Here is a 922,746-nt window from a genome sequence, read left to right on the forward strand (position 1 = left end):
GTGGGATGATCAGGAACATTATTTTCCTGGTTTAATTTCCTGGTTGAATAATTCTTCAAAATGATTTCTTATTTTAAATTAGTATTGTAAAATAGCTTATGTATAGTGACCACTTAGTAGGAATTCCAATTGTTAAAGAGTGTAGCCTAAAGTAAATCAAACACGGTAGTTATTTTTATTATTTGAGCAAACTAATATTGCCTTTCCTATAATATTTCTTGCCACCAATACATTCTGCTTTTAGGAAATATCCAAAAACATCTGGGCCTAATAATTTTCCCTTAAACCTACCATCCCATCCATCAAGAATATTGAAGGATTCGAAAACTTTTTCTCCCCAACGACTGTATATCCCCAATTGCATAGTCGAAATGGTATTACTCCGCACAAATAAAAAATCATTATTCCCATCTTGATTTGGTGAAAATGCATTTGGGATAAATATGGTAGTTGAATCACAATCCGGAAGCAAAATTTTAAGATTCAACTTTAAAATATGAGGGCAGTCAAAACTATCCAAAACAGTAATTGTATAAGTCAGGTCATGGTCAGCTTTAATTTTAACACACCGGCAGGTGTTGCAATCAATCCAAGTGTTAGGTTCCCATAAAATTGACTTTCCACCTACAATACAATACCTGCTTTCTGTGCCTTGCAAAACAAGGGTATCCCCAAGTATGCGAATTGGGTTGGGATCTATTAAAGGTAAAAATTGGAAAGTATCCTCAGATGCGCACAGATGTTCATTTTTGAACTTTAAGTAAAGAAATATTTCCGAATTATTTATAATTTCTTGGTTATAATTTAAAGGATTTGAAATTTGTGGGCCAGACCATGTAAAATTTTTCCTGTTGCCTGCATTTACATTGAGTCGTTCACCTGGACAAGACTCCAAAACTGTAAAGTTACCAATCGGATTCGAAAACACATCGATAATGAAATTATATTTGGCATTGCAATTAGTTTGATCGTTTTCATTTAAAGTGAAATGAAAACTTGTATCGCTTGACCAGTACGTTGGGGTGGTAAATATAAACTGACTGCAGGTATCACATAGTACAGTTCCCGAAGTCCATTTATAATTTTTATTATTTTGACTTTCTATTCCAATTTTTAAGGATTGACCTGCACATAAACTATCTCTGAATAGAAATTCGTTTTGCATTTTAATTTTAAATGGAAGCGTGTCCAATTCACAAAGGCAATTTTTAGCTAAACTTGCAATCAGGTAGTAACAGCCTTGTATGCGTTCCCGATCAATATGGTCTTCATAAGAAAAGTTGCCATTCTGTGTATTCCCAACTAAATTAATATTTATTATTTTTATTAACGTATCTGCGTCACTTAGTTTTCCATCAGCATCTTGGTCTTCATAAAAACCAATACAAATTATAGAATCCTTGATATTGGATCTTCCACTTAAATTGTAGTTGAAAGATAAATTATAATTTATGGAATCCAGGGTTTTCATTAATTTAAAGGAGTCTAAACTAAAGGAACCTGTTGTATATGAAAATTTTAACTCTGCTGAACCGGATGCTAGCAATACATCACATTCAGCTTGTGTAATGGAGCAAACTGTTATTAAGCGATTAAATGTAAAAGCCATAAATACTTGTTCTTTACACAATATATTTTTAAGACCTTTAATAGCTATATTAAAAAGAATGCTGTCATTTGTTATAATTCCAGATGCAAACCCAAAGCTTAAAACTTCGTTATCACCTTCCAAACTTATACTGGGTGCGGTTGGCAGCATATTTTTAATATTTTTTAGGGATTTTTCAACATAGTGAATTCCATTTGGGAGTACAATTTTTATACTATCAGAACTGGTGCTTGTTGTATTTTTGAATAAGGAAAAATGGATCAACGTTTCATCTGCACAAACATCAGGTTCTTGCATATCCATATTGATTTTAAATTCACCTGTAAGGTGTAGATTTTTTATTTGAATTAAATTTGCTGTTTTTGCAATTGAATTTGTGGATTCTCCACAATGATTTTCTCCCGAAGTGAAGAAACTTGGAAAACTATTTACAACGGCATTGCAATTCGAAATCATTTTTAGTTTGATTTCTATGCTATTTAATGGAGCTTGTTTTATGCCATGAAGACAGTTGTTTTTTATTTCTTGTATGAAATCAGAAAACATCCAACGATATCTATTACTACCAATTAGAATAGGAGTTGGAAGTTGTTTAAAAGGGCTTCCTTTGGGATAACTAAACACTGCCGAATTTGTGACTATTTCAATTCCCGGGGGGATGTATCCTTCTAAATATACATTGCAAGCCACTCCATTATTGGCATTATAGAGTTCAAGATATATTTCAGGTAGGGTGTCACAAAGTATGGCTTCAATTTGATCCTGCTTAAGGTCAAGTTCCAACTCTGGCATTTCAGGAACGATAATGATAAAAAAGGTATCTAAATTGCATTGATCTTTAATTTTCATAGCCTCTCCAGGACAAACCCATCGGCTAATAACCATAAAGGTGTCTTGTGTGCAAAACGAATGATCCGCAGTAAATCGAACTTCATAGTTTTGCAGGCTTTGTATGCTATCTAATGCAAATAGAAATGAATCAAGTTTTGTGATCTTGGTATTTGGTATTGTGTTTAAACTGACATTGGATAAACTTTTATTTCTGGAATATACTTCAAATTCATATCCTCCGGAAATTTCAAGATTTGAAATTAAAAAGGGCCAACTAATTTTATTTGTGGAACTATAAATAGTCCTTGAAGGAATATTTAATCGCTTATTTCCATTAAATAAGCTTACTGTATTTGTTTTAGAATCGTATATGGAGTCAACGATTATAGTTGCTGAAACAATATTAAAAAATTTGCTAGAATTTTTTTCGTTAATATAAAAGGTAGAAGTGATTTTATTATCAGTAGATGCAAATTGGGCGCAATCAACTAAATGTGAATAAGGTATTAATTCAATAGAATACGATTCGTCATATCTATGTTGTTTTAGTAATTCTGATTCTATTTCCCATCGGTTATTGATTTTTATTACTGGAAAACTCTGCAATGTGATAGCTTGATTACCAAACTCATTTTCATAAGAATAACGAATTTGAATACTATCTAATATTAAATTATCATTTGAAATATGAATTCGGATAGAATCAAATGAATAGAGTGAGCGAAATTCATAAGGAAAAAAATTCTCTAGGGATTTTGTACCCTGTATTTTGTAAGAAAATAGTTTTGTAGACGTTTTACAAATAAAGAGACTATCGAATTGAGCGCTAATCTTTATTCCTTGGGTGGCTTGAATGATAGTATCCTTTATGGACATGCAGGAAAAGGGAATTTTTAAAAGATGGGTACGATCCAACAGAAAAGCCCTCAAGGTGAGTCCGATTTTTAATATCCTTTCTTCTACGTGATTATTAAGTTTTACAGAAATGGAAGCATAAATGCTATCTCCCTTTTCGAATTTGAAATGAGTAGGTAACTTAGCGCCATATAAATTAAGTTGTTCGGGTGAAATAGGTATAATGATACCTTTTCCATATTGATCCTTATTGTAGACTGCGTTTGCACAGTTAGGAATTGGATTTGATGATCTTGTTTTATCCCAAATAGTATAATCGCAATAGTATTTCTTAGATGTACTTTGGTCTAAAATTTCTATTTTAGTTTGAACTGTTGTAGTTAGAGAATCAAAACTCAAGGCATCCGAATTGATCATAAAAATTAGAGAATCATAATGGAATCTATCATCTTCCGAAATAACAATCGTTTTAAAGTCAACATTCATCGTATCGCCCGTAATGAAATTTTTCTTTTTTACTAAAGTTTTGTCTAATATTCCCGGGTCAGGGAAACGATCATTATTGGGATCTGACACTCCATAATTTTTTCTATAAACATCTGCGGTGCCTTCTAAATATCCAAAAATACTATCCTTAATGGTGGGATTATAGTTACATTCTAAATCAAAGACATATTCGGTGTATTTGCAAAGTCCACAATCAAACTCTCTATACGGGCAGGTAAGTTGAGCATCGAAGCAAATTTTACCAGCTAAGCTTGATTTTAAAATCTGTTGATTTGGGCAAGTCGAAATAAAATTTGTAGCTGATGTTTTGTTTTGATCCACTTTACATAAGAAGTTACAATCCACTTTAATTTTGAATTCCAAAAACTGATCCTGGGAAAATGGGGCATCGTATTCTAATTCAATGGCTATTGTAGAATCTCCAGAAATTGATATTTTGGAAGGTGTTTTTCCATTTAAAACAAATGTTGAATCAACAATTCTCAATGGACATGGAAGACCAAATCTTAAAATTAATGTTTGATTTTCAATTTTCCCTGGAAATTTAATTTGGCTTTGAAGTGTATAAGTTTTATGATTTTCTAAGACATCAACAGCTTCCTTTAATTTTAAATCTAAAAAAATAGGTTTATTGTTATTTACGACTTCTTTTTTTCTATTGATACCACTCACCGTGCTTCCAGGAACGCATTTTGAAGCATATGAATAATCCCAATACCAAAATAAATTATTTCCAATTCCTAATTGACAGTCCAAACAAGTCATGTATTTAAAATCAATTCGGACCTCTGTTCCCGGAGCTAATTCTCCAAGTGTTATCTTTACACAGGTAAAACCAGTAGCACATTTGCCGGTTGTCTGATATTGGATGTCGATTACCTGCGGAGGTCCGGTTATGGAAACACTGCGATCCACGATTCCAAATGGGACGTCCTTATTTAATGGATCCATTTTTATTGTAATTTCAATATTTTCTGCAGTTTGTTCGCCAATATTTCTTAAAATGAGCGATTGTGTTGTTCCAGTATCGCTACAAATACATGATGGAAAGTTATCATTGGGAACAAATAAAATGTTTGCTAATTTATTTGGTTTTATGAAATTAATTAAAGCAGATCTAAGATCTTTTTGGCATGTATCCAAGTTGCATCCCCAATATGCTAAAAAATGGGAGCGTATTTGTTCTATTTCACAACTTGTTTGACGGATGTCTTCCACTATTTGAATTTCTTCATCTCTTTCAAATAGACTATCTAAATCTCCAATTTTTAGAAAATCATCAGCGTCAAATTCTAATTTCAAATGATTTAATGTTTGGCTAATTAAGCTTCCTGATTGGGATCCTATTTCTAAATTATCATGCAGGTTTTCGTAAATAAAATTTTTTAAAGAACCAAGACGTGTATTTTTAATAGTTATAGTTCTTTTGAAGGAAGCACCTGTTGAAGCAGTTGTATCTATAGTGGAAGCTTTAAGATCCATCAAAAGTAAGGGTGTTAATACTTGATATGTTGGGTTTGATTGCGCGGAGTCTATGCCGAAGCTTGAATTTAATACCCACGTGTTTTTTAATGTGGAATCCATTTTATGAAATAAGAAACAACTAGGAATCATCAGAATACTTATTGAAATGGAGTCATTTTTAAAAATCGTGTCGATTCTAAATTCAGGGGAAGTCAGTTGACTAACATTTACCTCAGTCGCACCTTGAATGCTACCTGGAATATAATTTATACCAGGAGGCAATTTAAGTTTCACCACAATATTAGATTGGAGAATTCCAGAAGTATTTAAAATTGATAATTCTGCTTTTGACGACTGACAGACCGTTGCATTTTTTGGGTCCTTAACTGTTAATTTAAAGGTTTGGGAGATCGACTTGCAATTTAATAAAAGTAATAAACTGATATACCAGTAGATATTAAAATTAGACCTGAATAACATATGTAAAAATCCTTTCATATACCGGAAGAATTTTAAATTTGACTAGCAAATTGGTTTCAAATTTAATATTTTAGTATAATTAACTATTAAATAGATTCAAAACTTATCGACTTTGAGTTTGGACTTTAAATTCTTTTTGGAATCCAGCACACGGAATTTGAATTGTAAACATTCCCAAACCTAGTCAAAATTTACAATAAATATACAAATACTTTACATAGACTTTAAATAGAGATAATATAGGCTTAATGCAGGTAGGCTGGCTTGTGTTCTACCTTTGTGGTGTAAAAATGAATGTAATGTTGAAATTATTGTTTGTAAGTGTTATTTCTTGTATAGGGGTCTATTTAACTGCACAAACCTGCCATATTAAAGGTGTTCTGAAAGATAAGGTTTCAAATGAAACGATTATTGGTGCTACCATAATTGTAAGCGGAACAGCCCTTGGAACTACTTCTGATTTTGATGGAAATTTTGAACTTAAAGGGGTTCCGCAAGGAAATCGCGAACTTGTTGTAAGTTATGTAGGCTATAAAAAAATCACTAAATTATTGGATTTGAAAGGGGGAGAATTTCTTCAAGAGGAATTCTTATTAGAAGAAGAGTCAACAGTTTTAGCGGATGTAGTCGTAGTAGGTAAAATTAATAAACAAAATGCAATTGCAATAACCATGTTACAACAGAAATCACCTGGAATGTTAACCGGAATTTCTAACGATGACATTAAAAAAGCTCCGGATAAAACAACCAGTGATGTATTGAAACGAGTAAGTGGTGCAAGTATAGTCGACCAAAAATTTGTGATTATAAGAGGTTTGGCAGATCGTTATAATAACGCATTGTTAAATGGAAATTTATTGCCAAGTACAGAACCAGACAAACGATCCTTTAGCTTTGATTTATTTCCATCTAGCGTATTATCGAATCTTGTAATTTACAAAACAGCAACACCTGATTTACCAGGTGAATTTGCTGGTGGTATCATTCAGGTAAATACAAAAGAAGTTTCTGAAGATCCTTTTATTGAACTGACAATGGGAGCTAGTTATAATTCCATTTCAACGTTTAAACCTTATAACTTTTATGTTGGTGGAACGACTGATTGGATGGGATTTGATAATCGTAAAAGGACATTAGATGAGCGTGTAACAAAAGCAGCATTAAATGATCCACAAACAAAATATACTACAAGCAAATATGTTGCAAATGATTGGATAGTAAAAAATTATACTTCCTTTATGCCTTCGCAGAATATTCAACTTTCTGGTGGAAAAACAACAAGATTATTTGGGAATCGTTTTGGAATTATAGGAGCATTAACATATCAGAATACGAATAAAATTGTCGATTATTCCCGTTCAGATTTTAATACTGACAAAACAGCTATATTTAATTATGTAGATCATCTTTATAAAAAATCATTCAATCATGGTGGGATGCTAAATGCGACCTATAGTTTTAGTCCTAAGCATAAAATTTCTTTTAATAATTTAGCCACGATACTTGGGGATGATCAATATTTGGAAAGAGAAGGCCATGAGATCGAGCAAGCGCGTTTAATTAAGGCATACTCTATGTACTATACAAGTACCTCCATGATAAATAATCAACTTACCGGAGAACATGAAATGAGCTCCAATGGCTCTTTATTAAAGTGGTCAATAGCACATGCATTAGTTAATAAATTGACACCTTCATATAGAAGGATGACGTATTTAAAAAATGATGATGGCACACCCGATGAACCTTATTTTGCATACATTCCAATTGGCACGCCATCTCCGAATTATGCTGGAAGATTTTATTCCGAACAAAATGAAAAATTTTATACAGGAAGAATCGATTTTATTTATCCTTTTGGAGTTGAGAAAAAAAGTCAATTTAAATTAGGAGTATGTGGTGATTTTAAAGATCGTTCTTTTGATGGCAGAGTATTTGGTTATACTTACGCAAAAAATTCAGTTCCTCAGGAGTTATTAACGCAGGATATTCAAGAAATTTTGGATCATAAAAATATTAATGAAAACGGTTTTGTATTAAAAGAGTCAACCAATACAAATGACTCCTATACTGCTTCTGGAACCGGTGCAGCAGGATATGCTATGATTGATAAATTTTTGTTTAGTGATAAGTTGAGAGTTATCGGTGGAGTTCGAGTTGAATCATTTAACCAAAAATTAAATTCTTTTGATTATGGTGGAAAAAAAATAACATTGGATGAAACGTATGTGGATTTACTACCTTCCGTTAACGTAGTTTATAGTATTGCAGAACAAACAAACATTCGTATATCTGGAGCGCAAACAATTATCAGACCAAATTTTAGAGAGTTGGCTCCTTTTTCATTTTATGATTTTACACTTTCAGCAGCGATTGTAGGAAATCCAGAATTGCAAAGAACAAAAGTTTTAAATTTGGATTTAAAATTTGAGAAATTTTTTAATGGCGGGCAAACTTATAGTATTTCAGCATTTTACAAGCGATTCAAAAATCCAGTAGAACAGATCTATGAAACCTTAGGAGCCGGCACTAAAAACTTTAATTTTAAAAATGCAAAACTTGCAGAAAATTATGGTTTAGAAACAGAAATTCGTTATGATTTAGGAAAACTTGTTTCCGCTATCGAAGGTTTGCAGTTTAGAGCAAATGCTGCTTGGATATATTCTAATGTAGATTTAAGTGATTTTGCCGGACAGAATGCCTCCAAACGTTCTTTACAAAGTCAGTCACCCTATTTAATTAATCTTGCATTAAGTTATCAATCTTTAAAGTCCGGATTTGGTGCGAGTATACTTTATAATAGTATCGGAAGACGAATTTGGTTGGTAGGTTCCAATGGTTATCTGGATACGTATGAAGCACCAAGAAATTTATTGGATCTGCAAATAACTCAGAAAATCGGAAAAAAATTACAATTTAAATTTTCAATATCGGATATCTTAAATGAACCTTTTAGATTTTACCAGGACCAAAATGATTCTGGAAATTATGATATAAATGATACTGTAATTCTTGAAAGTAAAGCAGGTATTAATTATTCAGTTGCACTGAATTTAATGCTGAATTAAGATTTCATTTCAACACTTTTTTACATCAGCTGCCTGCTCTTGCAGGTGGCTGTTTTTATTTTATTTTTTCACTTATCATATTTTATTAAATTCAAATAATTAATTATTTGGTAACATTAAAAACACAAACCGAAGTTTAGAATGCAATAATTTTGCATTGAAATTATATACAGAACATCAATTTAAAATTTTTAACAAATTTTTTTATGAAAAGACTTTTATTCTTATTGTTATTATCCTTACCGATATTTTTGAATGCACAAACCAACATTCAAATTTCTGCAAATATCACAGTGGATACCAAATGGACAGCAGATAATATTTATGAACTGACAGGTGCAAGTTTTATTTACGTAACAAACAATGCAACCTTGACGATTGATGCAGGAACTTTAATTAAAGGAAATCCAGCAGCCTTAGTGATCACCAGAGGTTCCAAATTAATTGCAATTGGAACAGCAGAGAAACCAATTGTATTTACGAGTTCTAAACCTGCCGGACAAAGAACTACGGGTGATTGGGGTGGTGTTTTATTATTGGGTAAAGCAACGGTTAATTGCCCAGGGGGTGAATGCACCGTTGAAGGTGGATTAGATGCAACTTTAGGAAAATATGGAGGAACGGATGACAGTGATAATTCAGGCATTTTAAAATATGTACGAATTGAATTTGCGGGTATCGCTTTTCAGCCAAATAATGAAACAAATGGTTTGACCTTAGGTGGTGTTGGATCGCAAACTGAAATTAGTTATGTACAGGTTAGTCGTGGAGGAGATGATGCGTTTGAGTGGTTTGGAGGCACTGTAAATGGGAAATATTTAGTTGCAAATAAAACGGTTGATGACATGTTCGATACTGATTTTGGATACAGAGGCACCAACCAATTTTTATTAGGTATTAGTGATCCAAATGTTGCCGATATATCAGGGTCAAATGGTTTTGAAGCAGATAATGATGCACAAGGTTCTATGAATGTACCTTTTTCACAAGCGCTATTTACAAATGCGACCATCATAGGCCCAAAATTAGATTCTGCAACAGTTATTAATTCTAATTATAGAAGAGGATTTCACCTTCGAAGAAGCACAAAACAATCTATTAGAAATTCAATTATTACAGGTTTTCCTTCCGCTGCTAGATTAGAAAGTGGTAATTCAGAGAATTATTTTTTAAACTCTAAAGAATTAAAAATTAGAAATAATATTTTTGGAGGGTATACTAAATTTATGGATTCAACTTCTGTAAATTCTGCAATCATTGGCGACAGTTTATTAATTAGAAATCGTGTAGTTGCAAATTTATCCGGAGTAGGATTAATTGCACCTTCTGCAAATATTCCAAATGCACTTCCGGCTGCCAATTCTCCTGCTTTAACCGGTGCTAATTTTGATAGCATTTCAAGTGCAGCAGTTAAGACGACTTATGTTGGCGCTTTTGGTTCAACAGATTGGTCAAAATGTTGGTGCGAGTGGGATCCTGAAAATGCAGATTACAGCAAAGGTATAGACTATGTTGCGGCGTTTACAGACTTCAACTTTGTCGTAGACAAAAATACCGTACAGTTCACTGCACCAAGTATTAGCGGTGCTACATATAGTTGGGATTTTGGAGATTTTACAACTTCTAATCTACAAATAACAAATCATTCCTATAGTGCTTTAGGTGACTTTAAAGTGGTACTTACAGTAACTACGAATAGAGGATGTGTTAAAAGCATTAATAAAACTGTGAAGATCACCGAAGGTGCAAAAGAAATTGCTGTAAATGCAGATATTATAACAGATACAAAATGGACATCAAATAATATTTATAATTTGACTGGAGTTGCTTTTATTTATGTAAAAAATAATGCAACTTTGACAATAGAAGCAGGTACCATAATTAAAGGTAGTCCTGCTGCCTTAGTGATAACCAGAGGATCTAAATTAATTGCCATTGGTGAAATTGATAAGCCAATTGTTTTTACTTCAGCAAAACCTGCAGGTACTAGAGGTCCTGGTGATTGGGGTGGTGTTTTAATCCTAGGAAAAGGAAAGGTAAATTGTCCTGGTGGAGAATGCACTGTTGAAGGTGGATTAGATCCAATTTTAGGAAAATATGGTGGAATCGATGATCTAGATAATTCTGGTATTTTAAAATATGTTCGGATTGAATATGCAGGTATTGCTTTTCAACCAAATAATGAAACTAATGGTTTGACATTAGGAGGTGTTGGTTCACAAACTACAATAGAAAATGTTCAGATTTCTTTTGGTGGTGATGATTCCTTCGAATGGTTTGGTGGAACTGTAAATGGAAAATATCTAGTCGCTTATAAAACGATCGATGATATGTTTGATACAGATTTTGGATACAGAGGAAATAATCAATTTTTGTTGGGTGTTTCGGATCCAAATTTGGCAGATATTTCTGGTTCCAATGGATTTGAAGCTGATAACGATGCGCAAGGTTCTACAAATCTTCCAATATCACAGTCAATTTTTAGCAACGCGACGATTATTGGACCAAGAAAAGATGCTACCAGCGTATTTAATGCAAATTTTAGAAGAGCCCTGCATTTGAGAAGAAGTACAAAACAAAGTATTCGGAACTCTGTAATTGCAGGTTTCCCTACCGGTGTTAGATTAGAGAGCACAAATTCAGAGAATTATTATTTAACTTCAAAAGAATTAAACTTAAGTAATAATATATTCTCTAATAATGGAAAATTGTTTGACTCTACTTCTATAAATACGAAAGCAATCTCGGATCAATTCATTACTGAAAATAGGATTTATTCAAACATTAATGAACTTTTACTTACAGATCCATATGGTGTACAACCAGATGCGATTCCGGGTGCAAATTCACCAGCTTTGACAGGTGCTGAATTTAATAACTTAAATCCGTATTTTGAAAGAACTACTTATGTAGGTGCATTTGGTACAAATAACTGGACAAAATGTTGGTGTGAATGGGATCCAAATTCAGCAGATTATAATTTTTCACCAATTCAATATTTTAAGGAAACGGTAGATTTTACTTCAAACTTTATAAATAATCAAACCACCTTTATTCCGAATTTAACTGGCAATTATAAATATAGCTGGGATTTTGGAGACAATACAGCATCTGATAATTCAATAAGTCCAATTCATCAGTATACAGTTTCAGGAAAATATCTTGTTACTTTGGAAATTACAAATTCTAGAGGTTGTGTTAGTAAAGTTACTAAGGAAATTAATGTAATCATTACAGCAACATCGCAATTGGAAAATATTTCCGATATTGAACTGTATCCAAATCCAAATTCTGGTGCGTTTAATTTAATGATTGTTGCTAAAAAGAATTTCCCTGCAACAATCGAACTTATAAGTGCATTTGGTACAAGTCTATATTCAAATAATGTAGATCTTGAAACAGGTAAAAACACAATTCGATTTCAGAATTTAAACCAGATTGCAAAAGGTTATTATACTGTAAGAATTATTACGAAGGAAGGTACTGATACAAAATTGGTTCTTGTAATGTAAACCCTTTCTTTATCTTTATAAAAAAAGAGGATCTAAACCGTTAGATCCTCTTTTTTTTTGTATTAGAAATTGGACACGGGATTCATTGGATGTATTTCTTGATTTCCTTAAATTCTTTTGACAGGGTTGAATTCTGATAATTTGAAAAATGATAAAATCTTTAAAACTAAATTTTAACTACAGTGTGCAGGATTTGTAATAAGGGCCCATTTTTTATGAGTTTGAAAATAAATGAAAAAATAGGCTTTCTGCTTTCTATTTAGCAATATGGCTATTCGTAGTATTTTTATGTTTGTCAGCATTAGGGTAATTTTATTTAGGCAATTTTAAATACTATAATTTGTGGAGAAAATATTTTTTCTACCCTTCAGCTATGTGAAGTTTTTTGTCAATCCAATCTTTACAGATTTCTTTTAATTGAAGAGGATCCGTAGCATGAATTGGTTCACCAAATGTGATGTTTACCGGTGTGTTTCGTTTAGAAAAGCACTTTATGAAATGTTCCACAAAATTTTGTTTTCCAATCCAGGAATCGTTTTTTTCTTTATATGAAATTGCAACCGGAAGTATTGGACAATTTGTTTTTGTTGATATTATAAATGGGCCATTTTTAAATGGGAGCGTTTTTGAAGAATTACTTGTTGTGCCCTCTGGGAAAATTAAAATGGAGTAGCCATTATAAATGTGATTTTTGATCAAATCAGTTGCATTTTTTCTGCTGCTAAGGTTGTTTCTTTCCACAAATAGTACGCCAAATAGTTTTAAAGTAAATCCAATTAATGGCCATTTAGATACTTCAATCTTGGCTAGCGGAATACAATCTACGAAGTGAAGTATAATAAGGGGATCTATATAGGATTTATGGTTGGAAATTATAATGAACTGACCTGATGGAATCGGTATATTGCATTTGATTTTTATCCCTAAAGTATCAATATAAAGTTTAGTTAGTATTTTTTTACTGTTAAATAACGATTTTTTACGAATTCGCTTTAGGGCAAATTCAAAATACAGTAGTCCGATTGAAAACAAAAATAACCATATTATGAGAACTAACCGAAAAGTACCTAATGCCAAATTTTTTGGCATCAATTATTAGAATTCTTTTGAAGTAAATTCGTAAATTCCTTTGGCATTTCTTCGTGATCTAAAATTAACAGAGCATCTAATACATTTTGAAAGTGTGGATCTTTGTTAAAAGCAATAACTTTAGCATTTTGCTTTAAATATTGTCTTAATAATACAGGAAGTTTGATGGAGTCAAATTGAATTTCTGAAATTAACTTATCGAATTTTTGAATATCCTGATCAAAATTGCGGAGGATAATGTTTTCCGAGCCTTTAGTTTTAAGAAAACGAAATGGAGAGCGAGGTTTTACAAAATTTCCATAGGTTGGATGTTTATTATATTTTGTCAAATAATCTATAATTAGTAATCTACTGATTTTAGAATATTCCTGGCTAATGCTAACAGGTCCTAAAATATATCTGTTTTGCGGGTTTTGAAAGATGTAGTTATAGAGCCCTTTCCACATAAGTAGCAGTAGCAAGTTTGATTTTTGATATGCTGGAGATATAAATGAACGCCCAAGCTCAACACTCTGTATCAATACTTCATTAAATTCATCTTTAATTTTAAATAAAGAGGAAATATAGAATCCTTTTTTTCCTAATAAAGGAATAATTTTATGTCCTTCTGCAAGTCGATAAGCACCCGCTATTTTCATATTTGTGGAATCCCAAATAAATAGATGTTTATAAAATGGGTCGTAAGAATCTAAATCAACTTTTAGTCCCGTACCTTCCTTTGCTTTGCGAAATGTTTCTTCTCTTAACCTGCCAATTTCCAGCATGGTATTCGGAATTTTATTAAAATCAGTAATGTATATTTCAAATTCATTTAAACTGATAATTTTACTAGTAGGGTCTAAATTTTGGATTTCCTGAGCGATGACTTTTTTAGGTATTTCCTGGATTATTTCTTGTTGCGTGTCATTTATTTTGAAAAAATATTTTATTTTTTTGGTGGCTAATTCAGAATCTGGTCTGTTTAAAATTTTTAATCTGTTAATCAAATATTTTTTTAGATCGATGGACTTGTCAAAGCCAGTAATATCTTTTTCATCTATCAAATGACTTATTCTAAGTAGCAAAGTGGATTTTTCAATTTTAGTATTCCGTCCTGCTTTAAGACTTGTCTTTAAGACTTTTAGGATTGATTTGAATAGATGAGATTTGTCTGAAATGAGATTGCACAGCAGTACTGGTTGATTTAATTTGAGGATACTTTTTATGATTTTAGATTCTAGTTTAATTTTTATTAGAATTTCTTTCAAGTCGGAGTATGTAAAGGAACCATTTATATGGACTTGGTAAATTATAATTTTAGGAGCGTTAGTATCGAATGTGACAATTTTATTTTCAGTTAGACTAATTTCTTCTGCCGAAGGTTTTATTTTGTTATTTGTAGAAAATTCAGCGGTTGAAATAGAATGTGATGGATTTGCTTTTTTCAATTCTTCTATCAAGCAATTTAATTTATTGGGATCATCCGTTTTATTACATAAGACAGTAAAATTATTTTTTGGTCCTTTGAGTCGTTTAAAGTCCTCTTTAGAAATATAGTAATCCAACAATTTATTTTTATTCATGTAAACTCGTCATTGTATTCAACTATCAAATTTAATATCCTTTTAATACTTTGATCTACTTCTAATAATATTATACTTATAATTTACAATATCATAATATTCACTTAAAGATGGATTTACAATCCTGTATTTAGTTAATATAAATTGCGTATATATTTAATAAATAAGTAATATGTAAAATCAATATTTATATTGGCTTACATCTATTTTTGTGTGTGAATTTTTTAAAATTTAATACGCATAGAATGGCCACAAATTCAAGTAATTTTTTAGTTTGGATATTTTTATTTCTTGCAATTCAGTTAGAAGCTGGTAAACGAAAAGTATTATTAATTGGAATAGATGGTGTACGATCTGATGTCTTACAAATTGCAAGAACACCAAATATTGATTTTATTGCAGAAAATGGATTTGGTACTTTTGAATCATGGCATCAGGATATCACGATCTCTGCTCCTTCCTGGTCTAGTATATTGTGTGGAGTATATCATAATAAACACGGTGTATTGAACAATTCATTTAACGGAAGTCGATATGATAAATACCCAATGCTGTGTACCTTAGGTAAACAAGTTAATCCAGATTTGAAATTTGGGATGTATATGGAGTGGTCTAAGTTTAGAAGAGTCAATGAATCATTGGGTTGGGATCAAATTATTACTGGGAGTTTAGGAAGAACAGAGAAAACGACGACAGAAGCAAAAGAGTGGGTGGTTTCAACGGATTTAGATTTTTATTTTGTATATTTAGCGGCAGCGGATCTCATCGGGCATATTTTAGGTTTTAGTCAATACAATCCATTTTATGTAAATGCAATTGAAAATATTGATCATTCTGTAGGTGTGTTAATTAATGCTTTAAAGGAAAGACCTCAATATATGGAAGAGGACTGGTTGATTTTAGTTACAACAGATCATGGTGGTCAATTATTGAATCATGGAGGCTATTCTCAAGCGGAACGCCAGGTATTTTGGTTTGCTTACAATGATAGAATAAAGCAATGTTTGCAAATAGGTGTTGATATGGGTAATTGCAATGATATATCCAATCCAATTTGTTTTCCTGTCAGACCTGCATGCCCGGTACAACCAGATATAGCGGTAACCGCATTACATCATTTATTGTATGACCAAGGATGGAAACCAGAATGTAATGATGCGTGGAGTTTAGATGGTTATTCTTGGTTATCCAGTATGGGTCTTGACTGTGATAAAAATTATAATCCAGTTTTGGTTGTGAATGATCAGTGGTAAATTATTTTACGTGAATGAATTATTTTGATAATACGATTGTAATGCTTTACCTATAAGATTAATTATTTAGTAATATTCATTTAATAACTTAGTCGAGCAATAACTCATAATTTTGCGTGATATGGAAAGAATATTAAATGCCGTTGTTTTATCTGATGTACATTTGGGTACCTTTGGTTGTCAAGCTCGTGAATTATTAAATTATTTGCAGTCTATACAACCTGAAGTTCTTATTCTGAATGGAGACTTTATTGATGGTTGGCAGTTTACGAAAAGATATTTTCCACCGGTACATATACAAGTTATATATGAAGTGATGAAAATGGCAATGAATGGAACGAAAGTATATTATCTTTCTGGAAACCATGATGAGTTTATTCGAAAATTTATTCCATTTTATTCTGGTAATATTTATTTTAGAGATCAACTTGAATTAGAAATTGATGGGAAAAGGCATTTATTTTTCCATGGAGATGCATTTGATTTTTCTATTCAAATGTCCCCATTATTAGCTAAAATGGGAGGATTCGGATATGACAATTTAATTCGAATGAACACGATTATTAATGCCATTCGATTAAAATTAGGATTTGAAAGAATTTCATTTGCACATTCTGTAAAATCCAAAATTAAACAAGCCATTAATTTTATTAAAAACTTTGAAGAACAAGCTGTTGAATATGGCATAAGTAAAAATGCGCAGTTTGTAATTTGTGGACATATTCATATTCCCAATATCGTTCATGTTGAAAAAAATGCTAAAAAAATATGTTACATGAATTCCGGTGATTGGGTAGAAAATTTAAGTGCACTGGAATATAAAAATGGCAATTGGTCACTGTATACTTATGATGAAATGGAATTTCAATACTTAAATCGACATTTAATCTACAGAGAAAAGCCAGCTAAAGTATTCAATGACTTAGTTTCAAGAAGTGAAGTCCTTATTTAATGAGTTCAACCTCTTCTTTTTCAAGTATTATTTTATAGCCGACCCCTTTAATAGACTTTATAAGGGATTTATCAATTTTTCGCCTTAGTTGCACAATATGTACATCTACGGTGCGATCATTCGAATTGGGTTGTGCGCCCCACACTTGATTAAAAATTTGTTCTCTTGTATAAACCCTTCCAGGTTCTTGGCATAAGTGCCACAAAATTTGAAATTCTCTTCTAGTAAGATCTTTGATTTGAATCTGATCTTTAATTACAACATGCCGTAGACTATCAACTATCATTTTCATTCTTAGGTTTAGGCATTATTAGTGAGACGTTATTTAATATTATTCTTTGGGGCAAAGTTAGTCTTGTCTAGAGGCAGTGAAGATGCTTTTAAAATTATGAAATCATTAAATTAATGTAAAGAAATTGATTTCGGAGGATTCTGTCTTCAGCCTGTTCGTTTTATTCAGTTGGAATGTATATTTGAAATGGTTAAATGTAATTTTATGCTAAAGCAATAGCAGAAAGCACCATTCAACTAAAATTCGAACATAGCCGAATATAGATTTTCACGATTATAGTACTAAAGTGCACCGGAATAAATAATCTAGAGTGAAACTAGAACTAAAGATTGCCATATGACTAATTAAATTGAGATCAATATTAATTAGTTTATCAAATCCATCTCTTTTTTTAATCTGTCGAAATTTCCTAATGTCATTTGAACTAATGGGAGCCGGAATATATTTTCACATAATCCTAAATAATGTGCTCCTGCTTTGACACCTGCAGGATTTCCATCAATATAGAGCCATTTATGGAGATCAAATAATCGCAGGTTTATTTCTTGGGCTTCAGAAAAGTTTCCTTGCATTGCAAAACGGATCATATCTGAAAACAACTTAGGATATATATTGGCAATAACAGAAATTACTCCATCACCTCCGATACCTATAAGACCTAAGGCTAAAGGATCATCTCCTGATAAAACTAAAAAATGATCTGGCTTTTCTTTAATTATTTTTGTTGCCTGTGTCAAATCACCAGAAGCTTCTTTAACAGCGGCAAATTTTGAAGAAGCATGTGCTAATCTCAAGGTAGTTTCAGGCAAAATATTGGAAGCAGTTCTGCCGGGTACATTATAAATAATGATCGGTAAAGGACTGTGTTCTGCAATTTCCATGTAATGTTGAAAAATACCTTCTTGAGAAGGTTTGTTATAAGCAGGGCTGCTTGATAAAATTGCTGAAATACCTTCGGTATTTAAAATTTGAATTTCTTTAACTAATTCAAGCGTATTGTTTCCACCGAATCCTGCAACAACAGGAATTCTATTATTTGATATTTTAATGGTATGCTGAATAACAGATATCCTTTCTTCATAAGAAAGTGTAGCCGATTCACCCGTAGTTCCCATACTCACTAAATAATCTACTCCTCCAGCTATACAATGTTCAATAATTTTAGATAAATCTTCAAATTTAATCTGACCATTTGCGTCAAAAGGAGTTATTAATGCGACTCCGGTTCCTTTTAAAAAGCTGTAGTTGGATTTCATTAAAATTTACTTTAGGATTTGGACGAAAATTGAGGAATTTATTTTTTAATGTATTAAATTTAAGCATTAGCTGGATACCAATTTTTCCTCAATGAATCTTCCCATTTTATTATATTTTTCTATTCGTTCATTAACGAGTTGCTCTTTAGTGTTTTTTGAAAGTCTAGCAACTTGATCTAGAATATGAAGTTTCAATGTATTAGCCATTGTTTGTGGATCAGAATGAGCGCCGCCAACAGGTTCTTTAACAATACCATCAATGAGACCGAAACCTTCCATATGATCTGCTGTAAGCTTTAAAGCTTCTGCAGCTTGCTCTTTAAAATTCCAACTGCGCCATAGAATAGATGAACAAGATTCTGGAGAAATAACCGAATACCAGGTATTTTCAAGCATAAATACTTTATCGCCTACACCAATTCCTAAAGCGCCACCAGAAGCCCCTTCACCAATAATATAGCAAATAATAGGTACTTCCAATTTAGCCATTTCAAATAAGTTTCGGGCAATGGCTTCTGCCTGTCCTCGTTCTTCAGCTTCAATACCAGGATAAGCACCTGGAGTGTCGATTAATGTAACCACCGGAATGCCAAATTTTTCGGCAGTTTTCATAAGACGTAGTGCTTTTCTATATCCATCTGGATTTGCCATTCCAAAATTTCGAAATTGTCGCAACTTTGTAGTATTGCCTTTTTGATGCCCAATGATCATTACAGATTGTTCATCAATTTTAGCAATTCCTCCAACAATCGCTTTGTCATCTTTAACATTTCGATCACCGTGGAGTTCAATAAATTTTGAACACATTACTTTAATATAATCCAATGTGTAAGGCCGATTTGGGTGTCGAGAAAGACTAACCTTTTGCCAACCTGTAAGCTTACTATAGATTTCTTCCCTTTTTTCTTTAATTTTTTCTTCTATTTCTTTAATTTTTCCGGTCATATCAATATCGCTGTCATCAGCAATTTTCTGAAGCTTCTCTAGTTGGCCATAAAGCGTTTCTAAAGGCTTTTCAAAATCCATAAAAATCATATAATCAAAGGTTTATGGCAATTAAGCAGTTAAAAATGGAAACCATTTCAAAAAGCAAGTTAGAACAAAGAAATGGGAGAATTAAATAAAGGATATTTTTTTTGACTCGGGCGAATTAAACTAATTATAATATAAGCATTTATATATTACTTAAAAATTTAATGTAATAACCTAAAGCACATTTTTTGAAAAGTCTAAAGGATATATTTGAATTTAATGCTTCCGATAGTTTTATAAGTATTCTACCATTTTGAATTATTAATATCCTAATATTAGGACATTATTTATAACCAAGTTTTCTAATTTTCAGGAGTCTAAAAACAAGAAGTATTAAGGTTCCCCAAACTGAAAAAATAATAAAACAAGCAACCGAAAGTAGCCAAATTGGAATTTTATCGCCAGTGGCCCATAAACTCCTTTTATTAAAATTATTTTCATAGTTTGTAGCTACGCCCCAAGGAACCATTGTTTCAGCTTCCAGATTTCCATAAGTTTCGTTGTCTTCAACTTTAGCTATTAAAATAAAATTTCCATTAGGATCACCAGGCAATGATTCTTTTGTAAATTCAGTGCTTGCTGTTCCTGTTGAATCTGTTGTAACAGTTTCATCCTCGCCTAAGGGTAACACAGATCCAAGACGTTTCACACCGAGCTTGATTTCAACATCTTTTGCAGGAATCCAGGTATTATCTTTTCGTTCTTCAAAGGAAACAATCACAGAACGTATGTCTGAATCTAAAACGGTATCAATTTTAATCCTTGCAATATTAATTTCTGTTTCAGCTTGACGACTTCCGATTTCAGGAATTGAATCCGTAACTGCAATAAATTTGTGATGGTTTAATTGAACCCATTGATTTTTAAATGTTGTTGGAATATAGCTTATTAAATTTCCATCATGATTTGTTGTTGCTTCTGTTATTAAATTTTTTTCATCCGTTTCATCATCCAGATAAATTTTTATTTTTAAATTTCGAATGGGTTCAATTTTTTTATCAATCTTTAGATTACACTGTGTATTTAAGTATTGCGTTTTGCCCTGAATATTAAAATATTTTATTGAAATGAGAGGCTTTTTAACAGGGACAATGCTATCCTCCTGGCTCCATAAATTATTTTGATTTAAAATCAGAAATAAAATACAAAAAATAGATTTAAATAAGTTGTTCAGCTTGTTCATCGTGTCCAGATATCGTTTCGTGAATAGGAATAATAGGGAATATTCTTGCAAATAGTGTAATGATTAACATGGCTCCTGCTAATGAACCCATTGCGATTGCCCATTCTTGCCAACTTGGAAAATAATGTTTAAATCGATCAGGTACATCCTGCATCGGTAAAAAAGGATGCAATAAAGTTGGAGTTACAATCAGATATCTTTTAAACCAAGCACCCACTACAACCATGATTCCTGCAATAAATACAAAGGTTGGTTTGCGACCTGCTTTGGTTATAAGAATCGTTATTGGAATTAACATTCCTACCACAATTGCAAACCAAAACATGGGAGCATAATCTCCTGCAAATAATTGTGTGAGATGGGCCTCTTCTGGTTTTTTCATTTTAAAGGCAGGTACTAAATATTCATTAACATTAAAATATAAATAAAGAAATGCCAGCATGACCACAGCTTTACCCATTCTATCAAAATGATGTTCCGTAATATAAGATTCAAGATGGTACGCTTTTCTAAAAACATACATAGCAATTACGACTCCTCCAGCACCCACTAGAAAAGCCCCGGAAACAAAATATGCACCAAAATTTGTACTATCCCAGCCAGGCCTATACGTAGTGGCGAATAGCCAGGAAGTTACCGTGTGGATGCAAAATGCCACCGGAATGATCATAATACTAAGGATTTTAATGGAATGATTGTTTATATTATTTTGATCCTTTGAACCTTGCCAAAAGGAACCTAAGAATTGATACACTTTCGGTAGCCACTTTGAATTTGAATTTGCGTTTTTGATGAGAATTTTAAGGTCTGGTAATAGCGGTAAATAAAGTAATAGTATGCTAATTAGAAAGTAGGTGCCAATGACGATTACATCCCACATAATGGGTGATTGCATTCTTGGATGAATTGCTAAATTGAGTAATCTTTCTGGGCGACCCATATCTACTATTATGATGAGCGATGCAAACTGTAAATCGTCAGGATAAAGTGGACTAAATATAACTAAAAACTAGTTAGTGTTTCCAGGATCAATTAAATTTACAAATTATGGAAACAAAGAAGAAACAAACCACAGAAAACTTCATTAAGGAGATTCGCAGACGAACTAGAAGGATATTTAGTTCCGAACAAAAGATTGGAATTGTTATGGAAGCATTGAGAGCTGAGATTTCAGTAGCAGAGTTATGTCGAAAGTATTCAATACATGAACCGCAATTTTACAAATGGAATAAAGAGTTCTTGGAAGCAGGAAAGAAGCGATTATCCGGCGATACGACCAGGGAAGCCACAAGTGATGAAGTGTTAGAGCTTAGAAAGGAAAATCAGCGTTTAAAAGAGATGGTTGCTGATTTGGTACTTCGATATGATATTGTAAAAAAAAGCTTGTCCGTGCTGGAATAACCGTAAAATTCAATAAGTATATGAGATTTACAGCTTCGGAAAAACAAGAGTTAATCAATATCGTAGTTGGTTCCCAAATTGGGGTTAACAAAACACTTCGAGAGATTGGACTTAATAAAAGTACTTTTTATAACTGGTATAAAGCTTATTCTGATCATGGTGTGGATGGATTGGCTCCCAGTAAACGTACTAACAGAAGGCAATGGAACAGTATTCCACAAGAGCAAAAAAATATTGTTGTCATACTTGCATTGGAGTTTCCTCATTTATCATCCAGGGAACTTGCTTATAAACTTACGGATGAACAACAAATATTTATATCAGAATCAAGCGTCTATAGAATTCTAAAAGAAAGAGGATTGATTCCGGCTCCTGCACATATTTTTATAACAGCAGCAGATGAATTTAGTAAAAAGACTGCATTCGTAAATCAGATGTGGCAAACAGACTTTACCTACTTTAAAATATTAGGCTGGGGTTGGTATTACTTAAGTACTGTTTTAGATGATTACAGCAGATATATTGTCCACTGGGAACTCTGCAAAGGCATGAAAGTGGAGGATGTAAAAAGGACCGTTGATAGAGCAATCATCAAAGCTAAAATTGTCACTAAACAACGACCTAAATTATTGTCTGACAATGGCTCTTGCTATATAGCTTCTGATTTAAAAAATTATTTGAAAAAATTCTATGATATAGACCAGATACATGGAAGGCCATTCCATCCTCAAACGCAAGGCAAGATTGAACGATATCATAGGACAATGAAAAACGTCGTAAAACTTGATAATTATTACTGCCCTGAGGAATTGGAAAGAGCTTTAGAAAAATTTGTGCAAACTTATAACAATGAAAGATACCATGAATCACTAGAAAATTTAACTCCTGCCGATATGTATTTTGGTCGTGGCGACCTCATTTTAAAAGAAAGAGAAAGAATTAAACTACAATGTCTTAGGGATAGAAAAATTGAATATGAAAAATTATTTCCCATTAAAATTAATATTTATAAACAAAAAGAATTAGCTTTGAATTAAATAGAAACACTAATTAGTGAAAAGTTCAAATTACTTTGACGACATACAATATTCTGTTTTAAAAAATTCGTTAAACTTTAGCACAAGTTTAGTCTACTCTTTAATTTAAATATATGACTCTCATCATTTCCAGAAATGAGATTTATTAGCGCATTCTGAAATTCGCCTTGATTTCCAAATACAACAATACTTAAATAGTATGTGAGCATCTTATTTGGATCTATTGGTAAAACGCAAAGGAATTAATACTAAAAGTTGAAACACTTCTAATGCACTTTATTTTAAATTTAATAAATAGTAAAATTAAACTACTTCACTGGTGTGCTTTACAAATACAATTATGCTTTGTGCATTATAAATGAATATGTAATTGAAAGCTTTAAGAGATGGAGTTTTAATGATTTTTTTTGTTAGATTGTAGGAATCAATCTATTATAAACAAAAAAACCCCACTATGTGAGGTTTCTTGCGGACCGGACGGGACTCGAACCCGCGACCTCCGCCGTGACAGGGCGGCATTCTAACCAACTGAACTACCGATCCATAGTTCTTTTAATTTTATTTTTCCAAAGTTATTATAAAACTTTCTTTATGTACAAAAGGAACTTATTTTAATCAAATATGGTTTAAAACAAGCCCACTTATTAAATTGGAGCGGCAAAGTTAATAACTATCAATCTATTTTTCAAAGGATTCCCGAAGTATATTTAATACATTTTGCTGTTCTTAGGATCCGAATTATAAGGACTCATATTGAGTTATTGGATTAATTATCAAGTATTTAGACCATTTTTTGAATCTGAATTTGAATTTTTTGTATCTTTCATTAAGTTTTAAATATTATAAACTATTGATGTATAAAATAACAAGGAATTTTAAAATTGATTGTAAGAAGCATATAATCAAGATTTTACAACTTGCCTTTGTGCTCTTTTCTTATGAAGTTTCGTTTTCGCAATGCGCTGGTTTAGATGCAGATGCTGGTCCTGATATGTGGCAATGTGAGCCTGGCCAATTAATTCAACTTCAAGGCTCGGTGCAAGGTAATTATACTAAGATTTATTGGACTCCTGTTTTTGGATTAAGTGATCCCAACATCCTGGACCCTATAGTTTCGATCAAAAACCCTGGAAAATATACCTTTAAATTAACAGCAGAAGGTTTGTCCACCATAAATTTGATTGTAAACAGCGATTTTGATGCTGGAAACACTGGCTTTGTTTCAAATTATGTTTATAATACAATCAATATAACGGAAGGTGAATATTTTGTAACAGCAAATCCATCTTCATGGAATGGAGGTTTTAGTCCATGTGGTGACCATACTTCTGGAAGTGGAAATATGTTATTGTTAAATGGGTCACCGGTTGCAAATACTAACTTTTGGTGCCAAACTATTCCTACTGTTATAGGTCGTAGATATCAATTTGAATTTTGGAGCCAGTCTGTAGTTGGATCTAATATCGCACAGCTAAATGTAAAACTTAATGGTACTTCAATTGGTACCACACAAGCAGGTGGTTTGTGTAACTGGGAGCGATTTGTGGTAAATTTTATTGCAACCACAACGAATTCTCAACTTTGTATTAGTGAAACTACAGGAATCCGGGGTGGAAATGATTTTGCAGTAGACGATATCACACTTTATGAAACTTGCATGGATATGGATGAAGTGATGGTTGAAATTGTCAATCTTGTTGCAAAAATTGATATCCCGATTCAAGCTAAATGTTCATCCGACCCTTTTGATCTAACAGCTCTTGGTTCATCTACTGGACCCAATATTCGTTATGTCTGGTCAACGGATGTTGGAGTGATCCTTTCTCAAAATGGACTCATAGCAAAAGCCAAAGGTTCCGGTATTTATACCGTTAAAGTGATCTATACAAATGGGAATGTGATTTGCGAACAAGAGGCTTCAATTGAATACATTGCCCCTGAAATATTGAGTGGTACCATCGAGGTAAATGAAAAAATAAACTGTCGACAAGATAGTATATTGCTGAAAGCTACCATAGTTACTGGTAGTGGATTGTATTCGTTTAAATGGGCACCTGATAGTTTAATTTTAAGTGGTCAAAACACAGATTCTATTTTTATTAAAAAGGCTCGAAAGTATTTTGTTACAATTACGGATCAAAACTCAGGATGTAAACTTAGTTTGGACTATGATGTACTCTCAGATACTTTAAAACCACTTGCCAAAATCATTGGAGATACACTTTTAAATTGTATTACATCAAATGTTATTTTAAAATCAAGTCTAACAGATAGTTTAAAGTATAACATTCGTTGGGTGACACCGGATAAAAAAATATTGACTAATAAAAGTTCTATTTTGGATTCTGTTAGTGGAGTCTACAAATTATTTATTTTGGATACACGCAACCATTGTCAGGATAGTGCATCTTGGAATGTTTATTTGGATACGATTCATCCTTTGATTGACCTGGGTTTGAACCAAATCATCGACTGTTTAAATGATGGGGTTATTATAACGAATCAATTGCAGAATTCATCGCCAGAATTTTCTTATATTTGGACAATAAATAATTTTGTATTTGCAAAAAAATCCACTTTAATAGATCAAAACATTGCAAACGCTTCAAACATTAAACTGCAAATTCTAAATGAATCGAATGGTTGTGAAGTAACAGATAGTTTGATTGTTACAGACATCAGATCGATTCCTTTTTTGGATGCAGGTAATAGTGAATTGCTCACCTGTATAAATACTTCTGTAAAATTGCAAGCACGGATTAACCTTACCGATACCTTGCAAATAGTATGGTCTACTTTATTCGGAAATATTTTATCTGGATCAAATACGCTTGAACCTATAGTGAATCAAAAGGCTTGGTATTTTATTCATATCATGAACCCAACAAATGGCTGTGAAAATGAAGATTCAATATTTGTCGATGAAAATATTGTGCCGCCAAATGCAATGCTAGGTCCAGATCTTAGTTTTAGCTGTATAGATAGTGTTAAAACAATAGACGCTTCAAATAGTAGTGCTGGGAATTCAATCAGGTATCTTTGGTCAAGTCTTGATGGTTCTATTAAATCGGGCTTAGGTACAAATAAAATGGAAGCAGATAAACCAGGGAAATATCAACTTATTGTTTTAGATACCTTGAATGGGTGTAGTGATACTGCAAGCATTAACATATTTCCAGATACGAATAAGCCAATTGTTTCTGTTGCCACTCCAGATACATTAAATTGTCTTGTAACCGAAATAACGTTGCTTGGATCTGCTTTTTCCCAGAGTGGAAATCCTCTCCAATTTCATTGGACAAATAGTTTAGGGACTGGGATTCAATCTCCGGATTCATTAAGCACAAAGATTCAATTACCAGGAAGTTATTTTTTTACTGCGGTAGATAAAATAAATGGGTGCAGCACTACCGTACAAACGTTTGTTCGTATTGATACGCTAAAACCGGTCATCGATGCAGGTGTTGATCTCGTTTGGAATTGTAATACGAATCAAATCATTCTGGAAGGCTTGGTGTCTGGCAATAGGAATTCATTTGAATTTAATTGGATAACAAATGATGGCAGCATTTTATCGAACCCTAATCAGCAAAAAGTTGCCATTAATACACCCGGCGGATATTTTTTTAAAGTATTGAATTTATGGAATGGTTGTTCTTCCTCCGATACCATATTGATTATTCCAGATTTGGTTAAACCGGTAATCAGTATACAAAAGCCGGATACCCTGAGTTGTTATAATCCAAGCATTCAAATAAATACAATAGGGTCTAGCATTGGAAATCGTTTTAGTGCATTATGGACTCGTATGAATGGAACAATACCTGGAAATCCAATGGCCAACACAATCATCGTGGATCAGCCTGGATTGTATTTTTTTAGGATATTAGATACCATCAATAAATGTTTCGAGGCAGACAGTGTTTGGGTCATAGAGAATAAAATACATCCTGAAATAACGATTCAAATACCAGATGAATTAAATTGTTCCAGAAAAACTATTGAGCTCCATTCAAGTATTCAAAATGGTGGGAATAATTTATTAATTTACTGGAGCAGTGCAACTGCTCAAATTTTGTCTTCAAATTCACAATTAATTTGTGTTGTTGATAAAGCAGCTAAATATATTTTAAAAGTTCAAAATCTTGAAAATGGGTGTACCGACATTGATTCTATAGAAGTTTTTGAAAATCTCAATATTCCTACAGATTTTAATTACACAATACAACAACCTAAATGTTTTAATGAAAAGGGTTCAATCTTAATCAACCAAATCATAGGAGGTCAGAGTCCATTTATGTATTTTCTAGATGGAACTTTAGTAAATGGAAATGCAATCAATAATCTTTCTTCAGGCGTTCGCAATATTCGTATACTGGATGCTAACGGTTGCAGTTTTTCAAAAGATATTACGATTCAAAAACCATCCAACCCGACCGTTACCTTGCCTTCAATTATTAAAATTGATCTAGGCACTAATTACCAATTGAGGCCTGTTTTTTCTGTTCCTTTAGATTCTATTCTATGGATTGAATGGACTCCATCAGAAAAACTGTCATGTTTGGATTGTGCTGAACCAGTAGTTCTTGGTTTAGACAAAGAAACATACTATTCTGTAAATTATGCAAATAAACAAGGATGCATAGCCAGTGCTACAATTTTGATAAAAATAATACGACGAGGAATTTGGACCCCAACTGTTTTTAGTCCGAATGGTGATGCTGTAAATGATTGGTTTTATCCAACGGTAGTTGATGATAGCTATCAAAGTATCAGATTTATGACAATTTATAATCGTTGGGGGGAACAAGTTTTTAAGAATGAAAAGTTTCAACCGAATTTACCCTCTGAAGGATGGAATGGTGAGTTTAAAGGAATAAAAATGAATCCAGGAGTTTATGTTTATGTAATGGAGGTTATTTGGAATAATGGTGAAACTCAAAAATTAGTAGGCGATATTACCTTGGTTAGATAAGTTACCAAAAACTATTGTTGAAAGCTAAGTAGGATTTTTAAAAGTAGAATTTTTTTTATGAAATACTTGTTAAGCCTTTCGCTAAATAGAATTGCAGGTTTTTAATTGGCCATTATATCTATTAATTATTTTTTCGACTATGTTGTAAAAACAAATGAATCATCATTTAAAAATGAATTCAACATTCATAAACTAATTAAATTTGATAGCAAACTGCATTTATATTCATACCCGCTCCGACAGAGGCAAAAAGCACTAAATCATTTTTTAGTAATTCATGGTTTTGAATTTTAGCTTTTCGAACCATATCAAACAAGGTAGGTACTGTTGCAACCGAACTATTACCAAAAGTATGAATACTCATCGGCATGATAAACTCTGGAATTGTATTCAGATTATATAATTTGTAAAAAGCTTTAATGATAGCCTCATCTAATTTTTCATTTGCCTGGTGAATAAATATTTTTTTTAAATCTGAAATTTGATAACCTGTTTTATCCATACATTCTTTCATCGCTTGAGGTACTTGTTTTAAAGCATATTCATATACTTTGCGACCATTCATTTTAATAAAACGCAATCGTGGATCAGAATTTGGAAAATAAGAGGGACCATTAAAAATATAATGAATCTCTTCTGTTGCATGGGATAAACTGGAGTGGCTTAATATGCCACCTAAATTGGAATCTATATCCTGGTATTCTAAAATGCAAGCACCAGAGCCATCAGAAAACAACATACTATCCCGATCATATACATCTAATACTCTGCTTAATGTTTCAGTACCAATGACTAAACATTTTTTAGCATATCCTGCTTTTAAGAAAATGTCTGCTTGAATTAATCCCTGAATCCAACCCGGACAACCAAAGATAACATCATACGGAATACATCTCTGATTCTGAATTCCAAGTTTATGTTTTATTCGCGAAGCAAGAGAAGGTACATTGTCCGTTTGAATTGTATGTTTAATGGTATTCCCATAATTGTGTGCTACAATGATCTGATCAATTGTTTCCATATCTATATTAGAATCATCAATGGCATTTTTAGCTGCTATGGCTCCGATATCAGAAGCATTGAGATCTTCTGAAGCATATTTTCGCTCTTCAATACCAGTGATTTGTTTAAATTTAGAAACCACTTCAACAGGGTCTGCTTCTATTCGGTTTCTATCTTCATTATAAAAATTATGCGTTGTAAAATCTCGGTTAGTTTTAATTTGTGTTGGCATATAACTACCGGTGCCTGTGATCACACTTTTATACATATTATTTTTTTAAGTAAATATCGTTTTATAACAGAAAACGCTTGTTTTTGAATAGTTCAAAAACTGTGAAAAAAATATTGGAATTTTGCATAGATCGATTAGGATGGCAAATTAATACTAATTTTTCTTCTGATTGCATAATTCAATTGACAATTTCAAAAATATTCTTAGCTATTTTCAGAATTATAACCATCCAATTGCTGTAACTTAAATTATATAGAGACTACAAATTGAAAAAAATTAATTTTTTAATATTATTGTTGCACAGGAGATTGGCTTTTATATTTTTGAATTGCTTCTTTTATTTTTTCAATTCGATTTTCAGGGTCTGGATGCGTACTTAATCTTTCCGGTGTGCGATTTGGACCAGAAGCGGTTTTTAGAATTTCCATGACGCCAATCATTTCTTCCGGATTATATCCTGCATCTAGCATTAATCGGACCCCAATATCATCTGATTGAAGTTCCTGATCCCTTCCATAAGGCATAGAGAAAAACTGATTCAACATGGCAGCAACACTTTGACCCGTATTTGCATCGCCAGTAGCTACAACCGCAGCACCCGATAATCCTTCAAAAAACTCATTTTGGGTAATTCGCTCACCCCCATGACGTGCAATAACATGTCCAATTTCATGGCCAAAAACACCGGCAAGCTGATCTTCATTTTTCAATTTATTAAACAATGCAGCAGTAATAAATACTTGACCACCTGGTAATGCAAATGCATTTATTACTTCTTCATCTGCCAAAAGATGGAAATCATATGAATACGGAGTTTTTTGTGCTATCGTGTTTTGAACTAGTCGTTGACCTATTCGCTTTACTAAATCCTGGCCTCTTTGATCAGCATGCAACCCACCATGTTGTTGCATCATAGCTGGGGCTGAATTTAACCCTAAAGCGATTTCTTGCTCAGGGCTGATTCCAACATGTTGATAATTACCAGTATATTCATTAAAAGATTTCGTACTGCAATATTTAAAATATGAAAAACCTGCTAATAGCAATGCCAAAATTAAGGTTCCACCGACTCTGGATCGATTCCCTCCAATGCTGGAAGAAACATTTGAATTCCCTATTCCTGTTCCCACCTGTTTGCGAAATATGCTCATCCTCTAATGATTTTGTATCAAATTTACCAATAAAAATGCCGCTGACAAAATAAAAAAAATAATTTGTCGTTATCCTGAGAATTGTAATAAATTTACAGTTCTTACTTCGCCCTATTTTCAATATTCTATTTTTAACATTATTTAATTTTACATTATGAAAAAGTATGCTCTTTTTCTGTCCTTTGGATGGATTTTATTTAGCGGGATTTTATTCCAGAATTGTAGTAAAGATGATGCAGGCGCATCTGGTCCGGCGAATCTTATGTTTGTTAATGGATTGACGGATGGAAAAGTTTCTACAGTGATCATTGCGGATTCTACAATTGTTGCTTTGACCGCGGGGTTCGGAAGCTTTAGTGCGTATAACCAAATTCAGAACGGTAGCCAATCATTTAAAATTAGAGATAATACAACAGGTTCTATTGTGGTATCCAATAACTTTAATATTTCTGGAGAAAAGAATTATACGTTGATGGCCACTGGGAACACATTAAATCCTGAACTTGTTATTCAAGAAGATAATTTAACTATTTCGGATAGCTCAAAAGGTTATATCCGTTTAATTAATCTTTCTTCAAATTCTAATCAAATGACCCTTTCAATTACTTCAGGTGCAGATCTGGTAAGTGGCGTAAACTATAAATCAAGTTCTGATTTTGTAAGTTTGAGTCCCAATAAATATGATTTAAGTATTAAATCTGGGGCAACTGAATTTGCAAAAGTGACCAATTTTAATTTAAACGCCAATAAAAAATATAGCATTCTCGTAACAGGATTGGTTGGACAAACCCCAAAAGCTAGTGTGAATTTTATAATAAATAAATAAACACTCATTGAATTTCTGGAGATTGAGAAAATCAACATTACTGAAAAGAGGATTTGTTTTTTTAAAAAAAATTCAGAAATGATTTTATTAATCTTTCCATGAACTTGAAGGATTTAGGAATAACATAAAAAAAAAGATTAAATAGGAATTTAATTTAATCCAAAAATTTGTAGTATTTCTTGTGATGTCGGTGGTTTAATACTAAGTGAAAAGCTGATTTCCTTCCAGTAATTGTGATTTGGATTAGAATTGTAGATTGTATTAATATAGTTTGAATTTATGATTGGAAAATAGATGTCTAAGACACCCGGAATGATAGTTAAGCCAATTCCTGCACTAAATAAAAATTTATTTTTATTTTCAATAAGAGATTGTTCAAAATACCCGACATCGAGATAGGGTCTTATTTTTTTACCTATGTATTTAAAAGGTAAATCCAAAGAAGTATTAAATGCTGCAATAAATTGATTGCTGTTGCCAATATTTGTTCGCTGAGCATCCCCTGTAACCAATTTGAATCCACCTTGTTTAATATAAATTTGCTGAGCCCAAATACCAGTTGTTTTTGATCTGCCATAAAAATGATCTTCATTTTGATCATCAAGATAATTTTGATAGGCTAATCCGGTAGAACCTCTGTAATAATTTGGCCTTGAGCGCGATGATATAGAATTTGAATTCCGTTCTGTATTATAGGGATAAAAAGAAATGTAAATCCTGGTATCAAAGTAGCGATCTATTTTATATCGAAATGTTTTTTTTGCAGTGAACTCTGTTAATAGCAGAGTTTGGTTTAGATCCTTGTTAATCTTTTGATTCAAATAACTTAAAGATAAATCAAAATTGGAATTTCCTAAAATAGAAGATTTGGAATAATAGAAATTCAATTTTTGAGAAATCCGATTCACTTTATCAACGAAAGCAGAATTAACACTGCTATCTTTAAATGATATATATTCATCTTGTATCCAAAATAGATTATAATCAAGCCCAGTTTTTATTTTTGAAGCTGGAATTGTTTTAAATACTATTTTGAAATAGGGATTTATTTGGTGATAGTTTAAATTTTCTTCTTTATATTTATTATAAGCATACTTTTTTAATTTTGCGCCTACACTGAATTCCCGAATCTTATGTTCTGCTAAAAACCAACGATATCCAAATTCCGATTGACCTGCTAAAGATTTGCTTTTCAAACCATAAAATGGCAATAGTTGTGCAATCCATTTTGAATTTGGAATCCAGGGTCCTGAAATTAAAACCCCGAGCATTATTCCATTATATGAATTGTTGCCTATAATAGGGGTGATGCCAATGTCTGTTTGTCTTGGTTGGTCTGTTATAGGCAGCATTCGAATTTTAAAAGCTTCCATTTTTTTAAACAAGCCTGTGGTTTTAATGTAATTATTATAGTCGTAAAGATCGAACGATGCATGATCCGGGTCAATCGCAATATATTCGTAATCACCTTTTGGAAAACTAATTTTATGGGATCCTGTAAAGCCGCTAATGAGTTTATGATTCACTTCTTTACCATCTTTGATTCCAGCAAGCATAAAGGGAGCATCTACATTTCCTAGATTTTTTATTTTAAGTATATATTCATTTTCTTGTGTCTTGACATTACAAATACTATAATCCATTTTATGGTCGCTATCCAGAAATCCATTAAATAGCCAATCTACTTTTGTTTTGGAAACGAATGTAATGATCTGTTTTAAATCCTCAGGATAGGGATGTTTGAATTTCCAAATTTCAAAATAGCTTTGCATACATTTATCAAATGTCGCCCTGCCAAGATAAGTTTCTAAATACTTAAATAATTTGGCAGTTTTCTCGTATACATCGTTTCCATAATTGTAGGGTGTAAAATTTTCTGAATTTTGATTTGGATGTTGGTCGGTTCCAGCTCTAGCTGGAACCAAATAGTCTAACTTATTGGAGGATAGAACACCTGTAATTGGTTCGAATACATTTGGAAATTGCGCAGGTTCAAATGTTTTATAATATTGTGAAGTATAGCGTTGTTCATAATAAGTATTGATACCTTCATCCAAATAAGGATGATCCCGTTCATTAGAGGCTAATACTCCATAAAACCAATTGTGTCCAACTTCATGTGTGATTACAATATCTAAATTTTCCTTTGTGTATGCCTGACCAATCGCGGTTATCATTGGATATTCCATACCGCCACCGGCATTTAAAGCGCATTCCACAGCGGTTGCTTGTGGATATGGATATTCACCTATATTATCGGAGTAAAATTTCAATGCACGATTGACATAATGAGTTGATTCTGACCATAATTCTGGATTGTTAAAAAAAGTCCAGCTTTCAATTTTTTTGCCAGATTTTAATAATACATCAGATTTTTGAACATAGAATGTTTTATCTGCAAACCAAGCAAAATCGTGAACATTTTTTGCAGTATATTGAATGGTTTTATAAGCTGAATCTGATTTTTGTTCAGGAATAAATTTATAGTTGTGTTGTTGTATTGTTTCTTTTGTTTGGTTTATTTTTTCTTCCAAAAATAAATATTCATTTTGAGTTTCTAAAATTCCAGTGGCAGCTACCACATAGTTTTTAGCTAAGGTAATTTCCACAAAGTAATTTCCAAATTCTGAATAGAATTCACCTTGATCTAAGTAGGGCATTAAATGCCATCCTTTATGATCATAAACAGCCGGTTTAGGATACCATTGAGTTAGCTGGTAGCTTTGTCCGACATGCCCTAACCTGCTAAAAGTATAGGGAATTTTTATATAAAATGGGCTGGTAATTTCAATTTGATTTCCAGGTAAAAGAGGGCTTGGTAAATTTAGCCAGGCCATTTCTTCACTATTTTTTTCAAATTGCAAGAAGCAAGGGATATTGTTTACTTTAAAATCTAACTTGTCAATGAAACCGCGATCAGAATCCAATGCCGTAAAGAAGTTTAAATCATCTTGTTTAATTTTTTGTTTTGAGAAGGATGTATTCTTGTTTTTATAGGCATTAGGCCAAAGGTGAAATCCTATTTTATCTAAAACATCAGGACTATTATTTTTATAAACTATTTTAATTTCCCCTGTTAAACTATGTTCCGAATCATTTAACTGAACTTTTATATGATATTCGAGCGCTTGTTGAAAATATGCTTTTTGGCAAATTGCAGCTAGAAATAAATGCAGGATACAAAGCGTGAAAATAATCTTCATTTTTATATGTTCTATTTACAAATGTACTCATTTAAAGGAATTTTGCATTGTAAAAAGTATCTATATGATTTAAATTAAGTCGCATTCTGTATTGATTTGCTAACAAAGGGCAAAATTTTAAACAAAGAATTATTTTATAAAAGATTGTGATTTTATTTTGAATAAAAGTTTTATTACCTTTAGCAGCCATTACAACTTTCAGCATGCGTCAATTTGAAGAAAAAGTTGAATTTTTATTAATAGAAGCAAAGAAGCTTGGTTTGTATATTGATGAATCCTTATTTTATAAAATTGCAAAAAGTCTAGGACCTGCATTATATCATCCGGATGCCTCTTTGGTAGCTACGTCGGATGCTAAAGAAATGAGCCATATAAGGTCGAATTTTATTGCAAAGAAATTGGAAATTCAGGATGAATTGTTGATAGATACCATAATTTCAGAAGTAACTGCCCAATTAGGTTTTAATAATCGGTATAAACACCGTGCTTTATTTTACTATCTTTTAGTAGAAAAATTTGGAAAAGCTTCCTTTTACAACGATTAATTTGTTATTTTATAACTATGAAGAAGGAGTCTTTTGACGCGTTTTTATTTAATAAATTTGATTTTGTTCGTGTAATTTTGTGACATGGCGCATGAATTATACGAATTACTGGTTAAAAAAATTAACCGGGAAACTGAAGATTGTGTTACTGTTGAGTTAGAAGTTCCAGCAGCATTAAAAGAGCTTTTTCTATTTACACAAGGTCAGTATCTTACTTTTGAAAAGGAGTTGGACGGTGAATCCATCAGAAGATCCTATTCAATTTGTTCGGCACCATCAGAACAAAGGTGGTGTGTAGCAGTTAAGGAAGTACACAATGGAAAATTTAGTACATTTATAAATCGGCAATTAAAAATTGGTGATCGGTTATCCGTTTTGCCACCAGGAGGACGGTTTTTTACTAAACTTGAAAAGCAGAATCAAAAATTTTATGTATTTTTTGCAGCCGGTAGTGGGATTACTCCAATACTGTCTATTATCAAAGAAATTTTATTTGTTGAACCCAATAGTTCGATTTTACTTTTTTATGGAAATCAAAAAACAGAACATATTATATTTTTAGAATCTTTAATGTCTTTGAAAAATTTGTATCCTTCCAGATTGTCCTTGCATTTTATACTTTCCAGGGAATTGATGGAAGAGCCCATGTTTAATGGGAGGATCGATGGTGCTAAACTGAAAGCATTTGCCAAAAATTTATTTGATATTCGGGAGGTTGATGAATTTTTTATGTGTGGACCTGAAACCATGATTTTAGAATTAAGAGAATCTTTGATAGCATTAGGTGTCAATATACAGAATATTCATATGGAGTTATTTGGTGTGCAAGTTCAGAAACCAAAACCTATAATTTCGTATGCATCAGAAAAAGATAGCTGTTTAGTTCGAATGACCCTAGATGGTAGAACTTTTGAATATGCATTACCGTTTAATACCGAAAGTATTTTGGATTCTGCATTGCGCCAAGGTGCGCATTTACCATTTGCATGTAAAGGCGGGGTTTGTTGTACTTGTAAAACAAAACTACTAAGTGGACATGTTGAAATGCTTGTAAATTATGGATTAGAACCAGATGAGCTAAAGAATGGTTATATACTTAGTTGTCAAGCATTCCCAACGAGTGATACGGTGGTTGTTAATTTTGATGTGTAAAATTTGACTTTTGAGTCAATAAATGGGAATAAAATTAAGCAGCGAATAATTAACCTTAATTATAAAATTATGTTTAGGCAAGATTTTGAACAACATTTTCAAGTTAAAATTGATAATGAAGAACGCATAGAACCAAAGGATTGGATGCCAGAGGAGTATCGGAAAACTTTAATTCGTCAAATTAGTCAGCATGCCCATTCAGAAATTGTTGGAATGCTACCTGAAGGAAATTGGATAACAAGGGCTCCATCATTAAAAAGAAAGGCTATTTTGTTGGCTAAAATCCAGGATGAAGCAGGTCACGGACTTTATTTATATAGTGCTTGTGAAACACTCGGAGTAGAACGCGATGAATTGCTTCAGGATTTGCATTCTGGTAAAGCAAAATATTCAAGTATATTTAATTATCCAGCAATTTCCTGGGCGGATATGGGTGCCATTGGTTGGTTAGTAGATGGTGCAGCAATTCAAAATCAGATCCCATTGTGCAGAACTTCCTATGGTCCTTATTCAAGAGCTATGATTCGTATTTGTAAAGAAGAAAGTTTTCATCAAAGACAAGGCTATGAAATCATGTTAACCCTTGCAAAAGGATCAGATGTGCAAAAAAAAATGGCACAAGATGCTTTAAACAGGTGGTGGTGGCCAAGTATTATGATGTTTGGACCAAATGATTCAGATTCTCCAAATTCTGCACAGAGTCTCAAATGGAAAATTAAGAGATTTACAAATGATGAATTGAGACAGCGATTTATAGATATGACCGTTCCACAAGCTGAATTGATTGGTTTAAAAATTCCTGACCCGGATTTAAAATGGAATGAAGTAAGAAAATCATATGATTTTGGGGATATAAATTGGAATGAATTCTGGAAGGTTGTAAAAGGCAATGGGCCTTGTAACAAAGAACGTTTAAAAGCAAGAGTGGCTGCACATGAAAATGGAGCCTGGGTGAGAGATGCAGCGGCTGCATATGCAGAAAAACATAGCAAAAATTAAGTAGTTGGATTGTATTTTTTCGGAGTGCAAACAAACGGATTTGAATATTAATATTATTGAAACAAATAGTAGTATATGAAAAATTGGCCTTTATTTGAAATTTTTATTCGAAATAAATCAGGATTAAACCATAAACATGTTGGTAGTTTGCATGCTGCAGATGCACAAATGGCGATTGAAAATGCTCGGGATGTTTATACCAGAAGACAAGAAGGAATTAGTATCTGGGTTGTTGAATCGAAACATATCATTGCATCAGATCCAGCTGATAGCGATTCTTTTTTTGAACCAGCGCAGGATAAAATTTACCGGCATCCGACGTTCTATGATTTGCCAGATGAAGTAAAGCATATGTAATCATGGATATGAAAGAAACAAAAATTCAATATGTACTGCATTTAGCGGATAATGCCTTAATATTAGGGCAGCGGTTAGGGGAGTGGTGTGGACATGGGCCAGTATTAGAACAAGATATAGCGATGACCAATATTTCGCTTGATTATATTGGGCGGGCCCGATTACTCTATCAATATGCAGCTGAATTGCAAGGTCCTGATAGTACAGAAGACCAACTTGCATTTTTAAGAGATGAATGGGATTATAAAAATTGCTTATTAGTGGAGCATCCAAATGTAGATTTTGCTTATACTGTTGCCCGGCAATTTTTTATGGATGCATTTCAGTTTCCTTATTTTATGATATTGTGTTCTATCAATGATAAAAGATTATCATCCATTGCTGAAAAAACTGTTAAAGAAACAGCGTATCATTTAAAATGGAGTGCAGAATGGATGATCCGATTAGGTGATGGCACCGAAATATCAAATCAAAAGATCCAAATTGCAGTCAATGATTTATGGAGTTTTACGGGTGAATTATTTGAATCCAGCCCGTATGAAGATCAGATGATAAAAGAAGGAATGATTCCAGATATTTCTGCGATAAAGGATCAATGGTTTTCTAAAATTCAAGAAGTATTCGAACGGGCGCATATTGTAAAACCATCCTCAGAATGGATGCAAACAGGAGGAAAATCAGGACAGCATACCGAACAATTAGGATATATTCTTGCATCGTTGCAATATATGCAGAGGGCATACCCTGGACTCGTTTGGTAGGTTCTATCGAATTTTAAAATGAAAGCATAAATAAGATTAATTCTGATGATTGAAAACCATGAAATCTAATGGATCTAAAAAATAAAATAGAATCTATTTTAGAGACCGTATATGATCCAGAAGTTCCAGTCTTGACGGTTCTTGATATGGGGATTATAAGGGATATCAGTATTGTTGATGATGTATCTGTTATAAAGATCACACCAACATATACGGGTTGTCCGGCGATGCAAATGATTGAAATGAATATTAAAGCTGCTATGGATGCAGAAGGAATAAATTGTAGAATCGAAACGGTTCTATCTCCTGCATGGACTACTGATTGGATGACTGAAAAAGGCAAGGAGAAATTAAAAAATTATGGAATTGCTCCACCTTATAAACATGCTAGAATTTCAATAGACTTATTTCAAGAAGAAGATAAAATTCAGTGCCCAAGATGTGATTCATATAATACTCTTAAAATCAGTGAATTTGGTTCAACGGCATGTAAAGCATTGTTTCGTTGCATTGATTGTAAGGAACCTTTCGATTATTTTAAATGTCACTAGAAGTTAAAAAGTATGGAGTTTATTAATTTTAAAGTGGAGCAGAATATAGCTTGGATTTATTTAAACAGGCCTCAGGTTTTTAATTCTTTTCATCGGGGAATGGCTTTGGAATTACTTGACATCTTAAGGCAAGTTGAACAAGATACAAAGATTCGATGTGTGGTTTTGAGTGGTGAAGGAAAGGCATTTTGTGCCGGACAAGATTTACAAGAAGCTACAGATCCCATGGGTCCTGGTTTGGAGAAAATAATTACAGAACATTATAATCCGATTATCCGTAAAATCAGAGAACTTAAAAAGCCAGTTATTGCTGCTATAAACGGGGTGGCTGCTGGTGCAGGTGCAAATATAGCTTTGGCTTGTGATATTGTTGTTGCAACGGAATCTGCAAGTTTTATTCAAGCGTTTTCTAAAATTGCTTTAATTCCAGATAGTGGTGGAACTTTTTTTCTGCCAAGATTAATTGGTTGGCAAAAAGCTTCTGCAATGATGATGACAGGTGAAAGAATTATGGCAATCGATGCTCTGCAAATGGGGATGATTTATAAGGTTTTTTCAGATACATTGTTTCCATCTGAAGTTGAAAAATTAGCTTTACAAATTGCATTGATGCCAACTCAAGCATTAGTATTGACTAAAAAGTTATTGAATGAAAGTTTTTCAAATACATTAGAAGAACAGCTGAATTCTGAATTAAGAACACAAATTGAATCAGGTCAAACAGACGATTTTAAAGAAGGAATACAAGCCTTCCTTGAAAAGCGGTCGCCAGTCTTTAAAGGACAATAATTAATTATGGGAAAAGCAATCATAGGAATTGTTGGTTCTGGTTCCATGGGAATTGGAATCGCTCAAGTTGCTGCTATGTCTGGTCATTCTGTTGTCGTTTATGATGTTCTGGAATCAGCCGTTCAAAAAGCACAAGTTCAGTTGCAATTGCAAGTTAATAAGCTTGCTGAAAAAGCAAAAATTAGTGTGACAGAGTCAATCGCAATAATGGGGCGTATTTATTTTTCTAATTCTCTGTCAGCATGTTCAGATTGTAATTTGATAATCGAGGCAATTGTTGAAGATTTGTCGACAAAAAAACAATTGTTTGGAGAGCTTCAAAAGATTGTTTCTGAAGATTGTATTCTTGCGAGCAATACCTCCTCTTTAAGTATAAGCAATTTAGCATCTTCCATTAATAAACCAGATCGATTTATCGGGATACACTTCTTTAATCCAGCAACAGTTATGCCTTTGGTGGAGGTAATTCCTGCCTTGCAAACCAATCCTAAGTACACCCAGGAGGTGATTGAACTCATGGAAAGTTGGTTAAAAATTCCTGTGCAAGCCAAGGATTCACCGGGTTTTATTGTTAATCGGATTGCGCGTCCTTATTATTCTGAAGCATTGCGCATTTATGAAGAAGGATTGGCAGATTTTATTACCATTGATTATGCTATGACGAGTATTTATAATTTTAAAATGGGGCCCTTTGCGTTAATGGATTTTATTGGGAATGATGTAAATTTTGCAGTTACGAAATCCGTTTGGGAATCTTGTTTTTATGAAGCCCGTTATAAGCCTTCTGTAACACAGCGAAATTTGGTTTCAGCAGGATGGTATGGAAGAAAAAGTGGAAAAGGTTTTTATGATTATTCTAATTCAACCCAGGTAGTAAATTCTGAAAGTCCAGATGTACTTCGCAATATAGCCTGGAGAATTTTAGTACTGTTAATTAATGAAGCTGCAGATGCCTGGTATTATAAAATTGCTTCCCGGGAAGCTATTGAAATTGCAATGACTAAAGGGGTTAATTATCCGAAAGGTTTATTAAGCTGGGGTGAAGAAATTGGAATTCAGCATTGTGTTCATTTTATGAATCATCTTTATGAGAATTATAAGGAAGAGCGATATCGTTGCAGTCAAGGCCTAATTAGAATGATGTCCTAATCTTTTTTTAGTAGAAATCAAAAGGGTATTCACTAGGAAGAACGCTATAAGATGTTAACCTGTATAAGGTTTTTAAATACAAATGGAATATTCATTCTTTATTGCATTAAAAAATATTATTCTACTTTTTTCAACAATGATTTTTCTCCATTTTTTGAAGTAATTAGCATCGCAGCATTTTCAATGTAATATTTTCCTAAATGAACCGTTTCCGATTTACCGTTTTCTAGACTTGTGAAATAAAGTTGATTTCCAATATTATACCAAAATACATTTGGCAAAGCTTTATATTCAGATTGGGATTGGCCAAGAAAATTGGAACCACTTATAGTAGTTTGCGAACCTCCATCACCAACGTTACCATTTTCAAATAAAATTAAAATTTCTTTGTGCGTAGTTCCCATATAGTCACTACCAGTACCCGAATTATAGATTTGTTCTTTGGCCCAGATCCCAATAAGTTGAGGATTGTGATTGGCTTCTTTTGGAAATTGAAATGAATTTTTTTTCTCATTTGATTTTTCATCTGTGTTAATGGCTCGTTCCTTTTTATCTAAAATGACTTCCATAGTTTTTATATTTCCAGGTACATCTAAGCGTAATTCTAATTTTAATTTTCCGGAATGAAAGCTTGCATTTAAAATAAAATTAATTCCCAAATTCTGTTCTATTGCATTGCCAACTAATTTTCCATCAACTACAGAAGCTGTAATAATATATTTTTGTTGGCTATCCTGCATATTGCCCGTATAAATTGTTAACTCGGTTTCCAGGAGTTCCAACTTTAATGGATCCTGGTTAATGATTCCAGTATAACTGCCGGAATAATTGATTTGTGAATAACCGGCATTCAAATTTATGTTAAGCAATAGTAGGATTAAGTAGCATTGTTTCATAGTTTAAATTGTATTGTTACAAAGATAAATGCTTTGTTTAGAGAGTTTGATTAAATTTGAATTAAAATAGAGTAATTTATATGGAGAATACTAGGGCTTCAAAGATTATCGATCAGATGTATTTAAATGATCCTTTTAGTTTATGGTTAGGCATACAGCGGATGGAAGAATATGCAGGTTATTGCAAATTAAAAATGATCGTTAGAAAAGAAATGTTGAATGGATTTGGAATTGCACATGGAGGCATTACTTTTTCCTTAGCAGATAGTGCACTTGCTTTTGCGTCAAATGCTTATGGACAGCAGGCAGTTTCAATTGAATGTTCTGTGAATCATATTAAGCCAGTACAGGAAGGGGATTGTTTAATTGCTGAAGCAAAAGAAAAATCACGGTCTAAAAGATTGGGTATTTACGAAATTAGTGTTACAAATCAACTTGGAATATTAGTAGCATTATTTGGCGGTATGGTTTTTATAAAGGAAACGGAATGGGATCTAGGTAGCTAAAAATTAAATTTTAATTAGAGGTATGCTTACCATTGAATTTTGCAAATTATAAAACAAAAAAGACCGACTAAATTTAGCATTCAGCCGGTCTTTTTAGGATCTAATTGAATTTAAAAATTAGGCACTCCTTCCTAACCACCATCCAACAAATGCAGCAGAAATTGCCCACATAATAGTTTGAATAAGGACATCAAGAAATACTCCGTTTAATGTGGTTATATTTGAAGTAGCATACATTATTAAGTCAAATCCCAGGCTAAACAATAAACCTAATAAGGCACCTGCTTTTGCACCACCAATAAAGGTATTAATGCCTGCCCAATTGCTAAAAATGTAAGCAACTAAATAACCGATTACAACATTTCCCAATGCTAATGCCCAAAAGACCATTTGATCATCTGCCCGCATTACACCGGTTGCAGAACCGCACATTCCTGCCAGTGCATCTTTGAAGAGTATACCATAAAATAGCCATCCCAAAAGAAAGGAAGATAAACCTCCAATTACCGCAGCAATAATAGTTTTTGTGTTCATAAAATTGATTGTTTTGTTAAAAGAAATCGTTTTGTCATTTCAAATATACAAATATCAATATATGATTGTGAATAAATTTTAAATAAAAAAACCGCTATAATGATTTACAGCGGTTTATATATTAAAACAATATTTAATATTATTTTTTAGTTACCAATTTGACATTTAAATCAAATTCGTCGTAAATCGTTTTATCTCCTAAGTCCTCAAAAAATGAACCAGAGCCATATTTAATATTAAAATCTACACGGTCTATTTTAATTTCTGCATTGGCAGTTTTCATTCCATTTTCATCTTTTACAGTTGCAAGAAAGCGGATTGGTTTTGTGGTTCCTTTCAGCGTTAAATCTCCTGTAATTTTATATAAACCTGGGCCTTGAGCTGCTGCATTTGTAATTACTAATTTAGCGGTTGGATACTTTGCTGCTCCAAAAAAATCATCACTTTTTAAATGACCTATTAGTTTATCTGCATATTCACCACTTAAGTCAGAACAACTGATACTTGTAATATCAATCTCAAATGAACCACCTACTAATTTATTGCCATCAAATTTTAATTCACCAGATTTTAAATTGATCAAACCTGAATGTTTACCAGTTACTTTATGACCAGTCCAACTCATGGAGGATTGTTTTAAATCCACTTTATGTGTTACTGCAGCTGGTTTAAAAGCTATTAGTGTAAATCCCAATATACCTACAATAGGTATTAATAAAAGCATTTGTTTCATCGTTATTTTTTTTTAATTAGAGAATAGCAATTAAAATACAAATTGAAGCAAAATGGTTTTATAGAAGCAGGCGAATTATTGGTATTTAACTTGATTTTAACGTATTTGTAAATCAAACTTACCAGTTTAAAGATCTTTGATAGAACAAATGCAATTTATTTTGGGATACACCGATTTTCCAAGCAATTAAAGTTAATAGATTAACTATTTGAACACGAATCCAAGAGTTTTTATCATATTTTCTGGCCGATACTTTAATTTCATATGGAATTATTTTGAAAGTAAACCCTTGTTTTTTAGCACGTTCAACAAATTCGAAATCTTCCATTATGATCATGTCATCTTTAAATCCATGACAGCGTTCAAAAATTTGTTTTCTAATCATCAAAGACTGATCGCCACCTCCAGACCAGATCGTATGAAATCGAGTCAAAAAGCTGTTTATTCTTAATAAATGTTTTTTTGAATCAAATCGATAACGATAACATGCTAAATCAACTCCATTGCTCAAGGTATTTTGAATATGGTAACAAAAATTTTCATGATTTTCGACATCTGCATGTAAAAAGTATAAGAACTCTCCGGTTGCTTGTTGGGCTGCCAGGTTCATTTGGTAGGCCCTCCCTTTTTTGTGACTTAAAATCACTTTTGCTCCTGCCCGTAGCGCTTCTGATCTCGTGTTGTCGTTGCTTTGACCATCGCTAACCAAGACCTCTGCTACGTGAGCATTCGCTGCTTTTTTTATATTTGCAACCAGATTATAGATCTTTTTCTCTTCATTATATACGGGTATAATTACAGAAATTTTGATAGCTTTTTGAGACATTTCTTACTTTAAGTTTAATATTTTATATTGAACCAAAATTAAAATAAATTATTAATAGGTATTAGGCATATTATATTTGCAATATTAATTTTTAAATTATGAATAACCATTATTATAATGCGAGTGATTTGGGAAAGTTTGGCGATATCGGTGAATTTAAGAAAAATGTAGCTGATAAGTTTTTTGCCTGGTATGGCGAAGTATTCGTGGAAGGTGCCCTTACAGCCCGTGAAAAGTCAATTATTGCATTGGCTGTTGCACATGCTGTTCAATGCCCATATTGTATTGATGCATATAGCACAGATGCCTTTGAAAAAGGCTATAGTGAAGCACAAATGATGGAAGCCGTGCATGTTGCAGCGGCAATTCGGGGTGGCGCATCTTTGGTTCATGGCGTTCAAATGATGAACAAAGTGAAAGCAATATCCATGTAATTAAACTCTTGAATTAAATCTACAACATGAAAAGTCTAAAGGCAATGCATCATGCACTGGCTGAATCGGGTTATCAAATTAATTTGTTAGAGCAGGAAGCTAATTTAATTCCATTTACGGAAAAATTAATTCAATCTGATTTATATCCACTAAAACCTACAGATCTTGAAATATTTCAGATCAATGTAGGAAAAATGTGCAATCAAACCTGTAAACATTGTCATGTTGATGCGGGTCCAGATCGAAAAGAAATTATGACCCGGGAAACGATGGAACAATGTCTCGATATTTTAGCAAACAATCGACGATACAAAGCAGTTGACTTAACTGGAGGTGCGCCAGAAATGAATCCGGATTTCAGATGGTTTGTTACGGAAATTCATAAACTAAAAATACATGTGATGGTTCGATGTAATTTGACCATCATTGTCGCAAATAAAAAGTATTTTGACCTGCCTGATTTTTTCAAAATAAATCAAGTTGAAGTAATTTCTTCTTTACCATTTTATACTAAAGATCGCACCGATAAACAACGCGGAGATGGAGTTTTTGAAGATTCCATTCGGGCATTAAAAATGTTGAATGAGGTTGGCTATGGTGCAGAAGGATCCGGTCTAATATTAAATCTGGTATACAATCCTGCTGGAGCATTTCTTCCAACGGATCAATCTATTCTGGAAAAGGAATTTAAAAAATCTTTAAAAACAGATTTTGATATATCATTTAATAATTTGTTTACAATTACAAATATGCCAATCAGTAGATATCTTGATTACCTTTTAGTTTCTGGTAATTATGAAAGCTATATGAATAAATTAGTGCAATCGTATAATCGTATTGCTGCTAAAAATGTAATGTGCAGAAATACCATAAGTATAGGTTGGGATGGCTATATCTATGATTGTGATTTTAATCAAATGTTAGATTTAAAAGTAAATGCTTCAGCTCAACATATTCGGGATTATAATCATGATAATTTATTAAATCGGGAAATTGTTGTAAACCAACATTGTTTTGGATGTACTGCAGGATCTGGCAGCAGTTGTGGAGGTGCTGTTGTATAGTTTAGAATTTAAAATTCTTTTATGTTTGTTCGCGCCCTTTAGGAGTGGAAATTCATTTATAGGAGAACTTTCCCAAGCAAATCAATCAATTCAAAATCGAGTCAGCGGAATTCTTTATAAATTCATGTTAGAATGTTTAAGTACCGTCGGAAAATATTGCATTTGTTTATTTGATAGTAGCTTTGTCTGCGATTTGGATTTTGAAAAGAAGTTTTTTTTATATTATAAAAAATCTTAATATGAAAGATTGTTTTATTGTAGATGGTATCCGAACTCCTATTGGGAAATTGGGAGGGAGCCTAGCATCTATTCGTACAGATGATCTGGCAGCTTTAGCTTTAAATGCATTGATGCAAAGAAATTCAAATATTGATTCTGAGTTTATTGATGATGTGATCTTAGGTTGTGCCAATCAAGCAGGAGAAGACAATAGGAATGTTGCAAGAATGGCTTTGTTACTTGCTGGCATTTCATGGAAAGTACCTGGAGAAACGGTGAATCGTTTATGTGCGTCCGGACTGGCAGCTGTAATTAGTGGATATAGAGCGATATCCATGGATCAAGGGGATTTAATCATTGCAGGTGGGGTGGAAAGTATGACCAGAGCACCCTATGTAATTTCAAAATCTTCAGCTCCTTTTGGAAGAGATGCAGAATTGGCAGATAGCAGTTTTGGCTGGCGTTTTATTAATCCTAAAATGAAAGCCTTATATGGTACTGATTCCATGGGTGAAACAGCTGAAAATCTTGCATCCAGATATAAATTAAGCCGGGAAGTTCAGGACGCTTTTGCATTTGCTAGTCAGCAAAAAGCTTTTCAATCACAAAATTCAGGAAGGTTTGATAAGGAAATTCAGCCAGTCGAATTAAGATTAAAAAATGAACTAAGTACTATTTTTAGTAAGGATGAATTTTTAAAACCATCCACTAGTCTGGAAGGTCTTGCAAAATTAAAACCTGCATTTAAAAAAACAGAAGAAGGAGGTAGTGTGACTCCAGGAAATGCATCAGGATTGAATGATGGAGCTGCAGCCCTATTATTGGCATCTGAATCGGCTATTAAGAAGCATTCCTTAAAGCCAATGGCAAGAATTTTAGCTGCAGCTGTTTGTGGTGTAGAACCTAATATCATGGGGATTGGACCCGTGCCTGCCTCCTTATTAGCTTTAAAACGTGCGAACCTTACTTTGGAAAATATGGATATTATTGAATTGAATGAAGCATTTGCTGCACAAGTATTGGCTTGCTTACAGGAATGGAAAATTGAATTCAACGACCCTCGTTTGAATCCAAATGGAGGCGCAATTTCTTTGGGCCATCCATTAGGAATGTCTGGAGCAAGAATTTTATATTCAGCAGCATTAGAGTTGGAATTGAGAAAACAAAAATATGCATTAGTAACAATGTGCATTGGAGTTGGTCAAGGCTATGCTTGCGTTATTGAGAATTGTAATATCTAATTTTTAGAATCAAATTTCAATGCTGATTGAATTTTTAGAATATTAATTTTTAAATTTAGCAGTTGTAAAATTATATGTTTTACATTTTAAGCTTTAGCAATTCATCGAACCTAAATAAACTTAATTTAAATGCAGAAGAAAGAACAATTTTTAAAAACGGAATACATTCATTTAATTAAGCAATTAGATCCATTGGCAGAAAGGAAATGGGGTACGATGAATGTGCAACAAATGATTGAACATATGTCAGATGCATTTCGAATGGCAAATGGAAAAGATGTTTATACAGGAATTCTGACTCCAGAAGAAAAATTACCAAGAGTACAAGCTTTTGTATTATCGGAAACACCGTTTAAGGAAAATACAAAAAATGTATTAATGTCGGAAGTACCAAAAGATGTTAAATTTGGAACTATAAATGATAGTATAGCCGAATTAGAGTTTGAACTGAATGGTTTTGTTGCTCAATGGGAAGCAAATAAGAATCAAACTATTAGAAATCCATTTTTTGGTGATTTAGATTATAATCATTGGGTTTCCTTATTATATAAACATTGTTGGCACCATTTAAATCAATTTGGAGTATATCAATAGTTAATTAAAACAGAAATAAGAACAATATTATGAAGCTTAATAATTTTGCATTAGGAGCCTGGGTTGAAGGTGATGGTGAAGGGCAATTACTCTACAATGCAATCACAGGAGAACTTTTAGGATCCGCAAGTAGTAAGGGTTTGGACTTTGGCAGCATGATTGAATATGCTAGAACGAAAGGTGGTCCAGCTTTGCGAAAAATGACATTTCAGGAACGGGGAAGAATGCTAAAAGCACTTGCTTTGCATCTTACAGAAATGAAATTAAAATATTATCCAATTAGCTTTAAAACAGGTGCAACAAAAACAGATAGTTGGATTGATATAGATGGCGGAATTGGAACCTTATTTGCGTACGCTAGTTTGCGTAAAAAATTTTCGAACCAAAAATTTTATGTAGATGGAGATATGATTCCATTATCTAAAACTGGAAGTTTTATTGCCCATCATATCATGGTCCCTAAAGAAGGTGTAGCAATTCACATAAATGCTTTTAATTTTCCTGTTTGGGGAATGCTTGAAAAAATTTCTGTAAATCTGCTGGCGGGTGTACCCGCTATTGTCAAGCCTGCAACGATTACTTCCTATTTGGCAGAGGCGGTTGTTAAAGATATTATTGCTTCTGGAATTTTGCCAGAAGGATCATTGCAATTAATTTGTGGTTCTGCACAATCCATTTTAGATCATGTAAGTAATCAGGATGTGGTAAGCTTTACGGGTTCTGCTACTACTGGAAAATTATTAAAATCACACCCTCGAATTCTTTCAGAATCTGTACCATTTACGATGGAAGCAGATTCATTAAATGCTTGTATTTTAGGAGCGGATGTAAAACCGGGGAGTGCAAATTTTGAAATTTTTATTAAAGAGGTACATCGGGAGATGACCGCAAAATGCGGACAAAAATGTACCGCTATTCGAAGGATTATCGTTCCTTCAGCCCTTGTGGAGGATGTTCAAATTGCTTTATCACAAAAATTGAAAAATACAGTTATTGGAAATCCGGATCGGGAAGAGGTAAGAATGGGTGCATTAGCAGGAAGCATTCAACTTTTAGAAGTCAAAGAACGGGTAGCACAATTAGCAACTTTTACACCCATTGTATTTGGAAATTTGAATACTGTAGAAGTAGTTGGTGCAGATCCAAGTAAAGGGGCATTTTTGTCTCCGATTTTAATGCTCAATGAAAAGCCGTTTGAAAATAGATTGACACATGAGTTGGAGGCTTTTGGACCGGTTAGTACGATCTTACCTTACCAGGATTTGGAGGAAGCGATTGCTATTTCAAAATTGGGGAAAGGTTCTTTAGTTTCATCGATAATTACAAATGACCAAAACATAGCTTGTGAATATGCTTTAGGTGCAGGATCATATCATGGTAGAATATTAATATTAAATGAGCGATGTGCTAAGGAAAGTACCGGGCATGGATCTCCAATGCCGATGCTTGTGCATGGTGGCCCTGGAAGGGCTGGAGGTGGTGAAGAAATGGGCGGACTTCGAGGGGTAAAACATTATTTACAGCGAGTTGCTATTCAAGGTTCACCGGAAATGATAAGTTCTATTTCACAAGTATATCAGCAAGGTGCAAAATCCAATGAAAGTGAAATTCATTTGTTTCGAAAATATTTTGAAGAGCTTTTTATAGGGGATCGTATCACTACAGCAGGCCATACTGTTAGTGAAACAGACATTACAAATTTTGCAAATGTAAGTGGTGATAATTTTTATGCCCATATGGATGCCACTTCTTTAGAAGGAACCTTATTTAAAAGTCGGGTTGCTCATGGTTACTTTATTTTATCCAAAGCAGCTGGATTATTTGTGGATGCAAAGAAAGGTCCTGTGCTATTAAATTACGGAATTGATGAATGCAGATTTACCAAACCGGTTTATCCTGGCATGACAATTTTTGTAAAATTAACTGTAAAAGAAAAAATGGATCAAGAAAGTTCCATTAAAATTCCAAACAAGGAGCATCCGGAAATTATAGATCATGAAGTGCCTTGTGGAATTGTGAGATGGTTGGTAGAAGTTTTTGACCAAGACAATGATATCGTGGCAATTGCAACCATTTTGACAATGGTGAAAAAGAAAATTTAAATATTAATTAAAACATAGAACTATTCAAAATATCCTTTGCTTTCTACTTTATTTGAAAAAAAGTTTAAAAAGATCACCACAAACAATAAAAATAGAATTGCTTGAATGCAAACTAATAATTTACCAAAAGGTGTAACTGGATGAAAATCTCCTAAGCCCATGGAGGATGCAGTCGTAAAGCTAAAATAAACAGAATCATACCAATTATCTAATGGTTTATTGAGATGATCACCGGATGCATAAAAGACAGCAAATGCCAGAATAATTTCTATGTAATTTAGAAATACCAATAACATAGATCTTCTGTAGGATCTTGTTCGAGTCATTGTATCTGATGCAAAAATTAAGGTTGGTATATATAAAATGGTCTCTAAAACTAACCATATTTGAAACCAGAAAAAGAAACTATTGTGTTCTAATTGAAATTTTAAAATAAATATAGGAAAACAAACTTTTGTCAATACAAGTGCGTCAACAGCTAAATCTTTATAATGAATCCCTTTTTTTTCAAAATAATGCTTTATATAACTTCCCGGAAATAGAAACTGAGAACTTGCTAACAGCAAGCGTACAATTTTTTCAAGTCCGATATCATTATGATGTTCATTTTCCCAAATAGATTTAACATTTCGTTTTCTGCGGTCAATTACTTTAGGAGTCGATTTTTGCTCAAGATTTGGTTTACCGAGGATTAGTTTTTTAAAAAACGCCTTCATAATCTAGTTATATAAATTTATTTGAAGTTAATTTTTTAGGTGTCATTCCAAATTGTTTTTTAAAGGCTTCTATAAAATGACTTGTATTGCTATAACCAATTTCGTAAGCTGCTTCTTGAACCTGGTAATCACCACTTAACAATAATTGTTTAGCAATTTCTAATTTATGGGCCATTAAAAAATGGTAGGGTGCAATTCCATAAATTTCTTTAAAACCTGATTTAAGTTGAAATTCATTTAATTGAACTGCTTTGGAAAGTTCTGGAATCGTTGGTGGATTTTTATATTCACTTATCAAAATATCTTTTGCATTTTTAATTTTTCTAACAGTTGCTTCATTTTTCAAAAATGGACAATGTTCAACTTGTTGTGGTTTTTCCAGATATAATAGGCTAATGATTTCAAGAATTTTGGCATTGTAAAATAATCGGTTTAAGTCTGGATTATTACTTTTTTGTGTCAGCTGATTTAAAACCAAAAGTAGTTCTGATTCAATTTCGATTTCTTCATAAGTTTTTAATTGTGAATCAAAGAGCTTAAAAACAGAAGCAGATTGGTGTCCAGGCACAAATAATTGATGTAATTTTTGTAGGCTTAAAGAAATATGAATAATATGTCCAGGATCGCTGGATTCCAAAATTGTTGATAAATCGGCTTCAGGATTATAGATTATAAAGGCTTTACCCGCAGCAAGTAACCTTGAATATACCGGACCAAAACGGAACAGTACACCGGTTTGAAGACAAAATAAAATATGGACTTTTGATTTTCCAAAAATATAAGTCCCCCTTTGAAGGATATGTTCTGGCTTAATTATTTCTAAAAAAAGTTCGGCGTCTTCAAAGCAGTTAATCGAATTTCCGTTTTGGGTATTTTTCCTACTCAGCATGTTGGGAGTTAATAGCGTGTGAATACATATTTAATAGGTTTTAACATATAAGCATTGATTTCATAAATTGATTTCAATCTCTAAAGATATGACCTTTTGGGTTATGGATTATGCTGAATGGGTTATTTTTCTATATTTTAAGCAGCCAATTTTGTGGTCCAAATGAAATCTATTTTATTTATAGTTGCTATTTTTAGTTGCTTACAAGCTTCGACTCAAAGTGACTCAATTAACTTGAATGAAGTAGTTATAACGGCTACGAAGACTGAGCGCAGCTTGATTAGTGTCCCAATGCCGGTTTCAATAATCAAGGCTAAGATTATTAGTATGAGTGGATCCAGTAGATTGCAGGATATCCTGAGCGAACAAAACGGTCTGTCCATCGTGCCTCAAATTAACGGTTTTGGCAATGGTCTTCAACTTCAAGGTTTAAATCCAGATTATACCATGATTTTAATTGATGGGGAACCCTTAATTGGAAGACTTACAGGAAACTTAGAACTGAATCGGATTACGGTAGCAAATATTAAGCGAATTGAAATTGTAAAAGGCCCCAGCTCTAGTTTGTATGGTTCAGAAGCCTTGGGTGGAGTGATCAATATTATCACCCATTCACCTGAAGTAAGTAAGCTAAATCTTGGATTAAAATATGCCAGCAACAATACCTTAGATGCTTCGTTGCAAACGAATCTTATCAAGAATGATTTAAGTATTAGTGTTTTTGGCAATCATTTTAGGACTGCTGGTTTTGATTTATCGCCGAATATTTATGGGCAGACAGTATCGCCTTATTATAATTCGACATTGCAATTGAAATTGAAAAAGGATTTTAGAGAACGGCACATTTTTTCATTAAGTGGAAAATCTTATTTTGAAACACAAGAAAATGAATATCAAGTTGTCAATGGTTTAGATTCAATTCGGGTATTCGGACACGCTTATGTAAAAGATTTTAGTTTAAATCCGCAGTATAAGTTAAAGCTTGCAAATCATACTTTTATAAATACATCCGTTTATGGAAGTTTTTATGAAACCAATACACAATTATTTAAAAATGACAGCCGGGAGGTTTATTATACAGATAGTTTCCAGCAACTATTTATCAGACCTGAAATTCAGGCGAGTTGTTATTTTCAGGATTTTCAAAAGTGGACAGCAGGTATTGGAAGTGCATTTGAATCCGTGAAAACTTCGCGATATGCTGATTCAGAACAACGAAATCAGCAAACAAATTTTGTTTATATACAACATGAATGGACAATCAAAAATCGCTTTGAAATTGTCAGTGGAATTCGCTATGATCTCAACACAATTTATGGATCACAATGGAGTCCGAAATTTGCAGCACAATGGTCTGTTGGAAAACGTTGGAAGCTAAAAAGTTCATTTGGAACAGGGTTTAAAGCACCTGATTTTAGATATTTGTATTTGAATTTCAAGAATGCAGCTGCCGGATATTTTGTATTTGGTACCAATGAATTGAAATATCAAATTGAAAAGTTAAAAAATAATGGCGAAATTCAACAGCTCTTCTATGATGTCAATTTAATCGGAAAATTAGATCCTGAGAAGTCAATGGCGATTAATGCTGGATTTCAATTTTATTATAATGCTAATGGTCATGTTGATGTTAATTTTTTCAGAAATGATTTGGAAGGATTGATTGAGTCACAACCTATTGCTTTGACTATTGATCAAAAAACAATTTATTCCTATTCGAATATAAAAAGAGCTTTTACACAAGGTTTAGAATTTAGTGTGATTCATAAATTAAATTTCGGCTTACACATTGAAATGTCGTCACAAATTTTATTTGCAATGGATAAGGAGATCTTGGATCAAATTAATCAAGGTCAAGTTTTTGGAAGAGATCCGATTTCAAAAGAAACCTATCGAATCAAAAAATCTGATTATTTCGGATTATATAATCGTTCCAGACATACCGAATCTTTAAAACTTTTTTACGAAAACAAGAAACATCATTGGGATGCCAGTATTCGATTGATTTATAAAGGGAAGTTCGGAATTTCGAATACGGCGGGCAGTGTTCAAGGTAATATTCGTCCAGCTTCAGATATTAATGGCAATTCAATTTTAGATCAATATGATCAATTTGTTGATGGGTATATTTTGTGTAATGTGTCAATTTCAAAGAATTTATTAGATAAATTTAGAATCCAATTGGGGGCTGATAATCTTTTTAATTATATAGACTCGGATCATATCCCAAGTTTATTTGGGCGAAATTTATATTTAAATGTCAATTATAAACTTTATAAAAAATGATTATGAAAATCAATTATTATTTATTTTTACTAAGTATTTTATTTTCTTTTTATTCTTGCAGTGACGATCCTGTAACAATCAATGGAGTACGTTCAGTGAAAATTGTGAATTTACCAGCTGATCCAGCAACTAGTTATGATCCAACAAATGGTACCCCTATAGGGACTAAAAACTTATTTACTTTTTTTAGGTTTAGTGATAGTACAATTGTACCCAATACAGATAGTGCAACTGCAAAATGGGATATTGCATTTAAGGCAAGTACTATATTAATCAACAGCGGAACAAGTGGTCCAGGATTAGGTGCTGCTTTTGTTGAAACTGGTTTGTTTTCAGACATTAAGGAAGTTCCCGTATCTGGTATTTTTAAAACAGATTCAACCTTGGCAAATCTGGCCATTGGAAAATCTTGGTATACATATGATGCTGCTGCGATGGTTTTTAATCCAACACCAGGAAAAATATTCGTGATTAAAACTGCGGATAATAAATTTGTAAAAATGGAAATATTAAGCTATTATAAAGATTCACCAATAGCTCCGAATAGTAGAGCAGATGCTCCGCGTTATTATACATTTCGTTATGTATATCAGCCAAGTGGAAGTACTAAATTTGAATAATCATTCGATTTCATGAGAAATAGAAAAGCCCATCGAAATAAATCCATGGGCTTTTCTTTTTTTATGTAATTAAGCTTTGCCTAAAATGCATATCCAATTGCAAAAACAAAACGAGGAAGGATTCCTTCAAAATCTACCGTAGTATCTAGATTGTCATCTTTACCCGCAAAAATACTGTATTGAGGTCCCATTCCGAGTTCTAAAGTAAAGCCACTATCCCAAACCCATTGATACCCTAAGGTAGCCCCAATCCCAAATAAATTAAAAGAAGCACTATTATCGGTACCATCTTCTTTCGTTTTATTAATATCAAAACCAATATTTGGGCCTATGTAGAAACCTTCTGGTGCTGGCTTTTTTCGATTTGTAATATAAAAACGAAATTCAGCATCAATTCCAAATCCAGTCGTTTTTATATCACCAAATTTTCTGGAATAAAAGTTTCCTCCAAATTGAAATGAAGTTTTTTGATTTATTGCTTTTTCATAGCGCAAATTAATATTTCCAAATGCAAAGGCAAGTGGATTCGTTTTAATAATCTGGTTTTGACTATAAACCTGAATCATAAGAAACGATAAAATAAAGGAGAAGAAAATCTTTTTCATTTGTTTGTTTATTTAGTTAATTAAATTATTTTAAAAGGACTACCAATGATAGCCCATTGCAAACACTCCATATGGTAAAACACCATTCCCAAAAGTATCACCAACCAATGAATATTGTGGACCTAGTCCTAAATCAAGGGATACACCACTTTTCCAAACCCATTGATATCCTATTAAGGCGCCTATTGAAGTTTCAACATCGTCATCAATATTTAGTAACAAAATATTTGGACCTGCATAAAATCCAGCTGGGCTCGGACGATTTTTATGGGTAATATAAAATCTATACTCGCTCGTTGCTGCAAATCCACCATCGTTTCCAGCATAAAATCCCATACCTAAGGATAATGAGGATTTTGAGTTTAGAGCATGCTCATAAGTAGCGTGAAAGAAACCAGCAGCAAAAAAAATTGGATTTACTTTAATAATATTTGTTTGAGAAAATCCATTTCTGGACATTAAAAAACAGATACATATAAGCAGGAATATCTTTTGCATAAGTTCAAGCAATCAAAACATAAACATACTGAAATCCTTAATACGTTGTAAATAGTTTAATATTAACAATTAATGTATGTATAAAAAATACAATAACAAGAAAATATAAATATTAAATAAATATATGTGTTTAATTATTTAACTATTTCCAGTTTTTTATTCCAAAACTTGATACCTGTCTGAATTCGGATGAAACGTTTTCCAACTGTGCCAAAATTCCTGATAGGCATTGATATGTTTCAATTTTGGATGCTCTACAGATGTAAAATTCAATGATTCACCAGTAAAACGATAGTAAATCGAATTCATAAATAAGCTATCATTTCTAAATATAAATTTAGATTCCGGTGTAGGTCTTTCAAATGCAAAGAAACTTTTTTTGTCAGAAGAAAGTAATAATACAATAAAAGTATTTCCAATTTGATCAAGAATCATCTGATCTTTAATTAATTGATTCCAATCATAGGCTCGGCTATCATTTCCAATTTGAATTCCTATAATCCAGGATTTATCACTCCATGAACTACTATCTTTTTTGGTTAATTTACCTTTCGATTTACCAGCTTCATATAAGGCTAAGCTATCATACTTTATTTTATAAACAGGATCTTCCTGCATAATTTGAGTATTTGGATGTAAATCAATCCAGGTTTTTAAAGAAGTTTGCTGGGATGGAAATTCAGCTAAGAAGCTGCCCTTCAAAGGTCCAACCACACATTCTCCAGTTGATTGTCGCCACCAACTTTTGGTCGAATGATCCTCCAACAGGGCATTAAAATGATCCATTCCGACTAACCTAAAATTTTCTAACTTATGGTTTACAAGAGCTTCATAACATCTGCCCGTTCGGCAAACTGTGCAATAGGTTATTAAGATTGATTTGTCTCCAATTTTATCTGCTACTTGGTGATGGTAACCAATTAAATATATTGGATATGCTTTAAATTCACCATTCATTGAAAGGCCTAAGACCAGGCGATCAGGATCAATTTCATTTGAATCTATGGGTTTTAAAATTAAATTTTTTGGAGCATAAAACATTTTATCAGCTGGAAATTCAAAATTAAATTGATAAATCACAAAAAGTACAAAAAGGAAAACCAAGGTACTTAACCACTTCGATTTTTGAAAAGCAACAAGAAAGCCTGATATCATTGCAAGTCCAAGAAGGCATCGAATATACCATCTCCAGGAATAAAGTGAATATGCAAATTCCAATGAATTTATTTTTTGACTTCCCGGTAAAGGCATAATAAAATATACATTGGCAAATTCAAAAAGTATCCATAAAATCGATGCTGTATAAAATAAATATTTCATATTCTCTAACTTAAATTATGGTTCAAAGACAAATAAATTATTTTCGATATCAAACGCAATCAAGCCTTGATTTGAATAATACACTTTTAACTGGTCTTCATTTTCATAATTGCTATAAACATTTGCAAATTGATACTTACCTAATTTTATAGTGTTTAAAAATGCATACGTGCCAAGAAGTGCATCTTGAAAGCCCCTATCTAAAATAGGAATTTGTAAAACAAGAATTCGCTTAGGATCAAGTGGCGGATTTTTTAATTGAATATAAATTTGTAGAACATCCGCCATTTGAATATCATCTAAATTACTTTTTATTTCATCAACAACAACATCCAGAGAAAATTCTATTGCCAAGAGTTTGGAAAGTTTTGTCGAAGTCGTAAGTTTTGAAAAGAGGACTCTTGTGGAATAATTCACCACACTCATTTGGAGTGAATCCTCAGGACATAGAATTTTAAACTGAAGCGAATTTCCATCAACAGTTTCAAACAAATGAGTTACCGTGAGCATCATGGTATCATTAAATTGATTAATATATTTCAATTCTTGTAACTTAGAGAAGTTCACCCAATCCCTGCTGCGGGATGCAACTTGTAACGTCTCTGTATTATAAACCTTTGAACAAGGATTATAAGGGGTATCCTCTAGCGAACAAGAGAAAACTATTGATATTGGTAACAAGTATAAATAATATCGTTTCACCACACGCAATGGTTTATTAAAGATTAATTTCATTCTTTTACAAATCTAAGTTAAGGCATTTGTTTATAATTTGCATTAAGCCAATTCTAATTTCAACGAACTAACTTTATAAGATTGCCGGGATTAAATTGTTAATGTCTCTCAAAGAGTCTATTAAACAGTTAAATTCTTTGGAATTTTGTAGAATAATATATCAAAATGATCAAATTTAGAAAAGAATTAATAATCTCTGTGTTTATTGGAATTTTATTCGTGTGTTCGTGTAAATCGGATTCTAAGTCGAATGCAGAGAGTCAGGCAGCAGCCCAAGCTTTACCTGAAGAATCTCAAACAGGGCAAACTTATGCAGTTACACTAGATGGAAAGAGACTTTTAGAATTGCCGGAACCAGATTCCATAAAAGAGAGAAATAAGAAAAATTTAGATGACTCCAGAATGTTTTATCTCGGCCATTTAACAGAAGTCAAATCATTTATTGCCTATGGTTATCAATGCATTGAGTCTGGGTTGGTTGAAAATGCTATCCAGGTTTTGAGCAAAGGAATTGAACAATTTCAGAATACAGCGGATTTGTATTTATATCGTGGAATTGCCTCTGTTCAAGGTAGGCAATTTGCTTCTGCGGTGAATGATTTTTGGAAGGCAGGTAAAGCAGTGGAGGGCCAAAAAGACATCAAAGGTCTATTAGAAAAGTCAGAAACAGATAAGAAAATTAATGCTAGTTTGCATTATGAGATTTATAAATGGATGGGATTAGCTTTTCAATGTCAGGGTGATTTTTCGAATGCTGAAAAAATGTATGAAGTTTGTGGAGATTTTTCAAATAATTCTGATTTGTATTGTATGGCGTATTATTGGCAATATCAGTCTTATATGAGAGCAAACAGGCAAAAGGATGCTGAAGGAATTTTAACTACTATTGAACCAAAAATGTTTATTACGCCGGTAACAAAGCCTTATCTGGATGCACTTTTATATTACAAGGGAAGTATAAAGGAAGTGGATCTTGTAAATTTAGAAGAAAAGCCAAAGTCCTCCGCTGAAGCAAGAGATTGGAGTATAAAAGCTTATGCAATAGCAGTGAAGGCAATCATTGATAATAAACAGGCTAGACAAATCCAAGTTTTGGAAAAAATTCTGGAAAGTCCATTCTGGAATCAAATGCCATACATAGCTGCAGAAGCCGACTATCATGCTGTGAAAGGATTTAAGTATCAGGAAATGCAAACAAAAGAAATTAATTCAAATAGCAAAAAGTCAAAATAGTAACTGCTTTCATCGTTGATTTTTAAAGTATTGTCGATGAAACTTGGTTTTGGATTTTCCTTGTAATACATTTGAATTCTAAATCTTTAAATGTATGAATGAGAAACTTTTCAAGCCATATTCTGGTTGGATTTTCCTGGTGTTAATTTTTGTTTTTATTGGAGGCATTCTATTGTTGGAGCCAATTCCATTAAAGATCGTTTGCGCCATTATCATGTTGTTGATTACACCAGGCTTTATCATCGTGAATCCAAATGGTTCCAAAGTAATGACTCTATTTGGTAAATATGTTGGTTCTGTAAAGCAAGATGGTTTTTTTTGGGCCAATCCATTTTTCAATAAACGAAATATGTCATTGCGGGCTAGAAATTTTGAAAGTGAGCGATTAAAAGTCAATGATAAAAGAGGAAATCCAATTCAGATAGGTGTAATCCTGGTATGGAAGGTAAAAGACACATTTAAAGCTCAATTTGAAGTAGAAGATTATATGCAATTTGTTAAAGTACAAACAGATGCTGCAGTTAGAAAACTTGCAGGCAGCTTTGCTTATGACCATGTGGATGATCACAATGAAATTACCCTTAGATCTGAAGAAAGCGAGGTGAACAGGTTATTGGAAAAAGAACTACAGGAACGATTATTAATTACAGGAATAGAAGTGCTGGAAGCACGAATTGGGTATTTGGCATATGCACCAGAAATTGCTGCTGCGATGTTAAAACGTCAACAAGCTGAAGCCATTGTATCTGCTCGTTTCAAAATTGTGGATGGCGCGATTGGAATGGTAGATGGCGCTCTTAAACAATTGGCAGAGAAGAATATTGTAAGTTTAGATGCTCATGAGAAAGTTAGATTAGTAAGTAATTTAATGGTTGTTCTTTGTTCAGATAAGGAAACCACCCCAATTATTGAAACGAGTGCATAAAAATTCTTAAATTAGTTTAAAGAACGTAGCTATAGCAAAGCCTCTGCTTTTGTTTTATTTTTGCAAGAATGACGCTGGATGATTTTAAGCTATTATTGGAGGGCGGTATCCCAAAAGATCCGGGAGTGTATCGGTTCTTAGGGATCAACGAAGAAATTTTATATGTTGGAAAAGCCAAAAATCTTAAGAATCGCTTAAACTCTTATTTCGGCGATAAAAAGTATATTTTAGCAAAAACCAAAGCACTCGTTCGAAATGCTAAAAGTATTGAGTTTACGATAACGAATTCAGAGCAGGATGCCTTATTACTCGAAAATTCTCTTATTAAAACACACCAACCTAAGTATAATGTTATGCTTAAGGATGGTAAAACTTATGCGTATATCTGTATAAAGAAAGAGGATTTTCCCCGCGTTTTTTTTACTAGAAAGTTAATTAAAGATGGATCTACTTATTTTGGACCTTATGCGTCAAAATATAAAGCAGAAATTATTTTGCAATTAATTAAAACATTATTTCCATTACGTACCTGTAATCTTAATTTGTCTCCTACAGCATTATCTAAAAATAGTTATAAAGTTTGTCTGGAGTATCATATTAAAAATTGCAATGGTCCCTGTCAACATTTTGAATCCGTAGATGCTTACAAAAATAAGCTTGAACAAATTAAAAATATGTTAAAGGGACATCTTAAAAAGGTTCGGGAGTTTCTGCTTGATCAAATGAGATATCATGCTGAAAATATGGAATTTGAAAAGGCACAAGAGTGTAAAATTAAGCTGAGTGCATTTGAAGATTATCAAGGAAAATCAACAGTAGTAAGTACCTCCATTAAGGATGTTGATGTGTTTTCAATCGCATGGGATGACAACGATGCTTATATTCATTTTTTAAAAGTTATAGATGGGGCAATTATACATACCTACACCTTAGAGGCAAGTAAAAATTGTGATGATGATCCTGCCCAGATCCTTTCTCTTGCAGTACCCATGTTAAGGGAAAAATTTGATAGTATTGCGCCTGAAATCATCGTACCGCTTTTAGTATGTATCCCTGATAAAGAAGTAGAAATTACGATTCCAAAAGTTGGTGACAAGAAAAAACTTTTGGACCTTTCGATAAGTAATATTCAGTATTATCAAATGCAGAAGCGAAGGGAACAGATGAATAAAGGGAGTAAATTATCTCCAACAGAGCGAATACTTAAAACCTTGCAAAATGATTTGCATTTGAAAGAAGTTCCCTTTCACATAGAATGTTTTGACAATTCAAATATTCAAGGTACAGACCCTGTTGCTGCTTGTGTAGTATTTAGAAATGCAAAGCCATTAAAAAAAGATTATCGCCATTTTAATATAAAAACCGTAGAGGGTCCAAATGATTTTGCATCTATGGAAGAAGTGGTATACAGAAGATATAAACGCCTGATTGATGAAGGTCAAACCTTACCTCAGTTGGTCATCATTGATGGTGGTAAAGGTCAATTGTCATCTGCTATGAAAGCATTGCATGTTTTGGATTTGCACTCAAAAATGACAGTAGTTGGTATTGCAAAAAAATTGGAAGAAATCTATTTTCCGAATGATCCAATTCCGTTACATATAAATAAAAAGTCAGAATCTTTACGCCTTATTCAACAATTAAGAAATGAAGCGCATCGTTTTGGTTTAACATTTCATAGAAACCAGCGATCTAAAAATTTTATTAAAACGGAGTTAATTAATATTCAAGGAATCGGGGTAAAAACGGCACAAAAACTTTTAACAAGATTCGGTTCAGTTCACGGGATTAAAAATGCCCATCTTGATGAAATTGAAAAATCTGTTGGTAAGGAATTGGCAAAGAAATTAATTGCACATTTTGATTTGCATCATGTAGAAATTAAAGACGATCATTAAATTGAAATCAATGAAGGTAATAGTAACAGGAGGATGTGGTTATATTGGAAGTCATACCATGGTAGATTTAATTCAAAATGGCTTTGAAGTGATTTCTGTAGATTCATTGATTAATTCTAATGAAGATGTATTAGTCGGTATTGAAAAAATTACAGGTCAAAAGGTTAAAAATTATCAAATTGATTTATCTAAAGCGGATAGTTGGAGGCTTATAGAAAAGAATGAATCGGGAATCATTGGAATCATACATTTTGCAGCATTGAAAGCAGTTGGAGAATCTGTTAAAAAACCATTGGCCTATTATGAAAATAATGTAGGTGCATTGATGCAAGTACTTGAATGGATGAATTATTCAAATATTCCAAATTTGATTTTTTCATCTTCATGCACAGTTTATGGAGAATCATCTGATTTACCTGTTGTTGAGTCCGCAGAATTCAGACCGACAGCATCTCCATATGGTCGAACAAAACAAATTTGTGAGTGGTTGATCCAGGATTTCTTTAAGACATCCGGTAAAAAGGCTATCTCCCTCCGGTATTTCAATCCGGCAGGAGCACATGACTCAATCCTTATTGGTGAAGCTGCATCTAATATAGCCTTAAATTTAGTGCCTGTAATTACAGAAACTGCTATAGGTAAACGAAAGTCAATGACAGTCTATGGCTCGGATTATAATACAAAAGATGGTACTTGTATACGCGATTATATTCATGTTATGGATTTAGCGGAGGCGCATACTTCGGCACTCCAATATTTGCTTAGTACTAAGCAAGAACTGCCGGATGATGCGTTCAATCTTGGCATGGGAAAAGGATTGAGTGTATTGGAAATTATTAAAGCCTTTGAAAAGGTAAGTGGTTTGAAATTTAATTATGAACTTGGCCCCAGACGACCCGGAGATATCCCGGCCATTTTTGCAGATTCAACAAAAGCAAAGAGACTTTTAAATTGGGCGCCTAATCGAACTGTTGATGATATACTGAGAACAGCGTGGGAATGGGAAAACGTAAGAAATTAAAAAATCTTTTTTCTATTGCGATTTTACATGTCATTTGAATAAGATCATTCGAATCAATAAATCAACTGAAATTTTATCATTGCAGGATCTTTTAAATGTTATAATAGATTTGGTAATAAGTAAACTGATTGAATATAAAACATAATAACTTTACTGCGAAATGCCTTCTATTCTTAGGAAACTTGCACGAAATCCAAAAACCTTATTTCTGGTAGATGGCTTAGGAGCTTTGCTCACTGCTTTTTTATTGTTTGTAATTTTGATGCCATTCAACAAGTATTTTGGAATGCCATTGGAAGTATTAAAATTCCTTGCGATTTTGGCAGGAATGTTTTGTATTTATTCGTTTGCATGCTTTTTCTTTTTATCCGACAATTGGCATGCATTCCTATTTGCAATCAGCATTGCTAATTTGCTATATTGTTGTTTGACAATAAGCCTTGTAATTTATTATTACCAAAGGCTCACCATTTTAAGTTTGACTTACTTTTTAGTAGAAGTCATTTTAGTTAGTGGACTTATCTGGCTTGAAATAAAAGTATTACGCAAGTAAATACAAATGTCAAAGGTTTTGTATTTTAAATATCATTATAAAATTATTCAAACCACTATTTTCACATAGGTAAAATAACGATTCAGATTCTTGCTAGGAATATTTATGCAAGTGTTTATATTGCTGCATCGAATGAACCACAATCTAAGGGGTCGACTACTTTGAAAAGCTAAAATTCAATTTAATATTGCTAAGATTGTCCACGATATTCAGAAGAGTAGAAAAATTTGTTGGTTTAATATGATTTCAATATAAATTTTTATAAAAATTTCAATAGTTTATAAGTAATTGCTTTAGCTTGATTGTTGTAGAATATATTTTCTCCAAAAATAACCTCCAATTAATACAAAAAATGAAATCAACCCAATAAATTGTAATTCTGCTTTTAAAATATACCATCCATATTCAGTGAAGAAAGCTTGTAAGTTTAATGGTGAAACAGGTATGGGTCTAATAGAGAAAAAATATCGATCCGCCAAAAAGGGAGTAAAAAATCCTACTCCCAAACCTCCAGTTGTCATGGCATCAAAAAGTCCATGGCTTATGGTGCACAAAAAATAATACCAACAAATGTTTAAAAATTTGATTTTATCTTTTCTAAACTCTTTAAAAAAGAGGGCAGTAATGATGATACTAAGTATGAATGCAAATACAATGGAATGGCTTAATCCGCGGTGTCCGAATATAGAATCATAGGGGATGCCATATTCAAATCCCAGGACATCCAAATCAGGAATTATTGCACAACTAACAGACAAAAGTATTGTTGGTAACAATTTTGCTTTATAAGGTCTGAAGGGTGTCAGACTAAGAGCAAAAAGGGCATGGCCAAAAGCAGATGGCATAATTAGGTAGTATTCATTAAGAATTATAAACCTACGAATAAATTTACACTAATTTGATCTGCAATGTATTTGCCTTTGCGGGTTAGACAATATTTTTCATTTATAATTGTCATATTTCCAATTTCGATTTGTTTTAGTACTTGAGATTTTATGTAGCTGAAGAATTCACCGAAATGATGCTCAATATATACAAGGTCGAGGCCTTCAATCCGTCTCAATTGTAACATGAGATATTCATTACAATGGTTTTTCTTACTTAAGACTTCGGTTTCGAAATAAATTAGATTGTTTTCAATAGCTTGAATATATAAATTATTATTGGCAATATTCCATCTACGGATGTCCCCTAAGTAAGAATGTGCAGCAGGACCAAATCCGAAATACGGCACGCCTTCCCAATATGCACTATTATGTTTTGCCCGAAAGGATTTCTTAGAGAAATTTGAAATTTCATAAGCTTCATAGGAATGAGCATCACAAAAATCTAATAAGCAATCCATTTGCGTGAGATTAGAGAATTCTTCTGGAAGCTGAATTGTATTTAATTGTACTTTTTTATACAAATCAGTCTTTTCTTCCAAGGTGAGAGCATATGCTGAGAAATGAGGAGCTTGGTAGCCTAAAACATATTCTAAATTTTTTAACCAACTTTGATAATTCTGTCCTGGAAGTCCATACATTAGATCTATACTAAAATTTGAAAATCCAGCCTGGATTGTAAATTCGATAGCATCATGTGATTGTTTTACATTGTGCGCTCTATTCATCCAACGCAAATCAGGTTCATGAAAAGATTGGACGCCAATACTTAGCCGGTTAATTCCAAGCTGAAGTAATTGATCCAAATAGCCTGGATTTAAATCGTCTGGGTTAGCTTCTAATGTAATTTCAGGATTTTTTGTTAATTTATAATTTGTGCGAATTGTATTTAATAATTTGTTAAGCTCAGATTCGTTTAGTAATGATGGGGTGCCACCACCAAAATAAATAGATTGAATTATGAAACTATCTCCTTCTGCAGATCGCGTTTCAATTTCAAATATTAAGGCATTAAATAATAGGTTTTTTGTACGTAAATTCGTTGAGAAATGAAAATTGCAATAGCTACATTTGCGCTTACAATAAGGAATATGTATGTATAAACCAGCAGGCTTGTATAACTCCTTTTCAACGATCTCCGTTTTTTCTGGTATTATCAGCATATTATTTTTTTCATTTTTACAGAAAAATTACGCACAATCAGGTTTCAAGTATGAAGTATTTGTAGATCAAGACCAAAGCCACCACGAATTTTCCAAAATACAAGATAGTTTGCAATTGATTGCAAAGATACAAGATTGGATTTCTGATGAAAGGCAAAATGGTTATTTGTTAGCTGGAATAGATTCCATTATTTCAAAGAGTTTAGTATCCGTTTACCTAAATAAGGGTCAGCAATTTAAATATGTTCGTTTGATTGAAATTCAAGGTTCAGATGTCGACTGGAAAATGGATTCAAAGATTCAAGAATCTAAACATAATTCTTCGCCTGAATTCTGGGCATTATTATTTGATGAATGGATTCAGAAGAAAGCCAGTTTTGGTTATCCTTTTGCAAGAATTGATTTTTTGCAAGTAATGCAGTCAGAAGATACTCTTGTTGCATATGTTAGTTTGAATCCTGGTCCTGAAATTGTTTTTAAGCAAACGGATCAAAGAAACAAAATAATATTTAAGGAGTTTGTTTTAAATAAAGTCACTGGTGTTTTTCCGGGTAGAATTTATAATCAATTGCTTGTCGATCGAATGCTTCCAAGTTTATCCAAATTGTCATATCTTAATATAAAGTCGGCTCCGCGTGTACTTTTTTTGGGAAATGAAGGAATTGTCTGGCTTTATCTTGAAAAAGCAAAAGCAAATAAATTTGAAATTTTATTGGGATTAAGTTCTGAAACCGGACTTGCAGCAAAGAAGTATAGATTAACTGGGGAGGCAGGGTTTGACATTCAAAATACAATGAAATATGGCGAACGAATCTTTATGAGATATGAAAATCTTAGTGAAAATTCTCCGCGTCTTAAATTAGGTTTTGATTTTCCATATATTCGGATATTGCCTTTAGGGTTTTCAGCCGATTTTAATTTGTTTAAATTTGGTGAACAATATTTGGATATTAGTTCCCAATTATTTATTTCGTATCCCTGGTCGAGAAATCAAAAAACTGCAATTTCATTTGGTTACCATGGATCATCGATATTAAGCCCAGATACCTTGAGTTTGATTCGAGCAAAGAGACTCCCAAGTCAATTGGATTATCGTTTTCTAACGGCTGGTTTAAATTATAAATTTAACAATTTAGAGTATCCAGTAAATCCTAGAAAAGGAATTCTAATGCTTCTGGATTTAAAAGTAGGGAGAAAAGAATTTCTTGCGAATAATGTATTACTATCCTATGAATCAAACGATCTTCATATTCAATCTCAGTTTGATAGTTTGAATCAAAATCAAGAACAGGCTGTTTATAATTTAGAAGGTTCTTTATTTGTTCCACTTGCTCAAAGGCATATACTCCTTTTTAAATTTTCAACTACGGGTATTTTAAGTGCTGGGAAAATTTTGGAAAATGAATTGATTCGAGTGGGAGGCTATAAAAATCTAAGAGGTTTTGATGAAGATTTTTATAGGTGTTCTAATGCATTTATACAAACAGTTGAATATCGATTTTTATTAGATCGGAATAGTTTTGTAAATATATTTTCTGATTTTGCATATTTAAAACAACCGAAGGATGAACTGTTTGAATGGAATTGGTATGAAGGAATTGGTATCGGTATTCAGTTTCAAACAAAAGTGGGTGCCTTTTCGTTGCAATATGCAATCGGAGCAAACAAATCAGAAGCTTTTAATTTTGGAAACGGTAAAGTACATTTTGGGTATTCTAGCCTTTTTTAAAACGGATTAGTTTTTTGACAAAATGCAATATTTTGCAACCGAAATGAGATTCCCATTTATAAACAAAATAGGGCTCATTTATAGACCCAAATCCTTGCATAAAATAGGCAATTCCCGGTATCATACTTCCTTCAAAATCTAATATTGCATTTTGATTACTATAGGTTTTAATTACGTGATTAAGAATTGCATGCATTGCAAAGTCTTTTTTGCCAGCTTGAGTAGAACATGAAATTAAATAGACTATCCGATTATTATATTTTGTAAAAAATGCCTGCGCAAGGATCTCTTTATTTTTATTCGTTGCATTTAAAATGAATCCATAATTTCTCATAAGACACTGATTTATGAGCTTGTTGATTAGATTTTTATTTTTATATTTAGAAATTATAGATTGATTACTATATTTATTGTAAAAGCTGGAGAACGAATCGGGATCTATTGAGTTTTGGATTTCGATACCCATCCGATCACAATGCTTTAGATTTAATTTATGGCCATTTCTAAATTTTTTATATAATTGATCATAGGGTTGATTCAAGGGTAATATATAATTGTTTCTAATTTGTTCATGAATATTATTTGGAATATAAGTTAATTTATTGGATATACTTAATAGTCCACATTTGATATGGCTTAGTATAAAAGTTAAAGTATTTGCATCTATTTCTAGATTGTTTTGTAAAGGTATCGGGTCAATTCTTTGAATATAAGGAGGAATAAATGCTTGGTTTATAAAAAGTATATTTTTTGATGGTATAAACCAAATCAATTGATCACTTACAATTTTGTAAGCTTCTTTACATGCAAGTTCTAGATACCATTGTTCTTGTGTAATACTATGAATATATGGATTTGAATTTTTGGTTTCAAATTTTGAAATTGGGAGTTTAGTTATTGAAATAGGTTTCATGAATCCACGCGAATAGAAATACTAAGTCCATCTCGGAGCGGTAAAATCTGGGTATTCCATTTTTTTGATGCAGCTAAAGTTCTATTGAATAGATCGAGTATTTTAGTCTCTTCATCTTTTTGAGTTTGGATTACTTTTCCATACCAAAGTACATTATCGGCAATCAGGATACTTCCAGGTTTCATTTTTGCTTCTAGAATTGTAAGCAATTCAAGATATTTATTTTTTGCAGCATCTAAAAATACAAGGTCATATGCAATATTAAATGTGGGAATTAACTCTAAAGCATCTCCCTTATACCATTTGATTTTAGGATAAACTTTAGACTTAGAAGCATACGCTTGTATTAAATGATCATACGTATCCACAATTTCAATTGTATGTAATTGACCATCAGAGGAAAGTCCTTCTGCAAGACACAATGCACTATAGCCAGTAAACGTACCAATTTCAAGAATATACTTTGGTTGTTTTAAACGGGAAATTAAGCTTAAAAAGCGACCTTGCATTTTGCCTGAAACCATTTGTGGTGCGATCGTTTGAAGATAGGTTTGTCGTTCCAATTCCAGAAGTACCGCATCTTCTGCGTGGCTCAATAATTCACAATAGTCCGATAATGTAATTAAATCTTTAGAATGCATCAAGAATTATTGCAATAAAGTTATATCTCCAGAATATGTTTTGATTTCACCCTGATCAGAAATTTCTGTTAAGTAAATATACACTCCAGGATTCACTTTATCTTGATTAGAACTCAATCCTCCCCAACCATCTTTTTCAATTCCCGGAACCCCATTTATTTTTTGAAAGACTAAATTTCCCCATCTATCATAAATGTTTAGGTAATTAATTTTTGCATTCGGGCTTAATCCAATAGGATAAAAAAAGTCATTAATATTATCACCATTTGGGGAAAACACATTCGGAAAATATACTTTCGATTCTTTTTTGACTATTAATTGTATTGTTGCTGATGCAGTACAGCCATTTATGTCGGTTACAATGACTGTGATTAAATCATCATGGTCTGCTGTTATTAAGGGTTCCATACAATCATTACAACTAAGTTGGTCAGCAGGACTCCATAAAATAGTTGAAATATCATTTGGATTCGATAAAATGTTAAGTTTAATTGTAGTATTTGATCCTGAATTTAATTCAATTTGTGGTGCTAAATTTATTTTAACAGACTCATTCTCCAGAATATTAACACTTGATGTAAATCGACAACCATTTGAATCTTCTACAATTACGGAATATATCCCAGCTGCTAAGTTTAAGTTATTAAGATTAGGAAAAAAAGTGATTCCGTTATCGATGGAGTATTTATAGGGTGCGTTACCACCAAGAATATTTAAAATTTCTATTTTGCCATCGTTTTTATTGCAACTTGAATTAATTCCCTGAACCATTAAATCCCGAATTCTTGAGGTATCTTCAATCACATCAACAAACGTACTGGTGCTACAACCGCTTCTAGGGTTAGTAATTGTACAAAAATACCGACCAGGTACTTTTGTTGAAAATTGTGGAAGCGTATAATTAAATCCATTTGGCCCTGTCCATTTCATAGTAAAACCTTGAAGACTTGAGCTTGCTTTTATGGGAGCAATATTCCGGGTACAGGTTATGGTATCAGCAGATAAAAATAGATCTGGCTTGCTTGTGTCTGATTTGATATTTAAAGTTTTAATTAAAGTACAAGCCGCGGAATTTGTAACCGTAATTGTATAATTTCCTCCATTTGTAATTCTAGGATTTTGCAGTGTACTACTAAAGTTACCTGGGCCTGACCAATTAAATACCAAATCCGTTTCTCCAGTGTTTAATTGTAAAGTTACATTTGTTCTTATACAATTTATGCTATCATCCAAAACATTAAAAATGGGTAATTTTCTTAAATCCTGTATCGTTATACTGTCGAGACTAATACATCCAAAACCAGTTGAAAAGATTACAAGATATTTACCGGGTTCATTTATTGTGATTTGTTGAGCATTAGAATTATAACCATTTGGACCTAACCATCGTATGCTTTGAGCTGGCAAATTGGCATTAATACTTAGCTGGATAACACTGTCTTTACAGGTAATTTTATCGTTTGATTTAATAAGATTCAAGATGGCTTGTTCTGAAAATTTTGAAATGTGTATTTGCTTCGTTGATTCACATCCATTTGCATCTATAACTTTTAAAATATAGATTCCGGAATCCTGAATTTCTGGTCTAGCCAAAGTTGAAATAAAACCATTTGGTCCGGTCCATTCAAAACGAACGCCCTGAGTTGCGGATCCTCCAAATAAAAATAATTTTTGTTGAATGCAACTTAAGGTATCATCTTTTGCAAATACATCGGGCAATTGATCTTTTTGAAATACAAAAACAGAATCCATAAATATACATCCATTTAAACCTGTAAGTTGCAAAATATAAAATCCGCTTTGTGTAATTGTAGGATTAGGTAAATTAGAATTGAAATTATTAGGACCTTGCCATTGAATCATAGCACCTGGGCTAATATTTAATGCCCGAATGCTGGCAGTACTTTTACATTGGATGGTATCCGCTTCTAAAGATGCATTTGGCAGATTTGTATCTTCAATAATTTCAAGAATTTGTGAATTTAGACATCCATTGATACCTTGCACTGTCACCGTGTATATACCCCCTTTTGTAATAGGTGGTGCTTTGAATATACTATTAAAATTATTTGGACCAATCCAATTGAATCCAACGGTGTTAGAATCCACAAGGATGAAAGGAACTATTTGAGATTGCTTGCAATTTATGGTATCTGCAGATAATTGAAGAAATGGGACTGCTTTATCTTCATCAATTTGTAATTGAATATCAGATGTACAACCATTTACTCCAGTGACCACTAAATTGTAGTTTCCTTTAAGCCTAATGATAGGCGATGCAACATTGCTATTAAAATTATTCGGTCCTGTCCATATATAGCTTCGAACAATTCCGGCAGTTATATTTAAATGTACACTGTCTTTAATACAGTTCAGGGTATCATTCATACCGGTAATAGATGGTTTATCAATATCTTTTGAAATAGTAATACTTTTTGTAAGGATACATCCATTAACGCCTGTAACTTGAAGCAGATAAATTCCGGAATCAACGGCTTGTATTTGATTTTGATTTTTTACTATACCTGTTGGAGTTTGCCATTCAAATTGCGCCCCCGGTGTATTGGTGCCACCCGTAATAGTGATCATTTTTTTATCGCAGGTAATAGTATCTTCATTCGATATAAATAAATCTGGTAGATCTGCAGATTTTTCTATAAAAATGGAGTCACTTCCTATACAACCATCCTTCGTTTTTACATCCACAAAATACCAACCTGATTCTGTTACAATAGGCTCTAAAATATTGGATATAAAACCATTCGGTCCTTTCCAATTAATAGTTGCTGTAGTATCTGTAATTAATTTTATAGCAAGCGATTTCTTTGAGCATGTTAGCGTATCACCAAATATTTTTAAAGCAATGTTATTTTGTAAATCTTTTACATAGAAGGAGTCTAATTCACTACATCCAAAACTATCAATTGTTGTAAGATAATACCAACCGGTATCTTTAGTAACCATTTTAATACTGGAATCTTTTTTGAAGCCCTTTGGTCCATTCCAAAAATAATTTGGCTTTTTGCCAATAGAACTTGAAATTAGAACCGCTGAATCTTTGGCGCAGGTAATACTATCCCCAGTAATTTCAGCCTCAATAAGACTTCGATTGTCTTTAATTTCAACTTTGGATGTACTTTCACATCCATACGAATCAGTTACTTTAACGGTGTATTCTCCAGGTTCTTTTATATTGTTATTGGTAGCCCGTGGGCTATAAAAACCATTTGGACCATTCCACTCAAATTGAGGGGAATTTGATTTACTACTTGCTTCAATACTACCGGTTGCATTTTTACAATCAATATCTGTAGACTTTATTTTTATATCTGGTTTTGTTACGCTTCCATTTACGGTTATAATTAATTCTTTTTCACACCCATATAATCCAGTTATTTTTAATGTATAGATTCCAGGTGTATCTACAACGGGCATTAAGGTTTTTTCGTTTCTAACAATCCGTCCATTTTTTGTAGTCCAATTATAGCTAATCCCATTGCCTTGAGATGAACCTGAGGCATCAATTGTAATGGGTCTGTTTAAACAATTTATGTCATCCACAGGAGCTGCTTCTGCTATTAAATCATAAACTACTACAGTGACCACATCTTTTTCAACGCAGCATTCTTTAATCGTGATATCATCAATAGCGCACATACTTGCAGGTCCTGTACCTCCGAAATTTTCAAAGCAAAATGTTCCAGTATTTGCAGCACCTGAATTCCACATAAAACTCCCTATAGCTTCAAGACATAAACCACTTGGTGCATCTACACTCCCAATTAAAGTTCCATTTACTTTTAAACCAATAGTTGGTGGAGAACCAAATATGTAGGGAATCCCGAAAACTTTATATTCGATTTTATAATCTGTATTTGGTGTTACATTTATAGTTTGACACCATATGTTAGTACCTGAACCCGTTGGAGTAATTACCATTGTAAATGCACCGATATTTGGATTACAACCAAATGCACTGGCGATTTGTGGTACACTCATGATCATATATCCTCCAGTAGATGTAATCAGATTATTTACATTTGTGTATTGTGTATATTGAGAGGTGGCAGGTGCTATATTTCCGGTTTCAAAATTACCGTTCATGATCAGGTTGTTTGAAATTCCATGTGCCGTTAAAGTATAGGTAGTGGTCATGCTTGGATTTGCAACCGGATTTAATATATTTGGATTACTTAATCCGTCTATAGGTTCCCATTCGTATTGATTCGATCCATTTACATTGCCACTAAGATTTTTTCCTTGGCCAGCACAAATGGTGATGTCCGGTCCAGCATTTACTGTAATGCCACATCCATTTTGCAAAAAGAGATGCTGCGATAATTTAGTTGGACTTATATTTTGTTGAGCTTCGATATCCCAGGGACTCAGAAATAGATAAGAGAAAAAAATCGTCAATGCAAATTTAAAACTCATCTTATTAAAGTTATATCGCCTTTTATAATCCATTTTTGTCCATTTATTAATTCAACTTCAGCCCAATAAATATAAACTCCAGGGTTACATTTTTGGTCCTTAAAAGTTCCATTCCAAGCTTTTGATTGATCATTCGGTTGGAAATTCCTGGTTTCAAATACACGATTTCCCCAACGATCAAATATTTGAAAATTATGGATGCGCGTAACATCCTCTTTGGAACCATGTATCCAAAGAATATCATTGATATTGTCGCCATTCGGACTAAAAACATTTGGTACCCAAACTTTTGGTGTTTCTACAACTATTCGAATTCTTTTAGTGGATATACAACCGTTCGTATCAATAACAGTCACATTATAGATTGCTGTTTCTGGAGGATTTGCAAATGGATCTTCACACTGATTACAACTAAGATTTAATATAGGATTCCATTGAATTGATTTTATAAGATTTCGATTTGGTAATATTGTTAAATCTAAGCGGATAGAGTCTCCTAAACCAATTGCAATTTCTGGTGCTAAATCGGTGTCAATAAATGGCAGGTCAACGATTTCAAAATCCTTTTGAAATTCGCATTTATTTTCATCTATAACATATAAAGTATATAATCCAGATAATAGTGGATTAAAATTTGGATTCTTTGTATAATTTCTTTTTTGGTCAATTGAAAATTGAATATTTTGATGTCCACCAATAATTTCTAATACAGATGCGGAACCCGTTTTGGCTCCACATTTTGGATGTATTGTTTCTATTAAAACATCTTTAATAATTAAACTATCTTCCGATACAATTTGATTCTTTCTTGAAATACATCCATTTGAAGGATTTAGAATTTCAATAAAATATGCTCCCCCTTTTTTTGTTTTTAATAAAGCGTTTGTTGATAGTATTTGATTTTGATTATTTGTCCATCTAAAAATTCCGTTAGTGATATTTGTTGTGGCCAATAAGGTAGCCTCTGAATGAATACAGTCAATACTATCTGAAGCTGTTAATATAGATGGCTTTAATGTATCTATAAAGACAATGGATTGCTTTTGATTAATACAACCATTTGAAGCAATAATAGAAATTGTATAAGTTCCCGGAATCAATGTAAGTAAATTTGACTGGGTCGAAGTAATAGTTCCTGGACCTTTCCATTGATATTGGACTCCAGGTGTATTTGATTTTGCAGAGAGATTAACGGATGGAAAATTGCAATTTATAGTATCGTTATTTGATGTAAGATCAGGAGTCAAGGTATCTACTGGCACAAAAAATGAAATTGAATTTGCACAAAAATTCGAATTAATAACATCAAATGTAAACGTTCCTCCTGCTTTTGTTAGAATGCTGTTTGATTTGTATTTTTGTTGATTATTTAAAGTCCATTCGCCGATAAGGTTTGCTGGAACTATGGTCGCCTTAAGTTCTACTTCTCTATCAAAACAGTTAATACTATCGAAGGTATATTGCACTAATGGTTTTATGGTATCTTGTAAAATATCAACAACAAAGACATCAGAACAAGTATTCGGTGAGACCACGATTATATTATATTTTCCACCTTGTGTAATCGTTGGGAATTTTTGATTTGATGAAAAATTTGAGGGACCTGTCCATTTGTATGAAACCAGTGAATCAGAAGTTGTAAAATTCAAATTTGTTTGAGTTTTCAAACAGTTTAATGTATCTATGATTAAATTAAGTACAGGTTTCAAGGTATCTTCTAACACTTCGACATTCAGAATGCTGTAGCAATTTTCAAAAGTACTTATTCTAATAGTATAAATCCCAGCTGTATTGACAGAAATATTTTGGTTATTAGATTGAAAACCTGCGGGTCCAGTCCAATCAAATAATAGGCTATCTCTGGAAGAAATTGCAAATAAATTTGCTGTCCGCTTTGTACAATTTAAGGTATCATTATTTGAAATCAAATCGGGCTTTCCAATATCTTGAAAAATAGTAACTGTTAAAGAATCACTGCAACCATTTGGGTTTGTAACTACAAGATTATAGTTTCCAGGATTTGATGTATAGGGATTTAATAGTATTGAATTAAATCCATTGGGACCCTTCCATTGAATAGCGGCATTTGCATTGTCATTTGTTGCCTTTAATTGAATGCTATCTTTTTTACACGTTAAGGTGTCGTTTGTAGTGCTTAAAATTGGCAACATGACATCTAAATAAATATTCAGGATTTGAGTTGTTGAACAGCCATTAGGAAGCGAAGCAGTTACTGTATAATTACCATCTTTTGAAACGAATGGATTTTTTTGACTGCTTGAAAAATTATTAGGCCCACTCCAACTATAAATGGATGTTAAGCTGTCTGAAAGTTTTAAAACGGTAGATTTTTTTATGCAATTTAAAGTGTCATCTAAGAGTTTAATGTCGGGTTTCAAGGTATCAACAAAGAGCTCAATCTGAACAGTATCTGAGCAACCATTTTTTGCTAATCCGATTACCTGGTATTTGCCGGCTTGATTTGAATAAACGGAGTCTTTAAGTTCCACAAAACCATTTGGTCCATACCAACGAATATTAACCGTTGGATCGAGGTTTGATGAATTTAATGGAATGGAAGTTTTTAAACAGCTTATGGTATCATTGGAAGCTGTTAAATTTGGGTGAATAGTATCTGCAAGAACTGGAATATTTAATAGCGTTATACATCCATTGTCTGCTTCTACTTTCAATTCATAAACACCCGCTGAGCCGGTTTTAATAGATAAGGTATCTAATGAATAAAACCAACTAGAACTTTGCCATTGTGCATTTACTATTTTTCTGTTAGTTGTTACTATGATAGTTGACGAATCCTGTAGACAGGTAATTGTATCTAGCTGATAATTTACAATTGGAAGGTTTTGATCTTTTTTTAAAAGTACCGTATCATATTTAATGCAACCTGAAGGAGAAGTTACTTTTAAAATATAAATTCCTGTATCCACCACATTCCATTCCGACTTTGAAAAATTAGTATTGTTAGGGCCTGACCATTCAAATTTTGAACCAGCAACGGATGAAGAACCAATTAATCTAGCGGTATCAACTTTACAGTTTATGGGATTTGACTGGATACTAATTTTGGGATTATCTATAATTTCGAAGACATTGACAGAATCAATTGTTTTACAATTATATTCATCTGTAATAGTTAGAATATATTTACCTGCTTCAAGCACAACAACAAGTGGATCATTCGAATTAAAACCATTCGGCCCACTCCATTGATACGTTAATGGGGAAACTAAACTTCTTGATAAAATGGTAGCACTTAAATTATTGCAACCTAAAGTATCTTTTGAAATCAGCAATAGATCCGGGGGTATGATATTCCCTTGCACTTCAATGCTTTTTGTTAAACAACAGTTCGGCAACGGTGAACAGACTGTAAGATAATAAGTACCTGGACCTTTTATTGTTGGTTCCAAACTATTTGCCCCTGAAATAATTTTTCCATTTGAAGTGGTCCATTGATAAGTCCAACCGGTACCTTTTGATGAAGCTTTGGCATTTAATTTTATCATTGGATTATCGCAAGTAATTAATTCAGGTTCTTCAATTTCAACAATAATTTCTTCAACCTCAATTTTCATAGTATCTTTTACTTCACATATTTTTTTGAAGCCTAAATCATCAATTGCAAAATCATTTCCACCAGTTTGAGTATTTTCATTTAGAATACAAATTTGTGCCACCGTATTTCCCCCAGAATTCCATGTCACTTCATATTTTTCCCATAAACAAGTGGAGCCACTTGAGTTAAAATTTGGTCCAATTGGATTACCATTTATTGAAAATTGTAAAACAGCTGGAGAAGCGGATACAACAGAAGTGACCCAAGCTGTGAAAACATAATCCATATCTGGTATTACAGTTACATCTTGGCACCAAACATTTTGAAAAGCGGCTGAACCATTTAACACCATCATAAGTCCTCCACCTGAAGTATGGTCGCCGCAGGGTGCAAATCCTGCATGTCCAAATTGAGGATTCGTGATGACACCGTACGTTCCTTCGCAATCTAAATATCCTAATCCATAACATGAATTAGTTCCTAACACATAATCGGTAGTAAAACCAGTATTTCCGGCTTCAAAATTTCCATTTACAATTAAATTTTGAGAGCTTAATCCTCGGGCTGTTAAAATGTATTCTTGTGGGCCAAAAACAGTTGCTTTAGTTATGGGAGATTTAGGATTACTTAAACCTGTCGCGGGATCCCAAAAAATTTCTGTTACAGCACCTGTAACTTTTCCATTGATTGTAATTATATCACCGATATTACAAACTTTTAGATCCGGTCCGGCATTTACAGAAATATTGCATTGCCCGTTTAGGACTTCTCCAATAAAGCAAAGAATAAGTACTATTTGAAAGAATGCTTTAATCATAAAGTATCTTAAGGACCAAATTTACTAATTTTGAAGATGAAATTCAAATATTTTCGGAAGCATATGGTTTAAAATGATATATATATATTATTTAATTACATATGATAAGAATGAATCAATATTCTAAGTAATATTTCTAAAACTAGAATCTTGTTAAATAAAAAAGTAACAATTTCGTAGGAGGTTTTTAGAATCTTGCCTAATTTGCAAAAAAACAAGTAAAATGCAACGTAGATCAGCGCTTCAATTAGTTGGTGCTTTGTCAGCAGCAATTGTGACAAAACCTTCTGATATGTTGAAGGTTTTGGAAACTAAATATCAAGAATCATTATCTACTTTGACATCTTTGTCGAAAGTAAATGAAACGGTAGTTGTTGATGAAACATTTTGGACTCAAATCAGACAAGCATATTCAGTTTCTCAAACTTTAATAAATTTAAATAATGGAGGGGTGTCTCCACAACCAAAGCTTGTGCAAGAGGCTGTTGAATATTTTAATAGACTCAGTAACGAGGCTCCATCATTTTATATGTGGAGAATTTTAGATCAGGGCAGGGAACCACTTCGGGAAAGATTAGCAAATATAGCAGGATGTAGTGCAAGTGAAATTGCAATCAATCGAAATAGTTCTGAAGCATTAGAAACTGTGATTTTTGGTCTTCGGTTGAAAGCCGGAGATGAAGTGGTGCTAACGAAGCAAGATTATCCAAATATGATAAATGCCTGGAAGCAAAGGGAACATCGAGATGGTATAAAATTAAAGTGGGTTAATTTTGATTTTCCAATAAATAATGAGCAAAAAATTGTGGATGGTTTTGTTAGTGCATTTGGACCAAAAACTAAAATTGTTCAAATTACACATATGATTAATTGGAATGGCCAATTATTGCCGGCAAAAAAAATTGCGGATGCTGCACATGAGCGAGGGATTGAAGTGATGATTGATGGAGCACATACCTTTGGGCATATTCCATTTTCTATTCCAGATTTAGGTGCAGATTATTTTGGAAGTTCTCTCCATAAATGGTTAAGTGCCCCATTTGGTAGCGGTTTGTTATATGTTAAGAAAGATAAAATTAAAAACTTGTATCCACTTTTAGCAGCGGCTAATCCAGAGTCAGAAGAGATTACTAAGTTTGAAAATTTAGGTACGCGTTCTTTTGCTATTGAACAAGCAATTTCACATGCTATTGATTTTTATGAAATGATAGGTGCTGAACGCAAATTCCAACGTTTATTTGAATTGCAGCAATATTGGACAAAAAAAGTTGAACAACATTCAAAAATAAAAATAAACCATCCACAGGATATTAGCAATAGTGGTGCTATCGGTAATGTTGCAATAGTTGATAAAAAACCTGAAGACCTTTCTAATTTCTTATATGATAATTATAAAATTCATACGGTTGCTATCAATTGGGAGAACATAAATGGAGTGAGAATTACGCCGAATATATATACAACAAAAAAGGAATTAGATAAATTAGTCAAAGGAATCCTTGCATTTGCAAATTCCTAATATGCTTAAAAAGGATGAATACAATTCGGCAAGTTTTATAAAATTTTTAGAATGAGATTCTCCTATTTGAAGTTTATTAGTTTTCACACTATAAACTTATAGAATATTTAAATAGGTCTTAATATAAGTGCCGAAAGTGGGACTCGAACCCACACGACTTTTAGGGTCACTGGATTTTGAGTCCAGCGCGTCTACCAGTTCCGCCATTTCGGCATTCTTAATTAAGGATTGCAAAGCTATAAACGATTCTCAAAACAGCTTAAATTATTTTATAATTATTCAAATAAAGCTATATTGAATTTATATATTAAAATAATATTTAATATGAAATGAATTGATTGTGTTGATATTTAGCTTCAATTTTAAAGTTGAAATTCAATTTAGATGAATGCTTTTATATTTTTAACTTTTTCCTCTGTTTTTCCATTAGAAATCCAGGCCCTGCAATTTGGACTTCCACAAGTACATACAAATGCCTCCATTTGTTCATCTAGAAAACTAGCATAATCTAATGTTAGCTCTTCAAACTTTTCAATGTCTTTACAAGCAATTACATTTAGACCATGATAAATTGTATTTGGACTACAGGAATGGTTTTGAGGTGCCCATTCTTCAGGTTTGGTGTCCCATAATATATAGACATCGTTACCGATGGGATAAGCATATTTGCGAAAAACTTCTTTGTCAGCAGCATTCCAGTTTTTATCTACAAAAGCTTTTGTTACAATTCGTTGACTTCTTTCTTCACCTTTGAAAATGATTTCTCCTTTACGAATTTTATTTAAAGCATAAATGCCATATCCAGCTATTGCGTTTTTCTTGACTATATATTTTTTTTGTTTACGTCGATGTCTTTGAATTCCTTCCTGTATTATTTGATTCAAAAAGCCAGCTTGTCCAATGCCATCACATAATAAGATATGATCCGCGGATCCTTCATAACCTTGTGAATAGAAAACAGAACAGGTGAAATTAATTTCAAGAAAGTAAATTTTACCTTTTGTATTCATTCTAAAATCCATTCTTGCATATCCTTTGCCACCAAATTCTTTAAATATTCCGCAAGCAGCTCTTCTTAACTTTCGATCTAAATTTTCTTCTTTACAAGGAACATTACTTTCTGGATGCAATTCTGAAGTTTTTAATTTATACGTTTTGAAAGAAAAGCCCTCTGGAAATAAATATTCAACGGGTTTAAAGGCTATACATTTTTTCTCATCTTTTGAATCCGCTGCTACTAAAACCGTAAATTCACGACCTTCAATGTATTCTTCAACTAAGACTTCTCCAAATTCATTTAATAAATTTCGAACTTTTAGTAACAAGTTTTTTTCATCTTGAACAAATGACTTGTCATCGACGCCTAGACTGTCGCCTGCTTTTGATGGCTTTACAAACAGTGGAAACTTTAATTGGGTACTTAAGTCATTTAAGTCTTCAAGATTTTTAACAATTCTATAATTCGGAACTTCAATGCCTGAAATATAGGCAACATACTTCATGAGCTCTTTTGGAGGATCATAAAGGTCAACGGTTGGGCCAGTATAAGGTAAATTTAATAAATCTAATGAATAAATAACATCTATCGAAGGTACTTCCCATTCAAGATAGGATTCACAGAGGTTTACAAAAATATCATAACCTTGTGTTGATAACTGTTTTAATTGTTTGTAAGTGGTTAATTTATTTATAAAAACATGATCCACATGATGGTCTGGTAACAAAGAACTCAAATCTCTTGGTGGGTCATAATTTTTATAATCTACATTAGAAGTACTATAATCTGGTTGAAGAACACAAACTTTCATGGAATTAGATGGGTTTCATTATTCTATTCAAAGCACTAAATTAAATATTATACTAATAGCTTATATATTTTATTTAATAATTCAATAACTCTTCAGAATCCAGATTCTTAGAGAGCTATCCAATTCCTATTTTATAGGTATATCACTAATTTCAAATAACTAATAAACCTCAATATTAAGTATTAATTTGAATTTATTAAAATCTATATAATGGCTTACGGAATGCTTATACTATAATTTTATTTTTGATTGATGTCTTATAAAAGCGTCTATCAGAATTTCAATGATTAAATCTTTAAAATGACTACCAGATATTCGCAAAATAGCGCCTATTGAAGTAAAGTTTTCATCTTTTGATAGTCCGCATTGTGCATTTACCTCTAATACAAGGATCTTACCAGTTTTTTCATTCCTCCTCAAATCAATTCTTCCATATCCTGTCCCATGCATTGCTTTATATGCTTGCCAACTTATATTTTTGATTTCATCAATTAAGTGATCTGGTGGTTTTTCATAATTCCATAAAGGTTTATCATCAGACAATGGGCTTTCATTTTCATAGATTTCCCATAATCGGTCAAACGATAAAAATTGTTCAGTACTTGGAATTGAATTCTCAAAAACACGTTCAACAGGTGTATATATTTTGCATTCATTGTAATTTTGGGAAGGCCCAACAATAAGTGTGGTATATTCCTGACCTTCTATAAATTCTTCGACAAACAAGCCGCCCGAACTTAAATCCCAACCTTTATAGCCTGATTGCAAAACTTTAAGATAGTTTGATAATTCAAGTTCTGATTTTACAACCGATTGAAGACCTAATCCCAAACTTCCGGCAGAAATTGCAGGTTTTACAATTAAAGGCTGTTTTAAATTCTTAAATAATGCATTCGAATTATAAGTATCTGGATCCAACACCATCCATGGAGAATTCGGCACATTCGCTTTGTCAAATAATTCCTTCATTGGAATTTTTGATGTGGTTATATCGTAAAAGTACCGATCTGCTCCTGTGTATATAAGTTGGTAATATTCTAATGCATCTATTACAGAAATTCCAGGTACACCATTGGCCTCATCGCCGTCACATAAATTAATTACAATAGGGGTTTTTGGGTAGGATTCAAGTTTGATTGCAGCAATTATGCTCTTGAAATTCTGAATTTCAACAGATTGCCATTTCCAAGCTAAATTTAGTTCGGAAAATACATTCTGATATTCTTGTACGCTTTGACTAAAGTCGTAATAATATTGGAGATTGGGATCATTAGTTTTTAGAAATGGTGCAAGGATCCAAACGAGCCAATCCTCTGCTTTCAAAAAATCATCAGACCTCAAAGACATGTTTTTTTGTCTTCTTCAATTTGTTTGTAATATATTGAGTGAATTGATAATTGGATACCATTTCTTTAGTTAGGTATTTGGCTCCTTTTATTTCACCTAAACATTTTAAACTAAGGCATTGACAATCAAAACTTTCTTCCATGTCCCATTCAGTAGATGGATAGAAAAAGGTAAATTCTTCGCCTCTTTTAATATCACTTAAGCAAATAAATTTAAATTCCGATGTGTCAAAAAAGCAATTTGGTTCACAACTATGATTCACATATTCCAAATATAAAGGGGAAAGTATAATATGTTTATTTTCTCCAGTTTGAACAGTATATCGATTCGGTTTATCACAAATATCTGCATAACTAAAATGGCAAATTACAGACCCTTTTTTGAAGTCTTTTAATGAAATTAGCCTGTTTTGTTGGAGTTTATTATCAAAATCAATCTTCGCGAAACTTGATTTTGTTTGCAAGCTAGGGATTATTTCCATCAGGATTGGTTCTTGTTTATAAAAGTGCTGCAATGTAATAAGTTTATTGAATTCAACTTTCAATGAAGCAAATATTTTGGAATTATTTTTTTCAACGGGTTTAATTAATGTGGAAAACTCTAAGCTTATTAACGTATTCCAAGTAATTTATGGGTTTGGATACTGAGTCTCCAGGTTGGATGTTGTAAACAAAAATCTAAGGATTGTTGGATGTGCTCTTGGATATTGGCACCATCCATTGGTTGTATATAAAAATACTGAAAATCAAAATGTTGAAAATCTTCAGGGTTAAAATTTAATTGTGGATAGATAAATTTTAATTCATTTCCAGAACGAATTTTAATAATAGTATTAGGTTTAGGACTTAAACAGATCCAATCAATTCCTTTTGGAGCTTCAATTGTACCATTTGTTTCTAAACCTATTTCAAAACCTATGTCATGAAGTGAATCTATCAAGGGGTCATCAACCTGCAATAAGGGTTCTCCACCAGTAAAAATAACATATGGTTTAATTTTATGACCCACGTTCATTTTTGGCCAAAGGCTTTGAATGCATGCTGCCAAATCATTTGCGGATGGATATTTTCCGCCATAAGTTCCATTAATACCAACAAAATCAGTATCGCAAAAACTACAAATTGCCTGCTGTCTATCTTCTTCTCGGCCATTCCATAAGTTACATCCAGCAAATCGTAAAAAAACTGCCGGCCGCCCTGTTTGGGCACCTTCACCTTGTAAACTATAGAAAATTTCTTTGACCAAATACATGTAACAAAAAATACTAAATTATAAATTACAAAAAATTAATTATTTGAATTTAGAATTCTACACCAAAGGTAAGATGTTCAACCGGAACTCCTCAAGTTGATGAATTAAATATCTAGGTTTGACACTCCAATTATCTATGTTTTTGTTTGAATCCAGGAAAGCCACAGGGGTAATTCCAGCTTGCATGGCAGCACTCATATCTGTATCTGTATCACCAATAAAGTAACAATTCTGAGGTATTATTTCAGAAAACTCTTGAAATGCCTTTAGAATCATACCTGGCTTAGGTTTTCTGCAATCACAGTTGGACTCTTTTAAATGCGGACAAAAATAAATTTTTGTTATTTTACCTCCGGATTTCTGAATTTCTGAAAGCATCCATTGATGAATGCTTTCAAGATCTTCTATACTCATCAATCCTTTTCCTATTCCTTGCTGGTTGGTTATGATAAAAATATTTTTGAAAATCTTACTTAATTTAGAAATTTCTGGAAGTACTCCAGCTTTAAATTTAAAAGAGTCCACGGATCTCACATATTCTCCAGGTAATAATTCATTAATTACACCATCCCGGTCAAGAAAAAGGGAATCATTCGCTTTATTAGATTTGATCATATACGCAGCAATCTAGATTTATATATGTAAATCATTATTTAATAAAATACAAATAAGATTCATGTTCATATCAAAAGGATGCTTAAAACTGCTAAAATTATGGTTCTAAAATTAGTATACTATTCATAACATATTTCAAGATTCAATTATTAACTTTAATTTGAACTTGATATTGTTTATTATTTTGACATAGGCTGTTAAAAAAATTGCCAATATATATTTTTATTAAAATATTTTTTCTTCAATCAATTGACAAATGATATGCCCAATTAGAATATGACACTCCTGTATTCTTGGCGTATCGTTAGAAGGTACACCGATCCAAAATTGACTCAATGCTTTCAATTGGCCTCCATCTGCACCGGTGAAACCTACAGTCAACATTTTTTTATGGATAGCTTCATCAAATGCTAAAAGTATATTTTTTGAATTTCCAGAGGTGCTTAATCCAATTAATACATCTCCTTCCATTCCAATTCCTTTAATTAATCTTTGATATATCGAATCAAAACTATAATCATTTGCCACTGCAGTTAAATAGGAAGTATTGCAATGCAATGCTTCTGCAGGTAATGCATCTCGATCTTTGTAAAACCGACCCGTTAATTCTGCAGCCAAATGTTGAGCATCAGCCGCACTGCCACCATTGCCACAAAAATATATGCGTTTTTTATTCTGAAGTGCATTCACCATCTTTTCCACAACCATTTCAATAGTCGTTATTAAAACGTCATCCAAAAGAATACTTCTTTTGGTTTCAATGGATGTTTTAATAATATTTAAAATAGTGTTTTTCATATTTCAAAAGTAATTTAAATTTTGGACAACTTTAATGTATGCAATGCTAATAGTTGTTATTGGTTTTACGAATTAAAATTTAATACCATTTTACACTTCATATCCAATTTTTAGAATACGCAAAAATAAGTATATTATTCTAAGTAATAGGATTTTGCAATTTTCACTTCTGGTAAAATGCTCATTTGTTATAAGTTATGTCTTAATTATTTTTTTGAATGCTATTCGCTAGTGATTTTATATGCGTAATCAATGTTGCCCAACTTAGTTTTTTCTTCATTACTTGTATTCCATTTTGAAAAATAGTTTCATCCATATTAAAAAATTGGACTATCGTATTTGCAAGATCTTCAGAAGTTGGTTGACAAACCAAGCCGGCAATTTTATGCGGAACCAAGGATGCTAAACCTCCAACATCAGTAACTACCATAGGTTTGTCAAAATAATAGGCTAATGGTGTCACGCCACTCTGCGTTGCATGTCTATAGGGTTGTACTATTAAATCCGCGGCAGAAAAGTAGTTCTTAATTTCACTATCTGGAATATAATGGGTATGTAAGTAAATTTTATCTTGAATGCCAAATTTATCAATAAGGTCTAAATAGGGTTTTGATTCATCATAAAATTCACCTGCAATTAATAGTTTTATATTTTGAGTTTTTAAAATTGCATAATTAAAAGCTTCAATCAATAAATCTAATCCTTTATATTTTCGAATAAATCCAAAAAACATAATTATTTTTTCATCTTTTGGTAAGTTTAATATATTGCGCGCAACGTCTTTAGGAATGGATTTTCCAAAATTATCAAAAAGTGGGTGATCCGTAATTATTGATTTTGAGTTTGGTAAGAATTTTTTTAAATCCAGATCTACTTTCGCACTCATAGTAATAAATGCATCTGGTTTGTTAATAAAATAGCGGGTAAAAAATGCATCTCCAATTCTTTTTTCATGTGGAACTACATTATCTGCGATGCAAATTATTTTGCATGTATTTATTTTTTTTACAAATTTTAAAATCGTTCCTAAACAGGGTCCCATAAAAGGTATCCAATATCTAACAATAATCAAATCTGGAGAAGATTGTTTTAGTTTAAGACCAATGCGAATCCAATTGAATGGATTCACAGAATTGATACAGACATTTATTTTTAAATCTGTTGGCTTTAGTTCATTTGAAAACTGGCTGGTGCCAGGAAAAAGTATCGTGGGGTACTGCAAAGAAAATGTATATATTTCAACATTCCATCCTTCTTGTTGGAAGGCTCGGGCTAAGCGTTCATTAAATGAGGCGATTCCACCTCGGAGAGGATATGCGGGCCCCATGATAATAACATTTGGCATATCCTATTTTAAACTCTTATCAATAAGGTATACATTCCGGTCTGTTGCATTGCGGGTTACTAATTCTGCAAGAAAACCAGTGAAAAACATTTGTGAACCAATGATCATTGAAACCAAAGAGAGAAAAAATGCAGGCCTTTGGGTCATACCCATTTGGCCATAAGCAAGTTTTGTAAAACTGAGATACATAACAAAACAAAAACCTAAAAAGAAAAATACTAAGCCTAGTGCACCAAAAAAATGCATGGGTCTTTTTCCAAACCTGCCAATAAATAATATAGTAGACAAATCCAGAAACCCATTTATAAAGCGGCTCATCCCAAATTTTGATTTGCCATATTTACGTGCTTGGTGTTGTACTTCTTTTTCGCCAATATTTCTGAATCCAGACCATTTGGCAATTACGGGAATATATCGGTGCATCTCACCATATACTTCAATCGACTTTACAACATCTTTGCGATACGCTTTCAAACCACAATTCATATCATGCAACTTTACACCACTCATCCAACCAGTAACAGAATTATATATTTTAGAAGGAATGTTTTTAGTAAATGCATTATCATACCGCTTTTTTTTCCATCCAGATACTACATCAAACTTTTCCTCCTTAATCATACGATATAATTCTGGAATTTCTTCCGGACTATCTTGAAGATCTGCATCCATGGTGATTACAACATCCGCATTACAAACATGAAATCCTGTATTTAAGGCGGCTGATTTCCCATAATTACGTCTAAATTTAATTCCTTTTATACTTGGATACAAATGATGTAAAGATTCAATGACTTCCCATGTTGAATCTGTACTCCCATCGTCAATAAACCAGACTTCATAAGTTAAATCTGTAGTTGTCATAACCTTGCGGATCCAATCTACGAGTTCAATTAAAGACTCTTCTTCATTTAATGCCGGAATAATTAGAGCTACATCCATTCAAAGTATTAATTCTTTAAAAATAAAACGATTCTTTCAATCCTTTAAGTATTCTTCGAAGTATATTCTACTTCTGATCAAAATTTCGTAAAAATATCTTGTGCGTTTTTTTTCCGAATCACTAATGCAATAATTGCGGCAATGATAAAGTAAATTATAAGGGACCAAAAAAATAGATACACATAATTGCTAAAGCTAGCGAAATCGTGACTTTCAAGTCTTTCAAGTTCTCCTTCAGCGGCAGAATCACCCATTAATGACCTCATTTTTTCTGTCATTTTAATCGCTTGTTCCCTTTGTTGCTCTTGAAGTCCTGGATCTATGAACCTAAATAAGATCCAGGTAAAAAGGGTTGTAAACAAACTTGAAACCACAGAAGTCAGCCAAATTGGTGTCAAAGCTTGTTTCCAACTGATGTATCCTCCTAATTCATCTCGCTTCTCTTTGCCAGACCGGTACATCATATAAATACCAAATACGAATATTAGGACACCAGCAAATGGATTTTCTAACATCCCGATTAAATAGAGTAGCAGGGTAGTGGCTATTGCAATTCCACCCCATATAAGTCCAAGTTTAATTGCGTTTTTATGTTGATCCATTGGATTTGGTTAATTTTAATAGAAATTAAGCAAGAATTGAAACACAAAGTTATCTTATTCGTTAAATATATAAAAGAGAAATGAAAGTTTGGTTAATTGTCTTTGGAATTGTTTTAAATGGATCTTGCAGTAAATCCGATCAACCCTTGATCCCTACTTGTATTTCTGAGCTAATACGCGTCCAAAAAGAGAGTATTAGTGAGGTTTATCAATATACTTTTCAAGGTAAAACGGTATTTGAATTTGTGCCTCAGGGTACCTGTTGTGATCTGGCAAATACAATTTACTCAGAAAACTGTATCATGCTTTGTTCCTTGTTTGGAATCACTGGAAATCAAATTTGTCAGTCAGATACATTTTATTTAAAAGCTACTGATAAAGTTCAGGTTTGGAAAAAATAAAATGAGATAGCTTTTTAACATTTTAAAAAATATTAATTATTTCCAAGCACTTGTTGGTTTATACTAAATAGGAGTTATACAATTTTAGGTTTCACTAAAATCGTTATATGCTCCTTTTGTCCAGGTTCCCAGTACTTTACCTTTTAATTTATTTCCAATGAATGGACTATTTTTTGAAATGGATAAAATGCGATCTTTTTCATACAACCACTCCATCGTGGGGTTAAAATAACTTAGATCTACATTCGATCCAACTTGAATAGTTTGTGCTTGCAAATTTAGAATTTTGCGAGGGTTAATGGCAACTTGTTCAATCCATTTTTCTACACTTAGATCCTCTGCAAGATAAGTACAAAAGGCAGCAAATGCAGTTTCTAAACTAATGGATCCAAACGCTGAAGTTTGAAATTCCAAATCTTTTTTTTCTGCATCCCAAGGAGTATGATCGCTGCATATGATGTCAATTGTCCCATCTTTAACTGCTTGAATAAGAGCTTTTCGATCAGTTTTAGAACGAATTGGAGGGTCTAATTTTAAATGAACATTGAAGTTTTCAAGCTGATCATCTTCAAATATTAAATTAAAAATTGAAACCGAACTAAATAGATTGGCAAGCTTAGATTTCTCCGTTTTAATTATTAAAACAGATTCAACGGATGAAACTTTATGTATTAACATACGGGATTGTGTATATTTCAATATTGCAAGATCCCTTTGAATATTTATAGTTTCAGCCAAGGTTGGAATTCCTTTCAATCCTAAAGATGTACTTGTTTTACCTTCGTGCATCTGGCCTGCACCAGCAATTCCTTTGTCCACACAAGTATTAATAAGTAAAGTTGATGGAATCAACTTTAAATACTCCAGTGCACGCATTAAAAGTCCACTTTTTTGTATCGGTATCCGACCATCAGAAAATGCAATTGCACCCGCTTCAAACATTTGAAGAATTTCTGCCATTTCTTCACTTGCGCAATCCTTACTAATAGCACCGATCGGTAAAATAGTTACGGGAAGATTTTGAGATCTATTTTTGATAAAGGTCACTTCTGATTTTGAGTGAATGGTTGGTTTTGTATTGGGAAAACAACAAATCGTAGTATAGCCACCAGCAGCTGCAGAACTTGCAAGGGACTGTAATGTTTCTCTGTGCTCATAGCCAGGTTCTCCATTTGTACACCCAATATCTACCCAGCCTGGTGACAAACAGCTTTTATCAAATGCAAATTCTTTAATTTTCTTAGTGCTGTTTATTTTTGATTTAATTTCTTGAATTTCTCCATTTTTTACCCAAACATCCCTCTTTTGCAAATGGTGTTTGCTATTAGGATCAATGATTTCTACATTTCTAAAAATACATTCCATAATTAGTCTGTCTTCCAAAGTCTGATAAGTAATGTTTCAAGAATTAAAAACACAAATGCTACTATAAGCATCCACCACCATAAAGTCGGTCCTGCTTGTTCTGATTGAATAGCACTTGTAAAATCTTCATTCGCAGTATCTTCTAACACATTTGTAAAATTGCCATATTGTTCTTTCAGGATTTTAGGATTCCATACTTTTAAGTTCGATTCTTTTCGGCTATCATTAAATGCAATCGAACCAAGAATGTTATTTTGATTTTTTACATCATAAATTCCTGCTTTCTTAATTTGATCATACACTTCAATCAATAATTGATTATTTGCTAATTTAATAGAAGGAATCAGTTCATCAGGACCACTTAATATAATATACAAATCCTGTTTGACTAAGGATTCTGTAATTTGCCATAAAATAACCGGGTTACTTGTTAAATCATACGACAATTGACGACTCAAATCTGAAGAAAAGGCTGTTTTAAATAATAGGGGTAGAAAAATTTCAGCATTTTTTGATAATTCATTGTACTTAATATCCAGCGGACTGGCAGATATAAAAACGGATCCTTTCCCAATTTTATATCTGTTTATCATAGCGGATCCATCCCGATATTCAATAATCTTTTCAGAAGGTAATCCTCCATAAAATTCATATTGTCCCATAGTACTTGGCAATTTTATGCTGGCTTTTGAATTTATATAAACATCATTAAAAATATCAGATTCAAAGTTTGCTTTTGTGGCTTCTTTTTTTGTTAAGTTAAAATCTCTTAATTCTGGCAAGCTTAATTTTACCGATAAGGGTCTGTAATTTGAAGCTCCAAGATCAGCAGCTGGAAAAATTAAAACATTCACACCTTCTGATACAGCTTTCATTAATTCATTTGACATTCCACTGCTAATTTCCGTTAAATCAGAAAGTAAGATTAAATTATTATTTTTAAATTTACTATAATCTAATTTATTTTGTTGTTGTGTTTTTAATTGAAAATAAGGTATTGAGCTTATCATTTTAAGCACTTGTGCAGGAGGCTCCCGTTCATATAATAACAAGACATTGATTTCCTCATCAGATTTGCAACTCATATAGTATGAGTCATCAAATTGAATTGGATAATCTTTTATTTTGACAATTAGTTTTTGCCAACCAAAAGATTGTATATTTATTTTTAATGAATCTATTACTGATTTACCGGATTTAATATTTAAGGAACTACCTGGATAATCCTGACCATTTAAAGTAAAACTGGATCGGATATCTTGAGCATCCGTTGATCCATAATTACTTACTTGATAAATCAAAGTATTTGTTTGACCTGGCAACAATACGGGGGATTCAAAATAAGCAGTATCCAGACTTAAATTGTTTTCCTGAATGGTTTGGATTGGAAGAAGATATAATTGATAAAGACTGTCTGCTTTCAAGCTGTCTAAATCGCAAATAGAAGCTTGAAAATCTGAAAGCATATATAAATCTCCGTGGTCTAATTTTGCATTTTGTAGACATTGCTTTTGTTTAAACAAGATTTTAGATAAGGTTTGGACGGAAGGTCCGCTCTGTATTTCCTCTAAAAGACTTATGGCATCTTCTTTTGAAACAAGTCGTTGATGTTTTCCATCTAAGTCATTTGTCAATATTTGAAATCTGTCGTTATCAGAATAAGCAGTGATTATTTCCTTAGCTCTTCGTTTTGCTTTTTGAACCAAACTACCATCTTCGGCATTTGCATTCATCGACCAGCTATTATCAATATATATACTTACTGCCTGGGATTGTTTCTTTTTTTGTGAATCATTTGTGAAAAAGGGTTGCGCAAATGCGAAAATTAATCCAATAATAGCGGCAAGTCGACAAAGTAGAATTAAAATATTTTTAATTTTATTTTTTGTTGCTGTTTCTTCAACCAATTCTTTTAAAAAATGAACATTTGTGAAGTATACTTTTTTGTATCGACGAAAATAAAAAAGATGAATAAGAACTGGAATCGAAAGTAGAATCAGAGTCCAAAGAAAAGTAGGAAAAAGGAATTGCATATTTCTTAGGTGGTACTGGTAGCAAAGTTAAGGAATATTAGGCAATAATTTAAGTTTCTCAACAAATTATCCTTATTTAACATAAAGTCGTTCTATGTAATTACCAGATTCATTAAAAGCTAAGATGGTGTAATACCCTGTACGGAATTTACTAAAATCAATTTCATACGAACTATCACCTGAAATTCTAGGAGTTTTATGAGCCAAAATGTTTCCTTGTAAATCAAACACCCGGACTGTAAATTCTAAAAATTGTTCATTCCAAATAGTGTACATTTTTTGATCTTTTGTATATAAGCTAATCCATTTCGTTTTAATGCCTTTTGTTCCTGGGCCTAATCGTAATTTTTTCAAGGAGGGTAAAAGGCGATTCGTAAATTCCATAGCACCGATGTCTACATGTAAATCCAGCTTGCGAATATTTCCTTCAAAATCTGTATCCGACAACAAACTGTCTAAACCCTTATTTATTGCAGGACTACTCCCTTTTAATTTAAAATTAAATAAGCCTTCTTTGATTCGTATGTTCTCAAAATCAGGATTCGCATGGATGTTATTTATGCCTGGAATAAAGCTTGTAGTGTTATAATATAAATTGTTTTTTGCATTGATATTACTAGTTCCAAAAGCCTGACTGCCAGGTTTCAAATCAGAGCTATAGAAGATATTATTAAACAGATCAATGAATTTACTGCCAATCAATACTACTTCAGCATTTTGACAGATTTTATTTTCACTATTCTTATAAAATGTATTATTCACAAGTTGTAATCCATGCACATTATTTGCAATGAATCCGCCTCCATGATTAGTATAGAGAATATTATTATGAATTAGAGTTTTGGCAGATTCCCGAAACACTTGATTTGTCTCCAGATTCATATAAATAGCTGGTATGCAGCTTGATTTTAGAATTGTATCAGACATACCATTTTTTTCAAAAGTATTCCCTTGGATAAAATTATGATAATTGGTATTGCTTTCCGTGTAGATTCCATTTAGGAGGGCCAAAGTGCCTTTGGATTCAGGATTTCTGGTGTTATTATAAAATTTATTGAAGCTAATGGTGAGCTTGTCAAAATAGTTTGCAAGAATTGCTTCTGCACTTACATTTTGAATAAAGTTATTGTAAATTTTTACTGAGTTTAATGGGGCATTATAAGAACCTTCAAGAAAAATGCCAATTGTTTGAAATTTTGATACCGGATAATTTGATCCAATTTTCATTTCAGCATTAATTTCAAGGCCTTCAATGCTAATATACTGAACAGATTTTAAGTGAATACCATATTTATTGCGAATATGAAGTACCGGTTTGTGATTTCTATAATTTTTAAAGACGATCCAGGAATTTTCAAGTCCACTTTTAGTTATTTCTAATACAGCTTCATCATCAGAATAATAATCACCTTTTAAAATATAAACAGTATCTCCTGGTAAAACGGAGGTGGCCGCTTTAAGCAAAGTTTTAAAAGGTGTAAACCAGTGATTGCCTTTATTTAAATCACTGCCAGATGGGGACACATAATATCCTTTAGCTGATAATTTTAAAAAAGCAAATAGACAAATTACCAGTAGTAAAAAGCGCATAATTTATAATGTTAAACGTAAAATTACCTTTTAGAAGCTTAAACAAGCAAGAACGCTGCCTGGTTTAACAAAATAACTCCGTAAAAAGCATTTCTTTTAATTAAGAATTCGAAATTTTGCTTACTTTAAATTTTAAATAGGGTTTGGTTAGAAGGGCATTATATTGCAATATTTAGTTCAAAACAACATGAAATCAATTTATTATATATTATTGAATTATTTAATATATTAGGATTTCCAATGATAATAATTTGTTCTTTGGCACGTGTCAATGCAACGTTTAATTTCCGATCAATACCATCTTTATTTAGGGAGCTAATTTGGAGCACTTGAGATTCATCAGAGATTACGGTGGATAGGATTATAATATCTCTTGCACCACCTTGGTATCGCTCCGCAGTATCAATCGTTAAGAAATTTGAGTCAAAGCCTTCTTGAAGGATCTGATTTTTAATTTGTGAAATTTGTGCTCTGAAAGGAGTAATTACACCGAGTCTTTGAGCGTTCCATTCAATTTGATTGTTATTATAAAGTTTAAAAATCTGTTGAACAATAAACGATACCATTCGAGCTTCCTGTAGATTTATTTTGCTTTGAAAAACTGGATTTGGATCGATGACTGGAATAAAAATCACTCTATTACTAGCTAATAAGGGTTGTTTGATTCCAATTAAATTTGGAAAGTATTGTGCATATGAAATAGATTGTCTGTTTTCAATTTCGGAGGGTAGAATTTTAAGTTTGTTTTCATAAAAACTTTGAGCTGGAAAATTCATAAGATCCTGATGCATTCGTCCCTGATATTCGAGCATTTCAAATGCATGATTCCATTTTTTGTCTATACAATTTTGTAACATTCGTTCAAAATAGGAAGTACTTAAATGCTGAAACCCATTTTGTTTAAGTTGTTCTGATTTAATTTGTGACTCTTCTTCTGTTTGCGCTGTAACTGCTGGGAGTTGCATGTGATCTCCAATTAATATAAATCTTTTAAATTTAGTAAGTAAACCAGTAAGTTGCGATTCAAGAATCTGACTTGCTTCATCTATGATTACGGTATCAAATTGTTTTAATAGGAGTAATTCTTTTTTGCCTTGGATGGAAGCAAGTGTTGCCGTAAATATTCGTATTTCTTTAAAAGTCTGATGCACTTGCTTGCGCGTTTTAAGATGGCTAATTTTTTCTTCTAATAAATTTTTTCTAAACTGCGGTTGCACTGCAAATCTAGAGCCGATACGGATATATTCTATATTACAAGCTGTTTGAATGGATTCAAGTGCTTCACAAATTTCATCTACTGCACGATTTGTATATGCTAGTAGTAAAATATTTTCATTCGATTCACAAATTAGCAATTCAACTAAGTGTTTAATTACCAAGCTAGTTTTTCCAGAACCAGGAGGTCCCCATAAAAGAAAATAATCTTTAGATGCTACTATTTTTTTTAAAACATCTTGAATGATTTCCGGAATTTTATGGTTACCTATAGAAAGACTATGATTCAAATCATGAGGTTTCTTGATACCCAGGATTAAATCTCTTTTATCAGAATCTGCCATTGCAAAATCAATCATCCCCTGGTATTGATTTACAAAAGAACGGTCCATGGAGTCCTGTTCAAGGTTCCATGTTTTTAATGTTGCATCTTCTATTTTTGGAAACTGCCTGCATCTTAAGCGGACATAAAATGTATTTGGTTCCAGATCTATCAAGGTGCATTTATAAATTTGAGTTTGAAGTGCACTAGGATATTCATAAAGCACGAGTGTATCGCCAATTCGAAATTTTGAAATCAACTCCATGTCGCTGCTATTTTTAAGTACTAAAATTGGGTAGTCATCCTTTGATGACAAAATTTGATGCAATACCAATTTTGGCAAGAGCATAAACAATTTTAACTTTTCCTGTTCATTGAGAAGCCAAAGGGACGCTAATCCTTCTGTAAATTGAAGGTTCGATCGGCCCATTTTTGAAATAAATTGTTCCCGGGCAATAAACCCTGTAAATTCTTTAAAATAATCTTTTTCTAATGGATTTAAGCTACTATAAACCTTTAATAATATACCCGCATCCCGTTTTGTATAGGACTCTGTGGATTGAAAATGTTTTTCATTTAGAATATCAAATAGGGAAGGGTCAGATTCATTTCTAAATGCTAAATGTAAATGCAATATGATAATTGCATTTCGTAAATATATTAATTCTTGTTTTATATCATCCAGTATCGGTGCGTATCTTAGTGCATTTTCTAGTTGTGCCGAATACAGCACGTGGCTTTTAACATCATAATTTCTACCAAATACGGATTGAATCAGTAAATAATATAACATAATTTGAGCATGATGGTCAGCATTGATGCCAAATTTATTAGGTAGGTATGGTTTTCCGCTTTTCAATTCAATGATCCATTTTTTGGAATTTATTTTGTCTTCATGAAACACATCCAATCTGCCCTGGATTCCATATTCAACGGAATAAAAACTCGGTTCCAGAATGCAATCTTCAAGTTGAAGGTTAGGATGCTCAAATTTATTTTCTATTAATGTTTTAATGTTTGAAAAATGGATCTTTATGGTTTCAAAGTATTTTATAATTGTTGAATCATCCAAAAGGGAAAAAGCAATGGGATTGTGCTGAAATAAATTTTGGCTTAGATCTTCAAATTGAAGGGAAGGGTTTAAAATAAGTTCATCTAAAAATTGGTTTACGGTAGTTCCCAATAAGGTTGAATATCCCGAAGGACTGTAATAAAATAAATGAATTAAATGTTTTAAGGGATTTGATCCTGTTGTGTTAAAGCAGGAAGCAATAGCGGTCACATCAATTAAATAATCCGGCAGGATAATGAATTCTTTGGCTGTCCAATTTGGATTTGATTTTGATAGCTTGTGGACAAATACATCATATGGAAATTTCAAATATTTAGATGCCTGCGTAAAGAGCTTAACTATTTTTTCAGTTGCAGTATCTAGTGAAAGTATTTGTATGTCAGCGATTTTATTTTCAAAAACAAATTCTAAGTTTTTTCCAATTTCATCAAATTTTAAAATGCTAATCCGACTGGATTCAATAAACGTTGCTTGGCTATCCTCCAACAATAAAAACTGATCATCAAATTGAAGGGTTGTAAATTCTTGCGGAATTTCTGTTTTCGTTTGGATAGCAATACATTGTATCCAACAGGCCAATATAGATTGAAAATAGGTATTATCAATAGATTTTTGATCGAATCCCTGGATCCTTAATGATGAAATTTGGCGAAATAATATTTTATCAATTTTGCCTATGGAAAATAAATATTGCAGCCTGCTTTGCGTGGAATTAAAAATTTGATTACTGTCAAGAGCAATAAGCTGTATTTCATTTTCGAGTGCATCTAATGCAATTGGTATTGACTTTTCAAAATTAAATTCGCTATGTAATAATAGGCGAATAGCCTGATATGGATTTAGAAGTGTTCCCATTTTAAGGAAAAATAGTGATGTTCGATGTCAAATATACAAAAAGTTCACCTGGATTTATGAATCTAAAAATAGTGGATTTTAAGAAAGCATTTTAAGTTTTAACTTCACAAGTTTATTTTTAAATCGTTCTTTAATAATATGAGCCCTAAGCTTCCTAAATGAATAGTATATATATTACAATTTTTATTAATATATTTGCAAAACCAAAAACAATTCAAGATATTGACGAATTAATTACTGTTTTATTTAATTATACATAGTTTATATTTTAAGAAATTGTTAATTATATGCCTTAAAGGAAACATTATTCTGTTTGATACGTTAATCAATATATGAAATCCAGTCTAAAACCAATCCGTATGATTAATCACCGACAGGAGTTAGTGATGAAGTTTGGATTTATTCAAATACTTCTTGCCCTCCTTGCACTCCTTTTTATGCAATGCCGAAATACGGAGAAGTCTGTTAATCCAAATCAACAAGAAGCCGCTATAAATACAGAAAGTGGCACTTCAGATTCAGCCAGCCAAAAAACATTTTTGGTGGATACAGATTATGTGCATATTGCATCTCATCATAGCGAAGACATCAAAAGTAAGCTGCGCGAACTTGAAAAACAAGAGTTCAGTAAGGGTTCCATTGCAGACCAAGTAAGGGACTTCTTAAAACGAGGTGAGAATGATTTTGGAGAAGAATTCAAATTTATAGAACTCCGATTTGTTAAGCGTACAGCTGTAATTGATCCGAAATTTGGCAAGGAGGTTAAAGATTTAGCAGTTGTTATGAACGAATTTTTAAATCTTAAAATTAAACTCATGTCATATACTGATAATATAGGTGATGAAAAATTAAATGAAAAGTTATCACAAGACAGGGCGGAATCAATTTTAAAAGGCTTGTTGGATGCTGGGATTTCAAAAGAGCGTGTAATTATCAAATCATATGGTGAAAAATACCCAGTTGCGAATAATAAAACATTTGATGGTCAGCTTCTCAATAATAGAATAGAAATGATGATCCTACATAAATAAAATTTCTTTTATACACATATAAGAATTTTACCTACTACTTAAAACCAATGACTAAATGTAATCATTGGTTTTTTTTTTATTCTTTATGTTCTTTATTAAGTTTACTATGTTTAGACCCATAGAAAAAATAGAGTACCAAACCGACTAATAGCCAGGATGCAAACCAAGCCCAATTATTGGCCGTCATCCCAGTAAGTAAATAAGAACAACTAGCAACGCCTAATAAAGGAATTAACGAAAGTTCATTTTTATAAGTAATAACAGATAACACGATTAATAAAATCCAGAAAAGAGTACTTGATATTTTGAATGTTTCGTTTTCACCATTAAAATTTAAAAGATTTTTAAAATAATCAGGAAAAATTAGTGAAATTAAAAAGAAACTAATGATCACCATTAATGGAAAAATAAATTTTCCGTTTATATAAATCAAATGAAATCTTCCTACGATTTTTTCTTTTCGGGGAATTAATAAAATGCCGCCACAAACAAGTACAAAGGCAAAAAGTGTAGCAATACTTGTAAAATCCAAAACAAAGGTTTTATCTGTAAAGAGAATCGGTACACCCACTACGAGTCCGGTAACGATTGTGGCAAATGAAGGGGTTAAATACTTTGGATGTATTTTTTGAAATTCTTTTGGTAACAAACCGTCGCGACTCATACTCATCCAGATACGAGGTTGACCCATTTGAAAAACTAAAAGCACACTTGTCATAGCTACCACCGCAATAAAAGATACAATCAACTGCATCCAGGCATTTTGCTTTACTTCAAAAATATATGCGAGTGGATCTCCAATACCATCAAATTGGCGATAATCTAATACACCGGTTAATATTAATGCTAATAATATATAAATAAAAGTGCATATCACCAGGCTATAAATCATCCCTCTTGGTAAATCTTTTTGTGGGTTCTTACTTTCTTCTGCAAATACACTAATAGCATCAAAGCCAATGTATGCAAAAAAAACTCCACTGACAGCACTCATAACTCCTGTAAAACCATTCGGCATAAAAGATGCATTGCCTTCTGGATTTATTGGAAACCAATTCCCTGTATTAATATATAATGCGCCAATAGCAATTACTAAAAATACTACGAACAACTTTAATAAAACCATGATGTTGCTTAGATTTTTAGATTCTTTTACGCCAATATAGACGAGGATGGTTATAAGTATATTAATAATTATGGCTGGAAGATCAAAAATAATTTTCAAACCTGCCAATTCTGGAGCCAGAGTCCATGCCTTGATTAATTCCTGATTTACGGATTGATTATGAAATGCTTTTTTTGCTTCCATATAACTGCAGCTAAGGTATTCCGGGATGTGTATATTCAATCTTTGGAGCATAGACGTAAAATAATCACTCCAAGAAAAAGCAACATAAATGTTACCAATTGAATATTCCATTAATAATGCCCATCCAATGATCCAGGCTGCGAGTTCTCCAAAAGAAACATAAGCATAGGTGTAAGCGGATCCAGCTACTGGAATCCGGCTCGCGAATTCTGCATAACATAGAGCCGTAAATCCACAGGCAATTCCGGTTATTATAAAGAGGATCACTACTCCAGGCCCCCCTTTGAAGCAGGCTTCTCCTAAACTACTAAAACTTCCGGCCCCAATAATAGCTGCAATGCCCAAGGCAGTAAGGTCTCTTACAGTTAAAATCTGGTGTAATTTTCCATGATGTATTTGATCAGAGAAGGAACTTAGTGATTTTTTTCGAAACAAGGACTTCAACATATTTAATAAATATTTAATATGATTTTAAGGATTGCTTGGTAAACATAGCTATTTTTTTATTCCTAAGGGAACTAGAATATGCTTTCTGTCCAAGTCAAGGTCTTGTAAATGATTTGTTATTGCCAGCGTTTCACAATTACTTTAGAGCAACCCTCAATTTTAGCTCCGTTCATTCATTCATTTTCCAATATATTTGTCCTCTTAATTTTTAAAGCAATTGCTTAGATGGTAAATAAATATTTTGACCTCATTGATCAAACCTACTTTTTTCCTCAAGAAGGATTTGACCTTGAAAAAGATGAATTGATTTTTAACGGTATTCCTGTTATGAATTTAATAGAAAAGTATGGAACACCTTTTAAGATGACCTATTTGCCAAGGATTGGTGATCAAATTAAAAAAGCAAAAAACCTATTTAATAAATCCATAAAATCCTTGGATTATGATGGCAAATATTATTACTGTTATTGTACTAAATGTTGCCATTTTTCATATGTATTAAAAGAAGTTTTACAACATGATGTGCATTTGGAAACATCTTCTGCATTTGATATAGATTTAATTCTGAATCTTTATAAAAATGGTCAAATTGATAAAGACCAAATTATTGTAAATAACGGTTATAAACCAAAACAATATTTGCAGAATATTGCAAATTTAATTAATTCTGGTTTTAAAAATGTAATCCCTGTCTGTGATAATATTTATGAGTTGGATCGCTTTAATGAACTCATACATAAAAAATGCAAAATGGGTATCCGGGTTGCAACAGAAGAAGAACCTAGCTTTGAATTTTATACCAGCCGACTTGGAATTCGTTCATCAGAAGTAGTTCAGTTTGCAAAAGAAAAATTCAAAAAAAATAAGAAATTTGAATTATACATGGTTCACTTTTTTGTAGATACTGGAATTAAAGATACAGCGTACTATTGGGGTGAATTAAAAAAAGGAATTAATGCCTATATCGAACTTAAAAAGCATTTTCCTTCAATTAAAGCAATCAATATAGGAGGTGGCTTGCCAATTAGAAATTCATTGGGGTTTGAATATGATCATAAGTATATGATTCATCAAATTGTAAAAATGATAAAAGATTCCTGCGAAGAAGCAGGTGTAGAGGATCCAGATATTTTTACAGAATTTGGAAAGTATACGGTCGGTGAAAGTGGAGCAACTATTTTTTCAGTATTAGAACAAAAGCAACAGAATGATTCTGAGATTTGGTATATGATCGATAATTCTTTAATGAACACATTGCCCGATAGTTGGGGTATTGCAGAGCGATTCATATTATTACCAATCAATAAATGGCATAATGATTATTGCCGTATTAATATCGGAGGTTTAAGTTGTGATAATTCTGATTATTATAATACGGAGGCTCAAAATCAACAATTATATTTACCAAGATATAGCAGAGATGATAAGGAAGCTTTATTTTTAGGATTCTTCCATACCGGTGCTTATCAAGATGCGTTATCTGGTTATGGTGGAATTAAACATTGTTTGATTCCATCTCCAAAACATATTTTAGTGGATCGTGATGAAAATGGAAATATTGTAGATTGGATTTATAGCGAAGAGCAAACATCTAAAGATATGCTCAAAATATTAGGATATAATTAATACGTTTTGAACTAATTTTTTAATTTTTTCGTTAGAAGTTAATTCCTTCATTCAAGTATTTTTTTTATTCAATATACCCGAAATAAGAATGGAATTAAGTTTCCTGAAAATTTATTTTTATAGATTAATTGAAAACAAATATTATGAAAGAGAGTGCAAAAACATATGCAGGTATTCCGGAGAAATATGCAAACTTTGATTTTGCTCAGGTCCTCTTAACGTCTATTCCATATGATGGCACCAGTACTTGGGGAAAAGGTGCAGATGAAGGTTTTAAAGCATTTATGAATGCTTCAGAGAATATGGAATTGTTTGATATTGAAACGATGTCTGAACCTTATAAAAAGGGTGTTTATTTAGAAAAGCCATTAAAAGTTAAAAAACGAAGTCCAGAAGAAATGGTGGAGTTGGTTTATCAATATGCTTTGCAACAATTAAAGTCTGGTAAACTTCCGACTTATTTTGGAGGAGAGCATAGCATTAGTATTGGATTGATTCGAGCTTTTGCAAAGAAATACAAAAACCTTACAGTGGTCCAATTAGACGCGCATACAGACCTGAGACAAGAATATATGGGCACAAAATTTAATCATGCTTGTGCTTTAGCTGAAGCTCAGAAATATACAAATCTTCTTCAGGTGGGTATTCGCAGTATGGATATCAGTGAGAAAAAATTTTTAGAAAAGGACAAAGTATATTTTGCCCATAATATTATGGACAATGATTATTGGATGGAGGAATCCATTAAAAAGATGTCGGACAAAGTTTATATTACCTTGGATTTAGATGTATTTGATTCATCTTTAATGCCAAGTACGGGCACTCCAGAACCAGGTGGTATGGAATGGTATCAGGTTCTTCAATATCTTCGAATGATTTTTTTAAGGAAGCATGTAGTTGGTTTTGATATTGTTGAGCTGGCTCCAAATCCACATAACCAGGCGCCTGATTTTTTAGCCGCTAAATTGTACTATAAAATGTTGGCATATTATTTTGAAAGGAACAATCGGACAATCTCTTAATTTTAAATTTGCGTAAATAATTTTAGCATAGCATATTAAATATATTGATAAACTTTAAATTCGTGTTAAAATTTAACTATTAACTATTAACTATTAACTATTAACTATTAACTATTAACTATTAACTATTAACTATTAACTATTAACTATTGACTCTTAACTATTGACTCTTAACTATTGCCTCTTAACTATTGCCTCTTAACTATTGACTATTAACTCTTAACTCTTAATTATTAATTACAAGTTCTAAACCATGAATAAAGGTCCAGTTTCTCAATTTATTGAACATCATTATAGACATTTTAATGCAGCATCCCTTGTAGATGCGGCGAAAGGTTATGAGCTTCATTTAACAGAAGGAGGAAAAATGATGGTAACCTTGGCAGGAGCGATGAGTACTGCAGAATTAGGTGTATCTCTTGCAGAAATGATCCGTCAAGGCAAAGTTGATATTATATCTTGCACAGGTGCAAATCTTGAAGAAGATTTGATGAATCTAGTAGCACATTCTCATTATAAAAGAATACCAAATTACAGAGATCTGACTCCCCAGCAGGAATGGGAATTGTTAGAGCAAGGATTAAATCGGGTTACAGACACGTGTATACCTGAAGAGGAGGCGTTTCGTCGATTGCAGAAACATATCTATGATTTATGGAAAAATGCAGATTCCAATGGAGATCGATATTTTCCACATCAATATATGTATCAAATGTTATTAAGCGGAGTATTAAAGCCCTATTACGAAATTGATCCAAAGGATTCCTGGATGATCGCGGCAGCAGAACGCAATTTGCCCATAGTGTGCCCGGGATGGGAAGATAGTACCATGGGAAATATATTTGCTTCGTATATTATAAAAGGAGCACTTAAAGCAAGTACCATGAAAAGTGGCATTGAATACATGGTTTATTTATCTGAATGGTATAGGGAAAATTCAGGAGGGAAAGGAGTTGGTTTTTTTCAAATTGGAGGAGGCATAGCGGGGGATTTTCCGATTTGTGTTGTCCCTATGATGTACCAGGATTTAGAATGGCACGATGTTCCATTTTGGTCTTACTTCTGTCAAATATCAGATTCTACAACTTCTTATGGATCTTATTCTGGAGCAGTTCCTAATGAAAAAATAACCTGGGGCAAATTAGATATAGACACCCCTAAATATATTATTGAAAGTGATGCTACAATTGTAGCACCTTTAATATTTGCCTGGATCCTTGGCTGGTAAAACGAAGGATTTAATCTAAAGGTGGATTATCTTCTTCATCCTCGTACATAGGAGCCTCATTTCTTTGTTCTGCAGTTGGAGCAGAAGGATGTTCGCTTTCTTTAGCTTTTACACTTTTTGTAGCATGTGGAACCAACAATAAACGTTGTTTTTCAATTAATTCACCGGAAACAAGGCAAATTCCATAAGTTTTATTCTTGATTCTGATCAAAGCCATTTCCAGATTTTGGATAAACTGCTTTTGTCGTTCAGCCATCTTTGTAAGAAACTCAATTTCAGTGTGTATGGAACTGTCATCAAACCAATCACCACCTTGTTCGTCAGCCATATTATCTCGCAACTCCATCATTTGTTGCTCAATATCATCTAGCTCGCGTTTGGTGCTCTCAAGTTTGTCATCAATGACTTTCTTAAATTCCATCAATTCTTCATCGGAATATCTGGTTTTCATGTTTATATAATTTTGCGCCAAAATTAGATATATATCTATTTCCTAATTGTAAAATTTTCATAATAAAAATAATATAATTATAATATATTAATAATCAAATATATACATATATTATAAATATTATATAAGTGTATAATTATCGCAATATTTGGATATCTTATAAAGGTTTTAAGGCTTATGATCTAATTTAGAATCAATTTTTGGAGTCCATACAACAAATAATTTAAGGGTTTTCAGTCAATTCATAGAATTCACTTTTCGAATCCTTAGTTTTCATAAAGGATGCAAGAAGAAGTGATTGCAAATTAATTCTTTAAAAATTTAACGTTTTTTATATTGAATTATCAAAATATTACTGCAAATTTGCACTAGAATGTTAACCGATTGATTTTTAACACAACATTCACCTTTCAACTTCAAACAACGAAAATCTTATTAGGAACTTTTTTGTTTCTTTAGTAAGCTTATTATTTAGTTTATAAAGTAAACAAGAAATTTGGCTTGATGTAATTATTTAATTGCTCAAAATGGAATGGAGAATTTTTTCCATTTCTATTAACTTGATTCCGATCACAAGGAAACATTCGTTAAATTTTTGATAACAATTGGTAATACACATATAGATTTTTTATATTTGTAAGATATTTAGTCCATGAACATATTAATCCATTTATTCCATGAAAAATCTGTTTAAAAAACGGTCTTCAAAAACAGAAGACAAAACAGAAGAAAAAAGAAACTTTTTTAAAGGACGGAAAGAAAATCCGGAATCTGATCAAGTAATTGAAACTAAACCCAAAGGCGATTTCCTAGAAACCGATGAGGATCTAGGTTATTGTTAAGTTTTATTTCTAGAATAATTTCTTCTTTTTTAGGAATGCAATCATTCCTATGACTACAATGGTTATACCGATCCACCAGGTTAAGTAACCGTATTTCCATTTAAGCTCTGGCATGTTCTCAAAATTCATACCATATACTCCCGTGAAAAATAAGATAGGAATTGAAATGGTGGATACAACAGTTAACCATTTCATATCTTTATTCATGTTCAGATTCGCTTTACTTAAGATCAATTCCCGCAATCCATTTAAAAGTTCTCTTTGGTTATCCAAAGATTCAATTAAATGTTGAATATTATCTTGAAGATCTCTAAGGAAGATAAAAGTGGCTTCATCTATTAAATTAGATTCTAATTTTTTAATTTTACTAACCTCTTCCCGCAATGGGAAAATATATCGCTTTAAACTTATGATGTGATTTCTTAATACATGAAGTTCATCCAACTTTAAATCTAAATCTTCTCTTAAAACGCGATCTTCCAGGATCTCTATTTCATCGTGAAACGCTTCTACCACTAAATAGTATTTGTCTACCACATAATCTATGATAGCATAAAATAGATAATCACTATTCCTGTTTCTTATACGGGATAAATCCATATGCATCCGATCTCTGATTATAGCAAACGTATCATCTGGATTTTCTTGAAAGCTAATAAGTAAATGTTTTGTACAGTATATTGCAATTTGTTCTTTTATGAATTCCTTATTTATCTTGTTATATTCAACATGATGGATAATTGCAAATATGGCGGAATCATAATCTTCGATTTTTACTCTTTGGCCTGGATCCAAAATATCTTCAAGAATCAAGCGATGAATTCCAAATCGTTCTCCGATATTTGCAATCAGGTTGACATCATGAATTCCTTTTAAATCTAACCAATAGTGAAATCCATTTTCAAAATTTATATGCAGACATTGATTTTGGTGGATCTCCAATAATTGCTGTGAATTATACTTTAAACCACTTAAAACGGGTGTTTCTTTTTTTGCTTCTCCTGTATAAATAAGACTTCCGGGGGATAAACCAACTTTTTTCTTACGACTCATTTCTTGAATTGTTATTGTAACATTTAAAATACTTCACTAAAGTTTCTAATTTGCCATCCCAGGTTTTCCATTCAAATTTAAAATCAAAGGAGCTATTATGCCAAACTAAATGAAAGTGCCCATGATATTTCATGCAACTATCAAAGAGCTGTTTAATATCATTCATGGCTTCATCCGAAGTTAATTTTGTATAATTTAAATAGGTTCGATCCATCGCATTTAAAGGATAAATTATAAGCGAAGTTTCATATTCAATTTCAACATCATACCAATTAAATGATTTGCAAGTACCTGCTCTGAATCCTGATTGATCAGCATATCCAAGGCTGAAATCAAAAGTAATTTGATTTTTTATTAAATTTTGGTATGTTTCTGGAAAAAGAATTTTGAGAAAATGCTGACGAGATTTATTTATTTCACCACCAAGAATTTTAGTTAGTAATGATTTTTCTTGTGCGATAGTATCCGCTTTTATATTGGAAAAATAGGAGGGGTGAATTCCAATTTGAGCAAAGGTTTTTATATGATCCACAATGGATTTGATTGCCTCTAATTCTATAGCTTGATTTTTATCATATGCTGAATTTCCGCCGGCTAATATGAAAAAATGGATTTGATTCTTTTCAATGTTCAGAGATTCAATCCAATGATAAGAGTCAAATGGATCTTTTTGAATCCCGGTATAGGTTAACATACGTTGTTTAAATTCTAAAAAATTTCCTAAAATGAATGCCCTGAAAGTTCCAACTATTTTTTTAAAAATGGATTTGTATTTAAATTTATAAAATTGATCAATATCAATTCCAATTGACCAGGATGGATTAATTTGAGCTTTAAGAATTTTAATTTGAAATTTCAATTCAAGCTTTTGAATAAATTGAAAGACCCAAATATCTATAATGGGAATATTCAAGGCTTCATTTTTAAATAAGATACTTTGAGTTGCAGGAAACCGTCCGTGTTTATCCTTTGGAAAAGGTAAATATTCTTCAATTCTTGCAATCAGGTAAAATAGCGCAGCAAACAAATCAAAGGAACGAGAATCTGTAGTCGGGAATAATATAAAATCTACAGATTTATTTAATTTGGGTATCTGCTCATAATCTTTTAGCTTCTTATATAACCAGCCACTTTCAAACAAAAATACTTCGGATCCTTTTAAGGGAAATTGACTGTAATTTATAGAAGGGCCTTCAAAAGCCAGATATTCCTCTTTTGATTGCGTTCGTTGCAAATCCCAAGCATTGCTGTAAGCTTTAATAAAACGGATCACATACTCCAGTCTTGGATGCTGCGTTTGAGAATAGAGTAGGACTTTAATCAACTTATTTCAAAATTAATACCGACTTTTTAAAAAATTTGTACTTTTAGGATGTGAAATTAATACAGATATTTGTTTGGATTTGTTTTTCGAGTATTGTTATCGCACAATCTAAAGCGATTATGGAGTCACCAAAGACTGTCCGTAAAGGTATTATATATAAAAAAGAATGGTCTATCGATGCTGCAATTCATACAAATGGGTATTATTTGGGATTTAATAAGGCAAAAATAAAGAATTTCCATACGACTACATTTTTTCATACGGATTTAGGATTTTTATATCATCCTAAAGAAACCCGGTCTTCCAGACCTAATAATGTGGGTCTAAAAAGTTTTAATTCTTACAAGTTTGGTAAGCAAAATCAACTTCTGAGCGTGCGATTAGGCAGAGGGATTATCAAAACATTGAGTGAGAAAGCCAGAACAAAAGGTATTGCAATTGGTTATAGACTTGAAGGCGGCATAGATTTAGGGATTTTAAAACCTTATTATTTGAAAGTCCTAGACGAACGGGATGGAAGTTTTCGAATAAAGGATATCAAATATTCAGATAATCCTGAAGATTTTCTGGATCCAAATCACATATTAGGTTCTTCGGGATTTTTTAGAGGAATAACTGAACTAAGTGTAATTCCTGGAGTCTATGGAAGAGCTGCAGTCCGCTTTGATTTTGGAGCCTTCGAAAAAATGATTCGATGTTTAGAAGCAGGCGTTCAAATTGACCTCTATTCAAAAAGACCTGCTATTATGATTAACTCGCTCAATCCACTGCAGTATATAAACTTTTATATAAATCTACAGTTAGGTAAAAGGCAGACTTAAGATGTAATTTTTTTATTCTGCATATTTATAAAACACAATTCTAAATGATTGAACTTGAGCTTATAGCTGCTTCAGAAGCCAAACCTAGAAGACCCGAATGGCTTAGAGTTCGATTGCCAATTGGAGAAGATTACCGAAGGGTTAGAGCACTCGTCGATGAGTATAAACTGCATACTATATGTCAAAGTGGTAATTGCCCAAATATGGGTGAATGCTGGGGTGCTGGTACAGCAACCTTTATGATTTTAGGAAATGTATGTACCCGATCGTGTAGTTTTTGTGCAGTCAAAACTGGAAGACCTACAGAATATGATACCGATGAGCCGAGAAGGGTTGCAGAAGCAATTCGACTTATGAACGTTAAACATGCCGTTATTACATCTGTAAATCGGGATGAATTAGCAGATCGCGGTGCTGAAATTTGGTATCAGACCATTATAACTGTGAAAAAAGAATGCCCAGAAACAACAATTGAAACTTTAATACCTGATGTAAAAGCAAATTGGGATGCATTGGAACGGATGATTAGTGCTGGTCAGGAAGTGGTTTCTCATAATATGGAAACCGTTGAACGATTATATCGCATGGTTCGTCCCCAAGCTAAATATCAACGAAGCCTTGAACAAATTAGGCGAATTAAAGAATTTGGTAAAAGAACGAAAACAGGAATTATGCTTGGTTTAGGTGAAGAAAAAGCAGAAGTGTTAAAAGCTATGGATGATTTGCTAATAAGTGGCTGTGATGTCTTAACTTTGGGCCAATATCTCCAACCAACCAAAATGCATCTGGAAGTTGCAAATTTTGTACATCCGGATCAGTTTGCAGAATATAAGGAGATTGGCTTAACTAAAGGTTTTCGTTATGTGGAAAGTGGACCTATGGTGAGAAGTAGTTATCATGCAGAACGTCACTTGGCTTAATTCCCCATGAATGAAAGCTTTGGTATCATTTTCACAATATCAAATCAAGAATTCTTTTGTTTTTATTTTGACACGAAACGTGGAAAAGCTATTTAGAAAAATGCTTATGAGATTTTGTTTATTATTTAGTTTAATACTCTGGAGTTCAATAGGATACTCCCAAAATTATATTGTTAATTCTGTAAATGATCTGGATGACGGTGTTTGTGATGCTGTTCATTGTAGTTTTAGAGAAGCTGTAAAAGCAGCTGAAGCAGATGGAGTAGCAAGTATAATTACTTTTGGTATTTCAGGTCCTGGTCCTTTTTTAATTAGTCCCACGATGTCTTTTCCAAATATTTTGCAAACGGATTTGACAATTATTGGAGAGTCTCAACCAAGCCCACCGGGTTCTATAATTATTGATTTTAATTTCCGTAATTTTATGGGCGTTCCTTTTTGGACGATTCAAGCTTCCAGATTTATTATTAGTGGTATAACTTTTAGAGAATTCTTATATGAAAATTTAGGCGACCATATTTTTAAAATTGGGGACCTCGGTTTAACAGCAGATAATTGTACTCTTAGAAATTGTTCTTTCTATGATGATAATTCTTTGTTTCCACTTTTACCTAAGGAAATAATTCTGGTAAATGACGCAGATAATGTCGTTATTTCAAATAATAAATTTGCAACGGACGTGAATATTTCATCCATCTTTAAACTAGATGGTTATTTAACAATTGATGCGAATATTGGCACAAGAAAAGTGAGCATAGATTCAAATATTTTTGCGAATAAAATTCAGATGATTGAAATATCAGGAGGGGATGTATCAATCAATAAAAATATTTTTGGAGCTTTAGATACCAATAAAGCAGTTAATTTTTTAGTACCTGATATTGGAATCCGATCTTTAAGTTCCGATAAACTAACCATCCATGATAATTTTTTCTTTGGGATTCAAAAGAATGCCATTTTACAAACGCAATCAAATCGGGATGTTGTGATTTCTAAAAATCGATTTTATAATAATATAGAGGATATTAACACGACTTCCAATCCGAATAGTAATGTATTATTAATTGATAACACCGCACGGGATGGAAGGCAATTTGTTACATCAAGTGGTAATCCTGAGATTTATTTTGAACGAAATAATATTAATAATTATGATTCTGTTTTTACAAATTTAAATGATCCACTCACGCGTAAAGTGAGACATATTGATAACCGGATGACCTGTATCAATGATAAGTTGATCATCCTGAATCCGGCATTATTTCCATCGCATCCGGTACCTGTTATTTCAAGTGTAAATCGCAATCAAATTACCGGAACAGGAAATCCAAATGATAGTATTGTTGTCTACTCTAATAACCGCCTACTTTGCCCAAATGCTATTTGTCAAGGAGGAAGTGAATTAGGTAGGACTCAAGCAGATGCTTCAGGTAATTGGATCTTAAATGCTACCTATCCAAATCGAACTTCAATTTCTGCATTTCAATTTATTAATAATCCAAATACAAGACCAACTATCTATTCTGAGTTTTCTAATTGTTATCAATGCTCAGGTCAAGTTAAAATTAATTTTAACCCTTCAATATGTGCAGGTCAAATAATTAATTTTAGAGGCAAAAATTATTCGCAAGCAAATCCTAAAGATTCCATTTTTGTGAGGGGTGACGGAGTCAGTATCTGTGATTCTGTAATTCTTGTAAATGTTGGTATTAATAGCAATTTTCGTTCAAGTTTGAATGTTGCAATATGTTATCAAGATACCCTTAGATTTGGTACCGTAGAAATTCATAAAGATCATCTTGTGGATTCTTTACTTCTAAAATCAACTGCGGGTTGCGATAGTATTATTACAATTACCGGAAGAGAAGTAGGGTTGGATAGTATTACCCAAACAATTTGTGATAATGCTTCCATAACTATTTTTGGAACCCGTTTTGACAAAAATAATACGAGCGGTGTAGCGAGAGGAATTGGACAAGCAGTTTCTGGTTGTGATAGTGTAGTGTTTGTAAGTTTGAAAATCAATAATTTTACAGAATTCTTTTTGAATGCTGTATTGTGTCCTGGAAAGGATACCTTAGTACAAGGTCAATTGTTTAATCAGGCAAGACCAAAAGGAGATGTTCCGTTGCCCGGCGGTTCTAGTACCGGTTGCGATAGTATAATCCATGTAGATTTGTTATATCCAAATAATATCGGTTCGTTTTCAACGACCATATGTCCGGGAGATAGTGTATTGGTTGTAAATCGTTTTTTTAGTGATCAAAATCCAACTGGACAAATCATTATTCCTAATGGATCTAGTTTTGGATGTGATACCATTATCAATGTTGCCATCACCGTTTTGCCAAATGCTATGGGCTTTTTTAATGCTGAAATTTGTAGAGGAGATACCTTGATATTAGGGAGCCAAAGAGAAATCTTTTTCTCTGGAAAACTTACCGGCACGTTAAGAGAAAACAATGGGGCTGCCAATGGTTGTGATAGTTTGGTTCGAGTTCAATTGAGTGAGATTCAGGATGCAATTGGAAAATTTGATACCGTTTTATGTGATCAACAAACAGTAACATATGAAGGTGAGACATTTTCAAAATCCAGACCTCGGGGCAGTTTTAAAATTCTAAATGCATCTTCGAGAATGTGTGACAGTTTTGTCAATGTCAATATTACGTTTATTCCACAAACAATTGGGTTTTTCAGTCCAATGATTTGTTCTAAAGATAGTATAAGAGTTGGAAATCAGTTTTTTTCAGCTAGGAATCCCACAGGTCAAATTCCTTTAATTTCAGCTGCTGGTTGCGATAGTATTTTAAATGTTTCAGTGCATATTAATCCAATTATTCAGGCTCAATTTGAACCAAAGGAATTAAAATGCAATGCAGCAAATACCGGAGAACTTATTATCAATACTATAACTGGAGGTTCTGGCACATTTAAAGTTTCCATTGATAATGGCCCAACTTTAAATTTTACATCAGGACAAACAATTGGAAATTTAGCTCAAGGGAATCATACCATTCGGATTATTGATCAACTTTCATGTGATACTAGTTTTACGTTTACAATAAATAATTCACAGAGTTTATTTTTACAATTACCAAATGATACTACAATTAAATTGGGAAATGCTGTAAACATAAATGCATCGGCCAATTTTAATCCTTCAATAATCACCTGGGATCCAACTTTATTTTTAAGTTGTACTAATTGTTTGAACCCTCAGTCGAAACCAGATCAGACGGTGACTTATATGTTGACCTTAGAAGATGATAAAGGTTGTATCATTAAGGACAATATGACAATTACAGTATTGGTTGATGAAGCAGATATTTTTGTTCCAAATGTATTTTCACCAAATGGTGATAATATTAATGATTTTTTTAATCCTGTATTTAAATTTCCCGAAAAAACTTCCATCCTAGTATTTAGGATATTTGACAGATGGGGAAATATGGTATATGAGAAATTAAATGGGGCTATAGGGGACCCATTTCCCTGGGATGGAAAATTCCAGGCTGAAAAATTAAACCCGGGGGTTTATACTTATGCCATTCAATATGCAGGAGAAGATAAGGTTGGGAAGTGGAAAACGGGTGATTTGACTTTGCTTAGATAGACCAAAAAAAAGTAGGGCAATTTCCTTTTTGAGCGGTCCAAATTTTACAGCTTTCAATCAATAGCTGCTGTATGAATTTAGCAGCATATTTGTATTTCAAATTTTATTTTGTGCTAAATAATAATTTATACATTTTTTTATAGATCTCCGTATTTTCATAAATTCCTGAGAATAATTCAGCCCCTGGTCCAAAAGCAAAAACAGGAATTAAATCAGCAGTATGATTTTTTGAAGTAAAAGAAGTCTTTAATTCTCCAAATTTTTTACCGGAATTTATTGAAAACCCACCGGTCTCATGGTCGGCTGTTATAATGACTAAAGTATTTTGATCAAGTTGCGCGAAATCAAGTGCATGTTTAATAGCCTGATCAAAATCTAATACTTCGGTAATAATATAATTCGCATCATTTGCATGTCCACCCCAATCTATTTGAGAGCCTTCAACCATTAAAAAAAATCCTTTTTCAGATTTTAATTTTAAAAAATCAATTGCGTCTTTGGTTGCTTTAGGTAAATATTTCCTTCCATTTGAAACAGGCAATGGATCTCCATCTGCTGTAAAATAAACAATTTTATTAGCAACTGGGAACGTCCAATTATCAAAATCTTGCTCAAAATAATCAGTTACCAGATAATCATGATCTCTCAAATCAGTAATCAAATTCAAACTATCATTGTTTCTTCGATCAAAATATTTTTTGCCGCCACCAATTATTAAATCTATATCCGTTTTTAGTAAATCCAAAGCAATGTTTTCATATTCGTCACGGTCTGTTTGATGTGAAAAGAACGCTGCAGGTGTGGCATGTACAATAGTGGAAGTAACGACCAAGCCGGTGGCGAAACCTTTTGATTCAGCTTCTTCCAAAATGGTCTGATGTGATCTGTTTAAAGAATCTAAACCTAAATGTCCATTTTTAGTTTTCATTCCAATTGAAAAAGCATTTGCGCCTGCTGCGGAATCTGTTATTAAATTATCGGATGAATGCGCTTTGTGAAGTCCAATGTGAGAGCATCGCTCTAATTCTAATTTATTATTATTGGAATACATACCTGCGGTTATCTGACTTAAGCCCATACCGTCACCTATCATTAGGATAATATTTCTAGGTTTTGTTTTAAATGTATCCTTTTTAATGCTTAGGGTAGGACTTGTTTTTTCAGAGTTAATTTTGCTTGTGTTACAAGCATTCAACAGAAGCAGAACAAGGATGTGACTAAAACGAAATTGGTAACTCATGGTTAATTAACTAATTAGGGAATACCTCTTCCCAGGTAAGGATTTTAGGACACCGTTGAATTCAAGATTTAATAATAAACTCGCAAGTTTACTTGGACTAAGGTCTAAATTTTGATGAAAAATATCTACATGTACAAGATTATCTTTTTGTAAAATATTTACAATATTTTGCTCATCTGCATCCAGATCAAGAAATAGTTTTTGTTGAATAGTTTTTGTTGGTTTATCAGGGATGTCCCAACGCATATTTAAAATTAAATCTTCTGCATTTTCAATTAATTGAGCTTTGTGATTTTTTATCAAATAATTGCAGCCAGAGGAAAAGTTATCATTTGTTTTTCCGGGAAAAGCAAACACGTCTTTATGGTAGTTATTTGCATATTCTGCGGTTATCATACTTCCACCTTCCTTTAAAGTTTCAACTACAATTACCGCATCACTCATTCCGGCGACAATTCGATTTCGCATTGGAAAGTTTTCCCGATCTGGCTTAGTATCCATTCCAAATTCAGTCAAAAGACCCCCATACTGAAGCATTTGTAATGAAAGTTTTTTATTGTCGGCTGGATATATTCTGTCTAAACCATGACCTAAGACCCCAACTGTATAAACATGCTCTTCAACGCAAGCTTTATGAGCTGCACTATCGACGCCATACGCCAATCCGCTAAGCACCAGAATATCAAGATGCTTGATTTCATGAATCAAAGAGTTTACTAAATTTTTACCATATTCTGTAATTCTCCGGGTGCCTACAACCGATATGATTTTATCTTGATTAAGATTTGCATTTCCTTGGTAATACACTAAAACTGGACTATCATGATAATTTTTTAGGCGGTATGGATAATTTTCATCAAGATATGTTAAGACTGTAATTTTATTTTTTAAAACAAATTCAATTTCTTTTTCAGCCTTCTTTAAATTACCTGGATCTCTTATTGATTTAGCAAAGGTTCCACCGATATAAGGAATTCTCATTAAGTTCGAAATCTTTTCCTTAAAAACGGCGTTTGCATTTCCACAATAACTGATAAGTGTTTTTGCTGTTACAGCTCCAACATTTTCAACTTTAGTAAGTGCTATGGTATATAGTAAGTCCTCATTTTGCATATTTAGGGTCTAGTGCTTTTGCAGCGTCTAAAAAAACTTTTGCTTTACTTTCATATTCTTGAATTTTTGAACTATTTAATTTTCCAAAACGAGCCATATCTCTATAAGCGCACGAAATATAATAATTCAAATCAGCATCTTGGTCATTTATTTTATAGGCCAAGCCTAAAAAATGTAAAGCATACTCATAATTTCTGGTCTCTTTATATAATACATCGTAGCCCACATGTTTTAAATATGGAAACATCAAATTATTATTTTCCGGATCTTTCGTTAGATAGTCCATATATTTTGTAACAAAATCCAGATTTGGTTTGACTTTAATGACACTTTCTAATTTTACTAGAAATTTTTTAATGTCATTGTCTTTTTTTAGCCTTTCTGCAAGCACTCCAGCTTTCATATTTAAAGCTTGTCCATATGCTGGAAAAATGGCTAAAGATTTATCAATATATGTTTCTGCTAAACTTAGATATTCAAATTTCTTTTGAGGATTATCTTCTGGTTGATACTTTTGAAAATAGGAAACCCCAGTAAATAGATTTATCCGGGCACTATTTTTTGATACATTTACGGCAGATAAATTTAGACTAAAACCATTTTTCCAATCGGGTACTCTGGAAATTGTTTTAACCGAATAAGCAGTTAATAATAAAATACTCAAAGTCCAACTCGTCCATTTTGATAATGGATTCTGGAGGGTAGATAATTGAAACAGATAGTAACCACAAAGGAAACTAAATGCAACAGAAGGCATAAATAGAAAGCGTTCATTCATAAATGTTCCAACAGGAAAGATAAAATTTGAAACAATTGAAAATGTTATAAAATAGAATAAAATTGAATAACTGATTACCTTGTTTTTAGTTCTAAAATAAAAAGCAATATAAAGTAGAAATATTGTCAGGGCAATAGAAATAATTGCAATCGGATTATTAAAACCAACTCTAGGAACATGGTATGGATAGTAATCATGGGTTAGAGGATGTGGGAACAACAACAATTTAAAATACCAAATAATAGTATAAAATATAGTAGCAATTTTCTCTGAGAATTTCATTCCAACAAATGGATTATTCATCAAATCATCTATCACGATACCATTTGAAAGAAAATATCCAATCACTTGCCATCGAACAACAATAAAAAACAGAAAGCACAAAAATAAGGGCCAACTTTTTATAAAAGATTTAGTAAGATTTTGGGATCTAAAAAGCCACATTGTAAGTGGAATGATGGCGATAAAAGTAACTGCATTTTCTTTTGAAAAAATCGCAAGTAAAAACAAAATTATAGCACTGAATTGGTAGAATTTCCGACCAGTATCATGAAAACGAATCCAGGATATTAAAGTAAGAATTGAAAAAAGTAGGCTCAAAATTTCGTCCCGACCTTTAATATTTGCGACCGCTTCAGAATGAATAGGATGTGCAATGAATAGGCAAGATGCAATGAATGGAAACGACCAATACCATTTATGAATACTTAAATTAGGGATTAATATCTTAAACAGAAAAAATAACGAGCATCCTATCATTGCATATAGTATGATATTCATAAGATGACTAATATTAGGAGCATTGCCAAAAAACTCAAATTCTATAGCAAAACTGACCAACGACAAAGGTCTGTACCGGGCTCCGGTTACCAAATCTTTTTGTTCGCCAAAGTAACCGGTAAAACTTTCATTAGAGAGAATATTCCAGATTCCTTTAATACCTTTTTGGACAAAACTATTTTCTGATAAAACTATGACATCATCCAAAACATAACCGAAATGTATGGATTCAAAATAAAGCCCAAAAGAAAGTATAAATAAGCTAAAGTAGGCAAAAAGTTCGCGGCCGTTCATTTTTGATAATAGCTTGGAAATAAGGCGATTTGACATAGTTAATTTATGGAGATGTTTAATATTTTAATGCAAGATATTGAAAATGATAAAAAAATTATTGTATTAAATAAATAATTAATATGTTTGTGGCTTAAAGGTTTTTTTCTCAAATATTGAAAGCTAATACCCCCCACTTTTTTATTTTATTGGCTTTATTATTTACACCATTTGTAAGTAATAGTCAATTAAACCTACAAGTCGGTTATGGACTAGGTTTTACTAATTTCCCAATTCATTCGCAAATTACGGATTTATATAAACTTAAGAATCCATGGTTGGACCAAGGTTTTAAAGAATTGAAATATATGAATGGAATGATGGCGGGTTTCCGATATTCATGGAATTCAATTTCAACAGGCTTAAATTGGAGATTTCGGCAAGCTAAGTTAGAAGCTAAGGGGATGGAACCAATTACTATGCAAGATTTTTCAAAAACATTGCATTATAATTTGCAGGCCTTTTCAGTGCTTTTAGAAACCCATGGCGGTTTCCTGAATTTAGGTAGTACTATTGAGTATAATTTGTTGAATATTAAGGAAATACATACAAATTCTGAAAATAAGCAAAGGGTATTACAAACATCGGTATTTGGATCACAATTCTATGTGAATATTAATTTTCCAGCAAGTCGTTTATGTAGAATAAGCCTGCAGCCTTATTATTTTTTAGGGTGGTCACCCATTTCTATGCAAACACTGGAAAATCACTTAAGTGGAACTCAAGATGCAGAGGTACGGAAACAGTCTCTAAATCATTTTGGGATAAATTTGATCTTAAATAATGGACCACAGCATTAATTTTTTATAGGAAATCTATTTTTTTTAAAAAATAAGTTGAACTTTTTAGGATTTTAGGAACTAATTCGTTAAAAAGGAGCTTATTTGTCTAAATGGTATTATTTTTGTCATATCTTTACACTTATGTATATATTATTGTGTATCAATCAATTTTACCGTACAATTAACTCACCCATTAAATCTTTTCTTAATTTTTAAATATTTTTTCCAATGAATCTTTACGTAGGAAACCTTGACTATAGCGTTAAGGAAGCCCAACTTCAAACCATGTTTTCAGAATTTGGCGAAGTTTCTTCAGTTAAAATCATCACCGACAAAATGTCAGGTAAGAGCAAAGGCTTTGCTTTTGTTGAAATGCCAAATGATGATGAGGCAAAAGAAGCAATTACAAATCTGGATCAGAAAACCATTAAAGAAAGACCGATTTCGGTTTCTGAGGCTAAGCCGCCACAACCGAAAGAAAGAAGGCCTTTCCGTCCCTCTGGTGGAAATAACCGTGAAAACGATCGTTTTCGCAGGAAATTTTAAGAGGCAATGCTCATTCATTTTTTTTACATAAATAAAGAATTGCAGCTTCTGTACCATTTTAAATTGTAAAAAATTTTGATGAAATAATAAATACCTGCCCAACTAAGGCAGGTATTTTTTTAATTTATGTGTTTATAGTACTTATTTAAGTTTAATGATAACATTTGATAGTTTAGGGATCGATGAAAATATTCTAAAAGCTTTAACAGAATTAGAATATTTAGAACCCACAGAAATTCAGCAAAAAGTAATTCCAATTTTATTAAAACAGGAAGGTGATATGATTGCCTTGGCTCAAACAGGAACTGGTAAAACAGCAGCCTTTGGGATTCCAATTTTGCAATCTATTGATCTTTCTAATGAATACACGCAATCACTCATCATTGCACCTACTCGCGAACTTTGCATGCAGATTACATCGGACATTAAAAAGTATGCAAAATTTATGAAAGAAATTCGAATTCTTGCAGTCTATGGAGGGTCGAGTATTTCTATGCAAATTAAAGAATTAAGGCGATCTGTCCATATCGTTGTTGCAACACCTGGAAGATTGATGGATTTAATAGAGCGAGGTGCTGTAAAAATTGGACAGGTCAAATCCGTCATCTTGGATGAAGCAGATGAAATGCTTAATATGGGTTTTCGGGAAGATATGGAATCTATCTTAGCACACACTCCTGCTGAAAAATTAACTGGATTATTTTCGGCCACGATGTCAACAGAAATTCGTGAAATCGCAGGTCGTTTTTTACATCTTCCAAAAGAAATAACGGTAGGAAGAAAAAATCTAGGTCAACCGAATATTACACATCAATATGCTGTTGTACAAGCAAAAGATAAAGTCCTGGCTTTAAAACGGATCATTGATTTCCATCTTGATTTTTATGGAATTGTTTTTTGTAATACAAAAGCTGAAACACAATTAATGAGTGATATCCTGCTTAAAGAGGGGTATCCTGTGGATTGTTTGCATGGAGATTTAGAGCAGCATCAACGCGATAAAGTAATGGCTAAATTTCGTCACAAAACGATTAAGGTATTATTTGCAACAGATGTAGCTGCACGAGGAATTGACGTAAAAAATTTAACACATATCATTCATTTTCATTTGCCAGATGATATTGAAAATTATACACACCGAAGTGGCCGAACCGCAAGGGCAGGGCAAAAAGGCTTTTCAATAGTATTGCTACATATTAAAGAAGCCTACAAACTACATCGCATTGAGCGGATGGCAAAATTGAGTTTTGAACGCTATTTTATTCCTAAAGCAGATGAAGTTTATCAATCTAGAATTTTGAATTTTGTTGAACAGCTGGCTACTGAATATAAAGATGAAGAAAATGTAATGCATTTTAAAAATGAATGGATCTGGCCATTGATGCAAATGAGTAAAGAGCGATTGGTTGAAATTATTTTGCAAGGTGAAGTTAAAAAATTTAATACGCAGTATTTAAATGCTCCTGACGTTAATGTTGAGGAAAAATGGAAACTTTCTACTGCAGGTGAAAGTCGGAATGAAGGAAGAAGTGAAGGCAGAAGAGATGGCAGAAGGGAAGGCAGTAGAGATGGTAGAAGGGAAGGTAGTAGAGATGGTGGAAAAATAGGCAGTAGAGATGGTGGCAGAGATGGAAGAAGTTCAAGATCGTCTTCTCCGGCTAAAGTATCTTCCAATATTCGACTCCATATTAACCTTGGAAGAAAAGATAATATGAAGTATGATGAAATTCGGGAAACCATTTTTAAATTAACTAAAGTTAGCGGCAGATCCATTCGGGACATAGATATGAAGAATACATTTTCATTTTTTATGACAGACCCTGAGAGTGCGTCTAAGTTATGCAGTCAAAAGAATCTGAAATTAAGTGGACGAGAAATCCAAATTCGGAAAGCGGATGATATGAAAGAAGGAAATTAAACTATCTGCCCCTACTTTATAACAAAATTCATTTACTGCAATCTCAATAATAAATAACAAAATCCGTTTAATAGCCTTAGTCAATTAATTTGAAAGAATGGACATATTAATTAAAGTTAGCCAATTACTTCTGAGTTTAACGATTCTGGTTGTAATTCATGAATGCGGACATTTTTTTCCTGCAAGATGGTTTAAAACCCGGGTGGAGAAATTCTATTTATTTTTTAATCCATGGTTCTCCTTATTCAAGAAAAAAATTGGAGAAACAGAATATGGTTTAGGTTGGTTGCCATTAGGGGGTTATGTAAAAATCGCCGGGATGGTAGATGAGAGTTTTGATATGGAGCAAATGCAATCTGAACCCCAGCCTTGGGAGTTTCGATCGAAACCAGCATGGCAACGTTTAATCATTATGCTTGGTGGTGTTACAGTCAATTTTATTTTTGGATTTTTCATATTCTCGATGTTAATATGGAAAAATGGTACTGAATATTTACCAACCAAGGACATGAAGTTTGGAATTGCAGTTGATAGTTTAGCTTATGATATGGGTTTTCGGGATGGTGATATCATTGCAAAAGTTGGCGATAAAACATTGGAAAAATTTGACAGATCTATAATCCTTAAGTCCATAGTTTTAGATAATACTTCTCAAATTGAAGTAATTAGAAATGGTCAGACTCAAATAATTCAAATAGATCCAAAGTTTGCTTCAGAATTGACGAAGCCAGAATCTAAAAATTTTGAATTATGGGCAGTCCGAACTCCAGCTCAAATTTCTAGTGTATCCGATGGTACACCTGCAAAGATGAAAGGTTTACAAGCAGGTGATCAATTCATATCTGTGAATGGACAAGCTGTAGCATATATGCATGAAGTTACTAAATTAGTTAAAGGAAAATTGAATACACCCTTTTCAATTGTTATAAAAAGAGGGAACGATACCATACCTATTGATATTTCTACCAATAATAATGGCGTTTTAGGATTTTTCTGGGAAGGGTATAATAAATTTATGCCAATCAAAACTGAAACTTATAGTTTGATTCAAGCAATACCTGCCGGAATTCACACAGGTTGCGATTTATTAATCGGACAATTAAAAGCATTTAAACAAATGTTTGCCGGGACGATAAAAGCAAAAGACTCATTAGGTGGATTTGCATCTATTACAAATATGTTTCCTGCAAGTTGGGATTGGACAGCATTTTGGAAAATGACAGCTATTTTATCAATTATACTTGGATTTATGAATCTCTTACCAATTCCTGCTTTGGATGGTGGGTATGTAGTTTTCCTTTTAATTGAAGTTGTTTCAGGTAGGAAAGTACCAGATAAAATAGTTGAAAAAGCCACCATGATCGGCTTTATTTTATTGTTAGCCTTGATGATCTATGCAAATGGATTAGATGTCTTTAGGGGCATGAGTAAATAATGTAATAAACTTTCTTATTTCTAAAATTGTTTATTTATATCGGGTGTTTATTATAAAATATTCGCTTGATTTATTTTACAACTAATATAGGTAAATGGATTATTTCCAATATTTTAATTTAAATCCTACATTTCAAATAGATTTAAATGAGTTAAGAAAGCGCTATTACCAAAAAAGCAAAGAACTTCATCCGGATTTTAGTGCAAATAATATTATAGAAGATGCAGATTATTTAACTGCATTGAATAATCAAGCCTATCAAGTTTTACAAGACCCAGTGGCTCGATTAAAATATCTTATAGAATCCATAAAGGGACCTATTCCAGATCAACATCAAATTCTACCACAGGATTTTCTTATGGAAATGTTGGAACTTCATGAAAGTATTTATGAATCTAAGGAAAATTTAAATCATTCTGAATTAGAAAAGCATAAAGTACAATTGGAAGCTTATGAAAAACAAGCATTACAAACGATAGAGGATGCAATACATGAATTTGATAATGGAAATCGGTCAGATTCAATTTTAAACGAAATGACATTTTATTATTTTAAATTAAAGTATTTTAGAAGACTCCGACAAACATTAACCGGAAGTTCAATTGAAATGTAATGTCTTAGCTTGCAATAAGTTTTTTCTGGAATTGGGATTCAGTCGCCTAAAATTTAATTGAAAGTATTTGAAATTATAAATGAAGCGGTTTTCTCCTACTATAATCATAGAAAATAATTGCAGCGAATAGGATCCAGTAATGCCTGAAATTCATTACGTCCATTGAAATTGATTCTGCCAGTACAATCCAGAATAAAAGAAAGAACATAAAGGATCGAGGATCTTTATAGGGCATAGATTGTTTAATTATTTGCCAGATGCTAAATCCAAAACTTATTAATATTAATAAACCAAGGAAACCAGTTTCTGCCAACATTCCAAAATAGGTTGAGTGTGGATCATATGCTGGAAGATGCTGAGGGTAGAGTCCTTGTTTTTTTAATAAGGCTACCTCCTGGTTATAATTTCCAGGGCCAATACCCAAAAAGGGATGGTGAAAGAATAAATAACTAGCGGTTTTTTTAAATTGAAAATAGCCACTCCCGACAATTGTATTTGAAGGAAACGTATATAAAATTTCATTTGAACTAAAGGGACTTTCCATGAAGTTCTGATCATTTAATTTTTCATTTTTTAAAAATAAAAAATGCGTTAAAAAAAAGTGTAGCATTGTTGTTGCCAAAAATAAGAATCCAATCAAGGTTTTCGACTTATAATATTTATATAGGTAAAGTATTATCCAAGCTATTGCAATGAATAGGAATGATTTTGTAAAACTTAACACTGCAACCAAAGTAAAGAACATGGAAAGCCATAAATAATTTCTGTTGTTAGAGAAAAATAAATAGTCAGTTAAGTTAAATACGATGCAGATGTTTATAATCGAAATATACATAGATGGAGTTGTTGTAAATACTCTTAGCCTATGAGTGTCTCCAAAATATGGATAGTTTAAATAAATTTCAGTTGTATCATTGTGAAAACCATAAATGCTTGCAATCCAGCCGATAAGTCCTAATACGGTCATGGTAATGCCTACACTATAGATACTTATTCTTATAGTTTTTATTAATTCATTGGAATTACATAAAGCGCAGAAACATAGTATTATGATCAACACAACTAGAAGATATAATTTTCCAATGATTTCCAAAACTCCATTTAGAGTAAATGAATTTAAAACTGCGATGCTATTTATGGATATGTATAAGCATGCAATGATTGTTATATTTTTAATTGGTTTATTAGCAAATAGCGAATACAATACAGGACGGTACTGCTTGAAATTAATAGTGAAATACAGAAGCATACCTAAAAACCAGAGCTCGCTTAATTGAACACGGTCAATGAAAAAAGGCAAGTGAAGTAGATTTGGAAACCCACATAAAAAACAATAGATCCCAATGAAATATGCAGGTACTGTATGATTACTTTGATTCAGATGCGACATGATCTGAATGTAAAGCTATGAAAATGAAGTGGATTGTTTAATTAGACAGCAAAACTTTCACCACAACCACAAGTCCGGGAGGCATTCGGATTATTAAAGTAAAACCCTTTCCCTTGAAGCCCTCCTGAAAACTCAAGGGTTGAATTAAATAAATATAAAAAAGATTTCAGGTCAGTAACAATTTTTTCACCCTTGTCTTCAAATATCTGGTCATTTGGTTTGGGTTCATTGTCGAAATCCATATTATAACTGAGTCCGCTACAACCACCGCTGGTTACAGAAACTCTAACAAAATAGGCTTGTTCAATTCCAGCTTCGTTGCGGAGTTGAGTTATTTTTTCTTTCGCACTATCTCCTATGAAGATCATTAATATTAAAGGCTATTTTTGGTTTTATAATCTTTTATCGCACTTTTAATTGCATCTTCGGCTAATACAGAACAATGGATTTTAACTGGCGGTAAAGCAAGTTCTTCTACAATGGCCATATTATCAATAGTCATAGCTTCATTTAAGGATTTTCCCTTTAACCATTCCGTAGCGAGTGATGAGGATGCAATTGCAGAACCACATCCAAAGGTTTTAAATTTAGCATCTTCAATAATGCCAGAATCCTGATTCACCTTTATTTGGAGCCGCATTACATCACCACATTCTGGAGCACCTACGAGGCCAGTTCCAACAGATAAATCATTTTTATCCATGGTTCCAACATTTTTTGGATTTTTAAAATGATCTAAAACTTTTTCTGAATATGCCATTTTATTTAAAATTTAAATTGAATAGTTGAATGGAAATCGACTTACCGATTTTGTTCGAACTATGTATGAAATTAATATTTTTTCAATAATATTTTGAGTTCTTAATTATTAATGGGTTGCCCAATCAATTTTAGTTAAATCAACACCTTCTTTATACATTTCCCAAATGGGTGATAAGTCGCGCATATGATTGACTCCTTTTTTTATTGCTTCTATTGCAAAATCAACATCTTCTTCTGTTGTAAATCTGCCCAGAGAAAATCGTAAAGAGGAATGTGCTAAATCGTCACCAAGACCCAAGGCTACCAAGACATAACTTGGTTCAAGGGATGCAGATGTACATGCGGAACCTGAAGATAATGCAATATCTTGATTAAAAGTCATCATTAAACCTTCCCCTTCCACATGTTTAAAAGAAATATTGGCCACATGCGGCATTCTATGGGCGGTATTACCGTTTACATAAACTTCTTCCAATTCACTTTTGAACCGGGATTCTAATTTATCTCTTAATTTGCTAAGACGCATAGCATCTTGTGCCATTTCTGCTTTAGCAATTTCTGCGGCTTTACCTAATCCAACAATACCAGGTACATTTAAAGTTCCACTTCGCATACCTCTTTCATGTCCACCACCGTCCATTTGAGCGGTAACTTTTACCCGTGGGTCTTTTCGACTCACATATAAGACACCAACACCTTTGGGTCCGTACATTTTATGCCCTGAAAAAGCCATTAAATGCACACCATTTTCTCTAGGATTCACAGGTATTTTTCCTACAGCTTGCGTTGCATCACTCATAAATAATACACCATGACGGGCACATATTTCACCAATTTCTTTCATGGGTTGTATAACTCCGGTCTCATTATTTGCCCACATGATAGAAACCAAAATAGTGTCTTTCCGAATGGCAGCTTCTAATGCTTTCAAATCAATTAAGCCGTCTGACAAGACATCCAAATAAGTGATTTCTCCACCATGCTTTTCTAAAGATTTACAGGAATCCAGCACTGCTTTATGTTCTGTTTTGGCAGTAATGATATGTTTTCCTTTTCGACTATACATTTCGAAAACTCCTTTCAAAGCTAAATTGTCAGATTCTGTTGCTCCAGAAGTAAAAATAATCTCTTTTTCATCTGCTCCGATAAGATCTGCAATTCGTTGTCGAGCAATATCTACGGCTTCTTCTGCTTCCCAACCAAATGGATGGCTACGACTCGCTGCATTTCCAGGATGTTCATAAAAAAAAGGCAACATTGCTTCCACTACCCGAGGATCACAAGGTGTGGTTGCATTATTGTCCAAATATACTTTGTGAAAAGCCATTAAGTTTTTGATTTATAAGACATTAATTCTATACCAAAGATAACATCATAAAAGCTTTTCTGTTTAAAATTAAAATGTGTAAATAATTAAATTTCTTATAAAAACTATGGTTGTCACTTGCATTTAATCATGTATTGGATAAAATTATAAATTTTAAACTTGAAATTTTAAAGAATTGACAAATACTGTATTGTATAATGATTTAGTCTTTAGAATTTAAATTAGGAAATTCACAGGTTGTAATATGGATAGCTTATTTTTTCATTTTGATTTGCCAATCTCGATTGATTTTTGAATTTTTCAAATTATAATTAATATATTTGTACATTCAACGCTGAATTAGAGTATTTTACACATTAAACATTATTATATTGTTTAATTTAAATCAAATATCCGAATGGTCATCCAAATTAAGAAATGGAGATCGTATCGCATTATCAAAAGCAATAACTTTAATAGAAAGTAGTAAAGCTGAAGATAAAATAGCAAGAAAATCTATTTTAAAGGATCTAAAATCCGAAAGTAGTAACAGTTTGCGCATTGGCATAACAGGTCCTCCGGGTGCAGGAAAGAGTACTTTAATTGAAGTATTAGGGTTAGCATTAATAAATCAGGGGTTTTCCGTAGCTGTTTTAAGTATTGATCCAAGTTCTGCAATAACGAAAGGAAGTATTTTAGGCGACAAAACGCGAATGCAAAGATTAGCTTTGGAAGCGAAGTCCTTTATTCGACCATCACCAGCAGGTGAACATTTGGGAGGTGTAGCGCAAAGGACCCGAGAAAGTATTTGGCTTTGTGAAGCAGCTGGATTTGATTTTGTTTTGGTAGAAACTGCCGGAATCGGACAATCAGAGTACCAGGTATCAACGATGACGGATCTCACGATATTATTAAATATACCAGGAGCAGGGGATGACCTTCAGGGGATCAAGAAAGGAATTTTGGAATGGACAGATATTATTGTTTTGAATAAAGTAGATCATGAATTGGACCCAATTTCAATTCGAAGTTATAATGATTTACTTATTGCCAATCATTTTATACAAAGTAATACACCGGGTTGGAATCGAAAAATCATCCGAACCAGTGCTTTAAATAACCTTGGAATTGACTTATTGATGGATGAAATATTTGCATTTAAAGCATTCATTATCAGAGAGAAATATATTATAAAACACCGATTAGACCAATTGAAAAATTATTATCGTGATTTATTGAAAGGCCGAATATGGCAACAAGCTATGCAGTCTCCGGAAGTGTTAAAATATCTTGAAGAGACCGAAAAAAATATCATTGATTTGCAAATAAGCCCTGAAGAAGCTGCAGATATCAGCTTAGCGTTTATTTTTGCGTTCTTTAATAAGACGTAGTAAGAATGAAAAAGGATTTTGGGTGCTCATATGGCTGTGTTTTTCATTTAAAATTGATTATCCTCCATTTATATCATACCCACCTGTCTTTACCTTGGTAGCTCCAGTCCGGGATGAACTATCTATTACCGGGAGTTTTGGCGAATTGCGTAATAATCATTTTCACGGTGGAATTGACATTCGATCCGCGCGAGGTATCCATGGTGATGACATTCTATCTGCAGGAGATGGATACATAAGTAAAATTATTATAGATTCTGACGAGTATGGAAAATCCATGTACATCAGTCATCCAAATGGATTGGTCACTTTTTATGCGCATTTGAGGGATTTTAGAAAGGATATTAGCGATTATATTAAGGCAAAACAATATGAACAAGAGCGTTTTCAAATATCCTTAGATTTTGATCCTGATGATTTTCCTGTAAAAGGCGGTGAACATTTAGCCTATATGGGAAATACCGGTGCTAGTAGAGGCAAGCATCTTCATTTTGAAGTTCGAAATGCGAAAGATGATGAAGTTTGGGATCCTACACATTTTGGATTGCCAATAAAAGATGATATTGCGCCAACGATCCGGCGAATTAAAGTGTATGGGTATGACGGCAATGGGAATGATATTTCCAGTAAAGTGTATTCTAAAACCCAAATTGATCAGGCTTCTGTTCCATTAGAAATTTCAGGAGATGTTTTTTCAGTTGGATTAGATGCTTTGGATCGATCTGATAATTCCTGGAATTATACAGGTATAAAATCAATTCAATTATTTATTGATGGTGGAATGTTCTATCATTTTTCTGCAGATAATTGGAAACGAAATGATACAAAATATATAAATGCACATATAGATTTTGGAGCTAAATCGGCATCTAAAGGGCAATTTCATAGATGCTTTTTGTTGTCTGGAAACAAAATGAATGTTTATTTATCTGTTCAAAACGATGGTTTCTTTTATATGAGTGATACCCTGGCTCATGAGGTAAAAGTTATTGCAGGAGATGCTAATGGCAATCAAAGTGAAGTCAATTTTAAGATCCAAAGAAAAGACTATCAATTTAGTAAGATTTCGAGTAAGTATCAGGATATACTTTATCATGACCGCGATAAAATTTTCGCAACTCAAAATGCTATTTTGAAATTTCAAACGGGTTCGGTATATGAAGATTTGAATTGTGAATTGCGAAAGCATTCGAATCCAAATAAGAATTGTTTTTCAGATTGGATTGGAATTATCCCTTCCAATGAACCCGTCCATCTAAGCTCAGAAATAAGGTTAAAACCAGAGAAAGTAATTCCGGATGCGTATAGAGATAAATGCTTTGTAGCAATTCAAAGAGGGAATGGATATTTGTCGGTTGGTGGCACATGGGAAGGGGAGGAATTAGTAAGTTATGCGAGATCTTTAGGACCCTTTTGTATTGCCTTAGATACCGTTGCACCTTTTATAAAAGCATCTTTAAACAGAAAAAAAGCATTTCCAAAAAACCAATTGGTATTTAAAATTTCAGATAATGTAAATACTTCACGCGAAATTCCAGATATCTATTATGAAGCGCGTATAGATGGGCAGTGGGTATTGATGGAATATGATAAGAAGTCTGCCAGTATCCGACATCATTTCGAAGATTGGTTAGGTAAAGGAAAACATCAATATGAAATATTAGTGCGCGATTATTTAGGGAATCAAAGAACCTACAAAGGAAACTTTGTAAGAAGTTAAATGGTATCTTTATACGATCATGTCAGTGCCGGATTACAAACCTCAGTTTAAAATTCAAATAGGGGATACTGCAGTTAATTTTAAAACGACTATTCAAGATGGTTCAATCATTGAATTAAATAAAATTAAATCTAAATGGATCGTGTTATTTTTTTATCCTGAAGATAATACGCCAACCTGCACCAAAGAAGCTTGTAATCTTAGAGATCATTTTAAAATTATCAAAGATTGTGGAGCGATCATTTTTGGAATAAGTCCAGATACGGAAGCCAAGCATCAAAAATTTATTTCTAAGTTTTCGTTGCCTTATGATTTAATCGCTGATGTGAATCATGAAATTTCATCAGCATATGGTGTTTGGGGTACCAAGAAATTTATGGGGCTTGTCTTTGATGGAATTCATCGGAGCACCATAATTATTAATGAAAATCATAAGATACAGGATATAATTTATCCGGTTGTTTCAGCGACCCATCACGAACAAATCTTACAATCAATTCAATTAAAATAAATTTAATATGAGAATCAATCTTTTTGTATTCATGAGTTGTATAATTCTATGGAATCTCAACCTGGGTTGTAAATCCAAAATGGGCGAACAGGACCGTCCGGTAATGGAAAAAGTGGACACCAGTGGAATAGAATATAGTTCGATGTATATATGTCCTATGCATTGTAAAGGAAGTGGAAGTGATAAACCTGGAATCTGTCCAGTTTGTGGAATGGATTATGAATTAAATGAAAATATCCATCAACACCCGGCACAAGACAGTGTGCATTAATCCTAGGGATTCCTGAAATTCAACAAATTATACATATAAAATAAAAATATATAAAAATAATTTATATATAATTTGTTTTATTAGATATATAATACATATATTTGCATCATATATAAGTATTTATTATATATATACCTACCTGAGTAAGCCATTTTCTGGCCAATTTCCTATATCTGATAATAAGCCTCAAAAAAATTACCTGCTATACAGGAATCTGAAGCTCCTGTTATGTTGGTTTCACTGTAATTGATTTTTGTGCAAGCAAGAATTCGAAGCGAGTTTTTGATTGCCGCACACTTAAACCTTGAAGCTTATGCAACCGATAACTGTGAATGGTTTCGGAGTAAGAAAACTACGCCCTTCGGGGTACTTCTTATCCTATGGATCCTTTTGGGTCATCCTCTTTATTCATTATTTCCTCATCGGAAATGTTGAACTTTCTGCACAATGCCAATTGGCATGTCGGGGAAAAGTCAATGTTTCATTAGGTGATTATTGCCAAGCTGAAGTTACTCCACAAATGTTGTTGACAAGCAGTGCAAATGATTGCCCAAATGCGCGATTTCGGGTAGATGTTATTGGTTATAATAATAAACCAATTCCTACAAGTCCATTTGTTACCGGAGATTATATTAAAAAGGAATTAATTGCAATGGTTTTTGATTCCGTAAGTAAGAATTCTTGCTGGAGTAAAATTTACATTGAAGATAAATATGGACCTGTAATAGTATGTCATCGGGATACTGTCTATTGTAATGATACGATGGCATTTGCTACACCACAGTATTATGACAATTGCGATCCTAATCCAACAATCAGTTTAATTGAAGAAAAAATTGAACCTTTCGATTGTGATCCAAATTATATCAAGAAAATTACCAGACTTTGGCAAGGCCGAGATAATTTAGGGAATCTCGGAAAAATTTGTTCTACTATGTTTTGGTTAAAACGAATTCCAATTGATTCTGTGGATTATCCAAAAAACTTTACCAAAGCAACAAATTGCATTTTAGAATGCAACGGTGTTTATCAAACAGATGCAAATGGTCATCCACATCCAAATGTTACTGGTGTGCCAAATGTAAATGGTTTGTCTTTATGGCCATCCTATTTATTTTATTGCAATTTGTCTACGAACTATGAAGATCAGGTAATCGTGGATTTGCCTTGTAAAAAGAAAATATTGCGGTTATGGAAAGTTGTTGAATGGTGGTGTGGAACTGCAAACATTCGCACACATCCTCAAACCATTGAAATATTGGATACGAAACCACCTATATTACATTGTCCATATGACTTTACAGTCACAACAGCCGGAGGGTATACTTGTGAAGCAGTTGTTTGGATGCCTGAAATTTTTGTACATGATAGTTGTCAGGATACAGTGCATGTAGATATTATTTATCCAGGTGGTATTTTAAAAAACCATAATGGTGGTGATATAAAATTATTGCCAGGTGTTAATCGAGTGGTATATGTAGCTTCTGATGGTTGTTACAATGAAGATAGTTGCATCGTATATGTTACGGTTTTAGACAAAACACCACCCGTTGCAGTATGTCAACAAAATACGGTTGTTAGTTTAACACGAGATGATGTTGTGCATGTTTATGCAGAAGTTTTTGATGATGGTTCATATGATGATTGCCATATTGATAGTTTTAAAGTAAGACGCATGGATAATGGTGACGCATGTAATTTCCGCGATACTTTTTTTAGACCATTCGTTGAATTTTGCTGTGCAGATGCAGGCAAAGAAGTAATGGTAATCTTTAGAGTATATGATAAAGCTGGCAATTTTAATGACTGTATGGTGCGGGTTGAAATTCAAGACAAAACACCACCCGTAATTAAATGTCCTCACGATGTAAGAATCCCTTGTTCGAAACATAATGATACTATAAATTTAAAGAAATATGGGGAGCCTTATTATTCTGATAATTGTATCGTTGATATGCATGAATATGTTGATTCTTTTTTGAATCAATGTGGATTAGGATATATCGAGCGGGTATTTGTAATTAAAGACAATATGAATCGGTATGATACCTGTCGACAAAGAATTACAATATTTGATGAAGATCCATTTGATGGAAACGATATCATTTGGCCGTATGATTATCATGTAAATTCATGTGGAGCAGATCTAGATCCAAAAAATCTTCCCGATACCTTTGGGTATCCTATAATTTTGGATAATGATTGTTCATTAATTGGAATAAGTTATGAAGATCATCAATTTAATTATGTACAAGATACCGCAGTTTGTTTTAAAGTATTAAGAAAATGGAAAGTGATCGATTGGTGTCAATGTTATTACGATACGCAAGCTGGTCAAACCGTTTGTCCGAGTTGGCATCACGAGCAAATTATTAAAGTGAGCAATAAACTTCCTCCAAAAATTACAGATGATTGTGACACCGTAAGAGTGTGCATCTCGAATCAGGAATGTTTAAAAGAACGCGTCACTTTATCACATGAAGCAAATGATGATTGTACACCAGACGATAAGTTGTTTAGTTCATTTAAAATTGACTTATACAATAATGGTTTATTTGATAGCACGTATGCTATCATTGGAAATAAAATAACCTTCGATGGTGAGTTGCCAATTGGGGAGCATAGGTTTTTATGGATCTTTGATGACCAATGTGGAAATCGAGAAATTTGTACTCAAATTGTTCAAGTTGTAAACTGCAAAATTCCAACAGCCTATTGTCATATCGGAATCAATATCAATATTATGGGTGTTGATACGAATGGTGATGGTATTTTAGAAGGGATGATCGATGTTTGGGCTAAAGATGTAGACAAAGGGAGTTACCAGTTTTGTGGAAATCCAATTACCTTATCTTTTTCAAGAGATACTAACATTAAATCTATCCGATACACCTGTGATAGTTTAGGAATGCGGAAAGTTAATTTATGGGTGACTGATCAAGTTACTGGTTTGCAAGATTTTTGTATAACTACAGTTACAATACAAGATAATAATAAAGTTTGTAAGGGTACCACGACTTTGACTGCAAATGTTGGTGGTCAGCTATTAACTCCATTTGATCAGAAAGTTCAGGAAGTAACCATTAAATTGGATGGGCCTCAAGGTATTTTATACAAAGAGTTTAATGGTAATTATCAATTTGATAATTTGAAAATAGGAAATGATTACAAAGTAACCGCTGTAGTCGATAAAAATTATTTAGATGGAGTCAGTACCATGGATATTGTCAGAATACAACGACATATTTTAGGAGTCGAAGCATTTCCATCTCCATGGCATTTATTAGCAGCAGATGTTACGGGTGATAAGCGTGTAACTGCTGCAGATATTTCTGCTTTGCGAAAGTTAATTCTTGGTGTAGATAGTAAATACAAGAATAATCTTTCCTGGATGTTTTTGGAATCTAATTATCAGTTTCCAGATGTAAATGATCCTTGGTCTGAGCCATTGCCAATTGAATATAGTATTTTAGGTCTTCCGGGTCCAATGATGTATATGGATTTTATTGGAATCAAAGTCGGGGATGTTAGTCAAACCACTTGGAGTGGGTTACATAAAAGTGAAACCAGAAATGGGAATCGATGGGAACTTGCATTTGGGGAACCAGTAAAAGATCATCTTATCCCGGTTTATGCTGCATCCGATCAGTTGCTTAGTGGCTTGCAATTCACTTTAAAGTTTAATGCAAATAAATTAAATGTTACAGGGATAAAATCGGGTGTTCTAAGTATTAGTGAATCTAATTTAGGATGGAGTTTTGTTGATAAAGGCTATGTTTTAGTTTCCTGGAATCCAGAAAAAGACCAATTGATTCAAAAAGGAGAAATTTTATTTTATGTAGAAACAGACCAGGTAATCTTACAAGGAATTGAAAATGAAATGGATTTGAATTCTGCTGTTTTAAATGCAGAAGCTTATAATGAAAATGATGAAATTGTTGAAATATCCGTACGTAAAGATGAAAATATATTACAAGCAGATGTTGTTTTTGGTGAACCAGTTCCAAACCCATTTTCACAATCAACAAGTTTGCGGTTTTTCCTAAAAGAAAGATCCGATGTACAATATACAATTTCTGATTTGAATGGAAAATTGATATATCAAAAAAGAGAAAGCTACCAAGAAGGACAAAATACATTAATTATTAAACAAGATGTATTTGTCGGACCTGGAGTTTATTTGCTGAAGATGGAAGCAGGAGAATACACCAAGAGTATGAAACTCGTGATGATTGTAAATTAGCGCTTCAGGTTTAATTATCATATTACAGTGACCCTTCCTGCATCAAGGCTGGAAGGGTTTTTTATTTATTAAAATTCAGAAAGCTTCAATTCAATTGAATGTTAGCAGTTTACTTTTGGATGCTTATCTTTGTAAAAAATATGTAATATGAGTTTTCAGATTAATGGAAAATTGGTTAAGAAAATGGAAATTGAAAGTAAAACAGCCAGCTTTCAAGCTAGAGAGTTCGTTATTGTAACGCAAGAGCAGTATCCTCAATATATTAAGTTTCAATTGGTACAAGACCGATGTGGTGCGATTGACCGGTATAATGAAAATGATGAAGTCACGGTTCATTTTGATTTAAGAGGGCGGGAATGGCAGGGTAAATATTTTACCAATTTAAATGCCTGGAAAGTTGAGGCAAATCAAGCTAGTGGAGCATTAGCAGGACAAGAACTTGTTGCAGATAAGGATAGTCCAGATCCTTTTGAATCGGCATCAGAATCCTTCGATGATTTACCTTTTTAATGAAATTCGCAGCTTTACTTTTAGTATTTTTTACACACTCAGTTTGCGCTCAGGAAATCAGTTATTTGCGTAGTTTATACGCGGATGATTTTAGGGAGTGGCTATTTTTTGACGCTCGTGAAAATGAAATTGGAACGTTAAGAGCCAGATGGCAATTAAGCACAGATTATTCGCAGTGGGATGTTCGCATAGGGGAATACTCAGGTGCCATTTTATTAAGATGGAATGATCGTCCAAATGAGTGGGAAATACGCATTCACAATGATTTTCTTACCGCCGCTCCGACATGGCCCGGCCACTTAGATTCTTGGAGAATAACTGATCATTCCAAAACCTATTATTTCAACCTGCAAAGAGATCCTGAAGGTATCCAATGGGTTCTCGAACAAGAAAAAGAAGCAGTTTGTTTTATCTATAATGAATATTTAAATGACACCCGAGATTGGGCAATAGAATACCAGAATAAAGAAGTCAATCTAAATTTAATAATAGCTGCATTCTTTTTAACTAGTTATTATTCAACTCCAAAATAATTTTTGATTTATAGTATCAATAAGCCTTTGCAAAAAGCACTCTTCTATTGGAAGGTTTTCCGGAGTATATGCAAGTGCCATTTTCTATAATAGAATCTATGGGTATGCAACGAATAGTAGCCTTGGTTAATTCCTTAATTTTATCTTCAGTTTCATTTGTACCATCCCAATGTGCATATACAAATCCTGGTTTTTCTTCCATGATTTTTATAAATTCATCCCAGCTATTGACAATGTGTGTATTTAAATCTCTGAATGATTTAGCCCTTTCAAATAAATTAATTTGGATTTCTTCTAATAAGTTGACAATGTGATTTACTGCATTTGCAAGTAGGACAGATTCTTTTTCCTTGGTATCTCTTCGAACGATTTCTACAACCCCATTTTCTAAATCTCTGGCACCAATTCCAATTCTTATTGGAACCCCTTTTAATTCATGTTCAGCGAATTTAAATCCAGGTCTATTTTTGTCATCTTTATCAAAATTACATCTAATATTTTTCAATTTTAGTTCGAGCATTAATTTTTCGGCAACTTCTTGGATTTCTGGTCCAGGTTTTGGTATTGGGACGATTACCACTTGGATTGGCGCTAATTTGGGCGGCAAAATAAGTCCATCATCATCAGAATGTGTCATGACTATGGCTCCTATTAAACGCGTGCTTACACCCCAGGAAGTTGCCCAAACAAATTCTTCTTTATTCTGATCCGTTAAATATTTTACTTCAAATGCTTTCGCAAAATTTTGACCTAAAAAATGGGAGGTTCCAGCTTGTAAAGCCTTTCCGTCTTGCATCATCGCTTCAATGGTATACGTTTCATCTGCACCTGCAAATCGTTCATTTGGAGTTTTTACTCCTTTAATTACAGGAATAGCCATAAAATCTTCAGCAAACCGGGTATACACTTCATGCATTTGTTCTGCCTCCAGAATTGCTTCCTGGGAAGTAGCATGTGCCGTATGTCCTTCCTGCCATAAAAACTCCGTAGTTCTTAAAAAAGGACGCGTTCTCATTTCCCATCGAACAACATTGGCCCACTGATTAATTAATAAAGGCAAATCCCGGTAGGATTTTATCCAATCCCGATAGGTATTCCAAATTATGGCTTCTGAAGTTGGTCTAACAATTAATTCTTCTTCCAGTTTAGCTTCTGGATCCACCATTAGTTTCCCTGGTTTAGTCGGGTCGTTTTTTAATCGATAATGGGTCACTACAGCACATTCCTTTGCAAAACCTTCCGCATTTTTTTCTTCAGCTTCAAAAAGGCTTTTGGGTACAAATAATGGAAAATAAGCATTGACATGGCCAGTTTCTTTAAACATTCTGTCTAGTATTTCTTTCATATTTTCCCAAAGTGCATAGCCATGTGGTTTGATTACCATACAACCTCTTACAGCACTTTGATCTGCTAATCCAGATTTATACACGAGATCCATATACCATTGGGAATAGTCTACACTTCTTGAAGTAATCTCCTTTGCCATGATAATTATCTATTGATTTTAAACTATTTCAGTGAATTAAGGGTCTATATTAGTAAGATTCTGCTTGTTAAAAAAGTTTAACCAAATTCTGGAGAAATATTAAATGGATTTTAACTAAGTCGGGACACAAAAGTAATAAATTGCATTCGTTATAGTATGAGTTTAGTATAGCTAGAAAATAAAACCATGAAAAATACATCAAACACCTTGTACATTGCTATTTTCCTTGCATTTATTTCGCAAGGTATAAAAGCTCAATTTGATGACGTGTATTACGATCCAGATAAAGATCGTCCAGTGGAACGTATCAAAGAAGATTACAAACAAACAACCACTCCTTTAAATGAAGATTCGTATTCTGAAACCTATGATAATTCATCAGAATATGATAATCAATATAGTGAATGGGAGGAACAAGATTATTATTATACTTCAAAAATTAAACGATTTCATCGCCCTTTCAGAGGATTCGATTATTATGACCCATGTTATGTAGACTCTTATTTTTATGATCCTTTTGACTTTAATCCATGGTATTATGATCGGGATATTTATGTCTCTGGATGGGGCTATACCGATTATTCAAGATGGAGACATTGGGGACATCAATCTCATTATTATAATCCTTATTGGGCTCAACGGGATTGGTGTTCTGGTTGGTCTTCCTTTCCTGTAAGTTATTCCTATTATTATTGGCCAAATAACTGTTATTCTGGGTATTCAAATTATGGATATTGGGGCGGTGGTTATTATGCGCATCATAATAATAATACCTGGAATGGAAATAATGGCGAAACAAATGGCAATCATACGAACGGAAGTTATTTTGGAAGTCGTCGTTTTGGAATTACAAATTCTTCTAATAGAGGTCCTGTTCGAGTCGTTAACCCATCTCCAAGAGTAATTACAGAAGCTCCTGGTACATCTGTAAAACCAGGTCACGAAAGAGGTACAGGCAGAGTTATCAGAAGTTCTGATGGAGATGTTTTGAAACCAGGGGATCCAGTATTTAGACCTGAGCGAAACAATAATCCAAGAAAGGAAAATAATAATGTTCAGCCAAACAATCCGGGAAGAGAAACGGGACGGGAAAGATACCAGCCTAGAGAAGTACCTGGCGAACTTGTAAATCCAAAGTCTGTAGAACCACAAACGCGTAAAAATTACAGAATAGAATCGAAAGAAAATCCAGAAAATGAAGGTTCAGAATTTAAACCAAAAAGATATCTTCGCGAAGAAAGTCCATCTGATTCAAGACCTCGTTTTGATGCCCCGAAAGAAAGACCACAAGAAAGAAATTCTGCACCTCGTCAAGAAAGAATGGAACCCCGTTCAATGCCTAAAACTTCCCCAAGTTCGAGACCAAAAACGGATAGTCCAAGTCCCAGATCGAATAATTCGAGTTCAGGAAATACAAACAAGGAATCTTCTGGCGGTCGAAAATCACCAAGATAATTTTGCTCTAAATAAGCTAACTCAAGGCAGATTATAATTTAGAAATCTGCCGAGCTTTTTATAAAATTAAAATGATCCCATGAAATTATTGCTTTCTATTTTATCAATATTTATATGTACTCAGATTTCTTTTTCCCAAACAGCTTCTGAGGCTCTACGGTATAGTTTAAATAGATCAGCAGGCACCGCAAGAGCGCTTGCATGTAATAATGCTATAGGTGCGTTGGGCGGAGATTTTACTGCTATTGCAATTAATCCTGCAGGAATAGGCTTATTTAGAAAATCTGATGTGTATGTAAGCATAGGGCCCGTTTTTCAGAATATCGAATCTCAATTGGCAACTGAAAAAAATGGTATTTATTCAAAAACAAAAGAGTCATTTCAGTTTCATGGAGCTGGTATTGTTTTTACGGGTGAACCCATCGCTAGTAAATGGAGTAATGTAAATTTTGCTATTAATTTTATTAAGACGGCAGATTTTAATGAAAATTCATATTTTAAAGGAAAAAGTATTGGTTCTATTTCTGATCGATTTTTAGAATTAGCATTGGATCCAAATCAAACCGGTTTAATTGGATTAGAACCGAATCAACTTGATAATTTTGAAGCCGGATTAGCTTATGAAACAGGGGTGATTTATGATCCTGGAACGGATCCTAATCATACTACGTATACAACCGATTTGAGATTGTATCCTGGGTATTTATTACCAAAAGAACAAATTACAAAGATTACCGGTGGATTATATGATTTTTCTTTAGGCTTAGGCGGAAATTTTAATGAAAAAATTGCTGTAGGGGCGAATCTGAACATACCGTTTGGTGAGTTTAACAGAGAAAGCACTTATAATGAATATGAAGCAAAAAAAGATGAAGTGTTACCTTTTATAAATTTAGAATTTAAAGAAACCCTTAAAACTAAAGTTTCAGGAATAAACGCAAGACTTGGTTTGATTTATAAACCAGTCCATTTTTTGCGTTTGGGAATTGCATGGCAAACACCTTCTTATTTATGGTTGACAGATCAATTTAATACACAATTAAGTAATACTTATTATAATAATCGAAGAGATACCAGCTTGACAGCATATTCTCCGGATGGTGAATTTACCTACCGGTTGACAACGCCTTCGCATACTGTTTTATCTGTTGCCGGAGTTAGTAAAATGGGTTTTATTTCCTTAGATATCGATTTTATGAATCCTCAAAATGCACATTATAATCTAACAGCAGACAGTGATAATGCAGGAGATTATGAGTTTCAGGAAGAGTTAAATAAAGATATTGAAAAGCAATTTAAAAGCATTATTCAATATCGATTAGGTGCTGAATTTGTAATCCAAAAATTCAGAATTCGAGGTGGATATGAGATTCTGGAGCAAGCCTATGCAAATACGGATAAGTTTGATTCTGCATATAGTTATGGATTTGGTTACAGAGCGGATCGTTGGTACCTTGACCTGGCTTACAAGAATGCAAAAATCGAACAGTCATACGCACCCTATCTTACTGGAAATTCTGATTTTGATGGAAATGGAACAATCGATGCTCCAACACCTTTGGTGAATCAAAAAAATATCCAACAGAGGATCCAAATTACCTTAGGATTTAAACTTTAAACAATACTTAGGATTTAAGTTCCATAAAGCTATTCAATTTCAGGATTCGCAATCCCATACTTTGAATACAAATAAATTAGCCTTATCTATGTGCTAGGATTTTGTATGTATGTTAGCAATTATTTCTCCTTCTAAGGATTTAAATTTTAAAACGCCAGTACCACATCCATCTTTGGAGCTTCCTAGATTATTGGATTCATCTACGCAATTAATTGATGAGTTAAAGAAAAAGTCAGTTAAAAAGTTGATGCATTTAATGGATATCAGCGAGAAATTAGCGAATGAAAATTCCATCCGATATCATAATTTTTCTAATACATTCACTTTAGAAAATTCCAGACCTTCTATTTATGCATTTGCTGGTGAAGTCTACCGTGGAATAGATGCGTATAATTTAAGCGATGGACAATTTAAATATTGTCAAAATCATGTGCGGATCTTATCGGGTCTATATGGTTTATTAAGGCCTTTGGATTTAATACAAGCCTATCGTCTTGAAATGGGTGTCCCGTTAACTATTCAACGCAAGAAAAATCTTTACAAGTTCTGGGGAAGTCGAATTACGGAATTATTAAATCAAGATCTTGCCGCAACAAAGAGTGATTTCTTAATAAATCTTGCATCGAAAGAATATTTTGAAGTGATCGACCCAAAATTGATACAAGTACCGATTCAAAATATTCATTTCAGGGAATATAAGAATGAAAAATTAATGTTTGTTAGTTTTACTGCTAAGAAAGCAAGAGGGCTGATGGTGCGATATATGGCTTTGGAGAATTGTAAAAATTTGGATGATTTAAAAGGATTTAATCTTGAAGGTTATCATTTTGAAACCAAACTTTCCAATGAAACAGATTGGTATTTTATTAGATAATTTGTTATCATGAAATTTATAAAATTAGTGCTTTCAGTTTTAGCTTCTTTGGTTTGGATATTTAGTTTAAATCATGCTTTTAAAATTGATGGAAATGCATTACCACCTATTGGCAAATTTTTGAGTCCGTCTCTGGGTATTTGGAAAAATATTGCAAATCCTGATCCAGGGTTTAAAAGTTTGGTTTCCAATCTTCCCGCCGAAGGAAGTGTTTATTTTGATGATCGGATGGTGCCGCATATTTTTGCTTCCAGTATTAAAGATGCTTATTTTATTCAAGGGTATGTTCATGCTATGCATCGAATGTGGCAGATGGATTTTTCTACCCGGGCTGCAGAAGGAAGAATAAGCGAAATCATTGGAGAAAAAGCCTTGGAATTTGATAAGACAAAACGCAGAAAAGGTTTAAAGGAATCTGCATTAGCGAGTTTAGAAAACTGGAAAAAATATCCAGAAATATATGCTTTGATTCAATCCTATGCAGATGGATATAATGCATACTTAAAAGCACTGTCTAAATCAGATTTGCCAATTGAATATAAGCTGATGGATTTTGAGCCAGAAATGTGGAGTCCTTATCGTTCTTCTTTATTTCATAAAAGTATGGCGGAAATTTTATGTGGTAGAGATCAAGATGTAGAATTAAGTAATGCGCGATTCTATTTTGGCGATGAGTTCAACTATTTTTTTAATGAAATGGATTCATTGACAGATCCGATTATTCCTAAAGGAACGAATTGGAATTTTACCTCACAGAATACGTTTCAGCATCTGAAGGCAGACTCTAGTCTTGGTTATATTGATTGGATTCGCGAACCATCAGGGAGTGGAATCGGTAGTAATAATTGGGCAGTAGGTCCTTCTAAATCAGTTACCGGAAATCCTATTTTATGTAATGATCCACATCTCAGTTTAACATTGCCTTCGATTTGGTATGAGCAACAAATACAAGTTCCAGAAATGAATGTTTATGGAGTTACATTTCCAGGCGTACCAGGAGTCGTAATTGGCTTTAATAAAGATATTTCCTGGGGAGTAACCAATGCTGGTTGGGACGTTATGGATTGGTATAAAATCAAATGGAAAGATGAAAGCAAATCACATTATGAATTAGATGGAAAATGGGTAGAAACGAAAATCAGAGTTGAACGAATTAAAATCAAAGGGTGTAATGATGTATTAGATACTGTTAGAATTACAAATTGGGGTCCCATTGTGTTTGAAGACATGAAACATAAAAAATATGGACTCGCAATGCATTGGATAATCCAAGATACCTTTGATAAATTTGAGTTTAGAAGTTTTTTTGATTTAGATAAAGGTAAAAATTATAAAGATTATCGGGATGCTATCAGTCAATTCCCATATCCGGCACAAAATTTTGCATTTGCATCTGCGTCAGGAGACATTGGAATTACGGTACAAGGTAAGATGCCTAAAAAATTTAATCAACAAGGAAGATTTGTTCAGAATGGTTCTGATTCAAAAAATGCTTGGGATGGATTTATTAATAATGAAAATAATCCAGCAAGTTTTAATCCTGCACGAGGATTTATTTCTTCTGCGAATCAACGTTCAACAGATTTAAGTTTTCCAAATTATTTTAACAATGGAGACTTTAGAGATTATCGGGGTACATTAATCAACCGATTGTTATCGAATAAAGAAAAATGGAGCATTGAAGATATGAAAGCATTGCAATATAATAATTACAGTCTTCGTGCTGAAACTGCACTTCCTGAAATGCTGAGACTATTAAATACGGATACTCTTGATATTGAAAGACAAGCCGTATTTAATAAATTAAAAGCGTGGGATTATAATTATGATTCAACTAAGATTGAACCAGTTTATTTTGATGTTTGGTTTGAGACTTTATATAAAATGGTGTGGGATGAAATTAATTTAGATAGTACAAAAAAGGCCACAGCACTTCCTTCGGATGAGACTACGATACAGTTTTTAAAAGAAAAACCGAATCATGGCTACTTTGATTTAATAGCAACACCAATAAAAGAAGACGCTAAAAAGTTAGTGCGTTTGGCATTTGATAGTTTGATTTTAAAGACAAAAAATCAATTAGAAATAAAAGATTGGGCGAGTTATAAAGATGCAAGTATTGCACATTTGGCGAAAATCCCAGCTTTTGGAAAGTATCATATTCGAACTTCCGGATCCAAAGATATTATTAATGCACATGGTAAAATAGAAGGTCCCTCCTGGCGTATGATTGTCGAAATGAAGAAAGATCAGATTCATGCATTTGGTATTTATCCTGGTGGTCAATCTGGTAATCCAGGAAGTAAATTCTATGATCAGATGATATTTAATTGGTCCAAAGGTGCTTATTACGAGTTGAAATTTCTGGATTCAATTCCTGTAGAGGAGAACGCATATGCAAAAATGATTTTTAAAAAATAGCTATGAAATCAAGAACTTTCTTTTATTTTTTAGTCTGCTTAGGAGCTTTTGTGTGCTTGTTTATACCCTTTTGGTTTGCTCCATTTATAATGGCACTTTTTGTTGGAATGATTTCGAACCAAACCAAAATCTATACCTGCTTTGCGCATTTTGCAGTGTATACAATGGTATGTGCAATTTATTGTTATGCTGCATATGCAACGGGAAGTCATAAACTAGCAGCAATGATAGGTGAAATTTTTAAAGGAATTTCAACTTCTTTATTGATAATAATCAGTAGCCTCGTTTATGGAATGACGGCTTGTTTGGGTGCTTGGTTAGGCATTGAATGGGGGAGTGTTTTCCAAAAAAAACAAACGTAAAAAAAGCTTTAAAATGATTCTGATGCTTACAAAAAGGGCAGATGTATCCTCTATTTATCAAATGAAATTCAATTGTGCTGGAAGGCGTTTTAAAATGTAAGTACATCATTTCAATCGTTCCTGCTAAGATCATTTCAAGGTATTGAGAAGTTAAAGATTTCAAATTTTATACAACCTTCGCAATAAATTTTTGGGAATATGTTGGGTTTGCCAAAACAAATCTCAATAATTTTAAAAGAAAAAATTATTTTATTACCAATACCTGTTTCTTAAGGATAGTTTCTCCATTGATTAACAAGTACACTGAATAATTCTGAGGGCTAAGTGCTGCAGTAGAAATCGTAATTTGAGTATTTCCAAAATGCTGATAAGATTTATTTAAAATGATTTTTCCTTGGGCATCCTGAAGCCAATATGTTATTGAATTTATCTCTTTTTCTTGTTCAAATTTTATTATGAATTTATCTTTAGCAGGATTCGGTTGAAGTTCAATGTTATATTTATGCTTTGTATTTTTATATGAATTTGTGTTTGTAGAATTATTTTTTATAAAGTATACTTTTAATAAATATGGATTACTAACTGTTTTTTGGGCCATATCAAATTGCCAGGGATTTCGTTGTTCTGTCGGATTGTAAATACCGCCAAATATAGTTCCTATAAATGTCGTGTCATTTTCAAATGAGCTATAATCCAGGATGTCTTGATAAATTGTTTTCAATTTTGGATTTATAATAAATTCAGCATTCGTACCAAAAAAGCCAGGAAGTTGTTCTTTAAATAAATATTCTTCAAATCTACCATCTGCTTTTCTGGTTACAGCGCTTATCGATTTTACAAACGGAACAAATGCATCTCTGCTGATTTGATTTATGGAGTCTCTGTAATATTCAGCCATACCACCAAAAAATATTTGGTGCATTTCATTTTTATCCCGATCAAAAATACCTGCTCTTGCACAGGTATAAGCTGCAAATTTGTGATCAAAATCAAGAATCTCTTCAAATTGTGAACCATGAATTAATGCAGTATTTAAAAAGGGAATATTTAAATTATATTGAAAGACCCCAGAGTAAGCCATTAATTTAACATCACCATTTTTGGCGATGATAGGATTTAAATTAAAGTCTCTGCGATGAAAATTAAAATCATCATGAATTTCTGATATGATATTAAAACTTAAAGTATCATTTTTTGGAGTGATCGTAAATATTCTAAGTGCATCTGTATAGCGTTGATTTGTTTTCGATGAGCTACTTGAGTATTTACCATCAAATCGATGCCCACCAACTAAGTAAAAAATAGTATCCAATTGTCTTAATTGACCACCAGCTACAGCAAATGTATCATTGTGAATGACTTTAATGGATGGACTTATGTCTTTATTTTGGAGTATTTTTTGAATACAATCATTTAAAGTGATTTGAATTAAAATCGGATATGTTTTAAAATTGCCAAAAATAGATTGACTGTAGCCTCCTATAATGTACAAAAATTGACTATCCTGAGTAAAAGAAGTGTTTGCAGAGCTTAAATAATCTATTAATTCCAATGACAAAGAATCAAGTTCGTACCGAATAATAGAATCTGATATGGTATTCCATAAATAAATTGTTTGATTGCTATTTTGGATTTCAAATCCAGATTCCTTTGGATGGATACCATCTTTTCTGCCGCCTATCATTAGGATGTATGGATCAGCATAGGCAAATGAAAAGGAATGAATAGCAGGCCAATTTGGAATGCTAACAGTATCAAATTTAAAACTACCATTTAATTGGCAATATAAACTGGAAGATCGGGATGATAGTAAAAAGAGGAATGTTATGAAACAGTGTTTAACAAGATTGGTAAGCAGCTTGTAATTAAGAGTTGGTAGAATCATGATGCTACCATTTTTCTTTTGGGAGTTTGGTAATACCAAAAAATCTTCGAACGCTATATTTGCCGGTTCCATAAACAAGCACATGAATCATACCACCTATAAAAGCTATATTTTTCATAAAATGAATGGCTTGTATGTTGCGGATATGTTCTGGATCATTCCAGAATGAATAAACAATAAAAGTAACTGGAACCCAATACATTAAAAGCAAGGTAACTGCAAAACCAGGTCTGTACCCGATAAGCAAAAAAATTCCCCCAAGGGCTAGCGCAAATGCAGTAAGATATATTAGTAAATCTGGATTCCAGGAAATCCCATACTCAATCATAGTTTCTTTGGTTCTGGTCATAAACTGAACAGAAGTAAAAGCTTCATATAAAGAAATGGCAGCCAACATGGTCCTTGCTACCAAATCAAATATATCTTTCATAAAAAAGCTTGACGAAGGTTAATAAAATCGAACTACCTGATTAGGCAGAAAAGGATTGTCCACAACCGCAAGTTTCCTTAGCGTTTGGATTTACAAATGAAAATCCGCGATTATTCAGACCTTCTACCCAATCAATTTGCATTCCTGCCAGGTATAAAGAATGGGCTCGTTCCATTAATACTTTGAACCCTCCAATCTCAAAAACCTGATCTTTTTCTTGTATCGTATCAAAACCTAGTACATAACTAAAACCAGAACAGCCACCCCCTTTAACGCCGACCCTAAGTCCGTGACTATCAGGTATTTGTTGCTCTTCTTTAATTCTTTTAAGTTGTTCGATGGCTCCTATTGATAGGGTTAATGGGAGATCGTTTAATACTGTTGTTTCCATAGAACTTTTTTAATTAAACACAAAGGTAAAGCTTTTGGTTCTTAAAATTAGGGGCAAACTGCCAATCTTATTCTTTGCTACTTTTGAGCTTTAATTCATAGTTTATGGAAGTGTTTTTCGAAATTTTAAAATATACCTTGCCATCTGCAATTGTTTTTTTAACGGTTTATTTACTTTTAAAACAATACTTTGAACAAGAGCGAATAAAACTCATGACAGCCCAACACAAAGAACGCTATCAAAGTAGTTTGCCATTAAAATTACAAGCATATGAAAGATTAGCTCTTTTTTTAGAACGTATTCGGATCCCATACCTTATGATGCGATTTCCAATGTCTGATGGGAGTTCAAGTGATTTATGTAAGACCCTTTTACTTGGGATTCAACAAGAATATGAACACAACATGGTGCAACAAATTTATGTTAGCGAAAAGCTTTGGGAAATTATTGTACTTGCAAAAGATGAAGTCTTACATGAAGTAGACGCGGCAAGTCAACAAGCCAGTATTTCAGATTTGCAACAAACAAAGCATTATTTGGTGACTGTTTCTCATCAAAATACAAGTAGAGTAATTGATACAGCTTTAACTGCAATTAAGCGAGAAATCCAGGTATTGTTGTAATTGAATTTTCAGCATTTCAATTTATAAGCATACGATATTCGAAAAATGATTCATTTTTTTATTTGACTTGTAATTTATGAAAGCTTTGCCTGAATTGAATTATATTGAAGTGATTTGCTAGAATTTTTGGTTTTAAAGAATAAAAATTGCTCAGAATCTGTTAACTTTAGTATTCCCCTGATTAAATTAGGGGGCTCATGTTCTATTAATATTATTCTTGTTTGTCTTTTGATTTAATTTTATGACTAAAACAACACATCGTATCTATATATCGATCTTGGTTTCGATTGTCATTATGAGTTTTATATATTTAAGTTATTTAGGATATTCATATTATTTATTGCCATTGGAAGAACGTTTTTATCATCCAGATCATGCGTGGTTGAAGCCAAGTGGTGCGTTTGGACATGGTTTGGGAATTATCGGTACTTTATTGATCATCATTGGAGTATTTGGGTATATGGCGAGAAAAAAGTATAAAACGCTTGCAAAATTAGGCCGCTTAAAATACTGGCTGGAATTCCATATTTTTCTTTGTAGTTTAGGTCCAGTGATGATATTATTTCATACAGCATTTAAGTTTGGTGGAATAGTATCTGTTAGTTTTTGGAGTATGGTAGCGGTCGTGGCGAGTGGTGTTATAGGCCGTTTTATTTATGTTCAAATACCGCGCAGTATTGAAGGTCGCGAATTAAGTTTAGTTGAAGTTCAAGCCATGAAAACAAATATTGGCGATATTTTAAGGGGGCAATATAAAATGGATGAATCAAATTGTCAGGTTATTTTGGATTCTACAAAGGCACCATCGGATCCAAGAAATGGAAATTTTTTTAGTGGTATTTTCCAAAAATATATGCAAGACCGAAAGGCATTATTTAATATTAAACAGACATTAAAACAAAATGAATTACCGGGTCCGGAATATAAAAATGTTGTAAAGATGATCAGAAATGAAATTTCACTCAACAATAAAATTACCCGACTGCAAACAATGCAAAAGATATTCAGATATTGGCATGTGGCACACTTACCTTTTGCATTGGTTATGTTGATTATTATGATTATACATGTAGCTGTAACACTTGCGTTTGGCTACCGTTGGATTTTTTAAATATGGAAGTACTTTTTGAAAAAATTGCAATTTATACAAGTGTTTTTTTGCTTTGTATTATTATTATTTATTTTTATTTAAGAAAACTTTCGAAGGAATCTAAAGTAGTTGAAACCAAAATTCAATTAGCAAAAAAGGAAGGCACTTTTGAACCGGTATCGCTGCATCCAGTGATTGATTTAAATACCTGTATAAAAAGTGGTGCTTGCATTGAAGCTTGTCCTGAAAAAGATATATTAGGCATTGTAAATGGACGCGCAACACTTGTAAATGCATCCTTATGTGTTGGTCATGGAGCTTGCTTTCATGCATGTCCAGTAGAGGCTATCAGTTTAGTTATAGGGACTGAAAAAAGAGGTGTTGACTTACCTCATGTATCTCAAGATTATGAAACCAATGTGCCTGGTATTTTTATAGCTGGTGAACTTGGTGGTATGGGCTTAATTAAAAATAGTGTGGAACAAGGAAGAGCTGCTGTGCAAAGTATGTTTCAAAAAGGAATAAAACCTCATCAGGCAAATTATGATTTAGTTATTATCGGTGCAGGACCTGCAGGAATTTCGGCTACCTTGATGGCTAAGAAACTTGGACTGAACATATTGACCCTAGAACAAGATACCCTTGGAGGAACTGTTTTTACATTTCCTCGATCTAAAATCGTTATGACCTCTCCAATGGATCTTCCACTTTATGGAAAAGTAAAACTTTTTGATACCAGTAAAACAGAATTATTAAATCTATGGGAAAAGGTGATTTCAGAAAATCAAATTGTTATTACGGAGAATACGAAGGTATCAAGTATAGAAGCTCATGAACATTTATTTACTGTAAAAACTACGGGAGGTTCTGAATTTTTAACAAAGTATGTCTTGCTAGCTATTGGAAGAAGAGGAAGTCCCCGAAAATTGAATGTTCCTGGAGAGGATTCAGAAAAAGTTGCATACCGACTTTTAGAACCAGAGAATATTATTGGTAAGAAAATATTAGTAGTGGGAGGGGGTGATTCAGCAATTGAAGCTGCATTGTCACTAGCAGAACAAAATGAGGTCATGCTTTCATATAGAAGTGAACAATTTAGCCGAATAAAAACCAAGAACAATGAGAAGATTCAGCATGCTATTTTACAAGGGAACATAAATATGCAATTCAATACTCAAATTGAAGAAATCAATAAAGATTCCGTTTTGCTAGTAAATAACCAAACAAAAGTAAAGCAAAATTTTATGAATGATCAGGTTTATATTTTTGCAGGTGGTGAATTACCTACTGAGTTCTTGCAAAAAGCAGGAATTCAGATAACAAAACGATTTGGTTATACCGTTAGAAAACATAAATAAACTGTAAATAATTTTTGTGATTTAATAATCTTAGGGATGTCTAATCTTTAAATTCTAAATTGCATGACTTTCTATTTCATCTCTTTTATTTGCGGGTTCATCCAGAAATATGTGGACTTATCAAAAATTACCGTATCTTTGTAATAACACTATTTCAAGCTTATCTATCCGTCTTAGCAGTTTCAATTATTAGGAATTTTAGTTGATATTTTTCGAATTTATTTTGAGAATATATTTTATAAATATTTTATTGATCACAATATTGGTGAATCCATATAAGATCGGTGCTCAGATTTCTCCAGGGGATCTTTCCAGGCAGCATGCCAAACTGGAGGGTGTATCCAATTGTACAAAATGTCATGAATTAGGAGAAAAGGTTTCAAATGATAAATGTCTTAGTTGTCATACAGAATTGAAACAACGAATAGATAAGAATTTAGGATACCATGTTTCTTTCGAAGTAAAAAATAAAGATTGTTCTAAATGTCATAGCGAACATCATGGTCTTAATTTTAAAATGATTCGATTTGATGAAAAAAGTTTTAAACATGGAATTACAGGATATGAATTAACTGGAGCGCATCTTAAAACAGATTGTAAAAAATGTCATCAGAAGGAAAATATTACAGATGTCGAATTACGTAAAAAAGAATATACCTATCTCGGTTTAAAGCGAGACTGTGCAGCATGTCACAAGGATGTACATCAAAATACACTCCCAAAAGATTGTTCCAAATGTCACACGACAGAATCTTTTGTGCCTGCTTCAAAATTTAATCATAACCAGGCAAAATTTCAGTTGGTTGGTAAACATAAAACAGTTGCTTGTATTGAGTGTCATAAAGTAGAAACAAAAAATAATCAGAAGTATCAATATTTTGCAAATGTAGCTTTTGACCAGTGTGGTCGATGCCACAAGGATCCACATAGCCAGCAATTAGGGATTTCATGTAAAGAATGTCATATAGAAGAAGCCTTTACGATTTTTAAAGGAATGAGCCGATTTAACCATAACAAAACAGCATTTATATTAAAAGGTAAACATAAGCAAACAGACTGTGCAAAGTGTCACAATTTGGAATTGAAACCATTGCAAATTTTTCAAGATCGAAAAGGAATTTTAAGCTCAGATTGCGTAAAATGCCATGAAGATATTCATCAAAATAAGTTTGGTACGGATTGTAAATCATGCCACAATGAAGAGAATTTTCATAATTTAGGAAAGGTTGATAAATTTGATCATAAATTAACCGATTTTGAATTAAAAGGAAAGCATATTCAAGTGGAATGTAAAGCTTGTCATAAAGCAAAACTTACAGATCCATTGCCATTTGATCGTTGTGATAAGTGTCATAAAGATTATCATGAAAAACAATTTGTAAGTACGGTTACAGGTAAAATTCCGGATTGTATTGAATGTCACACGGTAAGTGGCTTTTCAGGGTCAAGCTATTCTATTGAACTTCACAATAAGAGTCGGTTTCCGCTAGATGGTGCACACGAAGCAACACCCTGTTTTGCATGTCATAAGAAAAATGAAAAGTGGTCATTTCGAAATATAGGCGAGCAATGTATAGATTGTCATACTAATATTCACAAAGAAAGTATTGCCATTAAATATTATCCAGATAAAAAGTGTAATCATTGTCATACGACACAATCCTGGAACCAAATGCGTTTTGAGCATAATCAAACAGGCTATATTTTAGAAGGAATGCACGCAAAAACCACCTGTCGTTCTTGTCACAGTACAAATCGTGAAGAACATCCAATCGAGTTTGTTACCAAATCAAAAGATTGTACATCTTGTCATGAAAATAAACATGGTTCACAATTTGAAAAAAATGGAATTACAGATTGTATTTCTTGTCATAACTTTGAAAATTGGAAGGCCAATAGATTTGATCATAATACAACTGCTTTTATTCTAGATGGCAAACATAAAGAGGTAGCGTGCATAAAATGTCATAAAGAAATTAGTCGGGAAGGAAAAGTATTTATTCAATATAAATTTGAAAATTTCGAATGCGTAGTCTGTCATCATTAATCGGTTTGATTTTGTTGCTGGCTACTCCCATCTTTAGCCAGTCACCTCACGGAGATAATCTGAAGGTTAATTGTGCTGTTTGTCACACCCCAAATGGTTGGGAAGTTCAACTTGAGACCGTTCATTATAATCATGATTCAACACGTTTTCCATTAACAGGTCAGCATCAACAATTAGATTGTAGGCAATGTCATAGTTCCTTAATTTTTAATGAAATCAAAAGTGATTGTAATTTTTGTCATCAAGATATGCATCAATTATCTGTCGGACTGGAATGTGCTCGTTGTCATACTACTTCAAGTTGGATCGTTGATGATATTAAAGAAGTCCATTTTGAAAATGGATTTCCTTTAACAGGTGCACATGCAACTGCAGAATGCAAACAATGTCATAAATCTGCAAATTCATTAAAATTTGATCGTCTCGGCTCAGAATGCATTGGTTGCCATTTAACAGATTTTGAAACAGCCGATAATCCAAATCACAAAGGTGCTGGTTTTTCAACAAATTGTATTGAATGTCATAATCCAAACCAAAGAGGTTGGAAATCTACAAGCATTAATCATGATTTTTTTCCATTGAATCAAGGACATGATATTCAGGATTGTCGGAAATGTCATACGGATCCTGTCTATTCAAATACACCGACAGATTGTGCATCTTGTCACAATGCGGATTATAATAAAACCCAAAACCCAAATCATAAAGCAGCAAATATTTCAACTCTTTGTAGTGATTGTCATACTACACAAATAGGATGGGAACCCGCAAAATTTTTAGATCATGATGATGCCTATTTTAAGATTTATTCTGGAAAACATAAAGGTGTTTGGAAAGCATGTATTGAGTGCCATACGAACCCAGCAAACTTTTCAGATTTTTCATGTATTGTGTGCCATAAAAAAATGGAGACCGATAATGATCATAAAAAAGTTAATGGATATTTTTATGATGATCAAGCTTGCTTAGCATGCCATCCAAGTGGAAATAAGGAAGATGTTTTTGATCATAATGCTACTGCATTTCCGTTAACAGGATCGCATATTGATGTCAATTGTATTGAATGTCATAAAAATGGTTTTAAAGGAACACCTACACAATGTTCGGATTGCCATTTATCGGATTTTACCCAAACTTTAAATCCGAATCATACGAAAACAGGATTCTCCAAAGATTGTGCTAGTTGTCATACAACAGTTCCGGACTGGAAACCAGCTACCTTGGCCAATCATTCAGATTATTATCCTTTGAATGGCGCACATGCCAAAATTGTCAACGATTGTGCTAGCTGTCACAAAGGGAATTATAATCAAACACCTAATACTTGTGCGGGATGTCATATCGATGATTACAATCAAACGGTAGATCCTTCCCATAAACAATTGCAGTTTTCAAATGATTGTGCAAGTTGTCATAGTGAAACAGCCTGGATTCCATCAACATTCGATCACGATGCTGTTCATTTTCCAATTTATAGTGGTACCCATAAAGGGGAATGGAATCAATGTACAGATTGTCATGTGAATCTATCAAACTATAAAGAATTTAGTTGTATCGTTTGCCATACGAACCCAAAAACAAATGATGATCATACTTTAGTGAATGGATATTTTTATAGCAACGATGCTTGCTTTGCGTGTCACCCAATGGGAAGAAAAGATGATGCGTTTGATCATAATAGCACTTCATTTCCTTTAACGGGTGCTCATACCAGTGTTCAATGTAAAGAATGCCATGCAGGTGGATTTAAAGGTACATCTACGCAATGCATGGATTGTCATACTAAAGATTATAATTCAAGTATAAATCCACCACATAGCTCCCTGGCCATTCCCAAAGACTGTGCTTTGTGTCATACTACAGCGCCAGAATGGAAACCCGCCGGGATGCCGATTCATGATCAGTATTATCCTTTAACCGGAGCACATGCTACGATTGCAAATGATTGTGCCGTATGTCATAGAGGAGATTATACCCAAACCCCTAAAACATGTGCCGGTTGTCATACACAAGATTATGTTGCCACTTTGAATCCAAATCATACCAAACTTGGAATGTACTCAGATTGTGCAATTTGTCACACGACAAATCCAGATTGGAAACCAGCAGGTATGCCAAATCACAGTGACTTTTATGTTTTAAAAGGAGCTCATGCTGGGATTGCAAATGAATGTGCAACTTGCCATAAAGGGGATTATATAAATACTCCGAATACCTGTGCAGGATGTCACCAAACGGACTATAACAATACAAAAAATCCGCCACACAAAACCTTGCAGTTCTCAACAGATTGTGCGACCTGTCACACTGAAGCTACCTGGTCACCAGCAACATTTGATCATGATGCAGCTCATTTTCCAATCTATAGTGGAACTCATAAAGGAGAATGGAATCAATGTACAGATTGTCATACGAACCCTACCAATTATAAAGAGTTTAGTTGTACTGTTTGTCATACAAATCCAAAAGCGGATGAAGATCACAAAGGAGTTCCGGGTTATACATTTCAAAGTACAGCGTGTTTAGTTTGTCATCCAACAGGAGAAGCAAATTCAGGATTTGATCATAATACTACGCAATTTCCATTGACAGGTGCCCACACAACAGTAGCTTGTAAAGAATGTCACAGCAATGGATATAAAGGAACCACGATGGTTTGTAATGATTGTCATAAAATACAATTCCAACAAGCTAAAAATCCAAATCATCAAAGTTTAGGATTTCCAACAGAATGTGCAAGCTGCCATACAACAGCTCCTGGGTGGAAACCCGCAACGTTTGGAATCCATGATACTTATTATCCTTTAACAGGAGCTCATCAATTAATTGCAAATGATTGTGCAGCCTGTCATAAAGGAAATTATAATACGACACCAAATACTTGTGATGGTTGTCACATCAAAGATTTCCAAGCAAGTAAAAATCCGGATCACACAGCCTTAGGATTTCCAACAGAATGTGCAAGCTGTCATACGACGGTCCCAGATTGGAAACCTGCAAGTTTTGGAATCCATGATAATTATTATCCTTTAACAGGAGCTCATCAAATGATTGCAAATGATTGTGCAAAATGTCATAAAGGCAATTATAATAATACTCCAAACACCTGTGAAGGATGTCATATGAACGATTATAATGGTTCCACAAATCCGAATCATGGAGCATTAGGAATTCCAACCGATTGTGCAACATGTCATACTACAGCCCCAGATTGGAAGCCAGCAAGTTTTGGAATCCATGACAATTATTATCCGTTAACAGGAGCACATCAATTAATAGCAAATGATTGTGCTAAATGTCACCAGGGAAATTATAATAACACTCCGAATACCTGTGAAGCATGCCATATGACAGATTTTAATGCCACCAAAAATCCAAATCATGGAGCATTAGGAATTCCAACAGATTGTGCAACATGTCATACTACAGCCCCAGATTGGAAGCCAGCAAGTTTTGGAATCCATGATAATTATTATCCGTTAACGGGTGCGCATCAAATGATCGCTAATGATTGTGCTAAATGTCATAAGGGAAATTATAACACGACCCCAAATACCTGTGAAGCATGCCATATGGCAGATTATAATAGAGCTGCAAATCCAAATCATATTGCTTTAGGATTTCCAACAGATTGCGGGACTTGTCATACTACAGCCCCAAATTGGAAACCAGCTACGTTTGCAATCCATGATAATTATTATCCATTAACAGGAGCTCATTTATTAATTGCTTCAGATTGCGCAGCTTGTCATAAAGGAAATTACAAAAACACACCAAATACCTGTGAAGGATGCCATATCAAGGATTATAATTCTTCAACAAATCCGAATCATAAAGTTTTGGGACTTTCGACAGATTGCGCAAGCTGTCATACCACAGTTCCAGATTGGAAACCTGCAACATTTGCAATCCATGATATTTATTATCCATTTACAGGTGCTCATTTATTGATTGCAACCGATTGTGCAGCTTGCCATAAAGGAAATTACAACAACACTCCAAAAACTTGTGAGGGTTGCCATTTAACGGATTATAATACCAGCAAAAATCCAAACCATCCAGCATTAGGTATTCCAACAGATTGTATTATGTGTCATACAACCACTCCGGATTGGAAACCTGCTAGTTTTGACATTCACAATAATTTTTATCCATTTACAGGTGCACATATTCCGATTTCAAACGATTGTGCAGCCTGTCATAAAGGAAATTATAACAATACACCGAATACTTGTGAAGGCTGTCACATGCCAGATTATAATAGCTCAACAAATCCAAATCACAATGCAATTGGGATTCCAACAGACTGCGACATGTGTCATACCAACGTTCCAGATTGGGAACCTGCAAGTTTTCCAATACATAATCAATATTGGCCAATAGAAGGAGCTCATCTACAAATAGCAAATGATTGTGCGATTTGTCATAACGGAAACTATAATAATACTCCAAATACTTGTGAAGCTTGCCATATGGCAGATTATAACGGTACTACAAATCCGAATCATAATGCAATTGGAATTCCAACCGATTGCGATATGTGCCATACTGCAAACCCAGGATGGATGCCAGCTACTTTTCCGATACACAATCAATTTTGGCAGTTAAAAGGAGCGCATGCATTAATTGCAAATGATTGTGATGCTTGTCATAATGGCAATTATAACAATACACCGAATACTTGTTATGGCTGTCATCAAAGTGATTATAATGGGACAACAAATCCAAATCACGTTTCTGCTCAATTTCCAACAGATTGCGAATTGTGTCATAATGAAACAGCATGGATACCTTCTACTTTTAATCACGATGTGATGTATTTCCCAATTTACAGCGGAAAACATAAAGACGAGTGGAATCAATGTGTAGATTGTCACACCTCACCAGGTAATTATTCAGTTTTTGCATGCATTACATGTCACGAACATAATAAGAAATCTGAAGTAGATAAAGATCATAAAAACGTGACGGGGTATTCTTATAACAGTAACGCTTGTTATAGCTGCCATCCACAAGGAAAAAAATAATGAAACCGATTTAAGATGCGAATGCTCAACTTGAAATTGTCTCTGATTATTATTTTAATTGGCTTTTGGATTCAGTGCCAAAGTCAGAAGATGGATTCATTTTTATTGGGTAACATTTCATTTTTATCTTCCCAGCATGTTTATGTAAAATTTGAGAATACAAATACTATTAAAATTGGAGATACTTTGTTTGTTAAAAATGAAGCCCAGTTGAATCCAGCTTTAATAGTAGTAAACAGATCTTCTGTTTCCTGTGTTTGTAAGCGAATTTCAGATCATGTTTTTAAAGTTACGGATGTTTTGGTTAGCAAAGTTGCGATTTCGGAAATCAAAAAACCCTTAAAAAAAATTCTGGATACATCCATTGTAAAATCTGAAAATACAATACAAGATACAAAGCCAGCTACTCAAAATATTATAAGGAGTAAATTAAAGAAAAATTATAAAGGAAGAATTTCTGCTTCTTCGTATTCAAATTTAGGCGGCTCATATAATTCAAATACAAGGCTTAGTTATTCGTTTTCATTTAATGCTGATCAAATTAGTAATTCAAAGTTTTCTGTAGAAACCTATATTAACTTCAGACACAGAATAAATGAATGGGATGTAGTAAAGTCAAATATGTATGATGCGCTAAAAATTTATAGTCTTTCTGTTTCCTATGCATTAAGCCCTACAACCTTAATTTCATTAGGTAGAAAAATCAATTCTAATGCTTCTAGTATTGGAGTAATTGATGGAATTCAAGCTGAAAAAAAGTTGAATAAATTTTTAGTTGGTGCCTGGGTGGGTTCTAGACCTGATGATTCGGATTATCGATTGAATCCAAAATTATTCCAATATGGAGTTTATACAGGATTTAGTACGGATCCCGCTAAAGATAGAAATACGCAGAATACCTTAGCTTTTGTTGAACAAACAAATCGAGGAAATACAGATCGAAGATTTATTTATCTTCAGCATACCAGTACTGTGTTTAAAGATCTTTATCTTTTTGCATCTGGCGAAATGGATCTTTTTAGAAAAGTAAATGAAAAACCAGAGATGGTTGCAAAAATGACGAATCTCTATGTTTCATTGAGATATAGAGCATCCAGAAAGTTATCTTTTACAACGGCATATGATGCTCGATCAAATATTATTTATTATGAAACGTATGAACCAAGTTTAATTGATCGGTTATTACATGAAACAGAAACACGTCAAGGATTGCGATTTAATGTTAATTACAGACCATTCAAATTAATTAATATTGGGGTAAGTTCAAGTTTTCGATTTCAAGCAGACCAATTGAATAAAGTAAATAATTTAAATGTTTATTTAAATTGTAATCAAATACCAGGAATCAAAGTATCTACTTCTTTGACTGCAAATTTTCTTAAAACGAATTATTTAAATACCTGGCAGATAGGATGGCGATGCTCAAAGGATTTGTTTAAGGGCTTTTTGAATTTAGAATTTAATTTGCGGAGAGTAGAATATCGTTATGCTTATATTGAAAAGCCAATAACGCAAAATATGCTTGGCTTCAATTTTTCAACCAGGTTGACCCGAATGACATATTTGAGTTTATACTATGAGGGTACATTTGATGCAGCGGAGTCATATCATCGACTGGATTCCAAAATTATGTGGAGATTTTAATAATTTTATTAAATACCTCGGATTATATAATTTTATTAAAATCAATTACATCTTGTACTTTTACAATACTTTTATAATTTAAGAATCTAATATTATGTGTCAAAAGCTGTTTTTATTAATGAGTATCACGTTTAGTTTATTAGCATGTGACTCTAAACCAAAAGTGATTCAGAAAGTTTCCTCTGAAAATTCTGGTAGCCTTTCTAAAAGTCCTGAGTCGAATGAAGGCGAAACACACAAGGTTACTATTGAAGAAGTTTTGCAAGCGAAGCGCTATACATATCTAAAGGTTAAAGAAGGCGAAGAACCTTATTGGATTGCAATTGCAAAAATGGAAATTGATAAAAATGCAACATATTACTACAGTGGTGGACTTAAGATGAGAAATTTTCAAAGTACGGATTTCGATCGGGTATTTGAAGAAGTTACCTTAGTTTCAAAAATTGGTAAAACTGCAGACCTAAGCACAGGTAGTGCATTAGATCAGGCTTTTTCTAAAGTTCAAAAAGACGAGCAAACTACACTTGAAATTAAAAATGTTAAACCTGAAAAAGGTAGTATAGCTATAGCCGATTTATTTAAGAACAAAGAAAAATATGAAGGCAAGACAATTCTTGTTAAAGGTCAATGCGTAAAGATTAATCCGCAAATTATGGGTCGCAATTGGATCCATTTAAAAGATGGTTCTGGTGGAACCTTCGATCTAACGGTTACTACTCAGGAGCATATTGAACTTGGATCTGTTGTATTATTCGAAGGCAAAATTGCTTTGAATAAAGATTTCGGAGCAGGTTATTTCTTTAATATCATTATGGAAGAAGCTATTTTGAAATAACATATCAAAATTCATTCTTTAGAATTCATAAATTAGCGAATCAAAATTTATTCTTTTACATTTGATTTACTGGTATATTTTCTTTGTTTCCAAAATGCCAGTATGCTGATGAGTATTAAAGTTCCAAAAGTGTAGTACACAAAATTTGGAATTGGAACTGGATCGCCAGCTGCATATGAATGTAAACCTGAAAGATAATAATTGACTCCATAATAGGTCATTAATACGGAAGCAAATCCAAAGAGTGTAGCTAAATTAAAACTATACAAGCCTTGGATTCCAGGTATAAATCGCATATGAAGTATAAATGAATATACAAGGATGGTTACTAATGCCCATGTTTCTTTGGCATCCCATCCCCAGTAACGACCCCAGGATTCATTCGCCCAAACACCACCTAAATAAGTTCCAATACTCAACATAAACAAGCCACCAATCAATGTTTTTTCACTAACAAAAGTCATTTCTTTTATTATTCTGAAAATGCGATCCTGATTATTATTTGATAATAATATCATAAGTACAAGATTAAGCATTCCAATCAAAGCACCTAAAACTAAAAATCCATAACTCCCAGCTTCTAAAGAAACATGGATTGTAAGCCAATAGGATTTTAAAACTGGAACCAAAGGCGTAATTTCTGGATCCAGAAAACTTAAACCAGCAACCATAAGAACTACGGAAGATAGAATCGTGGTAGCACTTAATCCACCTAATGATTTTCTAGTAAAAATTAAGCCTGCAAGGATCGTCGTCCAGGCAATATAAATCATGGATTCATAACCATTACTCCAGGGCGCTCTTCCAGAAACATACCATCTTAGTCCTAAGCCGGTAGTATGAAAAAGAAAGCCAAGAATTAACATGCTAAAACAAATGGTATATGGAATTTTTAAATTGATTTTGATATTAAAAACAGAAATAAATAATAAGCTTAAAAAAATCAATCCCAAAAGTCCATACCATTTTCCTAACACAGAAAAAATATTTGTTTTATTTAGAATAAGTTCTGCTTGTACTTTTTGTTTTGAAATTAAAACTTCACCACCATTTTGTTGCTGATATTGATGAATCGTTTTCAATAATTCATTTGCTAATTGGTAGTCATTGGTATTTGCAGCTTCTTGTAAGGTGACCATATATGCAGGATAAAATTTTTTGAGGGTTTCAGAAAGTTGATCCGTGCGATGCTGGTGCTCAATATCAGTTGGAGATAACCAGGTAAAATTAGGATCCTCTGGTATAGGATATATTTTTAACAAGCCTCCTGAAAAAATCATTCCACAAATATTTACACGTTCATCCAGTTTTAGCAATTCTTTTTCATAAGTGCTTCTGTCTTTTGGCATCATATTATATGCTTTTTGCACTTCATCTTTTAATAAATATTCCCCTTTTAAATTAAAAAAATCTTTATAAGCTGTAAATGAATTTTTCGTATTCAGTAAATTTTTAATGTTATCGTTTTCACCAATTTTAAGAAAAGGAACCTTAGTCCAAATTTCCGGAAAGGAAGCCATTCCTAATAATACCTGATCGGAATTTTGACCCTGATAACTTTCTTTTCTGCTTATTTTTCTGAGCAATTCACTAGACAATGTATTTATTGGCTTAATACGACCATTCATATCTTGAACCAATACTTTTCCCCATGCATCTGCGTGGGCTTTATCAATGATCGGTAAAGAAATATCAATTTTTTGTTGCGCAGTTAGCGAAAGTGCACAAATATTCAATATGAACAATAAAGGAATCACATTTGTACTTGATCGTAATCTATTAATTTTCTCACTTAATAAAGTGAATCTGCTAATTGGACTAAATAAAGTAAATAGCATACCAAGCGTTAAAAGGATATATCCTAAGTATGAAATCCTGGTTCCCCAAGCATCATGATTTACACTGAGATATGTCCCTAATTCATCTTGATCAAAGGAAGATTGAAAAAAACGAAAACCATCGTAATCCAAAATATGATTCATAAAAATTCGATGTTCTTCTTTATGATTTGAACGGTTATCAATTAATGTTACTTCACTTGCATAGGATGAAGCGCTATTGGTGCCTGGATATCTATCCATAATAAAATCTCGTAATTTTATAGAGAATGGGATTTCCATTTGTTTAGCTCCATAAGCGAATAAAAATTCTGTATCCCCTAACTGAACTTGTTGTATTTGTCCGGGTCCGCTTGCATTTCCATAAACATAAAAACTGGTTTCCTCTCCATTTTTAGTTATGTTTAAATGCAGACCTCCTAGACTTTCTCCTTTCATTTTCCTTGAGGAAGAAGTTAATTCTAATTTTGCTTTAGGATTAAAATCTCCAATGACAAAATTGGTTTCTCCACCAGAGTATAAAGATCTTAATAATAAAGGTTGATAGGATCCTGGAATTACGGAATCCCTTTTTTGTGTGGCCATTTGCATTTGCGACAAAGCAACCGGTGTGTTAAAATAGAGTGTATCGTTTTGATATTTAATATTAATTGCTTGTGCTAATTCAGTCTTTCCAAAATTAAAAACGGTTCCTCTGAATTTTTTTGTTTCGCCAGCATGTAAATAATATTCTTCCCGACCTTGCATTCCACCAATTACAATTTTTAGAGTCGGCAAACCTGCATCATCCGTAACCATAATATGCTGTGGGTTGGGAATAAAATCCAACACTTTAAGTTCTAGAAGATCTTGTTCGATTTGATAGGTTCTTTTAAATTTATTATTTCCTAAAGAAGCAAACAAAACCTTTTCATCAATGCGGTATTTATTTCCTTTGTTATTAACTTCAAATTGGAGATAGGTTTCTGAAGATAGAAATTCGTTGGAACTTTCATTTTCTCGAATATGCATAATACCTTCAAAACTTGAGTATCGGGTTATTGCCGAACCTAAAAGAATTACAATAATCGATGCATGAAAGGTTAGAATGCTCCATTTTTTCTGTTGAATCATCCTGTATTTGAAGATATTAGCAATAATGGTGATACCAAATAATAACAACAATAATTCAAACCACCAGGATTTGAAAACGACTTTTTGAGCTGCCGATGTCCCATAATCATTTTCAATAAAAGTTGCAGCCCCAATGGCAATAGCAAATAAAATCAAATATAAACCAGCCGAGCGTGTAGAAACCAGGCCATCATAAATTTTCATTAAAAATTTCATATAATTCATTTGTGTTTACAGCGTCTTACTATGTAAGGTAAAATTAATGAAAATACCTGTAAATTAAGGATTTATCAAATAAGAATTAGCTTAAAATAACAATCATTAACAAGAAATTTAGTGCCTTTTTAACAGGAATTAAATCTGCTAACAAACTCGTTCATGCTTTATTAACTTTGCACACTCAAATAAATTATAAAGTATATGATAAGTGCAATAAATATCAGCCTGGCTTACGGTAAAAGGATCCTGTTTGACGAAGTCAATATTGGCTTTACAAAAGGGAATTGCTATGGAATTATAGGAGCTAATGGAGCTGGTAAAAGTACCTTTCTAAAAATATTGAGTGGAGAAATTTCACCAAATAAGGGGAGTGTTGAAATTAGTCCAGGAGAACGGATTGCAGTTTTGAAACAAAATCAGTTTGAATTTGATAATCATTCTTTATTGCATACCGTATTGATAGGCCATAAACGAATGTGGAAATTAATTCAAGAGCGGGAAGCCTTGTATGCGAAACCAGATTTTAGTGAAAAAGATGGGAATGTAGCTGCTCAGTTGGAAGAGGAATTTGGAGAAATCGGTGGCTATATGGCCGAAAGTGAAGCAGGATCCATGTTGAGTTCACTCGGTGTTGATGAAAATTTACATTATAACTCCATGAGTGAAGTCCCTACAAATGTAAAAGTGAGGGTTTTATTAGCACAGGCTTTATTTGGTAATCCTGATATTCTATTACTTGATGAGCCTACGAATGGATTAGATGTTGAAACCATTAATTGGTTGGAGAATTTTTTAGCAGAATATGAAAATGTTGTTATTGTAGTAAGTCACGACCGACATTTTTTGGATGCAGTTTGTACCCATGTGGCGGATGTTGATCGACAGAAAATTGCAGTTTATACAGGGAATTATAGTTTTTGGTATGAATCCAGTCAATTAGCTTCTCGTCAAATAGCAGATAAAAACAAAAAAGTAGAAGATCGTCGCAAAGAATTATTGGATTTTATTGCTCGATTTTCAGCCAATGCCTCAAAGAGTAAACAAGCCACATCAAGAAAAAAGGCATTGGAGAAGTTAAAAGTAGAAGATATACAACCTTCGTCCCGAAAATATCCAGGTATCATTTTTAAAGCCGAACGAGAAGTAGGAGATCAAATTTTAAAAGTGGAACATCTTACAGCAACTTCCTCTGAACGGAATTTATTTGGGGACATTTCATTTATTTTAAACAAAGGAGATAAAGTCGCTATTCTTGCAAAGGATCAAATGGCAGTACACCAATTTTTTGATATTTTAGCAGGAAAACAAAAAGCAGATTCAGGAAGTTTTGAATGGGGTACTACGATTTCGAAAGCATATTTACCAGTAGATATTTCAGAATTTTTTGTTGAAGATTTGCAATTAATGGATTGGTTAAGGCAATATGTCCCACCAACAATTACAGATGTAGATGAAGTTTTTTTAAGAGGATATTTAGGCAGAATGTTATTTAGCGGAGATGAAGTATTGAAAAAATGTAAAGTCCTAAGCGGAGGTGAAAAAGTTCGTGCTATGTTGAGTATGATGATGCTGCAGAGCCCTAATTTATTGCTTTTAGACGAACCAACAAATCATCTGGACCTTGAAAGTATTCAAGCATTTAATGAAAACATGATAGCCTATAATGGGATTGTTTTAATCAGTTCGCATGACCATACTTTTTTGCAAACTGTATGTAATCGGATCATAGAATTAACACCAAATGGATGTTTTGATAAGTTGATGAGCTTTGATGAATATTTAGAAAGAAAGGAAAAGTAAACAAGAATATTTTCAGGAACTGCTACTGTTCAATTTTAATTTCAATACCTTCTTTCTTTTGGGCAGAAAAACCGCGAATGGAATATGCTAATTGTAACATCGCATATCGACCTAAAACATTGCTTCTTTGTTCTTCTATATAATTTTGTTGACTGGTCCTTTGGATTCCCCGGTTTTTATTGAGCAAGTCAAATACTTTACACTGTACTTTTAGTTTATTATCCTTTAGAAACAAATGTGAAATACTGATTTCCCAAAGTGGAATTGTGATTTTTTCACTGAATTGACTTGAAGTATAGGTTTTAATTTCAAAATTTGATTTTATTGTAATTTTTTTAATTGGATTCAATGTTAAATCAGCATAAATTCCAGCTTCCCTAAAATTTTGGCTATTTATAAGGCTTTTGGAATATTGGGTTTTGTTATTCACTATTTTCCAACCAAGGATTACATCCATTTGTTCTTTGTTTCGGTTTTCTATTGAAAAATTGATGGTATATTTTTTACGAGTAGTCTCATTTTTATCAGCATTGATGAAAATAATGCCATTTGAAAATGCAGTTCCTAATTTTATACGAGCATTTATTTTTAAAGGCCTAATCGGTGTATTGAAATCTATACCACCACGAATGCTTCTTTCATAGGGCACGTTTGCAGGTTTAATCGTGCGACGAAAAATGGAGTCTACATATATGACATCCGTTATTTTGTTTTTTATATAGCTGCCACTTAAATTTGCAAATACACTGGTAAAATTGAATTGATCATATAAAAAATAGCTCGCTGTTAATAGATGATTATACTCGGGGTCCAAGTCAGGATTGCCAACATAAATATTCAAAGGATCAGAATTTATTTCAATAGGTTGTAACTGTTCGATTGCAGGTGGTTGTAGATTTGTTTCATACTCAACATTTAAGTGATTCATAGTTCCAAAGTCAAATTGGCTAAATAATGTTGGATATAAGTGGAAGTATTTTTTGCTTAAAGCTCCTTCATTTTGAGTAAGTATTTTACCATCCAGAGTATTAAATTGCATTTTTAAACCTGCAGTTAAATAATATTTATTTTTTTTCACCAGGACATTTAATCCTGCACTATTTGTTTGAAAAGTACTTTGATACTTTTTAGATTGTAGTTCATTTTTTAGTTCAAGTTTAGTACTCAGAATATCAAAGTATTCATTCTCTGTGGTATTTTGTAAGTTTGAATGGCTGGCAGTTAATTCTATATATTTTTTATAACCTATGGGCTCTGTAAAACTAACGGAACCTTCATATTGGTAATTATTTTCTGTCGATGGTTGTCTTTGAATGAGACTATCAGAAATATTTCCAATTATAAAATATTGGTTAACGGATGCTAGAAATCCATTCTTAGTATTCTTTTGTGCCATGCCAGAAAGGTTAGCTATGAATGATCTTCCTGCCTTTTTTATTTTTTTCATCCAAGTCAATGCAGTATTAAATTTATACCTATTGGATAGCCATGTGCTTTCTGTTTTGCCTGTGTTGAGGAGGTTTGATGGGTCTTGCGTGGTTTGTGTGTTCAATGAATTCTCAAGTTTTGTATTGGGATATAATCCCTGAATTCTAAAAATTAATTTTTGTGAAGAATCCAGTTTGTGTTTTATGAGTAGGTTTATACTTGGACTGCTATTGGCAGAATATTGCCTTTTATTTTCAGAGCTTGTAAAATATTCAGAATCCACTGTATTTTGTCTGATATTCATTTGCTGAAGCGTATTTGCAAAGTTTGTATAAAACAGACTTCCTGTAAATTCGGTTTTAGAACTAATATCTTTGGAATAATTAAGACCACCAGAATATGATTTTTGAATTCCAGGTATTTGACCCGTTCCTACTAAAGGAATTCCAGAACCCGTATTTATTTCAAGCTTATAGCGTCCTCCACTTCCAGACATAAAGGCACCGAGACCGCCCATAAAATCAATATATTCCTGCATCGAAAATCCCGGATCATTCAGGTTATTTGCACTGCCAATGAAGGATGCTCTGGAGCTTGTATTGAATTGGTTTAAGTTTATTTTTGCTAATCCTTTGGCATGGGTCCCGATCCCTCCCGTTGCACTTCCAAAGTAGCCATTTTTTTTATTTTCTTTGAGTTGAAGGTTAATTGTTTTTTCACTTCTTCCATCATCAACACCCGTAAATGCTGATTGATCTGATTTTTTATCAAAAACCTGGACTTTATCAATTGCATCTGCTTCAAGATTTTTAGTAGCAATGCGCGTATCTTTTCCAAAAAATTCCTTTCCATCAACCATAACATTTTCTACTGTTTCTCCATAAGCTTTTACCGTTCCATCCCGTTCCACTTCTACACCTGGAAGTTTTTTTAGTAAGTCCTCAACCAAATCACCAGCTTCTACTTTAAAAGCTGCGGTATTATATTCGATCGTATCTTTTCCATATTTTATAGGACTTACAGTTGCTCGTATTTCAAGTTCCGGTAAAATATAATTTTGTGATTGTAAGTTTATGATCCCTAAGTTTACATTCGGAATTGTGTTTTTAATTTCTACTTTAAGCCAATGCGTCTTATATCCAATGTAACTTATAGATATTAAATAACTGCCTTGATTTATTTTTTCAAAAGTAAATTTACCCATCTCATTTGTTTGTACAAACTTTAGCATGGCGGAATCGACCGGGTCTAGCAAAATTACAGATGTTTGAACTAAAGCTTGGCCCTTAGTATCTAAAATTTGACCAGATATCTGACCAGATTGTGTTTTCGCAGTCAAGGCTACCAAGAAAATCAGGATCGAGGTATACGTTTTTATGAATAGAAAATTCATATAATTTGTCATTAATTTATTTTCAATAATATATACTTATTTATTATCTATAGGGATAGAACGCGACGTGCTGGAATTTTCTTTAGCTGCTTGAAATACTGGAGTTTAGGGTGTTTCATAAGCAAATTAACTTAATTTCTGGAATGACTTGAATTAAGTTTGATTTATATTTTTAATTTCTGTCTTCCTTTATAATCATTTTTACGGCCCCACCTTTGCCCTGAATCATCCCCATTTCTTTCATTTTTTCATCTCTGATTATTTTGAACTCTTGGGCAGTTAGTTTTTTCCCTTTTGTAGGTTTTATTATTTCATTTTCCTTTAAATTTCTAAAATTAAGTTGTGTTGCGGTAATAGTTCTGGAATCTTTGTCAAATTCAATACGAAGTATAACACCCGGTAAATTTGTAAACCCATTGGGTCCTATATGGATTGGAATTTGTGGAGTAAACCAGGCTACAACATCTAAGGTAGTATCCATCAATATGGCTTTTTGGCAAGGATATCCGAGAATCATTTTTTGATCATCGGTTAATTTCCATTTCTTAGTGCTTAGATCACCGGTGACTAAAAATTGTTTTCCAAAAAACTCTGTGGATTGTATTAGCAGATTTTTTTCCTGATTGGTATATATATTATTTTCAGGATTTTTCATTACGATTTGCATATCCATTCCATTTTCTTCATGGGTTATATCTAAATCTTCATTTTTTGCATCATCTCTATAGTAAGATTCATTTGAAGTAAACAAGAGTGTTTTTAAGATAGTCTGACTAGGAGGTAATGTTTTTTTGAGGGACTCATTTCCGTCCGGTAAATCAATGATTATTTTAATACGTTCTTCATATTTTATTTCGCCTGAAGATTGTTGCGATTTTAGAATGAACGGTAGGCAAAAGATAAGAAATAGAATTTTGTTTTTCATAATTTAAATTTTTTATTGGATCAAAGGTATATTTTGAATTTAAATAGTAAGGTTAATTAAGCTTGATACAAGGTTAATTAAGGTTAAAGTTCATTTTGGTTGAAGAAAGTGATTTAAATTTGTGGTTAAATGGAAATGAAAGGAAATAAAAAGCAAATTCTGGCTAATGGTTTAATGGTTTCAAGTTTGGTTTTTCTAGCTTGTTTTCTTTCGCTTTATTTGTACAAAAGTTATCAAAAGGAGTACGCTAATTTACAGCGGGAGGTCGGTTATTATTTTGTAAGTTCTATTCGTAATATTGAAGGCGGTGTCCTGAATAAATTAATTTTTCAATCGGATAGTATGATACAGCCTCAATTTCATACAAAGCATTTTCGCAGAGATTCTAAAACTTTAAAATCAATAATAAAGATTGAAGATCATAATATTGAAATGCAGGGGAGGAAACTGGAAGTAAGAGTAGATCGGACAGAGAAGGAGCTTGACCTGAATCAAATTGAAGGTTCCGTGACCATGTTTATTGCAATGGGAAATGACAGTATGGAGTTGAGGGATTCTTGTGTACCTGTGTCCGAATCAACGAGGGATTTTTTAAGTGCTTTGGAAGCTAATTTTAAATCTAATATGCAAATTGCTAAGCTTCCAATTTCCTATTCAATAACAAAAGAAGGTGTAGATACTCTCATGAATCGCAAGATCACTTTAATGGCATCTTATACAGATGTTACCAATGGAGATCGGTATGTTGTTAATATTGAGAATTATTCACTTTATCTGATCAGAATGATTTTACCAGAAGTACTTTTTTCTATATTATTATTTTTGAGTCTTTTGATATCATTTTACTTGGTTTATAAGTCCTTAGCTTCAGAAAGCATGCTGCTCAATTTGAAAAATGATTTTATTCAAAACATTACGCATGAATTGAAAACACCCGTTGCCACTGTTAGTGTTGCACTTGAAGCATTGCAAGATTTTAATGTATTAGAAGATTCAATAAAGAGAACGGATTATATAAACATTTCAAAGCAAGAGTTGAAGCGACTTTCTCTTTTGATTGATCGGGTATTAAACATTTCGCAGGTAGGAAAAAAAATGCCTACTATATATGCAACTAAGCTTGAGCTTAATAAAGTGGTATTGGATATTTTGGTTGCTTTAAAATTGCAGTTTGAAAAGTATCGATTTGATATAAATTTTGAATGTATTGGGGATGATTTTATCATCTTCGGTGATAAACAACAAATCGAAAGTCTGGTATTCAATTTATTGGATAATGCTTTAAAGTATGGTAACAAGGATCAACCTAAGATTCAAATTCAAATTAAACAGCAGGAAAAATTTGTATGTTTGATAGTGTCTGATAATGGTATTGGTATTCCAAAAGAATACCAGGATCATATTTTTGAAAAATTTTATAGGGTCCCTCAGGGTGAAATTCATAATGTGAAAGGGTATGGTTTGGGCTTGAGTTATGTTGCTGCAGTTGTCCAGGAGATGGGCGGAAAGATTCAAGTTGAAAGTACGCAAAATGTAGGCACCAGTTTTATAATTCAATTTCCAATGCGCCAAGCTGATTAGTTTAAAGATATGAATAAAATTCGATTATTTTATGTTGAAGATGAGCCATCTCTTGGCAAAATCGTGAAAGAATCCTTAGAAAGTAGAGATTTTGAAGTTCGAATGATTACATCTGGTTTGAACGCTATAGAAGAGTTCAAACTTTTTAATCCGGATGTATGTGTTTTAGATGTAATGTTGCCACATAAAGATGGATTTACAATTAGTAAAGAAATAAAAGAAATTCCAAGTTCTGTTCCAATTTTATTCTTAACTGCGAAAAATCAAACAGAAGATATATTGAAAGGCTTTGCTTCAGGATGCAATGATTATATTCACAAACCGTTTAGTATGGAGGAGCTTATCGTGAGAATAAAAAATTTGCTTAGCTTAACGAGTATTCGCCACACAATAAGTTCTTTGTCTACCAGTGTGGATTCTATGAATATAGGATTGTATATATTTTTTCCACTTCGTCAGGAACTGCATTTTGAGAATGACGTCCGAAGATTATCTCATAGAGAAACGGAATTATTATTGCTCCTTAGTAATTCTTTAAATCAATTGGTTACGCGTAAGGAAATACTTATGAAGATTTGGGGAAATGATTCTTTTTTTAATTCCAGGAATCTTGATGTTTATATTAATAAGTTGAGAGATTGTTTGAGGAGTGATAGTAGGGTAGAATTGATTACCTTAAAAGGGGTAGGATATAGATTGGTAGGATAATGGGATTTTATAATAATTCAATTGAATAATGTTCAAAAAAAAATAAAATTATTTTTACAATAAAATATTTATGATGAACATAAATATTATTGCATTAAATCATTTACATGTTGCGTAAAAAAATCTTCATAGTACTTAAAGTCAGGTGTATTTAAATCCGAACTCCAAGGCCTATCTATCCAAACTCGAAGTTGGATGGATTGAGATGCAAGTGGATTATTTAAAAATCGCTCTTCTTCTTTTTGATTCATAAATCCACCTTGAAGGTCAAAAGTCAAAACGTCGATATCTGTTATGTTATCAAAGTATTCAGGTTGCGTAGTAGCTAAATAGCGTTTAGCTTCTGTATGGAGTTTGACTAAAGTGCAAATATGATAATTAAATCCATGTCGGGAGAGATATTCAGCGCCAAGCTTTTGATGGTCAATAGCACTAAATTTACCTTTATGTAATGATTCCGGAATAAAGTAACCAATGTTATGAATAAATGCAGAAAATATTAGGGAGACCTCTGTGGTTTCTTGTTCTGCCCAATATGCAGTTTGCAAAGCATGTTTTAGTTGAGAAATGTCATCATCATCGTCAGAAAAGTCTATGGATTTATAAAAAGCTAAAGCCTTTTCGAGATTTTTTATATGCTTAAAATTCGTTGATTCCATTGCAAATCTATGGTTGAATAATTTGCACAGCTTTAAATGTTTAAAGTCGTGCAAAAATAGCGAATGCAATGTAATGTTAACTTTATCTTATTGTTAAATAATCATAAACTTTACAAATGTAGAGTTTGGATGATAATCGACAAATGCGTTATTAGCATGTTGAATGAAATGTGGGGTGATTCAGAATTTTATTACATTTGAATTTAAATATTATTGTATGTCGTCAAAGTAATTTTAACTTTTCACTTTTTTTAGTTTAGAATCAATTTCTTTCGGTTATGTATTGGTGTATGGTATATAGAATTGAAATCTCTATTACTATATTGATGATCTTTTATGATTTCAACATATCGCTCCTTGACATCTTTCACAATGCTTTCCCATGGATGATAAATTGAATTTATTGCTCCTTCTCCTGCTTTTTTTATCGTCTGTTTATCTTTTATCAAGGCAGCTATTTTTTGAACTAATGAATCCCGGTCATTCTCAATGGTAAATCCATTTTCTCCATCGATAATATTTTCTGCAGAGGAACTCCCAGCTACAACTATAGAAGGTATTTTAAACGCTGCTGCTTCTTGCATAACGAGTGGGGAGTTGTCGTAAATTGATGGAAACACAAATAAATCTGATGCTGCATAAATTTTTTTGAGTTCGGTACGGTCGGTAATTACTCCAAGAAATTTTACTTTATCTTTTAGATTAAATTCCTTAGCCAGTTTTTTCATTTCTTTTGCTGCGTACCCTTCTCCGACAAATATCATTTTAAATTTTACCTTGTTGTTATGAAGCGTTTTTAGGGCCTCAAGTATTAATTTTACATTTTTTTCCCACCGGTGTTGACCAACAAATAGCATGACAAATTCAGTATCGTCTGCTTCAATCATTTTTAATCCTTCTTTGCGGTAATTTTGAAATTTATTTTTACCAGGAGCTTCCATGTCAGTACCATTTGGCATTATTTCCAAGGCACCTTTAAATCCATATTCTTTCAGTGTATTTCCGGTTGCTTTATTGGGCACCCATACAAAGTCAGCTTCATTATAAAAATTTAAAATCGTCTTTATCATGTAGTTAATGAAATATTCATTATTGATTATTTTTTTAAAATCATCTCGGTATTTACTATGAAAGGTAGTAACAAAGGGGATGTTTTTTTTCTTTGCTAGCTTAAGTGCAAATTGTCCACTTACAAACGGACAATGTGCATGTAATAAATCAAAATTGATTTGTTTAATTTTCTTTTTAAATTTCACATCAACCATTGGAATGCCTACCCGATAAGGCTTCATACCCGGAAGCTGAACCGATTTGAAGCGATATACCTTGTAATCCACATCATCTTTGTAATTTTTTACCTTTGGTGCTGCAAGGATACTTTTTACATTATTTTCTTGTAACCAATGTGCATAGTTATGAGCAGTCATTCCAACACCATCCATAATTGGAAAATATGAATCATTAAATTGGCACGTAGTATATTCCATAGTGCAAAAGTATCTGTATGTCTTTGAAGAATATACAGTTGTAGATTTGGTAACGGAAATTTAATATAGCAAATTTATTTTTAGTTGACTAAATCATGGTAATAAAATTTGGATGTTGATTCTGAGTTATTTGTCGCATTCATCCTACTTTATTTCTTTACTATTTGTTATTATTATCTTGTTTATTATTTGTATTTTATTTTATTATTTATGAATTATTTGATAATTATCAAATAACAAGATACAGTCAATTGTAAGTTCATGTTACAATAGCTTTGTGATAAATTTTACTTATGAAAACTTCTTTTACACAATTTTTACTCTGTTCCTTACTAATATTGCTTTTTAAAATGGAAAGTAACTCGCAAATTGCAATGTTGCAAGATTACCAAAACAATAGTTCTGCATTCATTGGAACGTATAAGGGAGTTGATTTTAGAGAAGCAGGTTTTTCTGGATTGTTTCCAATTCCTGAAACCAACAATAAAGAATTTTGGGTATGTTCTGACAGAGGTGTAAATGTCGATTGTGCAAATGCCAATCTTGCAGCTTGTAGACCAACTTATGATAAGATGTATTCTTTTCCATCTTATGCTCCTAAAATTCACAGAGTTCGAATTCAAAATAATATTTTGGAAATCTTACAAACAATTACTGTAAAAAGGCCAGATGGTGGTCCGGCTTCAGGTATTATTAATCCTACCGGTTTAGGAAGTACAGCGATAGAATTAGCATCCATTGATACAGTACAAGATTGCGCTAACTTTCTTTTAAAAACAACGGCAAAGGATACTTTTGGAATTGATCCGGAAGGTATTGTAGTTGATAAGGATGGAAATTTTTGGTTATGTGAAGAAGGAGGAGCAACTATTTGGAAACTGGATCCAAATGGCGTATTGCTGAAACGGTATACACCCTATGCAAATCTTCCAGGTGCGCAATCGGTAGATGTACAAATTGATACGGTCTTTAAATACCGTAAAAACAATCGTGGTTTTGAAGGCATATCCATAACACCGAATGGGAAAATTTATGCAATTATTCAAAGTGGCATTCTTTACCCAACTCAAGCAATAGGTGAAGCATCAAGAGTTCATCGCATTTTGGAAATTGATCCTGTTACAAATACGCAACGAATGTTTGCTTATCTTAATGATGGTGTGATTGGTAGTGGTGGTAATTCGATTCGCTTAAGAGATTGGAAAATTGGGGATATGGTTGCAATCAATGACAGTACGTTTTTAGTATTAGAAGCGGCCTTGAGAGGAACCACGGATATTAAAAGAATTTACCTTATTAATATCAATCAAGCTACTCCAGTAAATTCAGGATTGTATAATGGCCTTACTTTAGAAGGTCTTGTTGACTCCAGTGGATTAGCAAATAATAGTATCAAAGCAGTGAAGAAAACATTGTTTATGGATTTATTAGCAAATGGCTGGCCTGCAGTTTTGGATAAAGCAGAAGGGTTAGCAATATTAAATGACAGTACGATTGCGGTTTGTAATGATAATGACTTTGGACAATCTTGCCCACTCGCAGATGGACTTCCAATTGCCACAAATAATAAGAGTCATATAATTACTTATGGATTGCATGGAGCAAATAAAATTCCTAATTATCAAAATCCTCCTTCAATTAATATATCACAAGGACAAACTGGTTTTAGTACATCACAAACTCCATATTTGATTCCTACTTTGCCAAATGTTTCATTTACATCTATCTTAACTGCAGGTGATACTGCTACAAATGGATATAAAATGACAGGAATTCCTGATGGGACCGGAGCATTAGATAATGAAGATGGAACGTTTAGTTTATTTGTAAATCACGAAATACCAAGTGCAGGAGGAGTCCTTAGAGCGCATGGAGCCAAAGGAGGATTTATTTCTAAATGGATTATTGATAAGAATAGTCTTGAAGTTTTAAATGGAAGTGATTTAATAAGAACAGTGAAACTTTGGAATGGATCAGGATACACTAACTATAATCCTGAGGATACAACAAGCAGAAAAGCATTTAATCGTTTTTGTTCTGCAGATCTTCCAGAAGTTTCTGCATTTTATAATGATGCAACTGGATTTGGTACAGAGGAGCGTATTTTTATAAATGGTGAAGAGGCAGGTAATGAAGGTCGTGCGTTTGCTCATATTGTTACAGGTCCAAATGCAGGTACAAGTTATGAACTTCCGGCATTAGGTAAATTCTCCTGGGAAAATGCACTGGCAAACCCAGCAACAGGTAATAAAACAATTGTAATTGGAACAGATGATTCTACTCCAGGACAAGTTTATATTTATATAGGAAATAAAACTAAAAATGGCACAGAAGTAGATAAAGCTGGTTTAACAAATGGTAAATTATATGGAATCTCCGTTTCCGGTTTTAATACAGAAACCAACACAAATATACCAGCGGTTAACACGGCATTTGGGTTAATTGATTTAGGAATTGTAAGTGATTCATCGGGTGCATCCTTAAATACCAAAAGTAACAACCTTGGTGTTACAAATTTCTTGAGACCTGAAGATGGAGCATGGGACCCAGTAAATCCAAATGATTTTTATTTTGTAACTACCAACGGATTTACAAGTCCAAGTCGGTTATGGAGATTACACTTCAACGATATTAACGATATGAATTCTGGCGGACTTATATCAGTGCTTCTGGTTGGAACAGAAGGTCCAAAGATGATGGATAATTTGACCATTGATAATTCAGGTCACATTTTAATTCAAGAAGATCCAGGAAATCAAACATATATTGCAAAGATTTGGCAGTATACAATTGCAACTGGTGAAATAAAAGAAATTGCGCATCATGATCCAAATCGATTTCTAACTGGTGCTGTAAATTTTTTAACCCAGGATGAAGAATCCTCAGGGATCATTGATGTACAAAGTATTTTGGGACCAGGCAAATTCTTATTAGTCGACCAGGCGCATTATTCCATTGCAGGAGAAGTTTATGAGGGTGGTCAAATACTTGCTTTGTTTAATGGAGATACATACAACGCAAATCCTGAAATAGATTTATATGGAAATGGAATAGAGATTTTTGATGGAGACCCGAATCCAAATCCTTATAACAATACTTTATTTGGAGTTACCAATATTGGAAGTACAGTAGATAGGACTTTTATTATTCAAAATAATGGCGTTGGAAATTTGAATATTCAAGCTATTCATTTTAGAGGTATAAATGCCGGCTCATTTTCATTAGTGTTTCCACCAATATTTCCTTTGAATTTACAGGTTGGAGGATCCCAAAGTTTTACAGTAAGATTTACACCAAATACTACCGGTACGCACGTTTCAACCATTCATATTATAAGTAATGATATTGATGAAAAAAATTATGATTTTGGTTTACAAGGGGATGTGCTAACGAGTGTCACCAGTTTAAACGATAAAATTTCAAATATAGATTTATTTCCGAATCCAACTTCTTATGAGTCAATTCTTACTTTGACTGCAGCGTCTGCAGAGCAAATTCATATATCCATAGTTGATGTGCAGGGAAAACTAGTATTGACGCCGATTGAGAAAACTTTAAATGTTGGAAAAAATGCTATTCCACTTTCAACAAGTAAGCTTATGAGCGGCATCTATTTTATTCAACTTAAATCAGGGAGTTATTCCAATAAGTTAAAGTTAGAAGTAATGCATTGATCTGCTTTGTATATAATATTTCTAACGGGAAGTGATGTAGAAACACTTCCCGTTTTTTTTTGCTTTTAGAACCTACAAATTATCATTTATTGTATTCATTCGTATATTGATTTATTCAATTTTATTTATTTATTTTGACAATAATCATTATAAATTTTGATTATTATCAATTATTTTAGTATAGTTTACTTTAAATTTGGAATTGATTAATTCTAATTTTTAATGCAAATTCTAAAAATAGGGTTTATAATACTGCTGATTTTACATGGACTCATTCATTTGATGGGCTTTGTAAAAGCCTTTCATATTGTAACCGTGAACCCCTTAAGTCAGTCGATTTCTAAGTTTAATGGTGTCCTTTGGCTGCTCACAGGTTTTGTTTTTTTATTTAGTGCTATACTATTGATATTGCATCAGGATACCTGGTGGATCCCTTTATTGGTGGCAATTGCGCTATCACAATACCTCCTTTTTTCAAGCTGGCAAGATGCTAAATATGGCAGCATTGTAAATATTATCTTGGTACTTGTATGCCTACTCGGATATTTTAGTTGGAGCTTTCAGTGGAAATATAAAGAGGAAGTGCGGTTCCGTTTGACTCAAACCCAATCTGCTAATGAAACTATTTTATTAGAATCAGATATTCAAAATTTACCAAAAATAGTTCAGAAAAATTTGCTCCACGCTGGTGTTGTAGGGCAGCCTAAAGTTCGAAATTTCAAAATAAAATTTAAGGGTCAAATTAGGAAAAACGAACAATCCAAATGGATGCAATTCACATCTGAACAGTATAATTTTTTAGATGCCTCCACCCGATTATTTTTTATGAAGGCCAGTATGAATGGATTGCCGGTAGCAGGATTCCATTCATTTAAAGGAGGTGATGCATTTATGGATATTCGATTATTTTCAATATTTAAAGTGCAATATCAATCTGGTGCAGAAATGGGTATTGCAGAGACGGTAACATTTTTTAACGATATGTGCTGTATGGCACCTGCAACGTTGATTGATAATAAAATTCAATGGTTGCAAGAAGATTCATTGAAAGTGAAGGCTCGTTTTACGAATCAGGGCATTTCTATAGAAGCTTGGTTGTATTTCAACAAGGATGGTGCCCTTGTAAATTTTATTTCGAATGACCGGTTTGCAACAACAGAATCTAATACCATGGAAAGAATACCCTGGGCTACTCCTCTTAAAGATTACCAACTTATAAGTGGGCGAATGCTAGCTACGAATGCAGATGCAGTTTACAGCTACCCAAGCGGGGATTTTTGTTATGGGCAGTTTCAATTGGTTCAAGTGGAATATAATTGCACATTGTAGGTTTAATTTAATTTAATTTTATTGTGTTTTTTGAACACTATTTTATAAAATTTAATCTATGTAATAAGTTATTTTATGAATCGATTCTTGAAAATATTTGCTGCTTTACTCCTATTGTTTAATGGGTTAGGGGCTATTTATGGAGGATGGAATTTAATGTTACATCCAGATGGAAGTAGTATACAATTATCGATGGAATGGTTAAAATATTCAAATTTTGAAAATTATTTTATTCCTGGTTTAGTGCTTTTTATTGCGAATGGTGTGTTTAGTTTATTGGCATTTATGGTTCTTGTTTTGAATTTAAAAAATTTTCATTGGTTAATAATTTTGCAAGGTGTTATTCTTTGTGGATGGATTTTTATTCAGATACTTCTAATTCAAAACGTATATTTTCTGCATTACATTATGGTTGGTGTTGGAATATTTTTAATTGGAATAGGGTATTTATTGTCTCGAAAAGATGAAACAGTATGATTGAATTATTTAATTTTTACATATTCTTATAGACGATATATTTCTAACTCAAACGAAGCTTAATTTTAACTGTCCTATAAGGTTTGTTGAAATAACCTGGCTAGTATACCTAAGGATATAGTATATTTGATCTATGGTAAGATTTGTATATTTTGTTATCGCCATATTTTTTGTTTCAATTTCCTTTTCTCAGGATAAAAATATGAAGACACTTTATGATTTTAAGGTTCGGACAATTGATGGTAAGGTGTTTGATTTTAGTACATTTGTTGGAAAGAAAATATTAATTGTCAACACTGCTTCGGAATGCGGATACACCCCTCAGTATGCAGAATTGGAAGCGTTGTATAAAAAGTATGGTGGCGATCAGTTTGCGATTATTGGTTTTCCAGCAAATAATTTTGGCGCACAGGAGCCAGGTACAAATGAGGAGATTAAAGTGTTTTGCACAAAAAATTACGGTGTAACGTTTCCTATGATGGCCAAGATTTCAGTGAAGGGAGAGGATATCGATCCATTGTATAAATGGCTCACTTTAAAATCTGAGAATGGGGTAGAAGATGCTGAAGTTAAATGGAATTTTCAAAAATATCTGATTGATAAAAATGGACATTGGGTTTCTGTGGTATCCTATAAGGAAAATCCAAACTGTAAAAAAATAGTGGACTGGATAACGAACAACGAGTAATTGAATGTGGACATCCAATTTGCATTGCAGAATAATTTATTATATTTTTTGACCAGGGTATTTAAGTTTATTTTTGTATTGTCGGAATTACCATATTTAGTTTCTTATTTTTTTAATTTAAAATGCATATTTATGAATTCAAATAATGAACGGAAAACAGTCGTGCTTCAAGTTTTTCCAAATTTGTTAGAAGCTAATTTATGTAAAAGTAAATTACTTGAAAATGGTATTGATTCATTTCTACTAGATGAAAATGTGATTGGCTTAAATCCATTAGGTGAAGTTGAGTTAAAAATTTTTGAAGAGGATTTGGATAAAGCAAGAATATTATTAACCTCGGATTAAAGAGCAGAGTGAAAAAATTTATGAAAGCTTGAAAATCAGCCTAAAAGTATTGCTAACCCACTCATTTTAGTCAATTTAAATTCAAGGATTATTTTAAATATGAAATACTCCTTTGGGGATGAATGTATTTATTTATAAATACCATTCTGATAATTGGTGTAACATAGAATCCTTTCAAATTCTAAATTATAATATTTTGCTTGATTGTACTTTCGTTAATATGCTTAAGTCTCTGAAGACATGAAGCTATCTATTTGATTTTTAGGATAAGTAGCATAAAGAACTTATAAAGTTATTTTTATCTTTGAAACCAGCTTTTAGCCCAGATTTCAATTAGCTATTGTGTAAATGAATTTCTTATGAAGCAAATTCTACTTCTCGGACTTCAATTCATTTTTGCTATGGATGCTTTAACTCAGCAAACCATGGAGCAAAAAATCGATTCTTTAATACATCTTGCCAATACTACCGATAACGAAGCCATTCAGCTTTTACTTTTAAACAAGATTTGCTTTGCTTATAATGAACAGGATCCTACCAAGGGATTAGAGTTTGGAATGAAAGCAGAAAAGCTGGCTGTAAAGCTAGATGATATGGAAAGTCTTACGCAGGCATACAATGGGATTGGAGCAAATTATGCAATGCTATCAATGCATGATTTAGCTGTGCAGTATTTTGAGAAAGCAGGACTGATCAATCTCGAAATTGGGAATAAAAAGGGATACGCACAGAATTTAGGGAATATTGGTCAAGTGAAATATTATGCTGGTGATTTTGATGGAGCTTTGGATTATTTGATAAAGTCTCTACGTATTATGGAGCAGTGCAATGATACGATCGGGATCGCTATTCAGGCGGGAGTGATTGCAAACATTTACAATATTCAAAAACAGAATGATAAGGCCTTGTACTATGATTCTATTGCTTTGCTCCATTATAAAGCAGCGCATGATGAAGACGGAATAGCACTTACGCTCGGTAATTTGGCGAATCGGTTTTCCGAATTAGGACAACAGCTACTTGCTTTGGAGAATTATCAAAAAGCAATTGACATCTATAGAAAATTAGGCAGTAAATCTGGAGTTGCAAGAAATTTGATTAATATGGCAACTATTTATAATGACCAAAATAATTTTAAAAAAGCGGCAAGTCTTTTGACAGAAGCCAGAGAGGTATATACTTTACTCAAAGATAGAAGAGGTTTTGCAATTGCTTCTGGAAACCTTGGGACTAGTTATTGTAAAAGTTATTACCAATTTGAAAGTTCAGATACCAGCATTGAGATCGTAGTAGATTCAAAAGCTAATTTGCTGAGCAAAGCAATATCGTATTATAAAATTGCAGTTGATATTCTTATTGAAATTCAGGAACCAACTTCACTCGATGCATTTTCAAAAGAGTTATCTTTAATTTATATCGAAAAACAGGATTATAAAAATGCCTTGAAGTATTTTAAAATTTATTCGCAGACCAAAGATACAATTTATTCAAATGAGAGTAAAATTGCTATTGAGAAATTGACAACTGAAAGAGAAATCGAACTCAAAAATAAACAGATTGAAATAAATAGATTGGAAGTATTGAAAAAAAGAAATGAAAGAATCTACTTTATTTTAGCCCTGTGTTTGCTGATGATGATTGCCATTTTTATTTATACAAATTATAAAAACCAAAAGAGATCTAATGCTAAATTGGCAGAATTAAATGTGCAGGTGTCGGATACAAACACTGAGTTGGAATTAAACAATATAGCACTTTCTTCAACTTTGATTCATCTTAAAGAGACGCAGAAACAATTAATTGAAACAGAAAAGCAAAAGGAAAATGCGATCATCAGAAGTAGGATTTCACAAGATATTCATGATGATATTAGTTCAGGACTTACAAAGATTTCATGGTTGGCAGAACTGTTAATAGCAAAATCAACGAGTGATCCAACCCATTCAGATCTTGGCTTATTAGATAAAATTAATGCCAATTCAAGGGAAACGATTTCTAAATTAGGTGAAATCATTTGGTCTACGAATCCAGATAGGGACAATTTAGAAAGTTTGTTATCATATATTAGAAATTATATTAGTAAATATCTTGAAGATACTAGTTTCCAATACAAAATTAATTTTCCGGAAGAGCTGCCTGAAATTTTCATTAATCCAGCCTTGAGAAGAAATCTTTTTCTCGTTTTAAAGGAAGCTCTTCATAATGCTGTAAAATATTCTAAAGCAAAAGAGATAAAAATTTCATTTTCACTTTCGGATACTTATTATTGCCTTAGTGTTGGAGATAATGGAATTGGCATGAAGGAGGGAGTAATCCAAGGAGGAGGGAATGGTCTCAACAATATGAGGAAAAGGATGGAGGCAATTCAGGGTACTTTAAAGATCGAATCTTCAGCTGAAACAGGAACTAAAATTGCCTTTGAAGGATATTTGTCTTAAGTAATATGATGCTTTGCATCATATTAAGAAGGCTAATGAATTTAAGAAGAGTCAATTGCAGTAGAAGAGCCTCCTGGATGTCATGATTTTAGAGTGTTCCTTTATGGATATGCTCGGTTTTATCTACTTTTATGGGGTCTAGACCACAATGCTAAGTTTATACCTTTGTGGGATAGAAATTTTTACTTTTATTTGTACTTAGAATTATTGATGAATCATGAATTTATGTTTTGGCATCATTACATTGAATCCCACTCCAGGACTTGCTGATAAGAATTTTACCTGTTTTCAAAAATTGCAACGTAAATTTCCAAGTGCGTTAGGATCTAAAAATTTAATCAGAAATCATGCTATTGAAATTATTGGTGATATAGAGCAATCCATTCATCACGATAGCTCTTCGCTTTTCTTTTGTGGGGAATTATACAATTCCGAGATTTTAAAATCTGGATCTGGCCATACATTACCCGTTGCAATGAATACTGCAGAACGAATTCATGTACAAATTGAAAAGTTTGGCATAGCAGGGTTATCAGATTTGAATGGCAGATTTACCATCGTATATCAGGATTTGTTAAACAAAACCTTGCACATCATCAATGATCAGATGGGTATTCAGCAATTATATTATTTTCAGCATAAAGATTTTATCCTTTTTGGCTCAGAAATAAAATTTCTACTCGCCCATCCAATTTGTCCTTGCGAAATTGATTGGGAACATTCTTTAAAAAGATCACTTCCATTTCAGGTAATTAATGGCGCCATAAATTACAATGCCTGGTTTAAGCAAATAAATTTGTTGTCTGAAGGATCGGATTTGCAAATACTATTAGGAAAAGGAAGCCAAATTGTATTTACAAAGTATTGGGATCATTTGCATTTGACGCAAGCTTCCGGTATAGAAGATCGGCGTAGCATCGAACAGGTAATGGAGGAATATATGGATTTGCTTAACGATTCTGTTAGAATCCGTATTCAGGATAGCCCAATTGCTTATTCCTTACTTAGTGGTGGACTTGATTCGTCTATTTTGTGTGCAATGTCTGCAAATTATAAAACCTTGGAAACATTTTCCATAATCAATAGGACAACCTGTTTGGAAGACACAACAAAATATTGCACACAATTAGCGAAGGATCTAAATTTTGACAATTCGCAATTTATGATCCCTGTGCATAAATTGAGTGCCAATCGCAATTTGTGGAAGCAAAGAATCTGGAGAGCTGAGTCCCCGTACAATCATCCCGATTCGCTGGCAAAGACTTTGTTGCATTCTGCAATCCGAACTAAAAACCCAAATATAAAATACACTTTAACTGGTACTGGCAGCGACCAATGGAATGGAGGGTTAGTGCGGTGGGTAGTTAATGATGCAGAGGATCATGATCAAAGTTGGAATAACTTTTACAAACAAATTCTTGATGAAGAAAATAAGTGTTTCATCGATAGAAAGTACGAAACGCTTTGGGCTTCCAGAGAATTCATACACCGGGATTTTTTGGAACATATTTCGAATCGAAAATTGGAATGTAACAGTTGGATGTTTTATGTGAATAGTAACTTGCATCTTGACATGTTTTCATTATTATGGGATGAAAATCGTGCAGCAAGTTCTCATGAACACAGTATTCGTTATCCATTTTTAGATCATCGGTTTGCATCCTTTATTTCAAAGATTCCAATAAAATTTCATCCGCAGTTATTTTATGATAAGCAAATTCTACGCCAACCATCCCGAAAGCTACTTCCGGAATATGTTATTGATAAACCGAAAGCACCTGCTGTTTCTGGTCTATACGATTATCGCAATGACATGTATAATGCATTACTTCCTGATAATGATTTGAGTCTTATAGAAGAAGCACTTGGAAGTTTGAATGAGCCGCATCCAGTGATCGACAAAAAAAGGCTGGTCCAAAGTATTCATAGAATGAAAGAAGAACCTGATCAAATTGAATGGCAATATCTTATTCATATTATAAATCTGGGATTGTTGGAAAAATTAGCCGATCAAGATGAGACAAGCATGTCTTATGAACAAACTATTGATCAACCTATCGAGATATTTTTTGATAATACTGATCAAACAAGGTTTTTTTTAGAACAGGCACTTGATATAAAACCTGAATTGGAACTAATGGAAAAAGCAATTCAGTTTGAAGAAAATTGTGGCCTCGTAAGGGATACTGTAAAAAATACGTATTTCCTATTTAAGAATAATATTCTAAATTATGAAATTGATGATTCCAATCCGGAATGGAAATCGTTTTTGTTAAGTATTGATCAATCTAAAACTACACGAGAAATCCTTGAAAGTAAGCAAATTGATTTCGCCCTTATCAAGGAGTACTATGATACTTTAATCAAAGAACAAATATTGATTTATAAATTGAATGGATAATTCATTTAAAACTAGTAAGACGTTTCCTTTTATTCTGCAACGCGGAATGATGGAGTGTGGTCCCACCTGTCTTGCCATGATATTTAAGTACTATGGTTATTATAACATTCAAACCTTGTTGGTTAGGTTGGGTGAAGTAACCACAGCCGGTGTGAATTTATATAGTCTGTCGGAGATAGCCACACAGTTTGGTTTTAATGCAGATGCTTATGAGATGGAGTTTGAGCATTTATCGCAGATAAAATTGCCCTGCATTGCCCATTATAGTGGGTATCATTTTATAGTAATTTACAAAGTTGACGATAAGCAGGTATGGATTGCTGACCCGGCTTATGGTAAAGATGTAATCCCTAAAGAGGAATTTCTGAAAAAATGGAATGGTATTGTGCTTACCGTTGAACCAACCCCCGAAATTTTTAAGAATAAAGATCTGGAAGAGACTGTAAAGGAGTTTATGCAGGAACGAAAATCCCTGTATAAGAAATTTTATGCTCCTGTAATCGCATCCTTGAAGAAAGTGATCTGGCAAATATTAATTGCAACCGGAATTTTACAAATTCTGGGTCTTGCGGTGCCCTTTTTTACGCAAACGATAATAGACAATGTGCTTGTCAATCAGAATAAAAAATTATTGATGGTCATCTTGATTGGCATGATTGGTATTTTTTTAACCCAGATTTTGATGTTGTATGTTCGCAATATTTTTCTGGTTCATTTGCGAGTAAATTTTGAATTGGATTTTTTTAGTAGGTTTTTCAAGCATTTTATTTCTTTGCAACAAAAATATTATGACAATAATCGACGGGAAGACTTCATGGCTCGTTTCCAGGAAAACATCACCATCAGACAATTAGTAAATCCAACGGTCATTGAGAGCGTTATTGATTTATTGTTTGTGTTATTTTATATTCCCGTTTTAATTATTTACAACTCAAAATTAGGTCTTCTTGCTTTGGCTTTCGTTGCAATTTATGCAGCTGTGACTATTTATTTCGCTCCAATAATGCGTGCTTTAATATATAAAGTATTTTATAAAAACTTACTAACGCTTGGTGATTTTCTGGATTCACTTCTAGGCATGCAATCTGTAAAATTATTATCCATCGAGAATTTTAAATTCTGGCAATGGAAAAATACATATAAGAGAACTTTGAATGTGGTTATGGAATCTGAACAGAAGAGCACCATGCTGCACTCCATTCAACGGAGTGTATATTTTATTAGTCAGATTGCTTTATTTTGGGTAGGCGCTTATATGACTTTTAATAATGAAATCACTATTGGACAGTATCTTGCTATTACAGCAATTTTTATGATCCTTTTGAATTCATTAAATAATCTTTCTATGGTATGGTATAATCTTACCGAGCTCTGGGTGAGTATAGGAAGACTGAATGATGTCTTAATTCAGGAACCTGAAAATTCCTCTGTTCTGGATTTAGTCAATGATATTTCTTGTGAAAAAATAGAGGCAAAAAACATTTCATTTCGCTATCACTCAAGTAGTGATACCAATGTGATCAACAATCTTTCTTTTAGACTTGAACGTGGAGAACATATTGGAATCGTTGGTCGAAATGGATCAGGGAAAACAACCTTGGTCAAATTATTGCTTAATTTATATCCTGACTATTCTGGTGAAATTAATTTGGGCAGTACGGAGTTGCGAAAAATTAATCCAATGGTACTGCGGAAAAAAATATTTTTATTTCCTCAAGACATTTATATCTTTAATGGGACTATAAAGGAAAATATTTTATTGGGCAATCTCAATGCAGACATTGAAGATGTAATAAAAGCTGCCAAACTTGCGGGCCTTCATGATTTTATAAAATCCTTGCATCTAGGTTATAACTATAAAATTGGAGACACAGGAGGGAATTTATCAGGTGGGCAGAAACTAAAAATTGGATTTGCAAGATTGTTTTTAAGCGATCCGGAAGTTATCATTTTGGATGAAGCAAGTAGTATGTTAGATATTGAATCCGAACAACTGATTATTCACAATGTGAAAACTCATTTTAAGGATAGAACAATTATTAGTATAGCTCATCGCATGCATACTTTGAAAAATGTGGATAGGATTTGGGTAATTGATAATGGAGAAATCGTGGAAGAAGGTACCCACCATGAGTTAATAAAGATTGATGACGGATTATATCGAAAGTTTATGCAGACCTATATAGATTATTGATGAACTATTGCAGATTATTTTTGGAGCATTAAAAATTAATAAGATTCACCATGAAAGAGAGTCATGATTTGGAACCCCAACAATACCAAAGAATGTATTGGGAAGAAGATGTTCCATTGCAGGATTTGCGCAAAAAACTGTTGAGGTATTCATGGTGGCTTGGCTTGATATTGTTTGCTGTTTTTATTGCTCTTTCCTTTTTATTAAAATTTCCTGACCAGTTTGAATTACCGTTTGTATTTAAAAGAGATCAAGCCGAACATATTTATAGATATCCTTATCCGGTATATTTGCTTGAAGTTAAAATAGCTGCTGGTAATTCAGTTAAGACAGGCACTGATTTGCTTGAGATAACTTCACCGGAGATTGTCGTTTTGATTAATAATTTAGAAGAGGCAGAACAAAATTTGTTAAACTATGGCCAGCAAAAAACAATTTCGTTGGGCAAACAGGCAACAATCATTTCAAGACAAAAGCAACAGAATACCTTGCGTGTAATTGAGCTCAGGAATCAATTAACTAAGATTAATAGTCAATGGGAAAGTAGTAGATCTTTATTGGAGTATGAGTATAATGATGCTGTTATGAAGGCAGATAGTTATAAAAAGTTATTTGAATCAAAAGATATTTCCAAATTCGAATGGATAGATATTGAGAGTAAAAAGATAAAGACAAAAGATGCCTTGCAGCAAGCATTAAAAAAATATGAAATTGAGAAATCAAGCTTACTGGCATCCATTGAAAATGAAACATTGAATAGTAGGAATGAAGAGGATGCTTTGTTGAAACTAAAAGCAGATATAAAATATGACTCTACATATTATATTAATCAGCTAGCGTTAGCTAAGAGTAAAATAAGTCATGTATTTGGGGCGTATGAAGTGAAAGGAGGTAGTTTGATATTAAAGGCTGAAAAAGAGGGCACGGTTTCTTATTTGTTTGAAGCCGAAAAAGAAGTTCCGGGTGGCGTAATACTTATGAAAATTATCGAAGGTGAAAATTCTGTATACGCATCTGTGAGTTGTCCCCCTGCTTTGATCGGAAAAATTAATAATGATCAACCAGTTTTTTTAAAGGTAGCTTCCTTTCCATTTTATGAATGGGGCAGTGTGAAATCTCAATTATATAACCGAAGTTTGACTCCAGATGAAAAAGGTAATTTCAATTTGAAGATTAGAATTTTGGAAGCTGGGCAGTTGGATGGATTATTGCAAGCCGGTATGAATGGAAACGCCGTTATTATCTTGGAGGAAAAAAGTTTTATGGAATACTTCTTCCGAAATGTAAAAAGAGTTTATCACTCGAGTATGGGTAATAATTGATTGATTGGCTAAAATTAATTGAACACTATTATTGAGATACTATTAATGAGCTTGTTTTCATTATGTTTTATCCCTGAAGTTTGACAAATCTTGTCTAAATGAAGGATCTTTCTAATCCTGTTTATTTATCTACTTTCATGTGATTGACAAGGGCCTATCTATGGCCGTATTTTTGTCCTGTTATTAAAAAGCAACAAATGAAAACAGAGACAAATCTATTCGTAAAGTTTAAAGGGAATGAAATTTTTGAGATTCCACCTTATCAGTTGGGATTTAATCTTGTATTCCCTGTAAATTCATCAAAACCTCTTCATTTATCTACTTTCATGTGATTGACAGAGGGTATTGCGCTGGGGTATCTTTGTATTATTAAATCATTAGAAATTATTAATTAACAATTAAAAAAATCACAACATGAAAAAATTAAACAACAAACAGACTGTATCTGTAAATGGCGGTGGATGCAAATTTAATTAAAAGCAACGAACTCACTAAAATTGGGAATTAGGAACTCCTGTAGTAACCAGTAATTATTAGAAATTAATTAAAAATCACAACATGAAAAAATTAAACAACAAACAAAAAGTATCTGTAAACGGTGGTGGAGCCAGATTTAATTAATAGCACCGAACCCACCAAAATTGGGATTTAGAAAATCCGGTAGAAATCAATATTTATTAATTAGCAATTAAAAATTTTAACATGAAAAAATTAAACAACAAACAAACAGTATCTGTAAACGGTGGTGGATGCAAATTTAATTAATAGCACCGAACTCACTAAAATTGGGATTTAGAAAATCCGGTAGAAATCAATATTTATTAATTAGCAATTAAAAATTTTAACATGAAAAAATTAAACAACAAACAAACAGTATCTGTAAACGGTGGTGGAGCCAGATTAAATTAAATAAAACTGAACCACAAAACAGGGGAAGCCGAAAACCGAGATCAGAGTTGGCAATATTTTAAATCATTAAAAAATATAAAGATGAAAAAATTATCAATCAAGCAGAGTACAACAATCGTTGGTAGTGGACCGGGATTGTTTCTTCAATAATAGCTTATTCTATCAGGAAACCGAAAACCTGAAATAGAGCAGGCGGAGGGAGATCAATAGTCAATAGTTAATAGGCAATAGTTAATAGTCAATAGTTAATAGGCTAATACAATAGTTAATAGTCAATAGTTAATAGTCAAGAATTAGTAGTCAAGAATTAATAGTCAATAGTCAAGAATCAATAATTAGAAAATTAAGAAATGAAAAAATTATCAAACAAGCAAATTTGCACGATTAATGCAGGAGGAGCAAAACTTAATTAGTGCTAGCCCATGCAATTATTATTATTAAACAATTTAAAAAATTGAATCATGAAAAAATTAACCAGCAAACAGACAATGACTTTATTAGGTGGAGGACCCGTTTTGCAATAGTCAATAGTTAATAGTCAAGAGTTAATAGTCAATAGGCAATAGTTAATAGTCAAGAGTTAATAGGCAAGAGTTAATAGTTAATAGTCAAGAGTTAATAGTCAGGAGTTAATAGTGAATAGTCAAGAGTTAATAGTCTGGAGTTAATAGTCAATAATCAAGAGTTATGAGTTAATAGTCAGGAGTTAATAGTCTGGAGTTAATAGTCAATAATCAAGAGTTATGAGTTAATAGTCAGGAGTTAATAGTTAAAAGTCAATAGTTAGTAGTCAATAATCAAGAATTAATAGTCAATAATTAAAATTATGAAAAAATTGAAAATCAAACAAACAGCAACCGTTCATGGCGGTGGTATTAGAATGAATTAATTGAAGTTTAAGTGGGTTCATCAGTGAATGGTTTTAAACTAACTGTAATTCTAAAGCGTTATACAAACTAATGCGATTTATTTCGTATCACGTTTGTGACGGAAGTTAAATCGTCACATTATCTTAAATTCATTAAATATTTATTTTATTAACAATTAAAAAATGCATCATGAAAAAATTAATTAGAAAACAATTAATTACCTTAGTAGGTGGTGGACCAGTCATTCAATAATTTGTATCTGATTATCCAAAAATGTAAATGAAGGATGAACCCATTTAAAAATAATAAAAACCTATATGATTCTATGAATTTGCAGGTTTTTTTATCTTGTGGATTATTTTGTTTAAATATTTTAGGATTTCAAGCATGAATATAATTAGAGTGGTAATAGTAGAAGATGATACAGTTATCAGAAGTTCAATGCAGGAGTTATTATCATTTGTTGAAGACCTTCACTGTATAGGAGTTTACGAGAAGGCAGAGGAATTCATGAGGGACTTTAAGGATATCAAACCTGATGTAGTACTTATGGATATTACACTTCCCGGGATGAATGGTATTCAATGTGTTCGGGAGACAAAACCCTTGAGGCCTGTAGTTCAGTATTTAATGTGTACTTCGCACAGCGATGCTGAACGTACATTTGATTCATTATGCGCTGGTGCGACCGGGTATATTCTTAAAAATTCGACCCCGGATCAAATTAGTACTGCAATCCGAGATATCCATAATGGTGGATCTCCAATGTCAGCTGAAATTGCACGACTCGTAGTAAATTCGTTTCCCAAAAAACAACTGGATTCAGGCTTGTTGGAGACTTTCACTACGCGCGAACAAGAAATATTGCATGCACTTGCTAAAGGTTATGCTTATAAAGAAATTGCGGATAAATTATTTATCAGCATAGAAACAGTGCGAACCTACTTGCGTAAAATTTATGAGAAGTTGCAGGTCCATTCTAAAGTCGAAGCTTTGAATAAGGTGTTTCCAAAGTAAGTAGATTTATTTTAAACAAATGATTCCTTATAACACCTTCTGTTGAATCAAGGTCATGAACTCATCCTTTTTGCGGGGAGATATAGAAACATGAGAATCATCGCTCATAACCGCAGATCCACCATCTGTTTTAATTATTTTTTTAACTTCTTTTAAGTTGATAAGATGCGAATTGTGGATACGAAAGAAGCCATAATCTGTTAGCATCATTTCATACTCTTTGAGATTTTTACTTATCATGAGTTTTTGATTATTCTTTAGATAAAAATGGGTGTATGGCCCATTTGCTTCCAATCGAATGATATTAACAATCGGAACAAATTCTATTCCATCGAGTGTAGAAAGACTAATCGAATAATCATCATTTTTTTGAGAGGCTAAATTTTTTAAAAGCCAATCCAATTTATTTTCAGATTTGCTTATTTTATCTGTGATCACTTTTTGTACAGCTTCCTTCAATTCGAGTATGTCAATTGGTTTCAATAAATAATCGATGGCTGAAAATTTTATAGCTTTCAATGCATAATGATCATAAGCTGTTGTGAATATTATTTTAAGCGGTATATTTTTTACACCTTGCAAAACATCAAATCCTGTTCCGGTTTGCATTTCGATATCCAGAAAAATCAGATCTGGTTTTTTTTCTGCAATAAGTTGAATTGCTTCTTTCACTTCATTGGCTATACAAAGAATAGTCACTTCAGGGCAATGGTCCTTCAGCATGTTTTGTAGGAGCTCAGCACTTAGGCGCTCATCTTCTACAATTATAGCAGTTATCATTTACTGTGTATTTATTAGGCCAAATTACTTATTTGAGTGATATTTTCAATGGGATTTTTGATAATTCCTGACAAAAAATCCAAACCATTTAATAAAAGGCAGTTTTGATTTAACGGTTATGCACTTTGACTTAATCTAGTTTATCTTGAATTATTTACCTTATTTCTATCTTTGAGAGAGATGGAATTCAAAAAGTTCATCTGGATTCTCCTTTTTGTGCCAGCCTTTTTTATTGCAGGAATCGGGCAATCCAGTTTTCAATCAAACAACATCAATCTGTCAGATGGGCTTTCAGATCTAAGGGTTCAGGATATTGTACAAGATAAATATGGGTACTTGTGGTTTGCAACCTCCTTTGGACTTAACCGCTATGATGGTTATAATATTCGTACATTTTACTCCGACACCTCACGCAAAAGTTTGCCATCCAATGGCGTTTACAGTCTTTATACAGACATCAAAGGCGATTTGTGGGTTGGTACTGATAAAGGTCTGGCAAAATATAATCCTATAAATCAGGATTTTATTCGATTTGATTCTTTAGACGGAACTCGTAGTTCATTTATAAGAGTGATCACAGAAGACCAAGATGGTAATTTATACATTGCAGGATCCAATGGTATTTTCAAATACAATAGAGATAAAAATACTTGGACTAACTTATCAAAAGCATTTCATATGCAAAAAGAATTAAGTTTTGTAAGAGGACTTTATTTTAAAGATAAGAACACGCTTTATGTGACAACAGAAAAAAGAGGATTCTATAAACTTAAATTGAAAACTTTTCAAAATGAGCTCATTTTCTTTCAGGATAGCAGAAATAATGTATGTATGTGGGATGCGCTCATGTATGATATGGAACCCCTTGGAAAAGATGAATTGCTTATTACTTTTCTTGGAGCAGGCATAATGGCATATCATATGCAAACTGGAGCATTCAGAGCTATTTCCGGACCCTTCCTGAAAACCGAGACTGTTTATTGGAATACCGTTTACAAAACTTATAGAGACAAACAAAACAGAATCTGGATTGCATCACTTCAATATGGTTTATGTGAATACCTGGAACCAAAGGATTCGATTATCAGTTATTTGAATAATGAACAATTGCCATATGGATTGAAATCGGGTGCTGTAAATTGCATTTATCAAGACCGCCAGAATAATTTATGGGTAGGAAGCAGAGAACAAGGAATCTTTAAATTTAATCCTTCCCAACAAAAAGTATTCTTCTATGATCAGAGTGATTACCAAAAGGCAAAACTTCAAGGCACTTCTGTAAATTCTATTACAGAACTCGATTCTGAAACTGCCATCGTAGGGCAATTGAAAGGTTTTAGTTTGTTTCATCTCAAAACTAAAACCTTTACTAATTATCCTGGAGATGCGATCAATAATGGTACTAATTTTCTCGGCAGAGTAAAAACAGTCAGTACGGATTCTAATAACTATTTGTGGTTTGGAACCGGTGGCTTAGGATTTATGCGTTGGAAAAAAGGACAAGCCTTTACAAGGAATATGAGTCGAAGTAGAGATGGCAAGACGGGATACCTTGATGATTTTATTTCTCAAAACATTGTTTTGTCAGACGGCAATTATTTCTATCTGGGTTTGGGCAGAATTTGCTGGTTGAATCCAATCCTTTTTACCTCCAGAACCTATAAGAATACAACGGATTCAATTTATAAAATCACAGGAATTCATTTCATCTACAATACAGGTGGCGACCAGATTCTTATACTAAAATCGAATGGTGATTTTTTTATTTATGATTACACCCATAACTCTATAGGAATTCTAAATACTGTATTAAAACGAGCATATCCTGGTATTCAGGTTAGCAAAATGAATCAGGACTCGCTTGGTAATTATTGGTTTGCTTCAAATATGGGCTTGGTATTATTGCGCCCAGACAGCAGTACGCACTTATATAAAATGGAAAGTGGGATTAATGAAAACTTTGCAGTAACTGGTTTTCAAAGAATTGACCAAACCATGTGGATCACAAATAGTCGTCGATTGGGAAGATTAAATTTAGAAACTGAAAAGATTCATTTTCTTACGGAGGCTGATGGCTTTTATAATAAGCAACTCATTGGAAGCACGCTGACTCGCTTATCAAACGGCAATATCTATTTGGGTTGCCTGGATGGAATCTATGAGATTTTACCCGATCATATCGTCGACACACCCAAACAATATGCCCCAAAACTTATTTCCTTTACTTTATTTAATGAAGATCCTATACCCCTTTGTCTGGAAGATAGCTGTGTATTAAAATTAAACTACGATCAAAATTATTTTTCATTTCAATTAAGTGCATTTGATTTTTGTGAAAGTCGGGAACTTAGATTTGCATATCTATTACAAGGATTTGATAGAGATTGGAATGAAATGGGAAATGACAGAATGGGATTTTACACAAATGTCGATCCAGGTAATTATATTTTAAAATTCAGAGTCCGAAATATTTCTGGAGATTGGGGTGAAGGAATTCAGAGAATGTACATTCAAATCAGTCCACCATTTTGGAAAACCAATCTATTTTTAGTATTGCTAGTTTTTTTTATAGTAAGTATAGTTTATTGGTTTTTAAGATTTAGAATTCAGACCATTCAGCGGGAGGAAAGACTCCGAAGTGAATTTGAAATAAAATTGCATGAGTTGGAAAATAGCGCTTTGCGAACACAGATGAATCCGCATTTTATTTTCAATTGCTTAAATACTATAAATGCCTTTGTCCAAAAAAATGACCGCTCGAATGCTGGGCTTATGATAAGCAAATTCTCAAAATTGATACGGATGATATTAAATCATTCGCGTCAGAAAAGAATTTCGTTAAAAGAGGAATTGGAAGCATTGGAGTTGTATATGCAAATTGAATCCACTAGATTTGAATCCAAATTTGAATATGAAATTTATATTGAACCGGATATTTACCCGGATGTTATTGAATTTCCATCCTTGATTTTACAACCCTTTGTTGAAAATGCAATACTTCACGGGTTGTTACCTTTAAAATCAAAAGGCTTATTGAATATCAAGATTTACAAAAGAGAGCATAATTTATTGTGTATTATCGAAGATAATGGTATAGGTCGGCAAGCAGCCCAAAGCTTAAGGCAAAACAGCTCCCAACAAAAATCACATGGTCTTGATATTACCTTAAAACGAATTGAGTTATTTAATCAGGAAAACGGTTATAATGAAAGCGTAAAAATCATTGACCTGGTTTCTACAGAAGGTATCCCATTGGGCACCCGGATTGAGATGCCAATTGCCCTGTGTTTTTCTTTTTAAAGCAGGAAGACAAGCAAATGGCTGTGCACTAAACTGGAGTTAAGCATACCACTTTAAGCTTAGAGAGATTCTATTATTATGTAAATATTTTCATCATTTATAACCAAATTGGCGCATCCATTAATCCAAAAGCCCTATTCGTTAAGTGTTCCAATAAGTAGAAATGAATAGAACATATCTTTGAATTGTCAAATAAAAATACTAATTTATTAAAAACGTAAACATGAAAAAATTAGCTAAAAAGCAAAGTAAAACGATTGTAGGCAGCGGTCCAGGATTGATGCTACAATAAGTAAGATTAAGCCTTGATACAAAGAGGTATTGAATTTTTAAATTTATTAGTTACAAAAAAAATTTTAACCATGAAAAAATTGACAAAAAGACAAAGTACAACGATTGTTGGAAGTGGGCCTGGTATAGTATTGAATTAAGCTATATTGGGTTTAGATTAAAAGAGTTTAAAAGTTTTAAATTTATTAGTAACAAAAAAAATTGTAATCATGAAAAAATTATCAAATAAGGAGACAAAGACATTAGTTGGAGGTGGACCAGTCCTACAATAAGAGTCTTGCCATTGGCATTTGGAATCAAAAAATCTTAAATTGTATTAATTAATTAATTAAAAAAAGTAAACATGAAAAAATTAACAAAAAAGCAGGCTGCAACCCTAACTGGTGGCGGAATTGCATTTAACTAGAATATAATGCAGCACACCGAAAACCTGCAATAAAACTAAGTTTAAACAATGTAAAAAATCATTTTAAAAAGTAACTATGAATAAATTAACAAACAAACAAGCAAAGACATTAGTTGGAGGTGGGCCAGTCATTCAATAAGAGGCTTGCCATTGACATTTGAAATCAAAAAATCTTAAATTGTATTAATTAATTAATTTAAAAAATGTAATCATGAAAAAATTAACAATCAAACAAACCATTTCAGTAAACGCTGGATCAGCTAGATTAAATTAAATTTAGTGAAAGCAAGAAGAAAATCTAAAAATCAAATGAATTAAACAATTATTGATTAATGAGCCTTAATCTTAAATAATGAAAAAATTAACAAACAAACAAGCAAAAACAGTTGTTGGAAGTGGACCGGGTCTATCTCTTCAATAGGAAGCTGGAAAATTGTGATATAAATTCACTTACAAAATTACCATCAAGATCAATTGATATTGATTTTTGCAAAACATGAAAGTCAATCAGAATATAATTAAAAAACCCGGCAATTAAATTGTCGGGTTTTTTGATTTATAGGTAAATTTATTTGATGATAGTTGCACATATTAAACAAATATTTTGGATTTTCAATCTTATAAGAGTTGTACGATATATAGTATTTAGAAGTGTGATTTCTAAATATTTATCCTATCCTCAAATTCTTTAATTACTTTATTAATATTATCACCAAACACTAATTTAGCATTATCAAATGTTTGATTGCTAAAAAACTCAATAAACTTCTCTCTACCGAAATTATTAATTAGCTCTTTGACAAATAAACCAGAAAGGGGATATGTCAATTCCTCAGGATAACTTTTCCAATTTATCCAAATATCTTTGATTGTAATTTTTTTATCGTGTAGTTTTACCCATTCTTTTACTATATGTGCTCTCTTTATATTTGACTGATCAAAACAAACCGATGTGCCCACGTTTATTAGTTCCGTTTTTTTGACAATTTTTGTGGAATAGTGCGATATGACGTGGGTCATCTCATGACCTATAGTTTGTTGGAAATGGGAATGTACAATGCACATTTCAGGATCTGAAAATCCTAACTCTGCTCTTAATAGTTTTTTTGCATCTTCATTTGAATCCCAAACAAAAAAATCAATCTTTTTAGGTAAGTAACTCTTGAAGAAATTATTAATTTCATTGAATGCCAATTCATGTGATGCAATATAGTTTTTAATGCCTGACTCGTTCATGTTTTGAAAATGAAATCTAAAATTGTTAGATTCAATGATTTTCCAATTACTGTAAAAGTCGACAAATCCAAAAAAAAGGTATCTTTTATAGGCATACTTGGTTACATTTTTTGTTGATTTTAAATTAAGACACTCCAATATCGAGTTTTCTGAATTCTTATAATCTTGGAGCATAAAATAACATGTACCCAAATACCCAAGTGCCCAGGCTTTTCTCCAGGAATAATCAAATTCATTATCTGCAGTAAATTTAAGGTATGGGATTGCCTTATTAAATTCACCCTTATCTGCATAAGAACGACCCAATAGTAAATTCAAATCTGCTTTTAATGAATCAGTATTTAAGTGAGATTTAGCATTCTCAATCACTTTGTCATAATCATGTGATTGATAAAGTTTCCACAAATCATCCAGAATTGGACCTTGTCCAAATGAAATTAGACTTAGCAGAATGAGAATTAAGGTAATAAATATTTTCATAATATATGGCGGTTACAATTTTGGTCAAATCCTTAATGTACTATTACAGCATACAGACAATCCCGTAAATTGAAACACAAATATAATAAATCGCAACATTTCTAATCTTTGCTTTAGTATCTATACTTTTTTCGTAATCAAGTAGTAAGATATTGAAAATGAATTGTAAGCAGTTTATTTTTAAAGGATTATTGTTCTCCCAAAAAACATGATATATGAATATAATTGGAGCAAACAAACAATTAGCGTTCCGATTAGTCCAATCCAAATTAAAAAGAGTAGCCAATCCAATCTTGTGTTTAATAATTATAATTAACTATAAGTTAACTGTCATGTCAATTCGAAAATCAAAAAAAATTAAGTCCAATCAATATTCTAATTAGAATAACTATTAATACGAATGCTCCTCCGCAATTAATTATGAATCCCATATATTTTCTTACGGTACTTGGTTCTTTTCTACCTTTAAATGAATAAAATAAACCAATAATAAAAGGAATCGTCGATGTAAAAGGTAGTAGGCCAAATAGATTTGGTAGAGTTGGACTAAAGGATCCAGGTTCTTTTGACTTTACAACAGTGTAAATAACAATTGCAAAGGTTACTATAATACCAGAAATTCCAAAAACGAATCCCAGGTTAGTATATTTATTAGAACTATTCATATCAAAAAAATTAATTATTTTTAATAGTTTCAAATTATTTATGATTACAAATATAATTTAATATATTGTCTTAGCCCTCAATAAACTGGACCGTTTTTCTAAAACAGTTTGATACTAATTCATAATTGTCTTGATCACCTGTAAGGCGAAGGTAGGCCGTTTCGGTGAACTTGTCAAGGCTATAACGAGCGGAGCCATCGCTATAGCTTTCACAGTCCGGCCTTGACAAGTCCCCCGAAGCCGGCTCATATTGTTGCCTAACAGTTGCCCAAGACATTCCCTGTGTCCATTTTTCCATTGGAGTAATGAATCCTATTGCACCGTGCTTCCTTTTGCAGTTATACCAGTTCATATATTTTTGGATATGTTGCTTTGCATCATAGTAACTCGAAAAAATAAACCGATCAATGAGTTCAGATTGTTGGATGGAATGAAACGCTTCGATATATGCGTTTTCTTCTGGTGTAGCAACGTGTGTAAATTCTTGTTGCGCCTCTAACTCCTTTAAGGTTTGACGCACACTGTGAGCTAGAAATTGACTTCCATTGTCATTTCTTATGATAACACCTTTTAATCCATACCGAAGGTCCAACCATCTCATAAGAGCCCCTACTTCCGTTTGTCGAACACTACGCTGAAAAATCCAACATAGAATCCTGCGACTGAACACATCCATGATTGCCAACTGATAATACCAGCGTTTTTCACCATCGACCCATACATATTTTATATCAAGGCATAAATATTCCATAGGTCGCTTTGCTTCAATGCGGCGATGCTTTACCCATTTCCTTTTACCTTGTACAGTTATCCGTTTGCCACTCAACAAATGATTTTCTTTCATTAAGCGATAAATCTTTTTCTTATTAATCAAATACTCCAGATCACGAAGCTCTTCCGTTATTTTCCGATAACCATAAATGCAATAATCCATTGTAAGTACAGCACGAATTTGGTCAACCACCAAGCTGTTTTCAACTAAGGCATTGTTGCCAATAATCGTATGTGTGCTCGGCTTTATACCTCTTTGTCCTAAACTTACACGATAATACAGACTGCTTTTTGCAAGTTCAGCCCATTTGCAAAGCTTATCGACACTTGTTCGTGCTTTATACCTGATTATCATTTCCTTTCTTTCTGATAATGGGCATCGCTTTTTTTAAAAGCTCTGTTTTGAATTCCAGTTCAAGTGCCTGGTTGCCGATGATCCGTTTAAGCTTTGCGTTTTCTTCCTCTAATAAACGCAACTGAGGATCTACCCGTCTGTATTCAGATTTTAAGCCTTCTTTACCCTTTGTTAAACATTTGCGTTTCCAATTAAAGAGCAAAGACGTCGACAGGCTGTATTTTCGGCAGGTCTCCGTGTGACCTAATCGTTCTGACTACTGTAAGATACTGTGCTTCTCTTCCGGAGTAAATTGTCTTCTTTGTTTTGCCATTTTCCCTAAATTTAATGTGACTAATTTAATATTAATAATTAGTCCAGTCTTTTAGGGGGCTAAGACAATATTCTCTGCTATAAAACATTTTACTCGAAAACCAATAGGATTTTTAGAGTTTCCACTGAACGTGGAACTGGGTCGAAAAAATTGCCAATTTGGCAACAAATACCGTCTACGATAGGAAGTATTAGAAGAATAAACTTATGGCATCAGGAAATTAATTTCTGATGCCTATTTTAATTTTATGTCTTCACCACCAAATTATTTAAAAGTTTATAGAAAGCGATCTGGATTAATCCAGGAAGATATTGCTTTTATTTTGGATTTACCAGATTACTCCAATATATCCAGATACGAGAAAGGACAACGAACGCCATCCATAGAATTACTTCTAACATATCACCACTTATTTGATGTTCCAATTGAATCGTTCTTCGAGCAGGAATCAGAAATAATTAAATTAAAACTTATCCAAAGAATAATTCAATTAGTACCAGATTTAAAAAAAGATCAAATAACATTAAAGAGCACCCTAAGAATTAGATTTCTTGAAGAAACAATTTAAAGATTAACAAAATAAAATACTATGAAAACACAAAGCGAAAAACCTAAAATCGTTTATGCAATTTATCCAAATGCAAACGGCTTCGGATATGTGTATATGAATAGTCCAAGAAAATTACTCGACTTCGGAGTAGTCAGGATAAATCCGATTTGTAATTTTCGGATTCTTGAAAAAATAAAAAGTTCAATCAGTTATTTTAAACCAGCCATATTAATTCTTCTTGATCCAGAAAGTAAATCTTCAAGAACCGGTAATCGAATAAAAAAATTAATTGATAAAATTTCAGTTTATGCACAAAGTGAAAATCTGCAGATTTCCCAAATTTCCAGAGATCAAATCCGTGATGTCTTTGAAAATTTTGGAGTCAGTATAAAATTTGAAATATCTCAATGGCTTTTAACTGAATTTAAAGAACTTGAAACTCGTCGACCGAGAGAACGTAAACTTTGGACGAGTGAAGATAGGAATATGGCTATTTTTGATGCGCTATCTCTGGCATTGACTTGGTTTTATTTAAATAATTAGAGAAATATTTTCACATAATATTTCGATATTCAACCCACCATTCAACAGGCTAATTACTCTAAGTATATTGCGATTTTTTTAAGATACTTTATGCCAAGGTACTAAATATTCATTAGTATTTATTAAATTGCGAATTATTTTGTTAATAGATAGTAGTTTAATTATAGTTAAGATTAACATGAGGAATTCTATTAAAACATTATTGTTTACCACACTCTGTGTAGTAGATTGTTATTCTCAATTGAAAATTGGGCTGAAGGGTGGCATTAATTACGGCAAGGCCATTTCTAACTTATATCCTAATGAGACTTATAGTAACGCCATAGGCTATAGAGCCGGTTTAACCATTGGATATAAAATTACGAGTTGGGAAATTAGCACAGGCGGTCTATTGTCTTTCAGAGGAGCGTGCGATAATTTCTCTTCTCAATCTAGTAATTGTTGGTCCACACATTTTATATTCATAGAAATTCCGATTATCATATATAAGTCATTTTATTCTGATAAGTTTAAGATTGGAATTGGCTTGGTTAATGGATTTACAGGTAGCCCTCCTATAAATTTAATAGATGACAGAGAATTCGAGGTAGATGGAGAGATACTATTGGCTTGGAATATTACTAAGCGTTTTAATTTGGAGCTATCCTATTTATTTGGTGGTATAGCCAATTCTTTATCAGACAGAGACACTCATTTGTTTTCAGTTGGAAATCTATCGTTCAATTACACTTTTTTTAAGCACTCTTTTAGAAAACAATCTAATAAAGTCCCTAAACTGAATTAAGAAAACTTGTAAATGCTTGGGTATTCTCAATTATTTAGTACAAATATATTTTCTAATTAATTAAAAATTTTGATTTTGTTATTTAACTTTGTAAACAAATCCTTAATTATGAAAAGCTCTGTAATAATTCTATTGTTGGTGTTTGTTTATTCTTCTTGCATAAAGACTATTCCTAACCACACACTTAAACTCAAGCAAATTGAACTTATCAAATTTGTTGAGCCTAATGAATTACTTAAATGGGATACAATTGATGGCCCCGATATTTTTATTACTATTTCTATTAATAATTCAATAGTTTTTATTTCAGACAAATTTGAAAATCCAAATGTTACATCAGTCCCTGTATCATTTAAATTAGATTCTAATATTATTTTTGAACAAGGTATCGATGAAATTGATTTAAATGCATACGATAGAGATGCGAATACAGATCAACTAATAGAAAAAAACATGACTTTAGTTACAGGAGCAGTTGATAAATCTCCATATACGGAAATGATAAGTTGTAATTTTTGTATCGCAGAATGGCGAATGACATATGAAATTGTTAAATGACAATTATAAGAACTTCTTTATCGCGGACAACAGGTAGATTAAAATGCAATAATTTAGTTTCAATTATTAAAGTCAATCTACATCTACATATAAAATATCCTGATTTACTAAATATAATTCATAATTAATATTTTCTTTTTTTAAATTTAATAATACCAAATCAATTAATTCTATGCTTTTATTTTTTAAAATGTTATACCAACAAATAAAAATAACTATTGATTGTTTAGGCTTCTGTAGATGAAGAAGATCACTAAACTGAATTAAATCTAAATTATATTTATATGAATAATGTGATTTTGGAGGGAATACTGAAAACCTATTATCACTTGCCCAATCGAGCTTACTAATTCCCTTACCTGGGGCATAACAATTAATTAAACTTGATTTTAGTTCATTGTCAATATAATAATGTGCTCTTAGCGGTTGAACTAAATTATTTCTATCTGTAGAGTCTAGAACCAATTTTTTTATTCTCCTTATGTATCCGGTATCTAAGATTATCATATGAGCTTCATCTATATTATATTTTATTGAAATTTCTTTTATTGATTCATATTGAACAGACTTAATTGAATTATATCCAGTGATAAACCAACCTGTAAGTAATAAAAATAGCAAGTATAGAGAGAACTTAAGATCGCTTATTATTAAAATTAGCTTTGTAAACATGATTTACGCGATTTGATTGAATGTTAGATTGAAGAATATATTGAAAGAATTCATAATCTAATTTAATTTTGATTTAGAAGATTCTCAAGTTCATTAATAGGAATATCCTTTCTAATAATTTCAAATTTATTGTTTAATAGATAATTCGTTGGAAATTTAGTAATTTTGTTTTCTTTTGAGTTTATTCCATTCTCATCTAAATATTGTGGCCAATATAAATTATAGAACCCAATTTTATTTTTCCAATTATTTATATATTTTGATTGGTCAGTAGAAATATTAATTATTTCAAATCCTTTATTATGATATTCTTCATATAATTTAATAATTGCAGGTATTTTTTCAATACATGGTTTGCATGTGCTGAACCAATAATTCACTAAGGTGTATTTTGAATTTTTAAATTTTACATTTACTTTAGTTAAACTAGTATCTAATAATTGCAGATTAGGGAATTTCTTTTTTTCTTTTATTTGAATTGAATTAAAGTCTTTGTTTGTGATTTTCCAAAGTTTCTCCTTTTTAAGTTTTTTGGAAAAGGAGCTTAATATATTTTGTCTTAATTCTGAATGGCCTTCATTGCAAAATATTTCGATTAAAATCCATAATGCGATATAAGAATCTGGATTTATTTTAACATATTCAGATAATTTTGTTTCAAATAAAATTGGGTTTTGATAAATTGAATACTCAATGGTTTTGAATTTGTTGCCATTTAGTAAAAAAGGTATAAAATTATTATAATATTCATTTGATGTTATTCCATTAATTATCGAAGCGTTATCTATTGAATCAATTATAACTTTATTTGAAGTTTTATCTAGAAAATAATTGCCCCCTCTCCATTCTAAAATGTTTTCTTCGCTCTTAAATCGAATTTTATAAAAATGTGGGTATGAAATGCTGCCCTTTAAAATAAATTTAGAATTATTTATTTCAGATGAAATATTAGGCAATTCAAAATACTTTTCATCTATATCTCCTGCAATAAAATATATTGAATCTTTATCGAATACCTTATCATGTATTAAACCATTTAGATAAAATGGAAAAGCAACAACTTTTTGAGTATATGCTAAATTATAATTTATAATTAGCAAGATTACTATTATTTTCATTTAGTTAAACGCTGTATGTCGTCAAAGTAATTTGAACTTATCACTAATTAGTGTTTCTAATTAATTCAAAGCTAATTCTTTTTGTTTATAAATATTAATTTTAATGGGAAATAATTTTTCATATCCAATTTTTCTATCCCTAAGACATTGTAGTTTAATTCTTTCTCTTTCTTTTAAAATGAGGTCGCCACGGCCAAAATAAACATCGGCAGGAGTTAAATTTTCTAGTGATTCATGGTATCTTTCATTGTTATAAGTTTGCACAAATTTTTCTAAAGCTCTTTCCAATTCCTCAGGGCAATAATAATTATCAAGTTTTACGACGTTTTTCATTGTCCTATGATATCGTTCAATCTTGCCTTGCGTTTGAGGATGGAATGGCCTTCCATGTATCTGGTCTATATCATAGAATTTTTTCAAATAATTTTTTAAATCAGAAGCTATATAGCAAGAGCCATTGTCAGACAATAATTTAGGTCGTTGTTTAGTGACAATTTTAGCTTTGATGATTGCTCTATCAACGGTCCTTTTTACATCCTCCACTTTCATGCCTTTGCAGAGTTCCCAATGGACAATATATCTGCTGTAATCATCTAAAACAGTACTTAAGTAATACCAACCCCAGCCTAAGATTTTAAAGTATGTAAAGTCTGTTTGCCACATCTGATTTACGAATGCAGTCTTTTTACTAAATTCATCTGCTGCTGTTATAAAAATATGCGCAGGAGCTTTAATCAATCCTCTTTCTTTTAGAATTCTATAGACGCTTGATTCTGATATAAATATTTGTTGTTCATCCGTAAGTTTATAAGCAAGTTCCCTGGATGATAAATGAGGAAACTCCAATGCAAGTATGACAACAATATTTTCTGCTCTTGTGGAATACTGTTCCATTGCCTTCTGTTAGTACGTTTACTGGGAACCAATCCATCCACACCATGATCAGAATAAGCTTTATACCAGTTATAAAAAGTACTTTTATTAAGTCCAATCTCTCGAAGTGTTTTGTTGACCCCAATTTGTGAACCAATTACGATATTGATTATCTCCTGTTTTTCCGAAGCTGTAAATCTCATATACTTATTGAATTTTACGATTATTCCAGCACGGACAAGCTTTTTTTTACAATATCATATCGAAGTACCAAATCAGCAACCATCTCTTTTAAACGCTGATTTTCCTTTCTAAGCTCTAACACTTCATCACTTGTGGCTTCCCTGGTCGTATCGCCGGATAATCGCTTCTTTCCTGCTTCCAATAACTCTTTATTCCATTTTTAAAATTGCGGTTCATGTATTGAATACTTTCGACATAACTCTGCTACTGAAATCTCAGCTCTCAATGCTTCCATAACAATTCCAATCTTTTGTTCGGAACTAAATATCCTTCTAGTTCGTCTGCGAATCTCCTTAAAGAAGTTTTCTGTGGTTTGTTTCTTCTTTGTTTCCTTAATTTGTAAATTTAATTGATCTTGGAAACACTAACTAGTTTTTAGTTATATTTGGTCCACTTTATCCTGACGATTTACAATTTTGGAATTATTTCGGGGAGCTCAAAATTTCTAGCAAATTCATCTCCTCGATTCTATTATAGGTTTAATTCATTTGACTATGGAATTTCTTACAAATTGGAATTATTCCCAATAAACGTACACATATTTAAATTGACATTTTCCAATTCGATGAGCTATGGGTTAATCTCAGCGTATGATCTTGTTTTTGGGCCTAGGATAACTAAAGGTTCGACAGATTGGATTAGAAATTTCAATTACAACATTGGAATAAATATTTCTTATAAATTTACCAAAGGGAAAGTGCATTAAAACCCACTACTCAGCTTCCCATCAATCATAAGTTTCAAATATATTTTGTAATTCGGAAGATTAATATAGTCCTCAACATCAAATTCAAGATACATTTCATTAGCCATAAGTATTGGATCTTTTGTTCCGAAACGAAATAATAGTTCCGGCATTACCATACACTGTGCTTTTAATATCGTCATCTAATTGATTCATATACTGGTGTGTTAAAGTCATTCCTACCTTGAGTTTGCCTAATTAATAGGACATAATGACAGAAGTTATAATATTGATTTTTAAGAACATAGTACTTGGATAACAAATAGAGAAACAGCGTGAGAACTTAGAAAAAATCAGAACGAAAATCCTTCGCTCTCGCTCTGATTCTTTTTCAATTTTCAAAGAAAGAATTGAACTACAATGTATTAGAGATAGTAAAATGGAATATGAAAAATTATATCCCATTAAAATTAATAACTATAAACAAAAAGAATTAGCTTTGAATTAAATTGAAACACTGCTTGGTGAAAAGTTAAAATTACTATGACGACATACAAAATATTTTAAATGGGTAAAAAATTGATATCCAAATCTCTATCCAGTTATATTTTAAAGTTTTTTATAATTAGTCTAAGCTATGGCATTTTCCTAAATAAAGAATTAGTTAGTCAAGCAAAATATACGAATACCTGGCTATTAGGTTATGATGGCATGGATTTTCACACTAGATTCGACTTTCTAAACGACAGTCTTTCCATTTCAACATTTAAAAGCACGATTGATATAGATGGTGTTGGAGTGATGAGTGATTTTAAAGGTAATTTATTATTTTATACTAATGGATGTAAAATATATAATAGGAATCATGAATTAATGCAAAACGGCAATATGATTACTCCGATTGAGTGGGCATCAATTTGTACTAATGGATTAAGTTTGGCATGTAATGATTGTTTTTTAACAATTCCATCCCAACTAATTAAAGATAAATATTTCTTAATTTCACCGAACATGGATAAAATTAATATTAATGGAGTTCCATGGGTGGGTAGTTCTGCCTTTTATTATCATATTATTGAATTTGATTCTAGCTATCCAGATGGAATCGTAAATTCAAAAGCAAATACTTTGTTAGAAGGCATTTTTGATGGCCATGGCATTAATATGTGTAGGCATGGAAACGGAAGGGATTGGTGGATTTTGTTACCGCATATAGATTCAAATTGCATCAGTATATTTATGTTTCGGGATGATAGATTCATTTTTAAAGAAAAAAAATGTTTTGATTTTAATTATAGCTTTAATGGTGGTTCTGGTACAGCTAAATTTAGTCCAGACGGAAATTATTACGTGATTTCTGATAATTATGAAGGAGTTTCAATTTTTAAATTTGACCGATGCATTGGTTCAATTGATTATTTAGAAAACATCAAATTTCCTGAAGATACAATTCCAGGTTCTTATTGTGAAATTTCACCTAATTCACAATTTTTGTATGTATTGAATAGATCACATTGTTGGCAAATTGATTTAACTTCAGCTGATCGGACTGGTAGTAAAACACTCGTGGCTGCTTGGGATGGTATGGTTCCAAATACTCGATTTGGAGGTGCGCAATTAGCACCGGATAAGAAAATATATATTGCTTGTCCAGGCACTTCAAGATTCTATCATGTTATTTCAAATCCAGACCTAAAAGGAATTAATTGCAACTTTATACAAAGAGCGATAAATTTACCCACCTATAATTTTTATACAATTCCGAGTTTTCCAAATTATAACTTGAAGTCAGATTCCGTTAATTGTAATTTGACAAAAATTGATAATATAGTACCGGTTAAATGTAGAGTAAATCTAAATCGCATGTCCGACAATAAATTTTTAATGAATTTTAGTGAAACCTTACTAAATAGCAAATACTTAAATTTATTTGATATTGCAGGAAATTTAATTTTTACTAAGGATATTTCTAATTTATCCACTTATGAAATAGATTTAAATCACTTAACTCAAGGTTTTTATATTATTTCTGTAACGAGTAAAGATTGCGGTGTTTTTGCATATAAAATAATTATTAGATCTTAGCAGAAAAATATTATTCATTTGACATTATTTTGCTTTCTCCACTAAACCCCCTACTCGGCTTTCCATCAATCATCAATTTTAAATATATTTTGTAGTTTGGAAGATTAATAAAGTTCTCAACATCATATTCAGGATACATTTCCTTAGCCATAAGTATTGGATCTTTTGTTCCGAAACGAAATAATAGTTCCGGCATTACTAAGCACTGTGCTTTTAATATCGTCATCTAATTGATTCATATACTGGTGTGTTAAAGTCATTCCTACCTTGAGTTTGCCTAATTAATAGGACATATTGACAGAAGTTAGAATACTGATTTTTAAGAACATATTGCTGGGGTAACAATTAGAGAAACAGCGTGAGAACTTAGAAAAAATCAGAACGAAAATCCTTCGCTCTCGCTCTGATTCTCGCTCTGATTATTTTTCAAGATTTCTGATCATGGCAAATAGGATTTTAGAAAGTTCCTCACCATTCTTTTCGAAATTAATAAATTGATCTGCTGTTAATTGCATCGAATCTTTTAAAATATCTAAGATTGCAATTGTTTCAAAGATTGAACTGCGTGCTATTATGAAAAAATTTCTTCGATCAGGTTTTGAAAACCTACCGGAACCTTCGGCAATATTGAGAGGAATACTCAAAGAAGCTCTAAAAAGTTGATCACATAAGGATTTGTGAAAAGAATTACTTTTAATAAAAGTCTGAATATCAGCATGAAATGCTTATGTTTTTTTTAAACTTCCAATTGTTGGAATTCAAACATAGTACTAGTTAACAGAGTAAGAATGAAAAAGAGCGAGAAAGAGCGTGAGAACGAAGAAAAAATCAGAACGAAAATCCTTCGCTCTCGCTCTGATTCTCGCTCTGATTTTTGTACCCGGGGCGGGACTTGAACCCGCACGGCCATCACTGGCCACAGGATTTTAAGTCCTGCGTGTCTACCAATTCCACCACCTGGGCAGGTGTTAGTAGTTAATAATTAATAGTCAAGAGTTAATAATCAATTGTCAATGGTTAATAGTCAATTGTCAATTGTCAATGGTTAATAGTCAATAGTCAATTGTCAATGGTTAATAGTCAATGCTTAATGCTCAGTAAACGAGCAGAATAAACAATAATTACGATTGATATTTGATTAAAAAAACCTAAACTAATATTATCATTATAATAAATAGGAGCGCAAAGATATTATTTGATAGGAAGTTTACCTCTTGATTTTGAAAATATTTTAAGAAGTTCAAAAGATTCTGATTTTAATAACGAAAGACCTTCAAGATTTTCTGGGTAAAGTTGTTCAAATAGCTCAATCCAAAAATGGGTTTCATCTGTTTCCTCTATTACAATACATATTTTCGAAAACCATTCGCGTTGAGATCTACTTACACAAGAAGCCCTAAAATTTGAGGCAATAGAAGTTGCAGAACGAATAATCTGATTTTTTAGTGTCTTAGATTCTTGATTATCAGGTATTTGCCTTAATAGTTTTATAGTATTTATAGCAAAATTAAAAGTTCTTTCTCGGAGCTCATCATTAAACATAGCTTGAAATCTATAGTGTTAAACTATAATATTACATAACTAATTTAATCTGGCAAAGAAACAAAAGCCAATTTTTTTTAAGTCAAGTCTCTTAACTATTGACTATTAGCTCTTAACTACTAACTCTTGACGCTTGACTCTTAACTACTAACTCTTATCTCTTGACTATTAGCTATTAACTCTTGACTCTTAACTCTTAACTCTTAGCTCTTAACTATTAGCCATTGACCCTTGACTATTATCTTGAGCGGGAGACGAGACTCGAACTCGCGACCCCGACCTTGGCAAGGTCGTGCTCTACCAACTGAGCTACTCCCGCAATGTTTTACCTTCATTGAAGCTTTGGTAAAATTTAATATTTGGTTGTTTACTTTAAATCAATATAACAGAATGGCTTTTCTATGCTTATTTCATAAACATTCAACAAAACCGTCCGTTTATTAAGCAACTTCATGCTTAATCCCTTTTTTGGGACTGCAAATATACAATTTGGATGTAATTATTCACCTTACTATGATAAAAAATTATTCAAGAATAAAAGTAAAACATTATGAAATATTATAATGTGTTATATCTTTGTAATATAGTGACTTATGAGTAAAAATGGCAAAATTCTGGTAGCAATGAGTGGCGGTATCGATAGTACCGTAACTGCATTATTGTTGCATGAAGCTGGTTATGAGGTCATAGGTGTTACCATGAAAACCTGGGATTATGCTTCCTCCGGGAGCTCTAAAAAGGAAACTGGTTGTTGTAATTTGGATTCCCTTCAAGACGCCAGACGGGTTGCTGTCGATATGGGTTTTCACCACTTTATCCTCGATATTCGGGATGAATTTGGCGAAGCAGTAATAGAAAATTTTGTAGAGGAATACCTTGCCGGACGAACACCCAACCCTTGCGTACTTTGTAATACTCATATTAAATGGAATGCTTTGCTCCGAAGGGCAGACTCCCTGGATTGCGAATTTATTGCTACCGGCCATTATGCCAGAATTCATGCTAATGACGATTCTTATTATATATCTAAAGCAAAAGACTTAAATAAAGATCAATCTTATGTCCTTTGGGGACTAAGTCAAGAGTGTATTAAGCGAAGTAAGTTTCCACTTTCTGAATTCTTAAAACCTGAAGTTAGAGCGATTGCATTTGATCGGGGTTATTCAGATCTTTCAAAAAAAGCGGAGAGCTATGAAATTTGTTTTGTTCCAGATAATGACTATCGTGGTTTTCTTAAAAGACGGGTAGAAGGATTAGAGGAAAAAGTAAAAAATGGTTCGTTTGTAGATGTAGATGGAAATATTTTGGGACAGCACGAAGGGTATCCTTTTTTTACCATCGGACAACGAAAAGGATTAGGTAAAGCATTTGGTAAACCGATGTTTGTTTCCGAAATTATTCCGGATACGAATACAGTCGTTTTAGCAGAAGGAGAAGATTTAGAACGCAATCGGATGTTAGTTGGAAAAGTAAATTTTCAAAAATTTAAAACCATAGATCCGCATAAAGAATTGGTAACAAAAATAAGGTATAAAGATCCGGGTCATCAATCTTTAGTACAAACAGTTGGTAAAGATTTAGAAATTGAATTTATCGGACCTGTTAAAGGAATTGCTCCAGGACAATCTGCCGTTGTTTATGATGGTGATGATGTTGTTTGTGGTGGAATTATTTATCAATCCAGAAATATTTTTAAGGATCTTGTTGAAATGTGAAGTAGCCATTTAAATTTATAAATCTTCAAGCATTTGATTCGCATGAAGAATCTAAATTAAAACATCCGTTCATGAAATTAAATATTTTGAATTTGCATTTTTTGTTGATTTTACTAATGATTTATTTCATTACTTCTTGTACAAAAAATGAAACTGAAATTCTGGATCCAGCATCGTTTGGTTATGACTATTATCCGCTTGCTATTGGTAAATCCTGGACGTATCAAACAGATTCTATATTTTATTCTTTAAAAGGGACTGTTGAGATAGATTCAACAACTTCGTTTATTCGGGAAGAAATAGTAGATACGATGCGAAATAGTGTGAATGCTTTAGTTTATAGAGTGGATGTTTTTCATGCTGTAGATAGTTCATTAGGTTGGGAATTAATTAGCTCTTCATTTATTGAAAAAAATCAATATCAATTAAATAAAGTTGAAAATGGCTTGACCTTTATTCGGCTGGTTTTTCCAGTGCAGTTAAATAAATCCTGGAATGGAAATAGTATGATTTCTCCTAAAACAAGTATCGAAGTAAATGGGGAGATTCTTGAACCATTTGATAATTGGTACTATGCATATAAGTATTTAAATAAATCCGAAACATTAGCTAAGTAAAATTTATGCAAGTGTATGTAAAGTGGTAGAAGTTGATGAAGAAAATATAATTGCAAAGCGATATTCAGAAACAAAGTATGCTAAAGAAGTAGGAATGATTTTTCGGGAACTCTGGCTTTTAGATACACAAAATACAAATACAAATATTCCTTTTAGAAATCGCGCAGAAAAAGGCTTTATATTGCGGCAAACATTAGTGAATCACAATTAAACAATATGATCCAATTAATAGAAGCTGGACATTCTTATAAAGTTCACGGTATCAAGGGTGAATTAAAATTGAGTTTGGACGCCAATTTTAAAAATGAAATTCTTCAACAAGGTGTCCTGTTTTTTAATTTGGATGGAAATGATGTCCCTTTTTTTATTGAATCCTATCGAGCTAAAGAGGACGCTTTATATATGAAATTTAAAGAGCTTGAATCGCCGGAAGCAGCTCGTGAATTGAGCAACAAAATTATTTATACAGATAAAAACAAATTACAGAATACCCCCGATCAAGTTTTTGAAGATACTAATGAAGACAGCGAGGAAAGCTTTGAAGATTTTATTGAATATATTATTTTAGATAAAAATACAGGCATACAAACCAAAATTATTGGGATCGAAGAATATCCATCACAATGGATGGCATTATGTATTGTAAATAATAAAGAAGTTATGATTCCTATGAGAGTGGAATGGATTGAGCAGATTGATGATATAAATCAACTCATAACTATGAATTTACCCGATGGAATATTTGAATTGTAAAATTTAAAATGTTTTTTCTTTGAAGTTCGGCGAAAAAAATGTCCAGGCATTAAGAACTATACATCATGCCCGCCACACAGGCAGTCATTAAACAAGCAATCGTTCCCCCAATTAAAGCTTTCATTCCCATTTCACTTAAATTGGTTCGTTGGTTTGGTGCTAAAGTACTAATACCACCAATTTGAATTCCAATACTTGCAAAATTGGCAAACCCTGATAATGCATAAGTTGCAATAAGCGTTGATTTTGACAAAGGTTCCAGGATATGAGAAGATAGCATTTTTGAGAAACTGCCATATGCATAGAATTCATTGATCATTGTTTTTTCACCTAATAATTGTCCGATGGTAAAAATGTCTTGAGCTGGTGTACCAATAAGCCAAGCAACTGGTGCAAATAAATATCCAAACAATAATCGCAAACTCAATCCATCATATCGTTGATTTGTAAGATCTGTAATTAAAGGATTTAATTGTGTCCAGGATCCAATTTTAAAGAGCGTTGCATCAAAAAGATAAACAAGTGCAGTAAACACAATCAGCATTGCACCAACATTTACAGCTAATCTTAAGCCATCGGTAGTGCCAATAGAAATGGCATCCAGAAAATTGCTGCCTAAATATTCTTTCGAAACTTTTATTTCCCTGTCTAAACTGAGTTCATCTGTATTTGGGAATAACATTTTTGAAATCACTATAGCGGCTGGCGCTGAAATTATAGATTGCGTTAATAAATGCAAGGCATAATAAGCTTGAGCATCCGGATCATTCCCGCCAAGCATTTGAACATATGCACCTAAAACAGAACCTGCAGTGTTTGCCATACCTCCAATCATAATGCAAAGAATTTCGGATTTATTCATAGCTGCTAAATAAGGCCGAATCATAATGGGAGCTTCTGTTTGTCCGAGAAATATATTAGCAGCAGTAGATAAACTTTCAGCACCCGAAAGTTTCATCGATTTTGATAATAGCCATGCAAATACAAAACAGATTCTTTGTAAAATACCAAAATAATATAGCAAGGAAGATAGTGCTGAGAAAATGATAATGGTGGGCAGCACCTGGATCGCAAAAACGAATGCCCAAGGTTGACTTGCATCTGCAAGATTCCCAAATAGAAATTCAATTCCTTTATGAAAAATACTTATTAAAGAAACAAAACGTTCTGAGATCCACTTAAAAATAATATGGATTACATGCACTTTCATAACCCCAAGTGCAAACATGATTTGTATGAATAATCCTATCGTCACCAATCTCCAATTGATTGCTTTTCTATTCGTACTTAATAAATAAGACAAGCCAACTAAAAATGCAATTCCAATGGCACCTCTGTAGATATTTGTAAAAACTTCCATGTAAGCTTCCAGGTTTGATTGAATGGTGAAGATAACATTAATCTTAAATTATAATTCAGTTAGGAATTGTACTTTCAAACCAAAGGTTTTAATTCTAATTTGAATGAATAGCATTCAAAATCGCTGATACCGGGCACCCATTTAGATGATCATTTTGCTTCTAATGTTCTAAGAAATGTAAATCCATTAAAATAGATTGGAAAAATTAACCAATTTTATACCTTCTAAGAATTGCGTTATGTTTATAGGAATTTGTGGCGGAAGCGGAGCAGGAAAAACGGCTTTTATAAATCAATTAAGAACTCGATTTACGGAATCGGAACTTGGATTGATTTCAGAAGATAATTATTATTTTCCAATGCCGCTGCAAAAAGCCGACAATCGGGGTGTGATCAATTTTGACATTCCTGAATCGATTGATCATGAAGCATTTATAAGCGATCTTCATAAATTAAGACGAGGCGAAGTTGTCAGTCGTGCAGAATATACCTTTAATAATGACCAATCTAGAGCGAAATTGCTGCAGATTCCACCTGCTAAAATTTATATAATTGAAGGGTTATTTATTCTTTATCATCAGGATACAAGAGATTTACTGGACTTATCAATTTTGATTCATGCAAAGGATAATTTAAAGATTATCAGGCGAATAAATCGAGATAAAGAAGAACGAAATTATCCCATAGAAGATGTTTTATACCGGTATCAATATCATGTTGCTCCTGCATATGATAGATACATTGATCCTTATATTGATGAATTGGATCTGATTATTAACAATAATAATAGTTTTGACAAGGGGGTAGATGTGCTTTCTGCTTTCATTCAATCGAATCTTTAGCTTTTAAAATTTTGGATGATCTAAGCTTTTTTGGAGCATAGATTACGAATTTTCACAATTTGTAAAATAAGTTACATATTTATTTATATCAATTGTATAGTGTTGTTAATCAATGTTATATATTAAAAATATAGCAATAACATATTAAAAAAATAAACACATTATAAATAATTGGTATATAATTTGAAGGATATCCAGGATTGACCGAGCATACACACATTTACTCTAGAACCTTAAACTATTTATCCATGAACCGAAGTTTAATCGCGCTAAAGGCGTTGATGGTATTTATGATTGCCGGTTTTGCCATCCAAGTAGCAAACACGAAAGGGGCTCCGAATCTTATAAATTCGTTTTTTGCACCGCCCATGGCATGCAATGATTTAGTCCATATCTCATTAGATACCAATTGTATAGCTACCGTCACTCCAGAAATGGTATTAGAAGATCTAATCGGAAGTCCAAGTGATTATCTGATTAAAGTCTATTATAGTGGTGGACAAGAACAGGCTGATTTGCTATTTGATACTCGGGATATTAATAAAAAATACGACTATAAAATTTGGCATATTCAATCTGGAAATTCCTGTTGGGGAAAGATTTTAATTGAAGATAAATTTCCACCCCAATTGATTTGTGCAAATGATACGGTTCGATGTGGTGATACGATAACACCAAGATATCTAGGCTTTCCAATTCCGAATTGGTTGTCGGTTACAATAGATTCTATTGGCCCGTTTTCATATTTGGTTTATGGATGGGATCGATGTGGATATGTAAAATTATCTTATAAAGATTATGTTACAAATTATCCTTGCGACAGCATCTGCATTCGAAGAATTATAAGGATGTGGTCAGCAACAGATTCTATTGGGAATAATGCAATGTGTTCAGATACGATTTGTGTTTTGCGCCCAACAGAAGTGGATATTGTTTATCCACATCACTATGATGATTTTGATAGGCCTTATATAAAATGTGATACTATTTTTCCAAAATTACCCAATGGAAATCCATCACCAGAATTTACTGGATGGCCAGTTCCAACTGGTTGTAATACCTTAACAGCGACTTATACAGATCTGAAAATCAATGTGTGTGGTGCTACCTTTAAAGTGCTGAGAAGATGGGTTATTTTAAATTGGTGCACCGGTAGAATTACAGAATACAATCAAATTATTAAGGTAGTTGATGATGAAGCACCTAAATTTAGATGTCCGAAAGATTTGACAATCGGAATGAAATTATATGCTTGTGAAAGTGATGGTAAATTGCCAATTCCCGATTCCGTTTTTGACTGCAGTGCTTGGCACTATGATATCTTTACGAAGACTATTGATACCAAAACTGGAAATCCTCAAGACAGATCAAAACAATATTTGGAATATAATAAGGCAGAAAATTGTTTTTATTTAAGAGGCGCACCGGAAGGAAGAATTTGGGTAATCTATCAATTAATTGATGAATGCGGAAATATTTCTGAATGTACGATTGAAGTAGGCGTTGTTGATAATTTAGCACCGATTCCAATTTGCGATCAAAAAACAACGATTGCATTAGGTATAGATGGAACTGCGAAAGCCTTTGCAGAAACATTTAATGATAGATCGATTGATAATTGTGGGATTGATTATTTTCTAGTGAGACGAATGAATGATCCTTGTAAATCCGGAACAGATATTTTTGGTCCGTATGTTGGTTTTTGTTGTGCCGATGTTGGGCAAATTGTGATGGTTGCCTTAGAAGTAACAGATTATTGGGGTAACAAAAATACTTGTATGGTTGAAGCTACCGTCCAGGATAAGGAACCACCCATAGTGATTCCACCAACAGATATCACAGTGGATTGTAGATTTCCAATAAACTGGAATGATTTAAGCAATTTTGGAGTTGTTCGATTGAGTCAAGCGGAAAGAAAGCAAATAATTATTGCAGATCCATTTTATCAAAAAGTAAAATATATTGCAGGAATTGATGGATTAGCAACTGATAATTGCGAAGTAACATTGACAGAGACCTATGAAAAAAATATTCAATGTAATGCAGGCACTATAAAGAGAATTTTTAATGTGGTTGATAAACAGGGCTTAACGAGTTCTACTTTTCAAACGATTACAATCACTAATACGAAACCTTTTTACATAAATGGAAATGACCATAACGATCCAAATGATGATGTAGTTTGGCCGAAGAGTATTGAAATCAATTCTTGTAATAATGTAATGACGCATCCGGATCAAACAGGTTATCCAATCTATGTGAATACAAATTGTGCACAAGTTGCAGCCAATTGGGATGACACAAAGTTGACCGTTTTAGATAGTACCTGTTATAAAATTTTACGGAAATGGGTAGTCATTGATTGGTGTCAATATGACCGAATAAAATTAACAGGTATTTGGGAATACACTCAGGTAATTGCTGTTAAAAGTTCAGAACCACCTACATTAGAAACCTGTGGTGAAGTTGATTTTTGTGATCAAAATGCTTTTTATAATCCAAATACTAAACAATGTCTTGGTACCTATAATTTAAAGGGGAGTGGATATGATGATTGTACAGATCCACAAGATTTAATTTGGAAACATAGATTGGATGTCGATAATGATGGAAGTTTTGACCCACCAATTTTAGGAGATGTAGCCACCGGAGTATTGCCAATTGGTACACACCGATTGCGATGGATACTTACAGACCAATGTGGGAATAGTTCAACCTGTGATCAAGTATTTAAAATACGGGATTGCAAGAAACCAACACCATATTGTATCAATGGCGTAGTCACTGTAATAATGCCTTCTACAGGAGCAATTACAGTATGGGCCAGAGATTTAAATCTTAATAGTTTTGACAATTGTACAAGACCTGAAAAATTGTTCTTTTCTTTTTCACCGGACATTAATAATACTTCTGTTACTTACAATTGTGATAGTTTATTCAGACAAAGAATTATTACAAAAGTGGTGCGAATATATGTAACCGATGAATATGGAAATCAGGATTATTGCGAGACTACAATTCGGATTCAGGACAATAATAATGCATGTCCAACGAATGGTCCAGGTTTTAATTTATCAGGTACCGTTACGATTGCGAATAATGATGCATTAGTAAATGCTGAAATCACTTTAAAAGATCAAATCGGAAATACGATTACACAACAAACAACAGATATCAAAGGAAATTATGCTTTTCACGACTTACACCTCAGTGACTTTTCTTTGATTGCGAGCAAAAACGATGAAATAACCAATGGCGTCAGTACAATGGATATAGTTTTAATTCAAAGACATATATTAGGTCTTAAATTATTAAACTCTCCCTACAAAATGTTAGCGGCCGATGTAAATAATTCAAATACTATATCTGCAAAAGATGTATCCGATATAAGAAGAGCTATTTTAGGTATTGTAAATGAATTTCCAAATGGAACACCATCCTGGAAATTTATTAAAGCGGATCATATATTTTTAAATCCGGAGTTGCCTTGGAATGCTCCTGGTACTATTGAAAGTAATACAGTCCCTGATCAATTTGATCAATTGAATTTTATGGGTATAAAAACGGGCGATGTTGATTTATCTGCAGAAATTAATGTGAAGAATGCTGGTAATCAACAAAGATCCAATTCAATTTCATGGACATATGGGCAAGTTAATATTCATCAGGATGGTAGTTTGCAAATTGATATAAAAACAACCTCCGATGTAAAACTTGATGGATTCCAGTTAGGATTATCAATGGATCTTTTGAATGCTTCTTTTAAGGAAGTTCGATCAGCAGCATGCGATATTAATCCAGAAGATTATAGAATAGAAGCGAATCAATTAAAAATAAGTTGGGTTCCTAATCGAAGTCTTGAATTGAAAGCTGGTACAATTTTATTTACGATAAAATTGCAAACTTCCATTGGACTTTTAAAAGCAGCTGATTATTTAAAAATGTTGAAAGGTTTTTCTAGTGAAGTTTATCTGAATGATAAAGCATATTCATTAAATATTCAAAATGAGAATGGAATTAAATCTCAAATGATCTTTTATTCCTTACAACCAAATCCATTTAGTGAATATACAAATTTACGATTTGAAATGCCTACTGAAGGAACTGCGATATTAAAAGTGTATGATCTTACAGGTAAGAATTTACATACCATGGATGTAAAATGTGTACAAGGAATAAACGAACTTCGAATTTCGAAAAAAGATTTAGCAACTGATGGTTTGATGTATTATGTTTTATCAAGTGCATTTGGAACGATATCTGATCGAATGATCGTACTTGAATAGATTTTAAGATAATAAATGAAGTCAAAGCCAACTTGTTTCAAGTTGGCTTTTTTTGTTTTAGAAGGCAACCTCAAGGGCGTTTCCAAAGGAGCTTCCATACTAAAAGGAGTGTACTTTCATAGTGATTTATAGCAAAATGGGGAATAATTAGATCATTAAAAATATTATTCATTTAATATTATTATATAAATATCTGATAAACAAGTACTTATGAGGTTAAATTTTGATTTTTTCATATAACATTTAATTTCATATCTAATTTATTTTAATATTTTTGGCTTTATATTGTAACAAGTTATATATTTGCACTGGAGATATATATATTTTTCATCCCCCCACATCTCCACCTCTTTAGAAATCAACGGGTTAGCCGTTAGATTTGGATTTATACACATAAACTCCAAATCGACGCTCGATTTTACATGCTTAACCTATTGTTTTTTAAAAATGAGAAATCATACACTTACACAGATCATTAACCAGTTTTCTACGGTTACAAATCCTATTGTTACGAAAGTTTCAAGTTGGATCCTTTTAATTGCGTTTACCGCATTTCATTGGCAACAATTGGCTGCACAGTGTAACCCAATTGCAAATGAAATACAGGGAACTGTTTTTGTTGATAAAAATTATAATGGCATTTTGGATGCCAGTGATGTCAACAAAGAACAAATTCAAGTTCGCGCATATAGTGAAGCAGGTCAGTTAATTTCTCAAGCGATTTCAGATGCTTCGGGTAAGTATACCTTGACGGGTTTGACAAATACCAAATTTTATCGTTTGGAAATTTCTAAGCCACTCGGTTTCGAATTTGCAAAGACCGCAAGTCAAGGTGCCAATGATGTAAAATTTGTGGTAGCCCCAGCTTGTAATATTCAATTTGGTTTACAAGACAAAGAAGTTATATGTACCCCTGAGAATGCAAAACTCTATACTACGTGCTTCGTAAAATCTGGAGGCGCTGAAACGGCTCCAACTTTAGTACAAATGCCGTTTCTATTTAATAGTGGTAGTGCACTTTCAAAAATTGCAATGTTGAATCAGACTGGTGCAGTTTGGGGTTTGGCATGGAATAAATCCACACAGGTATTATATTCTGCTGCTTTTGTTAAATATGGTGCTAGTCTTGGTCAAGGAGGCACCGGTGGAATCTATGTATCAGATCCTACAGCACAAACTACAAATTTATTTTTGAATGTAAATGCGCTTGGTATTCAAACTGGGCAAACACAAAATATGGACCCTTTAGATTGTGCATATTCTGATCTGGTAGGTAAAGCAGGATTAGGCGATATGGATATTTCTGATGATGATCAGTTTTTGTTTGTTAGCAATTTATATAATAATTCACTTGTTGTAATTCCAACAGATCAGCCTTCCGCTGCTAATATTATGGAGATAAAAATTCCAGATCCTGGTTGCAATAATGGAGATTATGCAGTGGGTGCTGTTGAATATTATAAAGGACAGGTATATATAGGAGTTACTTGTACTGCTGAAAATTCAAAAAATCAAGCAGATTGTACCTTCCATATTTATGAGTTTAATTTATTGACAAAAACATTTAATCTTATATTTTCTACGCCATTTGCAAGAGAATATTGGTTAAAAACTCCGGGAACTGAACGACCTGTTTCGCAGTGGCTTACGAGTATTGCATTTTCTGATGATAATTTTATGATTCTTGGGATTACAGATCGGACAGGACATACTTATTGTGATCAAGTATATCCATTAACAGGAACTTTTGGAGATATTTTGATGACTTATAAAGATGCTTCCGGTTGGCATCTCGAAAATAAATCAGTTGCAGGTTCAAGAATTGGTTGTGGACCAAATAATTTTGAAGGTCCTGGTAAAGGTGAATTTTTTGGTGATGATTTTTGGTCAATTGGTCCTGGATTACATCCGGAAACATCTTTTGGAACGGTTTGCGTTTTAAGTGGTACTGCCGATGTGGTTTCTGCAGTTTTTGATCCAATTTACGAATCCTTTTCCGGTGGATTTCATAAATACAGTGCACTCAATGGAAAAAAGAAAACTGCTATCCAATTATATAATAAAGTCAATTCAGCTTATGGTAAATCGTCCGGCTTAGGAGATTTAGCTATTGGTTGTCCGAAATTACCTTTAGAAATTGGAAATTATGTTTGGTTAGATGAAAATGAAAATGGAATTCAAGATGCAGCGGAAAAACCTTGGAGAGGCTTGCAACTTGCACTTTTTGATAGTAAATGTGTTCAGATTGCAAGTACCACTACTGATAATAATGGAAATTATTTATTTAATTCAAGTAATGTCGATTTAGATGGAAATGGAACAACAGAATCCTTAAAATCCTTTGAGACCTATTTTCTTGTAGTAAAAGACCCATCATTTAATAAATCCATTGGAAAAGTTGTATTGGGTATTGATACTTTCCAAATGACAATTGTAAATAAAACACCTGGTGTTGAATTAACGAATAGTGATGCGAGCTTATTTTTCGAGCCAGGTTGCCAGGAATTAAATGGCTATCCCGTTGTTAAAATTCATACAGGTGGTTCTGGTCAAAATGATTTTAGTTTTGATATCGGATTTATTAAATTATTACCTAAAGATGTACCCAATGTAATCAAAGAATATGATTTGGCTTTGATCAAAAAAGTGGATGCACCAACAACCGTTGCAAATGGTGATTTGGTAAATTTTAATATTATTATTTCAAATCAAGGAAATCAACCAGTTCATCAAATTGAAATCACAGATTTTATACATGATTATTTTACGTTTGAAGCAAATTTGAATCCAGGTTGGATCTTATCAGGATCCAAAGCTCAATATTTAATAAGTTCAAGCTTAGATGCCGGTAAAGAATTAAGCATCAACATTAAATTGAGATTGAATAAAAGTGCAAGACCAAATGAAATTGTAAATACTGCTGAGATTTCAAAAATGATGGATGCTCAAGGTGCACTTTTAACAGATTTAGATTCGACACCAGATGAAGATGAGAATAATGATAAAGGTGGCGTACCGAATACAGAAACAGATAATATTGTAAATAATAATTCTATTGATGAAGATGATCATGATCGCGAATCTTTGCCGATTGTTGATCTCGCATTGATTAATAAAACGATAAATACAGCTCCTGTTAAACTCAATGAAACAGTAAGCTTTGAAATGGAAATATTCAATCAAGGCAATATTGCTGTGAATCATTATGATATTGTAAATTATATTCCTTCCGGATTTCAATTTGTTGCAGGGCTGAATCCTGGATGGGTTTTAAACGGCAACAAAGCAACCACAACAATTAATGAAGACTTACTAGCTGGTCAATCTAAAAAAATCCAAATTCATTTGATTTTAAAATCAAAAATTTTGGCTGAATTAGTAGATGTAGCCGAAATTTTTGGAATGCGTGATGCAAGTTCAATTTCAATGAAAGATTTTGATAGTACACCGGACCAAAATCCTGCGAATGACCAAGGTGGACAACTTTATACAGCGACAGATAACATCATTCATGATGATGGAACTTTGGATGAAGATGACCAGGATCCTGCAAGTATTCAGATATTAGATTTGGCATTAATTCTTACAACAGATATAACCACTCCGGTTAAGAAAAATCAGGATGTATTATTCCATGTTACAGTTTGTAATCAAGGGAATGTTTCTGTTAAGAATATTGGAATTGTTGATTATTTGCCAAATGGACTGGAAGTAAGTCCATTAGAAAATCATGGTTGGTTTACATTAGGTGGCGTGTTGAGAAACACAATTCAGGCGGAACTACTTCCGAATACTTGTGCTACCATTGATTTGGTTTTACGGGTTAAACAAAATGCAACAGCAAATGAATTAGTAAATCGCGCAGAGATCACCACGATATTTGACAATGTTCTAAATAATTATACAGATCGGGACATTGATTCCCAGGCAGATTATTTATCTGGCAATGATGCGGGTGGTGTTGTTGGTACTGCTACCGATAATATTTTCACAGGGGATGGAATTACCGATGAAGATGACTCAGATCCTGCAGCTTTATTATTAATGGATCTTGCATTAATTAAAAGATACAATGCAAATATTTCATTACAAGAAGCAGTTGGTGTAAATTTTACAGTGCAGCTTTTTAATCAAGGAAATGTGCCTGTAAAAAATGTAACAATTACAGATTATTTACCAGAAGGATTTGCTTTAACGCAACAATCAATTTCTGGAGGTTGGGTACAGAATGGTACCAAAGCAACCTTCATTTATACAGGAACATTAGCAGCTTTCGGAAATATAATTTTATCGTATTCAATTTCCCAGGTTTCTGAATTTCAGCCTTCCAGATTAATCAATATAGCTGAAATTTCAAAAGTTTTTGATATTTCCGGAACTGATATTTCAGCTTATGATTTTGATAGTACACCGGATTCAGATCCAACAAATGATGCAGGTGGTGAGGTAAATACAATTACCGACAACAGTATTGATTTGGATGCATCCATTGATGAAGATGATGCAGATCCTGCAGGGGTTCCTGTTTTTGATTTGGCTTTAAGAAAAACACTTTTTAATACGAAAGTAGCATATCGTAAAGGAGATACTGTAGAGTATAAAATGGAGGTGTTTAATCAGGGCAATGTTGTTGCTTCTGAAATAGAAATCGTAGATTATTTAAATGCAAATTATATTTTTATTGAAGATTTAAATCCATCCTGGTCTGTATTGGAAGCTGGAAAGCTTAGCTATAAATTTCAAGATTTATTATTTCCAGGAAAGTCAGTTTCAAAGACTATTTTACTAGTAATTAAGGATTTAAACAAAGGAGAATTTATTCCAAATTATTCTGAAATTAAATCTGCTAAAGACAATGTGGGTAAAATTGCCCAGGATTTTGATTCCGTTTTTGATGCTATTGATGATAATGATACTGGAGGACAACCTGGTTCATTGACAGATAATATGATTGATGATCATGGCGATCTCGATGAAGATGATCATGATGGGGCAGAGTCAAATCCAGTAAATTTTGACCTTTCCTTAATTAAAGATATTGATCAAAACATTGTTAAAAAAGGTGATTTAATTAACTTTAGAATTCGGGTATATAATCAAGGTCTGGTTGCCTGTAGTGAAATTGAATTGGTTGATTATATTCCGGAAGGTTTAGTTTTAGTGGATCCTGATTGGGAAATTCGCTCTATTGATGCTGCTGGTTTGACTAGAGCGTATTATCTTTTAAATGAAAAAAATGGAAGATTGCCTCAAGGCGGATTAAAAACTGGAGACAGTGTTACTGTATATGTTGATCTTCAGGTAGATCCGAATCAAACTGCCGGAATTATAGTAAATAGAGCTGAAATTTTTAGAGTTGTTAATTATGGAAATGTTATCGATGATGATTCTCATCCAGATGATGATGTGGAGAATGATCCGGGTGGTGTTGTTTTCAATGATTCTGATGGTAGTTCTGCGAATCCAGATCCATTAAGTAATGTTGAAGATGAAGATGATGCAGATCCTGCAGGTATTATTGTTGTTGATCTTGAAAGAAGCGTTCCTTGTTCTTGTTTAGACAATGCAACAAATTCAGATGATGGTCAATTTTATGAAGAGCTTTCTTTCAGATCCATTTCAAATGATATCTGGTTTATTTTTGAAGTGAATGGACTATATCATGAATTGAGTCCAGCACCTCCAAATGCGCCTACAGATTTTATAACCGGACCTGGCGGTTACATTTTAGATGAAACAAATCTTGGGGATGGAACAAGTATTTATACAATACGTGGGAATCATATTGATGGCATCGGATATTCTATTATTTTGTCAAATCAATACGGCGTTAAATTAAATAGTGGAGTTAATAAATGTTTTTATAATGATCCAACACTCCTTAAATCTCAGAATAATGTGTGTTCAGGACAGACTATTCGTTATGAAGTAAAATCCGTTCCAAATGCTATTTATAGTTGGTCATTATTAACAGGAGGAACTATTTTAACAAACCCTGCAAATAATTATGTGGATGTTTTATGGACAGGAGTTATTGGTTCAACACATACATTAACCATTGATGTCGACTTACCAGATTCTTGTTATAGTCCGCTATTAATTCCTGTAACCATTGGAGCTACAGCAGGACCTGTAAGCTGTATCGGATCAATTCAAGTTTCATTAGATGCAAATTGTGAAGTCCTGGTGACACCTAAAATGTTATTAATCGGTGGACCATATGATTATACTTCCTATGCTGTGATGATTTTTAATAAAGATGGTTCATTGGTACCAAATAATACTTTATACTATGATCATATTGGAAAGACTTTAACCGCGAAAGTTATAAATGTTTGTAGTGGAAATTCTTGCTGGGCGACAGTAAGCATTGAAGATAAAGTCAAACCAACATTAATTTGTTTGAATGATACGATCGATTGTACTTTAATGAAATCGTATTTAAAACCATTTATTAATGATAATTGTGATCCAAATCCATATCGGGTATTAATCGACGAGCAAATTGAAAATACACCTTGTAATCAGGATTATTCAAAAATTGTAACAAGAACCTATGTAGCCAAAGATCATTCAGGAAATGTTTCATTGCCTTGTACAATGAATGTCTATTTAAGAAGAATAAATTTAGATTCTATCGATTTTCCGGATTCTTTAACTCGTTCGAAATTGAATCCATTGATTTGTACAAGATTTAAAACAGATTCCTTAGGTCATCCTCTGCCTTCTGTTTCAGGGATACCATATTATAGAGGCCTGCCAGCCTGGCCCAATACTGATAATAAATATTGTGATTATGCAGTAAGCTATGAAGATATTGAATTGAACACAGGTAAGGATTGTGTCGTTAAAATTTTAAGAAATTGGAAATTTACAATTTGGTATTGCACAACATTTGAGCAACGCTCATACAGACAATTAATTGAAATTGTGGACACGATAGCTCCAACAATTACATGTCCTTATGATATTACAGCAACAACTAATTCTTTTACTTGTAATGCAGATGTTTGGATTCCGATGCCTAAAGTATTTGATAGTTGTGGTCAAATTTTAAGTGTTGACCTTTCATTTACCGGTGGTTTATTAAAAGACTTTAGAGCTTCCTATGTGAAGCTGCCAGTGGGTGTAAATAATTTAACATTTACAGCGTATGATATGTGTTATAATTCAGCTGCCTGTACATTTATTGTGACGGTTGAAGATCAAACACCTCCGGTAGCAATTTGTGATAAAGAAACAGTTATTACATTAGATCGCTTTGGTGAAGCCTGGATACCTGCTACTGTTTTTGATGATGGTAGTTATGATGATTGCCATATTAAAAATATGCAAGTAAGACGAATGAATCCTAGTCCAAATCTTTCTTGCGGTATAAATGATAATTTATTTAGAGATTCCATTCGCTTTTGTTGTCAGGATATTGGTACCGAAGTGATGGTAGTGTTTAAAGTAACCGACGCACATGGTAATGAAAATACCTGTATGGTTATTGTAGAGGTACAAGATAAAACGATACCGCATATTTTCTGTCCTCATGATGTTACCATTGCCTGTGATTATCATTACGATTTAAATGATCTTTCTGAGTTTGGCAAACCAACGGTTTCTGATAATTGCAATGTAACTTATACAGAAAGACTAGACGTTCAAATTAATCAGTGTCGGGAAGGATATATTGATAGAATTTTTATTGCCGGAAATTCATTTGGACAAGATGTTTGTGTTCAGAGAATTTCGGTAATAAATTTGGAACCATTTGATTCATCAGATATAGTTTGGCCTTTAGATTTAGACACAAACATATGTATTACAGATGGTTTACTACCAGAGACCTTACCCACTATTTATGGCTTTCCTAGAATTACAGAAGACTTCTGTGATTTAGTAGGAATCTCATATGTAGACCATACGTTCCGTTTTATAAATGGCAGTGATGCTTGTTATAAAATTTTAAGAAAATGGAAAGTATTGAATTGGTGTAGATTATATGATCCTACAACAGGGGATCCAAATATCTATACACATGAGCAAATCATTAAAATATTTAATACTACACCTCCAGAAATTTTAACGGGTTGTAAAGACACGGTGTTTGCAATAATAGATACTGCTTGTTTTGGAGGGGATGCATATTTAGTTGCAACAGCAAGTGACCTCTGCACTCCTGCGAATGAATTAGTGTGGGAATATCACATTGATTTTAATGGAGATCATATTGAAGACAGAAGTGATTTTGGTGTGGGTGATAAAATTAACGCTAGTGGATTTTATCCATTAGGTAAACATAAAATAAAATATGTATTTGAAGATCGTTGTGGAAACAAGTCTGTTTGTGAACAGAATTTCGAAATTATAAATTGTAAACCTCCAACAGCATATTGTATACTAGGACTTTCTACATCATTGGTTCCAATGGATCTTAATAACAATGGAAGCGTAGATGCAGAATTAGTCACCATTTGGGCTAAAGATCTTGATCGCGGAAGTTATCATATTTGCGGTTATCCATTAACCTACTCGATCGGTAGAGATACCTCTGTTAAATCTGTGACGTATGATTGTGATAGTATTGGTCGGAGAACCATTACGTTATGTGTTACTGCATCCAATGGTAAGCAAGATTGTTGCAATACATTTATAGATGTTCAGGATAATAATAATGTCGATTTATGTGGTTGTGTTACATTTCCACCAAATATTACGATTAAAGATTGTACTCAAAATACAGACCCAGTAGTTATAAATTCCAGACCATCCATAGGTAATTGTACCAGTTGTGTTCATACTGGAACAAGTTCTAAGGATAGTATTATTTTAAATGTACCAAATACTTGTTTTGTAATCCATAGAACCTGGACAGTTACGTTTAATTGTATCGGAGAGCCAGAACGAAAATTCGACAGAGTTCAAACCATAATTGTTACTACAGATTTGCGTGAATCGGATATTGTATGGCCAAGTGATTCAATCCTTGTTGATAATTGCAGAGGTGCTATAGATACAGCTACCATTGGTGAAGTACCACGTTTTTGTGTTTATAATAATAATGTGATGTTGATGTATACTGATAAGGAAATCAGAAGAGAGCAAAATTGCGTGTTTTATGAAAGAATATGGACGGTATTTAGTAAATGTGTCCCTTCTCAGAGTTACGGATTTAGACAAGTTTTAAAAGTAGTTGAAGGTGCAGGAATACGATATATAGTACCACCTAATATTACGGTAACAGATTGTAAAAAACCACTATTACCAGATTCTTTAAATGGTGTGCCTAAAACAAATTGTCCATGTAATTTCTCAATTCATACATTTAAGGATTCAATTGTCAATAATGTTCCGAATACCTGCTATGTAGTATATAGAAAATGGACTTCTACTTTTAATTGTCCACCAGATGTAAGTGGTACATTTACGGGTACGCAATTAATTACAGTACGAATTAATTTGACCTTAAATGATATTACCTGGCCAAGTGATTCTGTATATGTCGATAATTGTAGAGGGAGTGTAGATACAGCAATTATAAATCATGTTCCTAGATTGAAAAAGGATTTTTGTGGATTTGTAAGTATACGATTCACAGATCAAACCATCTTGCAAAATGATACTTGCAAGAAAATTCTCAGAACATGGACGGTTGCAAATGATTGCAGTTCTACACAATTTAAAGAGCAATTTAGTTTTGTTCAATTGTTAAAAGTAGTGAAACCAAATGGTCCACAAGTGGATTATCCGGATGATATTACGGTTACGGATTGTAAGAAGAATTTATTACCAGATTCTTTGAATGGATTTCCGAAGTTGAATTGTCCTTGTGATAATTTTACCCATACATATATTGATTCGGTCGTTAATAATGTGCCGAATGCGTGTTATGTAGTTTATAGAAAATGGACATCTGTTTATAATTGTCCACCGGAAGTAAGTGGAACATTTAAAGGAACTCAGCTCATTACAATAAGAATAAATTTACAACTCTCTGATATCGTATGGCCAAAAGATTCAGTTATAGTAGATAACTGTCCGGGCTCTGTTGATACCGGATTAATCAATAATGTCCCTAAATTATTATGGGATTATTGTGGATATGTGAGTATTACCTACATTGACCAAACAATTTCCAAAAATGATAGTGTCAAAATAATTCACAGGACATGGACAGTAGGAAATGACTGTAGTTCGGGTCAGTTTAAGCAGCAATTTACCTTCAGACAAGTATTGAAGGTTACAAATCCTGATGGTCCTCGAGTTAAGTTTCCAGCAGATATTACAGTAACAGATTGTAAGAAACCATTTTTACCGGATTCCTTAAATGGATACCCAACAGTGGTTTGTATTTGCGATTCAATAAAGGTAAGCTATAAGGACGATACGGTAACGACTAGTAATTTAGAAGTATGTTTTGTTGTTGAAAGAAATTGGTCTGTGCGATTTATTTGCAAACCTAATTATGATAGTACCGTATTTTATATTCAGAAAATCACCTTGGATGTTAACTTGAATCCTTCGGATATTACATGGCCTAAAGATTCATTTACATCTTTTACCTGTAACCCAACATTGGATCCAAAAATTACAGGTCAACCAAGTTTGAAAAAGGATTATTGTGGCTTTGTAACCTTTGCTTTTAAAGATAGCATTATAGGCGGTGGTGAGTGTTTGACCATTTTAAGAACATGGACTGCAATTAATTCATGTAGTATAACGCAGCGGCCTACATCCGTGCAGCATCTGATTCTTAAGAATCAAGGTCCTCCATCTATTACTTGTGCAAAAGATACGATTGTTAATGCGGATCCAAATACTTGCGGAAAGTCATTCATATTAATGAATCCAAAGTTGAATAACAGTTGTAACGCCGGAGTTACGTTTACAAATAATGCACCTTCAGTATTTCCAGTTGGTATGACGACTGTCACCTTTACTGCAAAGGATAGTTGTAATAATACAGCGCAATGTACTGTCAAAGTTACAGTTATCGAAACAGTACCACCAGATATTACATGTCCAGGTAATCTTACGGTACCCTGTAGTTTTGATACAAAAGATTTATCACAATTTGGTACTCCTGTAGTTACAGATAATTGTCCGGGTACAACATTTACAGAAACGGTAACACGGGTTCAAAATATTTGTGGAATAGGTACCATCACTCGAAAGTTTGTTGCAATTGATGCTTCTGGTAATAGAGATTCCTGTACACAAGTGATTACGGTAAATAATCCGGATCCATTGCAAAATGCAGATATGATTTGGCCACCTTCACCAATTTCAGTTTCAGAGTGTGAAAGTATAGATACTTCTAACACCGGTACTCCAAAATTTGATTCCTCCGGTATTACCTGTTTTAAAGTGAACATAACTTTTTCAGATAGTAACTTGTGTAAGGTTCGACAAACATGCGACATTGAAAGAACCTGGATGGTTTTTGATAGTTGTACGAATGTAACCTTAACGTTTGTTCAGTTAATTCAAAGGGATGATACCACTGCTCCTAATATTTTAGGAGTTCAGGATACAACTTTGTATGCAAATGATACAGCATGCAATAATTTTGTTGTATTAAAAGCATTTGTTGATAATTGTGATTCACTGAGCATTAAGATTACAAATAATTCTCCATATGGAAATAATAATATGGAAGATGCTTCAGGGTTTTATCCAGTAGGTATGACGACTGTCACATTTACAGCAGAAGATGCCTGTTGTAATGTATCTACTAAGATTGTTAAAATAACAATCATTGATACCATTGCACCAGAATTTACCTGTATTAAAGTAGTGAGAAAGATTAAAGACGATGGTTGTGCAACTTTTAATTCGCAGGATTTTGTATCTAAACTTAAAGACAATTGTACAGATTCAGCGTTTGTTATTACTTCATTTGATCGGAATGATTTCAGTGATACCATTAGAATATTCTGTTGTGATTCAATTCGTGATTATGAGTATACGCAAGCAGTAACCGTTTATTTTAAAGATGATGCAGGGAATTTGGATTCTTGTGCTACATTCTTGCAAGCGGTTGATCAGGATACCATTTGTGGACCAACATTCTCATCGACAGTAAAGGGATTTGTTAGATCTAGAAAATCTATCAATATGGCAGGTGTAGATGTTATGTTAAATAGTGGGCAATCGGGTGTAGCGATAACCCGAAATGATGGCTTCTATGGATTTTATGATATGCCTCATGGAGGTTCTTATAAAGTAGCCCCACAACATGATTTAAATCCTGTGAATGGAGTTACTACTGCTGATATTATTCATATTCAAAGACATATTTTAGGAACCACTATTTTTACAGATCCATTGAAATTTGTTGCAGCGGATGTAAATAATAATAATCGAATTACAGCGGCTGACGTTGTAGATATCAGAAAGTTAATTCTTGGTAAAATAGATCATTTCACAAATAGTCCTTCCTGGAAATTTTTATTATCAGATTTTAAATTTAAAGATCAGGAAGATCCATTAAGTGAAGTATACCCAACATCATATCAAATTACCAATATTAATAAAAATTATTATTTGGATTTTACAGGTGTTAAAATGGGTGATGTGGATGATTCAAATAATCCTTCATTATTTCATGATAAAATTCAAAACAGAGAATCTAATCCGGTTTTGATTGTAGCACAGAATAATTTCTTAGAGAAAGATCAACTGCATGAAATTGAGTTGGATATGTCTCAATTTGCCGAATTAGAAGGTATGCAATTTGAGCTTGTTTTAGATCCAACAAAAGCAATTATTCAAGGTGTCGTAGGAGATGAATCTAATCAACTTAAAGAAGATGCTTATTTTATTGTGCCTGGAAAAAATAGTATTAGAATATCCTATGTAAAAACGCTTCCTTCACAAGAAACCTGGAAGATTAAGCTTCGAATTTTGGTTAAGCAATCTGCACAAGTAGCAGAATTATTGGAAATTGGAAACGAAGACTTTATTTCAGAAGCCTATTTCCAGGATGGTAGCAGTTCTAATATTCATTTGGATTTCCTAGATCAAAATTCTGTTCAGGATGGATTAAGTTTATTCCAAAATATTCCAAATCCATTTAAACAAACTACAATAATTCCGTTTCAGACTTCTGAGAATACAGAAATTGCAATTCGTATTATTGATATGAATGGAAGATTGGTTTTCGAAACGAGGAAAATGTTTTCAAAAGGATACCATGAATTTGAATTAAACAAAAATGTATTGAATAAGAGTGGTATATATTATTACCAAATGAAAACAAACAAGAGTAGTTTGTTTAGGAGAATGATTTTAATAGACTAAGGTCTTAAGAAATAGTGTGTAGTAATCGATTTCGTTTTTTCAGCTCCTGTAGAAGTGCAGGAGCTGTTTTTAAGATTTTTGAGTATTTGTGATTTGATTCATTAAATAATTCTAATCGATTTTTCTATGAAGTAATTTGCGATATATAAATTCATCCAAATATTAGGCATTTTAGATTTTCAATTTAGCACGACACTCAAAATAAAATACAATGATGAAAACATTTACATGTTCTATTTATTCCATTCTTTTTTTAGGAATATTTTTAATTCCTAATTTATCAAATGCACAAGCTTATTGTGATCCTGATAATGTTCCCCCGGTGATTGTAAATTGTCATCCGGACATGACATTTACAATACCATCTGGTGAATGTGGTACCACAGTAACTTGGAGTGATCCGTTTGCGGATCCTGATAATTGTTTAACTACCAGTGCGATTTCAGCGGTTGATTTTTTCTCATTTCATGAGGGAGATGGAAATGGTAATAATGGGCAGTTGCTTTTACATGGAACCGATTCTTTAACTATAGTTGGAACTACCAACGGCACACCAGGGAATGGGAATAATGTTTTCAATGTTTGTTTTTATGCCACATGTTCAGGCCAATTAAGTTTTAATTGGAGAGCTAGAATGAATAATGGAGATGGATTTGCCAATGACCGGGTAAGACTTACAATCACTCATATGGTACATGGAGCAAATGTAAATGCAAATTTGACAACGGGAAATGGATCAACAGCAAATGGTCTTGTTGCATCTACTCTAATTCAGGAAGGAGATCGATTTTGTTTAGAAGTGGTATCTGATAATACCTTAGGTGTTGATAGTATTACAATTACCAATTTTATATTTGTTCCGGGTCAGATAAATGTTATTCAAACGAATGGACCTAAACCTGGAGATATTATACCTCAAGGAATTTATCCTGTGGAATATACCGCATCAGATTGTGCTGGAAATATTTCAACATGTTCCTTTAACGTTGAAGTAGTATTGGAAACTCCAAGACCTTTGATTTCATTTTGCCAAAATGATACTACAATAACAATAAATTTACCGGGACGTTGTGACATGCTAGTGGATTATTTAATACCAACCACATTTGATCCTTGTAAAGAAATAGTCGGATTTAATTTAGGTATGGATCCCACAATGAATGGAATCCAATTAACAGAAGCTGCAGAGCCAGGAAATGGAGATGGAATTGTTGGAACGGATGGATTTGTATATGTGAGCCCAGGAAAAGATTCTTTAGTACTTGTAGGTATTAATAATGGAACACCCGGAAGTGAGCGAAATGACACTTCTGTTTTAACAACATGTATTCAACCAAGATGTCCAGGTATATTTACTTTTGATTGGAGAGCCTCCATTGGATTTGGAGGATTTCGTAGGGATGAAGCTGGGATAATTTTTAATGGGAAGGATAGTATTTTATCAACGCCACCAGGTGGATCTTTTGAATTTGGTACCGTAACCATTCATTCGAATGGTATTGATCCACTTTGTTTTTATGTGCGATCTACAAGCATGGCAATGGAAGATACATTTATAATTACAAATTTTAATTTCGTTTCAGATTCTATATTTCCATTACAAGTATCGGGTCCTGATTTAACGCAACCAATCCAGCCCGGTGTTTATGATATTGGTTTTCAAGTAAGAGACTGTTATGGGAATATCGATTCCTGCTCTTTCAATTTAACAATCTTGCGGATAGGTTCCATGTCCTGTAAGAATCTCAATATTTCTTTAAATGAAAATTGTGAATCCTTGATTACTCCAGATATGGTTGTTTCGGGTTTATGCACAAATACTATGGTTGTTGATTTAAGTCATTATGGCAAACCAGTTCCGAATCCAATAGATTCACATTATTTAGGTCAACATATTACAGCTACGGTAAGAGATACACTTACAGGAAATTCCTGTTGGGGTGATTTATTTATTGAAGATAAATTATCACCTTTATTAATTTGTCGTGCTGATACTACAGATTGTTATTCATTTAATCATGACTTTCCTTTAAACTATACTGTTCAGGATTGTAGTCCTTATAAAGTTACTACGATTGGTGAACGGGTGGAGCATTTAGATTGTGATTCAAACTTTTTAAAAATTATTTATAGAGATGTATTGATTACAGATATTAATGGAAACGCAGAATCGTGTACGGACACCATATATGTTAGACGTATTAAGGTTACAGATCTGGTTTTGCCAAATGGTATCACCACATTGACTTGTGAATACAAAATTTTTATAGATAATTCAGGCTATCCAGCAGTACTATACACCGGCTTTCCTTTAGTAAATCTTTACAATGGAAGTAGCATTGGAGTTTGGCCCTTGAATAGTTTATTAGATTGTAATTTATTAGTGAGTTATGAAGATTTAGATTTAGGAGAAATAAATTGTGTGCGTAAAATTATGCGGACATGGACTGCAAGAGAATGGTGGTGTGGAACTGAAATTACAAGAACGGAAGTTCAATTAATAATTATTGAAGATTTAAGTGGTCCTCAAATTACCCATGCACCGTATGGATTTGAAGCGGCAACTGGAAGAAGAGATTGTGAAGCAAGAGTATTGCTTCCATCGATAGAAGCATTTGATTATTGTCATAATGATTTAAGAATAGATATTGCATATCCAGGTGGTGTGCTTTTAAATCAGAATGGCGGTTATGTAAATTTACCAGTAGGAGAAGATACCATATATTATAGAGTTTATGATGGCTGTTATAATTTGACGGAACATTATATAATAATCCATGTACGGGATGAAACAGAACCAGTAGCAGTGTGTGATCGCAATACAGTAGTAGCCTTAAATCATAGTGGTTATAATTGGGTACCAGCAGAAGTATTTGATGATGGAAGTTTTGATGAATGTGCCTTGCATCATTTTGAAGTGCGCCGAATGGATCCAAACACATGTGGAACCCGCGGAGAAGATGATTGGGGTCCGGAAGTAGGCTTTTGTTGTGAGGATGTAGGCAAGACTGTGATGGTAGGATTTAAAGCCATAGACCATAGTGGTAATGAAGCGATCTGTATGGTGAATGTAGAAGTACAGGATAAAGAAGCACCGCAGATAAGTTGTCCACCAAATATTACAGTGGATTGCAGATTTGATATAGATTTCAATAATTTAGATGTATTTGGAAAAGTAGTAACGGAACAAGCAGATCGGGATACGATTATAATAGATCCAATTTACTGGCATCAAATTGGAGGCCACCCATTAGATGGCCTGGCAAAAGATAATTGTCCACCGACAATCGTCAATACGCCCGATTTTAGCAATATAAATCAATGTGGTCTAGGCTATATTATAAGATATTTTAATGCAGAAGATTTACAGGGTAATGTGAGTAATTATTGTAGCCAGTTTATTACGATAATTAATCACGATACGTTTGATATCAACGACATCGATTTTCCGGATGATTACGCGACGTCCGGCATCTGTAATCCAGCCGAATTAATACCGGAGCGATTAACTTATCCATATAATAAGCCGGTAGTAAATGATGATGAATGTAGTTTAATAGGTTATAGTTATCATGACCATGTATTGTCAGCGACCCTACCGGGAGATCCATGTTTTAAAATCATCCGGGTATGGAAAGTAATTGATTGGTGTCAACGCGATATCGATGGCAATGTAATCATCTGGACAGATACCCAATATATCAAAGTAACAAATCTGATAGATCCGATAATCAAACGGGTAAGTCAGGATACAGTGATCTGTAGTTATGATGTAAACTGTCGTCCGATACCGGTAATTTTTTCGATTGAAGCCAGTGATGATTGCACGGATTCGACATTGATGTTGTATACGTATAAGATAGATTTAGATAGTGATGGAACGATAGATATTGTGCGAGCAGGAATTGGAGAGAATGTAGCGCAAGGGGTATGGCCAATTGGAAAGCATATCGTAAAATGGGAAGTAGAAGATCGGTGTGGAAATACAGCGAAAGCAAGTTTCATATTGGATTTACGAAATTGCAAACCACCGACAGCGTATTGTTTAAATGGATTATCTACGAATTTAACACCGATGGATTTAGACGGAGATGGGATACCAGATACGGCAATGGATTCTGTATGGGCAAAAGATTTTGATGCAGGTTCGTATCACAATTGTGGATATTATGTGAGTTTAAGTTTTTCATCCGATACGAATGATAAATATATCGTGTACGATTGCGATAGTATTGGAAAACGGGATGTAGAATTATGGGTAACGGATGTGAATGGAAATACGTCGTATTGCCGGACGTTTATAATCATCCAGGACAATAGTGGATTTTGTCCACCGACGATAAAGAATTCAGATGTAAACGGCTTGGTAAGTACAGAAAAAGCAGATCGGGTACAAAATGTAACAATTGAATTGTTGAATGGTGGGATGCAGGAAGTAAAAACGGATATAGAAGGCAAGTATGCATTTAACCAAATAGCAAACGGACAAACGATGACGGTGATGCCAAGTAAGACAGATGGCTGGTTGAATGGAGTCACGACGGCAGATATTGTAAAGATACAGCGTCATATATTAGGCTTAGAACCCTTGAGTTCGGCGTATAAGATGATAGCAGCAGATGTGAATAAGAGTAAGACGATCACCTCGAAAGATGTATCAGATTTGCGAAGATTGATATTAGGAATAACGAATGAGATATCGGGAAATACGAGTTGGAGATTTGTACATCAGTTGTATTCGTTTAATGAATTGAGTAATGCATTGAATGAAAGTTTTCCGGAGAGTTATCAGATCAATCCATTGAATGCAGATATGCAATTAGATTTTTATGCAATCAAGACAGGAGATGTAAATGAGAATGCAGTAACGAAAGGCTTCAATGCAACGCAGAGTAGAAGTAAACAAGTACTGGAATTACAGACAGAGGAATTGAAGTTAAATAAAGAGGAGTCAGGAGAACTAGAAATGAGAGTATTAAATGGAAGTGGATATGAAGGCCTTCAATTTAGTTTACAGTGGGATGTCAAACAACTGGAAGTATTAGGAGTAGAAGTAAATGGAGAATTGAGAATACGCGACGATAATTATTCACTGCAAGGAATTGGAGAAGGCAAGCTAAGCTTTAGTTGGAATGGTGGGATGAAGGATGGAGATTGGATCATAAGAATACAAGTGAGAGCAAAAGCAGCATTGCGAGTATCGGAAGTGATGGTATTAAATTCAGTAATTACGCCAGCGTTATCGGTAGTTAAGGGAAGTGAAGAAGAAGGTAATGTAGTGTTGAGTTACCGGGGCATGCTGGAAGAAGAATTTGTAGTATTACAGAATGAACCAAATCCATGGACGCATCAGACGAGTATCGGAATGTTGTTGCCACAAAATGGAGAAGTAACCATAAGTGTATATGACATTACGGGTAAAGTATACTTAAAGGAAAGGAAAGAGATGCGTAAAGGGTATAATGAATATAGTCTGGATAAATCACAATTACCGATTGCAGGAGTATATTATTATCAGGTAGATTATAGGGAGCATACGGTAACCCGGAAGATGGTGATATTAGAATAGAACAAAAATCTAAATAAATTTAGTGAATTTGGCTTCGGCCAGAAGAAATAAAGCAGCCATTGTTCCAAAGCAATGGCTGTTTTTATTAAAAAATATTAAAAAATATTATAATATATAAAAAACTAATTTTAAGTTTGCACTTGGAATATTTCCCAAATAATTCCATTCTTTAGAGTTCAGCGTTTTTAGCGAGGTATTTTCCCTTTTTTAATTAATTGATTATGAAAATTACTACTTCGCTGTATTTATTGTTTGCATTATTATTTATTCAAGTGAATTCATTTTTTGCCCAAGCGCAAAATAATTGTTTTCTAGAAACTACACCTCCTACTATTTTAACTTGTCCAGGCGATTTTACAGTCGCCATAGGCCCTGGTGTATGTACGCCTTCGGTTTATTGGCCATTACCTACCGCTTTTGATGCTTGTCATTCGCCAATTTTTGGATTTACAGGATTTGTAAGTTTTCCAAACTGGGCACAACTATCTGGAGGTACTGGAGCGCAGTTTACTGATTTTACTCCTGATTCTGTTCGCATAAAAGGAACAACATCCGGAGCTGGAACCACAAATGCAGATTTGTGTTTTACAGCAAATTGTAATGGTTCATTTACGTTTAATTGGGCTGCAAGAAAAACAGGAATATCCGTATCCTTTAATGGAGATCATGCATTTTATGTAATAAATGGTGTTCCCGTTCAACTCACTCCGAATGTTGGAATCAATGCATCAGGAAACATTACCGTAAATTTAAATTTAGGAGATGTTTTTTGCTTCCGAGTACAATCCAATAATGCCGGAGCACAAACATTTTTAACAATACGTAATTTTATTTATGACAATTTATCAATCCAACAAATAGCTGGGCCAACACCAGAATCTTCGCCAGGAGCCGGAAACGGAACGCCAATTGGTGCAGGCACATATCCTGTAAGTTATCAAATTGAAGATTGTGCAGGGAATGTAAGTTTTTGTAATTTCAATGTAACACTTACAGATTCACCACCGACAATTACATGTCCGCCAAGTGTAAATATTCTTTTAGATACATTTGATTGTAATCGGGTGTATTGTTATAATGTAGATGCATCTGATAATTGTATCAATACAAATATAGTTTTACCAATAGGATATCAATTTTTAGGTATACACAATGGAAATACATATTATATTTCCCCTACTGGATTACCAAATCAAACAAATTGGTTAACTGCAAATTTAATAGCAGCTCAACTTGGTGGTCATTTAGTAACGATAGAAGATGCTGCAGAAAATAATTTTCTGAATGCAGCGATCCCATTTGTACCAGGATTATTTGATAATCAGTATTGGATAGGTTTAAGATATTTTCCAATTTTAGGAGATTATAAATGGACTACAGGAGAACCTTTAAATTATACAAAATGGGGACCTTTACAACCAGGTTTAATTGACGGAGATTTTGTTTTTTATTGGGATCTAGTTGCAGGTACCTGGTACGATTTACCAAACGATTTTTTTTCTAGAAGACATATAATAGAATTTGAAGAAGGTCTTCAAATACAATTAATTTCTGGAATTCCTTCGGGAAATCCTCTTCCTCCTGGTGTTACTACGAATGTTTATCAAGTAACTGATGCTGTTGGACAAACCGCTACTTGTAGTTTTACTGTGAATGTGATTGGATCTTTAAGCTTATCCTGCAAGAATGTAAATGTTTCATTAGATGAGTTTTGTCAGGTATTAATAACACCTCAAATGTTATTGACAGGAGATTATAATTGTTATGACGTTTTTGATGTTACCTTAAGTCATTATGGAAAACCAGTTCCAAATCCAATTGACTCCCATTATTTAGGACAACATATTATCGCTACTGTTACAGATCCTACAACAGGTAATTCTTGTTGGAGTGATGTATTGATAGAAGATAAATTAGCACCGACGATAATCTGTCGTGCAGATACGGTCGATTGTAATATATTCGAACGTGATTTTCCATTAAATTATGAAGGACTGGATTGTAGTCACTATTCTGTAAAAACAATCAATGAACAAGTCGAACATTATGATTGCAACCCACTTTTTTTAAAAGCTGTTTATCGGGATGTCTTAATTACGGATGCTGGGGGAAATTCGTCGCAGTGTACCGATACTATATTTGTAAAGCGGGTTACTGCTGCAGATATAGTTTTGCCAACGCTTGACTTCTCTAATTTTTCCTGCACTACGAAATTTCTTAAAGATGAAAATGGACATCCAAGTCCTTTAGTTACCAGAGTACCCTATCATTATCAAAGTGATGGAAGCCTCAATAATATATGGCCATTAAATGAATTACTAGATTGTAATATATTAATAAGTTATGAAGATATAGATCTTGGTGAAATTAATTGTGTGTGGAAAATCATGCGAATTTGGACAGTTCGAGAATGGTGGTGCGGAACGGAAATTACTAAAAACAGTCAGCAATTGATCATTATAAAAGATGTAGAAGGCCCTGAAATTACCCATGCACCGTATGGATTTGAAGCGACGACTGGAAGAAGAGATTGCGAAGCGAGAGTGTTATTGCCGAGTATTGAAGCGGAAGATGCATGTCATAATAAATTGAGAATTGATGTAGCCTATCCAGGTGGAATATTATTAGGTCAGAATGGCGGTTATGTAAATTTACCAGTAGGAGAAGATACCATATATTATAGAGTTTATGATGGCTGTTATAATTTGACGGAGCATTATATAATAATCCATGTACGGGATGAAACAGAACCAGTGGCAGTGTGTGATCGCAATACGGTGGTAGCCTTAAATCAAAGTGGTTATAATTGGGTACCGGCAGAAATATTTGATGATGGAAGTTTTGATGAATGTGCCTTGCATCATTTTGAAGTGCGCCGAATGGATCCAAACACATGTGGAACCCGTGGAGAAGATGATTGGGGTCCGGAAGTAGGCTTTTGTTGTGAGGATGTAGGCAAGACTGTGATGGTAGGATTTAAAGCCATAGACCATAGTGGTAATGAAGCGATCTGTATGGTGAATGTAGAAGTACAGGATAAAGAAGCACCGCAGATCAGTTGTCCACCAAATATTACAGTGGATTGCAGATTTGATATAGATTTCAATAATTTAGATGTATTTGGAAAAGTAGTAACGGAACAAGCAGATCGGGATACGATTATAATAGATCCAATCTACTGGCATCAAATCGGAGGGCATCCATTAGATGGCCTGGCAAAAGATAATTGTCCACCGACAATCGTCAATACACCTGATTTTAGCAATATAAATCAATGTGGTCTAGGCTATATTATAAGATATTTTAATGCAGAAGATTTACAGGGTAATGTGAGTAATTATTGTAGCCAGTTTATTACGATAATTAATCACGATACGTTTGATATCAACGACATTGATTTTCCGGATGATTACGCGACGTCCGGCATCTGTAATCCAGCCGAATTATTACCGGAGCGATTAACTTATCCATATAATAAGCCGGTAGTAAATGATGATGAATGTAGTTTAATAGGTTATAGTTATCATGATCATGTATTGTCAGCGACCCTACCGGGAGATCCATGTTTTAAAATCATCCGGGTATGGAAAGTAATTGATTGGTGTCAACGCGATATCGATGGCAATGTAATTATCTGGACAGATACCCAATATATAAAAGTAACAAATCTGATAGATCCGATAATCAAACGGGTAAGTCAGGATACAGTGATCTGTAGTTATGATGTAAACTGTCGTCCGATACCGGTAATTTTTTCGATTGAAGCCAGTGATGATTGCACGGATTCGACATTGATGTTGTATACGTATAAGATAGATTTAGATAGTGATGGAACGATCGATATTGTGCGAGCAGGAATTGGAGAGAATGTAGCGCAAGGGGTATGGCCAATTGGAAAGCATATCGTAAAATGGGAAGTAGAAGATCGGTGTGGAAATACAGCGAAAGCAAGTTTCATATTGGATTTACGAAATTGCAAACCACCGACAGCGTATTGTTTAAATGGATTATCTACGAATTTAACACCGATGGATTTAGACGGAGATGGGATACCAGATACGGCAATGGATTCTGTATGGGCAAAAGATTTTGATGCAGGTTCGTATCACAATTGTGGATATTATGTGAGTTTAAGTTTTTCATCCGATACGAATGATAAATATATCGTGTGCGATTGCGATAGTATTGGAAAACGGGATGTAGAATTATGGGTAACGGATGTGAATGGAAATACGTCGTATTGCCGGACGTTTATAATCATCCAGGACAATAGTGGATTTTGTCCACCGACGATAAAGAATTCAGATGTAAACGGCTTGGTAAGTACAGAAAAAGCAGATCGGGTACAAAATGTAACAATTGAATTGTTGAATGGTGGGATGCAGGAAGTAAAAACGGATATAGAAGGCAAGTATGCATTTAACCAAATAGCAAACGGACAAACGATGACGGTGATGCCAAGTAAAACAGATGGCTGGTTGAATGGAGTCACGACGGCAGATATTGTAAAGATACAGCGTCATATATTAGGCTTAGAACCCTTGGGTTCGGCGTATAAGATGATAGCAGCAGATGTGAATAAGAGTAAGACGATCACCTCTAAAGATGTATCAGATTTGCGAAGATTGATATTAGGAATAACGAATGAGATATCGGGAAATACGAGTTGGAGATTTGTACATCAGTTGTATTCGTTTAATGAATTGAGTAATGCATTGAATGAAAGTTTTCCAGAGAGTTATCAGATCAATCCATTGAATGCAGATATGCAATTAGATTTTTATGCAATCAAGACAGGAGATGTAAATGAGAATGCAGTAACGAAAGGCTTCAATGCAACGCAGAGTAGAAGTAAACAAGTACTGGAATTACAGACAGAGGAATTGAAGTTAAATAAAGAGGAGTCAGGAGAACTAGAAATGAGAGTATTAAATGGAAGTGGATATGAAGGCCTTCAATTTAGTTTACAGTGGGATGTCAAACAACTGGAAGTATTAGGAGTAGAAGTAAATGGAGAATTGAGAATACGCGACGATAATTATTCACTGCAAGGAATTGGAGAAGGCAAGCTAAGCTTTAGTTGGAATGGTGGGATGAAGGATGGAGATTGGATCATAAGAATACAAGTGAGAGCAAAAGCAGCATTGCGAGTATCGGAAGTGATGGTATTAAATTCAGTAATTACGCCAGCGTTATCGGTAGTTAAGGGAAGTGAAGAAGAAGGCAATGTAGTGTTGAGTTACCGGGGCATGCTGGAAGAAGAATTTGTAGTATTACAGAATGAACCAAATCCATGGACGCACCAGACGAGTATCGGAATGTTGTTGCCACAAAATGGAGAAGTAACCATAAGTGTATATGACATTACGGGTAAAGTATACTTAAAGGAAAGGAAAGAGATGCGTAAAGGGTATAATGAATATAGTCTGGATAAATCACAATTACCAAATGCAGGAGTGTATTATTATCAGGTAGATTATAGGGAACATACGGTAACCCGGAAGATGGTGATATTAGAATAGAACAAAAATCTAAATAAATTTAGTGAATTTGGCTTCGGCCAGAAGAAATAAAGCAGCCATTGTTCCAAAGCAATGGCTGTTTTTATTAAAAAATATTAAAAAATATTATAATATATAAAAAATAGTATTAAGTTTGCACTTGGAATAATTCCCAAATAATTCCATTCTTTAGAGTTCAGCGTTTTTAGCGAGGTATTTTCTTTTTAAAATTCTACAACATGAAAATTACTACTTCGCTGAATTTGTATATTATTTTATTTTTAATGGCTACAACCAATGCAGTTAATGCAGGGATTGTATTTGATGGAGGTTTAAGTACAAATGCACCTCCACCTGTAATTGGTGGTTTTCTTATGACTCCATTTCCAGCGGACACAAGAGCGCTTTTTAATGATGAAACTCAAGTTCCTGTACCTGCGAGATGTGTACGTAATCTTGAATTTTCAGAGGCAGCCAGTCATAGGGTAATTCAGAATGGTTGGGCGACTTGGTCTCATGGATATTTAGGAGATGTATATTTTGTAACTAGTCAAACAGTGACAATAAGCTTACCCTCAAAAACAAATGCTTTTTATTGTTATATTGAATCTAATGATTTTGCAGTATATACTGTTGAGGCCGCAGCAAATGACGGTACCACTTCCGGACCAATTCCAGTTAGTGGAAATGCCGGTGCTACAGGGTTCGCTTTTTATACCTCAGGGAATTGTAATTTAACTTCCATTACCATCACAGTGGGAACAGGATCCAGTGGATTTGCAGTAGGTGAGTTTGGAATTAATTTGGAATGTTGTGGGGCTAGTGGTGCATTAGCTTGTAAGAATGTAAATGTTTCACTAGATGAGTTTTGTCAAGCACTAATTACACCTCAAATGTTATTGACAGGTGATTATATTTGCTATGATGCATTTAAAGTAGAATTAACGCATTATGGCAAACCTGTTGGCAATCCGATCGATTCGCATTATTTAAATCAGCATATTATAGCAACCGTTTTAGACACCATAACAGGTAATTCCTGTTGGAGTGATATATTGATAGAGGATAAGTTAGCTCCATCGATAATATGCAGAGCGGATACTACAGATTGTTATACATTTCAACACGACTTTCCATTAAACTATGAAGGATCTGATTGTAGTCATTATACTGTAAAGACAATCAATGAACAGGTTGAGCATTTTGAATGTAATGATGAATATTTAAAGGCTGTGTACAGAGAAATATTGATCACGGATTATAATGGGAATACGGATCAATGTACAGATACGATCTTAGTAGAGCGAATCAAAGCAGAAGATGTTTATTTACCAGATACTGAAGTAACCTTATATTGCGAATTTCAATATTCTACAGATGAGAATGGTCACCCAAGTCCATATATAACTGGCTTACCCTATACCTATACGCACGATGGAAGTTTGATCTATATATGGCCTCTTAATCTTTTACTGGATTGTAATATATTAGTGAGTTATGAAGATTTAGATTTAGGGGAGATCAATTGTGTGCGCAAGATCATGCGGAGCTGGACGGTACGGGAATGGTGGTGTAATACAGAAATAACAAGAACACAATTACAAATAATAATAATAAAAGACACAACGGCACCGGTCATTACCCATGCACCGTATGGATTTGAAGCGACGACTGGAAGAAGAGATTGCGAAGCGAGAGTGTTATTGCCGAGTATTGAAGCGGAAGATGCATGTCATAATAAATTGAGAATTGATGTAGCCTATCCAGGTGGAATATTATTAGGTCAGAATGGCGGTTATGTAAATTTACCAGTAGGAGAAGATACCATATATTATAGAGTTTATGATGGCTGTTATAATTTGACGGAGCATTATATAATAATCCATGTACGGGATGAAACAGAACCAGTAGCAGTGTGTGATCGCAATACGGTGGTAGCCTTAAATCAAAGTGGTTATAATTGGGTACCGGCAGAAATATTTGATGATGGAAGTTTTGATGAATGTGCCTTGCATCATTTTGAAGTGCGCCGAATGGATCCAAACACATGTGGAACCCGCGGAGAAGATGATTGGGGTCCGGAAGTAGGCTTTTGTTGTGAGGATGTAGGCAAGACTGTGATGGTAGGATTTAAAGCCATAGACCATAGTGGTAATGAAGCGATCTGTATGGTGAATGTAGAAGTACAGGATAAAGAAGCACCGCAGATAAGTTGTCCACCAAATATTACAGTGGATTGCAGATTTGATATAGATTTCAATAATTTAGATGTATTTGGAAAAGTAGTAACGGAACAAGCAGATCGGGATACGATCATAATAGATCCAATTTACTGGCATCAAATCGGAGGCCATCCATTAGATGGTTTGGCAAAAGATAATTGTCCACCGACAATCGTCAATACACCTGATTTTAGCAATATAAATCAATGTGGTCTAGGCTATATTATAAGATATTTTAATGCAGAAGATTTACAGGGTAATGTGAGTAATTATTGTAGCCAGTTTATTACGATAATTAATCACGATACGTTTGATATCAACGACATTGATTTTCCGGATGATTACGCGACGTCCGGAATCTGTAATCCAGCTGAATTATTACCGGAGCGATTAACTTATCCATATAATAAGCCGGTAGTAAATGATGATGAATGTAGTTTAATAGGTTACAGTTATCATGATCATGTATTGTCAGCGACCCTACCGGGAGATCCATGTTTTAAAATCATCCGGGTATGGAAAGTAATTGATTGGTGTCAACGCGATATCGATGGCAATGTAATTATCTGGACAGATACCCAATATATAAAAGTAACAAATCTGATAGATCCGATAATCAAACGGGTAAGTCAGGATACAGTGATCTGTAGTTATGATGTAAACTGTCGTCCGATACCGGTAATTTTTTCGATTGAAGCCAGTGATGATTGCACGGATTCGACATTGATGTTGTATACGTATAAGATAGATTTAGATAGTGATGGAACGATAGATATCGTGCGAGCAGGAATTGGAGAGAATGTAGCGCAAGGGGTATGGCCAATTGGAAAGCATATCGTAAAATGGGAAGTAGAAGATCGGTGTGGAAATACAGCGAAAGCAAGTTTCATATTGGATTTACGAAATTGCAAACCACCGACAGCGTATTGTTTAAATGGATTATCTACGAATTTAACACCGATGGATTTAGACGGAGATGGGATACCAGATACGGCAATGGATTCTGTATGGGCAAAAGATTTTGATGCAGGTTCGTATCACAATTGTGGATATTATGTGAGTTTAAGTTTTTCATCCGATACGAATGATAAATATATCGTGTACGATTGCGATAGTATTGGAAAACGGGATGTAGAATTATGGGTAACGGATGTGAATGGAAATACGTCGTATTGCCGGACGTTTATAATCATCCAGGACAATAGTGGATTTTGTCCACCGACGATAAAGAATTCAGATGTAAACGGCTTGGTAAGTACAGAAAAAGCAGATCGGGTACAAAATGTAACAATTGAATTGTTGAATGGCGGGATGCAGGAAGTAAAAACGGATATAGAAGGCAAGTATGCATTTAACCAAATAGCAAACGGACAAACGATGACGGTGATGCCAAGTAAAACAGATGGCTGGTTGAATGGAGTCACGACGGCAGATATTGTAAAGATACAGCGTCATATATTAGGCTTAGAACCCTTGAGTTCGGCGTATAAGATGATAGCAGCAGATGTGAATAAGAGTAAGACGATCACCTCGAAAGATGTATCAGATTTGCGAAGATTGATATTAGGAATAACGAATGAGATATCGGGAAATACGAGTTGGAGATTTGTACATCAGTTGTATTCGTTTAATGAATTGAGTAATGCATTGAATGAAAGTTTTCCAGAGAGTTATCAGATCAATCCATTGAATGCAGATATGCAATTAGATTTTTATGCAATCAAGACAGGAGATGTAAATGAGAATGCAGTAACGAAAGGCTTCAATGCAACGCAGAGTAGAAGTAAACAAGTACTGGAATTACAGACAGAGGAATTGAAGTTAAATAAAGAGGAGTCAGGAGAATTAGAAATGAGAGTATTAAATGGAAGTGGATATGAAGGCCTTCAATTTAGTTTACAGTGGGATGTCAAACAACTGGAAGTATTAGGAGTAGAAGTAAATGGAGAATTGAGAATACGCGACGATAATTATTCACTGCAAGGAATTGGAGAAGGCAAGCTAAGCTTTAGTTGGAATGGTGGGATGAAGGATGGAGATTGGATCATAAGAATACAAGTGAGAGCAAAAGCAGCATTGCGAGTATCGGAAGTGATGGTATTAAATTCAGTAATTACGCCAGCGTTATCGGTAGTTAAGGGAAGTGAAGAAGAAGGTAATGTAGTGTTGAGTTACCGGGGCATGCTGGAAGAAGAATTTGTAGTATTACAGAATGAACCAAATCCATGGACGCATCAGACGAGTATCGGAATGTTGTTACCACAAAATGGAGAAGTAACCATAAGTGTATATGACATTACGGGTAAAGTATACTTAAAGGAAAGGAAAGAGATGCGTAAAGGCTATAATGAATATAGTCTGGATAAATCACAATTACCAAATGCAGGAGTGTATTATTATCAGGTAGATTATAGGAATAATACAATTACAAAAAAGATGGTCATTATAGATTAAATTCGAAAATATTTAAATTCAAATGGTTTTTTTTAATTCTTAAATTAAAAGCCACCAGGAGTAGTTTCTGGAAATAAATAAAATGCCACTAGTTAAACCTAGTGGCATTTTATTTTTATATTAATTGAATATCTGATTCAACATTTTGAGCTCCATTTTAAAAAAACAATATTTTAATTTTGAAAATTTAAAATTATTTGTTTTTACGGTGATCACTGTATAGATTAATTTATATCTGTCTGGCATTCAATGTTTTGACAAGAATAATTGGACTTTGATTGGATCTTAGAAATAAATTATAAAGTATTCAAATGGATATTTAAGACGGATAGAAGTTAAAATATATTTAAAAAAATTATATATATTAATTTTATATGTATATTTGAGTGATTTTATCCATCCCAGGATTAAAACAGTATTATTTTTAGACATAGCGAATGTAGTAAAAACGGATTAACTACATCGATATGCACTACACTAATAACTTAAAGCACATGTGCTTTGTGCTTGCTATTATTTTGTATTTTTTTAATACAAATAATCTTTTAAATGCACAAACTTTTACAACCATAAGTGATGGAAATTGGAGCAATGGATCTATTTGGGCGGGTGGCATAAGTCCTGGCTCTACCATTGATAATTCTGAAATTGTAAATGTTTTACACGAAGTCATTTATGAATTGCCATCAGATTTAATTATTGATGGTGTTTTAAATGTAACAGGTGATACCTTACTAACAGATCCATGTCAAGGCCACTCTGTAATCATAAATAGTACTGGACATTTTAATGTCATAAATGGTGCATTTATAATTCCATTAAAATGTGGCAATATTAGCGCCAATGGAAATCTTTTAAATCATGGAGTTTTTAGATCCACTAACAGTTACCTAGAGATCGCACAAAATTTTCAGTCTGATGGTGGTTCTAGACAATTATTTTTAGGTTGCTTAGTACTCGGAGAAAGTTATACCAATTTGCGAAGTACAGATTCATTAATTCTTACCTGTGTAAAAGTAGGTTTACATGGAACTGGAAATTTTGAAAACTTAGATCCTGCTTTAAGTAGTATATTTTTTGTTGGACATAGTAAAATATTACTTAGAGGTGCAACTGGACACTTTAATAATGCGGGAACACTTTTTGGTGATCCTGGTGCAGAGATAACACATTTGGATGCCGAAAATGGCGACATTATTAACACCGGAACTTGGCTTACACCGCCTGTTTTATCTTGGTGTTGTGGCGGTTCAACATGTCAAGGGCCACTTATGAATCCTGAAAACTGCGATATGGATAATGAACAATGCGGTTGTGAATCAGATTATTGCAGATTGTTTATTAGTTGTCCATCTTTTGATGGTGGTACTTATGCTTGTATTGATGATGTACCAATACCTGATACTTCTTTAGTTATTGTGAATGATACTTGTTTTAATGTTCGATTTGAAGTTCAAGCAGATACTATTGGCGAAGGATGCATTGGTGATACATTAATTATTACGCGATTGTATATTGCAATTGATGACGATGGTGATGCAAACACTTTGGATGAAAGAGATACTTGCATTCAGGTATTTAAAGTAGTGGATAATATTAAACCAATAGTGATTTGTCCTGCAAATTCCACTATTAATTGCAATTCAGATTCATCACCTGCAACAACAGGCACCGCAAGTGCAACAGATAATTGCACGAATGTTGTAACAAATATTTCATTTAATGACGTTCAAAGTGCAGGCTCCTGCAATGATAATTATACCATATCGCGGACCTGGTCAGCGACAGATAGTTGTGGAAATAGCAGCAATCCATGTGTACAAACAATTACTGTACAGGATACAACCAGACCGGTGATCGTATGTCCATTAAATGTTATTGTAAATTGTGAATCTGACAAATCACCTGCAACAACAGGCACCGCAAGTGCAACAGATAATTGCACGAATGTTGTAACAAATATTTCATTTAATGACGTTCAAAGTGCAGGCTCCTGCAATGATAATTATACCATATCGCGGACCTGGTCGGCAACAGATAGTTGTGGAAATAGCAGCAATCCATGTGTGCAAACAATTACTGTACAGGATACAACCAGACCGGTGATCGTATGTCCATTAAATGTTATTGTAAATTGTGAATCTGATAAATCGCCTACAACAACAGGCACCGCAAGTGCAACAGATAATTGCACGAATGTTGTAACAAATATTTCATTTAATGACGTTCAAAGTGCAGGCTCCTGCAATGATAATTATACCATATCGCGGACCTGGTCGGCAACAGATAGTTGTGGAAATAGCAGCAATCCATGTGTACAAACAATTACTGTACAGGATACAACCAGACCGGTGATCGTATGTCCATTAAATGTTATTGTAAATTGTGAATCTGATAAATCGCCTGCAACAACAGGCACCGCAAGTGCAACAGATAATTGCACGAATGTTGTAACAAATATTTTATTTAATGACGTTCAAAGTGCAGGCTCCTGCAATGATAATTATACCATATCGCGGACCTGGTCGGCAACAGATAGTTGTGGAAATAGCAGCAATCCATGTGTACAAACAATTACTGTACAGGATACAACCAGACCGGTGATCGTATGTCCATTAAATGTTATTGTAAATTGTGAATCTGATAAATCGCCTACAACAACAGGCACTGCAAGTGCTACAGATAATTGCACGAATGTTGTAACAAATATTTCATTTAATGACGTTCAAAGTGCAGGCTCCTGCAATGATACTTATACCATATCGCGGACCTGGTCGGCAACAGATAGTTGTGGAAATAGCAGCAATCCATGTGTACAAACAATTACTGTACAGGATACAACCAGACCGGTGATCGTATGTCCATTAAATGTTATTGTAAATTGTGAATCTGACAAATCGCCTGCAACAACAGGCTCCGCAAGTGCTACAGATAATTGCACGAATGTTGTAACAAATATTTCATTTAATGACGTTCAAAGTGCAGGCTCCTGCAATGATAATTATACCATATCGCGGACCTGGTCGGCAACAGATAGTTGTGGAAATAGCAGCAATCCATGTGTACAAACAATTACTGTACAGGATACAACCAGACCGGTGATCGTATGTCCATTAAATGTTATTGTAAATTGTGAATCTGACAAATCGCCTGCAACAACAGGAACTGCAAGTGCAACAGATAATTGCACGAATGTTGTAACAAATATTTCATTTAATGACGTTCAAAGTGCAGGCTCCTGCAATGATAATTATACCATATCGCGGACCTGGTCGGCAACAGATAGTTGTGGAAATAGCAGCAATCCATGTGTACAAACAATTACCGTGCAGGATACAACCAGACCGGTAATCGTATGTCCATTAAATGTTATTGTAAATTGTGAATCTGACAAATCGCCTGCAACAACAGGCACCGCAAGTGCAACAGATAATTGCACGAATGTTGTAACAAATATTTCATTTAATGATGTTCAAAGTACAGGCTCCTGCAATGATAATTATACCATATCGCGGACCTGGTCGGCAACAGATAGTTGTGGAAATAGCAGCATTCCATGTGTACAAACAATTACTGTACAGGATACAACCAGACCGGTGATCGTATGTCCATTAAATGTTATTGTAAATTGTGAATCTGACAAATCGCCTGCAACAACAGGAACTGCAAGTGCAACAGATAATTGCACGAATGTTGTAACAAATATTTCATTTAATGACGTTCAAAGTGCAGGCTCCTGCAATGATAATTATACCATATCGCGGACCTGGTCGGCAACAGATAGTTGTGGAAATAGCAGCAATCCATGTGTACAAACAATTACTGTACAGGATACAACCAGACCGATGATCGTATGTCCATTAAATGTTATTGTAAATTGTGAATCTGACAAATCACCTGCAACAACAGGCACCGCAAGTGCAACAGATAATTGCACGAATGTAGTAACATTTGTTTCTTCGAGTGATATAAGAACAGATGGAATTTGCAGCGGAAATTACACAATTTCCAGAGATTGGATTGCAATGGATAGCTGTGGAAATAGCAATAATTGCCGTCAAATAATATCGGTTCAGGATACTACTCGTCCAATTATTATTTGTAGATCAAGCATTATTTATTTAGATATAAGTGGAGAAGCTATTTTAAATGCGGACTCAATTCTTGCTTCCGTAAATGATAATTGTGGAGTATTGTCCTATAATGCGGATCAACTTCTATTTAATTGTAATGATCCAGATACATCTTTGGTTACTTTATTAGCAATTGACTCTTGTGGGAATACAGCAAGTTGTATTGCACAAGTCTTCGTTGTAGATTCGGTTTCTCCTATTATCATCTGCCCTTCGGATATCGTTTTATTCGCATCACCGGGAAATTGCAAAGTCATTTTTAATTATGCCATAACAGCTTCTGATAATTGTGGTGATTTTACAATAACACAAACTGATTTAACTGGATTTGAAAGTGGAAGTTATTTTCCAGAAGGACCGACTCAACTTAGTTATCTGGCAACAGATAGTACAGGAAATACATCTGCTTGTTCATTTAACATTTCTGTAATTCCAGATTTATCAAGCAATCCACCAATTGTATGTAAATCTTTTATTAACGTATCCGTTGATGAAAATTGTGAATTTGAGATTACACCAAGTATGATTTATGTTGGTGGAGATGCGACTTGCTATAATTTTTTTAAAATTATTCTTTGTGATAAGTACACCAGAAATCCTTTAATTAATATTATTGATAAAGATTTAATTGGTAAAAGCATTGTTGCAAAATTGGTCGACACCATAACAGGTAATTCCTGTTGGAGTGATATATTGATAGAGGATAAGTTAGCCCCATCGATAATATGCAGAGCGGATACTACAGATTGTTATACATTTCAACACGACTTTCCATTAAACTATGAAGGATCTGATTGTAGTCATTATACGGTAAAGACAATCAATGAACAGGTTGAGCATTTTGAATGTAATGATGAATATTTAAAGGCTGTGTACAGAGAAATATTGATCACGGATTATAATGGGAATACGGATCAATGTACAGATACGATCTTAGTAGAGCGAATCAAAGCAGAAGATGTTTATTTACCAGATACTGAAGTAACCTTATATTGCGAATTTCAATATTCTACAGATGAGAATGGTCACCCAAGTCCATATATAACTGGCTTACCCTATACTTATACGCACGATGGAAGTTTGATCTATATATGGCCGCTAAATCTTTTACTGGATTGTAATATATTAGTGAGTTATGAAGATTTAGATTTAGGCGAGATCAATTGTGTGCGCAAGATCATGCGGAGCTGGACGGTACGGGAATGGTGGTGTAATACAGAAATAACAAGAACACAATTACAAATAATAATAATAAAAGACACAACGGCACCGGTCATTACCCATGCACCGTATGGATTTGAAGCGACGACTGGAAGAAGAGATTGCGAAGCGAGAGTGTTATTGCCGAGTATTGAAGCGGAAGATGCATGTCATAATAAATTGAGAATTGATGTAGCCTATCCAGGTGGAATATTATTAGGTCAGAATGGCGGTTATGTAAATTTACCAGTAGGAGAAGATACCATATATTATAGAGTTTATGATGGCTGTTATAATTTGACGGAGCATTATATAATAATCCATGTACGGGATGAAACAGAACCAGTGGCAGTGTGTGATCGCAATACGGTGGTAGCCTTAAATCAAAGTGGTTATAATTGGGTACCGGCAGAAATATTTGATGATGGAAGTTTTGATGAATGTGCCTTGCATCATTTTGAAGTGCGCCGAATGGATCCAAACACATGTGGAACCCGTGGAGAAGATGATTGGGGTCCGGAAGTAGGCTTTTGTTGTGAGGATGTAGGCAAGACTGTGATGGTAGGATTTAAAGCCATAGACCATAGTGGTAATGAAGCGATCTGTATGGTGAATGTAGAAGTACAGGATAAAGAAGCACCGCAGATCAGTTGTCCACCAAATATTACAGTGGATTGCAGATTTGATATAGATTTCAATAATTTAGATGTATTTGGAAAAGTAGTAACGGAACAAGCAGATCGGGATACGATTATAATAGATCCAATCTATTGGCATCAAATAGGAGGCCATCCATTAGATGGCCTGGCCAAAGATAATTGTCCACCGACAATCGTCAATACGCCCGATTTTAGCAATATAAATCAATGTGGTCTAGGCTATATCATAAGATATTTTAATGCAGAAGATTTACAGGGCAATCAAAGTAATTATTGTAGCCAGTTTATTACGATAATTAATCACGATACGTTTGATATCAACGACATTGATTTTCCGGATGATTACGCGACGTCCGGAATCTGTAATCCAGCTGAATTATTACCGGAGCGATTAAATTATCCATATAATAAGCCGGTAGTAAATGATGATGAATGTAGTTTAATAGGTTACAGTTATCATGATCATGTATTGTCAGCGACCCTACCGGGAGATCCATGTTTTAAAATCATCCGGGTATGGAAAGTAATTGATTGGTGTCAACGCGATATCGATGGCAATGTAATCATCTGGACAGATACCCAATATATCAAAGTAACAAATCTGATAGATCCGATAATCAAACGGGTAAGTCAGGATACAGTGATCTGTAGTTATGATGTAAACTGTCGTCCGATACCGGTAATTTTTTCGATTGAAGCCAGTGATGATTGCACGGATTCGACATTGATGTTGTATACGTATAAGATAGATTTAGATAGTGATGGTACGATAGATATTGTGCGAGCAGGAATTGGAGAGAATGTAGCGCAAGGGGTATGGCCAATTGGAAAGCATATCGTAAAATGGGAAGTAGAAGATCGGTGTGGAAATACAGCGAAAGCAAGTTTCATATTGGATTTACGAAATTGCAAACCACCGACAGCGTATTGTTTAAATGGATTATCTACGAATTTAACACCGATGGATTTAGACGGAGATGGGATACCAGATACGGCAATGGATTCTGTATGGGCAAAAGATTTTGATGCAGGTTCGTATCACAATTGTGGATATTATGTGAGTTTAAGTTTTTCATCCGATACGAATGATAAATATATCGTGTACGATTGCGATAGTATTGGAAAACGGGATGTAGAATTATGGGTAACGGATGTGAATGGAAATACGTCGTATTGCCGGACATTTATAATCATCCAGGACAATAGTGGATTTTGTCCACCGACGATAAAGAATTCAGATGTAAACGGCTTGGTAAGTACAGAAAAAGCAGATCGGGTACAAAATGTAACAATTGAATTGTTGAATGGTGGGATGCAGGAAGTAAAAACGGATATAGAAGGCAAGTATGCATTTAACCAAATAGCAAACGGACAAACGATGACGGTGATGCCAAGTAAAACAGATGGCTGGTTGAATGGAGTAACGACGGCAGATATTGTAAAGATACAGCGTCATATATTAGGCTTAGAACCCTTGAGTTCGGCGTATAAGATGATAGCAGCAGATGTGAATAAGAGTAAGACGATCACCTCGAAAGATGTATCAGATTTGCGAAGATTGATATTAGGAATAACGAATGAGATATCGGGAAATACGAGTTGGAGATTTGTACATCAGTTGTATTCGTTTAATGAATTGAGTAATGCATTGAATGAAAGTTTTCCGGAGAGTTATCAGATCAATCCATTGAATGCAGATATGCAATTAGATTTTTATGCAATCAAGACAGGAGATGTAAATGAGAATGCAGTAACGAAAGGCTTCAATGCAACGCAGAGTAGAAGTAAACAAGTACTGGAATTGCAGACAGAGGAATTGAAGTTAAATAAAGAGGAGTCAGGAGAACTAGAAATGAGAGTATTAAATGGAAGTGGATATGAAGGCCTTCAATTTAGTTTACAGTGGGATGTCAAACAACTGGAAGTATTAGGAGTAGAAGTAAATGGAGAATTGAGAATACGCGACGATAATTATTCACTGCAAGGAATTGGAGAAGGCAAGCTAAGCTTTAGTTGGAATGGTGGGATGAAGGATGGAGATTGGATCATAAGAATACAAGTGAGAGCAAAAGCAGCATTGCGAGTATCGGAAGTGATGGTATTAAATTCAGTAATTACGCCAGCGTTATCGGTAGTCAAGGGAAGTGAAGAAGAAGGCAATGTAGTGTTGAGTTACCGGGGTATGCTGGAAGAAGAATTTGTAGTATTACAGAATGAACCAAATCCATGGACGCATCAGACGAGTATCGGAATGTTGTTACCACAAAGTGGAGAAGTAACCATAAGTGTATATGACATTACGGGTAAAGTATACTTAAAGGAAAGGAAAGAGATGCGTAAAGGCTATAATGAATATAGTCTGGATAAATCACAATTACCGAATTCAGGAGTGTATTATTATCAGGTAGATTATAGGGAGCATACGGTAACTAAGAAAATGATCAGTATAGATTAGGAAAAATTTATTTTTTCCAAATAAGAAAACTATCGAATTTAAAACAGTCTCTTGATTATTCATCGGAGGCTGTTTTATTTTAGCGAAGTCCTGTTATAAGAAAGACTAAAAATTATTAATTTTTTACACCTATAGTTTTAAGGTCATTCTTATTAATAATCATTAGAAGTTGAAAACCATATTTCGAATGCTTATAATTTTGCAATTATGGTTAGAGATTTTAATCTCTTGAAGTTTCAAAATCCTAGGTCACCAGTTTATGGAAAGGCTCTTGCCACATTCCAATTTTTCAAAAATTTCGGCACTAGCTAGAGTTCATTTTTAGTTCTTTTTATATATTAAAAAAATACATTATATGATCTATTGATATTTATTATTATATATATTTATAATATAATATATAATTTATATATATATTATAAAAACTTGATATACAATAAAATATACCTATAATTTATACACTTATAAATAAATTATAATATATTTGTTATATGATAGTTTAATGCAATCATACTTTTAAATTAACCATATAATTTACGATACGTCCTATGCATCGCATCTATTTTATGATTTCTTTTTTCTGTTTTAATGGAATCCTTTGTTTTACAAATTTACCCTATTGCCAAATCCAGAAAAATTGGACCCGGGAAGAATTGATTCAAAAGATTCCAACGCAGAATTTAGAAAAATTTGAATTTGTTATTACCAGTCAGTATTCAGATTCACCAATAGGAATACATCATGTTTATATTCAGCAATATTTAAAACAGATCCCATTAATTCCAGTTACTATTGGATTTCATTTTGATTCATCCGATCAATTGATTTATTCTACAGGAAATTTTGTAAGTATTCCTTCTGATCAAATAGCAAATGTCCAACATCGAATTGACCAAGCCAAGGCAATTAAGGAAGTTATAAAATCGAAATACCCTCAAGTTTCAGTGTTAGATGTCACCGTAAGTCGCAATAAAAAAATGCCATCAGATTTTGATGCGTTTCATTGTTCGTATATTAAAGATGATGAAATTAAAATTCGCCCATGTTTTTATTTAAATAGTGAAAAAATAGTGCTTCCTGGATATCATGTTTTATGGAAACGCAAATTTGAGAATGAATGGTTAGAAATTATCCAGAATGCAATCGATGGACAAATCTTAGAGGAATATAATCAAATCCTTTCTTGTGATTTTCAACATATGAAATTTTATAGAGAAAATTTATTTCAATTTTCAACAACAACTTTAAATTCACCCCCTATTGGTGCATATAGAGTCTTTCAAATGCCAATCGAAAGTCCTTTACATGGTGGCCGTGATTTGATTTATCAACCTTGGACGAAAGCACAAAATGCAAGTCCGTTTACATGGCATGGGGATGGTATCTATTTATACTATTCAACAAGAGGTAATAATGCGGATGTTTACGAAGATAGTGATGGTGATGATCTTCCTACGGGTGGTGATGCCGCTCGGGCATTTGGTGGCAGTCAGTTAAATTTTGATTTTGCATTGAATCCTAATTTGCCTCCTTTGCAGAATAAAAATGCCTCCATTACCAATTTGTTTTATTGGTGTAATTTAATGCATGATGTTTGGTATCAATATGGTTTCCATGAAATAGCTGGAAATTTTCAAATTAATAATGCAAATAAAGGGGGTGCAGGAAATGATTATGTTATCGCAGAAGGTATTGACTTCATCAATGGTGCCCGGAATAATGCAAATTTTGGTACGCCACCAGATGGCTATCCTGGGGTAATGCAACTTTATGTCTGGCAACCTCCGGTTAACGATGAACTTATTATTGAATCTCCTGCTTCTGTTAGTGGCAAATATAAGTTTATCCATACCCCAATTAGTCCGCAAATTTTTGCACCGATTAATCGGAATATCGTTTTAGTGAATGATGGTAGTACGTATCCAAGTTTTGCATGCACAAATTTGATAAACGCTGCCGAATTGAATGGAAAAATTGCAATGGTTGACAAAGGAATTTGTTCTTTTACCGGTAAAATGTCTCGTATTCAAAGTGCCGGTGCGGTGGCAGTTATTATTTGTAATTCTGATCATAATGAGCCATCCGGAATTGGGGGGTGGATGAGTGGTATTACAATTCCAGCTGTAATGATTTCTAAAAAGGATTGTCAGAAAATTAAATTGGAATTGACGAAAGGTGTTAATGCAACAATTTTACCTACCTCGTCTATAAGTTTTAAAGTGAATCAAAAATCATATATATTTTCAAGAGCTTCTTTCGGTCCTGCCATTTCGAATTCATTTGCTTCTATTGTTCAAGCCGTTGATAATGTAAATTTATATACTGATGGTTGTGAAACATTAGTCAATGGAAATCAACTTTTTGGTAAAATTGCAATGATTGATGAAGGGAATTGTGAATTGAGTTATAAAGCAATTCAAGCTCAAAATTTTGGTGCTGTTGCGGTAGTAATATGCAAACAATCCGCAGGCTATCCAGATTCAATTCCAAAAGGTACCTATGGACAAAATTTACAAATTCCTTTAATTGAATTGAGTAAAATGGATTGTCAGGAGATAAAACTATTGGGTTCTCCAAATGGACAATTTTCAAATCTTTCTCCGCAATTGACAGATGGTAATTTCGATGCAGGTATTATTTGTCATGAATATGGCCATGGTATTAGTAACCGCTTAACGGGTGGACCTGCCAATGTATCATGTTTAAATAATGCAGAGCAAATGGGTGAAGGCTGGAGTGATTATTTTGGACTTGTAATGACTATGCGTACGGGTGATCTTGCATATCAAAATCGTGGGATGGGCGTCTATAGTAGTGGACATGCAATGGATGGTGTTGGCGTGAGGCCATATCCTTATAATGTTAGTTTAAGCATGAACCCTGCAAATTATAGTCAATTATCAGATATGGTTAAAATATCTCAGCCTCATGGTATTGGTTATATTTGGTGTTCTATGCTTTGGGATATGACCTGGGCGCTCATAAGTCATTATGGTTATGAGCCAGATATTTATAATGTAAATTCTACAAAAGGCAATATAATAGCTTATAAATTGGTAATGGATGGTTTGAAATTACAAGCTTGTTCTCCTGGATTTGTGGATGGGAGGAATGCAATTTTAAAAGCAGATTCTTTATTATTTGGTGGTAAACATTCCTGTTTAATATGGAATGTTTTTGCCAGAAGAGGTTTAGGTTTTAGCGCAAATCAAGGGAGTAGTTTTCGAAGGGATGATGGGATTGCATCTAGTGATCTGCCGAATACATGTTCCTTTATGACAGAATCCGAATTATTCTCTTCTGTTTTTTTAGCAGATTATGAACTCGTACTTTTAGCACAATCCAAGGAGAAAGGCATTGAATTAAATTGGAAGATTGACCAGGCATTTCAAACTAAAAAATGGGTTCTTTCCAGACGGACGAATCGTCCGGATTCTGATATCGTGATTTTTAATTCGCAAGGATCTCAAAATGAATTAAACTCATTTTTGGATCGTGAAGTGATCGAAAATGAGGATTATTTTTATCAATTAAGAATATTCGAAGAAAATAAAATGTTAGAGAAAACAGAATGGGTTTTTGCCAAACTAAAATCTACACCTGACATTTCGAATTGTTATCCAAATCCGGTCACAGAAATCTTGTCAATAATACCAGCTGTAAAACAGAATCAAAGGGTTCAATTATATTTGTACAATTCAAAATTGCAAATGATTGAACAAGTTACAAATGATTATAAAGTGGGCACAAGCATTCAATTGAATTGCATTTCGTTAATCCCGGGTGCATATTTTATTCAAATTAAAACAGAAACTGGAATTCAATGCTTAAAATTTATTAAGTATTAATTTTCCTGTATTAATTTTCTTTACCTGGGCTTGCATATTTACTGAAGATGAAATCGTAAAATACATCCGATAGTTATAAAAGCGGATATCCTTTATTTCATATTCTATTAATTGACCATCTAAAAATACGCCTTCCAAAATTTCTGTTCCTGATAACATATGAAGAATATTGGAGACATAGTCTGTAAGATTTGCATTGATTTGATCTTCAATAGTGTTTTTTAATTTATTCTCCGCAATTCCTTTAATTAATGAAAAAATTATTTTTTCCATTTTAGGTCCTTGAATTGTTTTAAGTTTCAAATTAAGTAAATCGATTTTTTTTGAATTTTTATCATACACCGGATCAAAGTATAATTCCATTTTGCCATTGAATGCACCGCTAAGTGCCATTTGAACTTGAAGTGTTTTCGCTTCTCCACGCATACTTATTTTTCCAACAGTTACCTTAGAAATTCCACTACCAAAAGTTTGATTTTCTACATTTTCACGAACTAACTGTTCGAGATATGGAATTGGTATTCTGGATTGTATATTAAATGAAGATTTTGGATTAAAAAATGGGCGAATTGAAAAACTAGGATCATTTTTTAAATCATCAGGTCGTAATTCAGAAATTACAGATTCAAAATATAACATGACCGGAATTATAAGTTCATTGGCAGACATTGACATGGGTCCTAAAGCATATTCCAATGGACTAGCAAAAACATGAATAATTCCATCATCTGTAGAATAAAGTGGCTTTTCAAAAAATGAAAGGGTAGAGCGTTTTATTTTGTTGAGATCAATGTTACTTTGGATCGCTTGATCTATATTTTCACAAATAATGGACTTGTATTTTTTAATAATTCGATTTGCAATGAGTTCGATTGGTATATTTAATCCCATGACATTGAGGACTGGTTTTGATATCCAATTATGAGCTACTAATTCTGTTTTATTGAGTAACTTATCCTGAAATATATCCAAGCTGGTGGATAGTTGAATTTCTATTTGTCCTTTCACCTTTAGTTGACTAAACATTCCGGATGGTGTAATTTCTACTTGCAATGGAATACTTGTTAAAATTGCATTATTTAGTGTTTGCATATCCACTGGCCCAAAAATTCTGGTTTGAATTTTATAGCCTTCATCAATGGTGAATCCCTCCGCAAAGCTGGTAGTTACAATGGTATTAATAACAGCATTCAATTCTACTCTGGATACCTTCAATGTTAAATTTAAATTGGAGGAAGGCAGGAGTGGCGCAACATTCATTATTTCAGAAGATTCAGTTGGATGCATTTTCTTGGAACATTGGAAATTCATCAAAACGGTCAAAGCAACACAAAGTAAAACTCTAGTATTCATAAAAACCTGGGGAATTTAAACAATAACTGTTAGAACCGTAAAGGTATTGTTCAAATGTTTTAAATTTGTTAAATCCGCTTTGTAAATTTCATTGCATTAGCGCTTGGATGTTTTAAGACCCATGGTAACTTTTAAATTTCATTTCTGAAAAGCTAGGTCAAAAAGTATATAGGAAATAAAAAATTTCAAGCATATCTAAATTTTGTTTTAATTCATTTTTGATAGGAATCCATTGAATTTTATACTGATCAACGTTCTTTTTTAAATGCTTTTTTGAATGGAACCCAAACTTGATTCGAAAATCCTGAAGGAAATTGGTCTACATTTTCAAATCCTAATTTTATGTCTTTTCCATCTTTTGGCATATATACCGTGCCAAATAAATAATCCCAAATACTTAGACTCAACCCATAATTTACACCATAAGAACCTTTCGGTAAATGTTCTGCGTGGTGCCAGATATGCATTTGAGGTGAATTGAAAATGTATTGAAGTGGACCTAATGGAAGGTAAAAATTTGAATGGTTTAAATGCCCGATTGAAAGTGCAATAATATGTACTATAAAAAAGTCTGTTAAGCCAAATCCAATCATAGCTAATGGAATATATTCTATAGACCGATATACCAGGGTTTCCATAAAATGATATCGAAGATGTGCAGCAAATCCCATTTGTTGAACAGAATGATGCACTTTATGAAATTCCCATAAAGTAGGATTTCGATGCAACAATCGATGTACATTCCATTGGATAAAATCCCTTAGTATAAACAGGGTCAACAGTTTTAGCCAAAAAGGCCAATGACTTAGTTCTAATGCAACCAAATTGGTAATCCCAAAGAGACTCAGGAAATCATTAAATAGTTTCACGATGACATCTGAAAAGGCATTGTATACAATCAATGAAAATATGAAAAAATTGAAAAACATATAGAATGCATCTAACCAAAAATCCTGCCTGAATAATGCTTGATTCCGCCGCCATGGCATACTGAGTTCTATTAAAAATGCAACAAGTGAAAGCCCAATTAACCAATAGAAGTAGTTATGCCATGATGGATTCAATATTTCATTTGAAAGATAATTGAAATAAGACTGATAAGCATTCATTATGGTTTCTATAATCGACATATTCGTTACTTTATTTTTGCAAATATATATTTTAAAATTAACCATCGGCCAATTAATATCCATGGAATTCCATGAAATAAGAAATCTAACCAATCCAAATATTGCATACCAGTTGCTCCTCCCCAAATCCATTTTAACTTCCCCCAAATATGAGGCTCAGGAAAGTAGGGTGCAAGCCCCAATGTAAGAGCACCGATCGTAAGGAGCTTGATATCATTTAAGAATTTCATAGTATCTATAAGTAGGCGTTTATTGAATCTTAATTCCAGTTCATTAGTTCAGAATAACTATTGGGTTGAATATAATTTTCGATTTAATTGAATTGCTTATTAAACAAGCTGCTTCACTTTTTATTAATATCCTTTCTGCTTTTTCTCTTTCAGCTTCGTTTTGTATCTGAATTCTTGGAGTTAATTCAATTTCACTTATGCAATATTTTCCTTCCACTTTTTCAAGTTTGCCAACTGCTTTGGATTCAAAAGAACCAAACTTAAGCATTGAATTTTCAGCGATGGCTAAAAAGGTAGTCATAAGACAACTATTTACAGCGGCTACAAATAAATGCTCGGGTGACCAAATATTATCTATGCCACCAGGAAATTGAGGCGGTGTGGCTACTTCGATTGTTTGTGAAAGCACATTGGAAGTAAGGCTTCCTTTGCGTGCATTTTCCCATTTTGCTGTTACGTCGTAATAATGTGCTGTTTCCATATTTTGAAATTATTGATACTGTTGAATTATGGATTGAAGTGTCTTTGCCGGAACAATACCCGACTGACGCCAAACTATTTTTCCTTTCTTAAAAAGGATTAAAGTGGGAACTCCTTGGATTTGATAGTTTGCTAATACTTCTTGATTTTTATCTACATCTATTTTTATAATTTTAGCTTTTTCTCCAGTCAAAGATTTTAATTCATCTAAAATTGGTGTCATCATTTTGCAAGGTCCACACCAAATCGCAAAAAAGTCGACAAGTACTAAATCCTCAGTTTCCAGTAATTTTTGAAAGCTTATTTTAGAAGTTGTTTGATTCATAGTTTTTGTTTTTAAAATTGATTTTTAAAATTATTTAATTTAACACTATTTAGTTTTTTGGGGTTCTATTAAATCTGTTGATTGTGAATTTAAAGTGGGCAATTTGCAATTGCCACCAGCACATCCAAAGCCCAGAAGGCCCATGAGTGCAAAGTAAATTCCAAGCAGAACGCCAAACCATTGAGCCAATCCAATTGCTTGAATTAAAATTAAAATGCCCATTCCCAGGTAAATAATTCTTCGAAAACTCCAACCAGTGGAAGCATTTACCCATAAAAATTTAATCATTTCTATCATTTTGTTATGTCTTATTAAATGGAATTATTTTTCAAATAATATTCTAGATTTTCCCAACCACCGCCATTATGTACTTCGATAAATCCATTTTGTAATAATTCATTTTTTGCAGTTGCACTTCTCATACCAGAAGCACAGCAAGTAATAACAACCTGATCTTTTCTAATTTTATTTAAACCCGCAGATAAATTTTGTAAAGGAATATTTATACTTCCTTTAATATGCCCTGAGGAAAATTCACCCGGAGTTCGCACATCTACAATTTGTGCACCTGCTTTAACTAATTGAGAATAATTGATGGTTGCACTGCCGTTGAAAAGTTTTTTTAAAGTATTTAACATAAGATTGATTTAATTGAATTATAAATAATTATTTTTTATTGTTCCTTTTTTTCTGGGAAGCCAATGCTGTCAAGTATATTGCTAATAAAGTGTCGGTCTAAATTATTTTCACTTTCAATTATTAATTGTTGATTTGTCAGATCAATAGATACTTTTAGTTTTGGATCCATTTTAGTTAGTTCATTTTGAATAGTTTGTACACAACCTTGGCATTTCATATTCGTTAATTGAAATTCTTCTGTTTTCATGTTGTTTTGTTTTTTAAAATTATACTATAGCGTTGGATAATCCGCGAATGTATTTTTCTGAATTATATAAAAATTGTATTTTAATATTTGAATTATTTTATAACATCGTTGTAGGGCAAACAAAGTCGGTAATTTTAAATTTACCGGAATTCTTAATTGCCTGAAATCCTCCATCTACATCAATCAAATGATGATAACCACGAGCCTTCAGTATGGAACTAAAGATCATTGAACGATACCCACCTGCACAATGAACATAATACGTTTTATTTTTATCGATCTGTTCCATATGTTCATGGATGTAATCTAAAGGTACATTGATCGCATTTACTATGTGTTCAGAATCGTATTCACTTTTCTTTCTGACATCGAGAATATTTATAGCAGGGTTGTTTGTTGCTGCTTCAGCAAATTTATTTACATCAATTGCCGGAATGGTATCCATGGGCAGTCCTGATTTTATCCAAGATTCAAATCCTCCTTCTAAACAACCTATTGCATGATCATATCCAACCCTTGCAAGTCTTGTTACAACTTCCTTTTCTCTACCTGGGTCTGCTACAATTAAAATATGCTGCTCAATATTAGGTATTAAGGTTCCAACCCATACCGCAAAATTGCCATCAATTCCCAGGTTAATCGAGTTTGGTATAAATCCCTTTGCGAATACTTGTGGTTTTCGAGTGTCAATTACCAAGGTTTCTGCTTCCTTTGAAAGGGCATCAAATGCACTTACGGAAAGCTGTTTAATACCTCGTTCCAGGACAGTATCAAAACTATCGTAACCTTTTATATTCAACAGAACGTTTTTCGGAAAATAATAGGGTGGTGTAGTTAATCCACTAAGTAATTCTTTAATAAATGTTTCTTTTGATAAGCCTTCTCGTAAAGCGTAGTTGGTTTTTTTCTGATTCCCTAAAGTGTCTGATGTTTCTTTACTTAAATTTTTTCCACAAGCACTACCTGCGCCATGTGCCGGATATATAATCAAGGAATCTGAAAGTGGCATAATTTTAGTTCTCAGGGAATCGTAGAGATATCCAGCCAATTTTTCTTCTGTTAGATCTGCAATTACATGTTGTGCCAAATCTGGTCGACCCACATCCCCTATAAATAAAGTATCCCCAGTGAATAGTGCGGTTTCTTTTCCAGACTCATCTATTAATAAAAAACAACTGCTCTCTAAAGTATGTCCAGGGGTATGTATAACTTTTATTTTTGCTAAACCTAATTGAAAAATAGTGCCATCCTCTGCATTCATAAACTCAAAACCTGTTTTCATTTTGGTTGGCCCATAAACTATAGCAGCACCCGTTTTATTTGCAAGATCAATATGACCGGATACAAAATCTGCATGAAAGTGGGTTTCGAAAATATATTTGATTTTAGCATTTCTTTTAGCCGCCAATTCTATGTAAGGTTGCACCTCTCTTAATGGATCTATAATCGCTGCTTCACCTGCACTTTCAATATAATAGGCACCTTGGGCGAGACATCCAGTATATATTTGTTCAATTTTCATTTGTATTTAATTTGATACTGCAATATTAGGACGCTTTTTTTGGAATGATTGTTACATCTGTTACATAAGCTTAAAATTTCTTTAGAGCGATTACTTAGTGGGTATTATAAGGGTACATGGTATGTTTTAAATTTTATAAAACAAGATAAACTTATTGTTTTATAAGCCCTTTAGTAATTTAATCTGGTTCCTATATAATAAAAGCTTATGGTCTGTTTCAAGTTTTTTCAATAATCTGGAGATTACTACTCTGGAACTTCCCAGTTCTTCCGCGAGTTGTTGATGGGAAAGATTGATCACGGTTGAACCAGTAACTTTCGCTTTTTGCTTTAGATAAACTACGAGTCGTTGGTCCAAATGCTGAAATGCGATTTGATCAATGGTTTTTAATAATTCATTAAATCGATTTTGAAAAGTACGCATTACAAAACTCTTCCAGCTAGGATATTTTACGAGCCATTGATCCATCAAATGAGATGGAATGACAATCATTTCAACATCAGACTCTGCAGTTGCTTTTATCTCACTTGCATGATTTTGCATACAACAGGTAAAAGTCATTGCACAACTTTCCTCTGGGTTTACATAATATAAAAACAACTCATTGCCTTCCTGGTCGATTCGACTTACCTTGACGGTACCTTTTAATATAATCGGCATAGTTCTTACAATCTGACCTATATCTATGATGGTTTCTCCTGATTTAACTTCTTGATATCGCGCTATAGACTCCAATTCTTTTAACAAACCGGTTTCGAATGTTTCATTAAAAATTTCTAACTTCTTTGAAATTGATTGAATCATATCTTTGTTTGATCTAACCCTATTTTAGGATATCTGGGTAACAATATTTAGAGGGAGATTGTTTGGAGAAATGGATGTTCCATTTTAATGATATCTCGACTAAACGTCTTTAAAGTCTTTGAATAAAACTAAAAAACTATTCGTCAAATTGTTTAATTTTACCATCTAATCTATAAATCACTTGTTTATGTATGATATTTTATTGCAAATGCATTCCTGGCTAAGATGGCTGGTCTTAGGTTTAGGTATTTATTCGATTTACATGAATTATTCTGGTTGGAAGGTGGGCTCTGTTTTTACAGAGCAGGTTAAAAAAATAAATACTTTTTTTATTGCCAGTCTCCATACCCAGCTTATTCTTGGCTTAGCGCTTTATTTAGGTGTTTCTCCAATGATGAAAATGATTCTTGCTGATTTTGGGGCTAGTATGAAAAATAGTGATCTCCGGTTTTGGAGTGTTGAACATATGCTGGGTATGATTATTGGTATTGCAATTGCACAAATAGGCAATATTAAATCTAAAAAACAAGCTACCGATAGTCTTAAATTTAAAACTGCTTTTGTTTGGTTTACAGTGGCTTTATTATTTATTCTATTAATGATTCCTTTTGGCGTTTGGAATGTTGACAGACCTTTATTCAGATTTTAAATTGATATAGAAGATAGAATCGTAGCTGAACATATCGAAATTATAAAACGAACTTCGTAAAAATTTGCTATTGCTTTCTCGAATGGAATTTCTCAATGAATTGAGGAGGATCGTTTATACTAAATTCTTAATTATCAAAACAGCAATCCAATGCGTGGTCAGGTATTTAAGGCTCTTGTCCGATTTTTAACCTGCCCGAATTTTTTAAACTAAGTGTTAGCCTTGCGTTGTATTTTTGATCAAATTTTAAAGATGAGAAGAATCCTAATCATTGTTTTGACATTTGCCCTTCTTAAATCCTCACAAGTACAGGCACAAGTTAGAGTCCTTCAGGATTATATTGCCCAAAAACATAATTTCAAGGAGATCTGTAAGAAAGCAGATAAAATGATCCGGAAGAATAAATTAGAAGATGCATCTTATCGTGAAGGTATATTCAGAAAAAAATCTGATAAAAAAGAGTTTTTGGATGATGAAAAGCTAAAATTTGAGCGATGGAAATGGTATTGGAGAGATCGAGTCACTGAATCAGGAGAATTTCCAGATCTTCAAAGACAATGGGTAATCTATAACCAAATTTTAAAACAAGGAGGGTTAAATCTCAGAAATACCCAAAATTGGAAACACGAAGGTCCAAATCGGAATTCTGGAGGATATTGGGGTATGGGGCGCACAACACATGTTGGTTTTCATCCTACCCAAACAAATACATTTTTTGTAGCATCTCCAAATGGAGGACTTTGGAAAACTGCAGACAATGGCAAAACCTACACATCCATAGCCGATAATCTGCCTTACCAACCGGTAGGGATTGTATTGGTTGATCCAACAGCCGCCAATACACTTTATATAACACTCGGTGAAAAAGATGGATGGTGGCAATATAGTATGGGCGTTTATAAGTCTACAGATGGCGGGAAAAATTGGTCAGCTACCGGACTAAATTGGAAACTAACAGACAACAAAGTGATTTATGCTTTAGAAATGAATCCCTTAAATTCATCTATTCTAATGGCAGCTACCAGCGATGGTTTATATAAAACGTTTAATGGTGGAATCCATTGGACTAAAATTAAAACTGAAAATTATTCAGATGTAAAATATAAACCAGGTGATACGAATACAGTTTTTATTGCTTTAAATGATTATTGGGGTCAATGCAATGTATTAAAATCAACAGATGGTGGAAATACATTTTTAATTGCTTCTGATTTTGGGTTTCAAAAAGCATTTTTACGACTTGCGACAACCCAGGCAAATGCTGCTTATTTAGGTGTTAATATGAGTGTGGATGGGGAACGAAAATTATATATTTCCAAAAACACCGGACTAACATTTGATTATGTTTCCGAAATGCCTGAAAACAAAGTTTTGTTTTTTTCTCCAAGCAATACTTCGATTTTGTATTGTGGATATGTTGTAATTTATAAATCTATAGATGGTGGTAAAACCTGGACTCAAATTACAAACTGGTGGAATAATGGGAACGGATTGCCAGAAGTTCATGCGGATCATCATTTTATTCTCAATCATCCTTCAAAAAAAGAGGAGCTTTATTTTTGTTGTGATGGGGGTGTTTATAGATATCATGAAAAAACAGAAGTTTGGGATGAATTAGTCAATAATTTACCAATCACTCAATTTTATAAATTAGCAATATCTACCACAAATCCACCAACAATAATAGGTGGTAGTCAGGATAATGGAGGATGGATCAAACGAGCCAATGGTAGCTGGGGTAATACAAATGGAGGAGACGCAATGTCACAAGTTATTGATCCACTCAATGCCAATATCGGGTATACTGAATATTGGGGTGGCAATGCGGTATATCGAACTACAAATGGTTTTAATAATCTCGATGATATTACCCAAAACATTGGTGCAGAATTACCAGGACAATGGGTAACACCTTTTGGATTGAATCCAAGAAATTCAAAAACCTTTATTATTGCATATAATGATGTTTTTGTCAGCCACGATCGTGGGAATAGTTTTAAAAAAATTAGCAATAACTTAACTGGAAACATAGATAATGATTTAAGAAATGTAAAAATAAATCCAGTAGATAGCCAACTAGTAGTTGCAAGTAGGGGAAATACCTTTTACATATCAAAAGATTTTGGTAAAAGCTGGAAATCTAACAATCTCGTCACAAGCTTGGAAATAACTGATTATGAATTTCACCCAAAGGATACAAATAAAATGTGGTGTGTTCGTGGAGGTTATGGTGCAATTAAAGTAATGTTTTCTAAAGATAAAGGTTCCAGTTGGACTAATATAACAAAAAATTTTGTGAATACACCAACTTCATGTATCATCTTTGATGAAGCATCAAATACTTTATTTGTTGGGACAGATTTTGGGGTTTTCTATTCTGATGCAGACACCCTGGATTGGCAATATTATGGCATTGGATTGCCGCATACTGCAGTTACTGATTTAAAGATTCATCCAACTTTACGAAAATTATATATTTCAACTTATGGCAGAGGATTTTATTCAATTGATTTACCATATTGTGCACCAGCACAAATCAATTTATTAGTACAAGTTGACAACGGATCATTTGAAAATCGAGATAGCCTTAAAATATGCTCCGGTTCCATAATAAAACTTAAAGCACAAGATAGTTTATCAGGAAGTTTCCGTTGGCGTGGCCCCAATTTAGATACCACACTTTTGAATGAATCGCAATGGAATGCTGGAACTTTTTCAAATGCTGGTCGGACCTCTGGAAATTATATTTTGGAATATACTTCAGAAATCGGATGCAAACGATTGGATACCATTTACATTCGCTTTTTGAACCGACCAAATTTTAGTATCAACCAGAATCATCCTTATTTTGATTGTCACTTTGATTCAATACAGTTAAAGCCCAGCTTGACAATCGATACTTTAAATTATGCTTATAAATGGACAGGACCAAATTTAGATGTACCCAATTACACTGCTTATGTAAAGGAATCGGGGCGATATTACTTAGAATTGAAAAATCTTGCAGGGAATTGTAGCTTTTATGAATTCGTGGATGTTTTTAGAGTATACGACCCAATTTTAGATTCAACAATAATAAAGTCAAATCTTTGCTTTGGGGATTCCATGGGTAGTATAAAAGTAGATGTCCTTTTAGGGAAAAGTCCTTATAAATATTTATGGTCAAATCAAAAAACGAGTTCTGAAATCAACAGTTTGATAAAGGGCACTTATTTTATTACTGTACAAGATGCTAATTTATGTGAAGTTATAGACACATTTACCATCACAGAACCTGAAGATCTCAATATAATTTGGACTATTAATGCATCTTCCGGCAATAACGGATTCATTGAACTTAAAGTAACAGGTGGAACTCCACCTTATACATTTCTTTGGACGCAAAAGGATGGTTCAATAATAGTTGGACAAACTAAAGATTTGTATAATTTGCCTGCTGGAATTTTTGATTTAAAGATTTCTGATGCAAATCAATGTGATTATATTAAGAAGGGAATTGAGGTAAAAGATTTTGTTTCTAATGATAATTTTATTGAAAATGGACTTGGTATATATCCAAATCCAGTGAAAGATCAACTTTTACTCATAACAAAAAACCCATGGAGTAAAAATCTAGAATTGCAATGTTTAGATATGCAAGGGAAAAGGATTTTATTGTCCTATCAAAAATTAGATCAATTTACAATTCAGACAAATGTTGCCCATTTGTCGGCAGGAGATTATATATTAATAGCCAAATCAACAGATCAAAAAGCGGAAATTAAATTTAGTAAATTATAGTTTGCTGGCATTTGTTGTAATTTTGGTCACAGAGTGATCTTTAAAATTACAATAGAGTAAGAGAATCTTGTCAAAATAGCCTTTCAAATTTTCTAGCATTTTTATTTTCGAGTGATTTAAGTATGCAAAAAAGCTGCTTACATTTAAATTCAGAGTTGCGTTTTTTATTTTTTATATATATGAATACATATCGCACCACAACGGATTATTTTAGCTGTAGACATTCAATTTTAGTTGTATTTATTTTCGCCTTTTTATTTTCAAAATTCAATTTTTAATACAAATATTGTGAAACTTGAAAACCAGATTTTTATACTTTCCTTCTGTATTCATTTATTTAAGAATTGGGCATATTTTTAGAAAAATTTGTTTTCTTGAATATTAGGATACAGTCAATTTTCTGAGGAGATATTCAATCATTGCCTAATGTTTCATTTTGAAATACCTTTTTTGTTGCGATTGAAAATAGAACTGCTTTCAAAGGGTTTGGGGTTCAGATGTACAGGAACTGGGAATTTGACTTCATTTGGAATTGCGTATTCTAATTTTTGAATTTGGACTATTCCCCAACTTTTTATCCTGACCCGAATATTTACCTTGGAGTACTGTTTATTTTCTGCGAATTGTTAATGTGGCGCTTATACATATTAATTCTTTCGGTAAGTTGATTTGACTTTTGTATTTTTGTTGTTCTAATAAATTGAATAATCTTATAATTCACAAGGATGATTTTTAAACGTTTAAAACTATTTGTATTTGCTATTCTAATTTCCATTCATGGATTTTGTGGTGAAGGGATGTGGTTGCCTTTGTTTTTAAAATCTCTGAATGAAAAAGAGATGAAATCAATGGGAATGAAAATTAGTGCGGAGGATATTTATAGCATTAATAAAGGTTCTTTAAAAGATGCCATCGTGCTATTTGGAGGAGGATGCACATCGGAAATTATTTCAGACCAGGGACTCATGCTCACCAATCATCATTGTGGATATGGTTATATTCAGTCCTATACTACAATTGAAAATAATTATTTGAGGGATGGATTTTGGGCGAGATCAAAATCAGAGGAACTCAAATGTTCTGGATTGACAGCAACGTTGATCGTAAGAATGGAGGATGTTACACTTAAAGTACTGGATGGGGTAGATGTGAAATGGAATGAGAATAGACGCAGAAATAAAGTGGATGAGAATATTGAGAAAATTAAACTGCAAATTCCAAAAGAAGCAGATCAGGATTTATTAATTCGAAGTTTTTATAATGGAAATCAGTATTTTCTATTTGTCACAGAAGTATTTAAAGATGTTCGACTCGTGGGTGCTCCTCCAGAATCTATTGGCAAATTTGGTGCAGATACCGATAATTGGGTTTGGCCTCGGCATACAGGAGACTTTTCTTTATTCCGGATTTATGCTAATAAATCGAATCGCCCAGCAGAGTATTCAAAAGATAATCAACCCTATAAGCCAAAACATTTTTTACCAATTTCTTTATCAGGTGTTAATGAAGGTGATTTTACAATGGTATTTGGTTTTCCAGGTCGTACCAGTGAATATTTGATTGCAGAGGCAATACGCCAACAAGTGGAAGTTTTAAATCCAGTGCGGATTTCCTTACGGGATAAAACCTTAAAAATTCTCGACAAACATATGCGTTCCAATGAACAATCAAAAATTCAATACGCATCAAAATATGCAGGTATAGCAAATGCCTGGAAGAAATGGATTGGCGAAAATCTTGGTATGAAGATTACCAATGGTTTAAATAAAAAGCAAAAGGCAGATGCAGAATTCCAAAAGCGAGTAAATTCAAATCCATTATATACGGAATATAAAAACTTAATTCCAGATTTAGAAAATCAGTATATCCGTTTGGAACCTTTTACAAAATCCAGAGAATATTATTCAGAAACTTTTAGTCGAAATACAGATCTTATAAATTATTATCAATTAGTTAAACGGTTGATTGATATATATGAAGGAAGAGGTGAAGCTACCTTTAAGATTAAGCGGGATGAAGTATTGAAAAATGTGGATGGGTATTTTAAAGACTTTGATTCTGAAATTGACCAGGAAGTATTCAGTGCATTGCTTGAGGAGTTTTCCAAAGAAATGAATCCTGCATTTGTTTTTCAATACTTAAAAGATGAATTGCGAAAAGTGAATTCAGATTATAAGGCATTTGCCAAAAATTTATATACATCTAGCAAATTAATGAATAAAGATAGCTTTTCAAATATTTTTAAATTGGAATATCCACAATGGCTTACAAAAATTCGAGAGGATAAATTGTTTACCTTTTATGAAGAGATGAATTATTATTTAGCAAATGATATAAATAAAATTTGCTCAGAATATGAAGATGTCATTTTGGATTTGAGAAGAAAGCATATGGCCGCACTCATGGTTGTTTTACCAGAGAAAAAGTATTATCCTGATGCTAATTCTACCTTGCGGGTGACCTATGGAAAAGTGGAAGGCTATAAACCCCGGGATGGAGTCCATTATTTGTCGCGAACTACTTTAGATGGTGTCATGGAAAAATACATTCCAGGTGATTATGAATTTGATGTACCAAAAAAATTACAAACTTTAATTAATAATAAAGATTACGGAATTTATGGCGAAAATGGTAAAATGCCCCTGGCATTTATTGGATCAAATCACACCACGGGAGGCAATTCAGGTAGTCCAGCCATAGATGCACATGGTAATCTGATTGGTTTAAATTTCGATAGAGTTTGGGAAGGAACAATGAGTGATATTAATTATGATCCTTCCATTTGTCGAAATATTATGGTGGATGCACGATATATTTTATTTATAATTGACAAATTCGCAGGCGCACCCTGGATAGTACAAGAAATGAAATTAGTGTATCCTAAAAAGCGAAAAAAATAATCAATTGCAACAAAAATTCTTTCAATAACTTTTTTAGATTGATTCTACGAAACATACAAAAGCGTTGAAGTTATTTGCTATGCTACTTTAAAATTTTACGAAAGCTTGGCTTGCTTTTTCGGCCCCTTTATTATTGATTAACTTCATATAATATGCTCCATTTAGGAAATTAGAAATATCCAATTTTAAATTAGCTACATTTGATATAAATCGATTACTGCGTACAATTTCTTTTCCATAAACATCAGTAACAACTAAGGTGTAAGAACCTGGATCTAAATTGATGGAAGCAATATTGATTTCATGCTTAGAAGGATTTGGATATATTTTTATCTGATTTATTGCAAATTCATTTTCGGTTATTACAAATACTTTATCATCTGGTTTGAATTGTACCGTTGTTGGATTGCCTAAAGTATCAAGATTTACAGAGGCTATAAGCCCTTTTGTTTCATTGGAAACAAAAGCAAAACTGGTCGTTTTAGTAGTGCCAAAAAATCCAGTAAAAATGCCGGATGCAAGTGCCGTCACATCAATCCAACCTATTGGAAATGGTTTTGAAATAAAAGCATCCAGGGTGCTTGTGCTTTCTGTTTGTCTTTTTTCTCTTAAAACGTTCCAGGTTTTAGCTGGTAGTTTTAATGTACCCCAGGCATCTGCTACTTTTGAAAATTTTGTATCAAAATTAATTCTAATGGAATCTGGCTTTAATGGTAACAATGCTAAAATACTATCAGGAATAATTGCAATTGGAATATTAATAGAATTTACAACGGAATAGGAAAGGGGATCCGTATAATTTTCAGGATATTTTTGTGTCACTACAGGCTTAGGAAATACATTTGCTCCGCCAACTCCTGGGATTGGTAATCCTCCTGCTCTTGTGGCGGTTCCTAATAATTCAATCCGATTTGTATAAAATTTATAATAATTTTCAGTCAATCCTTGAATAACGACCGCATCTGCAGTTGGAAATGCGGCACTATTGGAACCCTCTGACGACTTACGATAAACTTCAGAACTGTTGATATTTGATGATAACAAACTGAAATCCCAGCTTTGGTTTCCACCGGTGTTTCCCAATAAAATACCTGTACTTGCGGTATCAATTTTATAGTAAAAAGAATCACCTGTCGCTGGCTGTACGATATTAGTAATAATTGTTTGACCAATTAAAAAACTAGCTATCAGAGTTAAAATTAGGGTAGAAATTAATTTCATGTGATTTGATTATGTTAGTTGAAATGATTGTAAAGATACAAAACTACTGTATTCGCCTCCCTTTTTTAACAAGTCGTCATGGTTTCCTTGCTCTACAATTTGCCCATCTCGCAATACAATAATTTGATCAGCATTTTGAATTGTTGTCAACCGGTGGGCTATGATTAAGGCTGTGCGATCTTTTAGAATTTCTGACATAGCTTCCTGAATAATTTTCTCAGAACTCGTATCTAATGAGGAAGTGGCTTCATCTAATATGAGAATATCAGGATTTCTCATTAAAGCCCGGGCTATTGTTAAGCGTTGGCGTTGTCCGCCACTTAGTTTAATACCTCGGTCCCCAATTATATAATCTAGTCGTTCATCCTGATCTTCAACAAATAGATTAGCATGTGCTGCTTTGAGACTATGCCAGATTCCTTCATCCGTTACTTCGGACTTTCCAAATAATATATTGTTTCGAATACTGTCATTGAAAAGTATGGGATCCTGGCTAACCATACCCATCAATCCTCTGAGATCATTTAATTTTAAATCCTGGATGTTTATTCCATCAATTTTAATAGCACCTTGACGCACTTCATAAAAGCGAGCCAAGAGATCTACAAGCGTAGTTTTACCAGAGCCAGACGCACCCACAATTGCAATGGTTTTTCCTTTAGGAATTACCAAATTGATATTTTGCAAAACATCAGATGTTTGATTTGGATACCGAAAGGAAACATTTTCAAACCGGATCTCTTGTTCAAAACGATGAATAGATATTGCCTCTGCAGAATCTTGTATTTGCTCAGGAGCATCTAAAACTTGGTTTATTCGATCTGCAGCAGCCAAACCTTTTTGGATATTAAAATATGCATTAGATAAAGCTTTTGAGGGTTCAATTACATTAAAAAATGCATATAAAAATGCGATAAAAACAGAGCCAGCCATTTCATCAGCAAATACTAATTTAGCTCCATACCAAAGTAGGAAACATACAACGGTAATCCCTAGAAATTCAGAAAGGGGAGAAGAAAGGTCTCGTCTGCGATGAATCTTAATTACCATATTGCGGTATACATCCAGTACCCAATTGAATCTTCCAATTACATAATTTTCAGCTGCAAAGGATTTAATCACGCGCAATCCGCCTAAGCTTTCTTCTTGTATAGAAATTAAATCACCCATTAAATGTTGGGCCGTACTAGATTGCTTTCTAAGGGTTCTAGAAATTCCACCGATAACCACCGAAGTAAATAGCATTAATACCAAAACAAATAAAGTAAGTGGCGGACTCGTATAAATCATTATGGTCAGACTTCCTAAAATCAATAAGGGATCTTTGACTAAGGTTTCCAATGTAGATAAAATGCTAAATTCAATTTCCTGCACATCCGTGGTCATACGGGATATAAGATCTCCTTTTCGCTCTTCAGAAAAATAGGAAAGTGGTAGGTTCATCCATTTGTTAAATAGCTTTTGGCGAAGTTGCGCAGAAATTCCAACACGCACTGGAGCCATTGTATAAATTGCAAGATACCGGAATAAATTTTTGAAGAAAAAAATCAAACCAAGTCCACCACAAATTAACATCAAGGCATCATTTTGATCCCGTTGATTAATCCAAACAGCTAAGCGATATTTTACTAAAGAAATAAAATCACCTAAACCCTGTATTTGATCGGGTGCTTGAAAACTCGGCATTTGTTTTTGAAATAACATTTCAAAAAGCGGAATAATCGCAGGAATACTTAAAATTGTAAAAAGTGTAGCAAGAATATAAAAAACAAAATGTGCCATTACGCGATATCGGTAATTGGCTACCAAACTCATCAATTTAAGAAAAGGTTTCAATGATTGGAATCGCTTATTGCTTTAAATGATTTGCGTTAATTCTAGTAATAATTTTGAAAACGTTTGAAAGCTTTTTGTTTTAATTTATATTTTACTTAAAACAAGCATGCTAAAAATTATTTTGACATACCTAAATTTCGAAGCTTTTTATTTTTGAGGTTCGAGCTTAAAAGTATTTAAAAATCCAGTATGAAAATTCCCAGATCTAAAATCAGGATTCCGCATAAGTTGTTGGTGAAATGGCAAAGTAGTTTTAATTCCTTCAATGATAAATTCATCGAGTGCGCGTTCCATTTTAGTAATACATTCTTCGCGAGTCTGTGCTTTACAAATTAATTTTGCAATCATTGAATCGTAATATTGAGGAACTGTATAACCAGAATATACATGGGTATCTACGCGCACACCATGTCCTTTGGAGGTGTGTAAAGAAGTAATTTTTCCTGGGTTTGGTCTAAAGTCATTATAGGGATCTTCAGCATTTATCCGGACTTCAATTGCATGCATTGCAGGAAAATAATTTTTACCTGTTATCGGAATTCCAGCAGCAACTTTAATTTGTTCTTTTATTAAATCGTGATCAATAACTTCTTCTGTAACCGGATGTTCTACCTGAATTCTGGTATTCATTTCCATAAAATAGAAATTCCGATATTTGTCAACAAGAAATTCGATCGTACCGACACCTTCATAATCTATCGCTTTTCCAGCTTTTATTGCGGCTTCTCCCATTAATTCCCGAAGTTCCGAAGTCATAAAAGGAGAGGGACTTTCTTCCACTAATTTCTGATGCCGCCTTTGAATAGAGCAATCCCGCTCTGAAAGATGAACCACCCTTCCATGCTGGTCACCAACTATTTGGAATTCTATATGTCGTGGCTCTTCTATATATTTTTCTATATACATCCCATCATTTGAAAAAGCAGCTTTGGCTTCCTGACGGGCAATACTCCACATGGATTCAAAATCCTCTTCTTTCGTTACAATCCGCATTCCTCGACCACCTCCACCTGCTGTTGCTTTTAAAATTACAGGATAACCAATGTCTGATGCTATTTTTTTTCCTTGAACTAAATCTTGTAATAAACCGTCTGAACCCGGTACTACGGGCACTCCAGCTTTAATCATGGTTTCTTTAGCTGTAATTTTATCACCCATCCTTCTGATTTGATCTGGAGTTGGGCCGATAAATTTAATACCATATTGATGACAGATTTCAGCAAACTCAGCATTTTCTGCAAGAAAGCCATAACCAGGATGCACAGCATCTGCATTGGTAATTTCTACCGCCGCCATTATTTTTGGAATATTGAGATAGGATTGCGAAGAAGCCGGTGGTCCTATACAAACCGCTTCATCGGCAAAACGCACATGAAGACTTTCACGATCTGCTGTAGAGTAAATGGCTACTGTTTTAATACCCATCTCACGTGCCGTTCGAATAATTCGTAAGGCAATTTCGCCACGATTGGCGATTAATATCTTATTAAACATGAAAATGGAAGATTAAGGTTCAACTAAGAATAATACCTGGTCATATTCAACAGGTGACGCATCTTCAACCATCACTTTTACAATCGTACCTTTTACCTCACTTTCTATTTCGTTGAAAAGCTTCATAGCTTCAATGATACATACCGTAGTGCCAGAATCAACTTTGTCACCAACTTTCACAAATTGAGGTTTGTCTGGCCCTGGAGAACGATAAAAAGTGCCGACCATAGGTGATTTAATTTCAAGTAAGTTTTTTGAACCTTCTGAAGAATCATTTTCGTTTTTATCAGATACTGCAATTTGTCCAATGCCCGCTGGTGGTTTAGCTAAATTTAAGGGCTCATGATGACTAATCGCTGGAGCAGAAGGCAAATACGAAACAGGCATTGCATGTTGCGTAGTGATTGCTTTTCCGGTTTTAATTTTCAACTCAAAATCGCCTTCCTTCATTTTGAATTCAGCAAGATCTGATTTGCTAACCAGACGAATGAGTTCCTGAATTTCTTTAAAGTTCATTTTTCTATTGTTTTACACGTTCAATATACTCTTTAGTTCTGGTGTCTACTCGCACATGGTCTCCTTCTTCTACAAAAAGGGGAACTTTTACTTGGGCACCACCTTCCAAGGTAGCCATTTTTTGAGCATTGGTAGCAGTATTTCCTCGCACTCCAGCCTCTGTGTTGACGACAGTCATTACCACATGCGCTGGAAGATCTACCGTAAGTGGTATTTCCTTTTCTACATGGTATAATACCTCAGCTTCCATACCTTCTTTTAAAAACTCTCCGTTTTCAATCAAGTTTGCATTAATAGCTTCCTGGTCAAAAGTCTCGGTATTCATAAAATGAAATCCAGATTCATCTTTATATAGATATTGCATTTTACGTCTTTCCACGCGAACATCATCTATATCATGACCTGCTACAAATGTATTTTCAACAACCTTGCCAGATGATAAACTTTTCAAACGGGTCCTTACAAAGGCGTTTCCTTTGCCAGGTTTAACATGTTGAAATTCAACAATCACGTAAATATCGTTATTATAATTAATACACAAGCCGTTTCTTATATCCGAAGTATTTGCCATTATTTAATTTTTAAAAACAGGCGCAAAGATAATCTAAAAGCATTGACTCGGTTCGTTTGAGACCGATTTAATAAGAATCTCTGGTGAATTGTATGCTTCAGACGATAGCACTGAAGAATTTTTGCCAAAAACTCCTTGATTATTTACAAAATCTAGATTAATTAGCTTTATAGTTCTTAAATGCCCTAAATTCTTGCTTGAATCCTAGGGCATTCATTAAGTCTCATCCTTGACCTGCGTTGTTTAAATACGTTAAATTTTGAATGCATTTATTGAGAATGTATCGTTTCTCTCTGAATTTAAATCCAAATTCAGGTAAAGAATTTATGTTTTTGTGTAAATATATTTGATCAAAATCTGAAGGCTATAAATTTACCTTTCTAAATGTTTATGGAAGAAGAATACCCAAATGTCTATTTCAAATTTTAATCTAAATATTCAGAAGAATATAAATAAGTACTATCCATTTAATAGATGGGTTGAAGCCATAATTATTAAAAGTTAAAAGATAAATTTTTTTCAGAATGGAAACAAGTACAAATTTCTAAAAACCTGGTGTCGGATTATCTCGGCACCAAATTAAATTCAACTCTTCTGTTCAAATATCTTCCGGTTTCATTGTTGTTACTTGATATTGGTTTAGCAGAACCAAAACCAGCATAGCTAAGTCTTGAAACTGAAAGCCCTTGTGAAATTAAATATTCGTAACACACTTTTGCTCTCCGCTCTGATAAATCAAGATTAAATGGAGCACTTCCCGAGTTATCTGTATGACCCGCAATGGATAAATTATAATCCGGGTATTTTTTCATAATTTTAGCAACTTTATCTAAAATATTGAAGGATTCTGTTTTTAAAGTTGCTCTTCCCAGATCAAATTGTACCGCTCTCATTGCAAAATCAAGGGTTTCTTTATCTGCTTTTTCAATAACCGGACAACCTTTATTATTCGCAGGACCAGGTGTTGTTGGGCAACTGTCTATTTTATCCATAACACCATCTCCATCCGTATCAGGACATCCATTAAATTGAACTAAACCTGCTGTAAATGGACATTCATCGGCATCGTCAGGAATGCCATCTGAATCACTATCTTTTTTTGTGTCCTGAGGACAACCTGCATTTGTTTTTAAGCCAGCTACATTTGGACAACGGTCTTCTTTATCTGAAACACCATCACCATCTGAATCTGGACAACCATTAAGCTCTAATGGTCCCGATTTATCTGGACAATTATCTTTTTTATCTGGCACTCCATCGCCATCTAAGTCGGATTCAGGACAACCATTTGTTTCTTTCGTTCCTTTTACATTTGGGCATTCATCGATATTATCAGGAACACCATCTTCATCAGAATCTGGGCAGCCCATAAATTCAAGCTTACCTTTCATATCCGGACAATTGTCTTTTGAATCTTCAATGCCATCACCATCTGTATCAGGACATCCCATAAATATAGGCAGTCCAGCGACACTTGGACATAAATCAAGTTCATCAATAATACCATCTTTATCAGAATCTGGTTTTTCCAAAATTACAGTCTTTGGCTTTTTTGAATTGCCCAACAAATAAATAAAACCTAGATGATGTTGTATATGATTTTCTGAATTTGCAATATCTAAGCGATAATCAGATTGCCAATGAAGGTAAACCTGAGGATGTAACATAAATTGAATACCAATTCCAAGAGGTACCTGGATGCCAACATCACCAACTTTTGGAAATACAAAATTGACACCTCCAGTGATAAAAGGATTTGCCCATTTACTTTTTAAAATATGAAGCGCAGCTTGTCCACCAAAATTAAAAAAAGGATCTTTAATTTCCGAATTTGTACTGTCTTTGTAAATACCTAATCCAAATGGAATTGCAATAGATAAATTATGATTAAAATTACGAATATAAGCAATTTCAAATCCATTTTGAAAATCTCTGAAAGCAGCTGCATCTTTATTTCTAAATGTGTTATAATCAAAAAACGTCTTTCGAGCCATGAATCCTTGTTTGAAATCAAAATACTGAGCCTGAAGTCCGGTCGAACTTAAAAATAGAACGAATAATACAACCAGAAGATGTTTCATATAAAAAAGATTAGTTATGCAAATGTAAGTGAATTTTAACTTAATAGCATTGATATTGGCTGTATTAAGTTGTCGAGAATGGATAGTATTTGTCATATGAATATGGGTTCAAAAAATCCTGTGGCCGTATTTTTTCGCACTTGATTCCATTCAAAATATCGACCATTCATAGCGATGTAAACTCCTGGTAAAAGGCATTGAACAAAACCTAATGCACTTCCAAGATTAAAAAAACCATCTGAGGAATTGCCGAAAGCATAGGGGATCATGGCCCCGGTTATGACCAGGGTTTTATCCAGGATTGAACTTTCCGCCAAGGCCTTTGCTGTTAAATTCATAGTGTCTGTTCCATGGGTAATGAGAATATGCTTAGAAGCACTTTTCTTGCAATTATGTATGATTATTTCTCGGTCTTCATCTGTCATTTCAAGACTGTCAACCATCATCAGGGTTTTAATATCAATATTTAAGGTGCAACGACCTCGATCCATCATTTCTGGTAAATGGGTATCTTTAAAGAAAAGTTGCCCATTGACAAAATTGTATTCTTTATCAAAGGTGCCACCAGTTACAAAGACCTGAATAAATGTGGGATTTTGTTGCATCCTGATTTCTTAATTCAATTTTACTTCAAAAATTGGACCATTTGTCTATATCCTTGAATTTAAAGCTTTGATATTTCATTTGTATTTATTAACTTTGATCAATTATACTTTTCATAGGTCGTTCCATTTTTAGGAAACCTTTCTTACACACTTAATTATCACTACTTATTACTCTTTGTCGGTAATTATATACATTTAATAACCAGTAATTTACATATTAAAATTTATTTAATACATGGAATGTGTTTGTTCTTTGGCATATTTTTTGATTTAAATAAATGTCCATTCCTTTTTTTTGACACAATTAGTTCAAAACCTATGCGATCAACTGGTTTATTTATTATTTTGGTATTTAGTGGTTTTTTTCTATTTCCTGAAAAAAATCTGCTTTCCCAATGCGCATCAGGTTCTGTGACCCTGAATGGATTCGATTCTAATGGTGGTCAGGGAACTTATGAAGATCCGGCAACTGGTAAAATTAAAATTCAATATTGTATTGATCTGCAAAAGTTCTTTGAAGTCAATACAAACTGGGTTCATGGCATTTTTGTAAGTTGGGATAACCTGCCAAAAGGCGCTATGATTTGTGAAGGACCGACAGGTTCGCAACCTGCACAACATGGAAGTAGATTTTGGATTTTTTTGGATTCAGCAAAAGCCCGAAATTACTTTTTACCTGGTCCAGGTTTTTATGTAGATGAAGGGGATGGGAACCCTGTTAATAATTATGGAGATAATGGACTGGGTACACCTCAAGCTACATTTCCCGATTTATTAGATTTTTGTTTTGTAGCAAAATTTGATTGCAGTGTAAGTGCTCCAACCGCATATGTTCCAAAAATTACGATTACAGGCGATGGTTCTACCGGTGCCTGGGAAAATCCTGCTTGTCCCGGTGATATTATGCGTGCTGAAGATGGCGGACCAAATGGAAATGGTGCAGTCGTTGTTTGTGGTGCGGTATTGCCTGTGAAGCTGCTTACTTTTAATGGAGAATCAACAAAACAAGGAAATCTAATAAAATGGTTGGCCGTTTCTGATCGCTTTTTTTCGCATTTTGAATTGCAAGGAAGTAATACCAATGTGGCATCTTTTAAAATGCTTGGTACCATAGATCCACTAAACGCAAATACTGGAACTGGCAATGAAATTGCAGATTATAGTTTTCTGGATACCAACCCCACTTTAGTTAATTATTATCGTTTAAAAATGATAGAAAAAGATGGGACATTTGAATATTCAAAAATTATTTCCATCCAACAGAAAAGCAATACAAAAATTTCAAACCGGTTTTCTGTATTTCCAAATCCTGCTTCTGATTTGCTTATTATCCATAATGAAACGGAAAATAAATACGGAGATGTTCAATTGAATATTTATGATATTTATGGAAAGAAAGTAAATACCTATCTTTTTACACTGGACAAACCTGAAAAAGATCTCTATTTTGATGTTTCAAACTATGCAAAAGGATTTTATTTTTTAGAAATTAGTGCGGGTGATAATACCATTGAAAAACTTAATTTTATAAAGAATTAATAAGCGTACTCATTCCGTATTCAATGAAACTTTGTTTGAATTCTTTAATTAAATTATAGGATGCGTAAGAAAGTTCTATTTTTCAAGCTGTAAAAGCTTAAACTGTGAATACTCCAAAACACGAAAAGAACGTTTAAACTACTTTATCCGCACAATAGGATGAAGCAAATGCATCAGGTTTAGCTTTAAATATAAAACCCATAGAAAGGATGTAGCCCATAGCTTCTTTTAAAGCTGTATTCGATTTAAAACTTGGATCTGTATTGATATCTGCATGTACTTCCAAAGCAATATTATATTTTTCTAAAATTTCGCAAAGTTGATATGCAATTTCAATAGATTTTGCAACTTCGGTAATCATCCGTTCTTTAATTTTCATTTCTCCTTTATAGCTGCTGTGATGAATAAACATAAATCCACCTCGACCCTCCCTTAAAAATACAATTACGGTGGCAAAGTCAACATGTTTATTTCTGGATTGACTATCAGTTCCAATACACAATTTAAGCTTAAATCCTGCTTCTTGTTCCCTGATAATTGTATTTTCAACCGATTGGATAATCGGTTCCTCGATCAAGTCTCCGTTTAATCTTCTCCAACTCATACGATTTGAAATAGTAGTATAAATATATCATTTTAATAGATATCTTGTACATTATGATAGAATTATGAGTTCGTATGCTGCGAATTAAGTAAAAGTAAAGATCTTTGAGCGCTTTAACATTATTTGATTAAAATTTAGTGTTTCATTGCATTTTATTAGAGGATTGTCCAATAAACTATCCAATGATTTGTATGTTTAAATGTGCACTTGTTTCAAATTTTGTTTTACTTGTAAATGGATTCATTAAATTGTTTTTCAAATCTATTGGTTACCTATATTTCAATGTTTAATATTTTAATCTTTTTATCCTAAGCTTTCAAATCAAATGGCGACAATTTTTAAATATCATAAATTCTGCTTGTTTCTGATTAGCATCTTGATAACAGCTTCTTGCAAAACAGAACAAAAGCAAGTAGATAAAAAAGGGAATCATTTAATCAATGAACATTCTGAATATTTATTGCAACATGCTTACAATCCAGTAGATTGGTTTCCATGGTCTAATGATGCATTGAATAAAGCGAAAACTGAAGGCAAATTAGTGGTAATCAGTATTGGTTATTCATCCTGCCATTGGTGTCATGTAATGGAACATGAATCGTTTTCAGATACCGCTGTAAGTCGGTTGATGAATCAACATTTTGTTTCTATTAAAGTGGATAGAGAAGAGCGACCGGATGTTGATAATATCTATATGACAGCATGCCAAATTGCAAATCAAAACGGTTCTTGTGGTTGGCCATTAAATGCAATTACGCTATCCGATGGAAGACCTGTTTGGGTTGGCTCATATATGCAAAAGGAAGAATGGATGAGCTTATTGAAACAAATCAATGATTTATTCCATGAAGATCAAAATGAGTTGCAAAAAATGGCATACCAAATAGGTAACCATTTACAAGCAGATCATCGGTTTGTACTATCAAATAATGAAATAAAGTTTGAACTAAAAAATATTGATAAATTTCAAGCTGAAATTATTCCAAATCTGGATATGAGTCTTGGTGGAAAAAAGGGGGACCTTAAATTTCCAATACCACCACTTCTTCAATACGCTATGGAGTATGTTCATTTTTCAAGTGACAAGAATACAAGCAAATGGTTAAATACGAGTTTGTCCGGTATCATGAATGGAGGAATTTATGATCAACTAGAAGGTGGATTTGCAAGATATTCTACAGATCCGAAATGGAAAGTTCCTCATTTTGAAAAAATGCTTTATGATAATGCACAACTCATCAGTATTTATGCCAATGCCTATAAATCAAATCCTGAAGCTGATTACAAGCAAATCATTGAACAGACAGTGCAATTTCTAAAAACAGAATTTAGTGCGAAAGAAGGCTATTATTATTCTTCTTTTGATGCTGATACAGAAGGAGAGGAGGGTAAATATTATGTTTGGACCTACTCAGAAATTCAGCAAATTATTTCAGATGAAAAGATTTGTACCATATTTAAGGATTTATATAATTTATCAGAATCTGGAAATTGGGAGCATGGAAAAAATGTGCTTTTTAAAACTAAACGGATTGCAGATCTAGCAAAAAAATACAAATTACCAGAAGCTGAATTGAGCATTCTAATTAAACAGGCAGAGCAGAAATTATTAGCCGCTAGAAAATTACGAACCGCACCCAACTGTGATAAAAAGATGATTAGTGCTTGGAATGCCTTAATGGTGACAGCTTTATGTGATGTTTACGCAGCATTCTCCGATAAGAAATATTTAGAACAGGCATTACAAACAGCCAATTTTTTAAATGATCAAATGATGACTCCAGATTTTAAAATCTATCGGAGTTTTGGGGCAGGAAAAAAGGGAAGCTTTGGATTTTTAGATGACTATGCATTGACCATGCAATGTTTTTTACGATTGTATGAAGTAAGTTTTGATGAACGCTGGTTGTACTTAGCAAAGTCAATTTGTGATGGGGTGTTGCAACATTTTTCAGATGAAGAACAGGTATATTTTTATTATAATTCTTCCGGAGATCCGGCATTGATAGCTCGTAAAAAAGAAGTAGTAGACCAGGTTATTCCTTCTTCAAATTCAGTGATGTGCGATGTTTTGCATAAACTGGGCTTATTTTTATATAATAAAGAATATTTACAAAGAAGTGAAAAGATGCTTGCAGGGATATTAGAAAGTGAAGCCTCGTCTGATCCTGTTTTTTATAGTAACTGGCTTCGGATTCACTTGGGTTTTGTTAAGCCCTTATATGAAGTTGCAATCGTCGGAAAAGAATATGATAAGTTGCATTCAGCTTTATTGTCGAAATATATACCTAATGCAATTTTTCTTGGAGGTGCTACAGAAGGAAGTTTGGAATTGCTAAAAGAAAAACTACAGGAAGGAGAAAGCTACATTTATGTTTGTCGAAATAAAGTGTGCAAATTACCCGTGAAGGAGGTCAATAAAGCTTTAGAATTAATGAAATAGTTGGAATAGTAATTAATGATTTTAATTAAATCTATTGCTTATGTACTTGCTGCATTCCGATTTTTAGGAATCATTTCAACAATGGCTTTGTATGTTGGGGTAGGATTATTATTAATAAAGTTAAAACTTGCCGATCAGAATCTTGCATTTCGAGTGCGTACCTCCTGGTGTCGACTTGCTATTTGGATTCTCGGCATTCGACTTCATACTACAGGTAAAATTGACTTATTGGAAGGCAGTTTGTTTGTTGGAAATCACCGTTCTTTAATCGATCCTGTCATTGCTTTTAATTTTATTACCAATGGATATGCAGTAAGTAAGGCTGAAGTATCCAGTTATCCATTAGTGCATACAGGAGCTGTACTTTCAGGAGTAATTTATGTGGAGCGTTCCAATTCGAAAAGTCGGAATCAAACAAGAGAGACAATCGAAAAATATTTGCGAGAGAATAAATCTATTTTAATTTTTCCAGAAGGCACTATTTCTACCGATCTAAAGACCTTAGCTTTTAAGAAGGGTTCATTTGAAGCAGCTGCAGCGGCGCAAAAACAGATTGTTTCATTTGCGATTGAAATGGGAAATCCAAAAACGGATTTCTGGTATGAAGAAAGTTTGTTAAAACAATATTTCAAGACATTTTCAAAATGGAAAACAGATGTATATGTACATTTTTTTGAACCAATAAAGGGTAATTCAGGAGAAGAATTGACAACAATTTGTCAGAATGCTATCAATCAAAAGTTAACCGAATTTCAAAAGAATTGGAATTAAATATTCAACTTATGAAAACTATCAAAAACAACTTACAGTCTTTAATGAAAGCCTTCTTTAAACTGGCATGAATTCTATCTCTGGAGTGTTATTTTATAAAGTCTAGTGAAGCTGAATTAACACAATGCCTTATATTTTTTGGAGTAAAGCGCTCCCCTTTAAATACATGACCTAAATGTCCGCCACAATGATTGCATAGAATTTCTATGCGACGTCCATCAGCATCTTCTTGGTAGCGGATAGCATTTGGTATTTCATCATCAAAACTTGGCCAACCACAACCCGAATCAAATTTAAATTCAGATTTATATAATGGGGCATCGCATTGTCTGCAAACATAGGTACCGGTTTCATGATGGTCATAAAATTTTCCTGTAAAAGCTCTTTCTGTGCCTTTTTTTAGAAGGATGAATTTTTCTTCTTCATTCAGTGGATTGTATGAAATTGGATCTTTCATTTTTTTAATTTTTCAGAAAAGTGTTCTCTGAATTTTTTAACTTTTGGAGCAATTACAATTTGGCAATAGGGTGCTGTACCATTTTCATTATAATAATTTTGATGATATTCTTCAGCGACATAAAATTGGGAATATGGACTAATTTCAGTTACGATTGGATCATCCCAGATTTTAGTAGCGATTTCAGATTTTGATTTTAGTGCAACCGTTTTTTGAGATTCTGAGTGATAAAAAATTGCAGAACGGTATTGTGTACCTGAATCTGCACCTTGACGGTTTAATGTAGTCGGATCATGAGTGGTCCAGAAAACCTCCAGGATGTCTTCAAACGAAATTTGTTTTGGGTCAAAATATATCTGACACACTTCAGCATGCCCTGTTGTTCCAGAGCAAATTTCGCGATATGAAGGATTTTTAATAGTTCCCCCACTGTAACCTGATTCTACCTTCATAACGCCTTTTAAGTCTTGGAAAATGGCTTCTACGCACCAAAAGCAGCCTGCACCAAGTGTAGCTATTTCTAAACTATCAGGCAATTCTTTAAGATCTTGATTCATAGGAGTCGATTGTAACATAGGCTCAGTATTTTGGACAGTTTTGGCTGGGGCATTGCAATTTGCAAGACTTAATATTAAAAAAAGTATGATTTTCATTCTTATAAATAAATTTCTTGTGTAAATAACAATGGATGACTAATTTAGTTCGATGGTGGGGGAAATCTCTAAAATTATGAGAATCTCAGTCAATCTCCGAATCTTTTGTTAAAAACATGGTGTGATGTACTGCCATAACCCTTCTCATCAGTTAGATTTTGTTTGCAAATGTAATTTGGATTTGCTGCTAAGTATTTCAACTGGTTTTTTTAAAAAAAACAGCCCCAGTTTCTATGAAATTTGGGGCTGCCTTTAGTAGGTATTAAATAGGTATCATCGGCAATTAATCAAAAATGATCATTCGATTTATTTTTAGATGTTCAGTTGTTAATTGCAATAAAAAGATGCCGGAGCCGATTATCGATTTTTTTAAAATAATGGGACTTGTCGTAGGTGTTTGTTGTTTATAAATTTGTTGGCCCAGGACATTAAAAACTTGCAAAGTTTGTAATGGTGAATCCATGATTCCTGTAAATCGAATGTTTATTTCATCGGAAGATGGATTGGGATAAATCAACAGGGAAGAATCTTTTGCCTTACTTTCTGTCGAACTGATTCTGGATACAGATTTAAAAAATTCCCAGAAAAATTCAGCCTCAATCGGTGGATTTGGTATGTTGTTTAAATAATTTGTGCCATTAAAAAATTCATGTTCCAGTCCGTAAAAAATACTCCATCTGAAAAATGCAGGACTTGCCCCAGGTAATGGATCCGTAAACGTATAATTTATGTAATAAGAATTGGAATCTTTCTTAAACGTCCAACTTAAACCCATAGAACCTAAATGGTTATCAATATTATTTGCATTCCATGCTAATGCAGTATCATTAAATGGACAGGGTCTTCCAAATCTTTCTGGAAAATTATGATCGTGTGTACCTCGAATGGCCCAGGTAGGAACCTTCGGATCCATCAGCATTGAATCTTTGGAATCCAAATTACCACTGCCACATCCAGCCGCGGCAAATATACCTGGCATTTTTATTGTCAATTTAGGTGCCATCGTACCTCCGCTTGAAAAACCGCAGGCATATATTTTTTTTGTATTGATGGGGATTATCGTTGAAATAGTATCGATCATTTTATAAAAGAAAGGGATATCATCTCTTAATGTATCCCCTGGACATAAAACAGAAAGCGTATTGCCATGACTCCATTTTGTGCCTATCCCTTCAATAGTGCAATAAATGAGTGCAGTAGGAAAAACTACTATAAATTTTTCACGTTCTGCCACTTCCTTCCAACCAGATATATTGTAAAATTGCGGTCCGGATTGATTAGTACCGTGCAACATAAAGACCAGGGGATAGCCTCCAGCAGGTGGATTACCGGATGGTTTAAAAATTACCAATTCACGATGTTCATTATTTATAAAAAGGTTTGCATCAATCCGTTCTTGTGCAATACTGTAATTAAAAAAAAGAAATAAGCAAATAATCGTAAAGTATTTAATTTCCATGATTAATAGTTATTTGTTTTTTTAATTGAAAATAATTTTATTTAAATATAACTGATGATCTGTTTGTATTGATAAAATGAACAATCCTATGCCTGTTTCAGATTTTTTTATTAGAAGTTCTGATGCATTGTTGTGTAAACCACTGATTCGTATTTTTCCAGAAGCATCCTGGAGTTTCCAAAAGTAATTTCCATGATGTTCAGGGATTGAAATTTGTACGATGTCTGAGGAAGGATTGGGAAATGCATGGACTGTCTGATTTAATTTTGAATGTTCTAAAGTTTTCACGACCACACTGGATTTAAAAAATTCCCAAAACAATTTAGCGGCTTCCAACTTAAAATTTTTTCCATTTGGATACACATGGAACATATCATTAACCAATGTAAATCGATACAATTGTCCGGTGTCTCCGGAATTACTTTCTTTAAAATCATAGCTGTGTGTGATGGCTGTTTCAAATTTTGTGAAATTTTGAGTGACACCCTGACAATCAATCATTCGTTGAAGTGGTCTGTAAAAATAGACTAAAACCGAGTCATCTCCGAATGGAATTTCAGTGAAGGGGGGTCTTATTGATTTGTCATCTTTTGTTCCCATCATGGCCCATACGGGAATGCGATGGACAGGCTTTGCAGAATCAGCTACTGGTAAAAAGGAGCCAGAGCCCGCACATGCGGCAAATACATCTCCCGCATCAATAGCTAGTTTATGAATCATTCCGCTTCCATTTGAAAAACCAGATGCAAAAATCATTGTTGGATTGACCGGAAACGTGTCTGCAATTTTTTTAGCCAACAGTTTTAGAAAATTGACATCACTGATGTAGTTCTGTGGTGGTCCAGAACATGGGTTATCCGTTACTTGTCCGTTTACCCATCTTAAACCATGGGTTTCTATACTATCATCCACATAACACCATCTTAAAGAAGTAGGAAAAACGGTGATAAAATTTTCTTGTTCGCCCAATTCTTTCCAACCAGAAATATCATAAAAGTATTCACCATCCTGATTTGTGCCATGTAACATAAAAACAATGGGATATCCACCAATCGGTGGCGGGCTATTTGGTTTAACAACGATGCTTTCTCTAAGACGGCCTTCAGAAATTAGATTTATATCATAACGTGTTTGAGCAAAAAGACTTGCGAAGCAACTCAAATAAACAATACAACTGAGATTAAATTTCATATGATTCAGATTCATTAATTAAAAATAAGTTTTTGATTAAATGTGGTAGAGCCAAGGTCTGCTCGAAATAGGAATAAACCTGTTCCCAATTCTGATTTTTTGATTTGTACTAACGCACCGTTTGATTGATTTCCATTTAAACGTAAAATACCTTGCGTGTCATAAAGACTCCAATTATATTTTCCGTGATATTCAGGAATTGAAATCGTGACAAGTTCACTTGAAGGATTTGGATAGGCATGGATCCTAATAGATCCAGGATTTTGATGCTCGGTTGCCACTGTTACCGAACGTTTAAAAAACTCCCAGAATATTCTAGGTGCACTTACAGGATAATTTGCCCCATTGGGATATTCATGCACCATGCCTTTTAGCAAGGTGAAGATATAGGGTTTGGAAATTTCACCAGCTAAACTTTTTGAGAACTGATAAGTGTGTGCGCTATCCTTTTCAATTTTAATAAATGCGGTATCCAATCCCTGACAAACCAAAGCCCGGTTGAGTGAACTTTTTAAATAGCCTAAGATCGAATCGCCACCAAATGGCAATTCATTAAATGGGGGAACAATAAACCGGTCATCCAGGGTTCCTACCATTAACCATATTGGTATTCTATTTAGTGGACGAGCAGAATCTCCAACCGTCAAATTTGCACTAGTTCCTGCAACAGCAGCAAAAACATCCCCGGCATCGATAGCCAGTTTGTGGATCATCGAACAACCATTCGAAAAACCGGAGCAGAAAATCATAGATTGATTTACAGAAAAGGTATCAGAAATTCGCTTGGCAAGTATTTTTAAAAATTTTACATCATCTACATAATCCTGAGGTGGACCGGCACATGGGAAATCCGTAACATTTCCATTTACCCAACGGGTATTGTTTTTCTCAATACCATCTTCCACAAAGCACCAACTCAAAGAAGATGGAAAGACAGTTATAAAATTTTCTTCTTCTCCAACTTCTTTCCAGCCTGATAAATTATAAAATTTTTCACCATCTCCACTGGTGCCATGTAACATAAAAATAACCGGATAACCACCAGGTGGTGGTGCTGAACTGGGAATTACAATGATGCTCTCGCGCATTCGGCCATCTACAGGAAATTGAACATCGAAACGACGTTGACTATATACCTGAAACAGGCTTATTAAAATAAATACGATGGTAAAATTTCTTTTCATATATATTTTTTTAATGATACAAATTTAGACTTAAATAAGAGCGATGCTTTCACCCCAAAGGGTGATTTGTTTTAGTTTTTTCAATATCACCCTGAAGGGTTATAGCAAACCTGTTACCTCAAACTATCTCTGGATTCAGATTTTAAGCCATATTGAAACAGTTAAAAAAAATAAGCCTTCCGATTTTTTGTTGCTGCCTTTTGTTTTTTAGAACATAAGCTCAGAATCAATTGCACCATCAGACTGTTTTCAATTAGAATCGATCGCTATGAAAATGATTGCCAACAGTCCGGAAAATGCACAGTCGGCATTGTATATAATGGATTAGCTATTATCAAAAGCATAAACCATCCAAACTGGAAAATTTATGCAATGTTTACCTTACAAAGGCATAATTCGAAGGAGACAAAGCGGAAGATGCCGGTCAAATTTTAACTAAACTGATCCATAAATCGGATTCCTATTCGGAAGCCATGTCATTAAAGATACTCGTGGCTATTGATTTTAAAAATGGACGATTTTTTGCTTCCACTGTCAAGATTCGAACCGCGATGGTCCTGGCAAAAGCAAACCAAGAGGAAACATTAATGACTCCCCTCGAAATTTCATTATCAAATTTGCAAACAGCAACCATGTGCAAATTACAGAACTCGATCTGCAAAAAATAAATTCCCAATTGTTGAGTCCATTGTCTTAAAGAGAATATGAAGTATTGTTTTTAATTTTTGCCGGTAAAACCTATCAGCAAATCAGCCAGGACTTGTTTATTTCAATAAATACCCTAAAAAGACATATTAACAATGCTTACATATAACTACTTGTACAATCGCTATTAAGATATGGAGGGAATTGATAAAAATAAATTAATAAGAATACTTTAGGCATCCATTTGTAATTTGGAGAACTCTTATCCGAAGGCTGTATTGAAGGTTACCTCCATACAATGAATCAAATGAATTGTATTTTATTTGTTTGCTATGGGTTTTTACAAATTGCAACTTCCAATGGGTTGCTTGCACAAAACTGTCCCAACATGTTGCAGGATTGTGGTGTTTGAGTAACAGATTGCCGGATACCTGAATTCATAGTTTAGTATAATATTAAAAATAAGACATTCATTCACAGTCGATTAGTATTTAATTTTATTTTTAGTTCGTCAATTTACCAGAAATAGCGTAACTTTGCACCCTCATATCGCGGAGTGGAGCAGTTGGTAGCTCGTTGGGCTCATATCCGCCAGCTGGCGGACGAAGGTTCGAGTTAGGTTTAAAAGTTAAACTTGAAAATAAATAAATCGCGGAGTGGAGCAGTTGGTAGCTCGTTGGGCTCATATCCGCCAGCTGGCGGACGAAGGTTCGAGTTAGGTTTAAAAGTTAAACTTGAAAATAAATAAATCGCGGAGTGGAGCAGTTGGTAGCTCGTTGGGCTCATAACCCAAAGGTCGTAGGTTCGAGTCCTGCCTCCGCCACAAATTTAAAAGCCGGTCTAAATAGCCGGCTTTTTTTTATGGATTATCCATTCACAGTTTATGTTTTATATTCATCCAGGTATGATAAGATTTACATTGGATATACCAATCATTTAATTTTTCGTTTTCAATCACACAATCAGTATAGTACTAAAGACTGGACTAAAAATTTCAGACCTTGGTTTGTTGTTTACACTGAAATATTTTCTACAAAAGCAGAAGCATTTCAGAGAGAAAAGGAATTAAAATCCTACCAGGGAAGGCAATTTATTAGAAATCAATGCATTCCAATTTACTTTTCAAAAGAATGAATAGTGAAGGCTCATATCCGCCGGCTGGCGGACGTAGGTTCCCTGCCTGCCCGACAATGTCAGGCAGGGAGTCCTGCCTCCGCCACAAATTCAAAAGCCGGTCTAAATAGCCGGCTTGTTTGTAGCAGAAGCTCAACAAATTTTCAGGCAGAAACAAGATTAAAAGCTTGGTCTTATAAGCACCTTGCTTGCTATACAAAATCCTTATTCTTCATTCTGATGCAGACTCCCGAAACAATAAAAGCCTTATTGGGTCATAGATTTGTCGAAGTTATTAAATCCTCAAAATTGACTACTTTGTAACTTGTTTAGTGTTTTGGGTTACATTTTATTGGAATTCAAAATATATGTATGAAAATCAGGTGGTATTTCAATATTGTTAAACTAACTATTTTTATGGTATATCTATGAGTAGAATTCTCGAGGCGTTTTTTGGTAGAGATTCCAGCAAAGTCAATAGTAAATATTCGGACAATGCTACTTTATATAATGGCTTGAAAAATGAAGATGGTTTTGCGATTCGTTTTTTATACTCAAAATGTTCTGCTACAATTTATAAATTGGGAAAGCAGTATAATCTTACAGATGAAGATATTGAAGAACTAATTTGTGATTGTATTACTTTATTACTTTTGAAAATTAGAGAGGGTAGTTATGTCTTCCAACAGAATAATCCAGCCTCCTATGTGATTGAAGTAGCTAAAAATAAAGTTCGGAATTATAGCCTCAAAGAATCTAAAAACCAAAGTTTTGACTTAGATGCGGTTGCTGAACCATTCTTTGAAATGGATTATATGGGAAGCGAAAATGAAGACTTAATTAATAAATTATTATTGAAATTAGATAGTAATTGTCAAAAATTAATACGTTTAAAATATTTATACGAATATAAAGATACCGAGATTATTAATACTGGATTGACTCAGTATTCAACGGTTGATGCGCTTAAAAATCATAGATCTAAATGCATGAGAAAGTTAGTAGAATTGACGCAAAATAAATCCTTAAATAATATTAGAAATGAACAATCAAGAGGATAAAATAGAGGCTTATTTATTGGGACAAATGACGGATTCAGAAAAGCAGGAATTTGAAAATGAATTGAAAACTAATCAGGATTTAGCCCGTTTAGTGGATCAACATAAAGCAATTATAAAGAGATTAGAGGCGTACCGTATTAATACTAAAGTTAAATCGATCTTAGAATATAATTCACAACAAAATATTATTCTAAACTTAAAGCGGATTATAGGAATCGCTGCATCTTTTCTGATTGTCATTTTAGGATCTTGGTTTTTTATTTTTAGAAAGGATTCCATAGGAAATGGACAAATGGCTCAGGAAAATATAAATCAAAATCAACAGAAAACAGATAGTCTGAGTATTAAAAACAACTCAATGGATACTATTGAGAATTTAGCTTCCATTGAAAAGCTTCCTATTGAAAGTCCATCAACTGAAATTATTGAAAGAAGGAAAATTGCCTCGGTGTTTATAATTATGCCTATGCTGGCCAATTTAAGGGAACTAGAGAATCAAGATAGTACAAATGTTTTGGACCCTTTTGATTTGGCAAAGGCTGAGTTTAAAATTCAAAATTATAAGGAAGTCCTTAGCTATCTTGATAATTTAAAAATTCCTAAGGATGATGAAGAGTTGCTTTTTATCCGAGCAATCTCTTATTTTAAAATGGGTATATATTATAAGGCAACAGTTGATTTTAATTTGCTAAAACGAAGTTATCAGTTTAAAGCTGAAGCAGATTTTAATTTCATGCTTTGTCAACTAGCTCAAAACAATATTCAAGCAACGAAGCAATTGATTAATTCCATGATTGACGATCAAGATTTTCAATTCAGAGATCAAGCCATTGCACTAAAATCTAAGATTAATTTAGAATAGTTTCCATATTTCCAATCGAAATGAATCCAGCCCAGAAGAAGGGATGAGAAGCTTGACCTGGATGGTTTTTTAAATAGTTACGTTTAGATTGTGCGAGTGCAATATGCTTTTGTTTGCCAATCTTCAATTCTGTATAAAACAAATCCATAATCTGCATGGTTGATTTGTCATTCACTTTCCATAATGAAGCTACAATGCTTTTTGCACCTGCGTGGGCAAATGCACTTGCTATACTAACAATTCCATCTCCATGATGCTGTTCTCCATTGGCTGTTTCACAAGCTGACAATATTACCATTTCTGAGTTTAATTTCAAATTATATAATTCTGCTACCGATAATAATGCATATTTTTCCAGACTATCTTGAGATGAAAAAGCAATAAAGGAAAAATTGCCATCATTGTAATTTGCCTTGCCGTGTGTTGCGAGATGAATGATTTTATAATTATTGGAAAGTTGCTCAAATTTTTGTTTGGTAGCATCATGTCCTGTAAATATCATGGATTGATCAGGGAATTTATTTTTGGCGCGTATAATTTCTTCGCCTGAATCTGGCAAATTTGTAAGATCATAACGTATTGCCATTTCATTTTGAATTACATCATTAGGGCCTAAAATATTTTTGTCAAAAAATGGAGCGAAACCTAAGAATTCCTTTGTATTCCTTGTGTTCGGATTAACCCTACTCATTTCTAGCAACATGCCAGAAGAAAACGAATATTGAATTGAATGTTGATTGATTACAAATGGAAAGGTTTTGAAATTTGTTGGGTCTTTAGGGCGTGAGCTTAATAATGCATCAAATGGTAGATTTCCTAAAACAGCATCTGGAATTATTATTAATTCTGGTGTTAAATACTCAGCGATAGGTAATAATAATAAATTATATAGATACCTTGCAGATTCAATATATTTATTTAATTGTTCTTTATACATTTTTTCTGTTCGAATTTTTGAAGTATGAAATGTATAAATACTTTTATTCAAATTGGTTATGCTGTTTATTATCGGAAAATCAAGTTTAATTTCCTTGATTTTCACAACTGAGTTTTGAATTATAAAGACAAAAACGGACGAGTCACCACAAAAATACTCTAATAGTGTTTGATTTGAATTCAGTAAAGTTTTTACTTGTGGAATGGTAACAATTTTGTGATCAAATTTTTTATTTAAATAATCTGGATAAGAATTTTCAAGATTTGTAATAAGTTCTTGTCTTTGTAATTTGTTTTTAAAAATAGTGGAATTTAGTTTCAATATGCTTGTATCAGTAATTGAAAATTTATCATTATCTAATAGATCATTCCGATGTTTTTCTAAGCGTGTAATTTCTGACCTATACATAGAATCTTTAACTAACAAATCAGCCGGAATCCCGGAGTTATTCATTGCGTTATTTTCTTTAAATTGATAATAAAGTAAGTAACTATGTAAAAATTCATTTAATTCCCATATGTGATTGATTAGAATAGAATCATGATGCTTTTGAAGATTTAATTTTAAATGGGATGATATACATTTTTCAAAAATGCTAACTGCATCTTTTAGAAATTTTCTAATCTCAGTTGCATCTTTTTTATTAATAAGTTTTTTTTGAATTCGAAGAGCTGCTGAATCATAATGGTTTGATGATTTAACTAAATAACTCATATCACTTGTTTTTATGAAATAGGAAGCATATAGATCTCCTAGATCTTCTTCTACTGTATACAGCCCATCATACTCGATTCCATAAAGAGTTCTAATTATATTTTTTGAAGAATTTAAAATAGTTTCTGATGAAGAATACTCTTTAAGGGCCCTTTTTACTCTTCCAATATACAGTTGTGTAGATGCAAGAGCTGAAGAATCTGGACTATTTAATGGTGTTCCAATGATTGCAATTGCTTTTTCAAACCAAGATTGGGCTAAGGAGTATTCTTTATTATTAAAATAGGCTTTACCTAAATTGATACATGTATATCTGTACCTTTCATCTTTTTTGAACCCGCTCATCATTTCAAGTTGTTGATGACATGTGAGTATGTTATTTTTGAAATCACCCAGCGTATAAAAGGCATCGCTTATTCTTGAATAACAATAGGAAACCATTATGGAGTCAATTGGGTTCAATTTTAAACTAAACGCTAATCCCTTTTGATAATAGGATAAAGCCAGTTCAATTTTATTTAAAGACTGGTATGCTTCCCCAATATTTAGAAGGCACTCCGTTGTTTTATTGTCTTTTTGGCTCTTCCCCCTTTCCAAATACCAAATAGCTTGTTCGTTTAGAGAAATGCTTGGTAAATACATACCCTGATTTTTATAGTTCTTGGCCAATAGAGTTAAGACTGAAATACAATATTTATCTTCAATTCCAAATTCTGGCTTTATCAATTCAAATGCTTGTTCATAGTATGTAGCAGCTAGTTTAAAACTAACGTAATCATTGTATAATTGAGCAACTAATAAATAACTTTTTATAATATCTGAATAATTGGCAAAGTTAGAATTTTGGATAGAAAGAGCGTTTTTGCTATAATCAATTGCTTCCCTAATTTTACCCGTGTGGAATGCGGTATAAGCCATATAATACAGAGCTTTTGCTTTCTTTAATTCATAAGTTGGATAATATTTATCCCAGATTGTAATGGCTTCAACTAATAAATCTTTTGCTCTGATATAATTTTTAAGTCTGTAAGTCGATCTGCCCAATTGATAAGCAGCTTCCGCAAGGTCAGGGGATGATTTTGAATCCCTTTTTTGAAAGAATTGATAAGCAATTTCAGCTAGCTCTGAAGATTTAGCAAAATTATTTGAATCGAATAAAGTGTTGGCTTTACTAAGTATGTTTATTGCCTCAAGAGTATCTATTTTTGGAACCAGATCTGTATTCTGCGAAAAGTGATCTTTGGGTAGTATCCAAAGAAAAATTAATAGGAGGAATCCAGTTCTTTTCATTTTGAAAATACTTTATTTTAGGTTTACAATTTAATATAGACTGGGATATGAATAAGTAAACATACAATTTTTGCCTGAAGATTTATTGTCAATCTTTGTTTTATTAAAGTTAGTAGTATTACAGTATCCCTTTTCTGATCGTTTTGGTTAATTCATGAATATTTTAAAATAAAATCTATAATTGGGTTACAATTCCAGTTTAAGTGAAGATAAATAGAATGAAATCAAATTTTTTATTCACATTTAAATTTTAACTTTTATGGAATTAATTTACACCAGGATTATCAGCAAACCAGTTAGCCATGCTTTTTCCTTACTCTATTGGTTACTTTTATTTCAATTCAACATTCAATCTCTAAGTGGTTTATCTGCTCAAAGTTCATGTTGTAATATCCTTACAAACGGTAATTTCGAATCCGGCAATTCAGAATTTAGCTCTGGGTTGCCTCAAAACTGCATGTGCACTGCAAGTTCATATTGCATAGGTCCTAATTTTCAGTCAAAGTGCTCGGGATGGCCTAATTTGAATGATCATACCGGTGGCGGTAATTTTCTAATTATTGATGGAAATTCATCTGGACCGGCAGATGTTTGGATTAAAACAACTCCCATTACAAGTGGGACACTTTATTGTTTTTCATTTTGGGTAGCGAGTGTTTATAATGAAGCTTTTACTCTAGGACTTTTTGTAAATAACACTCAGGTAACAGGGGCGAATTTCACAATACAACAAAATATTCCAGGTTGGACTCAATTTACATATAACTGGATTGCATCTACCTCCGGGACTTCAATTTCTTTACGGCAAATGACAGGTGGTGGTTTGAGAGATTTTGGTCTCGATGATCTTGAATTTGGCTCTCCAATTACCCCTAATTTTAGTTTTCAACCAGACGCCAATTGTGGATTAACAATTAATTTCAACAATACCTCAACAGGGCCTGCTCTCTTAAGTTATATTTGGAATTTTGATGATCCAAATAGTGGTCTCAATAATTCATCAACTTCACAAAACCCTAGCCATATTTTTTCTGATTGTGGTGTTTATAATGTTTGTTTGACAGTAAGAAGAGGAACTTGTAGAGAAACCATTTGCAAATCCGTTACAGCTAATGACTTGATTCCTCCAAGAGCGATCTGTCAGAACATCGGCCTGGTTTTAGATGATAGTTGTTCTGCATTTGTAAATCCGGCTTTAATTGACGGGGGATCATTTGATAATTGCCAAATCAAATCCTTGTCCGTAAATCCATTGGTAGTGAGTGGTTGCGGAATTTTTCAAGTTTCACTTACAGTAGAGGATTTATGTGGAAATAAAAGTACATGTAATGCAGAGGTTCAAACAATTGAAACAGTTCCTCCTACCATAGTATGCCCGGCTAATAAAACAATTTCTGTTTACCCTCCGGATTGTTCTTTAAAAGTCGATAGTATTAAATGGCTTTCCGTTTCAGATAATTGCAGTATTCCAACAGTTTCCTATCAAATTAGTGGAGCCACTCAAACTTCAGGAATAAAGGATGCAAGTGGCGTACTCTTTAATCAAGGGGTTTCGACTGTAACTTACATTGCAACGGATGCTTGTGGTAACACGGCTTCTTGTAGTTTTATAATCACAATTAATTGTGGCTGCTGTCCGCCGGGTTCGATACAAGGTCCAAATATGATATCCAACCCAGATTTTTCTGCAGGAATTTCAGGATTTAATTCAGATTACAATATATTAAATCCAACTTGCACACCAGGACTTTATAATGTTGAATCCAGCATTCCGGTTTCTGGTATGTGCGTTAATTGGAATTGTATAGATCACACATCAAATTCTATAACAGGCAAAATGTTTGTTGCAGACGGTAGTCAAACTATTGGTTTGGCCGCATGGCGACATCCGTTAGCACTTGCGCCAAATACAAAATATTCATTTTGTGCTTACGTCAATAATTTAAATGAGCCAATACTTGACAGAGCCGATCCAATTGTGGAAGTTTATTTAGTACCTCTAAATGGTCCAGCAATATTGCTAACTAGTATTACCCTTCCAGAATCCCCGGATCAATGGGAATTTATAAGTGGAAATTATGTAACACCGGGTACAGTTTCAAATCCTTATAATTTGGAATTTCGCACCGCTTCAACTTCTTATGAAGGCAATAATTTTGCAATTGATGATATCAGCTTTAACGCTTGCTTAGCTAAGGATTCTTGTGCTTGCGGCCCATTTGAGTTCTTGTATAGTGTAGGAAGAGGACCTTTATTTCCAAAGAATTGCGGTGATACCTTAATAGTTCCTGATCCCAACTTTCCGATAGGTTTTCTAAGTTCATTCCAATGTTTGGGACTAAATTGTCCACAGGCAACTATTGATTGGAAATTGACAGGACCCAATGGATTTTCAACATTAATGATGACAGGAGTATTAGCTTCGCCAGCATTTTCAATCCCTATTACGAACGCTACCTTTAACTATCCTGGACTTTATACACTAACAATAATCGGTCATTGTGGACAAGATTCTTGTCCATGTACCTTGTATTTTTATAAACCAGATTGTTCATGTGAAGAAAACTTGGTTCTTAATCCTGGATTTTATGATGGGGCTATTGCAGGAGATTTCGGATTCCCGGGAGCATCTAATAATTGGAATGCAGCTAGTGGAACTCCTCAAGTTGCATTTAGTGATTTTTGGTGCGATGAAGTAAGTATTCAAATGTGGGGAAAATTAGATGCATGTGAAGCTATTTGTCAGCCATTTAATTTTCAAAATGGACATACCTATGCTGTTGATTTTTTTGCAAAGTTTATAACCGGTACTACTTTTAACAACGTACAGTTTGAGTTTATAGCAGCAAATGGATGTATAGATCCCATTGGTAGTTCAGCTTGGGTAAGTATTGGTATCACGCCACCAATTACAAGTACGTCTTGGGCACCATTCAGTTTTTCTGCTTGGACAGCTCCATTAAACCAATCTTTTGATCACTTGATAATCCGTGCAACCAGCAATCAAATAGCAGAAACTACTTTTGGAAGAATTGACAACATTTGTGTGACGGATATTACGATTCCCTGTGATAGTATTGACCATGCTAAGAATTTGGTCGCCTACTATCCATTAGACAATTTAACTAATTCAACTGGACAATCTGTGCCTGACTTAAGCACAAATGCGATCCATGGGATAGGTGGCGATTTAGCACCTTCAAATGCTTTGTTGCTTGCAGGGCATTTTAATGGCACTTCAACTTTTGTAAATTGTGGTCCTAATACTAGGGGCGTGACTGATCAAGTATCCTTATGTGCATTTATTAAAACCACAGAAAATCAAAAAGGAATTTGGGTAGCCGGACAATATAATTTTTCAAATGATCATGGTTATTCATTGCAAATTGGAGACAATCAAAATAATAATATTGGTTTTGCTGCATTTGGTGGCCGTGATGGAACCGGTGTGTATCATTCTTCTGGTTATGGAACAAATGCACCTAGCATCAATGATGGAAATTGGCATTGCTTGGTTGGAACTGCAGGAAACAATATTTGGTCAATATATGTAGATGGAATTCTTGTTAGCAGCCAACCAGGAACAACAAATAATCCAATACCAAATTCAACTATTGGCGAACCCTTTACCATAGGCTATCACACCGGAGGAACACCATTATGGTTTAATGGTGAAATGGATGAAGTACGGTTGTATAACAGAGTAATAACCGAATGTGAAATAGATTCATTTTGCCTGAAAAATTTTATTGTATCATCAAAAGATGTGCAAAAGCAGGAAGCGTTTCAAATTTTGCCAAATCCAAACAATGGGATCTTTAAACTCAAACTGAATTTTGAAAATTCACCTGACTCAAAATTGCGTATACTTGATTTAGCAGGACGCGTATTGCATACACAGCGAATCGAAAGTAACACCATCACACAACTTATAGATATTGAATATTTGGTGGATGGAATGTACTTGGTTCAATTGATTTCGGGTGGAAAAATATTAGCCTGCGAAAAATTTGTCAAGCAGTAAGTCGAAGTAACCGATCCATTTTAATTAAAAGAAATCGCTCTAGAATAACAAATTCTAGAGCGATTTTTTTTTGTAAAAATAAGCAATCATTTAATTTTATGAGGAGCAATCGTTTTTTAATATAGACAATACCCAGTCAAAGTGAAAATTGTAATCAAATCAGGTTGTTGATGAATCACAAGCCCTGGAAGGGGCTTTCGCCTCGTGTAACGATCAAATTATTTATTCCTTAGTTATATTTTTATACCAATCAAATAATGGGTTAAAATAAAAATCTCCGGATGCATCACATTTGTAAATTCAATAAGTCGCTTATTTATTTGCTACAACATTAAATTTTAATGTAAATTCATCATATATCATTTTGTCTCCAATATCTGGAAAAAATGTTTTAGAGCGGTATTTAATATCAAATTTTGTGCGGTCTATCGTTGCTATTCCTAGACAAGAAAAGCGATTGCCCTGTAGTGTAAGCTTAGCACCAAATGAAATTTCATTTGTTTTATCCTTGATGGTAAGTAACCCTTTTATAGTATGTGTATTCGTTCCAACATTGGTTTCTTTTAAAGGGGTGACGGATGTAATGATAAATTGTGATTTTGGAAATAAGGCTGCATCAAAAAATTTGATGATTTAAGAAATGTTTCAAGTTTTGTTTTATTTGGCCCTGGTTCAAGGTCTTGACATTCTATGGATGTCATATCAAATTCAAAAACACCATGGATAGACCCATGATTGTTTTTTATTTCGCCACTTATAAATTTTATAGTGCCATTGTGTTTGCCTGTAATTTTTTCTCCAATCCATTCAAGTGAACTTTGATTGGCATCGACTTTATATACATCTGTATGTAATTTATTGGATAAAAATGAAAAAAAAGTGAGTATCCCAATAATTTCTGTAAATCCAAATATACGTTTCATCTTTTTTAATTTACAATTTATAAATGAAGTTTAATTTAGGCATGTTTCGCATGTAATATTTTTTCTGTAATGGCAAGGGCTAATGAAGATACAAGAAAAACTATATGGATAATTACTTGCCATTTTACATCTTCCGGATCTTTATTTTCAATATTGATAAATATTTGAAGTAGATGAATTCCAGATACCCCAACTAACGAACCTGCTAATTTTACTTTTAAAGTACCCGCATCTACTTTTTGCAACCATTCAGGTTTGTCAGTATGCTTGTCTATGTCTAAACGACTTACAAAGGTAGAATATCCACCAATAATTACCATAATAAGAAGGTTCGCCACCATCGTAATGTCTACTAAGGTGAGGACTCCCAACATTAAAGCGGTTTCTGTGATTTCCGTTATCGTAGTGCATAAATGAATTAATTCCACAATAAATTTATACGCATACAAAAAACCACCAATGATAAGTCCAGCATAAAGTGGAGCTTGCAACCAACGGCTGCCAAAAATGAGTTGTTCAAATATGGATTCTAGTTTGTTCATATAATATTTTTGTAAATACAAATATAGCTAACTACTTGTTCAATTTTATTTAGTTTTTAGAAAATAATTCTTGTCCAATTTAGACACGATCCATTTCTTTACTTAGAATTTTTCGATCTAAGATAAAAGGTCCAAATGGTAAAAGGGATGCAATAACAGCAATGCAAATTCTTTTTAAACCCCATTTATATTTTATTGAAACATCCAGTCCGGCGATCATGTATGCAATAAACAGAAATCCATGAATCCAACCGACAATTAATACAGCTTGAGGAAAATTCGAAAAATATTTTAATGGCATTGCAATAAATAACAAAAGCAAGTACGAAATACCTTCGCAAATTGCAATGATTCTAAAACGTCCTATCGAGCTTTGATAACTTGACTTATTCATTTGTAATTTTAATTGGGTGCTTAATTCTGGTTTTTAAATAAAATAGAGGAATTCATGCTTAAAATGCTGAGAAAACAGATGACAAATTTCATCTTGTGCAAATATAGGCATTTACAAATGAGCTGAAATAGTTATTATTTCCAGGATCGTCATTTAAACTATTTCATTCCATTTTGTGTTTCTTTCAGTTTTTTATAAATTATATAAAATTTGGAATTCAATAAGCTTTAAAGTTAAACAAGTAATATGGTTGCCTTGTATAATTATTAGTTGTTTAACTATAAAAATTTGGGATCTGTTTCGGGATTTGTATAAATCATTCTTAAAGTAAAGTTTATTAGGTTTCATTAGAATCCGAGTTTGATTTCATATTTAAATAGCATAAGCCAATTTTATAAAATATCTTTGCAAAATACGATTACACGAAGAGCATTTTATCCCTTTTACATATGGCCAAATCTAGTTTCCCTTGCGAATACATGCTTAAATATTTATTTTGGATTCTATTGATGCCAACTTTTTTGACTCATTTGAATTGTAAAGACTTAGTTGGAATTCAGAATCAGAGCACTACAAAAAGTGATAGTATACCAAATATTTTGAAAGTAATTCCTTTAGATACAGCTATTTATAGGAATAAAGTCGCATTTTTAAGTTCTCAGGATAGTTCCGGTAAATGGCCAGTTAAAGATCCCTATCCAATGCAAGGCGCTATCCTGCCATTTCAGCGCATCATAGCATTTTATGGCAATCTTTATTCTAAAAAAATGGGCATCCTGGCGGCATTGCCACCAAAGCAAATGCTTGAGAAATTAGATCTTCTTGTTAAGGAGTGGAGCCAGGTTGATTCTAGTTTTCCTGCTCGTCCTGCTTTACATTATATAGCGGTAACAGCGCAAACGGAAGGTGACAAGAAAAGATTGAGAATGCCATTTAAAGAAATCGATAAAATTCTAGATTTGGCAAAACAGATTGATGCTTTGGTTTTTCTGGACATTCAAGCGGGTTGGAGTACAATTCAAGAGGAACTTCCAAAACTTGAAAAATATTTTAAAATGCCACATGTGCATCTCGGAATTGATCCAGAATTTAAGATGAAACCAGAAGTTGTACCTGGAAGTGTTATTGGTACTATAGATGCAAAGGATATTAATGATGCTATCCATTACCTTGGAAAGCTTGTTAAAAATCATAATTTACCGCCTAAAATAATTGTTATACACCGCTTTACAAAAGAAATGCTTACAAATGCTTCCCAAATTAAGCTTAGTCCGGAAGTACAAATTATAATTCATATGGATGGATTCGGTCCAAAAGAAATAAAGCGAAATTCATATCAACGATATATTTTTGAAGAGCCTGTGCAATTTACGGGATTTAAAATATTTTATAAAAATGATACACGGCTTGATAAGAATGGCTTGTTTACGCCTCGTGAAATCTTAGAACTCATTCCAAAACCCATTTACATTCAATACCATTAAAGGACGCTAATAATTTTCAAATTATAGGGGCATATGGTTTTGATTTTTTAGCTAATGCAAGGTCAACTAAAGGGATTCATACGATCGAAGTTCAAGAAATTATATTGGCAATCGTTTAAGAAAATAGCTATTCATTTGATTCTTTCAACGCCAATCTTCCTGGTATTGAATATTCAAAACTTTAATGGGAGTTTTTAAAGAACTTGCAGGAACGCATTCTTAATTCAATTATTTTTTTAACATAAGTGCCCGCAATTTATGAATTGCAGAAGTTCTTGAATTCACATCCAGGCGCATGTATGCATTATTGATGTGGCGCTTCAAAGTATTTATAGAGATATATAATTCCTGGGTTATTTGTTGATTGGTTTTGCCAGAATAAATTAACTGAACTACTTCAAATTCACGATCAGATAGTGAACTTAAAAGATGCTTATTTATTTGAGAAAGCTCTAATATGGGTGCTTGATTATTTGCTTGGTTTGCAAAATTTGCGAGTGATATTTCTAAAGTTGTCAGAAGTGATTTTTCATGAAATGGTTTGACTAAATATCCAGATGGTTGAATTTGTTTTGCACGGTCCAATGATTGCTTATCAGAATAGGAGCTTAAAAATACAAAGGGAATTTTAATATTTTTAAAAATATAAGAACCTATATCAATCCCGTCTTGTTGACTTTCCAAATTAATATCAAGTAAAGCGATATCAGGCTTCGTTTCATTTAATAAACGCAAACCTTCATCATAATCATAAGCCATCCCAACAACTTCAAAATCGTTATTATTTAAATACATAGCCAGATTTTCTGCTATTAAGGGCTCGTCTTCTACGATTAATACTTTGACTTTGTAATTAATGGTTTCCATAGAAGATATTACTTTTTATTAATTAGAATTTGAACATTCGTACCGTGCTCATTTTCAATGATGAGTTTCGCTTTTAGCTTTTGAACAAATGCTCGAATCATTTTATAGCCAAATGATTTTATGGTAGAAACATCTATTCCAACAGGAATGCCAATACCATCATCAGAAACAGTTAAAATGAGTTGGTTTTGCCATTCTTTCAAAGATACAATGATGGATCCTTGTTTGGATTCAACAAAAGCATACTTTAAAGAATTGGTTACTAATTCATTTACAATCATTCCAATAGAAACGACGGTATCCATATGAAGGCGCAGAGGGGATATTTCAGTAATAATTTTAATATTTTCGGAATCCCGATGGTATGCAGTATATAAATGATCAATTAAATTTTGAATATAATTTGGCATATCAACCAAATTCATGCCTTCCCCTTCATATAAATTTTGATGGATAAAAGCCATGGATTGAACGCGATGTTTGCTTTCTCTTAACAAGTTGCTAATGTTTTTATCTGCGTGCGTTTGTGATTGTAAGTCCAATAAACTGGAGATTACCTGAAGATTATTTTTCACACGATGGTGTACTTCTTTATTAATAAATTCAAGATCTTTTGCTTGTTTTAGAATAATAGCATTTTTTTCCTTTTGATTTTTAAATAAATAAAATATTAGGGAAGCCAAAATTAATAAAACTAAAATACTAATCCAGAGCCATCTTTGTCTTTTTTGTTCACTTTGCAGGCTCTCTTTCTTGAACTCATTTTCATGAAGTAGCGCCAGACTTATAATTTTTTCTTTTTCGAGTTGTTCATGTTGGAACACTTTTTCTCTTGCATTCGCCTCGTTCAAGAGTATTTCTTGTTTTAAAGTTTGGTCTTTAAGCAGGTTTTCCCTTTTTAAACCTAGTTTTAATTGAATTTCTTGTTCAAGCTTTTCTTGTTTTAATTGATTTTGGATTTGTAAAATTGCAATCTCCCGATCTCTAATATTGAGTTCAGAATTTTGCCTGACATCTTCCGCTAATTCAATATTTTCTTTGCTATTATATGCAGTACCTATTTTATTAGTATGTTTTAAGAAAGAATATGCTTTCTCTATTTGCCCATTGGAAAAGTAAGCATCAGAAATATTAGATTTAATGTAATAATCTATATATGGAGTAAATCCTTTATTAGAAAATTCTTCCGCTTTATTATACCATATCATTGCAACAGAATCTCCTTCGGTGGTCATTTTATAATTTCCGATCAGTACATAGTGTCGCACTTTGTTAAATGGATTAGATGCAATTTTTATTAGAGAATCAAGGAGTTGAATATTTCTAACTGTTTTTTCCAAATCATTCTTTTTGAGAAAAACATTTGCTTCTTCTACAAGACTTTCAATTAATGCCGTAGGATTATTTAACTGTTTAGATAAATTTATAGATTGCATTACAAAATGTATTGCCGAGTCTAATTTTGCTTCTCCGATATAGAGCCTTGCTAATGCGAGGGCACAACTTTGCATGGCTTCTTTATTATTTAAATTAGACTGTAATTTTAAGGATCTCAAATAAAATTGTATAGCCCTATCGGATCTGTTTATTTTATCAAATATTTTTGCTAATTCCTCACTTGTTTTGGCTATCCATAGATCTTTATTCAGTCGTTTTGCTAAATCCATTGCACTCCTGTAGCTCACGGTTGATCTATAAAAATGGCCATTTTGAAATTCAATACTTCCAAGCAAACTATGAATTTCATATTGCAAATCAATTTTATCTTCTAGCGTTTTTTCCTTTAGAAGCAGATTCAATAATAGCCTGGCATCTTCATCCCGATTTACTTCCGTTAAAGCTTTTGCTCTATAATATTGACAAATTGTAAAATGATGTAATTTATTACAAGCAATATATTTGTTTGATAAGTCTTCTAAGCCAATACATGCAGAATCTGGATTTCGTTTTATATTCGTTTCAGCAAAAGAGATCAGTTCCTCTGTGCTAAAGTTTAAATACTTTGCCTGGCAAAATGCTTCTTCCAGCAAGATTACCAAACTTCCAATAAGTAGTAGTAAAACCTTATAGTATTTAAATTGGATCAATAATTTATAATTATGGATTCAAAGGTAGCCAGAAAGTACTATCTGAATATAACCCCTGCGGGTGATTTTTAGCTGGATTATATTCTAAGAGCTTCTTTTAACAGCAACTGATAATTTTGAAATAGCTTGGGTTTGTGCAACTAAATTAGGGTCCGACTAGAATTTTCAGATTTATGAATTTTCGTTCTGTAATGCAAACTAATAACAGGCGAAATACCGGGTTTTCTTTATAACTTGTAACTTTTAGCCTTATGTTGAATTTACCAGAGTTTGTTAAACAAAACCGTTTTAAGCATATATTCCTACTTATTCTAATCCTGTTAGGAATATCCACAGTTACACGATTGACATTGTTTGTGAGAAGTTGGGATCAGATAGATTGGTCCGTTTTAAATGTTTTAGAAATTTTCGGAATAGGTATGTTGTTTGACCTCGCAAATGCATTCTATTTTGTGATTCCTTTGTTCGTTTATATTTGGGTTTTACCACAACGAATGTATGCCTGGAAATGGCAGCATTTTATACTCTACGTTGGCTATTTTTTGAGTTTTTTGCTGATTTTAAATGCAGTTTCAGAATGGTTTTTTTGGGACGAATTTAATTCTAGGTATAATTTTATTGCTGTTGATTATTTGATATACACGAATGAGGTTATTGAAAATATAAAACAATCTTATCCAATTGCTTGGATTTTAGCGGCGGTAGCTTTCTGCTCTTTGGTTTTAGTATATTTTGTTAAACGCACTATTAAGGATAGAGAAATCGTCGCTTTGAATTTCACGAAGCGAACTAAATGGTTTTTAGGATTCCTTGGGATCATTGTATTGAATTATTTTTTATCGATAAGAAATGGCATACAATGAGTGGAAATGAATTTAATAATGAGTTGGCTGGAAATGGAATGTATGAGTTGTTTGCAGCATATCGCAACAATGAACTGGATTATGAAAAGTTCTATAAACTTATTGATAATACTACTGCCTTTACACAGCTGCATGAATTGTTAGCTACAACAGGCTCTGATTTCATTTCTAATGATTTGTATTCTGTGGAGCGAAAAATTACAAATAGTGGTCAGGAGCTAAAGAAAAATGTGGTATTAATTAGTGTAGAAAGTTTAAGTGCTGATTTTATGAATTCATTTGGAAATACAAAAGGGATTACCCCATTTTTGGATTCTTTGGCAAACGAAAGTTTGTTTTTTACAAACCTATATGCAACAGGAACCCGAACGGTTAGGGGTCTTGAAGCACTTTCATTAAGTGTTCCACCTTCTCCAGGTCAATCTATTGTGCGGAGACCTAATAATGAAAATTTGTTTTCTATTGGAAAAATATTTTCAGATAAAGCTTATGATTGTAAATATATTTATGGTGGGTATAGTTATTTTGATAATATGAATTATTATTTTTCTAATAATCATTATGAAGTTGTAGATAGAATGAAATTAAAGGACTCTGAAGTAGATTATGAAAATGTTTGGGGAGTAGCGGATGAAAATTTGTTTTCATTGTCTTTAAGAGAAATAGAAAAATCAGTAACCAATGGAAAGCTATTTTTTACACATATTATGACCACTTCAAACCATCGTCCATATACATATCCTGAAGGAAGAATTGATATTCCTTCACATACCGGACGGGACGGCGCTGTAAAATATACGGATTATAGTATCGCGAAATTTATACACGAAGCTTCCAGGACAAATTGGTTTTCAAATACCTTGTTTATAATTGTTGCAGATCATTGTGCTTCGAGTGCAGGTAAATCCGAACTGCCGATAGAAAAATACCATATTCCAATGTTGATCTATGCTCCAGGGTTTATTGCCCCCCGAAAAGTGGATCGCCTGATGAGCCAAATTGATATTTGTCCTACTGTTTTGGGTTTATTAAATCTTAGTTATACGAGTAGTTTTTTTGGTTTTGATATTTTTAAAATGGATAGTTTACATGATCGGGCTTTTATCAGTACCTACCAAAAATTAGGGTACCTTAAAAATCATAAGTTGGTCATTTTGTCACCAAAACAAAAAGTCGAAACTTTTATTGTTACGGCTGATCATAAACAAATTAAAACAGAAGATGATAAAGTACTTGATCAAGAAGCCATAAGTTGGTATCAAAGTTCAAGTTTATTATTTAAAACAGGAAAATTAAAGAGCAGATAGAATTTTAGTTTTCAATCATTAAGCAGTGGTACTAGAAATTGGCATAGTTCGGATGATTTTTTAATCTAAAGGATCATATTCGAAATGGTCGAAATTATCATTCTATGTCGATTTGGTGAGCTTAGGCTTCAAATTTGTTTTACTGTTTTTAAAGTAGATTATGCCATTTCAAGCCAACCGAATTTAAAATAAATTAAGCTTAATTTTCAGATTTATGGAGCACCCAAATGAAAGCTTATAAAGAACCTAATCCAGATCCATCAGAAGCAAGTATTGTTTTCAAATATCAAAGGGAGTACGCACAATTATGGATCCTATAATTCTTAAATGGTTGGTTCACATATCCTTTAAAATGAACGTTTGTTGAATGATTTATGGATCGTTAAATAATATAGTTCTTTATTAAAAACAAAACTTTTAAGAGCTTGTTTCTAAAGTAGTCTTGAGTTTAGGTAGATTGGATTTCAAATTGGTATGAAATTTAGATCTAATTATGTATTAAATTTGTCTTTGGATGGAACCCTAATTTTTCGGATTTATTAAACCTAATTGTTTTGATAAAAAAGTGTTTTAGTCCACTATTGCCAAATTAAATATTTATTACATTAATATAAATTAGATAAAACCAAATTAAATTTTTAAATTGCAAAAATACTTAGGTTTTGTACATTTTATTCGGAGGGCTAATTACTTTCTTTAATATTTAGGGAAATGATTATGATATGTTAAAATTTGCCAACCTATCCATATTTTTTGCTAATTTTTCGCGGAATTTATTAAAAACTGATAACATGAAAAAATAGTACTCTTAATTTTAGCTATTACCAATATTGCTTATTCTCAAACTGTTTTGTTAAAGCCTTTTGAAACCAAGGTTGCAAAAGCTACCGATGAACATCTAAAAAATTACAATTTATTACAATTGAATGTAAAATCTTTGATCAATCAAATAGATGCAATCAAGGGTAATGTAAAAGAATTTGTATTGCGCACTCCTGAAAAATCATGGAATTTGCAATTGTTTGAATATACCCTTGTTGCACCAGGATGAAACGTGTAAAAGGAGATCCATTAAAGCCAACTCATTTACCTGAGCGAAAGGATTTTAGATCTTTTAATGGAACTATAAAAGGCACAAAATCTATGGTATCTATGTCGATTGCTGATGGTTTTTTTAAAATTATGATTGACGATGGTAAGGATCGTTATTTTATAGAGCCCTTGGATAATTTAAGTCTAACTTCAGATTTACCAGCGAGTCAACAATTTCTATTGTATAAATCTGCTGATGTAGTACCTACTCAAGGTATAAGTTGTGGAGCGGAAATGGTAAATAAGAGTCTGCATAATGAACATGAAAGAATTCAAAAAGAAATAAATTCACGCGCCCGCCCTTGCAAAAAATGTGTTGAAGTAAAAATTGCACTTGCTGCCGATTATTCCATGTTTTTAAAATACGGAAGTGTAGCTGCTGCAGAAAATCAAATGTTGTCAGTTTTAGGAGATGTTCAAACTGTTTTTGATAATGAATTTGAACACGAATATGTTTATGAAGTCACAGGATTATGGGTTTCGGACGATTTTGCAAGAGACCCATGGGCGATGACTCGGGACATTGCAACACAGTTGACGGAGTTCGCAAATATCGCTCCTACCATTTTTGCAACCTCCCAATACAATGTTGCTACTTTATGGACTTCTAAATTTACAACGGGAGTTATAGGGATTGCATATTTGGCTACTGTCTGTATGAATGATCGATATAATGTTTGCAGTGACTATCTACCAGCAGGTGGAAAACAAGCCGATTATTTAACATTGCAAGCCCATGAATTAGGTCATAACTGGAGTATGATCCACGACGCAGGAATTGCATCTACGATTATGGCACCAACAATTAATGGAAGTAGCATCTGGTCCACATTATCAACTAGTTATTTAAATAATTATGTTAACTTTCAACATCTGATTGAAAGTCAATGCCTACAGATTTGTGCTTAGGTTCTGACGCACCAGTTCCTGATTTTATTGCAGATGTTACCTATGGTTGCCAGCCCGTGACCGTAAAATTTAAAGATTTATCGCTAAACGCGTCTACCTGGAAATGGTCTTTCCCTGGCGGTACTCCGGCATCTTCTTCTATTCAAAATCCAATCGTAATTTATCGGACTCCCGGAATTTATGAAGTGAGTCTGGAAGCAGGGAATAGTCGTTGTGAAGTGTTGGCAACTAAAATTAGTTATATTGAAATTAATGATGTGCCTGTTGCAAGTTTTTCTTACGGAAATCAAGGCAGGGAGGTGTTTTTTATAGATCAGTCTTTACGCGCTGATGAATACTTCTGGAAATTTGGTGATGGAGAAACTAGTGAAGAGGCTAATCCATACCATGAATATGAAACCGATAGCACCTTTGAGGTTACCCTCACTGTTAAAAATGATTGTGGAGTTCACACCATTAAAAAGAAGATATCTATAGTTAGTATTCCTACAGCCGATTTTGATTCAGACACAATAGGTGGTTGTGCTCCGCGAATTATTAAGTTCTTTGATCAATCCACCAAAAATGTAAAAACCTGGCAGTGGGAATTTGTCGGTGGGGTTCCAAGCGTTTCTACACAGAAGAATCCAATTGTTCGGTATGACAATCCTGGAGTTTATGATGTTAGATTAACGGTTTATGCTTCTCGATTTAATCATTCTATAACCAAGAAAGTATATATCACAATTGATAGTTTGCCAGATGCTGAATTTACAAATAGTGAAACGCAAGGTCAAGTTGATTTTACAAATCAATCCAGATATGCAAAATCACATTTTTGGAATTTTGGAGATAATACCACCAGTACTCAGGCAAATCCAAGTCACAAATATCTGGAAGGAAGATACGAGGTTTTATATATCGTTAGTAATGCCTGTGGTAATGACACTGCAAGAACTACAATTACCATTGGAACAAAACCAATTGCAGGCTTTCAAGTAAACGAAGCAAGAGGTTGCGTTCCCTATCAGGTTCAATTTCAAAATACATCTACCGCGTCTGCTGTTTTTTACAAATGGTATTTCCCAGGAGGATCACCGAGTACGAGCACAGACCAAAATCCAGTAATCACCTATAATGCAGTTGGAAAGTATAATGTAAGCCTGGTAGCTTATAATAATTTTTATACTGATTCAGTCGCTAAAACTGATTTTATCGAAGTTAAAACAACACCGACTTCACTGTTTTCTAATTCAATTAGTGGATTTAAATCAACCTTTGTGAATCAAGGTGTTGGTGGAACCAATTTCTTTTGGGACTTTGGTGATACGAAAGGAAGTTTTGAATTGAATCCAGTTCATGATTATAATGTAGAAGGTGAATTTGATGTTCGCCTGATCGTTCAAAATGAATGTGGTTTAGATACATTCGATAAACATATTGCAGTGTATTTGGTGCCTAAAGTAAATTATACCGCAGATACTATCAAAGGTTGTGCGCCATTGACAGTGAATTTTAAAGATAAATCTTCTATTGATGTTATTGAATGGGATTGGCTTTTTGAAAATGGAACGCCAACAACATCTAATGTTAAAAAATCCAGTAGTCGTTTTTAATAAGAAAGGAAAATATACTGTGAAACTTACAGTTAAAAATACAAATGGTACCAATGCATTGACAAAGACTCAGTATATTCAAGTGTTGTCTCCTGTTTTATGTCCGGAGCATACAAAAACTAGTCGTTTTAATATTTCAGACTTACCTTTTGGCGGAGGTTTTAAAAACAGAGCAGATGACTTTGAATATGAACTACCAATAGTATTTCCGAATCCAGCAAAGGAATATATTTTAGTTGCTACGGATGCAAGCCAAATGAAACCAATTAATATAGATGTATTTGACCTTTCAGGAAAAAATTGTCAAGTCATTTAAGTAAAGAACAACTGTTTAAAATCCAAACAGAACAACTTAAATCTGGAACCTATTATATTCGAATGAATGATGGAACAAATTCTAACATCAATAAATTTGTAATTTCAGAATAATGATCCTTTGGATAAATATAAAAAAAGGTGTTGTGAATAATTCGCAGCACCTTTTTTTTGTTGAAATTTAATTGTAAATTGCATCCCCACATTTTGTATGAATTCATCAATAACTAATTATTAGATACACACTTGAACATATTTAATTTAAAACAACAATAAGCAAACAGTATGTAAAATATTGTTTTTAAAATATATTAAAATAAACAAATTAGAACATGAAACAAATATTACTATTTTTAATCGCTTCTATTAACATAGCGATCTCACAAAGTATTGTACTTAAGCCATTTGAAACCAAAATGTCTAAGGGAACAGATGAGCATCTAAAAGAATTCAAAGTATTGCAATTAGACGTAAAGGTCCTGGCTGATAAAATTGATGGTATAAAAGGGAATGTAAAGGAATTTATTTTGCGTACTCCAGAAAAAACCTGGCAGCTTCAATTATTTGAGTATAATTTGTTATCACCAGATATGGTGCGAGCTACCGGTGGTTTAAGCGATCTTAAAATATTAAATAAGCGAACAGATTTTAGAACCTTTAACGGTACCATAAAAGGCCAAAATTCTATGGTGTCAATGAGTATTGCGGATGGTTTTTTTAGTATCATGATTGATGATCGCAAGGATCGTTATTTCATTGAGCCTTTAGATTTTGAAAGTTTGTCAAATGCTATGCCTTCCGAACAACAATATCTTATGTATAAAACATCCGATCTGATTCCTGCAAAAGGTATTTTATGTGGAGCTGATTTGGTAAATAGAGCGGTCAACGAGAATTTGGAAAAATTACAAAAAGAATCACTTGCCAGAGCAAAACCATGTAAAATTTGTGCAGAAGTAAAAATATGTCTTGCAGCAGATTATCCAATGTATAGAAAGTATGGAGGCAGTGTTAATCAAACTGAAAATCAAATGTTGAACATATTAGCCGATGTGCAAACAGTTTATGATGATGAATTTGAAAATGAATACCAATATGTAGTAACAGGGACATTCATTCCAGAGGAACAAGCTAAAGATCCCTTTAATGGAATGAATGACATTAATGCAATGTTAAATCGTTTTCGAGATATTGCAGAAACCTCTATGTTTGCAAATTCGCAACATAATGTTGCTACTTTATGGACTTCTAAATTTGGCCCTACAGGTACTGTAGGTACTGCCTTTCAGGCATCCGTATGTTTAAATGACAGATATAATGTTTGCAGTGATTATTGGGGTCCGGGCGGAAGACAAGGTGATTATCTGACATTGCAAGCCCATATGTTAGGACATAACTGGAGCATGATTCATGATGCAGGTATTTCGCCGACAATAATGGCTCCCGGACTTCCAAATGGAAGTACAGCTTGGTCAGGCCTTGCTATCGCATCCTTAAATAGTTACGCACGGACAGAAAAATTGATTGAAAGTGGTTGTTTGCCAATTTGTCCAAACTCTTCAGCTCCAGTTCCCGATTTTTCAGCTGACATCACATACGGTTGTCAACCCGTGACAGTAAAATTTAAAGATTTGTCAATAAATACAACTAAATGGAAATGGAGTTTTCCAGGAGGTACACCAGATACATCGACACAAAAAAATCCAGTGATAGTGTACAAAACTGCTGGAACCTATAACGTTACTTTGGAAGCAGGCAGTAACCGATGTGAAGTAGAACTTACTAAGGTAGGATTTATTGAAATCAATGATGTTCCAGTTGCGGATTTTTCATATGGTTTGCAAGGACGAGAAATATTTTTTATCGACCAATCATTAAGAGCAGATGAATATTCCTGGAAATTTGGAGATGGTGAATTTAGTGAGGAGTCGAATCCTTTCCATGAATTTCCAACGGATTCTACATTTGAAGTTACCCTTACTGTCAGAAATGATTGTGGTGTACATACAATTAAAAAATTGATAAATGTAGTAAGTGTTCCTACTGCAGAATTTGATTCCGATACGATCGGTGGTTGTGCTCCTGGAATTATTAAGTTTTTTGATCAATCCACCAGAAATGTTAAAAACTGGCAATGGGAATTTGTCGGTGGTGTGCCAAGTGTTTCAACGCAGAAAAATCCGGTTGTAAAGTATAATTTACCAGGTGTTTATGATGTAAGACTGACTGTTTATGGTTCAAGATTTAATCATTCTATTACCAAAAAGGCATATATAACAATTGATAGTTTACCTGTTGCCCAATTTGCAAATAGTATCGATGTAGGAAAAGTTGACTTCACAAATCAATCCCGATATGCTAAATCACATGTTTGGATTTTTGGTGATAACACTACAAGTACGGATCCAAATCCAAGTCATAATTATACAGAAGGAACTTATGAAGTTAAATATGTTGCGATTAATGGTTGTGGTACAGATACTGCGGTAACTACCTTAATAATCGGTGTAAAACCAACAGCTTCATTTAGCGTTGGAAATCCTAAAGGATGCGCACCTTATAAAGTGCAATTTCAAAATGCGTCTGTTGCAGCAACCAATTATCAATGGTATTTTCCAGGTGGGTCACCTTCTACAAGTACGGATCCAAATCCATTAATAAGTTATAACAATGCGGGAAAATTTAATGTCAGCCTGGTAGCATCTAATGTATTTTACAAAGATTCTATCGGAAAGCAGGATTTTATTGATGTGAATACGATACCAAATGCAGGATTTACAAATTCTATTGCTGGTTTTAAATCGACCTTCACGAATCAATCAACAGGCGGATTAAATTATTTATGGGATTTTGGTGATGGCAAACCAAGTTTTGAAAAAATCCAATACATGATTATGGGGTTGAAGGTGAATTTAATGTTCGGTTAATTGTTCAAAACGAATGTGGATTAGACACCTTTAAAAAACAAGTCGCCGTATATTTAGTACCTAAAGTAAATTTTGTTGTAGATACAATTAAAGGTTGTGCACCTTTGACTGTGAATTTTAACGATAAGTCTTCGGTAGATGTTATTGAATGGGATTGGCTTTTTGAAAATGGTAATCCAACAACTTCAAAGCTTAAAAATCCAGTGGTTGTCTTTAATAAAAAGGGGAAATATACAGTAAAGTTAACCGTAAAGAATACGAATGGTACGAATGCATTAACGAAGACTCAGTATATACAAGTATTGTCTCCAGTTTTATGTCCGGAGCATACAAAAACAGGTCGTTTTAATATTTCAGACTTACCTTTTGGCGGAGGTTTAGAAAATAGGTCAGATGACTTTGAATATGAACTCCCGATAATATTTCCGAATCCGGCAAAGGATTATATTTTAGTTTATACAAATGCGAGTCGTGAAAACCCAGTTTCAATAGATATGTTTGATCTTTCAGGTAGAAAAATGACAACGCACCAAAGTTTAGATCAAGTATACCGTATTCAAACAAATCATATTCAAGCTGGCACCTATTATCTTAAAATTAATAATGGAAAAAATGCGATCGTTACAAAATTTGTAATTGCAAATTAGCGATCAATAAAATATTTTTTAGAATACAAATTGCAAATTAAGAATGCTGATAAATTGAGTTTTGTCAGCATTCTTTTTTATTAGAAGTTAATGTGTGAACTTAGTAAAAATTTAAAATTAGATTTCATAAATACATGGAAGTATTTGTAATTTAAGTATTCAATTCATTTCATTGAACGCAAGTAGTCTAAATTCTATTTTTGGTCTGTATTTTAAACAAGCAATATGAAAACTTATAAATGATTAGCTTAAAGTAGGACCGAATGATTCCTGGACTTTACTAACAATTTGTTTAATTGCCTGTTCTTCAGATTTATGACAAATCAATAATACATCTTCGGTATTAATAATGATTAAGTCCTCCACACCATGTAAAGCAATTAATTTTTGTTGTTCATCGTGAATCATACAAGATTTGGTTTGGCTTAAGAGAAGCTTTGTATTGGTACTTGCATTTTCATTCAAATCATGTGGTAAAAGTTCATATAATGATCCCCAGGTTCCTAAATCACTCCATCCAAAATCTACAGTTTTCACGACAACAGATTTGGATTTTTCCATTACAGCGATATCAATGGAATCTGATTTGCAATTTTGATAGATAGAAATAATATCAGAAGGATTCGTATAGGAATTAAATGCTTTAAATAAATCTGGAGCGTAGATTTCAAGGGAATGTAAGATGGTATTAGTCTTCCATAAAAACATACCAGAGTTCCATACATAATTTCCACTTTGCAAATATGATAATGCAGTGTTATGATCAGGTTTTTCTACAAATTTATGTACCTGATAAATATCTTCGGCAAGGACTTGGCTTGAATCAAAATTAATATAGCCGTAACCTGTATCAGGTCTGGAGGCTTGAATTCCAAAAGTCAATAAGTTTTCTGGATTCTTTGAAATAAAATCAAAACTATCACTAACATCTTTTACAAACATGGACTCATTTAAAATTAAATGATCGGAAGGTGCAATAAATAATATTGAGTTTGGATCTCTTCTGGAAATTTCAAGTGCAGCAAATAGAATACAGGGTGCAGTATTTTTCCGCTGGGGCTCTAATAAGATGTTGTTTGTTTGAAGTAAAGGTAATTGCTCTTTAATTAAATCTTGATAATCCGCATGACTTACTACCCAAATATTTTCTGGATGTATAATTTTAATCAATCGCTCATAGGTCAATTGAATTAAAGTTTTACCAGTTCCTAAGATATCTAAAAATTGTTTCGGTTTTTGATTTCTACTGAGCGGCCAGAATCTACTTCCAACTCCACCTGCCATAATAATTGCATGATAATTAGGATGCTTATTTTCCATCTAAATTTTAATTAAAAACTAAAAAAGAATTGTTGATTATACTTCCATTAATTGATCCATGCCAGATTTCAAAGCATTTACAATTTCAGCAATTTCAAGTTTTTTTAATGTGCCAACAGATATTCGATACCATTCAGAATCTTCCGATGCACCGAAAGCCTTAAAAGGAACAATTCCTACTTTACAAACATTCAATATATAATCAGTTACCTGAATTTGATTTTGTAAAATTCTGCCATCCTTTGTTTTTTTATTTTTCCAGGGACATTTAACAGTCAAATAAATAGCAGCTTGTGGATGGATGATATCAATTGGATATCCAAGGTGTTTGAGATTTAAGATCCCGTCATATAAACCTGTTAATCGGGTATGAATTTCGGGTTTGAACCAATCCAAATAGGATTGTACCTCTTGTTGATCTTTTATAAACCAGGCAGTAGCCATTTGTTCTGCTTTAGGAGCCCAGGCTCCAATATGAGACAGAATTGCCCGCATCTGATCCATTATTTTTCGAGGTCCAAATGACCATCCGACCCGAATACCGGTAGCTGCATATACTTTTGAAAGTCCATCGACATAAATTACATAATCTCTTAATTCAGGAATTAAACTAACAGGATCGAAATGTTTTGTATCACCAAAACTTAATTCCCAATAAATTTGATCATACATGATATACAGTGGCTTTTGAATGCCTTTTCTTCGGATGTTTTCTGTCAACACAAGCTTGCAGATATCCCGAAGTGTGTCTTCTGTAAACACAGTACCTGTCGGATTTTGTGGGGAGCATAAAGCGATGAGTGTAGCTTTTTGTATATGGGGTTCAAAATCGGCAGCAGTTGGCATAAAATTTTGATCGGCATTCACTTCAAGCGCAATCCCATTCGCTTCGCATAAATGACAATAATGATTATTGTTCCAGGATGGAACTGGATATAATACAGTATCACCCCGATCTAGAAGTGTTTTGTAAATAGCATATATTAAAGGCCTTGCACCACCAGAAATTAGGATTTCATCAGCACTATAGTGAAGCCCAAGTTTTTCATTTATTTGCGTTGAAAGTACCTGTCTTAAATCTACCATTCCATTGGCAGCAGGATAATTGGTATGCCCTTCCTGATATGCTTTAATGATAAATTTTTCCAATCCTTTTGGTATTGGAAAAATGCTTGGATTAAAGTCGCCAATTGTCAAGTTGAAAATATGTTCTCCAGCTTGAATCTTGTGATTCACTTCGGCAGCCAGTTTAATGATTTCTGATGGGATCAAGGTTTCGGCCATATGAGAAGAAATTCTGAAGGCTGAGGGGGTAGTTTCATTCAGCGGCATAGGCCTGTGGGTTTTTACTGTTGCTGCAAATTATTAAAAAATAGAGATATCACTTGAATTTTTTTAATCTTGCGGTTTATTTGATCGAGAAGCTATGGAGAATATTAAGAACATTAGAAATATTCAATATCTAAATGGCCCTATGAGCCGGTTTGCAGAATTGCGTTTTGTTTGGGATGTATTTTGGGATTTGTTTTTAGGAATCCGGAAATTATATTTTACCGGACCTTGCGTAACTATATTTGGTTCGGCTCGTTTTCAGGAAGATCATCGTTATTATAAAATTGCAGAAACTATTGGGGCAGAAGTCGCTAGTTTGGGTTTTACCATTATGACCGGGGGCGGGCCAGGAATTATGGAAGCAGCAAATAAAGGTGCAAAATCGGTAGGCGGAAGAAGTGTCGGTTGTAACATCACCTTGCCTAATGAGCAACAACCCAATAAATATCTTGATTATTGGGTAAACATGAAGTATTTTTTTAACCGAAAAACACTCCTGATTAAATATTCTTATGCTTTTATAGTCTTGCCAGGTGGATTTGGTACTATGGATGAATTTTTTGAATCTATGACTTTAATTCAAACTTAAGTTGGTTCATTTTCCAGTCGTTATTTATGGCACAGAATATCATAAAGAACTCTTAGAATTTCTTGATAAAATGGAGCTGGAAAAAACAATTTCACCAATTGATCGGAGTTTGTTTTTAGTTTCAGATGATATTCCCCAAATCTTAGAACATATTAAAAATAATTATAATATAAAGAGGGTATTGCAGCCATTTAATATAGCCCAACCGATCACATGGCTTTTTGAAAAAGACAGCTAATTTTAATTTTTTTTATGTTAATTTCATTTCAACTAAAGTGATACAGATACTAATTATATGAAATTTTCATTATAGGAAAGTAATATTGTATTTAATCAATTCACAGTTCCATTGTTAGGTATTTTATATCGATTTTTTAAGAATTCAGTTTCTGATTGGAATAATATGGTGTTTTCTAATCGAAATCGCGCATATGGTGCTTATCAACTTAGGCTATTTTATAATAGGAATATGACCATTGGATTAATATTGTCCTTAATTATATTTCTTGCTTGTTTGATTATTCCTTCAATCCATTGGAATTTTACAAAGGAATCTGAAATGATTACGGAAGTCTTTTTAGAAAATCCTCCGGATATCGTGTTGCCAAAATTGAACACCAAAATGAGTTCAAAGCAAGTCCCAGAGAGCCCTGAAAAAAATCCTGAAAAGAAACCACCAGAATTGAAAAAAAGTGAAATTAAAAAAGTAGTTAAAGAAGAGATCCCAAAAAATGAAATAAATACAATGAATAAGGATTTAGATTCAATACAACAGAAGGATCCTAACAAAGTAAATAATAATGCGCAAATTGCAAATGAATCAGAGGTGACCTTCGATTTTGTAGATGTAATGCCTCAATATCCTGGAGGTTCATCTAATTTATCCAGATTTATTTCTTCAAAACTAGTCTATCCAAATACCGCATTTCAGAACAAAGTTGAAGGGGTAGTTGTAGTAGGCTTTGTAATAGACAAGGAAGGAAATGTTAGAAATCCAAAAATCTTAAAATCACTCTATCCATCTTGTGATGAAGAAGCACTTCGGGTAATAAGACTCATTCCAATTTGGATTCCCGCTAAAAATAATAACCGGAATGTTAGTTTTAATTTTAAAATGCCGATTGAATTTAAATTAAATCGTTAAAGTGTTATGCTATTTTTATTAAAGCGATTCAGTGTGTGAGAATTTCGGAGGAAAAATATCAGCAGCTTAAACGAGAATTGAATCTGCCATCAGATTTGCAATCCATATTTATTGAAGAAATTAAGCAGGAGCTTATTTTTAAAAGAGATGATTTGATAAATCCAATAGTCTGTGGAAATAAATGGAGAAAATTAAGCAACCATTTGAATTTTTTTCAGAGTTCAGATAAGCAAGAATTGATTAGTATGGGAGGTGCTTTTTCAAATCATCTGCATGCTTTAGCCTATGTTTGTTTTAAGTTAGAAATTCCTTGTACTTGCTTGATTTATGGATGGAACAATGATTTTGAAACACCCACTTTAAAGGATTGTCGAAACTGGAATGCTACATTAATTCCAATAAGTAGGGTAGAAGCGCAACAACTGAGATTGGATCCAAAGATTTTTCTAGAGGATAGATTTTCAAATGCATTATGGATTCCAGAAGGTGGAGGTGGGGAGATTGGTGTTCAGGGGATCGCAAATCTTGTATCAGAATTTCCAGTTGAATTTGACCGGCAGGAGAATTTAATAGTATGTGCTTGTGGCACAGGTACTACAATTAAAGGCTTGCTTACGTTTTCTGAAAATGTACACATTTTAAGTATGCAAGTAGTTAGAATGGCTCAGTATCCATGGATTCAGGATTCGAGAGTTAAAATGATAGATGCTAAGCTGAATCTGTCTTTCGGCAAAAAAGATGAATCTATATTGAAGTTTATGGATTTATTTTTTTTGAACTATGGTATAAGATTGGATCCTGTTTATACAGCACCTTTATTAATTTCTTTTTTTGAGCAAATAGATAAATATAAATACAAGAAAATTTATGTTTTGCATACAGGTGGATTGCAAGGGAGTAGAGCGTCTATAAAGTAATTTCTTATATAATTCGCGGGAACGCTACTTTCTCTTTGGAATCTCTTATTTTCGCAATTATTATGGATTCTAATAGTAGCCAGAAACTAGGGGTTTATTCACTTAGTATGATCGTTATTGGTTTAGTGATCGGACTTGGTATTTTTAGGGCTGCCTCCGTTTCAGCGAATGCTGCAATTACACCCAGTGTTTACTTCGCAGCATGGATATTTGGTGGTTTGGTTGCATTGTGTGGTGCCCTGACCTATGCTGAGATTGGCTCAAGATTTCCGGTTACAGGTGGATACTATAAGATTTTTTCAGTTGCTTATCATCCTTCTATTGCCTTTGCAATTAATGGAATTATTCTGGTCTCAAATGCTGCCTCCCTGGGTGGTGTTGCATTAATTGGGAGTGATTATTTGGCAGAGGTTTTATTTGTAACCCCTCCTACGGATCTATTAAAATCAATGATCGCAATTTTTGCTATTCTGGCATTTTATGGTGTCAATCTTTTAGGACTTCGATTAAGTGCGAATACTTTAAACGTATTGATGTTTATTAAAATAGCCATGATTCTATTAATCATCTCAGCATTATTTTTTCCCAAAATTCATGTAAGCTCAAATCAAAATTATATGGATTGGATGCAAATTTCTTGGTCTGATTTGATAAGCTCTTTTGGTGCTACCCTGGTTGCTGTTTCTTTTACATATGGTGGATATCAACAAACTATTAATTTTGGTGATGAAATTAAGTCGCCCAGAAAAACGATTCCAAAAAGTATTTATGGTGGAATATTATTAGTGATTGTTTTATATCTTTTAGTTAATTTAAGTTATTATAAAATCATTGGTTTCGAAGAGTTGAAAACAGCAAAAGGGATTGCATCCATTGTAGCATCCAAACTTTTTGGTCCAATAGGAAGAAATTTATTTGCAATTTTATTATTTCTTGCAGTTTTAGCATATGTAAATGTTTCGTTACTCAGTAATCCAAGAGTCATGTATGCTATGAGTCTGGATGGGATATTACCAAAATCATTTAGCAAAAAGTCTGGCAATAAGGAAGTGTTGACAGTGAGCTTGACTGTATTTACTTTAATTTGCGTTCTGGTTGTTTTTTTTGCATCAACATTTGATCGTATTCTGGGTTTCGTTATGATTTTGGATTCCTTAGGAATGGCTACATCTGCTGCGACAATCTTTTACCTTAGAAGGAAAACAAAAGATTTAAATTTGAAGGAAATTTACCAAATTAAGTTCTTTCCTTGGGTGCCAATATTTTTTATTTGTGCTTATACTTTTGTTGGTATTTCTAGTTTTTATTTGAATCCTCAATTTGGATTCACAGCGATCCTTGTTTTTATAGCGCTGATTATTGCGTATTTTTTGATTCAAAAATTAAAGCGTAATTCTATTTAATATAATTTCTAAAATAATTGAGAGTATCGTGGATTTATCATATATACTTAATGAACTAGGAGAACATCGCGAACAGTATTTTAATGCGATAGCTCCTCCAATAATTCAAACTAGCAATTTTAAGTTTGATACGGTGGATCAAATGCGCCAACGATTTAAAGATGAATATGGCGGATATATTTATTCAAGGGGTTTAAATCCTACGGTAGATATTTTACGAGAGAAACTTGCTGCTTTAGATGGAGCTGAAGATGCTTTAGTATTTAATAGTGGTGCTTCCGCAATTTTTTCGTCCGTAGTTCCCTTTGTTTCTAAAGGAGATCATATTATTTCAGTTCGGGATCCTTACACCTGGGCACAAAAATTGTTTAATGAGTTCTTACCACGATTTGGGGTAGAAACAACGTATGTAGATGGTACAAATACTAGTAATTTTGAAAATGCAATTCAAGAAAATACAAAAATTATTTATTTGGAATCTCCTAATAGTTGGGATTTTTCTATCCAACATTTAGCTGCTATTGCCACACTTGCAAAACAAAGAAATATATTAACAGTAGTAGATAATAGTTATTGCAGTCCTTATTACCAAAGACCTATTGATTTTGGTATTGACCTCGTCTTGCAATCAGCCACAAAGTATATTGGAGGGCATAGTGATACGGTTGCTGGGGTTTTAACAGGTAAATCTACTTTGTTGCAAAAGGTTTTTAAATTAGAATATCTGACGGCAGGAAATGGTATACAACCTTTTAATGCCTGGTTACTATTGAGAGGATTGCGTACACTTCCTGCAAGAATGGATCGAATTCAGAATACAACACATCTTGTCATAGAATTTCTAAAAGGACATCCAAAAATTGAATCTGTTTTATTTCCATGGGATGAGAGTTTCAAACAATATGAACTCGCAAAAAAACAAATGCGGGGTGCATGTGGATTATTTTCATTTATTGTTAAAACGGATGCCGCTGAAAAGATTGAAAATTTTTGTGAATCTTTAACACATATTTTAATGGCTGTTAGTTGGGGAGGTCACGAAAGTTTAATCATACCCAGGCTTGCAGGAATTGAACGAAGTGCTTTTGATTCTAAACAAGAGTCGCATCGATTAATACGAATGTATGTTGGTCTGGAAGATGCTGATTATTTAATTTCGGATTTGCAACAAGCATTACTCAGACTTTAGCATTTGATCTTGTAGCTTTTTTAAATACAACCATTCTTTTATTCCATAAATTGCAAGCCCAAGAAATATAAAAAATTCAAGTGCAATAAATAAAATTTCTCTTTGAATGTAGAGATAGACACAGATTATATTTATAAGGATCCAAAGAATCCAGTTTTCTATTATTCGTTTGGCCAATAAAGTATTTGCAACAATGCTAGAAATTGCAACAAAGGAATCTAAATATGGGTATACAGCAGCAGTTGGAAATAGATTTGGAAATAGCAAATGAATATTCGCTATAAATTTTCCAAATACATAGCTTGCAATAAGGATTAGCAAACTAATATAAATTCTTTGTTTGGAAGTAAGATATTTTAAAGGGATTTTATTCGACTTTTCAAATTTCCAAATAATCCAGCCATAAATGCTGATGGAAAAAAAATAAAGCTGAAGAAACATATCAGAATATAACTGAACATGGTAGTATATAAAAAATGCGGTGGTGACATTCACAAGACCGATAGGCCACGTAAGTATATTTTCCCGGGCAGCAAAGTAAACTGCAATGATACCAGCAGTTACAGAGATGATTTCAATCAAAGGAATTCCGTATCCTAAAATAGTAAAGACAGGGTCAAACCAATTTACACCAAAGTCCATTGTCAATAAAAGGTCTGATGAAGATTGCGTATTGTTAATTTGTAAATATAACAACACTGCGATCTATAAAATAAAATTGCACGTGCTCAATAGAAAATAATGCAGAACGTGCAATTTTTTTATGGCGAATATTATTTATTTAAGTTTTAAAGTACTGGTACCAACTAAATATCCTTTATTAAAAACTTCAATTTGATAGACGCCTGCTACAAATGAACCTGGATTTTTAAATTTAGAACAGACTTCTTTTACATCGCTGCTATATTGAGTCATGGCAGACATTGAAAATTTAATGGTTTCACCATTTTGATCGTTTCTGATAACACCAGAGCCTTCAGATTCGATTGCTTGCGTTTCTCCAGTTGGATTAATAATCCGTATATAAAATTTTTCAGTACCGGATTCTGTATTTTTATTTACCGTAGTTTTAAAACATACTTCAATAAAATCTGCATCTTTTGCTTTAGATACATCATTTGGTTTTTTGCCTTCCCGTTCTTCAAATGCATCAACATTGATTTTTTGAATTGGAATTGCGGTTGCACGATTTACTTTGCGACTCAATAAATCTTTTTCCTTTGCGATATTATCTTTCTCCGTGTTCAGAGTAGCTTTCGCTTCTGATAGTTGTTGATTTTCAGCGGATTTGGTTTGAACTTCCTGGGTTAATTTCTCTTTATCTGATTTTAAACCTGTATTTGCTGTTGCAAGTTCAGCATTTTCAGATTTCAAGCGATTAATTTCAGTTATATATTCTTGTGTTTTAGATTTAATAGTTTCAATTTCTTTGCGTGCAATGGCAAGATTTTTACTATCTTTTAGTAAGCCAGTAACTTTTTCTTTTTGAATCCGAAGCTCTTCTTTTTGTGTATCAATCACCCGATTCAATTCTTCATTATTAGTTTTCATATCATTTAAGTCACTTACGGCTTGTTGATATTCTTTATCGAGTTTGGCTTTTGCATCTTCAAGTTGAACTAATTCATTTTCTTTTGCAAGATTATCTTTTTGAAGATTTGAATTATTTACAAATTGATAGACATTGAATCCAAAAAGTGCAACCAGTAAAATAATTACCAGGGCTTTAACATTTTGATTGGAAGTTGACATAATACTGTTTTTTTTTATTTATTGTGTAAATTTAACTACATAAACGGTAAATAGCTTAATTTTAATATGATTTAGTAAAAAATCAGGGAAAACCCTTACTATAATATTATGGAACTTAATAATGTATTATTTATTGATATTGAAACCGTTAGTCAGTATCCAAGCTATAATCAACTGAATAATCACTGGCAAGCTTTATTTGAACGTAAAATACGTTATTTTCAAGAAAAGGAGCCTGAAAAGAGCTTAGATCAGTTATATAATGAGAAAGCTGCCATTTATGCAGAATTTGGAAAAATTATATGCATTGGCTTAGGTTTTTTTAACAAAGGAGTATTAAGAATTAAGACCATTTCAGGAGTTGATGAGGAAACTATCCTAATTGACTTTTTTAGTTTAATATCCCAACATTTTAATAATCCTGACAAGAATATCCTTTGCGGCCATAATATTCGGGAATTTGACATCCCATATATTTGTCGGAGAGCTATAATCCATAACCTGCAATTGCCAGCGATTTTAAATATTTCGAATCGTAAACCCTGGGAATTAAAGTTTATGGCCGATACTTTGGACATGTGGAAATTTGGAGATCAAAAGAATTTTATTTCACTTGAATTGTTAGCCGCATGTTTGGAATTGGAAAGTTCAAAAGGAGACCTCGACGGAAGTAAAGTAGGTGAAGTTTATTATCAGGATCAGGATCTTGACCGAATTGCAAAGTATTGTGCACAAGATGTTTGGGTGACTTCAAACGTTTATTTAAGGATGAATCATCTTCCAGCAAAAGAATGGGATGAAGTGCATTTTGCAGATTTTAAGTAGCTAATATATTATCAAAACAATTATACAATTTGAAAGAATCAGACTCTAGGTTGATGGCTTATCTTTACTTGAGGTCTTCAAAATCTCATAAACTCAACCACCATGAAAAGATACCTAGTCTCTTCCTTGTGTTTCCTTTTCTCTTTAAATGTTGTCATTGCCCAGCAATGTATAGATACTGTTAGCAATAGTTTGACTTTGCTCAGCAAAAAGCCAGAATCAGGAAACGATTGTTCATTTTCCGTTCAATTTTGTGTTCGAAAAACTTCTGCAGAAGCAGATCACATTTTATATAGTGTAAATTATAGTTATGGAACACTATATAGGACGATTTATATTCCAAATGTTCCCGTTGGCACCATCATTTGTCAGACCTTTGATTTTATTGCCAATTGTGATTCCAAAGCACAATTTCATGCACATGGTAAGACTGTGAGTCATGTTTTATGTGGTGCAGTACAGGATATGGTAGTGTTGCCGATTCGGTTGTTAAGCTTTACGGCGGAACAAGATAAAATAGGAGCCGTTCACCTTAAATGGCTTACTGCTAGTGAATCGAATGTTTCACATTTTGTAATTCAACAAAGTAAGGATGGTAAATTCTTTAATGACATCGCAAAATTGAAAGCAACAGGTGATAGTAAGATCCTGAAATCATATTCTCACGAGGTAAAAACCAGTGGAATTGGAACTGGAAATTCAACTATTTATTTTCGTTTAAAATCAGTGGATCGGGATGAAACTTTTAATTATAGTCAAATTATTTACATAGGTAAAAAAGAAAAAAATAAAATTGAAATTTATCCAAATCCAAGTTCTCATGTACTCAATTTAGGTTTCGATTTTTTGGAGGGTGATCAGTTGTCAATGACAACTATTCATGGTCAAAAGGTTCCCCTACATTGGCTAGATGAAAAGACCTTAGATATACAGGAATTGCAAAATGGGATATATTTTCTAATATATCAAAATGATGTCATAAAATTTCTTAAAAATTGAGCTAACCTTGTTCCATTAAATTAAGCTGCATTATTGCAGCTTTTTTTTTATATTTGAGCTTTCCAAATGATATGCATTTAATAGCCCCTTCCTTATTGAGTTGTGATTTTCTTCGTATTGGTGAAGAAGTAAAAATGATTAATGGAAGTCAGGCAGATTGGTTTCATTTGGACGTTATGGATGGTCGCTTTGTTCCAAATCTATCGTTTGGCTTGCCTGTTATTTCAGCCATTAAAAAAATTTCCGAAAAACCTTTGGATGTCCATTTAATGATTGTGGAACCTGATAAGTTTATATCAGATTTCCGGAAAGCTGGGGCAGATATTATTTCTATTCACTATGAAGCATGCCTCCATTTACATCGTTGTATACAACTGATTAAAGAACAAGGTGCAATGGCAGGTGTAGCCATTAATCCGCATACTCCGGTTCATTTATTGTTTGATATTCTGGAGGATATTGATGTCGTTTGTATGATGTCTGTTAATCCTGGATTTGGCGGACAAAAATTTATCTACCGTACCTTACAAAAGATTAAAGATTTAAAAACAGAGATTACAAATCGGAATCTTAAGGTTAAAATTGAAATAGATGGTGGTGTTGGATTGCAAAATGCAGAAGTTATATTAAAAGCAGGAGCAGATGTTTTAGTTGCAGGCAATGCAGTATTTGGAGATCCAAATCCACTCGATGTTATTTCTAAATTGAAATCCATTGCAGTTAACACTTTTGAATTTTAATTTGCGTTTTGTACGTATACAAATTCATAATACGAGTAAATGAATCAATTTAAGAATAAAATTTATATTCTCTTTTTATTTGTTTTGATTCTAAATGGATTTCTTACCGCACAGACTAAGTTGTATGAAATAAAAGGTAAAATCCTGGATCTGGATGACCAGATTCCGCTTGAATTTGCAAGTATTTATATCGCAGAAACTGCTTATTTTACGGAGAGTGATAGTTATGGAAATTTCAAAATTGAAGTTCCTGAAAGCGATCGACTAGTTTTAAAGTGTAATCGACTAGGCTACCAAGTAAAGGAGATTGTGTTAAAATGGAAAGATCTTGAATCAAATATTCAGTTAACCATTTATTTGCAGAAAATAATTAATAAAGAAGTTGAAATTCGCGATCGCAGAACAGATCAAAGTATCAATATAAAGGAGAAAGCAAGTTCTTTTGAATTATTGCCAACGGTGAGTGGAAATTTAGAAAGTGTACTTCCATCCATTGCTTTAGGTGTAAGAAGCAGTGCAGGAGGTGAATTGTCATCTCAATATAGTGTTCGCGGAGGTTCTTATGATGAAAATTTAGTTTTTGTAAATGATTTTGAGGTGTTCAGACCTCAATTAATTCGAAATGGACAACAAGAAGGATTGTCTTTTCCAAATCCTGATTTAATCAAAGAATTAAATTTTTCATCTGGAGGATTTGAATCTAAATATGGTGATAAGCAGTCTTCTGTTTTAGATATTAAATATAAAATTCCTGATTCCATAAGAGGGAGTGCAGTTCTAAGTGCATTGGGTGCGAGTGCACATTTAGAAGGTTCCATGCAATTTAATAAATCCAGTTCTTCAAAGTTTAGATATTTAATTGGAGCCAGATATAAAACAACAAAATATTTATTAGGCAGTTTGGATGTTGAAGGTGAGTATCAACCCAATTTTTTAGACATTCAGTCTTATTTGTCTTATGACTTTAGTAGAACTTTGAAATTAGCTGTAATTGGTAATTTGAATAAAAGTATTTACCAATTAATTCCAGAATCAGCATCTGTTGCAAAAGGTTCTTTTTTTCAAGTAATAAATTTGAATACTGCATTTGAAGGCTCGGAAAAAGATATATTCGAACAAAATATGGCTGGATTAAGTTTGACTTTTGTGCCACAAAACACTAAAACTCCCTATTTTATAAAATTTCTTTCATCATTGTACAGTGGATTTGAAGCCGAACAATTTGATATATTAGGGTACTATAGATTAGTGGAAGTAGAAGCTGGAAATACAGATGAGTCTGGAAAAGAAGTTAAACTTTGGGGGGAAGGAACACAACATACTTATAGTCGGAATTTTTTAACAAGTACAGTGCATCATCAAGAGCTAAGAGGCGGTATTGACTTGCCTTCAAAGAATCATCCGGTTTCTCATTTCATTCAATGGGGTTTATTTTTTAGACAAGAGTTCTTTAAAGATAAAATTAATGAATGGGAGCGATTAGATTCTGCTGGATTTGCATTGCCTTACCGCGAAGATGCATTGGTTTTAAATTATGTTTATAAATCAGTGAATGATTTTCATAATGAGAAAGTAGCCTTTTGGCTGCAGGATGAAATGCAATGGCTTGGATCCGGTAAACATTTAATTAAGTGGACACCAGGATTGCGAATGCATCATGCAGCATTAAATGGTGAATGGATTTTCAATCCGCGTTTGAAGATCGAATGGATTCCGATTAGAGATCCACATAATACGCGTTGTTATGTTTCCGGAGGATTGTATCACCAAGTGCCCTTTTATCGCGAATTTAGAGCTTTAGATGGCAGCTTGAATCTTGATGTAAAATCCCAAAAATCTATGCATCTGGTGGCAGGAATACAAAAAGATTTTTTTATGCGGAAAATTAGCCCTTCAAAATTCAAATGGGTATCTGAATTTTATTACAAGAAATTGTGGGATATGGTTTCATATGAACTGGATAATGTTAGGATCCGATATTCTGCTAATAATGATTCTGAAGGCTATGCAATAGGTTGGGATAATCGGATTAATGGAGAGTTTGTACCGGGGGTTGAATCTTGGGTAAATCTTTCATTTCTAAGAACCCGGGAAAAAATTAACGGGGTTCAGCATAAAGAACGAGACATTCAAAATCCAGAAGGACAAACAGTGGCTGATGTTCCTAGGCCAACAGATCAGTTTTTTGCGCTTGGTTTATTTTTTCAGGATTATTTACCGGGAAATGAAAACATAAAAATGCATTTGAATATTAATATAGCGAGTGGCTTGCCTTATGGATTGAAAGGGGATAATTTGGTATATCGGAATGAAAAACGTTTTAAAGCCTACCATAGAGCCGATATAGGATTTTCTTTTTTAATGTGGAATCGAAAAAATTTACCAAGACATCCAAATCATCTATTGCGTTTTACACGCCAGGCATGGTTAAGTTTAGAAGTTTTTAATTTATTAAAGGTAAAAAATGAAGCTTCTATTAGTTGGATTAAGTCACTTTATAATTATCAATTTGCGATTCCAAATTATCTTAGCTCGCGCAGAATAAATTTAAAACTGCGCTTTGATTTTTAATGGTTTAAATTTTATGAAAAGCGGGTTTATTCTTTCTCATAAATTGAAATATAATCGGCTACCAAACCACTTTGTGAGCTCAATGATATTTCAAAACGGGTATTTGATGGTACTACTAAATCTTCTTTAAAATGGTATTCTTGCCATTCATTTGAAAATATATAGATGGATTTTGTTAACAAACAATCCGGATTATTATCCAATGCCACATAATTTAAAATCCCACCGCAAACTTTACTAATTAATGAAACATTTAATTTTATTGGATGATCAAAGGGACCAAACTGTTTTGCAAAATGTGGATAGAAACAGCCACCAAAAACCAGTACAGAGTGCTTTCCGAAACTTCCTAGAAAGGAGTCAACTTTCCAAATATAATCTGATTGAATTTCCCAATCTTGAATTTCAGCTTCCGTTTCAAAACTGTTGGTATAGAGAAAATGTGCAGGGGAAATAGTATGATCAGATACATCAATCGAACAACCAAACAAGAGCAAACATGCTGTTTTTAGTAGATTCGGTAGTTTTAAAAAGCTTCTTATTAAAGTCATTGTAATTCAATGTGAATCAATCAAATATACGCCAAAAAAGTATTTTCAAGAGGATTTATTGAAATATTGAAGAAATTAATTTACTTTTGCGGTCCTTAAAGTCGGCGGTGTCTGTTTTCAGAGTAAGCCGATTCGGGTCTAATTTTTTAAAACACAACAAATGGCCGTTAAAATCAGATTACAGCGTAAGGGTCGCAAAAAAGCCCCATTTTATCACATCGTGATAGCCGATTCAAGATCTCCAAGAGACGGAAGATTTATTGAAAAAATCGGAATTTACAATCCAATTACTAAGCCTGCTACAGTAGAAATTGACCGGGATAAAGCCTTTGAATGGTTAATGAAAGGTGCGCAACCAACAGATACATTAAATGCAATTTTGCGTTATAAAGGAGTACTTTATCGCAAACATTTGAGCCGCGGTGTATCCAAAGGTGCATTAACTCAAGAGAAAGCTGACCAAATGTACCAAGATTGGATCGCTGCAAAAGAAGGTAGTATCACACAAAAAGTGGAAGCTAGAAAACAAGAAGTTACTGATTTTCATAAAAAAATGAGTGGTGAAGCTAAAGTGGCGGCTCCAATAGAAGTAGCAACGGAAGAAAAATCAGCGAGTACAGAAGAAGAATAATATTCTGAGATAATTATTATTAAAAACTTTTTAAGTTGATTATAGTATTTTATCTGTTAGATAATTTCGAATAATTAATAAAAACAAAATATATTGAACCTGGACAGGCCTTGTTTCCTTCCAGGTTCTTTCATTGTAAATAATTAAAATCTCGCTTATGCAAAGCTTGTTAAACGATTATAAAGAAAGACTTCAGGCTGTAGCTGAATTAATTCAAGGTTCAGACGAATTAGCTGCTTACCTTGAAGAGGAAACACCAGAGCTTTACAAAAACCTACAAGAAGCATATGAACCTCTCATAGCAGAAATTTATCAAGAGGTAGCCGATAATCATCCCTTGCAGTTACCAGAATTAGAAACAGTTTTGTTAAATCCTTTTTTTGAAGGATTATTCCAACCTAGGATATTAGGCTATAGCGTCTTAAGAGGTGAACTCAATGATCAAATAAAATATGCACGTCCTCAAGAGTCATTTAAAGTGATCTTAATTGCTATTGCAAATTCTACAAATTTTGATGCGATTCGTCAAAGAATAGGCCAAACTGTGCAGCTTGGTTTTGCATTGAGCAGTGATATTTGGATTGCAAATCTTTTAGATAAAATTGAGAACAAAAAAGTAAAAAGCTTTTTGCAATCAATGATTCATGATCGCTTTAGAGATTTGGACGAAAGAAGAAACTTATTGATCCGTTATAAAAAGCAGTTTGCACATTATAATTTTTTATATACTAAGTTTCCAGAGTCCGTAAGTGAATTAAAAATAGAAGCAGTTTCTTTAAAGAGTTTTTTGTTAAACCGAATTGCCTTTAATAATAAACATGATAGCTATATTGATGAAATTCACAAGCTCATCGGACAAAAACAATTTTATAGAGAACCCGAATTTATTGATATCATTGCAATTATCTCAAATTTCATTATTTTAAATCAAACGGAAACACAGCATCTTTCGAATGCTCTTAATTCTTGCAGATATGAAAATCCACAGTTTAATTCTTTATATTTTCAATTCTTGAAATTGAATTATAAGAATGCGGTTTACTTTGGACCAGAGCCAGATAAAAAGGTTTATGCATTATTAAATAAAAATGAAGGGGACGATTTAGTAAGATATTATAGTCTTTTAGAAACAATACACAATAAAGGATTTGTGCACGAAGATGCACTGGATGCCGTGAACGCTTTTTACTCACAGTATGAAGGAATGTCTGTAAATAATGAATGTCTCCGTTTAGTAATACTTCAGTTATTGCATAAAGTGGTAGATAATTTAACGGAACCAGAATATCATTCATTTTTTGAAATGCAAAAGACCTTTTCAGATTACATTAATATTTTTGGAAATTCCGCTTTCAATTTGGAAACGGAAAGCATGTCAATGAATTATGTTAAAAAGCTTTTAGCATTTTACAAGGACAAACGGAGTAAAGAGTATCAAGAAGTTAAAAAGGCCGTAAGTTCATCCTTTACAGATTTAGAGTTTTTAACTGAAAAAGAATTAGTAGATTTGTTTAAGATTAAAAGGAAAAAGAAAGAAGGCCCTCCAGCCTAAGTTTCTATTTCAATCTTGTATGATTGTTTTATTATATATTTAAAATTCTATTTATTAGCTACTTAAAACTCTACTCACCGACTTTTGTGTGATTGCATCTGCTTTGATTATTTTTGATCCAAAGCAGAGATAAAAATTGAGAATTGGTACGCGAACCTAATATATTATATTTGTTACTTTGGCATCTAAACCAATTTGGTTGGTTTGAGATTCCAGGTCTTGGCCGGTTTACAGGTACACGGCAATCCGCTTTTATTGACCATTTAAAGAATACCATTCACCCAGGTTCTATCGATCTAAATTTTGTTGAATCAAATTCATTGGAATCGGAAACGATGATCCGGAATATGATTTTAGAAACCGGATATTCACAGGATCTTCTCGAGGAACATCTTGCAAATCTTTGTCAAACAATCAGTGAATCGTTTTCACAATCAAACCAATTTGATTTTATTCCATTTGGTAAGTTATATAAAAGGAGTATTGGGATTCATTTTGATAAGTCAGAAATCAACTTAAATCAGGATTTTTATGGTAAAAAACCTTTGCCCATTACACCTGTTTTCAGACCTGCCGGTGTTATGGAATTTCATCGCGAACTGAATGTTCCCATCCAGAAACCAGCGCGAAAATCAGAATTGAAGGCCTTGCTTTTTGCTTTAGGACTTTTGTGGTTGATTTTTTTATGTTTAGTATTTTGTCCAAATAAGTCAACACAAAATACAGCATCAAAGCAAGCTATAATGAATGATACCATTTCGCAGATTCAGAAGGAGGATACGATTTTAAATTCAAGTAGTTCGCAGGATACAGGTTTTCAAAAATCAATGACTTCAGAAACTTCCGATACAACGAAGGGTTTGAATACTGAAGTTAAAATAGATTCAAATAATATAAAGCAGTTAAATGATTCAATCAGATATAGGCCTTGTGTAATTATTGTAGGTTCATTTATCAAAGTTTCAAATGCAAACTTATTATCTGGTAAAATTGTTAAACAAGGATATGTTCTTTATCGGGGTTCATATGGTGAATTTAACCGGGTTGGAGTTCAGTTTAATTGTTTTGAAAAAAATTTAAATGAAGTTTTAGAAGAGCTTAAAAAATTGTATCACCCCGATTCCTGGGTTTTAAAGTATTAATACGAAGATCATATGATGGATGAAACTTTATCAGAAATTCAGAATAATGTACAGTCAAATTTTTTTCTGATTGCAGGTCCTTGTGCAATAGAATCGAAAGATATTTGTGAAGAGATCGCAGGGACTGTAAAAGAAATTTGTACAAAGTATTCAATTCCTTATATTTTTAAAGCATCTTATAAAAAAGCAAATCGTTCGAAGTTAAGTTCTTTTACTGGAATCGGTGATGCATTGGGGATGGATATTTTAAAGGATATTTCGAGCACACTGAAAGTACCTGTTACGACTGATATTCATACAGAAGCAGAAGCAACCTGGGCTGCTAATTTTGTAGATGTTTTACAAATTCCTGCTTTTTTATGTAGACAAACTTCATTGTTGATTGCAGCTGCTGAAACAGGAAAAGTAGTCAATGTAAAAAAAGGACAATTTATGAGTCCAGAAGCTATGATCTATGCTGTTGAAAAGATAAGACAATGTGGAAATGATAAAGTATGGTTGACAGAACGAGGTACGACTTTTGGCTATCAGGATTTAATTGTTGATTATCGCGGCATTCCAACCATGCGCAAATTTAATGTACCGGTCATCATGGATTGTACACATTCCCTTCAACAACCAAATCAATTAAGTGGAGTTACTGGTGGCAGACCAGATCTTATAGATACTATAGCAAAAGCAGCGATCGCTGTTGGGGCGGATGGTTTATTTATTGAAACACATCCAAAGCCTGAATTTGCTAAGTCAGATGGTGCAAATATGCTTCGATTGGAATTGTTGGAACCATTACTAGAAACCTTATGCAAGATCCGGGCAGCATTAAAATAGTATGACCCAGATTGATTATCGTCTACTTCCTTCTGAAATTCATGCTGATAGTTCTCACCAAGCAGCTATTCGGGATCAATTGAATTTGGATCATTCTACGCCTGTGTATTATAAGATAATTCGCAGAAATATAGATGCAAGGTCTAAGTGTATTTACTATGTTTTTCGCGCCGTAATTTATAATGATCAAACGGTAGATACTGCCGAAGTATCGATCCCATTTCAAAACGTTGCTGACAGACCACCCGTTCATATCATCGGAGCTGGTCCTTGTGGTTATTTTGCTGCATTACAATTACTTGAATTAGGATTAAAACCAATTATTCTGGAACGCGGAAAAGATGTCAGATCCAGAAGAGTCGATTTGCGTGAAATTCAACAGTTTGGAAATGTAAATCCAGATTCAAATTATTGTTTTGGTGAAGGGGGCGCTGGCACCTATTCAGATGGAAAATTGTATACGCGTTCTGACAAACGGGGTAATATTCAAAAGGTTTTAAAACTTTTTATTAGCCATGGAGCAGATCCAGATATACAAATTGATGTACATCCGCATATCGGTAGCAACAAATTGCCAACGATTGTCCAAAATATAAGGAAAACAATTGAGCATTTTGGTGGTGAAATCCATTTTAATACAAGAGTTGAAGATTTCATTTTTGAAAATAATGAAATCAAATTTATTGAAACCAACCAAAGTACTATTGCGGTTGAGCATGTAATTTTGGCAACGGGTCATTCAGCCAGATCTATTTATGAATGTTTGTATCGTAAAAATGTATCTATTGAAACTAAATCATTTGCTATTGGAGTTCGAATTGAACATCCCCAATCGATAATTGATGAAATCCAATACAAACAAAAAAATCGGGATATTAATTTACCACCTGCAAGTTATTCTGTAGCCTGTCAGATTCATGATAAAGGAGTATTTTCCTTTTGTATGTGTCCAGGAGGATTGATAATTCCGGCGGCAACAGCACCAGGAGAAATTGTCGTTAATGGGATGTCGCTTTCAAGACGCGATTCACCATTTGCAAATAGTGGGATCGTAACTTCCGTTGAGCCATTAGATTTTAAGCAGTATGAAAAATTTGGTCCATTACAAGGCATGATGTTTCAAAGAGAAATCGAGCAACGTATGTTTAGTTTGGGAAATGGATCCCAACAAGCACCAGCTCAACGATTATCAGATTTTCTTAAAAGTAGAGCAAGTGCAGATTTGCCAGATACATCTTATATCCCTGGTATTTTCCCTGTTGACTTTAATAAACATTTACATGGAACTATAAGTAAAAGAATCATGGAAGGCTTAAAACATTTTTGTAATCGAATGCCGCTTTATAATCATGCAGATGCAATAATTGTTGCAACAGAATCCAGGACCAGTGCACCCGTTAAAATTCCTAGAGATGCGATCACCTGCATGCACCCAACAATCCGGGGATTTTTTCCTGCTGGAGAAGGTGCAGGATATGCAGGTGGAATTTTATCCGCTGCAATGGATGGGCAAAGAGTTGCAAAAGCAGTTTATGAATTTATAGGAAAGAAACTAAAGGAAGTTTAAACTTTAATTTTGGGTTTAATACATTTGTATGCGATTTTAAGATATGGCAAAAATTACAAAATCTATTTTATCAGTTGAATTATTAGAAAAAGCATTTCAAATATTCTCTATGGCCAAAGCTATGACAGAATATTATGAAGCTCATTTTAAGTTTGTTTCAAAATATGTTCATGCCACCTCCAGAGGTCATGAAGCGATTCAAATTGCAGTTGGCTTGCAACTTTTAAAAGAGGATTATTTGTCTGCTTATTATAGAGACGATAGCTTGCTTTTATCTATTGGATTAGAACCGAAAGACTTAATGCTCCAGTTGATGGCAAAAAGAGCGGATCCTTTTTCAGGTGGAAGATCTTATTATTCACATCCAAGTTTGCGCTTAGATGATAAACCTAAAATTCCACATCAATCATCTGCAACGGGTATGCAGGCAATTCCCACTACTGGTATTGCAATGGGTATCCAGTATAAAGAATTATCTAAAATTGAAATATCAAAAGCACTTGCCGTTTGCTCCTTGGGGGATGCTTCCATAACAGAAGGGGAGGTTGCAGAAGCATTTCATATGGCTGCGTTAAAGCAGCTGCCAATATTATACCTTGTACAAGATAATGATTGGGATATAAGCGCGCATTCCTCAGAAATTCGCCGCGGAAATGCTTGTGATTTTGCGAAAGGATTTCCTGGTTTGGAAGCTATTAGTATTGATGGCACGGATTTCGAATTATGTTACAAAACAGTAAATGAAATTCTTTCAAAAATAAGAAAAGAGCGAAGACCTTTTTTATTGCATGCAAAAGTTCCGTTGTTAAACCATCATACAAGTGGGGTTCGCAAAGAATGGTATCGGGATGATCTTGAACTACAAAGTTTAAATGATCCATATCCAAAATTTAGACAATATCTTAAAGCCAATGGTTTTAGTGAAACGTATTTAGATAAAATTGAACAGCAATCATTGCAAAAAGTTAAAGAAGATTTTGAGATCGCAAAAGCATCTGAAGATCCTTTGCCTTCGGATTTGTATCTGCATGATTTTGCTCCTGCTGTGATTACCGAAGAACAAGGTATTCGCAGTCCGAAGGATGGTGAAGAAAAAGTAATGGTCGATTGTGCTTTGTTTGCCATTGAAGAATTGATGCACGAGCACCCGGAATGTTTATTGTATGGTCAGGATGTTGGAAAACGATTAGGAGGCGTGTTTCGGGAAGCTGCAACATTGGCACAAAAATTTGGAGATCACCGGGTGTTTAATACACCAATTCAGGAAGCATTTATCGTTGGCAGTACGGTTGGAATGTCAGCAGTCGGTTTAAAACCAATTGTTGAAGTGCAATTTGCCGATTATATCTGGCCTGGTTTAAATCAACTATTCACGGAAGTAGCGCGATCTTGTTATTTAACCAATGGTAAATGGCCTGTTAGTATGATTCTTCGAGTACCGATTGGTGCTTATGGTAGTGGAGGTCCTTATCATTCATCCAGTGTTGAATCGGTAGTTTGTAATATTAAAGGGATTAAAGTTGTTTATCCTTCCAATGGAGCAGATTTAAAAGGATTGATAAAAGCAGCATATGAGGATCCAAATCCTGTTGTTATTTTTGAACATAAAGGATTGTATTGGTCAAAGGTTCCAGGTACAGATGCTGCAAAAGTTGTCATGCCCGATAAAGATTATAAAATACCTCTTGGAAAGGCCCGGCATGTCACGGAGTTCGATGCACAGGATGAGCAATCAAGTTTGACTATTATAACCTATGGAATGGGCGTTCATTGGGCAATCAATGCTACCAAAGATTTTTTTGGTAGGGTAGAAATTATAGATTTAAGATCCTTAGTACCGCTGGATACGGATATGATTTATAAATCTGTCAAAAAACATAATCGATGCTTAGTATTAACGGAAGAAACAATTGAAAATAGTTTTGCGCAAACGCTCGCAGGAAGAATTAGTGAACACTGTTTTGAATATTTGGATGCGCCAGTTAAATGTATTGGCTCAAAAAATTTGCCTGCGATTCCTTTAAATAGTATTTTAGAAATGGAAATGTTACCAAGCCTTAAAGAAATTAAGGAGACAATCGATTGGCTTTTAAAGTATTAATATTACTAATTTTTTATTTCAAAATAATAGCTGCTTATCAATACTTCATTCTTGTCTGCTAGAATTGATTTTGAGAATATATTCTTATTTAAATGTTTTGCGTTTGAAACTACCTTGGAAATTATACTTGTCTTATTATTTTGTGAACCTCTTGTAGTCTCCACAATGGATAAATCAAGTGGATCCTTAGTGGCAATCAATTTTAAAAATTCAATACCAAGGGGTGGTGAAATATAAATATCCTGAATAAATGTTTCCCCTGGTTTTAAATAATAATCATATGGACTTTCTGTTAGTTTAGGTATCATAAACCTATACAAATGTTCTGGGTTAATATCCAGCAATGCCAAATAGAAACCTTCAGCACCTTCGTTTTTAATGATAATTTTTGCAGTATCATTGACCAATAATACATTTGTTTTTAATGGAATGAATTGATTATTATTTTTTATTTCAATGCTTAAGTTTGATTTTATATTTTCGGATGGAATTTCAAGTTTGCGTAAATATTGGGCTTTTGTGTAGCGCATGATGGCTTCAGAAATGTCAAAAATTAAAGAATCTATTTTCAATTCTTCGATAGGTTTTTCAAGTAATATAGATTCATCCGTACTATAAAGTCTTAATTGTGGATTTGCTGCAAAACTACTTGGTGTTTCAATAAATAGATCCGGTTGTTGCTCTGTCAATCGAATAAAATCTAAGCCCTTGAGTCTGGAGATTATTTTCTTGTTTATTTTACTGTCTGACAAGGATACTTTTACTGCAATGGTTAGAGGACCAAAATTTGATTTTACTAATAGGGCTTTTGCATTTTTTAGAAGTTCCGTTGAAATATGATCTTTAATAAAAACATCTGCATCAAACGCTGATGTTTCATCTACTACGCCTACTGCGAGCGCTTGAATTCCAGTGGTGTCGGTTATATTCTCAGGATATATCAACAATTCACTTCCTTTAAAAATTTGGTGAAATTCACCCCTGTCTATAAGAATTAAATGATCGGTAATGATATCTTTAATAGAAATAAATTTATATTCCGATTTTTGAATTCCTCCATAAATACAGAGCTCCGTATTCCCTTCCATTTGCGGATGTTGTAAAGAAGTATTTGCGAATATTTCAATTTTTAGTTTCTCGAATAAATCATGATATGAAGTGCAGTTTTCAAGATTTGATAGGAGTTTACATAATGAATAACTCATCAAGCCAAACTTCATATTTGCTCCAACAGAGATTTCGTAACTTTTTTCATAGGCAGATGAACTAAAAACACTGACAATTGGCGCTATATCAACTGAAGTCATTTTTGGTTCTGCATCTAAAGCTTTGTTATCGTGTTCAAAATGGAAACATTTTTTAATGTATTTTGATGATGCCATGATTTGATCAGTTCCTCTTCCATTTGAAAATCCCCTGGTCGCAGTTCCGGAATGACAGGCATCGATACTAATAAATAGGTGCCCGTGTTTACCTGCTTTTAAACGTAATCGCATGAGATATTCTGTAAGTTCATCATCCGTTATAAGATTTTCGCCTTCATATTCACCTTCTAAATAGTATTTTGGGGAATCATAAGGAACCAATGCTTCATCATACCCATCTTTTTCATCGAAATTTTTATCAGCTACTTGTTGTCCATGGCCACTAAAATGGATATGGATAGTGGAATTTATTTGGATACTTTTAATGAGCTTTTCAAATGCAAACTGGATGTTTTGTTTTGTTGCTTGTTCATTGAGAACAGTTGTTATATTCGTTTCTTGGAATTGTAATTTTTTTAAAGTCTCTTTTAATAATAAAACATCGGATACACCATTTATCTTTTCCCATGCGTTTTCAATGGGGTAAGAATTAATACCAATGAGTAATGCATGCATTGATTTTCCTTCTTGAGCAATACTATTTAAAGTATAAAGGAGACTTAGAAGGATATAAGAAAGGAATTGAATTCTTCGGTTTTTCATAAACTAGAATTAAATACGCATTTTATGGAAGAGGTTTTTGTGTTACTTATTTTTTAATTCTTATAAGAATGTATGCATTAGAAAGCAATCCCAAATTATTTTGGGATTGCTTTGAAAATGATCTATTCTTATGTATTAACATGGTTTTTAAATACTAAGTTCGCCTGTCCAATAGATAATAGGAAATATGGAAGCGTCATGGTATAATTTTATTCGCCATTGATGGGCTACACCTTTTAGGTCTGAAAAACCAATCGTCAATGAAGGTGACCGAAAACTTGGTTCAATGGAACGGACTCTTGTTTCGATTCCGGGTTCGTCGATCGCTTCTACAAAGAATCGTACCGTATTTCTTAGACTTAATTTTGGCAAACTCATTTGTACATAACCTCCGGAGCATACATACGGTGAAACATATTCAGTTTCTACAAGTCTTGGAGCTCTTCTGGTAGCCAATAAATTAGAGTTAATCCGTTCCCGTAGATAGAAGCCAACCACATCTTTACTAAATTGAGTGCTAAGAATATCTATGCGCAATTTGTCTAATAATACGAATTTGCTTTCATCTTGTTGGGCTAAAGGTCCAAAAGATTCTTCAAGAAGAACATCATCTGAGTGAATTACTACAAGTTCAAGATCTGAGTTTAAATAGTCGTTTAATACAGAAGTATTATTGCTACTGATTTTAATGCTTAGTTCGTTTTCGCCGGTTTTGTCAGTAATTGTTTTGTTGCCACTGTGGTTCAACTTCTCCAGGGCGGTATCATTTTTCTCTGGATTTACGAAATTTGAATTGGAGGAGTCATTCTTTTCGCAAGCAATTAGAAATAAAACGAATGCAAAGCAAAGGGGGAACTTTAGTTCCTGAATTAAATTTTTCATAAGGGTGTGTTTTAATTGTTAAAAAATGTTTACAATTATTAATTGCAAAATCGACTTTTGGTTATCACAATTATTGTAATTTTATAAATAAAAATTAGCTCCCTAGAGAGCTAATCTTTCTTCATTTTCTGCCAATTTAAATATTAACTTATGGACTGTAATTATCTAGGAATATTAAATAATTAATTTTGCATTTAACATGCCGAATTCGTATGCAAAGTGAATGTCTGTTTACCAGAGTACAATAATCGGATCTGTAAATTTGTGTGCAACCGTTAATTGAAGCGTGGTTTTTATTTCACTTTCATAACTAAACATACGAGTCAATATGGAGAATTTAGGTGCCAAATAAAACTGAACACAATCTGCACAAGGTAATGAAAGCACATTTATTCTGGATGCATCTTTAGAACTCAATTGGCCCATGATGTGTACCTTTGAAACATGAGTATTTTCATAGGTAAATTTATAGTGTGAATTGCCTGGAATCAATTCCGTTTTTCTAAATTTAATTCCATAGAATTTAATGGATTTGTGGATTCTAGCTTCAACAACGGTAAGGGAAATTTGGTGTATACCTCTGCTTTGTAATGTTAGCGTGTTAGAATTATTTTCACCTTTTATGCCGGAATCTGGTGCCTTATCAAGTGCAAAAAATTCAATGGTTTCCTCATTTAAAGATTTAAGCAATTGAACATCATCTGTTGTGATCTTGATTGCGATGCCATTCTGTTTGTTTTTGTCAAATAGCGTCAAGTACTTGAAATTGGATCCTAACGCTGAGTAAATAGGTTTATTTCGCAGTTCAAATAAATTTAAATTGTCATTGTAACGTTCCGAATCCACTACGGTTTTTGATAGATCTGTTAGTTCTGTATCTGAACAGTTTGTAAATAGAAAAATAACCATGGCTACTGCAAAAAATGGATTTAATAATTTTACGAAGGTTTTCATATTTAATTAATTATAGGGTGATAAAATGGTTTACTTTTTAGTATTGCAAAATTTGTGATAAGTAATCAGAAAATAGTACGTTTTATTCAACACTATTTTTGTGTTTTCAGGAAGTATTATAATGGACTTTATCAGGAATTATATATTTAATTATAGTTGGAAATATTTTGGGAAATATACGTTTAAATTTCCTTTACAATAATATGGACTTGTTATAATTTATTTTATCGGAAGGAGATTATTGAAAATAAAAAATAGGATAGATTTTTATTTATTGTACTAATACAAACCCGGCCCAAAAATATGGGTTGTTATATTTCTGTTTTAATTTTAATTGAGCTTGCTTAAATGACTGAGGAATATCCAATTTATATTTTAGCCAATTTGTGTAGAAAGCTTCCATAAGCTCTTCTGATTGAGTATCTGGAATTTGCCAAAGTGACATAATTATATTTTTAGCACCCGCTATTTTGAATGCTCTCTGTAAGCCAAACACGCCTTCATTTCCTCTTATATCGCCTAGTCCGGATTCGCATGCAGACATAACTACTAAACTCGTTTGATGGAAATTTAGCTGACTAATTTCAAGGGCAGTTAGTATTCCATCTTCAGTTTCAGATTCCATGGCAGAGCCTTTTTCCCAGGCATAGTTTGCTTTTGCAAGGATGAGCCCGGAGCGAATCATTGGATCTTTTATTTTATTTATAGGGAAATTATTTTCTTCAATCGTTTTGGAAGTTTCAGCAGTTTCAAGAGGTATGAAGTATCCATGTGTTGCAAAATGAATAATACTCGGGGATGGCGTTTCTTGAGTATATTTTTTCAAATTATCTTCAGAGGCCGTTAGACCAGAATACTTGCGTGTTTTTATTTTTGTAGTGGCTAATAAATTAGCAATTTTATTTATTTCTTTGAATGTTTGTTTTAGTTCAGGCCAATATCCTGAATTGGGAAGTTGGTAAATTATATCTGTAGCTCCTCTGGTATTTGCTTCTAAGGTTGATGGCACCGTTTTTAATGCTCTTTGTGATGGTTCTTGATCATAACAAATAGCTCCAAAAAGCAAGGCAGTTTTGTAGTGTAGATTATTGTTTACAGATACTATTTTATCTCGACTGCTACTTAGTTGTATTACATCATACTTATTTACTATGGCATTCTCGTAATTTATTGGTATAGCTTGAAAATTGATTTTATGAAATAATCCAGCTGGTGTATAGAATATCTTTTGATTTTCTTTGAAGTATGGCTCAAGGGGTTTCCATATGAGCTCATATAAACTGTTACTTTTTCTTTTGTTTATTGGTTCAAAGCCCCTGGTTGCTATACTATAAAGTGAATTGACATAATCTGATTTTAGGGTATTTGTTTTTGGAAATTGATTTTGAAGTTCAGATTCTGAGCAAAGTTTAATGAAAATTGGCACTTTGGAACCAGCATGGAGAATATATGCTCCATAATAAAAGCTATCTTTTTTGGATTCGGTGGATGTATTCAAGTATGCAATTTCAAGAAAGGATTGATTTGATTTTAGTCGACTTACAAGTTCATTATATTTAATCATTTTTCCAATATCATTGAATCCGTTAATTTTTCTTCCAATTCGTTTTTCTAATATATGGGCTTCATATCGTAAAGAGTCAATTAATATTTCTGAGTTCGGAAACTTTGTATTTTCCTTTGCAATTTGTTTGTAAGTATCTTTAAGTTGATTATTTAGGCTAATTATTTCAGGATGTAATTCAAGTGCATTATTCAAAGAAAGATGATAATTTAAAACAAATCCTTTATAAAAGATTTCATTTTCAAAACCTTCAATTAAAAGTTCTTCAGATGGTTTTTGGGTGTTTATGAGAAATGCATTGAAGTTGGATATCCCTCTTTTAAAGCCATCTAAATAGGCCTCTACTTCATTTTGAGATAAATACTTAAAGGAGTCAAATAATATTTTTTTACGGAGTTGACTAGCTTCTATAAAAATGACACTGGCTTCAGAAGTTCGATTCATTTTTGTATATAATTCTGCAAGATTGTCAAGAATCCATAGATATGTTTTATTGTACTTTCCAAAGTTCGTTTCATATATATTTTTTACTTCAAGAAATAACGCTTCAGACTTATCAAACTGATTCGTTTTGGAATATAAAAGTCCAAGGTTTACAAAGAAATAAGGGGATATATTTTTGCCACATTCAAGGGTAGTTATGCTTATTGCTTCCTTGAAGAGGGTCTCAGATTTTATGTAATTTTCTTGCATAAGATAAATATTTGCAAGTTTATTCAGACACTCGGCGTAGTCTTTATTTGTATTGCCTTGTGAAGTTTTGCGAATATTTAAGACTTGAAGCAAGAGTTGCTCAGAATCTTTGTATTTTTTTTGATTATAATATAAATGAGCTAATGATTCCAGGATAATAGCATAATCTATTTCGTAGATCATTTTTTTAGATTCTAGTATATTTTTTGCTTTTATAAATTGTTTTTCAGCATCCAGTCTATTGCCTATGGCATTAAATAAGGAACCCAGATTTTTTATGGTAGAAATATAATAAATTGAATTTTGGGGTTCTGCATTTAAATATATTTCAGTAGCATCTCTGAATTCTAGTTCAGCCAGATTAAACCGACCCATTCTTCTGTAATAATTCCCTTTTGTTCTAAGGATATTGGCATATTCTGGATGTTGTTTTCCAAGTTTTCTCTCAACCATTGAACGTGCTTTTTCTATATACTCTTCATATAGATTTTCATTTCCAGTGTTTTGATAATATATTGCAAGTTGATGGTTCAAATTTTCATATGCTTGACTTTCTATTCTGCCAGCTGAGCTTAGCAAAGTTTTTGCTTTATTTAGATAGCAAAGTACAGAATCTAGATTGTTTATTTTATGGTAGTATTGTGCAATTGCTAAGTTTGACTTGGCAAGCGTAAATTTTACCGACTCTGATGCTGGTATTATATTATGTAGACTTTGATTTAAGATATTGGGGATGTCAGAATAACAAAGTTCAAACATATACAAGCTTGCTTTTAGTAGATTTAATTCTGAGCTTACCTCTAATCCTATTATATTTTTATTGGCAGCCACTAAAGAATCAGCAATTAATATTGTATTTTTAGCATCCTCAAGTTCTTCTAATTTTAATTGGATGCTTGATTTTAATATGAGTGTATATAAAAAGTCTGATGTATTTGACCTTATTTGGTTTCTTGAATCTGTTAAGTTGGTATTAATTATTAATTCAGCTTTTTTATAGTTTCCTTGAATGAATTCAAATTGTGCTTTTGCTATTGGAATGAAGTAGCTGGGTATATTGTTTAGGTTATGCTCTGAGTTTACCACTAGATTCCACAAGTTATAATTGTGATATGGCAAAGAATCGTATTGTAGTTCTGCCTCTTTGATTTTGAGATCCATAAAATGCTGCAGGCTAAGCAAGTTATTTTGCGAATTGCAATGCATCACATGACTGATTGCTAGTAGCGTTATTATAATATTTTTCATGACGGGTTTGTTTTATCTCATTGATTTCCTTTCAAAGTTATAGTAGCAAAATGTGCTGGGTTAAAATGTGCTGTTTTAAATTGTATTTTGGCTTTCAGTAGTCCACTGTTTTAGCCTCCTCTTTAATTTTTTGGTTTTAGGAAAATAACATGTATTTGAATAAGCATCATATTAAACCTATTGATATTTAAACAGTTGGCCCTGATAAATTAGGTTTTGGCCAATCTTAATTTGTATTCATTTTGCAGATTTTATAGATCTTTTTCAAATACTCCTTTTGCTCCTTAAAATGCTCCTTTAGTACCATTTTGCAGCGATTCTGGCATGAAAAGGAATTAATTTATTCACCGGGTGGTTACATTTGTACAAAACTGCAATACATGAATAATCCGATTGATGAATTAAAATGGATTCAAGAATTAAGAGCGGGTAAAGACGCTGCCTTTAAAAAAATCTATCTTGAGAATTATCAAAATATAGAACGTCATATTTTGAAAAACAATGGAAGGGTAGAAGATGCTGAAGATCTTTTTCAAGAAGCTTTAATAGTTTTAGTAAAGCGACTTCGGGATCCAGCATTTGAGTTGCAAGTGAAACCAGGGACATACCTTTCATCTATTGTAAATAAGATGTGGTTATATAAATTGCGAGATAAAAAAGAATTTTCAAGGGATATGCAAGAGCATCCATTGGATTCAAAAGATTTTGAATATTCTGTGGATTCTGTGAACCTGGATGCGAGACTATCTATTGTGGAGCGGATATTGGAAACTTTTAAGGATGAATGCAAAAGCTTATTGTCTCAGTTTTATTTTGAGCATAAATCGTTGTTGGAAATCTCAAGAGTTTTAGGTTATACTTCTGACTTTGTTAAAGTAAAAAAAAGTAGATGTATGAATGCATTAAGAAAACAATTATTGGAAAATCGGGATTTTTTAAATCTTCAAAATTAAAGTATGAAAAATCAATTTGAACATTTGGATTTATTTGATAAATATATGTATCAGTCAATGTCTGAAGAAGAAAATTTAGAATTTGAAGAATCCTTAAATAAAGATTCAGGATTGCGAAAAGAGTTTGATTTATATAAAGTATTGACTTTAGGAATTCAACGACATGAGGAGCAGAAAATGCGAGATCGTATTAGAAAAATTGTTAAAACAAAAGCAAATTCATTAAACACCTATAAAAATTTATTTATTATGAAAAAGTACTCATTTACACAGATTGCCTCAGCGGCAATGATCTTTTTGTTTCTAACAACTGGAATTTACTATTTCTTTTTAAGAGAAGATAAGCTGGATGCATTGTTAGTGGATTCAAATAATATTGCAAAGCGAGAAATTCGGGCATATATTAATGAGTTAACTGCACCCGGAATGGTAATGAAGGATAAAGAAAAGATAGACAGTATTAAAATAGCTATTGATTTGTTTGAACGTGCGGAATACAGTTCTGCGAAAGTAGCCTTTAAACAATTTGTAGCCTTATATCCAACAGATCAATTGGTTCCTTTAGCAACATTCCATTTAGCAAGAATTGCTATGGGTGAGGAAGATTATTCAAATGCTATTCGGAATTATGAAGCAGTTGCTTATTTGGATGATTTTGAATTTCAGGATTTAGCCCAGTTCTATATGGCGCAATGTTTGTGGCTATACAATGGTAAAAGTGCCAAAGATTTAGCAAAGAAATTATTAATAAAGGTTATAGAAAATCCAAATTCAAATATTGCAAAGCACGCTCAGGCATATTTAGATATGATTCAATAACATTTAATCGTTTGCTTCATGAAACATCTTCTGATTTTTGTTTTGTTATCCGGAATCCTAAATCCATCGTTTGCGATACCTGGTGAGCTGAGTTTGAATTCTGCAAGCCAGGTTTTGGATAGAATCTTCCAGTCAACGGGTAATTTTATTTTACTTAAGCCGAAGCTCAAAATTTCGAATCGGGAACAAGCTGTTGCACAATATGTTGCTGGTGAAAATTTAATTCTTATAGAGCGCAAAGCAATGAGAATATGTTGGGGATTTGGAAAAGATTCTTTAGATGCGCTTGCTTTTATTATCGGGCATGAACTGGCTCATTTTTATAGTTTACAATCTAAAAAATCCGGATATCAAACGAATTACTTAGCAAGAAATTTGAGCGGTATCACGAATGAACAGGAAGAGCAAGAAGCTGATATTCAAGGAGTCTTTTCAGCTTGGATTGCTGATTATAAATCCATTGATATTTTACCTGCGTTGTTAAATACTATTTATAAAGAATATCAATTAACGAATAAGTTGAATGGATATCCTGAATTGCGGGAACGGCAAAGTGCTGCAAATGCGGTGGTGAAACAAGTAAAAACCTTAATCGGAATTTTTGAGATCTCTTCCTTTTTGATTTCTGCCCATGAATATGAACTTGCCGTAGCTTCCTATGAATATTTAGAATCCTTTTACCAAAGCCGTGAGATTTATAACAATATAGGTCTTTGCTATGCATTACAATCATTGCAACTTGCAGGCGTAAATTCAGGCAATTATATACAAGTATTTGAATTGGATCCTGTAAGTAGATTGAAAAAGCCTATAAACAGCAGAGGGCTTGAAGCAAGAAAAAATGAAGAATTGAGATTGTATTTTTTGGATAAGGCTAAAGTTAATTTTTTGAAAGCTAAGTCATTCAGTTATAATTATTTTGAAGCGGAGTTAAACCTTATGTCAGTTTATGTACTTGAAGGTAAATTTCAAACCGTTATTAATCGGTTAAATGAAAATGAATTGGCAAAGTTAAAATTGATGGGATTGTTGAATGGGAAAGAGCTAAATCAATCAAGAGCAGTATTAGGAATTGCGCTAGCGAATTCAGGACTGCATGATGAGGCAGCAAAAATCTTTGAAAAGATTTTAAAATTTACGGTAGACTTAGGTTTGAAAGCGCTGGTTAAGTATAATTTGGAAGTATTGAGAGGGACATCTTGTTCGTTTGAAAATAGTTTTACTTGTCCAAAAATTCAACTTGGTAATGACCTAATAGATGGAGTCAAATTACACCGACTCAATTATATTGGACAACAAATTGAATTAAATGCAAATCAGGTAGGTTTATCTATTTTACAATATCCGGAATCAGAAGTTTATAACTTTACGAAAAATAATAAAAATGTATTTTCGATTCAAAAAGTGAAGCTACAGAATACGATTAAGTTGACTGACAAATTCGATATTAAAATGATGCTACATTCAAAAAATACAATATATCTATATTGTAACGAACAGAAGCGAATTCTAAATATCAATGGCACGGATTTAAGTGTCAAAGATTATGCAAAATTCTATCGGTATTAATAATACGGTACTATAAGAAATTAATTGGCAAATAGGACGCGAGCATAAGATTGATTATTGGAGAGAATTCTTGCAATATAGATTCCTGGAGTAATGTTCGTTATTGGAATCTGATTTTTCGCAATATTATTTTCTGTGTAGAGCGTGTTTCCATTTAATTGAATCAAATCAATTTGTTGAATAGAAGTGATATCGAAATCATGTATTGTCAATACTCCATTTTGAAATGAACAATTAAAAGTGGAAGAATTTCTTTCGATATTTTCATTATCAACAGCCAATTGGAAAAAGACGCGCTTCCTGTTTTTTACGGTATTGTCGAGCGTTTTGTTACCATCTCCATTCGCAAGCATTCCAACGAAATAAAAAATTAAACTATCGTTGAGAACAGTAGCGGGAGCTTTCCATTTAAAAGTCCAGCTTACTTGTCCATTCGCAAAGTTGACTGCAGATGACTGTCTAATATAGGTTCTACCGTTTCCATTATTTTTTGATATATTACTTCCTGTGCCGGCTGTTAATGTACCCGTAAATTTATTAATGGCATCGAGCACCGTAAGTTGGAATCCGGAACGTAATGCATTCGATTTTGTAATTAATGTCACGTCATACGTTTGATTTGCAATCACAGTATCTGGTACTCCGGAAATTTCTACGTCTCCTGTAAATGTGCCGCCTGCATGGCAACTTGAAAGCATACAGGTCGTTTCACCTGGGGCACCTGTATTTCCAGTTTCTGGATTTTTAGGCTCTGGCAGGCTATTTGTAAATACGATCCAACAAAATATTGAACTGAAAATAGTTAGGAGTATATTATTTTTCATTTTCTATATTCTATAAAGTATGTAAAATTGCCTATACGCAGTATTTAAGAAATGGTTGCTAGGTTAAATTTTATTTTTCTTAATTTGAAAAACCCGGGAAAGGTTAAAACCAAATTGAATATCACCATCAAGCCATTTGCCATTTTCTTCATTGATAAATGCTCTTTCATTCATACCTGTAGCATTTGAAAAGTGAAGTTGAAATACATGTCCTCCAGTTTCAATATCAATTCCAATAGATAATGGGTGGGTGGATAAGTCTCGTGGAAAGTTATTCATAGGATAAGCATAATCAATAACGAACGCCATCCTTTTTGTAAATTTAAATCGACCACCAATACCTATTGCTAATAAGTCATTTGGAATCAATTCATTATTGACGATATTTGTATGAATAACTGTAGGACTAATTTGAGCAGAAATTCGTTCTGTAAATTTACGACCTATAATTAATTGATGATAATAGGACATTCTTCTTTCAAAAGTTACTTTTAATTCGCGATCCGACAATGGATTTTCTTCTCCATTTCTAACAAACCCACTAGTCCAGACTACGGATACAGGCATAGATTTCGCGCCTGTCGATTGCCATAAAATACGATACCTTAGAAATCCATCCAGTTCTTTTTTAAAAGTGCTCCTTCCAAGTCCAACCGTAATATTTTTTGTAATACCATAATCAAATCCCATTCTCATGGTAGCATTATCCAAACCAAAAAATTGTTTGTAACCTTCGTTAATATTTCCAAATCGATGTAAAATTCTGAAATCCAGAGCACCAGCAGCCAACATTTCCATACTATGACTATTAATCACTCTGGGTGATTTAAATGCATTTGTAACTTTTTGATTTGGATTTGTCTCTTCTCCTAATTCACTCAACAGATCTTGAGAAAATACAAATTGATTTAGACTGATGAAAATACTTAAAATAAGAATGTAGGATTTCATATGAAGGAATTGGTATTTATTTTTTTTGGAATACTAAACTTGAAATACAAAGGGATTAAAAAGCTGAAATTTCAATTATTTATGAATTGTATTACTTAATTATTCTTGGCTCCATCGCGCACCCACTTTTGTATTTGTAGAATTTCGCATTCGGGCATTTTATTGCCATTTTTAGGCATCCCTATATAACCGATTTCATGCAGGATGGATCCAATAAATCGGCCATCTGTAATCGTTGCTTTCAATCCACTAAATGAATTGTAATCTACATCTCCTTGCGGTCTTGGACCAGCATGACAACCATTACAATATAATTGCAGGATCGGAAATACGGTTGCATTATAACTTACTTCTGTAGTATCACAAGCAGGGGCAATACAAGGTAAATTTTCAGCTCCCTGTTCAATCCACAAGGATATTTTAAAAATTTGTTCTTTCGTTAAACGATTAAAAGGACTTGGAGGCATTGGTTGAAATGGGTCTGTTAATACTTTATAAAGCTCACTCCCACTGTAATTTCCTGGTTTAACAGAGCTAAGAATACTGTTTAAATCAGTATAGTCGTAACCTGCTTCATGATCGTCTGAATTATGACATCCACTTTGGGTACATGTGGAAACTAAAATTGGTAACACTTCTTGTTCAAAACAAATTTGTCGGCCATCTGAAATGAATTCACTTGTACAGCTTAAACTGAGGGTAAAAATTGAAATAATTAAAATGATAAAATTTTTATTAATTAACATAGATTAAATTGAAAAGGCAAATATAAGGAATTAACTAAAAGCAAGCAACATAGCCATATAACAAAATACCCTCACAAAAAGTTGAGAGGGTATTTAGGATTGCCAAAATATGATTTATCTAAGTACTTTTAAGAATACTCCCTGAAAATCGAATAAGAGAAGTTTTCGGCTTCCATTATAGTTAATGGAAATAATAAATTCACCTTTGCGCGTCATTCCAGCGCGTTCAATAGTTGAACCTGCATAATTCGCATCAATATAGGTAGTTATATCAATTAATAGAGTTGTAATATCAACTTCCGTTAGATGATTTTTATGACCTTTTGGATGATGTCCTCGTTTAATAAGTTCTTTCAGGAAAAGATCATTAGCATCAAATTGTAAAATTTTAAAACTGCCATCATTCAACTTAATGATTACTATGATATTTCCGGTTTTGTCCTTAGACGCAAGCTTTATAATTGCACCAGCATAATTTGTTGTGATGTAATCCAGAATTGTTGGTGATAAACTATCTACAGGAATTCTTCTACAAGCACTGTCTCTTTCTGGCCTGTGTCTTTGGCCTAATTCATAGGCAGTCGTCGTTTCACCGGTGTTCATGTCTGTGACAAGAATACCAGATAATGCCTCATCAGAGCCCTGGAGTGATGGATCTGGTTCTTTTTGGCATGAAGCCATCCCTAGGACGCAAAGCGCCCATAATCCCATAATTTTTTTCATGGCGAAAAATTGTTTAAAAGTTAAATAAATAAAATGTTTACGGTAGCGTTGCTCTTATAATAAGCTGTTATATCGGTTAATACGTATAATTAGATATAAAAGTTGTTGTATGGTTTAATTTTTACAGAAAGTTTATTTTTTCCCAAAAAGTACTTTGTCGGCAACCTTTCCAGACTTAACTTCGTAGAATATATATAAGTAGGACGGAACACAGACCGATTTGGCAAATGAAGAAATACATATCAACCCTCCGGAATTGTCCGATTGGATTCAGGCTTGTTTAGCACAGCATCCTATAGGACAGCGTAAGTTGTATGAACATTTCTATTCGTATGTTAAAAGTATTTGTATAAGATATACTTCCAAATTAGAAGATTGTGAAGAAGTCATGGATGATTCTTTTATAAAGATTTTTCGAAATCTGGATAAGTATGATTTTGAAAGACCTTTTAAATTTTGGGTCAGAACAATTACTGTTAATACTGCAATAGATTTTTATCGGCAGTCAATGCGCAGTATTCAATCGAACCCAATTGAAGATTATACACATCTTGGTATGGATGATAATACCTTCAGCAGTTTGTCTGTTGAAGAAATTATGAAGGTAATTCAAAAATTAAGTCCTTCTTATCGAGCGGTGTTTATGTTATTTGCAGTGGATGGTTATAGCCACAAAGAAATCGGAGCGCTTTTAAATATTACAGAAGGCACTTCAAAATCAAATCTGGCTAAAGCAAGAATGAAGTTGCAAGATATGTTGTCAAAAGAATATAGTATAATTTCCAATAATTCAATATTAAGTTTAAGCTTACCTTCAAATATATGAGACCGGAAGATTTCGATAAACGGCTGAATCAAAAACTGGGTGAATTAAATCCAGCTTTTAAAGAAACAGATTGGATCAGACTGAGTAAAAAACTCAATTCTAATAAATCTGATAAAGCAGCATATTTTTATAAATTCAGATATGTGCTCCTTGCAATGCTAATCGTCACAGTGCTTGGTATCGCATACCAGCAAAATCTATTTGATTTTAAACCGTGGAATTCAAACATTGAAGTTAAATCTAATGCTGGTCAGAATCTTGAATTAGCAGCTGTACCAGTTGACTTAAACCAATCTTTGACATCCACCAATACAATAATAGGTCAATCTAATTCAATAGCTAAGGAGCAGAAACAATCGCAGGTTTTTAGTCCAAAACCATCTGTTTTTTCAGGAATGCATTCAACTAAAACAAGGAATTCAGCGGTCCATGAAAAGAACCCGGATGCAAATTTGTATTCTACTAAAACTCAAAAAACAAATCTACCACCAACAGAATCTACATTTAATGCTTTATTGAATACCACATTATCAGCAGAAAATTTAAAATCCAATAATCAAGAAGCTGGAATAGAATTTGAGAACCAATCTACATTGCATTCAAATCAGGATGTAATGCGATCATCAAAAGATCTTAAAAGCACACAAGAGATGCTTTCTATTGAGAAATTGGCTAGTAAAGATATTAATGTTTTAAATTCGACTGAAACAAAACCAAAAGCAAAGCTAAAACCGATGCAAGGTATAAAGCCTAATTATTGGTTAGTTGGAGCTGTTTCGTTAATCACAGAGAGACATGTAAATGTTGGTATAGGATTTGAAAAGAAAACGAATAAAAATATTTCTTTTAGTTCCGGTTTGGTATTTCAAAATTATTTTCAACAAAGCTTCAGTGATCAAGGTGATTTTGCCAACACAACGGAAGAAGAGTTTACAAATCTCATAAAACCAAGACATAGTAAATCCAGTGACTTTACAAATATCCGTATTAAATCCCAGGATTTATTGTTGCCCTTACAATTGAAATATTATTTTCCTTTTAATACACAGTATGCAGCATTTGTTACTGGAGGTATCCAGTTAACATTAAAAAGCAAAACGATTCTTGATTTTGATTATGTTTCATGGGATACAAACACTGAAATGGTTGAAGTTGATTTTGATCAAGCTTCTAATCGGGCAACGCTTATAAACCATTTTGTGATTGGCATTGGCTTGCAAAGAGAATTCAGAAATATATCTTGTCAGGCTTCGGTACTCTTACAAAAAAACAATACCAATCAAGCACATATTGCAAAAATGGAACCCGCATTTCAAATTGGATTGTATTATAAACTTTAATGTAAACGAAAATCAACTTTCAGATTGATTCAAATCTATATGGATTTCTAAAGAAATCAAATTATTATATTAATTCTTGTTTTGCTTAAATTGGTAAATAGCGTTTTTAGAAATTTCAGATAGTACCAAGCGCCCACTAATTCCGGCTCTTTCAATTAGTTTTTGTTCCCAATCAGGAGTTCCTTCCCAGAATATTTTTTTCAACATATGCAGTGCTTCGGGATTATATTCCAGAAGCTGTGTGATAAACTTTTGTTGATATAAATCTAATTGTTCTATGGTATCAAAAACTTCATAGAATAGTCCTTTCTGTTTTGCCCATTGCGCAGTTTGCCATTCTGTTGGATTCATCGCCATCATTTGAAATGCAGCTGCCCCCATTTTGCGTTCTACGGCTGGTCCAATTACAAAAGGTCCGATACCAACTGCCAGTTCACTCAAACGAATGCTTGCATACTGTGTAGCCATCGGATAATCCATTGCAGCTGCTAAGCCTACGCCACCTCCAATTGCTTTACCTTGGATTCGTCCTAATATTAGTTTTGAACAATTGCGCATTGCAAGAATTACATGTGCAAAACCCATAAAAAATATTTTTCCAGTTTCAATATCCTGAATATTTGATAATTCATCAAAACTAGCACCTGCACAAAAGGTCTTATCTCCCGCTGATTGAATGAGAATAATTTTGACTTGTGGATTTTCGCCCGCCTCCGTAATTTTATGCGCTAAATCTTTTAATAAAAAACCAGGTAAAGAATTATGGGCCGGATGGTAAAAGCGAATTATCGCTAAGCCATTTTCTATAGTGCAATTTACATATGCGTCCATGCTTTATATTAATTTTATTTTATATTCTGTTCTTTTGTCCATGATTTATAAGCTCCTGTTGGTCGTGGATAATTTGCAGGTAATTCTTGATAAGGTTCACAAATTTTTAAATTCCTATGTGAATCTCTTGCTAATTGTTGATACAGTTGTGTTCCTTTAAGTTTCCAGGCAATCATTTCATCAGTCAATTCTCTAATTATTTTTCCAGGATTCCCAACCACCAAACTTCTGTTTGGAATCTTTGTTCCCTCCCTTATAAAGCTTAAGGCGCCAACAATGCACTCATCACCCATGTCAACAGCATCCATAATGACTGAATTCATGCCAATTAAACAATTTTTTCCAATCGTGCTTCCATGGATGATTGCCCCATGTCCAATATGTGCATTCTCTTTTAGTCGAACAATTATTCCTGGAAACATATGAATCGTACAACTTTCCTGAATATTACACCCATCCTCTATAATGATTTCTCCGAAATCACCTCGGATAGCTGCGAATGGTCCTACATAAACATCTTTGCCAATAGTGACACAACCTGTGACCGCAGCTTGTGGATGAATAAAAGCACTTGGGTGAATAACCGGAATAAATTCTTTATAAGAATAGATCATAACTTCGTTGTGTTTGCAAAATTAGAGTACTGTTTGTAATTTTAGGAAAAAATAGTATGCCGGTTTATTTTACAAAGGATATTTGCACATTTCTTAAGGATCTTGGGAATCATAATGATCGCGAATGGTTTAATCAAAATAAGAATCAATTTAAGGAGTATGTTGAAAAGCCATTTATAATTTTTGTAAATGATTTGATTGAAACATTCAAAGAGTTGGATCCAAGGATTCAAATTACATCCAAGGAGGCTATTTTTAGAATTTATAAAGACATTCGGTTTAGCCAAGACAAAACGCCTTATAAGGAATTTGTTTCGGCATTGATTTCTCCAGGAGGCCGCAAAGATCGAAGCTCACCAGGTTTTTATTTTGAAATTCGGCAGGATGCTATCCATATTTATTCTGGCGTTTATGAACCGGATCCAAAACAGTTGTTAAAAATTAGGTTATATATTGCTTCGCACGCAAAAGATTTTTCTAAACTGCTGTTGGATCCCAAATTTGTAAAACGATTTGGAAAAATACTTGGGGAGAAAAATAAAGTCTTACCTAAAGAGCTAAAAGAAGCCGCTGCTCTTCAAGCGCTAATTTTTAATAAGAATTTTTACTTTATGTGCAGCCTGGACCCGGAGTTATTGTATTCTACGAAATTAATAGAAGAATTTGTAAATGCGTTTATAGATGCAAGAGCACTGAACGTATTTTTTGAAAAAGCACTCAATAGCGAATAGGTGGAATTGAAATTCTGGATTTGTAATCTTATAAATCTTCGGAATTTACGAGTCGTTGATTTATTTTTGATTGCAGCATTAAATCTCTGTTTATAATAATTGCAGCATTCAATTCAAAACCCAGTATTAAAATCAAGGTATTCAGTCGAATCCAAATTAAGGTTATTATGAGTGCACTAATTGCACCATAAACTTTGTGATAGGTTCCAAATTTATCTACAAAAATTCCAAATAAAACGGATAATATAATGGATCCAATGGTTGCAAATAAAGTTCCTGGTGAAATTCCTTTCATCGGTTTATTGATAGCGGGTCCATAACGGTAAACGATGCCAATAACAGAGTAAAATAAAACCAGGGAGACAATATATTTTAAACTTGAAATGGAGATCATTAAAAATGAACTCATATCCATATAATCTAGTAACCATCTCAAAATTCGTTCTCCGAAAATAATGGATAAAACAGAAAACATGAGGAGTAAACCGAGTCCAAAAGTTAACAGAATGGCGGTAATATGGGTTTCTACCCAATTGCGTTTTCTAAAACTTGATTTATATGTTTTATCAAATCCTCTCATCAAAGCCAGGATTCCATGGGAACCAAACCAAATCGCCAAAATAAATCCTATCGATAAGAATCCACCTTTTGCTTTTGGACGCAGCCCGGTTATTATATCCCGAATCAAATATTCTTTCGCTCCGGCTGGAAGAATTGAAAGCAGCGACTGTTCAAGCGTTTTATAAAAATCAAGGTCTTTTGGTAAATAGGCCGTTAAGGTAAAAAAAAAGATAAGGGATGGGAATAAGGCTAAGAAAAAATGATATGTCATGGCACTAGCACGCATATTTAAATCTGTTCTTCGGGCCTCTTGAATTAAAAATTTAATTACTTCAAAAATTGCAACCTTTTTAAAACCGGGCAATGAATGTGATTTCGACCAATTTATAACCTGTGTCGTAATTGCTAAATTTTCAATTCGATCTTTGATATGGGGTCTAAACCTTTTCAAAATAGGGTATTAATTTATCAAGTATATTTTGAGGGATATGCAATCGGGATTTTGTTTTCGCATCTAAAAAACAAAGTGTAATTTGAGCTGCATTCAAAAGTTGTTTTTGCATATTATAAATCTCGGTATTAAATTTAATACTGGTTTCTGGTAATTGAGAAATATGAGTTTGCATCGTAATTAATTCGTCATAATATGCAGGTCTAAGATACCGTACATTCATATTTACAACAGGCATAATGATGCCAAATTCGTCTTCCAAATCTGCATAACGTATGCCTAAGTTGCGCAATGCCTCAACCCGACCAACCTCATAATATTGCATGTAGTTTCCGTAATATACAAAACCCATTTTATCTGTTTCGCTATAGCGCACCCGAATTTGAAATTCATGTTTGTACATAGCTTGCCAAATCCAAATTAAATCCGATCTCTTAATACTGGACAAGACATACAATGCGGACCGCCACGAGCTCTTGATAGTTCACTGGATGGTAAGGTTATAATCGTATTTTCCATTTTGTTTATATCCATATCACTTTTTAAAAAATCGATAGCATGAATAACATCATACCCTGCATTGCGGAATGCGATTTCAGTTTTTGGATTTCGATCGTATGTTAATGCAATGCCAGGACGTAGCGTTAATAAATTGCAGCCATCAGTCCATTGTTCCCTTTCCTGGTAAGGGGATTCTCCATTCCCACTCCAGATAAATTCTATCTTGGGATCTATTTCTGCATGCATAAATTCCAAGATGGATGGATATTCAACCAGGGTTCCATCCTGTTTATGTACGGTTACATAAGATCCTAAACCATCTTTGACAATGGGCTTAAAACCTACAAAATGTTGATGATTGATTTGCGTAAAAATGGTATCAATATGCATAAAAGAACGTTCTTTTGGAACATCTATCTCAACTACATTTTTAACCACATTTTTTTCAAATAAAACATTTTTAAGGCTTAGCAATGCATGATCCGTGGTTCGCTCACTACTGCCAATTAAAAGATAATCTTTGTTGATTACCATCAAGTCACCACCTTCAACAGAAATTGGTTCCCCTTTTTTAGAGGGTGGATATAAATCTACCTCATTTAAGTTTATTAATTTATTTTCTTTGACCAAATGACTAAATGTAGGATGTGCATAAAAAATAAATCGGGTTAATAAATTTTCCCGATGCCGAACATCTTTAGATGCTTTTGTGATGACTACATGATCATTAATTGTAATAGCTATGTCTCTGGTAAAAATAAAATTTGGTACCGGATCAAAAACAATTTGTTCTTCCTTTTTATAATAACCTGATATCAAAACTTCGGATAAAGTATTATGGTCAAGATTTAATAAAAGTTGCACTGTTGCAGTTGGTAACTCTTCAAAATCTTTAATCATTTGAATAATGCCTTGTTTTGTATCAGGTGCAGCATCCAGAGATTCTTTAATTAAAGTTTGTGTTTCAAGGACATTTTCCTGACCGACAAATCGATGCAATATTTGTTGGTATACCTTGTGCTCTTTTTGCATCGTTGGCAAATGAACGATATCATCAAAAAGTAATTCACTGGCTCTTCGCGGACTGATCCGGTCAATTCCTTCATCTGGCTCGTGGATAATTAATTTTCGGAGGGTTTTAATTTCAGAGTCTACAAAAACAGATGGAATCATATAAAAATCTTATTGTGCAAAAGTAAGGTAAAACTGATAGATGACCCAGTACGCTTCTAAATCAAGGGTTTTCATTTTTTATATTAAAAATAATACTACTATATAAAATGTTATTATTTAATCTATTAATCCATATTGTTTTGCTTTTCTTTAAGATATTATCATTTGGTCAAGTCTTTGTTGCATCTACTCTTATAGTATTTCTATTTTAGCTTATCTTTCGACCTTATTTAATTCAATTATGCAAAAAGAGCGCATTTTGATGCTTGGTGCCAATGGTCAAATTGGTACCGTTTTAGCAGACGCACTTCGAACTAAATTTGGAGGAGCTGCAGTGGTAACATCTGATTTAAGGAATCCTGTTATTGAATCTGGACCCCATGAAATTTTGAACGTACTTGACCTTGAAAAATTAAATCAACTGATTGATAAACATCAGATAACACAAATTTATCATCTTGCCGCAATTTTATCAGCTACGGGTGAAAAAGATCCTATGTCCACCTGGAATATTAATATGCAGGGATTATTAAATGTATTAAATGTAGCGGTTGAAAAAAAGATTCATAAAGTGTTTTACCCAAGCACGATTGCCATTTTTGGTCCTTCTACTCCAAAACATAATACTGCTCAGGAAAGCAGTTTTATACCGACAACTGTTTATGGAATGAGTAAATTAGCAGGAGAAAACTGGTGTAATTATTATCATAAACGGTATGGATTGGATGTTAGATCTGTGCGATATCCGGGTGTGATCGGTTGGCAATCAGCGCCGGGCGGAGGTACTACTGACTATGCTGTAGAAATTTTTTATGATGCTTTAAAATTTGGAAAGTATACTTGCTTCTTAGAAGCAGAAACCAGGCTTCCAATGATTTATATGGAAGATAGTATTCGGGCGACCATAGAATTAATGGAAGCAGATGTTGATAAAATTTCAGTTCGTACCAGTTATAATCTGGCAAGCATGAGTTTTACACCTGCTGAATTAGCAGCTGAAATAAAGCAACACATTCCAGACTTTCAAATTCAATATGCTCCCGATTTTCGGCAGGCCATAGCAGCGTCCTGGAGTGAAAGTATTGATGACCAAATGGCAAGGAAAGACTGGCAATGGTTACCCAATTATGATTTGTCTAAAATGACCGCAGATATGTTTTATCAATTGAGATTGAAAGAACATGAAAAACAATAAGTCGGTTAAATTTTTTTCATTTTTCAAATATTGGTAACGGTTTAAACTTGGACTTTATAAATTATAAATTTTAATTGAACGCTTATTATGTATTTTAATATTAAAGAGCAATTAGCAGAAGAATTGCAAGCAATAGAAGCTGCAGGATTATACAAAAAAGAACGTACCATTACATCTCCTCAAGGAGCTGTAATTCAAACAAAAGAAGGTGGAGAAGTACTGAACTTTTGTGCTAATAATTATCTGGGATTATCGTCGCACCCTGAGGTTATAAATGCAGCGAAGGAAGCAATTGATCATTATGGATATGGAATGTCATCCGTGCGTTTCATTTGTGGCACGCAAGATCAACATAAATTGCTTGAGCAAAAAACAGCAGAATTCCTGGGCATGGAAGATTGTATTTTATATGCAGCAGCTTTTGATGCAAATGGAGGAATTTTCGAACCGCTATTACAAGAACAGGATGCTATTATTTCGGATGAATTAAATCACGCATCCATTATTGATGGTATTCGTTTATGCAAAGCACAACGTTTTCGCTATAAACACAATGATATGGTGAGTTTGGAAGAACAGTTAAAAGAAGCAATCGGATGCAGGCGAAAGATTATTGTTACAGATGGTGTTTTTTCAATGGACGGTACCATTGCGCAATTGGATAAAATCACAGATTTGGCTGAGCAATACGAAGCCCTTGTAATGATTGATGAATGCCATGCTTCTGGATTTATGGGTAAGAACGGCAGAGGCACCCATGAATTTAAAAATGTAATGGATCGTATTGACATCATTACAGGAACTTATGGCAAGGCGTTAGGAGGTGCATCTGGAGGATTTACAGCAGCAAAAAAGGAAATTGTTGCAATGCTCCGTCAGCGATCAAGACCTTATTTGTTTTCAAATACTTTAGCACCATCCATCGTCGGAGCTTCTATTAAAGTTCTGGAGCTTTTATCTTCCTCTACGGCACTCCGCGATCAGCTTGAGACGAATACAAAATATTTTCGAAATGCAATGTCAGTAGCAGGTTTTAACATTTTGCCTGGTGAACATCCAATTGTTCCGGTCATGTTGTTCGATGCAAGTTTAGCACAAAAATTTGCTTCCGAACTATTAAAAGAAGGTATTTATGTAGTTGGATTCTTTTATCCTGTAGTTGCACAAGGCAAAGCGCGAATTCGTGTTCAAATATCTGCTGGGCATATTCAAGAACATTTAGACAAATGTGTAACCGCATTTACTAAAGTAGGAAAATTGTTGGGGGTAATCTAAGCATTCATTCCTTAAATTCAATAAGATTTGATATCCATTGTAATCTTTCAAAAACCCCAATTTGCTATTGAAAATAGTATATATAATCTCGATGCATTGGTTTAAAAAATAGAGGGAGTTGAAATAGATCTATTGAAGAACTTATAGTTGCGAAATACAAGGATTATATTTGAAATGTGGGTCCCTGTTTTTTGTTTCATTAACCCGTGACTATTAACCCATAACCCATGACTATTAACTTTTGACTCTTGACTCTTAACTATTAACCCTTGACCCTTAACCCTTGACTATTAGATATTAACTTTTGACTCCTAACTATTAACTTTTGACTCTTAACTATTAACCCTTGACTATTAATCCCTTAACCCTTGACTATTAACTATTAACTTTTGACTATTAACCCTTGACTATTAACTTTTAACTCTTGACTATTAATCCCTTAACCCTTGACTATTAACTATTGACTATTAACTATTGAATATTAACTATTGACTCATAACTCTTAATCTTTGAAATTCATAAAATATTTTAAACTATACGAAAACATTCGTACATTCGCCTCGTTTATTAAAAAAGCTATCCAATGAACTATACCATTAAAGTCTTATTCTTATTGTTATTTTTATCTAACATCTCCATTGCTCAGGAGGCTAGATTGCTGCGTTTTCCAACAATTTCTAATGATCAAATCGTGTTTACATATGCTGGTGATTTATATACAGTATCTACAACTGGAGGTACTGCCCGCAAATTGACAAATCACGTTGGTTATGAGATGTTTGCCCGTTTTTCGCCAGATGGAAAGCGCCTTGCTTTTACAGGACAATACGATGGAAATACAGAGGTTTATATCATGCCCGCTCAAGGAGGCGAGCCAAAACGGATCAGCTATACAGCAACCCTTAATCGGGATGATGTTTCAGATCGTATGGGTCCAAATAATATTTGCATGACTTGGCGCGATAATGAAAATATTGTTTACAGAAGTCGCTGGCGCGATTTTAACGATTGGAAAGGTCAGTTATATCTATGTAATATAAATGGAGGTTTGTCTGAGCAATTGCCTTTTAATCAAGGTGGTTTTTGCTCCTATTCTCCAGATAAATCAAAATTAGCTTACAATCATATGTTCCGGGAATTCCGTACCTGGAAACGTTACAAAGGAGGTCAAGCTGATGATATCCGGATTTTTGATTTTAACACAAAGCAAAGTTCTAAAATTACGGACAATAATTCGCAAGACATTATTCCAATGTGGATTGGAAATAAAATTTATTACCTTTCTGACCGGGATGCTCGTATGAATTTATTTTCCTATGATTTAAATTCAAAACAAACAAAAAAGATAACAACGTTTAAAGATTTTGATTGTAAGTTTCCTTCTCACAACGGACAATGGATTGTTTTTGAGAATGGAGGCTATATTTATAAGTTAAATGCCACCACAGATCAGTTTGAAAAAGTTAATATCAGCATTCAAGAAGATTTTGTAAGCGGACGAAATAAATATATCCAGGTGAAGGACAATATTGGATCCTGGGATATTGGTTCAGATGGGAATAGAGCCGTGTTTTCTGCAAGGGGTGATATTTTTACAGTGCCTGCAAAAAATGGTGTTATCCGCAATCTAACAAAATCATCAGGTGCTCATGATCGGGATCCTGCCTGGTCACCAAATGGGAAGTACATAGCCTATATCAGTGATGCCAGTGGGGAAGATGAAGTCTATCTTCTGCAAGCAGACGGTACACAAGAAGCAGTACAATTAACAAAAAATGGGGATAATTATAAGTATGGAATTCGCTGGTCACCGGATAGTAAAATGATATTATTCAGTGATCGAAAACAGCGTTTATTTTATGTTAATATACAATCAAAAGAATCCGTAACAATCCAAACCAATGAAGTCTTTGAGATGAATGACTACAATTGGTCTCCGGATAGTAAATATGTTTGTTATACCAATCCTGAACGTAAAAATAATTCTACAATTTACATCTATTCAATAGTAGAAAAGAAAAATTTTCCAATTACTGAAATATGGTTTCAATCATTTAATCCGACGTTTAGTTCTGATGGAAAATATTTATATTTTGTTTCTGAACGAAGCTTTAATCCTACTTATAATAATATTGAATGGAATCACGCATATTTTGACATGGCAAAAATTTATTGTGTGCCTTTGCGAAAAGATGTAAAAAATCCTTTTGAACCGAAATCTGATGAAGTCCTTGTTAAAGATAGTACCGATAAGAAAGAAGATACAAAGGAAGAGAAGAAAGATCCTAAAAGTATTGCAAAAAAAGCGGAAGTAAAACCTACAGAAACTCTAAATCAAGCAATTGATTTTGATGGAATTGTTGACCGTGTGATTGAAATACCTGGTAGTCCAGGAAATTATTTTGGGGTTGAAGCAATAGGAGATAAAATTTACTATTTTAAATCTTCATTGAGAGATAAAATGAAATTCTTTATTTATGATTTAATAGCACAAAAAGAAACGGAACTGGGTACAGATATCCGGGGTTATTCTTTTACTCCGGATGGTAAGAAGGCAATGCTTTCTGCCAATAATAATTTCTATATTATCGATGCCCCATCCGCTAAAGTGAATTTAGAAAATCCTTTGAATCTTAATGACATGAAGTTATGGCTTGATAGATCTGCAGAATGGAGTCAAATTTATAATGAATGCTGGAGACAAATGCGGGATTTTGTTTATGATCCAACTTTGCATGGCGTAGATTGGAAGGGTCTTAAGACGAATTATGCTCAATTACTGCCGTATGTAAATCACCGGACAGATTTAACCTATATCATCGGAGAATTAATTGGTGAGATTTGTTTGGGACATTCTTATGTTGGTGGTGGAGATTATCTAAAACCTGAACGAATTCCAATGGGTCTTTTAGGTGCTCAAATTGTAAAAGATCCTTCTGGTTATATTAAAATTACAAAGATCTTAAAAGGTGAAAATTGGGATAAAAACGTGAGATCTCCATTAACAGAAATGGGTGTGAATATTAAAGAAGGTGATTTTATTTTAGCAGTTGATGGGAATTCGACAAAAGATGTAGCCGATTTTTACCAATTGTTGATTGGTACCGCAGATAAGCAAGTTCGGTTGAAAGTAAATACTGTAGCAAACGAAGCGGGCGCTCGAATTGTAACTGTAATTCCTATTGGTGATGAACAAAAATTATATTATTATAATTGGGTACAAAAAAATATAGATAAAGTTACCAAGGCTACAAATGGTAGAGTAGGCTATTTGCATATTCCAAATATGGGGAGTGATGGCTTAAATGAATTTGTGAAGTATTATTATGCACAATTGAATAGAGAAGCATTAATTGTGGATGATCGTGGAAATGGTGGTGGAAATGTATCTCCACATATCATTGAACGTTTACGCAGAGAACCTGTTCAAATCACCGTAAGTAGAAATGGTAAACCAACCTATGAACCGGTGGAACAGATTATTGGCCCTAAAGTAGCATTAGTGGATGAATATTCTGCAAGTGATGGGGATATATTCGCATACCGATTCCGGAAACATAAAATTGGGACTATTATTGGAAAAAGAACCTGGGGTGGAGTAGTAGGAATTCGTGGAAGTTTGCCTATAGTAGATGGTGGTTTTTTAAATCGACCAGAGTTTGCCCGTTATGATGTCGATGGCACCAAATGGGAAATTGAAGGTTATGGTGTTGACCCAGATATTATTATTGAAAATGATCCATATAAAGCTTTCATGGGGGAGGATCAACAATTGGATAAAGCAATTGAGGTGATCCTGGATCAGATGAAAGGAAAATCCTATAAAGAGGCTGCACCACCACCGTTTCCTAAACGATAGCCATTAAATGAAAGGCTAAAGGCTGAAGAACGCTGTCAAGGATGCTTTTATATGTGATGCATTCGCTTGCTACTGCATCCTATAGCAACATTTCTGATGGTCTTTAAATTTGCAGGAGAATAGCTTGTTTCACTCAGGTAACGCCTGGTTTTGTATCTTTAATTTATCGATAGAACAATCGGCTTGGTCTAATTCAAAGCTTTAATCTTCTGAAAAATGAACCCAATCCAAAGTTTTGGAGTTTATTGGTTGAGAATTCTGAGTTCATTTATTAATTGAATAAAAGAATCCTGGAAAGAAATTATTTTAAATTTTATAAACAGTTTTCGAGCTGTTGCAATTTTAATTGAAATTAATAATAAACTCAAATGAAAATAAACCCAACAAATTTTATTCTATTCTTCTTTTTAATTACCTGCGTTTCCTTTAGTTTGAATGCGCAAATAATGGGTGGCATGGGTAAACCTTCTGGACCTCCTCCGGAGGGCAAAATCCAGGGTGAAGTTTACGATAGTGTAACAAAAACACCATTGGCATTTGCGAATATTTTAATTCAGGAAGCACTGGAGAAAAAAGATGTTGATGGCGGACTTACAGAAGATGATGGAAAATTTAAAATTAAAGGACTTAAGAATGCCAAATACAATGTAATCGTTTCTTTCCTGGGATACCAATCTAAAGTTATGGGCCCTTTTAAAATAAATAAGGATGTAGTTGAGTATAATTTAGGAAAAATTTATTTGGTTTCAAACGTGAATAATTTAGAGGAAGTTACTGTTGTTGGGCAAAAAGATCTCATCGAGAACAAGATTGACCGCATGGTTTATAATGCAGATCGGGATGTGACTTCTAAAGGTGGAAATGCTGCGGATGTACTTCGAAAAACACCTTTGCTAACAGTCGATTTGGAAGGTAATGTATCTATGCGTGGGAGCAGTAATCTTAAAATTTTAATTAATGGCAAACCTTCTTCGATTATGTCTTCAAGTGTTCCGGATGCATTGCGAATGATTCCTGCAGATGTTATAGAAAAAGTAGAAGTCATAACAAATCCAGGTGCAAAGTATGATGCAGAAGGTACTGGAGGGATTATTAACATTGTCACTAAAACTAAAAAAATTCAAGGCGTAAGTGGGTCTATATATGCCAGCGCAGGAACGAAAAGTAGCAGCCTAGGCACGAATTTATCAGTACGCATGGGTCAAATTGGTTTTAATGCAAATGTTGGTGGTTATTTATGGAGAGGGAAGGGTGAATCCAATATTGATAGAGAGAATTTATTGATCCCAATAAATCCTTATTTTAAACAAACCGGAACTTCATCAAATATAGGAGGAGGTATGTATGGTCAAATTGGGGGAGATTATGATATTGATAGTAAAAATTCAATTTCATTAACCACTAGATTCCCTTTAAATCTTTTTAAAAACACGAATGGTCTTACTACCTTCCAAGGAGATACCATTGGAGCTTTGCCCTTTTTATTCAGAAGAGAAAGCGATGTTTTGAATTTTACATTTGGAACAGATATTAATTTGGATTATAAAAAAACGTATGGAAAAGATACCGACCGTGAATTCGGTATATCAGCTCAATATTCCTATAGCAATAAAAAAAGTGATTATGAAACGGATCAATTTGATGAAGTTGGACTTTTGAATTATAATGAAACGAGTCCGAATCTTGGATTGAATAAAGAATTTACATTTGCTGCAGATTATCTACATCCATTTTCAAAAAGTATCAATCTCGAAGTAGGTGCAAAAACCATCCTTCGGAATGTTTACAGTGATATCTATTATGACACTTTAAATATTCCTGCAAATCAATACTTAAGAGATCACAGCAGAGATAATATTTTTGATTATGATCAGGATGTTGCGGCTGCATATTCTCAATTGACCTTTCCGATTAATACGAGTTTAAAAGCCAGAGCCGGAATCCGGTATGAGCACACTTTTATTAATGGCATGACAGATGCTGATGGAAATGATTTTAAAAATGATTATGCAAGCTGGATTCCATCTGGACTCTTAGCTTATACCTTAAAGGATAAATCAACTTTAAAATTTTCCTACTCTAGAAGAATTCAGAGACCTAGTATGTTTTATTTGAATCCGTATGTTAATTACAATGACCCTACGAATATATCCTATGGTAATCCGGAATTAAAGCCTGAGTTGACAGAATCATTTGAAATGAGTTATTCTTTAACAAAGGATATAAAAAATGCAACCATAGCAGTGTATCATAAAGTTACGAATGATCTTATCGATAATTATCGTTTTGTAGATACTCTGGGAAGAACGAATTCAACGTATAATAACCTGGCTACAAATTATTCTTCTGGTATGAGTATTAATGGTGGGATTATGAAATTGGGCAAGATCATATTAAATGGTACCATCAACTTATATTATCAAAAAGTGGAAAGTTCTCAGTTTGATGGATTGCAGAATGATGCGTTTAGTTATAGCGCAAATGGATTTGCCAATGTGAATATCACGCCAACGCTTGGCATTACTTTTTGGGGCTTTGTAAATTCACCTAAATTGACGACACAAGGAAAACAAAATAGCTATTTTCTGTATAGTATTGGACTCCGCAAAGATTTATGGAAGAAAATGGGAGGCTTGACAATTGGTGTTGACAATCCTTTCCATCCAAAATTAAATTTAGGCTCTGAATTTAAATCTACTTCATTCTCCTATAAAGCTGAAAACCAATTTGAAGGTTGGGGATTAAGAGTAAGTCTGGATTACCGTTTTGGTAAAATGGAATTTGGGGGTTCTCAAAAGAAGCGTAAAGGCAATCTTAATGACGACCTTAAACAAGGTGAAGGAGAGCGCGGTGGAAATTAAAAAGGAATTCCTAACCAGGGCATTCTATTGCTTTCGTTTTTTAGAATATTAGGTTTTGTTGTTGCCATTTTATACCTTGCCTTTGTCGATAAATTTTACGGGATTTAAACCATAAAAAAAGCTGTTTCGATTTCTCGAAACAGCCGTATGTACTGATTTTATTGAATTTAATTTGCAATCATAAATTTGCGTACAAATGTATTTGTACCATCCTTTATTTTTATAAAATAGCTTCCATTTTTTAAATTAGATATAGGAATCATGCATTCTATTTCATTACAATGATGCTGTGATAATTTTCGACCCATAGGATCGAAAATTTCTAAATAAAGTGGAGGTAATGATTCTGATGGATTCACTACATAAATAAAGTCCATGGCAGGATTTGGGTAAACGAATGGAACCTCATAATTGATATCATTTTCTCTATTTAGTAAGCTGCCACCAAATGGAATATCTGATATGCCAAAGCGATTTGTTTTGGTATATTCTGGGCATAATACCGGTGATAATACTTGAATGTATTGCACCTTAGTTACAACATTACTTCCGTTTGAATTTCTGACTAAAAGTCGGATGGTATATTTACCTTTTTTATTGAAAACTACAGTAGGATTTTTTTCTGTTGAGAATGCAGGAATGCCATTTTCAAACTGCCATTCCCAATCTGTAACATCAATAGATGCCTTTTCATTAAATTTTACTGTAAAAGGGGCACATCCACGAATTGTGTCTGCCGAGAAATTTACTTTTGGTACTAAATATACAGCAATATGTTTTGAAAACGTATCTAATCCACATTCATTTTGAACAATTAGTTTCACATCAAATTCTCCTTCAACTTGATAATCATGTGTTGGATTTTCTTCAAAACTTGCTTTATTATCACCAAAATCCCAGAAGTAATTTGTAGCACCAATTGCTTGATGCGTAAAGAAGGATTTAAAACCGGATATGGAATTTGTAAAACTAGCGGTAGGTTCCGTTTTAACTTCAATATAATTCGTAATCCCAATGGAGTCGGAGAAAAAATTATTGTAAGCAAATAAACTTACATTAAATTTTCCAACAGTATTATAAGTGACAATAGGATTTTTATCCGTGCTTGTTGAAGGATTTCCACCTGGAAAATACCATCTGTATAAATTTGCAGCTGCGGTCGATGTGTTATTGAATTGAACTTGAAATGGTAGACAACCTTGATGATCATTTACCTGAAATCCAGCTATTGGTTTTGTGCCAATTGTAATTATTGTTTTAGCAGTATCCTTTCCACAGGCATTATTTACAATATAGAGAACTTCATATCGACCTTCTAAATAAGTATGTGATGGCAACGTATCTGTACTTGTATTATTAGGCCTGGTAGGGTCACCAAAAATCCAAAAATGAGATTTGGCAAATTTGCTTTGGGCATTGAAAGATACTGTATTCCCATTGATGGTATATGTAAATTCTGCATCCGGGAGACTATCAATAGTTATATAAATCTTTTTTGTAAGACCATTTTTAAAACGGGCACTATATACGGTTAGCTGTGCGTCATAGGTTCCAGGATTGTCATACCTTACGAATGGATTTTGAGCTAAGGAAACCGTAGGATTTCCACCTGGAAAACTCCATTCCCAACGAATCACATTATTTGTTGACTTATCTATAAAGTGAATAACTTTTGGTGCACATCCCGCCGTGGTATCTGCTTCAAAATCTGCTTCAGGAACTCTTGAAATTGTAATTTTTCTTTTAAAAGTTTTGACACCACAATCATTGGTAACCCGCAAACTAACTTCGTATGTAGAATCTCTATCATATTCATGTGTTGGATTTTCTTCATCACTTTCAGATCCATCTCCAAACTTCCATAAATATTCATTTCCTAATTGTGATTGGTTTATAAAATAAACCACTCTGGTATCGAGTCCAAAGGTGAAATCAGCTACTGGAACATCATTAATTTTAATAAACCCGGTTTTTGTACTAGCTACTTTACAACGATTATTACCAGCTTCTAAACCTACATCATAGCTTCCAGCATTTCTATAAACTACTATTGGATTTTGTAAAGTTGAAGTTGCAGGCATTCCACCAGGGAAGGTCCAATTCCAATTACTTGCATATAATGATTGATCCGTAAACTGAACCGTAACGGGAGCGCAACCATAGGTAATATCAGCAATAAAAGCGGGTTGTGGATATTGAGAGTTCTGACACTTTTGCAAACAACCACTTTCAACCAGAAAACCAAAGTTGACAAAATTATTGAGATAGGAGGTAGATAATGTGGACCATGTTTTAGCAACCGTTAACTTTGAAGCCATGATATGACCTGAAATCGGCACATCATGGATCATGTCAAAATTATGTCCAAATTCATGTGCTTGAAGTGATGAATATGCTGGTGACATATTTGTAGGAAAATAAGCACTGCAAACATTAAACGGATTTGGTAGTGTACATACAGAACGTTGCACCGCTCTGCCAACAACACCAGAAGTCCATTTAGCAGACCAAAGGGTTCCAATATTAAATGCAGAGAATGTAAATATTTGAGGCCCTACAACATTCATCATTGCTAATTCCGCGTCAATATCTGTAATGCCATTAAATGGATCTCTTGCAGGATCATCAGCTACCCAGGTTCCAGTAACATTGAGTTCGTACTCATGTTCAAATTCATCATCAAACACAGGCTGCACTTCTGCAAGAATAGAGATCATAGCATTTTCAGTTTGGATGATATCGCCACCGTTCTTCCTGAACATAATATTATCCGCCGCAAGACAAACTTTTAAATCAATACAAAGTCTACACGGTGGAGCTGCAACACTTGCTTTTTCTTGAATTTGATTTTTAATGCGCAGCACTTCTTGATTGGTTTCAATTGCTCCACAACTCAAACCCTCCATGGGTATAATATCAGATGCTTTATAAGAGATGAATTGTTGATTTTTATCAATATCCTTTCTTGTGTTCACTTGATCAAGAGGTTCAATATAAAAACGGTCTTGTCCATCATCTATCATGATTTTGAAAAAACCATTTGCCATACTCATAATGACAGTGGATGATTCACCTTTGATCGTTCCTCTAAAAGTCCTGAAATCACTTCGGAAGGGTAAATTATTTAAAGCTCCAGGACCCCCGGATAAGCGTTGCATTTTTGGATTTAGTAAAGCAAATTCAAATAATTGCAAATGCCATTTGTGCTCAGGCGTTTGTAAAGTAAGTTCCTTTATATTTCCTGCTGAGGCATTTATTTGCTCTGTAACATCTTTGATATCTAATTGCAATAATGCATAAGATTTCATGTGATCAAGACTGCCTTTAGCAATCTTAGTTTGCAATGGTTTTAGGACTAATGATTGCGAACTTGCCAATTGTATGCAAGCGAAAAATAAAAGTAAAGTGTGTTTCATAAAATTTTATTAAATAATATTAAATTTATATTAAGCTTTCATATCATAACTCGTCAAACCTTTTTCAATATGGCTGTTTGGGATATTTTAAGAATTTACTTAAAATTACAAGTGTTCATCTTCAATTAAATAACCGAGGTCTTTAAATCTTTATTAAGCTCTCAATCCAGGTTCTTTGGGATCTGAATTTGGAATTATTTTTTTACTGAAATCCTTAACCATATCTTTTTAGGAAAATCATAAGGATCCTTTCTATTTTGGATATAAAGTTAAACAAGGAATATGGGATTAATTAAATTTTAACTTTTATAATCAACAAAAGACGTGAAACGGATTTAGGAAACCAGCAGTAAATAGTTCAAAAATTTAAGAAGATATTACCTTTTAACGCTTAAATTATTAAAATTTCCATTAAAATATGGCAAAATAGCATAAAATATAAGCTTTTAGGCTTCAAATTGCGGATTCCTAATTGAATTGGTTTGTTTGTGTTTGATTTTTAAAATCGATAAAATATGGATAAATTTTAACTATATTCCAAAAAATAAATTGCCATTAATTACATTCTTGTCAATCCTATTTCAATGATTTCCTTTTAAGGTTTAAAAGCATACTGCGGCAATTTCTGAATATTGAAGGAAAATTAGACCTAATGAATAGAAGCTATTAATATTCGTTTTGAATCAAAATTTGGCTATTTCGTCTTGATTTATGAATGATTTTATTCATATCGAATGGGATTTCTTAAATTGGAATTCGTAGAAATATTATTTAAATTTAACTAAATAAAGAGCATCCTGTCGTATCCATTTCGAGCTTAAATCTAGCTGACAATTGGGATTCTATAAAGCAGAATGCTTTCAGGCTTTAATTTTTTATTCAGGATTCCAAATTCCATATTACATTTAGGTTTTAGCAAGTCCAGATAGTACCTTATGAAACAAATCAGCATTCAAGCTCTTCGGGGTCCAAATATCCACAGTATTAATCCGTATCAGTTAATTCATTTGCGTATAGATCTGTCTGAACATAGTGAGTTAAGTATAGAAGCGCTTGCTATTTTAGAAAAACAACTCACCGAAATTTTAACTCCTGTCAACCCTAAATTGGATGCTATAAGATTTCAAAGTCAACTGGATCAAGCCTCTGATAATATTGACAAACTTGCGCTTTGTATTGGATCGACAGCCTTAAAGCTAGAGCAAGAGATTGGTGAGCAAGTCCAGTTTGTAAAAGTTTTGAAAACCTTAGAGCCTGGAGTTTATGCAGTCCTATTTGAATATAAGAATGAAAAAGTAGGAAAGTTAACAGCCCAAATTGCATTTGAATTAGTTGAAAACCTTCTTCATAATAAAGAACCGAATATCGAAGATAAATTAAATCAAATTCGATCATTAAAGTCATCTGTTGAGATTCATAGCTCTTTACGGTTGCTTTTAGACGAAGCGGACCGTCAAAATATTCCTATAATTCCATTATATGAAAACGAATTTTTTCAACTTGGATATGGTAAGAACCAGAAGCGAATTTCGAAAACGTTTAGTGATCAAGCGAATTTGATGGCTTATTTAACCGTTTCAAATAGGAACTGGATGACCGAACAATTATACGAATCCAGCATACCATTTATCAAAAATCCAAAGGAATTCAGTGAATATCCAAAAGTTTTTCAGATCTTGATTTTAAATTATAATTTTAAAGTTGCCTTGCCAATAATACAAGGTTTGCACAGTATGGAATTAATCTATAATCTGAATGCAGAAACAAAATTCAGAGTCAATAGAATATGTCATATATTGGGAATATCAGAAGGAGAAATTTTTCTTGTTGGAGATCATATTGAAGATCCTAAAGCGGAAGTTTTAAAAATAGATATTGCTCCTGATTTAAGTATTTATACTATGGCTGAGGAGGCATCTGGAAGAAAAGAGCTAATGGCTGCTTTTATGCAAACTTTATTTCCTAAGCCTGAGGATTCAAGAATTCCAGTTATCGGTGTATCCGGTACCAATGGAAAAACGACCACAACCAGACTTATTGCACATATTATTCAACTTACCGGAATCCGTACAGGATTTACAACAAGTGATGGGGTTTATGTGGATGGTATTATGGTTGAGAAAGGAGACACTACGGGACCAGGAAGTGCAGCTAGTGTGCTGCGAGATCCAACGGTAGAATATGCAATTCTTGAAACTGCCAGAGGAGGTATATTGCGCGCCGGATTAGCATATAGACAATGTGATACCGCGGTCATTACAAATATTACAGCCGATCATCTCGGGCTATCTGATGTTCACACTTTAGAGGAACTTTCTAAAGTCAAAGGATTAGTAGCACAAACGGTCAAAGCAGATGGTTTCGCTGTCTTAAATTTAGAAAATGAATATACGTATCGTATTGGTCAACAAACAAGTAGTCAAGTAGCCTACTTTAGTTTGACAAAAAATCATCCGGAATTAATGGATCATATTAACCAGGGCAAATTTGCTGCGTACCAGGATGAAGGTGAAATAATTTTAGTTAAAAACAAGCAATGTATATCTTTAATTGACCTAAAGAATGTCCCAGTAAGTTTTGGCGGCCGTGTCCAATTTATGGTAGCGAATGTGCTTGCTGCAAGTTTAGCATGCTTTGTACAAGGTTTTGAACCAGATCAAATTGCACGTGGCTTAAAAAGCTTTTTTCCTTCTCCAGATCAAACACCCGGACGACTCAATATTTTTGAATTTCCTGAATTTAAAGTAATGATAGACTTCGCACATAATCCGGAAGGGTTTACTGGCGTGCGTGATTTTTTGCAAACAATTGATTCTCCATATAAAATAGGAATTATAACAGGAACCGGTGACAGGCCAGATGAATCCATTAAGCAATTAGGATTTTTATCTGCAGAAATGTTTGATCACATCATCATACATCAGGCAAAATTTTTACGTGGCAGGAAAGCAAATGCTATTGTGAATTTACTTAAGGAAGGGATCAAAGAATGTCCGGTATCTTGTTCGGTTGAATACCTCCCAGATGAAACTGAACCTTTAAAATATGCTATGAAATTAGCTAAGAAAAATGCATTTATTACAGCCCTTAGTGATGTATTAAATGATCCGATTGAACTCATAAGAGCCTATCAAAAGGATCCTGGAGCATTAAAAAATGAATAATTTTAAGGCCTTTCCAGCGCTCTAAAAACGAAATTAAATAGATTTAAGAAATTCAAATAATTTATCTTCATCTCCTGGGATGTATTTTCTTGTATGATAAATTACGTCCCCTTTTTTATTCAAAACAAATAATTGAGGGAGTCCATTTAATTCCCCAGCCATCACATGTCTAAATTCGCGGTTAAAATCAAAATATGCTGGAAAAGTCCATTTACTGCCTTTAACCAGATTGTTAAATTGTTCGGTTCGATCTGAGAAATCAATGGAAATTGGATAAAATTCAAAATCTAGTTGTTTTTTCCATTGTGCATATTTTTGTGAAATCGCTTGTAACTCATTTCGACAAGGTCCGCATGTAGTCATCCAAAAAAGCAGTACGGTAGCTTTATTATTTTTTTTAAACAGCGTAGCAGAATTAAATATCTGGCCGTCTGAATTTTTTAATTGAATATCATACGGAAACTCTTTTTTTATTAGATCTGGGGCACGACTTGTCTCCTTCACTACGCGAGGGATAGCAGGTTTTTGAGAGAATCCATGCATCTGAAAAATTACAGATAGACAAATTAAAAATAAAGGAAACTTAGTATACATTTTATTGGAGCCGGATAACGAGAAGACAAAGATAAGCGTTTTCTAATTCATTTCATTGCAAGCTACGCCGTGAAATAATTTTGTATTGCAAATTTTAAGTTTTAAATTATCGTAACTTTAGGCATTTAAATAATTTAGATTGGATCCAAAAGTACTCCTGATTACCCCAGCATTTACCCAATTAAATACGCCCTATCCAGCAACTGCTTATTTAAAAGGTTTTTTGAATACAAAAGATATTCAGTCGAGCCAATTGGATATGGGTTTAGAAGTGATTCTAGAATTATTTTCAAAAAAGGGTTTAACAAATTTATTTCAGATTGTTAAAAATTCGGATGCTGAATTAGATGAAAATTTGTATCGAATTTTTTCTCTCAGAGATGAATATATTCAAACAATCGATTTCGTTATTTCTTTTTTGCAAAATCAAAATCCGACACTGGGTCATTTAATTTCTGGTAGAAGCTTTCTTCCGGAAGCATCCAGATTTAATAATATCGTGAATTTGGATGAAGCATTTGGTCAGATTTGTATACAAGATAAAGCAAAGTATATTGCTACTTTGTATCTTGAAGATTTATCTGATTTTATAAAAGACGTTGTAGATCCTCATTTCGGATTTAGTCGATATGCGGAACGCCTAGGAAGGATGGCATCTTCTTTTGATTTTTTATTGGAGGAATTAGAGAACGAAGATTCATTGATTAGTAAAATTACTGTAGATATCCTAGAGATTTATATCCAAGAATTTACTCCAGATTTAGTTTGTCTTTCAATTCCTTTTCCAGGAAATTTATTTTCTGCTTTAAAAATCGGCCAATACCTAAAGCGCAATTATCCGTTTATAAAAATAGTTGCAGGTGGTGGATTTGTAAATACCGAATTGAGAAGTTTACAAGATAAAAGAGTTTTTAATTTTTTTGACTACATATGTTTGGATGATGGGGAAGCACCACTTCTTTTTTTATTGGAACATTTAAAGGGTATCCGGGAACTTCCTCTTTTAAAAAGAGTTTTTACCTTAAAAAACCATGAACTTATTTTTATTGATGGAGCGATTGAAAAAGATATACCACAAAGAGAAACCGGAACTCCGGATTATAGAGATTTAAAATTAGGCAAATATCTTTCAGTTATTGAAATTGCAAATCCAATGCATCGTTTATGGAGTGATGGCCGGTGGAATAAATTGACACTTGCGCATGGATGTTATTGGGGTAAATGTAGTTTTTGCGATATTTCTTTAGATTATATCAGCCGTTACGAACCATTAACAGCTTCTGATCTTTGTGATAAGATTGAAACAATTATAAGTCAAACAGGTACCACTGGATTTCATTTTGTGGATGAAGCAGCGCCACCCGCACTAATGGGTGAATTAGCATTGGAATTAATTCGCAGAAAAATGAAAATTTCCTGGTGGACAAATATTCGGTTTGAAAAAACATTTACAAATGATTTATGCAAATTATTGAAAGCATCGGGTTGTATTGCAATTTCCGGCGGATTGGAAGTAGCTTCTGACCGTCTTTTATCAAAAATGAAAAAAGGTGTAACGGTAGCGCAAGTTGCAGAAGTAGCATATGCATTTTCCAAAGCTGAAATTTTAGTACATGCTTATTTAATGTATGGTTTTCCGAGTCAGACAAAACAAGAAACCATAGATTCTTTAGAAGTAGTTCGCCAAATGTTTGTTTGTAATATTATACAATCTGGTTTTTGGCATCGGTTTGCAATGACAGCGCATAGTCCGGTAGGATTAAATCCAACTTCTTTTGGAGTAAAAGATGTGACTCCAAAGTTTCTGGGATTTGCGGACAATGACAGAGATCATATAGATCCAGAGGGTGCGGATCATGATATTTTTTCAGCTGGACTTTCTACTTCTTTGTTTAATTATATGAATGGTTTGAATTTAGATGAAGCCGTTTCCTTTTGGTTTGAAGAAGAAATGCCGCATACCACATTGCATGAAAATTATATTGCTGATATTTTGGAAGCAAATATGCAAGCGCAATTTAAATTGAGGACTAACGCGATTATAATTTGGCTTGGTGCAATTCCAGAAATACAGGAGGGTGCATTGCAAAATTCTGTGGAGTTAATTTTTTATGACCGGACGGAAGATTGGCTTATTGAATTACCAGAAGATATAGGTAAATGGCTTTATTTTCAATTCCATGATTTGAAAACAATAAATCAAAAACCGGTTTTATATTCTGAATTTATAATAAATTTCGAATCCAAGTTTGCATATCAATTTTCAGTATTTTCAAATACAATTGCATGGAAAACTTTACGCGAAAAGGGATTATTAATAATTTGAAAATTTATTTTTTTTATATCATTGGCAAAATTTTATGTCGTCAGAGAAATTTGAATAGCAAGTTGCAAATAGATTAAAAGCACATGGACGGGAAACTGTTAAAGTCGGCAGTTGCACCCCAGAAGATGGCCGATGCATTAAGGTTCCATTCAATTGAAAAATCCATTTGAATATGTACCGCAAATAAAAAAGCGGTTCGAAATTTATCAAGAACCGCTTAGATCATTAGTCGGGGTGACAAGATTTGAACTTGCGACCACACGCCCCCCAGGCGTGTACGCTACCAGGCTGCGCTACACCCCGAATTTAATAAGCTATAAAAGATAATTTGAATCAAACAATTGGAAGCTCTATTTTAAACAGCAAATATATTAATCCTTAGGTAGTTACTTGACTACTGAATCTGAAAATCTTAAATTTTGGCAATCTTAATTCAAAATTTGAATTTTCATTTCATTTATGCTCGATTTGATAATGTTTAGCATTCATTCAGTGTAGTCTTAACATTTCTAATCGCTTAATTAAGCATTTAAACATCCCTTACTTATGAAAAATTATATATATTATATGTATAAAATATTGATTTATAGATAATTAATATATTTTGTAAAAATTAATATTAGATTTATTAATATAAAATTGGTGATTTAATAAACGGGTTTTACTTTTGCTCGATTAGACTGTCGAAGCCGGTTTAATGGTATTTTATTAGAACCTAACTCAAATCTCATGAAAAGACGTAATCCGTTTGGATTTACTAGCCGTTTATCTATTCTTAAATTAGCCTTGCTTTTTATTACAGTAGTGAGTTCTCAATACTCCTTGGAAGCCCAGGTAGATGTTACTTCCTCCGGGGGTACTCCCAATGCAAGCTACCTTACCTTAGCGGCTGCGTTTACTGCTGTCAATGGTGGTACACATACAGGTAATATTACCATGAATATTTCTGCTAATACCACAGAACCAGTTGGAGGAGCAATATTGAATGCTAGTGGAGCGGGGTTAGCAAATTATGCAAATATTTTAATTAAACCTACAGGCGGTGCATCTCGTGTTATTTCCGGAGCCATAACTGCCGGTAACCCCTTGATTGATTTAAATGGCGCAGATAATGTTACGTTTGATGGACTCAATGCAAGTGGCAATAGCTTAACAATAGAGAACACTACAGTTTCAGCAACATCTGGTACAAGTACTATCCGTTTTCAGGCTGACGCAACCAGCAATTTATTGACAAATTGTTCTATCAATGGTGCTTCAACAATGGCAACAGGTACAAACGGTGGAAATATTTGGTTTGGTGCAAGTTCTACCACAACGGGAAATGACAATAATACAATTTTTAAATGTAAAATTGGTCCAAGTGGGGCAAATTTACCTACTAAGGGCATCTATGGTAATGGTACCGGAACTTCAACAACATTATACAATAGCAATAATATTATCGATAATAATGAAATTTTTGATTTTTGGAATGCAGCTGTCCAATCCAATGGTATTTATATGACAACTGCATGTACGGATTGGATTATTACGAATAACAAGTTTTATCAGACCGCTGTCAGAACTCAAACAACTGCAGCCGCAAATATTGCCATTCAATTGGCAAGTGCAAATATTCTCAATACTACAATTTCAGGAAATACAATTGGATTTAGCAGTGCTGCTGGCACTGGTGTGTATACAATTACCAGTACTGTAGCGACTACTTTCGTTGGGATAAGTGTATCTACAGGAGTTGGATTGCCAACGTCTATTCAGGGAAATTTGATTACTGCTATTAATCTTGCATCTTCAAGTACGCTTTCGACTGGAAATGGAATGTTATGTGGTATATCAGTTGTTGCCGGAGATGCAAATATTGGGAATTTGGTTCCAAATATAATAGGTTCGACTTCTGGACTTGCAGCTTTGGTTGCAACACCATCGGCTTCCACTGGATCCATTGTAGGTATAAATGCAGGTACAACCGGTGCGGTATTAATTCAGAATAACTCCATGGGTGGTTTTCAAGCTATAGGTTCTGCAGCAACAATAGCTTCAGGTGTTATGGGTATAAATGTTTCAGCCGCAGCATCCAGTATGATAATATTGGGAAATACGATTGGCAACGCTTTGGCAAATAATATGGTTTCCGGTACTTTAGGAACGAGTACAGGAGCTACATTAGCCATTGGTATAAATGCAGTGTCTGTACCATTAACAACAACCATGTCAAACAATACCATCCAAAATTTTTCTTCATTTGGATCCGGAACTGGAAATGCAAGGGGTATATTTACTGGTACAACTACAAATATCACTTTTCCGTACGTCATAAGTAATAATACCATTAAAAATATCATTACGAATTCAGCTCTGACAGGATTGACAAGTGGACTGTCCGCAGCTGCAGGTATACAGTATTTTCCAGGATTAGCTGGTCAGGTTTCTGACAATACCATTTTTAATATTTCCGGAGTTAATGCTGGGGCAGTGAATACGATCATTGTCGGTATCGCATTGGCAAACAGTTCAGGGCCTCGTATTTATAACAATCGAATTTACGATTTGAGTAATGCAAGCACAGCAACTTCCACAACTGCCCCTGGAACAGTAGCTGGTATAGCTATTCGTTCCGGCAACGGGAATTGCAATATATTCAATAACATGATATCCCTCGGAAACGGACAAACTACCAATACCGCATTTGTTGGGATTCTTGCAAATCATGGTTCATCACCCAATCCGAATGATATTATAATTCATAATACGATCAACATTATGGGAACGTCTGCTGGAGGAGCACAACCGAGTATGTGTTTCTTAAGAGGAGATTTTACTGCTACTGCCAGAACCATGAATGTGGTTATTTTGAATAATATTTTTACAAATTCAAGAACAGGTGGAACGGGATCCCATCTTGCCATAGCGAATAATTATGGCGCAACGGCTAGTTCAACAGGTTGGCCGGTGAATGCTTCAAACTTCAATGTGTTGAATGCAAATCCATCAACCGTTGGTTGGTGGTCAGGCAATTTATCATTCAGTAGTTGGAAAACATCGTCTTCTTCTGATGCAAGTAGTTATTCAGGGATAACCGTTACCTATGTTGATCCAGTGAATAATTTGCATTTGAATATGGGTTTGACTCCAACAGTCATTGAATCAGGGGCTACCTTAATTCCTGAAATCAATTTTGATTTTGATAACCAAGCTAGACCAGGTCCTCCAGGATCTACGAATGGAGGTGGGGTGTTTCCAGATATTGGTGCAGATGAATTTGATGGGGTCCCCTTAGACGTACTACCACCAATTATAATTTACAATAAATTAGTAAGCGCTTGCGGCACTGGTAACCAAGTACTTTCTTCCGTTTCAATACAAGATTTAACAGGTGTTCCAACTTCAGGATCTTTAAGGCCACGAATTTATTATAGAAAAAATATGGGTGGCTGGTTTTCTCAACCTGGAACATTGACAAGTGGGACCAATAAAAATGGTCTTTGGATGTTTACTATCGTTGTTGCTGATATGGGCGGAGTAGTATTTGGAGACATCATAGAATACTATATTATTGCACAAGACATCATAAGTCCGACTAATATCGCATCTAATCCAAGTGGAGTTGTTGCCATTGATGTGAATACAATTATTACCCATCCTTCAGTGCCTAATTCAGCCTTAGTGAACCCAGTGTTAAATGGGCTTTATACTGTTGGTGTTGGTGGCGATTTTGCAACGCTGACGGCTGCGGCTGCAGCTTATAATCTTGGCTGCCTCTCAGGTCCGGTTACTTTTTCACTTATTGATGCAAGTTATCCCTCTGAAACTTTTCCAATCAGTTTTAACAATATCAACGCTACCAGTTCAACACCACTTACTATTAAGCCCGCTCCTGGTGTGAACGCGAGCATAACCGGTACGTCCGCTACTGCTTTGATCGTTTTTAATGCAGCAGATTATATTACCATAAATGGAAGTAATGGAAGCGGATCAAATTCAGTTTGTCCTCCAGTGAGTGCCAGCAGAAATCTGACCTTGACAAATACAAGCACTAGCACGGCTTCGGCGGTAGTTTGGTTGCAATGGATCAATGTTGACGGGGCACCAAATCCTGCTACAAATAATCAGATTTTAAATACGATACTTTTAGGTAATGCGCCGAATCAAACGTTAACTGGAATTGGCTCAGGAAGTAGCACTATTAGTGCGACAACACTTGGATTTATGAATGATAATAATTCTTTTATCAATAATAAAATTAGCAGGTCGCAATTTGGAATTTTGTCCATTGGTCAAAGTGCTGCAATTAAAAATAACGGCACAAAAATCAATCAAAATCAAATCAATAGTCTCACCCCAGATAATGTGCAGACTGGTGGGATTTTTGTTGGATTTGAGAATAATATTTTAATTTCAGGGAATTCTATATCAGGCATGAATTTGGCGAGTTCTCCGGATGTATTTGGAATTAATGTGGGATTTATAAATTCGGGATTTAGTGCAACATCTCCGGGCACCAATGAATGTACAAATGCAACCATATCAAGTAATATTGTTGGGTCAATAACAAATTCAGGAACATTTTCTGCGGTTGGTATAGCCTTAGGCGCTACAAACTCTGGGACCACGTTGATTTCCAATAATATGATTTCGGGTGTCAATTCCAATTCAACTGCCGGTGATATGGGTATCGGATTAGTCATTGGTGGAGGTACTGGAAATATTAAAGTTTACCACAATACAATTTTAATGCAAGGAGCTATTACAGGTGCTACTTCAGCTTCACAAACTTCTACGTGTATTGGTGTGACGAATTCAGTGGTTCCTTCCTTTTTAGATATAAGGAATAACATTTTGACAAATACGCAAATTGGAAATACGGGTGCAACCTTAAGATTCGCAGCGATTGCTTTAGGCTATTCATCTACAGTTGGTAATTATTTAGGATTGATTTCCAATAATAATTCATTCTTTTCAATTGGAGCTGGACCGGGTACTTATACCTTGGGAATTACAGGTGGTGTGGTGGCAGGAACAAGTCGATTAACTTTGACAGACTGGCGGAATGAAACCGGAAAAGATCAAGTGTCTAATAATGTTCTTCCAAGTTTTGTTTCATCTACTGATCTTCATTTAACTTTAGCCGGGAATGATTGCCTCAATCAAACTGGATTTCCTTTGCCGGAAGTAACTAGCGATGTTGATTGTCAGGCACGGTCACTTTCGAATCCCGATATCGGTGCGGATGAATTTAACCCAGGTACCAATCTTACCATAGCAATTACAGAAAGTTCCGGAATACCAAATGATAAAAAAATATGTGCAGGCTCTTCTGCAACGATTACCGTAACTGGAGGTTCAACGCATGATTGGAATACAGGTGAAACAACAAATGCAATTGTTAAATCGCCAGTGAGTACTACAACTTATTATGATACAGTTGCATTAGCTGCAGGTTGTATCGTGGTTATGTATGATACGGTTTTTGTACTTCCTTTACCATCTGCAAATATCACACCCGCAAGTGTTACCATTTGCAGTGGTCTGAGTACTACACTTACGGCATCCGGAGGTGTTTCTTATTTGTGGGATAATTCAACAACAAATCCTGTTAGGACAGTGACTCCAGGATCAAATACTACCTATACAGTTACTGTCACGGCAGCTAATGGATGCACTGCTACGGCAACATCTACCGTGAATGTAATTCTTTCTCCGACAGCAGTAATAACACCTGCGGCACCATCACTTTGTTCGGGAGCAACCCAAACTTTGACAGCAAGTGGAGGCACCGGTTATTCCTGGAGTACAGGTGCTAATACTGCAACTATCATGGTTTCACCTGGAGCAACAACTACATACACAGTTACCGTAACAGCAGCAAATGCTTGTACTGCAACAAAAACTGTAACAGTGACAGTAATAACAGGAATTAATATAACAGAAACGCATGTTGAACCATCAACTTGTGTCAGTTTCGATGGCTCTATTAATATCACAGCAACAGGTGTAGCGCCGCTTTCCTATAGTTGGTCTACACCAGATGGATTTGGCTTAAACCCAAGTTCTGAAGATCAATCAGGAATTACAGTAGGAACCTATATAGTGACCGTGACATCTGGTAACGGCTGTACATCCACAAAATCTATTACCCTTTCAGGTCCTGGAAATTGCGGTCAATGCCCAACAATAGGGGCACTAACTTCGAGTGTACCTTCAGTTTGTAAATCCATCAATTTCACCTTAACTGCCTCAGGTTTGACAAATATGGGTACCTTATATGGTATCTTATTCAAATATTCTACGGTTGCTTTAGCAGATCCATATGTTGGCGGCACAACATTAGGAGTGGTAGCTAACGGTGGTTTAAGTGGTGGTGGCACTTCAGCCGCATTAGTTACAAATATTCCAATACAAAATAACTATTTCATATATGCTATTGTAACTCCAACGCCTCTAAGTCCGGCTTGTAGGCCATCTGCATCCAATACTTTAAATGTCTATAAATGTACTCCTGATATAACAGACCCATGTGCTTGCAAAAACAATGCAACAACACTTACAAATGGTCAATTTAATGAGATCATTACTGTAAATGCTCCAAGTGGACAAAATTGGACAGTTAGTGCTGTTACTGGCTTGTATTTGTCTTCGAGTCCTGCACCTCCTGCTGCACCAATTTTAATACCTATTGGCACTGCTTTATTGAACGGTACCTTAGATGGTATTAATAATGATGGTGATGGCCAAATTGATGAAGCAGATGAAAATGTTTTTTATACCTTGCGTGGTGTTCATGTAGATGCATTAGGATATAATGTTACAGTAACAAATAGTCAAGGTTCAACGGGTTCTATTGGCAGTACTTGTTATTATCCTAACCCTTCAATTATAGGCTTACCAACTGTCTTTTGTGCGGATGATGCTGCAGTTAATTTAGTAGGAACCGCACAACTAGGCGATGGATCAGGACCTGCAATGGGTGTCGGCACATTTACAATAAATGGGGTACCAGCAACAGTTTTTAATCCTGCACTATTAGGTGCCGGTACACATTCCGTAGTTTTTAGTTTTGATGCTGCAGATGGTATTCCAAATGGTAGTCATCCTGGATGTACACAAGCAGTATCACAATCTGTTGTTGTAAATCCTGTACCAACTGTAAACTTAGTGGCCAATCAAATTTTATGTGTTGGTCAATCTTCCATAGCTATCACCTTTACTGGAACTCCGGCTGGTACTGTTTATAATTGGACAAGAACCCCAGAACTAATAGGTCTGGTAGCAACAAGCGGATCTGGTACAGTTCCATCTTTTGTTGGAACCAATGCCGGTACAACACCTTTAGTTTCAACTTTTACAGTTATCCCTTCTTTTACCAATGCAGGTAAAACATGTTTTGGTACACCGAGAACGTTTACTATAACGATAAATCCTCCACCTACTTCAAACCCAGTACCAGATGTTCAATATTGTCATGGGGATAATACACTCGCAATCACATTCACGGGCTCTGCACCAGGTACCATTTATAACTGGACTAGAACTCCTGAACCAATAGGTTTAGCAGCAACTGCCGGTTCTAATACAGTGCCTTCCTTTGTTACTACAAATCCAAGTGCTGCAAGAATCACAAGCACGTTTACAGTTACTCCTGTATTTACAAACCCAACTGGTGGACCATCTTGTACCGGCACTCCTTTTACTTTTAGAATTTCTGTATTACCACAACCAGTAGCTCGTTGCAAAAATGCAACCTTGTATTTAGACAGGAATGGTAATGTTGTTTTAACGGTGCCAGATATTGATAATGGAAGTACTGCAAGGACACTAAGCTTAAGTAAAAGTGTTTTTAATTGTGGTAATGTAGGCGCTAATAATGTAAATTTAATTGCAGCAGATTCTTGTGGAAAAACGTCAACCTGTACAGCTATTGTTACAGTGTTAGACACCGTTAGACCTACATTATTCTGTCCTGTTGATAATACAATTCATCTGGACCCAGGTGAATGCGATCGTCCAATTAGTTTTGTGGATCCATATGCTACAGACAATTGTGAGCTTGCGGTTACTACAACAACGGGTTCTATAACAACCGCATTCAATTCAAACAATCAGTTTGCTGGAAATATGTTTAATGTAACCAACTTAACAACAGGACCTATTACCTTAAACTCATTCGCTGGAAATATAGCTGCTACGATTGGTACAAATTGTATTGTTTCTATATATCATACTCCAACAACTTATGTTGGAAAAGAATCAAATGCCGCAGCTTGGACTTTATTAGGAACAGGTAACGCTCCTTGTGCTGGAAATAATCTACCAACCTTGTTTAATATTGGAGGACTAACACTTCAGCCTGGTGAAACTGTTGGAATTTATTTTGATTTAGTAAATTATACTGCAGGAAGTATTGTTTTAAGATATACTAATAACAACATCACTTTTAATAATGGAGACTTGCTCCTCACCTTAGGAGCTGGTAAAGCAAATCCAGCATTTACAGGTACTACCTTCACATTGAGATACTGGAATGGTATAATTAATTATACCAAACAAACCATTATAGGTGCAAAACCTGTTGTAACACAAATTGATAATTCAGGTTTTAAAAATGGAGATATTCTTCCTAGAGGACAAACTTGTTTTACATACCGTGCTACAGATTTTAACGGGAATACTTCTACATGCACATTCTGTTTCACTCTTTTAGAATTCCAAAATCCAGTTACATTCCTTGCATGTCATGATGAAATTCAAGTGAGTTTAAATGAAAATTGTTGGGCCACCATTAGTGCCGATGAAATTCTTAGTGGAGGTCCATATGGTTGCTATGATGATTATATAGTAGTGATTAGAGATTGGGTAACTAATCAGATTATTGACCGTTTCCCAAATATTCCTGGATCTCAGGTAGGGGTTCAAGATATTAATCGTGAATTTAAAATTACGGTCACAGACCCAGCAACCGGAAATAGCTGTTGGGGCCACGCAGTTGTGGAAGACAAATTAGCCCCTGTATTAACCTGTGCAAGAGATACCTGTGTTCCTTGTGGATCCGCAACAACCCCTTTCTATGTTGGTACTCCGGGTGTCCAGGAAAACTGTGGTGGTTATTCTCTTACCTATAAAGATGTAGTTACAATTGGTGGTTGCGGAACAACTTATGAAGAATTAATAGAAAGGACCTGGACGGCAATTGACGGACAAGGAAATAAATCAGTTTGCAAACAAATCATTACCGTTGCATTAGCAACATTAGCTACTGTCAATGTTCCATTTGATTTTGATGATCTGGATCAACCTGCATTATTATGTAATGAAAAAATTGATGTTAATAAAGATTATACCGCACATTATTTGGCGTTTCCATATTGTGTAGATGGATATTTATTAGATTCAGCTCATTGGTTTGCAACCGGTGGTTTCTTGCCAAGTCCAAATGGAGATTTAGCTGGTGAACGTTTACCGAGAGTTTTAGGTTGGAATTGTTTAGATACCGGACTTTATATCGGTCATCCAAGTCCTTGGCCAATATTTTATCCGGCACATCCAAATTGGAGACCTAATAATCCTGTTTGTTGGGGTCCAGATGAAGTTATTATGTGGGCTGGAACGGGGTTGCCAAGTGGTAGCGAATGTTCGAATCTTGGAATGACTTATAATGATATTAAAATTAATATAGCGAAACCTGGTTGTGATGCAGGTCCAATTGGATGTTATAAAATAATTCGACAATGGACAGTATTAGACTGGTGTACAGGATTAATTGGTGGTCATAATCAAATTATAAAAGTTATAGATAAGCAAGGTCCGGAAATTCTTTATCCGGATACCGTAACTGTGAATATGGAAGTATGGCGTTGTTTGGGTGTTTGGGAAGTTCCAAAACCATGGTTGGTTGATAATTGTAGTAATGAATTACATTATTCAATCCGTACTCCAAATGGGGTCGTAACTGGAAACGAAATTGATGGTTACATAATTCGGGATATCGAACGTGGAATTAGTGAGGCAACGATATATGCTGAAGATTGCTGTGGAAACATTACGAAAAAAAGAATTGCTATAAATGTTCCTGATAATACACCGCCAATTGCTGTATGTGACCAAAAAACAATCGTAAGTATTAATGGAAATCAAAGTCAGGGCGAAAATTTTGCAAAAGTTTTTGCTGAAGATTTAGATCAGGGTAGTTTTGATAATTGCAGTCCTCATATATTCTTTAAAGTGATTCGTATGGAACACCTTCGAGGAACAAATAATGGAAGTAATGCAAATCAACCAGACAATGGAACCAATTGTTCCGGAATTAATGGGGATGACAATGCCATTTTAGATGGTAATCAAATTTATTTCGATGATCATGTAAAATTCTGTTGTACGGATGTTGGTAAAACAATCATGGTAGTTTTAAGAGTGTTTGACATTGAACCAGGTAAAGGACCAATCACTCCGTCTCGTATGAATTCAAATGGTAATCTATTTAATCACTATAGTGATTGTATGATCGAAATTGAAGTTCAGGACAAGAGTGTACCAACGGTAGTGCCACCACCAAATATTGTTGTAAGCTGCTGGTATTGGTTTGATGTAGATAAACTTACAGATCCAAATGATGCAACTTTTGGTCGTGTCGTAAATGATTTAACTGCTCGTAAGAAAGTGGTAACAACAGATTTGGTATGCTATAATTATTGTGTACGAAATGAAATTACCGGGTATCCTGGTTTTGTACCAGGTGCACCACCATCAAATCCACCTGCATGGAATAAAGCATGCGATTATTATAGAGTTCTATTTGATACTGCTCATGAAGATCGTAAATATGAATTAGTCTGGGGCTTTGACGGAACTGTTTTGGGATCTTGTGGCACAAACTTTAGTATCTCTGTTAATGATAATAGAGAATGTGGTCAGGGTCAATTAACCAGAACGATTGTTGCCCGTGGTCCAAATGGTATCAGCGTTACGGCAACTCAATTAATTTGGGTTGTTGATTGTGATCCATTTTATATCAACAGAGCTGATAATTGTGATCCAGATGATGACATTACCTGGCCAGGAAATTGTACTGGCCAAGCAACTACCATTAATGGATGCGGTGCAGATATAAGTCCGGATAATCCTGTTTTGGGTCGTCCAATTATTGAAAATAATGCAGATGATTTATGTGCCTTAATTAGTATAGAATATTTCGATGAGATCTTTACCATCGAACCGGATGCATGCTTTAAAGTATTGCGTACCTGGGTGGTAATCGATTGGTGTCAGTATGATCCAAGTATTGATCCAGTGAAAGGTCGTTGGGAGTATTTACAAATAATTAAAGTACACGATACAGACAAACCAACAATTTCAATTTTTGTTGGAGATTGTGAACCCGCGGTAGCAAATAGCACAAATGGTATTTGTTATGGTCATATGGTTTTAATCGCTTCCGCATTTGATAATTGTAGTCCCTTAGATTGGTTATCCCATGATTATAAAATTGATTTATATAATGATGGTATTGGTGATCATTCTGGTTTTGATTTAGTGGTTGGACCTTTAACAAAACGCGAACAGGCAGCTGGTCGAATTCCAATCAGACATCATAATCCTTATGCAGATGATGAAAATAATCCATTCGAAGCAACTGGAACATATCCTATTGGTATTCATAAGATCTGTTGGTATGTTGAAGATGGTTGTGGCAACTTAGGTGCTGCATGTCAATTATTTGAAATTAAAGATTGTAAAGCACCAACTCCTTATTGCGAAGTGGGTATCATTTCAGTGGTTATGCCAATCAATGGTTGTGTTACTATCTGGGCAAGAGATCTTGATAGAGGTAGTTTTGATAATTGTACAAAATCGGAAAATTTACTGCTGTATTTTGATGGAGATCCAACGCAAACCAGTAAAACAATTTGCTGTGATGATTTTGTTGCAAATGGTGCTAATGATGAATTAATAATTCCAGTTCAATTATGGGTTGAAGATGAAGAAGGCAATACAGATTATTGCCGGACTACTATTGTAATTCAAGATCCACAAAATGTTTGTCCTGATAAAAAACCAGCTGGTAAAATCATTGGCGCACTCAGAACTGAAGGTAGCCAAAATGCAGAAAAAGTAGATGCCAGATTATATCAGTCTGGTACCATGATTAAACGAATGACAACCTCTCAGAGTGGCGAATATTTCTTTGGGGACTTAAATTTTGGTGGCAGTATGGAATATTTAGTTCAGCCAATACGATCTGATGAACCATTAAATGGAGTAAGTACTGCGGATATTGTTAAAATTCAAAGACATATTCTCGGAATTGAAACTTTAAATAGTCCTTATAAGTTAATTGCAGCAGATGTTAATAACACCAATAATATAACGGCTTCAGATGTTTCTGAAATCAGAAAATTGATATTAGGGATTACTGATAAATTTGCAAAAAATGATTCCTGGACTTTTATACCAAATTCATACCTATTTGCAGATCCGAATAATCCATGGACTGCACCAAGAGAATTGCTGGTAAAAGTACCAGAAGCAAAATCTTATCAGGAAGATTTTGTTGCTGTTAAAATTGGAGATGTTACCAATAATGCAAGAGCAAATAATGTGAATAGTAGCTCAAGTAGAACGAAAGGTCAATTGCATTTGGAAATAGAAAATCATAATACCTTGCCAGGTGAGTTGTATAAATTAGCTTTCAGATCTAGTGATTTTGAAAATATTTCAGGGTATCAGTTCACCTTGAAATTTGATCAGCAAGTATTGCAATTTGAAAGTATTGAAGCAGCTGCTTTAAATGTAAATGAATCTAATTTTGGAACGCAAAATGCTGCAAAAGGTATTTTAACTACAAGTTGGAATACGAAAGTAGCACAAACTGTAAATCCAAATGAAGTATTGTTTACGCTTGTTTTTAGAGCTCATAGTAAAGCAAATATTCATAAGCTGATTGCGCTCACAAGTGACATTACCACAGCAGAAGCATATGATGCACAATTGAATCATAAAGAGCTTAGTCTTGGGGTTCGCACAGATAATGGAGTTATTGAAAGTGGTATATTTGAATTATATCAAAACACACCAAATCCATTTTCAAAACAAACGATTATCAATTATAGATTGCCTGAAGCTTCACCAGTTAAACTAAGTGTTTATGATATGAGTGGTAAAGTTTTACGTGTATATGAGTTCGTTGGTCAAAAAGGATTAAATAGTACGAGGCTTGATAGATCTGATCTAAATGTAAGTGGCGTATTATATTATCAATTGGATGCAGCAAATCATACAGCTACTAAACAAATGATATTATTGGATTAACAAATAATCTTCCCCTGATATACCTAATTTTTAATCAGGGGAATTTTTAAAACCTAATTAAATTGAATTAAAAAATGAAATTCATGAGCAATAAAATAGCAATCGTTTTCATAAACATGTTTATAATGAGTCTTGTAGGATTGAATGCAGGATTTTCACAAACTGGCGCTGTGCCACCTTTAAAGGATGTTCCGGAATCAGTTAAAATTCTAAAGACTGAAATGGATTTGATAGGAGAACAAATACTTCAAATACAACAAAGTGGTGGAACTGTAGAAGAATTACTGCAAGATAAATTTGATTTATTTAAAGCGGTTCATGAAATATTGCAACTCAACAATCCAGGTACTACAACCTTTCAAGCAATTGCCAGCAACTCCAATAGAAAATCATTGCTATTGGACGATGAAGCATATCAATTGCTTGTCGATGGACAATGGGATGAAAATTTAGCCGAGTTGATTAGATTGTTGACAAATTAAATTTGAAACATCAAATGTTTTGAATTACTATTTAGATATTTAAGAACTATAGAAGAAAAGCGCTACTGAATAAGGAAGCGCTTTTTTTTTTGATATTATAGCATTACCAGATATCTTTATATAGAATTTAGTTGTGTTATATTTTTTATGTAGTAATTGATTAAATTTAATTAAATTATATGTCTTTCATTGAAAAATTAAAATCCGTTTTCGTGGTCACAAATGATCAGGCAAATCTGAATCCAAATTCAAGCAGTTCAGAACAGGATGGATCTCCTAACCAATCGATCACATCAGGTTCAAATATTAATATATCTCAGGGATCACAAGAGACATTTTTGCAAATTTTAGCAGATGTCCTGGAGAAAAACAACCAAGCTGGATTTGATTATCTTGAGTTTAGAAAAGCAGTGCAATCCATTTCAAAGCTTCACACGATGGAGGAGTCTACACAATTTAAGACTGCCTTTGCCGCCGCACAAGCTATGAATGTCCAACCATCAAATTTGATTGATTCAGCTAAAAAGTATCTTTTGATTTTGGACGCTGAAAACACCCAATTTAATCAGACAGCAAACCAATTTTTACAGGAGCAGTTAAGTTCTAAAGAAAATGAATCATCACAACTTAAGGATCTTATCCAACAAAAAGAGAAGCAATTAAGTCAATTACAGGAAGAACTTGAAAAACACACGAAAAGGCTTTTGGATATTGAAAAAGAATTATCGGGGGCAAAATCGAAAGTGGAATCAAATAAAGCTAGTTTTGTAGGTAGTTATAATCAACTTGTCGGACAAATTAGGGCCGACATCCAAAAGATGGAACAATATTTAAAGTAAGAAGGTTATAAATAAATACTTATGGATCTGAACTTTAGAGCTAAAAAATTTTGGCAGAGACCAGAAGGGGTTACTGGAGGCTTGGTCCTGGGCGGACTTATTGTTGGAGGGGCCTATCTATCCTATAAAGCATTGCCATATCTCATACAATTAACTTCCAATATGTTGTATTTGTCTGGGATCTTACTTGTTTTAGGGGCCATCATTTATATGTTATTAGACCCTTCCATGCGTAACCTTTGTTGGTATATGTATAAATCGGCTATGCGCTGGATTACTTCCTTGTTTGTTAAAATTGATCCTATAGGAATTTTAAAATCGTATGTGGAGGACCTCAAAGACAATTTAGGCAAGATGAATAAACAAATCACTAAGTTGAGGAGCCAAATGCACTTATTAAGAGAGCAAATTTTTAATAATCAAAAACAAATTAAACAAAGTTTAAATCAGGCGGAAGAAGCAAAACATGGAAATCTACAGTCTGTATTAGTTTTAAAATCCAGACAAGCAGGTAGACTAAAAGAATCAAATATTAAATTAGAAGATCTGTATGGCAAAATGAATATTTTATACAAAGTATTAGCCCGGATGTACGAAAATTCAGAAATACTTTCTGAAGATATTGCAGATCAAGTTAAAATAAAAGAACAAGAAAGAGCAGCTATTCATGCAAGTCATTCTGCAATGAAATCAGCAATGAGTGTGATTTCTGGAGATAAGGATAAACGTGCTTTATTTGATGAATCTCTTGAAGCATTGGCGGATGATATCAGCGGAAAGGTAGGTGAAATGGAACAATTTATGGAAATGTCAGAAAACTTTATGGCATCTGTAGATTTGCAAAACGGAATTTTTGAAGTTGAAGGGATTAAAATGTTAGAAAAATGGGAAATGGAAGGTGTTTCAAAAATTCTAGGCAGCGAAAAACAAAAATTAGTTGAAAATGATCCAATGCTTTTAATTGACGGATCATTATCAAAGCCTGATAAAATATTAGAACCTTCATTAAAGAATCAATATGAAGAATTATTTAAAAAATAATAAAACTAAAATTTTTTCAGAAGTATATTTTATTTCTGCAGGCAATGAAATCAACTACAAATTTGGACATAAATAAAAGTAAAATTTTTCGATTTAAAAATTAATTAATCATCAAATAATATGTTTTCACGACTTACTCCTTTTTCTAAATTTTTACTTACGGTATTGATATTAGCTGGAATATTTTTTCTGGGAAAATATCTTTTAAATAATACTTCTGTTGGACAAAAAGTAGTTGAACAAAGTAAAGAAGTTAATAAACCTGGTGAAACATCTAATCAAGCTGCTAGCGGTTTAGCCAAGGATGCAGTCCGGGTAGGAGTCGTAACCTGGGGTGGGTATGCTGGAGGTCAATATTTTAATGAAGGTTTTAAAGCAAATACAAATTCAAGATTTTATAAAGAGTATGGCTTTCCTGTAGATTTTAAAATTTTGGATGATGTTCCAGTTTCACGAGAAGCATGGAAGAATGATGAAGTCCATTTGTTATGGTGCACTGTAGATGCCTTGCCCACAGAAATAGGTGGACTTGCAGATTTTGATCCGGTGGTTGTATTTCAAGCAGACTGGTCGAGAGGTGGTGATGCAATTGTTGCCAGACGAGGAATAAATTCAGTGAATGATTTACGAGGTAAGAAAATTGCTGTTGCAGAAATGACCCCATCACATTCTTTTCTATTATGGATGTTAGAAGCAGGAGGATTAAAACCAACGGATGTCGAAATTATTAAACAGGCCTCAGCCATTGATGCTGCACAAGTTTTTAAATCTCAACAAGTAGATGCCGCAGTGGTGTGGAGCCCAGATGATATTGCTTGTTTAAATGCGGTTACAGGTTCAAGAATATTAGAAAGTACAAAATCTGCTTCCCATATTATTGCGGATGCTTTTATTGCGAAGAGATCATGGGTCGAAGCAAACCGCGATAAGCTTTCAAAATTGTATGAAGGTTGGATGAAAGGCGCTGCAGAAATAAATGCCAGTGATTTGAATAAACGCAAAGCTGCTAAAATTCTTTCCGATAATTTTAATGGCTTTACCGAAGATGACGCATATGCTGCAATTAACAATGTAAGGTTGGTAACACATGGGGATAATTTAAATTTTTTCGGATTGAATCCTGACTATAAAGGGGTTACAGGCGAACAATTATATACGAAAATGACTAATACCTATAAGGCAATCGGATATGCTGAAGGCAAAATATCCAATTGGAGAGTCATAAGTGAATCTGGACATATTAAATTAGCTACTTTAACGGGTTCCGAAAATCAAGCAGAAGGCCAAAAGTCATTTGCTAAAATTTCAGACACAGAAGGAAAATCGAAAAGTGCAACAGCTACAAAACGAGTATCCATTTCATTTCGATCCGGAGAATTTGTATTAGATGAAAATTCTAAATATATTATTGATAAGGAGTTTGTAGAAATTGCAAAAGCATTTGCAAATTCGAGAATTCGAATTGAAGGAAATACAGATAACGTAGGTTCCAGGGATTTAAATGTAGCTTTATCTAAAAAACGAGCCCAGTCTGTAGTAGATTATTTAGTAGGAACTCATAATATGAGTCGGAGTCGATTTTTAGTTTATGGAAATGGTCCAGACAAAGCACTTGCTACAAATGATACGGATGAAGGCAGAGCAAGAAATCGGAGGACTGACTTTGAGTTAGTTGGAGAATAGTGAGCGCAATGAAAAATTGGTTTGCATTAAGAGGTAAGTTGGAAAATTCTGCCTCTATGATTTTTTCAATCGGTGGAATTGTAATTACAATTTTATGCTGGTGGATATTTGCAGAATTATTATCTACCAAAAATCCTGTATTGGAATGGTATAACCCATATTTACCGTCTAGTCTGGATAGTTTAAATCAACAAACCCGGGACTCTTTATTGCATATTGATTCTATAGCCTTATCGAATGCAAAAGTTTTTAAAAAAGTATATCCTTTATTGCCTAGACCGGATCAGGTATTGTATTCATTTAAAGATCTGTATTATAAAGATAATGTTGTAGGAAATACAGCCCATTCTATTTGGTTAAATGTTCAAGGCTACTTATGGGCAATTTTAATATCCTTGTTTTTCGGTTTGACATTAGGTTTATTTCCGATTTTTAGATCCTTATTTACAAAGCAAGTAGATGCCATGAGATATCTACCACTTTCAGCACTTACAGGATTATTTATAACTTGGTTTGGGTTAGGGGATCCTATGAAAATTGCATTTTTGGCATTGGGAATTTTAGTTTATCTAATACCTGTAGTCATTCAACGATTAGATGAAGTAGAGGATGTTTTAGTGCAAACTTCATACACTTTAGGTGCAACAAAATGGCAACAAATTAAAACCGTTTTTTTTCCTGGTATTATTTCTAAAATTACGGATGATGTTAGAGTATTGACCGCGATTTCTTGGACTTATATTATCATAGCAGAACTTTTAAACAAGGGCGCAGGAATTGGTTCTTTAATTTATACAAAATCCAGGCAAGGTCAAATTGATCGGGTATTTGCCTTGCTATTATTAATTATGTTTATTGGCATAATACAAGATCGCTTATTTGTTTTATTTGATAAAATTATTAATCCTCATAAATATTATAAAAGTCTTGTGGATGGATTAACAGAAGGTAGAATTGGAATAGCTTCGATATTTTTAGCTATAGTTTTCGGAATTTTATTCAATAATTTTTTCAAATTTGATATTCTTGTGACAATGTCCTGGATCTTCTTAGCGGCAGGAAGTTTAATGTTGGTTTATGCATTTTTTAAAATGGAAAATACAAACCGGAAATGAGCGCTCGAATAGATACTACCTTACCTAAAATAATAGAATTACAAAAAGTAAGTCAGTCTTATGATAATGGAAAAACATATGTAATTAAAGAGCTTGACCTTTTGATCGTCGACAAACCGGCACAAGGACAATTTATCACGATTCTGGGTGCTTCGGGTTGCGGCAAATCAACATTGCTCAGATATATTGCGGGTTTGCAATTGCCAACAAAGGGCGAGGTCTTCATTCATGGAAAATTGAGAAATGAAAAGGATCATGTTGGAATGATTTTTCAGCAATATTCTTCCTTTCCTTGGAAAACCGTTTTAGAAAATGTAGCAACCGGTTTAGAGTATCTGGATGTGTCTCCTAAAGAACGGACGCAAAGAGCCTTGGAGATGATTGAATTAGTTGGTTTAAAAGGACACGAACAAAAGTACGCTCAATATCCGACCCTTTCCGGAGGGCAACTGCAAAGAGTTGCCATTGCAAGGTCTTTATTAACAAATCAAGAGATTTTATTACTAGATGAGCCTTTTGGAGCACTGGATATAAGAACCAGAGTTCAAATGCAAGAGTTGTTATTAGAAATTTGGCATAAATTTCATTCCACCTTTATATTTGTAACACATGATATCGGGGAAGCAGTTTATTTATCGGATGAAATTTATATTATGAAATCAGCATCTTCAGATTTTGTGGATCACATTCTTGTGGATTTGCCACTGGATCGAAACAGAAATACCAAAAAGCTTCCACAATATTTGGAATTAGTAAGAACCATTGAAGATATGATGTTGAAAATTTCAAACAATTAGAAATAGTTAGATAGTGTAGGTATTAATTTTATACGAATCCAGTAAAAATGAGTCGTAGTAATGAATGCTTTTTTATTGCTTTGTATTCTATGCGTTGAACTTAACTTTAGATCGTTTATTTTTGCAAAATAATTTATAGAATTTGATATGAAAGTTTTTAAGTTTGGAGGTGCTTCTGTTAAAGATGCAGAAGGAATACGAAATGTCTCAACGATTATAAAAGACTACCAAAAAGGGGAACCTTTAGTTGTGATTGTATCTGCAACAGGTAAGACAACCAATCAATTAGAAGAGGTAGTTTTAACTAAATTCACATCCATTCCGGAATCTTTGAAATTATTGCATTTAATAAGAGATAAACATTTGCGAATAGCGAAAGAATTGTTTTTAGAGATCCCACAGGATTTACACCAACAAATTCATGAACATTTTGTCGAAGCGGAATGGGTGATTGAAGAAACACGAGAAATGCCATATGATTATGTTTATGACCAAATTGTAAGTATCGGTGAATTGGTATCAAGTCGATTATTAACCGCATGGTTATTAAATTCAGAACTCCCAATTGTTTGGGCAGATGCGCGAAATTTAATTATTACCAATGATACCTATCGGGATGGAAGAGTTGTTTGGGATAAAACAAATGGTAAAATAGTTGAACAACTAAAACCTGAATTGAATTTTGGAAAAATAATTGTAACGCAAGGATTCATAGCTTCTACCCTGGAAAACAACACGACAACCCTCGGCAGGGAAGGTTCAGATTATACTGCAGCTATTTTATCAAATGCCTTAGATGCAGTTGGAATGTACATATGGAAAGATGTTCCCGGCGTTTTAACAGCAGATCCAGATTTATTTGTAAATGCGACTAAATTGGATCGTTTGAGTTACACCGAAGCAATAGAGATGACCTATTATGGTTGTAAGGTGATTCATCCAAAAACAATACAACCATTAAAAAGTAAAGGGATTCCACTTTTTGTAAAATCATTTATTGAACCTGCAGGAGAGGGTACTTTAATTTCGGGAGATATTGATTTAGAATATCCACCCATTGTTGTTTTAGAATCAAATCAAGCGTTGATTCATTTTTCTTCTAAAGATCTCTCTTTTATTGCAGAACATCATCTTGCTGATTTATTTAACTTGTTTGAAAAGTACAGGATAAAAATAAACATGATGCGAAATACTGCCATTTCATTTTCTGTTTGTGTAGGTAATGAGAGGGATCGTTTATCCCAATTGATCAGGGAAGTTGAAGATGAGTATAAAGTGGTGATGGATCAAGATTTAGAATTATTGACAATACGCCATTATCAAGATGCTATGATCCCAAAGTTATTGGAAGAAAAAATAGTAATACTAGAAGAAAGGATTCGTAAAACTTTACAAATGGTCATAAAAAATGCACCTGCGATTATGCATAAACGTATTTAATGTTTTATGCTATATTTTTTGCAAATCCAATTTAAATGATATCAAATGAAATACCATTTAAGTTCAAAATTTCTTTGGCTGTTTCAGAATCAAAAATAAATACTTGAAAGGATTTTGGAGTTGTTTCTTCATTATCAAGAAGATCCCAGGATTGACAAATATCATCCAAAGTAATTATGAAGTCTTCAATTAATTCGGGATCGTTTTCTTCATTGGATAAAAGTAAATCAAAAGCATCAATCACAATTCTGATATGATCCTGCGCAATCCATTCCATATCCATTAAGCAATCATAAAGTGCATCCAGATTTTTTCCAAAGTAATCTGGTAATTCAAATTCATTTTTTAGTTCTCGAAAGAGATCGTTTGATGTTTTACAACGCTCGCCATTTATTTTTGCAATAAACGTATTTTTGGCTTTTAAATTTTGAAATTTACTACGGTCTGAAACTATTGTAATAAATGAATTCATAAATTAATTTTAATAAAGCTATTGTAATGATCTTTAGTGAAATAGGCAACATGATCCGAACCTGTGATTAAACGCTCCGCACCCCGGTTAACTCCCTCAATTTTAGGGTGTACATCCCATTCCCGATAAATTATTTTTGTTCCCAAAGCATCCACTGATTTTAATTTCTTTTCTCTGTTTTTAAAAATGCGTCCCCCTACATAATTAGGTGGGGCTTCTTGAAATTTTTGAATATGATTTAAGACTTGAAATACATACTCAGGAACCTCTGGATTTAAAATTGATTTTGGAGCACTTTTATTTTGGTCATTTATAAGAATCGCTGATGATTCTTTTGAAATTTCAGTTTCAATCGTTGTTGATTTAGAAGAGCCTCCTGATTTTGGAAATAAGAATAGCAGGTAGGCAATTCCTAAAATAGTAAATGCAATGGAAATAGAAAGGAAACGTTTATTTTGAAAAGCCAAAAACACAGTTACTATAATTTTGCCCTGGTTAAAAATTTCTAATATCTAAAATAATGAACAAAGAAGCAAAATTTACTTCATATTCGTTTAAATTTTCCTGTTTTTTTTAATTTGTTAATCTATTTATCAGAAGCTGCACGACATTGATTTAAAATTTATAGATAATTTTTGAATAAGCTTAACTTGAAAATATCTTTAGAATCTACTTTTACTATGCCTGAAATTAAATATTCGGTTTGTGTTTCTTTAAAAGTATTTTTTTATAATTGCTCGTGATTTTTCTCTTGTTTTATAACCCAGCATATACATCGAAGGTACTACTAACAAAGTTAAAAATGTAGCTGCTATTAATCCAAAAATGATAGTCCATGCCAAAGGTCCCCAAAATGCTACATTGTCGCCTCCCAGATAGAATTTAGCATCAAAATCTGTAAACAAGGATGCAAAATCCATATTGACACCGATCGCTAAAGGGATTAAACCTAGAATTGCAGATAAGGCAGTAAGAATTACTGGAGTCATACGGGTCGCACCTCCTTCTATAACTGCTTCTTCCGGACTCATGCCGCGTTGTCGAAGTTCATCTGTAAACTCGATAAGTAAAATTCCATTTCGCACTACAATCCCAGCTAATGAAAATATTCCAACACCGGTCATTACAGCACTCAAGGTTATTTGGAAAAAGCCAAAACCTAATGCGATTCCAATTAATGAAAATAATACGGTTGTAAATATGATGATTGGTTTTATAACTGAATTGAATTGAATAACAAGGATTAAAAACATGAGTGCTAAAGCAGCTCCAAATGCTGTTCCAAGAAAATCAATGGTTTCCTGGAGTTCTTCCTGTTCACCAGAAAAATTAATTTCATAACCATCTGGTAACTCCATCTGCGAAGCAACATCTTTTATCTGTCCTATAATTGCATTTGGATTATATCCAGTAATTACATCAGACCCAAGGGTAAGTACCCTCTTTTGATTTTTACGATTGATGCTAGATAATGAATTTCCGTACTGAATACTTGCAACAGAAGAAATTGGAATTTGCTTGTATTGCTGTGTGGACATATCCATAAAAGCCATATCCAAATTTAGTAATTTCTCCAATTTATCGCGATCCCCTTCTTGAATCCTCAATTGAATTGGATAGTCATCATTTTGATCTCTAAACTTAGACACTTCCTTGCCAAATAGTGCCGTTCTTAATTCCATCGCTACCCGGGCTACACTGATTCCTTCACGTTGCACTTTTTCTTCATCAATATGAATGATGATTTCTGGTTTACTGATTTGCAAATCAGATTTTAAGTCATCTATCCCTTCAATTTTATTTGCAGTTATTCCATTTATTAAATTTCTACTGATTTTATCTAATGCATCAAAATCATCTCCACTGATTTCAATACTTATAGGTCTGCCAACCGGTGGTCCGTTATTTTCTTTCTCTACTGTTATTTCAGTACCCGCAATTCCAGATTTAAATTCTTCTCGCAACGAATCTAAAACGGCAGTCGTTGATTTTCCATTTCTATCTGCATATCTTACAAAAGCAACAGAAACTTTACTTTTGTGAGGTGTTGCAATTCGATCAGGATTTTGAGGATCTCCAGCTCCTAAACCAATATTGGAAATGACAGAGGTTACAATTGGATTATTTTTTCCAATAATTTTATATACCCGATCTTCAATAACTTGGGTTACTGAATCCGTAACTTGAGCATCCGTCCCTATTGGTAATTTACAATAAACAAAAGCAAAATTAGGCTGACCTTCCGGGAAGGTTTCTACCTGTGGATTCGTACTTCCATAATAAAAGAAACTAAGAATTAATAATGTAAATACACTGAATATTAATGCAATCGGTCTATATCCTTTAATAAAAATTGCCAATAATTTTCTATAGGAATTTACAACAGCAGGCCATAATTTATTTTGAAAAATTGAAATTAATTTTGAAAATACAAAGTGATACATCAAGATTAATAAAATACAAAATATTGAAAAATTTCCAAGGCCCTTTCCAAAGCTAAAATATCCTAGGAGCGCTAAACTGATAAAAAATATAAAAACTTTACGATAATCTTTCAGGGAGCTAAAACTTTCATCGTCATCTCGTTTCATAAATGAAACAGCGAAAACAGGATTCATAACAAAGGCTACAAATAAAGAAGCACCTAATGTAATAATTAAAGTCACGGGTAAATGGGACATAAATTTGCCAATAATACCAGGCCAAAACAACAATGGAAAAAATGGCATCAAGGTCGTTAAGGTTCCGGAAAGGACAGGCAGGAAAACTTCTCCTGCTGCATATTTTGCAGCCTCAGAAATACTTAGGTTTTTATTTTTATTGAAAATTCGATGGGTATTTTCAATAACAACAATCGCATCATCTACGATGATTCCCAGTGCTAGTAATAACGAAAATAAAACGATAACATTCATGGTCATATCCAAGCCTGGCATAATTAAAAATGCAACCAAGCAGGAAAGCGGCACCGCAAGCCCAACGAAAAAAGCATTCGTAAAGCCCATGAAAAACATAAGAATGAAAACCACAAAAATAAATCCCAGAATAACCGTGTTTATTAAGTCATGTAATTGGACTCTGGTATTTTCTGATGTATCGGCAGTTACTTTTACCGTAAGACCTTGTGGAAATTTATTAATTTTATAGTCTTCTAAAATAGCATAAATTTTATCCGTTGCATGAATCAGGTTTTCACCACTGCGTTTGATTACATTTAATGTGATCACTGCTTTATTATCCAATCTTGCAAAATCTTGTTTTTCTTTAAACCCATCTTCAATGGTTGCAATGTCTTTAAGAAAGACCGTGGTACCTACAAATGATCGAACAACAATATTTTCAATTTCTTTTGGGTCTTTGAACTCTCCGGTGATCCGAACATTTCGGCGCAATTCATTAATCCGTAATTCACCTGCCGAAATATTTAAATTTTGTTGTTGAATTGCAGATTCTATATCTGAAAATGTAATACCAGCTGCATTTAATTTATATAAATCTACATTTACTTGTATCTCGCGTTCTACGCCTCCAATAATATCGACTCTGGTAATTTCTTTATTTGTTTCAATTTTATCTTTTAATTGTTCTGCATATACTTTTAAACGATCCAATGGTAAATCTCCTGCAAGATTGATATTCAAAATTGGCATTTCGCTAAAATCAAACTCTTGAACCTGTGGATCATCCTTTAGATCTGTTGGTAAATCTTTTTTAGCTTTATCCACGGCATCTGAGACCCTCTGTTTACAAACTTTTGGGTCCAGATCTGTATTAAATTCAGCAATTACCAGCGAAAAATCAGAAAGCGAATTACTTTTAATTTTTTTAATACCACTTACAGATTTAAGTTCTTTTTCAATTGGCTTTGTTATCAGATTTTCAATATCTGCTGGCGTAGCTCCAGGATAAATAGTAGCCACGGAAACTGTTGGGATTACAATATCAGGAAATAATTCTTTCGGAATCTTATGATATGCGGAATATCCTGCAAGGCATATGATTAATGTAAATACATAAATGCTTGTGGAATTTTGAATACACCAGTTTGTAAACTTTAGTTGTTTTATATTTTCCAGATTCATGTTAAGTGATTAGAGTATGAAATGAATGGAATTATAGTGAGATTAATTGGCCATCCACCAGTTCATTGTAGCCTATGGTAATTATAAGATCTCCAATTTGGAGTCCTTTAATAATTTGAGTTTCACCATTATATTCAACGCCTGTTTCAACTGTTCTTTTTTTAGCAAACAAACTGCCATTTGTCGATTCTGCAACTAAAATGTAATTTTCACCCTGAATACTTTTTTGAACTAAATTTGACGAAACAATGATTGCAGACTTTAACGTGCCATTATTAATTTTAAGTTTCACAGATTGATTACTGATAAAATCGGAACTTCCTGATGGTAGACTCGATTCAATAATAAAAGATCTGGTCTTAGGATCAATTGTTTTTGATATAAATCGAATGGTAGATTCAATGCTTTTATCGGATTCAGGGATATGAATCAAAACTTTATCTCCCTTTTTTAATTTGCCCTGATAATTATCACTAATTTTAGCTAATACCTTCATGTTCTTATTATTAACAACTCGAATACCCGCAAAACCCGGATTTGCAATTTCCCCAATTTTTAAATGGACATCATCCACAGTACCGGAAATAGGTGACTTAATGTAAGTCATTGCAAGTTGTGACTGTAGGGTTTGCATTTTAGATTCAAGCTGTTCTTTTTGGTTTTTTGCCTGAAGATATTGTGTTTCACTTCCAATGTTTTGATCCCATAGCTTCTTCTGCTTTTCAAACATTGTATTCGCTAAGTTTAATCCGGTTTTTAATTCATCCATACCCTTTTTAATGGTTGTTCCATCTAATGTGGCAAGTATTTTTCCCGGTGAAACAAAGTCTCCTTCTTTTACAAAAATTGCGGTAACTACACCCGGCATTTGAGGGGCTGCTAATACATTTTGATCAGCAGAAACAGTTCCTTGTAGTTCAATAAAATGCTTAAAGTCTCTGCTTCTAAGGCTATCCACCTTCACTAATTTTGATTTTGCAACAGGAGCCGTGGTATCAGAAGCTGCTATCTTAGCTTCAATTTCTTTGATTTGAACATCGATTTCCTGTGCTTGTTTTTTTAATACTTCAAGTTTTGCTTTTGGATCTGCGTCATTTTTTGAATTGTTACAAGCAGAAGTTAGTAATAAAGAAAAGATTATCAAGGAATTAGAAAAAGCCTTCATAGAAAGAAAATAAATTATTAAAAAGAGGAATTAAGTACGGTAAATAAACGGTTTGTTCTTCAAATAGTTTTTAATAAAAAGTGAATGGGTTTGATTTTTTTTATCTGTTTTAGAATATGAACTAAGCTTTGGAGATTGAAAATTCGATATTCTGGAATTTCCTTGGTATCATTCAACTGGAGAGCTTGAAGAGCGATCATTATAACGGAATTCAAAGTTCACCATTTGGAAACAGACAAATGCTTTTTATCAGGTTGCCAAAAGTTTATAGTAAATCTTGTAATGTGGAAAGCTTCATGAATTCAAATATGTTAATTAATTTCAAAACGGGTAATCCGGTAGTTTTTTTATAAACTCGTATTTCCAATTTAGAAAATCCATTTTACATACTATAAATTCTAAACCATTGCTGATCCCTAAATAAGGAGCTTTAAGGTTTAAATTATAATTAGATGCCTGATCGAACATCGCTTGGTTAATTTGGATATGATTGGATTTGCATTCAATTAAAATATATGGATTCCCGGTTTTTGCATAGATCACAAGATCAAATCGCTTAATTAAATTGTTAATTTTAATCTGTTTTTCTACAGCAATACGACTTAAGGGTATTGAAAATGAGTGCTTTAAAAATAAAATTAAGCATTGTCTTACAAGCTCTTCCGGGGTTTCTTTAAACCATTTGTTGCGGATTGGATCAAAAAACATAGCATGCTTTTCTGGATGTCGTCTCAGCAAATTCTGAAATTGCATGATGGGTCCCAATTCTGTTGACATTTGATAAGCGGCTGGATAAATTAGATCCTTTAAGCAACAAAAATACGCCGTCTTGTGCATTTTCATATTTAAAAATACTATATATATATAAAATTGATATATTTGCATGTAGATCTCCTAATTGACTTTATAATTGCGAAAATGAATACCCTGAAATTTTGGGATGATGGACAATACATTATTGCTTACTAAAATTTGAAAAATTGAGTTCATTTCGGTATTCGATCAGAAACTTAATTACAAAGTTGCTTGTGACTGGCTTGGCTTTTTTGATTTATCTTTTTATTCCTAAGTTCCTGGGTCCTGATTTATTTGGAACATTTAGTTTTCTTTCGGCTTTTGTAGGTTTATTGATTCCTTTAACATCTATGGGAATTGGTGCTGGAATTATTTATACAATGAGTTCTAAGCAATTTTTATTACCCGAAGTATTTAGTACCATACTTAGAATTGGATTGCTAATAGCTATTTTAAATGCGATATTATTATTCCTGTTTTACAAATTGGGAATGCTCAATTTATTTGAAGTGAAAATTAATTTGAAGTATACATTGTTATTTGCAGTAGGTGTTTTTTTTCAGACTTTGAGCTTTATTTTGGGCCGAGTTTTCTTTGGAAATTCGGATTTTAAAATTTTGAATTTAATTGAATTCTCAACAAGTCTTTTAAATCCGATATTGTTGTTGGCTTTTTTATTTTTTTTTGGAAAGGAGAATCATTTATTTTTATACGTATCCTTTTCTATATTTTCAATTTTAATTTTTTTAATTCATCTTTATTTTGTTAGAAAATATAATTTTTTAACAGAGATTAAATCTGATTTTGTTAAAAAATCTTTTAGATATGGACTTAGATCATGGCCAGGTGATCTGGCACTAAGAGCAAATCTTAGACTTGATCAATTGATTTTGGTGTCTAGTTATTCTGCTTCAGCACTAGGAATTTATAGCATTGCAGTCAAATTTGTAGAATTGGTTTGGATGATTCCAGATTCCATTGGTCCGGTATTATTTAATCTTATTGCCTCAAAAAAAAATCCAGCAGAATCGTTACCTATGGTGGCAAAAGTGCATAGATTATTGATTTATGCTTGTCTGTTTATATTGTTTTCATGGGCATTAATTTGTTACTATATTATGATTCCTTATTTTTTGGGCATAGAATATAAAAGTGTTATGATTCCTTTTTTATTATTGATTCCAGGCACTTTGTTTTTAATTTCTTCAAAAATATTTACTAAGCAATTTTCAGCGTCTGGAAACGTGCATTGGACAAGTCAAATTACTATTTTTGGATTTATAATTAGTTTCATTGCATATTTTACATTGATTCCTTATTTCGGAATGAACGGCGCTGCTTTGGCATCTTCCATTGGTTATACAGCATTGGCTTTTGCCGGGCTTTATAAAATGAAGACAAATTATAGTATTCAATTGACAGATTATTATCAATTTAGAATTTCTGATTGGGTTTGGTTGAAAAATCAATTTATTCGTTTAAGTTATCATCGTAAAAATTTATCATCATAATTGGATTCATGTGAAAATTGCTGATCGGATCATATTAAATCTGTTTTTTCTGTATGTCTTTATGTTGCCTTTTGAAAATATTCAGGAAGTAGCCTGGGGCATTGATACACCTTATCGGGCATACCGTATTTTAGCTTTATTCATTGGATTTTTAATAATCACTACAAGAAAAATCAGGGTAATAAAATTTTATAAGAATGATTTAAAATTGCTTTGGGTTTACTTATTTGGATTGCTTCCAAGTGCTATTGCTTGGGCTGATAACAGGTTGTTGGCCGAATATTTTTGGCTTACGTCCCTGCAATATTTTATTGTACTATGGATTTTATTGCTCATAAAAAACCTGCCATTTGAAATTCGGCACGCATATACATGTATGAATTTATACGGTATAGGTGTACTCATTAATTGTCTTTTTATGATCTATAATTTTATATTTACAGATATTGGACGACAAAGTGGATGGATGGATAATGCAAACTTTGCAGCGTTTGCTAATAATATTGCATTCGCATATTTCTTTTATTTGTTTTATATAAAAGAAGGCAGCATGCTGAGTATCTCCAGGATTTTGTTGCTAATCGCAAGCTTTATTACGCTCATAGGACTTTTTGTAACCGGTTCAAGAAGTTCATTAATTTCTTTATCAATGAGTATATTAATTATTATCTTTTATAAGGCGAATTTTCGGAAAGCATTATTGAACCTTGCAATGATGCTTTTTCCAGTGTTTATTTTTTTTCAGTTTGTAGATTTTAATAAATTTATAACCAAAGCACCTTTATGGGATCGATTGATAAGTTTGAATAATTCAGAGGATCCTCGTCGAGTGTTATGGACACAAGGTCTTGAAGCATTTAAGGATACCTATTTTATAGGTTTAGGAATTGAGCAATTTAAAAATCCTGAGAATTATCGAAAATATGTGCATAAATCTGAAAATGTCTCTGCAGCAAATCAAGATGGCCTGGTCTTGCATAATGATTATTTAACAGTTCTCTTTGAATTTGGAATTCTTTCGTTTATTATGTTTATAGGTTTTTATTATGGGCTATATAATAGGTTAAAAATCCAAATTCAAATAAATCCGAAACTTTTTGTGTTTTTAGTATGCTTCATAAATATGGTTTTGTTTTCCATGTTTGATTCTAGTTTTCAATCACATTCTATGTGGTTTGTATATATTATTTTAGGTATTGTTGCTTATATGGTGCCAGTACCAAAACAAAATTTAGATTTTAATAAGTAAACGACATGTTCAATGAGTAAGTTTTTCAGAATGCTATTTGGGCTTTTTCATTTTATCGGTCTAAAACTATTTAATAGTTACCGATTCCACAGTAGAAAGCTTAGTTTTTTCTCGTTTCGATCTTCCGTTATATTTGAAAAAAGTGGGCAATTTATTTTAAACGGTAAATTAATCCTTTCTCCATTTAGTGAGTTAAGAGTGCTTGGTAATTTGACAATTGGAAATAATGTCTTTATTAATAAGTATTCAAGAATTGTAGCGCATCATAATATAGAGATTGGGAATAATGTTTTGATTGCACAATTTGTTAGTATTTTAGATCACGATCATGCATATACGCTGGTTTCTTCAGAACTTAAAATGAAGGGCTATAATACCGAACCAATTAAAATAGGAAATAATGTTTGGATAGGTGATAAAGTTACTATTTTGAAAGGGACTACAATTGGTGATAATGTAATTATAGGAGCAAATGTTCTTTTGAAAGGAACTATAGAACCAAATTGTATGGTGGTATATAATAATAATAACAACTTACATATTAAACTAACAGAATCACTTTAATGGGAAAACCACTATTACTCGTTGGCCCGTTATGGAATGGCAGAGAAGACCAAATTGGTGGTACTACGGTTCTCTTTCAGGATTTTGTGGAACATCTCACGAATCATGGATATAAGTTTAAGCTTATTGATAGTAATCATTACAATGGTGTTTTTTATAAGATAAGAAATGCTTTTTATGTTTTAATTCATATAGTTTTTAAATTGCCAAAATCCTCCTTTGTTTTTTTGAATCTGAATAAAAATGGCCTTTTATTTGTTGCACCTTTTATTTTACTCTTAACGAAGTTGGCAGGGAAGAAAATTGCAGTTCGATTATTTGGTGGAAAAGGAGTTTATAGCAATTTGGGATATTTTGGTAATTTTATTAAGTCCCTTGTATTTAAGCAAGTGGAATTTTTATTTGTCGAAACCAAGGAACAAGTTCAGCAATTAGTAGGTGATAGGTCAAATGTTTATTGGTTTCCAAATTGCCGTCACAAGAATCTGCAATTTATTGAGCGAAGCTACCGTAAAAAATTTGTGTTCATTAGTCAAGTTCGTAAAAAGAAAGGGATTGTTTTACTATTAGAATCTATTAAAGCATTAGACAATTCTTTTACCTTGGATATTTATGGTCCTATCATTGATTCGGAATTGTCTTATGTGAAGGATGCTCCAAATTATAAGGGAATTATTCCTTCGAAAGAAGTTTGTGATGTGCTTGATAAATATGATATTTTAGTTTTGCCAACAATAGAAGAAGGGGAGGGGTATCCAGGCATTATTTTAGAAGCTTATTCGATGTCTATACCTGTAATTACGTCATCATTACCTTCTATTTCCGAGATTGTTGAAAATGAGAGTTCAGGTATTTTAATAACGCCAGGTTCCACAAATGAGCTTGTACGTTCAATGTTAGGAATGAATGAGAATTTTTATAAAAATTTAAATATTGGGGCTTATAAAATGGCAACAAAGTTTGAATCTGAGGAGGTACACCATAGGATTCTTCAGATTATTTCAAAAGATTTTAAGTTGAGAGAATAATGTGTGGAATATTTGGAGTGGTTTCTGAAAAGTCTAAGGACATTGTTGCTCCTTTAGCTTCCATGATACGACATCGTGGACCAGATGATGATGGTTACTTTGAAGAAGGACTATTAAAGCTATTTTTTTTTAGATTGGCAATTCAGGATCTTACAGCCAATGGACATCAACCTATGATTTCAAATGACGGTCGCTATGTAATCCTATTGAATGGAGAAATTTACAACCATAAAGAGTTGCGATCGCAATTATCAATCCCGGTAGATTTTAAGTCAACAGGCGATACAGAAACCCTTTTATATGCTTATATAGAATGGGGCGAAAAGGTGTTTTCAAAATTGAATGGAATTTTTGCAATCGCTATCTATGATCGCCTGGAAAAGGAATTAATGATAGTAAGAGATCAGTTTGGTGTAAAGCCATTGTATTATTTTAAGACAACAACAGAATTCGGTTTTTCATCTGAGTTAAAATCATTGTTTGGATTTCCAGGTTTAGATTTGGAGATAGATTTTAATGCCATGATGAATTATTTGCAATTATTATGGTCACCAGGTGAGTTAACACCATTTAAGAACATTCATAAATTATTGCCAGGTCATATTCTTAAAATCAATCTTAAGAATCACATTGAGTTTGAAAATTATGCATATTATCAAATCCCTTTTAATGGAATTTATGCCGAAAAGACAGAGGCGGCCTGGATTGATGAGGTCGAAGTAGCCATGTTAAAAGCAATAGAACGACAGCTACTTGCTGATGTTCCGATAGGCTATTTTATTTCGGGTGGATTAGATTCTAGTTTGATTGTTGCCATGGCGAGAAAACTAAATCCAAATCTTCCAATTAAAGGATTTACAATTGATAGTCAGCTAAGTAATCAGTCAGAGGGCTTTGAAGATGATTTACCATTTGCAAAAGAAGTAGCCCGAATTTTAAATATTGATTTACAGATCATAGATGGCCAAATTGATTTTCTTGAGAATCTTGATTCCTTGGTGTGGAGTTTAGATGAACCACAAGCAGACATTGCATCCTTGTATGTTTCAAAAATTGCAAAAGCAGCCAGAGAGCAAGGATTTGTAGTGCTTTTAAGTGGCGTTGGAGGGGATGAACTATTTGCCGGATACCGTCGTCACCTGGCTGTTAAATGGGATGCAGTAATGTTCCAGTTGCCAAATTGGATTCGTATTGTTTTGTACAAATTTTTGGGTGGAATGAAACCAAAAGGTGCAAGCTTTAGAAGAATTGTAAAGTTTTTCGCCCGCTATAAAAATATGGATCTTAAACATTGTTTAGCTGAATATTATACATGGCTGGATACGAAAACTGTGAGATCTCTTTTTAGGCCAGAAATTCAAAATCAACTTGCCGACTATGAACCTATTCAGACGCTTATAAATAGTATGGCAAGCATTCAACATGAAACGGATCCTTTAAATAAATTACTTTATTGTGATATCATGCATTTTCTTTCGGATCATAATCTGAATTATACTGATAAAATGGGGATGCGACATGGAGTAGAAATCAGAGTTCCAATTTTAGATATTGATTTAGTTGAGTTAAGTGCTCGAATACCACCGGGATTAAAGACAAAAAATGGAATCCCTAAGTATTTATTGAAAAAGGTAGCAGAACGATATTTGCCAAAGGAAATTATTTATAGATCAAAAACTGGATTTGGCGGACCAATTAGAAAATGGGTAATTCAAGATTATTATAGTGAAATAAACTCAATCTTGTCAAAGAATAGCGGCACCAGCAATCAAATCTTTAATCCGTCAGCAATAGTGGATTTGTTGGTTCGGAATAAGGATCATGAAGTAGATGCGAGCTACTCAATTTTTGGAATCCTACTTATTCAGAAATGGATGGAACGTTTTGCTAAGTAGCAAGTCAATTCGCAAATATGAAATAGCGCTCTAAGAAAATGCGTTTTGGATACTTATAGATTGTTTAAAACAAACGCTGTGGAATGCTCTTGAGCTTCATTATCTGTTTACTTCACTAAGCAAATTGGATTTGCTATTTTGTTGATATAGTTGCCATTCAGCTTTAAGATATTTTAACATTCCAATCTAATATGCAATAAATTTAATATTTATATTATATTGAATTACAGAATATTGTAAATTTATATATAATAAATTATAATATTTAATAGTTTCTACTTATTTTTGTTGTTGAAATACGCTATCGGGTATTTATTAAATTTTATCAAACTTAAATTCAACTTTAAATGAGTTTTGAAAAGCAGTTAGTATATGATTTTTGGAATGAAGCTTCTTGTGGAGAAAAGCTATACTTTAAAGGAGAAAGTGAAATAGAAAAATATGCGAACCAATTAACGAGACGATATGAATTGGAGCCTATGATTTTAAATTTTGCGGAGTTTGAAAAGCATAAAGAAAAAAAAGTATTAGAAGTTGGTGTTGGATTAGGAGCTGATCATCAAATGTTTGCTCAAAATGGTGCAAATTTATCAGGTTGTGATTTGACAGACCGTGCCATTGCATTAACACAACGAAGATTAAGCTTACTTGGATTAAATTCAAATTTGACGGTTGCAGATGCGGAGAATTTACCCTATGAAAATGAATCCTTTGATACTGTTTATTCATGGGGTGTAATACATGTAACACCGGATACCCAAAAAGCTGCAAACGAAATTTATAGAGTCTTAAAAACAGGTGGAACGGGTAGAGTTATGATTTATCATAGACATTCTATGATCGGTTATATGTTGTGGTTACGTTATGCACTCTTAAAATTTAAACCGTTTCGAAGTTTGGATTATATCTTTTACCATTATCTTGAAAGTACCGGGACAAAAGCATATACTATAAATGAAGCAAAATCACTTTTTGCAAAATTTAAAGATGTGAAAATTGAAACTGCTTTAAGTCATGGAGACTTACTTTCTTCTGAAGCAGGACAAAGACATGAAGGTCTGATGCTTAGTATTGCAAGGAAAATTTATCCACGACAATTAGTCAAAAGGTGGTTCTCAAATCATGGGCAGTTTATGATGATTTACCTCAAAAAATAAATAATTTCAAACAGGGCTAGATTCAATTGCTAAAAGCTCATAAGCCAAATTATCTAAGGCTGTAAATCGACAGTTTTATACTGAAGTCAATTTTGATATTTGAGTATTCCATTACGCATTAATATTCGCTAATCAGGATTCAAGGGATTCTAGTTTTCCTATGACAAGCATTTTGTTTTTAATTTGCACAATACGGAGTATTTTTTCAGTTATTGGAATTAATATTTTTTGAATCCATGGATACAAACTAAATTTATTAATATAATAGGCAACAGGAAATGATAATTCATGAAATAACTTTAATTGAATGAGGTTTAAATTGCACTCCTTGAAAATCGTTCTGATATCTGATTTTGATAAAATTTGTTTATGTCCAAATGGATGATCGGAGTACATTATATTTAAGAAGGTAGGCAGGTTACCAAAGGAGAGTTTATACGTTAATGCTCCAAAGCGGTGATAAAATGTATTTCGACAGGGTGTATCAATAATGATATATCCACCAGGCTTTAATAGTTGTTTCGCACTGAATAGGATACTTTTGGGGTCATTCACATGCTCGATCACATCCCATATAGTTATGATGTCAAAACTATTCGAGTGATGTTCTTTCCAATAGGAAGATTCAATAGGAAAAGAAAATATGTTTTTTAAATTTGTTTCCTGTCGTGCAAATTTTAATCGGTTTAATTCTGGTTCGATCCCATAACATTCAAATTTATCGAGATTGAGGAGTGATAAAAAAAGTCCGCCACCACATCCTACATCTAATATCTTGGCATTTTGTTTTTCAATGAGTAATTGCTTAACAATATTGACATGATTTTCAAAACGGATTTTATTGTGTTGAAGTTGTGTTTTTAAGTATATTTTTATTGAATCCTGGACTGGGGTATTCTCTATAAAAGCATCTGTTGAAGAGTTTGGATCAAGATATGATGAATAATGAAATTTGCATTTTTTACAAACATAAATGCTTGCATTCTTTAATTTGTAAGTAATATTAGAATTTGGGTGATTGCAAATTTTACAGTTCATTTTCTTGCTGATAAATACATTTTATTGAAATCTAAAATTCATTTTTCTGTTTTGAGAATATTTTCTAAACAGGATACTACGTTTAAGGTAGCATTATCTTCTGTAGAATTGCATTCTGATAGAATGGTTGTAATTCTTTTTGAATTCATATAACTTGGATCCTGCAGGTATTGTTTTATTGCATGTTCGAGTTCTTCAAAATTTGAAGTTACTAAGGTCCCTCCTAAAGTAACAAATTTCTTGATATGGTTATAATCAAGAAGGCGTTTCGCAGAATTCCAATAAGGCAATTGTACGTTCCCATCAAACATTGGGGCTATATTTCCTTTGCCTGCCATCAGAGTATCAATAGAAAGTGTTGAACAGGAATTGATACAAGCAATACAAGAAGCCAATAAAGCAGATAACTTTTGCATGTCATCCAATTCCATACTCCATGGTAAATTACTTTCTGCTATGAATGGATAGAAAATTTTGATTCTTTTATTTTCAAGCGCCTTAATGCGCTCAATCCATTTTAAATCAGCCATCCATCCTTTTACATTTTGCGGATGTGGGCGAATTATCATTTGAATTTCTGGTCCGAATTGATTTTCATTAATTCGTTCTGCAATATATTCTACGATATCAATTTCTTTGGGTACAAATCGGGGAGAACTCATGCCAAAAATGAGGAAGGGTTTGGACGGATCTAACCCAAATATATTTAAGATTTCCGCATTCCCATTTTGATTTCGTGTTTGAATATGTAAATCGAAATGGGGTACACCCGTGATGAATATATTATCCGGATTCATCTTGTATTTATCAATAAATTCGTTTTTCATTATGGGTCCCCAGGCTATATAATAATTAGCATCAGACAGAAAATACCCTTTACAACTTATATTGTCCCAACTTAATAAATGAATTAAGGTTTTAATCTTCAGCTTCTTAGCATTATATAGTAAAATGCCTTCCTGTACATTTACAGGATAGGTACTCACCAGAATTTTAGGATTTAAATTTGTCAGAAGCGTTATGGCGCTTTTTGAATGTAATAATTTTTCTTCAAAAAACAAGAAGCATTTACGAAGTATTGGAAATGTTTTAAAAATATAGTAAAAACAAATTAAAAGAGAAGGAATCCATCGTAGAAACATTCTCTTGGAATGATACATTTCATGATAGTGCTTTTCGTATAAAGCTGGATTTGCTTTTATATCTTCCAGAAAATAGGATCGGTATAACATATAATTGGATTTCCATATCCATTTTTTTGACTGATATTTAAAAAGCCCAATTTGATTTTTTTGACAATAATTGTTCAGAATCGGGTCTTTTGCATCTGGTGAGATTAAGGAAATCTTGTATCCGTTTTTTACTAATTTGCCGAGAAGATCCGTTTGAAGGATCATACGGGCAGCAAATCCATGAGAAACAACATAACAAATGTCTGTTTGTGTATTTACTGGATTTGACAATATTGATAAATTTGAATGTAAATTTATAACATATTATAAAATTAATTAATATTTTGAACAGCTAATCTTTAAGAACCTTAAATTCATTTATTTGCGAATTTTTGCTAAAAGCAATAAGTTTGTGTTGCAGTATCCGTTTGATATCGATAGCTGCATTTAGGAATTCCCTTATTTTTAAAATAGGTATTCACATATGATTGACAAAATTTTCAGTAATGGGTCGATTTTTAGTTCGTTGTATTGTAGTTATTTTTGCACTTAAAATTTTTATATTATGGAGGTGAGGATTGAAAATTTAACCAAATCTTATGGAATTCAAAAAGCGGTAGATTCCATTTCTTTTGATATTAAATCTGGTGAAATTGTTGGTTTTCTAGGTCCTAATGGAGCCGGAAAGACAACAACAATGAAAATTCTTACCCAATATATGGCTCCAGATTCTGGCACTGTTTGGTATGATAATAAAAGCTCTTACGATGCTGATATTCGAAGAGAGATTGGTTATTTACCTGAACACAACCCTTTATATGAAGATATGCCCGTGATGGATTATCTTTCGTTTTCAGCATCATTGCAAGGTGTTGCGGAGTCGGATCTTAATACCCGGGTTGTTGAAATGGTTAGACTTTGTGGTTTGGATGTTGAGAAACATAAAAAGATTGGAGAACTTTCTAAAGGTTATCGGCAACGGGTTGGATTAGCACAAGCGATCATCCACAATCCAAAAATCCTTATATTGGATGAACCTACTACGGGTCTTGATCCAAATCAAATTGTTGAAATTCGCGAATTGATACGCAAGTTAGGAAGGGAAAAAACCGTTATTTTAAGCACCCACATCCTTCCTGAAGTGGAAGCAACCTGTGACCGTATTTTGATCATAAATAAAGGTAAAATTGCTGCCGATGGCACAGTCCAGGAACTTCGCAAACAATCTGAAGGCAAGCAAATCTTGCAGGTGCGCATTGAAGGTGATTCACCAGAACATATTGCAGAGCAGTTGCGCAAACTTGATAATATTCAGAATGTCTTATTGTTGGATAGAACGCGAAATCGCTTTGAAATTCAGAGTATATATGGTACCGAAACGAACCGTATTATTTTTCATGCATGTAAACAAAGCAATTGGGATCTTTTAGAAATGATACCTTTTGAAACCAAACTAGAAGACATATTCAGAGATTTGACAATCAATTAATTTAAATCATTAATTTTAATAAAATAGCAATGAAATCATCTATTTGGATTATAACAAAAAAGGAATTGAATTCTTTTTTTGATTCCCTCACCGCTTACATTCTACTTGTTGCTTTTTTAGGATTTAGTGGTTTTTTTACCTGGATTACAGGGTCTGATATTTTTATGCGAAAGGAGGCTGATCTGGAAATCTTCTTTAGTGTGTCGAAATGGACCTTATTCTTTTTTATTCCTGCCATCACTATGAAGATGATAGCAGAAGAGAATAAATCAGGAACCATTGAATTATTATTGACAAAAGCCATAACGCCTCGTCAAATTGTACTCGGAAAATTCTTTGCCTGTTTGCTTTTAATTGTAATTGCACTTTTATTTACAATGAGTTATTATGTTACGGTAAGTCAAATTGGCAATATTGATCATGGGGCTACAATATGTGGTTATCTTGGTTTAATATTAATGAGTGCAGCTTATATTGGTATCGGACTTTTTGCAAGTAGCATCACCAATAATCAAATCGTTGCCTTTTTATTAGCTTTATTAATTGGCGTATTTTTTCATTTTATATTTGATATGATGTCCTATGGGGCTAGCGGTTTGTTTGGTCAGATATTGAGTGTTTTAAGCGTAAACAGACATTTTGATTCATTAGCACAAGGCGTTTTGGATACTAAGGATTTATTATTTTTTATTAGCCTAACCCTAGCTGGTTTATATTTATCGGAACTTTATATTTCTAAGCGAGCAAAATAAATTTTTATGTTGAAATCTAAAATAAACTTAATAGTTGTTGTTATTCTGCTTTTACTTGGAGTTAATTATCTGGCCAAATATTTATTTTTCAGATTTGATTTAACAGAGAATCATGAATTTACATTATCGAAAGCCAGTAAAGATATTTTGAAAAATCTTGATGAACCTGTAGAAGTAACAGCTTATTTTTCTAATGATTTACCAGTTGATATAAATAAAACGCGAGACGAACTCGAAAATTTACTCATTGAATTTTCAAATATTTCAAAAGGCAAATTGACTTATAAATTTGAAGCGCCAAATGAGGATCCAAAACTGGAAGAAGAAGCGGCCAAAGTTGGAATCCGTCCGGTTATGATTAATGTGCGGGAAAAGGATCAATCTAAGCAGCAAAAAGCATTTTTAGGAGCGGTGATAAAAGCAGGTGATAAAATGGAACCGATTCCAATTATTCAACCTGGTACTGCAATGGAATATGCCTTTACTACCAGTATTAAAAAATTAGTTGGAAAGAACAAACCAAGGATTGGTTTTATTCAAGGTCATGGCGAACCTGCAATTCAAGAACTTGCTCAGGCATATCAGGAACTGAGTATATTATATAGTATTAGCTCAGCCTATATCAGCTCTGATACGGTTGATTTATCTGCTTATAAAACCTTGATCATGGTTAGACCAACGGACAGTATTCCTCCGGCAGATTTACAGCGCTTGGAGAATTATATTTCAAAGGGAGGAAATCTGGTTTTAGCATTCAATGAAGTAGATGCAAATATTCAAGCTGGTACAGCAAATGCAATGAATACTGGATTAAAAAGTTGGCTTCAGAATATCGGTGTGGAAGTTGAAGATGCTTTGGTCATAGATTCTCGGTGTGGTCAGGTGAATGTTCAACAACAACAAGGTTTTTTTTCATTCTCAACACCGGTTCAATTTCCATATTTACCATTGATTCAGAAATTTCCGAGTCATCCGATCACAAAAGGATTAGAGCAAGTAATGCTTGAGTTTGCAAGTCCATTAAGTTATAAGGGAAAAGAAGAGGTTCAATTTACCCCAATATTGTATACCTCTGAAAAATCGAGTAGGGAAGCTGTTCCATTGCGTTTTGAAATTCAAAAATCATGGACTTCAAATGATTTTCCAGAACAGAATATATGTGTTGGTGCCGTACTGGAAGGAAACATTTTAGGAAGTACATCGAGTAAAATGGTCGTGATTACAGATGGTGATTTTGCAGTCAATGGAAGAGACCAACGCAGACAAAATCCAGATAATATAAGTGTTTTCGTAAATAGTATTGACTACTTAAGTGATGATACAGGATTGATAGAATTAAGAACTAAATCTATAGCTACGCGCCCAATCGACGAATTAACAGATTCTAAACGTTCTAGTATCAAATGGATGAACTTCTTATTACCTATGGGCTTAGTTGTAGTGTATGGAATTTTTAGAAGTAGTCAAAATAGAAGAACCAGAATGCAACGAATGGAAATGCGTGTTAAAAGTTGAAATTTATACCAAAACGATCCATTCGAATGGATTAAACTATAAAAATAATAATTACATAGCAAATTTATAATATTCAATCATCTTGACGAATAAAGAAATTGCAGGTTTATTTCATGAACTAGCTTCTTTGATGGAGTTATATGAAGAAAATCCTTTTAAAATCAGAACTTATGAAAACGCCTATTTGGCATTGCGCAAGTTGGATGAATCCTTATTGTCGCAAACCCGGGAGGAATGGTCTAAAATTAAGGGAATTGGAGAGACCATATTGGATAAGTTGGAGGAGATTAAGTCCACCGGACTTTTTAAAGCATTAGCTGAATATCGAGACCGAACACCAGAAGGTATTCGATTTATGTTGCAGATTAAGGGATTAGGTCCGAAAAAAGTAAAAACCATATGGAATGATTTGCAAATTGAAAGTGTTGGCGAATTATTATATGCTTGTTATGAGAATAGATTAATAGAGTTAAAAGGTTTTGGACTCAAACTTCAAGCTGATGTCATCCAAAGTATCGAATATTTTAATAGTCAAAAAGGTTTGTTTTTATTTAGTCAGCTGGAACAAGAGGCTGGGTTGATTTTAGAGCTGTTAAAGCAATTAAACCCTGGCACTAAAATTGAAATTACAGGAGCCTTACGCAGAGCAGCGATAACATTGGAAGAAATATCAATTATTTGTGATCATAATCTGATTACAATTCCCAATGAATTTGTAGAAACTAAAGATGGAACGTTTATTTGGAAAGAGCGATTTCCAGTTAAAATTTATTACACAACAACTGTTGATTTTAATTATCAACAATTATTTTTAACAGGAGGTAGTTCAACTTTTCAAGCACTCATTCAATCTGGTTTCACTGAAAAATTTGCGAATTCAGAGATTGAATTATTTGCACTAAATCATGTAAATTATATTCCACCAGAGTGCAGAGATCTTGATTCTTTTAATGATTTTAATTTTGCCAACCTGATTACCGATGAAGATATCCGTGGTGTGGTTCACAATCATTCAAATTACAGTGATGGTATTTATTCCATAGAAGAAATGGTGAAAGCGTGTATCTCATTAGGGTATCAATATTTTGTAATTTCTGATCATTCAAAATCTGCTTTTTATGCAAATGGTATGCAAATTGAAAGATTGTATTTGCAATGGAAGGAAATCGACAATTTAAATGAAAAGTATAAACCATTTCGAATTTTTAAATCTATTGAATCAGACATTTTATCTGAAGGTTCCTTAGATTATCCAGATGAAATACTATCTCAATTTGATTTCGTAATTGCATCCATCCATAGTAATTTAAAAATGGATGAAGCAAAAGCCATGCATCGTTTAATTCAAGCAATTGAAAATCCATATACAGTAATCTTAGGGCATCCCACAGGTAGATTATTATTATCCAGAAAGGGATATCCAGTAGACTATAAACGATTAATTGATGCATGCGTAGCCAATCATGTTGCCATGGAAATTAATGCAAACCCGCTTCGTTTAGACATGGATTGGACCTGGATTCCGTATGCCATGGAGAAAAATTTGATGATTTCTATTAATCCAGATGCGCATAATCTTAAAGGAATTCAAGATATAAAGTATGGTGTTAAGGCAGGAAGAAAAGGAGGATTGATGAAAAATAATTGTCTGAATGCAAAGCAAATTGCAGAATTTGAATCTTGGATCCATTCAAAAAGCAAGTTTTAGTAATCATTAACATTCCATTTGAAATAGAATAAACTGTATTCATTTTTGCCGTACTAATTTTACATCCGATATCTTGTATTAAATTAAAAATCATAATAGCAAATCATGAAAAATTTTAAATTCTTATCATTCGCTCTTTTTATCACTTTTTTAGGTTTAAATGCCTGCAAAAGTGATAAAACAGCTGCAAGTGCTACTGACGCTATGGGAGCAACAAATGCAACTACAACTCCAGCAGATCCGAATGCAGCAGTACCAAGTACAGAAGCGTCTCCAGCACCAACAGGACCAACCACTTCAGTTGAATATTCTGAAATGGTGTACGACTTTGGAGAAATTGTAGAAGGCGAGCATGTAAAATATGCTTTTAAATTTAAGAACACTGGTTCTGAACCATTAATAATTTCTGATGCAAAAGGAAGTTGTGGATGTACAGTTCCTGATTGGCCAAGAGAACCGATTGCACCAGGAGCATCCAGTGAAATTAAAGTTGAATTTGATTCAAAAGGTAAAGGAAGTGATGATGGACAGAAACAAACTAAAAAAGTTACCGTTACAGCAAATACAAATCCACCTCAAACTTATTTAACGATAACAGGTGTTGTTAAAAAAGATCCTAAAGCACCAAAAACAAATCCAACAAATCCGACTCATTAATAAGTTGTGAATAAATTTTAAAAACCCACTCTGGATATTCCAGGTGGGTTTTTTTATTTTGCAAGTAAATTTGATTTATTTCAAAATTGTATTCTTTTAAAATGCAGTCGTACTTTAGGTTTTATTCTAGTTTTTTATTAGAATTCAAGTTTAATCATTTTTTATTTTGCAATGCCATTGAGTTTGAATTCATTATCCTTATATTTATTTTTTATTGATTGTGCGGGCTGACGTTTCAGTTTTATTAAAAATCAAAGATGTTAAAAATCAAATCCTATCTTTCTCTTATCAAATTTAGTCATACTATTTTTGCATTACCTTTTGCTGCAATCGGATTTTTTATTGGGAGTCGAGTGATTGGAGATCAGTTTTTAGATTGGAAATTGTTTGGTTTGGTTGTGTTTTGTATGGTAACCGCAAGGAATGCAGCGATGGCATTTAATCGTTGGGCGGATCGGGATTTTGATAAATTAAATCCACGTACTGAAAGCAGAGAGTTGCCTTCCGGAGTAATTTCTTCTAAACATGCAATTTTATTTGTAGTGGTGAATTCTTTGCTTTTTATACTTGCTGCTTTTCTTATCAATTTTATTTGTTTCCTGCTTTCGCCGATTGCATTATTTATAATCCTTGGATATAGTTATACAAAACGGTTCTCCTGGTTGTGCCATGTATTTTTAGGATTGGGCCTTTCGTTGGCCCCAATAGGGGCTTATTTGGCGGTTACCGGGCATTTTCACTTTTTGCCTATATTGTACTCAGTAGCGGTTATTTGCTGGGTTGCAGGATTTGATATAATATATGCTTTACAAGATGTTCAATTTGATCAGAAGTATAATTTGCAATCTATTCCAGCGCATTTTGGGTATTCCAAATCTTTGGTTGTTTCATCTGTATTGCATATTATTTGCGGGTTGAGTATTATGACCGGGGCCTGGATTTTATACCGGGATTTTGATTTGAGTTATTTAATGTTTAGCGGAAGTCTTGGATTTATAATTTTATTAATTTCACAGCATGTAATTATTGGAAAAGGGGATTTAAGTAAAATTAATCTTGCTTTTTTTACGACTAATGGAATTGCAAGTATTGTATTAGCGGTTGGAACGATACTTGATTTTTACTGGTAGCTTTGTAAAAAATGTAAAAGCTTTTGCACTGCACGCGAGCGATGGCTTATTTTTGATTTTATTTCTTCACCTAATTCTGCAAACGTTTGATCAAAAAATTCAGGAATGAATATAGGATCATACCCAAATCCAGAATTTCCAGCACTGATATTAGCAATTTTACCTTTAATAATTCCTTCAAATGTGAATTCCTGATTGTTAATGATTCCAGCAATTACAGTGCGGAATTGAGCATTTCTATTGTTTGCAGTTTTCATATGATCTAAAAGTAATTTAATATTTTCGAGATCGTTTTTTTGAGGGCCTGCATACCTTGCAGAATACACTCCTGGATTTCCTTCCAAAAATTCTACTTCTAATCCAGAATCTTCAGCTATACAATTAACTTTTAATTTTTGATATAAAAATTGTGCTTTGAGAATTGCATTTTCTTTCAATGTTTTCCCGGTTTCCTCAATGTCTTCTTCAAACTCCAAATCGTTTAAATCCATTATTTCAATACTCGGAGGTAGTATAAGTTGCATTTCTTTTTTCTTGTTTTTATTTTTCGATGCAAGGAGTAGTATCATTTTGAAGCAATTATGGTTAAGAATACGGATTTAATATGGAGTCGTATTTAGAGATCAGATTTACATTAATCCAGCTGGTATTATGAACTTATATTTTTGTTTAAATATTTTTATTTTTAATCGGGCAGGCCACATCAATAATTTAAATTCGAACTATCTAGGCTTCGTTTTCTTTCATTTTTTTTAAAGCATTCCAGAGTATTTTTTTGGATGATTCATTTGAATAGTTTACCAGATTATCAACAAAAAGGAAGGTATTATTTTGAAAATGATAAATAGAATATTTTTCATTAAAACCTTGTAATTGTAGTTGTTCTGGCAGAATACCAAAGCAAATAATTTTACAGCTCTTTTGATTTTTAGCTTTTGGAATGGTATAGATTAGATTTGGATTTGTTTTTATTATTTCGCCATTTTCATTTATCTTGATATTTAAAGCTGTCAAAATTCGATTTAATAATTCTATAAGTAAGGATTGTTCGAATTCAGAAGCCGACACAAAAATTTTCCAGGTAATGGTTTCAGAACTCGTGTCAATTATATGATAGTCTGAGGGAATATCATAATTTGTAATTTTATTGTAAATTTTTTTCAAAATTTTTTCTAATTAAGTCAATTTGAAATTATTAAGCTATAAAAGTAGGTAATCCAGTCGAATACTATTAATTTTGTACAAAACGATTTTATGGATAACAGAATCAAAATTACACGGACTCGTCAATCAAGGATTGGTGATGTTGATTTCAACAATATACCATTTGGTAAGGTGTTTGCAGATCATATGTTTGTTGCAGATTTTGACGGTCAACAGTGGAAAAATTTTGAGATTCGTCCATTAGAAAAAATTCCATTTCATCCTGCAACTATGGCATGGCACTATGGGCAGGCTATCTTTGAAGGAATGAAAGCATCTGTTTCTGAAGATGGAACCCCATTATTATTCAGACCAGAGGATCATGCAAAGCGTCTTAATGAATCCGCTAAAAGAATGTGCATGCCTACATTTCCTGAAGATCTATTTGTAGAAGCTTTAAGCCAATTGATATTTATTGATAAAGCATGGATTCCTACGGGAGAGGATAGTGCATTGTATATTAGACCTGTAATGATGGCAACCGATGAGTTTGTTGGGGTCCGATCTTCAGATACATTTAAACTCATGATTATGAATTTGCCATCTGGGCCTTATTACAGTAAACCAGTATCCTTACTTGTAGAAGAGAAGTATGTTAGAGCGGTTGATGGTGGTGTTGGTGAAGCGAAGGCAGCAGGAAATTACGGCGCTTCATTATATCCTACAAAATTGGCTAAAGAAAAAGGCTATGATCAGGTAATGTGGATGGATGCTCATGAATTTAAATATGTTCAGGAGGTGGGTACCATGAATATTTTCTTTGTTTTAAAAGATCGGGTATTAACTCCCAATTTAAGTGGCACAATATTGAAAGGTATTACGAGAGAAAGTTTAATTACTTTATTGAAGGAGAAAGGGCATATCGTAGAAGAACGTCCAGTAAGTATGGAAGAAATACACGCAGCTTATTTAAAAGGGGAAGTGATAGAAGTCTTTGGGGCAGGAACCGCAGCCGTAGTTGCAAATGTCAATCGAATTGGTTACAAAGGAAATGATCTGATTTTCAAACCCGAAAACTGGACACTATCTCAAGAGTTGAAAGCAGAAATTAACGGTATCCGTAAAGGAAGAATCACCGATACTCATGGTTGGATATTACAAGTAGTTGCTGAAGAGGCAATTGCAATTTAAGCAGTGCTTGAATAAGGAAAGATAATTTGTTCGTGGTTTTAGAGAAGAAATCTTGGTAAAGTATTTTTTCTCATCAATTATACTAATTCTTAGTTTTTTTTCTTTTTATAAAATTTATTTGATCTATTTTGGATGAAATTTTAAAATTATTTATTTCATTACAAAACTTAAACTAAATTTTATGGAGCCTCAACCTAACTTAATTGCTGTTGCAGTCGCAGCACTCGTCCCGATGATTATGGGATTCATTTATTATCACCCAAAAGTTATGGGAAATGCATGGATGAAAGCAAACGGATTCACACTGGAAAGTATTGGAACCGGACCAAAACCAGTGCTTTATCTAGTAGCCCTTGCTTTTTCATTTTTATTATCATTTAGATTGTGTATAGATGTAATTGCACCAGGGCAAGACGTAGCTCCAGATGGTCATAGCTATATTACATTTCAACATGGATTGTCACATGGAGCGATCAATACAATCTTTTTATTGCTACCGGTTTTAGGCACCATTTCAATTTTTGAAAAACGAGGATGGAATTGGCTTTTTGTAAATTTAGCTTATTGGGGTGTTACACTCATGATCATGCAAGGAATCTTAAGTGCATGGAGATAAGAAACTAGCAACATTTTAAGTAATAATAAACGGGATCATTTAATGGTCCCGTTTTATTTTAGTGTATTTATGTTTTAATTGATCGTCAACGCCATCAGTCGGTTCGGGTGCTATTTCAAAAATAACTTCTGGAAATAATTTTGTTTCGAAACCTTCAAAATCTCTTGCCCATTCTTTATGATTATAGACACAGACAGGAAGGCAAGCTGAACAATAATAATGAGAAGCAAAATAGGGAAAACATTTTCCAGTATCTATAATATAACGATCAAGTCCAATATGGTCTTTACCGGCTTCTGGGGAACGGTGGTCTGGAATTGCTTTTGCCGGACAATAAATTCTACAAGCTTTGCAGATGTCACAAAACTTGCCAATCCCAGCATCTATTGGTTGATCACAATTCATGTCTATGGATGTAATTACACTTCCCATTCTAAATAAAGGTCCAAGTTTAGGATGTATGATTGAACCATGCCGGCCTAATTCTCCAAATCCAGCTTTTAACCCAATTGGAATATGTAAGATATCGCTATCACCAATGGGATGTTCCACTTTGCAGCTATATCCTATGCTTCTTATAAAATCTGCTAGCTTAATAACAGTTTCGCCTAATGTTAAATATACCCTTAAACACTCAATCGCACTTTCTTGCGACGGCACCACTTGAAATTTTCGCCACAACATCCTTTGTCCTACGGCAATAGCATGGGTTTCTGTAACGGTCTTATTTTTATAGATGTCAGAAGGTTCAATTTTACAGATTCCAACAATATCAGCTCCAAATTCAATCGCTTTATCTTTTATAAGTTGACTCGCTTCTAATGGCGAATGAAATATTGTTTTTTCTTTATTTACAGCACCTTCAAAGCGTTTGTATTGTTCTTCATAAATCTGCTTTAATATAGCATCGACTTCTTCAATTTTGATTTTTCGACCACCAATTTGTGAATACCACGAATCCCAATGAAAAGGGGGTGGGGAGTCGTCAGAGGCATAGATAATTTGGTTTGACATGATTTAAATTTGTAAAATGTTTAAGGATTCAACTTAAGAATCCAGGTTTAAAGTTTAAAACTCTTTGAAGCAAAGGTTCCTTCCATAGTTTAAAATTAAGGAAATTATTTTTTCTATTGAATTAAGATCAAGAAGTTAAGGTAAATGACTTTTCATGAAAAGTTCTACTTTTTTGACAAAGCGTTGGAAATATTATGTCAAAGTATACATTTTTTTTATTTAAAACCAGGATTCCTGATAACCATTGATATGTTTTAGGAATTATTATGTATCGATTTTTAATGTCTTATTCTTATATTTGGCATCCTTATCGATTTATGAATTTCTATTATTAACATTTAAATTATTTATTATGATTCGTACAATTTTGTTTTTCCTTTCAATTTCTCTTTCAAACCTCAGTTTCGCTCAAGAAAATCCACAAGCTCACAAAGATGCAAAACATGAAAAAGAAATGGCTGGGCAAAAAGAAACATCTAAACCTACAACAGGTCAAGTTACACCGGTTTCTGTACCAAATACAACAATTCCAGCAGGGAAATGCTGTAATGTGAAAGTATCCTATCCTGCGAATGCTGCAAATGCAAAATTTACAGATGGCTACACTACTAATATTTCAAGCCCAATCCCAGGATTGACTTCAGACGAATGTGCAAAATCTACTTGTAAAGTTCAAGTAATTGATGATAAAGGAAGACCTGTTTTAAAAGGATGGAGCGTTGTTTCAGATAAAAACAAAGTTCCAACAATTGATGCTTCCAAATTGCCAGTTGGAAAGTATAGAATCAAATTTGTATCTGGTGTAAAAAGTGGTGAAAAATTAATTGAGATAAAATAAAATATCTTGAATTTTTTATAAGAAAAATTCTGATACCTAAAAAGCTAAAATTAGATATTGATTGCAAGAGATGCCGTTGATATCCAATTTTAGCTTTTTTCTTTTCCTTAAATTTTAATTAATGAAACTCGTTTGATTATTGACCCTTGTTTAGCAATTAAGATATAGGATCCTGATGGCCATTTTCTCGTATTTATTTTTACACTTTGATAAGCTGAATTCATGGCAAGAAATTCAGTATAAATACCTTTGCCTAATAAATCTGAAATTTGAATGTTTAATGGATTTTTAGTGGTGCTTTTAAACTCAATTCTCATCATATCATTAAAAGGATTCGGCAATACATTAATGTCTAAATTATTTTGATCTGATTCTTCATAGGATACATCGGTTGTAACTTTTATTTTTTCTGCAGAAAATCGAACTTCTGCAAATCCCATACAAGCTCCACCATAATTTGAAACCCCCGTCATCAGTATATATTTTGCTTTTGGTATTACAACATCTACCCAATGCATTCCTTCATAGCTGTTATTTCCAGTTGCTTTTTCCAATTGAAAACTTCCTGCATGATTCCATATCAAACTATCTACGGAGTAATCTATTTTAATATCTTTCATTCCCCAGTTTAGTTGACTCGGATCATTTAAATTCCAGAATTTAATTTTATCAATCTGGTATTCATTTTTTAAATCATAAAGTATCCAATGCCCTTCTTTATTTATAGGATTTGGATTTTCTTTTGGCATACAAGTTACCCAAGCATCAAACCAATTTGTTGAATGCCGATCTGGGAAACATTGTCCAAATATTGAATTTGAATAGATTAAAATGAGTATAAGAATAACATTTTTCATAGTCAGCAATTTAAAATTTTAAAAAACCTAATGGAGCTTTTCCAGATTTTGTATCATAAAAATTACCAATATTAGGAAGCATATAACTAAGATCAGAAGGTTGAACACCCATCCACAATGCTATTTCTGCGAAATATTGATCAACCGAGGTTGTTGGAATCATAATGCCATCATAAATATTTAAATCATTGTTCATGGTTAATAATGGGTATTTTCCATAGAGTCTTTTTCCATTTACAGCACCCCCCATAACAAACACATTCCCACCCCAGGCATGATCTGTACCATTGCCATTTGAAATTAAAGATCGACCAAATTCAGAAGAGGAAAAAGTAGTTACCTGATTTGAAAGATTTAACTCTTCCAATGCAGTATTAAATTCTGAAATAGCAGTATCTACTATACCTAACATTTCATTTTGATTATTCAATACTTCATCATGATGATCCCAACCAGAAAAATTAATAAAAAATATCTGGCGTTTGAATTTTAAATCTTCATGTGCAGAAATTGTACGAGCTACCATTTTAAATGCCTGAGAAATATCATTGTCAGAAAACTGCGTATTTATAATAGGCGCATTATCGAGTGCATCTGTAAATTTCAAATGTCCATCTCTTGAACTTCTTATAACATCCACATAGGTTTTTTGAAAAATATCCTGGTAGTTATGATCCAACATCGTATCAATTGCATGGGTACGTGCAATATTAAAGTTGTCATAGGTATTATCTGGTCTGTACCCACTAATTCCAAGACTTCCATTTCGAGGGTCGATTACAAACTCAATGGTTTCAACACCAGATTGAAATAAGTTTGTACCCGCCAATGAAATATTCATAGAGATTTCTGTAGCTTGATTCATATCGCGCATTAAATCAGCCATTTTACCGCCCCATCCTAGATTTGATCGTTTATCTGAAACCGAAGATTGCCATTGTTGATATTGATCTGAATGTGATAAAAGACCTAATGGAACTTTTACAGTGCCATTATAAAGTTCATCTTTAGTAGTTGGTTCCAACAAGGTTCCAACATTAGAAATAAAGGTTAATTTTCCATCTTCAAATAATTTTTGGGCGTGTTTCATAGAGGGATGAATGCCAAATGTTCTACCTGGTGAATTATTTACTGTAATAGGTAATAATTCAGTTTTTGGGATGGCCAGGTTAGATCGTATTTTAGCATAATCCGTATATTCTTTATTCCCCATTGGCACGAGCATATTATAGGAATCATTGCCGCCGGAAAGCATTAAACAAACTAAGGCTTTGTATTGTGGGTCCATCATGGAATTCGCAGCGGTAAGCGCATTGATGCCTTTTAAATGGATTAATGAATTCATGATAGAAGTATACCCTAATGCAGCGCAACTTAATTGACCTACAAATTTTCTTCTGGATATTTTATTGATAGTCATTTGATGTTTATTTAAAGATTGCGTAATCAGGTGAAATCATAATTAGATAAAGTGCCATTCGAACACGCTCTTCCCGGTAATTACCGAAAATGAATTTACCCATTGTTTCTTTAATTATGCCTCTCGTGCGGTCGCTTAAAGTTCCATGTGTAAGTAAGATATCCAAACGATTTACAAGTATTTCTGGATCTTGAGCCAGCGCTTCTAATTCATTTAAATTTAAAATTGCATATGGATCATCTCGTTCCCAACTATACATAACATAATCATAAACGGACCAATTATTCACTTGATTTAAATAACCGATGCTCGTTCTTGAATTGTGAATTTGAAATTCTGGTCCTACCAAACCATTTTTATCCAATTCTCCCTTTGGTCTGTAAAAGGGTGAAAAGAAATTAAAAACAGAAGGAGCTAATAATGGTAACTGACCTGTATTATTAAAAAAATCATATCCAATATTCCAGTATCTGCCATAATATTGTTCAACATCCATGGCAGCTGCAAAATGAGAATACCTAAGAAATGGTTCACGTAATTGGCCATTGTGTTCATCCATCATCCAATCACAATCTCTAGCTTCAGGATCTAATAAAATAGCCTTAATGATAGCTGCTAAATTACCGCGCACACCTTTACCATCGTTATCAAAAACCCTGGAAATTCGATTAATATAAGCTGGACTTGGATTCGATTTAATAAGCCTTTGTATAAGCTGTTTACTAAAAAACGGACCTACATTAGGATGTTGGAAAAGTACTTCTACAGCATCCCGAACATCTCTCATTCCGGATTGACCTTCTGGAATTATGGCTCCATTTAAAAGATATTTTTTTCCAGGTTCATGATAATATTCATACATTTTCATGGGAGCAGTCATATCTGCCAAATAAATGCCCATTCCAAAAACAGCGGTATCTGTGTACATATTGGGAACCACTTTAGAAATCCCTAATCCCGTAAATATTTTTGCAAATTCCTTTATATCTAATTGTGTGTAAGTAGGTATCGCTTGCCCTTGATTGTCCAATTTTATACTTCCATCAGAATTCAATTCATTGAGCCCAATACTAAATAATTGCATAATTTCTCGGGCATAATTTTCGTCTGGTTTAGTATTTTCTATGGTATCTGTTTTCGGGTTATTTAAATGACTTAAATAAAAACCCATACAAGGATGTAGTGTAACATCCAATAAAATATCCTTTACATTACCGAAAGCATGTTTCGTAAAGATGTCATAATAACTAGCTAATCCGGCACCAAAGCCATCCAAACCAGAATCAAAAGAAACAACATAGATTTCACTCAAAGCCAATGCAATTCGCTGTCTTAATTTGTCTTGATTATTCATGTGGGCAGTCCACCAAGCGTATTGGAAATGAATCCAATTTGGCATTGATACGATGTTGGCAGAATCCCCTCCAGTGGCAAAATGCCAATCGACAACTTCTTTGAAAACAGCTTCGGTTTCTTTTAAATAAGATGTAGGAGTGCTTTTAATTTGGGTATCAATCCAATTCCCAAAATCCATCCCTGCTACTTTTTTGATTTCGGCAAGATTTGACCCTAGGGTAGCTTGGTAAAGAAAACGACTAGCGTTTATTTGATCGAAAATCATTCCATCGCCATTGATGGTAGCAAAAGCTGAAGTGGAATCTTTTCGATTCGATGGTTTCCAGTTATCACTTGAAATAACCGAAATTGAATTTGAATTAGGACCTCCGAGGATCACTTTTTGTGAATAAAGCAAATCCACAAAAAGCCCCATACAAATTATCCCTGTAATTAATTTGTAGTTCATTTTGTTTGATTTTGGCAATCAACTTTTAAATTGCCGGAATAAAAGTAGAAGGCAAATCTCTGGATTCCAATTTTTTAATCTTTTATTTTAAAAAATCAGGGTTTACCCTGATTGATTTAATGTATTTTATCAGGGAAAACCCTGATTATTCAAATTTATGTGCTAGCGAAAGATTGAGAATTGATATATTATGATTTATTATAATGTGTTAAATAAGTTGATTTTTTTTGCGAATATTCCCAAGTTCCATTAATTTTATATTTGAATTTTTTTAATACTATCACCTTTAATACCCTTTATTATGAGAATCAATTTTAAACACGTTTTGATTTTTACCTTTATAGGTTTCATTTTTAGCCAGGTTCTGCATGCCCAGATTTATGAAAAATTGAATGGTCCTTACGGAGGAGGTGCAAAAGTTTATGAAGGAAAAAGTGGGAATTTATTTCAATTTTATTATGATACGGATGATAATTTAGTGATATACAGGTCCGTAAATGGAGGCTCTTATTGGAATCGAATGCCGAATTCGCCTATGAAAACTTCCTATGACCCCATTGTCGTAGGCCTTGATGGTAATCTTTATGGCGCTTTAAACGACAAAATTTATACTTCTGTTAATAATGGACAATCCTGGGGGACTATTAAATCACCTAATACAAACCCCATTAGAACAGTGCAAGCTTTACCCAATGGAGTTTTACTAATAGCTCAGGAAGATAAGGTGTATCAATCTTCCAACAACGGACTAAACTGGGTCTCCTTTCCATTAATAAATATGGATCGGTTTTTTTATAATAAACACACAAATCAAGTCTATGCAATTAATTTTAATAAATTATATGTTTCAAATGACTTTGGTATCACTTGGGGATTGTTATTTGAGGATACATTTGGTTTTGAGAAGGAAAAGGAATTAGAGGTTTCATCTAATGGTTTTATTTACATTGGTGCACAAGCTTATTTTTGGAAACTTGATACGAATGGTAACTTAATACTAAGAACAGAATTTACTTCAGGCGCTTCATCCATTGTTGATATAGCCTTGGAACCAAATGGTACATTATATGCAAGTAAAAACCTACTATCTTATTATTCTTTGAATAATGGAGATACTTGGTCTAAAATTCCTCCAAATGGAAGTGTTCAAAATAATTTTTACACAATTTCTGCAATAAGTAGTGGTTCCGTTTTTGGTCATAAATTAACAGGAAGTTTATACCAGTCTGACAATTTATCGAATTGGTATTTTTCTGCACAAGGTATGAATTATGCATCCATTCTGGAAATAGAATTTTTCTCAGAAACTAAATTACTGGTCCTTACCCACGATGGTTTATTTTATTCTGATGATTCGGGTTTGAATTGGTCATTTGTCATTTCTTCTCAATCTCAGGCTATATCACCAAAAACAGATCGGATTGTTTTAATAGGGAGCGATTTTTTCTTTAAAGATTTGGACAAACTGCTTTATTTTAAAGATGTAAAAAGTCAAGCAATTCAAGTTAAAATTAATGGGACACAAACTTTGGTTAATAAACTTTTTTTTAATCCCAAAACAAGAACTTTATTTTCTATGGAAGGGGCTTTTTTATATCGATCCCTGGATTTGGGTAAAAACTGGGAATTGAACACTTTAAGTGATGTTGAGGATTTATACTCTTTTGCAGATGGATCTATGGTAGTCATCACAAAGGATGGTATTAAAAGATCTGGTGACAATGGAAATTCATGGAATTTTATTATGCCATTAACACATCATAATACCAGCAGAATAATAGGAAATGGATTTTCGAATGCGTATATTTATTTTTTTGATAAAGCTTGGAAATTAATTCAAAGTATTGATCGTGGCATCACCTGGGAATTAATTTCCATTCAAGATCCAAATGCAATTATCATCGAACCGGCCACAGGCCAAGCATGCAATAATATAGATCAATTATTTGTAGGAAGCCTTACCGGAGAAATCTACCGTTCTGCAGATTTTGGAAATAGCTTTCAAGTTTATTTGGATGGTATTCATAGTTTCACAAATCTGGATTTATCACCCCTGCAAAAATTATATCTGCTTACCCATGAAGATGGTTTATATAGAACTAAAATTTCTACGAGTTCAAATCGGATTTTAACAGGAAATGTTTTTTCTGATGAGAATAAGAATTGCACAAAAGAAGCTGGAGAATCTAATCTTAAAAAGCGAATTATTACTGCAAGTAAAGGATCACAAAACGTATTTTCATATTCAGATGCTAATGGTGATTTTCGATTACCAATAGAACAAGGGGATTATACGATTCAGGTTCCATCAAATAACAATACCTGGAAAAGTTGTGTAAAAACAGTTGTTAGTTCGACTTACAATTTTGCAGATACTTTATATCTCGGACTTCAAATAAATAGCCTGTGTCCTTTTATGGAACTTGATATTCAGGCTCCCATTTTAAGAAGATGTTTTGATTCTGACATTTATGTTTATTATTCAAATACAGGTACGCAAGTTGCAAAAGATGCCTATATAGATATTCAGCTTGATTCCTTATTTGAATTTGTAGGCTCAACAAAACCAATTACAAGTCAAATTGGCAATTCATATCGCTTTAATCTAGGAGATGTAGCGGAAGGTTTTTCTGGATTCTTTAAGATTACGATAAAGGTTTCATGTAATGCCAGATTAGGGCAGATACATTGTGTTGAGGCGCATATTTATCCCGATACTTCTTGCCTTAATTCAGCGAATGCACATATTCAAACTACGGCCAATTGCCTGGGTGATTCTACGCAGTTGATTATAAGAAATATTGGAAATGCATCCATGGTCTCTGCGAAAAAATATTCAATAATTGACCAAAGTAATTCCAGTTCGAATATTCAAGCATTCGAAACGGGTGTGTTCTTTCTAACAGCCGGACAAGAGTTTATTAAAGTTATACCTAGTAGAGCCCGCGTATTGTTTATTGCGGAGCAAGATGATGCATATCCTTATAATAAATTGTCAAGTACTGAAATAATTTCTTGTGCACAAAATCCAGTACCCGGAGCTGCTGGTTTTAGAATTTCAAATTTAGATGAAGAAGAACCCTATATCTCAAAATTTTGTCAAGCAAATCGAGGTAGTTTTGATCCAAATGATATTACCGGTTACCCATTGGGAATCACTGATAAAAAATATATTGATGTATCTCAGGACATTGAATACATAATCCGTTTTCAAAATACAGGGACAGATACTGCATTTAATATTAGAATCAAAAATGAACTTCCTATAAAGCAATTGGATTTGACTTCATTAATTTTAGGAGCCTCTTCTCATCCCTATAGTGTCACAATCGATCCTTTGGGTACATTGATATTTTCATTTTCAAATATTTTGCTTCCAGACTCCAGTATTCATGAGAAAGCTTCTCATGGGTTTATTCAGTATCGTATACAACCCTTGTCAAAAATAGCAAATGGAACTAAAATTTTGAATAATGCAAATATTTTCTTCGACTTTAATGATGCCGTAAAAACAAATACAGATTTTCATACCATTGGGGTTCCGATTCCAGTTAGATCAACTGAATTGAATAACACTCATCCATTTGATTTTGATATTTCTCCAAATCCTATAACAGGAGTTTCCAAAGTTAAAATCCTGGGAACCACCCTGAATGAAACCTTTATACTTAAATGTATGGATCTTAATTACAGAGAAATTTGGACAAAAACATTTACAGGAAATCAAACCACAATTGAAAAGTCGAATTTAAATCCTGGTGTTTATCTATTGGAAATGATGACCCTAAAAGGGGAGACCATGCAGATTCGCAAATTAATTGTAGAGTAAATAGTTAGGAAAGTTTTAACTTATTTTAATTTGAATAGATGCAGGATTGCAATTTTATTTTCAGCTTCATTGGAAGGTTCCAATTATTCGGTTGTTAAATTGTTTTGGCTTAAGATCAATTTGTATTTTTCAAGATAAGAAGTTGCCATAATTTTTGAGTTAAATTTGCTTGTTGCATATTCATGACAAGCTTCCCTTGAATATTGATTGGAACGTTCAAGAGCATCCGATAAAGCATTAAGATCAGCAGAAAGGAATCCTATTTTATCGTTGACTATTTCTGGCAAGGAGCCTCGTGGAGTTCCAAATACCGGGCAGCCGAAATACAGACTTTCAATAATCGCCAAACCAAATGGTTCATCCCACAGCACTGGAAAAATGAGCCCTTTGGATCCTTGTAATAATTCATTTTTTTCTTTACCACCTACCATGCCACAAAATGATACGCGATTGCTCATTGTAAACCGAAATCCCATTCTGAAATTAAGACGATTCCCACCTAATACTTTCAAATGTTCGTCTTTGGTTTTATTTATAATTTGAATAGCTCCTTTTACATTTTTTAATCGCCATGAAGCGTTTCCCAAAAAATGAAAATAGTTTCTTTGATTATTTAAGTCTGGAATTCCATAGTCATCCCAATCTAATCCATTATATACATATTGTGTTGAATGATTTCTTGCTGCATGATTTTTGGAAACAAACACTGTGTTTTTATCAAGAATTTCAGATGGATGTGGATTTCCATGCATTGTAACGAGATAGGGCTTATCAATTTTTTCTTTTAATTGAAAATTAAAATGTACAAAATCAATATGTCTTGGAATTTGTTGATTTAATGATTTTGTTTTGTCCAAATAAAGGACTTCTGCAAATTCGCAAGTTGAATTTTCTTCAACCAGAAAGCTAATCTGATGACCCATTTTGGATAATTCTTTTCCCAAATACCAAATTACACGTTCCGTTCCGCCATACTTGGTCACAGGTATTTTTCCAGTATTGGCTATTAGAATATGCATAGAAAGAATTATTTAAAGAAAAACAAAATTACAGGATTTGATAAGAGTATCATGAAAATTGATTTATAAAATTTAAAAAGCGGTAGGAGTGTGACGAAAGATTATATTTTATTTAAAATTTATTTGGCAGTTTTAAGTTCATTTAAATAACTCAACGGTAACAAAGATTTGAAAGATTCAGGCAAAAAAAAAGCCCTTGTGGTCAGCAAGGGCAAAATCTACTATCAATCTCAGTTGGTAAAAATCAAAATAGAATTCAAAATGTAGGTATCATGTGTGTGTAGTAATCATACCTGTTTATTATTTTTTAAGTTTAGATAGAATATTTTCCAATTCAACTTCCGTAAAGACCAACACTTCTCTAGGTTTACTACCTTCTCCCATGCTGACAATACCGAGTTGTTCGAGCTGGTCCATAATTCGACCTGCACGGTTATAGCCTAATTTTAAACGGCGTTGAATCATACTGGTACTCCCATGTTGCGAGCTCACGACCAATCGAGCAGCTTCAAAAAGTAATTCATCCAAGTCACTAAAATCAATCATAGCACCTCCATTATCGGCCTCATCCCCTTTGTATTCTGGGAGGAAGTATGGCATACCATAGCTTTGTTGATTACCTATATGTTTGATTACGCGTTCTACTTCTGGAGTATCTACATAAGCACATTGTAAGCGAATCATATCTGAGCCAACATTGAAAAGCATATCACCACGACCAATTAAACGTTCAGCGCCACCATAATCCAATATTGTTCTGGAGTCGATATTGGAAGAGACTTTAAATGCAATTCTTCCTGGGAAGTTTGCTTTGATCAATCCTGTAATAATTTTTACAGAAGGTCTTTGAGTAGCGATAATTAAATGAATTCCAACGGCACGCGCTAATTGTGCTAATCTTCCTAATGGCATTTCAACTTCCTTGCCGGCAGTCATGATCAGATCTGCAAATTCATCGATGACTAATACAATGTAGGGTAAATATTTGTGTCCTTTTTCGGGATTCAACTTGCGTTTTGTAAATTTATCATTGTATTCTAAGATATTTCTAACCCTTGCTAATTTTAAGAGTTCATAGCGCTGATCCATTTCAATGCACAATGAATTTAATGTATAAATTACTTTAGAATTATCGGTAATTATCGACTCATCTGAATTCGGTAATTGAGCAAGAAAGTGTTTTGCAATTACAGAATAAATTGGCAGTTCGACTTTTTTCGGATCAATTAATACAAGTTTTACTTCTGCCGGATGTTTGCGATAGAGTAGGGACATTAAGATCGCATTGATGCCAACTGATTTTCCTTGACCGGTAGCTCCTGCAATAAGCAAATGAGGCATTTTGGTTAAATCAGCAACAATGACTTCATTGGAAATATTTTTACCTAAGGCAATCGGCAATTCCAATTTTGGATCATTGAACTTTTCAGACCGAAGTAATTCTTTTAGCGGAACAGTTTGTCTGTTTTTATTTGCAACTTCAATCCCTATGGTTCCTTTTCCTGGTATGGGTGCGATAATTCGAATGCCTTGTGCTGATAAACTTAAGGCGATATCATCTTCAAGGCTTTTAATTCTGGATATACGGACTCCCGGTGCAGGGACAATTTCATAAAGTGTTACAGTAGGACCAATGGTTGCTTTTATTTTTTGGATTTCTATTTTATAATGTTGAAGTGTAGCTATTATTAGGTTTTTGTTAGTTTCTAATTCATCTCTATCAATTTCAAATTTTTGATCGGCATAATCATGTAATAACTCAAGCCCAGGTGCTTTATAGGAAGAAAGATTTGCTTTTGGATCATAGTCAGCTCCTGTCTCAGCTTCCCAGCCGTCTTCCTCTTCGGAGACGGCTTGATGGGAATACTGATGATCGCTTTGTTCTGTATTTTGAAAAGCAGGTGGGATATAGGCTGCTTCTGGGTCTTCAATAATTTCTAAAGTAGGTTGAACTTTAGTTTTAACTTCTTTTGGAGCTAAGGATGCTAATAAATCATCACTTTCAGGATAATCGCTCCAATCAACCATGATTGGTTTTTGCTGAGGAATCGGATTCGCAGTAGTTTTTAGAAACTGTTCAGGTGATGGTTTGTCAGTTTGTGTAAAGGAATGAAATGCATTTTTTAAATTAAACCATTCAGCATTCCATAGAGAAGAAGCTGCGGTATGTCCAACAGCATCCGCTTGAAAGGTCTGCATGGAAGGATTATAATACCAAACAAGCAGGGCAATTAATCCAAAAATCAGGCTTAATCCAGCGCCGATAGGGCCCATAAAACCTTCTATCCATTCACAATTACGAGCGCCAAAAGCACCACCATAAGGAAAATTCAGGGTTTGAAAAATATAATAAAAGATCATGGAAAGTAATGACATGATCACCATAGAATGGGTCGTAAATCGTAAAAAGGAAAGCCATCCTCCGCGGTGTAAGAAGCGAAATCCCAGATGAATCAAGACTGGTATAAACAAAATTGCAGCTAGTCCAAAACCATAATAGAATAAAATATGGGAGGATAGAGCACCTAATTTGCCAAGCCAATTTGTAATTACAACTTTAGGATTGAATAAAATTTTCCAGGAATAGTTTAATATTTTATCCTGATCTGCTTTCCAGGTAAAGAAATAGGAAATAGAAGAAATTAAGATGAATAGAGCCATCATAAAACATAAGATGGCAAGAATTTTAGAAAGTCTTTCATCTTTTAGCCAAAGGACAAAAGCGTCCCCGGCGGACAGTTTGCTCTTTTTCGACCGCGCCATAAAAAATAGTAGATTATATATTAATTCAGACGCTAATGTATAACTATTTGATATATTATTCAAAATTATTATTTATTTATCATTATAAACCTGCATTTTAAATATTATAATAAACAATAATATGTATTTACTATATTATATATATTAAATATATAATATGTAATACTATGTGTTATCAATGCGATTTATATGTTAATTTTTAGGTTCTATGCTGCTTTATTGCTTCAAGTCTTAATTTTGCAGGAATAAATTTATTTTTAGCCATGTATATAAAACATAAAGTGATTATTGCGGGGGCAGGGGGGATTGGTCGTGCTGCAGGCTTAATCATGGCTGAGCAACCTGATTTTGATTGTGAACTTTTTATTGGAGATATCTATAATGAGGTTGCTATCCAAACTTCTGATTGGATTCAAAAAGGGGCTTCAAGTTTAGTAAATATTGAAACCTTTGAATTAATTCCAGGCGCAGTAACAGAGCATATGGACTATGTTTTTAAATCTGCTGATATACTTTTAGATTGTTTACCTGGTTCTGAAGCTCCAAGAATGGCTCGTTTTGCAAAGCAATATCACCTGCATTATGTTAATCTTACGGAATATGTAGACGAAACCAATCAAATTCTTGAATTGGCAAAAGATGCAGATACTGGCTTTATTTTGCAATCCGGACTTGCACCAGGCTATGTCAATATACTAGCTAACCATTTATACAAGGAGTTTGTCTCTGAATTTGGAGATCTGAATATTGAGAAAATTTCTATGAAAGTTGGTGCTTTGACAAAAATCACCAAAGATCCACATTTTTATGGTTTTACCTGGAGCCCTATTGGTGTTGCGACAGAATATGTTAAAGAAGCTATTGTAATTAAGGATGGGGTTAAAACAAGTATTCCCTCTTTATCAGATACAAGATCTATAATCATTGACGGGATTCATTATGAAGACGATTATACCAGTGGAGGTGCTGCAGACTTACCAGATTATTTTGCTGGTAAAGTAAATGCACTCGATTATAAAACGATTCGATATCCTGGGCATTATGGATGGGTTCGCAAGCAATTAGAAGAGATTGGTCAGCATTCAAATATGGAATTGGCTTTATTAGATCGTATGAGCCAGCAAATTCCGCATTCAGAAGATGATATTATCATATTATATATAAGCGTATTAGGTAAAGATCAACAAGGCATATTGAGAATTAAAGAGCGAAGCCTTAGAATTGAGCCTTCCTATGTTGGAAGTCATAAATTAAAAGCAATTCAGACGGCAACGGCTGCACCCATGTTAGAAGCGGCAAGAATGTTATTGAGTGGAAAATATAAAGGGCCGTTATTACAATCTCAGATAGATACCCATGAGTTTCTGCAAGGTTCATTTGTGCAAATGATATACAATCAAAAGAAATACAGAGAATTCGTATAGTTTTATTTTCAATTCTCGTTCTCATTTTAATCTATTTAATCTTTCCTGGTGTTCTAATAAGGAGAATGCTTTTAAGTTCTATTTTTTAATTGATTAAAACCAAAAGGATGAATTCCCAAATTTTAAAAGGTGGTGAATTTTTAATTAAAGACACCGATTATCTATTAAATTTTACCCCGGAAGACTTATCGGATGATCAACAAATGATACGGCAATCTGTAAGAGATTTTGTTGAACATGAGATCTGGCCAAAAGGAAACATCCTAAGTGAGCAAGTTGGACTTTTGATGCAAGCCGCTGAATTGGGTCTTCTAGGCGCACATATACCTGAAATTTATGGCGGTGCTCCCTTAGACACTTTTAGTAATACTTTGATCTCGGAAGAATTAGGAAGGGGTGAGGCGAGTTTTAATACTTCATTGGCTGCACATACAGGAATTGGAATGTTGCCCATCTTATATTTTGGTTCAGAGGAATTGAAAAAGCGGTATTTGCCTGGAATGTGCAATGGGCAACTTAAGGCAGCGTATTGCCTTACAGAACCTGGATCAGGTTCCGATGCCCTCTCTGCAAAAACACAAGCTGTATTAAGTCCGGATGGTTTGTATTATTTTATAACAGGTCAAAAAATTTGGATTTCAAATGCAGGATTTGCAGATCTTTTTATTGTTTTTGCCCAAATAGATGGAAATAAATTTACGGGTTTTGTTGTTGAACGAAATTCACAAGGTATAAGTCTTGGGGAGGAAGAAAACAAATTAGGGATTAAAGGATCATCTACCCGTCAAGTGTATTTTGAAAATGTAAAAGTTCCAGCTGGCAATATTCTTGGCCAAATTGGAAAAGGCCATTTGATAGCCTTTAATGTGCTCAATATAGGACGTTATAAATTGGGTGCTATGTGTATGGGGGGAGCTAAAAAATCCATCGGTATTGGCATCCAATATGCAAATGAAAGAATTCAGTTTGGTCAGCCAATTTCTAGTTATGGTGCAATTCAATATAAATTAGCAGAATCTGCAATCCGAACATTTGCATTAGAATCTACTGTGTATCGCGTTGCGGATCTCATGGAAGATAAAAAGAATGAAGAGCTAAAATCTGGCAATGAATATTCAATCGCGATGCTGGAGTCAGCTGAAGAATATGCTGTCGAATGCGCTATTATTAAAATAAGTGGTTCAGAAGTTATTGATTATATAGTGGATGAGCTTATTCAAATTCACGGAGGTTATGGTTATAGTGAAGAATATCCAGCAGCACGTGCATATCGGGATGCAAGAATTAATCGAATTTATGAAGGCACCAATGAAATAAATCGAATGCTAATCATCAACATGATTTTGAGGAGAACTATGAAAGGTGCATTAGATCTAGTTGGCCCTGCTTGGGATGTTCAAAAAGAATTAACAGGACTTCCAAATATGCAAATTCCGGAAGGAGATTATGGTCTTGAAAGAAGAACCATCAAAGATTTTAGAAAAATGGTTTTAATGGTAGCAGGTGCTGCTGTTAAATATCAAATGGATGGCAAACATGATTTAAAAGTCCAACAGGAAATATTAATGAATATTGCAGATATGATTATTGATCTGTATTTATCAGAATCCATTTTATTGCGGGTTCAAAAATTAAAGGAGAAAAACAATACTGCACATCTTTTGGAGTTTGAATCTATGATGCATGTTTATTTTTGGGATGCTCAAAGTAGACTTGCGAAAAATGGTCAAGATGCTTTAGCTTCTTTTGCAACGGGCGATGAGTTAAGAATTATGCTGCTTGGCATGAAACGGTTTGCAAGATATGATCCTGTTAACGTAAAAGAACACCGACGTATGATTGCAACAAAACTAATAACGGCAGGAGAATATTGTTTTTAGTGTTTTATGCATTCGCTTTTAAAAAAAAAAATACCTAAAATCTTAAACTGAAATACGATTCAAAGATTTTAGGTATTTTTAATTATTTTACTTTTTGTTTTCTGTAAAGTAAAATCTATATCAAATTATTTAATAAACTTCCGAAGATGTTCATCCACATTTAATACACATTCATTCCAGCTTTTCCAAAAATTATCATAAGATCCTGCACCATGAACAGATTCAAAGTTTTCTTTGAATTTAATATCCATATCAAAATCAGCATAATGATCAAAGCTAAATACAATAGCTGCATCTTTTCCTTTGCTACTCCAAAGGTCGTTATAAAACACTCTAGAAGAAAATGGATATTTTTTTGCTTCCCAAACTGCTTTATTTTTTTTCATTAATTCTGCAAATTGATAACGCATACCAGGTTTAATATCAACTACCCAAACATCCAAATGTGAAGGATTGTAATTTGCTGGTGTATAAGAAACATCCTCATTTAATTTCCATAAATTGGATTCTCCATATTCTTCAACATGGACATCAACATTTTTATCCCAGTCTTCATCATGTTTAGGCTCACCTTGTGGAATATGGTCCATATCTGTATAGGTTAAAGGACCCATTGACCAAATATACCATCCATCGCTATTTGCACCTTCCGTAATTACGGCTAAAGTAGCTTTTGATGGACCCGATGCATGAAACATTGCGTTATGTGCTTTGACACCTTGTTCAAATTGTTTTTCATGGCCTCTTTTCGGTTTGACCAGCATATTGTTGTACATGCCATAAGCTGGTTTACTTGGGGTTGTTTGGGCCAGTAGGCCATCTGTTATCAAGTTTAAGGCGAGAAACAGAAAAAGCATTTTTGTCATATTTGTTGAGTTTAATTTAAAAAAGAATAAATGTAAACATTTCTATCGAATGAATTGATTTATATTTATTGAATGCTAAACGTATTCAATTTATCTCTTACTAAATTTTATTAATTTTACGACTCTCAATATTTTCAATATACAAATTAAATTTTTTCAAAATATAATTTAAGCGCAGCATTAATTATAAGAACATGGATTCAATTAATTTATCTAATCTGGTAAATCAAAGATTGTATATATCTTATAAAATTTTGAATATGTCAATATCCATTGGAATCATTCTGATATTATTTATGAACTTACTTTTTTTATCAGACAACTGGAAGTCTCCCGAATTTTTTGTCAGCAGAATTAAGCTTACTGAATTCTTGTGCAATCCATGAATTGCTTTTAAGAATTGTTTTTAAATTTAATATATACCCTGGGTTATTCTCCAGGAGACTGGACTCTTTTTGCAGGCTTCGGACGGAGATCTTTTTTTAATATGGATTCCAACTTTGATACGTATTTCTTTTTAAATTTGTATTCTAGATTGTTGGACACATCCAATATTAAGGGAACTTCGAATGATCTTTAATGCTATTTATTTAAACTATTAAATTATTCAACGAATGTTTGCAAATCTTCTAAAAATCATTGGAATCTTGGTAACACTTTACCTGATAAGTGCATTCATTGCCAAGTCAAACTACAAAGTCGAGCGAAAATCAATTATTAATGCGCCTCAAAAATTAGTCTATAATCAAGTTGGTATCCTACGGAATTGGGATAGCTGGTCTCCTTGGGTAGAAAGAGACCCAAGTGTTCAAAACACATACGAAGGTAAGGATGGAGAAAAAGCCTCTATTATGAAATGGGTGGGAGATAAAGATCTAACAGGTACAGGACAAATTGAAATAACAGAAGCTGATCCACCCAATGGATTGAATTATAAACTTACATTTAAGGTTCCCTTTGAAATGAGCTCAAAGGGTACTTTTTTATTGAGTGCTGTGGATCCAGGTAAAACAAATATTACCTGGTCAGACGAAGGGGATATTCCTTTTTTAATGAGACCCATGATGATGTTTATGGATATGGATAAACAGATAGGTCCAGACTTTGAAAGAGGTTTAGTAAAACTTGATTCCATAACAGCTGGAATGCATTTGCAAATATTACTTATGATGGCACAGGATTCAAGTAAACAGAACACGATATTGAATTGATAAATATGCATATATCATTATTAGGTTTTTAATTTGAATGAACGATTGTGATTCCATTTTAGTTTGTTTGAGTTCATCACAAGATTTTATTGCAGTTGGAGTAAGCTTCTTAGTGAACTCCAGGTGATTGATAAATTCGATGGTTTTTACTTATTATTATAAATTAGGTGTAGCCTAATTTCGCATACATACATTCTATTTTATAAACTGAACCTATTCATGCTTAAGATGTTACTATAGGGATTTAAAATCGTTAGCGTTTTGTATTTAAATTGTAAGGCATTACATGGTATTTATGTTTAGGATTTATTCATTTTTATTTTTAATTGTTTTCGATTTTCAAATCCTATATTGTCAAAAGGAAAGTATCACACTGGATTCTTGTTTGATTTGGGCTCAAAACAATTATCCTATGATTAAACAATTAGACCTTGTAAAAAGTACGGAATCATTTTCATTATCCAACATTGCTACTGCCTGGTTCCCTCAAATTAATGTTACCGGACAAGCGAGTTATCAATCAGATGTCACAGGTTTTAAAATAGCGATTCCAGGTATAAACTTACCGGAACCTCCTTCCAAAGAGCAGTATAAATTTTATGCAGATTTTGGACAGCTTGTGTATGCTGGAGGCAGTATTATTGCACAAAAAAATTTAGTCCGGTCAAACACAAAACTGGAAATTCTTAAACTGGAAGTTGAATTTTATAAAATTAACGATCGAATACTTCAACTCTATTTTGGGAGTATCTTGATTCAGGAGCAGCTGCAGATTGTAGATCTAATAGACAAGGATTTGATTGCCCAAATTAAAAAAGCAGAAGCTGCATTGGAATCTCAAATTATAGCTTCAAGTACGCTGTATCAGCTGCAAGCAGAGTCTATCAAAGCAAGACAAAAGCGTATCGAATTGGAGTCCCAGCAAAATCAAATGCTAAAATTGTTAGGCCAATTTATTAATAAAGAGCTTCCAATCAATACGGCATTCATTGTGCCAAAAGAGCGGAGTTTAAGGCAAAAAATTGACCGATCAGAATTATGGTTAAGTGACCAACAAGTTGTATTTGTTGAAAACCAATGGAGGCTTAGTCGATCAAAAGTAATCCCGAAATTGAGTTTATTTGGACAAATAGGATATGCTAATCCTGCATTGAATTTTCTTAAAAATGAGTTTCAAGCATATTATGTTGCAGGCATCCGATTGAATTGGAATTTTTCATCATTGTATAGTTTTAAAAATGACTATCAAATCTCAATTCTAAATAAAAATATTGCAGCTTTACAAAAAGAAACGTTTCTTTTTAATACCCGATTAAATTTATTGCAGCAAGAAGAAGAAATTCATAAATTCGAAATACTTTTAAAGTCAGATTTGGAATTAGTAGAACTGAGAACTAAAATTAAAGTTGCTGCTAAAGTTCAATGGGAGAGTGGAGTGATTACTGTAAGTGATTATATTCGGGAACTGAATGCAGAAGAACAAGCACGAACAAATCAGACAGTGCATCAAATTCAATTTTTACAAGCACAATATTTGCATTATTATCATTCTGGTATCAAATTATGAACATAAGAGATTTTATTATTTTTAGTTTGGCCTTCTGTTTTCTAACGTTTTCATGTAAGCGAAATGGTTTTAAGTATGATGCCAGTGGAGTATTTGAATCTGATGAAATTATAGTATCTGCTGAAGTAACAGGTAGAATTTTGAATTTGAATATCGAAGAAGGCTCCTTGATAAAAAAGGATTCTGTTGTTGGGAACATTGATCCAATGCAATACACTTTACAAAAGGAGCAATTAGAATCTTCGATTAAAGCAGTGGAATCTAAATCAATACCAAGTTTACCCCAGATTAGAATTCTGGAATCACAAGTGAAAGCACAACAGGAACAGATCCGTGTATTCCAGTTGCAATTAAATAGCGCAAAACGGGAAAAAAGTCGATTGGAAAAGCTGGTTAAGGCAGAAGCAGCACCAGGTAAGCAATTAGATGATGCCAATTCTCAGCTTGACATCATTAGCCAGCAACTTAAAGCTGCCGAAAGTCAGGTATTAGTGACCAGGCAACAAATCGTTTCTCAAAGAGCCTTAATTGCTGCTCAGAATGCAGGCATATCCAGTGAAGAGGGGCCCCTTGAGAAGCGAAAAGAAATGGCAGAAGATTATTTAAACAAGTCGAAAATTATAAATCCATTAAGTGGAAATATATTGACTATTTATATGCATGCGGGAGAGGTGGTCACTCCTGGAAAGGCGATTTACAAAATTGCTGATTTAAGTAAGTTGAATTTGCGTGCATACATTAATGGTAGCCAGTTAAGTAAAGTTAAGTTGAATCAAGAAGTTAGCTTACATGTAGAATATGGGGATGATGAAGATAAAGAATACAAAGGACAGATCATTTGGATCAGTGATCAAGCGGAATTCACCCCTAAAACTATACAAACTAAAGAAGAACGCTCAAATCTTGTCTATGCTATTAAAATAAAAGTTGTGAATGATGGTTTTTTGAAGTTGGGCATGTATGGAGAAGTGCAATTCTAAAAATTCATGACAGCCATTGAGATCTCCCAATTATCAAAATCATATCTGAATAAAAAGCAGAAGACCATTGCATTAAACGATATTAATTTGGCAGTTCAAAAGGCAGAAATTTTTGGACTTATTGGTCCAGATGGTGCTGGTAAAACTAGTTTGATAAGAATTTTAACAACACTTATTTTGGCAGATTCTGGAACTGCATTTGTAGATGGATTAAATGTAGTTCATGATTTTGAATTAATTCGAAAGAGAATAGGCTATATGCCGGGCAGATTTTCTTTGTATCAGGATCTCACAGTCGAAGAAAATCTTCAATTTTTTGCTTCCGTGTTTAGTACCTCAATGGAGGAGAATTATCATTTAATCAAGGATATTTATGAGCAAATTGAACCATTTAAAGATAGAAGGGCAGGAAAGTTATCCGGTGGAATGAAACAAAAGCTAGCCCTTTCTTGTGCCTTAATTCATAAACCAACCATACTGTTTTTAGATGAGCCGACAACAGGTGTTGATGCCGTTTCACGCAAAGAATTTTGGGATATGTTAAAAGCATTACAGAAACAGGGTATTACAATTTTTGTTTCTACTCCTTATATGGATGAAGCTTCTTTATGTGATCGAATCGCTTTAATTCAACATGGGCATATTTTAAAAATAAATACTCCAAAACAAATTCAATTAGATTTTACCGGACAATTATGGAGCATACATTCGGATCAAATGTATCAATTATTGAGTGACTTAAAAAATTGGGAATGGGTTCAATCTTCATTTGCATTTGGGGATAGTTGCCATGTTATTTTTAAGACATCTGATGACATGGAAACGCATTGTGTAAAGTATTTGGAAGGTAAATCGCATACCAATCTTAAAGTATTGCGAATTCATCCAGGAATTGAAGATTGTTTTATTCAATTAATGAAATCAACATGAGCCAGGAATATATTATCGAAGCTTCTGGTCTAACAAAGCAATTTGGAGATTTTGTGGCAGTAGATCATATTAATTTTTCTGTAATAAAAGGAGAAATTTTCGGTTTTTTAGGAGCCAATGGAGCCGGTAAAACAACTGCAATCCGGATGCTTTCCGGACTTTCAAAGCCTACTTCTGGAGCAGCCCGGGTGATTGGTTTTGATGTTTATAAGGATGCTGAAAAGATTAAAAAGAATATTGGATATATGAGTCAAAGGTTTTCATTATATGAAGATTTAACCATACTTGAAAACATGCGATTTTATGGAGGTATTTATGGTATGTCCAATGCTGAAATAAAGAATAAAACACAAGAAATATTAAGTTTATTTCAATTGGAATCTGAAAAGAATCAGTTGGTGAAATCTTTGCCATTAGGATGGAAACAAAAGTTAGCATTTAGCATTTCCATTTTTCATAATCCACCCCTTGTTTTTTTAGATGAACCTACTGGTGGAGTTGATCCAATTACCAGGAGAGAATTTTGGGAATTAATTATGGAATCTGCTTCGAGAGGCACCACCATATTTGTGACTACACATTATATGGATGAAGCAGAGTATTGTAATCGATTGACGATTATGGTAGATGGTAAAATAGAAGCATTAGGCTCCCCACAAGAGTTAAAGCAACAACAGAATGCAAACACAATGGAAGCTGTATTTTTAGGTTTGGCAAGGCGAGCATTTCGAAGTGAAATTCAATAATTGATGAAGCAGTTTTTAATTTTTGTCAAGAAAGAATGGTTGCATATCCTGAGAGATAGGCGCACCTTATTTATTTTATTTGGAATGCCTGTTGCTCAAATATTGATTTTCGGATTTGCACTTTCGAATGAAGTAAAAAATTCAAAAATTGCTATATTAGATCATTCAAACGATGCAGTAAGTCAGTATTTGATACAGAAGATAGAAGCTAGCAATTATTTTGAAATTGTTGAGAATTTAGATTCTGATCTTGAAATTGATGCAGTGTTTAAAAAAGGGAACGTTCGATTGGTGCTTGTCTTTGAACCTGCATTTTCAGAAAAGTTATTAAATCAGCATGAAGCAAGCATCCAGCTCATTTCAGATGCCTCAGATCCTAATGTTGGAACGACTCTTGTAAATTATTGTTCTTCTATTATTAATGATTATCAGAATGAATTACTCGGTACAACGAAACTTCCTTTGCGAATAAAAGCAGAAGTGCGTATGATTTATAATCCGCAATTAAAGGCAGCCTATAATTTTGTACCTGGTGTGATGGCGATGGTGTTATTATTGATTTGTTCACTTATGACTTCAGTTGCAATCGTACGGGAAAAAGAATTAGGTACTATGGAAATACTTTTAGTTTCACCTATTAAGCCTGCTTTAGTTATTATATCGAAAACAATTCCTTATTTAATTTTATCATTTATTAATATTTGCAGTATTTTATTACTTAGTTATTTTGTTTTAGACGTTCCAATTAAAGGCAGTCTTGTTTTGTTATTGGGGGAGAGCACATTATTTATTATCACTTCACTCGCGCTTGGAATGTTTGTATCTTCTGTAACGACTACTCAAACCGCTGCAATGTTTGGTACTTTGGTAGGTTTGTTTATGCCTACCCTCATGTTTAGTGGGTTTATGTTTCCAGTAGATAACATGCCGGTACCCTTGCAATTAATTTCAAATATTTTACCATCCAAATGGTTTTTTTATATTGTTAAATCAGTGATGATAAAGGGATTAGGGTTTTACGCTGTTTGGAAGGAAACCCTTATATTAATTGGCATTACCGTTTTTATGTTTGTTGTGAGTATTCGAAATTTTGATAAACGCCTGGTCTTATAGAATTATGCGAACCATTTATTTTATCATACAAAAAGAATTTAGTCAGTTTTTTCGGGACAAAGCAAATATTCAGATGCTCTTAATAATGCCGATCATTCAATTGATCTTATTACCCATGGCAGCAAATTATGAAGTAAAGAATATACAATTATTTATTATAGATTTTGATCATTCCAGCTATAGCAGTCAAATGATTCAAAAAATCACTTCGAGTGGTTATATTCAATTGGCGGGAATAGGACATTCTTATAAATCAGGAATGGAGGCATTAGATAAAGATAAGGCTGATATCCTATTGGAAATTCCAGTAGGATTTGAAAAGACATTAATCCGTGAAGATGAAATCACAATTTCAGCTTCTGTAAATGCGGTGAATGGTCAACGTGCCAGCTTAGGGGCGCAATACTTATTGACAATTCTAAAAGATTTTAATCAAGAAATAAGAACAAAATGGGTTCAGTTTCCAAAATTTAAACCAGTACCAATAATCCAAATTGATCATTCGTATTGGTACAATCCTTTTATGAATTATAAACAATTTATGGTACCTGGTATTTTGGTTATTCTTCTTACCATGATTGGAGCTAATATGTCGGCTTTAAATCTTGTAAAAGAAAAGGAAATAGGTACCATCGAACAGATTAATGTTTCTCCGATTCGGAAGCACCATTTTATTATTGGAAAACTGATTCCTTTTTGGATTTTAGGACAGGTTGTTTTATCTATAGGTTTAATGGTAGCTTGGTTAGTATATGGTATCATTCCGGTAGGCCATATAAGTTTGATTTATTTGTTTTCATCCGTATATTTACTTGCAATTCTTGGTTTGGGTTTATTGATTTCTACGATTGCCCATACGCAACAACAAGCCATGTTGATTTCATTTTTCATTATGATGATTTTTGTTTTATTGAGTGGATTATACACGTCTATAGACAGTATGCCTAAATGGGCGCAATTCATAACGAAGTTAAATCCGATTGCATATTTTGTGCAAGTGATGCGAATGGTTATTATGAAGGGTAGCGGATTTAAGGATATTTTACCTCATCTTTTATCGGTATTGGGTATGGCCATCGTATTAATACCATGGGCGGTTTGGAATTACAGGAAGAAAAGTTAATTCAAATCTAAAATTACCTTTGAAACCGCGAAATCAGAATTTATTTTAGGTTTATTTTAAGCAATTTCTGCTTTGGCATTTAATGACTTAACATTCAGTATTGCTTCAGCCTGATATGGCCAGGACTCGATTATTTTATCATCGATATCCTCAAATTCAAGCATCCATTTTTTTAGATCTCGCTTTGATGTTTGCATAATTTGTTCAAAACTGCGGATTCCTTTAGTTTGAAGTTTATAAGCGATCTCATCGTCGATTCCTTTGATAAGATTTAAAGGATCAGCAGGAATTGCTTTTTGGGTGTATTGCTCCATTTTTTCATCTCCAATGATATTGCTTATAATGGCAAGATGTTGGTCTAATACAGATTTTAATTCAGCAACAATTTTAGAATCGTTAGAAGTATTATCAGAATGTTTAGATGATCTTAGATTGGATAATAGTATTTCGAGTTCTTGAATTTTTTCGAATTGCGCAGTATTTTTAATTTCTAGATGATTGCGTTCTTTTTGTAAAATTTCTAATTCATGAATAAATTCAGGGGATTTAATATCCTGATCTTTCTTTAATTTAAGATAATTTTCTTCCAGCAGACTGTACTTAGATTTCCAATCTTCATAGGCCACTTTATAGGTTCTTTCGTGACCCTGTGCCTGGTTTATTTTTTCTTCCAGTTCAAATTTATCTTTTCGAATTTGGTCATAGAGAATTTTTAATTCCTCTTTTTCCTTTAAGACCGTTTTAGATTCTCTGGTTGCCCTGGATGTAAAAACCCAAGAAACAATAAGAGAAGCCAAAACTAATATCCCAAAAAATAAATAAACGAATACCTGGGAACCGGACATGTTAAGCTTGATTAATATTCAATACAAATCTATGAACGAACAGCCGATTTAAACAATAGCTGAATGCCCATTATAAATTTTTAATATCTTTTTGGATATTCTTTGTGGTATTCATATCGTAAAACATCAAAGGATGTCACGATACCAATTAATTTTCCTTCTTCAACTACTGGCAAAGCATGAAATAAATGTTCCATAAACACTTCAGCAGCAGTACCAACTTTGTCGGTTGATTCAACAGTTGCTAAAATCTTGGTCATTACATTTGCAACTCTGGTGTTAGGATAATCTTTATGGTCTACACCTAACTTAAATAAGTCATAGGTAGTAACAATTCCAACTAATTTACCATCTTTTTCTACAACAGGTACATGGTGAATCCGGTTATTGATCAATAATTCTTTAACTTTTTGCAAACTATCATCAGGAGAGACAGTGATTACTTCCCGAACCATAATAGTTGCTACTGTTTCATTCATCATATGCGTAAGCTTTTAAGGCTCGAAAGATATTACAAGTTTGGACAATATTAGAATGGATTGAAAATATTTTTTGAGAGTTTAAATTCAAAACGATCTAAAACAAAAAATAAAAATATATATTATTATAATTCAATTGTTTATAAATTAATAATAATTATAATGTGATTCTAAGTCTAAGATTTAAACGATATTATTTCATAAATACTTTCTGAAGTTTTTAAATATTAAGGTTCCTATTTTGATTTTAAATAAATGGGTCGAGTAGACATCCGAATCACTTTTGGCGTATTTATGACTTGATTCAAAGGATTGCTAATCGTTTTTTGACTGAAGCTATAGTTACAGTACACATCGCTTATAATGGCAACTTATAGCTGAATTTTGTCCCTTTCTTTATTCAATAAAAAGCTTCTCTATGATGGAATCTTCAACCAAAGAGGCTAAAGTAATATGTAGTAAAGGATCTGCTTGCATAGCCTTCTCAATGCTCATAATGGCACCTTCATTGCGTGCCCAGGCTCTGCGTGCGACTCCATTATTTACATCCCAGGAGAGCATACTCTGGAGTTTTATTTCAGATTCTTCAGTTCCATCTAAAACCATTCCAAAGCCCCCATTGATCACTTCACCCCAACCAACGCCACCACCATTATGAATTGATACCCAGGTAGCGCCTCTAAAACTATCACCAATTACATTTTGAATTGCCATATCTGCTGTAAACTTCGAACCATCATAGATATTTGCAGTTTCCCGATATGGTGAGTCTGTACCTGAAACATCATGATGGTCTCTTCCTAATACAACAGTTCCTTCTAACGTTCCGTTTTTTATAGCTTTATTAAACGCGGATGCAATTTCTACACGTCCGATTGCATCTGCGTATAAAATTCTGGATTTACTCCCAACGATCGGTAAATTTTTGGAGGCATTTTGGATCCATTTTAAATTATCCTGATACTGTGATTTTGTATTTCCCTCTGAATTTGGAATTAATTGTTCAATAACTCTTGTTGCAATTTCATCTGTTTTATTAAGATCTTCTAATGATCCCGAAGTACAAACCCAACGAAATGGGCCAAAGCCATAATCAAAGCATAAAGGCCCCATAATGTCTTCTACATAAGATGCATATTTATAGGTTCCATTCGGTTTATCTTTCCATATATCAGCATCCGATTCACCTGCTTCTTTTAAAAAAGCATTCCCATAATCCCAAAAATACATACCGCGTTCATTCAATTTATTTATGGCATTCACGTGACGTCTGATCGTGGCTCTTACTTCAAGCATAAATTTCTTTTTGTCTTGTACTAACAATTCTTTGGCTTCCAAGAAGCTGTAACCTACAGGACAATACCCAAGATCATCGATATTATGCAATGATGTTTGATCTGAACCCAAATGAATGTAGATATTCTGTTGTGCAGCATATTCCCACAGATCGACTATATTGCCTGCATATACCAATGCGATACCTTTTGTGGTATCATCATACTGTGTTGCAATCTTAAATAATTCCTTTAAGTCAGTAAAAATATGTTCTCTATGAATATATCCATCTGTTAATCGTTGTTCAATTGCATCCTGGTCGACTTCAGCTAAAATACACGTAGCACCAGTAATCACAGCAGCAATTGCCTGAGCTCCAGACATACCCCCCAATCCAGAAGTTATAAATAGTTGTCCACTTAAACTATCTGAACCTTTATTTATTTTTCTACCGGCATTCAGTAATGTAATCGTGGTACCATGAACAATTCCTTGAGGTCCAATATACATAAACGATCCAGCAGTCATTTGCCCATATTGTGTAACCCCTAAAGCATTATATTTATTCCAATCGTCTTTTTTACTGTAATTTGGAATCATCATACCATTTGTAATAACGACTCTTGGTGCAGCAGGATTGGATGGAAATAATCCCATCGGATGTCCGGAATACAAAACTAAGGTTTGATGATCATTCATCTGGCTGAGGTATTTCATAGTTAATAAATACTGTGCCCAGTTTTGAAACACAGAACCATTCCCGCCATATGTTATTAATTCATGTGGATACTTTGCAATGTTAGGATCCAAATTATTTTGAATCATCAACATGATGGCTGCAGCTTGTTTTGACTTGTATGGATATTCCTGTAATGGACGAGCAAACATCTCATAATCAGGTCGAAATCGGTGCATATAAATTCTACCAAATTCATTTAATTCCTGTTTAAATTCCGCTGCTAAAATAGGATGCTGTTTTGCAGGAAAATATCGAAGGCTATTGCGTATCGCTAACTTTTTTTCATCTGTATTTAAGATCGTATCAATAATTCGCTTTGGAGCATGCGGCACAGTTGGGTCAATACCTGGATGCATTGGTAATTCATTTGGAATGCCGATTTCAATTTGAGTTTTAAACATAGTGCCTTATTAATTATTAATAAAGTTAAAGAGCGATATCATTTTTAAGTCTGTGTTGTTTAAATTATTTTGATTTGTTATGCAATGGATCTTTTTAAATTCACCGGGATTCAAGTCAAAATAATTTGGGAAAAAGGAGGATGTTGCATCTTCATATATATAAACACTTTTTGCTAGTTGTTTGCTTTTCAAAGTTATAAAAAATCCATTTGTTGTTTTTTCAATAGTGTCTATTGCAATTTCCGGGTCATTTAATTTTAATTTATTGAATTTATCCAAAAAATAACATTGACTATTCCATTGATTTTTGTATTTCCATTTAAGGAGTATGTAATGCGTTTCACGAATATCAAGTTTTTTAAAATTGAAAGGAATTTTCAAAAGTTCTAAAGAACTATTTTCTTCGATTGTGCCATTCCATTTTTCAGATTTCAAAACATTCCCTGTAAAATCTTGTATTAGGATTTCCAATTCAACATTTGTAGGTTCTAGAAAATCGGAAACAGCATGAATGGTTAAATCCATTTCATTTGCATTCGCTGTAAAAAGTATTGGACGAAATGCATTTTTAACTTCGTGTTGCAATGCTTTCCATTTACCGAAATAATCTCTTCCAGACCAGGATATTCCAGGCCAACAATCATTAAACTGCCAGTATAAACTACCCATGCAGTAAGGCTTTGCCTTGCGGTGAGCACGTATAATTTTACAAATTCCTTCTGCTTGCGTGATTTGGTTAAGGTAGATAAGCGATTCAAAATTTTTCGCTTCCGGAAAATCTCTATTGATATATTGATTGATTAATTTATTTCCTCTTGGATGTTTTTGGTGATTGCGCAAAGAGTGAGAATCAAGATCTAATTCATTTTCTGAAGCAAATTGTTTAATGGTTGAAATTGCAGGTAAGGATTGAAAACCAAATTCGCTCATAAAGCGTGGAATTCGATCTTCCAATTTTTCAAATGGCATTTCATCATGCCAAAGACCCCAATCATGTGCATCTCCTTCTGAAATAAATTTATCATCGCCTCTGCCAAACAAAGGGGAGGATTCCCAATAACTATTTAAATTGCTATATTTCCGGACTGTATTTGGTAGAATAGCATTAAACAATTTCTGATAATCATTCCAAATTCTTTCTTTATTTTCATTTGAAATAAGAAATTGCCAACCCCATCTATGCCAACCTTCATTGTTTTCATTATTCCCACACCAAAGTGCAATACAGGCAAATTGGGAAAGCCGTTGTACTTGTTCTTCTGCTTCTATAGAAGCATTTAACAGAAAACTTGAATCGCCTGGATACATTCCACATGCGTACATAAAATCTTGCCAAATCAAGATGCCATTTTCATCACAGGTTTGATAGAAGGAATCGCTTTCATATCGCCCACCTCCCCAAATTCGAAGCATATTAAAATTGGATTCAACCGCGGTTTTAATAATGGAAACTGGATCCAGCGTTTGAGTATATAATATGTCCGGTGGTATATAATTTGCTCCTTTGCAAAATATCTTTTTTCCATTTATTAAAAAATAAAAGGATTTACCATAACGATCTGGTTCGTGAATTAAAGTAATTGTTCGAATTCCTGTTTTAAATGATTTTTCTGCTACAATCGTTTCATTTTTTAAAATTTCAATTTTACATGGATACAAATTTTGTTCACCTGTTCCATTTGGCCACCATAGTTTTGGATTCTCTAAAGTAAAATCAAAAGATACCTGTTGTTGACCATAGACTTTCTGAATTGGAAAACTTAATATCTGACCATTCATATGTAAGCGCGCATCCAATTCAGACAAAGTATCCTGTATAAATAAAGCCAGATTCATTCGCAACATGGCGATGGTATCATTTGCTGTAATTGTATGTATTGAGCTCGCTTTTAATTTTACAGAATTCCATGCATTTAAATAGATAGCATCGGTGATTCCGCTGCTCATTAAAACGGGTCCGAAATCCCAACCAAAGTGAAATTGTGGTTTTCTTAAGACAACTCTTTTTTCTCCCGGAAGCTTTGTTTCTAGCAAAGCATAAAGTGAATCCGCAAGCTTTGATGCTGAATTAAATTGAATTAACAATTCATTTTCTCCAACATTTAAAAGCTGTTTAACATCAAATGTCCAATGCCGGAATGCATTGTTTGCTTTCCCAAGATATTGGTTGTTAAGATAGAGCGAGCAATCAGTATCTAAACCTGGACATTCCAAATGAATGTTGTCTTGTTTCAAATACTTTGAATCAATATCGAATTTTGTTTTAAACAGCCAATTTTTTTCACTAACCCACTGGATATTTTTTTCATTGTCACCATAGAATGGATTTGGTATTTTTTGATTTTCTAAGAGGGCAGTGTAGGTGTTTCCAGGAATAGTGCAAGCCTGCCATTGTATGGTATCTGCTTGTGTGTAAAACCAGTTTTTTGTTAGGGCAATTTGCATTTGACCAAAAAGACTTGTAAAACTAATGAAACAGGTAATAGAAAGTGTTAGATACGATTTCATAGATTGCAAAATAAAAAAGGCTTCCTGATTTAGGAAGCCTTTTAATCTTATTTTAGAATACGATTATTCAGATTTTTTTTCTTGAGTTGGTGCCATATTTTCTGGAGTCACCGCAGCAGTACCTTTTGCTTTACAACATGCTTTTCCAGAAGCCGAACCTTTAGCACAACAAGCTTTTGAACTTGAGCAAGATTTGCCACTAACAGAACCACTACCTGCAGGAATATTTACAAAACTTGCAGTAGCTTCATCATATTTTACTTCTGTTGAAGTGGATGCACCATCTGTTCCAACTGATTTTCTAATGAAACAAACACTACCACTTTTCTCGCAAACTTTAGTTTCAATTGATGCATCCATTTTAGCGGCTTTCAAAGCTGCTTCTGTTGGTTTTACACAAGATTTAGCGTCTGCTGATTTCGTTCCATGTGCACAAGTTTGTGCAAATGTATTTTGACTTGTAAGGAATAATCCGAATCCAATAAATAGAATAAGTTTTTTCATAATTTAAATGTTTTTTAATTGTGATTACAAAGATAGAACGCTATTATTTCATATTTTGTTCTCTTTATACGTTTTTAACTAAGTTTTAAGAGTTTGGATTTATGCTGAAACACTTTAAATTACAGGTAATCAAGATATTATGTATATTTTTACTGTTTTTGTCGTGTAAGAGTTCGCAGAAAAATACTATGGAAGAATATATTCGGATAGGTAATGGCGGAGGATTTACTGGGATTGAAACCGTTTTTTCGATATCCAGAAATGGTCAAATTGAACAAGATGGAAAACTTGTAGACCGACTCAAAAAAACAGATGTCGAACAAATTATCACCAATATTGAAGTATTAGGTTTGGATCAAATTGAATTGAACCAACCCGGTAATATTTATAAATTTATTGAATATTCTATGGAAGGTAAAACCCATCGAATTTGCTGGGATGCAAATTCAGAGTTGGTAAATAAAAATTTGAATTTATACTATAACCACGTACACTACTTAATCTATAAATTAATAAAATGAGACATACGATTCTAATTTACCTATTGTTATTTTGCCAGCTTACAGGATTGCAAAGTCAGGCATTGAAAAAAACACATTCGTTTTTAATTAAAAAAGGGGTAAGTATTGAACAAAAGCAAATAAAAAAACCGGAGAGCTTTACACCAAAACTGGATTCTAGAGGATTGTTTTCTTCCATAAGTCCACAGTATAAATCCATGCCAGGACAGGCTTTGAATGCATATAAAAACAATCTTACGGTAATATCCACCAATGAATTTGGATATCCGAGTAGAATAAAATGTGCAGTTCCAGAGCTTATGGATTCCAGAACCGCTGGTACTTATTGGGAATTCCATCTGCCAACAGTACTTGGTTTACTGCCAATAACCGGAATAGGTTTTACCTTAAAATCTGATGAAAAAGACCCACAAGGAATTACACACTTAAAATACGATCAAACATTTGATGGAACCCTGGTTTTAAATGGTGAATATTTTATTCATTTATATACTGATCAAAGTGCGATGGCACATGGTATGATTTATCAACCTACAGAAGTGATCCTTCCAAAATTAAATATTGACCAGGCATATTCTTCTGCAAAAGCTTATTTGAAACAACTTGGGATTCAATGTATAGAACCTTCATTACAACAAAAATCCTGGATTAAAACGGGACTTCAGGGTTATAAAATGGGGTATTGGTACAACAGAGATGAAGAGATCTGGCATCTAACATTTCAGCTGGATGTATTTCCAAATGCAATGAAACGTTGGGGAGTGCTTGTGGATGCAGTATCCGGAAAGGTTTTGAAGGCCATTCAAAACCAATGTTTATTTCATATGAATTTGGAATGTGATCATTCAAAGAACAATGAAACATTTAGTCCACAAGGATCAGAAACTACAAATGCCAAAGATTTATTTGATATTACCCGAACCTTGAATGTTTGGCGAGAATCTGGCAACGTTTATTTATTGGATGGAGCAAGACCTATGTTTAAATTGGCGCAATTTAAATTAGACGACCCAGTAGGAGCCATCTGGACTTTAAATGGCTTGAACTCAAACCCAAATAATATTCAGGTTGATCAGATCAAAACCACCAATAATACCTGGTCAAAAACAGCCGTTTCAGCGCATTATAATGCAGGTATTGCATTTGATTATTATGCAAATACCCATTTGCGGAATTCTATTAATGGTCTAGGTGGTACCATTATTTCGGTAATTAATATAATAGATGAAAATGGTGGAGGTTTAGATAATGCATTTTGGAATGGGGAAGCCATGTTTTATGGGAATGGAGCGCAAGCTTTTAATCCTTTAGCAAGAGGTTTAGATGTAGCAGGACATGAAATGTCACATGGTGTAATTCAAAGTACCGCAAATCTGGCATACGAAGGAGAATCTGGCGCAATCAATGAGTCATTTGCGGATGTTTTTGGTGCAATGATTGACCGAAATGATTGGAAAATTGGAGAAGATGTAGTAAAATTAGCTTCATTTCCTTCCGGTGCATTGAGAGATATGAGTGACCCTCATAATGGAGCACAAACGGGTGATTTTGGCAGATGGCAACCAAGACATGTAAATGAAAAATATACCGGCAGTCAAGATAACGGTGGTGTTCATATTAATAGCGGTATCCCAAATTATGCCTATTATCTTTTTGTTCAGGAAATGGCTAAAACCTCCAATGAAGAGCAAGCTAAAAAAACGGGTGAAGCGGTTTATTATAAAGCTTTAAATCAATATCTAACAAGATCTTCTCAATTTAAAGATTTGAGAAATGCAGTTGAACAAGCGTGTATAGATTTACATGGGAATAATTCTGGAGTCCATAATGCTGCAAAAAAAGCTTTTGATCAAGTTGGTATTGGATCGAGTGGAACACCGGGCGGCGGCGGTGGTAATTATCAAAAAGATTTGAAGGTAAATCCGGGTAAGGAATTTGTAGTTTGTACGGATGATAATTTTGATGGTTTATACCTGATTAATATTTCTACTGGTGGTATCTCACAATTAAGTACCAATTCAGTGAAGAGTAAACCAAGTGTTACAGATGATGGCGCAGAAATATATTATGTTGGATTTGATTCTAAACTTTACGGTTTATTTTTTAACGTATCGAAAGGATTATATGAGGAGTTTGTATTAGATAATGATCCAATTTATCGGAATGCATCTATATCTAAAGATGGCACTTTATTGGCAGTACTCTATGAACAAGAAGAAAATAAAATTCATGTTTACCAATTCTCTACGCAGGTATGGAAATCTTTTGAACTAAATAATCCTGCAACATCCGGAGGTCTGTCTACAGGGAATGTGCGTTACGCCGACTTTATGGATTTTGAACCTTCTGGACAAAATTTAATGTATGATTGTTTAAGTGAATTGGATGGCGGTGCTAGTGGAACCTATGAGTATTGGGATATTGGTTTTTTAAGAGTTTGGGATCTTGCCGGTAAAAAATTTGGAGATGGACATATAGAAAAATTATTTTCTGATATTCCTGAAAATACAAGTATTGGAAATCCTGTGTTTTCAAAAAACTCACCTTATATTATGGCATTCGATTATCTTGAGGAAGCGATATTCGGTACCGAGTTTTCAATTCTAGGAGCAAATATTGAAACGGGTGAAGTTGGAGAAATTGCATCCAATAGAGACGATACTGGTTATCCTTCTTTTTCTGTTAAGGATGATGTATTATTGTTTAATGGTGTGGATAATACCAATACTGTTTCCTTAAAATTTAAAGCGTTAACCAAGGATAAGATTCATTCAAGTGGATCTGAACAATTATTTGTAAGTGGCGCACAATGGGGTAGTTGGTTTGCGAATGGCAAAAGAAGTTTAGTAAAAACAGATGCATTGCTTGGTATTAAAGCCTTGCGCGTGAGTCCAAATCCTTTTATTGATCAAATTCATTTTAGCCTTGAAAGCGAACAAACGCAAGAGCTTCAGTATAATTTATATGATATCATGGGAAATGCAATACTTGGTGGAACTATAAAGTTAGTTAGTGGTTTGAATCAGGTTGACATTAAAGCCAGGGGTCTTGTAGATGGAATTTATACAATGCAGTTAATTTCAAAAACGGGCCATGCTTCTGTTTATTTAAATAAAATGGGTGATTAAATTGGCCTGAGACAAAATTCTGTAATCATAGAATTGATTGATTTTTTTTTATTTTTGAATCCGAATCAAGCACTCCTTAGAATGCGTTTTAAGGACTCCTAATTACAATGTTAATTTGTCAGTTTGTATCGTAAAATTTTAATTCTTCGCTTTAGTTCAATTGGTGATTTGGTACTTACCACACCTGTAATTCGTTGTTTGAAAAAACAAATGAATGCAGAAATTCATCTTTTGACAAAAGATAGCTATAAGACAGTTCTTTTATCGAATCCTTATATAACAAAAATTTGGTCTTTTAAGAATACTGTTTCAGATGTATTTGAAGAATTGGATAAAGAAGATTTTGATTTAATTGTAGACCTTCATAAAAATATTAGAAGCTATCGTATTTCCAGGCTTTTGAAAAAGAAAGTCATCCGTTTTGATAAACTTAATTTTCAAAAATGGTTGGTAACAGTTTTTAAAATTAATGTGTTGCCTAAAAAGCATTTAGTCGATCGTTATTTTGATAGTCTTGAAAATCTTGGAATTCAAAACGATGGCATGGGATTAGATTATTTTATGAATCCAGTCGATAAAGAATATTTGAATCGTTTAAATTTACCAAATCAATATTCAGTAGCTGTCTTAGGAGCGAATCATGTAACTAAACAAATTCCGATTCTTAAATGGAGAGAAATAATCAATTCAATAAATGGTCCTTTTGTTTTAGTTGGAGGTAAAGATGAAACTGAAATTGCAGTACAACTTCAAGCTGAATTTCCTTTAAAAGTTATTTCTTGTGTTGGAACTATGAGCATTGCTCAATCTGCTGCCGTCATAAATGCTTCCTCACAAGTCATTACACCAGATACCGGAATGATGCATATTGCAGCAGCTTTAAAAAAGCCTATGCATGTAATTTGGGGGAATACCATTCCTGATTTTGGCATGTATCCATACTTTGGAAATCAAAAAGCTATTGTAAAAAATCATGAAGTATTCGGATTGTCTTGCAGGCCGTGTTCTAAATTAGGATATTCTAGTTGTCCAAAAAAACATTTTAATTGTATGATGCAGCATTCATTGAATCCACACACACTTGAATTTTAATTCTTATGGATGTAATATTATATGCGAATTATTTTTTTGGAATTAAGCCTAAAGGGATCCCTTCAAAAGTAAAATTGCTCAAAGAACATTTTGAAATTCAATATGAATTTGAAAATAAGAATGAAATTCGAAGCTGGGAAGTTGTTGATATATTACCTGATTTTGTGTCGCAGGAACAAAACTTAATTTTAAAATATGGTATACAACATCCCTTTGAATTTTTGGAATTTGAAGATTTAAAGGCTTATCAACTTTTATCCGAAATGTATCCGGATAAGAAATGGCGAAAGGATGAATCGAAGTTATTTAAAAATCCACTTAGCATTGCAGCTGGGTTTACATTCTTTTTTATTGTGCTTTGTATTGTAGGCTATTTTTGGATTATGCCAAAACTGGCTGACGGTTTAACTAAGGTCGTACCCTTGAATTGGGAAATTGAATTGGGTTCAAAATTAAGCGAATCAAGTATTCCAAAGGCTTTAGAAAATACCACAAAGTCTATGATGTTGGATTCTTTTTTCAAACTTATGCAAGTGGAAAGTAAGTATCCCATTCAATTTCATTATATTGAAGATACTATTGTGAATGCATTTGCTATGCCGGGTGGGAATATTGTTATTTATAGTGGTTTATTTAATAAATTGAATTCATATGAATCATTGGCCGGTTTGATTGGACATGAATTTACCCATGTTGAGTTTAAGCATTCCTTGAAAACTATTTTCAGATCTATGTCTTCTTACATAATACTGGCAGCAATTTTTGGAGATCTTACCGGACTTGCAGGAATTGTTCTTGAAAATGCGAACTCAATACAAAATCTCAGCTACTCTCGGGCTTTTGAAAAAGAGGCAGATGCCAATGCAATTGATTTATTGTTGGATCGTAAAATATCTTTAGTTGGTATGTTAGATTTATTTAAAGTATTTATGGATGAAGGAAAACAAGGATTAGCTGTCCCTAAATTTTTAAGTACCCATCCAATTACGGAAGATAGAATCAAGTTTGTAGAATCAAAAATGGGGACTAGAGAATCCGGGGATGTTGAACATAAGGAACTCAAGGAACTTTATAATCGATTGAAAAACAAACAGTAAAGCTGTCATTTTAAGATTCTTTGCCGAGTCAAAGGCAGTTTCATTAAATAAAAATTATCTTCGCATGATTTTTAAGTTTGAATTCAAATATTACTGTAAATCAAACGTTTATATTTATTTGCGAATTAATACCCTCATGCATGGAGATTTTAAGTTTTAATGAATTATTGAGAATCATATTAAAGAATTTCAGACTGCTTTGCATTATTGCAATTTTGACAATTATTGGATCTGCAGTAGTCGCTTTAATTCTTCCTGTATATTTTAAATCGACCACAACGATTTTTCCTGTGAAATTGGCACAAGCTCCGGTAAATGAAACTGCTTTTAGGAGGGGAAATATTAGTGACTTTGGTGAAACTGGAGAAGCGGAGCAAGCACTTGAAATATTAAATTCAAGTACTTTAATGGAGCGGGTCATTGATAAATTTGACCTGTATTCACATTATAAAATACCGAAGTCTGGTCAAGCTGCGAAATTCTTTGTTTTTAAGACATATGAAGGCAATGTTGATATCAAACGCACAAAATTTAATTCAATTCAAATTACAGTAAAAGATAGGGATCCAAAAATGGCTTCTGAAATGGCCAATTCTATTGCATCCTATTTGGATACCTTAAAGTATGAAATGGTGCAATTAAGAGCCAGGGAGTTAGTCAACAGTCTTGAATTGCAACGGGACAAGCAACAGCGATTGATAGATAGTTTAAAAAAGGAAATGGACAAGATGACCAGTATCGGAATTATGAGTCAATTTCAAAGAGGCTATTTATTAGAAGCTTATGGTCAATCCGTTGGTGCAGAACGTGTTCAATTAAAAGCTTTAGTAGATTCGAATATTAAACTTGGGGAAGAATTTGATCAACTTGAAAGAATTTATGATACTGAAATTGGAAATGTACTATTAATAAAGAAGTATCTATTACAAATAAAAGCAGATGGCGACATTCAATTCTCTCAAAAATTTGTGGTTGATGTAGCAGAACCTGCACAACGAAAGTCTTCTCCAGTGAGGTGGTTGGTTGTCATGGTCAGTTTGATTTCAGCAATGTTCATTTCCGTTGGATTATTATTAATCCAAAATCGCTGGCCAGAACTCAAGAAATTAATTTCAGCATAATTATCACCGAATGAATTGGAGCAAAGGACAGATCCTGCTCATTGTATTTATTACAATGGGAATTGTATTTGTTTCTTTTTATTTTGAACTTTATGTTCTGTTATTTATACCATTGGTCTTTTTATTAGGCTCAATAATTTTTTTTAAACCTGATTTATTATTTTTTTGCCTTGCATTTTTAACGCCCCTATCCATAAATCCAGCGGATGCTGAATTGGGTAAATTGAGTTTATCTTTACCAACAGAACCCATTGCTGCTGTCTTAGTATTGTTGTTTTTCTTGTTGTTTTTTACGACTGAAAAGGTGGATAAGAAATTTCTTTTGCATCCAATTAGCTGGCTACTTTATATTTATTTCGCATGGTTGTTGGTTACAAGTTTTACCAGTGTTGATAAAGTTGTTTCTATCAAATTTGTAATTGCAAAATTGTGGTTTATAATTCCATGTTATTTTTTAGCTGCAATTTATTTTAAGGAACCAAAAAATATTTATACTTATTTGTATCTGTTTGTGTTCGGTTTAAGCCTGGTTGCGATGTTCAATATTGTCCATTTAGCTACCTATGGTTTTGAAGATAAGCCGTCTCAATGGACGATGCAACCCTTTTTTAAAGATCATACTATTTTAGGTGCAATACTTGCTTTGGTAATACCTCTTAGCTTTGGATTAATTAGACTGGATAGAGGAAATAAATTTCGTCAGATAAGTTTGTTTGGATTTACACTCATTTTATTGACTTGTTTGGTTGTGACATTTTCAAGAGCTGCATGGGTAAGTATCATTCCAGCTTTATTGTTGTTTCTAATTTTGTTTTTCAAGTTGCGTTTTAAATACGTTTTAATGCTGGTTGGATTTGGTTTATTTTATTTGTTTTCAAATTTGGATGTGATCCTTATGGATTTGGAGCATAATAAAGTGGCTGGTAGTGATGATGTTATTGAAAATGCTGAATCCATTTCTAATATAAGTACAGATCCTTCAAATCTTGAGCGAATTAACAGATGGGCCTGTGCCATCGAAATGTGGAAGGATAAGCCTTATTTTGGATGGGGACCTGGTACCTATATGTTTGAATATGCTCCATTTCAGTTACGAGGGAATTATACAGCGATCAGTACAAATTTTGGTGATGTAGGAAATGCGCATAGTGAATATTTGGGTCCTTTAGCGGAAACTGGTGTTCTGGGGCTATTAATTTTTGCTGCTTTGTTTGTTATGGTTTTCGTTTTTGGGTTTCGTGCCTACTTCCGAAGTACAATAAAAGCGGAAAAAATCTTACTGAGTACAGTTATGTGCGCTTTAATTACCTATTTCGTTCATGGATTTTTAAATAATTTTCTAGATACCGATAAAGCAAGTAATATCTTTTGGCCTTTAATTGCAATAATTGTGGTAATGGACCTTAAATTGACCAAAACGAAATAATGATCCTTATGGTCATCAATACTTCCATTTTTATACTGAAATAATTATCTTTATTTTAAGGCATGATTTTTGAACAATTGTTCTTTATTTTGTTATTATTTTTTTTGTCATTGTATAATTAAAATCGTGATTGTGGATATTGAAAATAGTAAAATCACTTATTTAGACAGAAATGAGCATCAGTATGGTCCTGCTCCGGCTTGTTTTGAAGCTTTGCATAAAATCGATTCGGTAATGTTGAGTGAATATTCCCGGGATCATGCTTTTGGATATAAGAGTCCTATCACCAAAAGACTTTCTGATGATCTAGGGATTGATGAAAAAGATATTATGTTAGGTTTTGGGGGTGAGGATATACTGAAGCAGGCAGTGCATTGTTATATTCATAAGAATGATAAAATTCTGATACCAACCTATTCTTGGTGGTATTATAAGAAAATCGTAGATGAAGTTGAAGGTATCAAAATTGAATATCCAATTGTGGAAGGGGAGGATTCCTTTTATTATGATATAGAAGGTATGATCCGTATATATGAAGAGCATAAACCAAAGCTTGTGCTGATCAGTTCGCCGAATAATCCAACTGGAAATCGGCTTGAACTTGATCAATTGAAAGGCATTTTATCAAGAATGAAAGAAACGGTTGTTGTAATTGATGAAGCCTATGCATTTTTCTATAGTAAGGATACAAGTTATTTGAAAGAGATTGTGCAAGAGTTTCCCAATGTAATGATTATTCGGACGTTTTCAAAATATTTCGGACTCGCAGGGGTTAGAATTGGATTTGCATTAATGGGTAAAAATCATGATCGATTTTCTTTATTTAGCGCCCGTTATTTAGGATATAATCGCGTTTCAGAAATTATGGCTATTGCAGCTTTGGATTCTCCTGAATATTACGATGATATTCGAAAGAAAATGACGGCAGATATGGAAATGTTTAAAACAGAGTTTAATAAAATTTCAGGTTTTAAAGCATATACTTCTTTTGCAAATTTTATTCTTGTAAAGATCCCTGTTGAAATAAAGGATGGCTTAAAAAAATATTTGACGGAACGAAATATGATTATTAAGTTTATGGCTGAAGATGGATTATTTAATCATTTGCGAATCACCATTGGTACCCAGGATCAGAATAAGTCGCTTATGGAAATGATTAAGAACTACCTACTAGATATTGACTACCGGTGAGCTGGTTAACAGACTATAAGAGTTCAATTAAAATGGTAGCGGTCGAAGAGTATTTTGACTTGTATTTCTATAGACCCTTCGCATTTGTCCTGGTTAAATTAATTTACCCTACCAACATAACACCAAATCAACTAACGCTGGCAGCTATTGGTTTAGGCATAATTGCAGGGTTTCAGTATGCTCAGGGAATTCCAAATGGATTTATTTACGGAGCTGTTTTTTTTGTCCTGTATAACATTGTCGATTGCAGTGATGGGCAATTGGCCAGATTAAAAAAGAATGGAACCTACGTCGGTAGAATTATTGATGGTATTGCAGATTATATAGCTACTTCGGCAGTGTATATTGGGATTGGAATAGGCTTTGCAAATCATCAAACGAATCCTTCTTATTGGTGGTCAATCATTGTATTAGCGGGATTAAGTACCATCATCCAATCTGTGTTGGTTGATTATTATAGAAACCGATTTTTAGATTTTGTGCTTCAGCGTAAAAGTACCTTTGAAGATGAATTAGATGCATATAAGGATGAATATCAAAAAATTAAATACCAAAAAAATAAATGGCTAGATCGTCTAATCATAGATGTATATATAAAATATTCCAACTTTCAAAGCAAGCTTATATCAAAAAAGCAGTCAGAAAAATTATTTTCAGCAGACCCTCAAGATTACTATCAAAAGAATAAAGTCCCCATACGCTTTTGGGTTTCAATAGGACCAACTTCACAAATTACCTTATTAGTAATTTGCTCTTTTTTTAACCGTTTGGATTTGTTTTTTTGGATATTGATATTTGGATTTAACAGTGTGGCCGCAATGATGTGGTTTGTGCAGCGGAATATTGACAAAACCTTTAGATAAAATTGTTTCATGAAAGCTTTAATTTTAGCAGCAGGGACATCAACCCGTTTAAGACCTTTAACAGATGAAACCCCTAAATGTCTGCTAAACGTTGGTGATAAAAGTATACTGGCCTTGGCCATTGATAATCTTATTGCTAATAACATTACAGAGCTTGTTGTTGTAACCGGTTATTTGGAACAACAAATAAAAGATTTTATTACTTCTGAGTATAAAGAACTTAATGTAAACTTTATTTATAATGAGGTATATGCATCAACTAATAATATTTATTCATTATGGTTAGCAAAAAAGGCATTTGAAGGAGAAGATATGCTTTTATTGGATAGCGATATTATTTTTCATAAGGATATTATTTCAAAACTTATTGCATCAAGTTATAAAAATTGTCTGGCATTAAAAAAACATGAACTGCAGGATGAAGAAATAAAGGTAAAAGTGGATGCAAAGGGACGTATTCTTGAAATTGGAAAAACGGTTAATATCCAAGAAGCGATTGGAGAATCTATTGGAATTGAAAAATTTGATAAATCTCTGGTGAAAAAATTATTTGCGATTCTTGATCCTAAAATTGAAATTGAGAAACAGGTTAATATATTTTATGAAGCTGCTTTTCAGGATTTAATGGATGCTGGCGAAGATGTTTATATTGTTGATGTTAGTGAACACATTTGTATGGAAATTGATACTGCATCAGATTTGGAGGTAGCCCGAAAAATGATTTCCGGTTTAACATAAACTTTTCTATGAATTTAGACCTATCCGGAAATTTAATTATTATCTCAGTCATTGGCTTACTAGTAGGGATTATTTTTTCAATACCGGTAGCGGGTCCTACAAGTATTGTAATTGCCTCAAATGCATTGAAGGGCAGGATTCGATATTGTATTTTACTTTGTATCGGTGCTTCCTTTGCTGATTTAGTATATGTTTTTATTTCAGTTTATGGGTTGACAATGTTTTATGATTTGTACAAACCTTACATACCATATGTCCTTATGGTCGGTTCCGTGTTTGTAATTTATATGGGGTATAAAATTGCAAAGTCTCCTTTGGATTTGGAGCATATTGATGAATCTAAAAAACTAGGTTTTTCGAAAATCAAAGAGAAGCAAAGTGGTTTTATTACAGGTATCTTATTAGGCTTTATTAATCCGACTTTGATTGTAGGTTGGATGAGTACTTCCTTTGTGATATTTTCAATGTTGGCTTCTTATGGATTTAATACAGGGGGCTTAGACCAGAATCCAAGTATGAATCAGAAAGAGCTACATCAGAATCAATCACAGATGCTGAAGGATAGTAGCATTTTTCATTTGAACAAGGAGCAGGGTGAAGAAGGATCTAGTCGCTCACCTTTAATTAATTATTCAAATTATTATCCAAGCTCATACCCGATCTTATTAAGTTTATTTTATGCTCTATCAGTAGCTATTGGAAGTATCATTTGGTTTTATTACATGACCTTATTTTTAGCGAAATTCAGGCATCGGTTTAATATAAAAATTATTCAAGCTACCATTCGGGGACTAGGAATAGCACTAGCCTTGTTAGGTCTTTTTTTAGGATATAAAGGGGTTGTATTATTATCCGTATGAAGATTTTGGATTCTGTTTATTTGACCTTGCAATAATCAATGTTATGGTTTCGTTTTCATTTTGATAAATAGTAATCAGAGTTCGTTTGTACTTTAATATTCATAAATTTGATAAAGGGATTTGCAGTATTCGTTGTTTTATTATTAGGTTCTGTTTTGTTGGCTCAGACATTACCAAAACTGGATCGTTTTAATGGGACCCGATCGAATGATAAAGTATTTTTGGAATGGGTAATTTCTGCAGGCAGTACATGTAATGGGATTCAACTTTATAGATCAACGGATACTATTAATTTTGAATTAATCGAAAGTATACTTGGTGATTGTGGTAATTTAGCATTTGCTCAATTGTATAATTACACAGATATAAAACCAGAAAAAAACAAAACAAACTATTATCGTTTAGAAACCGGTTCCAGAGTTTTTTCAAAAATTGTTTCCATTGATTTTCTGGATTATTTCAATGGATATCAAATAAGGCCTAACCCACTTCAAGATAGAGCACGGCTTTATTTTGAAAATCCAAATCGAAGTAAATTTCAATTTAATTTACTGAATCAATTCGGTACAGATATCGTTGAGCAATTTACAAATGAAGAATACTTTCAACTTGAGCTTGGACATTTAATACCTGGCATCTATTTTTTTATAGTATATGATGCCCTCAGAAATTCTACAATTAAAGGAAATTTATTAATTCAATAATTGGAATAATTGATTCCGCTTAGGCAACTAAATGCTGTCATTATAGATAGAAACGAATGCATTCATGCCTTTTGTATTAGTCAAATTTTAGTAAAAAAATGTTAACAAAATAAATCAGATTATTCAAATGCTTTGTGCAGGCATTGAATCATTTTTTCTTTCATATTTCGATCTTTGTTTTCATCTTTAAATTTGATTTGGCCTTTAGAATACTCAAGGATATAATCTTTCATCCAATCATTAAAATTCAATGCAAGTTGTTTTATACTTTCTGCCAAATACATAATTTCACGATCGGTTAGGGTAGGGTGAATTGAAATTCTAATCCAGCCTGGTTTAGAGGAATAATCCCCATGGTTTATAAGGTCTGTAATTTTATGGGAGGTTTCTACATTTACATGGAGAAGGTAATGTCCGTATGTTCCAGCGCAGGAACAACCTCCTCGGGACTGTATACCGAATTTGTCATTTAATAATTTTACGCCGGCATTATAGTGTAAACCTTCAATATAAAACGAAAGAATACCCAAACGTTCTTTATGCTGTTCTGCTAGAATATGTATATTTGATATTTCTGAAAGTGTCTTCCAAATAATTTCCATTTGTTCTTTTTCACGCAATAAGATATTATTGATTCCCATTTCTTCTTTAAGCTGAATGCACATTGCAACTTTAATCGTTTGAAGGAATGCAGGAGTACCGCCATCTTCGCGTTCTTCGATATTGTCTAAAAATTTATGTTCTCCCCAAGGATTTGTCCAATCAACGGTTCCGCCTCCAGGATCGTCGGGAATAGCGTTTGAATAGAGAGCGCTATTAAAAATTAAAATGCCGGTACTACCTGGTCCACCTAAAAATTTGTGCGGAGAAAAGTAAATAGCATCTAAATGTGTAGCTTTTTCTAATGGATGCATATCCATGTGAACATAAGGAGCGGAGCATGCAAAATCTACAAAACAAAATCCATTATAGGTATGTATTAATTTTGCGATTTCATGATAGGGTGTCATGATTCCGGTTACATTGGAGCACGCAGTGATTGCTGCATATTTGGTTTTTCGAGAACTATATTTTCGAAGGAGTGCTTCAAAATTTTCGAGTGACACAAGTCCGTTTTCATCTGGAGGAATAATTTCTACATCTGCAATCGTTTCGATCCAACTTGTTTGATTGGAATGATGCTCCATATGCGTTATAAAAACGATCGGTCTATCCTGTTCTGAAATTTCAAATTTGTTTTTAAATCGTTCGTGAATCCGGAGTCCTAAAATTCTTAAAAATTTATTAGTTACACCTGTCATCCCGGCATTTGATGAAATCAGAACATCGTATTCATTTGCATTTACATGTTTTTTAATAATAGCTTGAGCTTCATGATAGGCATAGGTCATTGCCATTCCGGTTGCGCTTGTTTCAGAATGCGTATTGGCCACAAAAGGCATGATCTCATTTTGAATGCGTTCTTCAATAAGTTTGTAGTTTCTACCGCTTGCAGTCCAATCAGCATAAAGTATTTTTTTTGTATCCCCGAAGACAGTTTCAATACATTGATCAATACCAATGATATGCTTTCTAAACTTTAAGAAATACGCTTCCATATTGATCATTTCGGGACTTTTTGTTGGACTTTTTGAAGATTCGAGAATTCTTATTATGCAAAGATGGCAGTTTCAGTGAAATTGACCAAATCTCATTTCCGCTCTCTTTTTATCTAAATTTCAAAAAATACCTGCAATTATACTGTATTTATAGCTTTAGAATCCTTTGGGTTCGTATTGATCCAGTTTAAAATTGTCTATTTCAAAACTTACTTTACCCCGATTCCATATATAGCATTTGACACGATCCTTGGTATTTCTTATTTCTGAAGTCAAATAAACCATTTTATAGTGTTGCCATTTATTATCTTTTGATTCATTTTTTATTTCTATAGTATGGTAGCCATAGATGCCAAGTTTATTTTCTACAGACATTACCAATAATGGATTTTCTCCTTCAATGAGTTCAGGAAATCGCACATCAACTTGAGCTTCTAACCAAACATGATCTTTGCTTGTAAGCTGATGAAAGAGAAATTCGTAAGCTTTTGAGAACTCTTGATTTGGGGTTAAGTTGTAAATGTAATTTCCTGTAGAATCTTGAATATAGGAGCTGTCATTTGCGTCATCAAAGGTCCAATTTCCACATTCTTTTTTAATGTATTCCTCCCTGTTTTTAAATTCAAAGCCTCCGCTAAAATCGCGCTCCACCCGTTTAAGTTTAGCTGTGGAAGCATCTGGTTTAGTTTTTAGAAATATGGACCAATAATATGCTTTTGTAGTGCGATAAGGATCCAGAATATAATTTCTCAATTGCCACCATTGAAATTGATTTAAAAATATAAAAAATATAATGAACAGTCCTGTCAAGCTTTTCCAAAAGAATCGTTGTTTGCTTATAAACTCAAGAAAATAACCCATGCAAATTGCCAACAATGGATAGCTCGTAATTAATGGACGCATTGAATATGCTGCACCATACCACCATTCAGACCAACTCGAAATGATATAGAATGTTATTGTAAAATAAATTAGAATGGCATAGAAAATTGGTTTATTATTTTTTCTCAAAAAATAAAAGCCAATTAATGAAAATATCATTATTGGTGTATAGAGCAGCCAACCTTTTCTATAGCTAAATAATGTTTCCAGGATATGGGGTGAAAAAATATCTAATCCGACACCTGGATTTTTATAGCTGTCATAAATCCATTTACCAGTTTTAGCGTGCCAGTATAACATTTGGGGCAATGCAAGAACTAAACAAATTCCCAGACAAAGAAAAATGGTTTGCCAATGAGCCTTTATAAGTTGGATTTTTGCATGAAAAGTTTCACGTGAAGAAATACCCCAAAGCAAGGGTAATACAAAAACTATAATTTCGCTAGGTTTTACCATGCCCATTAAAAAAACACATATGCCAGTTGTGATAAGCTGATATTTATTTTGGGTTTGATGCCATTGAATAGTATTCCAAACAAGAATGCTCATCAACATAAACAAGACATTTACCGTAGCTAAATTATCGAGTGTAAGATGATGGATATAATTCGTAGCTAAAACAATCAGTATTAAAATGAGAGAACTTATAAGTTCTGAAAAATAGTGTCTTACAATTTTTCGAAGGAAAAACAAACCAATAATGGTATATACAATTCCACCCAGGACAAGGCAATATTGATATGGGTTACTAAAGCCATCCATGGCCTGTCCCAATATAGCGGCACTTCCATGACCTAACAAGAAAAAAGGTAAATAGAAAAATGCCATGCCCATCAGGAAGAAGTACATCGGCTCACCTTTTGCATTTGAGCTAATCTGATAAAAAGTACCAGTGAGTTTTTTTTCTTCATTAATTTTCTGGATCCAGGAAATGTCATCGAGCATTGGTTGATCATAGATAAAACTGGCCGGTAAATAGAGGTAATAGCCTAAAACATCCCAGGACATTTCATTCTTATTGACATGGCTAATCCGGAATAGAAAGATAAAGGAACATAAAGCAATGAAGACAATTAAAGATGGTTTTGAAAATAGATTCCTCATATTATTTGAATTAATTCAGGAACGGCTAAGGTATCAATCTATTTTAAATATTAGCAACTTTTTTGTCATTGTTACAGCTTTTCTTCAAATTGACTTTAAATGCTGAGACAAATGGTACTATACAATTCTAAATTTTATACATGTTTATTGGTGTTGACAAGCTTTGTTTTAGAATCCAGGTGGAGTAAGTTTGTAGCGTAATATTAATTTATTTTTGATTCAATAAACAGGGTAGTTTTCAAATAAAAAGGATTCAATACAAAAGTTTATTACATAGCATTAATTTATTGAAATTTATTTAACTACCATTCCAAAGTGATGCCTATACTTGGTAAGGTATTTCCTGAAGCATCATTAATGTATTTAAGTTTATATCGCTGCAGTTCTAAAGGGTCCGAAGGATTAATTAAGACCGCATCCCCAATGGGTTTATTGTTTGAATCCATTGGACGGTCCAGGATTAAAGCTTTTGAAGCTATACTATTTCCAAATACATTTTCAATATCTAAATATAATTCCAGATTCCAGGTTTTAAAAAACCATTTTTTATCTACTCGGAAATCCAATTGACTAATACCCTCGTAGCGAAGGGAATTAATTTGATCATAATTAAATAGCCCTTTTCCGTTAATATCCCAATTTGTTTTTAAATTTGAATTGTCATCAAATGGGGTATATGGTAAGCCACTTTGATATCTCCAGTTGATACCGATTTCCCAGGATTTTTTAAATTGCCTTCCAAGGCTTAGATTTATAATATGCTTGCTATCCCAGGAAGATGGTAGAAATATTTTATTCTTATTTTCAAATTCACTATTCCCAAATGTGTAGGCAATGATTCCATAAAAACCTTTATATAATTTTTGTTGATACATACATTCTAATCCATAGCTTATGCCTTTGGCAAATGAAATTGCAGGCTCTGTACCCACAACGCCAAAATCACCACCTAGATTAGCAAGTGTAATACTGTCTCTTAAAAGCAATGGGTAATTGGAATAATTTTTAAGATAAAATTCTACACTTAACCTTCCTTCAGTTTTTGTTTGATAAATCAAACCTGCTGTATTATGAATAGCCTGAATATATTTTAAATTATTCTGTTTATTAATTAAGATGCCATTTTCTTTATATCCCAATGTGGTATATGCAGGAAGTTGATAATAAATGCCTTCTGTTAAATGTATACTTAAAGTAGAATTGAGCTGATAAGACAAGGCAAATCTAGGAGATGTTTGCAATAATAGATTTTGCATTTTAGCAGAATATGAATTGCCATCATTTCGGAGGCCTGCGGAAATGCTCCACTTTTCATTAAATATTTTGCGATGATATTGTACAAATAGGTAGTATTTATAAAAATCAAGATCCGTTTGGTAATTAACCAGTTGCACTCCTGAAGAGGTAGCAATTTTATTAAATGTTTTATTACTATATTTTGAATTTTCTAGACCGATTCCAAAATGAACGCTATATTTATTCGATTTAAAGTTATATTCTGTACGGATTTTATTTTCTATTTCTTTAGACTTATAAGATAAAATTAAGTTTTCTGATTTCGTATCATCATTGCCGGCATATTTTTTCGCTTCATTATTTAGCATATTTCTGCTTAATACGGTAGTCCAATATCCATTTTTTTGATAATGTTTATATACAAGTCCATTTGTATAATTCCATTGCGTACTGATCGGCAAATAATTTAAAATATACTGCTGTGTTTCTGTATTATTTGCTTCCGTATTTAATTTAAAATCATCAATAGCACCTAAGCCGATAAAGCTCAGTTCATTTTTTTGATTGAAGCTATGTTTTATTTTTAATTGAAAATCATTGTATGTGGGAAGGAATGGAAGTTCAAGGGCTTTAAATAAAAACTGTAAATAGGATCTTCTGGCAGAAGCGATATAAGTTGTTTTTTCTTTAATGGGTCCTTCCAGGGTAATGCCGACATCACTGGAACCAACTGTGAGTGTTCCACCTAAATGATCGGATCTGCCATTTCTCATTTTGAAATCAAATATGGAAGATAATGCATTTCCTTTTGAAGCAGGAAAGGCACCACTATAAAAATCAACTTCTCTTAGGAACGTAACATTTATCATTCCTACAGGTCCACCAGTGGAGCCTTGTGTCGCAAAATGGTTAATATTTGGCACTTCAACTTCATCTACATAGAAGCGATTTTCATTAGGAGCCCCTCCTCGGATGATAAGATCATTTCGAAATGAAACCGTTCGTGTGACCCCTGGTAATGCTTTTACAACTTTTGAAATATCTCGATTTGAACCTGGACTTCTTGCAATTTCTGTTACACCAATGGAACGAAGGGAAATAGGACTTTCTTCTTTTGTTTTAAAGGGCGAAGATTTAATGACGATTTCAGTTAGATTTTCTGAAGCGGCTTCCAGTTGTATAAATACTTCAAAAGGTTTAATATTTGAAACTGCAATTTCAGAAAGTACAAGTTCTTTGTATCCTAGAAATGAAATTTTGAGACTATAAACCCCGGGAGTTAAACCATTAATTTCAAAATCGCCAGATTCTGAGCTGTTGGTACCTATTTTAGTATTCAGAATTTGTACCGTTGCGTATGCAATTGGATTATTATTGCTTATATCCGTAATAGTGCCTTTAATAGTGCATTCTTGTGAGTAACTATTTTGGTACCAAACGGCAACTAATAAAACAAGGATTATTCTCATGCATCTTTTTATCAAGAAACAGATTTTCCATATGAATGTTTAAGCTTGAATATCCTATAATCTGTTACTTTATATTGATACTTTCAATCGAAAGTCAAATACATTTATTGAATTTAGCTTATTTGAAACTGACCGCGCTATATAGCCTTTCAGAATGCATGGGATACTCTATTATAATTTTTGTTTTGACTGAGATACAATTTCTTTCACTTCAAGGGTAGGCCGTTCAAAGCCTTTTGCAACGGTATTTATCATAGCTTGTCCTAATTCAGCTAAAGTGCATACCATCTTGGGAAATAACATTCTAAGCATTGGATACATCCACGAAATATAATGATAATATTTTAAGGTATTTTTTAAACCATTCGTTGGTTGCATATATCCTGGTCGAAAATTGTAAACCGCTTTAAATGGTAATTTTCTTAAATCATTTTCCGTTTTACCCTTTACCCGAGCCCACATGATTTTTCCTTTCTCTGAACTGTCGGTTCCAAGTCCTGATATATAACAAAAAGTCATATCCAGATTTAATCTACATAGAACCTTTGCAAAATTTAATGTAAGATCATAGGTAAGTTTTGAAAACGCCTCTTCTTTTATTCCAACTGATGAAACTCCAAGGCAGAAAAAACACGCATTATATCCTATAATTTGTGATTCAATTTCATGAAGTTCATTTATATTTTTCACGATTATCTCCTTCAGTTTTGGGTGTGTCATGCCATATGGCTTTCTTCCGATAATTAAAATTGATTCAACCAAATCAGATTGTAAACATTCGTAAAGTACGCCTTCGCCAACCATGCCGGTTGCTCCCGTTAGTATTGTACGTATTTTTTGATTCATTGATTCACAAATTTTAAAACACTTAAAGACACTACACCTGGTATCGTATCAACACTATAACAATCTAAAAACCAATTGAGTTTAGATCAAATTTAAAGTTGATGAATGATCTAACTAAAATTCATGCAAATTCTAGATTTTTCTGACTATAAAAATAGTAATTTACTAATCCATTCATTTTTCATTTGAAATTTAATCAAATATATGTTTGGGGTAATGAATGCAGGGAGCTCAAATCTAATGCTTTGATCAAATTGTGAAATATTGCTTTGGTAAAGTTTAAATCCTTGTAAATTGAAAATTTCAAAATTCGATATTTTAAAATTACATTTAATCGTAAGCATTCTAGTATTTAAATCATAGTACGTTTTTAGATCAATAGCTGGAGTCGTTTTATTTTCAATAGCTGTCAATTTAAGAATAGAGGTTCTCCGGCGTTCAATAAAAGGTTTAATTCCATATGGACTATGTTTATCGATCTGCATGGAAAATCCATTGTGAAAATCTGCTACCGAGTAATTATAATCCAGGGTTCTAAAGGAATCGGCAATAGCGGACTCAGTAATTAAAATATGCATGCTATCTATCTTTGGGAATATGATTGCCGGATTCAAAATAGTACTTGCTATAGAATCGATAATTTTTTTATAGTAGGCTTGATATGTTGAAATTTTAAGAATATTTTTAATTAATGTTCTTGATTCTGTTGGGTGATACCAATTAAAAGGATCTCGTTCTGCCCAGTCAATATTCAGCCAATCAATTCCAAAAGTATTGTCGGCGTCATAGCTGATAAATGTAAATGCGCCGCCTGGTGGTTGATATAAGAAATAGTTATTTTTATTAAATGCGTAATTATCCCAATGGCCTGTGCAAACTTCTAAAGCATACGCTTTCAATAATTGCGGTACATTTATTATACGCTCTAACGAAGCCGGTTGAATCGGATTTTTATTTATTTCAAAGATAAGTTGTAAAAATCCTGAGTAGTCATCTTTTGTCTCATTAGTCAATAAATCATATGCCCTTCCTCCAGTTGCGGAATGGCTAAGTATATTTTTATATAGATCTTCTGTATTTCCTAGATAGCGCAAGTCTGCAGGATATGTACATTTGTAAAGATTTCCTTTTTCATCTGGAAAATTTCGTTGCAACCATTCTTTGTCGAATTCTTCTATTTGTGTATATAAGCCATAATATTTATAATTGATGTAGAGTTTGATAAAGGCAGTCCGTCTTTCAGGTAATCCGATCTGATTCCAGCAATCATAAAATAATTTTTCGCGTACCATTGTAGGGTCATTATGTTGACCATTCAAATTAAGTTTTTTAGCGCCATAAAATTTTCTTCCGTTCGAAAATTCATTAAATGAAATTTTAAAAGATTTCTTTTGAGAAATTCTTGATGAACTTCCTCTTAAACGGAATCCAATATTTTGAACGGTATCTTTTATGCTCCCTTGTTCAAAAACAAATGTGGCATCCAGATATCTCTCATTCAGGGGATTTGCATACAAGAATGCAATCGAATCTTCTGGAATAAGGATATGGATAGAGTTTACACGATTTTGTTCAAATAGACCCTGCGCAAAAATGTATATATTTGAAATAATAACTGTGCATATAAGTAAGGTGAATCGAAGCATTCGCTTTGCTGGGTTTAATTTTAGGTTTGGTTATATGTATTAATTTAAATAGCGTAATCGTTTCGTATGCATTTAATGTTTATGAAATCAGTATTCAGATTTTGTGGTTTATAAGGTTATGAGTTTTTATTTTATATTAATTGCATCTGAAATAAAAATTATATTCACCATCTACCAAACAACTTGAGTTGCCACAATAAGGCATGGCAATAAATTGACAACGTAGACGATTAATTTTAATGCCTGGTGGAATTAGACTTGAATAAAATTGGGAAGGAATGATAGCCCAGGAAAATAATCCATCTGCATTTTTTTTCATGGCTAACTGAGGTGTATTATTTAAATTAAATAGGGTAGCGTATCGGTATTCTTTACCATCCGTTCCATAAGCTCTGATATACACAGAGAATCGTTCTTTGTTTTGTACTGTTGTTTTTTCTTCAATTTTATTGTTGTAATACAAAATAAAGGCATCATCTGGTTTGCTTAATAATGAATCACCTACAACATCCGGGAAGGAATACACTTTTCGAACAGCGCCTGCAGGAATATTTATCTTTATATGAATATCTTTTGATTTGAACTCTTTTCCTCCATCGCCACAATTTCCTCCAGAACCTGCATCTTTAGCTTTCGCAAGGCAACAAATACCACGATCATAAATATCTTTTGCTTTAGCACCATAAAACTGTGTTGGAATCATTTTATAACGATATAGATTTTCACTTACGCGTTCCATTTTCATAAGTTCATTGGAAGCACTCCACTCGCCTTGTTTGGCTTTGTCTTCTTTAGGTCCCCAGGTCCATAAATACAAATCACCCGTATAGCCTACCAACAATTTGCATTCTGGATCTTTAGAAACATCAATAAAAATAGAGACTTCTTCATCTACATTTGGCGCTGCTGGTTCGATCCATCCAAAGCTAAGATCGTCTACTGCTTTATCGCAATCTACACCTTGCGATTTTATATTACTTGTAGAAAAAAAGAGGAATAATAAACTCAGAATTATAATTCGTTTCATATTTTTATTTATTTGCGATTATAGGTATAGATATATGAAATTACCGGTTTTCCTGCAAACGTTCCGGCACAAGCATCACCGATTCGGTAATATTTATATTGTAACACATTATCTACAATTTCACGGACTGGTTTCAAATGTTGTAAATTGATATCTACATTATTTGTTGTCAAAATAAGTTCAGTTGGAAATTGATTATCATTAAACTTCCAGTTTCCTATGAATGGGATATGATGTATTGAAGTACCAGGATCAATCATATAAGAAGTTGCATTAAATAAGATTGTAGAGGGTGTTGTGCCAAGCATTAATTCACTTACATCAATGGCTGTTTCAGGATCTGTAGGTTCATCAACCATTTCGACTTTACTTAAAATCCATAGATCCTGAATTCCTTGAACTTGAGAAAAGGGTTCCCCAATTGGAGGTGCTTCTTCTTTTTTACATTTGAAATTCAGTGAAGACACAAATATCAAACTAAAATATATTATTTTTTTCATGTTCGCTTAAAAGTTTGATTTAATTAATAACACTTTGCAGTTGGATTCGGTTTGAGATCTGGATTTCCTTTTAATTCATTATCCGGAAATTGACATACCAAACCTGGGCAATCCCACCTTGCCAGATTTCGAATTAACAGATCTTTACTACCACGTACAGCAATTCTTTTTAATTCATGAAGTCGGTTGTTTTCAAAGTAAAATTCAGCCCTTCTTTGTACTCTGCATTCTTCAATTTGTTGGCTTGTTGAACTGCCATTAAGTTCTGTTAATCCAGCTCTTTTTCGAATTGCATTTAAATATGTTAAGCCATCCGTTCCAGTTTCTGCTAAGGATTCAGCTAGAATTAAATAAAGCTCTGAAAGATGAATTACGGGATTGGTATAAATAGCGGTATTACTAGTATTAAATTTTGTGCAGATTAAATAATTGCCTTTTTTTTCAAACCAGAAAGCGCGGATATCTCCACTGCCACTTACAGCTAAACTTACTGCGTTTGCTGGTATAATATCCGGAATTGTTTTTGTTAATGAGAAATAGTCTTTTTGAATAGAAATATTTGCATTGTCATTACTATAATCTGTACTTACTAAGCCGAAAAGAATTTCTTTTGAATCTCCATAACCGAATTTAGTATTCGGCAAATTATCCAGAATAGCACCAGAAGAATTGATTACTTGTTCTGCATACTCCTTTGCTTTAATGAAATTATTTTGTTGAAAATAAAGTTTCGCTAAGAATGCTTTGACAGAAAATTGATTTGCATAGACTCCGTTTGTCAAAGGCAATAATGATTCTGATTTCTCTGCATCTGCAATACATTGATTGTAAACTGCAGCAACCGTTGCGCGATCTGCAATTGCTTGTCCGAAAGAAGTCCGCAAAGGAATGCCTGGGTGAGAATTATCTGCAGTGTATCCATAAGGCTGACCATAATAACGAACCAATTCAAAATGCATTAAGGCTCTTATAAATAAAGCTTCCCCCTCCATTCGTTTTTTATTTACCTCATCAAGACCGGGTACTATGTTTAAATTTTCGAGTACTAAATTCGCCCGGGCAATCGCTTTATATCCATCGTACATGAGCGTTCTTGTAGGGGCTAAAAAAATATCTGAGGTCCAGGTAAATAAAGCTCTCCAATCATTGTTTGTTAAATAATCACCATCTACACCATCCGACATTAATTCACTCATCAATTGAATTTGACCACCATATACGTTGCCGTAGCTTAGCGCGTCATATGAACTATTTAAAAGTTGTTGAAATTCAACTGGTGATTTCAGAAATTGATTGATATCAATTGCAGAGTCAAGCTTTGCTTCAATAAAACTATCGTCACAGGAAATCGTCGACAACAGAAAAATTGAAAATAATATTTTTTTATATGTTTTCATATGGTTGAATATTACTTGAGAATTTAATAAAGCCACCGAAATATTTTTTATTATATATACAATTTAAAAGTCAACATTCACTCCAAATACCCAGCTTTTTTCTTGAGGAGCCGTTAAATAAGAAACTCCAAATCCGCCTACATTGCGCTGCTGATCCGTTGTGCGGTCTCTGGCGACTTCAGGATCCCAACCAGGATATTTAGTAAATGTTAAAATATTATTTCCAGTTATATAGAATCTATAACTAATTGATTTTGCAGTTTTGCCTTTAATAGTATAGGCTACAGTTACATTGCGCAATCTCATATAACTTGCATCATACAACCAGAGGGAATGATTATTTTGCCAGGCATTATCATTACCTCCCCAGTTGAGCATCGTATTTGTGAATCGTGGATATCTGCTTTGATCTCCTTCTTGTTGCCAGCGATCAAAAATTAGAGGCCTCATATTCCAATCCGTAGTCACAACCCCTAATTGCCGCTTCGCAGCATCGTCATATAATTTTCCTCCATATTTGAAAAATAACAGAGCACTTAAACTCCAGTTTTTATAAGAAAATGTATTTGTTAATCCACCATAAAAATCAGCTTGTAATGTTCCCGCAGGTACACGATCTTCGGCTACATTATAAGTAAATGTTTCTTTCCCGTTTTTATCAAGATAAACAGGCCTTCCGGTTGCTTTATCTACATGAGAAAATCGAACTATATAATTCACGCCAACAGGATAATTAACAACCACCCGGATATCGCCGAATCCACCATCCAAAGCATCTGGCGTTGCAGTGCCAACTTCCAATACTTTATTTTTAATAGCTGTTATATTAAATTCTGTAGTCCATTTAAAGGCACCTACTAAATTATGACTGGTAAGTGAAAATTCAATTCCTTTGTTTTGAATCTTCCCAACATTGTCGTAAAAATTTAAATTTTCTAAGCCGGTTGAAGATTGTAAGGCAACCAATAACAATGCATCTTTGGTTAAATCATAAAAGTATGTTAGGCTACCACTGATTCGATCTTTCCATAATCCAAAGTCAAGTCCTACATCCACTTTTTGGACTTCTTCCCATTTCAAATTTGGATTCCCAACTTTTTCCTGAAAACGTGTGTTTTCATTATTATATCGAGTATCATAATTTATTAATGGGCTATTATTCAACTTATAAGTTTCATATTGCTGAGACCATGGGATGTTTGAATTTCCGGTGATCCCGAAGGAAGTTTTTATTTTTAAATAATTGATGATATTATTTTTAAACCAATGATCATCTGAAATTACATAGCCAACACCTATTGATGGAAAGTTTCCAAATCGATTATTCGGTCCGAATTTAGAAGATGCATCTCTTCTGAAAGTTGCTTGAGCAAATAATTTTTGATTCCAGGAATAATTTAATCGACTAAATGCACTAGCAAATTTATAGCCATCGCGATCAACATAATATTTTGAAGCATTCTCTTTTACATCAGACCAAATCGAATCGACATTATAAATCAAATCTGCAATGTAATTATAGCTTTGATCATATCCGGTTACCTTAAAATCTTGATATTCCAAACCTGCTAAAATTGTTAATTCATGTGCTGAATTTCTTAATGGGATTTGGTATTGACTAGTTGCATAAATATTATAATTGTCAACATTAGATAAATTAATTTTAGAAATATCTTTATCGCGAGTCCAGATTGCATCTTCATATGTAAAATCACCAAGTCTGGAAATATCGGCACCTCCATTTATATTAAAACTTAATCGTGCAGTCGGGAAAAAGGAAGCAGAAACACTATTTATATAGCGCCATTCACGGGTTCTAAAATCAATATGCTCTTGTTGAGCAACTGGATTTTGATTTATGTTGAAATAACCAACAGAATCATAAAATGGACTTGTTTTCGGAAATTCATTTTTAAAGATTGGATAGATCATCAAAGCATTTGATTGTGCCAAACCTAAACCGCCAGCCCAAGCTTGAAAGGCACGTTTATTTAATCCTCGGATTGCAGACGAACTAATTCCTAATTTAAACCATCGAACCGGAGTATAATCTAAGTTTATTCGTCCGGAATATCGCTCAAAGAAATTTCCTACTAAAAAGGATTCAGCTTTACTGATGGTACCTCCTAGATATGCTTTTAGTTTATTGCCTCCTAAGGTAATTCCGAGGTTGTGTTCCATTTTCATCCCTGTCTGAATCACCTTTCTCATCCAGTCCGTATTGATATTTGCAACATCATCATAACTTAAACCAAGTGGCAATTGAAATCTACCAACCCCACCATCATTTTCAAATGCTTCTTGTTGTACTTGAAACCATTGTTCTTTATTCATGAGATCAATCACATGGGTCGGTTTAGAATTTCCAATAGATGCTGAATAACTAATGCCAAAACGTTTTTTGCCACCTCTTTTTGTTGTGATAAGGATTACTCCATTTGCACCTCTAGAACCATAAATGGCAGCGGAGGATGCATCTTTTAAAAAACTAATACTTTCAATATCAGCAGGGTTGATACTACTCAATGGATTGTTGTTTTGTCCACCCCGTTCTCCGTTTAGAAAATTCTCATTCGATAATGGGACACCATCAATTACATATAATGGATCACCACCCGCTGTAATGGAGTTAGTTCCCCGGAGACGAACAATTCCTGCAGCACCAGCAGCTCCACTTGAAGAAGTCATTAATACCCCTGGAGTTTTTCCTTGCAATTCAGAAATTAAGGTGCCACCAACATTATCATTTAGTTTATCAGACTTAAGGCTGGCAACAGATCCAATACCTGCTTTTTTATTTTCCGTGCCATATGCAACTACCACGACCTCATTCATTAATTGATTGTCCTCTTCCAGACTAAGATTCCAAACTTCCAGAGAGTTTCCCGTAAATGAAATGGTTTTATATTCGGTATGATATCCTACGAAGCTCACTCGGACTTTATAGCTCCCATCTGGAATTTTAGTAATGTTAAAGTCACCATTGAAATCAGATACGGTTCCTAAATTACTTCCTTCAATTTTAACGGTTGCGCCAATTATGGATTCATTTTGTGTCATAATATGCCCTTTTAAACTGTTTTGGGCTACAGATAAGGCACCTAAACCATAAATAAAGTAGGATAGGAGTAAAACTCTTTTCATAAAATGGTATTTTAGACAAGCAAATGTATTAACTCTTTGTTAAATTTGTGCCTCTAAAAAATGCCGCCTGTGATTCTAAGTGTAAAACATTGTTTCCTATTTTTATTATTAGCCCATTTTTCATTTGGACAATCAGTTCTTGATTTTGAAGATATCAGTAACGTCTCAGGAATTCATAAATCGGGTTATAATATTGGTGTTGCGGTTTCTGATTATAATCTGGATGGTTATGATGATGTTTATGTTTCTAATCGTTTAGGTGCCAACCAATTATATCGAAATAATAAGAATGGAACCTTTACAGATGTTGCTTCTGCATTAGGCTTACATTATGCAGCTGGGACAGAATGTGCGGTTTGGGCAGACCTTAATAATGATGGTTTACCAGAATTATTTTTAGGCGGAGCAGATGCACCATGTAAACTTTTTTTAAATAAAGGTTTGGCAGGATTTGAAGATATAACCACTGCATCTGGAATTAATAATTCCAAAACTGTAAAAGCTTGTTTGGCATCGGATGTTGATTTAGATGGTGATCTGGATTTGTATTTAACGCAATTGAATACAGAAAATGCACTATTTATCAATGATGGAAACTTACATTTTGAGAATAAGATTTTGGAATCTGGGGCCTTGGATAGCCGAATTTCTATGGGTGGAACATTCTTTGATTATGACAATGATGGCGATGGAGATTTGTATTTAATACATGACGCAAATCAGGATTTTATATTGTATGAAAATGACGGCAAAGGGCATTTTAAAGATATTTCAGTAAAAACAAAAGCCAATTTTAAATCTATGGGGATGGGCGTTTCTGCTGGTGACTTTAACAATGATGGCAGAACGGATTTATATATCACCAATTTATTTTATAATGTTTTATTGTTTCATCAAGCGGATGGTACATTCAAAGACATTGCAAAAGAAGTTGGAGTAGATGATTATGGAATGGGCTGGGGGAATGTTTGGCTGGATGCAAATAATGACGGAATGAATGATCTCTATGTTTGTAATGACAGTTATTTTTCGCCTTATAATAATGTGCTCTATCTCAATTCTCCAATAGCTCAATTTCAAAAGGTATTGTCAAATACTACAATAGCCAGTTCATTTGGATCCTATGGCAATAGTTGGTTGGATGTAGATAATGATGGTCGTCAGGACTTATTTGTTGCAAATGCAGGGAAAGATGGTAATCAATTATTTTTAAATAAAAGTTCAAATACTGAAAACTGGATCGAGTTTGACTTCAAATCAAAAAAAGGAAATCGATTTGGAATTGGAACTAAAGTTACCATTCAGTTGAATGGTGTAAATTATTATCAGGAATTAATTTCTGGAAGTGGATATGCATCACAAACACCACAGCGTTTGCATTTTGGATTGGCAGATCAAAGCAAAGTGGATCAGGTAATTATTAAATGGCCTGGTGGATTTATTTCTACATTCCAAAATCTAGTTTCAAATAAAAGGTATACAATTTCTGAGGATGAAGTGGTGGCTAATGAAAATCTTGATAAGAATGAATTACTTGAATTGGATATTCAGTATCTTCCTGCATCTCAAGAAATTTTTATTATTTCAAATCAAGAGCTTCCCATTCAAATTCAATTGATGGATTTACAAGGCAGACAAATGCTGCAACATACAATAAGTTCAAAATTTAGTAAAATTCCTGTTTCCAGTTGTTTTCCTGCAGCATATTACTTTATTTGTGCCCGTTCAAGAGTAGATCAAATCGTAAAAAAAGTTTTCATTTATTAATTATATATTTAAAAAACAGATTACATGAAAAAATTCTACATTTTATTTTTAACATTATTTACACTCGGGTATGCACAAGCACAAATGATTGAAGTGACATTCCAGGTAGATGTAAATCAATTGGCTTTAACTAAAAAGATATTTAGCGGAGGCATCCATGTTGTTGGAAGCTTTCAAGGTTGGGATCCAGCAAAGGATGCAATGTCTGATGCTGATGGAGATGGAATCTGGACATTCACAACGATGATTGCAAATGGTACAGCACTTGAATTTAAGTACAATAATGCTGATGCCTGGAATGGCAATGATGAATCCAATAATCGTACACATACAGTAACTGATAATGGTGGAAAAGATATTTTACCCCTGGTTTGTTTTAATTCCACATCAGCTTGTACGAATACCGGAGTAACTATTCGTGTTGATATGAATGATGAAATTATCAAAAGTGCTTTCAATATTGCCACAGATTCTGTGACCGTAGCAGGAAGTTTTCAAGGTTGGAACGCAGGAACACATCGGTTGACAGATTCTAATGGAGATGGAGTATATGAAATCAATGTTGCCATTGCAGAAGGTTCTTACGAATACAAATTTATAAAGAATGGCGGTACCTGGGAAGGTGGTATTTCTGGTTCCTGTGTGAATGGTGGTGGTAATCGGGTAATGAATGTTAAAGTGAATACAACACTTCCAACCTATTGTTTTAATAGTTGTGAAGCATGTAAACTTACCGGACCTCCAAAAAGAATTCAAGTAACATTTCGTGTTAATATGTCGAATATGATTAGCCAATTTGGCAAGGTGGATACCTGCTATGTTGCTGGTTCATTTCAAGGTTGGACGCTCCCTAAAGCAAACAGTATTTTATTAGATCCGGATGGTGATGGTATATATGAAGGAAGGGATTCTGTTGATGGTAAATCTTCTTATGAATTTAAATATGTGTACGGCAAAGAATGGGGTTTTGACGAAACTGGCTTAGGCGGACAAGCATGCGCAACAGGTGGCGGAAATCGTAAAATAGATGTCGCAGAATCGGATACAATTTTAACTGCATACTGTTTTAATACCTGTGATGATATATGCGCTCCACTCCCTACTAAAATTAAAGCGCGTTTTAAAGTTGACTTAAGTTCAGAAGTGCCATCTGCAGATGGTGTATTTATTAAAAGTAGTTTCCAATGGCCTCAATTTAAAAATGCGGTAACAGAGTTGAAATTAATTGATCCGGTAAATGGTATTTTCGGAACGGATGTTTTGGATATTGTACCGATTAAGCAACACTTTGTTTTTGTGAATGGTAAAACAGATACAGAAAAGGAAACAGCTAAATTTAGTGATTTAGGTTGTGGTTTTATCAATACAGTAGGGGAGCATCTTCGGGAAGTGGACTTAACGGGAATCACAGATTTTCAGGATATCGGTTATATCTGGAATGTATGTGAAGAATTAACCGGCACAAAACAAGCAAATCTTAATGTAAACATGCGGATTCTACCAAATCCGTTTAGCAATAGCACCATTATCCGTTTTGATAATTCGAAAGGTGAAGTTTATAGTCTTACCATTGTAGATGTATTAGGTATTGAAATGAAAACAATTAAAAACATTCAGACTGGTGAGGTTTTAGTAAATAGAGATCAAATGAATACAGGTATTTATTTTGCTACCCTAAAAAGCAGCAAAGGTAATTTTACTACGCAACGTATAGCTATACAGTAAGTAGGAACAGGAAATATTAAAAATTATCAAAAGGGAGGTATTAAATGCCTCCCTTTTTTATTTAACTGAAATAGTGCATTTGGCTTCCAGGATTTTGCTTATTAACTTCTATACTTCTTCTTGTAATTGAATATATTAAAATTTCACTGTGCTTATAAAATCTTCTAATTTGAAAAAAAAGCAATCAAGAGGGTCTAGTCAGGTCCATGTTTTCATAAAATCAAATCACAAGCTGTAACTCGGGTAAAGTTGAATAGAGTTTTTTTACGGATCTGCAACAAATTATAGCAAATCAGCGTTGATAAACCATCGTAGGATAAAGCCATTTTGATTTAATTTATCTACCTTTGTATTCAATGCGTCATAAACAATTTATAGTTTATAGTTTAGTGTTAGCAAACTTTTTGATGTTTGCTCATGACGCCATTCCTCACCATCACCATGAAAGTAAGGAAGAAGCTGAAGCGCATCACCAAAGTGAGTATTTTGATCATCATCATCATGGAAATATTCCTAGTGAAAGCCACAGTCACACACCACACTTAATTCATTCTCCTGATTTTGGTGCATATTTATTTGCAAATACCAGCAGTTTTATTGATATTCTTCAATTGGATTTGAATATTGCACTTGTTGTGCCAAGCACTTATTTAAATTCATATGTCGATTTTATAAATGAAGTGGTTTGGTTTCCAGGACTACCGCCTCCATATCAAAATAGACATCCGAAAGCACATTCCTTAAGAGGGCCTCCCTATTTTATTTCTTAGTCAAACTATTCAGATTCTCGGATAGTATTGGCTTTTGACTTTTATTTTTTGCTTTAAAAGTCAACTAAATAATTCATTACATGAATTGTGTTAGAAATAATTATTAAAAATCAAAAATCTAATTTTTCATAATCAAGAATATTTGTATTTCTTAACCTCGCATTTCGAGTTTTGATTCATTTATATATTCAAGCTTTTGTGGTTTCGTAAAACAATTTGTGATTTCAGGTTTAACAATGATAAAATGATTAATAAAAGTTTAAAATGAGCAAAATATTATTTAGTTGCCAATCTAAGATTTTAAATCTGTGGATGCTGGATTTTCGATTTATCACAGGTTCATCTATCCAACAAATATTTTTAATTCAATTATGGGTTTTATTATTATTGGGCTTTTTGTCAAATCTTAATAGTCAGAATATTCTGACAGAACAAGATGTTATAACGGCAACCCTTAAAAATAGTCCAGTAATATCTTCTGCAAATCTTCAGCTTCAAATGCAAAGACAACTTGAAGGCGCAAGTTTCAATCTTGCAAATCCTGAATTCATCATAGAAAGTCCTACGGGTGAGTTTATGACACTTGGTGTATCACAAGCTTTTCAGTTTCCATCAGTTTATACGAAGCAAAAGCAATTAGCAAAACAGCATACCAGGTTGGCAGAAAAACAAAAAATTCTAAGTGAAAGGGAAGTCATTCAACAAGTAAAATCTGCATACTTAAATTTGCAATTTGCAAAGCAACTTTTGCAACATTTAAAAAAACAGGATAGTATTTATGCTATCATTTCCGACGCTGCAAACCGTCAATTTATTGCTGGCCAAATTGATTTTAAAGAGAAAACATTTGCCGCAAGCCAATTTGGAGATATCCATAATCAATTTATGCAAGCACAAACTGATGCAGCTATAGCGTTGATGCAGCTTCAAATTTATACTGGGATTGCAGAGCCTTTTGAAATCCTGCCATTGCGAAAAGAAAATTCAGGAGTATTTATAAATAATGAAATTGTCGACAGCTTTCAAATACATAATTCGGCCCGTGTTCAATATGCTTTTCAATCGCAAGCGGTTGTTGAAAAAATGATTTCATTAGAAAAAAGTAAAGCATTGCCAGGTTTTTCAGTTGGCTATATGAATCAGGGATTGAAAAATTCAGAAATTCCATATCGATTTAAAGCAGGGGTCAATATTCCGATTTGGTTTTGGCAATATAGTGCTAGCATGAAGGCAGCGAAAACTAATTTACAAATTTCAGAACAGCAAATTTTGGTAGAACAACAAAACCTAAATATCCAAATTCAACTTGCAAAAGCGGAAGGATTAAAAGCACAAATGGCTTTAGAATACTTTGAAAATAAAGGTCTAAGACATGCTTTCGATTTAATTTCAACTTCCGAAAGAATGTTTACTGCCGGGCAATCAGATTATATCAATTACTTAAGAACCTTGTCGGATGCATATAAGATACAAATTCAGTATTTGGAAACACTTCGTGAATTCAATCAAGCTATTATTAATATTAATTATTTAAAAGGATAAGAATGAATCATACGTTAAAAATCAGAATATTTGCATTATTTATTTGGATTATTGCAAACAGTAATCCACTTCAAGCATCTGGAGGTGATGATCATAGTCATGGTCCGGAGGAAGATTTAAAGTCAGTACAAACTGCAAAATATTTTTCAATTGAAGCCTCTTCTGATAAATATGAATTACTGCTTAGATATGAACCCATTCATCCTAACGAACCAGCAAAGCTTATTTTATTTGTAAGTAGTTTCGCTACAAACAGACCAATCGATAGCGCAGATATTAGTATTCGTTCACAGGAAGATAGCTCCTTAGTGTTTCAGATCAGACATAGTAGTGAAGGTACGTATATACTAGAATCCCGTTTTACTGAACTAAAGAAGTATTCTCTTGCAGTAAGAATTAATGCTTCACAAGGAGCAGATTTAATTTTGCTTTCTGGTGTGGAGGTTGGAAAAGAATTAGTGATAGCATCAGAAGAACATGTCCACGCTCATTTAGACTATAGTAATTGGTTGCTTTGGTTAATTGTCATAAGCTCCTTGGTGATTGGTCTATTTCTAGGCTTACTTTTTCAAAAAAGGAATACCAAATCAGGTAGAAGTACCATTGCCATTTTCTTAATTATTATTAATTGTTTTTTGCCTTTATTACAGTCTGAGGCCCATGGTGATGATGATCATGGAGCTTCTAAGTCAGGTACTAATTTTTCTAATTCATTTTTAGTTCCTAAAGAGACGCAGTTTTTATTTGATGTAATTACTCAAAAATTGGTCTCTGGTTCTTTTACAGGGAGTATCAAACTTTTTGGAACTATAATTCCAAGTAGTGGGGGACAAGCTCAAGTTGGAACTCCTCAAAATGGAAAAATCCGAGCACTTTTTGTGAATGTTGGTCAATATGTAAAGGCCGGACAGCAGCTTGCAATTGTTGAACAAAATCTGGATGCTGGTACGCAAGTGAATATGATGTCTGAAAAAAATAAACTCCTTGCCGAATATGAGGCTTCTAAAAAGGAGATCGACCGATTGAATACGATCGCAGACATTGCAGCAAAAAAAGATATGGATGAAGCAAATGCGCGTTTTCAGAAAGCAGATAGTAATTTAAAGCTATTCAAAGGGAATGCTGGACGCACATTTGTTTTACAATCTCCAATTGCTGGCGTATTGGGTAATTTTAGTTTGAGTATTGGATCCACTGTGAATGCTGGACAAAATCTTTTTACAATAACAAATCTTTCGCAGATTTATGCAGAAGCGCAGGTGTTTGATAAAGATGCGGCTAAGGTAAGAAAGGGTGCAAAATTTACCATTGAATGTGCTAATGATAGTCATATCACCAGTGAAGTAAAACTTCTTTCCCTGGCACAAGAAATAAATGCAAGTAATCAATCTCAACGTGTTTTGTTTCAACTAAACAATCCGGATAATGATTTTAAGATTGGTGAATTTGTTAACATCCGGGTATTTGCATTGGAGAGCTCGCATCAAATTGTACTCCCGAATTCTGCTATTACAGAAATAAACGGTAAGCCAGTTGTATTTATTAAAGATGCAGCAGAAAAGTACAGTGTAAGTTATGTACAATTAGGTGAAAACAATGGAAGTTTTACAAGTATCCTTAAGGGGGTAGAAGAGGACGAACGCATTGTTGTCAATGCAAGTTATCAACTCAAAATGATTTTCCTAAATCAATAATTTAAAATTCTAATAAAAATGAAAAATATCATTAAAAAAAGCATTTCTATATTTGCCATGAGCGCAGTTATTTTTCTTATTGCATGTAACAATAATAAAAGTAAAGAAATAACTTCTGAGAATGAATCTGCAACAACAAAGGAGCAGGACCACGTTCATATATATGCTTGTCCGATGCATCCTGAAGTGACTGGACAGGAAGGTGAAAAGTGTTCTAAATGTGGAATGGCATTAGAGCACATGGATGAAAAACCAATGGCAGGAAATTTTCAAATGGATTTCAAATCCGCTCCTGAAATTTTGGAGGCCGGAAAACCTGCAGTATTGGCATTCACTCCAAGGAATAAAAATAATAGTGCACAAGCAGTTCCATTAGACGTTACACACGAAAAGAAAATTCATCTCATTGCAGTGCGTGAAGATTTATCCTGGTTTAATCATATTCATCCAGAATACCAGGAGGACGGATCGTATGCCTTATCAGAAACTTTTCCATCCGGGGGTAAGTATTTACTCTATGCGGATTATAAACCAAGTGGAAGTACACATCAGTTAGAAAAAATTGAAGTCGATGTTAAAGGAAAATCTGCCTCCCGGAAGACGTATACATCGATTCAAAATACAGCTTTTAGTAATCCATTTTCTGTAACTTTAAAACCTGATGATGGAAAATTTATTTCAAATACTGCGATTCATTTTGATGCTGTATTCTTAAAAAATGGGAAGTCATTTGATGTCAATCAGTTACAAAATTACCTGGGTGCTAAAGGTCATATGGTAGCTATTCATATGGAAACGAAAGCATATGTTCACTTACATCCAGAAGTAGAAGGAACGATACTTCATTTTCATACCAACTTTGAAACAGCAGGTATCTATAGAGTATGGCTTCAATTTATGGCTGATGGGAAATTACACACCACCGATTTTGTAATAAAAGTCGAGCCATCTACAGGCAAAGTAATGAACGAAGAAAATCAGGAGCACAACCATGAACATGGGGAAGAAGGTCATAAGCATTGATCCATAATGCATAGCTATTTGGGAATGGTTAAGAGTCAAGAGTCAAGAGTCAATAGTTAATGGTTAATAGTTAAGAGTCAAGAGTCAAGAGTCAAGAGTCAATAGTTAATGGTTAATAGTTAAGAGTCAATAGTTAATGGTCAATGGTTAAGAGTCAAGAGTCAATGGTTAAGAGTCAAGAGTCAATGGTTAAGAGTCAATGGTTAAAAGTTAATGTTTTTTTTGACTAATAAATGCCAATTCCAACAAGAAATTTTAATTGATAAATTATGTTAAATCAACTCATACGGTTTTCACTTCAAAACAGATTATTCGTAATCTCGTTTGCTTCTTTACTATTTCTTTTTGGAATATTTACAATCAGCAACTTGCCGATTGATGTTTTGCCTGATTTAAATCGCCCCAGAGTTACTGTTTTTTTGGAAGCAAATGGGATGGCTCCAGAAGAAATAGAAACGCAAATAATCATTCCGGTTGAAACAGCCTTGAATGGTGCGCCAGGAGTAGAATCTGTACGGAGTAGTTCATCCATCGGAATTGGGATGGTATTCGTTGAGTTTGATTGGAATTCGGATATTTATAGGGCCAGGCAATCGGTAGCTGAAAAATTGCAAACTGTTCAATTGCCAAAAAACATTACAGCTGTTATGGGTCCTATTAGTTCAGTTATGGGACAAATTATGTTGGTTGGTGTTTCTTCAGATAGTACCTCTGCATCAGAATTGCGAACACTCGCGGATTTTACTATTCGCAGACGACTAATGAGTATCAAAGGAATTTCACAAGTGATTCCTATTGGAGGGGAGCGTTTGCAATATCAGGTATTGATTTCATCGGCAAAACTTAAACAGTTTAATTTGTCTATCGATGATTTAGATAAAGCGCTTACACTTACAAATCAAAATAGTTCGGGTGGTTTTTATAATCAATATGGAAGTGAAGTGCTAATTCGAAATGTTGGACGCGCATATTCATTAGATGATTTGCGAAATACAGTAGTTGCCAATAGAGATGGATTGCCCGTATTGCTTTCTCAAGTAGCAGAAGTTAAATTTGGAGCTGCACAAAAACGAGGGGATGCTAGTATAAATGGAAAGCCATCTGTGATCCTTACGATTGAAAAGCAACCTGAATATAGTACAGTATCCTTGACAAATGAAGTGGAAAAAGCATTGGCTGAACTGCAAATGTCATTGCCTCCTGATGTAAAATTAAATCCAACTATATTTCAACAAAAGCATTTTATTCAGGCCGCCCTTTCAAATGTTGAGGAAGCATTACGCGATGGATTTATACTTGTTGTTATTATTCTTTTCTTGTTCTTGTTAAATTACAGAACTACGATTATTACATTAACAGCTATTCCACTTTCACTTGTTATAACAGCAATTATTTTTAAACTTTTTGGTTTTAGTATAAATACCTTAACCTTAGGTGGACTCGCTATCGCGATTGGTGAATTGGTAGACGATGCAATTGTGGATGTTGAAAATGTCCATCGGCGGATTCATGAAAACAAACATTCTGAAAATCCAAAACCACTCTTACAAGTAATTTATGATGCCAGTTGTGAAATTCGAAATTCTATAGTTTATGCAACGATTATTGTAGTATTGGTTTTTATTCCTTTATTTTATATGCAGGGCATGGAAGGAAGAATTTTTGCACCACTTGGTGTAGCCTATATTACGTCCATTATTGCTTCACTTTTCGTTTCTCTTACAGTGACACCGGCATTATGTTCATATTTATTAAAGCCAAAAGATGATAAAATAAATATGGATAGTGGACTGGTGAAATTTTTGAAAAAACAGGATACGAAATTATTGAATTGGGGTTTGCAAAAACCAAAAGCGATCATTGTGTCAGCAATACTTTTAATTATTTCATCTATTGCTATGGTCCCATTTTTTGGAACTGAATTTTTACCACCATTTAATGAAGGTTCATTTACAATTAATCTTTCTACGCCTGCAGGAACATCATTGGAAGAGAGTTCGAAAATTGGTACGATGGCAGAAAATCTTATGTTACAGGTGCCTGATGTTGAATTTGTAAGCCGCAGAACTGGCCGTGCTGAATTGGATGAACACGTAGAGCCCGTTTCAAATTCTGAAATTGATGTTGAACTAAAAGCTGAAACCAGCAGATCCAGAAATGAAATCATTGCTGACATTCGCAGTAAATTAGAAATTCTAAAAGGTGTTACGATTAATGTCGGACAACCCATTTCACATCGTTTAGATCATTTATTATCTGGTGTTCGAGCGCAGGTTGCAATCAAACTTTATGGTACCGATCTCAACGATTTAAGATCCAATGCAAATCAAATTTCAGAGACCATTAAATCCATTCGGGGTGTAGTGGATGTGCAAATTGAAAAACAAGTAATGGTGCCACAACTATTAATAAAAGTTAATCGGGAAGCATTGCAAAGATATGGATTGCAAGCAGGCAAGGTTGCCGAAGATCTTGAAATTTTCTATAATGGAAAAGTTACCGGACAAATTATAGATGGTATTAAATCATTTGATATTTTGCTTCGAACAACCGATGAAGAACGAAGTAATCTGGAAGCTATTCGAAACACTTTAATTGATGCACCGAATGGCACACTGATTCCATTACAACAAATAGCAAGTATCGAAAGTACTACGAGTATCAACACCATTTCACATGAGAATTCCCAACGCAAAATTACCATTAGCTGTAATGTGCAGGGTAGAGATTTAGGAAATACGGTTCAGGAGATTCAAAATTCTGTTAGTGCAAATGTTAAATTACCAACTGGATATTTTGTTCAATATGGTGGGCAGTTTGAAAGTCAGAAATCAGCAACTAAACTTATTTTGTTTTTAAGTATTTTTTCGATTATAGGAATATTTTTAATTCTTTATTCGCATTTTAAATCGGCGCAGATCACCTTGCAAATTATGCTTAATATACCTTTAGCATTAATCGGAAGTGTATTAGCAGTATTATTTACAGGTGGGACATTTTCTGTGGCAACCTTAGTTGGATTCATTACACTTACAGGTATAGCATCTAGAAATGGCATTATGATGATTTCACATTATCTCTATTTAGTTGAACATGAAGGCGAGCGATTTGGCAAGCAATTAATTATCCGTGGTTCTTTGGAGCGGTTGGTTCCGGTATTAATGACTGCTTTGGTAGCGGCACTAGCGCTAATTCCACTTACTTTAGATCCTCAAGCATCTGGTAAGGAAATTTTGTATCCAGTAGCAACAGTTATACTAGGAGGCTTAATTAGTAGTACTTTATTGGATATGATTATAACTCCGGTTGTGTTTTATACTTTTGGAGAAAAAGCGATTGTGAATTATTTAGCATCCAGGAATAAGGAAATTGTATAATCTAATTAGATTATTTTATTTTGGTTTATTTGAAAGTGATTGTGATACTTTGTATTTATAAAACTCTAAAGGTATCATTGTTGAAAATTGTTCACTTCGCATTGTATTTTGAACGATGAAACTTTGTTTTCAAAAATTATAATTACTGAAATCAGTAAGTCTTTGTTGAATGAACTAGATAAGTTTTTAAATTGGTGGCATATGCCATTACTATTCCGCGCAAAGGACATTTTGTTTTTTTATTCGTTGACAATGGTAAAAAGTAGAATATGCCTGGAATTTTAACCTGGAAAAAAAAATATTTAGATTAAATGGCTGAAGCTTGTAAATTTATAGCTTCTTAATTCATCTATTAAAGTAAACGATTATGGGCAAATTTACAATCAGTACCCGTTCTAATGGGGAATATCAATTTAATTTGAAAGCAGGAAACGGTCAGGTTATCCTAAGTAGTGAAGGTTATAGTGCAAAAGCAAGTTGTCTCAATGGCATTGAATCTGTCAGAAAAAACTCACAGGATGATGATCGGTATGAGCATCTTACTGCTGCAAATGGTAAATTATATTTTAATCTAAAATCAACCAATGGTCAGGTGATTGGATCTAGTCAGATGTATGCGGATGAAACCGGTAGGACAGCTGGAGTTGATTCTGTGAAGAACAATGCTCCAGAAGCAGAAGTTGAAGATTTGTCTTAAACTTTAGAATCGCAGGAGGAAGAGTTTAAAACTTATCGAAAAAACTTTTTTTCGCAATACTCCTAAAGAAGCATTTTTTATGGTTCTTTAGGAGTATTTTTTATTCTAGGTAATTTTCTTAAATTACAGATTCACAATATTTTATATTTTTTATGTCATACAATTTGAAATGAAATTTCAAATTGAAGATAGTCTATTGCTTTACTTTTAAATATTCATTTCAAGCCGATTTCCAAATCAATTTTAACACTTTATGGAGTATGCTGAAAATCCTAAAAAGAGTAAGCACCCGGTAGCCGAAAAGGGAATTAAGAGTAGGCAAATAAATTGTGCTTATGAAATTTAAAAAGGCAATTCTGCTAGATCCTTTTGTAAAGGAAAAAGCAAAGACCGCAAAAGCATTGAAAACAATTGTAAGTGGTTCCAATGATTTTTATGGTGCAAACAGTCTGGAGACATTTTCAAGTGCTAGTGGATTAACCTACACACATGATGATGCAGACGGATTTTTAGATTATCCGACTTCTTTTCCGGGAAAGGCTGCAAATTACTGGCGCAAAGATGCTGGTGTAAAAGTTTGGGCTTATGAAGAAACCTATGATAATTGGCAAGATTCATTTGGTATCGATGCGGTTCGTGTTTTTTATCATTCTGGGCATGGAGATATGGACAACAATGGTGTTTTTAAAGCACCGCTTGGTGGACTTTGGGATAATCGGGATTGGGCATTTTCAAATCGTATGGCCTTTTCAAATGAAGAATTGCGCTATATGTTTTGGTCCACTTGTTATTCCATCAGAGTTTCTGGTTCCGACAATCCGGTAAGATCCTGGTGGGATCCAAATCGGGGCGGACTTCGCATGATGTTTGGGTATGAAACAACGAGTATTGATGATCCCAATTATGGCAAATTTTTCTGGGATGAATGGAAAAAAGGGAAAACATTTGCACGTGCATTTTTAGATGCAAGTTGGAGAATCAGCCACGGACAAGTACCCGTTGTGATGGCAGTCGGAGCGAATGCTAACGAAGCTGTCCATCGCTTAAATAACGAGCGTTTATTTTCTCAGGCAGCAGTGACAAAAGGATGGTATCAATGGCAATGGATAGGCACCTTGCCTTCCAGGTCATTTGCTAATAGAACGGCAGTTCCAAAAAAATTAAATGGAATCATTCTTACGAATAAATTTGAAGAAGACAAACGACTTGCAAGTATTGGCCGCGCCGTAGGATTAACAAAAGTGATTTCAGAAACAATTTTATTTGATGCAAAAGGGAATCGACAAGTATCCGGTAAAGATGTTTTGTTGAATATAAATGATGCTTATTGCTTTAAATATTTATTTTGGAAAGCCAAACCTCGAAAACAAAACACTCATTGCAGAAAGTAAAGCAATTAAAATTGCACAGAAGTTTATGAATGATTTGAATCTGGCGAAAGGAATCGAATTAAAACCAGGAAACATTCGTTACCGTTTAACAAATGGTGGCACATTGGAAGGAAGTGGTACATTGGAAAGCCCATCAGTTGTAGAAACGATTGTTCAATATCGTCAAAGTCACAATGGTGTGGAAAGTGTAAATTCAGATCATGGATTAATTACTGTGAGCATCGACAATGATGGTAAGGTGATAAACTATTATGATTCTACGAAGTTGGTATTAGGAGAAGTGGATATCCGGACCTCTAAATCTTCCTCACCAAAGGATCCAAAAAAAGCTGCAGTATTAAATGATGACAAGCAGTTTAAGAAAAAGATTGATAAGATTTCTAATAGCAGTGAAACCAAATCATCTGTATTGAAAGAGTTTATTGGTTATGATTTTTCGAGTAATCTAGGAGCTGTCGTGCATCAGAAAGATGTAGAGATAGACTTTGGAAGAAATTTGAAAAAGCGTTATAAATTAAGAGTGCCATTGTCCTAATTGAAATAGATTTAGCCGCCTGCTTTAGAAATAAGGTAGGCGGTTTTTATATTTATTTTGGTTTGATGATAAGTGTAAGAATGACATGACTGAACGATTCTGCAATTTGCCGATATTATGCAACAGCAAGATAAGTGAAGGAACCCTGCCTGTCAATTGTAGGCGCGAAAGCGTCATGTAGGAGTTTGTAATTGGAACAACTTATTTATTTGATGGCGTAAAATGAAGACACTGAAACATATTGCATAGAAAATATTTTAAGCACCCTTGACATACTGTTGTCAAAGGTGTATTTTATTTTTGTGGTTCACTAAAAATTAAAAAAAATGGACAAAGTGAGAATTGAACCTTTTATGCTAATTGGCATTTCAGTAAGAACCACAAATGAGAAAAATCAGGCAGCAATAGATATTGCAGCGTTGTGGGGTAAGTTTGTGAATGAAAATATATTGAATGCAATTCCAAACAAAATTGGCAACACTGTGTATTCTATTTACACAGATTACGAAAGTGATCATATACAACAATATTGGGTTGCAAAGTGGACAATCTAGATACTATTTCCGATGGAATGATTGGCAAAATGTTTGATGATGAAGACTGTATGAAACTATCTGCCATAGGTGACTTAATGAAGGGATTGATAGTGAATAAATGGACGGATATTTGGGAAATGGATTTAGAAAGGATATTCACAGCAGACTTTGAAGTTTTTGGAGAAAAAGTTCAAAATCCTGGAAACGCAGAAATAGATATTTTAATTTGAGTAAAATAGGAAAAATGGTTGAGCAACTTCAGAACTACTATTTGAATAAAGAAGAACCAAAAAAGAGTTGTCTGCTGGCACTACGTAGTATTATTCTTGAACAAGATACAAATGTAACTGAAACGCAGAAGTGGGGAATGCCCTGCTTCTGCTATAAGAAAAAAATGTTTTGCTACTTGTGGACAGATAAAAAAACAGACGAACCTTACATTCTTATGGTTGAAGGAAAATATCTTGACCACCCAAAATTGGAAGAAGGCAACCGTTCTCGAATGAAAATATTTAGAGTTAATCCAAATAAAGATTTACCCATAAAGACCATTGAAAGTATTTTGCAAAAAGCGTTGAACTTATACCGAGCAGGCATAATAAAAGTAAAGGAATGATGCATAGAAATGCACATACGCCTAACGGCAGCATCTATTGAAATGGGACTAGGTATCCAGTCAAAATTTTGTTAAATTTTATAGAGTAGATTAGAGAAATAGTTTTAAATTTGAATTAAATAGCAAATGAAATGTCTAAAATATTTAATCTAATAACTGAAATCATAGTGATTTCATTACTTGCAGTTTCAGGTTTATATGCACAAAAATTAGTGGAGACTGGGAATCGATGGAATATTGCAATTTATCCAACATTTTCACAAAACACTACATCTTACACAGTTAGAATAGGCGAGGATACCATAGTTGGCACTCAAAATTATCATAAAGTATATTATTCTTTTGATTCACTAAATACTAATTGGAGTTTTAATCAAATTTATTTGAGGCAGGATTCTACCAAGAAAGTATATTCCAAACAAGGATCAGCAAACGAAGTGCTGCTTTATGATTTCAATTTACAATTGAAGGATACATTTTCCTTTGATATGTATTGTGTCTTAATTGTTGATAAGATTGATAGCATTTATTTAAATAACGGTGAATTGAGAAAACGTTTTAAATTAATTCGAAAAGAAAATCCAAATTTTGGAGAGGAATATTGGATCGAAGGCATCGGAAGTAATTTTGGTCTCCTTTCTCATTACGGATTTTGCCTTACGGATTATTCTGAAGGATTATTGTGTTTTTATTCAAAGGATGAACTATTATATCCGAAGATACCACCAACTTGTTTTATAACTTCTATAAGAGAATTCGAGAGAAATTTGTCCATCTATCCTAATCCACTAAATACTGAATTAAATATTTTGGATGATTTTTCACTATTTAATAGTTTTGAAATTTATAACTCTGGTGGCAGATTCATAAAAAGAGGCAAATTAGAAATCAAATTGACACGGATTGATTTAAATGATTTGGCAAGCGGTTGCTATTTTATAAAATTGAGTAGTAAAAGTGGGTATAATTTTCCATATAAATTCCTTAAGATTTGAAGGTTTAATTTGAGTTATGAATTTTATAAGCTGCTTAATTTTATTTACCTTGCATTGTTGGGATATAATATATTTTTGAATTATTTTATTGTTTTATTTTTTACAATTTAATCAACAGGATGCCTTTTTTAAAATACTTGCTTTATACCGTATTATTTTCATCTATAAGCGGATGTTGCAATTATGTCGATTGTTCAGGCGATAATTTTGATTTTGTATTTGTTGTGCAAGATACAATTGCAGATATGGATTTAGTATTTGGTGCAAATAGCATTTATGATAAAAGTAAAATGAAATGTTATTCGGTTTTAGGAAATGATACCATTTATTATGGGATATCATTTATTGAGTATCATTCTAGCTTGGTTGATAGTGCTATCAGTATTAATCTATTTCCCGAAGTAAAAAATGAAATTTATTTGGTCTTAGATGCCATGGATACGGATACTTTATTTGCCACATACAATTCAAATGACACAAAATGTTGTGGATATATTTCAGAAATAGAAAGCATTACAATTAATTCTAAAAAATTTAAAATTAACTATAGGCCTATTTTGATTAGTAAATAAAAGCGATTTTACTATTTTTATTTAAGTTTCATATTTATTCATTTTAAATTGATTCATATGCATAATTTACAAGAAAATAAAGAGCATTTCGGACAAGACCAAATAATTCCATTTTTATGGCTCAGAAGAAGTATCGGACTGCTGGGTATTTTATTTCCATTTGTTATGTATTTTGGTTCAAACTATTTTGGAAAATGTGACTGTCCGCTGCATTCTGTTAGTGCTTATTACCATTCGCCAATGCAGAATGTATTTGTAGGCATATTATGTGTTATTGCAATGTTTTTATTTACTTATAGAGGACCCAAAAAGGAAGACAGCTGGGCGGCAAATTTCGCATGTATCTTTTGTTTAGGTGTTGCCTTTTTGCCAACGACGCCAGATAATAATCAACCAGACTGTATAGTTTGTTATCAATATCATTTTGGGCTATTGCATAAAATTTCTGCAGTTTCTTTTTTTCTTTGTCTAAGTTATTTTAGTTTAATTTTATTCCCAAAGACACATGAGGATCAAAAACCAACAGCAGAAAAATTAAATCGCAATATTGTATATCGGGTTTGTGGTTATGTAATGCTTGGATGCATGGCCTCTATTGCAATCATTGCAATATTAATCTACTTTAAAATTATTCCGGATATCGATTCTTACGTGTTTTGGTTTGAATGGATTGCACTTACATTTTTTGGAATTTCCTGGATTGTCAAAGGTGGATGGTTTCTTCAGGATAAACCTAAAATTTAGTTTTAACTTTGAATTTTTATAGCTTCCGAATTTATGGGTTGGTCCATTCTGTTTAAAATTGTTATTGCAATCGTAATTTGTGCTTTGCTTGTGAAATGCATTGAAAAAGAAAGCTCCGGATGGTTTGGATGGGTGGCTCGATTTGTATTTTCCTGATCAATTTAAAGTAATTTATACACTCACAGAAAATCCAATTAAACAGTTGAGTTTCTCTGTAAAGAATTCTGTTTTAGCTAGTAAATCGGATAGCTTGTTACAAATTAAAATCAGATGGGATAAACGCTTAGTTGGATTTGGTATTAATAAACTGGAGATTGATAATTCATTGATAAAAGCAAAAGCGGAATTAGCAGATACCCGGATACTGTTAGATCAACTTAAATCGAGTGGTTTGCAGAAGTTTAGTTGTTGTATTTATTTAGGGGATGTGCGCATACTGATTTTTGAAGAACCAACTTCAAATAAGCGCGCAGAAACCTTGAAGCAATTGTTATCCGTTCTTTCTAAATGGTCAGCAGCCAGTAAGTACGGCTTGGTCGTCGATTTTATGGAAGCGAAATCGTTTGGCACTGAAGTAGGAGATATCATACCCTTAGTACATTGGCAACAAGGAAGTCCTTGGCAACGTCAGAATTCTATACTTTCAATCCAAAACGAACCAGGATATAGTTTTAATCCTGATACTTTTGAGAAAAAATGGCAGTTTAATACAGAATCAGATCGATTGCTAAAATGGATAGATCAATCACGACCGGTTGCGTTAAAATGGGCAAAAAGCCATCTGAAAAAGTCAATTGAGCTGCTCTCTGAAGTGGAGTATGCAATACAAGAAAATGGTATGGATGTTCAAATAAAATTTGGCTTCACTCAAAGTTCAGAATCTACCGAACAATCTAATGTTGATGGATATATTGTTGGCATTTATGTATTTGATGGAGATCAATTTGAGAATCTAAAGTTTGCACAAGAGTAGACTCCGGCATGAACAAGACAATTATTAGAGTTATTGTAGGGATTTAATTTTATTTCTCATTGTTGAAATCGTCGGAATGTAATCGGGCAATATTGTGATTTGGTTTTGGATGATTCCTGGATTTGTTTAACTTTGGAAAAATCTTAGGAAACTTTATATGTCCAATAGAACCATTTTCTTAATTCAGGCTCTTACATTCAGTATGTGTTGTGTAATATCTATATTCACCTATAGCCAAGATGGTTCCTTAGATCTCTCCTTTGATCATGATGGGAAAATTACAACAGCAATAGGCAATAATAATGATTTAGGAAATGCAGTGATCATCCAACTTGATGGCAAAATTGTGATCGGTGGAAAAAGTGGTAGCAATGCAGCACTTGTTCGATATCAAACGAATGGTTCCTTAGATAATACCTTTGGAACAGGTGGTATATTAAATAATATTGGATGCTCCAATTTTGCAGGAAATTCTTTAACAATGCAAAGTGATGGAAAACTTTTAGTCGGGGGTTATTGTGGGATTTTTCCTAATTTCGATTTTGCTTTGACGCGTTTTCATAGTAACGGAATATTAGATAATACATTTGGCACAAACGGTACCGTGATAACACCTGTTTTAAACGGTGGTGATCAAGGAATGGCAGTGGCCATTCAAAGTGACGGAAAAATACTTCAGGGAGGTTATACAGATAATGGTTCCAACAGTGATTTTGCTTTGTTGCGATATCTTGAGAACGGGACCTTGGATTCTACCTTTGGTAATAATGGGAAAGTAACAACGGCAGTTGGAATCGCCGGTGATATAATACGCAGTATAGTGGTGCAATCGGATGGTAAAATTGTAGTATCAGGATTTAGTTATACTGCTTCAAGTTTTTCGTATGATTTTGTTTTAGTTCGTTACAATAGTAATGGAAGTATAGATCAAAATTTTGGTTCAGCCGGGGTAACAACAACTGCCATCATAAATAGTACCAATGATTATGGCGAATCAATGACCATCCAAGTTGATGGAAAAATTATCGTTGGAGGATATAGTTATACAGGATACTTGCTCCTGGCAAGGTATGATATCCATGGTAAACTAGATAATTCATTTGGAAACAAAGGAACAGTTTCTACATTATTCGGGTGCGCTTATCAAAATAAATATTCCATAATATTGCAAAGTGACGGTAAAATTTTAATCGGAGGATATAGTGCTCTCAATAGTCCAGCTTCCGATTTTTCGATCGCACGATATGAATCTAATGGAGCATTGGATAGTTCTTTTGGTTCGAATGGAATTGTTCGCACTCCTATTGGAAATGGTGATGATATTGCAACTTCAATCGCTATTCAGCCTGATGGAAAGATTGTATTGGTTGGTAGCTCTTACAATGGTTCAAACTTTGATTTTGCAGCTGTACGTTATAATAATGAGATTACAACAGGGGTTAAAAAGGCAACGAATCAAATCTCTAAAATAAAATTATATCCTAACCCTTTTTCCTTAGAAACAAAGTGTCAAGCGGATGTTTCATTCGAAGAGGTATGCCTTACCGTTTATGACTTTTCCGGATTCCAAGTAAAGCAACAATTAAATATTTCTGGTAAGTCATTCAAATTAGAACGCGATAATTTACCAGCTGGATTATATTTTATCCGATTTACACAAAAGGGGAAGACTATACAATCCGATAAATTAGTCATCATCGACTAAGTCATATTGCGCGTTTTTATGATCAGGATTTGTTGGAATGATAATATTTAATCTTGTTAATAAGGTTGAGCAGATATAGAGTCGTAGAATTCCAAATTGGTATATTCCTTTTATTTGAATAATTTTTATTTTCTGAGGTATTGGTATTAAACTAACACTTATATTTAGCATTCAAATAATTCAAAAAAATGTCTATTAAATCTAAAGTCTTGCTTTTAAGTTTGGTCTTTCTTTCCATGTCATGCAATCGGTATTTTAATATTCGGGAGTATGTACCCACAGTAGATTTCAGAGGAATTGAAATAAAGAAACTTGAACCCGAAATTGATATTCAACATTTGGCGATTAAAGGGAAGTTGACTTTAAATTTGAAATTTAGATTTAATAATCCTTATGATACACAATTAACGATTCCTGATCATGATTTTAAATTCTTAATGAAAGATCGGACAATATCTCAATTGTCTAAAAGAGGTGCATCGTTTATTGTGCCTCCAAAAGGAAGTGTAACACAACGCTATAGTCTGGAATTAGACCTTGATCCGCAAGGATATTTTAAGGATTTTATGGGAAAAGATAATGTCTATAAATTTGAAAGTACCTTCTATATAAAAGTGGATGATTATGTTCAAAATGTCATCGCACGAAAAGCAGTTAAGCATATGTTAGGAGGAGACCGTATTACCGTTCCATTTGAAATTACCGATACGCTCCGTTTGCCATTACCACCTCGCATTGCCGCTTCTTCAGAGAGTTCTTTTATTAAATTTATTGGGGATAATAACCAGCTTAATTTGACTGGATTAAGTCCATTTGTAAATTTATTGCTGAATACTAATGTAAGAGTGTTTGCTCCATTATTGACAGATTGGGATCGAACGATTAATGTTAATGCTGCAGATTTTATTGTTGCAAGGATGAATGATATAAATCCGATAGCAAATGAAAGGTGGAATGGGTTTAAAAGTAAATGGAACAATATTAAAGACAATTTAGTGGTTGAATATCCCGGCCCCAATACAACTGGATATAAAATTTATATTCCTTTTGAATTATATAATCCTAACGAATTTGCAATTGAAGCGGTAATGTTTACTTCTACAGCTATGCTCAATCAGAACTATAGTCCTTACATCGTTGAGTTTAAAACCTTAGATGGTAATAAAATGATTCAGGCAAAACATTCAAAAAAAGTATATTTAACCTGGCAAACAAATTTTTTTCAGGGTAATATACTTCAAGCTTTTGGAATCGGAGATCCCCTCATAAGTAACCCAACCTTAAAAGGTCAGATTGGAGTAGATATTGGTTATGGAAATATTCAAATACCGTATCAGTTTACGATCCCTTTTAAAATTGGCCAATAATGTTTGGCATCGCTAGTGATTCATTTGAAGCACTTAATTAAAATTCTAATATTATGCATTATTTCATAACGAATAGAGAAATTCAACAACGCGGAACTAAAGAAGTAATTCGGCCTGATGGAAGAGAACACGCAGGTGATGATTTGCGATTTGGTAGCTATGATATTGAAAATGATGAATTTGAGTTATTTCCGGATCCGACGAAAACGAATCAAATAACATACAGTGGTCTAAAAGCGACAAATACCTCAAGTTTAAAAGGCTCAGCGAGATTCTTTAAAGAACTGTATGATGATTTTCGGAATAAGGAAAATCAAACAAGTGGTAAAAATGATGTATTGTTTTTTATTCATGGATTTAATACAGATCTTAATAGTGTTCGAAGTAATTTTAAGGAACTACATAAACGTTATGTTTTGAATGAGGAATCACCCATTGGCAGAATAGTGATTTTTACATGGCCTGGTCGAAGTAGTGACTTGCCCTTACATTACCATGATGATAAAAAAGATGCTGAACGAAGTGGTGAAACATTGGCTCGATGTATGGCTAAATTATTGGATTTTTTTCAAGTCTTTCTTGCCCGTGAGCGCAATCCATTATGTAAAGGCAAAGTTCATCTTTTAGTTCATTCTATGGGAAATAGGGTACTTAAACAAATGATGATTGAAATGTCAATTAAGCAAATACCATATCCAGAAATATTTGATCAGATTATCCTGATGGCGGCTGATATTGAGTATAGTATTTTTGAAAAAGGGGAAGCTTTTAATCGATTAATTGAGTTGGGAAAAAGAATCCATATTTATTTTCATGAAAAAGATATCGTCCTCGATATTTCAAAATATACTAAGAATTTTAATAATCGTCTGGGTCGATATGGCAGGAAACGAAATGACATTGTAAGTCCTGATATTATTGATGTTAACGCCACTGGTGTAAAAGATGACCTTAAGCCCGGTTTACGTACAAATCAACTTAATCATTGGTATTATTACAGTAGTTCTTTGGTAATTGCCCATGTAATTAAAGTTTTAAATGGAGAGCCGGCGAAAGGGGTTGTTTGAATTTATTAGCAATTACTAAAATTAAGTATCTTAGCCACAGGATACTAAATTGATTTAATTTAATTCGTTTTATTCTCAGCGAGTAGATTGTTTTTTTTTGTATTTCTAACACCCTAATTTTTAATTCTCTCACTATGAAAAACAAAACACTATGGCACATTCGTATCATCAAGTTTACCTCCAGGCTGTTTTTGCTGTAAAATATCGGCAATCGGTTTTGGATAAATTATGGCGCCCAAAATTACATGGGGTCATTGGAAATCTTATTAATGAAACAGGCTGTAAAGCAATTATTGTAAATGGAGTAGAAGATCATATCCATTGCTTTATTGGATTAAGACCTGTGATTTCTATTTCTAATTTAATGCAAATTGTTAAAGGCAAAAGTTCTAAGTACATTAATGACCATCAACTTACAAAGCATAGATTTGAATGGCAGGTAGGGTATGGTGTATTTTCATATAGCAAATCACATGTCGAACGAGTATTTAGATATATTGCCAATCAAGAGCAACATCATTTAAAACAAAGTTTTAAGAAGGAGTACATTTCATTACTTAATGAGAATAAAGTATCCTTTGAGGAGCAATATATTTTTAAAGAATTGGAATAATATTTTTGCTTTAGGATGAGAATGGGATTATCAGGGGCATGGGGAAATTCACATAGGCTGAAGCCTATGTAAACAAGATGGGTCGAGCCTATGGCTCTTTGGATGTGGTATATATTCCCTTAGAGTTTCATCAATGGGAGGGTTGAAGAAAATTTAGGTCCCAGGTTTCAATCTTAGGGAGGTAAAAACCCCAGACTTCAGTCTGGGGGAAATTCACATAGGCTGAAGCCTATGTAAACAAGATGGGTCGAGCCTATGGCTCTTTGAATGTGGTATACATTACCCTAGACTTCTGTCAATTGGAAGGTTGCAGAAAATTATGGTCCTAAGTTTCAATCTTAGGGAGGTAAAACCTCAGACTTCAGTCTGGGGAAATTCACCCTAGACTTTCGTCAATTGGAAGGTTGAAGAAAATTAAGGTCCTAGTTTTCATCCCTCAAGAAAGTAAAAACCCCAGACTTCAGTCAGGGGAAATTACCATAGACTGAAGCCCATGTGTCCAAGATGGGTTGATTCTCTGACTCTTTCAATATGAAATACATTGCCCTAGACTATTGTCTGGGGCAATGTTATGAATAAATCAATAGCCTGTGACTTCAATCCGTGGCTATGGCAATATATTCCAGAGATTTTTTTGTTAAAATTGAATGTTTTTTTATTTATTCGTATATTTGAGTGAATTACTTTTAAAAGGTTATTTTTGAGTGTATGGTGTTTTAAGTAATTCCTTTTTGCCTTTAGAGAAATCAGTCACAAAATTATTTATTTATTATCAAGGTTCTGAAGCTTATCATGGGGTTCAGATTGGAAATCGTTTCTTCATATTTTGAGGCGACTTTAACAGTCTTGCAATATGATTATTTAAAGATCTATGATATTAAATTATCTTATTTTTATTATTTTAAATGCATGCTATTATGAACCAATTACAAATTCTACTTTTTTTGCAGTTTGCCATACTTGTGAATTTCCAAAATCAATGTTTGGCTCAAGGCACTGTTTTAATCGCTCCTTCAGATGTCGTTATTACACATACGTTTGGCTTTGATATTAATAATCTAGCCAATGTAGATGATGCAACTTTTGGCCGCATATTGAAGGACAGTTTTAATCGACAATCAATCATTACACAAGACTTGGTTTGCAAAGGATTTTGTGAGCCAAATGTTTGTACTGAATACCCTGGATTCAACCCAGCGAATCCAGCACAAAGTCTTGCAGTAAATATTGCTTGCAATTATTTCAAACTTTATTTTGATGCATCGCAAACAGACAAAAAATATGTGTTGAATTGGGGTCAGGATGGTTATGTGGAAAAAGCAAAAAATAACGTATCCTTATCACTTTTTGATTTGAGAATCAAAAGTCAGGCGAATTTTTATCATGGTCCAATTCTTAGGGTTTATTCAGTGATTGATCAAAATAACAAACTACTCAAAGATACCCAAACAATTTGGGTTGTTGATTGCAATTTTGTACAAGTGGATACATTTGATTGTCAAAATGAAATCAGCATTTATTTGAATGATAGTTGTTCAACAAGCGTGAATGCAGCTATGATTTTGTCAGGATGGGGATATTGTTTTCCTTTATATAAAATAGAATTGAGAGATTGGATTACAAACCAAATTATTGATCGAGATGCTAAATTGCCAGGAATTCAAGTAAATTCTAGAGACAAAGGAAGACTTATAAAATTTGCTGTAATAGATCCAATGACTGGAATTAATTGTTGGGGAAAGGCTTTAGTCATCGATACATTAGCACCTGTTTTGATTTGTCCACCAAATTTGACAATTTCTTGTTCGATGGACTCAAGACCATTTTATACTGGCATTGCAAGTATGTTTGAAAATTGTGGGGATGTTAATTTTACATATAATGACAAAATAGTTTTTGGTGGTTGCACACAAGGTTTTGATAAAATTATAAGCAGAAATTGGATCGCAACTGATAATTCAGGAAATAAATCTGAGTGTATTCAAACAATTACAGTTGATATAATGAAAACTCAAGATGTGAAATTCCCACCAAATTTTGATGGTATGGATTGGCCAGTTTTAAAATGTGATGAACAAGTAGATAAAAATATTGATATCAGCCAGTATATACTGAATACACCATCTTGTGTAGGTGGTTATTTATTAGACTCTGCATTTTGGTTTGCTCATGCTACGGAGCCCGATATATATCCGAATCGAAGACTTCCTCGAATTTTAGGATGGAATATTATTGATGTTCCTGGTGATATAAATTTCGGACATCCTAATCCAAATAGTATTTATTATTCATTTCACAAACAGTGGACATTAAATGCTCCAATTTGTTGGGCAGGGGATCAACATATTATGTTGCAAGGTACTGGCTTTCCTACCGGATTGGAATGTTCCAATTTTACATTAAACTACAAAGATATTGTGGTAGATTTAAGATTGCCTGGTTGTGATGCCGGAGAAATTCCTTGTAGGAAAATTTTAAGAGAATGGGTGGTTATAGATTGGTGTACAAATATCATTTTGGAGCACGATCAAGTAATTCATGTATTTGATCAACAAGGTCCTTCGGTTTTATATCCAGATACACTAAAGATAAAATTGTCACCATTTGAATGTGATGTTCGATGGGAAGTGGAGCCACCTTGGGTTGTAGATAATTGTTCAAATGAATTGCATTATAAAGTTGAAATTGCAGTTGGAGTTGTTCTCGGAAATGAAATATCAGGTTATGTTGTAACGAATCTTCCGCAAGGAATGAATACTGCTTACATTGTTGCTTCAGATTGTTGTGGAAATGTAACAAGAAAGCCAGTGACTTTATTGTGCGATGATAATTTGCCTCCAACAGCAATATGTGTAGAAAAGTTAAATGCTAATATTGTTGGTACGAATCCGCCTGGCAAAAATTTTGCTAAAATATTTGCCAGGGATCTAGACAAAGGAAGTCATGATAGTTGTGCCCCAATTGTATTTTTTAAAGCAATCAGAATCGAGCAATTGCAAGGAAAAGCAAATGGCACTATTGATATGCAGGAAGATGCGAATATTATATGTGCCTCTGCAAATGGAGATGATGATACATTATTGATTGGTAATCAAATTTATTTTGATGATTTTGTAAATTTTTGTTGTTCGGATGTTGGAAAAAAAGTAATTGTTGTATTACGTGTTTTTGATAGAGATCCTGGAATCGGTCCTATACCTCCTTCAAGTATGAATACTGGTGGAAATTTATTTAATCGTTTCACGGATTGTATCACGGAAGTTGAGATTCTAGACCGCAGTGTTCCAACCTTGGTTGCACCACCAAACATAGTAGTAAGTTGTGCATTTCAAATTGATATCAATAAACTTAGTGATCCTAATGATCCAACATTTGGAAGGGTACTAACTGAATTGTCAAATAGAAAAAAGGTTTCGACATTAGATAAAGTATGTTATAGCTATTGTGTGCCTAATGTGATTACAGGATATCCTGGTTATGTTTCTGGAGCACCGCCTTCAAATCCTCCGGCCACAAATAGAGCATGTGATTATTACCGTGCCTTGTTTGATTCATCAGATGAGAATAGAATTTATGAATTGGTTTGGGGTTTTGATGGATATGTTTTGAGTTCATGCGAAGTTAATCCAACAATCCAAGTGGACGATTTGCGAAAGTGCGGACAAGGACTAATTAAAAGAAGTATTATAGCTTTTGGTCCAAATGGTGTTAAGGTAACTGCTACACAATCCATTTGGGTTGTTAGTTGCAGTCAGCTCAATATAAATCAAGTGGTTCCTTGCGATATAAAGGATGATATAATCTGGCCTGGGAATTGTAATGGGCAAGCTATAAATATAGGTGCATGTGGTAATGATGTTAGTCCTGATAATCCGCTCTTAGGTAAACCGGAATTCGAAAAAGGGGTAGATCAATATTGTGCATTGCTTACAATAGAACATCTTGATAATTATTTCGCAAACGAACCAGACGCTTGTTTAAAATTAATTCGAAAATGGGTAATTATTGATTGGTGTATATATGAACCTTCAATAGACTCAATCCGAGGTAAATGGGAATATTTACAAGAAATTAAGATTAATGATTTAGAAAAACCAACATTAAGTATTATCATTGGCAATCAAGGGCCACCTAATGTAAATGGCTTAGCTGCCATAGATATTGTAGCTGAAGCTCTTGATAATTGTTTACCTGCAGATGAGATCATTGTAGAATATCAAATCGATGAATTCAATGATGGTACTGGTAAGTATTCAGGAGGTTTTGATTATAAAGTAGGTCCATTAAACAGGAAGGACTTTATTGCCGGTATAATTCCAACATTCACTGACAATCCACGGGCATATAATTCCAAAAATTCATTCATAGCAAGTGGAACATATCCAATTGGCATTCATAAAATAAATTGGATTATAGAAGATGCCTGTAATAATAGGGATACTATTTCACAGTTATTTGAAGTACAGAAAACAGTAGACGCAGATAATGAAATTGGCTTTGAAGAATTACTTATTCTAATGCCAAATCCAACCCAAGGAAATGTTCTTATTAAATCTAATCAGAAGATAGATAAAGTAAATTTGATTTCTTGTCTTGGTGCAAGTTATTTAAGCTATGTTATAGAGAATCAGTATTCTTTAGAAATAATTAATATTCCTTCAGGCGTTTATTATGTTGAAGCATTTTTTAAAGGAAAATTAATAGGAAGAAAAAAATTGGTTGTCATATAGAGAATCAGGAATCACATAGACTGAAATCTATGTGTCCAAGATGGGTCTAGCCTCTGGCTCTTTGAATGTGGTAAACATTGCCCTGGATTTTCATCAATGGGAACGTTGCAAAAAATTCTGGTCCTAGGTTTCAATCTTAGGGAGGTAAAACCCCAGACTTCAGTCTGGGGAAATTTGCCACGGACTTCCATCAATGGGAATGTTGCAGAAAATTCTGGTCCTAGGTTTCAATCTTAAGAAAGTAAAAACCCCAGATTTAAGTCTGTGGAAAATCACATAGACTGAAGTCTATGTGTCCAAGATGGGTCGAGCCTTTGGCTCTTTGAATGTGGTATACATTGCCCTGGATTTTCATCAATGGGAATGTTGCAGAAAATTCTGGTCCTAGGTTTCAATCTTAAGAAAGTAAAAACCCCAGATTTAAGTCTGTGGAAAATCACATAGACTGAAGTCTACGTGTCCAAGATGGGTCGAGTCTCTGGCTCTTTGAATGTGGTATACAATGCCCTGGATTTTCATCAATGGGAATGTTGCAGAAAATTCTGGTCCTAGGTTTCAATCTTAGGGAGGTAAAACCCCAGACTTCAGTCTGGGGAAATTTGCCACGGACTTCCATCAATGGGAATGTTGCAGAAAATTCTGGTCCTAGGTTTCAATCTTAGGGAGGTAAAACCCCAGACTTCAGTCTGTGGAAATTTGCCCCTAGACTTTCATCAATGGGAACGTTGCAGAAAATTATAGTCCTAGGTTTCAATCTCAAGAAAGTAAAAACCCCAGACTTCAGTCTGGGGAATTGAAAGAAGCGCTTGGTCTCAAAGTAAATCAATAGGAGAATCAAAATTCTAAAATTCCAGGAACGAAAATTAAATAAACAACAATAGCCACAGACTTCAGCCTGTGGCTATTGTTGTTTTAATATGGTTCTTTTGGAGTATTTTTAAATTGTGTAATTTTAATAATTGCTAGATTGATAACATTTTATAAATCCATGTTATTGCAATATAACCCCAATTAAAATGTGATTTTATGTTTTAGAATTACTTTTATAGCAATTGAACGTAATTTTATTTGTATTCGAAATGTATATTGTAATTATTTGATTGGAATGTAATTTTTAAGCTTATCTTCCATGATAATTAAATTCAAACTGAATTATGGCAGATATATTTATCAGCTATTCCAGTGAAGATAAATCTACCGTAAGGCAAATTGCAGGCTTACTGGAAGCTAAAGGTTGGAGTGTTTGGTGGGATCGACAGATTCCTATAGGAGAACGGTTTGATACAGTTATTGAAAATGAATTGCATTCAGCCAGTTGTGTTATCGTAGTTTGGACGGAGCGTTCCATTAAATCTGAATGGGTAAAAAATGAAGCGAGTGAAGCCGCAAGCAAACGTAAATTAGTACCAATCGTTTTAGAAAATGTTCCCATACCTCTAGCTTTCCGAAGGATTGAATCAGCAATGATGAAAGATTGGGACGGCGAATCCGATCATCCGGAATTGGAAATTCTTTATGACTCGATTAGCAAAATTCTAAATCAATCTTCTGATGCGCCGCCGATTCGTGAAACCCCATTATCCGATTCTTTTGAAACGCGAAAAAAACGTAAATCTCAAGTTAGAATAGCCAGTTTGTTGATTCTTATATTATTCTCCGTGGTAACTCTTTTCTATTTCTTGCAAGAACCAACTGAAGCTAAATTGGCAGTTCGGGTATTTGATTGGAAAAATAATCCATTGACACAAGGTGAAGTTAAAATTTATTTAAAGGATAATATAAGAACACAATCTATTGATAATAATGGACAAGCACTTTTCGTGGATTTGCCAAATGAAGTAACAAAGCGTAAATTGAAAATTGAAATATCCAGTATAGGATATGCTACAAAAATTTATGATACCTTAATTTCAAAGTCCACTTTTATTGAATTTAGAATTCCATTTGTTTCTAAAATTAATATTTCAGGTAAAGTAAAAACTGCTGCAGAATATCCCATTAAAGGTGTAGATGTTATTGTTGAAGGTACTAAATATTTTGATAAAACAAAAAATGATGGCAGTTTTCTTATCCGTCTAGATGAATATACAATCGGGGATGAAATTGAAATTGTAACATCTCACCCAAATTACGAAGATAAAATTAGTCGATTAAAAATTATATCTCCGGACATGAAAAATATAGATCTTTATTTGAATCCGGTCACACATTAATATTGAAGCTATGAAAAATTATTTGATTTGGAGTTTCTTGTTAGTTTTTTATCAGAGCGATTTTAAAGCGCAGAATTTGATAATGAAGGGCCGAATTAAATGCCTGAATCAAAGTCCAAACTCAAGTAAGGGTGCGGAGAATGTTGTCGTTGTGCCAACGTTTGTTCCATCAAAGGCATGTATCACAGCCTCGCAACCTGCAGGTTATTTTGAATTTAATACAGGAATTCCATTCCAAAACTTACAAGATAAACAGGTTAGTATTTATGTGGTATCCCGTTGTAAAGATTGCGAGGATATTGAAAAGCGAATTTTTATTTCAGAGGATCAGGATCGCTTAAACAGAGATGATACAAAACGGTATGTAACCATCAAAGATTGGATGTTAAATGCAAATTGTAAGCAAGCTGAATTCAAAGCTTTAAAAGCAGATAGCGTTTTACGAGTAGTGGTAAAACAAGCGAAGGAGGATTTGGAAAAAGTTTCAGGTGCAACAGCATTGGTAGGGGCACCGACTTTTTTGAATTTCTTAACCTCACTTACCTCAGCCGTGGCGCCTAATATTGGTGGTACACTGTTCGCAAAAAGATTGTACCCGAGTAAAATATCATATGGTCAGTTTTTGTTTGCTTCCTCATTATTGCTTTCTTCAAATACAGGTTTTAATTTTGCTCCTTCAAGAGATTTATCAGAAGCTGTTTTTTGGAATTCTGCCTCCATTGTTCAGACTAAAAAACCCTCCAATATTAGTTTATTATCTAACTTAAAAAATAATACAAAATTAAGTGCTTACTTTAATGTGACTCCTAAAATTCAAATTGGTGGAGGTGCTGTCTACTCTAAAAATGATGAATTCAGACAAATCACCTATTCATTTGATAATGGAAGTGACGTAGATACCATTTTTAATAATTTGAAATTGAGTGAAATGGCTATTTATTTGAGCCCAGTTTTAAAATTTAATCGAAGCATAAGCTTTGGGCTAAGTTTTAAGTCTGTTTGGCAAAATTTTAATATTCCAGATACTTTAGAAGCTATCGGTGGGGTATTCAACTTTAAAGATATCAATATTAGTAAGCAATATTTTGATATGGATCTCTCCATGTTATACAAAATCAATAATGCCTTCCAAATTGGTTTAAGTCTTATGAATTTATTTGGAACAGAATTATTTGCAGATGCGTTTATTTCTAAAAGTGAGAATACTTTGGTTCAAAATCAACGCTCCTTGGGATTAGGTTTACTTTATAAATGGCAACGCATTCATATTGGCTCAGATTTTCTAGTAACTAATAATGGACTTTATGATGCAGCCTTAGGTTTAAATTATGTTCCTTTTAATAATGCATTAATTTCAGCGGGAATTGCTGTTAAACAACTAAGTTATTCCTTTGCATTTCGAATGAAGTATTTCAGAATTGCTTATATCAATGACAATGATTTTTTGATTAACGAAAAACGAAAAGGCAAATCTTCATTCTTCAACGGAAAAATCCATGGGGGGTTTGTATATGATTTTTAATTTACATTTTGGATTCTGAAATGGAAGTATGTTTATTATAAATATTAATTTAATTTAGCATTATGGCTATATTCATTGATGCACATTGCCATCCGCCATTGAAGAGTTATCTTTTTGGATACTCCATATTTAGAGAAAGTTTTGGAAGAAAGGAAAATAATTATTTCAATATTCAAGTGACGCAACCTGCTTTAAAGCAATCTGGAGTGAATGGAGTTTTAGCAGCACACTATCTTCCGGAAAAGTGCATTCCAGAGGATTGGTGTTTAGTAGATGTACATGCTCCTGTTTTAAAAATATTTATGCGGAAATATTTTGAGAAAGTTGAAGGGCAGGATGCCTTTGCACAGACATTGGAAATGATTGAAAATTTTGAAACATTATTTGTTGGGCAACAGGAAGCAGTTATTGCACATTCATTTAAAGAAGTGGAAGATGCAATTTTAAATCATCAAACATTTTATATTCATTGTTTGGAAGGAGGTCACCATCTGGGAAGGCAATGTACAATAGAAGATTATGTTGTCAGAATTGATCTTTTAAAATCAAAAGGCGTTGGTTTAATTACACTTTCTCATTTTTATCCGAATGATATTGCGTCTCCTGCTGAAGGAATGCCTCCAGGCTCGAAGAAAATTTTAGGCATGCAATTTAAGCCACCGACTTCAGTTACTTTAACGACTATTGGGGAAGGAATTATTACAAAATTATTAGACTCAGGTATTATTATTGACCTTACACACACAAATCCAACTGCTAGAAATGCCATTTTTGAATTAAATAAACAACGTTCGTCCGGTATGCGACCCCTAGTATTTTCGCATGTTGGTGTTAGGGCACTTTTCCATGATGCATGTCACCCTGAATTTGCTTTAATGAGTCCAGATGATGAAGAAATATTAAAAATCAAGGAATGCAATGGAATGATTGGTATTATATTTATGAATTACTGGTTAACTGGAAAAGAAGAAAAACCTTTGTTGTGGCATAAAGATTTTGGTTTTGATAATATCTTAAGATCAATCAAACATATCGTTGCGATAACAGGTTCGTTTGATCATGTTGGAATCGGAACTGATTTTGATGGTTGGGCAGATCCTCCCGATGATTATTATGACGCCAGTATGTTGGGCGAGTTTAAACATCGATTGGTTCTGGAAAGAAATAAATTAGGAGCCACAGAAGAAGATATTGAAAAGATAACGGGTGGTAACTTATTAAGAGTCTTGAAGGAAGGTTGGGTCTCGTGAATTGATTAAAACATTTTTAAAAATAGTCTTATGGAAACTAAAAATGCTGTTCGTGAAAGTAAATCCTATGAGGATTTGAGTCGGTCGCCCTTGTTGAATCACTTGGAGACAGAAAAATTTAAGATAGAAGAAAAAACACCAAAACATACAAGCTGGGATTTCCTTACGGGTGCTTTAGGTAAATGGATTTATCATTATTTCAAAAGCAGATTTGGAAAAAAAGCAGATTACAATACATATAAAGGATTAGAAACTGGTATTTATAAATTGGACACTGTAAATCAAGAAGTATCAATAGCAATTGCTGCAGATTGGGCAACGAATACTTTGGAATCAATCCATATTGCAAGAGAAATAAACAAAAAAAATCCAGCCTTTACAATTCACCTTGGAGATACCTATTTTGTTGGGGAACCAGATGAAATTGCAGCAAATTTTTTGCCTATCAATGATTCCATTTGGCCACGTGGTGATATTGGAAGTTTTGCAGTTTTAGGGAATCACGAAATGTATGCAAGAGGAATTTCTTTTTTTAGAGACTTATTACCTCATATGGGCTTGCGAAAATCGAAGACAGAATTTGGAGGCCAGGGTGCTGGCTTCTTTTGTTTAGAAAATAGTCATTGGAGGATCCTTGGATTAGATACCGGTTATCATTCGGTTGGAAAATTACCAATTTTGGAAATGATCCCCTGGTTTGCACCAGATTGCCATTTTGACGACAAGTTGATAAGTTGGCTAAAAGATACTGTTAAACTTGGCGATCCGAATGATAAAAGGGGATTGGTTGTATTAACCCATCATCAATATATAACAGCATTTAAAGCGGAAAGTGAGTATTTAGCACCAGCAAAACAATTGGCAGAATTAATTGGTAAAGACCGTCCAATATTATGGCTTTTCGGACATGAACATAAGTTTGCAATGTATGAAAAAACGCAGGTAGGTAAAGGTGTTATGGCATATTGTCGATGTATTGGAAATGGTGGAATGCCAATAGAATTGAAAGATCAGTTTACAAAATCCAGTAAAAAATCAGGCTATCTTAAATTAGTTATGGCTGATAACAGACAACGCATTCCAGGACTTGGCTACAATGGTTATACCGTATTGAAATTGAATGAAGACAAACTTACGATTGATTATTGTGATGTTGATTCCGTATTGGTTTCGGAAGAATGGGTTCAGCAAAATGGAAAATTGTTTGGTACCGTTTCGGAGCCAAAAGTTGCTGGGATTTCAGCGCAGGAAGGCAAAACCTGGAGCGATGCTGTAAAATAGGATTTAAATAATTCGCCATTGCAGAATCACCAACTGCAAAAAGACTGATCTCTAGAGAGGCCGAATTTGATGTCTCATTAAAATGCAGTATTTTTGCATTAAATTACTCAATTATGCAACTTACAAGATTCTCTCGTATCCTTATTGTATTGGCAATTTTAGCCGTTTTATTTATTGGATACAAAAAATATGCTCCGGATTTAATGGAAAAATTCGGTACACCAGAAGCAAACCAAGCACCTCCTCAAACAGAAAATACGAGTCCTCAAAATACAAATCCATCAACACAGCAAACACAAACTGCCACAACCTCACAATCTATTTCTTTTGCTTACAAAGCACCTGAACCAATTGATGGAAAACTTAAAGGGGTAGTTGAATTAGGTGCTTCAGGATTTAACTCATTTATAGTTCGGGTTGATAAACAAAAAAACTGGAAATTGGAAAAATCTGAATTTGGTTCAAGTCTTGTTCATGAACATATGGCGACCGACGATGATGTAAGAAATGGACTGAAAAATTATATTCGTGGAATGTTAGATTTTGGAGTACCTGGAAAAGATATTCACTTTGTAGTAAGTTCAGGCGCTAAAACAGAACCAAGCGTAGTTAAAATTTCTAATGGATTAAAAGCACTTGGTTATTATGTTAATGAAGTCACCGCTCAACAGGAAGGAACTTATGGTTTAAATTGTGCTATGCCTCCTTCATTAACAAATCAATCTTTTATGGTAGATATTGGATCTGGAAATACAAAAATATCATGGATGCAGAATGGAACGATAAATGCATTGGAATCACATGGTTCTAAATATTTTCAAAAATCAATTTCGGATGACCAGGTTTATCGTGATGTCCGTCAAATAATTTCAAAAGTATCTTCGGTAAACAGACAATATTGTTTTATTATTGGTGGAATTCCATTTGAACTTGCAAAGCAAGTGCGCAATGGAAAAGAACGATATACAGTTTTAAAATTCCCTAACGAATATACTGCTACTGGTGAAAAACAAAAAGCCGGAATAAATATTTATAAAGCAGTGGCAGATGAAACAGCTTGTAAAACATTTGTTTTTGATTGGGATGCAAATTTTACAATTGGTTTTTTATTGGGACTTAAATAGTGAATTCATTGCAATTTCATTTTGAATGAATTTACAACTTCTGTTTCAAAGTATTTTGTTTTAATGAATTCGTGAAATATAAATATTAAACTCCTCATGAGAATAGCACTAAATCAATTCTGGGAGTGTAGCTTATGGAAAATTAAAAATTCAATTGTTATAGTTACAATTTTTTTCTTTTTTCAAAATCTGAATGCTCAGGTCATTTCTGTTTCTCCAGTTTTTCCAACCGATCAGGATACGATCACTATTATTTATAATGCCGCAGAAGGGAATGCTGCATTATTAAATGCAAATCCGCCGATCTTTGCTCACACCGGAGTTATTACATCAAAAAGTAACAATGGATCAGATTGGCGTTATGTACAAGGAAATTGGGGAACTGTAGATTCAAAAGTATTGATGAATCCACTCGGAAATAATCTATTCCAAATTAAATTTCATCTCCGCTCTTTTTATAATGTACCACCGCTGGAAACTATTCAAAAACTAGCATTCGTTTTTCGAAATTCTAATGGGAGTTTGGTAGGACGTGATCAAACTGGGGGCGATATATTTTATACCGTGTACGAATCTTCAAGTGCCTTACAAGCAATCCTTATAAAACCTGCAGTACCTTATGTTTTTGTGAATTTGAACGAAGTAGTTGATATCCAATTTGAATGTTCAAAGATCTCGGATATTCATTTATTTATAAATAATATTGAATCCGATGTTTTTACTGGTAAATCTTATAAAAAGTCTATTTCGGCCAATCAAACCGGACAATTTGATGTGCGTATTGAATGTGTTTCCGGTATGGAAAAAATTGAAAAATCATTTCGGTTTTTAGTGGGAATTAAATCAAAAACAGAAAACCCTCCAGCTGGAACAGAAGCTGGAGTTAAGGTTTTAACTGCCTTAAGTGCGCGCTTTGCGTTGAAAGCACCTGGAAAAAGGCATGTTTTTGTCTTGGGTGATTTTAATCAGTTTCAACCGGATACTTCATATCTTATGAAACAAAATACTGGAAGTGATTTATTTTGGTTGGATGTAATTCCTTTAAAACCCGGATTTAATCATAGCTATCAATTTTTGATCGATGGTAAAATTCTGGTTGCAGATCCATTAAGTAAATTAGTGTTAGATCCATTCAACGATTCTGGGATTCCTAATTCTTCATATCCTGACATACCAAAATATCCTGCAGGGCAAACCCATGGAATCGTTTCTGTTTTCACAACAACCCCTATAGAATACCAATGGAATAGTACTAATTACAAAAAACCAAAAAAGGACGAACTCCTGATTTACGAATTATTAATTCGAGATTTTTCAAATCAGCATTCCTTCAGATCCGTTATTGATAGTTTGGATTATTTGGCAAGGCTTGGAATAAATGCAATTGAATTAATGCCAATAAATGAATTTGAAGGGAATATCAGTTGGGGTTATAATGTTTCTTACCCAATGGCCCTGGATAAGTATTATGGCACACTGAATACATTTAAAGAGCTGGTAGACAAGGCACATCAGCTTGGAATTGCAGTAATTTTGGATGTCGTATTTAATCATGTATTTGGTCAAAGTCCATTAGCGCAAATGTATTGGAATGCAATACAAAATAAACCGTTGGCAAATAGTCCATATTTAAATTCAGATGCGACCCATCCGTTTAATGTTGGTTATGATATGAATCATGAAAGTCCATTTACAAAAGATTATGTAAAACAAGTTTTAAAATATTGGTTACAGGAATGCAAGGTTGATGGTTTTCGTTTTGATTTATCGAAAGGATTTACACAGCAAAATTCTGGAAGTGATGTTAACTTATGGGGAAAATATGATGCCTCCAGAATTAACATTTTGAAAAATTATAGCGATTATATTTGGACAATAGATAAGGAGGCATATGTAATTATGGAACACTTTGCTGAAAATAGCGAAGAAAAGGAATTGGCGGATTATGGAATGCTGCTATGGGGTAATCTGAATTATAATTTTAATCAAGCTGCAATGGCTTATAGTTCCAATGATTTAAATGGAGCCTTTGCTTTAAATCGTGGATGGTTGAATAATCATCTTATAGCATATATGGAAAGCCATGATGAGGAGCGGCTCATGTATAGAAGTTTACAGTATGGCAATGTTTCCGGGACCTATAATATAAAGCAATTAAGTACAGCATTGAAACGTCAGGAATTGGCTTTTCTATTTTACCTTATGATACCGGGTCCAAAAATGATTTGGCAGTTTAGTGAATTGGGCTATGATTATTCAATTAATTTTTGTCAGAATGGGACGATTAATTCAAATTGCAGAACGGATCCCAAACCTGTGCGTTGGGATTACTTAAATACAATCGAACGAAAAAATATTTATGAATTAATTTCTAAATTGCAAGAATTTAAATCAGTTACTGGATTACTAAAGAATGGAAGTTTAGAATCGTTTATTGGCGAAGGGTTTATAAAGCGAATGAAATATTCTACTCCCGAATTCAATGTTGTTGTAATTGGGAATTTTGATGTCATCTCAAGAACGGCTACTTCTGATTTTCAACATATAGGTTGGTGGTTTGATTATTTATCAAATGATAGCATATTTATTGATAATATAAATAAAAGTCATATTCTGAGCCCAGGAGAATTTCACCTTTGGGTCGATAAGAAAGTGTCTGTGGACGTAATTGATGCTTTGGCTGTGGAACCTAAGTTTATCTTTTATCCAAATCCTTTTACAGGACCAGCTATTTTGGAAACAGATTCAGAAATTAAGGAGATCCATCTATTTGATTTATTAGGCAAGCCATTGCCTCTGTATTCTAAAAGTTTATCCAAACATAGTTGGGAACTTAATCTTAATGATTTATTACCTAATGGAATTTATTTTTTAGAAATTGTATCAGCAGATGGGCAGATACAATGGCTTAATATTCAGAAGTCATGCGATTAATGCAACCTGGTATTTTACAATATATTAGAATATAGCTTCCGCTTTGATGCTCCAAATTAAGGTGGGGTGGGGTATGAATCGAAGCCATACTATGAAATAAAGTTTATAAATTTATTTATTAAAATTGGATTCTTTATTTTTCATTGATGCACTACTTCTAATATCCGCAATCCGTTTGCTTCAATCTTTATTTCATTTTCTATAGTTTCAATTTTTTCGGTAAAGATATCTTTCGCTTTTTTAGATTTTAATGTTGGAATTTGATTTAATATCTTGTAAGTTAAATCTTTTGAGTCTGTATTTATAAATACCAACAATGTTTTTTTCTTTGTTTTTCTATAGCAAAAATAGACACCATCTTTTGGCAAAATTTGATGAAAGCTTGCATTTTTAAAAAAGTCTGCATTCCATTTACGGTAGTTACTGATCCTTACAAAAAAGTCAAATGCCATTTTGCGATCAGATGGTAATTGATTTTCATCAAAATAATTTACGGTATCTCCCATCCATCCACCCGGAAAATCTTCACGTACTTTACCATCAGGATTTGAATAATTCTTCATTAGAATTTCAGTGCCATAATAGACTCCAGGAATACCTCTTACCGTCATCAATAAGCTTAGCGCTTGTTTCCATTTATTGAAGTCTTCTCCTAATACAGAAAAGATTCTACTAACATCGTGATTATCTAAAAAGATCAGATTATATTCTGGTTTGTAATAGAGATAATCTTGTGCAAGTGTACTGTGTAGTTTGCTGATACCACCATCCCAGGAAAAGGGTTTGGTTAATGCTTCTTGTATAGCAAATAGAAATTGAAAATCAATTGACTGTACATATTGTTTTTGATTTCCCAAATAATTTTTAGAATTAAAGTATGCTTGTACGCCACATCCCATTACCCATCCTTCTGCAAAAATGCGAATCTCAGGATTGTAATTTGTAATTGAACGTAACCATTCCTGCATAAATTTTTGATCAGAATAAAACCAGGTGTCTATTCGAAGTCCATCTAATTTTGCAAATTCGCACCACCAAATTGTATGTTGTATTAAATATTCTTTTAATGTCGGATGGTCTTGATTTAAATCCGGCATATGAAAATCGAACCAACCTTCTATTAATTGTTTTTTATCAAAAGCCGTTGCATAGGGATCTATAAAGGGCAGCGCATTATAGCTAGTTCTTGTAAATTGATCCCATTGATGTATCCAGTTACTATCAGGTAAATCTTTTATAAAATAGTGGTTACTTCCGCAATGATTAAAAATGATGTCCATAATGAGCTTCATTTTTTTTTGGTGAAGCTGGTTACATAAATTTAGATAATCATCATTTGTGCCAAAACGAGGATCGATTTTATAGTGATCTGTAATCGCATAGCCATGATATGATTCGGCAGGTTGATCATTTTCCTGTACTGGATTTAACCATATTGTACTTATTCCAATTTTATCTAAATAATCCAAATGCGTTTCGATTCCTTTTAAATCGCCGCCATGTCTAAAATACATTTTTTTGCGGTTCACTTCTTTTTGAGTCATGGATGGAATCACATCATTATCCTTGGCTCCATTACTGAAGCGATCTGGCATCACCAGGTAAATTAAATCTGATGCATCTATTCCTGGAGTACTGTAATTATTTCTTTTATGAATTTGATAGCTATAGGTTTTGAGTGTTTTGCCATTTATTAATTGAATCGTAATTGTGGATGCAGATTTTATTTTACTTAAATCTAATTCCAAAGCTAAGTAATTTGGATTCTCAAGACTCGTAATTTTTAATATTTTTATTTTAGCATTTGAAATTTTAACTGAAGATCCTTTTATATTGTAATCGTGAATTAATAAATGCAACTTTGGATCAGGCATTCCGCACCACCAAAATGGAGGATCTACTCTTACTTCTATTTTTTCTGCAGCTATGGGGAAACGTTTAATGTATTCAATCTTGGGAACGTTATCAGGATATCTTTGTTCTGGATCAACTTGTGCAGCTGCATTACTAGAAAAAAGAAATAGACTCAAACAAATATTTATAAGCGTTTTAAAGAATTTCATTTTTCAGGAATTGTATATAATGATGTGGATAGTAAATCTTTTTTTTCTTCTTTAATTAACATACACAGAATACTAGCAAAAATCAACATAAGACCACCTAAGGCAACAGCATGTAATGAATTTTGATAAAGTATATGTTTCATAACCCAGCCAAAAAATAAGGCTGCAATTATTTCTGGAATGACTATAAAAAAATTAAAAATGCCCATATATACGCCTGTTTTACCTTCGGGAAGATGAGGGGCAAAAATGGCATATGGCATTGAAAGAATGCTAGTCCAAGCAATTCCTACACCTATCATATTTATAAATAAATGATTTGGGTTATTTAAAAATAAAACAGAAATTAATGCCAGGCCACCAACTGCTAAACTCCATTGATGGGCCCTCGCTTTCCCAATTTTATCGGCAATGAATTTTAATATAAAGGCAAAGCAAAATGTTACTAAAGAGTAAAATGCAAATAATAAACCAGCAAATTCAACACCTTGTTTATAACTTGGATCTATCAGAGAACTTGCTTTGTAAAAATTGGTTGCAACGGCATCACTAAAATGAAACCACATCAAAAATAATCCCATCCAACTAAAAAATTGTACAATAGCAATTTTTTTCATTAGGATTGGCATATCCAGAATATTGGAAAATATCTCATTAAATCCGTTCTTTGTTTTTATAAAAATGGACTCCTTATTTTTTACTTTACGAATTAGAGGTGGATATTCCTTTGTCGTCAGTATCGTGTATAGTATGGCGATAAAAAAAACAAATGCGCCTATATAGAATGAGTATTTTACAGAGGATGGAATTCCTTGATTTGTGCTTTCTCCTAATTGAAACCAGTTTGTAAAAATCCAGGGCATTGCAGATGCAACAACGGCTCCTAAACCAATAAAAAAACTTTGCATTGTGAACCCTGTGGTTAATTGTTTTTCGGGTAACATATCCGATACAAAAGCTCGAAATGGTTCCATACTTATATTTATGGAAGCATCTAGAATCCATAACAATCCAGCAGCCATCCAAAGTGCTGTACAATTTGGCATGAGCACTAAACTTATGGATGCTAATATTGCGCCAACTAAAAAATATGGTTTTCTTCTGCCTAAAAAATTCCAGGTATTATCAGAAAGATAACCTACAATAGGTTGCACAATTAATCCAGTCATAGGTGCGGCTATCCATAATAATGGTATCTGACTATTTTCAGCGCCCAGATATTTATAAATAGCACTCATGTTAGACATTTGAAGTGCCCAACCAAATTGAATGCCTAAAAAGCCAAAGCTCATATTCCAGATTTGCCAGAAACTTAATTCTGTTTTATATGTTTTGTTTTCCATCTTATTTTTTGATATAGATTTTAAACTCCCAGGGATTTAACTGAATAGATGTTCCAGCTTTTAGTTTTGCGATTCGATCTGTATTGTATTCACGATATTTTGAATTCAAAATGGGATTTACTATTTTAATGGATTGCTTCCGATTACTTAAATTGAAAAAACAAAGAATTTCGTTTTGTCCAAGACTGCGTTTAAAGGAGAGTACAGATTGATTTGAAGTATGTTCAATCCATTCCATTTTTCCACCACGAGCACCCGAATACAATGCTGGGTTATTTTTGCGTAAATCGATAAGATTTTTATAAAAGGATTCATATGCTAAGTTTCTAAATCCAATAGTGTCTTTTTCAAAAAAGCGGAGTCTCTTTTTTATAGGTTCTTCCTGTCCATTATAGATTAATGGAATTCCATTTAATACAAAAGTCAATGCGCTAAATAATTGATGTGCATTTCCTAATAACTCAAACTCAGTGCCCTGCCAGCTATTTTCATCGTGATTACTCGTGAAGTATAAATGGGAACCAAGTTTAAATTTTATTGAGTCATCGTCAAAATATTGTATTAAGTCCAGCGCATTTTTATTTCCTTTTGCAATTTCGCGGATTAAATTTTGAAAGGTCCAACCAAAATCTGCATGAAATATTCCTTGATTTCGATGTGCGCTTTCTTCGGATTCAGCCAATAAAAAAATTGACTTATTCATACTTTTTAAAACACGATTCAATTGTATCCAGAAATCATCTGGTACCATCATTGCCATATCAAATCTAAATCCATCAATTTCATAAGCATCAAGCCAATAGAGTATTGCTTTTATCATGTTTAATCGCATTGCAGGATTTTTATAATCTAAGTCAGCAACATCATACCAATCTGTGTTTAGAGGATGCACTATGGTATCTGTTACAAGATCTTTGGTATAGTATTCTGGATGGCTATAAATCCATTGGTGACTCCATCCTGTATGATTCGGAACCCAATCTAAAATAACTTTCATACCCAGTTTATGGGCTTCTTTTACAACGGATCGAAAATCTTCAGGATTTCCAAATTCGTAATTTACTTCAACATAGGAAGCCACTGCGTAATAACTACCGAGGCTCCCTTTCCTTTTTATTTTACTGATCGGATAAATGGGCATAAACCAAAGAATATTAACTCCCATTTTTTGTAGACGCGGTAAATGTTTTTTAAAATCTAAAAAACTACCGGATTCTGTAAATTGTCTCATATTCACTTCATAAATAACACTGGAGTCCAACCAGGCAGGTTGAGGAATTCCAATAGAAATTTGACTTGAAATATTTCCACACAATAAATAACATAAAATAGAAAAGATAAATTTACACATGTTGGTATTAGGACATTTGAATTTTACCTTGTGCAGGCACCCGGTATTCTTTAGTTTTATAAATAATTTTTACTTCTTGGTTACTTTGATTTTCAACTTCTGCTAAGGTTGCTAATATTTTAAATTTCAATCGTTGATCTCTAAACATAAAAGTAAAAGCAAAGGCTTTCCATGCTTCAGGCAAGAGTGATTTAATAGAAATTGCATCATCTACAATGCGAAGACCACCAAATCCTTTGACAATACTTAACCAGGTTCCTGCCATGCTCGTAATATGTAAACCATCACAGGTATCATTATTATAATCATCTAAATCTAATCGAGAAGTTCGTAAATACAATTCATAAGCCTTTGTTTGTTTATTTAAGCGAGCTGCCAGTATACAATGAACACAGGGTGAAAGCGAAGATTCATGAACCGTTCTGGCTTCATAATATTCAAAATTTTTACGAATGGTATCGATATCAAAATGATCTTCAAAAAAATAAATCCCCTGAAGTACATCTGCTTGTTTTATATAGCAAGAGCGCAAGATCCGATCCCAGCTCCAATGTTGGTGTATCGGTCTTTCGGTAGCTACTAAATCAAGGACTGTATTTTGTTCTTTCTCTAAGTATCCATCTTGTTGTAAAAAGATTCCCAGGTTTTTATCTTCTGGTAAATACATTTTATCAGATACTTCTTTCCAAAAATCAAGTTCGTTTTGATTCAATTTCGTTTTTTGAATTATTTGATCATATTTTAAAGGCTCCATTAAAGATTTATCTATTAATTGCAATCCATAATCTAAACACCATTTTGCAAGATATAATGTATACCAATTATTGTTTACATTATTTTCGTATTCATTCGGTCCAGTCACTCCATGCATTACATATCGATCGATTGTTGTTGCGAGATGAACCCGTTGAACCCAAAATCGGTTTATTGCAATGATGACTTCTATGCCATAATCCCATACATAGCGAATATCATTTGTTTGCTTTAAATAATCAAAAATTGCATACACTATAGCACCGTTGCGATGAATTTCTTCGAATGTTATCTCCCATTCATTATGACATTCCTCTCCATTCATGGTAACCATTGGATAGAGTGCGGCACCTTCACTGAAACCTAGTTTTTTTGCATTTTCAATAGCTTTTGGCAAATGAAAATATCGATACAATAATAATTGTCTTGCAACTTTCGGATGAGAAGTACCTAAATAGAAAGGAAGACAATACGCTTCTGTATCCCAATAAGTGCATCCTCCATAACGTTCTCCGGTAAATCCTTTGGGACCAATATTTAAACGTGGATCTTTCCCTGTATACGTTTGATAAAGTTGAAATATATTAAATCGGATGCCTTGTTGAGAGTCATCATCACCTTCAATGCGAACATCTGCATATTTCCAGATTTCTTGCCAATAATTTTGTTGATCGTCTAATCGTTGATCAAATGGAATTTGACTCCACCATGTTAATTTGGAAATACATTGTTGACCAATCTCTTCTTTGCTATAATCTAGACTTGAAATTTGACAAACCGATTTTTCCAGAATAAAACAATCTCCTTCCTTTAATTCGCATTCCACGGTATTTGAAACATACCGGTTTTGAATTGTTGTTTTAATTGAATCTAATTTTAATTCACCATTAATATAAAACTTATTCTGAATACCAGAACAAACCTGGTAATTTGTTTTTTTTGTTTCTGCATGCGTGACCAGGTAAGTTTGATCTTGATATTCATTGATTCGATTCCAGAAATCTTCATCATAATTTGAGTCTTGATTGCGTATATTAAAATCGCAGTAAGATTCAAAACGAATGGATAGGGTATCTTGCAAGCAATACACGCTATATTGCATAGCGCCACATTCATCCCAGGCCATGCTCAAGTATTTTATTACTTGAATTTCCAAAGCAATACCAAATTCTGTTTCTAAGCTTACATTTCGTTCCAAATACCCTTTATCAAGGTGAAGAATTCTTTTGAAAGAATGAATTTTGCATTTTGCTAAATCGAGTACATGGTTATTAATATAAATATGAACACCAGACCAATTTGCTGCATTCGGTACTTTTGCATAATACTCTGGGTATCCAACTTTCCACCAACCAACGCGTGTTTTATCCGGGTAGTAAATGCCACCAATATAATTTCCAAGGAGTGTTTCACCGCTATAGGATTCTTCAAAATTAGCACGACCACCCATTCTGCCATTGCCAAGACTGAAAATACTCTCACTATTTTTTTGATATTCTGGATGAAACCCTTCTTCGATAATCTTCCATGGATGTGTTTTTAGGTAATTTTTCATAAGAAAAGAAACTTACATAATGGTATACCAATTAATAATTTCATAAGCTTTAAAGTATTGAAATCCTCTAAAAACAAGGTCCGCTTCATTTAATTTATTTCGGGGACCAATGCCAACCACATGCATTTTAGCGGATACAGCAGCATCTACACCTTTTATCGAATCTTCAAATACTATACAGCGTTTTGGATCGTAGTTTAATAATTCAGCAGCTTTTAAAAAAACTTCCGGATTTGGTTTTGATTTAGTGACCATATTACCATCTACAACAGCTGCAAAATAGGGGCTTATTCCTGTTTTTTTTAATATTAAATTTGCATTTTTGCTGGCAGAACCCAATGCGATTGGAATTTCTATTCTCTTTGCTTCTTTTAAAAAATCTAAGACACCTGGCAATAAATCATTTTCATTAAGTTCGGCAATGGATTCTAAATAAAAAATATTTTTTTCCGTAGCCAGTTTCAGTTTGTCATGCTTTTCAATTTCTACATGAGCCGCTTCTAAAATGAGATCCAATGAATCTAATCTACTTACACCTTGTAATCGTTCATTAAATTTTTCTGTCAATTCAAAATCGAATTTTTGAGCGAGCTTTTTCCATGCGAGAAAATGATTCTTAGAGGTATCAACTAAAACTCCATCTAAATCAAAGATAAAGGCAAACTCTCTGCTTGTCGGTGTTTTGTTAGTCATCAATTTGAATCAATTTCTAATGAGTGTAAACAGTTTTACCAGAAATAAATACCTGCCTTACTTTGGTAGTTGCAAGTTCGATATCTGTGCAAGTTATTAAATTTCTGTCCAGAATTATGAAGTCTGCCAATTTATTAGCTTCTAAACTGCCTTTAATGAATTCTTCTTTTGCAGCAAAGGCATTCCAAATTGTATAAGATCGAAGCGCTTCCATTCGGGTCATTTTTTGCTCTGGAAAAAATTCATATCCATTGTCTAACCTTTTTCTGGTGACAGCTGCATACATACATTCGAAGGGATTTATCGATTCAACAGGACAATCCGTGCCATTTGCTAGCAATGCACCTGCATTCAACAAGGATCTCCAGGCATAAGCTCCTTCTTTTGCCCTTTTAACGCCTAATCGTTTTACTACAAAGGGAGCGTCTGAGGTGCAATGGATGGCTTGTATAGAAGCAATTACCGATAATTCTTTGAAACGTTTAATATCAAGCGGGTCTAAATGTTGTGCGTGTTCAATTCTCCATCTGATATCTTTTGTATTATTCTTTAAATATTTTTCAAAGGTGTTTAATATTTCATGATTTCCTTTATCCCCAATTCCATGAACACATAATTGAAGATTTTTTGCAAAACAGTGTTGTGCTAATTTATCAAGGTCGGCAACAGGCATTGTATTTTGACCATGAAAATCAATTTTGTCTTCATAAGCTTCTGTAAGCCACGCGCCATAACTACCAAGTGCACCATCTAAGTAAGCTTTAACAGCATGACAGCTAAAGTTTTTTTTATGATCTAATGCTATAGGCAGTTGTTGAATATCTTTTAAGATCGTTTCAAATTGATCATACAACATAACATATAATCGATTTTTTATTAAACCATTGTTGCAGGCAGATTTTAAAAACTGAATTTCTTCCCAGCTACTTCCCGCATCCTGAAAGCTGGTAATGCCAAATCGAATACATTGGTTGGTAGCTAGTTCAGCCTGGTTACTTAATAATTTATTTTTTTCTTCTTGGGGTATTTTTGATTTTATTTCTTGATATGGAATGTTGATTAAATCCATTGCGTTTTCTTCAAAAATTCCAGTTAACTTTCCTTGAGCATCTTTTATAATCCGACCGCCTTTAGGGGATGTAGTTTCATTTGAAATATGTGCAAGTTGCATGGCTTTTAAATTGGCAATGAGTGCATGTCCACTTGCATGATATAAAATGACAGGATTTTCAGGGCTTAACTGACTTAATTTTTCATGGTAAGGATATCCTGAAACAGTTAATCCTGGACTTTCTATCCATTTTTCTTGATGCCAACCACGACCTTCAATCCAGGTTCCTGGTTTTTCTTTAGAAACCTTCTCTTGAACTTTCGCTAAGATTTCATTCCAGGATTTTGTTTCCAATAAATTTAGATTCACCAGATTCGAACCCATGCTTAAGAAATGGCCATGTCCTTCTATGAGGCCAGGCATTACAAATTGTCCTTCTAAATTTGTCAATTGCGTTTGATTTCCTTTCCTTTTTAAAACATCCTCATTTTTCCCAGTTTGTAAAATCAACCCATCTTTAATCGCAACTGCTTCATAAACTGCATCTTGAGCATCTGCAGTATATATTTCGCCATTATAAAAGATACTATCGGCTTTTTGCTCTACCTTGCATTGACTTAGCAGAAGGACCCCAATAAAAATTATCTTATTCATATAAATCTTGGTACATTAATTATGGCAAATGTAAGGTCAATAGAAGAGTTGCTCAAATCATTTCAAGATTTTATGTCCTATATAAGTTGGAATAAAGTTCCAACAGAGTTGTACCAACCCGTAGATTATATGATGTCTCTTGGTGGAAAACGGATACGTCCACTTGCGTTGATTTTTGTTTCGGAAATTTTGGAAGGCAATAAACAAGCTGCATTGAAAGCAGCTTACGGACTAGAATTATTTCATAATTTCACCTTAGTGCATGACGATATCATGGATCATGCAGATATTAGACGAACCAAACCGACAGTTCATAAGAAGTTTGGAGTTAATGAAGCTATTTTGTCAGGTGATGTTATGCTCATAGAAAGTTTGAGTTTTATTAAAGAAGCTGAATCTCAAATCGGCTCCAATTATTTGATGAAATTATTTTTGAAAACGGCCCGGGAAGTATGTGAAGGTCAATCTATGGATATGGCATTTGAAAATAAGCAAATAATTCAAATGCAGGACTATTTAGAAATGATTCGTTTAAAAACCGCAGTTTTACTTGCCTGTAGTTTTCAAATGTCAGCATATATTGCCAATCGAAGTGAACTTGCATTAGCATTGTATGAGGTTGGAATTTGTGTAGGACAAGCTTTTCAATTAGAGGATGATTGGTTGGATTATTATTCTGAGCATGAAGATTTTGGAAAAGTCAAAGGGGGTGACCTTTTACGCGGAAAAAAGTCCGGGCTAATTTTAGAATTATTAGAAGCAATGGATACCTCTGAAAAGAAAGATTTTCTAAAATGGTATCCTTCAGAAAGCCAGAATGACAACTTTATGGATAGAATTCATTTGGTATTTAATGAATTTGAAGTAAAGGATATGTTGAGAGCGCGTATTGAAGCATTTAAACAGAAAGCGTTTACAAAAATTCAAACCATGAAGTTATCTAAAGAACAATCGACTTTGTTAACAGAATTCGTCAATGGAATTTTAAATAGGAGCTTTTAAAATTATTTGGAATATAATTTTGCTTCTAATTCGGAGATTTCAAAACCATGTTTTTCTTTATTTCTTAAAGCCGCTTGGATAAAATATCCATTCTCAAGTTTGGTAGGAATTGAAATAGGAATATGAATTTGACATGCTTGCTGATTCGATTTAAATTCATACACCTGTTCATGAACTGCCTTATGATCTTTATTATAGATTCTTATCACACATTGTGGAGTGAAGTTAAAATGTTCTAATCTTTGAAATTTTAAATCAAAAAACATTTGATTAGATTCTAACTTGATCTTTTCGAAAATCGAATATTCATTTTCAGCTAAGGTAAATTTTTCTGTACGTTTTATTTCTGCCAAAATGCGATATTTGAAAAAGTCGAAATAAATTGAATCTGGCATTAATTTATGATACAAACTTGCATTTAAACTGGCTGCTCTATAGCACGTTAGTTTTTTATGAATAATATCCCAATTTTTTATATCGTATACTTCTTTTAATTCAAGTTTTGGACCTACTTTATATAAAGTGTTGTCATTTGCAATAAAATATCCCTTGTAAAAAAATTCGTCTATCTGGCGATTATCATTCATCAATCCAAAATAATTATCATTATCCAATACTTCGTTGAATTTTAATCCATTACCCAGTGCTGTACTATAATCCGGAACTTTTAAATTAGAGTGTAATTTATAATATGCCAATATCGTTTCATAAAGATCCAGATGTGTTGCAGCTTCATGAAAGCTAAGTCCTTTTTTTAATAATGGGCTATAAATGAGTAATGGGACATGGTATTTTTTTAAAGGTGAATCAGTAGGAATTTCGGTCATTGGATGATCCCCTGTAATAATGAATAAAGTATTTCTGAATTCTGGTCTTTTTGAAAATTGGTTCATAAAGAATTTCAGGGCATCATCTACATTATAAAGAGATGCATAATAACTTCTATATTTTTCAAAATAGTCCTTCTCCTCTTGTGTTTTCAATTGATGAATTTCAAAATCCAATTTTTGATGATAGTGGGCTGGATATTTAAGTGCAAAAGGAGCGTGCGATGTGCCGGTGAAAAAAATATCAAGACGTTGCTTTTGTTGAAGTGAGTCTGTAGTAATGAAATATTGTTTAAATAAATCAAAATCATTGTAACCCCAAAAGTGATTTTCAGCTCCAATAAAAACTTTCTCGAGTTTGGAACTATATTTATATTTATCGAGAATCAAATCGATATTATTAAATTTATAAAAAGGTTCTTTACCATGAAACCAGGCACCTTGACCATAATAGAAACTTGTAAAGAACTGATTTTCTTTCAAAACATTTACAAACGAAAAATGATAGGGATAATGATCTAAAAGTGCAAACCCGATATTACCAAAAGGCAGTGATCCATTAATGGAAGGGGTGGCCCCAAACGAACGCTCTGAATTGCTAAAAAACCGATCCCAATACAAACTATTTTGTGATAAACTATCTAGATAGGGCATAAATCTTATGCCGTTAATCGGGTGTAGGTAATCGTCCGCAAGTCCTTCTACTATTAAGATGACAAGATTCGGAGTATCAGGACAATATTCAAGGTAATCAGATAATTTATTTTGAGTTTCAAATTGGTGTAAAAATGGATAGGTTGGGGAGATATATTTTTTATCGGGAAATTCAGTTTGATATTGGAATGACATTTTTAGCATATCGGGACCAAATGCTTTTTTATACCAATCTAGAAGGATATTAGTATAGATAAAAGTTGATTTATTAACGGAAAGGTTTGACGAAACAGGTAGCTTCACAAAAAAGTAAAGAGACAGAAATAGGATTGAATTTATACTGAAAGCAAAAACGATACGCCGCGTCCAATTACTTGAAATAGTAATGCGCTCGGCTATTAATGCAAGCAGAAAATAGACTAATAGAATTAAAATGAATTTGATAAATGCTGGCAAGAGTACATTTAATCCAGCAGTATTTATTGAAAAGGCCATTTCTTCAGGCCTGTGTTTAAATACAAAAATATCCAGAGGCCTGAGTTGATAAAAAAAATATTCTGAAATTGCAATATGGAGGAATACGAACACCCCAATTATAAACCAACAAAGAAGTTTACCTGAATGAGGCCATTTTTTATGTAATAAATTATAGAGTGGATAAAATAATACGAGTATCAATCCAATTAGAAATATATCCCGCATGAGCCCGAAACATTCAGAAATTAATAAATTCGCAGGTTTGAATTTAAGATATACCTGAATCGTTTCAACAATTCTGAACACGAGGTTGATGGCAAATGCAACCAGGAAATATTTAATGTATTGGGCTTGTATTTTTTGGATTAGTTTCAAATTGAAATATTAAAATTCTATAACTCCATTTTCCCAACCGGAAATAATTTGAGCATTAAACTTGATATAAAATGATTTGGCCGTATGGTTCCAATCCAAAACTTGCCATTTGAGTTTGCGGGCTCCTTGATTTTTAGCGTCCTGGATAAAGGCTTCAAAAAGTAAGGATCCGAGTCCATAGCGACGGTATTCTTCTTTTATAATAAAATCTTCTAAATACATAGTTTTTCCACCCCAAGTCGAAAAATAAGGAAAATATAATGCCATTCCTAAAATCCCTAAAGTAGGATGTTCGGCTAAGATAACCTGAAACAAGCCGGAATGTAATCCATCGCTATACTCTGATTCAGTAGTTTTGACTTGATCCGGCGCTTTTTCAAAAAGAGCTAATTCTTTTACTAAGTCCAAAATTGCTTTAGAATCCAGGGGTTTGGCCTTTCTTAATTGGACCTGTGATTTGATATTCATCATTTGGAATTCTTGTTACCGTTAATGTTATGCAAACTTATGCAATAAAAATGCAATTGGATTTTGTAGATTAAAGAAAGAAAGCTATTTTTGCGTCTCCTTATGGGATAGGTATGTCATAAGGTGCTGAAAATGTGTATTCTATAAAAAAATAAATTAAGTCAAAACGCAATTATGCCTACTATAAACCAATTAATTCGCAAGGGAAGGGAAAAAGTTGTGTATAAAAGTAAGTCCAGGGCTTTACAATCCAATCCTCAAAAAAGGGGTGTTTGTACCCGGGTTTATACGACCACTCCGAAAAAGCCAAATTCGGCTTTGCGTAAAGTGGCTAAAGTGCGTTTGACAAATGGAATCGAAGTAATTTGTTATATTCCTGGAGAAGGGCACAATTTGCAAGAACACTCCATAGTATTAGTTAGAGGTGGAAGGGTAAAAGATTTACCAGGGGTACGATATACAATTGTAAGAGGCGCGTTAGATACAGCAGGTGTAAATAACCGGAAGAAGAGTCGTTCAAAGTACGGTTCAAAAAGACCTAAGAAATAAAAACAATCATTGCATAAAATAGCTGTTTCATTCAGTCATGAGAAAACATAAACCAAAGAAAAGAATTATTGAGCCAGATCCTAGATTTGGAGATGCTCTGGTAACGCAGTTTGTAAATAATATGATTTGGGAAGGAAAGAAAAGTACTGCCTATAATATTTTTTACAAAGCTATGGATATGGTTGAGACAAAATTAAGTGAAAATCCACATGAGGTTTGGCAAAGAGCTTTAAATAATGTGATGCCACATATAGAAGTAAAACCTAAAAGAATTGGTGGAGCTACGTTTCAGATTCCTCAAGAAATGCGTCCTGCTAGAAAAATTTCAACTGGAATTAAATGGTTGATTAAATATTCAAGAGCCCGTGCTGGTAAAGGAATGGCAGATAAATTAGCAAATGAAGTAATATCTGCAAGTAAAAACGAAGGTGCAGCTGTTAAAAAACGAGAAGATACCCATAAGATGGCTGAATCAAATAGAGCATTCGCCCATTTTAAATCATAATATATATATAAGGAGTCGAAATGGCAAAGGATTTAAATTTTTTAAGAAATATTGGAATTGCAGCACATATTGATGCAGGTAAAACGACTACCACAGAACGTATTCTATATTATACTGGTTTAACCCATAAAATTGGGGAAGTACATGATGGGGCTGCAACCATGGACTGGATGGCTCAGGAACAAGAAAGAGGGATTACAATTACTTCAGCTGCTACCCAGACAAATTGGTCTTGGAAAAATTCATTATATACGGTTAATATTATCGATACACCAGGTCACGTTGACTTTACAGTGGAAGTAAACAGATCCCTAAGAGTATTAGATGGTTTAGTATTTTTATTTAGTGCAGTGGATGGGGTGGAACCACAAAGTGAAACTAATTGGAGATTAGCAGATAATTATAAAGTACCAAGATTAGGTTTCGTAAATAAAATGGACCGTCAGGGAGCTGATTTCTTTAATGTAGTAAATCAAGTTAAGACCATGTTAGGTTCCAAAGCAGTACCATTACAGGTACCTATTGGAGCAGAAGAACATTTTACAGGGGTTGTGGATCTTATTACAAATAAAGCAATTGTTTGGGATGATGATTCTAAAGGGATGAGCTATAAAGAAATTCCAATTCCTGAGGATATTGCAGAACAAGTTCATTTAAGTCGTCAGGAATTAATTGAGGCGATTGCAGAATATGATGATGATTTAATGGTAAAGTTTTTTGACAATCCTGATACCATTACTGAAGATGAAATGATTAAAGCGATTCGCGCAGCAGTTTGTGACATGAAATTTGTTCCAATGCTTTGCGGTTCAGCTTTTAAAAATAAAGGGGTACAAGCAGTATTGGATGCTGTTTGTGCATATTTACCTTCACCAATGGATGTGGAGGCTGTAAAAGGTACACATCCAAAAACGGATGAAGAATTATTTAGAAAACCTTCAGTTACTGAACCTTTTGCTGCATTAGCATTTAAGGTTGCAACAGATCCTTTTGTTGGGCGATTGGTTTTTATGAGAGTATATTCAGGTAGATTAGATGCAGGTTCTTATGTTATGAAAATCCGTTCTGAAAAAGACCGGATAAATATGGATAAAGAACGTATTTCCAGAATCTTCTTAATGCATGCCAACGATCGTAAATCGATAGATTATATTGAGGCTGGAGATATTGCTGCTGCAGTAGGATTTAAGGATATTAAAACAGGAGATACTTTGTGTGATGAAAATCACCCAATTATTCTGGAAGCAATGAATTTTCCCGAGCCTGTAATCTCGATAGCGATTGAGCCAAAAACTCAAAAAGATCAAGATAAATTAGGAATGTCATTAGCTAAATTGGCTGAAGAGGATCCTACGTTCCGTGTATTTACTGACGAAAATACAGGACAGACTATTATTAGTGGAATGGGCGAGTTGCATTTAGAGATTATTGTAGACCGTTTACGCAGAGAGTTTGGAGTAGAGTGTAATCAAGGTGCGCCACAAGTAAATTATAAAGAAACATTGACAAAGACAATTAAACACAGGGAGCGTTTGAAAAAACAAACCGGTGGTTCTGGTCTTTTTGCAGATATGGAATTTGAAATTGGCCCAGCTGATGAAGAATTTACAAATAGTGAAGAATTTAAATTAGGTAAATCGCGGATGCAATTTGTGTGGGATGTATTTGGAGGAGCGATTGATAAAGCCTATGTACAGCCTATTACAAAAGGTTTTGAATCCATGATGAATCAAGGAATTCTTGCCGGATATAATATTGAAAGCATGAAAATCCGTGTTTATGATGGATCTATGCATGCTGTTGACTCTAAGCCACAAGCATTTGAATTGTGTGCAAAGGATGGTTTCCGGGAGGCAGCTCCTAAAACAGGTCCGCAATTAATGGAACCGATTATGAAATTAGAGGTAATTACTCCTGAAGAATATGTTGGTCCGGTAATTGGAGACTTAAACCGGAGGAGAGGGATGCCAAAAGGACAAGAACAAAGGATGGGTGGAGCTGTAGCAATACAAGCAGATGTTCCACTTTCAGAAATGTTTGGGTATGTAACGCAATTAAGAACGATTACATCCGGTCGGGCAAGTTCGACCATGGAATTTTCACATTTTGCACCGGTTCCGAAGCAAATTGCCGAAGATGTTATTGCAAAAGCTAAAGGATCTGTAAAAGTGTAAAGAAATTTAATAAATAATTATAACAAATAAATAAAGGCATGAATCAAAAAATTCGGATAAAACTTCGTTCTTATGACCATAATTTGGTTGATAAGAGTACGGAGAAAATAGTCAAGACGGTGCGCAATAGTGGCGCAGTAGTCGCTGGTCCGATTCCGCTGCCAACTGAGAAAGAAATATTTACCGTTTTGCGTTCACCGCACGTAAATAAGAAAGCTCGTGAGCAGTTTCAACTTCGGACACATAAGCGTCTAATCGAGATTTACACACCCACTAATAAAACAGTGGATGCGTTGTCTAAACTCGAGCTGCCCAGTGGTGTAGATATACAAGTGAAGTTGTCCTAATCTTTTTTGATTCATATTTTTTATTAAACGCATCCATACATTGTATGGATGAAGATTTTGTAACTATATAAAATAAAATCACGTATCGTGAACGGAATAATTGGAACTAAAATCGGAATGACCAGCATCTATGGTGCTGATGGCAGGTTCATTGCCTGTACTGTCGTGGAGGTTTCGCCTAATGTGGTAACACAGGTTAAAACGGAAGACACAGACGGCTATTCAGCTTTGCAGTTTTCCTGCATAGAAGCAAAAGCAAAAAATGCCAATAAAGCGATTACGGGTCACTTTAACAATGCAAATACAACGCCTAAGAAAAATAGTGTTGAATTCAGAGATTGTACCTTAAATAAAAATTTGGGAGAAGTTGTTAATTTAACAGATGTATTTGCTGAAGGAGACACCGTGCATGCACGTGGAGTATCTAAAGGAAAAGGCTTTCAGGGAGTTGTTAAAAGACATGGATTTAGTGGGGTGCAAAATGCAACACATGGACAACATAACCGGCAACGAGCTCCAGGTTCGATTGGTGCATCTTCATATCCTTCCAAAGTTGTAAAAGGATTGAGAATGGCGGGTCAAACAGGTTCAGAAAATATTAAAATCCGAAATTTAAAAGTAGCTAAAATCCTTCCAGAGAAAAATTTATTACTTGTGAAAGGTGCTATTCCTGGACATAAAGGTTCTATTGTAATCATTGAGAAAAATTAAGAGTCATGATAGTTGATGTATTAAGTATTCAAGGATCCAGTACCGGAAGAACAATTGATCTTCCAGATCATATTTTTGGAATTACACCAAACGAACATGTACTTTATTTAGCCGTAAAAGAATATTTAGCTAATCAAAGACAGGGTACGGCAGATTCAAAAGAACGACATGCAGTAGCTCGTTCGACTAGAAAAATAAAGAAACAAAAAGGAACCGGTGGTGCCAGAGCAGGTTCTATGAAAAATATTATGTTTAAAGGTGGTGGACGTGCATTTGGACCGCATCCAAGAGATTACACCCAAAAACTAAATAAAAAAGTAAAAGAGTTGGCTCGTAAATCCGCACTTTCTCAAAAAGCTGCTGGTGATGGTATCGTCGTTATTGAAGATTTTAATATTAATACACCAAAAACGAAAGAGTTTGCAGGTATTTTGAAATCTTTAAAAATGCACCAAATGAAATCTCTGTTTGTTACACCTGAATATAATGAAACCGTTCATTTGTCAAGCAGAAACGTACCTCATGCTGCATTACAAATTGCGAAAGATTTAAATACCTACGATATTTTGAATTGTAAAAAATTGGTTTTAACAGAATCCAGCATTCAAAAAATTGCCGAAACACTTTCTTAAAGTAAAAGCTATGATTAAACAAATTATAATTCGACCTATGATAACAGAGAAAGCAGAAAAACTTTCTACTGCGAGAAATCAATACACATTTGTCGTTGCAAAGAACAGTAATAAAGTAGAAGTGGGGAAGGCTGTTGAAAAGACGTATAATGTTTCTGTTGAATCCGTTAATACATTGCGGATGCCGGGAAAAGCGAAATCAAGAAATACTCGGAGTGCTGTGATCAAAGGTCATAAATCATCTTATAAAAAAGCAGTGGTTACATTGAAAAAAGGAGATGAAATTAATATTTTTGGAGACGAGAAAAACTAAGCAATATGCCAGTTAAAAAATTAAATCCAATTACACCGAGTATGCGTTTTCGTGTGCAACTAACACACGAAGAACTTACGACCAACAGGCCTGAAAAATCCTTAGTAGAAAGTACTTCTTCTACTGGTGGACGAAATAATCAGGGTCGCAGAACCATGCGGAATCGTGGAGGTGGACATAAAAAGCAATATCGTAGAATTGACTTTTTAAGAGATAAAGATGGAATACCAGGGAAAGTAAAAACGATAGAATATGATCCAAATCGTTCTGCTCATATTGCATTGATTAATTATGCAGATGGAGAAAAACGATACATCATTGCACCTCATGGATTACATGTTGGGGCAACAGTTCTAAGTGGAAAAACAGCCACACCAGATGTTGGTAATACATTGCAATTAGGAGATGTACCATTAGGTTCAAGTATCCATGCAATTGAATTACATCCTGGGCAGGGTGCATGTCTTGTAAGAAGTGCAGGTACTTCTGCAACCATGATGGGTAAGGAAGATCGTTATGCAAGTATAAAAATGCCTTCTGGTGAAATTCGTAGGATTTTAACAACCTGCAGAGCGACTATTGGTTCGACTTCAAATCCAGATCATAGTCTTGAAACTATTGGTAAGGCGGGAAGAAACCGTTGGTTTGGTTGGAGACCACGAACTCGAGGTGTTGCGATGAACCCAGTTGATCATCCAATGGGAGGAGGTGAAGGAAGAGCATCTGGAGGACATCCAAGATCTAGAAATGGACAAATTGCAAAAGGTGCAAAAACCAGATCTAAAACCAAGCAATCTTCTAAACTTATAATTTCACGTAGAAAAACAACTAATTAATAGGGATCGATATGGCTAGATCAATTAAAAAAGGACCTTTTGTACATCACAAGTTGATGGAAAAAATTAGTAAATCCAAAGACGCTGGTAAGAAAACTGTGATCAAAACGTGGAGCAGAGCTTCGATGATAATACCAGATATGGTAGGAGAAACCATCGCTGTTCATAATGGGAAAACGTTTATTCCAGTATATATAACAGAAAATATGGTGGGTCATAAATTGGGAGAGTTTTCTCCAACCCGAACATTTAGGTCACATGCTGGTAACCGATAAAACTAACAATTAAGCATTCAAAATAATATGGAAGCTGTAGCTAAATTACGTAATTGCCCGATGTCTCCTAGAAAAATGAGACTGGTAGTAGATTTGATCAGAGGAAAAAAAGTCAATGAAGCTTTAAATATATTGAAATTTACAAAGAAAGAAGCTTCTGGATGGTTAGAAAAACTATTATTATCTGCGATCAACAATTGGGAACAAAAACATGGAGAAGGTGGAGCAGATTCAGCAAATCTCTTTATAAAAACTGCATTTGTCGATGGTGGTATGGTAATTAAACGTTTTCAACCTGCGCCTCATGGGCGGGCACATAGAATTCGGAAGCGCAGAAATCATGTAACCTTGATCGTAGCTTCTAAAGAAGTTGCAAAAACAGAATCCAATAATTAATTCATAAATAAAAAAAGAACTCAATGGGTCAAAAAGCAAATCCGATAGGCAATCGCTTAGGAATAATCCGGGGCTGGGAGTCCAATTGGTTTGGTGGAAAAGCCTTTGCTCAAAAAGTAGTAGAGGATGAAAAAATCAGAAATTATCTCAATGCCCGTATTGCTAAAGGCGGTGTTGCAAGAGTTATTATTGAGAGAACTTTAAAACGAATTACGGTTTCAATACAAACCTCAAGACCGGGAATTATTATTGGAAAAGGTGGTACTGAAGTTGATAGTGTTCGTGAAGAATTAAAAAAACTAACCAACCAGGACATCCAAATTAATATTCTTGAAATTCGGAAACCTGAATTAGATGCAGCAATCGTTGCTGAATCTGTTGCAAAACAGATTGAATCCAGGATTAATTATAGAAGAGCAGCAAAAATGGCAATTCAGTCCACAATGCGTGCAGGTGCAGAAGGAATTAAAATTCGGATTGGAGGAAGGTTGAATGGTGCAGAGATGGCTCGTTCAGAAGAATACAAAGAAGGAAGAATTCCATTACATACATTCCGGGCAGATATTGATTATTCAATTAAAGAAGCGCAGACAGTATATGGTAAAATTGGGGTTAAGTGTTGGATCTGTAAAGGAGAGGTTTTTGTCAAAAGGGACTTATCTCCATTAGTTGGATTGGAAAAAAAGGAAACCAAATCTGGAATGGGTGGTGGAAATAGAAGAGGAGGCCCTGACAGAGGAGGAGAACGAGGTGATAATCGGAGAGGAGAACGTGGTGACAGAAGAGGTGGAGGCTCTGATAGAGGTGGTGACCGTGGAAGAAGAAAATAAGATTGATAAATTATCGTAATTTTGCGACTCTTTTTTAAAAAAATTGGATCATGTTACAGCCAAAGCGCCTAAAATATAGGAAACAGCAAAAAGGTAGAAATAAAGGAATAGCCCACAGAGGAAGTACTATAGCATTTGGTACATTCGGTTTAAAATCCTTGGATTCAGCACGATTGACTAGCCGTCAAATTGAAGCAGCAAGGGTTGCTATGACGAGGCATATGAAACGGGAAGGAAATGTTTGGATCCGTATTTTTCCTGATAAGCCAATAACATCAAAACCAGCAGAGGTTAGGATGGGTAAAGGTAAAGGAGCATTAGATCATTATGTAGCCGTAATTAAACCGGGTACAATTATGTTTGAAATGGATGGGATCCCTTTTGATGTAGCTGTTGAAGCATTTTCATTAGCTGCTCAAAAACTTCCGATAAAAACAAGAGTTGTCGTACGTAGAGAATTTCAAAATTTAGCAACCGCTTAATCATTAAATAATGGCGCTTAAAAAATATAGTGAATTCACAGATTTAAGTCAGGAAATCCTGGAAAGAGATCTATTAAATGCAATCACACAATTGCATAGCTTAAAACTTGAACATAAAGTAAAAGGTCTTCAAAATCCTACGCAAATTCGATTCTTAAGAAAAGAAGTAGCAATGATGAAAACCGAATTAACCAAAAGAACTTCAACACAATCATAAATTGAATTTATAATGGAAAGGAATCTTCGAAAACAGAAAGTTGGTGTCGTAAGTAGTAACAAAATGGATAAAACCATTACCGTGAAAGTGGAAAGAAGTTTGTTGCATGATAAATACGGTAAACGTATGAACAGAAGCAAAAAATATTTTGCACATGATGAAAAAAATGAATGCACAATTGGTGATTTGGTAAAAATTATGGAAACCAGACCAATGAGTAAGAATAAGTGTTGGAGATTAATTGAAATTATTAAGAAAGGAGAATAACAAAATTAAAATAGATCAACGATGATACAGCAGGAATCAAGACTTAATGTAGCTGACAATAGTGGTGCTAAAGAAGTACTTTGTATTCGTGTGCTTGGCGGTACAAAAAGAAGGTATGCTTCAATAGGTGATAAAATTGTGGTGACAGTCAAATCAGCAACTCCGGGAGGTGTAAAAAAAGGCACAGTTTCCAAAGCAGTAATTGTCAGAACGAAAAAAGAAATCCGTCGTAAAGATGGATCTTATATTCGGTTTGATGATAATGCAGTAGTCTTGTTGACCGCAAACGATGAACCCAGAGGTACCCGTATTTTTGGCCCTGTCGCAAGGGAATTAAGAGAAAAGGATTATATGAGAATTGTATCATTAGCTCCTGAGGTACTATAATTATTAATAAACGCGAAGATTTTAGATATGAAATTTAAAATAAAAAAAGGGGACAAAGTCCAGGTAATTGCCGGATCCAATAAAGGAAAAGAAGGAATTATTACCCAAATTATTACGGACAAAAATCGCGCTGTTATTGAAGGTGTCAATATTGTAAAAAAACATATGAAACCTGCGAATAACAACCCAGGCGGAATTGTAGAAATTTCGGCGCCAATTCATATCTCCAATTTATCATTATTGGATCCTAAAAGTGGTAAACCTACAAGAGTTGGGTTTGCAGTTGAAAATGGTAAGAAAGTAAGAGTTTCAAAAAAATCAGGAGAAATAATTAAGTGATGAGTTACGAAAACAGATTAAAAATGCAATATCTAAAACAGGTGATTCCTGTTTTAATGGAGAAATTCCAGTATAAGTCTGTAATGGAAGCACCTAGATTGCTAAAAATAAGTATCAACCAAGGGATAGGTTCTGCAACTCAGGATAAAAAATTGGTGGATAATGCAGTCAATGAGGTGACTACAATTACAGGCCAAAAAGCAGTACCTACCATGTCAAAAAAGGCGATCTCGAATTTTAAATTGAGAGAAAAAATGCCAATTGGTGTGAAGGTGACCCTCCGTAAAGATAGAATGTATGAATTTTTAGATCGTTTAATCACGGTTGCACTTCCACGGGTACGTGACTTTAGAGGAATCAGTGATACCGCTTTTGATGGAAGAGGTAATTATACTTTAGGAATCACGGAGCAAATCATTTTCCCAGAGATTGATTTAGATAAGATAAATAAAATTGCAGGTATGGATATTACATTCGTTACAACTGCAAAAACAGACGCAGAAGCGTTTGCACTTTTAAAAGAATTGGGATTGCCGTTTAAAAATCAGAAAAATTAATTTCATTCAATTATGTCTAAGAAGTCAATTATAGCAAGACAAGCAAAGCGTGAAAAAGTGGTTGCAAAATACCGCGATATCCGTTTGAAGTTAAAAGAAGAAGGAGACTATGATGCTCTTTCAAAATTACCAAGAAATGCTTCTCCAGTTCGATTGAAAAATCGTTGTGGATTAACAGGAAGACCAAAAGGTTATATCAGACGTTTCGGCGTTTCAAGATATGTCTTTCGCTTAATGGCATTAGATGGTAAAATTCCTGGTGTAGTAAAAGCAAGTTGGTAATTCTATTATAATTAAATCACAATACCTATGTCTATAGTTACAGATCCAATAGCAGATTATCTTACAAGAATCCGGAATGCACAATTAGCAGGTTTCCGAATTGTAGATATTCCGGCATCAAACGAAAAGAAATCGATTACCGAAATATTATATAAATACGGTTATATATTAAAATACAAATTTGAAGATTCTGAAAACAAACAAGGAATTATTCGAATAGCTTTAAAATATGATCCGGTTTCAAAATTGCCAATTATTCGTCAACTTACCAGGTTAAGTAAACCCGGAAGAAGAGTTTACAGTAATGTGGATGAATTACCACGGATTATTAATGGACTTGGAATTGTAATTATTTCAACGTCTAAAGGATTGTTGACCGACAAAGAAGCAAAGAGGCAAAATGTTGGTGGAGAAGTACTTTGTTATATTTATTAATAAATAAATAAATACCCGAATTATGTCCAGAATAGGAAATAAAATCATAACGATACCAAGTGGAGTGGATGTGAAAATTGATAAATCTGCAATCACAGTGAAAGGGCCAAAAGGTACTCTTGTCCAAGCGATTGATCCTGATATGAAAATAACATCTGAGGATGGAATTATCACGATATCCCGTCCTACAGAACAAAAAAGACATAAATCCCTTCATGGATTGACACGGGCATTAGTAAGTAATATGGTAACGGGTGTAAGTGATGGTTTCACTAAACAAATGGAATTGGTTGGGGTAGGTTACAGGGTTTCAAATACAGGTAACTTATTAGAACTTTCTATAGGTTATTCTCACCCGATTATGTTTTATATCCCTTCGGAATTAAAAGTGGAAACGGTTACAGAGAAAGGTTCTAATCCGAAAATTATTTTAAAAGGGTCAGATTTACAATTAATTGGGCAAGTGTGTGCAAAATTAAGATCCTTTAAAGCACCTGAGCCATTTAAAGGCAAGGGTATCAAATTTACAGGAGAAATATTGAGAAGAAAAGCAGGAAAATCTGCAGGTAAATAAACTTGTTAAATAGCGACAGAGCTTTCAACATGAAAAAAAATAAAGATACACAAAGACAGAAAATCAGATTTCGGATACGTAAATCGGTGATCGGTACAGCAGAAAGACCAAGGTTGGCTGTATTTAAAAGTAATACTTCCATTTATTGTCAATTGATTGATGATACAAAAGGACATACTTTATGCGCTGCTTCGTCCCTTGATAAGACCTTAACCAAAGGTAAAAAATCGGAATTGGCAAAACAAGTAGGCACTATGATTGCTTCAAAAGCAAAAAGTATGAATATTGGTGCCGTTACCTTTGACAGAGGAGGATTTATTTATCATGGTCGTATTAAAGCGCTTGCTGAAGCCGCTCGCGAAGGCGGATTAAACTTTTAATAAAATTTATACATCATAAAACATGGGAAAATCGCTTGTAGTTAGAATTAAAGCAGCTGGTGAAACCGAATTAAAAGAAAAATTAGTTGCACTAAACCGGGTTGCGAAAGTAACCAAAGGGGGACGTACTTTTAGTTTTTCAGCACTCGTAGTGGTGGGTGATGGTAATGGTATCGTAGGTCAAGGAATCGGAAAAGCAAGAGAGGTTGCAGATGCAATTGCGAAAGCAGTTGATGATGCAAAGAAAAATTTGATAAAAGTACCAATTCAAAAAGGTACCATTTCCCACGAACAGAAAGGAAAATTTGGAGCTGGAAGGGTATTTATTAAACCGGCTGCAGACGGTACTGGAGTAATTGCAGGTGGAGCCATGCGTGCAGTTTTGGAAATTGCAGGTATCCATAACGTATTAGCAAAATCTATTGGTTCTTCAAATCCACACAATGTGGTGAAAGCTACCTTAGATGCATTAACCAAAATAAGAAGCCCTTATGAAGTTGCTAAGCAACGCAAAATCGAATTAGTGAAAGTATTTGAAGGATTTTAATAGCAAAGTAAAATGAGTAAAATAAAAATTACACAATCTAAAAGTGTCATTAAGGCAAGTATCAGACAGAAATTGACTATTCAAGCCTTAGGATTAAGAAATCCACATGACTCTGTAGAATTGGAGTCTACCCCTCAAATTTTGGGTATGGTAAATAAAGTAAGACATCTTGTTGAAGTAGAAAAGATATAATTAATATGGAATTACACAATTTAAAGCCAGCAAAAGGCGCCATTCATCGCGAGAAAAGAATCGCAAGAGGAGAAGGTTCAGGTCATGGTGGAACTTCCGGAAAAGGTCATAAAGGGATGAAAGCAAGATCCGGAGCGAAAACTTCAAGAGCATTTGAAGGAGGTCAAACTCCTTTGCAACGCCGGATACCAAAATTTGGATTTAAAAATATTAATCGTATTCATTATAAAGAAATTAATTTAGATCTATTAGTTTCCTATTCTGAAAATTATAATACATCCGAATTTAATATGGAGTTTTTTGCTGCTCAAAAGATATTTAATACAAATGACAAAATTAAAATCCTTGGCAGAGGAGAATTAGCGAAACCGCTAACATTGAAAGTTCACGCATGTACAGCTTCTGCTAAAGCAAAAATTGAAGCAGCTGGCGGATCCATAGACCTCATTTAATTTTCGGTAATGAAAAAACTAATTGAAACTTTAAAAAATATTTGGAGCATCACGGAATTAAAGGATAAGATCATTTATACCTTACTCCTCTTAATTATTTTTCGTGTAGGTTCTTTTATCGTATTACCTGGGGTTGATCCTCAAATTTTAAGCCAAAAAGCTACAAATTCAGCAAATAGTTTGTTTGGTTTAATTAGCAGCTATACGGGTGGAGCTTTTGACAAAGCATCCATTTTTGCGCTTGGAATTATGCCTTACATCACAGCTTCAATTATCGTCCAGTTATTAGGTTTTGCTGTGCCTTATTTTCAAAGATTACAACAAAAAGAAGGAGACGCTGGTAGAAAAAAATTAACTCAAATAACCCGTATATTAACCGTATTTATTACACTCGTACAGGGTGGTGGGTATTTGACATATGTAAAATCTATGGGAGCTGTAGATCCAAATGTAAGTGCATTTGTTTTTTGGTTTTCAAATAGTATTATTCTAACCGCCGGAACTGTATTTTGTATGTGGTTAGGGGAACGTATTACAGATCGTGGAATTGGAAATGGAACTTCACTGATCATTATGATTGGGATTATATCTTCGCTACCATCTGCATTTGCATTCGAATTAAACTCACAACAACTTTTATTGTTTTTAGTAGAATTAGTGATTTTATTCCTCATTGTTATTGCGTGTATATTAGTTATTCAAGGGGTTCGAAAAATTCCAATACAATTTGCAAAAAGAATGGTTGGACGGGGTACTGGTGCAATGCCTTTATCCACAAATCGAGATTATATTCCACTTAAAGTGAATGCTGCCGGGGTAATGCCAATCATCTTTGCACAAGCTATCTTATTCCTGCCATTAACTGCAGTGCAATATTTAACTTCCGATCCATCCTTAGGGACAACTGGAATTTTACAAACACTTACGGATCCTTATGGATTTTGGCATAACTTTTTAACGTTTGTATTAGTCGTTGGATTTACATACATCTATACCGCTTTGATTGTAAATCCACAGAATTATGCAGAATATTTGAAAAGACAAAATGCATTTATACCTGGGATTAAACCTGGAGAAGATACGGAAGAATATATAGATACAACTACAACAAGAATTACATTGCCAGGTGCAATTTTTCTTGGATTTTTAACGATTCTGCCATCCTTTGCAGCATTGTGTGGTGTGAATCCAGACTTTGCCAGATTCTTTGGTGGTTCATCCGTTTTAATTATGGTAGGCGTTATTTTAGATACCCTGTCACAAGTTGAGTCTTATCTACTGATGAGAAAATATGATGGTTTAGTTAAATCTGGAAGAATCGAAGGGCGCTTTAGTCAGGGAGTTGGTCCTGTTGTCAATGGATAATATAGAATTCTGATGATTTACCTCAAAACAGAAGAGGAAATCGAATGCATCCGACAAAGCTGTTTGTTGGTCTGTAAAACGATTGCCGAAATTGCTACCATGTTGAGACCGGGAATTACCGGTTTAGAATTGGATAAAAGAGCTGAAGAATTTATAAAGGATCATCATGCAGTGCCCGCATTTAAAGGGTATAACGGTTTTCCTGGTACGCTTTGCATTTCCAGAAACGAAGAAGTTGTGCATGGTATTCCGAATCATGATTCCCTGAAAGCAGGTGATATCGTTTCAATAGATTGTGGTGTTTCAGCCAATGGATTTTTTGGAGATGCGGCCTACACATTTGCTTTAGGAGACATTTCTGAAGCTGTAAAAATGTTGATGAAAGCTACCTTGGATTCTTTGAACGCAGGGATCAAAGAAGCAAAAGTTGGCAATCGAATAGGCGACATCAGTCAAGCAGTCCAGGATAGTACGGAAGGTAAATTTGGATTTGGTGTAGTTCGGGAATTGGTGGGTCATGGTATTGGAAGACAATTACATGAACCTCCTGAAGTGCCAAATTTTGGAAAAAGAGGTCGCGGATTAGTCCTAAAAGAAGGATTGGTCATTGCAATCGAACCTATGATTAATTTAGGTACAAAAAGAGTAAAGCAATTAAAAGATGGATGGACGGTAATTACCCAAGATAAAAAACCTTCCGCTCATTTTGAACATACAATTGTGGTAAGAAAAGAAGAAGGAGAGAGGCTGTCTGACCACAGTTTTATCGAAAATTCTGTTAAAAATAACATAGAATTGACAAAAATTAGTTAAAAAGATAGATATTTGCACTCCGAAATTTTTAAGATGACCAAAAAGAACCTGATAACCCAGGATGGTACCATCGAAGAAGCCCTGTCTAACGCAATGTTTAGGGTTCGACTTCAGAATGACCATCTCATCATTGCAACAATTTCGGGTAAAATGCGGATGAATTATATTCGGATTCTTCCTGGCGACAAAGTCTCAGTGGAAATGAGTCCATACGATTTATCCAGAGGAAGAATTACTTATAGGTATAAATAGAATGATATGAAAGTTAGAACTTCAATAAAGAAAAGAACAGTGGACTGCAAATTTGTCCGTAGGAAAGGGAGACTTTATATAATTAATAAAAAGAATCCTAAGTACAAACAACGTCAAGGTTAATTCAAATCATTTAATCAATATATGGCACGTATTGCAGGTATCGATTTACCAAAAAACAAAAGAGGGATTGTTGGATTAACCTATATCTATGGAATAGGCCCGACTACCGCAAGAACCATTCTTTCAAAAGTAGGAATTGGAGAGAGCATTCGAGTAAATGAATGGTCAAACGAACAAGTTCAATCTATCCAACAACTTATTCAGGAAGAAATTAAAGTTGAAGGAGAATTAAGATCTGATGTCCAGTTAAGCATTAAGCGCTTAATGGATATTGCATGTTATAGAGGCATTCGTCATAGAAAAGGTTTGCCAGTAAGAGGGCAGCGTACGAAGACCAATGCGCGTACCAGAAAAGGAAAGAGAAAAACAGTTGCAAATAAGAAAAAAGCTACTAAATAATCATAATCAGTTTTGTAAATTATGGCAAAAGGTAAAAAGGCTAAAAAGAGAAAAGTAAAAGTAGATGCGGATGGCATAGCTTATATTCAAGCTACATTCAATAATATTATAATCTCTTTATGTAATAAAGCAGGGGAAGTAATATCCTGGTCAAGTGCTGGTAAATCTGGATTTAGAGGATCTAAGAAAAATACACCATTTGCAGCACAGATGTCTGCAAATACAGCAGCAGGTACTGCATTTGAAGCAGGAATGCGTTCCGCAGAAGTTTTTGTTAAAGGACCTGGTTCTGGTAGAGAAGCAGCAATTCGTGCTTTAGATAGCTCCGGAATAAAAATTACCAAAATCATCGACTTAACACCCATTCCACATAATGGTTGTAGACCTCCAAAACATCGTAGAGTTTAATAGTTTATAATAGCAGCGTTTTAATATGGCAAGATATACTGGACCGGTAACTAAAAAATCAAGATCATTTGGTCAGTCTTTAACAGGGTATGATAAATCTTTTGAGAAAAAGAAATATGCTCCAGGTCAACATGGACCTTCCCGGAAAAAGAAACAAAGATCAGATTATGCATTGCAATTGATTGAAAAACAAAAGGCAAAATATACTTATGGTGTATTAGAGCGCCAATTCAGAAATATTTTTCACGATGCACATAAAAAAGAAGGTGTAACAGGTGAAAATTTATTCCAATATTTGGAAGCAAGGTTAGATAATACGGTTTACCGTATGGGTATTTCACCAACTCGTAAAGGAGCACGGCAAATGGTTTCTCACCGACATATTACAGTGAATGGTAAATTAGTTAATATCCCTTCATATCGTTTGAAACCAGGAGATACTGTTTCCATTAGAGGAAATTCACAAGGACTTGATTTTGTAAAACATCAGGTTGCCCAAAAAACAGATATTAGAAGATTTCCATGGCTCGAGTGGAATTCAGATAAAATGGAAGGAAAATTTATTCAGTATCCTTCAAGAGAGCAAGTCCCAGAACAGATAAAAGAACAATTGATTGTCGAATTGTATTCTAAGTAATTTCTTTATTGCAAAATTAAACGTTCAAATATGAGTATTCTAAACTTTCAAAAGCCGGATCAGATTATACTTCAAAAAGCAACCGACTTTGAAGGGATTTTTGAATTCAAACCATTGGAACCTGGATTTGGACAAACCATTGGGAACTCTTTAAGAAGAATCTTATTGTCTTCATTAGAAGGCTTTGCGATTTCTTATGTGAGAATTGCAGGCGTAGAGCATGAATTTGCTACTATTAAAGGCGTAATGGAAGATGTAGTTGAAATTATTCTTAATTTAAAGCAAGTTTGTTTGAAGCCAATTATGGATGCAAACAACCTTAAAGAAGAAAAAATCTATATCACTATTAGTGGCAAAGACACTTTTACCGCAGGTGATTTAGAAGCTAGTACCAATGTTTTTAAAGTTACAAATCCTGAATTGGTCATTTGTAGAATGGAGCCATTTGTAAATCTTGAAATGGAATTAACCATTACGAAAGGTCGTGGTTATGTGCCAGCTGATGAGATGATCACAAAAGATTTACCAATCGGAATTATACCAGTAGATGCAATTTATACTCCAATCAAAAAAGTATCTTATAGTATTTCTAATACGCGGGTAGGCCAAAAGACGGATTATGAAAAATTGATGTTGGATGTAAAAACAGATGGCACAATTCATCCGGAAGAAGCAGTTAAAGAAGCTGCTAGAATTATGATTCAACATTTAATGTTGATTACAGATGAAAATATCACATTTGAAGATGCAGTTCGTAAAGAAGACACCATTGTTGACGAGCATGTACTTCATATGAGAAAATTATTGAAAACACCATTAGAAGATTTGGATTTGTCAGTGCGCGCTTACAATTGTTTGAAAGCTGCTAAGATAAATTCATTAGCCGAAATGGTTAAATACGATACACACGAATTACTAAAGTTTAGAAACTTCGGAAAGAAATCATTAGTGGAAATAGAAGAATTGCTTCAAACTAAAAACTTAAGTTTTGGTATGGATCTTTCTAAATATAAATTGGACGAAGATTAGTCCAATTAAATAAAATATAACAGTAAATTAAATTGTCATGCGTCACGGGAAAGCATTTAATCATTTAAGTAGAAAGAAAGGACATAGAATGGCTCTTTTGAGAAATCTTGCATCTGCTTTGATTACTCATAAAAGAATTACAACCACTTTGGCAAAAGCAAAAGCATTAAGAGTCTATATTGAACCCCTAATGACGAAAGCAAAAAGTAATACTACACATTCAAGAAGAACGGTTTTTAGTTATTTGCAAAATAAAGATTCTATTACTGAACTATTTAGTGCAGTAGCAGCTAAAATCGCAGAACGTCCAGGTGGATATACTCGTATAATACGCACCGGTTTCCGGAAAGGAGATGGAGCAGAAATGGCAATGATCGAAATGGTTGACTTTAATGAAATTATGGTTTCAGCATCTAAGTCAGCGGCACCAACTGCAGTCGTTAAGAAAACGAGACGAGGAGGTGGAAAACTAAAGAAAACAGACACACCAAATGAAGAGCGTTCTGGTGCTAACGAGAACCCTGCTTCAGTTCAGGAATAAGATATAAGCGGCAATTTTGCCGCTTTTTTTTTGCTATTTTGCAAATAATCTCAGAGAAAGCATTAGATCAGTCGGGTACTTTATATATTTGCAAAAATTTAATATAAATTATTTTTATGTCAAGTTTAAATCAGCAGGAAGCCTGGCTCTTATTACAAGATGGAACTCGTTTTAAAGGCTACGCTGCTGGTAAAATTGGCACTTGTGGTGGTGAAATCTGCTTTAACACAGGCATGACCGGATATCAGGAGATTTATACAGATCCTAGTTATTTCGGTCAAATCATGGTGAATACAAATGTCCATATTGGCAATTATGGAATTTTATCTAAAGAATCAGAATCTGACCAAGTACAAATAAAAGGATTGGTATGTAGAAATTTTTCTAGCCATATGAGCCGATCCATGGCTACTGAAAGTTTACAAGAGTATTTAGAAAGAAATAATATAGTCTGTATTTATGGGATTGATACCCGGGCATTAGTCCGCCATATTCGAATCCATGGTGCAATGAATGCCGTAATCTCTTCTGAAGTTCAGGATATTGAAATATTAAATGAATTATTGCACTCCGTTCCAAATATGCAAGGTCTGGAATTAGCCTCTAAAGTGACTACAGAATCTGCCTATTTTGTTGGAAATCCTGCATCAAAATTCAAAGTTGCCGCAATGGATTTCGGTATTAAAAAAAGCATCCTAAAACAATTGGAAGCCGTTGGATTTTATGTTAAAGTGTTTCCTGCAAAAACAGAATTCAAAGAAATAAATAAATGGAATCCAGATGCATTTTTTCTTTCAAATGGTCCAGGGGATCCAGAACCAATGGATTATGCTATTGAGAATATTAGTCAAATGATACATACTAAGAAACCCGTTTTTGGTATTTGTCTTGGACATCAATTAATAAGTCTTGCAATTGGAATTTCAACATTCAAAATGCACCACGGTCATCGTGGAACAAATCATCCGGTTAAAAATCTAATTACCGGATTAGGCGAAATTACAAGCCAAAACCATGGATTTTCTGTAGCAATGAACGATATACAAAAAAGACATGAAGAGGTAAGTCTTAGCCATATAAATTTGAATGATCAATCCGTTGAAGGTATTAAACTTACTAAATTTCCAGTGTTTAGTGTACAATACCATCCGGAAGCAGGTCCAGGCCCCCATGATTCAAGATATTTATTTAATCAATTTTATGAACTTACTGCAAGTTTAAACCAAGTCTATTCAACCATCCATGAGTGAACTAATCGATATCCGAGCAAGGCAAATTCTTGATAGTAGAGGATTTCCAACAATTGAGGTAGAGGTCGAAACAGAATATGGAATCGTAGAACGTGCTGCTGTTCCTTCTGGAGCTTCTACAGGCAAACATGAGGCCCTTGAATTAAGAGACGGGGATCCATTGAAATATAAAGGAAAAGGGGTTCTAACTGCTTGTCAGCATGTTGAGGAAGAACTCGCAGATTTACTTTTAGGAATGGATGTTGCGCAACAACGAGAAATTGATCACACCATGATAGAAGCCGATGGCACTAAAAATAAATCGCGATTTGGTGCCAATGCAATTTTAGGAATTTCACTTGCAGTTGCTAAAGCTGCTGCTGTCGAGGCTAACTTACCACTTTATAGATATATTGGCGGCGTAAATGCATGTACCATGCCAGTGCCCTTGATGAATATAATTAATGGAGGTGCACATGCAGATAATAAGCTAGATTTTCAAGAGTTTATGATTGCGCCAATTGGAGCAAGCTCTTTTGCGGAAGCATTGAGAATGGGCTCTGAGGTGTTTCATGCCTTAAAATCGGTATTGAAAGCGCAAGGTCATGCTACCAACGTTGGGGATGAAGGTGGTTTCGCTCCTGCATTTTCAACTAATGAGGAAGCTTTGGATTTTATAATGATAGCAATTGAAGAAGCCGGTTATAAAGCGGGTTCGGATATCGTCTTGGCTATGGATCCAGCAGTTTCAGAATTGTACGATGAAGTTTCAAGAAACTATGTTTTTCATAAATCAGATGGACGCAAATTGAGTAGTGATCAAATGATAGAATATTGGATAGATCTAATAAAAAAGTATCCTATTCGATCTATTGAAGACGGGCTCGCAGAAGATGATTGGGATGCTTGGCAGAAAATTACGAGCAAAGTTGGAAATACACTTCAGTTGGTTGGTGATGATTTGTTTGTCACAAATCCAACCAGGATAAGAAAAGGGATTCAACAAAAAGCCGGAAATGCAGTATTAATTAAAGTCAATCAAATTGGTACCTTAACAGAAACCATGGAAGCGGTTCAATTAGCACAGGCAAATTCATTTAAATGTGTTATGAGTCATCGTTCTGGTGAAACAGAAGATACAACCATCGCAGATTTGGCTGTTGCACTGAATTGCGGGCAAATTAAAACCGGTTCACTTTCAAGATCAGATCGGGTGGCAAAATATAATCAGCTATTAAGAATCGAAGAGGAGTTGGGAACTCAGTCATATTATCCAGGCAAAATGATATTTGATAAATAAATATTATATATATTTGCCTAATATTCCCATGATTGTGTTTTAATGAAAAAATCTATCTTATTTATTTCTAAGATTCCTGGCTGGATTCGTACTCATAAATATTGGCTTACCGGAGTATCTTTTATAGTCTATATGCTGTTTTTTGATCAGTATCGTATTCCCGTTGCGTTTACTATTTATAAAAATTTGAATACCCTTGAAAAGGAAAAAGTAGAGTTTCAAAAATTAATTGTAAAAGTTCGGGAAGATAAAAGCGATATTGAGAATAATTATGAGAAATTTGCGCGCGAAAAATATTACATGTCTAGATCTGATGAAGACGTGTTTGTAATTGAAAAACAGTAAATTTTTAAAAACATTATGGCAGTATTGGTTGGATCTCAATCCAAAGTGATTGTTCAGGGTTTTACAGGCAAGGAAGGAAGTTTTCATGCAGAACAAATGATTGCTTATGGAACGAATGTAGTGGGTGGTGTTACACCCGGGAAAGGTGGCCAATTTCACTTAGACAAACCTGTTTTTAATACAGTGAAGGAAGCGGTACTAAAAGCGGATGCAAATACTACGATCATTTTTGTCCCACCTGCATTTGCAGCAGATGCAATTATGGAAGCTGCAGAAGCAGGAATTACCGTCATCGTCTGTATTACTGAAGGCGTACCCGTGCAAGACATGATAAAAGTCAAGGAGTATTTAAAAAATTATCCTTGTAGATTAATAGGTCCAAACTGTCCTGGAGTGATTTCACCTGGCGAAGCTAAAATTGGTATCATGCCAGGGTTTATTCACCAAAAGGGAACTATTGGAATTGTTTCCAGATCTGGTACCCTTACTTATGAAGCGGTCGATCAAGTAACAAAAGCTGGTTTAGGACAATCCACCTGCATCGGTATTGGTGGCGATCCAATTCCGGGTACGACGACCTTAGAAGCCATTCAAATGTTGATGTCAGATTACCAAACAGAAGGGATTATTATGATTGGTGAGATTGGAGGAAATATGGAGGCCGAAGCAGCCCAATGGATTAAAGAATATGGAACCAAGCCAGTTGTAGGATTTATTGCAGGAAAAACCGCACCTAAAGGCCGCAAAATGGGGCATGCTGGCGCTATTATTGGAGGTAAAGATGACACTGCTGAGGCAAAAATGGAAATTATGGCCGAATGTGGTATTCATGTTGTAACTTCTCCTGCGGAAATTGGAGCTACGATGAAACAAGTGCTTAATTCAATAAAATAAAAGCTTTCCTTTAATTTTAAATACTTCAATATTTTTACAATTCAGATTCAACAGGCTTTCGTTTTTTGAAATATTTTGGATTAACGATTAACATTCCAAAAGATTCTCCGTCTTCCTTTTCTTGTTTTGCATGATGTGCTCCATGGGCTTTTAAAACTGCTTTAGAATATGGATTATCTAAGTGAATAAACCAATTAAAACGGCGATGGATATAAACATCATGAACCAAAAAATAACATAATCCATAGATCGAAATTCCAATTCCAATATAAAGTAAAAAACGATAATCGGCAGTTAATGATCCAATCATATAGCAAAGTGCAGAAGGAATGGCAAAGACAAGAAAAAATCGGTCATTTTTTTCCCAAAATCCTTTTTTTAATTGATGCGGTTTGTGGTGGTCTTCATGCCATGACCAAAGAATTCCATGCATTATAAATTTATGTGTAAACCATGCCATAAATTCCATAAAAAAGAAGGCTCCAATGACTAGTGCAATATTTTGATACCACATTCTATTTTGATAACTAAATTATATTTTAAACGCACATAAAACATAATAGTTCAATTAATTTTCCAATTCAACATCGCCATCTGGTTCCACAAAACTAATCTGTTTCATCAAAGGTAACTCAAGATAAAATTTGGTACCAGTTCCAGGAATTGTTTTAAAATAAATTCTGCCATTTGCAGATTCAATTATTTGTTGACACATTGCCAGGCCCAATCCGGTTCCAGAACTTTTCGAGGTAAAATTAGGTAAGAAAACTTTAGATTGCATTTCTTCCGGAATTCCGGTTCCATTATCGTTAACACAAATTATCGCATTTCGAGTATTTGCATCTAGGCTGATGTCAATTCGGCCTCGCTTTGTTTCAGGAATTGCCTGAATGGCATTATTGATGAGATTATTTAAGACACGAATGATTTGGTTTTTATCTGCAAAAACATACAACTCATCAATAGGTACCGTCAATAATATATCAATGTCTTCCCGTTTCCTAAATAAATCATGAACGGAAGAAACGATTTCATTTAGAATGAGTTTTTCATTTTCTGCAGTAGGCATTTTTGCAAAATTGCTAAACTCCGTTGCAATTTTAGTAAGATTATCGATTTGCTCCAGTAAGGTTGCACTTACTTTGGATGCCATTTCATTGATATTTTCAGCACCCGATCGAATGGATTGCTGAAGATATTGGATACTCAATTTCATGGGGGTTAACGGATTTTTAATTTCATGGGCAACTTGCTTTGCCATTTCTCGCCAAGCCATGTCGCGTTCTGTCTTTGCCAAGAGTTGTGCACTTTCATCCAATTGACCTACCATTTGATTATAATTCTGAATTAATTCACCAATTTCATCTTGTCCTCCCCATTCTAATTTTTCATTGGATTTTCCTAAACGGATTTGTCTTATTTTATTTCCAAGATTTACAAGTGGTGATGTAATGGAATTTGCAAGCACCGTTGCTAAACTTGCAGCTATCAAAAATAGAAATACATAAATATTTAATAAGGTATTTATCAAATTTGCTAACCGATCCGTAGCTTTATATTGTTGCGATGCAATGGCTTCCATTTGCAAAACTCCAATTCGCTTATTATTATAAAAAATATTTCGATATGCATCCAAATCAGCAGAACTATTTTCTCGAATTACAATATCTTCTGCAAAGGAAGGATAACTAAAATAAAAATTAGGATCCAATAATTTAATAATTTTATGTTGGGCATTCTGGAAGGCATCATTTTTTTCCTCTTTACCTTCCGCATTAAAAAAGTTTACATTAAAATCGACCATCTGACTTGATTGCCGAATTTGATTTGCCAATATAAGTTTCGCATCCTCAGCAGAAATTGCATTTTTAATGGAAGCTTCTAGAAATGTACAAAGATTTTTTGTTTTACTTTCTAGATTTTCTCTGAAAATTTGATTTTCAGAACGCTTGGTAAAAAAGACTGTTGTGATTGCAATAATCAGAAAACTTATAACTACGCCGAGGATAATATAAAATTGAATTTTATTTTTTAAAGATGGCTTATCTTGAAAATTAATTTGCAAGCCTTCAGGTAAAAAATTTAATCGTTGATGCGCTAAACTTAATATATATGAAATAATAATTAATATAGTAAATAAATAGGAAAACAAAGAAATCCCTTTAAGGGTTGATTCTAATGGGTTACTAATAATTAATAATTGATTTGGCTTCGGCCGCGCATATAATATGTCTTGACCATTTCTGATTACATTTTTAAAGGTATCGCGTTTAATGTAGTGGAGACTTTGTTGATAATTTGGTTTGTAGACATTCGTAGAAAATTTTAAAAGCCGGTCTTCAAAAAAATAAAAATCATAATTGTTTGTGCTGCAATTTTGAATGAGATCAGACACGCATTCTGGCTTTAAATTTTTATCACACTCAATATATTTCTCTAGTATTTTGGATTTTACATATCGTTTTTTTTGATTCTGATAATGGAATATCAAACTGGAGTTTAAAATACTGATTACAATGATCCATGAAATTAGCCAAAGTATATTTTTAGGATATTCTTCGGAAAAGAAATCTTGCATCCAAATAATAATGGAAGCACTCAGGAAGAATGTAAGCATACTGAGCTCAATATTCGACTTATAGATTATTGGTGTAATTATAATGGATGCCAAAAGAAAGAAAAACAAACGTTGTCTAAAATTTATTTCAAATGTGTGCGTGCTTACTGTAAGTTTATTCGTTATTAAAAATATGGCTACCAGTATGATTAACAAATCAAACAACAGGATATAGTGTTGAAGAGAAAAGGAAAACACATTGTTAAGATCAAAATAATATTCAGAATGAATGAATACAGCATTAAAAATAAAACAATAAATAACTAAAGAAAAGATAGAAGCGAGATAGTTAAAAAGTATAATTAAATAACTAAATCGTTTATTAATCCAACCGGAATTCAAATGTGCATACTTATAAAAGAAGTAAGTAATATGGAAAAAAATTCCAGAAAAAATACTGAATTCAAATAAAGTATAATTATAAAATCGGGTTTGAATAAGCTTGTCTGTCAAAATACTATGATAGAATTCATTTTGATGGACAATCCATTGACACATACTGGTTGTGATTAATACACCTGAAATCAAAATGAGATTCGCCCAAGGATAATTATCTTGAGTATAAAAACGCTTTGCAATTTGATGAAACGGTAAATAGAATAACAGCAATACAAATACATAAAATAGGATTAAAAAATTGCCATAAAAGGGAGCTAGATAGGAAGCATCCATGCTTAAATAGGCTAGTGGAATTTTATCATTCGATTGATATTTTATGGAAAGCGATGGTTGATTATTTTTTTTCTTATTGATATCAAAACCAGTTTCCGCATTTAGCGTGGATTCAAATCGATAATATCGTAAAACCTGATAAGGAGTCGAATCCTGTGCTATTTCTTTTTTAATCAGAAAATAATAGTCTCCTAAATATTGAAATATAGATCTGTTAGGTTCATTTTCCAAAGTACACCAATCGTCTTTAAAAAAAGCATTGGCGCCACCCCAATAGGTAATTTGGGTATTTGTACAAAGGACTTGTGAAAACTTGGAATGGATAAGATAGTTTAAGATCTGATTGGATTCATTATGGGTTCCATTTTTGGAATTTTTTAAAATCGTTTTTAGTTCTTTATCTTCTTCAATATCGAGTTTTGAAAAATGGTGTATTTCTTTTTCCAGTTCGTTTCGCAAATAGTGATTATAATCATGTTGAAAGCCAGGGTACGCCCATTCATAGACTTTGCCCAGAGAGAGCAAGAGGAGCGCAGCAATCCAAACTAAGTACCAATTTTTATTTGAGCTAATTGTCAACATGAATTTCAAGGTAAAAATAGCTTAATTATACATTATATTTTATCTTAATGTATCTGGCGAAGCCCAACGCTTTAAATTAGCGTAGATTTGCAAGGCCATTTCTTATCGCTTCTGCTTAAGTGTAGGAGAGGAAAGTCCGGACAATGTCAAGCAATCGCACCACTTAATAGGTGGCTCAGGACTCGTTCCTGAAGAGATCGGGTCACAGAAAATAACCGCCTTGCCAAAAGCGAGGTAAGGGTGAAAATGTGTGGTAAGAGCACACGGAGCAAACAAGTAATTGTTTGTTGGGATAAACCTTGCGAATTGAAATGCCATGTATATTCACCGTTCGTAGGAACCCTAAGCTTGTGTGGTGCTTTCCGTTTTGCGGAGGCGGGTGAAGGGGTAGGCAGCGTAGATAAATGATAAGATGTTTTTAATTTTATTAAAAACAACAGAATCCGGCTTATAATGGCTTTTTAAAAACAAATAGCCGTTCTTTTGGGAACGGCTATTTGTTTTTAAAACTATGCTATTACTTATTCTTGCGATTTTGGGGCCGCGCTACCATCAAAATCATAACTGATTGAAAAACGGATGGTATTTGCTAACGGACTTCTATTATTGGTAGTTGGGACTAAATACGATAGATTAAGTCCAAATACATTATATTGTAAACCACATCCTAATGTTAAATATTTACGATTCCCTTTTAAAGCATGTTCGTGGAAATATCCTGCACGAATTGCAAATTTTTTATCGTACCAATATTCTAAACCAATGGAATACATTAATTCCTGTAGTTCTTCAGTAAAACCACCAGGTGCATCGTTAAAAGATCCAAAAACACCTTCAAACAATCCTTTTTCACGATAATCGGCAATTTTATTTGTGTCAACATCAAAATCAGGATCTCCAACTTTCTTTGGAGTTGGGATCAACAGTTTATTAATTTCTCCGGTAACAGTTAGTGAATTAAAATCATCAAAATTCATCTCATAGGCAGCTCCTAAAGCCATATTTGAAGGTATAAAATCTTTTACCAAGCCTTTAATATAGGTTACTTTAGAACCTAGATTTGTCAATGCCAAACCTACATTTAAGTAATTTCTACGACCACTAGCTCCTAATTTATTTCTATATAAAAAGCCAATATCAGCAGCAAATGTTTTGGCAGAAGTAATTTCATTAGCGCCTACGGTCTTTCCTGTTGCTAAATTAGAATACGCAAATTTGGCACTTAAACTTGCAGAAAGAAAATCTGATAATTTTCTACTATAAGCTCCGGCAATTTCAAATTCATTTGGTTGACCTGTTCCGATATCATTTCCATTTTCATCTCTAAAATCAATTCTACCTAATGAAAAATAACGAATCGCAAATCCAGTTGTTTGAAGTTTGTCGATTTTATAATATCCAGAAACATAAAGTAAATAGATATCATCTATGCCAAGATTTCTAAGCCATGGAGAATACGTTGCTGAAATGCCAAGATTATTTTCAGAAAATGCTAAACGGGCAGCATTATGATGCATAGCATTCGGATCAGCACTCAAGGCAACTCCGGCATCCCCTAATCCTCCGGAACGAGTATCTGGATTAATTCGGAGAAATGGCATTGCAGTCAATAGTGTGTTTTGCAAACATTCACCATTTCCATCAACAATACAGCCTTTGCCTGGATCCCAGACTTGTGCATTTAGAGCAACTGAAAAACTAATAAAAAGGAATAAAATTAAACTGCGCATAACATGGGAATAAGGACTATTAAACTGCAAAATTAGCATACATTTAGATATAATTCTTTATAATAATATGATTTGAATATCAATAAGTACATTTAGAATAATCTGTATATATCGTAAAAATGTGCAGTTTTATTATTTTAAAAGCACTAATTTTTGAAAATCAGATCGTTTATGGATCACTTCATTACCCGTTTTAGCATTCATACTTAACCGATATAGATAAACGCCATTTGCAAGATCATTTCCAAAATCATCCTTACCATCCCATTGAATTCCATCAATTCGATATCCACTTGCCTGGATCGTTTTTGATATTGTTTTTACCAGTTTTCCGGAAACCGATTGAATTTGGATTACAATATCCATTTCAGTAGCTCCAATATTTGTTTCAAACTGAAATTCAGTATTGCTTGAAAATGGGTTTGGATAATTATAAATGCGCTCTAAACTGGTTTGTGATGGATCTACCACAAAAAATTCAAGACTTCCTTGACCTGAATTATTAGAAATATCCCAGGCTATTATTGTGATGGTATGTTTTCCCGGACTTAAATTCTTTAATGGATAATAGAGTTCACCTTCTTTAGGATTATTTAATTTCGATTTATATACTTGGTTTAAAATAATCGGTGCTTGTGAATTTAAATCAATAATGGCTGTTAAATCATGACCGATACTATTTCCACTGATGTTGATTCCAAAATCATCACTAATTTGAGAATATATTTTCGGATTTGGATCTGAAATACCACCATTTGTAAAATTTGCATCATTTAAAAATACTTTTACGATTGGTGGATTATCATCGCGGATACTGTCTTTAGAAACACCCCCAATTATAAAAGCGTCTTCATATCCAGCCGCATCTCTGGTTTTTTCATCCGTAGCATACAAACTCATTTTTCCTTTTCCAAATTCATAGTTTATATCTTTAGGAACCGTAAATGTAAAATTCCAATCTCCTTGATTTACAGCTACCAATCCTTTATATAATATATTTCGTTGCAAATTATAGTTGGCAACATAGGAAGTTGGATCATTTGCTTTGGTTCGAAGATTTATTTCTTTATCGTAAATTGTTACAAATAATTTACCTGTAAAATCCGATTGTTTAAGACCTGCTTGATTTGTAACAATGCCTTTTACATTGACTGTTTCTAATGCACGAAACGTATCAAGAACTTGCGATATAGGCTTTTCATTTATAGAAATCACAGCATTTTTATATAAAGGCAGAGCCAAACTTTGAGCAGGATCTCCAAACAATAAAAATTTCCTTGAATTTGTGCGGATGAAAGAACCAGAATGTTCATTTTTAGCACGTCTCATGATTTCACCTAAGGGCAGTGGTTTCCCATTTTCGAAATTGAATAAATATTTATAAACTGAACTGGTTAAATCAAAATTATCATCGCTGTAAACAGCCCGAACGGTTGAAAACAATGCAAGAAATCCCCCCTGGGCATTATGTAGACCTTCTTCTCCTGCATTTGTTTTTGTAGGATCATCAAATCCGTTGAATGTACAAGAAGCTACGATTACTAAGGGAAGTTTATAATAATTTTCAAGAACTTTTATATCTGTGTTTTGTAAAATACGTTCTTGTGCCAGTCCGCTGTATCCTCCATGGCCCATATAATTGATGACCAAAGCTCCTTGATAAAAGGCATTCGAAAAAGCTTTATTGACGGCAGGGTAGCGTTCTCCTCCGGGAGTTGTTATTTGTTCATAAGCATCCAGATGAATTTTTTCCTGATTTAAAACCGGAAAATTTGTCCCAACAGATTTTGCAATTGTTTCCGCTTGTGTAAAATGAGTATTTGAATCTTCATCATCACTGGAGAATAAAACATTCAGTTTCCATTCCTCCATTGTTAAAGGATCACTATCATAGCGTATAATTTTATCAACCAGATTTTTTGCTTCCGCTGGATTGCGAGCACCTAATCGACCTATATTGATATCAAGTTTTCCGGTAAGATTGAGTCCTTCTCCTGGATCTAAGAGTCCAAAATAATCATCCGTTGGAAATGCCGTTATAGGATCCAAACTTTCATCTGTTTCATAGGTTATCACAAAATTTTGATCCTCATCTTTTTTATTGATGTGCCTGAAATCATAAGATCCATCACCCAGAATAGCCAGATATTTAAAATTTGGATTTCTTAAATAAAGCATTCTCATAAAATTTCGGATTGCACTTGGATCCTGACTCCCGGATGAAAATTCATTATAAACCTGGCCTAATTCAACTGCTGCGATTTTTAAATTTGAAAATTTGCTCCGGTGTGCTTGAAGTCTTTCTGCTTCTGATTTATAATCCTTGTGATAAAGAATAATCATTTCTTCATCTTTTAAACTATGAAGATTTTGATTACCAACAATACCCACATAAGTAGGGGATTCAAAATTTAAATTTTCATCAAGTACTACAAATTGCTTGATGGAATTTAAGGTTGGCACGCTAAAATATAATTGATCATTTATTTTTTGTGAACTAATCCGGGATACATCCAACGGATTTGTTATATCCCAAATTAATTTATCTGAACTGACATTGGATATGGTAAAGTTTGTCGTATTAAAATTAGTGCTTGTTGGATCCAGGATATATAATAATTTATTGTTCCAAATAAGTTTCCTCCACACGGAAATTTGCATGTAATCAATCCAACCTTCTGAAACGGTTCCATTAATTTGTGGGTATTTAATTTTTGCTTTTACGAGGTCGCTTACCGCTTGAAATTCTGTGGTTTTTCGAGCAATATTTGCAAAGCGATTGATACTGCTATAAAAAACATATGAAATGGGAACATCCACTTGTGTTTGTTCAACAATTGCTGAAACTTGTGTAGAAACGGGGGCTCTGCCTGCAAAAGAAAAAGAAAATTTCCCATTTTTTGAAAAATCGATATTGTTAAATATAAATTCAGAACCATAGTCCAATTCTCTGCTATTACTAATCTCTTCTCCATACCAATTTTTTCCAGAACCTTCACCTCCTGGATCGACATCTAGTAAATTGACTAAATCCTTTTCAAGGTGTTTAAAATCATAGGTCAATTTGCTTTGATAATCAGGGTTTGGAATACTTGCAACAGTGCTTATGCGCTTACCAGCAACATTGTCTGTTTTTATAAAATAATAAGCTACATCCGAATACGGATTTTTTGAATATACATAGTCGGCAACAGATGGATCATAGGAGTAGCTATCTGGGCCGTTAGCATAAAACAAGATAAAATCTGTATCGTCAAATTTGCCATCTTCTTCACCTTTTATAAAAATAGCCTGTTCTTTTAAGTCATCTTCAAAAATGCCATCCGTGGATTCCGGTAATACCATACCGCCATTGCCATATATTCTTATGTTTCTAGGATCTATGGTATTGAAATCAAGCTTCAGGTTTTTTTCTAAAAAGCTTTTATCAATTTTATAAACACCGCGTTGCGTAATCGAAAATTTATGCCACACACCATTTGTTAATACAGACTGATTGGTATAATTTGGTAAAGGGGGTGGTGCTAACGTTGGGAAAAATTGAATTTGAATTTCAAAATCGTTTAATATGTCAATGCTACCACTATTTGAGATTTTACGGATAGGTATTAGTTCTATGCTAGCATAATAGTGATTTCGTTCATTCAATACTTCTGCTTGAAATTGAAATTCACTTTGTAGGCTTGCTAAAATCTCTGGACCAACAGAAATGCTTTGGCTACTTGATTTTTTTGGAATCAAGGTCGCTTTCAGTTCGCCAAATGAAGGTAACTCGAATTCTTTCTTAAATACAGGCAGGCCTTGAAATTTAGAACTTTTGGTTGAATGGAGAAAGTCCATGCCAAAAGTACTTTTTGTTTGCCCATTGCGTTCTTTAGATTCCGTCCATTTTAGTTGTTCTTGGATCTGGAAAGATTGTTGCGCAGAAAGAAAAATGCTGGAAAGAGAGAAAAACAAAATAAATTTGAGCTTCATAGATGAGATGTAATTGGATTAGCTATTTTCAAATTTATTATAAAAACGGTTTACAGCAACTAATATTGCCAATGAATTGGGATTTAAAATTAAAGATTAAATATTGGGTTTGTCTTAGTTTGCTTGGGATCTCTATGAATTCATTCGGTCAAGATCCTTTGTTTAGCCAGTATTATGCACAGGCTTTGCATATAAATCCCGGATTTGCAGGTATAAGCTATGCACCTAGATTTGAGCTTATTTATAGAAATCAGTGGCCTTTAATTCAGAATAGCGCAGGAGGATATGTAACCTATGCGGTGAGTTACGACCAGTTCTTTAAGAATATTAATAGTGGAATTGGCTTCCAATTGCTGGCAGATGATGCTGGTGGTGGATTGTTAAAAACTTTGAAAGCAGCGGCCACTTATGGGTATCAGGCTCAAATATCAGATGATAATTATTTGAGAGGTGGTATAGAAGTAGGATTTGTCCAAACCAATTATGCTTGGGATAAATTTATTTTTGGAGACCAGTTGGATCCTGAATTTGGATCTGTTTCGCCGGGGGGAACTCCATATTCATCTGAAGAAATTAGGCCTGACAAAACGCAAGCATCGTATTTAGATATTGGAACCGGACTGGTATACTATAATCCTTATTTTAATATCGGGATTTCGGCGAAGCATGTGAATACACCTCAAAATGATATTTTAAAAATAAATCCGACCACTTATTCCGGAATTCCGGTGCGTTGGGTGATTCATGGTAGCGCCCAAATCGATTTTGGCAGCTTTGGGAAACAGCTATCTATATTATCGCCTTCTATCCTTTTAGCGAAGCAAGCAGAATTTTTTCAGTTAAATATTGGGGCGCAATATCAGTTTAGCACAGTTTTTGCCGGTTTGTGGTATAGACAGGCTAAAAAAAATCCGGATGCCTTAATCGGGCTTGTGGGTTTTAAGAAAGGAGTTTGGAAATTCGGATATAGCTATGATTATACCTTGTCTTCATTGGGGAATGGGACAGGGGGTAGCCATGAGCTGAGTCTGGGGATTTTTTTAGGTGAAATTTGGAAGGAAAAGAAAAACATTAATGATTGTTTCGATGCCTTTCGCTAAAAAAATCTTTTTGTTTGCACAATAAATTATTGTTTAACTTTGTTCCCCTAAAACAGAAAGTAGTAGGATGAAAGGCAATTATTCAAAAATCGTCTTTTTACTGAGTTTCTCATTACTATTGGGAGCTTGCAGTAAAAGCAAAAAAGGAGAATCCTCCGCAACAGGTTGGAAGTATAACGACCAAAAATGGGGTGGATTTGAAAAGGTTGACTATAATGGACAGTCCACCGGACCAAATCTTGTACTTATTGAAGGGGGTACTTTTACCATGGGACTTACCGAGGAAGATGTAACGTATGAATGGAATAACATCCCCCGTAGGGTGACTGTTTCTTCATTTTATATGGACGAAACTGAGGTGTCTAACATCAATTATCGCGAATATGTTTATTACCTTAACCGGGTTTATAAATCATATCCAGAGGTATTTAAGAAAGCACTTCCAGACACTTTAGTGTGGCGGGAAGAGCTAGCTTACAACGAACCATTCGTTGAAACTTATTTCAGATATCCATCCTATGATGAATATCCAGTAGTAGGTGTAAGCTGGTTACAAGCTAAAGAATATTGTAAATGGAGAACAGATCGAGTGAATGAATTCATTCTTATCGAAAAAGGAATCTTAAATCCAAATCCGGATCAGGTAGATTCTGATAATTTCAACACCGGTTCATACCTGGCTGGACAATATCAAGGAAATGTTCGTAAAAACCTTGAAGATTTACAGACAGGTGGAGAAAGACCCGTAAAATTTGATGATGGGATTCTTTTACCTGAATATAGATTGCCAACAGAATCTGAGTGGGAATATGCCGCTTTAGCTTTAAAAGGTAAACAATCAGAAAATAAAGATGAGTTGATTACCGACAGAAGGAATTATCCTTGGGATGGTAATACAGCGAGATACAAAAGAAGAGATAAATACATGGGTAACATTCTGGCAAACTTTAAGAGAAGCCAGGGTGACTACATGGGTATGGCTGGAAAATTAAATGACCATGCTCATATAACGGCTCCTGTACGTACCTATTATCCAAATGATTTTGGTCTTTATAATATGGCTGGAAACGTTTCAGAATGGGTAGAAGATTTATTCCGCCCTTTAACTTCCACTACCTTAAGAGATGTCGAAAACCACGATTTGAATCCTTTTAGAGGTAATGAATTTAAAGAATTAACATTAGATGAAGCAGGAAATCCTGTTGAAAAAGACAGCTTAGGTAAGATGAGATTTCAAATGGTTTCAGATTCTGCTGTTGAATTCCGTGAAAACTATAATAAAGGAGATGTTAAAAAGTACCGCGATGATGATGATGAAGTAATTAAGTATCAATATGGTAAATCCTCATTGATCAATGAAAAATCAAGAGTTTACAAAGGTGGTTCTTGGGCAGATCGTTTATTTTGGTGTTCTCCAGGTGCTCGTAGATTTAAAGATGAAGATAAGTCAGATCGTACCATTGGTTTTAGATGTGCGATGACTCGTACCGGAGGACCAGAAGGTAATGAAGATGCTGGTGGTCTTGAATTTAAGCGCAAAATGCCTAAAGTAAAAAGAGATTATAAATAGTTCTTTTAAAAGATAAATTTTTTAAAACTCATCCTCACCTAGGGGATGAGTTTTTTTTATATGAATTTACCTGTATCATACAAACGTTACCTGGATCAAGACCGAAAGCTATTTACGGATACCAGGAAGTTAATACCTGAGGGCGTTTTTATAGCACTGCAGGGTCCAAATTTTAATGGCAACACCTATGCACAGGAAGCTTTAGAAAGAGGTGCTGCCTATGCCATTGTAGATCAACAAATTTCAAATGATCCGAGGTGCATTCTGGTAGAAAACACCTTGTCAGAGTTGCAAAAAATGGCTTCGATTAACCGCCAGCAATGCAAAGCAAAAATCATTGCAATAACGGGTTCGAACGGAAAAACAACAAGCAAAGAACTAATGTTTTCCATTTTCAAGTTGGTATTTCCAACAATTGCAACAGAGGGTAATTTGAATAACCATATTGGCGTTCCTCTGACCTTGCTTCGGATAGACCATAACACGGAATTTGCAATTGTGGAAATGGGTGCAAACCATCCCGGTAATATTGCAGAACTATGTAAAATAGCAGATCCTGATGTTGGCATCATTACGAGCATAGGAAAAGCTCATTTAGAAGGTTTTGGCAGTTTTGAAAAAGTGATAGCAACGAAACTGGAACTTTTTGATTACTTGTCGGCTAAAAATCGACCTTGTTTTTATAATTTATTTTCAACGCTAATCGCAAATTTATTTGAAACAAAATCCAGTTCCATTTCATTTGGCGATGTCCATACAAATGCTCATTATAAAGCGAAACTCATGCAATCCTTTCCAACGATTGTAATGGAATATTTTGCAGATCAACACAAAGTAGAAATGCAGTCAAAATTATTTGGCTCCTATAATTTTCAAAATATGGTAGCGGCTGCAAGTGTTGCATCTTTTTTTGGCATCCAGATCGAGGATATTAAACAAGGTATTGAATCTTATGTCCCTGCAAACATGAGATCCCAGGTACTTACGATGGATCACAATACAATCATTCTAGATGCTTACAATGCAAATCCAAGTTCTATGCGCGAAGCTATAGAAGCATTTGATCTCATGCAGTTTGAACAGAAATGGATTATTCTTGGTGAAATGGCAGAGTTAGGTGAATATAAAGAAACAGAACATAGCGAACTTTATAATTTGGTTGTTGGAAAAAAATTCGATAAGAAAATTTTTGTAGGCACTATTTTTGAAAATTATGCTACTTCTCAAAATGTGCTTGTGTTTCCGGATGTTCAAATCTGTAAAAATTGGTTGCAGGAGCATTGGCCAAATCATACAGCACTATTTATTAAAGGCTCAAGGTCTTCAGGATTAGAAAAACTTATCCATTAATCATTTCCAGAATTCTACTTGGAATTTGATCTTTTGCAGTCGCTAAATATTCATCGTATGTACAAGGAATTAACTGATTTGAAAATTCATTTTCTATAAGAGGTTCTTCAAACCACCATTTTCCTGAATTTTCTGATTTGTAAAATTTTAAAATATAATCCAGATTTTTAATTTCAACCAGATATTGAGTCATTGAAGCTCGATTTGTATTTTGATCTAATTGTTTTAAATGGCAACCTTCCCAAAAATACCAAACCATTTGAGATACTAAAGCAGAAGTTATTTTTTCAGGATCTTTATTTTCATTCCAGCTTGAGATTACAAAGATTTTAAGTCGGTCACTCATGCCTGCTATACGAGCAATAGTTGATGCTTCTTCAGCAAAAAAACCGCTTGGATTTTTTGAACTATTTCCTGGACTGTCACTTGCGCGAATTGCATTTAAATTAAAATAAACCATTTCTGATCTCCTTAAGGATGGTTCAATGCTTGATTGGTTTGCTCTGAATTCACCGGTTCGAATATAATGAATAGAGGATTCTTCAGGGCAAGAGAATTGCCGTTGAAATCCAATCATATTTAACTCTTTTAAGTATATAGATTCAAGATCAAATGAATTCAATGGATCACAATTATCAGAGATGCAGCTTATCCGATGTGGTTGAAATTGTGCATTTAGTTTTTGTTGTAAATTGAATAAAAAGTCTGCATCGCTCCCAAACAAGACGATTGTTTTATTTTGATTAAAAGCAAGATCAAAAACCTGATTACAATTTTCTTCAAGGGTGTTGTTACTTAAATCACCCCCATCTGCGATTAGTCCTTGTTCAAAAAAGGATGCATTCAGGGTATTTAATGAAGACCTGACTAAAGTGCTTAAAGATGGGTCTATTGAAAAAAGTAGAAGTTTTGAATTCGGGTTTAGGTAGTAATTTGCGCCCTGTTTTGTAAATAGATCGCCAAGTTTATTGGAATTTTGTGGACTTGGTATATTGAGATTTTGATTTTGATCCTGATTTATTGGATGCATATGATTATAGATTTAAAAAGACAAATTTATATATTATAATTTTATTTAATATACTTTATTCTTATAAGTTAGAAGTTTTATAATGAGAAAACAATTAGAAAGCTATTTAGAGCGTGCCCCTGAAATTGTATTTGAATGGAATGACCCAGAATCAGAAGCAAGGGGTTGGGTGGTTATTAATAGCCTAAAAGGAGGTGCCGCTGGCGGTGGAACCAGAATGCGTAAAGGATTGACGCGGAATGAAGTGGAAGCATTGGCAAAAACGATGGAAATTAAATTCAGGGTCTGTGGTCCATCTATTGGAGGCGCTAAATCAGGGATTGATTTTGATCCTTCAGACCCGAGAAAACGAGCGGTATTACAACGATGGTTTAAAGCCATAAAACCACTTTTGGAGAATTATTATGGAACTGCCGGGGATTTAAACATTGATGAAAAAACAGAAGTAAGGCCTTTTTTGCAAGCACTTGGCATCAATCACCCACAATTTGGTGTATTGGAAGGTCACTATCAATATTCCGATGAAACCAAACAAAGTGTATTAGATCGATTGAAATCTGGTTGTGAGATTCCGGTAAGATCAGAAAATTATAGTCCTAAACCAGCCACTGATAGCTATGGAACCATAGATCTCATTACAGGATTTGGCGTATTCGAATCCATTAAACAGTACTATAAAATTTTTAAAGGGGAATCTCTTGAGGGAAAAAAGGTGTTTATCCAAGGATGGGGAAATGTGGGTGCAGCCGCTGGATGGTACTTGGCGAAAGAAGGTGCAAAATTAGTATTGATACAAGATAAAGATGGATATGTTCAAAGTTCTGAAGGCTTTAGTTTTGAAGCTGTGACTGATTTTATGAATACTAAAGTAAATAATTCTGTACAGGATGTTTTAAAAGTAAACAAAGTTTTAGAAATTCATCAACTTCAAGAATTTCAGGTGGATATTTTTATACCTGCAGCAGCTTCTAAACTTGTTAAACCCGAATTTATTGAAGTCTTAATTAAAAATGGACTAGATTTAATTTCATGCGGGGCAAATGTTCCATTTTATGAAGATGCTCTAATTTTTGGAAGCTTGACTCAAAAAATAGACCAGGAGGTATCCTTAATACCAGATTTTATTGCGAACTGTGGAGTTGCCAGACTTTTTGCTTATTTAATGGGGAATGAAGGGCCCGTAACAGAAGAAGCGATTTTTAATGATATTACAAATACAATCAAAAATGCGATTTCAGAACTTTCAAAGTCATCTATAAATCCTAAGAATCTTACAGAAAGAGCGCTTTCAATCTATACCGGTAATTAGTTTAAATAAATGATTAACAACATATTATGTATTTGATATAATATTTATATCAAAAGCATTAAAAATGGCTAAGTTTTTGCATAGCTTTGTTAGGGGTTTTATGTCTAATAGAATCATTCATTTAAATTTAAGGTATATGACGCTGAAGTTTTACCATTTATTGATACTCGTACTCTGGGTGAATTTTTCTTTTGGTCAGCAAACAGACACCACAGTTCGGATGGATAATAGTCTTATTACACATCCTGATACGATGCCTATGACTGAGGGCACTACAAAAATTACTAAATCAAAAATTCAAATAGGGGATGCAAATGCTGCAGATTGGAAGTCTGGTAAATCTAAGTATCCACCAAAACCAAAGAATATGTGGGAGTTGGGTCTTGGTATAGGCCATTATTTTATACATGGAGATGTGGACCCTAAATATCCTGGATTTGGTATCGCTTTACATCTTAGAAAAGCATTGCATTATGCTTTTTCTATCAGACTGGATGCATTTTATGGTACCGCTTACGGACTTGAACCACAACCTTATAGTAATGCTTTAGATAATGAACCAACTGTTTTTAAAGGGTATGGTACTGCGTATGGAGGGAATTCATGGTTTCCAGCCTATAAAACTCAATATTTTTATGGGGCAGTGGAAGGTATTTTAAACATTGGGAATATCTTATTTCATAAAGACCATAATAAATGGAACACTTATTTATTTATAGGTATGGGTATTGATCATAATATCACGAAACTTAATTTACTTGATGAGAATTCAAATCCATATACCAATTTGATAAATGCTTCTGGCTTTTCTGATGCAAATTTTAACACACGTCAAGGTCGAGCAGATATTAAAAAGAGGCTGAAAGCCATCTATGATGGAACCTATGAAACAGAAGCTTTTAAAAAGAAAGGAATTTTTAGGTTAAATGATGATATAAACATTCATACACTCTTTATTGGGGGTTTGGGCGTTTCAAGAAAAATCAACCGAAGACTGAATATTTCATTAGAGCATCAGGTTCAAATTACAGACAATGATTATTTGGATGGAATTGTTTGGAGAAGTAATGTTGATCAAACAACACAAAATGATTATCAACACTTTACAAATTTAAGATTAGCAATTAATTTAGGAAGCTTTAAAAATAAAAAGGAACCACTTTATTGGATTAATCCATTAGATGCGGCTTTTTCGGATATAGCAGATTTAAAACGCAGGCCAATATTTGACCCTAAGGATACAGATCAGGATGGCGTTATTGATTTATTGGATCAGGAAGCTGAAACACCTCCTGGTGCGCCTGTTGATACCAGAGGCATTACCTTGGATAGCGATAATGATGGGATTCCTGACCATAAAGATGCAGAACCATTTTCACCTCCTGGATTTCAGGTTAATGATAAAGGCATAGCTCTTGTTCCGGCAGTTCAGCCAGGAATGTCAGAAGATGATATAAAAAACTTAGTCGATAAACGCCTGGGGGTACCACCTGGTAGTTATGATAGTACAGGTGGAAAAGGTTTACTTAGTTATATTGATTGGTTCTTGCCAATGATTCATTTTAAATTGGATGAATATTGTATTGACTTAAAATATGTACCTCAATTAGCAAGTGTAGCGCATGTTATGAAAACGCATCCTGGTTTGAAAATAACAGTGCATGGTCATACAGACATACGCCATAATAATGCTTATAATACAAGTTTATCCTATAATCGTGCAAAAGAAGCTATAGATTATTTAGTGAATACTTTTGAAATCCCACGCGAACGCTTGAAACTTATGTATGGTGGGGAAGAATCTCCATTGGGAGGACATGCAAAAAATTATTTGGTTAACCGTCGGGTCGAATTCAGAGTAAGTTCTTCTGATGATAAAGAAATGGACAAACCAAATGGTCCTAAAGCTGGAGCTTGCCATAAAAAATGGGATCGCAAAAAACTAGATACTAAATAGCGCTAAAACTAAATTTAGACTTATTCACTAAGGAATTTAGAAACCGTTCCCTGTAATCATCCCCTAAATGGGTGTCTAAGATTATTCAAGATTGTTAAAACGAGGAATCTTTGATACGTAATTTAGGCTTATTCCACGAATGCTATTTTTAGCTACCCTTTTATTTTTATCAGCAATAACTCGTAAATGCAACTGCCATTTACAACAGCATAGTAATAGGATTTTCTAAAATAGCCTTTAAACTTTGGAGAAATTTTGCTCCGGTAGCACCATCTACAGCTCGATGATCACAGGATAAAGTTAATTTCATCCTGTTTGAAATTACGATTGCATTGTTCTTTACTGCCGGTTTCTTTTGAATTGCACCCACGGCTAAAATACAGGCATCTGGTGGATTAATAATTGCCGTAAAATGTTCAATATCAAACATGCCTAAGTTGGAAATTGTAAAAGTGTTTCCTTGCATTTCTTCAAGGCTCAGTTTCCGGTCCTTAGCACGACTTGCTTTATCATTGATTTCCAATTTTATGGCACTTAATGATTTTAAGTCTGTATTGCGAATAACTGGTACGACCAAACCTTCATCAATAGCAACTGCAATTCCTATATGAATATCATTATGAAAAATCATTTTATCACCCATCCAGGATACATTCACGGATAAATTTTGTCTGAGTGCTAATGCTGTCGCTTTCACGATGAGATCATTATACGAGATTTTAACCTCTGATACTGCGTTTAATTGATTGCGGGCATCAACACATTGGTCCATATCTATTTCAGCATTCAAATAAAAATGTGGGGCTGTAAATTTACTTTCAGATAATCTTCTGGCAATTGTTTTTCGCATTTGAGACAAAACCAATTCTCTATCACCTTGCTGATTAAAGGAACCCTGAGAGATTAAATCTGAAGCAGATTTTAAAATAGGATTTTGAATATTTTCTACATCTCTTTTAATAATTCTCCCATTTTCTCCAGATCCATGGACAGATTCAAGGCTTAAGCCTTTTTCTTTGGCCAATGATTTAGCTAAAGGAGATGCTTTAATTCTGCCAGTTTCAGGTTCTGCTATAATTTCTGATTTAATTTCTGGAACTGCTTCTGCTTTTGCATCCTGGGTATCAGTTGCCGGTGTTTTTGATTCTACTGGACTAGCATTTAACAGGCTGGAAATATCCTCTCCTGAATTTCCTATGATTGCAATTATACCATCTACAGCTACAGGACCTTCAGCAACAGCTATATGTAAAAGCACACCTTCCTGATATGCTTCCAAATCCATGGTGGCTTTATCGGTTTCAACCTCGGCTAAAATATCACCTGGTTTAACTAAATCTCCTACTTTTTTATTCCAGGATTTAATGACACCTTCTTGCATAGTATCAGAAAGTCGGGGCATCTTTATAACAATGGCCATGTTTCTTAATTTTACGCAAAATTAAGGTATTCGTACATTTATTTAAGAATGGATGAAAGATTGTATGAAAACCTTGAAATAAGTTTCTATTCAGTATATTATGAATTACAATTAGTTATAATTTTAACGCATGAATCAAATTTCAAAGATCTTGGATGATGCTGTAGGAGCATTCAGTTCACTACCTGGGATCGGTAAAAAATCAGCATTACGCTTAGCACTGCACCTGGCTAAATTGGATAAACAAAAAGCAATGGACCTGGCTCGTGCTATTCAATCCATGGCAGAAAACCTTAAAACGTGTAAATCTTGTTTCGCATATTCTGATGAGGATTTATGTGCTATTTGTAAAGATACCAGAAGAGACCATCGGATTTTATGTGTAGTAGAATCTGTCCGCGACTTATTTGCAATTGAAGAAGTTCAAATGTTTAAAGGCATTTATCACATTCTTGGCGGACTAATATCACCCATAGATGGTATTGGGCCAGAACAATTACAGCTGGATTCATTATTTGAAAAATTGGAAAAAACAGAAGTTTCAGAATTAATTTTAGCGATACGCCCCACAATTGAAGGAGATACAACGGCTTATTATATCAGTAAGAACTTACCAAATCCTGACATAAAACTTACCATGTTAGCACGGGGTGTCGCCTTTGGTTCAGAATTAGAGTATGCTGATGAATTAACATTGAGCAGATCTTTGTTAAACAGGACTCCTTATCTTATTCATGATAACAAGATGGTGTGAAAATCAGTGTAATTATTGTCAATTATAATGTACGGCATTTTTTAGAACAATGTGTTGCGTCGGTACGTCGTGCCTTGCATTCACTGCAAGGGGAGATCCTGGTATTTGACAATGCGAGTGTGGATGATTCGGTGCTTATGCTCCGCCAGCATTTTCCGGATGTACATTGTATTGAATCAAAAACAAATCTTGGCTTTTCAAAAGCAAATAATGCGGCAGCTAAATTGGCTAAAGGAGAATATGTATTAATTTTAAATCCAGATACGGTTCTACCAGAAGATTGTTTAATTCGTTGTTTGGAATTTCTAGATGCACATCCAGATGCGGGTGCGTTAGGAGTTAAAATGGTTGATGGACAAGGTAAATTTTTACCTGAATCTAAACGTGGATTTCCAGGTTTTTGGGTTTCCTTTTGCAAAATGATTGGCTTGTATAAATTGTTTCCTGCTTCTTCCATATTTAATGGCTATTATATGGGTCATTTAAAAGAAAATGAAACGAATGAAGTGGATGTTCTTACAGGTGCTTTTATGATGATGAGAAAAGAGCTATGGGAAAAGGTTGGTGGATTAGATGAAGATTATTTCATGTATGGGGAAGATATAGATCTGTCCTATAGAATTCAAAAGGCAGGGTATAAAAATTATTATTTTCCTAGTACTACCATAATACATTATAAAGGAGAAAGCACCAGTAAAGGCAGTTTGAATTATGTAGTAACGTTTTACAATGCAATGATCATTTTTGCAAAGAAGCATTTTGCAGGCAGTAATAAATTTGCACTCATCGGCTTTTTATCCGGGATAGTTTGGCTTAAAGCATTCGTTGCATCAGTTCAATCAACTGTTTCGAAAATTAAAATTGTAGGATTGGATATGCTTGCTTTAATGGTGGGATTTTATCTAATTAAATATTATTGGGCACTCTGGTATCATGGGAATGCCAACTATTTTAATAGTCAGACTATTTATGTAAATTTAGGTTTGTTTGTTTTGATTTGGGCTTCTTGCTTTTATTATCAAGGTGTCTATGAGAAGAAGTTTTCTTTAAAGGATCTGTTGATAGCTGCAATATCAGGATTTATTATTAATCTTTTGTTTTATGCATTGTTTCCGGAACATTGGAGAGCATCCAGAATGCTGTTGATATTGTCCTTTTTGTGGGTTGTTTTATATGCATTATTAAGTAGGTTATTATTAAACCGATGGTTCCTGAAGTCCTGGATTATAGGTTCTGATTACAAGAAAAATATTCTTGTAATTGGTGATATCATTCAAATTCAAAAAGTAAATTCCTTATTGAGCTCAAACAGGCAAAGTTTTGATTTACTTACAAAGGATCCGAATGAATTGGATTTTTATGATCGGGAACAATGGACGGACTTCATAAGGATTAATCAAATAAAAGAAATTATATTGTGTCAAAAGAATTTAAACTGGACACAGATATTAAATCTTATGACTGATTTAAAAGATGAAGTTAATTATAAAATTATGACAGAATCAGGATCTGGAATTATTGGATCCTCTTCAAAGAATGATCGGGGAGAAATCTTTTCGCTAGATTTGGATTATAATTTATCACAGCGAGTTTATCTTCGGCAAAAGCGATTATTTGATGTGTTCTTTACAATGATTCTTTTTGTTTTTTTCTGGTTATTCATTTTTCTATTTGAATCAAAAAAGCAGTTTCTTCTGAATTTATATTATGTACTCATTGGAAAGCTAACATGGGTTTCTTATCAAACAAAGGATTCTATAAAAGCGCGGCTACCCATAATTAAACAAGGCGTCATTTTTCCTGTTCAGCATATAGAGCATATTTTGACAAAAGAATTTGAATCGCAATTATTAACCATGTATGCATGGAATTATTCTATTTGGACAGATCTTGATATCTGTTTGCGAGATTTTCAAAAATTAGACCAGTTACCTTATGGATCCAATCATTAATTTAATAAAAGCTCGTGTAGACATTGAATTTTCTAAACTGGTTGACATCAGAAGACATTTTCATCGACATCCAGAGTTGTCATTTGAAGAAGAGCAAACGTCTTTAATGATTCAAAAAATTTTGACAGAATCGCAAATTGAATTTCAAACTGGTTTTTGCAAACATGGAATTGTTGGAACTATCAAAGCAAAAAATCCTGAATCCAGAATTATTGCATTAAGGGCAGATATGGATGCCTTGCCAATTTATGAAAAAAACGAATGTGCTTATAAATCTTTAAAACCAGGGGTTATGCATGCATGTGGCCACGATGTCCATATGACCTGTTTGCTAGGTGCATTGCAAATATTAAAAGATTTAAAAGAGGAGTGGGAAGGAACCGTAAAATTTATATTTCAACCAGCAGAAGAAAAACTACCAGGTGGTGCATCCTTAATGATTAAAGAAGGGGTATTAGAGAATCCTGTACCTAAAGTGATCCTAGGGCAACATGTTCAACCAGGTATGGATGTTGGAGAGGTAGGATTGGCCCCAGGTGCGTTTATGGCATCCTGCGATGAAATTTATATTACCGTAAAAGGGAAGGGAGGACATGCAGCACAAGCTCATTTATGTGTGGATCCAATTTTGGTTGCAGCCCATTTATTAGTGGGATTTCAAGCAATCATTAGCCGGGAAAAGCCAGCGATGCTACCTTCTGTTTTAAGCTTTGGCACCATTCATACAGATGGTGGAGCAACAAATATTATCCCTGATGAAGTTAAATTGTCAGGAACTTTCAGGTCACTTGATGAAAGTTGGAGAGCCTACGGTCATAAGAGAATAGAAGAAGTAGCCGTTTCCATATGTCAAGCATACAATGCAAGCTGTGAAGTAGTTATTCAAAAAGGTTATCCTTGTCTGATGAATGATAGCGATTATACCGCGTCTTTTATGGGGTTATCAAATTCCTATTTGGGAATGGAGCATACTAGAATGATAGATCCTCGATTAACATCTGAAGACTTTGCTTATTATAGTCATGAAATTCCGGCAGTTTTTTATAGGCTTGGAGTAGGGGACGTGCCCGGAGTTCATACATCTCGCTTTGATATTGATGAAAATGCAATAAAAACAGGTGTAGGATTAATGGCCTATGCTGCAATCAGAATTTAAATTTAGGTACTCTAAAGCTTAGAAATTCAAATGGATATATATCGCATTTTTTTTATACAAGGCTAGGAAAAAGTTGCCAAAACAACATTAACAGAAATACATATAAAATATATTACTAATTTGTAAGTAAATATCAACCAGTATATTAATTTTGTCATTCCAAGATATTGGTTTGAAATTACAGTATTAATATATTCATGGCAAGAATTCTAATAGTTGACGACGAGCAGGCAATCCGGAGGGCGCTAAAAGATATTTTAGTCCTAGAGAAATATGAGGTTGAAGAAGCCTTAGATGGATTAGATTGCCTGGTAAAATTAAAGCAAAGTGAATTTGATGTAATCATCTTAGATATTAAAATGCCTAAGATGGATGGTATGGAAGCATTGGATAAAATCCAATTATTAGTACCGGATACACCAGTCGTTATGATTAGTGGTCATGCTACCATTGACACAGCTGTTGAAGCGGTTAAAAAAGGAGCCTTTGATTTTATTTCAAAGCCACCGGATTTAAATCGTTTACTTATAACTATCCGGAATGCAATTGACAAATCTTCTTTGATTGTAGAGAAAAAAGTATTGCAAAAACGGGTATCTAAAATTAAAATACAGGAAATTGTTGGCGAATCAAAGCAAATATTAAAAGTACGGGAGACCATCGATTTAGTCGCTCCAACCGAAGCAAGAATTCTGGTGACCGGACCTAATGGTACTGGAAAAGAATTGGTAGCTCGTTGGATTCATGAAAAAAGCAATCGAAATAATGGGAATATTGTAGAAGTCAATTGCGCTGCAATTCCTTCTGAATTAATAGAAAGTGAATTATTTGGTCATGAAAAAGGATCCTTTACTTCAGCGATTAAACAGCGCTTAGGTAAATTTGAATTAGCAAATGGTGGCACTTTATTTCTTGATGAAATTGGTGACATGAGTTTATCTGCTCAAGCTAAAGTGTTGAGAGCATTACAGGAAAATAAGATTACCCGCGTTGGAGGAGATAAGGAAATTGGAGTGGATGTTAGGGTAATTGCTGCAACCAATAAAGATCTTCGGGAAGAAATAGCAAGAGGCAGATTTAGAGAGGATTTATATCATAGGCTTGCAGTAATCATCATAGATGTTCCTTCCTTAAATGATCGGGCGAATGATATTCCGGTATTAGTGGATTATTTTGTCGAACATATTTGTTATGAATATGGAATGCCTTTAAAAAAGATTGATGATTCTGCTATTGAAGAATTACAAAAATATAATTGGACAGGAAATATCCGGGAATTAAGAAATGTAATTGAACGATTGATAATTCTATCGAAAAACAAAATCGGACGTAAAGAAGTTTTAGATTATGTGATTCCAGCAAGTCAACGCAACTTCAAGTTTAAAGAATTATTTGAGCAATTTGAAAACGTTCAGGAATTAAATGAATTTATAAAAAGAGAATTTGCTGCATTTAAAACCTTTGCCTAAAAGAAATCTTAAAAATATATTCATAAAGCCTGTCTATAATTTTATAAGACAGGCTTTTGTTTGTCAATACCTAAGCTATTGAAGTGGATTCTACTATTTGAATTATTTTCAGATTGAATGGATCATTAATTAAAGATTTCTTGTAAATTGACATTTATTAATTTCATAAGTTATTGATGATGAAAACACAAAAACAATGGTCCCAGATGAAGGGGGAGAATAGCTGGACAATGTTTAAAGTGCTTGCTGAATTTGTAGATGGATTTGAAACCCTAAACCGTATTGGCCCCTGTGTTTCAATTTTTGGTTCAGCACGTGTTAAAGAACCTGATGAACATTATCAGCTAGCGATTCGTATTGCCGCAAAATTAGTAGAAGAAGGATTTGGAGTAATTACAGGCGGTGGTCCTGGAATTATGGAAGCTGCAAATAAAGGAGCATTTACAAACAAAGGTGTGTCTGTCGGTTTAAATATTCAACTTCCATTTGAGCAATCTAATAATCCATATATTGATTACGATAAAAATTTGCAACATCGATTTTTCTTTGTTCGAAAAGTAATGTTTGTAAAATATTCCCAGGCATTTATAGCTATGCCTGGTGGCTTAGGTACTTTAGATGAATTGTTTGAAGTCCTTACACTAACACAAACAGGCAGGATTAATAAAGTACCCATTATTTTAGTAGGTACAGAATTTTGGACTCCATTGAAACAGTGGATTTCAGATACCATGGTTCGTGATTTTCATTATGTGAGTCCGGAAGATTTAGATCTTATGCCAATTGTAGATACCCCGGAACAAGTTGTTGAAATGATCTTAAATTATTATGAAGGCGATACATCTAAAGGATTGCGCCCAACTTTTGAATTATAAATTTCAGGTCTCATTTCAACGAAATATTTTGGCAAGAATTTAATAATTGCCTATGAAATGTTTTATAAAGCATCCTTACTTTTAATTTAAAAATCTCCAGGTAATTCCCATTCTAAAGAAAAAATCATAAATAGGATAATTTGAAATAACAGATGGACGGTTTGTTTTCCAAAATGAATCAAGATGCTCCACATCGATGGTAAAATTAAATTCAGAGATCTTAAAATTCATAAATATTCCCACACTAGAAATGAGTTCATTTCTCGTATTCGATGTATAAAATGATTGAATAATTGGATTAAAATTTAATTTATAATCATACTGGTAAAGCCTTAATACAGCACCTAAATTAGCATTCACCACCTTTTTAAATAAAGTTTTATGGAGTCCGATTTGATGTTTTGAATGCCAACCGTTTAAATGAATAACATCTGGAGAATAGAATTCATAGTGAAATTGATTTTGAAGCATTAACCATTTCCATTTAAATGGGATGGTGATACTTGCCCCATACTTATTTATACTTTCTGAAGTTTGAGGTAATGATAAGCTATCAAAATAAGGCAAATTAGAAATTCTGGAAATGCCAAAATAAAGTTTAGACGGAAGCAATTTATGTATTTCCAAATGAGCTTTTATCCCAATTTCTTTTGAATATATAGAATTGTAAGAATGGTCCCAGAAATATTTTTTGTTGAGAACGAGTTTAGAAAACAAATAGGGTATAGGGTGAGCATTGTAAAATAATTCAGCTTTTAAAGCTAACTGCGGATTTTTTATAATGGCAGCTTTAATCGAAGCGTCTGGCGTAATAATTCCTTTATGAACTAACAAAGAAAACCTGCTGTCCAAATTGAATTTTCTAAAAATTTGCATGCGTGTGAGTATATCCAATTGAATTGAATTTCTCAAATTCAGAAGGGTGTCATGATCCAATATTGTATGTTCATACCGCACGCCAATGCCTGCATAGAATGAATCATTCTGAATTAAATTTAAGATCATTGATTGACTCCAAAATTTTTGACTTAATAAGTTATTGACAAAAGAGTCTATAACAAATGCACGGTAGAAACTATTTAATGAATCTGTTTCCGGGTCTGTATGATTATAGGAATACAAAGAATATGCAAGTTGGTATTTTAGGGAAGGATTAAATATTAAAAATTGCTTTTTCGGATTATAATTTAAATTTAAACCAATGGATCGTTCAAACAGATTTGTTTCTGCCCGATTATTTCTAACGGGAACAGATTCCCGAATTTTGTAATTTGCATCTGAAAAAACACTATCACTTATAATTCCCCAATTATCTTCAGAAAAATGACGTTCATCTAGAAATAATACATTCGCTTGAAAAGTTTCTTTTGAATTGGTATAATGAACGCCCGTTGTGAATAAGGTATTTTTTTGTTTGCCATGAGAATAGATCCCTTTATAAATCTGCCGGTCATAAGAAAAATTCCATAGCACATTGTTTTTAAAGGGAGATGCAAACATTAAGTTTAAATCGAAGTTATCCTGAAAGCTCGATTGTGAATTTGTAAAGGATCGTCCGCGGTGTGTTGAAATTTCAGAAATCGCTTTTGTTGGTAAAATAAATTGGAAGGATTCAAGATCGCTTGTATTAAATCTTAAGGAATGAATTCCGTGGTCATATATTCGTTTTCCCCATATATCATTGCCAGGGAAATAGATAGGCGAAAAATAATTATTCAGGCGTAATATATAGTCCCCTTCATTTTGATTAAACAGTAAGATGTTGTTCGTATCAATATTTGTTTTAATTTCAGATTGGAAAGCTTTAAATACTTTAATACTCAATGGAATTTTTTGAATACTATCTTTTAGAATCTGGTTTAAGGAGTCTTGTTTTGATTGAGAGGTAAGCACGAATGGAAGTATGATACAAACAAAAACAGCATAAAAATTCACTTGAATTTTATTTGTTTTCCAAGCTTGTTTCAAAAAAACCTTTAAAATTTGATTTAATTTCAAGCGTATCAAAATTTTATTAAACTGCTTGTAAACAATCCTTGATTTTTAAACCGTAATTTAAGGATATAATAACCAGACTCAAGCTCGTCTAATGGAATAGTATTATTGGATTCTATGGATTGTATAATTCCTTTTTTTAAAAGCTTTCCAGTTATATCCGATATTTCAAAAGTAGCAGCGTGGTAAAGGAACGGAGTTTTAATTTGAATTCCATGTTGCGTCGGATTTGGAAATATATTTACCCTCAAGCTTTTATCAAAGGAATTTGTTGCTACAGGATTACAGGAATACACCACATTACAAGGTTTTTCAACGCCTTCCACCACAAATAATCCATTTTGCATATCAGCAATTACAATATTCCCGGATGGTAAATACGGATAATTACCCCAGGAACCTTTATAGCTTAAATTATTGGGAAGTATTGAGGTAGGATAAAAGGCTTCTAAAATTGGTTTCGCAGGATTTTTTATATTATACACTTGAAGGCCATCATAATAATAGGATACATATGCATAATCACAAGAAACTAATGGGTTATGAGGGATTGATTTAGCGGTGTCTTTTGCTGGCGAAAGGGTAGATACCACCTTTCCATTTTTAATATCTGTTAAATCAATGAGTTTCAAAGGAAGACCATGATTTTCATCTGCCATTACATAACTTAATCCATCTGGAGTAAGCCATCCAGAATGATTATATCCCGCAAAAGGATAATCTGCAGGTGTTAAAGTTAAAATTGGTTTTGGATTGATTGCATCACTAAAATCCATAATAGCAAATCCATTCGGCCCACAATTCAAATATACAGTATCATTTCGTGCGTAAGCATCGTGTACATGGGAAGCTGTAATGTCACCAAATTTATTATAGTGTCCAATAAATTTAGGTTTGATTGGATTACTTATATCATAAAGTCCTAAAGCAAAAAAGCCTGTATTTCCATTTTCTGAGCAAGTGTACAAACGCGCTTTGGGAATATCTATAAATATATTATGAACCCGTGTCATGAATTCATTGGAGTCGTACACTATGGTTGCGGTATCGGGAAGTTGAGAAATATCAATGATTTGCAAACTGCTTTGTCCTTCATCACAGACAGCATATAAGTAGCAACGATAATCATCATAATCTCTATGAATTACATGCGGGCCATTTGAAGCTCCGGGTATTAACATTCTTTCAAAAAGTTTTGAAGGATTCGTTACATCAATTAAATGAGTTCCTGAAGTAGAACCGATCACTCCGTATTCTTTTCCATTCACCCAAAATCCCCAGGCTTCATTAAATGCATTGTCATAAGCACTTGAACCTACAACATTAGAATCTCTCCAATGGCCTAAAAGTTTTAATTGTTTAGCTTGGCATCGGCTCTCTGCAATTTGTAAGCAAAACAAAATGCAAAGCAAAGCTGTTATTTTCATGAACTATAAATTTAGAATAGATGGATTCATACCCATATTAGAAAAACCACCATCGTGAAATAAATTTTGCATCGTAACCATCCTGGTAAGATCTGAAAACATAACTACACAATAATCGGCACAGGCATCTGCAGAAGCATTCCCTAACGGACTCATTTTATTTGCATAATCATAAAATTCTTTAAATCCTTTTACTCCAGATCCTGCTGTTGTCCAGGTTGGGGATTGTGAAATTGTATTTACCCGAACTTTTTTCAAAGTCCCAAAATGATATCCAAAACTTCTTGCAAAAGATTCTAATAAAGCTTTTGATTCAGCCATCTCACTATAATCAGGAAAGACACGTTGAGCAGCGATATAAGTTAAAGCCAAAATGGATCCTTGTTCAGCAACTGCATCCAATTTTAAAGCAGATTGCATCAACTTATGAAATGAAATGGATGAGATATCAAAGGTTTTTTGCATAAAGTCGTAATTCAAATCTGTGTAAGATTTGCCTTTTCGTACGTTTATAGACATTCCAATAGAGTGCAATATAAAATCCAGTTTGCCGCCTAAAATTTCCATGGATTGTTTGAGTAAGTTTTCTAAATCTTCCACAGAGGTGGCATCTGCACCTATAAGTTCAGCATTTAATTTTGAAGATAATTCCTGGATCTTGCCCATTCTTAAGGCCACCGGAGCATTGGTTAAGGTGATTTTCGCACCTTGTTCTACACATTTTTCAGCGACATGCCAAGCTATGGATTGTTCATCTAAGGCTCCAAAAATAATACCTCGTTTATTTGACAGTAATTGATTACTCATATTATTTGATTTTTAGCAAAATTACATTGCTTATGATAGTATCCGATTAAATATTTAATAAAAATTAATTAGAACCGATTTACTTACATAAGGATTAATTCAGATGCATTTTTTAAAGCTGCTTTTGTCGGCGGTTCACCACTCAGCATTTTAGCCAATTCGTGCAATCGCTCTTCTTTTGTTAAGCTTTTAATTTTAGTATTTGTACTGTCTGTTTTATGTTCTTTATAAACATAATAATGTTGTTTTGCTCTGGATGCAACTTGCGGAGAATGGGTAATGCAAATGACTTGTTGATGAGCAGCCATTTCTTTTAGGATATTTCCCATTTGCAAAGCAATTTGTCCGGAAACTCCGGTATCGATTTCATCAAAAATCAAACAACCAGATTCATTTTGTTTTGCAACCAAGGATTTAATAGCGAGATTAAAACGCGCTAATTCCCCTCCAGATGCCTGCTCTTTAATAGGGCGAAGCGTGGCTCCTTTATTTGCGCAAAATAAAAATTCAATCTGGTCACTTCCGCTTTCATTTAGTATGGTTTCAGAATTAAATTGGATATCAAATTTTGCAAATTCCATTCCTAATTTCTTTAATAGGATATTTGTTTTTTCAATTAATTCTTTAGATTTTCCCTTTCTGATTTTAGATAAACTAATTGCTTCTTTTGTTAAATTTTGTTTTGCTCTTTCAATTTCAGCATTCAGGGAATTTAAAGTTTCATCGGAAGTGCTGATAGATTCTAATTTTTCAGCAAATGTAGTTCTTAATACAATAAGCTCCAGATCCGTTTGCACACGATGCTTTTTTGTAAGTCGATTGAGTAAATCCAATCGTTGGTTGATGATTTTAATTTTCTCCGGACTAAATTCAGATCCTTCAGAAATATCTTCAAGCTCCTGACCCATATCTTTAATTTCCGTTTTTACTTGTTCAAGTCTATCAAATATCAATTGAATACGGTTATTCATCCTGATATTTTTAAGTAGATTCATACATTCCTGAATCTGATCTAATATACCACGATCGCCTTGTAGGATGTCAAATGATTGTAATGAATTTGTCTTAATTTCTTCGGCCTTGGATACTAATTTTAATTCTTGTTCCAATTGATTGATTTCATCTGGTTTCAAATTTGCAAGATCTAATTCATTCCATTGAAATTCAAGAAATTCTTTTTCATTCATTCCATTTTTTATACGGGCTTCGATTTCATTTCTTTGGATTATTAATTCCTGATATTGCTTAAATTTTTTGCGAAACGTTTGAACAGCAATTAAATTCGCAGCAAAGGAATCTAAGACTTCTAATTGAAACCCACGATCAAAGAAATCGAGGTGATCAAATTGTTGATGGATACTTAATAAAGAATGTGCAATTTGTTGAATTTCTGTAAGTAATACCGGACTATCATTGATGAACGATCTTGATTTACCACTTGGAAGAATCTCTCTTCTTACAATGACTTCATTGGTTGCATCGGTTTCAAATTTAGATTGTATCTGATTTTTGAGGGACTCAGTGCAGCTGAAGATGGCTTCCACAATGCATTTTTCATCTGGATTGCGCAATGCTTTAACATCCGAACGATTGCCCAGAACCAATTGTAAAGCTCCTATGATTATAGATTTTCCTGCACCGGTTTCTCCGGTTATTACAGTCATTCCTTGTTGCCATTCTATTTCGAGCTGATCGATAATCGCATAATTTTTGATCAATAAGGATTGTAACATGCAGTGTTTTCTATTTTCTGTTTATTGTAATTTCTCTCCAAGTTTGGAGGCCTGTTGCAAATCCTGGTTAGCAGCTGCTTGGTTTCCTAAAATCTGATAGGTGCGCCCTCGCTCAGCATAAAATAAACCCATTTTTGGTTTCAAACGAATGGCATTTGAATAATATTCTATGGCTTTATTGGGTTGATTTAAAGCTCGCAAACAACGCCCTCCTTCATACCAGATATCTCCATTTTTAGGATCAAACTTTAAATACATATCGATATCTGCCAGGGACCGATCAAATTGTCCCAATTGATTGTAAATAATGGATCGATTTAAATATCCGAATTTCCAATTCTTATTGATTTCAATACCTTTGTTAAAGTCGGTTAATGCTTCCTCTAATCGACCTAATTTTGCTTTTGCCGCACCCCGATTTACAAAGTATTCTGCTTGCGGACTCATTTTAATAGCTTGGTCATAATCGAGAATTGCTTTTTCATCTTCATTTTTATTAAAGAATAATCTGGCTCTACTGTTGAATGTTGCATGTCCTGCTTTATATTTAATTGCATTGTTATAATCTTGTAATGCAAGATCATATTGCTTATAATCTCGTAAATAATTTGCCCGGTTATTATAAGGAAGTGAGGAGTTCGTATAATATTGTAAAACATGTGTCCAAAGCGTATTTGAGTTTTTCCAGATCTTAGTTTGATTATAGGACAAATACGCAAGGAATAACAGATAAATTCCGACTACCGAATACACATTTGTAGCAAGTGTTGGTTTTTTATTTATGAATTGCTGAAGGTAGTATGCGAATATAAAAAACAAGCCGATATATGCAATGTAGGTAAATCGATCAGCAAGATATCCTTGCCCTGCCCCTATAATTTGTAACAGAAACACGATGTTTAAAAAGAAAAAACTAAATCCAAAAACCAGGGCTTTTAAATTTCGTTTATAAGCATAATAAATCCCTGCAAATAAAGCGATAGCAGCAGGAAGTGAAAGATAATGCCAAATCGTTAATTTTTCAGGATACGGATATAGTGGAGACATTCGATAGGGTGCCAACCATTTTATACAATACGTAATAAAACTATAACTCCCTATAAAAATTCGTTGAATTCCAGAATGTACAACATCATTTGTTTCCAGGGAGCCTTGTTGTTTTAAGAAATAAATTCCAAGACATCCAAAAAGAAAAGCGGCAAGAAATAACAACCATTTTTCAGTAATTAACTTAAATTGGATTTCTCTTCCTTTAAAATAATCAATAGCCAACATAGATAAAGGCAATGCAACCATTTGAATTTTGGCGAATAAGCCTATGACAAATAATAGAAAGATCCAAATTTTTCTGGATGTCTTAGGATGATCAAGATTAATAATATACAGATATAAAGCAGGACAGAAAAAGGCCCCATACAGTACATCTTTTCGTTCTGTAATCCAGGCTACAGATTCAACTCGCAAAGGGTGAAATGCAAAAAACGCCGTAGCAATTAATGCGATCCAGAGCTGTAATTGGAGTGCTCTAAATATTTTGAAAACAAAAAAAATACAAACTAAGTGAAGTAATATATTGACAAGATGCATATTAGAAGCATTCATTCCATAAAAATGATGCTCTATGCCAAAACTTAAAATACTCAAAGGATTGTAATTGCCGATCACATTTTGACTAAAAATAGCTTTCAGATTCGGTTCTACAACTAAAGGATTTTCATAAACATTGCGATCGTCATCCCAATTTACGAAATCACATTTTAAGGCGCTACTAAATATAAAAAAGCTAAAAACTAATAAGGGGAGCAGATAAATCAGCTCATTTTTAGACTTTGGCTCTGAAATTACTTTGATTGGAGCCGGTACGGAAGCTTTGATTTTGGTTTTTTTATTTCCCATGAACAGATAATGACTTGTAACAAAGGTACAAAATATTGGATTTGCCATTTTGGACCTGTTTTTACTTCTTTTGCTTTCTCACCTAATTTGTAGATTTGCATTGTGAAAATCACTACCGGCGAGTTAGCAAAATTGGTGAATGGGATTCTGGAAGGTGATCCGGAGCTTCTGATTACCCATCCCAGTAAGATTGAAGAGGGTGAGGAAGGCAGTATCTGTTTCTTAGGTAACCCAAAGTATGAATCTTATTTATACACTACGAAGGCGTCTGCAGTCTTGGTTGAAAGCTCATTTGAACCCAAAGAACAGGTTAAAGCAGCTTTAATACGGGTAGAAAACGTCTACCTTACAGTTAGTCAGCTATTAAACCAATTTGACGAAAAGTCAGCTGGAAATGGCTTAGATAAAAATGCGATTATAGATCCGAAGGCTCGGTTATCAGGTGATACTAGTGTTGGGCCTTTTAGTATTATTTCCGAAGGTGTACAAATTGGCAAACGATCTATCATTCATGCTCAAGTATTTATTGATAAAGATGTGAAAATTGGGGATGATGTGGTTATTTATCCCGGGGTTAAAGTTTATAAAGATTGTATTATTGGCGACCGCTGTATTTTGCATGCGAATGTTGTTATTGGTTCGGATGGTTTCGGTTTTTCGCCAGATGGTAATGGAAATTACAAAAAAATAGCCCAACTTGGAAATGTTGAAATCGGAAGTGATGTTGAAATAGGATCGAATACTACGATAGATCGCGGTACGATGGGATCAACCCGGATAGGAAATGGATGTAAACTCGATAATCTGATTCAAATTGCGCACAATGTACAGATCGGTGAACATACAGTGATAGCAGCCCAAACAGGCATTGCCGGAAGTGCAAAAATTGGAAAATACTGTATGATCGGTGGGCAGGTAGGTATTGCAGGGCATCTTTCAATAGCTGATGGTACCATGATCCAGGCACAAAGTGGTATCGCCAGTTCGTTGGAACAACCAAAAGGCAAATGGTATGGATCCCCGGCGATTGAATATTTTTCATTTTTAAGATCTTTTGCAGAGTTTAAAAGACTCCCTACAATTGTTAAAAAATTAAAGGACTTGGAAGATCAACAAAAGTCTACTTAAATAGAATATAGGAAATGAATCAAAGGACAATCAAAGCAGATATTCAAATAGATGGTGTTGGATTACATACCGGTTCCTTTGTTAAAATGACATTTAAGCCTGCACCTGAAAATTTTGGCATTCGGTTTCAACGGATTGACCTTCCTGATCAACCCATAATACTTGCAGATGTAAGCAGAGTAGTCTCAACCAATCGGGGCACCACATTACAGGAAGGGGTAGCACAAGTTTGGACAGTAGAACATGTACTTTCTGCTTTAATGGGTTTAGGTATTGATAATGTTTTAATAGAATTAGACGGTCCTGAAATTCCAATTAAAGATGGAAGTGCTAAAGATTTTGTCTTTGCACTCGATCAAACAGGCACTCTTGAACAGAATGCAGAGCGTGACTATTTTAGAATTACAGAACCTATATCTTTTGATGATGATCTTACAGGTGCTGAATTTCTGGCAATGCCTTCTGATAAGCTGGAAATTACCACAATGATTGATTTTAACTCAAAAACCTTGGCACCTCAATATGCAACTTTAGAAAATATTGAAGATTATAAAACAGAAATAGCACCTTGTCGAACCTTTGTGTTCCTTCACGAACTTGAAAAACTAATTGAACAAAACCTGATTAAAGGGGGTGATCTCAATAATGCAATCGTCATTGTGGATCGCATGATGAGTCAGGAAGAATTGGATGTGTTGGCAAAAAAATTAAATAAACCAAGTGTCAAGGTGGAGCGGGAAGGAGTTTTAAACACTATTAAATTATATTTTGATAATGAACCTGCCCGACATAAATTATTAGATGTTTTAGGCGATTTAGCATTAGTCGGAAAGCCTATTTTAGGCAATATTTTAACGAAAAAGCCAGGGCATAAGTTGAATGTGGAATTTGCCCGAATTCTAAAGAAAAAACTAGTCGAACAAAAAAAGATGCAAGGCGTGCCGCATTATGATCCAGATAAGGTCCCGGTTTTTAATACGCAGCAAATTCAATCCATGTTACCACACAGATATCCATTTTTAATGATTGATAAAATTGTTGAAATGAATGAAAAAATGGTTGTGGGAATAAAGAATATTACCATTAATGAAGCCCTTTTTCAAGGTCATTTTCCTGGTAACCCGGTGTTTCCAGGGGTTTTACAAATTGAAGCGATGGCCCAAACTGGAGGGATTTTGGTATTAGCACCGCAAGAAGAGCCACATAAATGGGATACTTATTTTTTGAAGATAGACAATGCTAAGTTTAAGCAAAAAGTGATGCCAGGTGATACGCTGATTATAAAGATGGAATTGGCTGCACCGGTGCGAAGAGGGATAGTGCAAATGCTTGGCACAGCTTATGTAGGTAATAAATTAGTCTGTGAGGCTGATCTCACAGCGCAAATTGTGAAACGAGAATCATGAACCCGATGTTAAGTAATATTCACCCGGGAGCCAAAATCGGTAATGGGACAGTCATTGAACCTTTTTCAACCATTCAGGAAGATGTTATTATTGGTGAAAATTGTTGGATTGGACCCTATGTTACAGTTATGAATGGCAGCAGAATTGGAAATAATTGTAAAATATTTCCAGGTGCAGTGGTCGGTGCGGTGCCCCAAGATCTTAAATATGCTGGTGAGAATAGTTTATTGGAAGTAGGTGATAATACCATAATTCGCGAGTGTTGTACTTTAAATAGAGGGACAAAAGCAGCGATGACCACGAAAGTCGGCTCAAATTGCTTGTTGATGGCGTATGTTCATGTAGCACACGATTGTTTTGTAGGAAACCATGTCATACTTGCAAATAGCGTGAATTTGGCAGGACATATTGAAATTGATGAGTATGCTATAATCGGTGGTATGTCTGCTATTCATCAATTTGTAAAAATTGGTGCACATGCGATGGTAGGAGGAGGTACTTTAGTAACAAAAGACGTACCACCCTATGCGAAAGCAGCCAGGGAGCCTATGTCCTATGAAGGAATTAATTCTATAGGATTAAAGCGCAGAGGATTTACAGTCGATCAAGTGAATAAGATCCATGAAATCTACCGGTATCTTTTTGTAAAATATAAAAATGTAAGTAAAGCCATTAAAGCAATTGAAGTCGAATTGCCCGATTCACCGGAAAAAGATATTATCCTGGAATTTGTAAGAAATTCCAACAGAGGAATTATGAAGGGCTATAGAAGGTAAACTTCCAATGCAAATTATAGCAAATTCAATTTTTAAAAGGTTTATTCAGACCTGGATCATTCGTGATTTTAGTTTCCAATTTGAATCTGGCAAACGCTATGGTATCGCCGGACCAAATGGAGTAGGGAAGTCCACTTTATTACAAATGTTAGCCGGATTAATACCCCTAACGAAAGGAGTATTGAATTATTCTGATCAAGGGAAAGTTATAGATGGTGAGCATTGGTATCAACATATAAGTTTTACTGCACCTTATGGAGATGTTTATGATTATATGAATATAGAAGAATTGACAAGACACCATCAGGTTTTTAAAAAATTTCAAGATCAAATGAGTGTAAAAGATTTTATCAATTTTTGTTATTTGAAAGGACATGAGCATAAATTAATAAAGACTTATTCCTCTGGTATGAAACAGCGTTTAAAATTAGGTTTAAGCGTGTTGAGTGAATCCCCTATTTTGTTTTTAGATGAGCCACAAAGCAATTTAGATCATCAAGCTAAGGATTGGTATCAAAATTTAATGCAACAGTATACTAAAGACAAGCTTGTCATTATTGCGTCAAATGAAATCGAAGATTTCAAAATGGTAGATGAGATAATAAGCTTACAACCAAAGCAAAACTAAAGAAAGCAGAATCCATATGTATCTTTGTAATCTTCATAGATGGGCTTAACCAAGTACTTTTAGAAACACAATATAAAATAGTCCCGTAGTTCAACGGATAGAATAGGAGTTTCCTAAACTCTAGATAGCAGTTCGATTCTGCTCGGGACTACTAAATGGGATCTAACATCCCTATTGCCAAGAAATTTGTTCCTATTATGTTCACTTTCATTAGCCTTCTTCCAACATAACCAGTTTTTAGCGGAATAATAAAAATGAAAATTTCATTAAACTGTATGTCGTCAAAGTAATTTGAACTTTTCAATTAGTAATGTTTCTATTTAATTAAAACCTAATTCATTGTGTTTATCGCAATATCTATATTCGTGTAAATTTTAATTTTTCTATTGCTAATGTAATCTAGTTTAATTCTTTGTTTTTTCTTTCAAAACAAATCCGCTATCCATTTCCAAAAACTTCTTTTATAAATTGTAGCATCAACTGCCAACTTCTTTTAGCCGCTTTTTCATTATAGGCTACTCCTTTCGTTGGATCATTTCCCGCCTTAGGATCCGTAAATGCATGCACTGCATCTGCATAATAAATCATTTGCCAATCTGCTCCTGATTTTTTCATTTCCTGTTGGAATTCTTTGATTTGTTCTTCAGGTACAAAAAAATCATTTGCACCATGACAAACTAAAACTTTTGATTTTATTGCTTGCACCGGAATTGTGGTATCTCTTCCAAGTCCTCCATGAAAGCTAACGACCCCTTTGACTGGTAAATTTTCTCTAGCAGCATTCAAGGCTCCCGTACCACCAAAACAATATCCTATAACAATTATTTTAGTTGGATCGGCACCCGACTTAATTAATTGATTTAAAGCAAGCTTTATCCTTTTGTTGTATTCATTTACATGGGTTTTATAATATCCGGAACGTTCACCCGCTTCACTTGCGTTTTTTGGGGAATTGCCAACACCATAAATATCTGCAATAAAAGTATAATAACCCAATTTTTTTAATTGGATTGCCGACTGTTTTGAATGATCATCAATACCCATCCATGCAGGTAAGATTAAGATCCCGGGCTTCTTTGTACTGCTATTTTTTGGGGTGCCAGACAGGCCATTTAATTTTTGATTGCCATCCATATAAGTAACTGGATTTAACTGCGCTTTCATGGAATTAAAATACAGGAGCATGACATAAATCCAAATACTGATTGTTTTTATTTTCATAAGTATATTTTTATAAAATGAGGAGTTCTCAAATTTCAATTAAAATTGTAAATCCTATTAGAAATTTTGAATCTGTAATTTCATAATTCATAATTTAAACATTTTTATTTCTTTGAAAACCTAAAATAATTTCAATTTGTAAAATAATTTCAGTCTGATTGCAGAATTCTGTATTGCCTTCAATAAGAATGAATAAGTTTTATAATAGCTACTTGTTTTCCATGAATTAATTTGATAAAATAAATGCCTGAAGTTATATTTTCAAAATTTATTTCGTTTGTATGCTCACCGGCAAATTGATATTTGTCAACTAATTTCATAATTATTTTTCCAGAATAATCCAGTAAATTCATGGATGTGTGCGCTGCATTTTCTGTTTTCCAATGGATTTTTGTGCTGCAAGAAAAAGGGTTTGGTTGATTCTGATATAAAGTCAATCCAGTATTTTCTGCATTTGATTCATTAAAAGTATTTGTGCTGTTTTTTCTTAAAAACCAGGGTATCGAAGTGCTATCTGTTGAAAAGAAATCCAACAACATTTTAGCAACTTTTAATCTACCAGAATTAGAAGGATGTGTCCCATCGGTAACAAAATCTGTGAATTGCCAGGTGAGGCCGTCCGCTCGTGCAGTACTTCCTTTTGCCCATAGATAGGGTCCCCAGGATAACCAGGGAGCATTGGGATTGCGCCCAGAAAATGCAAGTGCTGTATCCCCTTGGATTTGATCATTTATAAGCCATTTCACAGAAAATCCAGATTCATAAGCATACGGTTCAGGATTTAATGGGGTATTTGCATATCCACCATAGATTCGGCTTGACAAATAAACCAATTTTAAATTTGGGTATTTAGTTTTTAAAATTTTAACGATAGTCTTTAAATCTGCTTTTAAATCTTGCGCATGTTTTGGAAATGCCATCGTTGGATTTGCATTTGCCTCTTTAAGCCACACAGTTTGAACTTGTAAAGGATTTAAATTTTGTTGCGACAATCTTTGATTAATAACAGTCCAGAAGTTAGCATTTGGATCTTTTATTACTGCAGCCGTTTGTCCTCCTTGTGCTCCATCAACAATTATTACTTTTGGATTTTTTAGTTTAAACGTATCGGTCAATTGTTTAAAAACAGAATATTCCTGAGTTGCATTTGACATACCAATGGATAACAAAACAATTTTTCCATTCGCTTCATCAAAAATTCCAAAATCATTTAATGGTACAATGCTGTTTGCAATGCTAATGCCTGCTATTTCATGGTTTAATGGGCGATTATTGAATCCGTTTTCATAGAGTCCGCCTGCCTGATTTTTCCAACTTGACAGGCCAAGTTCATTTAAAGGTATGGTATCAAGAATTGGGGACGAAGAGCTTGTTTTAAGATGAATATATTTTGATTTTTTCATTTCTTCCTTATACCTGTTCGTGATATAAAGATTATTTTGAATTCTGGCATCGCCCCAATTAGGATATGCATTTACCGGCCAATTTGCATTAATATAACTGAAACCTTTAATCTCTGTATGGACACTTATAAATTGCCAGAATTTTGCAAACCATTGATTCCAATCATTCAAACCATCTGTTGCGTCTGCACTGATATGAATTGACTTTGCAGAGGTTTCACTCAAATATACTGGTTTGGATTTTAACCTGGCCATTGAAAGAAAGCGCTCTGATTTACCTTTTTTAGTGATTTCAGTTCTATTAAAATCAGGTAGGGATTGATCAAAATGATCTGCATCAAATACATCTAAACCAAACCAATCCACATATTTATCTCCCGGATACCATTTTGCTACACCTTTACTAGTTAAGGAATCAAAATCGTTTGCAGCATCCGGTTCATAACACCAAATAATGGCAACAGAATCTCTAAATCCTAATGATTGATATCGATCTACAATTTTACGAAACATCACCGGATAATGATATGGATGATATCCACCGCCATTCCAATTTGGGCCTTGTCCATTAAATTCACCTCCAATTCGCACAAACATTCTTTTACCATAAGCTTTAGAACGATTGATAATACTATCGATAATCCAGTCATACTGATTTGAATAAGCAATCAAACTATCCGTTGCAATATCACTTACTAAAAACAAACTAATCTCCGGTATATAACCGATAGAATCTGCAGCATGTAAAAATTTATCAAGTCCTGTGAATGCATTTGAAGGCCCCCTGGTCCCAGGTATACTAAAAAAATAACCGCGCACTGCAGGATGAATTGTAGAATCATTTAATGCACCCAAATATCCGGCGAGTGGATCTGGCCCGGCTTCAAAAGTGCTGGTTTGAACGCCATGATAAACAAAACCATCTTCGGGTTCTAATAATATTCTGGATTCATTTTGCGATAGTATAAATTCAAAAAACTTTTTACAAGTATTGGTGAAGCTATAATTTTCAGTTTCTGGTGTGTTCTTATCGGGATACGGATACCAACTCCAAACTTCAATTTCGTCGGGGTTTCCACCTTCTTGTTTGTATTTAATATAGGAATCGAGTGTGTTTTCATAAAATAATTTACTACTACTCGCACCACCTAATGAAGAATTATGAATCCGTCCATGTCTGACTCCTTTGGAATGCAACCAATCTTCTAAAACCTTTATTTTTTTCCAACCAGAGGTAGCAAAATCATTTGAATATTCATAAGGAGAATCGGAATGAAAGATTTCAATTTTTTCTCCGCGATCTTCAAGAATTGAAAACACAGTATCTAATACCAGGAGAAGATCACCGTAATTATTGCCTGGATAATTTGGATAATTTCCTATGCGATACCACGGAATGGGTTCTACGATTGCAAATTTTACATTTGGTAAAAACTTCTTAACCGATTTCATATAATCTGCAATTTCTCCAGCCGTCCGTTCAACACTCCAATTGCAGGTACCACTTGGATCACCTCCTTGTATCATGGTGTTAATCGGAGAATCCATCGTGATGATATCAATACTTCCTCCACGAGAATACCATTTATAAAGATTGTTTAATTCTAATTGAGCATGTCGTTCCCCTGCAAGTGTATCACAACCGGAAAAAGGTCGCAAGCCACCACATTCGAAATTAACAAGCACACCGGCATTTTTAAATTTCCGAATGGCATTACTCAGAAGTCCTGTGTCTAATCTGTTTCCATCAAGAGCATTCACATGAATGCTGAAGACATCAATTTGTGTTAATAGGGTATCCCATTTTTCATTTAGACCAAACATTTGCCAAAAGTCGGATCGAACCGAAGCAGGGGAGATCCAAAATCTTTTTTGACCAATAGAACTGTCTAAAAAAATCAGTATAAATACAGTAAAGACTAATAATTTTTTCATAGATCCGATAAATATAAGGAAATTTTGTCAATGCCTATTATTTTGAATATGAATACTCGACAAAGCATGCAACTCAAGATTTCTTAAAAATTAACTTTTAGAGCTCTCATTGAGTCCTTGAAATGAATTTAAATATAAATATAATAGGGTAAGTATACGCGTTTCAATAAAGTTCGGAATGCTATTATTGTAGGAATTTAATACGCATGGATTCATTCAATTTTTTCAGTCGTTTTTATTTTAGTTTTTCAAGGATGTCAGAAGATATATTTTCTGAAACGCCATAGCCTGTTACTAAAACACCTTTTAATCCGGTTTTAGATTCTATAGCATAAACCGTAGCTTCATCAGAAGGATCCGTATTTCCTTCATATCGATAGACCTCCACAATGTCAAATGCTTCTGCTTGCAATTTGCCTTCTGCACATGAAATGCAATTTTCTTCTAAATTAAAATCAATAGTGAAACCTTTTTTTCGAAGTATAGCTAAAGCAACGCTTACTGTTTCGTAATAATATTTTGGCTTCATTGCGGTGTATTTTAAATAAAACGCAAAGAACATATAAAGTGTTTCGGCAATGAATTGTCCTATGCGGAAATTCTCAATGCTACAAATCAAATGCATCTTAAGCAACTTAAATATAAAGTTTGTTTAAAGATGAAATCAGAAAGAGGAATTAAAATTTAATCGAATGACTGATTTGCTGCAGAAGCGAGATTTACCATTTCCTGATATTCCAAAGGACTCAGGTCATCCATACAATAATGGACTGGATTTACGGGTTTGCCATGATAGCGAACTTCATAATGACAATGTGGAGCTGTGGAAGTACCTGTACTACCAATCAATCCTATTAATTGTCCTTTTTTAACTTTTTCACCCTGGCGCACTTTAACTTCTTTCATATGTGCATATAAGGTTTGATATCCAAAGCCATGATCTATTAATACATTTCTGCCGTAGCCCGATGATTTATTTTCAATTTTTATAACACGACCATTCCCGGTAGCTTGAATCGCTGTTCCTGCAGGAGCTGCAAAATCGATGCCTTCATGCATTTTATTGATCTTATGAACCGGATGTAAGCGGATACCATAACCGGACATCTGGGCAACACCTCTATTTAGTTTATCAATACGTACAGGTTTTATAGAAGGGATACTTAAAATCATTTCCTCCCGACTTTTAGTAAGTTTTTCTAAGGTATCCAGTGATTTTGATTGCAAATATATCTGACGTTCTAATTTACCAATATAATTGCGGGTGTCTTTAAGGGAATTTCCAGCATATTTCATGCCTTGTGTAATGGCATTTGGATCGTGACCTCCAACGCCTCCTTCCCATAAATCTTTATCAATTGGGTCCATTCCAAAAAGTACCCGATGAACCTTGGCATCCCGATCCTGAATGTTATTCAATACCTTATCCATGGTGAACATTTGGTCTTTCATGATCAACATTTGATATTCAACCTGACTCAGTTCCTTTTTTAATGCTTTCTCTCGGGGTGAAGGAAAAAACTCAGAAGTCAGAAAATAAAAGAGAAATGTAGTGACAATTACAGCGGAAATGAACCCTGTAATCCTAAATATATAGGCCTTGCTTGTAAGCTTAAGCTTCTCAAACTGAAGGGTTTGTGGATTATATACGTATTTTTCAGATCTCTTCAAAGACTTCTGCATTAAAAAATACTAAATTTGCGATCCGATTTACGTTCGCCTTGTTTGAATATTACAAAAGTAATTAAATTTTCTAAGCCGGGAAAGTATTCGTAAGATTAATTTAATATATTAGATATATTATTTTGTAAATTATTGAAATTAAGATATATAAACATTAAAAAATAGTATAATACATAATGGAGTCGCATATAATTCGAACTAAGTTTCTGCAATTTTTTCAAAAATACCAACATAAAATTGTCCCGTCTGCACCCATTGTGGTTAAAGATGATCCAACTCTCATGTTCACGAATGCAGGAATGAATCCTTTTAAAGACTTTTTCCTGGGCAATAAAATTGCCGTAGATCTTAGAATTGCAGATACCCAAAAATGTTTACGAGTAAGTGGAAAGCATAATGATCTGGAAGAAGTTGGCACAGATGGTTATCACCATACGATGTTTGAAATGCTAGGAAACTGGTCATTTGGAGACTATTTTAAAGAGGAAGCCATAGAAATGGCCTGGAAACTCCTAACCGAAGAATACAAAATTCCAAAAGAGAATCTTTACGTTTCTGTCTTTGGCGGTGACGAAAAGGAGGGCCTTTCAAAAGATTTAGATGCCGTTCATTATTGGAAAAAATGGATCGATGAAGATCGAATCCTGTTTTTTGGAAAGAAAGATAATTTTTGGGAAATGGGGGATACCGGTCCTTGTGGTCCATGTTCTGAAATCCATGTAGATCTGCGAACTCCGGAACAGAAAGCTTTGCAGTCTGGAGCAGCATTAGTCAATGTTGGGACTCCAGAGGTAATGGAAATTTGGAATTTGGTTTTTATTCAATTTAATCGAAAAGCAGATGGCCGATTAGAAGAATTGCCTGCAAAACATATTGATACCGGGATGGGTTTCGAACGAATCAGTATGGTCCTTCAAAATAAAAAATCAAGTTACGATACCGATATTTTTAGCCCGGTAATAAAATTTATCTCAGAATTTACCAGAATTCCATACAAAGGTTCTTATGATCCAACTGCAAAATCTGATTTAGCCATGAGGGTATTAGCAGATCACATTCGGGCAGTAAGTTTTGCTATTGCAGATGGATCTTTACCGAATAATACCGGTCCAGGTTATGTTATTCGTAGAATTTTAAGAAGAGCAGTTCGTTATTATTACTCCTTTCTAAATATTAAAGATCCTTTTTTATATCGATTGGTACCTATTTTATCACATACCATGGGAGCCGTTTTTCCAGAATTAAATTCACAACAAGATTTAATTATAAAGGTCATCCGGGAAGAAGAAGTTTCTTTTTTAAAAACATTGGAAGATGGACTCCGGAAATTAGATCAAATGGATCCCACAACCAAACAACTTTCCGGAAAACTTGCTTTTGAATTATACGACACCTATGGCTTTCCATTCGATTTAACGCAGTTAATTGCACGGGAGAATCAATGGGTGGTCGATGAATCAGAATTTCATGCTGCAATGGCTTTACAAAAGGAACGTTCTCGTTCAGATGCTAAAAAAGAGTATTCAGACTGGAATACAGTTAAAGAAGGTCAAACTCAGTTTGTTGGATACGATACCTTGGATGTTGAACAAACGCATTTATTAAGATGGCGAAAACTAGAGTCCAAATCACAATTGCGATTTCAATTGGTTTTTGAACAAACACCATTTTATCCTGAAGGCGGTGGACAAGTTGGCGATAAAGGAATTATTTATTTTGATGATTTTCCGGTGGAAGTATTGGATACTGTGAAGGAAAATGATTTAATCCTCCATATAACAGAAGTGTTACCAGAAAATTTGACTGCCAAAGTACGAATGCAAGTCAATGGCTATCGACGATCCTTGATAGAAAACAATCATAGTGCAACGCACCTTTTGCATGCCGCCTTGCGCAGTGTGTTAGGCACCCATGTACAACAACGGGGATCTTTGGTGAAAGATGATTATTTGCGTTTTGATTTTTCACATTTTCATAAAATGGAAGAAACTGAATTACACAAAGTGGAACAATTAGTAAATGAAAAAATTCGTCAGAATATTGCAAAAGAAGAGCGCAGAAATGCACCCATTGAAGATGCAAAAAACGCGGGTGCAATGATGTTGTTTGGAGAAAAATATAGTGACAAAGTCCGGATGATTACATTTGATCCTACTTATTCTATTGAACTCTGTGGAGGTTGTCATGTAGATTATACCGGGCAGATTGGATTTTTTAAAATCACTTCAGAATCTGCCGTTGCAGCAGGCATTCGGAGGATTGAAGCGGTATCCGCATTGCGTGCAGAAGAAATGATTAACGAACAGTTTTATCAAATTCATAGTTTAAAACAATTATTTAAAAATCCTAAAAATTTAATGGATGCGGTACAAAATGTTTTAGATGAAAACAAAACCTTACAAAAACAAATTCAAGACCTCAAAGAAAAAGAAGCTACAGGCTTAAAAGCTGCATTGTTGCAAAAATTTGTTCAAAAAAATGGTATTGAAATATTGATTGATGTGATTGCAATCGATGATAGTAAAATTGTAAAAAATCTAATCTATCAAATAGCACAAGAAAAAAATCAGACTATAATTGCCTTTGGTTTTTTGGAAAACAATATGCCGAAATTAATGTGTTATATTAGTGAATCCTTAATATCAGAAAGTGTAAATGCTTCGAAATGGACCAAGGAGGCTTGTCAGATCATTGGAGGAGGTGGCGGCGGTCAAGCATTTTTTGCAAGTGGAAGTGGAATAGAAGCAACTAAATTGGAACTTGCCTTGAATGTATTTAGAGATAAAATTCAAGGTATTTAATTTGCGGATTATTAAATGAACATATAAGCTAATTGCCTCAGGACCTCACAAAGTATTCAATCTTAAGTTTAATTCAAATATCGAATAAATTAATTTAAAAATGAGCTGGACTCCAATTGCTATCACGGTTTCAATTTTTGCAGTTTTTGTTTTGTTTAATATTTACATTCGGGTAAGAACGTTTGGAATGTATAAAGAACTTGTACAAAAGCGAATTCAATTTAACTTTTCTGATATCTTTTCTGGTGCAAAATGGAATGTTGTCATGCAAGCATATCCAACGGAGCAACAATTATTAAGTCGATTTAGAAATCACATGATTTCAACAGGAATTTTGTTTATTATTGTCATTGTATTAGTATTACTATTATTGTTTTATTTGCGAAATTTCAAATAATTTTAAATTGGCTACACAAAAGTTAAAAATTGCGCTGATCGGTGCGGGTCACCTGGGAAAAATTCATTTAAAATGTATTCAACAAATTCCGGAATTCGAGTTCGTGGGGATCTATGATATTTTGGAATCCGCCAGAGCTTTGGCCGTTTCAGAATTTGGAATTAAAGCATTTGATAGCTATGAAGAGATTATTGAACAGTGTGATGCAGTAGATATTGTAACATCTACTTCGTCTCACTATACACTCGCAGCGTATGCTATTTCAAAGGGTAAACATTGTTTTATAGAAAAGCCAGTCACGAATAGTTTAGAAGAAGCGACAGAACTCAGAAAATTACTGGATGCGAATCCTGTAAAAATACAAATCGGTCATGTCGAACGTTTTAATCCTAGTTTTGCAGCGATTCGACCCTATATTAAAGAACCTAAATTTATTGAGGCACATCGATTGTCAAGCTTTAATCCCAGAGGGAGAGATGTATCTGTAATTCATGATGTGATGATACATGATCTGGATTTAATTTGTTTATTAGCAAAAAGTCCGGTAAAGGATATTAAGGCGAATGGAGTTTCCTTGGTCAGTCCTTTGCCAGATATTTGCAATGCAAGGATAGAATTTGAAAATGGTTTAGTATGTAATGTTACTGCAAGTCGTATTTCAATGAAGCAGATGCGGAAGTTAAGAATTTTTCAAGAGGATGCTTACATCAGTATAGATATGCTTGAAAAAGAAGCACAGGTTATTAGATTATTAGATGATTATCAAGACAATACATTAGAAATTGAGACCCATAAAGGCAATAAATACATATCTTTAGTGAACCCGGAAATAAAAAGTGTGAATGCAATTTTGGAAGAATTAAAATCTTTTTACAAATGTATCGTTAATGATGAGTTACCTGAAGTTAATCTGGATGAAGGAATCCAGGCATTAGCTTTAGTGCAAGCTATAACGAAGCAAATCGAAGAAAACCAATGACTTTAAACCAAAGCATCTCAGCATTCCTATTACTATTTGTCGGCTTTAGTTCTTGTGATCGGGAAGAAGAAAAAATTCCTTCCTATTTGTATATCGACCAATTTAGTTTTTCCGTTCGACCTGGAGAAGGTAGCGCAAATCAAAGATTATCAGATGCTTGGCTCTATGTTTCAAATACCTATTATGGGGCATATGAATTACCAGCTTGGATTCCGGTATTGGAAGAAGGCTTAAGTGATATCTTGATTTTACCTGGCTATAGACAAAATGGAGCCATTACAAATGCTTTTAAATATAGTTTGTTAAATCCATATACGACTAAAATAAATCTCGAACCCAAGAAAACAGATACCATAAGACCTACTACCAGTTATCAAGACGGTTTGAAGTTTTCAACCCTTGAAGATTTTAATGGAAATCATTTGTTAAGTAAAGACCGGGATGGAGACCAGGAAACACAAGTGCTGCTTTCTACTACGCAAGAAGCATTTGAAGGTTCAAATTCAGGATTAATTGAATTGACAAGCGCACATCCGGCAATTTCAGCGGAATATGTTATTGATACAAAAATTCCACAAAGTGGAGATCCTATAATACTTGAGTTTAATTATAAATCGGATATTCCGTTTTCGATCGGATTTATAGCTTATAAAGACGCTCAGGGATCACAGAGTCTGTTAAATGCTGGTGTTTTACCAAACAAAGATTGGACTAAGCTTTATTTTGATTTTAGAGAGATTTTAAATAATGCTAATTCAGATTTTTACCATTTGGCTATAGCTGCAAATTTCAGATCGGATACTGCCAAGTCAGTTCAACGAATTCTAATTGATAATATCAAAGTGATCCATCGTTAGTCGTTATGTTTAGAAGGAAAGAGAATATAATTTATATCATTCTGGATTTTATATTGGCCATATTGGCATGGTATCTCTTTATTCATTATCTCCACACCAATCATTTTTTTCTTGGTAATGAAGCAGGAATATGTGGACAAATTTACAAATCGGGTACCGTCATAATTCCAGTAACCTGGTTTTTTTTATATCTTTTAGCAGATCAGTATAAAGATGTTTATCGCTTATCGCGATGGTCGGTTTTTTCAAGAACTTTACTCTTGTCCATCGTTGGGAGTCTGATTGTATTTTTTGTATTATTAGCAAATGAAAATATAAATTTTGAAAACAGATATTTTCGAGCGATCTCAGTATATTTTAGTTATCATTTCGGATTGATAATATTATTCCGATTAATCTACTTAACGATTATCAGCAATCGATTAAAAAATGGAATTGTTGGTTTTAATACCCTCATTATTGGTGGAGATCAAAGAGCCGTTAAACTATATAACGATATTAGTTCATTGACATATAGTCTCGGGCATAAATTCGTTGGCTTTATTCATTCAAATGGCGTTAAAAGCAATGAACTATTACAATATCTTCCACAATTAGGTGGGTTAAAAGATATTAAGAATGTAATGGATGAAAATAAAATTGAAGAAGTATTACTAGCCATTGAATCAACCGAGCATGAAAAATTGAAATCTATTATAGATGTTTTATTTGAATATGGTGATCGGTTAATGGTGCGAACAATTCCAGATACCTATGATATCCTTTTAGGTTCTGTTAGATTAAATCACGTTTATGGTGCCGTATTAATAGAAATTAAACAAGAGATGATGCCAAAGTGGCAAATCATTGTAAAGCGAATTATAGATTTTGGTGTCAGTTTGATAGCTTTAATTATACTTGCTCCAATTATAATGTACATTTATATTCGAACCAAAATGTCGGGCAAAGGACCTGCGATTTATCAACAAGAACGGATCGGATTAAATGGAAAGCCTTTTCAAATTTACAAATTCAGGTCAATGGCAATAGGTGCAGAACAGAATGGCCCGCTATTATCATTTGAAGGCGATCCAAGAATTACCTCCTGGGGTGCTGTAATTAGAAAATGGCGTCTTGATGAATTACCGCAATTTTTCAATGTACTCAAAGGGGATATGTCATTGGTTGGACCACGTCCTGAAAGAAATTATTTTATTGAACAAATAATGGAAAAAGCACCACATTATAAACATCTTTTAAAAGTACGCCCTGGTATCACTTCTTGGGGTCAGGTTAAATTTGGTTATGCTTCTACTCTTGAAGAAATGTTAAAGAGATTGGAGTACGATATACTCTACGTTGAAAATCGATCTTTAGGCTTAGACTTTAAAATACTATTTTATACCATTGCAGTATTGATTCAAGGAAAAGGAAAGTAAAAACAACGAATAGAATTGCGGATGAAATGTAAGAATTAGGAGTGCTGTTTTATTGACAATTCGAAATTCCGGCTTGCAAAATTTCATCCACCGTATTGCATCCGGAAAGATTGCCATTAATAAAAATGCTTCCACCAACTTTGTTGTTTTTCAAAATTTCAAAAACACCACAACATATTGCCAATTTTTTATTATCAGTGATTTGTACGATGGTTTTAATATTTTTAATATTTTTTAAGCCATTAATATTTAATAATTCATCATTTTGAGTAATCAATAAGGCTTCCTGAAGTTCGGTAATATTTAAAAAAGCATCTATATTTTGGAGTTTGATATTATTAGTAAGAGAAATACTTTCTCCAATACTTTTTAATCCAGATAATCCATCTAGATTAACTAAAGAGTCATTTTTTTCAAAGATTAAGTCTGTGCCAATGGTATCAAGATTTTGAAATCCATCCAATCGTGTCAATGATTTGTTTTCCATAATAAGTAGGAGCTTATTAATTTTAATTAAGTTATTGAAGCCTTCAATAGAACTTAGTAGGAAGTTTCCAGAAATAAAGCAATGCCCATCAATAGAATGAAGATTGCGAAAGCCTCTGATTTTTATTAATTTCTCATTAGCAGAAATAATGAGATTACCTTTGACAGTCTTTAATGCGTTAAAGCCATCTAAAAATTCCATGGAATTTAAACGCGATAGAAAAAGATCTCCCCCAATATATTTTACTCCTTGGAGATGCTCTAATGAGCTGAATTGATCAATGGTAGACAGGGAAAGATTCCCATATATAATTTCTAACTTTTGTAATCCGTCTAGGTTCTTCAATTTTGTTTGTACAATATCAATACCTCCAATACTTCTTAAAAAACCAAGTTTAGCGAGACTGGTAATTTCACCCCGAATTTGTATGGTTCCTAAGTAACTATTGCACGAAGGCGGAAGTGTTAGTTGAAAACTATCAACTTTTGATTGTGAATTTAAAACTATAATTTCACCAGGTGTGCCGCAAGGTTCAATGGATTCACAATCACATTGAATCATTAAAATAAGAATACTAGTTAAAAGGATAAAAAGCTTTGCAAAATGAGAGTTCATGATAATAGAAAAATTGATTCACCCAAATTTACATTTATTTGAGTAATCCAAGATCCATAAATTCTGCTAGGATCTATTTCGGGTTTAGTTTATTAAAGTGTACTCCTAATCATTTTAACATCTTTCTAAAACGATTGCTGTGGCACCTCCACCTCCATTACAAATGGCAGCTAAACCATATTGACCATTCATTTGATTGAGTACCTGGCTAAGGGTGCAAACGATTCTTGATCCAGAAGATCCAAGTGGATGACCTAAAGAGACTGCTCCTCCGTGGATATTTATTTTTTGAGCATCTATTTCTAATAATTTTCCAAAAACCAAAGGTACTACTGCAAATGCTTCATTGACTTCAAAATAGTCGATTTCATTTATTTTTAAGCCGGCCCTTTTAGCTGCTAAAGGCGCTGCAATCACAGGGGTAGTAGTATATTTTTTGGGTTCCTGTTCAGCATCTGCATAGGAAACAATTCTAGCAATCGGACTTAAATTAAGTTCCTTCATTTTGGATTCACTCATTAAAACCAAAGCGGATGCTCCATCATTAATGGTAGAAGCATTTGCTGCGGTAACGGTACCATCGGTAGTAAATGCAGGTTTAAGTCCTGGGATTTTTGAAAAATCTACTTTCGTAAATTCTTCATCTTTATCAATAATTAAAGCATCTCCCTTTTTTTGAGAAACAGAAACAGGTACTATTTCTGATTTGAAACCGCCTCTATTTGTTGTCTGTGCTGATTTTGTGTAGGATGCAATTGCAAATTCATCTTGTTGCTCTCTGGTGATATTATATTCTTTTGCTGTTTGATCTGCAAATATTCCCATCACAGCTTTGTCAAAAGGATCTGTCAAGCCATCTTTTTGCAAACCATCTATCAAACTACCGGCACCAAATTTTAAACCCCATCTAGCATTTGGAAGATAGTATGGGATATTTGACATGCTTTCCATCCCTCCAGCAAGGACACAATCGGAATATCCAAGTTGAATGGATTGAGTACCTAAAGTAATTGCCTTCATTCCAGAAGCACATACCTTATTAATGGTAGTGCAAATGGTCGTTGGAAGTAATCCTGCACCCATGCCGGCTTGACGCGCTGGTGCCTGCCCTAGATTTGCAGAACAAACATTTCCCATCAATAATTCTTGAATATGCATTGCATTTATTCCAGCTCTTTCAATAGCTGCTTTTATGGCAATAGAACCAAGTTCTGTGGCAGAAAGGCTTGCTAATGATCCACCAAAACTTCCCATCGGTGTGCGTGCTATAGAAACAATATAAACTTGTTGCATTTTGAATTTAATTTAAAGTTTTAATTATGATCCTGATTGAAAAATAAGCTTGGATTATAGATTTGTGATTAAACATTTGATTTAATAGATACTTTGATGCCTGTTGAATTTATAGATTGCATTTATTTATTAAGTAATTGCTTGCTCTTTAATTATTCTTTATTTCTTTAGATTTTAGAAATTTAAAGAAATTGCTTTTATCAAAAACAAAATATCTGTTGCATAAACTGACATTTTATTTTCTTTAATTAATTTTTGAAATGCAGGGGTAAAATAACTTAAGTAAATAATTAGCTGCACAACTAATGATAAAACACTTATTTGTCCTTGTTGTTTAAGTAAAATTATAAAAAGGATCCCTAAAACAGCCAAAATCCGAATCATTATAAATAGCTGACTAAGCTTAAACATTCCGCTAAATGTCTTGTGACCATAATATTGGTCTTTTGATTTTTCTGCATAATCAAATAATAAACTCTGACATAACACCAGAATAAAAAAGTCAAATACTATGTATAGAAATAGGTTAGATGGATAAATTTTATAATTAAAACTTAGAATGCTAATTGAAACCCAACTTAAACTTATAATACTATTTTTAATAAGTGGAATATTGCGAAGGAAAAAATAGGAGCTGTGATTATGATATAATAAACAAATTAGAATTGTAAGAAACAATATACATTGGGTAGGGAATTCTAATTTAAAAAAATAATAGACAAGCCATATTCCGGGTAGAATCAGGAGTGCATAATCTGTATAATTTAATTTTGATTCAAATGGAAAATGAATTGCAAATGCAATTTTTTTTTGATAATAATAATACGTGAATGTCGATAGGAATACAAAAATAAGTGCATTCCAACCTAAGCTTACGGTATTAAAAAACAAATAGTAGTTATTGGCTAATAAGGCCAGTAAGGCGCCATAAAATAGGGATGTAAAAATTATTTTAGTTCGCGAATCAGAAATATTTATAACTTTTTTTAGGATCAATATCCAGGAGTACTTCGTAAATTAATTTGATTACATTTTCGATATCTTCAATATTTGCAGCTTCCACTGTAGTATGCATATAACGCAAAGGAAGGGAAATAAGTACAGACGGCACTCCACCATTTGAATAGGCAAATGCGTCGGTATCTGTGCCTGTTGTTCTAGAGGATGCATTTCGTTGAAATGGAATTTTATGTTTTTCAGCAGTTTTCACAACCATTTGTTGCAATATATTGTGAACTGGCGGAGCATAACATAAGACGGGTCCAGCTCCACATTTTATAGATCCTTGTTCCTTTGTTTTTAGCATTGGAGTATGGGTATCATGTGTTACATCTGTGATAATCGCTACGTTTGGTTTAATGGTTTCAGCGATCATTTCAGCACCTCTTAATCCAATTTCTTCCTGAACTGCATTTACGATATAGAGCGAATATGGAAGTTTAATTTTGTTCTTCTTTAAAAGTCTTGCAACTTCTGCAATACAAAATCCTCCCATTCGATTGTCAAGAGCACGACCTACATAATAGCGGTCATTTAATTTCATTAGCCCATCTTCATAGGTAATGCAACATCCAACATGGATACCCATTTTTTCAACTTCTTCTTTGTCTTTAGCTCCTACATCTATAAATATATTTTCAAGAGTCGCCAAAAGATTCGTGTCGTTGCCTTTTCGAGTATGGATTGCAGGCCATCCAAATACGCCCTGGACGATTCCTTTCGGGGTATGTATTAAAACTCTTTTGGATGGTGCAATAGACTGATCAATGCCTCCATTTCGGATAACATAAATAAAACCATCATCGGTTATATAATTGACCATCCAGGATATTTCATCAGAATGACCTTCTATGACCACTTTAAATGGTTTTCCTGGATTTACGACTCCAAAAAGAGTCCCGTAATTATCTAAAGTCCATTCATCAATAAATTCTTTGATATAAGCTAACCAGATTTTCTGTCCTTCAGCTTCATATCCGGTCGGAGACGGATTATTGAGGTAATTATAGAGGAATTCCTCTGATTTTTTGTTGATAATTTTCATAAATTGGCTTTCTTCAAAAGGAAATTGTCAGACCAAAGTTTTGGATCTCCATTCCATTTTGAGAGGTTTTCGGAATCGGTATTGTTGATGTATTTTTGATGCAAAGCCTGTTCCAAAAGTGTATTAAAGTCGGATAAAGTATGAAATGAGATGTTTTTTTCTAAAAATTTTGCCTGAGCAGCCTGAAAACCATACTGAAATATAGCAATTAAACCCAAAACAGGATTCCCATTTAATTCTAATGCCTGAATTGCTTCTATTGAACTTCCTCCAGTAGAAACTAAGTCTTCAATCACTAATACCTTGGTTCCGGTTGATATTTCACCTTCAAGAAGGTTTTTGAGCCCATGCTCTTTTGGTTTTGCCCGCACATAGACAAAAGGCAATCCTAATCGATCTGCCAGAAGTGCTCCCCATGCAATTCCTGCAGTAGCAACACCCGCAATTGCTCCAGCTTCTGCAAATAATTTAGCTTTTTCGACAAATGCCGATACAATTTCATCCCTAATTTCAGGGTATGAAAGTATCTTGCGGTTATCACAGTAAATAGGTGATCGCAAACCAGAGGCCCAGGTAAAAGGTTCTTGAACATTTAATTTGACAGCCTTAATTTGAAGTAAGCGATCTGCTATATCTTGTGTTAATCCCATATATGGCAATAGAACAGCAAACATACGAAATTAACGTTGACGAAAATTCCTTGATTCTCATGAATGAAGAGGATATAGCAGAATCCCTGGCAGGGCCAAATCAATTGGTTTTTCCTTATCGAAATGTCAAGAAAACCTTGTTCAACTATCTGGATACACTTGAAAAATCAAATCGCTTTTATTCCATTGTATTATATTCCAAAGATGTGCAATTATTATTTGAAGATCTTAAGAGTTTATTGCTTTGGGTACCAGCTGCTGGTGGAGTTATTGAAAATCATGAAAAGAAAATTTTAATGATCTTTAGAAAAGGGTTTTGGGATTTGCCAAAGGGAAAATTAGACTCCAATGAAAAATCTAAATCTGCAGCAGTTAGAGAATGTATGGAGGAAACTGGCTTACATAATATATCATTGCATTCTAAATTGGCGGAGACCTGGCACATCTACCGGGAAAAAAGTAATCAGCGAGCACTTAAACGCACCAAATGGTATTTTATGAGCTATGCTGATCATGAAACGCCAATTCCACAAATTGAAGAAAATATTGAAATTATAGAATGGCTAACTTTTGAAGAAGCAATGCAAAAAAAACCAATCCATAAAAATATTCTATTGGTACTTCAAAAATATCAAGAAATGAAAGGAACATCTTGAAACAACACAAGTGTAATTTAAGGATCCTTTTATATTCTATTCCAGTAATTTAGAATTTTTATATATTCTAATTTTGACATTTCACATAAACCTTAAATCTAAAATTCACCCAATTCGTTGTTCCAATAAGATGCTAGCGGTAATCTAGTTTCGCAATTTTTTGTTTGTTTTAAAAAACGATTTTTATAAACTCCATTTAATGCCTACATAAGGTTTAATTCCAGCTACTGGCGCGTACACTTCTGTTGCATTAAAGTAAGGCCCAAATGGATTTTTAGAATCAATAATTGCATCGTGCTGTGTATAGTTTAAAATATTTTCCAGACCCGTGTAAAATTCCCATTTTTTATGGGTGAAATTTAACTGACTTTGTAACATGACATAGTCATTTGAATTTCCTAAATGATTATGGGAGATTTCATGTGGTATATTTTCCTTGGCACTTAACCTCATTTTTCCAACATAAATACTGGTAAGATTCAATAACCATTTTTTATTTGGAGATGAAAAATCAAGGGATACAAGTCCGCGGTATTTTGGAATCTGTAAATTTTGTAAATTTCCTTTTTTATAATCGGAGTAAGAATGTGTATATTTTGCACCAATTTTAAAATTTAATACGTCTAATATCGGATAGGAGAGTGTAGTAATCAATTGCAAAGCATTTGATTTCCCTTCTAAAGCATAGAAGTGAACTTGTGCATCATTTTCATCTAAATCAATGAGAAGTTGATTCTGAAACCAGGTATAATAAAGGTCGAAATTGATAGTAAGTTCTTTGCCATTTAAATAGGGTTTTCCGGTAATATTCATTCCAGTGTTCCAGGATTTTTCAAGTTTTACAATATCTTCGATGATCATAGATTTTGAACTGGCAAATAAACCAGATTGATCTGAAAATATCCTTGGAAATCTATATCCACGACCTATGGATGCTCTTATGGTCCAATCTTCAGCAAATAAATAGCGAAGATTCGCCCTCGGTAAATAAAGGGCCTCTTTTCCATTTATTAAATCAAATCGTTGACTTATCGTGAAAGAAAATGAATTATCTAAATGCAAGGTATTTCTAAATGAATAATCTAAAAATATCCCAACAACAGATTCTTTGTATTGAATCGTATCTTGATTTCGTATTTCTTCGGCTTGATTATAATGAAAGGAAGGCCCTGTATTTATTATATGGATTCCATCTTGAAAAGGATGAATATAAAAAAGTTGTGCTGAGGCCCGTTTTTCATCTGCTTGAAATTTGGTATTTCCAAAACTAGAATTAATTTTTGAATATGAAAAATCATATATTGAACCCATATTCTGGAGTTCTTTTTTGAAATTGACATAGCCTAAATTCCCAAATAAATTTATATGTGAAATTTCCTGGTCAATCAAATACGGATTATCTGTTTTAATTTGGCCAGCTTTTCTTTTTTCGACCAAAGCTTGCGCATTAATTTGACCTTCAAATGTATGGCTATAAAATGTATTTCGAAACATTCCATTCAACCGATTAATTTTTGAATCATCCTGAAATGAATCCCCGTTATGATCTCTATTGGCATCGTGATACGTTGAATTGAGGTAGAGTCCGCTTGATTTTTTCTCGTTCCATATTTTATTTAAATGCAGATTCGCTTCTGTTCGACCATGCAGATCTCTAAATACATTTACAAATACCGGAGCATCCTGATCTGGTTTTTTTAATTGCACATTAATTGCACCGGCCATGCTTTGTGCACCATAAATCGTGGTAGAAGCTCCTTTTTGAATATTTACTTGATCTAGCCAGGTACCTGGAATTAAATCATATCCTGTATTTGATAAAATGCCAGCAAATGCGGGTCTGTTTTCAATAAGAAACTGTGTATAAAGTCCACGTAATCCTAAAAATTGAATTTCTTTTGAACCGGTTGCAGCATTAGAATAGCTTAGATCTACTGCATTACTTGTTTGAAAGCTTTCTGACAAGCTACAACAAGCTGCTTTTTTAAATTCTTTTCGTTCAAGTGTTTCAATGTTTAAAGGGTTTAGTCGGGAAAACGTATTTGAATTTCGAATTCCATCTACATCAATCGTATTTAAAGTTATCCCTTCATCTAAATAAAAGATATCAAAATCCAGACTTTCAGGTATTTCTACTGTGTCTGCTTTAAATCCAACATAGGATAAAACTAATTTTTTATTTTCAGGAGTTCGGTTGATTTTAAAATATCCATTTTCATTACTGGTAGTGCCAGCCGTTGAACCCAACCAATAAATAACGGCACCATAAAAAGCTTTGTTTTGACGATCTAAAACATTGCCAGTAAAACTTTGACTCCCAATTTTGGATGCCATAAATAGGAATACAAGAATTATAATTTTCTGCATTTTAATTTGCTATTAAATATTAAAGAATGTATGATAATTTAGAAATTAACACACTTCTGGCTAGCAAATCCAGGAACAATATTTTTTTCGAAGGAAAATTCCACTTTCATAATAATCGGGATAATGGAATTCAATTTTAGACAGGCTTGATTTTAGATTTGAAAGCGTCCAATGAATATAAGTTTCTGGACTTTGAATATCGAAAACTGGAAATTCAAAAAAACCAGGTTTTTCAGCTTTTGTTTGAAGTGATTTATAATCAATCACTTTATTGCCACAGGGCATCTTTTTAATGTTGACAGATGCTGAACATCCAGCCTTTGAACAGCAAGCTGGTTTTTTTAATTGCATCAAGCAGGGGTCTGCTTTTGGTATTAAAGAATAACTTAGAATTTTAGAACAACAGCAATATGCCAAATAAATATTAAAGCCAAATTGAGATGCTAGTAAACTAAAACTTAGCATTACAACGAATATACGCACTTTAAAACTCATTGATTAGTTAACGTTTTGTATCCTATTTTGTTTTATAATCAAGAGGATCAGCAATTTGGGGCGAATGTTCATTCGATTAAGTTTTCTCCAGTCCAGCCATACCCGCTATCGGACGAACGAATCATAAATTTTTGCCTTAACTATTCACTTCTTTTAAGGCTTCTCTTGAAATTACTAATTTTTGGATCTCTGAAGTACCTTCCCCGATAGTACATAATTTAGAGTCGCGGTAAAATTTTTCTACAGGAAAATCTTTAGTATACCCATAACCTCCAAAAATTTGGACAGCATCTGTTGATACCTGCACACTTATTTCTGAAGCATAATATTTAGCCATTGCAGCTTGTTTTGTCATCTTTTGTTTAAGATCTTTCATCTTCCCAGCTTGCCGGGTTAATAATTCTGCGGCTTCTATTTTTACACACATATCTGCTAATTTAAAGGCAATTCCTTGAAATTGAGAAATGGTTTGACCAAATTGTTCGCGTTCTTTAGAATACTTTACAGAGGCTTCATAGGCACCTTTTGCAATCCCTAAAGCGAGTGCTGCAATACTGATTCGGCCACCATCAAGAATTTTCATGGCTTGCACAAACCCTTCGCCAACTTCACCAATCACGAGCGATTTATGAATTTTGCAATTGTCAAAGATCATCTCAGCAGTTTCTGATGCTCTCATTCCTAATTTATTTTCTTTTTTACCAGCTGCAAGACCTGGAGTTGTCCGTTCTACTATAAAAGCAGTCATTCCTTTACTGTCTAATAATTCACCAGTTCGTGCTATAACCACAGCAACATCACTTGAAAGACCATGTGTAATCCATGTTTTCGTTCCATTTAAAATCCAAAAATCGCCTTCTTGATGTGCAACACATTTCATTCTTATGGCATCACTTCCTGTATTCGCTTCAGTCAATGCCCAGGCGCCAATCCATTCTCCTGTTGCGAGTTTGCTTAGATATTTTTGTTTTTGTTCTTCATTTCCAAAAGTCATCATATGACCAGTACATAGTGAATTATGGGCTGCTACAGATAATCCGACCGAACCACAAACTTTTGAAATTTCCTCGATCACCGTGATATATTCCTGGTAACTTAATCCAGATCCGCCATATTCCCGGGGTACCAAAACGCCCAAAAAGCCTTGAGCACCAAGCTGGTGCATTAAATCTTTTGGAAAATGTTGGGTTTCATCCCATTCCATAAAATGAGGGCGAATATGCGTTTGAGCAAAGGATCTAACGGATTCCCGAATCATTTTCAGGTGTTCAGTTTCAATTGGCGACATATAGAAAATTAATTTGCAAAGCTAACAAACAAGCTGCTTGATTTAATAGTTGTATTTTTCTTTCCAAAATTGTTTCAAAATAGCTCTTATTTTATCTTCTGATTGGTTTTTACCGGGTTCATAAAATTTCTGGGCTCTTAAAGCCTCCGGTAAATATTCAAGATCCACAAAACTATGTTCGTGTTCATGAGCATATTGGTAATCTTTCCCATAATCCATATTTTTCATTAATCCTGTTACCGCATTTCTTAAATGTAAGGGTACCGCTTGATTGCCAGATTTTTTAGTTTGTTCCAACGCTTTTTCAATAGCGGTGTAAGCAGAGTTGGATTTTGGAGAACACGCTAAGTAAATAGCGGCTTCTGATAGTATAATTCTAGACTCCGGCCAACCAACCATTTGAACAGCATTCTGACATGCACTTACCATTAATAGGGCATTTGGATTTGCCAAGCCAATATCTTCAGCAGCTGAAATGAACATTCTTCGCACAATGAAGCGTGGATCTTCACCACCATCTATCATGCGTGCCATCCAATATAATGTCGCATTAGGATCTGAACCTCTGATCGACTTAATAAATGCAGATGCCATATCGTAATGCATTTCTCCATTTTTGTCGTAAATCGCCGGATTTTCCTGCACTAATTGAAAGACCAGTGCATCTGTAATATGAATTTCATCCGAATTTTGAGAACCAATGAGTTCTAATATATTGCAAAGTTTACGAGCATCTCCATTAGCAAGTTGAATTAAACCTTCCGTTTCATCGAGTGTGATTTTTTTATTCTGAAACAAAAAATCTTTCGCTAAAATTTGATTCGTAAGTTTTAATAGGGCTTCCTTTTGTAAAGGTTTTAAAACATATACCTGACACCTTGAAAGCAAGGCCGCATTGACTTCAAAAGATGGGTTTTCGGTAGTAGCCCCAATTAATACGATCGTTCCATGTTCGACTGCAGCTAAAAGTGCATCTTGTTGCGTTTTATTAAACCGATGGATTTCATCGATAAATAATATTGGAGATGCCTGGTCAAAAAAGCGCTGATTTTTAGCTTTTTCTAATACCTCCCGGACCTCCTTAACGCCGGATTGGACTGCACTTAAAATATGAAATGGGCGCTCCAAATCCTGGGCAATAATTTTGGCAAGACTGGTTTTACCAACCCCAGGAGGACCCCAGAAGATCATAGACGGAATATGTTTGGTTACCATTGCAGTGTTTAGCACCTTACCATTCCCAGTTAAATGCTCCTGGCCAATTAAATCCTGGAGTTTTGTCGGCCGCATTCGTTCTGCTAAAGGTTGCATTTATTTAGGTAATTTGCGTAAAATTAGAGTTTAAGGCAATCTTTTTATTGTTATTTTACGTACTATTCTATGAAAAGGACCTTTGTTATTAATTCCTGCCTTATTTTTGATTTTAATTATGGGATTTAAGCTTCACCATGTTTTACTTTTTCTTGCTTGCATTTTTTCATATAGCGCATTAGCCACACACATCATAGGTGGCGAGCTGTATTATGAATGTTTAGGTTATGGAAATAATGGATTAGATACTACCAAAAGAAAATATTTAATTACCATCAAATTGTATCGTGATTGCGGCGCTCAAACACCATTTGATGCAAATCTTGGATTTACCATTTACCGACAAAATGGAAATCAATATGTCAACACAAAAACAGGAAATGGTTCTAATGCAGAATATCGAATTCCTTTTACGATCCCTGTAGAAAATATTGATCCACCTGTTTATCCATGTCTTCAATTACCGCCAAATATTTGTGGAGAAGCAGGCACCTATGAAATGATTGTTGAATTGCCAATTATTAATCAAAATTATTTGATTGTTTGGCAGCGCTGTTGTAGAAATGGTACGATAACGAATATCGTTGATCCGGGTGCAACAGGTGCAACCTACAGTATGGAAATCCATCCGGAAGCACAGCGTACCTGTAATAGTTCTCCCAGATTTATTAATTTTCCACCCATCGTTTTATGTGTAAATGCACCCTTTAAATTTGATCATTCAGCATTAGATAAAGAAGGTGATTTATTAATCTATGAATTTTGTGAGCCACTTAAAGGTGGTGGACAAGGAAATGGCGGAGGTCCAAATGCGAATTGTAATAATCCGACTCCAACTCCAGATTGTCTTCCTCCATATTCACCAGTTGCTTATAGATTTCCATATACAGCCTTGTTTCCATTAGGAGGAAACCCTCCAGTCACCATAAATTCTCTCAATGGCATAATAACTGGTAAGCCGGATGTTATAGGTCAATTTGTGGTAAGTGTTTGTGTTTATGAATATAGAAATGGCATTTTACTTTCCGTTCTAAAAAGGGATTTTCAATTTAATGTTGCAAGTTGTGAAGGAAATATTGAAGCCAGATTAGTTGGGGCTAGTAAACTTACACCAGATCATTTTGAAATTACGGTTTGCGGTACCAATGAATATCAAATATTAAATGCAAGTGTTGACTTTAAATTTATAAATGAAATTATGTGGACCTATGAAAACGGAGGTGCTATAGATACCTTCTTTGGTTGGGCTCCATATATTAAGTTTAAAGAGGGTGGAGTTCACAACGGACAATTTATTATAAATCCTGGTACCAATTGCGGGGATACGGGCTATTTTAAAATAAATGTCATCCCTGATTTAAAATCGCAATTTACGGTTGTTTATGATAGCTGTAAGGCCGGCCCAGTTCAATTTACAGATCTTTCAAGTTCCGCCTATAGCAATATTTCAAGTTGGACATGGAGCCTCGGTGATGGAATTACTTCCTTTTCACAAAATCCTAATGTAAATTATATTCATCCTGGAACGTATCCGGTATTATTGACCATTAAAGATAATTTTGGATGTGTAAATACAGTTTTTAATGAATTGAAATGGTATCCAGCTCCCGACGTTATTGTATTCCGTCCGAATGTAAGTGAAGGATGTGTACCCTTAAATGTAGAATTTAAAAACGTATCTTTTCCAACAGATAATTCCTACCGTTTTCTATGGAAGTTTAGCGATGGAGCTATAGATTCTGGTTTTACAATAGACCATACATTTACAGATACCGGTGTTTTCGATTTAAAATTAGAGGTGACTTCTCCATTAGGTTGTTATAATGAAGGTACATTTAATAATGTTATTTATGTTTATAATCCACCTATAGCAGACTGGGAAATAGATAAAAGTATCGTCAATATAAAAGATCCTATTGTTCAATTAAAAGATCTTTCTGCAGGTACCATAGGAAGAACCTGGATCATTGATGGAAAGCAGTATTTTTTTAATTCGGCTTTGCAATATGAATTTAATGACACGGGCATACATCATATTCAAATGATTGTAACAGATCGATTTTTATGTACCGATACTTTAGAAGCAGACATTACAGTTTACAGAGACTTTAGCTTGTTTATGCCTAATGCATTTACACCCAATGGAGATGGGAAGAACGATGTTTTTGTTGCTAAAGGGCAAATTCATTCACTGGAAAAATTTCAACTCCAAATTTTCGATAGATGGGGTGGGCGAATTTTTTCAAGCTCTGATCCTGATATTGGCTGGAATGGTAAATTTCAAAATTCTGATAAAGATGCACCTCCGGGAATCTATGTTTACGACTTGTATTATAAAGTTGTGCGGAAAGAAGCCTTCCATGAGCGAAATATGCTAAGTCTTATTAAATAATTATCGGTGTTGTTAGAATCCTTATATCATAAGCTGGAAAAGGCATTAGAAAAGAATGCAATCCAAGAAAATGCTTTTTGGATGAAAAATTATATGCGGAATCAATTTGATTATTATGGAATTAAATCTCCGGTAAGAAAAGAAATAGTAAAGCTTATTTTTGAGAATTATCAATTGCATGATAAAGATGAATTTCTTGCTTTTGTAGAGCGATGTTGGTCCCATGAAAAGAGAGAATTTAAGTATGTAGCATTAGATTTAAGTTTTCGATTTTCAAAGAAAATGGATCCTGGATTTATTGCTCCATTTGAATCCTTAATTGCAAGAGAATCCTGGTGGGATACCGTGGATGGTATTGCGCCAGGTATTATTGGTACTATTGTAAAACGCAACCTTGAACTTCGGGATGAATATTGTAATCGATGGATTGAATCTGATAATTTTTGGTATCAACGTTCCGCAATCATTCTTCAACTAAAATTTGGTAATTTAACAGACTTTGAATGCCTGCAAAAATTGATTTTAAGAAGGGCAGATAGCAAAGAATTTTTTGTTCAAAAAGCTTCAGGCTGGGCATTGCGCCAGTATTCTAAAACGCATCCTGATCTTGTGAAAAACTTTATAAGGAATCATAAAATTTCAGCATTAGCGGCAAGAGAAGGAATGAAAATAATTTTAAAATCAACTTAATTAAGCTTGAATTATTAATGATAAAATGAAATTAAATATTTTATCAGTTATTAAACACCTTAAAATCTTTTGAATCACTCACTTTTAAGATATAGGATCTTGTACATTGTTCATGCACATATTGATCATATCCTTCTACAATTCCGGTAACAACGAAGCGTTTATTATTTGGATTTTTGATATCACTGTAGAGTTCTATTGGAACACTTGTTCCAAATTCAATTTTTACCGTGTAGTCAAAATTATCAGGATCTCTTGCAAAAATGGTATTTCCAGCGGTCATTAAATTATTGTTTTCCAATTTCATTTCTAAGGTTAGTGGCTTGCCTTCACAGGACATCGTTTTATGGCAAGGCCCTTTACAATCTGAACGTTGTGTGATCCCTTTAATGCCTTTTGCTACGGAACCTCCCGGTGAACAGGAATTGAAAAACAAAAGAACTATGGAAATAGAATATATTATTTGTTTCATTTTCTGAAAATTAAGCTTGAATTAAAAGCAGAATACAATTATTTTCCAATTAATTCATTCACTAAACGATCCGCTTTATAAATATATTTCAAAGCAGCATAAATTCCTCCTGTATGAACAGCTATAGTCCTGTTGGATACTTCATCAAAAATAAAATTTCCAGGAAGGGATTCAATATTTCCATCAAATATTAGACCCACTGCTTCTTTATTTCGATTAATCATAGGACTTCCCGAGTTCCCACCAATAATATCATTGGTTGTTATAAAACACATGGGTGCTTGTAATAATTCCTTTGGTGGGTTTTCCCATTTTGCAGGCAAAGCATATGGAAACTGTTTATTAAATGAATAGTAACGATCATACATTCCAAAATAGCTCGTTTTATAGGGCGCAATGGTACCATTATATTCATAACCTTTTACAATTCCATCCGCGAGACGCAATGTAAAGGTGGCATCTGGCGGTAAATTATTTCCTTTTACTTTAAAAACGGCATTCGCTACTTTCGTTTCCAAGGCACGTCTTCTAGGTACCGATGACTGAAAAGCGGATACGGCTTCATTATATTTCGGAACTAATATTCTGGATGCATCCAGTAAAGGATCATTTAGTTTTTTAAATTTCTCTGCATCTTTCATTAAAATTTTGGTCAATTTTTCAGAATCAGCAAAATCTGTTTTATCAAGAATTTTACTTGCTGCTTTCTCCGGAGTTTTTCCATCAAGTATCTGATCTATATATTTATTATCTGGATGTTCAAATTTTTTCAATTCGCTAAGATATACTTGAAAATAAGCTTTCTCTTTCTCTGTGTTTAAAGCGTTTGCATAATTTTTAATTTCTTCTCTTATTTTATCCAGTTTTGCAACTTGATCTGGTTGGGATAAAGCTTTTTCATAGCGGGCTAATGTAAAAAGCAGCATGACCGTATTACCTTTTATTGGGGATGCTCCAATTAAAGTAGATGCAGCTCCGTATTTACTTAATTCTTGAATGGCTTTTTCTAATTCAAGCCATGGATCTTCACCTTTTAATTTAGTTTTACTTCGAATTTCATCTTCCATTGATTTTTTACGATTCAATAAATTAGGTGTATTCAAACCTTTTAGGATTCCGGTAATCGCTTTAATTCCGTTTGATAATCCAAAAATTTCATTCAGCAATTTTACATTTGGACTTTTAGCGTATTCAGCTTGCATTAAATCATACCGGTTTTTCATCATTTCCAATTGTGAAGGATATCGAATGTCCCGATCGTATTCAAATTGTTTAAAGGTTCTATACCGTTCTGTATTTCCAGGATTTCCTACTACAAATACGGGTTCATTTTCTTCAGCACCTTCTATTTTGAATTTGAAATAATTTGCGCTTGTATTTAAAGGATTACCAGATTCATCATAGGCTCTCCAAAAAGTACAATCCAAAGTATACCGTGGATAGGTAAAATTGTCTGATTCACCACCAAATACACCCAAATCATTTTCAGGAATCATTACCAGTCGAATGTCGTTGTATTTCTTATAACCATATAAACTAAATTTACCACCACTATAAAATGTAACAGATTGAATCCGAAGCCCTTTCCAGGATTCTTTTAACTGATATTCGCGGATTGTCTGTGCTAATGCAGAATCCTGAAACATTTTACGGTCCGTATCATTTTTAGCTTTATCCATTTTATCTAAAATACGCTCAGAGATGTCTTCTGCTCTGATCATTTGTTCAACAAAAAGTCCTTCAGATTTTCGCTCATCTGTCAAATTTGAAGCATAAAATCCATTTTTCTCAAAATTTTCACCTTCTTTTTGAAGTGCTGGAACCACATCGCGAGAGCAATGATGATTGGTCATAATTAAACCATTTGGAGATACAAAGGAAGCAGAACACCAACTTGCAAATCGAAGGGAAGCTTTTCTGACATCATCATACCAGCTATCATCTGGAGTAAAATTATAAGCTTCTTTAAACCACTCTTTTGGAGGGTTTTCGAATGTCCACATTTTACCAAAATCAAAACGTTTCGCTTGATTTTGATCTTGGGCATTTATAATAAATTGAATGCAAACGATTGCTATTGTAAGGAAAGTCTTTAAATTCATAAAATATTAAATTATGTTAAATTCACGCAAATATAGCTAATACGAATATTTTCGTATTAAATTTTTTCAATCAGTAGTTTTTGGACAGAATTCAGCGAAATCGGATGGTATCCTGATTTTGCCATTTCAAAAATAATCCAGGCTTCTTTATTTAATGCATTGTCTAACATGGCAGTATAAATTGGCATTAAATACTTTCTCCGCCCATTTTGGATAAGAAAATTTTGAATATCAGGAAGTATTTGCTTACCAAAATTATTTTTGACTGCATATTCAAACCAAGCGCATTTTATCTCGCTGTTTCTGGCCGTTGATAATTTAAATGTTGAATTCAAAATCAAACATCTTTGAATGTTTTTATCATATGGTAATTTGCGAATAAAATAGATCCATTCATGCGTAGTCCACGCATCAGAATGTAAACTTTTCGGATTCATAGTTTTTAAAAATAAAACTAAGCTTTGATCAATATTTTTAAATCTTAGGGTATCATACGCTGGGGTAAATGAAATTAAACCCGGTTCATAAATCCATTTTTTTACGGTATCTAACAGACTTGTATCTTGTTTAATCAAATGCTCCACTGCAAATTTTAAAAATCCTTCACTGGTATTCGATTTATATTTAAAATATTCAAAATAATTTTTTAGAAATTGATCAAAAGCTGCTCGCCCTATTCGTTCTTCTAAAAAGCGCAAAAGTAATTTTCCTTTTTCATAAGCGATATCCGTTAGCGCTTCTTCTGGATCCATTCCCTGGAGATTTAATTTTAATTTACTAAGCGGATTTTCGGTTCCCATTTCGTGCATTGTTTTATTTAAATCCTGGAATCCTAAACTACTTAACATATCTGCATATGGTTTGCCATAAAGTGCTTCCATAATTCTGCTTTCAAAATAAGTAGTGAAGCCTTCATTCAGCCAAAAGTCATTCCAGCTAGCATTTGTAACCAAATTTCCTGACCAGGAATGGGCTAATTCATGAGCTAAAAGGGAGGTAAGACTCTGATCTCCTGCAATCACACTGGGCGTAAGAAATGTAATCCTTGGATTTTCCATCCCACCAAAGGGGAAACTTGCCGGAAGTACAATGACATCATATCGTTTCCATGGATAAGGTCCATATAAGTTTTCGGCTGTTATAAGCATGTTTTCTAAATCCGAAAATTCTGCTGCAGCTTTATCTAATAGACCAGGTTCAGCATACACTCCAGTTCGGTTGCCAATAGCTTTAAAATCAAAATCTCCTACAGCCAATGCTAATAAATAAGCAGGAATGGGAATTTCCATATCAAACTCATAAATTCCATCTGAAGTGCGTTGCATGCTATTCGTTGCACTCATTACAACCATTAAATCTTTAGGTGCAGATACCTTTGCATGATACGTAAACCGGATACCGGGACCATCTGGACAAGGGATCCAGGATCGGGCATAAATAGATTGACTTTGGGTAAATAAAAATGGATATTTCTTTCTTCTGGTTTGTTCCTTAGGAAGCCATTGTAATGCATAAGCATTTTGACCACTCATATATTGAATGCGAACTTTTTCCGTTTTGGCTTTTAATTCTATATGGATTCCAGCGCCTAAAACGGGATCTATGGTATCTATATGATAATGAGCTTCTGTTAAACTGCCACCGGATTCAATTTGAATACTTTGAATAATCAATCCTAAATTATCTAAAATGAGTTCTGAACCATGGTCTGCTTCAAGAGTATAACTAGCAAGACCTTCTATTCTTTTATTTTCAAAATTTATTTTCAAATCAAGATCCAAATGTTTCACTTTAGTAATCGATGGATTTGAAAAACTATGCGGATCCATCACCGTTTTCATGGAATCCTTTTGTGTGCTTGTTTTGCAACCAAAACAAAGTAGGAGCGTGCTAATCAGAAAAAGGAACATTTTTAAAGAGTTCATATTTTAGTTTGCTATTTTGGAGTCTTTATGTAACGAATTAAATTTTCATTTGTTGAAGGTAAAATACGGCTTCAGGTCCTAAATGAAAAATAAGATCTAAAACACTCAATTGTTGTAAAAATCCGGTATTGCCAGTATAGACTTGATAATATGCTGGATTTTTAAATTGATGTATAGTACCAGGGAGCATCATTGACCGAAGATCGGTAATTTCTTTTTCAGGATTTTTTTGAAAGCTTGATGTCCTTTGAAACGGTATTTGAAATTGAATTAATGCACTTATTAATTTAAGCGAATTAAAGTTTAATTCCAATAAATTATAGCAATCCGTAAATAGGAGTTCTCGAACGAATTCAATATAATAAATGAAATACGCAGATTTGCCATAGCTTGATTGAATTGCTTTAATATGGTTGTGTTGCCAATTACTGTCATATGCAATCTGGACTTCTTGAATTGGCATTTGATGGTTTTTACCTTTTTTTAACGGGATTGAAAGCTCCTGTCTGCCTTGACTACTGCCAATTTGATATCGGTTTCGAAAACTTCTTTTTTGATAATGCTCATGCACTTCAATTAAAGTATTCGTCGATTGCACCATATAAGCAATACTTTGAATCGGTGGAAAGATTTGTGATTCAATGAGAATGTTTTGATAGTTTTGCTGATTGATATCCATTTCTGATTTTAGCAATGCAAAGTTATCTAGAAAAACATGCTTTATACGGAAGGATTCTGGATAAAATGCCTTCATGTGATTTAAAAATGATTGTTATTTGTCCTTCCTATTATGAATTAGAGTTAAAGACAGCTTTAAATTCTTTATTGAATTGTGTTCCTTTAAATGGCATTGTAGAGGTATTTCCAATATTGAACTATTCTGATACCTCGGATCCAGAGATTATAAATTTTCACCAGGAACAATTTGAATATATTAAGAAGTTAGAAAAAGCTACATCAAATCAAAAAATAAAAGTGTTAGCATTGCCTCTATTTAGCTTGCCTGAAAAATTTGCTGGTGTAGGTTTAGCGCGTAAAATTGGCATGGACGAGGCTGTTCGAAGATTTGAAGATTTAGGGGTTAATGGTATTATTGTAAACTATGATGCAGATTGTTTGTGTAGCCCATTGTATTTGCAGCAAATTGAAAAGTCTTTTGGAATCCAAGCTAAAATGGATGCAGTTTCAATTGGCTTTAAACATCACTTGCATGATTTGAATCCAGCTTTAAAGCTTGCTATTCAAACATATGAACTTCATTTGCGGAGTTATATAGGTTGGCAAAAATACTTTAAGTATCCATTTGCTTTTCAAACTTTAGGATCCTGTTTTGCAGTAAAAAGTATTGCATATCAAGCACAAGGAGGTATGAACAAACGTAAAGCAGGTGAGGACTTTTATTTTTTGCATAAGTTTAGTGTATTAGAAACTTTAGGCGAACTCAACCAACCGCTTGTTTTTCCTTCTGGAAGAATATCAACACGCGTTCCATTTGGTACTGGTAAAGCAGTCCAGGAAATTATTGAACTGCCAGACAAATACCTAAGCTATAATTCTAAAGCAATCGGGTGTTTTTGTAATTTTTTCAATGTAATTATTACAAAATATTCTGATCTAAAGTTTGCTGTTCCATGGAAATCCTGGGTGCTGTCAGATTCCTTATCTGCGTTTTTAGAGCAACAAAATTTCGAAAGTGAATTACACGACTGCCTAAAGCATTGTGCCAGTGAAGCAACATTTAATAAAAGAATATCCAGATGGCTTAATCCGTTTCGATTAATGAAGTATCTGCATTTTGCACAAGACAACGAATTTGAGAATATAGAAGTTTTGGAATCTGTGAGAAATTTATTGAAGGCTAATCTTCCAAATTGTGATTTTGAAACATTGACAATGGAAGCGCTATTTGAGTATATGAATGATTTTGATTATAAATGCAAGGTATTGGCTTAGGCTAATTTTGATATGATTAAGGTAACTTCATATGCTAATTTAGCAAACGATTTAGAATTAGATTTGCAATCGTAAATAAATTTAGAGATGAATTCATTTGGAAATAATTTTAGAATTAGTATATATGGAGAATCCCATGGATCCTGTGTAGGTATATTAGTGGATGGAGTTCCACCAGGGATTTCTATTCATTTAGATGATTTTATAATTGACCTTGAAAGGAGAAAAGCAGGTAAACCTGGAATGACTACCAGAGTTGAAGAAGATACACCTATAATTAAATCAGGAATTTTTAATGGCTTTACGACAGGAGCGCCTTTGAATATTCAGTTTGCAAATAGCGATGTAAAATCCAAGGATTATGAGAAAACCAGATCGATACCACGTCCTGGACATGCGGATTTTGTAGCTTCAAAAAAGTATCTGGGATTTAATGATTATAGAGGTGGAGGACATTTTAGTGGACGGTTGACGCTTGCTTTAGTTGCAGCAGGAGTCATCGCAAAGAAAACACTTCCAGATATTCAAATCCATGCCGAATTAATTGAAGCTGGAGGTCTAATGAATATTGAAGAAGCCATTTCAAATGCTATTTTATCAAAAGACAGCATTGGAGGAATTATAGAATGTCGGGTAAAAAATTTACCAATTGGTGTTGGAGAGCCTTTTTTTAATTCATTGGAGTCCATGATAAGTCATCTTGTTTTTGCAATACCTGCAGTGAAAGGTATTGAGTTTGGAAGTGGATTTAAAGCGGTGAAAATGAAAGGTTCAGAACATAATGATTCTATTTTAGACGCAGAAGGCAAAACCGCTTCGAATTTTTCAGGTGGGATTAATGGGGGAATTAGTAATGGAAATGACATCGTATTTAGAGTTGCAATAAAGCCAACGAGCAGTATTCAAAAGAAACAAACTTCATTAAATATAAATTCAGAATCCATGGAGGAGTTTGTTATTGAAGGCAGACACGATGTATGTATTGCATTACGAGTGCCAGTTATCATAGAAGCAGCTACGGCTATTGTACTTGCAGATTTGATAAAATTTTTGAAATAAGCTAAGGGAACTCATTTTAACCTGGAATTAAATTCAAATTAGATTGTATTCCTATAATTTGAATTTATGTGGAATTGCAAATTATATAGCTGAATCGGAGTGCTTTAGAAATGAGTGACGATCACCCCTGCTTTGTTTTTGTTTTAGGGTTAAACAGAGAATAACAGCATTTAGAGGCTTTATATAAGTACAAAAAAAAACTCCGAATGTAATCAAACGGAGTTTTTTTTATGAGCGATTAAGTCTCTTAAGACATCATCATGTCGCCACCCATTGGTGCCATTGCTGGTGGAGCTGCGGTTGCAGCGCTAGCTTTTTTTCTTCCTTTGGAAGATTTTCTAGCACCTGCTTTTTTAGCTGTAGCTTTTTTAGGAGCTGCTTTTTTAGCCGTAGCTTTTTTAGCACCAGCTTTCTTTGCGGTAGCTTTTTTAGGAGCTGCTTTTTTAGCCGTAGCTTTTTTAGCACCAGCTTTCTTTGCGGTAGCTTTTTTAGGAGCCGCTTTTTTAGCTGTAGCTTTTTTAGGAGCTGCTTTTTTAGCTGTAGCTTTTTTAGGAGCCGCTTTTTTAGCTGCTGCTTTTTTAGGAGCTGCTTTTTTAGCTGTAGCTTTTTTAGGAGCTGCTTTTTTAGCTGTAGCTTTTTTAGGAGCTGCTTTTTTAGCTGTAGCTTTTTTAGGAGCCGCTTTTTTAGCTGTAGCTTTTTTAGGAGCCGCTTTTTTAGCTGCTGCTTTTTTAGGAGCTGCTTTTTTTGCAGTTGCCTTTTTAGCGCCTGCTTTTTTTGCGGTAGCTTTTTTAGGAGCTGCCTTCTTTGTGGTTTTCTTAGCAGTTGAACGTGCTTTTGCCATGTTTAGTTTTTTAACGTTAACGAATAAAAAATTTCAAATTTGTTGATTTGTGAAATGACATTACATTATCAGAAATCTTATCAAAGGTATGACATTTTTTAAATATGCAAATTATTTTTAATATTTTTTTGCAAAAAGCCTATTATTTTGATTGAATTTTATGAAATTTAATTAATTTCTTTTCTCAAATTCTCAATATCAAAGAGAATAATTAGTTGTGATTTTCAAAATCCGCACTTTATTATTAATTGGTCTTTTGAAGTTCGTGCACTTCTGGTTTTCTCTTAGAATTGATATCTGAATTGAAATTTTAATTCCGATTCATATGCTGTTTGATCCGCTATTTCAAAATTTTGATGCTCATCGAATTGAAAAAAATAGCTTGTGGCCAATTTCATTTCAAACGTACAAGCTTTTAATGGTCTGCATCGGATATTTACGTAAGCCCTTATTCCACGCCCATTGTATGCTGATAATTGGTATTGACTCAGTACATCATTTTCGAATTCATAAATTCTTGAATCATAATTTGAGATATCAAATAGGGCCAATCTTAAGTTTCCTGAAAATTTCGATTCTATAGATTTATAGAGGAGATCCTGACTGATTGCAAATCCCTGTGCAACTGAATTATTTTTGTTTACCCAATGAAATTCAATTCTCGAACGCCATATAAGTTCCATTTTGAGTCGGCTTTCAAGATGAATTCTCAATTGGCTGTTGAAATATTCGATGGGAAATTTTTCTTTTAAAAATATTTGCTCAAGATTGGATTCTTGGTTGATTTTATGTCTTATTTGAAGGTAGCTAAGCCATTTTTTACGTTCTGTGTATTGTATTTTAAAAGTAAATAAGTGACTTGTTGTAAGAAAATCATGCTGATATCTTAACCATGGATAAGCTATAAATTCAATATTTCCATGTATGAATATGCGATTTGTAGGATAGAGATTTATCGCAAAATAGATTGCTTTTTCATTTGTGCTGAGTGCATTCGTTGAAATCGTATTGCTCAATAATTGATAGAACCCAGGACTGAAGTTCCTATATGAACAGATTGCTTCAGCTTGTTTGCCCAAGCCTATAAGTAAATTTTCTATAGAAGCATAGTGGCCTGAATTGGCAATTGCGAGTTCGCCATTTATACAATAATTTTTATATATCCATTGGTGATGAAAGGAAACAGCATAAGCTTCCTTGCGCTGTGAATAATATATCTTATCTATTCTATGAGCATTGTTTAAAGAGGTATTAAACAGATTGAAAATACCATTTATTCCAAAGTTTAGATTTGGTGAATTGTAATGAATTGATAATCCACCCTGTTTTATCCTAAACGTATTCTGATCTGCAAGTTCGGATTTACTTCTGTGAAGGCCTGAGCTTTGGATTGTACTAACAATGAGTTCATGGGTTCCAGTAGCTTGATTATATTTTTCAATTTGATTTGCATCTTTGTTTACAGCAGAATAGAAGAGGATCATGTCAATTTTTTTCTGAAGACTTATTTTAGTTGCCACACCCCGAAGCATATCGGATTCTCTTACGGATTGATAGGGCTTCACTACAGATGGTGTTTTAGCAATGGAACCAAACTGATAACTCTTGCCAATACTAAATGCATTATCAATTAATAAGCCCTGACCAAGCCTTAAGGTATAGTCTCCAATAGCTATGGATTTTAAGCGCTGGGTTAAATTTTCCAGAACTAAGGATGCTGAAATAAAGTCAATGGTTTTTATGTAACGAGCATTAAACCAAGTCTCACCAGCATCTTTCTCTAAGCTGATCCCAATAGAATATCTGCCAGGAACTGCGCTTTTATATCTAAAGTAAATTTTATCAGGAGAGCCAATATATGTATTGTTTGAGCTATCAACCTGGTTATATAAGGAATCTTTATTAAAAATTCTTCCCCACCTGATAAACAAAGAATGGTTTCCTTTGGAACGGATCAATTTTAATAATGGAATTTTTTTACTTTCGATACCAATGGTTATATAGGGCAGGCTATTTCGCAATATATCCAGCGGAATTCCAGCTATTGATTGAAGTTCATAAACGGATAGTAAGGGTTTATGATCTTGTATATATTTAAAAATTTTACTGGAAAGTTGAAAATCCCAGAGTGGAAACTGAATGATTTCATCAAAGGATGCTTGATTTAAATTTAAGGGATTTTGGATATGGTCTTTCAATGTATTTTCAATATTTTGATCAATATACCTGCCAGCTGTTTCTTCATTTTCTGCTTCGTGGATTACTTTTTCAGGATCTAGTGATTCATTAATTTGAGCATGACAAGGAGTCAAGTTTGATATTAATAGTAGAAATACAAGCTGCATCATTAATGGACAGGGTATCATAATAGCTTATTTTGCTACTAATTTAGATAATGAACCTTTTTTCAAATCAGACATTTATTGAATCACCGTAATTTCTTATTGAATTGTCAATGCATATGATTCATTCGCGTGGTTGATTACCTTTGCAGCCTGGCCCTGTAGTTCAACGGATAGAATAGAAGATTCCGGTTCTTCAGGTTGAGGTTCGATTCCTCACAGGGTCACAAAACACTATACAACTACCTGCTTTTCAATATTTTAATTTTCGTTGCCACCTTTTTTGCCACCTTTTTTTGTGAACATTTATAAACAGTAATAAACCGAATCGAAGGTAATCTTTAATTCATATGTTATTCAATTTTGTCTTTACAGGCATGTGAATTCTTGTTGATCACTGCAAGTAATTCATCTATTTTGATTTAATATGTTTGATTACATCTTTATCATTAAACTGCTTCGTTAATCTTTTCCTGGTTCTTTGTTTCTCGAGTACACTTTTAAAATTAAAAATCATTATCCGATAATTAAAACCGGAATGAATTCTTATTTTTCTTTATTATATCACTATTTTATTTAGATTCGTGTCCCATTAAAGCTGGTTACCTCATCCTGTTTTCGAAGCAATGAATGAAAAATTAAAGGTGATTGTCATTGATGGACATGAAGAGTCCTGTAAATCCTTAAAGTATTTTATACAAAATCACTTTCCAAATTTAGAATATGCAGGTGAGGCTTGTTCGCTTGATTCCGCTTATAAATTAATCCAAAAAGCTTCTCCTCAAATTGCATTAATGGATTTAAATCTTGATGGAGGAACAAGCGCTGAACTTATTTCACGTCTATTAAAAGAGAATAGTCTGAACTTTGAAATCATTTTTGTCACAGACAATGATGCAGATTCCCTTTCCAATTTGATCAATTTTACTGCTCTTGATTATATTAAAAAACCTATTGAAAACGATGAAGCTAAGAATAAACTTCAGAATGCTTTAACCAAAGCAAGCCTTAATGTTGACAAAAGAATTTTTAAAGAGCAAATCCGGATATTTGTTGATCTTGTATCAAAAACCACCACTAACACCAACAAGAGAATTGCTTTGCACCTCTTGCGTGGCTTCATCCAGTTTGTAAATATCAATGACATTGTATTATTAAAAACAGATGACAACATTACCCGGGTCTCCCTCAATGATGGCAGGGTTTTAAATTCAATCAATAATCTTTTATTCTATTCTAAGCTTTTAACACCTGAAATGGGTTTTATCAGAATTAGCCAAAGCACTCTGGTTAATAACGTTTATATAGACAAATTCAACCCGTCTGAAAAAAGGATAATCCTGACAAATGGAGAATCCCAAGATTGTTCAAGAAGGGGAGCCAAGATGTTTAAAGACTACCTGGATATACAAGGAAGTCAAGCTGGAATCCAATCTGAAGGAGGGTTACAAACGATGTTGGATAAGTTTACAAGCTTTTTCAAGTCCTAATACACACCCGTTTTTTCTGGTTTTCTTGCATTTTGACCGGATTTATCTAAAAAATGACCGAATTCTATAACTGCCTTTTAAAGAATAACTGCCTTTATACTTTTGCTCTCGTTCTTTTGAAATATCAAATTGAAAAGAACAATGGGATTTCTAGAAACCATTTACAAAAGAAGTAAAGCGAAATTGTCGAAAGTGTAAGAGTAGACCTCATTTTCAAAATTGCAAACAAATGAAAAAATCACATTTAGTTTCTATTGCTATTTTAGCAATCATTATTATTGCGCCAACTTTAAACGCTCAACGTGTCAATAGAACCTTTGGGGCCGGATTACAGACTACACCTTTTACCTATGGACTTAGTGCAAAATATGGCGTTTCTGATAATATCGCTCTGCAAGGAATTATTGCACCATTTAGCGTAAGTGTATTCAATGCTTCTGTATCCCTGAATTATTATGGTGGCAGATTCATATATCGATTTCCAGGCGAAATAAATAGTGGCGTCGTTTTAGACCCCTATTTATTTATTGGTCTCGGAGTAATGGTTCTAAGTAGTAATTTTATTGAAGCTTCATCAGTAACTGTTATAAAATCATACATGGTTGGGGCTGGACTAGAATTAATTTTAGCAAAGAAAATTGGACTATCTTTAGATGTTAGTTATGGTAAACAAGATATTTTGGGATTAATTGCTGTAAATTCAACTGCAATCGGAGGTGGGGTGCATTATTATTTTAATTAATTCTTTTTAATTCCATTTGTATTTAATCACCTCATTTTATTAACTCTAACTAACTTTAATATGAAAAGTAAATTGATTTTTAGTTTTATCTCATTAATGAATGTTACTTTATGTTTTGGCCAACCAATTCCTTTGAATAAAAATCAAACTTTAATATGTAAAGAAACTGCCACATGGTGCGGCCCATGTGGATCCTGGGGATGGGACTTGCAGGAACTTCTTGAAGCTGATAATAAAGATAAAGCTTTGGTTATTGCTTTACATGTTTGGAACTCGGATCTTGATAATGCTATAACAACTGCTTGGGAACAAAATTTTACAGCAACAAATGGAATCCCTTGCTGGTATGCTTCGGGTATAGATAAAACGGAATGGGCTAAGAATTCTGGTGGTGTCTCACCGTATGCAATTCGAAAAGCCATTAATGATGAAGTAAATAAGTTCAATAGTGCACAGGTTAAAGCGAATTCATCTTTTAAGTATACTTTTAAAAATGATTCATTATATACTTCTTGCACTTCAAAATTTTTCCAGAATTTGACAGGTGAATATTATCTTGGTGTTTACCTATTAGAAGACAGTGTACTGAATAAACAAAATACGGATAATGGAATTGTCCAGAAATATCATTTAAATGTTTTAAGGGCCTCCATAGACAATTCACCTTTTGGAACTCTTTTAGCCAAAGGATCTATTGCTAGTGGAAAACAATATTCAACAAATTTCAATTCATATTATTTAGACCCAAAGAAGGTGAATTTCAAAAAAGCTTTCATTGCAACTATAATCTGGAAAAAAGAAAATGGGAAATATTATTTGATTAATACTAATAAAACAAATGAATATATTCAGAAAAGTATTAACACAGCAGTAATCAATGAAAATAAAGAATTGCAAATTAAAATTTATCCCAGTCCAATAATATCTGCTGGTCTGCTATTAATAAAGTCACCTAATAAATATGATCATGCTGAAATCGGAATTTATGATATAAATGGAAATTTACTCAAGCATCAATACGTAGATATTCAACCAGAGCTTAATTCTATTGAGCTTGAAACTTGCAATTTAGAAAGTGGAAGCTATTTTATAAAAATTAAAACAGGGAATTCCTTCATATCAGAAAGATTCATAAAATTAAATAAATAAGCTTTACATAGAGAGATGAATTCTAATCAAAATAAAACTTTCTTCGAAACCAAGGGTGGAATTCCTGAGAACTTTAAATTTAATCAATTCGATAAATTATATCTGAAGTCAGGGCCTTACATCTGTAAACAGAGTCTTGGAGAGGGCGGTTTTGGCCAAGTTTACCAAATTGAAAATGAAAATGACCACAACGAGTTTGCTATGAAAATCCTGGACCTAGCAGCTAAAGATCCAAGAGAGTTTGATAATTACAAAAGAAGATTTTTCCAGGGTTTTGATATCGGTACTCTTAAATCCGGAAACCTCGTAACCAATTATTATTCCGGTGAGATTCAGGGCAATCCTTATATATTAATGGAGTATTGTGATCAAGGGAATTTGCGCTCCAGGATTGGAAAAGATTTTTCAAGAGATGAAATTGATAACCTAGGCAGGGCCATCTTGTCCGGCCTTATAACCTTACACAAAAATGGAATTGTTCACCGGGATCTTAAACCGGAAAATATTCTTTTTGATCATAACAATGACCCCAAATTGTCAGACTACGATATCTCTATCATGATTAATCAAAGACAGACATTAACTAATTGGCTGGGTCATTTAAAGCAAGTGTGGGGAACTTTGCCATACGCTCCACCTGAGCAATTGGATCCTTCAAAAGGATTTAAAGCCTTAACCTTTGCTTCAGATATATTTAGTTTTGGTGTTACGATGTACGAAACAGTAACAAAGGGTTGTCTTCCTTATGGATCTTATGAGGAAGTAAAAAACAATCCTGAAAAATATTATGACCGAATTAGTAAAGGCGAATTTATTCCGGTCGACAAGTATAATAGAAACATCTATCCTTACTGGATTCACATCATTCAAAAATGCATTTCATCAAACTCTTCAGACAGATACTCCAATGCCATGGAAGTATTTGATGATCTTCCACTAGAAGAAAGTAATGTCATTATTACGGAGGACCATCCCGTCATTGAAGGCGTCTGGAATTTTGTTATTCTGAATGGTTCGGAAAGAGGTAAGGTTTATAATTTAAATGAATTGTTGAATGCTAAAATGACCAACCAGTTGACCATAGGATATGCAGAAAACAGAAATAACAGAACCAATGATATCAATGTAAATGAATATTATACCAGATACATCTCGAGAAAACAGGCTACCTTGATATTCGAACAAGGAGTCTGGAGTATTCGGGATGGCCAATGGGACGATAGCAGTCCTGTACCTTACTGGAAACCTTCGAAAAACGGCACCTATGTTAATTCTTTTGAACTGGACCCTAATGATGTAATCTTTTTAAAAGATGGAGATATTATACAAATCGGAGATGATACTTCCATTCAATTACAATTAAAATAGTATGATTCAGGAAGGACAAATCATTGACGGTTATAAAATCATAAAATTCCTTGGAAGCGGCAGCTTCTCTCAGGTATGGATGGCCAATTTTGATGATGGAACTGACTGGGCATTGAAAGTATTTGATAAATCTATACAGGAAGATTTTAAATTGATGGTTGAGAAAGAATACGATGAGATTGTGAATCTCAAACATGCAAACATTGTCTCCCCAAAAAAATACGGATACTACACAGAGGGCCCTTACCTGATATATCCTTTGTGTGATGGAAGTTTAAGTTATCTGATTACAAATCGCATTGCAGAGAAAAAGAAAAACAGAGAATCCATTGAAAATATATTTTCAGAAAAGGAATTGGCCAATATTCTTTTAGACCTCAGTAAAGCGTTGATCTTCTTAAAAGAACATAAAATCATTCACCAGGATATTAAACCAGCCAATATTCTTTACAAGAACGATGAACAAGAAGGTTCCAAGTATTTCCTTAGTGATTTTGGAACCAGTTTTTTTATCAATAAAACCATTTCGAAAAGCGATATTTACAAAGATCAGACAAAAGACAGGTACACCACGTATGGACTGTCTCTTGGTTATGCGGCTCCTGAAGTATATAAAAATAATCCAATATATTACAGTGATATTTTTTCTTTAGGTGTAACAGCTTATGAAATGGCATGTGGCGATCTTCCTTCCAAATCTCAGAACCTGGGTCTTGGATATGCACTCTTGCATGAAAGTGTAGTTCCTGATTTACCGGGAAATTATTCAAGCGGTTTTAAATCATTCATTAAAAGTATGATGAACCGTTTTCCAGAAAACAGACCGGATGCAAATGAAATTTTTAGAGTTACCAGTCATTATATGCAAACCGGAATCTGGCAAGTTGAACGCGAAGTAAGGACCCGCGGTGAAACCGGCTTTCTTACTAAAGGTGAACGGATTTCATCCAGAGGATATAATCTTCCTAAATCACCCAAAACCAGAAAATCAAATATTATTGGAATATTTGCTAAAAAGTATAAGAACCCATTTTTAATTTTCCTTGCAGCAATCCTTGTTGTACTTATTTTATTTTTCATGTTTTTTAAGGATGGCACTGCACAACAAATGGAAGTTATTCTGCATGACGCAAAAATTAGTGGACATTACGCTGAAGCAATTGCTCAATTGCAACAACTATCAACTGATAACCTCGAAGTGTCAGACAAAATAGTCCGACTACAAGAAGTTATTCGTAAATATGAAAGAATAGATCCTTTTGTAGATGATGTTGCTGTAGTTTCAACTAAAAATGCTAAAGGAACTTTAAATAGCGATTTTCAGGAAATCATTCCTGCCATATATACGGCCATAAATATTTCACATGACATTGTTTTTGTGCAATCAAAAGACAATTTATGGGGAGCATTTGACAAAGATGGTAAGTCCTTATTAAAATGCGAATTTATCAAAATTGAATTTAGTCCTGATTTTAGTCAATTGATTGCATTTGATAAAAATCAAAATAAAATAGTCAAAGTCATTCATTGAAACTTAAAGATATGTCAACAAATACAACCACTTTAAATCCCCATAAACAAGGCTTGGCAAAAACCATTGGCCAAGGGATCAGTACCATTGGAGGTAGCAGTTCTGTTTTCTATACACTCTTTTACTTGGATGGTACAGTAAGCAAGCAAGCAGGAGATCATGATACAGTAGTAGTGAGCGAGATTTTTCTTGGTAGAGATCGAGATTGTTTGGTCCGTTATGGAGATACCAGGCCAACAGTTTCAAGAAAACATGCTGTCCTTAGATGGGAGAATGGCGTGGTTGTTTTGCATCACTTGAGTAAAACCAACTCCACTTATGTAAACGACCAGGAAGTATTTGGCCAAAGGCCATTGCAGAATGGGGATGTTATTAAATTATCGAGTGACGGTCCCAGAATGCGCTTTAATGTAGCCGAGCCAGGTCAGGGAGTCAGAGGCATGCGAATGACAGAACGATTATCCTTGTTTGCCAAGCAAGGTTTAAGACCGTATAGAAATGCAATCGTTATACTTTCTGCACTCCTATTAATAGCAGCTTCTTTCGCAACATATTATGCTGTCAAAACAAATGATCAAATCGAAGTGCTAAAAGTCAAGCAGAAGGAAATTGATGTATTATCAAATAAAATGACAGATTCTGAAAAAGAGCTTAATAAATTAGAATCACAAAATAGTGATGATGCCAATAGAATCAATGACCTTAAGTCTCAAATTAATCGGTATAAAACCAATATTGATGTGTTGAGAAATGATGTGAGAAATCTTGATAATAAAACGACCAACTTAAATCATGAACTAATCACAAATTCCAACAATACAACCACACAACCAGAAGTCAATACAACTCAAGTCTTATCTGAGAATCCTAAATCTTCCTACGACAATGCTTTAGAAGAGCTTGAAAAAGATATTTATTATGTGTATGTGGAAAGAATTGAAATCATTAATTCCAAAGGCGAGTTAGCTGAGGTAAAATTAAATGCTGAATGGGAATTTTGGGGGGCTACAGGATTCATGACAAAAGATGGTGATTTTATAACAGCCCGACACGTTATCGAACCCTGGAAATATTTTAATCCGGAGTTAAAAGAATTAAGTACTTCGATGTTTGGACCTTGCTCACTAATCCATCTGCTTAGTATTTGTGAATTTAATAATATCAATTTCACTGTTTACTATAAAGCGCTGTCAAAAAATGGAAATAGCTTTACATTCACCAATAAAGAATGCAATAGCGATCCAAGTAAAGATTATATCTCCAAAACAGATGAAGCTCTCGACAAATGCTCAAAAACATTGGCAGACTTGGCGAAGAGTATTTTTAAATCCAATTTAAAGAAATACAATGATTTTAAATCTTCGAAGCGTGGCTACACTGATTGGACTGCAATGCGAATGCATAATATCAAATCAAATCTTGAAATGTCAAGAGATATTATTCCGATTAAAGGAGAAACGCTTTTTACTTTAGGATATCCATTGTTATCTTCTATCCAGGAAAATTTTGATAAAAGCAAACTGGAGCCTGCACTAGGTACCATGGTCGTTAGTCAGGGTGGAGCAAAAAATAATGTCACCAATGTTTCAAACCATTCCTTCACTCCAGGTAATTCTGGAGGGCCGGTATTTGTTAAAAGGAATGGAAAATATATCTGTGTAGGTTTAGTTTCAGCTGCAAGCAATGGAATAGGTTTTGTTGTGCCTTGTGCTAACGTTAGATAATTTCAATAGCTAAAATTTATTTCCTAATTAAATAGAAATATTTTCCCCAATAAAATTCTATATGTACAAATTGTTATCCATAAAATATAGTGCTGCAACACACGGAGGAATGCACAGGGATAACAATGAAGATAATTTAGCTATATTAAAAGTCAGTGAAAACAACTTTGAATTTTCTGATAAATTAAATTTAAATGAAGCAGAAGTAAATGATTTTAATGTTGATCCTGAAAGATTATTTTATTGCACAGTTGCAGATGGAATCGGTGGAGCGAATGCAGGCGAGTTAGCATCAGAAATTGCCATAAAAATATTTCAGGATTCTATTTCGGAAAATAAAAAGGCAAGCATATCTAACAACGATATGGGTAATTTTTTAAGAAATACCATCTTGCTAGCTCATGATAAAATTTGCGAAGTATCACGAGACGATCCTTCAAAAACAGGTATGGGGACTACCATCGTTGTTGCTTCAATAAATCTAAATGGTCTTTGTGTGGCATGGAGCGGTGATAGTAGAGCTTATCTATGGAGTCCAAAACCATTGAAAAATAGGGATCAACGTTTGGGTCTCAATCAAATGGAGTTACTCACCAGCGATCATAGTCTCGTTTGGGAGCAAGTGGAGTCCGGTGATATCTCACCCGAAGAAGCCAGAGTTCATCATTTGAGCCATATTATTAATCAAAATTTAGGGTCAATTGACACTAAGCCAAGACCCGATATTGTTTTCAGGAAGCTCAATAAAGGAGAACGGATTTTGTTATGTTCAGATGGTTTAAATTCGATGCTTACAGAAGCTCAAATTGAAAAAACACTTTCTTTGCATCTACCCTTATCAGAAATAGTGAATCAATTTATTTTTCAGGCAAATGATGCAGGTGGTTTTGACAATATAAGCATCATACTTTTGGAAGTGATGGATGTGGAAGAGGACTCTTCCAGCGCTGGAAAAAGCTCTCATGAGTTCAATACTTCAACACAGGTAATTAAAAAATCAGACTCAAATAAACTATTATTGAATTTATCCATCTTGGCAATTGCGAGCTGCATTGTTTTTCTGTTGTTTTTCATTTATAAAGAAACAAAAAATCCATCTGGTGCCTTCTTAAATAATAATTCAAAAATGGACTCAACTGGTAAGGAGAAAGAAATTATTCAAGTTGCAACAGGGCTGTCCACTAAACCTTCTCTTGACAGTACATTGGTTAGAAAAGATAGTATAGCTAAATTGGATAGCAATGTATCGGTTCAGAAAAATATAATTAATAATGTAACTAGTAAAAAGAATGTCCGGTCAGAAATAAGTACGAATCCAATTCCTTCTAAAGTTATTGATTCTATTATTGTAGATACTAACTCACAAAAAAATATTGACTTGAAACATAAGTTTCCAAAAATTTTGCCGACAAAGAAATCAAAAAATAAATGAAATGCGAAAAACGGGTATTTTGACTAAGCGCTACAGGGGTAAATTTATTGATTTAGTTTGGGCTAATAACAAAAACAGCTGTATACTTAACCAATTTCGATTTATCTTGGACAAAATTGAAAAACTTTAAACCTAGGAGATGATCTTGAAATTCAAATATATTCTGATTCTGATAGTTTTCCAATTTCTTTTGTCTTGCAATTCAGATAAAAGGGAGGATGCGATGACTGTCAAAATGGAATTCACACTGGATGACAAATCGGTTGGCGATGCTGCTTTGGTCCCCACTAATAACCCGGTCACCAATGATATCAGTCTGGTATATCAATTAACGATAGATCAGACATATCATCTTCAGGATATGAATAAAGAATTAAAAAATCTGGATGATAGAAAATGGTATGTGTTAGATGTAAACCAAGAGAGAAAACTTCTAAACTCAGGAGAAAACACAATTAGCTTTAGTCCGGATCATGCAGGATTGTATAAAATTGCTTTATGCTATATGTATAATCTTGACGAACGTTGTGCAGAACGATTTATTCATGTTCGTAATGCTGTGAAAGCTTTAACGGCGGAAGTTAAAATCCAAAAGGTGGAGGAAGAAAAAACAAAGGTCCCGGAGCCAAAAATAAGTGTTTCAAAGCCTTTACCAAAAACCACTCCATCCATTCATACAGAAAACCCCATTGAAATTAAGCCAACTAAAACGGAACCTCACATCATAGTAGTAGAGCCGACTCCAAAAGCAAATCCACCGGTTGATAAAACTCCGGTAAAGCAAGCTACCCAGAAAAGAACCCTACTGGAAGAAGGAAGAATACTTCCTTTGAATAACGAAACCTGCATCCAGGAAAATGGCAAAACGTTAGCAAGAGGAACCATGAGATTGTCAGCAGATAAGGAGATCCGCTTGAAAGGCGCATCCTTGTATGCATCCAAAGAAGGTAAAATCATTTTGACTCTAAACGGTCCAAATGGCGAACATGGAGAACTGAGCAAAAGTCTGAATGCCGGACTCAATGCCATCCGATTTTCTGAATGGCCACATTTGATTATGAAAAAAGGAGAAACATGGAGTCTTGAATTTAAAGGACAGGATGGTGTCAAACTTTTTGATTTAAATAATTGCGTAAACGCTGCCGGATCGGATTTGCGTCCAATGAATAATTTGTTTTTGTTTAATTTGACTTATTATAATTAATTACATTGTACTGTTATGAAATACATTAATTTATTGCTAATTATATTGACTATTCAATTTAAGATTTGTATTGATTGTTCTGCTTGCGATATATTGCCTAATAATAGTTCGGTTTGCGCAAATACAAACAATAGTTTTAGCAGTTCTGGTGGGTTGAATTATCAATGGAAAATAACAGGAGATGCTACAATATTAAGTCAAACAAATAATACAGTTATTGTTAAATCAGGAAATAGTGGATCATTTGAATTAAAATGTATTATTGACTTAAATGATAGTTGTACTATTATTGTTATTGTAAATCCAAATCCAACAGTGTTAGCTAATGGGAAAGCAACTATTTGTAATGGTACTTCAACAACTATATCAGCAACTGGTGCTTTAACCTATGTATGGAATCCGGGAAATCTAAACGGAGCAATTCAAAATGTCTCTCCAAGCACAACTACAAACTATACAGTTACAGGTACAGATGCAAAAGGATGTGTAAATACGGACTCAGTGTTAATTACAGTAAATCCAAATCCAACAGTGTTAGCTAATGGGAAAGCAACTATTTGTAATGGTACTTCAACAACTATATCAGCAACTGGTGCTTTAACCTATGTATGGAATCCGGGAAATCTAAACGGAGCAATTCAAAATGTCTCTCCAAGCACAACTATAAACTACACAGTTACAGGTACAGATGCAAAAGGATGTGTAAATACGGACTCAGTGTTAATTACAGTAAATCCAAATCCAACAGTGTTAGCTAATGGGAAAGCAACTATTTGTAATGGTACTTCAACAACTATATCAGCAACTGGTGCTTTAACCTATGTATGGAATCCGGGAAATCTAAACGGAGCAATTCAAAATGTCTCTCCAAGCACAACTATAAACTACACAGTTACAGGTACAGATGCAAAAGGATGTTTAAATACGGACTCAGTGTTAATTACAGTAAATCCAAATCCAACAGTGTTAGCTAATGGGAAAGCAACTATTTGTAATGGTACTTCAACAACGATATCAGCAACTGGTGCTTTAGCCTATGTATGGAATCCGGGAAATCTTAACGGAGCACTTCAAAATGTCTCTCCAAGCGCAACTATAAACTACACAGTTACAGGTACAGATGCAAAAGGATGTGTAAATACGGACTCAGTGTTAATTACAGTAAATCCAAATCCAACAGTGTTAGCTAATGGGAAAGCAACTATTTGTAATGGTACTTCAACAACGATATCAGCAACTGGTGCTTTAGCCTATGTATGGAATCCGGGAAATCTTAACGGAGCACTTCAAAATGTCTCTCCAAGCGCAACTATAATCTATACGGTAACTGGGACTGATAAAAACGGGTGCAGAAATTCGGATACAAATACGGTAAAGGTTTTAAAACTGCCAAGTTGTGATTTTATAATTATACCAGACCCAGTAAATCCAAACCAAATAACTCTTAAAATTAAATTGCAAGATACCCACGCAAATGAACCAAGTACTTCTTTGAATAATTACACATTTAAAATTGATGCAAATAATCTCCCTTCCGATACAGATTTTATGAAGACTATTCCATATAAATTTGTTTCAAAGGGATCACATACAATAATCTTAGAAGTTACTGATAGCAATGGATGTATTTGTATTTCAGAGCAATCATATTTCACAAATGATCCCGATTGTGAATCGGTTGATTTTAAACCTAAATTCATCAATTCAAATTTATTTTGTTCTACTTTAGACTCTATATATTTAGATCTTGATATAAATATTACAGATTTAAGTCAAGTTGATACCCCTAAAATAATAATTACTAATACAAATAGCTCAAATACTTGTTATAGAGATACAATTAAAAGACTATTAAAGAATAGCAATGGTAGTTTTTTTAGAATACCAATTAAACCTTTATGTGATGGGAAGAATTTATTAAGCTTCAAATTAATAGCTAAGTTTAACAAAAATGGAACGCTCAAAGAAATAATTTGTGATACAATATTAAATTATGAAATATTTGACCCAGTAACTTTAAAACCAATGTCAGATAAATTGTGCCATAATGATGATATTGTTTTTGAAAAAGATTCCGGCGACGCATTAAATATAATTAAACTTACAATAGATAACATTAATTACCCATCTATTCAATTTCCAATTCATATTCCATGGATTTCATCAAGTCTAAATAAGGATGTTAGAATGATAAAGTATGAATTAGATTCAAAAGGAATGTGTCATTCAGATTCTTCATTTAATATTTGCGGATATGGATTTCCCGAAATTACAGATAAACATTTCTGCAAGGGAAATAATGCAATTGATACAGTGCCAAAGGGTTTTAGCTGGGAATGGAGTTATGCACCTAATTTCACTGGTAAAACTGATGCTATTAGCATTAATAAGATTCTCACCAATACACCAATCACAGCAACATTGACTAATTTGGCATCAGGAGGTTTATGTACTGCAAAAAGTAACTTTACTTTTTACGTTGATTCCATACCAACTTATAAATTGGACAGTATTGGTTGTTCGCCTATTTACTATATAGATTCATTAAATCCGTTAACGGCTTTAATTGATTGGAAGGCAACATTTAATATTGATGATTCGAGAAAATATGGAACCAACCGGATTATAATTTTAGAGACTGGAAGTGGTATTTTAACATCTACAGTGACTATTGGCGGACAATGTCCTATTTCCAAATCAATTAATGTCGCTAATAAGTATAATTTTAAAGATTCAACTTCAATGGATAGTATCATTAAGCATTCAAATTGTGGCGATAAAGTATTGCTTTATTACAACAAAAGCGACACCTGTATTTCATTTAATACATCATGGGTTTCATTTAGTCTTGATGGAATTTTAGATCAATCGTTTGGGGAGGATCACAATAAAACTTATATACTAACTGATAAAGAATATTTGAAACAACATATAATATTTATGATAAGTAGAAATTGCGGTACTTCATGTAATGGCTACGTAGCATTATTAAGGAATAGTTCTGTAAACAATGATACATGTTTGCTAAAAAAACAATCAAAATTGTATTTATTTCCAAACCCTAATGATGGATATTATCGCATTCAATTCAATGATTTTAATTTTGGCAATTATAAGTATAAAATAATAGACATTCTAGGCAATGATATATACAATTCTCAAATCACCATTAATAATAATCTTCAAAATAGTTTTGAAGACATGAATTCTGAACTTCATTCAGGAATATATAAATTAATACTTGAAAATCATTCGGGTGAGAGATGGGTGAAAAATATTGTGATCATAAAATAAAATTATAATATTAATTTATTTGTAACCAACTTTTTTATGAATAGTTATACTTCACGGAAATTATCTTTTGGCTTAAAAGTCTCTATCTTGATCATTCTATTAAATAATCAGATCATTGCCCAGTCCGAAATACTGGAAATCCGTGAAGATAAAAATAGCCAAATTGCCGAAGATTGCCAAAATGTAAAACGTGATATCAAAGAGTTGATAAGTAAATTTATCATCCGCTTTCAACAGGCGAGCACTTTTATTGATCTTTCTTTACCTCCTTCTTCTGAAATGCTAGTCACACCGGAAAGCCAGGAAAAATTCACAAAAATGTTTGCTTATAGCTCACGGGTATATAATGATTTGATGGATTACCCTATAACAGTTTCGCCTCAGGATTATGCAGCTTTTGTAGCAAGGCATTATAATAAGGGAATTCCTATTGACCAGCTTTACATAACAGACGTTTATCTAAAAAGCATTAATTATAACGCGGATGCACAGATCTATGAGATCGCACTCAAAATCAACAAACTGCTTTATACTTCTATCCTCACTGAAAATAATAAAGAAAAGAAATACAAACAAGGAAGGCTTCATACCCTGGACATGCAATTAAACCTGCCTAAAACGATGGATCCAAAAGACTTGGTAATAATTAGTATTACAGGCCCTTTTATCTTAAAACCCAAACCTTTGACGAAATGGTTCAACTTAGATGCCATCGTTGGTTTAAATAAGCCTTCAATTACTACTAACAATTGGGTTCTTGACAACTCAAGTTCAAAACTGAATGCAAGCCTCGGCTTATCTGCTGGAATTGGATTTACTTATTTTAATGAACTGTTCCGTAACAAAGGTCATTATTTAGTAGTAGGTGTTCATGGCATGATGCATCAGTTTAATATTTCTTCAGATTCTATTGACAATAGTTTTTCAAATCAAATTTTGCAGAGATATAATATAAATGGAAAAAATATAGTGAGATATAGTAACTATAGCGAAGGAAATAACTTTACTATCGAAGCATTAGTAGGATTAAGTTTAAGTCTGAAAAAAAACTATCGTAGCAACTTGGGTCTTGGTGTGTATTTTAAACCATATTTTGTATTAAATGCTAGCAAAGCAAATGGCGATATAACAATACTTCAGCAAATTGGTGAAGAAAAGCCTTGGTGTGTTGACCCAATAGGAGGTTTATCAATAGGAGGCGATGTTAATTCCAATGGATTTTATTTTGTTCTTTCTCCATTTTATGAGAAGGAAGTCAATAGTAATGGAACCAATCGTTTCAGAGTAAACCTTGATATTAATTATGCATTGACTTCATGGTTTAAGAATACCACATTTAATGGGGATACAAATTCTCCTTTAGGAAATAATACAATTATCTATTCTAAGTTCCTCCCTCATTATCTGGGTTTGCGATTTGAATACATGTTTAAGATGAATAACAAATAACTATTATTTTTATGAGCATCATAAGGCAGTTTATAATTATTATCATTTTTGTTCTCCCTTTTCAATTAGTTTCAGGACAGGCGTTTAAAAAAATATTGGGTCTTCCGGAACATTTCAAAAGACCACTTGACAAATCAGGTACTGAATACGATGATTATTTAATTCAAAAAAGCAGCTATAATAAAGAGATCCCTTGGGTGGTCACATCGGACCGCGAGGACAATGTTAGTTATAATAAAGCAGCTGAAGGAAGCGGTGAAAAAGAGCATATTAAATTTCGCGATGTATTTTATGTTGTAGAAGATGTAGGTGACTGGATCCATCTGATAAATTTAGGAAGAAGTGTCATTGGCACTTTGGACATTAAACCCGGAACTGCAATTACCGATCGGGGATGGATTAAGAAAAATAAAATGCTATTGTGGCGCACCAGTTTGCGAAATCCGCAAAATGGCATACACTTGAAGTCGTTGCTTTTGTATAGTGACAAAGCTGTCGTGGATATTGCCAAAGGCGATGTAGGAAAAACCGTAAAGTTTCTGGATGGACCATCGTCAACATCTAAAATATTATCCGATAAATTACTGTACGAATTTTTCTTCGTGCTCAAAAAAGAAAACGGATATTACCTATTAGGAACTGAAGCTGATTTAAAAGGCATCGCATCTGGAGATTCCAAAATATTGGGATGGATACCCGAAACAAAACAAGCGCCCTGGAATACCCGTCTATGCCTCGAACCAAACTTTACATCTGAGGCTTTTAAAGAACGGAAGAATCGCACAAACTATAGAGTGAATTGTTATCGGCAATCTTTAAGTGCTGTAGATAATTTCAATTCCGGTAATGTTACCAATTCCGAATTGGTGTATGATCCTGTAGTTTCCGATCCCAAAGAAATTGCTAAAGACGGATTCCGGTTTAAAGGTTATAAAATGAGATTACCTGTACTGGAAGTTGCACCAGAATACTTTAGCACCGGAGTGCTAGGCAGCCTGGATGCCAGTGGTAAAAAAAGAATTGATGATAGCAAGTTGTCTGAGATCCAAAGCGCTTTTTCCAATTTCAAGAAAAAACGCTCTAACTGGAATTTCTTTTTTCTTATTGAAGCATCAGAATCCATGCGAGCTTGGAGACCTGCTTTGACTACTGCACTTGATGAGATAAAAAAGAATTTAAATGGTGAAGAAAATGTGCGTTTTGGAATTGCATTCTATAGAGATCCTAAATTAAATGGAGAAGCACCTTATTTCAATTTAAAAACCAGGACTTCAGATCTTCAGGACGTTTACAAATTCATTAACCAACAAGAATTTATTGCGGAATCGCCTGACCAACATACATCATTGAATTATGCCTTAAAGCAAGGATTATTAAAATCCGGATTTGCTGATGGAGAAACAAACATCCTGTATGTTTTTGCTAACAACCCGGACTTTAGTAGCGATGTCATGCTGAATGCAGAGTGCAATGAATGTCCTGAAAGAGTGACCGTGGATGAAATTTCCCAACTCATGGAAAACAAAGGGGTGCATTTTATATCTATACAACCTTCTTCAAATGATGCATTTTTGTCACGTGACCTGCACGATAGGATAGAAGATATTATGCTCGAAACTTCCAAACGAATTTTTGAAAGTATGAAGGTGCTTGGAAAATATCTTGAAGATTTTGTGAAATTTGATAATCCAACAGTCATAGAAACTTCAACAGAAAGGAGTATTAAAAATGGACCCTATACTTGCAGACTAATTTACCCTGAGACCAATTCAAAATCAATTACTAAACAAGGGTTAATTGCTGCCATTGTAAAGAGCTTTTCGGAAATCAATGACTATGAAAAATCAGTCGTGGATTATCTCAACAAGCTACTTCTCAGCGGGGATTCTGCATCAGATCTAAAAGAAGATATTGCCGCAGGAAAATTCGGTAATGGAATTATTGATAAGATCAATGAAATTTTAAAAAACTCTGGCTATTCTTCTTCTTCAGAAAACGTCATCAATGAAATTGTGCAACGGAAAATCAGAATATACACTCAAGTATATGTATCAAAGAAACCAGCCGGTGCTATTTATGAATCATTTTCCCCTGTCCTGTTCTTTCCACGGGAAGAATTGAAAGACTACATTAATGAATTACAGAATTTAAGCGTATTAATTAATAAACCAGATCCGGAAATGCGAAGAGAATTGAGAGATCATCTGATGGATTTATTCAGCAAATATTCTGGAACAAAAAAAGTGCCTAAAGATCTCGATTTAAATGACATCTGTAAAGCCTTAACAGGTAATGGATTTAGTTTTGAACGTAAAGACAATTTTGAAATCCGTGATCTGCTCAGTGATAATATCCAAAGCGATATGATTCGTAGTTTTATTCAGACTATTGGAGAAAGGCAGGAATACCTCGATAAAATTATCAATAATCCGAAGATCTATTCTGAATATATCTATACGACCGCAAATAATGAAAATTACTTCTGGATTCCATTTAAAGATGTATTTTAACACAAATGAGCAAACCCGTTTTTAAAATAAGAAATTTATATTGTGGCTACAAGGAGAATAAGCCTATCCTTTTAATTAGGAATTTAAACATAGAGCGCTCTAAACTCTATTTTATTATTGGACCATCGGGTATTGGTAAAAGCACTTTCATTGAAGCCGTAGGACTTATGAACAATACAATATTAAGCAAGGCTTCAGAGCTATTGACCTATTCTAATAATGTAGGAGAAGATTTTGAATTGCTTCATATCTGGAATAATGGAAAAGCGGGAATTGAAAATTTCAGAAAACACTATTTCAGTTTTCTTTTTCAAAATAACTTTTTGATGCCGAATTTTACATCCGGCGAAAATATCAAATTTACCGCTCTGTTTAAAAGTGAAAACGGCCAAAATATAGATGATGACATTCAAGACTTAATGTTGAAAGTGGATTTAGATTCATCCTTTTATGATAGGGAAGTAGCGCAACTTTCCGGAGGACAGAAACAACGAATTGCCTTTATCCGATCACTCATAGCTCCTTTTGAAGTGCTTTTTGCTGATGAGCCAACAGGTAATCTCGATCCAATAACTGCCCGAAAAATGATGCATTTGCTTGCATCTGAGATTAAACAAAATGGTCAAACCGTAATTATTGTAAGCCATGATATCAATTTAGCAATGGAATTCGCGGATGTCATTGTGCCTATCAAAATATTCATAGAGAACAAACAATCTTTGGGTTGCATCGATGAAGAGTTTGTAGTTCGCAAATCCAATGATTCCTGGCAGCTTTCTTCAGGTTTACAAATAGCAGATATTGAAAATTACTTAACCGACGTATTCAAAGTCAATTAGTGTGGGAATATGAACAAAAATACCGAGTCATATAAGCGCTTATTGATTTCAAAAGAATACACTGCTTTTCAGGGAAAGAGAAAAATCAATCAATGGATACTGACCACCATCATTGTGATTTCTATAGGTTGTATAGCGCTTGCTTTGGACATTTATAAATCCCTTCAAAAAAGAATGAACAATCCATTCACCAACTGGGTGGATCTTCCTGTATTATATGAATTCAGGGATAGCATTAAAACCATGGAGGAACAAATTCTTTCAGATGGAAACAAATCGCTTTTCAATCTCCAAAGCATCATAGAGTACAATCAAAAGTTACAAGCCATTTTTGAAAAAGATCTTGAAAAACAGCGTCACTTATTTATCCGATCCATGCAGTATGATGAAGAGCTGTTTAAAAAAATTACCGAACCTTCCAACCTGGCATACTTTAATAACCTTGAAGCATTTTCTACGAACAAATGCGATGTTTTTATTTCTGAAGAGATATTTAAGATGTTAGATCTGAAATGGATTACAGGAAAGGAGATGAAAATTGGATTTAGTTTTAGGGATAAATTATTAATACTTAATGTCCAGGCCGTTCTCAAAGATATACCCAACCAAGCCAATTTGATTTGCTCTTCCGAAATGATGAATTTGCTCACAAAGCCTGTTGAGGAATCAAGATTTTACAGAAATAGTGAGCTTTCTGAAATTACCTTTCTACTAAAGAACGAAATCAAAGAGTTTAATCCGGGCATCATTTCAGGCAATAAACTGGAAACATACGACAAGGGTATCATTAAATTATATGGGGATCATGATTACTATACTATTAAGTTATTTTATAGAGATTATCTTAATGAAAAATCTATTGACAGCATAAAATCCAATTTGAATAAACAATCTAATGCCCAGGTATTAGATTTAGTTGAATGGGAATGTGTTGCATCTAATAAATATTTTGACAGGCCTCAATATCTGGCTTTCAATTTTCAGAAACTAAATAAGATAAGAAGCTTCAAAGAATACCTGCAAAACAAATACCTGATAAACCTGGATATCTCAGAAGTAGAAGACAAAGAAAATTTTGCGCTTGTAAGCAAATTAGCATCATCTGCCATAATTAGTATTGTGGTTATCGGGATGCTTTGTTTTATTATCTTTTTATATTTTCTAATCAGCAGCCACATTGATAAAATCAAGCAAAATATCGGCACTTTTATGGCTTTTGGGTTATCCAATAAAGATATTTTAAGATCCTATGTATATATTCTAATGAAGCTGCTTTTAGTCTCCGTTGTGTATGGTTTGGCATTATTATTTTTGATTGAATTTGCTTCAAGGCTCACTAATGGGGAAAGTTTATTGGATTTGTTAAATCCATTTATATATTTGGTTATTTCAATTTTCTTAGTAACCGGATATATTATTGTTTATTTTTTAGTCAAAAGAATGAGTCAGTATACTCCTGGCGACTTAATTTATAATCGTGTTTAATACTTGATGATGAAGTCATACTTTCTAATAATAATTTTAGTTTTAGTAATTTCTTGCAAAAGTGAGACAACCAATAACCCTTTAAGTACGGGAAATTCTATGATTGATAGCACTTTGCTTAGATCGCAAAATCAAATAGATACCGCAACACAAAGCGCAGCAAGTACTGAGCCAGATAAAAAAATTGACCCTGAGATCAAAGTAAAAGAACGTATGCACGATAGCGAATATGTGGAAAAAATTAAGGCGCAAGTAAATAATAGCAAGTTTAAAGAAAAGTCCTGTGAACAGATTTTAATCGAGTACAAGGAATTAGCAAATCAAGTAATAGCTTCCAAAAATCCTGGGCTGTTTAGAGAAAAAGGATGGAATAAAAACGATCCTATTTTTCAGGCATGTCTTCAGGGGAATGATAAATTTAAAAAGGAGTATTTTGAGCTTAATGATAAAATGATTGAAGTTTTGAAATAAATAAATAAGTAATTTTGAATACAATTAAAACCATTTTAATATGAAAACAATTTTATTGCTCGCTGGAATTTTTATAAGTTCTATATCTATTGGACAAATAAAATTATATGAGACATACAGGTATAATCCTTCTTGCAATGTGTGTAATGGAGAAGTTATCATAGGAATAACAGGAGTATATACGCCATACTATGCTTATATAACAGAGAATGGTTTAACTCGAAAAGGATTCGGTCCCTTCTATGGCTCTAGTCTCAGGATACATGAACTTTGTGCAAAATCATACCTCCTGGAAATTTATGACGCCTGTGGATGCTATGGCAAATATAGTTTTAATCTTAGTTCCGGAACATTAAGTGCCACTGTTACAACCACGAATGCAAATTGCAATAACCCTAATGGCACAATCACAATTAATGTAGGCAATTCAAATTATTACAATATCTATTACAGGAGATATGATGAGAGTGCTGAAAAATTGCAATATTTACGGGGTCCCAACATTCCTTTAGGATCTTTTATTCCAGGAATCTATTATTTGAGAGTAATAGATGGTAATGGTTGTGAAAAATCACTTACAGCTGAAATTTTAAGTAAATCCTTTAGTGCCAACACCACAATATTAAATGCTTCATGCAATAGTAATAATGGAAGCATTCTATTTAATTTAAGTGGGGGTCAATTACCATATAATATAGAATGGTATGGTCCAACCACAGGTAAAATGGACTCGTATCAAAATAGTTTTTCAATATTTAATTTACCGGGCGGAACATACACTATTGTAATAAGAGATAATAAAGGATGTAGTAATGCATTGACAATTGTAATTGGAACAATTAATACCATAAATCCTGTATTTAAATCTGGAATTTCAGATTGCGATGGGAATAATGGTTCTATTGACATAATGACTTCAGGAGCCAATTTGCCATATACTATTACATATTCTGGGCAGGGAATAAACGGGACAAAAAATGTGACGACTACTTCTACCCAATTAACCGGATTGAAGCCTGGAACATACAAGATAGTAATTATAGATGCCAAAGGTTGTAAGGTTGAAAGTGCTGCCGATGTTTTAAATGGTTTTCCCTGGATTCAATTAGAATCTATCACACTTGATAACTGCTCATCGAATGGTTCTGTCAGTGCAACACTTTGGCGCTTTACTTCTTTTAAATTATATGGATCCGATGGAAAATTAATAGATTCCAAAACGGGCAATGGAATTTCTTCTCCGTATTATAAAGGAAATCTCATGGGTGGCTTGTATACCGTGGTTATTGAATATAGTGGTTGCTTAAGAACATATGAATTTGAAATACCATCGAATGGACCTACAACCACAGTTATCAATCAAACTCCAATAAATTGCGCAACAGGAACAGGTGGACTTATTGAATTAAAAATTTCAGGAGGCAAAGGTCCTTATACGGTACAATACAGACATGAAAGTGAAATAGGTCATAAGTCCTTAGGCAATTTTTCTGGATCCGCATATATTCCAACTTTAAAAGAAGGGTATTACTTTATTTGTATCATTGATCAAAATGGCTGCTCCACTTTGATCAAAGTTCTAGCTAGCATCACCGGAGGACCAGAAATCATCCAACTTAATACTAAACCATCAACCTGTTACTTACCCAATGGGGGCCTTGTTATAAAGTTAACTACTTCAAAATTGCCTTATATTATACAATTGAAAGGTCCAACGTCATTAGAAACATTCAGTTTTAGTGCTGATTTTCAAAAAAGTGACTTGCTTCCGGGTGATTATTTAATTACATTTTCCGATGCAAATAATTGCAAAATTCAAAAGACTTTTCATGTGGATGACGAATCAAATGATATAGTTGATCCAACTAAATTGACTACTTTAAAAGGCTCGGGACAATCCATTTTAATTTACAACGACCTTGTTACAAAAGGATATTATGTGTGGGGTCTAAGTTTTTGCAGAGGCAATATTCGAATCGACACTATACTTGGAGAAGGAATCAATAATATATTTTATTATGGCTATGGCAATTCCGACACACTTGTAAACTACCTGAATAAAAATCATTACTACCTGTGGTCCAAGGCATATGATAGTGATCTTAAAAGAGGATGCAGCAATTTACGGTATTTAAATGGTCCGACAAACCTACCTTGTCTGACTTCAACTAAAGACAGCTACTTAGCAGATAATATATTAATTTTTCCAAATCCTGCATCAGATTATATTAATATTGAATTAGGCAATGTTCTCTTTAGTGCTGTAAATTTTAGTTTATTTAATACCACTGGACAGTATTTTAAGATTCAATCAAAAAGATTAAATGGCAATCAATTGCAACTTGACATCTCCACTTTGCCTAAAGGCATTTATTTTTTAAGTATAAAAATTGGTAATGAGAAAATAACTAAACGGATTATTGCAATGTGAAAACATGGCATCATAAATAATAAATTAATTAATTGCCAATTGTTCAATCTCATGTTTGGCTTATTTGTCTGCGTGTTCGGATAAGATAAAACAATCATTAATCAAAAAATCTGTTAAATTCAATCACATTTCTTTTAATCGTGGAAATTTTCCAAAAGATTTTCCAATTTTATTACATATCGCTTTAAAAATCTCAACCATCGCCAAAGTATCAAGCTTGCAATATGTAAGTAAATCTGATATAATCTTTTCTTTTTTCATATCTAGATTGCTTCCAAATACCAAATTCTTCCAGGCAGTTGTTGCAGTTCCTCCATCAGCAATGGGCAAATCTTTATAAGAAAGCTCTGGGACCAATACCGGCAGAACTTTCTTTATGGAACTGCTACCCTTGAAATCCTTATGAACATACATCCTTTTGGAAAATATTTCCATCAGATCGAAAAACCGCTCATTTATGCCAAGTAAAAAAGGAGTTAAATTTTGGACAGCTTCAGCAAGTCCTTTATTGCACATGCCTTCAAATTTTTTATTCCATACGACCACACTTCCGGAATCTCCTATATCTGATCTCAATTGACGGCTGAGATACTCCATTGGATTTGTTTGGTCCAGGTGAATGTATTCGCGATGTACAAGTTCACTATTGGGTTCTTCTATTATGTGTAGCGAATATTGAAATGGAATTTGTTGAAATGGTTTTGTCCCATCGTAATTCGGAATTGCTGATGAATATGTTTCATAGTCAAGAAAATATAATGGATATTCAAGTTTTTGCAAGACATCTTCTATTTCAGCTCTATGAATGATTTCTTCATTCCGATTCCAACTATATATCTGATCCCGATGCGTGTCAGTGAGATCCCAATTTGCTGGTACATCTTCTATTCTTATTATTTCTTTTTCAATAAATTCTACGAGCCTCTTTTTACTGGCACCGATCCTTGATAAATCATGCACAGTATATCCAATCATTTCAGGATGTAAATATGGGAGAGCAGGGCATTGGTTTTTCCTTGCTTTATACTTACAATCGCAGGTGACAGGTTGTAATTTCTTCGTTGATTTTGATAAAGCCGATAACATTCTTTGTTTAATGTTTTCACTTATAGATGAAATATCTTTGGTGACATCAGAAATATTAAAAAGACTTGGAAGATCTAATTCACCTGACTTGACATAGGTTTTATTCAATTCTACCAGAAATAATCTATCAACCTGATATCCAGCCAATGTAATGACCAAATATTGAAAGCAAAGATCATTTAGATGATCTTCCTTGTTAGGAGCTTGTTCGACATCTTCGGAATCTGAATCCTGACTGGATGAACTGGATTTAATCTCATAAATATCAATGTGCTTATCTTCTTTAAAATGTACCAGATCAGACTGAGCAAAAAACCCTCCGGCTATAAAAGCAGCTTGACCTAAATAAAATTCTTCTTTATTATCGAATTTCAAGGTTTCCGCAACTGCATCAAGATTTTTTAAAGTTAATACATGTGCATTGGGAAACATCTCATAGAATTTTTGCTCTACCATTTTTCCCTGTTCGGATAATGCTTTTTCGAAATCACTCATTTGTTTTTCAACCAAAACATCCGGATGATTTTTATAGAACCAGAAATATTGTTCACATTTCAGGTATTTTTTGAAATCGGATTTCGAAACTAAATCATGCATTGGTTTTATCTCTATTTAACCATTCCATCCAAATATTTTGATTGATATACGGAATGTTCTTAAGTTTACACACCTTCATTGTATGACCAGCGCCACCAGTTTCTGGATTATCAAGATCATCATAAAAGAAGCCAAAACTAGCCCGGCAGAATTTGACCTTTAATTCCAGTTACCTTTAAAGTGTCACGGATGATATAAGCTGCTTTTATTGAATATGAATTCCTTACACCATTTGCGTATTGGTCAATTAGATTTTTAGTTTTAATATTTTGCTTTGATAAATATAAGACTTCTTCTTCAACCACAATATTACATTCTTCCATTGAATAGGTGTATAGGCTTTCAGAATGTTTGTTCCGGTGATTTTTATAAGGAATTACAAGTTGAATCCTTTCAGGAGCAACCTGTTTAACACCATTTATAAATAATTCATCCGATCCACTAGCATTGCCACTTCTGAATATTAGATGCTTGGTTTTCAAAGCAATCATACTACCAAAATCCTTTAGTTTCTCTTTATCCGCCTCTAGAACTGTCCTCTTTCCTTCAAGTAAGGCAACTGATCCCGGATGATCATATTGCTGAATAAATTCCTTTAAGGTCATAACATTATAAATTGAAACTTGACATGAATCCCTTTAATTTACCTGCTAAAAAAAATGATAGAAGTCCGTTTATCAAATACTTTATTGTTTTTCAAGGTTAATGACGCAACAAAGTTATTAATGCTTTGTATATTTAACTGCTATTTCTAATAAATGAGATCCGAATTATCTGCCATTTTAGAACCCTATAATCACGATGACAACGTCTGTAGTTTTATTGGTACTCATAAAATCAAAGCAGAGGATTGTCATCAATTGATAAAACTCGGTTCTTTGCTTGTCTGGAATGCAAGTAATATGGTCTTCCGCTCTGGTAACTCTAAAGGAGCTGACTTTTATTTTAACCAGGGAATTATTAATAGCGCTGATTGGCGACTTCAAATAATTGTACCTCATCATAATTATTTTCATTACTACAACAAGCCGGATAACGAATGCCCACCTGAAAAGCAGATCAGACATCCTGCAAACCCTTCACATAACTTAGATAGATTTAGTTATCATGTTCTACGGAATATTTTCAACTCATTGGGTCCATCAATTATTCCCATTTCGGGCACATCCTTTGAAAGAATACAGATAAGCATCTTAGGTTATCAAAAATTAAAACCAGCTTCCGTGATTTTCTTTTACTGTGATCCAGAAGGTGAAAATAATGAAATCATCTCTCTGGGTAAAGACATCTGCAGGAAAAATGGAATTCGATTTTTTGATTCAACAGAATGGATGTCATGGCTATAATTATTTAATTAGAATAGTACCTTATTTGGAACTTTTTAAAACGTTTGCATATTTAGCGGAAGTTCCATTGCACTTTTTAGAATTATGCTTTAGTAGTATGGCTAATTCTAAATCTGGATTTTGATTAGTTTGGTAAGCGCAAGCCGCAAGCTATTTCATATAGGGTTCTGCGGTGTTGCGTTTTAGGCTAGAGTAGTTTTATGATTTGATGCCCAGTTCATGTATTAATCCTTAGAAAAAAATTTCAACTTGAATTTTAATTTCTTCTATACAAGACTTAACATTATATAGATGTGTCGATACTTCCTAAGTATAAATTAAACAAATAAAAATACATATTCCTAGTTTGGTACCCATCTCCATGCAATATTGTTTTAATTACCTTCATTGCAAATTAATGCTACAATAATACTGTCGTAAAATAATTAATAGTAATTTATTTAATATTTATGAAAAAAATAATATTATTCGCAATAATTCCAACTCTTCTTTTGGGCTTTGTTGCATTCTACAAATACGGTTCTTTTACTATGGAAGGCAGCTCGACAAATAATCAAGTTGAGCAGACTAATAATATAAATGCTACAGTAAAATCAAATCTAAACGCTGTAAATAGCAATTCTAACGCTAATCATCCTGAATTAGTTAAAGAAAACGTGAATAGCCAGTCAATTAAAAAAAATGATATACCAGCAAATTGGAAAGTTTACTCAAATAATAAGCTTGGAATTTCTTTTTCTTACCCAAACACATGGGTACAATATGAAAAAGAAAATGACTTTATAAATTTATCAGGAAATATTACCGGAACAGAGTTTGGTTTTAGTGACTCAACAACTCAAACATTTTTAATAATTAATTACCATCGAAATAGCCCGGATAAAAGTATTTACAGTGATGCATTATCTAAGGCTGATGCAAATCCTGGAGATTCAGAGCTCAATATTGACGGCATTAAAGCAATCAAAAGAATTAGTATAATAGATACAGGCTCAAAAGGTCAGAAACTAAAGCCTCCATTTAAATTAATTTGGATTAATTTTTTGGATAAGAATAAATCCATTGGAGAATTTGACATGCAGTTTAGAACGCCAATAACTGAACAAAATGATGTAAACATTGAGATCTCCCAATTGGATAAAATCTTATCTAGTTTTAAATTTTATTGATATAAAAGTTTAAATTTCGATAATATGAAAAGACATATTCTCATAATGTCAATGCTATTTATCACGGGCAATTTAATCGTTGCACAAGCAATACGTGGTATAGATGTCTCCCACTATCAAGGTACAATAGATTGGAAGAAGGTTCATGATGGAGCAGGTATAGTCTTTGCTTTTGCGAAGGCAACAGAGGGTATAACTAATTCTTTAAACGATGATTTTTTTACTAAAAACATGATAAATGGAATTAATGCAGGAGTGGTAATGGGGGCATATCATATAGCTAGACCGACCATTAATTCAGCAGAGGATGAAGCCAACCACTTTTTAAGTGTCGCAGCTTGTTTCATTGGGCCTGGTCAATTACCTCCGGTATTGGACCTAGAACCAGACTATATAGATCCACTAACTAAATCAGCTTTGTCTGCCTGGATACTTATATGGGTGACAACAGTGCAAAATGCAACTGGAATAGCACCTATTATATATACTACTAGTTTTTATGCAGCTAACCGAATAAATATAACGTTAAATTCTTATAAACTTTGGATTGCTACTTATCCTAGTAACCCAATTATTCCACCATCCAATCTTGGTGTCTGGTCAAATTGGACATTTAATCAATATTCAGCAGATATCGCCATGATCTCAGGTATCATTACGCCTGTCGATTTAGATGTTTTTAATGGGTCAATTAATGACTTAAATAATTTGATTGGAGTACACCCCAATCCTCATTCATTTGATCTTAAATGGGCAAATAGTATCGGAGGAATTAATAATGACGAAGCAAAATCAATATTAATAGATAAAAATGGAGATTATTATCTAGCTGGTAAGTTTAGTGGATCAGTTGATTTTGATCCGGGACCTGGAAATACAATACTAAATTCAAATGGCTCAATATTCATAGCTAAATATGCGAACAATGGAGATTTTATATGGGTAAAACAATTAGAAACAAATTATATAGGTGGATTTGGTTGGCCACATGGATATCCTGGAAAGGTCTGTATGGCAATAGATAATAATTCAAATTTATTAATTACCGGTGTTTATTCTGGAGCAACTGATTTCGATCCTGGTCCTGAAAAATTTAAACTAACAGCTTCAACTGATAACGCATTCATTTTAAAACTTGATCCAGGTGGCAATTTTATATGGGTTAAGGTATTTAATTCAATAGGATCAAATGAAATCAAATCCTTGGCAATAGATTCGGATAATAATGTTTATACAGTTGGAACATTTAGGCAAAAAACCGATCTCGATCCTGGATTAGGTACTTTTGATACAAATGTAGGATCTAGCATGTTTATTGATAAATTAAATGAATCTGGTAATTTTGTATGGGCAAAGGCATACAATTTAGGTTTCCCAGAATTTGATTATTCTATCAAAATTGATTTATCTAATAATCCAATTATTTCTGGCTCATTTACAAATAAATTTTCATGTTTTAATTGTGGCCTAGAAGGTACTTTGGTGTCACTAGGGTTTTATGATATTTTTGTAGCAAAATATAATAGTGCAGGTACTATATTATGGGCGAAATCATTCCCATCTAATGAAAACATACAGAATACCGCTTTTAATTATGACAATTCAATTGAAATTGACAAAAGTGGTAATGTTTATATCATAGGTAATTATTTTACTCCAACAGACTTTGATCCAGGACCAGGTCAGTATTATTTAGATCCATTTGACTTATTTAATCTTTTCTTTAATACTTTCTTAGTCAAACTAGATCCACTCGGAAAGTTTGTATGTGCAAAAAGAGTATTAAGTGGGTCTGGTGGCTATATAAATGATATAAAAATTAAAAATGATTTTCTGTATATAACAGGTGTATATAATAGTAATACACCTATGAATACAGTTGATTTTGATCCGGGGCCTAATAAATATTATTTAAATTCGGAATTAGATTACTGTTTTGAATGCGATAATTATGATGTTTACATCACAAAATTAGATCTTAATGGCAATTTTGTAGATGCACAAAACTTTGGAAGTAAAACTCGAGATATTTCAAGTGAGCTTGCAATTGATGAAAAAAACAATTTATTTATAACTGGTGCTTATTCAAGCTCAATTAGTAATCATATAAACGGTTCTAAACTCGAACTTTCATCAAAAGGTCTATATGATACTTATGTATTAAAGTTTGGCCAAGATTTAAACGCAATACCTAAAGTTAATTCTTTAATTTGTACAAATGTTATTAAAGGTCATCAAGGCATTCAGGAAAATAAAACGATATACGAAGATCATACACCAAATGCAAACAATGAACCAATAAAAATTTGCGCTGACGGTTCAACCGCCACGTATTTCAAAATCAATGTAGCTTCTGATCCTCAAAATTTCAGTTTTCAAATTCTTAAAAAGAATGGAAATATAGCTAATTCGACAGATGCAGATACTATTGGTTTGCTTGGTACTGCCTATTTAATTAACAATGGTAATGATGTTGAAATCTCATATACTGCTCCAAAATATATGGAAGGTGAAGGAATTCATAGGACTCTTACTTTGCAAGTAACTTATAAAGGCATTGCAATTAATAACATTAATTTTCCCTTGCATATTTATAGAGCACCAGTCATGTTTGTGCATGGTATCTGGGGAGACAAAATGTCATTTCCTAAGGAGTCAGCGGTGTCATTTGGGGGGGTAATAGGTTCATATTTCCCAACTGGAGGCATAATCAAATATTTAACTACAAGCGAGAAATTGTATCCATATTATCCCAAAATTCTTAGTGATATTGAGGAGAGAGCACCTTTGTTTTGGTTTGTTGACTATTCCAATGTAAATGACGCATCTGGTAAGTTCAATGAGTATCAAAATGTAATTTATGGAGATATGAGTGTATTTTTAAATAAATTAAGACTAAATAAATTTTCTTGTTCAAAAATTGATTTGATGTGTCATTCAATGGGCGGAATAGTAGCGAGATTATTTCTACAAGACCCAAGGTATAAAAACAATAATAATATTCATAAATTTATAACTCTTGATTCCCCACACAATGGAACTCAATCTTCAAATTTCCTTTTATCACCTGTTGGAAAAACTGTTAAAGATTATTTTAACGATCATGATATGCCTTGTGATAATGGGGCAGTTGAAGATTTAAGCGCTAATAGTTGTGCGATGCAATTATTAAATGCAGCTGGACAACTTCAATATTTTAAAGAAAGGAAAGTGCCTACAAATGTGATTATATGCAAAGAAACGCCCAAGGATTGTGAATCTTTAGCAACTTGTGGCTTCAGTGAACATTTTATTGTAGCCAAATCAACAAAAGCATACAATAAATATTACAAGACTAACTTATCTAAAGTTGAATTTGTTTTAAAAATGTTTGACAATGATAACAGTGATTTAGTTGTACCTATTAAATCGCAAAAGAATGGTTTATCAAAGTCAAGTGAATTTGAAAATTTAACGCATACTGACATAAGAGTTAGTCCTTCTGATGAAGCATTAAAACACTTAAAAAAACTATTAAATGCAAATAATAATGATGCCACCCTTTTTAGTATAGATGGATTCAGTCCAAGTAAATTAAATTCTGTTTTTGGTGAGGAATGCAATTTAAGAGGGTTGCCACCATCAATTGAAAACAATCTGCTTTATAAGCTTGAAATTGTTGTATTAAATCAAGGTGATATACAGAGCGATGATACGCTTAAAATAAAAGTTATTGGGTCACTGAATTTAGATGAAATTGAATTAACCTGCGGAAGCTCTAAATACCCAATTTTTTATAATAATTCAACTAATTTGGATACAGCAATATTCAATATACCCCTTTCTGGCTTAGTTGATGGTTCAGTTATTATAATGGCGCAAGGATTTGATTCGACAGCATACGTAATTGAGAAACACATATTTATTAATGTTTTACCTACATCAACTCTCGAGTTAATAAAAGCAGATAAAGATACTTTTTTAATAGATCATGAAAATGGAGGAAAAGTTTACGTCATGGGCTTTTACAACGATAGTACTTCTAGAAATCTATATACTAGAAATGGATTAGTTTTTTGTATTTCGGATCCAAGTATAATTGATATAGATTCAAATTTAATAATTACTCCATTGAAAGTGGGATCAACAGATGTCATATTCAAATACAAAGACAAGAAGGACACTATAAATGTGAATGTATTAAATATTTCAGACATACATCCATCAACTTTTCTAACTGAAAATTACTCAATTTGTTCTAATAGTATTATTTCATTCAAAAATTTAACCAATGGTAATCCTATTTCATTCTATTGGTCATTTCCTGGCGGATTTCCTTCAACTTCTACATTAAAAGACCCAATTATAAAATATTCTGCTTCTGGAAATTATAAAGTATCTTTAATTACGAGTTTTAGCACTGGAAGTGATACCTTAATTGTTGACAGTCTAATAACCGTAAATTTAAAACCCATAGTCAATTTCAACCAACCCAATGTAAACGCTCCAACAATTAGCGGTCCTTGCACTGCTATTCTCGATGCTGGTAATCCTGGTTCAACATATTTATGGAGTACTGGTGAAACAACCCAATACATCACAGTCAATATATCCGGATCTTATATAGTTACTGTAACAAATGAAAATGGATGTTCAAGCATAGGAGACGTTTTTGCAAACATCGCAGACAAAGTAAAACCTGTTGTAAAAACAAAAAATATAACGGTTTACCTCAATGATAATAATTCTAAAGTCACTATAACACCAGAAATGATTGACAATGGATCAAGCGACAATTGTGGAATGAAGTCAATTGTAGTGAATCCAAATATGTTTGAGTGTAAAAATGTCGGTTCAAATACAGTCTATCTTACTGTGACTGATAATAATGGTAATACAAGTTCTGCAAGTGCATTAGTGAATGTAATTGATTCTCAATTTCCAAGGATAACTTGTCCTGCAGATAAGCAGGGTATTACAAAACCGGGAGCTTGTTCAATACCTTCCAGTTCTACTCCTCTTGGTAGTCCTACGGGATTAATTGATAATTGTGGTATAAAATATCCTGTAACTAATAATGCACCGGCTAATTATTCTGTGGGAATTACAAATGTAATCTGGACTGTATCAGATGTCAATGGCAATAAATCAACTTGCATACAACAAGTAACCGTATTACCATTCACTTGTGGTAAACCAAGTCAAGTGTTAGTATCAGAAATTACAAAGAGCTCTGCTAAGATTAAATGGATAGCTGGCACTTGTGGGACTCAACATCAATTAAATATTCGTCAGGAGATTATAACTGGTATTTATGGAGCATGGAGTGCATGGATAAGCGCAAGTGGTCCCGGATTACAACATGTATTTACTAATTTAGTATCTAACAAGAATTATCAATTTCAATTAAGAGGACTTTGTGGTACAGTTTATTCGGGTAATGTCATCGGTACTTTTAAAACAAAGCAAAACTTGAAGGATGATGAATCACAAAACAGAAGTGCAGATGGTAAGGATCGCGCTGATAATTCAAATGAATCAATAGCAAAAATAGAGATCATACCAAATCCTGCAAGAGACTATACTACACTTTTGATTCAGGGTTTTGAAAAGCAATCTAAAGAAGTGACTATGCTTGATTTTAGTGGTAAACTGGTATTTAATATCACTGTCAATGCTACAGACAATCAATTGGAATTGGATCTGAATAAATTATCAGTGCATTCTGGAATTTATTTGATCAGAGTTTCAGATAATCAAAAGCAAAAGACAGAGCAATTGATGATTGAGAGGTAGTATAATCGAAAAATAATATAGGTGTATATGCATTTCCTTGTACGAATACCATGCATCAGCGAAAGGAGAATATATAAGCTAGTTACAATTGCTAGGACGGATACGATAAATTAGTCATGAGACTTTTAGATGTTCTCTTATGAAGATTTTATAATTCATGTATAACCTAGTTAGCAGCCATTATTAAGAAAATACTATTAATATGAAAAAAAGAATATTTCAATTTAACGGAACTATACCAAAGGAAATAGGAAAGGATATTGAGATCCAGCGGGAATTCCTTGAAGCCTTAAAACAGAAGGATGAAAACAAATTACTCAATTTTGGTTTAGATATGAAATTAATTGAAAATGGCTTACGAATACTTAAAGCAAAAGGATAACTTATTTGTATTTTCCACAAAAAATGAGAATGATTATTTAGTTTTCTTCAAATTCTCAGATGAGTATTTTACGCATACATGTACTCATTGTAAAAACATCTTTGAAATTTATGTAAATTGTATTAATAATGAGAATCCTGTTTTTGATCTTCAAACAATGGAAACTGTTATGGAAATAATAGAAGATTTTACTAAAGATGGAACAGTTGCAGCAGTAATGTATAAGTGTTACGACGGAGATGGAAGAGGCTGCAAAAGAGAAGCTCATTTTGAAAGAACCTTTGAAAACTCAGAACTAAATAATTTCGAGTATTATTCACATACATATCTATTTGAGGACGAAAAAGGAAAAATCGAATTAAGATATAACCTACTGGCTGCCACTGATAATGAAAACTATTCAGAAATTGTTGATGATTTCTATGACGCACCGAATTATTGGTTTAACAATTCAACGGAAATCAGAGATGAAGAAGAATAAATCAGATTTGTATGCATAAAATGAAACCAAAGATGACAAGGCATTGACTTAATTAGGTAATTGTCATTTCAAATGTTTAAATGCCAAACATCTATAATCCAAATAAATTTGATTTAGGATTCTTTCTAGATGAACAACGCAGTCAAACATATCAGTTAGCTACATCTAGTATTCCAAATCCAATTCAAGGTTCGCAGTTACTGATAAGTTATTCTTTTCCTAAAAAACATGTTTATATCAAGCTTGTGGATAATTCAGATATTCTGTGCGGAGTAATTAGGCTTCAAGAATTAAAAATAAATACTAAGAATTACTATATAGTTGAACGAGCATATACAAACCATTTTTATCGCCGTCAGGGAGTAATAATTCATTTATATAAATACGTACTTGAACTTGGCTATTCATTGATGTCAGACGGAACTCAAACTAATCCAGGAAGTATGAACCTCTGGAAGAATGCCAATACTCTTTTTAATTCGAAAAAAGTATATATCATCAATATAAAAACATTAAGCAAAAGGCGATATTTACTGCAACCTGATCATAAAATTTGGGGTAAGGAAACGAACGACGATTTCGATTTATTAGAAATGCATGAAAAAAAATATGCCTTAGAGAATCTATATGAAAATGGTATCATTACAAAAGAACAACAGATTTTACATAACACTTATATAGACCAATTAGAAGATAGGTATAATATTAGGATTACAATAGAATAAAAAGGCACCTAACACAGCATAGATACTACACCGCCAAGCATCTAAAATCATTCTTTTTAAATTTTTTTTGGTAGTGAAAAACTTATTTCTTATTTTTGGCTGCTAAACAATTGGCGGTGCAGCGTCTATACCAAAACGTTAGCTGCAATGAAACTAATGAATGTAAATTTACTAGCTAGAATATGACAAATTACAAAGAAACAAGTTTGTGGAGAGCCTCATTTAGTAATGAAAACGAGATGTGCAATAGGCTAAAAGTTGCATTTGATTCATTCAGGGAAAAGGCTGGGCTATTAGCAAATGAAATATATAAGGATCAACCAAGTCTTACTGTTCATGACCTTACTCATCTAGATGCTTTATGGATAATGGGAAGCTTAATTACAGGAGATGGATTTGAAATAACCCCTACAGAGGGGTTTGTTTTGGGTGGTGCTTTTCTGGTACACGATTTAGCCATGACTATATCAGCCTTTCCAAAAGGTCGTGACGAATTTAAAAAATTACCTCAATGGGATGATACAATTTTTACAGTCTTGAAAAAGAATAAAGGATATGCTAATTATGAGTTGAATCAAGCTGATATTAACCTAAGAATTGAAGAAGAAACAATGCAGATTCTCTTAAGAGACTTACATGCAATAAAGGCAAAAGAATTATGTTGTAAATCGTCAGGATAAAGTGGACTAAATATAACTAAAAACTAGTTAGTGTTTCCAGGATCAATTAAATTTACAAATTATGGAAACAAAGAAGAAACAAACCACAGAAAACTTCATTAAGGAGATTCGCAGACGAACTAGAAGGATATTTAGTTCCGAACAAAAGATTGGAATTGTTATGGAAGCATTGAGAGCTGAGATTTCAGTAGCAGAGTTATGTCGAAAGTATTCAATACATGAACCGCAATTTTACAAATGGAATAAAGAGTTCTTGGAAGCAGGAAAGAAGCGATTATCCGGCGATACGACCAGGGAAGCCACAAGTGATGAAGTGTTAGAGCTTAGAAAGGAAAATCAGCGTTTAAAAGAGATGGTTGCTGATTTGGTACTTCGATATGATATTGTAAAAAAAAGCTTGTCCGTGCTGGAATAACCGTAAAATTCAATAAGTATATGAGATTTACAGCTTCGGAAAAACAAGAGTTAATCAATATCGTAGTTGGTTCCCAAATTGGGGTTAACAAAACACTTCGAGAGATTGGACTTAATAAAAGTACTTTTTATAACTGGTATAAAGCTTATTCTGATCATGGTGTGGATGGATTGGCTCCCAGTAAACGTACTAACAGAAGGCAATGGAACAGTATTCCACAAGAGCAAAAAATATTGTTGTCATACTTGCATTGGAGTTTCCTCATTTATCATCCAGGGAACTTGCTTATAAACTTACGGATGAACAACAAATATTTATATCAGAATCAAGCGTCTATAGAATTCTAAAAGAAAGAGGATTGATTCCGGCTCCTGCACATATTTTTATAACAGCAGCAGATGAATTTAGTAAAAAGACTGCATTCGTAAATCAGATGTGGCAAACAGACTTTACCTACTTTAAAATATTAGGCTGGGGTTGGTATTACTTAAGTACTGTTTTAGATGATTACAGCAGATATATTGTCCACTGGGAACTCTGCAAAGGCATGAAAGTGGAGGATGTAAAAAGGACCGTTGATAGAGCAATCATCAAAGCTAAAATTGTCACTAAACAACGACCTAAATTATTGTCTGACAATGGCTCTTGCTATATAGCTTCTGATTTAAAAAATTATTTGAAAAAATTCTATGATATAGACCAGATACATGGAAGGCCATTCCATCCTCAAACGCAAGGCAAGATTGAACGATATCATAGGACAATGAAAAACGTCGTAAAACTTGATAATTATTACTGCCCTGAGGAATTGGAAAGAGCTTTAGAAAAATTTGTGCAAACTTATAACAATGAAAGATACCATGAATCACTAGAAAATTTAACTCCTGCCGATATGTATTTTGGTCGTGGCGACCTCATTTTAAAAGAAAGAGAAAGAATTAAACTACAATGTCTTAGGGATAGAAAAATTGAATATGAAAAATTATTTCCCATTAAAATTAATATTTATAAACAAAAAGAATTAGCTTTGAATTAAATAGAAACACTAATTAGTGAAAAGTTCAAATTACTTTGACGACATACAGGAGTGAAGCAGTACAATATAATTACTTGCAGGGTTTGGATAAATCATTATCTCTTGTTTGATTCAATATCTTTATTATTCACAATGCCACATCCAGGGATTAAACATCCGTCATCGTCAACTTTTAAAAGCCAGGGCATGTAATAACGATCTCCATTTTTTTCAAAAGCATCATCAAGGTAGGAGGCAGCAGCAATGATATACCCTCCTGTTGGGCAGGATTTAATGTCATGCAGGTAGCCATCGTCTTTTCCGTTTCTAATTCTATAAATCTTTCTCCATTCTATTTGCTTAAAATCATTAATTTTTACTAAGTTCAAAAGTTCATGATAACCTATAATAGTGTCTACTCTCTGAATCGAATCAGTAAATTGAATGAGGGCATTTTTTATTGGAATAGTACCACCAACAATGACTCCATCATTTTTATTGGATCTGATAATTTTTTCAAAGCTAAAGAGCCATGCTGGGCCTGTGCCATTGTATCTAAAATCAAGTTGAATATAGTCTTTAAAAATCAAAGAAGAATCCACAATTTGTACTATGCCAAAACCTTGATTACTATAAGGGTATTGCGGATAATCGTAATTGAAATTAGATGATAGATAAAATGTTCCCTTTCCGTCCTGTATAATGTCGTAAATATCACAAAATCCTTGAAATCGTTTAGAATTGTAAGAATTAACAAGTTTACCCTCAGGATTTAATTTAAATAAAAGGCTCTCATAATCATGTTTAATTCCAGTATAGGCGATGTCTGAGTAGCCAATACCTATATAAATAAAACCATTAACATCAATATAAGATGAGTATGGAACATTGTCGTAAGTAGTAATTGGTTCCTTTCCAATTATTTTTTGCCATATTAAATTTCCTAAAGTATCAATTTTAGTTACTTGTACTTTTCTCCATTGATTAGCTATACCTGTCCCTACTTTACTTGCGGTGATAATGAAACCTGAAGGATCTGTGGACATATTATTATAGACAATTGACCCGCCTGGATAAATTGAGTTTTTGATTTCAAACGCTTTCTGTGCTCTAGTTATTCTAATGAATTTCAGGATTGATTCTTGTTTATTATGGTGATTAAATCCAGTATAGAATGTTATTCCATCCCATGTATGAATTCCTTCTGGATAGAAAAAATTATGTAGACTATCATCTTTAATGTGATAATAATCAAGAAGATTACCGCTCCAATCAAAAGTGTAAAATGCAGTTCCATAAATATCTTTATATGTTGTGTCGGCAGAATAGCCAAAAGCATATATTAATGAATCAGTTGGAAATACAGCGCTAATCCAATTCGGATATTGATTGACGAAACCAGAACCATCTTCTGGAACTGAATAAACTTTGCTAAAGAATACTTGTGAATATCCCTGGGTAAAAGTAACTATTAAGATTAATATCAGTATTTGCTTCATTTTTATAGAAAAAGAATCGGAATAAATATAGTCAATTTACTCAAGTAGACAATTAATTGGGATTACTATTCATTACTCATAAAAATATAATGTTGCTTCACACTAGTTAAAGCTCGATTTGTATTTATTAATATCTTTAATTGGTTATAATTATTTTTCTTTTGTAACTACTGCCATTTATAACTAAGTGAATTATATACAGCCCAGATCTAAATCCATTTAATTTGCATTGAAATTTCTTTTGAAAAATGGGATTTCCTGCAACAATATTTCCATCCAAACTTGTTATTTTATAGCGTTCTACAGGGTACTCATTACTTTCAATTGTTAGCTCATTTAACACAGGATTTGGATATAAATTTATAGTAATAAACGCTTTCTCTTCAACATTATTAATGCTATCACAGTGACCTTTCTGCCAAGTCGTAACACCAAATTTATTTCTCGCAACACATTCATTTAAATAGGTCTTCTTATCACAGCCACAAATAGGATCATAAACTTCAGAACATATGGAAAATGTATCAATTAGATTTGAAGCAATACAAGTATTTTTGCAAATACCTTTATAAAATGCTGTGATTCCATGCTTATAAATTGCTTGACAAGAGTTTAAATAAATAACTGAATCACAACCACATACAGGGTCTTTGATGAATAGGTCATTGCAATTTTTTTCTAGATTTATCAAATTAGTATCCTTGCATTGACAAGGATTGGGGGTAAAGTATTTAATTCCACCCTTATAAATTGCATTGCATTCATTGATATAGGTATTTTTATCGCAACCACATACCGGTGCAAAATCATCAGGACAATCCAATTGCAAATTAAGTAAACTACTATCTCGACAAAAACACGGTCCTTCTTTAATCTTAAGTAATCCATACTTTTTTCTTGCATAACAAATGTTATCATAAGTATTTCCATCACATCCGCAAACAATACCTTTATACCCATAAATAAAATCAGGAAGGCACTGAATACTTGTATCAATTAAGGTTTTATCGTAACAGGGGCAAGGACCATTTTTATATTTTGTTATTCCAAAATAATTGGTTGCGATGCATTCGTTTTTATATGTAACCGTATCGCAACCGCAAACGGGTTTGTATTCATTAGTGCAATTGATATTTGGGTTGATTTTTAATGTGTCAATACAATGACACCCTCCATTATGGATAATTCTTGAAACCATGCCTTTTATATAAGCCTGACATGGATTGACATAGGTTATACTATCGCAGCCACAGACCCAATCAATGTTAGGATGACCAGTCGCGCTGATAAAATCATCTCCACAATCGAACGCTCCAATATAGTTATTAACTATATTCAAAGTATTACATTCACATTTTTCTATTGGTTGAAATTGGGAAATACCAAATCTGTAGTAGGCAATTCGTTTATTCATATAAGATTGTCCATTACATCCACATTCTGGAGTAATTTTAAATTGCAGGCTTACCGGAATTTTAGATGTATCAATAATTGATGGATCTATACACATACAACCACTATCCCTGGAAAAGCTAGTAATTCCTGATAAATATTTCGCACATTGTGGGCTTGGATATATTTTGCCATCACAGCCGCAAATCGGATCAAAATAAAAGTTCAATAAATCATTACATACATTATTAGCTCGCGATTTATCAATTAGAGTTGTATCTATGCAAGATTGTGTTCGCACGTAGCTTATTTCCAATAACAAGAGTATTAATAAAAAGATACGATTGGGTCCGTTCATATCTATGTATAAATTTTTAGGGTTACCGATGATTTGTCACAATAAACCCTGGCAAATAATAAAGTATTTGTTAAGTGCGGTGGAAGGTCAAGCATTAATTTTGTTTCTGAATCAAATTTTGAATCATTTAACACTCTTCCATCAATGCGGAATAATTGGACGCGATGGATATAACAGCCAATTGAAGTTAAGTAAATTTTATTTAAGATTTTTTGTACTTGCACATCAGGAATTTCTTTCTTATGCAATATATTTGTTTTTGTTTTAATAGTATCACAAATGCAGCCTGTTATAGCCTGAAGGTTGTCATTAATTTGCATTGGAATACTATGAAGCTGACGACGACTTAAACTATAATTATTTCTTACAACAGTAAAGCTATTATTAGTATCTTGAAACATAAGATGATAAACCGGTTTGCTATGAATGTCGGATACAAGTACATTCCCATTGGAAAGAGTATATAATCGATAGGCTAGGCATCCTAATGGCATTGTGTAGCTTACGTAAGGTGCAAGTTCGATACCAATTTTATGAAGATTAATGACATTAATATATCTTCCTCCTGAAACAAATAATAATGAATCATTTAAGGAGTAACTCAGATCAACAAGGTTATAAATATTTGTGAGAGAAGAAATATTTCCCCGAAATGTGAAATTCCCGCTACATCGGTCAAACCCATAAATAAGAAGTCCAATCGATATATTGTAGATTGAAAGCAATTCGCCATTATTGGAAAATTTGCAATAGCTATGTGAATAACTATCGTTAATTTCAGGTCCAATTAATTTATTTGAAATCTTGTATGGATCAATACCCGTTGGGTTCACCAGAAGTAAATCATAATTAAGGGTACTTTGTTCTAAAAGCAGAATCCAATAATCTCTTCCGTTGGCGTGTTTGATAATTTGAAAATTATCAAAATTTTCCTTCTTTATTTCGACATTTTTCTGCATCACGACATATTGCTTTGATTCATCTCTTACTATTAATGAATAGAGTAAAGATCTGTTTCTTAAAACAAGTTGTGGATCGGCTTCAGCTTGCGAGTGGATCAATAATATGGAATCTTTAGATCCAGGAAATTGAATCATAGCTACACCGTTTGGAATTATATAACCAGTTTCATTACAAACTTGGTCTGAGAGCGTACCTTGGTTAATATTATCTCCATTCTTTATTAAAATTCCGTCATAATCATATATCCCACAACCATTAGTAAATAATAACTTATTTTGATCATCCTTGAAAACTGCAATTGAACTTGCAATTGGGATATAGTACTTCAAGGTATCAATAAAAAGATTACCCGTAGAATCAAATTTTATCCAAGCACTTGTCTTGTACTTTGAATTTCCAACAGGCCAATTAATTTGACAGTTTGAAGTAAGAGACTTAGATAATAAAATTATCCCAAATATTATTGCTTTCTTCATTTCTCTTCTTTCTTTAATTCGTAGAATATTTTCCTTTCGACTTCCATTTCATCAATTAATGATTTAATAGATTTAACTCCCTTGTTTTTTTTCTCCATATATTCTATATAGTTCGCTTTTCCTAAAAGCGCTAACCTTGATTTGCCACCTGTACTTTTATTTATAGAAGTGCTTGCGAATGATGCATCTATTTTTTTCATTTGATAGTTAACATTATGAAATTGCAAGGTGTCACAACCACTACCAACATATTTAGAAAGTCTGTAATTCGGATAAACAGGAGTAAACCCCCATACTTTATTACTGAGCCTGAAAGCGTCCTCCTCAAAATCGCAGCTCAATCCCGGTAGGTTTGGGTTGTTTATTTTGTGAATCAATTGGGTCCCATTGCCAGATAAAATATAAAATTCATTATTTGATGTAATTATAGAAAAACCAATCTTGGCGGTAAGTACACTGTCATTTGAAATATTGAGAGGTGCAAGAGGTCTTGCAATTTCTGTTTCATTCACCTGAACAATAGGAAGCTGGAACAAGCGATCGAGCCATCCTAAATATAAATACTTACTGTCACTCGATGTTTGAACAACACTCGAAATATAAGTTAGAGTATTTGGAAGGATATAATCCGTTTTCCAGCTAAGGATGCCGTTGCACCTGTCAAAACTGTATATCTTAACTACAAAATCATTGGACTCTATATAATACTTTCCATCCTTAGAAAAAATATCCAAAAACCCATTTCCTCTCTTAATGGGTGAAGAAATTTCACGAATGAAAGGTCCATGAATACCTTCCGGATCAATCAGGAAAGTAAAATACCGGTCATCATTATTTTCTCGTGTTAAAAGCCACCAATCCCTACCATTACCATGTTTACATAAAGCAAAATTTGCCAAGTGAATATCATTAAGTAAAAAAACATTTTTCTCGACTGCTCCTCCATGCCCATTATTGTTTAACATATTAATTCTTGAATAATAAAGGGGACCATAATGCCATTCCGTCAACAACGAATCAAAATATACTCCCATATGAAATAAGATATATTCATCAGGGTGACCAGGAAATGGAATAAATTGTGGAGCGTAAAGTGTTTTATAATTGACGCCATCAATAACACAATAATTCCTCCAAGTACCAGGATTTATATTTGCACCATTTTGCATCAATAAATTATCCTTACCGTAGATATTTAATCCATCTGTGTAAAAAATTAAGTTCCCAGTGCTATCATTTGCACTTGTTTTAGGATAATACAAGCTAATTTTAATTCCATTTTGTACATTAAAAAACGCCTGAGAATCAATTACACTAACTATAAAAGGTTTTGTTTCGCCAGGAATATAATCCCCAATTAAAATGTTATTATCATAGTTCTGAGAGAATGTATAATAGGTTGAAAAGCTTAAAATTATAATCGTGAATCCATTAATTTTCATGCCTTAAAAATAGCAAAATTTTCTTTTTAAAAGAAAATTTTGCTATTTTTGTTTTAACTATTTAAAAGATCTTTTTAAAGAAATGCCCATTAACCTGGATAAAATACATTCCGGAACTAAGGTTTTTTAAAGTAATTTGATCATAATATGCATTTCGATCATAGGAATTTTCATTAATGAGCCTTCCTTGAACATCAAAAACTCTAATTTTTGTTATAGGATCTTTTGGATTATTAAGAACAATTATTCCAGTATTTTGCTGTAAGATAACATAGTCTGTTGAAATTGGATTATTTCCATTTTTAGATAAACTTTCAGGTTCACATTCATCCTCGGCAACGAACAAATCCCTATTAAGCAATATTCTCGAAATCAATACAGCATTTCCTCCCTCGGCCAAACATTGGTCCGCAATACTATCTAGAACCAATTCCTCCGTTTCATCAAATTCTGTCCATTCAGTTACATTGCTGTGATTAATAATAATACCTAATACTTTTTTCATATTTGATTGTGGTTCTGTTTCAGTTTCAATCTCATTTAAATCCTCAATAAGGGAAGACAATTGTGAATTTAGATTTGTTGAAAAATCAATACCTATTTCTGAGTTTCTATCCAACCATTGTTCTACCGTATCCAGAAGAACTTCGACATTTTCCTTAAAATCCAAAAATTCCTGCAGATTATTAATGGGATAAGCATTTTCAAGTGTATCTCTATAATAAGAGAGATATTTTGTAAGAGTATCAGTGAAAACATTTAGTTGTCCATAGTTTGAGGAATCTTGTAAATAATCATATAATCCTTTTTCAACTAAATTTAATTTATATTCTGGCGAATTTAAAGTATCTTGTAAATAATTGTAGGCTATTGTACTGTCCAACAAATCAGGAAAGGTTAAAAGTGATTTAATCGTAGAATAATTTGCATCAAATAAAAACCCTGTTTGCCATTCATCATAAACGGCTAACAAATCGCCGTAAACTGTTTTTCCTATCAAAGGAGATAATTTTTCTCTTGGAGGAGTATTTGTAAAACACTTATTTGTTGGTGTTTCTGTAATTACTGATACGTTTGTTTCAAGCACAGGACTTGGATAATATTGCCCAGAATTCGTCTCCACTATAAACGGACTCAACGATAATCCATATGCAATATCATATGAACCAATGGTACCCCAAGAATTTGTTTGATGTTTCTGTTCACCTATCACACCATTTGTCAAGCCAACTCCTGCCACGAGTACACCAATATTATCATCGTTATAATGGTTTTGAGTTAAATAAGTCAAATCACAATTGGCTTTAAAATAAGAACCATGCTGATAATTCTGTACTGAATTGCACTTAACCTCACTAAATAATGATGAAACAACGTAGGTTCCAGACTCATCGTAATAAGGTTGGTTTGTTATTGTTCCATTAATTGTATTATAAAGCATTTTTGTACCTGAACTATTAAGTGCTAAAAGTCCATATTTGTGGCAGAAAACGCATAACGGGGCAGAATTTAGATCAATATCATTCCCAAGAATCTCTATGCCTGGCGAGTTAAAAACACGAACTCCATATGTTTCAAAGAAATCCTTGCTATTGTCATCTGTTTCAATAATATTATCTTCGATTTTGTATTTCCAACCAATATTATTTCTTGCATATATCCCTGTCCAAGCATCAATTTCATTATTTTGAGTTAAGGAAATTTCATTCTCGTTATTAATTTCTCCTCCCCCAAAATTATATCCTGCTACCACATTTGTTGTAGAAATATTTGTAAATTCGTTATGGCCAATAGTGTAAGTTCCTATTGATCTATAAACGCCCATCCCATATTTTAAATTTGAAAAGACATTATCTGTAATTACGCTTGTAGCAGCTTGTAAGGATACAATTCCGATAAATTGATTAATATAATCAAGATCTGTTGTTGTAATATTATTCTGGTTGCAGTTAAAAGATGAATTTAAATTATCAGAAATATGCCATATTGAACACACATTATCTACAAAGTCCGAGCCACTAACTTCAAGATTACTATTTGACGCTAAGATTGCAGGGCATTCAGGTACAATATAATTTTCTAGTTCAAATCCTCCATTCTGACAGAAATTAAAATCAGAAAATGTGTTATTTACATATATCATAAATTCAATAACATTGTATATAAAAATAGCGTGTTTGCATTTTTCACCTCCATGAGGCTCCAAACTTTCATCAATTTCAGTTCCGTCAAAATCATTTTCAGAAATATAATGAAAAGCATTGGATGGATTATCAAAGGTCGCGTATATGGAAGAAAGGTAGTTATCAAAAAAATGATTACCAACACTATAAATATAACTTTCTGGTTTAAGCACAATCCCATAAATAGATCCAGATATCCATGATCCATTGAGATCTAAAATTCCGCCAGTCGCAACAGTCATCGCATTCCACATATATGTACATGCTTTAAATTCGGATTCGTAAACATGTAAAGTTCCCTCGATGATTAAATTTGATTCTGGATCAGTTTGATCTCTATCAAATAATATTATTGAACCTGCTGCAAAAGTATACTCTACATTATCATCAACAGCCAAAGTCCCTTGAATTAAAATGAATTGCGGATCTGATTCGGAATGACCTTCATCCAAGATACAATTTTGCATTATTAATTCAGAAAAATAAGTAATTTGACCTGGTGTACCAACCTTTACAAACTCTGAATTTCCAGCAATGCAATCTGGATCTTCAGGCTCGCATTGTGCAATTATTAACGAATTGAAGACAAGGGAAATTGCCAGCATTATTGCTATTTTATAAATTTTTAGCCTAGTACCGTAATTGAAATAATCCTTGATTTTTATTTTAGACGTCGATCTATTAAAGATTAATGAATTAAAACGATAATTTTGCGTAACACCTGATATCTCATGAGGTCTGCTACATGATGGATTTAATTTCATTCAATTAAATTTAAATGGGTTAATGAATTATTTTATTTATGAAGTAATACTTAGCAGTAAAATCAAAGCCAAGAATGTGGCTGAATTTGTGCCCAGTTTTCTGAATTATTTTCTCAGGGGTCTTGTGTGTAAAGGCCTATGGGTATTTTATTCATAACGATTTGAGACGAAACAAATGAATAATTAGATCAATCAGTTTTGGCTTTCATTCAGCCCTGTCTTGTCTGGTGGAGTAAGATCTTGATTTTCCATAGTTTTGGATTTTAAGTTAATCAAATAATTTACCGAACTGAATCATATGAACAGTTTTCAAATCCTTGAAAGATGTTTAAATATTCAGTGAAAAAATATCTAAATATTTTTCCTTGTTAATACGCTTAATCAGAAATGAAAATGGGTGACTTGAAAATGAAACGTGTGATTGTTTTTACTAAATTACAATGTGAAGGTCGGATACAATTTTAGATGGGTGTTTGTTAAAAAGGGGCAAAAAATTGATAAAAAGTGCCAATTGTTTAAAAATTCCGGGAAATGTTTATTTGAGATTAGGAATGGTAAAGCATTCATCAATATCATCAGAATTAATCAGCGCATCTAATTTTAGCTGCAAGGGTGTTTGTAAGTCCTTTTTTGTACAAGTTTTTAGGGTCATACCCGTATGTTTTTTGAATGCATGACATAATGACGAAGGATCGCTATATACAAGTATCCTAGCTATCTCTTGTTCATCAAGGCCGTCAATATTGGAGAAATAATAAGCTCTTTGCATTTTCAATTGCAATATCAACGCATAAGCATTTACCCCCAAGACTAATTTACAAGCCCGGTTAAGGTTTTTTTTACTGGTTCGCATAGCAATGGCTACATCATCTAGCTGAATAAGCTCATCAGTTCCAATATGTCCATTGAAGTAAACGAGCATTTTTATGATAATTCTTTTTGCCTGGTCGGGTCGCATTGTTTTTAATTTAAAGGTATTCCAAAAACATTGCAAGAAATACGCAATGGATTAAGTAATTTCTGTAATTAAGAGAAGAAGTTAAATAAAACCGTAGAAATAATGTTCTGATCAGAAATTTTATAATCATCTTATCTCAAACAAAGAAATTTAAACTGATCCTTTGTGAAGTCTGGGAATAAAATGCAAAACTACTTCCTTTATTTATCTCTGTCAATAGGGGAAAACCCTGATTTTTTGATTTTCAATGAAATATGATATTCCTAATAAAACCCTATACAGGATGTATTGAATTTTTAGGAAGAAGAAAATTTAGCATTTTGAAGAACATGTTTCAATGCGACAAATCTTACACTATTGATCAATGAGGCAGCTATTACAGTATTGTGAAATCACAATGGTAAATAAATTTTGCCTTATTTCACTTTTTGCTATAAAAGTAAAATAAAGAGAATGATATTTTACTTTTCGCCAATACCCCAGCTCATTGACTAGTGGGTTTTGGGGCCATTCGATATGCTGATCTTTCAATTACCTGAGGCCACTTTGGGCGAATTGATCTTATGAAATTTTAAATTAATTAGAATTTTGCAACGCACTGCTGCGTAATTTAAAGATATTATTATAATTGATCTTTAATGGTCTCAAATTGATTCTTTGCAAGAATCTCAACAATCCGCTTATACAAATCATCTTCGTTCGCAATTTGCTTTTACAATTCCATTTTCAATAGATTTCGCTGTCCAATTAAATAATCACATAAGTCCAATCTTTGCCGTTTTTCCGCTTCACTTACATTTGACTACAATAATTGAAGACTCGTACTTTCGCCCTGAATCATAAACGATGATTCAAATAAAAATTGCCATCTTTTTAGGTCAACAAAAACGGTTTACAACAACTTATCCTTGGCACATAAAATTCATGATAATTTGTAAAAACTTGAAATCTAGTTCATTCATGTTCAAAGATGTTCATTAGCTTTGCAGAAATTCTTCCTCATAGGGTCACATTTTATAATTTAATCCATTACTTTTGAAATCAAAATTAGCTTCCATCTTTAGCCTAAATTGCCCAGCTTGTAGAACAGGAGACTTGTTTCCAAATAAAAGTTTATTTTTTGATTTTAGCTTTAAAATGCACACCCGGTGCCTGCATTGCAATGAATCCTTTGTAAGGGAACCTGGATTTTATTACGGTGCAATGTTTATTTCTTATATTTTTTCTGCTTTTTTTAGTTTGCTATTTGCAGGTATATTGATCATTGGCTTGAAGATCGACTGGCACTATGCTTTGTTCCTATTAACCCTGGTGCTTATACTTAGCTTTGCATATTTATTTAAGGTATCCAGATCTATATGGATCCACTTATTTGTACCGTTTAAACACAAACCATCAAAAGCTAAGGAAGAGGTGCTTGAATAAATTGTTGCATATAGTTTAAGTCACCTGGTTTGTTTAATTTCTAAACTTTTAAAACTTATTTGATTGCGCTACTCAAGTCTATATCCGAATTTAAAAGATTGCTAGTCTTCATTAAAATTATGCATAATATTCAAATCAAAAATACAGTATTATATTATTTTAACTGATTCCTTACCAACTACTTCCACCACCTCCGCCAAATCCTCCGCCAGAAAATGATCCGCCGCCGCCTCCACTGCTGCCAAAGGATCCACTGGATGATGGTTGACTTGACATTACAGTCCTCATTTCGCTTAGCGAAGAGGTCATGCTTTCGTTAAAAGCAGACATATTAAATCCATGCATCGTATTATAAAACGGAACATTTGAAACATACCATTGCGGTGGTTCTATAGCAAGGCCATTAAATTTACCACACCATTCATCAACGCAATTAAATGCTACAGCATAGGGTAAAGTCTTATCAAAATAACTGGGATCTTCTTTTGTTAAAAATTCAAGTTTTGATTTTTCGGCTAGCCGTATAAATTTTCGGAAGCCTTTGATCTCCTTAAATGATTCATCGCCACTTTCAGATCTCTTCAACAATAAATAGGCAAATAAAACTAATATGATAGCTAAAAGGATAGAAATTGCAAGAAATAGAAAACGACCTGAAAAAAAACAATAAACCCCATTCAAAACAGCTGTAAGAATTATCAACCAAATGGAATTCCAATAGATCTGAACTGATTTTTTTGTAAAATAATCAGAATTCATGACTGCATCATTGATGGCACTTAATGTACTAATAAGGGTTGTATAGAAAGTGTCTTTTAACAAACTTAACTTCACACGATCTCCACATTCAAAAAGTCCGTTAAAGAATATTTTTTGGTGTGCAGGTGCATCTGATGACAATTCTTTTAATTTTATAAAAGTCATTTCATCACTTGAAAAAAGTCCTTTTTTTTGCTCATGTTCAATTTTTAAATATCCTAAGGATCCAAAATATGGAATGAGTGATAAGGCGTCCCGTTGATTTGATTTAATGTCTATTGCAAAACCAGCTAAAGCAGAATCCATATTTTTTGGCGGTAAATAAGCAACCATATCTGCTAATCTTGTGTCTTTTCCATGTTTCCACCAAGCATAAAAAAAACTAAACAACATTAAAATTGGAAGGATTAAAAACTTGAAATGATAGAACCATATTTTATAAAATGGATAGCTCGCAATGACACCTTCTGGTATTAAAACGGAAATGGTCATTCCACTTCTATTGCCTAATGGGATTAAAGACTCGCCTTCAATAATATTATTTTGGAAATTAGATCGTACATCAGTACTTGTAGATCCATATGCACCCGTTTTAATATTGAAACTTTGCGCATCCAGTCGTACCTCTTTCGGTAATGTTAGTTTAAAACCAGCATGTAGAATTTCTTCATCCCAAAAATCTCCAATCAGATTCCAATATAATTCAGTTTTGCCATTTTTAGTAAGCAATGCATTTTGAATTAAATAAGAAATTTCATAGGTCTGATCACCATTTACGAATATTTTCTTATCACCTATTTTAATCTTAATGCCATTTTGTGAATATTGACTGTTAAATTTATAATCTTTAACCTGAATATCCTTTATAAAAACTTCATGATTAAAATAATCATCCAAGAACTCTCCGGAATCGTCAGATTTTATTTTGTAAATTAATGGAATTTCTCTTATCAAGCCATGCCTTTCGGAATTGAAATATACTTGAATGAGTTCTGTGACCGCTAAATCCCCATTCTTATCCAACTTCAAATCGACAAAATAATCTTTGATATAAAAGAAATCCTGACTTAACAGAATGTTGCAAAACAACAGAAAGCCTGTAAAAAGGCTAGTTTTTTTTATCATGCTGAGCTTACACCGAATTAAAATTGAACAGTCACATTTTGCCGACTTTGCTCGTCTGTTTCAAAGAAATCAAACGTTAGAAAACCAAAACTACGGGCAAGTAAAACCCCAGGAAATCCTTCTACCTTATTATTGTTTTCGCGAACGGTCGCATTATAATATCGACGACTATTTTCTAGATTTGTTTCAATTTCATTAAGATTTCCTTGTAATTGAAGGAAATTCGTGTTAGCTTTTAAATCTGGATAACTCTCTGCTAAAGCAAATACTTGTCTTAAACTTGCGGTTAAAGTTTGATCTGCAGCAATCTGACCGTTGATATCTCCTTTTGGTACACTTAAGGCTGCATTTCTAGCAGCGATCACTCTTTCAAATGTTCCCGTTTCATGGGCTGCATAACCTTTTACTGTATTTACCAGATTTGGTATCAAATCATAACGCTTCTTTAAAGCTACATCAATGTTGCTCCAGGCATCCATTACAGCATTTTTAGCACTGACAAGTCCATTGTAAAGAAAAATGGCAATGAATACTAAAACTCCTAAAACGATAAGCATAATCATGGTTAAATTCTATTTTTGTTTATTAAGAATGTAAATATAAATGTAAAATTGACTTAAAAAGTTCCAAAATTATTATTACAACGCATTTATATTTAAAAACTTAATTTAAAGGCCTGTAATCCATTTATGAATCAAAACTCCATTTTAAGATTTAATCTAAAATTAATACCTTCTTCCGCTGCAAAATAACGAAGGCGGTTTAAATAATCTCTGTAATTCCTATTAAGTAAATTTTCCACTTGAGCATTTATTTTAAATTTTTTAGAAAATAATTTTATTTCAGTTTCAATCGATGGACTGATTAAGAAATAGGCTGGTGGGGCGATTAATAACTCTTGGTTCGTTTCTAAATTTAATTGTTCAAATACATATTTACCTTGCATTTCAAATTTGACATTTTTAAAACGGCCAATCGATTTTAGATGATAGAACAAAGAAGATCCGAATTGATTGGGGGGCATATAAACGAGCCCGCGGTGATTTTTAAAATCATAACCATTCAAATAAGAATATTGGATGACCCATTGTAATTTGGAATTAAATTCAATTCGAAATAAAGCATCAAGACCATAAATTCTGGCATCCGTTTGTTTATATAAAAATAGTGGGAAGGCTCCTCTGATCGTTAACCTAAATTCTTTTTGAGGTTCTAAATATATGAAATCCCGGATAGCCTGATAATAAGTGCTTAGCTCCATGTTGAAAAAGCTTCCTAAAGAGATTGTATTTGTTAAAATTAATTTTAATGCATGTTCATTCTTTAATTCTTTATTCCCTTCTTCAATGCCAGCAACAGCTTGATGGAGTCCATAACTGTAAAGTTCATTTACCTCTGGAGAACGTTGGGTAATTCCACCATTAAATCGGATATTCCAGAAATTATGAGCATTATATTTTATGCCTCCGGCAAGTGAAAAATGTTTGAACAAATGATTGGCATTTTGAATTGTTTTTACACCACTTGTGCTATAATAATCAACATTTAATTGACTTAGGTCGTAACGACTTCCTAGTTCAAGCGATGTATTTTCAAAATGATATTTCCAATTCATGAAGACACCTTCATTATGCAATAGATAATCTGGTATTAATGGAAAAATACCAGTGCCTGGTTGGTTTCGATTATAAGTAAATTTGTATTGGATTCCGTAATTGATTTCCTGTTGATTTAAGTTAATTCTGCTTTTATACTCAGTAACATACGATTGCAATAATAAATCTAAAGATGGAATATCAGAGCGGGAACCGCGGCGCACATCAAATTCTTTTCGGTGATTAAGCTGGGCTGCATAAACGATTTCATGAAACTGATTTTTACGAGTCCATTGATGATTCAATTTTAACAAATGATGTGTTACAGATTGTCTTGGAGATTCAATTCGATAGGAAAAATGATCTTTTGTAAAGTAAGGTATTTGCGCTCCTATAGCGGACTGTAGATCTGTTAAATTCCCAATATGGGATCCTCTAAGAATACCTGGTTCAGAATGAAAGAGACTATAATATATATGGTGTTGAAATTTACCGGGCTTGTCTTTATTCCATTCTATCGAGCTGCTATATTCCTTCATACCAGTGTTTGTTAAATAGTATTCAGGAGATTTATGATCACCACTTCGCTTAATTCCTGCAGTCAATCGCCAATCAAAAACTGGTGTAGATTGTTCCACTTTGGAAGCCAAATAAATCTGGTTGCCATTTGTTTGATAATTAACCTGGGTACTACCATGAAAGTGTGGATCTTTATCAATGGGTCCAGGTTCCATCAATATCAAACCACCTAAACTATTTCCACCGTAAGCAATAACATCTACCCCTTTAATAACTGTAATTTGTTGCGCTATGAAAGGATCAATTTCAGGCGCATGGTCAGATCCCCATTGCTGACCTGCTTGAACGATTCCATTATTTAAAATGCTAACCCGATTTCCGGTAAGCCCATGGATAACTGGTTTCGCAATACCAGACCCATTTTTAATTGAATATACTCCGGGAATTATTTCGAGAATAGATGCCAAAGGTTTGCCAGCTTCTTTATTCAATTCATTTGACTTAATTGTATTTTGGGTAGCCGATTCTGATCGGTTTCTATTACTTTTTACAGTCACACTTTGCAGAAAATGTGCGTGATGCTCCAATTCAATATGAATGATGGTATCTTTCGTAATGTGAACAAATAATTTTTGTGTCTCACATCCAATATGATTGATAATCAGATGATATGCTCCCGGACAAATATTTTTTATAAAATAGAAGCCATTTGAATCTGTTTCAGCATATTGATTGGATTCCTCCATATAGACAGATGCAAATTCTAGTAACAGATTTTCATGCGGATCTGTAATGCTCCCTGAAATTGAAATTTTACATTCTTGAGCAATTAAAGATTCTGGTTGAATCGTCCAGAATCCAACCAGAAATAGTAGCATATTTTTCATTCAATAATCAGATCAAACTGTAATTCAATATCCGTTTCACCGCCAGCATTCTCAATTTTACCATCTTTGACACCAACTGCGTTTTTATTTGGTAAGTGCCTCAGCGTGATGGTAAGAGATCCCTGACTAGCTTCCCCTGTTTGCAGTATTGATTTTTGCCCAATAGGAAAACCATTGGTATCGGTATCATTATACATTGCAGTTACATTTAGTGAATTTGAAGGAGTCAGAAAAAATTGATGATCATTCGCTTCCTGAAGAATTTCTAGGGTAATAGAATCTATTGGATTCACGGATTCATTTAAAAGTAACAATGTGCAATTGTAGCTTGCATTTGATTTTAGTTTTCCTCCAATTATCGTTGGTACCTGTCCTCCATCACCATCAAGATCTCTAAAACTTAATACGACGCTATCATTGCTTGTAGTGGAATGCATACTATAATATACTGTTGTAATTAACTCCGATTCATTTATAATGGGATCTTTAGAACATGAAAACGGAATCATTAGGAGAAAGACTGATAAAACGAGTATATTTTTTAAATTTATTTTTTTCATAAAGTATAGATTATGGGTTTGCTGTAAATGGTAAAACCTTTGCTTTGGTTAAATGATTTCAGCGAATGAATTAAGGTAAAGGATTAAAATATACGTTTGCAATGAATCCTTTTAAGACAAAGGAATAAGCCATTGTTTTTCAAATATTATATATAAAATTAAACTCTAAATTATTGGAATTAAATTTTTAAAAAACTATATAAAATTTGGTAAAAAGTTCGAATTAAATAGCGTAGGGTGGTGCTCGTGTTCTAGCGAATAGCTCTATTCGAGCAGATTTAGAAAGGACAAAAGCGATGCTTTCCTCCAAATGGTATAATTTTTCACTAACTAATTTTGAAGTGCATACATACGTATCAAAATGCAATACTAAATCACACAGTCCACAATGTTTTGACTGCGTTGTAAGATGGAAATCATGTTTGCAACCATTCAAGAGATCATGATGAACCAGTTTTAAATGACAAGGATCATTTTCTGTGGTTGATAGATTTAAATGACAATTTGTATGTTGATGGGTATGTTTATGTCCAATTTCTATTGTTGCAATAAGTAAATTGAGAATATAGAATATTAATAAATAAAGCCCGAATTGGTACTTTTTAATTCTTGAAATTCTATATTTGGTTCCTAAATTGGACATCTTTAGATCTCAAAGATATCATTTTTTTTGTAATGTGAAATCACAAAGTAGAACTCCTTACCTTATTATAGGCTTATTCAGTTAATATTTGATTTTTTAAATGGGAAGTTTCAAAATCCTGAATTAAGATAGTTCTTGGCGATTCTAAGCAAACGAATCCTGTTTTTTGTAAATATTTTTAAAATTTATTTTGTGTTTCGCTAAACATATTACATTTATTTATATATTTGCAGCAGATTCTACACACCGTCTTCCCAATTACAGCTTAATAAGAATTTAAATAATTCAAAATATGAAAGCTGCCTATTTAAGGCTGAATGCTTGCATTTGGCTGTTATTGACTTCGTTTTGCTGGTGTGATAAACTAATCGCAAACGACCTTAGTTTTTTTCTGGAATGCCCTCCTTCCGTAACTATTAATTGTTATGATGATGTTTCCAATCTTGATAAGTGGGGAATTGCTTATGTGTGGTCTAATAATAAAAGGACTCCCGCACCCGCTCCAGTAAAAATAATCTATAATACGAATGCATGTGGAATTGGGACCATCACAAGATATTGGGAGGTAGAAGATCCTTATTGGGTCATCCAAAAATGTAATCAAGTAATTACAATAATTGGAGGGACCACATTTGCTTATGCTGATATTAATTGGCCTCCTGCTTATACTATTGATGGATGTAATCCGAGTACAGATCCTCGTATTTTGCCGACTCCGTACAACTATCCAACTTTTAATAAGTTAAAATGCAGTCAACCAATGTATTCTTACAAGGATAGTAAGTTTACAGTTTCAGATGGTTGTATGAAAGTTCTGCGGGAATGGCATGTTATCGATTGGTGTCAATATAAACCCAATGCTTATCCGGCGGTTGGTTCCTGGTATTACACTCAGGTAATTAAATTGATTGTTTCAGATTCTACAGCAAAATTAATTTGTCCATTAGATACAATCCTGGATTCAAAGGTAAATTGCAAAGGAACCTATGTAAAACTTGATTCTGCAAAAGCTATTTCTAAGTGTGGTTTCATTCTTACGATTCGAAATACATCTCCGTATTCAAAAAACATAGGTCCGGATGCTAGTGGAGATTATCCTTTAGGCACAACCGAGTTTTATTTTATCGCAGAATATGGATGCGGTAAAGAAATTAAGTGTAAGGTTAAAGTAACTGTTCGAAATAAAATCGGACCAATTCCTTATTGTTTAAATGGATTAATTACGGCTTTAATGCCAATCGACACCAATAGAGACGGTAAGCCTGATGATGGAATGATTGAAATTTGGGCTAAAGATTTTAATTTAGGTTCATATCATCCCTGCGGATATAAAAATTTGAAATATTCATTTTCAGCGGATACAAATTTTAAATCAAAAGTTTTCACCTGTGCTGATTTGGGAAAAAATGAGGTTCAAATGTGGGTGACAGATTCTTTGGGTAATCAATCATTTTGTAAGACATACCTCGAAGTACAAAATAATAATGCTAATATTCCTGATTGTAAACGAAAAGATAGTATCCAAACAACCATAGTGGTTGCTGGTTTAGTTTCAGATGGTCAAAATGTATCCTTGCCAGATGTTAAGGTCCTATTAAAAATGAAATCTACATTTCAAATTGTACCAAGAATAGATTTTATTATAAAAACTCGATATGACACCATTGTAACAACTCGCGGACTCAAGTTTTATGTTAAACATAATGATACCACGTTTATAACAAAATATGATACCATTCAAAATCAATGGCAAAAGGAAAACGTATCTTTAAAAGATGGTTCTTTTGGATTTAAGGATCTAATAAAAGCTCAAGATTATTTTTTAAGTTTTTCAAAGCGAGAATTAAGTTCAAAAGGAATTAATATTAACGATGCTATTGTGTTATTAAAGCATATTTCAGGCACAACTACATTGACGGATCCATTGAAAATAATAGCAGCAGATATAAATGTAGATGGTGTTGTCAATGATACTGACTTCGATTTATTGTATGAGATTATATTGGGTACAATTCCTTATGATTATTTGACAAGCCAATGGAGGTTTATTCCTAAAGGTTTTGTATTTAAGAATCCTTTAAATCCATTTGCTGATAATTTTGAAAGTATAACTGAAATTCGTTCGATTATAAGTTCTAAGTTGCATATGGATTATACAGCCATTAAAGTTGGTGAGTTGGATGGAATTGTATCTGGAATTGATGATAATATCCTTCATCATCGGAATTCAATAATTCTTTCAGAAAGGAATGACAAATTTGAACTGGTTAATGTATATCCGAATCCAGTAATGGATGACCCAGTAAATTTTCAATTAAACATAAAGCAGGCTACTCAAATTCAGGTAGAATGGTTTGATGCACAAGGAAATATTTTAAGGACAAATACACGCTCTTTCGACAAAGGCTTTCAGGTTTGGGAGCAATCGGTAAATGGATTCCCTTCGACAGGAATCTTTTTCTACCGGATCTCAGATGGTTTCCATTTTAAATATGGAAAAATTACCCGATCAGAATAAGAAAACAAGGGTATTAAACTACGTTCACGTAGCCGGATCTTTCAAGGCAAGATCCGGCTTTTTTTTTTCGTTTCTTTAAGGTATATAAGCTAATCATCAGTTTTTTTTATAAATTTTAGCACCTTAAATTTCTTTTAAATTCTAGTTTATCTAACTTATTATAGATTCTATATTCCAATGGATCGTAGTAAATTCATCGCAATTTTTACTTAATTTAGCTTTATTATCAGGATCTGCACAATTGAAACTCATATTTTAAAATGAGGTTCTGGAGGCCTTATTTAAATCTAATTTTCTTGTATACAATTTATTTCTATATTTGCTTTATCTGGTTTGCCAGAGAAAATCCTATAAACACCTAATAACAGGAACTATGAAATCAACTTTTTACAATGTAATTCAAAGCTTAATTATCATATTTTGTATTGATAATCAAGCATTTGCAGATTTTTCTTTAGTTTGTCCGCCAGATGTAACGGTGAGTTGCAAAGAGGACTATTTACATGATTTAAATGTATTTGGACGGGCTTATACAGATTACAATGGACTAATCCAATACCAGCATGATTGTAAAACAATTATTGAAATTGATGATTGCGGAAAGGGTACTATCAAACGGGTTTGGGGCGTGGAGAATCTTGAAAACTGGAAATGGTTAAGCTGCACTCAAGTTATTACCATTAGTAATTTGGATGGTTTTAATTACAGGGATGTCAATTGGCCACCGTCTTTAGTAATTAAAAGTTGCAATCCACAAGCGGATATAAAAAATTTGGCAGCTCCATACGACGCACCCAGTTGGTCAACGCCAAAATGCGCAAAACCTATGTTGTCATATAAAGATACCCGGTATCGGGTAGATGAAGGCTGTGAAAAAATTGTTCGGGAATGGAAAATTTTAGATTGGTGTCAATATGATCCAATAAATTATCCTGGAAGGGGCTTTTTCACTTATACGCAAGTGATTAAATTAATAAGTTCAAGTGACACGGCAGTTTTGAATTGCAAAAAAGATACTTTAGTTATCAATAATAGAAACTGCGATAGCATTTATGTGCAATTAGATTCCGCAATCTTTGAATCGGGTTGTAAGATCTATCATAAAATTTACAATACTTCTAAATATGCGGTTCATTCTGGTGCTAATGCCAGTGGTTATTATCCAAATGGAATAACAAAATTTTATTATATAGCGGAATACGCATGTGGTACAGAAGTAAAGTGTGAAGTTACAATTCAAGTCAAAAATACAATTCAGCCAACGCCATATTGTTTAACAGGTGTAATTGTAACCTTAATGCCTGTCGACCAAAATCAGGATGGTGTGCCGGAAGAGGGAATGGTGCAAATTTGGGCATCAGATTTAGATAAAGGAAGCTGGCACAAATGTCCAAACCAGAAACTTACATTTTCATTTTCAAAAGATGTTCTGGATAAATCAAAAACATTTGTTTGTAAAGATATTGGAACGAATGAAGTTGAAATATGGGTTACGGATTCATTAGGTAATCAGGAAGTATGCAAAACAATCGTGGAAGTACAAAACAATAATCCTGCAATACCAAATTGCGATGGAAATTTGCATGGTGGAAAACGGTCGATAAAAGGAGAAGTATTGTTTTTTAATACAAATCAACCCAGAAATGTTGAGGTCTCCATTGTGAGCTTAAATTTACAATCGCAAGTAGCTCTGGATAAAGGGAGTAAATTTCAATATCAATTTGATAATTTAGACCAACAAAATGCTTATTCAATCAAATTAGAATGCCATCAATTTGATGCCTCTGCGATTGATTATAATGATTTATTTTATTTAAAATCGATACTGTCTGGAAAGCAAAAATTAAGTTCAGTCTATTCATACTTCGCAGCTGATGTAAATGGCGATCATCAAATTACGCCTGATGATTATGCATTGTTGAAGCAAGTGGTAATCAATAGAAGATATAATGCATTGCCTAAATTCTGGCAAATGATTCCAGCTGATTTTGTATTTAATCACCCAACGAATCCATTCTTAGATATAATGCCTTCTGACATCCATATTAAAAACTTGAATCATGATATGGAAAATCAGAATTTTATAGCTGTGAGAATTGGAGACCTGGTGTCAAATGTCCATAAAGAATCCAATTTAAGCGATCGGGATCGGTTGTCAAATGGTGGATCAAGTATTAATGTTTTTCAAGCAAAAGTATTGCGTGAGAATGCAACGAGTTCAAAAATAGAGTGGCTTGTATCTTCAGAAACACAGCAGTATATTAAATTGCAGCTGGTAAGTATAGATGGAAGAAGCCATTATAGTCAAGACTTCTTACTTGAAAAAGGAATGCAAATCCTGGAATCAAACACAAATTTAACTGGGATCATTTTGTATCAATTTATGAATCAGGACAATGTAATTTCAGGTAAATTATTTTGTGATTGAATTGGAGGATTAGTTTAAGTATATAGGGTAATATTCAAGGCTATTAATTTTTTTATACTTAAAGATTTTGTTATTTTTCTTGATCTGTTTCTCCGATGTCATCCCAATCCATATCCACCCATAAATGGCGGTCAATTTCACGGCGTTCCTTTTTAGTAGGCCGGCCAGCACCCCGATCTCTTCTTTCTAAGGTGCCTTGACCTGTAAACCAATCTTGATATTTATTAAGTTCTTCGATCGGAGTTAAATTTATATAGCAGATAGCTGCTTCTGGGGCAGATACCCTTTTTTCAATCAATTTAATAACTTTAAATTGAAAGCGAAATCCATTTTTTTTGACATCAATCAGGGAGTTAATAGAAATGAATTGAGATGGCTTGGCTTCAATCTCATGAATTAAAATTCTGCCTTTTTTACAAGCATCCGTAGCAATTGTCCGGGATTTAAAAATTCTGACGGACCAAAGCCATTTATCAATTCGAATTTTTTCCACCATCGAGTAGGAGCGGAAATGCAGGATTAATTTTTTTTAAATTATCGTAGACAACTTGAGCAACAATATAATTTCGATACCATCGATTATCCGATGGGACGATATGCCAAGGAATCTCAGAACCGTTGATGGCAGCCTCATAATATCGCATATATTTTTCCCAAAGTTTACTTTCTTCAAAATCTGCAGGATTATATTTCCATTGTTTTAAAGGGTCCGTTTTTCTTTCTTCAAGTTTTTCTAATTGTTTTTCATGGGATAAATGAAGGTAAAATTTTAGAATTGTAGTATCGTTATCATCCTGAAGTGATTTTTCAAAATTATTTATGGCTTCCATTCTCATGGCGGCTCGTTTATCATCTATCCATTGATGCACTCTTTGAATAAGGATATCTTCATAATGGCTTCTAATAAATAATTTCATTTGACCTTTAGATGGTGCATATTTATGAACTCTCCATAAAAAATCATGTGCCAATTCTTCTTCCGTCGGTTTTTTGAAGGCATGCGCATCAATTACCAATGCTGGACAATTCATAAAAACAGTTTTGGCAACACCATCTTTCCCACTGGCATCCATTCCTTGTAAAACAACCAGGATTCCATTTTTCTTTTCTGCATAAAGCATTTCAGAAAACAATCCAATTTTTTCAGCAAGTTCTTTTGTTTTTTTTTGAATCGTTTTTTTGTCCGCGTTTTTAGGCGGTTTCGGTGAGATTTTAGATAAAATTATCTTTGGCATATGAGTGAATTAAATATTCATTTTTTTTCTTTTCACAAAGAACGATTGTAAGATATAGTCATATCCAGCGTTAATATCAGCTTCATGATAATCAATTCGATATTGAAGACATTTGGATTTAATTTCTTCATGGTATTCAGAAATTTTATGAATGTATTGTTGCCGAATTTGATGCGCTTGTACTTTGATTTGTTGTCCAGATTCCATGTCAACAAATTGATAAGGTCTGTTTTCAAAATCAAACTCTATTTCTAATTTTTTGTCGATTGTATGAAATAAAATAACTTCGTGTTTATTATATTTCAAATGCTGCAAAGCCGCAAATATTTCATCCAGCTTAGAACTTTGATCAAACATGTCACTAAATACAATGACCAAAGACCGCTTATGAATTTGATCTGCAATTTGATGGAGGGCTGGTGCTGCGGATGTTGTTTTATTAATGATTCCATCCGACATGTATTTATCAAGATAGCTTAATAATAATTGATAATGCGAAGTACTCGATTTAGCATGGGTATGAATTCTTAGGGCGTCATCAAAAATGGACAAACCATAAGCATCCCGTTGCCTTCTCAAAACATTCATCAGACATGCTGCTCCAAGTGCTGAAAATCTAAGTTTATTAAGTATGAATCCAGATTTTAGTTTTTCTTCTGGAAAATACATGGATGAAGAGGTATCAATGACTATTTGACATCTTAAATTTGTTTCTTCTTCAAATTTTTTTGAGAACATTTTATCTGTTCTGGCATAAACCTTCCAATCAATATCTTTCGTCGATTCTCCTTGGTTGTAGAGCCGGTGTTCTGCAAATTCAACACTAAATCCATGGAAAGGCGATTTGTGAAGTCCTATTATAAATCCTTCTACTACCTGATTAGCTAATAGATCCAGATGGTTAAATGCTTGTACCGGAAATTGATCAAAAAAACCCATAGAAAAAATAAAAGCCCTTATCAGCAAAGATAAGGGCCGTATTTTGTTATTTATGATTATTAAATAATTGCTTCTAATTTAGACTTTAAGGTCGCTTTTGTTGCTGCACCAACTTGTTTGTCAACCACTTGGCCATTTTTGATAAATAATATTGTAGGAATACTCCGGACGCCAAATTGGGTGGATACCACAGGATTGTGATCTACATTGAGTTTGCCAATGCGAATTTTATCACCATACTCCGTGGATAATTCATCAATAATCGGACCGACTAGTTTACAAGGACCACACCATTCTGCCCAAAAGTCAACAACTGCTACCTGATCTTGTGATAGTGCTTCTACTTGAAAATTTGAATCTGTAAATTCGAAAGCCATATATTAGTAATTTTGATTTATTATGTAACATTAAAATCAGCTTTTTAGTTCAAAAAATAGAATGCTTAAAAGTCTTAAATTATACTTAAATAAATTATTGCAATCTAGAATGATACGACTTTGTATGGTTTTTGGTATTGTTACCTTTCTTTCTGGATTTGCATTGAAATCATCAAATACACTTGTTGAAAACTGGTATTATAGAGTGTTTTATTCAGGATTTAGAGATTTTTGGGATTTGGCATTTTCCTGGGTTCCTTTTCCATTGATTTATGTTTGGTTGGTTTTTTTAATTTTTAGTATTGGTTTCGTTACATGGCATCGCTCGCATCGAATTACCAAAACCTTAAAGTGGTCTGTATTTCTTATTTCAGTGATTACATTTCATGTAATTTGGTTTTATTGGTCGTGGGCATTTAATTACCATCGGATCAGTTTAGCTGGGCGGTGGCGTTTACAAAATCCAATTACCGAACTGGATTTTGTAAATACATTGAACTTGCATACCTGTCTAGTAGAAGAACTTAGAACAGATTACACCGAAGAAATTACAGCTTGGAATATGGACCCATTGAAGATGGAAAACAACATTCGAAATTTAGTCAATAACTTCCAAAAACTACATCTGTTCCCTCAATTTATGAAGTTGCGTTGTCGGATTTTGAAGCCTTCAGGTTCATTATTAATTTGGGCTACATCCGGTGTTTATATGCCTTTTGTAAGTGAAAGTCAGGTAGATAATGGTTTGCATAAATTGTCAAAGCCTTTTACTATGGCACATGAATTTGCCCATGGAATGGGTTGGACTCATGAAGGAGATTGTAATTTTATTGCCTATTTGGCTTGTATTCAAAGTTCAGACCCATTTATAAGATATTCTGCGGAAATTAATTATTGGAGATATTTATTGTCGAATGCTCGTAAAAATCATCCTGAACTATTTAAGGAAATAAGAAATGGAATGGATTCACTCGTATTAAAGGATTTAATTGAAATAGATACTGCGAATGATAGGTATCCTGAAATCTTACCAAATTTAAGAAATTGGTTTTATGATTGGTATTTGAAAAAACACGGTATACAATCTGGAGAAAAAAGTTATTCAGAATTAATAAGTATGCTCATTAACTATCAGAAATCTATAAATTAAAATGTTCAGATTGGCGATCTTAAAAATATTGCAATTTCTATAAAATTGGAATTTGTATTTTAATAACTTGCAATTTCAAATGGATTGCATTCATGATTTATTCATTTGATATTTATAGAATCATTATTCTATTGCTGGAATTCATTGGATAAATTTAATTTGAAAACGAATAATAAGGAAATAGCAATTAGCAATCCAAGGAGTTTCATTGTAATTTATTAAGAATATTAATTAATTCAATGTTTAGTTGTTCAATAGCTTTTTGTAATTGCCAGTTTTCTTTGTTTCTTGGTTCTACATAATTTGAAATACTTCGGATTGAAAGGAATGGCACATCCAGGGTTCGGCAAGCATAGAATAAACCTATGCCTTCCATACTCTCAACATCGCCGTTAAATTTATTAATTATTTGATCTATTGTGAATTGGTTTCCACTTGTTTTATTAACACTTAATCCATGAACTTGCTTTAAATTAGTTTGAATGGTTTTGTGCGTTTTTAAAATTTTACCATTTTGATATGGAAATCTATTTTTATCCAAGAGTCCTAAAGTAAAGGCATCTATAAGTTCTCCTTGTTGGTTTTCAGCACCAAGATCTGCCCATTCTTCAGATATCACTTCAACAAGGCTCCCAGGTGGCAAAGTAGCATGATAGCTACCGGATACTCCTGCATGGATAATAAATGACAGCTTTGGAATTTGTTGATATCTAGCCAATGCAAATGCCATCATCATGCTGCTAATACCAGTCACCAATGGACTGATCTGAAGTCCATCTTTTTCATATTCGAGAAACGAATTTTTTTTCCAGGTATCTTCAAAATGGTTTAGACAAGGTTTGATTTCATTTTCAGTAGCACTTACAAGCAGAACTCTCATTTAAAATTATTAGTTTAGTGATATAGATAATCCAATCGAAGGGCTCATACCTAAAGGGATGTGATATTCTATGGCGGAGGTCATCTGGTATCGTTTTCTGAGTTGCAATTGGAATGCAAAGCTATACATTGGTCCGGAAGTATTTATACCGCAAATTACAGCACGGCCATAAATGGGTGTGTATATGAATCCAAAATGAAGGGTTTGTTTAAGAATTCCATGTTTTTGTATTTCAACCAGGATATGAAAGGTTTCATTCACCTGATAGTTGAATCCAAATTTGAAAACAGCGGGATAAGCATATAGAGATTTACTTTGGATAGGCAGTGGATTTTTGATTACAAAGCCAACAAGAAGATTGGGAAGAAGCTTAGTTTGTAAGCCAACAGCATAAGTGATATTCATTAAATCATTACTTTCTGGTGTTTGCGTATGAATATATCCAGCGCTAATTCCAAGATTTGTTTTTTCGTTTAATTTTTTTCCATAACTTATCAAGAACAATAAATCTTTTAGTTCATTACTACCATCAACGGCCATTTCAAACCCTATACCCGATGCTTTTTTTATTGGGAGACTCATGTTAAAGCTAGTTTCAAAAATTCCGTTTACCAAAAAATAGTTATAGGATTCGAATTGGAAATTTATTGTTTTAAGACTCCCTAAATGAGCTGGATTCATCAAGCTATTTAATGAATTCCAGGTGCAAATTCCGGTTTGGCCAGCACCCCTAGAACTTGAGCTAATCCCTGAAGACAAGATAGAGTGCTGACCTAAAACCGGTAAACCAAACAGTACGCTGAATATGAAAATCAATAATACCACGAAGCGAAGCTAGCCTACGGCTATGTTAATCCGCAAGTTTAAAGCTTAAGTTTATTGAACCCCAGAACTTATTTATTTAGTTTCAGATATTGCTGATTAAGGATTTATGGAATCATTTATAAATTACCCATTGAAACCAATTTCTTTTGAAAGTGATTTGACTTGTATCTTTGTATCAAGGCAGCAATTCAATTATTTGTTATTTTATTTGAATACAGTTTTATGAAGGAGATATTTTCAGAACAAATTATAAAAGCATATCAATTTCAAGGTATTGGTATTAGTTTGGGATCAGCCATGATTGGGTCTGAAGTAATACCAGATGCGAAAGTGAATCTTTCATTAAAAATGTTAAACCGGCATGGATTGATTGCCGGAGCTACAGGTACAGGAAAAACCAAAACGCTACAAGTATTAGCAGAGCAAATTTCTGCTCATGGTGTTTCCTGTGTATTAATGGATATCAAAGGTGACTTAAGTGGCATTGCAAAACAAGGTGTTCTAAATTCTAAAATTGAAGACCGGCACAAGGCAATTGGTATTGAATGGAATCCAAGGGATAATTTCATTGAATTTCTCAGTATATCCTCGGAAGCAGGCACAAAATTGCGAGCTACTGTTTCAGAATTTGGGCCTGTCTTATTTTCGAAAATTTTAGGTTTGAATGATACGCAGGAAAGTGTATTATCAATGATCTTTAAATTTTGTGACGACAATGGACTTTTACTCTTGGATCTTGAAGATTTGAAAAAAGTAATCCAATATATTGGTGATGAAGGAAAAGAAATCATTGAAAAAGAATTTGGATCATTTTCTACGGTATCAACAGGTACCATACTAAGAAAAATTATAGAACTAGAACAACAAGGAGCGACTGCATTTTTTGGCGAGCGTTCTTTTGAAGTCGAAGATCTTGTTAGGCAAGATTCAAAGGGCAGGGGAGTAATTAGCATTTTAAGAGTTACAGATATTCAGGATAAACCTAAACTTTTTAGCACGTATATGCTGCAAATGTTAGCAGAAATTTATTCTAAATTCCCGGAATTGGGAGATCAGGATAAACCGAAGTTAGTATTTTTTATTGATGAAGCGCATTTGTTATTTGAAGAGGCAAGTTCGGCCTTGTTAAATCAATTGGAAACGGTTATTAAACTTATTCGATCAAAAGGAATTGGTTTGTTTTTTATAACCCAAAATCCAATTGATATTCCGGAATCGATATTAGCTCAATTAGGGCTTAAAGTGCAACATGCACTTAGAGCATTTACAGCTAAAGACAGGAAAGCTATTAAAATGGCAGCCGAGAATTATCCAGAAACTAAGTTTTATGATGTAGCTGAATTAATAACCCAGCTAGGAATTGGTGAAGCGTTTGTTACCGGGTTGAATGAAAAGGGAATTCCAACTCCATTAGTGCATACGATGATGCGCGCACCAGAATCGAGAATGGATATAGTGTCTGAGGATGAATTGAAAGAAATTATTCGTAAATCTGAAATTGCAGCATACTATAATGAGGTTATAAACAGAGAAAGTGCAGCTGAGATCCTGTTGCAAAAAATGGAACAAGTGGATGAAAAAGAAGCTCCTGCTACAGAAAAAAGAAAAGGTAAATCCGTTCTGGAAAAGGTAATAGACAGTACCGTCACACGCCAGGTAGGTAGAACTGTAGCCAGAGAATTGACAAGAGGTTTGTTAGGTATGTTTGGCATTAAAACAAGTACCACCAGAAAGAAAACTTGGTTTTGATTTTACTAAATTTGTTTGGAAACAGAATCAATGACAAAATAGGGTCTAAAATAAACCAATGCAATTAATTTATTAATTCTTGTTACCGGTTAAATTGAGTTTATAAAATTATTTTTTTGGTCCAGGTTTAAAGGATTCCTGAAAATTTTGGTAAGGGGTAGTTTTATAATGATTACCTCCAAAATAATTTGAAATAATTTCAAAGGTATCTGCATCCTGATAACCAGGTAATGGTTGTATCGTTTTAAAATCTTCATCCATAAAAACAAAGGTAGGATAGGAGAGTTGTCCATTCGTAATTTCAATTGCCAATTGATGAACACCGCGATTGCCACTTGGCATATACTTGTAAACTTTAGATTTAAAAGTAATATCTTCTTTTTGCTCTGCGTTAAATTTTACTGCGTAATAGTTTTTGTTTAAATATTTTATGATTCTAGGATCCTGAAAGGTAGAAGCATCCATTCGTTTACACCATCCACACCAATCTGTAAAAACGTCGACCATAATTTTACGTTTTTGCTTTTTCATCAAGCTTTGTGCCTGGTCCCAATTAACCCAATTGATTTTTTCTTGAGTGTAAGAAATAGAAACGGTTGAAAACAAGAAAACCAGGATGAGCGCTCCAGACAGGGTAAACTTAGTTGACGAATGATTCATTCTTAGATAGTATTTTTATATAATAGACGACAAAATAACAATGAAGTAACCGAAATAACAAGCATAAAGGTTTTTAATGGCTTCACTTTAAAACAACTTTAACTAAGATTATTGGTTTTCGTGAGATAATGTATTACATCTTTATCTAATATTAGGCTATTCTCTAGGAATCCTTGAATCGAAGGAGCTTCAATTCCTTCCTTTAAATAGAGTGCAGTATTCGTAATAATGCGGGCTTCATCCCAAAATCCTGATTTGTAAAAATATTGAATTGTCTTTGCACCTCCTTCAACTAAAAGGGTTCCAATGCCTAAATGGATTAATTTTTCTAATAAAGTCTCTGGATTTTGATCGGATTCAAATTTAAGGTCATTGAGATCGTAGCTTAAGGTAGATTTGTTAAAAGCATTGAAATCCATTTTTTCTGAGGCACTAAATCGACCTAAAACGATCCTAACTGGATTTTTACCTGGCCAAAATCTTGTTGTAAGCAATGGATTATCAATTTTGATGGTATTTGATCCAACTAAGATACCATCGGTTTCAGATCGCCACTTATGAACTAATAGATCAGAATAGGAATTACTAATTTTCACCGTTTGTCGAGTTTTTCCTATGAAAAAATCAGCAGATTGGGCAAATTTCAAGATGATATAAGGTCTTTTATAAAGTATATTTGTTTCAAATTCCCGGATGCGATTTTGACCATTCCTTTCAAGCACAGGGCCAATCACTTCTAACCCTTGCTGTTTTAGGTATGCGATGCTTTTGCCAGCCATTTTTGGATTTGGATCATACGCTCCAAAAACAAGCTTTTCTATTTTATTTTTTATAATAAAATCAGTACATGGACCCGTTTTGCCATAATGATTGCAAGGTTCCAAGCTTACATAAAGCGTGGATTTTGGAATTAAATCAAGGTCTTTCGGATGGACAGCATGAATTGCATTTACTTCTGCATGGGGTCCACCATATACTTTATGGTAACCTTCGCCAATAATACGATCCTTAAATACTAAAATAGAACCAACTTGAGGATTTGGTGAAACAGTCCCTTTACCTAGTTCTGCTAGATAAAAGCAATATCTCATATAGTTTTCAAGTGATTTTTGACTCATTTATGAAGCGCTAACGTAAAAAGAAATACTTTTATACCAAATTATTTGATTTATTAAAATCTTAATCTTAAAGATAAGTGTAAAGATCGGAGAATTTTACTCGCAATCAATTGGGAGAAAACGTATTTTGGAATTTCGAACAAATAAGAGACCTTTTAAGTTTTGAATTTTAAAAATGGATTAGGCCTAAAGTTAATTTTTTTTGATCCTGGAATCATTTTAATATTGCATTTATTTGATTTTGAGGATTCGTTGATTTTTTTTATTCTAATTTAATAAATTCGCAAAAATGAAAAAACTAGTAACTGAATTTATTGGAACTTTTTTCCTGGTATTGGCAGTACAACTTTGTGTGTTAGGGGATGCTGGTAATCTTGCTCCAATTGGAATCGGTGCCATGTTAATGATTATGGTTTTTGCTGGAGGGCATATTTCCGGAGCACATTATAATCCGGCCATTACAATGGCTGTTTTTCTTAGAGGGAAATGCGCAGCTTCCGATGTGCCAGGATATATTTTCGCACAGTTTTTGGGAGCTAGTTTAGCAGCCTTATTGTGTAGTGGATTTTTATTTGATAAAGTTGGACATGGAATCGATTTATCACTGACAGGTTCTCAAGCAATTCTTGCAGAAGCATTAGGCACTTTTGCCTGGTCTTGGGTGGTCTTAAACGTAGCGACTTCAAAAGATACTGAAGGGAATTCATTTTACGGACTAGCAATAGGAATGACACTTACAGCGTCTGCTTTTGCATTCGGTCCAATCTCTGGTGGAGCTTTTAATCCGGCTGTTGCCTTTAGTCTTGGGATTAGTAATATTTCAGGCTTTAATAATTTATGGATTTATATAGTCGGCGAAATTATAGGAGCAGTAGCCGCTAGTTATGTTTTTCTATTTGCAAATGGTCGCGATTAAATTTGAAACATTTCTATTTATTAAGATCTAAACTACTGTTGTTGCAATGCAGTTGGTTTGAATTTATTTAAACAAACAAATTGTAAGTTATTAATAGCATCAAATAGCAAGGACAAGGTAATTTTATTTGCTTTCATAAAATGCTTAGTACTAAACGGTCAGTATTTATCTTTGAGTACTTAGAAATTATGGATTTGATTATTTCAGTTTTTGTATACTGTTTTAATTTATATCTTTCTTTTCGGTCAATTTTTTAATCATAGATTCTAAATTTATTTTATTGGCAGAATCTGGTGCAAGCGGTAATGCTTTTAGCGCAAATTTTAAAGCCTTATCGTAATCACCCATTGCAGCATTTCCGCGAGTCATGCCAACCAACGTCGTAAAGGTGTTTGGATATTTTTCAAAATTATATTTAAATATTTCCATTGCATCTATAGGTAATTTCATGCTTATTAACTGTTTTCCATATTGATGAATTTCAAACATGTTGCCCTTTGGAAGAGCCCTTTTCATGATTTCTGTTGACTCCTCAATTCGATTTAGTTTTTGTAATACTTGAGATTTGGTAATATATGCTTGAAAGCTCTTATCACCCCCAAAGATGGTGCTTGTCGCTGTGTCAGCCCACTGCAAGGCTTCATCTAAATTTATATTCTTTTGGACGCACCATTGTGCTGCCTGGTTCCAACTCTCCCACAAAAATCCTCTTTCAGTTCTTAATTCATTTCTGAATACTTGGATTTGGTCAAGGAGGTAATTAGATTGAACGTTAAAAGTGAATTGTAGTTTTTCCCAGGATATTGCAATCGTAGCGGCATCTTCTTTTTGATTTATAAACTTGTATTCTAACCACTCAGTATTTGTTTCTTGCTTTTGTGGCTTGATTTTAATCCTTAATATATCTTCTTTTTCAGTATAGAAAAAATGTCCCCAGGATTCAGCATTTTTTGAAAAAATAAGGGTGCTATAAAGGCTATCAAATAAAATAAAAAATCCATATTTGCCAGCTGGCAATTCGTTTCCTTCAATTTTAACATCTTTGGAAAAGGAGATGGTTGTATTTTCATTTGCGCCAGCTCTCCAAGGTGCAGCTTTACTATTTCCAAATCCAGGATCAGTCATTCCATAGGGTATTAATTCGCCCCAAATTTTTCCTTCTCTACCTTTTACTCCAGGACGGCTATAGTCTATTTTAACTTCGGTTAAACCTACCCATTCTGAGACACTGGCTCTTTTATTACCGCCACTTGGAAGCGTTGTTAATGGTATTTGGGCCATCAAGTTTAGGCATATGAAACACTTTATGAAAGTGATAAATAATATATTTTTCATGATATGGACGTTTTTTAATTCGGGTGCAATGTACGAATGTATTCGTACATTCGTTAAATATTATTCAACAAAGAATTATTTTAATCTAGTTAGATCGCAGACCATATTCTAATGTGGAATATCAACTTTTAAAAATTTAATAGAATCCAATTTTAATTAATCTAAAAAATAAGCTAAGGATATTTTCAAACCCAGCAATCTTTACACTATTCTTAGATTTAAAATGAAAAACCAGTATTCAGCATGATTTCTTGTCTGGAATTTTTATTCTTTGTTTTCCAATAGAATAATTGCTGGTTTGAATCCATGTTTAATTGTCGGCCTTCTAAACGAATAAATAAATTATCCATAGGTTTAAATTCAATGCCCGTTGTTAAGCCCCATAATTTATATCCACCTTGGTTTCCTTTGAAGTCGATTATTTTTGGAGACAAAATCCCGTTTGGATCATGAAACCATTCGAATCTACTATAAATTGAACTTCGTTTTGTAAATGCAAGACTGGCAGTAGCAACTCCACTAAACAAAACGCCAACTTTGTTTGGTTGACTAATTTTAGAATTTTGTTGGATGCAATAATCTCCACCAATTTGAAATTTTAATGAATTGGTATTTGCATTCAAATAAATATTCTGATAAAAACGAATTTGTGAATTGGTATCAATACTACTCGGTGTGTCTTCACCAAGGTAATTACTATAGCCAAGGGTAATGCTTTTATTTATTGAATAATTAAAAAGTACACCAAACGATTTCTTATCATTAAGATCGTCAAAACCATTGTAAGCATTTAGAATATAAAGATTTAAAAACCATTTATCACTAGGTAAATAATTAAACCGAACGCCACTCGCAAAAGCAGGTTCATAATAGGTGCTGATCGAGCTGGAACTACAAATGTTTTCTCTGGGCAATAAACCTTCTGTTCCTATATGGGTGCGAAAAAATCCTACATCAATCCATAGTTTTTTAAATACCCGGAGCCCGGCATTCCCTTCCATAATGTTATTAAATTGAGTAGACCAGCTTGTTTTTGCATAGTCTCCAAAATGCAAAGCTCCAAAAGCCCTGAATTTATCTGCTTTATATTGAAAATTAAGTTGAATTGTATTTAAACCAAAGGCGTTACTTGTTGGAGAAATACTAGAAAATTTTTGATATTGATTTGTGCCAACAGAATCCGTATAGAATGCATAATATAAATCAATATATGCGCTAAACCATTTTAATTTATCTATGGGTGTTATTGTTGGATTTAAAATTGAATCTATTAATTCAATAGGGGATTCCGGTAATTCGGTATGGAAGACTTTAGTTTCATCCAATGCCGAATTCATAGGGTGAGTACCACCATACTTTATGCCTGTTAAAGACTCCTGAATATTTGAAGGGATGCCAAATATTAATGGGATTTCAATCGTTTTACAAACCTTTGCTGCTTTACTTGAATACAATCTTATATAGGATTGCTCCACCTCATTTATAAAGGATGGGATATAAATAATTATATGTTTACCACTTCTTTTGAATGGGATTCCGGTATTATTCCATAGAACATAAAGTTCATCCGGTATGGAGTCAAAAATTAAATATAATTTGCGTTCTGTATATTTTTCTATTTTGAACTTGCAAGGATCCGATTTTAAATCACTATCAATAATTGAATTTTTAAATTCATCTTTATTTTGCTTTTGAAAAAGAATAAACTCAAGTGAATTATTTTTTTGAATTTCTATATGGAATAAAGTTTTAAGCGTATTGCCATGTCTAATCCAGTAACTACTATTAGAATCCTGTCTGTATTCCAAGCCATCTGAAATTCTTAAAAATTTAATCTCCTCTTGGGTATTTAGAATTTCTTGGAATGAATATTTTGTCCAATTGGAATCTATTTGAATAGGTTTGAGTAAAATTATCGGAGCAGTACCCTGTGACCATATAGAGTTCGTAAAACACAAAAGATATAGAATTGCAATTTTAATCCGGTTCACTTTACATTATTTTCGAAACAAAAATTTATTTACTAAAAATTTAATTTTTAAAATTATACTGCGAAGTAATTTCGACAACATTTCATTGATTTTCATAATGATTTTTATATTTTGCCTTTTAATGATTTAAGAAGGATCTCAATCGCTTTATCAACTTCTAATTTGGTATTAGAATAAGCAAAAGAAAAGCGAATAGCTTTTCCTTTATCATCAGGTCGTATAGCACTAATTACATGGGATGCTTTTTCAGCACCTGAATTACAGGCACTACCTCCAGATATACTTAATCCTTCAATATCCAAAATAAGAGGCAATAGTTCGCTGCCTTCAAAAAATGGAAATTGTACATTCAAAATTTTAGCTGAACTATTTTCAATAGGAGTATTAAATTCTAAATTTACAAAATTTTGTTGAAGACTTGTCAACATATAATTTTTAATAAACTGAAGATGGCTCATACGTTCTTCAAATTGTTCATGACACCAACTTAAAGCACGGGACATCGCCCCAATTCCTAGTATATTTTCAGTTCCGGCTCTCATATTTCTTTCTTGAGAACCTCCATGGATTAATGGTTCAATTTTATTTTGTTGATTAATATACACAAAACCAACACCTTTTGGCGCATAGAATTTATGTGCAGAACCACTCATAAAATCAAGCGCATTGCTTTTTAAATCGTATTGATAAAATCCTATGCCTTGAACCGTGTCTGAATGAAATAATGCATTGTAATGTTTGCATAATTTGCCAATAGGATCTAAATTTAAAATAGTGCCCAGTTCGTTATTGACATGCATAAGTGAAACGAGCGTTTTACTTGTACTTTTTATTAGTAATTCTTCTAAAGCATTTATATCTATTTGGCCTTGCTGGTTGACCGCAACATAATTGATTTCAGTTTGACAATTTCTTTTTAGCCATTCAAAGCTTTCGATATTGCATGAATGTTCAATTTTTGTGCTTATGATTTTTTTTACACCTAAATTATGTACTGCACTTTTTAAAATTAAATTATTAGATTCTGTGCCACCTGCAGTGAAATAAAGTTCGGATGTTGAACATCCTAAAATGGTAGCAATAATTTTGCGATGCTCTTCAACAAAGCTTTTAGCAATTCTGCCTTCTGCATGTGTGGAAGATGGATTGCCAAATATACTTTTTGAAATTTCATAAATGTATTCTCTAACTTCCGGCAACAGGGGTGTTGTTGCGGCATGATCAAAGTAAATGCGACTTTTATTCATGCCTGCGGTTAAAAGTGTTCAATTTTATCTTTTATTTTTTCGGAAAGTAGCATCGCATCAGACTGTGTTTTGGCTTCACTATAAATTCTAACAATGGGTTCGGTATTAGATTTTCTTAAATGTACCCAGGAATTTTCAAAATCAATTTTTAAACCATCCTCAAGATTTACTCGTTCATTTTTATATTCACTTGTTAAAAATTTTATTAATTCATCGTAATTAATTTCTGGCTTTAAGATAATTTTATCTTTATGCATCTCATACATCGGATAATTCGTTTTTAGTTGCCTGAGACTTTGTTTTTTAGATGCCATATTGGAAAGTATTAAAGCAATACCTACCAGGGCATCACGACCATAATGTAGGTCTGGAAGAATTACACCGCCATTTCCTTCCCCACCAATAATTGCATTCACTTCTTTCATTTTATTAACTACATGTACCTCCCCAACAGAAGACGTATAATGGTTTCCTCCTCTAGCGATTGTCAAATCTCTTAAAGCTCTCGAAGAGGATAAATTTGAAACTGTATTTCCCGGTTTTATTCCAAGCATATAGTCAGCAACTGCAACAAGCGTATATTCTTCACCAAAATAACATCCTTGATCATCTACAAACGCAAGCCGGTCAACATCAGGATCAATAGCAATACCCACATCAAATCCATTTTTAGCAGCTTCAAGTAAACTGCTCAAATTTTCTGGTAAGGGTTCAGGATTATGTGCAAAATCACCATTTATATCTGAATTTAATAATTGATAATCAACGTTTAATGCATCAAGCAATGGTGGAATTGCAAGTGCACCTGTTGAATTAATACAATCCACAATGACCTTAAATTTTGAATTGCGAATTTGTTCGACTAAAATAAAAGGCAATTCTAGAATACTTTTTACATGTTGTTGAATAGAATTTTTATCAACTTGTATTTGACCTAATTCGTAAATAGATGAAAAATGAGTGCTGTCTTGTTTTGACCATTCAATAATTTGCAATCCTTCTGCAGAGGATATGAATTCACCCTTAGCGTTTAATAATTTTAAGGCATTCCATTCCTTTGGATTGTGACTTGCAGTCAAAATAATTCCTCCATCAGCCTTGTGAAAGACTACAGCCATTTCAACAGTAGGTGTCGTACTTAAACCAGTTTGTATTACATTAATTCCCATGGCTTGAAGACTCCCAAGGACTAATGAAGCAACCATCTCCCCGCTAATTCTTCCATCGCGGCCCAAAACTACAGTAGCTTTTTGTTTAGAGCCTTTAATGAGGCGACCATAAGCACTTGTAAATCGTACAATGTCTATTGGACTCAAATTATCGCCAGAATATCCACCTATTGTTCCTCTAATACCCGAAACAGAAGCAATTAAACTCATCCTTTTGTTTATTAACCTGCAAATGTATTAATTTCGGGCCTAATATGTTTTAGATTCTAGTTAAAAGAACAGGTATGAAAGAATGGTTTGAAGATTGGTTTGACACAAAGTATTACCAAGCTTTGTACCGGGATCGAAATGAAGAAGAAGCAGATCTTTTTATAGAACTCCTCATCGAACAATTGAATTTACCTAAAGAATCTAAAATTTTAGATATAGGTTGTGGTAAAGGACGGCATGCGGTTGCGCTGAATCAACTTGGCTTTGATGTCACAGGGATTGACCTTTCTTTTTCAAAAATTGCAGGAAATCAATTAACTGAAAATGACCTTTTGCATTTTTACAGACATGATATGAGGCATTTGTTTAGGATTAACTATTATGATTTTGTCTTTAACTTTTTTACCAGTTTTGGTTACTTTGAGTCGCATAATGATGAAAAAAATGTAGCTTCAGCTATGGCTGCAAACTTAAAATGGGATGGTACTTTGGTTTTAGACTATTTGAATGCTGAGTATGTTCGAAATAATTTGGTTGAAACAGAAGAAATTATGGTCGATGATTATAATTTTAGAATTCACAAAAGGATCGTTGACGATAGAATTTCAAAAAAAATTACAATTATTGAGGAGGATCAATGTTTAATATTTTATGAAAAAGTGCGATTATATAGCCTGAAACAAATGGTCGAATTGTTTACGATTTATAATTTATATTTGGAATCTGTATATGGTAGTTATCATTTAGATGCTTATGATCCTTTACGTTCAGAAAGAATGATATTGGTTTTTAAAAAGAAAAGAGTTTGGCATGCTTGATTATTTTAACCTCCTGGATCATCAACTATTTGATTTTATTCAGATTAATTTCCGGTCCGTACATTTGGACCCCATGTTTCTTGCATTTCGGGATAAAGTATTTTGGATACCATTTTATATTTTTTTAACGAGTTGGATAATTATAAAATTTAGGAATAAAGCCTGGAGATTCTTTGCGCTTATGATCTTAACAATAATCCTTACAGATCAATTGAATAGTACTTTGTTAAAAAAATACTTTGAGCGCGTTCGCCCTTGTAATGAAATTTATTTTAAAGATCAATTTTTACCAGTTATTGAATGTAGTGGTGGCTTTAGTTTTCCGAGCTCGCATGCAACCAATCATATGGGAATTGCGAGTTTGTTATTTTTTGTTTTTGGTTCCTATTTTGGAAGTTGGAAATGGGGAATTCTCGTTTGGGCTTTGCTGGTTGGTTTTTCACAAGTCTATATTGGAGTTCACTTTCCCTTTGACGTACTTGCTGGATGGATAGAAGGATTTTTAGTTGGTTTTGGAATATTTGTTTTATTTCGGAAGTTTATTTTAAGCCCATAATTTTAAAATAAAATTTCTTCTAAATGGATTGATCCTATTGCAATTCTGATGTATCAGTCAAAATATGGGTTAAATTTAAAATTTCAATTTCACCAACTAAATTGAAAATTATTGATGAATGCAAATAGAATTCCTATAAGTAATGGCAAAACAATAAGTATCCACATGAATTGATAATACCAGCTTGGTAAATTTGATTTTTCCAGCCGCTCTGTTATGAAACTGATGAATAACAGGATACAGGAAATGGAACTTATAAGGATGCTTAATAAGAAGGCCAAATAATCATTTACAATCCATAATAGGCAAAGTATAAATGATACTGAAATTGATATTTCTATTATAGGAAAGCGTTTATCAAACATTTTAATATTCCGTTTTGCATTTATAAACTAAAATAAAGGTCATTTCGTTCTTGTATTCATGAGAAGGAAACATTATGTAGGTTTTTTGTTCATTTTTATGTCGGCATGTATTTGGGCTCAAAATACAGCAGACCAATATTTAAAAAATTATGAAGCCCGCATAAAGCTCGAACGCATAGACGATGTATATATTCCGAAGGATTTAAAGGATGCTATAAAAGAGTTGGATCGATTGACTGATACCAAAACTGCATTGGAACTTATTTCTAGTTCAGAAGATACGATCGCCAGTAAACTACATTTTAATCTTGGGAGATGGATGCAAATCCATTGGGGCCTGGAAGAGGGGAGCAGATTATCATTTTATCTTAAAAATAGAGGTTTGAGCTTTCCGGATGATATGATGGACTTATTAATTAGATGTTGGTATCGTCATTTAAAACAGCTTCCTCTTGATGACCAACAACTTATAGATCATTATATAAATCAAAGGCAAAAGGAATTTCAATTGCGAAAAGCCAATGATCCCAAGCCTATAATTATTAAAAAATCTTGATCCTGTTTGCTATTAAATTTTTCATTTTTGAAGTTTAATAGTGGCTTACTTGGCATATTTTTAGTCTTAATTTGTTTCAATCTTAAATATATTATAATCCATATGTATTTGTAAATCAGATGGTTATTAGCTATATATGGGGAGTTGACCTAAGTAATTAATTGGTCAATAATCAAAAATCTTTAGCTTTGCCCGGTTTAAAAGATAAAATTTGGCGCTGAATGGCAAACAAACTTCTAATCGTTGAGTCTCCGGCAAAAGCGAAAACTATAGAGAAATACCTAGGAAAAGACTTCAAAGTTAAATCTAGTTACGGGCATATAAGAGACCTTGACAAAGGGGCAAAGGGTATTGATATTCAACACAAATTCAAGCCAAGTTATATCGTTTCGCCTGAAAAAACCAAGGTCGTAAAAGACTTGAAAGATTGGGCTTCTAAGGTAGATGAAGTTTGGTTAGCAACGGATGAGGACCGCGAAGGTGAAGCAATTAGCTGGCATTTATGTGAAGTTTTAGGTCTTGATCCAAAAATTGTAAAACGGATCGTTTTCCATGAAATTACCAAGACAGCGCTTCAAAAAGCGGTGCAAAATCCTAGAAATGTAGATTTAAATCTTGTAAATGCACAACAGGCACGACGAGTTTTAGACCGTTTAGTTGGTTTTGAATTATCAGAAATACTTTGGCGTAAAGTCAAGAATAAATTATCGGCTGGAAGAGTCCAGTCCGTAGCGGTAAAATTAGTGGTAGATCGGGAGCGTGATATCAACGAATTTAAAACGGAAGTTTTTTATAAGGTGGAAGCCTTATTTTTAAGTGAAGATCCCAAGATTAAATCCATTATTAAAGCAAGCCTAGATCATAAGTTTCAAAAACCGGAAGAAGCAGAACAATTTTTAAATCAATGTTCCGATTCTAAATTTAAAGTTGAAAATGTTTCGGTAAAACCAACTAAAAGAAATCCTGCACCTCCATTTACAACTTCAACACTACAACAAGAAGCTAGTAGAAAATTAGGGTTTGGTGTTAATCGCACAATGAGTAATGCTCAAAAATTGTATGAAGCAGGTTGGATTACTTATATGAGAACAGATTCTACCAATTTAAGTGAATCTGCAATCTCTGCAATGGCCCAGGAAATTGAAAAGCAATTTGGACAAAAATATGTTCATACTCGACAGTATAAAACGAAGAATGCTTCCGCTCAAGAAGCGCATGAAGCGATTCGACCAACCTATATGGATCTTCGAAATGCAGGAGAAGATTCTGATCAACAGCGACTTTATGAATTAATTTGGAAGCGGGGTATGGCTTCACAAATGGCTGCAGCTGAAATAGAAAAAACAGAAATTGATATTTCAATTTCTAAAGTTCAAAAATATAAATTTATAGCAGTTGGTGAAGTCTTATTGTTTGATGGTTTTTTGAAACTTTATTTAGAATCTTCAGATGAAGAAGACGAAGATACAAATTCAATTCTTCCGCCATTAAAAGTCAGTGATTTGTTGAATTATACAAATATCACAGCAACAGAACGTTTTACAAGGCCACCTGCGAGATATACAGAGGCGAGTCTGGTTAAAAAACTAGAAGAACTTGGCATTGGCAGACCTTCAACATATGCTCCAACAATTTCCAAAATTATGGAAGAAAATAGAGGTTATGTTGTGAAAGAAAGCAGAAGTGGTACAGAACGATCATATCAAGTTCTAAAATTAGAAAAAAGTAAAGTAGTCAGTAAGAGAGAAACCGAAATAACAGGAGCAGGTAAAAATCACTTGTATCCTACAGATATCGGTATGATAGTTTGCGACTATTTAGCAATGCATTTTCCGGATGTTATAAATTATAGCTTTACCGCAGAAATCGAACAAGAGTTTGATGAAATAGCAGATGGAAAATTGGATTGGGTAAAAATGATTGATGAATTTTATTGGCCGTTCCATAAGAATGTCGATGTTGTAATGGAACAAGGGGAGCGAGCAAAAGGCAGAAGAGACCTTGGAGTAGATCCAATTACTGGAAGAAAAGTATTGGTTCAATTAACTCGTTTCGGACCCGTAGTGCAGTTAGGCGACCGGGAGGAGTTACCAGAAGATGTGAAGCCAATTTTTGCCAATTTACGTCCTGGTCAAAGTATGGAAACAATTTCATATGAAGAAGCTATGGATTTGTTTAAACTACCTAAAGAACTGGGAAAATTTCAAGAATCCGATGTTATTGTAGGCGCTGGTAGATTTGGACCTTATGTAAAATTTGGCGAACAATTTATTTCGATTCCAAAAGGAAAGGATCCGCTGGATTTATCTATGGAAGAAGCAATTGAACTGATTCAACAAAAGCAGCAAGAAGATGCTCCAATAGGATATTATAAAGAACTTCCAGTGACCAAAGGAAAAGGTAGATTTGGTCCGTTTGTAAAATGGAATGGCATGTTTATTAATATACCAAGAAGAATTGATTTTGAAACCATCACCATCGATGAGGCAATTCCACTGATGGATGCTAAGGAAAATAAGGAGGCAAACAGATATATATTAAAATTTGAAGCTGAAAAAATTTCAGTTGAAAATGGCAGATGGGGTCCTTATATTAAATTTGGTAAGAAGCTTATAAATATTCCAAAAAAAGATGGGCAAAAAATAACTTCAGAAATTGCAGCCACCATGAGTCTTGATGAAGTAAAAGCAATCATTGAAGAAATCATTCCAAATGCTTTTGCTAAAAAGGTAAGCAAAACTACAAAAGCAACCAATGCTACCAAAACGAGCAAAACGACCAAAACTTCCAGCACTAAAAAACCAGCGGTTAAGAAAAAGTAATTATTTTATGCAGTAAATGGGTAGTTTTATTCAAAACTAAAATTTCATATTTTCACTATCACTCGATCTGATTTGAAACAGTTTATATAACATGATGCCCATGTTTCTAAAAGCTTTGATTTCATGGATTGGGCATAATTTATTGGATTGATAAATAATAAAATAGTAATTCATAGCTTCCATATGGAAAGCATTTTGCCGGGATAATAATTCTAATACCTCTTTAGAAAAATAATATCGGATTACTTCTTCAAATTCACCTTTTAAATGAAATTTTTCGGAATATTCAGGAAAATTCGAAAAATCTATATCTTCAAAACCTAAATAAGAAATTAATTTAGTAAAAAAGTCTTCTGGTTTTTGGTAAAATTGAGGAAGAGAAAGTGTTTTTGAATTTACAAATAATACAGTTTGATTAAAGCGCACACTAGACTTTCCTGTTGAAATCACATATTCAAAATCAAATAAATGATTTTGCGAATTAAGTTCCGATTCAGAAATTAAGTTTGTAATTTTTTGGGAAGACCCATATTGAAATAATTTAAAATCACTTAATTGTTGAATAATCCCAGTATTATAATTCTCCTGGTATGATAAATTCAATTCAGCAGCGATGCGATTCATTTCTTCAGCACGGTTATTAGAATTCCCTAATAGTTTCCGCAAAAAATTCATTTTAATAATTATTTAATTCTGGTTGATTTAAGTCTTTTAGGATTTCAGCTGCAACTTTTTCGTAGCAATTGTGTCCATCGAGCATTTTTTGTATGGATTCAAGATTATATTTTATTCGTTTTCTGATTTGTGGATCTTGAAATTTTCTGAATTCGGATTGTATCGCCACTGGCGTACAATCATCCTGAATAAGTTCTTGAACAATTTTTTTATCTGCTATTAAATTAACTAAACTAATATATTTTACTTTAATCAAACGTTTGGCAATCCAATACGAAATTTGACTTCCTTTATAACATACAAGCTCAGGAACTCCAAATAATGCAGTTTCTAGGGTTGCAGTTCCAGATGTTACCAACGCCAGGTGTGCTTGATATAATAAATTATAAGTGTCATCATAAACTATTTGAGCCTTTATACCTGATTTTTGGATATGGTACTCATAAAGCTCTTGATGGTGAATTAAGCCAGCGATCACAATTTGATATTTGCATTCGTTTTTTATCCCATCAAGATATATTGGCAATAGTTTACTTATTTCTTGCTTTCTACTTCCAGGCAATAATGCTATAATGGATTTGTTTGTTAGTTTATGTACTTTCCTGAATTCAGGATTAAACTTAAATTGTTTGATGGTTTCTAGCAAAGGATGTCCAAAATAATAGGTATCTATTCCATGTTTTGAAAAAAATAATTTTTCAAATGGAAGGATTACAAAAAGTTTTTTAACATACTTTTTTAAAATCAGAACCCTTTTTTCTTTCCATGCCCAGGCTTGTGGCGCAATATAATAATAAACAGGAATTAAATTTTGGTGCGCCCATTTTGCAATTCGAAGATTAAATCCAGGATAATCTATAAGGATAATGGCATCTGGTTTGAATTCTAATATTGATTTTTTTGTAATTTTAAATAAATCTAATATCGTAAAGAGATTTTTAAGCACTTCAGTAAAACCCATGAAGTTTGTTTTCTCATATCGGATATCAAGTTGAACCCCGGCAGATTCCATATTATTTCCTCCCCAACCTCGAACATCAATAGATGGATTGCTTTTTTTTATTTCTTTTATCAACTGTCCTCCATGCAAATCTCCAGAAGCTTCCCCAGCGATGATATAAATTTTTTTTGCCTGGATCATCCTAATAAATCGAAACCATAAAAATACATCCACAAGGCTACATAAACTAAAGTTGGAAATACGATTCCGCGCATAGCATCCAGCATCTGTTTTTTATTAAATATTTGCAGGGGTATTACATTGCAAATGATGGCAAGTAAAGCGATCGTGCGTTCTCTAAAATTTTGAGCCATTCCACTAGAATTAAAAATTTCATAGTAATCTAGTTTATCATAGATCATTAAAATAATTCCATAACTCGCGAATGGAACACAAAGACCAATTAAAATACCAAACCAAACTTTGTTATACGGACTCGGAATATTCATACTTAAGATTTATTTAGAATACAACAAATTTATTCAGGATTAGATAAACAATTATTTTTCATAAAATTTATTTGATTCAATTGCTTTATATACAGTTAAATCATGTCCAGAAGGGACAACACTAATATAGCCATTTTCTAATGCCCAAATATCAGTTTCTTCAGAAGGATCTGTAGATACAAATTTACCGGTCAGCCAGTAATAAGGTTCATTTCGAGGATCTTTGGCTTCCATAAATTCTTCGTCCCATCGCCCTTCAGCTTGTTTACAAACTTTAATTCCTTTGAGTTCTTCTTTTTTAAGTTTCGGAATATTGACGCTCAGTAAATTACAATTATTTATTCCATTTACGAGTGCTTTTTCAATGATCTCCTGGATAAATCCTTCTGCAGCTGTAAAATCTGCTTCGAATGAATAGTCTAGTAATGAAAACCCAATGGAAGGAATATTTTCTAAAGAAGCTTCCATCGCAGCAGACATAGTGCCTGAATAAATGATATTTATAGAAGCATTGGAGCCATGATTTATACCAGATAAACAAATATCAATAGTTCGGTTTTTTAAAATTACATTTTTTGCAAGTTTTACACAATCTACTGGTGTTCCGGAACATTCATAAGCCTCAATACCTTCTAAAGTATGAATTTTATGCAAACGGATAGGCTGATTAATTGTTATTGCATGACCCATTCCAGATTGTGGACTATTCGGAGCAACGACAATGACTTCTCCAAATTGTTTGGCAATATTTACCAAGGCAATAAGACCTGGTGCAAAAATGCCATCATCATTGGTTACTAATATTAATTTTTTTCGCATAAATGACTTTAAATTCCGGCTAAAGATAAGGAACGACTGATTAACTTTACAGCTACTATTCAAGAACTCATGGAATTTAAAGAACTTATTAAGGAAATTTCCAGTGCGCATTGCAAACCCATTTACGTAGTCAGTTCTGAAGAATTATTTTTTGTAGATAAGTTAATTCAGTTCATTGGTACTCAAATTTTAAGTAAGGAGCAACAAGAATTCAATCAAAGTACATTATACGGTAAGGAAACGAGTGTCAATGCCATTATCGACCTAGCTCGGGAGTATCCATTTATGGGAGAAAAACGAGTGATTTTGGTTAAGGAAGCACAAGAAATTAAAAATTGGGAAGCACTCATTCAATATGCTAAACATCCTTTGAATAGTACACTCTTAGTGGTGTGTTTTTCAAAGAAGCCAGATGGGCGATCTTCTTGGGTTAAACAATTGAAGGAAAGTGGGTATTATCACGAATGGAAAGGATTGTCCGATTTTCAAATTCCAGCGTTTATTAAAGAATCTGCAAAAGAAATGGAACTGGTATTAGAGGAAGAAGCTCAACAGTTGCTGTTAGAATATATTGGGAATGATTTAGCGAATATCATAAATGAATTGGAAAAATTGAAATTAATTCGCTCTCAGAATAAAAAAATAACGAAAGAGGATATTGTTAAATATATAGGAATAAGTAAAGAGTATAATGTATTTGAGCTCCAAAAAGCAATTAGTACAAAAGATCATCGCAAAATTTATTGGATTAGTAATAATATGGCACAACATCATAAATCGAATCCACTGATTGCAACAATAGGGGCACTATTTAATCATTTTCATAGAATTTGGATATGTAAAATTTATCAGAAAATGAATGATGATGACTTAAATAAAATTCTTAAATTAGCTTTTAAGAATTTCATTAAAGAATATCGTGATGCAGCTACTTTATATTCACTTGCAAATATAGAATCTGCATTTCAATTACTATCAGATTATGACCTGAAGATTAAGGGGCTTTATAACCGGAGCGCTACTGAAAAGGATCTTTATCTTGAATTAGCTTTAAAAATTTGTCAATTATAAATATAAAAATGATGCATCAAATCAAGCGTTTTTTAGTTTGTTATTTTCTGATTACCTGCATGTTCTCCTGTAGCAAACAGAAAGTAAATCTTATGAATGATAATTTTGAAGCTTATAAAGATTATATTAGTGCATATTCTGCAGGAATATTGAAGCGAAATGAAGCGGTGCGAATAGAGTTTACAAAGCCTGTAATAACGGCTGATCAAATTAATCTGGAATTAAATTTATCCTCCTACAAGATTTCACCTTCACTGGAAGGAAAATGTATTTGGAAAAGCGTCAATATTTTGGAATTCTATCCAGACAAACAATCGCTTAGAGAAAATCAAGAATATCAGTTTTCATTAGATATTAAAACATTTTTTCCTGAAATCAGTGAATCTTTAAGAACGCTTTCCTTAAATTTTAGCTATTTACCTCTTGAAATTTCAGTAAAATGGCAGTTTCCAAGAATGATTTCGGATCAACCCGATAAAATGTACCTTACAGGAATACTCCGGGTGAACGATATTATAGAACCTGGAAAGATTTTAGAATCTTTTGAAATTAAAATGAAGTCGGGACAAAAAATCATTCCTCATATTGAGGTTTCGGCATCAGATCCATTTCAATATGAGATTCTTATTAAGCCTATTGACAGACAGGCTAATGTAGCAGATCAATTGCAAGTTCAGTGGAAACAACATTTTAATGAGGATGCTAAAGTTTTAGACTCGAAATTATTTCAGATTCCAGCATTAAACGAATTTGTTGTGATGGGCGTAGATGATGCAGGAATTTCCCAGCATAATATGACCATTTATTTTTCTGATGCATTGCTTGAATCTCAAGATATTCGAGGTCTTGTTGTATTAAAGGGAGATTCCGTTGCCTTAGAACTCACGAAGGATAAAGATTTAATAAACGTACACATACCAGACAGTTGGGATGCGAAAAAAGCGATTTTGTCTGTAAGTCATTTAATCCAATCTAAAGATCCTAATAAAAAACTTATTGCATTTGAGTATCCATTTGTACTTAACCCAAATCCGCCTGAAGTTAGATTTACAAATACGGGGAGTATTTTGCCTTATTCTAAAAATATTATTTTACCATTTGAAGCAATTAATTTGCATACTATTGAAGTAGAGGTATTTAAAACATTTGCAAATAATGTTTTATTCAATATGCATCTGGGGTTTAACGACGATTATGATGGTTATAATATGGTACGACTTGGTAGAATTGTAAAGCAAAAAATTATTAAATTAGAGGACTTGTCTCAAGGTAGCAATGAAAAAGAATGGAAACGATATGGATTAGATTTGAGCGAATTAATAGAAGCAGAAATTGGTGCTTTTTACCAGGTTAGAATTTGTTTTAAACCGGGCTATAGTAATTATTATTGTGCTGGTGGAAAACCTGAAATGCCGGAAGATTATTATGATGAATATACCGGTGATTCTAAGATAAAATCATTTTGGAGAGCTTACGCTTATTATAATTATTCAGAGAATGGAAATAATGACACGCAGGATCCTTGTAATTTGAGTTATTACTATAAAGATCATTTCGCTAAAACCTCTTTCTTTGCTTCAAATCTTGCAATGATTGCAAAATCATCAGACCATGGTGGGGATTGTTTTGTGGCAGTTTACGACGTTCAAGATGGTTCACCTGTAAAATCTGCTGAAATTACATATTACGATGCGCAATTACAAATTTTAGCCTTAGAGAAAACAGATGGAAATGGAACTGTGAATATAGTGCTCCCAGTTAAACCAGCATTTATTGTTGCAAAAAGTGGTAAGCATATTTCGTATTTGAAAATTGAAGAAAATAAATCTTTATCTCAAAGTGAATTTGATATTAGTGGTGTTAAATTGCAAGAAGGATTAAAAGCTTCTTTATATACGGAACGAGGAGTATGGCGTCCTGGTGACACAATATACTTTAGTGCTATTATTCACCAAATTGAACGTCCCATTCCTGCTCAATTTCCAGTTGAATTGACAATTTATAATCCTCAAAATCAAATTATATTTAAGAAACAAAAAGCGGATCATTTAATGGGTTTATATGCATTTCAAATACCAACTAAAGAGACGGATTTGACAGGAATTTATAAGGCTCAATTAAAAATAGGACTCTCCGTTTTTGAAAAAAATCTATTGGTTGAAACCGTAAAGCCGAATCGCTTCAAAGTCGAATGGCCATTTCAAAAAGAATTTGCAATGGAGTCTTTTTCAAGTGGAATTCCATTTTCAGCAAAATGGTTGCATGGTTCACCTGCAGATGGAAAACAAACCAATATTTCCGTGAAGTATCAAATGGTTACTCCTGATTTTAAAAAGTTTGCTGGATACGTTTTTATCGATCCGGAATCTAAATCCGTAACTGGGGAACAAGAAGTTTTTAATGCTAGATTGAATGAAAAAGGAGAAGGCCGTATACTTTTTCCAGGAATAAAAGATGTGGTCAAATCAGGAAAATTGCGAACCACTTTTATAACCCAAATTCTGGATGATGGTGGTGATCTAACAACAGATTATTTTGAATCCACAGTGTCTCCATTTAAAGAGTTTGTCGGTGTTAAATTACCAGAAAATCCTTATGGAAGACAAATATCTGTAGGTGTTGATCAGGAAGTTAAAGTGGTGGTTTTGGATGCTGATGGCAAAGCAATTGCCAACCGGGATGTTTCCATAGAATTGTTCAGAGTGAGTTATGAATGGTGGTATGAATTGCGGAGTGGTCACATGGGAGATTATCAACGCAATATACATCAAGAAAGACTTCTGAATCAAACAATTAAATCTGATCAAAATGGAATAGCAACCATGAAAATTAATTTGAAAGAATATGATCGATATTATATTAAAGTTACAAATAAGTATAACGGGTATGTCACAGGAGAATATTTTTATACGGGTTGGAATTATAATAGCGATTCGAAAGAATTTGTAAATATACTATCATTTAAAACCGACAAGGATAACTATGGAATTGGTGATAAGGTAAAAATTGATTTGCCAGGAGCAACAAAAGGCATGTATTTGATTTCTTTTTTGAGAGGTACTAAAATTTTAAAAACACAAAGTGTAGCAGCTAAAAAAGAAAAAACACCTTTTGAATTTCAGGTATCTAAAGAGATGGCGCCAAATATTTATGTAGATGTTTCCTTTGTTCAAGGACGTTTAGAAAAAAAGAATGATTTGCCATTGAGGTTATATGGTATTATACCTGTTAGAATTGAAGATTCTGATAAGAAATTATTGCCAATTATTAAAATGAGTGACAATATTCGACCAGATGAAAAATTCACAATAGAAATTTCCGAAGAAAAATCCAGGGAGATGGTATATCAGTTATATGTTGTCGATGAAGGATTATTGAATCTAACTCGGTTTAAAACACCAAATCCGTATAATGATATTATGGCTAAGGAAGCATTATCTTTAATGACCTGGGATAATTTTAATGAAATTATTGGGAATTTGGATGGTGAAATGGAACGTGTTTTTAGTATTGGAGGTGACCAGGCTTTGAATAAGTCACAAGAACAAAAAAATAAACGTTTTAAACCGATAGTTCTGAATTCAGGTCCGGTGGTCCTTAAAAAAGGGGAACGGAACAAGCATGAATTTGTGATTCAAAATTACATTGGTTCTGTACGTGTGATGATTATTGCAAATGAGCAGAATGCATTTGGTTCAGCAGAAAAATCAGTCGCGGTAAAGAATGAATTGATGACGCAATTGACAGTTCCTCGGGTCTTTGCCTATAATGATGAAGTCTTGATTCCTGTTACGGTGTTTGCATCAGATGAACGTGTAAAAAATGTACAAGTAACATTAGATGTTAAAGGAAAAATACAATTGACAGATCCACCTGTACAGAATATTTCATTTAAGCAACTCGGTGATCAAACTGTTTTTTTTAGAGTGAGAGGGAATGGAGGAATTGGAAATGCAAGTATTACAGCAAGCGCAAAAAGTGGAAGTTTTAATGCAAGCAATACAATTCATTTTTATGTTGATAATCCGAATGTTTTGAGTCATGAAGTGAAGCAGTTTTGGGTAGAACCAGGTCAAGAAATTCATGAAAACATTGGAGCTTTTGGTATGGAAGGAACGCGTTCTGTGAAATTAGAAGTTTCAGGTCTTCATGGCTTATCCATTCATAAATTATTGGATGATTTAATTCAGTATCCGCATGGATGTTTGGAACAAATTACATCTGGAGCATTTCCTCAAATATTTTTGTCTTCTTTAGTTGAGTTAAGTGTTGAGCGGAAATCAGACATCACAAATAACATTCAAATTGCAATTGACAAACTGAGAAGGTTTCAGTTATCCGATGGTTCTTTTAGCTATTGGCCTGGTTTGGAGGACTATTCTGATTGGAATACAAGCTATGTCGGCCACTTTCTTATAGAAACAAAGAATGCTGGTTATCGGGTACCAGATGATTTATTAAAATCTTGGTATAATTTTCAACGATCAAGATCCAACGCATTTGTCTCAAATAAAAAAGGGCTCTATCATCGACCAGAATTAATGCAAGCATATCGACTGTATACGATGTCTTTGTATGGAAAACCAGAATGGAGTGCTATGAACCAGCTCTTTCAGAATAAAGGAAATGATCTAATGACATCCATTTTATTAGCTGGTGCTTATGCTGCTTCTGGTAAAAAAGAGATTGCTACTCAGTTAATTTCAAATTTGGCATTCAATGAATTAAATTATTACAGAGAGCTTGCCTACAGTTATGGTTCCAATACACGAGATGAGGCTTTAATCGCGCAAGTGCTTGTCCTTTTGGATAGAAAATCTGAAGCCTCTAATCTATTGAAAAAATTAATTCAAAGAACTTCATCTAATTATTTTTATTCAACACAGGAAATGTCGATGATATTGGTTGCTGTGGCAAAATTAAATGGTGATAACAAAGATCATAAAATGAAATTCAGTTACAAATGGAATACAACGCAATTAATGACAGAAACTGGAACGCAATCTTATTTTGTAGACTTAAAGCCTGCGTCAAAACAAACATTTGATTTTAAAAATTTAAGTAATTCTGGTGTATCTGTTTCTTTAGTACAATATGGTAAAGAAACTTCAATTGCAAATATGGATAAATCAAATGGATTGAAATTGAAGTATGAAATTGTTTCTGGAAACTCAAAGGATCTAAATTTTGAATCAGGTGACCAACTCAATATTCGGGTAACTGTTAGCAATATGGGCACGAATGGAAGATTGGATAATTTGGCTTTAAATCTGGTGGTTCCATCTGGAATTGAACTTGAAAATCGCAGGATTGGTGGCATCGATTCGAAGAATTCAAGAGTAGATTATCAGGATTATAGGGATGCTAAAATTATTAGTTACTTCAGTTTAAATACTGGAGAAACAATGGCGTTTAATTTTCCGGCAATTGCTGCTTATCCTGGAAAATATATAGCTCCTGGAATTTATTGCGAAGCAATGTATAATCCTTCCATATATGCCGCATACAGATATGGAGTTATAAATATTAAATCGAGAAATTAGTAGCTTGCGTATTCTAAGTTGGATAGTTTGTAGTGCATTTATAGTTTGGTTTGCATCCATGGTTTATGCACCTTATTTGATTCGGGATTTGAAATTTTCACCAGTACTTTATAGTAATGACCATACATTATTAGCTGCTAAAGTGAGTGCTGACGGCCAATGGCGTTTTCCGGTCACATCAGATATTCCAGAGAACTATAAAATAGCATTAAAAGTTTTTGAAGATCAGCGATTTGATTGGCATGTCGGTTTTGATCCGGTGTCAATTTTTAGAGCAGCAGTACTTAACATCGAGAACGGAAAAGTAGTTTCTGGAGGTTCCACTATTTCTATGCAATTAGTTCGTTTGTTAATGCGCAATCCGCCACGCACATTTTTTAATAAATTGAAGGAATTTTGGTTAGCTATAGGTTTAGAATTTAATTTTAACAAGGATGAAATTCTAAAATATTATTCAGGAGTTGCTCCTTATGGTGGAAATGTTGTAGGAGTTCAAGCTGCCATTTGGAGATATTTTCAAAGAGCTCATTTGCAAATGTCATGGGCAGAAGCAGCTTTATTTGCAGTTCTGCCAAATCAGCCTTCCTATATTCATCTTAAAAAAAATCGTGCGCTATTGTTAAAAAAGAGAAATGCACTTTTAGAAAAATTATACTATAAGCATTTTATTGAAAAAGAAATTTTGGAACTATCATTATTAGAGCCAATTCCAGATCAAATATTTTCGATGCCGCAATTATCCCAATTATTATTAGAGCGTTTAATAAAAATGTATCCTGGGCAATTTCAATTTGAATCTACCATGGATCCAATTATTCAAGACAAGTTTATCAAGATTGCAAATCAATATGCCAGAAATTTTAGACAAAATGAAATCCATAATCTAGCGATCCTTTTAGTTGATAATAATACACAAGAAGTGAATGGTTATATAGCGAATGCTATTGACACTGCCGCTTCACTTAAAAATCAAAGTGTAAATAATATACATTCTCCCAGAAGCTCAGGAAGTATTTTGAAGCCATTACTATATGCCTGCAGTCTGGATCGGGGCATTGTTACACCAGAATTATTGATGCCTGATGTGCCAACGCTTATAGCTGGATTTCGTCCTGAAAACTTTTCCCGTACGTATGCAGGAGCCGTACCCTTAAATAAATGCTTACAACAATCTCTAAATGTTCCAGCAGCTCGTTTGTTACGTCAATTTGGCGTTGCAGCATTTTATCAAAGATTGCAACAACTAGGATTTTCAAATTTATTTAGACCCGCAGAAGATTATGGCTTATCCCTTATTTTAGGTGGCGCTGAAGTAAGCTGCTGGGATTTGGCAAAAATTTATGCTGATTTAGCATTTCAGCTCAACAGTTTTAATAATGGAATAAAATCAATTCAAGATCCTTTTAAGTTGAAACTATTGAAGCAGGAATTACCTTCTAAGGAGCGCGCTAGGGATCCATTTAGAATTTCAGTGGCTTCAATTTATGAAATGTTTTCTGCTCTGCAAGGAGCACAATTACCCGATGAATTTTCGACTGTATTTTATGAAATGAATAAGCATAGAATAGCTTGGAAAACAGGAACCTCATTTGGTTTTAAAGATGCGTGGTGTGTAGGTGTTACACCAGATTACACAATGGTTGTTTGGGTTGGAAATTCGACCGGGGTAGGTAGACCCGGTTTAATTGGTGTGCATACTGCAGCGCCTATGCTTTTTGAATTATTTCAATCTTTAAATTATACAGCCGATTGGAAAAAACCAGTGGGTGAAATGTATCCTCAAATGCTTTGTAAACAAAGTGGGCATCCTATCAATAAATATTGTTCGGATTCAATTTCAATATTACATCCATCAAAAAATTTAGATATTCCTTTATGTCCTTACCATCAAAAAATATTTACGGATGTAGATAAAAAATTTCGAGTTTATAGAGATTGCGAGATAAATTCAATTTCAGCTACCTATTTTAATTTGCCTGCTGTACTTGAATTTTATTATAAACCGCATCACGGTGATTATCAAAGTATTCCTCCTTTGCGAAAAGATTGCGTGGAATATGGAGGCAATAAAGGGAGTGTTATTGAGTTTATTTATCCTGACAAAGGAACCGAAGTATTTATACCAATTGATTTGGATGAATTAAGTAATAAAATGGTACTCAAAGCCGCACATAAGGATGGTTTTGCAGTCGTACATTGGTTTATGGATGATCAATATTTAGGTTCTACAACAAATGGAAATCATGAATGGGCAGTATTGCCACAAGCTGGAACGCACCAATTTCTTATTGTGGATGAAAATGGAGCTTCGGCATCTGCAAAAATTCAATGTTACCGGAGGTAGTAATTGTGCAATATAACAGCTTAGAATGGCGTTTTAAAGAGAGCGTGATACATATTATAAAAAAGTATTATATATTTGCAATACCTAAGCCCTGACTATGAAAATTAATATAGCTTTTGTTTTAATTTGGCTTTCACTTAATCTTGTTGCACAAGCACCTAAATTTAGTAATGATTTCTTAAATATTGGTGTTGGTGCGAGAGGTATGGCGATGTCAGGAGCTGCTGGAGCGCATACAACAACAGTTCAAGCTGCCTATTGGAATCCTGCTTGTCTTCCATATAATAGTGCTACTTTTCAGGTAAGTGCACAACATGCAGAATGGTTTTCTGGAATCGGTAATTATGATTATGTAGGTTTTGGTAAGTCTCTCGATGAAGAATCAAGAAGTTTTGGTGCTTTAAGTTTGATTCGAATGTCCATTGACCAAATCCCAAATACGCTGAGATTGCGAGGGCCTGATGGCAGTATTGATTATAGCCGGATTGAGGAATTTAGTGTTGCCGATTACGCATTGCTGGTTTCTTATGGTCGAAAATTGGGAACAGGTCCCTGGTCTTTTGGTGCAAACACAAAAGTTATTCACAGAAGTTTTGGTTCGTTTGCGAAAGCTTGGGGATTTGGAATAGATGCTGGCCTGCGATATACTTCAGATCATTTTTGGTTTTCAATCATGGGTAGGGACATTACAACTACATTTAATGCTTACAAATTTAGTTTTACAAATGAAGAAAAAGCGGTTTTGCAGCAAACAAATAATGATATTCCCATTAGTTCTGTGGAATATACCTTGCCAAAAATAATCAGCAGTTTAGCTTATAAGATGCGGTGTTCAGATAAAATTTATCTTTTATCAGCATTGGATCTGGAATTTTCAGGGAATGGTACAAAATCATCCTTAATTTCTTCGTCAAAATTTAATGTGGATCCTAAAATTGGCTTTGAATTGGATTATAATCAACGCGTATTTCTAAGAGTAGGGGCCGGTAATTTTCAGAATGTACTGGCAGATGATGGTTCTGGATCAAAGGATTTTTCATTTTACCCAACTGCTGGTTTAGGTTTGAGAATTGCAAAAATTACAATTGATTATGCGATGACGAATATTGGAAACGCTGGTTTAGGACTTTATTCTCATTATTTTTCATTGAATCTAGATTTTTAAGCTCTGCGGAATTTTTACCCTAAATCTTTCAACATTGAACTTTTCTGGTTCAAATTTGGTTCACACAAATAGGGATATGATATATTTATAAGCTAACTGTGATTTTGTGTTGATTCTGTATTTATCTTTAAAATGGATGAAATACAGTTCAAAATCTAGTAGATCGGTCATTATTTTATATCTTTGCTTATTATTTAATCATCTGTTTCTTCACTTAATTATTCATTTGACTAACCAGATACAAAACCAGTAATTATTTATGGGTAGAACGCAGGAAACTTACAGTAAAAAGGAAAATGAGAAAAAAAGATTAAAAAAGAGACAGGATAAAAAAGAGAAACAAGAAGAACGCAAAGCAAATTCGAAGAAGGGTATGGGCCTTGAAAATGAATTTAGCTATGTAGATGAAAATGGAAATGTAAGTTCAACCCCGCCAGATCCCAAAAGAATGATTTCCGTTAAACGGGAAGACATTCAGCTTGGTATAAAAAAACAAGACCCAAGTGAACGTGCGGATCCAGTTCGCACAGGTGTCGTTACATTTTTTAACGAATCCAAAGGTTATGGATTTATCAGAGATCAAAATTCTAAAGACAGCATTTTTGTTCATGCAAACAGTCTGAATGTGCCTTTAAGAGAAAATGATAAAGTAAGCTTTGAAGTCGAGAAAGGCAAAAAAGGTCCTGTTGCTAAATCTGTTACAATAATTAAATAGTAACAAATTTATCTGCAATCCAGAAAGATCAAGGTATTTGCTTGATTTGATTCAGAATACGGTTAAATTTTATAAAAATTTATACCCTGCCTTCCGAAGGTAAAGCATTGCAATCTATAAATTTTAAATTTGCTTTAGTAAGGTTTATTGTGTTTGACTTATTTCAAGTCCTTTAAATTGAAATTTCGGAATTCACCATTCATGTTCATTCGCTTCAACCATTCTTGTCTTTGTTTGCTTTGTTCGATCATATAATCTAACTGTTGAATCAATTTTTCAAGTCTTTCTTTTTCTGTTGCCAGGCTACTAAAACGATATTCTTCTTCTAGTGTAAAGCCAACTATATGGCCTAGTTTATAACTTTGAAAAGTTTCCCATGAAATTTGGTGATATGGTTTCGCTTTGTTTATATCACACAAATTGTTAAACAATTCCATGACTTCATAAGTCATTTCTTTTTCTTCTGCAACATCTGGTTCTAATATTTGAATATCTATAGCTGAGTACAATTTACCAGGCCATTTGCTATACTGCTCAAGCACCTTAAATTGTCCCATACAATGTAACTTGATATCCATTCTGCCATCATCATAAACTTTTACAATCTCAAGTAATTTAACAAGCGATCCAATGTTCATCATTCTGCTTTCGATGACGGGTGTTATTCCAAATACAATCCCTGTTTCTTTACAATCATTTATGAGTTGTTTATATTGAGCTTCAAAAATATGTAAGCGCAGTTCTTCGTCTGGAAAAACAACTATTGGTAATGGAAAAACTGGTATTTTTTGATTTTTAGGCATTCCGTTCACAGATTTGACAAATTCTAACAATGACCTCCGCAGCTCTTTGCATATCCTGCTCACTAACCCATTCTTTTTTTGAATGAATACCGTGTTCGCCAGCAAAAATATTTGGACAAGGTAAACCCATAAAACTCAAACGACTTCCGTCTGTACCTCCTCGAATTAATCCTTTTATTGGTTTTATGTTTGCTTCCACAATAGCTTGCTCTACATATTCCACCACTTCTGGGTGATTATTTAAAATTTCTTTCATATTCCGGTATTGTTCGGAAACTGTAAATGTGTATTTACTATTTGGATAATTCAGCATAACTTGTTTCACAATTTTTTCCAAATAGTTTTCATGATCCATAAGTTTTGAAGTTTCAAAATCCCGAATGATAAAATACAAACTCGATTTCTCAAGTTCAGATACTACTTTGACAGGATGAATAAATCCTTCTCTACCTTCCGTTACTTCAGGAATTAAATGGTCCTTTGGAATATTTGCAATTATTTCGGCTGCTATTTTAATCGCATTTTCCATTTTCCCTTTAGCATACCCGGGATGCGTACTGACTCCTGTAATTTCAATATGAACTGCATCTGCTGAAAAGGTTTCATCTTCAAAAGCTCCAAGTTCTCCACTATCCATAGTGTAACCAAAGTCTGCCCCGAGTTTTTTCATATCAACATGATTCACCCCACGACCAATTTCTTCATCCGGTGTAAATAAAATTCGAATTTTACCATGTGCAATTTCAGGATGATTTTTTAAATAAATAGCGGCTTCCATAATCGCGGTGATCCCTGCTTTGTCATCAGCCCCTAATAAGGTCAAACCACTGGCGGTGATGATAGTTTCTCCTTGCTTTTTACTTAATTCTTTAAATTCTTCCGGACTAATCAGGATACTTGAATCATCCGGTAGCCTTATTTCCTGCATTTGATAATTCTGATGCAATATAGGTTTCACATTTGTACCACTGCAATCTGGCGCAGTATCCATATGTGCACAAAAGCAAATGGTAGGGATGTTTCGGGTGCTATTTGAAGGGAGGCTGGCATAAATATAGCCATATGCATCCAATTCCACATCTTCTATATTCGCTTGCTTTAATTCTTCAAATAATAGTTTTGCTAAATTAAGTTGTTTCATAGAAGAGGGAACGGTTTCTGAACTTGGATCCGCCTGAGTATCAATCATAGCATACCGGATAAAACGTTCTGCAGTGGTTTTAAAATCTGTATAATTCATAATTTGGGTATATAGTTTGTCTTCAAATCAATTTTGATTCTCAATTGTTTAATAAGCAACAAAATTAAACAATCCTGCATTATGCCATTCAATATTCCTACATCGACCAAGCCAAGGTTGGTGATCATTGGTGCCGGATTTGCCGGTTTTACACTTGCCCACAATTTAAAATCTCGGGATTTTCAAATTGTCCTATTGGATAAAAATAATTATCATCAGTTTCAACCATTATTTTATCAGGTAGCAATGTCGGGATTAGAACCAAGTTCTATATGCTTTCCATTGCGTAAAAATTTCCAAAATCAAGATGCATTATATGTCCGGGTAGCAGAAGTACAAAGAATTGATACCATTCAAAAAAAAATTGAATCCAATGTAGGTTTTTTAAATTATGATTTTTTGGTTTTAGCTATGGGTGCTGAAACAAATTATTATGGCAACCCAAATTTTGAAAAATATAGTATTCCATTAAAATCAGTTTCGGAAGCATTATATTTAAGAAATTCTATTCTAGATGATTTGGAAAAAGCGGTTACAACATTACATTTGGAAGAACAGGAGCACTTATTAAATATAATAATTGTTGGAGGTGGCCCAACAGGAGTAGAATTGGCGGGAGCTTTAGCTGAAATGAAAAGACATATTTTACCTAAAGATTATCCAGACTTAAATTCTCAAAAAATGGAAATTCACGTGATCCAGGCATCAGATCGTTTATTAGACACAATGTCAAAGAAGTCTTCCCTTAAAGCATATCAGAATCTTATAAAAATGGGGGTTCAAATTCATCTTAATGAAAAAGTATTGGATGTTTTTGAAAATAAAGTTTCATTATCAAGCGGAATGCAGCTGATTGCAAATAAAATTATTTGGGCAGCAGGAGTAAAAGGGGTTCCTATATTTGGTTTACCAGAAAGTAGTAAAGCTCCGGGTTCTAAAATAAAAGTAAATTCATTTTGTGAAGTTGAAGGCGTCGATGGTATTTATGCAATTGGTGATTTAGCATACCATGTAGATGAAAAATTCCCAAAAGGATTACCTGGCCTGGCTCCTGTAGCACTACAACAAGCAAGATATTTGGCGAAGCAACTAATCGCTCAACAGCATGCTGAAAGTAAATCCCCGTTTATTTATATTGATAAAGGAAGTATGGCAACAATCGGAAGAAATAAGGCAGTCATTGATTTTAAAAATATTTTTTTAAGTGGATTTATTGCTTGGATTGGCTGGCTATTCATCCATATTTATTATTTAATCGGTGTGCGCAATAAAATAATCGTTTTTATTAATTGGACTTGGAATTATATTTTCTATGATCAGGCTTTGCGGCTTAATATTAAACCAAAAACTACGAATGTCTTTAAGGATATTTAGGCTTGATTTAATAACAGTTTCGAAATCATTTCAACATTCGTTCTGTTTTGACCCCAATCAAAACATTGAAATCTAAATCTAGGCTTACTTGAAATTTCAAGTAGTGTATTCATTTCTAATTGCCCACTAAATTTAATGCAAATTATTTCACCCCAGGATGCGTTAGATTCATAACTCTCTATTTCTATTTTTTGATCTAACAGTTGCCCATTTTTTCCATCCATAAATGAATTATTCTTGATTACTAAAAAGGCGTCTTTAAGGGTTTTAGTATATGGAATTATTTTAAATTGGCTAAGCTTAAAGTGTTGATCCGTAAAACGCTCAATGCCCAATTTTTTGAGATTATTATAGGTGTAATACGTAAATATAGAGGACAGAAACAAACTGGATAATAAACCAATTTTAGTCTGAATTACAATCTTACCAAATAAAAGCCATAGCATTAAATCTACAAGCATAAATGCAATGAAAAAAAAGCCAAATGACTTTAAGTACAATTTAAAAATAGGATTCATTGTTTTGAAATAAAATTTCTCATTTTTTAATGCTCTCAATTCTAAGCATTGATAGTTCTTATACAAAGTCTAAAAACCGCTTCAGTTTAAGAAGCAGTTTTTAGACTTTGATCAAATAAATTTATCAATATTTTAAAATTATTCTAAATTTTAATTTCGATCCAACAAATTGGAAAGTTATCTCATGATTAACAAGGTCTGAATTGTCTTACTTGACTTATTCTTTAAAACAACCCTGTATACTCCAGCAGTCTTTTGTTTAAACTCATTAGAATTCATATTTATATGATCCGTCAGTTTATCTATTTTATACATCCACACTTCCTCACCTAAAAGGTTAAATATTTGTAATGAACCCTCTTCGATTTCACTTTCAAAAATGATGTCAAATACACCATAATTAGGATTTGGAACAATCTTAAATGGGAATTCAGCAGAATTTCCATTTTCATCTGATTTATGCGCAGGATTATTGTATTCATCTCCAATAATAGGATTGTTAGGATCTATATTTCTTACAAATCCTTCTGGACATGTTTTACACGGTCCTAATGATTGATTAGGTTGTGGGGCATTTATATAATCCGTATAGCGCACACATTTCGTTGTGCATTTGCCATCTGCACCAATTTCTGCAATGTAAACTTTATTAGGATTTGTTCCACATTTCCAAGTTGACTTGACTTTCGCAAATATGGGTGGAAACTTGCAATCAGGTTTTCCATCATTATCATTATCTACTTTGTCATCACCACCCGGACAAACATCACAAACATCCCAGACTCCATCGCAATCTGAATCAGCAGTATTTGTTATGGTGACGGTAGCAGTACATGTACTCATATTTCCTGCAACGTCTTTTACAGTTACTGTTACGGTGGATACTTTCGGACTTTTACAATCAAAAACAGTCGGTGTCATAACTTTAGAAATAATACCGCAATTGTCTTTTGCAAGAAGGATTACACTATCCGCTTTCAAAGTTTTTGTTTTACTTGAAGGAAGCGTAATATTAATGTTTTTGCAAATTAAGGTCGGTTTAGAAATATCCTGAACAATCAAATTGGCTTCACAAGTATCCGAAAGTCCGGTTGAATCTGTTACCGTTAAAATTACTTTTCTGGAAGGTATGTCATCGCAACCATAATTGTAACGATTTAATTTCATTGATTTAATGCCACAATTATCAGTCGAACCATTATTGATATCATTGACATTGAGTATATAATTTCCTGTTGAATCCAATATAATCGAATCTCCTTTGCAATGTGCGACAGGAGGTTCTGTTTCAAATATTGTGACTGTAAATTTACAGGTAGAAGTATTCCCACAATTATCTGTAGCCAACCAGGTAATTACATGTACCCCAACAGTTAATTGACTACCATTTAAAGTACTGTTTGAATTGTAATCATTGATAACCGTTGAAGGATTGAAACATAAATCAGAGGCAGTTGCATCAAATTCATTATTCTTGATTGTATAATGACAAGTTGTTGTATCTGCCTTTCTGGTTAAAGAGTTTCCAGTCGGACACAGGACGACAGGACCGGAAGTATCTTTTATTGTAATCGTTTGTTTGCCACTTCCTGTTGAAGAATTTCCACAATCATCATAAACAGTCCAAGTTCTGTAAACTTTTGAAGTACAATCTGCTAATGCAATAGAATCTTTATAATTCGCAGATGGTGTAGCATCACATTTGTCCAGGATATTAGAAGGGTAACCGGTAAAACCAGGTTCATCATCAAAAGCACAGGCGATATAAGGTTTGCTTGCTTTTACCTGGAAGTTGTCAATATATAATTCCCTTGTTTGATTACTATTTCCACCAGTATATCGAACCCGGATATACAGATTCGCAGGATTTGAAACACCTGCAATGCTAGAAGTGCATTCAACCCAATTTCCTAATACCAAATTCGTTGAACTGAAAGTGGTCCATGTGGTTCCATTCGTACTATAATCCATAACTAAGGTCGTGGCACTACCATTCCCTTTTCGGTGCGCTTGAACATAAACTTCGAAATTGGTAAATACAGGTAAATTGGCACCACTTATATTAAACTGCCAATAACCCGACTGGAATGAATTATCTACTTTTAATCCTTTTCCAGGAATTGGATTACTTGTAAATGCTAAACCACCAGAAGCAACCCCAGTAATATTTGAAAATACATTAGAAGTAACATCAACTTTAGAAGTTACTCCGGAATGAAGTTTTGGTGCTAAGCTCAGATATGAATTACCAGCATTAAAATCGTAATTGACAATTGTTTTCGAACCAGCAATAGAAGCCGCTGTATAAATGGTAACATCAGGAGGTAAGGTAAATGTTGGTGCCGCATTATCTTGAACCGTGATTACTTGTGTGCAATTATCGGTCGTGTTGCATTTATCAGTGACAACCCAGGTTCTGTTAATAATATAATTACCAGTACAATTTCCAGCAACAATTTGGTCAGAATACGATACCGTTGCGGACGTTCCACATCCATCTTGTCCTGCAGCCGTGCCTGTATTTGCAGGTAACTTGGAAGCATCACAATTTATCGTAATTGCATTCGGACAGAATATAGTTGGAGGTGGTAATGCTGGAATTGTAAAGCTAGCAGAACAAGTTTTTGTTGTTTCGCAACTGCTTTGGACTGTAAATAACACTGTTTTAGATCCACCACATTCACTAGGAGCGCCAGTACTGTTATTGTTTAAAATAACATTACATCCACCAGTTACAATAATTGAGTTCAACCAATTTGCATATGCTGTATCAATTTCAAATTGAGACTTGCAAGCATTTGAAGAGAACACGTTTACAGGGCAAACTATCGTAACGGGTTGAACTGTTGTGACTGTAAATGTTGCCGTACAAGTTTTCGGTACTTCACATGAACTGGTTACGGTAAAGGTCACGGTTTTAACGCCACCACATGCAAGTGGTGCGCCATTATTATTATTGCTTAAAGCTGCATTACAGCCACCAGAAAAACTAACAGTTGTAAGCCAACTTGCAAATTTAGCATCGATGACCGCTTGTGATTGACATTCTGTTTCTGTTACATTTACCGGACAGGTTAAAACAACAGCCGGCGCTGTAGTAACAGTAAATATTGCAGAGCAGGTTTGCGGCGTTTGGCAACTACTGGTTACTGTGAATGTAACTGTTCTATTGCCGCCACAAGCAAGTGGTGCACCTGTATTGTTATTTGAAAAACTAATATTACATCCGCCAGTCGCAGAAGCAGTAGCAATCCAATCAGCAAATTTTTGATTGATCACAGCTTGTGTCTGACAAGCAGCTTCTGTTTGATTGATTGGACAGCTTAACACTACAGGATTTGCAGTATTTACCGTAAATGTAGCCGAACAAGTTTTTGCAGGTTCACAGGAACTTGTTACCGTAAATGTAACCGTCACTGTACCGCCACAAGCATCTGGAGCCCCTATGTTATTATTAGAAATACTTGCATTGCAACCACCTGAAAAAGTAGCAGATGCTAACCAGGTAGCAAATTTACTATTTATTATGGTTTGTGTTTGACAAGCAAGTTCAACTTGATTTGCAGGGCAGGTAAGAACCACGGCAGTCGCAGTAGCCACTGTAAATGTAGCAGTACAAGTTTTTGGAGTATCACATGTGCTCGTGACTGTGAACGTAACCGTTTTAACACCACCACATGCTAACGGAGCACCCGTATTATTATTTGAAATATTTCCACTGCAACCCCCTGTAAATCCAGCAGTTGCTAACCAGGTATTGAATTTTGCATCAATCGTTGCCTGTGTTTGACAAGCAGTCTCCGTAACATTTATTGGGCAATTGACTACAACTGGTGAATTGGAAACAGAGAATGTTGCAGAGCATGTTTTATTTGGTTCACAAGAACTTGTAACCGTAAACGTAACAGTCACGGTTCCACCACAAGCAAGCGGTGCACCTGTATTATTATTGGATATTGCTGCATTACAGCCACCACTAAAATTGGCAGTTGCCAGCCAAGTTGCAAATTTAGTGTCAATCGCAGTTTGGGTTTGACAAGCAATTTCAGTTTGGTTTGCTGGACAATTTAAGACAATACTTGCCGGTGCGCTTACGGTAAAAATTGCGGAGCATGTTTTAGGTCCTTCACAATCACTCGTCACAGTAAATGTAACTGTTTTTGCCCCACCGCATGCTAACGGTGCTCCATTATTGTTGTTGGATATTGCTGCATTACAGCCACCGCTAAAACTTGCAGTAGCCAACCAGGTTGCAAATTTAGTATCAATGGCAGCTTGTGATTGACAAGCAATTTCGGTTTGGTTAGTAGGACAATTTAAGACAACTATTGGAGCCGTTGTAACTGAGAACGTAGCGGAACATGTTTTATTAGGTTCGCATGTAGAAGTCACGGTAAAGGTAACGGTAACAGTACCGCCACAAGCAGAAGGAGCGGCGCCTGCATTATTAGAAATTGCCGCATTGCAGCCACCACTAAAACTTGCAGTGCCTAACCAAAGAGCAAATTTATCGTCGATTCCTGATTGTGATTGACAAGATACTTCTGTAGTATTTATTGGGCAGTTCAAAATTATTACTGGAGAACCAGTTACTGAGAATACCGCAGAACATGTTTTTGGAGATTCACATGAACTGGAAGCAGTAAATACGACAGTCTTCGATCCACCACATGCAGAAGGAGCGCCATTATTATTGTTACTTAAACTAACATTACAACCTCCGGAAGCACTAACGGTAGCTAACCAGGTTGCAAATTTTGCATCAATAGCTGCTTGCGTTTGGCAATCCACTTCTGTTTGATTAATAGGGCAGGTCAAAACAACAGCTGGCGCATTCGCAACAGAGAAGCTTGCGCTACAAGTTTTTGAAGGTTCGCAAGAAGAATTTACGGTAAATGTTACCGTAACAGTGCCACCACAAGCATTTGGTGCACCTGTATTATTATTTGTAAATACAGGATTACATCCACCGGAAGTACTGACAGTAGCTAACCAGATAGCAAATTTAGCATCGATGGCAGCTTGTGTTTGACAAGCAGCTTCTGTTTGATTCACCGGACAGTTTAGGACAACCGGAGTAGCTGTGGTAACTCCGAAACTTGCAGTACAGGTTTTTGAAGGTTCACAAGTCGAAGTTACTGTAAACGTAACGGTGGTTGTACCACCGCAAGCGTTTGGAGCACCGGTATTATTATTTGTAAATCCAGGATTACATCCACCTGATGTATTTACAGTAGCTAACCAGGTTGCAAATTTAGCATCGATTGCAGCTTGTGTTTGACATGCAGTTTCTGTTTGATTTACAGGACAATTTAATACTACAGGAGTTGCTGTAAACACTTCAAAAGTGGCAGAACATGTTTTTGCTGCTTCACAAGAACTCGTAACTGTAAATACAATCGTAACGGTGCCTCCACACGCTGACGGTGCACCGGTATTATTATTGGAAATCGCAGCATTACAACCGCCACTAAAAGTCGCCGTTGAAAGCCATGTATTAAACTTGGAATTAATGACGGTTTGTGATTGGCAAGCTGCTTCCGTGACATTCATTGCACAACTAATTGAAACAGGCGAAGATGCTATTGCGAACGTAGCGGAACAAGTTTTATTTGGTTCGCAGGTAGAAGTCACGGTAAAGGTAACGGTAACGGTACCACCACAAGCAAGCGGAGCGCCTGTATTATTATTAGAAATTGCCGCATTACAACCACCACTAAAACTAGCAGTTGTTAACCAGGTAGCAAATTTAGTATCGATAGCCGCTTGTGTTTGACAAGCAACTTCGGTTTGGTTTGCAGGACAATTTAAGACAACGATTGGAGCCGTTGTAACTGCGAACGTGGCGGAACAGGTTTTATTAGCTTCGCAAGTAGAAGTCACAGTAAAGGTAACAGTAACGGTACCACCACAAGCAGCAGGAGCGGAACCAGCATTATTAGAAATGGCTGCATTACAACCACCGCTAAAACTAACAGTTGTTAGCCATGTTGCAAATTTGGTATCAATGGCAGCTTGCGTTTGACAAGCGGCTTCGTTTTGATTAGCAGGGCAATTAAGTACCACAAGCGGCGCTGCAGTGACTGCGAACGTAGCGGAACAGGTTTTATTAGCTTCACAAGTAGAAGTCACGGTAAAGGTAACAGTAACGGTACCACCACAAGCAGCAGGAGCGGAACCCGCATTATTGGAAATGGTTGCATTACAACCACCGCTAAAACTAACAGTCGTTAGCCAGGTTGCAAATTTCGTATCAATGGCAGCTTGTGATTGACAAGCAACTTCGGTTTGGTTTGCAGGACAATTTAAGACAACAATCGGTGCATTTGCAACGGAGAAGCTAGCGGTACAAGTTTTTGGAGGTTCACAAGAAGAATTCACCGTAAACGTCACCGTAACGTTACCACCACAAGCATTTGGAGCACCTGTATTATTATTTGTAAATACAGGATTACAACCACCGGAAGTACTAACAGTAGCTAACCAGGTAGCAAATTTAGCATCAATAGCCGCTTGTGTTTGACAAGCTAATTCAGATTGATTTATCGGACAATTTAAGACGACGAGCGTAGCAGTAGTAACACCGAAACTAGCGGTACAAGTTTTTGGAGGTTCGCAAGTAGAAGTTACGGTAAAGGTAACGGTAACGGTACCACCGCAAGCATTTGGTGCACCCGTATTATTATTAGTAAATACAGGATTACATCCACCGGTAGTATTTACAGTAGCTAACCAGGTAGCAAATTTTGCATCAATAGCAGCTTGTGTTTGACAAGCAGCTTCCGTTTGATTCACCGGGCAGTTTAGGACAACCGGAGTAGCAGTAGTAACTCCGAAACTTGCAGTACAAGTTTTTGGAGGTTCACAAGTAGACGTTACAGTAAACGTAACGGTAACGGTACCACCACAAGCGTTTGGAGCCCCGGTATTATTATTAGTAAATACAGGATTACATCCACCCGTAGTATTTACAGTAGCTAACCAGGTAGCAAATTTAGCATCGATAGCCGCTTGTGTTTGACAAGCAGCTTCAGTTTGATTTACCGGACAGTTTAAGACAACCGGCGTTGCAGTAGTGACCTCAAATGATGCCGTACATGTTTTATTCGGTTCGCAGGTTGATGTTACGGTAAAAGTAACGGTAGCAGTACCACCACAAGCGTTTGGAGCCGCCCCGGCATTATTTGAAATCGCAGCATTACAACCACCGGCAAATGCAACAGTACTTAACCATATTGCAAACTTACTGTCGATTGAAGCTTGTGTTTGACAAGCTGGCTCTATTTGATTTGTTGGGCAAACAAGTGCCACTGGAAGCGCAGTCGTAACTGCGAACGTAGCGGAACAAGTTTTATTCGGTTCGCAAGTAGAAGTTACGGTAAAGGTAACGGTAACGGTACCACCACAAGCTAAAGGAGCGCCTGTATTATTATTAGAAATTGCCGCATTACAACCACCACTAAAACTAGCAGTTGTTAACCAGGTAGCAAATTTAGTATCGATAGCCGCTTGTGTTTGACAAGCAACTTCGGTTTGGTTTGCAGGACAATTTAAGACAACGATTGGAGCCGTTGTAACTGCGAACGTAGCGGAACATGTTTTATTAGCTTCGCAAGTAGAAGTCACGGTAAAGGTAACAGTAACGGTACCACCACAAGCAGCAGGAGCGGAACCAGCATTATTCGAAATGGCTGCATTACAACCACCGCTAAAACTAACAGTCGTTAGCCAGGTTGCAAATTTAGTATCAATGGCAGCTTGTGATTGACAAGCAACTTCGTTTTGATTAGCAGGGCAATTAAGTACCACAAGCGGCGCTGCAGTGACTGCGAACGTAGCGGAACAGGTTTTATTCGGTTCGCAGGTAGATGTCACCGTAAAGGTCACGGTCACGGTACCACCACAAGCAGCAGGAGCGGAACCCGCATTATTGGATATCGCTGCATTACAACCACCGCTAAAACTAACAGTCGTTAGCCAGGTTGCAAATTTCGTATCAATGGCAGCTTGTGATTGACAAGCAACTTCGGTTTGGTTGGCAGGACAATTTAAGACAACAATTGGTGCATTTGCAACGGAGAAGCTAGCGGTACAAGTTTTTGGAGGTTCACAAGAAGAATTCACCGTAAACGTCACCGTAACGGCACCACCACAAGCATTTGGAGCACCTGTATTATTATTTGTAAATACAGGATTACAACCACCGGAAGTACTAACAGTAGCTAACCAGGTAGCAAATTTAGCATCAATAGCCGCTTGTGTTTGACAAGCTAATTCAGATTGATTTATCGGACAATTTAAGACGACGAGCGTAGCAGTAGTAACACCGAAACTTGCGGTACAAGTTTTTGGAGGTTCACAAGTAGAAGTGACTGTAAAAGTGACGGTAACGGTACCACCGCAAGCATTTGGTGCACCCGTATTATTATTAGTAAATACAGGATTACATCCACCGGTAGTATTTACAGTAGCTAACCAGGTAGCAAATTTTGCATCAATAGCAGCTTGTGTTTGACAAGCAGCTTCCGTTTGATTCACCGGGCAGTTTAGGACAACCGGAGTAGCAGTAGTAATTCCGAAACTTGCAGTACAAGTTTTTGGAGGTTCACAAGTTGACGTTACGGTAAACGTAACGGTAACGGTACCACCACAAGCGTTTGGAGCCCCGGTATTATTATTAGTAAATACAGGATTACATCCTCCCGTAGTATTTACAGTAGCTAACCAGGTAGCAAATTTAGCATCGATAGCCGCTTGTGTTTGACAAGCAGCTTCTACTTGATTTACCGGACAGTTTAAGACAACCGGCGTTGCAGTAGTAACCTCAAATGAAGCCGTACATGTTTTATTCGGTTCGCAGGTTGATGTTACGGTAAAAGTAACGGTCACGGTACCACCACAAGCGTTTGGAGCCGCCCCGGCATTATTAGAAATCGCAGCATTACAACCACCGGCAAATACTGTAGAGTTTATCCAACTTATATATTTCGCATCAATAGCTGCTTGTGTTTGACAAGCAGGTTCAGTTTGATTTACAGCACATAATAGGACGATTGGAGTTGCTGCCGTGACGGCGAATGTAGCAGAGCAAGTTACCGGAGGTTCGCAAGTAGAAGTAACCGTAAATGTAATGGTCACGGTACCACCACAAGCGGAAGGAGCACCAGCACTATTATTAGAAATTACAGCATTACAACCACCACTAAATGTAGCAGAACCAAGCCAGGTAGCAAAACTGGCATCAATAGCTGCTTGCGTTTGACAAGCTGGTTCGGTTTGATTTCCAGCACAATTTAAAATTACTGGAGAACTAAGTACAGCAAAAGTAGCCGAACAAGTTACATTTGGTTCGCAAGAACTTGTTACTGTAAAAATAACTGTAACGGTGCCACCACAAGCATTTGGTGCACCGGAATTAACATTCGAGATTGCGGCACTGCAACCACCAGAGAAGGTTGCGGTTGTTAGCCAGGTTGCAAAAGCAGCATCGATAGTTGCTTGTGTTTGGCAAGCAGGTTGCGTTTGATTAGCCGGACAATTAAGCACCACAAGCGGCGCTGTAATGACAGCGAACGTTGCCGAACAAGTAACCGGAGGTTCACAAGTTGAAGTAACTGTAAAAGTAACGGTAACGGTACCACCACAAGCCAAAGGAGCACCTGCACTATTATTTGAAATGGAAGCACTACAACCGCCAGAGAAACTAGCCGTAGTTAACCAGGTTGCAAAAGCAGCGTCAATAGCCGCTTGTGTTTGACAAGCAGGTTGGGTTTGATTAGCAGGGCAATTTAAGACAACAACAGGAGCTGTAGCAACTGCGAACGTTGCAGTACAAGTTTTTGGAGGTTCGCAAGTACTAACGACTGTAAAGGTAACGGTAGCCGTTCCACCGCATGCGGAAGGAGGAGCACCAGCATTATTAGTAATTACAGCAAAACAACCTCCTGTAAAGGAAGCCCCAGTTAACCAGATTGCAAATTTAGCATCGATGGCAGCTTGTGTTTGACAAGCGAGTTCCGATTGATTGGCAGGACAGGTTAAAACAACAACAGGTGCAGTAACTACTGCAAAAATAGCGGAGCATGTTTTATTTACATCACAGGTAGAAGTTACGGTAAAAGTAACCGTAACGGTACCACCACAAGCATTTGGAGCGGCCCCTGCATTATTAGAAATCATAGCATTACAACCACCGGTAAAAGTAGCAGTAGCCAACCAGGTAGCAAATTTAGCATCGATGGCTCCTTGTGTTTGACAGGCAAGTTCAGTTTGATTTACAGCACAAGTTAAGGTCACAGGCGTTGCTGTAGTGACTCCGAAAGTAGCGGAACAAGTTTGATTTACAGCACAGGTAGAAGTTACGGTAAAAGTAACGGTAACGGTACCACCACAGGCAGAAGGAGCGGCGCCAGCATTATTAGAAATCATAGCATTGCAACCACCAGAAGTAGAAGCAGAAGCAATCCAGGTAGCAAATTTTGCATCGATAGCCGCTTGTGTTTGACAAGCAGCTTCTGCTTGATTGGCAGGACAAGTAAGCACTACAATAGGAGCTGTAGTAACCGTAAAGGTAGCCGAACAAGTTACCGGAGGTTCACAAGTAGAAGTTACGGTAAAAGTAACGGTAGCCGTACCACCACAAGCATTTGGAGCGGCCCCTGCATTATTAGAAATTGCAGCATTGCAACCGCCGGCGAAGGTGGCAGAAGCAATCCAGCTAGCAAAACTAGCATCAATAGCTGCTTGTGTTTGACAAGCAGGTTCGGTTTGATTGGCAGGACAAATTAAAGCAACCGGAGTTGCATTTGTAACAGCGAATGTGGCCAAACAAGTAACAGGCGGTTCACAGGTAGAAGTGACGGTAAATGTTACACTAACGGTGCCACCACAAGCTAAAGGAGCACCTGTGTTATTATTGGATATTGCCGCATTACAACCACCACTAAAACTAGCAGTTGTTAACCAGGTAGCGAAAGCAGCATCAATAGCCGCTTGTGTTTGACAAGCAGGCTCGGTTTGATTAGCAGGACAATTTAAAACCACGACAGGCGCTGTAGTGACTGCGAAAGTAGCCAAACAAGTTACCGGAGGCTCACAGGTAGAAGTGACGGTAAATGTTACACTAACGGTACCACCACAAGCTAAAGGAGCACCTGTATTATTATTTGAAATACTTGCATTACAACCACCACTAAAACTAACGGTTGTTAGCCAGGTTGCAAAAGCAGCATCGATAGTTGCTTGTGTTTGGCAAGCAGGTTGCGTTTGATTAGCCGGACAATTAAGCACCACAAGCGGCGCTGTAATGACAGCGAAAGTTGCCGAGCAAGTTGCCGGAGGTTCACAAGTCGAAGTAACTGTGAAAGTAACGGTAACGGTACCACCACAAGCCAAAGGAGCACCTGCACTATTATTTGAAATGGAAGCACTACAACCGCCAGAGAAACTAGCCGTAGTTAACCAGGTTGCAAAAGCAGCGTCAATAGCCGCTTGTGTTTGACAAGCAGGTTGGGTTTGATTAGCAGGGCAATTTAAGACAACAACAGGAGCTGTAGCAACTGCGAACGTTGCAGTACAAGTTTTTGGAGGTTCGCAAGTACTAACGACTGTAAAGGTAACGGTAGCCGTTCCACCGCATGCGGAAGGAGGAGCACCAGCATTATTAGTAATTACAGCAAAACAACCTCCTGTAAAGGAAGCCCCAGTTAACCAGATTGCAAATTTAGCATCGATGGCAGCTTGTGTTTGACAAGCGAGTTCCGATTGATTAGCAGGACAGGTTAAAACAACAACAGGTGCAGTAACTACTGCAAAAATAGCGGAGCAAGTTTTATTTACATCACAGGTAGAAGTTACGGTAAAAGTAACCGTAACGGTACCACCACAAGCATTTGGAGCGGCCCCTGCATTATTTGAAATCATAGCATTACAACCACCGGTAAAAGTAGCAGTAGCCAACCAGGTAGCAAATTTAGCATCGATGGCTCCTTGTGTTTGACAAGCAAGTTCAGTTTGATTTACAGCACAAGTTAAGGTCACAGGCGTTGCTGTAGTGACTCCGAAAGTAGCGGAACAAGTTTGATTTACAGCACAGGTAGAAGTTACGGTAAAAGTAACGGTAACGGTACCACCACAGGCAGAAGGAGCGGCGCCAGCATTATTAGAAATCATGGCATTGCAACCACCAGAAGTAGAAGCAGTAGCAATCCAGGTAGCAAATTTAGCATCGATAGCAGCTTGTGTTTGACAAGCAGCTTCTGCTTGATTGGCAGGACAAGTAAGCACTACAATAGGAGCTGTAGTAACCGTAAAGGTAGCCGAACAAGTTACCGGAGGTTCACAAGTAGAAGTTACGGTAAAAGTAACGGTAGCAGTACCACCACAAGCATTTGGAGCAGCCCCCGCATTATTAGAAATCGCAGCATTGCAACCGCCGGCGAAGGTGGCAGAAGCAATCCAGCTAGCAAAACTAGCATCAATAGCTGCTTGTGTTTGACAAGCAGGTTCGGTTTGATTGGCAGGACAAATTAAAGCAACCGGAGTTGCATTTGTAACAGCGAATGTGGCCAAACAAGTAACAGGCGGTTCACAGGTAGAAGTGACGGTAAATGTTACACTAACGGTACCACCACAAGCTAAAGGAGCACCTGTGTTATTATTGGATATTGCCGCATTACAACCACCACTAAAACTAGCAGTTGTTAACCAGGTAGCGAAAGCAGCATCAATAGCCGCTTGTGTTTGACAAGCAGGTTCGGTTTGATTAGCAGGACAATTTAAGACGACGACAGGAGCTGTAGTGACTGCGAACGTAGCCAAACAAGTTACCGGAGGTTCACAGGATGAAGTGACTGTAAATGTTACACTAACGGTACCACCACAAGCTAAAGGAGCACCTGTATTATTATTTGAAATACTTGCATTACAACCACCACTAAAACTTACGGTTGTTAGCCAGGTTGCAAAAGCAGCATCGATAGCTGCTTGTGTTTGGCAAGCAGGTTGGGTTTGATTAGCCGGACAATTAAGCACCACAAGCGGCGCTGTAGTGACAGCGAACGTAGCCAAACAAGTAACCGGAGGTTCACAAGTCGAAGTGACTGTGAAAGTAACGGTAACGGTACCACCACAAGCCAAAGGAGCACCTGCACTATTATTTGAAATGGAAGCACTACAACCGCCAGAGAAACTAGCCGTAGTTAACCAGGTTGCAAAAGCAGCGTCAATAGCTGCTTGTGTTTGACAAGCAGGTTGGGTTTGATTAGCAGGGCAATTTAAGACAACAACAGGAGCTGTAGCAACTGCGAACGTTGCAGTACAAGTTTTTGGAGGTTCGCAAGTACTAACGACTGTAAAGGTAACGGTAGCAGTTCCACCGCATGCGGAAGGAGGAGCACCAGCATTATTAGTAATTACAGCAAAACAACCTCCTGTAAAGGAAGCCCCAGTTAACCAGATTGCAAATTTAGCATCGATGGCAGCTTGTGTTTGACAAGCGAGTTCCGATTGATTAGCAGGACAGGTTAAAACAACAACAGGTGCAGTAACTACTGCAAAAATAGCGGAGCATGTTTTATTTACATCACAAGTAGAAGTTACGGTAAAAGTAACCGTAACGGTACCACCACAAGCATTTGGAGCAGCCCCGGCATTATTAGAAATCATAGCATTACAACCACCGGTAAAAGTAGCAGTAGCCAACCAGGTAGCAAATTTAGCATCGATGGCTCCTTGCGTTTGACAGGCAAGTTCAGTTTGATTTAAAGCACAGGTTAAGGTCACAGGCGTTGCTGTAGTGACCCCGAAAGTAGCGGAACACGTTTTGTTTGGTTCGCAAGTGGAAGTTACGGTAAAAGTAACGGTAACGGTACCACCACAGGCAGAAGGAGCGGCGCCAGCATTATTAGAAATCATGGCATTGCAACCACCAGAAGTAGAAGCAGTAGCAATCCAGGTAGCAAATTTAGCATCGATAGCAGCTTGTGTTTGACAAGCAGCTTCTGCTTGATTGGCAGGACAAGTAAGCACTACAATAGGAGCTGTAGTAACCGTAAAGGTAGCCGAACAAGTTACCGGAGGTTCACAAGTAGAAGTTACGGTAAAAGTAACGGTAGCAGTACCACCACAAGCATTTGGAGCGGCACCTGCATTATTAGAAATCGCAGCATTGCAACCGCCGGCGAAGGTGGCAGAAGCAATCCAGCTAGCAAAACTAGCATCAATAGCTGCTTGTGTTTGACAAGCAGGTTCGGTTTGATTGGCAGGACAAATTAAAGCAACCGGAGTTGCATTTGTAACAGCGAATGTGGCCAAACAAGTAACAGGCGGTTCACAGGTAGAAGTGACGGTAAATGTTACACTAACGGTACCACCACAAGCTAAAGGAGCACCTGTATTATTATTTGAAATTGCCGCATTACAACCACCACTAAAACTAGCAGTTGTTAACCAGGTAGCGAAAGCAGCATCAATAGCCGCTTGTGTTTGGCAAGCAGGCTCGGTTTGATTAGCAGGACAATTTAAGACGACGATAGGAGCTGTAGTGACTGCGAACGTAGCTAAACAAGTTACCGGAGGCTCACAGGTAGAAGTGACTGTAAATGTTACACTAACGGTACCACCACAAGCTAAAGGAGCACCTGTATTATTATTTGAAATACTTGCATTACAACCACCACTAAAACTAACGGTTGTTAACCAGGTTGCAAAAGCAGCATCGATAGCTGCTTGTGTTTGGCAAGCAGGTTCAGTTTGATTAGCCGGACAATTTAAGACAACGACAGGCGCTGTAATGACAGCGAACGTGGCCGAACAAGTAACCGGAGGTTCACATGTTGAAGTAACTGTAAAGGTCACGGTAACGGTACCACCACAAGCAGAAGGCGGGTCCACACTTGAATTCGTTAAACTTGCATTGCAACCACCCGATGTGGTTACAGAACTTAGCCACATTGAAAATTTACTGTCAATAGTTGCTTGTGTTTGACAAGCGGCTTCAATTTGATTTATTGGACAATTAAGTACAACAACAGGAGCTGTAGCAACTGCGAATGTTGCCGTACAAGTTTTTGGAGCTTCACAAGTGGAAGTGACGGTAAATGTTATCGTAACGGTACCACCACAAGCTGAAGGAGGAGCACCAGCATTATTAGTAATTACAGCAAAACAACCTCCTGTAAAGGAAGCCCCAGTTAGCCAGATTGCAAATTTAGCATCGATGGCAGCTTGTGTTTGACAAGCGAGTTCCGATTGATTAGCAGGACAGGTTAAAACAATTACAGGTGCAGTAACTACTGCAAAAATAGCGGAGCATGTTTTATTTACATCACAGGTAGAAGTTACGGTAAAAGTAACCGTAACGGTACCACCACAAGCATTTGGAGCGGCCCCTGCATTATTTGAAATCATAGCATTACAACCACCGGTAAAAGTAGCAGTAGCCAACCAGGTAGCGAATTTAGCATCGATGGCTCCTTGTGTTTGACAGGCAAGTTCTGTTTGATTTACAGCACAAGTTAAGGTCGCAGGAGTTGCTGTAGTGACTCCGAAAGTAGCGGAACAAGTTTTATTTGGTTCGCAAGTAGAAGTTACGGTAAAAGTAACGGTAACAGTACCACCACAGGCGGAAGGAGCGGCCCCAGCATTATTAGAAATCATGGCATTGCAACCACCCGTAAAGGTGGCAGAAGCCAACCAGGTAGCAAATTTTGCATCGATAGCCGCTTGTGTTTGACAAGCAGCTTCTGATTGATTTGTAGCACATGTTAAAACTACAGGCGGTGCTGTGTCAACACCAAAAGTAGCCGAACAAGTAACCGGAGATTCACAAGTGGAAGTGACTGTAAAAGTAACGGTAACCGTACCACCACAAGCTGGAGGTGCGCCCGTATTATTATTAGAAATAGCAGCATTACAACCTCCACTAAAAGTCGCTAAACTTAACCAGGCATTGAATAATACATTGATATCTGTTTGTGTTTGACACGCTGAGGTAGAATTATTTGGAGGACAACTAATAACGACTGTAGGTGCAGCAGTGACTTCGAACGTAGCCAAACAAGTTACGGGCGGTTCACAGGTAGAAGTGACAGTAAATGTTACACTAACGGTACCACCACAAGCTAGGGGAGCACCCGTATTATTATTTGAGATTGCCGCATTACAACCACCACTAAAACTAACAGTTGTTAGCCAGGTGGCAAAAGCAGCATCGATGGCCGCTTGCGTTTGACAAGCAGGCTCGGTTTGATTAGCCGGACAATTTAAAACCACGACAGGCGCATTCACAACAGCGAATGTTGCCAAACATGTTACCGGAGCTTCACAGGTTGAAGTAACGGTAAAGGTTACGCTTACAGTTCCACCACAAGCTAGTGGCGCACCGGCACTATTATTGGATATACTTGCATTACAACCACCACTAAAACTAACAGTTGTTAGCCAGGTAACAAATTTGGCATCGATAGCCGCTTGAGTCTGACATGCAACTTCGGTTTGATTTGGCGGACAGTTTAGGACGACAGGTGGTGCATTTGTAACAGTAAATGTTGCAACACAAAATTGTAAAGGTTCGCAATCGCTGGTTACTAAAAAGATGACTGGTGCAGATCCACCGCATGCTGATGGAGCACCCGCGTTATTATTTGTTAAAACACCATTGCAGCCTCCTGTAAAGCTTGCCATGGCCAACCAGGTTGCAAACTTAGCATCGATAGCAGCTTGGGTTTGGCATGCAACTTCTGTTTGATTTGCAGGACAATTTACAACTACTGGAGGGGCAGCGCTTACGGAGAAAGTAGCTGAACAGGTTTTTGGAGGTTCACACGTGGAGGTAACGGTAAAGCTTACCGTTGCAGTGCCACCACAGGCAGCAGGTGCAGCGCCGGCATTATTAGAAATTGCAGCATTGCAGCCTCCTGAAAAACTTACTGTTGCCAACCATATTGCAAATTTAGCATCGATGGCAGCTTGCGTTTGGCAAGCGAGTTCCGATTGATTTGCAGGACAAGTTAAAACAACAACAGGTGCTGTAACAACTGCAAAAGTAGCAGAGCATGTTTTATTTATATCACAGGTAGAAGTTACGGTAAAAGTAACCGTAACGGTACCACCACAAGCATTTGGAGCGGCCCCAGCATTATTAGAAATCATAGCATTGCAGCCACCGGTAAAAGTAGCAGTAGCCAACCAGGTAGCAAATTTAGCATCGATGGCTCCTTGTGTTTGACAGGCAAGTTCTGTTTGATTTACAGCACAGGTTAAGGTCACAGGCGTTGCTGTAGTGACTCCGAAAGTAGCGGAACAAGTTTTATTTGGTTCGCAGCTAGAAGTTACGGTAAAGGTAACGGTAACGGTACCACCGCAGGCGGAAGGAGCGGCCCCAGCATTATTAGAAATCATGGCATTGCAACCACCCGTAAAGGTGGCAGAAGCCAACCAGGTAGCAAATTTTGCATCGATAGCAGCTTGTGTTTGACAAGCAGCTTCTGATTGATTTGTAGCACACGTTAAAACAACAGGAGGGGCATTATCTACCCCAAATGTAGAAGAGCAGGTAACCGGAGCTTCACAAGTAGATGTTACCGTAAATGTTACCGTAACCGTACCGCCGCAAGCCAGTGGTGCGCCTGTATTATTATTAGAAATAGCGGTATTACAACCTCCACTGACAGTCGCTAAACTTAACCAGGCATTGAATAAAATATTAATATCTGCTTGCGTTTGACAAGCTGTTGTATTAAGATTGCCAGGACAATTTAATACCACGGGTGGAGCCGCTGTAACGCTGAACGTAGCCGAACATGTTTTTGGAACTTCGCATGTACTTGTTACGGTAAATGTTACCGTCGTAGTGCCACCACAGGCTAATGGAGCACCTGTATTATTATTGGAAATACTTGCATTGCAACCCCCACTAAAACTAACATTCGTTAGCCAGGTTGCAAATTTAGTATTGATGGCGGCTTGTGTTTGGCAAGGAGCCTCAGTTTGATTCGTTGGACAGGTTAATACGACCGGAGGTGCCGTTGTTACTGCAAATGTTGCAGAGCATGTTTTTATAGGTTCACAACTTGAGGTAACGGTAAATGTAACCGTTGTGGTGCCACCACAGGCTAATGGAGCTCCGGCATTGTCATTGGAGATCGTTGCATTACAACCTCCTGAAAAGCTTGCATTTGCTAACCAGGTTGCAAATTTAGTATTAATAGTTGCTTGTGTTTGACAAGCAATTTCTGTTTGATTTACAGGACAATTTAAAACAACGGCTGGTGCTGTTGTTACGGTAAAGGTAGCAATACAGAAAACTAATGGTTCGCAATCACTCATTACCGCGAAAATAACGGCAGCACTACCTCCACATGCCGAAGGGGCTCCAGTATTGCTATTTGTAAGGATGCCGTTACAACCACCTGAAAAACTAGCAGTTGCCAACCAGATTGCAAATTTAGCATCAATTGCTGCCTGCGTTTGACAGGAGGCTTCTGTTTGATTTATTGGACAATTAAATACAACCGGACTTGCATTCGTTACGGAGAAAATTGCTGAACATGTTTTGTTTGCTTCACACGTACTGGTAACCGTAAAAGTTACCGTTTTTGTACCTCCACAGGCTAATGGTGCAGTTCCTCCATTATTAGAAATCATGGCATTACAACCTCCTGAAAAGGTAGCACTCGCTAACCAAATCGCATATTTAGCATCGATTGCAGCTTGTGTTTGACAAGCAGCTTCGGTCTGATTTGCAGCACAGTTTAAGACTACTGCAGGAGCCGTAGTGACTCCAAAAGTAGCAGAACATGTTTTGTTTGCTTCACATGTGGAAGTTACTGTAAAAGTTACCGTTACGGTGCCTCCGCAAGCAAGTGGAGCAGCCCCTGCATTATTAGAAATCATTGCATTACAACCACCTGTAAAAGTGGCAGTAGCCAACCAGCTAGTAAATTTAGCATTGATGGCAGCTTGCGTTTGACAAGCCGCTTCGGTTTGATTTATTGCACAAGTCAATACTACTAATGGAGCATTGGTAACACCAAAGGTAGCGGAACACGTTTTATTTGGTTCACATGTTGAAGTGACCGTGAATGTTACGGTAACCGTGCCACCACAAGCATTTGGCGCAGCCCCTGAATTATTAGAAATCATGGCATTACAGCCTCCTGTAAAGGAAGCAGTAGCTAGCCAAGTCGCAAATTTTGTATTAATGGTTCCTTGTGTTTGACAATCAGCTTCAGTTTGATTTGTTGCACAAGTAAGTACCACTGGCGGGGCGTTTGTAACGCCAAAAGTAGCAGAACAGGTTTTATCCGGTTCGCAACTGCTTGTAACCGTAAATGTCACGGTAACAGTGCCACCACAAGCAAGTGGAGCCCCTGTGTTATTATTTGATATTGCAGCATTACAACCACCTGCAAATACAGCAGAAGATAACCACGTTGCAAATTTAGTATCGATAGCAGCCTGTGTTTGACATGTTGCTTCCGTTTGATTTGTTGGACATATTAAAGCAACCGGAGTTGCAGTAGTTACGGTAAATGTAGCTAAACATGTTTTTGGTACTTCACAAGAACTCGTCACGGTGAATGTAACACTTGCTGTGCCACCACAGGCTAGAGGAGCACCCGCATTATTATTGGAAATACTTGCATTGCAACCCCCACTAAAACTAACATTCGTTAGCCAGGTAGCAAATTTAGCATTGATAGCAGCCTGTGTTTGACAAGCCGCTTCGGTTTGATTCGTTGGACAGGTTAATACAACCGGAGGCGCTGTTGTTACTCCAAATGTTGCAGTACATGTTTTTGGAGGCTCACAACTTGAGGTTACCGTAAAGGTAACGGTTGTTGTACCACCACAGGCTAAAGGAGCACCCGCATTATTATTTGATATACTCGCATTACAGCCTCCTGAAAAGCTTGCATTTGCCAACCAGGTTGCAAATTTAGTATTGATAGCAGCCTGTGTTTGACAAGATGCTTCTGTTTGATTTGTTGGGCAGGTTAAAACCACTACTGGAGCGGTTGTCACAGTAAAAGTTGCAGAACATGTTTTCGGCGCCTCGCAAGAACTCGTTACCGTAAAGGTAACGGTAGCAGTGCCTCCGCAGGCACTTGGTGCCGCTCCAGAATTATTTGATATACTCGCATTACAGCCACCCGAAAAGCTTGCATTTCCTAACCAGGTAGCAAATTTACTATCAATAGCCGCTTGTGTTTGACAAGATGCTTCCGTTTGATTTGTTGGACAGGTTAAAACAACCGCAGGGGCAGTTGTTACTGTAAATATTGCCGAACAAGTTTTAGGTGCTTCACACGTACTCGTTACGGTAAAGGTCACCGTAGCGGTACCACCACAAGCGCTTGGAGCTGCGCCAGCATTATTACTTATGGTGCCATTACAACCACCTGTAAAGTTAGCTGTGGCTAGCCAGGTAGCAAATTTACCATCAATGGCAGCTTGGGTTTGGCAGACAGCTTCTGTTTGATTTGCTGCACAGTTTAATACGATCGGAGGAGCAACACTTACACCAAAAGTTGCCGAACACGTTTTATTAGCCTCGCAGGTTGATGTTACCGTAAATGTAACCGTCACAGTGCCTCCACAAGCAGCTGGAGCAGCCCCGGCATTATTAGAAATCATAGCATTACAGCCACCTGTAAAAGTAGTAGTTGCAAGCCAGGTAGTGAATTTTGCATTAATGGCTCCTTGTGTTTGACAAGCAGCTTCAACTGTATTTGAGGCACAGGTTATGGCAACCGGAATGGCCGCTGCAACTGCAAATGTTTTACTGCAAGTAACAGGAGCTGTACAATCACTAGTCACTGTAAATATTACTGTTTTAGTACCTCCACAGGCATCTGGTGCACCCGAATTATTATTCGTTAACATAGGATTACAGCCACCTTCAGAACTAGCTTGTGCCAACCAGGCTGTAAAGGCAGCATTGACACTGCCTTGAGTAGGACAGGCTGCAATTGTTGTATCGTTTGGACAAGTTAAAAAAGGACCCGGTACTGGATCTACATTAATTACTTGTACGCAAGTACTTACATTTCCACAAGAATCTACAGCTGTCCAGGTTCGGTTAATATTATAATCTCCTGTACAAGGTCCGGGAACCGTTACATCAGAATGTGTAATATTCGTCACCGTATCAGCGCAATTATCAGTTGCATCTGCATAACCTGTAGAATCCGGACTTGTCGAACCTTCACAGGTAATAGTAACATTTGGTGGACAAGTGATTTGTGGTGCAGCAGTATCAATTGCAGTAATAATTTGTTTTTTAGTTCTTGAATTATTACAATCATCAGAAACAACCCACGACCTTTCAATGATCATTTCATCTGGGCAATCTCCGGTAAGCACTTTATCCACATACGTTGATGATGGAATCGTATCACAATTATCTTGAAGGTTTGTAGGATAGCCAGTAATTTCAGGAGATGCATCAAATCCGCAGGAATCATAATTGATGAAAGCACGCAATTGAAAATTATCTATGTAAATCGGTTTTATACCACCTCCAATACTTCCGGAATAACTAATTCTCAGGTATAATTTAGAAACACTTTGTGTAAATGGAATTTTTGCAGTGTCTTCTGCCCAGGTATCTAAAGTGAGCTTATAGGAATTAAATTTTGTCCAAATGATACTATCTAAACTATATTCATAATGCAAGGTATCAGCACTTTCTGCATCTTCTTTATAGGCCTGGGTATACACAAAGTAATCACTACAAATTGGGAGTGTACTTCCTTTGATATTAAATTGCCAGTAGCCTGGATTACTGGATGTATCTACGCGCAAAGATCTACCAGCAACGAGGTTTGTTGTAAACGCTAATGGACCTGTTACAGTACCTGTATCAATTTTAAAAACATTAGAGCTTGTATCTATTTTTGATTCCACGCCAAAATATAACATTGGCGATAATTTAGAATAAGATTGTCCACTATTGAAATTATAATTTACTAAAGTATGGGTGTCTGCAACAGCACCCCCTTTGTAAATTGTAATATTTGCAGGCACATCAAATGTTGGGCGGGTAGTATCGCTAATGGTAATTTCCTGGATCTGATCATCTGCAAGATTTCCACAACTATCCTGTAAAGTCCAGGTTCTATAAATTAAATGAGAACCTTCACAAGGAGTAGCAATAAGGGAGTCACAATACGTTGCTTGAATATCTGGATTACAACTATCAAATTCATCGGTTACATCACCTGTTACATTTGGTGATGCATCAAACGTACAACATACATTTGCCCGCACCTCAAAATTGTCTATATATAAATCTCTGGGATTGGTATTCGATCCTCCTGAATAGGTAACTCTCAAATATAAATTGCTAGGATTTGCAATTCCTGGTACCGTTGCGGTGTCTTGAATCCATGTTCCTACAGTGAGTGCTTTTGTTCTGAATGTTGTCCAGGTAGTTCCATTTAAACTATGCTGAAATTTTAATGTATCCGCACTTCCAGTTCCATTTTTCTTTGCTTGAATATATACTGCAAAATTTGTACATTTTGTTAAATTATCACCCGCTAGATTAAACTGCCAATGACCTGTCACATTGGATGTGTCAACCCTTAATCCCTTTCCTCCAATAGCATTTGTAGTATATGCTAAGGTACCGGTTGAAGTGCCTGTTGTAAATTTATAAGAGTTTGAACTTGCATCTACATCAGAAGTAATTCCTGCGAAAAGTGCCGGACATAAACTTGAATAACTAGTGCCAGAGTTAAAGTCATAATTTACCAGGGTCGTTGTATCTGGGATATCTGAACTTTTATAGATCGTTATATTGGCAGGTTTTGTAAATGTAGGTTTTATAGTATCTGCTCCAACAGTAAATGTAGCCGAACAAGTTTTTGGTGCTTCACAAGAACTGGTTACTGTAAATGTCACCGTTTTACTACCGCCGCATGATGGAAAATCGCCTGCATTATTATTGGTCATTACAGCACTGCAACCCCCGTAAAAGATGCCGTTGCTAACCAGGTATTGAATTTTGTTTCAATCACTATTTCTGATTGACATGGTGGTTCCACTTGATTTACCGGACAGGTTAAAACAACGGGAGTAGCAGTCGTAACAGAGAATGTTGCCGAACATGTTTTTGGTGCTTCACAGGTACTTGTAACCGTAAACGTAACAGTAGTAGTGCCACCGCAAGCTGCAGGTGCACCTGAATTATTATTGCTGATTACAGCATTACAACTATTTGTAAAGGCTGCGGATGCTAACCATGTTGCAAATTTGGTATTGATAGCTGCCTGGGTTTGACAAGCTGCTTCTGTTTGGTTGATTGGACAAGTTAAAGTAACAGCGGGTGCATCTAATACTGTAAATACTGCTGAACAGGTTTTCGTAGGTTCGCAGGTACTTACTACAGTAAATGTTACTGTTTTTGAACCACCACAAGCTAGCGGTGCCCCAGTATTGTCATTTATCATGGCTGCATTGCAGCCGCCTGTAAATGAAGCGGTTGCAAGCCAGGTTGCAAATTTAGTATCAATGGCAGCTTGTGTTTGGCATTCAGCTTCTATTACATTCGTAGGACAATTTATGACAACCGGAGTAGGGGATGTCACTGCAAAAATTGCAGAGCATGTTTTATTTGGTTCACAAGTACTGGTTACCGTAAATGTTACAGTATTTGTTGCTCCACAAGCACTTGGTGTGCCTGGACTATTGTTTGTTAAAACAGCACTACAACCACCAGTAAAACCTGCTGTTGCAAGCCAGGTGGCATACTTTGTATCAATTGCTGCCTGAGATTGGCATTTTACTTCGGTTACATTAGTTGGACAGGTTAAAACAATCAATGGTGTTCCTGTCACCCCAAAAGTAGCACTACATGTTTTGTTTGATTCGCAACTAGAAGTTACCGTAAACGTAACTGTTACAGTACCACAGGTACATGCATTAGGAGCACCGGTATTATTATTTGAAATAGCAGCACTACAACCACCAGCAAAAACTGCAGAAGCTAACCAGCTTGCAAATTTCGTATCGATGGCTCCTTGCGTTTGGCAAGCTGCTTCTGATTGATTCGTTGGACAAAGTAAGGCCACAGGCGTAGCCGCAGCTACTCCAAAAGTGGCGCTGCATGTTTTATTTGCTTCACAAGTGCTAGTTACCGTAAAAGTTACCGTTACAGTACCACCGGTACATGCATTTGGAGCCCCTGTATTATTGTTTGAAATTGCGGCACTACAACCACCGGCAAAAACAGCAGAAGCTAACCAGGTAGTAAATTTTGAATCAATGGCAGCTTGGGTTTGGCAAGCAACCTCTGATTGATTTGAAGGACAAATAAGGGCGACCGGAGTTGCAGCAGTGACCCCAAAAGTGGCGCTGCAAGTTTTATTTGCTTCACAGCTACTCGTCACTGTAAATGTTACAGTTACCGTACCACCGGTGCAAGAATTGGGGGCTCCTGTATTATTATTACTTAAGATGGCATTACAACCACCACTTTTTGTAGCAGAGGCTAGCCAGATTGTAAATTTAGAATTTATTGTTGCCTGTGTTTGACAAGCAGCTTCCGTAACATTTGTCGGACAAGTAAGTGCTACCGGTGTTGCAGCAGTAACGGCAAATGTTGCACTGCAAGTTTTATTTGCTTCGCAAGTACTCGTTACCGTAAAAGTCACTGTTTTTGTTCCACCCAAGCAAGCATCTGGTGCTCCTGTACTATTGTTCGTTAAGCTCGCACTGCAGCCACCACTGGTAGACACAGAAGCTAGCCAGGTTGCATATTTTGTATTTATATCTGTTTGTGTTTGACAAGCTGCCTCCACTTGATTAATCGGGCATGTTAATACAACCGGTGAAGATGTCACTGTAAAACTAGCAGTGCATGTTTTGGTAGCTTCACAAGTGCTTGTCACGGTGAATGTAACGGTTACTGTAGCACCGCAAGCAGCTGGATTTCCAGGACTATTATTTGTTAGGGTTGAACTACAACCACCAGATTTTGTGGCAGTTGCAAGCCAAGCTGCGTATTTAGTATTAATGGATGCTTGTGTTTGACAAGCGACTTCTGTAACATTTATAGGACAGGTCAATACAATGGCTGCAGGTGCTGCGACACCGAAACTTGCCGTACAGGTTTTATTAGCTTCACAGGAGCTGGTTACTGTAAATGTCACTGTTGTGGTTCCGCCACAAGCATTTGGTGCACCAGAATTGTTATTGCTTAAGACTGCATTACAGCCTCCACTTTTACTGGCTAGTGCTAACCAAGTCGCAAATTTTGAATTAATTGCTGCTTGTGTTTGACATGCTATTTCACTTTGATTGGCAGGGCAGGTAATTGCTACTGCCGTTGGTGTTGAAACCGTAAAGACTGCAGAACAGGTCAAGGTATCTAAAGGGCAATCACTGATATATGTGAATACGACCGTTTTTGCACCACCGCAAGCAGAAGGTGCACCTGTACTATTATTAGAAAGTACTCCATTACATCCACCACCACCAACACCTTTAGCTAACCAAGCAGTGTAAAATGAATCTACTAATGTTTGGCTAAGACAGGTACCAAGCGTTGTATCTAATGGGCAAGAAAGATAAAAACTTCCAAGTAAATAATCCTCAACTTCACCGTTTGATGCGGATAAAAAAGAACGTTCGTCAAAGGCAGTAGTTGAGACATCATCTTGAAGATTATTGGTGGTTAATCGAATTCTTAGAAAACGATTGGAATCAGGACCTGAAATGGTAACTCCCGTCCAAGTTAATGTTTTCGAACCTGTAAAACCATCTGCAACGGTAGTTGAAACAAATTCATTGGCTTGAAAACGTACTGTACCTTCTAAATTTATCCAGCCATACAAATTTGCAGTTTGGCCAGTTGAATTGTGAATATTGTCTATGGTAATGCTAATATCCTGAGGTCCGCCAGCGGCCAGTGAACCCAATGTCAATACACCATCTTCATCATCAATCCCTGCTAAATCATCACCATTTGCCTGGAGGTTTGGTTGTATATCTAATTCACCATCTAAATTTCCAATATATAAATTCTCACAATCGATAGTATGTGAAGGCTTCCCCCACTGCAATGGAATATCGCCATAATCTGTTTGAACAATGGATGGTAGCTCTAATTGAAAAATGATATGGGAATCATCTGTGCCATTAGATTTAGTTCCATCAAAACCGCCAAATATAGCATTCGGAGTATGTGAGGAACTATGGATAGTAGTTCCTACATAAATATTACTTCCGTAAACATTTAATTGGTTTGAACCTCTTGGATCGCCAATGTTACCCAGATAATCATTGTCGGATCCACCTACATAAGTGCCGTAAAGTAAAGTATTTAGAGCATTTGGAAAGCCTGCAAAAAACATATCTGTTCCACCATTATGTGAAGCATCATAAAAGGGCTCACCACTAGGATTTATGGTTGGCAAACCAGTTCCGCCAACGGTACCCCAAATTAATAAAAATGTTGTGGTACTATCACCTCCACAATCGGATTGGGTAACTTGTTTTATTCCATTTCCTAAATCATTGGATGTTGTCCCATAAAATGTAGCTATGTAACCGGTAGTACCTGCAGCATCCACAGCACCAATTATCGCATCTGTTCCCCCTCCATTAAAAGAAACATCATATGCGCCCGATGAAGTTGGAAAACCTGTGGCCACATCACCTGTAAAATATAGTTTCGAGCCTATGACTTCACAATCCTGAATTCTATCATTTCCTGCACCACCTATTTCATCAAGATAATTAAACGTTGTACCTGTACTATTTAATACGCCGATGATTCCGTCTAAATTAGTAATGACCACTGATCTACCAGCTGCAGAGTTGAATTCTGTAAGCGTACTAGCTCCATTTCCACAAAAAGCGACGCGACCATCTGTTAAAATTTCCAAGTCATTAAACTCATCAGCCTGGGCTCCTCCAACATAAGTACCCCAAACTAAATTGTTTAAGCCACTGAATTTTGCGATATACATGTCACCAGCACCGCCATAAGTGGTATCTGCTGCCTGTACTGGAAAATAATTGGGCGAAGTTCTTGGAAGTGTTCCATTTGCTGTCATACCGACAATAAAAGACGTATCAGATATTGCTCTTATGCAAGTGGCCCCTTGTGTTTCAGCTCCGGTACTTCCTAAAAAAGTTGCATAATGTAAAGTTCCTAGATCTTTAGAAAATACAGCTACAAAGGCATCCGTACCATTTTGGACATTGTCAAAAGGGGAACCAACACGAGGAATGTCTAATTCTGTCATCCCCGAAATAAAAACTCTATTTTGAGATAAACTTAATCCGAATGCGTTTACTGTACCGTTATTTGGAATTGTAGCTGGACCATAAAGTGTTAAGTCTAACAAATCATTTCCTGTGCTATTTATTCTATATACTACAGAGGTTGCCTCACCTGTATTTGTTCCACCTGTAAGTCCGGTCACGACATTCTGATAACCATTAGCATCATAAGGCGATGTACCTGTAGTAATTTGTCTATTTGTAGCACCTGCACAATATAAAATTCCATCTAAAGTATCTAATTGAATAGCATACAAATATTCATCAAAGTCGTTTGGAGCACTCACGATATCATCCATATAGGATCCCCAGACTAAAGTGGGGTCAATCACAACAGGAAAACTTGGATCAATTATAGATTTGGTTTTAAAAGCAATCGTATTTGAATTGGTTTTCGTAAACTCAAAATCCACGGCCACTTTGCCATGGTCAGTAACCTGATAGGATTCAGGAATATGAAATTCTAAATCTGTAAATCGCAAACCGACTTTTAAACTTCCATCTTTATTAATTTTTAATTTATCCTGCCCTTCAAATCCCATGGAGATTTTCGAGTAATCTGCTCCTGGGTCTATGATCCAGTCAAACTCAAGTGAGCCATCTTTTGTGCTATATAACCTTAGGTCTATCCCAGGATAAACATCTTCTAAAGTCAAGTCTTTTGCAGCAGTGATACCAGAAAACCAGGAATTTGGATCATTTCCTAAAATGTAGTTATAATTTGTTCTAAAAGATGCACCTAGGTTTAATGTAGGATTTTCATTAGACCCATTTAGATTTATAGTAAAAATGTGTCTTCCAACCAATACAGATTGATCTTCTCTTAAAACAGTGCTATCATTTTCGTTTATTTTTTTACCTTTTTTCTTGGTAACATATTCACTGGTTACAAAGCGTATTTTACTTTTTTCAATATAAATAGAACCCTTTTTGCTTTCACAATAATACAGGACATCTTTATTAGGATATTGTCCTTTGTTTTCCATAAATCGAATCGTAGCGGCATTTTCTTTTAGGGTCTCGCGGACTCTTTTTTCCGTAAGAACTTGTTGTGGTACAGGTAAGGATTGGCCAAAAGTTATGCTAAAACAAAAAGTCAGAATTATGCTTGTAAATATTGTTTTAAAAGAAGTCTTGAAATTGGTAAATATATTTATACTCATAGGGTTGGATAGATTCAAGTTAGTAACCGACATTGTTTTCAGAAATTGTAATGTATGGTATTTGTCAGTCGTGAAAAATGAATTTACTGACGAAGGAAGATTATGTATAGTTTGCTTTGTTTTCAAGGATTGACTTTTAAAATTAGTATCCATAATTTAATGGTTTGAATATTACGACACGCTGTATTAAATACGTTAACAGCATACTAAAAGGATGTTTGGTACGAAAATAAAAACCTGGTAGTATCCATAGCGAAGGCTGGCAAACAAAGCTGCCAGACATTTTAGCTAGTATATATTTTTTAAAGAATTGGAAAATAAGAATGCAAGTAAGGCATATGCCCCAATAGAGCACATAAAATGCACAAAGAAGATTACCTACCACAATAATCATTTACTTTCAGGTCAGTTTTTGTTCCAATCACAAAATCAAATCAAAACATATTACAAAATATATTATATAAAAATTTATATAATATGTTCTTAATCTGATACTTATAAAAGGAGTTATTGTATTACTTGCCCTCCAAAGTTACAACATTTTGAGAAAACCAAGAAGTTTTTAATAATTTATTTAAAGGGAAGTAATAAATATATAGGAAAAACTTATTTTTGTAAATATTTTAAGATCAATAAGTTGAAACGTTTTAAAAGTAAAATTTAATAATTTCTTAGCAAATTTTTTAACGTTTGAATGGTTTGGTTTGCCTATTTTTAAAATTAGTGGGTACGAATTAAAAAATACTACAATCTATAAGCAATATAAAATACCGAAAAAGTAATTTATATATAGATTTAATTTTGAAGCATGGATTGGTTTTTTAATAATTTATCTAACTAAAATTATCAATTTGACGAAAACTTAATTTTGACATTGAAAGCTATCTTATTCTCTTCCAAAACATACATTAGCCTATTTGTCTTAGGTTTAATTTTCTTTTTTTCTTTCAAAAAGGCAGAGATATCAAGTTTAAAAAAAATCTACCTGGCAGATGTCGAAAGATTAGAAGGAGCACTACAGCATTTAAAAGTTACTATCCAACAAGAGGACGTAAGTTCAGAAGAAGGCAAACTTAGGGTTCTGAATTATTTAAATGAAACGCGTATCTATGTTAAAAATGCTGATTTTTGGCTCCGGTATCTTGAACCAATTGTTTATAAAAAAATAAATGGCCCTTTACCTGTAGAATGGGAAAATGAAGTTTTTGAAAAATTTGAAAAGCCTTATAAAAGGGAAGGAGCTGGTTTGAGTTTGGCAGCCGTTTATATGGAAGAACCGAATTTTGAAAAGGATTCTTTAATTCGCTTGATTGATTTAACTATGGAATCCTGTATACCGTATAAACAAGATTCGATCACCCGTTTTTTTAAAAATCATCATGCATTTTTTCTGGCAAATCGATTGTTTTTATTAAACCTTGCAGCGCTTTATACAACCGGCTTTGAATGTCCGGATTCAGAGCGGATTCTCCCTGAACTTAAAGCGATGCTAGCACATGTTAGTATGATTAATTCTGCTTACAATGAAACATTTCAGGATTATCCCTTAGGAGAGATGTATCTCAAAAGATTCAAAAAATTAGAGACTTATATCGCATCTCAACATCAGGATATAAACCGATTTAATCATTATAACTTTATTAAAGACTTTGTAAATCTATTATTTGCAATGAATCAGGAAATGATTCGCAAATACAAGATTGTTTCGGAAAATTTTAATGACTATTCACTGAATAATAAGGCAAGTTCAATTTTTGATAAGTTTCTTTATGAAGGCCAGGATACGAAAGGTATCTATAGGGGAATAAAAAATGATTCTCTCTTAAGTCAAATTAGAGCTTTTGGTAAATTATTATTTTATGATCCAATACTATCAAAAAACAATAAGCGATCCTGTGTGTCCTGTCATAAACCTAAAGAATTTTTTACCGATACATCCGTTACAAGCAGTTTGGAGTTTGATCAGCACACGCTATTGTCGCGAAACACACCCACACTATTGAATGCAGATGCAAATCATTTGCTTATGTTGGATGGAAAGCATATTGATCTATTCGGACAATTTAAGGATGTTATTGCGAATCCAAAAGAACTGGCAAGTACTGAAAAGGAAATTCTAAAAAAGATTTTAAGTTGCCATGAGTATAAAGAGCGGTTAAAACAATTTGCTGATTGGACGAATAGTAAGGAGATTACATTTGAACATATTTCCGCTTCAGTTATACTTTATTTTAGTCAGTTTAGTAAATATACTGCGCCTTTTGATGACGCAATGAATAATAAATCAATTCTCAATACACAGGTAATCGATGGATTTAATTTATTTATGGGTAAGGCCGCTTGTGGTACCTGTCATTTTGTTCCGTTGTTTAATGGTGTAAAACCTCCTTATATCGGTAGTGAATTTGAAGTGTTAGGCGTTCCGCAAACTAAAGATTTTAAAGCACTTAGTGTCGATCAAGGTCGGTATCTAATAAATCCTGCCAAGGAGACAAAACATGCATTTCGAACTGGCAATTTGAAAAATATTATGAAGACAAAACCCTTTATGCATAATGGCGTTTTTAAAAGTATGGAAGAAGTCATTGAGTTTTATGATGCAGGAGGAGGGGTTGGCAAAGGATTTCAATTAAAGAATCAAACCTTATCAAGTGATTCTCTAAAATTGAGTGACACTGAAAAAATTCAATTGATTCAATTTATGGAATCTTTAACGGAAAATATTATTTTTGATGAGCCACCAGCAGCGCTTCCTAAATCAAAAATCAAAGCGTTAAACCAGCGAAAAGTTGGTGGTGAATATTAATTAAAGAAGTATGAATAGAAACTATTTATTTGGAATGCTATTTATCGGAATGTTTGTTTTTCAATGCCATTCAAATAAAGTAGTTTACGATTTACCAGATACAATCTCAAAAGATGCCAAACGAAATTTTACTGCATACCTTGATGAAGGGCAAGCTCTTTACAAAATAAATTGCAGTAATTGTCATGGTATTATTGGCAATGGTATTGACAGTATTCCAAATTTTACAAAATTAGAAATTGAAACCTATAAAGCTAAGCTCGCTTTAAAAAATGAAAATACACATGGTGCTGCAGAAAAACTTAGCTATCAACAAATTGAATCCATTTTGCATTTTCTTACTTTTCGCAAATTAAAATAAGATAAAATTTATATTTTTTTTCTAAGTATAAAATAAAAACCTTAACAATCTCATCATTTTTTTTAGTTGCGGTGGAAACATTTTTGGAAAGTTTTATTCCAAAGAAGACCTTCCCTTAATTGCCAGGCATCTGCTTCAATTTTCTAACAAGATTTTTTGTTTTACACTAGAGTTAAACTCAGCTTCATTTAATAAAAGAATCTCCTTAAAAGTTAAAGTGAAAAACACTCACCATGCGTTGCATGTCGAAGGCATATTTTATTATTATAAGAAAAGATATTTCTTGCTCTCGGTTTTTTAAGTGAAACCATTTAATTTAGGGTGTTATTTGTCTGGATGGCTGCTGTTGCGTTGCACAATGAATGCCGCCACCGCGCCAATTTAAAGGCAATGCATTTATAAAAACAATTTTTCGATTTGGAAATGCTTTTACAAAAATATTTTTTACTTGATTTTCTTTTTGAATTGAAGAACCTGATTTGATATAAGTTGGAAGCAAAATTATTTGATTGGATATAAAATAATTTAAATAGCTAGCGGAAGCTACTCTGTTTGCCGTATCTCCGGCTTTCCAACCATCAGAAGCTTTAAACATAAGTTCTGGTACATTATAATATGCATCCCATTCATCCTCCTTGTTTATTTGTACTTTTTGGATTATTGGATCTGGCAATGGAACTTTTATAATTTTAAATTTATGTCCTTCTACATCTCTTGAATTTTTTAGAATTTGATAATTAATATGCATTCTTTCATAATTCATTTGGTTGATTGGATTTGCATTTTTTTCTTCTTCTGAGACCCATGCTAATAAAATTGTTTTCGGATCAGAAAATCGGGCATATTCATCAATATGTCCACCGGTACCAAATGCTATATATCCTTTTGTAATGGTTTGACAGATTTGAGGATCTTCTACCAATCCATCCTGTAACCAGATAAACTGAGTCGTACCTAAAACACGCTCAAATTCTGCTTCCAGAGTTTGTTTTGTAGCCCCTTTATTTCTGTTTAAAGTGAGTGGTTCATTTAAAAGTATGGTGCCCTTACCATTAACTTCGATCATGCCACCTTCAAGTTTTATCCACGATTTTTCAACCGTTAAATCCAATAAAATACCCATGAGGCTGTCTATATGACTCTTTTGTGTCTCCGGATTTTTGTTGAGTACATTTTGAACCTGTATTTCATCCCCAGCATAGTAATTTTTCAACCAATCCTCATACCCATAATTTGCCCATTCAAAATCAATGACTTTTAATTTGCCAAGTTTATTTACAACGAACGTGGCACCATGATCCCGGATCCAAAATTCGTTATCTTTCATAATATCAAATTGAATCAAATTCGTGTTTATATGATCACTTTGTAAAAAATCTTTACATATTTTTAGCAGACTATCAGATTGAGAAATAATCCGAATTTGTACATAAGGTAAAAGTTCTTTAACGATATCATAGCGTACCTGTCGAAATTCATCGTTTCCGCCGCATCCCATCCAAACTGCATCCTGCTGCTCAAATTCTGCAGGCATGTAAAACTGATCATTATTGACTTCTGGTCGGCAGTTTTGGAATAGAAGCAAGCATACGGCAAAAAGGAAGGTATAAATTCTTGTGAATTTATACTTAGTTTGGGACATAGATATCCCTTTGTCATTATACACCAACATACTACTACTGAATTTATGATAAAATAGTTTAAAATATTCTATCGTGCCAAATATACAAAAAGTCTTAACAGTTTATTTAATTTTAACAGTTTTATATTTCGTTTGATTAATTGCTTGCGCAAAGGCATTTTTTGAATGCCGCCTCTAAAAATTCATTTAGATTAACTATCCTTTTCATTTGCAGATAGTTATAATGGGCAACACATTTGTAATGCCTAATGAAAATTTAAAGTGCTTCGAATCGGTTTAATCCTGATGTAGCAATATGAATTCATGGTAGCTTGAAAAAAATAGTTGGTCGGATGTAGTTTAGATGAAAACTAAATCGGGATGACGACAACTAAAATTAAAACTAAGCTTGAAACCTAGGGAGTTTAAAGTTTGTAGTATTTGGTTTCTTTAGGGTAGTCAAATTTAGGCTAAAGCATTTCAAAGGCAACTATCAAATTTAAATCGATAACCAACTAAGTTCTTAAATTTTTTAGAAGATTTCTGTACCTGCAAAATGAAAATTGCCTTCAATTTGGGCATTTTCATCAGAATCTGAGCCATGTACTGCATTTTCTCCAACATTGCGCGCGTATAAAGCACGAATCGTTCCTGGTTCAGCTTTGGAAGGGTCGGTTGCTCCAATTAATTTTCTAAAATCTTCTACCGCATTGTCTTTTTCAAGAATTGCGGCTACTATCGGACCAGATGACATAAAATCGACTAATTCACCATAAAATGGACGGGCTGCATGAACTTCATAAAATTCACCCGCTTTTTCTTTAGATAATTTGGTGTATTTTAAAGCAACAATTTTGAAACCTGCATTGCAAATTTTATCAAGTATTGCGCCAATATATCCTGAATGCACTGCATCCGGTTTAATCATAGTAAATGTTCTGTTTGTTGCCATTTTAATAATTTTGAGCGGCAAATCTATGGCGTTTATTGATTTTTAATGCTTCTAATCTGCAATTTTGAGCACTTATTAACATATAAAAAGGAAAATGCCTGCAGTTTTTTATAGATTTTTGTATCCGTTTTATGGAGCAACTTCCTCAACTTAAATCTCTCTTAGCAATTCCTAAGTCCTGCGTAATTCTTTCACATAGGAATCCTGATGGTGATGCCCTGGGTTCTAGTTTAGCTTTAAGTTTGTTTTTGCAATCCATGAATCATCAGGTTCGTGTAATTTTTCCAAGTGATTTTCCAGTTAATTTTGAATGGATGCCTCAAACAGAGGAGATCCTTATTTTTGATATGAATCAAAAATTGGTGGAAGAAACCATTAAATCAGCAGATCTTATATTTTGTTTGGATTTTAATTCATTGGATCGAATAGATCGGATTGCCCCATTTATACTTGAACGCAATGTGCCGAAAGTAATGATTGATCATCATATTGATCCAGAACCATTTGCAGATCTGGTTTTTAGTTATGATACCTTAAGTTCAACGTCTGAAATAATATATGATTTGATCAGGGAAATAAATCCTGCAAAACTGAAGTCAAAGTTAATTTTGGAATGTTTGTATACGGGTTTAATGACGGATACAGGTTCTTTTCATCATGCTACGAGTCCGAAAGTATTTCAGATGATGGCAGAAATGAAATCCAATGGATTGGATGATACCAGGATTCAAGAACTTGTAAATAATAGTCAGCCTGATAAATATTTAAGATTATTAGGACATTGTCTTCATAATAGAATGGAATTGATACCAGAACATCAATTTGGATTAATTTATTTAACAAAGGAAGATTACCGTAATTATGATATTCGAAGAGGGGATACAGAAGGCATCATTAATTACCTGATGATGTTAAAATCTATAAGAATTGGAGCTTTGGTAATGAATCAACCTACGATTGTAAAATTATCCTTAAGATCAAAAGGTGATTACTCCGTTCAACAAGTTTGTCGCCAGCATTTTAATGGAGGAGGACATCGAAATGCTTCGGGAGGTTCCTCAAAATCGAGTTTGGAAGATACCTTACAAAAGTTAAAAGAAGTGATTGCTCAAACGCATATAAATGTTTATAATTAAATAATTAATAATTAATCAATGAAAAAATTAACGGTATTATTCTTTTTAGGAATTTTAGTGATGACCACTATGAATTCTTGCAAAAGTGCAAAACAAAAAACGATGAATGGATTTGACATGATGTTCCTTAATGACCAGTCAGGTGACTTGGTAAAAGAAGGAGATTATGTTTATTTCAGATATCATGTAAGAAGTAAAGATTCATTAATCTTTTCTTCTACAATGCAAACACCTGTCATCAAATTCAAATTACCTAAACTTGAAAAAGTAGAACAAAAGAATGCGCAACCTATTACAGAGGCATTGCATCTTATGTCAAAAGGGGATAGCATTGTGGTGTATCAAACATTGGATGACCAAATGAAAAAATCAATTGGCATTCCAAATGTTGAAATTCTTGAGTTTCATGTTTTTCTTGAAGATGTAAAAAATGAAGCAGATTATCAATCAGATATTGCGGAAGATCAAAAACAACAAGCAGAACAGGGTAAGATTTTAATGGAGCAAGCTTCTGGAATTGCAGAGAATGCAAAACAAATCTTAAGTGATTACAAAGCAAAAAAATTGGATGCAAATATTATTAAAACAGCTTCCGGATTAAAATATATCGTTCATGATGCAGGTACAGGAGCAAAAGCAGAAGTTGGCAGTCCTGTATCGGTAAATTATTATGGTATGTTAATGGATGGCACCCGTTTTGATGATTCCTGGTCACGGGGTCAGGCATTTACATTTCCACTTGGTAAAGGTCAGGTAATTAAAGGATGGGATGAAGGTGTGGCAAATTTGAATGAAGGTGCAAAAGCAACTTTGTTTATTCCTGCTGAGTTAGGATATGGAGCGGAAGGTTCACCTCCTGCAATTCCAGGTAATTCAGAATTGATGTTTTACATCGAGGTTAATAAAGTAAAGTAATCAATCTATAAATTACAAAAGAGGAATCGGTGAATAAAAATTGGTTCCTCTTTTTTTATTCATTTTAAATCAAATCTATGACCGTAGATCAATTAAAAGATTTAAAGAAAAGACTCAGTGAGTTAAGGAGGTTTCTTTGACATCGATCAAAAGAAATTAGAAGTAGAAGATAAAGAACAGCAAACGCTGAATCCTGATTTTTGGACGCAATCCAATAAGGCCGAACTTATTATGAAAGAGATAAAAATGGCTAAAAAATGGATGTCATCTTATCAACATGTTGAATCCAATGTAGAAGATTTGGTTGTCTTATTGGAATTTTTTGATGCTGGTGAAGCGACTGAGGAAGAATTAGAAAAAAAGTATCAGGAATGCATTCAATTAATAGACGATATTGAATTCCGTTCAACCCTAAATAAACCAGAAGACGAGTTAAGTTGTGTGCTGGAGATTAATGCGGGTGCAGGAGGTACGGAGTCCTGTGATTGGTCAGCTATGTTATTAAGAATGTACCAGATGTGGGGCGAAAGAAATGGGTTTAAAGTGAGCCAAATTAATTACCAGGCTGGAGAAGCTGCAGGAATTAAAACGGCTGAAATCGAAATTAATGGAGATTATGCATATGGAATGTTGAAGGGCGAAAATGGCGTTCATCGACTTGTGCGTGTCAGTCCATTTAACTCACAAGGTAAACGAATGACCTCTTTTTCCTCTGTATTCGTCCATCCATTAATTGACAATCGGATTGAGGTAACTATAAACACGGATGATTTAGAATGGGACACTTTCCGATCGAGTGGTGCAGGTGGCCAGCATGTCAATAAAACAGAATCTGCTGTGCGGGTACGGCATTTGCCGAGCGGTCTCGTTGTTGAATGCCAGCAAGAACGCTCACAACATCAAAATCGGGAGAAAGCCTTACAGTTATTAAAATCCAAATTATACGAAAAGGAGCTGGAAAAGCTAGCTATGGAAAGAGATAAGGTAGAAGCTACTAAAATGAAAAACGAATGGGGCTCTCAAATCCGATCTTATGTTCTGGATGACCGAAGGGTTAAAGATCATAGAACTGGCTATCAAACAAGTCAAACGGATCTCGTATTAGATGGATATATTGACGATTTTTTAAAATCTTATATGATGAATAAAACAGAAGGTAGCCCTGCTGAAGAAGATTAAAATGTCTGCTTAAGCCAAGTTTGTTTTCATCCATTCAAAATAGGATTTATTAACCTGTACGTTCGTTTGTATGATACATGGAATTTCATATGGGTGATATTCTAGAATTAAATTCTTAGCCTTCTTTTTTTTAGAATCCAATGTTTTTACAAGAAGCGCAATTTCTTTAGAATTTACAATTTTCCCATTCCATTGGAATAAGGAATCTACAGGAATTAATTGTATACAGGCGGCAAATTTTTCCTTTAATAGTACTTTACTAATTTTTTTTGCTGAAAGTACATTTGGGAAAGGTATATATAAAAGGGTGATTTTCATTTCTCATTTTGTTCTTTAAAGTATTTGTAAGTTTCAATTTGGGATTGAAATTTTTTCTTTGGATCTGTTTTTATATATTTATTTATAAAATCATGGTGAATAGAACGAGCTTTGATATTGTCTTTTAATTGAAAATTAATATTATCAAGGATTATTTTCTTAATTGCCGGGTTGTAAATTGGAAATGCTGTTTCTATTCTGAAATGTAAATTTCTAACCATCCAATCTGCAGATGATAAAAAGATTTTTTCTTCACCATTATGATAAAAGTAATAGACCCTGCTATGTTCTAAATAACGATCTACGATGCTGATACCTTCAATATGTTCACTCAATTTATTTTTCCCAACTACCATACAACAAATGCCCCTTATAATCAATTGAACATGCACACCTGCCTGACTAGCATCGTATAATAAATTGATCATTTCAGTATCCTGAAGGTTATTTAATTTTAAGAGAATTCTAGCTTTTTTCCCTTGTTCAGCTTGTTCTTTTTCATATGCAATGAGCTCATGAATTTCATCATTTAAATTAAATTGACCAATTAAAAGATGTTTAAATGGTAAAGAGGGTATTTTAATGTTTTCTAAAAAACTAAAAAAACGATTTACCTCTGTTGTAATATTTTCATCCGTAGTAAAAAATCCATAATCCACATAAATTTTTGCTGTTTGTTCATGGAAATTTCCGGTTGATAAATAGGTATAATGTTTAATTTCGTCATTTTCCTTCCGGGATATTAGAGCTGTTTTGGCATGGACTTTTAAGCCTGGAAAACTATATCTGACTTTCACTCCTTGTTTTTCCATTTCTTCTCCCCAAGCAAGATTCGCCGCTTCATCAAATCGGGCTTTCACTTCAATAAATACAAAAACACTTTTACCTTCTGCGGCTGCATATTTTAGGGCATCCATAATTCTTGATTTTTTTGCCACCCGGTACTGTGTTACTTTTATTTGAGTAACATCAGGATCTTTTGAAGCTTGTTCAAAAAATTGTATAACAGGTTCATAATTATGAAATGGAAAGCATAATAAATGTTCCTGATTTCGGATTTGATCAAAAAAGTTTTCAGTATTTGCTAAGGCTTTATAATCAATTGGTTTTAGATTTCGGTTTTTTAATTCTTTCTTTCCAAAATCCGGAAAATGTATAAAATCAAAATTATTATGATATCGACCTTCTGGAGTTAAGTCGCCTCGATTAATTTCAAGTAGATTCAGGAAATAATCAAGCATTTCTTTAGGCATGGCATCATCATAAACGAGTCTGGATGCGGGTCCGATATTTCTTTTAATTAAGCTATTCTTAATTTTTTCCATTAAGTCTCCACTAAATTCATCTTCAATATATAATTCTGCATCCCGGGTAATTTTTATGGAATACGAATTAATTACATCAAATCCTGGAAATAGCCATTTAATGGAATAACGTACGATTTCATCTAATAAAATAATATCATGCCTGCCTTTCTCACTCGGTAGCTCAATGAATCTTGGAAGATGATCTGAAGGAATTTTTACAATGCCAAATTGATGTGCATTAATTTCAGCATCTTTATCCTTTAATATAATTGTTAAATATAATTCAGAATTATTGAGAAAGGGCTTTACTTTATTTCCAATCAGCAAAACAGGCTGTACAAATGGCAATAAATTTTCTTTGAAATAGATATCCAGAAATTGTTCTTGCGCTTTTGATATTTCCAATTGTGATAATAGAAATATATTATGAAGTCTTAATTCTGGTATTATTTGATTTTCAAAAATATCATTAAACTCAAGGAGATGTGTATTTGCTATTTTATATAATTGTTTTAAAAGTATATTCGGGTTATAATCTAATTGGCTTTTGGTATTTTTGCCCAACTTTTTAAGATTGCGGTGATGCGCTACCCGAATCCTAAAGAACTCACCAAGATTTGATGAATAGATAGCCAAAAATTTTAATCGTTCCAAAAGTGGTACTGATTTATCTTTAGCTTCTTGTAAAACTCTGTAATTAAAATTCAGCCAACTTATATCCCTGTCTATGTATTCGTAAGGAGAGGGGTTTTTATCCGGGGTCATATTGATGGTTTCGAAAAATTGAATCCCAAAATTAGGCCAAGTTAGATGGACCTGTGAATAATATTTACGTTAATAATTTAATAATTTTACGCATTATGAACCATTTCCTTAGAAAATCTCTTGTTGCAGCAAATTGGAAAATGAATATTCTTCCTACCGAAGCCAATGCTTTAGTCCGTCAATTAATAGATGTGGAATGGACTTCCAGATTGGATGTATTAATTTGTCCACCTTATACGCACCTTCCATATCTTATAGATCTAACAAAGGAAGGAATACTCATAGGGGCCCAAAATTGTCATATAAATTCATTTGGGGCTTACACAGGGGAAGTTTCAGCAGAAATGTTGGTTGATATCGCATGTTCGCATGTAATACTAGGTCATAGTGAGCGGAGAGCAGCCGATTTTAATGAAAACATGGTAGTTTCCAGGAAAATACAGCATGCTATAAATGCAGGTCTTGAAGTGGTCTATTGTTGTGGGGAAACCTTAGAAGTGCGAGAAAGTGGATCTGAAAATCAATTTGTTGCAAATCAATTATTGCTTGATTTAAAAGGGTTAGAGGCAGAAATGTTGGCACAATTGATTATAGCTTATGAACCAATATGGGCTATTGGTACTGGTATCAATGCCACGGCTCAACAAGCTCAAGCTATGCATTTATGGATCCGGGAACAGATTAGACATCTTTTTAATGAGCAATGTGCCAATAACATACGTATTATTTATGGCGGAAGCGTAAAGGCTTCAAATTCTGAATCTTTATCATTAATGCCAGATATAGACGGTGTTTTAGTTGGTGGAGCCAGCTTAATACCAAAGGAATTTCAAGAAATTATTAAGTACTTTTCCTAAAAATATATCAATCAGCTCTAATAAGATATACTTATCCGTTTCAAAGAAATAGAAAATTGTCAGTGCGATTCTGTTTAGACTAACATTTAATTGCAGCAACGGAAGCTTTTGCTGCAGCTAATGAGGCTTCCCAATCAGTTCGTGCTTGACCTGTCAAAGTGGCGCAATTCCCATAAGGTTCCAATGCATTCACATAAGCTTGTGCGGCATTTTTATAGGTATTGCAAGTGGTAGTTGATGGATTTGAAGCGTAGGCTTGAGCGGCTGCATTCAGGGTGTTAAGTTCATCCTGTAATTCATCAGCATAAGCAATAGAACATGGTTTCGTGCCACCATCATCATCTCCACCACAAGAACTGGAAAACAAGCATATACTTGCAACCAATAATGTAAAAAGCATTTTAAATTTCATAATAGAGTAATTTATTTTTTATTAAAAACTATAAATGCAGACAAGGATTACAAATATATTTAAAATTTTCTGTTTTAAGAATTTTTTATAAAAAAAAGAGATTTATTCTGTTTTAAACATTCATTTCATCAAATTTATCTTAATGTTTTCCATTTGTCGTTTATGTCTTAGAATATGTACAATGGCATGTTCCGTTATTTGCTCTATATCGTATATTTGACCCCAGGATGTTTTGATTTTTAAAGCATTGTCAGATTGTTCTAATTCATGGTCATGGATTTCATTGAAAACGGTTTCGGTGAAATTAAAAACCTTGGTCAAATCTTCAATATATTCTGAAACGTTTTCGTGGAATGATTTCTCTGGCCGATCCAAATTTTTAAATTTTAAATTCTGAATACTAATTGCGTAGCCATAACCCGAGCTTATTACATGGGACAAAATAGATTGAATCGTTTTGCAATTTACATCCGTTGTTTTCACATCCAGTGGTACTGTTAAAGCGCTATTTGGAATATTGCTTACAACAGTTATTAATTCTTCAATTGCTTTTTCGTAAACGTCAAGCAAGGCTCCTTTGGCACCATTTCTGATCTGTTTAGACATATTTTATAAATATTTAAATTTTGCTGTGGCAAGAATGCTTCATGTATATCGATTTTGATTAATTTCTTTAAAGTGGCAATTATTATACTGTATTGATCTAGATAAATTGAATTGAGCTAATGGCTTACCATGCGGTAAGTACCTTTGTTACTTCAGGGTGGACTTCAGAATTCAGAAAGGCAGCAAATTCAGAATCATTCATTTTTGCTTTATGCAATAATAGCCCTGTCCATAATTTTGCCAAAACCTGTTCTCCACCTGCTTCATATATATTTTTACTTGCAACATGCAATTTGCATTGATACCAACCATAATTCCGAGGATCCATATTGTCATATCGATTTTCGAAATCAGTCAAGCTTGTAAAATTGAAACCTTTTGTACCGTTGGCTACGACCATTTCTGGAAATATTTCTAATGCAGGTAAATTCGTGGGTTCGTTTGTAGCGATATAAGTATGGAGCATTATATTGCAGAACAATTCTTGCATCCAAAGTCTTTGCATTGTTAAACCCGCTTGTTCATGGAATCCATGTCCTAATTCATGTAAGGCCAATAAATCAAAAAATGGCATCATGCTTAATGAACCAGAAGGATTGGAATATGTTTGTTTTATTTTTGAGGCTAATTCTGTTGGTAGCTGCTCAAGTGGCGGTATAAAACTTTTCCAAAAATCATTATCTTCTGATGCGATTATTAGTCTTTCTTTATCAGGATAATGGGGCATTCCATAGACCGGAAATGTGGCATATTTTTTCCAATGCTCAGGGTTTAAAATAAAAAGACTAACGGTGGGTGTAAATCCTACCAATCCATGTACATATTGAATTGTTTTTTCACATCTGCCAACAATAATTTTAGCCCTTGCTTCATTTCCCGGACTATAATACGCCTTCATTGAATACCCTTTTAATTCGTTTAGGTCTGTAAAAGATTGAGCATCCAAAGTAAGTATGCATGCCGGGAATATAAATAGTATTATAAAAAAAATGGCACTTTTCATGTTCTTTATATTAGTTTTTTAGAATCTTTATTTTTAAAATAGGTGCTCACTAAAATGCTTGTCGTAAATCCTTTTAAAATCACATTTTATAGGATTCGCTTTTCAGATTTTCAATATTGCCTTCTAAAATGTAGTCGGTTCCTAAGACTATAGGAATTGCAATCAAACAAAAATAATAGTTTAATTTTAATCTTTCAAATGAATTTACTTTTTATACTTAAACATTTATATTGGCTGTTAAGTTATCATAAGTAAATTAATAAATGTTAGGTCGTTCTACAATTATTTAAGCTATAACTTTTATGACTACGTTTCCAATTTTTTGACCAGTTTCAACATATTTATAGGCTTCAACGATTTGATCTAATGAATAAACCCGATCGATTACTGGTTTGAATTGTCCGGTTTCTACAAGATTTTTTAAAAAATTTACGTCTGCTTTATTGATTGTTGGTATAGGGAATAAGACTTTTTTTTTGCCAAAGAAAGCGGTTATTAGGGCTAGAAATATATTTTGTGACATATATCCAAGCTCTGTCGACATATAGATTCCATCGTACTTAAGTATTGCTTTACAGTTTCCAAAAGAGCTTTTACCTACTGCATCAAAAACTACATCAAATTTCTTAGTACGTTTTGTAAAATCTTCTTTAGTATAGTCAATGACATCATCAGCACCTAATGATTTTACCAGTTCGATGGAATGCGTAGCACAAACTGCTGTTACTTCTGCGCCAAAATATTTTGCAAGTTGAACGGCAGATGAACCAATACCACCGGTAGCACCATTTATTAAAACCTGTTGTCCATTTTTGATTTTTGCAGCTCGAATATCACAAAGTGCATAATGAGCACCTTCTATAATCGGGGCCGATTCTAAATACGATAGTTTAGTTGGCATCGTTGTTATGGCATCATCTTCTTGCATAAGCATGTACTCAGCATGGGCTCCAAAGCTTTTATCATTATATCCAAACACCCGATCTCCAATGTTGAACGACTTTACATCTTTGCCCATGGTTTCAATCTCTCCTGCAAATTCGCTTCCCAGGATCTTATTTTTCGGCCTAAATAGACCACTAAAAAATCGGACTATAAAATACTCGGCACTTCTAAATCCGCAATCGGTTCGATTTACAGTGGTCGCATGAATTTTAATTAGGACTTCATTGTCTTTTGGAGTAGGTTTATGTGCATTCGTAATTTTGACAACTTCAGGTGGACCATATTTTGTATAGATACTTGCTTTCATTTGAAATTTTATTAAATTGGATAGTTTAAATTATTTATGAGTGAAAATACGATTATAACCATGACCCAATAAATTTATTTTATTTATTATTTTTCTTGTGTTAAATATTTTTGAAATCCTTTTTGCCATATTCTGTTTTTATGGTTTTGCGTTTTCGATTGAAAGCAATACAAAAGTATGGCATTCATTGAATTAATGCATGTATTCATGCAATTCAGATAGGAGCTTTTATTAAAATTTGTGTGATATTGAAGTCAAAAAAAAACCCTCTTCAGTTCTTTGAAGAGGGCTTTTTATGGTTTGTGTTTGGATCTTAATCAATGACATCTGGCAATGCATGTCCTGTAATTATTGCAAGCTGTTGTCTCGCACCAAATGCGATTTGCTGGTGGTACATGTCGACAAATATTTAAATGTCTCTTCAATTTATTTAGACAAGCAGCCTTACAAGAAGCTGGATTTGGAATTTGAAAAGCAGCAAACGTAATGAGCGCTATATTAAAAGAATCGTTTTCTAAGGCCGCAGTATCCAATGCATTATAATATGCAAGTTCACTTAAGCCTGTTATTTGTGAATCTTTAATAGCTAATGATTTCTCAATGGCAATTAAGCGGTTTTCAATTTCTGGCTGTTTTCCATCATTGCAGGAATTCAGGAAAAATAGGGCAAAGGCGAAAGGAAGAATTAATTTTTTCATAATTATTTGTTTAAGGTTGATTAATGATTACAATTATTTATTTCAATGTTATTTTTAAGGATTCGTTTTTATTTATCGAGAATATAAATAAGACTTAGTTTTAAATGTATTTGTGATAGCCATTTGTTTTTATAATTATTCAAATTCTAGCTGAATGCAAAATTGGAGCCTTTCTTGAGATTTGACAATACCTCTAAAGTGCCATTTTTTGTATGGTACTTTAGGAGTGTATAGGAAACTATTTTAATAGGTGGAATGCACTTTTTGGTACCGAAAATATTAGAAACTATTGGGAAGTATATTTTGAATAAAAAAGTTTTTTGGTAAACTTTTTAGAATTCGTATTTCAATGCGATGTTCAATTTAAACGATTTAGTTATAATCTAGACTAAGGTTTTATTGTACTTTATTTTTTAGTGACAAGGATTTTATCAATCCGTTGTCCATCTTTGTCTATGATTTCGAGTTCGTATTTATCAAAATCAAATTTTTCCCCAATTTCAGGCAAAGTGTTATTTTTGTAAATTACCAATCCTGCAACTGTAGTGAATTTATTCTGATAGTTTTCATCTAGTTCGATATCAAAATATTTCACAAAATCAAAAATGGAATATTGTCCATCTACGAACCAGCTATTTTCATTTCTTTGGGTAATTTGGTATTCGTCTTGATCATTTTCTGTGACTTCTCCAATTAATGCATCTACCACATCATCCATCGTTACAATTCCTATGGTTGTGCCATATTCATCTACTACAATACCATAATGCATTTTTTCTTTTTTAAATAGTTCTAAGACTTTGTAAGCATAAGTATTTTCGTTCAGATACAGCGGATTTTTAACATAATCCAGAATATTAAATTCTTTGTCTGCAGTAGGTGTAAATAAATCTTTTAGTAGCACGATTCCTAGAATATCATCTAAATTATTACTTTGTGTGACGGGATACGCGGAATGTTTTTCTTGATTGATTTTGAATTTAATTTCTTCCCAAGTATCGCTCGTAGTGAAGTAAACAATTTCGCCACGGTGCGTAAAAAGTGTATTTACCTTTCGGTCTCCCATTTCAAAAACGCGTTCCATGATATTATGCTCAATATCTTGAATTTCTCCTCCTTCAGCACTTTCCTTAATAATGGATTTTATTTCTTCTTCAGAAACTTTACTTTCACTTGTTTTTTTAATTCCAATTAGTTTTAAAAGAATTTCGTTAGTGGATGTTAATAGCCAAACAAATGGGGAAGTGACCACAGAAATTATTTGCATTGGTCTTGCTAATCTTATGGCAATGGGTTCAGGGAATGTCATTCCTAATCTTTTAGGTAGTAGTTCGCCCAAAATAATGGACAAATAAGTTACAAAAATTACAACCGCACCTGTAGCGATATAATTAGCATATGGGATCAGTGGTTCAAATGTGATCAAATAGGCTGTAACATTTTTTGTCAGATTTTCATCGCTGTAAACTCCTAATAAGATTCCAATCAAAGTAATCCCTATTTGGACGGTTGATAAAAACTTAGAAGGATTTTCCGAAAGTTCTAATGCTGTTTTTGCTCCTTTACTACCTTTCCTTTTAGCATTTTCTAACTTAAATTTCCGGGAAGATACTAAGGACATTTCTGACATTGAGAAAATGCCATTTATTAATATAAGTGTTAAAATTATTAAGATTACCATTCGTTTTGCTAAATAGTCTATAGGTTTTGTATGATTTTACCTCGAAACCATTCTAAATTAATATGCATATTTTTTATTTGCAAGACGCAAATATACTGCTCTAAAGTGATTTGAATTCGGTATCATAATCTGGAAAACGCAATTTCGTAAGGTTTTTTGATATATTAGGCCTATTTTGTAGCTAAGATGTAATTTATATTTTTTATTCTCAGAATCCTGGTTTTCTAGCCATATCATTTAATTTTAGTCCATTTAATGTCATAAGTCCTTGTTAAATCATTCGTTCAGCTCGTTCCTTGTTGGGTTTACTCCATTTGCTTTTTTAAGATTTCTTGGAGTAAAGTTCAAATAGTAAATTCCACATCCTTTTTTTTACCTAAACTATCTATCCAACCAAAACATATTGCTTCTTCAGTAGTTTCCATTAAATTGTTGCTTTGTACTTTACTTTTTTGTGATACAAAATTAGCCAAACAGATTTTTCGGTTTGACAATTATATCGTAACCATTCACGTCATTCCAACCTTGTTTTAGCATAGATTGCACGTTTCCCATCTTTAGTTTCCATGAGCTATTTAATATGCATATTTTTTGCCTAATTTGGATACTTAATAATAGATTTAATTATACGAAATTATTTGAATTATTTAAATTTTCAAAGAATTTCTGATTTCAATATGTTTAGGCAACCTTAGAATATGATAAATGCAGTGCACGTGCAGAAGCGATTACACAAAGAAAACCTTGGATTATTCTAAAATTTTCTCCAAGCACCCAATTTTTTGCTAATGCCATAGTTTTAACGGGCTCTAAATTTATTCCATTCCCCCAAAATAAATAATTATTGATAGGTAAAAAGTAGAACATAGTAAATAAAAATGCTGCTATCGTTAGAACAAAGTGAACACTCAACATATAAATAATTTTTTTATCGTTTCTTAAGTAAGCTATGAAGCTAATAAGCGAAATGATAACAGTGGCTGGGACAATTATTCGGAAGAAAACTCCAGGATCTGCATTTTTAAAAAAAGATCTATAATTTAGGAGCAATTCAATATTGCCATATTTCCAGTTTGACATTATTACAAAATAGTCAAATATATGTCCGGTTAAATAGCTAACTGAAAATATAAAATTAAGCCAAAGTAAAATTTGTTTTGTCATAATACAATTTTAGCGAGATTTATTTTCATTAATGAATTCTATAGTTTTCTTTAAAACAAGATCTTCGTTATTTAGTATGTTGTGTAAACTTGGTTTAATCTCTATGTCTGGCTTAACCCCGGCACCAGTGTTTTGAATTTTATTCGTTACTTGCATTTGGTGTGTTGCTTTGAAAACATTTAGTTTTGTATTGGGCAAGCTGAAAAAACCTTCACCACCTGATAAAATTACATCATTTCCGCCTGTTTCCGAACCTATTAATTTGCCCCTGTTGTAGATTTTTATTAAGGATGCAAAGATTCCAGAGTTTGAAAAACTTCCACCATTTATAAGGACAACTATATTTCCTTGGTAAATGTATCCGGAAGGCTTCTGGGTTTTAGTCAAGCTTTTAGCAGCATTTATTAATTTATGATGCTTATTAAAAGTCTTGACTGAATAGAAATAATTAAAGGAATGATTCAGTAAATGTTTTAGTAAATAAATTCCGTTCTGTCCATCGCCCCCTTGATTGCCTCTTAAGTCAATGATGAGATTTTTCGTTTTGCTTAATTCTAATTGTTTAATAAAAACATCAATTTCTTTTCTAAATTTTTGTTTATATTCTGATTTAAGTAAATTGTTGCTCCAGGTTCGTAAGGAAAGTAGCATATAATTTTGGTTTTCATCATACTGCCATGAAATGCCTTTCTCAAAATCTATTCTATCATATCTCAAAGGTAGGCTTTCGCCTCTTCTTTTTTTAATGGAATTAAGAGGTAATGCAGCTATATTTTTATTTGCAACAACATTCAATGAATTCTTTATTTCCAACAAGTAATAGCTTTTAAATCCAAATAGAAATCCATAGTAAGACCTAAAATAGTTTTGTGAAATCCATTCAGGATAATGTAAGTTGTTACCGTCGCGAACTTGATGAGAGACTAAATAATTAAATAAATCTATAGATTTTACTCCATTTATGGATATGATTTCATCTCCAGGTTGAATACTAGCGTCGTTACTAAAATTTTGAGTTACATAAAACTTTTGGTCATAGACTGTAAAATTGATTGGAAAGTATAATGAATTCTCTTTATGAAATGTTTGTAGTGGCAGACTTGGAAGAATGTAATTATGACCATCTTGTATAGTTGGTTGAATGGTACAAATATATTGATAAAATTCTGTGGCGGTCATTGGCTTGTCAATTGCAACATACATTTTATTAAATATTGAATCGACTATAAATTTTGGATTATACAAGAATAGGTTTGGATTCTGGTTTTCCAACTGGGTTTTCATAAATAAGAAATCAGTTTTTAATTGGTCTATTGAATATAAGAGTTCAGAGTCTGTGGTTTGGCTAAAAATTTTGCCCGAAACGAAGAAGAATGCTATTATATATTTTAGATACATTAAATTTGATTTAACTTGTAGTTTGTTAACTTTGGGAACATGTTGAAATATTTTTTATATCTTGAATTGATTGATTATTATTCAAATATAGCTAAAAAATTAACTTTATTTAGGTAATAATTAATTTACTTGAAATTGTATTTTGTTGATTTAGTTGAAATCTCATCCAGTTAGAAGTACTAATTTAGAATTATAAATATGTCTTTTGCATTTTTTTATTTTGAGTTTTAAATATATTTGAATATTATTTTTTAAATAAAAATTTTGTATGCTTTTATCTAGTTCTTCAATGGCATAACGAAGCATTATCCGCTGCATGGTAGCGGCATGTTTGTTTAAAAATCTATCAATTTTTGGGGCTCTTTATTTCCTTCTTTCCGGACCCAACTACCAACCGTTTTTTTGCTAAATCTTGTTTGTCATTAACAAATATTTCTGCAATTTTAAAAGTTACTTCCAAGTCGTCGGCACGAAATTGCGAGATACCTTTAATCGTAAAGTGCAACTGAAATCCGTTCATGTAGCCTTTTAAAGGATTCAGGATCTTTGCCTGGAATTGAAACTGAATTCATATAAAACACATTAGTATTATTTTACAGCTTTATGGATTCCATTTTTGTGAATTTATTATACTGTTGGATTTAATTTATGATAGCTTACATATGAGAGCGTCAATATGGCTATAACTATTATTGGAATTAAAGTTGTTGTTCCAATCCCATATACAACAATAATACTTACCAATGCTGCAATAAAGTCAAATGTAAAGCCTGCATATGCCCACTCTTTAATTCTGGAAGGAATCTTAGGAATCATCAAAACGAAGCCACCAAAAAATTTAAAAACAGCCAACATAATTCCAAAGTAAGTAGGGTAGCCTAATTGATTCATGGCATCTTTTGTGTCTTCAGCATGGATAGTCAAAATAGGCATAATACCTTGCGTTAAAAAGAGAAAGCTTGTTGTTACCCAAAACAAGATTTTAGTTATTTTCATTATCTATATATTTTTTAAAATTATTCATGATGGATTGCCAACCAAATTGTTGTAATTCAATGGTGTTTTGTGTTTCTGCATCAAACGTTTGACTAATAAAAACTTCATTGTCATGTGTACTAAAAGTTATTATTGAAGTTCTTCCATCCGCCATAGTATATTCTATTAGTTCATTTATTTTAATGCAGTCATAAATGCCATTAAAATCAAAGCCGAAACTTCCATCTTTAGCTTCCATTCTAAAACTAAATGTTCCTCCTGCTTCCAAATTATTTTCCACTTTAGTTGTATGCCAATCATCCGATGCATGGTTCCATTGCAGGATATCATTTGGTGTGGTCCACGCTTTCCATACATTTTCAATCGAAGCAATTACGGTAGTGTTTACTGTAATTTTTGTTGTCATAATAATTATTTTATTTGTTTTGTAAAATATCTGTCTAAGCCTTCCATAGCCATGGTTAAGCCATCTTTGAAGCCCATTTGAATAGTTGCTTCAAGTTGTTCTAAATCAGGATATGTAATGTATAATTCAACGAATGTATGTGGATCTTTGTTAATAAATTTTACTTCCCATTTTGATTGCGGTAAATTTTGGTTTATGTTCCCATCAATATCTGCAAATGCATCGAGTCCTGTGAACACATGATAGATTTGAATATGTTCGTAATCAGCCCATGCCCAATGTTCCTCACCTGCTGGTCCAACCATTGCATAATGCCAATGACCGCCTTCTCTGAAGTCCATTGATTTTGTTTTCGTTTTCCATGGTTCAGGCGCCCACCATTGGTCAAGTATTTCTGGTTTCGTATAAGCATCCCAAACTAAAGGACACGCGGCTGCAAATTCTCTTTTTACTGAAATTGAATTATTCTCTTTGTTTACAGTAAATTCCATTAATAATTTTTGAGTCATATTTTTAGATTTATTTATTGTTTTTAAAAGTTTATCTATTTTTTTGAAAGCCTTCATTCATTCCTCTTTCCATACCAAATTGTATCATTCCATCTCAGTCTTCCACAGACTTAAAAACAAATTGAATGTGTAATTTGCATCGGTTATTTGGCAAGGTGGATAAAGTTAATAATTCTAATGAAACATGGTAGCGTTCAGAGAGTCCTTCAAATTCAAATGTTCGAATCATTCTTTCAGTTTCTGATACTTCGGGAATCACCCCATTGAAGCCAAAGCTTAAGCCACTACCATTGAAATCTGAATGAATAAATCTATAAGAACCGTGCGATATACTATCTAACTTTTCTATTTCCATGCTTTTTGTTTTTTAAATTGAGTAATACCTTGTCAAGTTGGTTAAACCGGTCTTCCCACATTTTTTGAAAGGGCGCTAACCAGTCGGCAATTTCTTTCATTTTTTTAGGATTAAAATGATAGTAAATTTCTCGGCCATTTTGTTCCTGAAATATAAGTTGACATTCGGTTAATATTTTTATGTGCTTTGAAACAGCTTGTCTACTCGTTTCAAAATGTTCCGTAAGTGCATTCGGGGTCATTGCATGTAAAGCAATAAGCCCAAGAATTGCTCTCCTTGTCGGATCTGCAATTGCTTGGAAAACGTCGCGTCTTATTTCCATATTATTAATTGGCAACTATGTGGTTGCAAATATATGTGCAATTACGTGGTTGCACAAAATATTTCTGTAATTATTTTAAAAATATTTTAAATTAATTATACATAACTGTATTTGCAAGGTGTTTCTTTCCAGGTTTAAAGCAATTTTTTAAGGTTTAGTTGAAATTCTAAGAGTTGGATTCTATTTTAAATCTAACCAACATCAATTGGCATATAGTCAAATTTTCAGCTAGCCTATTTAAACTTAATTTGGATCAGTGTAGCGAAATATTTTGATTTTCAGAATATTCGCTAGGTTTGATTTAAATAGTGCTAATCTGAAATTTAAATCTTTGCTTTTTTTAATTTATGGAGTATTTCAGCTTTTGCACAATTGGTTCAACTGGACTCCTCCAATTTACCTATCTGTATTATAGATACTCGTGGTAGAACTGATTATGGACTATTTATTGTATTAATTTTTGACAATCGGATTTGATGCTGAAGATGTTGATTTGAAATTCAAAAACATATATATTGACCAAATTACTCCAAGCAATTGAATTCCAGAATATGCAAGTACATTTGAAATATTTTCAAATGAATAAGTACCCTTAATAACGCTTAGGTAAATAAAGAAAAATGGAATACAGGTTACGGCGGACAAAAATCGAACCCAAACAGGAAAAAATTTACCAATGCTTATTAGCAATAATGCTGGAAGTAAAGGTAATATAATCGTTGCCATTTTATCTTCATTGATAGCATTGAATGCACTTGAAGCGAAGGATACGCCATATGCAATTCCTAAAAGTGTAAATCCAGCAGGGACTATGTGAAATCCTTTTGTGCCGATATATCTACTTGCTAAAACACTAGCCATTATTGCCGCAGCATCGCCCATTTGCCAACAAGTCATTTGCCAGAAACTTTCAGGTGAAAATGTAGAACCCGCAATGCCTAATGCGAAGTTTATTGTATATCCGACACTCATTAAAATTAAAAGTAAAGGAATTTCATTAATGTTTTTCATTATCGATTTTGTTTAGTTTATACTTGTTTAATCTAAGTTAATTTAAATGTACTAAATTACAAAATGGATTTAATCTTATCTAATGCTTGATATTTTAATGGTAATCACCAAAGATCATATTGACAAGTAGAAAAACCAAAATTATTGCCCAGGGTCCGATGCCCATCCAGAGTGCTAGTTTTATGTTTGATTTAACTAAGGTAACATAGAGGCCTGCGAATCCAAGGCATAAAAAAAGAAAAGCATATAAAGCGGTTGCTGTAGACGAATACTTGCTCGTTTGCAATACATTGATAACATTTAGGAAAAAGCGAATGCCGAGATAAATATTAACCGATGAAATGAGGATACATAGAATTTTAGCAATTGTCATAAAAATGAATTACTGAATGAAGCGGTTAAGGTATATATTATAATTTGATTTTATAGTAGTTGGATCTTGAAAAATATAAAATATTTGAAGTATCACTATTTTTAATATGGAATTTGTAAACTATTTAAATTATCATGCTAATCAATGATCTTGCATGGTGTATAAATAATTCCTTTTCTTGAAAAATCCAGATGTTCAATGTGTTTAGAATACAACTGTTTTATTGGAAATTGATTACTCTTTGAACAATAAATTATAAATGTTCTTAAAACTGTGGATTGTTTAAGTGGCTTTTAATTTATATAATATCTAAATATTTTGCCAAGACCCAAAATTGGAGTAGAGCAAAGCCAGGATTAAATCAATTTAATTCAGAATGCAGACTCTATTTACAAACTGAACTCCACCGACATTTAAATGTAGGAAATAGATACCACTATGTTTTGGTGTATTAATTTCAATCCGTTGCACACCACCTTCATTGTTAATTTGCTGATTTAAAACCTGTTTTCCATAAATGTCGAACCATGTACAATAGAGTGGGCTAGGGATGTTGTTTTGAAGCATTAAATAGCTGGATCCATTTTCTGAGATTAGATTTGGAGTATATAGATTAATTTGATTTTCAATATTGCCAGATTGATTAAATCTTCGAGTAAAACGATGATTGTCAGCATATTCCGGACTTGCTTTTTTAAGATTGTATAATTCGATACAAAGCGTATCTTTTAATGTGCAATTGTTATCTGTAATTGTCCATTCAAAGCAATAGGTACCGTAGTTATAAGCTGAAATTTTTGTTCCAGGATTAGTTGGGTCTAAAATCGTAACATTATAAGGACCACTGATTAACTTCCAAATACCATTTGGATTTGGCAATGCATCCAGATAAGCTGATAAGCCTCTCTGTGAATAATCCGGACCAGCTATCGTTTTTTCTAAGAATACGGGTATACATTTAATACAACTTGTTCCGCAATCCACATTATAGGATGCACATATTTTTCCGGTATCTCCGGCGTTAAATGTCCAGTTTACATCTACAATAGCGCTGTCAATTTTAGATATAATTTGTCCTCCATCAACAGTCCAATTATAAAAATTTACATTTTTTGGAATGAAAGTATCAATTCGATATTTGCCAATGCGATTGAAGCAATATACGGACGTTCCAGTGAGTGGGAAGCACTCCGGGGTTATATTTCCTTCATCTATGGACTCACAAAAAGTTTTTGTACAAAAAGATACTTCAGAATCTATTACGGTGATTACAGTTACGGTTAAGCAATACTCTTCAGACAGTGTGTTAACTAACAATCGTTCTTCCTTGCTGATAATTTTAGAAGGATCCCTTTTTTTATACCAACTGTAATCAAATTCATAGGTTTCACCGGCATCGCAAGTTTTTATTATGCTTACATTCGGTACGAGCTCAATCATTCCGTTAATACAATTTGCCGACCAAGTTGGCTCGAAGTTGGCATTTATTACAGTCAATATAATGGTGCTATCGCATCTATACGGATTTGTTGTTTTTGGTAAAATCTCGTTTGATCTAACCAAGCATGGGAAATGTTTTTTTCCAAGTAAATCTGAATACGGTTCATTATTACAACTTATATAATACACTATTTCTGGATTCGGGAATTCAAGTACCGTAAATTGTACTACGGAGTCAAAATCACAACAGCCAGACTTAAGTTTTGCTCTATAGGTTCCGGAACTATATATTTTCTGTGAATGCCATGAAAATCCTTTAGGATTTGCGGATTCCCAACATATGTTTCTGGGAGTTCCGATTCTATCTGGAAGGCCTGAGACTTTCACAGTGGCACATTGTGGACCTTGTTGATCGCAAATTATGTTTTGATTTTTAGGATTCCGGATATAAGCGGTCACACAAAGCTGAAATTCACCATTATTAGGAAACCTATACTCAATTTCATTTTGGTATACTCCTTCGGTAATCGTTTGGCCATCAAGTTCCCAAACATAATATGAATTGCACGCATCACTAAGGTTTTCAATTCTAAAAGATTTATAGCAACCTGCGCACACCCCTGTAATGATGCGGCTAGCTTCATTATTGATATAACCGATCGGATCTAAAGTAGGAGCTGCACCGCCGGTCGTGTTAATTGTAAAATCACATATATCTCCATTACAACCATCAACCCATAAATAATATTCTGTGCATTGATATAAGGTTGCATTTACAGTTTCGACGGCACCTGGAGGAATACACGGATTGGAACGACAAACAACTTGATGCGCACATTTGCAATAACCCAAAATGCCAAATTCAAGCCCTTGACTATTTGAACAGGTGCCAACGGTAATTGTAACGGAAGCATTTCCTCCGTTGCCTAAAAATCCCCACCAGCTTGTATTTTCACTTTGTCCACCTTGCGAACAAATCGGGGAACATGAGCTGGGTATGGTACTAGAACTGGAGCATGTCAAGCCATCGATTTCATCCAATGAGCATAGGATATTGGCATTGCTGCAAGTTTGTGACATTGGAGGGCTGCACTGTGCCATTAAAGCCTGCGATGCAAGGAATAAAAAAATCAGTTGTAAAGTATTTTGTAAATATTTAATATGTACCATAAGAATAAGATCTGATTAAGACATAAAAAGCTGCTTAAGCATATAAATATACTGAAACTATAATTAATAAGAATTTTAAATTATTGGTAATGAGGTTTGTTTGCTATTTTTAAAACAACCGAAGCGTAAAATACTTTTTGGGGTAGTTTTTATTCAAAAATTAAAAGAGATAGAAAGAATTAGATTCCTGAAATGAATGCTGGTTCCCAAATTATGCAAATCCCTTTTTTAATATCCACATTTAAATTCTAAGTTGTCGTTGGAATCTTTAAACCCTTAACAAACCCCGGAAACCCCTTGCAGCATAATACGAAGAGGCACCATTGTGATAAACGAAAACATGATTATAACGAAAATCAGTAAAAAGAGCTCCACCAAGTTTTCTTATGTCAGGAGGTGTTTTCACCCAGCTAGATGTTTTTGTATCAAAAGTCCCAACTTTCTGTAAGTCTCTATATTGCGCCTCATTCAAAATTTCTATACCCATTGCTCCAGCCATATCGAGTGCATTATTTTCTGGTTTGAATTTCTTCCTGGAATCCAGCGCTTCCCGGTCGTAACAAACACTTCTGCGACCTTTTGGACTTTCTGCTGAGCAGTCATAAAATATGTATTCTTCTGTTTTTTTATCATAAGCAATCACATCCGGTTCTCCTCCTGTTATTTCCATTTCATTGAGCGACCATAGTTTTCCATTATTTGTTTCGAGTTTCTTTTGCACATTGGCCCATTCGAGCCCGTTATGCCGATTCATATTTTTTTCGAACCGGACTTTTAAAATGTTGATTAGTTCTTCACTTTGTTTAGTTGATAATTCCATTTTTTTACTAATTGTCATAATGTTAATTTAATAGTTGAAAATATCATACAATGGATACAATGTAAAGTTAAATAGAGCTTTTGTTTAGCCTTACTATTGGGGCAAAGGTATGCTGAAAATTGCATTCTCAAATAGATAGCGAGTGATTATAGTTTCTAAATTAAAGGCGTTAAAATAAAAACGACTTTCCATTGGATTTTTACAATCAATTAAAATTTATTTCCTATTAGATATTTTTGATGGAATACAATTATTTCCTCATTCTGTGTATTTGTAATATGAATTATTTTAATAAATCAATAAATAAATTGGAATTTAAAAACGCGAATAAAACTGATTATTAAAAATAAATTTATTTGTTTAGATATCTTGTTAATCTATTTGTAAGTTTTTGTTTTTCGGATCTGTAGGCATTTTTAGATTCTGCTGTTTGTATTTCATTCGCATCCCGAATCACTCGGTAGTCTTCATATCCTTTCCGAACACATTTAACTTCCCAGTCAAAAAGGTAATTGCCGTTTCCATTGAATAGTTCTTTTACTTTAAAACCTATATTTGTTTTATCCATCACTGCAAGACCTTTTGAATCTGAAGAACCTGGTGTTAAATTTACGGTCATTGTTTTTGAATTCGACACAATTTGAAAATCTTCGGAAAAAACAATCATAGCTTCACCATTTATAAGTTCTGCTGTACCTCTTACATACGCTGCAGCTTCGGGACCTTCTAAAGATGCATACCAGATTTCTTTGCCTGGTTTATTTGGATGTTTCATTCTGAAATTTTTGATATCGCCAAATAGGACACCTCTTTTGTTATTGTCAAGATACATTCCAGCTTCAATAGTAGCATCATTAAATATAGCTAGAAAACCATTATCCGGATTGTTAAGCAAATCGGTGGCAACGATATTTCTATTTCCTCCTGGGCCCCATAGTTCGAAATATCCTGCATTATCTGTTGTTTCAGAAAAATTAGAAACAGAAAAAAGCACATTAGGGTTGCCACTAAAGATTGCTAATTCTTCTCCTTGTATCCATGTTTTTCCATACACTGATAAGCCTATTTTATCATTTGGTGCAAAGATTAACATACCTTGTTGTCCTCCCTCACAAACAAGTCCAAATTCAGACCCATAAAATCTGCCACCGTCCAAACCGGTACCTAATACACCGGTATTGCCTGCTCCTACAAGTCCAAAATCATCTCCAGCTCCTAAGATACCCATATGTGTATTGGCAGGATTCCCACTTAATGTATCCATATTTCTAAACGGATTTTTACCTGCGCTACTTAATATCCCAATTCCGGAGTTTGCGCTTGTATTATAACTAACAGAAAATGGTCTGCGATGAGCAGTATCAATCGCTTCATCCAGCACTCGCATGACACCATTTTTCCTAGCCAGTCTCACATCTAATGGGAATTGTGGGTTATTATTTCCTATCCCTACAAATCCTGTATTTCTAAAAATGTTATTCCCGTTTAGCATCCAAAAATTCGTACTATTACTGTCGATTCCGGGTGTCCAGGAAGTGCCATTCCATTTTAAAACCTGACCTAATTGAGCATTTTGTTTTGCCAGTCCAATCGTGTTATTGTTAATATCAATTCCGGGTCCTGCTACATAATTTCCACCAGCATTATCAGAAGCAGGATTCCATCCTGTGCCATTCCATTTTAATACTTCACCAGATTGTGCATTCTGACTGGCTAAAGCAATTTTATTGTTTTGAATTGTTATTCCTTGTCCTTCTGTATAACTTACACTATTACCAGCATGCAAAGCATAAGGTACACTGATTAGCTCCTTTGTTGCAATAATTGTATAATTCGTTGCACCGGTTGGATCTGTTTCGGTTTTAATAAAATAGGGTCCATTTGCCCAATCTATTGTTGCAAAATTTCCAGTAATCGGTATGCCGGTACCAATTTCCAAACTAATTAATCCATTCGTATTGGTTATTGGATTGGGATTATAGATTTCTGAATAAACAGTAGTTCCAGTTGCGCTTTCTTTCAGAATACTTACACGCATTCCAACTGCTCCGTTACTTACTAATTGATTATTAGAATTTCGAACAACAGCCTGATAGCTTATTTTTTGTGGAATTTGAGCTATAATATTTATGCCGATTAATAGGAAAAGGGAGGTTTGAAGTATCTTTTTCATCTATTTAATTTTTAATAATTTTAAAACTTTTTAATTCTTGCTGGCCGCGATTGATTTTTAATATGTAAGTTCCATTCAAAAGTAAGTTTAAGTCAATTATAGTGTTTTTTGATTTGATTAATTCATTTTTTATCAGTTGTGCATTTAAATTATATATCTGATATTTTAAATTGGTTACATCCTCCATATTAATTTCCAAATTAAGTATTTGCTTCGTTGGATTTGGGAATGTATTAAAACGTAGGTTGATTTTGTCTTCTTGAGTACCTGTGATGATAAAGAACTCGAAAGGTTGTTGTAATCCTTGATTAAGATTTCCTGTAATACCGGAAGCAGAAATGTAATCGGGTTGACCAATGGAAAAACTTACGGATCCGGATGCAGAGCTTGCATTTCCTCCTGCGGATAAAGTATTAGATTGCGCTTCGATAGCAGGAGTTAAAAAACAAATGAGAAAGAGAAGGGTAGTACTGATTTTAAGAATCATCATGTTTTGAAATTTGAAAAATGAAACAAGGCATCAGCTAAAGATCATTTGACAAATATCACAAACATATACATCAAATCAGGTCAAATGATTCGGCTTTGTAATAATGCAATAAAGTTAATGAATTATTTCATTTTATTTCAAAAATATTCAATTTTAATCATTCTACATATATATGAAACAAAAAACAAGGTGTAATATTTTAGCTAACATAGCAAAATTTAGACAAATAAAACCTACGCTTGCCACAAATCAAGAATAAACTAAAATGGGAAGAATTAATTTCTTATGATGATTTCAATTCTCAAATTTTTAAATACCTAATTTCTTCTCCATATTTTCAAGTGCTATTCCTTTAGTTTCCAAAACCCATATTTTTATCCAAAATAGTTGAACAACCATCAGGATGCAAAATATACCAAATATTAAAGCAGGATTAAAGATAGTTACCATCTTAGGGAATATTAATGTTAACAATGCAGCGAAAAACCAATGTGTAAAACTTCCCAATGACTGACCCGCATTGCGATATTGGTTAGGAAATATTTCACTAATGAAAACCCAAATTACAGCTCCTTGCCCGATAGCATGTGCAGCAATAAATGCAAAAATGCAATAGGGAACAATTTCAACAAATCCAGAAGCGAAAGCCCACGAGCACAAACCTAAGGAAATAATATATCCGAATGAACCCCAATAAAGCAGTGTTTTTCTGCCCACTTTATCGATCAAATAAAGACCCATTAATGTAAATACCAAATTCACCAATCCTATACCAATAGATTGCAGTAGTGAGGCTTCTTGACCTAAACCTGTTAACTCAAAAATTCTCGGAGCAAAGTATAATATAGCATTAATTCCAGACATTTGATTAAAAAATGCAATAAAAAATGCTAGCGAAATAGGCTTCCACATCGACTTGGTAAAAAAAGTTCTTTTATTATTTTCAGTACTTGTTGATATTGAAATATTGTGTACAAGGTCTGTGATTTCTTTTTCGCTGGCAATTGGATTTATGGTATAAAAAATTTCAGAAGCTTTGGCCGTGTTTTTTTTACGAATGATTAACCAACGAGGACTTTCAGGCAATCCAATGCATAACAGAATATAGATTATAGATGGAATTGCTTGCACTCCCAGCATATATCGCCAGGAGTCTGGGCCAAGGTGGCTAAGTAAAGCATTTGAAATATAGGCTATTAAAATTCCCAGCACGATATTGAATTGAAACATACCTGTTAATTTTCCACGCTTTTCAGGTGGTGATATTTCAGTAATATAAAGTGGGGCTGCAATGGTAGATATTCCGATGCCTATACCGCCTATAAATCTGAAAATGATCAAGGAATACACATCTGAAGCAAAGGCCGATCCGATAGCCGAAATAAGGTAAAGAAATCCAACAAGTACCAAGGTGTTTTTTCGTCCCCAATATTCGTTAGGGAGTCCACCTATTAAAGCTCCCAAAACGGTACCCCAAAGTGCCATGCTAATTGTCAAGCCATGCATAAAACTGTTGAGCTGCCAAATCTTTTGAATATCCTGTTCTGCTCCGGAGATAACAACGGTATCAAACCCAAATAGAAATCCTGAGAGCGCAGCGACCAAGGCACTGTAGTATAATACATATTTATTTTTCATTTTAAACATGCGGCTGGGTTTATGTTGTGTGGAATAAAGTACTGTTATTTTTTTATATACACTTTCAAATTATCAAATTCCACATGGGTGGTATCTTTATAAAATATTGGAGATAGTTTGTTGTCACCGCGCACTTTTACGGATTCTAATCTTAAATTATGGGTATCGTCAAACACCATAGCAGGGCGATAATCGGGTTCTTTAATTTTGAGATCAATATTCTTAAAAAGTATGCCCTTTACATGCCTGACATAAAATCCCCAAGCTGGTAGTTCTCCAAACATCGAAAATTCAGGGTAGCTGGTTTCAAGTTCTGGCACATCTTTTATACGATATAGAGGTAGGTTGGAAAAGGCTTTATTTCCTTTGCCAGGATATCTGATTTTAATATTTTCAATAATCACATTTTCTACATAAACACCTGGATTGCCAGTAATCGACGAAGGAAAAATATTGTGAAAGAAAGGCAATTCGGGACCTCTTATTTTATAGTTGATATCAGGTTTTTCAAAGGGTACTATCACTTTCATATTTCTGATGGTGACATTTCGCAATGGGCCGGCTTTTTCAGCACCTCGCACTCTGCCAATACGCATAAAAATAGCGTTCCCCGTATTTTTTGCTACGATATTTTCCACGAGTACATTTTCGATAAACCCACCTTGCGTGGCTTCAATAGCAATAGCGGATCTAAAAGTATCGTAGATTTTAATATTTCTAATTACCACATTTCTGGCGCCGCTCACCAGGGATGTGCCAAACTTTACTGCGGATGCACTAGAACGTATGGTGCAATCTGCAATGTATATGCTATCGCAAATTTGGGATAAACTAAAATCTTCTGATTTAATGCATATGCCATCGTCTGATGCATTGATAAAACAATTCGTGATTTGTACATTTTGGCAATCTACAATATCAATACCATCATTGTTCCAATACGCATCGCTGTCTACATGAATCTTGTGGATAATGATATTTTTACATTTTTCATAAGATTGAACCCAACTAGCGGCATTTTTTATCCTGACATTAGTTATTTTAATATTGCGGCAACCAGTGAATTCAATGATATGTGGCCGCAATTCGTGCCATGGTCTTTTTTCTGCAATATGATAATTATGACTATCGATTTGGCCAGCATAAAAAAGGCTGTCGACATGCAATCCTAGTTCAGCACCTCTGCCATCAATAGTTCCTTTTCCACTTATTGAAATATTGGAAGCATTCTCTGCAAGTATTAAAGCCATCCATTTATAGAGTCTTATATAATCTTTAAAATCAACACTTCCCAATAATATAGCGCGTTTATCAAGATGCAGTCCTACACGATTTTTCAAAATAATTGATCCTGAAACAAATTTACCAGCTGGGATGACTACCATGCCACCTCCATCAGCATGTGCCTTATCAATTGCTTTTTGTATTGCGATGGTATTGATCGTTACACCATCACCTATAGCACCAAAAGATTTGATGTTATATTCATTGCCGAATCCTGTAATATGAAATATAAAGAATACAATATTAACTAAATTAAATTTTTGCATAAGATTTATGAGTAATACAAATATATTGATATATTTTCAGATTTGCCGGAACTTTATCTGCAATATACCGGAGTAAACAACGGGTTCTTAATTTAATTCGCAACATCTGTATTTATGAATACCTTTGCCAGGTCAAGTTAATAAATGGGTAGCATTCTGGGTAAGCATCTATTGTTTATTTTATACCTTTCTGTCTTTTCAGGATATTTAATTTCCTGTAATCAAATGGACTTATGGAATTCTGTTTTCTTGCCATTGCAGGTCACCTCCAAACCAAATTATCAAGAATCCTATTTTGAAAATTCTTGCAATTTCGGTGTAAAAAGCAAAGCCTTATTAACTACCCGGTTTAAAAATCTTGACCATTTTAAAACAGTTGTATCAATAACATATAAACAAGATCTATGTAATGTTGATAGTAATAAATCTTGTAATTCTGCGGTTAATTTAATATATTTTAGCAATGGAGAAAGGATCAGTCGAACGATGACTTCCGGTGTTAATCAAGGAGATTTAATAAGTATTCAAAATGCTGACTATTGGACACAACTCAAATTTGTGCTCTCAAATCCTTATGCGATCCGGCAGCGAAAAGCATTAGAAAGGATACATATATTAAGCCGCAGAAGAGCAGATATCTATGGATCTAAAGATGTCGCTTTTTTTGACTTGGCGGAAGCTTCAGTTCGCCACATTAACACTCCTAATTTAGCCTTTTTATCAGTACAAGATAGCTTAGAGAAGGGGTATCTAAATACTTTTAATCATGTAACTGCGCAAGCCATAATTTCCTCATTTTTTTCTGAGGATCTTGCTGATTTAATTGGTGATTTACACGAGCGATTTTATTTGCCGGAACTGACTACCGGAAATTTTAAGGAAAGCCAATTGACCGATTCAATAAATAACCCTACGGATAATTATGTTGATATCATTAATAATGAAATTGGCCAGAAAATTGGAAAGGCACTGAAAGATAATTATAAGATCAATGAAAAAACAAGATGCACTCCGATATTTCTAGCTTCTTATTTAAATAGTATTCAAAGTTATTATACCTGGTCATTGGAACTTGGAATGGATAATTTTCGTCCAACAGACGAAGTAGTGATAAAATTTTCAAAGAAACTTAATGCACTTTTGGAAAGATAGTAAGTTAAATTGTGAAGGTGATTATTAATTTGATCTCTTTAGGAGTTCTGGATGGAATCAATTTGTCTTAGGCATTAAACGATAAATCAAAGAATCCTTTTTGATTGTTGTATTGGAAACGATTTGGTATTTATCAAGTATGGTCTGTGCACCAATTTGATTTTTTTTATTTAACTTTTCCAACCAATCTTGCTCTGTAATTGCACCATTCAGAATGACTCCTTCTAGATTTGCATTGGTTAGGGTGCTTTTGGTAAATATTGCATTCGTTAGATTGGCATTAGAAATATTGGCCCCAAACAAAAAACAATTGCTTACATCTGCTTCATTCAGGATGGCATTGGATAGCACAGTATGAATTAACGTTGCATAATTTAGTGTAGATTTTTGAAGTGTTGCATTTGTCATATCAGCACTATCTAATCTTGTCCAATTTAATTTTGCTTCATTTATTTTAGACCAATTTAACTTTGTGGCTATTAAATTGGCACCATAAAGGGAAGCTTGATTTAAGTTTACACCAAGCAAGTTTGCACCCCTTAGATCAGCATGCTCAAGTCTTGTAGCTTGTAGGTTTGCATATTGTAAATTCGCGTATCGCAGGTCAATTCCATTTAAGTTTAAACCATGGAGGTCTACATTTTTTAAATTTGCTCCAGAAAAGCTCACATTATCTTTTATCTTTTGAAAGGAAGTAGAATCCATTTGTGTATTGACCAAAGCGAGCAATAACATGCCTCTTTCTGAACTTAAGTATTGATAGGAGGCGGTTTCAGTGTCCCATTCTTTATGTAATTTGAATGCATGACTTAAGGCTACTATGCGATCCGTCATTTTATCCACCATGGATTTATTCTGAATATTCATTTTAGTGGAATCCAGGGTGTGAATCAAATCTAATAATAGCGAAATTTTATTTTTTTGTGCTTCCAGGCTTTCCCGATGCTTCCATTCGGCTAAATCCAATTGTGCATGATTTAAGCTTTCCTTGATTTTTTTATTTGTTGAATAGCCTACGATGCATAACACAAGTAAGCTTACAAATAAAATAGAAATCAAAATTTTAGCAATGGCAATCCTATGAATTGTTGAACCTATTTTAGAATGTAATGTGGATTCAAAAAGAGGGTTTGTTTTTTTAATATTCAATAGCCATATCAAGGCAGTTACCAACGAAATCCCTGTTAAACATCCGAAAAAACCAAGCCAAAAAGAATCATGAACATCTATATATGGAAACTTAATGAAACCAAAGAACCAGCCCAGGAGTGCACTCATGATGAGTAATAGAATATATACCAACCTCCGATTCATATACATCAATCTCTTAATATTTCTTTATTCATTTATAATGTAAATCTTACAGCTGCAAAAGTACTTGTTTAAAATTAGTACTTTCATTTAGGAGTGTGAAATCCTGTAAATAAATGTTGTTCAGGTATTACCAAATAGCTAATATTGCAGGATGAGCCTTGTACAAATGTTTATTCTTTGGTTATTCTTATTGCCAGGAGTTTTATCCGTTCAAACCCAAACAAAACCAACGAAACATATTCCACCAAATCCATTTTACAATTCTTCAAAACCAATGGTTCGTTGGTTTTGGTTTGCTACAAAAATTAAAGAAATCGATGTAAAATATCAACTTGACTGGGCCAGGAGTAACAACTTTGGAGGTGTTGAGATTGCCTGGCTTTATCCATTGCACCGTTATCAGGAGTGGTTTGCAAGGGATTTTAATAGGCATTATCCTGTCGATACCAGCGCCCAAAAATGGCTCAGTAAAGAATGGACAGAAATTGTCGCTTATACAAAACGGTATGCAGATTCTATTGGTCTGGCGTGCGATTTTACTTTTGGCAGTGCGTGGCCTGTTGCCGGGCACAACATTGGAAAAGATTTCGGCACTCAAATCTATGGAGATACTGCTTTTAGTCAACTCTTGACATTTTCATGGGCCTGGCCTGAAAACATGAGAGTCATCAATCATATGGATGCTAAAGCCTTTGAATTATTTGCTCGTCCAATAGAATCTGCTATGAAAGATGTTCTAAAGGGCCCTAAAACCGTACTTTTCACAGATTCATGGGAAATAAAACTCAATAAGAAGAATAAATTATGGACTCCAGGCTTTGATGCCACATTCAAACAAAAATTTGGATACGATATCATTTCGTACATGGATATTGGTATAGATTCATTTCCTGATGTACGCTATGATTATATGTTGCATTTAGATGAATATGTAACCAAGGGTTTTTATATTCCATATGTAAAAAAATGTGCTGAAATGGGAGCCTGGTCGAGGGTTCAATGTCTGGGTGCCCCTACGGATGTAATGACCACTTATTCTTTGGTGGATATTCCCGAAACGGAAGCCATGTTAAACAATCCAAATTATTCCAAAATTGTCAGTTCAGCTGCATGTTTAGCTTCCAAAAAACTTGTAACCAGTGAGTCCTTTACGTGCATGTACGGATTTCCAGCTACTTATCTTCGGAAAGAGCAAACTGCAGACCTTAAAATGGTAGCCGATGCATTGTTTACAAATGGTGTGAATCAACATATTTATTGTGGAATGCCCTTTAATCCTAAAGGTTCTGATACTATTGATTTTTTTGCAACCTGCTATATTGGACCTGGTGGAAGTTTAACAGAGGAGTTGGCGGAGTTTAATTCTTATGTTGAAAAAGTTTCAGGCTTTTTGCAAAAAGGCAAAACGTATACTGATGTAGCGGTATATATTCCGTACGAAGACGCTGTCATGAAAGGAGCGTACCCTTCTGAAAGGCAACGTGTTTGGGTTTGGGGCGAATATGAAATGCGGTATATTCATACTCCGGATGAAGTTGTGGGTTATCACCCTCTTTGGATCAATCGACATTTTTTAGAAAAAGCAAAGGTTGTAAAAAACAAATTGTTGGTAGGCGATGCTGCATTTTCTCTTTTGTATATCGATGTTAAATACATGGATATCCGAGCTCTAAAAAGAGTATTGCAATTGGCTCAGGAAGGTGTGCGCGTTTGTATTAAACAACATCCTATTCAACCAGGTAAATCCAAATCAGGAGAATTTTCCAAAATACTCAAGGAATTGTTGGCAATGAATCATGTTTCAGAAAATTTTAGTCATCTTATCAATCATCCAGCCTTAATTCAGGGTGATAGTTTACCAGAATATTGGTGTCGAATGACAAAAAACGGGACCAAATATTTATTTTTGGCGCAATGGGCTTCTAAGAATTTGCAATATCCAGTTTACTCTGGTCAGTCAATTGCTTATGAATCGAAAACAATGGAATTTACGGTGCATGTCAATGGAAAAACTCAAAAGGTTAAAGTAGAATTTAAACCCTATCAATCTGTCATGTTGAAAATTGCTCCAAATGGAAAAATAGATTTTATCGATATTTCTTTTATGCCTAAAACTCCTATAGTGCGTCCGAGGGAAGTTCAGAAGATGTATTTTTAAGAAGTTCTATTAATCCCAAAGCACAAAGAAATGGAACTCATCAAACAGATAAGTTCCAACCCCTAAACTCTGAACTCAAAATTGAAATAATGCGCAATCTGACTTGTGATTTTCAAAAGCTATTGTCATTAGAAAAGGTTATAATAGCAATTATTGGATTTAATATTTAGGATTTCAGTACTTTTATATAGCCGAAACAAATCGAGCTTGATTATTTTTCATTTGCAATATTTCTGACTAAATGTTTAATTTAAAAAATAGAAAGATGAAAAGCATATTAATAATTTACCTTCTGGTTGTCTTATTTTATCAGCATTCTATTGGCCAGAATTGGAAGGAATATCCATTTCCATCATTTGGGAGTACAAAGTATATTGAATTTTACAAAGATTCCATGTTATTAATCCAAAACATGAGTAATCAATGTTATGTTTCTTTTGATTTGGGTCAAACATGGATATTATCGATGAATGGATTTTCCGGTAATGACTATCCTGAATATATAACCTTAGGAAAAGATCTTAACTATTATGCTCAAATTCGGGATAATGTATATCGATATTCTATAAAAAGTAATTACTGGGTTTGGTTATTCGGAGGATTTGATTGTAAAACTAACTCAGAAAATGGATTTCAAGTGGACGATGAAAGTAATATTTATTCTTATTGCGATTTTTATCCTTCCAATCCATACAAAAAATCGAATTATAGGTCAAAAAATGGAGACCCTTATTATTATCCTGCCAAAATGATAGTTCTCAATAAAGATAAAGTGATTAATTATCATTCAGAAAGAGGAACGATTAATTTTATCGACAATGATGGTGGAGTAAACCCGGCAATTAATGTTTTAAAAAATAAAGCATATCTTTTCTTTTCTGATCATTATCAAAATATGTATTTTCATGATTCTAAAAACGTATTTATTATTAACATAAATACGTTTCGAATTGATAGTGTTCCACTTTTATCTGATCAATATTACCCTGTAACTAAAATGTATGAAAATCAAAATCACGACTTGTTAATTTCGGGATTTTCTTTTTACCCTAGCTATGCAGGAAAAAAATTGTTGTATTCTAAAGACGGGGGCTTCAGTTTTCAGCCTTTTGATCATTTTATTGGTAAAAATTACCTGGCAGTAGATTATCTTCATTTTCTAGCTGATAATAATATTATCATGGAGTATGAAGGATTTATGCTAAGAATTATGGATAAGCAAAGAATTGTGAATTTTATTCCGGGAAAATCTATTTTACCTCAGGCGTTTATAAAATCAAGAGATGCAGAATACTTTAATTATTATAATAAGGCAGTATTTTATAAATTAAATAATGAATTGGAATATAAGCCTCTTGTTATAGATAGTTACTTTGAATTTAATAATTTATTTAAGGATAATGAAGGAACAGTTTATGTTTACAATCCAAAAATTAATTGCTATTACTATAAATTGATTAATTCATCTGATTGGATAAAGGTAAATACGCAACATTTTAAATATCCAATAGTTAGGTATTTGACTGATGAAAATGGAATTGTTTATGCCCTTGACAGTTTGACCATTTCATATACAAAAGACAAAGGGATCAATTGGAATGAATTATTTGTACTTCCGAATGGAAAAACAACGTATAGAATTACCTCAGTTGATAATTCATTTTATTTTTCGGTTAATGATACTTTGCATATTATTGATCCGCTAAATTCTGATTCAAAGATATTTCCACTTTCAGGTTACAATGACATCAGTAATACTAAAAAAGTAATCTACTCCGAATATATTCCAGGATTTACAAAAGGTTCTTATAAATTTTATATCTTAGATAGTCTTCAGGCTACACCGAGATTATTTTATTACTCTTCCAAGGGGTTAAGATATAGTAAATTTAATAATAGTTTCTGGCTTTTCAATAATAGTGGAATTTACAATTTATTAAATAAAGATTATTATTATTCCAGCGAAGGTTTACCGGATAATTCTGCAAGTAATATTGTAATTGTAAATATATCGGTTGATGATGAGGGCTATTTATATGCTATTACAGATATGGGAGTATTTGTTTATAAGGATAGAGTGAATGATCCAGTCACTTCAGTAGGGGATTTAGAAACAATTTCAAATATTGTAGTTTACCCAAATCCAACAGCTTCATATTTAAATGTCATGACCCGAACGCGAATGGAGAGTATTGAAATTATTTCAACCGACTTTAAAATCATAATGCGGGAAAATGTTCATAGTAATCTTTTTACGGTGAATATTAGTACGCTATCACCAGATTTGTATTTTTTAAAATGCAATTATGGTTTTGGTAAGTTTCAATTGAAAAAATTCATAAAGCTCGAATAGTCCTTATTAACAAGTTTGTCTTATTCACCAGGTATAGAATCGCTTTACACAACTCTTAAAATTTTCTCCATTTTACGTCCCTTAGCCAATTCATCTACCAACTTATCCAAATATCTTACCTGCTGCGTTAAGGTGTTTTCAATATCTTCGACGCGATAACCACAGATTACACCAGTGATGAGTTTAGCATTAGGGTTTAACTTAGCATTCTTAAAAAAAAATTCAAATGTTACTTTTTCTGCAATGAGTTCTTGCAGTTTTTTTTCATCATAGCCGGTTAGCCACCTAATTACTTGATGTAATTCTGCTTTTGTTCTGTTTTTTTTCTCGACTTTTGTAAGATAAAGTGGATAGACTGTAGCGAATGTCATTTTTGCAAAGCGCTCATCGTGTGCTGTTGTCGTTTTCATGTTTAATATTATAATGTTAATCAGTCAAATAATTTTCCCGAAGGCCCGATTGACGATCGGGGATCCCTAAGGGATAATCTTTCTAATAACCCTTATCTTTTGATTTTGTTTTTGTAGTCCCAATGAATGTCCCTGAATTTTTGCAGCCAACGCTTAGGATCTTTTGCATTGATTTGTTCTACAGCAGTAAAGAAAGCAGAAGCATCTTTAAATTTTTTACCTCTAATTTTTAATTCGTCTTCTTCAAAATCAGCACCACTCCAAAAAATGAAAATCAGTTTGGAGTTTGTATTGAAGCTTTTGTTAAGAAACCGAAGCAAAATGTTTAAGTAAGTATTTGTCTGACTGGGAAATCGTTTAACTATATTGTCAATGTTTACAAATTGTAATAAGCTATAATATTATTAACCTTCAAAACTAGGTATTGAACTTACAAATTTTGAAAAAAACAAAAGAATTTATATTGACTAGTTTTTGAGTGTCATTATTTTTCAAGAATATATTTTAAATTTGATAGACTCGTATTCATATCTTTTGCCAGCATTTTTTCTATCATTGAAACCATAATATTCATTGGATATTTCATGGCACTTGCATTGCTCCAGTATACTTTTGTTTGATTTTCAGTTAAGGATTCTGTAGTTATATTTGCAAAAGCTATCCCTGCAAAGGGCCTTATAAAACGAATTTCTGTTTCAATGATTTTTCCTTCTACAATGGTTTTAATTTCCTGTTCGCCTGCACCTGCTTTTTTAGTTCCATTCCAGGCATAAATAAATCCAACGGTCCCGTCTATTCCTTTGAATTCTCTTTTCATGTCGGGTTCAACCATTACCCATTTATTAAAGTTGTCTTGGTTTTTGAGTTGTTTTAAATAAGTAAATACTTTTTCAAGGGGCGCATTGATAATGATTTCACGATTAATTTTATAGTTCTTTTTCGAGAAAAGCGCAATGATTAAAATCAAAGCTATAATGCCTAAAAGTAGAAGTAAAAAAGTAATTAAGATATTCATTTTGATTATATTGTAATTGTTAGGTGTGGAAATATTTTGAATTAATATTAGAATGTGCTTTTAGCAAATTTTATTCTTTTAATATCCGAGTACATAGTGTTTTTCCTTTTTCATTTGTAATTAATATAAAATAGAGTCCTTTTTCAAGTTGTGAAATATTTGGTTCATGGGTCGTTTTGCTTATCATCATTTGATTCCCGGTTGAAGAAAAAATTTGAATACTATTAATGTTTCCAAAATCTTGGGCTACTTCAACAGTAAGATTGCCAGTTGTAGGATTTGGAAATGCTTTTAGTTGAGTGTCCTTTTTTGAAATTTCATTAACGGATGTATAAAGAATGTATTCGTTTCCAATTCCTAGCCAAAAGACAGGAATCGTATCAAGTCCTTTTATATAGCTATAGTTTTCATTATACCCTCCAATTGTATTGGATGAAAATGTCACTGAGTCATTTTCTCCTAACACTTGTTGCCTTAAGTTGCTTGGACTTCCTACATCCCACCAGCCCCCGGGGTTAAAACTTGTAAATACACTACCATTTCTGCAGCTGTCTGTAAATAGTGAATTGTTCCAGGTAGCAGTAACTGGCCAATGCTTCGTGTGAATGTCAATCGTTTGAATATTCTCGTATTTAAATACCGGGCAGTAATAGTAGATAATTTGCTTTTTAGTATGGTAGCTTCCTGGCATGTTAAACCTGGTTCTATTATAAAATTCATTCGTAATTCTCACATCAAGTCTACTATCAAGTGGAGTAGAAATCTTATTAATTTCTCCAAATGTGAGGTCTATACTATCTGTTGCTAATAAGTCATAACCCAAGGTAATTGTGTCTTTGTCTCCAATTGCATCAATAAAGAACATTTTGAATGAAAACAATTGTCCTTGAGCTGTTATAAAGTAGCAAATTGTTGTAATTAGAAGTAAACTTTTTTTCATTGTTGATTTTTTAAAATTACACAATAACAATTTGAATGCTAAGGTACTGTAAGTTCAGAATATTAACGGTCTGTATAACGCAAATGTTGATGTGCAGAATATTTTCAATGAATTAATAGTCCATTAATTTCACAAAATAGCATTCAGTGTTTCGTGATGCTCTGTGTTCCAATAGTAACTTCATTTTCGTTCTAATGATATTTTCATGCCTAAATATGTCAACATTGTTCCAGAATTTTACAAAACGCCCATTCTCATCTTTATGAATATCAATACCGATTACGTTCACTTTTTTGCGGTTGCAGGAATTCCAAATAAAGATCATTAATAGGTGACTGATGTCTCAAATTGAAATATTGCATTGTTGTCGTCTCCAATGAGATATTTAAGATATAATTAAAAGTAGGGTAAAGCTATGCGATCAAACCAGTCCAGAGCAACAATCTGATTAACTCGATCTCTATTTCGATTATTATGCCGGCGATTTAGTATCCATAGTTTGTCGAGAATCTATCTTTGAGTCATTTTTTTTGAATTATAGATTTTTAAAGTTTAAAAATATTTTTTGGATGAGCATCTGAAATTGGTTTTAAAATTCTTATTCAGTTCTGCTAGATAAACAAAGCATTAAATTGTCTTTTTTCTTTTGCTTTCAACTTTAGAATATATTCTGCTGTATTCATGGGAAATTGTTCTTGAGAAAAGAAATTAATTGCAGAATAAGTATCGTGCCAATTGCCCAGCATTTTTTGTAGCTTGTCAATTTCTAATTCATTTAATTTAATTTCTTTTTTTATCTTATTTGGTAAAGCATTATAAATAAATAATAATTTTTTAATTTTCGATCTGTATCGATGCACATGCTCTCGGTCTTTGGTTTTAAATTTTTTATTTGCTTTCTGTTTTTCAAAATATTTAATAATTATTTTTTTATCAGGAAGTATTTCAGGAAAACTAACATTATTTTGAAAAGTCTTTATAATTTTACTATATCGCAAATCATGTTTAATAAATTGTTGGGTTAGAATATTTTCTTTCTTTTTTAACTGTGTAATGAGTCTCTTGGGAGGATGCTGAAAAAGTGAAAGCAAGTGAATATTTATTTGAATTTCCCGTATTTTGCCTGCTTTTTTAAATATAGGTTTTATCTTATTCGTATTAAAACTTTCTCCATATACATTTTTAGCAAAGGAAAATACTGCATTTATTTTTTTGATTTCTAACCTTAGTCGATGAAGGTGTTCGGGCTTTTTGTCTTTTGTGTAAGCGGATAGGTTCTTTGTGATAGATTTGATGCGAGTAACAACATATTGATTTAATAGATTATTTGGCATTACTTTTTTGTCTTTTAAAATTTATTAAATAAATAAAGACTCAGCCCTCTTACTTGTAAATTCTGTTTGAATCTGTTCTATTTCTTTTTTGTCAAGCAGCTTTATTTTGTCTGATGATATAGTATTTTGAAATCCAGCTCAAATACATTTGCAAATCAAAGCTCATGGATGCATTTGTTATTTATTTCCATTACTAATTTTTTCGTTTTGGATTGGTGAATAATCTGTTTTAGTTTGTCCATTAACTTGTAATTGCTCAAAGTAACATTTAATACCTGTTGCAAAATTTATGTCTTCTATGTTTTGAATATGAAAATGTAAATGTGCTTCTGAAGAATTTCCTGAATTACCACAAAGTCCTAAAAGCTGTCCTTGTGCAACTTTTTGTCCTTGTTTTACTTTTATTGAATGCTGTTTGAAATGAGCAAAAAACAAATATTCATTATTCGATGCCTTTAAAATTACAGTATTTCCTGGAATATAGATTGTATTTATAATTCCGGGTATATTATCTTTAATTCCATCCACAACTAAAACTATTTCTCCGTCACAAGGAGTAGTAATTTCTCTTCCAAATGCATAATAATCTTCATTCGTTTTTCCGGTAGTTTTAAAGGAGCTTCCTTTTTCGTCTGTGATTACAAGGTCGAAAGCGTTTTTTTGAGCTTCACTTTCAACGTGATAGTTTAGTTCTTTTGTATCACCACCCCAAATAACAGTCCATTCGTCTTTAAATGGCAATACAAGTTTGGTTTTATTGCGGTCAATTTTTGGTAAATCATTATCTTTATATGGTTTTACAAATAACCCATTAATTTTTGAATTATTATCCACTGAAATATTTAAAGTAAATATGCCGCTTTCAAAATTAGTTTTGTATGAACCATAGGTTTGTTCATATTTTACAAATTCTAGTTTTGTGATTTTTCCTGCTTGTGATTTAAGTCCAGCTAAAAACTCTTTTGTTTTATCAATAGGTAATGCATTTTGCATTTCACTTGAAAAGGACAAGTATATCGCTTCAAAATTGTTTGCATTATAATTATTTTTAAAACGGTCAGAAGCTGCTATACTGTTTGCATTTTCAGTCTGACCAAAAGACAGGTTCATAATTAATGTTAATGTTAAGATGGATAAAAAATTCTTCATTTGATGGTCTGTTTACCGGTTTATATTTAGCTGCTAAAGTGCTCAATAGAGAGTCGCAGAGGATGAAATGAACGGAAGATATAATTTTCAACAAAACAAAGTAGCACAACGCAAAAGCTTGGAATCATTTTTTGATTTTGAAAGCTACAAAAGTTTAAAATTAATTCAGCACAAAAAAAAATAGTTAGTTGCATTTTGTTGGAGTAGCTAAATATTTATATTATCGAAACGAAGAATAAAATTCGTTATTATTGTTTTCATATTTTAATAATTCTTCAGCGGTTATACCTAAAATGCTTGCACATTTACCGGCATAATCTTTAGGGTACTTATTCTTAAAATATTGTATGATTATATCCATGCTATTAGGGTGTTTAAAATCTTTAGCCAAAAAAGTCAAATCCCTGTCTTTTTCTTTTTCATTAGAATATTTCCAGGAATTGTACAGGTAAAAGTAATGCAATACGATCCGCATACAAACTTCGTTAAGTTCTTCTGATTCTATGTTCGTTGATGCTGTTTGGATATATTGCCCTTTTACTACTTCAAAGTTTTTCCGGAGAATATCCATCGTATCCGCAAAGTTTTGACCCGGCAAAGGCAATTCCTTATAAGCTGTTTTTAATTGAAGTCCATACTCATTTTCAAGCAGCTCAATTTTTATTTTTTCTATATAAAATTCCATTTTAAGAAAGCTTTTATTAATTTAATTTTAACCAATTATTTACAGCAAGTTTATATTTATTGTGCGTTTCAATGTATGATTTTTTATGTTGTTCGTTTTTTCTTTCAGGGGGTATTATGTCCAATGTTTCTTGAATTTTAATCATTGCTGGTTTAAATTCTTTAGAATAATTTTTAAACTGTTCTTCTAAAACACGACACACAAGTTCAATATCAGATACACCTAACTCAAGATTATAGGGGTCGTCAAGTGATTTTCCAACTCTAATATTTAAAACTTTTAGGCTGGATTGTATAGGTTGAATAAATTTTTCTGGGTGTTCCATTTTATTTCCATCCAGGAATGCGTAGACAAAATAGGTAGGGTCATCATATACATAAATTTCTTCCAGGTTCTTTTGACCTAGAATGTCTATTAAGTCCTGTTCCCAATTTTCAAAAGATTTTATTTTAACTGTGGCAGCTTCTCGTTGTGTTTTATCGTTTTTAGGATGTGCAAATTTTAATAAGCCTGTTATTGTTGATTCGTTATAATTTGCAATAGATTCTAAAGTAGCTTTATAATCAGAAAGCTTTTCTGTCTTATGATTTTTTTCTAATTGAATGCCATTTAAACGTTGCTGTACCCAGAACTTTCCAAAAGTATAAAGTATACCTATGGCAATTATTTGACTGACAAAGAAACCAGCCTGAATGAGGAATTTTACCCAAAAAGGTGCAAATCCACTTAAGCTCTGGACATTTATGAGATATACACTCGGAATGAGCAGTAATAGAGGTAACCAAAAATAAACTCTACTTCGAATAAACCAAGTCATAAATTGTGGAAATTCGCTTCCTATAATTTTAGTATGGTATTCTAAGCTCCAGATAAGAGCAAATACAAATGATATCCAGCCTAAGAAAACCAACCAATTCCGATATTTCATGATGGATGGAGGAAACCAATCAAAGCAATGGTTTAGGTTCATATTCCAAACCAAAAGACCTGTAGAAATAATGAAACCCGCCAAATAGATAAGCCAGGCAAAGGAATACCCAACACCATAATCTCCACCTGGCATCGGTTTAAGCAAAAGATTGACAAGGAAGCCATAAATGATAATGACTAAAACGAATAGTATGTTTCCAAGCATTGAATTTTTAATTTTAATGAATGGGTCAGTTTGGATGTACGGATAAGTAAACTGGAATTTCTTTTAGTTTTATCGAATATTAAAGTGTGAAAATACTAAAGTTTAGATTACTATTTGTAAAATATAATTTATAAAATCCCCACCATATGATAGGAATAGTTTGGCAGTGTGTATTATTTTATCTGAAGCTGTATCTTTAAATAATTTAAACCCGTCTAAGTCTTTTGAATTCATTTTAACCTGAAATATATCAAAGTTTTTTTGGAGTGTAAAATCTAATATTTAAATTTTAGCGAAAGCTTTTAAACGCTTAGTATATTAAGGCAAAGTTTGTTATTGTATTCAAGTAAAATTAAATTGCGTACTCTCTTTACTTAAGTAAAAATTACTAAATTCACAAAACTGATTGCAGATCACAGATTGTGGCGCTTCTGTGAATAAATTCCGCTGACTTGTCCAGCTTTAGCGGGATTGCAAATTTGCAGTGATGCGGTTCTTGATTTTTTGAAACCCGGGCATCAAAGTTGTTGATTATAAGCACTATTGATTAAAGCGTTGAATATTGAAAGCTAATGGCATGGTTGCATAGAAGTTTAAGCAATTCAACGAATGACTAAGCGTTTTTTACTGGTGCGGTATGATGCATAAAATGTGCTGCGATATTTAACGGTCGCATGCTGTATCTCTTTTTATGTCGATGACCACTACTTTTATTAAGTATTTTCTTTAGTAATTGTATCGTATCAATTATGAAATCTCCTTTATTAAGCATAACACATTCTGCTTTGGCAGCATGTGCAGCATCCGTTACTTCGCTTCGGGTTGCAATGCCCGTTTTGCTGAATGTTTCAAGAACCTGTGTAGCCCAAATGACTGGTGTATTGGAAGCTTCGCAAATCCATAAAATCTCATCCTGTATTTCGCTTAGTCTTTCAAAACCGATTTCGACTGCCAGGTCGCCTCGTGCTATCATGACACCGAATGTTTCTTCTGTCATAGCTTCAAGGAGTATTGACGGTAGGTTTATTACGGCTTCTGGAGTTTCTATTTTTAAAATAAGCTTCGGGCTGTTTTTATATTTTTTAAATGTGTCTTTTATTATTTTGAGATCGGAAGGGGTTCGTAAAAAACTGCATCCGGCAAGGTCAGCGTTTGAAGCAATAAATGGAATAGCTTTTAAATCTGCGTCCGAAAGAACAGGTAAATTAAGTGTTGAATCTGGCAGATTTAATCCTTTATCTTTTTTCAAAAAAGGTTTATTAGATGAAATCCTTGTAATCTTTAAATATTGTTTCCCTTTTTTTATTTTTACAATTCCTTCAAACTTTCCGTCATCTATAATGATTCTTTCGCCTTCCTTTAAAATGGAAATAACTCCATATTCATAACAAGATATAACTTTTTGATTTTGTCTTACTTTAGCTCCTGATTCCAGGAGTAGAATTTCTTGCCCCAGAGCTATTTTAAGTTTCCCATTTTCTTTTCCTTTACCCGGTAAGTCAACCCGCATTTTAGGACCTGCTATATCCATATATATTTTACAGGCACAGCCACTTTTTTCACAAGCATGGTGTATTGTTTCAATCAGCACTTCCCAGTTTTTCTCATTTCCATGTGCGCAGTTTATCCGTGCAATATTCATCCCAGCTTTAAGTAAAGCCATTATTAAATTTACATCCTTCTCAAAGGAGGTATCAAGGGTTACCATAATGTGTGGTATTGAAGGCTCCTTTTTGAAACCAAATAAATCGGTTGTCCGTTTATTCAAAGTGTTTTGTGCAGCAAAATAATCAAAATCCGATATCTCCTTATTTATTATAGTTGCACCGATCCTTTGTCTGATAGATTGAATTTGCTTTAAAATATGACTTTCTGAACTTGCTAAACTGGATAAACCGGCTTGATGTAAATTATCTTGCAACAAACGAACATCTTCATTTCTTAATGCAAGATATTGAACGAGGTTAACAGCGCTTTTTTGCTGAGAAATGTGACGCGACGAAATCAGCTTTTTGCGAGTTAACGCTGCAATGCTTATTTTTTTTTCAAGTAGTTGCATATCTTTTTGTAGCTGTTTAAGGTTTTTCATAGAATAATAATATTCTTGCAAACTTAATGTACCCCGCATGGATATTAAGTGATAATTATCAGCTTTGTGAAAATTTATTAATTATTTAATATCATGTAAGGATGCTCCCCGGAAACATTTTTTTAAAAAAGGAACTTTTCTTCGTTTGGCAATTGTTTTTCGTGTTAGACCTTTTAAACTCCTTGCGATTATTTTCTTAATTCGTTTCTGTATTGTTAGTGGATGTTGACAAACTCCATTTTATATGTTCGTTTTTCGACAAGATTTGCAAAATTGAATACTATGTTGAATGGAGTTCGTTGTGACCCCGAAATTTATAGTTTAATCAAGTTTTTTGCAAACTCCAGCTCCACATCTTTCTTTTCCAACTTGTCTTTTATAGAGGGAATAATTATATGATTAGGGATTAAACCCCTGTCTGGATATGGATATCCTTTTACTGCCATTGTATAGTTCATTAAAGGTATTTCAACACTTACTTTTGTATTTGGGAGAAAATATTCTGGTGTGGGGCCGGAGCAATTTCCATAATATCCACCTCCACTTTCTTCCGATTATGCATAACACGAGATGATTCGTAGGACAGCCGTTTAGGCTAGTTTGTTTTCATAGTCATTGTTGGGCATTCGTATCTTATCAATATAAGTTAAACATTTAAAGTCCATTGAACTTTAAAACAGCTCCTGGGTATTATTTTGAGATGCTTTTACCTTTTATTCATTTTAAGAGTGATTTTAGGCGCTCAAAATCCTCCATTTTACCATAAGGATTCGCTGTAAAGTTTTTATCAGCCTCCTTTATAATATCCCTGAAAGTAACTCCAGAGGAAGTCTTGAAATTTGGGTCTGCTCCATGTTCTAATAGCACTACACATACCCCCCAACGCTCCCTTTTGGCAGCATTGAAAAGTGGCGATACCGGACCCTCTTCATTATTCATTACTGCTGTTACATCCGTTTTTGCACCGAATTCCAACAATAGCTTCACCGTGGCCTCTGGTTCTTTATAAGCACCTAAAGCTTCAAATAGGATATGATTTTCGAATGAATGGTGTATATCGTTTGCTGATGCCCCTTTTTCTAATAGCAGACGCAAAAGGGCAATTTTCCCACTTGAAGCTGCTGGAAAGTGTAGTTCGTAAGTCCGAACGCTATCCCATTTAGCTCCGGCATCGAACAAGAGTTGCAAGCACGCCAATTGTTTATCGGGTTTGTCGTTGCTATTGTCGGATTCTGAAATAGCAAATGCTAAAAATTCACCTTTTTTAACTTCGTCTGGGAATTTTTCCTGCATAGTGCGCCATTTCTCCAAATCCCCTTCCAGAAAAGTACGGGCTAATGCTTCGGTAGTTTTGTCTTCAAAAATGGGTTTTGCCGCTTCCATTGCGTGCCGTTTGATTCGTTGGTAGTCGCGCCATCTGGGGGTTACCAATAAAACGAGTACAAATACAGTGAGTACAACCACTACAGCAAAAGCAGCATATTTGCCATAGTGATTCGGTATTAAGTTGAGCACCAACAAAACTATCAGAGTAATAATAGCCAGTTGAAGAATACCTTTACCCATACCTTGTACTGCAGCGTCACCTCCTCCTTTATGGGAGAGTTCTTCTACAATGAGTAAAAAAGCTACAACCGCAATAACAGCAATCGCAATCCAGTTGAAAAGGGTAATGATTTTATAGAGCATGATTTTATAGAATTTGCTTATTTAGCAACAGTTATACTGAAAGTTAAATGGTTGAGTGCGATTTGTAAATGAAGGCTTTGCAGTTTTTCTTGTTTTACAACCACTTTGTGTTGATTATAAAAAATAAGTCCGCCAACTTGAACGGATCCAACTTTAACAAAGTTAAAGATTTTTTTTTATTCTCAATCACCTTTTTCAAAAAATTTACTATGCTGCTTAAGATCAATAATTACGATTTTTAATTCCCATTCAGGTCATCATAATTTAAAGATTTTGATGTTTTAAGAGAATCAGCTTTGTTGCAGGAATCCTAAGTTTTATTTGAAGCTCAATGGTTTTAAAACATTCGCTTTCTGGCCTGCGGCTACTTCCTAACGCATTTAGAAATCCGTATAAATAAATATTTAGTAGCGTAGAGGATTCAAAACTTGGTCGTCCTTCTTATTTAAAGTCTTGGTTTCGAATCCAAGTTTTAATAAATCTAATTGTTTTACAAATGCAACCCCGCCTGCAGTCGGGCAGGAATAAATCTAATTGGATTTTCTTGATCAATAGACTCTTCTAAAGAACTCATTTCAATTTTTAATCTTGGTATACTTATTATAGGATTCAGAATATAAATAAATACAAATCATAATTTATTTTACAAAGAAATTTACAAATTATTTTTACTAAGTTTTTTCACATCCTGGTGGTTGTCGAACTTGAGTTCGGGCGGGTTTTTAGCACTCACTTTGATACGAAGAACCGCAACCAAATTTACGTACAAAGCGTCAAGCAAAGCACGAAACCCCGCTTGACGCAAAACCGCTATTATAGGCTGCACGTCTCTTTGTTTATTTCATTTTGTTAAACATATATCGAGCAATTTTCCATTGTCCGTCCACTTTTTGAAGCACAAACAACTCACGGTTTTCTTCGGGAATGGTCTGCCCGTTTGAGTGAATTAGTGTTGTGCCTTTTGAAGTTGTCCTTGCAAATGCATAGTCGTCATTAACAACAATGTCATCAATAAAAAACTCAATGTGCAATTGAATGGTTTTAAACACGAACTCGTAAGAACCTTTAATTTGTTCTTGTCCAATTGCAGAAGGTGCGTTTGAAGGCATAAATACACCATCTTGAGTATAAAGAGCTAATACTTTAGAAACATCGGAAGTATTCAAAGCATCACGATAAGAGAAAAGCATTTTCTCTATGGCTTGTTTTTCTGTTGTTGCGTTCATTTCTGTTTTATTTTGATTGTTTGTTGTTGATTTATTTTCTGTTTGGTTCTGACAACTTACCATTAACAAAAACAAAAAAGTAGGAATTAGGATTTTTTTCATTCTATTAATTATTTTGATTTATCCATTCATTAAAAGATACGAATTTGTTGGTGGCAATATCTTTTGCCAATTCTATTTGTGTTTCGGGATTAGGTCCCATATAAGTATGTTTTTCAAAATACCCGAACATTTCGGCTAATTCTTTTGCTCCATCAAAAAACGTTGAAAACACTTCAGCGGGCACTTGCGTAAAGCTATATTCTTTACCATTGGCTTTATATACTTTAAGAATATCGTTAAAACTATTTAACTCTGTGGCTAATGCAAGGTAATTGCCATTTCCAGCTTTTTCCGGTTGTGAAAAAGCACCTGCAACTACCTTTCCCAAGTCATTTATATCCGCCATATGAATTACTTTTTTAGTAGGGTCAATTGGGAGTGTCCAACCAGTTGAGCCATCTTGTTTTGGCTGAGGACTGAGCATTCCAACAAAATTTTGATAATAAAATGGAGCTTGAACAAATGTTGAATACTTAAAACCAGCATTTTTTACCAAGTCATCTACTTTTGCTTTTCTTGTAAAGTGAGGAACTTCAAACGCTCCCTTGCTAATAATTTCTACATTTGGAAGTGTTGACCAAATAAAATGTACTATTCCCATTGCTTTTGCTGCTTCGATAGCATTTTTACCTTGAGCAATTTCGTCTGCACCTTCCCAAAAATTAGTTACTGCAAAAACTCCGTAAGCGTTGTTAAAAGCATCTTTTAATGATTGCAAATCGTTTAAATCACCTTTAACCACTTCGTTTGCATTTCCTGTGTACTTTTCTAGGTTGCGGGTTATTGCTCTCACATTATAAGTGCCTTGATTAACTAAAGCATTTACAACGCCATTACCTTGTGAACCGGAGGCTCCAATTACTACTATTGTCTTTTTGTCCATTTTTGATGTTTTTAAAAATTATTATTGTTTTAATTACAATGCAAAGATGAGACAAACTGAATTCTGTAGCCAATAAAAAAGTTTAAGAAATAATCTTAAACTATATTAAGGGTAAATTACTTTTTAGAAATGTTATTGCGGATTTTACTCAAAAACTCAGGCGTAATACCTAAGTAAGAAGCGATTTGGGTATTGGGTAGTCGGTTTGATAAATTCGGATATTGTTCCAAGTAAGTCTCGTAGCGTTCTTCTGCCGTAGAACTTATAGATTGCAAAACCCGATTTTGCAACTCAATAAATTTATCTTCTATTATTACTCTAAAATTTCTGTCAAACTTGGGGTAATTTGTGTACAAATACCATAAATTGTCTTTTGAAATTTGTAGAATTATGGATGGTTCTATTGCCTCTATATAAAGTCGGCTTGGCTTTTCGTTATGAAAACTGCCAATGTCTGCAATCCAGTCGTTTTCTGATGCAAATTGTATGTTGTTTTCTTTTCCGTTTTTGTCAACAGCATACATTTTAAAAAGCCCTGAAATAACAAAAGTGTAATATTTGCAAACATCATTTTCTTGAAGTATGAATTGTCTCCGCTTGATGTTTTTCTCAATTACACGATTGCTCAATTCCTTCCTTTCCGTGTCGTCAAGAGGTAGATAATTGTCAAAATGTAATATGAGTCTGTTTATGTTCATGGTGTCTTTTAGGGCTGCCGCTAAAGTATTTGAGATGGATGCAGGCAGAGCACTTTCGATGGCTGCCAAAATCAAAAACAGGAAGTCAAAAATACGACATTTTCTTTAATGAAAAATGGTTTACGCTGCTTACATTCATCTCCTGTGTGCGTTTTGAATGGCAAATAAACTGTTTAGCAGAAAACAGAATAAATCCAGAGATTGAAAAGCTCTTATACGCCGAGTAACGACAGGACGTGTCAGCAAACTGTAAGGTGGTATAAAAAGAATCAAGCGCTGATGCCCGCCTGACCGGACAGGCAGATAAACAGAACTGCAAAGATTGGTACCGACGATTCGTGAACGTAGTGAAGTTTCTGAAAGAAACCAAAAACATATTCATGTCTTTGACGAAGTGAAGAGCGAAGCGGTTGTATATGAGGCTCAATTCAATGGGTAATGTAACGCATCATGCAAACGACCCATGAAATTTTGAGATGAGTAGATAAAGCGGGAATTGATCGAAAGATATTTGCCTTACCGAAATGAAAGAACGAATCGAAGGAACCGGAAGGGGAGGGTAGAAGAAGGGGAGGATAGGCAATTACACAAAGTCCTATTCTTAAAACTACCAGCACAATCCAGCGCTTAAAACAACGAGGTTACATTTTATTATCAGATCAATAGCAGATGATCAATCTATGACTTTGCGAACCGCCGTATTCGCGACCCAAACGGGAGTCTATCCCGGAATGCGGGAATGGAGTGAGGGCGCAACCTGTTAACGTGATCTGGCAGGACCGTCCACTCAATTTGCGGTTCGTTGTTTATTTTCATTACTTGTTGATGTCATATGCTTGCTCAATCGTTGTCAGTTACATCGTATGTTTAACGCCGTCTAGAATTGCCGCTTCAAGCGTGTCAATACTTATGTCCTTCAGCGTTTTGAACTTAATGCAATAGCCCGTTACACTTGCCTTGCCTATTTTTTCACCGTAGGTTTCGGGCAAATACTTTTTGTCTTCAATGCCCATTATATAAACTGAAATTCCTGTCGTGTTTGCACTGATACCAATTTGATAAAACTCCTTAGTTTTTCCGTCAGCATATTTTATGGTTTGAATTCCATATCCTATATTAGGATTGGAAACAATTTTTCCTTTATCGTCTTTGCCGTCTAAGAACCATAATTTACAGTTTGGTAATGCTTGAAGTATGCGTTTATGCAACGCTTCAATATCAGCCCGTTTTGGTTCAGCTTGGCCGTCAATATACTTTTTGATTTGTTCTTGAATGTTCATTTATTATCTATCTACGGTGTAATTCAGTTCCGTTACCCCGCAAGTAAATTGTCGAGTCATAGGCAAAAGTTTAAGTTTTATTTTGTCTTTTATGTCTACAAACAATGGAATGCCTTGTCCTAGAATAATTGGATTAATAAATAGCCAGTAGCCATCAATTAAGTTTTGTTGAATTAGTGAATGTGTTGCTGTCGGACTTCCAAAAAGCAAGATGTCTTCACCCGCCTGTTGCTTTATTTCATTTATTCTGTCTGCAAGGTTGTCGTTAATAATTGTTGTGTTAGTCAAACCCGTTTCTTTCATTGTTTTTGATAAAACAACTTTTCGAACATTTTTATACCATTTTGAATGTTCAATGTCGTGCTTGGTCGCTGCCGGCTTGTCTGCTGCGGTAGGCCAATAACTTTCCATCAATTGATAAGTCACTCGTCCATATAATGAAGTGTCGCTTTTGCTTATCCGCTTACCTACATAGTCAAAAATTTCTTGGTCAGCTTTAATCCAGCTCATTTCTCCGTTTGGTCCTGCTACAAAGCCGTCAAGCGATATGTGCATAAATGAAATTACTTTTCTCAATGTCTTTTAGATTTTTGTTGTTTTGAATTGTTTGTCTGTTTTGTTTTTTGTCTATTGGTTAATGGTTGCACTGTTTATTAGAAGTTCAATTGCTCAATTAACCACTTCAGCCCTGCTTTTACCAAGCCAATATTAGCAAAGCCTTAGATTCATTTATGTATTTTATTTTGACTTTTTTTCGATTTCTATATATATAATTTTGTATTCGTCTCCTTTCAATTTGTTTCCCATCAAATAATATACATCACTGATGTATTTGTAAAATTTTACTAAATCCTTATGTCCTTCTCTACGTTGAATAATTTTATTTTTCAATGCGCTCTCAAAATAAACCAATGAAGTACTATAATCTGTTTTCTCCCGGTAAGTATTTCCCAGACCCACATAAGATTCAATAATTTCTGCACTTGTTAACCCAAAAATTTTTTCTCTGATTTTCATTGCTTTTAAATGAGCTTCAATTGATTTATCAAACTCCTTTTTGTTGCGGTGAACATTTCCTATGTTTCCATAACTTGTTGCAACTTCGGCATCGTTTGCTCCTAGTTTCAACAATCGAATGGCAAGGGCTTTGTAATGGCAAATTAAAGATAGGTCGTAATTTTCTTCTGCGTTATAAATTACACCTAAACTAATGTAAGTCATTGCAATTACCAGATTGTTTGTATCAAGTGAAGAAAGTCCCGTTGATAAACCCTTCTCTAAATAAGTCTTCGCTTGTTCATATTTGTCCTGTCTTGTAAGAATAATTCCTATTTGATTATATGCGCTTATAAATTTTTCAATGTTCCCAAGTGCTTGAAATTCGACAGATGCTTTTTCATAATAAATAATTGCACTATCTGGTTTAGAGTTTTTCTTAAAATCGTCTGCTATTCGAATGTAATCGTCAGCAATTGGATTATTTTGTCCATTCACAATGTAGATAGAAATCAACAAAAATAGAGCATGAGCAATAATGTTTTTTGTTGTTATCATAATTTTGGAAATTTTATTGTAATTATTTATGACTGTCTATTATTGTTATAAATTGTTTCATATTACTTTTATAGTCCTGCTTTTTTCAAAATACTAGTTTCTGTATCCTTTGGCAAATCTTTTGATCCATGAAATAGAATTAAAATGAATCCAGATATAGTTTCATGTTTGTATATTTTATGACTACCAGTTTGTCTAACAAAATACCAACCCTTCGTTCCAGTAAACTTTTCAAGTTCTAGGACCTTCCCAATACTAACGTAGCATAATAGCTAATATTTTAGAACGTGACAATCGATTTTTATGATTTCAAACATTTTCATAGAACAACGGAGTAACAGGACAAAGTGCCTTTTGCCTATTTAGAATTCTTCATTACGCCCAATCCGAGTTTCCCATATATAATTAGCATGATTAAATCTCCAGCAATATTGGCGGATGGCCCCACGATAATTCTACCAATCGGAAATAAAATAATGCCGATGATTAAGATAGCCATTGTAACCATACTAATAGTCTTAGCCTTGAATAAGGCTATACTTAATATAATTAAGCCAATCGGAAATGTCAATCCTATTTGCCGGCTTGTACTAAAAACGATGGGATGATGTACGGTCCTGTCAATTTCTGCACTTAATCCAACTTCATTCATAGCCCAGGCTACTCTTTCCAGACCCATAATTGTTTCCCCTACAAGGACTCCAAATGATGCAATAAGGGTCCCAATCAGTGCTAGTTTCGTAGCGTTCGATAAGTGATGTACTCCATGAATTAAGCCCAGGAAGGCATAAAATGAAAGAAATAGTAGTATGCTGGTGAACCAAAAATTTTTAGGATATTTAAAAAGCAAGGAGTTCGTATCAGCCAGGAGCATTAATAAAGGTGCTCCAATCATGGCAGCGCCTATCAATTTATTAATTTTATTCATGATTAATTTTTTTTTAGTTGTCACGAACGGACTCAGCTTGGAGCCGTGGCAGAATCAAAAATAGTGAATAAGTTTAATTTTATCATCATGTTTAGGAATCAGCTCTAAAAGTGTTGGAATAAACCAAAATCTAACACTGCAAAACGCCATGGTTCTAAGCTATTGTTGTCGCTCTGTAGCTAACCACTATAAGTGAAAGCAAAAATTGCAAGATTAGAAAAAATGCAATATTGACTAGTGAGCAATACTTAAATAATTTTTTTTTAATAGGCGATCATGCCAGTGTGTGAAAATACCAACTTATATTTATAAATCCAAAAAGCACTTCGTATAAGTTCATGTAAGGCATTTTAGCAGTTATAACACAGCCGCCATGTTGCCAACGTGTTGTGCGCTGGCTTTTTGTTATTTCTGTAACAGCAAATTTTTTAAATTAATCTTTCCGCAATGAATTTCTTTATCGTTAATTCTATAAAAAAGATTTTGCTCTTTTAAGTTAAGTCCCGTTCGCAATGTACCATCTACTCCTAGATTAAAAAGAGTTACGACATAAAAATTACTTGATTTATTTGGGTTAATAGTTCTTTTCAACGAAGACGATTTGTGAATACCATTATCTAAAAAAAATTCTAAATCTGTCAGGCCATAATTAAATAATGGTTCTTTATCAAGTGTCATTGTGTCGGTAGGAAGCAATATTCTAAAGTATCTTCCAGGTGAAGACGGAAGCTCATATGAATCTTTAGGAAAATTAATCGTAAATTCAAAAGGATTTACTGTTTCATTAATTATTCGAGTCCAAAATATAGCATAAACATATTCCTTACCATTAGGGTCAGTGTATTTTAATCCACCTCTTGGTAAGCTATTTTGTATTATTAGATTCATGCCGATAGAATCAGTATACTCATATTTAGTGTCAATATATTTTTCATTATAATTAGCCAATGATTTTTGACTTTGGATATTTTCTGTCGAATTCAAAGTTCCTGTATTAACGGTATCTGATGTTGATTTACTGCTTTGCCCACAGGAAAAAAATCCTGTTGTCGCCATAGCCAATATTATTATACTTTTTTTCATTTTTTTAAAGTTTGCGCATACATCGTGGCTATACAATATGTCAGCAAATTCGCCGTAAACGTTGGTTTAAAGCGAATTTGCCGTGGGCTAAGTTTGCTCAGCGAAGGTCTATTCACTGTTTTTAACTTGTAAGCTTCAAAGTATAAATTCCTGCCTGCTGGCCGCAGAGCAGGCAGGCGTATGATTGGTTTACTGATGTGTTCCATAGAGTATAGGACCATGCAATATATTGAATCTCAGAGCTGCTCCCACAAAATTGGAAAAATTCAACTGCTCCGGCTCGAGCAAATCAGCTATGTGTACTTCGCCGTAAAGTTACTTAAAAGGTAAGCGTCCAAAAAATCAAAATACTGGATTTTTATTAGATTGTTAATGCTGTTTGCTCATTTTAAATAAGCGTTTATCATTTAATGTCACGGACGAAGAAATTCATTCTTATTGTAAACGTTTAATAATCTGCTAAGCTTAATTTTCGTTTTAATGATACCCATTCTGTTTTTCTGCATTGAATTCTTAACAAAAAATTAAAAAAATAATTTCTAATCCTGAAGTTTGTGAATAATGATTTCTCTAAAGGATTTGCTAATGGGTATAATTTTCCCTGTACTCATTTCAACAATTTCTCGATTCCATTTTTTGACAAATTTAGTATTAATAATATAACTACGATGGCATCTAACCAATAGACTTGAACTTAACATGTCCTGCAAATTCTGTAAGCCTTTTCGAATAATTAATTTTTTATCTTTTACAAATGAAATATGAGAATAAACATGGTCGGCTTGTATAAATTCTATTTCATTTACATTTATTTTATAATTTTCTTTTCCATCTGAAATCTCCAATTTCTCATGATCAGCATGATACGTTTGAAATAATTGATAAGCCGCCTCAATGCTTGTCCAAAGTGTTTCCTTTTGCAAAGGTTTTGCAATGTAACCATAAGGGATTGTTTTCAATGCTAATTCCAATATTCTTTTATCATGTTGCGAGGTAATGAAAATATACGGTGATTTTGGTTCTACAGACTGTAGGTAATTAGCTACATCGATCCCAGACTTATCGCCAAAAAGTCTAATGTCTAACAATACCAGATCAGGAGCATGCAAGTGAAATGCAGCAATAGCCTCATCATATGAAATACAAATAGCACAAGTTCTATGATTAACTTCTGCCAAGTACAGTTTTATGGTTTCAGCAATCAGAATTTCATCTTCTACAATAAGTATATTTAAATGCTTCATATTAAACTGCAGAAACTTTTTTCTCTTGAAATATTAAATTAAATGATGATGTTCCAAAAGCTGAGGACGAACTTTGTGCTTGCAATTGTCTAACCATACTGTCAATTAACATAGTACCCATTCCTTCTTTATTACTGCTTTTAACAGATGGAAATACTCCATTATCCTGATACTTGAGAATATATTTGTTTTCTAAAGCATAAAGCTTAAATTCCAGAAGCAATGTTACCTCTTCTCTGCGAGCATATTTTAGAGAATTGCTAATAAGTTCAGTACATATAATACCAATAGGCATAGTAGTTTCTAAATTAAGATAAATAGGCGAATCGGATTCCAAATGATACTCAAATTTAAGTGCGCTGGTATGTAATGCCAAATAGTGTTCAAGAAGCTCTTTAATATAAGATCCTAACTCAATTCTTTCAAATTCACCAGAATTATATAAGTGTTCATGTATCAATGCAATGCTTCTGATTTTATTTGCAATTTCCTCGAGAAATTGAAATTCGCTGTTGTTTTTTATTTTATTATAATGTAATGCAAGCAGACTAATAACTAATTGAAGGTTATTTTTAACCCGATGATGTACTTCTGAAAGCAACAAGTTTTGGCGTTCCAATGATTTATTTAATTCTTGGTTTTGATTTTGAATGAAAAGTTTTTGTTGTTCGATCTTTCTTCTTTTCAAATGATTGCTATAAAACATTCCTATAATAATCAACAAACATAATCCCAATATAGCGATTGCAATTTTTTGCAAGTTGGATTGCTTTAATAGACTATCCGATTTTTTCTTTTCCTCACGTATCAAAAAATCGATTTCAGATTGGGAAATTTCCGCTTGATTTATATCTGTTTTGGATAATTTTAAATGATTATTTGCTAATTTAGAATATGAGTAAGCAGAGTCTGAGTGATGGTCGTTTTCAAAATTAGCACTCCTCGTTTCATAATAAATCGACATCAGCATGTGGTATGAGGGATTATATTCCTGAATTTGATTTAAATAATTGGCCATGGTATCCAACCAATTACCTAAAGGTTGCTTTAAGTGATACTTTTGATGACAATTGTAAATACTCAGAGCCATATAGGAAGCACCGTCATAATTATTGTTTGATATAAAATAGTTCTTGGCTTTCCAAAAATATTGAGCAGAACTATCTTTTTTAGGAGTCACCATGCCGATTAACATATTTGCATCTGCTGCCTGGCGGATGTTCTTGTAGATTTCACTATTCTGAGCTGCTAGGTTGGCATAATAAAAACTTGAATCTAAAGATTCATAAATTCTATGGTAGCTAGAATATCTAACCCAGAGAAAACTATTTAACGACCACAGTTTATGGCTCTCAATTATATTTTTAGAAATTAGGAGATGCCTTAGACAATCTGCCTTCCTTCCTATTGTTTCCATGCATCTGGCAATTGAAATATGGCAACTGGCCATTAATTCAAAGTCTTTTAGCAATTTGGCTTGTGTACTCAAAAAATAATATTCTTTAAGAGCCTCCTGAAATCGATTATGTAGTTCCAAAGCTTCACCCCGGTTGTACAAAATCCAAAGTGCATCTGGACAAGCCTCTAGATTTTGATTTTTGATAATGTTATTTATTGAATCTGCATAGTTTAAAGCACTTATAGGGGAATAGGCAAGCAACATTTTGTTTAATTCCATATTGGCACTATGGAGCCATGAATGGTCGCAATTTCCTCCCCATATTTTAGTCTGACCTATTAGCAGCCACCCTAAAATGTAGATACTTACGCTCCAATGTTTAATTTGTGCCACTTTTTTTGCAAATTGCTAAGCGAAGTAAATTAAATCCCTAACAAGATATTTCTTATGAAAATGCATATCATGCATAATATTTTCTAATAAATAGAACCAATATACTGTCAATTTTGCATAATTTTAAATGAATTGATACCAAATGTCTTTTTGTTGAATTAAATCAATCGCTAACATAGCAATATTAATAAATGATGATCTTATGTCTTTCAGTACCTCCATGATATATTAATTCTACAATATAAATACCCGTCTTTAGCTGTGGAATTTCATCGGCAACTAATTTAATTTTAGGATAAAAATTGGTAAAAAGTACCTTGCCATTTAAATCCAATAATTTGAAAGAAAGATTACTTTCATAGGGTAAATTTATATTCCATTGTACCGGGCCAAAACTTGGGTTTGGAAAGACACTTGAATACCTTTCTTTTGATCCATCCAGAAAAGCACAATTCAGAATTTCTATTTGTTTATTGATAGTGGCTTCACAGATTGGACTTTTTAATTTGAGTACAATTGCATATTTTCCTGGTTGTGTGTAAATAATAATTGGGTCTCGTTCATTTGAACTGCGATTGTTTCCAAAATCCCATAAAAATTCAATGTCTTGAATGGAATCCTGGAAAAAACCATATTCAATTAATCGGATACTATCTTCTGTACAAGCTGTTCCTGATACCAAAAAATTGGAAATAAATAAGATTGATGGATCAGTGCATGGGTCACATTTTTCACTAAAAATATGTTGAGCATCAAATTTGAATTTCCCGCTTCTCCAATTCGCTTTGCTATAGTCTTCATCATCCACTTGGATACAGGTTAAATCTGGATTATTAAACGCTTCTATAAGACTCATATCTTCGTTAATTCCATTTGCCAGATTCAATGACAATAGTTTATTGTTGTAGCACCAAATTTGTATCAAGTTATTGTTTTTACTAAAGTCTAAAATATTTAAATTGTTATCGTTGCAGTCAATAGTTTCCAGATTGGTATTGTCTTTAAGGTTTAATTGATTTAATTTGTTTTGGAAGCAGTACAATTCCCGCAACTTCAGATTCCCATTTAAATCAAGTGTTTGAAGTAAATTATTTGAACAATTAAGTTGCTCCAGTTTCGTGTTTTGACTTAAATCAACATTCGCCAATAAATTATTACTACAATTAATTTCCTTAATATTAATAAACGCTTCGATGCCGCTTAAGTCAGCAATATTAAGGCCATTGCAATCAATTAATCCAGTATATAATTCAGCTTCTGAACATTCAATTTCAGTATTGCCATTGGTGTTTATTGCTGTATTTTGTACCAAATAGTTTTTAAAGTTTGCATTTGGTATAGAGACAAAGCAAACCGATAGATTGACAGAAATAACATTGCTGTTGGCACTGTTACCTTTGTTGTTGACGGCCCGTATACGGTAAAAATAGGTCTGATTGTTGGTCAAACCAGTAATCAAGGCATTCACATTATTTCCAACATTCAGGTTGTTGTATGCAGGCAGTATGGTGCTGAATGAACCACTGGTAGAAACATCAATTGCATAAGATGTCGCCCTCGCTGAGGTCTGCCAATGTGCTGTAAAGCCCGAAGCGTTAATGTTCGTGGCTGGTAAGGCAATTGGAATCTCTGGAGCTTCTGATGCATCGCATGCGTTTTGCACAGCTTGCTCAGAATTGCAACCCGGTGCATTGCCAGAAATAAATCTTTGACCGGAACCATCCAGGTAGGTACATATGTTGGGTAGCTCACAGATGGCGAGTGCCGGATTATTTTGAATTGTTAATCCAGTTCCCTTAATAGAACCTGCTGGTATATTTGTCAAACCCGATATTGAATTTAAGTTATTATTACCAATGATATGAAGGCTTCCGTTGAGCGCATTAATTTTGCTGAATTGATCCAGGTTGATTAAGGAAGCATTGTTTTTAAGGATAATTTCATTTGCAAATGTGAGCTGAGACAGCGCAATGAGATTTGACAATAAAGCATTATTCTCAATCGTCAGCGTGCCAGCAATTATCGGAACATTCCCAAGTGCATTTATGGATTGAAGTTGCGGATTATTAATTATATTCAAAAGCCCATTTATTTGTGTTAATGAATTTGTGATATTGATAAGGTTCAATTTTGCATTATTTTCAATTCTAATAGTTGGCATATTGGTCATGGAAGTATATCCTGAAATTTCAGTTAACTCTTTATGATCTCCAATGTACATTTGACTACTGGAAGTTAATTTATTGAATGTATTAATTTTAGTAATTGCAGAATTATCAGCAATCCAAAAATTGCCACCTACTGATTTTAGATTTTGAAGTCCATCCAAATTAATAAGTGCAGAATTGCGAACGATATTTATTTGACCAGTGACATTTTCCAGATTGCTAAAACCATTCAAGTTGGTGATATTTGAATTATCGGTGATATTTAGATTTCCTGTGATTTGAATACAATTTGGATAAAGGATCTTAAAATTATCTACTTGCGCTTGCGTATTAACTGTAACATCTCCAAGAGGGCATTGTGCAAAAGAAACAGTAATCGAATTGCTATTAGGGCTTGTTCCGGCTGCTTTACTAGCTCGAACTCTATAATAATGTGTTGTGTTAGAAGATAAACCACTCACAGCAAAGTTTGTAGCATTTCCTACACTGCGATTATCATACCCAGTGACAAAATTCGCAAACGTGTTACTAGTAGATACATCTAGAAAATATTCTGTTGCCCCTACAGAAGCTTGCCAGTTGGCCGTGAACCCTGGAAAAGTAACGTTTGTTGCTGCAAGTGCTACGGGTGCTGCAGGAGGGGAGCAAGCATTTTTTACTGTTTGTTCGGAATCGCACCCCGCTGCATTCCCTACAATAGTGCGAGGGCCAGTTCCTTGCAGATAAGTGCAGATATTTGGCAAATCACAAATCGAAAGCAATGCATTGAATTGAATACTTAGGCCTAAGTTTTTGATATGGCTTGCCGGAATATTGCTTATACCACTGATGCTTACGAGCATGGCATTGCCTGCAATCTCAATACTCCCATTAAGCATATTGAGATTATTGAGGGCATCGAGATTTGCTAAAGCAGCATTATTCTGAATCGACAAATCATTAGCTGTTGTCAATTGCGAAAAGGCATCTAATTTAGTAAGAGAATCATTATTCGTAATAATGAGGCTGCCGTTGATCTTTGCGACATTTCCAAAAGCAGTTATCGATTTCAGACTTTTACAATTATTTATTTTTAGAGATCCATTGATGGACTGAATTGGGCTTGCAATACCAATTTTGTTCAGTTTCTCATTTTGCTCAATACCTGTGGATGGAAACTGACTCAAGGAATCAAAACCCGAAATTTCAATAAGTTCCTTGTTGCCTCCTATATACAACACTGGACAAGAACTCAGCTTATTAAAGTTGTTTATCTTAGAAAGTAAAGCATTGCCATCTATCCATAAATTTCCTCCCACTGAAATTATATTTTGGAGACCATCGAGATTTGTCAGCGCTACATTTCGAACGATATTGAGTTGGCTGGTAATCCTCTCAATATTGATAAAACCGTTTAAATTATTAATACTTGAATTATCCGCAATATTTAAATTACCGGAAATTTGTTTGCAATTTGGATAGAGCACTAAAAAGCTATCCACCTGAGCCTGCGTGAAGACTGAATAGCCACCCGGAGGGCATTCGGGAAAAGGTACATCGATAGAATTACTACTAGCGCTTACTCCAGCTGCATTTACAGCTCTTACACGATAATAATAAGTTTGACTTGCAACAAGTCCATTAATCTGATAGTTGAGTACGTTTCCTACATTAAAATTATTATAGCTTGCTAATAATGTACTAAAAGTTGGACTGGTGGATATATCTAAAACATAATTAGTAGCGCCAGATGAAGCTAGCCAATTTGCAGTGAAAGATGGAAAAGTAACAGATGTTGCTGCTGTTGCTACAGGTGCCGCGGGTGCATTGACTGCAGTTATGCCATTGATCGCAAGAATCGCAGTGCTACCTGCACTGGAAGTTTTTGTAAACGTTATGCTCGTTAATATTTTAGTATTGAATGGTGCATTCAAAGTGATTTGGTTATCATATAGCCTCGGATTTTCAGCATCGCCAGTAAATATATCGGGTAATTGAGAACCTACGGTTGTTCTAGTCACTCTTCCAATTCCTTTAACTGCAAAACCAGAGCCAAAATACCAATCGGGTACAGTAAAACTTGCATTGGTATTTGTACCATCACTAAAATTTAATGTTACATTAAAATTAGAGGCACCCTCAGCACTTGAACCAAGAAAAGCAATCTTAGAAAATACTCCAGGTGTTTCTAGTTTCAATGTTCCAGCACTGCCATTATTCTTTAATACCAAAGCGTTTAGTGAATCATAATGTGCCAGTGTATAAATAGCCCCTACCAGATTTGGATTCACGCTTGTAATGATTCTATTGACTGGTAGACCATAAGTTGGAACTGTATTCGGATTATTGTTCCCTCTGAAATCCTTGGAATACATGACATTATCTCCCCCAATATTGACTCCATCAAACGTAATCGTTGTAGTCGCTGCTGCACGATTGGTGCCGCCAGATCCATTGGCAATCAGGTCATGGTTGAACCCTGTAACGTTGACAGGTACAAAGGTTTGGGCTTGTGCACTTAACGAGCACAAGAAAGCACACATTACAAATAATTGTTTTTGATATATTTTTAGATTAGTCATGATTCAAACAATTAAACTATTTTATTAAAATGGATTTGGTTTTACTCAATGCACCTGAAGTTCCATCTTCAAAATGGATTCGCACAGCATAATTGTATAAACTTTGTGGTTTTAAGTTCTCATCTATAAAAAGAAGTTCATCCTTTGTAAGCGTTTTGTAAAAATGCACGCTTTCAGATCCGGAAGATTTGAAGATTTCGTAGGTATATTTTTCATCTTTTAACTTTTTTGGTAATTCAAAATCCCATGTTAATTCTATTCCGGATTTATTATTTTGTTTGATTTTTAGATTTTTAACTACTAATTCTTCTTTAGGCAATAAAAGTGTTGCTTGCTTTAATGGAGATAATTCACTTTTATTTCCAGAGTCATCGACTCCCAAAACTTTGTAATAATAGGTTTTCCCAACTTCTGTGACTCGATCTTTATATAATGTTTCGGTTTTTATAGAATCCAATAACTGCCAACTGGTATCCGAACTATTCGCATGGCGCCGATAGATATAATATTTGATACAGTCTTCACTTGGACTATGTTTAATATCCAAAACCAAATTCAATGAATCATTATATACTTTTAAAATAGAAGGTGGAATAGGCGCAATTTTATCCAGACGCTTGACTTTCAAAATGTCTGTGGAAGCACTCCTGTTATAGGCAAAGTCCTCTGCACGCAAGGCATAATAAATATATTTATTCAAAGACTTTTCTGGAATGTAGTAGATGTAATTTGTATCCGAAATCATTTCTTGTTTAACTAAAGAAAATTCTCCATCTTGCGTATGCGACCAATACAACCAATACCCATTAGCATCCATGGAACGACTTCTATTCCATTTTAATCGAACGATACCCATAGAATCAATGTATCCGGAAAAATTTTCTGGCGTTTGAGGATTTGTAAAATCAGGAACATTAGCCAATACCGTAAAGGAGGTACTATAATTTCCTTGATCATCATACACATTCATTGCAAAATAATGCTTGCCCTCATTCATTTCATTCCAATCTCCTTCAAATTTATACTCATATCCGGCTTCACTTAAATCAAGTGCTGAACTTATTGGAGTAAAAGGGCCTGAAGCTGATCGGGAATGCATGATTTGAAAATGATCAAAGTCTTCAGCTAAATTATTTAAATCAAAATTCCAATCCATTTGAAATTCTTTCGAATCTTTATCATATTTCACTTCAAATTGTGTCGGCGGTGCCGGAGGGGTCAAGTCCTTTGGCATACCACTTGCAAAGGCAGGTTTGCTATATTCAGCAAAGGCAGTTCCGCCATAAATTTTATAGTAATATATCTGATCATTGAAAAGGTTGAAGGAGTCAATATATTCATAGGTCGTGAATTTCTCTGATAGTTCTGTCTCAAACATAACTAGAGGTCTCTGGAGAATTGGATAAAAGGTTTTATTATCCACAGATCTTTCTATCCAATAATTAGAGAACTGTCTCTTGTTATATTCTTTACTCCATTTTAATTTCAGAAAACCGTCACCTGTGTCCACCTGAAACAGATATGGAGGTCTTTGTTCTATAAATTCATTTATAATTTGTCCGTTCGTTTTAATATTTTCATTTCCAGTGATATTAGCAGTATAAAAATAAGTCTTTCCTTTCTCTACGTTTTTATCAACAAATCTTAATCCTAATATATGTGCAGCAGATGCTGAGAATTCAGCAAGCATAAGAGCCATCCCGAAAAGCTCATTGTTGGCTTGGTTAATTTGACCTAAGTTCATGCCATTCGTGTTGATTTTTTCATCATTTAGAATGGATGCTGCCATGATGGCAAACGAGTCTGATTTCATTGATTTTGGATCAATTTTTTCCTTTGGAACAGGAAATATGGTCGCAATATTTTTAAAATTTATATTGTCTTCACTTCTATTTAATTGGATTCCTTTTTTTATTACATTTACAAATGTGCTGTAATCATTTGGCGCAAATCTAATTACAATAGAATCGGAATATGAACGTAAAAGGAGCATCACTTCATCATTCTTTTTCTTCTTAGGATCGGTGGTATCTTGTGATTTTAACTTACTTAATTCAAAATCTGACACGAACTCCCAATTTTCTTTTACAGATCCATCGTATGAAATAACCAATAAGTTGTTATCTTTCATTAAATGGTGGATCGCAAATGAATCGCTTGCAAACAAAATTATTTGCATAAACAATGTAAATACGATTAAATTCCTTTTATAAAATAGATTTCTCATTAACTTATTTTTTTATGCTTTCGAGATCAAATGAATTAAAATAGGGTTTGAATTTATTAATATCAATTATGATATTGGTACCCTCTGATTTTTCATTCCATTCCCAATAAAATCTTTCTTTATAATTATATCGCTGATAGCCATATTGATTATCTGAATTTATATTCAGTTTTAAATCTATTGGACAAAATGTAATGCGATCAATCGTATTTAACCCCCAAGCATATTCTATAGAATTAATTTGTTTCTCGGGTGTTTTTACATAATCCTTTATTGTAAATTCTTGTCCGGATGGCAATGAAGAAACAAGGAGCGTATTATCAAAGGGTGAAATTCTTGCGTTTTGTACCGTAGAATTTAGAATTTTATCCAGAATGCGTTTTTGTAAATAAACTGTACTGGAAATACCATCTTCAAGGAAAAAATCAAAATCATCATTGACCTCCTCAGGATATTTAAATACCCGATTATCTGTTTTATTTGCAGTAGTGGTAATAACTTTAGAGTTCAGTTTTTTATTACTTATCTCATTAATAGAAATTTCTGATATTTCTTGCTTTTTTGAATTGGGTAAAAATTTAAAGTATTGACTTCCTTCGCCATCAAATTCGGGGGAAACATGTCCTAAACCCAAATTATAATTTCCGTCCTTATTGGGTCTTAAACCAAAGTCCTCAACATTTTGATGCGTATAATATGTTGAGAATAATTGTTTTGTATCCCAAATATCAATATTGAGCGGATTATAATATTTACTCAATCCACTTTTTATGGTCGGAAAATTGTCCACAATAAGCTTCGCATTCCAGTTCATATAATTAATTGAACTTGGTTTATACGTTACATTCATATATTGATTAATCAACTCAATATCTTTGGCATCAAATCCTTCCTTATTGCCTGAAAATCCCCAATAAATATCATTTGGTACGCGCAGTTCCTGCGATTCGATGCCTTCGTCTACAATCACTGAAATCTCATTTTCTGGCAAGAAGATTTCTCTATTACAATTTACAATACTATTTTGCGAAAGACCCATTTTAATATCCATATCGTTTAATTTATCTGTTAATGATTTATACTGGCTTACACCAAAATAAAATTGATATATTAAGCGATTAGATGGTGACTGGACTCTTGGATAGACAGAAAAATCTACCTTGTTTCTATCGAAGTTACCCATCCTTCCTAAATCAAGTACCTTTGATTTATCTGCAATAGCTCTATATAACTGAAACAAACATAGAGACCCGGGTTTAAATGGTATCTTATTAAATTCCGGAAAAGTGACTAGGTCATCAGGAAGGCCATACAATAATTTAAAATCAATTGGTGGAACACCTCCTGTACTTAGGTATTTCGTTGTATTATTGATATATTTATCTTTTAATTGTTCGAAATACTGTACATAATCCCGATTCGGTGGAATGAATTCAGTTGGAACTCTGTGAAATAGTTCCTGCCCATCTTGAGTGTATTCCACAACATCGACATAATAAACAAATATTTGTTCATCATTAGGAGGAAAAGCATCCTCAATAGCTTTCCGATCATTAGCAGAAAGCCTTATATGTGGGTATCCATAACCTGGATTCCAATAACGTTGATTTCTAGCAGGAATACTAGATTCAACAAGCTCATGTTCAATTACTTGATCAAAATGATCTCCGGTAGTAAATTCAGTGACAACTTTTTCGCGACCTATTTCCTGATCTAAGGTCAAAATTCCTGGTACTTTTTGTGCATTGCTATTATCTTTTCTCCATTCATATTCTTGACTTACTAAATAAGTAGTTTTAGATTTAAGTTCTTCCAGAATTTCCAATGTCAATTTTTTCTTGTCTGATGACCAAACTGACTTCACCTTTACGGGTTTTTTACTTTCTTTCTCTTTTAGCCAAAAATCGGTACCTGATGCAGAAGGATAAATGTCGTATTTAGCTTGGGTTGATGAGTTTGCAGACATGGAATTTGGATCAATTTTGATTCGCTCACTATCGGGGAGAAAGTTTGTAATCTCTACTTTTTTCAAAAACGCAATTTTTCCTGCGCCGTCTGGTGGGTATATTTTATTATGAATTTTTAAACCGACAACGGGATCTGGAGAAATATCTAAACAAATTTTTCCACCTACACTTATTGGAATAATTCGAGATCCTTTATAAAAGCCTCCAAATAAACTATAATCAGCTTTAATTTCTCCCTGCAAGAAAGATGGATTAGGAAATCCAAAATTTAAACCTGCCTGTAATTGTCCATTCAATATTTCGAAGGAACCGGACAAGTGCTCACAAAAAGGACAAAATCCAAGGGTAACATTTGCATCCATTTTGACATTCAATTTCAAATCGGCATATCCATTGCCCATGGCATAGTAACCATTTGAAAAACCAATTTTTCCTACATCAGGGCATTTATTACCTGTTGTTGATACTTCTGAAATTCTAAAATTTGCACCCAATAGACCATTCGCATCGGTACTAAAAATTAAAAAGGAACTATTAAATTTAGCATTTAATCTGAGACCACCCATTGTAGCAAAAGAAACATTTGATTTAAGTTTTTTAAGAGGGTTATTCTTTTCTATTTTATCAACAAATTCGCTAGATCCCATCAAATAGGAAAGACTTGGTAAATCATCTACTGTGCCTTTGCTCCCTATTTGAAAATAAGCACCGGCCATTACATTGATCAGTGGGGTTTTGAAACTTGCATTGATTGGAAACATTTTTGATTTAGGACCAAGACTCTCGGATTTACTATCTATCCGCCAGCTTCCTGCTAAAAAATACTTTTCATTTTTAGATAATTTGAATAAAATTGTATTCCATTTTTTATTTTCATCATCATTAAGGCTAAGGCCAACAGAGGCACCTTCAGGAGAAAATAATCCTATTGGACCGGCTTCCTTAACAAATTTAAATTTCATGTTTCCATCAAAAGCCCATCCTTCTTTCTGATCATTGGATACTGTTATGCCTGATTTAATCACTAACGGAGCAGATTTTCTGTTTTCATATGAATCAAATAAAGCCAAAGCCGTAACATCCAATCCAAAATTGTCAAAGTGCATTCCTGTGCTGTCATTTGATACCTGTAGACTGGTGACAATCTCGCCTGTCACTACCTGAACAACATGAGACAATTCGACTAATAAATACCCACCCATGCTATTCCGTTTTACTTCGTAGCTTAGACCAGATAAGGATTTGCCAGGTTCCAATCCATCCAATGCACATTTGTTATTATCAATTTGTTTGGGAACTTTGCTTGAATCAGGAGCAGTTAGACTAGGGGGTCGCGTTTTTGCCATATTATAGAAAAATCCACCGCCAATTCCGGTCAGCATGATACCTGTATTCGGCTCTGTAAAGAAACCAGCACCATTGTACGCAGCAAGGTCCGCAAACCAGTATCGATAATCTTCCAAAATGCCAGGAGAATTTGTTAGCTCAGTTTTTACTCCTGTCTGAAACTTGGTTTGGAATTCTAATTTTTGAAATTTCAACTTGACCATGCCAAGAAAACCATTTCCCCATTTTGTAGTAGAAGCCTGTTGAATTCCGGATGGATTTTTTGTGTCCTCCCTAAATAGATTTATACCACCCTCAAATGCTACAGGACCAAAACTTCCACCAAGTTTCAAACAATTCAGATCTACCTTCTTGAAACCCTTGTCATTAAATACCACATCAATAGAACCACCGGCAGTTATTGCAAATGTTTTAGTTTCCTTTGCATTTTTGAATTCAGCCTTTGCAGTTTCGGCCTTGTATTTTAGGTTTTCCTTTAAGTTGGTTTTTGCTTTGTCCTCTTTGGCTACCCGAATACTTTTCACATTATCCAAATTATCTTTCTTATCCTTCAGATCTTTCCGGGCGCTTTTCATTTCTGAACTTTTCTTTTTAACTTCTGTTACGGCGGCATCAAATTTGGCTTTAGAATCATTGACTTTTTTGGAAAGTTCATCCAATTTACTTTTAGCCTCTTCCCGGGTCTTGCGAGTATCAGCATTCATTCTTGAGAGCGGGATGGAATTCGAAAGTTTATAAATGACTTCTTGTTGTCTCTTTTGCTTTAATAATTCTTTCCGTTCAGAATTTGTTTTTTTAATGAATTCTTGTTGAGTCTTATAGGCAGCATTTGCTTTATCAAAATTTTCTGAAGTAGATTTTACATCTTTATCAAGACTTTCTTCAGAATTATTTTGATCAGCGGCTGCTTGTTGTGCGGCTGTAAAATTGGATGCATCCCTTGATATATTTAATTCCAAACCCAAAGTCAACACCCTGTCATTGGCAATATTACAAGTAAATTTTGGTTCTTGTAAATTAATATCAAAGTTTGCGACTTTATTAAATCCACCTTTCAGTTGCTTCATATACTTATTGTCCTTGGCTGAAGGATTTTTTCCTGCCTCTTGCAATGTTTTCAATTGACTTGCTGAAAAAGGCGCAGGGCTCCAGGTGCCAAAATCGATCGAATTTATACCGGCCAAAAACTCACCTTTACAAATATTTTCAACACTATAATTTAACTTAAGATTTTCAAAAGCAAGCGTACTGATTGTTGCATCCAATTTGGGTATGGTGTAGACTACTCTTCCATTGAGAAGTGCTCTTGCCATCAAACCAGTTCCTTCACTTCCGATTTCGAGACTTGATCCGTTTTCCAATTTATACCCAAGATTATCGATATGATAGGATTCAAACAACTTATCCTCTATCTCAGAAAGGTATCCTGACACCTCCGGATTTGTCGAATACCCAACATTTAGAAAATATGGAATCCAACTATCACTATACTTTTTTAACCATTCTGCTGAAGATTCTGATGGTGCTTGTTTGAAAATCGGAACCCTGATTTTGCCTTTTAGCAATAATAGATTTTCGTCAAGCTCATTATCTTCAAATTTAAAAGCAATGCTATCCAATACATAATCCCAAGTACCTAATGTTGCTTTATTCTCTTTTGCGACTGCATTTATTTTGGAATATTCTGATTTAAAACTCTGCGTCAATTGTTCAAAACTTGCAAAACTGACAAGACTATCCCTAAAGGTTTCAACATTTCCATCAGCCTTTTTCTTTACTTCTAATATTTGTATATCAAATTTGAGATTCTTGAAAATCAAGCCGGTAAAACTATCTTCTTCCTCTTCATTTCTTACGAATGAATTTTGCAAATTGGGTGTTGGTTTTTTTTCAAAAACAGATTTATTTTCATTAAAATCAAGGTAGGCATCCAATTGCTGCGGTGCACTAAATAGAATATGTTGTGCATTTAAACCTGTAAATTGCCATGGCTTCCAGTTTTTGTCCTTGCTGTCAAAATACTCAGGTTTTAAATTTGCAGTAAAACTTGTCAACAAATCATTATTGCCTGTAATATTATTCTCTAATACTCGAAACCCAAATGTTGCAGCTTCTGCTGTCTTCGTGTTCGCGTTGGTGAGGGTACCTGTATTGACAGTATAATTTCCAACAATATTAATGAACTCTAGTCCTTTATCACAATTTATGCGTGCATAGCTGTCTGTAGTTGAACTCGCTGGATCTTTAGAAATTGAAGTCTTGTTCTTTGTGCTTAGATAATTGATATTCTTGTTGAGTGAAAAATCATTCAATAAATAAAATGTTTTATCTGCCAAATCTATTTTTTGTGGACCTACTGAAATATCTTCCAATGTTGCAAAATGTATGTATTTCTTAGAACCTTCTACATCAAGCTCACCAATTAAATCCATGGTCATTGTCGCTGCTGCAAGCTTGTCTGTGGCTGAAGTTTTAAATTTTGAAATAACCAGTTTAAAATTATCTGGCAATGGATAGGTTGTCTTAAAACCTAAAGAATCCCAGTACGCTTTTGTTATAACAATAGGCAAATTCAAATCTTGAGATTCTTCATTATTTAAAAATCTGAATAAGCTTTCATCCCAATTAATTTTATCTTGAGCAAATTTTTTATCCCGATAAACTCCTTGATAAGCTCCATCTTTATTTTCAATGTTCAGGTTCTTTCCTAAAAATGGAATATATATTTTATTCTCTCCCGACTGGGGAAACCAGGCAATGGCATTTGCTTTTATATCTGCAATTTTCAGCACATCGTAGATACGATACCATGATTTAGATTCTGATAAACTTTGATGTCCGGAACGGACCTCTTGAGAATAACTAAGGAAATTGTTTTCTAAACCAGAATGCTTTTTATAAAATTCTTCTATTATTTGATCCCACTCCTCCGATGTTGGGATTACATTCAAAGCAGCGCAATTGCATTTCAATAAAATATTCTTTATTTCAATTCCTTCAAATTCAAACTGTGATTTGTCCTTTTTAGACCATACAATCAATTCTATCTTGCTTTGACCTTTTAAGACAATTAGTTTCAAACCTACTCTTTCTTGGCCATTGATCTCCTCATGCAAAAATACTGCGTCTTTAAGTTTATCTTTCTGTTGCCCAAAATTCAATGTCGAATTTTGTTCTTCAAGGGCATCTGCTTTATATTTATTTTTTCCGCTATTAAATGGATCACTGGTAAGTCCCTGAATGCTTAAATTATTCAGGTTGAAATCCAGTGACTTTAAATTCAAGGATTTCTCAAGATCTTCAATAATTTCAGATTTATTCTTATTTAGAATCGATTTCCTGAATTCTTCATCGGTAAAGTTGATGTTTAAGCTTCCATTAAATGAACATCTTGGTGACAATATCACTTCACCATTCTCATCGATTAAACTCGCTTCAATCCTGGAATCGTTCTTTGAGGTAAATTGTCCATGCCACATAGACATTTTTAATTCAGGTTGAAGGATGGATGCAATTAATTTTGTGTTGGCCTTCTTTGATTCTTGAAACTGTGCACTGTAAGGAAATGCATCGTCAAAAAATGGGGTCATTAATTGTCCACGAAGACTTAGGTTTGAAATTCTATCCTTACTAATATTCATCAACATAGAATCAATGCTGTATGCCCATGGACCCATCCTTCCCTTGCTAAAACCCAAAACATCTTTTTGATAAAAAAATCCTTCCTGAATATCATTATCATCTATGATTAAGCTTCCCTTTTCCAACAATATTGGTTTGGATGGATGGACGATATTATATTTCTGTGGCAACTCCAGCACCACATTGTCAATAATCAGCCCTCTCCAGGCAGGATTGTTCAATTCAGGACTTGTCTGGCCGGATCCTGCGGCATTTGGATTTAAATCCAATGTACCGGATTTTGGAATAAATTTAAATCCTTCCAATCCATACACCGCAAATGCGCTACTCAGACTCACTTTGCCTATGTAAGTACCTATATCATTTACAGGTTTTTCTGTTGTTAATGATATGGGTCCAGCATGATCCACCTGATGAATAATCTGTGGTGAAATGATGAGTCCGGTTTTTGCTTTAATATCCTGATAACCATTACAATCACATTCTATCTTGCTTCCTGCAGATTGTAGGCCCGCCAATAAGATGGATTCTGTAATTTTTTCACCACCTGAGGGATTGGTAGAACTATGCAACGGCACCAGATAGGCTCCCGATTTTAATCCATATGGAGTTGCAGGAATATTTGTTCCGACAAAAATATCTCCCTGTGTATTTCTGGAAATAAGATTTACATATGCATTTGTTGTTGTAAAATAAACTCCTGCTACACTGACGCCATCGTTCGGAAACTTAACATTGCTTAGCACCAGTGGAAGTGCATTTAATTTGATATTATCCTGTGGAAGATCAGTGACTTTACTTTGGGCACCGATCTTACTGTAAAATTTATCCACATAGTCTACAGAAAAATAATCCTTCACATTTGAAGAATTGATCTGTTTCATATCCAGATAGATATCCGGACTCTGCAGCGTTTGTATCCTTTCACTCTTATACACTCTGCCTTCCTTATTTACTTTTATATTCTCAAATTCAACTTCCAAGGAAGATCTCAACATGGGATAGTACACAATCCCTTTGCCCGAATATCCGGTTTGAATATCTCCGATTGCTTCCGTGATTTTCATTTTGAAAAAACCCAACTTTACATCCTGATTTACCCCAACGATTATGGATTCATTATCTGCTTTGGCAATGGGTCCATAACTGGTCTCGTACACTGAACATCCTCTTGGTGCCGGATTGTCAAAGGGATTCATTTCTGTGGCAGGGGAGTCTCCATCATAAAGAACAAATACCGATATTTCACTTTTGCCATCGTTTTGAAATAACAAGCTTGTGGGATACATGATGCTCGAAGCAGTTACACGCCATGCATAATATTTGTTAGGTTCCAATACAGGCTCTGCCTGTGAATAGATCAGGGAAGTAGCAGTTGTTGTTGTATTATATACTTTCAGCGCGCTTTCAAAAACGTCATTGGCATTCATGATCCCTTGAGGTAATTCGACCAATTCAAATAAATATTCCACTGCACCTGGATTGTTGCCGCTTCCTATATGCATGGGCTGCCATGAGAAAATCATATTTTGTATAGCTGGCATCTTTATCTTCTCATTAAATGCAGGCTTAATTATTTGAGGAGCTTGATTTAACCTGAAATTGGAAGTGATACAGAATTTATTTGAAACAGGCACGACTCTGTCTACACCATACATTTGAATACAAATATCCAGCAATCCTTCAGGAAGAATGACGGATCCGCGTCCTTCCGAATTTTTACCTGTGAGTGCATCATTTGAAAGGTAGGCACTCAATACGGAACCATCTAATGTATATTGTTCAAATTGTAAAAGCTTTATCGGAACTGATGCAAAATTCATATCCGTCTGATAGATTATATTCCCGTTTTGCTCAATACTCAAAAAAGGTCTAACTTCCAGCATTTCCTCCAATGGATCCTTCAATAAAACATTAAATAGTAAATCCTCTATCCGATCTGTGGTGTACACTTTCAAATCCAGAGAATGTGGGGGAGTCATACTACCTGTCACTTGTACCGGCCAAATCTGTTGTGACTGAATTCCTGTTAATATTAAAATAGAAATTATACTGGATAAAATGAATTTCTGATTCATCATTTTGTTCTTTTAAACTTTATGAAAGATAAAATTTACTTCTTTGATTTTTTGGATTTCGGAGCGTAATTGAAGTTGTATTGAAGACCCAGATTTCCAGTGTTTTCGGTAAACTTGACGCTATTATCTGCCTTGGTTGTCAATAGGCCCCAGGAACATTGGATATGCATTCCTTTAAATACCTGAAACCCTGAATTTAATTGCCCGATCAAATTAGTTGATTTAGCTCCATTGGCATTTTTGTTTTGGAAATAATTTACGTTACTACCCAAGGATAACTTACCTGAAAAGAATTCCTTTTTGAATCCTCCCCCAAAACCGGTTCTATTTAAACTTACACCCTGAACCTCATTTTTATTATAATTTACGCGGAAAGTAAACGACCATTTACTTCCTGTTTTAAACAGATAAGAGGCATTTGCTAAAAATAACTTTGAACTGGTGGCGCTGACCGATTTTTCTATGTCGTCACTGACATCCTGCATATTCCCATTAAGAGAAACCACATGTTGATGTCGACTTTTGAACGGCAAGGTATAACTTACATTAACTCCCAAGTCCTGCGTTACGATTGCAGCATTTAAAGAATCCAATTGCTGATTGAGGACATACGTAACAGTAGAAGAATTATTGCTGTAGTTTGTCTGCACATTTAGTTTTTCAGCAGACCAGGCAGTTTGGATGTCGTAAATTAATCGTGTAGTAGTAGTGGGTTTACTGCCATCGAGGTTGTTGGATTGTGTGCCGAATTTAAGAGACGTATTGAGTTTGTTTTGAAGCAATCCAAAATTTGTAAATGCCTGAATGTCCATGATATCGCGGTTAAAAAAATAGGCTCCGAATGTTTCAAAATCGGAATCTATTCTGTTGAGTGAAATGCCGGCATTAAAGGTCTTGCCTTCATATCCAACAGAACCTTCCAATGCATTGCCATAGTAGCTGGTGGTTTTCTTCTTCAATAAAAAATTCGTAATACTTTTGTCACTTGCATTGGCATCGAGCGTGTTAGGGGATACTCCGCTGTTGGTAAAATCGAATTTGACTCTAAATTTTTCAAAGAATAATTTTTGAAGTTGTATTCCGATTACCAGATTTGCTTCCGGACTTATTTGTTTTGAATAACTGGCAGGAATGTCTATAGATTGATCATCATCTTTTGCAGAGAATACAATTAAATCTGCAGAAGCTTTGTCGTCACCATATCCAATCTTCGTTCCCCATCCGATTCGCTGATAAACGGGGAGGTTGGGGGTAACCAATGATAAATTAATGGGTTCTGCTTTTGCAATCCTTCCATACATAGCACCAACTCTAAGTTTTCCGGGTTCCAGCATCATTCCAGCACCAAAAAAATTCAGGTTATTCATCGTGTACTTTGAAAAATTCATAGACCGGTGGCCCAGGTGCAACTTTGCCCATTTATAGTAGGGGCTGATTCCTATTCTAGCGAAACCATTCTTTCTGTTGTTGATGTTGTTTTTTAAAGATTCTTTCAGATCCGAAAAGCTGGGATAAGATTTGCTGCTATTTTTTGCAGTCAACACCATGGAAAATGGAAGATCGATCTGGTAGATTTTCACATTGACATTTGCATTGATAGTATAAAAGAAAGGATCTTGTCGCAAAGGACCTCCAATCGCATCATAGGATCGCATGTTGATCGATAGTCCCCCTCCTAATTGGAATGGATCTCCAAATGAATAGAAGTCTTTAAAAAAACCACCTAAAGTCTTTTTCAATCCACCTTTATCTAACTGCTCAATGTTCTCTAATGAGTTTATTTGGCTGGATAATGAAAATACCAATATATAGCAATTAAGCAGTATACAAATTACAAATTTTATCATTACAAGAAATTTTAAATTGAAGCTGAGTTCCTTTTCAAAACCACCATCATTTTTACGAATCTTTTCACAAGCTAAAATTATAAGTGGTTTAATAATTCGTATTTATAATACTTTCATATGTTCTGAATGACACATTATATGATCTGAATTTCTAGCAATTGATCAAATTATATAAAAACCAGAATTGGTTCCTTGATAGGATAGAAGATAGCTTAATATAACCACTGAACCGCCAATTTCTTGTTGGTACTGTTATGCCTGCCTGTTTTTATTGAATCAACCATATTTGGTTGAAGTCTCCAAAAGTGCTATTATTTTTAGTTTATCTTAATGATTGATTACCACAAATGTGTCTGCGGAGCATTGAATCGCCACTTTTGCCAAACCTGTCATTAGTGGCTGGGATTATTTCGGTCAATAACTTTGTCAAAGTACATTAGTAGTTTTTCTTTGTCGGTTTTTTCAAACATATCAGTAATTAAATAATGTAAACTGTCTGGTGTTGCTTTTTTCAAATAATCAAGCATTTCCAAAGATGTTGTATAGGGTGGTGGTTGGAATTTAACTTTATCCAAATATTCCCTCAATGTATTATTTAGTTTTTCTTCACCAATAAATTCACTTAATGTATAAAGGGCAATTGCACCTTTTCCATAAGAAATATGAGACTGCTCAGGATTTACTAAATATAACGGTGGTTCTTGTTCTGTTTCCTTTGCCCTGCCCAATAAATATCGGTTACACTGTATCTGCAAAAACTTTAACGCACTTTGTTTACCGTATTTTATTTCATAAGTCTTTGCAGTAATATATTCAGCTACACTCTCCGTTATCATTGTTGCTCCTAATACATCAGCTGGTATGACTTGGTTTCCCCACCATTGATGCGAAAGTTCGTGCGCTGCTACGTAAAATGAAAGGTCAATACCACCTTCTTTTATATCACATGTATCATTAATAAAACGCATTTCGGAAATTTGAATACAGTTACCAGCAGTAGTAGCATATGAACCTTCCGACCTTGAAAATTCGATAATATGAACTTGTTTATGTTGATACGGCCCAAAATAAAATGTATTATAGTCTAATGAAAATTTTAATCCATCCAGCATTTGCTGGATATTATAAATGTGTTTTGGGTGGTAATAAACCCGCAAATCAACTCCCTTATAGTTTTCTTTCAATACCGCAAATTCACCAGAGTTAAAGCCAAGAACAAACTTAATGGGTTTGTCCATTTTGTAATGAAAGTATCTTCTGCCATCTTCTAACCACTCCTTTATCAAATTGCCCGATGTAATAGCAATTTGCTTTGAGGTTGTACTCACAATTGCTTCGAAATTTATTAAATCAGCATCTATACTTTGATAATGATTAGCAATATAGGTGCTATCGGTAGGCATCTTTTTTTCTGTGTTGGCAAAATATCCTAATCGGGGGAAAATATCACTTTTCAGGAAAGTTCCATTTTTTAAGATGTTAGAATTTTGAGTTAAAAGCGTATTCTTTTGATTTTTAACTGTAAAGTTTAAGTTGATGCTGTCATTGGGTTTAATGCCTTTATCGAGTTTATAAATACAAAACTTAGAAATTGTATCTTCCTCAATTAACGTAGCTTTTGTATCAAACAAAAGTGTGGTTATTTCGTCATAACCCATTTTTATTAAAAGTGTATCAATGGTTTGAGCAGTTTTATTTATGAGTGTGTATTCTCCTTTTGCAATGAATGAATTAGTTTCAGGGAAAATATCTAATTTGACGAAGACAGTTGTAATTCTTGGTTGTTTAGTATGCTTGTATTTCTCATATTTCTTTTGGAATTGAGTTAAGAAAGTAGTCTCATTTTTTGCAGAGATAATTTTGTTATCAGGATTATTTTCTTTTTCAAAAAGATATAAACCAAAGCATAGAAAACTTGTCATTAGTGCAATTGATATAAATGCCAACTTGCCGCTAAACCTTTTTTTAGCAATTTCTAGTCTTTCAATGACAGAATTTGTGAGTTCTCTTTGCCATACTATTAGGGTAATGCAAAACAAAAATAATCCGAAAATCAACCAATATGATTTATATAAGAAGTAAGGAATTAGGGAATGTCCGTAGCCACTCATATCTGAATATTTGAGAAAAAAATCAGCACTAGGGCTTTCATTAAATCTAAAAACAAAATTTTCTATACCCAAAGATGGCAGTTGTGAAATCCCTAATGTACCCAAAATTAGCAGGAATAAGCTCAAATAAATATTGCTAAATATTGATTGAGCCAACAAAGAAATGAAAGCCCAAATAATAAAACCAATCAGATGAATAGTAAATAAATCAAATAAATAATGCCCAATTTCAAAATGATAATAATTGCTATTTATTTGAATTACAATACCTGCGACCATTATCAACGAAAGTAGTAATAATTGCATTTTAACTAATGCTAAAAATTTTGAAAATAGGAACACCCAATTTGGAACAGATGTAACTGAAATTAAATCAGAAATGCCAGATTGTTTTGCTCGATGAACTAAAATGCCTGCGTAAAGAAAGGTGAGGATTTGAATAAGAAAAGAAAAAAAGAAAACAGGGAAGCCTAAAATTACCCAAGTTACGGGTAGTGTTTTAGTGTCTGTTTGTGGGTTCATTTGCAATAAAATTGCTGCAATAAAGATTACACCTGCAATAACAAGACTTATAAAAGCACCATTTCTTATAATAAAAATAAAATCAGTTTGTGATAATTTCCACGAGGTTTTTATCTGCTGAAAAAACGAAAAATCAAATTTCAGTTTAATTAAATCTATTTTGATAATGTTTCCAAAATTGTCTTTAGTTTCGCTTTCACTATTTTTAGTTTTTAAACTAATTAAAAATGGATTTTGGTTAAAAGAAAACCAGCGAAAGGTTGCTGTAAAAATAATGAATCCAATAAATATCCATAAAAGCCTATTTATAAAAATAATTGGCTGCAATGGTAAGGAAAGAGTATTTTGTTCTACTACTGCCCAATATCGTGTAAAATATTGTACTGCACTTTCGCCAAAAGGATCTATCAGCGAATTTGCCAAGCCTTCAGCGCCAACCAATCGAATGGCTATTTCTTTAAGAAGCCAAATCAAAACAATGGAAATAAAACCAGTGTAAATATTTCTACTAAGCAGCACGATTGAAAAAACGACAATACTAAATAGCAATAAATTCGGAATTAAATACATGAAATACGTTTGCAGATAAGGTACTACATCAAAAGGAAGTAATTGTACAGGATTAACTGTCGTCAGTTTTGTTCCAATTATTAATCCTATTTCTACTGCAAAAGCAATTAAAGAAACGATCAAAAACGCACTTGTAAACTTGGCAAATAAATAATCGGTTTTAGAAAATGGATACGTATGTAATATGCCGTTAAAGTTGCTTTTGTAGTCTTTATAAATAGTGCTGCCAACAATTGCAGGTATTAGGAATAAAAGAAGTTTATTGAAAAAGTTGGTAAACCCATAAATGCTCATTGGCGAATTAGCCATATTTTCGGTAGCAGCGCTGCCTTCGCCAAATGCACCCGCAGCACCTGCCATACTCAGCATTGCCATTAAAAAGAAATTGGATAAATAAGTATAAAACGACCAATTTCTTAACCAATACTTTAACTCAAATTTGAAAATTGTAAAATACATTTATTTTAGTTTTCAAGGTTGTTTTTCAATGCAATAAAATAAACATCCTCCAAATTGGGCGTTGCTGATGCAAAATTAGATAATGGTTGTTCATTAGCATAAACCCTTATATTTATTGAATTATCTTGGTTATATTTGGAAGAAAGCACCAAAAACCGTTGCTCCATTTCTTCAATTTTTTCTCTGCTTATATTACTTGTCCAGATTGTATTTTCTATTTCCTTTGTTGCGTCCGATGGTTTAATTTTCTTTAATATTTTACCTCCATTCATAATTGCCATATCATTGCACAAATCTTTAATGTCATCTACAATATGTGTTGAGAAAATGATAATATTTGAGCTGGCAATTTCTCGTAAAACATTTAAAAATCGGTTTCTTTCAGCAGGGTCTAAACCAGCCGTAGGTTCATCCACGATAATCAGTTTGGGATTGTTGAGTAACAGTTGAGCAATGCCAAATCGTTGTTTCATTCCACCCGAATATCCATCTACATTTTTTTTTCGCACATCATAGAGGTTTGTAATTTCCAATACTTGGTTTATCAATTCATTTCGTTCTTGTCTCGATGCAATGCCCTTAAGCGTTGCTAAATAATCCAACAAGTCCACTGCTGACATTTTGGGATATACACCAAACTCTTGTGGTAAGTACCCTAAAATTTTCCTTAATTCCATTGGATTTTTCAAAATATCTATGTCTTCAAAAAATACATTACCCGCGTCAGGGCTTTGTAAGGTTGCAAGTGTCCGCATTAATGATGACTTACCTGCTCCGTTGGGCCCAAGAAGTCCAAACATACCTTGATTTATTTCCAAAGTAAGATTGTCCAAAGCTTTTACACCATTAGGATAAGTTTTTGAAAGATTATTTATTTTTACAGTCATTGTGATTATAGTTATTCGTAATTATCATTTGGCGAATTAAGGTCGATAAAGTTACAGTCGGTGGTTGTTTATGCTTGCCACTAAACTCTAAGGAAAGTTGACGGCTTACTTCGTCAGCTTTTCAAGTTGAACGAAACCGACAAGCTATGGTGCGAGCTATGCGGTAAGTCATTTATTCTACTTTCATTTATTGATCTCATATATATCAATATTTTGAGTCGTTCAACACAAATTTAGTAAATTTCTATGGTTAGAGGGAACTCTATTGCTTTTTCGACTTCGTTTCCAGAAGTTTATAATTGAATATGGTATTTTTCTGATTATGAACCGTAGGTGTGATATTGTACATGTAGTTTACATTGCCATTATTGGGTTAGTATGTTGTGTTGAGATGCGGTGGAGAGCTAGTATAAACCGGATTATGCAATGAACCGGATAAAGAGTTGACAAAACATGAACTTAGATTCGAAAGGTATGCCGATGACTTTAACATTTATGTAAAGACAAAAGAGAAAGCACGGGAAGTTGGAAACACTAAGTACTTATTTTTGAAAGAAAAGTTATTTTTACCGATCAATCAAGATAAAAGTAGGTTAATAAAACCAGTTCAATTCACAATTCTAGGATTCAAGTTTGTAACGACATACATCAAAGACGACTTGACATTAAATACGTCTTGGTGTTTTAGCTTGACATGAGTACCTGAATGATCCTGTGCTTTATTACGTTGGTAAAATATTTACCAGTCTTTTAAATGATTTTTTTGTCCATTTTGACATTTTTTTGTGTAAACCTATTTTAGGACAAGACAACCCACATTGTGACTCAAAAAATTGACAAAATTTCCTGGATGATCTTCTCGGATCAGGAGATAGTGATCAAAAGAATCAGAAATCAAGCTTGATTTTTTAATGGATCCGCCGTCGTCAGTTCTTGTCTACTTTTGTGTTAAGAACTGATGAACAAATTTTTGCGAAGACTGAAGAGTTCAACATGATAAAGTTTCTGCTATTCAGAAAGCTTGACAAATTTAGGTTTTTTTCTACTTAGGTAGAATCCCATAACCAATTGATTTAAAAGAAAAATTATTTGACATTCCAGCCGCACATGCTGTCATGCCTACGATTAAATCCATTTTTGCTTCAAGAATAATATAATCTCCAGCCTTACTCTTGGGGGGCAAAACGGAAATCTTTCCGGTATTACCATCCACAGCTACATTCATGAAAATATTAAAGCAAACAGGAATTTCATCAGGTCCTATTCCATGTTCTTTTAATGCAGCAGCCAGATTGCCGAAACATCCACGATGAGGCTCATTATGCCCGTAGGTAATACGAAACATTTCTGCACTACAAGGAGTTAATAAAAAATCATGTCTGCCAACTGTGTCCGCAACAATTTCAAACATTACATTACTCCGATTCGAATAGAAAGGATGTCCTTTTGTAAGAAAAATTGTTTCTGCATAGTCAATGGTCCTTCCTGAAGATAAATACTCTGCTTTATCTTTAAGATTATAGCAAATAAAATCTGACACCTGCTCGCCTTCTAAATCAATAACTTTCAGGCGTTGGCCTTGAGTTAAAATAAAGGAAACACCACTACATGGTTGAATTATGTTCATTTAATTTTATTGTTAAATTTTAAAGGACAACGCCATTCTGCATCGTATTTGCGTCCACTATATTGATATACTTCAGAAGAAGTACCAAAATCTTCTAACATCGGGTTTATAGAACCGGAATATGCCATATCTCTTTTCCTGATAACAGTTTGCATGCGTTCGTAGTGATTCGTTTCCCGAAGTTTTTCAAATTGGGAATGTGGATTAAAAACTAAAGTTGGATATTTGAATTGACGCGCTAATCTACTGCTTGATGAATGAAGCCCAATAATAAAAAATGCTTCTTCTTTAAGACTAAAGCTAAAAAATGGTGATGCCGGATCATTACTAACACGATTATCATAATTATAATTTTTCTTATCAAGTTCTATAAGTGCTTGTAGTCTGTGCCATAATAATTCATCAAATAATTCTTCACTGCTAATTTGTGATTGATTAAATATAATTGCAGCACTATGAAATGGTCTCGATGAATTCCGGTAATCTTCCACAAAATCGTAAAGAAATTGTAAGATAGCTAGGTCATCCTTGGAACAAGCCATGTTACTGGCTATCATACATCTTAATTGTTGTTTTCTAATGGCGGTTTTAGCCCCAATACACGGAAAGGCCTGATTGTTCAAAAAAGCCAGGTATTCTTCCACTATGTTTTTTTGTTCCATTATAAACTTTTTTAATCAGGAAACAGGAAATTCTGAATCTAATCGCTTTAACATTCTAACATGTTTATTGGCATTTTTAAAAAATTTCCAACCTTGATAGGGTTTGCAATAGTTAATGCCTTTGTCATAATTACATTTCGAAATTTTGTACATGATATCCCAATGCTGCATTAGAATTTTGCAAGCTTTAATAAGTGTATTGCCATTTCCATAAACATGGTGAGGCTCTCCACCACTTCCATTATATTCCAGTATCGAATAGTTTTCTCCACGTTTTAGGTCTTCGATAGAAGCACATTTTATATCATAGCGTCCGTAATAAAAATATTTTGTATAATGACTAAGGTCATCGAATACTTTTAATAATCTTTGATCTTTCTGTTTCTCTAAATTAATAAGTCTTCCACCACGGCTTAGGTTAAGGGCATGGGATAAACAAAATATTTCCCCTTGAGGAATTACATTATTAAGTTTATCCGTGTGTTTCAATTTCATTTCTTCAATGCGTTGCCTGGCTCTCGGAGAGTCGGTTATTAATTGTAGCAGTGTGGATCTGCCGTCACCAGTTACTTGAAGCGATATCTTTTTCAATAACCCTGTAATAGTTCCTTCCTTGTCATCGGGAAAACGATAATAGAATACACTCACTTCTATCGGATAATTGATAAAATCCTGCAGAATATAGTTTACAGGCATCCTTGCATGATAAAGTTTTAGATCATCAACAGTTTCAATTTTCCGAAACATAAAGCCCATTCTTCCAATTTCTGGTTTTACTGCTATTGGATACCTAAAGTTATTATCTGTGAAAGTTTTACACACTTCTTCAAAAGGGAATTCAGGCGAAATATAAATGCTTTTAGGATACAGGTTTGAAGGCAGATGCTTGTACATGTCTTTTTTGCTCACCCCATCAAATCCTCCAAAAAATAATGAGGGATTTGAAGGAGTAAAAAACCAAAAGGAACCGGATTTGATACAATAGTAAATCCAGAAAGGAACTAATGGAATATATTTAATGCGCCAATCCCAGGTTTCCCAATGGAAAATAAAATACATAGCATTCTTAAAGTTACTGATCATGGATTCAAATTTACCTTTCCGGTATATTTCAATTTATTTTATTCGTTTAAAGAGGATTTAAGTCGCTTAAAGGCAAGATTAAATCGGTTTGGATATGGTAGTGGGTAATTTCTTATAGATAGAATACTTTCTTCATTTTATTTTAGTTAATGATGGAATTGAATTTTCCCAACAATGCAAAAGTGAATCTCTTATTAATGATAGTTGTTACACAATTTTATAAATTTGTTATATGATACACTGATTTGAATGATATAATAAACATGTTATGCTTAGCAAGATTATAATTTAATAATATAAATGTTTAATCATAGCGTGTCCATTGTGGGGTAGTTTTTATTTTAGTTTTATCATCCTTTCATCCACTGTCTTTTATCTTGTAATGGAAACAGGTTTTTGTATTTGGGGTAATTTATACTCGCTCCCTTCCACCAAAATACTTCCTATCAGGTTCTCAATATAAATACCTTGGGTGCCATGCGCAGTGCTGATATTGGTGTTTTTTATATTTTGTCTAAATCGTCAGGATAAAGTGCACCAAATATAACTAAAAACCCAGTTTAATTTCATACTTCCGTTTGTCCTTTCCAATTTCAAAACCTCCTTTGTTTTTTTTACTGATCCAGAAAATTTCTTTGTTTCCTCTTGATTCATGTGGTAATAACCAACAATAATTAGCTTGATTGCTGTACCCTTCCATTTTTCTTTTGTCAAGACGACATTCTTACTTGTACTATACATTATTAATTTCACTGATCATTTTTTTGTTTTTCTTAATAAGTAACTAAAATTTATATTTGCGAAAAATCTTGAGCCAGACCCAACTCCGCCTGGATTTGGGATTATGCTCCCAGATGTATGAAAGCCCCACAATATTTTTTCAGAAATTTTTGATTGAACACCTAATGAAAAGCCAAATCCAAAATAATTCTTTGGTGTACTTATAAAGTTTGGCGATGGTTCATAAAGTTTAATATAGTTTTCAGAAAAATGATTGTAAGAGACATTGGCACCAATATAAAATCCCCGAAAAACTTCCTTAGGATAGAATCGTATTTCAGGTTGTACTGTAATAAGTGTCCTTGAATATTTTAATGATCTGTCATAATGTGTAAGTTTTTTGAAAGAATAACCTGCAAGGAGACCGGATGAAAAATGTTTTGACATTTTATTTTCAAATGTTAATACGAGACCAATATGCTCTGGTTCTGCAGGCACATTAGTGAATGTTTGAAATGCAAAACCCAAGCCTAAACTGTTTTGCTGTGCCTTTACAAAAAAAGGTGATAATAAAATCAATAAGTTAAATAATAAAAAGTTTTTCATGATTAATTTTTTTATTTTATTGTTAAATTTCTGCAAATATGTTTTCAAACCAATTAAAATAATTTAAAAATCTAACGGGAACACTCTTGATGGTATAAAAAAACATTTTATACATTTTGAACATAAATAACAACTCACACTTGCAGAGTGCATAATTATTAGTTATCAACTATTTCAAATCTCAAAATTGCAAATTGCCTTTTAAATCAACGGAAGATAATTGATCTGTTTATGCATTACAATTTGTGAATTACTTTCCATTGTGTTTGAATTTAATTTATTATTAATGTTGAAAAATAAAAGCAATAAAACTTATCAGTATTGTATTGCTTGGAATATGAAATCGCATTAAAAATGGATTTTGTTTCATGCTATTGTTTTAAAGATTATAGATTTCTATTTTAAGTATGTTAAATTCTTTTATATTGAATCATTGCCCTCCATGTTTTTTCTATTCTGGGTGCATGGCTTGCAGCCTGCTCAATCATTTTAATGCGATAAATGTTCAACAATGAATTTGACTTTATCTTTTTCCAAATCTTTAATAGGAACGTCAGGAATTATTCCTGTACGGTTGTATCCATTAGCCGGAATCTGTTTGTGCCAGGTACTGGTTGGATAGCCAAAATAAATAGTTTGAATTCCCGATGAATTTAGTTTAACAGTATTTACACTGGTGTAGTCAATTACACCACCTGTTGGGCTTCCGAATGTGATTACTTTATTGCTTGCATTCTTTGAATGCAGGATGAATGACTCCGCTGCACTCATACAACCGTTATCAGTATGTATTGCCACCCTTTGAATTTTGGTTTTAAGTGGCTTAATACTCTTAGCAGGATACTGTGGACCATCCACAATTTGACCAGGATTTTTGCTAATTCGATCTACAACAGGTCCAAAAATATCCTTCGCAAATTTAGCCTGTACTTCAAAGTAGAGTTTTGTGTCTTCTGAGGCAAGTACCAATCCCTGGCTGGCATCTAAATCCTTAGTAGCATATGCATCAAGGAATGAAAGATATATGGCATTACCGCCTGTATTTCCTCTAATATCAAAAATCAGGTTTGTAGTATTTATTAAGAGGTCATAATTTTCCTCCAGTATTTTATTAAATTGCTTTCCCTCCATGTTGAATGAAGGAATTGAAAAAAGCGTGTTTTTATCATCAAGTTTTGTAATGGCAGGTAGCAAAACATTTTCTTTATTAATCATGCCAATTTCATGAGCAAAAGAAGATTCTACTTTGCCCCAATAAGTTCCACCATCCAAAGCAATCAGGGTTCCCTCCTTGTATATATTACCTGTAACATAACTTGGACGGTACGATGCAGAGTATAGTATTCCACCAAACCCGTTCCGATTTTTTTTAAAGTGAGCCTTCAATCCTCCAATAACTGAAGAGGTGTCTTTCGAACTTATAACATAAGCCTTGTATTCATCCTTCTCTTTCAAGATGGTAAACACTGAATTTCCATCGCTCCACTTACCAATAAGCCCATCTATTCCAACAAGATTCGTATAAGTCTTCTGGGTTTCCAACAGAGTCATCAATTCATTTATCTCTATCTTGTTACTTATTACTTTGCTTTTAAAAGAAGATAAATCGCTTGGTGGATATTGTGGTCGTTCAAATACGAATAGATGACCATCCTTAAACTGATTTAAAAATTCTTGCAAAAATGACGTGCATTCAGTTGATGGGATATTACCCGATTTCGCATTGTACACCAGCTTTCTTTCTTGATAGTTACCACCCTCACCGGAAATTTCAAGTTGTTTTAAACCAAGATAGTTAGCCTCAAGTTTTTTAGTCAGTTCCAGAAAAACCGAATCACATTTACAGTTACCTGATTGAGCAATTGATGCGGAACTGATCAATACAACAGCTATTAGGGCGCATAATTTAATAAAAAAAATTATTTTCATGTATATATATTTATTGTTCTTGAATACTATTTTAAAAAAATACTTTAGCATAGAACTATCCAAACCATGTAATGTTTTTTTACTTATTTAATCATCCCCATTAAAGTTCTTTCTATCCTGGGCGCATGGCTTGAGCCCATACTTATAAAAACCCTTTCTCCTTTATTTACCAATTCAATAATAGAACTGCACATATTATCATCCCGTACAGTATTTGTAGCCTCTGCTATTTCTTCCAGTATTCCTTTTGGCCAGCCATTCCGTGGATGCTTATAATTTCTCCAGCTAACTTCATTTGGATAATCTGCTTTCCATATACTATCAAATTGTGCTACCGATTTTATTGCCCCTATTAATGCTTTATAGTTTGTTCTTTTTCGGATCAAACTTTCAATTTTTTCATCCTGTTCACTTTTCGAAAGATCACCCCATTTGTTATGATAAGACCTCAGGCAATAAAAAAATGCCACATGCATAGGATCAAATTTTTCAAGTACATGATCTATCTCTGCATCACGGCCGGCTTCCCATGAATATAATTTTATCCTTTTTTCTTTTGCCAATTTTTGAGTGTATCCCCCTTCGCCAGATGCTTTTACAGGATTGAAAAACCAGGTTAGCATCAGGTCTAAATTCCCTTCAACCATTGCAACAGTAGGATTAAATTTATCCCAGTATTCTTTCATTACCGGGAGTTGCTTATTGGTAGGGTCGAATGTATGCTCAAGGCCAAAAACCATTACGGCCCCTTTACTATTTTTGCTTTGGAGCGTAAACACATACGGCCTCGGATGCATGTCAATAAGGCCAGTAACAGTATATTCATTTAAAGTCATTACCGGCGGCTGTAATATTACCTGGTCTTTTGGCTCGTATTTTTTGGGCGGTAGCCACAAAACATTGCATTGAATTAACAGCACTGCGGTTAATGCCAACAATACTGTTAACTGAAGTGTTCTTTTCAAAATTAACTTTAATGTTTTGTACATTGGTACACTGTTTCCTTTTATTTCTGTAAATCCCTAAGTACTTTGGCCTCATTGGTAGATACATTACAAACAATCTTCCATTCCTCATTTGGTTGTTTTTTAAAGATGAATACCCAGGCAAAATGAGTGGTTTCCTCTATTTCCTTATTTTCATCGTTCTTATAAGTTAGTATCACTTGTTTATCTACTATCATATATGCCATTGAGCCATCTTCCGAAAATTCAATTACTGGAGGATAGACATCGTCCCATTTCTTAAATTCAACAATTGCAAAATAATTGCTGAAACGTTTCAACGCTGAGTCTTTTGTGGTTACTGATATATTACCCTGGTTCACCGAAAGCATGCTGTCAGCAAACTGTTCAACAAATTGTTTTGCTTTTTTATTCATGTGTGCATCCTGTTGATCTTTGTGAAGTATCAATAATTTTTTCTTTTCAGCCTCAAGATCAGGTTTCAGGTTACAATTGGAAAAAAGAATAATGAACATTGACAGGGCGGTTAAGAGAAAATATTTGATTACTATATTAATCATTTCTTTACATTTTTATAGTAAAAATCCGGGCTGTTAATAATTACTTTTGTGAAATCAAACGTATACTTTTTTCCACTTTGATCAATATCCACATGATGAGGTAATAATAGATCCTTTACATTTTTCCAATCGGAAAATTTAGTTTTAATGGTCTCTTTTGCATCAGCAGGGTTTTGAAAATGCAAAGCAGAAAATAACCCCGTTTTTATATCAAAAAATAGTGTGCAATCATTGTTCAATTCATCTTTTGCATTTAGCCTGTATGCTTTCATTCCATCCACTTCAATAATTTCCGGGTTTCCAAAGTCATGAAAGCGGTGATCCACTTCAAGAACCATATTATGAAATTCATGGCTCCGGATGGTATATAAAGCTTCTTTGGAGAGGGGTATTAATGAATCACCAAGTTCATACCCCGATGCTTTGTTTTCTATGACTGTCTCAAATGCTGCAGGTTTATAACTGTAAACCTGCTTGAAATAAGAGTAGCCCCCTGAAGCGGTGTGCATTTCTGTGCTATACTTTCCATTTGGCGACATACAATTAGCATTCGATATTAGGTTTTGTATCTTTTCCCTGTTTGTCGTTATCCAAACAACATCAAAAAAAGAGCGGAAAATTTCATCAGCTGTTTTAAGGTTTTGGGTTTTTTGATTTATACAATTGTATAAAAACATACACATCACTAAGAAAATTATACTTATAGATCCTACCGATCTGTTCCATATTAACTCAATACTATGCATATAAAATCCTTTGAATTGATCAGTTATTTTGTTTAACCCAAATTATTTAAATTCTGTTTTAAATATTTTCAGGGCAGCACTTTCGCTACCTCGCTGCGATGGGTGAAACGTGTCGGGCCCGTAATAGGAGTAATCACCGGTTGCAAAAAAGTATTCTTTGCAGACTTTACCAACGGGGCATAACAATGAATTTGTGGCTGTTGCTGCATCTATATAATTTTTAATTACCCTATCAAAAGTGTGGAAATTGGAATAAGCGATGCAACTTCGATTAAAGTATGAATTTTTGTACCCATTTTATTGTCGTCTGTGATTATAGTGTTGACACCACACTTTTAAATGTAATCAATTATTCAATGGTATTTTATTTTTTAATAAAACGAAAGTAAATCGTTTGAATAAGTATTGTTAAAATTTAAAGTCTCAAAATAATGTTATCAAAGTTTTATGATAGTTTGAGTATTATAACTTTTACCAACTTTAACCTTTATTATATATGTGCCTATTGTTAACCCGGTAATATCAATTTCCTTTTCATTATTTGAGGAGTAAATTAATGTGCCGTTTTTATCATATATAGATGTAACAAAGTTTTCATTCCGGTATTCATCTGGTATTATTATAGTTATCTTAGTTGATGCTGGATTAGGGTAAATTAACACATCATTTATTTTTAAGAGGCTTTCGGCATTTATATTGGTAATACCCTTTTCTTGAACAATTGAAATAAATTGATTAGTGGTAATATTTGTATAATATTCAACAATGCCATTCAGCCATTCTACCTTTATTGAATCAATATTTGTAGCATTACCTAAGCCAAAATGTGGACGCAAATCATTTTGCCCGCAGTATGAAGTTTGTGCGGATAGTTCACGCATCTGCCAAACCGGATTTCCGTTAATGATTGCTTTAACTCTTATTTTAGTTCCTATAGCAGATTTATTTGTTATAGTGCCAACCAGCTTTATCGTGATCCAGTTATTTGAATTTCCATCATTGTGATAAAGTAAATCAGGACGGTCAACCGAGTTATACCTGCAGGTAGCTACTGCTAAATCCTCAAAACCGTCATTGTCATAATCACCAAAAGCGCAACCATAAGACCAATCTAAATCTGTTGCAGGTGCTGTGTTTCCCACTCTCGTAAATGAGCCATTGCCATTATTTAGAAAAAGAAAATTAAGCCAAAGAGTTGTTGTCCCAAATGAATTGGTTACATATAAATCAATGTCACCGTCATTATCTATATCCGACCACGCCGAGCTGAACGAATTTCCACCGCAATTTGAAACTGTATCGGAATTGATTTTTGTAAAGTTAAAATTACCATCATTTCTGAAAAGCCCATCATTTCCCTGGTCGTTAGCGAGAAACACATCAAGGTCACCATCATTATCATAATCACCCCAACTGCTGCTCATTGTTTTTCCTCCATCATTTAATAAGGGACCCGTAGTAAGTTTAGTAAATACCCCTGCACCATCATTGCGATACAAATTTTCATTTTGATCGTTTTCATTTGTTACAAACAAATCAAGGTCGCCATCGCTGTCAATGTCTGTCCAGTTAACACTTCGTGAAATAAAGGCATCCGTAACTGGCGTGCCTGTTAGTACCTTTGTAAATGCATTGCCTCCATTGTTGTGAAAGAGTAAATTTTTATTTGTGGGTATTGTACCGCCACTTCGGGTAACGTATAAGTCGAGCAAGCCATCATTGTCGTAATCTCCCCACGATGCTGTTTCACAATAACCACCGCTGGTTTCAACAGCATTTTGAGTTTGAGTAAATGCACCAACTCCGGTATTAATATAAAATAGATTTTTTGTGTTATACCAGTTCACTACATAGCAATCTAAATCGCCATCATTGTCACTATCAGCCCATGTCGCTCCATCAGAAGGTTTATTGTCGTTAACAATGGTGTCGCCCGGGAGAGCAGTAAACCCTCCGGTGCCATTGTTGATATATAAAAAATTGTCTTGTCCTGCCGCTGGACCATTCGTAATCATACAATCAATAAACCCGTCACCATTTACATCAACCCAGTTTACGCTGCGCGAGTCACCAACAGTGGTCACAAACGGGCCGGAAGTAATCTTTGAAAATGTTTGCGCAAAAGTTGTAGTAACCATTAGATGGCTAAATAAAATAATGAGAATTTGTTTTGAAACGGAAATATAATGGTGACTTATTTTCATGTTGAATAATTTTGTTTAAGCAAAACTAAATAGAATAATAAGTTCAATTTTCAAAAGTATCTGAACAACATATTCCGATACCCATAAAACAGCATTTAAGCTACGTACACCATACTTCTGGTTAAATTTACTGTTTGTATGTAGCAATCTGCCGTTCCTATTTTTTTTTAGCCTTTTGTAATTTTTATTCTGGATATTTACAGTGTGATAATAAATAAGAGAGTTTGGTTCCACATTTTATTCTGGATGGTTTATTTCAGTATCAATCTCTTTACAGGGCTATTCCTTTCCAGTTCCAATAACATTAACCCTTCACTTGATTTATTTAATAAGACAGCGTTGAGCCATCTTCTTTTATTATCAATTAAATTACCTGCAGTTTATTATGTTTTATATTCTCTGATTCCACGATGGTTGAAACAACCGGGTAAGTTCATGCTGTTTATTGAAGTTTTTGCTGCAATGTGTTTTTTCGTGTTGGGTTACCGTGTCATGATACATTTTGTAATATGGCCTTATGTGACATTCAATAAGCCGCAGACATTTACCACCTTGGAATTTGCAGCACGATTATTTTATTCGATTTTCGATTTATTACAGGTGGTTGGTATTGCAGCAGCTATTAAATTATTCCGGTTGCGGATAAATGCTATCAAAAATGAAAAAGCACTCATACAAGAAAAACTACAGTCTGAAATGAGGCATCTTAAATCGCAAATCAATCCTCACTTTCTGTTTAATATGCTCAACAGCATTTACTCGCTTTCGAGAGCACAATCTGCTGCAACGCCTGATACTGTTATGAAGTTGTCAAAAATTCTTCGCTATATGATTTATGAGACTGGAAAAAAAACGGTTCCTATAGAAGAAGAGATAAAAATTATTGATGATTTTATAGAACTGCAGCAACTTCGTTTTGGAAAAAGATTAGAGGTGAAAATGGAGAAGAGTATTGATAACAACTCCATGCAAGTAACACCACTACTACTTTTTCCGCTTATTGAAAATGCTTTTAAGCATGGAAATGGTTCAGGTGCTTCTGAAATCCGATTCAATATTACATTGGTTCAAAACTCGCTTGATGTATGCGTAGTAAATCCTATTGAAGGTTCATCTGTTCAATCAATTGGGGAAGAAGGAATAGGTTTGCCAAACCTGCGCAGACAACTCGAACTGTTGTACAGAGATTATTCATTTGTTCATTTTGAAAAAGATAATCACTTCGTTGTAAATTTGCGTATTAACTTAGCATCATATGCAGGATTTGAATTGTTTGATAGTAGAGGATGAATCTCTGGCTGCCGATGTAATTAGCGACTACATCAATCAAGTTCCCGGGCTAAAGCTTAAAGGTACTTGCGAAAATGTATTTGCAGCAATGGAGAAATTGCGTTGTGAAAAAATTGACCTTATTTTTCTCGATATTAATTTGCCGAAAATAAGCGGAATTGATTTTATAAAAACCATTCCTGATAAATATGATATTGTACTTACTACTGCCTATCATCAGTACGCTATTGACGGATTTAATCTCAATGTAATTGATTATCTGCTAAAGCCAATTGAGTTCAACCGTTTTTTGCAAGCAGTAAATAAGGTATTCGACAAACACAAAAAAGTTTCATCGGAAGCACACAGCGAGATTCGTCAAAGGGTATATCATTTTTTTAACGTAGAGAAAAAACAAGTGAAGGTATTTGTGGATGATATACTCTATATTGAAAGTCTGAAGGATTATGTGCGAATTCATACCCGTAAGCGGAATTTCGTTACCAAATTTCAGATCGGTGAAATAGAAAAAATACTAACGCAAGAAGACTTTATTCGTATTCATAAATCCTATATAGTCAATAGCAACATGATTACTTCTTACAATGCACAAGAAATGGAAATAGACGACATTTCTCTTCCTTTAGGGAGGAGTTATAAAGAAATAGTCGAGCGAAAATTAAAAGGATAAACTCCCTCTTGATTATTTTAAAAATGTTGGTGGTGTCTCTGGAATACGATAAAGTTCGTTACGTGTACTTTCTGTTAGTCATCCTTTGAGTTTTATAATACCTGTCCTGTACAAGTCTAACGCTTTTTGCAAAATAGTTTCAATCGTCTTTACAGGTATATCTTTGTTCGGATTAACTCTAAAAATTTTCATCCTGGAGCGTTCGCCTGCCTCTAATTTTGAGTGAACAAGGTGTTTCCCTTCTACCATAAGGATGTAAGGCTCATTCGTTTTTTTATCAGTCCATAAATAACAGAACATCTTTTTCTTATAGCAGAAACAGGGCATTCCATACTTCTGCGTTTCAGTGATATTTGTGTCTTGTTCAAGAATAATATTTCGTAAAGCAAGTAAGCAACTCTTGTTTGGTTCTTCTTTATTCAAATAATAGCTATTAATTTCTCGAATCATAGTTGTAGTCATTCATTTTTCGTTTTCTGTCTGACATTTAATGTATGGTCTATGTTGCATTGCCAGTAACGGCAGAGTGTGAAAATACTATTATTTTTCTAGTTAATTCGCGATATTACTTTATGCAATGCATCCAAGATCAATTCAATCCCATCTAAGAGCAGTATTTTTTAATTTGGATATTTCATCTTATAAATAAAAGTTTTCCTGGAGGCCTTAGGATAAGCCAATCTGGAAGAAATGCAGGATCTTATTTGAATGGAGAAACCCAATTTTTTAATCTATCGATTAGTTCTAGCACACCAAGTATATTGAAACAGCGCTTTATATTGTAGACTAGCATAATAAGACTGTGTTCACCATTTATTTTATCTAATCCTTTAAGATTGGTGAAGTATTAGCCCCATTTTCTTTTTATTGTTCCAAAGATATGTTTCCCACAATAATTGAGGGACAGGCTAAAATCTCTTGTCTTTTTCGATACAATGCTGCATTTTCTTTAGAGCGTGTATTGTTTGATTATACTGCAGATGCAAATTCACTTCTTTCTATTTCTCTACCTCCGCCCGCTCTTCCTTTGCAGCTGTTTTTTACTGGGCATGATTTGCATTCTGGTGTTCTGTATTTTTTGTAATTATAGTTTGTTTTTCGATCTCTTGTTTTTTTATGCCAGGTAACTGTTGTATTTAATGTTATGTCTTGATGACAAGTGTAACTGTGTTCTTGTTCATTCTATGTAAAATTAGTTACTACATATTCGGGAGTGGTTCCATGTAAGTTACTATTGACTATTGTGGAAGGAGCAACGATTGTAATTATATTCTCATCCGTACATTTTTGAATTTCTCTGCCATTTTGATATCCTTTATCTAATATTGCAACAAAGCTATTTACACTTAAATTTTCTTTTACTTCTAATGTAATATCAGTGAGCGCATTCCGATCATTACGATTAATAGCATCATCCGAACTATACTACCAATTAAATCAATATCCTTAAGAAAAGAAATAAACAACTTGAGTACACTTTGAAGAGCATTTGGATTATCCTTTCTGAAATCAAAGATCGTATGATAGTTTGGCTTTAATCCTTAGGTTAACCAATGGTGATTGGTTTTGAGGCAACACTCAATATCTATTCTGCGGCTACTACGAAGTCCAATCAGATAACTATATAAATAAATCTTAAGTAGGGTAGAAGATTCAAAACTCGGACGACCTTCCGATTTTAAAGTTATAATAAATCTAATTGACCTACAAATACAGCCCCGATTGCAGTCGGGCAGGAATGAATCGGATTGGATTTTCTGGAACAATGGAATCTTCCAAAGAACTCAATTTCATTTGTAATCTTGGTACGCCTATTATATGTTGCATAATATATGTAAATACAAATTATAATTTATTTTACAAAGAAATAAACAAATTATTTTAACTAAGTTTTTTCACATCCTGATGGTTTGCAGCTAGGCGCTGGTGGGTAATTCATAGTACATAGGTTCATTTTAGTACAAATGTTAATTAGAATTCCAATGTTCAAATTTAGCACAAAATCTCTTCTAATGCAAAACTGAAGTTAGTAGCTTGGCTTTTTGGGTTTCTTACTCGATTTTGCTTTTTTATTAAAGTCTAATGCAAGTTCAATCCAAAAGTCAAAGTCCTTTTGTGTTTTCATTCCATTGTTGTCTATCATTATATAACCTTTCATTGGTCGTTTTGTAAAGTCCATTGTTCGGCAACCAATTTTTTCAATGACTGTGTCGGCCAATGCAGGATCAATTCGACACATCAATTCATCTTTAATTATTCCAACACACATTTTGTCGTTGTACATAAATGTCAAGCCACCCATCATTTCTTTTTCAGTAACGTTGGGTAGCTCGACAAATTTTTCTCTTACTCGATTTGCTAAATGTTCATTATAAGCCATTGATTTTTCTGGGTATGTTGTTAAACTGTTTAGAAACTTACCTATTCCTGAATTAAATTGTTAGTCTATCATCATTTTGTTCATTAGAACAACAAGGATATCAAACTTTAGAGTATACTCCATTTCTTGCAGTGCTTAGGTTTGATTGCCAATTTTTTTGAAAACTGTAAGGTTGTTATAAGCCGTTGATTGGAAATGAATAGTCTGGCAATTTATAAACCAATTTTTCGGTTGGTTTGAAAACAGTAATCTTTTCATCAAACCAATTTTTGCAATCTTGGATCAGCACTTTTCTTTTGGCATCAAGCCCCGTTTTGTTATCAGTAATTAATGTCGCTTTTTTTCCTGTTGGCTCGGTTTTGTCCAAAAATTCTAAATCAGTTAAAACGCTCCAAATTTTTTCAATTGGTGCATTAAAAGTGGTATCGATTATTAATTTTCCTGTCTTTTTATTTCATTGAATGTAAAGCAACTTTATTTCCTTCGGTGTCTAAAATATGAGCCATGAAACCATTCTGTCCAATTGCAGTTTTTGGCAATAATATTTTTCCACCTGCATCTTCTACCTTTGAAAGCGGTGTATTTAAATCTTCACCACCATTCAAATAGATTAATGCTCCTTTTGTTGAAGGTTCAAATCCTTCGTATTGTGCTATTCCACCTCCAACACCTTTTTCCATATCACAAGGTAACATACCATATTTTCCATCAGGGAAAGGCATTTCCATTATTTCAGCACCATACAATGCTTCATAAAATTTTTTTGCTCTTGCGAAATCTAATACTGGGATTTCGAACCAATTAATTGAGTTTGTCATTTTTACTTTTTTTAAATTGTGAACGGCAAATATACAAAACAACTTTTAATTTGCAAGTAGTTTTGTTTTTTTGTATTTTTGCATTATGAAACAATTTTTAAGAAAGTCGGATTGTCCGATAAATTTTGCTTTAGAAATTTTTGGCGACAAGTGGACTTTCCTGATAGTCAGAGATTTAATGTTTAAAGGAAAGCACTATTATGGCGAATTTCTTTTGTCAGAAGAAAAAATTGCAACCAATATTTTAGCGGATAGATTGTCGTTGTTAGATAGTAACGGAATTGTCAGCAAGTCAAGCAACCCAAGTCATAAGCAAAAAATACGGTATCGCCTTACACAAAAAGGAATTGATTTAGTTCCTGTCTTGATTGAAGTTATAATGTGGTCTGCTAAATATGATAAAGATTCCGCTGTTGATATGAAATTTATCAAAAGTGTCAAACGTGATAAACTCGGTTTGATTTCTAAAATTTCAAATCGTCTGGTCGAAGAGTTGGGTGTTTCATAGCCTTTCCACTCCATAGTCCTTGAATAAATTTCAAATGGAATTTAATGACGATATTAGATCGCCAAACTTTGTAAGGGATGCTTGATATAGCGTTGACGTTCCAGCCTGCTAAAAAATTAAAGGTAATCCAGCCGCTTTAGCGGTTCTTTCACTTGCCGTTTCACGTAGTCTTGCATCTGTAACATAGATGAATGTTAATATAATTTGCTGCTTAAAAGTTGTAGCTAATTCTATAATTTTTACGATATCTTCTTTTGAAAATATTATTGGTTATGGTTTTTCCTTTCTAGGTCTTGGGAACGTATGTAGACAACATTCTATAAACACAACTTCCACCTTGCACAAATGCGTCTTCGAAGCACGGAACCGCCACTTTTGCCAACCCGGTCAGCGATAGGTTTATTTTCAATTTGTTGTTTGTCTTTTATCATTTCAAGTTAATGATTTCGTCTATTGTATTAAATACTTGTCGCCCTTTTGATAATATTAAATCACGTTCTTTATTTGCTCCAGGGCTTTCTCCTAATAGTAATAATGCATCACACGCATTAATTACCGCTAGTGAAATTTCCAAGGTGCATTTATACTTGTCAATGACATTTGCTCTTTCCAAAACAGGTAATGCAGCATTCATACCTATAATTGGTATATGTCCAAGTTCTAAAAGCTTTGCTGCTGCAATATTCATTGCATCAAGATTTAATTGTTTTTGCTTTTTTGTCTTTGCGTTATATGGTCCTGCTACCCCAATTATCATAATTTATTCTATGTCGTTATTTTCTAAATTAGTGAATCACTCAAGCTTTTTCTCTGACTTTTATTTATGTTCTATTTTTCATTATTGATTAGTTCCCAAATTTTGTCGTTGTAAGTCTCTTTTGTAATTCCAGTTATTTTTTCAAGTGCTTGGTAATATTTTTTATTACCTTTTTCAAAAGGCCCAACAGCCAAAAGTTCCCAAACTCCTGCAAATCCTTTTTCATTCTCTATTTTTTTGACTAATAAAGCGTTTACAATATCATCGACAGAATTATCAAACTCTTTTGTTTTGAAATAAATTGGAGTTTCTTTAATTTCAACCCAATTGTTATTTTTATTATTAGCAATTTGTTCTTTGAAGGCTTTAAAGATTTCATTCCAAGTCAACCCCCAACTTCCACCATACAAATAAGCACAGCCTTCATCCACGGGTTTGTTTACTTTACTTCTTGAAATTACTAAACTTAACCTACTGTGAAATAAATCGTGTGGGTCAAATTCGTTAAATGTTGAATTGTTGTTACCGAAAACAATTAATTTTCTATCGCTATATATAGTACTCCAAACACTTTCTGCTCTTCCGTTGTAATCCGATTTATACTCTACTCCAATTAGCTTTTGCATTTCAATTATGTTGTCTGTGCAATAATAGTCAGTTATTTTGTTTGTTGATTTTAGTTTTAAATCAAATGAAGAAGTCAATTTATTGAACTCTTTTACTTTCTCTTTGTTGATTGTATTTTGATAGTGAAAAATATTATTTCCTACTTTTTTAACTTTCCAGTTTTTAGTATTTTTCAAAAGTGGCGAAGAAAATTTAAATGAGTTATTTGTTTTATGAGCAATAAATTCAAAACTTGCTCTCAACAATGCTACTTTTTCATTTGTTCCAATGTATGAAACTTGTATCAGATAGTTGTGGTCTTTCATCAATACAACATTTGTCAAATATGGTTTGTAGAAAAAATCGTCTTTGAACTTTCCACTTTTTTCAATTCCGTATATTTCATCAAGTTGAATTAAAGTCTCTATTTTCTCGCTTTCAAAGATAAATGTGTTTTCTTCATTTGGTTTCTGTGCAGCAAGTAAAAAGTCGTTAAGCGAAGTTGTTAAACGCTTACTTTCAATACTGTCTTTTGGTAAAACAATATTTGAATTTACTAATAAAGAATTTGTCTGTGCATTCACGAATAAAGTCGTGATGAAAAGTGTAGAAGTGTAAATTAATTTAATATTCATTGTTTTATTTTGTTTATTCTTTGATGGTTCTGAAAACTACCCGCTTTCGTTTGGTATTGATTGCGCGCCAACATTTGCATGAAGCTCGTTGTGAAAAATATTTTACTTTTATACCAATCCCGAAAAATAAGATTTTTTTTCGTGGTATGATCTTCAATAATGTGTTATATCCAGTTTCTTTCTTTCAATGGTTTTAATATGATTTAATTTTTTAACGAAATATGAGTAATTGCTTCAATTAAACCCTTATTTAACTTTAATAAATTGAGCATTCAAAACTATGTTATCTTGGATAAACTGAATATTATATTTTCCATTTGATAAAAGACCTGCATTAAAATTTAATTCTTTAGCGAACTCAATATATTTAGAAAATACCAACTGACCATTTTCGTTATAAACATTCAGCAAACCTGAAGATAATTTATCAAAATCTATTTTCAAAATATCAGAAACTGGATTGGGCGATATTTTTAATGTATTATCTTGGTCTAAACTTACATCTTTGTTTGCTGTCAATACACCTAGGTCTTCACCTTTAATCATAATCCAACTTGACCAAAGTGGAGCAGGAGACAATCGGGTTGCGGTTTCTCTATGTATAAAATAACACAATATATTATCACCCACTTTTTCTATTTTAATTAGACTAATTTCTGTTTTCGTACCAGGGTCGGTTTGAAATGATTTTGTCTTAGTAAATTGTCCCGCACCATTTGATAAATAAAAATCTACAGTGCGATTTGTTCTAGAATGAACACAAGAAAGAATTTTAGGTCCAGTTTTCGTCTGAATAAGTGTGGACTGCATGGTGTTTATAATAGTAGAATTGATATTCAGTGCTCTTAAATCAATCTTCTCCATTGGGATTCCTTTACGGTCGAATAGCGTTAGATACTTAAATTTAAAATAATAAGGTTGTTCTACAAAAGAATCAGATCTAAAGACAAAATAATCAGATGAAATAAAAGCTGGACCAAAATAATTTTCTTCACCCGTATTCAAAATGTTAAGCTTACCTGAATCCAAGATTTGCATTTTTCTATCCATATAATGGAAACCGATATCAAAATCTTTAGTTAAAGTATCTCGGTGAGTCTCTGAGGAGTAGAAACAAAATGAACTATTACTTTCAAAATCATATAATAGATCAGAAATCTTAAAATATTCTGTAGGGATGTACATTTCAGAATTTTCTTTCTCTTTTCCATGTTGGTCAAGAACAAATCTGTTATACCACACACTGCTTTTGCCTGTGGTAGTATCAGTTAAAGCAAGGTGGTTAATGACTATGAAGTCTGTACCTTCATAATAAAGGTGTGTCGGACCGTATGGAAATGGTACTGGAAGTTTACGGGCATTTGGATCTTTTAGAATACCAAAAGTAGAATTTATGATATCTCCTGATCGTTTATTGAAGCTTAACCTTCTGGGATAGGCAGTAAACCAAATTGGTCTAAAAAAAGTATCAGTGTTATCATATTCTTCATGAATCAATAACTCTAGCGTGTCGCCATGTATTTCTGGACGATTGGCAAATCGTCTTTCTCCAACATTTTCACTATAGAAAACATTATCCCATAGAAGCTTTCCATCTGCTAAATCAATAGCCTCGAGATAGTAACCTCCTATCCAGGCAGGCCCAAAAACAATATTATATACATTATATAAAACACCATCATCAATGACAAAAGGGTCTCTATCATAATTTTGCTCTAAAAAAATCCAATTGCCTTCAAGTATTGGAATTTTATCTGTTTGGTGCATATGAGACCAGATAGGTGTATAATTTTTAAATCCTAATGGTTTATAGACCTGGGCTTGTGAATGATTTACAATTATTACTAAAAGCAAAATTTTGATAAAATAAATATTTTTCATATCTGTATTTTTTTGAGTCTATATCTTTATTTTAACGTTTTGTTAATTGATTTAGTTCTTGAATTTGGTATAACGGTTGGCGTTGGGTGCATTCTTAGTCACAATACTTCAACAAGTGATTCAACAATAAAATATTCCTCTAATTTATAAATTTTATACAATTTCTTTCCACTGTAATTGTTCCAACTTTCATTTACCACAGTTCCCTCGTTTATCGTGTGCGAATTAGTTAGTTTTATTTCAGTAAATAAGTTGTAAGTAGTAAAATTACTTTTTTGAATTTGCTTTAACCTTGGTAGTTTTATTAAAAATTTTGTTTGGTGGGCAATAATCAATATATACAAGTAATAAATAAATGTAATTGCGAGAATAAGTAAAAGTGCACCAATCACAGTCAGAAATAGTGCATTTAATGCCCACTGTTCTTTTTTATCTACATAAAGCATTGCAAAGAAGATGATCCCAATTGTTGCAATAACGGAAGTCAATATTGAAATGTCAATAAGTGTCCTGTATAGAATTCCATAAACAATATGTTTTTCTTTGAGCAAAGCCTTGCCTTCAATTTCCAGATGCGTACACTGCTCAACATCGTGCTCAAATCCATTGCACCAGGTACATTTTGATTTTATTCTATTCTTTTTTCTCCCCAGTTGTTTTTCATCAGGGGCAAATTCACAATTAAATAATTGGTATTTCTGCCAATGCTGATGACCGTCACCTGTATAGGTAATACCTTTATCAAATACATGGCGAAGTTCCAAAACTATTTTTTTCATATTATTTATCTATTTTTGCGTTTATAGTTTTGACTATCATTTTGGGCTTTCCGAATAGGGGGAATTCGCAGTACCAATGTTCAAATTTAGTAAAAAAGCTAATAGAAAGTAAAAATGTTTGGCCTGGTACAAAAGCCCCACTTTTGCCAAATGCGAGTTATAAGGCGATTTTCTTCTTTCCATTTTCAACTCAATTTATAAATAAATTCTTCTATCTCCATTTGTCTGGCATTTGCAAATCCTATATCAGATCCAACTTTGTTAAAGCCACATTTTTCTAACACTTTCTGTGACCCAAAATTGTCAAATGCAACTCGTCCAATAATTGGTCTTATCGATTCAATAGCAAGAAATTCATTTAGTGCTTTTGTTGCAATGCCCTGTCCCCAAAATTTCCTGTCAATCCAATAAGTAATTTCTGTATCGCCTTCCATAACAAACTTAGCAATACTTCCCACAATAATATTGTCAAGAAGGATTGTTTGATTGTTTACTGTTGGGTCGTCTAACAACTTTGTGTGTTTTTTTATATAGGTAGTTTTATCTGTCGGGTCTTTCGGCATAAATGCAGCTAGGTATCCGCCTTCTATATCAAGTTGAAATTGAAATAAAGTATCCAAGTCTTCAATTCCAGTGGGTCTAAGTATTATTTCAAGTTTGTTGTTTACCATTGTTATTATATTATTTTGCATTTATTGTCTGTTTTGCACCTAAGATGCCTTATAACGAACAGGGTTTGGCGAAGGTGGGGAAATAGAATGCTGTCCGCCTGGAACCGCTGCTGATTGAAATACGGATTGGAAGATGACAACATAATGCCAATTTGAATTCCGTCAGGCTGGAACAAAAGCCACATAGAATTGCAAAAAGTTCATTGTTTTTCCGTCCTCCCCACTTTTGCCAAACCAGAGTTAGCGGTTCGTTGTTTTGTCATGTAAGTTTAAACTTAACTGGTGTCGTGTCAGCAATTCTGGTAATTTTCTTCCTAGCTTCTAAGTCAAGTTTTACCCATTCCATATGCCATTCAATAGAACCTTCAAATTTTAATTTTTTCTTTTTAAAATCTTCGGTTATTGTGTTTAAAATTTCTTTATGAGTTGATTCGGTTTTTCCATTAAGGCATTTCAAAAGTGATTTTTCAATAACACCATATTTTTCTTTATCCATGCTTATGGCTTTTTTGCCTAAGGGATGTTTAAGTTGAATTTTTTGTTCCATTTTGTTTTTATTCAATTATGGTTTTGATAGATTTCGTTTTAACATGTTTTCTGTTACCTATTTCATAGGCTGATGTCATATACTTTCTTACTTCGTTATTGATGTCTGTTTTGCTGCGAATTTTGAAGTGATGAATGAAAAACCGGTTATCTAAATTATCAATTTTATAAAAACATAAATTGTCAGCATAGGATTCGGTAAAAACTAAGTGAATATTTATATAGTCAAACCCAATTTTGTTGATTGAACAGAAACGCATTTTTGTCAATAAGGCAACTCTGGTCTTTACAGGATGAATATCAAACTCGCCAATTTTTCTGTATTCGGATATGAAGTAATTGAATAAGTCAATCATTTTTGAGGCTTGCCGTTTAAAAAGTCATCAATAGTGAAATTTCCACACGAATGCGATTGATTTGTGTTGTAAAATTTATGATTGCAATTCGGGCAAGTCCACATTTTATTTTTTTGTAAGATATTTTTGTTTGTAAATTTTCAAAACACTTGCAAGCAAATCTTTAATATCCTTAGATTTTATTTGTTTTTCTGATTTTAGCTCTACATATCTTGATATTTTTCCATTGCCTTGGAGCAATTGTCAGGGTCTTGTAATTCAACCCTCCAGTTAAATCCAGGTTTCAAGCCTTTTTTAGACAGAATAATGGTGCAAATTAATTCTGAATATTTCTGTCCAAAACAATAAGCAATCATTCTTGCCGGAATATCTATTTGCTCAATGATATCGGGAAGATTTGCAAATAGAGTTTTACGAAGCATAATAGAGTTTCTGAAAACCTGTTCCTCATACTGTGATAAAAAATCAACTATCTTATGGGTTGTTTCCATTTAGGATCTTTGTTTCATTTTTCGTCTATTAATTACTATTTCAACTAATAAAATCAGTAGCATCGAAAATATTAAGACTGCCCACGTGAATTAAACTATTTTGTAGTTTTAGCACCTATTTGCTCACCTAGTTTTTCAAATTCAATATCGTTAGGCTCCCATAATTCAATTTTATTGCCCTCGATGTCCAGAATGTGAACAAATTTACCATATTCAACTTTTTCAATTGAGTCAGTAACTGTTACACCGTTTTTCTTCAGTTCTTCGATCAGATCATCCAGGTTTTCTACTCTGTAATTAATCATAAAATCCTTGGTTGACGGCTCAAAATATTTGGTTTTTTCAGTAAATGGACTCCATTGAGAAAATCCTTTTTTGGTGCTATCAGCACCTTGAAACCATTCAAAAACAGCCCCATATTGGTTTGTATTTAATCCAAGATTTGTTTTATACCATTCTCTCATTTTATGAGGGTCTTTGCATTTGAAAAAAATACCCCCAATGCCTGTTACTTTTTTCATTATTGTTGTGTTATTATTTTGGCCTGCTATTATCGTTTTAAATGCGATACCCGATAGGAACGATATCGCAATAACCAATATTAATAAAGTTATTTTTTTCATTTTGATTAAATGAGGTTACTTTTCAAGAATGTTTTTCAAAGTGAACAAACTACTATCCATATCTTTCGGAAAGTTTCTTTCAGCCAATGGAATAAATATATTCATTGGATATTTCAATATGCCGGAATTTATCAAGGATACTTTGGTTTGATTATCGGATAAAGATTCAGTCTCCATGATTACATCGGAAGTGACTGCCATTGGTTTTACAAACCGAATTTGAGTTTCAATTCTTTTCCCTTCAATGATGTTCATTATTTTCTTTTCTCCTTCACCGGCTTTTTTATTTCCATTCCAGGAAATAGTGAATCCGACTGTTCCGTCAGTTCCTTTGTATTCCCATTTCCTGTTGGGGTCAGCCTTTGCCCATTTGTTAAACTTGTCCTGGTTTTTGAGCAACTTTAAAAAGTCAAATACTTTTTGACTTGGTGCATTGATGATGATTTCACGATAAACGTAATGTTCCTTTTTTAAGAAAAGAGCTATAATTAGTAGGAAGGCAATAAAGCCAACTAGGCCAAGTAAAATTGTAATTACGATGTTCATTTTATTTTTTCTTTTGGATTAAAAATATTAAGGCTAAAGCAATCAAAGTCAATACTATACCGCCAATGATTAGAGTATTGTTTTTTTGTAATACACCAACAATCAAGTCGCCCACAAACATTACCAAAAGGAAAATATAGGCAAGTGTCAGCATTGGAATGGATTTTTTAATGGTCGCATAAGCAAAGATAAAACCAAGTGCAAATTGTCGAGTAGCCCACATATAAATTAAGAAGTCAACACCTTTTGCATTAAGGTCTATATTGTCTGCCATGGATTGGGGTGAAAAGAACAATGATAAGCTTACTCCAAGTTCCATTAGCGCAAGAAGACCTGATACTATAAGTATCCAGTTCGGTAATGATTTTTGTTCTTGTATCATACTTGTTGTTGAATTAATTACTTTTTTATTGGCTGTTTAATGGTTGCAATAATTTGTAAATTTAATGGATCTTTGAAAAACTAACTAGTTTTTAGTTATTTTTAGTCCACTTTATGCTGACGATTTACATATTTGAAAGTATCTCCATAAATTAATGAACCCCGCCTGATCGGACGGGCAGAGCTGAGTACGAGGCCTGTAAGCTCAGTACATTCCGGAATGGAGGAGTGGTGTGAGAGACGCACCTTGTTAGAATAATCTGGCAGGACCGACTATTCGATTAGCGGTTCGTGCTAATTGTTTTTGTTATATAATTACAAAGAAATTCTCATTCGTTATCATTTTTTAAGATTATTTGTTGTCCATTTATCATAACAAGACCAACCGATTGAAGGTTATCAATATTATCGAGTGGATTTTTTTCCAAGATGAGTAAATCTGCATACTTTCCTACTGATATTGAACCGTAAAGATTTTGCTTATTCATGAAAATTGCAGAATTGATGGTTGCAGTTTTTAAAGCTTCGTAATTTGATAACCCAGCTTTAGTTAGTAATTTAAGCTCCTGATGTAAGCTTATGCCCGGATATACAAATGGCATTCCTGCAAAATCACTACCCGCTAATATCTTTACACCTTTTTTGTGTAGTCTGCTTATCAGCCGTAATTGAGATAAATACGTTTTATCAAGTTTGTCCCAATCCTTAAGCTTTTGATGTCTTTCCACACGTTTTCCCCAAGTTATTTTCCATTCTTTTACAAGTGCAGTTGGAATATATTTTGAATACTCTTTATTTACAATTGTAGAATCCCTAAGTTGTGTTTTTAATTGGTAGGTTATAATTGTCGGGCAGACATATGTATGATGTTCTAACATCAGATCTGTTAAACTATCAAATCTGTTTCTACTTTCATTCCAAATCTCATATAAACCATTAAGATGTTCAATGCTTTTTTGTCCTAGGGATATTGATGTTTCTGGTTTAACATATTCAGAAAGGTGTCCTGCAAAATGAAAATCATTTTTCCTGCAATAAGCGGAGATTTCTTTTAACTGTTTTTCTTTTAAAAGGGAATAGGTTTTAAAAAAATCGCTTCCATTGTTTTTTAAACTGTCTAAAAGTTTCGTGATATCAGAACTGTTATCTACTGGCAGGGAGAAGTCATGATAAACTGGTGGATTACCATCAATCATTGGTCCCGCTCCATATATATGCAGTTTGTTTACGTTTTCCAACCTTTTGAATGCACTCATAATTTTGAGATCTCCACCCATATCGCGAATACCTGTGATTCCATTTTTTAAAAGTGCAGGATACAACAAAGTATCATTGTTTATATCCCAGCATAAATGAAAATGCATGTCCCAAAGTCCGGGGCATAAGTATTTTCCCTTTCCATCTATATATTTTGTGTTGGTCGATGTCCTTTCTGAAAATGAATTTCCTATGTAATAAATGAATTGTCCTTTTATAACGACATTCTGTTTTTTTAAAATTTTTCCACTACTTACATCAATGATATTAATGTTTTTAATTATCAAAAATGTAGTATCTGATTTATTGATTTGTCCAATAATGATATTGGTGTAACAAATAATGATGAGCAAAAAAAGACTTCCAGATATTTTCACTCGTTAGTTGACTTTAGGCTTTTATCAAAATGAATCGAATGCTTAATTGGTTGTTTTATATTTATTTTGAGGTATGGATATGGATAATTTTCCATTTATCATTTTCCTTAATTAAAACATTGGTTTCCTTTAAATAATAAACTTGTTCATTACCATCAGGGCCATAAGCTCCCCGATTGTGATAAGTAACAACTGCTGTGTCGCCATAAATCTGGATTTTGGGTTGCATTTCTTGAAAAAAGTGAACCTTGGTTCGTGATTTACTTAGTGACCAATCAAATTCATCTTTATCGTCCGCTTTACCCTCAATACGATATGGACATGAAGGAATGAACAAGGTCAAATCATCATGGATGTAAGTAAAGTAAGTTTCATTGTCATTGTGTGTAAAGCTGTCGTTCCAAGCTTTTACAATTGCAAAAATTTCTTTCTCTGTGGTTGTCATATATTTATTTTATGTTTTTGGTCAAATGTTTTATCTAAGCTTGACTTCTGACGGTTTTATTTTCCTGCTTTACCATATGCCGACTTAATCCATTCAATTACTTCTTTATCAATTTCGTCTATACTTGCAATGCATATTTTGTGAGTGCACATGGCATTTGGCTTTTCCGACTCTAATTTGCCCTTTGGTTTTTGCCCTTTTAGAATAATTCCAATTTCAAATCGTGTCTTTGTTGCTGGTTTAAGAGTCACAAATTGCTTTTTACGTACCAAACTTACATACGCTTTTTTGGGCGCTACTTGAATATCCTTTCCGAAAGTCAAAATCTTTGAAATTAATTCATCGTAAATAGGTTTTAGGTGTTCCTTCCCCTTATACTGATTGCTCAATAGAGTAGTGTCATTTATTGATGCTGCATCAGATTTCTTTGTTTTCAATGCTACTAAATTTGCGAAGCCATAAGTAAAGCCGTATTCAGCTTTCAAGAAATTTATAATTTCTAAATGCTTTTCAATTTTAGATTGCTTCACTACTTTAATCCAATGTTCTAGTGGCTTTCCTGTTTTCTCAATGAATCCTTTTTCCATTTTCCAATTATTTTTATTTCCATGCACCTAAAATTACCCCCATAAGCGTAAACGATACTATCATATAACCTCCATTGATTAAAACATATTTTATCGGTCTATTTTCAAATAAAGAGATCATTGCAATTGCAAAGGCTACCCAACCAAAACCAGTCATAAAGCCTGCAATGGCTCCGAATGTTACATTTTCTTTACCGATAAACATAGCCAAATTAACTGACATTATCAGAGAGAAAAGAAACGATAATCCAAAGACTATCGGCATATTTCGCTTCTTTAAGTCTTCATTTGTGAGGTTGTTGACAGTCATCCATGGTTTTTCAAATACGGAATACCAAATTCCACCAATCATAAAAGTTGATAAAGCTGCAAGAATTATTGCAAACCAGTTTAGATTTTGAATTACTTCTGAAAAGTTCATTTTATATTAATTTTTAAAATTAGATACAAAGAAGAGCCTTTTATTTTTTATAGAATAGTAAAAAATTAACCTTTTTTGTCTAAAGGGAGAAAGTTAGTTTGTTCATTAGGAAACTCCATTTTTATAAAATCCTTTGGATTGAAGCCTGAAAAAGGAAAGACTCTTTAATAAAGTGGGATTAGTCTGAGTAATCGCAACTGTATGCTACCTCTGTCCAGGGCAGCCTTTCATTTTTATAAATTATTTTCAAAATTTCATTAAATCGCAAAATACGGTGATAATATTAGGGCGTTAGTTCAGCATATTTCTTAAAGTGTTCAATTAATTTCTTTTGAGAAACTAGATAAGAGATTATGATTTTATTTAAGTTGGTGAATGGTGCATTTTGAAGTCTTTCTATGAAATCCAACAAGTGTTCAGGTGCTTCTTTATTGTTGGCAAACCTTTCTGCTAACCAATTAGAAATAAGATCGAATTTTGCACGCGGATTTTCTGCAACAAAATCATTTTCTCTCAATTCCATTAATTCCTTTCCGAATATAACTTTCGCTGAAACTACTTTATCATTCAGTTCTTGAAGAGGGCAATGTAAAAAGGAAATGCCCCCGCAGGTTTAAACTGAACAGCAAGTATTTCAGATTGTCCGCAATTACCTGAAATTGGCTCCCGTTGGTCGCCAATTTCGGCGGATCAAAGCGGAGCCAGGTATTCGCTGTTATCGGTAAGATTCCAAAAACAAATGATACCCATGTCATAAGCATGTTTATAAGCTTCAAAGTAAAACACCTCATCCACCATTGAATCATTTCATTTATTCCACCAGTCCGAAGCTATACGGAAAAATTCAGCCTTATGGTTTTTTCCATCAGAATCCTCTAATGTGTGGCTGCAGTCAGCAAAAACTTTAACTATTAAATTTTCTTTTTTTAATTTCTTAAATTCATTTTGCATAAAGTACACAGATTCGACCGGAGCCATTTCATCCTTTTCGCCATTAGCGACTAAGATTGGAATGGTTAAAGATTTGAAATAATCCATTGGTTTAAATGGAAGGGCGGAAGCCCAATATTTATATGTTTGCCCAGCAATCCTAAGCTTTATATTTTCAGGATATTTTTTTACTTCCTGATAAACCAAATCAAAATCCATGTTATATTGGTTACCCCACATTTTAAATTCTTCTAAAGCGGGCATACCGCCACTTCCTAGTAAAATTAAATGGGTGATTTCCTGGATTTCCTTTGCTAAATGAACTGAAATATTTCCGCCTTTCGAAACACCAAAGAGTACGATTTTTTTATGTTTGAAAACATTACTCTCTAAAATTCCTATAATAAACTCCTTTTGATCCTGAACTATTTGCGAGTGGTAGTTATGGTAATCAAATTCTTTTGACGCTTTACGCATCCCAGTTTCTCTTTTTTTGACATAACGTTTTTGAAGTGCATATATAGTTGTGTTTCCTTGTAGTTCATTAAAATACTGACGTAGATAATAGAAATAACTTGTGTGTCCTGAACCACCAATAAAAAAAACAATCACATCAGAGTTTTCTTTATTCCCCTTTTGGTGTACATAATAAGTTCCAAGATACCCATCACTAAACTTATATTGATATGATGGTAATGGTGCTATATTAGCATGAACAAACATGCCAATTTTTGTTGAACAACCATTTAAAAGTAACAAAAGTTGAACAAATAGCACCATCAAAAGTATTTCTTGACTTATCTTTTTTATTTTCATATTTTTCCTCCTTTGGGAATCTCAGCTATAGCGATTTGTGTATTTGAGTTGTTGCCGACCATCGAAGCAGGTAACTGTCTAACGAAACACAAACAAAGATAAGAAAAACAAAACTCAATACAAGTTAGATAGTGGCAATAAACCAAATTGCGCTGCCATAGGCTGGCGTTCTTGTTTGTAGCGAGTTACAATAACTTTTACAACTTCCGTTTTTGACAGTATAGAATACTATTTTTTGCTATTGAATAGTTTTATTTTTTAAAATAAGAATCGCAAAAAAGAGCATTCAACTGATTGTGATTAATGAGAATTTTCATGGATTTGTTATTCAAATCAGCGATCATCAGATTTCCGTCAGCGTCTAAGTATAATATACTATTTGAAATCAAATTATATTTGAATTGGGTTGTGCTTATTCCTTCTACTTTTTGTTTGTGAGTGCCGTCTATTTTCATCGTCATTATAACACCGGGTGCTTGGATGTACATAATAGTCTTTTCGTCCAGCCAACATGGAGCATAGTTATGTGTCGTGGTGTCGTTGGTAAGATTGGTATGATAATTTCCATTTTTATCTGTTAAATAAATCTGGTCTCTCTGATCACCCTTTTCCGAAGTATAAACAATCTTATCGCCCTTCGTATTCCAAGCAGGGGTGTAGCATTTGAAGGCACTGTTTTTAGTGATTTGGTTTATCCTGTTTGTTTGAATATTGTAAGTGCAAATTTCAACTTTTGCATTCGCCCCTTTACCTTTCTGAATATTATAAGCAAAATTTTGGCCATCTGAAGACCAACTAACCGCATACTTTTTTAGCGTATCATTTATTAATAGTTTGTCTTCTTTTTCATTCAAGTTGTATAAGTAAATTTGATCCTTGCCATTAACCTGCTTAATATAGACTACTGAATTTCCGTCAGGAGATACGGACAATCCTCCTCCATCAATGGGCAAAAAGTCAACTGTTTGTGACGGAATAGTAAATTTGAATTTTTTGGGAATTGGAGGTGTATTTTCAGTCTTATCAATTTTAAAGATATTCAGTATTATCGCTTTGCCATCAGGCATCCAAGTAAAAGCCGAAATTCGTTTTTCGAATAATGTATCTTTTTTTTGAGTAACGAGATAATCTAGCGTTTCGGGTTTCCAGCTGTACATCATTATTTTAGCAACATCATTAGCCACTTCCATATTAAACATTTTAGACAGAAGATATAAAGAGCCATCAATCCCGGCAGAAACTCCTTCGGTAGTAATAATTCTGCCATTATCAACAAAACGTTTACCGGTAACTATATTTATTTTTGGGTAGTTTTTAATTAGGTTTTCAATCGCACCATAATGGCTGGTTGCTGTCATTCCGTCTAAATTACCTGTTTTGGCAAGTAGGTTTAGCCCATTACAAACCGATAGAACGTATTCTGCCTTATGATTTACTTTTGATATCCACGCAATTAATTTTTCGTTGCTTACAAGTGATAAATTATTGCCACCTGGGATAATTAATATTTCTGGCATTGGGCAATCCTCAATTACATATTGTGTAGTAATATTCAGAAAATTTTGACTTAAAAGTTTGTTTGAATCTACTCCAACAGTATAAACAGTAAAAGCATCTTTACCGTTAAAGTTGGCTTGTTGAAATACTTCACCAGGTCCTGCAAAATCTAAAAGTTCTACTCCATCATATAGCAGTATTGCAACATTTAATGGCTTATAAGTACTGTCAGCCTTAAATTGTCCAAAGGCATGATTGAAAAGAAATAGGAAGAAAAATATTTTATGCATCATTTTATTCACTTTAGATTTTTGTACGGTTTGTCCCAAGACTATTAGGTATGCCTCTAAATGTTATATCTTCTTTACCAATAAAGATAGCCAGATTAACTGACATTATCAGACAGAAAAGAAACGGTAGTCCAATACTATTGGCATATTTCGCTTCTTTAAATCTTCATTTGTGAGGTTGTTGATATTCATCCATGGTTTTTTAAAATACGGAATTCCAAATTAACCCAACCATAAAAGTTGATAAAGCTGCAACAATTATTGCAAACCAGTTTAGATTTTGAGATACTTCTGAAAAGTTCATTTTATATTAATTTTTAAAATTAGATACAAAGAAGAGCCTTTTATTTTTTATAGAATAGTAAAAAATTAACCTTTTTTGTCCAAAGGGAAAAAGTTAGTTCGTTCTTTAGGAAACTCCATTTTTATAAACTCCTTTGGATTGAAACCTGAAAAAAGGAAAAACTCTTTAATAAAGTGGGATTGGTCTGAGTAATCGCAACTGTATGCTACCTCTGTCCAAGGCAGCCTTTCATTTTTATTAATTATTTTCAAAATTTCATTAAATCTCAAAATACGATGATAATATTTTGGCGTTAGCCCAACATATTTCTTAAAGTGTTCAATTAATTGCTTTTGAGTAGCTGGATAAGTCTCTATAATATTATTTAAGTTGGTGACAGGTTCATTTTGAAGTCTTTCTATGAAATCCAATAAGTATTCAGGTGCTTTTTTTTTGTTTTCAAACCTTTCTTCTAACCAATTTGAAACAAGATTGAATTTTGCATGCGGATTTTCTGCAATCAAAATTTCTTCTCTCAATTCTAGAACTTCAGTTCCAAATATTTCTTTTGCTGAAACTACTTTATCATTCAGCTCTTGAATAGGACAATGTAAAAAAGGGAATGCCCCTGCAGGTTTAAACTGAATGGCGAGCATTTCAGATTGTTGATGTGCGGATATAGAAATAAATTTTCTATGTGTACCCGAAACCCAAACTTTTGTATATGTTTCAAGGGGTCTTAATGTTTTATTATCAAAAGTATTTCGAGGAATATTATCTAATTCAAAAACTACAAAGACATGTCCTGTGGGGACAATTCTTTCTATCGAATGATTGGGATTGAGACCCTTAAAATACAAAATAGACTCAATGTGATATTTAAGGTTAGACGGAAGGTGATATTGTTCAAAAATCATATTATTTAATCGACTATTTCATGTCGGTATTTTTGCATTAGCTTATTGAATTTGTAGGGTCGTCTTAGCATGAGCGCTAACAGATTTGAGATTAATGTATGCAGAGCATTTTGGATGACTGCCAAAAGCAAATACCTTTAAGCCAAATTTAAATCATATTCTGGAATGAAAAATGAATTACTCTGCTTGCATTAATCTCATGTTATGCCTCGTATTCTTTCAACCTACAGTAAGGCTGATGGAATTTAATTTCACACTTACATCCTTTATTGCTTTCATAACTTTTTCAGTTTGGGCTTCTGATGCTTTTTTTGTACCTGAAACATATTGTCTGAGTAAACCAGGATTTAGGTTTCCTGTTTTAGCCAATTGACTGATGTTTACTTCTGGAATCAAATCAAATACAGATTCTAAATCAACTTCAAATTTAAATTTATATCCTTTACTTAATATTTTTTTAAGATCCTTATCTTCTTTTTGGGCGATATTGAGCATTTTTTCTAAATTTAATTTGACTTCTTGATAGGTTTTACCACATGCAACACAGCCATCTACCTCTTTAATATAAGCAAAAAATGCATCTTTATTTCTTTCTATTATTGCTGTTAATTGTTTCATATTACTTTTTTAATCCTGCTTTTTTCAAAATACTAATTTCAGTACCCTTTGGTAAATCTTTCGATCCATGAAATGGAATTACTATGATTCCGGATATTGCTTCGTGTTTGTATATTTTATGACACCCATTTTGTTTTACAAAATACCAACCTTTCGTTCCAATAAGCTTTTCAAGGTTTAGGGCCTTTATAACACAAAGGTAGCATAATAGCTACTATTTTATAAATATATTTAATGATTTATTTTTTTAATATGAGGCAAAAGGTTTGGGGTATCGTGATGGCGAAGTAAATTAGTAAAAACATGCATACGAAGCATTAAACATTTTATACTAAAATAGTGTCAACGAAGCACGCCCATCGCAATTTAATTAACTAATGTGTCTGCGGAGCACGGAACCGCCACTTTTGTCAAACTGTGTTATGCGTTCGTGCTACTCTCTGCATGGTTGTCTATTATAATTTTCTAATGTCGTTTCATAACTACCAAGGTCCTTTCTGTTTAACCTGATAAAATCGTTTGCCATCAAATCGGAAGAGCCCACTTCCTGCACCCCACCACATATTTCCTGATTTATCCTGATACATACTTTGAACACAACAATTTAAACCGTTATCAGGTGTAAACATTGTAAACGCTTTTGGATTTGGTAAGGGAACGGAAGGGTCAAATCTGGTTGTGCTGCCCCGGGCTGTAACCCAAATAATTCCCGACTGTTCTATAATTATTCCCCAAAACTCAGTTCCGTTTAAGCCGTCTTTGGAAGTATATTCTGTAAAAGTTTTGCCGTCAAATTTGCAAATACCATTTTTGAAGGTAAACCACATATTGCCTATTTTGTCTTGTGCAACGCCACCTGCATAGTTCTCGCTCAAGCCTTCTTTGTCATTGAAGTTTACAATAGTTTTTCCCTGCCCGATTTCTTCATTCAGGCGGGCATCATAGCGAAAGACACCATTATCAGACGAAGCAAACCAAATGTTTCCATTTTTGTCTTCCATAATATCTACAACATTTATTGGTGGGAGCAATTGAAACAGTGAGAAGCATTGACCACCTTTGCTATCTATTGATGGGTCATATTGGTAAACGCCACCGTGCGTACCAACCCAAATTGTACCCGATTTGTCAACAAGAATACTTTTTCGACTTATATCGATATGATTTAATCCATCTTTTTGATTATAATTTCTAAATGTTTTTCCATCATATTTATACACTCCCTGGTCGGTTCCAAACCAAAGATTACCATTTTTATCTTCATTAATTGCATAAACAGAGGTACTATTAAAACCATCAGGATTGGAAAAGTAGGTCAGCGTTTTTACATCATACCTCACTACGCCTTCGCCTAAGGTACCAAACCATAAATTCCCTTTCGAATCCTGAAAAATACTTCGGATATATTGACTGACTAAGGTAGTGTCAAAATCGGGTGGCACAGCAACCGCCTTAAAGTTTCTTATTACTGTTGGAATTTGTTTGGACGTAATTGAGTCTTTATGTGTGTTTGTTTTTTCTTGTCCGTTGCAGGAAGTGAAAAATATGCATATCATAAGCAGTGCATAAATTGGATTGTATAAGTAGTATTTTGTCATTCACCTTTGATTTAGTTGTATCAAAAAAATGTTCGTTCAATCCTATGAAATTTCAAGTTTGCTGGTCGCCCAAGCATGACACATTAACGGATTGGGCTTGACACAGTTCCGCCCAAGCGTAAGCATGAAGCAAATATATTCATTCCGGGCGGCATTGTTTCAAGCCCGTGTAGTTAGCGGCATTTCATTCATTTTCAATTTTCCAGGCGACTTTCCCGCCAGACTTTTAGGCTGATCTGTCATTTGGTTGGCGTCTCGGTTTTTATATATTGTTTCCGGTTGCCGCTAACAGTTAGATGTACGCTATGCCGCCGTGCCCAGGGATTGGGGTTTGGGTTCGGAGGCACTTTTGTCTTTTGCCTTAAATTTTTACAAAACCGACCTGCCCCTCTCGCGCCCCGGCACGGACGACCAGCCGGTACACACCGGCCTTCATCGAGCCGAAGGCCACCTTCGCTGGGCTTTCCGAAAGGGTGGTAATCAACAATTTTCCTTGTAAATCAAAGACTTGCAGACGAGCAGTGCCTCCGGTACGACCTTCCCAAATGACGGTTAGCTCGCCGCTGACCGGGTTCGGCGTAACCCAACAGGGCAGGTCTGACATGGGCAGGGAAACAACGTCCGATGTCACATCCACCTTTGACTCGACCGTGTTCGTTCGGATGGGTGGGTTGAAGTCGAAAAAGATGTCGGCATAGTTATTCACCACCTCGCCCTTCATCAAGTCGGGCCGCATGGCGATGCTATATTTCACGAAGCCGTGAGAGGCAGGTTCGTCGCTCGTGTTGTCGGGTAATTGGATATCGGGGAAGAAGAACTCGACCGTTCGTCCTTCGAGCGACCACGTCATAGGGTGCGACGCGGCCTCCACCTGAAAGCTGCCAAGGTCGAGGCCTGGGCTTATCAGGTCGGTGACCCGTACGAACTCTGCCGGGAAATTACCTTTGTTTTGGAAACGAATGGTATAAGCAAGCCGCTGCGTATCGGCGACCATCTCGGGCGTGATGTTACCCTCGGGGCTGACCGACTTGTCGTTAGGGTCAAAGGAGCCAACCACTGGAAGGACATAAAACTCGACGTTGTTTGCACCCTGCGTGTCGAGGAGGTTCTCAAGGGTTACCTTTCCCGATAGATGGAGGATGGTTCCGACCGAGATGCCCGATTCGAGTTTCAGCGTCACAGGTACCACCTTAGAGCCGCCCGGTGGGATGGCTGAAAATAGCCATTGCGCGGTGTCGCCGCTCACAAGGTCGGGCAGTTCGCCGAAGTCGCTCCATGTCGTGACGAAGTCTTTCACAAAAGACAGCTGGGCATCGGCTGGCAGGTAGCCGTTGTTGCGGCAAGTCAGGTAGAGGCTGAACTCGAAGCCCGGTCGGGGTAGCGAGGCTGCGGTGATGTCAATGGCAAGGTCGCCCAACTGGCTGCCGCCGACCACCGGAAAGTCGAAGACCAGGCCAGGCGTGTCCGCATATTTCGCCAGCCCGATGTTGCTGGGTAAGGCCGACAGCGGAACCAGCCGCAGCGAGTCGGGCTGCCCGCGCCAGTCGAACGCATAGCGGCCTTGGGCGTCGGTAGCGGCATAGAGGTGTTGGCTTTTCAACTCGACGAGATGCCCGGCGAGCGGTGTGTCGGTGCTGTCGAACACAGCGTTCTGGTTGGCATCGACAAAGACCCGACCGCCGACAAGCTCAGAGCCGATGGTGCCGCTATACCAGATGCCGCCTTTTGTGGCGATGGTCAGCAGCGAGTCGGTGAAATGGTATGCGTTCGTTAGGTTGTAAAGCCCGGTCGGGGCATGGGTTTCCCACGAGTTCGCCCCGTCCGTCGAACGGAAGATGCCAGCACCGGGGGTGCCCGTGAGTATGGAGTTTCCGGAAAAATGAAAGGCATTCGGAAATGGCCCGTTGGCCCCGCTCGTCGGCACGGGAAGCGTTACTTGCTTCCAATCAGGTCCTGTCAACGGCGAGGCCATCATCCAGTAATCTTGATGGACAAAGAGGTTTTGCGGCCCGACGGCCATCTCGTAAGCAATGAAGCCCAAGTTACCGCCCAGACCAGCGCTGAAATCCTGCCATGTCGCACCCGTGTCGCGGCTCAAATAGACCTCCGACCCTTGTGTGGCAACCGCTACAAGCGAATCGCTTTCGGCAAAGACCCGCGCCTCGATGGGCAGGCCGCTCGGCGTTGGGCTGAACGGCTGCCATGTTGCGCCCCAGTCGTCGGTGAACCAAGTGCCTGTGAGGTCGCCGTAGAAGAGCCGGTGACCTATCAGCGAAAAATCATAAGTGGCCCATCCCGAGACGACTGGCAAGGCCCGTTCTATCCAGTTTGCCCCGTGCGTTGGGGAATAGAAAAAGCGCGTGTTGTTACCCGCTATAAGGTGGTTGCCCAACCTTTTTATCCACCTGATTTCGCTGTTTGTGTTTTGAAGTTGAGGGTACATCTTCTCCCACGAGCCGCCGTTGTCGGGGCTGAAATAAAGCCCATTGGGCAAGCCGAGCCACCAGTTGCCGTTGCCTTCGGGCAGGACGGCGAGCGAATTTTGAGAGGAGAAACCCTCTGTGGGTAGAAAGTCTGCACCCGGCGAGTCGGCCCTGAAAACGCCACTGTCGGTGATAGCGATGATGGCCCCCGACGGCGGGAACAAGCAGGCGCGGGTGAGGCCCTTCAGCCCGGTGGCAGGCAGCGGCTGCCAAGATTGCAGCCCGTCGGTGGAGAAGATGATAGAGTCCAAGCCGTGCAGGAAAATAGTATCGTTGCGTTCGGCCACCGAGACCTCGTTTTCGTGGTAGAGGAAGGGGAGGCCGCCACGCTGCCAGGTCGAGTCTGCGGCTGTTTTGTACAAATACTCCGCATAAACCCCCTCGAAGAAGATGAACACGAAGTCGCCCGCCTCCAGGATGCGTCGCGGGAACACGAAGTTGTCTGAGGCTATGTAGGTTGTCTTCCATCCCCCAATTCCCGTCCATCGGAAAGCAGCGTTGTAAAAAGAGCTAAACCAGCCCTGGTTGGTGCCGATGATGTTCCATCGGCCGCCTCCTGGGCCGGGCTGCCATGTCGTGCCGCCAACGAGAGACATGTGGCTCTCGCTGGTGTTGACGACAATGGTATCGTTTTTTACATCGAATACACCCATCGTCCCGTTCACCTGGTGGAGGTTGCTGAGGATGTTCACCCAGTTTGTACCGTTGTCCGAGCTTTTCCACAGGACGTTCGCGTAGGTGTTGTGGTCCTGACCCACCATGTAGAGGTTGCCGTTGTCCCAATCTAGTTGGACGGGCAGTTGGCCGAGGGAAGCGGCTCCGGGGAGGAGCTGCCAAGTCAGGCCGTCGTCGATGGAGGTGAACAACCCGGCGGCCCCGCCAGCGTAAAGAACGCCGTTCGGCGTGACAGCCCAACAGGTGATGTATCCGCCGACCGGGCCGGGCAGCGGCTGCCATTGGGCCGTGAGTTGGGTAGTAAAAAAGAGGTGGAGGAAAAAGGCAAGTTGAAGGAGTGTTTTCATAAAAGATGAAAATTTTGGTTCAAATGGCGGTGTTGCATGAACCGGAAGGTCACTTCCGTTTTGTGCATTCTTCTCCGCCAATAATTTGGATTGAGTAGTCAAGGCAAATATAGTTATGGTTTTGCACCCGCTTATCGAAGCCGTCCAGTTCCTGCTGACCTACAGTTCCTCTACAAACTGTCGCCCATTATCTTCCGTAGCCCATACATCAAATATACTGATTTTTCCCAAGATCCAGGGTAACTGGTAAGGGTTTTAAGTTTTTACAACAACAATATGCCGCTTGCAATCCTACAGTAGAAAAACGTTCAGAATTGAAAATATTATCTTCGTCTTTTTATTGTTGTTGAAAATCTTGCGAAAGGCAAGCTTGTTTTTTACATCAACAAACTGCATGATTAGATTTTCCACAAAAGTATTAAAGCCTCTATGGGCTGAAGGGCTTTCTTATAAAAATTGTGAAGCCAGTTTTTTAGCCACTCTAAGTCGCTTTTGTGATGGTCGGTGTCACGGTTATTCAATTTCATCGTCTTGGTGGCATCCCGTTTTATTTATTCAATCGTCTCGGAGGCGTCGCGATTTTTATTTTTTGTTTCCGGTTCTGACTAACGTCACGGGCCAAGCCTGAAAATCAAATAGTTGCAAATCAAAAATCATCCGGTTTAGGATCAAACTTAGCAATAGATTTTCGGATACGACTTACGAATCCTGGTTTTCTTTTTTGATCAAGCAGGAGGTATCCTTTGGGTGGTACATATTGAATTTTTTTAGTGATCATTGTCCATATTATTACGCCTAGTTTTCTTGCTGTAGCCGAAACCCCCGTCTATTGCAAATGTGCTGTTAGTTCCAGTATGTTTGGTTATTGTATCGCCTGTATGGAAATTTAATTCTACTGTGTTTTTTTCTGTAGGTCTTTTAAGTCCCCAGATTTAATATTATATGATACAGGTGAATATGTTGAATATATTATCTCTCCAGTTAGCGAGTTGACAACACTAATATATTTGTCCGTGCTACTTTTGATATAAATTAGATAATAAAAACTTGTTTTGTCTGCAAGAATTTTTTGATTTAATTCATCTAAAGATATTAATTTGTATTTAAGTTTATAGTCTTCAAATAAGTCTTTTTCATCGTGTTTTTTAGTTTCGTCCCCTGTGAATTTATTAAATTTCGTCAAAACATATTCTGGAACATACAAAACTTCTTTTTTTAGATTTTTCATTTCCTTTGAATTGAATATGCCTGAATATAGAGTGCGATTTTCGCTTTTATTTAAATAGCTTATTAATGATTGAATATAATTTTTCAAAATACCAGATCCCCAGTTTCGGATATGTCCATTTCCGTCATAATCTGATTGGAAAAGTTTGTCGGGATCGGATAAGGTTTCAAAATCAGTAAAAAGTTCTATTCTCGCAACTTGGATTTTATCACTATTTCCAAATTCTTTTTTCTTTTTTTTACTTTGAAAATATTTTTCATTACAAGTCCATAGTTCAAGATATAAATGTGTATTGGAGTAATTGATACCATTTTTTCGACTACCATTTTCATATAGTTTAATGAATTGAGTACTTGTCTCATAGCCCCCTATAGTTAAAAATGAATTTTCCGGAGATATATATTTTTCGATTTCGGAGTATTTTATAAATTCAAATTTGGAAATAGTCCAATTGTTTTTAAATGCATTAACATACTCTTTAGCCTTTTCCGAATTTGGGTCTTTCATAGCAATGTACGTTGTCCCACTTTTTATTTTCGCAATTTCAGAAATATTTGAAATTGCAATTTGACTATTTGCAGAAAATGTAATGGCCACACTAAACACGAAAGTTGTTAGAAAGAATTTGATTTTTGTTTTCATTTGTTGTTTTTTTTTGGATTTATTTTTAAATTTTGTCGAATTATAGATTTCCTACTGGTAATGTCTGTATATATTCGCACTAGCGTACAAGTATCCACGAGGTCCCGCACCTGGTGGGCACCAAAAGTAATACTTTATTTCTCATGTCATGGCCAAGAGTAAATGAGTGCAGTTAAAAGCGGGATCGTGTTGTATACATTGTTGGCTTTAGTGAGATTATCATGTGTTTTTAATACTAGTCTGAAATTAATAGCTTTCCAGTTGCAATTGTTTTATTGAACTGTATAAGTTGAGCATAATATAATCCACTTAGAAGTGTTCCTCGTAGGAAGGTAAATGTATTTCCTGAAATATTATTTACTTGTTTTACAATCTTTCCATAAAGATTTGTCACTATTAAAGACCCATTTTGTAAATATTCATCTGTATAAAAGATCGTTTGATCGCAAAATGGGATAGGAAAAATATTTATTTTCATTTTAACGGTACTTAAATCAGTTGATGAAATTACAAAATTGCAATTTTGCGCAATTTTAAAATCATAAAACCCAAATATAGTATCTTCATAACAACGAAGTCCATGGTAAAAATTGTAGTCAATCCAATTGCTGTAACAAGTAAAATTAATGTCAGGATTAGGCTGATAAATGCTTCCAATGTGTTGATATACTTTTCCTTCAAATGCATTATTTAGTGATGAAATATATAATGTTTTAAGAGAAAAACCATTAATTATTTCAACTCCAGTTGAATCAACATTAATCAATAAATCGCAAGTATCAGTTTGCATAATCCAACTATCCCCCTTACTTTTATTAAAATCATAAAGGACAGTAAATTTATTTATTGTTGTGTTATACCAATACACAATATTGTTATCCTCGTAAGCTATTATTTTGTCAGAAATATCACTGAAAACGAGAGATCCTTTTCTTTGTATAACTTTGCAGATATGCCCACCTATTAATGTATCACCTGTTGATATCCATCGTCTAAAGTCAATCTTTTCACTTGCAAAGTATATCACCTCAAATGTCCAGACGGCTCCTTTTGGAGCAAATGTTAATACCTGCTCATAACTTGCAGTTGAGAAAATCAGAGTAATCAATATTAGTAAATAATTCTTTATCATTTTTTCAGCATTGAAGCCAACGGATTTGGCATAGACACTGCACCGCCAATTGTTTAGCAGCCAAAACTAAAAAATTAATTTGTCATTAACGAAAAAAATTAAAAGAAAATGATTTTTGATGCTTGGCGGTGTAGAGTCTATGCCGTGTTGGCAGCTGTGATATTTTACTTGAACTCTACCTTCTCGATTTGATATTTTTCCGGGTTCTTATATATTTCGAACATTTTATTCCTCATTGCATCTGCCTCTTCAATAGTATAATAATACATTAAATCCGAAGTACATCCTTTTGTATTTTTGCATCGATTGTTTACAAATTTACCCCAATCAAAAGCTTTTTCCTTAATAACTTGGTCATCACTTTCTATCTTTAGAATATCTGTATAGAGTATATATTTTATTGTAGATTCTTCTTTGGATTTCCATTCATGAGAATAGCAAAAGTAATAACCGGTATTTTTAGAGGTGGTTAATTCCTTACTGCAAGAAAATGTAAACAGAGTTAATAATGATAATAAAGACAAGAGTTTCATATTGCAAGGTTTTAAAGTTAATGCAAAATAATTAAAATATTTAGATTAAGCCAAAATATTTTTTAATCCATGGCAGCCAACGTCAGAGTGTGAAAATACCAACATTTTTATTCATAATTCCAAAAAGCACTTTGAATAAGTTCATGTAACGCAATTTTAGACGGTATAGGAGTAGTATTTTTTTAATTGCCTAATAGTATTACAAAATAGTAAAAGCTCCAAAAGTCTTAAATTAAGGCATTTTGGAATGAAAGTAGAGTCTTTTTTGTAAGGAGAAACCCAATTTTTTAATTTCTCGCTTAGCTCTGGTACTCCGAGTATTGTAAAGCAACGTTTTATGTTATATACCAACATAATGAGACTATGCTCTCCATTGACTTTTCAAGTCCTTTGAGATTGGTGTAATAATATCCCCATTTACTTTTTATGGTTCCAAAAATATGTACATTTATCTCTTGGAGCTTGCTATATAATGCAGCATTTTTTTTGTAGCGTTGATTATGTGCTTCTACTGCTACTGCAAATTCACATCTTTCGATTTCTCTTCCTCCACTAGCGCTTCCAGTACAGAGGTGTTTTACTGGACATATTTTACATTGTGGGGTTCGGTATTTAATTTTATTTTTATTGAATCGATGACTAGAGTTTTTATCTCTGGATTTTTTATGCTACAAATATCACTGGATTTTCTTGGCAAATTGAGTCGTCTAAAGAAGTCCTTTGCAATTGCAATCTTGGTATATCTTTTACGCGATTCATACAACATAAATATACAAAAACAATTTAAATTATTTAAGAAATAATTGAATTAAATTGCATGAAATTATTTCACAACCTAATGGTTAGTACATGCGTCGTGACGGCGTTTAGTTTGCATGAACGTCATGTACATTTTTACTGACAGTATTCATTTTAGAAGCTATATCCTATTGTTATAAATCGCACTACTAAAAAATTAAATCTTATTCCATTCGATACCACTGGTTCCAGTTCTTCAAATACGGTCATTTGTTGTCCTGTGTTTGGATTGATTTTATTTATTGTGCGATTTTCTTGAATTCTTGTATTGAACTATGTTAGCCTGAATCCTGATTCCATTCCGACGCTGAATTGGTTGGTTATGTAATATTTAATTCCAAAAAATGGATTAATTCCAGCGTCAATTGTTCTAGCAGTTCTATCAGTTGTGCTTGTACTATTTAAAATAACACCTCCTATAGTGGCATTATTAGGAAAATCATCATCACTTTTGAAGAATTGTCCATAAATGTCAGATCCTATGTAATGAACAAATCTTTTATTTTGAAATTGCTTTTCGATTCCAATCCCACATGTTAAATCAACAATATCAGACGGATGAAATTCGATATTCGTTGAATCTTGGTTCATCCTTGTAGGGTCATCGGTAAAGTTGATTTGAGTATTTATTGAAAAGTATGCTGCAAGAAATTTACAGAATTCACTTCAATTAAATCTCCAGTTTGATGTTTCTTCTTGAACATAATTGTAGCAGCTACTGTGTTATTATAAATGTTTTGGATAGATCGAAATCCTAATTCAATCTGATAATTGTTTTTCCTTATCTCACTGATGTTTGATTTATTTTCTGAGTTTTGGGCACATAAATTTATTCCGAAAAATGTAACTAAAATTATGGAACTAAAATATTTATTCGCTTTTATTTATTTTCTTATTGTCAGTAACGGATTGGCATAACGTCAAAGTGTGAAAATACCTAAATCCAATTCGTTTAGAATGTAATATTTGAAAATTTCTAAGGTACCTCCGAATAAAATAAGCCTAATTGGGAGTTTTTTCACATCCTGACATAGAAATCTAAACAACGGCAGAAGGCAGGTTGATATCAATTTACATAAGTTTAGGCCTTCGTTGGTGCGTCCTCTTTTAGTGCTACTCTAGTTTTCTACTCAATTGCTATTTTTTTATTCACAACATTTCTCTTGTCATCAATTATCTGTAAAAAATATATCCCATTTCGCATCGCACCTTTTTCTAAAGTGAACTCTTTGCCTGTAAAGTTCAGGGTTTTTAATTCTTTACCAAGCAGGTCTGTTATTTTTATAATCGTGTTATTTTGATCCTCCCTAAAGGATATGGTTGTTTTTGATGTAAGTGGATTTGGATAAATATTAACTTGGAATAGCTGAAGCTCGTTCACACTTGTCGTGTTTTTAATTAATTGATTTTGAAACCATGCCATTCCGCCAGAGCCACCAAATGTTGCTGAGAGAATGTCCTGGTCACCATCACCGTCAATATCATCCACTCTTACAAAAACAGGATAATGAATGGATGTTGTAACTACTTGATATTTGCTTGAATCAAATGCATTTCCACCTTGGTTCCAAAAGCATCTGACAGCACCTTTATAGTCGACTCTGTTATACATGGATGCTATAAGATCTTTTTTACCATCACCGTTAATATCAGCAGCATAAATGCTAGTTACTACAAAGTTTGTATCAACCACCATCAAATTATGAATGGTGAATTTTCCTTTTCCGTCGGATTGGTACCACTTCATGATATTGTCTGAATTAGGAAAATAAGAGCTTGATGGATAAAGTATATCTACAATTCCGTCTGAATCAAGATCGCATAGGCTCATGTAATAATATCCAAACTCAAGCTGTGAATCGATAGTTTTGGGAGTGTTAAAGCCGCCTTGTGTGTTATTTTGGGAATATAATATTTTATTGCTGTTTGTAAGCTGAGCGATGTCTTCATATGAGTCGCCATCAAAGTCATGACTTACAATTGAATATCCAAACTGGCTTAGCTTTATGCCGTTACTGTCTAAAATGCCGTTCGTGTTATTAAAAATGCTTGAAGAGGCAACTATTTCAGGATAATGATCCTTATTGACATCAACGGTGTTGATGCCAAAATATTCACCAGCTACATGACTTACAACAGTTCTTGTAAAATTTTCCGAGCCGTCGTTAATAAAAGCCAATACATTTTGCCCGTAATAATTGTCCGCGGCAAAATCAAGGTGTCCGTCATTATTAAAGTCGGCAAGAGCAATGGATTCTGAGTAATAGAGGTTGTTTTTTCCTGCGTTCCAGATTTGTTTTGCAGGAGAAAAAGTTCCATTTCCCATATTCTGATACCAAACTATACTGGTATCGGACGAGCGATTAACCATTAGTATATCTTTACTACCATCTCCATTAAGGTCTACTATCTGCGAATTTGCTGAAGCTTGTTTTGAAAGGGTAAATTGCACAAAGGGGATCTGAGCATTTACTTTTGTGCGTAATCCAAGGAACGCAAAAACAATTAGTGGATAAATTTTTTTCATTTGTAAGTCTTTTTATTAATTTAGAATGGCTTTTAAACAATGAAGTATTACGGTTTGTCCTTACCGATTCCACGGTGACAAAAATAGAACAATTTTTTTATTCTCAACCAATTCCTTTGGACATTTTGAATCTCTATGGGTTTTTATTAATAGGCCGAATTCACCGATTGCCAGCTTCGGCCATCATCAAATTGCTTTTATAAGTATTTTCAAACAAGATTATCCTTAAGTTCAACTTTGGGAAGATATTTCTCGAAACATTGTATGAAATACTCTAATATGCAATAATCGTAATGAATTGTTCTAGGACTAAAAATCTTTAGCACCATAAATGATTTCTACTCTTCTAACCACATATTTTTGGAATACAGCTTCAAACTATATTGGAATGAAATATTATTCCATAATTAATATACTTTTTTATGAATTTCCGAGCTAAAAATTTTTGTGTTAGGGAAATAATTTGGTATTGTTCAATAGAATACATATAGATGATAGTTGGGCATTTGAAAAACGGCAACCCAACCTTTACAAAAATGCCCGATAGAATCACAAATGTTGAGTTTATAACGATCAACCCCACTTTTGCTTTTGCGAAGATATAATAGGGTATTTAACAGTATTATTTATGTTATTGTTTCTCACCATGGATTGTAGATCGGGTCAGTGAATAAATAACTTCCTAAAATTGTCAAAGGAATTGCGGTCAGCAGAAAGATAATAATGGGTTTCAATTCTATTTCAGTTCGTGTTTGCCAAACGATACTCGTCAAACATTTCCGAAAATTTGTTTGATTTTCAAAATGTGAACGACTGCTTTTATTCCAACCATTCCTGTCAAAGCGGGAAGTAAAACCAAAGCTTCACCCAAACCGGCTGCTCCCGAAATTGTCGCGGCAAGGAATGAAATTGCGAATAATATGATTAGTTTAGTACATAAAATTTATTTATTCGTTCAATAAATCATGTTTGTTAGAAATATTCCTTGCTCTCGGAGTAATAACTCTATGCTTTTCGAACGAATTCGGATTTTAAAGCCATTGAACCAAATTCATCAATCTTACAATCAATGTTATGATCGCTATCATAGTTTAGCCGAATGTTTTTAACTTTTGTACCTGCTTTAATCGGCTTAGGAAAGCCTTTTACTGGTAGATTTTTAATGACAATGATACTATCTCCGTTTTGAAGTTCGTTTCCATTGGCGTCTAAAATTTTTTCACTCACTGTTTCAATTAATTCATCAGGGTTCCACTCATTTCCACATTCGGGACAAGAATATAATTCGATTCCTAGTGAATAGCAATATGGAGATTTACATTTTGGACAAGATTTCATATTTATATTATTTAGTTTTTTTTATTGTAATTAGGCATAACGGCAAAGTGTAAAAATAAGATCTTTTTCATGCATTATTTTATAAAACATTTTGTATAAATTTGTATTATTCAATTTTATATGTTGTTATAAGCGTAACATTTTTTTAATTGCCAAGTTTTTCGACAAATTACTAATAACGCTAAAGAGTTTTATTTAATCCAATTTAGAAGAAGCAAAGGGTCTTTTTTGAATGGAGAAGCCCAATTTTTAATCAATCGGTTAGTTTTGGCATGCCAAGAATATTAAACATTTTTTGATGTTGTACACAAGCATGTAAATTGTCAGCATAAAGTGGACCAAATATAACTAAAAACTAGTATGTGTTTCCAAGATCAATTAAATTTACAAATTTTGGAAACAAAGAAGAAACAAAGCGTCTTCAATTAATTCATCAAGATCTGCTACTTCCAAAGCCAATACTGAAGGTGCAATTATCCATTGTGTTCAGGATTTTATTAAAGATGGGATTAGACATAAATATTTGTCCAATTTGCAAAAAAGGCATGATGATTCTTGAGAATACTAAAATTTATTTCAACGGAATTTTAATCGACATCAATATCATAAAGAACAAAGGTTCTCCTAAAAAAGACAATCTATGTTATGGTAACATTCTATTAAAAATACAGTATACAAATCACCATATCTAAAAGAAATACTTGGCTTTTGGAATGGCGAAGCCATAATAAAAAGCTAGAGATAAATTCAATTCTAAATTACAGGAATGACTAATTCTTGTTTTATTTAATACTAAGGCACCTATACACAGGTCTCGCTGAACACCGTATATTCAAAAGCCTATTTTGTAAATTTTTTATCAGAGTTCTTAATCTTCATGTCTAATGCAAGGCGTGGCTTATGTTTATCCGGCTTAATGTTAATGGCTGCTCTATTTTCTGTCATATTGTTTATTTAATCGATAATCAATTCGATGAATGATGTTCCGTTGAATTTGCAAATACCATTGTTATCTGTTCCAAACCATAGTTCTCCGTTTTTGTCTTTATAAATTGTATTTATTGCGTTGCTGGTAAGTCCGTTTTTGGTTGTGTAATTAGTTAAGTTGTTTCCGTCATATTTCCAAACTCCTGCGTCAACAGTTCCAACCCAAATGTTTCCATTATTGTCTTCGTTAATCGAATATACACGAGCCAAAGTTCCTAAACCTGGTTTTCCAGAGGCTCTAAAGTCCGCATTATTAAGTCCTTTTTCTTCAGTGAAATTTGTCAAAGTCTTTCCATTATATCGGAATAATCCAGCACCATTATTTCCAAACCAAAGGTTGCCCTTAGTGTCTTCAAATAAACCAAGAACGGCAGGACCTGACAGTCCTTTTTCTTTAAACCAAGTTAGTGTTTTACCATCATAACTGCATACTCCCTCTGCTTGGGTTCCAAACCAAACATTTCCTTTTTTGTCTTTGAGGATACTGTAAACACCATAGCGACTAAGCGAAAAAGGGGTGTTCATTTGTGAGTTTGAACTTGATGGGTCAAATGGTAAATATTCAAGTGAAGAATTGCTGTATCTAAACACTCCACCACCAGCGTAAAACCATAAATCGTTATTTTTTGATTGCCATTCGATTTCTGTACCGTTAGGTATTTTGACTTTATTGGTAAGTGTTGTGATTTTTTTGCCATCAAATTTACTAATGCCGAATGTACCTGAGCCGAACCAAATATTTCCCAAATCATCTTCTTGAATGTTTATTACTTGATTGTCTGCAAGTCCGTCCTTCACGGTAAATTGTGTCAATGTTTTTGCATCGTAACGATAAACACCTGCTCCATTTGTCCCAATCCAATAATTACCATTTTTGTCTTGAAAAATACTACGTATGTTCTTGTCAATGGTTTTTAAAGTTGTTGAATTGTATTGGTTAACCTGCTGTGATGTTTGAGTCGTTACAGAATGTCTTTCCACTTTATTACTTGAATTGTCTGATTTAATTTGTCCGTTGCAAGAATACAAAAAGACAAAAATGAAAGTAGAAATGGCGAACTCTATAATAGTTATTTTCAAGTTAATCATTTTAGTATTTTAATTTATGGTCGGTTGTCATGAGTTGCCTATAACAACGCAAACCTCCGCAATTCTCAAGAATTAACCACCTAAGCTAATTATCAAAAGCCACTATCAGATAAATAATTACCAGAATATTTGAACTTGTCCACGAATGCCTGATTAAAATCAGTTTAAGCTAAGTCCACTAAGAAAACCGCTGCTTGACTTCCTGGTCTTTTGAAATTACAAGACTTTTCATCTGCTCCATATAATCCGCCAAATTGGATTGTAAGCCCACATTTTCAAGACTCAGTATTTTACAAGCTAATATGCCAGCATTCTTTGCGCCGTTTAAAGCGACCGTCGCAACCGGAACGCCATTTGGCATTTGCAATATCGACAAAATGGAATCCCAACCATCGATAGAATTACTCGATTTTATTGGAACTCCAATTACAGGCAGGGTAGTGAGTGAAGCAACCATACCGGGTAAATGTGCGGCACCTCCTGCTCCTGCAATAATCACTTTTAAGCCTCTGGAGATCGCCGTCTTGGCATATTCTACCATGTTTTCAGGAGTGCGGTGCGCTGATATAATCCGAACTTCATATGAAATCCCAAATTGATCTAAAATTTCGGCAGCATCTTTCATGATTTTTAAATCACTGTCTGATCCCATTATAATACCAACTTCCGGATGCTCTTTCATGAAATAACTTTGATCGTTTGTGCCACAAATTTAGCGATTTCTTTGCATCTTTCAAGATTGGAGTCCGTAATCGTTACATGTCCCATTTTGCGATTTGGCCGGGTTTCTTCTTTGCCATAAATATGGACATGAACACCATCGATTTTTAAAATTTCATCCAAACCTACATAACGCGCTTTGCCAGCATATCCTTCTTCTCCTAATAAATTTACCATAACCGCTGCCCGGGTGTGCTGCGTAGATCCTATACTCAAGCCGGATATAGCTCGCAAATGATTTTCAAATTGACTGGTAGCACCATTATCCATCGTGATGTGTCCACTATTATGAGGTCTCGGTGCCATTTCATTAATCCAAATCGAACCATCTTTATTGTAAAAAAATTCCACCGCAAGGAGCCCAACGATTTCAAGCTTATTGGCCAATTCAAAAGCTATTTTGCTCGCCTTTTTTTCAATATCATCCGGAATTTCTGCCGGACAAATTACAAATTCAACTAAATTGGCAGTAGGATGGAAATCCATAGATACAGCTGGATACACTTTTGTTTCTCCAATGATATTCCGAACTGCAATAACACTGATTTCTTTTTTAATATCAGCAAGTGTTTCTATTACACTATGACCATCCATCAGTTTTGGTATAAAAGTTTCATCATGAATAAGCTCAACACCTTTGCCATCATAACCTCCGGTTCTTAATTTTTGAACAAAAGGAAATGAAAGTGCTCCGGAATCAATCGCTTCTTCAATTTCTAATTTTGAATTAAATAATCGAAATGGAGCTGTTGGAAAATGGTGATCCTTGTAAAATTGTTTTTGATTTCCTTTATCCTTAATTAAATCTATAATTGCAGCCTGAGGATATACCAAAATACCTAATGCCTCAAGTTTATAAAGACCTTTAGTATTTACATTCTCGATTTCAATTGTAATAATTTGCAAAACTTGACCAAAGCCAACAACATCTTCATAGGAAGTAATATCGCCTTCTATAAAATTTGCACTGGCTCTTCCAGCTGGATAATCTCTTGATTTGTCAAGGAAGAATAACTCTAAGCCTAGGCTATAGCCTTCCTGAGCCAACATTCTGCCGAGTTGTCCGCCACCTAAAATACCAATATTGAGATCGCCAGGAATATAAAACATAAAATATTTTTGCGAAAATCGGAAGCTTTGCCAACATCTTATCAATTTTATGCATCTTTTCGTAAATTATGAGCAAATTATTAATTAAGAATGCCCTCCTGGTGAATGAAGGTTCTATTTTTGAATCTGATATTCTGATTAAAAACGATCGAATCGACCGGATAGATCGGAATATTTCATCTTCAAATGCAGATATCCTGGACGCTGGAGGAAAGCACCTCATTCCAGGCTGTATTGATGATCAGGTGCATTTCAGAGAACCAGGTCTTACACACAAAGCCACCATAGCTACCGAATCTGCTGCCGCAGCTGCAGGTGGGGTTACTAGTTTTATGGAAATGCCCAATACGATTCCAAATGCTTTAACAGGAGCTTTATTAGAAGATAAATATCAGATTGCAGCAAAAAGCTCGTTCGTTAATTATTCATTTTATATGGGCGTTTCTAATGAAAACCTGGAAGCTGTCCTAAAAGTCAACTACGACGAGGTGTGTGGCATTAAAGTATTTATGGGTTCCTCTACAGGAAATATGTTAGTGGATCGACTCCAGGTTTTAGAATCTCTATTTAAAGAGGCGCCAGTACTTATTGCTACGCATTGTGAAGACGAAAAAACAATTCATCATAATTTGGATTTAGCATTCGCAAAATATGGAGATGACATACCGGTAACAGAACATCCAAATATTCGGAGTAGGGAAGCGTGTTATTTGTCATCAAGCCTTGCTGTTGCATTAGCAAAAAAGCATGATACGCGCTTACATATCTTGCATATTAGTACGAAAGAAGAGTTGGATTTATTTGATAATTCAATACCGCTAAATGAAAAACGAATTACCGCTGAAGCATGTGTGCATCATCTTTATTTTAATGATCAATATTATACAAGTTTAGGAAACCAAATAAAATGCAATCCGGCTATTAAAACTATCGAGGATTCAATAGCTATTGCCAATGGATTGATTGAAAATAAATTAGATGTGATTGCTACGGATCATGCACCGCATACTTGGTTAGAAAAATCTGAAAAATACAGTAAAGCTCCAGCAGGATTGCCATTGGTTCAACATCCGCTATCACTAATGATAACAATGGCCGAAAGATTTCATTGGGATCTTCCATTTGTCGTACAAAAAATGGCGCATAATCCTGCAATCTGTTTTAAAATCAAAGACCGTGGTTACCTTCGGGAAGGTTATTTTGCAGATCTTGTTTTGGTAGATGTAAATCAAACATACAAAGTCGAGAAAAAAGATCTTTTGTATAAATGTAATTGGTCACCTTTAGAAGGTATTGAATTAAAAGGTCAGGTGATGTCGACATTTGTAAATGGGGAAAAGGTATTTGATGGAAAGCAAGTTATGCAAATGAATGCTGCGAGGAGGTTGGGGTTTGATAGAGGATAGGGTAGTGAATGTAAAATGTTTCAATAATAGATTAAAAGAAACTTCAGTTTTGAAAAATGCTCACCTAACGCTGTATTTTGAACGATTAAATTTGTATTTGTAAGTTCATTTTCCGGTGAGTAAAAGTGATTTTATATTTGAATGAACTATGTTTTAAAATTTGTTGTAGGTGATAATCCCATTACTTATAAAGGAGGATATTTTATTCTTTTTCAACTTTTGAAAAGATTCATAAAGACAGCCTAATTAAAAAGAAATTCTAAGGCTTGAAAATATAAAGTTATAAATTAGTATTTTCTTCCTGCAGCTTACCATAGAAGTAGGAAATTTTATTATCTACATCATCAAAGGTTACGATTTCTTTGTTTTTGTTAAATTCAAAATAACTTAACAATCCAAAGTCACCAGAACACATTGCAGTATGCGTTAGCAAAGTACCAACAATTGTCAATGTCCAGTTAGGATTCACAGTAAAAAATAATACCATTAAAATAGTTGTGATTATTACAAATGGTGCAAGTGCAATAATCTCAAACTCTTTCTTGTTTGCTACAAATTTGTCTGCAAGAGCCATAAAATAGAATTTTTTAAGGTTTGCATCATAAGAAGTATTTTTAGCTCCCTGCGATTTATAAGCTAATATGTGAATGTATTCGTGAAGTGGTAATAATCCGAATGCAATCGCAAGTCCATAGCTAAAATGTGTAAAACGATTGCCAAGGTCAAAGTCAGGTTTGTCAAATCCATTCATAAATAAATATCCCGCGAGTCCAAAAATAAAGAAGTTGCAGAAATAGTAAAAAATTGAATACTTTGTCCGTTTATTAATATATGTTCTTATGAATGGAACTAATTCATTATGTCCAAATTTGTCAAGTAAAACATAACCCTCAACTTTTAATTCTTCTGGTTTGATTTTCATTTTGACATTCTTTTTCTTTACCCCAGAGCACCATGGTCTGCGATAGTGGTATTGCTATAAATTGGTTCGATTTTTAGGATTGTTATTTTCTTTAATTATAAACTCCTAAATTAAATTTGAAATGGTCTAGCAATCTATTTTTTTGTCAAATACAATCCGACCTCGATCATCATATTTTACAGTAGCCGCAGAGGTATTAGGATCGTGTTCAAAAATAAGAATGTGTTGATGATCTGCAGCTTGTTTTAATAAAAATTCTTTTTCCTGCAGAGATACTAATGGTCGAACATCATAAGCCATAATATAGGGCATGCCTATATGAAATGATGAAGGCAGTAAATCGGCACAGTAAATATATTTTTGATTATTAAATTCTATTTCAAGAGTCATCATCGCTTCTGTATGCCCAAACGAATAGCGAATAACAATGCCAGGTAACCATTCAACATACGCTTTATCCGATTCGATAAAATGTAAAACACCTGCATCCAATAATGGGACAAAATTTTCTTTAAGAAAAGATCCGCGCTCTCGTTCATTAGGATTCATAGCCCAATCCCAATGTCGCTCATTTGACCAATAATTAGCATTTGGAAAAGCAGGTACCAGGCTTCCATTTTCAAGTCTTTTGACAGCACCACCGCAATGATCAAAATGTAAATGAGTCAAAAAAACATCCGTAATATCCTCTGCTTCAAATGCGCGTTCTTCCAATGATTTGATTAAACTTGCATTGCCGTGTGGGTGAAAAAAAGATCTGAATTTGCTATCCTGTTTCTCACCCATCCCACAATCTACCAGAATTTTCTTTTCGTCTGTTTCTATTAAAAGGCAACGCATAGACCAGGTACACATATTCTGCTCATCTGGCGGATTGAGTTTTACCCACATGCTTTTTGGGATCACTCCAAACATAGCACCGCCATCTAATTTAAAATATCCGGTCTCTATAGTTTGAATGGATTTAATCATATCATGTATTTTCTCATTCCTGATTTGATAACTGTAATTGCGATCTTATGTTTAGCATTTGTATTGCTGTAATCGCAGCTTCTTCTCCTTTGTTTCCAAATTTGCCACCTGCACGATCTTCTGCTTGTTGTATATTGTTTACGGTGAGCACTCCAAATATAATAGGTTTTTCACTTGAAATGTTTAAATCTAAAATGGCTTTTGATATTGAATGCGCAATAAATTCATCATGTTTTGTTTCTCCCTGAATAATACAACCAAGACACAAGATGGCATCCGATTTATAATATTCTAATGCCCATTTTGCTGTCAATGGAAGTTCAAATGATCCTGGTACAGCAATCGTTTTGATTTGTGATGTCGGAACTCCACAATTCGTTAACAGCTGGATTGCACCAAGTTCTAATTTACAGGTGATTTCAGAATTCCATTGGGCTGTCAGAATACAATATGTAAATTGCGTAGCCAGCTGGATTTCTAACGGATTCAGCGAGGATATGCTTTTTAAGCTACCCGCCATATAAACAGGAATTAGCTAGTTTACTCAAGCGGTATAATAAACTTATCAATTCCGTTTCCATCTGGGGAATCCGGATATTTTGTTTTGATTTCTTTAAATGCTTTTAATGCACCTTCCTTATCGCCAAGTTTTTGCTTGAGAACTCCTAGTTTTTTCAAATTGACAGGTGTTAAAAATTCATTTTCTATAACCGTAGTCGCTTTTTGATAATATTTTAATGCTCCTTCTAAATCATTTAATTCAGCACTCACATCACCTAAAGCTGCATTTTTTAGGATCGGCATTATTTTACCATTTGCATCGAAGTCTTCAAAGTATTGTTTAGCTTCTTCGTATTTCTGAAGATTTAAACAACACATTCCTGCATAATATTTTGCAAGATTTCCTGCTGCGGTACCACTATAATTTTCAGAAATTTCTGCAAATCCAGCAAAACCACCACCCGGATTATTTAAGGCAAGATCAAAAGAATCTTTTTCAAATAAAAATTCTGCTTGGTACATTTGTTCGAGCGCTTCAAGGTTTTTTGGCTCTTGATACATGAATTTATAGAGTAACCAACCTCCAATTACCAAAACTAATCCGCCTAAAACTCCTAAAATTGTGAGTTTATGCTTCTCATAAAAATCTTCTGCATGGTGCTTTACATCACCAATATCGATTAAAGTATCCTCTTTAGAACTTGCAGTTTTCACATTTCTTGGGGTAACACCCGACCTGTATCCTTTTGCCATAATTGCTGTATGTTTTTAAAAAACTTCGCAAAAATAATACCTAGAGTCCATTTAAAGACAATTATCTGCGACTTTAGAAGACTTATATTAATCTTTTATAAATGGGTAGTCCGCTTCACTGTAGTTGTCATCATATAATGCAGTAGGTGGAGGAAATGCAGAAGATTCTGCAAATTCAACGGCTTCATCAATTTCTAGCTTGATTTTTTCATTTAAAGCATCGATTTCTGCTTGATTTGCAATATTTCCCTTTAAAATTTTAGTTTCTGTCATTAATAATGGATCCAATGTCTTGTAATGCTCAACTTCCTCTTTCGAACGATAACTTCCCGGATCTGAAACGGAATGCCCTCGATATCGATATGTTTTGATTTCAAGAAAATACGGACCATTACCACTCCGAATATGGGCTGCAGCTTTTGTTATAGCCTCATGTACGGCAATAGGATCCATCCCATCAACCGGCTCAGATGGCATATCAAAAGCAGCCCCGATTTTATATAATTCATGTACATTACTAGTGCGCTCGATAGAGGTACCCATTGCATAGCCATTATTTTCAAGGATATATAAGACTGGAAGCTTCCAAGTCATAGCCATATTAAAGGATTCATAAAGTGCTCCTTGTCTTGCCGCTCCATCACCAAACATGGTCACACAAAGATTTTTGGTTTCTTTATATTTTTCTGCGAATGCAATTCCGGTTCCAATAGGAATCTGGGCTCCAACAATGCCATTTCCACCAAAAAAGCGATGCTCCTTGGAGAAAAAATGCATAGAGCCGCCTTTACCTTTTACACAACCGGTTTCTTTTCCATAAAGTTCTGCCATACAAGCCTTTGCAGGAATTCCTCTGGAAATAGCATTGCCGTGCTGACGATATCCTGTAACTACTGCATCGTCTTTGGTTAATGCACTTACCATCCCGGCTGCTATTGCTTCCTGCCCAATATAAACATGACAAAAGCCCCGAATCTTTTGTTGGGAATAAAGCATCAAAGTGCGTTCTTCAAATCTTCGAATGCGAAGCATGGTTTCATACCAACCCATCCAAACAGATTTAGAATACTCGGAAGCTGGCTGTTTGTTAGTTTTAGCTTTAGGTCTTGTCAATACTTCAGACATAATTCAAATTTAGAATGCAAAAATAGTTTATTTATCAGGATCTCAAGTTTGGTTCCAGTTTTAAAGTGTTTCCTTCAACCAGCGATAAAATTCAGCTTGCCAGATAAGCCCATTTTGAACTTTCAAAATATGATGACCTTCATCCTGGAAATATAATAGGCGGGATTTAATATTATGCAATCTCGCTGCAGTATACGCTTCAAAGGCTTGGGTATCTGGTATTCTATAATCTTTGGCTCCTTGAATAATTAAAATCGGAGAAGTCCATTTGTTAATCCATTTATGAGGGGAAAACCTGGTATACGATTTTGGTAGCTTTTTTTGCCAATAAGATCCCTTTAAATCAAAATTTGCAAACCATAATTCTTCCGTACTGGCATACCAGGATTCAAGATTGTAACTTCCACAGTGGGAAATAAAACTTTTAAATCGACCTTCATGAATTCCAGCAAGCATAAATACAGAATAACCTCCAAAACTTGCTCCAACTGCTGCACGGCGGGACTTATCTACATATGGTTTTGTTGAAACCTGATCAATTGCCGATAAATAATCTTTCATACATTGGCCACCCCAATCTCCTGAAATCTGCTCGTTCCAGGCACTTCCCCAACCAGGCATTCCTCTTCGGTTTGGCGCAACGATGATATAGCCATTAGCAGCCATCAATTGGAAGTTCCAACGGAATGAATAATATTGAGTCAATGCACTCTGCGGACCTCCCTGGCAATATAATAGGGTAGGATACTTTTTATTAGGATCAAAATCTGGGGGAAAAATTACCCATGCTAACATGTTTTTACCATCTGTTGTTTTAATCCATTGTTTTTCAACTGTTCCCATTTTAATCTTGCTGTAAACTTCTGTGTTTACCTGAGTTATTTGTTTTGCTACACCAGTTGCAATATCAACTGAATAAATTTCAACAGCATGATTTATGTCAACACGATGGCAAATAATATATTGGTTGCTTAAACCAATGAGATAGTTGTAATCGTGATCGGTATTTGTAATTTGTCGGAATTTTGTTTCATTTCCTTTTTGAATATCGGTAGGAATCAGGAGCTCAAATAATTGGATTGTACCTCTGTAAGGCAAGCTGCAATAAAGTGCTTTGGAATCTTTACTCCAGATAAATTGGTTTACGGTTTCATCCCATTTTGCGGTAATTTTATTGCGCACTTTAGTTTGCAAATCCATAATGTAGATGTCATTTTTATCGGCTTCATAACCGTCTCTGGCCATGCTTGTCCAGGCTAAATATTTGCCATCTGGGGAGAATACCGGATTTTTATCATAACCTTGCAATCCATCACTAATATTTATTGTTTTGCCGGAGGCGACATCATATAAATAGATTTCAGAATTAGTACTTACGGCATAATCCTTACCAGTTTTTTTAACTGAAACATAGGCTAAAAATTTGCTGTCGGCACTCCAATTTATATCTTCCAAACCACCATCCGGCATAGTTGGACAATCATATGGTTCTTTAAACATGATATCTTTTTCATGTTGTAAGCCATCAGGTGACATTCTAGCTAAAAATATATGATTTGCATAACCATCTTCCCATTCTTTCCAATGGCGAAACATCAAATCATCATAAATTAAAGCAGTGGATTTAGATAATTCAGGGTATAAGTCTTGTTTTGGTGTATTCACTTTTACAGATCTTGAAAATGCAAGCCACATGCCATTAGGAGATGGTAATAGGTTCGAATATTCTAGTTTTTCAATTCCCAGTGATTTATTTATAAGTTGATGATGAATGATCCCATCATTTGAATACATTAAGTTTCCACCACTATCCAGACAGGCATTTCCTGCATAATTTTCTGCTTTTGACACTTGTTCACTTTGGCCGGTTTGCAGGTCACTTACATATAATTGTGTGTTTCCTTTGTTTTTGTCGGTTAAGTATCGGGTTACTGTATAATATACTTTTTTACCATCTTTAGATACCGTTTCTCCTTGCACACGACCCAATGACCACAATAATTCAGGCGTCATCAGCCCTTGTGAAAATCCAAAAACCGGCAGCAGAAAACATAGAAAAAGGAAGATTCTTTTGATCATTTTGTTGAAATTAAGCTTCAAAAATAATCCTTTCAACGCATTATTTATAAGCTTTAACGTTCAGATTGACTAGTCCAAACCTTTGGAATCAAACCAGAGCTTTGAATACCACAGGTATTTTACGATATTTGTGTTTCCTTTTAATTTCGGTTTAAGTTTCTGATATTTTGTATTTTAATCATTTATCAATTCTCAAGTTTAAGAATTTTTCAGATTTACAAATCGATTTAAATCCTGGATTTCATTTTATTACAGGTTTAAATGGATCCGGTAAAACCAATTTTTTAGATGCTCTTTATTATTTGTGTATGACCCGGGGATTTCGGAAATGTCCTGACAAATTAATAGTTCAACATGAGCAAGATTTCTTTAGATTAGAAGGTAGTCTACAAACAAAAAAGGGCATTCGCCAGGTAGTCATTAAATGCAAACCTCCGGTGTTAAAAGAAGTATTTTATGATGACAAAAAGTATTTAAAAATTACAGATCATCTGGGAAAGGTACCTGTTGTAATGATTGCTCCAGACGAGGTATACACGCTTATAAATGAACATGAAGAGCGAAGAAAATTTTTGAATCAAACCTTGTTGCAAATAGATAATCAGTACTTCGAACACCTATATGCGTACAATAAATTATTGAAACAACGGAATGCCGCTTTGAAACAAATGAAGATGGCTGGACGAATCAATTCACAATTGTTGGATGCTTTGGATTTTTCGCTTGTTCAACATGCAAATTATATTTATGTTAAAAGGAAAGAATTGGTTGAAAATTTAAATCCGGTTATAAAAAATTATGTTGAAAAAATTAGTGGTAATAAACAGGAATCTAATTTTACATACACTTCAGATGGGGGAGCGCAATACGCACAATTATTATTGGATTCCAGAGAAAAGGATTATTTTTCCTTACGTACAAATCGGGGAATTCATAAAGACCGGATTGATTGTTTGATGGGAGAGCATAGTTTGGGCGATTTAGGTTCTCAAGGGCAAATTAAAAGTTTTATTCTTGCTATGAAATTGGCGCAATTTAATTTTTTACAATCCACTTTAGGAATTACACCCATTGTTTTATTGGATGATATTTTTGCAAAATTGGATGCAGGTCGAGTCGAGAAATTACTTGCTTTACTTATTGAGGAACAAATATCGCAGTGTTTTATATCAGATACCCACCTCACCAGAGCGCAGGAATTGCGCAATATTCTAAATAAGGATGCCTATCTTTATCAAATTCAAGACAATCTGTTACACGCTATATGAAACACGACGAGCAAAATATACACGATTTGTTGAAAGTATTTTCTTCGCAAAAACACCTTAAAGACAAGCTATTGGATAAGAAAATAGAAGGCGTTTGGAAAAATCTATATGAAGGGATAGCACATTATACTACCCGGATACAGTTTAAAAGTGGGGTGTTATATGTATGGCTGAGTTCTTCCCCTTTACGCCATGAATTAAGCTTTAATAAAGCTAAAATTATAAATCAAGTCAATACAGCCTTAAAAGAAGAACTAATTAAGCAGTTGGAGTTGCGTTAAAAACTATTGTTCTTGTTCAGAAATATTCATTTGAAGCAAAAACCAACTGAATAAAAAGCATAATACGCACGTTGTAGCAATAACCATAGTCGAATATGTTTGTTTTCTTAATAGGGCAAATATATAACATATTATTAATATTCATAATATATTATTCATATAATTTTTGATCCATTTTAGTATTTTTGTGTTATTATTAAAAAAATGTAAAACCATGAAAAATCTTCTTATTTTATTAATTATTGCGGCATTTTTGCCTGCATATGCCCAGATTACGACTCCTGCACCAAGTCCAATGTGTAAATTGGAACAAAAAGTGGGTCTCGGAACAATTACTGTTGAATATTCCAGACCAGGTAAAAAGGACCGGATCGTTTTTGGTGATGTCGTTTCTTATGGAAAAACCTGGAGAACTGGTGCAAATGCCTGCACAAAAGTAACGTTTAGCGATGACGTAGAAATTGAAGGCGTAAAAGTTGCAAAAGGAAGTTATGCATTATTTTCAATTCCTGGTGAAAACCATTGGGAAGTTATGTTCTACAATGATATTACAGTTTCTGGTGTACCCGATAACTATGATATCACAAAAGAAGTAGCGCATATAAAGGTGACTCCTGAATTAATTCCTTATACTGTTGAAAGCTTTACAATTGATATCAATGAGATCCGGAATGAATCTGCAACTATGAATTTGATTTGGGAAACTACCATGGTCCCAATAAAATTGAGATTTGATACCGACAGTAAAGTGGTAAAAAATATTGAAAAAGTAATGAGCGGTCCAAGTAGTAATGATTATTATCAAGCTGCTCGTTATTATTATGATACCAATAAAGACATGAATGCTGCAATTCAATGGATCCAGAAATCAAATCAAATGGATGCTCAATTCTGGAAACTTAGAGTTGAATCCTTAATTTTAGCTCGTCTTGGCAGAAAAGCAGAAGCCATTGAAGCTGCTAATAAATCTAAAGCGAAAGCTATCGAAGCAAAAAATGATGAATATGTGAAAATGAATGAAATGTCCATTAAAGAATGGAGTAATTAAATAAAATAATGGTGGATTGTTGGTTAGTTTCTTCTGCTGACCAACAATCACCAACTTTTAAGAGGATTCATTTTTTTTGATTTTCTCAAAGAGAATACTAAGTCCCATTACCATTCCACAAGCAATTACATTATACCAGAGAAATCCTAAATTTGTATATTTAAAAAGTGCTATAATTGTAATCTGTGCAATAATTGCTGCATAAAACACTGCAGTTCCTTTTATAAATTTAAGGTAAAAGCCGGTAACAAAAATCCCCAGAACTGTACCATAAAAAAGTGAGCCAATAATATTTATAAATTGGATTAAATTCTCAAATAAAGTCGCATAAAGTGCAAATCCTATGGCTATAAAACCCCAGGCCGCAGTGAAAATTCTAGACCAAATGATATCCGTTGCAGATTTTGAATATTGAGGAAAATGACGTTTAAAAATATCTACCATGGTGGTGCCTGACAGGGCATTAATTTCTGCCGATATGGAGGACATAGCTGCACATAATATCACCGCAATCATTAAGCCAATAAATCCCTTTGGTAAATAATACAAGATATAATGTAAAAAAATATAATCCCGATCATTGGATTCTTGTCCTGGAATATTTTGTTTTACATAACTTCTTACTTCAGTTTGCAATCCCTGGCGATTTGTATTTAGAATTTCTAACGTTGATTTCATAGCAGGATTGGACAGATCTATAGGTAAGGTATTCGACAACTGATGGATACTATCATTTCGTTGATTCCAATTTAGAAAAAAGGTTTCATGGTTTAATTTTAATTCCTGTAATACTTTTTCATTGAAATGGATAGGCGTTTTCTGAAATTGAAAAACAACAAACAATAAAACGCCACATAATAAAATAAAAACTTGCATAGGAATTTTAAGAATTCCATTCATAATCAGCCCCATTCTGCTTTCGCGAATGTTCTTTCCACTGATGTAGCGTTGCACCTGTGATTGATCTGTTCCAAAATATGCAAGTGCTAAGAAAAATCCACCACTTATTCCTGCCCAGAAATTATATCTGCTATTAAAATCAAGATCAAAACTTACAGCATTCGTTTTGTTAGACCAACCTGCAATGGTCATAGCATCTGTAAATCCAATGCCTTGCGGTAAATTAAAGAGCATATAAACAAAAATGAATACCATGCCAATAAATATGACCGCCAATTGTTGCAATTGTGTTTGTGTTACAGCTTTGGATCCACCAGTTACCGTATAAAGAATCACCAGGATGCCAGATATAATATGTGTCCATTGAAGATTCCAGCCAAAAATCGAAGACAAAATAATACTCGGTGCATATAATGTAATGCCAGCTGCTAATCCTCTTTGTATTAGAAAAATAAATGCTGCAAAGGTCCTGGTTTTAACATCAAATCGCTGTTCAAGATATTCATAGGCTGTAAGTACTTTAAGCTTATAAAAATTTGGAATAAAAGTGACGCATATAACAATCATAGCTAATGGCAATCCAAAATAGAATTGAACAAATTGCATTCCATCAGAAAATCCTTGTCCTGTTGTAGAGATAAATGTGATTGCACTGGCTTGCGTTGCCATTACAGTAAATCCTACCTTCCACCAATTCGTGTTTTGATCGCCTAAAATATAATCTTGTAAGGATCCTTGATTTTTAGTCTTTAGCATGCCGTAAAGTCCAATAAAACCAAGTGTGCCAATTAGTACAATCCAGTCATAAATACTCATAGGTTTACAAAATGATTATTTTTTAAAATACATTGTAAATAACCAAAGTAAAAATACATAGACTGCAAGTAAAACTCCTACAAGCAAATAATACCGCTTCCAATTTGGTTCGACTGCCATGTATTAAAAACTAATAAGATTAGAAAATAAACGGTAAGAACCTGGAACACCTGCTTTTAATTGTCGGAACCAGGCTAGGGAGGAATATACAAACCAACCTTTGCCAACTTTTTTAATGAGGATTCCACTATTTAATGCTTTTTCTTTTGGATCGTTCATACTCAGTATTTCCTCATAGGATGCACTATATTTATTTGGAAAGTACAAACCCCGCTCTTGAATCCAATTATTGAAATCTGCAACAGTTATTTTATTCGGTGTGCTGAAAATAGGATGTTCAGGTTTTAAAATTCTTACTTCGGCCGTTTCATCTGTAACGCGATCTCTGGAAATTGACATGCTATCAGGGACAAAATTATCGGTTATAAGATCAGCGGTAGTATTATATTGAAATATTACTTTTCCACCTTCATTCATAAAGCGATCTAAATGTTTCTTGCAATTTTTTAACTCCTCCTGAGTGTTTAAAGCCCTAATGCCAAATAATAAAACATCATACTGTTGGATACTGAGTTGTGATAAATAAGAAGCAGGAATCTTAGTTATACCATAACCCATCTTTATCAACGCCTCATCAGCATAATCGCCAGCACCATCTATATAAGCAACCCGCTTTTTTTTGTTAATCAATATATCCGTATTTATAATTTTTATAGACGCTGGTATCAAAATATTCTGCCAGGGAATATGAGGATACTTTATGTTTTTATATTCATAGGCCTTTTGTTGATTGATAAGAATAGGAATTTCAATAAATGTTTCTGTTGTTGGATTGCAGCTGATTTCAAAATTTAATATTTGTTTATCTCCAGCTTTTTCAAGTGTATATGCAGCCTTCGCAGTGTTTGTGCTTTGCAGTTTAGCTTCTGCCAGGGAAATATAACCTTGTTGATTATCTTCATTCGCAGTTATTTGTATTTGAACATTCGCTTTATTTGATTTTGCAATAAATAGATTATCCACTTGCGTAATCGTAACAGCTGGAATGATATCAAGATTTTGTTTTACTTCACCTAAGACCGGGTCGTCGTTTTTATAAATAATGTCTCTTTCAATGATATAGTTTCTACTTAAGATTCGAATGGTAAATTTTGTTGTCAAACTTTTAGTAAGTACAGGGCGATGATGATTCTTTAAATCGTCAACTTCATACATGCCCCGATGTCGACCATTCCATAACCAAAATGGACTGGTTTTTTCAATTGATTGCGGTATTGAAATTTTAGTTGTCCAAAATATCGATTGATTCTTTGCAAATGCGATATTAAAAAGACTATCTTTTGAACAACTCGGAATTGAAATGGACTCAATTCGGGCCTCCACAGGACTCCGAACGATGCACTCAGAGCTTACCAAAATACTGCTACCTGGACTTGTAATCCATTTATCGGTAAAGGATTCGGCAAATATTCCGGCACAATCTAAAATGAGATTTTTTACTTCAGATAGTTTAATCCATTTCCAATGCGAATCTGAAAGTTCTTCTATATAGCGTTCGATTTTTTGTAATGCCGCAATGTTTTTCCAGGGTTCCTTGTAATTATAATTGAGAATCAAGGTATCGATAAGCTTATCAACATTTCCGCCTCCATTTATACGGGACCAACTTAGATCCAAGCCATCAAAGGGAGATTTATGTGAATTGTCCTTTGCTTGATCAATTCTCTCAAAATATTCAAAGACGCTTCCTCGACTCGAATTGATTCCAAATCCTTGGGATTTATGCATGCTTCTACTTTGTGCAGCAATTTCGTTATTAGAATAACCATAAGCAGGGTAGTAAGCACCCACATCAAGACTGTATAACCCGGATTTGTCCATAGCGTCAAATTTTTCTTTCCCACCAAAGAAAAACCAGGAGGTATTAAAAAATACACCTTGTACAATATGCATGTCTGTTCCTTTGAGTGCATCCAGTTTGTAAAGTGGGCTGTTTGAATATTTTGCAGCTTCAAAACCTAGAATTGCAGATGCAGTATGATGTCCATGCGTTTTGCCACTGGTGCGGTGATCAAAGCGATTTATAATGATATCAGGTTTAAATTCTCTGATTACCCGAATTACATCCAACAAAACACTATCATGATTCCAAAAACTAAAGGTTTCTTCAGCATTTTTGGAATATCCAAAATCATTTGCTCTGCTGAAATATTGTATACCCCCATCAATTTTTCTGGCTTCAATTAATTCATTCGTACGGATGACACCAAGATATTCGTCCAGCTCAGACCCGATTAAATTCTGTCCACCATCTCCTCTGGTTAAGGATAGATAAGCTGTATTTAATTTCAAATCTTTTGATAAACAAGTTATAAGTCTAGTGTTTTCATCATCAGGATGTGCAGCAATATAAAGTACAGATCCTAGCACTTTTAATTTTTGAATGCCTTCCAAAATTTCACCACTGGTTTTGGATTTTTGAGCAAACAGCGCACTAAGAGTAATGAAAATAAGGACACAGGTAATTTGAATTTGTCTCATATGAAATTAATTAGCCAGCAAAGATCATAATATTGGTGATTTTATGGCACCAAAAACCGTTTACATTTGTTGTTTATTAAATTTCCAATAAATGAAACCGGCTATAGCATTAAACGATAAAAGGAAAGGACTTATTCTAGGTCCATGTAGCGCAGAATCAGAAGAACAAATGGATGCCATTGCTCAAGCTATTCTTCATTTTAAAAGTGATTTTGTGAGAGCTGGACTATGGAAGCCTAGGACACGACCGGGTCATTTTCAAGGTATGGGAGCTGAAGCAATTCCCTGGCTTATCGGAATTCAAAAAAAATATAAGCTTAAAATTTGTACGGAAGTCGCTACAAGTCAACATGTTGAACTTGCCTTGAAAGCTGGATTTGATGCTCTTTGGATTGGTGCCAGAACAACCGTAAATCCATTTTATGTTCAGGATATTGCGGATGCCCTTAAAGGGGTTGATATTCCAGTTTTTGTAAAAAATCCAATCAATCCAGATCTCTTTTTATGGTTAGGTGCAATTGAAAGAATGCTTCAGGTTGGTATACAACGTGTTGCAGCCATTCATAGAGGATTTAGTTTCTACGGAAATTCAGTATACAGAAATGTACCCCGATGGCAAATTCCTATTGAGTTGCGCCGACGCATGCCAGATCTTCAAATGCTGGCGGATATCTCTCATATCAGTGGAAGACCAGATAATTTGTTGGAGATTGCTCAAATAGCCTACGATCTTAATTATGATGGACTTATGGTGGAAGTTCACAATCAACCAGAAAAGGCATTAAGCGATGCAGATCAACAAGTGACGGCCGACTTTCTTCAAACTGAAATATTGGATAAATTAATTCTTAGAAGTATTGCTTCCAATGATTTTGCATTCAATAAACAAATCGAAGCCATTCGAACAGGAATTGACGCTATTGATGAAGAAATCGTTCACTTATTAGCAAAAAGAATGTTACTTGCTGAACAAATCGGACTTGAAAAAAAAGAAAATTCCATAGCTATCTTTCAACCAAAACGATGGGATCAAATTGTGGTTAGGCTCTTAGAAATTGGTAAAAAGGAAGGTTTGAGTGAAGAATTTATTTTTTCTTTAATAGAAGCCATTCATATTGAATCTATTCAGCATCAGAGTCAGAAAATGAATAAGGAAATAGCTGTATTAGAAGAAGATTTATCAACCCGACTTAATCAGAAGTAAAAAAATCCCTTCCGGCAGTGGAAAGGATTCATTCAGTTTGGTTTTAACAGATACGAAGAGTATTCGTATGAAATCTTGTTGGCAAATTGTATGCCAGACTTATGTATCTAAATGAGCATTCCGTTTAGCCATTTTTAATTTTATGTCCATCCATTTGTTTCCAAGTGCATAATTAATACTTCTGTCAATCGCAAAGTGCTTGGCAAGTTGAACAGCGCCTTTTAATTTCAATCCAAAAGTATTAGATGCCCGAAAAGAAATTGAAAATCCTCCTTCTATATATTCTATATGATGCCAATACATACTAGGAATGAATAGCGTTTGTCCATGTTCAAGAATGGTTTCATATCCATGAATATATTTTAGACTTGGATATTTTGATTCATCCGGATCGATCATATCCACCAAACAACCTACAGTGAAAGGGACATGATGCAAGTATTTGGATTGTTGTTGATCAAATAGTAAGATTCGCTTGCGAGTTTGAAATTGAGTAAGAAAAACATGTGAACAATCTATATCATAATGAATTTTAGTGTAGGAACCTTGCCCTCCAAAAAACATAAACGGCAATTCATTATAAAAGCCATTCATGATGTTAAATTTTCGAATATCCTTGGCTAATTGAGGCGCATACTTAAAAATATTCCACAAAAAAATTCGCAAAGGAGTCTCTTTTGTCTGTATTAAATTCAAATAGTCTTTGAATTTCATAGTGGCAGTTGCAGACATATAACTTTTTCCACCTTTACTAAATGAACTATCAACAATGGGGACAATTAAATTACCATAGTGTTCTTTGAAGTAATCAATTGTCCAAAGAGTTTTTGCTGGCCAGTCATCAATTAAGTCTGTAAAAACAACAGGCTTTAATGGATCCAAATAATCAGTTTTAAAACGGTCTTTATTCAGGCCAGATACCTTGTCAATAGGGCTCAGGTTCATAAAAAGCGATTTGCATTGAAAGTCCTAAATAGGATCAACGAATAGCGCTAAAAATTAGTTCAATAAGCCCATCAAGAAAACGGATTATTATGGACGCTATGATTTATAAATAGTTGATTTTCATTTGGATGTTATAAATTATTTACAATAAATACATTCAAAATTAGCAATTTATTAATATGTATTTCACAAGCTTAAGTTGAATACAGATTTGATTTCAACAAGTTCTTAGCCGTCTATTTGAGTGCCTTAAATTGAGATTTAAACAGATAAAATATACGAATCAGCAAAACCAAAATTAATTGTTTTAGATTCTATGTTTTTATAAAGCCTCAAAAGTTATTATTCAGATTTTAAATTCGTACATTGAGTTCATTAATCTATTCTACAAGTTCTTAAATTTCAAACAATTTAAACGCATTAAAATGAAAAATAATACCTTTTTTCGAATCCTTTTTTCCATGATTTTTGGAATCTATCTCTTGGCACTTCCATCCTGTAAAACCAATCTTGAACCATCTATAACGGCGGCACAAAAGCAAGACACACTTTTCGTAGATCGAATGGACACGATCATTACGTTTGATCCGAATACACAAGTTGAAGGCATTAGAATAATAAAACTTACGGATACCATAATTCAGAAAAAATAGACCCTTATTAGTATTATTTGCTTTATTTCTAGTGCTTGAAAAATTTGATTGTTCAATGGCATTAGATTTTATTAAATTCTTTAAATTGTGTTGTCAATTTATTGACTTACAGTTAGTTAATTAGTTAATTATTAATTATTACCTATTAATTATTAATAAAATCCAGGTCTTCAACATATTCGTATATTGGCATCCTAAAGGATTCCTTGTAACTTTGCTAAACTTATGGTCAATAGATATCAGTCTTTAGGAGTATCAGCAGGGAAAGAAGATGTACATCATGCTATTCGGAATTTAGATAAAGGATTATTTCCAAATGCGTTTTGCAAAGTGTTACCAGATTATGTAGCTAAAGATCCTGATTTTGTCAATTTTATTCACGCCGATACAGCAGGAACAAAAACGAGTTTAGCATATTTATATTGGCTTGAAAATCCTGACCCGGCAATTTGGCATCATATTGCGCAAGATGCAATGGTTATGAACCTTGATGACCTTGCTTGTGTAGGCTGTATCCAGGACATCATTATTTCTTCAACCATTGGCAGAAATAAACACCTGATCTCCGGAGCCATAATTGAGCATTTAATCGAGGGTACTCAAGCCTTTATTAATAGCATGAAAGCGTTTGATATTCAGATTCATTCAGGCGGGGGAGAAACAGCCGATGTTGGTGATATCGTTCGCACCATTGATGTTGGCATAACAGCTTTTGGAAGAATTAATAAAACTCAACTCATAGTAAATAATATTCAAGCTGGTAATGTAATTATTGGTCTGGCTTCATCCGGCCAATCCATTTATGAGAACCAATATAATAGTGGTATCGGTTCAAATGGGCTCACAGCAGCAAGACATGATATTTTGAAAAAAAATTATGCAGCTATTGAAGCATCCTTTTCTCCAGAAACAAACAAGGAATTTGTGTATACGGGAAGTTATTCGCTTTCCGATTTATTTACCTACCAGTCTAATTCGTATTCAATTGGTTCTTTGTTATTGTCTCCTACACGCAGCTATATACCGATTCTGAATGTAATTTTGAATAATTTTCGAAGCAAAATAGATGGAATTATTCATTGCACTGGTGGTGCACAAACTAAAGTTAAGAAATTTATTTCAGGAGTGCGTGTTGTAAAGAATAATTTATTTCCTTTGCCACCTGTTTTTGAATTATTAAAGCAACATACTTTATGTTCACCTGCTGAAATGTATGAAGTTTATAATATGGGCCATAGACTTGAAATTTATACAAGTCCTGAAGTAGCGGAGGAGATTATTGCAATTTCAAAATCCTTTGAAGTCGATGCTCAAATTATTGGTCACGTAGAAGCGAGTCCTGAAACAGAAATCATTATTAATTCTTCCTTGGGTGAATTTAAATATTAGATACAATGTCAATTGAACCGGGCAAAGAGTTACTTTGGAAATATGCAATGGACCAATGCAGTGAGCAGGAAGTTGCATTTGTAGAAACATGGATCCATTCCAGTGAAGAAAATTATATGGAGTTTGAACGCATCAAATTGTATATGCAAAATAATAATGCTGAAATGGATACAAAAGAACAAATTAAACAAGCAGAAATTGCGGAAGATATTAAATTTTCAGTAAAAAATTATGCCTTGCCAATTCTTTTAATTTTGATCGTACTTTTATTATTTGGTTTATTTTATTTTATAAAAAATTAAGATTTAGGACCAATATAATTTTGAGGGTTTAGGTTTTTTAATTCTAGTTTTACTGCTTCGGAAATATTTAAGTGATTAATAAAATTATGTAAATCTTCTCGTGTAATACTGGTTTTTCCTCGGGTTAAATCTTTCAGTGCTTCATACGGATTTTCATATGCTTCTCTACGTAAAATAGTTTGTACCGCTTCTGCTAGAATGATCCATTGTTGATCTAATTCGTGTTCAATTTTCGGATTATTTAAGACCAGTTTATGAATGCCAGTTTGGATCGATAATAAGCTTAAATAAGTATGTGCAATAGGGACTCCAAGGTTTCTTAAAACAGTACTGTCGGTAAGATCTCTTTGAAGTCTGGAGATGGGTAATTTTTCAGCCAAATGAGATGCAAGTGCAGTTGAAATTCCTAAATTTCCCTCTGCATTTTCAAAATCAATAGGATTTACTTTATGAGGCATGGCAGAAGACCCAATCTCTCCGGCTTTTGTTTGTTGGGTGAAATATTCAAGCGAAATATAAGTCCAAATATCCCTGCAAAAATCAATTAATATAGAGTTTAAGCGAATCAATATATGACACCATTCTGCAATTTCGTCATAATGTGCAATTTGCGTTGTGTATTGTTGCCTTCCTATACCTAAGTTGTTTTCTAAAAATTGATTCGCCCAAGCTGGCCAATCTATTTGAGGAAAAGCTGCAAAATGTGCATTGAAATTACCCGTTGCGCCACCAAATTTACCGGAATACTGGAAGTTTTGTAATTGTATAATTTGTTTATTTAAACGTTCAGAATAAACGAGAAGCTCTTTTCCCATCGTAGTAGGTGTTGCAGGCTGCCCATGAGTTCGGGCTAACATAGCAACCGGTTTCCATTGAATGCCGCGTTCATTAATTAAATTTAAAGTATCGGATAATTTAGGTAACATTAAATTGATGGTAAAGTCCCGAAGTAAGATTGGAATTGCCGTATTATTAATATCCTGAGAAGTTAAAGCAAAATGTATGTATTCTTTTAAGGATGCTAATTGAATTGTTTCAAATTGTTGTTTAAGAAAATATTCGACAGCTTTAACATCATGATTTGTTATTTTCTCTATTTCTTTTATTTGTTCAGCATCAGAAATTGAAAATGCGGATACAATATTTCTTAGTTTTTCTTTTTCGGTTGAATTTAATGTATTACTTATCGGGAGCGTATCCAGGAGGTGTATAAAATACTCAATTTCTACATAGAGCCTGTATTTAATAAGTCCGTACTCCGAAAAATAAGGACTTAATTCATGAAGTTTATTTTGATATCTTCCATCTAATGGAGAAATTGCTGTAAGCATATACTGAAAAATTAAATTGTCTGTTTTTGATATTTGAATTTACGGGTAAGCCAATAAATTAATAAAATATGAAGTAATCCAAATATTTGAAAACCTACTAAATGCATAGGGTAAGGCCTTAGGATCATAGGATTGTTTGCAATAGGAGCGCGCATTAAATAGATATAATTTGAATCTAAAACGAGATTAATGAAATAGACACAAATTAAAATGAAGTTTCCAAAAAGAAAAACGCGTAACCAGGAGCCAGTTCTCGGAACCATTTTTAAAACAAAATAACCATATAAGGGTACGAATATAATGGCAGCATGACTGAAATAAAAATCAACCAAAAAATAAGGTGAAAAACCATGGGTCAATTCCGGTGTAATTAAACTTTGAATAGCACCAGCTAAACTAAGCATAATCAGAAATTCAAATAAAAAGGCACTGGGTTTTAATAAAAAGATGATTAAAAAAATATAGGAAATATTACATAAATGAAACGGTAAGGAATCTTGAATTGTAAACTGACCTTGTTGGATAGTATAAGCAAACAAATAGATTTCACGAATGATAAAAACACCTGCGAGGGCACGTCGATAATTCATTTCAAAACCTTTTCGCATGGCGTATTGTCCAAACCATAACAAGGTACTAAATACAAGGACGCTTAAGACAATTCCCCAAATCCAGAACTCAGATAAAATTGGAACTACATAATGTTCTTGCATAGATTTTATTTAATGAAGCGCTGGCCTGATTTCAAGATTGCGAACAATTTCTGATTCTATGTCAATCCACCGTGCTAATCGAGGATACACCTGGGTTTCAGGAAAATAGTGCAATGCCATTTTAACATATAGGTGTCCGTGTTTAGCTTCTGAAGTCCAAAGCATTTTGTAAAAGGATTTGAGCTCACCGGAGTCCAAATGTTCAGACACTAATTTAAATCGTTCTGCACCTCTGGTTTCAGCAACGGAGGCGATTAATAAACGATCTAAAAATCGTTCATTAACCCCTGAATGGGCTTCCTTAATCAAAGCTTTTATATATGGATCCTCACCCATACCGGATGGAAGTTGAATTTTTCTGCTCTCCATAAGTTTGTAGACAAGTTGAAAATGCTCTAATTCTTCAAGTGCAGTCTCAATTAGCGCTGGAATAATTTCAATTCGGTTTGGATATTTAGCTATAAAGCTTAAGGCCATTGCGGATGCTTTGCGCTCGCAATCAGCGTGATCCTGAAGAAAACGATCAAAAGAAGTAATAACGGATTTAATCCAGGCTTCAGGACTCGGAAATTTAATATCTAAATTGAGCTTCAATAGATTCTATTCAAATTAACTAGCCGAAAACATAAAATACATTAAAAGCATTAAGACGACAGCAACAGCAATCAATATGTAAAAGAAGTTTTTTTCGCTTTTCTTTGATTCTGTTTTGCTAGGTTTATGTGGATGGGTCATAACAAGGTTTTAGTTTTGCTCAAATTTATAAACTATTTCTGTCAAAAGTTTATGCCCTTTATTGATATTTCCTTAAAAAGTCAATTACCCGCTCATCTGTTCGGATATCTTTCCAGCTTAAAGCTTGCTTTAAAACGATGCCTTCCAGGGACTTGCACCTGCTGAGCGCTACATAAGCTTGCCCATGTTCGAAAGCTCCACGGCCAAAATCAATTATAATTTTCTCAAAGGTTTTACCTTGGCTTTTGTGAATTGTAATAGCCCAGGCAAGTCGTACAGGAAACTGACTAAACGTTCCAATAACTTCAGTCTTTAACTCTGCATTTTTACCAGAACTCATTTTGTAACGAATAATTTCCCATACAAATCGTTCAATTTCAAGAGGCTTTGATTCATTTTCAAGCAGTATTTGAATGGTCTTGTCATTTAATTTAATAACCACCCCTAAACTGCCATTGACAAAGCGCTTGTTTGGATCATTGCGAACCAACATAATTTGTGCACCTTCTTTTAAAACCATATGTTCTTCAACCGGATATTGGTTTGCAAGAACTTGACCTGTTATATGTGCAGTATATATTTTACTTTCAGTGGAAAGTTGATTTAATCGGTTTGTGTTTATAAAATTTGCAGACTGATTGGTGCTTGTCAATGTCAGTATTAAATGATCCTGTTCTATGAATTGATTATGGAAACAGGTCGTATTAATTTCAAGCAATTCTTCTTCGTCAATAGTATTCATCCTGATTTTTTCAAGAAGTTTGATAAACATTGGATTTGATTGACGAAAGACCTGCCCCAATTCTATTAATTCAAAATTTTTCAATTGTTTAAAAACGGTAGCAGAAAAAAAATACGGGCTTGCATATTTTGTTGAAAAATATTCTTTCTCATAGGCTGTACTTACCACAGGTGGGAGCTGAAACAAATCTCCAGTCCAAAGCATAGCCTTGCCGCCAAAGGGCTCATCCAGCATTGCAGATTGGCGTAAAAGTTGATCTATATGGTCCAGAATATCTGCTCTGACCATTGAAATTTCATCAATGAAAATCAAATCAATTTTATCAAGTAAATTTTTAGGTATTAATTTATAATCTTGTTTACTTATCCAGGAGGGTGGAAATTTAAAAAAGCTATGAATAGTTTGACCTTTAATTTGAACTGCAGCTACACCGGTTGGAGCTAAAAAAATTACTTTTTTTTCTGAAAGTTTTCGAAACAACTGAATTAATGTTGATTTCCCAGTTCCTGCTTTGCCAGTTATAAAAAGACATCCTTTCAAATGATCAATTTGATCTAAAGCATAATGGTGCTCATCACTTAATATAAAAGGCGTTTCAACTGCCATTGAATGTTTGCAAAAACTGGGTTTTGTTTATTCGATTCTAAAATAACACAATACCGGAAAATGATCGCTGTAACCACCAATATATTGATTTCCGGAAAAAGTGCGCTTAGGATAGTTTTTGAAATGACCTTCTTTTTCCATCATAAAATCTCTGCGAAAAATTTTATGATTAAAAAATTGTAAAGAATTTGGTCCTGATTTTTTAAGTAGACTTTTGGAAATGAGAATTTGATCAAATAAACTCCAGGCATCCTGATATGCTGTCGATCCTTCACCTTTAATATAATTATCATAAAACGGATTTAGGAAGTCATTCTCTTGGAGCCCTTTAGGTTTAGCTTTAGCAGAGACTCCTGAAATCAAACTTGCATTATCTGGATTGTCGTTTAAGTCACCCATAATTAAAATACCAGCATCTGGATCCACACTCCTTATAGAATCTGCTAACATTTTATTTGTTTTGGCTGCAATCACCCGATATTCTCTTGTGGCTTCTTCGCCACCTCTTCTGGATGGCCAATGATTTACAAAAACGTAAATATTCTGAGAACCGATTTTTCCTTTTACTAATAAAATATCTCTGGTTAGTCGGGGTTTCCCATCTTTTTCGAAAATAGGAACCTTGAATGATTTGGAGTTTAGGACCGTGAAATATTTCGGCTTGTATAAAAGGGCAACATCTACACCTCTTAGATCTGGAGAATCGAAATGAACGATTTTATAATATTTATCCTTAAGTTCCGCAGTTTGAATCAGGTCTTCTAAAACTTTCCGATTTTCAATCTCACTCACTCCCAATAAAACAAGCGGATCTGCTCCGTTTGAATTTTCTAAACTCGAAATAACACGGGCCATGTTATTTAATTTGTCAGCATATTTTTCCGGAGTCCAGTTTTTCGCCCCGGTTGGTGTAAATTCAATATCATCTGTGATGGTGTCATCAATGGTATCAAACAGATTTTCAAGGTTATAGAAACCCATCGCTAGAGTTGTCGTTTGACTATGCAGTTCTGCGTTTGACCATAGACCGGTGCATAACATAACTATAATATTCCAAGTCCTTAAAATTTTGTTACTTTGAGGCTTCATGATTTCTAATTTCATGCAAATAAACGAAAAACAGGTCTTAAAAGCTCGAAAGATGGTGTTAAACAAAGTTTATTTCTGTTTCTTTTTGATTAGTTTTTATTTTTCTCAAAGTTTTGCTCAGCAATTGAATGGTCGTATTCTAAATACAATGAACCAAAAGCCAATTTCATTAGCCGTGATAAATGAGCAAAATTCAGGTCAAATAGTCTATTCAGATGCTGATGGTAATTTTAGTCTGGATCCATTAAAAATTAATAATTTAATGAATCTTCAGGTTTCTTTTGAAGGATTTGAATTGTTTTCTATCGAATTAAAAGAATCCGATTGGAATCCAATAATGCAGGAATTCTTTTTATATCCGGCAACCATTTCCGATTACAAACTTGTTGAATTTTCAGGAACAAGTTCAGAAGATGAAAATTCTGAATCGGATGTTTATAGTCTATTATCGTCTGCGGATGATCCAATTTTAGAAGCTGCAAGCTTTCAATTTAGTTTATTTCGATATCGTTTAAAGGGGATTGAACAAAATTATGAGCAATTAGGCTTGAATGGATTTCTTTTAAATGATCCAATTTCAGGCAGATTACCATATTATTTGTTTTCCGGACAAAATTTGATTACCAAATACAGTGAAGTATATCGGAATTTTAAGGAAAATCCTTTTGATTATGGATCATCAGGTGTTGCACAGTGGGTCAATGCGAATCCTGCAGCCTTTAAAAATGAGTTCTTTGTCCGTTATGCAATTTCAAATAGAGCCTATAATCATAAATTGGATTTAAATTATGCAACCGGAGAGTTAGCAAATGGTTGGTCATTTTTAATTGGAGCCAATCGCAGATGGGCCCAGGAAGCTTTTATACCAGGGTCATTTTATGATGCATGGGGAGCATATCTTGGCATTTCAAAACGAATCGCAAAAAATCATAATTTTCAATTGTTAGTGATGGGCGCTCCTTCTCGCAGAGGTAAAGCCAGTCCTGCTACGAAAGAAGTTTATGCTTTAGCCGGTGATAATTATTACAATTCCTATTGGGGTTTTCAGCAAGGA

The 922,746-nt window shown here is 33.9% G+C and carries 667 protein-coding genes, 8 tRNA genes, 1 other RNA gene and 7 pseudogenes (2 of these 683 running past the window's edge); 340 read left to right on the top strand and 343 right to left on the bottom strand.

Translation table 11 applies throughout. The annotated features are described in order from the left end of the window. Positions 1–64, top strand: the 3' end of a protein-coding gene (locus tag IPO86_06060; GenBank protein ID MBK9727667.1) for a proline iminopeptidase-family hydrolase. It extends 959 nt beyond the left edge of the window; the window shows 64 of its 1,023 coding nt (coding positions 960–1,023); its start codon lies off the left edge, out of view; its stop codon occupies positions 62–64. Positions 65–178: 114 nt separating this feature from the next. Here the strand turns inward: IPO86_06060 and IPO86_06065 are convergent, their stop codons facing one another. Beyond that, entirely contained in the window at positions 179–5,764 is a 5,586-nt protein-coding gene (locus IPO86_06065) for a gliding motility-associated C-terminal domain-containing protein (GenBank protein ID MBK9727668.1), read from the bottom strand. Positions 5,765–6,045: 281 nt separating this feature from the next. Here IPO86_06065 and IPO86_06070 point away from each other — a divergent pair, with 281 nt between their 5' ends. Beyond that, positions 6,046–8,814 carry a carboxypeptidase-like regulatory domain-containing protein gene (locus IPO86_06070; protein MBK9727669.1) on the top strand — a complete coding sequence of 923 codons (2,769 nt, stop codon included), beginning with the start codon at positions 6,046–6,048 and terminating at the stop codon, positions 8,812–8,814. Between the two features lie 206 nt (positions 8,815–9,020). Then, entirely contained in the window at positions 9,021–12,326 is a 3,306-nt protein-coding gene (locus tag IPO86_06075) for a PKD domain-containing protein (protein MBK9727670.1), read from the top strand. Between the two features lie 360 nt (positions 12,327–12,686). Here IPO86_06075 and IPO86_06080 read toward each other — a convergent pair whose 3' ends face one another. Both IPO86_06080 and IPO86_06085 read right to left on the bottom strand, forming a co-directional pair. After that, complete coding sequence (locus IPO86_06080; GenBank protein MBK9727671.1) at positions 12,687–13,358, bottom strand: 1-acyl-sn-glycerol-3-phosphate acyltransferase; 672 nt, start codon at positions 13,356–13,358, stop codon at positions 12,687–12,689. Between the two features lie 56 nt (positions 13,359–13,414). Further along, the gene (locus tag IPO86_06085; protein ID MBK9727672.1) at positions 13,415–14,977 is read right to left on the bottom strand and encodes a GNAT family N-acetyltransferase; all 1,563 of its coding nucleotides are present in this window, start codon (positions 14,975–14,977) and stop codon (positions 13,415–13,417) included. A gap of 245 nt (positions 14,978–15,222) precedes the next feature. Here IPO86_06085 and IPO86_06090 point away from each other — a divergent pair, with 245 nt between their 5' ends. Continuing rightward, the gene (locus IPO86_06090; protein MBK9727673.1) at positions 15,223–16,230 is read left to right on the top strand and encodes an alkaline phosphatase family protein; all 1,008 of its coding nucleotides are present in this window, start codon (positions 15,223–15,225) and stop codon (positions 16,228–16,230) included. Positions 16,231–16,351: 121 nt separating this feature from the next. After that, positions 16,352–17,182 carry a UDP-2,3-diacylglucosamine diphosphatase gene (locus IPO86_06095; GenBank protein MBK9727674.1) on the top strand — a complete coding sequence of 277 codons (831 nt, stop codon included), beginning with the start codon at positions 16,352–16,354 and terminating at the stop codon, positions 17,180–17,182. Here the strand turns inward: IPO86_06095 and IPO86_06100 are convergent. The 5 genes from IPO86_06100 to nrfD form a co-directional block, all read right to left on the bottom strand. Continuing rightward, a complete protein-coding gene (locus tag IPO86_06100; protein MBK9727675.1) occupies positions 17,175–17,474 on the bottom strand; it encodes a winged helix-turn-helix domain-containing protein in 300 nt (99 codons plus the stop codon). The two genes, IPO86_06095 and IPO86_06100, sit on opposite strands and share 8 nt — an antisense overlap. 365 nt (positions 17,475–17,839) lie before the next feature. Then, complete coding sequence (locus IPO86_06105; protein ID MBK9727676.1) at positions 17,840–18,730, bottom strand: 4-hydroxy-tetrahydrodipicolinate synthase; 891 nt, start codon at positions 18,728–18,730, stop codon at positions 17,840–17,842. Positions 18,731–18,796: 66 nt separating this feature from the next. After that, a complete protein-coding gene (locus IPO86_06110) occupies positions 18,797–19,765 on the bottom strand; it encodes an acetyl-CoA carboxylase carboxyltransferase subunit alpha (protein ID MBK9727677.1) in 969 nt (322 codons plus the stop codon). A gap of 280 nt (positions 19,766–20,045) precedes the next feature. After that, a complete protein-coding gene (locus tag IPO86_06115; GenBank protein MBK9727678.1) occupies positions 20,046–20,945 on the bottom strand; it encodes a hypothetical protein in 900 nt (299 codons plus the stop codon). After that, a complete protein-coding gene (gene nrfD, locus IPO86_06120) occupies positions 20,920–21,885 on the bottom strand; it encodes a polysulfide reductase NrfD (GenBank protein MBK9727679.1) in 966 nt (321 codons plus the stop codon). The genes IPO86_06115 and nrfD overlap by 26 nt, the downstream gene beginning before the upstream one ends. A 107-nt stretch (positions 21,886–21,992) precedes the next feature. On the opposite strand from nrfD, the gene IPO86_06125 reads away from it, so the two are divergent. Further along, positions 21,993–23,383 (top strand): IS3 family transposase gene (locus IPO86_06125; GenBank protein MBK9727680.1). Its coding sequence is split into 2 segments (ribosomal slippage): positions 21,993–22,317 and positions 22,317–23,383, totalling 1,392 coding nucleotides; the frame shifts between segments, so codons are not numbered across the junction. A 469-nt stretch (positions 23,384–23,852) separates the two neighbouring features. Here the strand turns inward: IPO86_06125 and IPO86_06130 are convergent. Next, positions 23,853–23,926: transfer RNA gene (locus IPO86_06130), tRNA-Asp, on the bottom strand. A gap of 310 nt (positions 23,927–24,236) precedes the next feature. Between IPO86_06130 and IPO86_06135 the strand changes: the two genes are divergently transcribed. Next, entirely contained in the window at positions 24,237–28,358 is a 4,122-nt protein-coding gene (locus IPO86_06135) for a gliding motility-associated C-terminal domain-containing protein (GenBank protein ID MBK9727681.1), read from the top strand. Between the two features lie 196 nt (positions 28,359–28,554). On the opposite strand, the gene IPO86_06140 is transcribed toward IPO86_06135, so the two are convergent. Beyond that, on the bottom strand, positions 28,555–29,628 hold the full coding sequence (locus tag IPO86_06140) for a ketoacyl-ACP synthase III (protein ID MBK9727682.1): 1,074 nt from the start codon (positions 29,626–29,628) through the stop codon (positions 28,555–28,557). A gap of 254 nt (positions 29,629–29,882) precedes the next feature. After that, positions 29,883–30,743, bottom strand: a complete 861-nt coding sequence (locus tag IPO86_06145; protein MBK9727683.1) for a M48 family metallopeptidase — start codon at positions 30,741–30,743, stop codon at positions 29,883–29,885. 154 nt (positions 30,744–30,897) lie between these two features. Between IPO86_06145 and IPO86_06150 the strand changes: the two genes are divergently transcribed. Then, a complete protein-coding gene (locus tag IPO86_06150) occupies positions 30,898–31,569 on the top strand; it encodes a DUF4397 domain-containing protein (protein ID MBK9727684.1) in 672 nt (223 codons plus the stop codon). 149 nt (positions 31,570–31,718) lie between these two features. Here IPO86_06150 and IPO86_06155 read toward each other — a convergent pair whose 3' ends face one another. Beyond that, positions 31,719–34,772: a M1 family metallopeptidase gene (locus tag IPO86_06155; protein ID MBK9727685.1), complete on the bottom strand. Its 3,054-nt coding sequence runs from the start codon at positions 34,770–34,772 to the stop codon at positions 31,719–31,721. A gap of 203 nt (positions 34,773–34,975) precedes the next feature. Between IPO86_06155 and IPO86_06160 the strand changes: the two genes are divergently transcribed. From IPO86_06160 to IPO86_06195, 8 genes are all read left to right on the top strand, one after another. Further along, complete coding sequence (locus IPO86_06160; GenBank protein ID MBK9727686.1) at positions 34,976–35,317, top strand: DUF2853 family protein; 342 nt, start codon at positions 34,976–34,978, stop codon at positions 35,315–35,317. Between the two features lie 84 nt (positions 35,318–35,401). After that, positions 35,402–36,469, top strand: coding sequence for a 2Fe-2S iron-sulfur cluster binding domain-containing protein (locus tag IPO86_06165; GenBank protein MBK9727687.1), 1,068 nt, complete (start codon positions 35,402–35,404; stop codon positions 36,467–36,469). A 69-nt stretch (positions 36,470–36,538) separates the two neighbouring features. Continuing rightward, complete coding sequence (gene paaA, locus IPO86_06170) at positions 36,539–37,468, top strand: 1,2-phenylacetyl-CoA epoxidase subunit A (protein ID MBK9727688.1); 930 nt, start codon at positions 36,539–36,541, stop codon at positions 37,466–37,468. Positions 37,469–37,543: 75 nt separating this feature from the next. Continuing rightward, the gene (paaB, locus tag IPO86_06175; protein MBK9727689.1) at positions 37,544–37,825 is read left to right on the top strand and encodes a 1,2-phenylacetyl-CoA epoxidase subunit B; all 282 of its coding nucleotides are present in this window, start codon (positions 37,544–37,546) and stop codon (positions 37,823–37,825) included. A gap of 8 nt (positions 37,826–37,833) precedes the next feature. After that, the gene (gene paaC / locus IPO86_06180; protein MBK9727690.1) at positions 37,834–38,586 is read left to right on the top strand and encodes a phenylacetate-CoA oxygenase subunit PaaC; all 753 of its coding nucleotides are present in this window, start codon (positions 37,834–37,836) and stop codon (positions 38,584–38,586) included. A 68-nt stretch (positions 38,587–38,654) separates the two neighbouring features. Beyond that, complete coding sequence (paaJ, locus tag IPO86_06185) at positions 38,655–39,137, top strand: phenylacetate-CoA oxygenase subunit PaaJ (protein ID MBK9727691.1); 483 nt, start codon at positions 38,655–38,657, stop codon at positions 39,135–39,137. Between the two features lie 12 nt (positions 39,138–39,149). Beyond that, positions 39,150–39,926 (top strand): enoyl-CoA hydratase/isomerase family protein, encoded by a 777-nt coding sequence (locus tag IPO86_06190; protein ID MBK9727692.1) that lies wholly within the window; start codon positions 39,150–39,152, stop codon positions 39,924–39,926. Between the two features lie 6 nt (positions 39,927–39,932). Next, positions 39,933–41,075: a 3-hydroxybutyryl-CoA dehydrogenase gene (locus IPO86_06195; protein ID MBK9727693.1), complete on the top strand. Its 1,143-nt coding sequence runs from the start codon at positions 39,933–39,935 to the stop codon at positions 41,073–41,075. A 116-nt stretch (positions 41,076–41,191) separates the two neighbouring features. Here the strand turns inward: IPO86_06195 and IPO86_06200 are convergent, their stop codons facing one another. Continuing rightward, positions 41,192–41,971: a hypothetical protein gene (locus IPO86_06200; GenBank protein ID MBK9727694.1), complete on the bottom strand. Its 780-nt coding sequence runs from the start codon at positions 41,969–41,971 to the stop codon at positions 41,192–41,194. 80 nt (positions 41,972–42,051) lie between these two features. Here IPO86_06200 and IPO86_06205 point away from each other — a divergent pair, with 80 nt between their 5' ends. Next, positions 42,052–42,477, top strand: coding sequence for a hotdog fold thioesterase (locus IPO86_06205; protein ID MBK9727695.1), 426 nt, complete (start codon positions 42,052–42,054; stop codon positions 42,475–42,477). A 117-nt stretch (positions 42,478–42,594) separates the two neighbouring features. Here the strand turns inward: IPO86_06205 and IPO86_06210 are convergent, their stop codons facing one another. The 3 genes from IPO86_06210 to IPO86_06220 form a co-directional block, all read right to left on the bottom strand. Further along, the gene (locus IPO86_06210) at positions 42,595–43,011 is read right to left on the bottom strand and encodes a hypothetical protein (GenBank protein ID MBK9727696.1); all 417 of its coding nucleotides are present in this window, start codon (positions 43,009–43,011) and stop codon (positions 42,595–42,597) included. Between the two features lie 139 nt (positions 43,012–43,150). After that, a complete protein-coding gene (locus IPO86_06215) occupies positions 43,151–43,744 on the bottom strand; it encodes a YceI family protein (protein ID MBK9727697.1) in 594 nt (197 codons plus the stop codon). A gap of 118 nt (positions 43,745–43,862) precedes the next feature. Continuing rightward, on the bottom strand, positions 43,863–44,570 hold the full coding sequence (locus IPO86_06220; protein ID MBK9727698.1) for a TIGR04283 family arsenosugar biosynthesis glycosyltransferase: 708 nt from the start codon (positions 44,568–44,570) through the stop codon (positions 43,863–43,865). 98 nt (positions 44,571–44,668) lie between these two features. Here IPO86_06220 and IPO86_06225 point away from each other — a divergent pair, with 98 nt between their 5' ends. The 5 genes from IPO86_06225 (at position 44,669) to paaZ (ending at position 50,224) form a co-directional block, all read left to right on the top strand. After that, positions 44,669–45,004, top strand: coding sequence for a carboxymuconolactone decarboxylase family protein (locus IPO86_06225; GenBank protein MBK9727699.1), 336 nt, complete (start codon positions 44,669–44,671; stop codon positions 45,002–45,004). A gap of 26 nt (positions 45,005–45,030) precedes the next feature. After that, complete coding sequence (gene arsS / locus IPO86_06230) at positions 45,031–46,068, top strand: arsenosugar biosynthesis radical SAM protein ArsS (protein MBK9727700.1); 1,038 nt, start codon at positions 45,031–45,033, stop codon at positions 46,066–46,068. Between the two features lie 239 nt (positions 46,069–46,307). After that, positions 46,308–47,528: an acetyl-CoA C-acyltransferase gene (locus IPO86_06235; GenBank protein ID MBK9727701.1), complete on the top strand. Its 1,221-nt coding sequence runs from the start codon at positions 46,308–46,310 to the stop codon at positions 47,526–47,528. Between the two features lie 129 nt (positions 47,529–47,657). Further along, positions 47,658–48,122 carry a hypothetical protein gene (locus IPO86_06240; GenBank protein MBK9727702.1) on the top strand — a complete coding sequence of 155 codons (465 nt, stop codon included), beginning with the start codon at positions 47,658–47,660 and terminating at the stop codon, positions 48,120–48,122. Between the two features lie 29 nt (positions 48,123–48,151). After that, the gene (paaZ, locus tag IPO86_06245; GenBank protein MBK9727703.1) at positions 48,152–50,224 is read left to right on the top strand and encodes a phenylacetic acid degradation bifunctional protein PaaZ; all 2,073 of its coding nucleotides are present in this window, start codon (positions 48,152–48,154) and stop codon (positions 50,222–50,224) included. Positions 50,225–50,244: 20 nt separating this feature from the next. Here paaZ and IPO86_06250 read toward each other — a convergent pair whose 3' ends face one another. Further along, positions 50,245–50,940 (bottom strand): two pore domain potassium channel family protein, encoded by a 696-nt coding sequence (locus IPO86_06250; protein MBK9727704.1) that lies wholly within the window; start codon positions 50,938–50,940, stop codon positions 50,245–50,247. 7 nt (positions 50,941–50,947) lie between these two features. Then, on the bottom strand, positions 50,948–51,829 hold the full coding sequence (locus IPO86_06255) for a helix-turn-helix transcriptional regulator (GenBank protein ID MBK9727705.1): 882 nt from the start codon (positions 51,827–51,829) through the stop codon (positions 50,948–50,950). Positions 51,830–51,991: 162 nt separating this feature from the next. Between IPO86_06255 and IPO86_06260 the strand changes: the two genes are divergently transcribed. Further along, positions 51,992–54,115: a TonB-dependent receptor gene (locus IPO86_06260; GenBank protein MBK9727706.1), complete on the top strand. Its 2,124-nt coding sequence runs from the start codon at positions 51,992–51,994 to the stop codon at positions 54,113–54,115. A gap of 2 nt (positions 54,116–54,117) precedes the next feature. Further along, complete coding sequence (locus tag IPO86_06265) at positions 54,118–54,735, top strand: HmuY family protein (protein MBK9727707.1); 618 nt, start codon at positions 54,118–54,120, stop codon at positions 54,733–54,735. An 80-nt stretch (positions 54,736–54,815) separates the two neighbouring features. On the opposite strand, the gene IPO86_06270 is transcribed toward IPO86_06265, so the two are convergent. The 4 genes from IPO86_06270 to IPO86_06285 form a co-directional block, all read right to left on the bottom strand. Continuing rightward, positions 54,816–55,340 carry a DUF3575 domain-containing protein gene (locus IPO86_06270; GenBank protein ID MBK9727708.1) on the bottom strand — a complete coding sequence of 175 codons (525 nt, stop codon included), beginning with the start codon at positions 55,338–55,340 and terminating at the stop codon, positions 54,816–54,818. A 39-nt stretch (positions 55,341–55,379) separates the two neighbouring features. Further along, complete coding sequence (locus IPO86_06275; GenBank protein MBK9727709.1) at positions 55,380–55,838, bottom strand: hypothetical protein; 459 nt, start codon at positions 55,836–55,838, stop codon at positions 55,380–55,382. Between the two features lie 156 nt (positions 55,839–55,994). After that, positions 55,995–57,158, bottom strand: coding sequence for a DUF3179 domain-containing protein (locus IPO86_06280; GenBank protein MBK9727710.1), 1,164 nt, complete (start codon positions 57,156–57,158; stop codon positions 55,995–55,997). Positions 57,159–57,173: 15 nt separating this feature from the next. Next, a complete protein-coding gene (locus IPO86_06285; protein MBK9727711.1) occupies positions 57,174–57,893 on the bottom strand; it encodes a hypothetical protein in 720 nt (239 codons plus the stop codon). Between the two features lie 165 nt (positions 57,894–58,058). Here IPO86_06285 and IPO86_06290 point away from each other — a divergent pair, with 165 nt between their 5' ends. From IPO86_06290 to IPO86_06310, 5 genes are all read left to right on the top strand, one after another. Then, positions 58,059–59,126 (top strand): hypothetical protein, encoded by a 1,068-nt coding sequence (locus IPO86_06290; protein ID MBK9727712.1) that lies wholly within the window; start codon positions 58,059–58,061, stop codon positions 59,124–59,126. A 94-nt stretch (positions 59,127–59,220) separates the two neighbouring features. Next, positions 59,221–60,051: an SPFH domain-containing protein gene (locus tag IPO86_06295; GenBank protein ID MBK9727713.1), complete on the top strand. Its 831-nt coding sequence runs from the start codon at positions 59,221–59,223 to the stop codon at positions 60,049–60,051. A 68-nt stretch (positions 60,052–60,119) separates the two neighbouring features. After that, positions 60,120–61,949, top strand: a complete 1,830-nt coding sequence (uvrC, locus tag IPO86_06300; GenBank protein MBK9727714.1) for an excinuclease ABC subunit UvrC — start codon at positions 60,120–60,122, stop codon at positions 61,947–61,949. A 10-nt stretch (positions 61,950–61,959) separates the two neighbouring features. Continuing rightward, on the top strand, positions 61,960–62,970 hold the full coding sequence (gene galE / locus IPO86_06305; protein ID MBK9727715.1) for a UDP-glucose 4-epimerase GalE: 1,011 nt from the start codon (positions 61,960–61,962) through the stop codon (positions 62,968–62,970). A 160-nt stretch (positions 62,971–63,130) separates the two neighbouring features. Then, positions 63,131–63,523, top strand: a complete 393-nt coding sequence (locus IPO86_06310) for a hypothetical protein (GenBank protein MBK9727716.1) — start codon at positions 63,131–63,133, stop codon at positions 63,521–63,523. 293 nt (positions 63,524–63,816) lie between these two features. Here the strand turns inward: IPO86_06310 and IPO86_06315 are convergent, their stop codons facing one another. Together IPO86_06315 and hemW are read right to left on the bottom strand one after the other, a co-directional pair. Next, complete coding sequence (locus tag IPO86_06315; protein MBK9727717.1) at positions 63,817–64,368, bottom strand: metal-dependent hydrolase; 552 nt, start codon at positions 64,366–64,368, stop codon at positions 63,817–63,819. A 23-nt stretch (positions 64,369–64,391) separates the two neighbouring features. Then, on the bottom strand, positions 64,392–65,570 hold the full coding sequence (hemW, locus tag IPO86_06320) for a radical SAM family heme chaperone HemW (protein MBK9727718.1): 1,179 nt from the start codon (positions 65,568–65,570) through the stop codon (positions 64,392–64,394). Here hemW and IPO86_06325 point away from each other — a divergent pair. After that, positions 65,503–67,299 carry a hypothetical protein gene (locus tag IPO86_06325; GenBank protein MBK9727719.1) on the top strand — a complete coding sequence of 599 codons (1,797 nt, stop codon included), beginning with the start codon at positions 65,503–65,505 and terminating at the stop codon, positions 67,297–67,299. The two genes, hemW and IPO86_06325, sit on opposite strands and share 68 nt — an antisense overlap. On the opposite strand, the gene IPO86_06330 is transcribed toward IPO86_06325, so the two are convergent. From IPO86_06330 to IPO86_06345, 4 genes are read right to left on the bottom strand one after another with little or no spacing between them, the layout of a single operon-like run. After that, complete coding sequence (locus IPO86_06330; protein ID MBK9727720.1) at positions 67,286–68,212, bottom strand: hypothetical protein; 927 nt, start codon at positions 68,210–68,212, stop codon at positions 67,286–67,288. The two genes, IPO86_06325 and IPO86_06330, sit on opposite strands and share 14 nt — an antisense overlap. Beyond that, positions 68,209–68,853 carry an O-methyltransferase gene (locus tag IPO86_06335; GenBank protein MBK9727721.1) on the bottom strand — a complete coding sequence of 215 codons (645 nt, stop codon included), beginning with the start codon at positions 68,851–68,853 and terminating at the stop codon, positions 68,209–68,211. Before IPO86_06335 ends, IPO86_06330 begins: the two co-directional genes overlap by 4 nt. A 6-nt stretch (positions 68,854–68,859) precedes the next feature. After that, entirely contained in the window at positions 68,860–73,287 is a 4,428-nt protein-coding gene (locus tag IPO86_06340) for a gliding motility-associated C-terminal domain-containing protein (GenBank protein MBK9727722.1), read from the bottom strand. Further along, positions 73,284–77,681 (bottom strand): gliding motility-associated C-terminal domain-containing protein, encoded by a 4,398-nt coding sequence (locus IPO86_06345; GenBank protein ID MBK9727723.1) that lies wholly within the window; start codon positions 77,679–77,681, stop codon positions 73,284–73,286. Before IPO86_06345 ends, IPO86_06340 begins: the two co-directional genes overlap by 4 nt. Before the next feature lie 292 nt (positions 77,682–77,973). On the opposite strand from IPO86_06345, the gene IPO86_06350 reads away from it, so the two are divergent. Continuing rightward, on the top strand, positions 77,974–79,200 hold the full coding sequence (locus tag IPO86_06350; protein MBK9727724.1) for an aminotransferase class V-fold PLP-dependent enzyme: 1,227 nt from the start codon (positions 77,974–77,976) through the stop codon (positions 79,198–79,200). Positions 79,201–79,328: 128 nt separating this feature from the next. On the opposite strand, the gene IPO86_06355 is transcribed toward IPO86_06350, so the two are convergent. The 10 genes from IPO86_06355 to IPO86_06400 all read right to left on the bottom strand — a co-directional run bounded on the left by IPO86_06355 (position 79,329) and on the right by IPO86_06400 (position 87,908). After that, positions 79,329–79,413: transfer RNA gene (locus IPO86_06355), tRNA-Leu, on the bottom strand. A gap of 167 nt (positions 79,414–79,580) precedes the next feature. Next, on the bottom strand, positions 79,581–81,008 hold the full coding sequence (locus IPO86_06360; protein ID MBK9727725.1) for an SET domain-containing protein-lysine N-methyltransferase: 1,428 nt from the start codon (positions 81,006–81,008) through the stop codon (positions 79,581–79,583). A gap of 231 nt (positions 81,009–81,239) precedes the next feature. Continuing rightward, a complete protein-coding gene (locus tag IPO86_06365; GenBank protein MBK9727726.1) occupies positions 81,240–82,355 on the bottom strand; it encodes a hypothetical protein in 1,116 nt (371 codons plus the stop codon). Beyond that, on the bottom strand, positions 82,339–82,836 hold the full coding sequence (locus IPO86_06370) for an SET domain-containing protein (GenBank protein ID MBK9727727.1): 498 nt from the start codon (positions 82,834–82,836) through the stop codon (positions 82,339–82,341). The genes IPO86_06365 and IPO86_06370 overlap by 17 nt, the downstream gene beginning before the upstream one ends. 128 nt (positions 82,837–82,964) lie before the next feature. Then, positions 82,965–83,606, bottom strand: coding sequence for a 7-carboxy-7-deazaguanine synthase (queE, locus tag IPO86_06375; GenBank protein MBK9727728.1), 642 nt, complete (start codon positions 83,604–83,606; stop codon positions 82,965–82,967). A 57-nt stretch (positions 83,607–83,663) separates the two neighbouring features. Continuing rightward, a complete protein-coding gene (locus IPO86_06380) occupies positions 83,664–84,221 on the bottom strand; it encodes an HAD family hydrolase (protein ID MBK9727729.1) in 558 nt (185 codons plus the stop codon). A gap of 225 nt (positions 84,222–84,446) precedes the next feature. Continuing rightward, positions 84,447–85,019, bottom strand: coding sequence for an SIS domain-containing protein (locus tag IPO86_06385; GenBank protein ID MBK9727730.1), 573 nt, complete (start codon positions 85,017–85,019; stop codon positions 84,447–84,449). A 202-nt stretch (positions 85,020–85,221) separates the two neighbouring features. Beyond that, complete coding sequence (locus IPO86_06390; protein MBK9727731.1) at positions 85,222–86,364, bottom strand: glycosyltransferase; 1,143 nt, start codon at positions 86,362–86,364, stop codon at positions 85,222–85,224. 3 nt (positions 86,365–86,367) lie between these two features. Then, positions 86,368–87,306 carry a glycosyltransferase family 2 protein gene (locus tag IPO86_06395; protein ID MBK9727732.1) on the bottom strand — a complete coding sequence of 313 codons (939 nt, stop codon included), beginning with the start codon at positions 87,304–87,306 and terminating at the stop codon, positions 86,368–86,370. A gap of 77 nt (positions 87,307–87,383) precedes the next feature. Continuing rightward, the gene (locus IPO86_06400; protein MBK9727733.1) at positions 87,384–87,908 is read right to left on the bottom strand and encodes a DUF4199 domain-containing protein; all 525 of its coding nucleotides are present in this window, start codon (positions 87,906–87,908) and stop codon (positions 87,384–87,386) included. Between the two features lie 80 nt (positions 87,909–87,988). Between IPO86_06400 and IPO86_06405 the strand changes: the two genes are divergently transcribed. Beyond that, positions 87,989–88,309 (top strand): hypothetical protein, encoded by a 321-nt coding sequence (locus IPO86_06405; GenBank protein ID MBK9727734.1) that lies wholly within the window; start codon positions 87,989–87,991, stop codon positions 88,307–88,309. 84 nt (positions 88,310–88,393) lie between these two features. On the opposite strand, the gene IPO86_06410 is transcribed toward IPO86_06405, so the two are convergent. The 4 genes from IPO86_06410 to IPO86_06425 form a co-directional block, all read right to left on the bottom strand. Next, positions 88,394–89,674 (bottom strand): amidohydrolase family protein, encoded by a 1,281-nt coding sequence (locus tag IPO86_06410; protein ID MBK9727735.1) that lies wholly within the window; start codon positions 89,672–89,674, stop codon positions 88,394–88,396. A gap of 2 nt (positions 89,675–89,676) precedes the next feature. Continuing rightward, the gene (locus IPO86_06415) at positions 89,677–91,707 is read right to left on the bottom strand and encodes a BatA domain-containing protein (GenBank protein ID MBK9727736.1); all 2,031 of its coding nucleotides are present in this window, start codon (positions 91,705–91,707) and stop codon (positions 89,677–89,679) included. Positions 91,708–91,779: 72 nt separating this feature from the next. After that, positions 91,780–93,297: a right-handed parallel beta-helix repeat-containing protein gene (locus tag IPO86_06420; protein MBK9727737.1), complete on the bottom strand. Its 1,518-nt coding sequence runs from the start codon at positions 93,295–93,297 to the stop codon at positions 91,780–91,782. 158 nt (positions 93,298–93,455) lie between these two features. Beyond that, positions 93,456–96,761, bottom strand: coding sequence for an AAA family ATPase (locus tag IPO86_06425; protein MBK9727738.1), 3,306 nt, complete (start codon positions 96,759–96,761; stop codon positions 93,456–93,458). Positions 96,762–97,120: 359 nt separating this feature from the next. Between IPO86_06425 and IPO86_06430 the strand changes: the two genes are divergently transcribed. Further along, on the top strand, positions 97,121–97,792 hold the full coding sequence (locus IPO86_06430; protein MBK9727739.1) for an OmpA family protein: 672 nt from the start codon (positions 97,121–97,123) through the stop codon (positions 97,790–97,792). 76 nt (positions 97,793–97,868) lie between these two features. On the opposite strand, the gene IPO86_06435 is transcribed toward IPO86_06430, so the two are convergent. Beyond that, a complete protein-coding gene (locus IPO86_06435; GenBank protein ID MBK9727740.1) occupies positions 97,869–99,548 on the bottom strand; it encodes an amino acid permease in 1,680 nt (559 codons plus the stop codon). Between the two features lie 225 nt (positions 99,549–99,773). Between IPO86_06435 and IPO86_06440 the strand changes: the two genes are divergently transcribed. The 3 genes from IPO86_06440 (at position 99,774) to IPO86_06450 (ending at position 103,424) form a co-directional block, all read left to right on the top strand. Next, positions 99,774–101,174: an arginine decarboxylase gene (locus tag IPO86_06440; protein MBK9727741.1), complete on the top strand. Its 1,401-nt coding sequence runs from the start codon at positions 99,774–99,776 to the stop codon at positions 101,172–101,174. Between the two features lie 143 nt (positions 101,175–101,317). Then, complete coding sequence (speB, locus tag IPO86_06445; protein ID MBK9727742.1) at positions 101,318–102,196, top strand: agmatinase; 879 nt, start codon at positions 101,318–101,320, stop codon at positions 102,194–102,196. Positions 102,197–102,449: 253 nt separating this feature from the next. Next, the gene (locus IPO86_06450) at positions 102,450–103,424 is read left to right on the top strand and encodes a deoxyhypusine synthase family protein (GenBank protein ID MBK9727743.1); all 975 of its coding nucleotides are present in this window, start codon (positions 102,450–102,452) and stop codon (positions 103,422–103,424) included. A 10-nt stretch (positions 103,425–103,434) separates the two neighbouring features. Here IPO86_06450 and IPO86_06455 read toward each other — a convergent pair whose 3' ends face one another. After that, the gene (locus IPO86_06455) at positions 103,435–103,875 is read right to left on the bottom strand and encodes a TraR/DksA family transcriptional regulator (protein ID MBK9727744.1); all 441 of its coding nucleotides are present in this window, start codon (positions 103,873–103,875) and stop codon (positions 103,435–103,437) included. Positions 103,876–104,552: 677 nt separating this feature from the next. Between IPO86_06455 and IPO86_06460 the strand changes: the two genes are divergently transcribed. Continuing rightward, positions 104,553–104,717, top strand: coding sequence for a hypothetical protein (locus IPO86_06460; protein MBK9727745.1), 165 nt, complete (start codon positions 104,553–104,555; stop codon positions 104,715–104,717). 9 nt (positions 104,718–104,726) lie between these two features. Here IPO86_06460 and corA read toward each other — a convergent pair whose 3' ends face one another. Both corA and IPO86_06470 read right to left on the bottom strand, forming a co-directional pair. Further along, positions 104,727–105,770 carry a magnesium/cobalt transporter CorA gene (gene corA / locus IPO86_06465; protein MBK9727746.1) on the bottom strand — a complete coding sequence of 348 codons (1,044 nt, stop codon included), beginning with the start codon at positions 105,768–105,770 and terminating at the stop codon, positions 104,727–104,729. Beyond that, positions 105,760–107,094, bottom strand: coding sequence for a polysaccharide deacetylase family protein (locus IPO86_06470; protein ID MBK9727747.1), 1,335 nt, complete (start codon positions 107,092–107,094; stop codon positions 105,760–105,762). The genes corA and IPO86_06470 overlap by 11 nt, the downstream gene beginning before the upstream one ends. A 50-nt stretch (positions 107,095–107,144) precedes the next feature. Here IPO86_06470 and IPO86_06475 point away from each other — a divergent pair, with 50 nt between their 5' ends. The 3 genes from IPO86_06475 to IPO86_06485 all read left to right on the top strand — a co-directional run bounded on the left by IPO86_06475 (position 107,145) and on the right by IPO86_06485 (position 112,451). Next, positions 107,145–107,915, top strand: a complete 771-nt coding sequence (locus IPO86_06475) for a hypothetical protein (protein ID MBK9727748.1) — start codon at positions 107,145–107,147, stop codon at positions 107,913–107,915. Positions 107,916–107,959: 44 nt separating this feature from the next. Beyond that, positions 107,960–108,835 carry a lipoyl synthase gene (gene lipA / locus IPO86_06480; GenBank protein MBK9727749.1) on the top strand — a complete coding sequence of 292 codons (876 nt, stop codon included), beginning with the start codon at positions 107,960–107,962 and terminating at the stop codon, positions 108,833–108,835. Positions 108,836–108,941: 106 nt separating this feature from the next. Next, positions 108,942–112,451 (top strand): gliding motility-associated C-terminal domain-containing protein, encoded by a 3,510-nt coding sequence (locus IPO86_06485; GenBank protein ID MBK9727750.1) that lies wholly within the window; start codon positions 108,942–108,944, stop codon positions 112,449–112,451. A gap of 103 nt (positions 112,452–112,554) precedes the next feature. On the opposite strand, the gene IPO86_06490 is transcribed toward IPO86_06485, so the two are convergent. The 3 genes from IPO86_06490 to IPO86_06500 form a co-directional block, all read right to left on the bottom strand. After that, positions 112,555–113,544 (bottom strand): alkaline phosphatase, encoded by a 990-nt coding sequence (locus IPO86_06490; protein MBK9727751.1) that lies wholly within the window; start codon positions 113,542–113,544, stop codon positions 112,555–112,557. 153 nt (positions 113,545–113,697) lie between these two features. Further along, positions 113,698–114,804 (bottom strand): DNA-protecting protein DprA, encoded by a 1,107-nt coding sequence (gene dprA / locus IPO86_06495; GenBank protein ID MBK9727752.1) that lies wholly within the window; start codon positions 114,802–114,804, stop codon positions 113,698–113,700. Next, positions 114,794–116,656 carry a hypothetical protein gene (locus IPO86_06500; protein MBK9727753.1) on the bottom strand — a complete coding sequence of 621 codons (1,863 nt, stop codon included), beginning with the start codon at positions 116,654–116,656 and terminating at the stop codon, positions 114,794–114,796. Before IPO86_06500 ends, dprA begins: the two co-directional genes overlap by 11 nt. Before the next feature lie 152 nt (positions 116,657–116,808). On the opposite strand from IPO86_06500, the gene IPO86_06505 reads away from it, so the two are divergent. The 5 genes from IPO86_06505 to hscB all read left to right on the top strand — a co-directional run bounded on the left by IPO86_06505 (position 116,809) and on the right by hscB (position 121,986). Beyond that, positions 116,809–117,492, top strand: a complete 684-nt coding sequence (locus IPO86_06505) for a hypothetical protein (protein MBK9727754.1) — start codon at positions 116,809–116,811, stop codon at positions 117,490–117,492. 210 nt (positions 117,493–117,702) lie between these two features. Further along, the gene (locus IPO86_06510; GenBank protein ID MBK9727755.1) at positions 117,703–118,020 is read left to right on the top strand and encodes an RNA-binding protein; all 318 of its coding nucleotides are present in this window, start codon (positions 117,703–117,705) and stop codon (positions 118,018–118,020) included. Positions 118,021–118,174: 154 nt separating this feature from the next. Next, complete coding sequence (locus tag IPO86_06515) at positions 118,175–119,938, top strand: DEAD/DEAH box helicase (protein MBK9727756.1); 1,764 nt, start codon at positions 118,175–118,177, stop codon at positions 119,936–119,938. A gap of 97 nt (positions 119,939–120,035) precedes the next feature. Next, entirely contained in the window at positions 120,036–121,373 is a 1,338-nt protein-coding gene (gene rseP / locus IPO86_06520) for an RIP metalloprotease RseP (GenBank protein MBK9727757.1), read from the top strand. A 94-nt stretch (positions 121,374–121,467) separates the two neighbouring features. Further along, positions 121,468–121,986 carry a Fe-S protein assembly co-chaperone HscB gene (gene hscB / locus IPO86_06525; protein MBK9727758.1) on the top strand — a complete coding sequence of 173 codons (519 nt, stop codon included), beginning with the start codon at positions 121,468–121,470 and terminating at the stop codon, positions 121,984–121,986. A 73-nt stretch (positions 121,987–122,059) separates the two neighbouring features. On the opposite strand, the gene IPO86_06530 is transcribed toward hscB, so the two are convergent. From IPO86_06530 to IPO86_06545, 4 genes are all read right to left on the bottom strand, one after another. After that, a complete protein-coding gene (locus IPO86_06530; GenBank protein MBK9727759.1) occupies positions 122,060–123,376 on the bottom strand; it encodes an O-antigen ligase family protein in 1,317 nt (438 codons plus the stop codon). Between the two features lie 41 nt (positions 123,377–123,417). Then, positions 123,418–123,744 (bottom strand): iron-sulfur cluster assembly accessory protein, encoded by a 327-nt coding sequence (locus tag IPO86_06535; GenBank protein MBK9727760.1) that lies wholly within the window; start codon positions 123,742–123,744, stop codon positions 123,418–123,420. Between the two features lie 5 nt (positions 123,745–123,749). Beyond that, positions 123,750–124,136 carry a Fe-S cluster assembly scaffold IscU gene (gene iscU, locus IPO86_06540; protein MBK9727761.1) on the bottom strand — a complete coding sequence of 129 codons (387 nt, stop codon included), beginning with the start codon at positions 124,134–124,136 and terminating at the stop codon, positions 123,750–123,752. A 108-nt stretch (positions 124,137–124,244) separates the two neighbouring features. Then, positions 124,245–125,465, bottom strand: coding sequence for an IscS subfamily cysteine desulfurase (locus IPO86_06545; protein MBK9727762.1), 1,221 nt, complete (start codon positions 125,463–125,465; stop codon positions 124,245–124,247). A 371-nt stretch (positions 125,466–125,836) separates the two neighbouring features. Here IPO86_06545 and meaB point away from each other — a divergent pair, with 371 nt between their 5' ends. The 7 genes from meaB (at position 125,837) to IPO86_06580 (ending at position 134,623) form a co-directional block, all read left to right on the top strand. After that, positions 125,837–126,835: a methylmalonyl Co-A mutase-associated GTPase MeaB gene (gene meaB, locus IPO86_06550; protein ID MBK9727763.1), complete on the top strand. Its 999-nt coding sequence runs from the start codon at positions 125,837–125,839 to the stop codon at positions 126,833–126,835. Further along, entirely contained in the window at positions 126,813–128,555 is a 1,743-nt protein-coding gene (locus IPO86_06555) for a M23 family metallopeptidase (GenBank protein ID MBK9727764.1), read from the top strand. Before meaB ends, IPO86_06555 begins: the two co-directional genes overlap by 23 nt. Before the next feature lie 19 nt (positions 128,556–128,574). After that, entirely contained in the window at positions 128,575–129,066 is a 492-nt protein-coding gene (gene bcp, locus IPO86_06560; GenBank protein ID MBK9727765.1) for a thioredoxin-dependent thiol peroxidase, read from the top strand. A 7-nt stretch (positions 129,067–129,073) separates the two neighbouring features. Next, positions 129,074–129,337 (top strand): hypothetical protein, encoded by a 264-nt coding sequence (locus tag IPO86_06565; protein ID MBK9727766.1) that lies wholly within the window; start codon positions 129,074–129,076, stop codon positions 129,335–129,337. A gap of 313 nt (positions 129,338–129,650) precedes the next feature. Continuing rightward, on the top strand, positions 129,651–133,580 hold the full coding sequence (locus tag IPO86_06570; GenBank protein ID MBK9727767.1) for a T9SS type A sorting domain-containing protein: 3,930 nt from the start codon (positions 129,651–129,653) through the stop codon (positions 133,578–133,580). Between the two features lie 147 nt (positions 133,581–133,727). After that, entirely contained in the window at positions 133,728–134,090 is a 363-nt protein-coding gene (locus tag IPO86_06575) for a DUF3127 domain-containing protein (protein MBK9727768.1), read from the top strand. Next, positions 134,090–134,623: a hypothetical protein gene (locus tag IPO86_06580; GenBank protein MBK9727769.1), complete on the top strand. Its 534-nt coding sequence runs from the start codon at positions 134,090–134,092 to the stop codon at positions 134,621–134,623. The genes IPO86_06575 and IPO86_06580 overlap by 1 nt, the downstream gene beginning before the upstream one ends. A gap of 16 nt (positions 134,624–134,639) precedes the next feature. Here the strand turns inward: IPO86_06580 and IPO86_06585 are convergent, their stop codons facing one another. Beyond that, positions 134,640–136,109, bottom strand: a complete 1,470-nt coding sequence (locus IPO86_06585; GenBank protein MBK9727770.1) for a proline--tRNA ligase — start codon at positions 136,107–136,109, stop codon at positions 134,640–134,642. 186 nt (positions 136,110–136,295) lie between these two features. On the opposite strand from IPO86_06585, the gene IPO86_06590 reads away from it, so the two are divergent. The 5 genes from IPO86_06590 (at position 136,296) to IPO86_06610 (ending at position 142,839) form a co-directional block, all read left to right on the top strand. Further along, the gene (locus IPO86_06590) at positions 136,296–137,564 is read left to right on the top strand and encodes a hypothetical protein (protein ID MBK9727771.1); all 1,269 of its coding nucleotides are present in this window, start codon (positions 136,296–136,298) and stop codon (positions 137,562–137,564) included. A gap of 79 nt (positions 137,565–137,643) precedes the next feature. Further along, the gene (locus IPO86_06595) at positions 137,644–139,182 is read left to right on the top strand and encodes a hypothetical protein (GenBank protein MBK9727772.1); all 1,539 of its coding nucleotides are present in this window, start codon (positions 137,644–137,646) and stop codon (positions 139,180–139,182) included. Between the two features lie 109 nt (positions 139,183–139,291). After that, positions 139,292–140,056: a peroxide stress protein YaaA gene (yaaA, locus tag IPO86_06600; protein MBK9727773.1), complete on the top strand. Its 765-nt coding sequence runs from the start codon at positions 139,292–139,294 to the stop codon at positions 140,054–140,056. A gap of 9 nt (positions 140,057–140,065) precedes the next feature. After that, positions 140,066–142,477, top strand: a complete 2,412-nt coding sequence (locus tag IPO86_06605; protein ID MBK9727774.1) for a penicillin acylase family protein — start codon at positions 140,066–140,068, stop codon at positions 142,475–142,477. Positions 142,478–142,479: 2 nt separating this feature from the next. Next, on the top strand, positions 142,480–142,839 hold the full coding sequence (locus IPO86_06610; GenBank protein MBK9727775.1) for a hypothetical protein: 360 nt from the start codon (positions 142,480–142,482) through the stop codon (positions 142,837–142,839). Positions 142,840–143,083: 244 nt separating this feature from the next. On the opposite strand, the gene IPO86_06615 is transcribed toward IPO86_06610, so the two are convergent. The 3 genes from IPO86_06615 to IPO86_06625 are packed head-to-tail and all read right to left on the bottom strand — an operon-like array spanning position 143,084 to position 145,545. Then, positions 143,084–144,724: a hypothetical protein gene (locus tag IPO86_06615; GenBank protein MBK9727776.1), complete on the bottom strand. Its 1,641-nt coding sequence runs from the start codon at positions 144,722–144,724 to the stop codon at positions 143,084–143,086. A 4-nt stretch (positions 144,725–144,728) separates the two neighbouring features. Further along, positions 144,729–145,154, bottom strand: a complete 426-nt coding sequence (locus IPO86_06620) for a DoxX family protein (protein MBK9727777.1) — start codon at positions 145,152–145,154, stop codon at positions 144,729–144,731. Between the two features lie 40 nt (positions 145,155–145,194). Then, complete coding sequence (locus IPO86_06625) at positions 145,195–145,545, bottom strand: iron-sulfur cluster assembly accessory protein (protein MBK9727778.1); 351 nt, start codon at positions 145,543–145,545, stop codon at positions 145,195–145,197. A 104-nt stretch (positions 145,546–145,649) separates the two neighbouring features. Here IPO86_06625 and IPO86_06630 point away from each other — a divergent pair, with 104 nt between their 5' ends. The 7 genes from IPO86_06630 to IPO86_06660 all read left to right on the top strand — a co-directional run bounded on the left by IPO86_06630 (position 145,650) and on the right by IPO86_06660 (position 158,169). Next, positions 145,650–146,168 (top strand): hypothetical protein, encoded by a 519-nt coding sequence (locus tag IPO86_06630; GenBank protein ID MBK9727779.1) that lies wholly within the window; start codon positions 145,650–145,652, stop codon positions 146,166–146,168. A 241-nt stretch (positions 146,169–146,409) separates the two neighbouring features. Next, the gene (locus IPO86_06635; protein ID MBK9727780.1) at positions 146,410–147,279 is read left to right on the top strand and encodes a hypothetical protein; all 870 of its coding nucleotides are present in this window, start codon (positions 146,410–146,412) and stop codon (positions 147,277–147,279) included. A 2-nt stretch (positions 147,280–147,281) separates the two neighbouring features. Further along, positions 147,282–148,616, top strand: coding sequence for an NAD(P)-binding domain-containing protein (locus IPO86_06640; GenBank protein ID MBK9727781.1), 1,335 nt, complete (start codon positions 147,282–147,284; stop codon positions 148,614–148,616). 265 nt (positions 148,617–148,881) lie between these two features. Next, the gene (locus IPO86_06645; GenBank protein ID MBK9727782.1) at positions 148,882–150,663 is read left to right on the top strand and encodes a cytochrome c family protein; all 1,782 of its coding nucleotides are present in this window, start codon (positions 148,882–148,884) and stop codon (positions 150,661–150,663) included. Next, positions 150,642–155,690, top strand: a complete 5,049-nt coding sequence (locus IPO86_06650; protein MBK9727783.1) for a hypothetical protein — start codon at positions 150,642–150,644, stop codon at positions 155,688–155,690. Before IPO86_06645 ends, IPO86_06650 begins: the two co-directional genes overlap by 22 nt. A gap of 90 nt (positions 155,691–155,780) precedes the next feature. Beyond that, positions 155,781–157,334 (top strand): hypothetical protein, encoded by a 1,554-nt coding sequence (locus tag IPO86_06655; protein ID MBK9727784.1) that lies wholly within the window; start codon positions 155,781–155,783, stop codon positions 157,332–157,334. Positions 157,335–157,428: 94 nt separating this feature from the next. Continuing rightward, the gene (locus IPO86_06660) at positions 157,429–158,169 is read left to right on the top strand and encodes a hypothetical protein (protein MBK9727785.1); all 741 of its coding nucleotides are present in this window, start codon (positions 157,429–157,431) and stop codon (positions 158,167–158,169) included. Positions 158,170–158,216: 47 nt separating this feature from the next. Here the strand turns inward: IPO86_06660 and ccsA are convergent, their stop codons facing one another. Next, positions 158,217–161,336, bottom strand: coding sequence for a cytochrome c biogenesis protein CcsA (gene ccsA / locus IPO86_06665; GenBank protein ID MBK9727786.1), 3,120 nt, complete (start codon positions 161,334–161,336; stop codon positions 158,217–158,219). Positions 161,337–161,540: 204 nt separating this feature from the next. Between ccsA and IPO86_06670 the strand changes: the two genes are divergently transcribed. Next, on the top strand, positions 161,541–163,139 hold the full coding sequence (locus tag IPO86_06670) for an ATP-binding cassette domain-containing protein (protein MBK9727787.1): 1,599 nt from the start codon (positions 161,541–161,543) through the stop codon (positions 163,137–163,139). 22 nt (positions 163,140–163,161) lie between these two features. Here the strand turns inward: IPO86_06670 and IPO86_06675 are convergent, their stop codons facing one another. Together IPO86_06675 and IPO86_06680 are read right to left on the bottom strand one after the other, a co-directional pair. Continuing rightward, positions 163,162–165,960 (bottom strand): TonB-dependent receptor, encoded by a 2,799-nt coding sequence (locus IPO86_06675; protein MBK9727788.1) that lies wholly within the window; start codon positions 165,958–165,960, stop codon positions 163,162–163,164. A 172-nt stretch (positions 165,961–166,132) separates the two neighbouring features. Further along, a complete protein-coding gene (locus IPO86_06680; GenBank protein MBK9727789.1) occupies positions 166,133–166,885 on the bottom strand; it encodes a GLPGLI family protein in 753 nt (250 codons plus the stop codon). A 129-nt stretch (positions 166,886–167,014) separates the two neighbouring features. Here IPO86_06680 and IPO86_06685 point away from each other — a divergent pair, with 129 nt between their 5' ends. Then, positions 167,015–168,466: a HAMP domain-containing histidine kinase gene (locus IPO86_06685; GenBank protein ID MBK9727790.1), complete on the top strand. Its 1,452-nt coding sequence runs from the start codon at positions 167,015–167,017 to the stop codon at positions 168,464–168,466. 9 nt (positions 168,467–168,475) lie between these two features. After that, positions 168,476–169,174, top strand: a complete 699-nt coding sequence (locus IPO86_06690) for a response regulator transcription factor (GenBank protein ID MBK9727791.1) — start codon at positions 168,476–168,478, stop codon at positions 169,172–169,174. 86 nt (positions 169,175–169,260) lie between these two features. Here IPO86_06690 and IPO86_06695 read toward each other — a convergent pair whose 3' ends face one another. Together IPO86_06695 and IPO86_06700 are read right to left on the bottom strand one after the other, a co-directional pair. Continuing rightward, the gene (locus IPO86_06695) at positions 169,261–169,833 is read right to left on the bottom strand and encodes a hypothetical protein (GenBank protein ID MBK9727792.1); all 573 of its coding nucleotides are present in this window, start codon (positions 169,831–169,833) and stop codon (positions 169,261–169,263) included. 251 nt (positions 169,834–170,084) lie between these two features. Continuing rightward, entirely contained in the window at positions 170,085–171,320 is a 1,236-nt protein-coding gene (locus IPO86_06700) for a glycosyltransferase (GenBank protein MBK9727793.1), read from the bottom strand. A 293-nt stretch (positions 171,321–171,613) separates the two neighbouring features. On the opposite strand from IPO86_06700, the gene IPO86_06705 reads away from it, so the two are divergent. The 10 genes from IPO86_06705 to IPO86_06750 all read left to right on the top strand — a co-directional run bounded on the left by IPO86_06705 (position 171,614) and on the right by IPO86_06750 (position 188,983). Continuing rightward, positions 171,614–174,994, top strand: a complete 3,381-nt coding sequence (locus IPO86_06705) for an esterase-like activity of phytase family protein (protein ID MBK9727794.1) — start codon at positions 171,614–171,616, stop codon at positions 174,992–174,994. 222 nt (positions 174,995–175,216) lie between these two features. Then, positions 175,217–176,323: a hypothetical protein gene (locus IPO86_06710; GenBank protein MBK9727795.1), complete on the top strand. Its 1,107-nt coding sequence runs from the start codon at positions 175,217–175,219 to the stop codon at positions 176,321–176,323. Between the two features lie 75 nt (positions 176,324–176,398). Continuing rightward, on the top strand, positions 176,399–176,800 hold the full coding sequence (locus IPO86_06715; protein MBK9727796.1) for a hypothetical protein: 402 nt from the start codon (positions 176,399–176,401) through the stop codon (positions 176,798–176,800). Positions 176,801–176,933: 133 nt separating this feature from the next. Beyond that, positions 176,934–177,488: a glutathione peroxidase gene (locus tag IPO86_06720; protein ID MBK9727797.1), complete on the top strand. Its 555-nt coding sequence runs from the start codon at positions 176,934–176,936 to the stop codon at positions 177,486–177,488. Between the two features lie 132 nt (positions 177,489–177,620). Further along, on the top strand, positions 177,621–177,833 hold the full coding sequence (locus IPO86_06725; protein ID MBK9727798.1) for a DUF2007 domain-containing protein: 213 nt from the start codon (positions 177,621–177,623) through the stop codon (positions 177,831–177,833). Between the two features lie 359 nt (positions 177,834–178,192). Beyond that, positions 178,193–180,271, top strand: a complete 2,079-nt coding sequence (locus tag IPO86_06730; protein ID MBK9727799.1) for a tetratricopeptide repeat protein — start codon at positions 178,193–178,195, stop codon at positions 180,269–180,271. Positions 180,272–180,488: 217 nt separating this feature from the next. Next, complete coding sequence (locus IPO86_06735; protein ID MBK9727800.1) at positions 180,489–182,672, top strand: hypothetical protein; 2,184 nt, start codon at positions 180,489–180,491, stop codon at positions 182,670–182,672. Further along, a complete protein-coding gene (locus IPO86_06740; GenBank protein ID MBK9727801.1) occupies positions 182,665–184,866 on the top strand; it encodes a peptidase domain-containing ABC transporter in 2,202 nt (733 codons plus the stop codon). Before IPO86_06735 ends, IPO86_06740 begins: the two co-directional genes overlap by 8 nt. A gap of 170 nt (positions 184,867–185,036) precedes the next feature. Then, entirely contained in the window at positions 185,037–186,188 is a 1,152-nt protein-coding gene (locus IPO86_06745) for a hypothetical protein (protein MBK9727802.1), read from the top strand. A gap of 2,165 nt (positions 186,189–188,353) precedes the next feature. Next, entirely contained in the window at positions 188,354–188,983 is a 630-nt protein-coding gene (locus tag IPO86_06750; GenBank protein ID MBK9727803.1) for a response regulator transcription factor, read from the top strand. A gap of 27 nt (positions 188,984–189,010) precedes the next feature. Here IPO86_06750 and IPO86_06755 read toward each other — a convergent pair whose 3' ends face one another. Then, positions 189,011–189,763 carry a response regulator transcription factor gene (locus IPO86_06755; GenBank protein MBK9727804.1) on the bottom strand — a complete coding sequence of 251 codons (753 nt, stop codon included), beginning with the start codon at positions 189,761–189,763 and terminating at the stop codon, positions 189,011–189,013. A gap of 216 nt (positions 189,764–189,979) precedes the next feature. Between IPO86_06755 and IPO86_06760 the strand changes: the two genes are divergently transcribed. Beyond that, positions 189,980–193,063 (top strand): histidine kinase, encoded by a 3,084-nt coding sequence (locus IPO86_06760; protein MBK9727805.1) that lies wholly within the window; start codon positions 189,980–189,982, stop codon positions 193,061–193,063. Between the two features lie 1,357 nt (positions 193,064–194,420). Here the strand turns inward: IPO86_06760 and IPO86_06765 are convergent. The 4 genes and pseudogenes from IPO86_06765 to IPO86_06780 all read right to left on the bottom strand — a co-directional run bounded on the left by IPO86_06765 (position 194,421) and on the right by IPO86_06780 (position 197,580). After that, a complete protein-coding gene (locus tag IPO86_06765) occupies positions 194,421–195,476 on the bottom strand; it encodes a hypothetical protein (protein MBK9727806.1) in 1,056 nt (351 codons plus the stop codon). A gap of 347 nt (positions 195,477–195,823) precedes the next feature. Then, positions 195,824–196,141, bottom strand: a complete 318-nt coding sequence (locus IPO86_06770; GenBank protein ID MBK9727807.1) for a hypothetical protein — start codon at positions 196,139–196,141, stop codon at positions 195,824–195,826. A gap of 259 nt (positions 196,142–196,400) precedes the next feature. After that, positions 196,401–197,264: pseudogene (locus IPO86_06775) on the bottom strand (IS3 family transposase). Further along, a pseudogene (locus IPO86_06780) lies at positions 197,251–197,580 on the bottom strand (transposase). The pseudogenes IPO86_06775 and IPO86_06780 overlap by 14 nt, the downstream one beginning before the upstream one ends. Positions 197,581–197,827: 247 nt before the next feature. Between IPO86_06780 and IPO86_06785 the strand changes: the two are divergent. From IPO86_06785 to IPO86_06800, 4 genes are all read left to right on the top strand, one after another. After that, positions 197,828–198,148 (top strand): helix-turn-helix transcriptional regulator, encoded by a 321-nt coding sequence (locus tag IPO86_06785; GenBank protein ID MBK9727808.1) that lies wholly within the window; start codon positions 197,828–197,830, stop codon positions 198,146–198,148. Between the two features lie 21 nt (positions 198,149–198,169). Beyond that, complete coding sequence (locus tag IPO86_06790) at positions 198,170–198,673, top strand: hypothetical protein (protein ID MBK9727809.1); 504 nt, start codon at positions 198,170–198,172, stop codon at positions 198,671–198,673. A 178-nt stretch (positions 198,674–198,851) separates the two neighbouring features. After that, entirely contained in the window at positions 198,852–199,457 is a 606-nt protein-coding gene (locus IPO86_06795) for a hypothetical protein (GenBank protein ID MBK9727810.1), read from the top strand. Between the two features lie 108 nt (positions 199,458–199,565). Then, the gene (locus IPO86_06800; protein MBK9727811.1) at positions 199,566–200,015 is read left to right on the top strand and encodes a hypothetical protein; all 450 of its coding nucleotides are present in this window, start codon (positions 199,566–199,568) and stop codon (positions 200,013–200,015) included. A gap of 72 nt (positions 200,016–200,087) precedes the next feature. On the opposite strand, the gene IPO86_06805 is transcribed toward IPO86_06800, so the two are convergent. The 4 genes and pseudogenes from IPO86_06805 to IPO86_06820 all read right to left on the bottom strand — a co-directional run bounded on the left by IPO86_06805 (position 200,088) and on the right by IPO86_06820 (position 203,809). Then, complete coding sequence (locus IPO86_06805) at positions 200,088–200,687, bottom strand: hypothetical protein (protein MBK9727812.1); 600 nt, start codon at positions 200,685–200,687, stop codon at positions 200,088–200,090. A 62-nt stretch (positions 200,688–200,749) separates the two neighbouring features. Then, complete coding sequence (locus tag IPO86_06810) at positions 200,750–201,805, bottom strand: TlpA family protein disulfide reductase (protein ID MBK9727813.1); 1,056 nt, start codon at positions 201,803–201,805, stop codon at positions 200,750–200,752. Between the two features lie 60 nt (positions 201,806–201,865). Next, positions 201,866–203,258 (bottom strand): annotated as a pseudogene (locus IPO86_06815) (IS3 family transposase). 365 nt (positions 203,259–203,623) lie between these two features. Beyond that, the gene (locus IPO86_06820; protein MBK9727814.1) at positions 203,624–203,809 is read right to left on the bottom strand and encodes a hypothetical protein; all 186 of its coding nucleotides are present in this window, start codon (positions 203,807–203,809) and stop codon (positions 203,624–203,626) included. 364 nt (positions 203,810–204,173) lie between these two features. On the opposite strand from IPO86_06820, the gene IPO86_06825 reads away from it, so the two are divergent. Next, positions 204,174–205,691 carry a T9SS type A sorting domain-containing protein gene (locus IPO86_06825; GenBank protein ID MBK9727815.1) on the top strand — a complete coding sequence of 506 codons (1,518 nt, stop codon included), beginning with the start codon at positions 204,174–204,176 and terminating at the stop codon, positions 205,689–205,691. A gap of 10 nt (positions 205,692–205,701) precedes the next feature. Here the strand turns inward: IPO86_06825 and IPO86_06830 are convergent, their stop codons facing one another. The 5 genes from IPO86_06830 to IPO86_06850 all read right to left on the bottom strand — a co-directional run bounded on the left by IPO86_06830 (position 205,702) and on the right by IPO86_06850 (position 207,552). Next, entirely contained in the window at positions 205,702–205,887 is a 186-nt protein-coding gene (locus IPO86_06830; protein ID MBK9727816.1) for a hypothetical protein, read from the bottom strand. Between the two features lie 223 nt (positions 205,888–206,110). Continuing rightward, complete coding sequence (locus IPO86_06835) at positions 206,111–206,401, bottom strand: four helix bundle protein (GenBank protein MBK9727817.1); 291 nt, start codon at positions 206,399–206,401, stop codon at positions 206,111–206,113. Positions 206,402–206,568: 167 nt separating this feature from the next. Then, positions 206,569–206,654: transfer RNA gene (locus tag IPO86_06840), tRNA-Leu, on the bottom strand. Positions 206,655–206,882: 228 nt separating this feature from the next. Further along, positions 206,883–207,233, bottom strand: a complete 351-nt coding sequence (locus IPO86_06845) for a four helix bundle protein (protein MBK9727818.1) — start codon at positions 207,231–207,233, stop codon at positions 206,883–206,885. 246 nt (positions 207,234–207,479) lie between these two features. Next, positions 207,480–207,552: transfer RNA gene (locus IPO86_06850), tRNA-Gly, on the bottom strand. Between the two features lie 274 nt (positions 207,553–207,826). Between IPO86_06850 and mnmA the strand changes: the two genes are divergently transcribed. From mnmA to IPO86_06870, 4 genes are all read left to right on the top strand, one after another. Continuing rightward, positions 207,827–208,948: a tRNA 2-thiouridine(34) synthase MnmA gene (gene mnmA / locus IPO86_06855; protein MBK9727819.1), complete on the top strand. Its 1,122-nt coding sequence runs from the start codon at positions 207,827–207,829 to the stop codon at positions 208,946–208,948. Between the two features lie 71 nt (positions 208,949–209,019). After that, the gene (locus IPO86_06860; protein ID MBK9727820.1) at positions 209,020–209,565 is read left to right on the top strand and encodes a hypothetical protein; all 546 of its coding nucleotides are present in this window, start codon (positions 209,020–209,022) and stop codon (positions 209,563–209,565) included. 22 nt (positions 209,566–209,587) lie between these two features. Then, positions 209,588–209,776, top strand: a complete 189-nt coding sequence (locus IPO86_06865) for a hypothetical protein (protein ID MBK9727821.1) — start codon at positions 209,588–209,590, stop codon at positions 209,774–209,776. Between the two features lie 5 nt (positions 209,777–209,781). After that, a complete protein-coding gene (locus IPO86_06870; protein MBK9727822.1) occupies positions 209,782–210,318 on the top strand; it encodes a hypothetical protein in 537 nt (178 codons plus the stop codon). A 49-nt stretch (positions 210,319–210,367) separates the two neighbouring features. Here the strand turns inward: IPO86_06870 and IPO86_06875 are convergent, their stop codons facing one another. After that, entirely contained in the window at positions 210,368–211,678 is a 1,311-nt protein-coding gene (locus IPO86_06875; GenBank protein MBK9727823.1) for a Na+ dependent nucleoside transporter, read from the bottom strand. Positions 211,679–211,916: 238 nt separating this feature from the next. Between IPO86_06875 and IPO86_06880 the strand changes: the two genes are divergently transcribed. From IPO86_06880 to IPO86_06915, 8 genes are all read left to right on the top strand, one after another. Continuing rightward, positions 211,917–212,519, top strand: coding sequence for a uridine kinase (locus tag IPO86_06880; protein MBK9727824.1), 603 nt, complete (start codon positions 211,917–211,919; stop codon positions 212,517–212,519). A 248-nt stretch (positions 212,520–212,767) separates the two neighbouring features. Further along, positions 212,768–216,805: a hypothetical protein gene (locus tag IPO86_06885; GenBank protein MBK9727825.1), complete on the top strand. Its 4,038-nt coding sequence runs from the start codon at positions 212,768–212,770 to the stop codon at positions 216,803–216,805. Positions 216,806–217,252: 447 nt separating this feature from the next. Then, entirely contained in the window at positions 217,253–230,095 is a 12,843-nt protein-coding gene (locus tag IPO86_06890) for an HYR domain-containing protein (protein MBK9727826.1), read from the top strand. A 211-nt stretch (positions 230,096–230,306) separates the two neighbouring features. Next, the gene (locus IPO86_06895) at positions 230,307–235,664 is read left to right on the top strand and encodes an HYR domain-containing protein (protein MBK9727827.1); all 5,358 of its coding nucleotides are present in this window, start codon (positions 230,307–230,309) and stop codon (positions 235,662–235,664) included. Between the two features lie 221 nt (positions 235,665–235,885). Then, positions 235,886–241,186, top strand: coding sequence for a T9SS type A sorting domain-containing protein (locus IPO86_06900; GenBank protein MBK9727828.1), 5,301 nt, complete (start codon positions 235,886–235,888; stop codon positions 241,184–241,186). A gap of 218 nt (positions 241,187–241,404) precedes the next feature. Then, positions 241,405–245,841, top strand: coding sequence for a T9SS type A sorting domain-containing protein (locus IPO86_06905; GenBank protein MBK9727829.1), 4,437 nt, complete (start codon positions 241,405–241,407; stop codon positions 245,839–245,841). A 467-nt stretch (positions 245,842–246,308) separates the two neighbouring features. Further along, positions 246,309–254,288: an HYR domain-containing protein gene (locus tag IPO86_06910; protein MBK9727830.1), complete on the top strand. Its 7,980-nt coding sequence runs from the start codon at positions 246,309–246,311 to the stop codon at positions 254,286–254,288. A 548-nt stretch (positions 254,289–254,836) separates the two neighbouring features. After that, on the top strand, positions 254,837–258,136 hold the full coding sequence (locus IPO86_06915; protein MBK9727831.1) for a M36 family metallopeptidase: 3,300 nt from the start codon (positions 254,837–254,839) through the stop codon (positions 258,134–258,136). On the opposite strand, the gene IPO86_06920 is transcribed toward IPO86_06915, so the two are convergent. The 10 genes from IPO86_06920 to IPO86_06965 all read right to left on the bottom strand — a co-directional run bounded on the left by IPO86_06920 (position 258,116) and on the right by IPO86_06965 (position 264,866). Then, positions 258,116–259,489: a DUF4403 family protein gene (locus tag IPO86_06920; protein MBK9727832.1), complete on the bottom strand. Its 1,374-nt coding sequence runs from the start codon at positions 259,487–259,489 to the stop codon at positions 258,116–258,118. The genes IPO86_06915 and IPO86_06920 overlap by 21 nt on opposite strands. Positions 259,490–259,737: 248 nt before the next feature. Next, the gene (locus tag IPO86_06925) at positions 259,738–260,619 is read right to left on the bottom strand and encodes a sterol desaturase family protein (GenBank protein ID MBK9727833.1); all 882 of its coding nucleotides are present in this window, start codon (positions 260,617–260,619) and stop codon (positions 259,738–259,740) included. A 5-nt stretch (positions 260,620–260,624) separates the two neighbouring features. Next, positions 260,625–260,849 (bottom strand): hypothetical protein, encoded by a 225-nt coding sequence (locus tag IPO86_06930; GenBank protein MBK9727834.1) that lies wholly within the window; start codon positions 260,847–260,849, stop codon positions 260,625–260,627. Positions 260,850–260,892: 43 nt separating this feature from the next. Next, on the bottom strand, positions 260,893–261,330 hold the full coding sequence (locus IPO86_06935) for an OsmC family protein (GenBank protein ID MBK9727835.1): 438 nt from the start codon (positions 261,328–261,330) through the stop codon (positions 260,893–260,895). Between the two features lie 9 nt (positions 261,331–261,339). Further along, complete coding sequence (gene trxA / locus IPO86_06940) at positions 261,340–261,654, bottom strand: thioredoxin (GenBank protein ID MBK9727836.1); 315 nt, start codon at positions 261,652–261,654, stop codon at positions 261,340–261,342. Positions 261,655–261,699: 45 nt separating this feature from the next. Next, positions 261,700–261,942 carry a hypothetical protein gene (locus IPO86_06945; protein ID MBK9727837.1) on the bottom strand — a complete coding sequence of 81 codons (243 nt, stop codon included), beginning with the start codon at positions 261,940–261,942 and terminating at the stop codon, positions 261,700–261,702. 23 nt (positions 261,943–261,965) lie between these two features. Continuing rightward, positions 261,966–262,292 (bottom strand): rhodanese-like domain-containing protein, encoded by a 327-nt coding sequence (locus IPO86_06950; GenBank protein MBK9727838.1) that lies wholly within the window; start codon positions 262,290–262,292, stop codon positions 261,966–261,968. A gap of 35 nt (positions 262,293–262,327) precedes the next feature. Next, entirely contained in the window at positions 262,328–262,540 is a 213-nt protein-coding gene (locus IPO86_06955) for a heavy-metal-associated domain-containing protein (GenBank protein MBK9727839.1), read from the bottom strand. Between the two features lie 97 nt (positions 262,541–262,637). Continuing rightward, entirely contained in the window at positions 262,638–264,062 is a 1,425-nt protein-coding gene (locus IPO86_06960; GenBank protein ID MBK9727840.1) for an MBL fold metallo-hydrolase, read from the bottom strand. A gap of 159 nt (positions 264,063–264,221) precedes the next feature. Further along, positions 264,222–264,866: a Crp/Fnr family transcriptional regulator gene (locus IPO86_06965; protein MBK9727841.1), complete on the bottom strand. Its 645-nt coding sequence runs from the start codon at positions 264,864–264,866 to the stop codon at positions 264,222–264,224. Between the two features lie 187 nt (positions 264,867–265,053). Between IPO86_06965 and IPO86_06970 the strand changes: the two genes are divergently transcribed. The 3 genes from IPO86_06970 to IPO86_06980 all read left to right on the top strand — a co-directional run bounded on the left by IPO86_06970 (position 265,054) and on the right by IPO86_06980 (position 272,195). Then, complete coding sequence (locus IPO86_06970) at positions 265,054–265,515, top strand: hypothetical protein (protein ID MBK9727842.1); 462 nt, start codon at positions 265,054–265,056, stop codon at positions 265,513–265,515. 252 nt (positions 265,516–265,767) lie between these two features. Further along, positions 265,768–269,295: a T9SS type A sorting domain-containing protein gene (locus IPO86_06975; protein MBK9727843.1), complete on the top strand. Its 3,528-nt coding sequence runs from the start codon at positions 265,768–265,770 to the stop codon at positions 269,293–269,295. Between the two features lie 725 nt (positions 269,296–270,020). Continuing rightward, a complete protein-coding gene (locus tag IPO86_06980) occupies positions 270,021–272,195 on the top strand; it encodes a S46 family peptidase (GenBank protein MBK9727844.1) in 2,175 nt (724 codons plus the stop codon). A gap of 87 nt (positions 272,196–272,282) precedes the next feature. Here the strand turns inward: IPO86_06980 and IPO86_06985 are convergent, their stop codons facing one another. From IPO86_06985 to IPO86_07015, 7 genes are all read right to left on the bottom strand, one after another. Further along, positions 272,283–273,416: a T9SS type A sorting domain-containing protein gene (locus tag IPO86_06985; GenBank protein ID MBK9727845.1), complete on the bottom strand. Its 1,134-nt coding sequence runs from the start codon at positions 273,414–273,416 to the stop codon at positions 272,283–272,285. Positions 273,417–273,425: 9 nt separating this feature from the next. Further along, the gene (locus IPO86_06990) at positions 273,426–275,231 is read right to left on the bottom strand and encodes an ABC transporter ATP-binding protein (protein MBK9727846.1); all 1,806 of its coding nucleotides are present in this window, start codon (positions 275,229–275,231) and stop codon (positions 273,426–273,428) included. A gap of 168 nt (positions 275,232–275,399) precedes the next feature. Beyond that, on the bottom strand, positions 275,400–276,746 hold the full coding sequence (accC, locus tag IPO86_06995; GenBank protein MBK9727847.1) for an acetyl-CoA carboxylase biotin carboxylase subunit: 1,347 nt from the start codon (positions 276,744–276,746) through the stop codon (positions 275,400–275,402). Positions 276,747–276,758: 12 nt separating this feature from the next. After that, on the bottom strand, positions 276,759–277,262 hold the full coding sequence (gene accB / locus IPO86_07000) for an acetyl-CoA carboxylase biotin carboxyl carrier protein (protein MBK9727848.1): 504 nt from the start codon (positions 277,260–277,262) through the stop codon (positions 276,759–276,761). 4 nt (positions 277,263–277,266) lie between these two features. Further along, on the bottom strand, positions 277,267–277,833 hold the full coding sequence (efp, locus tag IPO86_07005; protein MBK9727849.1) for an elongation factor P: 567 nt from the start codon (positions 277,831–277,833) through the stop codon (positions 277,267–277,269). A 563-nt stretch (positions 277,834–278,396) separates the two neighbouring features. Continuing rightward, positions 278,397–279,914, bottom strand: a complete 1,518-nt coding sequence (locus IPO86_07010; GenBank protein MBK9727850.1) for an OmpA family protein — start codon at positions 279,912–279,914, stop codon at positions 278,397–278,399. A 92-nt stretch (positions 279,915–280,006) separates the two neighbouring features. Continuing rightward, positions 280,007–280,519 carry an asparaginase gene (locus IPO86_07015; GenBank protein ID MBK9727851.1) on the bottom strand — a complete coding sequence of 171 codons (513 nt, stop codon included), beginning with the start codon at positions 280,517–280,519 and terminating at the stop codon, positions 280,007–280,009. Between the two features lie 318 nt (positions 280,520–280,837). Between IPO86_07015 and IPO86_07020 the strand changes: the two genes are divergently transcribed. After that, positions 280,838–282,058: a T9SS type A sorting domain-containing protein gene (locus IPO86_07020; GenBank protein MBK9727852.1), complete on the top strand. Its 1,221-nt coding sequence runs from the start codon at positions 280,838–280,840 to the stop codon at positions 282,056–282,058. Positions 282,059–282,191: 133 nt separating this feature from the next. Here the strand turns inward: IPO86_07020 and IPO86_07025 are convergent, their stop codons facing one another. Continuing rightward, positions 282,192–282,662, bottom strand: a complete 471-nt coding sequence (locus tag IPO86_07025) for a hypothetical protein (protein ID MBK9727853.1) — start codon at positions 282,660–282,662, stop codon at positions 282,192–282,194. A gap of 325 nt (positions 282,663–282,987) precedes the next feature. On the opposite strand from IPO86_07025, the gene IPO86_07030 reads away from it, so the two are divergent. Both IPO86_07030 and IPO86_07035 read left to right on the top strand, forming a co-directional pair. Beyond that, positions 282,988–285,105, top strand: coding sequence for a thioredoxin domain-containing protein (locus tag IPO86_07030; protein MBK9727854.1), 2,118 nt, complete (start codon positions 282,988–282,990; stop codon positions 285,103–285,105). A gap of 15 nt (positions 285,106–285,120) precedes the next feature. After that, positions 285,121–285,876 (top strand): 1-acyl-sn-glycerol-3-phosphate acyltransferase, encoded by a 756-nt coding sequence (locus tag IPO86_07035; GenBank protein ID MBK9727855.1) that lies wholly within the window; start codon positions 285,121–285,123, stop codon positions 285,874–285,876. A gap of 88 nt (positions 285,877–285,964) precedes the next feature. Here IPO86_07035 and IPO86_07040 read toward each other — a convergent pair whose 3' ends face one another. The 5 genes from IPO86_07040 to IPO86_07060 all read right to left on the bottom strand — a co-directional run bounded on the left by IPO86_07040 (position 285,965) and on the right by IPO86_07060 (position 290,820). Continuing rightward, positions 285,965–286,333 (bottom strand): methionine-R-sulfoxide reductase, encoded by a 369-nt coding sequence (locus IPO86_07040; GenBank protein MBK9727856.1) that lies wholly within the window; start codon positions 286,331–286,333, stop codon positions 285,965–285,967. Beyond that, positions 286,330–286,986 (bottom strand): peptide-methionine (S)-S-oxide reductase MsrA, encoded by a 657-nt coding sequence (msrA, locus tag IPO86_07045; GenBank protein MBK9727857.1) that lies wholly within the window; start codon positions 286,984–286,986, stop codon positions 286,330–286,332. The genes IPO86_07040 and msrA overlap by 4 nt, the downstream gene beginning before the upstream one ends. Before the next feature lie 283 nt (positions 286,987–287,269). Further along, complete coding sequence (locus IPO86_07050; protein ID MBK9727858.1) at positions 287,270–288,445, bottom strand: T9SS type A sorting domain-containing protein; 1,176 nt, start codon at positions 288,443–288,445, stop codon at positions 287,270–287,272. Between the two features lie 21 nt (positions 288,446–288,466). Beyond that, entirely contained in the window at positions 288,467–289,636 is a 1,170-nt protein-coding gene (locus IPO86_07055; protein MBK9727859.1) for a hypothetical protein, read from the bottom strand. Between the two features lie 14 nt (positions 289,637–289,650). Further along, positions 289,651–290,820, bottom strand: a complete 1,170-nt coding sequence (locus IPO86_07060) for a T9SS type A sorting domain-containing protein (GenBank protein ID MBK9727860.1) — start codon at positions 290,818–290,820, stop codon at positions 289,651–289,653. Between the two features lie 712 nt (positions 290,821–291,532). Between IPO86_07060 and IPO86_07065 the strand changes: the two genes are divergently transcribed. The 5 genes from IPO86_07065 (at position 291,533) to IPO86_07085 (ending at position 294,501) form a co-directional block, all read left to right on the top strand. Further along, positions 291,533–291,634, top strand: coding sequence for a hypothetical protein (locus IPO86_07065; protein ID MBK9727861.1), 102 nt, complete (start codon positions 291,533–291,535; stop codon positions 291,632–291,634). 581 nt (positions 291,635–292,215) lie between these two features. Next, positions 292,216–292,288 (top strand) — tRNA-Met (locus IPO86_07070). A 38-nt stretch (positions 292,289–292,326) separates the two neighbouring features. After that, positions 292,327–292,599: a GIY-YIG nuclease family protein gene (locus tag IPO86_07075; GenBank protein MBK9727862.1), complete on the top strand. Its 273-nt coding sequence runs from the start codon at positions 292,327–292,329 to the stop codon at positions 292,597–292,599. Positions 292,600–293,006: 407 nt separating this feature from the next. Beyond that, positions 293,007–293,639: a sigma-70 family RNA polymerase sigma factor gene (locus IPO86_07080; GenBank protein MBK9727863.1), complete on the top strand. Its 633-nt coding sequence runs from the start codon at positions 293,007–293,009 to the stop codon at positions 293,637–293,639. Continuing rightward, positions 293,620–294,501 (top strand): hypothetical protein, encoded by an 882-nt coding sequence (locus IPO86_07085; GenBank protein MBK9727864.1) that lies wholly within the window; start codon positions 293,620–293,622, stop codon positions 294,499–294,501. The genes IPO86_07080 and IPO86_07085 overlap by 20 nt, the downstream gene beginning before the upstream one ends. Here IPO86_07085 and IPO86_07090 read toward each other — a convergent pair. After that, the gene (locus IPO86_07090) at positions 294,488–297,442 is read right to left on the bottom strand and encodes a CHAT domain-containing protein (protein ID MBK9727865.1); all 2,955 of its coding nucleotides are present in this window, start codon (positions 297,440–297,442) and stop codon (positions 294,488–294,490) included. The genes IPO86_07085 and IPO86_07090 overlap by 14 nt on opposite strands. Positions 297,443–297,701: 259 nt before the next feature. On the opposite strand from IPO86_07090, the gene IPO86_07095 reads away from it, so the two are divergent. Next, on the top strand, positions 297,702–301,466 hold the full coding sequence (locus IPO86_07095; protein MBK9727866.1) for a T9SS type A sorting domain-containing protein: 3,765 nt from the start codon (positions 297,702–297,704) through the stop codon (positions 301,464–301,466). A 312-nt stretch (positions 301,467–301,778) separates the two neighbouring features. Here the strand turns inward: IPO86_07095 and IPO86_07100 are convergent, their stop codons facing one another. The 4 genes from IPO86_07100 to IPO86_07115 form a co-directional block, all read right to left on the bottom strand. Continuing rightward, a complete protein-coding gene (locus tag IPO86_07100) occupies positions 301,779–302,099 on the bottom strand; it encodes a YceI family protein (GenBank protein ID MBK9727867.1) in 321 nt (106 codons plus the stop codon). Further along, positions 302,030–302,389 (bottom strand): YceI family protein, encoded by a 360-nt coding sequence (locus tag IPO86_07105; protein ID MBK9727868.1) that lies wholly within the window; start codon positions 302,387–302,389, stop codon positions 302,030–302,032. The genes IPO86_07100 and IPO86_07105 overlap by 70 nt, the downstream gene beginning before the upstream one ends. Positions 302,390–302,424: 35 nt before the next feature. Next, entirely contained in the window at positions 302,425–302,931 is a 507-nt protein-coding gene (locus IPO86_07110) for a TIGR00645 family protein (GenBank protein MBK9727869.1), read from the bottom strand. Positions 302,932–303,010: 79 nt separating this feature from the next. Beyond that, positions 303,011–303,325 carry a DUF3817 domain-containing protein gene (locus IPO86_07115; GenBank protein ID MBK9727870.1) on the bottom strand — a complete coding sequence of 105 codons (315 nt, stop codon included), beginning with the start codon at positions 303,323–303,325 and terminating at the stop codon, positions 303,011–303,013. Between the two features lie 509 nt (positions 303,326–303,834). On the opposite strand from IPO86_07115, the gene IPO86_07120 reads away from it, so the two are divergent. Next, a complete protein-coding gene (locus tag IPO86_07120; protein ID MBK9727871.1) occupies positions 303,835–304,809 on the top strand; it encodes a hypothetical protein in 975 nt (324 codons plus the stop codon). 228 nt (positions 304,810–305,037) lie between these two features. On the opposite strand, the gene IPO86_07125 is transcribed toward IPO86_07120, so the two are convergent. Both IPO86_07125 and IPO86_07130 read right to left on the bottom strand, forming a co-directional pair. After that, positions 305,038–305,676: a response regulator transcription factor gene (locus IPO86_07125; protein ID MBK9727872.1), complete on the bottom strand. Its 639-nt coding sequence runs from the start codon at positions 305,674–305,676 to the stop codon at positions 305,038–305,040. An 8-nt stretch (positions 305,677–305,684) separates the two neighbouring features. Next, a complete protein-coding gene (locus tag IPO86_07130) occupies positions 305,685–307,763 on the bottom strand; it encodes a hypothetical protein (protein ID MBK9727873.1) in 2,079 nt (692 codons plus the stop codon). 251 nt (positions 307,764–308,014) lie between these two features. Here IPO86_07130 and IPO86_07135 point away from each other — a divergent pair. From IPO86_07135 to IPO86_07165, 7 genes and pseudogenes are all read left to right on the top strand, one after another. After that, a pseudogene (locus tag IPO86_07135) lies at positions 308,015–309,933 on the top strand (sulfatase-like hydrolase/transferase). 850 nt (positions 309,934–310,783) lie between these two features. After that, the gene (locus IPO86_07140) at positions 310,784–310,984 is read left to right on the top strand and encodes a hypothetical protein (protein ID MBK9727874.1); all 201 of its coding nucleotides are present in this window, start codon (positions 310,784–310,786) and stop codon (positions 310,982–310,984) included. Next, positions 310,981–311,934 carry a hypothetical protein gene (locus IPO86_07145; GenBank protein MBK9727875.1) on the top strand — a complete coding sequence of 318 codons (954 nt, stop codon included), beginning with the start codon at positions 310,981–310,983 and terminating at the stop codon, positions 311,932–311,934. Before IPO86_07140 ends, IPO86_07145 begins: the two co-directional genes overlap by 4 nt. Beyond that, positions 311,913–313,529, top strand: coding sequence for a PKD domain-containing protein (locus tag IPO86_07150; protein MBK9727876.1), 1,617 nt, complete (start codon positions 311,913–311,915; stop codon positions 313,527–313,529). The genes IPO86_07145 and IPO86_07150 overlap by 22 nt, the downstream gene beginning before the upstream one ends. Then, positions 313,480–313,845 carry a hypothetical protein gene (locus tag IPO86_07155; GenBank protein ID MBK9727877.1) on the top strand — a complete coding sequence of 122 codons (366 nt, stop codon included), beginning with the start codon at positions 313,480–313,482 and terminating at the stop codon, positions 313,843–313,845. Before IPO86_07150 ends, IPO86_07155 begins: the two co-directional genes overlap by 50 nt. A gap of 331 nt (positions 313,846–314,176) precedes the next feature. Continuing rightward, on the top strand, positions 314,177–316,771 hold the full coding sequence (locus IPO86_07160; protein MBK9727878.1) for a PKD domain-containing protein: 2,595 nt from the start codon (positions 314,177–314,179) through the stop codon (positions 316,769–316,771). Between the two features lie 110 nt (positions 316,772–316,881). Continuing rightward, the gene (locus IPO86_07165; protein MBK9727879.1) at positions 316,882–317,418 is read left to right on the top strand and encodes a T9SS type A sorting domain-containing protein; all 537 of its coding nucleotides are present in this window, start codon (positions 316,882–316,884) and stop codon (positions 317,416–317,418) included. 243 nt (positions 317,419–317,661) lie between these two features. Here the strand turns inward: IPO86_07165 and IPO86_07170 are convergent, their stop codons facing one another. Both IPO86_07170 and IPO86_07175 read right to left on the bottom strand, forming a co-directional pair. Beyond that, positions 317,662–318,738 (bottom strand): mannose-1-phosphate guanylyltransferase, encoded by a 1,077-nt coding sequence (locus IPO86_07170; GenBank protein MBK9727880.1) that lies wholly within the window; start codon positions 318,736–318,738, stop codon positions 317,662–317,664. 36 nt (positions 318,739–318,774) lie between these two features. Next, a complete protein-coding gene (locus IPO86_07175; protein MBK9727881.1) occupies positions 318,775–320,070 on the bottom strand; it encodes an aminotransferase class I/II-fold pyridoxal phosphate-dependent enzyme in 1,296 nt (431 codons plus the stop codon). Between the two features lie 94 nt (positions 320,071–320,164). Here IPO86_07175 and IPO86_07180 point away from each other — a divergent pair. The 5 genes and pseudogenes from IPO86_07180 (at position 320,165) to IPO86_07200 (ending at position 325,312) form a co-directional block, all read left to right on the top strand. After that, a pseudogene (locus IPO86_07180) lies at positions 320,165–320,897 on the top strand (TIGR00730 family Rossman fold protein). A gap of 111 nt (positions 320,898–321,008) precedes the next feature. Next, positions 321,009–321,803: a TonB family protein gene (locus IPO86_07185; protein MBK9727882.1), complete on the top strand. Its 795-nt coding sequence runs from the start codon at positions 321,009–321,011 to the stop codon at positions 321,801–321,803. Between the two features lie 35 nt (positions 321,804–321,838). Continuing rightward, entirely contained in the window at positions 321,839–322,720 is an 882-nt protein-coding gene (locus tag IPO86_07190; GenBank protein ID MBK9727883.1) for a pyridoxal-phosphate dependent enzyme, read from the top strand. 62 nt (positions 322,721–322,782) lie between these two features. After that, complete coding sequence (locus IPO86_07195; GenBank protein ID MBK9727884.1) at positions 322,783–324,123, top strand: APC family permease; 1,341 nt, start codon at positions 322,783–322,785, stop codon at positions 324,121–324,123. A 28-nt stretch (positions 324,124–324,151) separates the two neighbouring features. Continuing rightward, positions 324,152–325,312 carry an aminotransferase class I/II-fold pyridoxal phosphate-dependent enzyme gene (locus IPO86_07200; GenBank protein MBK9727885.1) on the top strand — a complete coding sequence of 387 codons (1,161 nt, stop codon included), beginning with the start codon at positions 324,152–324,154 and terminating at the stop codon, positions 325,310–325,312. Here IPO86_07200 and IPO86_07205 read toward each other — a convergent pair. After that, the gene (locus tag IPO86_07205) at positions 325,298–326,011 is read right to left on the bottom strand and encodes a nicotinamide mononucleotide transporter (protein ID MBK9727886.1); all 714 of its coding nucleotides are present in this window, start codon (positions 326,009–326,011) and stop codon (positions 325,298–325,300) included. The two genes, IPO86_07200 and IPO86_07205, sit on opposite strands and share 15 nt — an antisense overlap. Before the next feature lie 78 nt (positions 326,012–326,089). After that, complete coding sequence (locus IPO86_07210; GenBank protein ID MBK9727887.1) at positions 326,090–327,064, bottom strand: hypothetical protein; 975 nt, start codon at positions 327,062–327,064, stop codon at positions 326,090–326,092. Positions 327,065–327,172: 108 nt separating this feature from the next. Between IPO86_07210 and IPO86_07215 the strand changes: the two genes are divergently transcribed. The 4 genes from IPO86_07215 to IPO86_07230 all read left to right on the top strand — a co-directional run bounded on the left by IPO86_07215 (position 327,173) and on the right by IPO86_07230 (position 332,199). Further along, entirely contained in the window at positions 327,173–327,889 is a 717-nt protein-coding gene (locus tag IPO86_07215; protein ID MBK9727888.1) for a ribonuclease H-like domain-containing protein, read from the top strand. 102 nt (positions 327,890–327,991) lie between these two features. Continuing rightward, positions 327,992–328,888, top strand: coding sequence for a T9SS type A sorting domain-containing protein (locus IPO86_07220; GenBank protein MBK9727889.1), 897 nt, complete (start codon positions 327,992–327,994; stop codon positions 328,886–328,888). 71 nt (positions 328,889–328,959) lie between these two features. Further along, positions 328,960–329,628: a ribulose-phosphate 3-epimerase gene (locus tag IPO86_07225; protein ID MBK9727890.1), complete on the top strand. Its 669-nt coding sequence runs from the start codon at positions 328,960–328,962 to the stop codon at positions 329,626–329,628. 39 nt (positions 329,629–329,667) lie between these two features. After that, on the top strand, positions 329,668–332,199 hold the full coding sequence (locus IPO86_07230) for a carboxypeptidase-like regulatory domain-containing protein (GenBank protein MBK9727891.1): 2,532 nt from the start codon (positions 329,668–329,670) through the stop codon (positions 332,197–332,199). Between the two features lie 26 nt (positions 332,200–332,225). Here the strand turns inward: IPO86_07230 and IPO86_07235 are convergent, their stop codons facing one another. Then, positions 332,226–332,750: a hypothetical protein gene (locus IPO86_07235; GenBank protein MBK9727892.1), complete on the bottom strand. Its 525-nt coding sequence runs from the start codon at positions 332,748–332,750 to the stop codon at positions 332,226–332,228. Between the two features lie 160 nt (positions 332,751–332,910). Here IPO86_07235 and rpsP point away from each other — a divergent pair, with 160 nt between their 5' ends. From rpsP to IPO86_07265, 6 genes are all read left to right on the top strand, one after another. Beyond that, complete coding sequence (rpsP, locus tag IPO86_07240; GenBank protein MBK9727893.1) at positions 332,911–333,381, top strand: 30S ribosomal protein S16; 471 nt, start codon at positions 332,911–332,913, stop codon at positions 333,379–333,381. Between the two features lie 157 nt (positions 333,382–333,538). After that, a complete protein-coding gene (locus IPO86_07245; GenBank protein MBK9727894.1) occupies positions 333,539–334,933 on the top strand; it encodes a hypothetical protein in 1,395 nt (464 codons plus the stop codon). Between the two features lie 170 nt (positions 334,934–335,103). Next, positions 335,104–336,075, top strand: a complete 972-nt coding sequence (locus IPO86_07250) for a hypothetical protein (GenBank protein ID MBK9727895.1) — start codon at positions 335,104–335,106, stop codon at positions 336,073–336,075. Between the two features lie 12 nt (positions 336,076–336,087). Further along, positions 336,088–336,903, top strand: coding sequence for a 3-deoxy-8-phosphooctulonate synthase (gene kdsA, locus IPO86_07255; GenBank protein MBK9727896.1), 816 nt, complete (start codon positions 336,088–336,090; stop codon positions 336,901–336,903). 1 nt (position 336,904) lies between these two features. Beyond that, a complete protein-coding gene (locus IPO86_07260; protein MBK9727897.1) occupies positions 336,905–338,470 on the top strand; it encodes an FAD-dependent oxidoreductase in 1,566 nt (521 codons plus the stop codon). Between the two features lie 43 nt (positions 338,471–338,513). Beyond that, entirely contained in the window at positions 338,514–340,571 is a 2,058-nt protein-coding gene (locus IPO86_07265) for a tungsten formylmethanofuran dehydrogenase (protein ID MBK9727898.1), read from the top strand. A gap of 5 nt (positions 340,572–340,576) precedes the next feature. On the opposite strand, the gene IPO86_07270 is transcribed toward IPO86_07265, so the two are convergent. From IPO86_07270 to IPO86_07285, 4 genes are all read right to left on the bottom strand, one after another. Further along, positions 340,577–342,538 carry a caspase family protein gene (locus IPO86_07270; GenBank protein ID MBK9727899.1) on the bottom strand — a complete coding sequence of 654 codons (1,962 nt, stop codon included), beginning with the start codon at positions 342,536–342,538 and terminating at the stop codon, positions 340,577–340,579. A 147-nt stretch (positions 342,539–342,685) separates the two neighbouring features. Continuing rightward, entirely contained in the window at positions 342,686–343,420 is a 735-nt protein-coding gene (locus IPO86_07275) for a hypothetical protein (GenBank protein ID MBK9727900.1), read from the bottom strand. 231 nt (positions 343,421–343,651) lie between these two features. Beyond that, positions 343,652–344,374 (bottom strand): hypothetical protein, encoded by a 723-nt coding sequence (locus tag IPO86_07280; GenBank protein ID MBK9727901.1) that lies wholly within the window; start codon positions 344,372–344,374, stop codon positions 343,652–343,654. 271 nt (positions 344,375–344,645) lie between these two features. After that, positions 344,646–347,879 (bottom strand): CHAT domain-containing protein, encoded by a 3,234-nt coding sequence (locus tag IPO86_07285; GenBank protein ID MBK9727902.1) that lies wholly within the window; start codon positions 347,877–347,879, stop codon positions 344,646–344,648. Between the two features lie 380 nt (positions 347,880–348,259). Here IPO86_07285 and IPO86_07290 point away from each other — a divergent pair, with 380 nt between their 5' ends. The 3 genes from IPO86_07290 to IPO86_07300 are packed head-to-tail and all read left to right on the top strand — an operon-like array spanning position 348,260 to position 351,220. Then, positions 348,260–348,832, top strand: coding sequence for a sigma-70 family RNA polymerase sigma factor (locus IPO86_07290; protein MBK9727903.1), 573 nt, complete (start codon positions 348,260–348,262; stop codon positions 348,830–348,832). Between the two features lie 3 nt (positions 348,833–348,835). Continuing rightward, positions 348,836–349,651, top strand: coding sequence for a hypothetical protein (locus IPO86_07295; GenBank protein MBK9727904.1), 816 nt, complete (start codon positions 348,836–348,838; stop codon positions 349,649–349,651). A gap of 18 nt (positions 349,652–349,669) precedes the next feature. Beyond that, positions 349,670–351,220, top strand: coding sequence for a hypothetical protein (locus tag IPO86_07300; GenBank protein ID MBK9727905.1), 1,551 nt, complete (start codon positions 349,670–349,672; stop codon positions 351,218–351,220). 20 nt (positions 351,221–351,240) lie between these two features. Here IPO86_07300 and IPO86_07305 read toward each other — a convergent pair whose 3' ends face one another. The 4 genes from IPO86_07305 to IPO86_07320 form a co-directional block, all read right to left on the bottom strand. Then, the gene (locus tag IPO86_07305) at positions 351,241–352,044 is read right to left on the bottom strand and encodes a hypothetical protein (protein ID MBK9727906.1); all 804 of its coding nucleotides are present in this window, start codon (positions 352,042–352,044) and stop codon (positions 351,241–351,243) included. 63 nt (positions 352,045–352,107) lie between these two features. Continuing rightward, the gene (locus IPO86_07310; protein MBK9727907.1) at positions 352,108–352,995 is read right to left on the bottom strand and encodes a hypothetical protein; all 888 of its coding nucleotides are present in this window, start codon (positions 352,993–352,995) and stop codon (positions 352,108–352,110) included. Between the two features lie 95 nt (positions 352,996–353,090). Further along, entirely contained in the window at positions 353,091–353,741 is a 651-nt protein-coding gene (locus IPO86_07315; GenBank protein ID MBK9727908.1) for a hypothetical protein, read from the bottom strand. Between the two features lie 114 nt (positions 353,742–353,855). After that, complete coding sequence (locus IPO86_07320; protein MBK9727909.1) at positions 353,856–354,464, bottom strand: hypothetical protein; 609 nt, start codon at positions 354,462–354,464, stop codon at positions 353,856–353,858. Positions 354,465–354,684: 220 nt separating this feature from the next. On the opposite strand from IPO86_07320, the gene IPO86_07325 reads away from it, so the two are divergent. Both IPO86_07325 and IPO86_07330 read left to right on the top strand, forming a co-directional pair. Then, positions 354,685–355,290, top strand: a complete 606-nt coding sequence (locus IPO86_07325; GenBank protein ID MBK9727910.1) for an RNA polymerase sigma factor — start codon at positions 354,685–354,687, stop codon at positions 355,288–355,290. Continuing rightward, a complete protein-coding gene (locus IPO86_07330) occupies positions 355,287–356,630 on the top strand; it encodes a hypothetical protein (GenBank protein ID MBK9727911.1) in 1,344 nt (447 codons plus the stop codon). Before IPO86_07325 ends, IPO86_07330 begins: the two co-directional genes overlap by 4 nt. A gap of 69 nt (positions 356,631–356,699) precedes the next feature. On the opposite strand, the gene IPO86_07335 is transcribed toward IPO86_07330, so the two are convergent. Next, entirely contained in the window at positions 356,700–357,461 is a 762-nt protein-coding gene (locus tag IPO86_07335; protein MBK9727912.1) for an enoyl-CoA hydratase/isomerase family protein, read from the bottom strand. Positions 357,462–357,475: 14 nt separating this feature from the next. Next, positions 357,476–358,075: a transferase hexapeptide repeat family protein gene (locus IPO86_07340; GenBank protein ID MBK9727913.1), complete on the bottom strand. Its 600-nt coding sequence runs from the start codon at positions 358,073–358,075 to the stop codon at positions 357,476–357,478. A gap of 56 nt (positions 358,076–358,131) precedes the next feature. On the opposite strand from IPO86_07340, the gene IPO86_07345 reads away from it, so the two are divergent. After that, positions 358,132–358,806, top strand: a complete 675-nt coding sequence (locus IPO86_07345) for a DUF2461 domain-containing protein (protein MBK9727914.1) — start codon at positions 358,132–358,134, stop codon at positions 358,804–358,806. A 28-nt stretch (positions 358,807–358,834) separates the two neighbouring features. Here the strand turns inward: IPO86_07345 and IPO86_07350 are convergent, their stop codons facing one another. Genes IPO86_07350 through IPO86_07360 form a run of 3 tightly spaced genes read right to left on the bottom strand, consistent with a single transcriptional unit; the run spans position 358,835 to position 361,492 of the window. Further along, entirely contained in the window at positions 358,835–359,818 is a 984-nt protein-coding gene (locus IPO86_07350) for a YihY/virulence factor BrkB family protein (GenBank protein ID MBK9727915.1), read from the bottom strand. Beyond that, positions 359,805–360,221: an acyl-CoA thioesterase gene (locus tag IPO86_07355; GenBank protein ID MBK9727916.1), complete on the bottom strand. Its 417-nt coding sequence runs from the start codon at positions 360,219–360,221 to the stop codon at positions 359,805–359,807. Before IPO86_07355 ends, IPO86_07350 begins: the two co-directional genes overlap by 14 nt. Before the next feature lie 17 nt (positions 360,222–360,238). After that, positions 360,239–361,492, bottom strand: a complete 1,254-nt coding sequence (locus tag IPO86_07360) for an arginine deiminase (GenBank protein ID MBK9727917.1) — start codon at positions 361,490–361,492, stop codon at positions 360,239–360,241. A gap of 241 nt (positions 361,493–361,733) precedes the next feature. Between IPO86_07360 and IPO86_07365 the strand changes: the two genes are divergently transcribed. The 4 genes from IPO86_07365 to IPO86_07380 all read left to right on the top strand — a co-directional run bounded on the left by IPO86_07365 (position 361,734) and on the right by IPO86_07380 (position 370,682). Continuing rightward, positions 361,734–362,687 (top strand): NAD-dependent epimerase/dehydratase family protein, encoded by a 954-nt coding sequence (locus IPO86_07365; GenBank protein MBK9727918.1) that lies wholly within the window; start codon positions 361,734–361,736, stop codon positions 362,685–362,687. Between the two features lie 87 nt (positions 362,688–362,774). Then, positions 362,775–363,962, top strand: coding sequence for a glycine C-acetyltransferase (gene kbl, locus IPO86_07370; protein MBK9727919.1), 1,188 nt, complete (start codon positions 362,775–362,777; stop codon positions 363,960–363,962). A gap of 583 nt (positions 363,963–364,545) precedes the next feature. Beyond that, on the top strand, positions 364,546–367,821 hold the full coding sequence (locus IPO86_07375; GenBank protein MBK9727920.1) for a PD40 domain-containing protein: 3,276 nt from the start codon (positions 364,546–364,548) through the stop codon (positions 367,819–367,821). Between the two features lie 368 nt (positions 367,822–368,189). Continuing rightward, complete coding sequence (locus tag IPO86_07380) at positions 368,190–370,682, top strand: TonB-dependent receptor (GenBank protein MBK9727921.1); 2,493 nt, start codon at positions 368,190–368,192, stop codon at positions 370,680–370,682. Between the two features lie 167 nt (positions 370,683–370,849). Here IPO86_07380 and IPO86_07385 read toward each other — a convergent pair whose 3' ends face one another. Beyond that, complete coding sequence (locus IPO86_07385; protein ID MBK9727922.1) at positions 370,850–374,098, bottom strand: PKD domain-containing protein; 3,249 nt, start codon at positions 374,096–374,098, stop codon at positions 370,850–370,852. 935 nt (positions 374,099–375,033) lie between these two features. Here IPO86_07385 and IPO86_07390 point away from each other — a divergent pair. Continuing rightward, entirely contained in the window at positions 375,034–377,262 is a 2,229-nt protein-coding gene (locus tag IPO86_07390; GenBank protein ID MBK9727923.1) for a hypothetical protein, read from the top strand. Between the two features lie 33 nt (positions 377,263–377,295). Here the strand turns inward: IPO86_07390 and IPO86_07395 are convergent, their stop codons facing one another. Then, entirely contained in the window at positions 377,296–377,856 is a 561-nt protein-coding gene (locus tag IPO86_07395) for a TlpA family protein disulfide reductase (protein ID MBK9727924.1), read from the bottom strand. 139 nt (positions 377,857–377,995) lie between these two features. Between IPO86_07395 and IPO86_07400 the strand changes: the two genes are divergently transcribed. After that, entirely contained in the window at positions 377,996–380,182 is a 2,187-nt protein-coding gene (locus IPO86_07400; protein ID MBK9727925.1) for a radical SAM protein, read from the top strand. Between the two features lie 229 nt (positions 380,183–380,411). Here the strand turns inward: IPO86_07400 and IPO86_07405 are convergent. Further along, positions 380,412–380,485, bottom strand: a tRNA-Pro gene (locus IPO86_07405). A 426-nt stretch (positions 380,486–380,911) separates the two neighbouring features. Here IPO86_07405 and IPO86_07410 point away from each other — a divergent pair. The 8 genes from IPO86_07410 to IPO86_07445 all read left to right on the top strand — a co-directional run bounded on the left by IPO86_07410 (position 380,912) and on the right by IPO86_07445 (position 400,881). Continuing rightward, entirely contained in the window at positions 380,912–393,484 is a 12,573-nt protein-coding gene (locus IPO86_07410; protein MBK9727926.1) for a T9SS type A sorting domain-containing protein, read from the top strand. Between the two features lie 83 nt (positions 393,485–393,567). Next, complete coding sequence (locus IPO86_07415; GenBank protein ID MBK9727927.1) at positions 393,568–393,966, top strand: hypothetical protein; 399 nt, start codon at positions 393,568–393,570, stop codon at positions 393,964–393,966. A 179-nt stretch (positions 393,967–394,145) separates the two neighbouring features. After that, entirely contained in the window at positions 394,146–394,805 is a 660-nt protein-coding gene (locus IPO86_07420) for a hypothetical protein (GenBank protein ID MBK9727928.1), read from the top strand. Between the two features lie 21 nt (positions 394,806–394,826). Further along, positions 394,827–395,846 (top strand): hypothetical protein, encoded by a 1,020-nt coding sequence (locus tag IPO86_07425; GenBank protein ID MBK9727929.1) that lies wholly within the window; start codon positions 394,827–394,829, stop codon positions 395,844–395,846. 120 nt (positions 395,847–395,966) lie between these two features. Continuing rightward, complete coding sequence (locus tag IPO86_07430; protein MBK9727930.1) at positions 395,967–397,529, top strand: OmpA family protein; 1,563 nt, start codon at positions 395,967–395,969, stop codon at positions 397,527–397,529. Between the two features lie 8 nt (positions 397,530–397,537). Continuing rightward, on the top strand, positions 397,538–398,644 hold the full coding sequence (locus IPO86_07435) for an ABC transporter permease subunit (protein MBK9727931.1): 1,107 nt from the start codon (positions 397,538–397,540) through the stop codon (positions 398,642–398,644). Beyond that, positions 398,641–399,441: an ABC transporter ATP-binding protein gene (locus IPO86_07440; GenBank protein ID MBK9727932.1), complete on the top strand. Its 801-nt coding sequence runs from the start codon at positions 398,641–398,643 to the stop codon at positions 399,439–399,441. Before IPO86_07435 ends, IPO86_07440 begins: the two co-directional genes overlap by 4 nt. A gap of 147 nt (positions 399,442–399,588) precedes the next feature. Then, positions 399,589–400,881 (top strand): aspartate kinase, encoded by a 1,293-nt coding sequence (locus IPO86_07445; GenBank protein MBK9727933.1) that lies wholly within the window; start codon positions 399,589–399,591, stop codon positions 400,879–400,881. 31 nt (positions 400,882–400,912) lie between these two features. On the opposite strand, the gene IPO86_07450 is transcribed toward IPO86_07445, so the two are convergent. The 5 genes from IPO86_07450 to IPO86_07470 all read right to left on the bottom strand — a co-directional run bounded on the left by IPO86_07450 (position 400,913) and on the right by IPO86_07470 (position 407,443). Further along, a complete protein-coding gene (locus IPO86_07450; GenBank protein MBK9727934.1) occupies positions 400,913–401,353 on the bottom strand; it encodes a barstar family protein in 441 nt (146 codons plus the stop codon). Beyond that, positions 401,350–401,826, bottom strand: coding sequence for a ribonuclease (locus IPO86_07455; protein ID MBK9727935.1), 477 nt, complete (start codon positions 401,824–401,826; stop codon positions 401,350–401,352). The genes IPO86_07450 and IPO86_07455 overlap by 4 nt, the downstream gene beginning before the upstream one ends. A gap of 240 nt (positions 401,827–402,066) precedes the next feature. Beyond that, positions 402,067–405,429, bottom strand: a complete 3,363-nt coding sequence (locus tag IPO86_07460; GenBank protein ID MBK9727936.1) for an efflux RND transporter permease subunit — start codon at positions 405,427–405,429, stop codon at positions 402,067–402,069. Positions 405,430–405,466: 37 nt separating this feature from the next. Next, positions 405,467–406,600 (bottom strand): efflux RND transporter periplasmic adaptor subunit, encoded by a 1,134-nt coding sequence (locus IPO86_07465; protein MBK9727937.1) that lies wholly within the window; start codon positions 406,598–406,600, stop codon positions 405,467–405,469. Positions 406,601–406,921: 321 nt separating this feature from the next. Beyond that, positions 406,922–407,443 (bottom strand): type I restriction enzyme HsdR N-terminal domain-containing protein, encoded by a 522-nt coding sequence (locus IPO86_07470; protein ID MBK9727938.1) that lies wholly within the window; start codon positions 407,441–407,443, stop codon positions 406,922–406,924. Positions 407,444–407,580: 137 nt separating this feature from the next. Between IPO86_07470 and IPO86_07475 the strand changes: the two genes are divergently transcribed. The 6 genes from IPO86_07475 to IPO86_07500 all read left to right on the top strand — a co-directional run bounded on the left by IPO86_07475 (position 407,581) and on the right by IPO86_07500 (position 414,799). Next, positions 407,581–408,906, top strand: a complete 1,326-nt coding sequence (locus tag IPO86_07475) for an oligosaccharide flippase family protein (GenBank protein MBK9727939.1) — start codon at positions 407,581–407,583, stop codon at positions 408,904–408,906. Positions 408,907–408,916: 10 nt separating this feature from the next. Then, positions 408,917–410,155, top strand: coding sequence for an O-antigen ligase family protein (locus IPO86_07480; GenBank protein MBK9727940.1), 1,239 nt, complete (start codon positions 408,917–408,919; stop codon positions 410,153–410,155). A gap of 12 nt (positions 410,156–410,167) precedes the next feature. After that, positions 410,168–410,719 (top strand): acyltransferase, encoded by a 552-nt coding sequence (locus tag IPO86_07485; protein ID MBK9727941.1) that lies wholly within the window; start codon positions 410,168–410,170, stop codon positions 410,717–410,719. Beyond that, the gene (locus tag IPO86_07490) at positions 410,719–411,747 is read left to right on the top strand and encodes a glycosyltransferase family 4 protein (GenBank protein ID MBK9727942.1); all 1,029 of its coding nucleotides are present in this window, start codon (positions 410,719–410,721) and stop codon (positions 411,745–411,747) included. Before IPO86_07485 ends, IPO86_07490 begins: the two co-directional genes overlap by 1 nt. Further along, complete coding sequence (gene asnB, locus IPO86_07495; GenBank protein ID MBK9727943.1) at positions 411,747–413,642, top strand: asparagine synthase (glutamine-hydrolyzing); 1,896 nt, start codon at positions 411,747–411,749, stop codon at positions 413,640–413,642. The genes IPO86_07490 and asnB overlap by 1 nt, the downstream gene beginning before the upstream one ends. Before the next feature lie 347 nt (positions 413,643–413,989). After that, on the top strand, positions 413,990–414,799 hold the full coding sequence (locus tag IPO86_07500) for a class I SAM-dependent methyltransferase (protein MBK9727944.1): 810 nt from the start codon (positions 413,990–413,992) through the stop codon (positions 414,797–414,799). A 132-nt stretch (positions 414,800–414,931) separates the two neighbouring features. On the opposite strand, the gene IPO86_07505 is transcribed toward IPO86_07500, so the two are convergent. Continuing rightward, positions 414,932–415,837, bottom strand: a complete 906-nt coding sequence (locus tag IPO86_07505; protein ID MBK9727945.1) for a class I SAM-dependent methyltransferase — start codon at positions 415,835–415,837, stop codon at positions 414,932–414,934. Between the two features lie 38 nt (positions 415,838–415,875). Beyond that, positions 415,876–417,300, bottom strand: a complete 1,425-nt coding sequence (locus tag IPO86_07510; protein MBK9727946.1) for a hypothetical protein — start codon at positions 417,298–417,300, stop codon at positions 415,876–415,878. A 274-nt stretch (positions 417,301–417,574) separates the two neighbouring features. Here IPO86_07510 and IPO86_07515 point away from each other — a divergent pair, with 274 nt between their 5' ends. From IPO86_07515 to IPO86_07540, 6 genes are all read left to right on the top strand, one after another. Then, a complete protein-coding gene (locus IPO86_07515) occupies positions 417,575–418,498 on the top strand; it encodes an ATP-binding cassette domain-containing protein (protein MBK9727947.1) in 924 nt (307 codons plus the stop codon). 29 nt (positions 418,499–418,527) lie between these two features. Next, positions 418,528–419,250: an ABC transporter permease subunit gene (locus IPO86_07520; protein MBK9727948.1), complete on the top strand. Its 723-nt coding sequence runs from the start codon at positions 418,528–418,530 to the stop codon at positions 419,248–419,250. Positions 419,251–419,256: 6 nt separating this feature from the next. Further along, positions 419,257–420,765, top strand: coding sequence for a Gldg family protein (locus tag IPO86_07525; GenBank protein MBK9727949.1), 1,509 nt, complete (start codon positions 419,257–419,259; stop codon positions 420,763–420,765). 82 nt (positions 420,766–420,847) lie between these two features. Then, complete coding sequence (locus IPO86_07530) at positions 420,848–422,473, top strand: DNA polymerase/3'-5' exonuclease PolX (GenBank protein MBK9727950.1); 1,626 nt, start codon at positions 420,848–420,850, stop codon at positions 422,471–422,473. Between the two features lie 105 nt (positions 422,474–422,578). Then, positions 422,579–423,130 (top strand): DUF1573 domain-containing protein, encoded by a 552-nt coding sequence (locus IPO86_07535; GenBank protein MBK9727951.1) that lies wholly within the window; start codon positions 422,579–422,581, stop codon positions 423,128–423,130. Between the two features lie 257 nt (positions 423,131–423,387). Further along, complete coding sequence (locus tag IPO86_07540; GenBank protein ID MBK9727952.1) at positions 423,388–424,260, top strand: UbiA family prenyltransferase; 873 nt, start codon at positions 423,388–423,390, stop codon at positions 424,258–424,260. Here IPO86_07540 and rdgB read toward each other — a convergent pair. Both rdgB and IPO86_07550 read right to left on the bottom strand, forming a co-directional pair. Then, positions 424,251–424,829 (bottom strand): RdgB/HAM1 family non-canonical purine NTP pyrophosphatase, encoded by a 579-nt coding sequence (rdgB, locus tag IPO86_07545; protein ID MBK9727953.1) that lies wholly within the window; start codon positions 424,827–424,829, stop codon positions 424,251–424,253. The genes IPO86_07540 and rdgB overlap by 10 nt on opposite strands. 157 nt (positions 424,830–424,986) lie before the next feature. Then, a complete protein-coding gene (locus IPO86_07550) occupies positions 424,987–425,424 on the bottom strand; it encodes a hypothetical protein (protein ID MBK9727954.1) in 438 nt (145 codons plus the stop codon). A 90-nt stretch (positions 425,425–425,514) separates the two neighbouring features. On the opposite strand from IPO86_07550, the gene IPO86_07555 reads away from it, so the two are divergent. Then, entirely contained in the window at positions 425,515–426,594 is a 1,080-nt protein-coding gene (locus IPO86_07555) for a branched-chain amino acid aminotransferase (protein MBK9727955.1), read from the top strand. 181 nt (positions 426,595–426,775) lie between these two features. Beyond that, positions 426,776–427,210 carry a DUF1761 domain-containing protein gene (locus IPO86_07560; protein MBK9727956.1) on the top strand — a complete coding sequence of 145 codons (435 nt, stop codon included), beginning with the start codon at positions 426,776–426,778 and terminating at the stop codon, positions 427,208–427,210. Positions 427,211–427,249: 39 nt separating this feature from the next. On the opposite strand, the gene IPO86_07565 is transcribed toward IPO86_07560, so the two are convergent. Beyond that, positions 427,250–428,224: a hypothetical protein gene (locus IPO86_07565; GenBank protein MBK9727957.1), complete on the bottom strand. Its 975-nt coding sequence runs from the start codon at positions 428,222–428,224 to the stop codon at positions 427,250–427,252. Positions 428,225–428,576: 352 nt separating this feature from the next. Between IPO86_07565 and IPO86_07570 the strand changes: the two genes are divergently transcribed. Continuing rightward, the gene (locus tag IPO86_07570) at positions 428,577–429,062 is read left to right on the top strand and encodes a hypothetical protein (protein ID MBK9727958.1); all 486 of its coding nucleotides are present in this window, start codon (positions 428,577–428,579) and stop codon (positions 429,060–429,062) included. A 107-nt stretch (positions 429,063–429,169) separates the two neighbouring features. Here the strand turns inward: IPO86_07570 and IPO86_07575 are convergent, their stop codons facing one another. From IPO86_07575 to IPO86_07585, 3 genes are read right to left on the bottom strand one after another with little or no spacing between them, the layout of a single operon-like run. Next, positions 429,170–429,919, bottom strand: coding sequence for a T9SS type A sorting domain-containing protein (locus IPO86_07575; GenBank protein MBK9727959.1), 750 nt, complete (start codon positions 429,917–429,919; stop codon positions 429,170–429,172). 10 nt (positions 429,920–429,929) lie between these two features. After that, complete coding sequence (locus IPO86_07580) at positions 429,930–431,339, bottom strand: DUF1501 domain-containing protein (GenBank protein MBK9727960.1); 1,410 nt, start codon at positions 431,337–431,339, stop codon at positions 429,930–429,932. Between the two features lie 7 nt (positions 431,340–431,346). Then, positions 431,347–433,143, bottom strand: coding sequence for a DUF1800 family protein (locus IPO86_07585; protein MBK9727961.1), 1,797 nt, complete (start codon positions 433,141–433,143; stop codon positions 431,347–431,349). Between the two features lie 301 nt (positions 433,144–433,444). On the opposite strand from IPO86_07585, the gene IPO86_07590 reads away from it, so the two are divergent. After that, positions 433,445–436,972 carry a hypothetical protein gene (locus tag IPO86_07590; GenBank protein ID MBK9727962.1) on the top strand — a complete coding sequence of 1,176 codons (3,528 nt, stop codon included), beginning with the start codon at positions 433,445–433,447 and terminating at the stop codon, positions 436,970–436,972. 83 nt (positions 436,973–437,055) lie between these two features. Here the strand turns inward: IPO86_07590 and IPO86_07595 are convergent, their stop codons facing one another. Together IPO86_07595 and IPO86_07600 are read right to left on the bottom strand one after the other, a co-directional pair. Continuing rightward, a complete protein-coding gene (locus tag IPO86_07595; GenBank protein MBK9727963.1) occupies positions 437,056–437,991 on the bottom strand; it encodes a glycosyltransferase in 936 nt (311 codons plus the stop codon). Positions 437,992–438,291: 300 nt separating this feature from the next. Next, positions 438,292–440,754, bottom strand: a complete 2,463-nt coding sequence (locus tag IPO86_07600; GenBank protein ID MBK9727964.1) for a DNA translocase FtsK — start codon at positions 440,752–440,754, stop codon at positions 438,292–438,294. Positions 440,755–441,017: 263 nt separating this feature from the next. Between IPO86_07600 and IPO86_07605 the strand changes: the two genes are divergently transcribed. After that, entirely contained in the window at positions 441,018–442,178 is a 1,161-nt protein-coding gene (locus IPO86_07605) for a saccharopine dehydrogenase NADP-binding domain-containing protein (GenBank protein MBK9727965.1), read from the top strand. 107 nt (positions 442,179–442,285) lie between these two features. Continuing rightward, entirely contained in the window at positions 442,286–444,058 is a 1,773-nt protein-coding gene (locus IPO86_07610) for an acyl-CoA dehydrogenase family protein (protein MBK9727966.1), read from the top strand. A 125-nt stretch (positions 444,059–444,183) separates the two neighbouring features. Here IPO86_07610 and IPO86_07615 read toward each other — a convergent pair whose 3' ends face one another. Then, a complete protein-coding gene (locus tag IPO86_07615) occupies positions 444,184–444,915 on the bottom strand; it encodes a hypothetical protein (GenBank protein MBK9727967.1) in 732 nt (243 codons plus the stop codon). Positions 444,916–445,538: 623 nt separating this feature from the next. Here IPO86_07615 and IPO86_07620 point away from each other — a divergent pair. The 7 genes from IPO86_07620 (at position 445,539) to IPO86_07650 (ending at position 452,594) form a co-directional block, all read left to right on the top strand. Next, on the top strand, positions 445,539–446,135 hold the full coding sequence (locus tag IPO86_07620; protein MBK9727968.1) for an SRPBCC family protein: 597 nt from the start codon (positions 445,539–445,541) through the stop codon (positions 446,133–446,135). A 412-nt stretch (positions 446,136–446,547) separates the two neighbouring features. After that, positions 446,548–447,702 (top strand): TolC family protein, encoded by a 1,155-nt coding sequence (locus IPO86_07625; protein MBK9727969.1) that lies wholly within the window; start codon positions 446,548–446,550, stop codon positions 447,700–447,702. Continuing rightward, a complete protein-coding gene (locus tag IPO86_07630) occupies positions 447,699–448,682 on the top strand; it encodes an efflux RND transporter periplasmic adaptor subunit (protein ID MBK9727970.1) in 984 nt (327 codons plus the stop codon). Before IPO86_07625 ends, IPO86_07630 begins: the two co-directional genes overlap by 4 nt. 6 nt (positions 448,683–448,688) lie before the next feature. Beyond that, the gene (locus tag IPO86_07635; protein MBK9727971.1) at positions 448,689–449,612 is read left to right on the top strand and encodes an ABC transporter ATP-binding protein; all 924 of its coding nucleotides are present in this window, start codon (positions 448,689–448,691) and stop codon (positions 449,610–449,612) included. Beyond that, positions 449,609–450,358, top strand: coding sequence for an ABC transporter ATP-binding protein (locus IPO86_07640; protein MBK9727972.1), 750 nt, complete (start codon positions 449,609–449,611; stop codon positions 450,356–450,358). Before IPO86_07635 ends, IPO86_07640 begins: the two co-directional genes overlap by 4 nt. 3 nt (positions 450,359–450,361) lie before the next feature. Beyond that, complete coding sequence (locus IPO86_07645; protein MBK9727973.1) at positions 450,362–451,471, top strand: ABC transporter permease; 1,110 nt, start codon at positions 450,362–450,364, stop codon at positions 451,469–451,471. Positions 451,472–451,475: 4 nt separating this feature from the next. Further along, positions 451,476–452,594 carry an ABC transporter permease gene (locus IPO86_07650; GenBank protein ID MBK9727974.1) on the top strand — a complete coding sequence of 373 codons (1,119 nt, stop codon included), beginning with the start codon at positions 451,476–451,478 and terminating at the stop codon, positions 452,592–452,594. A 56-nt stretch (positions 452,595–452,650) separates the two neighbouring features. Here IPO86_07650 and IPO86_07655 read toward each other — a convergent pair whose 3' ends face one another. The 5 genes from IPO86_07655 to IPO86_07675 form a co-directional block, all read right to left on the bottom strand. After that, positions 452,651–453,439, bottom strand: a complete 789-nt coding sequence (locus IPO86_07655) for a hypothetical protein (protein MBK9727975.1) — start codon at positions 453,437–453,439, stop codon at positions 452,651–452,653. An 80-nt stretch (positions 453,440–453,519) separates the two neighbouring features. Next, a complete protein-coding gene (locus IPO86_07660) occupies positions 453,520–453,921 on the bottom strand; it encodes a CBS domain-containing protein (GenBank protein MBK9727976.1) in 402 nt (133 codons plus the stop codon). 393 nt (positions 453,922–454,314) lie between these two features. Continuing rightward, positions 454,315–456,333, bottom strand: coding sequence for a urocanate hydratase (locus tag IPO86_07665; GenBank protein MBK9727977.1), 2,019 nt, complete (start codon positions 456,331–456,333; stop codon positions 454,315–454,317). A gap of 9 nt (positions 456,334–456,342) precedes the next feature. Then, positions 456,343–458,841, bottom strand: coding sequence for a glycoside hydrolase family 2 protein (locus tag IPO86_07670; GenBank protein ID MBK9727978.1), 2,499 nt, complete (start codon positions 458,839–458,841; stop codon positions 456,343–456,345). Positions 458,842–458,904: 63 nt separating this feature from the next. Next, positions 458,905–459,345, bottom strand: a complete 441-nt coding sequence (locus IPO86_07675; protein MBK9727979.1) for a hypothetical protein — start codon at positions 459,343–459,345, stop codon at positions 458,905–458,907. Between the two features lie 188 nt (positions 459,346–459,533). On the opposite strand from IPO86_07675, the gene IPO86_07680 reads away from it, so the two are divergent. The 11 genes from IPO86_07680 (at position 459,534) to IPO86_07730 (ending at position 472,086) form a co-directional block, all read left to right on the top strand. After that, on the top strand, positions 459,534–459,866 hold the full coding sequence (locus IPO86_07680) for a hypothetical protein (protein ID MBK9727980.1): 333 nt from the start codon (positions 459,534–459,536) through the stop codon (positions 459,864–459,866). Continuing rightward, a complete protein-coding gene (locus IPO86_07685) occupies positions 459,863–462,994 on the top strand; it encodes a M4 family metallopeptidase (GenBank protein MBK9727981.1) in 3,132 nt (1,043 codons plus the stop codon). Before IPO86_07680 ends, IPO86_07685 begins: the two co-directional genes overlap by 4 nt. Positions 462,995–463,204: 210 nt before the next feature. Then, positions 463,205–464,086, top strand: coding sequence for a glycosyltransferase family 9 protein (locus IPO86_07690; protein ID MBK9727982.1), 882 nt, complete (start codon positions 463,205–463,207; stop codon positions 464,084–464,086). A 5-nt stretch (positions 464,087–464,091) separates the two neighbouring features. Then, a complete protein-coding gene (locus IPO86_07695) occupies positions 464,092–465,183 on the top strand; it encodes a M48 family metallopeptidase (protein ID MBK9727983.1) in 1,092 nt (363 codons plus the stop codon). A gap of 140 nt (positions 465,184–465,323) precedes the next feature. Beyond that, the gene (locus IPO86_07700) at positions 465,324–466,304 is read left to right on the top strand and encodes a hypothetical protein (GenBank protein ID MBK9727984.1); all 981 of its coding nucleotides are present in this window, start codon (positions 465,324–465,326) and stop codon (positions 466,302–466,304) included. Positions 466,305–466,314: 10 nt separating this feature from the next. Beyond that, on the top strand, positions 466,315–467,730 hold the full coding sequence (locus IPO86_07705; protein MBK9727985.1) for an O-antigen ligase family protein: 1,416 nt from the start codon (positions 466,315–466,317) through the stop codon (positions 467,728–467,730). Between the two features lie 234 nt (positions 467,731–467,964). Beyond that, on the top strand, positions 467,965–468,921 hold the full coding sequence (locus tag IPO86_07710) for a histidinol-phosphate aminotransferase family protein (protein MBK9727986.1): 957 nt from the start codon (positions 467,965–467,967) through the stop codon (positions 468,919–468,921). After that, positions 468,918–469,784 carry a CDP-alcohol phosphatidyltransferase family protein gene (locus tag IPO86_07715; GenBank protein MBK9727987.1) on the top strand — a complete coding sequence of 289 codons (867 nt, stop codon included), beginning with the start codon at positions 468,918–468,920 and terminating at the stop codon, positions 469,782–469,784. Before IPO86_07710 ends, IPO86_07715 begins: the two co-directional genes overlap by 4 nt. Positions 469,785–469,793: 9 nt before the next feature. After that, positions 469,794–470,522 (top strand): phosphocholine cytidylyltransferase family protein, encoded by a 729-nt coding sequence (locus IPO86_07720; protein ID MBK9727988.1) that lies wholly within the window; start codon positions 469,794–469,796, stop codon positions 470,520–470,522. Positions 470,523–470,530: 8 nt separating this feature from the next. Further along, complete coding sequence (locus tag IPO86_07725) at positions 470,531–471,382, top strand: LysE family transporter (protein ID MBK9727989.1); 852 nt, start codon at positions 470,531–470,533, stop codon at positions 471,380–471,382. A gap of 107 nt (positions 471,383–471,489) precedes the next feature. Next, complete coding sequence (locus IPO86_07730; GenBank protein ID MBK9727990.1) at positions 471,490–472,086, top strand: hypothetical protein; 597 nt, start codon at positions 471,490–471,492, stop codon at positions 472,084–472,086. Positions 472,087–472,205: 119 nt separating this feature from the next. On the opposite strand, the gene IPO86_07735 is transcribed toward IPO86_07730, so the two are convergent. The 9 genes from IPO86_07735 to IPO86_07775 all read right to left on the bottom strand — a co-directional run bounded on the left by IPO86_07735 (position 472,206) and on the right by IPO86_07775 (position 486,935). Further along, positions 472,206–473,684, bottom strand: coding sequence for an aminotransferase class V-fold PLP-dependent enzyme (locus IPO86_07735; protein MBK9727991.1), 1,479 nt, complete (start codon positions 473,682–473,684; stop codon positions 472,206–472,208). A gap of 156 nt (positions 473,685–473,840) precedes the next feature. After that, positions 473,841–475,670 (bottom strand): hypothetical protein, encoded by a 1,830-nt coding sequence (locus IPO86_07740; GenBank protein MBK9727992.1) that lies wholly within the window; start codon positions 475,668–475,670, stop codon positions 473,841–473,843. Positions 475,671–475,972: 302 nt separating this feature from the next. Continuing rightward, entirely contained in the window at positions 475,973–478,375 is a 2,403-nt protein-coding gene (locus tag IPO86_07745; protein MBK9727993.1) for a TonB-dependent receptor, read from the bottom strand. A 171-nt stretch (positions 478,376–478,546) separates the two neighbouring features. Beyond that, positions 478,547–479,221 (bottom strand): epimerase, encoded by a 675-nt coding sequence (locus tag IPO86_07750; protein ID MBK9727994.1) that lies wholly within the window; start codon positions 479,219–479,221, stop codon positions 478,547–478,549. 146 nt (positions 479,222–479,367) lie between these two features. Beyond that, positions 479,368–480,867, bottom strand: coding sequence for a CotH kinase family protein (locus IPO86_07755; GenBank protein MBK9727995.1), 1,500 nt, complete (start codon positions 480,865–480,867; stop codon positions 479,368–479,370). Between the two features lie 136 nt (positions 480,868–481,003). Continuing rightward, positions 481,004–481,894: a hypothetical protein gene (locus IPO86_07760; GenBank protein MBK9727996.1), complete on the bottom strand. Its 891-nt coding sequence runs from the start codon at positions 481,892–481,894 to the stop codon at positions 481,004–481,006. Between the two features lie 8 nt (positions 481,895–481,902). Further along, positions 481,903–482,394 carry a hypothetical protein gene (locus tag IPO86_07765; GenBank protein ID MBK9727997.1) on the bottom strand — a complete coding sequence of 164 codons (492 nt, stop codon included), beginning with the start codon at positions 482,392–482,394 and terminating at the stop codon, positions 481,903–481,905. Between the two features lie 23 nt (positions 482,395–482,417). Further along, positions 482,418–483,791, bottom strand: a complete 1,374-nt coding sequence (locus IPO86_07770) for a RagB/SusD family nutrient uptake outer membrane protein (GenBank protein MBK9727998.1) — start codon at positions 483,789–483,791, stop codon at positions 482,418–482,420. Positions 483,792–483,854: 63 nt separating this feature from the next. Then, entirely contained in the window at positions 483,855–486,935 is a 3,081-nt protein-coding gene (locus IPO86_07775; GenBank protein MBK9727999.1) for a SusC/RagA family TonB-linked outer membrane protein, read from the bottom strand. Positions 486,936–486,995: 60 nt separating this feature from the next. Between IPO86_07775 and IPO86_07780 the strand changes: the two genes are divergently transcribed. The 17 genes and pseudogenes from IPO86_07780 (at position 486,996) to IPO86_07860 (ending at position 507,597) form a co-directional block, all read left to right on the top strand. Next, entirely contained in the window at positions 486,996–488,702 is a 1,707-nt protein-coding gene (locus tag IPO86_07780) for a CRTAC1 family protein (GenBank protein MBK9728000.1), read from the top strand. 24 nt (positions 488,703–488,726) lie between these two features. Continuing rightward, entirely contained in the window at positions 488,727–490,427 is a 1,701-nt protein-coding gene (locus IPO86_07785; protein ID MBK9728001.1) for a T9SS type A sorting domain-containing protein, read from the top strand. 356 nt (positions 490,428–490,783) lie between these two features. Next, positions 490,784–491,197, top strand: coding sequence for a hypothetical protein (locus tag IPO86_07790; protein ID MBK9728002.1), 414 nt, complete (start codon positions 490,784–490,786; stop codon positions 491,195–491,197). Between the two features lie 264 nt (positions 491,198–491,461). Beyond that, entirely contained in the window at positions 491,462–492,739 is a 1,278-nt protein-coding gene (locus IPO86_07795) for a TolC family protein (protein MBK9728003.1), read from the top strand. Positions 492,740–492,741: 2 nt separating this feature from the next. Next, positions 492,742–494,433: an efflux RND transporter periplasmic adaptor subunit gene (locus IPO86_07800; protein MBK9728004.1), complete on the top strand. Its 1,692-nt coding sequence runs from the start codon at positions 492,742–492,744 to the stop codon at positions 494,431–494,433. An 18-nt stretch (positions 494,434–494,451) separates the two neighbouring features. Continuing rightward, positions 494,452–495,456: a hypothetical protein gene (locus IPO86_07805; GenBank protein ID MBK9728005.1), complete on the top strand. Its 1,005-nt coding sequence runs from the start codon at positions 494,452–494,454 to the stop codon at positions 495,454–495,456. Positions 495,457–495,725: 269 nt separating this feature from the next. Continuing rightward, on the top strand, positions 495,726–498,833 hold the full coding sequence (locus tag IPO86_07810) for an efflux RND transporter permease subunit (protein ID MBK9728006.1): 3,108 nt from the start codon (positions 495,726–495,728) through the stop codon (positions 498,831–498,833). Between the two features lie 367 nt (positions 498,834–499,200). Then, a complete protein-coding gene (locus IPO86_07815) occupies positions 499,201–499,530 on the top strand; it encodes a YegP family protein (GenBank protein MBK9728007.1) in 330 nt (109 codons plus the stop codon). Positions 499,531–499,865: 335 nt separating this feature from the next. Further along, positions 499,866–500,921, top strand: a complete 1,056-nt coding sequence (locus tag IPO86_07820; GenBank protein MBK9728008.1) for a hypothetical protein — start codon at positions 499,866–499,868, stop codon at positions 500,919–500,921. A gap of 25 nt (positions 500,922–500,946) precedes the next feature. After that, positions 500,947–501,456 carry a hypothetical protein gene (locus IPO86_07825; GenBank protein MBK9728009.1) on the top strand — a complete coding sequence of 170 codons (510 nt, stop codon included), beginning with the start codon at positions 500,947–500,949 and terminating at the stop codon, positions 501,454–501,456. Between the two features lie 326 nt (positions 501,457–501,782). After that, a pseudogene (locus tag IPO86_07830) lies at positions 501,783–502,222 on the top strand (effector binding domain-containing protein). Between the two features lie 14 nt (positions 502,223–502,236). Further along, positions 502,237–502,608: a DUF1801 domain-containing protein gene (locus tag IPO86_07835; GenBank protein ID MBK9728010.1), complete on the top strand. Its 372-nt coding sequence runs from the start codon at positions 502,237–502,239 to the stop codon at positions 502,606–502,608. Between the two features lie 131 nt (positions 502,609–502,739). Further along, positions 502,740–503,603, top strand: coding sequence for a T9SS type A sorting domain-containing protein (locus IPO86_07840; GenBank protein MBK9728011.1), 864 nt, complete (start codon positions 502,740–502,742; stop codon positions 503,601–503,603). A gap of 119 nt (positions 503,604–503,722) precedes the next feature. Beyond that, positions 503,723–504,175: a hypothetical protein gene (locus tag IPO86_07845; protein MBK9728012.1), complete on the top strand. Its 453-nt coding sequence runs from the start codon at positions 503,723–503,725 to the stop codon at positions 504,173–504,175. A 57-nt stretch (positions 504,176–504,232) separates the two neighbouring features. Continuing rightward, on the top strand, positions 504,233–504,919 hold the full coding sequence (locus IPO86_07850; protein MBK9728013.1) for a DUF998 domain-containing protein: 687 nt from the start codon (positions 504,233–504,235) through the stop codon (positions 504,917–504,919). A gap of 100 nt (positions 504,920–505,019) precedes the next feature. Continuing rightward, positions 505,020–505,892, top strand: a complete 873-nt coding sequence (locus IPO86_07855) for a hypothetical protein (GenBank protein ID MBK9728014.1) — start codon at positions 505,020–505,022, stop codon at positions 505,890–505,892. Between the two features lie 157 nt (positions 505,893–506,049). Continuing rightward, positions 506,050–507,597 carry a T9SS type A sorting domain-containing protein gene (locus tag IPO86_07860; GenBank protein ID MBK9728015.1) on the top strand — a complete coding sequence of 516 codons (1,548 nt, stop codon included), beginning with the start codon at positions 506,050–506,052 and terminating at the stop codon, positions 507,595–507,597. On the opposite strand, the gene IPO86_07865 is transcribed toward IPO86_07860, so the two are convergent. Continuing rightward, positions 507,580–507,768 carry a hypothetical protein gene (locus IPO86_07865; protein MBK9728016.1) on the bottom strand — a complete coding sequence of 63 codons (189 nt, stop codon included), beginning with the start codon at positions 507,766–507,768 and terminating at the stop codon, positions 507,580–507,582. The two genes, IPO86_07860 and IPO86_07865, sit on opposite strands and share 18 nt — an antisense overlap. Before the next feature lie 17 nt (positions 507,769–507,785). On the opposite strand from IPO86_07865, the gene IPO86_07870 reads away from it, so the two are divergent. The 10 genes from IPO86_07870 (at position 507,786) to IPO86_07915 (ending at position 525,698) form a co-directional block, all read left to right on the top strand. Beyond that, complete coding sequence (locus tag IPO86_07870; GenBank protein ID MBK9728017.1) at positions 507,786–508,964, top strand: hypothetical protein; 1,179 nt, start codon at positions 507,786–507,788, stop codon at positions 508,962–508,964. Between the two features lie 53 nt (positions 508,965–509,017). Next, positions 509,018–510,031, top strand: coding sequence for an alpha/beta hydrolase (locus IPO86_07875; protein ID MBK9728018.1), 1,014 nt, complete (start codon positions 509,018–509,020; stop codon positions 510,029–510,031). Between the two features lie 151 nt (positions 510,032–510,182). Then, the gene (tnpA, locus tag IPO86_07880) at positions 510,183–510,644 is read left to right on the top strand and encodes an IS200/IS605 family transposase (protein MBK9728019.1); all 462 of its coding nucleotides are present in this window, start codon (positions 510,183–510,185) and stop codon (positions 510,642–510,644) included. Positions 510,645–511,561: 917 nt separating this feature from the next. Then, on the top strand, positions 511,562–515,374 hold the full coding sequence (locus IPO86_07885; protein ID MBK9728020.1) for a T9SS type A sorting domain-containing protein: 3,813 nt from the start codon (positions 511,562–511,564) through the stop codon (positions 515,372–515,374). A gap of 1,154 nt (positions 515,375–516,528) precedes the next feature. Further along, the gene (locus IPO86_07890; GenBank protein MBK9728021.1) at positions 516,529–517,587 is read left to right on the top strand and encodes a TIR domain-containing protein; all 1,059 of its coding nucleotides are present in this window, start codon (positions 516,529–516,531) and stop codon (positions 517,585–517,587) included. 82 nt (positions 517,588–517,669) lie between these two features. Beyond that, positions 517,670–519,109, top strand: a complete 1,440-nt coding sequence (locus IPO86_07895) for a hypothetical protein (protein MBK9728022.1) — start codon at positions 517,670–517,672, stop codon at positions 519,107–519,109. 62 nt (positions 519,110–519,171) lie between these two features. Next, positions 519,172–520,359 carry a membrane dipeptidase gene (locus IPO86_07900; protein ID MBK9728023.1) on the top strand — a complete coding sequence of 396 codons (1,188 nt, stop codon included), beginning with the start codon at positions 519,172–519,174 and terminating at the stop codon, positions 520,357–520,359. Positions 520,360–520,389: 30 nt separating this feature from the next. Further along, positions 520,390–521,640, top strand: a complete 1,251-nt coding sequence (locus IPO86_07905; GenBank protein MBK9728024.1) for a metallophosphoesterase — start codon at positions 520,390–520,392, stop codon at positions 521,638–521,640. 110 nt (positions 521,641–521,750) lie between these two features. Continuing rightward, positions 521,751–522,764, top strand: coding sequence for a hypothetical protein (locus IPO86_07910; protein ID MBK9728025.1), 1,014 nt, complete (start codon positions 521,751–521,753; stop codon positions 522,762–522,764). A gap of 96 nt (positions 522,765–522,860) precedes the next feature. Continuing rightward, the gene (locus tag IPO86_07915) at positions 522,861–525,698 is read left to right on the top strand and encodes a T9SS type A sorting domain-containing protein (GenBank protein MBK9728026.1); all 2,838 of its coding nucleotides are present in this window, start codon (positions 522,861–522,863) and stop codon (positions 525,696–525,698) included. A 140-nt stretch (positions 525,699–525,838) separates the two neighbouring features. Here the strand turns inward: IPO86_07915 and IPO86_07920 are convergent, their stop codons facing one another. From IPO86_07920 to IPO86_07945, 6 genes are read right to left on the bottom strand one after another with little or no spacing between them, the layout of a single operon-like run. Next, positions 525,839–527,761, bottom strand: coding sequence for a cyclomaltodextrinase N-terminal domain-containing protein (locus IPO86_07920; protein ID MBK9728027.1), 1,923 nt, complete (start codon positions 527,759–527,761; stop codon positions 525,839–525,841). Beyond that, complete coding sequence (locus tag IPO86_07925; protein ID MBK9728028.1) at positions 527,758–529,104, bottom strand: MFS transporter; 1,347 nt, start codon at positions 529,102–529,104, stop codon at positions 527,758–527,760. Before IPO86_07925 ends, IPO86_07920 begins: the two co-directional genes overlap by 4 nt. A gap of 1 nt (position 529,105) precedes the next feature. After that, positions 529,106–530,455, bottom strand: coding sequence for an alpha-amylase (locus IPO86_07930; protein ID MBK9728029.1), 1,350 nt, complete (start codon positions 530,453–530,455; stop codon positions 529,106–529,108). A gap of 7 nt (positions 530,456–530,462) precedes the next feature. After that, positions 530,463–532,763 (bottom strand): glycoside hydrolase family 65 protein, encoded by a 2,301-nt coding sequence (locus IPO86_07935; GenBank protein MBK9728030.1) that lies wholly within the window; start codon positions 532,761–532,763, stop codon positions 530,463–530,465. A 12-nt stretch (positions 532,764–532,775) separates the two neighbouring features. After that, positions 532,776–533,456, bottom strand: coding sequence for a beta-phosphoglucomutase (pgmB, locus tag IPO86_07940; protein ID MBK9728031.1), 681 nt, complete (start codon positions 533,454–533,456; stop codon positions 532,776–532,778). Between the two features lie 16 nt (positions 533,457–533,472). Further along, positions 533,473–535,161, bottom strand: a complete 1,689-nt coding sequence (locus IPO86_07945) for an amidohydrolase (protein MBK9728032.1) — start codon at positions 535,159–535,161, stop codon at positions 533,473–533,475. Positions 535,162–535,182: 21 nt separating this feature from the next. Here IPO86_07945 and IPO86_07950 point away from each other — a divergent pair, with 21 nt between their 5' ends. Further along, positions 535,183–536,163 (top strand): polyprenyl synthetase family protein, encoded by a 981-nt coding sequence (locus IPO86_07950; GenBank protein ID MBK9728033.1) that lies wholly within the window; start codon positions 535,183–535,185, stop codon positions 536,161–536,163. Between the two features lie 2 nt (positions 536,164–536,165). Here IPO86_07950 and IPO86_07955 read toward each other — a convergent pair whose 3' ends face one another. Together IPO86_07955 and IPO86_07960 are read right to left on the bottom strand one after the other, a co-directional pair. After that, the gene (locus IPO86_07955; protein MBK9728034.1) at positions 536,166–538,496 is read right to left on the bottom strand and encodes a sulfatase-like hydrolase/transferase; all 2,331 of its coding nucleotides are present in this window, start codon (positions 538,494–538,496) and stop codon (positions 536,166–536,168) included. 9 nt (positions 538,497–538,505) lie between these two features. Continuing rightward, a complete protein-coding gene (locus IPO86_07960) occupies positions 538,506–538,967 on the bottom strand; it encodes a GNAT family N-acetyltransferase (GenBank protein ID MBK9728035.1) in 462 nt (153 codons plus the stop codon). Positions 538,968–539,138: 171 nt separating this feature from the next. On the opposite strand from IPO86_07960, the gene IPO86_07965 reads away from it, so the two are divergent. The 37 genes from IPO86_07965 to sucD all read left to right on the top strand — a co-directional run bounded on the left by IPO86_07965 (position 539,139) and on the right by sucD (position 560,978). Then, on the top strand, positions 539,139–539,513 hold the full coding sequence (locus tag IPO86_07965) for a 30S ribosomal protein S12 (GenBank protein ID MBK9728036.1): 375 nt from the start codon (positions 539,139–539,141) through the stop codon (positions 539,511–539,513). Positions 539,514–539,550: 37 nt separating this feature from the next. Continuing rightward, a complete protein-coding gene (gene rpsG, locus IPO86_07970; GenBank protein ID MBK9728037.1) occupies positions 539,551–540,018 on the top strand; it encodes a 30S ribosomal protein S7 in 468 nt (155 codons plus the stop codon). A 20-nt stretch (positions 540,019–540,038) separates the two neighbouring features. Next, the gene (fusA, locus tag IPO86_07975; protein ID MBK9728038.1) at positions 540,039–542,192 is read left to right on the top strand and encodes an elongation factor G; all 2,154 of its coding nucleotides are present in this window, start codon (positions 540,039–540,041) and stop codon (positions 542,190–542,192) included. Positions 542,193–542,230: 38 nt separating this feature from the next. After that, positions 542,231–542,539 (top strand): 30S ribosomal protein S10, encoded by a 309-nt coding sequence (gene rpsJ, locus IPO86_07980; protein ID MBK9728039.1) that lies wholly within the window; start codon positions 542,231–542,233, stop codon positions 542,537–542,539. 87 nt (positions 542,540–542,626) lie between these two features. After that, complete coding sequence (gene rplC / locus IPO86_07985) at positions 542,627–543,250, top strand: 50S ribosomal protein L3 (GenBank protein ID MBK9728040.1); 624 nt, start codon at positions 542,627–542,629, stop codon at positions 543,248–543,250. A gap of 5 nt (positions 543,251–543,255) precedes the next feature. Beyond that, entirely contained in the window at positions 543,256–543,882 is a 627-nt protein-coding gene (gene rplD / locus IPO86_07990; protein ID MBK9728041.1) for a 50S ribosomal protein L4, read from the top strand. Positions 543,883–543,892: 10 nt separating this feature from the next. Continuing rightward, complete coding sequence (gene rplW / locus IPO86_07995) at positions 543,893–544,195, top strand: 50S ribosomal protein L23 (protein ID MBK9728042.1); 303 nt, start codon at positions 543,893–543,895, stop codon at positions 544,193–544,195. Between the two features lie 5 nt (positions 544,196–544,200). Next, positions 544,201–545,031, top strand: a complete 831-nt coding sequence (gene rplB / locus IPO86_08000; protein ID MBK9728043.1) for a 50S ribosomal protein L2 — start codon at positions 544,201–544,203, stop codon at positions 545,029–545,031. Positions 545,032–545,042: 11 nt separating this feature from the next. Continuing rightward, positions 545,043–545,306 carry a 30S ribosomal protein S19 gene (rpsS, locus tag IPO86_08005; GenBank protein MBK9728044.1) on the top strand — a complete coding sequence of 88 codons (264 nt, stop codon included), beginning with the start codon at positions 545,043–545,045 and terminating at the stop codon, positions 545,304–545,306. Positions 545,307–545,333: 27 nt separating this feature from the next. Further along, the gene (gene rplV / locus IPO86_08010; GenBank protein ID MBK9728045.1) at positions 545,334–545,702 is read left to right on the top strand and encodes a 50S ribosomal protein L22; all 369 of its coding nucleotides are present in this window, start codon (positions 545,334–545,336) and stop codon (positions 545,700–545,702) included. 23 nt (positions 545,703–545,725) lie between these two features. Further along, complete coding sequence (gene rpsC / locus IPO86_08015; protein MBK9728046.1) at positions 545,726–546,532, top strand: 30S ribosomal protein S3; 807 nt, start codon at positions 545,726–545,728, stop codon at positions 546,530–546,532. A 50-nt stretch (positions 546,533–546,582) separates the two neighbouring features. Then, the gene (gene rplP, locus IPO86_08020; GenBank protein ID MBK9728047.1) at positions 546,583–547,014 is read left to right on the top strand and encodes a 50S ribosomal protein L16; all 432 of its coding nucleotides are present in this window, start codon (positions 546,583–546,585) and stop codon (positions 547,012–547,014) included. A gap of 10 nt (positions 547,015–547,024) precedes the next feature. Continuing rightward, positions 547,025–547,231 (top strand): 50S ribosomal protein L29, encoded by a 207-nt coding sequence (rpmC, locus tag IPO86_08025; GenBank protein ID MBK9728048.1) that lies wholly within the window; start codon positions 547,025–547,027, stop codon positions 547,229–547,231. A gap of 9 nt (positions 547,232–547,240) precedes the next feature. After that, the gene (rpsQ, locus tag IPO86_08030; GenBank protein ID MBK9728049.1) at positions 547,241–547,498 is read left to right on the top strand and encodes a 30S ribosomal protein S17; all 258 of its coding nucleotides are present in this window, start codon (positions 547,241–547,243) and stop codon (positions 547,496–547,498) included. 21 nt (positions 547,499–547,519) lie between these two features. Beyond that, on the top strand, positions 547,520–547,885 hold the full coding sequence (gene rplN, locus IPO86_08035) for a 50S ribosomal protein L14 (protein ID MBK9728050.1): 366 nt from the start codon (positions 547,520–547,522) through the stop codon (positions 547,883–547,885). 27 nt (positions 547,886–547,912) lie between these two features. Beyond that, positions 547,913–548,224, top strand: a complete 312-nt coding sequence (gene rplX / locus IPO86_08040) for a 50S ribosomal protein L24 (GenBank protein MBK9728051.1) — start codon at positions 547,913–547,915, stop codon at positions 548,222–548,224. After that, positions 548,224–548,781 (top strand): 50S ribosomal protein L5, encoded by a 558-nt coding sequence (rplE, locus tag IPO86_08045; GenBank protein ID MBK9728052.1) that lies wholly within the window; start codon positions 548,224–548,226, stop codon positions 548,779–548,781. The genes rplX and rplE overlap by 1 nt, the downstream gene beginning before the upstream one ends. 12 nt (positions 548,782–548,793) lie before the next feature. Then, positions 548,794–549,063 (top strand): 30S ribosomal protein S14, encoded by a 270-nt coding sequence (rpsN, locus tag IPO86_08050; GenBank protein ID MBK9728053.1) that lies wholly within the window; start codon positions 548,794–548,796, stop codon positions 549,061–549,063. A gap of 27 nt (positions 549,064–549,090) precedes the next feature. Beyond that, positions 549,091–549,498, top strand: coding sequence for a 30S ribosomal protein S8 (gene rpsH, locus IPO86_08055; protein MBK9728054.1), 408 nt, complete (start codon positions 549,091–549,093; stop codon positions 549,496–549,498). Between the two features lie 22 nt (positions 549,499–549,520). After that, positions 549,521–550,072 (top strand): 50S ribosomal protein L6, encoded by a 552-nt coding sequence (gene rplF, locus IPO86_08060; protein MBK9728055.1) that lies wholly within the window; start codon positions 549,521–549,523, stop codon positions 550,070–550,072. Between the two features lie 29 nt (positions 550,073–550,101). Further along, the gene (gene rplR / locus IPO86_08065; GenBank protein ID MBK9728056.1) at positions 550,102–550,452 is read left to right on the top strand and encodes a 50S ribosomal protein L18; all 351 of its coding nucleotides are present in this window, start codon (positions 550,102–550,104) and stop codon (positions 550,450–550,452) included. Positions 550,453–550,474: 22 nt separating this feature from the next. Next, positions 550,475–550,999 (top strand): 30S ribosomal protein S5, encoded by a 525-nt coding sequence (gene rpsE, locus IPO86_08070; GenBank protein MBK9728057.1) that lies wholly within the window; start codon positions 550,475–550,477, stop codon positions 550,997–550,999. 12 nt (positions 551,000–551,011) lie between these two features. Beyond that, positions 551,012–551,191, top strand: coding sequence for a 50S ribosomal protein L30 (gene rpmD / locus IPO86_08075; GenBank protein ID MBK9728058.1), 180 nt, complete (start codon positions 551,012–551,014; stop codon positions 551,189–551,191). A gap of 5 nt (positions 551,192–551,196) precedes the next feature. Then, entirely contained in the window at positions 551,197–551,643 is a 447-nt protein-coding gene (rplO, locus tag IPO86_08080) for a 50S ribosomal protein L15 (protein ID MBK9728059.1), read from the top strand. A 9-nt stretch (positions 551,644–551,652) separates the two neighbouring features. Further along, positions 551,653–553,008: a preprotein translocase subunit SecY gene (secY, locus tag IPO86_08085; GenBank protein ID MBK9728060.1), complete on the top strand. Its 1,356-nt coding sequence runs from the start codon at positions 551,653–551,655 to the stop codon at positions 553,006–553,008. Between the two features lie 12 nt (positions 553,009–553,020). Continuing rightward, positions 553,021–553,821, top strand: a complete 801-nt coding sequence (map, locus tag IPO86_08090; GenBank protein ID MBK9728061.1) for a type I methionyl aminopeptidase — start codon at positions 553,021–553,023, stop codon at positions 553,819–553,821. Positions 553,822–553,854: 33 nt separating this feature from the next. Further along, a complete protein-coding gene (gene infA, locus IPO86_08095; GenBank protein ID MBK9728062.1) occupies positions 553,855–554,073 on the top strand; it encodes a translation initiation factor IF-1 in 219 nt (72 codons plus the stop codon). Positions 554,074–554,079: 6 nt separating this feature from the next. Next, the gene (rpmJ, locus tag IPO86_08100; GenBank protein MBK9728063.1) at positions 554,080–554,196 is read left to right on the top strand and encodes a 50S ribosomal protein L36; all 117 of its coding nucleotides are present in this window, start codon (positions 554,080–554,082) and stop codon (positions 554,194–554,196) included. 21 nt (positions 554,197–554,217) lie between these two features. Beyond that, complete coding sequence (gene rpsM, locus IPO86_08105; GenBank protein ID MBK9728064.1) at positions 554,218–554,595, top strand: 30S ribosomal protein S13; 378 nt, start codon at positions 554,218–554,220, stop codon at positions 554,593–554,595. Positions 554,596–554,616: 21 nt separating this feature from the next. Next, positions 554,617–555,003 (top strand): 30S ribosomal protein S11, encoded by a 387-nt coding sequence (gene rpsK / locus IPO86_08110; protein ID MBK9728065.1) that lies wholly within the window; start codon positions 554,617–554,619, stop codon positions 555,001–555,003. 25 nt (positions 555,004–555,028) lie between these two features. Next, complete coding sequence (gene rpsD, locus IPO86_08115; protein ID MBK9728066.1) at positions 555,029–555,640, top strand: 30S ribosomal protein S4; 612 nt, start codon at positions 555,029–555,031, stop codon at positions 555,638–555,640. Positions 555,641–555,670: 30 nt separating this feature from the next. After that, positions 555,671–556,669, top strand: a complete 999-nt coding sequence (locus tag IPO86_08120) for a DNA-directed RNA polymerase subunit alpha (GenBank protein MBK9728067.1) — start codon at positions 555,671–555,673, stop codon at positions 556,667–556,669. 37 nt (positions 556,670–556,706) lie between these two features. Continuing rightward, positions 556,707–557,210, top strand: coding sequence for a 50S ribosomal protein L17 (rplQ, locus tag IPO86_08125; GenBank protein ID MBK9728068.1), 504 nt, complete (start codon positions 556,707–556,709; stop codon positions 557,208–557,210). A 116-nt stretch (positions 557,211–557,326) separates the two neighbouring features. After that, positions 557,327–558,460 carry a glutamine-hydrolyzing carbamoyl-phosphate synthase small subunit gene (gene carA, locus IPO86_08130; GenBank protein MBK9728069.1) on the top strand — a complete coding sequence of 378 codons (1,134 nt, stop codon included), beginning with the start codon at positions 557,327–557,329 and terminating at the stop codon, positions 558,458–558,460. Then, entirely contained in the window at positions 558,453–559,739 is a 1,287-nt protein-coding gene (eno, locus tag IPO86_08135) for a phosphopyruvate hydratase (protein MBK9728070.1), read from the top strand. Before carA ends, eno begins: the two co-directional genes overlap by 8 nt. A gap of 42 nt (positions 559,740–559,781) precedes the next feature. After that, positions 559,782–560,084 carry a septum formation initiator family protein gene (locus tag IPO86_08140; GenBank protein ID MBK9728071.1) on the top strand — a complete coding sequence of 101 codons (303 nt, stop codon included), beginning with the start codon at positions 559,782–559,784 and terminating at the stop codon, positions 560,082–560,084. Positions 560,085–560,099: 15 nt separating this feature from the next. After that, the gene (sucD, locus tag IPO86_08145; protein ID MBK9728072.1) at positions 560,100–560,978 is read left to right on the top strand and encodes a succinate--CoA ligase subunit alpha; all 879 of its coding nucleotides are present in this window, start codon (positions 560,100–560,102) and stop codon (positions 560,976–560,978) included. 34 nt (positions 560,979–561,012) lie between these two features. Here sucD and IPO86_08150 read toward each other — a convergent pair whose 3' ends face one another. Together IPO86_08150 and IPO86_08155 are read right to left on the bottom strand one after the other, a co-directional pair. Next, the gene (locus tag IPO86_08150; GenBank protein ID MBK9728073.1) at positions 561,013–561,447 is read right to left on the bottom strand and encodes a sterol desaturase family protein; all 435 of its coding nucleotides are present in this window, start codon (positions 561,445–561,447) and stop codon (positions 561,013–561,015) included. Between the two features lie 99 nt (positions 561,448–561,546). After that, positions 561,547–564,849, bottom strand: a complete 3,303-nt coding sequence (locus IPO86_08155; GenBank protein MBK9728074.1) for a HAMP domain-containing histidine kinase — start codon at positions 564,847–564,849, stop codon at positions 561,547–561,549. Between the two features lie 89 nt (positions 564,850–564,938). Here IPO86_08155 and rnpB point away from each other — a divergent pair. Continuing rightward, an RNA gene (gene rnpB / locus IPO86_08160) (RNase P RNA component class A) lies at positions 564,939–565,316 on the top strand. A 54-nt stretch (positions 565,317–565,370) separates the two neighbouring features. Here the strand turns inward: rnpB and porV are convergent. Together porV and porU are read right to left on the bottom strand one after the other, a co-directional pair. Beyond that, the gene (gene porV / locus IPO86_08165) at positions 565,371–566,618 is read right to left on the bottom strand and encodes a type IX secretion system outer membrane channel protein PorV (GenBank protein ID MBK9728075.1); all 1,248 of its coding nucleotides are present in this window, start codon (positions 566,616–566,618) and stop codon (positions 565,371–565,373) included. 93 nt (positions 566,619–566,711) lie between these two features. After that, positions 566,712–570,554: a type IX secretion system sortase PorU gene (gene porU / locus IPO86_08170; GenBank protein ID MBK9728076.1), complete on the bottom strand. Its 3,843-nt coding sequence runs from the start codon at positions 570,552–570,554 to the stop codon at positions 566,712–566,714. A 71-nt stretch (positions 570,555–570,625) separates the two neighbouring features. On the opposite strand from porU, the gene IPO86_08175 reads away from it, so the two are divergent. The 3 genes from IPO86_08175 to murF all read left to right on the top strand — a co-directional run bounded on the left by IPO86_08175 (position 570,626) and on the right by murF (position 574,574). Further along, complete coding sequence (locus IPO86_08175) at positions 570,626–571,654, top strand: PorP/SprF family type IX secretion system membrane protein (GenBank protein ID MBK9728077.1); 1,029 nt, start codon at positions 570,626–570,628, stop codon at positions 571,652–571,654. A 67-nt stretch (positions 571,655–571,721) separates the two neighbouring features. Further along, positions 571,722–573,224: an SUMF1/EgtB/PvdO family nonheme iron enzyme gene (locus IPO86_08180; GenBank protein MBK9728078.1), complete on the top strand. Its 1,503-nt coding sequence runs from the start codon at positions 571,722–571,724 to the stop codon at positions 573,222–573,224. Positions 573,225–573,284: 60 nt separating this feature from the next. After that, positions 573,285–574,574 carry a UDP-N-acetylmuramoyl-tripeptide--D-alanyl-D-alanine ligase gene (murF, locus tag IPO86_08185; GenBank protein ID MBK9728079.1) on the top strand — a complete coding sequence of 430 codons (1,290 nt, stop codon included), beginning with the start codon at positions 573,285–573,287 and terminating at the stop codon, positions 574,572–574,574. Here the strand turns inward: murF and IPO86_08190 are convergent. Continuing rightward, positions 574,564–575,604: a hypothetical protein gene (locus tag IPO86_08190; GenBank protein MBK9728080.1), complete on the bottom strand. Its 1,041-nt coding sequence runs from the start codon at positions 575,602–575,604 to the stop codon at positions 574,564–574,566. The genes murF and IPO86_08190 overlap by 11 nt on opposite strands. 82 nt (positions 575,605–575,686) lie before the next feature. Between IPO86_08190 and IPO86_08195 the strand changes: the two genes are divergently transcribed. Further along, positions 575,687–576,913 carry a Glu/Leu/Phe/Val dehydrogenase gene (locus tag IPO86_08195; GenBank protein MBK9728081.1) on the top strand — a complete coding sequence of 409 codons (1,227 nt, stop codon included), beginning with the start codon at positions 575,687–575,689 and terminating at the stop codon, positions 576,911–576,913. 136 nt (positions 576,914–577,049) lie between these two features. Next, on the top strand, positions 577,050–578,870 hold the full coding sequence (locus IPO86_08200) for an OmpA family protein (GenBank protein ID MBK9728082.1): 1,821 nt from the start codon (positions 577,050–577,052) through the stop codon (positions 578,868–578,870). Between the two features lie 199 nt (positions 578,871–579,069). On the opposite strand, the gene IPO86_08205 is transcribed toward IPO86_08200, so the two are convergent. Then, positions 579,070–580,290, bottom strand: a complete 1,221-nt coding sequence (locus tag IPO86_08205; GenBank protein MBK9728083.1) for a 2-oxo acid dehydrogenase subunit E2 — start codon at positions 580,288–580,290, stop codon at positions 579,070–579,072. Positions 580,291–580,420: 130 nt separating this feature from the next. Between IPO86_08205 and recR the strand changes: the two genes are divergently transcribed. The 5 genes from recR (at position 580,421) to IPO86_08230 (ending at position 586,496) form a co-directional block, all read left to right on the top strand. Next, positions 580,421–581,044 carry a recombination protein RecR gene (recR, locus tag IPO86_08210; GenBank protein ID MBK9728084.1) on the top strand — a complete coding sequence of 208 codons (624 nt, stop codon included), beginning with the start codon at positions 580,421–580,423 and terminating at the stop codon, positions 581,042–581,044. Then, positions 581,041–582,996, top strand: coding sequence for a glycosyltransferase (locus IPO86_08215; GenBank protein MBK9728085.1), 1,956 nt, complete (start codon positions 581,041–581,043; stop codon positions 582,994–582,996). Before recR ends, IPO86_08215 begins: the two co-directional genes overlap by 4 nt. Continuing rightward, positions 582,980–584,152, top strand: a complete 1,173-nt coding sequence (locus IPO86_08220; GenBank protein ID MBK9728086.1) for an amidohydrolase — start codon at positions 582,980–582,982, stop codon at positions 584,150–584,152. The genes IPO86_08215 and IPO86_08220 overlap by 17 nt, the downstream gene beginning before the upstream one ends. Positions 584,153–584,349: 197 nt before the next feature. Next, positions 584,350–585,621, top strand: coding sequence for a sigma-54-dependent Fis family transcriptional regulator (locus IPO86_08225; GenBank protein ID MBK9728087.1), 1,272 nt, complete (start codon positions 584,350–584,352; stop codon positions 585,619–585,621). A 176-nt stretch (positions 585,622–585,797) separates the two neighbouring features. Continuing rightward, positions 585,798–586,496, top strand: coding sequence for a TIGR00730 family Rossman fold protein (locus tag IPO86_08230; protein ID MBK9728088.1), 699 nt, complete (start codon positions 585,798–585,800; stop codon positions 586,494–586,496). An 81-nt stretch (positions 586,497–586,577) separates the two neighbouring features. On the opposite strand, the gene IPO86_08235 is transcribed toward IPO86_08230, so the two are convergent. The 5 genes from IPO86_08235 to IPO86_08255 form a co-directional block, all read right to left on the bottom strand. Continuing rightward, a complete protein-coding gene (locus IPO86_08235) occupies positions 586,578–588,494 on the bottom strand; it encodes a hypothetical protein (protein MBK9728089.1) in 1,917 nt (638 codons plus the stop codon). A gap of 5 nt (positions 588,495–588,499) precedes the next feature. Continuing rightward, a complete protein-coding gene (locus IPO86_08240; protein ID MBK9728090.1) occupies positions 588,500–589,918 on the bottom strand; it encodes a choice-of-anchor B family protein in 1,419 nt (472 codons plus the stop codon). A 3-nt stretch (positions 589,919–589,921) separates the two neighbouring features. Further along, positions 589,922–590,725: an SDR family oxidoreductase gene (locus tag IPO86_08245; protein MBK9728091.1), complete on the bottom strand. Its 804-nt coding sequence runs from the start codon at positions 590,723–590,725 to the stop codon at positions 589,922–589,924. 83 nt (positions 590,726–590,808) lie between these two features. Next, positions 590,809–592,458 (bottom strand): DNA repair protein RecN, encoded by a 1,650-nt coding sequence (gene recN, locus IPO86_08250; GenBank protein ID MBK9728092.1) that lies wholly within the window; start codon positions 592,456–592,458, stop codon positions 590,809–590,811. A gap of 21 nt (positions 592,459–592,479) precedes the next feature. Further along, on the bottom strand, positions 592,480–594,402 hold the full coding sequence (locus tag IPO86_08255; GenBank protein MBK9728093.1) for a hypothetical protein: 1,923 nt from the start codon (positions 594,400–594,402) through the stop codon (positions 592,480–592,482). A gap of 54 nt (positions 594,403–594,456) precedes the next feature. Between IPO86_08255 and lpxD the strand changes: the two genes are divergently transcribed. The 5 genes from lpxD to IPO86_08280 all read left to right on the top strand — a co-directional run bounded on the left by lpxD (position 594,457) and on the right by IPO86_08280 (position 598,443). Beyond that, positions 594,457–595,482 (top strand): UDP-3-O-(3-hydroxymyristoyl)glucosamine N-acyltransferase, encoded by a 1,026-nt coding sequence (lpxD, locus tag IPO86_08260; protein MBK9728094.1) that lies wholly within the window; start codon positions 594,457–594,459, stop codon positions 595,480–595,482. 14 nt (positions 595,483–595,496) lie between these two features. Further along, a complete protein-coding gene (locus tag IPO86_08265) occupies positions 595,497–596,888 on the top strand; it encodes a bifunctional UDP-3-O-[3-hydroxymyristoyl] N-acetylglucosamine deacetylase/3-hydroxyacyl-ACP dehydratase (GenBank protein MBK9728095.1) in 1,392 nt (463 codons plus the stop codon). Further along, the gene (gene lpxA, locus IPO86_08270; protein MBK9728096.1) at positions 596,885–597,664 is read left to right on the top strand and encodes an acyl-ACP--UDP-N-acetylglucosamine O-acyltransferase; all 780 of its coding nucleotides are present in this window, start codon (positions 596,885–596,887) and stop codon (positions 597,662–597,664) included. Before IPO86_08265 ends, lpxA begins: the two co-directional genes overlap by 4 nt. Before the next feature lie 7 nt (positions 597,665–597,671). Continuing rightward, positions 597,672–598,292: an ATP-binding cassette domain-containing protein gene (locus tag IPO86_08275; protein MBK9728097.1), complete on the top strand. Its 621-nt coding sequence runs from the start codon at positions 597,672–597,674 to the stop codon at positions 598,290–598,292. 79 nt (positions 598,293–598,371) lie between these two features. After that, positions 598,372–598,443: transfer RNA gene (locus IPO86_08280), tRNA-Arg, on the top strand. Between the two features lie 287 nt (positions 598,444–598,730). Here the strand turns inward: IPO86_08280 and IPO86_08285 are convergent. From IPO86_08285 to IPO86_08300, 4 genes are all read right to left on the bottom strand, one after another. Then, positions 598,731–599,513: a dienelactone hydrolase family protein gene (locus IPO86_08285; protein ID MBK9728098.1), complete on the bottom strand. Its 783-nt coding sequence runs from the start codon at positions 599,511–599,513 to the stop codon at positions 598,731–598,733. A 179-nt stretch (positions 599,514–599,692) separates the two neighbouring features. Then, positions 599,693–602,851, bottom strand: a complete 3,159-nt coding sequence (locus IPO86_08290) for a T9SS type A sorting domain-containing protein (protein MBK9728099.1) — start codon at positions 602,849–602,851, stop codon at positions 599,693–599,695. 235 nt (positions 602,852–603,086) lie between these two features. Next, the gene (locus tag IPO86_08295; GenBank protein MBK9728100.1) at positions 603,087–603,380 is read right to left on the bottom strand and encodes a hypothetical protein; all 294 of its coding nucleotides are present in this window, start codon (positions 603,378–603,380) and stop codon (positions 603,087–603,089) included. 155 nt (positions 603,381–603,535) lie between these two features. Next, positions 603,536–604,534, bottom strand: a complete 999-nt coding sequence (locus tag IPO86_08300) for a M23 family metallopeptidase (protein ID MBK9728101.1) — start codon at positions 604,532–604,534, stop codon at positions 603,536–603,538. A gap of 176 nt (positions 604,535–604,710) precedes the next feature. Here IPO86_08300 and alaS point away from each other — a divergent pair, with 176 nt between their 5' ends. The 5 genes from alaS to IPO86_08325 all read left to right on the top strand — a co-directional run bounded on the left by alaS (position 604,711) and on the right by IPO86_08325 (position 610,986). Continuing rightward, complete coding sequence (gene alaS, locus IPO86_08305) at positions 604,711–607,335, top strand: alanine--tRNA ligase (GenBank protein MBK9728102.1); 2,625 nt, start codon at positions 604,711–604,713, stop codon at positions 607,333–607,335. Positions 607,336–607,435: 100 nt separating this feature from the next. After that, entirely contained in the window at positions 607,436–607,732 is a 297-nt protein-coding gene (locus IPO86_08310; protein ID MBK9728103.1) for a hypothetical protein, read from the top strand. A 7-nt stretch (positions 607,733–607,739) separates the two neighbouring features. Next, entirely contained in the window at positions 607,740–608,711 is a 972-nt protein-coding gene (locus IPO86_08315; protein ID MBK9728104.1) for a Gfo/Idh/MocA family oxidoreductase, read from the top strand. Further along, positions 608,708–609,568, top strand: a complete 861-nt coding sequence (locus IPO86_08320) for a hypothetical protein (protein ID MBK9728105.1) — start codon at positions 608,708–608,710, stop codon at positions 609,566–609,568. Before IPO86_08315 ends, IPO86_08320 begins: the two co-directional genes overlap by 4 nt. 5 nt (positions 609,569–609,573) lie before the next feature. After that, positions 609,574–610,986 carry a sugar transferase gene (locus IPO86_08325; protein ID MBK9728106.1) on the top strand — a complete coding sequence of 471 codons (1,413 nt, stop codon included), beginning with the start codon at positions 609,574–609,576 and terminating at the stop codon, positions 610,984–610,986. A 49-nt stretch (positions 610,987–611,035) separates the two neighbouring features. Here IPO86_08325 and IPO86_08330 read toward each other — a convergent pair whose 3' ends face one another. The 5 genes from IPO86_08330 to IPO86_08350 all read right to left on the bottom strand — a co-directional run bounded on the left by IPO86_08330 (position 611,036) and on the right by IPO86_08350 (position 616,075). Further along, the gene (locus tag IPO86_08330) at positions 611,036–612,088 is read right to left on the bottom strand and encodes a hypothetical protein (protein MBK9728107.1); all 1,053 of its coding nucleotides are present in this window, start codon (positions 612,086–612,088) and stop codon (positions 611,036–611,038) included. Positions 612,089–612,202: 114 nt separating this feature from the next. After that, entirely contained in the window at positions 612,203–613,381 is a 1,179-nt protein-coding gene (locus IPO86_08335; GenBank protein ID MBK9728108.1) for an acetyl-CoA C-acyltransferase, read from the bottom strand. Between the two features lie 174 nt (positions 613,382–613,555). Then, entirely contained in the window at positions 613,556–614,272 is a 717-nt protein-coding gene (locus IPO86_08340; protein MBK9728109.1) for a hypothetical protein, read from the bottom strand. A 73-nt stretch (positions 614,273–614,345) separates the two neighbouring features. Next, positions 614,346–615,425 carry a M42 family metallopeptidase gene (locus IPO86_08345; GenBank protein MBK9728110.1) on the bottom strand — a complete coding sequence of 360 codons (1,080 nt, stop codon included), beginning with the start codon at positions 615,423–615,425 and terminating at the stop codon, positions 614,346–614,348. Further along, positions 615,422–616,075, bottom strand: coding sequence for an orotate phosphoribosyltransferase (locus IPO86_08350; GenBank protein ID MBK9728111.1), 654 nt, complete (start codon positions 616,073–616,075; stop codon positions 615,422–615,424). Before IPO86_08350 ends, IPO86_08345 begins: the two co-directional genes overlap by 4 nt. Before the next feature lie 2 nt (positions 616,076–616,077). Between IPO86_08350 and IPO86_08355 the strand changes: the two genes are divergently transcribed. Continuing rightward, on the top strand, positions 616,078–616,731 hold the full coding sequence (locus IPO86_08355) for an NUDIX domain-containing protein (GenBank protein ID MBK9728112.1): 654 nt from the start codon (positions 616,078–616,080) through the stop codon (positions 616,729–616,731). Positions 616,732–616,914: 183 nt separating this feature from the next. Here the strand turns inward: IPO86_08355 and IPO86_08360 are convergent, their stop codons facing one another. From IPO86_08360 to IPO86_08375, 4 genes are all read right to left on the bottom strand, one after another. Next, positions 616,915–619,098: a TonB-dependent receptor gene (locus IPO86_08360; protein ID MBK9728113.1), complete on the bottom strand. Its 2,184-nt coding sequence runs from the start codon at positions 619,096–619,098 to the stop codon at positions 616,915–616,917. A 60-nt stretch (positions 619,099–619,158) separates the two neighbouring features. After that, positions 619,159–619,593 (bottom strand): hypothetical protein, encoded by a 435-nt coding sequence (locus IPO86_08365; GenBank protein MBK9728114.1) that lies wholly within the window; start codon positions 619,591–619,593, stop codon positions 619,159–619,161. 136 nt (positions 619,594–619,729) lie between these two features. After that, positions 619,730–620,881, bottom strand: coding sequence for an acyl-CoA dehydrogenase family protein (locus tag IPO86_08370; protein ID MBK9728115.1), 1,152 nt, complete (start codon positions 620,879–620,881; stop codon positions 619,730–619,732). Between the two features lie 42 nt (positions 620,882–620,923). Further along, on the bottom strand, positions 620,924–622,192 hold the full coding sequence (locus IPO86_08375) for a replication-associated recombination protein A (GenBank protein MBK9728116.1): 1,269 nt from the start codon (positions 622,190–622,192) through the stop codon (positions 620,924–620,926). 118 nt (positions 622,193–622,310) lie between these two features. On the opposite strand from IPO86_08375, the gene IPO86_08380 reads away from it, so the two are divergent. Both IPO86_08380 and IPO86_08385 read left to right on the top strand, forming a co-directional pair. After that, complete coding sequence (locus IPO86_08380) at positions 622,311–624,584, top strand: gliding motility-associated C-terminal domain-containing protein (protein MBK9728117.1); 2,274 nt, start codon at positions 622,311–622,313, stop codon at positions 624,582–624,584. Positions 624,585–624,590: 6 nt separating this feature from the next. After that, positions 624,591–625,274 (top strand): DNA alkylation repair protein, encoded by a 684-nt coding sequence (locus IPO86_08385; GenBank protein MBK9728118.1) that lies wholly within the window; start codon positions 624,591–624,593, stop codon positions 625,272–625,274. A 43-nt stretch (positions 625,275–625,317) separates the two neighbouring features. On the opposite strand, the gene IPO86_08390 is transcribed toward IPO86_08385, so the two are convergent. From IPO86_08390 to IPO86_08405, 4 genes are read right to left on the bottom strand one after another with little or no spacing between them, the layout of a single operon-like run. Next, positions 625,318–625,746: a hypothetical protein gene (locus IPO86_08390; GenBank protein MBK9728119.1), complete on the bottom strand. Its 429-nt coding sequence runs from the start codon at positions 625,744–625,746 to the stop codon at positions 625,318–625,320. A gap of 38 nt (positions 625,747–625,784) precedes the next feature. After that, positions 625,785–627,848, bottom strand: a complete 2,064-nt coding sequence (locus IPO86_08395; GenBank protein MBK9728120.1) for a S46 family peptidase — start codon at positions 627,846–627,848, stop codon at positions 625,785–625,787. A 56-nt stretch (positions 627,849–627,904) separates the two neighbouring features. Further along, complete coding sequence (locus IPO86_08400; protein MBK9728121.1) at positions 627,905–629,773, bottom strand: M1 family metallopeptidase; 1,869 nt, start codon at positions 629,771–629,773, stop codon at positions 627,905–627,907. A 37-nt stretch (positions 629,774–629,810) separates the two neighbouring features. After that, positions 629,811–630,527, bottom strand: coding sequence for a WbqC family protein (locus tag IPO86_08405; protein MBK9728122.1), 717 nt, complete (start codon positions 630,525–630,527; stop codon positions 629,811–629,813). Between the two features lie 11 nt (positions 630,528–630,538). On the opposite strand from IPO86_08405, the gene IPO86_08410 reads away from it, so the two are divergent. Together IPO86_08410 and IPO86_08415 are read left to right on the top strand one after the other, a co-directional pair. Then, complete coding sequence (locus IPO86_08410; protein ID MBK9728123.1) at positions 630,539–631,726, top strand: glycosyltransferase family 2 protein; 1,188 nt, start codon at positions 630,539–630,541, stop codon at positions 631,724–631,726. Between the two features lie 87 nt (positions 631,727–631,813). Continuing rightward, positions 631,814–632,785: a chorismate synthase gene (locus tag IPO86_08415; protein MBK9728124.1), complete on the top strand. Its 972-nt coding sequence runs from the start codon at positions 631,814–631,816 to the stop codon at positions 632,783–632,785. A gap of 247 nt (positions 632,786–633,032) precedes the next feature. Here the strand turns inward: IPO86_08415 and IPO86_08420 are convergent, their stop codons facing one another. Together IPO86_08420 and IPO86_08425 are read right to left on the bottom strand one after the other, a co-directional pair. Then, a complete protein-coding gene (locus IPO86_08420; protein MBK9728125.1) occupies positions 633,033–633,626 on the bottom strand; it encodes a histone H1-like repetitive region-containing protein in 594 nt (197 codons plus the stop codon). Positions 633,627–633,910: 284 nt separating this feature from the next. Then, positions 633,911–635,992: a hypothetical protein gene (locus IPO86_08425; GenBank protein MBK9728126.1), complete on the bottom strand. Its 2,082-nt coding sequence runs from the start codon at positions 635,990–635,992 to the stop codon at positions 633,911–633,913. A 131-nt stretch (positions 635,993–636,123) separates the two neighbouring features. On the opposite strand from IPO86_08425, the gene IPO86_08430 reads away from it, so the two are divergent. The 16 genes from IPO86_08430 (at position 636,124) to IPO86_08505 (ending at position 659,087) form a co-directional block, all read left to right on the top strand. After that, positions 636,124–636,195 (top strand) — tRNA-Arg (locus IPO86_08430). A 399-nt stretch (positions 636,196–636,594) separates the two neighbouring features. Further along, positions 636,595–637,458 (top strand): response regulator transcription factor, encoded by an 864-nt coding sequence (locus IPO86_08435; protein MBK9728127.1) that lies wholly within the window; start codon positions 636,595–636,597, stop codon positions 637,456–637,458. A gap of 229 nt (positions 637,459–637,687) precedes the next feature. Beyond that, positions 637,688–638,200, top strand: coding sequence for an outer membrane beta-barrel protein (locus IPO86_08440; GenBank protein ID MBK9728128.1), 513 nt, complete (start codon positions 637,688–637,690; stop codon positions 638,198–638,200). A 60-nt stretch (positions 638,201–638,260) separates the two neighbouring features. Continuing rightward, positions 638,261–639,349, top strand: a complete 1,089-nt coding sequence (locus IPO86_08445; GenBank protein ID MBK9728129.1) for a T9SS type A sorting domain-containing protein — start codon at positions 638,261–638,263, stop codon at positions 639,347–639,349. 15 nt (positions 639,350–639,364) lie between these two features. After that, positions 639,365–640,717 (top strand): protein kinase, encoded by a 1,353-nt coding sequence (locus tag IPO86_08450; protein ID MBK9728130.1) that lies wholly within the window; start codon positions 639,365–639,367, stop codon positions 640,715–640,717. Between the two features lies 1 nt (position 640,718). Beyond that, positions 640,719–642,248 carry a serine/threonine-protein kinase gene (locus IPO86_08455; GenBank protein ID MBK9728131.1) on the top strand — a complete coding sequence of 510 codons (1,530 nt, stop codon included), beginning with the start codon at positions 640,719–640,721 and terminating at the stop codon, positions 642,246–642,248. An 11-nt stretch (positions 642,249–642,259) separates the two neighbouring features. Further along, complete coding sequence (locus IPO86_08460) at positions 642,260–643,972, top strand: FHA domain-containing protein (GenBank protein MBK9728132.1); 1,713 nt, start codon at positions 642,260–642,262, stop codon at positions 643,970–643,972. A gap of 61 nt (positions 643,973–644,033) precedes the next feature. Next, the gene (locus IPO86_08465) at positions 644,034–645,404 is read left to right on the top strand and encodes a serine/threonine-protein phosphatase (GenBank protein ID MBK9728133.1); all 1,371 of its coding nucleotides are present in this window, start codon (positions 644,034–644,036) and stop codon (positions 645,402–645,404) included. Positions 645,405–645,543: 139 nt separating this feature from the next. Beyond that, positions 645,544–646,608, top strand: a complete 1,065-nt coding sequence (locus IPO86_08470) for a hypothetical protein (protein MBK9728134.1) — start codon at positions 645,544–645,546, stop codon at positions 646,606–646,608. A gap of 15 nt (positions 646,609–646,623) precedes the next feature. Next, the gene (locus IPO86_08475; protein MBK9728135.1) at positions 646,624–649,902 is read left to right on the top strand and encodes a T9SS type A sorting domain-containing protein; all 3,279 of its coding nucleotides are present in this window, start codon (positions 646,624–646,626) and stop codon (positions 649,900–649,902) included. An 87-nt stretch (positions 649,903–649,989) separates the two neighbouring features. Then, positions 649,990–651,351 carry a hypothetical protein gene (locus IPO86_08480; GenBank protein MBK9728136.1) on the top strand — a complete coding sequence of 454 codons (1,362 nt, stop codon included), beginning with the start codon at positions 649,990–649,992 and terminating at the stop codon, positions 651,349–651,351. A gap of 11 nt (positions 651,352–651,362) precedes the next feature. Continuing rightward, complete coding sequence (locus IPO86_08485; GenBank protein ID MBK9728137.1) at positions 651,363–653,861, top strand: hypothetical protein; 2,499 nt, start codon at positions 651,363–651,365, stop codon at positions 653,859–653,861. 5 nt (positions 653,862–653,866) lie between these two features. Continuing rightward, the gene (locus IPO86_08490; GenBank protein ID MBK9728138.1) at positions 653,867–654,700 is read left to right on the top strand and encodes an ABC transporter ATP-binding protein; all 834 of its coding nucleotides are present in this window, start codon (positions 653,867–653,869) and stop codon (positions 654,698–654,700) included. Between the two features lie 9 nt (positions 654,701–654,709). Then, positions 654,710–656,185, top strand: coding sequence for a hypothetical protein (locus tag IPO86_08495; GenBank protein ID MBK9728139.1), 1,476 nt, complete (start codon positions 654,710–654,712; stop codon positions 656,183–656,185). A 99-nt stretch (positions 656,186–656,284) separates the two neighbouring features. Continuing rightward, positions 656,285–656,656, top strand: coding sequence for a hypothetical protein (locus IPO86_08500; protein ID MBK9728140.1), 372 nt, complete (start codon positions 656,285–656,287; stop codon positions 656,654–656,656). Positions 656,657–656,696: 40 nt separating this feature from the next. After that, complete coding sequence (locus tag IPO86_08505) at positions 656,697–659,087, top strand: T9SS type A sorting domain-containing protein (GenBank protein MBK9728141.1); 2,391 nt, start codon at positions 656,697–656,699, stop codon at positions 659,085–659,087. A gap of 123 nt (positions 659,088–659,210) precedes the next feature. On the opposite strand, the gene IPO86_08510 is transcribed toward IPO86_08505, so the two are convergent. Continuing rightward, positions 659,211–660,770, bottom strand: coding sequence for a DUF2779 domain-containing protein (locus tag IPO86_08510; protein MBK9728142.1), 1,560 nt, complete (start codon positions 660,768–660,770; stop codon positions 659,211–659,213). A gap of 137 nt (positions 660,771–660,907) precedes the next feature. Beyond that, positions 660,908–661,375, bottom strand: a complete 468-nt coding sequence (locus IPO86_08515; protein ID MBK9728143.1) for a hypothetical protein — start codon at positions 661,373–661,375, stop codon at positions 660,908–660,910. A gap of 153 nt (positions 661,376–661,528) precedes the next feature. On the opposite strand from IPO86_08515, the gene IPO86_08520 reads away from it, so the two are divergent. From IPO86_08520 to IPO86_08555, 8 genes and pseudogenes are all read left to right on the top strand, one after another. Beyond that, entirely contained in the window at positions 661,529–662,116 is a 588-nt protein-coding gene (locus tag IPO86_08520; GenBank protein MBK9728144.1) for a hypothetical protein, read from the top strand. A gap of 449 nt (positions 662,117–662,565) precedes the next feature. Next, entirely contained in the window at positions 662,566–663,285 is a 720-nt protein-coding gene (locus IPO86_08525; protein ID MBK9728145.1) for a hypothetical protein, read from the top strand. Between the two features lie 24 nt (positions 663,286–663,309). Continuing rightward, the gene (locus tag IPO86_08530; GenBank protein ID MBK9728146.1) at positions 663,310–669,060 is read left to right on the top strand and encodes a T9SS type A sorting domain-containing protein; all 5,751 of its coding nucleotides are present in this window, start codon (positions 663,310–663,312) and stop codon (positions 669,058–669,060) included. A 202-nt stretch (positions 669,061–669,262) separates the two neighbouring features. Further along, entirely contained in the window at positions 669,263–669,442 is a 180-nt protein-coding gene (locus tag IPO86_08535) for a hypothetical protein (GenBank protein ID MBK9728147.1), read from the top strand. Next, positions 669,411–669,923: a hypothetical protein gene (locus IPO86_08540; protein ID MBK9728148.1), complete on the top strand. Its 513-nt coding sequence runs from the start codon at positions 669,411–669,413 to the stop codon at positions 669,921–669,923. The genes IPO86_08535 and IPO86_08540 overlap by 32 nt, the downstream gene beginning before the upstream one ends. An 80-nt stretch (positions 669,924–670,003) precedes the next feature. Beyond that, a complete protein-coding gene (locus tag IPO86_08545; protein ID MBK9728149.1) occupies positions 670,004–670,648 on the top strand; it encodes a hypothetical protein in 645 nt (214 codons plus the stop codon). A 182-nt stretch (positions 670,649–670,830) separates the two neighbouring features. Further along, positions 670,831–671,328 (top strand): hypothetical protein, encoded by a 498-nt coding sequence (locus IPO86_08550; protein ID MBK9728150.1) that lies wholly within the window; start codon positions 670,831–670,833, stop codon positions 671,326–671,328. A 61-nt stretch (positions 671,329–671,389) separates the two neighbouring features. Next, positions 671,390–672,779: pseudogene (locus tag IPO86_08555) on the top strand (IS3 family transposase). A gap of 95 nt (positions 672,780–672,874) precedes the next feature. Here the strand turns inward: IPO86_08555 and IPO86_08560 are convergent. From IPO86_08560 to IPO86_08585, 6 genes are all read right to left on the bottom strand, one after another. Next, positions 672,875–674,257 carry a hypothetical protein gene (locus tag IPO86_08560; GenBank protein ID MBK9728151.1) on the bottom strand — a complete coding sequence of 461 codons (1,383 nt, stop codon included), beginning with the start codon at positions 674,255–674,257 and terminating at the stop codon, positions 672,875–672,877. A gap of 136 nt (positions 674,258–674,393) precedes the next feature. Further along, positions 674,394–676,007 carry a T9SS type A sorting domain-containing protein gene (locus IPO86_08565; protein MBK9728152.1) on the bottom strand — a complete coding sequence of 538 codons (1,614 nt, stop codon included), beginning with the start codon at positions 676,005–676,007 and terminating at the stop codon, positions 674,394–674,396. A 2-nt stretch (positions 676,008–676,009) separates the two neighbouring features. Further along, positions 676,010–677,446, bottom strand: a complete 1,437-nt coding sequence (locus tag IPO86_08570; protein MBK9728153.1) for a hypothetical protein — start codon at positions 677,444–677,446, stop codon at positions 676,010–676,012. Next, positions 677,443–678,888 (bottom strand): hypothetical protein, encoded by a 1,446-nt coding sequence (locus IPO86_08575; protein MBK9728154.1) that lies wholly within the window; start codon positions 678,886–678,888, stop codon positions 677,443–677,445. The genes IPO86_08570 and IPO86_08575 overlap by 4 nt, the downstream gene beginning before the upstream one ends. Before the next feature lie 61 nt (positions 678,889–678,949). Continuing rightward, positions 678,950–681,676, bottom strand: a complete 2,727-nt coding sequence (locus IPO86_08580; protein ID MBK9728155.1) for a T9SS type A sorting domain-containing protein — start codon at positions 681,674–681,676, stop codon at positions 678,950–678,952. Between the two features lie 694 nt (positions 681,677–682,370). After that, positions 682,371–682,793 (bottom strand): helix-turn-helix transcriptional regulator, encoded by a 423-nt coding sequence (locus IPO86_08585; protein MBK9728156.1) that lies wholly within the window; start codon positions 682,791–682,793, stop codon positions 682,371–682,373. 1,035 nt (positions 682,794–683,828) lie between these two features. On the opposite strand from IPO86_08585, the gene IPO86_08590 reads away from it, so the two are divergent. After that, on the top strand, positions 683,829–684,218 hold the full coding sequence (locus tag IPO86_08590) for a DUF983 domain-containing protein (GenBank protein MBK9728157.1): 390 nt from the start codon (positions 683,829–683,831) through the stop codon (positions 684,216–684,218). Positions 684,219–684,389: 171 nt separating this feature from the next. Here the strand turns inward: IPO86_08590 and IPO86_08595 are convergent, their stop codons facing one another. The 5 genes from IPO86_08595 to IPO86_08615 all read right to left on the bottom strand — a co-directional run bounded on the left by IPO86_08595 (position 684,390) and on the right by IPO86_08615 (position 690,306). Further along, entirely contained in the window at positions 684,390–686,102 is a 1,713-nt protein-coding gene (locus tag IPO86_08595) for a DUF2207 domain-containing protein (GenBank protein ID MBK9728158.1), read from the bottom strand. Positions 686,103–686,119: 17 nt separating this feature from the next. Then, positions 686,120–686,659: a LemA family protein gene (locus tag IPO86_08600; GenBank protein MBK9728159.1), complete on the bottom strand. Its 540-nt coding sequence runs from the start codon at positions 686,657–686,659 to the stop codon at positions 686,120–686,122. A 137-nt stretch (positions 686,660–686,796) separates the two neighbouring features. Beyond that, positions 686,797–689,094, bottom strand: a complete 2,298-nt coding sequence (locus IPO86_08605) for a TonB-dependent receptor (protein MBK9728160.1) — start codon at positions 689,092–689,094, stop codon at positions 686,797–686,799. Positions 689,095–689,099: 5 nt separating this feature from the next. Then, positions 689,100–689,663, bottom strand: coding sequence for a type 1 periplasmic binding fold superfamily protein (locus IPO86_08610; protein ID MBK9728161.1), 564 nt, complete (start codon positions 689,661–689,663; stop codon positions 689,100–689,102). Positions 689,664–689,886: 223 nt separating this feature from the next. Then, on the bottom strand, positions 689,887–690,306 hold the full coding sequence (locus tag IPO86_08615; protein MBK9728162.1) for a hypothetical protein: 420 nt from the start codon (positions 690,304–690,306) through the stop codon (positions 689,887–689,889). A gap of 292 nt (positions 690,307–690,598) precedes the next feature. On the opposite strand from IPO86_08615, the gene IPO86_08620 reads away from it, so the two are divergent. Further along, entirely contained in the window at positions 690,599–692,824 is a 2,226-nt protein-coding gene (locus IPO86_08620; GenBank protein ID MBK9728163.1) for a T9SS type A sorting domain-containing protein, read from the top strand. A gap of 373 nt (positions 692,825–693,197) precedes the next feature. Further along, positions 693,198–695,252, top strand: coding sequence for a hypothetical protein (locus IPO86_08625; GenBank protein ID MBK9728164.1), 2,055 nt, complete (start codon positions 693,198–693,200; stop codon positions 695,250–695,252). A gap of 70 nt (positions 695,253–695,322) precedes the next feature. On the opposite strand, the gene IPO86_08630 is transcribed toward IPO86_08625, so the two are convergent. The 4 genes from IPO86_08630 to trxA (IPO86_08645) are packed head-to-tail and all read right to left on the bottom strand — an operon-like array spanning position 695,323 to position 697,803. Beyond that, positions 695,323–695,745 (bottom strand): RNA-binding S4 domain-containing protein, encoded by a 423-nt coding sequence (locus tag IPO86_08630; protein MBK9728165.1) that lies wholly within the window; start codon positions 695,743–695,745, stop codon positions 695,323–695,325. Next, positions 695,726–696,487 carry a polyphosphate kinase gene (locus tag IPO86_08635; protein ID MBK9728166.1) on the bottom strand — a complete coding sequence of 254 codons (762 nt, stop codon included), beginning with the start codon at positions 696,485–696,487 and terminating at the stop codon, positions 695,726–695,728. The genes IPO86_08630 and IPO86_08635 overlap by 20 nt, the downstream gene beginning before the upstream one ends. 9 nt (positions 696,488–696,496) lie before the next feature. Next, complete coding sequence (locus IPO86_08640) at positions 696,497–697,426, bottom strand: DUF58 domain-containing protein (GenBank protein ID MBK9728167.1); 930 nt, start codon at positions 697,424–697,426, stop codon at positions 696,497–696,499. 59 nt (positions 697,427–697,485) lie between these two features. Next, positions 697,486–697,803: a thioredoxin gene (gene trxA / locus IPO86_08645; protein MBK9728168.1), complete on the bottom strand. Its 318-nt coding sequence runs from the start codon at positions 697,801–697,803 to the stop codon at positions 697,486–697,488. Between the two features lie 109 nt (positions 697,804–697,912). Here trxA (IPO86_08645) and IPO86_08650 point away from each other — a divergent pair, with 109 nt between their 5' ends. Then, positions 697,913–698,953, top strand: coding sequence for a DUF3810 domain-containing protein (locus IPO86_08650; GenBank protein MBK9728169.1), 1,041 nt, complete (start codon positions 697,913–697,915; stop codon positions 698,951–698,953). A gap of 205 nt (positions 698,954–699,158) precedes the next feature. On the opposite strand, the gene mqnB is transcribed toward IPO86_08650, so the two are convergent. Together mqnB and IPO86_08660 are read right to left on the bottom strand one after the other, a co-directional pair. Then, on the bottom strand, positions 699,159–699,833 hold the full coding sequence (gene mqnB / locus IPO86_08655; GenBank protein ID MBK9728170.1) for a futalosine hydrolase: 675 nt from the start codon (positions 699,831–699,833) through the stop codon (positions 699,159–699,161). A gap of 9 nt (positions 699,834–699,842) precedes the next feature. Further along, positions 699,843–700,415: a hypothetical protein gene (locus tag IPO86_08660; GenBank protein ID MBK9728171.1), complete on the bottom strand. Its 573-nt coding sequence runs from the start codon at positions 700,413–700,415 to the stop codon at positions 699,843–699,845. A gap of 465 nt (positions 700,416–700,880) precedes the next feature. On the opposite strand from IPO86_08660, the gene IPO86_08665 reads away from it, so the two are divergent. Beyond that, positions 700,881–702,407: a DUF853 family protein gene (locus IPO86_08665; protein ID MBK9728172.1), complete on the top strand. Its 1,527-nt coding sequence runs from the start codon at positions 700,881–700,883 to the stop codon at positions 702,405–702,407. A gap of 108 nt (positions 702,408–702,515) precedes the next feature. Here IPO86_08665 and IPO86_08670 read toward each other — a convergent pair whose 3' ends face one another. Both IPO86_08670 and ribD read right to left on the bottom strand, forming a co-directional pair. Next, positions 702,516–703,067, bottom strand: a complete 552-nt coding sequence (locus tag IPO86_08670) for a DUF255 domain-containing protein (GenBank protein MBK9728173.1) — start codon at positions 703,065–703,067, stop codon at positions 702,516–702,518. A gap of 98 nt (positions 703,068–703,165) precedes the next feature. Beyond that, positions 703,166–704,158 carry a bifunctional diaminohydroxyphosphoribosylaminopyrimidine deaminase/5-amino-6-(5-phosphoribosylamino)uracil reductase RibD gene (ribD, locus tag IPO86_08675; GenBank protein MBK9728174.1) on the bottom strand — a complete coding sequence of 331 codons (993 nt, stop codon included), beginning with the start codon at positions 704,156–704,158 and terminating at the stop codon, positions 703,166–703,168. A 316-nt stretch (positions 704,159–704,474) separates the two neighbouring features. Here ribD and IPO86_08680 point away from each other — a divergent pair, with 316 nt between their 5' ends. Further along, positions 704,475–705,101: an aquaporin gene (locus IPO86_08680; protein MBK9728175.1), complete on the top strand. Its 627-nt coding sequence runs from the start codon at positions 704,475–704,477 to the stop codon at positions 705,099–705,101. A gap of 222 nt (positions 705,102–705,323) precedes the next feature. Here IPO86_08680 and IPO86_08685 read toward each other — a convergent pair whose 3' ends face one another. The 4 genes from IPO86_08685 to glmM form a co-directional block, all read right to left on the bottom strand. Next, positions 705,324–706,382: a DUF2911 domain-containing protein gene (locus tag IPO86_08685; protein MBK9728176.1), complete on the bottom strand. Its 1,059-nt coding sequence runs from the start codon at positions 706,380–706,382 to the stop codon at positions 705,324–705,326. A gap of 272 nt (positions 706,383–706,654) precedes the next feature. Continuing rightward, positions 706,655–708,427, bottom strand: a complete 1,773-nt coding sequence (locus tag IPO86_08690; protein ID MBK9728177.1) for an outer membrane beta-barrel protein — start codon at positions 708,425–708,427, stop codon at positions 706,655–706,657. Between the two features lie 104 nt (positions 708,428–708,531). After that, positions 708,532–709,674 carry a cysteine desulfurase gene (locus tag IPO86_08695; GenBank protein MBK9728178.1) on the bottom strand — a complete coding sequence of 381 codons (1,143 nt, stop codon included), beginning with the start codon at positions 709,672–709,674 and terminating at the stop codon, positions 708,532–708,534. 8 nt (positions 709,675–709,682) lie between these two features. Then, complete coding sequence (gene glmM / locus IPO86_08700) at positions 709,683–711,053, bottom strand: phosphoglucosamine mutase (protein MBK9728179.1); 1,371 nt, start codon at positions 711,051–711,053, stop codon at positions 709,683–709,685. A gap of 74 nt (positions 711,054–711,127) precedes the next feature. Between glmM and IPO86_08705 the strand changes: the two genes are divergently transcribed. The 4 genes from IPO86_08705 to topA all read left to right on the top strand — a co-directional run bounded on the left by IPO86_08705 (position 711,128) and on the right by topA (position 716,170). Then, a complete protein-coding gene (locus tag IPO86_08705; GenBank protein ID MBK9728180.1) occupies positions 711,128–711,871 on the top strand; it encodes a methyltransferase domain-containing protein in 744 nt (247 codons plus the stop codon). A gap of 181 nt (positions 711,872–712,052) precedes the next feature. Further along, entirely contained in the window at positions 712,053–712,427 is a 375-nt protein-coding gene (locus tag IPO86_08710; protein MBK9728181.1) for a phosphatase PAP2 family protein, read from the top strand. 423 nt (positions 712,428–712,850) lie between these two features. Next, positions 712,851–713,348: a hypothetical protein gene (locus IPO86_08715; GenBank protein MBK9728182.1), complete on the top strand. Its 498-nt coding sequence runs from the start codon at positions 712,851–712,853 to the stop codon at positions 713,346–713,348. Between the two features lie 221 nt (positions 713,349–713,569). After that, the gene (topA, locus tag IPO86_08720; GenBank protein ID MBK9728183.1) at positions 713,570–716,170 is read left to right on the top strand and encodes a type I DNA topoisomerase; all 2,601 of its coding nucleotides are present in this window, start codon (positions 713,570–713,572) and stop codon (positions 716,168–716,170) included. Positions 716,171–716,206: 36 nt separating this feature from the next. Here topA and IPO86_08725 read toward each other — a convergent pair whose 3' ends face one another. The 4 genes from IPO86_08725 to surE are packed head-to-tail and all read right to left on the bottom strand — an operon-like array spanning position 716,207 to position 719,113. After that, positions 716,207–716,845: a hypothetical protein gene (locus tag IPO86_08725; GenBank protein ID MBK9728184.1), complete on the bottom strand. Its 639-nt coding sequence runs from the start codon at positions 716,843–716,845 to the stop codon at positions 716,207–716,209. Between the two features lies 1 nt (position 716,846). Then, positions 716,847–717,986 carry a lipid-A-disaccharide synthase gene (gene lpxB, locus IPO86_08730; GenBank protein ID MBK9728185.1) on the bottom strand — a complete coding sequence of 380 codons (1,140 nt, stop codon included), beginning with the start codon at positions 717,984–717,986 and terminating at the stop codon, positions 716,847–716,849. Next, complete coding sequence (locus IPO86_08735) at positions 717,983–718,294, bottom strand: hypothetical protein (GenBank protein MBK9728186.1); 312 nt, start codon at positions 718,292–718,294, stop codon at positions 717,983–717,985. Before IPO86_08735 ends, lpxB begins: the two co-directional genes overlap by 4 nt. Before the next feature lie 51 nt (positions 718,295–718,345). Next, the gene (gene surE / locus IPO86_08740) at positions 718,346–719,113 is read right to left on the bottom strand and encodes a 5'/3'-nucleotidase SurE (GenBank protein MBK9728187.1); all 768 of its coding nucleotides are present in this window, start codon (positions 719,111–719,113) and stop codon (positions 718,346–718,348) included. 69 nt (positions 719,114–719,182) lie between these two features. On the opposite strand from surE, the gene holA reads away from it, so the two are divergent. The 5 genes from holA (at position 719,183) to IPO86_08765 (ending at position 729,951) form a co-directional block, all read left to right on the top strand. Next, a complete protein-coding gene (gene holA, locus IPO86_08745) occupies positions 719,183–720,184 on the top strand; it encodes a DNA polymerase III subunit delta (protein ID MBK9728188.1) in 1,002 nt (333 codons plus the stop codon). An 8-nt stretch (positions 720,185–720,192) separates the two neighbouring features. Then, entirely contained in the window at positions 720,193–725,727 is a 5,535-nt protein-coding gene (locus IPO86_08750) for a hypothetical protein (GenBank protein MBK9728189.1), read from the top strand. 4 nt (positions 725,728–725,731) lie between these two features. Next, positions 725,732–728,071, top strand: coding sequence for a penicillin-binding protein 1C (pbpC, locus tag IPO86_08755; protein ID MBK9728190.1), 2,340 nt, complete (start codon positions 725,732–725,734; stop codon positions 728,069–728,071). A gap of 97 nt (positions 728,072–728,168) precedes the next feature. Further along, on the top strand, positions 728,169–729,236 hold the full coding sequence (locus IPO86_08760) for a PorV/PorQ family protein (GenBank protein ID MBK9728191.1): 1,068 nt from the start codon (positions 728,169–728,171) through the stop codon (positions 729,234–729,236). 259 nt (positions 729,237–729,495) lie between these two features. After that, positions 729,496–729,951 carry a cold shock domain-containing protein gene (locus tag IPO86_08765; GenBank protein MBK9728192.1) on the top strand — a complete coding sequence of 152 codons (456 nt, stop codon included), beginning with the start codon at positions 729,496–729,498 and terminating at the stop codon, positions 729,949–729,951. A 158-nt stretch (positions 729,952–730,109) separates the two neighbouring features. Here IPO86_08765 and IPO86_08770 read toward each other — a convergent pair whose 3' ends face one another. Both IPO86_08770 and pepT read right to left on the bottom strand, forming a co-directional pair. Next, positions 730,110–730,754, bottom strand: coding sequence for an LON peptidase substrate-binding domain-containing protein (locus IPO86_08770; protein ID MBK9728193.1), 645 nt, complete (start codon positions 730,752–730,754; stop codon positions 730,110–730,112). Next, entirely contained in the window at positions 730,747–731,994 is a 1,248-nt protein-coding gene (pepT, locus tag IPO86_08775) for a peptidase T (protein MBK9728194.1), read from the bottom strand. Before pepT ends, IPO86_08770 begins: the two co-directional genes overlap by 8 nt. A gap of 81 nt (positions 731,995–732,075) precedes the next feature. On the opposite strand from pepT, the gene IPO86_08780 reads away from it, so the two are divergent. Beyond that, positions 732,076–733,368, top strand: coding sequence for an NAD(P)/FAD-dependent oxidoreductase (locus tag IPO86_08780; GenBank protein MBK9728195.1), 1,293 nt, complete (start codon positions 732,076–732,078; stop codon positions 733,366–733,368). Here IPO86_08780 and IPO86_08785 read toward each other — a convergent pair. The 3 genes from IPO86_08785 to IPO86_08795 form a co-directional block, all read right to left on the bottom strand. After that, a complete protein-coding gene (locus IPO86_08785; GenBank protein ID MBK9728196.1) occupies positions 733,365–733,886 on the bottom strand; it encodes a hypothetical protein in 522 nt (173 codons plus the stop codon). The genes IPO86_08780 and IPO86_08785 overlap by 4 nt on opposite strands. 177 nt (positions 733,887–734,063) lie before the next feature. After that, positions 734,064–756,845, bottom strand: coding sequence for an HYR domain-containing protein (locus tag IPO86_08790; protein MBK9728197.1), 22,782 nt, complete (start codon positions 756,843–756,845; stop codon positions 734,064–734,066). Then, the gene (locus tag IPO86_08795; protein ID MBK9728198.1) at positions 756,845–762,343 is read right to left on the bottom strand and encodes a hypothetical protein; all 5,499 of its coding nucleotides are present in this window, start codon (positions 762,341–762,343) and stop codon (positions 756,845–756,847) included. The genes IPO86_08790 and IPO86_08795 overlap by 1 nt, the downstream gene beginning before the upstream one ends. A gap of 874 nt (positions 762,344–763,217) precedes the next feature. Between IPO86_08795 and IPO86_08800 the strand changes: the two genes are divergently transcribed. Together IPO86_08800 and IPO86_08805 are read left to right on the top strand one after the other, a co-directional pair. Then, on the top strand, positions 763,218–765,149 hold the full coding sequence (locus tag IPO86_08800) for a cytochrome C peroxidase (GenBank protein ID MBK9728199.1): 1,932 nt from the start codon (positions 763,218–763,220) through the stop codon (positions 765,147–765,149). A 10-nt stretch (positions 765,150–765,159) separates the two neighbouring features. Beyond that, positions 765,160–765,510, top strand: coding sequence for a c-type cytochrome (locus IPO86_08805; GenBank protein ID MBK9728200.1), 351 nt, complete (start codon positions 765,160–765,162; stop codon positions 765,508–765,510). Between the two features lie 316 nt (positions 765,511–765,826). Here IPO86_08805 and IPO86_08810 read toward each other — a convergent pair whose 3' ends face one another. Together IPO86_08810 and IPO86_08815 are read right to left on the bottom strand one after the other, a co-directional pair. Beyond that, on the bottom strand, positions 765,827–767,044 hold the full coding sequence (locus tag IPO86_08810) for an agmatine deiminase family protein (GenBank protein ID MBK9728201.1): 1,218 nt from the start codon (positions 767,042–767,044) through the stop codon (positions 765,827–765,829). 619 nt (positions 767,045–767,663) lie between these two features. Then, positions 767,664–768,083 (bottom strand): nucleoside-diphosphate kinase, encoded by a 420-nt coding sequence (locus IPO86_08815; GenBank protein ID MBK9728202.1) that lies wholly within the window; start codon positions 768,081–768,083, stop codon positions 767,664–767,666. A 131-nt stretch (positions 768,084–768,214) separates the two neighbouring features. Between IPO86_08815 and IPO86_08820 the strand changes: the two genes are divergently transcribed. The 3 genes from IPO86_08820 to prfB all read left to right on the top strand — a co-directional run bounded on the left by IPO86_08820 (position 768,215) and on the right by prfB (position 771,313). Continuing rightward, entirely contained in the window at positions 768,215–769,219 is a 1,005-nt protein-coding gene (locus IPO86_08820; protein MBK9728203.1) for a DHH family phosphoesterase, read from the top strand. Between the two features lie 18 nt (positions 769,220–769,237). Further along, positions 769,238–770,134, top strand: a complete 897-nt coding sequence (locus IPO86_08825) for an FKBP-type peptidyl-prolyl cis-trans isomerase (protein MBK9728204.1) — start codon at positions 769,238–769,240, stop codon at positions 770,132–770,134. 77 nt (positions 770,135–770,211) lie between these two features. Next, a protein-coding gene (prfB, locus tag IPO86_08830) for a peptide chain release factor 2 (protein ID MBK9728205.1) occupies positions 770,212–771,313 on the top strand; the annotation gives its coding sequence in 2 pieces (ribosomal slippage) (positions 770,212–770,259 and positions 770,261–771,313; 1,101 coding nt in all). 9 nt (positions 771,314–771,322) lie between these two features. Here the strand turns inward: prfB and IPO86_08835 are convergent. Both IPO86_08835 and ppk1 read right to left on the bottom strand, forming a co-directional pair. After that, positions 771,323–771,631, bottom strand: coding sequence for a divalent-cation tolerance protein CutA (locus IPO86_08835; GenBank protein MBK9728206.1), 309 nt, complete (start codon positions 771,629–771,631; stop codon positions 771,323–771,325). Continuing rightward, entirely contained in the window at positions 771,628–773,703 is a 2,076-nt protein-coding gene (gene ppk1, locus IPO86_08840) for a polyphosphate kinase 1 (GenBank protein ID MBK9728207.1), read from the bottom strand. The genes IPO86_08835 and ppk1 overlap by 4 nt, the downstream gene beginning before the upstream one ends. 95 nt (positions 773,704–773,798) lie before the next feature. Here ppk1 and IPO86_08845 point away from each other — a divergent pair, with 95 nt between their 5' ends. Next, positions 773,799–774,560, top strand: a complete 762-nt coding sequence (locus IPO86_08845; GenBank protein ID MBK9728208.1) for a triose-phosphate isomerase — start codon at positions 773,799–773,801, stop codon at positions 774,558–774,560. A 79-nt stretch (positions 774,561–774,639) separates the two neighbouring features. Here IPO86_08845 and IPO86_08850 read toward each other — a convergent pair whose 3' ends face one another. From IPO86_08850 to IPO86_08950, 21 genes are all read right to left on the bottom strand, one after another. Beyond that, a complete protein-coding gene (locus IPO86_08850; GenBank protein MBK9728209.1) occupies positions 774,640–774,972 on the bottom strand; it encodes a hypothetical protein in 333 nt (110 codons plus the stop codon). 120 nt (positions 774,973–775,092) lie between these two features. Beyond that, on the bottom strand, positions 775,093–775,578 hold the full coding sequence (locus IPO86_08855) for a DinB family protein (GenBank protein ID MBK9728210.1): 486 nt from the start codon (positions 775,576–775,578) through the stop codon (positions 775,093–775,095). A gap of 124 nt (positions 775,579–775,702) precedes the next feature. Beyond that, complete coding sequence (locus IPO86_08860; GenBank protein ID MBK9728211.1) at positions 775,703–776,581, bottom strand: hypothetical protein; 879 nt, start codon at positions 776,579–776,581, stop codon at positions 775,703–775,705. 286 nt (positions 776,582–776,867) lie between these two features. Continuing rightward, positions 776,868–777,833, bottom strand: coding sequence for an NAD(P)-dependent alcohol dehydrogenase (locus IPO86_08865; protein MBK9728212.1), 966 nt, complete (start codon positions 777,831–777,833; stop codon positions 776,868–776,870). 317 nt (positions 777,834–778,150) lie between these two features. Further along, complete coding sequence (locus IPO86_08870) at positions 778,151–778,531, bottom strand: hypothetical protein (protein MBK9728213.1); 381 nt, start codon at positions 778,529–778,531, stop codon at positions 778,151–778,153. A 406-nt stretch (positions 778,532–778,937) separates the two neighbouring features. Next, the gene (locus tag IPO86_08875; GenBank protein MBK9728214.1) at positions 778,938–780,212 is read right to left on the bottom strand and encodes an HlyC/CorC family transporter; all 1,275 of its coding nucleotides are present in this window, start codon (positions 780,210–780,212) and stop codon (positions 778,938–778,940) included. A gap of 681 nt (positions 780,213–780,893) precedes the next feature. Further along, a complete protein-coding gene (locus tag IPO86_08880) occupies positions 780,894–781,376 on the bottom strand; it encodes a hypothetical protein (GenBank protein ID MBK9728215.1) in 483 nt (160 codons plus the stop codon). 9 nt (positions 781,377–781,385) lie between these two features. Beyond that, the gene (locus IPO86_08885; protein ID MBK9728216.1) at positions 781,386–782,660 is read right to left on the bottom strand and encodes a S41 family peptidase; all 1,275 of its coding nucleotides are present in this window, start codon (positions 782,658–782,660) and stop codon (positions 781,386–781,388) included. Between the two features lie 741 nt (positions 782,661–783,401). After that, on the bottom strand, positions 783,402–783,770 hold the full coding sequence (locus tag IPO86_08890) for a DoxX family protein (protein MBK9728217.1): 369 nt from the start codon (positions 783,768–783,770) through the stop codon (positions 783,402–783,404). Then, positions 783,757–784,176: an SRPBCC domain-containing protein gene (locus IPO86_08895; protein ID MBK9728218.1), complete on the bottom strand. Its 420-nt coding sequence runs from the start codon at positions 784,174–784,176 to the stop codon at positions 783,757–783,759. Before IPO86_08895 ends, IPO86_08890 begins: the two co-directional genes overlap by 14 nt. Before the next feature lie 5 nt (positions 784,177–784,181). Continuing rightward, positions 784,182–784,685 (bottom strand): SRPBCC domain-containing protein, encoded by a 504-nt coding sequence (locus IPO86_08900; GenBank protein ID MBK9728219.1) that lies wholly within the window; start codon positions 784,683–784,685, stop codon positions 784,182–784,184. A 94-nt stretch (positions 784,686–784,779) separates the two neighbouring features. After that, positions 784,780–785,040: a hypothetical protein gene (locus tag IPO86_08905; protein MBK9728220.1), complete on the bottom strand. Its 261-nt coding sequence runs from the start codon at positions 785,038–785,040 to the stop codon at positions 784,780–784,782. Then, on the bottom strand, positions 785,018–785,362 hold the full coding sequence (locus IPO86_08910) for a winged helix-turn-helix transcriptional regulator (protein ID MBK9728221.1): 345 nt from the start codon (positions 785,360–785,362) through the stop codon (positions 785,018–785,020). Before IPO86_08910 ends, IPO86_08905 begins: the two co-directional genes overlap by 23 nt. Positions 785,363–785,815: 453 nt before the next feature. Further along, positions 785,816–786,373 (bottom strand): hypothetical protein, encoded by a 558-nt coding sequence (locus IPO86_08915; GenBank protein MBK9728222.1) that lies wholly within the window; start codon positions 786,371–786,373, stop codon positions 785,816–785,818. Positions 786,374–786,467: 94 nt separating this feature from the next. Then, positions 786,468–786,746 (bottom strand): hypothetical protein, encoded by a 279-nt coding sequence (locus tag IPO86_08920; GenBank protein MBK9728223.1) that lies wholly within the window; start codon positions 786,744–786,746, stop codon positions 786,468–786,470. 366 nt (positions 786,747–787,112) lie between these two features. Next, positions 787,113–789,356 carry a hypothetical protein gene (locus IPO86_08925; GenBank protein ID MBK9728224.1) on the bottom strand — a complete coding sequence of 748 codons (2,244 nt, stop codon included), beginning with the start codon at positions 789,354–789,356 and terminating at the stop codon, positions 787,113–787,115. A gap of 268 nt (positions 789,357–789,624) precedes the next feature. Beyond that, entirely contained in the window at positions 789,625–790,194 is a 570-nt protein-coding gene (locus IPO86_08930; protein ID MBK9728225.1) for a DUF4256 domain-containing protein, read from the bottom strand. A 334-nt stretch (positions 790,195–790,528) separates the two neighbouring features. Next, positions 790,529–792,349 carry a hypothetical protein gene (locus tag IPO86_08935; protein MBK9728226.1) on the bottom strand — a complete coding sequence of 607 codons (1,821 nt, stop codon included), beginning with the start codon at positions 792,347–792,349 and terminating at the stop codon, positions 790,529–790,531. A 4-nt stretch (positions 792,350–792,353) separates the two neighbouring features. Further along, entirely contained in the window at positions 792,354–792,839 is a 486-nt protein-coding gene (locus tag IPO86_08940) for a T9SS type A sorting domain-containing protein (GenBank protein ID MBK9728227.1), read from the bottom strand. Positions 792,840–793,148: 309 nt separating this feature from the next. Then, on the bottom strand, positions 793,149–794,477 hold the full coding sequence (locus IPO86_08945; GenBank protein ID MBK9728228.1) for a sugar porter family MFS transporter: 1,329 nt from the start codon (positions 794,475–794,477) through the stop codon (positions 793,149–793,151). A 44-nt stretch (positions 794,478–794,521) separates the two neighbouring features. Beyond that, positions 794,522–796,027 (bottom strand): right-handed parallel beta-helix repeat-containing protein, encoded by a 1,506-nt coding sequence (locus IPO86_08950; GenBank protein MBK9728229.1) that lies wholly within the window; start codon positions 796,025–796,027, stop codon positions 794,522–794,524. A gap of 144 nt (positions 796,028–796,171) precedes the next feature. Between IPO86_08950 and IPO86_08955 the strand changes: the two genes are divergently transcribed. After that, positions 796,172–797,179 carry a hypothetical protein gene (locus IPO86_08955; GenBank protein ID MBK9728230.1) on the top strand — a complete coding sequence of 336 codons (1,008 nt, stop codon included), beginning with the start codon at positions 796,172–796,174 and terminating at the stop codon, positions 797,177–797,179. 57 nt (positions 797,180–797,236) lie between these two features. Here the strand turns inward: IPO86_08955 and IPO86_08960 are convergent, their stop codons facing one another. Next, positions 797,237–798,493 (bottom strand): pentapeptide repeat-containing protein, encoded by a 1,257-nt coding sequence (locus IPO86_08960; protein ID MBK9728231.1) that lies wholly within the window; start codon positions 798,491–798,493, stop codon positions 797,237–797,239. A gap of 151 nt (positions 798,494–798,644) precedes the next feature. On the opposite strand from IPO86_08960, the gene IPO86_08965 reads away from it, so the two are divergent. Both IPO86_08965 and IPO86_08970 read left to right on the top strand, forming a co-directional pair. Then, positions 798,645–800,651 (top strand): hypothetical protein, encoded by a 2,007-nt coding sequence (locus IPO86_08965; protein ID MBK9728232.1) that lies wholly within the window; start codon positions 798,645–798,647, stop codon positions 800,649–800,651. 265 nt (positions 800,652–800,916) lie between these two features. Continuing rightward, entirely contained in the window at positions 800,917–803,004 is a 2,088-nt protein-coding gene (locus IPO86_08970; protein MBK9728233.1) for a hypothetical protein, read from the top strand. A gap of 44 nt (positions 803,005–803,048) precedes the next feature. Here the strand turns inward: IPO86_08970 and IPO86_08975 are convergent, their stop codons facing one another. The 27 genes from IPO86_08975 to IPO86_09105 all read right to left on the bottom strand — a co-directional run bounded on the left by IPO86_08975 (position 803,049) and on the right by IPO86_09105 (position 846,626). Beyond that, complete coding sequence (locus tag IPO86_08975) at positions 803,049–803,414, bottom strand: DUF2200 domain-containing protein (protein MBK9728234.1); 366 nt, start codon at positions 803,412–803,414, stop codon at positions 803,049–803,051. A gap of 92 nt (positions 803,415–803,506) precedes the next feature. Beyond that, positions 803,507–803,734 carry a hypothetical protein gene (locus IPO86_08980; protein MBK9728235.1) on the bottom strand — a complete coding sequence of 76 codons (228 nt, stop codon included), beginning with the start codon at positions 803,732–803,734 and terminating at the stop codon, positions 803,507–803,509. A 164-nt stretch (positions 803,735–803,898) separates the two neighbouring features. Then, a complete protein-coding gene (locus tag IPO86_08985; GenBank protein ID MBK9728236.1) occupies positions 803,899–804,429 on the bottom strand; it encodes an SRPBCC family protein in 531 nt (176 codons plus the stop codon). Between the two features lie 70 nt (positions 804,430–804,499). After that, positions 804,500–805,369, bottom strand: coding sequence for a T9SS type A sorting domain-containing protein (locus IPO86_08990; protein ID MBK9728237.1), 870 nt, complete (start codon positions 805,367–805,369; stop codon positions 804,500–804,502). A gap of 611 nt (positions 805,370–805,980) precedes the next feature. After that, a complete protein-coding gene (locus IPO86_08995; protein ID MBK9728238.1) occupies positions 805,981–806,703 on the bottom strand; it encodes a CHAD domain-containing protein in 723 nt (240 codons plus the stop codon). Between the two features lie 177 nt (positions 806,704–806,880). After that, complete coding sequence (locus IPO86_09000) at positions 806,881–807,852, bottom strand: peptidoglycan DD-metalloendopeptidase family protein (GenBank protein ID MBK9728239.1); 972 nt, start codon at positions 807,850–807,852, stop codon at positions 806,881–806,883. A gap of 220 nt (positions 807,853–808,072) precedes the next feature. Further along, positions 808,073–808,537 carry a hypothetical protein gene (locus IPO86_09005; GenBank protein ID MBK9728240.1) on the bottom strand — a complete coding sequence of 155 codons (465 nt, stop codon included), beginning with the start codon at positions 808,535–808,537 and terminating at the stop codon, positions 808,073–808,075. Between the two features lie 16 nt (positions 808,538–808,553). After that, positions 808,554–809,672, bottom strand: a complete 1,119-nt coding sequence (locus IPO86_09010) for a hypothetical protein (GenBank protein ID MBK9728241.1) — start codon at positions 809,670–809,672, stop codon at positions 808,554–808,556. Positions 809,673–810,285: 613 nt separating this feature from the next. Further along, positions 810,286–811,761 (bottom strand): pyruvate kinase, encoded by a 1,476-nt coding sequence (locus tag IPO86_09015; protein MBK9728242.1) that lies wholly within the window; start codon positions 811,759–811,761, stop codon positions 810,286–810,288. A 717-nt stretch (positions 811,762–812,478) separates the two neighbouring features. After that, a complete protein-coding gene (locus IPO86_09020; GenBank protein MBK9728243.1) occupies positions 812,479–813,450 on the bottom strand; it encodes an ankyrin repeat domain-containing protein in 972 nt (323 codons plus the stop codon). Between the two features lie 836 nt (positions 813,451–814,286). Next, a complete protein-coding gene (locus IPO86_09025; protein MBK9728244.1) occupies positions 814,287–814,778 on the bottom strand; it encodes an SgcJ/EcaC family oxidoreductase in 492 nt (163 codons plus the stop codon). A gap of 4 nt (positions 814,779–814,782) precedes the next feature. Beyond that, on the bottom strand, positions 814,783–815,661 hold the full coding sequence (locus IPO86_09030; protein MBK9728245.1) for an NmrA/HSCARG family protein: 879 nt from the start codon (positions 815,659–815,661) through the stop codon (positions 814,783–814,785). Positions 815,662–815,777: 116 nt separating this feature from the next. Continuing rightward, the gene (locus IPO86_09035) at positions 815,778–816,359 is read right to left on the bottom strand and encodes a Crp/Fnr family transcriptional regulator (GenBank protein MBK9728246.1); all 582 of its coding nucleotides are present in this window, start codon (positions 816,357–816,359) and stop codon (positions 815,778–815,780) included. 854 nt (positions 816,360–817,213) lie between these two features. Continuing rightward, a complete protein-coding gene (locus IPO86_09040) occupies positions 817,214–817,639 on the bottom strand; it encodes a DUF1801 domain-containing protein (protein MBK9728247.1) in 426 nt (141 codons plus the stop codon). Between the two features lie 3 nt (positions 817,640–817,642). After that, positions 817,643–818,215: a dihydrofolate reductase family protein gene (locus tag IPO86_09045; protein ID MBK9728248.1), complete on the bottom strand. Its 573-nt coding sequence runs from the start codon at positions 818,213–818,215 to the stop codon at positions 817,643–817,645. A 162-nt stretch (positions 818,216–818,377) separates the two neighbouring features. After that, positions 818,378–819,193, bottom strand: coding sequence for a tetratricopeptide repeat protein (locus IPO86_09050; GenBank protein ID MBK9728249.1), 816 nt, complete (start codon positions 819,191–819,193; stop codon positions 818,378–818,380). A 68-nt stretch (positions 819,194–819,261) separates the two neighbouring features. Then, the gene (locus IPO86_09055; protein MBK9728250.1) at positions 819,262–819,447 is read right to left on the bottom strand and encodes a type II toxin-antitoxin system HicA family toxin; all 186 of its coding nucleotides are present in this window, start codon (positions 819,445–819,447) and stop codon (positions 819,262–819,264) included. A gap of 104 nt (positions 819,448–819,551) precedes the next feature. Continuing rightward, positions 819,552–820,121, bottom strand: a complete 570-nt coding sequence (locus IPO86_09060; GenBank protein ID MBK9728251.1) for a hypothetical protein — start codon at positions 820,119–820,121, stop codon at positions 819,552–819,554. 405 nt (positions 820,122–820,526) lie between these two features. Further along, positions 820,527–821,204 carry a hypothetical protein gene (locus tag IPO86_09065; GenBank protein ID MBK9728252.1) on the bottom strand — a complete coding sequence of 226 codons (678 nt, stop codon included), beginning with the start codon at positions 821,202–821,204 and terminating at the stop codon, positions 820,527–820,529. A 539-nt stretch (positions 821,205–821,743) separates the two neighbouring features. Beyond that, positions 821,744–822,448, bottom strand: a complete 705-nt coding sequence (locus IPO86_09070) for a response regulator transcription factor (GenBank protein MBK9728253.1) — start codon at positions 822,446–822,448, stop codon at positions 821,744–821,746. A 1-nt stretch (position 822,449) separates the two neighbouring features. After that, positions 822,450–824,240: a sensor histidine kinase gene (locus IPO86_09075; protein MBK9728254.1), complete on the bottom strand. Its 1,791-nt coding sequence runs from the start codon at positions 824,238–824,240 to the stop codon at positions 822,450–822,452. A gap of 184 nt (positions 824,241–824,424) precedes the next feature. Beyond that, positions 824,425–828,969 carry a fibronectin type III domain-containing protein gene (locus IPO86_09080; protein MBK9728255.1) on the bottom strand — a complete coding sequence of 1,515 codons (4,545 nt, stop codon included), beginning with the start codon at positions 828,967–828,969 and terminating at the stop codon, positions 824,425–824,427. Between the two features lie 16 nt (positions 828,970–828,985). Next, positions 828,986–831,196: a hypothetical protein gene (locus IPO86_09085; GenBank protein MBK9728256.1), complete on the bottom strand. Its 2,211-nt coding sequence runs from the start codon at positions 831,194–831,196 to the stop codon at positions 828,986–828,988. Positions 831,197–831,200: 4 nt separating this feature from the next. After that, positions 831,201–840,233, bottom strand: a complete 9,033-nt coding sequence (locus tag IPO86_09090) for a hypothetical protein (GenBank protein ID MBK9728257.1) — start codon at positions 840,231–840,233, stop codon at positions 831,201–831,203. Positions 840,234–840,265: 32 nt separating this feature from the next. Beyond that, entirely contained in the window at positions 840,266–842,077 is a 1,812-nt protein-coding gene (locus IPO86_09095; GenBank protein ID MBK9728258.1) for a hypothetical protein, read from the bottom strand. A 392-nt stretch (positions 842,078–842,469) separates the two neighbouring features. After that, positions 842,470–845,403, bottom strand: a complete 2,934-nt coding sequence (locus IPO86_09100; GenBank protein ID MBK9728259.1) for a hypothetical protein — start codon at positions 845,401–845,403, stop codon at positions 842,470–842,472. Positions 845,404–845,744: 341 nt separating this feature from the next. Next, on the bottom strand, positions 845,745–846,626 hold the full coding sequence (locus IPO86_09105) for an ABC transporter ATP-binding protein (GenBank protein ID MBK9728260.1): 882 nt from the start codon (positions 846,624–846,626) through the stop codon (positions 845,745–845,747). Positions 846,627–847,069: 443 nt separating this feature from the next. On the opposite strand from IPO86_09105, the gene IPO86_09110 reads away from it, so the two are divergent. After that, positions 847,070–847,324, top strand: a complete 255-nt coding sequence (locus IPO86_09110) for a hypothetical protein (protein MBK9728261.1) — start codon at positions 847,070–847,072, stop codon at positions 847,322–847,324. Between the two features lie 344 nt (positions 847,325–847,668). Here the strand turns inward: IPO86_09110 and IPO86_09115 are convergent, their stop codons facing one another. From IPO86_09115 to IPO86_09155, 9 genes are all read right to left on the bottom strand, one after another. Then, positions 847,669–848,253, bottom strand: coding sequence for an urea carboxylase-associated family protein (locus IPO86_09115; protein ID MBK9728262.1), 585 nt, complete (start codon positions 848,251–848,253; stop codon positions 847,669–847,671). Beyond that, on the bottom strand, positions 848,250–848,915 hold the full coding sequence (locus IPO86_09120; GenBank protein MBK9728263.1) for a YqcI/YcgG family protein: 666 nt from the start codon (positions 848,913–848,915) through the stop codon (positions 848,250–848,252). Before IPO86_09120 ends, IPO86_09115 begins: the two co-directional genes overlap by 4 nt. 15 nt (positions 848,916–848,930) lie before the next feature. After that, positions 848,931–849,998 (bottom strand): hypothetical protein, encoded by a 1,068-nt coding sequence (locus IPO86_09125; protein MBK9728264.1) that lies wholly within the window; start codon positions 849,996–849,998, stop codon positions 848,931–848,933. A gap of 756 nt (positions 849,999–850,754) precedes the next feature. Beyond that, positions 850,755–851,324: a DUF3575 domain-containing protein gene (locus IPO86_09130; GenBank protein ID MBK9728265.1), complete on the bottom strand. Its 570-nt coding sequence runs from the start codon at positions 851,322–851,324 to the stop codon at positions 850,755–850,757. A 489-nt stretch (positions 851,325–851,813) separates the two neighbouring features. After that, positions 851,814–853,253 (bottom strand): hypothetical protein, encoded by a 1,440-nt coding sequence (locus IPO86_09135; GenBank protein ID MBK9728266.1) that lies wholly within the window; start codon positions 853,251–853,253, stop codon positions 851,814–851,816. An 83-nt stretch (positions 853,254–853,336) separates the two neighbouring features. Beyond that, positions 853,337–854,218 carry a hypothetical protein gene (locus tag IPO86_09140; protein MBK9728267.1) on the bottom strand — a complete coding sequence of 294 codons (882 nt, stop codon included), beginning with the start codon at positions 854,216–854,218 and terminating at the stop codon, positions 853,337–853,339. Between the two features lie 41 nt (positions 854,219–854,259). Further along, positions 854,260–854,778 (bottom strand): hypothetical protein, encoded by a 519-nt coding sequence (locus tag IPO86_09145; GenBank protein ID MBK9728268.1) that lies wholly within the window; start codon positions 854,776–854,778, stop codon positions 854,260–854,262. Next, the gene (locus tag IPO86_09150) at positions 854,775–855,317 is read right to left on the bottom strand and encodes a hypothetical protein (GenBank protein ID MBK9728269.1); all 543 of its coding nucleotides are present in this window, start codon (positions 855,315–855,317) and stop codon (positions 854,775–854,777) included. The genes IPO86_09145 and IPO86_09150 overlap by 4 nt, the downstream gene beginning before the upstream one ends. Positions 855,318–855,961: 644 nt before the next feature. Further along, entirely contained in the window at positions 855,962–857,728 is a 1,767-nt protein-coding gene (locus IPO86_09155) for a VCBS repeat-containing protein (protein MBK9728270.1), read from the bottom strand. A 414-nt stretch (positions 857,729–858,142) separates the two neighbouring features. On the opposite strand from IPO86_09155, the gene IPO86_09160 reads away from it, so the two are divergent. Together IPO86_09160 and IPO86_09165 are read left to right on the top strand one after the other, a co-directional pair. Continuing rightward, entirely contained in the window at positions 858,143–859,018 is an 876-nt protein-coding gene (locus IPO86_09160) for a histidine kinase (protein MBK9728271.1), read from the top strand. Further along, positions 858,984–859,688 (top strand): response regulator transcription factor, encoded by a 705-nt coding sequence (locus IPO86_09165; GenBank protein MBK9728272.1) that lies wholly within the window; start codon positions 858,984–858,986, stop codon positions 859,686–859,688. Before IPO86_09160 ends, IPO86_09165 begins: the two co-directional genes overlap by 35 nt. A gap of 78 nt (positions 859,689–859,766) precedes the next feature. On the opposite strand, the gene IPO86_09170 is transcribed toward IPO86_09165, so the two are convergent. From IPO86_09170 to IPO86_09180, 3 genes are all read right to left on the bottom strand, one after another. Beyond that, positions 859,767–860,138, bottom strand: coding sequence for a DUF1801 domain-containing protein (locus IPO86_09170; protein MBK9728273.1), 372 nt, complete (start codon positions 860,136–860,138; stop codon positions 859,767–859,769). A gap of 1,576 nt (positions 860,139–861,714) precedes the next feature. Further along, entirely contained in the window at positions 861,715–862,068 is a 354-nt protein-coding gene (locus tag IPO86_09175; protein ID MBK9728274.1) for a TfoX/Sxy family protein, read from the bottom strand. A gap of 449 nt (positions 862,069–862,517) precedes the next feature. Next, positions 862,518–862,886: a VOC family protein gene (locus IPO86_09180; GenBank protein ID MBK9728275.1), complete on the bottom strand. Its 369-nt coding sequence runs from the start codon at positions 862,884–862,886 to the stop codon at positions 862,518–862,520. A gap of 85 nt (positions 862,887–862,971) precedes the next feature. Here IPO86_09180 and IPO86_09185 point away from each other — a divergent pair, with 85 nt between their 5' ends. Beyond that, positions 862,972–863,394, top strand: a complete 423-nt coding sequence (locus tag IPO86_09185) for a helix-turn-helix transcriptional regulator (GenBank protein MBK9728276.1) — start codon at positions 862,972–862,974, stop codon at positions 863,392–863,394. 427 nt (positions 863,395–863,821) lie between these two features. Here IPO86_09185 and IPO86_09190 read toward each other — a convergent pair whose 3' ends face one another. The 30 genes from IPO86_09190 to IPO86_09335 all read right to left on the bottom strand — a co-directional run bounded on the left by IPO86_09190 (position 863,822) and on the right by IPO86_09335 (position 893,405). Continuing rightward, on the bottom strand, positions 863,822–864,151 hold the full coding sequence (locus IPO86_09190) for a hypothetical protein (protein ID MBK9728277.1): 330 nt from the start codon (positions 864,149–864,151) through the stop codon (positions 863,822–863,824). A 71-nt stretch (positions 864,152–864,222) separates the two neighbouring features. Further along, positions 864,223–865,392 carry a hypothetical protein gene (locus IPO86_09195; protein MBK9728278.1) on the bottom strand — a complete coding sequence of 390 codons (1,170 nt, stop codon included), beginning with the start codon at positions 865,390–865,392 and terminating at the stop codon, positions 864,223–864,225. Positions 865,393–865,638: 246 nt separating this feature from the next. Further along, positions 865,639–867,273, bottom strand: a complete 1,635-nt coding sequence (locus IPO86_09200; protein MBK9728279.1) for a T9SS type A sorting domain-containing protein — start codon at positions 867,271–867,273, stop codon at positions 865,639–865,641. A gap of 98 nt (positions 867,274–867,371) precedes the next feature. Then, positions 867,372–868,052, bottom strand: coding sequence for a hypothetical protein (locus IPO86_09205; GenBank protein ID MBK9728280.1), 681 nt, complete (start codon positions 868,050–868,052; stop codon positions 867,372–867,374). A gap of 185 nt (positions 868,053–868,237) precedes the next feature. After that, complete coding sequence (locus tag IPO86_09210) at positions 868,238–868,744, bottom strand: GNAT family N-acetyltransferase (protein ID MBK9728281.1); 507 nt, start codon at positions 868,742–868,744, stop codon at positions 868,238–868,240. 238 nt (positions 868,745–868,982) lie between these two features. After that, positions 868,983–869,270: a hypothetical protein gene (locus IPO86_09215; protein MBK9728282.1), complete on the bottom strand. Its 288-nt coding sequence runs from the start codon at positions 869,268–869,270 to the stop codon at positions 868,983–868,985. Positions 869,271–869,277: 7 nt separating this feature from the next. After that, positions 869,278–869,625 carry a hypothetical protein gene (locus IPO86_09220; GenBank protein ID MBK9728283.1) on the bottom strand — a complete coding sequence of 116 codons (348 nt, stop codon included), beginning with the start codon at positions 869,623–869,625 and terminating at the stop codon, positions 869,278–869,280. A 203-nt stretch (positions 869,626–869,828) separates the two neighbouring features. Next, on the bottom strand, positions 869,829–870,047 hold the full coding sequence (locus tag IPO86_09225) for a hypothetical protein (protein MBK9728284.1): 219 nt from the start codon (positions 870,045–870,047) through the stop codon (positions 869,829–869,831). 164 nt (positions 870,048–870,211) lie between these two features. Beyond that, positions 870,212–870,637, bottom strand: a complete 426-nt coding sequence (locus tag IPO86_09230; GenBank protein MBK9728285.1) for a VOC family protein — start codon at positions 870,635–870,637, stop codon at positions 870,212–870,214. A gap of 117 nt (positions 870,638–870,754) precedes the next feature. Further along, positions 870,755–871,285: an SRPBCC family protein gene (locus IPO86_09235; GenBank protein ID MBK9728286.1), complete on the bottom strand. Its 531-nt coding sequence runs from the start codon at positions 871,283–871,285 to the stop codon at positions 870,755–870,757. Between the two features lies 1 nt (position 871,286). Then, the gene (locus IPO86_09240; GenBank protein MBK9728287.1) at positions 871,287–871,667 is read right to left on the bottom strand and encodes a hypothetical protein; all 381 of its coding nucleotides are present in this window, start codon (positions 871,665–871,667) and stop codon (positions 871,287–871,289) included. A 328-nt stretch (positions 871,668–871,995) separates the two neighbouring features. Continuing rightward, a complete protein-coding gene (locus tag IPO86_09245; GenBank protein MBK9728288.1) occupies positions 871,996–873,300 on the bottom strand; it encodes an amidohydrolase family protein in 1,305 nt (434 codons plus the stop codon). A 61-nt stretch (positions 873,301–873,361) separates the two neighbouring features. Beyond that, on the bottom strand, positions 873,362–873,745 hold the full coding sequence (locus IPO86_09250) for a nuclear transport factor 2 family protein (GenBank protein MBK9728289.1): 384 nt from the start codon (positions 873,743–873,745) through the stop codon (positions 873,362–873,364). Between the two features lie 56 nt (positions 873,746–873,801). Continuing rightward, complete coding sequence (locus IPO86_09255; protein MBK9728290.1) at positions 873,802–874,332, bottom strand: DUF4287 domain-containing protein; 531 nt, start codon at positions 874,330–874,332, stop codon at positions 873,802–873,804. A 13-nt stretch (positions 874,333–874,345) separates the two neighbouring features. Further along, on the bottom strand, positions 874,346–874,753 hold the full coding sequence (locus IPO86_09260; protein ID MBK9728291.1) for a DUF1761 domain-containing protein: 408 nt from the start codon (positions 874,751–874,753) through the stop codon (positions 874,346–874,348). Positions 874,754–875,036: 283 nt separating this feature from the next. Then, positions 875,037–875,276: a hypothetical protein gene (locus tag IPO86_09265; GenBank protein MBK9728292.1), complete on the bottom strand. Its 240-nt coding sequence runs from the start codon at positions 875,274–875,276 to the stop codon at positions 875,037–875,039. 284 nt (positions 875,277–875,560) lie between these two features. Next, entirely contained in the window at positions 875,561–876,499 is a 939-nt protein-coding gene (locus IPO86_09270; GenBank protein ID MBK9728293.1) for a hypothetical protein, read from the bottom strand. A 251-nt stretch (positions 876,500–876,750) separates the two neighbouring features. Next, positions 876,751–878,286 (bottom strand): DJ-1/PfpI family protein, encoded by a 1,536-nt coding sequence (locus tag IPO86_09275; protein ID MBK9728294.1) that lies wholly within the window; start codon positions 878,284–878,286, stop codon positions 876,751–876,753. Between the two features lie 369 nt (positions 878,287–878,655). Next, complete coding sequence (locus tag IPO86_09280) at positions 878,656–879,486, bottom strand: helix-turn-helix transcriptional regulator (GenBank protein ID MBK9728295.1); 831 nt, start codon at positions 879,484–879,486, stop codon at positions 878,656–878,658. A 219-nt stretch (positions 879,487–879,705) separates the two neighbouring features. Next, positions 879,706–880,104: a type II toxin-antitoxin system HicB family antitoxin gene (locus IPO86_09285; GenBank protein ID MBK9728296.1), complete on the bottom strand. Its 399-nt coding sequence runs from the start codon at positions 880,102–880,104 to the stop codon at positions 879,706–879,708. Position 880,105: 1 nt separating this feature from the next. Continuing rightward, complete coding sequence (locus IPO86_09290; GenBank protein ID MBK9728297.1) at positions 880,106–880,294, bottom strand: type II toxin-antitoxin system HicA family toxin; 189 nt, start codon at positions 880,292–880,294, stop codon at positions 880,106–880,108. A 292-nt stretch (positions 880,295–880,586) separates the two neighbouring features. Continuing rightward, on the bottom strand, positions 880,587–881,702 hold the full coding sequence (locus IPO86_09295; GenBank protein MBK9728298.1) for a regulator: 1,116 nt from the start codon (positions 881,700–881,702) through the stop codon (positions 880,587–880,589). A 361-nt stretch (positions 881,703–882,063) separates the two neighbouring features. Next, positions 882,064–885,207, bottom strand: coding sequence for a T9SS type A sorting domain-containing protein (locus IPO86_09300; protein MBK9728299.1), 3,144 nt, complete (start codon positions 885,205–885,207; stop codon positions 882,064–882,066). An 892-nt stretch (positions 885,208–886,099) separates the two neighbouring features. Beyond that, positions 886,100–887,077, bottom strand: a complete 978-nt coding sequence (locus IPO86_09305; protein ID MBK9728300.1) for a hypothetical protein — start codon at positions 887,075–887,077, stop codon at positions 886,100–886,102. 235 nt (positions 887,078–887,312) lie between these two features. After that, positions 887,313–888,209 carry a T9SS type A sorting domain-containing protein gene (locus IPO86_09310; protein ID MBK9728301.1) on the bottom strand — a complete coding sequence of 299 codons (897 nt, stop codon included), beginning with the start codon at positions 888,207–888,209 and terminating at the stop codon, positions 887,313–887,315. 164 nt (positions 888,210–888,373) lie between these two features. After that, complete coding sequence (locus IPO86_09315) at positions 888,374–888,742, bottom strand: hypothetical protein (protein MBK9728302.1); 369 nt, start codon at positions 888,740–888,742, stop codon at positions 888,374–888,376. 335 nt (positions 888,743–889,077) lie between these two features. Then, a complete protein-coding gene (locus IPO86_09320) occupies positions 889,078–889,359 on the bottom strand; it encodes a hypothetical protein (GenBank protein MBK9728303.1) in 282 nt (93 codons plus the stop codon). Positions 889,360–889,813: 454 nt separating this feature from the next. Next, positions 889,814–890,131 (bottom strand): hypothetical protein, encoded by a 318-nt coding sequence (locus IPO86_09325; GenBank protein ID MBK9728304.1) that lies wholly within the window; start codon positions 890,129–890,131, stop codon positions 889,814–889,816. 535 nt (positions 890,132–890,666) lie between these two features. Beyond that, positions 890,667–892,067, bottom strand: a complete 1,401-nt coding sequence (locus tag IPO86_09330; GenBank protein ID MBK9728305.1) for a T9SS type A sorting domain-containing protein — start codon at positions 892,065–892,067, stop codon at positions 890,667–890,669. 1,005 nt (positions 892,068–893,072) lie between these two features. Then, positions 893,073–893,405 (bottom strand): alkylphosphonate utilization protein, encoded by a 333-nt coding sequence (locus IPO86_09335; protein ID MBK9728306.1) that lies wholly within the window; start codon positions 893,403–893,405, stop codon positions 893,073–893,075. A gap of 362 nt (positions 893,406–893,767) precedes the next feature. Here IPO86_09335 and IPO86_09340 point away from each other — a divergent pair, with 362 nt between their 5' ends. Continuing rightward, positions 893,768–894,097 carry a hypothetical protein gene (locus IPO86_09340; GenBank protein MBK9728307.1) on the top strand — a complete coding sequence of 110 codons (330 nt, stop codon included), beginning with the start codon at positions 893,768–893,770 and terminating at the stop codon, positions 894,095–894,097. Between the two features lie 262 nt (positions 894,098–894,359). On the opposite strand, the gene IPO86_09345 is transcribed toward IPO86_09340, so the two are convergent. The 3 genes from IPO86_09345 to IPO86_09355 form a co-directional block, all read right to left on the bottom strand. Continuing rightward, entirely contained in the window at positions 894,360–895,472 is a 1,113-nt protein-coding gene (locus IPO86_09345) for a hypothetical protein (protein MBK9728308.1), read from the bottom strand. Positions 895,473–895,659: 187 nt separating this feature from the next. Next, a complete protein-coding gene (gene purE / locus IPO86_09350; protein MBK9728309.1) occupies positions 895,660–896,163 on the bottom strand; it encodes a 5-(carboxyamino)imidazole ribonucleotide mutase in 504 nt (167 codons plus the stop codon). Further along, a complete protein-coding gene (locus tag IPO86_09355; protein MBK9728310.1) occupies positions 896,160–897,311 on the bottom strand; it encodes a 5-(carboxyamino)imidazole ribonucleotide synthase in 1,152 nt (383 codons plus the stop codon). The genes purE and IPO86_09355 overlap by 4 nt, the downstream gene beginning before the upstream one ends. A gap of 68 nt (positions 897,312–897,379) precedes the next feature. Here IPO86_09355 and IPO86_09360 point away from each other — a divergent pair, with 68 nt between their 5' ends. Next, positions 897,380–898,717 carry a dihydroorotase gene (locus IPO86_09360; GenBank protein MBK9728311.1) on the top strand — a complete coding sequence of 446 codons (1,338 nt, stop codon included), beginning with the start codon at positions 897,380–897,382 and terminating at the stop codon, positions 898,715–898,717. Between the two features lie 280 nt (positions 898,718–898,997). Here IPO86_09360 and IPO86_09365 read toward each other — a convergent pair whose 3' ends face one another. The 6 genes from IPO86_09365 to IPO86_09390 all read right to left on the bottom strand — a co-directional run bounded on the left by IPO86_09365 (position 898,998) and on the right by IPO86_09390 (position 905,069). Beyond that, a complete protein-coding gene (locus IPO86_09365) occupies positions 898,998–899,639 on the bottom strand; it encodes a DUF3267 domain-containing protein (protein MBK9728312.1) in 642 nt (213 codons plus the stop codon). 126 nt (positions 899,640–899,765) lie between these two features. Beyond that, a complete protein-coding gene (locus tag IPO86_09370) occupies positions 899,766–900,611 on the bottom strand; it encodes an MBL fold metallo-hydrolase (protein MBK9728313.1) in 846 nt (281 codons plus the stop codon). Between the two features lie 13 nt (positions 900,612–900,624). Next, positions 900,625–901,131: a 6,7-dimethyl-8-ribityllumazine synthase gene (locus tag IPO86_09375; protein MBK9728314.1), complete on the bottom strand. Its 507-nt coding sequence runs from the start codon at positions 901,129–901,131 to the stop codon at positions 900,625–900,627. Between the two features lie 20 nt (positions 901,132–901,151). Continuing rightward, positions 901,152–901,865, bottom strand: coding sequence for a tetratricopeptide repeat protein (locus IPO86_09380; protein ID MBK9728315.1), 714 nt, complete (start codon positions 901,863–901,865; stop codon positions 901,152–901,154). Positions 901,866–901,952: 87 nt separating this feature from the next. Beyond that, complete coding sequence (gene pdhA, locus IPO86_09385) at positions 901,953–902,990, bottom strand: pyruvate dehydrogenase (acetyl-transferring) E1 component subunit alpha (GenBank protein ID MBK9728316.1); 1,038 nt, start codon at positions 902,988–902,990, stop codon at positions 901,953–901,955. Positions 902,991–903,050: 60 nt separating this feature from the next. After that, complete coding sequence (locus IPO86_09390) at positions 903,051–905,069, bottom strand: S9 family peptidase (GenBank protein MBK9728317.1); 2,019 nt, start codon at positions 905,067–905,069, stop codon at positions 903,051–903,053. Between the two features lie 167 nt (positions 905,070–905,236). Here IPO86_09390 and IPO86_09395 point away from each other — a divergent pair, with 167 nt between their 5' ends. The 3 genes from IPO86_09395 (at position 905,237) to IPO86_09405 (ending at position 907,666) form a co-directional block, all read left to right on the top strand. After that, on the top strand, positions 905,237–906,337 hold the full coding sequence (locus IPO86_09395) for a DNA replication/repair protein RecF (protein MBK9728318.1): 1,101 nt from the start codon (positions 905,237–905,239) through the stop codon (positions 906,335–906,337). 26 nt (positions 906,338–906,363) lie between these two features. Continuing rightward, positions 906,364–906,618 carry a DUF721 domain-containing protein gene (locus IPO86_09400; protein MBK9728319.1) on the top strand — a complete coding sequence of 85 codons (255 nt, stop codon included), beginning with the start codon at positions 906,364–906,366 and terminating at the stop codon, positions 906,616–906,618. 214 nt (positions 906,619–906,832) lie between these two features. After that, positions 906,833–907,666 carry a DUF2911 domain-containing protein gene (locus IPO86_09405; protein MBK9728320.1) on the top strand — a complete coding sequence of 278 codons (834 nt, stop codon included), beginning with the start codon at positions 906,833–906,835 and terminating at the stop codon, positions 907,664–907,666. Positions 907,667–907,723: 57 nt separating this feature from the next. Here IPO86_09405 and IPO86_09410 read toward each other — a convergent pair whose 3' ends face one another. After that, a complete protein-coding gene (locus IPO86_09410; GenBank protein MBK9728321.1) occupies positions 907,724–909,382 on the bottom strand; it encodes a sodium:solute symporter in 1,659 nt (552 codons plus the stop codon). A gap of 123 nt (positions 909,383–909,505) precedes the next feature. Beyond that, positions 909,506–911,983: a PIG-L family deacetylase gene (locus tag IPO86_09415; protein ID MBK9728322.1), complete on the bottom strand. Its 2,478-nt coding sequence runs from the start codon at positions 911,981–911,983 to the stop codon at positions 909,506–909,508. 91 nt (positions 911,984–912,074) lie between these two features. Here IPO86_09415 and IPO86_09420 point away from each other — a divergent pair, with 91 nt between their 5' ends. After that, complete coding sequence (locus IPO86_09420; protein MBK9728323.1) at positions 912,075–913,187, top strand: bifunctional 3-deoxy-7-phosphoheptulonate synthase/chorismate mutase type II; 1,113 nt, start codon at positions 912,075–912,077, stop codon at positions 913,185–913,187. A gap of 99 nt (positions 913,188–913,286) precedes the next feature. Here the strand turns inward: IPO86_09420 and IPO86_09425 are convergent, their stop codons facing one another. Further along, the gene (locus IPO86_09425; protein ID MBK9728324.1) at positions 913,287–914,132 is read right to left on the bottom strand and encodes a cupin-like domain-containing protein; all 846 of its coding nucleotides are present in this window, start codon (positions 914,130–914,132) and stop codon (positions 913,287–913,289) included. Between the two features lie 425 nt (positions 914,133–914,557). Between IPO86_09425 and IPO86_09430 the strand changes: the two genes are divergently transcribed. The 3 genes from IPO86_09430 (at position 914,558) to IPO86_09440 (ending at position 916,476) form a co-directional block, all read left to right on the top strand. Next, positions 914,558–914,785: a hypothetical protein gene (locus IPO86_09430; protein ID MBK9728325.1), complete on the top strand. Its 228-nt coding sequence runs from the start codon at positions 914,558–914,560 to the stop codon at positions 914,783–914,785. 225 nt (positions 914,786–915,010) lie between these two features. Next, a complete protein-coding gene (locus IPO86_09435; protein MBK9728326.1) occupies positions 915,011–916,174 on the top strand; it encodes a phosphoribosylformylglycinamidine cyclo-ligase in 1,164 nt (387 codons plus the stop codon). Between the two features lie 5 nt (positions 916,175–916,179). Continuing rightward, positions 916,180–916,476, top strand: a complete 297-nt coding sequence (locus IPO86_09440) for a hypothetical protein (GenBank protein ID MBK9728327.1) — start codon at positions 916,180–916,182, stop codon at positions 916,474–916,476. On the opposite strand, the gene purB is transcribed toward IPO86_09440, so the two are convergent. From purB to IPO86_09465, 5 genes are all read right to left on the bottom strand, one after another. Continuing rightward, a complete protein-coding gene (purB, locus tag IPO86_09445; protein MBK9728328.1) occupies positions 916,473–917,807 on the bottom strand; it encodes an adenylosuccinate lyase in 1,335 nt (444 codons plus the stop codon). The genes IPO86_09440 and purB overlap by 4 nt on opposite strands. An 11-nt stretch (positions 917,808–917,818) precedes the next feature. Next, positions 917,819–918,520 carry a TIGR02206 family membrane protein gene (locus tag IPO86_09450; GenBank protein ID MBK9728329.1) on the bottom strand — a complete coding sequence of 234 codons (702 nt, stop codon included), beginning with the start codon at positions 918,518–918,520 and terminating at the stop codon, positions 917,819–917,821. A 9-nt stretch (positions 918,521–918,529) separates the two neighbouring features. Then, positions 918,530–919,114, bottom strand: coding sequence for a tRNA-(ms[2]io[6]A)-hydroxylase (locus IPO86_09455; protein ID MBK9728330.1), 585 nt, complete (start codon positions 919,112–919,114; stop codon positions 918,530–918,532). Between the two features lie 199 nt (positions 919,115–919,313). Beyond that, complete coding sequence (locus IPO86_09460; GenBank protein MBK9728331.1) at positions 919,314–920,603, bottom strand: AAA family ATPase; 1,290 nt, start codon at positions 920,601–920,603, stop codon at positions 919,314–919,316. A gap of 27 nt (positions 920,604–920,630) precedes the next feature. Further along, positions 920,631–921,644: an endonuclease/exonuclease/phosphatase family protein gene (locus IPO86_09465; GenBank protein ID MBK9728332.1), complete on the bottom strand. Its 1,014-nt coding sequence runs from the start codon at positions 921,642–921,644 to the stop codon at positions 920,631–920,633. Positions 921,645–921,840: 196 nt separating this feature from the next. On the opposite strand from IPO86_09465, the gene IPO86_09470 reads away from it, so the two are divergent. Further along, on the top strand, positions 921,841–922,746 hold the 5' end (the start) of the coding sequence (locus tag IPO86_09470; GenBank protein MBK9728333.1) for a hypothetical protein. It continues 1,755 nt past the right edge of the window; only the first 906 of its 2,661 coding nucleotides appear in the window; it begins with the start codon at positions 921,841–921,843; the stop codon falls past the right edge of the window.

It is taken from the genome of Saprospiraceae bacterium (assembly GCA_016717265.1).
Taxonomy (GTDB): Bacteria; Bacteroidota; Bacteroidia; order Chitinophagales; family Saprospiraceae; genus Vicinibacter.

Excerpts from the sequence above, each read along its gene's own strand:
- IPO86_07680 (MBK9727980.1), top strand. The coding sequence starts at position 459,534 with ATGGAAGAATATATTCGGATAGGTAATGGCGGAGGATTTACTGGGATT.
- IPO86_08635 (MBK9728166.1), bottom strand. The coding sequence starts at position 696,487 with ATGCCAAAGATAATTTTATCTAAAATCTCACCGAAACCGCCTAAAAAC.
- IPO86_07590 (MBK9727962.1), top strand. The coding sequence starts at position 433,445 with ATGAGAATCAATTTTAAACACGTTTTGATTTTTACCTTTATAGGTTTC.
- IPO86_09465 (MBK9728332.1), bottom strand. The coding sequence starts at position 921,644 with ATGTTATGCACCGGTCTATGGTCAAACGCAGAACTGCATAGTCAAACG.
- arsS (MBK9727700.1), top strand. The coding sequence starts at position 45,031 with ATGAAAAGTCTAAAGGCAATGCATCATGCACTGGCTGAATCGGGTTAT.
- IPO86_08365 (MBK9728114.1), bottom strand. The coding sequence starts at position 619,593 with ATGAGTTTTAAAGTGCGTATATTCGTTGTAATGCTAAGTTTTAGTTTA.
- IPO86_08680 (MBK9728175.1), top strand. The coding sequence starts at position 704,475 with ATGAAAAAACTAGTAACTGAATTTATTGGAACTTTTTTCCTGGTATTG.
- IPO86_06605 (MBK9727774.1), top strand. The coding sequence starts at position 140,066 with ATGAAATTTATAAAATTAGTGCTTTCAGTTTTAGCTTCTTTGGTTTGG.
- IPO86_06115 (MBK9727678.1), bottom strand. The coding sequence starts at position 20,945 with ATGAACAAGCTGAACAACTTATTTAAATCTATTTTTTGTATTTTATTT.
- IPO86_07945 (MBK9728032.1), bottom strand. The coding sequence starts at position 535,161 with ATGAATAAGATAATTTTTATTGGGGTCCTTCTGCTAAGTCAATGCAAG.
- IPO86_08910 (MBK9728221.1), bottom strand. The coding sequence starts at position 785,362 with ATGGAAATAAGACGCGACGTTTTCCAAGCAATTGCAGATCCGACAAGG.
- IPO86_06265 (MBK9727707.1), top strand. The coding sequence starts at position 54,118 with ATGAAAATCAATTATTATTTATTTTTACTAAGTATTTTATTTTCTTTT.
- IPO86_07870 (MBK9728017.1), top strand. The coding sequence starts at position 507,786 with ATGTCTATTAAATCTAAAGTCTTGCTTTTAAGTTTGGTCTTTCTTTCC.
- IPO86_07555 (MBK9727955.1), top strand. The coding sequence starts at position 425,515 with ATGGATAACAGAATCAAAATTACACGGACTCGTCAATCAAGGATTGGT.
- IPO86_09220 (MBK9728283.1), bottom strand. The coding sequence starts at position 869,625 with ATGATTGACTTATTCAATTACTTCATATCCGAATACAGAAAAATTGGC.
- IPO86_07280 (MBK9727901.1), bottom strand. The coding sequence starts at position 344,374 with ATGAAAACCTTCGTAAAATTATTAAATCCATTTTTTGCAGTAGCCATG.
- IPO86_06765 (MBK9727806.1), bottom strand. The coding sequence starts at position 195,476 with ATGAAAATATTTATTACCTTAATTCTCATTCTGCTAAGTCTAATTTCA.
- IPO86_06165 (MBK9727687.1), top strand. The coding sequence starts at position 35,402 with ATGGCGCATGAATTATACGAATTACTGGTTAAAAAAATTAACCGGGAA.
- IPO86_09020 (MBK9728243.1), bottom strand. The coding sequence starts at position 813,450 with ATGCTCTATAAAATCATTACCCTTTTCAACTGGATTGCGATTGCTGTT.
- IPO86_07690 (MBK9727982.1), top strand. The coding sequence starts at position 463,205 with ATGAATGCAGAAATTCATCTTTTGACAAAAGATAGCTATAAGACAGTT.
- IPO86_06715 (MBK9727796.1), top strand. The coding sequence starts at position 176,399 with ATGAATCGATTCTTGAAAATATTTGCTGCTTTACTCCTATTGTTTAAT.
- IPO86_06070 (MBK9727669.1), top strand. The coding sequence starts at position 6,046 with ATGTTGAAATTATTGTTTGTAAGTGTTATTTCTTGTATAGGGGTCTAT.
- queE (MBK9727728.1), bottom strand. The coding sequence starts at position 83,606 with ATGTATTTGGTCAAAGAAATTTTCTATAGTTTACAAGGTGAAGGTGCC.
- IPO86_08710 (MBK9728181.1), top strand. The coding sequence starts at position 712,053 with ATGATCTTAACAATAATCCTTACAGATCAATTGAATAGTACTTTGTTA.
- IPO86_08685 (MBK9728176.1), bottom strand. The coding sequence starts at position 706,382 with ATGGCCCAAATACCATTAACAACGCTTCCAAGTGGCGGTAATAAAAGA.
- IPO86_07010 (MBK9727850.1), bottom strand. The coding sequence starts at position 279,914 with ATGAAACATCTTCTGGTTGTATTATTCGTTCTATTTTTAAGTTCGACC.
- IPO86_08925 (MBK9728224.1), bottom strand. The coding sequence starts at position 789,356 with ATGGTACATATTAAATATTTACAAAATACTTTACAACTGATTTTTTTA.
- IPO86_07315 (MBK9727908.1), bottom strand. The coding sequence starts at position 353,741 with ATGTTAATTAATAAAAATTTTATCATTTTAATTATTTCAATTTTTACC.
- IPO86_08155 (MBK9728074.1), bottom strand. The coding sequence starts at position 564,849 with ATGTTGACAATTAGCTCAAATAAAAATTGGTACTTAGTTTGGATTGCT.
- IPO86_06895 (MBK9727827.1), top strand. The coding sequence starts at position 230,307 with ATGATGAAAACATTTACATGTTCTATTTATTCCATTCTTTTTTTAGGA.
- IPO86_06755 (MBK9727804.1), bottom strand. The coding sequence starts at position 189,763 with ATGATAACTGCTATAATTGTAGAAGATGAGCGCCTAAGTGCTGAGCTC.
- IPO86_07145 (MBK9727875.1), top strand. The coding sequence starts at position 310,981 with ATGAAACGTGTAAAAGGAGATCCATTAAAGCCAACTCATTTACCTGAG.
- galE (MBK9727715.1), top strand. The coding sequence starts at position 61,960 with ATGAAGGTAATAGTAACAGGAGGATGTGGTTATATTGGAAGTCATACC.
- IPO86_06875 (MBK9727823.1), bottom strand. The coding sequence starts at position 211,678 with ATGGAAGTTTTTACAAATATCTACAGAGGTGCCATTGGAATTGCATTT.
- IPO86_07125 (MBK9727872.1), bottom strand. The coding sequence starts at position 305,676 with ATGGAAACCATTAATTACAAAGTCAAAGTATTAATCGTAGAAGACGAG.
- IPO86_07745 (MBK9727993.1), bottom strand. The coding sequence starts at position 478,375 with ATGAGAATAATCCTTGTTTTATTAGTTGCCGTTTGGTACCAAAATAGT.
- IPO86_07540 (MBK9727952.1), top strand. The coding sequence starts at position 423,388 with ATGTTAAAAATCAAATCCTATCTTTCTCTTATCAAATTTAGTCATACT.
- IPO86_07815 (MBK9728007.1), top strand. The coding sequence starts at position 499,201 with ATGGGCAAATTTACAATCAGTACCCGTTCTAATGGGGAATATCAATTT.
- IPO86_08625 (MBK9728164.1), top strand. The coding sequence starts at position 693,198 with ATGAAATCAACTTTTTACAATGTAATTCAAAGCTTAATTATCATATTT.
- kdsA (MBK9727896.1), top strand. The coding sequence starts at position 336,088 with ATGATGGATGAAACTTTATCAGAAATTCAGAATAATGTACAGTCAAAT.
- IPO86_06565 (MBK9727766.1), top strand. The coding sequence starts at position 129,074 with ATGAGAATCAATCTTTTTGTATTCATGAGTTGTATAATTCTATGGAAT.
- IPO86_06095 (MBK9727674.1), top strand. The coding sequence starts at position 16,352 with ATGGAAAGAATATTAAATGCCGTTGTTTTATCTGATGTACATTTGGGT.
- purE (MBK9728309.1), bottom strand. The coding sequence starts at position 896,163 with ATGAAAGAGCATCCGGAAGTTGGTATTATAATGGGATCAGACAGTGAT.
- IPO86_07220 (MBK9727889.1), top strand. The coding sequence starts at position 327,992 with ATGAAAAGATACCTAGTCTCTTCCTTGTGTTTCCTTTTCTCTTTAAAT.
- IPO86_08265 (MBK9728095.1), top strand. The coding sequence starts at position 595,497 with ATGAATCAAAGGACAATCAAAGCAGATATTCAAATAGATGGTGTTGGA.
- IPO86_07430 (MBK9727930.1), top strand. The coding sequence starts at position 395,967 with ATGTTTTCACGACTTACTCCTTTTTCTAAATTTTTACTTACGGTATTG.
- IPO86_09025 (MBK9728244.1), bottom strand. The coding sequence starts at position 814,778 with ATGAAAAAAATCCTAATTCCTACTTTTTTGTTTTTGTTAATGGTAAGT.
- IPO86_07055 (MBK9727859.1), bottom strand. The coding sequence starts at position 289,636 with ATGAAATTTAATCTCAGTTGTATTGTTTATTTGAGTTGCTTCGCAAGT.
- IPO86_09090 (MBK9728257.1), bottom strand. The coding sequence starts at position 840,233 with ATGATGAATCAGAAATTCATTTTATCCAGTATAATTTCTATTTTAATA.
- IPO86_09010 (MBK9728241.1), bottom strand. The coding sequence starts at position 809,672 with ATGCTTGGAAACATACTATTCGTTTTAGTCATTATCATTTATGGCTTC.
- ribD (MBK9728174.1), bottom strand. The coding sequence starts at position 704,158 with ATGAGATATTGCTTTTATCTAGCAGAACTAGGTAAAGGGACTGTTTCA.
- IPO86_07780 (MBK9728000.1), top strand. The coding sequence starts at position 486,996 with ATGCCGCCTGTGATTCTAAGTGTAAAACATTGTTTCCTATTTTTATTA.
- IPO86_08905 (MBK9728220.1), bottom strand. The coding sequence starts at position 785,040 with ATGGAAATAGAAAAGTTAGATAGTATATCGCACGGTTCTTATAGATTT.
- IPO86_06975 (MBK9727843.1), top strand. The coding sequence starts at position 265,768 with ATGAGAAGAATCCTAATCATTGTTTTGACATTTGCCCTTCTTAAATCC.
- IPO86_07215 (MBK9727888.1), top strand. The coding sequence starts at position 327,173 with ATGGAACTTAATAATGTATTATTTATTGATATTGAAACCGTTAGTCAG.
- IPO86_08820 (MBK9728203.1), top strand. The coding sequence starts at position 768,215 with ATGGAGCAACTTCCTCAACTTAAATCTCTCTTAGCAATTCCTAAGTCC.
- IPO86_06515 (MBK9727756.1), top strand. The coding sequence starts at position 118,175 with ATGATAACATTTGATAGTTTAGGGATCGATGAAAATATTCTAAAAGCT.
- IPO86_06085 (MBK9727672.1), bottom strand. The coding sequence starts at position 14,977 with ATGAATAAAAATAAATTGTTGGATTACTATATTTCTAAAGAGGACTTT.
- IPO86_08195 (MBK9728081.1), top strand. The coding sequence starts at position 575,687 with ATGAGAAAACAATTAGAAAGCTATTTAGAGCGTGCCCCTGAAATTGTA.
- rplD (MBK9728041.1), top strand. The coding sequence starts at position 543,256 with ATGATAGTTGATGTATTAAGTATTCAAGGATCCAGTACCGGAAGAACA.
- IPO86_09435 (MBK9728326.1), top strand. The coding sequence starts at position 915,011 with ATGGTCAATAGATATCAGTCTTTAGGAGTATCAGCAGGGAAAGAAGAT.
- IPO86_08695 (MBK9728178.1), bottom strand. The coding sequence starts at position 709,674 with ATGAATAAAAGTCGCATTTACTTTGATCATGCCGCAACAACACCCCTG.
- rplO (MBK9728059.1), top strand. The coding sequence starts at position 551,197 with ATGGAATTACACAATTTAAAGCCAGCAAAAGGCGCCATTCATCGCGAG.
- rpsM (MBK9728064.1), top strand. The coding sequence starts at position 554,218 with ATGGCACGTATTGCAGGTATCGATTTACCAAAAAACAAAAGAGGGATT.
- IPO86_07195 (MBK9727884.1), top strand. The coding sequence starts at position 322,783 with ATGGATTCTAATAGTAGCCAGAAACTAGGGGTTTATTCACTTAGTATG.
- IPO86_08295 (MBK9728100.1), bottom strand. The coding sequence starts at position 603,380 with ATGAAGCCAAAATATTATTACGAAACAGTAAGCGTTGCTTTAGCTATA.
- IPO86_06190 (MBK9727692.1), top strand. The coding sequence starts at position 39,150 with ATGGAGTTTATTAATTTTAAAGTGGAGCAGAATATAGCTTGGATTTAT.
- IPO86_08665 (MBK9728172.1), top strand. The coding sequence starts at position 700,881 with ATGAAGGAGATATTTTCAGAACAAATTATAAAAGCATATCAATTTCAA.
- IPO86_09120 (MBK9728263.1), bottom strand. The coding sequence starts at position 848,915 with ATGGAACAAAAAAACATAGTGGAAGAATACCTGGCTTTTTTGAACAAT.
- IPO86_09105 (MBK9728260.1), bottom strand. The coding sequence starts at position 846,626 with ATGACTGTAAAAATAAATAATCTTTCAAAAACTTATCCTAATGGTGTA.
- pdhA (MBK9728316.1), bottom strand. The coding sequence starts at position 902,990 with ATGTCTGAAGTATTGACAAGACCTAAAGCTAAAACTAACAAACAGCCA.
- IPO86_06380 (MBK9727729.1), bottom strand. The coding sequence starts at position 84,221 with ATGATCAAATCTAATAAAGCGAATGATTCCCTTTTTCTTGACCGGGAT.
- IPO86_06620 (MBK9727777.1), bottom strand. The coding sequence starts at position 145,154 with ATGAAAGATATATTTGATTTGGTAGCAAGGACCATGTTGGCTGCCATT.
- IPO86_07395 (MBK9727924.1), bottom strand. The coding sequence starts at position 377,856 with ATGTATACTAAGTTTCCTTTATTTTTAATTTGTCTATCTGTAATTTTT.
- IPO86_06685 (MBK9727790.1), top strand. The coding sequence starts at position 167,015 with ATGGAAATGAAAGGAAATAAAAAGCAAATTCTGGCTAATGGTTTAATG.
- IPO86_08815 (MBK9728202.1), bottom strand. The coding sequence starts at position 768,083 with ATGGCAACAAACAGAACATTTACTATGATTAAACCGGATGCAGTGCAT.
- IPO86_07790 (MBK9728002.1), top strand. The coding sequence starts at position 490,784 with ATGCGTCATAAACAATTTATAGTTTATAGTTTAGTGTTAGCAAACTTT.
- IPO86_06935 (MBK9727835.1), bottom strand. The coding sequence starts at position 261,330 with ATGGAAACAGCACATTATTACGACGTAACAGCAAAATGGGAAAATGCA.
- IPO86_08230 (MBK9728088.1), top strand. The coding sequence starts at position 585,798 with ATGATGAAAACACAAAAACAATGGTCCCAGATGAAGGGGGAGAATAGC.
- IPO86_08595 (MBK9728158.1), bottom strand. The coding sequence starts at position 686,102 with ATGATAAAAAAAACTAGCCTTTTTACAGGCTTTCTGTTGTTTTGCAAC.
- IPO86_09230 (MBK9728285.1), bottom strand. The coding sequence starts at position 870,637 with ATGAAAAAAGTAACAGGCATTGGGGGTATTTTTTTCAAATGCAAAGAC.
- IPO86_07900 (MBK9728023.1), top strand. The coding sequence starts at position 519,172 with ATGGCTATATTCATTGATGCACATTGCCATCCGCCATTGAAGAGTTAT.
- IPO86_07080 (MBK9727863.1), top strand. The coding sequence starts at position 293,007 with ATGAGTAGAATTCTCGAGGCGTTTTTTGGTAGAGATTCCAGCAAAGTC.
- IPO86_06395 (MBK9727732.1), bottom strand. The coding sequence starts at position 87,306 with ATGGATGTAGCTCTAATTATTCCGGCATTAAATGAAGAAGAGTCTTTA.
- IPO86_08420 (MBK9728125.1), bottom strand. The coding sequence starts at position 633,626 with ATGGCAAAAGCACGTTCAACTGCTAAGAAAACCACAAAGAAGGCAGCT.
- IPO86_07030 (MBK9727854.1), top strand. The coding sequence starts at position 282,988 with ATGGCGACAATTTTTAAATATCATAAATTCTGCTTGTTTCTGATTAGC.
- rplN (MBK9728050.1), top strand. The coding sequence starts at position 547,520 with ATGATACAGCAGGAATCAAGACTTAATGTAGCTGACAATAGTGGTGCT.
- IPO86_06530 (MBK9727759.1), bottom strand. The coding sequence starts at position 123,376 with ATGTCGCATCTGAATCAAAGTAATCATACAGTACCTGCATATTTCATT.
- IPO86_07905 (MBK9728024.1), top strand. The coding sequence starts at position 520,390 with ATGGAAACTAAAAATGCTGTTCGTGAAAGTAAATCCTATGAGGATTTG.
- IPO86_08450 (MBK9728130.1), top strand. The coding sequence starts at position 639,365 with ATGAATTCTAATCAAAATAAAACTTTCTTCGAAACCAAGGGTGGAATT.
- rplV (MBK9728045.1), top strand. The coding sequence starts at position 545,334 with ATGGAAGCTGTAGCTAAATTACGTAATTGCCCGATGTCTCCTAGAAAA.
- IPO86_08945 (MBK9728228.1), bottom strand. The coding sequence starts at position 794,477 with ATGAAAAATAAATATGTATTATACTACAGTGCCTTGGTCGCTGCGCTC.
- IPO86_08225 (MBK9728087.1), top strand. The coding sequence starts at position 584,350 with ATGGCAAGAATTCTAATAGTTGACGACGAGCAGGCAATCCGGAGGGCG.
- IPO86_09305 (MBK9728300.1), bottom strand. The coding sequence starts at position 887,077 with ATGAAAACAAAAATCAAATTCTTTCTAACAACTTTCGTGTTTAGTGTG.
- IPO86_07120 (MBK9727871.1), top strand. The coding sequence starts at position 303,835 with ATGCCAACTTTTTTGACTCATTTGAATTGTAAAGACTTAGTTGGAATT.
- hemW (MBK9727718.1), bottom strand. The coding sequence starts at position 65,570 with ATGCTGATAATACCAGAAAAAACGGAGATCGTTGAAAAGGAGTTATAC.
- IPO86_06075 (MBK9727670.1), top strand. The coding sequence starts at position 9,021 with ATGAAAAGACTTTTATTCTTATTGTTATTATCCTTACCGATATTTTTG.
- IPO86_08120 (MBK9728067.1), top strand. The coding sequence starts at position 555,671 with ATGAGTATTCTAAACTTTCAAAAGCCGGATCAGATTATACTTCAAAAA.
- IPO86_07295 (MBK9727904.1), top strand. The coding sequence starts at position 348,836 with ATGAAAAATCAATTTGAACATTTGGATTTATTTGATAAATATATGTAT.
- IPO86_07605 (MBK9727965.1), top strand. The coding sequence starts at position 441,018 with ATGTATATAAAACATAAAGTGATTATTGCGGGGGCAGGGGGGATTGGT.
- IPO86_07150 (MBK9727876.1), top strand. The coding sequence starts at position 311,913 with ATGCCTACAGATTTGTGCTTAGGTTCTGACGCACCAGTTCCTGATTTT.
- IPO86_06250 (MBK9727704.1), bottom strand. The coding sequence starts at position 50,940 with ATGAAGGCGTTTTTTAAAAAACTAATCCTCGGTAAACCAAATCTTGAG.
- IPO86_06315 (MBK9727717.1), bottom strand. The coding sequence starts at position 64,368 with ATGCCATCTGCTTTTGGCCATGCCCTTTTTGCTCTTAGTCTGACACCC.
- IPO86_07750 (MBK9727994.1), bottom strand. The coding sequence starts at position 479,221 with ATGAATCAAAAAATACGTACAATACTAACGGGAGCAACCGGCATGGTT.
- IPO86_09000 (MBK9728239.1), bottom strand. The coding sequence starts at position 807,852 with ATGAAGAATTTTTTATCCATCTTAACATTAACATTAATTATGAACCTG.
- rpsS (MBK9728044.1), top strand. The coding sequence starts at position 545,043 with ATGGCTAGATCAATTAAAAAAGGACCTTTTGTACATCACAAGTTGATG.
- IPO86_06330 (MBK9727720.1), bottom strand. The coding sequence starts at position 68,212 with ATGAAACCTATTTCAATAACTAAACTCCCAATTTCAAAATTTGAAACC.
- IPO86_09225 (MBK9728284.1), bottom strand. The coding sequence starts at position 870,047 with ATGCTTCGTAAAACTCTATTTGCAAATCTTCCCGATATCATTGAGCAA.
- secY (MBK9728060.1), top strand. The coding sequence starts at position 551,653 with ATGAAAAAACTAATTGAAACTTTAAAAAATATTTGGAGCATCACGGAA.
- IPO86_08360 (MBK9728113.1), bottom strand. The coding sequence starts at position 619,098 with ATGCAGAAAATTATAATTCTTGTATTCCTATTTATGGCATCCAAAATT.
- IPO86_07415 (MBK9727927.1), top strand. The coding sequence starts at position 393,568 with ATGAGCAATAAAATAGCAATCGTTTTCATAAACATGTTTATAATGAGT.
- IPO86_09060 (MBK9728251.1), bottom strand. The coding sequence starts at position 820,121 with ATGAATAAAATTAATAAATTGATAGGCGCTGCCATGATTGGAGCACCT.
- IPO86_07465 (MBK9727937.1), bottom strand. The coding sequence starts at position 406,600 with ATGAAGGCTTTTTCTAATTCCTTGATAATCTTTTCTTTATTACTAACT.
- IPO86_06440 (MBK9727741.1), top strand. The coding sequence starts at position 99,774 with ATGGTAAATAAATATTTTGACCTCATTGATCAAACCTACTTTTTTCCT.
- IPO86_07170 (MBK9727880.1), bottom strand. The coding sequence starts at position 318,738 with ATGGAAAATAAGCATCCTAATTATCATGCAATTATTATGGCAGGTGGA.
- IPO86_06255 (MBK9727705.1), bottom strand. The coding sequence starts at position 51,829 with ATGCTGAGTAGGAAAAATACCCAAAACGGAAATTCGATTAACTGCTTT.
- IPO86_08660 (MBK9728171.1), bottom strand. The coding sequence starts at position 700,415 with ATGAGTCTCCCAATAAAAAAAGCATCGGGTATAGGGTTTGAAATGGCC.
- IPO86_06735 (MBK9727800.1), top strand. The coding sequence starts at position 180,489 with ATGAATTTATGTTTTGGCATCATTACATTGAATCCCACTCCAGGACTT.
- IPO86_09390 (MBK9728317.1), bottom strand. The coding sequence starts at position 905,069 with ATGATCAAAAGAATCTTCCTTTTTCTATGTTTTCTGCTGCCGGTTTTT.
- IPO86_07020 (MBK9727852.1), top strand. The coding sequence starts at position 280,838 with ATGCGATCAACTGGTTTATTTATTATTTTGGTATTTAGTGGTTTTTTT.
- IPO86_06325 (MBK9727719.1), top strand. The coding sequence starts at position 65,503 with ATGTATAAACCAGCAGGCTTGTATAACTCCTTTTCAACGATCTCCGTT.
- trxA (MBK9727836.1), bottom strand. The coding sequence starts at position 261,654 with ATGAATCAAACAACTTCTAAAATAAGCTTTCAAAAATTACTGGAAACT.
- IPO86_06890 (MBK9727826.1), top strand. The coding sequence starts at position 217,253 with ATGAGAAATCATACACTTACACAGATCATTAACCAGTTTTCTACGGTT.
- IPO86_07485 (MBK9727941.1), top strand. The coding sequence starts at position 410,168 with ATGAGTAAGTTTTTCAGAATGCTATTTGGGCTTTTTCATTTTATCGGT.
- IPO86_06885 (MBK9727825.1), top strand. The coding sequence starts at position 212,768 with ATGAACCGAAGTTTAATCGCGCTAAAGGCGTTGATGGTATTTATGATT.
- IPO86_08525 (MBK9728145.1), top strand. The coding sequence starts at position 662,566 with ATGAAAAAAATAATATTATTCGCAATAATTCCAACTCTTCTTTTGGGC.
- IPO86_07800 (MBK9728004.1), top strand. The coding sequence starts at position 492,742 with ATGAATCATACGTTAAAAATCAGAATATTTGCATTATTTATTTGGATT.
- IPO86_07285 (MBK9727902.1), bottom strand. The coding sequence starts at position 347,879 with ATGAAAAATATTATAATAACGCTACTAGCAATCAGTCATGTGATGCAT.
- tnpA (MBK9728019.1), top strand. The coding sequence starts at position 510,183 with ATGGCACATTCGTATCATCAAGTTTACCTCCAGGCTGTTTTTGCTGTA.
- IPO86_06150 (MBK9727684.1), top strand. The coding sequence starts at position 30,898 with ATGAAAAAGTATGCTCTTTTTCTGTCCTTTGGATGGATTTTATTTAGC.
- IPO86_09260 (MBK9728291.1), bottom strand. The coding sequence starts at position 874,753 with ATGAACTTTTCAGAAGTAATTCAAAATCTAAACTGGTTTGCAATAATT.
- IPO86_07445 (MBK9727933.1), top strand. The coding sequence starts at position 399,589 with ATGAAAGTTTTTAAGTTTGGAGGTGCTTCTGTTAAAGATGCAGAAGGA.
- rpmJ (MBK9728063.1), top strand. The coding sequence starts at position 554,080 with ATGAAAGTTAGAACTTCAATAAAGAAAAGAACAGTGGACTGCAAATTT.
- IPO86_06455 (MBK9727744.1), bottom strand. The coding sequence starts at position 103,875 with ATGAAAACCAGATATTCCGATGAAGAATTGATGGAATTTAAGAAAGTC.
- surE (MBK9728187.1), bottom strand. The coding sequence starts at position 719,113 with ATGCGAAAAAAATTAATATTAGTAACCAATGATGATGGCATTTTTGCA.
- IPO86_07835 (MBK9728010.1), top strand. The coding sequence starts at position 502,237 with ATGGTTGAGCAACTTCAGAACTACTATTTGAATAAAGAAGAACCAAAA.
- IPO86_06575 (MBK9727768.1), top strand. The coding sequence starts at position 133,728 with ATGAGTTTTCAGATTAATGGAAAATTGGTTAAGAAAATGGAAATTGAA.
- IPO86_09405 (MBK9728320.1), top strand. The coding sequence starts at position 906,833 with ATGAAAAATCTTCTTATTTTATTAATTATTGCGGCATTTTTGCCTGCA.
- IPO86_09460 (MBK9728331.1), bottom strand. The coding sequence starts at position 920,603 with ATGGCAGTTGAAACGCCTTTTATATTAAGTGATGAGCACCATTATGCT.
- IPO86_06155 (MBK9727685.1), bottom strand. The coding sequence starts at position 34,772 with ATGAAGATTATTTTCACGCTTTGTATCCTGCATTTATTTCTAGCTGCA.
- IPO86_09185 (MBK9728276.1), top strand. The coding sequence starts at position 862,972 with ATGAAACAATTTTTAAGAAAGTCGGATTGTCCGATAAATTTTGCTTTA.
- IPO86_07585 (MBK9727961.1), bottom strand. The coding sequence starts at position 433,143 with ATGAACTACAAATTAATTACAGGGATAATTTGTATGGGGCTTTTTGTG.
- rplQ (MBK9728068.1), top strand. The coding sequence starts at position 556,707 with ATGCGTCACGGGAAAGCATTTAATCATTTAAGTAGAAAGAAAGGACAT.
- IPO86_06490 (MBK9727751.1), bottom strand. The coding sequence starts at position 113,544 with ATGATAGGTGACGGTATGGGCTTAAGTCAGATAACCGCAGGTATGTAT.
- IPO86_06770 (MBK9727807.1), bottom strand. The coding sequence starts at position 196,141 with ATGAATAGTTCTAATAAATATACTAACCTGGGATTCGTTTTTGGAATT.
- uvrC (MBK9727714.1), top strand. The coding sequence starts at position 60,120 with ATGACGCTGGATGATTTTAAGCTATTATTGGAGGGCGGTATCCCAAAA.
- IPO86_08900 (MBK9728219.1), bottom strand. The coding sequence starts at position 784,685 with ATGACTCAAAAATTATTAATGGAATTTACTGTAAACAAAGAGAATAAT.
- IPO86_06740 (MBK9727801.1), top strand. The coding sequence starts at position 182,665 with ATGGATAATTCATTTAAAACTAGTAAGACGTTTCCTTTTATTCTGCAA.
- IPO86_08975 (MBK9728234.1), bottom strand. The coding sequence starts at position 803,414 with ATGAAAACGACAACAGCACACGATGAGCGCTTTGCAAAAATGACATTC.
- IPO86_06090 (MBK9727673.1), top strand. The coding sequence starts at position 15,223 with ATGGCCACAAATTCAAGTAATTTTTTAGTTTGGATATTTTTATTTCTT.
- IPO86_08335 (MBK9728108.1), bottom strand. The coding sequence starts at position 613,381 with ATGCAACAAGTTTATATTGTTTCTATAGCACGCACACCGATGGGAAGT.
- IPO86_08780 (MBK9728195.1), top strand. The coding sequence starts at position 732,076 with ATGCCATTCAATATTCCTACATCGACCAAGCCAAGGTTGGTGATCATT.
- IPO86_08965 (MBK9728232.1), top strand. The coding sequence starts at position 798,645 with ATGAGCCTTGTACAAATGTTTATTCTTTGGTTATTCTTATTGCCAGGA.
- IPO86_06690 (MBK9727791.1), top strand. The coding sequence starts at position 168,476 with ATGAATAAAATTCGATTATTTTATGTTGAAGATGAGCCATCTCTTGGC.
- rplW (MBK9728042.1), top strand. The coding sequence starts at position 543,893 with ATGATTAAACAAATTATAATTCGACCTATGATAACAGAGAAAGCAGAA.
- IPO86_08955 (MBK9728230.1), top strand. The coding sequence starts at position 796,172 with ATGGGTAGCATTCTGGGTAAGCATCTATTGTTTATTTTATACCTTTCT.
- IPO86_08670 (MBK9728173.1), bottom strand. The coding sequence starts at position 703,067 with ATGAATCATTCGTCAACTAAGTTTACCCTGTCTGGAGCGCTCATCCTG.
- IPO86_06450 (MBK9727743.1), top strand. The coding sequence starts at position 102,450 with ATGAATAAAGGTCCAGTTTCTCAATTTATTGAACATCATTATAGACAT.
- IPO86_06210 (MBK9727696.1), bottom strand. The coding sequence starts at position 43,011 with ATGAACACAAAAACTATTATTGCTGCGGTAATTGGAGGTTTATCTTCC.
- IPO86_07875 (MBK9728018.1), top strand. The coding sequence starts at position 509,018 with ATGCATTATTTCATAACGAATAGAGAAATTCAACAACGCGGAACTAAA.
- IPO86_07275 (MBK9727900.1), bottom strand. The coding sequence starts at position 343,420 with ATGAAAAATTTAATTCAGGAACTAAAGTTCCCCCTTTGCTTTGCATTC.
- IPO86_07665 (MBK9727977.1), bottom strand. The coding sequence starts at position 456,333 with ATGTTTAAAACTCAAATTGAAATCGGCATTCCAAATGAATTACCAATG.
- glmM (MBK9728179.1), bottom strand. The coding sequence starts at position 711,053 with ATGAGTTTAATTGCTTCTGTTTCGGGTATTAGAGGAACAATAGGTGGA.
- rpsD (MBK9728066.1), top strand. The coding sequence starts at position 555,029 with ATGGCAAGATATACTGGACCGGTAACTAAAAAATCAAGATCATTTGGT.
- IPO86_07410 (MBK9727926.1), top strand. The coding sequence starts at position 380,912 with ATGAAAAGACGTAATCCGTTTGGATTTACTAGCCGTTTATCTATTCTT.
- msrA (MBK9727857.1), bottom strand. The coding sequence starts at position 286,986 with ATGAAAATCATACTTTTTTTAATATTAAGTCTTGCAAATTGCAATGCC.
- IPO86_09270 (MBK9728293.1), bottom strand. The coding sequence starts at position 876,499 with ATGAAAATAAAAAAGATAAGTCAAGAAATACTTTTGATGGTGCTATTT.
- IPO86_06830 (MBK9727816.1), bottom strand. The coding sequence starts at position 205,887 with ATGCCGGAACTATTATTTCGTTTCGGAACAAAAGATCCAATACTTATG.
- IPO86_09380 (MBK9728315.1), bottom strand. The coding sequence starts at position 901,865 with ATGGCAAAAGGATACAGGTCGGGTGTTACCCCAAGAAATGTGAAAACT.
- IPO86_06345 (MBK9727723.1), bottom strand. The coding sequence starts at position 77,681 with ATGATTAAAGCATTCTTTCAAATAGTACTTATTCTTTGCTTTATTGGA.
- IPO86_06785 (MBK9727808.1), top strand. The coding sequence starts at position 197,828 with ATGTCTTCACCACCAAATTATTTAAAAGTTTATAGAAAGCGATCTGGA.
- paaA (MBK9727688.1), top strand. The coding sequence starts at position 36,539 with ATGTTTAGGCAAGATTTTGAACAACATTTTCAAGTTAAAATTGATAAT.
- IPO86_07930 (MBK9728029.1), bottom strand. The coding sequence starts at position 530,455 with ATGTGTAAATTTATCTTTTCTATTTTATGTTATTTATTGTGTGGAAAT.
- fusA (MBK9728038.1), top strand. The coding sequence starts at position 540,039 with ATGGCAAAGGATTTAAATTTTTTAAGAAATATTGGAATTGCAGCACAT.
- IPO86_07860 (MBK9728015.1), top strand. The coding sequence starts at position 506,050 with ATGTCCAATAGAACCATTTTCTTAATTCAGGCTCTTACATTCAGTATG.
- IPO86_08985 (MBK9728236.1), bottom strand. The coding sequence starts at position 804,429 with ATGAATATCTTAATTACTTTTTTACTTCTACTTTTAGGCATTATAGCT.
- IPO86_08475 (MBK9728135.1), top strand. The coding sequence starts at position 646,624 with ATGAAATACATTAATTTATTGCTAATTATATTGACTATTCAATTTAAG.
- IPO86_07050 (MBK9727858.1), bottom strand. The coding sequence starts at position 288,445 with ATGGAAATTAAATACTTTACGATTATTTGCTTATTTCTTTTTTTTAAT.
- recR (MBK9728084.1), top strand. The coding sequence starts at position 580,421 with ATGAATCAAATTTCAAAGATCTTGGATGATGCTGTAGGAGCATTCAGT.
- IPO86_09210 (MBK9728281.1), bottom strand. The coding sequence starts at position 868,744 with ATGCAAAATAATATAATAACAATGGTAAACAACAAACTTGAAATAATA.
- IPO86_07420 (MBK9727928.1), top strand. The coding sequence starts at position 394,146 with ATGTCTTTCATTGAAAAATTAAAATCCGTTTTCGTGGTCACAAATGAT.
- holA (MBK9728188.1), top strand. The coding sequence starts at position 719,183 with ATGGAATTTAAAGAACTTATTAAGGAAATTTCCAGTGCGCATTGCAAA.
- IPO86_07695 (MBK9727983.1), top strand. The coding sequence starts at position 464,092 with ATGGATGTAATATTATATGCGAATTATTTTTTTGGAATTAAGCCTAAA.
- IPO86_07075 (MBK9727862.1), top strand. The coding sequence starts at position 292,327 with ATGGATTATCCATTCACAGTTTATGTTTTATATTCATCCAGGTATGAT.
- IPO86_08460 (MBK9728132.1), top strand. The coding sequence starts at position 642,260 with ATGTCAACAAATACAACCACTTTAAATCCCCATAAACAAGGCTTGGCA.
- IPO86_08835 (MBK9728206.1), bottom strand. The coding sequence starts at position 771,631 with ATGAAAATCACCCTTTTATATATACCTTTCCCAAATGTACTTTCAGCA.
- IPO86_06990 (MBK9727846.1), bottom strand. The coding sequence starts at position 275,231 with ATGAGTTTGGTAGCCAATTACCGATATCGCGTAATGGCACATTTTGTT.
- IPO86_09440 (MBK9728327.1), top strand. The coding sequence starts at position 916,180 with ATGTCAATTGAACCGGGCAAAGAGTTACTTTGGAAATATGCAATGGAC.
- IPO86_08290 (MBK9728099.1), bottom strand. The coding sequence starts at position 602,851 with ATGAAAAAATTATTAGTCTTTACTGTATTTATACTGATTTTTTTAGAC.
- IPO86_06105 (MBK9727676.1), bottom strand. The coding sequence starts at position 18,730 with ATGAAATCCAACTACAGCTTTTTAAAAGGAACCGGAGTCGCATTAATA.
- IPO86_08890 (MBK9728217.1), bottom strand. The coding sequence starts at position 783,770 with ATGAAAATAACTAAAATCTTGTTTTGGGTAACAACAAGCTTTCTCTTT.
- IPO86_09250 (MBK9728289.1), bottom strand. The coding sequence starts at position 873,745 with ATGACAACCACAGAGAAAGAAATTTTTGCAATTGTAAAAGCTTGGAAC.
- IPO86_07765 (MBK9727997.1), bottom strand. The coding sequence starts at position 482,394 with ATGAAAAAAATAATATATTTTAGTTTGATATTTGTGTCTTCACTGAAT.
- IPO86_06640 (MBK9727781.1), top strand. The coding sequence starts at position 147,282 with ATGGAAGTACTTTTTGAAAAAATTGCAATTTATACAAGTGTTTTTTTG.
- IPO86_08470 (MBK9728134.1), top strand. The coding sequence starts at position 645,544 with ATGATCTTGAAATTCAAATATATTCTGATTCTGATAGTTTTCCAATTT.
- IPO86_08570 (MBK9728153.1), bottom strand. The coding sequence starts at position 677,446 with ATGAAGAAAGCAATAATATTTGGGATAATTTTATTATCTAAGTCTCTT.
- IPO86_06335 (MBK9727721.1), bottom strand. The coding sequence starts at position 68,853 with ATGCATTCTAAAGATTTAATTACATTATCGGACTATTGTGAATTATTG.
- IPO86_06905 (MBK9727829.1), top strand. The coding sequence starts at position 241,405 with ATGAAAATTACTACTTCGCTGAATTTGTATATTATTTTATTTTTAATG.
- IPO86_06235 (MBK9727701.1), top strand. The coding sequence starts at position 46,308 with ATGAAAGATTGTTTTATTGTAGATGGTATCCGAACTCCTATTGGGAAA.
- IPO86_07915 (MBK9728026.1), top strand. The coding sequence starts at position 522,861 with ATGAGAATAGCACTAAATCAATTCTGGGAGTGTAGCTTATGGAAAATT.
- IPO86_09150 (MBK9728269.1), bottom strand. The coding sequence starts at position 855,317 with ATGTCGCCAAATGGAAAGTATAGCACAGAAATGCACACCGCTTCAGGG.
- IPO86_07885 (MBK9728020.1), top strand. The coding sequence starts at position 511,562 with ATGAACCAATTACAAATTCTACTTTTTTTGCAGTTTGCCATACTTGTG.
- IPO86_06460 (MBK9727745.1), top strand. The coding sequence starts at position 104,553 with ATGAAAAATCTGTTTAAAAAACGGTCTTCAAAAACAGAAGACAAAACA.
- IPO86_07615 (MBK9727967.1), bottom strand. The coding sequence starts at position 444,915 with ATGCTTTTTCTGTTTCTCGCCTTAAACTTGATAACAGATGGCCTACTG.
- IPO86_07060 (MBK9727860.1), bottom strand. The coding sequence starts at position 290,820 with ATGAAAAGAAATTTTACCATCGTATTTATTTTAATAAGCCTGTTTCAG.
- IPO86_06920 (MBK9727832.1), bottom strand. The coding sequence starts at position 259,489 with ATGAATACTAGAGTTTTACTTTGTGTTGCTTTGACCGTTTTGATGAAT.
- rplP (MBK9728047.1), top strand. The coding sequence starts at position 546,583 with ATGTTACAGCCAAAGCGCCTAAAATATAGGAAACAGCAAAAAGGTAGA.
- IPO86_08760 (MBK9728191.1), top strand. The coding sequence starts at position 728,169 with ATGAAAATTAATATAGCTTTTGTTTTAATTTGGCTTTCACTTAATCTT.
- IPO86_06910 (MBK9727830.1), top strand. The coding sequence starts at position 246,309 with ATGCACTACACTAATAACTTAAAGCACATGTGCTTTGTGCTTGCTATT.
- IPO86_08860 (MBK9728211.1), bottom strand. The coding sequence starts at position 776,581 with ATGAAAAGTGCCATTTTTTTTATAATACTATTTATATTCCCGGCATGC.
- IPO86_09415 (MBK9728322.1), bottom strand. The coding sequence starts at position 911,983 with ATGAGACAAATTCAAATTACCTGTGTCCTTATTTTCATTACTCTTAGT.
- rpmC (MBK9728048.1), top strand. The coding sequence starts at position 547,025 with ATGGCGCTTAAAAAATATAGTGAATTCACAGATTTAAGTCAGGAAATC.
- IPO86_08180 (MBK9728078.1), top strand. The coding sequence starts at position 571,722 with ATGAAAGGCAATTATTCAAAAATCGTCTTTTTACTGAGTTTCTCATTA.
- IPO86_08865 (MBK9728212.1), bottom strand. The coding sequence starts at position 777,833 with ATGAAAGCAAGTATCTATACAAAATATGGTCCACCTGAAGTTGTCAAA.
- IPO86_09275 (MBK9728294.1), bottom strand. The coding sequence starts at position 878,286 with ATGCATAAAATATTTTTCTTCCTATTTCTTTTCAATCATGCCTTTGGA.
- IPO86_07450 (MBK9727934.1), bottom strand. The coding sequence starts at position 401,353 with ATGAATTCATTTATTACAATAGTTTCAGACCGTAGTAAATTTCAAAAT.
- IPO86_06720 (MBK9727797.1), top strand. The coding sequence starts at position 176,934 with ATGGTAAGATTTGTATATTTTGTTATCGCCATATTTTTTGTTTCAATT.
- speB (MBK9727742.1), top strand. The coding sequence starts at position 101,318 with ATGAAAGAGAGTGCAAAAACATATGCAGGTATTCCGGAGAAATATGCA.
- rplX (MBK9728051.1), top strand. The coding sequence starts at position 547,913 with ATGAAATTTAAAATAAAAAAAGGGGACAAAGTCCAGGTAATTGCCGGA.
- IPO86_08380 (MBK9728117.1), top strand. The coding sequence starts at position 622,311 with ATGGGATTTAAGCTTCACCATGTTTTACTTTTTCTTGCTTGCATTTTT.
- IPO86_07160 (MBK9727878.1), top strand. The coding sequence starts at position 314,177 with ATGAAACAAATATTACTATTTTTAATCGCTTCTATTAACATAGCGATC.
- IPO86_07950 (MBK9728033.1), top strand. The coding sequence starts at position 535,183 with ATGGCAAATGTAAGGTCAATAGAAGAGTTGCTCAAATCATTTCAAGAT.
- mnmA (MBK9727819.1), top strand. The coding sequence starts at position 207,827 with ATGAGTAAAAATGGCAAAATTCTGGTAGCAATGAGTGGCGGTATCGAT.
- IPO86_06415 (MBK9727736.1), bottom strand. The coding sequence starts at position 91,707 with ATGCAATTCCTTTTTCCTACTTTTCTTTGGACTCTGATTCTACTTTCG.
- IPO86_08255 (MBK9728093.1), bottom strand. The coding sequence starts at position 594,402 with ATGGCAAATCCAATATTTTGTACCTTTGTTACAAGTCATTATCTGTTC.
- IPO86_08565 (MBK9728152.1), bottom strand. The coding sequence starts at position 676,007 with ATGAACGGACCCAATCGTATCTTTTTATTAATACTCTTGTTATTGGAA.
- IPO86_09040 (MBK9728247.1), bottom strand. The coding sequence starts at position 817,639 with ATGAACATTCAAGAACAAATCAAAAAGTATATTGACGGCCAAGCTGAA.
- IPO86_08885 (MBK9728216.1), bottom strand. The coding sequence starts at position 782,660 with ATGAAAACCCAGTTGGAAAACCAGAATCCAAACCTATTCTTGTATAAT.
- IPO86_07965 (MBK9728036.1), top strand. The coding sequence starts at position 539,139 with ATGCCTACTATAAACCAATTAATTCGCAAGGGAAGGGAAAAAGTTGTG.
- IPO86_07595 (MBK9727963.1), bottom strand. The coding sequence starts at position 437,991 with ATGCATATTCTAATAGCCAATACTGGAAAAATACCTGTGACCAAGTAT.
- trxA (MBK9728168.1), bottom strand. The coding sequence starts at position 697,803 with ATGGCTTTCGAATTTACAGATTCAAATTTTCAAGTAGAAGCACTATCA.
- rpmD (MBK9728058.1), top strand. The coding sequence starts at position 551,012 with ATGAGTAAAATAAAAATTACACAATCTAAAAGTGTCATTAAGGCAAGT.
- IPO86_06065 (MBK9727668.1), bottom strand. The coding sequence starts at position 5,764 with ATGAAAGGATTTTTACATATGTTATTCAGGTCTAATTTTAATATCTAC.
- IPO86_07890 (MBK9728021.1), top strand. The coding sequence starts at position 516,529 with ATGGCAGATATATTTATCAGCTATTCCAGTGAAGATAAATCTACCGTA.
- IPO86_06795 (MBK9727810.1), top strand. The coding sequence starts at position 198,852 with ATGAGGAATTCTATTAAAACATTATTGTTTACCACACTCTGTGTAGTA.
- IPO86_07095 (MBK9727866.1), top strand. The coding sequence starts at position 297,702 with ATGGAATTAATTTACACCAGGATTATCAGCAAACCAGTTAGCCATGCT.
- IPO86_06290 (MBK9727712.1), top strand. The coding sequence starts at position 58,059 with ATGATCAAATTTAGAAAAGAATTAATAATCTCTGTGTTTATTGGAATT.
- IPO86_09255 (MBK9728290.1), bottom strand. The coding sequence starts at position 874,332 with ATGGAAAAAGGATTCATTGAGAAAACAGGAAAGCCACTAGAACATTGG.
- IPO86_07300 (MBK9727905.1), top strand. The coding sequence starts at position 349,670 with ATGAAACATCTTCTGATTTTTGTTTTGTTATCCGGAATCCTAAATCCA.
- asnB (MBK9727943.1), top strand. The coding sequence starts at position 411,747 with ATGTGTGGAATATTTGGAGTGGTTTCTGAAAAGTCTAAGGACATTGTT.
- IPO86_07105 (MBK9727868.1), bottom strand. The coding sequence starts at position 302,389 with ATGAAACGTATATTTGGATTTACAGAAATTATTGGGATACTCACTTTT.
- IPO86_07330 (MBK9727911.1), top strand. The coding sequence starts at position 355,287 with ATGAGACCGGAAGATTTCGATAAACGGCTGAATCAAAAACTGGGTGAA.
- IPO86_07260 (MBK9727897.1), top strand. The coding sequence starts at position 336,905 with ATGACCCAGATTGATTATCGTCTACTTCCTTCTGAAATTCATGCTGAT.
- IPO86_06420 (MBK9727737.1), bottom strand. The coding sequence starts at position 93,297 with ATGCGCTTTTTACTACTGGTAATTTGTCTATTTGCTTTTTTAAAATTA.
- IPO86_08175 (MBK9728077.1), top strand. The coding sequence starts at position 570,626 with ATGAATTGGGATTTAAAATTAAAGATTAAATATTGGGTTTGTCTTAGT.
- IPO86_09310 (MBK9728301.1), bottom strand. The coding sequence starts at position 888,209 with ATGATAAAGAATTATTTACTAATATTGATTACTCTGATTTTCTCAACT.
- IPO86_06500 (MBK9727753.1), bottom strand. The coding sequence starts at position 116,656 with ATGAACGGCCGCGAACTTTTTGCCTACTTTAGCTTATTTATACTTTCT.
- IPO86_06140 (MBK9727682.1), bottom strand. The coding sequence starts at position 29,628 with ATGTATAAAAGTGTGATCACAGGCACCGGTAGTTATATGCCAACACAA.
- IPO86_06365 (MBK9727726.1), bottom strand. The coding sequence starts at position 82,355 with ATGTCTTTGAGGTCTGATGATTTTTTGAAAGCAGAGGATTGGCTCGTT.
- IPO86_08575 (MBK9728154.1), bottom strand. The coding sequence starts at position 678,888 with ATGAAAATTAATGGATTCACGATTATAATTTTAAGCTTTTCAACCTAT.
- paaC (MBK9727690.1), top strand. The coding sequence starts at position 37,834 with ATGAAAGAAACAAAAATTCAATATGTACTGCATTTAGCGGATAATGCC.
- yaaA (MBK9727773.1), top strand. The coding sequence starts at position 139,292 with ATGTTAGCAATTATTTCTCCTTCTAAGGATTTAAATTTTAAAACGCCA.
- IPO86_06985 (MBK9727845.1), bottom strand. The coding sequence starts at position 273,416 with ATGAAATTAATTTCTACCCTAATTTTAACTCTGATAGCTAGTTTTTTA.
- IPO86_06925 (MBK9727833.1), bottom strand. The coding sequence starts at position 260,619 with ATGTCGATTATAGAAACCATAATGAATGCTTATCAGTCTTATTTCAAT.
- iscU (MBK9727761.1), bottom strand. The coding sequence starts at position 124,136 with ATGGCATATTCAGAAAAAGTTTTAGATCATTTTAAAAATCCAAAAAAT.
- hscB (MBK9727758.1), top strand. The coding sequence starts at position 121,468 with ATGGATTATTTCCAATATTTTAATTTAAATCCTACATTTCAAATAGAT.
- IPO86_08770 (MBK9728193.1), bottom strand. The coding sequence starts at position 730,754 with ATGCCTAAAAATCAAAAAATACCAGTTTTTCCATTACCAATAGTTGTT.
- IPO86_06700 (MBK9727793.1), bottom strand. The coding sequence starts at position 171,320 with ATGGAATATACTACGTGCCAATTTAATGATTCATATTTTCCAATTATG.
- IPO86_07560 (MBK9727956.1), top strand. The coding sequence starts at position 426,776 with ATGGAGCCTCAACCTAACTTAATTGCTGTTGCAGTCGCAGCACTCGTC.
- IPO86_06945 (MBK9727837.1), bottom strand. The coding sequence starts at position 261,942 with ATGATTAAATTTTTATGGGTAAATGCTTCCACTGGTTGGAGTTTTCGA.
- lpxA (MBK9728096.1), top strand. The coding sequence starts at position 596,885 with ATGAACCCGATGTTAAGTAATATTCACCCGGGAGCCAAAATCGGTAAT.
- IPO86_06585 (MBK9727770.1), bottom strand. The coding sequence starts at position 136,109 with ATGGCAAAGGAGATTACTTCAAGAAGTGTAGACTATTCCCAATGGTAT.
- IPO86_07305 (MBK9727906.1), bottom strand. The coding sequence starts at position 352,044 with ATGAAAAATAATATACTCCTAACTATTTTCAGTTCAATATTTTGTTGG.
- IPO86_08705 (MBK9728180.1), top strand. The coding sequence starts at position 711,128 with ATGAAAGAATGGTTTGAAGATTGGTTTGACACAAAGTATTACCAAGCT.
- IPO86_08240 (MBK9728090.1), bottom strand. The coding sequence starts at position 589,918 with ATGAAAATAACAGCTTTGCTTTGCATTTTGTTTTGCTTACAAATTGCA.
- IPO86_08540 (MBK9728148.1), top strand. The coding sequence starts at position 669,411 with ATGGCTTACGAATACTTAAAGCAAAAGGATAACTTATTTGTATTTTCC.
- IPO86_09325 (MBK9728304.1), bottom strand. The coding sequence starts at position 890,131 with ATGAACCAAGATTCAACGAATATCGAATTTCATCCGTCTGATATTGTT.
- pepT (MBK9728194.1), bottom strand. The coding sequence starts at position 731,994 with ATGAATTATACAGATTTTAAAACCACTGCAGAACGTTTTATCCGGTAT.
- IPO86_09370 (MBK9728313.1), bottom strand. The coding sequence starts at position 900,611 with ATGATTAAATCCATTCAAACTATAGAGACCGGATATTTTAAATTAGAT.
- IPO86_06340 (MBK9727722.1), bottom strand. The coding sequence starts at position 73,287 with ATGAGTTTTAAATTTGCATTGACGATTTTTTTCTCTTATCTATTTCTG.
- IPO86_08725 (MBK9728184.1), bottom strand. The coding sequence starts at position 716,845 with ATGAATTTTTTGCGGAAACTATTAGGGAATTCTAATAACCGTGCTGAA.
- IPO86_06650 (MBK9727783.1), top strand. The coding sequence starts at position 150,642 with ATGCGTAGTCTGTCATCATTAATCGGTTTGATTTTGTTGCTGGCTACT.
- IPO86_08520 (MBK9728144.1), top strand. The coding sequence starts at position 661,529 with ATGAGATCCGAATTATCTGCCATTTTAGAACCCTATAATCACGATGAC.
- IPO86_09285 (MBK9728296.1), bottom strand. The coding sequence starts at position 880,104 with ATGAAACAATTAACAGCAATAATAGAAAGAAATAAAGATGCATTTTTT.
- IPO86_08895 (MBK9728218.1), bottom strand. The coding sequence starts at position 784,176 with ATGACAACAAAAATTACAGTAAACACTACCGTAATTGCTTCGATTGAA.
- IPO86_06595 (MBK9727772.1), top strand. The coding sequence starts at position 137,644 with ATGAAATTATTGCTTTCTATTTTATCAATATTTATATGTACTCAGATT.
- IPO86_09125 (MBK9728264.1), bottom strand. The coding sequence starts at position 849,998 with ATGATCAGTAACTTTAAGAATGCTATGTATTTTATTTTCCATTGGGAA.
- IPO86_08485 (MBK9728137.1), top strand. The coding sequence starts at position 651,363 with ATGAGCATCATAAGGCAGTTTATAATTATTATCATTTTTGTTCTCCCT.
- IPO86_07710 (MBK9727986.1), top strand. The coding sequence starts at position 467,965 with ATGTTGAGTGAATATTCCCGGGATCATGCTTTTGGATATAAGAGTCCT.
- IPO86_07865 (MBK9728016.1), bottom strand. The coding sequence starts at position 507,768 with ATGCTAAATATAAGTGTTAGTTTAATACCAATACCTCAGAAAATAAAA.
- lipA (MBK9727749.1), top strand. The coding sequence starts at position 107,960 with ATGATTGAACTTGAGCTTATAGCTGCTTCAGAAGCCAAACCTAGAAGA.
- IPO86_07155 (MBK9727877.1), top strand. The coding sequence starts at position 313,480 with ATGGAACGCCAACAACATCTAATGTTAAAAAATCCAGTAGTCGTTTTT.
- IPO86_06435 (MBK9727740.1), bottom strand. The coding sequence starts at position 99,548 with ATGTTGAAGTCCTTGTTTCGAAAAAAATCACTAAGTTCCTTCTCTGAT.
- IPO86_07310 (MBK9727907.1), bottom strand. The coding sequence starts at position 352,995 with ATGAAATCCTACATTCTTATTTTAAGTATTTTCATCAGTCTAAATCAA.
- corA (MBK9727746.1), bottom strand. The coding sequence starts at position 105,770 with ATGAGTCGTAAGAAAAAAGTTGGTTTATCCCCCGGAAGTCTTATTTAT.
- IPO86_08580 (MBK9728155.1), bottom strand. The coding sequence starts at position 681,676 with ATGCTGGCAATTTCCCTTGTCTTCAATTCGTTAATAATTGCACAATGC.
- IPO86_07810 (MBK9728006.1), top strand. The coding sequence starts at position 495,726 with ATGTTAAATCAACTCATACGGTTTTCACTTCAAAACAGATTATTCGTA.
- sucD (MBK9728072.1), top strand. The coding sequence starts at position 560,100 with ATGGCAGTATTGGTTGGATCTCAATCCAAAGTGATTGTTCAGGGTTTT.
- IPO86_07705 (MBK9727985.1), top strand. The coding sequence starts at position 466,315 with ATGAATTGGAGCAAAGGACAGATCCTGCTCATTGTATTTATTACAATG.
- IPO86_07580 (MBK9727960.1), bottom strand. The coding sequence starts at position 431,339 with ATGACTATCAATAAAATATCCAGAAGAAAATTTGTAGGTCAATTAAGT.
- IPO86_08600 (MBK9728159.1), bottom strand. The coding sequence starts at position 686,659 with ATGCTTATCGTTTTAGGAGTTTTAGTATTCATTGCCATTTTTCTTTAC.
- IPO86_07360 (MBK9727917.1), bottom strand. The coding sequence starts at position 361,492 with ATGATTCCATCTGTTTTTGTAGACTCTGAAATTAAAACCCTCCGAAAA.
- lpxB (MBK9728185.1), bottom strand. The coding sequence starts at position 717,986 with ATGATCCAGGCAAAAAAAATTTATATCATCGCTGGGGAAGCTTCTGGA.
- IPO86_06725 (MBK9727798.1), top strand. The coding sequence starts at position 177,621 with ATGAATTCAAATAATGAACGGAAAACAGTCGTGCTTCAAGTTTTTCCA.
- IPO86_08880 (MBK9728215.1), bottom strand. The coding sequence starts at position 781,376 with ATGACAAAACAAATTTTACTTTGGCTTAATTTTATATTTTCAGTTAGC.
- rdgB (MBK9727953.1), bottom strand. The coding sequence starts at position 424,829 with ATGATACTACTCCTTGCATCGAAAAATAAAAACAAGAAAAAAGAAATG.
- IPO86_07490 (MBK9727942.1), top strand. The coding sequence starts at position 410,719 with ATGGGAAAACCACTATTACTCGTTGGCCCGTTATGGAATGGCAGAGAA.
- ppk1 (MBK9728207.1), bottom strand. The coding sequence starts at position 773,703 with ATGACCCCGGATAAAAACCCCTCTCCTTACGAATACATAGACAGGGAT.
- porV (MBK9728075.1), bottom strand. The coding sequence starts at position 566,618 with ATGCTAATTTTGCAGTTTAATAGTCCTTATTCCCATGTTATGCGCAGT.
- IPO86_06860 (MBK9727820.1), top strand. The coding sequence starts at position 209,020 with ATGAAATTAAATATTTTGAATTTGCATTTTTTGTTGATTTTACTAATG.
- IPO86_07115 (MBK9727870.1), bottom strand. The coding sequence starts at position 303,325 with ATGAATAAGTCAAGTTATCAAAGCTCGATAGGACGTTTTAGAATCATT.
- IPO86_06260 (MBK9727706.1), top strand. The coding sequence starts at position 51,992 with ATGAAATCTATTTTATTTATAGTTGCTATTTTTAGTTGCTTACAAGCT.
- IPO86_07850 (MBK9728013.1), top strand. The coding sequence starts at position 504,233 with ATGCATAATTTACAAGAAAATAAAGAGCATTTCGGACAAGACCAAATA.
- IPO86_08415 (MBK9728124.1), top strand. The coding sequence starts at position 631,814 with ATGAATTCATTTGGAAATAATTTTAGAATTAGTATATATGGAGAATCC.
- eno (MBK9728070.1), top strand. The coding sequence starts at position 558,453 with ATGAGTGAACTAATCGATATCCGAGCAAGGCAAATTCTTGATAGTAGA.
- IPO86_07210 (MBK9727887.1), bottom strand. The coding sequence starts at position 327,064 with ATGTCAACTTCCAATCAAAATGTTAAAGCCCTGGTAATTATTTTACTG.
- IPO86_07345 (MBK9727914.1), top strand. The coding sequence starts at position 358,132 with ATGCCGGTTTATTTTACAAAGGATATTTGCACATTTCTTAAGGATCTT.
- IPO86_09315 (MBK9728302.1), bottom strand. The coding sequence starts at position 888,742 with ATGAAACTCTTGTCTTTATTATCATTATTAACTCTGTTTACATTTTCT.
- mqnB (MBK9728170.1), bottom strand. The coding sequence starts at position 699,833 with ATGAGAGTTCTGCTTGTAAGTGCTACTGAAAATGAAATCAAACCTTGT.
- IPO86_06510 (MBK9727755.1), top strand. The coding sequence starts at position 117,703 with ATGAATCTTTACGTAGGAAACCTTGACTATAGCGTTAAGGAAGCCCAA.
- IPO86_09190 (MBK9728277.1), bottom strand. The coding sequence starts at position 864,151 with ATGATAATTGGGGTAGCAGGACCATATAACGCAAAGACAAAAAAGCAA.
- IPO86_08545 (MBK9728149.1), top strand. The coding sequence starts at position 670,004 with ATGCCAAACATCTATAATCCAAATAAATTTGATTTAGGATTCTTTCTA.
- IPO86_08350 (MBK9728111.1), bottom strand. The coding sequence starts at position 616,075 with ATGGGATTAACACAAGATATAGCAGATCGCTTACTTCAAATTAAGGCT.
- IPO86_09330 (MBK9728305.1), bottom strand. The coding sequence starts at position 892,067 with ATGAAAAAAATTTATCCACTAATTGTTTTTGCGTTCCTTGGATTACGC.
- IPO86_08845 (MBK9728208.1), top strand. The coding sequence starts at position 773,799 with ATGAACCATTTCCTTAGAAAATCTCTTGTTGCAGCAAATTGGAAAATG.
- IPO86_09375 (MBK9728314.1), bottom strand. The coding sequence starts at position 901,131 with ATGGCGGGTAGCTTAAAAAGCATATCCTCGCTGAATCCGTTAGAAATC.
- IPO86_06485 (MBK9727750.1), top strand. The coding sequence starts at position 108,942 with ATGAGATTTTGTTTATTATTTAGTTTAATACTCTGGAGTTCAATAGGA.
- IPO86_08915 (MBK9728222.1), bottom strand. The coding sequence starts at position 786,373 with ATGAAAAACATTAATGAAATTCCTTTACTTTTAATTTTAATGAGTGTC.
- IPO86_06220 (MBK9727698.1), bottom strand. The coding sequence starts at position 44,570 with ATGTCTCAAAAAGCTATCAAAATTTCTGTAATTATACCCGTATATAAT.
- IPO86_07245 (MBK9727894.1), top strand. The coding sequence starts at position 333,539 with ATGCAAAGCTTGTTAAACGATTATAAAGAAAGACTTCAGGCTGTAGCT.
- IPO86_07755 (MBK9727995.1), bottom strand. The coding sequence starts at position 480,867 with ATGCTTCGATTCACCTTACTTATATGCACAGTTATTATTTCAAATATA.
- IPO86_08140 (MBK9728071.1), top strand. The coding sequence starts at position 559,782 with ATGAAAAAATCTATCTTATTTATTTCTAAGATTCCTGGCTGGATTCGT.
- rpsG (MBK9728037.1), top strand. The coding sequence starts at position 539,551 with ATGAGAAAACATAAACCAAAGAAAAGAATTATTGAGCCAGATCCTAGA.
- map (MBK9728061.1), top strand. The coding sequence starts at position 553,021 with ATGATTTACCTCAAAACAGAAGAGGAAATCGAATGCATCCGACAAAGC.
- IPO86_06730 (MBK9727799.1), top strand. The coding sequence starts at position 178,193 with ATGAAGCAAATTCTACTTCTCGGACTTCAATTCATTTTTGCTATGGAT.
- rpsE (MBK9728057.1), top strand. The coding sequence starts at position 550,475 with ATGGGAAAATCGCTTGTAGTTAGAATTAAAGCAGCTGGTGAAACCGAA.
- infA (MBK9728062.1), top strand. The coding sequence starts at position 553,855 with ATGACCAAAAAGAACCTGATAACCCAGGATGGTACCATCGAAGAAGCC.
- IPO86_08610 (MBK9728161.1), bottom strand. The coding sequence starts at position 689,663 with ATGAAAAAAATAAATTTAAAAAATATACTCGTTTTATCAGTCTTTCTC.
- IPO86_06805 (MBK9727812.1), bottom strand. The coding sequence starts at position 200,687 with ATGTTTACAAAGCTAATTTTAATAATAAGCGATCTTAAGTTCTCTCTA.
- IPO86_08535 (MBK9728147.1), top strand. The coding sequence starts at position 669,263 with ATGAAAAAAAGAATATTTCAATTTAACGGAACTATACCAAAGGAAATA.
- IPO86_08445 (MBK9728129.1), top strand. The coding sequence starts at position 638,261 with ATGAAAAGTAAATTGATTTTTAGTTTTATCTCATTAATGAATGTTACT.
- IPO86_06705 (MBK9727794.1), top strand. The coding sequence starts at position 171,614 with ATGAAAACTTCTTTTACACAATTTTTACTCTGTTCCTTACTAATATTG.
- IPO86_07660 (MBK9727976.1), bottom strand. The coding sequence starts at position 453,921 with ATGATGAATGAAACAGTAGCAACTATTATGGTTCGGGAAGTAATCACT.
- IPO86_06405 (MBK9727734.1), top strand. The coding sequence starts at position 87,989 with ATGAAAGTTTGGTTAATTGTCTTTGGAATTGTTTTAAATGGATCTTGC.
- IPO86_07375 (MBK9727920.1), top strand. The coding sequence starts at position 364,546 with ATGAACTATACCATTAAAGTCTTATTCTTATTGTTATTTTTATCTAAC.
- IPO86_06630 (MBK9727779.1), top strand. The coding sequence starts at position 145,650 with ATGGAAGTGTTTTTCGAAATTTTAAAATATACCTTGCCATCTGCAATT.
- IPO86_08220 (MBK9728086.1), top strand. The coding sequence starts at position 582,980 with ATGGATCCAATCATTAATTTAATAAAAGCTCGTGTAGACATTGAATTT.
- IPO86_06370 (MBK9727727.1), bottom strand. The coding sequence starts at position 82,836 with ATGGAAATAATCCCTAGCTTGCAAACAAAATCAAGTTTCGCGAAGATT.
- IPO86_06535 (MBK9727760.1), bottom strand. The coding sequence starts at position 123,744 with ATGATCTTCATAGGAGATAGTGCGAAAGAAAAAATAACTCAACTCCGC.
- IPO86_09200 (MBK9728279.1), bottom strand. The coding sequence starts at position 867,273 with ATGAAAAATATTTATTTTATCAAAATTTTGCTTTTAGTAATAATTGTA.
- IPO86_06900 (MBK9727828.1), top strand. The coding sequence starts at position 235,886 with ATGAAAATTACTACTTCGCTGTATTTATTGTTTGCATTATTATTTATT.
- IPO86_08810 (MBK9728201.1), bottom strand. The coding sequence starts at position 767,044 with ATGCCTGCAGAATTTGAGCAGCAGGATGCAGTTTGGATGGGATGCGGC.
- IPO86_07500 (MBK9727944.1), top strand. The coding sequence starts at position 413,990 with ATGAGTTTTGAAAAGCAGTTAGTATATGATTTTTGGAATGAAGCTTCT.
- paaB (MBK9727689.1), top strand. The coding sequence starts at position 37,544 with ATGAAAAATTGGCCTTTATTTGAAATTTTTATTCGAAATAAATCAGGA.
- IPO86_07230 (MBK9727891.1), top strand. The coding sequence starts at position 329,668 with ATGAATCAATTTAAGAATAAAATTTATATTCTCTTTTTATTTGTTTTG.
- IPO86_08850 (MBK9728209.1), bottom strand. The coding sequence starts at position 774,972 with ATGAAATTTAAAATGCTTTTTACATTATTGGTTGCAAGTATATGCTTG.
- IPO86_09030 (MBK9728245.1), bottom strand. The coding sequence starts at position 815,661 with ATGGACAAAAAGACAATAGTAGTAATTGGAGCCTCCGGTTCACAAGGT.
- IPO86_07760 (MBK9727996.1), bottom strand. The coding sequence starts at position 481,894 with ATGAAACGAATTATAATTCTGAGTTTATTATTCCTCTTTTTTTCTACA.
- IPO86_06695 (MBK9727792.1), bottom strand. The coding sequence starts at position 169,833 with ATGGAATCAACGAATTTTAAGCATATAAAAAATCTCGAAAAGGCTTTA.
- IPO86_08935 (MBK9728226.1), bottom strand. The coding sequence starts at position 792,349 with ATGAAAAAGATACTTCAAACCTCCCTTTTCCTATTAATCGGCATAAAT.
- IPO86_06200 (MBK9727694.1), bottom strand. The coding sequence starts at position 41,971 with ATGAAACAATGCTACTTAATCCTACTATTGCTTAACATAAATTTGAAT.
- IPO86_09420 (MBK9728323.1), top strand. The coding sequence starts at position 912,075 with ATGAAACCGGCTATAGCATTAAACGATAAAAGGAAAGGACTTATTCTA.
- IPO86_09070 (MBK9728253.1), bottom strand. The coding sequence starts at position 822,448 with ATGAAGCATTTAAATATACTTATTGTAGAAGATGAAATTCTGATTGCT.
- IPO86_07740 (MBK9727992.1), bottom strand. The coding sequence starts at position 475,670 with ATGAGGAATCTATTTTCAAAACCATCTTTAATTGTCTTCATTGCTTTA.
- IPO86_07935 (MBK9728030.1), bottom strand. The coding sequence starts at position 532,763 with ATGAAAAATTACCTAAAAACACATCCATGGAAGATTATCGAAGAAGGG.
- IPO86_08200 (MBK9728082.1), top strand. The coding sequence starts at position 577,050 with ATGACGCTGAAGTTTTACCATTTATTGATACTCGTACTCTGGGTGAAT.
- IPO86_08300 (MBK9728101.1), bottom strand. The coding sequence starts at position 604,534 with ATGCAGAAGTCTTTGAAGAGATCTGAAAAATACGTATATAATCCACAA.
- IPO86_09115 (MBK9728262.1), bottom strand. The coding sequence starts at position 848,253 with ATGAACATAATTCAACCATGTAGTGGTGTTTCCTTTATTTTAACTCAA.
- IPO86_07620 (MBK9727968.1), top strand. The coding sequence starts at position 445,539 with ATGTTTGCAAATCTTCTAAAAATCATTGGAATCTTGGTAACACTTTAC.
- paaZ (MBK9727703.1), top strand. The coding sequence starts at position 48,152 with ATGAAGCTTAATAATTTTGCATTAGGAGCCTGGGTTGAAGGTGATGGT.
- IPO86_06205 (MBK9727695.1), top strand. The coding sequence starts at position 42,052 with ATGGAGAATACTAGGGCTTCAAAGATTATCGATCAGATGTATTTAAAT.
- IPO86_06310 (MBK9727716.1), top strand. The coding sequence starts at position 63,131 with ATGCCTTCTATTCTTAGGAAACTTGCACGAAATCCAAAAACCTTATTT.
- IPO86_07355 (MBK9727916.1), bottom strand. The coding sequence starts at position 360,221 with ATGTACAAACATGAATTTCAAATTCGGGTGCGCTATAGCGAAACAGAT.
- IPO86_06670 (MBK9727787.1), top strand. The coding sequence starts at position 161,541 with ATGATAAGTGCAATAAATATCAGCCTGGCTTACGGTAAAAGGATCCTG.
- IPO86_09355 (MBK9728310.1), bottom strand. The coding sequence starts at position 897,311 with ATGTTTTATATTCCTGGCGATCTCAATATTGGTATTTTAGGTGGCGGA.
- pgmB (MBK9728031.1), bottom strand. The coding sequence starts at position 533,456 with ATGACTAACAAAACACCGACAAGCAGAGAGTTTGCCTTTATCTTTGAT.
- bcp (MBK9727765.1), top strand. The coding sequence starts at position 128,575 with ATGTCAGTGCCGGATTACAAACCTCAGTTTAAAATTCAAATAGGGGAT.
- IPO86_06820 (MBK9727814.1), bottom strand. The coding sequence starts at position 203,809 with ATGACGATATTAAAAGCACAGTGTATGGTAATGCCGGAACTATTATTT.
- IPO86_06390 (MBK9727731.1), bottom strand. The coding sequence starts at position 86,364 with ATGCCAAATGTTATTATCATGGGGCCCGCATATCCTCTCCGAGGTGGA.
- rplF (MBK9728055.1), top strand. The coding sequence starts at position 549,521 with ATGTCCAGAATAGGAAATAAAATCATAACGATACCAAGTGGAGTGGAT.
- rpsP (MBK9727893.1), top strand. The coding sequence starts at position 332,911 with ATGGCCGTTAAAATCAGATTACAGCGTAAGGGTCGCAAAAAAGCCCCA.
- IPO86_07090 (MBK9727865.1), bottom strand. The coding sequence starts at position 297,442 with ATGAAAAGAACTGGATTCCTCCTATTAATTTTTCTTTGGATACTACCC.
- IPO86_08585 (MBK9728156.1), bottom strand. The coding sequence starts at position 682,793 with ATGCGACCCGACCAGGCAAAAAGAATTATCATAAAAATGCTCGTTTAC.
- carA (MBK9728069.1), top strand. The coding sequence starts at position 557,327 with ATGTCAAGTTTAAATCAGCAGGAAGCCTGGCTCTTATTACAAGATGGA.
- IPO86_06960 (MBK9727840.1), bottom strand. The coding sequence starts at position 264,062 with ATGAAAATTGAACAAATATATACTGGATGTCTCGCCCAAGGTGCCTAT.
- IPO86_07720 (MBK9727988.1), top strand. The coding sequence starts at position 469,794 with ATGAAAGCTTTAATTTTAGCAGCAGGGACATCAACCCGTTTAAGACCT.
- nrfD (MBK9727679.1), bottom strand. The coding sequence starts at position 21,885 with ATGGGTCGCCCAGAAAGATTACTCAATTTAGCAATTCATCCAAGAATG.
- IPO86_07570 (MBK9727958.1), top strand. The coding sequence starts at position 428,577 with ATGATTCGTACAATTTTGTTTTTCCTTTCAATTTCTCTTTCAAACCTC.
- IPO86_08390 (MBK9728119.1), bottom strand. The coding sequence starts at position 625,746 with ATGAAACAAATAATATATTCTATTTCCATAGTTCTTTTGTTTTTCAAT.
- IPO86_07840 (MBK9728011.1), top strand. The coding sequence starts at position 502,740 with ATGTCTAAAATATTTAATCTAATAACTGAAATCATAGTGATTTCATTA.
- IPO86_08355 (MBK9728112.1), top strand. The coding sequence starts at position 616,078 with ATGGCAATAGAACAGCAAACATACGAAATTAACGTTGACGAAAATTCC.
- IPO86_07340 (MBK9727913.1), bottom strand. The coding sequence starts at position 358,075 with ATGATCTATTCTTATAAAGAATTTATTCCGGTTATTCACCCAAGTGCT.
- IPO86_09145 (MBK9728268.1), bottom strand. The coding sequence starts at position 854,778 with ATGATTAATATAGTAATCAAATATTTTCTCTTAACCGCCCTGTCAATG.
- IPO86_06955 (MBK9727839.1), bottom strand. The coding sequence starts at position 262,540 with ATGAAAACAGAAGAATTTCAATTAACGAATATGAAATGCCAAGGTTGT.
- IPO86_06965 (MBK9727841.1), bottom strand. The coding sequence starts at position 264,866 with ATGATTCAATCAATTTCAAAGAAGTTAGAAATTTTTAATGAAACATTC.
- IPO86_09235 (MBK9728286.1), bottom strand. The coding sequence starts at position 871,285 with ATGAACATCGTAATTACAATTTTACTTGGCCTAGTTGGCTTTATTGCC.
- IPO86_07825 (MBK9728009.1), top strand. The coding sequence starts at position 500,947 with ATGAATGATTTGAATCTGGCGAAAGGAATCGAATTAAAACCAGGAAAC.
- IPO86_09005 (MBK9728240.1), bottom strand. The coding sequence starts at position 808,537 with ATGGAATTTTATATAGAAAAAATAAAAATTGAGCTGCTTGAAAATGAG.
- porU (MBK9728076.1), bottom strand. The coding sequence starts at position 570,554 with ATGAAGCTCAAATTTATTTTGTTTTTCTCTCTTTCCAGCATTTTTCTT.
- IPO86_07685 (MBK9727981.1), top strand. The coding sequence starts at position 459,863 with ATGAGACATACGATTCTAATTTACCTATTGTTATTTTGCCAGCTTACA.
- IPO86_08970 (MBK9728233.1), top strand. The coding sequence starts at position 800,917 with ATGAAAAGCATATTAATAATTTACCTTCTGGTTGTCTTATTTTATCAG.
- kbl (MBK9727919.1), top strand. The coding sequence starts at position 362,775 with ATGTATTTTAATATTAAAGAGCAATTAGCAGAAGAATTGCAAGCAATA.
- IPO86_06270 (MBK9727708.1), bottom strand. The coding sequence starts at position 55,340 with ATGAAAAAGATTTTCTTCTCCTTTATTTTATCGTTTCTTATGATTCAG.
- IPO86_09155 (MBK9728270.1), bottom strand. The coding sequence starts at position 857,728 with ATGAAAATAAGTCACCATTATATTTCCGTTTCAAAACAAATTCTCATT.
- IPO86_06225 (MBK9727699.1), top strand. The coding sequence starts at position 44,669 with ATGAATAACCATTATTATAATGCGAGTGATTTGGGAAAGTTTGGCGAT.
- IPO86_06680 (MBK9727789.1), bottom strand. The coding sequence starts at position 166,885 with ATGAAAAACAAAATTCTATTTCTTATCTTTTGCCTACCGTTCATTCTA.
- IPO86_07775 (MBK9727999.1), bottom strand. The coding sequence starts at position 486,935 with ATGAAAAGAGTTTTACTCCTATCCTACTTTATTTATGGTTTAGGTGCC.
- IPO86_07505 (MBK9727945.1), bottom strand. The coding sequence starts at position 415,837 with ATGAACTGTAAAATTTGCAATCACCCAAATTCTAATATTACTTACAAA.
- IPO86_07785 (MBK9728001.1), top strand. The coding sequence starts at position 488,727 with ATGAAAAAATTCTACATTTTATTTTTAACATTATTTACACTCGGGTAT.
- IPO86_08960 (MBK9728231.1), bottom strand. The coding sequence starts at position 798,493 with ATGAATCGGAGGTTGGTATATATTCTATTACTCATCATGAGTGCACTC.
- IPO86_08640 (MBK9728167.1), bottom strand. The coding sequence starts at position 697,426 with ATGGGTTTTTTTGATCAATTTCCGGTACAAGCATTTAACCATCTGGAT.
- IPO86_08435 (MBK9728127.1), top strand. The coding sequence starts at position 636,595 with ATGAATGAAAAATTAAAGGTGATTGTCATTGATGGACATGAAGAGTCC.
- IPO86_08560 (MBK9728151.1), bottom strand. The coding sequence starts at position 674,257 with ATGAAGCAAATACTGATATTAATCTTAATAGTTACTTTTACCCAGGGA.
- IPO86_07640 (MBK9727972.1), top strand. The coding sequence starts at position 449,609 with ATGAGCCAGGAATATATTATCGAAGCTTCTGGTCTAACAAAGCAATTT.
- IPO86_06160 (MBK9727686.1), top strand. The coding sequence starts at position 34,976 with ATGCGTCAATTTGAAGAAAAAGTTGAATTTTTATTAATAGAAGCAAAG.
- IPO86_06110 (MBK9727677.1), bottom strand. The coding sequence starts at position 19,765 with ATGATTTTTATGGATTTTGAAAAGCCTTTAGAAACGCTTTATGGCCAA.
- IPO86_08495 (MBK9728139.1), top strand. The coding sequence starts at position 654,710 with ATGAACAAAAATACCGAGTCATATAAGCGCTTATTGATTTCAAAAGAA.
- IPO86_08735 (MBK9728186.1), bottom strand. The coding sequence starts at position 718,294 with ATGAATATTCCGAGTCCGTATAACAAAGTTTGGTTTGGTATTTTAATT.
- IPO86_06825 (MBK9727815.1), top strand. The coding sequence starts at position 204,174 with ATGGGTAAAAAATTGATATCCAAATCTCTATCCAGTTATATTTTAAAG.
- IPO86_06215 (MBK9727697.1), bottom strand. The coding sequence starts at position 43,744 with ATGAAACAAATGCTTTTATTAATACCTATTGTAGGTATATTGGGATTT.
- IPO86_09175 (MBK9728274.1), bottom strand. The coding sequence starts at position 862,068 with ATGGCTTATAATGAACATTTAGCAAATCGAGTAAGAGAAAAATTTGTC.
- paaJ (MBK9727691.1), top strand. The coding sequence starts at position 38,655 with ATGGATCTAAAAAATAAAATAGAATCTATTTTAGAGACCGTATATGAT.
- IPO86_08620 (MBK9728163.1), top strand. The coding sequence starts at position 690,599 with ATGAAAGCTGCCTATTTAAGGCTGAATGCTTGCATTTGGCTGTTATTG.
- IPO86_06880 (MBK9727824.1), top strand. The coding sequence starts at position 211,917 with ATGTTTATAGGAATTTGTGGCGGAAGCGGAGCAGGAAAAACGGCTTTT.
- IPO86_08550 (MBK9728150.1), top strand. The coding sequence starts at position 670,831 with ATGACAAATTACAAAGAAACAAGTTTGTGGAGAGCCTCATTTAGTAAT.
- IPO86_09035 (MBK9728246.1), bottom strand. The coding sequence starts at position 816,359 with ATGAACATAAACAGACTCATATTACATTTTGACAATTATCTACCTCTT.
- IPO86_08465 (MBK9728133.1), top strand. The coding sequence starts at position 644,034 with ATGTACAAATTGTTATCCATAAAATATAGTGCTGCAACACACGGAGGA.
- IPO86_07265 (MBK9727898.1), top strand. The coding sequence starts at position 338,514 with ATGGCAAAAATTACAAAATCTATTTTATCAGTTGAATTATTAGAAAAA.
- IPO86_08855 (MBK9728210.1), bottom strand. The coding sequence starts at position 775,578 with ATGTCTAAACAGATCAGAAATGGTGCCAAAGGAGCCTTGCTTGACGTT.
- IPO86_06100 (MBK9727675.1), bottom strand. The coding sequence starts at position 17,474 with ATGAAAATGATAGTTGATAGTCTACGGCATGTTGTAATTAAAGATCAG.
- IPO86_08875 (MBK9728214.1), bottom strand. The coding sequence starts at position 780,212 with ATGGTAATCTTAATAATTTTAACACTTATATTAATAAATGGCATTTTC.
- IPO86_06950 (MBK9727838.1), bottom strand. The coding sequence starts at position 262,292 with ATGTTAAATACTTTAAAAAAACTTTTCAACGGCAGTGCAACCATCAAT.
- IPO86_08765 (MBK9728192.1), top strand. The coding sequence starts at position 729,496 with ATGGGTAGAACGCAGGAAACTTACAGTAAAAAGGAAAATGAGAAAAAA.
- IPO86_07725 (MBK9727989.1), top strand. The coding sequence starts at position 470,531 with ATGAATTTAGACCTATCCGGAAATTTAATTATTATCTCAGTCATTGGC.
- IPO86_08750 (MBK9728189.1), top strand. The coding sequence starts at position 720,193 with ATGATGCATCAAATCAAGCGTTTTTTAGTTTGTTATTTTCTGATTACC.
- IPO86_07630 (MBK9727970.1), top strand. The coding sequence starts at position 447,699 with ATGAACATAAGAGATTTTATTATTTTTAGTTTGGCCTTCTGTTTTCTA.
- IPO86_07795 (MBK9728003.1), top strand. The coding sequence starts at position 491,462 with ATGAGCAAAATATTATTTAGTTGCCAATCTAAGATTTTAAATCTGTGG.
- IPO86_07770 (MBK9727998.1), bottom strand. The coding sequence starts at position 483,791 with ATGAAAACATATAAAAAAATATTATTTTCAATTTTTCTGTTGTCGACG.
- IPO86_07565 (MBK9727957.1), bottom strand. The coding sequence starts at position 428,224 with ATGTCAAACCAAATTATCTATGCCTCTGACGACTCCCCACCCCCTTTT.
- IPO86_09360 (MBK9728311.1), top strand. The coding sequence starts at position 897,380 with ATGAGCAAATTATTAATTAAGAATGCCCTCCTGGTGAATGAAGGTTCT.
- IPO86_08490 (MBK9728138.1), top strand. The coding sequence starts at position 653,867 with ATGAGCAAACCCGTTTTTAAAATAAGAAATTTATATTGTGGCTACAAG.
- IPO86_08320 (MBK9728105.1), top strand. The coding sequence starts at position 608,708 with ATGACTTTAAACCAAAGCATCTCAGCATTCCTATTACTATTTGTCGGC.
- IPO86_09430 (MBK9728325.1), top strand. The coding sequence starts at position 914,558 with ATGAAAAATAATACCTTTTTTCGAATCCTTTTTTCCATGATTTTTGGA.
- rpsC (MBK9728046.1), top strand. The coding sequence starts at position 545,726 with ATGGGTCAAAAAGCAAATCCGATAGGCAATCGCTTAGGAATAATCCGG.
- IPO86_07175 (MBK9727881.1), bottom strand. The coding sequence starts at position 320,070 with ATGCCGCTGAATGAAACTACCCCCTCAGCCTTCAGAATTTCTTCTCAT.
- IPO86_08920 (MBK9728223.1), bottom strand. The coding sequence starts at position 786,746 with ATGACAATTGCTAAAATTCTATGTATCCTCATTTCATCGGTTAATATT.
- IPO86_08940 (MBK9728227.1), bottom strand. The coding sequence starts at position 792,839 with ATGATGATTCTTAAAATCAGTACTACCCTTCTCTTTCTCATTTGTTTT.
- IPO86_08870 (MBK9728213.1), bottom strand. The coding sequence starts at position 778,531 with ATGAAAAAATTAATTCTTCCTTTCGCCTTTGCCCTATTTTTCCTGAAT.
- IPO86_08515 (MBK9728143.1), bottom strand. The coding sequence starts at position 661,375 with ATGACCTTAAAGGAATTTATTCAGCAATATGATCATCCGGGATCAGTT.
- IPO86_07380 (MBK9727921.1), top strand. The coding sequence starts at position 368,190 with ATGAAAATAAACCCAACAAATTTTATTCTATTCTTCTTTTTAATTACC.
- IPO86_06930 (MBK9727834.1), bottom strand. The coding sequence starts at position 260,849 with ATGAAATTCTTAAATGATATCAAGCTCCTTACGATCGGTGCTCTTACA.
- IPO86_09065 (MBK9728252.1), bottom strand. The coding sequence starts at position 821,204 with ATGAAAAAAAGTATAATAATATTGGCTATGGCGACAACAGGATTTTTT.
- IPO86_07015 (MBK9727851.1), bottom strand. The coding sequence starts at position 280,519 with ATGCAACAAAATCCCACATTTATTCAGGTCTTTGTAACTGGTGGCACC.
- IPO86_08950 (MBK9728229.1), bottom strand. The coding sequence starts at position 796,027 with ATGCAAAAATTTAATTTAGTTAATATTGTATTCTTTATATTTCATATT.
- rpsH (MBK9728054.1), top strand. The coding sequence starts at position 549,091 with ATGTCTATAGTTACAGATCCAATAGCAGATTATCTTACAAGAATCCGG.
- IPO86_08715 (MBK9728182.1), top strand. The coding sequence starts at position 712,851 with ATGAGAAGGAAACATTATGTAGGTTTTTTGTTCATTTTTATGTCGGCA.
- IPO86_08795 (MBK9728198.1), bottom strand. The coding sequence starts at position 762,343 with ATGAGTATAAATATATTTACCAATTTCAAGACTTCTTTTAAAACAATA.
- IPO86_06580 (MBK9727769.1), top strand. The coding sequence starts at position 134,090 with ATGAAATTCGCAGCTTTACTTTTAGTATTTTTTACACACTCAGTTTGC.
- topA (MBK9728183.1), top strand. The coding sequence starts at position 713,570 with ATGGCAAACAAACTTCTAATCGTTGAGTCTCCGGCAAAAGCGAAAACT.
- IPO86_07035 (MBK9727855.1), top strand. The coding sequence starts at position 285,121 with ATGATTTTAATTAAATCTATTGCTTATGTACTTGCTGCATTCCGATTT.
- IPO86_06570 (MBK9727767.1), top strand. The coding sequence starts at position 129,651 with ATGCAACCGATAACTGTGAATGGTTTCGGAGTAAGAAAACTACGCCCT.
- IPO86_06400 (MBK9727733.1), bottom strand. The coding sequence starts at position 87,908 with ATGGATCAACATAAAAACGCAATTAAACTTGGACTTATATGGGGTGGA.
- IPO86_07635 (MBK9727971.1), top strand. The coding sequence starts at position 448,689 with ATGACAGCCATTGAGATCTCCCAATTATCAAAATCATATCTGAATAAA.
- IPO86_09135 (MBK9728266.1), bottom strand. The coding sequence starts at position 853,253 with ATGAAAATAATTTTTTTTATTAAATTATGCGCCCTAATAGCTGTTGTA.
- IPO86_08425 (MBK9728126.1), bottom strand. The coding sequence starts at position 635,992 with ATGATACCCTGTCCATTAATGATGCAGCTTGTATTTCTACTATTAATA.
- IPO86_08410 (MBK9728123.1), top strand. The coding sequence starts at position 630,539 with ATGATTGTTATTTGTCCTTCCTATTATGAATTAGAGTTAAAGACAGCT.
- IPO86_06800 (MBK9727811.1), top strand. The coding sequence starts at position 199,566 with ATGAAAAGCTCTGTAATAATTCTATTGTTGGTGTTTGTTTATTCTTCT.
- IPO86_07385 (MBK9727922.1), bottom strand. The coding sequence starts at position 374,098 with ATGAAACACACTTTACTTTTATTTTTCGCTTGCATACAATTGGCAAGT.
- IPO86_07435 (MBK9727931.1), top strand. The coding sequence starts at position 397,538 with ATGAAAAATTGGTTTGCATTAAGAGGTAAGTTGGAAAATTCTGCCTCT.
- IPO86_06240 (MBK9727702.1), top strand. The coding sequence starts at position 47,658 with ATGCAGAAGAAAGAACAATTTTTAAAAACGGAATACATTCATTTAATT.
- IPO86_07845 (MBK9728012.1), top strand. The coding sequence starts at position 503,723 with ATGCCTTTTTTAAAATACTTGCTTTATACCGTATTATTTTCATCTATA.
- IPO86_07650 (MBK9727974.1), top strand. The coding sequence starts at position 451,476 with ATGCGAACCATTTATTTTATCATACAAAAAGAATTTAGTCAGTTTTTT.
- IPO86_09300 (MBK9728299.1), bottom strand. The coding sequence starts at position 885,207 with ATGAAAACACTCCTTCAACTTGCCTTTTTCCTCCACCTCTTTTTTACT.
- IPO86_09085 (MBK9728256.1), bottom strand. The coding sequence starts at position 831,196 with ATGAGAAATCTATTTTATAAAAGGAATTTAATCGTATTTACATTGTTT.
- IPO86_08150 (MBK9728073.1), bottom strand. The coding sequence starts at position 561,447 with ATGGAATTTATGGCATGGTTTACACATAAATTTATAATGCATGGAATT.
- IPO86_06970 (MBK9727842.1), top strand. The coding sequence starts at position 265,054 with ATGTATGATATTTTATTGCAAATGCATTCCTGGCTAAGATGGCTGGTC.
- IPO86_06285 (MBK9727711.1), bottom strand. The coding sequence starts at position 57,893 with ATGAAATTAATCTTTAATAAACCATTGCGTGTGGTGAAACGATATTAT.
- IPO86_08995 (MBK9728238.1), bottom strand. The coding sequence starts at position 806,703 with ATGCCAAATAATCTATTAAATCAATATGTTGTTACTCGCATCAAATCT.
- IPO86_09450 (MBK9728329.1), bottom strand. The coding sequence starts at position 918,520 with ATGCAAGAACATTATGTAGTTCCAATTTTATCTGAGTTCTGGATTTGG.
- IPO86_06980 (MBK9727844.1), top strand. The coding sequence starts at position 270,021 with ATGATTTTTAAACGTTTAAAACTATTTGTATTTGCTATTCTAATTTCC.
- IPO86_06385 (MBK9727730.1), bottom strand. The coding sequence starts at position 85,019 with ATGAAAAACACTATTTTAAATATTATTAAAACATCCATTGAAACCAAA.
- IPO86_09170 (MBK9728273.1), bottom strand. The coding sequence starts at position 860,138 with ATGATTCGAGAAATTAATAGCTATTATTTGAATAAAGAAGAACCAAAC.
- IPO86_07425 (MBK9727929.1), top strand. The coding sequence starts at position 394,827 with ATGGATCTGAACTTTAGAGCTAAAAAATTTTGGCAGAGACCAGAAGGG.
- recN (MBK9728092.1), bottom strand. The coding sequence starts at position 592,458 with ATGTTACAATCCTTATTGATCAAAAATTATGCGATTATCGATCAGCTC.
- IPO86_06675 (MBK9727788.1), bottom strand. The coding sequence starts at position 165,960 with ATGAATTTTCTATTCATAAAAACGTATACCTCGATCCTGATTTTCTTG.
- IPO86_09080 (MBK9728255.1), bottom strand. The coding sequence starts at position 828,969 with ATGACTAATCTAAAAATATATCAAAAACAATTATTTGTAATGTGTGCT.
- IPO86_07805 (MBK9728005.1), top strand. The coding sequence starts at position 494,452 with ATGAAAAATATCATTAAAAAAAGCATTTCTATATTTGCCATGAGCGCA.
- rpsK (MBK9728065.1), top strand. The coding sequence starts at position 554,617 with ATGGCAAAAGGTAAAAAGGCTAAAAAGAGAAAAGTAAAAGTAGATGCG.
- IPO86_09195 (MBK9728278.1), bottom strand. The coding sequence starts at position 865,392 with ATGAATATTAAATTAATTTACACTTCTACACTTTTCATCACGACTTTA.
- IPO86_07735 (MBK9727991.1), bottom strand. The coding sequence starts at position 473,684 with ATGGAAGCGTATTTCTTAAAGTTTAGAAAGCATATCATTGGTATTGAT.
- IPO86_08790 (MBK9728197.1), bottom strand. The coding sequence starts at position 756,845 with ATGACCAATAATAATGCAGGCGATTTTCCATCATGCGGCGGTAGTAAA.
- IPO86_08505 (MBK9728141.1), top strand. The coding sequence starts at position 656,697 with ATGAAAACAATTTTATTGCTCGCTGGAATTTTTATAAGTTCTATATCT.
- IPO86_07440 (MBK9727932.1), top strand. The coding sequence starts at position 398,641 with ATGAGCGCTCGAATAGATACTACCTTACCTAAAATAATAGAATTACAA.
- IPO86_07535 (MBK9727951.1), top strand. The coding sequence starts at position 422,579 with ATGAAAAATTTTAAATTCTTATCATTCGCTCTTTTTATCACTTTTTTA.
- IPO86_06615 (MBK9727776.1), bottom strand. The coding sequence starts at position 144,724 with ATGATTCTACCAACTCTTAATTACAAGCTGCTTACCAATCTTGTTAAA.
- IPO86_07110 (MBK9727869.1), bottom strand. The coding sequence starts at position 302,931 with ATGAACAAACTAGAATCCATATTTGAACAACTCATTTTTGGCAGCCGT.
- IPO86_08440 (MBK9728128.1), top strand. The coding sequence starts at position 637,688 with ATGAAAAAATCACATTTAGTTTCTATTGCTATTTTAGCAATCATTATT.
- IPO86_08990 (MBK9728237.1), bottom strand. The coding sequence starts at position 805,369 with ATGAAAAAAAGTTTACTTCTAATTACAACAATTTGCTACTTTATAACA.
- IPO86_09365 (MBK9728312.1), bottom strand. The coding sequence starts at position 899,639 with ATGAAAATCAAACCAGAAGAATTAAAAGTTGAGGGTTATGTTTTACTT.
- IPO86_06790 (MBK9727809.1), top strand. The coding sequence starts at position 198,170 with ATGAAAACACAAAGCGAAAAACCTAAAATCGTTTATGCAATTTATCCA.
- IPO86_07895 (MBK9728022.1), top strand. The coding sequence starts at position 517,670 with ATGAAGGGCCGAATTAAATGCCTGAATCAAAGTCCAAACTCAAGTAAG.
- IPO86_06610 (MBK9727775.1), top strand. The coding sequence starts at position 142,480 with ATGAAATCAAGAACTTTCTTTTATTTTTTAGTCTGCTTAGGAGCTTTT.
- IPO86_07335 (MBK9727912.1), bottom strand. The coding sequence starts at position 357,461 with ATGGACGCATATGTAAATTGCACTATAGAAAATGGCTTAGCGATAATT.
- IPO86_06410 (MBK9727735.1), bottom strand. The coding sequence starts at position 89,674 with ATGGAATGTATTTTTAGAAATGTAGAAATCATTGATCCTAATAGCAAA.
- IPO86_06425 (MBK9727738.1), bottom strand. The coding sequence starts at position 96,761 with ATGGGAACACTTCTAAATCCATATCAGGCTATTCGCCTATTATTACAT.
- IPO86_06295 (MBK9727713.1), top strand. The coding sequence starts at position 59,221 with ATGAATGAGAAACTTTTCAAGCCATATTCTGGTTGGATTTTCCTGGTG.
- IPO86_08370 (MBK9728115.1), bottom strand. The coding sequence starts at position 620,881 with ATGTCGCCAATTGAAACTGAACACCTGAAAATGATTCGGGAATCCGTT.
- IPO86_06545 (MBK9727762.1), bottom strand. The coding sequence starts at position 125,465 with ATGGCTTTTCACAAAGTATATTTGGACAATAATGCAACCACACCTTGT.
- IPO86_07600 (MBK9727964.1), bottom strand. The coding sequence starts at position 440,754 with ATGGCGCGGTCGAAAAAGAGCAAACTGTCCGCCGGGGACGCTTTTGTC.
- IPO86_06655 (MBK9727784.1), top strand. The coding sequence starts at position 155,781 with ATGGATTCATTTTTATTGGGTAACATTTCATTTTTATCTTCCCAGCAT.
- IPO86_08825 (MBK9728204.1), top strand. The coding sequence starts at position 769,238 with ATGAAAAAATTAACGGTATTATTCTTTTTAGGAATTTTAGTGATGACC.
- IPO86_06280 (MBK9727710.1), bottom strand. The coding sequence starts at position 57,158 with ATGAAATATTTATTTTATACAGCATCGATTTTATGGATACTTTTTGAA.
- IPO86_07290 (MBK9727903.1), top strand. The coding sequence starts at position 348,260 with ATGAATAATCCGATTGATGAATTAAAATGGATTCAAGAATTAAGAGCG.
- rplE (MBK9728052.1), top strand. The coding sequence starts at position 548,224 with ATGAGTTACGAAAACAGATTAAAAATGCAATATCTAAAACAGGTGATT.
- IPO86_08330 (MBK9728107.1), bottom strand. The coding sequence starts at position 612,088 with ATGAACTCTCATTTTGCAAAGCTTTTTATCCTTTTAACTAGTATTCTT.
- IPO86_06810 (MBK9727813.1), bottom strand. The coding sequence starts at position 201,805 with ATGAAAATAATAGTAATCTTGCTAATTATAAATTATAATTTAGCATAT.
- IPO86_07470 (MBK9727938.1), bottom strand. The coding sequence starts at position 407,443 with ATGAAAATGCACAAGACGGCGTATTTTTGTTGCTTAAAGGATCTAATT.
- IPO86_08395 (MBK9728120.1), bottom strand. The coding sequence starts at position 627,848 with ATGAATTTAAAGACTTTCCTTACAATAGCAATCGTTTGCATTCAATTT.
- IPO86_08245 (MBK9728091.1), bottom strand. The coding sequence starts at position 590,725 with ATGAGTAATCAATTACTGTCAAATAAACGAGGTATTATTTTTGGAGCC.
- IPO86_08500 (MBK9728140.1), top strand. The coding sequence starts at position 656,285 with ATGATTGATAGCACTTTGCTTAGATCGCAAAATCAAATAGATACCGCA.
- IPO86_06590 (MBK9727771.1), top strand. The coding sequence starts at position 136,296 with ATGAAAAATACATCAAACACCTTGTACATTGCTATTTTCCTTGCATTT.
- IPO86_08375 (MBK9728116.1), bottom strand. The coding sequence starts at position 622,192 with ATGCAACCTTTAGCAGAACGAATGCGGCCGACAAAACTCCAGGATTTA.
- IPO86_08805 (MBK9728200.1), top strand. The coding sequence starts at position 765,160 with ATGAATAGAAACTATTTATTTGGAATGCTATTTATCGGAATGTTTGTT.
- murF (MBK9728079.1), top strand. The coding sequence starts at position 573,285 with ATGAATTTACCTGTATCATACAAACGTTACCTGGATCAAGACCGAAAG.
- IPO86_08285 (MBK9728098.1), bottom strand. The coding sequence starts at position 599,513 with ATGAAAATAAAAACAATCAGTATTTGGATTTATGTCATGCTCCTGTAT.
- rplB (MBK9728043.1), top strand. The coding sequence starts at position 544,201 with ATGCCAGTTAAAAAATTAAATCCAATTACACCGAGTATGCGTTTTCGT.
- IPO86_09095 (MBK9728258.1), bottom strand. The coding sequence starts at position 842,077 with ATGATAAAATTTGTAATTTGTATACTGCTTAATTGCTATATATTGGTA.
- IPO86_08205 (MBK9728083.1), bottom strand. The coding sequence starts at position 580,290 with ATGGCCATTGTTATAAAGATGCCCCGACTTTCTGATACTATGCAAGAA.
- IPO86_06660 (MBK9727785.1), top strand. The coding sequence starts at position 157,429 with ATGTGTCAAAAGCTGTTTTTATTAATGAGTATCACGTTTAGTTTATTA.
- IPO86_07225 (MBK9727890.1), top strand. The coding sequence starts at position 328,960 with ATGCATTTAATAGCCCCTTCCTTATTGAGTTGTGATTTTCTTCGTATT.
- IPO86_06145 (MBK9727683.1), bottom strand. The coding sequence starts at position 30,743 with ATGAGCATATTTCGCAAACAGGTGGGAACAGGAATAGGGAATTCAAAT.
- efp (MBK9727849.1), bottom strand. The coding sequence starts at position 277,833 with ATGGCAAATACTTCGGATATAAGAAACGGCTTGTGTATTAATTATAAT.
- IPO86_08605 (MBK9728160.1), bottom strand. The coding sequence starts at position 689,094 with ATGCTACTATTTCTGGTTGGATTCTGGACGATTCAACCAGAATCTTTA.
- IPO86_07625 (MBK9727969.1), top strand. The coding sequence starts at position 446,548 with ATGATTAAACAATTAGACCTTGTAAAAAGTACGGAATCATTTTCATTA.
- IPO86_07320 (MBK9727909.1), bottom strand. The coding sequence starts at position 354,464 with ATGAAAAAAATTATGGGATTATGGGCGCTTTGCGTCCTAGGGATGGCT.
- IPO86_06360 (MBK9727725.1), bottom strand. The coding sequence starts at position 81,008 with ATGAAAGTTTGTGTTCTTCAACCAGATTATAGTACTTCTAATGTAGAT.
- ccsA (MBK9727786.1), bottom strand. The coding sequence starts at position 161,336 with ATGAAATTTTTAATGAAAATTTATGATGGCCTGGTTTCTACACGCTCG.
- IPO86_07925 (MBK9728028.1), bottom strand. The coding sequence starts at position 529,104 with ATGGAAAACAAAACATATAAAACAGAATTAAGTTTCTGGCAAATCTGG.
- IPO86_07365 (MBK9727918.1), top strand. The coding sequence starts at position 361,734 with ATGCAAAAAGAGCGCATTTTGATGCTTGGTGCCAATGGTCAAATTGGT.
- IPO86_06845 (MBK9727818.1), bottom strand. The coding sequence starts at position 207,233 with ATGTTTAATGATGAGCTCCGAGAAAGAACTTTTAATTTTGCTATAAAT.
- IPO86_07525 (MBK9727949.1), top strand. The coding sequence starts at position 419,257 with ATGTTGAAATCTAAAATAAACTTAATAGTTGTTGTTATTCTGCTTTTA.
- IPO86_06350 (MBK9727724.1), top strand. The coding sequence starts at position 77,974 with ATGTTGAAGGTTTTGGAAACTAAATATCAAGAATCATTATCTACTTTG.
- IPO86_06625 (MBK9727778.1), bottom strand. The coding sequence starts at position 145,545 with ATGGAAACAACAGTATTAAACGATCTCCCATTAACCCTATCAATAGGA.
- IPO86_08785 (MBK9728196.1), bottom strand. The coding sequence starts at position 733,886 with ATGAATCCTATTTTTAAATTGTACTTAAAGTCATTTGGCTTTTTTTTC.
- IPO86_08325 (MBK9728106.1), top strand. The coding sequence starts at position 609,574 with ATGTTTAGAAGGAAAGAGAATATAATTTATATCATTCTGGATTTTATA.
- IPO86_06635 (MBK9727780.1), top strand. The coding sequence starts at position 146,410 with ATGACTAAAACAACACATCGTATCTATATATCGATCTTGGTTTCGATT.
- IPO86_07515 (MBK9727947.1), top strand. The coding sequence starts at position 417,575 with ATGGAGGTGAGGATTGAAAATTTAACCAAATCTTATGGAATTCAAAAA.
- IPO86_09215 (MBK9728282.1), bottom strand. The coding sequence starts at position 869,270 with ATGGAACAAAAAATTCAACTTAAACATCCCTTAGGCAAAAAAGCCATA.
- IPO86_09130 (MBK9728265.1), bottom strand. The coding sequence starts at position 851,324 with ATGAAAAACTTTTTATTATTTAACTTATTGATTTTATTATCACCTTTT.
- IPO86_06915 (MBK9727831.1), top strand. The coding sequence starts at position 254,837 with ATGCATCGCATCTATTTTATGATTTCTTTTTTCTGTTTTAATGGAATC.
- IPO86_06275 (MBK9727709.1), bottom strand. The coding sequence starts at position 55,838 with ATGCAAAAGATATTCCTGCTTATATGTATCTGTTTTTTAATGTCCAGA.
- IPO86_06195 (MBK9727693.1), top strand. The coding sequence starts at position 39,933 with ATGGGAAAAGCAATCATAGGAATTGTTGGTTCTGGTTCCATGGGAATT.
- IPO86_08530 (MBK9728146.1), top strand. The coding sequence starts at position 663,310 with ATGAAAAGACATATTCTCATAATGTCAATGCTATTTATCACGGGCAAT.
- IPO86_07270 (MBK9727899.1), bottom strand. The coding sequence starts at position 342,538 with ATGAAAAACCGAAGAATTCAATTCCTTTCTTATATCCTTCTAAGTCTC.
- IPO86_07025 (MBK9727853.1), bottom strand. The coding sequence starts at position 282,662 with ATGAGTTGGAGAAGATTAAACGGAGACTTGATCGAGGAACCGATTATC.
- IPO86_07670 (MBK9727978.1), bottom strand. The coding sequence starts at position 458,841 with ATGAAATCGTATCTAACACTTTCTATTACCTGTTTCATTAGTTTTACA.
- IPO86_06710 (MBK9727795.1), top strand. The coding sequence starts at position 175,217 with ATGCAAATTCTAAAAATAGGGTTTATAATACTGCTGATTTTACATGGA.
- IPO86_07390 (MBK9727923.1), top strand. The coding sequence starts at position 375,034 with ATGAAACAAATCAGCATTCAAGCTCTTCGGGGTCCAAATATCCACAGT.
- IPO86_06135 (MBK9727681.1), top strand. The coding sequence starts at position 24,237 with ATGTATAAAATAACAAGGAATTTTAAAATTGATTGTAAGAAGCATATA.
- IPO86_07920 (MBK9728027.1), bottom strand. The coding sequence starts at position 527,761 with ATGAAATTCTTTAAAACGCTTATAAATATTTGTTTGAGTCTATTTCTT.
- IPO86_08455 (MBK9728131.1), top strand. The coding sequence starts at position 640,719 with ATGATTCAGGAAGGACAAATCATTGACGGTTATAAAATCATAAAATTC.
- IPO86_07610 (MBK9727966.1), top strand. The coding sequence starts at position 442,286 with ATGAATTCCCAAATTTTAAAAGGTGGTGAATTTTTAATTAAAGACACC.
- IPO86_09165 (MBK9728272.1), top strand. The coding sequence starts at position 858,984 with ATGCAGGATTTGAATTGTTTGATAGTAGAGGATGAATCTCTGGCTGCC.
- IPO86_08930 (MBK9728225.1), bottom strand. The coding sequence starts at position 790,194 with ATGACAATTAGTAAAAAAATGGAATTATCAACTAAACAAAGTGAAGAA.
- rplR (MBK9728056.1), top strand. The coding sequence starts at position 550,102 with ATGAAAAAAAATAAAGATACACAAAGACAGAAAATCAGATTTCGGATA.
- rpsJ (MBK9728039.1), top strand. The coding sequence starts at position 542,231 with ATGAATCAAAAAATTCGGATAAAACTTCGTTCTTATGACCATAATTTG.
- accB (MBK9727848.1), bottom strand. The coding sequence starts at position 277,262 with ATGAACTTTAAAGAAATTCAGGAACTCATTCGTCTGGTTAGCAAATCA.
- IPO86_08405 (MBK9728122.1), bottom strand. The coding sequence starts at position 630,527 with ATGAAGGCATTTTATCCAGAATCCTTCCGTATAAAGCATGTTTTTCTA.
- IPO86_07700 (MBK9727984.1), top strand. The coding sequence starts at position 465,324 with ATGGAGATTTTAAGTTTTAATGAATTATTGAGAATCATATTAAAGAAT.
- IPO86_08510 (MBK9728142.1), bottom strand. The coding sequence starts at position 660,770 with ATGCATGATTTAGTTTCGAAATCCGATTTCAAAAAATACCTGAAATGT.
- IPO86_09015 (MBK9728242.1), bottom strand. The coding sequence starts at position 811,761 with ATGAAAAACCTTAAACAGCTACAAAAAGATATGCAACTACTTGAAAAA.
- IPO86_06750 (MBK9727803.1), top strand. The coding sequence starts at position 188,354 with ATGAATATAATTAGAGTGGTAATAGTAGAAGATGATACAGTTATCAGA.
- IPO86_09280 (MBK9728295.1), bottom strand. The coding sequence starts at position 879,486 with ATGATTTTTGAACAATATCACCTTCCGTCTAACCTTAAATATCACATT.
- IPO86_08650 (MBK9728169.1), top strand. The coding sequence starts at position 697,913 with ATGATACGACTTTGTATGGTTTTTGGTATTGTTACCTTTCTTTCTGGA.
- IPO86_09205 (MBK9728280.1), bottom strand. The coding sequence starts at position 868,052 with ATGAAAAAAATAGTTTTGGAACTTCGCCATGTATTTGATAAAGGTATT.
- IPO86_09425 (MBK9728324.1), bottom strand. The coding sequence starts at position 914,132 with ATGAACCTGAGCCCTATTGACAAGGTATCTGGCCTGAATAAAGACCGT.
- IPO86_09050 (MBK9728249.1), bottom strand. The coding sequence starts at position 819,193 with ATGATAACAACAAAAAACATTATTGCTCATGCTCTATTTTTGTTGATT.
- IPO86_09240 (MBK9728287.1), bottom strand. The coding sequence starts at position 871,667 with ATGATACAAGAACAAAAATCATTACCGAACTGGATACTTATAGTATCA.
- IPO86_09180 (MBK9728275.1), bottom strand. The coding sequence starts at position 862,886 with ATGACAAACTCAATTAATTGGTTCGAAATCCCAGTATTAGATTTCGCA.
- rseP (MBK9727757.1), top strand. The coding sequence starts at position 120,036 with ATGGACATATTAATTAAAGTTAGCCAATTACTTCTGAGTTTAACGATT.
- rpsN (MBK9728053.1), top strand. The coding sequence starts at position 548,794 with ATGTCTAAGAAGTCAATTATAGCAAGACAAGCAAAGCGTGAAAAAGTG.
- IPO86_07675 (MBK9727979.1), bottom strand. The coding sequence starts at position 459,345 with ATGAAAAAACTTATTCTATTTATTGGATTCGGATTATTCCTTACAAGT.
- IPO86_07960 (MBK9728035.1), bottom strand. The coding sequence starts at position 538,967 with ATGATGAATATCAAATCACAGGTCCAATTAAGAAAGGCCAAACCCCTG.
- IPO86_07040 (MBK9727856.1), bottom strand. The coding sequence starts at position 286,333 with ATGAAAGATCCAATTTCATACAATCCACTGAATGAAGAAGAAAAATTC.
- dprA (MBK9727752.1), bottom strand. The coding sequence starts at position 114,804 with ATGCAAAATGAGGACTTACTATATACCATAGCACTTACTAAAGTTGAA.
- IPO86_08190 (MBK9728080.1), bottom strand. The coding sequence starts at position 575,604 with ATGCATCCAATAAATCAGGATCAAAATCAAAATCTCAATATACCAAGT.
- IPO86_06430 (MBK9727739.1), top strand. The coding sequence starts at position 97,121 with ATGATTAATCACCGACAGGAGTTAGTGATGAAGTTTGGATTTATTCAA.
- IPO86_07575 (MBK9727959.1), bottom strand. The coding sequence starts at position 429,919 with ATGAAAAATGTTATTCTTATACTCATTTTAATCTATTCAAATTCAATA.
- IPO86_09265 (MBK9728292.1), bottom strand. The coding sequence starts at position 875,276 with ATGGAATTGAGAGAAAATGATTTTGTTGCAGAAAATCCGCGTGCAAAA.
- IPO86_08615 (MBK9728162.1), bottom strand. The coding sequence starts at position 690,306 with ATGTCCAATTTAGGAACCAAATATAGAATTTCAAGAATTAAAAAGTAC.
- IPO86_07820 (MBK9728008.1), top strand. The coding sequence starts at position 499,866 with ATGAAATTTAAAAAGGCAATTCTGCTAGATCCTTTTGTAAAGGAAAAA.
- IPO86_07085 (MBK9727864.1), top strand. The coding sequence starts at position 293,620 with ATGAACAATCAAGAGGATAAAATAGAGGCTTATTTATTGGGACAAATG.
- purB (MBK9728328.1), bottom strand. The coding sequence starts at position 917,807 with ATGCTTACAGCAATTTCTCCATTAGATGGAAGATATCAAAATAAACTT.
- IPO86_07655 (MBK9727975.1), bottom strand. The coding sequence starts at position 453,439 with ATGTCCGGTTCCCAGGTATTCGTTTATTTATTTTTTGGGATATTAGTT.
- IPO86_08275 (MBK9728097.1), top strand. The coding sequence starts at position 597,672 with ATGCAAATTATAGCAAATTCAATTTTTAAAAGGTTTATTCAGACCTGG.
- IPO86_08345 (MBK9728110.1), bottom strand. The coding sequence starts at position 615,425 with ATGAAAATTATCAACAAAAAATCAGAGGAATTCCTCTATAATTACCTC.
- IPO86_07235 (MBK9727892.1), bottom strand. The coding sequence starts at position 332,750 with ATGACTTTAATAAGAAGCTTTTTAAAACTACCGAATCTACTAAAAACA.
- IPO86_07520 (MBK9727948.1), top strand. The coding sequence starts at position 418,528 with ATGAAATCATCTATTTGGATTATAACAAAAAAGGAATTGAATTCTTTT.
- IPO86_06870 (MBK9727822.1), top strand. The coding sequence starts at position 209,782 with ATGATCCAATTAATAGAAGCTGGACATTCTTATAAAGTTCACGGTATC.
- IPO86_09410 (MBK9728321.1), bottom strand. The coding sequence starts at position 909,382 with ATGAGTATTTATGACTGGATTGTACTAATTGGCACACTTGGTTTTATT.
- IPO86_08310 (MBK9728103.1), top strand. The coding sequence starts at position 607,436 with ATGAGCTGGACTCCAATTGCTATCACGGTTTCAATTTTTGCAGTTTTT.
- alaS (MBK9728102.1), top strand. The coding sequence starts at position 604,711 with ATGGAGTCGCATATAATTCGAACTAAGTTTCTGCAATTTTTTCAAAAA.
- IPO86_09295 (MBK9728298.1), bottom strand. The coding sequence starts at position 881,702 with ATGACAAAATACTACTTATACAATCCAATTTATGCACTGCTTATGATA.
- IPO86_08400 (MBK9728121.1), bottom strand. The coding sequence starts at position 629,773 with ATGAACTCTTTAAAAATGTTCCTTTTTCTGATTAGCACGCTCCTACTT.
- IPO86_07645 (MBK9727973.1), top strand. The coding sequence starts at position 450,362 with ATGAAGCAGTTTTTAATTTTTGTCAAGAAAGAATGGTTGCATATCCTG.
- accC (MBK9727847.1), bottom strand. The coding sequence starts at position 276,746 with ATGTTTAATAAGATATTAATCGCCAATCGTGGCGAAATTGCCTTACGA.
- IPO86_09335 (MBK9728306.1), bottom strand. The coding sequence starts at position 893,405 with ATGAAATCTTGTCCAAAATGTAAATCTCCATATTGCTATTCACTAGGA.